At 61.0% G+C, this 675,427-nt stretch carries 619 protein-coding genes, 10 tRNA genes, 1 other RNA gene, 3 pseudogenes and 4 riboswitches (1 of these 637 only partly in view); of the genes and pseudogenes, 346 read left to right on the top strand and 287 right to left on the bottom strand.

Annotation, left to right across the window (positions count from 1 at the left end):
* The 4 genes from AB4072_RS04505 to AB4072_RS04490 form a co-directional block, all read left to right on the top strand.
* Nucleotides 1-255, top strand: a 255-nt coding sequence (locus tag AB4072_RS04505) for a chemotaxis protein CheW (RefSeq protein ID WP_441965693.1), incomplete at its 5' end; no start/stop codon positions are given.
* 24 nt (nt 256-279) lie between these two features.
* A complete protein-coding gene (locus tag AB4072_RS04500) occupies nt 280-645 on the top strand; it encodes a response regulator (protein ID WP_441965692.1) in 366 nt (121 codons plus the stop codon).
* A gap of 46 nt (nt 646-691) precedes the next feature.
* Nucleotides 692-1,792 carry a protein-glutamate methylesterase/protein-glutamine glutaminase gene (locus AB4072_RS04495; RefSeq protein WP_441965691.1) on the top strand — a complete coding sequence of 367 codons (1,101 nt, stop codon included), beginning with the start codon at nt 692-694 and terminating at the stop codon, nt 1,790-1,792.
* The gene (locus AB4072_RS04490) at nt 1,789-2,637 is read left to right on the top strand and encodes a CheR family methyltransferase (protein WP_441965690.1); all 849 of its coding nucleotides are present in this window, start codon (nt 1,789-1,791) and stop codon (nt 2,635-2,637) included. The genes AB4072_RS04495 and AB4072_RS04490 overlap by 4 nt, the downstream gene beginning before the upstream one ends.
* A 141-nt stretch (nt 2,638-2,778) precedes the next feature.
* Here the strand turns inward: AB4072_RS04490 and AB4072_RS04485 are convergent, their stop codons facing one another.
* The 3 genes from AB4072_RS04485 to AB4072_RS04475 all read right to left on the bottom strand — a co-directional run bounded on the left by AB4072_RS04485 (nt 2,779) and on the right by AB4072_RS04475 (nt 6,688).
* On the bottom strand, nt 2,779-4,404 hold the full coding sequence (locus AB4072_RS04485) for a DUF882 domain-containing protein (protein WP_441965745.1): 1,626 nt from the start codon (nt 4,402-4,404) through the stop codon (nt 2,779-2,781).
* A 131-nt stretch (nt 4,405-4,535) separates the two neighbouring features.
* On the bottom strand, nt 4,536-6,293 hold the full coding sequence (locus AB4072_RS04480; RefSeq protein WP_441965689.1) for a L,D-transpeptidase family protein: 1,758 nt from the start codon (nt 6,291-6,293) through the stop codon (nt 4,536-4,538).
* Nucleotides 6,294-6,385: 92 nt separating this feature from the next.
* Nucleotides 6,386-6,688, bottom strand: coding sequence for a hypothetical protein (locus AB4072_RS04475; RefSeq protein ID WP_441965688.1), 303 nt, complete (start codon nt 6,686-6,688; stop codon nt 6,386-6,388).
* Here AB4072_RS04475 and AB4072_RS04470 point away from each other — a divergent pair.
* The 8 genes from AB4072_RS04470 (at nt 6,681) to AB4072_RS04435 (ending at nt 15,474) form a co-directional block, all read left to right on the top strand.
* Complete coding sequence (locus tag AB4072_RS04470; protein WP_441965687.1) at nt 6,681-8,534, top strand: M3 family oligoendopeptidase; 1,854 nt, start codon at nt 6,681-6,683, stop codon at nt 8,532-8,534. The genes AB4072_RS04475 and AB4072_RS04470 overlap by 8 nt on opposite strands.
* 9 nt (nt 8,535-8,543) lie before the next feature.
* Nucleotides 8,544-9,908 carry an ABC1 kinase family protein gene (locus AB4072_RS04465; RefSeq protein ID WP_441965686.1) on the top strand — a complete coding sequence of 455 codons (1,365 nt, stop codon included), beginning with the start codon at nt 8,544-8,546 and terminating at the stop codon, nt 9,906-9,908.
* A gap of 56 nt (nt 9,909-9,964) precedes the next feature.
* Nucleotides 9,965-11,221 (top strand): glycosyltransferase, encoded by a 1,257-nt coding sequence (locus tag AB4072_RS04460; protein WP_441965685.1) that lies wholly within the window; start codon nt 9,965-9,967, stop codon nt 11,219-11,221.
* 100 nt (nt 11,222-11,321) lie between these two features.
* Entirely contained in the window at nt 11,322-11,612 is a 291-nt protein-coding gene (locus AB4072_RS04455) for an aa3-type cytochrome c oxidase subunit IV (protein ID WP_441965684.1), read from the top strand.
* A gap of 167 nt (nt 11,613-11,779) precedes the next feature.
* Nucleotides 11,780-12,916 carry a Re/Si-specific NAD(P)(+) transhydrogenase subunit alpha gene (locus AB4072_RS04450; protein ID WP_441965683.1) on the top strand — a complete coding sequence of 379 codons (1,137 nt, stop codon included), beginning with the start codon at nt 11,780-11,782 and terminating at the stop codon, nt 12,914-12,916.
* Nucleotides 12,917-13,086: 170 nt separating this feature from the next.
* Complete coding sequence (locus tag AB4072_RS04445) at nt 13,087-13,521, top strand: proton-translocating transhydrogenase family protein (protein WP_441965682.1); 435 nt, start codon at nt 13,087-13,089, stop codon at nt 13,519-13,521.
* Nucleotides 13,522-13,525: 4 nt separating this feature from the next.
* Entirely contained in the window at nt 13,526-14,926 is a 1,401-nt protein-coding gene (locus AB4072_RS04440; protein WP_441965681.1) for an NAD(P)(+) transhydrogenase (Re/Si-specific) subunit beta, read from the top strand.
* Between the two features lie 68 nt (nt 14,927-14,994).
* Nucleotides 14,995-15,474, top strand: coding sequence for a GNAT family N-acetyltransferase (locus AB4072_RS04435; RefSeq protein WP_441965680.1), 480 nt, complete (start codon nt 14,995-14,997; stop codon nt 15,472-15,474).
* Here the strand turns inward: AB4072_RS04435 and AB4072_RS04430 are convergent.
* The 6 genes from AB4072_RS04430 to AB4072_RS04405 all read right to left on the bottom strand — a co-directional run bounded on the left by AB4072_RS04430 (nt 15,444) and on the right by AB4072_RS04405 (nt 19,551).
* Nucleotides 15,444-16,055, bottom strand: coding sequence for a nucleotidyltransferase family protein (locus tag AB4072_RS04430; protein ID WP_441965679.1), 612 nt, complete (start codon nt 16,053-16,055; stop codon nt 15,444-15,446). The genes AB4072_RS04435 and AB4072_RS04430 overlap by 31 nt on opposite strands.
* Nucleotides 16,056-16,080: 25 nt before the next feature.
* On the bottom strand, nt 16,081-16,863 hold the full coding sequence (locus AB4072_RS04425; RefSeq protein WP_441965744.1) for a tetratricopeptide repeat protein: 783 nt from the start codon (nt 16,861-16,863) through the stop codon (nt 16,081-16,083).
* A gap of 336 nt (nt 16,864-17,199) precedes the next feature.
* The gene (rpsU, locus tag AB4072_RS04420) at nt 17,200-17,469 is read right to left on the bottom strand and encodes a 30S ribosomal protein S21 (RefSeq protein WP_441965678.1); all 270 of its coding nucleotides are present in this window, start codon (nt 17,467-17,469) and stop codon (nt 17,200-17,202) included.
* Nucleotides 17,470-17,635: 166 nt separating this feature from the next.
* Nucleotides 17,636-18,715: a 5-(carboxyamino)imidazole ribonucleotide synthase gene (locus AB4072_RS04415; RefSeq protein ID WP_441965677.1), complete on the bottom strand. Its 1,080-nt coding sequence runs from the start codon at nt 18,713-18,715 to the stop codon at nt 17,636-17,638.
* Nucleotides 18,716-18,719: 4 nt separating this feature from the next.
* Nucleotides 18,720-19,211, bottom strand: coding sequence for a 5-(carboxyamino)imidazole ribonucleotide mutase (gene purE / locus AB4072_RS04410; protein WP_441965676.1), 492 nt, complete (start codon nt 19,209-19,211; stop codon nt 18,720-18,722).
* Nucleotides 19,212-19,350: 139 nt separating this feature from the next.
* Nucleotides 19,351-19,551 (bottom strand): YdcH family protein, encoded by a 201-nt coding sequence (locus tag AB4072_RS04405; protein WP_441965675.1) that lies wholly within the window; start codon nt 19,549-19,551, stop codon nt 19,351-19,353.
* 203 nt (nt 19,552-19,754) lie between these two features.
* On the opposite strand from AB4072_RS04405, the gene AB4072_RS04400 reads away from it, so the two are divergent.
* Nucleotides 19,755-19,937: a YdcH family protein gene (locus AB4072_RS04400; RefSeq protein ID WP_441965674.1), complete on the top strand. Its 183-nt coding sequence runs from the start codon at nt 19,755-19,757 to the stop codon at nt 19,935-19,937.
* Nucleotides 19,938-20,004: 67 nt separating this feature from the next.
* Here AB4072_RS04400 and AB4072_RS04395 read toward each other — a convergent pair whose 3' ends face one another.
* Complete coding sequence (locus tag AB4072_RS04395) at nt 20,005-20,763, bottom strand: sulfite exporter TauE/SafE family protein (protein WP_441965673.1); 759 nt, start codon at nt 20,761-20,763, stop codon at nt 20,005-20,007.
* 163 nt (nt 20,764-20,926) lie between these two features.
* On the opposite strand from AB4072_RS04395, the gene AB4072_RS04390 reads away from it, so the two are divergent.
* Nucleotides 20,927-22,837 (top strand): propionyl-CoA synthetase, encoded by a 1,911-nt coding sequence (locus AB4072_RS04390; protein ID WP_441965672.1) that lies wholly within the window; start codon nt 20,927-20,929, stop codon nt 22,835-22,837.
* Nucleotides 22,838-22,933: 96 nt separating this feature from the next.
* Here AB4072_RS04390 and AB4072_RS04385 read toward each other — a convergent pair whose 3' ends face one another.
* A complete protein-coding gene (locus AB4072_RS04385) occupies nt 22,934-23,659 on the bottom strand; it encodes a DUF1013 domain-containing protein (RefSeq protein ID WP_441965671.1) in 726 nt (241 codons plus the stop codon).
* Between the two features lie 213 nt (nt 23,660-23,872).
* The gene (locus AB4072_RS04380; protein ID WP_441965670.1) at nt 23,873-24,871 is read right to left on the bottom strand and encodes an NAD(P)H-quinone oxidoreductase; all 999 of its coding nucleotides are present in this window, start codon (nt 24,869-24,871) and stop codon (nt 23,873-23,875) included.
* A gap of 368 nt (nt 24,872-25,239) precedes the next feature.
* Between AB4072_RS04380 and AB4072_RS04375 the strand changes: the two genes are divergently transcribed.
* Together AB4072_RS04375 and rcdA are read left to right on the top strand one after the other, a co-directional pair.
* On the top strand, nt 25,240-25,449 hold the full coding sequence (locus AB4072_RS04375) for a DUF1192 domain-containing protein (RefSeq protein WP_441965669.1): 210 nt from the start codon (nt 25,240-25,242) through the stop codon (nt 25,447-25,449).
* A 287-nt stretch (nt 25,450-25,736) separates the two neighbouring features.
* Complete coding sequence (gene rcdA / locus AB4072_RS04370; protein WP_441965668.1) at nt 25,737-26,267, top strand: protease adaptor protein RcdA; 531 nt, start codon at nt 25,737-25,739, stop codon at nt 26,265-26,267.
* A gap of 111 nt (nt 26,268-26,378) precedes the next feature.
* Here the strand turns inward: rcdA and rpmE are convergent, their stop codons facing one another.
* A complete protein-coding gene (gene rpmE / locus AB4072_RS04365) occupies nt 26,379-26,621 on the bottom strand; it encodes a 50S ribosomal protein L31 (protein ID WP_441965667.1) in 243 nt (80 codons plus the stop codon).
* 278 nt (nt 26,622-26,899) lie between these two features.
* Between rpmE and AB4072_RS04360 the strand changes: the two genes are divergently transcribed.
* Complete coding sequence (locus AB4072_RS04360; protein WP_441965666.1) at nt 26,900-28,690, top strand: ABC transporter transmembrane domain-containing protein; 1,791 nt, start codon at nt 26,900-26,902, stop codon at nt 28,688-28,690.
* 83 nt (nt 28,691-28,773) lie between these two features.
* Complete coding sequence (locus AB4072_RS04355; RefSeq protein ID WP_441965665.1) at nt 28,774-28,953, top strand: DUF3606 domain-containing protein; 180 nt, start codon at nt 28,774-28,776, stop codon at nt 28,951-28,953.
* 27 nt (nt 28,954-28,980) lie between these two features.
* Here the strand turns inward: AB4072_RS04355 and AB4072_RS04350 are convergent, their stop codons facing one another.
* The 9 genes from AB4072_RS04350 to tkt all read right to left on the bottom strand — a co-directional run bounded on the left by AB4072_RS04350 (nt 28,981) and on the right by tkt (nt 39,415).
* Nucleotides 28,981-30,006 (bottom strand): peptidoglycan -binding protein, encoded by a 1,026-nt coding sequence (locus AB4072_RS04350; protein WP_441965664.1) that lies wholly within the window; start codon nt 30,004-30,006, stop codon nt 28,981-28,983.
* Nucleotides 30,006-30,968, bottom strand: coding sequence for a flagellar motor protein MotA (locus tag AB4072_RS04345; RefSeq protein ID WP_441965663.1), 963 nt, complete (start codon nt 30,966-30,968; stop codon nt 30,006-30,008). Before AB4072_RS04345 ends, AB4072_RS04350 begins: the two co-directional genes overlap by 1 nt.
* A 219-nt stretch (nt 30,969-31,187) precedes the next feature.
* Entirely contained in the window at nt 31,188-31,982 is a 795-nt protein-coding gene (locus tag AB4072_RS04340; RefSeq protein WP_441965662.1) for an inositol monophosphatase family protein, read from the bottom strand.
* 155 nt (nt 31,983-32,137) lie between these two features.
* Nucleotides 32,138-33,043 carry a tetratricopeptide repeat protein gene (locus AB4072_RS04335; protein WP_441965661.1) on the bottom strand — a complete coding sequence of 302 codons (906 nt, stop codon included), beginning with the start codon at nt 33,041-33,043 and terminating at the stop codon, nt 32,138-32,140.
* The gene (locus tag AB4072_RS04330) at nt 33,040-33,690 is read right to left on the bottom strand and encodes a thiamine phosphate synthase (RefSeq protein ID WP_441965660.1); all 651 of its coding nucleotides are present in this window, start codon (nt 33,688-33,690) and stop codon (nt 33,040-33,042) included. The genes AB4072_RS04335 and AB4072_RS04330 overlap by 4 nt, the downstream gene beginning before the upstream one ends.
* Before the next feature lie 351 nt (nt 33,691-34,041).
* On the bottom strand, nt 34,042-35,130 hold the full coding sequence (gene fba, locus AB4072_RS04325) for a class II fructose-bisphosphate aldolase (protein ID WP_441965659.1): 1,089 nt from the start codon (nt 35,128-35,130) through the stop codon (nt 34,042-34,044).
* A gap of 46 nt (nt 35,131-35,176) precedes the next feature.
* On the bottom strand, nt 35,177-36,367 hold the full coding sequence (locus AB4072_RS04320; RefSeq protein WP_441965658.1) for a phosphoglycerate kinase: 1,191 nt from the start codon (nt 36,365-36,367) through the stop codon (nt 35,177-35,179).
* Between the two features lie 12 nt (nt 36,368-36,379).
* Nucleotides 36,380-37,387: a type I glyceraldehyde-3-phosphate dehydrogenase gene (gap, locus tag AB4072_RS04315; protein WP_441965657.1), complete on the bottom strand. Its 1,008-nt coding sequence runs from the start codon at nt 37,385-37,387 to the stop codon at nt 36,380-36,382.
* 27 nt (nt 37,388-37,414) lie between these two features.
* Nucleotides 37,415-39,415, bottom strand: coding sequence for a transketolase (gene tkt / locus AB4072_RS04310; RefSeq protein WP_441965656.1), 2,001 nt, complete (start codon nt 39,413-39,415; stop codon nt 37,415-37,417).
* A gap of 190 nt (nt 39,416-39,605) precedes the next feature.
* On the opposite strand from tkt, the gene AB4072_RS04305 reads away from it, so the two are divergent.
* The 11 genes from AB4072_RS04305 (at nt 39,606) to ybgC (ending at nt 46,730) form a co-directional block, all read left to right on the top strand.
* Nucleotides 39,606-39,899, top strand: coding sequence for a DUF4164 domain-containing protein (locus AB4072_RS04305; RefSeq protein WP_441965655.1), 294 nt, complete (start codon nt 39,606-39,608; stop codon nt 39,897-39,899).
* Complete coding sequence (locus AB4072_RS04300) at nt 39,899-40,267, top strand: cell division protein ZapA (protein WP_441965654.1); 369 nt, start codon at nt 39,899-39,901, stop codon at nt 40,265-40,267. Before AB4072_RS04305 ends, AB4072_RS04300 begins: the two co-directional genes overlap by 1 nt.
* A 212-nt stretch (nt 40,268-40,479) precedes the next feature.
* Nucleotides 40,480-40,635: non-coding RNA, 6S RNA (gene ssrS / locus AB4072_RS04295), on the top strand.
* 9 nt (nt 40,636-40,644) lie between these two features.
* Nucleotides 40,645-41,229: a 5-formyltetrahydrofolate cyclo-ligase gene (locus AB4072_RS04290; RefSeq protein WP_441965653.1), complete on the top strand. Its 585-nt coding sequence runs from the start codon at nt 40,645-40,647 to the stop codon at nt 41,227-41,229.
* A gap of 9 nt (nt 41,230-41,238) precedes the next feature.
* Complete coding sequence (locus tag AB4072_RS04285; RefSeq protein WP_441965652.1) at nt 41,239-42,060, top strand: TIGR00282 family metallophosphoesterase; 822 nt, start codon at nt 41,239-41,241, stop codon at nt 42,058-42,060.
* A gap of 64 nt (nt 42,061-42,124) precedes the next feature.
* A complete protein-coding gene (locus tag AB4072_RS04280) occupies nt 42,125-42,793 on the top strand; it encodes an exopolysaccharide biosynthesis protein (protein ID WP_441965651.1) in 669 nt (222 codons plus the stop codon).
* 121 nt (nt 42,794-42,914) lie between these two features.
* Nucleotides 42,915-43,661, top strand: a complete 747-nt coding sequence (locus AB4072_RS04275) for a YebC/PmpR family DNA-binding transcriptional regulator (RefSeq protein WP_441965650.1) — start codon at nt 42,915-42,917, stop codon at nt 43,659-43,661.
* 145 nt (nt 43,662-43,806) lie between these two features.
* The gene (ruvC, locus tag AB4072_RS04270) at nt 43,807-44,307 is read left to right on the top strand and encodes a crossover junction endodeoxyribonuclease RuvC (RefSeq protein ID WP_441965649.1); all 501 of its coding nucleotides are present in this window, start codon (nt 43,807-43,809) and stop codon (nt 44,305-44,307) included.
* A 118-nt stretch (nt 44,308-44,425) separates the two neighbouring features.
* Nucleotides 44,426-45,043 (top strand): Holliday junction branch migration protein RuvA, encoded by a 618-nt coding sequence (gene ruvA / locus AB4072_RS04265; protein ID WP_441965648.1) that lies wholly within the window; start codon nt 44,426-44,428, stop codon nt 45,041-45,043.
* A gap of 78 nt (nt 45,044-45,121) precedes the next feature.
* Nucleotides 45,122-46,168, top strand: a complete 1,047-nt coding sequence (gene ruvB / locus AB4072_RS04260; RefSeq protein WP_441965647.1) for a Holliday junction branch migration DNA helicase RuvB — start codon at nt 45,122-45,124, stop codon at nt 46,166-46,168.
* A 151-nt stretch (nt 46,169-46,319) separates the two neighbouring features.
* Nucleotides 46,320-46,730 (top strand): tol-pal system-associated acyl-CoA thioesterase, encoded by a 411-nt coding sequence (gene ybgC / locus AB4072_RS04255; RefSeq protein WP_441965646.1) that lies wholly within the window; start codon nt 46,320-46,322, stop codon nt 46,728-46,730.
* Between the two features lie 102 nt (nt 46,731-46,832).
* Here ybgC and AB4072_RS04250 read toward each other — a convergent pair whose 3' ends face one another.
* The gene (locus tag AB4072_RS04250; protein ID WP_441965645.1) at nt 46,833-47,201 is read right to left on the bottom strand and encodes a nuclear transport factor 2 family protein; all 369 of its coding nucleotides are present in this window, start codon (nt 47,199-47,201) and stop codon (nt 46,833-46,835) included.
* A gap of 355 nt (nt 47,202-47,556) precedes the next feature.
* On the opposite strand from AB4072_RS04250, the gene tolQ reads away from it, so the two are divergent.
* From tolQ to tolB, 4 genes are read left to right on the top strand one after another with little or no spacing between them, the layout of a single operon-like run.
* The gene (tolQ, locus tag AB4072_RS04245) at nt 47,557-48,276 is read left to right on the top strand and encodes a protein TolQ (RefSeq protein ID WP_441965644.1); all 720 of its coding nucleotides are present in this window, start codon (nt 47,557-47,559) and stop codon (nt 48,274-48,276) included.
* A gap of 12 nt (nt 48,277-48,288) precedes the next feature.
* Nucleotides 48,289-48,735, top strand: a complete 447-nt coding sequence (locus AB4072_RS04240; RefSeq protein ID WP_441965643.1) for an ExbD/TolR family protein — start codon at nt 48,289-48,291, stop codon at nt 48,733-48,735.
* A gap of 37 nt (nt 48,736-48,772) precedes the next feature.
* Nucleotides 48,773-49,846, top strand: a complete 1,074-nt coding sequence (gene tolA / locus AB4072_RS04235) for a cell envelope integrity protein TolA (protein WP_441965742.1) — start codon at nt 48,773-48,775, stop codon at nt 49,844-49,846.
* A 50-nt stretch (nt 49,847-49,896) separates the two neighbouring features.
* Nucleotides 49,897-51,225 (top strand): Tol-Pal system beta propeller repeat protein TolB, encoded by a 1,329-nt coding sequence (tolB, locus tag AB4072_RS04230; protein WP_441965642.1) that lies wholly within the window; start codon nt 49,897-49,899, stop codon nt 51,223-51,225.
* Between the two features lie 40 nt (nt 51,226-51,265).
* On the opposite strand, the gene AB4072_RS04225 is transcribed toward tolB, so the two are convergent.
* Complete coding sequence (locus tag AB4072_RS04225) at nt 51,266-51,868, bottom strand: HdeD family acid-resistance protein (RefSeq protein ID WP_441965641.1); 603 nt, start codon at nt 51,866-51,868, stop codon at nt 51,266-51,268.
* A gap of 71 nt (nt 51,869-51,939) precedes the next feature.
* Complete coding sequence (locus AB4072_RS04220; protein ID WP_441965640.1) at nt 51,940-53,457, bottom strand: phospholipase D-like domain-containing protein; 1,518 nt, start codon at nt 53,455-53,457, stop codon at nt 51,940-51,942.
* 304 nt (nt 53,458-53,761) lie between these two features.
* Between AB4072_RS04220 and pal the strand changes: the two genes are divergently transcribed.
* The 6 genes from pal to AB4072_RS04190 all read left to right on the top strand — a co-directional run bounded on the left by pal (nt 53,762) and on the right by AB4072_RS04190 (nt 61,121).
* Nucleotides 53,762-54,262, top strand: a complete 501-nt coding sequence (gene pal / locus AB4072_RS04215) for a peptidoglycan-associated lipoprotein Pal (RefSeq protein WP_441965639.1) — start codon at nt 53,762-53,764, stop codon at nt 54,260-54,262.
* Between the two features lie 103 nt (nt 54,263-54,365).
* On the top strand, nt 54,366-55,334 hold the full coding sequence (gene ybgF, locus AB4072_RS04210) for a tol-pal system protein YbgF (protein WP_441965638.1): 969 nt from the start codon (nt 54,366-54,368) through the stop codon (nt 55,332-55,334).
* A 25-nt stretch (nt 55,335-55,359) separates the two neighbouring features.
* Nucleotides 55,360-56,367, top strand: a complete 1,008-nt coding sequence (tilS, locus tag AB4072_RS04205) for a tRNA lysidine(34) synthetase TilS (RefSeq protein ID WP_441965637.1) — start codon at nt 55,360-55,362, stop codon at nt 56,365-56,367.
* A gap of 209 nt (nt 56,368-56,576) precedes the next feature.
* Nucleotides 56,577-58,496 (top strand): ATP-dependent zinc metalloprotease FtsH, encoded by a 1,920-nt coding sequence (gene ftsH / locus AB4072_RS04200; protein WP_441965636.1) that lies wholly within the window; start codon nt 56,577-56,579, stop codon nt 58,494-58,496.
* A gap of 223 nt (nt 58,497-58,719) precedes the next feature.
* Nucleotides 58,720-60,060, top strand: a complete 1,341-nt coding sequence (gene glmM, locus AB4072_RS04195; RefSeq protein WP_441965635.1) for a phosphoglucosamine mutase — start codon at nt 58,720-58,722, stop codon at nt 60,058-60,060.
* 317 nt (nt 60,061-60,377) lie between these two features.
* Nucleotides 60,378-61,121: an outer membrane protein gene (locus AB4072_RS04190; protein ID WP_441965634.1), complete on the top strand. Its 744-nt coding sequence runs from the start codon at nt 60,378-60,380 to the stop codon at nt 61,119-61,121.
* Between the two features lie 48 nt (nt 61,122-61,169).
* Here the strand turns inward: AB4072_RS04190 and AB4072_RS04185 are convergent, their stop codons facing one another.
* Together AB4072_RS04185 and AB4072_RS04180 are read right to left on the bottom strand one after the other, a co-directional pair.
* The gene (locus tag AB4072_RS04185) at nt 61,170-64,307 is read right to left on the bottom strand and encodes an efflux RND transporter permease subunit (protein WP_441965633.1); all 3,138 of its coding nucleotides are present in this window, start codon (nt 64,305-64,307) and stop codon (nt 61,170-61,172) included.
* A gap of 84 nt (nt 64,308-64,391) precedes the next feature.
* A complete protein-coding gene (locus AB4072_RS04180; protein ID WP_441965632.1) occupies nt 64,392-65,621 on the bottom strand; it encodes an efflux RND transporter periplasmic adaptor subunit in 1,230 nt (409 codons plus the stop codon).
* A gap of 214 nt (nt 65,622-65,835) precedes the next feature.
* On the opposite strand from AB4072_RS04180, the gene AB4072_RS04175 reads away from it, so the two are divergent.
* The 5 genes from AB4072_RS04175 to AB4072_RS04155 all read left to right on the top strand — a co-directional run bounded on the left by AB4072_RS04175 (nt 65,836) and on the right by AB4072_RS04155 (nt 70,135).
* Nucleotides 65,836-67,008, top strand: coding sequence for a phosphoserine transaminase (locus AB4072_RS04175; protein ID WP_441965631.1), 1,173 nt, complete (start codon nt 65,836-65,838; stop codon nt 67,006-67,008).
* 156 nt (nt 67,009-67,164) lie between these two features.
* Nucleotides 67,165-67,815 (top strand): hypothetical protein, encoded by a 651-nt coding sequence (locus tag AB4072_RS04170; RefSeq protein ID WP_441965630.1) that lies wholly within the window; start codon nt 67,165-67,167, stop codon nt 67,813-67,815.
* 21 nt (nt 67,816-67,836) lie between these two features.
* A complete protein-coding gene (serA, locus tag AB4072_RS04165) occupies nt 67,837-69,429 on the top strand; it encodes a phosphoglycerate dehydrogenase (RefSeq protein WP_441965629.1) in 1,593 nt (530 codons plus the stop codon).
* 112 nt (nt 69,430-69,541) lie between these two features.
* Nucleotides 69,542-69,772 (top strand): DUF1902 domain-containing protein, encoded by a 231-nt coding sequence (locus AB4072_RS04160; protein ID WP_441965628.1) that lies wholly within the window; start codon nt 69,542-69,544, stop codon nt 69,770-69,772.
* 168 nt (nt 69,773-69,940) lie between these two features.
* Entirely contained in the window at nt 69,941-70,135 is a 195-nt protein-coding gene (locus AB4072_RS04155; protein WP_441965627.1) for a type II toxin-antitoxin system HicA family toxin, read from the top strand.
* On the opposite strand, the gene AB4072_RS04150 is transcribed toward AB4072_RS04155, so the two are convergent.
* Nucleotides 70,136-71,041: a DMT family transporter gene (locus tag AB4072_RS04150; protein WP_441965626.1), complete on the bottom strand. Its 906-nt coding sequence runs from the start codon at nt 71,039-71,041 to the stop codon at nt 70,136-70,138. It lies immediately after the preceding gene.
* A 79-nt stretch (nt 71,042-71,120) separates the two neighbouring features.
* Here AB4072_RS04150 and AB4072_RS04145 point away from each other — a divergent pair, with 79 nt between their 5' ends.
* The 4 genes and pseudogenes from AB4072_RS04145 to AB4072_RS04130 all read left to right on the top strand — a co-directional run bounded on the left by AB4072_RS04145 (nt 71,121) and on the right by AB4072_RS04130 (nt 76,075).
* Nucleotides 71,121-71,984 (top strand): type 1 glutamine amidotransferase, encoded by an 864-nt coding sequence (locus AB4072_RS04145; RefSeq protein ID WP_441965625.1) that lies wholly within the window; start codon nt 71,121-71,123, stop codon nt 71,982-71,984.
* Nucleotides 71,985-72,242: 258 nt separating this feature from the next.
* Nucleotides 72,243-73,465: pseudogene (locus AB4072_RS04140) on the top strand (low temperature requirement protein A).
* Between the two features lie 130 nt (nt 73,466-73,595).
* Nucleotides 73,596-74,888: an adenylosuccinate synthase gene (locus AB4072_RS04135; protein WP_441965624.1), complete on the top strand. Its 1,293-nt coding sequence runs from the start codon at nt 73,596-73,598 to the stop codon at nt 74,886-74,888.
* 32 nt (nt 74,889-74,920) lie between these two features.
* Nucleotides 74,921-76,075 (top strand): histidine kinase, encoded by a 1,155-nt coding sequence (locus AB4072_RS04130; RefSeq protein ID WP_441965623.1) that lies wholly within the window; start codon nt 74,921-74,923, stop codon nt 76,073-76,075.
* A gap of 160 nt (nt 76,076-76,235) precedes the next feature.
* Here the strand turns inward: AB4072_RS04130 and rpoH are convergent, their stop codons facing one another.
* Both rpoH and AB4072_RS04120 read right to left on the bottom strand, forming a co-directional pair.
* Nucleotides 76,236-77,117 (bottom strand): RNA polymerase sigma factor RpoH, encoded by an 882-nt coding sequence (gene rpoH / locus AB4072_RS04125; RefSeq protein WP_441965622.1) that lies wholly within the window; start codon nt 77,115-77,117, stop codon nt 76,236-76,238.
* Between the two features lie 177 nt (nt 77,118-77,294).
* On the bottom strand, nt 77,295-78,314 hold the full coding sequence (locus tag AB4072_RS04120) for an RluA family pseudouridine synthase (protein WP_441965621.1): 1,020 nt from the start codon (nt 78,312-78,314) through the stop codon (nt 77,295-77,297).
* Between the two features lie 96 nt (nt 78,315-78,410).
* On the opposite strand from AB4072_RS04120, the gene AB4072_RS04115 reads away from it, so the two are divergent.
* Nucleotides 78,411-78,486: transfer RNA gene (locus AB4072_RS04115), tRNA-Glu, on the top strand.
* 180 nt (nt 78,487-78,666) lie between these two features.
* On the top strand, nt 78,667-79,704 hold the full coding sequence (locus tag AB4072_RS04110) for a glycosyltransferase family 2 protein (RefSeq protein WP_441965620.1): 1,038 nt from the start codon (nt 78,667-78,669) through the stop codon (nt 79,702-79,704).
* 25 nt (nt 79,705-79,729) lie between these two features.
* Here AB4072_RS04110 and AB4072_RS04105 read toward each other — a convergent pair whose 3' ends face one another.
* The 7 genes from AB4072_RS04105 to ggt form a co-directional block, all read right to left on the bottom strand.
* The gene (locus AB4072_RS04105; RefSeq protein WP_441965619.1) at nt 79,730-80,425 is read right to left on the bottom strand and encodes a class I SAM-dependent methyltransferase; all 696 of its coding nucleotides are present in this window, start codon (nt 80,423-80,425) and stop codon (nt 79,730-79,732) included.
* Nucleotides 80,426-80,640: 215 nt separating this feature from the next.
* Entirely contained in the window at nt 80,641-81,825 is a 1,185-nt protein-coding gene (locus AB4072_RS04100; protein ID WP_441965618.1) for an O-succinylhomoserine sulfhydrylase, read from the bottom strand.
* Nucleotides 81,826-81,978: 153 nt separating this feature from the next.
* Nucleotides 81,979-82,851 carry a glucose-1-phosphate thymidylyltransferase RfbA gene (rfbA, locus tag AB4072_RS04095; RefSeq protein ID WP_441965617.1) on the bottom strand — a complete coding sequence of 291 codons (873 nt, stop codon included), beginning with the start codon at nt 82,849-82,851 and terminating at the stop codon, nt 81,979-81,981.
* A complete protein-coding gene (gene rfbD, locus AB4072_RS04090; protein WP_441965616.1) occupies nt 82,848-83,747 on the bottom strand; it encodes a dTDP-4-dehydrorhamnose reductase in 900 nt (299 codons plus the stop codon). The genes rfbA and rfbD overlap by 4 nt, the downstream gene beginning before the upstream one ends.
* Nucleotides 83,748-83,756: 9 nt before the next feature.
* Nucleotides 83,757-84,314, bottom strand: a complete 558-nt coding sequence (rfbC, locus tag AB4072_RS04085; RefSeq protein ID WP_441965615.1) for a dTDP-4-dehydrorhamnose 3,5-epimerase — start codon at nt 84,312-84,314, stop codon at nt 83,757-83,759.
* Nucleotides 84,315-84,374: 60 nt separating this feature from the next.
* The gene (gene rfbB / locus AB4072_RS04080) at nt 84,375-85,436 is read right to left on the bottom strand and encodes a dTDP-glucose 4,6-dehydratase (RefSeq protein WP_441965614.1); all 1,062 of its coding nucleotides are present in this window, start codon (nt 85,434-85,436) and stop codon (nt 84,375-84,377) included.
* Between the two features lie 60 nt (nt 85,437-85,496).
* Nucleotides 85,497-87,206, bottom strand: coding sequence for a gamma-glutamyltransferase (ggt, locus tag AB4072_RS04075; RefSeq protein WP_441965613.1), 1,710 nt, complete (start codon nt 87,204-87,206; stop codon nt 85,497-85,499).
* A gap of 622 nt (nt 87,207-87,828) precedes the next feature.
* On the opposite strand from ggt, the gene AB4072_RS04070 reads away from it, so the two are divergent.
* The gene (locus AB4072_RS04070) at nt 87,829-89,103 is read left to right on the top strand and encodes an MFS transporter (protein ID WP_441965612.1); all 1,275 of its coding nucleotides are present in this window, start codon (nt 87,829-87,831) and stop codon (nt 89,101-89,103) included.
* A 57-nt stretch (nt 89,104-89,160) separates the two neighbouring features.
* On the opposite strand, the gene AB4072_RS04065 is transcribed toward AB4072_RS04070, so the two are convergent.
* Both AB4072_RS04065 and cobD read right to left on the bottom strand, forming a co-directional pair.
* Nucleotides 89,161-90,354 (bottom strand): transglycosylase SLT domain-containing protein, encoded by a 1,194-nt coding sequence (locus AB4072_RS04065; protein WP_441965611.1) that lies wholly within the window; start codon nt 90,352-90,354, stop codon nt 89,161-89,163.
* A gap of 170 nt (nt 90,355-90,524) precedes the next feature.
* Nucleotides 90,525-91,508 carry a threonine-phosphate decarboxylase CobD gene (gene cobD / locus AB4072_RS04060; protein ID WP_441965610.1) on the bottom strand — a complete coding sequence of 328 codons (984 nt, stop codon included), beginning with the start codon at nt 91,506-91,508 and terminating at the stop codon, nt 90,525-90,527.
* Between the two features lie 30 nt (nt 91,509-91,538).
* On the opposite strand from cobD, the gene cbiB reads away from it, so the two are divergent.
* Entirely contained in the window at nt 91,539-92,519 is a 981-nt protein-coding gene (gene cbiB, locus AB4072_RS04055) for an adenosylcobinamide-phosphate synthase CbiB (protein WP_441965609.1), read from the top strand.
* Between the two features lie 6 nt (nt 92,520-92,525).
* Here the strand turns inward: cbiB and AB4072_RS04050 are convergent, their stop codons facing one another.
* Nucleotides 92,526-94,508 carry a TonB-dependent receptor plug domain-containing protein gene (locus AB4072_RS04050; RefSeq protein WP_441965608.1) on the bottom strand — a complete coding sequence of 661 codons (1,983 nt, stop codon included), beginning with the start codon at nt 94,506-94,508 and terminating at the stop codon, nt 92,526-92,528.
* A gap of 33 nt (nt 94,509-94,541) precedes the next feature.
* Nucleotides 94,542-94,762, bottom strand: a riboswitch (cobalamin riboswitch).
* A gap of 17 nt (nt 94,763-94,779) precedes the next feature.
* On the opposite strand from AB4072_RS04050, the gene AB4072_RS04045 reads away from it, so the two are divergent.
* Nucleotides 94,780-95,631, top strand: coding sequence for an ABC transporter substrate-binding protein (locus AB4072_RS04045; protein WP_441965607.1), 852 nt, complete (start codon nt 94,780-94,782; stop codon nt 95,629-95,631).
* On the opposite strand, the gene AB4072_RS04040 is transcribed toward AB4072_RS04045, so the two are convergent.
* The 3 genes from AB4072_RS04040 to AB4072_RS04030 are packed head-to-tail and all read right to left on the bottom strand — an operon-like array spanning nt 95,632 to nt 99,095.
* Nucleotides 95,632-97,101: a cobyric acid synthase gene (locus AB4072_RS04040; RefSeq protein WP_441965606.1), complete on the bottom strand. Its 1,470-nt coding sequence runs from the start codon at nt 97,099-97,101 to the stop codon at nt 95,632-95,634. It lies immediately after the preceding gene.
* A complete protein-coding gene (gene cobU, locus AB4072_RS04035; RefSeq protein ID WP_441965605.1) occupies nt 97,098-97,661 on the bottom strand; it encodes a bifunctional adenosylcobinamide kinase/adenosylcobinamide-phosphate guanylyltransferase in 564 nt (187 codons plus the stop codon). Before cobU ends, AB4072_RS04040 begins: the two co-directional genes overlap by 4 nt.
* A gap of 30 nt (nt 97,662-97,691) precedes the next feature.
* Complete coding sequence (locus AB4072_RS04030) at nt 97,692-99,095, bottom strand: sensor histidine kinase (protein WP_441965604.1); 1,404 nt, start codon at nt 99,093-99,095, stop codon at nt 97,692-97,694.
* Nucleotides 99,096-99,332: 237 nt separating this feature from the next.
* Here AB4072_RS04030 and AB4072_RS04025 point away from each other — a divergent pair, with 237 nt between their 5' ends.
* Complete coding sequence (locus AB4072_RS04025) at nt 99,333-100,373, top strand: lysylphosphatidylglycerol synthase domain-containing protein (protein ID WP_441965603.1); 1,041 nt, start codon at nt 99,333-99,335, stop codon at nt 100,371-100,373.
* Nucleotides 100,374-100,543: 170 nt separating this feature from the next.
* Nucleotides 100,544-101,833: an ATP-binding protein gene (locus AB4072_RS04020; protein ID WP_441965602.1), complete on the top strand. Its 1,290-nt coding sequence runs from the start codon at nt 100,544-100,546 to the stop codon at nt 101,831-101,833.
* A gap of 2 nt (nt 101,834-101,835) precedes the next feature.
* Here the strand turns inward: AB4072_RS04020 and AB4072_RS04015 are convergent, their stop codons facing one another.
* The gene (locus AB4072_RS04015) at nt 101,836-105,027 is read right to left on the bottom strand and encodes a PAS domain S-box protein (protein WP_441965601.1); all 3,192 of its coding nucleotides are present in this window, start codon (nt 105,025-105,027) and stop codon (nt 101,836-101,838) included.
* Between the two features lie 302 nt (nt 105,028-105,329).
* On the opposite strand from AB4072_RS04015, the gene pstS reads away from it, so the two are divergent.
* From pstS to phoB, 6 genes are all read left to right on the top strand, one after another.
* On the top strand, nt 105,330-106,370 hold the full coding sequence (gene pstS / locus AB4072_RS04010) for a phosphate ABC transporter substrate-binding protein PstS (RefSeq protein ID WP_441965600.1): 1,041 nt from the start codon (nt 105,330-105,332) through the stop codon (nt 106,368-106,370).
* 165 nt (nt 106,371-106,535) lie between these two features.
* Nucleotides 106,536-107,474, top strand: coding sequence for a phosphate ABC transporter permease subunit PstC (gene pstC / locus AB4072_RS04005; RefSeq protein ID WP_441965740.1), 939 nt, complete (start codon nt 106,536-106,538; stop codon nt 107,472-107,474).
* 13 nt (nt 107,475-107,487) lie between these two features.
* Nucleotides 107,488-108,378 (top strand): phosphate ABC transporter permease PstA, encoded by an 891-nt coding sequence (gene pstA, locus AB4072_RS04000; RefSeq protein ID WP_441965599.1) that lies wholly within the window; start codon nt 107,488-107,490, stop codon nt 108,376-108,378.
* Between the two features lie 38 nt (nt 108,379-108,416).
* On the top strand, nt 108,417-109,190 hold the full coding sequence (gene pstB / locus AB4072_RS03995; RefSeq protein WP_441965738.1) for a phosphate ABC transporter ATP-binding protein PstB: 774 nt from the start codon (nt 108,417-108,419) through the stop codon (nt 109,188-109,190).
* Nucleotides 109,191-109,275: 85 nt separating this feature from the next.
* Complete coding sequence (phoU, locus tag AB4072_RS03990) at nt 109,276-109,992, top strand: phosphate signaling complex protein PhoU (protein ID WP_441965598.1); 717 nt, start codon at nt 109,276-109,278, stop codon at nt 109,990-109,992.
* A 3-nt stretch (nt 109,993-109,995) separates the two neighbouring features.
* Nucleotides 109,996-110,709 (top strand): phosphate regulon transcriptional regulator PhoB, encoded by a 714-nt coding sequence (gene phoB / locus AB4072_RS03985; RefSeq protein ID WP_441965597.1) that lies wholly within the window; start codon nt 109,996-109,998, stop codon nt 110,707-110,709.
* Between the two features lie 106 nt (nt 110,710-110,815).
* Here the strand turns inward: phoB and AB4072_RS03980 are convergent, their stop codons facing one another.
* Entirely contained in the window at nt 110,816-111,358 is a 543-nt protein-coding gene (locus AB4072_RS03980) for a GcrA family cell cycle regulator (RefSeq protein WP_441965596.1), read from the bottom strand.
* A 366-nt stretch (nt 111,359-111,724) separates the two neighbouring features.
* On the opposite strand from AB4072_RS03980, the gene AB4072_RS03975 reads away from it, so the two are divergent.
* The 3 genes from AB4072_RS03975 to AB4072_RS03965 are packed head-to-tail and all read left to right on the top strand — an operon-like array spanning nt 111,725 to nt 114,848.
* On the top strand, nt 111,725-112,933 hold the full coding sequence (locus tag AB4072_RS03975) for an aspartate aminotransferase family protein (RefSeq protein ID WP_441965595.1): 1,209 nt from the start codon (nt 111,725-111,727) through the stop codon (nt 112,931-112,933).
* Complete coding sequence (argF, locus tag AB4072_RS03970) at nt 112,930-113,865, top strand: ornithine carbamoyltransferase (RefSeq protein ID WP_441965594.1); 936 nt, start codon at nt 112,930-112,932, stop codon at nt 113,863-113,865. Before AB4072_RS03975 ends, argF begins: the two co-directional genes overlap by 4 nt.
* The gene (locus AB4072_RS03965; RefSeq protein ID WP_441965593.1) at nt 113,862-114,848 is read left to right on the top strand and encodes an Hsp33 family molecular chaperone; all 987 of its coding nucleotides are present in this window, start codon (nt 113,862-113,864) and stop codon (nt 114,846-114,848) included. The genes argF and AB4072_RS03965 overlap by 4 nt, the downstream gene beginning before the upstream one ends.
* A 117-nt stretch (nt 114,849-114,965) precedes the next feature.
* Here the strand turns inward: AB4072_RS03965 and argE are convergent, their stop codons facing one another.
* Nucleotides 114,966-116,138: an acetylornithine deacetylase gene (gene argE / locus AB4072_RS03960; RefSeq protein WP_441965592.1), complete on the bottom strand. Its 1,173-nt coding sequence runs from the start codon at nt 116,136-116,138 to the stop codon at nt 114,966-114,968.
* 144 nt (nt 116,139-116,282) lie between these two features.
* On the opposite strand from argE, the gene AB4072_RS03955 reads away from it, so the two are divergent.
* Both AB4072_RS03955 and AB4072_RS03950 read left to right on the top strand, forming a co-directional pair.
* On the top strand, nt 116,283-116,840 hold the full coding sequence (locus AB4072_RS03955; RefSeq protein WP_441965591.1) for a hypothetical protein: 558 nt from the start codon (nt 116,283-116,285) through the stop codon (nt 116,838-116,840).
* A complete protein-coding gene (locus tag AB4072_RS03950) occupies nt 116,756-117,304 on the top strand; it encodes a M10 family metallopeptidase C-terminal domain-containing protein (protein ID WP_441965590.1) in 549 nt (182 codons plus the stop codon). Before AB4072_RS03955 ends, AB4072_RS03950 begins: the two co-directional genes overlap by 85 nt.
* 136 nt (nt 117,305-117,440) lie before the next feature.
* Here AB4072_RS03950 and apaG read toward each other — a convergent pair whose 3' ends face one another.
* Nucleotides 117,441-117,833, bottom strand: coding sequence for a Co2+/Mg2+ efflux protein ApaG (gene apaG, locus AB4072_RS03945; protein WP_441965589.1), 393 nt, complete (start codon nt 117,831-117,833; stop codon nt 117,441-117,443).
* A gap of 225 nt (nt 117,834-118,058) precedes the next feature.
* Between apaG and AB4072_RS03940 the strand changes: the two genes are divergently transcribed.
* Nucleotides 118,059-119,150, top strand: coding sequence for a 2'-deoxycytidine 5'-triphosphate deaminase (locus AB4072_RS03940; protein WP_441965588.1), 1,092 nt, complete (start codon nt 118,059-118,061; stop codon nt 119,148-119,150).
* A 6-nt stretch (nt 119,151-119,156) separates the two neighbouring features.
* Here the strand turns inward: AB4072_RS03940 and AB4072_RS03935 are convergent, their stop codons facing one another.
* Entirely contained in the window at nt 119,157-119,456 is a 300-nt protein-coding gene (locus AB4072_RS03935; RefSeq protein WP_441965587.1) for a hypothetical protein, read from the bottom strand.
* 114 nt (nt 119,457-119,570) lie between these two features.
* On the opposite strand from AB4072_RS03935, the gene AB4072_RS03930 reads away from it, so the two are divergent.
* Both AB4072_RS03930 and AB4072_RS03925 read left to right on the top strand, forming a co-directional pair.
* Nucleotides 119,571-119,984 carry a VOC family protein gene (locus AB4072_RS03930; protein WP_441965586.1) on the top strand — a complete coding sequence of 138 codons (414 nt, stop codon included), beginning with the start codon at nt 119,571-119,573 and terminating at the stop codon, nt 119,982-119,984.
* 352 nt (nt 119,985-120,336) lie between these two features.
* Nucleotides 120,337-120,411: transfer RNA gene (locus AB4072_RS03925), tRNA-Gly, on the top strand.
* Between the two features lie 234 nt (nt 120,412-120,645).
* Here the strand turns inward: AB4072_RS03925 and fdhD are convergent.
* Nucleotides 120,646-121,479 (bottom strand): formate dehydrogenase accessory sulfurtransferase FdhD, encoded by an 834-nt coding sequence (gene fdhD / locus AB4072_RS03920; protein ID WP_441965736.1) that lies wholly within the window; start codon nt 121,477-121,479, stop codon nt 120,646-120,648.
* Nucleotides 121,480-121,537: 58 nt separating this feature from the next.
* Entirely contained in the window at nt 121,538-122,629 is a 1,092-nt protein-coding gene (locus AB4072_RS03915) for a transglutaminase-like domain-containing protein (protein WP_441965585.1), read from the bottom strand.
* Between the two features lie 370 nt (nt 122,630-122,999).
* On the opposite strand from AB4072_RS03915, the gene fdnG reads away from it, so the two are divergent.
* The 7 genes and pseudogenes from fdnG to AB4072_RS03880 all read left to right on the top strand — a co-directional run bounded on the left by fdnG (nt 123,000) and on the right by AB4072_RS03880 (nt 132,254).
* Nucleotides 123,000-126,083, top strand: a complete 3,084-nt coding sequence (fdnG, locus tag AB4072_RS03910; RefSeq protein WP_441965584.1) for a formate dehydrogenase-N subunit alpha — start codon at nt 123,000-123,002, stop codon at nt 126,081-126,083.
* Nucleotides 126,084-126,190: 107 nt separating this feature from the next.
* The gene (gene fdxH, locus AB4072_RS03905; RefSeq protein ID WP_441965583.1) at nt 126,191-127,141 is read left to right on the top strand and encodes a formate dehydrogenase subunit beta; all 951 of its coding nucleotides are present in this window, start codon (nt 126,191-126,193) and stop codon (nt 127,139-127,141) included.
* Nucleotides 127,141-127,836: a formate dehydrogenase subunit gamma gene (locus AB4072_RS03900; protein ID WP_441965582.1), complete on the top strand. Its 696-nt coding sequence runs from the start codon at nt 127,141-127,143 to the stop codon at nt 127,834-127,836. The genes fdxH and AB4072_RS03900 overlap by 1 nt, the downstream gene beginning before the upstream one ends.
* A 44-nt stretch (nt 127,837-127,880) precedes the next feature.
* A complete protein-coding gene (fdhE, locus tag AB4072_RS03895; protein ID WP_441965581.1) occupies nt 127,881-128,798 on the top strand; it encodes a formate dehydrogenase accessory protein FdhE in 918 nt (305 codons plus the stop codon).
* A 4-nt stretch (nt 128,799-128,802) separates the two neighbouring features.
* On the top strand, nt 128,803-130,212 hold the full coding sequence (gene selA / locus AB4072_RS03890) for an L-seryl-tRNA(Sec) selenium transferase (protein ID WP_441965580.1): 1,410 nt from the start codon (nt 128,803-128,805) through the stop codon (nt 130,210-130,212).
* Nucleotides 130,209-132,041, top strand: a pseudogene (gene selB / locus AB4072_RS03885) (selenocysteine-specific translation elongation factor); the annotation flags it as partial. The gene selA and the pseudogene selB, both read left to right, overlap by 4 nt.
* A 120-nt stretch (nt 132,042-132,161) precedes the next feature.
* Nucleotides 132,162-132,254, top strand: a tRNA-Sec gene (locus AB4072_RS03880).
* 23 nt (nt 132,255-132,277) lie between these two features.
* On the opposite strand, the gene AB4072_RS03875 is transcribed toward AB4072_RS03880, so the two are convergent.
* Both AB4072_RS03875 and selD read right to left on the bottom strand, forming a co-directional pair.
* Nucleotides 132,278-132,583, bottom strand: a complete 306-nt coding sequence (locus AB4072_RS03875; protein WP_441965579.1) for a hypothetical protein — start codon at nt 132,581-132,583, stop codon at nt 132,278-132,280.
* Nucleotides 132,584-132,649: 66 nt separating this feature from the next.
* Nucleotides 132,650-133,696 carry a selenide, water dikinase SelD gene (gene selD, locus AB4072_RS03870; protein ID WP_441965578.1) on the bottom strand — a complete coding sequence of 349 codons (1,047 nt, stop codon included), beginning with the start codon at nt 133,694-133,696 and terminating at the stop codon, nt 132,650-132,652.
* 93 nt (nt 133,697-133,789) lie between these two features.
* On the opposite strand from selD, the gene AB4072_RS03865 reads away from it, so the two are divergent.
* Nucleotides 133,790-133,957: a hypothetical protein gene (locus AB4072_RS03865; RefSeq protein ID WP_441965577.1), complete on the top strand. Its 168-nt coding sequence runs from the start codon at nt 133,790-133,792 to the stop codon at nt 133,955-133,957.
* Between the two features lie 98 nt (nt 133,958-134,055).
* On the opposite strand, the gene AB4072_RS03860 is transcribed toward AB4072_RS03865, so the two are convergent.
* Nucleotides 134,056-135,351, bottom strand: a complete 1,296-nt coding sequence (locus AB4072_RS03860) for a glycosyltransferase (RefSeq protein ID WP_441965576.1) — start codon at nt 135,349-135,351, stop codon at nt 134,056-134,058.
* Between the two features lie 201 nt (nt 135,352-135,552).
* Between AB4072_RS03860 and AB4072_RS03855 the strand changes: the two genes are divergently transcribed.
* The 3 genes from AB4072_RS03855 to AB4072_RS03845 all read left to right on the top strand — a co-directional run bounded on the left by AB4072_RS03855 (nt 135,553) and on the right by AB4072_RS03845 (nt 138,822).
* Nucleotides 135,553-135,852 (top strand): hypothetical protein, encoded by a 300-nt coding sequence (locus AB4072_RS03855; RefSeq protein WP_441965575.1) that lies wholly within the window; start codon nt 135,553-135,555, stop codon nt 135,850-135,852.
* A 104-nt stretch (nt 135,853-135,956) separates the two neighbouring features.
* The gene (locus AB4072_RS03850; protein ID WP_441965574.1) at nt 135,957-136,880 is read left to right on the top strand and encodes a transporter substrate-binding domain-containing protein; all 924 of its coding nucleotides are present in this window, start codon (nt 135,957-135,959) and stop codon (nt 136,878-136,880) included.
* A gap of 208 nt (nt 136,881-137,088) precedes the next feature.
* A complete protein-coding gene (locus tag AB4072_RS03845) occupies nt 137,089-138,822 on the top strand; it encodes a lysine--tRNA ligase (protein ID WP_441965734.1) in 1,734 nt (577 codons plus the stop codon).
* Nucleotides 138,823-138,979: 157 nt separating this feature from the next.
* Here AB4072_RS03845 and AB4072_RS03840 read toward each other — a convergent pair whose 3' ends face one another.
* Nucleotides 138,980-139,612: a S24 family peptidase gene (locus AB4072_RS03840; RefSeq protein ID WP_441965573.1), complete on the bottom strand. Its 633-nt coding sequence runs from the start codon at nt 139,610-139,612 to the stop codon at nt 138,980-138,982.
* Between the two features lie 152 nt (nt 139,613-139,764).
* Between AB4072_RS03840 and AB4072_RS03835 the strand changes: the two genes are divergently transcribed.
* The 3 genes from AB4072_RS03835 (at nt 139,765) to AB4072_RS03825 (ending at nt 142,944) form a co-directional block, all read left to right on the top strand.
* Entirely contained in the window at nt 139,765-140,106 is a 342-nt protein-coding gene (locus AB4072_RS03835; RefSeq protein ID WP_441965572.1) for a DUF952 domain-containing protein, read from the top strand.
* On the top strand, nt 140,103-141,185 hold the full coding sequence (locus AB4072_RS03830) for a quinone-dependent dihydroorotate dehydrogenase (protein ID WP_441965571.1): 1,083 nt from the start codon (nt 140,103-140,105) through the stop codon (nt 141,183-141,185). The genes AB4072_RS03835 and AB4072_RS03830 overlap by 4 nt, the downstream gene beginning before the upstream one ends.
* A 244-nt stretch (nt 141,186-141,429) precedes the next feature.
* Nucleotides 141,430-142,944, top strand: a complete 1,515-nt coding sequence (locus AB4072_RS03825) for a putative bifunctional diguanylate cyclase/phosphodiesterase (protein ID WP_441965732.1) — start codon at nt 141,430-141,432, stop codon at nt 142,942-142,944.
* A gap of 71 nt (nt 142,945-143,015) precedes the next feature.
* Here the strand turns inward: AB4072_RS03825 and AB4072_RS03820 are convergent, their stop codons facing one another.
* Entirely contained in the window at nt 143,016-144,347 is a 1,332-nt protein-coding gene (locus AB4072_RS03820) for an MATE family efflux transporter (RefSeq protein WP_441965570.1), read from the bottom strand.
* A gap of 2 nt (nt 144,348-144,349) precedes the next feature.
* Nucleotides 144,350-144,613, bottom strand: coding sequence for a DUF6460 domain-containing protein (locus tag AB4072_RS03815; protein WP_441965569.1), 264 nt, complete (start codon nt 144,611-144,613; stop codon nt 144,350-144,352).
* An 88-nt stretch (nt 144,614-144,701) separates the two neighbouring features.
* Between AB4072_RS03815 and AB4072_RS03810 the strand changes: the two genes are divergently transcribed.
* On the top strand, nt 144,702-145,643 hold the full coding sequence (locus tag AB4072_RS03810; protein ID WP_441965568.1) for an alpha/beta hydrolase: 942 nt from the start codon (nt 144,702-144,704) through the stop codon (nt 145,641-145,643).
* A gap of 5 nt (nt 145,644-145,648) precedes the next feature.
* On the opposite strand, the gene AB4072_RS03805 is transcribed toward AB4072_RS03810, so the two are convergent.
* The 4 genes from AB4072_RS03805 to AB4072_RS03790 form a co-directional block, all read right to left on the bottom strand.
* The gene (locus AB4072_RS03805) at nt 145,649-146,317 is read right to left on the bottom strand and encodes a response regulator transcription factor (RefSeq protein WP_441965567.1); all 669 of its coding nucleotides are present in this window, start codon (nt 146,315-146,317) and stop codon (nt 145,649-145,651) included.
* Between the two features lie 113 nt (nt 146,318-146,430).
* The gene (locus AB4072_RS03800) at nt 146,431-146,889 is read right to left on the bottom strand and encodes a secondary thiamine-phosphate synthase enzyme YjbQ (protein WP_441965566.1); all 459 of its coding nucleotides are present in this window, start codon (nt 146,887-146,889) and stop codon (nt 146,431-146,433) included.
* Nucleotides 146,886-148,733: a cisplatin damage response ATP-dependent DNA ligase gene (locus AB4072_RS03795; RefSeq protein WP_441965565.1), complete on the bottom strand. Its 1,848-nt coding sequence runs from the start codon at nt 148,731-148,733 to the stop codon at nt 146,886-146,888. Before AB4072_RS03795 ends, AB4072_RS03800 begins: the two co-directional genes overlap by 4 nt.
* Nucleotides 148,730-149,788: a ligase-associated DNA damage response exonuclease gene (locus AB4072_RS03790; protein WP_441965564.1), complete on the bottom strand. Its 1,059-nt coding sequence runs from the start codon at nt 149,786-149,788 to the stop codon at nt 148,730-148,732. Before AB4072_RS03790 ends, AB4072_RS03795 begins: the two co-directional genes overlap by 4 nt.
* Nucleotides 149,789-149,897: 109 nt before the next feature.
* Between AB4072_RS03790 and AB4072_RS03785 the strand changes: the two genes are divergently transcribed.
* Nucleotides 149,898-150,830 carry a methyltransferase domain-containing protein gene (locus AB4072_RS03785; protein ID WP_441965563.1) on the top strand — a complete coding sequence of 311 codons (933 nt, stop codon included), beginning with the start codon at nt 149,898-149,900 and terminating at the stop codon, nt 150,828-150,830.
* Here AB4072_RS03785 and AB4072_RS03780 read toward each other — a convergent pair.
* Nucleotides 150,827-151,657, bottom strand: coding sequence for an SDR family oxidoreductase (locus tag AB4072_RS03780; RefSeq protein WP_441965562.1), 831 nt, complete (start codon nt 151,655-151,657; stop codon nt 150,827-150,829). The two genes, AB4072_RS03785 and AB4072_RS03780, sit on opposite strands and share 4 nt — an antisense overlap.
* A 151-nt stretch (nt 151,658-151,808) precedes the next feature.
* Between AB4072_RS03780 and AB4072_RS03775 the strand changes: the two genes are divergently transcribed.
* On the top strand, nt 151,809-154,448 hold the full coding sequence (locus tag AB4072_RS03775) for a ligase-associated DNA damage response DEXH box helicase (RefSeq protein WP_441965561.1): 2,640 nt from the start codon (nt 151,809-151,811) through the stop codon (nt 154,446-154,448).
* Nucleotides 154,445-155,146, top strand: coding sequence for a ligase-associated DNA damage response endonuclease PdeM (gene pdeM / locus AB4072_RS03770; protein WP_441965560.1), 702 nt, complete (start codon nt 154,445-154,447; stop codon nt 155,144-155,146). The genes AB4072_RS03775 and pdeM overlap by 4 nt, the downstream gene beginning before the upstream one ends.
* A gap of 6 nt (nt 155,147-155,152) precedes the next feature.
* Here the strand turns inward: pdeM and AB4072_RS03765 are convergent, their stop codons facing one another.
* The 3 genes from AB4072_RS03765 to AB4072_RS03755 form a co-directional block, all read right to left on the bottom strand.
* Entirely contained in the window at nt 155,153-155,914 is a 762-nt protein-coding gene (locus tag AB4072_RS03765; RefSeq protein ID WP_441965559.1) for a TIGR02186 family protein, read from the bottom strand.
* Complete coding sequence (locus tag AB4072_RS03760; RefSeq protein ID WP_441965558.1) at nt 155,911-156,840, bottom strand: sulfite exporter TauE/SafE family protein; 930 nt, start codon at nt 156,838-156,840, stop codon at nt 155,911-155,913. The genes AB4072_RS03765 and AB4072_RS03760 overlap by 4 nt, the downstream gene beginning before the upstream one ends.
* Before the next feature lie 213 nt (nt 156,841-157,053).
* Nucleotides 157,054-160,212, bottom strand: a complete 3,159-nt coding sequence (locus AB4072_RS03755; protein WP_441965557.1) for a hypothetical protein — start codon at nt 160,210-160,212, stop codon at nt 157,054-157,056.
* A gap of 350 nt (nt 160,213-160,562) precedes the next feature.
* Here AB4072_RS03755 and AB4072_RS03750 point away from each other — a divergent pair, with 350 nt between their 5' ends.
* From AB4072_RS03750 to AB4072_RS03725, 6 genes are all read left to right on the top strand, one after another.
* Nucleotides 160,563-160,982 (top strand): MerR family transcriptional regulator, encoded by a 420-nt coding sequence (locus AB4072_RS03750; RefSeq protein ID WP_441965556.1) that lies wholly within the window; start codon nt 160,563-160,565, stop codon nt 160,980-160,982.
* 429 nt (nt 160,983-161,411) lie between these two features.
* Nucleotides 161,412-163,205: an acyl-CoA dehydrogenase C-terminal domain-containing protein gene (locus AB4072_RS03745; protein WP_441965555.1), complete on the top strand. Its 1,794-nt coding sequence runs from the start codon at nt 161,412-161,414 to the stop codon at nt 163,203-163,205.
* Between the two features lie 133 nt (nt 163,206-163,338).
* Nucleotides 163,339-164,547, top strand: a complete 1,209-nt coding sequence (locus tag AB4072_RS03740) for an acetyl-CoA C-acetyltransferase (RefSeq protein WP_441965554.1) — start codon at nt 163,339-163,341, stop codon at nt 164,545-164,547.
* 20 nt (nt 164,548-164,567) lie between these two features.
* Nucleotides 164,568-166,775: a 3-hydroxyacyl-CoA dehydrogenase NAD-binding domain-containing protein gene (locus tag AB4072_RS03735; RefSeq protein ID WP_441965553.1), complete on the top strand. Its 2,208-nt coding sequence runs from the start codon at nt 164,568-164,570 to the stop codon at nt 166,773-166,775.
* A gap of 85 nt (nt 166,776-166,860) precedes the next feature.
* Entirely contained in the window at nt 166,861-167,409 is a 549-nt protein-coding gene (locus AB4072_RS03730) for an acyl-CoA thioesterase (RefSeq protein ID WP_441965552.1), read from the top strand.
* 55 nt (nt 167,410-167,464) lie between these two features.
* The gene (locus tag AB4072_RS03725) at nt 167,465-168,088 is read left to right on the top strand and encodes a 2-hydroxychromene-2-carboxylate isomerase (protein ID WP_441965551.1); all 624 of its coding nucleotides are present in this window, start codon (nt 167,465-167,467) and stop codon (nt 168,086-168,088) included.
* Here the strand turns inward: AB4072_RS03725 and AB4072_RS03720 are convergent, their stop codons facing one another.
* Together AB4072_RS03720 and AB4072_RS03715 are read right to left on the bottom strand one after the other, a co-directional pair.
* A complete protein-coding gene (locus tag AB4072_RS03720; protein ID WP_441965550.1) occupies nt 168,089-171,598 on the bottom strand; it encodes a NahK/ErcS family hybrid sensor histidine kinase/response regulator in 3,510 nt (1,169 codons plus the stop codon).
* Between the two features lie 93 nt (nt 171,599-171,691).
* Nucleotides 171,692-172,606 (bottom strand): LysR family transcriptional regulator, encoded by a 915-nt coding sequence (locus tag AB4072_RS03715; protein ID WP_441965549.1) that lies wholly within the window; start codon nt 172,604-172,606, stop codon nt 171,692-171,694.
* Nucleotides 172,607-172,704: 98 nt separating this feature from the next.
* On the opposite strand from AB4072_RS03715, the gene AB4072_RS03710 reads away from it, so the two are divergent.
* The 5 genes from AB4072_RS03710 (at nt 172,705) to AB4072_RS03690 (ending at nt 176,818) form a co-directional block, all read left to right on the top strand.
* Nucleotides 172,705-173,121, top strand: a complete 417-nt coding sequence (locus AB4072_RS03710) for a DoxX family protein (protein WP_441965548.1) — start codon at nt 172,705-172,707, stop codon at nt 173,119-173,121.
* A 15-nt stretch (nt 173,122-173,136) separates the two neighbouring features.
* Nucleotides 173,137-173,667, top strand: a complete 531-nt coding sequence (locus AB4072_RS03705; protein ID WP_441965547.1) for a VOC family protein — start codon at nt 173,137-173,139, stop codon at nt 173,665-173,667.
* A 116-nt stretch (nt 173,668-173,783) separates the two neighbouring features.
* Complete coding sequence (mscL, locus tag AB4072_RS03700; RefSeq protein WP_441965546.1) at nt 173,784-174,209, top strand: large conductance mechanosensitive channel protein MscL; 426 nt, start codon at nt 173,784-173,786, stop codon at nt 174,207-174,209.
* A gap of 212 nt (nt 174,210-174,421) precedes the next feature.
* The gene (locus AB4072_RS03695) at nt 174,422-175,633 is read left to right on the top strand and encodes a pyridoxal phosphate-dependent aminotransferase (RefSeq protein WP_441965545.1); all 1,212 of its coding nucleotides are present in this window, start codon (nt 174,422-174,424) and stop codon (nt 175,631-175,633) included.
* Between the two features lie 66 nt (nt 175,634-175,699).
* Nucleotides 175,700-176,818: an AbrB family transcriptional regulator gene (locus tag AB4072_RS03690; RefSeq protein ID WP_441965544.1), complete on the top strand. Its 1,119-nt coding sequence runs from the start codon at nt 175,700-175,702 to the stop codon at nt 176,816-176,818.
* Here the strand turns inward: AB4072_RS03690 and AB4072_RS03685 are convergent, their stop codons facing one another.
* Nucleotides 176,819-177,688, bottom strand: coding sequence for a MurR/RpiR family transcriptional regulator (locus AB4072_RS03685; RefSeq protein ID WP_441965543.1), 870 nt, complete (start codon nt 177,686-177,688; stop codon nt 176,819-176,821).
* 140 nt (nt 177,689-177,828) lie between these two features.
* Here AB4072_RS03685 and AB4072_RS03680 point away from each other — a divergent pair, with 140 nt between their 5' ends.
* From AB4072_RS03680 to AB4072_RS03660, 5 genes are all read left to right on the top strand, one after another.
* A complete protein-coding gene (locus AB4072_RS03680; protein ID WP_441965542.1) occupies nt 177,829-178,617 on the top strand; it encodes an N-formylglutamate amidohydrolase in 789 nt (262 codons plus the stop codon).
* Nucleotides 178,618-178,681: 64 nt separating this feature from the next.
* Nucleotides 178,682-180,214, top strand: a complete 1,533-nt coding sequence (locus AB4072_RS03675) for an amino acid permease (protein WP_441965541.1) — start codon at nt 178,682-178,684, stop codon at nt 180,212-180,214.
* A 60-nt stretch (nt 180,215-180,274) separates the two neighbouring features.
* On the top strand, nt 180,275-181,666 hold the full coding sequence (locus AB4072_RS03670) for a glutamine synthetase family protein (RefSeq protein WP_441965540.1): 1,392 nt from the start codon (nt 180,275-180,277) through the stop codon (nt 181,664-181,666).
* 107 nt (nt 181,667-181,773) lie between these two features.
* Entirely contained in the window at nt 181,774-183,165 is a 1,392-nt protein-coding gene (locus tag AB4072_RS03665) for an aldehyde dehydrogenase family protein (protein WP_441965539.1), read from the top strand.
* Nucleotides 183,166-183,176: 11 nt separating this feature from the next.
* A complete protein-coding gene (locus AB4072_RS03660) occupies nt 183,177-184,340 on the top strand; it encodes an iron-containing alcohol dehydrogenase (protein ID WP_441965538.1) in 1,164 nt (387 codons plus the stop codon).
* 109 nt (nt 184,341-184,449) lie between these two features.
* Here the strand turns inward: AB4072_RS03660 and AB4072_RS03655 are convergent, their stop codons facing one another.
* On the bottom strand, nt 184,450-185,049 hold the full coding sequence (locus AB4072_RS03655) for an NADPH-dependent FMN reductase (RefSeq protein WP_441965537.1): 600 nt from the start codon (nt 185,047-185,049) through the stop codon (nt 184,450-184,452).
* Between the two features lie 102 nt (nt 185,050-185,151).
* Between AB4072_RS03655 and AB4072_RS03650 the strand changes: the two genes are divergently transcribed.
* Nucleotides 185,152-185,559 (top strand): winged helix-turn-helix transcriptional regulator, encoded by a 408-nt coding sequence (locus tag AB4072_RS03650; protein WP_441965536.1) that lies wholly within the window; start codon nt 185,152-185,154, stop codon nt 185,557-185,559.
* 8 nt (nt 185,560-185,567) lie between these two features.
* On the opposite strand, the gene AB4072_RS03645 is transcribed toward AB4072_RS03650, so the two are convergent.
* From AB4072_RS03645 to AB4072_RS03630, 4 genes are all read right to left on the bottom strand, one after another.
* Nucleotides 185,568-186,227: an HAD family hydrolase gene (locus tag AB4072_RS03645; RefSeq protein WP_441965535.1), complete on the bottom strand. Its 660-nt coding sequence runs from the start codon at nt 186,225-186,227 to the stop codon at nt 185,568-185,570.
* Nucleotides 186,228-186,380: 153 nt separating this feature from the next.
* Nucleotides 186,381-187,484: an ABC transporter ATP-binding protein gene (locus AB4072_RS03640; RefSeq protein WP_441965730.1), complete on the bottom strand. Its 1,104-nt coding sequence runs from the start codon at nt 187,482-187,484 to the stop codon at nt 186,381-186,383.
* 5 nt (nt 187,485-187,489) lie between these two features.
* Nucleotides 187,490-189,679, bottom strand: coding sequence for an ABC transporter permease (locus AB4072_RS03635; RefSeq protein WP_441965534.1), 2,190 nt, complete (start codon nt 189,677-189,679; stop codon nt 187,490-187,492).
* A 134-nt stretch (nt 189,680-189,813) separates the two neighbouring features.
* A complete protein-coding gene (locus AB4072_RS03630; RefSeq protein WP_441965533.1) occupies nt 189,814-190,860 on the bottom strand; it encodes an ABC transporter substrate-binding protein in 1,047 nt (348 codons plus the stop codon).
* A 426-nt stretch (nt 190,861-191,286) separates the two neighbouring features.
* On the opposite strand from AB4072_RS03630, the gene AB4072_RS03625 reads away from it, so the two are divergent.
* The 3 genes from AB4072_RS03625 (at nt 191,287) to AB4072_RS03615 (ending at nt 194,531) form a co-directional block, all read left to right on the top strand.
* Nucleotides 191,287-191,748 (top strand): NUDIX hydrolase, encoded by a 462-nt coding sequence (locus AB4072_RS03625; RefSeq protein WP_441965532.1) that lies wholly within the window; start codon nt 191,287-191,289, stop codon nt 191,746-191,748.
* 137 nt (nt 191,749-191,885) lie between these two features.
* A complete protein-coding gene (locus tag AB4072_RS03620) occupies nt 191,886-192,434 on the top strand; it encodes an MOSC domain-containing protein (protein ID WP_441965531.1) in 549 nt (182 codons plus the stop codon).
* 285 nt (nt 192,435-192,719) lie between these two features.
* Nucleotides 192,720-194,531: an ABC transporter ATP-binding protein gene (locus AB4072_RS03615; RefSeq protein WP_441965530.1), complete on the top strand. Its 1,812-nt coding sequence runs from the start codon at nt 192,720-192,722 to the stop codon at nt 194,529-194,531.
* Between the two features lie 3 nt (nt 194,532-194,534).
* On the opposite strand, the gene AB4072_RS03610 is transcribed toward AB4072_RS03615, so the two are convergent.
* Nucleotides 194,535-195,941, bottom strand: coding sequence for a peptidoglycan-binding protein (locus AB4072_RS03610; RefSeq protein WP_441965529.1), 1,407 nt, complete (start codon nt 195,939-195,941; stop codon nt 194,535-194,537).
* Nucleotides 195,942-196,134: 193 nt separating this feature from the next.
* On the opposite strand from AB4072_RS03610, the gene AB4072_RS03605 reads away from it, so the two are divergent.
* The 7 genes from AB4072_RS03605 (at nt 196,135) to AB4072_RS03575 (ending at nt 210,775) form a co-directional block, all read left to right on the top strand.
* Nucleotides 196,135-197,898, top strand: coding sequence for a chloride channel protein (locus AB4072_RS03605; protein WP_441965528.1), 1,764 nt, complete (start codon nt 196,135-196,137; stop codon nt 197,896-197,898).
* 195 nt (nt 197,899-198,093) lie between these two features.
* On the top strand, nt 198,094-203,319 hold the full coding sequence (locus tag AB4072_RS03600) for an alpha-2-macroglobulin family protein (protein WP_441965729.1): 5,226 nt from the start codon (nt 198,094-198,096) through the stop codon (nt 203,317-203,319).
* Nucleotides 203,316-205,424: a penicillin-binding protein 1C gene (gene pbpC / locus AB4072_RS03595; protein WP_441965527.1), complete on the top strand. Its 2,109-nt coding sequence runs from the start codon at nt 203,316-203,318 to the stop codon at nt 205,422-205,424. The genes AB4072_RS03600 and pbpC overlap by 4 nt, the downstream gene beginning before the upstream one ends.
* Nucleotides 205,425-205,556: 132 nt before the next feature.
* A complete protein-coding gene (locus AB4072_RS03590) occupies nt 205,557-206,333 on the top strand; it encodes an SDR family oxidoreductase (protein ID WP_441965526.1) in 777 nt (258 codons plus the stop codon).
* A gap of 178 nt (nt 206,334-206,511) precedes the next feature.
* On the top strand, nt 206,512-208,638 hold the full coding sequence (locus tag AB4072_RS03585) for an adenylate/guanylate cyclase domain-containing protein (protein ID WP_441965525.1): 2,127 nt from the start codon (nt 206,512-206,514) through the stop codon (nt 208,636-208,638).
* Between the two features lie 56 nt (nt 208,639-208,694).
* Complete coding sequence (locus tag AB4072_RS03580; protein ID WP_441965524.1) at nt 208,695-209,984, top strand: NAD(P)/FAD-dependent oxidoreductase; 1,290 nt, start codon at nt 208,695-208,697, stop codon at nt 209,982-209,984.
* A gap of 434 nt (nt 209,985-210,418) precedes the next feature.
* Nucleotides 210,419-210,775 (top strand): diacylglycerol kinase, encoded by a 357-nt coding sequence (locus AB4072_RS03575; protein WP_441965523.1) that lies wholly within the window; start codon nt 210,419-210,421, stop codon nt 210,773-210,775.
* A 166-nt stretch (nt 210,776-210,941) separates the two neighbouring features.
* Here the strand turns inward: AB4072_RS03575 and AB4072_RS03570 are convergent.
* Nucleotides 210,942-211,016 (bottom strand) — tRNA-Thr (locus AB4072_RS03570).
* 158 nt (nt 211,017-211,174) lie between these two features.
* Nucleotides 211,175-212,398, bottom strand: coding sequence for a 5-aminolevulinate synthase (gene hemA / locus AB4072_RS03565; RefSeq protein WP_441965522.1), 1,224 nt, complete (start codon nt 212,396-212,398; stop codon nt 211,175-211,177).
* 155 nt (nt 212,399-212,553) lie between these two features.
* Between hemA and AB4072_RS03560 the strand changes: the two genes are divergently transcribed.
* Nucleotides 212,554-212,709, top strand: coding sequence for a hypothetical protein (locus tag AB4072_RS03560; protein ID WP_441965521.1), 156 nt, complete (start codon nt 212,554-212,556; stop codon nt 212,707-212,709).
* Nucleotides 212,710-212,758: 49 nt separating this feature from the next.
* Nucleotides 212,759-214,048, top strand: coding sequence for a UDP-N-acetylglucosamine 1-carboxyvinyltransferase (gene murA / locus AB4072_RS03555; RefSeq protein WP_441965520.1), 1,290 nt, complete (start codon nt 212,759-212,761; stop codon nt 214,046-214,048).
* Between the two features lie 53 nt (nt 214,049-214,101).
* On the opposite strand, the gene AB4072_RS03550 is transcribed toward murA, so the two are convergent.
* Complete coding sequence (locus AB4072_RS03550) at nt 214,102-214,428, bottom strand: hypothetical protein (RefSeq protein ID WP_441965519.1); 327 nt, start codon at nt 214,426-214,428, stop codon at nt 214,102-214,104.
* A 230-nt stretch (nt 214,429-214,658) separates the two neighbouring features.
* On the opposite strand from AB4072_RS03550, the gene AB4072_RS03545 reads away from it, so the two are divergent.
* Genes AB4072_RS03545 through AB4072_RS03530 form a run of 4 tightly spaced genes read left to right on the top strand, consistent with a single transcriptional unit; the run spans nt 214,659 to nt 217,359 of the window.
* The gene (locus AB4072_RS03545; protein WP_441965518.1) at nt 214,659-215,102 is read left to right on the top strand and encodes a DUF2948 family protein; all 444 of its coding nucleotides are present in this window, start codon (nt 214,659-214,661) and stop codon (nt 215,100-215,102) included.
* On the top strand, nt 215,102-216,394 hold the full coding sequence (hisD, locus tag AB4072_RS03540; RefSeq protein ID WP_441965517.1) for a histidinol dehydrogenase: 1,293 nt from the start codon (nt 215,102-215,104) through the stop codon (nt 216,392-216,394). Before AB4072_RS03545 ends, hisD begins: the two co-directional genes overlap by 1 nt.
* Before the next feature lie 14 nt (nt 216,395-216,408).
* Complete coding sequence (locus AB4072_RS03535) at nt 216,409-216,894, top strand: UPF0262 family protein (RefSeq protein ID WP_441965516.1); 486 nt, start codon at nt 216,409-216,411, stop codon at nt 216,892-216,894.
* A 3-nt stretch (nt 216,895-216,897) separates the two neighbouring features.
* The gene (locus tag AB4072_RS03530) at nt 216,898-217,359 is read left to right on the top strand and encodes an arsenate-mycothiol transferase ArsC (RefSeq protein WP_441965515.1); all 462 of its coding nucleotides are present in this window, start codon (nt 216,898-216,900) and stop codon (nt 217,357-217,359) included.
* Here the strand turns inward: AB4072_RS03530 and AB4072_RS03525 are convergent.
* From AB4072_RS03525 to AB4072_RS03515, 3 genes are all read right to left on the bottom strand, one after another.
* A complete protein-coding gene (locus tag AB4072_RS03525; protein WP_441965514.1) occupies nt 217,348-217,674 on the bottom strand; it encodes an AzlD family protein in 327 nt (108 codons plus the stop codon). The two genes, AB4072_RS03530 and AB4072_RS03525, sit on opposite strands and share 12 nt — an antisense overlap.
* Nucleotides 217,671-218,372, bottom strand: a complete 702-nt coding sequence (locus AB4072_RS03520; protein WP_441965513.1) for an AzlC family ABC transporter permease — start codon at nt 218,370-218,372, stop codon at nt 217,671-217,673. The genes AB4072_RS03525 and AB4072_RS03520 overlap by 4 nt, the downstream gene beginning before the upstream one ends.
* A gap of 94 nt (nt 218,373-218,466) precedes the next feature.
* Entirely contained in the window at nt 218,467-219,213 is a 747-nt protein-coding gene (locus tag AB4072_RS03515; RefSeq protein ID WP_441965512.1) for a TerC family protein, read from the bottom strand.
* A 271-nt stretch (nt 219,214-219,484) separates the two neighbouring features.
* Between AB4072_RS03515 and AB4072_RS03510 the strand changes: the two genes are divergently transcribed.
* The 5 genes from AB4072_RS03510 to AB4072_RS03490 all read left to right on the top strand — a co-directional run bounded on the left by AB4072_RS03510 (nt 219,485) and on the right by AB4072_RS03490 (nt 223,794).
* Nucleotides 219,485-220,153, top strand: coding sequence for a tripartite tricarboxylate transporter TctB family protein (locus AB4072_RS03510; RefSeq protein WP_441965511.1), 669 nt, complete (start codon nt 219,485-219,487; stop codon nt 220,151-220,153).
* The gene (locus AB4072_RS03505; RefSeq protein ID WP_441965510.1) at nt 220,153-221,655 is read left to right on the top strand and encodes a tripartite tricarboxylate transporter permease; all 1,503 of its coding nucleotides are present in this window, start codon (nt 220,153-220,155) and stop codon (nt 221,653-221,655) included. The genes AB4072_RS03510 and AB4072_RS03505 overlap by 1 nt, the downstream gene beginning before the upstream one ends.
* 61 nt (nt 221,656-221,716) lie before the next feature.
* Complete coding sequence (locus AB4072_RS03500) at nt 221,717-222,697, top strand: tripartite tricarboxylate transporter substrate binding protein BugD (RefSeq protein ID WP_441965509.1); 981 nt, start codon at nt 221,717-221,719, stop codon at nt 222,695-222,697.
* 123 nt (nt 222,698-222,820) lie between these two features.
* Nucleotides 222,821-222,897: transfer RNA gene (locus AB4072_RS03495), tRNA-His, on the top strand.
* Nucleotides 222,898-223,425: 528 nt separating this feature from the next.
* Entirely contained in the window at nt 223,426-223,794 is a 369-nt protein-coding gene (locus tag AB4072_RS03490; protein WP_441965508.1) for a hypothetical protein, read from the top strand.
* A gap of 173 nt (nt 223,795-223,967) precedes the next feature.
* Here AB4072_RS03490 and AB4072_RS03485 read toward each other — a convergent pair whose 3' ends face one another.
* A complete protein-coding gene (locus AB4072_RS03485; RefSeq protein ID WP_441965507.1) occupies nt 223,968-225,386 on the bottom strand; it encodes a M20 family metallopeptidase in 1,419 nt (472 codons plus the stop codon).
* 673 nt (nt 225,387-226,059) lie between these two features.
* Between AB4072_RS03485 and AB4072_RS03480 the strand changes: the two genes are divergently transcribed.
* From AB4072_RS03480 to rpsU (AB4072_RS03465), 4 genes are all read left to right on the top strand, one after another.
* Nucleotides 226,060-226,269, top strand: coding sequence for a cold-shock protein (locus AB4072_RS03480; protein WP_441965506.1), 210 nt, complete (start codon nt 226,060-226,062; stop codon nt 226,267-226,269).
* A gap of 125 nt (nt 226,270-226,394) precedes the next feature.
* Complete coding sequence (locus AB4072_RS03475; RefSeq protein WP_441965505.1) at nt 226,395-226,595, top strand: hypothetical protein; 201 nt, start codon at nt 226,395-226,397, stop codon at nt 226,593-226,595.
* A gap of 41 nt (nt 226,596-226,636) precedes the next feature.
* Nucleotides 226,637-226,864, top strand: coding sequence for a hypothetical protein (locus tag AB4072_RS03470; RefSeq protein ID WP_441965504.1), 228 nt, complete (start codon nt 226,637-226,639; stop codon nt 226,862-226,864).
* Between the two features lie 225 nt (nt 226,865-227,089).
* Nucleotides 227,090-227,377 carry a 30S ribosomal protein S21 gene (rpsU, locus tag AB4072_RS03465; protein ID WP_441965503.1) on the top strand — a complete coding sequence of 96 codons (288 nt, stop codon included), beginning with the start codon at nt 227,090-227,092 and terminating at the stop codon, nt 227,375-227,377.
* Between the two features lie 87 nt (nt 227,378-227,464).
* Here the strand turns inward: rpsU (AB4072_RS03465) and AB4072_RS03460 are convergent, their stop codons facing one another.
* Together AB4072_RS03460 and AB4072_RS03455 are read right to left on the bottom strand one after the other, a co-directional pair.
* Nucleotides 227,465-227,596 carry a YHYH domain-containing protein gene (locus AB4072_RS03460; protein ID WP_441965502.1) on the bottom strand — a complete coding sequence of 44 codons (132 nt, stop codon included), beginning with the start codon at nt 227,594-227,596 and terminating at the stop codon, nt 227,465-227,467.
* A 357-nt stretch (nt 227,597-227,953) separates the two neighbouring features.
* Nucleotides 227,954-228,661 carry an outer membrane protein gene (locus tag AB4072_RS03455; RefSeq protein ID WP_441965501.1) on the bottom strand — a complete coding sequence of 236 codons (708 nt, stop codon included), beginning with the start codon at nt 228,659-228,661 and terminating at the stop codon, nt 227,954-227,956.
* A gap of 358 nt (nt 228,662-229,019) precedes the next feature.
* Between AB4072_RS03455 and AB4072_RS03450 the strand changes: the two genes are divergently transcribed.
* Entirely contained in the window at nt 229,020-229,595 is a 576-nt protein-coding gene (locus AB4072_RS03450; protein WP_441965500.1) for a hypothetical protein, read from the top strand.
* Nucleotides 229,596-229,602: 7 nt separating this feature from the next.
* On the opposite strand, the gene AB4072_RS03445 is transcribed toward AB4072_RS03450, so the two are convergent.
* Complete coding sequence (locus AB4072_RS03445) at nt 229,603-230,259, bottom strand: phasin family protein (RefSeq protein WP_441965499.1); 657 nt, start codon at nt 230,257-230,259, stop codon at nt 229,603-229,605.
* 33 nt (nt 230,260-230,292) lie between these two features.
* Nucleotides 230,293-230,667, bottom strand: a complete 375-nt coding sequence (locus AB4072_RS03440; RefSeq protein WP_441965498.1) for a phasin — start codon at nt 230,665-230,667, stop codon at nt 230,293-230,295.
* A 194-nt stretch (nt 230,668-230,861) separates the two neighbouring features.
* Between AB4072_RS03440 and AB4072_RS03435 the strand changes: the two genes are divergently transcribed.
* Both AB4072_RS03435 and AB4072_RS03430 read left to right on the top strand, forming a co-directional pair.
* Nucleotides 230,862-233,600, top strand: a complete 2,739-nt coding sequence (locus AB4072_RS03435) for an ATP-binding protein (protein ID WP_441965497.1) — start codon at nt 230,862-230,864, stop codon at nt 233,598-233,600.
* Nucleotides 233,601-233,762: 162 nt separating this feature from the next.
* Nucleotides 233,763-236,480, top strand: coding sequence for a bifunctional acetate--CoA ligase family protein/GNAT family N-acetyltransferase (locus tag AB4072_RS03430; protein ID WP_441965496.1), 2,718 nt, complete (start codon nt 233,763-233,765; stop codon nt 236,478-236,480).
* A 100-nt stretch (nt 236,481-236,580) separates the two neighbouring features.
* Here AB4072_RS03430 and bfr read toward each other — a convergent pair whose 3' ends face one another.
* The 7 genes from bfr to AB4072_RS03395 form a co-directional block, all read right to left on the bottom strand.
* Complete coding sequence (bfr, locus tag AB4072_RS03425; RefSeq protein WP_441965495.1) at nt 236,581-237,063, bottom strand: bacterioferritin; 483 nt, start codon at nt 237,061-237,063, stop codon at nt 236,581-236,583.
* Between the two features lie 84 nt (nt 237,064-237,147).
* Complete coding sequence (locus AB4072_RS03420; RefSeq protein ID WP_441965494.1) at nt 237,148-237,405, bottom strand: (2Fe-2S)-binding protein; 258 nt, start codon at nt 237,403-237,405, stop codon at nt 237,148-237,150.
* 180 nt (nt 237,406-237,585) lie between these two features.
* Nucleotides 237,586-238,149 (bottom strand): putative glycolipid-binding domain-containing protein, encoded by a 564-nt coding sequence (locus tag AB4072_RS03415; protein WP_441965493.1) that lies wholly within the window; start codon nt 238,147-238,149, stop codon nt 237,586-237,588.
* Nucleotides 238,150-238,164: 15 nt separating this feature from the next.
* Complete coding sequence (locus AB4072_RS03410) at nt 238,165-238,836, bottom strand: LutC/YkgG family protein (protein WP_441965492.1); 672 nt, start codon at nt 238,834-238,836, stop codon at nt 238,165-238,167.
* Entirely contained in the window at nt 238,833-240,278 is a 1,446-nt protein-coding gene (locus tag AB4072_RS03405; protein ID WP_441965491.1) for a LutB/LldF family L-lactate oxidation iron-sulfur protein, read from the bottom strand. Before AB4072_RS03405 ends, AB4072_RS03410 begins: the two co-directional genes overlap by 4 nt.
* A gap of 4 nt (nt 240,279-240,282) precedes the next feature.
* Nucleotides 240,283-241,083: a (Fe-S)-binding protein gene (locus tag AB4072_RS03400; protein ID WP_441965490.1), complete on the bottom strand. Its 801-nt coding sequence runs from the start codon at nt 241,081-241,083 to the stop codon at nt 240,283-240,285.
* Nucleotides 241,084-241,124: 41 nt separating this feature from the next.
* Entirely contained in the window at nt 241,125-241,511 is a 387-nt protein-coding gene (locus tag AB4072_RS03395) for a c-type cytochrome (RefSeq protein WP_441965489.1), read from the bottom strand.
* Nucleotides 241,512-241,662: 151 nt separating this feature from the next.
* Between AB4072_RS03395 and AB4072_RS03390 the strand changes: the two genes are divergently transcribed.
* The 6 genes from AB4072_RS03390 (at nt 241,663) to AB4072_RS03365 (ending at nt 248,624) form a co-directional block, all read left to right on the top strand.
* Nucleotides 241,663-243,096 (top strand): FAD-linked oxidase C-terminal domain-containing protein, encoded by a 1,434-nt coding sequence (locus AB4072_RS03390; RefSeq protein ID WP_441965488.1) that lies wholly within the window; start codon nt 241,663-241,665, stop codon nt 243,094-243,096.
* A complete protein-coding gene (gene glcE / locus AB4072_RS03385; protein WP_441965487.1) occupies nt 243,093-244,277 on the top strand; it encodes a glycolate oxidase subunit GlcE in 1,185 nt (394 codons plus the stop codon). The genes AB4072_RS03390 and glcE overlap by 4 nt, the downstream gene beginning before the upstream one ends.
* Before the next feature lies 1 nt (nt 244,278).
* Nucleotides 244,279-244,896 carry a DUF2585 domain-containing protein gene (locus AB4072_RS03380; protein WP_441965486.1) on the top strand — a complete coding sequence of 206 codons (618 nt, stop codon included), beginning with the start codon at nt 244,279-244,281 and terminating at the stop codon, nt 244,894-244,896.
* Nucleotides 244,897-244,905: 9 nt separating this feature from the next.
* On the top strand, nt 244,906-246,261 hold the full coding sequence (glcF, locus tag AB4072_RS03375) for a glycolate oxidase subunit GlcF (RefSeq protein WP_441965485.1): 1,356 nt from the start codon (nt 244,906-244,908) through the stop codon (nt 246,259-246,261).
* A 102-nt stretch (nt 246,262-246,363) separates the two neighbouring features.
* Entirely contained in the window at nt 246,364-247,857 is a 1,494-nt protein-coding gene (locus AB4072_RS03370; protein WP_441965484.1) for a chromosome partitioning protein ParA, read from the top strand.
* 197 nt (nt 247,858-248,054) lie between these two features.
* Nucleotides 248,055-248,624, top strand: coding sequence for an NUDIX hydrolase (locus AB4072_RS03365; protein ID WP_441965483.1), 570 nt, complete (start codon nt 248,055-248,057; stop codon nt 248,622-248,624).
* A gap of 22 nt (nt 248,625-248,646) precedes the next feature.
* Here AB4072_RS03365 and AB4072_RS03360 read toward each other — a convergent pair whose 3' ends face one another.
* Nucleotides 248,647-249,906 (bottom strand): site-2 protease family protein, encoded by a 1,260-nt coding sequence (locus AB4072_RS03360; protein ID WP_441965482.1) that lies wholly within the window; start codon nt 249,904-249,906, stop codon nt 248,647-248,649.
* A gap of 142 nt (nt 249,907-250,048) precedes the next feature.
* Here AB4072_RS03360 and AB4072_RS03355 point away from each other — a divergent pair, with 142 nt between their 5' ends.
* Nucleotides 250,049-250,759 carry a DUF2076 domain-containing protein gene (locus tag AB4072_RS03355; RefSeq protein ID WP_441965481.1) on the top strand — a complete coding sequence of 237 codons (711 nt, stop codon included), beginning with the start codon at nt 250,049-250,051 and terminating at the stop codon, nt 250,757-250,759.
* Between the two features lie 60 nt (nt 250,760-250,819).
* Here AB4072_RS03355 and AB4072_RS03350 read toward each other — a convergent pair whose 3' ends face one another.
* Nucleotides 250,820-251,146: a DMT family transporter gene (locus AB4072_RS03350; protein WP_441965480.1), complete on the bottom strand. Its 327-nt coding sequence runs from the start codon at nt 251,144-251,146 to the stop codon at nt 250,820-250,822.
* Between the two features lie 432 nt (nt 251,147-251,578).
* Here AB4072_RS03350 and AB4072_RS03345 point away from each other — a divergent pair, with 432 nt between their 5' ends.
* Complete coding sequence (locus AB4072_RS03345) at nt 251,579-251,764, top strand: hypothetical protein (protein WP_441965479.1); 186 nt, start codon at nt 251,579-251,581, stop codon at nt 251,762-251,764.
* Nucleotides 251,765-251,776: 12 nt separating this feature from the next.
* Here the strand turns inward: AB4072_RS03345 and AB4072_RS03340 are convergent, their stop codons facing one another.
* Entirely contained in the window at nt 251,777-252,595 is an 819-nt protein-coding gene (locus AB4072_RS03340) for a L,D-transpeptidase (RefSeq protein ID WP_441965478.1), read from the bottom strand.
* A 219-nt stretch (nt 252,596-252,814) separates the two neighbouring features.
* Between AB4072_RS03340 and AB4072_RS03335 the strand changes: the two genes are divergently transcribed.
* The 5 genes from AB4072_RS03335 (at nt 252,815) to AB4072_RS03315 (ending at nt 259,898) form a co-directional block, all read left to right on the top strand.
* Nucleotides 252,815-253,660 carry a DMT family transporter gene (locus tag AB4072_RS03335; protein WP_441965477.1) on the top strand — a complete coding sequence of 282 codons (846 nt, stop codon included), beginning with the start codon at nt 252,815-252,817 and terminating at the stop codon, nt 253,658-253,660.
* A gap of 345 nt (nt 253,661-254,005) precedes the next feature.
* Nucleotides 254,006-254,296 carry a co-chaperone GroES gene (gene groES / locus AB4072_RS03330; RefSeq protein WP_441965476.1) on the top strand — a complete coding sequence of 97 codons (291 nt, stop codon included), beginning with the start codon at nt 254,006-254,008 and terminating at the stop codon, nt 254,294-254,296.
* Between the two features lie 107 nt (nt 254,297-254,403).
* The gene (gene groL, locus AB4072_RS03325; protein ID WP_441965475.1) at nt 254,404-256,038 is read left to right on the top strand and encodes a chaperonin GroEL; all 1,635 of its coding nucleotides are present in this window, start codon (nt 254,404-254,406) and stop codon (nt 256,036-256,038) included.
* Between the two features lie 263 nt (nt 256,039-256,301).
* Entirely contained in the window at nt 256,302-257,408 is a 1,107-nt protein-coding gene (locus tag AB4072_RS03320; protein WP_441965474.1) for an FUSC family protein, read from the top strand.
* 519 nt (nt 257,409-257,927) lie between these two features.
* On the top strand, nt 257,928-259,898 hold the full coding sequence (locus AB4072_RS03315) for a hypothetical protein (protein ID WP_441965473.1): 1,971 nt from the start codon (nt 257,928-257,930) through the stop codon (nt 259,896-259,898).
* Between the two features lie 76 nt (nt 259,899-259,974).
* On the opposite strand, the gene gstA is transcribed toward AB4072_RS03315, so the two are convergent.
* Together gstA and AB4072_RS03305 are read right to left on the bottom strand one after the other, a co-directional pair.
* On the bottom strand, nt 259,975-260,589 hold the full coding sequence (gstA, locus tag AB4072_RS03310; RefSeq protein WP_441965472.1) for a glutathione transferase GstA: 615 nt from the start codon (nt 260,587-260,589) through the stop codon (nt 259,975-259,977).
* A gap of 22 nt (nt 260,590-260,611) precedes the next feature.
* Nucleotides 260,612-261,061, bottom strand: coding sequence for a DoxX family protein (locus AB4072_RS03305; protein ID WP_441965471.1), 450 nt, complete (start codon nt 261,059-261,061; stop codon nt 260,612-260,614).
* A gap of 95 nt (nt 261,062-261,156) precedes the next feature.
* Between AB4072_RS03305 and AB4072_RS03300 the strand changes: the two genes are divergently transcribed.
* On the top strand, nt 261,157-261,585 hold the full coding sequence (locus AB4072_RS03300; protein ID WP_441965470.1) for a MarR family winged helix-turn-helix transcriptional regulator: 429 nt from the start codon (nt 261,157-261,159) through the stop codon (nt 261,583-261,585).
* A gap of 127 nt (nt 261,586-261,712) precedes the next feature.
* Here the strand turns inward: AB4072_RS03300 and AB4072_RS03295 are convergent, their stop codons facing one another.
* From AB4072_RS03295 to AB4072_RS03275, 5 genes are all read right to left on the bottom strand, one after another.
* Complete coding sequence (locus AB4072_RS03295) at nt 261,713-263,605, bottom strand: DEAD/DEAH box helicase (RefSeq protein WP_441965469.1); 1,893 nt, start codon at nt 263,603-263,605, stop codon at nt 261,713-261,715.
* Between the two features lie 262 nt (nt 263,606-263,867).
* Entirely contained in the window at nt 263,868-264,179 is a 312-nt protein-coding gene (locus tag AB4072_RS03290; RefSeq protein ID WP_441965468.1) for a hypothetical protein, read from the bottom strand.
* A 317-nt stretch (nt 264,180-264,496) separates the two neighbouring features.
* Nucleotides 264,497-265,282, bottom strand: a complete 786-nt coding sequence (locus AB4072_RS03285; RefSeq protein ID WP_441965467.1) for a MetQ/NlpA family ABC transporter substrate-binding protein — start codon at nt 265,280-265,282, stop codon at nt 264,497-264,499.
* Nucleotides 265,283-265,308: 26 nt separating this feature from the next.
* Nucleotides 265,309-265,974 (bottom strand): methionine ABC transporter permease, encoded by a 666-nt coding sequence (locus tag AB4072_RS03280; protein ID WP_441965466.1) that lies wholly within the window; start codon nt 265,972-265,974, stop codon nt 265,309-265,311.
* Nucleotides 265,964-267,058 (bottom strand): methionine ABC transporter ATP-binding protein, encoded by a 1,095-nt coding sequence (locus AB4072_RS03275; RefSeq protein ID WP_441965465.1) that lies wholly within the window; start codon nt 267,056-267,058, stop codon nt 265,964-265,966. Before AB4072_RS03275 ends, AB4072_RS03280 begins: the two co-directional genes overlap by 11 nt.
* A gap of 301 nt (nt 267,059-267,359) precedes the next feature.
* Between AB4072_RS03275 and AB4072_RS03270 the strand changes: the two genes are divergently transcribed.
* Nucleotides 267,360-269,456 carry an ABC transporter ATP-binding protein/permease gene (locus tag AB4072_RS03270; RefSeq protein ID WP_441965464.1) on the top strand — a complete coding sequence of 699 codons (2,097 nt, stop codon included), beginning with the start codon at nt 267,360-267,362 and terminating at the stop codon, nt 269,454-269,456.
* Between the two features lie 99 nt (nt 269,457-269,555).
* Here the strand turns inward: AB4072_RS03270 and AB4072_RS03265 are convergent, their stop codons facing one another.
* From AB4072_RS03265 to AB4072_RS03235, 7 genes are all read right to left on the bottom strand, one after another.
* A complete protein-coding gene (locus tag AB4072_RS03265) occupies nt 269,556-270,026 on the bottom strand; it encodes an META domain-containing protein (protein ID WP_441965463.1) in 471 nt (156 codons plus the stop codon).
* Between the two features lie 134 nt (nt 270,027-270,160).
* Nucleotides 270,161-271,141, bottom strand: a complete 981-nt coding sequence (gene hisG / locus AB4072_RS03260) for an ATP phosphoribosyltransferase (protein WP_441965462.1) — start codon at nt 271,139-271,141, stop codon at nt 270,161-270,163.
* A 1-nt stretch (nt 271,142) separates the two neighbouring features.
* The gene (locus AB4072_RS03255) at nt 271,143-272,237 is read right to left on the bottom strand and encodes an ATP phosphoribosyltransferase regulatory subunit (RefSeq protein ID WP_441965461.1); all 1,095 of its coding nucleotides are present in this window, start codon (nt 272,235-272,237) and stop codon (nt 271,143-271,145) included.
* Nucleotides 272,238-272,380: 143 nt separating this feature from the next.
* Nucleotides 272,381-272,803: an STAS/SEC14 domain-containing protein gene (locus tag AB4072_RS03250; RefSeq protein WP_441965460.1), complete on the bottom strand. Its 423-nt coding sequence runs from the start codon at nt 272,801-272,803 to the stop codon at nt 272,381-272,383.
* Nucleotide 272,804: 1 nt separating this feature from the next.
* Complete coding sequence (locus AB4072_RS03245; RefSeq protein ID WP_441965459.1) at nt 272,805-273,329, bottom strand: hypothetical protein; 525 nt, start codon at nt 273,327-273,329, stop codon at nt 272,805-272,807.
* A gap of 215 nt (nt 273,330-273,544) precedes the next feature.
* A complete protein-coding gene (gene hisS / locus AB4072_RS03240) occupies nt 273,545-275,026 on the bottom strand; it encodes a histidine--tRNA ligase (protein ID WP_441965458.1) in 1,482 nt (493 codons plus the stop codon).
* A 209-nt stretch (nt 275,027-275,235) separates the two neighbouring features.
* Nucleotides 275,236-276,582: an aspartate aminotransferase family protein gene (locus AB4072_RS03235; RefSeq protein WP_441965457.1), complete on the bottom strand. Its 1,347-nt coding sequence runs from the start codon at nt 276,580-276,582 to the stop codon at nt 275,236-275,238.
* A gap of 195 nt (nt 276,583-276,777) precedes the next feature.
* Between AB4072_RS03235 and AB4072_RS03230 the strand changes: the two genes are divergently transcribed.
* On the top strand, nt 276,778-277,659 hold the full coding sequence (locus AB4072_RS03230; RefSeq protein WP_441965456.1) for a TIGR01459 family HAD-type hydrolase: 882 nt from the start codon (nt 276,778-276,780) through the stop codon (nt 277,657-277,659).
* Between the two features lie 52 nt (nt 277,660-277,711).
* On the top strand, nt 277,712-278,674 hold the full coding sequence (locus AB4072_RS03225) for a bifunctional riboflavin kinase/FAD synthetase (RefSeq protein ID WP_441965455.1): 963 nt from the start codon (nt 277,712-277,714) through the stop codon (nt 278,672-278,674).
* 59 nt (nt 278,675-278,733) lie between these two features.
* On the opposite strand, the gene AB4072_RS03220 is transcribed toward AB4072_RS03225, so the two are convergent.
* Nucleotides 278,734-279,891 carry a DUF3095 domain-containing protein gene (locus AB4072_RS03220; RefSeq protein ID WP_441965454.1) on the bottom strand — a complete coding sequence of 386 codons (1,158 nt, stop codon included), beginning with the start codon at nt 279,889-279,891 and terminating at the stop codon, nt 278,734-278,736.
* 25 nt (nt 279,892-279,916) lie between these two features.
* Nucleotides 279,917-280,420, bottom strand: coding sequence for a peptide-methionine (R)-S-oxide reductase MsrB (gene msrB / locus AB4072_RS03215; RefSeq protein ID WP_441965453.1), 504 nt, complete (start codon nt 280,418-280,420; stop codon nt 279,917-279,919).
* Nucleotides 280,421-280,710: 290 nt separating this feature from the next.
* Between msrB and ileS the strand changes: the two genes are divergently transcribed.
* The 5 genes from ileS (at nt 280,711) to AB4072_RS03190 (ending at nt 287,787) form a co-directional block, all read left to right on the top strand.
* Nucleotides 280,711-283,656: an isoleucine--tRNA ligase gene (gene ileS / locus AB4072_RS03210; RefSeq protein ID WP_441965452.1), complete on the top strand. Its 2,946-nt coding sequence runs from the start codon at nt 280,711-280,713 to the stop codon at nt 283,654-283,656.
* Nucleotides 283,657-283,706: 50 nt separating this feature from the next.
* Complete coding sequence (gene lspA / locus AB4072_RS03205) at nt 283,707-284,186, top strand: signal peptidase II (RefSeq protein WP_441965727.1); 480 nt, start codon at nt 283,707-283,709, stop codon at nt 284,184-284,186.
* 89 nt (nt 284,187-284,275) lie between these two features.
* Nucleotides 284,276-284,908 carry a hypothetical protein gene (locus tag AB4072_RS03200; protein WP_441965451.1) on the top strand — a complete coding sequence of 211 codons (633 nt, stop codon included), beginning with the start codon at nt 284,276-284,278 and terminating at the stop codon, nt 284,906-284,908.
* A 156-nt stretch (nt 284,909-285,064) separates the two neighbouring features.
* Nucleotides 285,065-286,393: a M16 family metallopeptidase gene (locus AB4072_RS03195; protein ID WP_441965450.1), complete on the top strand. Its 1,329-nt coding sequence runs from the start codon at nt 285,065-285,067 to the stop codon at nt 286,391-286,393.
* Nucleotides 286,394-286,530: 137 nt separating this feature from the next.
* Complete coding sequence (locus AB4072_RS03190; protein WP_441965725.1) at nt 286,531-287,787, top strand: M16 family metallopeptidase; 1,257 nt, start codon at nt 286,531-286,533, stop codon at nt 287,785-287,787.
* A gap of 59 nt (nt 287,788-287,846) precedes the next feature.
* Here the strand turns inward: AB4072_RS03190 and AB4072_RS03185 are convergent, their stop codons facing one another.
* A complete protein-coding gene (locus AB4072_RS03185; RefSeq protein WP_441965449.1) occupies nt 287,847-288,359 on the bottom strand; it encodes a hypothetical protein in 513 nt (170 codons plus the stop codon).
* Entirely contained in the window at nt 288,356-288,598 is a 243-nt protein-coding gene (locus AB4072_RS03180) for a hypothetical protein (protein ID WP_441965448.1), read from the bottom strand. Before AB4072_RS03180 ends, AB4072_RS03185 begins: the two co-directional genes overlap by 4 nt.
* Before the next feature lie 198 nt (nt 288,599-288,796).
* Between AB4072_RS03180 and AB4072_RS03175 the strand changes: the two genes are divergently transcribed.
* Nucleotides 288,797-290,116, top strand: coding sequence for a glucose-6-phosphate isomerase (locus AB4072_RS03175; RefSeq protein ID WP_441965447.1), 1,320 nt, complete (start codon nt 288,797-288,799; stop codon nt 290,114-290,116).
* 9 nt (nt 290,117-290,125) lie between these two features.
* Nucleotides 290,126-291,970, top strand: a complete 1,845-nt coding sequence (gene mutL, locus AB4072_RS03170; RefSeq protein WP_441965446.1) for a DNA mismatch repair endonuclease MutL — start codon at nt 290,126-290,128, stop codon at nt 291,968-291,970.
* A gap of 934 nt (nt 291,971-292,904) precedes the next feature.
* Here the strand turns inward: mutL and AB4072_RS03165 are convergent.
* From AB4072_RS03165 to AB4072_RS03155, 3 genes are all read right to left on the bottom strand, one after another.
* On the bottom strand, nt 292,905-293,363 hold the full coding sequence (locus AB4072_RS03165) for a helix-turn-helix domain-containing protein (RefSeq protein WP_441965445.1): 459 nt from the start codon (nt 293,361-293,363) through the stop codon (nt 292,905-292,907).
* Nucleotides 293,364-293,821: 458 nt separating this feature from the next.
* Nucleotides 293,822-294,391, bottom strand: a complete 570-nt coding sequence (rsmD, locus tag AB4072_RS03160; protein WP_441965444.1) for a 16S rRNA (guanine(966)-N(2))-methyltransferase RsmD — start codon at nt 294,389-294,391, stop codon at nt 293,822-293,824.
* Between the two features lie 10 nt (nt 294,392-294,401).
* Complete coding sequence (locus AB4072_RS03155; protein ID WP_441965443.1) at nt 294,402-296,648, bottom strand: pseudouridine synthase; 2,247 nt, start codon at nt 296,646-296,648, stop codon at nt 294,402-294,404.
* On the opposite strand from AB4072_RS03155, the gene AB4072_RS03150 reads away from it, so the two are divergent.
* Entirely contained in the window at nt 296,647-297,108 is a 462-nt protein-coding gene (locus AB4072_RS03150; protein ID WP_441965442.1) for a nucleoside deaminase, read from the top strand. The genes AB4072_RS03155 and AB4072_RS03150 overlap by 2 nt on opposite strands.
* A gap of 174 nt (nt 297,109-297,282) precedes the next feature.
* Here AB4072_RS03150 and AB4072_RS03145 read toward each other — a convergent pair whose 3' ends face one another.
* Entirely contained in the window at nt 297,283-298,971 is a 1,689-nt protein-coding gene (locus AB4072_RS03145; RefSeq protein WP_441965441.1) for a calcium-binding protein, read from the bottom strand.
* 139 nt (nt 298,972-299,110) lie between these two features.
* Nucleotides 299,111-300,019: an alpha/beta fold hydrolase gene (locus AB4072_RS03140; protein WP_441965440.1), complete on the bottom strand. Its 909-nt coding sequence runs from the start codon at nt 300,017-300,019 to the stop codon at nt 299,111-299,113.
* Between the two features lie 267 nt (nt 300,020-300,286).
* Between AB4072_RS03140 and AB4072_RS03135 the strand changes: the two genes are divergently transcribed.
* A complete protein-coding gene (locus tag AB4072_RS03135) occupies nt 300,287-302,299 on the top strand; it encodes a hypothetical protein (RefSeq protein ID WP_441965439.1) in 2,013 nt (670 codons plus the stop codon).
* A 21-nt stretch (nt 302,300-302,320) separates the two neighbouring features.
* Here AB4072_RS03135 and purD read toward each other — a convergent pair whose 3' ends face one another.
* Entirely contained in the window at nt 302,321-303,598 is a 1,278-nt protein-coding gene (gene purD / locus AB4072_RS03130; RefSeq protein ID WP_441965438.1) for a phosphoribosylamine--glycine ligase, read from the bottom strand.
* 220 nt (nt 303,599-303,818) lie between these two features.
* On the opposite strand from purD, the gene xseA reads away from it, so the two are divergent.
* Nucleotides 303,819-305,387: an exodeoxyribonuclease VII large subunit gene (gene xseA, locus AB4072_RS03125; protein ID WP_441965437.1), complete on the top strand. Its 1,569-nt coding sequence runs from the start codon at nt 303,819-303,821 to the stop codon at nt 305,385-305,387.
* A gap of 73 nt (nt 305,388-305,460) precedes the next feature.
* Nucleotides 305,461-305,685, top strand: a complete 225-nt coding sequence (locus AB4072_RS03120; RefSeq protein WP_441965436.1) for a DUF2093 domain-containing protein — start codon at nt 305,461-305,463, stop codon at nt 305,683-305,685.
* A 1-nt stretch (nt 305,686) separates the two neighbouring features.
* Here the strand turns inward: AB4072_RS03120 and lpxK are convergent, their stop codons facing one another.
* From lpxK to AB4072_RS03085, 7 genes are all read right to left on the bottom strand, one after another.
* Entirely contained in the window at nt 305,687-306,700 is a 1,014-nt protein-coding gene (gene lpxK, locus AB4072_RS03115) for a tetraacyldisaccharide 4'-kinase (protein ID WP_441965435.1), read from the bottom strand.
* Complete coding sequence (locus AB4072_RS03110) at nt 306,700-307,989, bottom strand: 3-deoxy-D-manno-octulosonic acid transferase (RefSeq protein WP_441965434.1); 1,290 nt, start codon at nt 307,987-307,989, stop codon at nt 306,700-306,702. Before AB4072_RS03110 ends, lpxK begins: the two co-directional genes overlap by 1 nt.
* Nucleotides 307,986-308,756, bottom strand: coding sequence for a lysophospholipid acyltransferase family protein (locus tag AB4072_RS03105; protein WP_441965433.1), 771 nt, complete (start codon nt 308,754-308,756; stop codon nt 307,986-307,988). Before AB4072_RS03105 ends, AB4072_RS03110 begins: the two co-directional genes overlap by 4 nt.
* A gap of 11 nt (nt 308,757-308,767) precedes the next feature.
* Nucleotides 308,768-308,998, bottom strand: coding sequence for a DUF4170 domain-containing protein (locus AB4072_RS03100; RefSeq protein WP_441965432.1), 231 nt, complete (start codon nt 308,996-308,998; stop codon nt 308,768-308,770).
* A 58-nt stretch (nt 308,999-309,056) separates the two neighbouring features.
* Complete coding sequence (locus AB4072_RS03095) at nt 309,057-309,860, bottom strand: 3'(2'),5'-bisphosphate nucleotidase CysQ (RefSeq protein WP_441965431.1); 804 nt, start codon at nt 309,858-309,860, stop codon at nt 309,057-309,059.
* A gap of 139 nt (nt 309,861-309,999) precedes the next feature.
* Nucleotides 310,000-310,947, bottom strand: a complete 948-nt coding sequence (gene ubiA, locus AB4072_RS03090) for a 4-hydroxybenzoate octaprenyltransferase (protein WP_441965723.1) — start codon at nt 310,945-310,947, stop codon at nt 310,000-310,002.
* Between the two features lie 3 nt (nt 310,948-310,950).
* Nucleotides 310,951-311,412 carry a hypothetical protein gene (locus AB4072_RS03085; protein WP_441965430.1) on the bottom strand — a complete coding sequence of 154 codons (462 nt, stop codon included), beginning with the start codon at nt 311,410-311,412 and terminating at the stop codon, nt 310,951-310,953.
* Nucleotides 311,413-311,626: 214 nt separating this feature from the next.
* Between AB4072_RS03085 and AB4072_RS03080 the strand changes: the two genes are divergently transcribed.
* From AB4072_RS03080 to AB4072_RS03070, 3 genes are all read left to right on the top strand, one after another.
* Complete coding sequence (locus tag AB4072_RS03080; protein ID WP_441965722.1) at nt 311,627-312,373, top strand: 16S rRNA (uracil(1498)-N(3))-methyltransferase; 747 nt, start codon at nt 311,627-311,629, stop codon at nt 312,371-312,373.
* Between the two features lie 172 nt (nt 312,374-312,545).
* Nucleotides 312,546-313,685 carry a carboxylate-amine ligase gene (locus AB4072_RS03075; protein ID WP_441965429.1) on the top strand — a complete coding sequence of 380 codons (1,140 nt, stop codon included), beginning with the start codon at nt 312,546-312,548 and terminating at the stop codon, nt 313,683-313,685.
* 222 nt (nt 313,686-313,907) lie between these two features.
* Nucleotides 313,908-315,278 carry a glutamate--cysteine ligase gene (locus AB4072_RS03070; RefSeq protein WP_441965428.1) on the top strand — a complete coding sequence of 457 codons (1,371 nt, stop codon included), beginning with the start codon at nt 313,908-313,910 and terminating at the stop codon, nt 315,276-315,278.
* A gap of 115 nt (nt 315,279-315,393) precedes the next feature.
* On the opposite strand, the gene sugE is transcribed toward AB4072_RS03070, so the two are convergent.
* Entirely contained in the window at nt 315,394-315,708 is a 315-nt protein-coding gene (gene sugE, locus AB4072_RS03065; protein WP_441965427.1) for a quaternary ammonium compound efflux SMR transporter SugE, read from the bottom strand.
* A 192-nt stretch (nt 315,709-315,900) separates the two neighbouring features.
* Nucleotides 315,901-316,194 carry a hypothetical protein gene (locus tag AB4072_RS03060; protein ID WP_441965426.1) on the bottom strand — a complete coding sequence of 98 codons (294 nt, stop codon included), beginning with the start codon at nt 316,192-316,194 and terminating at the stop codon, nt 315,901-315,903.
* 311 nt (nt 316,195-316,505) lie between these two features.
* On the opposite strand from AB4072_RS03060, the gene AB4072_RS03055 reads away from it, so the two are divergent.
* Nucleotides 316,506-317,432, top strand: coding sequence for a DMT family transporter (locus AB4072_RS03055; protein ID WP_441965425.1), 927 nt, complete (start codon nt 316,506-316,508; stop codon nt 317,430-317,432).
* A gap of 3 nt (nt 317,433-317,435) precedes the next feature.
* Here the strand turns inward: AB4072_RS03055 and AB4072_RS03050 are convergent, their stop codons facing one another.
* The gene (locus tag AB4072_RS03050) at nt 317,436-318,326 is read right to left on the bottom strand and encodes a LysR substrate-binding domain-containing protein (RefSeq protein WP_441965424.1); all 891 of its coding nucleotides are present in this window, start codon (nt 318,324-318,326) and stop codon (nt 317,436-317,438) included.
* Between the two features lie 197 nt (nt 318,327-318,523).
* On the opposite strand from AB4072_RS03050, the gene AB4072_RS03045 reads away from it, so the two are divergent.
* Nucleotides 318,524-318,853: a DUF1127 domain-containing protein gene (locus AB4072_RS03045; protein WP_441965423.1), complete on the top strand. Its 330-nt coding sequence runs from the start codon at nt 318,524-318,526 to the stop codon at nt 318,851-318,853.
* 6 nt (nt 318,854-318,859) lie between these two features.
* Here the strand turns inward: AB4072_RS03045 and AB4072_RS03040 are convergent, their stop codons facing one another.
* Genes AB4072_RS03040 through AB4072_RS03030 form a run of 3 tightly spaced genes read right to left on the bottom strand, consistent with a single transcriptional unit; the run spans nt 318,860 to nt 322,850 of the window.
* Complete coding sequence (locus AB4072_RS03040) at nt 318,860-319,591, bottom strand: DUF937 domain-containing protein (RefSeq protein ID WP_441965422.1); 732 nt, start codon at nt 319,589-319,591, stop codon at nt 318,860-318,862.
* 23 nt (nt 319,592-319,614) lie between these two features.
* Nucleotides 319,615-321,000 (bottom strand): MATE family efflux transporter, encoded by a 1,386-nt coding sequence (locus AB4072_RS03035; RefSeq protein WP_441965421.1) that lies wholly within the window; start codon nt 320,998-321,000, stop codon nt 319,615-319,617.
* Complete coding sequence (locus AB4072_RS03030) at nt 321,000-322,850, bottom strand: monovalent cation:proton antiporter-2 (CPA2) family protein (RefSeq protein ID WP_441965420.1); 1,851 nt, start codon at nt 322,848-322,850, stop codon at nt 321,000-321,002. The genes AB4072_RS03035 and AB4072_RS03030 overlap by 1 nt, the downstream gene beginning before the upstream one ends.
* Nucleotides 322,851-323,064: 214 nt before the next feature.
* On the opposite strand from AB4072_RS03030, the gene ispH reads away from it, so the two are divergent.
* Genes ispH through rnhA form a run of 3 tightly spaced genes read left to right on the top strand, consistent with a single transcriptional unit; the run spans nt 323,065 to nt 325,460 of the window.
* On the top strand, nt 323,065-324,024 hold the full coding sequence (gene ispH / locus AB4072_RS03025) for a 4-hydroxy-3-methylbut-2-enyl diphosphate reductase (protein ID WP_441965419.1): 960 nt from the start codon (nt 323,065-323,067) through the stop codon (nt 324,022-324,024).
* Nucleotides 324,025-324,027: 3 nt separating this feature from the next.
* Nucleotides 324,028-324,993, top strand: a complete 966-nt coding sequence (locus AB4072_RS03020) for a homoserine kinase (RefSeq protein ID WP_441965418.1) — start codon at nt 324,028-324,030, stop codon at nt 324,991-324,993.
* Nucleotides 324,990-325,460, top strand: coding sequence for a ribonuclease HI (gene rnhA, locus AB4072_RS03015; RefSeq protein WP_441965417.1), 471 nt, complete (start codon nt 324,990-324,992; stop codon nt 325,458-325,460). Before AB4072_RS03020 ends, rnhA begins: the two co-directional genes overlap by 4 nt.
* A 128-nt stretch (nt 325,461-325,588) precedes the next feature.
* On the opposite strand, the gene AB4072_RS03010 is transcribed toward rnhA, so the two are convergent.
* Together AB4072_RS03010 and AB4072_RS03005 are read right to left on the bottom strand one after the other, a co-directional pair.
* Entirely contained in the window at nt 325,589-326,071 is a 483-nt protein-coding gene (locus AB4072_RS03010) for a peroxiredoxin (RefSeq protein WP_441965416.1), read from the bottom strand.
* 111 nt (nt 326,072-326,182) lie between these two features.
* Nucleotides 326,183-327,001 carry a protein-disulfide reductase DsbD domain-containing protein gene (locus AB4072_RS03005; RefSeq protein ID WP_441965415.1) on the bottom strand — a complete coding sequence of 273 codons (819 nt, stop codon included), beginning with the start codon at nt 326,999-327,001 and terminating at the stop codon, nt 326,183-326,185.
* Between the two features lie 158 nt (nt 327,002-327,159).
* Here AB4072_RS03005 and AB4072_RS03000 point away from each other — a divergent pair, with 158 nt between their 5' ends.
* Nucleotides 327,160-327,774: a YqgE/AlgH family protein gene (locus tag AB4072_RS03000; protein WP_441965414.1), complete on the top strand. Its 615-nt coding sequence runs from the start codon at nt 327,160-327,162 to the stop codon at nt 327,772-327,774.
* 28 nt (nt 327,775-327,802) lie between these two features.
* Here the strand turns inward: AB4072_RS03000 and AB4072_RS02995 are convergent, their stop codons facing one another.
* The 4 genes from AB4072_RS02995 to AB4072_RS02980 form a co-directional block, all read right to left on the bottom strand.
* Complete coding sequence (locus AB4072_RS02995) at nt 327,803-330,682, bottom strand: EAL domain-containing protein (RefSeq protein WP_441965413.1); 2,880 nt, start codon at nt 330,680-330,682, stop codon at nt 327,803-327,805.
* Between the two features lie 193 nt (nt 330,683-330,875).
* Complete coding sequence (locus AB4072_RS02990) at nt 330,876-332,159, bottom strand: M16 family metallopeptidase (RefSeq protein ID WP_441965412.1); 1,284 nt, start codon at nt 332,157-332,159, stop codon at nt 330,876-330,878.
* Nucleotides 332,156-333,571 carry a threonine synthase gene (gene thrC / locus AB4072_RS02985; RefSeq protein ID WP_441965411.1) on the bottom strand — a complete coding sequence of 472 codons (1,416 nt, stop codon included), beginning with the start codon at nt 333,569-333,571 and terminating at the stop codon, nt 332,156-332,158. The genes AB4072_RS02990 and thrC overlap by 4 nt, the downstream gene beginning before the upstream one ends.
* Before the next feature lie 353 nt (nt 333,572-333,924).
* Nucleotides 333,925-334,446 (bottom strand): GNAT family N-acetyltransferase, encoded by a 522-nt coding sequence (locus AB4072_RS02980; RefSeq protein ID WP_441965410.1) that lies wholly within the window; start codon nt 334,444-334,446, stop codon nt 333,925-333,927.
* Between the two features lie 224 nt (nt 334,447-334,670).
* Between AB4072_RS02980 and AB4072_RS02975 the strand changes: the two genes are divergently transcribed.
* Nucleotides 334,671-335,027, top strand: coding sequence for a hypothetical protein (locus tag AB4072_RS02975; protein ID WP_441965409.1), 357 nt, complete (start codon nt 334,671-334,673; stop codon nt 335,025-335,027).
* Here the strand turns inward: AB4072_RS02975 and AB4072_RS02970 are convergent.
* From AB4072_RS02970 to coxB, 8 genes are all read right to left on the bottom strand, one after another.
* The gene (locus tag AB4072_RS02970; protein WP_441965408.1) at nt 335,015-335,773 is read right to left on the bottom strand and encodes an SURF1 family protein; all 759 of its coding nucleotides are present in this window, start codon (nt 335,771-335,773) and stop codon (nt 335,015-335,017) included. The two genes, AB4072_RS02975 and AB4072_RS02970, sit on opposite strands and share 13 nt — an antisense overlap.
* Nucleotides 335,770-336,144, bottom strand: a complete 375-nt coding sequence (locus AB4072_RS02965) for a DUF983 domain-containing protein (protein WP_441965407.1) — start codon at nt 336,142-336,144, stop codon at nt 335,770-335,772. Before AB4072_RS02965 ends, AB4072_RS02970 begins: the two co-directional genes overlap by 4 nt.
* A gap of 188 nt (nt 336,145-336,332) precedes the next feature.
* Nucleotides 336,333-337,193: a cytochrome c oxidase subunit 3 gene (locus AB4072_RS02960; RefSeq protein WP_441965406.1), complete on the bottom strand. Its 861-nt coding sequence runs from the start codon at nt 337,191-337,193 to the stop codon at nt 336,333-336,335.
* A gap of 64 nt (nt 337,194-337,257) precedes the next feature.
* Nucleotides 337,258-337,851 (bottom strand): cytochrome c oxidase assembly protein, encoded by a 594-nt coding sequence (locus tag AB4072_RS02955; protein ID WP_441965405.1) that lies wholly within the window; start codon nt 337,849-337,851, stop codon nt 337,258-337,260.
* Nucleotides 337,852-337,858: 7 nt separating this feature from the next.
* The gene (locus tag AB4072_RS02950) at nt 337,859-338,014 is read right to left on the bottom strand and encodes a hypothetical protein (protein ID WP_441965404.1); all 156 of its coding nucleotides are present in this window, start codon (nt 338,012-338,014) and stop codon (nt 337,859-337,861) included.
* 3 nt (nt 338,015-338,017) lie between these two features.
* Nucleotides 338,018-338,974 carry a heme o synthase gene (locus tag AB4072_RS02945; RefSeq protein WP_441965403.1) on the bottom strand — a complete coding sequence of 319 codons (957 nt, stop codon included), beginning with the start codon at nt 338,972-338,974 and terminating at the stop codon, nt 338,018-338,020.
* Between the two features lie 138 nt (nt 338,975-339,112).
* Nucleotides 339,113-340,732 (bottom strand): cytochrome c oxidase subunit I, encoded by a 1,620-nt coding sequence (gene ctaD / locus AB4072_RS02940; protein WP_441965402.1) that lies wholly within the window; start codon nt 340,730-340,732, stop codon nt 339,113-339,115.
* 32 nt (nt 340,733-340,764) lie between these two features.
* Complete coding sequence (gene coxB, locus AB4072_RS02935) at nt 340,765-341,622, bottom strand: cytochrome c oxidase subunit II (RefSeq protein ID WP_441965401.1); 858 nt, start codon at nt 341,620-341,622, stop codon at nt 340,765-340,767.
* 301 nt (nt 341,623-341,923) lie between these two features.
* Between coxB and AB4072_RS02930 the strand changes: the two genes are divergently transcribed.
* A complete protein-coding gene (locus AB4072_RS02930) occupies nt 341,924-342,442 on the top strand; it encodes an invasion associated locus B family protein (RefSeq protein ID WP_441965400.1) in 519 nt (172 codons plus the stop codon).
* An 84-nt stretch (nt 342,443-342,526) separates the two neighbouring features.
* A complete protein-coding gene (locus tag AB4072_RS02925) occupies nt 342,527-343,075 on the top strand; it encodes a hypothetical protein (RefSeq protein WP_441965399.1) in 549 nt (182 codons plus the stop codon).
* Between the two features lie 102 nt (nt 343,076-343,177).
* On the opposite strand, the gene AB4072_RS02920 is transcribed toward AB4072_RS02925, so the two are convergent.
* Nucleotides 343,178-344,488, bottom strand: a complete 1,311-nt coding sequence (locus AB4072_RS02920) for a hemolysin family protein (protein ID WP_441965398.1) — start codon at nt 344,486-344,488, stop codon at nt 343,178-343,180.
* 170 nt (nt 344,489-344,658) lie between these two features.
* A riboswitch (glycine riboswitch) is annotated at nt 344,659-344,753 on the top strand.
* Nucleotides 344,754-344,905: 152 nt separating this feature from the next.
* On the opposite strand from AB4072_RS02920, the gene gcvT reads away from it, so the two are divergent.
* The 5 genes from gcvT (at nt 344,906) to gcvPB (ending at nt 350,040) form a co-directional block, all read left to right on the top strand.
* Complete coding sequence (gene gcvT / locus AB4072_RS02915; protein WP_441965397.1) at nt 344,906-346,048, top strand: glycine cleavage system aminomethyltransferase GcvT; 1,143 nt, start codon at nt 344,906-344,908, stop codon at nt 346,046-346,048.
* 111 nt (nt 346,049-346,159) lie between these two features.
* Nucleotides 346,160-346,534, top strand: coding sequence for a glycine cleavage system protein GcvH (gene gcvH, locus AB4072_RS02910; protein ID WP_441965396.1), 375 nt, complete (start codon nt 346,160-346,162; stop codon nt 346,532-346,534).
* A gap of 14 nt (nt 346,535-346,548) precedes the next feature.
* Nucleotides 346,549-347,022 carry an OsmC family protein gene (locus tag AB4072_RS02905; protein WP_441965395.1) on the top strand — a complete coding sequence of 158 codons (474 nt, stop codon included), beginning with the start codon at nt 346,549-346,551 and terminating at the stop codon, nt 347,020-347,022.
* Between the two features lie 109 nt (nt 347,023-347,131).
* A complete protein-coding gene (gene gcvPA / locus AB4072_RS02900; protein ID WP_441965394.1) occupies nt 347,132-348,472 on the top strand; it encodes an aminomethyl-transferring glycine dehydrogenase subunit GcvPA in 1,341 nt (446 codons plus the stop codon).
* The gene (gene gcvPB / locus AB4072_RS02895) at nt 348,472-350,040 is read left to right on the top strand and encodes an aminomethyl-transferring glycine dehydrogenase subunit GcvPB (protein WP_441965393.1); all 1,569 of its coding nucleotides are present in this window, start codon (nt 348,472-348,474) and stop codon (nt 350,038-350,040) included. The genes gcvPA and gcvPB overlap by 1 nt, the downstream gene beginning before the upstream one ends.
* A 278-nt stretch (nt 350,041-350,318) precedes the next feature.
* Here gcvPB and AB4072_RS02890 read toward each other — a convergent pair whose 3' ends face one another.
* The 9 genes from AB4072_RS02890 to AB4072_RS02850 form a co-directional block, all read right to left on the bottom strand.
* Nucleotides 350,319-350,975: an HAD family hydrolase gene (locus AB4072_RS02890; RefSeq protein WP_441965392.1), complete on the bottom strand. Its 657-nt coding sequence runs from the start codon at nt 350,973-350,975 to the stop codon at nt 350,319-350,321.
* A gap of 65 nt (nt 350,976-351,040) precedes the next feature.
* Complete coding sequence (locus tag AB4072_RS02885; protein WP_441965721.1) at nt 351,041-351,523, bottom strand: F0F1 ATP synthase subunit B family protein; 483 nt, start codon at nt 351,521-351,523, stop codon at nt 351,041-351,043.
* 13 nt (nt 351,524-351,536) lie between these two features.
* A complete protein-coding gene (locus tag AB4072_RS02880) occupies nt 351,537-352,082 on the bottom strand; it encodes a F0F1 ATP synthase subunit B family protein (protein ID WP_441965391.1) in 546 nt (181 codons plus the stop codon).
* A 234-nt stretch (nt 352,083-352,316) separates the two neighbouring features.
* Entirely contained in the window at nt 352,317-352,541 is a 225-nt protein-coding gene (locus AB4072_RS02875) for a F0F1 ATP synthase subunit C (protein ID WP_099508815.1), read from the bottom strand.
* Nucleotides 352,542-352,597: 56 nt separating this feature from the next.
* Nucleotides 352,598-353,326 (bottom strand): F0F1 ATP synthase subunit A, encoded by a 729-nt coding sequence (locus AB4072_RS02870; RefSeq protein ID WP_441965390.1) that lies wholly within the window; start codon nt 353,324-353,326, stop codon nt 352,598-352,600.
* A gap of 55 nt (nt 353,327-353,381) precedes the next feature.
* Nucleotides 353,382-353,825, bottom strand: coding sequence for an AtpZ/AtpI family protein (locus AB4072_RS02865; RefSeq protein ID WP_441965389.1), 444 nt, complete (start codon nt 353,823-353,825; stop codon nt 353,382-353,384).
* Between the two features lie 140 nt (nt 353,826-353,965).
* Nucleotides 353,966-357,427, bottom strand: a complete 3,462-nt coding sequence (gene smc, locus AB4072_RS02860; RefSeq protein WP_441965388.1) for a chromosome segregation protein SMC — start codon at nt 357,425-357,427, stop codon at nt 353,966-353,968.
* A 45-nt stretch (nt 357,428-357,472) separates the two neighbouring features.
* A complete protein-coding gene (locus AB4072_RS02855) occupies nt 357,473-358,111 on the bottom strand; it encodes a DsbA family protein (RefSeq protein ID WP_441965387.1) in 639 nt (212 codons plus the stop codon).
* A 66-nt stretch (nt 358,112-358,177) separates the two neighbouring features.
* Complete coding sequence (locus AB4072_RS02850; protein ID WP_441965386.1) at nt 358,178-358,714, bottom strand: DUF721 domain-containing protein; 537 nt, start codon at nt 358,712-358,714, stop codon at nt 358,178-358,180.
* Nucleotides 358,715-358,782: 68 nt separating this feature from the next.
* Here AB4072_RS02850 and mutY point away from each other — a divergent pair, with 68 nt between their 5' ends.
* A complete protein-coding gene (gene mutY / locus AB4072_RS02845; RefSeq protein ID WP_441965385.1) occupies nt 358,783-359,895 on the top strand; it encodes an A/G-specific adenine glycosylase in 1,113 nt (370 codons plus the stop codon).
* 18 nt (nt 359,896-359,913) lie between these two features.
* Here the strand turns inward: mutY and AB4072_RS02840 are convergent, their stop codons facing one another.
* The 4 genes from AB4072_RS02840 to AB4072_RS02825 all read right to left on the bottom strand — a co-directional run bounded on the left by AB4072_RS02840 (nt 359,914) and on the right by AB4072_RS02825 (nt 364,694).
* Nucleotides 359,914-360,840 (bottom strand): LysR family transcriptional regulator, encoded by a 927-nt coding sequence (locus AB4072_RS02840; RefSeq protein ID WP_441965384.1) that lies wholly within the window; start codon nt 360,838-360,840, stop codon nt 359,914-359,916.
* Nucleotides 360,841-361,145: 305 nt separating this feature from the next.
* Complete coding sequence (locus tag AB4072_RS02835) at nt 361,146-362,339, bottom strand: site-specific DNA-methyltransferase (RefSeq protein WP_441965383.1); 1,194 nt, start codon at nt 362,337-362,339, stop codon at nt 361,146-361,148.
* 159 nt (nt 362,340-362,498) lie between these two features.
* Nucleotides 362,499-363,140, bottom strand: coding sequence for a ribonuclease HII (locus AB4072_RS02830; protein WP_441965382.1), 642 nt, complete (start codon nt 363,138-363,140; stop codon nt 362,499-362,501).
* A gap of 264 nt (nt 363,141-363,404) precedes the next feature.
* Nucleotides 363,405-364,694 carry a PA0069 family radical SAM protein gene (locus tag AB4072_RS02825; protein WP_441965381.1) on the bottom strand — a complete coding sequence of 430 codons (1,290 nt, stop codon included), beginning with the start codon at nt 364,692-364,694 and terminating at the stop codon, nt 363,405-363,407.
* 152 nt (nt 364,695-364,846) lie between these two features.
* Between AB4072_RS02825 and AB4072_RS02820 the strand changes: the two genes are divergently transcribed.
* Together AB4072_RS02820 and AB4072_RS02815 are read left to right on the top strand one after the other, a co-directional pair.
* Nucleotides 364,847-365,413: a glycosyltransferase family 2 protein gene (locus tag AB4072_RS02820; RefSeq protein ID WP_441965380.1), complete on the top strand. Its 567-nt coding sequence runs from the start codon at nt 364,847-364,849 to the stop codon at nt 365,411-365,413.
* A gap of 61 nt (nt 365,414-365,474) precedes the next feature.
* The gene (locus tag AB4072_RS02815) at nt 365,475-366,986 is read left to right on the top strand and encodes an FAD-dependent monooxygenase (protein WP_441965379.1); all 1,512 of its coding nucleotides are present in this window, start codon (nt 365,475-365,477) and stop codon (nt 366,984-366,986) included.
* 4 nt (nt 366,987-366,990) lie between these two features.
* Here the strand turns inward: AB4072_RS02815 and moaB are convergent, their stop codons facing one another.
* The 3 genes from moaB to AB4072_RS02800 form a co-directional block, all read right to left on the bottom strand.
* The gene (gene moaB / locus AB4072_RS02810; RefSeq protein WP_441965378.1) at nt 366,991-367,542 is read right to left on the bottom strand and encodes a molybdenum cofactor biosynthesis protein B; all 552 of its coding nucleotides are present in this window, start codon (nt 367,540-367,542) and stop codon (nt 366,991-366,993) included.
* Nucleotides 367,543-367,660: 118 nt separating this feature from the next.
* On the bottom strand, nt 367,661-368,530 hold the full coding sequence (ypfJ, locus tag AB4072_RS02805) for a KPN_02809 family neutral zinc metallopeptidase (protein WP_441965377.1): 870 nt from the start codon (nt 368,528-368,530) through the stop codon (nt 367,661-367,663).
* Between the two features lie 134 nt (nt 368,531-368,664).
* Nucleotides 368,665-369,492, bottom strand: a complete 828-nt coding sequence (locus AB4072_RS02800; RefSeq protein WP_441965376.1) for a uracil-DNA glycosylase — start codon at nt 369,490-369,492, stop codon at nt 368,665-368,667.
* A 182-nt stretch (nt 369,493-369,674) separates the two neighbouring features.
* Between AB4072_RS02800 and AB4072_RS02795 the strand changes: the two genes are divergently transcribed.
* From AB4072_RS02795 to AB4072_RS02785, 3 genes are all read left to right on the top strand, one after another.
* Nucleotides 369,675-371,339 (top strand): electron transfer flavoprotein-ubiquinone oxidoreductase, encoded by a 1,665-nt coding sequence (locus AB4072_RS02795; RefSeq protein WP_441965375.1) that lies wholly within the window; start codon nt 369,675-369,677, stop codon nt 371,337-371,339.
* Between the two features lie 298 nt (nt 371,340-371,637).
* A complete protein-coding gene (locus AB4072_RS02790; RefSeq protein WP_441965374.1) occupies nt 371,638-373,416 on the top strand; it encodes a tetratricopeptide repeat protein in 1,779 nt (592 codons plus the stop codon).
* A 371-nt stretch (nt 373,417-373,787) separates the two neighbouring features.
* Entirely contained in the window at nt 373,788-374,651 is an 864-nt protein-coding gene (locus AB4072_RS02785) for a 4-(cytidine 5'-diphospho)-2-C-methyl-D-erythritol kinase (protein WP_441965373.1), read from the top strand.
* Between the two features lie 179 nt (nt 374,652-374,830).
* Here the strand turns inward: AB4072_RS02785 and AB4072_RS02780 are convergent, their stop codons facing one another.
* Both AB4072_RS02780 and AB4072_RS02775 read right to left on the bottom strand, forming a co-directional pair.
* The gene (locus tag AB4072_RS02780) at nt 374,831-375,073 is read right to left on the bottom strand and encodes a MetQ/NlpA family ABC transporter substrate-binding protein (protein ID WP_441965720.1); all 243 of its coding nucleotides are present in this window, start codon (nt 375,071-375,073) and stop codon (nt 374,831-374,833) included.
* Nucleotides 375,066-375,137, bottom strand: coding sequence for a hypothetical protein (locus tag AB4072_RS02775; protein WP_441965719.1), 72 nt, complete (start codon nt 375,135-375,137; stop codon nt 375,066-375,068). Before AB4072_RS02775 ends, AB4072_RS02780 begins: the two co-directional genes overlap by 8 nt.
* Before the next feature lie 337 nt (nt 375,138-375,474).
* Between AB4072_RS02775 and AB4072_RS02770 the strand changes: the two genes are divergently transcribed.
* On the top strand, nt 375,475-377,442 hold the full coding sequence (locus AB4072_RS02770) for a glycoside hydrolase family 113 (protein ID WP_441965372.1): 1,968 nt from the start codon (nt 375,475-375,477) through the stop codon (nt 377,440-377,442).
* 16 nt (nt 377,443-377,458) lie between these two features.
* Here the strand turns inward: AB4072_RS02770 and AB4072_RS02765 are convergent, their stop codons facing one another.
* On the bottom strand, nt 377,459-378,478 hold the full coding sequence (locus tag AB4072_RS02765) for a polyprenyl synthetase family protein (RefSeq protein WP_441965371.1): 1,020 nt from the start codon (nt 378,476-378,478) through the stop codon (nt 377,459-377,461).
* 116 nt (nt 378,479-378,594) lie between these two features.
* Between AB4072_RS02765 and AB4072_RS02760 the strand changes: the two genes are divergently transcribed.
* Both AB4072_RS02760 and AB4072_RS02755 read left to right on the top strand, forming a co-directional pair.
* Nucleotides 378,595-378,819, top strand: coding sequence for a putative signal transducing protein (locus tag AB4072_RS02760; RefSeq protein ID WP_441965370.1), 225 nt, complete (start codon nt 378,595-378,597; stop codon nt 378,817-378,819).
* Nucleotides 378,812-379,549 carry a tRNA1(Val) (adenine(37)-N6)-methyltransferase gene (locus AB4072_RS02755; RefSeq protein WP_441965369.1) on the top strand — a complete coding sequence of 246 codons (738 nt, stop codon included), beginning with the start codon at nt 378,812-378,814 and terminating at the stop codon, nt 379,547-379,549. Before AB4072_RS02760 ends, AB4072_RS02755 begins: the two co-directional genes overlap by 8 nt.
* Nucleotides 379,550-379,610: 61 nt before the next feature.
* Here the strand turns inward: AB4072_RS02755 and AB4072_RS02750 are convergent, their stop codons facing one another.
* Nucleotides 379,611-379,895, bottom strand: a complete 285-nt coding sequence (locus AB4072_RS02750; RefSeq protein WP_441965368.1) for a hypothetical protein — start codon at nt 379,893-379,895, stop codon at nt 379,611-379,613.
* A gap of 566 nt (nt 379,896-380,461) precedes the next feature.
* On the opposite strand from AB4072_RS02750, the gene AB4072_RS02745 reads away from it, so the two are divergent.
* The 5 genes from AB4072_RS02745 (at nt 380,462) to AB4072_RS02725 (ending at nt 385,868) form a co-directional block, all read left to right on the top strand.
* Nucleotides 380,462-381,343 carry a S49 family peptidase gene (locus AB4072_RS02745; RefSeq protein ID WP_441965367.1) on the top strand — a complete coding sequence of 294 codons (882 nt, stop codon included), beginning with the start codon at nt 380,462-380,464 and terminating at the stop codon, nt 381,341-381,343.
* Nucleotides 381,344-381,544: 201 nt separating this feature from the next.
* Nucleotides 381,545-382,477: a glycine--tRNA ligase subunit alpha gene (locus AB4072_RS02740; RefSeq protein WP_441965366.1), complete on the top strand. Its 933-nt coding sequence runs from the start codon at nt 381,545-381,547 to the stop codon at nt 382,475-382,477.
* A gap of 58 nt (nt 382,478-382,535) precedes the next feature.
* Complete coding sequence (locus AB4072_RS02735; RefSeq protein WP_441965365.1) at nt 382,536-382,964, top strand: endonuclease domain-containing protein; 429 nt, start codon at nt 382,536-382,538, stop codon at nt 382,962-382,964.
* Nucleotides 382,965-382,978: 14 nt separating this feature from the next.
* Nucleotides 382,979-385,114 (top strand): glycine--tRNA ligase subunit beta, encoded by a 2,136-nt coding sequence (gene glyS / locus AB4072_RS02730; RefSeq protein ID WP_441965364.1) that lies wholly within the window; start codon nt 382,979-382,981, stop codon nt 385,112-385,114.
* 97 nt (nt 385,115-385,211) lie between these two features.
* Nucleotides 385,212-385,868 carry a L,D-transpeptidase gene (locus AB4072_RS02725; protein ID WP_441965363.1) on the top strand — a complete coding sequence of 219 codons (657 nt, stop codon included), beginning with the start codon at nt 385,212-385,214 and terminating at the stop codon, nt 385,866-385,868.
* Nucleotides 385,869-385,935: 67 nt separating this feature from the next.
* Here AB4072_RS02725 and AB4072_RS02720 read toward each other — a convergent pair whose 3' ends face one another.
* On the bottom strand, nt 385,936-387,270 hold the full coding sequence (locus AB4072_RS02720) for a calcium-binding protein (protein ID WP_441965362.1): 1,335 nt from the start codon (nt 387,268-387,270) through the stop codon (nt 385,936-385,938).
* 252 nt (nt 387,271-387,522) lie between these two features.
* On the opposite strand from AB4072_RS02720, the gene ppdK reads away from it, so the two are divergent.
* Genes ppdK through AB4072_RS02705 form a run of 3 tightly spaced genes read left to right on the top strand, consistent with a single transcriptional unit; the run spans nt 387,523 to nt 390,832 of the window.
* Nucleotides 387,523-390,201 (top strand): pyruvate, phosphate dikinase, encoded by a 2,679-nt coding sequence (gene ppdK, locus AB4072_RS02715; RefSeq protein ID WP_441965361.1) that lies wholly within the window; start codon nt 387,523-387,525, stop codon nt 390,199-390,201.
* A gap of 8 nt (nt 390,202-390,209) precedes the next feature.
* Nucleotides 390,210-390,476, top strand: coding sequence for a hypothetical protein (locus AB4072_RS02710; protein WP_441965360.1), 267 nt, complete (start codon nt 390,210-390,212; stop codon nt 390,474-390,476).
* Between the two features lie 11 nt (nt 390,477-390,487).
* Nucleotides 390,488-390,832, top strand: a complete 345-nt coding sequence (locus tag AB4072_RS02705; protein ID WP_441965359.1) for a GFA family protein — start codon at nt 390,488-390,490, stop codon at nt 390,830-390,832.
* Nucleotides 390,833-390,888: 56 nt separating this feature from the next.
* Here the strand turns inward: AB4072_RS02705 and AB4072_RS02700 are convergent, their stop codons facing one another.
* Nucleotides 390,889-391,287, bottom strand: coding sequence for a hypothetical protein (locus AB4072_RS02700; RefSeq protein ID WP_441965358.1), 399 nt, complete (start codon nt 391,285-391,287; stop codon nt 390,889-390,891).
* A 144-nt stretch (nt 391,288-391,431) separates the two neighbouring features.
* Here AB4072_RS02700 and AB4072_RS02695 point away from each other — a divergent pair, with 144 nt between their 5' ends.
* From AB4072_RS02695 to AB4072_RS02685, 3 genes are all read left to right on the top strand, one after another.
* Nucleotides 391,432-392,247, top strand: coding sequence for a helix-turn-helix domain-containing protein (locus tag AB4072_RS02695; RefSeq protein ID WP_441965718.1), 816 nt, complete (start codon nt 391,432-391,434; stop codon nt 392,245-392,247).
* Between the two features lie 116 nt (nt 392,248-392,363).
* Nucleotides 392,364-393,560, top strand: coding sequence for a cell wall hydrolase (locus tag AB4072_RS02690; RefSeq protein WP_441965357.1), 1,197 nt, complete (start codon nt 392,364-392,366; stop codon nt 393,558-393,560).
* A gap of 246 nt (nt 393,561-393,806) precedes the next feature.
* Complete coding sequence (locus tag AB4072_RS02685) at nt 393,807-395,036, top strand: MFS transporter (protein ID WP_441965356.1); 1,230 nt, start codon at nt 393,807-393,809, stop codon at nt 395,034-395,036.
* Between the two features lie 103 nt (nt 395,037-395,139).
* Here the strand turns inward: AB4072_RS02685 and AB4072_RS02680 are convergent, their stop codons facing one another.
* A complete protein-coding gene (locus tag AB4072_RS02680) occupies nt 395,140-396,048 on the bottom strand; it encodes a LysR family transcriptional regulator (RefSeq protein ID WP_441965355.1) in 909 nt (302 codons plus the stop codon).
* Nucleotides 396,049-396,172: 124 nt separating this feature from the next.
* Here AB4072_RS02680 and wrbA (AB4072_RS02675) point away from each other — a divergent pair, with 124 nt between their 5' ends.
* Together wrbA (AB4072_RS02675) and wrbA (AB4072_RS02670) are read left to right on the top strand one after the other, a co-directional pair.
* Nucleotides 396,173-396,775, top strand: coding sequence for an NAD(P)H:quinone oxidoreductase (gene wrbA, locus AB4072_RS02675; protein ID WP_441965354.1), 603 nt, complete (start codon nt 396,173-396,175; stop codon nt 396,773-396,775).
* A 511-nt stretch (nt 396,776-397,286) separates the two neighbouring features.
* Nucleotides 397,287-397,880, top strand: a pseudogene (gene wrbA, locus AB4072_RS02670) (NAD(P)H:quinone oxidoreductase); the annotation flags it as partial.
* 290 nt (nt 397,881-398,170) lie between these two features.
* Here the strand turns inward: wrbA (AB4072_RS02670) and AB4072_RS02665 are convergent.
* Nucleotides 398,171-399,160 carry an L-threonylcarbamoyladenylate synthase gene (locus AB4072_RS02665; RefSeq protein ID WP_441965353.1) on the bottom strand — a complete coding sequence of 330 codons (990 nt, stop codon included), beginning with the start codon at nt 399,158-399,160 and terminating at the stop codon, nt 398,171-398,173.
* 106 nt (nt 399,161-399,266) lie between these two features.
* Between AB4072_RS02665 and AB4072_RS02660 the strand changes: the two genes are divergently transcribed.
* The 4 genes from AB4072_RS02660 to AB4072_RS02645 are packed head-to-tail and all read left to right on the top strand — an operon-like array spanning nt 399,267 to nt 403,691.
* On the top strand, nt 399,267-401,042 hold the full coding sequence (locus AB4072_RS02660; protein WP_441965352.1) for an acyl-CoA dehydrogenase: 1,776 nt from the start codon (nt 399,267-399,269) through the stop codon (nt 401,040-401,042).
* A gap of 4 nt (nt 401,043-401,046) precedes the next feature.
* Nucleotides 401,047-401,898, top strand: coding sequence for an SDR family oxidoreductase (locus AB4072_RS02655; protein WP_441965351.1), 852 nt, complete (start codon nt 401,047-401,049; stop codon nt 401,896-401,898).
* 44 nt (nt 401,899-401,942) lie between these two features.
* Nucleotides 401,943-402,938, top strand: coding sequence for a magnesium transporter CorA family protein (locus AB4072_RS02650; protein ID WP_441965350.1), 996 nt, complete (start codon nt 401,943-401,945; stop codon nt 402,936-402,938).
* Nucleotides 402,939-402,941: 3 nt separating this feature from the next.
* Nucleotides 402,942-403,691, top strand: coding sequence for an SOS response-associated peptidase (locus AB4072_RS02645; protein WP_441965349.1), 750 nt, complete (start codon nt 402,942-402,944; stop codon nt 403,689-403,691).
* Nucleotides 403,692-403,906: 215 nt separating this feature from the next.
* Here the strand turns inward: AB4072_RS02645 and AB4072_RS02640 are convergent, their stop codons facing one another.
* Both AB4072_RS02640 and AB4072_RS02635 read right to left on the bottom strand, forming a co-directional pair.
* The gene (locus tag AB4072_RS02640; RefSeq protein ID WP_441965348.1) at nt 403,907-405,157 is read right to left on the bottom strand and encodes a class I SAM-dependent RNA methyltransferase; all 1,251 of its coding nucleotides are present in this window, start codon (nt 405,155-405,157) and stop codon (nt 403,907-403,909) included.
* Nucleotides 405,147-405,878 (bottom strand): TlyA family RNA methyltransferase, encoded by a 732-nt coding sequence (locus tag AB4072_RS02635; RefSeq protein ID WP_441965347.1) that lies wholly within the window; start codon nt 405,876-405,878, stop codon nt 405,147-405,149. The genes AB4072_RS02640 and AB4072_RS02635 overlap by 11 nt, the downstream gene beginning before the upstream one ends.
* Before the next feature lie 103 nt (nt 405,879-405,981).
* Here AB4072_RS02635 and AB4072_RS02630 point away from each other — a divergent pair, with 103 nt between their 5' ends.
* Nucleotides 405,982-406,701, top strand: a complete 720-nt coding sequence (locus AB4072_RS02630; protein ID WP_441965346.1) for a superoxide dismutase — start codon at nt 405,982-405,984, stop codon at nt 406,699-406,701.
* A gap of 64 nt (nt 406,702-406,765) precedes the next feature.
* On the opposite strand, the gene dxs is transcribed toward AB4072_RS02630, so the two are convergent.
* The 8 genes from dxs to ygfZ form a co-directional block, all read right to left on the bottom strand.
* Nucleotides 406,766-408,673: a 1-deoxy-D-xylulose-5-phosphate synthase gene (gene dxs / locus AB4072_RS02625; RefSeq protein ID WP_441965345.1), complete on the bottom strand. Its 1,908-nt coding sequence runs from the start codon at nt 408,671-408,673 to the stop codon at nt 406,766-406,768.
* Nucleotides 408,674-408,784: 111 nt separating this feature from the next.
* Entirely contained in the window at nt 408,785-409,033 is a 249-nt protein-coding gene (locus AB4072_RS02620; RefSeq protein WP_441965344.1) for an exodeoxyribonuclease VII small subunit, read from the bottom strand.
* On the bottom strand, nt 409,030-411,729 hold the full coding sequence (locus tag AB4072_RS02615) for a DUF2339 domain-containing protein (protein WP_441965343.1): 2,700 nt from the start codon (nt 411,727-411,729) through the stop codon (nt 409,030-409,032). Before AB4072_RS02615 ends, AB4072_RS02620 begins: the two co-directional genes overlap by 4 nt.
* A 40-nt stretch (nt 411,730-411,769) precedes the next feature.
* Complete coding sequence (locus AB4072_RS02610; RefSeq protein WP_441965342.1) at nt 411,770-412,300, bottom strand: tyrosine phosphatase family protein; 531 nt, start codon at nt 412,298-412,300, stop codon at nt 411,770-411,772.
* Between the two features lie 31 nt (nt 412,301-412,331).
* Nucleotides 412,332-412,946, bottom strand: a complete 615-nt coding sequence (locus AB4072_RS02605) for a YfbR-like 5'-deoxynucleotidase (RefSeq protein WP_441965341.1) — start codon at nt 412,944-412,946, stop codon at nt 412,332-412,334.
* Nucleotides 412,946-413,554: a DNA-3-methyladenine glycosylase I gene (locus tag AB4072_RS02600; protein ID WP_441965340.1), complete on the bottom strand. Its 609-nt coding sequence runs from the start codon at nt 413,552-413,554 to the stop codon at nt 412,946-412,948. Before AB4072_RS02600 ends, AB4072_RS02605 begins: the two co-directional genes overlap by 1 nt.
* 47 nt (nt 413,555-413,601) lie before the next feature.
* Entirely contained in the window at nt 413,602-414,249 is a 648-nt protein-coding gene (locus AB4072_RS02595) for an FMN-binding negative transcriptional regulator (RefSeq protein WP_441965339.1), read from the bottom strand.
* A 176-nt stretch (nt 414,250-414,425) separates the two neighbouring features.
* Entirely contained in the window at nt 414,426-415,304 is an 879-nt protein-coding gene (ygfZ, locus tag AB4072_RS02590) for a CAF17-like 4Fe-4S cluster assembly/insertion protein YgfZ (RefSeq protein ID WP_441965338.1), read from the bottom strand.
* A 74-nt stretch (nt 415,305-415,378) separates the two neighbouring features.
* On the opposite strand from ygfZ, the gene AB4072_RS02585 reads away from it, so the two are divergent.
* Complete coding sequence (locus AB4072_RS02585) at nt 415,379-416,713, top strand: dihydroorotase (RefSeq protein WP_441965337.1); 1,335 nt, start codon at nt 415,379-415,381, stop codon at nt 416,711-416,713.
* Nucleotides 416,714-416,715: 2 nt separating this feature from the next.
* Here AB4072_RS02585 and AB4072_RS02580 read toward each other — a convergent pair whose 3' ends face one another.
* From AB4072_RS02580 to AB4072_RS02560, 5 genes are all read right to left on the bottom strand, one after another.
* Entirely contained in the window at nt 416,716-418,581 is a 1,866-nt protein-coding gene (locus tag AB4072_RS02580; protein ID WP_441965336.1) for a hypothetical protein, read from the bottom strand.
* 280 nt (nt 418,582-418,861) lie between these two features.
* A complete protein-coding gene (locus tag AB4072_RS02575) occupies nt 418,862-419,119 on the bottom strand; it encodes a hypothetical protein (RefSeq protein WP_441965335.1) in 258 nt (85 codons plus the stop codon).
* A 171-nt stretch (nt 419,120-419,290) separates the two neighbouring features.
* Nucleotides 419,291-419,836 (bottom strand): TIGR02301 family protein, encoded by a 546-nt coding sequence (locus tag AB4072_RS02570; RefSeq protein ID WP_441965334.1) that lies wholly within the window; start codon nt 419,834-419,836, stop codon nt 419,291-419,293.
* A complete protein-coding gene (locus AB4072_RS02565; protein WP_441965333.1) occupies nt 419,833-420,279 on the bottom strand; it encodes an NUDIX hydrolase in 447 nt (148 codons plus the stop codon). Before AB4072_RS02565 ends, AB4072_RS02570 begins: the two co-directional genes overlap by 4 nt.
* Complete coding sequence (locus tag AB4072_RS02560; protein ID WP_441965332.1) at nt 420,276-421,406, bottom strand: citrate/2-methylcitrate synthase; 1,131 nt, start codon at nt 421,404-421,406, stop codon at nt 420,276-420,278. Before AB4072_RS02560 ends, AB4072_RS02565 begins: the two co-directional genes overlap by 4 nt.
* Before the next feature lie 71 nt (nt 421,407-421,477).
* On the opposite strand from AB4072_RS02560, the gene AB4072_RS02555 reads away from it, so the two are divergent.
* Nucleotides 421,478-422,542 (top strand): citrate synthase, encoded by a 1,065-nt coding sequence (locus tag AB4072_RS02555; protein WP_441965331.1) that lies wholly within the window; start codon nt 421,478-421,480, stop codon nt 422,540-422,542.
* Nucleotides 422,543-422,798: 256 nt separating this feature from the next.
* On the opposite strand, the gene AB4072_RS02550 is transcribed toward AB4072_RS02555, so the two are convergent.
* Both AB4072_RS02550 and pdxH read right to left on the bottom strand, forming a co-directional pair.
* A complete protein-coding gene (locus AB4072_RS02550; RefSeq protein ID WP_441965717.1) occupies nt 422,799-423,521 on the bottom strand; it encodes an SDR family NAD(P)-dependent oxidoreductase in 723 nt (240 codons plus the stop codon).
* Between the two features lie 105 nt (nt 423,522-423,626).
* On the bottom strand, nt 423,627-424,268 hold the full coding sequence (pdxH, locus tag AB4072_RS02545; protein ID WP_441965330.1) for a pyridoxamine 5'-phosphate oxidase: 642 nt from the start codon (nt 424,266-424,268) through the stop codon (nt 423,627-423,629).
* Between the two features lie 13 nt (nt 424,269-424,281).
* Between pdxH and AB4072_RS02540 the strand changes: the two genes are divergently transcribed.
* From AB4072_RS02540 to AB4072_RS02505, 8 genes are all read left to right on the top strand, one after another.
* Nucleotides 424,282-424,752, top strand: coding sequence for an RT0821/Lpp0805 family surface protein (locus tag AB4072_RS02540; RefSeq protein ID WP_441965329.1), 471 nt, complete (start codon nt 424,282-424,284; stop codon nt 424,750-424,752).
* A 122-nt stretch (nt 424,753-424,874) separates the two neighbouring features.
* Nucleotides 424,875-425,798 carry a DnaJ C-terminal domain-containing protein gene (locus AB4072_RS02535; RefSeq protein ID WP_441965328.1) on the top strand — a complete coding sequence of 308 codons (924 nt, stop codon included), beginning with the start codon at nt 424,875-424,877 and terminating at the stop codon, nt 425,796-425,798.
* Between the two features lie 116 nt (nt 425,799-425,914).
* Entirely contained in the window at nt 425,915-426,745 is an 831-nt protein-coding gene (fabI, locus tag AB4072_RS02530; RefSeq protein WP_441965327.1) for an enoyl-ACP reductase FabI, read from the top strand.
* Nucleotides 426,742-427,335 carry a histidine phosphatase family protein gene (locus tag AB4072_RS02525; RefSeq protein ID WP_441965326.1) on the top strand — a complete coding sequence of 198 codons (594 nt, stop codon included), beginning with the start codon at nt 426,742-426,744 and terminating at the stop codon, nt 427,333-427,335. Before fabI ends, AB4072_RS02525 begins: the two co-directional genes overlap by 4 nt.
* Nucleotides 427,336-427,414: 79 nt before the next feature.
* On the top strand, nt 427,415-427,807 hold the full coding sequence (locus tag AB4072_RS02520; RefSeq protein WP_441965325.1) for a hypothetical protein: 393 nt from the start codon (nt 427,415-427,417) through the stop codon (nt 427,805-427,807).
* Between the two features lie 132 nt (nt 427,808-427,939).
* Nucleotides 427,940-429,070, top strand: coding sequence for a chorismate synthase (gene aroC, locus AB4072_RS02515; RefSeq protein ID WP_441965324.1), 1,131 nt, complete (start codon nt 427,940-427,942; stop codon nt 429,068-429,070).
* Nucleotides 429,071-429,134: 64 nt separating this feature from the next.
* Nucleotides 429,135-430,250 carry a 3,4-dihydroxy-2-butanone-4-phosphate synthase gene (ribB, locus tag AB4072_RS02510; protein ID WP_441965323.1) on the top strand — a complete coding sequence of 372 codons (1,116 nt, stop codon included), beginning with the start codon at nt 429,135-429,137 and terminating at the stop codon, nt 430,248-430,250.
* A 103-nt stretch (nt 430,251-430,353) separates the two neighbouring features.
* The gene (locus AB4072_RS02505; RefSeq protein WP_441965322.1) at nt 430,354-431,718 is read left to right on the top strand and encodes a lipopolysaccharide biosynthesis protein; all 1,365 of its coding nucleotides are present in this window, start codon (nt 430,354-430,356) and stop codon (nt 431,716-431,718) included.
* Nucleotides 431,719-431,824: 106 nt separating this feature from the next.
* On the opposite strand, the gene AB4072_RS02500 is transcribed toward AB4072_RS02505, so the two are convergent.
* Entirely contained in the window at nt 431,825-432,754 is a 930-nt protein-coding gene (locus AB4072_RS02500) for a histone deacetylase family protein (RefSeq protein WP_441965321.1), read from the bottom strand.
* Between the two features lie 193 nt (nt 432,755-432,947).
* Between AB4072_RS02500 and AB4072_RS02495 the strand changes: the two genes are divergently transcribed.
* The gene (locus tag AB4072_RS02495) at nt 432,948-433,538 is read left to right on the top strand and encodes a L,D-transpeptidase (RefSeq protein WP_441965320.1); all 591 of its coding nucleotides are present in this window, start codon (nt 432,948-432,950) and stop codon (nt 433,536-433,538) included.
* 532 nt (nt 433,539-434,070) lie between these two features.
* Here AB4072_RS02495 and AB4072_RS02490 read toward each other — a convergent pair.
* Nucleotides 434,071-434,550 carry a MarR family winged helix-turn-helix transcriptional regulator gene (locus AB4072_RS02490; protein WP_441965319.1) on the bottom strand — a complete coding sequence of 160 codons (480 nt, stop codon included), beginning with the start codon at nt 434,548-434,550 and terminating at the stop codon, nt 434,071-434,073.
* Between the two features lie 206 nt (nt 434,551-434,756).
* Here AB4072_RS02490 and AB4072_RS02485 point away from each other — a divergent pair, with 206 nt between their 5' ends.
* Nucleotides 434,757-435,536 carry a DUF1499 domain-containing protein gene (locus AB4072_RS02485; RefSeq protein ID WP_441965318.1) on the top strand — a complete coding sequence of 260 codons (780 nt, stop codon included), beginning with the start codon at nt 434,757-434,759 and terminating at the stop codon, nt 435,534-435,536.
* Between the two features lie 10 nt (nt 435,537-435,546).
* On the opposite strand, the gene AB4072_RS02480 is transcribed toward AB4072_RS02485, so the two are convergent.
* Entirely contained in the window at nt 435,547-436,458 is a 912-nt protein-coding gene (locus tag AB4072_RS02480; protein ID WP_441965317.1) for an MBL fold metallo-hydrolase, read from the bottom strand.
* Between the two features lie 116 nt (nt 436,459-436,574).
* On the opposite strand from AB4072_RS02480, the gene AB4072_RS02475 reads away from it, so the two are divergent.
* Nucleotides 436,575-437,186, top strand: coding sequence for a biotin transporter BioY (locus AB4072_RS02475; protein WP_441965316.1), 612 nt, complete (start codon nt 436,575-436,577; stop codon nt 437,184-437,186).
* A gap of 89 nt (nt 437,187-437,275) precedes the next feature.
* Here AB4072_RS02475 and AB4072_RS02470 read toward each other — a convergent pair whose 3' ends face one another.
* Together AB4072_RS02470 and AB4072_RS02465 are read right to left on the bottom strand one after the other, a co-directional pair.
* Nucleotides 437,276-437,746, bottom strand: coding sequence for a hypothetical protein (locus tag AB4072_RS02470; RefSeq protein ID WP_441965315.1), 471 nt, complete (start codon nt 437,744-437,746; stop codon nt 437,276-437,278).
* Between the two features lie 335 nt (nt 437,747-438,081).
* Nucleotides 438,082-438,158: transfer RNA gene (locus AB4072_RS02465), tRNA-Pro, on the bottom strand.
* A 153-nt stretch (nt 438,159-438,311) separates the two neighbouring features.
* Between AB4072_RS02465 and AB4072_RS02460 the strand changes: the two genes are divergently transcribed.
* The 3 genes from AB4072_RS02460 (at nt 438,312) to AB4072_RS02450 (ending at nt 442,650) form a co-directional block, all read left to right on the top strand.
* Nucleotides 438,312-438,386: transfer RNA gene (locus AB4072_RS02460), tRNA-Gln, on the top strand.
* Nucleotides 438,387-438,791: 405 nt separating this feature from the next.
* The gene (locus AB4072_RS02455; protein WP_441965314.1) at nt 438,792-441,188 is read left to right on the top strand and encodes a multiheme c-type cytochrome; all 2,397 of its coding nucleotides are present in this window, start codon (nt 438,792-438,794) and stop codon (nt 441,186-441,188) included.
* A 160-nt stretch (nt 441,189-441,348) separates the two neighbouring features.
* The gene (locus AB4072_RS02450; RefSeq protein WP_441965313.1) at nt 441,349-442,650 is read left to right on the top strand and encodes an amidase; all 1,302 of its coding nucleotides are present in this window, start codon (nt 441,349-441,351) and stop codon (nt 442,648-442,650) included.
* A gap of 201 nt (nt 442,651-442,851) precedes the next feature.
* Here the strand turns inward: AB4072_RS02450 and AB4072_RS02445 are convergent, their stop codons facing one another.
* Complete coding sequence (locus AB4072_RS02445; protein ID WP_441965312.1) at nt 442,852-445,236, bottom strand: PIG-L family deacetylase; 2,385 nt, start codon at nt 445,234-445,236, stop codon at nt 442,852-442,854.
* 25 nt (nt 445,237-445,261) lie between these two features.
* Complete coding sequence (locus AB4072_RS02440) at nt 445,262-446,497, bottom strand: ROK family protein (protein WP_441965311.1); 1,236 nt, start codon at nt 446,495-446,497, stop codon at nt 445,262-445,264.
* A 184-nt stretch (nt 446,498-446,681) separates the two neighbouring features.
* On the opposite strand from AB4072_RS02440, the gene AB4072_RS02435 reads away from it, so the two are divergent.
* The 9 genes from AB4072_RS02435 (at nt 446,682) to AB4072_RS02395 (ending at nt 454,886) form a co-directional block, all read left to right on the top strand.
* On the top strand, nt 446,682-447,932 hold the full coding sequence (locus AB4072_RS02435) for an extracellular solute-binding protein (RefSeq protein WP_441965310.1): 1,251 nt from the start codon (nt 446,682-446,684) through the stop codon (nt 447,930-447,932).
* Between the two features lie 7 nt (nt 447,933-447,939).
* Nucleotides 447,940-448,860, top strand: coding sequence for a carbohydrate ABC transporter permease (locus AB4072_RS02430; RefSeq protein WP_441965309.1), 921 nt, complete (start codon nt 447,940-447,942; stop codon nt 448,858-448,860).
* 2 nt (nt 448,861-448,862) lie between these two features.
* A complete protein-coding gene (locus AB4072_RS02425; RefSeq protein ID WP_441965308.1) occupies nt 448,863-449,720 on the top strand; it encodes a carbohydrate ABC transporter permease in 858 nt (285 codons plus the stop codon).
* A gap of 2 nt (nt 449,721-449,722) precedes the next feature.
* Nucleotides 449,723-451,240 carry an argininosuccinate lyase gene (gene argH, locus AB4072_RS02420; RefSeq protein ID WP_441965307.1) on the top strand — a complete coding sequence of 506 codons (1,518 nt, stop codon included), beginning with the start codon at nt 449,723-449,725 and terminating at the stop codon, nt 451,238-451,240.
* Complete coding sequence (locus AB4072_RS02415; protein ID WP_441965306.1) at nt 451,240-452,337, top strand: ABC transporter ATP-binding protein; 1,098 nt, start codon at nt 451,240-451,242, stop codon at nt 452,335-452,337. The genes argH and AB4072_RS02415 overlap by 1 nt, the downstream gene beginning before the upstream one ends.
* The gene (locus AB4072_RS02410; protein ID WP_441965305.1) at nt 452,325-453,233 is read left to right on the top strand and encodes a carbohydrate kinase family protein; all 909 of its coding nucleotides are present in this window, start codon (nt 452,325-452,327) and stop codon (nt 453,231-453,233) included. The genes AB4072_RS02415 and AB4072_RS02410 overlap by 13 nt, the downstream gene beginning before the upstream one ends.
* A 66-nt stretch (nt 453,234-453,299) precedes the next feature.
* Entirely contained in the window at nt 453,300-453,587 is a 288-nt protein-coding gene (locus AB4072_RS02405) for a hypothetical protein (protein WP_441965304.1), read from the top strand.
* A gap of 36 nt (nt 453,588-453,623) precedes the next feature.
* Nucleotides 453,624-453,819, top strand: a riboswitch (cobalamin riboswitch).
* A 34-nt stretch (nt 453,820-453,853) separates the two neighbouring features.
* A complete protein-coding gene (locus AB4072_RS02400; RefSeq protein WP_441965303.1) occupies nt 453,854-454,039 on the top strand; it encodes a CbtB domain-containing protein in 186 nt (61 codons plus the stop codon).
* A 112-nt stretch (nt 454,040-454,151) separates the two neighbouring features.
* Nucleotides 454,152-454,886: a CbtA family protein gene (locus AB4072_RS02395; RefSeq protein ID WP_441965302.1), complete on the top strand. Its 735-nt coding sequence runs from the start codon at nt 454,152-454,154 to the stop codon at nt 454,884-454,886.
* A gap of 60 nt (nt 454,887-454,946) precedes the next feature.
* On the opposite strand, the gene AB4072_RS02390 is transcribed toward AB4072_RS02395, so the two are convergent.
* Together AB4072_RS02390 and cobA are read right to left on the bottom strand one after the other, a co-directional pair.
* Nucleotides 454,947-456,263, bottom strand: coding sequence for a cobyrinate a,c-diamide synthase (locus AB4072_RS02390; RefSeq protein ID WP_441965301.1), 1,317 nt, complete (start codon nt 456,261-456,263; stop codon nt 454,947-454,949).
* A complete protein-coding gene (gene cobA / locus AB4072_RS02385; protein ID WP_441965300.1) occupies nt 456,260-457,051 on the bottom strand; it encodes a uroporphyrinogen-III C-methyltransferase in 792 nt (263 codons plus the stop codon). The genes AB4072_RS02390 and cobA overlap by 4 nt, the downstream gene beginning before the upstream one ends.
* A 50-nt stretch (nt 457,052-457,101) precedes the next feature.
* Here cobA and AB4072_RS02380 point away from each other — a divergent pair, with 50 nt between their 5' ends.
* Nucleotides 457,102-458,205: a cobalt-precorrin-5B (C(1))-methyltransferase gene (locus AB4072_RS02380; RefSeq protein ID WP_441965299.1), complete on the top strand. Its 1,104-nt coding sequence runs from the start codon at nt 457,102-457,104 to the stop codon at nt 458,203-458,205.
* Between the two features lie 11 nt (nt 458,206-458,216).
* On the opposite strand, the gene cobM is transcribed toward AB4072_RS02380, so the two are convergent.
* Genes cobM through cbiE form a run of 3 tightly spaced genes read right to left on the bottom strand, consistent with a single transcriptional unit; the run spans nt 458,217 to nt 460,605 of the window.
* Nucleotides 458,217-458,981, bottom strand: coding sequence for a precorrin-4 C(11)-methyltransferase (cobM, locus tag AB4072_RS02375; RefSeq protein WP_441965298.1), 765 nt, complete (start codon nt 458,979-458,981; stop codon nt 458,217-458,219).
* Nucleotides 458,978-459,361: a cobalamin biosynthesis protein gene (locus tag AB4072_RS02370; protein ID WP_441965297.1), complete on the bottom strand. Its 384-nt coding sequence runs from the start codon at nt 459,359-459,361 to the stop codon at nt 458,978-458,980. Before AB4072_RS02370 ends, cobM begins: the two co-directional genes overlap by 4 nt.
* On the bottom strand, nt 459,358-460,605 hold the full coding sequence (gene cbiE, locus AB4072_RS02365) for a precorrin-6y C5,15-methyltransferase (decarboxylating) subunit CbiE (RefSeq protein WP_441965296.1): 1,248 nt from the start codon (nt 460,603-460,605) through the stop codon (nt 459,358-459,360). The genes AB4072_RS02370 and cbiE overlap by 4 nt, the downstream gene beginning before the upstream one ends.
* Here cbiE and AB4072_RS02360 point away from each other — a divergent pair.
* On the top strand, nt 460,604-461,350 hold the full coding sequence (locus AB4072_RS02360) for a cobalt-precorrin-6A reductase (RefSeq protein ID WP_441965295.1): 747 nt from the start codon (nt 460,604-460,606) through the stop codon (nt 461,348-461,350). The two genes, cbiE and AB4072_RS02360, sit on opposite strands and share 2 nt — an antisense overlap.
* On the opposite strand, the gene cobJ is transcribed toward AB4072_RS02360, so the two are convergent.
* The 7 genes from cobJ to AB4072_RS02325 are packed head-to-tail and all read right to left on the bottom strand — an operon-like array spanning nt 461,332 to nt 469,482.
* Entirely contained in the window at nt 461,332-462,102 is a 771-nt protein-coding gene (gene cobJ, locus AB4072_RS02355) for a precorrin-3B C(17)-methyltransferase (protein ID WP_441965294.1), read from the bottom strand. The genes AB4072_RS02360 and cobJ overlap by 19 nt on opposite strands.
* Entirely contained in the window at nt 462,099-462,842 is a 744-nt protein-coding gene (locus AB4072_RS02350) for a precorrin-2 C(20)-methyltransferase (protein ID WP_441965293.1), read from the bottom strand. Before AB4072_RS02350 ends, cobJ begins: the two co-directional genes overlap by 4 nt.
* Nucleotides 462,843-462,845: 3 nt before the next feature.
* A complete protein-coding gene (locus AB4072_RS02345; RefSeq protein WP_441965292.1) occupies nt 462,846-463,478 on the bottom strand; it encodes a precorrin-8X methylmutase in 633 nt (210 codons plus the stop codon).
* Nucleotides 463,475-464,722, bottom strand: coding sequence for a precorrin-3B synthase (cobG, locus tag AB4072_RS02340; RefSeq protein WP_441965291.1), 1,248 nt, complete (start codon nt 464,720-464,722; stop codon nt 463,475-463,477). Before cobG ends, AB4072_RS02345 begins: the two co-directional genes overlap by 4 nt.
* Entirely contained in the window at nt 464,719-468,030 is a 3,312-nt protein-coding gene (gene cobN / locus AB4072_RS02335) for a cobaltochelatase subunit CobN (RefSeq protein ID WP_441965290.1), read from the bottom strand. Before cobN ends, cobG begins: the two co-directional genes overlap by 4 nt.
* A 1-nt stretch (nt 468,031) precedes the next feature.
* Nucleotides 468,032-469,066 carry a cobalamin biosynthesis protein CobW gene (gene cobW / locus AB4072_RS02330; RefSeq protein ID WP_441965289.1) on the bottom strand — a complete coding sequence of 345 codons (1,035 nt, stop codon included), beginning with the start codon at nt 469,064-469,066 and terminating at the stop codon, nt 468,032-468,034.
* Nucleotides 469,063-469,482: a DUF1636 family protein gene (locus AB4072_RS02325; protein WP_441965288.1), complete on the bottom strand. Its 420-nt coding sequence runs from the start codon at nt 469,480-469,482 to the stop codon at nt 469,063-469,065. Before AB4072_RS02325 ends, cobW begins: the two co-directional genes overlap by 4 nt.
* Before the next feature lie 166 nt (nt 469,483-469,648).
* A riboswitch (cobalamin riboswitch) is annotated at nt 469,649-469,834 on the bottom strand.
* A gap of 131 nt (nt 469,835-469,965) precedes the next feature.
* Here AB4072_RS02325 and cobO point away from each other — a divergent pair.
* A complete protein-coding gene (cobO, locus tag AB4072_RS02320; RefSeq protein WP_441965287.1) occupies nt 469,966-470,577 on the top strand; it encodes a cob(I)yrinic acid a,c-diamide adenosyltransferase in 612 nt (203 codons plus the stop codon).
* Between the two features lie 152 nt (nt 470,578-470,729).
* Nucleotides 470,730-471,590 (top strand): DMT family transporter, encoded by an 861-nt coding sequence (locus AB4072_RS02315; protein WP_441965286.1) that lies wholly within the window; start codon nt 470,730-470,732, stop codon nt 471,588-471,590.
* 226 nt (nt 471,591-471,816) lie between these two features.
* Here AB4072_RS02315 and AB4072_RS02310 read toward each other — a convergent pair whose 3' ends face one another.
* Nucleotides 471,817-472,836: an alpha/beta hydrolase gene (locus AB4072_RS02310; protein WP_441965285.1), complete on the bottom strand. Its 1,020-nt coding sequence runs from the start codon at nt 472,834-472,836 to the stop codon at nt 471,817-471,819.
* A 156-nt stretch (nt 472,837-472,992) separates the two neighbouring features.
* Here AB4072_RS02310 and AB4072_RS02305 point away from each other — a divergent pair, with 156 nt between their 5' ends.
* On the top strand, nt 472,993-474,330 hold the full coding sequence (locus AB4072_RS02305; RefSeq protein ID WP_441965284.1) for a solute carrier family 23 protein: 1,338 nt from the start codon (nt 472,993-472,995) through the stop codon (nt 474,328-474,330).
* Between the two features lie 115 nt (nt 474,331-474,445).
* Here the strand turns inward: AB4072_RS02305 and AB4072_RS02300 are convergent, their stop codons facing one another.
* Nucleotides 474,446-474,649: a hypothetical protein gene (locus AB4072_RS02300; RefSeq protein WP_441965283.1), complete on the bottom strand. Its 204-nt coding sequence runs from the start codon at nt 474,647-474,649 to the stop codon at nt 474,446-474,448.
* Between the two features lie 197 nt (nt 474,650-474,846).
* Between AB4072_RS02300 and AB4072_RS02295 the strand changes: the two genes are divergently transcribed.
* Entirely contained in the window at nt 474,847-475,020 is a 174-nt protein-coding gene (locus AB4072_RS02295) for a DUF1328 domain-containing protein (protein WP_109596226.1), read from the top strand.
* A 77-nt stretch (nt 475,021-475,097) separates the two neighbouring features.
* Here the strand turns inward: AB4072_RS02295 and AB4072_RS02290 are convergent, their stop codons facing one another.
* Nucleotides 475,098-475,646 carry a sigma-70 family RNA polymerase sigma factor gene (locus AB4072_RS02290; protein WP_441965282.1) on the bottom strand — a complete coding sequence of 183 codons (549 nt, stop codon included), beginning with the start codon at nt 475,644-475,646 and terminating at the stop codon, nt 475,098-475,100.
* On the bottom strand, nt 475,643-475,870 hold the full coding sequence (locus AB4072_RS02285) for a NepR family anti-sigma factor (protein WP_441965281.1): 228 nt from the start codon (nt 475,868-475,870) through the stop codon (nt 475,643-475,645). Before AB4072_RS02285 ends, AB4072_RS02290 begins: the two co-directional genes overlap by 4 nt.
* A 176-nt stretch (nt 475,871-476,046) precedes the next feature.
* Here AB4072_RS02285 and AB4072_RS02280 point away from each other — a divergent pair, with 176 nt between their 5' ends.
* The 5 genes from AB4072_RS02280 to AB4072_RS02260 all read left to right on the top strand — a co-directional run bounded on the left by AB4072_RS02280 (nt 476,047) and on the right by AB4072_RS02260 (nt 480,466).
* On the top strand, nt 476,047-476,850 hold the full coding sequence (locus tag AB4072_RS02280; RefSeq protein WP_441965280.1) for a response regulator: 804 nt from the start codon (nt 476,047-476,049) through the stop codon (nt 476,848-476,850).
* Nucleotides 476,851-477,152: 302 nt separating this feature from the next.
* Nucleotides 477,153-477,677: a hypothetical protein gene (locus AB4072_RS02275; RefSeq protein WP_441965279.1), complete on the top strand. Its 525-nt coding sequence runs from the start codon at nt 477,153-477,155 to the stop codon at nt 477,675-477,677.
* A gap of 29 nt (nt 477,678-477,706) precedes the next feature.
* Nucleotides 477,707-479,554, top strand: coding sequence for an ABC transporter ATP-binding protein/permease (locus AB4072_RS02270; RefSeq protein ID WP_441965278.1), 1,848 nt, complete (start codon nt 477,707-477,709; stop codon nt 479,552-479,554).
* A gap of 124 nt (nt 479,555-479,678) precedes the next feature.
* Entirely contained in the window at nt 479,679-479,888 is a 210-nt protein-coding gene (locus AB4072_RS02265; RefSeq protein ID WP_441965277.1) for a hypothetical protein, read from the top strand.
* A 44-nt stretch (nt 479,889-479,932) separates the two neighbouring features.
* Nucleotides 479,933-480,466, top strand: coding sequence for a hypothetical protein (locus AB4072_RS02260; protein ID WP_441965276.1), 534 nt, complete (start codon nt 479,933-479,935; stop codon nt 480,464-480,466).
* A gap of 61 nt (nt 480,467-480,527) precedes the next feature.
* On the opposite strand, the gene AB4072_RS02255 is transcribed toward AB4072_RS02260, so the two are convergent.
* Nucleotides 480,528-480,719 (bottom strand): general stress protein, encoded by a 192-nt coding sequence (locus AB4072_RS02255; protein ID WP_441965275.1) that lies wholly within the window; start codon nt 480,717-480,719, stop codon nt 480,528-480,530.
* 252 nt (nt 480,720-480,971) lie between these two features.
* On the opposite strand from AB4072_RS02255, the gene AB4072_RS02250 reads away from it, so the two are divergent.
* The gene (locus tag AB4072_RS02250) at nt 480,972-481,403 is read left to right on the top strand and encodes an HIT family protein (protein ID WP_441965274.1); all 432 of its coding nucleotides are present in this window, start codon (nt 480,972-480,974) and stop codon (nt 481,401-481,403) included.
* A 56-nt stretch (nt 481,404-481,459) separates the two neighbouring features.
* On the opposite strand, the gene AB4072_RS02245 is transcribed toward AB4072_RS02250, so the two are convergent.
* A complete protein-coding gene (locus AB4072_RS02245) occupies nt 481,460-482,977 on the bottom strand; it encodes a glycerol-3-phosphate dehydrogenase (protein WP_441965273.1) in 1,518 nt (505 codons plus the stop codon).
* Nucleotides 482,978-483,310: 333 nt separating this feature from the next.
* Between AB4072_RS02245 and AB4072_RS02240 the strand changes: the two genes are divergently transcribed.
* Together AB4072_RS02240 and AB4072_RS02235 are read left to right on the top strand one after the other, a co-directional pair.
* Nucleotides 483,311-483,463, top strand: a complete 153-nt coding sequence (locus AB4072_RS02240; RefSeq protein ID WP_441965272.1) for a hypothetical protein — start codon at nt 483,311-483,313, stop codon at nt 483,461-483,463.
* Between the two features lie 71 nt (nt 483,464-483,534).
* A complete protein-coding gene (locus tag AB4072_RS02235; protein ID WP_441965271.1) occupies nt 483,535-484,959 on the top strand; it encodes a DEAD/DEAH box helicase in 1,425 nt (474 codons plus the stop codon).
* A gap of 592 nt (nt 484,960-485,551) precedes the next feature.
* Here AB4072_RS02235 and AB4072_RS02230 read toward each other — a convergent pair.
* Genes AB4072_RS02230 through AB4072_RS02195 form a run of 8 tightly spaced genes read right to left on the bottom strand, consistent with a single transcriptional unit; the run spans nt 485,552 to nt 497,148 of the window.
* On the bottom strand, nt 485,552-486,715 hold the full coding sequence (locus tag AB4072_RS02230) for an ABC transporter permease (protein ID WP_441965270.1): 1,164 nt from the start codon (nt 486,713-486,715) through the stop codon (nt 485,552-485,554).
* Complete coding sequence (locus AB4072_RS02225) at nt 486,712-487,731, bottom strand: ABC transporter permease (RefSeq protein WP_441965269.1); 1,020 nt, start codon at nt 487,729-487,731, stop codon at nt 486,712-486,714. The genes AB4072_RS02230 and AB4072_RS02225 overlap by 4 nt, the downstream gene beginning before the upstream one ends.
* A complete protein-coding gene (locus AB4072_RS02220) occupies nt 487,728-489,665 on the bottom strand; it encodes an ABC transporter substrate-binding protein (protein WP_441965268.1) in 1,938 nt (645 codons plus the stop codon). The genes AB4072_RS02225 and AB4072_RS02220 overlap by 4 nt, the downstream gene beginning before the upstream one ends.
* Entirely contained in the window at nt 489,665-491,539 is a 1,875-nt protein-coding gene (locus AB4072_RS02215) for an ABC transporter ATP-binding protein (RefSeq protein WP_441965267.1), read from the bottom strand. The genes AB4072_RS02220 and AB4072_RS02215 overlap by 1 nt, the downstream gene beginning before the upstream one ends.
* Nucleotides 491,540-491,571: 32 nt before the next feature.
* Nucleotides 491,572-493,506: a glycosyltransferase gene (locus AB4072_RS02210; protein WP_441965266.1), complete on the bottom strand. Its 1,935-nt coding sequence runs from the start codon at nt 493,504-493,506 to the stop codon at nt 491,572-491,574.
* On the bottom strand, nt 493,494-494,639 hold the full coding sequence (locus AB4072_RS02205) for a glycosyltransferase family 4 protein (protein WP_441965265.1): 1,146 nt from the start codon (nt 494,637-494,639) through the stop codon (nt 493,494-493,496). Before AB4072_RS02205 ends, AB4072_RS02210 begins: the two co-directional genes overlap by 13 nt.
* On the bottom strand, nt 494,636-495,907 hold the full coding sequence (locus AB4072_RS02200) for a glycosyltransferase (RefSeq protein WP_441965264.1): 1,272 nt from the start codon (nt 495,905-495,907) through the stop codon (nt 494,636-494,638). Before AB4072_RS02200 ends, AB4072_RS02205 begins: the two co-directional genes overlap by 4 nt.
* An 8-nt stretch (nt 495,908-495,915) precedes the next feature.
* Complete coding sequence (locus AB4072_RS02195; protein WP_441965263.1) at nt 495,916-497,148, bottom strand: glycosyltransferase family protein; 1,233 nt, start codon at nt 497,146-497,148, stop codon at nt 495,916-495,918.
* 233 nt (nt 497,149-497,381) lie between these two features.
* Here AB4072_RS02195 and AB4072_RS02190 point away from each other — a divergent pair, with 233 nt between their 5' ends.
* The 3 genes from AB4072_RS02190 (at nt 497,382) to AB4072_RS02180 (ending at nt 501,708) form a co-directional block, all read left to right on the top strand.
* Nucleotides 497,382-500,033 carry an ABC transporter transmembrane domain-containing protein gene (locus AB4072_RS02190; protein ID WP_441965262.1) on the top strand — a complete coding sequence of 884 codons (2,652 nt, stop codon included), beginning with the start codon at nt 497,382-497,384 and terminating at the stop codon, nt 500,031-500,033.
* Nucleotides 500,030-500,476: a Crp/Fnr family transcriptional regulator gene (locus tag AB4072_RS02185; protein ID WP_441965261.1), complete on the top strand. Its 447-nt coding sequence runs from the start codon at nt 500,030-500,032 to the stop codon at nt 500,474-500,476. Before AB4072_RS02190 ends, AB4072_RS02185 begins: the two co-directional genes overlap by 4 nt.
* A 161-nt stretch (nt 500,477-500,637) precedes the next feature.
* Complete coding sequence (locus tag AB4072_RS02180; protein WP_441965260.1) at nt 500,638-501,708, top strand: transglycosylase SLT domain-containing protein; 1,071 nt, start codon at nt 500,638-500,640, stop codon at nt 501,706-501,708.
* A gap of 11 nt (nt 501,709-501,719) precedes the next feature.
* On the opposite strand, the gene AB4072_RS02175 is transcribed toward AB4072_RS02180, so the two are convergent.
* Both AB4072_RS02175 and AB4072_RS02170 read right to left on the bottom strand, forming a co-directional pair.
* Nucleotides 501,720-501,956: an Lrp/AsnC ligand binding domain-containing protein gene (locus AB4072_RS02175; RefSeq protein WP_441965259.1), complete on the bottom strand. Its 237-nt coding sequence runs from the start codon at nt 501,954-501,956 to the stop codon at nt 501,720-501,722.
* Nucleotides 501,957-502,025: 69 nt separating this feature from the next.
* On the bottom strand, nt 502,026-503,360 hold the full coding sequence (locus AB4072_RS02170) for a UDP-glucose dehydrogenase family protein (protein WP_441965258.1): 1,335 nt from the start codon (nt 503,358-503,360) through the stop codon (nt 502,026-502,028).
* 169 nt (nt 503,361-503,529) lie between these two features.
* On the opposite strand from AB4072_RS02170, the gene AB4072_RS02165 reads away from it, so the two are divergent.
* Entirely contained in the window at nt 503,530-504,540 is a 1,011-nt protein-coding gene (locus tag AB4072_RS02165) for an asparaginase (protein WP_441965257.1), read from the top strand.
* A 12-nt stretch (nt 504,541-504,552) separates the two neighbouring features.
* Here the strand turns inward: AB4072_RS02165 and meaB are convergent, their stop codons facing one another.
* The gene (meaB, locus tag AB4072_RS02160; protein WP_441965256.1) at nt 504,553-505,539 is read right to left on the bottom strand and encodes a methylmalonyl Co-A mutase-associated GTPase MeaB; all 987 of its coding nucleotides are present in this window, start codon (nt 505,537-505,539) and stop codon (nt 504,553-504,555) included.
* Between the two features lie 148 nt (nt 505,540-505,687).
* Between meaB and AB4072_RS02155 the strand changes: the two genes are divergently transcribed.
* Entirely contained in the window at nt 505,688-506,683 is a 996-nt protein-coding gene (locus AB4072_RS02155) for an alpha/beta hydrolase (protein WP_441965716.1), read from the top strand.
* 61 nt (nt 506,684-506,744) lie between these two features.
* Nucleotides 506,745-507,365 (top strand): LysE family translocator, encoded by a 621-nt coding sequence (locus tag AB4072_RS02150; protein ID WP_441965255.1) that lies wholly within the window; start codon nt 506,745-506,747, stop codon nt 507,363-507,365.
* 60 nt (nt 507,366-507,425) lie between these two features.
* Here the strand turns inward: AB4072_RS02150 and scpA are convergent, their stop codons facing one another.
* From scpA to AB4072_RS02135, 3 genes are all read right to left on the bottom strand, one after another.
* Nucleotides 507,426-509,588 (bottom strand): methylmalonyl-CoA mutase, encoded by a 2,163-nt coding sequence (gene scpA / locus AB4072_RS02145; protein WP_441965254.1) that lies wholly within the window; start codon nt 509,586-509,588, stop codon nt 507,426-507,428.
* A 69-nt stretch (nt 509,589-509,657) separates the two neighbouring features.
* A complete protein-coding gene (locus AB4072_RS02140) occupies nt 509,658-511,619 on the bottom strand; it encodes a methylmalonyl-CoA mutase family protein (RefSeq protein WP_441965253.1) in 1,962 nt (653 codons plus the stop codon).
* Between the two features lie 109 nt (nt 511,620-511,728).
* A complete protein-coding gene (locus AB4072_RS02135; RefSeq protein ID WP_441965252.1) occupies nt 511,729-512,106 on the bottom strand; it encodes a DUF2267 domain-containing protein in 378 nt (125 codons plus the stop codon).
* A gap of 180 nt (nt 512,107-512,286) precedes the next feature.
* On the opposite strand from AB4072_RS02135, the gene AB4072_RS02130 reads away from it, so the two are divergent.
* From AB4072_RS02130 to AB4072_RS02120, 3 genes are all read left to right on the top strand, one after another.
* On the top strand, nt 512,287-513,825 hold the full coding sequence (locus AB4072_RS02130) for a helicase HerA-like domain-containing protein (protein WP_441965715.1): 1,539 nt from the start codon (nt 512,287-512,289) through the stop codon (nt 513,823-513,825).
* 189 nt (nt 513,826-514,014) lie between these two features.
* On the top strand, nt 514,015-515,397 hold the full coding sequence (locus AB4072_RS02125; protein ID WP_441965251.1) for a M20/M25/M40 family metallo-hydrolase: 1,383 nt from the start codon (nt 514,015-514,017) through the stop codon (nt 515,395-515,397).
* 199 nt (nt 515,398-515,596) lie between these two features.
* A complete protein-coding gene (locus AB4072_RS02120) occupies nt 515,597-516,454 on the top strand; it encodes a branched-chain amino acid aminotransferase (RefSeq protein WP_441965250.1) in 858 nt (285 codons plus the stop codon).
* 88 nt (nt 516,455-516,542) lie between these two features.
* Here the strand turns inward: AB4072_RS02120 and murJ are convergent, their stop codons facing one another.
* Together murJ and AB4072_RS02110 are read right to left on the bottom strand one after the other, a co-directional pair.
* Nucleotides 516,543-518,066 carry a murein biosynthesis integral membrane protein MurJ gene (gene murJ, locus AB4072_RS02115; RefSeq protein WP_441965249.1) on the bottom strand — a complete coding sequence of 508 codons (1,524 nt, stop codon included), beginning with the start codon at nt 518,064-518,066 and terminating at the stop codon, nt 516,543-516,545.
* A gap of 3 nt (nt 518,067-518,069) precedes the next feature.
* Nucleotides 518,070-519,029 (bottom strand): glycosyltransferase family 2 protein, encoded by a 960-nt coding sequence (locus AB4072_RS02110; protein WP_441965714.1) that lies wholly within the window; start codon nt 519,027-519,029, stop codon nt 518,070-518,072.
* A 199-nt stretch (nt 519,030-519,228) separates the two neighbouring features.
* On the opposite strand from AB4072_RS02110, the gene AB4072_RS02105 reads away from it, so the two are divergent.
* Nucleotides 519,229-520,074, top strand: a complete 846-nt coding sequence (locus AB4072_RS02105) for a ChbG/HpnK family deacetylase (RefSeq protein WP_441965248.1) — start codon at nt 519,229-519,231, stop codon at nt 520,072-520,074.
* Between the two features lie 55 nt (nt 520,075-520,129).
* Here the strand turns inward: AB4072_RS02105 and AB4072_RS02100 are convergent, their stop codons facing one another.
* Together AB4072_RS02100 and AB4072_RS02095 are read right to left on the bottom strand one after the other, a co-directional pair.
* Nucleotides 520,130-520,522: a lysozyme inhibitor LprI family protein gene (locus tag AB4072_RS02100; RefSeq protein WP_441965247.1), complete on the bottom strand. Its 393-nt coding sequence runs from the start codon at nt 520,520-520,522 to the stop codon at nt 520,130-520,132.
* 251 nt (nt 520,523-520,773) lie between these two features.
* Nucleotides 520,774-521,373: a superoxide dismutase gene (locus AB4072_RS02095; RefSeq protein ID WP_441965246.1), complete on the bottom strand. Its 600-nt coding sequence runs from the start codon at nt 521,371-521,373 to the stop codon at nt 520,774-520,776.
* A gap of 175 nt (nt 521,374-521,548) precedes the next feature.
* Here AB4072_RS02095 and AB4072_RS02090 point away from each other — a divergent pair, with 175 nt between their 5' ends.
* Entirely contained in the window at nt 521,549-522,430 is an 882-nt protein-coding gene (locus AB4072_RS02090) for a hypothetical protein (RefSeq protein WP_441965245.1), read from the top strand.
* On the opposite strand, the gene AB4072_RS02085 is transcribed toward AB4072_RS02090, so the two are convergent.
* From AB4072_RS02085 to AB4072_RS02075, 3 genes are all read right to left on the bottom strand, one after another.
* Nucleotides 522,423-522,977 (bottom strand): isochorismatase family protein, encoded by a 555-nt coding sequence (locus AB4072_RS02085; RefSeq protein ID WP_441965244.1) that lies wholly within the window; start codon nt 522,975-522,977, stop codon nt 522,423-522,425. The two genes, AB4072_RS02090 and AB4072_RS02085, sit on opposite strands and share 8 nt — an antisense overlap.
* 1 nt (nt 522,978) lies before the next feature.
* Nucleotides 522,979-525,159, bottom strand: coding sequence for a PAS domain-containing protein (locus AB4072_RS02080; protein WP_441965243.1), 2,181 nt, complete (start codon nt 525,157-525,159; stop codon nt 522,979-522,981).
* Nucleotides 525,160-525,538: 379 nt separating this feature from the next.
* On the bottom strand, nt 525,539-527,650 hold the full coding sequence (locus AB4072_RS02075) for a S9 family peptidase (RefSeq protein ID WP_441965242.1): 2,112 nt from the start codon (nt 527,648-527,650) through the stop codon (nt 525,539-525,541).
* 437 nt (nt 527,651-528,087) lie between these two features.
* Between AB4072_RS02075 and AB4072_RS02070 the strand changes: the two genes are divergently transcribed.
* Nucleotides 528,088-528,516 (top strand): MucR family transcriptional regulator, encoded by a 429-nt coding sequence (locus AB4072_RS02070; RefSeq protein ID WP_441965241.1) that lies wholly within the window; start codon nt 528,088-528,090, stop codon nt 528,514-528,516.
* Between the two features lie 205 nt (nt 528,517-528,721).
* Nucleotides 528,722-529,690 carry a DUF6456 domain-containing protein gene (locus AB4072_RS02065; RefSeq protein ID WP_441965240.1) on the top strand — a complete coding sequence of 323 codons (969 nt, stop codon included), beginning with the start codon at nt 528,722-528,724 and terminating at the stop codon, nt 529,688-529,690.
* 96 nt (nt 529,691-529,786) lie between these two features.
* Here the strand turns inward: AB4072_RS02065 and AB4072_RS02060 are convergent, their stop codons facing one another.
* Nucleotides 529,787-530,212 carry a SufE family protein gene (locus AB4072_RS02060; protein WP_441965239.1) on the bottom strand — a complete coding sequence of 142 codons (426 nt, stop codon included), beginning with the start codon at nt 530,210-530,212 and terminating at the stop codon, nt 529,787-529,789.
* 60 nt (nt 530,213-530,272) lie between these two features.
* Entirely contained in the window at nt 530,273-530,602 is a 330-nt protein-coding gene (locus AB4072_RS02055; protein ID WP_441965238.1) for a hypothetical protein, read from the bottom strand.
* Nucleotides 530,603-530,917: 315 nt separating this feature from the next.
* On the opposite strand from AB4072_RS02055, the gene AB4072_RS02050 reads away from it, so the two are divergent.
* From AB4072_RS02050 to AB4072_RS02040, 3 genes are all read left to right on the top strand, one after another.
* Nucleotides 530,918-532,639 carry a sensor histidine kinase gene (locus AB4072_RS02050; RefSeq protein ID WP_441965237.1) on the top strand — a complete coding sequence of 574 codons (1,722 nt, stop codon included), beginning with the start codon at nt 530,918-530,920 and terminating at the stop codon, nt 532,637-532,639.
* Between the two features lie 131 nt (nt 532,640-532,770).
* Nucleotides 532,771-533,433 carry a peptidoglycan-binding domain-containing protein gene (locus AB4072_RS02045; protein WP_441965236.1) on the top strand — a complete coding sequence of 221 codons (663 nt, stop codon included), beginning with the start codon at nt 532,771-532,773 and terminating at the stop codon, nt 533,431-533,433.
* Nucleotides 533,433-533,774, top strand: a complete 342-nt coding sequence (locus AB4072_RS02040; protein ID WP_441965235.1) for a DUF1491 family protein — start codon at nt 533,433-533,435, stop codon at nt 533,772-533,774. Before AB4072_RS02045 ends, AB4072_RS02040 begins: the two co-directional genes overlap by 1 nt.
* 417 nt (nt 533,775-534,191) lie before the next feature.
* Here the strand turns inward: AB4072_RS02040 and AB4072_RS02035 are convergent, their stop codons facing one another.
* The 4 genes from AB4072_RS02035 to AB4072_RS02020 all read right to left on the bottom strand — a co-directional run bounded on the left by AB4072_RS02035 (nt 534,192) and on the right by AB4072_RS02020 (nt 538,165).
* Nucleotides 534,192-534,683 carry a GNAT family N-acetyltransferase gene (locus AB4072_RS02035; protein ID WP_441965234.1) on the bottom strand — a complete coding sequence of 164 codons (492 nt, stop codon included), beginning with the start codon at nt 534,681-534,683 and terminating at the stop codon, nt 534,192-534,194.
* Nucleotides 534,684-534,718: 35 nt separating this feature from the next.
* A complete protein-coding gene (locus AB4072_RS02030) occupies nt 534,719-535,270 on the bottom strand; it encodes a DUF1254 domain-containing protein (protein ID WP_441965233.1) in 552 nt (183 codons plus the stop codon).
* Nucleotides 535,271-535,278: 8 nt separating this feature from the next.
* Nucleotides 535,279-535,884 carry a DUF1214 domain-containing protein gene (locus AB4072_RS02025; RefSeq protein WP_441965232.1) on the bottom strand — a complete coding sequence of 202 codons (606 nt, stop codon included), beginning with the start codon at nt 535,882-535,884 and terminating at the stop codon, nt 535,279-535,281.
* Between the two features lie 67 nt (nt 535,885-535,951).
* Entirely contained in the window at nt 535,952-538,165 is a 2,214-nt protein-coding gene (locus tag AB4072_RS02020) for a transglycosylase domain-containing protein (protein WP_441965231.1), read from the bottom strand.
* A 234-nt stretch (nt 538,166-538,399) separates the two neighbouring features.
* Here AB4072_RS02020 and AB4072_RS02015 point away from each other — a divergent pair, with 234 nt between their 5' ends.
* Complete coding sequence (locus AB4072_RS02015) at nt 538,400-538,873, top strand: YcgN family cysteine cluster protein (RefSeq protein WP_441965230.1); 474 nt, start codon at nt 538,400-538,402, stop codon at nt 538,871-538,873.
* Nucleotides 538,874-539,268: 395 nt separating this feature from the next.
* Here the strand turns inward: AB4072_RS02015 and AB4072_RS02010 are convergent, their stop codons facing one another.
* From AB4072_RS02010 to AB4072_RS02000, 3 genes are all read right to left on the bottom strand, one after another.
* Nucleotides 539,269-539,889, bottom strand: a complete 621-nt coding sequence (locus AB4072_RS02010) for a DUF2939 domain-containing protein (protein ID WP_441965229.1) — start codon at nt 539,887-539,889, stop codon at nt 539,269-539,271.
* Nucleotides 539,890-540,050: 161 nt separating this feature from the next.
* Nucleotides 540,051-541,139 (bottom strand): TRAP transporter substrate-binding protein, encoded by a 1,089-nt coding sequence (locus AB4072_RS02005; protein ID WP_441965228.1) that lies wholly within the window; start codon nt 541,137-541,139, stop codon nt 540,051-540,053.
* Nucleotides 541,140-541,544: 405 nt separating this feature from the next.
* Complete coding sequence (locus AB4072_RS02000; protein WP_441965227.1) at nt 541,545-541,694, bottom strand: hypothetical protein; 150 nt, start codon at nt 541,692-541,694, stop codon at nt 541,545-541,547.
* Nucleotides 541,695-542,519: 825 nt separating this feature from the next.
* Between AB4072_RS02000 and AB4072_RS01995 the strand changes: the two genes are divergently transcribed.
* Nucleotides 542,520-543,080 (top strand): hypothetical protein, encoded by a 561-nt coding sequence (locus AB4072_RS01995; protein ID WP_441965226.1) that lies wholly within the window; start codon nt 542,520-542,522, stop codon nt 543,078-543,080.
* A complete protein-coding gene (locus AB4072_RS01990; protein ID WP_441965225.1) occupies nt 543,001-544,335 on the top strand; it encodes a DNA-packaging protein in 1,335 nt (444 codons plus the stop codon). The genes AB4072_RS01995 and AB4072_RS01990 overlap by 80 nt, the downstream gene beginning before the upstream one ends.
* An 8-nt stretch (nt 544,336-544,343) precedes the next feature.
* On the opposite strand, the gene AB4072_RS01985 is transcribed toward AB4072_RS01990, so the two are convergent.
* Complete coding sequence (locus AB4072_RS01985) at nt 544,344-544,841, bottom strand: DoxX family protein (protein WP_441965224.1); 498 nt, start codon at nt 544,839-544,841, stop codon at nt 544,344-544,346.
* Between the two features lie 139 nt (nt 544,842-544,980).
* Here AB4072_RS01985 and AB4072_RS01980 point away from each other — a divergent pair, with 139 nt between their 5' ends.
* The 5 genes from AB4072_RS01980 to AB4072_RS01960 all read left to right on the top strand — a co-directional run bounded on the left by AB4072_RS01980 (nt 544,981) and on the right by AB4072_RS01960 (nt 548,553).
* The gene (locus AB4072_RS01980; RefSeq protein ID WP_441965713.1) at nt 544,981-546,132 is read left to right on the top strand and encodes a phage portal protein; all 1,152 of its coding nucleotides are present in this window, start codon (nt 544,981-544,983) and stop codon (nt 546,130-546,132) included.
* A 104-nt stretch (nt 546,133-546,236) separates the two neighbouring features.
* Nucleotides 546,237-546,437 (top strand): hypothetical protein, encoded by a 201-nt coding sequence (locus AB4072_RS01975; protein WP_441965223.1) that lies wholly within the window; start codon nt 546,237-546,239, stop codon nt 546,435-546,437.
* Nucleotides 546,434-546,583 (top strand): hypothetical protein, encoded by a 150-nt coding sequence (locus tag AB4072_RS01970; RefSeq protein WP_441965222.1) that lies wholly within the window; start codon nt 546,434-546,436, stop codon nt 546,581-546,583. The genes AB4072_RS01975 and AB4072_RS01970 overlap by 4 nt, the downstream gene beginning before the upstream one ends.
* 65 nt (nt 546,584-546,648) lie before the next feature.
* Nucleotides 546,649-547,146 carry an HK97 family phage prohead protease gene (locus AB4072_RS01965; protein ID WP_441965712.1) on the top strand — a complete coding sequence of 166 codons (498 nt, stop codon included), beginning with the start codon at nt 546,649-546,651 and terminating at the stop codon, nt 547,144-547,146.
* A gap of 168 nt (nt 547,147-547,314) precedes the next feature.
* Nucleotides 547,315-548,553 (top strand): phage major capsid protein, encoded by a 1,239-nt coding sequence (locus AB4072_RS01960; RefSeq protein WP_441965221.1) that lies wholly within the window; start codon nt 547,315-547,317, stop codon nt 548,551-548,553.
* 41 nt (nt 548,554-548,594) lie between these two features.
* Here the strand turns inward: AB4072_RS01960 and AB4072_RS01955 are convergent, their stop codons facing one another.
* Nucleotides 548,595-549,368 carry a S1 family peptidase gene (locus AB4072_RS01955; RefSeq protein ID WP_441965220.1) on the bottom strand — a complete coding sequence of 258 codons (774 nt, stop codon included), beginning with the start codon at nt 549,366-549,368 and terminating at the stop codon, nt 548,595-548,597.
* Nucleotides 549,369-549,437: 69 nt separating this feature from the next.
* On the bottom strand, nt 549,438-550,175 hold the full coding sequence (locus tag AB4072_RS01950) for a S1 family peptidase (protein WP_441965219.1): 738 nt from the start codon (nt 550,173-550,175) through the stop codon (nt 549,438-549,440).
* A 17-nt stretch (nt 550,176-550,192) separates the two neighbouring features.
* On the opposite strand from AB4072_RS01950, the gene AB4072_RS01945 reads away from it, so the two are divergent.
* From AB4072_RS01945 to AB4072_RS01920, 6 genes are all read left to right on the top strand, one after another.
* Nucleotides 550,193-550,753 carry a head-tail connector protein gene (locus tag AB4072_RS01945; RefSeq protein ID WP_441965218.1) on the top strand — a complete coding sequence of 187 codons (561 nt, stop codon included), beginning with the start codon at nt 550,193-550,195 and terminating at the stop codon, nt 550,751-550,753.
* A 15-nt stretch (nt 550,754-550,768) separates the two neighbouring features.
* On the top strand, nt 550,769-551,104 hold the full coding sequence (locus AB4072_RS01940) for a phage head closure protein (protein WP_441965217.1): 336 nt from the start codon (nt 550,769-550,771) through the stop codon (nt 551,102-551,104).
* The gene (locus tag AB4072_RS01935; RefSeq protein WP_441965216.1) at nt 551,101-551,511 is read left to right on the top strand and encodes a DUF3168 domain-containing protein; all 411 of its coding nucleotides are present in this window, start codon (nt 551,101-551,103) and stop codon (nt 551,509-551,511) included. Before AB4072_RS01940 ends, AB4072_RS01935 begins: the two co-directional genes overlap by 4 nt.
* A 93-nt stretch (nt 551,512-551,604) precedes the next feature.
* The gene (locus tag AB4072_RS01930) at nt 551,605-552,015 is read left to right on the top strand and encodes a phage major tail protein, TP901-1 family (protein ID WP_441965215.1); all 411 of its coding nucleotides are present in this window, start codon (nt 551,605-551,607) and stop codon (nt 552,013-552,015) included.
* Nucleotides 552,016-552,197: 182 nt separating this feature from the next.
* Nucleotides 552,198-552,545, top strand: a complete 348-nt coding sequence (locus AB4072_RS01925; RefSeq protein WP_441965214.1) for a gene transfer agent family protein — start codon at nt 552,198-552,200, stop codon at nt 552,543-552,545.
* Entirely contained in the window at nt 552,542-552,769 is a 228-nt protein-coding gene (locus AB4072_RS01920) for a phage tail assembly chaperone (protein ID WP_441965213.1), read from the top strand. The genes AB4072_RS01925 and AB4072_RS01920 overlap by 4 nt, the downstream gene beginning before the upstream one ends.
* A gap of 66 nt (nt 552,770-552,835) precedes the next feature.
* On the opposite strand, the gene AB4072_RS01915 is transcribed toward AB4072_RS01920, so the two are convergent.
* Entirely contained in the window at nt 552,836-553,057 is a 222-nt protein-coding gene (locus tag AB4072_RS01915; RefSeq protein ID WP_441965212.1) for a hypothetical protein, read from the bottom strand.
* Nucleotides 553,058-553,312: 255 nt separating this feature from the next.
* Nucleotides 553,313-553,570: a hypothetical protein gene (locus AB4072_RS01910; protein WP_441965211.1), complete on the bottom strand. Its 258-nt coding sequence runs from the start codon at nt 553,568-553,570 to the stop codon at nt 553,313-553,315.
* 859 nt (nt 553,571-554,429) lie between these two features.
* Here AB4072_RS01910 and AB4072_RS01905 point away from each other — a divergent pair.
* Nucleotides 554,430-554,564 carry a hypothetical protein gene (locus AB4072_RS01905; RefSeq protein WP_441965210.1) on the top strand — a complete coding sequence of 45 codons (135 nt, stop codon included), beginning with the start codon at nt 554,430-554,432 and terminating at the stop codon, nt 554,562-554,564.
* Nucleotides 554,565-554,566: 2 nt separating this feature from the next.
* On the opposite strand, the gene AB4072_RS01900 is transcribed toward AB4072_RS01905, so the two are convergent.
* Entirely contained in the window at nt 554,567-554,821 is a 255-nt protein-coding gene (locus AB4072_RS01900) for a hypothetical protein (protein ID WP_441965209.1), read from the bottom strand.
* A gap of 31 nt (nt 554,822-554,852) precedes the next feature.
* Between AB4072_RS01900 and AB4072_RS01895 the strand changes: the two genes are divergently transcribed.
* A complete protein-coding gene (locus AB4072_RS01895) occupies nt 554,853-555,563 on the top strand; it encodes a phage tail tape measure protein (RefSeq protein ID WP_441965208.1) in 711 nt (236 codons plus the stop codon).
* 18 nt (nt 555,564-555,581) lie between these two features.
* Here the strand turns inward: AB4072_RS01895 and AB4072_RS01890 are convergent, their stop codons facing one another.
* Entirely contained in the window at nt 555,582-555,818 is a 237-nt protein-coding gene (locus tag AB4072_RS01890; protein WP_441965207.1) for a YdcH family protein, read from the bottom strand.
* Between the two features lie 95 nt (nt 555,819-555,913).
* Between AB4072_RS01890 and AB4072_RS01885 the strand changes: the two genes are divergently transcribed.
* The 18 genes from AB4072_RS01885 to AB4072_RS01800 all read left to right on the top strand — a co-directional run bounded on the left by AB4072_RS01885 (nt 555,914) and on the right by AB4072_RS01800 (nt 577,332).
* The gene (locus AB4072_RS01885; protein WP_441965206.1) at nt 555,914-556,552 is read left to right on the top strand and encodes a phage distal tail protein, Rcc01695 family; all 639 of its coding nucleotides are present in this window, start codon (nt 555,914-555,916) and stop codon (nt 556,550-556,552) included.
* A gap of 14 nt (nt 556,553-556,566) precedes the next feature.
* A complete protein-coding gene (locus AB4072_RS01880; RefSeq protein ID WP_441965205.1) occupies nt 556,567-557,457 on the top strand; it encodes a DUF2163 domain-containing protein in 891 nt (296 codons plus the stop codon).
* The gene (locus tag AB4072_RS01875; protein WP_441965204.1) at nt 557,454-557,879 is read left to right on the top strand and encodes an NlpC/P60 family protein; all 426 of its coding nucleotides are present in this window, start codon (nt 557,454-557,456) and stop codon (nt 557,877-557,879) included. Before AB4072_RS01880 ends, AB4072_RS01875 begins: the two co-directional genes overlap by 4 nt.
* Nucleotides 557,880-557,881: 2 nt before the next feature.
* On the top strand, nt 557,882-561,745 hold the full coding sequence (locus AB4072_RS01870; RefSeq protein WP_441965203.1) for a baseplate multidomain protein megatron: 3,864 nt from the start codon (nt 557,882-557,884) through the stop codon (nt 561,743-561,745).
* A gap of 31 nt (nt 561,746-561,776) precedes the next feature.
* Entirely contained in the window at nt 561,777-563,321 is a 1,545-nt protein-coding gene (locus AB4072_RS01865) for a DUF2793 domain-containing protein (protein WP_441965202.1), read from the top strand.
* 53 nt (nt 563,322-563,374) lie between these two features.
* Nucleotides 563,375-563,908, top strand: a complete 534-nt coding sequence (locus tag AB4072_RS01860) for a glycoside hydrolase family 108 protein (protein ID WP_441965201.1) — start codon at nt 563,375-563,377, stop codon at nt 563,906-563,908.
* A gap of 18 nt (nt 563,909-563,926) precedes the next feature.
* Nucleotides 563,927-564,136 (top strand): hypothetical protein, encoded by a 210-nt coding sequence (locus AB4072_RS01855; protein WP_441965200.1) that lies wholly within the window; start codon nt 563,927-563,929, stop codon nt 564,134-564,136.
* Nucleotides 564,137-564,158: 22 nt separating this feature from the next.
* Nucleotides 564,159-564,500, top strand: coding sequence for a PepSY domain-containing protein (locus AB4072_RS01850; protein WP_441965199.1), 342 nt, complete (start codon nt 564,159-564,161; stop codon nt 564,498-564,500).
* A gap of 117 nt (nt 564,501-564,617) precedes the next feature.
* On the top strand, nt 564,618-565,289 hold the full coding sequence (locus AB4072_RS01845; protein ID WP_441965198.1) for a response regulator transcription factor: 672 nt from the start codon (nt 564,618-564,620) through the stop codon (nt 565,287-565,289).
* The gene (locus AB4072_RS01840; protein ID WP_441965711.1) at nt 565,289-566,683 is read left to right on the top strand and encodes a sensor histidine kinase; all 1,395 of its coding nucleotides are present in this window, start codon (nt 565,289-565,291) and stop codon (nt 566,681-566,683) included. Before AB4072_RS01845 ends, AB4072_RS01840 begins: the two co-directional genes overlap by 1 nt.
* Before the next feature lie 71 nt (nt 566,684-566,754).
* Nucleotides 566,755-567,840, top strand: coding sequence for a c-type cytochrome biogenesis protein CcmI (gene ccmI, locus AB4072_RS01835; protein ID WP_441965197.1), 1,086 nt, complete (start codon nt 566,755-566,757; stop codon nt 567,838-567,840).
* The gene (gene ccmE / locus AB4072_RS01830; RefSeq protein WP_441965196.1) at nt 567,837-568,298 is read left to right on the top strand and encodes a cytochrome c maturation protein CcmE; all 462 of its coding nucleotides are present in this window, start codon (nt 567,837-567,839) and stop codon (nt 568,296-568,298) included. The genes ccmI and ccmE overlap by 4 nt, the downstream gene beginning before the upstream one ends.
* 12 nt (nt 568,299-568,310) lie before the next feature.
* Nucleotides 568,311-570,311, top strand: coding sequence for a heme lyase CcmF/NrfE family subunit (locus AB4072_RS01825; protein ID WP_441965195.1), 2,001 nt, complete (start codon nt 568,311-568,313; stop codon nt 570,309-570,311).
* Between the two features lie 4 nt (nt 570,312-570,315).
* Nucleotides 570,316-570,786, top strand: coding sequence for a cytochrome c-type biogenesis protein (locus AB4072_RS01820; RefSeq protein ID WP_441965194.1), 471 nt, complete (start codon nt 570,316-570,318; stop codon nt 570,784-570,786).
* A gap of 100 nt (nt 570,787-570,886) precedes the next feature.
* Complete coding sequence (locus AB4072_RS01815; RefSeq protein ID WP_441965193.1) at nt 570,887-572,086, top strand: trypsin-like peptidase domain-containing protein; 1,200 nt, start codon at nt 570,887-570,889, stop codon at nt 572,084-572,086.
* Between the two features lie 136 nt (nt 572,087-572,222).
* Nucleotides 572,223-572,930 (top strand): winged helix-turn-helix domain-containing protein, encoded by a 708-nt coding sequence (locus AB4072_RS01810; protein WP_441965710.1) that lies wholly within the window; start codon nt 572,223-572,225, stop codon nt 572,928-572,930.
* Nucleotides 572,931-572,960: 30 nt separating this feature from the next.
* Entirely contained in the window at nt 572,961-574,349 is a 1,389-nt protein-coding gene (locus AB4072_RS01805; RefSeq protein WP_441965192.1) for an ATP-binding protein, read from the top strand.
* Between the two features lie 37 nt (nt 574,350-574,386).
* A complete protein-coding gene (locus AB4072_RS01800) occupies nt 574,387-577,332 on the top strand; it encodes a bifunctional [glutamine synthetase] adenylyltransferase/[glutamine synthetase]-adenylyl-L-tyrosine phosphorylase (RefSeq protein ID WP_441965191.1) in 2,946 nt (981 codons plus the stop codon).
* Between the two features lie 50 nt (nt 577,333-577,382).
* Here the strand turns inward: AB4072_RS01800 and AB4072_RS01795 are convergent, their stop codons facing one another.
* Together AB4072_RS01795 and pepN are read right to left on the bottom strand one after the other, a co-directional pair.
* The gene (locus AB4072_RS01795) at nt 577,383-579,707 is read right to left on the bottom strand and encodes a PAS domain-containing sensor histidine kinase (RefSeq protein WP_441965190.1); all 2,325 of its coding nucleotides are present in this window, start codon (nt 579,705-579,707) and stop codon (nt 577,383-577,385) included.
* A 207-nt stretch (nt 579,708-579,914) separates the two neighbouring features.
* Complete coding sequence (gene pepN, locus AB4072_RS01790) at nt 579,915-582,551, bottom strand: aminopeptidase N (protein WP_441965189.1); 2,637 nt, start codon at nt 582,549-582,551, stop codon at nt 579,915-579,917.
* 116 nt (nt 582,552-582,667) lie between these two features.
* Here pepN and AB4072_RS01785 point away from each other — a divergent pair, with 116 nt between their 5' ends.
* The 8 genes from AB4072_RS01785 (at nt 582,668) to ybaK (ending at nt 590,363) form a co-directional block, all read left to right on the top strand.
* Entirely contained in the window at nt 582,668-583,033 is a 366-nt protein-coding gene (locus tag AB4072_RS01785) for a VOC family protein (RefSeq protein ID WP_441965188.1), read from the top strand.
* A 95-nt stretch (nt 583,034-583,128) separates the two neighbouring features.
* Nucleotides 583,129-583,572 carry a VOC family protein gene (locus tag AB4072_RS01780; protein WP_441965187.1) on the top strand — a complete coding sequence of 148 codons (444 nt, stop codon included), beginning with the start codon at nt 583,129-583,131 and terminating at the stop codon, nt 583,570-583,572.
* Between the two features lie 242 nt (nt 583,573-583,814).
* On the top strand, nt 583,815-585,296 hold the full coding sequence (gene xdhA, locus AB4072_RS01775; RefSeq protein ID WP_441965186.1) for a xanthine dehydrogenase small subunit: 1,482 nt from the start codon (nt 583,815-583,817) through the stop codon (nt 585,294-585,296).
* 5 nt (nt 585,297-585,301) lie between these two features.
* Nucleotides 585,302-587,629 carry a xanthine dehydrogenase molybdopterin binding subunit gene (xdhB, locus tag AB4072_RS01770; RefSeq protein ID WP_441965185.1) on the top strand — a complete coding sequence of 776 codons (2,328 nt, stop codon included), beginning with the start codon at nt 585,302-585,304 and terminating at the stop codon, nt 587,627-587,629.
* Between the two features lie 14 nt (nt 587,630-587,643).
* Nucleotides 587,644-588,552, top strand: a complete 909-nt coding sequence (gene xdhC, locus AB4072_RS01765) for a xanthine dehydrogenase accessory protein XdhC (protein WP_441965184.1) — start codon at nt 587,644-587,646, stop codon at nt 588,550-588,552.
* Between the two features lie 42 nt (nt 588,553-588,594).
* Nucleotides 588,595-589,080: a nucleoside deaminase gene (locus AB4072_RS01760; RefSeq protein WP_441965183.1), complete on the top strand. Its 486-nt coding sequence runs from the start codon at nt 588,595-588,597 to the stop codon at nt 589,078-589,080.
* A 158-nt stretch (nt 589,081-589,238) separates the two neighbouring features.
* Nucleotides 589,239-589,835: an urease accessory protein UreE gene (locus AB4072_RS01755; protein WP_441965182.1), complete on the top strand. Its 597-nt coding sequence runs from the start codon at nt 589,239-589,241 to the stop codon at nt 589,833-589,835.
* Between the two features lie 57 nt (nt 589,836-589,892).
* Nucleotides 589,893-590,363 (top strand): Cys-tRNA(Pro) deacylase, encoded by a 471-nt coding sequence (gene ybaK, locus AB4072_RS01750; RefSeq protein ID WP_441965181.1) that lies wholly within the window; start codon nt 589,893-589,895, stop codon nt 590,361-590,363.
* A 38-nt stretch (nt 590,364-590,401) separates the two neighbouring features.
* Here the strand turns inward: ybaK and cueR are convergent, their stop codons facing one another.
* On the bottom strand, nt 590,402-590,860 hold the full coding sequence (gene cueR / locus AB4072_RS01745; RefSeq protein ID WP_441965180.1) for a Cu(I)-responsive transcriptional regulator: 459 nt from the start codon (nt 590,858-590,860) through the stop codon (nt 590,402-590,404).
* Nucleotides 590,861-591,049: 189 nt separating this feature from the next.
* On the opposite strand from cueR, the gene AB4072_RS01740 reads away from it, so the two are divergent.
* Complete coding sequence (locus AB4072_RS01740) at nt 591,050-591,682, top strand: LysE family translocator (RefSeq protein ID WP_441965179.1); 633 nt, start codon at nt 591,050-591,052, stop codon at nt 591,680-591,682.
* 237 nt (nt 591,683-591,919) lie between these two features.
* Here the strand turns inward: AB4072_RS01740 and AB4072_RS01735 are convergent, their stop codons facing one another.
* Complete coding sequence (locus tag AB4072_RS01735) at nt 591,920-592,420, bottom strand: transcriptional regulator (RefSeq protein ID WP_441965178.1); 501 nt, start codon at nt 592,418-592,420, stop codon at nt 591,920-591,922.
* Nucleotides 592,421-592,644: 224 nt separating this feature from the next.
* Here AB4072_RS01735 and dusA point away from each other — a divergent pair, with 224 nt between their 5' ends.
* The gene (gene dusA / locus AB4072_RS01730; protein ID WP_441965177.1) at nt 592,645-593,643 is read left to right on the top strand and encodes a tRNA dihydrouridine(20/20a) synthase DusA; all 999 of its coding nucleotides are present in this window, start codon (nt 592,645-592,647) and stop codon (nt 593,641-593,643) included.
* Nucleotides 593,644-593,737: 94 nt separating this feature from the next.
* Nucleotides 593,738-594,589 (top strand): sulfite exporter TauE/SafE family protein, encoded by an 852-nt coding sequence (locus AB4072_RS01725; RefSeq protein WP_441965176.1) that lies wholly within the window; start codon nt 593,738-593,740, stop codon nt 594,587-594,589.
* On the opposite strand, the gene AB4072_RS01720 is transcribed toward AB4072_RS01725, so the two are convergent.
* Complete coding sequence (locus tag AB4072_RS01720; protein WP_441965175.1) at nt 594,573-594,791, bottom strand: DUF1289 domain-containing protein; 219 nt, start codon at nt 594,789-594,791, stop codon at nt 594,573-594,575. The genes AB4072_RS01725 and AB4072_RS01720 overlap by 17 nt on opposite strands.
* A gap of 15 nt (nt 594,792-594,806) precedes the next feature.
* Nucleotides 594,807-595,643: an adenosylcobinamide-GDP ribazoletransferase gene (gene cobS, locus AB4072_RS01715; RefSeq protein WP_441965174.1), complete on the bottom strand. Its 837-nt coding sequence runs from the start codon at nt 595,641-595,643 to the stop codon at nt 594,807-594,809.
* Nucleotides 595,644-595,718: 75 nt separating this feature from the next.
* Between cobS and cobT the strand changes: the two genes are divergently transcribed.
* The 4 genes from cobT (at nt 595,719) to AB4072_RS01695 (ending at nt 598,361) form a co-directional block, all read left to right on the top strand.
* Nucleotides 595,719-596,750 (top strand): nicotinate-nucleotide--dimethylbenzimidazole phosphoribosyltransferase, encoded by a 1,032-nt coding sequence (gene cobT / locus AB4072_RS01710; RefSeq protein ID WP_441965173.1) that lies wholly within the window; start codon nt 595,719-595,721, stop codon nt 596,748-596,750.
* Complete coding sequence (locus AB4072_RS01705) at nt 596,747-597,268, top strand: thermonuclease family protein (protein WP_441965172.1); 522 nt, start codon at nt 596,747-596,749, stop codon at nt 597,266-597,268. The genes cobT and AB4072_RS01705 overlap by 4 nt, the downstream gene beginning before the upstream one ends.
* A gap of 61 nt (nt 597,269-597,329) precedes the next feature.
* Nucleotides 597,330-598,121 (top strand): enoyl-CoA hydratase-related protein, encoded by a 792-nt coding sequence (locus AB4072_RS01700; RefSeq protein WP_441965171.1) that lies wholly within the window; start codon nt 597,330-597,332, stop codon nt 598,119-598,121.
* A 33-nt stretch (nt 598,122-598,154) separates the two neighbouring features.
* Nucleotides 598,155-598,361, top strand: coding sequence for a hypothetical protein (locus tag AB4072_RS01695; protein WP_441965170.1), 207 nt, complete (start codon nt 598,155-598,157; stop codon nt 598,359-598,361).
* A gap of 9 nt (nt 598,362-598,370) precedes the next feature.
* Here AB4072_RS01695 and AB4072_RS01690 read toward each other — a convergent pair whose 3' ends face one another.
* The 3 genes from AB4072_RS01690 to moaA form a co-directional block, all read right to left on the bottom strand.
* Nucleotides 598,371-599,237 (bottom strand): NAD(P)-dependent oxidoreductase, encoded by an 867-nt coding sequence (locus AB4072_RS01690; protein ID WP_441965169.1) that lies wholly within the window; start codon nt 599,235-599,237, stop codon nt 598,371-598,373.
* A 74-nt stretch (nt 599,238-599,311) separates the two neighbouring features.
* Entirely contained in the window at nt 599,312-600,082 is a 771-nt protein-coding gene (locus AB4072_RS01685) for a transporter substrate-binding domain-containing protein (RefSeq protein ID WP_441965168.1), read from the bottom strand.
* A 115-nt stretch (nt 600,083-600,197) separates the two neighbouring features.
* Nucleotides 600,198-601,232: a GTP 3',8-cyclase MoaA gene (moaA, locus tag AB4072_RS01680; RefSeq protein ID WP_441965709.1), complete on the bottom strand. Its 1,035-nt coding sequence runs from the start codon at nt 601,230-601,232 to the stop codon at nt 600,198-600,200.
* A gap of 197 nt (nt 601,233-601,429) precedes the next feature.
* On the opposite strand from moaA, the gene AB4072_RS01675 reads away from it, so the two are divergent.
* Nucleotides 601,430-601,801 carry a gamma-butyrobetaine hydroxylase-like domain-containing protein gene (locus tag AB4072_RS01675; protein ID WP_441965167.1) on the top strand — a complete coding sequence of 124 codons (372 nt, stop codon included), beginning with the start codon at nt 601,430-601,432 and terminating at the stop codon, nt 601,799-601,801.
* 170 nt (nt 601,802-601,971) lie between these two features.
* Here the strand turns inward: AB4072_RS01675 and AB4072_RS01670 are convergent, their stop codons facing one another.
* The gene (locus tag AB4072_RS01670; protein WP_441965166.1) at nt 601,972-602,556 is read right to left on the bottom strand and encodes a L,D-transpeptidase; all 585 of its coding nucleotides are present in this window, start codon (nt 602,554-602,556) and stop codon (nt 601,972-601,974) included.
* 253 nt (nt 602,557-602,809) lie between these two features.
* Between AB4072_RS01670 and AB4072_RS01665 the strand changes: the two genes are divergently transcribed.
* Nucleotides 602,810-602,884 (top strand) — tRNA-Val (locus tag AB4072_RS01665).
* 86 nt (nt 602,885-602,970) lie between these two features.
* Here the strand turns inward: AB4072_RS01665 and AB4072_RS01660 are convergent.
* The gene (locus AB4072_RS01660) at nt 602,971-603,663 is read right to left on the bottom strand and encodes an HAD-IA family hydrolase (protein ID WP_441965165.1); all 693 of its coding nucleotides are present in this window, start codon (nt 603,661-603,663) and stop codon (nt 602,971-602,973) included.
* A gap of 140 nt (nt 603,664-603,803) precedes the next feature.
* Here AB4072_RS01660 and AB4072_RS01655 point away from each other — a divergent pair, with 140 nt between their 5' ends.
* The 3 genes from AB4072_RS01655 (at nt 603,804) to AB4072_RS01645 (ending at nt 605,655) form a co-directional block, all read left to right on the top strand.
* Nucleotides 603,804-604,205: a hypothetical protein gene (locus AB4072_RS01655; protein WP_441965164.1), complete on the top strand. Its 402-nt coding sequence runs from the start codon at nt 603,804-603,806 to the stop codon at nt 604,203-604,205.
* Nucleotides 604,206-604,421: 216 nt separating this feature from the next.
* Nucleotides 604,422-605,117 carry a ribose-5-phosphate isomerase RpiA gene (gene rpiA, locus AB4072_RS01650; RefSeq protein ID WP_441965163.1) on the top strand — a complete coding sequence of 232 codons (696 nt, stop codon included), beginning with the start codon at nt 604,422-604,424 and terminating at the stop codon, nt 605,115-605,117.
* 31 nt (nt 605,118-605,148) lie between these two features.
* Nucleotides 605,149-605,655 carry a DUF2059 domain-containing protein gene (locus AB4072_RS01645; protein WP_441965162.1) on the top strand — a complete coding sequence of 169 codons (507 nt, stop codon included), beginning with the start codon at nt 605,149-605,151 and terminating at the stop codon, nt 605,653-605,655.
* Nucleotides 605,656-605,729: 74 nt separating this feature from the next.
* Here the strand turns inward: AB4072_RS01645 and AB4072_RS01640 are convergent, their stop codons facing one another.
* The 3 genes from AB4072_RS01640 to AB4072_RS01630 all read right to left on the bottom strand — a co-directional run bounded on the left by AB4072_RS01640 (nt 605,730) and on the right by AB4072_RS01630 (nt 608,742).
* Nucleotides 605,730-607,229: a tripartite tricarboxylate transporter permease gene (locus tag AB4072_RS01640; RefSeq protein ID WP_441965161.1), complete on the bottom strand. Its 1,500-nt coding sequence runs from the start codon at nt 607,227-607,229 to the stop codon at nt 605,730-605,732.
* A gap of 8 nt (nt 607,230-607,237) precedes the next feature.
* Nucleotides 607,238-607,711: a tripartite tricarboxylate transporter TctB family protein gene (locus AB4072_RS01635; protein WP_441965160.1), complete on the bottom strand. Its 474-nt coding sequence runs from the start codon at nt 607,709-607,711 to the stop codon at nt 607,238-607,240.
* Nucleotides 607,712-607,779: 68 nt separating this feature from the next.
* Nucleotides 607,780-608,742: a Bug family tripartite tricarboxylate transporter substrate binding protein gene (locus AB4072_RS01630; RefSeq protein ID WP_441965708.1), complete on the bottom strand. Its 963-nt coding sequence runs from the start codon at nt 608,740-608,742 to the stop codon at nt 607,780-607,782.
* A gap of 126 nt (nt 608,743-608,868) precedes the next feature.
* Here AB4072_RS01630 and AB4072_RS01625 point away from each other — a divergent pair, with 126 nt between their 5' ends.
* From AB4072_RS01625 to AB4072_RS01600, 6 genes are all read left to right on the top strand, one after another.
* Nucleotides 608,869-610,113 carry an O-antigen ligase family protein gene (locus AB4072_RS01625; RefSeq protein WP_441965159.1) on the top strand — a complete coding sequence of 415 codons (1,245 nt, stop codon included), beginning with the start codon at nt 608,869-608,871 and terminating at the stop codon, nt 610,111-610,113.
* A gap of 68 nt (nt 610,114-610,181) precedes the next feature.
* The gene (gor, locus tag AB4072_RS01620; protein ID WP_441965158.1) at nt 610,182-611,567 is read left to right on the top strand and encodes a glutathione-disulfide reductase; all 1,386 of its coding nucleotides are present in this window, start codon (nt 610,182-610,184) and stop codon (nt 611,565-611,567) included.
* Between the two features lie 229 nt (nt 611,568-611,796).
* Nucleotides 611,797-613,182, top strand: coding sequence for a class II 3-deoxy-7-phosphoheptulonate synthase (locus tag AB4072_RS01615; RefSeq protein ID WP_441965157.1), 1,386 nt, complete (start codon nt 611,797-611,799; stop codon nt 613,180-613,182).
* Between the two features lie 384 nt (nt 613,183-613,566).
* A complete protein-coding gene (locus AB4072_RS01610) occupies nt 613,567-615,321 on the top strand; it encodes an NAD+ synthase (protein WP_441965156.1) in 1,755 nt (584 codons plus the stop codon).
* 152 nt (nt 615,322-615,473) lie between these two features.
* Nucleotides 615,474-616,814: a glutamate--tRNA ligase gene (gltX, locus tag AB4072_RS01605; RefSeq protein ID WP_441965155.1), complete on the top strand. Its 1,341-nt coding sequence runs from the start codon at nt 615,474-615,476 to the stop codon at nt 616,812-616,814.
* A 33-nt stretch (nt 616,815-616,847) separates the two neighbouring features.
* A complete protein-coding gene (locus AB4072_RS01600) occupies nt 616,848-617,468 on the top strand; it encodes a glutathione S-transferase family protein (RefSeq protein WP_441965154.1) in 621 nt (206 codons plus the stop codon).
* A 40-nt stretch (nt 617,469-617,508) separates the two neighbouring features.
* Here the strand turns inward: AB4072_RS01600 and AB4072_RS01595 are convergent, their stop codons facing one another.
* Nucleotides 617,509-618,648, bottom strand: a complete 1,140-nt coding sequence (locus AB4072_RS01595) for a DUF2865 domain-containing protein (RefSeq protein WP_441965153.1) — start codon at nt 618,646-618,648, stop codon at nt 617,509-617,511.
* Nucleotides 618,649-618,805: 157 nt separating this feature from the next.
* On the opposite strand from AB4072_RS01595, the gene AB4072_RS01590 reads away from it, so the two are divergent.
* The gene (locus AB4072_RS01590) at nt 618,806-619,189 is read left to right on the top strand and encodes a VOC family protein (RefSeq protein WP_441965152.1); all 384 of its coding nucleotides are present in this window, start codon (nt 618,806-618,808) and stop codon (nt 619,187-619,189) included.
* A gap of 57 nt (nt 619,190-619,246) precedes the next feature.
* On the top strand, nt 619,247-619,756 hold the full coding sequence (locus tag AB4072_RS01585) for a CreA family protein (protein WP_441965151.1): 510 nt from the start codon (nt 619,247-619,249) through the stop codon (nt 619,754-619,756).
* Here AB4072_RS01585 and AB4072_RS01580 read toward each other — a convergent pair.
* On the bottom strand, nt 619,753-620,043 hold the full coding sequence (locus tag AB4072_RS01580) for a hypothetical protein (RefSeq protein WP_441965150.1): 291 nt from the start codon (nt 620,041-620,043) through the stop codon (nt 619,753-619,755). The two genes, AB4072_RS01585 and AB4072_RS01580, sit on opposite strands and share 4 nt — an antisense overlap.
* Before the next feature lie 270 nt (nt 620,044-620,313).
* On the opposite strand from AB4072_RS01580, the gene cysS reads away from it, so the two are divergent.
* The 3 genes from cysS to cimA are packed head-to-tail and all read left to right on the top strand — an operon-like array spanning nt 620,314 to nt 623,884.
* Nucleotides 620,314-621,783, top strand: a complete 1,470-nt coding sequence (gene cysS, locus AB4072_RS01575) for a cysteine--tRNA ligase (protein WP_441965149.1) — start codon at nt 620,314-620,316, stop codon at nt 621,781-621,783.
* Nucleotides 621,783-622,292 carry a GNAT family N-acetyltransferase gene (locus AB4072_RS01570; protein ID WP_441965148.1) on the top strand — a complete coding sequence of 170 codons (510 nt, stop codon included), beginning with the start codon at nt 621,783-621,785 and terminating at the stop codon, nt 622,290-622,292. The genes cysS and AB4072_RS01570 overlap by 1 nt, the downstream gene beginning before the upstream one ends.
* On the top strand, nt 622,289-623,884 hold the full coding sequence (gene cimA, locus AB4072_RS01565; RefSeq protein ID WP_441965147.1) for a citramalate synthase: 1,596 nt from the start codon (nt 622,289-622,291) through the stop codon (nt 623,882-623,884). The genes AB4072_RS01570 and cimA overlap by 4 nt, the downstream gene beginning before the upstream one ends.
* A gap of 151 nt (nt 623,885-624,035) precedes the next feature.
* Here cimA and AB4072_RS01560 read toward each other — a convergent pair whose 3' ends face one another.
* Entirely contained in the window at nt 624,036-624,635 is a 600-nt protein-coding gene (locus AB4072_RS01560; protein WP_441965146.1) for a TIGR00730 family Rossman fold protein, read from the bottom strand.
* A gap of 130 nt (nt 624,636-624,765) precedes the next feature.
* On the opposite strand from AB4072_RS01560, the gene AB4072_RS01555 reads away from it, so the two are divergent.
* The 9 genes from AB4072_RS01555 to AB4072_RS01515 all read left to right on the top strand — a co-directional run bounded on the left by AB4072_RS01555 (nt 624,766) and on the right by AB4072_RS01515 (nt 632,572).
* Entirely contained in the window at nt 624,766-626,046 is a 1,281-nt protein-coding gene (locus AB4072_RS01555; RefSeq protein WP_441965145.1) for a LysM peptidoglycan-binding domain-containing protein, read from the top strand.
* Nucleotides 626,047-626,121: 75 nt separating this feature from the next.
* The gene (locus AB4072_RS01550) at nt 626,122-628,041 is read left to right on the top strand and encodes an ABCB family ABC transporter ATP-binding protein/permease (protein ID WP_441965144.1); all 1,920 of its coding nucleotides are present in this window, start codon (nt 626,122-626,124) and stop codon (nt 628,039-628,041) included.
* 52 nt (nt 628,042-628,093) lie between these two features.
* Nucleotides 628,094-628,795, top strand: a complete 702-nt coding sequence (locus AB4072_RS01545; RefSeq protein WP_441965143.1) for a phosphatidylserine decarboxylase — start codon at nt 628,094-628,096, stop codon at nt 628,793-628,795.
* A 42-nt stretch (nt 628,796-628,837) separates the two neighbouring features.
* On the top strand, nt 628,838-629,689 hold the full coding sequence (gene pssA, locus AB4072_RS01540; protein WP_441965142.1) for a CDP-diacylglycerol--serine O-phosphatidyltransferase: 852 nt from the start codon (nt 628,838-628,840) through the stop codon (nt 629,687-629,689).
* 67 nt (nt 629,690-629,756) lie between these two features.
* Nucleotides 629,757-630,407, top strand: coding sequence for a Maf-like protein (locus tag AB4072_RS01535; RefSeq protein WP_441965141.1), 651 nt, complete (start codon nt 629,757-629,759; stop codon nt 630,405-630,407).
* A gap of 23 nt (nt 630,408-630,430) precedes the next feature.
* Nucleotides 630,431-630,631: a DNA gyrase inhibitor YacG gene (locus tag AB4072_RS01530; RefSeq protein WP_441965140.1), complete on the top strand. Its 201-nt coding sequence runs from the start codon at nt 630,431-630,433 to the stop codon at nt 630,629-630,631.
* Nucleotides 630,632-630,836: 205 nt separating this feature from the next.
* A tRNA-Phe gene (locus AB4072_RS01525) sits at nt 630,837-630,912 on the top strand.
* Nucleotides 630,913-631,439: 527 nt separating this feature from the next.
* Nucleotides 631,440-632,246: a glycosyltransferase family 32 protein gene (locus tag AB4072_RS01520; RefSeq protein WP_441965139.1), complete on the top strand. Its 807-nt coding sequence runs from the start codon at nt 631,440-631,442 to the stop codon at nt 632,244-632,246.
* 179 nt (nt 632,247-632,425) lie between these two features.
* A complete protein-coding gene (locus AB4072_RS01515) occupies nt 632,426-632,572 on the top strand; it encodes a hypothetical protein (RefSeq protein WP_441965138.1) in 147 nt (48 codons plus the stop codon).
* A 174-nt stretch (nt 632,573-632,746) separates the two neighbouring features.
* On the opposite strand, the gene AB4072_RS01510 is transcribed toward AB4072_RS01515, so the two are convergent.
* From AB4072_RS01510 to AB4072_RS01495, 4 genes are all read right to left on the bottom strand, one after another.
* Nucleotides 632,747-633,448 (bottom strand): TylF/MycF/NovP-related O-methyltransferase, encoded by a 702-nt coding sequence (locus AB4072_RS01510; RefSeq protein ID WP_441965137.1) that lies wholly within the window; start codon nt 633,446-633,448, stop codon nt 632,747-632,749.
* 11 nt (nt 633,449-633,459) lie between these two features.
* Complete coding sequence (gene ilvD, locus AB4072_RS01505) at nt 633,460-635,301, bottom strand: dihydroxy-acid dehydratase (RefSeq protein WP_441965136.1); 1,842 nt, start codon at nt 635,299-635,301, stop codon at nt 633,460-633,462.
* 211 nt (nt 635,302-635,512) lie between these two features.
* Nucleotides 635,513-635,908 (bottom strand): DoxX family protein, encoded by a 396-nt coding sequence (locus tag AB4072_RS01500; RefSeq protein WP_441965135.1) that lies wholly within the window; start codon nt 635,906-635,908, stop codon nt 635,513-635,515.
* A 124-nt stretch (nt 635,909-636,032) separates the two neighbouring features.
* The gene (locus tag AB4072_RS01495) at nt 636,033-637,910 is read right to left on the bottom strand and encodes an LTA synthase family protein (protein ID WP_441965134.1); all 1,878 of its coding nucleotides are present in this window, start codon (nt 637,908-637,910) and stop codon (nt 636,033-636,035) included.
* Nucleotides 637,911-638,167: 257 nt separating this feature from the next.
* Between AB4072_RS01495 and AB4072_RS01490 the strand changes: the two genes are divergently transcribed.
* Entirely contained in the window at nt 638,168-638,944 is a 777-nt protein-coding gene (locus AB4072_RS01490; protein WP_441965133.1) for an endonuclease/exonuclease/phosphatase family protein, read from the top strand.
* A gap of 87 nt (nt 638,945-639,031) precedes the next feature.
* On the top strand, nt 639,032-639,826 hold the full coding sequence (locus AB4072_RS01485; RefSeq protein WP_441965132.1) for a glycosyltransferase family 2 protein: 795 nt from the start codon (nt 639,032-639,034) through the stop codon (nt 639,824-639,826).
* Nucleotides 639,827-639,842: 16 nt separating this feature from the next.
* Here the strand turns inward: AB4072_RS01485 and AB4072_RS01480 are convergent, their stop codons facing one another.
* The gene (locus AB4072_RS01480) at nt 639,843-641,435 is read right to left on the bottom strand and encodes an ABC-F family ATP-binding cassette domain-containing protein (RefSeq protein WP_441965131.1); all 1,593 of its coding nucleotides are present in this window, start codon (nt 641,433-641,435) and stop codon (nt 639,843-639,845) included.
* A gap of 291 nt (nt 641,436-641,726) precedes the next feature.
* Between AB4072_RS01480 and AB4072_RS01475 the strand changes: the two genes are divergently transcribed.
* From AB4072_RS01475 to AB4072_RS01450, 6 genes are all read left to right on the top strand, one after another.
* Nucleotides 641,727-641,817, top strand: a tRNA-Ser gene (locus AB4072_RS01475).
* A 347-nt stretch (nt 641,818-642,164) separates the two neighbouring features.
* A complete protein-coding gene (locus AB4072_RS01470; RefSeq protein ID WP_441965130.1) occupies nt 642,165-642,887 on the top strand; it encodes an HAD family hydrolase in 723 nt (240 codons plus the stop codon).
* 118 nt (nt 642,888-643,005) lie between these two features.
* On the top strand, nt 643,006-644,109 hold the full coding sequence (locus tag AB4072_RS01465) for an ABC transporter substrate-binding protein (RefSeq protein ID WP_441965129.1): 1,104 nt from the start codon (nt 643,006-643,008) through the stop codon (nt 644,107-644,109).
* A gap of 134 nt (nt 644,110-644,243) precedes the next feature.
* Nucleotides 644,244-645,098, top strand: a complete 855-nt coding sequence (locus AB4072_RS01460) for an ABC transporter permease (RefSeq protein WP_441965707.1) — start codon at nt 644,244-644,246, stop codon at nt 645,096-645,098.
* Nucleotides 645,095-645,883, top strand: a complete 789-nt coding sequence (locus tag AB4072_RS01455) for an ABC transporter permease (protein WP_441965128.1) — start codon at nt 645,095-645,097, stop codon at nt 645,881-645,883. The genes AB4072_RS01460 and AB4072_RS01455 overlap by 4 nt, the downstream gene beginning before the upstream one ends.
* Nucleotides 645,884-645,894: 11 nt before the next feature.
* Complete coding sequence (locus AB4072_RS01450; protein ID WP_441965127.1) at nt 645,895-646,968, top strand: ABC transporter ATP-binding protein; 1,074 nt, start codon at nt 645,895-645,897, stop codon at nt 646,966-646,968.
* A gap of 54 nt (nt 646,969-647,022) precedes the next feature.
* Here the strand turns inward: AB4072_RS01450 and AB4072_RS01445 are convergent, their stop codons facing one another.
* Nucleotides 647,023-647,919 carry a LysR family transcriptional regulator gene (locus AB4072_RS01445; protein ID WP_441965126.1) on the bottom strand — a complete coding sequence of 299 codons (897 nt, stop codon included), beginning with the start codon at nt 647,917-647,919 and terminating at the stop codon, nt 647,023-647,025.
* A 209-nt stretch (nt 647,920-648,128) separates the two neighbouring features.
* Here AB4072_RS01445 and AB4072_RS01440 point away from each other — a divergent pair, with 209 nt between their 5' ends.
* Nucleotides 648,129-648,983, top strand: coding sequence for a D-amino-acid transaminase (locus tag AB4072_RS01440; RefSeq protein ID WP_441965125.1), 855 nt, complete (start codon nt 648,129-648,131; stop codon nt 648,981-648,983).
* Between the two features lie 251 nt (nt 648,984-649,234).
* Here AB4072_RS01440 and AB4072_RS01435 read toward each other — a convergent pair whose 3' ends face one another.
* The 6 genes from AB4072_RS01435 to AB4072_RS01410 all read right to left on the bottom strand — a co-directional run bounded on the left by AB4072_RS01435 (nt 649,235) and on the right by AB4072_RS01410 (nt 655,906).
* The gene (locus tag AB4072_RS01435; RefSeq protein ID WP_441965124.1) at nt 649,235-650,755 is read right to left on the bottom strand and encodes a serine hydrolase domain-containing protein; all 1,521 of its coding nucleotides are present in this window, start codon (nt 650,753-650,755) and stop codon (nt 649,235-649,237) included.
* A 76-nt stretch (nt 650,756-650,831) separates the two neighbouring features.
* The gene (locus AB4072_RS01430) at nt 650,832-651,572 is read right to left on the bottom strand and encodes an ABC transporter ATP-binding protein (protein WP_441965123.1); all 741 of its coding nucleotides are present in this window, start codon (nt 651,570-651,572) and stop codon (nt 650,832-650,834) included.
* Nucleotides 651,569-652,399, bottom strand: a complete 831-nt coding sequence (locus AB4072_RS01425) for an ABC transporter ATP-binding protein (RefSeq protein WP_441965122.1) — start codon at nt 652,397-652,399, stop codon at nt 651,569-651,571. Before AB4072_RS01425 ends, AB4072_RS01430 begins: the two co-directional genes overlap by 4 nt.
* A complete protein-coding gene (locus AB4072_RS01420; protein ID WP_441965121.1) occupies nt 652,399-653,301 on the bottom strand; it encodes an ABC transporter permease in 903 nt (300 codons plus the stop codon). The genes AB4072_RS01425 and AB4072_RS01420 overlap by 1 nt, the downstream gene beginning before the upstream one ends.
* Nucleotides 653,298-654,311 carry an ABC transporter permease gene (locus tag AB4072_RS01415; RefSeq protein WP_441965120.1) on the bottom strand — a complete coding sequence of 338 codons (1,014 nt, stop codon included), beginning with the start codon at nt 654,309-654,311 and terminating at the stop codon, nt 653,298-653,300. The genes AB4072_RS01420 and AB4072_RS01415 overlap by 4 nt, the downstream gene beginning before the upstream one ends.
* Nucleotides 654,308-655,906, bottom strand: a complete 1,599-nt coding sequence (locus tag AB4072_RS01410; protein ID WP_441965119.1) for an ABC transporter substrate-binding protein — start codon at nt 655,904-655,906, stop codon at nt 654,308-654,310. Before AB4072_RS01410 ends, AB4072_RS01415 begins: the two co-directional genes overlap by 4 nt.
* Before the next feature lie 403 nt (nt 655,907-656,309).
* Here AB4072_RS01410 and AB4072_RS01405 point away from each other — a divergent pair, with 403 nt between their 5' ends.
* Nucleotides 656,310-657,350, top strand: coding sequence for a dipeptidase (locus AB4072_RS01405; RefSeq protein WP_441965118.1), 1,041 nt, complete (start codon nt 656,310-656,312; stop codon nt 657,348-657,350).
* 193 nt (nt 657,351-657,543) lie between these two features.
* Here the strand turns inward: AB4072_RS01405 and AB4072_RS01400 are convergent, their stop codons facing one another.
* From AB4072_RS01400 to AB4072_RS01370, 7 genes are all read right to left on the bottom strand, one after another.
* Nucleotides 657,544-659,337 carry a gamma-glutamyltransferase family protein gene (locus AB4072_RS01400; RefSeq protein ID WP_441965117.1) on the bottom strand — a complete coding sequence of 598 codons (1,794 nt, stop codon included), beginning with the start codon at nt 659,335-659,337 and terminating at the stop codon, nt 657,544-657,546.
* A gap of 23 nt (nt 659,338-659,360) precedes the next feature.
* Complete coding sequence (locus AB4072_RS01395; protein WP_441965116.1) at nt 659,361-660,230, bottom strand: ABC transporter permease; 870 nt, start codon at nt 660,228-660,230, stop codon at nt 659,361-659,363.
* The gene (locus AB4072_RS01390) at nt 660,227-661,174 is read right to left on the bottom strand and encodes an ABC transporter permease (protein WP_441965115.1); all 948 of its coding nucleotides are present in this window, start codon (nt 661,172-661,174) and stop codon (nt 660,227-660,229) included. The genes AB4072_RS01395 and AB4072_RS01390 overlap by 4 nt, the downstream gene beginning before the upstream one ends.
* Before the next feature lie 77 nt (nt 661,175-661,251).
* Nucleotides 661,252-662,751: an ABC transporter substrate-binding protein gene (locus AB4072_RS01385; protein WP_441965114.1), complete on the bottom strand. Its 1,500-nt coding sequence runs from the start codon at nt 662,749-662,751 to the stop codon at nt 661,252-661,254.
* A 19-nt stretch (nt 662,752-662,770) separates the two neighbouring features.
* A complete protein-coding gene (locus AB4072_RS01380; RefSeq protein ID WP_441965113.1) occupies nt 662,771-663,865 on the bottom strand; it encodes an ABC transporter ATP-binding protein in 1,095 nt (364 codons plus the stop codon).
* Complete coding sequence (locus AB4072_RS01375) at nt 663,862-664,923, bottom strand: ABC transporter ATP-binding protein (protein ID WP_441965112.1); 1,062 nt, start codon at nt 664,921-664,923, stop codon at nt 663,862-663,864. The genes AB4072_RS01380 and AB4072_RS01375 overlap by 4 nt, the downstream gene beginning before the upstream one ends.
* On the bottom strand, nt 664,920-665,678 hold the full coding sequence (locus AB4072_RS01370; RefSeq protein ID WP_441965111.1) for a FadR/GntR family transcriptional regulator: 759 nt from the start codon (nt 665,676-665,678) through the stop codon (nt 664,920-664,922). Before AB4072_RS01370 ends, AB4072_RS01375 begins: the two co-directional genes overlap by 4 nt.
* Nucleotides 665,679-666,307: 629 nt before the next feature.
* On the opposite strand from AB4072_RS01370, the gene AB4072_RS01365 reads away from it, so the two are divergent.
* Nucleotides 666,308-670,483, top strand: a complete 4,176-nt coding sequence (locus tag AB4072_RS01365) for a putative Ig domain-containing protein (protein ID WP_441965110.1) — start codon at nt 666,308-666,310, stop codon at nt 670,481-670,483.
* A 256-nt stretch (nt 670,484-670,739) separates the two neighbouring features.
* On the top strand, nt 670,740-671,117 hold the full coding sequence (locus AB4072_RS01360) for a hypothetical protein (protein WP_441965109.1): 378 nt from the start codon (nt 670,740-670,742) through the stop codon (nt 671,115-671,117).
* A 53-nt stretch (nt 671,118-671,170) separates the two neighbouring features.
* On the opposite strand, the gene AB4072_RS01355 is transcribed toward AB4072_RS01360, so the two are convergent.
* The gene (locus tag AB4072_RS01355; protein ID WP_441965108.1) at nt 671,171-673,276 is read right to left on the bottom strand and encodes a sensor histidine kinase; all 2,106 of its coding nucleotides are present in this window, start codon (nt 673,274-673,276) and stop codon (nt 671,171-671,173) included.
* 110 nt (nt 673,277-673,386) lie between these two features.
* On the opposite strand from AB4072_RS01355, the gene AB4072_RS01350 reads away from it, so the two are divergent.
* Nucleotides 673,387-675,195: an ABC-F family ATP-binding cassette domain-containing protein gene (locus tag AB4072_RS01350; protein ID WP_441965107.1), complete on the top strand. Its 1,809-nt coding sequence runs from the start codon at nt 673,387-673,389 to the stop codon at nt 675,193-675,195.
* 192 nt (nt 675,196-675,387) lie between these two features.
* Here the strand turns inward: AB4072_RS01350 and AB4072_RS01345 are convergent, their stop codons facing one another.
* Nucleotides 675,388-675,427: the end of a fumarylacetoacetate hydrolase family protein gene (locus AB4072_RS01345; RefSeq protein ID WP_441965106.1), read on the bottom strand. It continues 980 nt past the right edge of the window; only the last 40 of its 1,020 coding nucleotides appear in the window; its start codon lies off the right edge, out of view; the stop codon is at nt 675,388-675,390.

Raw genomic sequence — 675,427 nt, 5'->3', positions numbered from 1 at the left:
CTTGCCGATCTCGACACGGGCGGTCGTCGCATGGCGGTCGGCCTCGAACATCGCGGCGAAGCCTTCGGGCTTCTGGTCGATGAAGTCGGTGAGGTGCTCAAGCTCGATCCCGATGCTCTCCAACCAAACCCCGTCCACATGGATCCCGGCTGGGCCGCCCTTTCAAAGGGCGTGCATCAGCTCCACGGAAAACTCCTCATCCTCCTCGACGTCGATACCGTCCTCGCTTTCGAAGCCGAGGCTCCTGCCGCCTGATCCTGTTTTTAGGAGTGCAAGCCAGTGAAGCATTGCCTGATTGTTGACGATTCCACCGTGATCCGGAAAGTCGCTCGCCGCATTCTGGAGGAGATGTCGTTTCGTGTTTCCGAGGCTGAGAACGGTGAGAAGGGTCTTGCGGCCTGCCAATCCGAAATGCCTGACGCCGTCCTTCTCGATTGGAACATGCCTGTCATGGATGGCTACGAGTTCCTCGGTCGGCTGCGCCTTCTTCCGGGTGGCGGTGAGCCAAAAGTCGTGTTCTGCACTACGGAAAACGACATCGCCTTCATCTCCCGTGCGCTTGATGCGGGGGCTAACGAATATATCATGAAGCCGTTCGACAAGGACATTCTGGTCGCGAAATTCCACGAAGTCGGCCTCGCCTGAAGATCCGTCGTCTTCGACCCTGTTCTTTCAATATCGAGGCCGCTCCATGACCATCGAACTCTCTTCTCCGATGACGCCTGCAGAGGCGCCACGGACACGCGTCATGGTCGTTGACGACAGTGTCGTCATCCGCGGACTCGTTGCACGCTGGATCACCGAGTCAGGAAGCTTCGATGTGGTGACGACGGCCGCCAACGGGCGCATTGCGGTCGAAGCGGTGGAACGGTTCCAACCCGACATCGTATTGCTCGATCTGGAAATGCCGGAGATGGACGGCGTCGCCGCACTTCCGCTCCTGCTCAAACAGAAGCCCGGAATCAAGGTCATCGTCGTCTCGACACTCACGCAACGCAATGCCGAGATCTCGCTGAAATGTCTGTCCATGGGCGCCGTCGATTATCTGGCAAAGCCCGAAAGTCGACAACAGGTGAGCGCATCGGCTGATTTTCGTCGCGACCTGATCGAGAAACTCAAGACCCACGTGGCATCGCGGGTGCGTCCCGCTCGAGCGACAGCGACTCCCGCAAAGCCGCGCCCGGCAATCAAGCCGATCGCTTCTCGTCCGGGATGTCTCCTGATCGGCGCATCGACAGGCGGGCCGCGGGCGATCGAAGATGTGTTGAGCAATCTCGGGCCTGTGCTTCGCCGCCTGCCGGTTCTTATCGTCCAGCACATGCCGCCGATGTTCACCGCCGTCTTTGCCGAGCATTTGCAAACGCTCCTTGGTATGCGCGTCTGCGAACCAACCCATGGCGAGCCTCTCGTACCGGGGACAATCTTCGTTGCACCGGGCGGACGTCATATGGGACTTTCGCGCTCAGCGTCCGATATACCTTTGGTTCGTCTTGACGACTCTCCTCCCGTCAATTTCTGCCGCCCGGCGGTCGATGTTTTGTTTCGTGACGCAGCGACGGTGTTCGGCAGTGCTGCCCTTGCCGTCGTCCTGACCGGCATGGGGGCCGACGGAACACAAGGAGCCCGCGCGCTCGCCCAGGCCGGCGCAACCGTTTTGGCTCAGGACGAAGCCACAAGCACTGTCTGGGGGATGCCGGGCAGCGTCGCGAAAGCGGGCCTCGCCCATGATGTCCTTCCTCTTGATGCCATCGGACCCGCGCTCAAGGGTCACATTACCGGTTCACTGTCATGACCGAACTCGACTTCGAATTCCTCTGTGTCTTTCTCAAGACTCGATCGGGCCTCGCTCTGACGCCTGAAAAGCGCTATCTGGTCGAGAGTCGGTTGGGCACTGTTTGCAAAACCTTTCAACTCGACAATCTGTCGGGACTCGCCATGGCTCTGAAGGGTGGCCGCGATCCCGATCTCGAAAAAGCCGTCATCGAGGCGATGACGACGAACGAAACTTTCTTCTTTCGCGATAAATCGCCGTTCGATCTCTTCCAGAACGTTCTGCTGCCGCGTTATCTCGCCGCTCGCGCTTCCACGCGCCGCTTGCGCATCTGGTGCGCGGCAGCCTCGACGGGGCAGGAACCCTATTCTCTCGCGATGCTCCTGAGCGAGGCGGCGGCCCGTCTTGCCGGGTGGCGTATCGAGATCGTTGCCACCGACATCTCGACTGATGTGCTGGAGAAGGCGAAGGCCGGTCTTTATAATCAGTTCGAAGTCCAGCGCGGCCTGCCGATTCAGCTTCTGTTGAAGTACTTCACACGCGTCGGCGACCAATGGCAGATCGCGCCGCAGATCCGCTCTATGGTCGATTATCGGCCGCTCAATCTGATCAAGGAATTCGGACAGCTCGGTACGTTCGATATCATCTATTGTCGTAACGTTTTGATCTACTTCGACAGACCGATGAAAACGAATGTACTGACGCGCTTGTCGAATATGATGTCCGTGGATGGTGTGCTGTTGCTTGGCGCAGCCGAAACGGTGCTCGGTTTGACGGAAGGCTTGTCGCCCGATCCGGTCAATCGCGGTCTCTATGAAAAGATCGCGCAACCCATCGCGGCGCCGCGCTTGACCGTTTCGGTCTGAAAGCGATCGATACCGCGTTCAAAGGTGTAGACGTTGAACAAGCCGTGCATCGCACGGCGTTTTAGAGGGATCTGTTTTCTTCGAATGCCGGATCGCGGCCTTATAGAAGAAAAGGCGGGTCTGAAGCCCGCCTCATTCAGCTTATCTCACAACCGGCAGCGGCTTGACCGCAGGACCTGTAAATCTATTCGTCGCCAGATCGCCCATCGGTTTCGACGAGAAACTCATGTGCAGGCTTGGACTCGCTATGAGAGGGCTCGGATTCGTCGTTGGCTTGCCCTTTTGCGCAAGCGCGGGATTCGCTTTAGCTACACCTGAAGGCAGCTCGATCGGCACGGCTGATGCGACCGTGATGTTATGCGTGCCGGGGCGCGGTGGCGGAAGCGGATGATTGATGGATGCCGTCGCAGCCACATCGACCGTTCCGCGCGCTTCGGGAAGACCGGGAATCGGATTGCTCGCCACAAGTGCGCTCGGACGAACAGGCGGCATAGGCGCGTAGGCGAGGATCGTCGTCGAGGCCGAAACGTCGTCAGGCCGGCGCGGCGGCATCGGTGCAAAGGCGACCTCGCGGCCGATCTTCATGTCCGAGCCATTCGGGTTCTGTCCCGATGCGCCCTGTTGCCACGCGAGCGTCGGGCCGGTTGGCGTGTCGATGGTGCTTGGCAAGCCCGCAATCCGTGTCGGTGCGACAGGCGGGAGCGGTGGCGGCGAGGCCGGCTCGTCACGGAAAGCGGCGCCCGCGCTACGGATAGCCTGCTCATCCGGCTCCTGTCTTGCAACCTGAACCGGCGCCGCGCGGGGCGCTGGCTGCTGCGGTGCCGAGCTCGCGTTGTTGTAGGCCATGAGAACCGAGGTGACCGACCCATTGGAGTCGTTCATATAGCTGTTCTTGTCCGGAGCGTTGCGGCTCGCAAGGAGTGCACGTCCCGGGCGGGAAGCGGTGCGAATTTCTTCCGCATCCTCATCCTCGTCGCTGCCGCCGAACAGGCTGGCCCAGAGGCTCTTGCGGCGCGTCGGCGCGACACCACCCTCTTCAGCCTCTGCATATGCTGTATAGCCGGCGACCGTTCCGCCTTTCGACAAAACGTCCGCCCGCGCTTCCTCGTAACGCGCCATCGGCGTCCCGTCGGATGGAATATGCACGGTCTTGCCATCGGGGAAGATGCGGGCGAGCTGGTCTCGGCTCATGCGCGGCCATGCGCGCACACTGCCAACATCGAGATGGACGAAAGGCGTGTAGGCATTCGGGTAATAGCCGACGCCGCCGTTCTGCAACCGCATGCCGATGGCGCGGAGACGCTCAGTCGAGGCATCGGGAAGATAGAAGTCCATCGCCTTGCCGAGCATGTGCTGGCTGTTCTTCGCCACGGCGCTGGAGCGGCGGCGGAGCATGGCGTTGGTGTTGGGCGAGCGGTAAGCGGAGTTGACGTGGACAGGTGCACTGGAGCCGACTTCGCGATAGACCTCCCACACGGTGTCGAAGAGGCGTGGATCCATGCGGATGGATTCTTCGCGACGCCAGTCGCGCAGGAACCAGTTCAACTGTTCCAGGGCCGCGGAATCATACTGGCCGTTGCGTCTGAACGTAACAGTCAGGTTTTCCTTGGTGTTGTTATGGTAGAAGGTCAGGGTTCGCGTGTCGCCGTTGGCGATGGCGTCCTGCGTACCGCGGGTGCCGCCGACAAGGAGGGTAACCAGCGCTGCAAGGCCGATGCCGGCCCGGCGCGCGAAGTTCGACGCGGCCGCCTGGCGGCCCGAACGCATGACTCTCACTGTGGTACTCGTCTTTTACGCGCCGCAAGAAGGGGAGCGGCTTCCCGTATAGTGAAGGGAGATTTGCCGAAGACGGTTACTTCTGCGTTAAGCCCGAGAAAAAAATTGGCTCAGGAGTAAAATCAGCTGTCGATCCCCAGCGCTGTGCGAACCTTACGATTGAGCCCATAAAGGTCGTCGAAGGATTTCATCGCGCCATGCCGATCGAAGGAGAGCGTGAAATAGGTCAGGTGCACCGGTAGCGGATCCCGCAAGTGGATATAGCGTTCCCCTTTGCCGATCAGGCCGCGCAGCTTCTGTTCGTTCCAGCCCTGGTTTTCCAGCACTTCCTGCGCCAGCTGGAACGGCTGGTCGACACGCACGCAACCGTGGCTGAACGCGCGGTCCTGCGCGGAGAACAGGGACCGGTTCGGCGTGTCGTGTAGGTAGACGGCGTACTGATTGGGGAACATGAACTTCACGTAGCCCAAGGCATTGCGCTCGCCCGGAGGCTGCTGCACCGAGATCCTGTTGCCGTTCCGGATGACTTTATACCCTTTGCGCGCAGCGTAAGTCGGGTCGTTGGCGAGTGCTGGCAGAAATTCTTTTTTCAGGATGGAAGGGGGCACAGTCCATGAGGGATTGACGACGAGATACTTCATCGCCTCGGAGAAAATCGGTGTCTGGCTGTTCTTCTTGCCGACGATCACCCGCGTTTCGTGGATGACGTCGCTTTCCTGCACGAGGCGCAGGCGGTATTCGGGCACGTTGACGAAGATATGACGTGCGCCGAGATCGCGCGGCAGCCAGCGCCAGCGTTCCATATTGGCGACAAGATCTCCCTCCAGCTGAGCCGCAGATGCCTTGGCGTCGAGTGCCGAAACGGTCTGCGCGGTGAGATCGCCGCTGGTCGGCAACCCCTTTTCCTTCTGGAAGGCGGTGACGGCGGAGGCGACCTGCTTGTCATAAGCCGTTTCATCCACCGGAGACGGCCCGAGATTGAAGCGCGCCCGGATCAGCGGCACGCGCGGATCGCGCATTCCAACCTTGAGCGTGGGTCCTTTGGGCACATGGACCACGGGGTGTGGCACATTGCTTTCACGCAGCAGCGCTAGTTTCGCCTTCAGCGCGCGATAACCTTCGTGCGGTGGGTTGAAGTCGCCGAGCGCCGCGCCCGCATCGGGCGCAGAGACAAGGGCGGTAAGAACCGCATCCGCCGTGGGAAGATCGAGCGTCGGCATGACAAGCGCGGATAGTCGCGCCGGATCGATGCGCCCGCCGCGCGCGTCACGGGCATAGCGGATCGCAGCGACGCTGAGTTTCAGATCGGCTTCGGCCCAGGCAGCGGGCGTCGAGCCTTCCGCCATTGTCATCGGGGGCAGGGCGTAGTCCGAAGGATCGAGGCCATCATCGGCGGCGGCGCGAATGGTGTTGGCGACAGCGTGCGCCGATGGCAGCCAGGAGCCGTCGCGAGACCAAAGAGGAGTATGTTCGGCAGCGGCATAGACGGCCGTCAGTGCTTCACGATCTTTCGCATTCAACCGCAGTTCGCGCATTGCGACATCGTTCGCGAGACGCTCGCTGATGGCGCCGCGCAGCAAATCGGTTTGCGTGAAGGTGACGGCAGCGGCCGGCGTCTCAGGCGGAGGCAAATCGGTGGATGCCTGTAGGGGACGGGAATCCTCTTCCGAAATCGCCACCGGTGCAGGCGCGAGCAGGGGCGGAAGAAGGTCGTCGAAGACAGGTGTCGCGGGTTCTATCGGCTGGGCGATGACGAAGTCTGACGTAGCGTCGGGAGGCAATCCGCCCTCCGCGGTCTCCAATGCCGAAGCGGCAACCGCGAACAAAGATACGGATCCGGCCAGACCCAGACAGCCAATGGTCCTGCGCAGATGACGCATGCCCCTCTCGCTCCATTCTTTTTGCGCTCAACCTGATGCCACGCGTCAAAAGCCTGTCGTGGGTAGCGACAAGAGCTTAACGCGCGAAACGCTCAGGTGGCGATATCGGCGATGCCGTTTCTTAGCCCGATTCCTTGAACTTTCTGTAAAGAATTGAGCGGCCGATTCAGAACTTGCGGGAAATCCCGCCGCCGTGGGCTGTCCACGGTTTCATCGCGGCGGTTCGGAAGGAATTGATTCTGGCCCCGGAAAGTTAGATTTTCGGCGAAAGAATGGATAAATCCGCTGTTAACGATGTCCGATTGCCTCGAGAATGCGAGATGGGTTGATCCCATGTCTTTGACATCCGATATTCCGGGTGATCCTTTCTCGAACGCTCCGGACAAAATGCCCATTTTTTTCGATCGCTATATCGCCCGCCAACCCGTCGCCGCAAAAGCTGTCGCCGAGGCCGATCTCGGCGCATTGCCGGAATGGGATTTGTCCCACCTCTATCCGGGCATCGACAGCGGAGCCTTCAAGGCGGACATGATCAAGGCCGAGGCGGAATGCCAGGCTATCGCCGAAGCGTATCGCGGAAAGCTGGCGGGGCTGGCTGAAGCATCCGACGCCGCCAAGAGCCTGGGCGAGGCTTTGCGCCGCTATGAGGCGGTCGAGGATCTTTTGGGACGTCTCATGTCTTATGCCGGGCTTGTCTATTCCGGCGACACCACTGACCCGGTCCGTGCGAAATTCTATGGCGATACGCAGGAGCGGCTCACTGCAGCCTCGAGCGAATTGCTGTTCTTCGGTCTCGAACTCAACCGCATCGACGATGTCGTGATGGACAAGGCCATGGGCGCGCAGCCGCTCGCCCATTACCGCCCCTGGGTCGAGGATTTGCGCAAGGACAAGCCGTATCAGCTCGAAGATCGTATCGAGAAGCTTTTCCACGAAAAGTCGGTGACCGGGCGCTCCGCGTGGAACCGCCTTTTCGACGAGACCATCGCGGCGCTTCGTTTCAACGTGCGGGGCGAGGAACTCGCCATCGAGCCGACGCTGAATAAGTTGCAGGATACGGACGAGACCGTTCGCAAGGACGCCGCCGAGGCTTTGGGCAAGGTTTTCAAGGCAAACCTGCGTACCTTCGCGCTGATCACCAACACGCTCGCCAAGGACAAGGAAATTTCCGACCGCTGGCGTGGATTCGAGGACGTGGCGGATTCCCGACACCTCGCCAACCGGGTCGAGCGCGAGGTGGTCGAGGCCATGGTGTCCGCCGTGCGCGAGGCCTATCCGCGTCTCTCACATCGCTATTATGCGCTGAAGGCCAAATGGTTCGGCAAGGACAAGCTTGATTACTGGGACCGCAACGCACCTCTGCCGAAAGTGGAGCAACGCACCATCGCCTGGAACGAGGCGAGAGAAATGGTACTGAGCGCCTATTCGGCCTTTTCGCCACGCATGGCGGATATCGCGGAGCGGTTCTTCGATGAAAAATGGATCGACGCACCGACCCGTCCCGGCAAGGCTCCGGGCGCCTTCGCTCATCCAACCGTTCCTTCCGCCCACCCTTATGTGCTGCTCAATTATCAGGGCAAGCCGCGCGATGTGATGACGCTGGCGCATGAATTGGGGCACGGCGTTCATCAGGTTCTCGCCGCGCCCAACGGCGCGTTGATGGCACCGACGCCGCTGACATTGGCCGAGACGGCGAGCGTGTTCGGCGAAATGCTCACCTTCCGCCGTCTGCTCGACCAGACCAAGAACAAAGTGCAGCGCAAGGCGATGCTGGCGGCCAAGGTCGAGGACATGCTCAACACGGTCGTACGCCAGATCGCGTTCTATTCCTTCGAGCGCAAGGTCCATGTCGAGCGCCGCAACGGCGAGCTCACAGCTGAGCAATTGTGCGATCTCTGGATGTCGGTGCAGGACGAGAGCCTTGGCCCAGCCATCCGCGTCGGCCCCGGTTATGAAACCTTCTGGGCCTATATTCCCCACTTCATCCATTCCCCGTTCTACGTTTACGCCTACGCCTTCGGCGATTGTCTCGTGAACTCGCTCTATGGAATTTACGAGCGTTCGAGCGAAGGTTTCGTAGACCGGTATTTCGCGCTGCTCTCTGCGGGCGGAACGAAGCATTATTCCGAATTGCTCGCGCCCTTTGGCCTCAATGCCAGCGATCCGGCTTTCTGGCAGATTGGTCTTTCGATGATCGAACGGCTGATCGCCGAGTTGGAAGCCATGGAGGACGCTGCTTGAAGTCGCGCGATGTCTGAACCTGATCGCGAAGCGAACCGCTTCACTGCTCGCGCCGCGCGGTATGCCCGTGTCGGCGCGAATATGAGTGGTGTCGCTGCGCGTATGGCGAGCGCTCGGATCTTCGGACGCGAACAGGGGGCCGCCAATGCAATTGCGTTGGCTCAAGCGCTCGGCGGGTTGAAGGGGCCGATCATGAAGGTGGCGCAACTTCTCGCCACCATTCCGGATCTCCTTCCACCGGAATACGCCGCCGAACTCCAGAAACTTCAGAGCGAAGCGCCACCCATGGGCGCGGCTTTCGTGAAAAGACGGATGCAGGCCGAGTTGGGCCCCGATTGGCAGAGCCGGTTCGGCTCCTTCGATCTTCATCCCGCAGCTGCCGCATCGCTCGGCCAGGTGCATCGGGCGACGTCGAAGGAGGGTGCGGCGCTCGCTTGCAAACTGCAATATCCCGATATGCAATCCGCCGTAGAAGCGGATTTGAAGCAGCTGGAAATCGCTCTCGCACTTCATCGCCGGCTCGACCCGGTCATCGACACGAGCGAGATCGGGAAGGAGATCGGCGAGCGCGTCCGCGAAGAACTCGACTACGAGCGCGAAGCCAAGCATGCCACACTTTATGCGCGGTTACTCGGCGGTATCGACGAGGTTCGGGTACCGACGGTTCATTCGGACTTGTCAACTGGTCGCCTTCTCACACTCGATTGGCTCGATGGCGAAAAGATCCTGAATTTTGCCGGTGCCGATGTTGAAATCAGAAACCGCCTCGCCGTCGCGATGTTCAAAGCCTGGTGGCATCCTTTCAGTGATTCCGCCGTCATTCATGGCGATCCTCATCTCGGGAACTACACTGTGTTCTCGGAAGGTGGCGAAGCGCGAGGCATCAACCTTCTCGACTATGGTTGTATCCGCATCTTCCATCCCACCTTCGTCGGCGGTGTGGTCGATCTCTATCGCGGGCTGCAGCATGGGGATCGCGAGCGTATCATGCATGCCTATGAAACCTGGGGATTCAAGAACCTCTCCCACGACCTGATCGACATTCTCAATATCTGGGCGGGGTTCATCTACGGGCCACTCCTGGAAGACCGGGTTCGGACAGTGGCGGACGGGGTCGAACCCGGCGCATATGGCCGCCGTCAGGCTTTTCAGGTCCACAAGGCGCTGAAGGACAAGGGGCCTGTCACGTTGCCCCGTGAATTCGTTTTCATGGACCGCGCTGCCGTCGGCCTCGGGGCCGTCTTTCTGCATCTCCGGGCGGAACTGAACTATCACCGTCTCTTCGAGGCCGAGATCGAGAATTTCTCGATTGAACGCCTTACCTCACGCCAGGCACAGGCACTGGCTGCGTGCGATCTCAAGCTGCAGACGTAACGAGGTTGCGCTGCATCTCATCTCGCCGTAATTACGATCGGTAAAGGGGCATACCGATGAAGATCGTTTTCGTTCACCAGAATTTTCCGGGCCAGTTCCTGCGTCTGGCGAAGACCTTCGCCGCTGAGGGGCACGAGGTCTTTGGGCTGTGCATGACCGATAACGCCCAGAAATCGCCGATCCCCGGTGTGAAGACCTATACCTACACGCCGGCGCCGGGGCCCGAGGATCCGCGTTTCGAGAACCGCTATTCGCCGGTCATACCTCGCCTGCGGCGCGCCTACGGCGTCGCCCACCTGGCGCGTAAGCTCGCGGATGCGGGCCTTCAACCCGATGTGGTCGTGGTGAATACCGGTTGGGGCGAAAACCTTTTCCTGAAGGATGTTTGGCCGAACGCGCGCCACGTCGCCTATTTCGAATATTACTATCAAGCCAAGGGGCAGGATCTCGATTTCGACCCGGAATTCCCGGTAACGAACGAGGAGGTCATCTGGCGCTTGCGCTTGAAAAACTCCATGCAGCTCGGCGCTCTGGACGCTGCCGACCTCGCAGTGGCGCCTACCCGGTATCAGCGCGATACGTTCCCGACCTATCTTCACGATCGCATCGGAATCATTCATGACGGCATCGATGCGCAAACGCTTGTCCCGAAGCCCGATATTGCCATCAAGATCGGCACGAAAGGGCCACGCCTGGACAGGAAAGCCCCCGTGGTCACCTTCGTGACCCGCAATATCGAGCCGATGCGCGGAGCGCATATCGTTTTTCGCTCTCTTCCCTATCTGCTCGATATCAATCCCGACCTTCAGGTCGTGATTATCGGTGGGAAGGGCACGAGCTATTCAGGGTCCGCACCGGGCGGACAGAGCTGGTTCGACGTCTTCCGCTCCAAGATCGAACGTCCCGTCGACTGGTCCCGGGTCCATCTTGTCGGAAGTCTGCCTTACGACCAGTTCGTCCGCGTGCTCCAGGTCTCGTCCGCCCACATCTACATGACCTATCCGTTCGTCCTGTCCTGGTCGCTGATCGAGTCCATGGCGCTCGAAAGCCGGATCGTCGCGTCGGATACGGATCCTGTGCGTGAGGTCATCCAAGAAGGGGTGAACGGCAGGCTCTTTCCCTTCTTCGACGAAAAAGCCCTCGCCGAGCGGGTGCGGGAAACCATCGCCGAGAAGGATCGCTCGGCTGAGATGGCCCGGGCGGCCCGCGCTCTCGCCGTTGAAAAATACGACTACGCGACGGTTTGTCTGCCGCAATGGCGGGAACTCCTCGGCGTCCCTGTTCTTGAGGGGGTCCAGCGGCGCCGGGCATAATCGTTCAAAAGTCCCGCGTTCGCCTAATCGAATATTGCGGCAGGCCGATCCATGCGCTAAACGCAGCAGCAAACCGCAATGCTGAACTCAGGGCATGAAAATGGCGACCAAAGACGCGACAGGCACAGAATATCATCCAGATATGGACGAGGCGGCTCATGAAGCGACCTATAGCGGCTTCATCACCTTCGTCGAGATAGGAAGCGCCCTCGTTGCCTGCTGGGTGCTCGCGCTCGCGGTCGGCGGCGTCAAGCATGGCTGGCTGACCTCGATCGTCGGTGTCATTCTGTCGCTGGTGGCCGGCGCTGTCGGCGCGAAGTCTCCCGCCATCGGCATGCGCGCGCCGCTCGCGGTCGCGGTGCTTCTGCTTCTGGCGCTCGTTTTCTACTGAGCAAGGCCTAGACTTCAAGAGCATGATCAGAACAAGCGGAAACCGGTTGTTCGCCCGGATCATGCAGCATCAAAAGAATCGAGAGTTTAATCCTGTTTCAATCTGAAACGATCAAACTCTAGACGACAATCTGAGGCGTCCGACGGTCGCCGAATGCGGGGGTGCGTATGCGAATAGCCGTTCTCACCGAAACGGACGTTGTTGAGCCACGTGTCTCGGCAACGCCCGAGACCGTCAAGAAGTACAAAACGCTCGGAGCAGACGTTGTCGTGCAATCCGGAGCCGGCGTTCGGGCAGGCGTTCCGGATGCCGAGTTTGAGGCGGCCGGGGCGTCGATCGCGAAGGATGCGAAAAGCGCGGCGAAGGATGCCGATGTCGTCCTGAAAGTACGCCGCCCGACGGAGGCCGAGCTCAAGGCATTCAAGCCGGGCGCTCTGGTGATCGCGATCATGGATCCCTATGGCCAGGAGGCGGCGTTGAAGGCGCTGGCCGAGGCCAAGGTCGCGGCGTTCTCCATGGAATTGATGCCCCGCATCACGCGGGCACAGGTGATGGACGTTCTGTCCTCGCAAGCGAATCTCGCGGGCTATCGCGCAGTCATTGATGCGGTCGCGGAATATGGCCGCGCCATGCCGATGATGATGACGGCGGCGGGCACGGTGCCGGCTGCGCGCGTGTTCATCATGGGCGCGGGCGTCGCGGGCCTGCAGGCCATCGCCACGGCGCGACGGCTCGGCGCGGTAGTGACGGCGACCGACGTTCGCCCGGCCGCGAAGGAGCAGGTCGAGAGCCTCGGCGCGAAGTTCATCGCGGTCGAGGACGATGAGTTCAAGCAGGCCGAGACGGCGGGCGGCTATGCCAAGGAAATGTCGGCGGAGTATCGCGCCAAGCAGGCGGCCTTGGTCGCGGCGCACATCGCCAAGCAGGATATCGTCATCACCACGGCTCTGATCCCCGGTCGTCCGGCACCGAAGCTCGTGACGCGCGAGATGGTCGAGAGCATGAAGCCGGGGTCGGTCCTGGTCGATCTGGCGGTTGAGCGCGGCGGCAATGTCGAGCTCGCCAAAGCCGGCGAGGTGGTGGACCATAACGGCGTGAAGATCGTCGGGCACCTGAACGTGCCGGGACGTCTCGCCGCGACGGCCTCGAGCCTCTACGCCAAGAACCTCTATGCCTTCGTCGAGACATTGATCGACAAGGAGACGAAGGCGCTTGCCGTGAAGTGGGACGACGAACTCGTCAAGGCGACATGCCTGACCCACGACGGCGCCATCGTTCATTCCGCATTCCAGCCGACGATCTAGAGTTTGATAAGATTGAAATCTGATCAAACTCTAGATTTTTTGATGCCGCATGATCCGGGCGAACAACCGGTTTCCACTTGTTCTGATCATGCTCTAGAGGATGTCGCATGATCACATCGGCGAAGGTGTCACCGTTTCGCCGGATCATGCTCTAAAGAGGGGGTAAAGCCATGGCACTCACGCCCGAACAGGCCGCCGAGCAGGCGAAAGCGGCAGCAGCGGTCGCGCAGCGCGCCGCTGAAGCAGCGCAGGCCATCGCCGATCAAGTCGCGCTCGCGGCGTCTGCAGCGACCCACGGCGCGGTCGACCCGACGGTATTCCGCCTCGCCATCTTCGTGCTGGCCATCTTCGTCGGCTACTACGTGGTGTGGTCGGTGACCCCGGCCTTGCATACCCCGCTTATGTCGGTGACGAACGCGATCTCCTCGGTGATCGTGGTCGGTGCGCTGTTGGCGGTGGGTGTCAGCGTGGCCCCGGCCCTCGGCGATGGGCCACTCTGGGCGCGGGCGTTTGGTTTCATTGGTCTGGTGCTGGCATCGATCAACATCTTCGGCGGCTTCCTGGTGACCCAGCGCATGCTCGCCATGTATCGCAAGAAGGGTTGAGACGATGTCGGTCAATCTCGCTTCGATCCTTTATCTGGTCTCCGGCGTCCTGTTCATCATGGCCCTGCGCGGGCTCTCGCATCCGACCACGTCGCGGCGGGGCAACCTGCTCGGCATGATCGGCATGGGGATCGCGATTCTGACGACCCTGCTCGTGTCGCCACCGGACGGCTTCGGCGGCTGGACGTTGGTTGTCCTGGGCCTCGCCATCGGCGGCGGCATTGGTGCTGTTGCCGCCAAGCGCGTGCCGATGACGGCGATGCCGCAACTCGTTGCGGCGTTCCACTCGCTCGTCGGCATGGCGGCGGTTTTGGTGGCGGCGAGCGCGCTTTATGCGCCGCAGGCCTTCGGCATCGGCGGAGTCGGCACCATCCATGGCGGCTCGCTGTTCGAGATGGCGCTCGGTGTCGCCATCGGCGCGATCACCTTCACGGGTTCGATCATCGCCTTCCTGAAGCTCGACGGACGCATGTCGGGCAAGCCGATCATGCTGCCGAGCCGCCATCTGCTCAACATCGGCCTCGGCATTCTGCTGCTGGTGCTGCTGGTGGTCTTCATCCGTACCGAGAGCCATGCGGTGTTCTGGGGCATCGTTCTGGTCTCGTTCGTGCTCGGCGTGACCTTGATCATCCCCATCGGCGGCGCGGACATGCCGGTGGTGGTGTCGATGCTCAACTCCTATTCGGGGTGGGCGGCGGCGGGCATCGGCTTCACGCTTGGCAACCTCGCGCTGATCATCACCGGTGCGCTGGTCGGCTCATCGGGTGCGATCCTGTCCTACATCATGTGCAAGGGCATGAACCGGAGCTTCATCTCGGTGATCCTCGGCGGGTTCGGCGGCGAGACCGTAGGCGCGGCGGCGGGTGCGACCGAGACGAGGCCGGTCAAGCAGGGCTCGGCGGATGATGCGGCCTTCATCATGAAGAACGCCTCCAAGGTCATCATCGTACCGGGCTACGGCATGGCGGTGGCGCAGGCGCAGCATTCCTTGCGCGAAATGGCCGATCAGTTGAAGGCCGAAGGCGTCGAGGTGAAGTACGCGATCCACCCGGTCGCGGGCCGCATGCCCGGCCACATGAACGTGCTCTTGGCCGAGGCCAATGTGCCGTACGACGAGGTGTTCGAACTGGAAGACATCAACGGCGAGTTCCCGCAGGCCGACGTCGCCTTCGTGATCGGCGCCAACGACGTGACCAATCCGTCCGCCAAGACCGACCCGGCCTCGCCGATCTTCGGCATGCCGATCCTCGATGTGGAGAAGGCGAAAACTGTCTTGTTCATCAAGCGCGGCATGGGCTCCGGCTATGCCGGGGTCGAGAACGAACTGTTCTTCAAGGACAACACCATGATGCTCTTCGGCGACGCCAAGAAAATGGTCGACGAAATCATCAAGAATCTCGACTGAGCTTTTTGCCTGTCAGCACTATCTTCAAAAGGCCGGTTGCGACCGGCCTTTTTCATGAGAGACGACGGATGGCCGATATCAGCTTACGGACAGCGCTGCTCACTGACAGGGACGCGATCATTGAACTCATTCACAAGCTGAATGTTTTTGAAGCCGATCTGACCCATGACCGCTCCCGGCACTATGGCGGCGCCGAAGCCTATTATGACGAGCTTCAGCGGCGTCTCTCCGGTCGCGAAGGGCGGATCGTGCTGGCGGAAGCCGACAGCAAGATCGTTGCCGTCATGGGTTTTTCCGTCGACCAGGACGCGGCTTACATTACCGATGATGTGCGCCTGCACGGCACGGTGACTGATCTCATCGTTCATGAAGATTGGCGCGGACGCGGGATAGGCCAAACGCTGCTGCATGAGGCCGAGCGCCTCGCCAGAGCGGCCGGACTGAAGCGCCTGATGATAGGAGCACTCGTTGCCAACGAGAGGGCCGAGCGCGCTTATCGCGCCTTCGGGTTCGAGCCTTACGTCTCGGTGCTGATAAAAGAGGTTTGATCCGGCGTCACCGGAGCGCCCTCGGCGACACCGTTCATGATGGTGAGCCGAGGCCAACGGCCCTTCCAATTCTTCGACCTGATACGCTCGCGATAGATGTCGAGTTTATCTAGGAAAGGCGGCGTCGGCCGCACGATCAGATCGACAAGATCCTCGACGTCGTAAGGGGCGATCAGGTCGATCTGTCCGTCATGAAGACGCGCGCCAATGGCTGTCGCTGTTTCCGGCCAATAGCGCATGGCATCGGCGCTGTCGCGATAGGGTGCGTCTCCGTTCCGCATGTGCATCCGGGCCTGATTCCGCACGGACCACGGCAAGCCGGGGGATGCTTCGCGAAGGGCTTGCTCAAGAGCGGCTTCCCGCTCGCGGGAAAGGTCCGAGGGATCGAAGAAGATCACATCGATATCGGCATGATCCGCCAGATCCGGCATGCGTCCATGCAGGGCGTCCCAGATCGCATTGCGAATGAAGCCTGCACCGATCCAGCGATCGCGGAGGCCGAGCCGTTCGACATGGCGAAGGGCATCAACCCATAGCGGCTGGGCGGCGATGAAATGCGCGATATCGTTGAGGCTCCGCATTGCGCCCCGACGCGGGAGAGGCGCTTTAAAGACGACTCTGTCCCTGACGCGCGACGCTGTTCCCATTGTCGATGGACAGGGCGCGTTGATAGCTCTCGATGGCGGCCTGCTTGTTACCCGTCTTTTCGTAAGCCACTCCGCGCCAGGCCCAGGAATCCGCGTCGCGGTTGTTCACGTTCAGCGCGGCGTTGAAATCCTCGATGGCTTTGTCGAACTGGTTCGTGGCGATCAGGCTCTGGCCGCGGGCGGCATAGGGAGCGCCGACGAACGGGTTGCGGTCGATGGTGGCATCGAAATCCAGGATTGCCTGCTGGTGCATGCCCTGGCGTTGGTAGAGAAGGCCGCGCCCATGGAGCGCCTCGGCTGATTCGGGCAGCAGCCGGATCGCGATGGACAGGTCGTTCAGGGCGTCCTGATACTGGTTTTGCGCGCGATAGAGGTTGCCGCGACCGATATAGGCCGGGCCGTAATTCGGGTCGGCCTGGATGGCGCGGGTGAAATCCGACAGCGCCTGATCGTTGCGGCCTGTCTGGCGCAGGGCGAGGGCGCGGTTGGTATAGGCCGGCGCATAGTTCGGATCGAGTTGAACCGCCTTGGAGAAATCACCCAAGGCATCACTGTAACGACCAACGCGGGCATAGGCTGCGCCACGTGTGTTGTAAGCGCCGGGATCGTTGGGATTGCGCTGGATGACGTCGGACAGGGAGGCGATGTTGACGCCCGATGTTCCCTGAGTGTCCTCCTCCACCACTGCGATGCGCCGGGTCATGCCACCGCTCGTGGTGTCACAGGCCGCGAGACCGGCCATGAGGAGGATGAGAGCGAGCGGCTTGAAGAGGCGAATCGAAGGAGCGAGCACCTTGGATCTCCAGCTGGATGGGGAAGAGCTAGTCTTCTGAAGCAAAAAACTTAACGGATACAGAACACTAGAACTGATCATGTCTCTTTGAAACATGATTAGCTCCAGGTTCTTTAATTTCGCATGATCCGGGCGAACAACCGGTCATCACTTGTTCTGATCATGCTTTAGAATGCGATTCGCGGCCAGAGCGAACCGCGGCACAAATGCAATCGGCGCCCTCCGCTTTCGCAGAAAGGCGCCGATTGAAAAAGCAAGGAATTGAGGCCTGCGAAAGGTCGGCCCTTAACGGGCTTCAGCCGAACGCGGCTGGCCCGGACGGGGCGCCATGACACGCGGCTTCGAAGGGGGCAGAAGGCCTTCGCGCTGCATGCGCTTGCGAGCCAGCTTGCGGGCGCGGCGGACGGCTTCAGCCTTCTCGCGGGCCTTTTTCTCCGAGGGCTTCTCGAAGTGGTCGCGCAGCTTCATTTCGCGGAAGATACCTTCACGCTGCATCTTCTTCTTCAGGGCGCGGAGCGCCTGATCGACGTTGTTATCACGGACAAGAATCTGCACGCGAAATCATCCTCGTATTGCGCAGGGTCGTTATGTCAAAAACAAAGGAGGCGCGCCAAGCGCACCTCTTTCTGGGCGGGTTCGTTAGCAGAGGAAACCTTGTGTGTCCAGGGTTCTTCGCCAAAAAACGCCGGCCGCTTCAACTAATGGCCAAGGTGGAAAAGGGTCAGGGCTTCTCGGCGAAAATCCGGGTGACATGACCCATCTTGCGGCCCGACCGCGCCTCGGCCTTGCCGTAGAGGTGTAGATGCGCGCCGGGTTCGGCGAGAATCCGCTCCCATTCGTCCGCATCGTGGCCGATCAGGTTCCGCATCTCAACGCGACCCAGGCGGGCGGTTGCGCCCAGGGGCCAGCCGCAAACCGCCCGCACATGCTGTTCGAATTGGGATGTCTCAGCCCCGCCGAGGGTCCAATGCCCGGAATTATGCACGCGGGGGGCGATCTCGTTGACGACGAGACGCTCCTGCCCGTTTTCCCGCACGAGAAACAACTCGACCGCGAGCACGCCCACATAGTCGAGGGCGTTGGCGATCTTCTGCGCGATCAGGACAGCCTGCTCTTCGGTCTCGGGCCTGACATCGGCGGGGACGCGGGTGATGTCGAGGATATGCGAGCGATGTTCGTTCTCGCAGAGATCGTAGGCCGCAAAATCGCCGTCCTTGGCCCGGGCCGCGACAACGGAAACCTCCCGTTCGAAGGAAACGAAACCTTCGAGAATCGCAGGCGAGCGGCCGATGGCCTCGAAGGCGGCGGCCGGATCGTCTCCGGGACGAATCATGATCTGCCCTTTGCCGTCATAGCCGAAACGCCGGGTCTTGAGGACCGAGGGGCGTCCGATGGCGGCAAGCGCCTCAGCAAGCTCGGCCTCGTTCTCGACCGGCGCGAAGGGGGCGGTTTCGATGCCGAGGCCGGAGATGAAACTCTTTTCCAAAAACCGATCCTGCGAAACGGCCAAGGCCTGCGCGTTGGGAGCAAGCGGCGCGTGAGCGCTCAAGATATCCGCCGTCGCGCTCGGCACGTTCTCGAATTCATAGGTTACGACATCGACGCTTTTGGCGAAGTGCACCAAAGCCGCCTCGTCTTCGTAGGACGCAATCGTGTGCTCCCCCGCGACGTCGAAGGCGGGGCTGTTTTCTTCCGGCGCAAAGATGTGCGTGCGCAGGCCGAGCTGTGCAGCCGCCATCGCGATCATCCGGCCCAGTTGGCCGCCGCCGAGAATACCGAGAGTGCTGCCGGGGCGGATCATGATGTCAGGGCTCCCTAGAAGGGCGTTCGGCGACGCTGTCGGTCTGACGTTGACGCCAGGCGTCGAGCCGCTTCGCCAAGGGCTTGTCATGGAGCGCCAGTACCGCGGCGGCAAGGAGCGCGGCATTGATGGCGCCTGCCTTGCCGATGGCGAGCGTTCCGACGGGGATGCCCGCCGGCATCTGCACGATGGAAAGGAGACTGTCCTTTCCCGAGAGGGCCTTCGATTCGACCGGCACGCCGAAAACCGGAAGGGGGGTCATGGCGGCGGTCATGCCCGGCAGGTGGGCTGCGCCGCCTGCACCCGCGATGACGACCTGAAATCCTTCCGCTTTCGCGCTTTTGGCGAAGCTCACCAGCCGGTCGGGCGTGCGGTGCGCGGAGACGATGCGCGCGTCATAGGCGATCTCGAGCGCGTCGAGCGTCTCGGCCGCATGCTGCATGGTGGCCCAGTCGGATTGACTGCCCATGATGATGGCGACGGGGATTCCAGCCATGATGCGGCTCCGGATCGACCTTGTGATCAACGGGGCATAGCGAAGCCTTCGCAGGCAAGCAAGGCTGCAGGCCGCAATAAAGCGCGGCGGCGCTTGGAGCATGATCCCGAAAAGATTATGCGCAATTGAAAGTTGAGCACTAGGCGATGATATCGGGGGTCAGTTGGTCTTCCAGGCGGATGATCTGATCCCTGAGGACAAGCTTGCGCTTTTTCAGGCGCTGAACCTGCAGTTGATCGCCCGTAATGATCTGCTCCAACGCGTCGATAGCATTGTCGAGATCGCGATGCTCCTGCTTCAGGCGGGCGAGATCATCGTCGAGTTCAGCCCTGTTCGGCATCGATACGGAACCTTGAACATCAAAACACGGCGCACCCTTCAAAGGGCCGCGAAACGGAGGCGGAGTATGCTCTCCACAACTATGGAGAGCAAGCAGCCGGAACCGGTTTTCTCGTTTTGCGCAGCGCAGCGACGATTGCCTTCGACTCGCCATGTTCCTTGTGTCAGATTTGCTTTGTCGGATAACGGACAGGAGGGACCGATATGCCTTTGCTGAATCATCTGACGGAGCTGGAGCGCAAGCATCAATCGCTTGAGCGCCAGATCCAGGACGCACTGAACCATCCGTCGACAGATGACGTCAGGCTCGCTGAACTCAAGCGAAAAAAACTTCAGCTCAAGGATGAAATCACCAAGCTGAAAGCGCATGCACCGACGGTGCATTAGCGCATCCATCTCCCCAAACTTCCCATTCAAAGCCGTCGCTTCTCGCGAAGTGGCGGTTTTTTATTGTTCAGGTGAGCGCGACGATGCCATCCACGATCAGCTTGGTCCCGACGAGAACGAGAAGAATATAAACGATGGTGTAGAAGTGCTCGCCTGTGACTCGACGCACGAGCTTGACGCCGGCCCAGGTGGAAAAAATGGCGACGGGGAAAAGAGCAGCGGCTGTCGCCATGTTCTCCGGCGTGAACTGACCGAGCGCCAGATAAGGCGGCACTTTCAGCCAGTTGTTGATTGCGAAATAGACCGCGCCGGTTCCCACGAAGACATCGCGCGGCAAGCGCTGCGGCATCACGTAGATCTGAAACGGCGGACCGCCCGCGTGCGCGATCATGCTGGTGAAGCCGGTGATCAAGCCCCAGAAAAGACCACGCGGAACGTCTGCTTTCGTGGCTTCTGGCGCTCTCGTCCTGCGTTCCAGAACGAGCCGCCGAATTGCAAAAGCGACTGAGATGACGCCGACGGCGAGCGTGACCGCTTCGTCCGAGACCTTTGCCGCGAGAAGATAGGCCGTCACTATGCCGACGATGCCGCTCGGCAGGAGGATCAGGATGTTTCGCAGGTCCCATGTTTTTCGGTAAGCCCAGACCGTGACGACGTCCTGCACCATCAGGATCGGCAACATGATCGCGGCCGATTGCACAGGCGAGACGACAAGCGCCATCAGCGGCAGCGAGAGCAATCCGAGCCCGGAAAAGCCGCCCTTCGCCATGCCCATCAGAACGACGGCGGGCACAGCGGCAGCGTAAAAGACAGGGTCGGTAATCATGAAAGCACTCGCCGAAAGTCGCGCTGACCGAAGCGCGCCCGCCTGCTACCACAAGAGAAGCCACACGTCCTAGCGTCCGATCGGCTTCATTGAGAGATGATCTAATGCCGGGGGCGGCACTTTTCGGCTCATGCTTCAGGCGGCTTTGGCAAGGGGTAACGCCATGACAATCACCCGCGGTCGCTACCATGATGTTTATGAAGGCTGGAGGCGCGACCCGGAAGGGTTCTGGCGGGAGGCCGCCCGCGATATCGAGTGGTACAAACCGGCTGACAGGGTTTTCGATCCGAAAAGTGGAATCTACGGCCGCTGGTATGAAGGCGCGTTGTGCAATGCGTGTCACAACGCGGTTGACCGCCATGTCGCTCAGCGTGGCGATCAGGCCGCGCTGATTTACGACAGCCCCGTCACGGGCGTGAAGAAATCCATCACCTATACCGAGCTGCGCGATGAGATCGCGACGCTCGCAGGCGTGCTGAGAGATCTCGGCGTGGAGAAGGGCGACCGCGTCGTTCTCTATATGCCGATGGTGCCGGAAGTGCTCATCGGTATGCTTGCCTGCGCCCGCATCGGCGCGGTTCATTCGGTGGTGTTCGGCGGCTTCGCTTCGCGGGAACTGGCGGCGCGTCTCGAGGATGCGGAGCCGAAACTCATTCTGTCCGCATCCTGCGGCATCGAGCCGAGCAGGGTCGTCCCGTACAAGCCCCTGCTCGACGACGCGATTGATCTCAGCCGCCACAAGCCGCGTTCATGCCTCATCCTCCAACGGCCTCAGGCTGAGGCCAAAATGGTGGAGGGGAGGGATCTCGATTGGGCCTCGACGGTCGCGATTGCCAAGGCAGAAGGGCGCATGGCCGATTGCGTCCCGGTGGCGGCAACCGATCCGCTCTACATCCTCTACACGTCCGGCACGACCGGCAAGCCCAAGGGGGTGGTGCGCGATACGGGCGGCTATATCGTCGCGCTCAAATGGTCGATGAAGAATCTCTACGACATCGAGCCCGGCGAGGTTTACTGGTCGGCCTCCGATGTTGGCTGGGCTGTCGGCCATTCCTACATCGTCTACGGGCCGTTGCTGCACGGCTGCACCACCATTCTCTATGAAGGCAAGCCTGTCGGGACGCCCGATGCAGGCGCCTTCTGGCGAGTGATCGCCGAGTATGGCGCCGTCAGCCTCTTCACTGCGCCCACGGCGTTTCGCGCGATCAAGAAGGAAGACCCGAACGGGACGCTCTTGAAGAACTACGATCTGTCGCGCTTCCGTTCCCTGTTCCTGGCGGGCGAGCGCGCCGATCCGGATACGTTGCAATGGGCTGAAGGCATTCTCGGCGTTCCTGTCATCGACCATTGGTGGCAGACGGAGACCGGGTGGGCGATCGCAGGCAATCCGCTCGGTCTCGGCGCGCTGCCGGTCAAGCATGGATCCCCGACCGTCGCGATGCCGGGTTACGATGTGCGGGTGCTGGATGAGGGCGGAAAGCCCGTCCCAGCGGATAAGATGGGCACCATCGCGATCAAGCTTCCGCTTCCGCCCGGTTGCCTGCCGACCCTCTGGAATGCGGATACGCGCTTCAAGGAGGCCTACCTCACCACGTTCCCCGGTTACTACAACACGTCGGATGCGGGCTTCCTCGACAGGGATGGCTACGTCTACGTCATGGGCCGGACCGACGACATCATCAACGTGGCGGGCCATCGCCTGTCGACGGGCGGCATGGAAGAAGTGCTGGCCTCGCACCCATGCGTTGCCGAATGCGCCGTGATCGGGATGAAGGATTCCCTGAAGGGCGAGGTGCCTTGCGGATTCGTCGTTCTGAAATCCGGCGTCGAGCGGTCACCCGATCAAGTGGAAACCGAGCTCGTGGCGCTGGTTCGCGACAAGATCGGGCCCGTGGCGGCTTTCAAGCTCGCGATTACGGTCGGGCGTCTCCCCAAAACCCGCTCCGGCAAGATCCTGCGCGGTACCATGAAAAAGATTGCCGACGGCGATGCGTGGACCATGCCGGCGACCATCGACGATCCCGGAATTCTCGACGAGATCGGGGAAATCCTGCGGGCGCGCGGTTTGGTTTGAAGGTTGTCATCCTCTAGCCACGCTGACGAAGACGGCGTCGGGTTTCCAAACAAAAAAGGCCCGGATCGCTCCGGGCCTTTTCATCGTTCCGAGGTCTTATTCCTCGTCGTCGTGCTCTTCGGAGCGCTTCAGCTGCTTCAGCTTAGCGAAGACCGAATGCACGTCGATCTTTTCTTCTTCCACGGGCTTCGGCTTGCTCATATCGGCGAAGGGCTCGTGCGACACTTCCGGCGCGGTCGAAATCTCGGCTGGCAGCAGCGTTCCGCCGGGCTCGTGCGCCTCGACCTGCGGACGGTCCTTGGCGGCGCGCTGAACTTCGAAATCGAGGTCGATCTGCGAGCACAGGCCAAGCGTCACCGGGTCCATGGGCGAGAGCGTCGCGGAGTTCCAATGGGTGCGGTCGCGAACCTGCTGGATCGTGGACTTRGTGGTGCCGACGAGGCGCATGATCTGCGCGTCCTTCAGCTCTGGGTGGTTGCGCACGAGCCACAGGATCGCGTTCGGGCGGTCATGACGGCGTGAAACCGGGGTATAGCGCGGGCCCTTGCGGGTGCGTTTTACCTCGGGCAGCTTCACCTTGGTCTCGGCCATGCGCAGACGATAATCGGAATCACCTTGCGCCTTCTCGATTTCCTCGCGAGTGAGCTGATTGGTGGTGATCGGGTCGAGGCCCTTGATCCCGGTCGCGACCTCACCATCGGCGATGCCCTTCACCTCGAGCGGGTGCAGTTTGCAGAAATCGGCAATCTGTTCGAACGACAGCGAGGTATTCTCGACAAGCCAAACGGCTGTCGCCTTTGGCATCAGCGGTCCTTGGGACATAGGCGAACCTCCTTCGAGCCGGGCGCCATTTTGGGCGCCGCACGGCAAAACTCTCTTGCGCTCCGTCCCGGCCGGGGCCGAAGCATCTCTACTCACGATGTGAGGGAAACAGGTCGAATATAGGGAAACCTGGACGAGGTTGCAAATTTTAAGCGCGATCTTGATCGGAAACTTCCGATTCTCGGCAAAGAGCGGTCGCAGTGCGGCCCTGCCTCAAACCTTCAGCACGATCTTGCCCACATGCGCGCCGCCGTCCATTCGGGCATGGGCCTGGCGCACCTCCTCGAACGGAAAGGTCGAGTCCATGACCGGGCGGCAGCCGCCCTGGCCGAGAAGTGGCCAGACCTTTTCCTCGAGGGAGCGCGCGATGGCGGCCTTTTCCGAGATGGGGCGGGGGCGCAGGGTCGAGCCTGTATGAATTAGGCGCTTGAGCATCAGGCGACGGAAATCGACCTCGACTTTGCTGCCCTGAAGGAACGCGATCTGGACGATGCGCCCGTCCAGGGCGGCCGCCTCGTAATTGCGGGGAATATAGTCTCCCCCGACCATGTCGAGGATCACGTCTGCCCCATGACCCTCGGTCGCGTCCTTGACGGCTTTGACGAAATCCGTCTCGCGGTAATTGATCACCACGTCCGCGCCGAGCCTCGCGCAGGCTTCGCATTTCTCAGCGCTACCGGCTGTTGCGATGACCTTCGCACCGAAGGCTTTGGCGAGCTGGATCGCGGTGGTGCCGATACCCGACGTGCCACCATGGACAAGGAGCGTCTCGCCCGGTTGCAGGCGTCCCCGGTCAAAGACGTTGGACCAGACGGTGAAGTAGGTCTCGGGGATCGCCGCCGCTTCCTCCATGGAGAGCCCGTCCGGGATCGGCAGGGCGTTCGAGGCGTCGGCCACTGCGTATTCCGCGTAACCACCGCCAGGAACGAGCGCCATCACGCGCGCGCCGAGAAAGAAGCGTTTGAGGTTCGGCCCGGCTGCCACCACGACGCCGGAAACCTCGAGTCCGAGAATGTCGGATGCGCCAGGTGGAGGCGGATACCCACCCTGACGCTGGATCACGTCCGGGCGGTTCACTCCGGCCGCCTCGACCCGGATCAGAATTTCGCCCTCCTTCGGCATCGGCACCGGGCGCTCGACAACGGCGAGCACTTCGGGGCCGCCGGCGCCTTCCGCGATCACGCCGCGCATGGTGGTGGGGAGCGTCGTCATGATCGAATCCTATGAAAGCCGGGGTCGGGAGAGCTGATATAGCGCAAAACCACTGGGATTTTATCCGGGGGCTTTGGTGGTGACTCAGTTTGATCCGCGCTCTTCCCTCCCCTCCCCCTTGCGGGGAGGGGTAGGGGTGGGGTTGAAAAGTCAGGGCGTTGCCTGAAGGCTGCTACAGCGCCAGACGTCTGAAAGTTTCACCCGGTCAGACCACCCCCACCCTTCGTCCATCCCCGCAAGGGGGAGGGAAAGCCTGTGCCTTATCCTCATCAAACTGAGTCACGACCCCGAGCTTTGGTGCCTTTGGTCGCCGTTGGCAAGTGATCCATCCCGCATTAACCTTTAAGGCCGTTCAGGAGGAGGACGCCATGGTTTTCGATCCCTTCGCCGATGAGCCCCGTCAGAAAAAGGCCGGCGGCTTCGAGCTCGGCCAGGACTTGTCGATGCTGTCGTTGGAAGAGCTCGACGAACGGGTGGCCGCGCTTGAGCAGGAGATCCGGCGGTTGAAGGATGCGCGATCCGGCAAGGAAAAATCCCGCGATGCTGCCAGCGCTTTTTTCAAACTCGGCTCGACCTGATCGCTGCTGTCTAGCACATTGAATTCTTCGTTAACGGAATCTTAAGTTTTGCAATCGATAGTTGTTTCATCCAGTTGTGCTGGATGTCGAGTGGCTTCCATCCACTCTGTTTTGACGCTCCCTGTTATCACTTCGAGCCACCGTCAGGTGGCTCTATTTTTGAAAGCGCCTGTCCGGTTTAACCTTAAAAAAGGGTTACCGAAGCGCGCGCCGAAAACCGCTCTATAGTGCCGCTCCATATCAGCCCGCCCGGTGAAGGCGGGGCAAGACCATCGTGGAGACAGACGTTGAGCGACCTCGACGTGATCAAGCTCGAAACCGACCCGGTTCCGTTCGGCCGGTCCTTTGTCCAGTCGGAGGCATTCAAAGCCCTGTTCCAGGAGGGGATGGAGCTTGTCGAGGAAGCGGCGGCTTATCTCGATGGACCGGGCAGAGAGGAATCCCGCTATCTGCAGCGGCAGGTGACGGTGGCCTATGCCAGCGAGAGCATGCGGCTGACCACGCGGCTGATGCAGATCGCGTCCTGGCTGCTCGTTCAGCGCGCGGTCGGCGAGGGAGAAATTTCTCCCGATCAGGCGCAACTGGAGAAGAACCGCGTCCGGCTGGCGTCTCAGGCTTCCGTGGCTTCAATCGAAGAATACGAGGCTTTGCCGCGCCGTCTCAAGAATCTGATCGGCCTTGCGACGAGGCTCCATGCACGCATCATGCATCTGGAGCAGTTGATCTCCGAATCCGAGACCAAGGTCGCAGCTCCTATGGAAAATCCAGTTGCGGCACAGCAGCGCTTGTTGCGGCAGGCCTTCACTTTGCAAGAGTAAAACCGGGCCGAGATGGGTGTAGGCACGCCCATGCGTCTCGTGCTCAAGCTCAGACCAACAAAAAGCCCCGCAGAAGCGGGGCTTTTCGATTCCGGAATGTGGAAGCGAAGCTTACTTCGCGCCGCCGATGCCCAGATTGCCGAACTTCGAGTTGAAGCGCGACAGACGGCCGCCGCGGTCGAGCAGCTGCTGCTGGCCGCCGGTCCAAGCCGGGTGGGTGTTCGGGTCGATGTCGAGGTTGAGGGTGTCACCCTCCTTGCCGTAGGTCGACCGGGTGGTGAACTCGGTGCCGTTGGTCAAGACCACCTTGATGAAGTGGTAATCGGGATGTTCGAGTTCGCTATTGCGCGCCATTGCCATATCCTCTCGCGGCCTGCCGATACGGCGGCTCGCAGTCTTTGATCGAACGTGATCCTTGAATAACGCGCGCCTATACCGCACTTGGAACCTTGAAACAAGCCGGGTCGAAGGTGCTAGAGCATGATCAGAACAAGTGGAAACCCGGTTGTTCGCCCGGATCATGCGGAATCTAAAGAAACAAGAGCATGATCAAGGGAAGTTGATGCCGGTTGGCTGGCAAGTTCGTGCGACATAAGACGACAGGCGTCATAAAGTTCAAGATTCGAGATTAGATGGCCGATCAGCAAACCGGACCCCGTGCCAAAGCGCCCTTGAGCGCGCTGAAACCCCTGATTCCTTTCGCCTTGGCCTATAAGGGCCGGATCGTCGTCGCTCTTGTGGCGCTCACGGTCGCTTCGGGCGCGACACTGGTCGTGCCTGTGGCCATGCGCCGGGTGATCGATCTTTTCTCGACTCCGGACCGGGGGCTGATCAATGCCTATTTCGGCATGCTGCTCGCGGTTGTCGGGGTTCTCGCGGTCGCGAGCGCGCTTCGTTATTACAGCGTCATCACGCTGGGCGAGCGGGTCGTCGCTGATTTGCGCGCCGCCGTATTCCGCCACCTGACCAACCTCGATCCGGCCTTTTTCGATCGGTCGAAGAGCGGGGAGCTGGTCTCCCGGCTCACCGCCGACACCACGCAGGTCAAGGCTGCCTTCGGCGTCAGCATCTCGATTGCGCTTCGCAACGTGTTCCTTTTCGTCGGCGCAGCCGCCCAGATGGTTCTGACGAGCCCGAAGCTTTCGGCCCTCGTGCTCTTCGCCATCCCGGTCATCGTTCTGCCGCTCATCACCTCCGGCCGCGCCGTCCGCCGTCGCTCGCGCGCCGCGCAGGATCGCCTCGCCGACGCCTCGGCTTACGCAGCCGAGGCGGTCGGGGCGGTTCGTACCATGCAGGCTTTCGGGATGGAGGGCGCGACGGCCGCCCGTTTTACCGAGGCGGCGGAGGAGGCCTTCGAGGCGGCGCGCCTGTCGACCGCGATGCGGGCCTATCTCACGGGCGCGGGCATCTTTCTCGTCTCGGCGAGTGTCGTCGGGGTACTCTGGTACGGGGCGCAGGATGTGCTTGCGGGCACGATGACGGCGGGAACGCTGGCGCAATTTCTGCTCTACGCGGTTTTCGTGGCGAGTTCGCTCGGCCAGATCTCGGAGGTCTACGGCGAATTGGCGCAGGCCGCCGGCGCTGCGGAGCGCCTGGGCGAAATTCTGGCGGCAGAGCCCGCCATCGCGGCACCCGCTCACCCGAAACCGCTGCCAGAACCGCCGCTAGGCACCATTGCGTTCGACAATGTGCACTTCGCCTATCCGACCCGGCCAGAGCACGCGGCCCTTGCCAATCTCAACTTGACGGTTGCCTCGGGTGAGCGAGTTGCGCTCGTCGGGTCTTCGGGAGCCGGCAAGAGTACGATCTTTCAGTTGCTCCTGCGCTTTTACGATCCGCGTGAAGGCCGTGTGCTGGTGGATGGAGTGTCGGTCTCGGAGGTCGACCCCGCCGGCTTGCGTCATCTCATGGCGCTGGTGCCGCAGGAGCCGACGATTTTCGCGACGAGCGTTCTGGACAACATCCGCTATGGCCGCCCCGAGGCCACGGACGAGGAAGTACACCATGCAGCGGCTCTCGCTTCCGCTGATGGGTTCATCAGGGCGATGTCTCAAGGTTATGACACGGTCATCGGAGAACGGGGCGTCACGCTTTCCGGCGGCCAACGCCAGCGCATCGCCATTGCCCGCGCGATCCTGAAAGACGCGCCGATCCTGCTTCTCGACGAGGCGACATCGGCGCTCGATGCGGAAAGCGAGCGCAAGGTGCAGGTGGCCTTCGACCGCCTGATGGAGGGCCGCACGACCCTCGTCATCGCCCATCGTCTGGCGACGATCCGATCCGCCGACCGCATTCTGGTGATGGATCAGGGGCGGATCGTGGAAGAGGGGACGCACGACACCCTCTTTGCCAAGGGCGGCCTCTATGCCCGTCTGGCACGCCTGCAATTCACCGACGCGGATGGGCGCGTCGCGGCGGAATAGAGATTTAAGGGTCTTGCGGCCCAGCTTGCCAATAGACATCTAATGGTTGCATCAATCGCGATATGCAATCAATAGGATGTTACATGGACAATCTCAAAATTCGACAGCCGCAAGATCCGAAAAAGGTCAACATTCACGAAGAATGGGAAGTCAAACACTGGACCGCGAAGTGGAATGTGACGCGCGAACAACTCGTCGATGCTGTGAAGCGCGTGGGCGTAAATACCGTCGATGTCGCGCGCTATTTGGGCAAGCCGTTATAGAGCGCCTTTGAGTTGGACTGACGGGACTCAGCGTTCCGTCAGCTTCAGCTCGATGCGGCGGTTTCTGGCATAGGCTTCGTCCGTCGTGGCGAGATCGATGGGCTGGAATTCGCCGAAACCTGCCGCGACGAGATGCTGGGGCGACACGCCGCGCGACACGAAGGCCTGAACCACGGCGATGGCGCGTGCGGATGAGAGCGCCCAGTTCGAGGGGAATTGCGGAGTCGCGATGGGGCGTGCGTCGGTGTGGCCGTCCACGCGAATAACCCAGGGAATATCCGGCGGGATTTGCTTTTCCAATTCCACGAGGGCGGCGGCGATGCGGTCGATCTCGCCGCTGGCTTCCGGTCGCAAAGTGGCCTGGCCGACCGGAAAAAGCACCTCCGATTGAAACACGAAACGGTCGCCGACGATGCGGACGTCCTGCCGATTGCCGAGGATCTGGCGCAAGCGACCGAAGAAATCCGAACGGAACCGGGCGAGTTCCTGCACTCGCTGCGCCAGTGCGATATTCAGCCGGCTGCCGAGGTCGGCGACACGGGCCTGGCTGTCCTTGTCGCGCGCCTCGGAGGCGGCGAGCGCCTCTTCCAGGGCTGCGAGTTGGCGCCGCATGGCGGCGATCTGCTGGTTCAGGAGTTCGACCTGGCTCAGCGCCCGCCCCTTTTCCTGACGTTCGGCTTCGACCGTCTTATTCAGTTCGTCCGCGCGTCCCTGCGCGACGGTTCCGTTGTCGATCACGCCTTGCAAGCGCGTACGCTCGGCTTCCGTCTGGCGCAGGGTCGATTGCAGGCTATTGAGATTTTCCTCGGTACTGCGGCGGTTGGAGCGCTCGAGCGCCAGAAGGTCGGTGAGGTCGGAGATCTGGCGATTCAACCGATCGAGAACCGTATCGCGGCTCGACAATTCCCGGCTGAGAAAGAATTGCCCGAGCATGAAGATCGAGATCAGGAAGACAATGGACAAAAGCAGCGTGGACAGGGCGTCCACGAAGCCCGGCCAATAGTTGATCTCGCTATGGCGGCCCCGACGCCGTCCGCCGCTGCTCGCCGCCATCAGGGCAGCCTTTCACGGGTCAGGCGGTCGAGAATCTGCTTCAGATCCTTCTCACGCCCGGCTTGAGCCTCGACCCAATCGCGGATCATCTGTTGCTCGGCGCGCATATGCTGAACGAGGCCCTGCACGCCCTCGGCGAGGTTCGCCATGGCCTGAGTCGAAGCCCGCCCGCCCGCGCCGTCATTGACGGCGGCGGTGAGGCGATTGAGCGCGACCGTCAGATCCTGGTTCGAATGGGGACGGCCCGTCTGCTCGAGCCCGGTATCCATGGTTGAGGCGGCAAGCCAATCCTCGAGTTCCGTATAGAACCGGTTCTGCGCCTGCCCAGCCTGAAGATCGAGGAAACCGAGAACGAGGGACCCGGCAAGACCGAAGAGAGAGGCCGAGAAGGAGAGGCCCATGCCCTGCAACGGCCCGGCGAGGGAGGTCTTCAATTCGTCGAAGAGAACCGTCGCATCCTGGCCGGTTTTCAGCGAGCCGATGATCTGCCCGACTGAGCCGACGGTCTCAATCAGGCCCCAGAAGGTACCGAGCAGACCGAGGAAAATCAGGAGACCGGCGAGATAGCGCACGATCTCGCGGCTCTCATCGAGACGCGCGCCGATGGAATCCAGAAGCGATCGGGTGGCCGTGACGGAGAGAAGCGAACGGATCGTGCGATTGTTGATGAGCGCCGCCATGGGCGCGAGCAGCGTCGGCGATTCCGGCAGCGCAAGGCCGTCTTCGGCCCGACTCAAGGTATTGACCCAACGCACTTCCGGAAAAAGCCGCCAGACCTGCCGGATGGCGAGCACGATGCCGATCAACATCACACTCACGATCACGGCATTCAGGCCCGGATTGGCGAGAAAGGCCGTCCAGATCTGCTTGTAGAGAATGAAGGCGATGAACCCCGCAAGGATCAGGAAAACCGCCATGCGGATCAGATAGATGCGTGGCGGCGTAAGGGGTTGAGATTCCATCTCCAGCGCACTCGTTCTCTTGTCGGAGCCGAAACACGGTGACCGTCGTCAACGCGTTCGCTCTTTGCTTGGTTTTAACGCGGTCCGTCTGAAAACCGAATGACGGTTTTCGAGATCGCGCTCAAACGGGCTGGATATAATGTGACCGCGCCCTGGCGGCGGATCAAGCCGTGGCCGCGTCTTTGAGAGTGGCCACGAACAGGAATCGTACGCGAAGGTTCAGGCTTTGGCCTTTTTCAGAAGCTTGAGCAATTCGCGATGCAGGGTCTCGTTTCCGCAGGCGATGGTGCCTTTGGCGATGGGGTCGCTGCCGCCATCCGCATCCGAGTAGAAGCCGCCGGCCTCGCGCAGGATCACCATGCCAGCGGCGATATCCCAGGAATTCAGGCCGCGCTCCCAAAAGATGTCGAGGCGACCGCAGGCCACATAAGCGAGATCGAGCGCTGCCGCGCCCCAGCGGCGTGAGCCGCCCGCATGGGCCATGACGCTCGCGGCCTCGCGCAGGAAGAGGGCGTGATCACCCTTGCCGATATGCGGCAGGCCACAACCCACCACCGCGTCCTCCATGGCCGAGCGGGCGGCGACGCGGATGCGGCGGTTGTTGAGGAACGCACCCTTGCCCTTCTCGGCGATGAACAACTCGTCCTTGGCCGGGTCGTAGATGATGCCGGCGACCATCTGCCCATCACGCTCCAGGCCGACCGAGATGGCGAAATGGGGCAGGCCGTGGAGGAAATTCGTGGTGCCGTCGAGGGGATCGATATGCCAGCGATGGCTGGTGTCCGTACCTTCGACGATTCCGCTCTCCTCCATCACGAAGCCGTAGCCGGGACGAGCCTTCTCGAGCGCATCGCGCAAAATGCTCTCCGCTTTCTTGTCCGCCGCCGAGACGAAATCGCCGGGGCCCTTTCGGGAGACCTGCAGGTTTTCGACCTCGCCGAAATCGCGCTTGAGGGAGCGGGATGCCTTCATCACGGCATCGGTCATCACGGTCATCAAGGGCGAACGGATCATCGGGCGGTCCTAAAAATTGGCGAAGAGAAAGAGCTTTTTGCGTGATGACCACGCGGGGCCGGGGACGTCAAGCCGAACCTTGTCGTCGGAACTTTGGACCTTGATTCCGCATGATCCGGGCGAACAACCGGTTTCCACTTGTTCTGATCACGCTCCTAGAACATGTTCGACCGTTCCGCCGCCAGCTTTTGGGCTTTCGCGCGATCCTCCGGCGAGAGGTCCTTGAGCGCGTTGTCGAGCCAGGAATCGGACAGGCCCTGTGCGGCGGCCAGGAGATGCCACGCGGCGGCATCGATCTTGTTGGCCTGAACGCCGCGTCCGGCGACGAGAAGGCGGGCCAGCCGGTTCTGCGCAATGGCGTTGCCCCGCGAGGCCGCACGGCGAAACAGCTTCGCGCCCTGGGCCTCATCCGCCTTCACCCCGTCGCCGTTGAAGAGAAGGATCGCGTATTCGACCTCGCCCGCGAGGCTTCCGTTCTTGGCGGCACGCTCGAACAGCCGCGCGGCCTCGGAACTGTTTTTCTCGACGCCCTTGCCGGAGAGGTAGAGGACGCCGAGCGCGTGCTGCGCGTCTCCGATCTCGGCGGACGTCGCCGTCTGCAGATAGGCGATGGCGCGTTTCAGATCGGTGTTATCCCCGGTCGACATGTAGAGCAGGCCCAGATTGTAGGAGGCCCTGGGTTCGCCCTTGGCGGCCGCCTGTTCCAGCCAGGCTTTACCTTGTGTCGGATTTTTCTGCATGCCCCGGCCTTCCAGCGCCATGAGGCCGAGGGTCGAGAGGGCGTTTTGGTCGCCCTGTTTCGCGGCAAGCGTATACCACTCGGCGGCTTTCACCGGGTTCATCGGTACGCCGAGACCCTGATTGAAGAGTTCGCCGATCAGGGTCATGGCCGGAGCGTCGGTGCGGTTCTTCTCCAGACGCGCCGTCGCCTCCCGCATCGCTTTGAGGTAAAGCCCCGCCTGGTAGGCTGCATACGCGTTGTCGGGGGCCGGCGCTGCCTTGGCGGCGAGCGTCGAGCCGACGATCAGGGCCGCAACGAGAGCGAGACGCCCGATCCTCACGGCGCCGTCTCCTGCGCGACAAGAATGGCAAACGCCGCTTCTACAGCCTTCGCCGGTCCTTCCGGGTGGTTCCACACCGCGTCGCCGAGGGCGATGAATTCGGCATTCGTTGCGGCCAATGGCGCGACATCTTCCAGTCGCGGCGCATAGACGACGCAAGGCGTCTCGAAGATTTCCGCCCACCAGGCGGCGCGCTCGATCACGCTTTCGATCGTTGGCAACGAGCCATCGGCGCGGGGCTCTCCAAACATCAGATAATCGGCCCCACTCTCGCCAAAGGCCATGGCGTCATCCCGCGAGCGGATGGCTCCGACGCCCAGCGAACGTTCGCTCTTGAGCTGGTCGCGCAAATCCTTCGCGAGGGCGAGTTTACCGGAGATGTGCACCCCATCGGCCCCGCCGCGCGCGGCGACGGTCGCAAGATCCGCCTCGCCTTCGACGGACACCATCACCGCCGCGCCCTTGTCCTGAGCCACGGGGGCGAGGGCCTTCATCCGGTTGATGAGCGTGCGCTCGTCAGCGGCGGCAAGGCGCAGCAGAACGGCCGCCACTTTCCCGCCAGCGCAGGCTTCGCCCAGGCGTGGCGCGAAGGATTCGTCATCGAGAACGGGGGTGATCAGATAAAGGCGGGCGGCGGAATCAGTCATGGTTCACGAAGGTGAGAGGGTTAAGGACAGGGTGTTTCATTATGTCTTTCTAAGATGTGATGAAACTCCCGGTGAGTGCCGCATGATTCCGGTCGCCCCACCGTCATTCCGGGGCCGCGCTAGCGGAGCTCGGAACCCATAACCACTACCGCCTCAAAATCGAAAGCAGCGCGCGCCGCCTTTCGGAAACGATAGCGGTTATGGGTTCCGGGCTCACCTGCGGCGCCCCGGAATGACGACGGGATAGCATAATCTAGCTTTCAAATAATCTTCCTTCTCCCGCATAACGAAAACGGGGCCGTCTTGCGAGGCCCCGTTTCTCGATGATGATTAAGGCAAAAGCCTGATCGCTTACTCGGCTGCCTTGCGGGCCGAGCCGAATTTGGGATCTAGCTCGCCGGAGGCGTAGCGCTTGGCCATCTCCGCGGTGGTGAACACGCGCTTGATCTTCGAGGCCTGGCCGGCGGTGTTGAACTCCTCGAGACGCAGCTTGCAGAGCTTCGCCATCGCTTCCATGGCGGGCTTCAGATACTTGCGCGGATCGAATTCGCCCGGGTTCTCGGTCAGGATCTTACGGATCTGGCCGGTCATCGCCATGCGGTTGTCGGTGTCGATATTGATCTTGCGCACGCCGTGCTTGATGCCGCGCTGGATCTCTTCCACCGGCACACCCCAGGTCTGAGGCATCTTGCCGCCATGCTGGTTGATGATGTCTTGCAGGTCCTGCGGAACCGAGGACGAGCCGTGCATCACGAGGTGCGTATTAGGCAACTTGGCGTGGATCTCTTCGATGATGTTCATCGCGAGGATCGCGCCGTCCGGCTTGCGAGTGAACTTGTACGCGCCATGCGAGGTGCCCATGGCGATGGCGAGAGCGTCGACCTTGGTTTCGGCCACGAACTTCACGGCTTCGTCGGGATTGGTGAGCAACTGATCGTGGCTGAGTTTTCCTTCAGCCCCGTGGCCGTCTTCGGCCTCGCCCATGCCGCTCTCGAGCGAACCCAGCACGCCGAGTTCGCCTTCCACCGAAATGCCGCCGAGATGAGCCATCTCGGTGACCTTCCTGGTGACGCCCACATTGTAGTCCCAGTCGCCCGGCGTCTTGCCGTCCGCTTTCAGCGAGCCGTCCATCATGACGGAGGTGAAACCGGCCTGGATCGCCGTCATGCAGGTGGCGGGTGCGTTGCCGTGGTCGAGATGAACGCAGACCGGGATATGCGGATAGATCTCGGTGATAGCGTCCATCATGTGCTTGAGCATGATGTCGTTGGCGTAGGAACGCGCGCCGCGGCTCGCCTGGATGATCACCGGCGCATCGACGGCGTTGGCCGCCTCCATGATGGCGAGCGCCTGCTCCATGTTGTTGATGTTGAAGGCCGGGACGCCGTAGCCCTGTTCGGCGGCGTGATCGAGAAGCTGTCTGAGGGTGATACGAGCCATAATGTTCCTCCTGATCGTTCTTTATCCGCCGAAGCTGAACTGGACCTTAAACCCGCAAGGCTTCCACGCCCGGAAGCGCCTTGCCTTCGAGCCATTCGAGGAACGCGCCGCCTGCCGTCGAAACGTAAGAGAAGTCGTCGGCCACACCCGCATGATTGAGCGCCGCGACCGTATCGCCGCCGCCGGCGACAGACACCAGCTTGCCGGCCTTGGTGCGCTGCGCCGCATGCCGGGCCGCCGCGACCGTGCCTTGATCGAAGGGCGCGATTTCGAACGCGCCGAGCGGGCCGTTCCACACCAGCGTTTTGGCGTCGTTGATGGCGGCATTGATGCGCTCGACGGATTGCGAACCCACATCGAGGATCATTTGATCGTCAGGGATCGCATCGATGCCGTAGGTATGGTTTTCGGCATGAGCCTTGAACTCTTTCGCGCACACGCCGTCGACGGGGAGAATGATCGCGCAATTGGCCTCGCGCGCTTTCTCGATGATGCGAAGCGCCGTCGCCGCCAAATCTTTCTCCGCCAGTGACTTGCCGACATTGAGGCCGGACGCGTGGATGAAAGTGTTGGCCATGCCGCCGCCGATGACGAGCGCATCGACCTTGGCGACGAGGTTCTCAAGCAAATCGATCTTCGATGAAACCTTCGCTCCGCCGACAATCGCGACCAGTGGACGGGCTGGGGCTTCGAGACCTTTGGTGAGCGCGTCAAGTTCCGCCTGCATCGTGCGGCCCGCATAAGCGGGAAGCACGCGGGCAAGGCCCTCGGTCGAGGCATGGGCACGGTGCGCCGCCGAGAAAGCGTCGTTCACATAGATGTCGCCGAGCTTTGCGAGCTCAGTGACGAAGTCCTTGTCGTTCTTCTCTTCGCCCGCGTGAAAGCGGGTGTTTTCGAGAAGCAGGATGTCTTCGCTCCGCAACGCGGCGACGGCCCTTTGAGCCACCTCGCCGATGCAATCATCGGCGAAGGAGACGTGTCTGGCGAGGTGCTTGGAGAGCGCTTCCGCGACCGGCTTCAAGGATTCCTTCGGATCGCGGCCCTTAGGGCGTCCGAAATGGGCGAGAAGGATAACCTTCCCGCCCTTGTCGGCGATTTCCTGGATGGTGGGGAGGACGCGCTCGATGCGCGTCGCGTCCGTCACCTTGCCGTTATCCATGGGGACATTGAGGTCCACACGGACGAGAACGCGCTTACCCTTAACGTCAGCTTGATCGAGCGTGCGGAAGGCGGTCATCGAAAGCTTTCCTTAGATCAGCTTCGCCATGGCGACAGCGGTGTCGGCCATACGGTTCGAGAAACCCCACTCGTTGTCGTACCAGGACATGACGCGCACGAAGTTGCCGTCCATCACCTTGGTCTGGTCGAGGTGGAAGGTAGACGAGGCCGGATCGTGGTTGAAGTCGATGGAGACGTTCGGCTGGTCGGTGACGGCGAGAACGCCCTTCAGCTCTTGGGCAGCCGCGCGCTTGATGGCTTCGTTGATCTCAGCGACCGTCGTCGGCTTCTTGGCGATGAACTTGAAGTCGATCACCGACACGTTCGGGGTCGGCACGCGGATCGAAACGCCGTCGAGTTTGCCGTTCAGTTCCGGCAGAACGAGTCCGACAGCCTTCGCAGCGCCAGTCGAAGTCGGGATCATGGACAAAGCCGCCGCGCGGGCGCGGTAGAGGTCCTTGTGCATCTGATCGAGCGACGGCTGATCGTTGGTGTAGGAGTGGATCGTCGTCATGAAGCCCTTTTCGATGCCGACCGCGTCGTTCAGCACCTTCGCGACGGGCGCGAGGCAGTTCGTGGTGCACGAGGCATTCGAGATGACGACGTGATCCTTCGTCAGCTTGTCGTGATTGACGCCGTAGACGACCGTCAGATCGGCGCCATCGGCGGGAGCCGAGACGATGACGCGCTTGGCGCCGGCGGTCAGATGTGCTGCAGCCTTTTCACGCGAGGTGAAGATGCCGGTGCATTCGAGCGCGATATCGACGCCGAGCTCCTTGTGCGGGAGGGTCGCCGGATCCTTGACCGCGGTCACCTTGATCCTCTCACCGTTGATGACGATGAAGTCGCCCTCGACTTTCACTTCCGCCGGGAAGCGGCCGTGAACCGAGTCGAAGCGCAGCAGATGGGCATTCGTCTCTACGGGGCCGAGATCGTTGATGGCGACGACCTGAATGTCCTTCCGGCCGCTTTCCACGATGGCGCGCAGGATGTTGCGTCCGATCCGTCCAAACCCGTTGATGGCGACCTTCACAGTCATAGTCGGTGCTCCCTTGAAACTAGGCGATTAAAGATTGTGGGTTCTCAGGATCTTCTCGGCGACAGCTTCGGCCGTAATGCCGAAGTGCTTGTAGAGATCCTTATAGGGCGCGCTTGCGCCAAAGCTGCTCATGCCGACGAAAATGCCGTCCGAGCCGATGACCGCATCCCACCCGAAACGAACAGCGGCCTCGACCGCGACCTTGATCTTGGCATCGCCAATGACCTTGGCGCGCACCTTCTCCGGTTGGGCGAGAAACAGTTCGAGCGAAGGTACCGAAACGACGCGGGCGGGAAAGCCCTGCTCGGCCAGGATCTTCTGAGCGGCGAGGGCGATCTCGACCTCGCTGCCCGAGGCGAAGATGGTGGCCTGGGCCTTGCCCTCGGCGGGCGACAATTCGTAAGCGCCGGGCGCCGAGAAATTGCCGACGGCTTCCTTGCGAACCTGCGGCAGGTTCTGGCGTGTGAGCGCGAGAAGCGTCGGGCCGTCCGTGCGCTCAAGCGCCAACTGCCAGCACTCGGCGGTCTCGACCGCGTCGGCTGGGCGGAACACGCGCATGTTCGGCATGGAACGAAGCGAGGCCAGTTGCTCCACCGGCTGGTGGGTCGGCCCGTCTTCGCCAAGGCCGATCGAGTCGTGCGTCATGACGTAGACGGCCGGCACACCCGCGAGAGCCGCGATGCGCATGGCGGGCCGTGCATAATCGGCAAAGACCAGGAAGGTCGCGCCTGCCGGGATGAGGCCGCCATGAAGCGCGATGCCGTTCATGGCGGCCGCCATGCCGTGTTCACGGATACCGTAATGGATATAGCGTCCGGCGTACTGGCCGGGCGAAATGGCGGTCAGATTCTTGGTCTTGGTGTTGTTCGACGGCGTCAGGTCCGCTGAGCCGAGAACCAGTTCCGGCACGGCCTCAGTGATCACTTCGAGTGCGATCTCGCTGGCCTTACGGGTCGCGACGTTCTGCGGCTCGGCGAAGAGGCGCTTCTTGAGACCGGTTACGGCCTCGTCGAGGCCCTTGGGGCGCACGCCCTTGATGCGGCGCTCGAACTCTGCACGGTTCTCGGCCGGGAGAGCCTTCAGACGCTCTTTCCAGGCGCGGCTGTGACGGCGGCCCTTCTTGCCGGCCTTGGCCCAGGCGGCCTTGATGGCTTCCGGAATCTCGAAGGGGGCATGGGTCCAGCCGAGCGCGGCCTTCGCACCCGTGAGTTCCTCGGCGCCGAGCGGCTCACCGTGGGCCTTGGAAGTGCCGGCCCGCTTCGGTGCCCCGAAGCCGATGACGGTCTTGCACGCGATGAGCGTCGGCTTGTCCGACTTCTGGGCGCGGGCGATGGCGCGGCCAATGGCTTTCGGATCGTGACCGTCGACGCGAACGGCTTGCCAACCTGCGGCCTGGAAGCGCTTCACCTGATCGACCGAATCGGTAATCGAGAGCGGACCGTCGATGGAAATGCCGTTATCGTCGAAGAGAACGATGAGGCGGTTGAGCTTCAGATGACCCGCGAGTGCGATGGCTTCCTGGCTAATGCCTTCCATCAGGTCGCCGTCGGAGGCGAGCACGTAGGTGCGGTGATCGACGAGGTTGTCGCCGTATTGGGCGTTCAGCATCCGCTCGGCGAGCGCCATGCCCACAGCGGTGGCGATGCCCTGGCCGAGCGGGCCGGTGGTCGTCTCGACGCCGGGGGTCATGAAGTTTTCCGGGTGACCCGGTGTCTTCGAGTCGAGTTGGCGGAAACGCTTCAACTCGTCGATGGTCATGCCCTTCACGCCCGTGAGATGCAGAAGTGCGTAAAGCAGCATCGAGCCGTGGCCGGCGGAGAGCACGAAACGGTCGCGATCCGGCCAGGTCGGGTCGGTGGCGTCGTATTTCAGGAATTTCGTAAACAGCACCGTGGCGATATCGGCGGCGCCCATCGGCAGGCCGGGATGGCCCGATTTGGCTTGCTCCACAGCGTCCATCGCAAGGACACGCACAGCGTTCGCCAGATCGGAGTGGGTGACGCGATCGGCGGGGACGGTGTCTGGCACGGCTCTTGATCCACAAGTCTTGAGGGCGACCCTCTTGGGCCGCGTGTGTCGGGAAAAGGCGTGCGCTCCTTAACACGGGGCAGGGGCGAGTCAAAGACTTGAGGTGACTTCTGACCGAGCGTTTGAACTTCAGACCGTTGCCGGTCGGCACTGAGCGCCCTAGTGTCGTTAACCGATTCCCGGAGGTGCAATGGCTCCCACCCTTGACGATGCGTTGAAGCGACTCGAGAGCGCCGTAGGCCTGCTCGAGGCCTCAGTCTCGCGCCGTCTCGAGGCCGAGAAACGGCGCGGCGACCTGGAAACCGAACTCCAGATCATGCAGGACGACCGGGCCCGCCTTGCCGTCGAGCTCGATGGCGCTCTCACGAGCCTGCACAGATACGAGACGGCCACCGAAGATATCGGCGAGCGCGTCCGCCAGGCCATGGGAGCGATCCATGGTGTTCTCGCTCGTGCCGGCGAACTCGCGTTGGAGGAAGGCTGATGGCTCAGGTCAACGTATCGATTGCGGGCCGATCTTACCGGATCGCCTGCGCCGACGGTGAGGAACGGCATCTCGAAGGCCTGGCGGCGTCGCTCGATGCCAAGATCGAAGAGATGCGGGCGGCCTTCGGCGAAATCGGCGATATGCGCCTTCACGTCATGGCTGCCATTACCATCGCGGATGAAATGGCCGAGACAAAGAGGAAACTCGCGGCCGCCGAAGAGCAGCTCTCGCAACTCCATTCCCTTGCCAATGCGGGCGACGAGCGTTCCCAATTCATCGAAGCGCGTTTGGCGGAGGGGATCGGCAAGGCCGCCGAGCGCATCGAGCGTTTGGCGCGCAGCCTGAACGCTCCGGCGCAGGGGTGACACTCCCCGCTCCGTCATTCCGGGGCGCCGCAGGCGAGCCCGGAACCCATAAACGCTGTCTAAGAAGAAAGAATCGCCTAGGATAACGCCTCTTTCTGTAGCTCGCGGCGGCTATGGGTTCCGGGTTCACTACGCGCCCCGGAATGACGAAGGGGGCGTGTCGTGCCAACTTTCCCCTTCCCCCCGACCGCCATCGTCACTACATAGACAAGGCGGGGCTGCGGGGCGCGTTAGGAGTTCATTTCCCCGGGGCCTTAACGATCCTTAGGGAGCTGTCCCTGACCCGGTCCGTGGACCGGGACACACGGCGCCCACCTACTTATGTAGGTTCCCGGGATCGCTTCTCCGACGGCTTTTGTGGCTCCGCGCTAATCCCAATGGTTTCTCCCTCTCTCGCCGAGACGAAAGAACAGCTTCGCCGCGTGGCCCTCGCCCGCCGCGATGCGTTGGGTGAGTTCGTGCGCCGAGACGCTGCTCGCCGCATTGCGGAACGGGCGCTCGCTCTTCCCGAGTTGCGCGATATAGCGCCCGTCGGCGCCTATTGGCCGATTCGCAGCGAGGTTGATCCGCGCCCTCTGATCGAAGGGTTGATCGCGCGCGGCCAGGCCGTGGCTTTGTCTCGGACTCGCCATCCCCATCTGAGCTTTCACGTCTGGCAGCCAGATGATCCCCTCATCAAGGGCAGCTTCGGCGTCCACGAGCCCAGCCCCGATACACCGGAAGTTTTCCCCAAGGCCCTTCTCATGCCTCTCGCTGCCTTTGACAGGCAAGGCGGGCGCATCGGTTATGGCAAAGGCCATTTCGACCGCGCCATCGCCATGCTGGAACGCCATCACCCGCTCCTCACCATCGGTCTCGCCTTTGGCACGCAGGAGATCGAGCAGGTCCCCGCCGAGGACCACGATCGCTCACTCAACATCATCGTCACCGAAAACGAACTGATCCGAACAGCTTCTCTCTAAGGACTTCCCATGCGCCTTCTCTTCCTCGGCGATATCGTCGGACGCCCTGGCCGCAACGCGGTGATCGAGCGTCTGCCCGGCTTGCGCGAGCGCTGGAAGCTCGATTGCGTCGTCATCAACGGCGAGAACGCGGCGGGTGGTTTCGGTATCACCGAGGCGATCTGCGATGAGGTCCTGAGCGCGGGTGCGGACGCGGTGACACTCGGCAACCATAGCTGGGATCAGCGCGAGACCCTCGTCTTCATCGAGCGCCAGCCGCGCCTGCTGCGGCCTGTGAATTTCCCAGCGGGAACGCCAGGACGCGGTGCGAACCTCATCGACACAGTGAGCGGCAAGCGCGTCCTCGTCATCAATGTGATGGGCCGTCTTTATATGGACGCACTCGACGATCCCTTTGCCGCCGTGGATCGCGAGATCGAGGCCTGTCCACTGGCTCAAGTGGCTGACGCCATCATCGTCGATGTCCATGCGGAAGCGACCAGCGAGAAGGAGGCGATGGGCCATCATCTCGACGGGCGCGTGAGCCTCGTCGTGGGCACCCACACTCACGTACCGACGGCGGATCATCGCGTTCTGGCCCATGGGACGGCCTACATGTCGGATGCGGGCATGTGTGGGGACTACGATTCCGTTCTCGGCATGCAGAAAGAAGAATCGATCCGCCGCTTTCTTCAGAAAACGCCGGGGCCGCGCATGGAACCAGCCCTTGGCGAAGGGACTTTGTCAGGCATCGCGGTCGAGACGGATGACCGGACGGGTCTTGCCGTGCGCGTTGCCGCCTTGCGGCTCGGCCCGCATCTTGAGGAAAGTTGGCCTCGTTTCTGGGACTAACCCCCCGCCGCCCCTTGGCGCTGGGAGCCTCCATCGCCATCTTGGCCGGGAACGGAGTGGGACGGTGAATTATCAGGAAGTGCCCACGGGCGAACCGCATGGCGATGGCCACCGAGCCGCCCTCGAGCACAAGAGTGCCTCGGTAGTCCTGCGGGCCGTGATCGACAACGCCGAGGGCGAGAAGGTCACGATAGGTGAGATCATCCAGGCTTTCGGCGAACGCGCCTTTGGCTTCGTGTTGATTCTCTTCAGTCTTCCGAACTGCGTCCCGGCCCCTCCGGGGATCGCCGGCATCGTGGGGGCGCCGGTCCTGATCTTCGGGACCCAGATGATGCTCGGCCATTCGCAACCTTGGTTGCCCGGCTTCATCATGCGCCGGTCGGTCTCGGTGGCGACGTTCAAAAAGGTCATCGATCTGGCCGAACCGCGGCTCAAATGGCTTGAGAGCTTTTGCCGGCCCCGTCTCCTTTTCCTGTTCGGCCCGTTAGGCGACAGGGCCGCGGGGCTCTTTGCCTTCCTTGCCGCGCTCTCGGTTCTGATTCCCTTTCCCGGCACCAATTTCCCGCCCTCCATCGCTCTTGTGATCGCCTCCATCGCCATCATGGAAGAGGACGGATACTTCCTGATCGTCGGTTATCTCATCGGGCTGGCGGGGCTCGCCTATACCGCCACGGTTCTGGGCGCGTCGTATCATCTGATCCGAGCGGGGCTGACGAGTTGGTTCGGAATTTGAACCGGCTGACGTCCTCCGGGGGCTTTCCCTTTGACGCAACACCGTTTTATAAGCCGGATATCGTCAACATCCGCGGCCTGACGGGCGACTGCACGCCCTCGGTCGCGAACGCGGAGGCCCCATGGCCGGACATTCCCAGTTCAAGAACATCATGCACCGCAAGGGTAAGGTGGATGCGGTGCGCTCCAAGGTTTTCTCCAAGCTGGCACGCGAAATCACCGTCGCAGCCAAGATGGGCATGCCCGATCCCAACATGAACCCGCGCCTGCGCGCCGCCATTCTCGCGGCCCGCGCGGAGAACATGCCCAAGGACAACATCCAGCGCGCCATCAACAAGGCGGTCGGGGGCGAGGGCGAGAACTACGAAGAAATCCGCTACGAGGGTTACGGCCCCGGCGGCGCGGCCGTTATCGTCGAGGCCATGACGGACAATCGCAACCGTACCGCTTCCGACATCCGTTCCTATTTCACCAAGAGTGGCGGCAATCTGGCGGAGACCGGCGCGGTCTCCTTCATGTTCGACCGGGTCGGTCTCGTCGAGTTCGGGCCGGAAGTCGGCAATGCCGACGCGGTGCTGGACGCTGCGATCGATGCGGGCGCCGAGGATGTCGCGTCCTCCGAGCACGGTCACGAGATCTATTGCGAACAGACCTCGCTGAACGAGGTCACCAAAGCGCTCGAAGAGAAATTCGGCGAACCCAAAGCCTCCAAACTCGTCTGGAAGCCGCAGACGCCGGTCCCTGTCGATGACGAGACCGGCGAAAAGCTCATGAAGCTGATGGAAACGCTGGAAGAGCACGATGACGTTCAGAACGTCTACGGCAATTTCGAGCTTTCCGATGCGCTGATGCAAAAGATGGCCGGGTAAGACGCATTCCCTCTCCCCGAAGCGGGAGAGGGTGGCGAACGAAGTGAGCCGGGAGAGGGGAGAGTTTTGGGCGGCACGCCCCCTCTCCCGACCCTCGCTGAACGCGAGGGCCACCCTCTCCCGCTTCGGGGAGAGGGGCTTTTTCATGGAACGTATCCGCATCCTCGGCCTCGATCCCGGCCTGCGAAACACCGGCTGGGGCATCATCACCATCGAGGGGACGAAGCTGTCATATGTCGCCTGTGGGGTTGTCACGTCGGACGGTGATCTCGCCCTCGCGCTGAGGCTCAAGCAACTTCACGACAAGCTGACGGAAGTGGTCACAACCTGGACCCCCGACGAGGTCGCCGTGGAGGAAACCTTCGTCAACAAGGACGCGCAAGCGACCCTGAAACTTGGCCAGGCCCGCGCCATGTCGCTGCTCGTTCCGGCGCTGCACGGGTTGCCTGTGGCAGAGTATGGCGCGAACCAAGTGAAAAAGACCGTGGTCGGTGTCGGCCATGCGGAGAAGAATCAGGTTCTCGCCATGGTGAAGGTGCTGCTGCCCAAGGCTGACCCGAAAAAGGCGGACGCGGCGGATGCGCTGGCCATCGCCATCGCCCATGCTCACCACCGCAAGGCACGCGCTTTGGCGGCCAGGTTTTAGGTGTTACAGAACCACAATCATCATCCCCGATGCGAAGCAGATCGGGGATCGTACGCAGGATATGACGCTCTTTTCCCTCCCCACAAGGAGAGGAGAGTGACCAGGAGGAAGGTCGAACGTGATCGGTAAACTCAAGGGCATCATCGATTCCTACGGCGAGGATTTCGTGATCGTCGACGTTCAAGGCGTCGGCTATGTGGTCCATTGCTCCTCGCGCACCCTGCAGAACCTGCCCCCAACCGGCGAGGCTGCTTCTCTGTCCATCGAAACCCATGTCCGCGAGGATATGATCCGCCTGTTCGGTTTCCGGTCGGATGCGGAGCGCGAATGGTTCCGCCTGCTCCAGAGCGTGCAGGGCGTCGGCGCGAAGGTTGCCCTCGGCATTCTCTCCGTGCTCGATCCGGCGACCCTCGCCAATGCACTCGCCACCGGTGACAAGGCGACGGTCGCTCGTGGCCCCGGCGTCGGGCCGAAACTCGCTCAGCGCATCGTGTCCGAATTGAAGGACAAGGTCCCCGCCTTCTCCGGCGTCGATCCGGCGCTGATCCGTTTGTCGGACTCCGTCGAGGACAGAAGCGCTCCTGCGCCGGTGACCGACGCGGTCTCCGCTCTCGTCAATCTCGGCTATCCGCAGGCTCAGGCCTCTGCCGCCATCGCCGCCGCTTTGAAGCAGGCAGGAGAGGCGCCTGAGGCAAAGACGCTGATCCGGTTGGGGTTGAAGGAATTGGCGAGATAGGCATTTTCCGAGAGATGCAGAAGTCGGTTTTGCAAGAGATTTCGTCCAGATGTTTCGGCCTTTGAAAGGTAAGATTCTTTGACCAGTCCCCGTGGCGGCCTGCTCACCCCCGAAAAGCGCGAGGACGATATTGAAACGTCGCTCCGCCCGTTGGCGCTCGACGATTTCACGGGCCAGAAAGCCGCACGGGCGAATTTGCAGGTGTTCATCAACGCGGCGAAATCGCGGGGCGATGCGCTTGATCACGTGTTGTTCGTTGGCCCGCCGGGCCTCGGCAAGACGACGCTGGCGCAGATCGTGGCGCGGGAACTTGGTGTCAATTTCCGCTCGACCTCCGGTCCGGTGATCGCAAAAGCAGGCGACCTCGCGGCGCAGCTGACGAACCTCGAAGAACGCGACGTACTCTTTATCGACGAAATCCATCGTCTCAATCCGGCGGTGGAGGAAATTCTCTATCCCGCGATGGAGGATTACCAGCTTGATCTGATCATCGGCGAAGGCCCTGCCGCGCGCTCGGTGAAGATCGAACTGCCGAAATTCACGCTTGTTGGTGCAACCACCCGCGCGGGCCTTCTCACCACGCCGTTGCGCGACCGCTTCGGCATTCCGATCCGGCTTGAATTCTACACGGTCGAAGAACTCGAATTGATCGTGCGCCGAGGCGCGCGGGTGCTCGGTATCGGCATGAGCGAAGACGGTGCGAACGAGATCGCCCGTCGTGCACGTGGAACTCCGCGCATCGCGGGCCGCCTTTTGCGCCGCGTGCGCGATTTCGCCATCGTGGATGACGCCGCCATCGTCACCCGAGAACTCGCGGACAAGGCGTTGCGTCTGCTCGACGTGGACCCCATCGGCCTTGATCAGATGGATCGCAAATACCTCACCACCATCGCGCTCTCCTTCGGCGGAGGCCCGGTCGGCATCGAAACCATCGCGGCAGCACTCTCCGAGCCACGCGACGCGATTGAGGAAATCATCGAGCCTTATCTGATCCAAAAGGGCTTCGTGCAGCGCACTCCACGCGGCCGCATTCTGACCCCCCACGCCTTCCGCCATCTCGGCATGCCGGAGCCCGCGCGCGAGACGGCGCAGTTCGGGTTGTTCGGAGGGGATGAGGATGCGTGAGAAGCGTGACCAATCCCCCTCCCCCTTGTGGGGAGGGGTTAGGGGTGGGGGTGCTGATCCTGATCACGCTTGCGCCGACACCCCCCTCTCCAACTCTCCCCCACAAGGGGGGAGAGGGCTGGGTGGTGCTTGGCCTAACCTTTCCGGCCACATGCAAAACGGCGCGCACATCCTCCCCATCCGCGTCTACTACGAAGACACGGATTTCTCGGCCCGCGTCTATCACGCGAGCTACCTTCGCTTCATGGAACGAGGGCGCACGGAGTTGTTGCGGGCGGTCGAGGTGGCGCAGTCGGATCTTCACGCCGATATGGGCGGGCTCGCCTTCGTGGTCCGAAAGATGACCATCGATTTTCGAGGAGCGGCGCTGATGGATGATGTTCTCACCATCGTCACGCGTCCGAAGGAAATGCGCGGGGCTTCGATGACGTTGGCTCAGGAAGTGCGCCGGGGCGACGATGTGTTGGTGTCGGCTGAGGTCACCGTTGCCGCTGTTCGCGGTGGGCGCGCCGTGCGCATTCCCGATGAGCTGCGCGCGGCTTTGACGCCGTTGGGCGACTAGAGCTTGATCAGAACAAGTGGAAACCGGTTCGCCCGGATCATGCGACACCATCTCGAGCTTGATCGTGTTTCAAAGAGACACGATCAAGCTCTAGTCTGAAGATCAGGCCGCCTTGTCGAGAACCGGCTTGCCGATCTTGAACCAGGCCTTGGTGATCTTCTCGTCTTCGACCTCATAGATCGCCATGACGTCGACACGTCCCGTGCCTTCGGGGAAGGTGCGGGTCACCACCTCCTGATCGACGACGATATTGCCGACGGCCAGACGCTTGACGAGGCGGCCGAACAGGTTCTCCTCCTTGAATCTTGCTATGTGACGCTCGCGGATCTGAGCTGCGCTGTTCGCAAGGATGTCCGAAGGAAAAGCGTAATACTCGGCATCCTCGGCCCAATGAGACATGAAGGATTCAATGTCGCGCGCATTGTAGGCGTCGAGCTGTTTCTGCACGATTTCACAGGGATCAAAATCCATTTTTCTGCCCTTTCGAATGACGTTGTAATTGAAATATTGTTTCGTTTATGATTATCCGGTCCCATGGCGTCTTTGGCCGGATTTCGGGTGGTTTCAGACAGGATTGCGGCCCTTAGGGCGCGGCTTAAACCAAGCCTTAACCTTACTCTGTGCTTAACAGGTAACAGACCGGGCGGATCTCCGTGCTGAGCCCGTACGCCCTTATTTTCGACAGATTCGAGGGCGAACGAGCAAGGCTAAGCACAAGGATTTCCCGGGGCTCGGCCTGATCCGGAAAAGCGGGGCCCGTTTTCCGAAAAGTTCGCGCCAGAAACAAGAGGCCGTTTGACGCGGCCTGAAGAGCAAGGACGAGATGATGAACCCGGCTGATGTCGCCCAGGCTGCTCCTGTCGTGCATGACATGTCCCTGTTCGGGCTTTTCTGGCAGGCGCATTTCATCGTCAAGCTCGTGATGATCGGGCTTCTCGGCGCCTCCGTCTGGTGCTGGGCCATCATCATCGACAAGACCTTGCTGTTCGGACGCACGAAGCGCGCCATGGACCGGTTCGAGGAGGTCTTCTGGTCGGGGCAATCGCTGGAGGAGCTCTACCGTTCGCTCCAGGGCCGCAACCCGGCGGGGCTCGCCGCCGTGTTTCTCGCCGCCATGCGGGAATGGAAGCGCTCCTTCGAGGGGTCCGGTCGTTCGTTCCAGAGCCTTTCGCAGCGCATCGATAAGGTGCTCGACGTGACGATCCAGCGCGAGGTGGAGCGTCTCGAGTCACGCCTGACCGTTCTCGCCTCCATCGGTTCCGCCGGTCCTTACATCGGCCTGTTCGGCACGGTGGTCGGCATCATGAATTCCTTCACCTCGATCGCGGCCTCGAAGAGCACCAGCCTTGCGGTGGTCGCGCCCGGCATTGCGGAGGCGCTGTTCGCCACCGCCATCGGCCTCTTCGCGGCCATTCCGGCAGTGCTCGCCTACAACAAGCTGCACAGTCAGGTCGGCAAGCTCCAGTCGCGGTTGGAGGGCTTCGCCGACGAGTTCTCCGCCATTCTCTCGCGCCAGATCGACGAGCGCATCGCGCTCGCGGCTTAAAGGACAGCGGCGATGGCATCCCTCGCAGGCATGGCTTCAGGAGGCGGACGTCGCCGTCGACGCGCGCGGCGCGGCGGCGCGATCAACGAAATCAACATGACGCCGTTCATCGACGTCACGCTGGTGTTGCTCATCATCTTCATGGTGGCGGCACCCATGATGACGGCGGGCGTTCCGCTCGATCTGCCGCAGACGAAGGCCGCACCTCTGAACGTCGACGCGAAGCCCGTGACGTTGTCCATCAAGGCGACGGGGCAGCTTTTTCTCGGGGATGCGGAGCTGACGGACGAAGCCATCGTCGGCAAGCTCGCCGAAGTGTCGAAGAAAGGCTTCGATGAGCGTGTGTTTGTGCGTGCAGACAAGAAGGTCGATTACGGGCGAGTGGCTCAGGTGATGTCGATCGTATCGACCGCTGGCTACAAACATCTCGCCGTCGTCACGGAGCCGGATCAACGGTGACGCGGGCAGGATAGGGGCAGGGCAGACAGCCGTGGCGTTGAAACTTAAATTCAACCCTTCCGAACCCGGTTTCTGGGTGTCCGGCGTCACTCATGTGACGCTGCTGGCGGCTGCCGTTTTCACGATTTCGGCGAACAAGTTCCCGGAAGCACAGGAAGGCATCCCGGTCGAGATCTTCACGAATGATATGGTCTCGCAAGTCACCAAGGGCGAGACGACGGCGAAGCAGGTTCAGCCGACGCCGAAGCCGCGCGCCGATCGCGTGGCGGAAAAGGTCGAACAGAAGGATCCCGGCGACGACAAGCGCGATGCGCCTTCGCCGCCCAAACGCCCCGAGGACATGAAAGTCGCGGACAAGGAAGAGCCGGTCGCCAGCGCGCCGCCTCCGCCGACCCCACCCGCAAAACCGCAAGTCGACCCCAAGGCGGAAGAATTACGTCTCCAGGCTGAAAAGGCGGAAGCCGAAGCCATCGCGCAGCAGAAGGCTGCTGCGGAAGCAAAGGTGAAGGCGGATGCCGAGGCGAAGGCCAAAGCGGAAGCCGATGCAAAAGCCAAGGCAAAGACCGAAGCTGATGCGAAAGCCAAAGCGGAAGCGGATGCCAAGAAGCTCGCTGAGGCAAAGGCCAAGGCAGACGCCGAGGCGAAAGCACGCAAGGAAGCGGAAGTCGCCAAGAAACTCGATTTCGGCGACATCAAGCAATTACTGCAAAACAAGGAAAAGAACCAGTCGACGGGCGCGGCCGGCGCGGAGGTCAATAAGATGGCTTCGCTCGGTATGGCGACGGGATCGGCGGCGAAACTTAATCCAAGTATGCGCGATGCTCTCGGGGGCATTCTGAAAGAGCAGATGGAGAAGTGTTACCAACCCCCAGTCGGCGCGACAGGAAGTCAGGTGTCTCTGCCGATATTGGATGTGCGGTTCAATCCGGACGGATCACTATCGGCGGAGCCGCAGATCATTCGGGCCGGTCCAGCTGCGCTTGATAAGACGATTGCCGAGGCGGCTCTGCGAGCGGTGCGCCGTTGCGCGCCGTATAAAATCCCTACGAAGTTCGCTCCGTTTTATGACGATTGGAAGTTCTGGAACATCGAATTCGAAACGCAATTATGACTCTCCGTCGAGCACCCGTTCAACAAACGATCCATGATGTGGATGTGATCATGCCTGTCCGCCTCCTTGCACACGCGCTGATGATCGCTGCGTGCTTATTTTCTGGAATCCTGGCTCTCGCCACCCCTTCCTACGCTCAGTTGACCCTGCGCGTAGGGCCGGGTTCTCAGTTCCAGCCCATGCCCATCGCCGTCGCCGATTTCGCGGGCGAGGGGGATCTCGGGCAGCGCGTGTCCGGCATCATTACCGGCAATCTGCAACGCTCGGGATACTTCGCGCCGCTCGACAAGTCGCGCTTTCCGGAGCGGCCGTCCTTCGATGCGATGCCGCGTTTCGATGCGTGGAAAATGGCGGGCGCGCAGGCGCTGGTAACGGGTCGCGTAACGCGCGATTCGTCCGGTCGCCTCAAGGCCGAGTTCCGGTTGTGGGATGTGGCTTCCGGCCAGCAATTGACCGGCCAGCAATATGTCACCGATCCGAATTTCTGGCGCCGCGTCGGGCACATCATCTCGGACGCGGTCTACACCAAGATCACCGGCGTCGGAGGGTTCTTCGATACGCGCATCGTGTTCGTCGATGAATCCGGTCCGAAAGAAAACCGTCGCAAGCGTCTTGCCATCATGGATCAGGATGGCGCGAACATGCGCTTCCTGACTCAAGGCGACACGCTCGTCGTCACGCCGCGTTATTCGCCCGCGACACAGGACATCACATACATGTCGCAGGTCGAAGGCCAGCAGCCGCGCGTGCAGGTGATCAACCTGGAAACCGGTTCGCGCCAGGTCGTCGGCAACTTTCCCGATATGACCTCGTCACCGCGTTTCTCGCCCGATGGCCAGCGCATCGCCATGAGCCTGCAACAGGGCGGCAACGCCAACATCTTCCTGATGGATCTGGGCTCGCGCTCGACGACGCGCGTCACCTCGACGGCTGCCATCGACACCTCGCCGTCCTTCTCGCCGGATGGACGCGAGATCGTGTTCGAGAGCGACCGCGGCGGGCAGCAGCAGATTTATGCCATGAATGCGGACGGTTCGAACCAGCGCCGTATCTCGTTCGGCGACGGTTCGTATTCGCAGCCGGCCTGGTCGCCGCGTGGGGACTACATCGCCTTCACCAAGCGCCGCGCGGGCGGCTTTTCCATCGGGATCATGAAACCGGACGGTTCGGGTGAGCGCATTCTCACGGAAGGATTTCACAACGAGAGCCCGACCTGGGCGCCGAACGGCCAGTACATCATGTTCTTCCGCGATCCGGGCGGACAGGCCGGCGGCAAGCTCTACATGGTCGACATCACGGGCCGTGTGGAACTGCCGGTGGCGACGCCATCTTTCGCATCCGACCCCACATGGTCGCCGCTGCTCAGCGAAACACGATGATGAAAACGGGGCGCCTCAGGCGCCCCGCTTCATTTCAGAATCAGTGCGACGGAGCGATACGCTCCTTGCGGCCCTTCAGCTTGAACGCGAGGGCGAGAAGCGAGATGCCGAAGATCATCGCATAAGCGCCGAGCCACCAGGTCAACACCACAGCACCGACGAGCGGCGCGACCAAAAGCGCGATACCGAACAGCACCGAGACGATGCCGCTGAAGATCAGCCAGCCCTTGCCGTATTCCGCATCGAGCTTGAACGCGGCGACGACCATGAGAACGCCGGTCACGAGCGACCACACCGCCATCAGGGTCACGAAGAACAGAACCGTCAGTCCCGGCCATGAAAAGGCGATGACGCCGACGAGAATGTCGACGATGCCTTCGAGGACGAGGAGGCCCCAGCGCTGCCCTTGTCGCGCCGCACGCACAGCAGAGACGATGCCGAAGACGCCATCCACCAGCATGTAGGCTGAGAAGAACAGCACGAGGGACAGAATGGTCGCTCCCGGTAGGAAAAAGGCGATGAGCGCAAACAGGATCGCAAAAACGCCTCTCAGCGCAATGGCCCACCAATTTTCAGCCAAGAGCGCGCTCATCGCCTTGGTCTGATCGAAAGACTGGAAAGAGTTCGAAGCGCCGCTCGTCATGATCGTCTCCCAATTATGCGGGCGCCATCCCGCCGCAGGTATAAATTCAACGCCAAGCTTGGCCTGAAGTTTCACGGTGGACGCGAGGAAATCTTGTTCCATTTGGTCGAAGCTGAGCGATATCGACGTTCCAGCTTACGCCGCGTGATGCGAATGCGTTGCTTGAGACGAAGGGAGCGGATCAGCAAAGCCGCTCCAAGCCAGCCGAGAAGGATCGTGATCGGCAGGACGACGATGGGAGGAAACACGACGACCAGCACCGCGAGGGCGATCAGAATAGAGCCGATGGTGGCGACGCTGCCGGCCTCCGTCGATGTAAGCGAGCGCAATCCTCCCGAACCGCGACCGATGCTCGAACCCAAAGCCACGGCACCGGCGGCCAGCCGTCCAACGGCACCGCGCCGGGCGCGGCGCGATCGACGGGCCCGCGCGTTGAGTGTTTGGCGGCGACGTGTGATGGAGCCGGGGGCGACCTCGGTCGCTTGCATGAGATCTTCGAGATACGTCGCTTCCATGGCCTCGGCGATGGTTTTATCTTCGACGATGACGTCGAGTTCCCAATTGGTCGCCCAGCTTGCAAGGTTGAGATTGGTCGAGCCGACGCGTGCCCAACGTCCGTCCACGACAGCGCTCTTGGCGTGAAGCATCGCGCCGTTCCACTCGAACACGCGGACACCCGCCTCGATCAGCGAGCGGTAACCCGCACGGACGAACGGCTGAAGCATCGGCGTGTCGGTGGAGCCCGGCACGAGAAGCCGCACATCGACTCCGTCCTGGGCGGCCTCTCCGAGCGCCTGCACATAGGCCGTCGTCGGAACGAGATAAGCGTCCGCGATCCACAAATTACGCTTCGCCGTCGCGGCTATGAACTGATCGACCCGGTAGGCTCGGAACATGCCGGGCTGTCCGCTGACCACGCGTGCATTGACTGTGCCGACCGACGGGATGTCGCTTGCGGCGATGCACTCGTCGCGCTTCAGGGGCGCCCCGGCGAAGGCCCAGCTTTCGGCAAAGGCCGCATCGAGATCGGCGACGATCGGGCCTGCAAGAGAGAGCCCGGTATCGCGCCAGGGATCGCCACTGCGACCGCCTTCCCAGCTATCGGAAATGCAGAGTCCTGACACAAAGCCGATGCACCCATCGACCGTGATGAGCTTGCGGTGATTACGGCGCAGAAAAAATGGGTTGGTCAGCCGAAGCGGGTTGAACACCCGCACCTCGACGCCTGCATCGCGCAAGTCTTGCCAAAATCGGCGCGAGGCTCGGGTGTAGGAGCCGAGCCAGTCGTAAAGCACCCTCACACGCACACCGGCTCGCGCGCGCTCCATCAGCACGCGCGCAAAATTTCGGCCGGTCTTGTCATCGGCGATGATGTAGTTCTCGAAATGAATGACCCGCTCGGCTTTTTGCAGAGCGTCCAGCCAGGCCGGGTAATTCTCTTCGGCATTGCGGAGAAGCGAAACCGCATTGCCCTCGCGTAGATCGCTGTCGGCGATGCGTGCGAAGGCCCTCTCCAACAACGGGTCGTCCGGTGGGGTCTCCGGTGGCCGAGGCGCGAAGGGCGCGAACCAAGCATGTGTTTCGTTCATGAGACCATAACGCCTGAAGCACGGTTTCGGACGACCCCGCGCTCACCTTCCTATGCTCGGGGCTTCGCCCGGCTTGAGAATGACGACCCTTGTCCTAACGTTCAAGTGTTTGGGGAAAAAAGCATATCGCGCCACCTCTTTGCCGTATTCACGCTCGATTAACCCTACGCCCAAGTTTCCCGACGCGGGCGCGATTCACTCTTTCTCTCAACCCTCCATCAAGGTTGACGGAACCCTCCCTTAACCATCGACCTCTATACAAAACACAACGTTGGGCAGACGTAATGTGTAAGGAGTTTTAGCCATGATGACGTTGCGCGCCGTCAAATTCGCCGCTGCGATCGTCCTCGCCCTTGGGGCGGCGGCGTGTTCGTCCAATAAAGATGGAATGGCCGATGGGGCCGGGGGCTTCGGGGCCGGTGGTGCAGGCACACCCGGCAGCGCGCAGGACTTCATCGTCAATGTCGGCGATCGCGTGTTCTTCGAGACCGACGCGACCGATCTGACCCCCACCGCCGTTGCGACCCTCGACAAGCAGGCCCAGTGGCTCAACCGCTATGCCAATTACGGCTTCGTCGTCGAAGGACACGCGGATGAGCGGGGCACGCGTGAATATAACTTCTCGCTGAGCGCCCGCCGCGCTCAGACCGTGCATGACTATCTGGTCTCGCGCGGCATCCAGGCCTCGCGCATCCGCACCGTGTCTTACGGCAAGGAGCGCCCGGTCGCGGTCTGCAACGACATCTCGTGCTGGTCGCAAAACCGCCGCTCGGTGACGGTGTTGGATACCCGCGCCGGCTCGTAGCCTCTGGAATTCAGTTCATGAACCGAGCGCCGCCACATTCTCGCCGTGGCGGCGCTTTTGTGTTATGGGCACGGTCGTTTTCTGACCCTTTCGGTATCATCTCATGTTTCGCCGCCTGATCGTCTTTTTCGCCCTTGCGACGGCTCTGGTTGCTCCTGCCTTCGCGCAGGACGCCGCCGACGCCATCGTTCGCCTCAATCGGCTCGAGAATCAGTTCCGGCAATTGTCGGGGCAAATGGAACAGCTCCAGTACGAGAACCGCCAGTTGAAAGAACAGCTGCGCAAGTTCCAGGAGGACGTGGAGTTCCGCTTCCAGGAAAATCGCGGTGGCGGCTCGAAGGCCGCGCCCACGACGACGCCGGCGCGGCCTGCCCAACCCCAGCCGCAACGCCGCGGCGATGCCTACGAACCGGGGGCCGTTGCAGAGGCTCCGGGCGCCCCGCATCCCTTGGGGACGACCGCGCCCTCCGCGCCGCTGACATCCGGCGAGGTCGGCCAACCGATGGCTCTTCCCGGCGGTCAACTTGCCGGGATCGGCGACCTGATCGAACAGGATGAGGCTCCTGGGGGGACCGGCCCGCTCGATCTCAGCCAGACGGGGCGTGTTCCCGCCAATCCGCCCCCAGCCGCCCCTGTCGCCACAACCCTTTCGCGCCAAGGACCGAGCGTGGCCGCTGCGAGCAGCGACGACCCGCGGTCCGATTTCGAGACGGCTTACGGTTACCTCACCCAGCGCCAATATGAGCAGGCGGAGATGGGTTTTCGCCGGTTTCTCCAGTCGAACCCTCGCGACAAGCTTGTGCCGGAGGCAGCCTTCTGGCTCGGCGAGAGCTACCTCCAGCGCAGCCGTTATCGTGAAGCGGCCGAGCAGTTCCTGAATGTCTCGGCCGATCATCCCAACGCCGCGAAGGCGCCAGACGCGCTCTTGAAGCTCGGCATTTCACTCAATGCACTCGGTGCCAAGGATCGCGCCTGCGCCGTTTTCGCGGAACTCGACCGCAAATATCCGCAGGCCCCGGCTTCGCTTAAGCAAAGCTCGGATCGGGAACAGAAGCGCATCAAGTGCTCCTGAGGCGAAGTTTGGGCGGGGCGGGCACATGACCTCTCCCGCGATGAATCTTCTGTCAACGGAAGGGCTCGACGCCCTTTTTTCTCCGCTTCGTCGCGCCACCGGGATCGTCGCTGCCGTCTCAGGCGGGCCGGATTCCGTGGCTCTCATGCATCTCGTCGCCCGCTGGCATTCGATCTCGCACCCGCCGGTTTTCGTGGCGACGGTCGATCACGCGCTCCGTGCTGAATCGGCTGAGGAAGCTGCCTTTGTCATTCGGCAAGCCAAACAACTCGGCTTGCCGGGCGAGATTCTGCCCTGGACCGGCGAGAAGCCCGAAACCGGATTGCAGGAGGCCGCGCGGGGTGCCCGCTACCGTCTTCTCGTGGAATATGCTCGCCACGTCGGGGCGTCGCACCTCGTGACAGCTCATACGCGGGATGATCAGGCGGAGACGGTCCTGATGCGGCTTGCCCGCGGGTCGGGTCTTGCCGGGCTCGCCGGAATGCGGGCCGAGCGCGATCTTAATGGAATACGCCTCGTGCGTCCGCTGCTCGGCTTTGACAAGTCAACGCTTGTCTCGCTTTGCGAAGGGCAGGGGTGGTCCTTCGTCACCGATCCGTCCAACACCAACGAGCGCTTCGCCCGCGTGCGCTGGCGCAAGATCCTGCCAAGTCTTGCGAATGAGGGGCTGACGGCGGAGTGCCTGGCGCGCCTGGCAGACCGCGTTGCCCGGGCCGAGGAGGCTCTCGATGCCAAGGCACAAGAAGCCTTTCGGCGCGGCTGGTCGGAGCATGACGGTGATTTTGCGGCGATAATTCTCGCGGAAGAGCCCTTCGAGATCGCGTTACGCACGCTCGGCCTTCTTCTGTCGGAAGCTGGTCTCGACCCGGATTACCGGCGCCTGGAGCGGCTTGAAGCCTGTCTTGCGCGTCTTCGCCAAGCCATTGGAGATAAAGGCCAACTTCGCCTGACTGTCGCAGGTGCCCTGCTCCATCTCAACCCTAAAGGGCGGCTCTCCATCACGCCTGAGCCGCCTCGCAGCAGAGGCCGCTAAGTATATTTCGCGAAAATGCGCCCTGGCCGGTATGCGAAAACGCAGAAAAATAAACTGTCTTGGCCATTTTCTTTGTCTAAACACATCAAGTTCATGCCGCACCCGTGCCGCATTCCCTTGGCAAGGAAGAAAGGCGTGCCTACATTGAAGCAAGCAGCGTGGGGAAGTATTCCCCTCTCATTTTCTCGCCCTGGGGCAGATCTGATCCGATGAATCCGAATTTCCGCAATTTCGCCTTGTGGGTTGTCATTTTCCTTCTCGTGCTGGCGCTCGTGACGCTCTTCCAGAGCCCGGGCCATCGAGGCGGGGGCGGCGACATTGCCTATAGTCAGCTTCTGGCGGACGCCGATGCTGGCCGCATCACGAACGTCATCATCTCCGGCCCGGAGATCAGCGGTACCTATTCCGATGGGCGGACCTTCACGACCTATGCGCCGAACGACCCCATGCTGGTGTCGAAGCTGCAGCAAAAGGGCGTGCAGATCACGGCTCGTCCGCAATCGGACTCGACGCCCTGGTTCATCGCGGTTCTCATGAACATCCTGCCCATCGCGCTCTTCATCGGCGCCTGGGTCTTCCTGTCGCGCCAGATGCAGAACGGCGCGGGCAGAGCCATGGGCTTCGGCAAATCGAAGGCGAAACTCCTCACCGAAGCGCATGGTCGCGTGACGTTCGATGACGTCGCGGGCGTCGACGAGGCCAAGGAAGACCTGCAGGAAATCGTCGAATTCCTGCGCGATCCGCAGAAGTTTCAACGTCTGGGCGGCCGCATTCCGCGCGGCGTCCTGCTGGTCGGCCCTCCCGGCACGGGTAAGACGCTCACCGCCCGTGCGGTAGCGGGCGAAGCCAACGTGCCTTTCTTCACCATTTCGGGTTCCGACTTCGTCGAAATGTTCGTGGGCGTGGGCGCTTCCCGCGTGCGTGATATGTTCGATCAGGCCAAGAAGAATGCGCCCTGCATCATCTTCATCGACGAAATTGATGCGGTCGGTCGTCATCGCGGCGCCGGTCTCGGCGGCGGTAACGACGAGCGTGAGCAGACCCTCAACCAGCTTCTGGTGGAGATGGACGGCTTCGAGGCCAACGAGGGCGTCATCATCATCGCGGCCACGAACCGTCCCGACGTGCTCGATCCGGCGCTTTTGCGTCCGGGCCGCTTCGACCGTCAGATCGTCGTGCCGAACCCGGATGTGCTCGGCCGCGAGAAGATCCTGAAGGTGCACGTGCGCAAGGTGCCGTTGGCTCCCGACGTGGACCTGAAGGTCATCGCCCGCGGCACTCCCGGATTCTCGGGTGCCGATCTCATGAACCTCGTCAACGAGGCGGCTCTGCTCGCGGCCCGTCGTGGCAAGCGTATCGTCACGATGAACGAGTTCGAGGATGCCAAGGACAAGGTCATGATGGGCGCGGAGCGCCGTACCCTCGTCATGACCGACGACGAGAAGCGTCTGACCGCCTACCACGAAGCTGGTCATGCGGTCGTCGCCCTCAAGGTTCCGGCAACCGATCCTGTGCATAAGGCCACCATCATTCCGCGTGGCCGGGCGCTTGGCATGGTCATGCAGCTACCTGAGCGCGACAAGCTCTCCATGAGCTACGAGCAGATGACCTCGCGTCTCGCCATCATGATGGGCGGCCGCATCGCCGAAGAGATGATCTTCGGCAAGGAAAAGGTCACCTCCGGTGCGCAATCGGACATCGAGCAGGCAACGCGCCTTGCCCGCATGATGGTGACTCGTTGGGGCTTCTCTCCCGAGCTCGGCACGGTGGCCTACGGCGAAAACCAGGAAGAGGTCTTCCTCGGCATGTCCATGGGACGCCAGCAGAACATCTCAGAGGCGACGTCTCAGAAGATCGACTCGGAGGTTCGTCGCCTCGTGGAGGCCGGCCTTGAGGATGCCCGCCGCATCCTGACCGAAAGCAAGAGTTCTCTGGAGGCGCTCGCCAAGGGTCTGCTCGAATACGAGACCTTGTCCGGTGACGAGATCCGCAATCTTCTCGACGGTCAGCCGCCGATCCGCGATACGGGCGAGCCCGTGACGCCGACCCGCGGTTCGCCGGTTCCCTCCGCCGGACGCAACCGTCCGCGCGAAACGGATGGCGGTATGGAGCCTCAACCACAGGCGTAAGATCTTATCGCCTCTTATTAAGAAATTGAACGCTCGCCAGACCGGCGGGCGTTTTCTTTGCATCCTTCGGCGTGTGATTGGGCACAACGGCTCCGCTTCGTCGTTGTAATATTTGCTCATCACTTGTGATGGGGCAAAACAGGCAGGATCCTTGACCCGTGCCGTGGAGATTGCTTTGAAACAACCAAGAAGCGCTTCGGCGCAGAGTCCGGAGACGAAGCACGTGCGCAAATACTTTGGGACAGATGGCATTCGCGGCCGCGCCAACGGGGTCATCACACCGGAATTGGCCCTGAAGGTTGGGCAGGCTGCCGGCCTTATGTTCCAACGGGGCGAGCATCGCCACCGGGTGGTCATCGGCAAGGATACCCGGTTGTCCGGCTATATGATCGAGTACGCGCTGGTCGGCGGCTTCACCTCAGTCGGCATGGATGTGCTGCTGCTGGGCCCAATGCCGACGCCGGCGGTTGCCATGCTCACCCGCTCCATGCGCGCCGATCTCGGCGTCATGATTTCCGCTTCGCACAATGCGTACGAGGACAATGGCATCAAGCTGTTCGGTCCCGACGGCTTCAAGCTCTCCGATGAGGTCGAGCAGGAGATCGAGCAACTTCTCGGCTCGGATCTGACCTCGCGCCTTTCACCTCCGGCCGAAATCGGCCGGGCGCGTCGTATCGAGGGGGCCATTGCCCGCTATATCGAATTCGCCAAGCGCACCCTGCCGCGTCATGTGGATCTCGAAGGGATGCGCATCGTCGTCGATTGCGCCAATGGAGCCGCCTACAAGGTTGCGCCGGAGACGCTCTGGGAACTTGGCGCGGAAGTCGTCGCCATCGGCGTCGAGCCGGATGGGTTCAACATCAATCGCAAGGTCGGCTCCACCGCGCCGGATGCCTTGATACAAAAGGTCCGGGAAACCCGCGCCGATGTCGGCATCGCGCTCGATGGCGACGCTGATCGCGTTCTTATCGTCGACGAGAAAGGGCAGGTCGTCGACGGCGATCAGCTCATGGCGGTGGTCGCTCGCGCCTGGAAAGAGGACGGGTTCCTCTCCCAGCCCGGGATTGTCGCGACCGTCATGTCCAATCTCGGCCTCGAGCGTTTCCTGGGGGATATGGGCCTCGATCTCGTCCGCACTGCGGTCGGCGATCGCTATGTGCTCGAACATATGCGCGCTCATGGTTTCAATCTGGGCGGCGAGCAATCCGGCCACATCATCATGTCGGATTACGCCACGACCGGAGATGGGCTGCTCGCGGCGTTGCAGTTGCTCGCTGTCGTGAAGCGGCTTGAAAAGCCGGTCTCTGAAGTCTGCCACTGCTTCGAACCGCTGCCACAAATTCTCAAGAATGTCCGTTACAAGTCCGGCCAGCCGTTGAAGAACACCTCTGTGACGAGCGCTATCGACGCCGCCCGGGAGCGCCTCGGCAAGCAAGGCCGCCTCGTGATCCGTCCTTCAGGCACGGAGCCGGTGATCCGCGTCATGGCGGAGGGTGACGACCACGATCTCGTCATGCGCGTCGTCGACGATGTGGTGGAAGCCTTGACCCACGCGGCGGCGTGACGGCGATTGATAGAGACGATGAAAGCGCGGCCGTAAAGGCCGCGTTTTTGTTTGAGGAAGTATCGTGAATCGGGACCTCATCCTGAGGAGCGGCAAAGCCGCGTCTCGAAGGAGGGTCCAGTGCACACTGGAGACGCCTCGCCCTTCGAAACGCTTCGCCGCTCAGGGCGAGATCTCAGGAGAGATGAGCCTGCAGGCCGCTCAAGACGGTTCACCAACCTGCCGTTAAGGTTAAACAACCCTTAAACTCTTTGCTGCACAATAACACTGAACGCGGCTATCGAGCCGCGCGCTTGTTCTTGTGGAGTTCGGCCATCTTGCGTCCGACAAAGCTCATTTTCGCTGGTCTGGCGATTGCTCTCGGGAGTCTTCGTGCGCTGGCTGCCGATCTTCCGCCTGCACCGAGCATCGACGAGGCCGACGATGAGGTGGGCTCCGGTTGGTATCTGCGCGGCGATATCGGTGCGTTGGAACAGTTGACGCCGCATCGCGGGCGCGCCTTCGGTTTCGGCGACGTGGGGCCCGTGGCACGTGGCCGGGTCGACCGGAATTTTTCGGCTGGAGTCGGTATTGGCTATCAGCTCAGCCCCTGGTTCCGAGCTGAGATCGCCGTCGACCAGAGATTTGAGGCGTCCTACAAGGCTGTACGCTTCGGAGCCAACGTCACAACCGCGATCGATCGGGCGGATTTTTCAGCCACGACATTCATGGCGAACGCCTATCTCGATCTGCCGATCGTCGATGGTGTCACGCCCTATATCGGAGCCGGCCTGGGGTTCGGTCGTAATCGGATCGAGGGAGCCGAACGTTGGCTCTACGGAGCCGATGGTGTGTTCACCGGCATCGCCGCCCTCGGCACGCGCACCAACACGTCCTTCATCTGGACCTTGATGGCCGGTATCGCCTTCGACATGACGAGTAATCTCAAGCTCGATCTCGGTTACCGATACACGCGTCTCGGTGATGCACGTTCGCGCGTGGGGAGCAACGCTTCTGCAATCCGCGCCTCCGATATCGACGGACACGAATTCCGCATCGGCGCACGCTACCTCTTCGATTGATGTTGAAGAGATGGCGGGCGTTGGAAACGCCCATCACTGAGGAGCCGATTATTCCGCCGGCTGGCGACGCGGTTCGTGCTCGCCGTGTGGGGTGGATCCGGTCTCGGCGCGCAGCTTTTCCAGCAATTCGCTCACATAGGTCGAGGGCTTGGTGAACCCACCGAGCAGGAGATAGATCGCCGGAATGACCAGAATGGTCAGGAGCGTCGAGACCGTGACGCCGCCGACGATCACGGAGCCGATGGCGCTGCGCGCTTCGGCACCCGCACCGGTGGACCAGGCGAGCGGGACGGCGCCGCCGATCATGGCGATGGAGGTCATGAGGATCGGGCGCAGGCGCAGCACGGAGGCCTCGATCACGGCATCGCGCACCGAATAGCCTCGTTCTCGCAACTGGTTCGAGAATTCGACGATCAGGATGCCGTTCTTTGTCATGAGGCCGATGAGCAGGATCATGCCGATCTGGCTGTAGATATTCAGTGTTTGCCCGGTGATGACGAGCGCAAGAAGGCCGCCCGTCACCGCAAGCGGCACGGTGAGCATGATGATGAACGGGTTGATCCAGCTTTCGAACTGCGCTGCGAGCACCAGGAACACCACGAGCAACGCCATGCCGAAAGTGAGGTAGATCGCGTTCGACGATTCACGGAAATCCTTCGACTGGCCCGTATAGCCGATACGCGCTTCGGCCGGCAGGTTGTCCTGCGCGATCTTTTCCAGCGCCGCGAGCCCTTCACCGATGGTAATGCCGGGGCGAAGCGACGACTGGATCGTGATCGAACGCAATCGGTCGAGGCGGTTGAGGTTCTGCGGTGCAGCGGATTCCGTCAGGCTTACGAACGAAGAGAGCGGAACAAGATCGCCGTTTGCTGCGCGGATGAAAGTATTGGTCAGATCGTTCGGCGTCGCGCGATCTTCGGCGCGACCACGGATGATGACGGGGTATTCCTCTCCGCGATTGACGAAGGTGGAGATTTGGGTTTCGCCGAACATCAATTCCAGCGTGCGGCCGATATCGGCCACATCGACGCCGAGATCGGCGGCGCGTTGCCGGTCGATCTTCACGCGGATGTCAGGTTGCGATTCCTTGTAGTTGGAATCCAGATTGACGAAGAGGCCGGTCTCCTGCGCCTTCTGCATCACGATATCGCGCCAGTCGCGCAGCGTGTTGTAATCGGGGCCGCCAAGCACGAACTGGATCGGCTGCGACAGGCCACGCTGACCGAGCGAAGGTGGGTTAATGGGGAAGGCGCGTGCGCCGGGCAGGTTAGAGACCTTGCCGAAGAGCTGCTGCGTCAATTCCTGCTGCTTGAATGTGCGCTGATCCCAAGGCGTGAGGCGCACGATGATCATACCTGCATTGACCGGCGAGGGGCGTGCGAAACCGGGCGCGACCTGGCTCGTGATCGAGGCGATGATACCCTTCTCTTGATAGGGCAAAAGCTCCTGCTCGACTTCCTTCACGCGCAAGCGGGTATAGTCGAGGCTCGCGCCTTCGGGAGCGGTGATAGAGATGATGATTGCGCCACGATCCTCTGTCGGCGTGAATTCCTTCGGCACCATCTGGAAAAGGCTGTAGGCGGCAAGCGACACCGCGAAACCGACGGCGATGATGATGAACGGTGCGCGCAACGCCCGCGAGAGCAGCCAGCGATAGCCGTTATTCATCTTGGTGAAGAACGGCTCCGTCATGGTCTGGATGCGGCCATGCGCCGGCACCATCAGCTTCGAGCACAGCATCGGAGTCAGCGTGCGCGCCACCACACCCGAGAAGAAGATCGAGGCGGCAAGCGTAATGCCGAATTCGCGGAACAGTTTTCCCGTCTGACCACTCATGAAGGCGAGCGGAACGAAGACGGCCATGAGCGTTGCAGTGGTCGCAATGACCGCAAAACCGATCTCGCGTGCGCCGTCGAAGGAAGCGAGCAATGGGGGCTGCCCTTCTTCGATACGGCGATGCACGTTCTCGATTTCGACGATGGCGTCATCAACCACGATGCCGATAGCGAGCACGATGGCGAGCAGTGTCAGCACGTTGATGGATGCGTTGAAATAGCTCATTACCATGAAGGCGGCGGTGATCGACACCGGGATCGCCACCATCGCGACGATGGTCGAGCGCCAGTCGCGCAGGAAGATCAGGATCACCAGGATGACGAGGACGATGCCTTCCAGCAGCGTGTGTAGCACGCCGTCGATGGAGGCGCGGATGAATTGGCTCTCGTCATAGGAGACATCGGCCGAGGTGCCGGGTGGAAGCGAGCTTTTCAGATTCGCTAGTTCGGTGCGCACATCGTCGGCGACGGAGAGCGTGTTGGCGGTCGATTGGCGCACGACACCGAGGCCGATGGCGATCTTGCCGGATTCATAGAACTCGAAACGCGTATCCTCTGCACCGACCTCGACCTTCGCCACTTCACCGAGGCGGACGAGATAGCCATTCTTGTTGGAGACGATGACCTGCTCGAATTCCTGCGGCGTCGCGAGGCGGGAATCCGTCTTCACGGTGAATTCGCGCTGGGCGGATTCGATGCGTCCGCCCGGCAGTTCGACGTTCTGCTTCTTGATCGCGGTCTCAAGGTCCTGAACGGTCAGCCCGCGCGCGGCGAGCGCCGGACGGTCGACCCACAGGCGCATGGCGTAGCGCCGCTCGCCACCGAGATAGACATTTGCGACGCCCGGAACGGTGGAGAGCCGATCCACATAAACGCGTTTCAGAAAGTCGCTCAATTCGAGAGCATCGAGGGAGGACGACGTGACGCTGACCCACATGATCGCGGAAGCGTTGTCATCGACTTTGCGCACGACCGGCTGATCGACACCATCGGGCAGGCGTCCGACAACGCGGAACACCGCATCGCGCACGTCGGAGGTCGCGGCCTCGGGGTTGCGCTCGACGTTGAACTCGATGGAGACGGAGGAGCGGTCGTTCTGGCTTTGCGAGGTGATCTGGCGAATACCTTCGATGCCGGCGATGGCACCTTCGATGACCTCCGTCACGCGGCTCTCGATGACCTCGTTCGAGGCACCGCGATAGACCGTCGAAACCGAGACGACCGGCCTGTCCACCTGCGGGTATTCGCGCACGGGCAGATTGTTGAGCGATGCAAGCCCGCCGACGATCAGCATGAGACTGACTACGACAGCGAAAACGGGACGGCGGATGAAAAGGTCTGAGACCTGCATGGCTCTGTTCGATCCAGTTCGGCGAGTTCGGTTAGCTCAACGTGTCAGTCCGGCGAGTCGAAAACCGTGACGGCCCAAGGCACTTCAATTTCGTTCCGCGGCGCTCGCGCTGCCGATGGCCTGCGGAGCCGAACTGCGCGAAGGCTGCGAAGCGGATTGCGGAGCGCTGCCCGGCGTCGGGGTACCCGAACCGAGCGGGCGTGCATTCACCTCGCCACCGGGACGCACGCGCTGCACGCCGAGAACGACGATTGTCTCTCCGGCCTTGAGCCCGTCCAACACCTCGACCTTGCCGTTCTGACGCTGGCCGATGCGGATCACGCGACGCTCGACCTTGTTGTCCTTTACCGGATAGACGATCTGGCGCAGGCCCTCGCTGACGATGGCCTCTTCAGGAACGAGAATGGCGTCGTCCTTGGTCATCACTTCAAGGGAGACAGTGAGGAACATGCCGGGCCTGAGAGCCTCGTCAGGATTGTCGAATTCGGCGGTGAGGCGCACGGAGCGAGTGATGGGATCAACGCGTGGGTCGATGGTCGCCACGGTGCCCTTGAACACGCGCCCCTGATAGGCAGCCGATGCGGCATTGACGGTCTGGCCAGGTTTCAGACGGCCGAGGATATTTTCCGGCACAGAGAAATCGAGCCTCACGCGAGAGAGGTCGTCGAGCGACGTGACGCGCGTGCCCGGCGAAATATACGCACCAAGCGAGACGGAACGGGTGCCGACGCGGCCAGCGAAGGGCGCCCGGATGGTCAGATCCTCCAACCGCGCTTCGGCGGCTTTACGTTGTGCCTGTGCCGCGGCGATGGCCCCCTCGAGCGATTTCACCTGAGCTGTGAGATCCTCGACCTGCGCTTCGGTACCGGCTCCGCTACGGCGCAGCGTCTGAGCGCGATCGAGCTTGATGGCGACCTCGTTGCGGAGCGCGACGGCGCGGTTCGCTTCGGCGGTCGTTTGCTCGATATCGGCGCGACGCTCGGCCGCATCAAGTTGAACCAGCGTGTCGCCGGCTTTGACCTTCTGACCTTCCTCGAAGCCGATCTTGTCGATGACGCCTGCAATCTTGGCAGTCACAGTGATCGATTCATAGGCACGCAAGGTGCCGACCGCCTCGCGGATTTCCACGATCCGTCCTGTTTTGACAGTATCGACGTCGACTGTAGCAGGGCCAGATACGTTGCCTCGGCTGCGCGGCGAAGCCGCGACCTGGGCATTTGGCTTACCGAAATAGCCGCCCTGGTAGGCATACCAGCCGCCAAGACCCGCGACACCTAGCGCGGCAATGACGGCGAGCTGACCGGACAAACGCATGCTCGCTCCTTGAAATCCCGATTTCGGAAAGTGCTAGCACAACTCGTGCCAATTATTATGACCTTTAATCAAGAACCTGCTCGGGTGTGTATTACGATTTTGTAATCTTGATGGCTCTCTTAATTTTCCTTGACCGAATTGGCCCCCTCCGTCATACCCATCGGCGGGACACCTCTCCCCACCGAGAGGCGCCCATCTGTAAGGATGGAATCAAATGACAGATATGCCTGCCGCGCGCCCTCGTGCGCCCTTTTTCTCGTCCGGCCCCTGCGCGAAGCGCCCCGGATGGTCTCTTGAAAACCTCACAACCGACAGTCTCGGCCGTTCGCACCGTGCGAAGCTCGGCAAAGCGCGCCTGAAACTCGCCATCGACCTGACCCGCGCGGTGCTGAACGTACCGGCCGATTACCGTATCGGTATCGTGCCCGCTTCCGATACAGGCGCGGTGGAAATGGCGTTGTGGTCGATGCTCGGTGCGCGCCCGGTCGAAATGCTGGCCTGGGAAAGCTTCGGTGAAGGATGGGTCACCGATGTGGTCAAGCAGCTCAAGCTCGATAATGCCCGCATCACGACGGCTCCTTACGGCGAACTCCCGGATCTTGCGAAGGTGGACACCAAGACCCGCGACGTCGTCTTCACCTGGAACGGCACGACCTCTGGCGTGCGCGTGCCGAATGCGGATTGGATCGCGGCCGATCGTGAAGGTCTGACGATCTGCGACGCCACCTCGGCGGCCTTTGCGCAGAACCTCGATTTCGCCAAGCTCGATGTGGTCACCTTCTCCTGGCAGAAGGTGCTCGGCGGCGAGGCGGCTCACGGGATGCTGATCCTCTCGCCCCGCGCGGTCGAGCGGTTGGAAACCTATAAGCCCGCCTGGCCGCTGCCGAAGATTTTCCGCATGACCAAGGGCGGCAAGCTCATCGAAGGCATCTTCGAGGGCGAGACCATCAATACGCCGTCCATGCTGTGCGTGGAGGACTACATCGACGCGCTCGAATGGGCGAAGTCCATCGGCGGCCTCAACGGTCTTCAGGCGAAGGCTGATGCCAACGCCAAGGTCATCCTCGACTGGGTGGCGAAGACCCCGTGGATCGCCAATCTCGCGAAGGATCCGGCAAACGCCTCCAACACCAGCGTGTGCTTGGTCGTCTCCGATCCCGATGTGATTGCGAAGGGATCGGATGCGGTGGCACAGGTTGCCAAGGGCATCACGGCTGCGCTCGACAAGGAGGGCGTCGCTCTCGATATCGGCGCCTATCGCGATGCGCCTCCCGGTCTTCGCATTTGGTGCGGCGCGACTGTCGAGACCTCCGACCTTCAGGCTCTGACGCCCTGGCTCGATTGGGCCTTCGCGCAGGAAAAGGCGAAGCTCGCGAAAGCGGCCTAGGGCAGACACCGTCATTCCGGGCGCGCGCCGCAGGCGCGGGTCTGGAACCTATGAACGGATAGTATTCAGCTCATCGGCGAAGGGCGAAACTGACATTCCGGCTTGGTGCATCCGCAACTGTCCGGAATGGCAAAGTAGCACTTTAGGAAAGAGCCCATGATCAAGCCGCGCGTTTTTCTTGGCGTTGCGTTTCTCATGAATACCCTCGCCACAACCGCCCATGCACAGGTGCTGCCCGATCCGATTTTTCGAGGCTCGCCGGTTCGCAGTTTCTATGATCGCGGAATCATAGCCTCCGTCGTTCAGGTGGACGGGCGTGGCGAGGCGCTGAAAATAACCGGAACGATCGCGGCTTTTGCGGATCTGGTCACAGGGAGGAATACGGTAAAAGACCAGGTGGGCCGGGCTAATCCCCTGATACGTGTGGGACCGAATGCGCTTCCTCCGAAGGGCCGATGCCACTGGGCTGCGGCCGAGATTAGTGACCTTGAGAAATGCTTCGCCGGGAATCCAAACATATTGTCCGACAACGACATCGAAACCGTGGAGGTTGCGATTGATGCGGAAAACCTCAAGGAATTTCGGCTGTTCATTTCCAGGCATAAAAAAATCAAAGACCTCTACGCGTCATGCCGCAGACATGAGGCATCCAAAACTCCTCTCTCATGCGAGGTAACCTTCGAAGATGGGGGTTTACTTCATTCCGTCACGGCGGGACCAACGGCCCCACAAAAGCTACCCGAACTCCGCTGCTTTGCACTGCTTGCCCGAGCCATAGTTTGGCCCGCGGGCCCCTTCAATTTCTGACGCTTGCTTACGAGGACCAACATGACCAAACCCCGCGTACTCATTTCCGACGCTCTCTCCCCCGCCGCCGTGCAGATCTTCAAGGATCGCGGTGTCGATGTCGATTTTCAGCCCGATCTCGGCAAGGACAAAGACAAACTCGCCGCCATCATCGGTGACTATGACGGCCTTGCCATTCGCTCCGCCACAAAGGTGACGGCCAAGATCCTCGAACAGGCCAAGAACCTGAAAGTGATCGGTCGCGCCGGCATCGGTGTCGATAATGTCGAGATCCCTGCCGCTACGGCGAAGGGTGTGATCGTCATGAACACACCCTTCGGCAATTCGATCACCACCGCTGAGCACGCCATCGCCATGATGTTCGCGCTCGCGCGGCAGATTCCGCAGGCGGATGCTTCCACGCAGGCCGGCAAGTGGGAGAAGAACCGCTTCATGGGTGTCGAACTCACCGGCAAGGTGCTCGGCGTCATCGGCTGCGGCAATATCGGCTCCATCGTCGCCGAGCGTGGTATTGGACTTCGCATGCGTGTGATCGCGTACGATCCGTTCCTGTCGCCTGAGCGCGCGCTCGAACTCGGCGTCGAGAAGGTGGAGCTCGACGAATTGCTTCGCCGCGCCGACATCATCACGCTGCATGTTCCGATGACGGAAAAGACGAAGAACATTCTCTCCGCCGAGAATATCGCCAAGACGAAGAAGGGTGTGCGTATCATCAATTGCGCGCGCGGGGGTCTTGTCGACGAAGTGGCTTTGCGCGCGGCTCTCGATTCTGGCCATGTCGCAGGCGCCGCTTTCGACGTGTTCATTGAAGAGCCTGCGACAGCGAACCCGCTTTTCGGCCATCCCAACGTGGTCTGCACGCCGCATCTTGGCGCTGCGACGACCGAGGCGCAGGAGAATGTGGCGTTGCAGGTTGCCGAGCAGATGTCGGATTATCTGTTGCAGGGCGCAATCCAGAACGCAGTGAACTTCCCGTCGATCTCGGCGGAAGAGGCGCCGCGTCTGAAACCCTTCGTGGCGCTTGCCGAGAAGCTCGGTTCGTTCCTTGGTCAGCTCACCGAAGCGCCGATCAAGGGCATCCGCATCGAATACGAAGGTGACGTGGCGGAGATGAACACTCGCGCACTCACCTCTGCAGCGGTGACCGGTGTTCTGCGTCCCTTCCTGCAAGACATCAACATGGTGTCCGCGCCCATCGTCGCCCGTGAGCGTGGCATCACCGTGGAAGAGGTCAAGCGCGACAGCGCAGCGCGGGACTATGAGAGCTTCGTGCGTATCGTGGTCGAAGCTGAAGATATGTCGCGCCATGCGGGCGGCACCGTGTTCCAGGATGGCAAGCCGCGTGTCACGGAAATCCGCGATATCATGATCGATGCGGAATTCGCGCCGAGCATGATTTACGTGCGCAACGCGGACAAGCCGGGCTTCATCGGCAGCTTCGGCACCTTGCTCGGAGAATCCGGCGTCAACGTCGCCACCTTCGCGCTTGGTCGCGACAAGCAGGGCGGCGATGCGATCTGCTTCGTGTCGGTCGATCAACCGGTAACGGACGATCTGCTGCGCAAGATCGAAGAGATCCCGCAGGTGAAGCGCGCCCGGGCTGTGCGGTTCTAATCAAGCTTGTCCTTCCCGACTTCTAGTCTAGGGCGGTTTGGGGAGGACAACGCTTTACCTTGCTACAGGCTGGATCATGGGCGATGATGGGTTCAGATCGAAAGGATGCTTTATGCCCCGTTATGTCGTCGTTCGCGCCGCCTGGGATGAAGAGGCCAAGGTATGGTATGTGCAGGAATCCGACATTCCCGGCCTAGTGACGGAAGCAGAAACCTTGGAGGATTTGCGTCGCAAGGTGCCCTTGATAATTCAGGATCTCCTTGAGGATGCGGACGGGCATCCGAATGAGATCGAGATTGATTTTATTGCTTATGCCCATGATCGCGTGACAATCGCGGCCTAATCTAACGATGTGGATAAGTAAGTAGAGCATGCGATTTGAAATCACATGCTTTCAAGCCTTAAGCTATTGAAATAATTCATTCGTGTTACCGGGCCTTGAAGTACGAATTAAACTTGCGGTTTCAAAGAGTAAGTGCACACTCATCTCACATTTTACGTGGAAGATGAGATGAACGATTTCGCTCCTGCTGTCCGGCGCATCCTTCGTGAGCAGGGCTTTGAATTTTTACGACAGGGCCGCGGCGATCATGAAATTTGGCACAACGCCACGAGCGGCCGAAAGGTTGTGGTTGATGGAACGATCAAGTCGCGCCACACGGCCAACGGCATTCTGAAGCAGGCAAGGTTATCGAAAGCTTTTTGATTACACTCTGCGCTCTGCCAACCAGATCCCTCCGAGCACCATCACCAGCCCGATCGCGTGATAGGATGCGAAGGGCTCGCCGAGAATAGCGACTGCGAGCAGCGCGCCGAAGACCGGCACGAGATTGACGAACAACCCTGCTCTTGCCGGACCGATCAGCTCCACGCCGCGGATGAAGAGGAGTTGCGAGAGGAGAGAGGGAAGCAGCGCCACGTAAAGCATCACGGCCCAACCGGTGAGCGTCGGCCATTGCGCCTTGCCGCTTACGATTTCTACGGCCACCAACGGCAATGAGGTGAGAAAAGCAATGACCGCGAGGGCTCCAAAGAACACGAGGCCCGGCACGGCGGGGCGTTGGCGCAGACCCAGCGTGTATCCGGCATAGAAGACGCAGGCGATCAGCATCAGCATGTCGCCGAAATTCAACGCAAGTGAGCGCAGGACCTCGAGATCGCCTCGAACGGAGACGACGATCACGCCGATGAGCGTCACCATCATGCCGATGATCTGGAGCGGCCCCACACGGTTCTGGAAGAAGAACACCGCGCCCACCAGCACGAGAACCGGGATAGCGCCCTGGAAGATCGTGAGGTTGACCGCGCTCGTATAATGCGCCGCGCCGTAGAACAAGGCGTTGAAAGCGGTAAAGCCGCAGGTTCCCATTGCGATGATGAGCCATTTGTGTGGTCTCAGCTTTGGCCACGCCTCGATCAACTGGCGCCCGACCAGGGGCACCATGATCGCGACCACGATCACCCAGCGTAGGGCCACAAGGACCATCGGCGAAATCTCGCCCACCGCCAGCCGACCCGCGACGCCGTTACCACCCCAGAACAGGGTGGTGATGGCAAGGAGAAGATAGGCCTGGCCATAAAACTTCCGCCAGAGCGTGCGCAGCATCGTCATGGGCCTTAGAACCTCAGCGCGCTTGCACCCGCGCGCCTTTCGGGTAAACCGATGCCCAAAGTGGAGGCATCGAGGGTCTATGGCCTTACGGTTTCTGGTTATCGAGGGCAATACGCTGGGCGCAAGGCAGGCCCACAAGGCAGCCTATGGACTCATGCCGTCGGAGTCCTATGCTGACGTGTTGCAGCAGGTCGAGACCGACATCGTCTGCGATCTGGCTTTCCCGGCAGACGAAGGCACGAATCTTCCCGATGCGTCGGGGCTCGAATCCTACGATGGCATCGTGCTCACAGGCTCGCACCTGAATATCTACGATGCCACGCCGAACATTCTGCGCCAGATCGACCTGATGCGCTCCGTCTATGCTTCGCGCACCCCCTCCTTCGGCTCCTGCTGGGGCTTGCAGGTGGCGGCTGTCGCTGCCGGAGGAGACGTGCGCAAGAACCCTCTTGGACGCGAAATCGGGTTTGCGCGGCGATTGACGCCGACCGAGGCGGGCCGAACGCATCCGCTCCTTTCCGGTCGCCCCGCCTCCTACGATGCGCCGGCGATTCATCTCGACATAGTGACGACGACACCGGGGGAGGCGATCGTCTTGTCGACGAATGCGGTGTCGCAGGTTCAGGCGGCGGAAATCACCATGAGCGGCGGCACTTTCTGGGGTGTACAGTATCACCCCGAATTCAGCCTCGGCGAATTGGCTGTGATTCTGGCGCGGCGGACTGAGATGCTGGTCGGCGAGGGCTTCTGCCGCAATGCGGAGGAAGCCGTTTCCTACATTGGCGATCTCCAGACCTTGCACGCACAGCCGACGCGCTTCGATCTATCCTGGCGACATGGGCTCGATGAGGAAGTGCTTTTGCCCGAGCGCCGCACCCGCGAGATCCGCAATTTCATCGAACATCGGGTGAAGCCGGAGAAGAGCGCCCGGGGGCGTGCCTGATTCTTTGGTCGTGACTCAGTTTGATGAGGATAAAGCCCAGGCTTTCCCGGGAGGGACGAAGGGTGGGGGTGGTCCGACCGGGTGAAACTTTCATACGTCTGGCGCGTAGCAGCCTTCCTGCTTATCGGATCACCTGGCAACGCTCTGACTTTTCAACCCCCACCCCTACCCCTCCCCGCAAGGGGGAGGGAAGAGCGCAGATCAAACTGAGTCATTATCGATTCTTTAAGCCTGTCGCATGGCGGGCTGGGACATTCTATGATGGCCCGGCTCAGGAAACAGAGGCGGCTTGTCATGCTTGCAGGCGCATCGACGAACTATCTAAGGGCGCGATCTCCTCACGAGCACAACAAGGTCTCCTTCACGGAGCTGTTTTTCGATCTCGTCTTCGTTTTTGCCATCACGCAGCTCTCGCATTTCCTGTTGAAGCATCTCACTCTGATGGGAGCCGTTCAAACCGGAATTCTGTTCCTGGCGGTCTGGTGGGTCTGGATCTTCACGTCTTGGGTCACGAACTGGGTCGATCCGGAACGGACGCCCGTCCGGCTCATGATGTATGGCCTCATGTTGGCCGGGCTCGTCCTTTCCACCTCTATCCCTGAGGCGTTCGAAGGACGCGGTCTGTCTTTCGCCCTTGCCTACGTGTCCATGCAGGTGGGCCGTTCGCTCTTTATGATATGGGCGCTCAAGCAACATGATTGGGACAATTTCCGCAACTTCCAACGCATCACCGCCTGGCTCGCGACCTCGGCGCTTTTCTGGCTCGCGGGCGGCCTGGCGGAGCATGACCTACGCCTGTGGTTATGGCTTATTGCGCTCGCCATCGAATATGTTTCTCCCTCACTCGGCTTCCGGACCCCGGGTCTCGGACGGTCGGCAACCACGGACTGGCTGGTGGAGGGCGGCCATCTTGCCGAGCGCTGTGGTCTCTTCGTCATCATCGCGCTTGGTGAATCGATCCTCGTCACAGGGGCGACGTTCAGTGAACTTGATGGACATCGCCTGTCGTGTCGGCCGCGTTCGTCGGCTTTGTCAGCAGTGTCGCCATGTGGTGGATCTACTTCAACACAGGGGCGGAACGCGCCTCCGATAGCATCACGCATTCAAGCGATCCGGGCAGGCTCGCGCGGCTGGCATACACATATATCCACATTGTCATCATTGCGGGCATCGTGATTTGCGCTGTCTCCGATGAGCTTTCATTGGCTCATCCGACGGGCCATGCGGAGATGGCGACACGTCTCGTGATGCTTGGCGGACCCGCGATCTACATCGCCGGCAATCTCCTTTTCAAGAAAGCCATGACAGGGCGAGCCCCGCTATCGCATCTGGCTGGTCTCGCGGTTCTGGTTCTTTTGTTTCCCGTCTCGGTCATGCTTTCGCCTCTGGCGATCAGTGCAGGCGCGACAGTGGCTCTCCTGATTGTCGCCACATGGGAGACAGTGTCCTTGCGGACGTTTGAGGTCTTCGACAGGGGATGAGCTGCATCCGGATGTCTTGATGCTTCCATTTCGCCTTGACCTCACGCGCTCGATCCATCAAGAGACTTTGCAAGGTTTTTCAACCCAACCCTGGCCTTGCGCCGGGGTTTTTTTATGTGAGGCTTGAGCGATGGCGAATGTGGTCGTCGTCGGCGCCCAGTGGGGCGACGAGGGTAAGGGCAAGATCGTCGATTGGCTGTCCGAACAGGCGGACGTGGTCGTGCGGTTCCAGGGTGGCCACAATGCGGGCCATACCCTCGTCATCGGTGAAACCGTCTACAAGCTCTCGCTTCTGCCTTCCGGAGTCGTGCGCCCCGGCAAGCTCTCGGTGATCGGTAACGGCGTCGTGCTCGACCCCTATGCCTTGGCTTCCGAGGTCGAAACTCTGAAGCAACAAGGCGTTGCGATCACTCCCGACAATCTGCGCGTTGCCGAGAACGCCACATTGATTCTCTCGATTCACAGAGAGCTCGATGCTCTGCGCGAAAGCGGCGGCGGTGGCACCAAGATCGGCACCACGAAGCGCGGAATCGGTCCGGCTTACGAAGACAAGGCCGGTCGGCGGGCGATCCGCCTGATGGATTTGGCCGATCTGAAGTCTTTGCCGGACAAGATCGAGCGGCTGCTCGCCCACCACAATGCACTTCGCCGTGGGCTTAGCCTGCCGGAATTCGAGGCCAAGGCAATCTACGAGGAACTGGCCTCTGTCGCACCGAAGGTGCTGCCTTACATGGACGCCGTGTGGCGTCTGCTCGACGAGGAGCGCCGTGGCGGTAAGCGGATCCTGTTCGAGGGCGCGCAGGGTGCGTTGCTCGACGTGGACCACGGCACCTACCCCTTCGTCACGTCTTCAAACACCGTTGCAGGCCAGGCAGCCACCGGCTCCGGCCTCGGACCGGGCGCGGTGGGCTACGTGCTCGGCATCGCCAAAGCTTACACGACCCGCGTGGGCGAGGGCCCGTTCCCGACGGAATTGTTCGACGAGACCGGTGAACTGATCGGCCAGAAGGGCAAGGAATTCGGCGTGGTCACGGGTCGCAAGCGTCGCTGCGGCTGGTTCGATGCCACCCTCGTGCGGCAGACTGTCCGCACCTCCGGCATCAACGGCATAGCCTTGACGAAGCTCGACATTCTCGACGGCTTCAAGACCATCAAGATCGGCGTCGGTTATCGTCTCGATGGCGAAACCCTTGACTATTTCCCCGCGAGCCAGGGCGCGCAGGCGAAAGTTGAGCCGATCTTCGAGGAAATGGAAGGTTGGAGCGGCTCGACCGCCGGCGCGCGGTCCTGGGCCGAGCTTCCGGCTCAGGCTATCAAGTATGTCCGCCGGATCGAGGAGTTGATCGGGGCACCGGTTTCGGTGTTGTCCACATCGCCCGAGAGAGAGGACACAATCCTCGTGAAGAACCCGTTTGAGGGTTGACGGCGACGCCTCGGCGGGCCATCCCAAGAGCAATGGCTGATTATTACCCACTTATTGCCCGTGCCGTCGAAGGCCTGTCCGACCGTTCGCCACAAATGCGCCGCGCCGTCTATGAGCGCGCGCGTACGGCTCTTTTAGGTCAATTGCGGACTCTGGATCCGCCTCTCTCGGAGGCGGATATCGCGGCCGAAGGCGTTTCCCTGGACGAGGCGATCACGCGGATAGAGGCATCCTATGCCTCGCCGCCACCGGCTCCTGAATCCGATCTCCCTGGTCTAGAGGACTTCGCGAAGGAAGTCTTTTCGCCGCGCGACACTTTTGACGACGAGGGAAGCGAGCCGTCCGTTCCTCCGGAGGAGCCTGCGGTCGTTGCGCGTCCGCGTGTCGATAGTCGCTCGGCTATGGCCGGTTCCGGCGGACGCGGTCGCACCATCCTTCTTGGCTCGGTCCTCGCCGTGGTCATCGCGGCCATCGCCGTCGTGGCCTGGTTCCTCCGTGACACGCCTGAGAGCCTACCGGTACAGAATCCGGTCGCGGAAGCGCCAGCCCAGCGCACCGCCCAGGATGCAAGCAAGTTCAACGAACGCGTCGGCGGCCAGTCCGCGCCGGCCCAGGTTCAAGCCAATCCCACGAAGCCCGATCTGGGTGTTGCCCAGCGCGCGGTCTTCTACGAGGAAGACCCTTCCAACCCGCAGACGCCCAAGGCTCTGGTCGGCAAGGTCGTCTGGCGGCTGGAGAATGTTAGCGGCGGGCAGGGCCAGCCACTTGAGACGGCGGTGCGCGCGGCGATCGAGATTCCCGATGCGGGCCTCAATCTGAACATGACCATCCGTCGCAATACCGATGCTACGCTTCCGGCGTCGCATACGGTCGAGCTTCTTTTTACGACGCGAGCGGGCGATGCCGGCCGGGTCATCCGCGATGTGGGCTTGTTGCAGTTCAAGAGCGAGGAAGCCGCGCGCGGCACGCCACTCGCCGGACTGCCGGTGCCCGTGCGTGAAAACATCTTCCTCCTCGGGCTGTCGAATCTCTCGGGCGATATCGAGCGCAATGTGGAGATGTTCATTCATCGGAACTGGGTTGATCTGCCTGTGCGCATGGCCTCCGGTCAGCGCGCGATCCTGAGCTTCGAGAAGGGTGCTTCGGGTGAGCAGGTGATCAACAACGCCTTCCGCCAGTGGCAATAAAAAAAGCCGCGGTCGATGCCGCGGCTCATAGCATGATCAGAACAAGTGGAAGCCGGTTGTGCGCCCGGATCATGCGGCATCAAACGAATCTAGAGTTTGATCCTGTTTCAATCTGAAACGATCAAACTCTAGCCGATCTCGTCTGATCTCTCGTTGAAAATTAAGCCTCGGCCGGATGCTCGATCTGGGCGAGGTTTTTCTTGACGGCTTCCTGCACCTTTTCGAAGGCGCGCACTTCGATCTGGCGGACACGCTCGCGCGACACACCGAACTCGGTCGAGAGGTCTTCCAGTGTCATCGGATCGTCCGAGAGGCGGCGCGCCTCGAAGATGCGTCGCTCGCGCGGATTGAGCACGGAAAGAGCGTTGCGCAACGCCGAGAGGCGGTTCTGGCCTTCCTCTTCCGCCACAAGCAACTGCTCCTGGCTGACGCTGTCATCGACGAGCCAATCCTGCCATTCGCCTTCGCCTTCCTCGCGAAGAGGGGCGTTGAGGGAGGTGTCGCCGCCGAGGCGACGGTTCATCTCAACCACGTCCTGTTCGTTCACGCCGAGCTGGGTTGCGATCTGTTTGACCTGATCGGGACGCAGATCTCCCTCGTCCAGAGCCGAGATCCGGCTCTTGGCCTTACGGAGATTGAAGAAGAGCTTCTTCTGGTTCGCGGTGGTGCCCATCTTCACGAGCGACCATGAGCGCAGAATGTACTCTTGAATCGCGGCCTTGATCCACCACATCGCATAAGTGGCAAGGCGGAAGCCTTTCTCGGGCTCGAAGCGTTTGACGGCCTGCATCAGGCCGACATTTCCCTCCGAGACCACTTCGCCGATAGGGAGACCATAGCCGCGATAACCCATCGCGATCTTCGCGACGAGACGCAGATGGGATGTCACGAGCTTGTGCGCGGCCTCGCGGTCGCCATGCTCACGCCAGCTTTTGGCGAGCATGTATTCCTCATGCGGTTCGAGCATGGGGAAGCGGCGAATTTCGTCGAGATAGCGCGAAAGGCCCCCTTCATTGGCAAGAACGGGAAGCGCTGCAGCCATATTCCATATCCTCCTTTGGCTCCCTCTGACGAGGCAAGCCGAGAGACGGCCTCCTCATGGCCGACCGTCGATCCCCCAATATAAGCATGGAGACCTTGACCGAATAGAGGCATCGCCACGCAATCTCATGTGAACCGGAACAACGCGTTTGGCATGGTTATGTGCCGTTCGCGTTCTCTAATGCGGCGCAGTGCCGCCTAAAATCGGTTCCCTCAAGGCGGCGAGAAGAGCCACCATATCGGCGGGGAGGGGGCTCTCGAATTGCAGAAACTCCCCTGTTCTCGGGTGTTCGAAGCCGAGAACCGTGGCATGCAGGGCCTGACGCCCTAGTGCCGTGAGCGCGCTCTGCTGAGCTTCCGACAGGCGGTTCGCCTTGGTCTTGAAACCAGATCCGTAGACGCGGTCACCAAGCAAGGGATGGCCGATATGCGCCATATGCACACGGATCTGATGGGTTCTTCCCGTCTCCAACTCGCATCGGACGAGGGTGGCGAGCGGGGAGCCGGCAGGAAGTGACTCCTCGATCCGATAATGCGTGATCGCGTAGCGCCCACGCTCTTCAGAGACCACCGCCATCTTCTCGCGATTATGAGTGCTGCGCGCCAGCGCGGCCTCGACGGTGCCATGCTGGCGGTCGGGCGTGCCCCAGACCAGCGCCAGATAGGCGCGCTCGAGGGGCCCCGAACGACCATGATCGGCAAATTGCTCTGCGAGGCCTTGATGCGCCTTGTCGTTCTTCGCAATGACGAGAAGGCCGGACGTGTCCTTGTCCAGTCGGTGAACGATGCCGGGGCGTTTCACGCCGCCGATCCCGGACAGGCTGTCCCCGCAATGGGCAATGAGCGCATTGACCAACGTGCCCGATTCATGCCCCGCGGCCGGATGGACGACGAGCCCGGCAGGCTTGTCGATGACGATCAAATCGTCATCCTCGTAAACCACATGAAGGTCCATTGCCTGGGCAACAGGCTCGGCCGGCACGGCTGGAGGAACCGAAAGAGCGATTGTCACCCCGCCCGCGACTTTCCGGCTGGGGTCGAGCACGATCTGACTGTCGATCACAGCGTGTCCCTCGCGGATCAGCGCCTGCAAGCGGCTGCGCGACAGGTCGCTCCACGCGGCCGCAAGCACGCGATCCAGCCGCTCCGGGGCCGCGTGTTCTTCGATCGTCCATTCTCGCCGTGTCTCGTCGGTCAACGAAAACCTCTTTTTTGCTCGTTCGCGTCGCTTTTTTTCGCAAAGCCCTTGAAGGCGCCAGACAAGCTCGTTATACGAGCGACCTTCCAGTTGCTAGCTCCCTTCGTCTAGCGGTCTAGGACGTCGCCCTCTCACGGCGAAAACAGGGGTTCGATTCCCCTAGGGAGCGCCAACATTACTGTGGGGCGAGGAGCTTTTGATAAGCCACGTCCAGCGCAGCATACCAACCAGCCTGACACTGCAAAATCTTAAGCGTCTTTTTTAGCAACACATTCTTTTGCTTGTTGCGACATGATAACATAATTTCATTCTGAAAGCGGACCGTGCCAGAAGCTGCCTGCGGAAGGTGGCTATGGGACAGCCGAAGACCGGGGGCGGGATGGGTCATATGCATGGCGGTCATGAGAAGAAGCTGACGCCAGCGCAGGCATTTGCGTCGCGCCCCGGCCTGAGCGTAGTCGTTCCCTGCTACAATGAAGAGGAATGCATTCGCGCTTGCCATGAGCGCCTGACAGCCGTGTGTCAGGGGCTCGCCGTCGACTACGAGCTTGTTTTCGTCAACGACGGTTCAGCCGATCGTACCGCCGGCATTCTCCTCGACCTGAAGAAGAGCGATCCCCGTATCGTTATCGTCGATTTGGCGCGTAATCATGGTCATCAATTGGCTCTGTCGGCGGGACTGAGCGTGGCTTTGGGCGAGCGCGTTTTCGTGATCGATGCCGATCTGCAGGACCCGCCCGAATTGCTTGGCGAAATGATGAAGGTCATGGATGCAGGCGCCGACGTGGTCTATGGACAGCGCCGCGCTCGTGAAGGCGAGAGCTGGTTCAAACTTGCGACGGCGAAGCTGTTCTACCGTGCGCTCTCGCGCATCGCCGCATTCCCCATTCCACACGATACCGGCGATTTCAGGCTGATGAGCCGGCAGGTGGTTGATATCCTCAATTCCATGCCGGAGAGCCACCGTTTCATTCGTGGGATGGTCGCTTGGATCGGGTTCGATCAGGTTCCGATGCTTTATGATCGTCACGCGCGATTCGCTGGCGAGACTAAGTATCCGTTCGGCAAGATGCTTCTGCTTGCGTCCGATGCCATGACGGCTTTTGCCGTCGCACCGCTGCGTTTCGTCTATTCTCTTGCCCTCGTCGCGGCGTTGCTCGCCGTCCTTATGATCGGATGGTCGTTCTTCGCTTACCTTCTCAACGACACATCTCCCGGTTGGGCGAGTTTGATGGTCGTCGTCTTAGCCTTTTCGTCGGTGCAACTCTTCTGCCTCGGTGTGATTGGCGAATACATCAGCCGCATCTTCACACAGGTGAAGGGGCGCCCTCTCTTCGTCATCAAGGCTGTTCATCGGGATCAAAGTTCCAGAGCGGGTCATTCGGCCTGACTCCGCTTCTATCGAAGCGACGATCTCATGATTTTTGAGCCGACACCGAATATTGGGCGCCAAGAGGCAGCCAGGCGAGGTACTGCTCGAGCGGGCGCAGCTTGGCGAGCGGGCTTGGGAAGAAGATGTGGTACCGAACCTGGACGTCGCTCCAGCCGGCATCACGTAAGCGACGACTGAAGTGCGATGCGTGAATGAGCTTGGCGTTAATGTCGAACGGGCAGGTATTGACCGCACGTACCGTGAGCGGGTTGAGTGTGTTGTGCTCGAATATGGTGATCAGCCCGCCTTTTCTGGTGATCCGGTGCAATTCCCGCAACCATCCGACATGCTCCTCGTGAGGAATATGGTGGAACACACAGGCGGAAAACGTGGCGTCGAAGCTGTTCTCGGCGGCAGGAATACGGTCGCTGGGGATCTCGAGATATTTCTCAGGTCCTGGAAAGCGCTTCCGGCTGAGCTCCAGGCTACGGGTCGATACGTCTGCGCAGGTTACTTCGCCTTCCGAGAAGTGGGACCGGAAATGTGGCACCGAATTGCCGATCCCCGAGCCGAAATCAAAAATGCGCTCCACTGAAATGCCACGCGCGTGGGCGATGTTCTTCAATTCGCGGATCTTGTACTCGGCGAAAAATTCCGGGGACTCGCCCGTAATGGCAATATTGGTCTTGTGCTGCTCGTAGTATTCGTCGGCGAACTGATCAAATTCAGATTGGTTCATTATTTTTTACCAAGATAGCAACGCCTGAATTGCAGGCACTTTTACATTTGCGATTTCTTGGTTGCAAGCCGTTGCCGAACCTTCATACGCCGCGTTGCGACCGTTTGGATTTCGGCAATTTCTTGGATACGAGATCACGTGGAAATCGACGCAGCGCGAATCCGCTGCGAAGGCGTCTCGACCGAGCTGCGATCTGTGGGCCGGTGATGCAGGCGTCAGACTTTCACCAGTGCAGTCTCGATGTCGCGCTGCAAGTCTTCCCGATGTTCGAGGCCGACCGACAAGCGCACGAGCCCATCGGGTATGCCCATTTCCGCGCGGAGTTCCGGCGAGAAACGCTGGTGCGTGGTTGTGGAGGGATGAGTCACGAGGCTCTTGGCATCGCCGAGATTGTTTGAAATCCGGATCAGCTTGAGAGCGTTCATGAAGCGGAACGCTCCCTCCTTGCCGCCTTTCACGTCGAGCGCAATCATGGTCGAGCCGCCACGCATCTGGCGTGCGATGATCTCGGCCTGCGGATGATCGGGGCGACCGGGATAGATCAGACGATTGAGCTTCGGATGCGCGCTCAGCGCATCGGCGAGAAAACCCGCATTGTCGGTCTGGCGTTCGACGCGCAAGGGGAGGGTTTCGAGACCCTTCAAAAGAACCCAGGCGTTGAAGGGAGAGATGGACGGGCCGGTCATCCGCAGGAAGGGCTGGACGACCTCTTCGATGAACTTCGTCGATGAGAGGATCACACCGCCGAGACATCGTCCCTGGCCGTCGATATGTTTGGTCGCCGAATAGACGACGCAATCCGCGCCGAGTTCCAGAGGTTTTTGCCAGAGCGGCGTTGAAAACACATTGTCGACGGTCAGCGTCGCGCCGGCTTCGTGCGCTACCCTGGCAACGGCCGCGATGTCGATGATTTCAAGACTTGGATTGGAGGGCGATTCCAGAAGGAATGCTTTCGTCTCAGGGCGGACGGCTTTGCGCCATTCCTCGATCTTGGTTCCATCGACCAGCGTGCACGTGACGCCGAACTGGGGCAGAAAATCCTCGACCACCCAGCGGCAGGAGCCGAAGAGGGCACGGGCGGCAACGATGTGATCGCCTGCCTTGACCTGGCTTACCATGGCAGCCGTCACGGCGGCCATGCCGGTGGCTGTCGCGCGGGCCGCTTCTGCCCCCTCGAATGAGGCCATGCGGTCCTCGAACATGGCGATGGTCGGGTTCGAGTAGCGCGTATAGCTGAAGCCGGGTTCCTCGTTCTTGAAACGAGACTCGGCACTTTCCGCCGTCTCGTAGATGAAGCCCTGCGTCAGGAACAACGCTTCGGAGGTTTCACCGAACGGTGTACGGAGCATCCCGTCGTGAACGAGACGCGTTTCAAGGTGATATTGCGAGGACGAGGTCATAAATTCTGCTTTAGCGTCGTTCTGTAAAAAGAACAACCGGTTTTTCGCGGAACCGGAGCATGATCCGGCGAAGTGGGCACCGGTTCACCGAGGGGATCATGCGGATAGCCAAGCATGATCCGGCGAAGTGGGGCACCGGTTCGCCGAGGGGCTCTACCCGCGGCTTTCCACGATTCCCAGCAAGTATTGCCCGTAGCTGCTTTTCGCCAGTCGCGTCCCGAGCGTGATCAATTGATCACGGTCGATCCAGCCGAGAGAGTAGGCGATCTCCTCCGGGCAGGCGATGCGAAATCCTTGTCGTTTTTCCAGAGTTCGAACGAATTCCGCCGCTTCCACGAGACTGTCAGGTGTTCCGGTATCGAGCCAGGCGAAACCGCGCCCCATGCGCTCCACATGAAGCAAGCCGCGCTCGAGATAGGCCTTGTTCACGTCGGAAATTTCCAGTTCGCCGCGGGCCGATGGTTTCAGCTTGGTAGCGATATCGACGACGTGCTCGTCATAAAAATAGAGCCCGGTCACCGCCCAGTTCGACTTTGGGACCTTGGGTTTTTCTTCGATAGAGAGGGCCGTGCCCTGCCCATCGAAATCGACAACGCCGTAACGCTCGGGGTCGGTCACGTGATAGGCGAAGACGGTTGCGCCTTCTGTCCGTTGGTGCGCGGAGCGCATGATTTCCGGCAGACCGTGACCGAAGAAGACGTTGTCGCCGAGGATCAGGACCGATTTTTCGCCATTCACGAAATCGGCGCCGATAATGTAGGCCTGGGCGAGCCCCTCGGGCCTCGGCTGCTCGGCGTACGAGAGACGCAGGCCCCAATGCTCGCCGGTGCCGAGCAATTGCTTGAACTTCGGCAGATCGTCCGGCGTCGAGATGATGAGGATGTCCCGCACACCCGCCAGCATGAGGGTGGTGAGCGGGTAGTAGATCATCGGCTTGTCGTAGATCGGCAGAAGCTGCTTCGACGTGACGTAAGTCATCGGGTGCAGCCGCGTGCCGGAGCCGCCGGCGAGGATGATGCCCTTCATGGTGCTCTCTGAGCCTCTTCGAGAATACGTTTGACGCAAGGTTCCAAGGACATTCGCCAGGAGGGAAGGGCGACGCCGTGGAGCGATGCGAGTTTGGTGCAATCGAGAACGGAGTTGGCCGGCCGTTTCGCAGGTGTTGGATAATCCAGAGTGCCTATGGGCCGCACACGCGCGGTCGGTCCTCCGAAGGAGGCAGAGCATTCGAAGATCGCTGCCGCGAATTGCGCCCACGAGGCGGTACCGGCGCCGGTCATATGAAAGATGCCACGCATGTCGCGCTCTTTGGGATGCGCTACGAGATTGCGGCTGATCGTGATGATGCCGTCGGCGATGTCGAGCGCGCTCGTAGGCGCACCGCGCTGGTCGGCGACCACCGAAACCTCATCGCGGCTCTCGGCGAGACGCAGCATCGTCTTCACGAAGTTCTTGCCGAAGGGGCTGTAGACCCATGCCGTTCGCAGGATGACGTGATTGGGTGTCTCTGCCGCGACGGCTTCCTCGCCCATCAACTTGGAAAGACCATAAGCGCCGAGCGGGCTCACCGGATCGTCTTCGCGATAGGGGCTTTCCTTCGTCCCGTCGAAAACGTAGTCGGTCGAGATCTGGATGATGGGGATATTCATGGCGGCGGCTGCGCCCGCAAGTGCACCTGCGCCGATGCCATTGATGGCCTGCGCGAGCTCCGGCTCGGTCTCGGCCTGATCGACGGCAGTGTAGGCGGCAGCATTGACGATGATGTCACCACCAAGATCCATCAACGTATCTTCGAGACCGGAGGGCGAGGCGAGATCGATCGTGGGGCGCCCTACCGGAACGATCTCGACCCCGTGGAGAATCCCTCGCTCCCGCATGGCGCGAGCGACTTGCCCCTCGGTTCCGGTCACAAGGATTCGCATCGGATCAGCTCACGGAAAATAGGCCGGAAGATCGGCAAGGCGCGGATGCTTCGTATCCTTATCCGACAACACGGCCTTGTCGGGTGCGACAGGCCAGTCGATGCCGAGCACGGGATCGTCCCAGGCAAGGCCGAGATCGTGGGCGGGCGAGTAATGTGCGGTGACCTTGTAATGCACCTCTGTGTTCGGTTCGAGGGTGCAGAAGCCGTGGGCGAAGCCGACGGGCACAAGCAATTGCAGGCGGTTTTCCGCCGAGAGTTCGACGGCCACATGGCGACCATAGGTCGGTGACGAGCGCCGCAGATCGACCGCGACATCGAGAATGCGGCCTCGTCCGACCCGCATCAATTTGGCGAGGGCAAATGGTTCCGACTGAAAGTGCAGGCCTCGCACCGTGCCGGGTTCGACCGAGAGGGAGAAATTGTCCTGGACGAATTCGTCCTCGATCCCGACGGCCGCGAAAGCCTGTCGGTTATAGGTCTCGGTAAAGAACCCGCGCGAATCCCCGAAAGCCTTCGTGCGAACGAGCTTCACCTCAGGCAGTGCTGTCGGTTCGATTTCGACCACGTCCCAAACCCTTCTATCGGTGAGATGTATCAAGATAGCATCTCCCTGCCACGGCAAGGCTTAAGCGACAATCCCAAGTCTCTCGCCGCGGTAAACACCGGAGCGCACCCGCTCCCACCAATCCCGGTTTTCCAGATACCATTCGACGGTCTTGCGCAGGCCGGTCTCGAAGGTCTCCGTGGGGCGCCAACCAAGCTCACGCTCGATTTTCGAGGCGTCGATGGCATAGCGCATGTCGTGGCCCGGGCGATCGGTGACGAAGGAGATCAGTCCCTCGCGAGGGCCGATGGCCCCGCTCGGCGCCAGTTCATCGACAAGAGCGCAGATCCCACGGACCACATCGATGTTCTTGCGTTCGTTATGCCCGCCGATAGCGTAGGTCTCGCCGGGCGAACCGCGTTCCGCTGCGAGGATGAGCGCCCGCGCGTGGTCGTCCACGAACAACCAGTCACGCACATTATCGCCTTGGCCATACACGGGCAGGGGCTTGCCATCGAGTGCATTGAGAATGATCAGAGGGATAAGCTTTTCCGGGAAATGATACGGCCCGTAATTGTTGGAACAATTGGTGACGATGGTGGGCAGGCCATAGGTGTGGTGCCAAGCCCGCACGAAATGATCGGAAGCCGCTTTCGAGGCCGAATAGGGTGATGTCGGCTGGTAGGGATATTCCTCGTGGAAAAACCCATCCGCTCCGAGCGACCCGAAGACTTCGTCCGTCGAAATATGATGAAACCGGAAGGCCGATTGCCGCTCCGGTGAAAGGCGTTGCCAATAGCGGAGCGTGGCCTGAAGCAAGGCGAAGGTGCCGACGACGTTGGTCTGTACGAACTCGCCCGGCCCGTCGATGGAACGGTCCACATGGCTTTCGGCCGCGAGATGCATGACGACGTCGGGTTGATAGGCCTCGATCAAGCCGCGCATACGGTCGAGATCGGCGACGTCCGCCTGCTCGAACCCGTAGCGCGGATTGTTGGCGACCGGCTTCAAGGAGTCGAGGTTGCCCGCATAGGTCAGTTTGTCCGCCACCAACACCTGATGGGGCGTCTCGCGAACGAGCATGCGCGCGACAGCGGAGCCGATGAAGCCCGCACCACCCGTGACCAGAAACCGTTTCGACATCGTTGCCAGGCTCTCCTTGAAGCGTCCCCGCGTCGCCACCGGGACGTTTTGATGCCCGTCTTAGTTGCCGATGGCAACCCCTTCGCGGCGACTGTCCGCGCCGCCGACAAGGCCGCTCGGGGTGATGACGATGGCATGAATGCCCGAATTCTGGTCGATCAGCTTGACGTCGTGACCCTTGGCTTCGAGCCCCGCCTTCCAGGATTCTGCCTCCGTACCGGCCTCGAGCTCGGTCGGGCCGTTGCGGCTGCCGAAATTCGGCAAATCGGCGGCCACTTGTGGATCAAGCTTCCAGTCCAGAATGCCGACCAGGGTCTTGGCCACATAGTTGATGATCAGGCTGCCCCCCGGAGAGCCGACGACGGCGTAAAGCTTGTCGTTGCCGTCGAGAATGATGGTCGGGGCCATGGAACTGCGGGGGCGCTTGCCTGCCTCGACCCGGTTCGCCACGGGCTTGCCGTCTTCGACAGGCGCGAAAGAGAAGTCGGTCAGTTCGTTGTTGAGCAGAAAACCACTCCTGGTCATGAGCCTCGCGCCGAACCCGTCCTCGATGGTCGTCGTCATGGAGATAGCGTTGCCGTTGCGATCGACGATAGACATATGGCTCGTTCCGAATTCGATGCCGTCCGACGCTCCCCAGAGAAAAGTCTTCTGAAACGGCGGCTCACCCGGTTTTGCCTTACCCATGGACTTTGCCGGGTCGACCAGAGCGGCACGGCTTTTCAGATAACCGCTATCGATCAGCCCCTGGACCGGGACGCTCACGAAGGCCGGATCGGCGACATAAAGAGCCCGGTCGGCAAAAGCGAGCCGCCCGGCCTCAGACACCCAGTGAGCAGCGTCAGGCCCGGGCTTCAAGGCCGCCATGTCCAGCGTGGCCAGGGTCCCCAGGATCTGCTGGACCGCGATGGCCCCCGAGCTTGGTGGACCCATGCCGCAGATCTTGTAGATCCGGTAAGGACCACAAAGGGCAGGTCGCTCCTCGACCGCGTAGGCCTTGAGGTCATCCAGCGTCATGTCGCCCGGATTAGTGGTGTGCCCGGTGACAGTAGACACAATGTCATTGGCGATCTCGCCGGAATAAAAGGCGTCCGCGCCGTTCTCGGCGAGCGTCCGGAGGGTGCGCGCAAAGGCAGGATTTTTGAGGACCGTGCCGGCGGCTTTGGGCTTGCCTTCGGCGTCATAGAAATAGGCGCGGGCCGTCGGGTCGTTCTGAAGGTATTTTTCCTGAGACAGAAGCCCGTTCAGGCGCGGTGAGATGGTGAAGCCGTCCTCGGCGAGGCGTGCGGCAGGCTCGATCACCTGCTTCCAGGGCAGCTTGCCCCAGCGCTTGTGCGCAGCTTCCAGAAGCCTGACCGTTCCCGGAACGCCGACGGAGCGTCCACCGACAACGGCATCGTAGAACTTCATCGGCTTGCCGTCGGGCCCGAGGAAGCGCTCGGGCTTTGCTGAGGCGGGAGCTTTCTCACGGCCATCAAGGGTCGTCATGGTCTTGCCGTCCCAGAACACCATGAACGCACCGCCGCCGATCCCCGAGCTTTGCGGTTCGACAAGGTTCAGAACGAGTTGGACAGAGACCGCCGCATCGGCTGCGCTGCCGCCTGCGGCAAGGATTTCGCGCCCCGCTTGTGCTGCCAACGGATTGGCGGCGGCTACCATGTCCTTGGTCGTCGTGGTGAACGACTTGGTCGCTCGGCCGGTGGGAGCCTCCGGGGCAGGTGCGACGGCTTGCGCAAGCGCTCCTGATGCCGACAGACAACTTATTGTCATCAGATTGAGCCAGAATAAACTCGTTCTGGTTTGTTGAATGATCATCGCGTGCGGACCCTCGTGTGATTTTTGGCGAGCCTGAACGGGCTGGCGCCGTATCCTAACAAGGAGAACCACGGTTCCGCCATCCCGCCTCAACCTTTGCGCCGCAGCGACACAGTCTCGCCCATGTGTGGTGCATAGTCCGTTGGTATAAAGAAAACGCCAGGGAGAAGCGTGATGCAGTCATACAACCTATTTCGCAGTAAGTGGCCCGACGGTCTTGTGTGCGCCGTACCTGAAGCACTCACGGTTCCGCGGTTCGTGACCGAACCTCATTGGGCTTTCGAAGGACGTATCGATGCTCCCCGCGACTTACCGTTCGGCTTCGATTCAAAGGCGGCCGAGACCGGGGTGCGCTATAACGGATATTATTTATTCTCGAGTTTCTCTCGCATTCCCGCCGATCGCGTCGCTTGGAGCGACGCCGCGCCTTAACGCGTTTTCCCCTACAGTTTAGTCGTTATTTACGCCGATCTGAAAAGAGCCGCGATGATTGTCGTCGCGGATCTTGATCTATCCCGCTATCTGCCGTCTATGATTGCAGACGCTTCTTTCTGAAGATTCTTCCCCTGTTTCCGTTGTGGGCTCATCTCTCTCCCTGATTTGGACGATCACCGTCGCGGCGACATTGCTGCAGGCCGGGAATGGCTTGCTTCAAGCGCTTCTGCCGCTGCGAATGCAGGCTGAAGGCTTGTCCATTTCGTCCATCGGTCTTGTCGCGGCCGGTTACGGTCTCGGTTTCTCGACCGGGTGCTTCATGGCTCCGGCCTTCATCAGGCGCATCGGCTACATCCGTGCCTTCGCAAGCTTGGCCGCGCTCGCCGCCGTTCTCGTTCTGGCGATGACGCAAGCTCACACGACAGCCGCATGGTTCGTATTGCGCGGCCTGAGCGGCATGACACTCGCCTGCATCTTCACCGTCACGGATGGATGGATCAGCGCGCGCGCCGTCAATACCCACCGTGGCCGTACCCTCTCGATCTACATGGTCTCGACGAAGATCGCCTTGATGCTCTCACCGCTCGGGATCGGCCTTGGCGACATTCACACGGAGGGGATCTTCATGGGGATCAGCGCCATGATGTGTCTCTCGCTGCTCCCGATTTCCGCCACGCTCACCGAGGAGCCGCCGCCTCCGCTTGGGGTAAAGGTCAGGATCCGCGGCCTGTTCGCCGTGGCGCCCTCCGCCGTCGTCGGATCTTTTGTCGTTGGCCTCGCCAACGGCCCCGTGATCGCGATCACGCCGGTCTTCGGCACCAGCATCGGCCTGAGCCAGGATCAGGCCGCTTCCCTCTTGGTCGCGCTTCAGGCCGGCAGCCTCCTGCTGCAATGGCCGATGGGCTGGATTTCCGATCATTTCGACCGGCGTTATGTGATCGGCGGATTGGCTGGCGGTACGACGCTTCTGTCGCTTCTCATTCTCTTTGCCAGCATCTACGCGCCACCCGGCCTGATCATTTTCACGTTCGCGGCCTGGGGCGGGTTGGCGCTCTGCGTTTATTCCGTCTGCGTGGCGCATGCCTGCGATCTCGTCGAGCCGGATCAGATCATCTCGACGGTGAGCAGTCTTCTGTTTTCCTGGGCTGCCGGTGTGACCCTCGGTCCGCTTCTCGGTGCGCTGTCGATGGACAGGCTCGGCCCGAATGGACTCTTCATCTATTCCGCAACCGTGATGTTCGCGCTCACGGTCTTCATCGTCATTCGCATCCGCATCCAGAGCCGTCCCGCCGCGAAAGGCGGCTTTGTGGACATCGCGCCCAACAGCGCTGCGACAGCGGGCTTGAGCCCGCGTGCTGAAAGCTCACCGATGAATCAGAACGCCGAAGAGAAGAAGCCCGAGCCGACGGAAGCCTAGAGTTTGATGCCGCATCATCCGGGCGGACAATCGGTTTCCACTTGTTCCGATCATGCTCTAGATGTTCGAGTCGCTCGTCTTCTCCTTCACGAATACGAGTGACGCGACATCTTCATACACGCCGAGCCGCCGGTCGATCATGGCGTCGATCTTATCGTAGACTTCGCTGATCGTCAGTTGGCGCGTCTTGCGACCGGCCTTTTTGAAGAAGAGTGTGCGATTGGCTTTGGCTGCCGCCGGGAATACCCGTTGCGCACTTTGCTTCGGCCTGTTGTCGACGAGACGCATGAACCTGCTGGCACTGTCCACGCCGAAGAAATGCGCGAAGTAGAATTCAGAGCGGCTGATGGAGCGACCGATCCTGCTCTCGATCAGGTTACGATCACGCTTTGTCATTTCGGCCGCCATGAGAGCGGCGACATAGGCATTGTTGCGTAGACCGAGAATGTGTTCCCGCATGGCCTGATCGATCACCGTGAGCTGTCCGTCCACGGATCGAATGGCCGCGGCTTCCGCTGTCATGCCATGGCGTGAGCCGAATTCCTGGATCACTTGCAACCACGTTCCGGCGATGAACTGGAACAAACCCGTCGCTGACGATGTGCCGGCTTTCGCACTCGGGGCGAAGCTCGATTCCTTATCGGCCAGCGCCATCATGTAGACCGGATCGACGCCCGCGGCATCGGCCGCGCGCAGGATCGTATCGACGAGCCAACGCGGCACGCAGTGCTCTTCGAATTGGATACAGATCTTATCGTCCTGCAAGAGCTTCTCGATCGGCGAAGTGAGTTCGCCGATGAGCGGCGCCTTCGATGCAATGATCTGCGCCTGGAGGTCTGCCGTCTCCACCGGTTCCGCAGGAACGATGATCTGCAACGGATCGTATCCACCTGTCAGTCGGACTGGTGCGGGTTCGATCGACACAATCTGAGTGGTGAGTTGCGAAACGGCGATGGCGCTGCGCAAGACAGCTGGCATTGCGGTGGGGGAGGGAAAATCCTGATCGAGGATTTGGAGGTTCCCGGGATCTTCCAGAGATCCGGATGGCGCCTTCGCGGCAGAGGCTGTCGCGAAAGTGAGGAAGGCACCCATACCGATGCTCGCCGTTAGGCGAAGAAGTGTTCGGCTGTGCGATGCAGATGAAGTGCGCTGCGTGATGCGGCGCGGTTGAAGCCAGATCGTGGTGTCGTTTAGTGCGACATAGGCTGAGGCCTGGCAAGCGTCGTGAGACGCTGTCAGTTCGACAGTCATACAGAATACCCCCGAGGGAGGCCGCTTCGCCGCTGAGCGGGTTTGCGGTCCTTGCTTATTTCACGTGGGTCTCTGGTGGCGTCGTGATGTGTTCAGAATGGGTCAGCTTGAGTGTAAAACTATGGCCAAGAAGCCGTTGCGACGAACGGCCACTCCCTCGAAAAGCCATTTCAAAGAGCGCGCAGAGCGGATTCAAGGCGCGCTGCATCATCCTCGTGCGGCAATCCGAAGCGGAGAACGGCATGGTCATGATGGAACTTTCGAACCCAGATGCCTGCGCGCGCGAGGCTCTCAAATCTGGCCCAGGCTTCTTCATGGTGGGCGAGTCGGAAGAGTTTCGTTCCGCCGACGATGGCGAAGCCAGCTTTCATGAGAAGATTGTCCAGATCGGTGGCCGCTTTCTGCGCGATGAGCTTCTGCTGTTCGAGCCAAATGCCGTCCGTCAGCGTATCGAAGCCGATGGACAGGGCAGGGCCTGCCACGGGCCAGGAGCCTAGAGCGCTTCGAATTCTTTCGCTCAATTCATGCTGTGCAATGGAGAAACCGAGCCTCACCCCCGCGAGGCCATAGGCCTTGCCGAATGAGCGGAGCACGATTGTCGCGGGCAGATCGAGAGACGCGACCGAGATGCCGTCCTCAAGATCAGCGAACGCCTCATCGATCACGAGCCAACCGTCATTCTTCGCAAGTCGCGCCGCAGCCTTGGCGAGTCTCTCTTGTCCGATGACGCGCCCGTCGGGATTGTTCGGGTTCACCACGATGACGACTTCGGCGTTCTGCGCAAAAGCTTCGGCGAGATCGGAGACGGTCGTGACGTGGTGCCCTTCGCGGATCCAGCAGATCCCGTGTTCGTTATAGGTGGGACCCAGTATGGCGACCCTGGATGGCGAACGCAGGCGAGGGAGTGTCTGGATCAGAGCCTGCGATCCCGCGCCTGCGACGATGCGGGTGGCGTCGCCGACGCCATAGGCCCGCGCAGCGGCTTCTTCCACACGACGAAGCTCCTGCGGTGCGGGCAGGCGCGTATAGGCACGTGGATCCGGCGGTGTGAAGGGATAGGCATTGGGGTTGATGCCTGTGGATAGGTCGAGCCATGGCTCCGGCGCTTCCGGAAACAGAGTTTTTGCGTCATGAAGGTTGCCGCCGTGATGCATGGCTCGTCTTCCTCTCCTACTCCAGACCCGATGACCGTTTTTTCCGCCAGCCTGTCCGTCGCCTTGATCGCCCTCGCGGTCGAGAGCGTTTGCGGCTACCCAGCGTGGTTTTTCGCTCGTATCGGCCATCCGGTCACGTGGATCGGTGCCTTGATCGCAGGCCTCGACACGAGATTCAACCGGGAGGATTTTTCGTTCGCGTTCCGTCGTCGGCTTGGCATTCTTGCGCTGGCCGCAGTTCTTGTCATGTCGCTCGGGCTGACGATTACCTACGAAGTCGGAGCGCAGGCCGTCCTCGATGGCTTTTCGGTGATCCTTTCTGGTGTTCTTGCGAGCAGCCTCGTAGCCCAGCGCAGCCTTCATGACCATGTCGCTCGCGTGGCTGATGGTTTGCAAGTCGGTCTGGTGCAGGGTCGGCAGGCGGTTTCGCAGATCGTCGGCCGTGATCCGCAGACATTGGACGAGGCGGCGGTGGCCCGCGCGGCCATCGAGAGTCTGGCGGAGAATTTTTCCGACGGCATCGTCGCCCCTGCTTTCTATCTCGCCCTTGCAGGATTGCCTGGTGGCGTGGCCTACAAGGCCGTCAACACGGCGGATAGCATGATCGGCCACCGCTCGCCGCGTCATGAGGCCTTCGGGTGGGCGGCGGCGCGTCTCGACGATTGGATCAACCTTCCTGCCTCTCGGTTATCGGCTCTCCTGATCGCCAGCGCTGCAGCTTTTGTGCCGGGTTGCAAGGCGGGTGCCGCGTTACGTGCGGTGTTGCGCGACGCACGGCATCATCGCTCGCCCAACGCTGGCTGGCCGGAGGCGGCGATGGCGGGTGCGCTCGGTCTTCGCCTCGCGGGCCCGCGCGTCTACGGCGGCGTGAAGGTGCAGGATCAATGGATGGGTGATGGGCGGACAGAGGCCGGCATTGCCGACATCCGCCGCGCCCTTGTCGTCTATCGCGCCGCTTGTGGCTTGCAGGCAGTGCTCATCGCTCTGCTGCTGGCCGCGACGCTGCTGTGAGCCTCTCTACCAGGTGGCGCGCAAGCCCGCGGAGAACGAGCGACCGGCCGTGCCGTAATTATAGACCTCTTCGTACCGGGCATCCGTCAGGTTCTCGGCCCGAGCAAAGAGGCTGAACGTCTCGTTGACCTTGTACGCCGTATAGATGTCGAAGCGCGCATAAGGCTGCAGCTTGTTCTGCTCACCCGGTGACGAAAAGCGCGTGCCGGTGAAAATGACGGTTGGTTCGATGGAAAGCCCCTGCATCGGTGTCACGATCAGGCCGAGACGTCCGGTGTCGGCGGGTCGCCGCGCAAGACGCCAGGACGTCTCCTCGTCAAACGCTTCCGTGTGCGTATAAACCGCCTTCATGCGCAGAAGTAAGGGCACGATGTCCATGTCGGCCGATAGTTCGACGCCCGTGCTGCGCGCCCGGTCGATGTTGAGATAGCAACCATAGACTTGAGCAGGTGCGCAGGCGTTCGCATCGAACGTGAAATCGATGAGATCACGGAATCGGTTCGCGAAGAATGTCGCGGAAAGCGTGAGCCGGTCGTTCATCATGCGCTGGTCGAATCCGATATCGAAGCCGACGGAGCGCTCCGCCTCCAGTCCCGGCGTTCCATAGGTCGGGTCGAATTGCTGGAATAGGCTCGGTGCCTTCGCGCCGGTACCGAGACTTGCGCGAAGCGTCGTGTCGCTACCGGGAATGTCATAGGCCGCCGTCGTGCGCCATGTGCCGAAACGGTCACCATCGACGATGTCGTCGAAGCGCCCACCGAACGAGAGATGTAGATTCTCGAAAAGAGTGATCTGGTGCTGCGCAAAGACGGAACGCGTCGTTTGCGCGGCATCGTTCGTCTCGATCACCGGGCCGGGGAAAGGGAGCACGTCGCGTGATGTGGAGACAAGCCGATCCCGCTCCAGCTTCGCGCCGAAGGTGAGGAGGCCGAACGTTCCGAGATTGAGATCGCCCTGGTATTCCGCAGCGACTCTGTCACCGGCATAGTCGCTGTTCGACCTGGATGTGGAGAGCGGAAAGCCGAAGTAACTCACGTCACGATAGTCGCGTCGCGTGCGCGTCGCTGACACCATGACCGTGTTGCGTAGCGCGCGGTCGAACGTGTAGGCGGTGAGGCGCGAATAGCCCTCGAGAAGTTGTTGGCGAGACCGGGATGGCGTATCGGGGAACTCGCCAAACGCGGCGTCGTATTGAGCGTTGTTCCCACTGGCATAGCCGCCGAATTCGACCTCGACATCCGGTGAAAGCGTGACGCCGACACGACCCGAGGCGCCGAGGCGTTGGGCGCTGTCGGGCTCGAGCGGCCAGAGACGGGTGTTCTCGATGCGCCCGATGCGATAACCGTAGCGCGAGAAACCCGCCGTATCGAAACCGGTCAATGAAAAGGCGTAGGAGAGTGGCCCGCTGGCGCCGGAGACGGCGGCACGCACCGACTTCATGCTGTAGGATCCTGCTTCCACACTTGTGTTGAAGCGCGGCGCACCTTCGCCTTTGCGTGTGATGACATTGATGACGCCGCCGATGGCATCGGACCCGTAAAGGGCGGATTGCGGGCCGCGCAAAACCTCGATGCGTTCGATATCGGTTGCGACAAGATTGGCGAAATCGAATTCACCTGCGGAAGAGGAGGGATCGTTTACGCGCACGCCATCGATGAGGACGAGTGTCTGGCCTGATTCCGCGCCACGAATACGCACCAGCGTCGTGCTCCCCGGACCTCCGGCTTCGACCACCGACAGGCCGGGCACGCGGCGCAGCACGTCGGCCAGGCTTTTGGGCGATTCCTTTGCGATCTCCTCCGCAGTGATGACCGAGATGGCGCTGCCTGCCTTGGTGATATCAAGCGGCGTGCGCGTTGCGGTTACGACGATTTCATCAAGTGCGATGGTCTGATTCTGCGTGGAGGGGGATTGGGCGTAAGCCTCACCAATCTGGATAAGGCACAGGGACAGACCCGCCGCGAGAACGCGGGCTGAAGACTTCGACATAGAGACCTCCTGCTCGCCCCACCGGCGAACATGGCATGAGTGACGACGCAGGCCGGTCTCCTGGCTCGCGGGTCGTAGCAGGCAGTCCGCCTTCCCGAATGCTCTTGCGCTTGCCGCGCGTGGAGCAACAGTGGCATGAAGGACCGCCGCTCACCGCTTACAGTTGCGGGGGCAGCCACGGAATGGGATGAGACATCCGCACCGTGTTCCCGTTTCACCCCGATCATCGGGGCACCAACGTCAATGCTTGTCTCATAGAGGCTCTCTTTCGATGCCGCAACTCTCCAAACAGAGGTTCCTGGGATGGCTTGTTCTCGCCACTCTGGCGCTTTGGAGCGAAGCGGCCGTGGCGCAAACGCGCCCGCAGCGGATCGTGTCGCTCAACCTCTGCGCCGATCAATTGCTGCTGGCGCTGGCCGAGAGAAGCCAAATTGCATCCTTGAGCCCGCTTGCGAAGGATCGTTCGATCTCGTTTCTCGCTGATCGTGTCGACGACATCCCTGTCAATTCAGGGAAGGGGGAGACCATCCTGTTCAGCGGAGCCGGCCTGGTTCTCGCCGGGACCTTCGGCCAGCAGGCGCGAACGGCTCTTTTGAAGCGGCAGGGCTTCGACGTGCTGACACTCGAACCTTGGCGCAACCTCGATCACGGACGAAAACAGATCCGTGAGGTTGCGCAACGCATTGGTCATCCAGAACGCGGTGAGGCCTTGATTGCCGAGATCGATGCGGCGCTCGCACGAGCGAAGGATATCGTGCCGTCGGGGCGCAGCGTTCTTGTCTATTATCGCCGTGGCTTCGTGCCTTCCACCGACTCGCTGGTGAGCGAAATCCTGCGTCATATGGGCTTTGCACTTCAGCAGGAGAAGCTCGGTCTGCGGCGCGGCGGCGTTTCCCGTCTCGAAAGCCTTGTGACGACACCGCCCGATTATCTCATGATGGATGAAGCGGTCGGTCGCACGATCGACAACGGCTCTGCCTTGTTGACGCATCCTGCGCTCGCTGACGCGGTTCCGGCAGACCGACGCCTGCTCATCGCTGGAAACCTGATGATTTGCGGTGGCCCTTCGACGTCGGCCGCCATCGATGCCATTGCAAGTGAAGTGAAGACGAAGGTTCGCTGATCAAAGTCCCGTACGCGCGATATCGAGAATGCGCTGCGCATCGAGATGTTGTTCGAGATGATCGGCCAGAGCGTCGAGCGTGCGCTCGACTTCTACCTCGTAACGAAGGTCGTCGAACGATAATTCCGGGCGCAGGCTCCGCAAAAATGCGGAGCGGAATTCATCGGCAGAGAACAGTCCGTGGAGATAGGTTCCGAGAATACGCCCATCCGCGGACGACGCTCCTTCGGGACAGCCATCCAGCGCGAACGGCGCGCGGGAAGTGTCGGGTCCATCCGTGCGCCCCATATGGATTTCGTAGGCCGATAGCGGCGTGCCGCTGGCTTTGTGCAGGGCCCTTACCGTGCGCACGGTCTTGTCGGCGGCAAGATAAGTCTCGACGTCAAGAAGACCTAATCCCTCGACCTGTTCGGGCTTGCCCTCGACACCGTGCGGGTCTGCAATCGCTCGCCCGAGCATCTGATATCCGCCGCATAATCCGAGCACATGGCCGCCGCGACGCACATGCGCCTTGATGTCGATGTCCCATCCTTGAGCGCGCAGGAAAGCGAGATCGGCAATCGTCGCCTTCGATCCCGGCAGGATGACGAGATCCGTATCGCCCGGCAGCGGGGAGCCCGGCGGCACCATCGTCAGGGCGACGGATGAGTCGAGCTTGAGAGGATCGAGATCGTCGAAATTCGCGATGCGAGGCAGGATCGGAACCGCGATCTTCAAGCCGCAATCCGATTGTCCGGTCGAAGCAATATCGATAGCGTCTTCCGCGGGCAGTTTATGCGCTGCGGGGAACCAAGGTACGATTCCGAGAGCATTCCATCCCGTCATGTCTTCGATCGTGCGCGCGCCTTCGTCGAAGAGGCGTGCATCGCCGCGAAATTTGTTGATCAGGAAAGCGCGTATGAGTGCGCGGTCGTTCGAGTCGAGAACGGCGTGGGTTCCGACAAGACTCGCGATGACGCCGCCACGGTCGATGTCGCCGACGAGAATGACGGGAACCCGAGCCGCATGGGCAAAGCCCATATTCGCAATGTCGCCCGCGCGCAGATTGGTTTCAGCCGGGCTGCCCGCACCCTCCACGACGATGAGGTCCGCGCCGTCGCCGAGTCTTGTGAAACTGTCGATAACAAAAGGGAGGAGGCTTTCGCGGCTTCGGTAACTTGCCGCATCGAGCTGCCCGAACCGTTGACCTTGCACGATGATCTGCGAACGACGATCCGTCTCAGGCTTCAGCAGAACGGGGTTCATATGCACGTTCGGAGCGACGCGCGCGGCACGCGCTTGCAGGGCTTGTGCACGTCCGATTTCGCCGCCTTCCACAGCAGCCGCGTTGTTCGACATGTTCTGCGGCTTGAAGGGACGCACGCGCAGACCCTGTCGCGTGAAGAGCCGGCAGAGGCCCGCGACGAGAACAGATTTCCCGACATTCGATCCGGTGCCCTGAATCATGATGGTGGGCGTGTGCGCGGTCATGAGAACGTCACGTTCAAGACGGGTGCGGGCTTGATCACCAGGGGACAGCCTGCGGCGACGAGGATCACCGTGTCGCAAAGGGCGGCCATGCGTTGGTTGAGACGACCCTGCTCATCCCGAAAGGCACGTCCGAGCGGGGTATCCGGCACGATTCCCTGACCGACTTCATTCGAGACGAGCACCAGGGAGCCCGCCGTTCCGACTACCGCCTTATCCAGAACCGCCATGGCGGATTCAAGATCGCGTTCGGCCAGCATGATGTTGGAGAGCCAAAGCGTCAGGCAATCAACAAGCACGATGCGAGATGCGCTTGTTTGCGAGCGGATGGCATCCGCGAGATGGATCGGTTCTTCATGGGTCCGCCATCGTCCATCGCGGGCGGCGCGATGATGTGCGATGCGCTCACGCATCTCATCGTCCCAGGCTTGTGCGGTCGCCACGTAGATCGGCTCCAGACCGCTTGCTTCCGCCAATTCCTGCGCCGTCCGGCTCTTACCCGACCGGGCGCCGCCCAGGATGAGAACGCGGCGGGAGGATAGCGCGAGATTATGCCCGGCCATGACTTTCAAGCTCCGATCCCCGAACGGCGGTCACGGCGCTTTATGGCAAAGGCGGGCGAGCGGCAAGGTCATGCGCACCTCGAGGCCGCCGGGCCGCCAATCGTGTTCGAGCGTGCCGCCCAATTGCCCGCCGATGCTTCGTTGCGCGAGATGATGGCCGAACCCTTCGAAGGTGGGGGCTTCCGTCAGGCGGGGGCCGTGCATCTCCGTCCAGAGCAGTCTGACGGTCTCGTCATCGACGTCCCAACGAACTGTAAGCTTGCCGCTCGGTGTTGAAAGGCAGCCGTATTTTGCGGCGTTGGTGGTCAATTCATGCAGGACCAGGGCAAGACTCGTGATGGCGCTACCCTCCACTTCGACCGGGGGGCCCTCGGTCAGGATCCGGTCGTCGCCTTCTTGCTTGTAGGGGGCGATGATAGCCTCGATCAAGCGGGCCAGGTTTGTCGAAGAGCTGGGTTGCCCACCCTCAGGGCTAGGCGTCGGGCGAACCAGCTCATGCGCACGCGACAAAGCCGCGAGCCGACCCCGCAAGGCATCCGCCATATCCTTGGGGTCCCGTGCGGTGCGCGCGGTCATCGAGACGAGGCCGCTCGTGATGGCGAAGAGATTTTTGACCCGGTGGGTGAGCTCGCGCGTCAGAAGCTGTTGTGCTTCCTGCGATGCGCGTCGCTCGGTCGCATCTGCGCAAGTCCCCGAGAGGCGAACCGCGTGGCGGGTCTTGCCTTCGCCCGCGAAGACGACATGCCCCTCCGATCGGATCCATCGAATGTTGCCGTCAGGCAGAACGACGCGGAATTCCGTCAGATACCGCCCGTCGGCTTCCGGAGCCAGAGCGGATGCAACATAATCCCGCAGCCGTGGGCGATCGTCCGGATGAATGGTGGAGAATGCATCCTCCAGCGCAATGCGACGCAAATGGTCGGGCGGGGCGCCAAAAAGACGACAGGCCTGCTCGTCCCAGCTCACAATGCCGGTTCCAACGTTCAGGCTCCACGTTCCCAAGCCTGCGGCTTCGAGCGCGAGACGGTGTTGCTCATCCGTGCGGCGAAGTGCTTCTTCGGCGTTTTTCTGGGTATCGATATTCGTGAAGGCGCCTGACCACCCCGCGACGCTACCGGACGTGTCCCGCGCGGGAAGAGCCTGACAGAGGAACCAGGAATAGGCCCCTTTTGCGGACCTGAGGCGCAACTCCGCTTCAAAACGGGTGCCCGCATCGACGGAGCGCTTCCAGGCCTTCCAGATCACCCGAGCATCATCCGGATGAACGAACTGAAGCCATTCCATTTCAAGGGATTGGCTCGCATCGAGCCCAGTAAAGTCGTACCAGCGCCGGTTGAGGTATGCGAAAGACCCGCGCGGATCGCTCGTCCAGACAATTTGCGGCAAGCTATCTGCGAAACGAGAAAATCCGGTGTCGTTGTCTTTGACTTCCACTCGCGACCTCAAGGTGCCTGGTCCATGGCTCTCGCATGAAAGCGGAAGCACTCTACATAGCAACCAAACCAGAGTCACAACCTTAACCTGTGACTTTTTTCAGTCAAACAGTAGTTCTTTCTTGAGCGGCGCTGTAATGAACGCTGGCCTCTGGCGGATCTCTTCCAGAGCCCATAAATGCGGGAAGACCAAGGACCGGAAATTGGGGCTGTCGACCAAAGTGATCTTTTCTCTCGCATGAACGACGTGAGTCCGAAGCCGGTTCCGATAGAGGCCGAAGGCGAGGCAGGGCGTGCTGGCGCGCGCCGGCGCCGGTTTGCCTGGATTGGCACTATCGCCAGCATCTTGATCTTTGCGGCTTCCGTCCTCGTTCTCTGGCATGTCGTGTCCGACCTGGACGCCGAGAAGCTGAAATCCGCCTTCACGGCGGCGAGTGGCCGCCAGATCGGTCTCGCCGTTCTGTTGACTGCGGTCAGCTATAGCCTTCTCACGTGCTATGACGCCCTGGCGCTCAAGCAGTTGAAACTGAACGTGCCGTATCGGACGACGGCACTCGCGTCCTTCACGAGTTACGCGATCAGTTTCACCTTGGGGTTTCCTCTCCTGACTGCCGGAACGGTCCGATACTGGATTTATGGGTCGAGAGGCGTCGGCCCCGGCCGGATCGCCAGTCTGACTGTGATCGCCGGCGTGACCTTCTGGCTCGGGATGGCGCTCATCCTCGCCTGGAGCATGGTCGGCAGTGCGGATGACGTCGCCAATCTCGTTTATTATTCCAACGTTCATATCAATCAATTGATCGGTGTCGCCGCGGCGGGGCTGGTGATTGCTTATCTGATGTGGATTTCGCTGAAGAAGCGAATCGTCCGAATTCAAGGTTGGCGCCTGGAACTGCCTGGCTTTCGCCTTTCCGCGGCGCAGATGCTGATTGGAGCGGGAGATGTCTGCGCCGGGGCGGGCGTGCTGTTTGTGCTGCTGCCGGGCGGTCACAATCTCAGCTTCGAAACTTTTCTCGCAGTTTATATCTTCGCGGTGATGTTCGGCGTGGCGAGCCACGCACCCGGTGGGCTCGGCGTCTTCGAAGCCACGATCCTGATCGCTCTTCGGCAATACCCTCGGGAGCCGGTACTCGGCGCGTTGCTGCTTTATCGACTTTGCTACTATCTCGTGCCCTTCGTCGTCGCTCTTGCGATGCTTGGCGCCTACGAAATCCTCAATCGCATCGGCTCGGCGCGAAAGTCTCTCGAGACCGACGACATTGATCCTTCATGCAGCTAATTTATAGGAATTGATCTCCGCGACGAGGAGATTCGTTCAGGGAGCTGTCGGGAGCGAGATCGACAAAGCGAAATGTATCATTTGCTGATCACGCTCTAAGCCATTGAAAGAACGCATGATTCAGAGGCATTTCTCTTTGAATCAAGTGTTAAGCGAGTTTCGAGCAAACCATGCCTGCTCCTTTAGAGTTTTTTCTATCCGAAGATCGGCCCGCTCGGCATTCGGGCCTCGCGGCAGCGCTTCGTGGAGCCTTGATTGCAGGCATCCTCGTGGGCGGCGTCGTCGTGTGGCAGGGGCCCAAGATAAGCTGGATCGCGATTGCCGCATTTCTGGCGCTGATTCTCATCGCTGCTCTAGAGGGCGTCCTGCGAGAGGGTCGACGCGGTGCGGGGCGGCGCATCGAAGGACCGGGGCATCTGGGGGTGGCCGATACGCTTCTTGCTCATATTCCCGATCCGGTCATTCTCGTGGACAGGCGCGCGATCGTCGTTGAGGGAAACGAGGCGGCTAAAACTCTTCTGCCGGGCTTGCAGACCATGCAACCTTTGTCCTTCGCACTGCGTAGCCCCGACGTTCTAGGCGCTATCGACACCGTGCTCGAGACCGGAGAACCTCTCAAGACCGAGTACTCGGAGCGCGTTCCGGCAGAGCGTGCTTTTGAGGTGCACGCAAGTCCGCTCCGTGTCGGTGCCGAGAACACCGACACGCGGCTTGGCGTAGTCCTGTTCTTCCGCGACCTCACCTCGGCGCGGCGTCTCGAGAGTATGCGCGTGGATTTCGTCGCCAATGCGAGTCATGAACTGCGCACCCCGCTGGCGTCGCTTCTCGGGTTTATCGAGACCCTACAGGGTCCTGCCCGAAACGACCTCACCGCCCGCGACCGTTTTCTGGAAGTCATGCGCGAGCAGGCCCAGCGAATGACCCGCCTGATCGATGATCTCTTGTCATTGTCGCGCATCGAAATGCGCGCGCACGTGCCGCCCAATGCTGCTGTCGATCTGGTCTCCATCGTCACCCACATGATCGACACATTGTCGCCTTTGGCGAAGGAGCGTGGCGTCGTGATCGCGACGGAGTTGCCGAGCGAGCCGGTGACGGTTCTGGGCGACCGAGACGAGCTTCTCCGCGTTACCGAAAATCTGATCGAGAATGCAGTGAAATACGGCGAGAGCGGCGCTCGTGTGGACGTGGTTCTAAAATGCGACGGGGAGAACTCACAGGTGGAATTCTCCGTTCAGGATTACGGCCCCGGCATTGCGCCCGAGCACCTGCCGAGATTGACGGAACGGTTCTATCGCGCGGATGTGGTGCAGAGCCGACAGAAAGGTGGGACAGGTCTCGGACTTGCCATTGTCAAGCATATCGTCAACCGTCACCGGGGTCGCTTGATCATCGAAAGCGAAGTCGGGCAGGGGGCACTCTTTAGAGTCCTCCTACCACGCGCGCCCGGGAACACCTGAGATCAAGCGCCTTCGATCATGTCACGAATGCGCTTTGTGAGCACCTCGATGGGGAACGGCTTCGTAATCATTTCCATGCCCACTTCGAGAAAACCCGAGGCGATGGCGGCGTTCTCGGCATAACCGGTTATGAAGAGAATTTTGAGATCCGGGCGATATTTGCGAGCGTGATCGGCAAGTTGCCGCCCGTTCATCCCAGGCAAGCCAATATCCGTCACGAGCAAATCGATATGCCCCGCGGCTTCGAGAATCTTCAAGCCGGACGGCCCATCCGCCGCTTGCAAAGCCCGATAGCCGAGGTCCTCAAGAACGTCGACGATGAGCCCACGCACAACCGGCTCGTCCTCGACGACGAGAACAGTTTCACCAGTGTCAGTTTTTGACGCAGCCGCTTGCTTATCGGAAGGGGCGGCTTCCTCAGCCGGCCCGTCGTAGCGCGGCAGGAAAATGCGGACGGAAGTGCCCTTCGCTACCTCGGAATCGATGACGACCTGTCCTTCCGATTGCTTTGCGAAACCGTAAACCATTGAAAGGCCGAGCCCTGTGCCCTGTCCAATCGGCTTCGTAGTGAAGAACGGATCAAAGGCGCGCGCTACCGTATCCGGAGACATGCCCGCGCCCGTATCGGTGACGCAAAGCGTGACGTATTGGCCGGGCTCTGCGTCGCGATGGCCCGCTACATAAATTTCGTCGAGAACGACATTCTCCATGTGGATCGTCAACGCTCCGGCACCGGACATCGCGTCTCGTGCATTGATGACGAGATTGAGAAGAGCGTTTTCCAACTGGTTCGGATCGCACAATGTCAGCCAGAGATCGTCGGCGCAGACGAGCTCGACCTCGATCGCCTCGCCCATCGTGCGGCGCACGAGATCTTCCATCGATGCGACGAGATGATTCAGCGCGACGGGTTTCGGATCCAGCGGCTGACGGCGCGCAAAGGCGAGCAGGCGATGGGTCAGCGCGGCCGCTCTGTTCGCGGAGGACATAGCGGCGTTTATGTAGCGGTCGATGCTCTCCAGACGCCCCTGCGCTATGCGGGTCTGCATCAATTCGAGCGAGCCGACGACCCCTGTCAGGAGATTGTTGAAGTCGTGCGCGATGCCACCGGTCAGCTGTCCGATGGCTTCCATCTTTTGCGATTGGCGCAGTTGTTCTTCGAGCTCCTTGCGAACAGTGATGTCGCGCCCCGACGCGTAGAACAGATCGCCCTCGGCGACGCTGGTCCAGCTGAACCATCGATATGTCCCGTTGATGTTGCGGACGCGCAAGTCGATATAGACGAGCCCCTCACGCTTCAGAACCTCGAAGGATTTGGCTAGTTTCGGCACATCGTCCGGATGAGTGAGATCAAGATACGTTTTTCCGACTAGATCTTCCTGAGAATATCCGAGAGCCTCCCTCCAGGCTGGATTGGCGCTTCGATAGCCGCCGTCCCGACCGAAGACGCAAAAGAGATCGCGTGAAACGCGCCAAAGTGAGTCGCGCTCGCGGGTTCGCTCCTCGATCTTGGCTTCCAGTTCATCGGCGGCTATGCGGGACTCCGTGATGTCAACGTTGCAGCCGACATAGCCGAGGAACGTACCGGCTCCGTCGAAGCGGGGCACACCTTCACAGCGAAGCCAACGCGTATTGTTGTGTTTGTCGTAGACACGGGCATCGACTCGGAAATTCGCGCGGGCCGTGCTCGCCTTCGCGAACAGGGTGAAGAACCCCTCGACATCGTCCGGATGGATCACCGTACGCCAGGCCTCGTCGCCGAGCCCCTGGGGGGAAATTCCGAAAACCTGTTCGTAATGACGGTTTGCGAAGATGATCCGGTTCTCGGGATCGGTCGCCCAGATCAACGCCGGTGCGCTGTCGGCCATCACCCGGAAGCGTGCTTCGCTTTCGCGGAGCGCGAGTTCCGTTTTTTTCTCCCGGTCGATATCGATAATTGTTGCGATACCGCCTCTTACTCGGCCATCGGCATTTTTGACCGGGGCGCCGATCAGGCGGATCCAAGCGCGCGTCCCGTCTCCTCGGCGATAATGGAGTTCCTTCTCGTTCGTTTCGCCACGGGTCAATGCGGTGAAAAGAGGGTCATCATCAATCGAGACCGAGCCATCCGTATCGCTGTGGGAAATCCACATACCGTCGGTCTCGGAATCCGATGAAGGCGGGACGGGATGCCCCACGATTTCCGCTGCCCTTGAGTTGGCGTCGGTGATGCGGCCTGACGGAGCCTCGGCGAAGACGAGGCCGATAGGAATCGTATTGAAGACGGCCCGAAGCCGCGCTTCGCTCTCCTGATAGGCATCTTCGACGAGCTTTCGTTCGGTTACATCGACAACCGCGCCGGGAAAGCGGAGTGGGTTGCCTTGAGTATCGTAGATGCATTCGCCACGTGCGAATATCCAGCGGACCGTCCCGTCCTTCTGGCGCAAGCGGAACTCCTGCGCATATTTTTCCCGATTCGCGATAGCTCCGCTGATGGTCTCCCAGACACGTTGCGTGTCATCAGGGTGGATGCCGGCCATGTACTCGGCCATCTCCGCACCTTTTGCCGCCTTGGCAGGGTCGACGGAAAACATGGTTGCAAACTTGGCGTCGGAATAGAACTTGTTGGTCCCGACATGCCAATCCCAGGTTCCGACCATGCCGGCCGCGTCGAGGGCATATCGAATCTGTTCGTCGCGCTGCGCCAGGCGCTGCTCGGCCAACACCCGTTCCGTCGTTTCGACGACGATGGCGAGGACGCCTGCGGACATCCCATTTTCGTCCCGAATGGGGCTGTAGTTCAGATCCACCCAGACGTCTTCCTTGATGCCGTTTCGGGAAAGGACGAGATGGTGATCGCGATAGGACAGAGTTCCTCCGCGCAGGCCGACACCCATGACGTGGCGGTTGAAGTCGGCCAAGTCGGGCCAGCCCTCCAGCACCGGCATGCCGAGCAACTTGGGATGCCGGTCGCCTGCGAAGGCTGAATAGGCATCATTGTAGATCATGATCCCGTCGGCTCCCCACAACGTCAAGATGGGGACAGGGGAGTGGAGGGCAAAGTCGATCACGGACCGAAGACTCTGGGGCCAACGTTCCAGACCGCCGAGACTGGTTTTGGACCAGTCGAAAGATCGGATCATCGCTCCGGTCTCGCCGCCACCCACCGGGAAGAGAACTCCCGGATTTCCACCTGTCTTGGCCGGCATATTCATGGCTGCGGTGCACCACATGGGAGGGGATTATGAAGAGTGGATGCCATTCACAACCTACGCGCTCCGTTCGGAGCCTTACTAACTGGGCCGCGAGCGTAGCTTTGTATAATTTGAAACGACGATAGATCAACGGTTCGCGAGGTTCAACAAGGGCCGAACGATCCTGTCTTCGGGTCATTGTCATCCAAGTGTCATTCAACTGTCGTAGACCCGACACGGCTAGGGCTTAGCGCTCCTGATCGAGCGGCATGCCCAGCGGTCCCGGACTGCCTGCCGCGTCTGATGATAAAGGGAGACGTTCCGTGAAATTCTTATCCTATGCGTTCCTGGCGGGCCTTGCTGCCGCTTCGCTGTCGAGCCCCCTCAAAGCCGCTGAAATCACTGGCGCCGGCGCGACCTTCCCGTTCCCGATCTACGCGAAATGGGCCGAGAGCTACCAGAAAGAGACGGAAAACCGTCTCAACTATCAATCCATCGGTTCGAGCGGCGGCATCCGCCAGATTCGCGCCAAGACGGTCGATTTCGGCGCCACGGACGCCCCGCTGAAGGGTGACGAGCTCGAGAAGGACGGTCTTCTCCAGTTCCCGATGGTCATGGGCGGTGTTGTCGCCGTTTATAACATCGAAGGCGTTGCCTCCGGCCAGCTGAAGCTGACGGGTGACGTTCTCGCCGACATCTACGCCGGCAAGATCACCAAGTGGAACGACGCGAAGATCGCTGGGCTCAATCAGGGCGTTAAGCTCTCCGACGCAACGATCACGCCGGTCTACCGTTCGGACGGATCGGGCACCACCAGCGTCTTCACAACCTATTTGTCGCAGGTTTCCGACGGCTGGAAGACTGGCCCGGGCGCTGGCGCTTCCGTGCAGTGGCCAACGGGCCAAGGCGGCAAAGGCAACGAGGGCGTTGCGGCACTCGTGAAGCAGGTACCGAACTCCATCGGTTACGTGGAATATGCCTACGCCAAGCAGAACGCCATTCCCTATGCTCAGCTCAAGAACAAGAGCGGCAAGTTCGTGGCTCCTGAAGCCAAGACGTTCCAGGCTGCTGCTGCTGGCGCGGATTGGAAGTCGGCTCCCGGCTTCGGCATCTCCCTGACCGACCAGTCCGGCGATGAAGCCTGGCCGATCACGGCTCCGACCTTCATCCTGGTCTACAAGAACCCCGAGAAGCCGGAGCAGGTGGCTGAAGCTTTGAAGTTCTTCAACTGGGCTTTCGCCAAGGGCGATAACCAGGCTGTCGAACTCGACTACGTGCCGCTTCCTGCCGCGCTCAAGGATCAGGTTCGCGCCAGCTGGGCCGAGATCAAGGACAAGGCGGGCCAGCCGCTTCTCAAGAAATAACTCTGACTTCGAGTGTGACCCTGCCGCCGAGGCAGGGTCATGCTCTTCCTGTCCTACCGTATGATCCTTTGGGCGAACTGGTCTCCATTTCGCCGGCTCATGCTCTAGAACCTTTGGGAGTGATCGGTGATGGTGGCTCTGTCTCAGAAACAATTCGTCATGAGCATGGATCGTCCTTCGCGCCGTTCGTCCCAATCGAACTTCGACAAAGTCTTCCGGCTCGCCAGCCTCGCCTCGGCGCTCCTAGTGTTGATCGTTCTCGCGGGCATCATCGGCTCGATGATATACGGCGGCTTGCCAGCTTTCGTCGAATTCGGTCCCGGTTTCATCACGTCGAGCGTCTGGGATGTACAGAAGGACCAATATGGCGCCTTCGTTGCCATTGTTGGCACTCTCACGACAGCTCTTATCGCGCTCGTGATCGGCGTTCCGGTCTCCATCGGTATCGCGATCTTCCTGACGCAGCTCTGCCCCCCTTGGCTCCGCCGTCCGGTTTCGACCACCATCGAGCTTCTCGCGGCGGTGCCGAGCATCATCTACGGCATGTGGGGCCTCTTCGTCTTCGCTCCGCTCTTTGCGAAATTCGTCCAGATCCCGGTTTCCAAGATTGTCGAAGGGCTGCCGATCTTCGGTACCATTCTCTACGCCCGCGTTCCTTCGGGCGTCGGCGTGCTGACAGCCGGCATCATCCTGGCCATCATGATCATCCCGTTCGTTGCGTCCATTACGCGCGACATCCTCGATCAGATTCCCACGATCCTACGTGAGAGCGCCTATGGCATCGGCTGCACCACCTGGGAAGTCGTGCGTCACGTCCTGGTACCGCAGGCCGGCGTGAGCATCATCGGCGCGATCATGCTCGGCCTCGGCCGTGCGCTCGGCGAGACCATGGCGGTGACTTTCGTCATCGGTAATGCGAACCGCCTGTCGGGATCCCTGTTCGATCCGGGCTCCACAATCGCATCGCGGATTGCCAACGAGTTCAACGAGGCTATCGGGCTTCAGCTCAATGCATTGATGGCCTTGGGCTGCATTCTGTTTCTGGTCACATTCGCAGTCCTTGTTCTCGCGCGGTTGCTGATCGCACGCGTGCAGACTCGCTGAGGAGAGCCGTTCAATGGACGTGGCCTTGCAACAAAGTCAGACGAAGCCCGCTCCTTGGGGACGTGTTCGGCGCGGCCGCTATGTGGCGGATCGTGCGCTTCGGGTCATTTGCACGCTGTTCACCGCACTCGGTGTTTTCGTACTGGGGTGGATCCTGCTGATGTTGCTTTATGAAGGTATCACTGCGCTTTCGCCTTCGATCTTCATAGCGACAACGCCGGGGCCCGGCACGAAAGGCGGCGGTATCGCCAACGCTCTTCTCGGGAGCCTGGTCCTCACCGTTCTCGGCATTGCGGTTGCAACGCCTATCGGCGTTCTGGCTGGAACCTATCTCGCGGAATACGGCAAGGGGTCTAAGCTCGCCGAGATCATTCGTTTCATCAACGACATCTTGCTCGCCGCGCCGTCGATCCTGATCGGCCTTTTCGTCTACACGCTCATGGTGAAACCCATGGGGAGCTATTCCGGTTGGGCGGGTGGTGTGGCGCTGGCGATCATCGCCGTGCCGGTGATCGTTCGCACGACCGAAGACATGCTGCGCCTCGTGCCCGGATCGCTGCGCGAAGCGGGTGCGGCTCTCGGCGCTCCGCTCTCGACGGTGATCATGAGCATCACCTGGCGCGCAGCGCGCGCCGGCATGGTGACGGGCGTGCTGCTCGCAACCGCACGCATCGCGGGCGAGACCGCGCCACTTCTGTTCACTGCGCTCAATAATAATTTCTGGTTCAAGCCGAACCTGATGGGCGGCGTCGCCAACCTGCCGGTCATGATCTACCAGTTCGCTCTTTCGCCTTATGAAAACTGGCGTCAGCTGGCCTGGGCCGGCGCTCTCATCATCACTTTGTCGATCCTGGCGCTGTCGGTCGTGGCGCGCCTCTTCCTGAAAAAGGACAATGCCCGATGAACCCCGTCGCTATCAGCGCGAGCTCCGCTATCGGACACATGCCCGCCGACATGGCCTCGCCGATACGGATCGCCGTCAAGAACCTGAACTTCTACTATGGTGACTTCCGCGGTCTGAAGGACATCTCGCTCGACTTTCACGATCGCCAGGTCACGGCACTCATCGGGCCGTCCGGCTGTGGCAAGTCGACCTTGCTGCGCACCTTCAATCGCATCTACAGCCTCTATCCCGAACAGCGGGCCGACGGCGAAATTCTGCTCGACGGGCAGAACATTCTCTCGAACGCTCTCGATGTGAACGAGCTGCGCGCCCGCGTCGGCATGGTCTTCCAGAAGCCGACCCCTTTCCCGATGTCGATCTATGACAACATCGCCTTCGGGATCCGCCTCTACGAGAAGCTCGGAAAGGTCGATCTCGAGGCCCGTGTCGAGGAAGCGCTCCGCAAGGCGGCCCTGTGGGACGAGGTCAAGGACAAGCTGCGCCAATCGGGCATGGGTCTGTCCGGTGGTCAGCAGCAGCGCCTTTGCATTGCGCGCACCATCGCGCAAAAGCCGGAGGTGATCCTGCTCGATGAGCCGACCTCCGCCCTCGACCCGATTTCGACGGGCAAGATCGAAGATCTGATCGAGCAATTGCGATCCGAGTTCACCATCGTGATCGTGACTCACAACATGCAACAGGCGGCACGCATTTCGCAGTTCACCGCCTTCATGTATCTGGGCGAGTTGATCGAATTCGGGCCCACGAACAAGATGTTCATGAACCCGAACCAAAAGCAGACCCAGGACTACATCACCGGCCGCTTCGGCTGATCGAAGCTCTTTTAATTTGCCGCATGACCTTAATGGATAACCGGGCTCCTTTCCCTGGTCATGCTCTACAAACGGAGGCTTCTCCATGGCGGAGCATATCGTCAGCTCCTACGACACCGATCTTCAGGATCTTCGGCGCCGCATATCCGAGATGGGCGGCATCGCGGAAAAGATGCTGATCGACGCCATCGCGGCGCTCGTGCGCAGTGATGTTCCTCTTGCGCAGGCCGTGATCGCCGCCGACGCGCGGCTCGATCTGTTGCAACGCGAGGTGGAGGAAAACGCGATCAGCACCATCGCCCGCCGGCAACCGCTCGCCATCGACCTGCGTGAGACGATCTCAGCCATTCGGGTCTCGGGTGATGTGGAGCGGATCGGCGATCTTGCGAAGAACATCGCCAAGCGCGCTCTGGCCATCGCGGGTCAGTTCCAGCCTCAAAAGATTGTCGTCGGCCTTCAACACATGAGCGATCTCGTGCTCGCGCAATTGAAGGACGTGCTCGATGCCTACGCACAGCGGGATACCGAGCGGGCACTCGATGTGTGGAAGCGCGACGGCGCAATCGACGCGCTCTACACCTCGCTTTTCCGCGAGTTGCTGACGTATATGATGGAAGATCCGCGCAACATTTCCTACTGTACGCATCTTCTCTTCTGCGCCAAGAACATCGAACGCATCGGCGACCACACCACGAATATCGCCGAGACGATCCATTACCTCGTCACGGGTGAGACACTCGCCATCGACCGCCCTAAGAACGACCGTTCCATCGACGCGACCATCGTCGCGACGGGGGCATAACGCATGGGACCGCGCATTCTGATCGTCGAGGACGAGGAACCGCTGACTCTCCTCCTGCGCTACAATCTCGAAGCGGAAGGCTACGAGGTGGATAGCGTCAGCCGCGGCGACGAGGCTGAGATCCGTCTGCGCGAGCAGGTGCCGGACCTCGTGCTGCTCGACTGGATGCTGCCGGGCCTGTCGGGGATCGAACTCTGCCGCCGTATTCGTGTGCGGTCCGAGACCGAGCGGCTGCCGGTGATCATGTTGACGGCTCGTGGCGAAGAGGGCGATCGCGTGCGCGGTCTTGCGACGGGTGCCGACGATTACATCGTCAAGCCGTTCTCGGTGCCGGAGCTGCTGGCGCGGGTCCGGGCTTTGTTACGGCGAACGAAGCCCGCGCATATCGCGACACTCCTTATCGCGGGCGACGTGGAGCTTGACCGTGAAACGCATCGTGTCCGACGCGGCAATGGGGAGATCCATCTCGGCCCGACGGAATTTCGTCTTCTCGAATTCCTCATGCAGAGTCCTGGGCGCGTGTTCAGCCGCGAGCAGCTTTTGAACGCGGTATGGGGCCACGATGTCTACATCGACGAGCGGACCGTCGATGTCCACGTTGGGCGGCTGCGCAAAGCGGTCAACGTGCCGGGTAAGCCGGATCCGATCCGCACGGTTCGAGGCGCCGGCTACTCCTTCGATGAGATCTTTGCCCGAGGTGAAGCTGCCGCGAGCTAGCGCGCGCGTTCAGTAAAATTGGCTTCCTGATAAACGTCAAAAAGAAAAGAGGGCGTCCAGAGACAATCTGGACGCCCTCTTTAATTCAGGGAAATATCTGCGCGCCTTAAGCGCGGGCCAGCTTCCTGTCGCGACGGCGATCGATCACCGGCTGATAGGCGATCTGGGCGTGATGGGTGCAATACGGGACGCCCGGATTCGAGCGAGCGCCGCAGAAGCGGAATTCCGGTTTCGTCGGATCGCCCATGGGCCAGCGGCACATGGATTCACGCAGTTCCATGATCGTCACGCGCTCGGACGTGGGCAGAGCGATAGAGTCGTCCATGACCGGAAGTTCGATTTCGGACGAGGCGGCAATCGCTGCCGGAATCGGTGCGATCACAACGTTACTGCGAATGGGAGCTGCGATGGGCGTCGGCGCGCTCGGTGCGCGGGTGGTCTTGCGCGCACGGGCAGGTGTGCCATTCGCGGCCGGCTTCGCGGTCTTGGTGCGGCCTGACAGGCCGAGGCGGTGAACCTTGCCGATCACCGCATTGCGGGTGACGTTGCCGATCTCCGCGGCGATCTGACTCGCGCTTAAACCATCGGACCACAGCTTTTTCAGCTGTTCGACCCGCTCGTCAGTCCATGTTCCGCCCGCATCAATCATTTTCAACTCTCCACCGGGGCAACTTCTACCGAACCTTGAATCCCCCACCTGTCGCGGACGAACGGGTCCGACCGCGCCATTGTGGTCGCTCTTGAGGGTAAAAGTCGCCGCACGAATGTCCGTACTCGACGGCTCCGAAGTTACTTATGGGGGGAGTCCGGCGCAAGAGTCACGGGCCTCACCGAACTGTTTTCCCCAGGGAAACTCGCCACGACCCATATGGCGCGCGTGATCATTGAGTTCATTTCTCTTGAATTGACAAGGGGTTTAGCCTCGCTAGAATCTCCACCGTGCCGCCCCGGTTGGGCGGCGCTTTCTTTTTTTGGCCCCAAGGTGCGACCTTGGGTCCTCATGCGGAGACGCACCGTGACATCGCATTTGCTGCCGATCTTTGCTCGCGCCGACCTATCCTTCGAAAGGGGAGAGGGAGCCTGGCTCTTTGGCCGAGATGGGCAGCGATATCTCGATTTCGGGGCCGGCATTGCCGTCAACGCCTTAGGCCACGCCAATCCTCACCTGATCAAAGCTTTGACCGAGCAAGCGGGAAAGATCTGGCATACGTCCAATCTTTATCAGATCCCCGAGGGCGAGCGGCTGGCGCAGCGCCTTGCGGAGAACACCTTCGCCGACGTGGTGTTCTTCACCAATTCCGGCGCGGAAGCCAATGAAGCGGCCATCAAGATGGCGCGCAAGTATCACGCGGCGAAGGGGAATCCCGAGCGTTTTCGGGTGATAACCTTCGAAGGCGCCTTCCACGGCCGCACTCTCGCCACAATTGCCGCCGGTGGACAGGCGAAATACCTGGAGGGCTTCGGACCAAAGGTCGAGGGCTTCGATCAGGTACCCTTCGACGATATCGAGGCCTTGAAAAAAGCCATTGGCCCTGCGACGGCTGCTTTGATGATCGAGCCGATCCAGGGCGAGGGCGGCGTCCGGCCCGTGTCGAATGCCTTCCTGCGCGAGCTGCGCGCGTTGTGCGACCAGCATGACCTTCTCTTGATCTTCGACGAGATCCAGACCGGCGTTGGACGCACCGGCAAGCTCTTCGCTTATGAATGGACTGGGATCGCGCCGGATATCATGAGCGTCGCCAAAGGCATCGGCGGTGGTTTCCCCATGGGCGCATGCCTTGCGACAACGAAAGCTGCATCGGGTATGACGGCTGGCTCCCACGGCACCACCTTCGGCGGCAATCCGCTCGCCATGGCGGTGGGCAACGCCGTGCTCGATGTGATCCTCGAACCCGGTTTTCTGGAGCACGTGCAGAAGGTCGGTCTTCTTCTCAAGCAGCGTCTCGCAGAATTGAAGGATCGTCATCCCGCTGTGATCGCCGAAGTGCGTGGCCAAGGGCTCCTGATGGGCCTGCGAACCCACGTCCCTAATACCGACTTCATCACGGCCGCCCGCAACGAAAAGCTGATCGTGATCGCCGCCGGCGACAACGTCACGCGTCTTTTGCCGCCCTTGATCATTTCGGACACGGAAGTGACGGAAGCCTTCCAGCGCATGGATGCGGCCTGCGTTGCCATTGAATCTCACTTGAAAACCATCTCGCAGCGGGGAGCTGCCGAATGACCACCGATAATGTCCGTCACTTTCTCGACCTGTGCGATTTCACGGGGCCGGAAATTCGCCATGTCCTGAATGTCGGCGCTGCCATCAAGGCGAAGCACCGCAAGGGTGAGCGTCAGAAGGAGCGCCCGCTTGAAGGCAAGGTGCTCGCCATGGTGTTCGACAAGCCCTCGACCCGCACGCGCGTCTCGTTCGATGTGGGCATGCGCGAACTCGGTGGTGAGACGCTGATGCTGACCGGCGCGGAAATGCAACTCGGTCGCGGCGAGACCATCGCCGATACCGCGCGCGTTCTTTCACGGTATGTGGACGGCATCATGATCCGCACGCTCGATCACGCCATGGTGGCCGAGCTTGCCTCGGCTGCGTCGATCCCGGTCATCAACGGCCTCACGAAATCGACCCATCCTTGCCAGATCATGGCCGATGTCATGACCTTCGAGGAACATCGCGGCCCCATCAAGGGCCGCACAGTCGCGTGGTCGGGCGATTCCAACAACGTGCTGGCCTCGTGGGTTCATGCGGCGGCGCGTCTCGATTTCCAGATCAACATCGCCTCTCCGCCGGAATTGGCGCCGCAGAAGGAGCTTCTCGCCTGGGCGGTCAAGGAAGGCGCAAAGGTCAACGTGACGACGGATGCGTTCGAAGCCGCCGAGGGAGCCGATGTGATCGTCACCGATTGCTGGGTCTCCATGGGCGACGAGGACGAGTTCCGCCGGCACAATCTGCTTAAGCCTTACCAGGTCAACCGCCAGCTCATGAACGTGGCGGCCAAAGACGCGATCTTCATGCACTGCCTGCCTGCCCATCGCGGTGAGGAAGTGACCGATGAGGTCATGGATGGTCCGCAATCGGTTGTCTTCGACGAGGCCGAAAACAGGCTTCACGCGCAGAAGGGTATTCTGGCGTGGTGCCTCGGAGAAGCCGGAGCATGAGTTCTGCGCCTTTCGAAGGAAACGACGACGTCGTTCTGCCCTTTTCCGTCGAACCGCTCGACGTGCGTGGCCGCGTTGTGCGGCTGGGTGCGTCGATCGACACGATCCTGGCACGGCACGGCTATCCGGATGCGGTCTCACGCGTTCTCGGTGAGGCGACGGCGCTGACGGTTCTTCTCGGCTCGTCGTTGAAGTTCCAGGGACGCTTCCAGCTCCAGACCAAGACGGATGGCCCCATCGAAATGGTGGTGGTCGATTTCGATGCGCCTGATCGCGTGCGCGCCACGGCGCAATACGATCAGGTGAAGATCGACGCCTTGGGCGCGGGCACTCACAAGACCGGAGATTTGATCGGTTCGGGCTATCTGGCGATGACCATCGACCAGGGTTCTGACACCAGCCGCTATCAAGGTGTCGTGGCACTCGAGGGCCAGGGCTTCGAAGAGGCGGCGCACCAATATTTCCGCCAGTCGGAGCAAATTCCGACGCGTGTGCGCCTCGCCGTCGCCGAGCAGTTCGAGGAAGGACGTCGCACCTATCGCGCGGGTGGGATCATGATCCAGTTCTTGCCGACCTCGCCGGAGCGGATGCGACAAGCCGATCTCTCGCCCGGCGATGTGCCGAAAGGCCATGAGGCGCATGACTCTTCGACGGCCGAAGATGATGCCTGGACGGAGGCGAAAGCTCTCGTTGAGACGGTCGAGGATCATGAATTGATCGATCCGACCGTGTCGAGCGAGCGGCTTCTCTATCGCCTGTTCCACGAGCGCGGCGTGCGCGTTTTCGAGAAGCAGAACGTACACGAGGAATGTCGCTGCTCGCACGAGCGCGTCATGGGCATGATGCTGCGTTTCTCCGCTGAGGATCGTCGCGACATGGTCGGCGACAATGGCCGCATCGGCATTACGTGCGAGTTCTGCTCGCGCTTCTACGATCTCGATCCGGCGGAAGTGGAATCCGAGATCGCACGCTCAAAAGACTGAATCCTCACGGTCGGGCTTGCCCCCGAAGTCGGATGTTTCCGACTTCGGTTTTTCAATGTGGAAATAGGCAGATGCCTATTTCCGGCCGCGCCTTCTTCGTTCAAGGCCCCGGGCGTCCTAAGAATTCGCGCAAGTCGCGGCGAGGCGGCGCATGAAGGCGGCGCCGGCCTCGAATTGCTCGAGCGTAATGTACTCATCAGGCTGATGCGCCTGATTGATCGAGCCAGGTCCACACACGACGGTCGGAATGCCGGCCGCCTGGTAGTGACCTGCTTCCGTGCCGAACGGAACGGTCTGCGTCTGGTTGCGCCCGGCAAGCCGCAGCGCCAGGACTTCGGCGACGGAGCCCGGCTCCGGCGCGAGACCGGGAACCGCGACTTCAAGCACCGTTTCGATCCGCCCGAAATCACCGAAGCGATTGAGGCGCTTCAGTGCAACCTCTTTCGCGAAGTGATCGAGGCGTGTCGGAATCTCCTGCGGATCGAGACTCGGCAGGCCGCGGAACTCCCACTGAAACGCACATGATTTCGAGATGATGTTCCGGGCGGTTCCACCCGCGATCACGCCCACATGCACCGTGGTGTAGGGCGGGTCGAAACGTCCGCTGGGGTCGCCGCGCTTCATCATCTCGTCGCCGATGCGATTGAGCTCGACGACGAGTTCCGCCGCGGTCATCACTGCGCTTGCACCGAGATAGGGCTTCGACGAATGCGCCTCGTGGCCATGCACCGTCGTCGTGAAGGTTACGACGCTCTTGTGCGCATCGACCACATCCAAATTGGTCGGTTCGCCGACGATGGCGGCCTTCGGCAGCGGCAATTCGTGTCCAAGCTTGCGAATGGTGTCGATGACGCCAAGGCAGGTCGTCTCCTCGTCATAGGAGAGCATGATGTGGATCGGCGTCGTGAGATTTGCTGCGAGGAATTCCGGGACGAGCGCCAAAGCCAGCGCATCGAAAGCCTTCATATCGACCGCACCGCGCCCATAAGCACGGCCATCGGCGATGCGCAGGCTATAGGGGTCGGATGTCCAGCTCTGACCCGTCACCGGCACCACATCGGTATGGCCCGACAACACGACACCGCCCCGATCCTGCGGACCGACCGTTGCGTAAAGCGCCGCCTTGTCACCCTTTTCGTTGGGCACGCGAATAAAAGGCACGCCCCAACTCGTGAGATATTCCTCCACGAAACCGATCAGCGCGAGGTTCGACTTCGCGCTATCGGTATCGAAAGAGACAAGCTTCGCCAGCATTTCAAGCGGCGTCAGCCGCTGGCCGTGGGGAGACATGAGAGTCCTCGAATTTAGGGCCGACCGTGGAGCCGAGCATCAACGGTCCTAGTCGCCGGACGCATCAGCGTCAATTTTACGAACTCGACTTCTGCGCGATTGATAACGAACCGGGAGTTGTAATTTGGTCCCTCCGCAGGAAACATGATCGAGGCGCCTGTCGCTCAAGGACTGCCTGGAGGTGGCTATGCCTATGCCATGGCCTATGGAAAGGCTGACAATGAGAAAATTTATTTCGGCTCCGTCAGCAATCCGTATTCCTCGCTGTCTGCGGACGTCTTTACACCAGGAGTCGTTGCCAATCAGATCGACCCGACCTTTGGCGTGTTGCGGGATGGTCGCTACGTCATAAACTGGTTGGAGGGAAACAGCTCAGGCTATTCCGTGAAGTCAAAGATCCTCGACGAGCGTAAAAGCGCTGTCACCGTTTACGGCACCGAAGATCGCGACGACTACATCGGAACCACCTATAGTGATCAGCTTTTCGGGAAAGGCGGCGACGACTACCTCGAAGGAAGCGGTGGTAACGACACGCTCGACGGTGGCGCTGGTGCCGATACGATGTCGGTGGCTACGATTGGGCGTCGAAGAACAACACCATCTATTACGTCGACAACTTGCTCGACAAATGCATCGAGACCTGGGATGGCGACACCGACAAAATCATCACGTCGATCGATTGGACGCTGGGCAGCTACATAGAAAATCTCACCGCCAGTGGTTCCGATGCGTTGAAATTGACAGGCAATAGTTTGGCGAATGTCATCGTTGGCAATGCTGGCGACAACACTATTTCCGGCGGCCTCGGGAAGGACACGCTAACAGGCGGAGATGGTAAGGACACTTTCATCTTCAACACGAAATTGTCGAAGACGAATATCGACAAAATCACTGATTTCAACATCAAGGAAGACGTCATTTATCTCGAAAACAAATATATGCCGAAACTCGGTAAGAAAGGGTCTCTCTCCAACCCGGCCCAACTGAACAAGAAGATGTTTTGGACCGGAGCGGCGGCACACGACGCTGATGACAGGATCATCTACAACAAGAAGACCGGTGCACTGCTGTATGATGCTGATGGATCGGGGAGCGGAGCCGCAGTCCAGATCGCAACCTTGAACAAGAATCTCAAGATCAAGGCCGACAAATTTTTCGTTATCTAGGACCCGGCGACGACGTCGCAGACTAAGGGACTCGATGGCAGAATGCTGCTGTCGAGGCCCTTAAATGGCAGAAACAATACCGTCTCAGAGCGTAAGCCAGAACCCGGTCTTCCGGAAGGATCACGCCGGCCTGGATTTAATGAAGGGTCTTCTTCAGGTCTGGGCTATCGAGTGAGAAAGCCGGGATTTCCGCGCTGAAGCTTTCTCCCGAACTCATTTCCATGACGTAACTTCCCTGCATGGTTCCGCTTGGCGTCGCAAGCGGGCAGCCGCTGGTGTAGTTATAGCTTTCGCCAGGGCCGAGAATGGGCTGCTCGCCCACCACTCCGGCACCCCGCACCTCCTGAATGCGCCCGTACTGATCGATGATTTTCCAATAGCGTGCGCGCAACTGCACGCGCTCCCGGCCGGTGTTGATGATCTCGACCGTATAGGCAAAGAAATAGCGGCTTTCCTCCGGGGAGGATTCCTCGGGCATGAAACGCGGGGTTACCGTCACGCTGATGCCGCGGGTTACGGCCTTATACATCGAACCTCTCACAGGCAGGGTAAAGCATGAGACGCCTTGGTACGGCGATCGCTATTTCCCGTCAAATCAGTAAGCCGCGACATCGAAGTCCTCACAGTGCTATCGGAGCAGGCTCAGCCGGCTCTTCGCACCCTGGAGGCAGAGGAATGGGGAGAATTTAAAGCAAGCCTCTTGGCCGTACCGCTTGATTTAAGCTAGGGAAGGAGATCAAGCGCGGAAGAAGACATGGTTGCGTTGCAGGACGGTATCCAATCGGCTGATGCCATTGCACGCCTCGCGGAAGCGGGCGTGATCAAGACGGACACGCCTTTCGCGTCCGATCAAATCCAGCCGGCGAGCCTCGATCTACGCCTTGGACGGCGTGCCTATCGGGTTCGTGCGAGCTTTCTGCCCGGCCCGACGCGGACCGTGCACGATCGGCTCGAGCGGCTGAGCTTCCACGAAATCGACCTGTCGGCAGGCGCCATCCTCGAAACCGGCAGTGTTTATATCGCCGAGTTGCAGGAGGGGCTTATTCTCCCCGCTAACCTTTCGGCATCCGCCAATCCCAAGAGTTCGACAGGCCGGATCGACGTTTTTACCCGAGTGATCACTGACCGCTCACAGGAATTCGACACGATTGGCGCAGGCTATTCCGGCCCACTCTATGCGGAAATATCGCCGCGCACTTTCCCGGTGCTAGTCCGCACGGGCACTCGTTTGTCGCAGTTGCGGTTACGCAAAGGCGAGTTTCGCCTGAGTGATGCGGAGCTTCTAGCCCTCCACCGGCGAGATCCGGTCGTGACCTCCAGCGTGCCGTCCATTCAGGGCGGCGTGGCGGTCAGCGTCGATCTGGAAGGGTTCGGTGAGAATAAACTCGTTGGCTACCGCGCCAAGCGCCATACGGGGCTCGTCGACGTGGACAAGCCCGGATCCTGCCGCGTTGACGATTTTTGGGAGCCGCTTTACGCGGATCCGAGCCGCACTCTCATCCTGGATCCCGGTCAGTTCTACATTCTCGCCTCGAAGGAGGCGGTGCGCGTGCCGCCGGACTACGCCGCCGAAATGGTACCGTTCGACCCGCTCGTCGGCGAGTTTAGGGTTCACTACGCCGGCTTCTTCGACCCAGGCTTCGGCCATGAGGCAGCAGGCGGCGAGGGGGCTCGTGCGGTGCTGGAAGTTCGCTCCCGCGACGTGCCCTTCATCCTCGAAGATGGACAGATCGTCGGGCGCCTCGTCTATGAGCGCATGGCTGAGCGCCCAAAGACGCTCTACGGGTCGGGGGCCGGATCGAATTATCAGGCGCAAGGCCTGAAGCTTTCCAAGCACTTCAAGTAGGGCGCTTTAGCCCCGCGCCCGCGGGGCCCGCACGAGCCAACTGACGGACATGAAGGCCCCGATCCAAGAGCCGATGGCGGCGAAAACCACATAGACCGCGTGTTCCGTATAGCTGATGACGGCGAAGGCCGAGAGCAGATACCAGATTCCACTCCAATTGGCGGCTCTGAAGCGATGCCGCGCGACGACGGCGGCGTTGAAGAAGACATAGGCCGCATCCGTCGTGGCCGTGGCTAGGACGACACCCAGCGCTATAAGAGGGTCGATGTTGAACGGCATGGCCTGCTCCGTGGAAAACAGCTTCATGATTTGCCAACGGCTATGATTGCGCAATGACCTTCCCGCACAATGCCAAATTGTTTTCCGTGCCTCGGGTGGTATCTTCGCCTGGAAAGACAATGAAGGTTCGGGAGCCGTGGGATGCCGAAGCTGAACGCGATCTTGGAAACCGCGCTCTATGTCGATGATCTCGACCGAGCCAAGATGTTCTATACGACGGTCATGGAGCTTCGCCTTCTTCTTTCCAACGACCGGATGTGCGCTTTCGATGTGAACGGCAGGAACGTTCTTTTGCTTTTCAAACGCGGCGAGTCGGCGAATGCGATGACCATTCCCGGAGGGATCATCCCCGGGCACGACGGGGATGGCTCTTTGCACATCGCCTTTGCCGTGGCGACCGAAGACTTGCCTCAATGGGAGACTTCACTGGAAGCGCATGGCATCGACATCGAGAGTCACGTGGACTGGTCGCGTGGCGGCCACAGTCTATACTTCCGGGATCCGGACGGTCACTTGATCGAACTCGCGACACCGGGGCTTTGGGAGACATATTGAATACGTTCAAACGCAGCCATCTCAGATATCACGTCGCATTCGCGACGAGCCCAATTTTGTCGGGACCTGCCTCGTGCATCTCGTTGTCGGTTCAGCCTGGGCCGCCGATATCCAAGTGAGCTTTTTTCGATAAGGCGCGGTGTGGATGGTGTCGCTCGGGCGCACGGTCGTCTCGCACGCCTCCGAGCTTCGAGTAGCCGCTGACCTCGGAATTATTCCCGAGCAAGGATCCATGAGAATGCGTTTGACGCCATCGCTACCATCTTGCTAAAAACGAAGGGCACACAAATAGCACATAAAGCCCTCAGCAAAATCCGCTGAGGCGCCTAAATTGCTGATATTGTTAGTGTTTGCGGGTGTAGTTCAGAGGTAGAACGTCAGCTTCCCAAGCTGAATGTCGTGGGTTCGATTCCCATCGCCCGCTCCAATCTTTTCCAAAAAATCGAGAGGCTGAGGTCGTCCTTGCAAGGGCATGGCTTGCAAGGTCCTGATTTTACTGGAATTTCGGCCCCATCGTCTGTCTATTCCAACGAGCGCAAATGCGGGGTGTGGATGAATACCAGCGAATAAGGCCCTTCTGCCGAGACGTTCCTGTCTTCGAGAACAGGCTGCTCAACTAAGTTTTGACCGTTTCTGCTGACGCCGGTCCTTGTACGTTCTCCTAAATCATCGCGTCGACCGTCACTCTTTCTCGTCCATGAAATACCGTCATGCTATCGCGCCGGGCGATGCCGATCAGAGTTATGTCGTGTTGGCGGGCGCGTTCCAAGGCAAGGGATGTCGGAGCCGAGATAGCAATGAGGGTTCGTGCGCCGAAGGCCGCGACTTTTTCCACGAGTTCGAACGAACAGCGGCTTGTGACGATGACGAAGCCTTCGTTGGCGGGCGTCCCCGAGCGCAAAAGAGCGCCGATGAGTTTGTCGAGAGCGTTGTGACGGCCGACATCTTCACGCACCACGATGAGGCGACCGTCGAGGTCGGCCCAGGCGGCGGCGTGGACGGCATGCGTCTCGCGGTTGAGCGGCTGCGCATCGTCGAGGGCCGTTAACGCACGAGCGATTGCGGTCGCCGACAAGCGCGGTGCGGCATGCTCGGGAGAGCGGGAGCTTGGCAAGGCAGCGAGATCGTCGATCCCGCACAGGCCGCACCCGGTGCGGCCAGCGAGCGCTCGTCGCCTTGCGAGATGTGCGTGGAGGCGTTCGGAAACGAGATCGATCTCAAGCCTCAAACCGCGCTCTTCTTTTGCAACCCGAACGGCGCGGATGTCGCCCGAGTGTTCGACGATGCCTTCTGTGAGACTGAAGCCGTAGGCGAAATCCTCAAGGTCGGTGGGTGTCGCCATCATGACCGCGAAAGGGAGGCCGCCGTAGATAAGATTGATTGCCGTTTCGACAGGCACGGCGCGGCTTGCCGCCGAGGCATCGCCTTCGTCGAATGGCACGATGACGGTAGAAACATCCTCCGAAGCGCGCAGCGGACAACCTCCTCTGTGCAGGCGTTGAGATGAGCTTACACGCGAAGGCTGCCCGCTCAAACTCGCCGTGAGGCCGCGCTCAGATATTCACCTCGTTCGCAGTGATCGAGTACTTCACCAGATCCGGCGAAAGGCAATCGAGCCGCCCGGCGGCGGTCTCCACCTGCGGGTACATGAGGAAGCCGACGGCAGGTCCTTGGGAGCCGGGAAGCGCGATGTCATGCGCGGTGTTGTAGGGCAGCCAGTTTCCCTCCCACGCGCCGAAGAGCATCTTGCGTGCCGCGATTACGCTCGGAGCGTCGAGAGGCAGCCCTTCGGGCGTTTCTTCCAGCATCACCTTGCGCACATCTGCCGGGTCCATAGGCACCCAACCGTGATCGGAGAAATAAACCTCGGCGCGGCAATGCTGCGCTTTGGTGATAGTCGGGGAATTAGCACCGAGGCTCTTGTATCCGAGTTTCGAGGGTGCAACGCGCACACCATAGATATCGCGCGCCGGAATACCAGCTGCACGCACGAGCCCGATAAAGAGGCCGTTGAGATCCGCGCACTTGCCACCGAAATCGTTGACCTTCAGCATAGTGGCCACATCGCCTTCGCCGCAGCCGCGTGTGGCGGCGCGACGGAATGTGTTCTCGACCATCCATTCGTAGATGGCGCGAACCTTGGCGATTTCTCCATCAGCGCCAGTCGTGATCTTGTCGGAAAGCGCCTTGATTGCGCCGTCGGTGGGGATGAGAGTCGTGGGCGCGAGATTGAGTTTACGCTCAGCCTCGCTCAAAGCCTCTGCTTGTCCGGTGCCCGTGAGGTCGATGGCTCGGTCGCGCGTCGAAAACCGGCTCGTCACGGCGATCATGGGCGCGACCGTTCCCTCATCCCAGATCGCATGAAGCATCTTCGCGCCGTAGACCGGGTCCTCGACAATTCCGGCTGAGCTGGCATTGGTCTGCCAGGTGTCGCCTTCCGCTCGCGCCCAATTCCGCGCGGAGAAGCCGGCGAGGGGAATCCAGGCTTGCGACCGACCTGCAGGAGCAGCGACCTCAAGGCTCGTGACGACGTCAAATTGCCGCCACCCTTCGGCAGCGACAGGAGCGGCAAAGGTTGATCGCGGCAACGCGAAAGAGGCGGACAATGCGGCGCCGGTCATGAGTATTTCGCGACGGGTCTTCATGGGCAGAGCTCCCGTTGGAGGACGAGCCTTATCCGCGCAGGCGATCTGCGACGCGCCGGTGCGTGGCTCGTGAAGAAATGGTTTGAAGGATTGCGAGCGTCCTCACAAAACCGCGACCGCGAAAACATCGCGCGCTCCGGCAAAGACGCCATGAAGCCCCGCAACGCGGGAGCGGTCGTGAAGGACACGCCTTCATTCTGTGGCGGGGGACGTGATCGTCAATACGCGCAATACGCGCGAGGCGGGGAGAAAGCTTGGCAGGCGGTGAATGTCCCAAAAGCAGCTGGACACTTTGCCACTGGAAATTCTTAAAACTAACCTAGATTCAGGTCGATAGACGCTGCAGTGCAGAAACGAAGGGAGGGTTGCCATGAATATGGAACTCTCACGACGCGGCTTCCTGAAGGCGGCCGGCGTGGGTGTTGCGGGGACCACACTCGGGGCTTTCGGCTTCGGGGATCTTGAAGTGGCGCAGGCTGCTGCGATCAGACCCTTCAAGCTCGTCAATACCATGGAGACGCGCAATACCTGCCCGTATTGCTCGGTTGCCTGCGGCATCATCATGTATTCCAAGGGCGACCTGCGGAAGGGTGAGGTTGCCGACATCGTCCATATCGAGGGCGATGCGGACCACCCCACCAATCGCGGAACGCTTTGTCCCAAAGGTGCTGCGCTCAAGGATTTCGTGAAAGCCGAAACGCGGCTGAAATACCCCATGCTCCGCAAGCCTGGATCGGACAAGTTCGAGCGGATCTCCTGGGATCAAGCTCTCGATCGCGTCGTGCGCCTGATGAAGGACGACCGCGACGCGAATTTCGTCACCGCCAACAAGGCCGGTGTGCCGGTCAACCGTTGGACGACGGTGGGCTTCCTCGCCGCATCGGCCACCACCAACGAAACCGCTTATGTGACTTACAAGGTCGTCCGCAGCACAGGGATCGTCGCATTCGATAATCAGGCGCGCGTTTGACACGGCCCCACGGTGTCCAGTTTGGGCCCAACATTTGGCCGAGGCGCGATGACCAACTCGTGGACCGATATTCGGAACACGGATCTCGTGGTGATCATGGGCGGCAACGCCGCTGAAGCGCATCCGTGCGGCTTCAAATGGGTTACGGAAGCGAAAGCCAACCGTGGCGCGAAGCTGATCGTTGTCGATCCGCGCTATACCCGCTCAGCCTCCGTCTCCGATTTCTACGCACCCATCCGGCAAGGGACCGACATCGCGTTCCTGCTCGGCGTCATCAATTACTGCATGCTGAACGACAAGGTGCAGTGGGAATACGTGAAGGCCTTCACGAACGCGACCTATCTGGTGAACGAGGGCCTTGTCTATCAGGATGGTCTCTTCACAGGTTATGACGAGAGCAAACGCGACTATGACCGCTCGACCTGGGAATACCAGATCGGGCCAGACGGCTTTGCCGTCGTCGATGAAACTCTGCAAAATCCGCGATGCGTCTGGAACATGCTGAAGGCGCATGTGGCGCGCTACACGCCCGAGATGGTGGAGCGTATTTGCGGAACGCCCAAGGATAAGTTCCTGAAAGTGGCGCAGATGATTTCCGAGTGCTCGACGCCGACGAAGACTATGACGTCGATGTACGCGCTCGGCTGGACACAGCACTCCAAGGGCTCGCAGAACATCCGCACCATGGCGATGCTGCAATTGATCCTTGGCAATATCGGTGTGCGTGGGGGGGGCATGAATGCCCTTCGCGGGCACTCGAATATCCAGGGTCTCACCGATGTAGGCCTGATGTCGAACTTGCTTCCGGGCTATCTCAACATCCCGGTGGAAAAGGAGGCCGATTTCACAACTTATATGTCGAGTCGCGTCTTCAAGCCGCTACGCCCAAACCAGACGAGCTACTGGCAGAACTACAAGAAGTTCTTTGTCAGCTTCCAGAAGGCCATGTGGGGAGACGCCGCGACCGCGCAGAACGACTTCGCCTATCACTATCTGCCGAAGCTCGACGTGCCGGCTTATGACGTGTTGCGCACTTTCGAGATGATGCATCTGGGCATGGTGAACGGCTACTTCTGCCAGGGCTTCAACCCGCTGCTCGCCTTCCCGAATCGCAAGAAAATCACGGAGGCGCTCTCGAAGCTGAAATGGCTCGTGACCATGGATCCGCTCGACACGGAAACCTCACGCTTCTGGGAGAACCACGGCATCTACAACGATGTCGACACGGCTTCCATCCAGACGGAGGTGATCCAGCTTCCGGCCACGTGTTTTGCGGAAGATGACGGTTCGCTCACCAATTCCGGCCGATGGCTGCAATGGCATTGGGCAGGCGGCACGCCTCCCGGCGAGACGAAGAACGATAACTGGATCATGGGACAGATCTATCGTCGCCTGCGCGCGCTCTATGAGAAAGAGGGTGGAGCCTATCCCGACCCGATCCTCCAACTCACCTGGAACTACAAGAACCCGGACGAGCCGACGGCGGATGAATTGGCAAAGGAGATCAATGGCTATGCCGTGGAGACGCTCTACGATCCGGCGGACCCGACCAAGGTCGTGCTCGAAAAGGGCAAGCAGGTCGTGAACTTCTCGGTGCTGCGCGATGATGGCTCGACGGCCAGTGGCTGTTGGATCTATTCCGGTTGCTACAACGAGGCCGGCAACAACATGGCCCGCCGCGACAATTCGGATCCGGACGATACCGGCGCCTATCTGAACTGGACTTTCGCGTGGCCGCTCAACCGGCGCATTCTCTATAATCGCGCTTCGGCGGATCTTCAGGGCAAGCCATGGGATCCTACGCGCAAACTCATTTCGTGGGACGGCACGAAATGGTCCGGCTACGATGTGCCGGACATCGCGCCGAACGCGAAGCCCGATGTGGTCGGTCCCTTCATCATGAACCAGGAAGGAACGGCGCGGCTGTTCGCTCGCGGGCTCATGCGCGATGGGCCGTTCCCGGTCCATTACGAGCCGTTCGAAGCACCGATCGCCAACGTGGTTGCACCGAAAATTCGCGGCAACCCGGTGGCGCGCATCTTCCAGGACGATGTGGCGCAATTCGCCACGTCGGAGGAATTTCCTTATGCGGCGACTTCTTATCGGCTGACCGAGCATTTCCACTACTGGACGAAGCACAACAAGGTGAATGCCGTGCTTCAACCGGAGTTCTTTGTGGAGATTTCCGAAGAGCTCGCGAAAGAGAAGGGCATCACGGGCGGTTCATGGGTGCGGGTGTGGTCGAAACGCGGTGAGGTCAAGGCCAAGGCGGTCGTGACCAAGCGCATCAAGCCGATGATGTGTGACGGCAAGGTCGTGCACGTGGTCGGCATTCCGCTGCACTGGGGCTTCATGGGACAGGCGAGGAAGGGTTGGGGCCCGAACTCGCTCACGCCTTTCGTCGGCGACGCCAATATCGAGACACCTGAATACAAGGCATTCCTTGTCAATATCGAGCCCACGACCGGGCCGGTGACGGCTTAGCACATGATCCGAAAAAGTGGAGTCCGGTTTTTCGGAAAGATCATGCGCCATTAGAAAAGGGAGCCCGATCATGTTTCAACGAGACATGGTCGGGCGAGGAGACAAAGATGGATCCGAGCCCGCATAACGCGCAGAGCAACCCGCCAGTCACGAACGTGGTCTCGAATCTTTCCGAGAAAGACCTCGTTCGCCGCTCTGCCTCGAACATCCCGCCACCGACGCGGCAATTGGAACCGGTGGCGAAGCTCATCGATGTGTCGAAATGCATCGGCTGCAAAGCCTGCCAGTCGGCCTGTATTGAATGGAACGATACGACCCCAGCGATTGAGACGAATGTGGGTGTCTACGAGAACCCGCACGATCTCACGCCGGAAATGTTCACGTTGATGCGGTTCACGGAATGGGACAATCCCAAGACCGGGAATCTCGAATGGTTGATCCGCAAGGACGGCTGCATGCATTGCGAGGATCCGGGTTGTCTCAAGGCCTGCCCCGCACCTGGCGCCATCGTGCAATATTCCAACGGCATCGTCGATTTCGTACATGAGAACTGCATCGGCTGCGGCTATTGCATCCGAGGGTGCCCGTTCAACATTCCACGCATCTCGAAGGTCGATCACACGGCCTATAAATGCACGCTGTGCTCGGATCGTGTGGCCGTGGGGCAGGGGCCTGCCTGTGCCAAGGCTTGTCCGACCCACGCGATTTCCTTCGGTACCAAGGAGGACATGAAGAAGCTGGCCGACAGCCGCATCACGGACCTCAAATCGCGCGGCTACGACAATGCCGGTCTCTACGATCCGCCGGGGGTCGGCGGGACGCACGTGATGTACGTTCTGCACCACAACGATCAGCCGGAGATCTACTCCAACCTGCCGCGCGATCCCAGGATCAGCCCGGTGGTGACCGCCTGGAAAGGCGTTGCGAAATATGTGGGCTTTGCCGCCATGGGGTTGGCCGCCGCAGCGGGAATTCTCCATTCGGCGATGGTCAAGCCCAATCGCGTCACGCGTGCCGATGAGGAGAATGCCGAGAAACTGGTGAAGGATAAGGCGTGATGGAACCGGATGACATTGAATCGGGAGACGCCATCATTCCTGGAAAGCCGGTAACGGTGGATCGCTATCGAAAGGGCGCGCGGATCAATCATTGGGTCACGGCGACCTGTCTGATCCTGCTTGCTCTATCCGGTCTGGCGCTTTTCCATCCGTCACTCTTCTTCCTTACGGGCCTTTTTGGTGGCGGGGAGAATACGCGGGCGATTCACCCGTGGATCGGCGTTATTCTTTTCTTCAGCTTTGCCGGTCTGTTTTTCCGGTTCTGGCGCGCAAATCTGCCGAAGCCCGTCGACGCGGAATGGCTGGGGCGTGCGAACGATCTGCTCGCAGGCCATGAAGAAAGGATGCCGGAAGTCGGCAAATATAATGCCGGACAGAAGTTCATCTTTTGGGGAATGACAACCCTGATCCTCATCCTCATCGTCAGCGGTGTGCTGATGTGGGATGAGTATTTCTATCAATGGACCACCATTCCGCAAAAGCGTGTGGCGGTTCTGGTCCATTCCCTGGCGGCGGTGGTCATCATCTGCGTCTGGATCATCCATGTCTACGCGGCGATCTGGGTGCGGGGCACCATACACGCCATGACGCGCGGCTCCGTGACGGGAGGGTGGGCCTGGCGGCATCACCGCCTTTGGCTGCGGGAACTGGCTGGTCGCAATAGAGTTAAGAAGCCTGAAGCGCCTGCGGAATAAGGCGCGCTTTGCTGGCACGTGACCCGTGCGGTTCGTGAGGATGCATGACGAATCCAAGCTCGATCCAGCCCGATCCGACCGTCATCGGCCGCGTGCCGTCTCCGCCTTTTGTGCGGCTACCTGATCCAAGCACGCTCTTCGAAGCGCGCCGTCAGCGCCTCGAGGCACTCGCACAGACCAGCGATCTCGCGCCCTATCTCACCTTCATCGCCGGGCTGAGCGCGGCGCAACACCGCATTCAGAATAATCTCCTCGATCCTGCTTTTCCCACTGAGGATGTGCTTACGCGCGCCCGCGAATTCGGCATGCCGCCCTTGGACCGCAATCGCTTCGAGATCGATGCGGTTGTCTCGCAAACATTGAACCGTCTGTTCGATGCAGTTTCGACGCTTGAAAAGCCCAAAGAGGCTGAAGCGGCGTTGGCCCGTGTGAAAGACGCTACGCGGGGGGGCATCGAGGCGATGGTTCGCGATGTTCTCGACAATTCCATTCCCGCTGATGCTATTGCCGAGCATGCTTATGTGGCGGCAGGCCTACAGGTCCATTTCGCGCGGCTCGCGAACAAGCTCGACGCCGAGAGTCTCGTGCGCGTTGGCGACGGCGCTTGTCCATCCTGCGGCGGACCTCCCGTGTCGTCTCTCGTTGTCGGGTGGATGGGGGCTGAAGGCACGCGGTACTGTGCTTGTTCCTTGTGCGGCGTGCTTTGGAATGTAGTGCGCGTCAAATGCGTTCTATGCAGCTCGACGAAAGGCATCGGCTATAAGGAAGTCGAAGGCGGCTCTGGCACGATCAAGGCCGAATGCTGTGACGCATGCCACGGCTATGTAAAGATCCTCTATCAGCAGAAGGATGTCGCGCTCGATCCGGTCGCGGACGATATCGCAAGCCTCGGGCTCGATCTTCTGATGCGGGAGAGCGAGTATCGGCGCGGCAGCTTCAATCCGTTTCTGTTGGGAGTCTGAACCGATGGCGGAGGCGGCGCTTCTCTCTCTTCGCGGAATACCCTCTGTCGATCAGATCCTGCGGCATCCGCAGACGGCGACCTTGATAGAACGATACGGGCGTGCTGAGACGACGGACGCTGTCCGCGAAACTTTGTCCTCGTTGCGGGCGAGCCTGCGGGGCGGCGAGAAGGCCTTTCCGGATGAAGCCGGCGTCCTGGCCTCGGTTCTCGCGCTTCTGGCGATGCGCTCACGCTCGACCCTGCAACCGCTCTTCAACCTCACGGGGACGGTGTTGCATACCAATCTTGGCCGCGCGATCCTGGCGAAGGAAGCTGTCGAGGCTGCAATGGCCGCTATGCGTCAGACGGTTTCTATCGAGTTCGATCTCGAGACCGGCAAACGTGGTGAGCGCGATGATCACTTGCGCGGCCTGATCTGCGATCTGACCGGCGCGGAAGACGCAACCGTGGTCAACAATAATGCGGCAGCAGTGCTGCTCGTTTTGAACACGCTGGCCGAGGGTAAGGACGCCATCGTTTCGCGTGGCGAACTGATCGAGATCGGCGGTGCGTTTCGCATGCCGGAAATCATGGCGCGGGCGGGTACACGGCTTGTCGAAATCGGTACCACGAACAGAACGCATGCGAAGGACTACATTGCGGCTCTTCGGCCAGAAACGGGCCTCGTGCTTAAAGTGCACACGTCGAACTATCGCATCGAAGGTTTCACCTCCGAGGTGAGCGCACGGGAGCTATCGGAAATTGCGCGCGCGCATCGCGTTCCTCTCGTCAATGATCTTGGCTCGGGTACACTCATCGATCTGTCGCGATATGGTCTCTCAAAAGAGCCGACCGTTCGTGACGCCGTGGCGGAGGGCGCCGATCTCGTGACCTTCTCCGGCGACAAGTTGCTCGGTGGCCCGCAGGCTGGCTTCATCGTCGGACGCAAGGATCTTATTGCCGTGATCAATCGCAACCCAATGAAGCGTGCGTTGCGCGTGGACAAGATCCGCCTTGCGGCCTGCGAAGCAACGCTCAAGCTCTATCGCGACCCCGACCGCCTCGCGGAGCGGCTGCCGACGTTGCGCTTTTTGGCGCGCCCCATAGAGGATATCGAGGCGCAGGCCAATCGCCTTGCTACGGTTGTGGAACGTGCGCTTGGTGATAGCGTCCGCGTGAATGTCGTCTCGTGTCGAAGCCAGATCGGGTCGGGCGCCTTGCCACTCGAAACCATACCGAGTGCAGGCCTCGCGTTGTCGCCATGCGGAGGCGGAAAAGTGCTCGATGCACTCAGCCGCGCCTTCCGTCGATTGCCGAGACCGGTCATTGGACGTGTGAGCGACGACGCACTGATATTCGATTTTCGCTGTCTCTCCAATGAGCCGGGCTTCGTGGAAAATCTCGCCTTTCTCGATTTCAAGGCTCCTCCATGATCATCGGGACCGCTGGTCATATCGATCATGGCAAGACATCACTCGTCAAAGCGCTGACCGGGGTCGATGCGGATCGGTTGAAGGAAGAGAAGCTGCGTGGCATTACCATCGATCTCGGCTTCGCCTATTGGCCGCAGGCCGATGGTCAGGTGATCGGGTTCGTCGATGTGCCCGGTCACGAGCGCTTCGTGCACACGATGGTGGCGGGCGCGAGCGGTATCGATTTCGTTTTGCTGGTCGTCGCCGCCGACGATGCGGTGAAGCCGCAGACACGCGAGCACCTCGCCATCATCGATCTTCTCGGCATCCAGCATGGCGTCGTAGCCTTGACGAAGGCTGATCTGGCAGATGCCGAGCGGCGTGTTGCCGCAACAGATCAAATCCGCGCCATCCTTGGCGGTACGAAACTTGCTGAAGCTCCTGTGATCCCGGTTTCAGTCGTCACGGACGAGGGCATCGAGACACTGAAGACTTATTTGCGCGAGGCGGCATCGGTGCAACAAAAGCGCAGCGCGTCGGGTTTGTTTCGCCTCTCCGTCGACCGGTGCTTCACCTTGGCGGGGGCAGGAACGGTGGTGACGGGCACCGTCCTGTCTGGCACAGTCTCGGTGGAAGATCGCGTCGTCGTCAGTCCGTCGGGCTTGCCCGCGCGCGTGCGTTCCATCCATGCGCAAAACCGCCCCGCCGAGAGCGGTATTGCGGGTGAGCGCTGTGCTCTCAATCTCGCGGGCGAAGGCGTTGCGAAAGACGCGATTGCTCGTGGTGACGTGTTGCTTGATCCTATAGCACACGCGCCGACGGATCGAATCGATGCCAGTTTGCGCATCTTGTCGAGTGAGGCGAGGCCGATTCGGCAGTGGTTTCCGGTTCGGCTTCACCATGCGGCGGTGGAGATCGGTGCACGTGTCGTGTTGCTCGATGATGCACCGATCAAGCCGGGGCAAGAAGCCCTCGTGCAATTGGTTCTCGAACGCCCCATTGCGGCCGCCGCGCGCGATGCCTTCGTTGTGCGCGATACTTCGGCTCAGCGCACCATCGGCGGCGGGCGTTTCATCGATCTGCGCGCACCCGCCCGCCACAGGCGTGGACCTGAGCGGCGCGCACAACTGGAGGCGCTCGCTCATGACAATCCGGCCGAGGCCATGGCTGCATTGGCAAAGGCCCCGCCGCGCTTTTTCGATCTTTCGGCCTTTGCGCGGGATCGGGCGTTGACAATCGCCGATATGGAAGCAGAGGCGGACCGATTTGGGTTGGTCCGCCTTGTCGCCGGGGCTTCCGTGATCGCGCTCGGCGGCGAAACCTGGAGGGAGTTTGAGAGCGGATTGATCGAGATACTCGGCAGGTTTCATGCGGACAATCCGGACCTTCAGGGCATGGGGCTCGAACGATTGCGATTGCAGGCCGATCCACGCCTTCCCGCCACGGCGTTTCGCGCTGCGCTCCAGGTTTTCGTGCAAGCTGGAAAGCTGATCCTCGATGGCTCGTGGGTCCGCCTGCCGGGGCACGAGGTGCGCCTGAGCGATAGTGAGGAGCGACTTTGGAGCGCAATACGCCCTCTTCTTTCGGGGGGTGAGCGTTTCCGCCCGCCGCGCGTCCGCGATATCTCTGGTCTCCTGAATATATCGGAAAGTGATGTCCGCAGCTTATGCAAACTCCTCAGTCGATTAGGCAGACTCGATGAGGTGGCGCATGATCACTTCTTTCTGCGTGGCACTGTCGCTGAAATGGTCGGCATCGTTCAGGATCTCGCGATGTCGGCTCCTGACGGACAGTTCCCGGCAGCGCAGTTTCGCGACCGGGTCGAGAATGGCCGTAAGGTCGCCATTCAAATTCTCGAATTCTTCGACCGTCACGGCGTGACATTGCGTCGGGGCGATCTTCGGCGCATCAATAAATATCGGCTCGATCTTTTCAAGGAGGCGTTGCCGAACGATCAGGCGAACGATCAGGGAGGAGAAGCGTCCCCGGTGGGGCGTCCGGACTTCAAATCCGGGTGGGGCCGCGAGCCGGTCCTTGGTGGGTTCGACTCCCACTCTCTTCCGCCGTCTTCGCAGTCACGAAACAGTTAGCATTTCTTGTCAACGCCAGGCGTTGCGGGCTTCATCGGATCGAGGCCGCTTGCGGTCGCCGGATGCTCGGTTGGCGAGTGCTGCGATGGGCCTTTCGGCGCGGTTCCGATGTAGGAACCTCCGGTTCCGCCCGTCCAGCCCGTCGAGCCTGCGGTTCCCGGCGATGTGCCCGAAGCCGTGCTGCCAGGATCGGGCGGCGTTGCGGCTTGAGTGGCAGGCGCATTGGTGCAATTGCTTTGTTGCGCCAATGCGGGAGCGGACAATCCTAGCACCAACACGGAGAGAGACAGGAAACCTCGCATTGCTTCCATCCTTTCGCGCACAATGGCGAAGGAACGCTCGTATGAGGGTCGGGTTCCTGAAGTATTTCACACGACCTTGATCGAAGGCGGGCCGTTTTCCGCGCGGCCGATGACCCGGGCCGAGGGATAGCCCGCATCGAGGATGCTCTGAAGAATATCCTTTGCTCGTTCGGCTGCGCAGGCGATCAGCAAACCGCCGGATGTTTGCGGATCGGTGAGCAAATGGCGTTGCCATAAGTCGACATCCGGCGGCAAAATAACGCTGTCGCCGTAGCTGTCCCAATTCCGCGTCGATGCGCCGGTGATATAGCCCTGCTGTGCCAGGGTGCTTGCGTCATGAAGAAGTGGCAGGTCGTTTCGCACAACCGTCAGGCTGAGGCCCGATCCGCGCGCCATTTCGAGGCCATGCCCTAGAATGCCGAAGCCCGTGACATCGGTGATTGCGTGAACGTCAGGGTCGCGGGCTAGCACCGTGCCGATCTTATTGAGCAGCGTGACCGAGGCGATCATCTCCGCGTAGGCCTCGGTGGATAACGCGTCCTTCTTGAAGGCTGCGGAGTAGATGCCGACACCGAGCGCTTTCGTCAGGATTAGTGCATCACCCGCTTTTGCGCCGTTGTTGCGTCGGATCTCGCTCGGTCGCCCTGTGCCGATGACGGCGAGGCCATAGAGGGGCTCAGGGCAATCGATGGAATGGCCACCGGCCACCGGAATGCCAGCCTCCGCGCAAATCGACGCGCCGCCGTTCAGAATCTCGCGCACGACCTCCGGCGCGATCTTGCCGAGCGGCATGCCGAGGATCGCGAGCGCCATGATTGGCCGGCCACCCATGGCGTATACGTCCGAAATGGCATTGGTGGCGGCGATGCGTCCGAAATCGCGCGGGTCGTCCACCATGGGCATGAAGAAATCGGTGGTTGCGATGATGCAAGTATCATCGTCAAGCTGCCAGACAGCGGCGTCATCGGCTGTCTCCGTGCCGACGAGAAGCTCGCGATAGGGACCTGCCGCCGGTTGCTCCGAGAGAAGTTGTTGCAGAACGGAAGGTGCGAGCTTACAGCCGCAGCCACCGCCATGGGCCAGATGAGTGAGCCGGAAACGTTGCGTATCCATGAGGCTTCCTCCAATCAGCCTGCCCATGGTGTCAGACGTTGCTCTTGGAGGCAAACCTACACCTTGCTATGATGGTTGCCGAAAGAGAGAGCGATGAGCGCGAGCCCTTCCCATGTTCGAACCCAGGAAAAACTAGTCGGCCGCGTCTTAATCGCGGCGGGGGTGCTGTGTCTCGTGGCGACAGGGGCACTTCTCTGGGCGCGCTACGGCGGCGTTGTCTTCAACGATATGGTTTTATCCGCGCTGGCCTGGTGCTTCTAAAGCACGATCAGAACAAGTGGAAACCGGTTGCTCGCCTGGATCATGCGGCATCGAAGAATCTAAAGTTTGATCACGTTTCAATCTGAAACGATCGAACTCTAGAATTGGCCCGTGCGTGATGTGCGGGCGAGACCGTGGTTCGTCTTGTTCCAATGAAACGGTGCGTGGGCCAATTCCCAGAAGCTTCGCCATGCGGCGAAGCTGACGAGGAGATAATAAGCGGGCAGAACGAGGGCCCAAGGCAAGAGCCCCCAGAGATTGCGGCGCTTGATGGCGACGAGTGCTGGAATCCCGATCGCGAGCAGACCGAGAATGAAGAGGGTCGAGCTCCAACTCTCCAAGGCGGCGGCCCAGATCCTGTCCGAATAGGTTTTCGGGATATCGAACCACGCGCGTAACGCGAAGGGCAGGAATATGGGATAAGTCAGCGCGCTCAGCACAGCGCCGGCGGTCATTAGAAACGAGCCGATGAAACGCCAAGGCCCCAACTCGCGGAAGGCTTTCCACGGCTGCCGGGAGTTGCAATAGCAAGTCTGGACGAAGCCTTTCATCCATCGCGTCCGCTGATGCATCCAGGCGCTAAGTGAGCTCGGAGCCTCTTCCAGGGTCGAGGAAGGGAGATCGCTCACGTACAGACCAAATCGAGCGAGACGAATACCGAGGTCTGCATCCTCAGTGACGTTCCAAGCGTCCCAACCGCCGACACGGCGCAGTGCCTCAGTCCTGAAATGGTTCGATGTCCCACCCAAAGGTATCGGGCATCCGATCTCTGCAAGGCCAGGATTGATGACATCGAACAGCATCGCATATTCGAGTGTGAAGAGGCGCGTGAGCCAGCTGTCCTTGGTGTTGTCGATGGTCAAGCGGGCCTGAAGGCAGGCGATTTCCGACGGGAGAGAAGCAAAGTTGGTGGCGGCGAGTCGAAGTTGGCCTGGTTCGGGCACGTCCTCTGCATCGTAGAGAACTGTCAGAGCCCCGCGGGCGAGCGGCAATGCGACATTGAGCGCGCGCGGCTTCGTGCGAGGGAGGCCCGGAGGTGCGGTCAGCACTTCCATGAAGCCGGGGAGATCCAGGGCGTCGAGAGCCGCTTTTGTCTCTTCATCGTCCGTCTCCAGCACGAGCTTGATATCGAGCTTCTCGGGCGGATAGTCGAGGCGGCTCAGGGCCGATACCAGACGCGAGGTGACGCGTCTTTCGCGGTAGAGCGCCACGATAACGGTGTACGTGGGCAACTCCGAATCCGCGATGAGCACCGGCGGTGGGGACGGGGAGAGCGGGGCTGGAAGGAATGCGGCTGCCAGCCGCAATGCGGTGATCAAGAAGAAAAGCGGACTCAGCAAGGCTGCCGTCAGAATCAGCGTATATTGCAGGTCGAAGACGAGTGCGAATGACACTCCCCCACTTGCTAGCCCAAGCAGGCCGATTTGCATGGAGCTGAGATCATCGCGATTGGAAAGACCTGGGTGCAAGTCCGGTAGGAAATGGGCCGCTTGATGAGCGATCGTTTTAGCCTGTGTCTCAAACACGGCGGCTCTGAGCGCCGAGGGGGTCGAGATAGCTATCGACCTTGACCGTACGGGCTTGGATTTGAGCAGTTGCGCGATCTGGCTTCCTCTGGGCGTAACGACGAAAGCGGGCGAGCCAGTCACCAATGGAGCCAGGCCACTGAGGATGCTTTCGGGATATCCCGCGCGCTGCGAGACTCTCGGTTTTATGAGAAAGGGAACGCCCAGCTCGAAAGCCAAGGCACGGTAGAAGACATCCTCCTTGATAAGCCCCTGGGCGAGTATCACACGATCGGCGGTGACGCCCGTGATCGTGGCTATGGTTGTCGCGTCCTGGAGAAGGTCCGATGGGATGCCATGTTCGACAAGAAACCCTATTTCCGTCGGTAAAGGGAGATTTTGAACAGAGATCGGTGCCGGGAGGTCTTCGGCTTGACCATGCCTTACCAACAAGAAAAGCTCCCGGAAGCGGGGCGAAAACCCACGGTGCGAGCATGCGGGTAATCGAATCGAACAATATTACATTGCTTGCGCGATTTGGCTCCAAGATCAAGTGGGCTCTCATCGCATTGATGTTGGCGCTCTCGGGAGGGCAGGCTCTGGCCCAGGCTTCCACGGTCCAAAATCCTTTTGCCCAAACACTCCTCGCAAAGGACGTCACCATTCCGGGGTTCTGGGATCCACGTGCCGCATTGGAGAGGCCCGATCTGACCGGGTTTCGTACCGTCCGCTTCTTAATCGACGACGATTTCGCGCCGCTTGGTTTTTCAGGGCTCGACGGTAACCCCACCGGCTTCTCGGTTGAGCTGGCCCGATCGGTCTGCGAGAAGCTCAGACTGACCTGTACTGTCCAGGCCCGCCGGTTCGATACGCTTCTCAAAGCCTTGGCCGACAAGCAGGGCGATGTTGTCGCGGCTGCCATTCCCACGACGACGGGATTGAGGGATCAGTTCTCCGTCACCTCCCCATATTTCAAGTTCCCCGCCCGCTTCGCCGTTCGGCTCGACCGGAACCTGCCCGAGCCGCAGGCGAAGGTTCTGGCGGGAAAGGGCGTCGGCGTTGTCGCCGGTACGGCGCATGAGGCGTTTGCGAAGGCGTTCTTCCCAGGCGCGGTGTTGAAGCCCTTTGACGATCTTGCGAGCGCCCAAGCGGCGCTGAAGGCCGGAGATCTGGATTATCTCTTCGCGGACGGGCTGAACCTCGCTCTATGGATCGGCGGGGTCGACGCGGATGAGTGCTGTGCGTTTTCCGGGGGGGCCTATCTGGAGAGCCGGTTCTTCGGGGAGGGGATCGGCTTCATTACTCGTAAGGACGACGAAATTCTCCGGCGCGCCCTGGATTTCGCCCTTCAGCAGCTCTGGAAAGAGGGCAAATATGCCGAGCTTTATCTGCGGTTCTTCCCAGTCAGCCCCTTTTAGGAGCATGATCGGAACAAGTGGAACCGGTTGTTCGCCCGGATCATGCGGCACTAAAGAATCGAGAGCTTGATCATGTTTCAATCTGAAACGATCAAACTCTAGGAGCATGCCGCGATTTCTGATGGCGGGCCTGAATCCCCGCTCAGCCGCATTGACCCTTGCCGGCTCGCTTTCTAGTGTGCCGCCCTTCACCAACCTGTCGGATATCATGTCTAAGCCTCTTATCCTCGATCCAGCCCTCGTCGAAGCCGCCCAGACCGCCACCGCGTGGCCGTTTGAGGAAGCGCGCAAACTTGTCGAGCGGCTGAAGAAAACCGGGAAAAAAGAGGCTTTGTTCGAAACGGGCTACGGTCCCTCGGGCCTGCCGCATATCGGCACCTTCGGCGAAGTGGCGCGGACCAGCATGGTCCGCCATGCCTTCCGGGTGCTGACCAACGATGCCATTCCGACCCGCCTCATCGCTTTCTCGGACGATATGGATGGCCTTCGTAAGGTGCCGGACAACGTGCCGAACAAGGAGCTTCTGGCGTCTGCGCTCGGCAAGCCGCTGACGCAGGTGCCGGATCCGTTCGGTAAGTTTGAGAGCTTCGCCCATCACAACAACGCGCGCCTGCGCGAGTTTCTGGATGCTTTCGGGTTCGACTACGAGTTCATGTCGGCGACCGCGTGCTACAAGGCGGGCCGTTTCGACAAGGCCCTCCTGACGGTGCTCGCGCGCTACGACGCGGTGATGGCGATCATGCTGCCGTCCTTGCGCGAGGAGCGTCAGCAGAGCTACTCGCCCTTCCTGCCGATCCATCCGAAGACCGGCATCGTGATGCAGGTGCCGATCGACGAACGGAAAGTCGAGGCAGGTACCATCGTCTGGCGCGATCCCGAGACCGGCGAACGGTTCGAAACTCCCGTTACCGGCGGCCACGCCAAGCTGCAATGGAAGCCCGATTGGGCGATGCGTTGGGTCGCGCTGGGCATCGATTATGAGATGGCCGGCAAGGATCTGATCGACTCCGTCAAGCTGTCGGGCGAGATCGCCAAGGCCCTTGGCGGCCTGCCGCCGGAGGGCTTCAATTACGAGCTCTTCCTCGATGAGAACGGGCAGAAGATCTCGAAGTCGAAGGGCAATGGCCTGACGATCGACGAGTGGCTGACCTACGGCACGCCCGATAGTTTGCGGCTCTTCATGTACAACAAGCCGCGCGAAGCGAAGCGCCTCTTTTTCGATGTCATCCCGCGCCAGGTGGACGATTATCTGACTTTCCTGGAGAAGTTCCCGGCTCAGGACGCCAAAGCGCGCCTCGTCAATCCCGTTTGGCATCTTCATGCGGGTGAGCCCCCGGCGCCGGAATTTGTGTCATCCAGCGACGGCAATCACGCAGGCACGACGATTTCGTTCTCGATGTTGCTCAATCTCGTGGCGGTGGCGAACTCGGAAGAGCCTTCGGTGCTGTGGGGTTTCATCCGTCGCTATGCGCCCGGCGTATCGCCCGAGACTCATCCGCGTCTGGACAGTCTCGTGAAGCATGCGGTGCGCTATTTCCGCGACTTCGTGAAACCGCAGAAGAGCTATCGACTGCCGGACGAGGTCGAGGCTGCATCCCTACGCAAGCTCAGTGAAGCGCTTGCACCCTTCGAGCGGGGAGAGCGCCCGGCGACGGCCGAAGCGATCCAGGAGGAAATCTACAATGTCGGTCGCGCCGAGCCGCGCTATCAGGACCTCAAGGCCAAGGGCGCTACGCCCGAGCGCCCGGGGGTTTCAATCGAGTGGTTCAACACGATCTATCAGGTGCTTCTCGGAGAGCCGCGCGGCCCACGCTTCGGGTCTTTTGTTGCGCTCTACGGCGTGAAGGAGACCCGCGCTCTCATCGAGAAGGCGATTGCCGGCGGCCTTGTGCGCGAGCATGAGGAGTTTGTACGCTCGCGGGAAGCCGGTCGCGCGGCGTAGGAGACGTTACGTTTAATGAGCGGCGAAGCGGTCTCCGCTCGCCGCCGAGAGCTTGATCGTCGTGTCTCTTTGAAACACGATCAAGCTCTCGATTCCTTATTGCCGCATGATCCGGGCGAACAACCGGTTTCCACTTGTTCTGATCATGCTCCAGGCCTCAGTGACGGCTCCACATGACGCGTGCGACCCAGGCCAGGTCCTCGACCGGGATAACCAACTCTTCCTGGCCGGGCTCAGGCGAGGCCAATTCCAGGGCTTTAGGGGATCTGCGTTTGAATTCGGTCGCGAAGATCTCGCCCTTGTTGGTGCGCACGATAACCCGGTCACCCTTATGCGTACTGGCCGTCGGCGAGACGATCAGAACGTCGCCGTCGCGGAAAAGGGGACTGAAGGTCTCCCCTGTGACTTCAATGGCAAAGACATTGTCACCCGCAAAGCCGGGGAAATTGATTTCTTCCCAGGCGGGCCCACCGTTGGGCAGCCCGTTCTCGCTGAACAAATCGCCCTTGGCCGCCTGATCGAGCTTTGCCAGGGGCAGAAGCGAGCCGCGTATGGCTCCGGACGGTTCGACCAGCCGCAAGAAATCCTCGAGCGAGGATCCGGTGGCGCGCAAAATCTTGGCGATCGATTCCGTCGATGGCCATCTGTCACGCCCCTCGGGACTGGTTCGTTTCGATTTATTGAAACTGGTTGCATCAAGCCCGGCTTTGCGAGCCAGACCCGAGGCGGTCATACCGTGGCGCGCAGCCAGGGCATCGATCGCAGCCCAAACACGGTCATGAGACAGCATGGTGTGACCCTTCGCAGCTTAAAAACATAAAGCCAGAACCTTTCCCTAGGAAATTAAGGCCGATTGTTCCACCTTCAACCGTCTGACGCACCACGCGACAACTCGCCCATGTCCGGGTTGCTCCTCGAGGTCGGCCCAGCTACTCAGAGCGTATGACACTCATCTATAAAATCTGCTCCGAAGCCCTTTGGAAGCAAGCCGAGAAAGACGGTTCTTTCGCTGGCGCGCCTATCGACCTCCAGGACGGCTACATTCACTTCTCCACGGCGGTCCAGGCGCGCGAAACGGCGGAGCGACATTTTGCCGGACAGACCGATCTCGTGCTCGTGGCTGTCGAGGCTGAGAAACTGGGTGACGCCCTCCGATACGAAGTGTCGCGGGGCGGCGCGCTGTTTCCGCATCTTTATTGTGTCTTTTCAATGGCTACGGTTGCCTGGGTCAAACCGCTGCCGCTGGGCAGTGACGGCCGCCATGTTTTTCCGGAGCTGACATGAAGATCGATGCTCTCTTCCCTCTGGCGAGGCCGCTGCTTCACGCCCTGGACCCCGAGACTGCCCATCGCGCGACCATCAAAGCCCTGTCGTTGATGCCGATGCTGCCTTCCACGAAGGACGATCCGCTTCTCGCGGTGGACGTCTTGGGAAAGCACTTTCCAAATCCAATCGGATTGGCGGCGGGTTTCGACAAGCAGGGGGAAGTGCCCGATCAGCTCCTGGCGCTCGGTTTCGGCTTCGTCGAAATCGGCGGCGTGACGCCCAAGGCGCAGGCCGGCAATCCGCGTCCGCGCGTATTTCGTCTGGAGCGCGACAGAGCCATCATCAATCGCTTCGGGCTCAACAGCGAGGGGCTCGAGGCAATGCGAGAACGCCTCGTTCGTCGCCAGGGGCGGTCTGGGGTCGTCGGCGTGAATATCGGCGCGAACAAGGAGACGAGCGACCGGCTAGGCGACTACGTCCGATGCGTTGAGCGCCTGTGCGGTCTGGTTGATTTTCTGACGATCAATGTCTCGTCTCCGAATACGCCGGGCTTGCGTGATCTCCAGGGCGAAGCATTCCTCGACGATCTTCTGGCGCGTTGTCTTGACGCCCGCGACAAAGCCGATGCGGGACTGGCCTTGAAGACCGCGATCCTTTTGAAGATCGCGCCGGATATTTCCCTCGAGACGCTCGACGCCATCGTTGCGACCGTTCTGAAGCGTGGTGTCGATGCGCTCGTCGTTTCCAACACGACCATTGCCCGGCCTGAGACCTTGCAAGAGAAAACGATTGCTACAGAAACCGGTGGCCTGTCGGGCAAGCCTCTGTTCACTCCCTCGACCCGATTGCTGGCCCAGACCTTCTTGAGGACAGACAAGAAAATTCCCCTGATCGGTGTCGGCGGGGTCGACTCCGCTGAGGCTGCCTGGACGAAAATTCGCGCGGGCGCCACGCTCATCCAGCTCTACTCCGCTCTTGTCTATCAGGGGCCTGGACTGATTGGCGAGATCAAGCGAGGTCTCCGCGACCGGCTGCGTCTGTCCGGCGGCTCCCTGAATGCGCTTGTCGGAAGTGACGCACCAAATCTGGCGCGCTAAATTCGATACTACTTCAGAGCTTGTCGATCGCGGCTATAACATTGCCGGCTGATCTTAAGGGTGATTGAAAAAGGGAGCATTTCGCTCCAAACAAAGAATGTTTAAGCTCCGTTGGACACGGAGTGGCGCACATCATTGTCCATGTGAGACTGACTATGACTCTGCGCGAGGATACATGATGCTGGCAGGCAAATTGCTTGGTCGCATAAAGGCAAGCAGAGAGCGATTTGAGTGGGCCTTGGCTGTGCTCGTCGCGCTGGCGGTGGTGGCGCTCGAATTGAAGATGAATCTGCTGGTTCGGATTTATTTCATCACGCAGCAATTCGAATATCTCCATCTCGACAAAATATTCCTCGGCTTCGTGGCGGCCTGCATCGCATTGGCGTTTATCGGTATCCGGCGCTCGTTCCGGTTGCGCACCGAAATTCGCCGCCGCATCGTCGCTGAACGACAGGCCCAGGCATTGGCGCGACATGATCCTGTGACGGGCTTGCCGAACCGGAGCAAATTCCTTGAGGAGGTTGCCTCCGTCATTCAAAGGACGAAAGCCTATAATGCGTCGAGCGCCGTTCTCTTGATCGCCATCGACCGCTTCAAAACGATCAACGAACTTTATGGCCATGCGACCGGAGACAAGATTCTAGCCGAGGTCGCTACGCGACTTCGGCGGGTGCTCCGCGTCGGCGATGGGCTCGCCCGTACCGGCGGTGATGAATTCGCTCTGATGATTTCGCTTAATTTCGACGAAGACATTCCTGTCCGCTTGGCGCAGCGGATGATCAATATCGTCACGCAGCCGATCTATCTGGATGGGGCCGAGATTAAAGTCAGCGTTACTGTCGGCATCGCTCTTTTTCCATGTGACGCTGTCGATCCCGATCTCCTTCTGCACGCGGCGGGCCTTGCGCTCAATCGTGCCAAGAAGGATGGACGCGGCAAGTATCGGTTCTTCGAAGACGGGATGGACGAAGAACTCCGGTCTCGCGCGAATACGGAGCAGGAGCTGAAATCGGCGATCGAGGACAATCTGATAAAGCCCTATTATCAGCCGCTCGTCCTGCTGAAGACCGGCGAGATTTGCGGTTTCGAGGTTCTGGCTCGGTGGCAGCACCCGCAAAAAGGGCTTCGACTACCGGCCGATTTCATACCGATTGCGGAAGATACGGGCCAGATCTCGGCCTTGTCCCATCATTTGCTCCGACAGGCGTGTCTGGATTCAAAGTTATGGCCCAATCACCTGACTCTCTCGTTGAACATCGCTCCCTGCCAGCTTGAAGAGCGCAATCTACCTTATGAAATCCTCGCCGTTCTGCGTGAGACGGAGTTCGATCCACGTCGTCTCATCATTGAAATTACCGAGGCGGCGTTGGTGCGGGACATGGAGACGGCGCGGGAGATTCTGGGAGTGCTCAAGCGCGAGGGTGTTCGCATCGAGCTCGACGATTTCGGCATCGGCTATTCGAGCCTCTATCATTTGCGTGAACTGTCTTTCGACGCGATCAAGATCGATCGTTCGTTCATCCAATCGTTCCGCCTCGATGATGAGAACAAGCGGGTTCTGGGCGCCATTATCAATCTCGGCCACACATTGAACCTCGCGACCGTGGCGGAGGGCATCGAGGACGAGGGCGACCTTGCGCTGCTGACCGAACTCCAATGCCAGTTCGGTCAGGGTTATTATTTCGGCATGCCCGTTCCCGTGGAAGAAGCCACGCTGATCGTGCGGAAAAGCGAGGCTTCGACTTTAACCAGGGTGTGAGGCGTCACGTCCAGAGTTTGATGCCGCATGATCCGGGCGAACAACCGGTTTCTATTTGTTCGGACCATGCTCTAGGTGCTGAAACTCTGCCGCGTCAGCTTAGGATAGAGGACAGCCTGTCCAATTCCGCGTGTCCCAAGAAAAACCAGAAGCGCGATCCAGAGACCATCGTTTCCGAGATTGCTCACTGAAAAAAGAGTGACGCTATAGGCACCGAAGGCGACTACCATGAGGTTTCGCATGGCCTGCGTCCACGTCGCACCGGCGTAGATGCCGTCATAGGCGAAGGCGAAAGCCCCGACCAGCGGCGTCAAGGCTGCGAAAACGAGGTAGTGCTTTGCGGTCTCGCGGACATTCGGATTGGTCGAAACGAAATCGATGAACCAGTCCCCGCTCACGAAAAAGATTGCCGAGACGGCTAGGCCAAAGCCGAAGCACCATACCAGGCTTAACGAAACGGCGCGGCGAAAGCCGCGTTCGTGGCGAGCCCCAATGCACTGTCCACAAAGTGTTTCAGCAGCTGTCGCGAAGCCGTCGAGGAAATATCCGCCGATCAGGAACATGTTGTAGAGCACGGCATTTGCCGCAAGCGTTACATCGCCTGTGCGCGCGCCAAGCGAGGTAAAGATCATAAAGGCGAGAATGAGCGCCACATTGCGGATCATGATGTCGCGGTTGACGGAGAGCGTCTGGATCATCGCTGCGCGATGCAGAATTTCGCTTCGCGCAATGGCGAAGGGATTGGAACCGAGACGGCGCAACACGACAATGCCGAGACCGACGCCCACCACCTCGGCGATTGCCGTGCCTATGGCGGCACCTGCGACACCCAACGCGAAGCCGAGCACCAGTAGCGAGGTCAGCAGGATGTTGGCGACATTGATCGCGACTTGCAGGAAAAGCCCGAGATCGGTGCGCCCGCGCCCAAGCGTCGATCCGAGAATGACATAGTTTGCGAGCGTGAAGGGTGCCGCCCAGATGCGCAGGAAGAAATAAGTCGAAAGAGCCTCAGTGACGGATTCGCTGGCCCCGGCGAGCGAGAATGAGATGGTCCCGATGGGCCATTGCAACGCAATCAGGACGAGGCCGGCGACGACGGCAACGGCAAGCGCTCGTGCAAGCGTGCGGTCGACCTCGCGTTGGTTACCTGAGCCAGTGGCTTGTGCCGTCAGCCCCGCGGTCGCCATGCGAAGTGACCCGAAACTCCAAAACACGAAATCGAAAATTACCGCGCCGAGCGCAACCGCCCCTAGAAGATGCGCCTCGCCGAGCCGCCCGATCACAGTCGCGTCCACAAGGCCGAGAAGCGGCGTGGTCACATGCGAAAGCGTCATCGGAAGGGCGAGCAACAGGACTCGCTTGTGGGTGACCTCGATGCGCAGGGAAGGAGGAGTGCCGTCCATGGTCAGCGGCTCCGGTCGAAGAGGCGCACGAGAAACCAGATCGGCACGACGATGATCGCCCCGTAGAGAATCCAGCGCCCGACTTCCTTCACCGTGTCGAGGCTTACATTCAGAATCGACTGGATCCAGTTGAAGAGACCTTGGATCAGCCCGATGGGCGTGACATTCAGAAAGGCCATGAACGCCCCGACGAGGAGGGACAGAAAGATCAGCTTGGCGAGGACGGAGGCCGGCGATCCTCCGATAAAACGGTTCATGTTGGACATCGTCATCCTCCCAAAAGCACTCTGGACCGGAGCGCCCGCGCATGCTTCATCGCAAGTGGAACAAACGAACGCAACCTGTCCAGACACCATGATCGACCAGACTCTTTTCGACCCCGCCGCGATCAGCGACGAAATCAAAGCCCAGAACGCAGACATTGTGGAGCGATTGACGAGATTGCCGGATGTCTGGTCGGTTCCGCCGGCGGTGGTGCGGGAGCGGCGCGCCCAGGGGCTGGGGCCTTTCCCGCCGATGAAACTGAGCGAAAGGGCGAAAATCGTCACGATCGACGGCCCCCGCGGTCCCATTCCCTTGCGGATCATCGCGCCGGACAATCCGCGCGGAGCCTATTTTCATATCCATGGCGGCGGTTGGACCTGGGGTACCGCCGATGAGCAGGATCCCTGGCTCGACCGGTTGGCGGAGCGCTCAGGCCTGGCGGTGGTGTCGGTCGAATACCGGCTCGCTCCGGAAAATCCCTATCCGGCAGGTCCGGACGATTGCGAGGCGGCGGCCTTGTGGTTCCTGCGCGAGGCGCAGGGCCGATTCGGAACAAGCCGCCTGTTCATCGGTGGCGAATCAGCCGGGGCGCATCTTTCGGCGCTCACGATCCTGCGGCTGCGCGATCGGCACGGGCTCAAGCCCTTCCGCGGCGCGAACCTTTTCGCCGGATGCTACGATCTCTCCCTCACGCCGAGCGTGGCGCGCTGGGGAACCGAGAAACTGATCCTCAATACGCGCGACGTCCGCATGTTCGCGGATAATTTCTGCGGCCCCGATGCGGACCGTCGGAGCCCAGATATTTCACCGCTTTATGCGGATCTCACCGGCTTGCCGCCGGCCCTGTTCTCGATTGGGACGCGGGATCTCCTGATTGACGACACGCTCTTTATGGCGGCCCGCTGGGCCCGGGAGGGCAACGCGACCGAGCTTGCGGTGTGGCCAGGCGGGGCGCACGTCTTCATACGCTTCGAGAGCGCCTTGACCGAGGCCGCTTTGTCCCGGATCGATAGCTTTATCGACCGACTTTAGATGCTTTATTCGGCGCTGGCCGCGGGGCGCTGGGTCACGCCGATCTTGGACGCCGCGATCACGGCCTGCGTGCGGCTGTCGACGCCGAGCTTGTCGAGAATGGCTGAAACGTGGGCTTTCACCGTCGCCTCGGAGACCCCGAGCTCATAGGCGATCTGCTTGTTGAGCAGACCCTCTGAGAGCATGGCCAGCACCCGCACCTGTTGCGGCGTCAGGGTGCCGAGACGGCGAACCAAATCGGCGGTTTCTTTGTCCTCGGCCGCATTCAGGTCCACATCGGGTGGGGTCCAGGTATCGCCTGCGAGGATAGCCTCGATGGCTCCGCCGATATGGTCCACATCCACGGATTTGGGAATGAAGCCGGAGGCGCCGAATTCCATCGCGCGGCGGATCACGGTCGCTTCTTCATTGGCGGAGACGATGACAACCGGAAGTTCGGGATACTGCGCACGGAGCGACAGGAGCCCCGAAAAGCCCTGGACGCCCGGCATGGTCAGGTCGAGGAGGATCAGATCGACGTCCCGCTCGTTGCCCAGCAAGGCGTTCAGCTCTTCCATGCCGCTCGATTCGATCACGCGCGCCTTGGAGAGCACCGAACCGATCGCCTGCCTCAACGCACCGCGAAACAACGGATGGTCATCCGCGATCACGATCGTGGTGTTTTGACCCTGCACTCTGTCTTCTCCCACGCAACCCCCTTGAGCCTTACCCGCAACCGGTAGTCAATATCAAGGATGTGACCTTAGCCATGAACATTCCATGGAAAAGTGCAAGTCTTTCCCTAGGGTTAGGCGCCGATCAGATGAAATATGATTTCGCGATTATGAGGCCGGTCGCGATGTTCGACAAGATAAAGCGCTTGCCAGGTTCCGAGCGCCATCTGTCCTTCGAGGACAGGAATGCTCAAGGAGGTGGCGGTGACCATAGCCCGAACGTGAGCCGGCATGTCGTCTGGGCCTTCCATATCGTGCCGATAGCCGGCATTGCGGGGCGCAAGGCGGTCCAGCGCGGTCATCAGATCGGCCCGCACCTCCGGATCGGCGTTTTCCTGAATTGTGAGGGAAGCCGAGGTATGGCGGCAGAACACGGTCAGCAATCCGTGCAGAATTCCCGTGGCGAAGACCCAGCGAGAGGTGGCTTCCGTGAAATCGGTGAAGCCCTGACCTCGGGTTTCGATGACAAGCCGCCCATTCGCCTGCTGAGTCACGCTGCCTTCGGTCAGCGGTTCGATGTCGAGCGATTTCATGACTCCTTGCCCTCCAGCGGATAGATTTCCTCCTCGCCCCGGACAAGGATTCTTTCCAGGGTCTCGATCCGGTCGGCCTCGTGCGCGGGCTTGTCCCAGCGGATTCGATTAATGCGCGGGAAGCGCATAGCCACGCCGGATTTGTGGCGCGTGGAGCGTTGCAATCCCTCGAACGCCACTTCCAACACGAGGCCGCGATCCTTGCCGTATTCCACTTCGCGCACCGGGCCAAAACGGTTGACCGTGTGATTGCGGACATAGCGGTCGAGCTGCACAAGCTCATCGTCCGTGAAGCCGTGATAGGCTTTGCCGACAGGCACCAATTCCTCACCCTCCGCACCGTCGCGCCAGACGCCGAAGGTATAGTCGGAATAAAACGACGAGCGCTTCCCGTGGCCGCGCTGCCCGTACATCATCACGGCATCGACGAGGTAGGGATCGCGCTTCCACTTGTACCAATAGCCTTTCGGCCGTCCCGGCAGATAGGGACTGTCAGCGCGCTTCAGCATGCAGCCTTCGATCGCGTCCGCATCCGGGCCTGCGCCCACGGAAGCTGGATCGGCGCGGGCGGCCGCGAGATCGTTCCATGACGTGAAAGGAACCGTCGGCGACAGGTCGATGCGCGGATGATCGAGACGGCTGACAAGCGCCTCGAGACGTTTACGCCGTTCCATGAAACTGAAACCACGCAAGTCTTGCTCACGTTCGGCGAGAATATCGTAGACGCGAAAGTGCGCTGGAAATTCCGTCATCAACTTCGCTGTCACGGTCTTGCGGTTCAAGCGTTGCTGCAAGACGTTGAAGCTCTGCACGAGCCCATCGCGCACGATCAGCAATTCACCGTCGAGAGCGCCTTCGAAATCGAGAGCTTCGACAAGGTCCGGAAAAGCGCGCGAGACATCGTCGCCAGTACGCGAATAGATGCGGCGCACGGTGCGCCCGTCCTGGGTCCGTCCGGCCGCAGCCTGAAGGCGAATGCCGTCCCATTTCCATTCGGCGATGAAATCGGCGGCGTTGAATTTCTCAAAGTCCTCATCCTCAATGGGATGCGACAACATCGGAGGACGAAACGGCGCGGGATTATTCGATTCCGGTCGTGGCTCTCGCCCTTCGACCCACGCGAACAAGTTTTCGTAAGGCGCTTCGAGCCCGTGCCAGAGAAGCTCCACTTCGTCGGGATCGATCCCGCCAAGCTGAGCGACGGCGGTTTTCGCGAGGCGCGCGGATACGCCCACGCGCAATTCGCGGGTGATCAGTTTGAGCAACGCCCACCGCCCGGTTTCATCCAACGCATCGAGCCAGCCGGCGATGCGTGCAGGTAGCTCGCTCTTGCCGGTATTGGAGAGCGCCTCGACGACCTCGGTTAGCGTCGGCACAGGGGGCGAGACACACCCTCCTCCCCCTTGTGAGGAGAAGGAGTTGGAGGTGGGGGTGGTTTGACTGGGCGTGTCGGGTTGAGACGACACGCTGGTACAGGCGTCGATCAAACCAATGTTCGGGACGCGATCTGACTTTACAACCCCCACCCCTATCCCTCCTCGTAAGGCGGAGGGGATCTGTCCCGCTTGGTCCGGCGTCGGCCAAATCAGCGCCGTCGTTTCCGCGAGATCGCCGACGTAGCTATAGGACATGCGAAACAAGACTGGATCGACTCGTTCCTCCACGAGACCACGGATCAGGCCGGGCTTGGCGCCCTGGAACATGAGCGCATCCGTCATGGCGGCGAGCGCGTAGCCGCGATCAGGGTCCGTCGTGTGGCGAAAGTAATCGACGAGGAGCCGTAATTTCGCATTGCGGCGCGGCTCGTAGGCAAGGCGGTCGAGAAGGGCGGCGAAGCGGTTCATGGCGCACTCGTTTCATTCGCGGCCTGTGCCTGAGGTGCTTCCTCGGCCTCGCTCTCATCGCCGTAACCGAGCATGTGGAGCGGCCGCGCGCGAATGCCCTGGCTGAGGCACCAATGGACGAGCGCATCCTCCTGTCCATGCGTGACCCAAACCTCACCGGCGCCGGTCTCGCGAACGGTGCGACAGAGATCGTCCCAATCCGCGTGGTCGGAGATCACGAGCGGTAGTTCCACGCCCTTTTGCCGAGCGCGGGCGCGCACGCGCATCCAGCCCGAGGCGAAGGCTGAAACCGGATCGGGGAAACGCCGGGACCAGCGATCCTGGATGGAGGAGGGTGGGCAGAGCACGATGGTGCCCGCGAACTCCGAACGGGGCCGGTCGGCGACGAGGGGCGTTTCGCCCAAGGGCACGCCCTCGTCCTTATAGAGATATGTCAATCGCTCCATTGCGCCGTGGAGATAGATCGGTTCGTCATAGCCCTCTCCCCGAAGCATGGCGATGACTCGCTGTGCCTTGCCCAGCGCATAAGCCCCAACCATGTGGGTGCGCTCGGGAAAGAGCGAGACGGAGTTCAGGAGTTTTCGTACCTCTCCGCGCACATCGGGGTGGCGAAAGACAGGGAGCCCGAACGTGGCTTCCGTGATGAAGACATCACACGGAACGACCTCGTAGGGACGGCAAGTCGGATCCTCGGTTCGTTTGTAGTCTCCCGAAACCACGATGCGCGTGCCGCTGGCCTCGATGGTGATCTGCGCCGAGCCGAGCACGTGGCCCGCCGGGGTAAAGCGCACGGAAACGCCACCGATGCGCAGCGTTTCGCCAAGCTCCACTTCTTGCATCGTGTCCGCGAAATCTTCGCCGTAACGCACGGCCATGATCCGCAGCGTCTCCCGTGTCGCCAGCACGGAAGCGTGACCGGCGCGAGCGTGGTCGGAATGACCGTGCGTAATGAGTGCTCGCGTCACCGGCCGGATCGGGTCGATGTGAAAATCGCCGAGGGGGCAATAGAGCCCTTGCGGGGTTTGGGTCAGGATGTCGGTGGAGCGCAGCGCCATGGGCCTCGAATATAGGAAGTGCAGCCGGTATTTTCAGCCTTGTCGGGTCCTTTAGGAACGGCCCGCGCTCCACCGTTGACAGCGGACGTTCCGTCTTTCATGCAACGTCATGGCCTCATCCTCGACCCTGCGATCCTCCGGCGACATACTGGCTGACCGCCGTTACGAATATGCCCGTGCCGCTTTCGATGAGAAAGATTTCGAGGCGGCCGCCGATCTGGCGCGGCAGGTGCTGGAAATCGCACCCCGGTTCGTGGCCGCTCACGCACTTCTCGGCCGCGCGACTGCCGCGCTTGGCGAGCGGGAAGGGGCCGTCGAGGCCTTGCGTCAAGCGTTGGTTTTGGAACCGGAAGATTCTCTGGGTGTACGTCTCGATCTTGCCAAGCTCGGGGCATTACCGCCCGATGAGGCGATCACCGACGGTTATGTGCGCGCGCTCTTCGACGAGTACGCTCCGAAATTCGACGCCCATCTCACCAAGAGTCTTGCCTATCGGGGCCCGGAACTGATCGCGGACGGTCTGAAACGCGCCTGCGCGATTTCGGCGCGGCCGTTTGCCTTTGCGCATTGCCTGGATCTCGGCTGCGGCACGGGCCTGATGGCGCGGGCGCTACAAGGGGCGTGCGAGTCGATCGAGGGCGTCGATCTTTCGCCGCGCATGCTGGAGGTGGCGCGCCGCACAGGGCTTTATGACGCCCTGCACGAGGCCGAGCTTGTCGCCTTCCTGCAAGGACGCGCGGTGGGCGAGGCGGAGCTGATCGTCGCGGCCGATGTATTCGTCTATATGGGCGCTCTCGATACCGCCTTCAGCGAAGCACATCAGGTGTTGAAGGACCGGGGCCTTTTTGCCTTCACGGTCCAGGCTCATCAGGGCGAGGGCTTCGTGCTCGGGGACGATGCGCGCTATGCCCACAGCGAGGCTTACCTGCGCGAGCTTGCGACGGCATCAGGTTTTGCCGTCGCGATTTTCGAGCGAGTGTCGAGCCGGGAAGACCGAGGTATACCGGTTCCCGGCTTTCTGATGGTTCTCGAACGGATTTAGACCTGCGACGGGATCGAAGGATGCGGTGCATCCTCCCAGCAGCCCAGAACCGACTGGTCGAAATCGATGATCGAACCGGTCATGAGGCCGGATTCATGGCTGGCAAGGAAGGAAACCGTGCGCGCGACTTCCTTCGGATCGAGCAGGCGCCCGAAAGGCTGCGATTTAACGGCCTCTTCCAGCCAGCCATCCTGCGCGCCGTGATAGGTGCGCATAATCCGGTCTTCGCCGGGCGTGCTCATCCAGCCGATGTTGAGGCCGTTCACCCGAATGCGCCAGGGCATGAGGCTGAAGGCGGCGTTCTTCGTCAATGTCGCCAGCGCGCCCTTCGAGCCGCAATAGGCCGAGATGAAAGGCTGGCCGCCATGGGCGGACATGGACAGGATGTTGATGATCGCGCCCTGGATCTTCTCGCGGCGCATGATCGTGGCGGCATCCTGCGTGAGGAAGAACGGCGCGCGCACGTTGACTGCGAACATACGGTCGAAAAGCTCAGGACTCGTGTCGAAGACCGTTCCGCGATCCGTCATGCCCGCGGCGTTGACGAGGATATCGACCCGGCCGAAAGCGCTGTCGGCCCGCGCCGTCACCTTGCGCACATCGTCCATGTCGGCGAGGTCGGCCTGGACGAATTCGGTCCGGCACCCTTGCGCCGTGATGTCCTGCGCCACGGCCTTGCCGCGCTCGGCGTTGCGGCCACAAATGACGAGACCTTTAGTGCCGCGCTCTGCGAGGGTGCGGGCAATGGTTTCGCCGAGGCCCTGGGTGCCGCCGGTGACGATGGCGACGGTGTCCTTGAGGGATGAAAGGGAGGGGGATTGCGGCATGGTTTTACTTCTGGGTTTGCGATTGGCGTCGGCCCAAGCAAAAACCTAAGCCGGCAAAAAGAGCAAGTGGGCGGGGCGGGCGTCCACATCCATCGCGCCGAGCCGGAGCGCGCATGACGGATGACCGTCAACAGCCTATATGTTGTGACCCATGCCGAGGAAAGCCTCATCTCCCTTGCCTGAGCGGTTTCAGCGCTGGTTCGACAGCCGAGGCTGGCGGGCGCGTGCGCATCAGCTCGAGCTTCTCGCCAAGGCGGAGGCGGGCCGGTCGGTTCTGCTCGTGGCCCCGACCGGGGCGGGTAAAACGCTCGCCGGCTTCCTGCCGAGCCTTATCGAACTGTCCGAGCGCGGATCAGGGACCGCGCGTGGCAAGCGGACACTTCATACACTTTATATCTCGCCGTTGAAGGCGCTTGCCGTCGATATCGCCCGCAACCTTGAGACGCCTATCCGGGAAATGGAGCTTCCGGTCCGCGTCGAAACGAGGACCGGGGATACACCCGCCCATAAGCGCGCCCGGCAGATCGAGCACCCGCCGGACATTCTTCTCACCACACCCGAACAGTTGGCACTTCTTCTCGCTCACCGCGACGCACGAGACCTTTTCAAGGATCTGCGCCGGGTCGTGCTCGACGAGTTGCACTCGCTCGTCACCTCGAAACGCGGCGATCTCCTCTCGCTTGGTCTCGCCCGGCTCTATGCTCTCGCTCCGGAGATGACGGCTGTCGGGCTTTCGGCCACCGTGCGCGAGCCGGACGATTTGCGGCGGTATCTGATCGCGAAGCGTCGCCCACCCTCTCCCCCCTTGTGGGGGAGAGATGGAGAGGGGGGTAGCAACGGCTCGATTGGGCACGAAGATTCATCCGTTGGCGCTCCACCCCCCTCCCTAACCCTCCCCCACATGGGGGGAGGGGATGCCCCTATCCTTCAAGAAGCACTCGCCGATCTCGTCGTGGTGGAAGGTGGGGCGGAGCCCGATATCCGCATGCTGGAATTGGACGAGCCGTTGCCGCTTGCTGGCCACACCGCCGCTTTGTCCATGCCGGCGATTTACGACCTGATCGGCAAGCACAAGACCACGCTGGTTTTTGTCAATACGCGAATGCAGGCGGAATACACCTTTCAGTCACTTTGGGACCTCAACGAGGACGGTCTTGCCATCGCGCTACATCATGGATCGCTCGATGTGTCGCAGCGCCGCCGCGTCGAGGAGGCGATGATTGCAGGCAAGCTACGTGCCGTGGTCTGCACGGCGACGCTCGATCTCGGCATCGATTGGGGCGATGTCGATCTTGTCGTGAATGTCGGAGCGCCGAAGGGGGCTTCGCGCATCATGCAGCGCATCGGCCGTTCCAACCATCGCATGGACGAGCCGTCGAAGGCCTATCTCGTCCCCGCCAACCGGTTCGAGATTCTGGAATGCCGTGCGGCGCTCGATGCGGTGCACGAGGCGGCGCAGGATACGCCGGACGCGCGCATCGGCGCGCTCGACGTTCTCTGTCAGCACATTCTCGGCATGGCCTGCGCGGAGCCCTTTCGTCTGGAAGAGCTTTACGAGGAGGTGCGCGCCGCTGCACCTTACGCCGATCTGACATGGGAGGAATTCGAGGCCTGCGTCGCCTTCGTCGCCACAGGCGGATATGCCCTGCGCGCTTACGAGCGCTTCGCCAAGATCGTTAAGGGCAAGGACGATTTGTGGCGTGTGCGCGATGCGCGCGTCGCGCAGCAATACCGGCTCAACGTGGGCACCATCGTCGAGTCGACCATGATCAAGGTGCGACTCGGGCGGACCTCCCGCGCGCGTCCCGGCACCGTTCTGCCGCGCGGAAAAATGCTCGGCGAGATCGAGGAATATTTCGCGGAAACGATGACGCCGGGGGACACCTTTCTCTTCGCCGGTGAAGTGCTGCGCTTCGAGGGCATTCATGAGGATGAGGTTCTCGCGACGCGGGCGAGCGGGAGCGATCCGAAAATCCCATCTTATGCGGGCGGCAAGTTTCCCCTCTCCACCTTTCTCGCCGCACGGGTGCGCGAAATCCTGGCCGATTCCTTTGAATGGGATCGTCTGCCGTCACAGCTTGCGGATTATCTTCTCGCGCAGCGTCGCCGCTCCATCGTGCCGGGACCCCGCGACCTCCTGGTCGAGACCTTTCCGCGCGGAGAGCGCTATTACATGACCTGTTTCCCTTTCGAGGGAAGGCTGGCGCATCAGACGCTCGGCATGCTCCTGACCCGACGCCTGGAGCGTGCGCGACAAAAGCCACTCGGCTTCGTCGCTAACGACTACGGCCTCGCGATCTGGGGCGTGAACGATCTTGCCGAGAAACAGGGTCGCGATCCGCACTTCCTCGATGCTCTCTTTGCGGAGGATATGCTCGGCGACGATTTGGAAGGCTGGCTCGCGGAGTCCGCCCTGATGAAACGGACTTTTCGCCAATGCGCCGTGATCGCAGGCCTGATCGAGCGCCGCTTTCCGGGTCAGGAGAAGACGGGACGACAGGTGACGATCTCGACCGATCTCATCTACGACGTGTTGAGAAAGCACGAGCCGGATCATGTGCTTTTGCGCGCCGCGCGGGCCGATGCGGCAACGGGGCTTCTCGACGTGAAGCGCCTCGGTATGATGTTGAAGCGTATCCGGGGGCGAATCATCCACAAGCCGCTCGACCGGGTTTCTCCACTCAGCGTCTCCGTCATGCTGGAGATCGGCCGCGAGCGCGTTCAGGGCGAGGGTGCGGACGATATTCTGGCAGAGGCGGAATCAGCGCTTCTCGATGAGGCTTTGGCGTGACGGCACTGCTGAAAATAAGCCCGGCGACGAGCGAGATAAGCCTTTCCGGGCTTGCGGGGGTGCTCGATCTCACGGGGGCGATGTATCTCGCCGATGAGGGCGTTCTTCTCGTCGCCGATCTGCATTTCGAGAAGGGCTCGTCCTTCGCGCGGCGTGGCATGATGCTGCCTCCTTACGACACGCGCGAGACCTTGAAGGCGTTGAAACGGGCTGTTTCGCATTTCGATCCCCGTGCGGTCATCGCTCTCGGCGACAGTTTTCACGATATCGGGGGACCGGATCGACTGGGAGAAGAGGAGCGTGCGTCGCTCGCCGGGTTGCAGTCCGGGCGCGATTGGATCTGGGTGACAGGCAACCATGATCACACCTTGCCCACGGCCATTGGCGGCGAGGTGGTGGAGACCATGATCCTCGGCCCGCTCACGCTGCGCCACGAGCCGGAGGCGGGGTCGCAAGCCGAAGTCGCCGGGCATCTGCACCCGGTCGGCAAGGTTGTCATGCGCGGGCGCTCGACACGCCGGCGTTGCTTTCTGACCGATGGCGCGCGCTGCATCATGCCGGCGCTCGGGGCCTATGCAGGCGGATTGAATGCCTGCGACGATGCGTTCGAGCCGCTGTTTCCCGGGGGCTTCATGGCACATCTCATCGGCTCGGAACGCATATTCGCGATCACCCGCGCGATGCTGTGCAGGGATTGAGGCCTATCAATCGCGCCGGAAGATGACGTTCGCGAACCAGCCGAAGGCGAGCGCGAGAAGCGCCGTGGCAAGGCCATAGAGCAGCGACTGATCGCGCGCCGCCTCGCCGACTTGTTGTTCGAAACCGGTCTTGACCAGTTCAAAACTTGTATGGCTGCGCGCCAGAACGACTGTGTCGGCCAGGAGTGCGACTTCCACGTCGTAATTGCCAGTCGGAGCGACGGCAGGAACGGGGATGCTGGCGTTGAAGATAGTCGGCGTCAGGAACGTGACGCCACGCTCGTTCTCGATGTAGAGCCCGTCGCGTGCTTTCAGGCGGCGCAAGGCATCGCGAAAAGGTTCATCCACGGGGCCGCGATCGTTGGTGAAGTCTGCGGCATGGATGATCGCGTTCACGCCGATCTTCTGGCGCATCCGGGATTGCACCGAAGTAATATCGGCGACAGGGCGTGACGTGAACACACTCAGATAAGACGGTGCATCCGGAAATTTCTGCTGCTCCCGATTGAGCCACACGAGTCCGCGTCGCTCCTTCTCGCGCACGACGATGGATTGGCGTGGTCCGCGCACAGTGATGGCGACGTCATAGTTGCTGCCACGGGCAACCGTCTGCGCGTCGCGCTCCACCGCGCCGAACACCGCGATGGACGTGCCGGTGTAGTTTGAGTTGATCAGAACCCTATGGCTCGACAAGGTTGCAATCAAGGTCTCGGCGAAGGCGGGCGCCGGGGCGAGGGCCAGAAGAAGAAACGGCAGCGCGCCCCTCACGTTCGTGTTTCCTGGACGGTAATGGAGAATGGCTCGTTCGGACGAACGATCAATTCGAGCGCAAAACGCAGGCCGACGGCGAGCAGCAGGATCGCGAGAAGAAAGCGGAACAATTCCGCGCGCAGATTTCTTCCGGCGCGCGCGCCGAATTGTGCGCCGAAGACGCCGCCGACGATCAGCAGAATGGCCAGCACGATATCGACCGCCTGGTTCGCGACTGCGTGCAGCACAAGCGTGACGAGTGTCGTGCAGACGATCTGGAACTGCGACGTGCCGACGACCACGGAAGTCGGAATGCGAAAGATATAGAGAAGAGCGGGCACCATGATGAAGCCGCCTCCGATGCCGAGGAGCGCGCCCGCAAAGCCGACGAACAGCGCGAATGCGAGGATCGGGATGACGCTCGCATAGAGCTTCGAGCGGGGAAACCGCATCCGCAGCGGCCAGAAGAGATAGGGCGCATGCTCACCCGCTCGCCGGCGAGGGCGGATTTGGCCACCACGCCGTTTTGTCCAGAACTCGCTCAGGCTCTCCTTCATCATCAGACTGCCGACGACGGTAAACAGCGTGACGTAGGAGACGACGATCACGAGATCGAGTTGTCCGGCGCGTCGGGCGGCGGCAAAAAACCAGACGCCGAGCACAGAGCCGACGAAGCCGCCCGATACCAGAACGGCTCCCAACTTCAGATCGAGAGCGTTTCTGCGAAGGGCCCCAAGGGCGGAGGTTGTCGAGGAGGCGACGATCTGAGCCGATTGAGTCGCGACAGCGACGGCCGGGGGGATGCCGAGAAAGATCAGGAGCGGCGTCATGAGAAAACCGCCGCCGATGCCGAAGAGGCCGGAGATGAATCCGACAGCCGCGCCTAGGCCCAGGATCACGAGCACGCTGACCGACATCTCTGCGATAGGCAAATAGATTTGCACCCCGGTACCCCTATGGCCGGTGCAGCCACGCTTGAGAGCAGGATCACGATTCACCGAAGCATGATCAGGCTGTCTGTTTTTCATGCCGCATGATTTGGAAACCAGGTTTCCAAATCATGCGGTTGTCGTCAGGCGCGCGAAGCGCCTGTCCAACACATCTTTATAACCTTCGGCGTGAACGGAGGCTGACTTTTTTCCATCCGCCATCCTTTTTCATGTGCGGCCGGCGACGTGCGGATCAAGCGCGGCGGTTCGGCCTTCGATCGACGGCTTCACGTCGTTAGCTTGGCTGTCGACAGCGCGCGGGCGCCAGCGTTCCACCAGAGCTTTCGCGATGGCGAGATCGCCGGCACTCAATTTGATGCTGACCTCGTCGCGCTTTTTGGCGGCGTCCGCATCGCCTTGATTGGCCGCGAGCGCGAACCATCGATAGGCCTTGGTCAAATCCTGTCGGGTGCCGGCTCCGCGCGTATACATGACGGCAAGGTTGAACTGGCTGTCCTTCAAGCCTGCTTCTGCGGCCTCCACGTACCATGGCAAGGCAGCCACATAGTCCGGTTTTCCACCGATACCAGCCGCGAGCAGGGTCGCAAGGTTGTGCATGGCGCGGGTATTGCCGCCGAGCGCAGCGCGTTCATACCACGTGGCGGCGAGCTTCATGTCTCGCGTGACGCCGAAGCCCTTCTCATAGGCCATGGCGAGTCTCTCCTGTGCGGGGACGAGTCCCGCCTGGGCCGCCCGCTCGAAGAGATGCACTGCCAGCGCCGAATCCTGATCGAGACCGCGCCCTTCCGCGCTACGGGTCGCCAGTTCGTAGACCGCTGTCGCATCGCCTGCGAGCACCGCTTCCCTCAACATGGCTGGAATTCGGGTGGGAATATCGCCGATCGTGGCCGGGTTGATGAAGAAGGCGCTTGTGCTTGGAACGGCAGGCCCGGCGGTGAAGCTGACAGGCTGCACAAAGCCGGCACCAGCGCTTTCCTTCGTCACAGGATCCTGCTGTGAGATTTCCGCCGTGACGATCTTTTCCGCCAGCGCGACTTTGTCGATTTCCTGATCGAAAATGGCGGAAGCGATGCGGAGGCTTCCCGTCGCCAGGACGAGCAGGGCCAAACCAAAAACAAGGGGGCGCTTGTGGTTGTTCAGCACCTGCCGCAGGCGGCGGATCAAGCCGGGCGATGGCGCTTTGCCGACGGTCTCAATGTCGAGAGCGTCGCTGTCGAGGTGACCGGCAAGGGCGTTCTCAGCCAAAGCTCCGGGCGCGGGTTCGCTCGCCTGCACGGTTTCTTTTTGTGCTGCGCGGCGTGCTGCCGCGATGAAGCCGGAGCGCATGTCTTCCAAATCGGTTCTCGATGAGAAGACGGCTGTATTCAGATCACGGGTTTCTTCCGATCCCTGTTCCCGATCGGTGACATCGGTATCTTTAGCGTCAGGCGTGGGCGATCCAGTGAAAGGCGACGTCGCAGCGACCTCCTCGATTTGAGACAAGGCAGCCGCGTGAAGACGACGAACGGCCGCTTCGAGACGGTCGGCCGAAGGCATGTCATCCTGTTTTTCGCCGGGCGCATACGCTTCGACCGTTGCAGCCTGCGGAATGCCGCGACCGATCAGCGTTTCCAACGCGTCGTGCACGGCGCGCAACGTCTGCTGGGTCTTCTTGTCGGCGCGAGAGTGCAGAGCTTTCAACTCGACGAAGCCTTGCTTCAGTGCATCAAGATCGCTCTCAGTGACACCCGCCGGCATATCCTTCAGGGCGGCCTTGGCGGCGCGTTCCGCGATGAGGGCGGCCTCTTCCTGCAATCGTTCTATGCCTTGCGGCTCGGCAATGACAGGAGCCGCTGCTTCGCTTCTGCTCTTCGCCAATTGCTCAGTCAGTGCGGCAAGGCGCTCCTCGAGTGCATCGAGGGCCGGTGCGGGCGCACGGTCAAGTTTCTCGCTAATTGAGAGCAGCATTCCCTCGACGCCAGAAATGTCGGCTTGCTGGCCAACCTGGCGCAGTTCGCTCTTCAATTGGTCGAAGCGATCGAGAAGGGGGGCATGCGATAGTGCAGGGCGCTCCGTCACGGATTGCACGTCAGCGGATAACCGTTCGATCAAGGTCATCAACGCTTCCGAGTGCCGAGTCCGATTGTCGTTGGCCTCACTCATGCGCTCGGTCAGAAGCGCCAGTTGGCGTGCGACGGGCGTGAGGTTGATCGGCTCAGGCTCGGGACGGTTGACAAGAAGATCGACACGCTCGCTCAAACTGTCCAGGCGATCAGGCACATCGCTTGTCGCTTGCGCCGCGGCCGTCCGGTTCAATGCGGAGCAGATATCTTCAAGCGATGCCTTGAGCGCAGCAAAGTCATGACGACCGACCTGATTGAGACGCAGTTCAGTCACCTGATGCCCGAGGGCCGCCATGTCGTTGGAGAGCTTTTCCAACTGCCGGGGCTCGGCCCGTTGCGCCAGATCCTGACGCATATCGATGATCTGGCTGCTGAGAAATTCGATGACACTCCGGTCGATGCCTGCTTCCGCGGCCTTGTCGATGCGGCGCGAGAGGGTCTCGATCTCGGAGGATATGCGCGAATGAACCTTATCGGACAGGTTCTCCGTCATGTGCTGGATCTGCCGTTCCAGATCGGCGACGACATTGGCCAGCGCCAGCATGTCCTGAGAGTTTCGACCCTCCACGAGGCTGCCGACGAGATGACGAATGGAGCCTTCGAGCGTGGCGATCTCGTCACGGCTCGCGAGCGAGCCGACACTCATCTGAAGCCGTTCAAGATCGCTGCGAATGGTTTCGATAGCGGGGGACGGTGAGATATCGAGTGGTTTTTCGAGGCGCTCCGTCAGCCGGCCCATATCCGAGCGTAGACCCGTCAGCGTGTCGGATAAGGGAGCCAGGGCCCTCACGGCATCCTGGATCGGAAATTCGATGCGGGTCGGAGGTGCGGGGGCGCGCGCGGTGACGATCTGGCGCTCGACCGTGTCGAGCCTGTCCTTGAGGGTGGAAAAAGCCTGCGCGAGGACGGTGGCGAGCCTGTCCTGATGATCGGCGGAGCTACGAGCCGCCTCATTCAGGCGATCCTCCGCCTGTTCCATCCAGACGGCCATGGATTCGAGCGCGACCGCTGTGCGGGCGTCACGATCCTCTGCCTCGACCCGTGCTCGATTCTCATCGAGGGTCGCTCGTCCGCTTACCGTTTGTCCCATGCGCGCGATGATGGCATCGATATCGCCAGCTTGCTGACGAGACGAAGTGGCCGGTTTCCTGTTGGTGAGGGCCGCAACCCATTCCTCGAGGCTTAGACCGGCGCGGCGCGCCGCCATCTCGGCAGCCTCGCGCGTATCCAGACCTATATCCTCAAGGTTTGCATTTCGTCTCATGGCGCCCCGCCAACTCGGTACTTTGGAACACCGGCCCGCCAGAAATGGCTGCGCCGTGCCGATCCTTGGCACTGACGCAGCGAATCAGGACGCCGCATCAGACCTCAGTCGACGGCCTAGCGTCCCGCCAACGTGGTAAAAAAGCCGTTAAGCAGAGTGGGTTAGCGACCTGACGGTGGGGCAACGCATCCGTGAACGGATAAACAGCCCCAACTTTTACGATAATTTCTACCTCTGCGTGAGGTCTGTGCCTTTTCGCACTTGGATTAGAAAAGCGAATGTTCTACCATTGCATTACTTTAGGCCGTTGTTCTGGAGGGGACGCGGCTCAAACAATAACGTGGGGCACCATGACCACCTATAACCTTGATAAAGTGACTAACTCGGGGATTAAACTGCCTGAGAAGACGAATTCCTATACCATCGGCGATCTCGCTCGCGAGTTCGGTGTCACGCTTCGCACATTGCGCTTCTACGAAGACCGCGGCCTCCTTTCGCCGCGTCGCGAAGGTCTGGCACGGATCTACGATGCTCGCGATCGTGATCGCCTGGCGGTTATTCTGAAGGGTAAGCAGCTCGGCTTCACGCTGACCGAGATCCGAGCCATGCTTGCGGAAGAGCGTCTGGGGGACAGCTCTGCCACCAACCTGAAGCTCTCGCTCGACCAGATCGAAGACCAGATCGAGCATCTCGAGCAGCAGAAAATCGAGATCGAACAGGCCCTGACCGAACTCAAGGCACGCCGCGCGAGCTTCGTCGCTGCCGCCTAAAGAGGTTTCGGCCTTATCGCCGACAATCTCGCAGATATGAAAATTGGAGTGGCGTCAGATTGTTCTGGCGCCATTTTCGTAATGGGCGGACGGCGAGACGCGTCGTCTTTTGTTTCTCTTGCTCGGAAGAAAGATGTTTCTCTTGCTCGGAAGAAAGAGGTCTTTGGCTCGGTGAGGGCCAGGGTTTTCCCGACGCGAGGTGATCCTTCCTATTAATGTGATCGTCCGTTTTAATGGACCTTCCATTCCGGAAGGAACCTTTGCTGCGCGTACCGGTTGCTTGCCGGAGGCTGGAACGCTCACAGGTATGCCCTTTCGTCACGGTGTGGCCTTCCCCTCGGCTCTGAGATAGTTTATATGTGAACTATTGGTCGACCCGGATGTTCGCCTGAACGTAGCCGGTCGTGCGCTTGATCTGGGAGGAGCTCCATGCCCGTGTACAAGGCCCCCGTCGAAGATGCCCTTTTCCTCCTGAGCGATGTGTTCCCGATAGGGCGCTACAATAATCTGCCGGGCTTTGCCGATGCGACGCCGGATATGATGGAGGCTATTCTCGGCGAGGGTGCGAAGCTCTGCGAGACAGCTTTCGCGCCCTTGAACCTGAGCGGGGACCATGAAGGCTGCACCCGCAACGCCGATGGCTCGGTCACCACTCCGAAGGGTTTTAGAGAGGCTTACGAGGCCTATGCCCAAGGCGGTTGGATGGGACTTTCCGCACCTGAGGAATATGGCGGCCAGGGGCTGCCCACTGTTCTCAACAGCGTCATGCAGGAGTTCATTTCTTCCTCTAACCTTGCGCTCGGCATGTATCCCGGCCTGACCCAAGGAGCCATCGCGGCTCTGCTCGTGCATGGCTCGGAGCAACAGAAGCAGCTCTACGTGCCGAAGATGGTCGAAGGAGCCTGGACCGGCACCATGAATCTCACCGAGCCGCATTGCGGCACGGATCTAGGCCTTCTGAAAACCAAGGCCGTGCCGAACGGGGACGGTTCTTACGCCATCACCGGCACCAAGATCTTCATTTCCGCCGGCGAACACGACATGGCGGAAAACATCATCCACCTCGTTCTCGCGCGCATCGAAGGCGCGCCGGCCGGCACCAAGGGCATTTCGCTTTTCGTCGTGCCGAAATTCCTGGTGAAGGAGGATGGTGAGCTAGCCGACCGCAACGGCGTTTCCTGCGGGTCGCTCGAGCACAAGATGGGTATTCACGGCAACTCCACCTGCGTCATGAATTATGACGGCGCGAAGGGCTGGCTCATTGGCGAAGCCAATCGCGGCCTCAACGCCATGTTCGTGATGATGAACGAGGCGCGCCTTGCGGTCGGTCTGCAGGGCCTGGCGCAATCCGAAGTCGCCTATCAGAACGCTGTTGCCTATGCCAAGGACCGGCTTCAGGGGCGTGCGCTGACCGGGCCGAAATTCCCTGACAAGCCCGCCGATCCCATCATCGTGCACCCCGATGTGCGCCGTACGCTTCTCACCATCAAAGCGATCAACGAAGCCGCGCGGGCACTTGTGCTCTGGACCTCGCTCAAGAGCGACATTGCTCATCGCTCATCCGATCCTACCGAGCGCCAGGCCGCGGATGATCATATGGGCCTGTTGACGCCTGTCGTTAAAGGCGTGCTGACTGATCTCGGATTCGACAGCGCGGTCAAGGCGCAGCAATTGTTCGGTGGTCACGGTTACATCGAGGAATCGGGCATGTCGCAGTTCGTGCGCGATGCTCGCATCACCATGATTTACGAAGGCGCAAACGGCATTCAGGCCATGGACCTTGTCGGCCGCAAGCTGGGGAAGGATGGCGGCCGAGCTGTCATGGCCTTCTTCAACGAGGTCGGCGCGTTTTGCCAGGAGAACGCCAACGACGAGAATCTCAAGAGTTTTGTCGCGCCGCTTCAGAAAGGCCTTGCCGATCTGCAACAGGCCACCATGTGGTTCATGCAGAACGCCATGGCGAAGCCTGACAATGCTGGCGCTGGCGCGACTGATTACATGCACCTCTTCGGCACGGTCGCCATGGGTTATATGTGGGGTCTGATGGCGAAGGCAGCGCTTGAGAAGAAGGCGCAAGGCAATGGCGCGGCCGAGAAGATGGACGGGAAATTGCTGACCGGTCGCTTCTTCATGGAGCGTTTGATGCCGGAAACCGGCACACGTTTGGCGCGCATTTCGGCAGGAGCAGACGCCACGATGGCGATGCCGGTCGAGATGTTTTGACTTGAACGCTGTCATCCCGACCGTTGCGTAGCGAAGAGCCGGGATCGCGGGACGGGAAGACGCGTCATCTGAAAACGATCCCGGGTCCGGCTGTGCCCGCCCGGGACGACTTGCTGGGTCTAGGGAGAACACCATGCCTGACGCCTTTATCTACGATGCCGTGCGCACACCGCGCGGACGCGGCAAGCCTGACGGCTCGCTCCACGAAGTGCCGACGGTCGATCTCGCCGTGACGGCGCTCAACGCGATCCGTGAACGCAATCATCTCGATCCGAAATTGGTCGAGGATGTGGTGCTCGGCTGTGTCGATCCGGTTGGTGAAGCGGGCGGCGACATCGCCCGTGCGGCGGCGCTGAAGGCAGGCTTCGGCAAGGAAGTGCCGGGCGTGCAGATCAACCGATTCTGCGCCTCGGGCCTCGATGCCGTGAACCTCGCGGCGGCACAGGTCATGAGCGGCATGAAAGATCTTGCCATCGGCGGCGGCGTGGAATCCATGAGTCGCGTCGGCATGGGCGCGTCGGGTGGCGCATGGCCGGTCGATCCGGGGCTCGCCATCGCCAGTTATTTTCTACCGCAAGGGATCTCGGCGGATCTCATCGCCACGAAATACGGCTTCTCGCGCGACGATGTGGATGCCTACGCCGTCGAGTCGCAAAAGCGAGCCGCGAAAGCCTGGGAGGATGGCCGGTTCGTTAAGTCGATTATTCCGGTCAAGGACATCAACGGCCTCACCCTTCTCGCCAAGGACGAGCACATGCGCCCGTCTACAGACATGCAGTCGCTCGGTCAGTTGAAGGCGTCCTTCGTGCAGATGGGCGAGATGGGCGGGTTCGACGCGGTGGCGGTCTATGCGCATCCGGAGGTGGAAGCCGTCAACCATGTGCATCATGCAGGCAATTCTTCCGGCATCGTCGATGGCGCTTCTGCCGTGCTCGTCGGATCGAAAGAAGGCGGTGTAAAAGCCGGCCTTAAGCCGCGCGCGCGGCTGAAGGCTTTCGCCTCTCTCGGTTCGGATCTCGCTCTCATGCTGACAGGGCCCATCGAGGTCTCGCAGCTGGTGCTCAAGAAAGCGGGCATGACCACGAACGATATCGATCTGTTTGAGATCAATGAGGCCTTCTCGGCTGTCGTGCTGCGCTATCTGCAAGCGATGGAGCTCGATCCGTCGAAGGTCAATGTGAATGGCGGCGCCATCGCCATGGGCCATCCGCTCGGCGCGACCGGCGGCATGATCCTGGGCACAGCCCTCGATGAGTTGGAGCGCACCGGCAAGAAGACAGCCCTGGTGACGTTGTGCGTGGCTGCGGGCATGGGCACCGCGGCGATCATCGAGCGCGTTTGATAACGAGACGGGAGGAAACTATGACGAAATTTACGAACTTCCGTTTCGATGTCGATGGCGACGGTATCGCGCTTGCGACTTGGGATATGCCGGACCGCTCCATGAACGTCATCACCCCGGAGGTGATGGAGGAGCTGTCGCAGATCGTCGAGAAGGTTGCAGGCGATGCAGCAATCAAAGGCTGCGTCATCACCTCGGGCAAGGAAAGTTTCTCGGGCGGTGCCGATCTCAACATGCTGCAAGGGCTCGGCGCGCAATATGCCAAGCTCGCCAAGGAGAAAGGCGAGGAAGAGGCGATGGGCTTCTTCTTCGAGGAATCGCGCAAGCTCTCGTTGCTTTATCGGCGTCTTGAAGCCTGCGGAAAACCCTTTGCAATCGCTGTGAACGGCGTGTGCCTCGGCGGCGCGTTCGAATTAGCGCTCGCCTGTCATTTCCGCGTTCTGTCCGACGCTGATTCAACGCGCGTCGGCCTGCCTGAGATCAAGGTCGGTCTTTTCCCAGGTGCCGGCGGCACGCAGCGCGTTTCGCGCCTGATGCAGACGGGTGATGCGTTGCAGATGTTGTTCAAGGGTGAGCAGCTCCGTCCGCTCATGGCGCGCAATATGGGCCTCGCTCACGCGGTGGCGCCGCGTGACGAGATCGTCAAGACGGCGAAGGAGTGGATCAAGAACGGCGGCTCCGCGGAAGCGCCGTGGGACAACAAGAATTTCAAGCTGCCGTCGAACAAGGTGTATTCGGCGGCTGGCATGCAGACCTGGCCTGCGGCGAACGCCATCTATCGGCGTGAGACTCAGGGCAATTACCCGGCAGCCTATGCTATTCTGGAAGCGGTCTATCAGGGCCTGCAACTGCCTATGGACCAAGCCTTGAGAGTGGAGTCGCGCTGGTTCGCCAAGATCCTGCGCTCGAAGGAAGCGGCGGCGATGATCCGCACGCTCTTCGTCTCCATGCAGGAGTTGAACAAGGGCGCGCGTCGCCCGAAAGAGGTGCCCCCGACCCATCTGAAAAAGGTTGGCGTCGTCGGCGCGGGCTTCATGGGCGCGAGCGTCGCCTACGTCACTGCTAATGCGGGGCTCGAAGTCGTGCTCATCGACCGCGATGTGGAAACGGCGGAAAAGGGCAAGGCTTATTCGCACAAGCTCATGTCCGATCAGATCATGAAAGGTCGCGCCAAGACGGCGGATCGCGATGCCTTGCTGGCCCGCATCAAGACGAGTGCGGACTACAAGGACTTGAGTGATTGCGAGCTCGTCATCGAAGCCGTGTTCGAGGACCCGAAGGTGAAGGCTGAGGTGATCGAAAAGGTCGAGGCCGCCATCCGCCCCGAATGCATCTTCGCGTCCAACACGTCGACGCTGCCGATCTCCGGCCTTGCGAAGACCTCGAAACGGCCGGATGAGTTCATCGGCATCCACTTCTTCTCACCGGTCGAGAAGATGATGCTGGTCGAGGTCATTCTCGGCAAGAAGACGGGTGATAAGGCGCTCGCCACCGCGCTCGATTATGTGCGGCTGATCAAGAAGACTCCGATTGTGGTGAACGACTCGCGCGGGTTCTTCGCCAATCGTTGCGTGCTCGCTTACATCCTCGAAGGCCATCTCATGCTGACCGAGGGCGTTCCGCCTGCGATGATCGAGAATGCGGGCAAGCAAGCCGGCATGCCGGTCGGACCGCTCTCGCTCAACGACGAAGTCGGTGTCGATCTGGGCTTTAAAATCCTCAAGGCCACAAAGGCGCAACTGGGCGAAACCGCGATCATCCCGCAGCAGGAGGCGCTGCTGGCGCATCTTGTTGAGAAGGAAGGCCGCTTCGGACGGAAGAACAAAAAGGGCTTCTATGATTATCCCGAAAACGGGCCGAAGAAACTCTGGCCCGGTCTGACGGATCTGCAGCCGAAGCATCTCGATGGCGAGAGCATCGACATGCAGGAGCTGAAGCAACGCCTTCTCGTGACGCAGGCATTGGAAGCCGCACGCACGGTGGAGGAGGGCGTCATTACCGATCCGCGTGAGGCGGATGTGGGCTCCATTCTCGGCTTCGGCTTTGCGCCGTTCACGGGCGGTGCGCTGTCCTACATCGATTTCATGGGCGCGAAGGTTTTTGTGGATCTCTGCAAGGCGCTGCAAGCCAAGCATGGCGATCGCTTCGCCCCCCCTAAGATCCTCGTGGACATGGCGGCAAGCGGTGGCACCTTCTATGGCCGCGCGGAAACGAAGAAAGCGGCGTGAGTTTGTCTGATAGCGACAGAAACCCGGGGCAGCCCCCGGGTTTTTCAATTGGCGCCGTGTCACAAGGCGTCCGCATGGAAAACATATGAATCTCTGGCTTCGTGTCCTCCATCTTCTGATAGCGTCGTTGTTCCGTCCCAAACTCGACCCGGTGAACGAGGTCTCGCGCCTCGACTTCCGCGTCTGGCCGCACGACCTCGACACGTCGTTCCATATGAACAACGGACGGTACTGGTCGCTGATGGACCTCGGCCGTGCGGACATTATGGTTCGATCCGGCATGTGGCGCGCCGTTCTGAAGAACCGCTGGCTACCCGTGGTGAGCGCGGGTCAGATCAGGTTCCGGCGTGAGTTGAAGCTCTTTCAGCCCTTCACGCTCGAGACGCGCATCGTCACGTGGGGCGAAGGTTGGGTCGTGATGGAGCAGAAGCTGATCACGATCGGCAAGGATGCGAGCCCCGTCTCTGCCGCCGGCGCCCTGGTCCGCGTGGGTCTCTACGACCGCAAGGCCAGAAGCTTCGTTCCTGTCGAACGCATCCTCACCGATCTCGGTATTCGCGCCTCGGCACCGCCGGAAAGTCCTCAGATCACGGCTTTTCTGGCGGCGGAGGAAGCGATGAAGAAGACGGCTTGATCGTTTCATCGGTCAGGATAGCTTGTTCTTACAACAGAAACGAAGAGTGCCGCCAATGCCCCGCACCATCGATTACTACTTCTCCTTCGCCAGTCCTTGGGCTTATCTCGGCCATATGCCCTTCATGGACATCGTGCAGCGGCATGGGATCGAGGTGAACTACAAGCCGGTCTTTCTCGGTCGGGTGTTCTCGGAGACGGGTGGATTGCCGTTGGCCCAACGGCATCCAGTGCGCCAGCGCTACCGGATGGTCGAACTGCAGCGTTGGCGGGACAAGCGCGGCCTTTCGTTCAATCCCAAGCCGAAATACTGGCCGTTCGATGTAAACCTCGTGGACCGTTTCGCGATTGCCATCGGAGCTGCGGGAAAGGATCCTGACCCATTCCTGCGCCGGTCCTTTGCTGGAATTTGGGAGGAGGAGCGCGATCTCGCCAATCCACTCGTCATCGCCGAACTGGCGGAAGCTGCGGGTCTCGATTCCTCATCGTTGATGGACGTGGCCACGGGTAGCGTGACCGAAGCGATCTATGCGCTGAACTTGGAGAACGCCGTGGCGGGCGACGTATTCGGGTCGCCCTCCTATGTACTCGACAGTGAGGTGTTCTGGGGACAAGACCGCCTTGAACTGCTCGACGATGCCTTGACGACCGGTCGCGCGCCCTACGGCCCCAATATTTGATTATTCGGCGGCCACCTTCGTCGCGCGCCATTGGGTGAGAAGCGCCCGCAAAGCTGCTGGTTTCAGCGGCTTGTTCAGAATGTGAACGTTCATCTCCGTCGCCGCATCACGCACTGTCGGCGTGCGGTCGGCGGTGATGAGAACCGCAGGCGTGTCCACCTGTGTCTTCCAGCGTAGCGACTTGATGGCTTCGAGGCCATCGCCTTCGTCGAGATGATAATCGGCGATGATCGCTTCCGGCGCCTCCTTGCGCTCCTTGATGAGCTTCTGCGCGTTGTCGAGGTCGGAGGCCGTCCAGACTTCACAACCCCAACCGGTGAGGAGAAGGCGCATACCCTCCAGAATCGCCGGCTCGTTATCGATGGCGAGCACGCGCAAGCCGGACAATTGCGTGACCGGAGCCTTGGGTGGCTCTGGCGCTGCCGTCGAGGCCGGCAAAGCGGCGACCACCGGCACATCCACGCGGAAGACCGAGCCTCGCCCGGCGGTGGATTGGAGTATTACCGGGTGGCCCAGAACGCGGCAGATCCGCTCCACGATAGAGAGGCCGAGCCCAAGGCCGCGCGCGGCCTTCGCACCCTGATCCAGTCGCTGGAATTCACGGAAGACGATCCGTTGCTTCGAGGGCGGAATGCCGAGGCCCGTATCCCACACTTCCAAAATCAGGCGTCCGCCGCGCCGCCGGCCGCCGACCAGAACGCGGCCCGAGAGCGTGTACTTGATCGCGTTCGAGACGAGGTTTTGCAGAATACGCCGCAACAGGCGACGGTCGGAGCGTACGGTGAGCGAGGAAGGGACGAAGGTAATCTCCAGCCCCTTCTCCCGTGCGATGGGATCGAACTCCCGTTGCAACTGGCGGAACATCTCGTCGATTCGGAAGCTCGACCATTGCGGCTTCATCGCGCCCGTGTCGAGCCGCGAAATGTCGAGAAGCGCAGTCAGGATTTCTTCCACCGCATCGAGGGAGGCGTCGATGTTCTCGGCGAGCAAAGCGTCGCCTGCATCCCGGTCGCGCTCCACCAGCGAGGTCGCGTAGAGCCTTGCAGCATTGAGCGGTTGCAGAATGTCGTGGCTTGCGGCGGCGAGGAAGCGCGTCTTGGAGATGTTCGCTTCCTCCGCCTCTCCCTTTGCACTCGAGAGAGCCTCGTTGAGGCGCGTCAGCTCTTCCGTGCGCTCCTTGACGCGTTGCTCCAGCGTCTCGTTGGCGCGCCGGCTTTCTTCCTCCGCGGCGACGGTTTCGGTCACGTCCGTATAGGTGGTAACGAGGCCGCCATCCGGAAGCTGATTTGAGCGGATCTCGATCACGATCTCTGACGGATAAAGTCTCAAACGCACCGGTTCGAGGTCGTGCAGGAAGGAGTGGATCCGCGATGCGATGTGACGGTCGAAGGAACCGGGACCGTAGGAACCTCTCTGGGCATTGAAACGGATGATGCTGTCCATGCCGACGCCGACGCGCACGAGGTTGGGCGGCAGATCATAGAGATCGACGAAAGCCTGGTTCCAGGCGAGCAAGCGCAAGTCGCGGTCGAGCACCGTGATGCCTTGCTTTGCATAGTTGATGGCGTGTTGCAGAAGATCGCGGCTCTGCTGAATTGCGGCGGACGCATCGTCCAGGAGTTTCAGCGCGTCTTTGGTCGAGACGGTGCGGCGGCGCAACAGCAGCGACAGGGCGAGGCGTGACGAGGCTGTTCCGATAGCGGATGCGAGCAGATGTTCCGCATATCGCAAGAGGTGAAAGTCCGCTTCCGCACGACCTTCGAGCGGCTGCCCACGGCTATGAGCGAAGCCCGCAAACGATTTCGTCGCACGCTCGTCTCCGAGATAACGTGCGACGGTGGCGCGCAACTCGTCGACGGTGACGCTCGCGCGAAACAGGCGGAAGCTCGGGGCTGCGGATACATCCGGTTCGCTGACGAAGACCTTGGCCTGAATGCGCTCCAGTGGCGTCGCCTGCCGCCAGAACGAGATGCCGATATAGGTCAGGATGTTGAGCGTCAGACTCCACACGACTCCGTGCGTGAGCTGTGGAAGATCGACACCGAAAAGCGCTGTCGGTTTGAGCGCCAGAATGCCGAAGGGGCCGGTGACCACGACGTCCGACCAGAATACGCCGTCCCACACGAGGCTCGGGAGCAGGAGCGTGTAGGCCCAGGTGAAGAAGCCGACGATGAGGCCGGCGCAAGCTCCCAGTGCCGTGCCGCGCGACCAGATGAGACCGCCGAGAAAAGCGGGCGCGATCTGCGCCACGGCGGCGAAGGAGAGAAGCCCGATCGAGGCAAGCGCGGCCTCTCCGGAACCGCGATAGTAAACATACGCGAGCAGGATGACGAGAACGATGGAGAGCCGACGCACGCCGAGCACGAACCCGCCGGGATCGACGCCGGCGAAAGCGCGTCGTCGCAACACGATCGGCATCACGAGATGGTTCGAGATCATGATGGCGATGGCGATGGAATCGACGATCACCATGGCGGTCGCCGCCGAGAACCCGCCGAGGAAGGCGAGAAGCGCGATGGACCCTGTCTTGTCGAACAGAGGCAGCGCGAGAACCGTCATGTCCCGGTCAATCGCCCCTTGCGGGAAAACGGCCATGCCGGCGAGCGCGATGGGAATGACGAACAGATTGATGAGAAGAAGATAAACCGGAAATAGCCACGCGGCCCGCTTGAGATCGGCAATGGACCTGTTCTCGACAACCGTCATGTGAAACTGGCGCGGCAACAGAATGGACGCGCAGATCGAGAGCAGGATCAGTGTCACATAACTGCCGAACCCGGATGTCCGGTCGACCATGCTCGGGTTGATGCCCTTCGCGGTCACCTGCGCGACGATGTCGTCGAAGCCATCGAACATGACGAAGGTGACATAAAGGCCGACAACGAGAAAGGCGATGAGCTTGACGACGGATTCAAGCGAGATCGCGAGCACAAGCCCGTCTTGGTGTTCCGTTGCATCCGTGTGCCGGGTTCCGAATGCCACCGCGAAACCGGCGAGCACGAGAGCGACGACGAGCGCGAGATCGCCGAAGATTGGAATGGCGTGCGAGGTCGTGCCGCTCGCGACTGTCAAAAACACATCGAGCGAGGACGAGACCGCCTTCAATTGCAGCGCGATATAGGGAACCGAACCGATCAGCGCGATCAGCGAAACGATAGCCGCAACGCGTTCGCTCTTGCCATAGCGAGCCGCGACGAAATCCGCGATGGACGAGATGTTCTGGGCCTTCGCCACGCGCACGATGCGCGCGACAAGCAGGTGCCCGAGACCGATGACGAGGATTGGGCCGATATAGATCGTCAGGAAGTCGAGCCCCGAGGAACTCGCGAGACCCACAGATCCGAAGAAGGTCCACGAGGTGCAATAGACCGCCAGCGACAGGGCCGCGATCGTTGAGCGCGCACGCCCTCGCACGATCCGCCGCCCGAAAGAATCGCCCCAATGAGCGACCGTGAAAAGCAGGCAGAGATAGGCGAGAGCCAAGAGGATAACCGCCCAACTGGCGACCATGTGCTGATCCTTGCGAAGAAACCCCGTGAGATTAGCGGCTTAAGTCTGTGAATGCTACGTTCCGAGGCAGATAACAATTGCCGCTGCAGCGGGTCATAATTCCCTGTCCCAGGCGGGCTCTGGCGCGAAGCGTTCAGCCAGAAATTCTATGAAGACGCGAACCTTGGCAGGGGCCTGACGGCCGGAGGGCAGGATGGCATGGACGCCGAATTCGTGGGGCGGACAGTCGAGATCAATCCGCATGAGCGCTCCGGCCCGCAAGCTATCGCCAACGATGAAGGTAGGCTGATAAATCAAGCCCTGACCGGCAAGCGCGGCTGCAAGCAGAGCGTCTCCGTTATTGGCCCGTAAGTTGCCGGAAACGGGGGCGACGATCTCGCTGTTTTCGCCAAAGGTCCAGCGGTTCGCGCCGAGCGCATTCGGCAACGTGTAGCCGAGGCAGTTGTGTTGTTGGAGATCCGCAATCGTTCGTGGCGTGCCGTGGGTGAACAGGTAGGAGGGGGCCGCGCAGACGACGACCCGGCAAGGAGCGATGCGGCGCGCCACGAGGCCTGAATCCTTCAGGCGGCCGATGCGGATGGCAAGGTCCCAACCTTCCTCGATGAGGTCGACATAGCGGTCGGTGAGGCCGAGATCGACAGTGACCGCCGGATGAAGCCGGCTGAACTCGGCCAAGGCCGGGGCAATCTCACGTATGCCAAAAGCCAGCGGCACATTGAGCTTGAGCGTTCCGCGCGGTTCCACTCGGTCTAGACTGGCGGAGGCGTCGGCCTCCTCGATCTCGGCGAGAATGCGCTCGCAGGCAGAGAGATAGCTCCTGCCGGCTTCAGTCAGGGTCATGCCGCGTGTGGAGCGATTCAGGAGCTTGACGCCGAGCCTGTCCTCAAGGGCGGAGACATGCTTCGTCACCATGGTCTGCGAGAGATTCAAAGCCCGCGCGGCGGCCGAGAAATTGCCAAGGGTGCCGACGCGAGCGAAGACCTGCATGCCGGTGACGCGGTCGAGCAATTCACCCTCCTGGTGTGAGCTTATATCCAGATATTGATATTATCGTATCATGGGTATGAGGTCATATAAAGCGGACACGTTATTTCAGGAAACCTCCCATGATCGACAACCGCACCGCTCCCTTCGCCGCCCTCGTGCTTCGTGTGACGCTCGGCATTCTCTTTTTCGCCCATGCCGGTCTGAAGATCTTCGTCTTCACCCCGGCCGGTACGGCGCAGTTCTTCGGCAGCCTCGGTTTGCCGCCTGCGCTCGCCTATCTCACCATCCTCATCGAGGTCGTCGGCGCGGCGGCGCTCATCCTCGGCTTTTACACCCGCATCACAGCCATCGTCCTTATTCCGGTCCTGCTTGGCGCCATATTCACCGTGCATGGTCCTGCCGGCTTTTTCTTCTCGAACGCCAATGGCGGTTGGGAATATCCGGCCTTCTGGGCGGTGGCTCTTCTCGTCCAGGCTCTGCTCGGTGACGGCGCCTACGCCCTGCGCTCCGAGCCAGCGAAACTCGCCCGCGCCTAAAACGGAACACACATCATGTCCGCACCCCTTTCGCCTTTGAATGACGCCGGCCTCGCATCGGTGCGTCCCATCGGGGCGGGCGTCAGGATCGGCCACGTTCATCTGAAAGTGTCCGATCTCGACCGTTCGCTCGCCTTCTATTGTGGCGTTCTCGGCTTCCAATTGATGCAGCGCTACGGGACGCAGGCCGCGTTCATCTCGGCCGGTGGCTATCACCATCACATCGGCCTCAATACCTGGGAGAGCAAAGGCGGCTCGCCGCCCCCGCGTGGCACGACCGGGCTCTACCACACGGCCATTCTCTACCCGACCCGGGCGGAACTGGCCGATGCGCTCCGCCGTCTCATCGAGGCTGGCGTGCCCCTCGAAGGCGCCAGTGATCACGGGGTAAGTGAGGCGCTCTACTTGAGTGACCCGGACAGGAACGGCGTCGAATTGTATTGGGACCGTCCCGAAGCCGAATGGCCCCGTGCGCCCGACGGTAAGTTACAGATGGTGACAGAGCGCCTGGATCTGCAGGACCTCCTCGCCAGCGCGCAACCTTAAGGATGCGAAGTCGGCGCCTTCCTTGATCTGGGAGGCGGCGGCTTTCTCTCGACTAGCCCGCTCCTTGACCTAAATGCTAAGATTCCTAACGGTACTGGCTGACGAGGAGATGGGCTGTGTTGGAAGAGTTCAAGAAATTCGCCTTGCGCGGAAACGTGGTCGATCTCGCCATCGGCGTGATCATCGGTGCGGCGTTCAGCCGGATCGTGGATTCCATGGTCAGCGATCTGTTCATGCCGATCATCGGGGCGGTGACCGGCGGCCTCGATTTCTCCAATTATTTCCTGGGGCTCTCCAAGGAGGTGACGGCGACCTCTCTCGCAGAGGCCAGAAAGCAGGGCGCTGTTCTTGCTTTCGGCAATTTCATCACCGTCGCCATCAACTTCCTCATCATTGCCTGGGTTCTCTTCATGGTCGTGAAGGGCATCAACAAGCTCCAGCGCAGTGAAGGAGAGAAGGTCAAGGAGAAGCCGGAGGACATGGCCAACGTGAAGCTTCTCGCCGAAATTCGCGATCTCCTGAAGGAGAGGTCCGCACTCTAGAGTTTAATCGTTTCAGATTGAAACAAGATCAAACTCTCGATTCTTTTGATGCCGCATGATCCGGGCGAACAACCGGTTTCCACTTGTTTCGATCATGCTCTGACCCATCACCGGATTCGATCGGTCCCTTCGCATCTTGTCATAACAGCTTCCGAAAGCTTGCCTTGCGCGGGCGAACACGCCATGCCTGTTCGTCTGCCGAGGAGCTTTTCATGAACGCGTCCGTCTCGACCTCTTCCGTCTTCAATCTCCGCTCGGAAGCGGAGCATGCACCGACGAGCGGCATCGTCGATGTCTTCAACTACGGACGCAACCGCGAAGGCCTGATCCCGCTCTGGGTCGGCGAAGGCGACCTTCCGACCCCGTCCTTCATCTGCGAGGCCGCGACACGTTCGCTTGCCGCCGGCGAGACCTTCTATACCTATCAGCGCGGCATTCCGGATCTGCGGCAGGCCATCGCGCGCTATCATGAGCGCGTTTACGGCAAGCCTGTCGATCCCGAGCGCTTCTTTGTCACCTCGGGCGGCATGCCGGCGCTTCAGATCGCTGTGCGCATGCTCGCGGGCAACGGAGATGAGGTTCTGGTGCCGACGCCGGTCTGGCCCAATTTCATTGGTGCCCTCACCATCGCAGGGGCGAAGGCCGTCGGCGTGCCGATGACTTTCTCGGCCAAGGGCTGGATCCTCGACATCGCACGCCTGGAGGCCGCGATCACTCCGCGCACCAAGGCACTCGTCATCAACTCGCCGTCGAACCCGACCGGGTGGACGGCAAGCCATGACGACTTGCGCGCAGCACTGGAGCTCGCCCGCAAACACGGTCTCTGGATCATCGCTGATGAGATCTATGGCCGTTTCATCTACGACGAGGCGCTTGCCGTCGAGGGCCGCGCGCCCTCGTTCAGGGATGTGATGGCGCCGGAGGACCGGGTTCTGTTCATCCAGACCTTCTCCAAGAACTGGGCCATGACCGGCTGGCGTCTCGGCTGGCTCGAAGCGTCTCCGGCTCTGGGGCAGGTGATCGAGAACCTGATTCAGTATCAGACCTCCGGGACGCCGGTCTTCATCCAACGGGGCGGCGTTGCAGCCCTGGAGCAGGGCGAGAGTTTCGTCGCCCATCAGATCGCTCGGGCGAAAGAGGGGCGCCAGATCATCATGGGCCTTGCGGAAACCGGGCTTATGGAATTGCCTCCACCCTCCGGCGCGTTCTACGCCTTTCCAAAAGTCAAAGGGGCCAAGAATTCGCAGGATGTCGCGATCCGGCTCATCGAAGAGGCCAATGTCGGCCTCGCGCCGGGCTCGGCTTTCGGTGGTGCAGCAGGAGAGGGATATTTGCGGATCTGTTATGCCCGCAAATCCGAAGACCTGAAGGAAGCAGTGCGCCGCATCGCTGCTGCCCTGCCCAAGATCGCCGCTAGAGTTTGATGCCGCATGATCCGGGCGAACAACCGGTTTCCACTTGTTCTGATCATGCTCTAAGACAGCCAATGCATGGCTTGCTTGCGCGATGGGCATTTGACGGATGGGCCCATCGCCGTCATTGAGCGACCAGAGTTCTTCCAGCCGCTCATGCAAACCGTTCTGACATACATCGCCCAGATCCTGATCGCCGGCCTTGGCGGTTTGATCTTTCACGTCGTCGGGATACCGGGAGCCTGGTTGTCCGGGTCGGCGGTCGCCGTCGTCCTCTGGGGACTGACCGGATGGTCGAAGGCGATGCCCCGCGCCCTCACCGATATGGCGTTGCTCACGTCGGGAGTCTCCATGGGTGCGGCGGTAACGCCTACGGCCATTGCCGCCATAGGACGCTATCCACTCAGCCTTGTTCTGCTCGTCATAGGGGTCGTGGCCATCTGTGCCACGTCGGCTTTCTGGCTGACGCGGGTTTCAGGCTGGGGGAAAAGCGATGCTCTTCTGGCGTCCGCGCCGGGGGCGTTGTCGACGGTGATCGCCATCGCCATCGACAGGAACGCTGCTGTCGCGCCCATCGTCATCGTTCAGAACGTGCGCCTCTTCGCCCTGATCGCGCTCCTGCCGGGCGTCGTCGTGATGTCCGGAGATGGAGAACTGGGGTCCCGTCTCCTGGGGGAGGGACAGCAGATCATGTCGCCGGGAAGCATGGCGATCATGCTTTTCGGCAGCGTCGTCGTGGGGACTGTTTTCAAGCGGCTCGGTATGGCCGCGCCGATTCTTCTCGGTGCGACGCTGGTCAGCACTTTCGCTCACGCGACGAGCTTCATCCAGGGCGTCATTCCACCTGTGATCGCGACAGGTGGTCTCGTTCTGATGGGAGCCTTCATCGCAGACCGTTTCCGTGATCTGAATTTCGCGACGGTTCGCCAATCCATCGTTGCAGGCCTTGGTTCATTCGCTGTCGGGATGAGCGTCGCAGTGGCCTTTGCGGCTCTCGCAAGCTGGATTGCCGGTGTCACGTTCCACAATGCCCTGATCGCTTTCGCGCCCGGAGGGCTTGAGGCGATGACGGTGCTCGCCCTGATGCTGGGGCTCGACCCGCTCTATGTGGGTATCCACCATTTCGTCCGGTTCATCGGCATCGGCTTCACGCTACCGCTCGTGTTGAGCTGGGTGCAGCCGAAGCAGCAATCCTGATCATTCCCGGCGACGCAGTCGCTCCACAGCCTCCATGCGGGGCTTTGCGGTTTCCCACAATCGCTTGGTCACCGTCGCGACAAGAGCCTCGGTCAGCATCAGCAATCCGGCGGAGGAATCCCAGTTGGAGGGAGCCGTAACGTGCGCCGGCAGGACATGGCGAGCGACCCGCGCGATGGGCGAGAGCCAGGGATCGGTAATCAGAACGACCGTCGCACCCTGTTTTGCCGCCGTCTCAGCCAACAGCACGATGTCGTCCTGATAGCGCCTGATGTCGAACACCACGAGGACGTCCTTACGGCCGATCTCGATCATCCGATCCCGCCAAAGAGCGGGTTGGCTATCGATCGCATCCACGTTGCTCCGCACGATGCGGAAGTGGCTCTCGGCGTAGCGCGCCAGCGCGCCGGTGAAGCGGCCGCCCGTGAAGTGAACGTTTCGACGCGGATCGCTCAACAGGGTCACAACCGCATCGAACTCAGCGGGGGCGATGTTCTCCACGGTCGCACGCAAGTTCGCGATGGTCGCCTCCGCGAAGGCGGCCAGCGCCGGAGCCGTCTGGCCCTTGTCCAGTGGGCTCGCCTTAGCGAGGGGGGAGAGAAGCTGCGCCTCCAGCTCTTCGCGCAGGTGCTTCTGAAAATCCGGGAAGCCGTTGAAGCCGAGCCGGGTCACGAAGCGAAGGGCCGAGGGTCCCGAAATGCCGGCGCGCGATGCGAATTCCGCGACTGTCTCCAACCCGGCGAACGGATAATGGCTTAAAAGAACATGGGCCGCCCGTTTCTCGCTCGGCGTAAAATGCTCCATCTCATGGCGAATCCGGTCCGCGAGACTTGGCGGATCGGCGGGCGGGAGGAGGCTTTGATCGGGCATGCCGGAATGCTTGTCCACAGATGTCCTTGACGAGATCTGAAACCTGTATCAAAAATTTCAAAACAAGAAAAATGATAACGAACGTATCAAACGTTCAATACAGGGGACGGCTTGCCTCAAGCAGGCTGATGGAGGACCGCATGGTGCATGAGAGCCGAGCCGGCTCCGTGGGGGATGCTGCGTTCCAGGGCGACGAGCCCGTCGCCCGCATTGAGAATGCGGGTGGACGTTCGCCGATTCTGCTCATCTGCGAACACGCCTCCAATCGACTCCCCGCACGATACGGTACCCTCGGCCTCGGTCCTCAGGAGCTTCAAAGCCACATCGCGTGGGATCCCGGCGCTCTCGGGGTGGCGATGGGGCTTTCTCGCCTTCTCGACGCGCCTTTGATCCATGCGACAGTGTCCCGTCTCGTGCTCGATCTCAACCGCGATCCGTCCGCGCCTGATTCGATCACCGTTTTGAGCGAGCACACGGAAGTTCCGGGAAATCTCAATCTCGATCCTACTGAGCGCGCGCGCCGCGCCCGGGAAGTTTACGCGCCGTTTCATGACGCGGTCGATGCCTTCGCCGATGCGCGCAAGGCGGCGGGGCTGACTCGATCCGTCATCTCGATTCACTCCTTCACCCCCGTCTACAGAGGCGTTCAGCGTCCCTGGGAGATCGGGCTGATCTTCAATAACGACGCGCGTTATGCCCGCGATGTCGAGGCGGGTTTAAAGCGTGACCCTGCACTCACTGTGGGCATGAACGAACCCTATTCTCCGGCGGATCGGGTGTTTCACACCCTTGAACGCCATGCCGAGCGGCGCGGCCTTGCCCCGCTCATGATCGAAATCCGCAACGACCTGATCCGCACGGAAGACGGACAGGCGTCGTGGTCTAACCGTCTTGCGCCTCTTTTGAGGGAGGGAGCGCAGACGCTGTGACGACAGCCATGGCGCGAGGTGTGCCATGGCTCAGAGGTCAGACTTATTCTTGGAGGAAGAGTCGATGTCGGTCGGACAAGGGAGTACGGGGGTTCAACCCTCAGCCGGAGCGCAAGGCGCTGCCGGCATTACCTACACCAAAGTAGACGATAGTTATTTCGAAGCCCGCAAGCTGAAGCGATACGCACGCGTGTGGTCGCTCTGGGCGCTTGGCGTCGGGGCGGTGATCTCGGGCCATTATTCGGGCTGGAATCTCGGCTTGGCGCAGGGCTACGGCTCGATGCTATTCGCGACGATCATTATCGCGACGATGTATCTCGGGCTGACCTTCTCGCTCGCCGAGATGTCTCCGGCGCTGCCGCACACGGGCGGTGCGTATTCGTTCGCGCGCACGGCGATGGGACCGTGGGCGGGTTACATCACGGGCATCGCGGAGAACATCGAGTTCGTTCTCACCCCGGCCGTGATCGTGTTCTTCATCGGCTCCTATCTCTCGGCGATCTTCGGTACGGCGCCCGAGTTCCAGCCCGTCTACTGGATCTTGTCCTACGCCTTGTTCGTCGGGCTCAACATCGTCGGCGTCGAACTCTCGTTCAAGGTCACCGTGACCGTGACCGTGATGGCGCTTGCGGTTCTCGTCGTCTTCTACCTCTCGGTTCTGTTCTCCGGTAAGCTCGACTTCGCTCACTGGGCGCTGAACATCGGTGCGGACGGCGCGGAGCTCGCGAATGGCGGCGGACCGTTCCTGCCGTTCGGTATCAAGGGCATCTTCATGACCATGCCGTTCGCGGTGTGGCTGTTCCTTGCCATCGAGCAATTGCCGCTGGCAGCCGAAGAGTCGCACGATCCGCAGAAGGATATGCCGAAGGGAATCATTCTCGGCATTCTGACGCTCATCGTCTCGGCGTTCCTCGTGACCTTCCTGAACACGAGCATCGCGCCGGGTGCGGCAGGCCTTGCCAAGTCGGGTGAGCCTCTGCTCGATGGATTCCGCACCATCTTCGGTTCGGACATCGCGAAGATCCTCGCCGCCATCGCGGTGATCGGCCTTATCGCCTCGTTCCACACCATCATCTTCGCATTCGGCCGGCAGATCTATTCACTCTCGCGGGCGGGTTACTTCCCGAGCTTCCTGTCGGTGACACACGGCAGTCGCAAGACCCCGCACGTGGCATTGATCGCGGGCGCGGTGCTCGGTCTTCTGGTGATGCTCATCATCTGGTTCTCGAAAGGTGCTGAAGCGGGTGCGAACGTCATCGGTGGAACGCTGCTCAACATGGCGGTGGCAGGGGCGATGCTGGCCTACTTCATGCAAGGCATGTCCTACATCACCCTCAAGAAGAAGTTCCCGAACATCCACCGGCCTTACAAGAGCCCGTTCGGAAACGCAGGCGCACTGGTGTGCATGATCATTGCGGCAATCACGCTGTATTTCCAGTTCACGGATCCCGTGTTCCAGAATGGCGTGCTCGGCGTTGCCATCTACTATGCCGTCATGATGGCATACTTCCTGATCTGGGGTCGCCATAAGCTCATTCTCTCCCCCGAGGAGGAGTTCGCCGTCACCAAGGGCGAGGGCGAATACAAGTCCCATTGACCATTCGGGGAGCGCATTCGTGCGCTCCCTTTTCTTCTTCATATCCGTTAGGTTCTCGGCATGAACGCCCCCACACCCCGTATGGACATACCCAAAATCGAGACGGCCGCCGATGCCGCGGCTTATGTGCGCAGCCGTGACCTGCCCTTCGTGAAGATCGGCATCGTCGATGTCGATGGCATCATGCGCGGTAAATACATGGCGCGTGACAAGTTCGAATCCGCTCTTCAGAACGGTTTCGGCATGTGCGACGTGGTTCTCGGCTGGGATTCGAACGACCAGCTTTACGACAACACGACACTCACCGGTTGGCACACTGCCTATCCCGATGCGACCGCGCGTATTCTGCCTGATACGATGCGTCTCATCCCGTTCGAGAATGATTTACCGTTCTTCCTCGCCGAGTTCGATGGCTATGCCGAAGCGGCGTGCCCGCGCGGTGTGCTGCGGCGGGTGTTGAAGAAGGCGGAAGACATGGGTTTCGCCGTCTCGGCGGCGGCGGAATTCGAATTCTTCGTGTTCGAGGAAACGCCGCATTCGGTGCGCGAGAAGAACTATCGCAACCTGAAGAACCTCACACCGGGCTTCTTCGGCTATTCGGTGCTGCGTTCCGGCGTGCACTCTGAATTCTATCACGACCTTCTCGAACTCGGCACAAAAATGGATTTCGAGATCGAAGGCCTTCACACCGAAACCGGCCCCGGCGTTCTTGAAGCGGCGATCCGCGTCGACGAGGCGCTCAAATCCGCCGACAAGGCCGCCCTGTTCAAGACCTACACCAAGATCCTCGCCCAGCGTCGCGGCTTGATGGCGACCTTCATGGCGAAGTGGTCGCGCGATTGGCCGGGACAGTCAGGTCACCTCCATGCTTCGCTGAAAGACACCAAAACCGGCAAGGGCGCATTCTACGATCCCAAGAAGCCGCACAACATGTCCGACACCATGCGCTGGTTCGTCGGCGGTCAGCAGCAGCTGATGCCGGAATTCCTGTCGATGGTGGCCTGCACGGTGAACAGCTACACCCGCCTCATCCCGGGTTATTGGGCGCCGACCGATTCCGCCTGGGGCGTGGAAAACCGCACCACGGCGCTTCGGGTCATTCCCGGCTCGGAGAAGTCGCAGCGCGTGGAGTATCGCGTCGCGGCAGCCGATATCAATCCTTACATCGCGCTTGCCGCCGCCATCGGGTCCGGCCTATGGGGCATCGAAAACAAGGTCGATCCGGGTGAGCCGATCCAGGGCAATGCCTATGCAGTGAAGCACCCGAAGAAGCGAGCGCTGCCGCGTTCGCTCGGCGAAGCGGCAGAACGCCTGAAGGCGTCGAAGCCTGCGCGCCAGCTTTTCGGCGACACCTTTGTTGACCACTACGTGGCAACGCGCGAATGGGAAGAACGAGAGGCCCGCAAGGCCATCACCGACTGGCAACTCGCCCGTTATTTCGAAATCATCTGACGAGAAGGATCCGGAGAGGCGTCGATCTGTCTCCCCGGATCACTGCGACACTTTATGAGGAGAAGGCTATGGTCCCGATTGGGATCATTGCCATTCAAGAGAGCATCATGGCCGAGACCGATATCGTCTGTATCTCCCCCGTCGACGGGCGCGAACTTGTCCGCCGTCCCATCATGTCCGAGGCCGCCATCGGCGCCGCTATTTCGGCGGCGCGCGAGGCGCAAGCCAAGTGGCGTCATGTGCCGCTGACGGAGCGCACCGCAAAAGTGCTCGGCATGCTCGACGCGCTGGTTGCCATGAATCAGGAAGTAGTGCCGGAAATCGCGCAGCAGATGGGGCGTCCGGTGCGTTATGGCGGCGAGTTCCGTGGCGTCGAAGAACGCGCGCGCTACATGGTGCGCATTGCGGAAGAGAGCCTGAAGGCGATTCCGGCCGACGACCCGAAAGAGGGCTTCCGCCGCATGATCAAGCGCGAGCCCGTCGGCCTCGTGCTTGTCGTAGCACCCTGGAACTATCCGTACCTGACAGCCATCAATACCATCGCGCCTGCGCTCATGGCCGGTAACGCGGTTCTGTTGAAGCACGCCTCGCAGACGATCCTTGCGGGCGAGCGTTTTCAGGCGGCGGCAGATCGGGCCGGGCTGCCGAAGGGCCTGTTCCAAAACCTCGTTCTCAGCCACGACCAGACGAGCCGCATTCTCGGCGAGGGTCTTGTCGATCACTGCAATTTCACCGGCTCTGTTTCCGGCGGCAAGTCCATTGAGCGCGCAGCGGCTGGTTCCTTCACCTCGCTCGGACTCGAACTCGGCGGCAAGGATCCGGCCTATGTGCGGGCGGATGCGAATATCGAGAACGCTATCGAGAACCTCGTCGACGGCGCGTTCTTCAATTCGGGACAATGCTGCTGCGGTATCGAGCGCATCTATGTGCACGAGAGCCACTATGATCGCTTCGTCGAAGGCGCGGTCGATCTCGTGAAGAAGTATGTGCTCGGCAATCCGCTCGATGAAGCGACGACGCTTGGCCCGATGGCGCATAAGCGCTTCGCCGATCTCGTGCGCCAGCAGAATGCGGAAGCGGTAGCGAAGGGTGCAAAGGCGCATATCGACACCAAGCTTTTTGCAGCTGATGTTGGGACCACTGCCTATCTCGCGCCGCAGGTGCTGACGAATGTGGATCATTCCATGAGCGTCATGCGCGAAGAAAGCTTTGGCCCCACTGTCGGCATCATGAAGGTGAAGGGCGACGAAGAGGCGATCCGCCTCATGAACGACTCGCCCTACGGCCTCTCCGCTGCCATCTGGACCTCTGACATCGATGCGGCGGAAGCCATCGGCGACAAGCTTGAAACCGGCACCGTCTTCATGAACCGCTGCGACTATCTCGATCCCGCACTCGCCTGGACCGGTGTGAAGGATACGGGTCGCGGCGCAAGCCTCTCGAAGCTCGCTTACGAATCCCTCACCCGTCCGAAATCCTTCCACCTCCGTCAGATCTGAGTTTGAACGCTATGACCGTTTCTCCCCGCTCCAACTGGAACTATCCAACCCCCGTGCGCTTTGGCGCGGGCCGCATTTCGGAACTCGCGGAAGCCTGCAAGTCGGTCGGCATGAATGCGCCGCTCATCGTCACCGATCCGTTTCTCGCAACCCAGCCGATGACGAAGAATGCGCTGGAAGCCTTGAAGGCTGCTGGCCTCAAGGCTGCGATTTTCTCCGACATCAAGCCGAACCCGGTCGAGACCAATGTCTATAAGGGCCTTGAAGCCCTGAAGGCGGGCGGTCACGACGGCGTTGTCGCCTTCGGCGGCGGCTCGGCGCTCGATGCCGGTAAGGTCATCGCCTTCATGAAGGGCCAGACGCGTCCCATGTGGGACTTTGAAGACATCGGCGATTGGTGGACGCGCGCGGACCCCAAGGGCATCGCGCCGATCATCGCCGTGCCGACGACGGCGGGCACGGGCTCGGAAGTCGGGCGCGCCGGCGTCATCACGCAGGAAGCGACGCACACCAAGAAGGTGATCTTCCACCCATTGATGATGCCGAAGATCGTGATCTGCGATCCGGAACTCACGGTCGGCATGCCGCCCCACATCACGGCGGGCACGGGCCTCGACGCGCTCGCGCACTGCATCGAAGCCTATTGCGCGCCGGGCTATCACCCGATGGCGGACGGCATCGCGGTGGAAGGCATCCGCCTCGTGAAAGAATACCTGCCGCGCGCCTACAAGGACGGTAAGGATATCGAAGCGCGTGCGCAGATGATGTCGGCCGCCGCCATGGGCGCTACCGCGTTCCAGAAGGGCCTGGGTGCGATCCACGCGCTCTCGCACCCGACCGGCGCGCTCTACGACACCCATCACGGTCTCACCAACGCGGTCTTCATGCCCTACGTGCTGGTCTTTAATCGCGCTGCTATCGAGAAGAGGATCGAGCGTCTTGCGGCCTATATCGGCCTGCAGCCGACCTTCCAGGCCTTCCTCGACTGGGTGTTGCAGCTGCGCAAGGATCTCGGCGTGCCGCACACACTTGAGGGCTTGAAGGTGGATAGCGCCCGCTTCGACGAAATGTCGGAGATGGCTCCGAACGATCCCACCGCCGGCGGCAACCCGGTGCCGATCAACAAGGAAAGCGCGCGCAAGCTCTTCGAGAACGCGCTGGCGGGTGTGATGTAAGTCGCACGACGCATTTGTTACGAACGCTCGACGGCGTCCCTGGACTTGGGGACGCCGTTTTCATTTCGTAGCCTGATGGGAGATTGCTTTCGCTATCCGCGTCAGCGCTTTATGCAGCGGCTTTCGTTGCGGGAGACTTGCGCTGCGCCCGCAGTGGCTTCAGGACCTCGGCCCACTTATAGAGTTCGTCGAGCATGGTCGCCGCTGACGTCTTGTAGATGTCGATGGGGTTGAGATTGCCGTTCTCGTCGAGGTTCTGGAAGACCATCGGCATGGGCACGCCTTCGGGGATCGGCATCATCTTGAGGGTCGTCACGATCTGCTTCTCAACCTGAACCGCCCGCAGGCCACCCGAAATGCCGCCATAGCTCACGAAGCCCGCAGGCGCATAATTCCATTCCAGCGACAGGTAGTTCAGCGCGTTCAAGAGGGAAGGAGGCGGGCCGTAATTGTATTCCGGTGTGACGAAGACAAAGGCATCTGCGGATTTCACGCTTTCGGCCCAAGCCTTGGTGTGGCTGTTCTTGTAGTTCTGCCGCATCGGATGCTCAGGTTCGTCGAAAAGCGGCAGGTTGAAATCCGCAAGATCCACGAGAACCGGTTCGAACTTGCCGTGCTCGCCGGCGTATTCGTTGAACCACTTGCCGACGCTGGGACCGACGCGTCCGGGGCGCGTGCTGGCGATGATCGTGTGAAGCTTGAGCGACATTGCGTCTCCTGAGTTGCACTGTAGCGAACTTGTATTTAAGTTCTGCTTTGTAACCAAGGATCATTAGGTAACTTTTGGCCTTACTCGCAAGGAGGCACTTTCTTGTCACCCAGTTACACGCATGTGCCTAACCATTGCCGAACCGTGACGGAAATCCTGTCGCGGGTCGGCGATAAATGGAGCGTTCAGGTTGTGGTGCAACTTGGCGATGGGCCCAGGCGCTTCAACGAGTTGCGGCGTAATGTCGAAGGCATCTCGCAGCGCATGTTGACGCTCACGCTCCGCAGTCTCGAGCGCGATGGCCTCGTGACGCGAACGGTCTATCCGACGATTCCGCCTCGCGTGGATTACGCTCTCACGGGGCTGGGTTGCTCTCTGCTCAATGCTGTGAGGGGGCTTGGAGCCTGGGCCATCGAAAAACGGGACGAGATTCTGGAAGCCCGACGCCGCTTTGACAATGCGGGCTCGAATGACGTCGAGCGTGACGAAGGACGCTCTGACGCGGCCTGAAGTCCTGCTTACGCGGCAACTCGCTCTTCGAGAACATCCCAAAGGGCACGAGCGGAGAAGTCCTCGATGGTGCGATCAGCCCCGACAGCCTTCAATTCCTCGGCGGGCACGCCGGTGAGAATGCCGAAGGAGTAAATGCCCGCGCCTTTCGCCGCTTTCATGCCGGAAGGCGAATCCTCGAAGGCGATTGCTTCATCGGCCGTGATGCTCAGCCGTTCGAGAGCCGTGAGATAGGGCAGTGGATCAGGCTTGCCGCGCGCCACGTCCTGGCTCGTCACAATAACGGAGAAGGCATCGCTCAATCCCAGAACCTCAAGCATGTGCTTGGCATTGAGAATGGGCGCGTTCGTCACGAGCGCGATCTTCAAATCACGCTTTTGCGCCCAAGCCAGAAGGCCGAGCAAACCGTCCAGCGGCGAAAGTTCAGACGAGATCCGGCGGAATGCGGCCTCTTTCTCATCGGCAAGATCGCGATGCTCTTCCACGGAATGATCGGGCAGGAGGCCCCCGAAAATCACTTCGTTCGTGCGGCCGATGATGCGGGAGCGATAGACTTCGTCATCGATCACGACCCCTTTGGGGCCCAACACTTCGACAAAGGCGCGTAAATGCAGCGGATCGCTGTGCACCAGGGTTCCGTCCATGTCGAAGATCAGGGCTTTGAGCATTGAGGCCATCTCGCCGGAGCGCCAGCGTTTTGAGTGTGGGTCGTGGACTTACTTGAAAACTGTCGTGGACTTACTTGAAAACTGAGGAAGCGGCGAGGTCAAACGGAATGCGCCGCATTCCGCTCAACCCAGCTATGCGAGCCCGCGCGTTCCTTATTGGGGAATGATGGCGACGCCGCGTTGCTTCTCGAACGTCACACCGACCGACGTACCCGGCTCAATAGGTTCCTTGCGGCCATATTGAACGACGAAGAGATCGCCTATGCTGGTCTCCACGTCGTATTCCACCTGCGTGCCGAGATAGGAGGCCTTCTTGATGCGCCCGGTGATACTCGAGCCTTGCGAGGCTCCCTCGTCGAGGACAATAGCGTCCGGGCGCACAGCAAGCTTGACGGCGCCGGGCTTCGTGCCGCGATGGGGGAGATCGAGGCTCAACGCGCCGATCTTCACCTGTGCTTGCGCACCCTTAAGCTCGACGAGCGTGCCCTCGATGATGTTTGCATCGCCGATGAAGTCGGCGACGAACAGATCGGCCGGCTCTTCATAGAGTTCGCGTGGCGTGCCCGTTTGAGCGATGCGTGCGTTCGACATGACGATGATACGGTCGGAGACGGCAAGCGCTTCTTCCTGATCGTGCGTCACATAGGCAACGGTGAGGTTGAGGCTCTGCTGCAATTCGCGAATGTCCTCGCGGACGCGGCGGCGCAGCTTGGCATCGAGGTTCGACAAGGGTTCGTCGAACAGAAGAACCTGCGGCTCCAGAACGAGCGCACGCGCGACGGCGACGCGTTGTTGCTGTCCGCCGGAGAGTTCGGAGGGTGCGCGGCGCTCCAGCCCCGAGAGACCGACGAGACCGAGCTTTTCGATGGCCATCGCCTCAGCCTGCTTCTTCGGCACGCCTTGCACACTGGGGCCATAGGCGACGTTCTCCAGCACCGACATATGCGGGAAGAGCGCATAGGATTGGAACACCATGCTCACGTCGCGATCCGCGGCTGAAAGCCGTGTCACATCGCGTCCACCGATAAGAATTTGTCCTTCGCTTGCCATCTCTAAACCGGCGATCATGCGGAGCGTCGTGGTCTTGCCGCAGCCCGAGGGGCCGAGCAGCGTCACCAGCGTTCCGGGCTCGATGGTGAAGCCGACGGAATCGACCGCCGTGACTTCGCCGTAGCGTTTCGTCACGTTGCGAAATTCGACCGAGGCCGCCTGCTTTTTGGAGGGGGAGGAGCGGAGGAGGGGAGAGTTGGAAGACATCTGGTTCATGGCGCTGCTTGAACGGCGATGGGGTTCGTGTTGGTGCTTACGCTGCGGCGGCCGAGGCGGCGTTCGCCGACGGCCAGCTGGATGCCGAGAATGGCGACCAGCATGACGAGAATGAGCACGGTGGAATAGGCGATGGCGAGGCCGAATTCGCCGGCTTCGACGCGGCCGACGATGTAGGTCGTGGCCATGTTGTATTCGGCGGTGACGAGGAAGATCACGGCGCTGACGGCCGTCATTGCGCGCACGAAGGAATAGACCAGCGATGCGACGATGGCGGGGCGCAGCAGCGGCAATACCACACGACGCATGGTCGTCGCCGAACGCGCGCCGAGTGTCAGAGAGGCTTCGTCCAGGCTCTTGTCAATCTGGCTCAGCGTTGCGATGCCCGAACGCACGCCGACCGGCATGTTACGGAACACAAAACACATCACAAGGACGAAGCCCGTGCCGGTGATCTCGATCGGCGGCACGTTGAAGGCGAGGATGTAGGAGACGCCGACGACGGTGCCTGGAATCGCGAAGCTGAGCAACGTGCCGAACTCGAAGGCGCGCTGGCCGGAGAACCGCTGGCGGGTCAGCAGATAGGCCGTGAGAATGCCGATGACGGCTGTCAACGGCGCCGACAAGGCGGCGACTTTCACGGTGGCGAAGAACGAGTTCCACGCCGATCCGGAAAAATAGAAACCCCAATCCGCTCGTTCGACGCGGAATGCGGTGATGAAATGATCGAGCGTCGGCGTGTAGTCGCGGCCCATGGAACGGACGAACCCGCCGATCACGATGATCACATAGACTGCGACGGTGAAGAGGGCCCACGGAATCGCGGTCGCGTAGGATGCGATTGCGACGCGGCGCGGGAGGGGAAGCGAGATGCCCGCGTCTCCCTTGCCCGTGACCGTGGTGTAGACCTTTTTCCCGAGCCAGGCATGCTGCAGCCAGAATGCGCCGAGCGTGAAGGCGAGTAGGACGATCGAGAGGACGGCTGCGCGACCCTGATCTTGCTGGGCGCCGACGACCGCGAAGAAGATCTTGGTCGAAAGCACTTCGTAATTGCCGCCGAGAACCAGCGGGTTTCCGAAATCCGCCAGGCTCTCCACAAAGCCCAACAGGAAGGCGTTGGCGAGGCCAGGACGCATCAAGGGCAAGGTCACAGTGGCAAAGGTGGTCCAGCTTTTCGCGCGCAGTGTCTGGGAGGCTTCTTCAAGCGTCGGGCTGATGCCTTGCACCACGCCGATGAGAACGAGGAAGGCGATGGGGGTAAAGGCCAGTAATTGTGCAATGAACACACCAGGCAGACCGTAAATCCAGCGCGAGCGGGGAATGCCGAACCACTCGAACATCACCGTCGACATCGCGCCGGAGCGACCGAAGAGCAGGATCAGAGCGAGGCCGATCACAAAAGGCGGCGTGATGATCGGCAACACGCTCATCAGACGCAGGACACCCTTGAAGCGAAAACCGGTTCGCGTTGCGATCAGAGCAAAGGCAAGACCGAGAAGCGTTGTGCCGAAGGCGACGAGAAGGCCGAGGAAAAGGGTGTTCCACGCAACGCCGCAACGCAGATCGCTGGCGAGGCAATCGAGCCCCCAGACCGAGCGATCGATGAATTTCGCGAAGAATTCGAGCGGCGCGAAGTTGCCGGCGTTATCGGCGAAAGCGCTCGCGAGAATGGTCGAGACCGGAAAGAAGACGAAGACGACGATAAGCGCCATGATGACGCCGATGGACGAAGTCACGAACGCATCGCCGCGGCACCAGCCGCGGGCCGCGACACCGTGGCAGAGGATGAGCAGGAAGGCGGTCGCGGTAAGCGTCGCGCCGTAGCCCATGCCGGCCTGTTTCGGTCCGGGAGCGCCGAAAAGGTTTTTGAGAGCTTCAAACGTCCAGCCGTTCAGGCCGATTGTGAACCCTTGGAGGATGATAAGTGCCAACCCCAGCAGGCCGGCCGCGATCACCCAGTCGGCATCCGTCTGGCGTGAGCCTCCGGTCAACGGACGCAGGGCGATCAGAAGAGGGGTGAGAATAGGCAGAAGCCACCAGGCTCCCTTCAGGCCGAGCACAAGGCCCGATCCGCCGACGAAATATTCGGCGAGTGTCGGAGTGGCCGTGCTATCGAAACCATACCAGGGCAGAAGAGCATAGCCGATCCAGCCGAGGATGATCCAACCAAGGGTAGCCCGAGACATATTCATACTCACAGAGACCTGAAACGACGGCTTGCCGCTCGAGGGCACGCAGCGTCTCAGTGTTTGGCTTGTGTTGGAAATTGAACCGGCGGAGCGAAGGACGCCCCGCCGGAAATAGGCGTAGAGAGAAGATCCTACTTCGGCAGGTTCTTCACTTCGTTGTCCCACTTGGACAGCAAGCGCTTGCGTTCGTCGGACGAGCCGTACTTCGCGAAGTCGAAGTTGATCAGCTTGATATCCGCGAGCTTCGGCGCTTCCGGCGGAACCGGCGTCGCCTTGTTGGACGGCACCTGGTACGATTTGGTTTCAGCACCAATCTTCTGCGCTGCGGGCGTCAGAGCCCAGTCGTAGAACTTCTTCGCGTTGTCGAGGTTCTTGGCGCCCTTGATGAGCGACATGGAGCCGATCTCGTAGCCGGTGCCTTCGCACGGAGCGACGACCTTGATCGGGGCCTTGTCGACGACCATCGTCACGATGTCGTGCATGAAGGCGATGCCGACAGTGGTCTCACCGAGCGCCATGGCCTTCGCCGGAGCTGCGCCCGACTTGGTGTATTGGTTGATGTTCTTGTGAACGGCCTTGAGGTAATCGAAGCCCTTCTCCTCGCCCATCAACTGAATGATGGTGGCGAGCAGCGTGTAAGCCGTGCCCGACGAGTTAGGATCAGCGACCTGCACTTCGTCCTTCAGTTTGGTCGTGAGAAGGTCGGCCCAGCATTTGGGTTCCGGAACACCCTTCGACTTCACGAGTTCCGTGTTGTAGCCGAAGCCCAGCGCTCCCGAATAGATGCCGACGGTCTTACCTTTGGACTGTTCCCACTGGCGCACCGCCCAATCCTGCAACTCGCCCATTTTCGGCGACTTGTATTCGACCGTCAGACCCTCTTCGGCAGCCTGCATGTGCGGGTCGCCAGTGCCGCCCCACCAGATGTCAGCACGGGGATTGGCCGCTTCTGCCTTCACCTGCGCGTAAACCTCGCCGGCGCTCTTGCGGGTCATCGAGACCTTGATGCCGGTCTCGCGCTCGAAGGCGTTGACCATGCCGCGGCACCATTCTTCCTGCACGCCGCAATACATAACGAGCGCGCCCTGCGCCTTGGCCGTTCCCGCCGAAGCGAACGAGAGCGCCGTGACGACGCCCGCGAACATGCTCGCGGCGACAAGATTCTTCCGAAGTTTCATCAATGATCCTCCCATGACGAATTGAAATGTTATTCTTGTTGGCCGGCTAAGTTCTATGCAATGATCTAGCAGGTCAAGCCTTTTAAACGTGTCTTTTAGGGCAGATCACACATTCTGCGGACGGTGAGAGGGGATCTAAACTCCGGGAACGGCTCGTTGCCAATCCTGATTTTCCCCTCGTTTTAATGCGGGGCGCAGGTTCGCCCTTCCGCAGCGTGCTCCCTTTTAGTCTGTCCACCGGCATGTTTCAGATCTCCAGAGAGCTTAAGTTGTTGTCATACATTCATATTTCACGAGTAGAATACCCGGGTTCGATGCATCCTTGAAAAACAGGAGGTTCTCAAAGCGCGGATTATCTGATTCTTTGATTAGCCGGCTTCAGGCAGACTCTTTCCGAAACCCTCAACAAATTTCCCGACCGACAGGATGCCCAAGGCTCTCAAGACTCTCCCAAAGACCGAAATCGCCCAGGTGGCGGCGCTGCCCTTTCGCGTGACCGGCGGAAAGGTAGAGGTGCTGCTCGTGACGTCCCGTGAGACGAAGCGCTGGTTGATTCCGAAGGGGTGGCCGATGAAGGGCAAGAAGCCCTACAAGGCGGCCGCGCTGGAGGCGGCTGAGGAGGCGGGCGTCAAAGGAGCGATCAAGCATAAGCCTCTCGGGTATTACGAATATTGGAAACGCCGCACCGAACATTTCGATTTGTGTCGAGTCGATGTTTATCCGCTCGAGGTCTCAAAGCAGCTTAAGACGTGGCGAGAGAAGGGCCAGCGCGAGCAGCAATGGTTCGATGTGGAGGAGGCGGCCCACCATGTGTTGGAGCCCGCTCTCGCCGAACTCATCCGCAGATTGCCGCTGCATCTCGCCCCGGCCGTCAGTGTCGAGGCCTAAGACGTCTCAAATTCTCATTTACCATACGCGCTTGTGAGGCGCGTACTCCATCCCTATAGCGGGAAAGGGGCGAGCGTCGTTGACTCGACGGCGAGCGAGCGCGATGCAGAGTTTGCATGATCGTCTGGGAGCGCGAAATGGCCAAAGCCCCGTCCGTCGTTGCGGTGAACCGCAGCGCGACGCATTCTTTCAGCAAGGCGAATGAAGACAGCATTCGTCTTATCGCCGGGCTCGGCGTCGAAGGGGACGCTCATTCAGGCGAAACGGTCAAGCATCGCTCGCGCGTCGCGCAGGATCCGACGCAGCCGAACTTGCGTCAGGTGCATCTCATCCACGCCGAGCTTCATGACGAATTGGCGCAGGCGGGCTTCACGGTCGCAGCCGGTGAGATGGGTGAGAACGTCACGACGCGGGGCATTGATCTGCTAAGCTTACCGAAAGGTGCACGGCTCCGTTTCGGCGGCGAAGCGGAGATCGAAATCACCGGCTTGCGGAACCCATGCGCCCAGCTCGATCGGTTCCGGAAAGGCCTGAGGGCAGCGGTGCTGGACCGTGATGAAGAGGGCCACCTGATCCGCAAGGCCGGCGTGATGGGGATCGTGCTGGCGGGCGGCGAGGTGAAGCCTGGCGATCCGATTCATGTGACGCTTCCCGCGCACCCATATGAGCGGCTTGAGCGAGTTTGATTTTCTTGTCGGGCGCTTGCGGTTGCAAAGTTGCCGGAAATTAGGTATGCCTTCCTCCGACTTTAACTCTAGTAGGGAGGATTGCATGACATCTCGACGCTTGCTCACAGCGCCTCCTTTCGTGTTCAAACGCTAGTTTGAGCCATTGCGGAGGCCATCGGGCCCCGCCTGTTTCCAAGACGCTTTCCCAGTTTCGATTTTGAACGTCGCCGTGCAGCCTCTGCTGCCGTTTTGCGCCGTTTTCCAGTTTCAGGAGAGGTGCGCCCGACGCACCTTGTTCACGCTATGACGCGCAAAAAAATGAGCGGGGATTCGACCCGCGACGTGCTCACATTCATGTTCCGGCATTGGCGCGGCTATCCGGGATATGTCGCTCTCATCGTGCTCGCGATGATGGCTTCGACCTTGGCCGATGTCTTCATGCCGCTCTTCGCAGGACAACTCGTCGACGCCATTACGAAGGGTGCTTCGGATCGCGATGCCGCGCTCCACACAGCGCTCTTCGCCTTTGTCGGGATGACGGGGCTTGGCCTTGGGTTGGTGGTGCTTCGGCACATCGCGTTCTTCGGCATCGTCGAACTCACTCTGCGCGTCATGGCCGAGGTTGCCCATGATGCATTCGCGCGCGTTCAACGATTCTCCACCGACTGGCATGCGAACAGCTTTGCCGGTTCGACCGTGCGCAAGATCACGCGCGGCATGTGGGCGCTCGATCTTCTGCACGACACGATCCTTCTGGCGTTGTTGCCCTCTCTCGTCGTCCTCGGCGGCTCGATGGTCTTGCTCGGCCTGCACTGGCCGGTGATGGGGCTCGTGGTGGCTTTGGGGAGCCTCGGCTATATCACCATGACCGCGCTGGTTTCGACATTCTATGTCGCACCCGCCGCGCGTCTCGCCAATGCGTGGGACACCAAGGTCGGCGGAACGCTTGCAGATGCCATGGGCTGCAACGCGGTGGTGAAGGCCTTCGGTGCGGAGACGCGGGAGGACGAGCGCCTCGCGCATGTGCTGAACAAGTGGCAAGGCCGCACGCGGCGTCTCTGGCGGCGCGGCACCAATAGCGGCACGCTTCAGCTTGTCGCGCTCGTCATAATCCGCGCCGCAATCATCGGCACGGCATTGTGGCTCTGGTGGAACGGCGAGGCGACACCGGGCGATCTCACCTACGTGCTGACGACCTATTTCGTCATTCACGGTTATCTGCGCGACGTGGGCATGCATATCAACAATCTGCGCCGTTCGGTGAACGACATGGAGGAGTTGGTCTCAATTCACCGCGAGCCGGTCGGCGTTGCGGATCGTTCCGGCGCGAAATCCATCCGGATCGAGGAAGGACTGATCGCGTTCGACCGCGTAAAGTTCCACTATGCTGGTCACGCGCTGCCGCTATACGAGGATCTGTCCCTCACGATCCGCGCGGGCGAGCGGGTGGGGCTCGTCGGGCCGTCTGGCTCGGGCAAGACGACGCTCGTCAAGCTCATCCAGCGCCTCTACGACGTGAACGCTGGACGCATCTTGATCGACGGGCAGAACATCGCCGAGGCGCGGCAATCGTCGCTGCGGGCGCAGATCGCTATCGTGCAGCAGGAGCCGGTTCTCTTTCACCGCACGCTTGCGGAGAACATCGCCTATGCGCGTCCCGGCGCGTCGATGGCGGAGATCCAGCGCGCTGCCGAACTCGCCAATGCGCATGACTTCATCATGCGCCTACCGAAGGGCTACGCGACCCTGGTGGGTGAGCGCGGCGTGAAGCTCTCGGGTGGCGAGCGGCAGCGCGTGGCGATTGCTCGCGCGTTCCTGGCGGATGCGCCGGTGCTCATTCTCGACGAGGCCACGTCGGCGCTCGATTCAGAGTCCGAGACTCTGATTCAGGAGGCGATGGAGCGCCTGATGGAAGGGCGCACCTCCATCGTCATCGCACACCGGCTCTCGACCGTGCGTGCTCTTGACCGCATCCTGGTGTTCGATACCGGGCGCATCGTGGAGGAGGGGACCCATGCGAGTCTCTATCGCAAGGGTGGCCTCTATCGGCGGCTTTGCGATCACCAGGGCCTCGAATTCGCGCGAGCGAACGAGACCGTGACGGTCGGCGAGTAATCGTCACGGCAGGCACTGGATGGGAACGAGCGAAGGCTTGATGCTTGCGACGAGATCGGCGGCGCGTTTTTGCGTCGCCGGGTCCGCTCTCAAACCTGTCAGCTTCGGCGCAGCGTCGGCGAACTTTGCGGGTAGTGTGAGCGGGTATCGCGCAGCGGGCAGGATGCCGGCGATCTTCCGCCCATCGCCGGAAACCGTGCCGACCAATCCGACGAGGCCACCTGTTGCATCGAGAACAGGTGCGCCGCTCGCGCCCGGTTGAAGCGGCGCGTTGATCGATGCTTCGTCGAGAGCGCTTGCGGGCGCCGCATTCAGAGAAACCTGGCCGCCATCGGTGGTGAAAGCGACGACGAGAAGGGAGGCGCCTTCCATTGTGGGGCTGGCAAGAACGTTTGCGGGTGTGGCCTTGATATCTTCCGCGAAGGTCAACACCCATGGGCCTTTACCGGAAACTTGTTGCGGCTTGAGGCCTGCCGCTTGCAGGCTCTTGCAAGTGTCCACGGCGGCGGAAGTCAGCACCTGCCGCGAGCCGATGGCGATGCCGGTTCCGATGAGACCGCTATTGTTCGTCGCAATGCTCTTCTGCGGCGATGTCGTGGCCGGAGACATGACGGGGGCGGCGGTTGTGATGGGAGAGGTCGGGAACGGCGTGAACGAATTCGCGATGGCGACGACAAGGCGGTCTATTTGCGGCGCTAGAGATTTGTCGTACCCGATTGAAAAGGCGCGAATGCCGGAGGGTCCACTGGCGTAGCGCGTGTAGAACTTGCCGGTGGGCGTTTCTCCCGCGATCACGTAAAAATCCGGCCTGATGACTTTGTAGGTCACGACACGGCCCGGTGTCTGAATGGCAACGTTGCGGTCGTAAAGCGATTGCAGTGTCGTGTCCGGTGGCGCAACACGGGTATCGAGTGTGATCTTCCCGTCAGTACTTTGCCAGCGGCTCCCGCCGTTCGGGTTCGCGTCCTGCTTCGGCAGAAGCTGCGAGGGCACGCCGATCCTCACGCCGCTTTTCGGGTCGTCGAGCACCGAAAAACCTGCCGCCGCGCGGGCCTGCTGCGCGACCGATTGCAGCGCGGCACGGGCTGCCAGGTTCAAGGTGCCGTTCGACGGCAGCTTGGCGCTTTGCTGATAGGCTGTAATGGCGTCGAAAGTTCCCCGTCCGAATGTTCCATCCGCGGTGCCGCTGTAGTCTCCCGTCCAGATCAAGGCCTCCTGAATGGCCTTTCGGTCGGGCTCAGGCAGTGCCTCGAACGCAGCGCGGGCCCCATCCAGCGCCGCCGCGTTTAAGGATGGCGGGGCCGCATTGGGAGAGGTTTGAGCCCTGGTCTGAACAGGTGCGCCAGCAACGAAAGCAGCTGAAAAAATCGTAAGCGACAAAGGAATCGCGCGCTTGCTGAAGTCGTTCATGAGACCCTCCCGGTCTTTCGCAGTTTCCCAAACTCCGCGCCGCGATGCTAGGATTTTTCGGCTGGAGGACTTTTCATCCTTTTTCTGGCACAACCGAAGCCCGCTGCGGCGGATCCCCTATCCGCTTTGACACCGAGGCAGGCCCGTGACACATCACGGCTCTGTTGCCCTCAATCTTTGGTCTGCATCTGCGATGAGAGCGCTGCGCCTTCCCCGCCTGCAAATTCTTGTCCGCCAGCGCGAGGCCGCTTTCGTCGTGCTCGCGGCTCTGGTCGGCGTGTTGTCGGGCCTCGCGGTCAGCGCCATGGGCTTTCTCACGCAGTTGCTACATAGCCTGCTCTACGACGTGGCGCTGACGGACCGCCTGAGCGCTATCGAGGCGATCACGTCGGAACAGGCTCTCATTCCTGCTGTCGGAGGCCTTTTTGTCGGGCTGAGCGCATGGCTCATCGCACGCTTTCGCACGAGCCATCTGGTCGACCCGATCGAGGCGAACGCGCTCCATGGCGGGCGTCTCTCGCTGAGCGACAGCGTCATCGTCGCCGGGCAGACGATTCTCTCGAATGGCTTCGGGGCTTCCGTCGGCATGGAAGCCGGCTACACGCAGATGGGCTCAGGCCTGGCTTCCCGTCTGGCGCGGCTTCTCAATCTGCGACGCGCCGATGTGCGCGTGCTCGTCGGCTGCGGCGCAGCGGGAGCAATTTCCTCGGCCTTCAACGCACCGCTGACGGGTGCTTTCTATGGCTTCGAGTTGATCATCGGCGTCTATTCTATCGCGACCGTCGCCCCGGTCATGGCCTCTGCGCTTGCCGCGATGCTCGTCACGCGGCTTCTCGGCACCGTGCCGAACATGATCGAAGTGCCGCCGTTCCCCAATCTGTCGGCAGCCGATTACTTTCCGTTTCTGATCCTCGGCTTGGTTGCGGGCATTGTGTCGGTCGGCATCATGCGCCTCGTCACGTTCGTCGAAAAAGGTTTCGTTGCGACGCGGTGCCCGTCTGTCCTTCGCCCGGTCCTCGGTGGCCTCGGCGTGGGCGGCATCGCGCTTGTCATGCCGCAGGTTCTCTCCGCAGGGCACGGTGCGCTGCATGTGGAACTCGAAGGCGGCTCGACAATCTGGGCCTTGGCATTGCTGTTTGGCGCAAAGGTTGCTGCGGCGGCGTTGTCCCTCGGGTCCGGGTTTCGAGGCGGACTCTTCTTTGCTTCCCTGTTCCTGGGCGTACTGCTCGGTAAAATCTTCTCCATCATGGCCAATCCGGTCATGCCGCTTGCAGTCGACCCGACCGTCTCTGCGGTCGTGGGCATGGCGTCACTCGCCGTTGGCATTGTCGGCGGGCCGCTGAGCGTCACGTTCCTCGCTCTTGAGACGACGGGCGACCTCACGATCACCGGCATCGTCCTCACCGCCTCGATCATGGCCGCCATCGTCGTGCGCCAAACCTTCGGCTATTCCTTCTCCACGTGGCGTCTGCATGTGCGCGGGGAAACCATTCGCAGTGCACAGGATGTGGGGTGGCTGCGGACATTGACGGTGGGGCGCATGATGCGCGGCGATGTGAAGTCCGTGCCGGTTTCTCTCTCCCTCGCCGAGTTCCGCAAACGCTTTCCCCTTGGTTCATCCCAGCGGGTTGTGGCGGTCGATGAATCCGAGCGTTATGCCGGTATCGTTCTCGTGCCCGAAGCCTATGCGCCTGAAGCCGATACCAAGGCGAACATCGTCTCGATCCTGCGCCACAAGGACGACATGCTGCTTCCGGCCATGAACGTGAAGCACGCCGCGAGTATCTTCGACCAATCGCAGAGCGAAGAATTGGCCGTGGTCGACAACCGTCTCAACCGCAAGGTCGTCGGCCTTCTGACGGAGAGCCACCTTTTGCGCCGCTATAGCGAGGAACTGGACAAGGCCCATCGTGGCGCGTTGGGCGAGGAGCCTGCCGACGAGGCCGCGATCCGATAGGGATTGGGACATTGCCCGACGCGAACAAAGACTGCCCCTTCATGACGATCCAGCCTCAGACAGGCCTCCGCCGCGGAAAAATAACAGCGTCTGCATATCATTGAGACACATCGTCTTGGTCCCAGGGCGGCGGAGTGATAAGCCATAAGGCTATCGCCGTTGCAGCCTGGAGTGAGACTGATGATCCATCATTCGATGCGTGTGGTCCTGTTTGCTGTCGGGCTTCTTACGGCGACTTGGGCGGGGCAGGCACAGGCACAAAAGAGCTTTGTGCGTGAGGATCTCGCAGGCCAGGTTATCCGCCTGGAGCAATCTTTCAAGACGGATAACGCCCGGGCCATCAGCGGCAAGAGCGCTGTTCAGCTCTACTCCGACGGTTCCAATCTCATGACCCGTGGCAAGCCGCGTGAGGCGGCTTCCGCCTACATGGCGGCCATCGGCGCGGATCCGACCAATTGGGCAACCTGGGCGGCCTTCGTCAAGGCGGCGCTGGCGATCGAGCCTAAGGACTGGAGCGAGCGCTACAAGCTTCGAGAAATGATGACCACCGGTGCCTATGCCGCCTATCAACGGGCGGCTAATCCGGCCAATGAGGCGGCGGCCTTGGCGCTTCTCGGACAGGTTTATGCTGCTCAGGAGTCCTGGCGTCCTTCTCTCAGTGCGTATGCCGCGAGTTTGAAGCTTAAGGACGATGCCGGCGTGCGCGATACTTATGAAGCGCTGCGCGCGGAGCACGGCTTCCGCATCACCGGTTTCAAAGTGGATTCGGATGCTGCCACGCCGCGAGTGTGCTTCCAGTTTTCCGATCCCCTCGCGACCGGCAAGGTTGATTTCGCGCCCTATGTCACGGTTTCGGCGAATTCCGGAACCGCTGTCTCGGCCGAGGGCCAGCAGTTGTGCGTCGATGGGCTCAAGCACAGCGAGCGCTATTCCATTGTTCTGCGTCAGGGCCTCCCGTCGGCAGTGGAAGAGACTTTACTCAAGGCCGCGGATTACGAAATCTACGTGCGGGATCGCTCACCGCAGGCGCGCTTTACTGGTCGCAACTATGTGCTGCCCAGCACGGGGCAGGAGGGCATTCCGGTCGTCTCCGTGAACACGGTGAAAGTGAATGTTGAGGTTTATCGTATCGGCGACCGCAGCCTTCTGCCGACGATCCGCTCCGATGAATTTCTATCGCAACTCTCGCGTTACTCGGCCCGCCAGATCGCGACCGAGAAAGGCTTCAAGATCTGGAACGGAACGCTCGACACCGCGTCCGACCTGAACCGCGATGTGATCACCGCTTTCCCTGTCATGGAGGCGGCCGGAAAACTCGAACCCGGAGTCTACGTCATGACCGCGCGGCCCTACAGCGGGCCGCCAGTCGATGCCGGCGACGACGAAGCCGATTACGACAATGTCGCCACGCAATGGTTCGTCGTATCGGACCTCGGCCTCACCGCGTTTACCGGTCGCGGCGGTGTTCAGGTTTTCGTGCGCTCGCTTGCCAGCGCGGATCCGGTTGCCGATGTGGAGATCCGCCTTGTGGCGCGCAACAACGAGGTGCTTGCGACGAAGAAAACTGACAAGAGCGGCGCCGCTATCTTTGATCCCGGCCTCGCACGAGGGGAGGGCGGCTCGGCGCCCGGCCTTGTGGTCGCGACGAGTAATGCGGATTACGGCTTCCTCGATTTGAGCTCCGCCGCCTTCGATCTCACCGACCGCGGCGTCAAGGGTCGCGAGATGACGAGCGCGGTGGATGCCTACCTCTACACCGAACGCGGAGTCTACCGAACCGGTGAGACCGTGGCGCTGACCGCGTTGCTGCGCGACGCGAAGGGCGTTGCCGTCCCGGGCGTGCCGCTCACCCTGGTGTTCCGTCGCCCCGATGGTGTCGAATATCGCCGGGCGCTGGTCGAAGATCAGGGGCTTGGCGGGCGCGCTTTCTCGCTGCCGATCCTGCCCGGTTCTATGCGCGGCACATGGCGGATTTCCGCTTATACCGATCCCAAGGGCGCCGCGGTCGGCGAGGCGAGCTTTCTTGTCGAGGATTATGTGCCCGAGCGGTTGGAGGTGAATCTCACCCCGAAGGTCGAGGCGCTGCGGGCCGGGCAACCTGCGCCCATCGATCTTTCCGCGCGCTATCTCTATGGAGCACCGGGCTCCGGCCTCGATGTGACCGGCGAAGTCGCTGTCGTGGAATCTGCCAATAGCGGCATTAAGGGGCTCGACGGTTTCGCCATCGGTCTCGACGACGAGTCCATCGAAGCATCATCCGTCGAGATCGAGGGGGCCACGACGACGGACGCGCAAGGGCGCGCAAGCCTGCAGATCCCCATTCAGGATGTTGCCGCGCCGCGCCCAACGGCGGCGCGCATCACGTTGCGCGTCTCTGAGGCAGGTGGCCGTGCGGTCGAGCGCAGCGTCACATTGCCGATCCTGCCGAAGGGCGCAGTTGTCGGTGTTCGCAAAGCCTTCGGCGGAGATCTCGCCGAAGGCGCGAACGCTACTTTCGACGTGGTGATCGCTGACCCCGACGGCAAGCGGCTCGCGAAAAGCGGGGTGACGTGGAACCTCGTCAAGATCGAACAGCGCTATCAATGGTACAATTCAGGCGGGCGCTGGAGCTACGAGCCGATCAAGAGTACCCGGCGCGTGGCCAACGGCACGCTCAACGTGAAGGCCGATGCCGCATCTCGCATTTCCGCGCCCGTGGAATGGGGCAGCTACCGGCTCGATGTGAATGCGCCGGGCTTGAGCGATACGGCGCAGACGAGCGTATCCTTCACGGTCGGCTGGTCGGGCCTTGCCACGGCGACACGGCCCGATCTTCTCGACATGACGCTCGACAAGGCGAGTTATCGTGCGGGTGATACCATGCGGGTGCGGCTCAATCCGCGCTTCGCAGGAAAGGCGACGTTAGCTGTCGTAAGCGACAGGGTTCATGACATCCGTGTCGTCGATGTGGCTGTAGCCGGAACCGAAGTGAGTGTACCGGTTCGTGCCGAATGGGGACCGGGTGCCTATCTCGTCGCGCTGGCGCATCGCCCGCTCGATCAAGCGGCAAAGCGCATGCCGGGCCGCTCGCTCGGCACCGCATGGTTCGAGATCGACCACGATGCGCGCTCGCTCGAAGTCGATCTGAATGCTCCGGAAAAAATCAGGCCGCGCGGCACGTTGAAACTGCCCGTGAAGGTCACAGGATTGCAGGCTGGTGAAGAAGCGCGCATTACAGTGGCGGCAGTCGATGTCGGCATTCTCAATCTGACCCGTTATGAGGCGCCGAACCCGATGAACTACTTCTTCGGGCAAAAGCAGCTCTCGTCCGAGATCCGCGATCTCTATGCCTATCTCATCGACGGCATGCAGGGTACGCGCGGGGCAATCCGCTCCGGGGGCGATATGGAGCCGAAACCTCTTGATGGCATTCCGCCGACGCAGGAGCCGCTCGCGCGTTACTCTGGCGTCGTAAAGGTCGAAGCCGACGGGAGCGCCAATATCGAGTTCGAGATTCCGGCCTTCAACGGCACCGCGCGCGTGATGGCGGTGGCGTGGACGAAGGATCGGGTCGGCAATGCTTCTGCGGACGTGATCATCCGCGATCCGGTGGTGTTGACGGGAACGCTGCCGCGCTTCCTCTCCGTCGGCGATCGTTCGCGGTTCTTCGTTCAACTCGACAATGTGGAAGGGCCTGCTGGAAATTACACAGTCGATCTCGACATTCGCGGCCCCATCCTCGTTGCGGCCGACGCCCTGCGCTCCACCATCAAGCTCGATCAGAAGGCGAAAGGCAGCATCGCCATTCCCGTGACGGCGGGTGGCGCGGGTCTCGCTCAGGTCGAGGCGATTTTGCGCGGGCCTGATATGGAGGTGGCGCAAAGTTTCAGGGTCGCCATTCAACCGGGCACGGGTGCGCTTGTGCGCCGCACGGTTCGCCCACTCGATCCAGGCGCAAGCCTGTCACTGTCGAGCGATCTCGTCAGCGACATTCTGGGCGGCACGGGTGCGGTTTCCATCTCCATTTCGCCACTCGCCGGTCTCGACGTTCCGGGCCTGTTGCAATCGCTCGACCGCTATCCTTATGGCTGCACGGAACAAACCGTGAGCCGCGCTTTGCCGCTGCTCTATGTCAATCGATTGGCGGAAGAGGAAAACCTCTCCCTCGACGATAAGGCCGATGACCGGGTGCGTGGCGCAATCGAGCGCATTCTGGCGCGCCAGTCTTCCAACGGCTCGTTCGGGCTTTGGTCTGTCGGTGGGGACGATCTCTGGCTCGATGCTTATACGACCGACTTCCTCACCCGTGCTCGTGAAAAGGGCTTCGTCGTGCCGCCGGTCGCGTTCAACATCGCTCTCGATCGGTTACGTAACTTCATCGCGAATACGACACAGATCGAGGACAATGCGGACAGCCTCGCCTATGCGGCCTATGTACTCGCGCGCAACGGGCGGCCGGTGATGGGCGATTTGCGTTATCTCGCCGACACGAAGATCGGCGAGTTCAAATCGCCGTTGGCACGTGGCCAGATTGCAGCCGCTTTGGCGTTGCTCGGTGACAGAGGTCGTGCGCAGAAGGCTTTCGCCTCCGCCGTCGAGCGCCTGGCGAGCGAACGCGATACCGGAAACTTCCGCGCCGATTACGGATCGCGCTTGCGCGATGGCGCAGGGCTTCTCACGCTTGCTTTCGAGACGGACAATGTGCCTGCCGTTCTTCAACCGGTCGCGCACGTCATCGATGCGGAGCGTGGAACGCGTCGCACGAGTACGCAGGAAGAAGCATGGATGGTTCTCGCCGCGCAGGCCGTGGCGAAACAGGCCGATGGAATGGCGTTGACGGTGGACGGCACGGCGCATAGGGGCGCACTCTATCGTTCCTACCGCGATGCTGCTCTTGGGCGAGCACCGGTGACGATCGCCAATACCGGGCAAGCTCCGGTGCAGGCTGTTGTCACCGTTACCGGTAATGCCATTGAGCCCGAGCCTGCTCTGTCCCGCGGCTATTCCGTAGAGAGAAATTATTACAAGCTCGACGGCACGCAGGTTCCACCGTCCTCCGCGAAGCAGAACGACCGCATGGTGGTTGTTTTGAAGATTACGGAAACCGAAGCGCGACAGGCGCGCGTTCTTCTCGTGGATCGTCTTCCGGCCGGTTTCGAAATCGACAATCCGAGACTTGTGGACAGCGACAGTGTCGCGGCTCTCTCCTGGCTGAAGCGCGATGTAGAACCTGCACATACCGAATATCGTGACGACCGTTTCGTTGTCGCTTTCGACCGCGAGCCAAGCCAACCGGCTTTCTTCACCGTGGCCTACATGGTGCGCGCCGTCTCGCCGGGGCGCTACGTGCATCCGCCGGCGCAAGTCGAGGACATGTATCGGCCTGAGCGCTACGGCCGCACCGCTTACGGTGAGGTCGAGGTGACGGCGGCAAGGCCGTGACGACTGAGCGCGACAGAAGCGTGAGACGCCGCAAGCACCGCCGCATTCTCGCGGCGGTTCTGGCTTGCGCCGTTCTCGCTCCCACCGTTGCATTGTGGCGCTTCGTCGATGGGCTCGGACCTCTTGATCTCAGCGTTGCCGAGAGTCGCTCCACGGTTGTTCTTGATCGTACGGGAAAACTGCTTCGTCCCTTCGTCACAAGTGAGGGACGCTGGCGTCTGCCCATTGAGACAGGCGACATAGATCCGCGCTACCTTGCCATGCTCAAGGCCTATGAGGATGCGCGCTTCGATCACCATTACGGCATCGACCCGCTGGCCTTGTTACGCGCTGCGAAGCAGCTTGTCGTAAACCGTCAGGTTGTCTCCGGCGGTTCGACACTGACCATGCAGGTTGCGCGCCTGCTCGAACCGCGCGAAGAGCGAACGCTCTCGGCAAAGCTTCGGCAAGCGGTGCGTGCGGTGCAGTTGGAGCGCCGCTTTTCGAAAGACGAGATCCTGCGTCTTTATCTCACGCTTGCTCCCTACGGCGGCAATCTGGAAGGCGCGCGGGCGGCCAGTCTTTCCTATTTCGGTCGCGAGCCGAAGCGTTTGACTTTTGCCGAGGCGGCTCTCCTCGTCGCCTTGCCGCAATCGCCCGAGACGCGACGACCGGACCGTTCGATGGAGGCTGCACGCAAAGCCCGTGACCGAGTTCTCGATCGCGCCCAGGCACGTGGCGTGATCACTGTCGTCGAAGCGGAAGCGGCAAAAGCGGATCGCGTGCCGGCAGCGCGCCACGCCTTTCCGATGCTCGCCGCCCACGCTGCCGAGCAGGCCGAGGCGCAGCGCCCCACACAAACCATTCAGCCTCTCACGATCGATGGGCGGTTGCAGACGAGCCTCGAAAGTCTCGCGCGGGAGCGGGCGGAGCGGGTCGGCCCCAAAATCTCGGTGGCCATTCTCGTCATCGACAATGCCACCGGTGAAGTGCGCGCGCATGTGGGCAGTCCCGATCCGATGAACCGCGAGCGTGCGGGCGCCATCGATATGGCGCAGGCGTTGCGTTCGCCAGGATCTGCGCTGAAACCCTTCATTTATGCGCTTGCTTTCGAAAACGGCCTCGCCCATCCCGAAACGCTCGTGGATGACAGGCCCTCGCGCTATGGCGCGTACCAACCGGAGAATTTCGATCTCGCGTTTCAGGGTACCGTCACAGCCCGCAAGGCGCTGCAACTGTCGCTCAATCTGCCGGCGGTCGAACTTCTGAACGGCATCGGCCCCGCGCGCCTTCTCGCGCGGCTGCGCGAAACCGAGACGACAATTGTTATGCCGAAGGACGCTGCACCGGGTCTCGCCATCGGTCTGGGTGGTCTCGGCATTTCGCTCACCGATGTCACGCGGCTCTATGCGGGTCTTGCGCGGGGAGGAGCCATGCCTTCTCTCATTCGGCGGGTCGGCGAAAATACGCCCGACGCGCCCGAGCGTCGGATCGCCGATCCGGTTGCCGCCTGGTATGTCTTCGACATCCTGCGCGGCGCCCCGCCGCCGGAGAACGCTCTTGCCGGGCGCATCGCCTTCAAGACCGGCACGTCCTACGGCTACCGGGATGCCTGGGCCATCGGCTACGACAAGCATTTCACAATCGGCGTCTGGGTCGGTCGCCCCGATGGCAGCGCGGTGCCGGGTCTTGTCGGGCGGCTCGTGGCGGCGCCGATCCTCTTCGATGCCTACGGGCGCCTTGGCGTGGAACCGGAGCCCCTGGCGGTCCCGCCTTTCGCGCTGCAGGCCTCGACGGCCGCTCTCCCGCCGCCGCTCCGGCACGTCCGTCAGGACGTTCCGAAAACCATCGCATCGACGATACAAGCTCCTCTCAAGATCGCCTTTCCTCTGGACGGCTCGCGTGTGGATCTCGGCCTTGGGCGCTCCTCCGACGAGAAGGCCGATCTTCAACTGAAGGCCTCCGGAGGCGTGCCGCCGCTCACCTGGATGGTCGATGGTGCCCCAGTCGTCACCACCAGCCTCCGCCGGGAGGCCGCCTGGCAACCCGAGGGGGCTGGCTTCCTGAGGCTGTCGGTCATCGACGCCCGAGGCGCGACCGACAGTGTCGTCGTAAGGGTCGAATAGACCTGATCGGGCCGAACCCGATCTGCAAGAGTGTGCCGTTGGCGCTGGTATCTGCGCCAGGTCGTCGGGATAGTATTCGGTCGCAACGAAAGCTATGCATGTGCATATCGGGTCGGGAAAGGGATTTGAAACATGGAGACGGGTCTTGAAGGGCGGCGCGCCCTGGTCTTGGGTGCGAGCAAGGGTTTGGGTTTCGGAATCGCACAGGGGCTAGCCGCGGAAGGCGCACGCGTGGCGATTGCGAGCCGCACGCTTGAAGGTTCGAAGGCGGCCGCCGATAAGATCGGTCCCACCGTATTCCCGTACGTTTGCGACACCGGCAAGACCGCGGAGGTTGATACACTCGCGGAGGATGTGGTCAAGGCGCTCGGCGGGATCGACATTCTCATCCTGAACAGCGGCGGCCCGCCGCCCGGCAAGGCGCAAGGCGTGTCTTCCGAGCAATGGCGTAATTCGTTCGAAAGCATGTTCGTCAATCTCGTGCGCCTCGCGGATCATCTTCTGCCGGGTATGATCGAGCGTAAGTTCGGGCGGATCATCTCCGTCATCTCCTCCGGCGTTATCCAGCCGATTCCGAATCTCGCCATTTCGAATGCCATTCGTCCTGCTCTCGTCGGTTGGGGGAAGACCCTGGCCTCGGAGGTTGCCGCCTCCGGCGTAACGGTCAACGCGATCGCTCCGGGGCGCATCGCGACCGATCGACTCAAGCAGCTCGATGCCGCCAATGCAGAGCGGACCAACCGCGATGTCGCGACGGTCGAGGCGGCGGCGCGGGCGGCCATTCCGGCCGGGCGCTATGGCGATATCGCCGAGTTCGCCGCTGCCGCCGTCTTCCTTGCCAGCGACAAGGCCTCTTTCATGACAGGCTCAATCCTGCGGGTCGATGGCGGGCAGATCTCGGCAACGTAGAGCGATCGTCGCGTGCCCCGGGGTGCCTATTTTGTGACAGCCTGGGGTGCGTGCTATTTATGGAGCGCGGAGTTCAGACCTCGCGCTCGATCTTTTTGCAGCGGCGGAACGTTCGAATGCTTAAGCTTGCCTTGCGCATGACGCCTTTCCTTGCCAGCGCTTGTCCTGGGCGCGCGCCGTGAAGTCGGCCGATGGTTCTCCCCGCCTCTGGAGCCTGCAGGCGGTTGTCGCGCTCGTCTTCACGCTTATTGTCCTTGCCATTTCCGGTAGCTTGATTGGTTTCAACCATCAACAGCTGACAACGCTCACTCTGCGGGATGCGGAAGACGACTTCCGTCGGATCACGGATAATGTGAGAGGCGAAATATCGGGAGGTTTTCGGATCACGGGCTCCGTGCTCGATACGATTACGCTGACCGTCGATCCGACGATGCCTCTTGAAGAACTGGGGCCGCGTCTTCTCGCCATTCTGAAGGATCTTGAAAAGCCGCTGCCCGCAGCGATGGGCATCTTCGTCGGTCGCGGGGACGGAACTCATGTCGTCGTGCAAAGCCTGGCGGGGGGCGGGCCGCCTGAGATCGGCCCACCATCCGATGGTGCCGCATATGTCTTCATGATCGTGGAGCGCCCGGCAACGGGGCCGACAGCCCGCTGGATCGTCGTCGACCAGATGGGCCGGGAGTTGCGTCGCGTTTCGTCTCAACCGACGACGTTCGATCCGCGCAAGCGTCCCTGGTACGGCCCAAGCCTGACAAGCCAGGAATCGATCGTCACATCGCCGTATCGGTTCGCCAATATTCCCGAGGCCGGCATCACCATAGCCCGGCGCGCCAGTCAGAAAAGCGATGCGGTTTTCGGCATCGATATGACGCTGGCCAGCCTCGATCAATATCTCGAGAAACTCCGCTTCCCGCCAGAGCTTGAATTATTGATTTTCGACGATGCAGGCACGCTGATTGCGCATCCCCACGGCGACGTTTTTCGTAAGATACGACAGGCGGATAAGGACGACCGGCTTCTGAAGGTGGCCGATCTCGGCGAGCCACTCCTGCGCAGCATGTATTCCACGTTCGAAAAGCTTAGCGGCCGCACGGAGAACGCCTTGTTCGATGTGGGCGGCGTGAATTATTTCGGGCGCACCGAGCGGGTCGGAAACGGCTTCGGCAATCTCTTCATCAGTCTCGCTATTCCCTACGAAACCTTGCTGGGTCCGGCCGAGCAGATCCGCACGAATCTGCTCATGATCAGTGCGATTTCGGTTGCGCTTGCGCTTCTCTTCGTCATGTTCGCCTCCAGGCGGCTCTCTCTGCCGTTGCGCGTTGCGGCGGAGGATATTCGTCGGATCATGCAGTTCGAATTCGTTCATCTTCAACGCAAGCCGGCGCGTGTCTTCGAAATCCAGGAATTGATGCGCGCTCTCGATACGCTCGAACTCGCGCTGAGCACCTTCATGCGCTATGTTCCGCGTGCTCTCGTGCGCGGTATTATCGGGCGTAAATTTTCGTCCGATCTCGGTGGGACGCGCCAGCCGATCACGGTTTTGTTTTCCGATATCGCGGGCTTCACGACTCTCGCCGAGGAGCTCGATCCAGAAGACGTGATGATACGCACGTCCCGCTACTTCAGCGAAGTCGGGAACGAGCTTCTGAGGTCAGGCGCTACTATCGACAAATATATCGGCGACAGCATCATGGCGTTCTGGAACGCGCCGGAGGAGAGGGAAGATCACGTATCCCTCGGATGCCTCGGCGCGTTGCGCGCGGCACGGCGGCTGGATGGTCTCAACGCGCAGTTCATCGCGGAGGGCGGCCTGCCGATGCGAACGCGGTTCGGTCTCCATACAGGCGAGGCGGTCGTCGGGAATGTCGGATCGGTCGATCGCGTGAACTACACGGCGCTCGGTCACACGGTGAACATCGCCTCTCGTCTGGAGAAGCTCAACAAACGCTACGCTACCACGATCCTTGTGAGCGAGGCGGTTCGATCCGCCGCAGGCGAAGAGTACATCTTCCGTTTTGTGGATCGCGTTGTTCCGGAAGGCGCACATGTTGCAATCGCGATCTTCGAGCTCCTTGGGGCCGATGTCCCTGGCGAGCCCGAATTGAAGCCTGGGACCGACCGGGCGCGCACGCTGAAGACATGGGAGGAAGCCTGTGCGCTCTACCATTCCGGTGACCTTGAGAAGGCTGCGGCCCGACTTGAGAAATTGATCGAGTTGGTCCCTGACGATCTTCTCTTCCGGATATATCTGGAACGCTGTCGGGCCGAGTCCCACAAGGCAGCAGCAGTTGCGGAAGGCTCTTGACGCACACTGCAAGCGACGGCAATCCCATCTGCATACTGTGACCTGCAAAGCGCGCCATGCCCGCGACCTATCTCGATACGTACTATAGCCGCACACTCTCCAAAACTGCCGTCTATCCCTCGGCGCGAGGTTCGATGGCTGCAGATGTCTGCATTGTGGGCGGCGGCTTTGCCGGGCTCACTGTCGCTCTCGAACTCGCTCGCGCCGGACGATCGGTTATTCTGCTCGAGGCCAACCGCGTCGCATGGGGAGCTTCCGGGCGCAACGGAGGTTTCGTCTCAGCGGGCTATGCCACATCCCTATCGGCCATCGAAGGCATGGTGGGGAAAGAACAGGCGAAAGAGCTTTTTCGTCTGTCTTTGGAAGGCGTCGAGATCATCCGCCGCAACATCGCCGAGCTTGGTCTTGCAGATGCCGTTCCCGTGCCGGGAATCATCAAGGCTGTCCGCTATGATCCAGGCGACGCCTTGCGCGTGTCCCGGGATCGCCTGGAGCGCGAATTTGGGCTGAGGCAGCGCCATCTGGCCGGAGACGAAATCGGCGATCTCCTTCGGTCACCGAAATATCGCCAAGGCCTCCTGGATGAAGGGGCCTTCCACTTCCATCCTCTCAATTACGCGCGCGGTCTTGCCGAAGAAGCAGTGCGTCTTGGCGCGGCGATCTATGAAGGATCGCCGGTCGTGTCGGCGGACTTCGATGGCCCGCGCAAACGCGTGAAGACGGATCATGCGGAGATCGAAGCCGAGCATGTCGTCTTCGCGACCGGCGGCTACACCGGCAGTGTCATGCCGGCCTTGCGGCGGTCTTATCTCCCCATCGCGACGTATGTCTTGCTGACGGAGGAGGCGCCTGATGTCGTGCAGACTGCCATGCGAACCTCCGCCGCCGTGCTCGACGACCGGAGGGCGGGGGATTATTACCGGCTTGTGGACGGCGGGAAGCGCATCCTTTGGGGTGGCCGCATCACGACTCGGACAACGGATCCGCGTGACATCGCCTCTCTTCTCGAGCGGGAGATGAAGACGACCTATCCCCAACTCGCAGGTTTGAAGACGGAGATTGCCTGGTCCGGCCTCATGTCTTACGCGCGGCATCTCATGCCGCAAATCGGACAGTTCAAGCCTGGCGTCTGGTACTGCACGGCGTTCGGCGGGCATGGCACGAATACGACCGCCATCGGGGGGAGAGTGATCGCCGAGGGCATTACAGGCGAAAGCGACCGCTTCCGTCTCTTCAGCCCCTTTGGGCTGCCATGGAACGGGGGCCCCTTCGGAAAGGCTGCGGTGCAATTGACCTATTGGTCGTACCAGGCCGCCGACCTCTTGCGCGAGTTTCGTTCGCGCTGACGGGCAAGATTTGTCCGCGAGGACGGCTTCGTCACGGCGAGGCCCTATCGAAACGCCATCAACCACGAAAAGAAACTGAGCGTAAGCCCGATGAGAACGAGCCCGATTGCCACGAGAAAAAGGCCGGCCAAACGCTCTGGTTCTGATGTGCCGCGTTGCGAATTGGTGTCGGCGGGCGACTGATACTCGGACGAGTAGCTCGCGCGAAATGTCGGATATTTCAGCCCCATGGGGCACCTCTTTCAATCGCCGGCTCTCCGGCAATTTGAGAGTTACCTTAGGTCATGAAAAAAGAAGGTGCATTGGCGCACAGGACATTGTTGGTCACGTAATAACAACCTCGGATATTCGATAAGCAATATCCTGCAGGTTGTGTGGGGTTGCCCAGGAGGCTTGCGACCTGTAAGTGCCGCCCATCCAAATGGGACGGTAGAATGAATAAGCTCTGGGCCGCTTTCCTGAACTCCTGCCGCGGAATCCACGTGGCGGCCGCGACGGAACGGGCGGTGAGACAGGAGTTGATCTTGCTCGTCGTCGCGCTCCCCGCGTCTTTCCTGGTTGGAATGACGGCTTGGACCAGAATAGCACTCGTCTCCACGATCCTGCTTCTTCTCGCCGTGGAACTCCTCAATACGGCCGTTGAAAAACTCTGCGACCACGTCAATCCCGATCACCACCCCACCATCGGACGCGTGAAGGATTTCGGCTCCGCCGCTGTCTTATGTGCCCTTGTCATCGTCGGGCTTGTCTGGGGAACGGCATTGTTCGAGCGCTTGGTCTCGCTATCCTGACCTTGCTGAACAGGTGATCAGAGCCGTTAAGGCGCAGATAAGGCTCACTGCTGTTTCAGTGAGATGCAGTATGACAACAAGGCGTCGGCCTGAATGGCGACTGCCTTACTTTGTCTATCTTCCTGCCTTGGAGCAGATTGGCCAGATAAATCGCGCTGGAAATGAATGGTGCTGCCAGAGAGGATTGAACTCTCGACCTCTCCCTTACCAAGGGAGTGCTCTACCACTGAGCTACGGCAGCGCGCTGTTGAAGCGGGCCGGTTACTGCCACAGGGCGACGGCCGGCGCAAGTTTGAAAGTGAAAATTCACTCGGATGATTTTCGCTCCGGGCTTTGGCTGGGCCTTGAAAAGGGGATGGGCCAAGGCGCCGGAGGCAGGTTTCGGCTTTGAAAAACTCCTTAAGCCGCCGCCGCTTTTGGGTCCAGCGGAAGCTTGAGTGTGGTCCAGACCTCCACCAGCGCCGATGCGAGGGCGGCAATGTGAGCTTCCGAGTGGAACGGGGTCGGGGTGATCCGCAGCCGCTCGGTGCCGCGCGGCACGGTCGGGTAGTTGATCGGTTGGATGTAGATGCCGTGCTGTTCCAGCAGGCGGTCCGAAGCCGCCTTGCAGGCCTCCGCGTCGCCCACCATGATCGGCACGATGTGGGTGCTCGTCTCGAGCACCGGCAGGCCGGCATTGACGAGGGCGGCTTTGGTGCGGTTCACCTGGTAGTGCTGCTTGGCGCGTTCGTCGGAGGAAGTCTTGAGGTGCCGCACCGAAGCGGTGGCGGCAGCCGCGACCGCCGGGGGCAGGGCGGTGGTGAAGATGAAACCCGGCGCGAAGCTGCGCACGGCGTCAATGACGCTCCGGGAGGCGGTGATATAGCCGCCCATGACGCCGAAGGCCTTGCCGAGGGTACCCTCGATCACATCAATTCGGTGCATTGCGCCCTCGCGCTCGGCGATGCCGCCGCCGCGCGGGCCGTACATGCCGACCGCGTGAACCTCGTCGAGATAGGTCATGGCGTTATAGCGCTCGGCGAGATCGCAGATCGCGTGGATCGGAGAAATGTCTCCGTCCATGGAATAGATGCTCTCGAAAACGATCAGCTTGGGCCGCTCGTCTGCGGCCTGTAGCAACTCTTCCAGATGCGCCAGGTCGTTGTGGCGGAAAATAGCCTTCTCGCAGCAGGATTGGCGCACGCCTTCAATCATCGAATTGTGGTTGAGGGCATCCGACAGAATGAGGCAGTTCGGGATCAGCTTCGCGATGGTCGCGATGCCGGTCTGATTCGAGACATAGCCCGAGGTGAAGACGAGCCCCGCCTCCTTGCCATGGAGATCGGCGAGTTCGGCCTCCAGCTCCACGAGAGGGTGGCTGTTGCCGGAAATGTTGCGCGTTCCGCCGGCACCCGTGCCGACCCGCCAGGCGGTTTCGACCATGGCGCGCATCACGCCTTTGTTCTGCCCCATGCCCAGGTAATCGTTGGAGCACCACACGGTGATGTCGCGGGAGCCTTTCGGGCTGTGCCAGATCGCAGTCGGGAAACGTCCCGCCTGTCGCTCTATATCGGCAAAGACGCGATAGCGCCGTTCTTCCTTGAGGCGGTCCAGGGCGGAGGCGAAGAAGTCTTGATAGTCCATCATCTCACCGGATACGGCAACGGAACACCCGGGAAACTAGGGCGCTACGCCAGGGGCGGCATTGATCTCGGTCAAAGCCTGCGACACTGAATAATCGGGTTGAGGCCCGTTTGCGAAGCCTTTATCTGGAAAGGCGACGATGGGTCGCGTGAAACATGTCTGACGTGAAATCGCAAGCAAAAGCCGACCGCCTGAAGGCGGCTTTGAAAGAGAATCTTAAGCGCCGCAAGGCTCAAGCTCGTGGCCGGCAAGCCTCCAAGCCGATAGAGGCGGACGAGCAGCCGGAACGGGCGGACGATAAGCCTGTGTGAATTTTTTGGTCGAGGCCGCTTTGCGGCCCTTTGTTGCAAGGGACTTTTCATGGATCGCATTCGCATTCGCGGTGGCGTGCCGCTGAACGGCACCATTCCGATCTCCGGCGCCAAGAACGCGGCGCTGCCTTTGATGATCGCGAGCCTTCTCAGCGAGGAGGTGCTGGAACTCGGGAACGTGCCGCGTTTGGCCGACATTTCCTCACTGTTGCGAATCCTGAGCAACTTCGGCGTCGATCACATGATCGCCGGCCGCCGCCCCGGCGAGACGACGGAGACGGGCCAGACGATCCGCCTGACCGCGCGCTCGATCATCGATACTTGCGCGCCCTATGAACTCGTTTCGACGATGCGGGCGAGCTTCTGGGTTATCGCCCCCCTCGTCGCCCGTTTCGGGGAGGCCCGGGTGTCGATGCCGGGAGGCTGCGCCATCGGCACGCGCCCGGTCGATCTTCTCATCATGGCCCTGGAAAAGCTGGGCGCCGAGATCGAGATCGATGGCGGTTATGTGGTTGCGAAGGCGCCGAAGGGCCTGACAGGGGCGGAAATCGCGTTTCCGAAAGTCACGGTAGGCGGCACCCATGTGGCTCTCATGGCGGCGACGCTTGCCAAGGGCAAGACCGTCATCAAGAACGCGGCGCGCGAGCCGGAAGTCGTCGACCTTGCCGATTGCCTGATCAAGATGGGCGCTAAGATCACCGGCGCGGGCCAGTCCGAGATCGTGGTGGAAGGCGTGGAACGCCTGCACGGTGCATCGCACGACGTTCTACCGGACCGGATCGAGACCGGCACCTATGCCATGGCGGTCGCCATGACCGGTGGTGACGTGACCCTCGAGAACACGCGGCCCGATCTGCTGCAATTCGCTCTCGATGTGCTCAAAGAGGCCGGGGCCGAGATCACCGCGACCGAGAATTCTATTCGCGTCCGCCGCAACGGCAACGGCATCAAGGCCGTCGACATGACGACCGACCCGTTCCCGGGTTTCCCGACCGATCTGCAGGCCCAGTTCATGGCCCTCATGACCAGAGCCGGCGGCACGTCGCGCATCCGCGAGACGATTTTCGAGAATCGGTTCATGCACGTGCAGGAGCTGGCCCGCCTCGGCGCAAAGATCCGCCTCGATGGCGATAGCGCTTATGTGGAGGGCGTCGATACGCTGAAAGGTGCGCCGGTCATGGCGACCGATCTGCGGGCTTCGGTCTCACTCGTCATTGCGGGCCTTGCCGCCGAGGGTGAGACGACGATCAACCGTGTCTATCACCTCGATCGGGGTTTCGAGGCTCTCGAAGCCAAGCTGGGGCGCTGCGGCGCCGAGATCGAGCGGATCAAGGGATAAGGGCAGGGGGATGATGGATTGGAGGCTCATAACCTCCAATCCGTCTTTCAGAGTCAGTATCCGATAGCGCCGCGCTTGCGGCCGAAACCGGGAATGTCGCAGCTGCAAGGTGTATTGCGCTCGAAGAACTGCGGATATTCGCAGCTTCCCCGCGCCGTCACGCAGACATTGCCCATCTGGCGGCGGGGCTGCGGACGCCAGCGTTGCCCCGGCGGCGGTCCCCAACCGGAATGAGGCGGCGGAGGCGGTCTCCAGCCGGGCGGCGGCGGGGGCGGGCGGTGCTCCCAGCCGGGGCGTGGAGCATAAGGGTCGTAATATTGAGCAAAGCTCGGGCCTACGAGTGCCACGAGGGCGAGAAGGGCCAGGGCGAGACGTTTCATCGGGCTTTTTTCTCCAGACGGGGCCATGGTGCGGGTCGAAAGGTGAACCTCGCGTGAGTGGAAAGGTTGCGCTTGCCGCAAGCGGTCTCTAGAGCATGATCAGAACAAGTGGAAACCGGTTGTTCGCCCGGATCATGCGGCATCAAAAGAATTTAGAGGTTGATCGGGTTTCAACCTGAAACGATCAAACTCTAGGTAGCTCTCAAAGCTCAATAAGAGGTTGCTGTCCCATGGAGCTGTTGAAACTCGTCGCGCTCGACCAGGAAGATCTTACGGTCGTCTCCGCCTATCTTCAGGATGCGCTCGTTCGCGTCGGTGACATCGCCTATCTGCCGGGCGAGCGTCGCTTTGCCATCGTGGCGAAGCGTTTCGCGTGGGAGGAGGGTGCTTCGGCACCGCCCCAGCGCCGTCTGATGGGGCTTCATTTCGAGCGTGTGAAGGCGGTTCGCGTTCGCGGTATCGATCCGAAGAACCAGGACGCCGTGCTCAATCTTCTCGCCATCTCGTTCGATGAGACGGATGCGCCGTCCGGTACTGCGAGCTTGATTTTCGCCGACGGCGGCGCGATCCAGGTCGATGTGGAGTGCATCGAGATGCAGATGAAGGACCTGGGGCCCGTCTGGGCAGCCGAAAGCCGCCCCAAGCACGACGATACGCCGGCGGGGCGCTCCTGATGGCGAAGCGGCTGGATGCCCGGGATGCGGATTTCCCGAAAGCTTTTGCTGAACTGCTCTCGGCCAAGCGTGAAGTGTCGGAGGATGTGGATCAGGTGGTTCGCGCGATCATCGACGACGTGATCGCGCGGGGTGATGAGGCTCTGATCGACTATACCCGCCGTTTCGACCATCTAGACCTGACACCGCAGACCTTACGTGTCTCGGATGCGGAAATCGATGCGGCCGAGGCGCAGTGCTCGAAAGAGGAACTCGACGCCCTGCGCCTCGCGAAAGAACGTATCGAGGTCTATCATCGCGCCCAGCGCCCACAGGATTCGCTTACGACGGACGCTCTCGGCGTCACTCTTGGCTGGCGCTGGACGGCGCTTGAATCGGTCGGCATCTACGTGCCTGGGGGCCTGGCAAGTTATCCCTCTTCCGTCTTGATGAACGCAGTGCCTGCGAAAGTCGCGGGCGTGCCGCGCGTCGCTATGGTGGTGCCGACCCCGCGCGGCGAAACGAACCCGCTCGTTCTCGCGGCGGCGCGTCTGGCTGGCGTCGATGAAGTCATTCGCGTCGGCGGTGCGCAGGCGGTCGCGGCTCTCGCTTATGGGACGCCGAGCGTGCAGCCGGTCGCCAAGATCGTCGGCCCCGGCAATGCTTATGTCGCCGCAGCCAAGCGTCGCGTGTTCGGGCAGGTCGGCATCGACATGATCGCTGGGCCTTCCGAGGTTCTGGTCGTGGCCGATAGCCACGCGAACCCGGATTGGATCGCTGCCGATCTGCTGGCGCAAGCCGAACACGATCCGGTGGCGCAGTCGATCTTGATCACGGACAATGCGAGCCTCGCGGATGCAGTCGAAAAAGCCGTCGCTCGCCAGCTCACGACATTGCCGAAAGCCGAGATCGCCGGTGCAAGCTGGCGCGATTACGGTGCGATCATTCTGGTCGAGCGGCTTGACGACGCGGTCTCCCTCATCGACCGGCTCGCACCGGAGCATCTCGAAATCGAGACTGAGAACCCGGAAGAACTGGTCGGCAAGGTCCGCAATGCCGGATCGATCTTCCTCGGAAGCCACACCCCGGAAGCGATCGGCGATTATGTGGGCGGGCCGAACCACGTTCTGCCCACCGCCCGGTCCGCTCGTTTTTCATCGGGCCTCGGTGTGCTTGACTTCATGAAGCGAACCTCGATCCTGAAATGCGATGCGGGTGCGCTGCGTGCTCTCGGTCCCGCCGCCATTGCGCTCGGGCGCTCCGAGGGGCTTGAAGGCCATGCGCGGTCGGTGGCGATCCGCCTGAATATGTGATGGATGGAGTGGAAATGGCGAGCGAAGGGAACGAGCGGTGTCGCCTTGTTGCCGTCACGCTCGACGAGGGCTCCATCGGTCGCGGCAATCCCGACCAGGAGCATGAGCGCGCCATCGCCATCTATGACATCGTCGAGGAAAATTTCTTCGCGCTGCCGAATTACGATGGCGGGCCGTATGCCTTGCACATAGCCCTGATCGAGAAGCGGCTCTGCTTCGAGGTTCGGACGCAGATTGGCGAGACGCTCGTGACGCATCACTTGTCGCTGACACCTTTTCGCAAAGTGATCCGCGATTACGAATTCATCTGCGACAGCTACTACAAAGCCATCCGATCCGGCTCGCCTTCTCAGATCGAAGCCATCGATATGGGGCGGCGCGGATTGCACAACGAGGCGGCGGAATTGCTGATGAAGCGTCTCGAAGGCAAGCTCGTGGTCGACTTCGACACGGCGCGTCGCATCTTCACACTCATTTTCGCACTTCACTGGCGGGGCTGACGCTTGGACGAGGAAGCCCGCCCAAAACGGATTCACTCGGTTCTTTTCGTGTGCGCCATGAACGCCGTGCGTTCGCCCATGGCCGAGGCGATTGCACGCTATTACTGCGGTAAGTCGGTTTATGTGCAGTCGGCCGGTGTGCGCAAAAGCGAAGCCGATGCGTTTACGGCACAAGTTCTCGATGAAATCGGTATCGATGCCTCAAAACACAAACCGCGCACGCTCGACGAACTGGAAGAATGGGAGGGGCTTAATTTCGACCTCATCATTTCCCTTTCGCCGGAAGCTCACCACGCTGCGCTGGAATTGACGCGCACGCTTGCAGCCGACGTTGAATATTGGCCGACGCCCGACCCGACATTGACACAGGGCTCGCGCGAGCAGGTGCTCGATGCCTATCGCCATGTGCGCGATGGCTTGCAGTCGCGGATCCGCCAGAGACTGGCGCCTGTCCTAGAAGCCTAGAGCTCGGATGAGGGTCATGGTGCCGAGCCCGGCGGCAAGCCCGACGAGCTCTTTGCGCGTCAGCACCATGGCGACGATTGTCGCCATGAGGCCCAGAGCGGCTGTCGGCCCCTTGTCGAGAACGATGGGCAGAATGGTCGCCATGATGATGGAACCGGGAAGCGCGCGTAACCCGCGTTCGATGCGGGGCGTGATATTTACGCGGCTCATCACGACAGCACCTGCAATGCGGCAGAGAAAGGTCGCGAGCGCCATCGCCGCGATGGCAATGGGTGCGCCCCAAGGGCCGGCGATCAGTGCTTCGAGATCCGTCATTCGGTGAGCATTCCGGCGATCACGCCGGACACCGCGCCGGCGACGAGGTAGAAATACCCCGGTAGAACGGAATGAACGATGAGAGCAACCGCTCCCGCGATGAACCAGGGCAGGGCTGGTCTCACGCCTTTCCACAGCGGTACGAGCATCGAGCCGAAGAAGATCGGCATCACGAGATCGAGTCCGAAACGCTGCGGCTCGGGCACGAGCGCACCGGCGAAATAGCCGACGAAGCTGGCGGCGAGCCAGACGAGCCAGAGGGTTACGCCGGAGCCGAGCAGAATGCCCACGTCCCGTCCACCCTCGTTGTAGTAACGGGTCCCGAAAAGCCAGTTCGCCTCGGTGAGCAAAAACAGGTTCAACGCGGAGCGCGCCAGGGGCTCTTTCTCGAGCCACGGTTGAAGCGTCGCGCCGAGCAAGATCAGGCGCGCATTCACCACCGCCGTTACCGTCATGATGGTCAGGATCGTTGTCGGAGACCAGACCTGTTGCCAGACCTCCAGGCCCACCATCTGCGATGCGCCCGCATAGACAAAGCCGCTCAAGCCCAGAGCATGAGCGAGCGGCAGTTCTTTTTGCGCGGCTGCGGTGCCGAAGGCCATGGCGAAGACGATGTAGCCGGGAAAGGCCGGCAACGCCATGCGCGCCCCGCGACGGCAGGCGGCAAAGGTGCAGTTGATGTGAGATTGAGATGACATGAGCGGGTGCGATCTGTGCCCGCCGGCGCCTTCGCCGTCAACCGCTCCTCCGCAATCGCAATCGCGGAGGAGGTATGCATTTTTTCAAAGTGCCTCAGGTCTTCGCGACGTCCCGTCCCGCGTTGCGAGACATGACCCACCCGCCGACGATGACCACGAGGGCGCCGATGGCCGCGGCGCTATAAAGCACCATGGAAACCGGCTTGAGGTCGAGCGGGGGATGGCCCGGATCTGGCATCACGAATTGCGGGTAGTTGCCGCTCAGCCAGGTCAACACCACCGGATCGGTCACGATCATTTCGGCGGCGATGTAACCGAGAAGCGCTGCGCCGGCCCAGACGAGGATCGGGAAACGGTTCAAGAGACCGGTGATCACCGATGCGCCCGCCATGATGAGCGGGATCGAGAGCAAAAGACCGAAGATGAAGAGTTCGGGGTGCCCGCGCGAAGCGGCGGCGATGGCCACCACGTTGTCGAGGCTCATGACGGCGTCGGCGATAGCGATGGTGCGAACGGCCTTCCAGAGGCTGTCGCTGGCCTTGACCTCATGTCCGGCCTCTTCCTCGCCGCCGATCAGTTTCAGCGCGATCCAGAACAGCAGCAGGCCGCCGATGATGCGCAGGTAAGGAACGCCGAGAAGGTATGAGATGACCAGCGCGAAGACGATCCGCAGCGCGACCGCAGTGCCGGCGCCCAGCATGATGCCGAGCTTTCTCTGGTGCGGCGGCAGCGAGCGACAGGCCATGGCAATGACGACGGCGTTGTCACCGGAAAGCAGAATATCGATCCAGATAACCTGTAGTAGCGAGACGAGAAACGTTGTCGAGAGAATATAGTCCATCAAGGTTAGCCTTGGCCTGCAGGTTGGATCGGGCGGCGCGGCTGCTTAGGTATATATTGTATTCGTGGATTCAACCGTGGTTCTCGCGTTTTCCCTTCAAAAAGACCCAAAAATGGCTGAATTGGACAAAGGTCTTATTCGCTAAGTCTATGTTTTTTCTCAACCTCTCTTGAAAATACGCGTCTATTGGTTGATCGAAAATGATGCTTTGGGCTCAATTTAATGAGTCAGAACAGGGTGCGATCAACGCGCCCGGTCGGGGAGGACGTCGATGTCTCTTTCACGTGAACGCACTGGGCAACCGGAGCGCCGTAGCCCGATACGCGGCCAGCAGAATGTTGCGGGCGGCATTTTTCTGATTGCTCTGGCGGGTTTGGGGCTTTGGTTGATGCGCGATCTTCCGCGCGGGACGCTGCGGGCGATGGGGCCGGCCATGCTGCCCGACTGGCTCGCCATGGGCGTCGGCTTGAGCGGTCTCGCGCTGCTCGTGACGGGGCTCGTCAAACAGGGCGAAGCGCTCGAGCGGTGGAGCCTGCGCGGGCCGGTCTTCGTGATTCTGGCGATCCTCGCTTTCGCGGCGACGATCCGGCCGCTCAATCTCGGTCCGGTCAGCCTGCCCGGCCTCGGCATGGTTGTCGCCGGTCCCTTGTCCGTCCTCATCGCCGGTTGCGCCACCTCCGAGGCGCGGCTGCGGGAATTGCTGATCCTCTCCCTGAGCCTCACGCCGTTCAGCATGCTGCTCTTCGGCGACATGCTGAACCTGCCCATCCCGATCTTTCCGCAGAGCCTGACCACACTCTTCCCCGAAGGCTGGTCACAGAAGGACATCCTGCGCGCTGTTGCCGCCCTCATGGTGCTGGGCGCTATCATCCTGTTCATGACCGGTCGCCACCGCCACACGACGAAGGTCGACATGGCCGTCGAGATGGAGCAAGGCTGATGAACGATCTGATTGCCAATCTCAGCCTCGGCTTCGGCGTCGCGCTGTCGCTGCAGAATATCGGCCTCGCCTTCCTCGGCTGCCTCGTCGGCACGCTGATCGGGGTGCTCCCCGGCGTCGGTCCTATCGCGACCATCGCCATGCTGTTGCCGATCACCTTCGGTCTCGATCCAGTCGGCGCCCTCATCATGCTCGCCGGCATCTATTACGGCGCGCAATACGGCGGCTCGACCACGGCGATCCTCGTCAATATTCCGGGCGAGGCGACATCGGTTGTCACCACCCTCGACGGCCACCAGATGGCCCGGCAGGGCCGCGCCGGCGTCGCGCTCGGCATCGCCGCCATCGGCTCGTTCTTTGCCGGTACCGTCGCGACCCTCGTCATCGCGGCGCTCGGCGCGCCGCTGACCAAACTCGCTCTCATCTTCGGCCCGGCGGAATATTTCGCGCTGATGGTCATGGGTCTCGTTTTCGCGGTGGTGCTCGCACGCGGCTCGATCCTCAAGGCCATCGCGATGATCCTCGTCGGCGTGTTGCTCTCCACTGTCGGCACCGATCTCGAGACCGGCCAGGAGCGCATGACTTTCGGCTTGCCGTTCCTCTCCGACGGTATCGATTTCGCGGTGCTCGCCATGGGTATCTTCGGCGTCGCCGAAATCCTGCGTAATCTCGATCAGACCGAAACCCGCGACGTGGTGCGCCAGGCCATCGGCCGCCTGCTGCCGAACCGGGAGGATTTCAAGCAGGCCTATCCGTCGGTTCTGCGAGGCACCGTGATCGGCTCGATCCTCGGCATCCTGCCCGGCAACGGCGCCGTGCTCGGACCGTTCGCGTCCTACACCGTCGAGAAGAAGCTCGCGAAGGACCCGAGCCGCTTCGGCCGTGGCGCCATCGAGGGCGTTGCCGGACCTGAATCGGCCAACAATGCCGGTGCACAGACCTCCTTCATCCCGCTTCTCACGCTCGGCATTCCGCCGAATGCGGTGATGGCGCTGATGGTCGGCGCCATGACGATCCACGGCATCGTCCCGGGCCCGCAGGTCATGACCAAGAACCCCAACCTGTTCTGGGGCATGATCGCGTCCATGTGGGTCGGTAACCTCATGCTGCTGGTCATCAACCTGCCGATGATCGGCATGTGGGTGCGCCTCCTGAAGGTGCCCTACCGCCTCATGTTCCCGGCGATCCTGATGTTCTGCTCCATCGGCATCTACTCCATCAATTCGCTGCCGACGGATGTGGTCTTCATCGGCCTCTTCGGCATCATCGGCTACATGCTCATCAAGTTTGGCTTCGAGCCTGCGCCCATGCTGCTCGGCTTCGTCCTCGGCAAACTCATGGAGGAAAACCTCCGGCGCGCACTGATCCTTTCGCGCGGCTCGCTCGCGACTTTCATCGAACGCCCCGTCAGTGCGGGCCTGCTCGCGCTCGCTGTTTTTCTTCTCGTGCTGGCGCTGCTGCCGTCCATTCGGAAGGGCAGGGACGAGGTGTTCGTAGAGTAATGTGCCGCGCCGACGAACGATGATGAATTTGCCGACGACAAGATCTTCCAGGGAGAGAAACATGAACAAACTAGCGATAGCCTTAACCGCAAGCCTCGGCCTCGGATTCGCCGCTGTAGGAGCGCAGGCGCAGGGAGCCTATCCGCAGCGCCCCATCACGATGATCGTGCCGTTCGCGGCGGGCGGTCCGACGGATGTGATCGCCCGGATCGTCGGCGATCACATGTCCCGCACGCTCGGCCAGCAGATCGTGATCGAGAACGTCGCCGGCGCAGGCGGCACCACCGGCATTACGCGCGCCTCGCAGGCCCAGCCGGACGGTTACACGATCATGATGGGCCATATGGGTACCCATGGCGCGGCGCCCGCTCTTTATCCCAACCTCAAATACGATCCGACGAAAGATTTCGCGCCGATCGGTCTTGCCGCCGGCACGCCGATCGTCATCGTCGCCCGAAAGGACTTTCCGGCCGCTGACCTCAAGGGCTTTCTCGAATACGTGAAAGCCAACGGTGACAAGGTGAACATGGCCCATGCCGGTGTGGGTTCGGTCTCTCATATGACCGGCATCTTCTTCAGTTCCGTCATGAAGACCAAGCCGACGATGGTCACCTATAGCGGCACAGGACCGGCCTTGAATGACCTGATGGCGAACACGGTCGATTACATGACGGACCAGATCGTCAACGTCGCTCCACAGATTCAAGGCAACAACATCAAGGCCTTCGCTATTGCGACAGCGCAGCGCTCGCCCGCCCTGCCGAACGTTCCGACCACGAAAGAAGCGGGGCTCGATGGCTTCGAAGTCAGTGCCTGGAACGCTGTCTTCGCGCCTAAGGGCACCCCGTCTGAGATTACCAAGAAGCTCAACGATGCCCTCGTGAAAGCTCTGGGTGACGAGGGAACCCGCAAGCGTCTGCTCGATCTTGGCGGCGTCTTGCCCGCCGACGCTGAGCGCACTCCCGAGGCCCTTCAAAAGCTCGTGGAATCCGAAGTGGCCCGCTGGACGCCTGTCCTCAAGGCTGGAACCAAGACGGAATAGGGGTCTTCCTGCTTATTTCCTCAGGAACGGCGGGTCTTGCGGCCCGCCGTTCGCATTTGCACCGCTGCGACGACAAACAAGCCTTGAAATCTGCCGCCGGGGCGATTACACCCTGCCCGGCGTGCAGCCGTAGCTCAGTTGGTTAGAGCACCAGATTGTGGATCTGGGGGTCCCCCGTTCGAGCCGGGGCGGCTGTACCATTTGCGCCATAAGGGGTTGAGCTGATTTTATCGCTCCGCTTACGGCGTCCGTTTTGCAAGTCGTTTTGCAGAACCCCCTCCTCTTCGCCATCCCCATCTTTCGAATAGTGTTGTCCGCGATCCCGGTTGTCCGAGCCAACTAGCGGTCAAGAATCGCTTGGGCGCTGCGCAGCGAATGGCCGGTGTGGCGGCAATCTTCGTAATCGCGCATCGGCTTCGGCTAAAGTGGTCGTTCCGGACATCTGGAAGTGCATTTTCAATCACCGCCCGGGCCCGGAATTTGAAAGAATATCTCTCAAAGAACCATGGATTCGATGGGTTTCTGAAGAGCACAAAGGAGATATTCGCTGTTGGCCAGCATCGTCTGGCAGAAATCAGTGATGCTGATTGTAAATTGTAAGAAAGAAATTCGCGTACGGGACTGCTCAAGCTTGTCGTGGTGTCAGTGCTTTTGCTGCCAGACTCGCATTCGGGAGCTCCGGCCGGCGTCCTCACCGCGCGTGCATCGTGAGAAGGATATTTTTAATTATGAATACCAGACATCTTTTCGCAGCCATGCTTTGTCTTCTTGCTGCGGGTTGCAGCAGCAGCGATGCTCGGATGAGTGCGTTGCGCGCCGACATGGCTGGTCGCCAAGCGGCCGCCGAGGCGGTGGCCAGCAGTCCCGATGCCACACCGGAAGATAAAGAACGCGCCAGGGGCTACGCTTCTGCGCAATCATGCATCGATCAGATTCAGGCGCATTCGCGAGCCACGCAGGCGGCGAGCATGGCGGCGACCGGCGCAGCGGCCGCCGTCAGTTTTGCGCCGGGCGGCGCACTGGCGGCCCGCGCGATGGGGCCGATGACCGGCATGGCGATGCAAAGCCAGGGACAATACAGTGTGGCCTGCTACTAATGCGCTGATCCCTGGATCGCTTTCATTGGAGTTTTTAGCGTCGCCGAGAAAATTGTTGCTCCATCGCCCCGATGGCGCTGTCCGATAGACCCGAACGCAGCCCGTCGCGCCAAGGCTGCCCGAACGCTGCTGTTGTTTCAGCGTTCGGGCGGCGCGCTTTTCGTGTCTTTAGCTCAGGCGATGGACATATCGAGCGGGGGTTCGACACCCTCCGCAAGAGGGGAGACGTACGGTGTCGTGCGTGTTCGCTCAGTGAGGTCTGCTTTCGCCGCCGCCAGCAGGGAGACGTCCGTCACCATCGCGGCGCCTGTGGCCGCCATCGCCTTCGCGGCGTGAACCATGGCTTTGTGGGCTGCTGGACTCTTGCCTTGCGCAACAATCTGCCATGTGTGGAATGGTGTTCCGATTGCCACGGTCGGCGCGTGAGCCTGAACGGTCGGCACCACCCAACTGACATCGCCGATATCGGTAGAGCCGATCATCGGTTTGCGCTGCGCGTCGAGGGGAACAAGGAAGTCGGCAAGCGGTGTGTCGGTCTGCGGTTGTCCGATTGCTCGATAGACGGAAGCAAGTTCCTCAGGAGACAACGTCGCTCTGATTTCGCGCGCGAATTTGCGATCCTGCTCATCGAAGAGCGGGGGACCGAGTTCCTCCATCGCATTGTGCAAGGCTTTTTCGAGCGGTGAGTTGCCGAGGATGTTCGAGACCGCGCTGACGATGCGCATCTCGACTTTCGTCTCCGTCATCAGCGCCGCGCCCTTGGCGATGTTGTGCACGCGTGCGACCAATTCGAGCATGCCGGGAAGGTCGACCGCTCGAATGGAATAACGCACTCGCGCATGGGCTTGAACGACGTTGGGCGCAATGCCCCCCGTATCGAGCAGAGCGTAATGCACGCGGGCATCGCTCGGCATGTGTTCGCGCATATAGTTCACGCCGACATTCATCAACTCCACAGCATCGAGAGCGCTGCGTCCGAGATGCGGCGAGGCTGCTGCGTGGGCCGCACGTCCGGTGAAGATGAAATCGGCGCGCGTGTTGGCGAGAGACAGCGGCGGCGCGACTTCCCAGAAGCTGTTGGGATGCCAGGAGATCGCGACATCCGCGTCGTCGAACGCCCCTGCACGTACCATGAACGCCTTGGCGGCTCCGCCTTCCTCGGCCGGGCAGCCGTAATAGCGTACACGGCCGGGAATCTTGTTTTCGGCGAGCCAATTCTTCAACCCGATTGCCGCGAGCAGCGAGGCGGAGCCAAGCAGGTTATGACCACATCCATGCCCGTGACCGCCGGCTTCAATGGGGCGATGTTCGGCGACACCCGCTTCCTGGCTGAGACCTGGCAGGGCATCGTATTCGCCCAGAAACGCGATGACCGGACCGCCTTCGCCCGCCTCGCCGATGACGGCGGTCGGGATGCCGGCGACATTCTCGGTGACGCGGAACCCGTGATGACGCAATTCCTCGATATGCTCGGCAACAGAACGCGCTTCGGTATAGCAGACTTCCGGCATGCCCCAGATCCGATCACTTAACGCGATCAGCCTATCCTTGGCCGTATCGACCTGCTGCCATATCTCGCTTCGATTATTCATTCTCGACTCCAGAACTTGCTCTCATCGGATATTTCGCCAAGGCGCAGCGGCAAGTCCAGAGCATTGCACTCCTGATCCCTGTGAAAACTATCGGCGACCTAAAGGAACTCGATGAGCAGCGCGTTAGAGGCTCAAAGTTCACGGGAGAACGGTGCTGATCATATTCAGGCGAGAGAATATCATCGCGCTCTCCAGTTAGGGAAGAGTACCTCATCGGTCTCAAGTGAGCGCGGGCGTCGCATATAGTTTAAGTTTCATAGTAACGTTTCAAATCATCCACAGGTTGAATATTAAGCTTGGATAGTGCCGAGCGATTTGGTAGGTTATCTCGTTGGAAATTGGATGTGACGTCAGACTGAACTTCAAAACGCTTTAGACGGGAGCGTGTCTCTAGATCTCCGATCAAGTTCAACCATATATGCAGGGCGTTTGACTCAGGCGCCGATAGTCTAGGACCATGGCAGCAAGAGTTTAGCGCGGCCACCCCTTGCAATTGCCTCACTCTGCATCCATATAGGGTTGATCGACTTTGGCCGGACAACTGGGCCGCTACGCCTTTCGCTGTACTGAGGGCGCACGTGCTGACTTCTCTTCCAACTTCGACACTCTGTGCAGGCGCGCGCGTTGCGGGTCTGCGTCAACGTGCACTTGATGCCACTGAAAGGACTACCCGATGATTACGGGCACCGTGAAATTCTACAACGACCAAAAGGGCTACGGCTTCATTCAGCCGGACAACGGCGAGAAGGACGTGTTCGTCCACGCTACCGCTCTTGAGCGCGCAGGCATCCGTGGCCTTCGCGAAGGTCAGAAGGTCTCCTTCGACACTCAGGAAGATCGTCGCACTGGTAAGGTTGCAGTCGGCAACATTCAGGCTGACTAAGTTCGCCTCTTTGGCGTGATGACAAATCGCGCCGCTTATTGAGGCCGCACCTGCCTAGGTGCGGCCTCTTTCTATTCGCAAGATCTGCGAGAAACGCGTCCGAAAGGGGCGCATTGGAGAAGGTCATGTTCGCTTTCAGGAAACCCGCCCCGGTCAAATCCGTCATGTTCGCCGCGAGCTATGATGACGGACGCACTGCCTATTTCGTGGTGCCGAACCATGGCGGCCCAAGCGAAGACTATCTCGCTCTCGCGATCGCGAAAGAACAGCAGGAAGCCGGGCATCTGCCCGAAGGGCAGATCACGAGCGTCCGCCGCGTTCGGTAGGATCAGGCAGCCGAACCCAGTTACGAAAAGAGGCAGGCCCGATGGCTCGCAAGAAGTCGAAGCCGCTCGAGAGCGCCTATGTCCTGTTCGACGTTCTCTATGAGAATGGTGCGAGATCTTCCAACCGCCGTGTGCCGACGTCCGCCGTCGGCGGTCTCGACGGTGACGAGCCGGCGCGCCGGATCATCGAAGATCAGGACAATGCGATCGCGGAAAAATCGGGCCAGCCCCGCATCCCGATCAAGACGCTCACCCGCTCGCGGGGGTAGGGTTGATGCTGCATGAGGGCGAACAACCGGTTTCCATTTGTTCTGAATCATTCCAGGCATTCGGAAAATCGCTTTGGGCGAATGGGAAAAGCAGGACGTGCAAAGTTCACGGAATGTGTTATAGTCCGCGCCCATTCAAGAATCCTCTGGTCGCTGTAGCAAGCCGTTCCAGCCTTTCGCAGGGAATGCGTGTGGCGCTCGGCAACAATTCGGTAAGGACATATTTTGCAAGTACTCGTTCGCGACAACAACGTTGAGCAGGCGCTCAGAGTTCTCAAGAAGAAGATGCAGCGCGAAGGCGTCTTCCGTGAGATGAAGCAGAGAAAGTCTTATGAGAAGCCTTCCGAAAAGAAGGCCCGTGAAAAGGGTGAGGCAGTTCGTCGCGCCCGGAAGCAGGCTCGTAAGCAGGCCATTCGCGAAGGCCTGATCGCCGCTCCAAAGCCGAAGCCTCGTTTTGCCGGTGGCCCGCGCCGCCCAGGCGCTCCGTCCGCCGCACCGCGCTCGGAAGCATAAATCAAAGAAGATCCAAGATAACGCCGGACCTCGTGTCCGGCGTTTTTATTTTGTCTATTCGTCAAGATTCGAACGGATCGGGATATTTTACCGGTGGCAATGACGATCGCCGGTCTTGCGGTTCGTGTGGCATCCGTTGCGATCCAGCCCTCCGCCATGGGCGAAAGCCTGCGAGACAAGAAACAGCGAGAGAAGAAGCAAAGACAAGGTTAGTCTCATAGCGAGCACACCTTTCAGGAGCTGTGATCGATATTACAATCAAAGATTGCATTGCAAGAAAATGGGTGGTGACTCAGTTTGGCCTGCGCTCTTCCCTCCCCCTTGTGGGGAGGGGCAGGGGTGGGGGGTTGAAAAGTCAGAGCGTTGCCTGTGATCCTGCAAATAGGAAGGCTGCTCCAGCGCCAGACGTATGAAAGTTTCACCCGGGCAGACGACCCCCACCCTTCGTCCCTCCCCGCAAGGGGAGGGAAAGCCTGTGCCTTATTCTCCTCAAACTGAGTCACGACCGAACGGGTGCGCAAACAAAAAGGCCCGGTGCGAACACCGGGCCTTTTCGATCTGGTCTCGACTTGGAGATCAGTTGAACTTGTAGTTCACACCAGCGCGAACGACGCCGAATTCGGTGTCACGACGGCCATTGTAAACGCCGCCAAGAGCGTAATTGCTCTTGGTGTCGAGGTTCACATAGAGGCCTTCAACCCGGGCGGTGACATTGTCGGTGACAGCGTATTCGACGCCCGCACCCAGCGTGTAGCCGCCGTTGGTGTCGCGATCGCGGCGGTAGCCGAGGAGCGCGTCGTTGCCGCTGTTGCCGCCCACATCGCCGTAAGCGAAGCCGCCGGTGCCGTAAACGAGAGCGCGATCAATGGCCAGACCGGCGCGGGCACGGATTGTACCGAAGTAGCCGTTCGAATTGCCGCGGTAATAGAGCGGGCCGTAATAGCCACCCTTGTTGCCGACCGAAGCGTACTGAAGGTCCGTCTCAGCACCGATCACGAACATGCCCATCTGGTAGTTGTAGCCAACCTGGCCGCCGCCGGTGAAGCCGCCGCTCTTGTTGCCGCCCACATACCCGAAAGCCGGGTCGTAGTGGCGGCTCGTGCCTGCGTTCCAGCCATAGCCGGCGTTCGCGCCAACGTAGAAGCCGGTCCAGGTAAAGGCGGGGACTGCGTTATAGACCGGAGCCGGAGCACGGCGCGACGGCAGATCGGCCGCGTTGACCGAGGAGGCGGCAATGATGATTGCGGCGGTACCGGCGAGCAATCCGAGAAGGGAGTTACGCATAGCAATTCTTCCGTACTTGATACTAGATTTCACAAGGCGATAGGCTGCCTGTTGTGTTTGGATCTTTAGAGAGTTGAATAATATAACGCAATTACGAAGTTGAGGGGTCGTTTTACTGTGCTTTACAAAGTGTAAATACTTAACAGTCCATTTACCATATCTTGCCGGATAATGTTGCGTTTGCAGATTGGCTGTGCCTCAATCCGAGGGCTTGTTCCAGCCCACGAACTGAGACGAGTAACGAGGATACTTGGCCCCGCCCACACGGCGGGGCCTTCTTTTTCGTTCGCATCGTCGGCTTGCAAGGGTTCCCATATCGCGATAGGCGCTAGGGGCTTGCGCGCCCGTATGGGGTTGCGTGTTCATTCCGATCAAACAGGCGATTCCGGATTTACCCCTCGTGCCGAGCAGAAGCAGCCAGGTTCATGATCTCGTCGGTGAACTCGATGGGAGACTTCGCGTGGCCGCCAGCGCAACGCAGGTCCTACAGACGTGGTGTGAGGAGTTTGGAATCGGCGACGGGCCGGTCGTGGCGCACTGCATCGACCGTCTTGCGGCTTTGGGAGAGGGCGAGAGCGGCCTGGCCGAGGAATGGCTTCGCGCCTCCAAAGGCGAGATCGCCTATCGGCGGGTTCGTCTCATGCGAGGCGGCGTCTGCTTATCGGACGCGGAGAACTGGTTTCTGCCGGCGCGGCTCACGCCGCCCATGATAGCCGATCTCGGAAAAACCGATATTCCTTTTGGCGTGGTGGTGTCCGCTCTTCGGCCCACACGGCAAACGATCTTGTCGCGAATTTTAATCTCGCCGGATGAGGAGCGTTTGCCAGGAATCGTTCTGGAACATCGCGCGTTATTGCGAGACGGTGAAGGGCAGCCGCTGTCGTTCGTTCAAGAGCATTATCGGGCCGCTTTGGTGCAGCCCGATAGCATCTAGCGAAAAATCAGCGAAACCGGTCCGTCCAAACGGAATGGATCGGCCGGACGCTCTTGTCGATCCAGGTCCTGGCCGTCTCCGCGACATCCTTCCAATGGCTGCTGGCGGTCTCATAAACCTGCCGCACACCACCGGCCTGAAGGCGAAGGGCCTCTGCGACTGAAGGTGCGCTCAAGGTCGAGCGTACGAGATCGAAAGCCGCATCGCTTTGGGCGCGAAACGCCGCAAGCACCTTGTCGTTTACTGCAAGCGCGCCGTGAGTGGTCGCGGTTGCGGCCTCTGTCAGGGCAAGACGCAGCGCCTCGCCGGGCACTTCCACAATGGGCTTCGGCGGCATAGCGGCCTTGGGCACCACAGGCTTGGCTTTGGGTGCTACCGTGGCGGCTTGGGCCGGAGCCTTTGCAGCCTTCACGGGAGCCTTTGCGACCTTCAGCACGGGCTTGGGTTCCTTCGCCGTAGACTTCGTTTCTTTCACGGAAGCTTTGACGGTTTTCACGGCAGGCTTTGCCTTCTGCACGTCCGCGGGCAAGACAGGAGCGGCCGACGCGGCCGGAAGGGCACGGGCCTTTGCTTCGACGACGGGACTTTGAGGAGGCAGGCTGGCTTTGGCGACCGCGGGCGTCTTCGGGCCCGGGTTTAGGCTAGGCAATTTGGTTTCGGCCATGGTCTTCTCCTGGCTGAAGACGAAAACTTCCGCTTACTTCTTGGTGGCTTGCTTGATGGCGGTCTGCGTCAGGGAGCCGAGCTCCTTGACCTGCGCCTGCATCGCTTCGAGCTGGGTACGCACGAACTCGGATTGATGCTGCATGGCCTCGTTGAGGTCCTTCGAGCGAACGAGCTTTTGGGCCAAGTCGAAGGCTGCGGCGATATTCTGCTCGGCGTAGCTGAACGTCTTGTGCGTCACTTCCTTGGCGCTGGCCTGGGCAGAGTTCGTCGAACCTTCGAATGTTTCGGCGGTCTTTTGCGCGGCGCCGAGGAAGCCGTCGACGGCCTTGCGGGCCTGCTCGACGCTCTTTTCCGCGAAATCGCGCATTTCGGTCGGGATCTCGTAACTTTTGGTCTTCTCTGGCATAGCACTCTCCTTGCAAGGCTTTCATTGTGCACTGCAATATTTAATTGTGCAATGCAAAAATCAAGTAGGGGCCTTCCGGTTAACCTTAGCGAGCGGTAAATATGTCAAAGTCGCCGTCCGCACAGGCGCGGGGACGAAGAATGGTCTAAAAACTCTCGAAGTTCACAGTGAGGCAAGTGGGGGCGAGGCCGTTCATGACGGATAGTCCGAACCGGTATGAAAGCATGATCGCGCGGCTTGCCGCCGATCCCGCATTCGCGACCTTGGCGAAATCGAACCCGGCCATTCTGGTCTGGGACGTATCGGCCGAGCGCATTCTGTGGGCATCGCGCACCGCCGAGGGGCTGCGCAATGCGCTTGCCGATACGGCCGGACAGGTCGAGGCATCGTTGAAAGCGCGCGACCGATTGCGGGCATTGGCCTCCGGTATGGCTCCGCGTCAGGGCATGCGCCTCGAACGCCTCTGGCTCGATCCCGACCGACTCGCGCCGCCGATCACCTGTGCTTGCCGCATGGCCGATCTCGACGATGGAGGGGCCGTACTGGTTACAGCTATCATCGGCGCGGCGCCGAAGGGCGAGGCTCTACCACGCGGGGCGGGAGCCCCAGTCGAAGAACCCGTTCCCGTGGTGGAGATGGGAACGAAGCGGCAGAGTAAAGTTCGCTTCGTCTGGCAGGCCGACGCAGAAGGGCGCTTCATTCACATCTCGCCCGAATTGGCAGAAACCGTCGGTCCGATGGCGGCTGATATTCTCGGCCTCACTTGGGTCGAGGTCGCGCGCTCCGTTGTCGAGGACCCGGATGGCGAAGTTGCGTCCTTGTTCGCGCGTCGCGAAACCTGGAGTGGCCGGGTCGTTTACTGGTCCATCGACAACAGCACGCAGCAAGTGCCCGTTGATTGGGCGGGCATGCCGGTTTTCGGACCGGACAAATCCCTCGTCGGTTTTCGCGGCTTTGGCCTGATGCGTCTTGATGCTGTGCAAGAGCGCGTGCCTGCCGACCTCGCCGCTGCCCCCGAGCCCGCTGAGCCTTACATCGAATCTGACGTCCAAAGCCTTGAGGCTGAGGTTGCCCATAAAAAGGAAGCGGCCGAAGCTGAGCGTGCCGAAGCCCCTTCACAAGAGGTGCCTTCGGACGAAGACAACTGGTTTGCGATCCTGCAGCAGCAGGTCGCCGCGTCCCTGGCGAGCACCCCGGCTGAACCGGCTCCAGTGCCCCAAACGCTAACGCCGGAGGAACCCCTCAGCACTCCGGTCATCAAGGCTCGGCCCGTCGGCGAGGCCTCTCTCGGCCTCTCGAACACCGAACGCAACGCGTTTCGTGAAATCGCGCGTGCGCTTGGCGCACGGCTTGAGAGCGAAGCAGCTCTTGAGTCGACTGCTGTTGCGCCTGAGCCGACACCTGAGCCGGCCCAGGACGTGGCGAAGGTAGAGGAGGCTCCTCCGCCGCCGCGACCCGCTGTTGCTGACCCCGTGCTCGATCGCCTGCCCATCGGCATACTCGTGCACCGGGACGAGCGCATCCTTTTCACAAACCGTGCGCTGCTCGAACTCGCCGCTTATGCCGATGCCGACGAGATCTCGTCGGCAGGCGGCCTTGGTCACCTCTTCAAGGGCAGTCCAACTCTGTTGCATGCGGAAGGGGGAGGAGCGCAGATCGCGCTCACCAACAGCGCGAACGCCAATGTCGCCGTCGACGTGCGCGTCACCCCGGTCGTATGGGCCGACGAACCGGCGAGCCTTCTTCTCGTTCGTCGTGTTCATGAACCGGATGCAAGCCAGCGCCTGCGCGCTACGGAGATGGATCTTCGTGTGAAGGAATCGCGGATTCGGGAGCTGGAATCGATCCTCGATACGGCGACCGACGGCGTTATCGCTCTCGATGAGACCGGGCGCATTCTCTCCCTGAACCGGTCCGCCGAGGCCTTGTTCGGCTACGATCAGCGCGAGGTCGTGGGCGATGCCATCACGGTGTTGCTCGCACCCGAGAGTCACATCGTCGCTCTCGACTATCTCGAAGGGCTGCGCACATCGGGCGTCGCGAGCCTTCTCAATGATGGTCGCGAAGTTCTTGGCCGCGTGCGTCAGGGTGGAGCGATTCCACTGTTCATGACCATGGGTCATGTGGATGAGGGCCCGCACCGCAAGTTCTGCGCCGTATTGCGCGACATCACCGCTTTCAAGAAGGCGGAAGGCGAACTTGTGGCGGCGAAGCGCAACGCCGAAGAAGGCTCCGCGCAGAAATCCGATTTTCTGGCGAAGATCAGCCACGAGATCCGCACGCCGTTGAATGCGATCATCGGTTTTGCGGAAGTGATGCTCGAAGAGCGCTTCGGCCCCATCGGCAACGAGCGCTACAAGGATTATCTGAGAGACGTCCACGCCTCGGGCGCGCATGTCATTTCTCTCGTCAACGACCTGCTCGATCTCGCGAAAATCGAGGCGGGCCGCATGGATTTGACCTTCACGAGCGTCAATCTCAATGATCTCGTCTCATCCTGCAGCGCCATGTTCCAGCCGCAGGCCGCACGCGACCGTATCGTGGTGCGCACGAGCTTCGCGCCGAAGCTTCCCCCGGTGGTGGCGGATGAGCGCTCCATCCGGCAGATCGTGTTGAACCTCGTATCGAACGCCATCAAGTTCACGGATGCGGGTGGACAGGTGATCCTCTCCACCGCGCTCACGGATCGCGGCGAGGTCGCCTTCCGCGTGCGCGACACGGGCATCGGCATGACGGATGGCGAGATCGAGGCAGCTCTGGAGCCGTTCCGCCAGATCGCAACCACGCATCGGCGCGGGGGAACCGGTCTCGGCCTGCCGCTGACCAAGGCTCTGGTGGAGGCGAACCGCGGCGCGTTGCAAATTTCGAGCAACCCGCATGAAGGCACGCTTGTCGAAGTGATTTTCCCGCCAACACGCGTGCTGGCCGAGTGACAAACGGAGTTTCTAACTACGCCGTGCCCGGTTCGAGGACATGGCGGAGGTTGCGATAGCCCGACGCTCGCTATTCCTGGCACGCAGCTTCAGGGGCGCCGAATGGGCTTTGACCGTGGCGGCAAATATGCTCGAATTCCCGAAGAATGCTAAGGGACACGCATGTCGACCTACCGCCTCGATAAGCTGCTTGCCCCGCGCTCGGTCGCGGTGGTCGGCGCGAGCCCGCGTCAGGGGTCGGTCGGCCTGACATTCCTTCGCAACCTGCGCGAGGGCGGTTTCAACGGAGCGATCTATCCGGTCAATCCGCGTCACAAGCAGATCGATGGCAATCGGTGCTTTCCGAAAGTATCGGCACTACCGGAGGTCCCTGATCTCGTCATCATCGCCGTTCCTCCGAAAAAAGTGCCTGATCTTGTTGACGAGGTTGGTCGTAAGGGTGCAGCCGCTGCAATCGTCGTGACGGCCGGGATGGGCTATGGATCGGGTTCGCTTGCGGACCGCGCTCGGCTTGCCGCACGCAAATATGGGTTGCGTCTGCTCGGTCCCAACTGCATCGGCGTCATTGCGCCACGAGCGAACCTGAACGCCAGCTTCGCCTCGCGCACGGTGCAAGCGGGGGATCTTGCGCTGATTTCCCAGTCCGGCACTGTGGCCGGCGCTATCGTCGAATGGGCGGGCCATCGTCGCATCGGCTTTTCCGCCATGGTGTCCCTCGGCGATACAGTCGACGTTGATTTCAGCGATTGCATGGACTATTTCGCCGCCGATCCGGCGACCCGCGCGATCCTTCTCTACATCGAGTCCATCTCAGACGCGCGGAAGTTCATGTCCGCAGCGCGTGCCGCTGCGCGCACGAAGCCTGTCGTCGTCATCAAGTCCGGACGTCATGCTCCAGGTGCGAAAGCCGCCGCGACCCATACAGGGGCGCTTGCCGGTTCCGACGCGGTCTACGATGCTGCGTTTCGGCGCGCCGGATTGTTGCGTGTTCTCGATCTCGATCAGCTCTTCGCGGCTGCTGAGACACTCGGACGGCAAAAGCCGTTTCCCGGCAACCGCCTCGCCATTCTCACCAATGGTGGCGGCATCGGCGTGCTTGCGGTCGACCGCCTCATCGATCTTGGCGGCCATCTCGCCGAAATTTCCCCTGAGACTGTGGCGCGGCTCGACGAGATCCTGCCTGCATCGTGGTCGCGCGCCAATCCGGTCGATATCGTCGGCGACGCGGATGCGGAGCGCTTTGCACGATCTTTGGAGGCCTTGCTGGCGGATACGGCGAACGATGCCGTTCTCGTGCTCAATGTGCCGATGGCGTTGGCCGGCGCATCGAAAGCGGCGGAAGCGATCGTCGGTGCGGTCAAGCAGGATCGTGCGAAAAGCTATCGCAAGAAGCCGGTCTTTACCGCGTGGTTGAGCGCGGACGAAGCATCTTTCCGCATCTTCGAGGCTGCGCAAATCCCCCATTACACGACAGAGGCCGATGCGGTGCGCGGCTTTCTCCAGCTTGTGCGCTATCGTGAGGCGCAAAGTGAATTGATGGAGGCGCCCGATAGCTTGCCGCATGATTTCGTGCCCGATGTCGGAAAGGCGCGCCGTGTGGTCGAGGATGCCATCGCGGTTGGCCGGACCTGGCTCGATCCCCTCGAAATCAATGCGCTTCTCAGCGCCTACGACATTCCCTTCGCGCCCGTGACCCTGGCTAAATCCGCCGAGGAGGCTGTCGCTGCGGCGCGTCCGATCCTCGCTGAGAGAAATGCGGTTGCCCTGAAAATTCTCTCGCCCGACATTCTGCATAAGACCGATATTGGAGGCGTGAAGCTCGACCTTACGACGGAAGCCGCTGTTGCCGAAGCGGTCTCGGATGTCCTCGCGCGCGCCGCGCGCCTGCGGCCCGATGCGCGTGTCGAGGGCGTGATCCTGCAACCGATGATCCGGCGTGGGAAGGCGCGCGAACTCATTGCCGGTCTCGCTGATGACCCGGCTTTCGGTTCGGTCATCGTGTTCGGGCGCGGTGGCACCGCCGCCGAGGTCATCAACGACAAAGCGCTGGCATTGCCGCCGCTCGATCTGAAACTCGCGTACGATCTTATCGCGCGCACGCGCGTTTCGCGCATTCTGAAAGCCTATCGCGATGTTCCGGCTGCCGACGAAGCGGCGGTGGCGCTCGTTCTCGTGAAACTTGCTCAACTCGCCGCCGACATTCCCGAAATCCGCGAGCTCGATATCAACCCACTTCTCGCCGACGAGAAGGGCGTGATCGCTATCGATGCTCATGCGGTGGTGGCGCCGCTCGGGAAGAACGAGCGCAAGGGACATCCGCGCTTCGCAGTTCGTCCATACCCCAAGGAATGGGAGCGTCGATTCACATTGCGCGATGGGCGCCACATTTTCGTGCGTCCAGTGCGGCCGGAGGATGAGGGCGAGTTCCTGCGGTTTTTTCAACAGATCACGCCGGAGGATTTGCGTCTGCGCTTCTTCGCGCCCGTCCGCGACTTCAGCCACGCTTTCCTCGCGCGGTTGACGCAGATCGACTACGCGCGCGCCATCGCTTTCGTTGCGTTCGACGCCACCGGCGACATGATGGGTGCCGTGCGTCTGCTGGCCGATGCCAACCTTGAAACGGGTGAATACGCCATACTTTTGCGCTCCGACCTGAAAGGAATCGGACTCGGCTGGGAATTGATGCGGCTCATGATCGAGTGGGCAAAAACCGAGGGCTTGCACGAGGTGGAAGGTCAGGTTCTGCGCGAGAACACCGCCATGCTCGAAATGTGCCGCAAGCTCGGCTTCACGCTGCGCAACGACCGGGACGATCCGGATCTTCTTGTCGTGACCTTGCCGATTGCGACCATCGATAAGGATGCGCTGCTGCCCTCGTGATCCGTTATTTTTCGTATCGCAATTCAAGAGCGCGATAAAAAAGCCCTCCGCGTGGATAGCGAAGAGCTTGGGATGAGCGTGAAGTGAGGTTTAAAAGATCTTAGTCGTCCTTTACGTCGCCCACGTGTTTTTGCGCGTAGAGCTGAACGCCGAGCTGTTCGACGAGGTTGAGCTGTGTTTCGAGGAAGTCGATATGTCCTTCCTCGTCGGCCATCAAATCCTCGAACAGGTTTTTGGAAACCCGGTCGCCGACGCTTTCGCAATATTTCGCGGCTTCCAAATAAAGCGCGCGCGCTTCAACCTCGGCAGCGAGGTCGCATTCCAGGATTTCCTTGACCGTTTGCCCGATGCGCAAGGGGTCCAGCACCTGCAGATTGGCGAAGCCGTCGAGAAAGAGAATGCGCTCGATAAAACGATCCGCGTGGTGCATCTCCTCGATGGATTCCTTGCGCCACGCCTTGGCCAGATCCTTGTAGCCCCAATTGTCCAGGACGCGGAAATGCAGCCAATATTGATTGACGGCGGTGAGCTCGCTGCGAAGTCCACGGTTGAGGTATTCGATGACCTTCGTGTCGCCCTTCATCGCTGCCCTCTTTTGTCGATCCGCTGTGAGGTGAAGAGTGGCATTATCCAGAATAGTTCTAAGCTGGACAAGAAGTTTTTGAGGTCACGCCGCAACGTCGGAGGGTGTGGTTTCCTCCGGCAAGGGACAGCAGCCGCGTGTGCAAGCTGTTGGCGGCCCTGCTGCGGAGGTGGAGAGGGCTTGGTCCATGATCGCGCGGATCGTTCGCACGCAGCGTCCGCAATTGGGGCTGCAGCCGAGGCATTGATAGACCTGCCCAGGCGTGCGCGGGCAATCCGGACCCGGCTTGAGACAGGCTTTGACGTCGCCGTCAGATAGGACGTTGCAGGAACATACGATCATGAGAGGATAGTTTAGAGCTCTTAAAAACTACAATCGTTTCAAAGACTTAACCCATTTTTGCCAATCATCCAAGATCCGCTCCCCGCGCCGAGTTGTCACGCCCCAGCGGTCGGCGAAAGAAATCCGTCTCCAAAGCTTTGCCGAAAAGCCATCAGGCGCAGATTCGTCGGAGGCCGACGATCAGGAAAGACGCTTGAAGAGGTCGGGATAGTCGAGAACAAAGCCATCCACATCGACCGGAAGATCGGCCGTAAAGCCGCTTTGCACTGACTCGAAGCGATAGAGCGCATTGTCGAGCGCGGTGTAGCGCTGATGCGCGACCGACACGGTGAGGTCCGGCACGGCAATATAACAGAGGCGCAGTTCGCTCATGCCCCCATGTTGCAAGCTGAGCCGTCGGATCGGCAGCGTGTTGGTGACCGGGGAGGCTTGAATGTCGATGTCGATACAGCCTTGCAGGGCAGGTTGCTCCACACCGTTTTCGTGCCACGTCCCTTTGCCGTTGCTCTCGAGATGCAGACGGTGTCCCGATGTGGTCTTGAGGCGCGCTTCCCGCACACGCCATTCGACATCGACGCGCAGGCGATAGGCGAGAGCGAAATTTGCGTCGTCCTCCTGCCCGATCACGACGCCTGCAAAGTCGATGCCGCCATCGGCGGGCGAAATATCCACGTGCTCTATCCCGGCTTCACACCCCTCCCATGCCGACCAGCGAATGGTGCGAAAGATGAAGTTGGTGGGCATGGGACTGGCGCTGGGTTACTCGCGCACCACGACAATGTGGAGGCGGCGTGGTCCATGTGCGCCGAGCAGCATCGTCTGCTCGATATCGCCGGAACGCGAGGGGCCGGTGATCCAGTTCACCGTGCGCGGCATGCTGCTTTTGCCAAAGGCGAAGCGCACTTTCGACCACACGGCTTCGTAATCGCCCGTGATATCCTTCTCCGCGACGACAATGATGTGATTATCCGGCAGAAAATTCAGCGTCGAAGGATTCTCCGGTCCCGAGATCATCACGAGCGAGCCGGTCTCGGCAACGCCGCCGAAGGCGTGGCTGACCGCATTCAGATCGCCACCGGCGCTCGGTCCATGCGACATGTCGAGGGATGTCTCGCCCCAGGGCATCGCTTTCAGGCGCAGATCCGCGCCCATGCGCAACGTGGCCGGCAGGTTGTGATCGCGCAGGTAGCTTGCGATGGATCGCGGTACGTCGGCGGGAGAGGAAACCTCGGTCACCGTGGCGAGCGCCGCTTCCGCCTGCGCCTTGAACATTGCAAGCCGTTCCTCGCCCGAGACCTGCCCACGGGCGGGGATGAGGCCTTTCGGCGCGCGCTCGATGCGCTCTTCCACGATTTGTGTGCGGATCGTCTCCCGGCCGGTCACGCCGAGCGAGCGGCGGATATTGGCGAGAATATCGTCGCGGGCGCTCATGCCGTTCCTCTTTGCGTGGTCTTGCCGCGCTCGCGCTTCCAGCGCGCTTGAAAAGTATCGCCCTGTGGGGCGGGGAGGTCGCGGCTCTTGGTCCACCCCCTCGCGAAGGGAAGCCATGCGAAGCGGCCTTTGTTGCGACCGGCAAAGCCTAAACTTGTCATCGCCGCACGCGTGGCAAGCCGATAGAGGGCCGGGCGTTTTGCGAAGAACCCCCAGAAGGCGAGGCCGGAGCGCACGGCGGCCGGCGATAGGTGGTGTTCGAACTCCCGATCCCGCCAATGACGCATGAGTTTGGGCAGTGGAATGCGAACCGGGCACACGCTTTCACAGCGGCCGCAGAAGGTCGAGGCATTGGGCAGATGTCCCGCCTGATCGACACCGATGAGAGCCGGCGTCAGCACGGCGCCCATGGGGCCGGGATAAACCCATCCATAAGCATGTCCGCCGACCGCATGATAAACCGGGCAATGGTTCATGCATGCGCCGCAACGGATGCAACGCAACATCTCCTCAAAGCTCGTGCCGAGCATGGCCGAGCGGCCATTGTCGATGAGCACCACGTGATAGTTCTCGGGCCCGTCCGCATCTGAGACACGGCGCGGCCCGGTCGAGAAGGTGGTGTAGACCGACATATCCTGACCAGTCGCCGAGCGGGCGAGCACACGCAGGATCTGGCTCACGTCTTCGAGCGTCGGCACGAGTTTTTCGATGGAGGCGAGAACGATGTGCGTTTTCGGCAGGATCTGCGTGAGATCGCCATTGCCCTCATTCGTCACGATGACCGAAGTGCCGGTCTCCGCCACGAGAAAGTTCGCGCCGGTGATGCCGACATCCGCGGCCAGAAACCGCTCCCGTAGGACCGCGCGCGCTTCCGTCAGAAGCTGTACGGGTTGCGAGAGGTCGCGCTTGGGATCGAGGTTTTTGTGAACGCGCCTGAAATCCTGTTCCACCTGGGTCGCGTTGAGGTGAACGGCGGGAGCGATGATGTGGCTCGGCATCTCATGGCGAAGCTGGATGATATATTCGCCGAGATCCGTCTCGATGGGGGTGATGCCGTTCGTTTCCAGATGGTCGTTGATGCCGATTTCCTCGGCGATCATCGACTTGCCTTTTGTGACTGTGCGCGCGTTCACATCGCGGCAAAGGGAGAGAATGATTTCGCGCGCTTCCCCAGCATCGCGCGCGAAATGCACATGCCCGCCGGAGGCCTTCACCTTCGCCTCATAGGCCTCGAGGTAAAGATCGAGATGCCGAAGGGTGTGATTCTTGATGTCGCGCGCGGAATCGCGCAGCCCCTCGAATTCGGGTAGCCTCTCAACGGCCTTGCGACGCTTGTCGATGAAACCCTGCTTCACATTGCCGAGTGCGCGCTGGAGCTGCGCGTCGCCCAAGGCCTGGGCGGCATTCTCCTTGAATTGCGGTGACGTGGAATGAACGCTCATGGTGTCATCCTGATTCCGCCGCCTTGGGCTTCGGTTGGCCGATCGGCGGCTCGTCCGTCATGCCTGCGAGCACTTCCGCCACATGGCGCACGACGATGGGCTTTCCGTCGCGAGTGAGTTTGCCCGCCATGTTCATGAGGCAGCCGAGATCGCCGGCAAGTAACGTGGGCGCGCCGGTCGCCTCGATATTCTTTTCTTTCGCTTCGACGATCGCCGCGGAAATGTCTCCGTATTTGACCGCGAACGTGCCGCCGAACCCGCAGCACACATCACTCTCGTTCATCTCGACGAGGGAGAGGCCCTGAACGGAGGAGAGAAGCTTGCGCGGCTGGTTCTGGACGCCGAGTTCGCGCAGGCCCGAGCAGGAATCGTGATAGGTCACTTGTCCTTTGAAGGTCGCATCGACGCTCGTGACGCCGAGCACGTCGACGAGAAAGCTCGTCAGCTCATAGGTGCGGGCGGAAAGGTCTTCCGCCCTGGGCCGCCAGTTCGGATCGTCGTCGAACAATTCCCGGTAATGTGTCTTGATCGTTCCCGCGCAGGAGCCCGAGGGGGCGACCACGTAATCATAACCCCGGAAGGCCTCGATCACCTGTTCCGCGATGGCTCGCGTCGTGGCGCGATCGCCTGAATTGAAAGCGGGCTGTCCGCAGCAGGTCTGGGAAGGCACCTCGACGGTGCACCCGGCATCCTCCAGAAGCTTCACGGCGGCAAAGCCGATGGAGGGGCGCATCAGGTCGACCAGACAGGTTACGAACAGGCCGACGCGAAGGTTTCGACGCTCTTGAACGACGCCCTGTGTCACGCTCGGAAATCCTGACTATCGCGAATGGAGTCGATCACGGTCTATTGTGCTTTCTTGCCTGTCGCGTCGAACTGCTTGAGGTAGGCCAGAAGATCGTCGACCTTCTTCTGGTCCTTGACCCCGGCATAAATCATCTTGGTGCCGGGGATCTTCTTGCGCGGATCCTGGATGTATTCTCGGAACGTCGCCTCGTCCCAGGTGAGATGGGATTCTTTGTTGGCGGGAGAATAGGTATAGCCCTCATAAGTCCCGGCCGGGCGCCCGATGACGCCGTTGAGAACTGGGCCGACGGCATTCTTCGCTCCTTCACCGATCTGGTGGCAGGCCTTGCATTGGGTGAAAACCTTCTCGCCTGCCTCCGGGTCCTGCGCCTGGGCGGATCCGAACCCGACGAGAACGAGGGCGGCTGAGAGGAGGAAAAGACGCATGGGACCAGGCTCCAGAAAATCGAAGAGGAAACTATCTTAGAGATATTCTACGGTGTTGGAAAAGCCAACGCGAAGGCGCTAGAACCTCTGCCGGGTGGTTCGGGCGAGCAGAAAAGCCAAGCTGGCCCCAAGGGACCCCAAGGGAGACGCTATGGGAATCGCATTTCCGCAGCCGGATGAGGCCATTCTTGCGCGCCGGGAAGAGATTCTGGCGGGCCTGGGGAAGCTTGTCGCGCCGGAGGCCCTGATCGTCACGGAAGACGAGCGCCGGGCCTTCGAGACGGACGGACTGACGGCGTATCGCCAGATCCCCCTCGCAGTGGTGCTGCCATCCTCGACCGCCGAAGTCTCGGCCGTGATGCGGTTTTGCAATGAGAACGGCGTGAAGGTGGTTCCGCGCGGCGCGGGAACGTCGCTCTGCGGCGGCGCCATTCCGCAAGCGGACGCCATCGTGCTCGGCATCGCCAAGATGAACCGAGTTCTGCATATCGATTTCGCGAACCGGACGGCGCGAGTCGAGGCCGGCATCACCAATCTCGCCATCAGCCAGGCGGTCACTTATGAGGGCTTCTTTTACGCTCCCGATCCGTCGAGCCAGCTCGCCTGCACCATTGCCGGTAACATCGCCATGAATTCCGGCGGCGCGCATTGCCTCAAATACGGGGTGACGACCAACAACCTGCTCGGCGTGACCATGGTGCTTCTCGACGGCACGGTGGTGACGTTGGGCGGCGAACATCTCGACAGCGCCGGTTACGATCTTCTCGGTCTCATCACCGGCTCGGAAGGGCAGCTCGGCATCGTGACGGAAGCGGTTGTGCGAATTCTACGTGCCGCGGAGGGTGCGCGTCCGGCGCTTCTCGGCTTTGACTCCGTGGAGGATGCGGGGGCTTGCGTCGCAGCTATCATCGGCGCGGGCATCATTCCGGTTGCGCTCGAATATATGGATCGCCCGGCGATCAAGATTTGCGAGGCCTTCGCCCATGCGGGCTATCCGCTGGATGCCGAGGCCATGCTGATCGTCGAGGTGGAAGGGTCTGATGCCGAAATCGACGACATGCTTCGCCGCATCGTCGCCATTGCAGAACCTTTCAAGCCGAAGACAATCAAGGTTTCACAATCGGAGGCCGAGAGTGCGGCGATCTGGAAGGGTCGCAAATCCGCCTTCGGCGCGACAGGGCGCGTCGCGGATTACATCTGCATGGATGGAACCATTCCCACCGGCCAACTCCCGCGCGTTCTTCAACGGATCGACGAGATCGCGAAATCGTACGGGCTCGGCGTCGCGAATGTGTTTCATGCCGGCGACGGCAATCTTCATCCGCTCGTGATGTTCGACACGTCAAAACCGGGCGAGATGGAGAAGGCGGAAACAGTCGGCGAGGAAATCCTCAAGCTGTGCGTGGAAGTCGGAGGCTGTCTCACCGGCGAACATGGCGTCGGTATCGAGAAGCGGGACTTGATGACTTATCAGTTCAACGAAACCGATCTCGCGCAACAGATGCGCGTGCGCGGCGTGTTCGATCCGCATTGGCTGCTCAATCCGGCGAAGGTGTTTCCTCTCCAAGGGAGGTTCGCCGCGTGACGACCCATACTCCCCGCGACGAACAGGATGCGGCCGCGATCGTTACCGAGGCTTTCGGCAAGGGCACGACCTTGCGCGTGTCGGGGCAGAACACGAAGGCCGCTTTGGGGCGTGTGATCACGACCCACGCCACTTTGTCCACGTCCAATCTCACCGGTATCACGCTCTATGAGCCTGCAGAGCTTGTCATCTCGGCACGGAGCGGAACGCCTGTTTCGCAAGTTATTCAAACGCTTGCCGATAGCGGGCAGGAATTGCCCTTCGAACCGATGGATTACACTTCGCTTCTCAGTGGGCAGGGTGAACCGACCATTGGCGCCGTTGCTGCGCTCAACCTGTCGGGGCCGCGTCGCATCATGGCGGGTGCCGCGCGCGACAGCCTGATCGGTGTTCGCTTCGTCAATGGCCGTGGCGAGATCGTCAAATCCGGTGGGCGTGTGATGAAGAACGTCACCGGCTTGGATCTTGTGAAGTTGATGGCGGGTTCCTGGGGCACGCTCGGTGTTCTCACCGAAGTGACTTTCAAGGTGCTGCCAAAGCACGAGCGCATGGCGACGCTTCTCTTGCGCGGGCTTGATGACAGGCAGGCCATCGATGCCTTGTCGGCGGCACTCGGTTCGCCCTTCGATGTGACGGGAGCGGCCCATCTTCCCGCTCCCGATTTGCAGGGCGCACGCACGCTCATTCGGCTCGAAGGGTTTTCCGTGTCGGTCGATTATCGTCTCACAGAACTGCGTCGCCTGCTGAAGCACTTCGATGCCGGTGACATTCTCGAAGGCAGGGCCGCCGAGGCGCTTTGGGCTTCCGTACGCGATGCGACGTTTCTTCATGATCGCGAGGACCGCGCGATCTGGCGCGTTTCGACCGCGCCCACGCGAGGCCCGGATATTGCCGCCCACATCGCCAAGGCGCATGACGCGCGCTGGTTCTACGATTGGGGCGGTGGTCTGGTCTGGCTCTCGACGCCTACGAAGGGTGATGCGGGAGCGGCCATCATTCGCGAGGCGACGAAGGAATTCGGCGGTCACGCGACGCTCGTGAAGGCACCGGAAGCGATCCGCGCCAGTGTCGATGTGCTGGAACCGCAAACTGAATCCGTGATGGCGCTCTCACGCGGCATCAAATCGTCCTTCGATCCGGCGGGAATTCTCAACCCCGGCCGCATGTATGCGGGTGTGTGAAATGTCGAGCACGGCTATTATCGGAAGGGCTGAAGGCGAACGCGACTGGAAACGGATTGCGATTTACGGCGCCATCGCGCTCGGTTTCGTTATGCTTACGGCTTCCATATTGCTCTCTATGGGCCGTTTACCAATCTGCAAGTGCGGCGAGATCAAGCTTTGGCATGGAGTGGTGAAAAGCTCCGAGAATTCGCAGCACCTTACCGATTGGTATACGTTCTCCCATATCATTCACGGCTTCCTGTTCTATGCGGGGGCGTGGCTGATCGGGCGCGTGATTGGGCGTCCGCTGCCGCTGGGCATCGCCTTCCTGATCGCGGTCGGCATCGAATGCGCGTGGGAGATTGCGGAGAACACGAATACCGTGATCGAGCATTACCGGTCAGCGACCATCTCGCTCGATTATTTCGGCGACAGCGTCATCAATTCTGTTTCCGACATTCTCGCCATGATGCTCGGCTTCTGGCTCGCCTGGCTTTGGCCGGTGTGGCTTACCGTGCTCGCGGCCATCGTGATGGAAGTCGCTGTCGGATACATCATCCGCGATAATCTCACTCTCAACATCATCATGCTGATTCATCCGGTCGACGCGATCTACCGGTGGCAAGCGGGGGCTTGAGCGACTCAGATGCAAACGAACTTTACCCCCGATCAGTTGAAAGACGCCGCCATGGAGAGTTCGGAGAAGATTCTCCGGACCTGCGTCCATTGCGGATTCTGCACCGCGACCTGCCCGACCTACCTGCTGCTTGGTGACGAACTCGATTCGCCGCGCGGGCGTATCTACCTCATCAAGGACATGCTGGAGGGCGGAAAGCCCGCGACGCCGGAGGTCGTCAAACATATCGATCGCTGCCTGTCGTGCCTGTCCTGCATGACGACCTGCCCCTCGGGTGTGCACTACATGCACCTCGTCGATCATGCGCGAACTTATATCGAAGAAACCTACACGCGGCCTTGGCATGACCGCCTGCTGCGCGCTACGCTCGCGAAAATCCTGCCCTATCCCAACCGTTTCCGCATCGCGATTGCTTTTGCTCTTTTGGCGAAACCCTTCAAGGGCCCGCTCGGCGCGGTGCCTCTGTTCGGGCGGCGGCTTCAAGCCATGGTCGATCTCGCGCCGTCGCGGATTCCGGTCCGCTCTCCCTATGACGCGCCGGGGACCTTCAAGACGCAAGAAGCGCGTCGCGGCCGGGTGGCGATCCTTGCCGGCTGCGCCCAGCCGGTCTTGAAGCCGGGCTTTAATGAGGCTGCCATCCGGCTCCTCAACCGGCACGGGATCGAAGTCGTTCAGCCGAAGGGTGAGGGCTGTTGCGGCGCGCTCGTCCATCACATGGGCCGCGACGAGGAGAGCCACGCCTTCGCCAAGCGCAACATCGACGCGTGGATCGCGGAGATGGACGGGGAGGGGTTGGACGCCATCGTCATCACGGCGTCGGGCTGTGGCACGACCATCAAGGATTACGGCTTCATGTTCCGGGAAGACCCGGACTACGCCGAGAAGGCTGCAAGAGTGTCGGGCATCACCAAGGACATCACGGAATATATCTCAGGCTTGAAGCTGATGGCGCCTGTGCGCGAGACCAATCTCGTCGTCGCCTATCATTCAGCCTGCTCCATGCAGCACGGCCAGCAGATCCGAACCGAGCCCAAGACCCTCCTGAAACAGGCAGGTTTTCTGGTGAAGGACGTGCCGGAAGGGCACATCTGCTGCGGGTCGGCGGGAACCTATAATCTTCTTCAGCCTGAAATTGCCGAAAAGCTCCGGGAACGGAAGGTCGCCAATATCGAGCGGGTCCGTCCCGACCTGATAGCGACCGGCAATATCGGCTGCATGACCCAAATTGGGAAAGGGACTGAAATTCCTATCGTCCATACGGTCGAGCTTCTCGACTGGGCGACCGGTGGCCCGTTGCCGGAAGCTCTTGAAGAGAAAGGATTTTCAACCCAATTTCCGGCGAAGTTAACCACCGCAGCCGAGTAAGTCTCCGACGCCGCCCCGCAAGGAAATTTTGTTTCCCCAAAGCCGAGCTCTCGGCTAAAAGGAAACCTAAAGTTTCCATTTCATGCGCCAAGGGGCGGAGCCATGACATCCGGTTGGACGTCTTTCAGAAGCCGTTTCGGCAAAAAGCCTGACGAAGATGGCGCGACAATCGTGCCGGATCAGGGCGGTATCGCGGCACCCGCTGTTCAAAGCAAGCCGGATCCCGTGCTGGCGCGCCCTGATGGCGCCCTCGATTCCATCGGTCAGAAAAACGAGCTGATCCGTGTCCGGTTCGCGAACCTGATAGACCGTCTCGAGGAGATCCGAAGCCTGAAGGAGGACTTTGCGCTTCTGACAGAGCCGGTTTTCGATCTCATCTCGCATTATCCGCAATTGCGCTCCCGCCTGCTCGAAACCGAGGCGGTCCTGAGGCAGGAAACGGATACCACGGTCGGCCTGCGCCGCGAGGTCGGCGATCTGACCGTGGCCCATGCGCGGATGACGGACGATCTCTCCGCCACCGTGTCTCAGCTTCGCAAGGCCGAGTCCAAGGTGCGCGAGCAGGAATCGTCCATCGAGGATCTGCGCCTCTCCGTCAAGGACAAGGAAGCCATCGGCATCGACCTTGAGAACCAGCTTCTCATCGAGACCGAGCGCGCCCGCACCATCACGGAAGAGAACCAGGCTCTGCGGCTCGAAGCGCAGGAGGCCGACCAGACGGTTGCGCGTGCTGAGCGCGAGCTGATCGAGACCCGTGAGCGCAATAGCCTTCTCGATCATGAAGTGAAGCGCCTGCAGAAGGTGGCCGAGGAGCAGAACTACCGCCTGTCGAGCCTCTCGAACCGCCACAGCGAAGTGGAAGGCCAGCTCGAGACCACGCGCGCCCGCGCGTCCGAGCTCGAGACCAAGCTCATGAGCGAGCAGGTCACGCGCCAGCGTCTCGAAACGCAGCTCGATTCCGAGCGCTCGGCCCACCAGACCGACCTGTCGGCTCTCGACATGAAGATCGAAGGCCTCAACTCGCGTCTCGCCGCAACCGACAAGATCCTGGCTCACACCCGCGATCAGCTGCGCGACAAGAACGAGGCGCTTCGCTCCGTCGAGCGCGGTCTGAAAGAAACCACGATCGAGAAGAACACCGTGGAGCGCCGCCTGGAAGCGACTCAGCAGGAGGTCGAGCGCCAGGTCACGCTCGTCAACGAATTGCAGCGTTCGCGCATCGAATTGCAGGAACGCGTGGAGATGCTCAACAAGGCCATCGCGGCCAAGGACTTCCAGATCGAAAGCTCCGATAACAAGCTCTCCAACCTGTCCGAGCGCATCGACCAGATGACCAAGCGTTTCGAGCAGGAGCGCAACACGCTCGAATCCGCCAATCGCCGCCTGACGGAAGAGTTGCAGAACGAGAAGGCGGAGCGCTCGCTCATTCAGGGCGCGCTGGAGATCTCCCGCGAGAGCCGCGTGAAGATCCAGAAGAAATACGTGTCCTTGCGCAAGAACACGCGCCTCGACACGCCGGAAGAAGATTCGTCCCTGTTCGACGAGGACGACGGCGATTCCAACGTTCGGCCGATCAAGTCTTCGGACAAGGAATAACGACCCTAGAGTTTGATCGTTTCAGATTGAAACAGGATCAAACTCTCGGTTCTTTTGATGCCGCATGATCCAGGCGAACAACCGGTTTCCACTTGTTCTGATCATGCTTTAAAAGCCCCGCTCTTTCGCGGGGCTTTTTGTTGGGGCGATACGCGGTTATGGACGGCATATCCTTGCGCGTTTGAAGAGGCCTTCCCTTGGCATTCGATCCGGCGATCTTCCGATTGCGGTTGCAATCCACGCTCGACCTCTATGCTTCCGCCTTCGGTATGGGGGAGGAGGCGCATACCCTTTTGCGACGCCAGCTCGCGGAAGGTGACGAGCTCCACCACCGTCGCACCTTCCCTGGCCACGTCACCACATCGGCGATCATCCTGGACCAAAAGGGGCGCAGAACCTTGCTGATCCACCACCGCTCATTGGGACGTCTGCTCCAGCCAGGCGGACATTACGAGGCGCCGGATGATTTGAGCGCCTCCGCGTTACGGGAAGCGACCGAGGAAACCGGGCTTGATGGTTTGGAGCTCGATCCCTGGCATAGGGCATCGAACCTGCCAATCGATATCGACTCGCACGTCATCCCGGCTCGTCCTGAGAGAGATGAGCCGGAACATGTCCATCACGATTTCCGCTACATCGTCAGGGCCGATGAGGCGGCGCTCATGAGCCCCGATCTGGCAGAAGTCGAAGGCGCTGTCTGGCACGATCTTTCCGCGTTGGAGGGCATCGCGCCGCAAGTGCTGCGCAATCTCGCCAAGCTGGGGTGATCCCGGACCTGAGAAACTTGGATTACCAAATGCCGAATGCGCGCAAGAGACGCCCGTCTAGAATCTGATCGCACCATAAGACGGCTGCAACGTGAAACGCGGTCAGACCCAGATAGGCGCTCGCGGCCATGCCGCCTCCCATGAAGGATAGCGGCCTTTCGGCCTGGGGACGTTTGGGTGAGGCGCTCCAGAGAATGGCGGTCACGACGGTTATCACGAGAAAGGTCTGCGAGCGGAGGTGAAGCGCCAGAGCCGCGCCCGCCAGGATGAGACAGCCGGATGCTGCAAACCAAATCTTGTCGCCGAGTGGCTTCAGGAGTGTCTGAACGAGCCTGCCGCCATCGAGCGGTGGAACGGGTAGCAGATTGAACAGATTGACTGCCAACGCCACGAAACCGGCACCGAGCCAGCGATCGTCGGACATGGCGGCGAAGATACCGAGGCACGCGAGCGGCGGCAGCAGCCCGAAGGCCGGTCCCATCAGGATCACTTCTGCCGCTTCGGCGTCAGAGACATAAGCTCGACTACCGACGGCGACACCGCCGAGGAACGGGATCAGATAGAAATGCGCTTGATGCCCATGGCGACGCAGGGCCCAGACGTGACCGTATTCATGCACGATGATCGTCGCCAACACAGCCAAGCCCATATCGACTCCGAGCGAATAGGTCATTGCCGCGAGAGACAGGACGGTGAGACAGAGCTGCGTCATAAGATTGCGGCGCGGGCTCGGCGCACTTTGGTTGGTGGTCGATTGTGGAGCACCAGAATCGAGACGTTCTTTGGCGAGGTGCGCCCGAACAAGCCTAGATACTCTTCCCGTCAGCATCGGATAGCCCAGGCGGCGAAGGAGGCCCCTCGCCAGATGGCTGCGTTCGATGATGTAGGCGAGATCGACTTCGGTCCCTTCCGGAACAGCCCGCAGTTCCAGACGGGTATGGATGATATCACTTGGCCCCGATCCCTCGTTCCAGCGAAAGACGGTGACGCCTTCCTCTCTGGTCGGAGGGATTCTCAAGGTGAGGCGGCTAAAGCCTTGACCGTTTTCGAAGCGAGAGACGATTTCGTTCGCGTTTTCGTTGCTCCATTCGATTGAGATCAGTCCTGGAATCCACTCCTTTCCGCGTCCTGGTGTCGCGCTGAGAAGTTCCCAAGCGGCCTCGATGGGAATGTCGAGCACGAAGCGTCTCTTGTAGAGCTGAAGGCGACGGTTGACGAAAAGCACATACCCGAGGGCGGCCGTGCCAAGAACATAAGCCAGGATCGGGTCCGGATCGAACATTGCGGGTAACCTTATCTCGATGAGGAGTATATACCTTAACGAAATAACATATGGAATTCCCGCGCCGTAGACTCTTGGCCCCTAGCAATCGCTTACGCCATTCCCATTTTGAGGGCGGCCAGATTCCAAAGGAGACAGCGCCATGAACGATCAGGAACGCGAGGTCATCGCCGATATCTTTCGGCGTCTCGAGCAGGTCGCGAACCAGCCGCGCGACCCTGAGGCCGAGCGGTTCATCGCCGACAAGGTGCGTCAGCAGCCCTACGCTCCTTACGCCATGGCCCAGGCGATTTTCGTGCAGGAGCAGGCTCTCACCAATCTGAAGACGGAAAACGAGCAGCTTCGTGCCGCGCTCGGTCAGATGCAGACCCAACCGCAACAGGGCGGATTTCTGTCGGGCTTGTTCGGAGGCGGCGCACCGCGCGCACCTGAACAGGATTATCGCCAGCCGACCCGTCAATCGGTGCCGCAAGCTTCGCCCTGGGGCAATCCAGGGCAGCCGGCGTATGGCGCACAGCAGCAACCTGCGCCAGGCGGCCCTTGGGGTGATGCGATGCAGGGCCGCCCGGGCGGAGGCGGCTTTTTCCAATCCGCGTTGACCACGGCGGCGGGTGTCGCTGGCGGTATGATGATTGGCAATGCCTTGTCTCATGCCTTCGGGGGCGCAGGTCAGGCCGCGCAGGGAGCGCTCGACAAGACCGGATTTGCCGACCTCGGCAAACCCGATACGGGCTCCCAGCAAGCAGGCGGGACGCAAAACGCCGATATCACCGATTCACTCTACCAGAACGCCAGTCAGGACGAGGAAAGCTACGACGACGATTTCGGTGGCGGCGGAGACGACTGGGCTTAGCCGCGCGATTCTTGTGCTCCGAGCATTCACGATGCCCGTCTTTCGGCGGGCATCGTCGTTTCAGTGCCCGGCTTTCGAGAGCAGGTTCACCACCAGGACACCTGCGATGATAAGGCCGAGGCCGACGATGGCTGCGAGGTCGAGTTTCTGGTCGAACAGGATCCAGCCCACGAGTGCGATCAGCACGATGCCGATCCCGGACCAGATGGCGTAGGCGATCCCGACCGGAATGGTTCTGAGCGTGAGCGACAGGAAATAGAAGGCCAATCCATAGCCGATCACGACGATGATCGAAGGCCAGAGCCGGGAGAAGCTGTCCGATGCCTTGAGTGCGGAGGTGGCGACGACCTCACAGAGAATGGCGGCGAAAAGGTAAGCGTAGTTCATGATCGTGGCACTTGTTGCGATGGCTCTGTTTTACTGTCCGGAGCATCTTCAAGGCGCTTTGGCAACTCCGTATAAAAACACCCTCTATAAACAAATAGTGATCCCTGTTTATGTATTTCATTTGTAATGATCTATTGATATAGCTATATTAATAGATAGTATTTCGTGAAATGTTAATTCACTGAAGAATATGTTTTCCTTTCATAGTTCTTTTGTTCTCGCGACGTTCGAATGACAGTGAAACATTATTCGTTATATTTCTGAAATTCGGAACGAATTGGGAACTGGATTTTCGCGGCGAAGCATGGCCGCAGGAGTGAGCGGTGTCCGCGCAAGGGCCGGTGTCCATCAGCGGCATTGTCGCTTCCGCCGAGTGAGACCATCTTAATAAGCGATTTGTCGAGATCTCACCCGCAGAGGGGACGTGCTGACATGAAACAGCCGAGAAAGACTGCCGAAGAGGAACGGCGCGAGGCGCTTGATCGGGAACTCGATCGGGAATTGGAGGATACGTTTCCCGCGAGCGACCCTCCGAAAGTGACCCGTGTACCTCCGGCCAGCCAGATCATTTCCGATAAGAACATCGAAGTCACGCCGGGTCCCAAGGGCCAGCGCTAAAGACTGCGAGGCTCAGATCACCACGACTGGAGCGCCCACCGGCACGCGATTGTAGAGATCGATCACGTCGCGGTTGAGCATGCGAATACAACCCGATGAGACCGCATGCCCGATCGTATCAGGCTCGTTGGTGCCGTGGATGCGGTAGAGAGTCGAGCCGAGATAAAGCGCCCGCGCGCCGAGCGGATTGTCGAGGCCGCCGTCCATGTGTTCGGGCAGATCGGGGCGGCGCTTCAGCATTTCCTTGGGAGGATACCAATCCGGCCATTCCCGTTTCGCGCTCACCGTCTTGCGCCCGGCCCATTCGAAACCCGGTCGTCCGACGCCGATGCCGTAGCGGATCGCGCGCCCACCGTCCTGGATGAGATAGAGATGTCTTGTGGGTGTATCGATGATGATCGTGCCCGGCTGCTCTCCGCCGCGATAGTTCACCGTCTGGCGACGGTATTCCGACCCGATTCCGTAGCTTGGACTACGTGTATCGCCAAGATCGTTTCCTGATGGAAGCGAGACAGCGTTGCTGGCAGGGCGCGCTGTCGTCGGCGATTCATAGGGATATCCCACCAGTGGGTCGATGGGTTGAGACTGATACATATAGCCAGGTTGCGCTTGATAATAATAAGAGCGAGCGGCCGGGCGCGGAGCGCGGGAATAGCCGTTCAAGGTGCTCTCATCCACATAGCCTCGCGCTTGCCCGGAGCCTGGGACGACCAGAATGTTGCCATAGGCATCGCGCGGCAACCCGTAGGCTCCACGCTGGTCCTGCGCCAGAACGGAGGAAGGAAGCAGCGATATGAGAAGAATGGCGGAGGGGACAAGGAGCGCGCGCATCGATGCACCTGTGCAAGTTCTGTTCGAAATTGCTTTGAAGGTTGCGATTTTCGCTCCGGAGATCGGCTGATGTGGGGCGAAAGGCTTCGCTTCCGCTCATTTTCCAGTCGAAACGCCACAAACTCCGGATGCCGACGCCACGCACATACTGTAAGAGCAACCTTCGCTCATCGCGCGGTCCGATCCGGAGCCCGCGCCACGTCAACGTCGAGACCTCCCATGCAGTTCGGTCCCATCGCTCGGATGGCGGCATCCATCGCGCTCCTGTCTTTCATGGACGCGATCATCAAGGGGATGCACGCGTCCTATCCGACGCTTCAGATCGTGTTTCTGCGCTTCGCTTGCGGAAGCATCGTCGCGAGCTGCGTGTTCGCGGCCATGCGCCCCGGTTGGCCATCCCGCGATACGGTTATCGCTAATGCCATGCGTTCGGTGGTGGCTGTTTTGACGGCCATCGCGTTCTTCTATGCGCTCGGTGAACTGCCACTCGCTGAGACGCTCGTCCTTTCATTCCTTGCACCGATGTTCATCGCGTTTCTCGGCCTCGTCTTGCTCAAGGAGCGGATCGACGGGCGTATTGTCGGTGCGCTTGTCGTCGGCTTCGGCGGCACACTCATTGTCGTATTCGGCCAGACGGGCGAGGCGGGTGCGGTGCGCTCCTGGAGCGGCGTGGCCGCGGCCCTTCTGTCGGCGATCACCTATGCCTTCAGCATCGTGCTGCTGCGCCAGCGTGCCCAACGGGACAAGTTCATCCATATCGTCTTTTTCCAGGCGGTAGGGCCGATGATCCTGTCCGCACCTTTCGCCTTCTATGTCTGGCAACCCCTCGACTGGACCGATCTAGGCTGGTTCCTGACCATGGGCTCGCTCGGTGTTGCCGGTCACATGCTGATGGCGAGCGCCTATGCCAAGGCGCCGGCCGCCCGTCTCGCGCCTTTGGAATATACCGCCCTGATCTGGGCGGCGTTGATCGGCTACGGTGTCTTCAGCGAAGTGCCGACCTGGGCGACCCTGGGCGGAGGCGCCCTCATCGTCGTGGCGGCAGCGATCACGTCCCGGCGCTAGGAGCATGATCAGAACAAGTGGAAACTGGTTGTTCGCCCGGATCATGCGGCAGAACAAGTGGAATCCGGTTGTTCGCCCGGATCATGCGGCATCGAAAGAATCGAGAGTTTGATCGTTTCAATCTGAAACGATAAAACTCTAAGTCTCTGGAGGAGAAGAGAAAATTTTCAGTCCCAGAAAGGCCTGAATTTTTTCGCTCATTCCCGTCCGTCCCAAACCTTGACTCGTCCCGGGGGGCTCCTTATCTCGCGACAAGCGTTGGCACTCGATGCATGACAGTGCTAACAGCGTAGGGAACTGGACGCGGCCATGGGTGGCTGCGCCATTTGTCAAAGAGGAAGTTTCATGAAATTCCGTCCGCTGCACGACCGCGTCGTCGTCCGTCGCCTGGATAGCGAAGAGAAGACGAAGGGCGGCATCATTATTCCGGATTCCGCTAAGGAAAAGCCGCAAGAGGGCGAGATCGTCGCCGTCGGCTCCGGCGCTCGCGACGAGAACGGCAAGCTCGTTCCGCTCGACGTCAAGAAGGGTGACCGCGTGCTGTTCGGCAAGTGGTCCGGCACGGAAGTGAAGCTCGATGGTCAGGATGTCCTCATCATGAAGGAATCCGACATCATGGGCGTGATCGGCAAGTAACCGTATCGGCAAGTAACCGTCCTTCCGAATTATCCAGGAACTCGACCATCCCGCACGGCCGCTTTGCCGCCCGAGGGGATCAGGAAGAACTGAAAAGGAAAAGCCCAATGGCTGCTAAAGACGTTAAATTCGGCGGCGAAGCCCGCGAAAAGATGCTCCGCGGTGTCGACATTCTCGCCGACGCGGTGAAGGTCACCCTCGGCCCGAAAGGCCGCAATGTCGTGATCGAGAAGTCCTTCGGCGCTCCGCGCATCACGAAGGACGGCGTGACCGTCGCCAAGGAAATCGAGCTTGCAGACAAGTTCGAGAACATGGGCGCCCAGATGGTCCGCGAAGTTGCGTCAAAGACCAACGACATCGCCGGTGACGGCACCACCACCGCGACGGTTCTGGCCCAGGCCATCGTTCGCGAAGGCGCCAAGGCTGTTGCCGCCGGCATGAACCCGATGGACCTGAAGCGCGGTATCGATCTCGCCGCCGCTGAAGCCGTCAAGGACATCCAGGCGCGCGCCAAGAAGGTGAAGTCGTCGGATGAAGTCGCGCAGGTCGGCACGATTTCGGCCAACGGCGACAAGGACATCGGCGACATGATCGCCCATGCCATGCAGAAGGTCGGCAATGAAGGCGTGATCACGGTCGAAGAGGCCAAGACCGCCGAGACCGAGCTCGACGTCGTCGAAGGCATGCAGTTCGACCGCGGCTACCTCTCCCCGTACTTCATCACGAACGCGGAGAAGATGGTTGCCGAGCTCGAGGATCCCTACATCCTCATCCACGAGAAGAAGCTCTCCTCGCTCCAGACCATGCTCCCGATCCTCGAGGCCGTGGTGCAGACGGGCAAGCCGCTCCTCATCATCGCCGAGGACGTGGAAGGTGAGGCTCTCGCGACCCTCGTCGTCAACAAGCTCCGTGGCGGCCTCAAGATCGCTGCCGTCAAGGCTCCGGGCTTCGGCGACCGCCGCAAGGCCATGCTCGAGGACATCGCCGTCCTCACCGCCGGCCAGACGATCTCCGAAGATCTCGGCATCAAGCTCGAGAACGTGACCCTCAACATGCTGGGCCGCGCCAAGCGCGTCCGCATCGAGAAGGAAAACACCACGATCATCGACGGCGCCGGCAAGAAGAAGGACATCGAGGCTCGCGTCGGTCAGATCAAGGCTCAGATCGAAGAGACCACGTCGGACTACGATCGTGAGAAGCTCCAGGAGCGTCTCGCCAAGCTCGCTGGCGGCGTCGCGGTCATCCGCGTCGGCGGCGCGACCGAGATCGAGGTGAAGGAGAAGAAGGACCGCGTTGACGATGCTCTGAACGCCACCCGCGCGGCGGTCGAAGAAGGCATCGTTCCCGGCGGCGGCACGGCACTGCTCCGCGCCAAGGCTGCGGTCTCGAAGCTCAAGACCGACAACTCCGACGTCAAGGCCGGTATCAACATCGTCCTGCGCGCTCTCGAAGCTCCGATCCGTCAGATCGTCGAGAACGCCGGTGTCGAAGGTTCGATCGTGGTCGGCAAGATCAACGAGAACAAGTCGGACACCTTCGGCTTCAATGCGCAGACCGAAGAGTTCGTGGACATGCTGAAGGCCGGTATCGTCGATCCGGCGAAGGTCGTCCGCACCGCTCTGCAGGACGCAGCCTCCGTGGCCGGCCTCCTCGTCACGACTGAAGCCATGGTCGCCGAGCTGCCGAAGAAGGAATCCGCTCCGGCGATGCCGGGCGGCGGCATGGGCGGCATGGACTTCTAAGAAGTCCAAGTAAAACCGCCCATCACTCAAGGATACTCAAGTCCGGCAAGTCGGACTTGAGGGGCGGCATGGACTTCTAAGAAGTCCGTAAGTCCAAGCGCACTGCTTGATACGATGAGGCCCCGGAGCGATCCGGGGCCTTTTTCATTTCACGCTTTCAGATTTCTCGGCGCTTGCCTTGGCGACCGGGCGAACCATTACTGATAAAGGGTGCGGACACGCTCGCGCGTAACCCGACGAGTAGGGACGAGGTGGCATTGCCGGTGGCATCGCAATTTCGGGACTGGGTGTCGAACCGCCGTGCGGAGCTTCGCCTGGCGTTTCGCATCACAATCGCTGGCGGCATCGCCTTCGTTTTGGCTCATGGGTTTTCTTTGACTCAAGGCTACTGGGCCGTGATTACCGCCGTCATCGTCATGCAGGCGAGTGTTGGAGGTTCCATCAAGGCGGCAATCGACCGGTTCCTCGGAACTTTTGCAGGCGCGATCTACGGGGCACTCGTGGCGGCCCTCGTTCCTCACGGTTCAGTCGTACAACTCGGGGCCGCAGTCGTCGTCGCACTCGCGCCGCTTGCGCTGCTCGCATCGATCAAGGCGAGTTTCCGCGTGGCGCCGATCACGGCCTTGATCGTGCTTCTCTCTGCATCCGGGCAGTCGTTGGGCCCGTTCGCATCGGCCATCGAGCGTGTTCTCGAAATCACTCTCGGCAACGTGGTCGGTGTTGTCGTCGCTTTGTTCGTACTGCCCGCGCGGGCGCATACGTTGCTGACGGAGTCGGCGGCGCAGGTGTTGCGTTTGAACGCTCGGCTCATGACCGCTTTGATGAATGCGCTCATCGTCGAGCCGAATGGTTCCGCCGGTGTAGCGTCTCTTCATGCAAGCATTCGCGCCAGTTTGAAGCAGGTCGAGACCGCAGCTGACGAAGCATCGCGCGAACGTAAGGCGCATTTGACCGACGCACCGGACCCGGAGCCGTTGGTGCGCACGCTGTATCGCGTTCGGCATGATTTCGTGATGATTGGGCGGGCGGCATCAGGGCCGCTGCCGGACGCGGTTCGCGATCGGCTCAAATCTTCCATCCTTGTGATCCGTGATAGTGCTAACGCGCTCTTGAGCGAGCTTGGCGATGCGCTGCAAAAGCGTGCCCCGCCTCCGACATCCGATGCTTTCGTTGCAGGCCTGTCCGCGTACGTGAAAGAGATGGATGCGTTGCGGACGGAGCACCTGATCGATGAACTGCCTGGCGACACGGTTGGGCGACTCTATGCCTTGCAGTTCGGCTTCGAGCAGTTCCGGCAGGACCTCGACGATCTCATCGAGCGTGCGGGTGACATGGGATTCGGAAGTCGTCTCGACGTGGAGACGAGATAGGCAAGCCCTCGCTGTGCGCACCCGACATCGCCGAAGCGACGACGGTCATCTCTCAGTCCTCGACCGAATAGCCGAGCTCTTCTAGCACGCCGTGAAAGCCATGCGAGGAGATCGCGGCCGCTAGATTTGGTGGCGCTTCCGTCAGAAATGAACAAGCCCGGATTCCGGGGCTTTTTGTTGTCCAAAGGGAAAGTATGGGCCGGAAGGCTAGAGGATGTCCTGCTCGCAAGAGCCTCGACCTCCCCGTATGCGGCACTCCTGTTTACGCAATGTGCTTTGTCACTGGCAATGAAATTAAATATCATTAATATGAAAGTAGTCACATCAGGATTTTCGCTCAGCTCAAAGCGAAGACGCTGCTGATGGCCGATGATGTCTTCATTGTGTGATGCCCGAATAGAGCAGGTTCATTAAGAAGCCCCGGAGGAGACTCCGGGGTTTTTTGTTGCGATTACGGGGGGGTATTTTGACAAATATTACTTTATAACATAGGAAAACACTCTGAAGCGAGGATCCCGAATGTCTATCCATATCATCGACGCCTCAAGGCCATTGCCTCCTGCCTACGCGGATTTTCAGCATGCCCTCCGGCTCGAGGAGAGCGATACTGTCATTCTTGCCGCGGGGGCTAGCATCGAAGCCTATGGGATCGAGGCTCACGGAATAGTCGGTCATTTTGGCACGACCCTGCTGATCGACGGGAACGTGCTGAGCCAACACGGCACAGGCATATTGACCAGTGGCGCCATCACGATCGGCCTGACGGGCTCGGTCAAGGGCTACTACTCGGCGATCGATATCTACGAGAACAGGCCTGGTTCACCTTCCAGCACCTTGACGAACTTGGGAAGGATCGAGACTGAAGAAGGCGTGGGCGTGAAAGTTTTCGATCCTAACGCGACGATCCTCAACGTAGGGACCATCTCAGGCGTCGAAGGCATTAATTTCGACTCATACGGATTCGAAGAGCGTACGGACCAACTGAAAATCGTTAATACCGGCCTGATCCAAAGTGACGGAAGGGCGATCACGGGCTTGATGTATGGGTCGAATACTGTCGTCAATACAGGCCACATTATCGGCGACGTTTTTCTCGGCGGCAGGGCTTGGGTCGAGCCTGCCGGGCCACCGACCAATATTTACGATGGGCGCGGCGGGACTTTGACGGGAACAGTCTACTTCAGCTCCGGAAACGACATCGCCTATGGAGGGGATGGCAACGAAACCTTCTCTCTCGGAGCGAACGTCAATTTCGTCGATGGCGGCGGCGGCAACGATACGATCTTCTATTATGCACCTGGCACCAGCGTCGATCTGCGTATCACGGAGCGGCAGCAGACCGGCGCCTACAGTTGGGATACGATCCACAATGTCGAATCGCTTTTCGGAAGCGTATTCTCGGACCGTTTCACCGGCAACGATCAGCAGAATACGCTGACCGGCAATCGCGGCAATGACACCCTCGACGGCCAAGGCGGGGACGACATCCTCAATGGAGGAGAGGGGAGCGACGACATTCGCGGTGGAGCGGGCGTCGATATCGCCGCCTATTCCGGCTCGTTTGCTGATTACACCATTTCTCAACAAGCCAACGGCAGCGTCATCGTAACGGACAATCGGGGTATCGTCGGCGCGATGACCGACGGTATCGATACGCTGAACGGCATCGAATATCTCCAGTTTTCCGACCGCACTATCGCGCTCGCCGGCACGACGAACCGGGCGCCGACCTCGGTCGATCTCAGCAGCAGGCTTGTGGACGGCGATGCTCCTGTCGGCACTTTGGTCGCTACCTTGAGTGGCGTCGATCCCGATGGCGATGCGCTCGGTTATCACCTCGTCTCCAACCCCGGTGGCCATTTCCGCATCCACGGCAACAAGCTTCTGGTCGACCGCGCTTTCACCGACCGCGACGCCGACATCACCATCACCGTGCGCGCCAGCGACCCGCATGGAGCCTCCATCGATCGCAGCTTCGTCATCGACGTGGCTGCCGACGTGATCTCGATCCCACCTGGAGAAATCCCGGGACCCATTGTCGAGCTTCCACTCGTGTATCCGATGCTCTCGTCCCTGACCCTCACCGGCGGTAAGAAGGCGGATGTGTTGAAGGGCGGAACGGGCGACGACCTGCTCAATGGCGGGCTCGGGATGGACAAGCTCACGGGCCAGGGCGGGGCCGACGTGTTCGCCTTCACCACAAAACTCGGGCGGACCAATGTGGACCGGATCTTGGATTTCCAGAGCGACGAGGACACGATCAGCCTGTCGAAGGCAGTGTTCAGCAAGCTCCGGAAGGGCGTGTTGTCCGACAAGGCGTTTTGGGTCGGCTCACAGGCTCACGATGCAAGCGACCGCATTGTCTATAACGAGAAGACAGGCGCTCTCTCTTATGATGCGGACGGCTCAGGCACGAAGCATGCCGCCGTCAAGTTCGCTCAGCTGAAGGTAGGCACGCTGCTCACGGCGCACGATTTCTTCATCGCGTGATGCTTGAATAGATCGCGTTCGACTTCAAAAGGCCCCGGATTTCTCCGGGGCCTTTTTCATTTGGAACAGAGGAGAATTAAGCCGCCTGCTTCAGGCCTTCGGCCACCAGCGCCTCTTGCACCTTGGGGCGCGCGGCAACGCGGGCCATAAAGGCGCTGAGGTTCTTGAAGGACGAGATGTCGATGGCGTGGAAGTTCGTCCAACTCACGACGGTGAAGAGATAGGCGTCCGCGATGCTGAAGGCCTCTCCCATCAGGAACGGCCGCTTGGCCAAAGTCTCGTCGAGATAGGCGAAGCGCGTGGCAAGACGATCCTGCGCGGCGGCTTTCATGGAATCCGGCGTCGCGGGATTCCAGAGCGAGCTGAAGCCCTTGTGGATCTCGGAGCTGATGAAGGTGAGCCACTCGATCAGGCGATAGCGCTCCGTCGTGCCGTTTGCGGGCGCGAGACCTGCGCCGGGCTGCTGGTCGGCGAGATACTGGATGATCGCAGCTGCCTCCGTGAGCAGGGAGCCATCCTTCAGAGCGATGGCGGGCACGTAGCCCTTCGGGTTGATCGCGCGGAAGTTCTCGCCAGTCTCCGTGAGATTCTTCGAGAGATCCACTTTCACGAGAGTGATTGGAAGGCCGGCTTCGCGGGCGACGATATGCGGCGCGAGCGAGCAGGCGCCGGGAGTATAATAGAGCTTCATTTGGATTTCCTTTGAAGGGGAATCAGGCGGTGCGCCCGACGGGAGAGACGTGTGAGCGGAACGGAAGAGGTCGCGACGGGCTCAAGGCATAAGCCCCATCGCCCAAGAGGGCCTGCGCGAAGGACAGAACGATCAGATAAAGCGGATATTCCCAGCCGCCGCCGTTGGCCGAAAACACCCAGCCATTCCCGGAGTGGACGCCAAATGCGCCGATCAGCACCGGGATCAGTGCCAAAGCGACCCAACGGCTTTGCACGCCGAGGATAAGAAGAATTCCGCCGATCATTTCGGCGAAGAACGTGGCGTAGGCGAGCCAGCCGGGCAGACCGAGCGACTGAAAGTACTGCGCGGTGCCCGCGAGCGTGAACGTCATCAGCTTCAAGACAACGCTGTGGGCTAGATACATCAGGCCGAGCGACAGGCGCAGAAGCAGGGTCGCGTAAGCCGAATTTGGTGAGGCCGTCGAGGTCATTTACAATCTCCATGTAAGTGTATCGATATAGCCACGCTTGCCTTTCGGCGTCAAATTTGATGCAATTGCATAATAAAAGAGGAGGGTTTGCGACAATGCAAATGCCATCAGACGCGACACAGGATGTCTGGATCCGTCTCAATTGTACGCAACGCCGCGTGAAGGCGCTTATCGAGGCGGCCTTGAAGGACGCCGGCTTCCCTTCCCTGGACTGGTATGGTGTCTTGCTGCATCTGAAGCGGGCCGAGGAAGGTTGCCTCTCTCCCCGCGAGATCGAGTACAGTTTGCTGTTCGAGCAATACAACCTGTCGCGGCTTCTCGACCGCATGGAAGCGGAAGGTCTTGTGAAGCGGATCCCCTATCCTGGCGACAAGCGTCGACAACTCATCGCAATCACGACCGCCGGAAGAAAACTTCAAGAACGAATGTGGGTGACTTACGGAGGCGCCATCGAACAATTCGTCGGCACGAGGCTCTCAAAGGGCGAGGCCGATCAGCTGGCCGCACTTCTGTCCAAACTGTGATGACCGTTCAACTGTGACATAGCCGAGCGCATTTCATGACGCGCTCGGTCTATCGGTCTTCGTTGGGCGGCTCTGCATCCGAGGGTGAGCACGGACGCAAAGGCCTTTAGCGAGCTATGATCAGGCGCTAGTCTCGCTTGCGCTTTTCTTCGATGCGGCGCTTGTGCTTCTTGTTCGGGCCGGACGGCTTGCCGTTTTTCGGCGATCCATCTTTGTGGCTGCCCTTGAAGCCTTCGCCCTTCCCACTGAGATCACCTTTCGGGCCGGAATCGCCTTTGCCGCGGAAACCGCCTTTGGCTTTGAAGCCTTCACCCTTGCCGGGGCCTTTTGGGCTCCACTTCTTGCCTTCATGCGCGCCACCTTTGTCGAACTCCGCCGGCTCGATGCGGATATCCTCGTCGTTGGTTTTGCGCACGGCAGACGCGAAGCGCGATGCGAAGTCTTTTGCGATCTGGAACTTCGTTTCGCGATCGTAGATCTTGATCGAGCCGATCTCCTTTTTCGTCACGTGCCCGAGGCGGCAGATGATCGGTAGAAGCCAGCGAGGATCCGCGTTGTTGCGACGGCCCACGCTCATGCGGAACCAGACCATATCTTCCGATGCGCCGTAATCCGCGCCGTCGGACGGACCGCGATCCTTCCCGCGAGGACGCTCGCGCTCGGCTTCCCGCTCGCGCTTGTCCTTGCGCTGACGCGGCTCGCGCTCGCTACCGGCGTCATACATTTCCTCGGGCGCGGGAAGGCGCGCGCGATGGAAGCGCACCAGCGCGGAGGCGATTTCTTCCGCCGAACGCTCCGCGAGAAGCGAGCGCGCCAGAGCGAGATCCTCCTCCGAGGATTCTTCGACGACACTCAGCTCCTTCAGCAGACGTTCTTGATCGCCCTTGCGGATCTCCTCCGCGGAAGGCGGGCCGCCCCAAGTCACATCGACGCCGGCGGAGTCGACGAGGCGTTCTGCCTTGCGGCGCCGGGTGTAAGGAACGAGTATCACGCACACGCCCTTGCGGCCCGCGCGGCCCGTACGGCCGCTGCGGTGTAGAAGCGTCTCGTGATCGTTCGGCAGATCGGCGTGGATGACGAGGCCGAGATCGGGAAGATCGATGCCGCGCGCGGCGACGTCAGTCGCGACGCAAACGCGCGCGCGCCCGTCACGCAAGGATTGCAGAGCGTTGCTGCGCTCGTTCTGGGTCAGCTCACCGGAAAGCGCCACGGCGGAAAAGCCGCGCTCGATCAGGCTCGCCGTCAGGTGACGCACCATCTCGCGCGTCGAGCAGAAAACCATCGCACCGCGCATTTCGAAGAAACGCAGAACGTTGACGACCGCGTGTTCGATCTCATTCGGTGCGATGCGAACGGCGCGATATTCGATGTCACCGTGCGGCTGGTTCTGCACCAGCGTGTCGATGCGGACGGCATCGCGCTGATAGCGCTTGGCAAGCGCTGCGATGTTGCGCGGAATCGTCGCCGAAAACAGAAGCGTCCGGCGCTCCTTCGGCGTCGCGTCGAGGATGAATTCAAGGTCTTCGCGGAAGCCCAGATCGAGCATCTCGTCGGCTTCGTCGAGCACCACTGCGCGCAGCTTCGAGGTGTCGAGCCGGCCGCGCTCCAGATGGTCGCGCAGGCGTCCAGGCGTGCCGACGACGATATGGCAGCCATCGGCCAACGCCCGCTGTTCACGCCGCACATCCATGCCGCCGACACAGGACGCGACGCGCGCGCCTGCCGGGCCATAGAGCCAGATCAATTCGCGGTGGACCTGCAGGGCAAGCTCGCGCGTCGGCGCGATGATCAGCGCCAGCGGTTCGGCGGGAGGCGGGAGGCGCTCGGCATCGCCGAGCAGCGTCGAGCCGAGGGCAAGGCCGTAGGCGACGGTTTTACCTGAGCCGGTCTGGGCCGAGACAAGAAGGTCCCGATCCTTGGCATCAGCCTGGAGGATTGCCGCCTGAACGGGGGTGGGCTCTTTGTAGCCGCGATCCGCAAGGGCGCGTTCGAGACTGGGATTGGCTTTGGGAAAAGGCATGTGTATCGCGGCCAAGCCGCTCCTCGAAGCATGATGCTAAAGGGATCCGGTATCCCAGAATGATCATGCCCTAACAAAAAGATAGAGCGGATGCGATGACGAGATCAGCGCAGGCCCGCTCTAGAGCATGATCAGAATAAGTGGAAACCGGTTTTTCACCCGGATCATGCAGCAACAAGAAATCGAGAGTTTGATCGTGTTTCAAAGAGACACGATCAAACTCTCAAAAATCGGATCGGCTCCGATGAGATCGTAGGCCTGATCAGGCCTCATCGCCCATTTCGTCGATTTCTACAAGGAAAACAACGTCGATGCCATCATCGCCGTCCTCGTCGTCCTCTTCCTCGTCTTCGAAATCCTCGTCACCCTCGAGAGCGTCGTCGAAGGCTTCGATCTCGTCTTCCGAGGAGCGGCGGATCGTCAGAGCGGCGGAACCGTCCCACAGGGGGTTGTTGTCGCTCTTGAACGAAACGAGGTCGTCCTTGAAGCCTTCGCTCGTGAAGAGCTCCTGGGCTTGATCCTCATCGGCATTGGTCACGGCGATCGCCTTGCCGGCGATTTCAAGAGTAAACATGGCTGGTCCTTCTGAGATAGGCTTTAGTCTAAAGCAATAATGTTGATGCGGCCATATAGCCTGCTTGGGCGAAATGCCAGCCGTCCTGGCCAATAAAAAAGGCCGGGTGGAAGCCCGGCCTCGTGAAAAGTTTTGAAAAATCCCTGTTTCGGACCGACTTGACCTCGGAATCCCATTTCCGGAGCAGGCAGGTGCGTTCCGCGACCGAGCCGTATTCGGGTGTGTCGGTGCTCTTTCGCGGGGCCATGATAGCCGATCAACAAAAAAGGCCGGCCCCGAAGGGCCGGCCAGGTTCCCAGAGGACATGGGAGGCGAAATTACCAGCTCGTGAGAACGGCGCCCTTGAACTTCTCTTCGACGAACTTCTTCACCTCGGGGGTGTGATAGGATTCGACGAGAGCCTTTACCCAGGGCTTGTCCTTGTCTTCAGCGCGCACGGCGATGATGTTGACGTAAGGTCCTTTCGGATTCTCGCGGGTCAACGCGTCTTTCACCGGATCCAGACCAGCCTGCGTCGCGTAGTTGGTGTTGATGACGGCGGCGTCCACGTCGTCGAGCACGCGCGGAGCCTGAGCGGCGTCGATCTCGACGAATTTCAGTTTCTTCGCATTCTCGGTGATATCGATCACCGTCGGCTTGAAACCGACGCCGTCCTTCAACTTCAATAAGCCTTTGTCCTGCAACAGCAGAAGCGCGCGACCGCCATTGGTGGGATCGTTCGGGATCGCAATGGTGGCTCCGCTCGGAATGGCGTCGAAGGCCTTGTGCTTCTTCGAGTAAACGCCAATCGGGAAGTTCACCGTGAATGCCACGGTCTCGATCTTGTAGCCGCGGTCAGCCTTCTGATTGTCGAGATAAGGTTGATGCTGGAACGAGTTCGCTTCCAGTTCACCAGATGCCAGCGCCGCGTTCGGTACGACGTAGTCGGAGAACTCGATGATCTTGAGATCGAGGCCCTTCTGCGCGGCGATGGGCTTAACGGCCTCAAGAATTTGCGCATGTGGACCGGGCGTCGCGCCGATGCGGACCGTTTGCGTTTGCGCGGCGGCGGGGAAGGCTGCCAGCGAGAGGAGGGCGGCAAGGCCCAGATGCTTCAGGGACATCAAAATTACTCCTTGAGTGAGTCCGATCAGGCGTGACGGATGCGTTTGTTGAGGTGGCGTGCGAGGCGATCGCCGAGGCTCTGCACAGCCTGGACGAGAACGATGAGCACGATCACGACGGCGATCATCATGTCGGGCATGAAGCGTTGATAGCCGTAGCGGATTCCAAGATCGCCCAGGCCGCCACCCCCGACGGCTCCGACCATGGCCGAGTAGCCGAGCAGCGACACCGCTGCGAGCGTGAGGCCGAGAACGATGCCCGGTAGCGCTTCGGGTATGAGGACCTTCAACACGATCTGCAGCGGGCTTGCGCCAAAGGCGCGCGCGGCTTCGATGAGGCCTTGATCGACTTCACGGATCGCCCCTTCGATCAGGCGCGCGATGAAGGGCGTGGCAGCAACGGTAAGGGGCACGATGGCCGCATTGGTGCCGATGGACGTGCCAGCGACCAAGCGCGTGAAAGGAATGATCGCCACCACGAGAATGATGAACGGCGTCGAGCGCGCGGCATTCACGATGGCGCCGAGCACGCGGTTCACCCAGGGTGCTGCGAACAATTCGCCCTTGCCGCTGGTGGCGAGAAATACGCCGAGCGGCAAGCCGAGAAGCGTGCCGACCACGCCGGAGATCGCGACCATGAGAAGCGTCTCGCCGGTGGCGGAAAGAATGAGGCGGATCATCTCAGGAGACATGGCCGAGAACCTCCGTATCGAGATCGTGCTGCTTCAGAAAACCGAGGGTCTTGGTCAACGTTGCCTCAGGCACGCCGATCACGAGCGTACCGCAGGGGCGGCCCGCGATTTCGTCCACGCTGCCTGCGAGAATGTTGGCCTCGATATTGAGATCGCGCGCGAGACGCGCCAGCACCGGGTCAGTCGCATGCGGTCCGCGAAAGCCGATGCGGATTACTGCCTGGCTGCCGGGTGAGGCTTCCGCGCGCAAGCGATCCGCGACATATGACGGGAGCGCACGGCCCGCCTCATCCGCGAGAAAGCTTCGTGTCACTTCATGCTGTGGACGAGTGAAGACGTCGAACACGTCGCCTTGCTCGACGATGCGCCCTCCATCGATCACCGCGACCTCGCGGGCGATAGAGCGGATGACCGCCATTTCGTGCGTGATGAGAAGAATGGTCAGCCCAAGCTCGGCGTTGATGCGCGCCAGAAGATCGAGGATCGAGCGCGTGGTCTCCGGATCGAGGGCGGAAGTCGCTTCATCCGAGAGAAGCACCTTCGGTTTCGTGGCGAGCGCGCGGGCGATGCCGACGCGCTGCTTTTGCCCACCGGACAATTCGGAAGGATAGCGGTCACGCTTGTCGGTAAGGCCGACGAGGGCGAGCAATTCGTCGACGCGCGCGCGGATCGCAGCCTTGTCGTAGCCTGCGACCTCGAGCGGCAGAGCAATGTTCTGTGCCGCCGTGCGAGAGGACAGGAGATTGAAGTGCTGGAAGATCATGCCGATGGAGCGGCGCGCGTGGCGCAGCGCGCTTTCCGGCAGAGCCGCGACATCCGCGCCGTCGACAATCACGCGGCCGGAAGTCGGCTTTTCCAGCCCGTTGACGAGGCGGATCAGAGTTGATTTTCCGGCACCTGAGCGACCGATGACGCCCAGAACTGCACCTTGAGGCACGGAAAGATTGATGCCTTCCAGCGCCGGCACCGGAGCGCCGGTACGGCCCGTATAAACCTTCGACACGTTCTCCAGGCGGACAATGGATTCCGCCGGAACCAATCGTCGCAGCGCCTGATCGCTTAAGCTTCCGAGCGGTGCGTTCATGCCGTCGCTCTCCTTTCAGTAGAGAGGAGAGATGGACAATAACGTTCGCTATGTCAATATTTTTGTTCTTTAAACAGGATAGTGTCGTTTTTTAGAACGTTTTTCTCTTAAAACTTCTACAAGGGAATGCATTGTCCTCAATCTTGCCATGAGGTTGGTGGATCGCCTCCGTCGCAAAGACCTGTCGCGCCGACCACATGCGCCAAGCTTGTGATTTCGCATGATTTTTTGGAAAGGCGGGTTCCCACTTTTCCAGCACATGCTTTAAACAAGATCAACAGTACTCTCAGAGGATGTCTTCATGTTCATGGCCAGCCTTGCGGCGGCAATTGCCGGTTTCGGCCTGCTCGCCCTGCGACTGGGCGGAGTTCCGTTCTCGATCCTGGTGCCTGTTGCCATGCTCGGTTTGGCGGGGGCCCTGTTCCTGTCACGGAGCATGCCGAAGTACCTGAGGGTCTTCCTAGCGGTGCTTGCGGGAGCGGAAGCGCTTCTTGTCCTGCTGCTTTTGGCGGACTCGCTTGGTGTCGTGCCCGAAGGGTTGAGCGGATATGTTCCGCCGGCCTCCATGCCCGTCGGCGCGACGATCTTCGCCTTCATCATTTTCGGTGTGTCGCGAATTCCGGTGATCCACACCATCATGAGGATCGCCGACCGTTATTTCGATTCCGCGACAGCGAGCGAAATTCGCGTGCCCCTGATCGGAACCGTGCGTGCGACCGAGGGCATCATCGGCTGCGCATTGCTGGCCTTCCTGATTATCATCAATCTGTTTCAGGTCGCGCTGAATGTCCGGCTCAACTTCTTCGGACGCGATATGTTCAATGCGTTGCAGGAGAAGGACGCGGGCGCATTCTGGTATCAGCTTTTCTGGGTGTTCGTCCCATTGGCGAGCGTTTTCATTACAACCGCTCTCGTCGAGATCGTTTCGCAATATGTCTTGCGTATCCGCTGGCGCACATTTCTCAACGGGCTTTACGTCCGTGAGTGGCTGGGCAACGGCACGCATTACCGCATGCAACTGGTCGGACGCGCAGCGGACAACCCCGATCAGCGTATCGCGGACGATCTGCGCAGCTATATCGACCAGACATACACTTTGTCCGTCGGGTTGCTGAATCAGTCCGCGACGCTTGTCTCATTCATCGCGATCCTTTGGTCCTTGTCGAGCGGCTTTACTCTGCCGGGGACTGATGTGCCCGTTCCGGGCTTGCTCGTGTGGGTCAGCATCCTCTATGCGCTCGTCGGCACTTGGCTTACGCACGTCATCGGTCGCCCACTCATCGCACTCTACTTCCAGCAGGAAAGAGTGGAAGCCGATTACCGCTTCTCGCTCGCGCGCCTGCGCGAATATACGGAGCAGGTGGCCCTCCTCGGCGGCGAGGAAGCGGAGCAGGAAGCGCTTCGCAATCGCTTCAACATGATCGTTCGCAACTTCATGCAGATCGTTCGTCGTGTGATGCGGTTGAACGTTTTCCAGTCGGCCTATGGCCAAGCCAATGTGGTGGTGCCCTACATTCTGACCGCGCCGTATTTCTTCATCGGCAAAATCACACTCGGCCAGATGCAGCAGACGGTCGGGGCTTTCTCCAGCGTCCAGGGTGCGCTCGATTTCTTCATTACGTCGTACTCCACGATCGCGAACTACAAAGCCGTCATCGATCGTTTGACGACCTTCGAGGCCGCGATCCAAGCCGTGCAGCATCGCGGTGCGGTGGGCGAGCATGTTGCGCTTGTAAGATCGTCCAACGGCGATCTTGGTGTCGAAAATCTCAAGGTGTCGCTCCCGGACGGGCGCGCCCTGATGCGTGCCGACAACGTCGTCTTCCGCCAGGGCGAGACGACGCTGCTGACCGGTCCCTCCGGCTCGGGCAAGTCCACTCTGTTCCGCGCCATCTCCGGCATCTGGCCCTTCGGCCATGGGCAGATCATGGTGCCCGATGGGCAGTCGATGATGCTGTTGCCGCAGCGGCCTTACATTCCCATGGGCTCGCTTCGTGCCGCCGTCACCTATCCCGGCAGCACGGGGGAATATGACGATGCGACCATCAGGGACGCGTTGAAGGCCGCCAAGCTCCCCGCGCTAGTCGACAGGCTCGATGAGGAGCGCGCCTGGGCGCAAAGTCTCTCGCTTGGCGAGCAGCAGCGCCTCGCCATCGCCCGCGCTCTCCTCGCAAAACCCGATTGGCTTCTTCTGGACGAAGCGACGGCGGCCCTCGACGAGCCGACCGAGGCCGAGATCTATCGGATGCTGAAGGAGCGCCTGCCGCGGACGACTATCGTCTCCATCGGCCATCGCTCGACGCTCGCCGCTTTCCACGACAGGCGCATCGATATGCAGGCGATGGAGGACGGGCTTTATGCACCGGTCGAAAAGCGTCAGCCTGAAGCGGTTGCTTGAGAAGGCGGTTCCGGGCTCCACGGTCCGGAATGATGGACGAAAATAAAAAGGGACGCCGAAGTGGCGTCCCTTTTTTTCATTCGCTGAAAACTTGGTGCGTCAGAGCATGCGCTCGAAGCGCAACTCGCCCGACTGGGTCTGGATCACCAGAGTCGGGCCCTGCATGTCCCATTTGCCTGAAGTGCGCAAAGCCACGAAGAAGTCGTGCTCGTTGGCCATCACCGTCTTGTCGCAGGACTTCTTGGTGATCGCGAGGGGGCCGACCGCGATATTCTGATCGCGCAGCGGATAGGCCGTCGCAGCATAGGTGTTGCAGCCGCCGAAGCCACGGGCGCGCAATTGGTCGTCGAGGCTGAAGCTCGGCTTATCGCCCGAGAAGGGTTTGCCACTCAGGCTCACTGCGAGCCAGGACGAGCCGAGCGGGAAGACCTTGGCCCTTTCGCCCGGCTTGAAGACTTTGTTCTCAAGCTGGCGCGTCTGACCCGGCCGCCCGATAGGGGCTTCCTGGGCAAAGGCTACAGGGATCACCGCGAAAGTGGCGAGAAATGCGGTAAGGCGAAGCGCATTCATCGGGACCTCATCATCGAAAAGTGTCGGGACCATAAGGGGATGCGCGTGAGGAGGCAACGCCTACCGAGCATCTCCGGCCGATCCTTTAATATTCAACCTGAAGACAGGATGAAAGGGTGTGTTCAAGGGCACGTTCAAGTTTGAGCGAGGCGTCGCAAGAGCTTTTCGGACAGTGGATTGGTGCTGCGGAACAGGTAGTCGAAGGTCCGGACCGTGATGTCCTGCGCATCGAGTGCCTGTAATCCCGCGACCAGTTCGAACACCGCGCCGGCCTTGCAATGCAGCACCACCTCCCGGCCTTGCGGCAGGCCATAGGGGAGGCTCGCACCCAGATTCTGCACCAACGTGGTGAGGCCGGACACGTGATTGGGGTGCAGGGAGGCTCGAACCTCGCGGCTCGTGCGCGCCTCCTCCTCCGCCGCGATCCGGGTCAGGACGGCGGTGGCGGCCGCACGGGCGCGGTCCGTCCAGGGCGCTTTGAGGGAGGCGACGAGATTGGCTTCCGAGCGCAGCATCACGCCGTCGTCCAGAATTTTCAGGGCGTTGGCCGTGAGCGTCGTGCCGGTGGTGGTGATATCGACGATCAGTTCCGCCGATCCTGCCCCCGGCGCTCCTTCCGTTGCGCCCAGACTCTCCACGATCAGGTAATCGGCGATGCCATGGTTCGCGAAGAAGCGACGGGTCAGATTCACGTATTTCGTCGCGACACGCATCTTGCGGCCGTGCCGGGCACGAAGATCGGCGGCGACCTCATCGAGATCGGCCATGGTGCGTACGTCAATCCAGGCCTGAGGCACGGCAACAACCACATTGGCGTTGCCGAAGCCGAGCGGGGTCAGCAATTCGACGGTGCCGTCCGCGTCCGGGATCTGCTCGCGGATGAGATCCTCGCCGGTAATGCCGAGATGCGCCGTCCCGTTGGCGAGCTGGCTGACGATCTCGGAAGCTGAGAGGAACGCGACCTCCACATCCGGCACGCCCGCGAGCCGTCCGCGGTAATCGCGTGCACCGCGCGACTGGGTGAAGACGAGGCCTGCGCGCGCGAAGAACGCGGCGGCGTTTTCCTGTAGGCGACCCTTGGAGGGAACCGCGAGGATCAGAGGAGAACCGGTCATGTCAGGGTCTCCCCACGATACGGTCGAGCCAGAAGGAGCAGCCCACGGCCGGAATTTCCTGCGCGGCGCCGAGATGCTGGAGCAGGCGGTCGTAGCGGCCTCCGCCGACCACCGGCTTGCCGTCATCGCGGTGCGGATCCTGAATTTCGAAGATGAAGCCCGTGTAGTAGTCGAGATTGCGGGCGAAGGTCGCGGCAAACAGGAAGCGCCCCACATCAAGCCCACGCGCCGCCATGAAGCCGGTGCGCTCTTCAAACGTGGCGATGGCGGCGGAGAGGTCGAGACCTGCATCATTGGCCAAGGCCCGGATCATGCCAGCCGCCTGATCCGGGTCGCCCTTGATGGCAAGATAGCGTTCGAGAACGCCGCGCGCCTCGTCGGAGAGGCCGGAGCGGTTTCCGGCGCGGGCGAGGAAACGCTCAGCGATTTCGCCGGCGCTGCGGCCGCCGACGCGGGCGATGCCCGCAATCGAGAGAATGTCTTCCACGAAGGCCTTGGCCGCCTGCGGGGCCTGGCCTTCGATGGCCGCGAGGAGCCCGGCATATTCGGCCTGAGCCTGTCCGTCCGGTTCGCCCAACGAGTCGAGGCCGTTGCCTGAGACGATAGCGCGGATCACGCGCCGCTTGGCAGCGGGGGAAACGCCCAGGGCGTCGATCAGGTCGTTCAGAAGGCCCATATCGCCGAGGCGGACCCGGCAGCCGGTCAGGCCCAGCTGGTCGGTGCCCTCCAGCGCGAGGCCGAGCACTTCGGCATCGGCGGCGGTCGTGTCCACGCGCCCGATGGATTCGATGCCCGCTTGCAGGAACTCGCCGGTCTCGTTGGGCCGCATGCGGAAAACCGGGCCGCCATAACTGTAGCCGCGCGGGGTCGCGCCGTGCTCACCAAGATGCTGAAGACAAACGGGAATCGTATATTCCGGGCGCAGGCAAAGCTCCTGGCCTGCAGCGTCCTGCGTCACGAACATGCGCCGCCGGATATCCTCGCCCGAAAGATCGATAAAGGTGTTGGCCGGTTGCAGCACAGGCGGCTCGACGCGCGTGTACTCCTCGCGCTCGAACAGCGCGATGAGCGCGATGGTGGCTTCGGTCTCCGTCACTGGCTTCGCCCTTCGTCCGGCACACACGGTGCCGTCTTGTCCTTATGGCAGAGGCGTCCAACCTCGCCGGTCATTGCTCTAGCAACGCCGGGAGGGGAAGGCGACCATTTTCGGTTGAGAAAGTGAACGGGAAGAGGGGAGAGCTACGATTCGCCGGGTTCGTCCGTCCCGGAAGCGAAGGCTGCGGATGAAGGGGCGGGCAGGCCGGAGGCCCAGGCAAGGGCGGGCTCGCGTTCATTCTTGCCGAAGAGGCGAATCTCAATCCCTGGAATGAGATGGTTTTCGAGGCGAATGACCGTCCGCAGCCATTCCTTGTCGGTCACGACGGCGATGCGGTGAAAGCGCCCCCATTGGCGAAAGTGGCCCAGGCTATAGCGCAGATCCTTGATGAAGGCTTCCGCCGTCATATCGGTGAAATCCATCATGTCCGCGTAGAGACCGATCTTGTCGTGGCGTTCCAGCGCTCGCTCGACGGTGGCGGTGACGCCATCGAGATCGTCTCCGGTTATCGTCCCGGAGACGCGCATGGCCACCACGTGATCGGCCGATGGAATGATGTCGATCATGTCAGGTCTCGGGATCTTTCGTCGATCGCGGCGCCTTTTTCGATGTCTTGCGTTTGCTGTGGTCTGTCGCGAGATGCGCATATTGCGGAGGGTTGGAGCCTCGGCTTCCCCCGCTCGCCTTGCGGGTCGACTTGCGGCGACGTGGGGCCTCGACCATTTCCTCATGCTCGCCCATCAAAGACGCGGGTAGGAGATGGCGCGCGGCGTCTGCGACAACCCCGGCAACTGTGCCGGAGGCCGTGATAGCATCGCGCGCGGCATGGGCTCCCGTTTCTGCAAAGGCCTTGCCGGTGTTTCTAACGCGGCGCGAGCGGGTGATCGCTGCCGCCGCTGCGCCCGCCGCGGCAATGAGGGCATCGGCCAGGATTTCGCGACCGAGATCGGAATTCATCAGATCCTTGACCGGCGCGAAGTTGCGCAAGGCCTTGGGGAACTTCAGGGATTTCAAACCCTTGTCGCTCTCTGCCTTCGTGACTTTCTTGGCTTTGCTCGGAGCCTTCTTCGTTTTCGCTTTCGCCTTCGCCATAACTGTCTCCTGATGGTCAAGCTTCAGGGGAACAACCCGCCCGGGCGTGAATGGGTTCCAGCGTAGGCGTTGGGCTTTTGGTCGCTCCGAGTGGAGAGCGACGGAATTTCTCTCGAAGCGCGAAGCGTCTCCAGCGCACGCTGGAACCTCCTTCGAGACGCGGCTTCGCCGCTCCTCAGCGATGAGGTTTGCCAGTGTGAATCCGGCGTTTCGGCTTATCCGAAATGGCGTGCCAAAACGTCTCGAACGGCGTCGACGAGCTTGTCTTCCGTCACTGAGAACTGCGCCGGGCGCGCCGCCTTCCACTCCGCATTCGAGGCGATGGCCTCGGCGGCCTTCGCGCCTTCGATCAAGTCCTTGATCTCGACCTCGCCACGCTCGCGTTCGTTGGAGCCTTGAATGATGACGCAGGGGCTCTGCCGCTTGTCGGCATATTTCATCTGCGCCTTCATGCCGGATGAACCGAGATAGAGTTCGGCGCGAATACCAGCCTTGCGCAGGGCCGCGACCATGCGCTGATAGGCGGCGATCTGGTCCTTATCCATCACCAGCACCACCACCGGACCGGGCTTTTCCTGACCCGAGACGATGGGGCTCTTCACCATCTGCAAAGCGGAGAGCAGGCGCGACACACCAATGGAGAAGCCGGTTGCGGGGACGGGCTCCGGACGGAACCTGCCTACGAGCCCGTCATAGCGCCCGCCGCCACCGACCGAGCCGAACCGCACGGGGCGTCCATCCTCGTCCTGGACCTGGAAGGTCAGGTCCGCCTCGTAGACAGGGCCGGTATAGTATTCGAGGCCGCGCACGACGGAGGGGTCGATCGAGACACGGTTTTCGTAGCCGGATGCGGCGACCAAAGCCGCGATCTCGGCGAGTTCATTCGCGCCTTCCTCACCGCGCGCCGAGCCAGCGACGACCTTGCGCAGGTTGTCGATCGTCTCCGCGCCGGTTTGGCCTTTCGCCTCGGTGAAGGCGAGCACCCGTTCGATGGCGTCCGGTTGAAGTCCGGCGCCTTTGGTGAAATCGCCGCTCTCATCCTTGCGGCCGGGGCCTAGCAGAAGACGCACGCCCTCCGGTCCGAGGCGATCCAGCTTGTCGATGGCGCGCAAGACAACGAGACGCTGGCCTGCGTGAGCATCGCCACCGAGGCCAATGGCCTCCAACACGCCGTCGAGAACTTTCCGGTTGTTGACCTTGATGACGTACTGACCGCTCAGGCCCAGATTATCGAGCGTATCCGCCGCCATCATGCAGATTTCCGCATCCGCCGACACGGAGGGCGCGCCCACCGTGTCGGCGTCGAATTGCATGAATTGACGGAAACGGCCCGGACCCGGCTTTTCGTTGCGGAAAACCCAACCGGCGCGATAGCTGCGATAGGGCTTCGGGAGGGCATCGAAATGCTCGGCCACATAGCGCGCCAGCGGCGCGGTCAGGTCGTAGCGGAGCGACAGCCACTGTTCGTCATCGTCCTGAAACGAGAACACGCCCTCGTTCGGGCGGTCCTGATCGGGCAGGAACTTGCCCAGCGCGTCGGTATACTCGACGAAGGACGTCTCGACCGCCTCGAAGCCGTAAAGCTCGTAGGTCTCGCGAATCTTCGCGAGCATCCGCTCGGTCGCCGCAAGATCGGTGGGACCACGGTCGGCGAAGCCGCGCGGGGCGCGAGCCTTGATTTTGTCAGGCTTGGACATGGGTCAGAAGCAGTCGCTTAAGAGGAAAAACGTGTCCGGTCCTAACCTGCGGAGCGGGGAGGGGCAAGGGTCGAGCAGTCTTTGCTCGTTGTTTACTGTCATGCCCGGCCTTGTACCGGGCACCCACGTCTTTTGGCTAAATGGTGGGAGGAAAGACGTGGATGGCCGGGGCAGGCCCGGCCATGACGTACTCAGGTCTAGATAGGGGGCTAAGCCACAGCCTTGATCACGCGGCCGAGCTTGTCCACGATCTCGCCGATCTGTTCCTCGGTGATGATGAGCGGCGGGGAGAGGGCGATGGTGTCGCCGGTGATGCGCATCATCAGGTCGTGCTCGTTGAAGCCACGATCCATGGCATCAAAAGCGCGGCGACCCACCGCATCCGGATGGGAGGCCAGGTCGATGGCCGCGACGAGGCCGATGGTGCGGATATCGAGGATGTTCGGCAGGCTTTTCAGCGAATGGATCGCATCCGCCCAAACCGGCTCCAGCGCCTTCGCTCGCTCGAAAAGTTTCTCGTCGCGGTAGATGTCCTGCGCTGCGAGTGCCGCCGCGCAGGCGAGAGGATGGCCGGAATAGGTGTAGCCGTGGAACAGCTCGATGGTGTTCTCTGGCCCCTTCATGAAGGCGTCGTAGATGCCCTTGCGGACAAGAACGCCGCCCATGGGAACGGTGCCGGAATTCACGCCCTTGGCGAAGGTGATCATGTCCGGGACCACCCCGTAACGCTCGGCGGCAAACGCCGTGCCGAGGCGGCCGAAGCCTGAGATGACCTCGTCGAAAATCAAAAGGATACCGTGTTTGTCGCAGATCTGGCGCAGGCGCTGCAGATAGCCTTTCGGCGGCGGCAGCACCCCGGTCGAGCCCGCCATCGGCTCTACGATCACGGCGGCGATGGTCGAGGCGTCGTGCAGCGTCACGATGCGCTCGAGATCGTCCGCAAGATGTGCGCCCCATTCAGGCTCGCCGCGCGAAAAGGCTTGCTCGGCGCGGTTATAGGTGTGAGGCAGGTGGTCGACGCCTGCGAGAAGCGAACCGAAGAACTTGCGGTTCGAGACGATACCGCCCACCGAAATGCCGCCGAAGCCGACCCCGTGATAGCCGCGCTCACGGCCGATCAGGCGCGTGCGGCTGCCCTGGCCGGAGACATTCCAATAGGCAAGAGCGATTTTCAGGGCCGTATCGACAGCCTCCGAACCGGAATTGCAAAAGAACACGTGGTCGAGATCGCCCGGTGCGAGCTGGGCAAGGCGCGAGGCGAGGGCGAAGCCGCCGTTGTGGCCAAACTGGAAGGCCGGTGCATAATCGAGCTCGCTCGCCTGTGCCTGAATGGCCGCCGTGATTTCATCGCGGTTATGACCCGCATTGCAGCACCACAAGCCCGCGGCTCCGTCGATCACTTCGCGCCCGTCCGGCGTATAATAATACATGCCCTTGGCGCGGCTGATCATGCGGGGGCTCGCCTTGAAGGACCGGTTGGCCGTGAACGGCAGCCACCAGGCCTCCAGATCGTTGGGCGAAGGGAGGTCTACGGGCGCTTTCGAGCTTGCAGTCATGATGGTCGCTGTCCTGGAACTGTTCGGGCGGCCTCTTGTGACGCCGCCTAGCGGAAGCAACGTTAGCAGGGCCCTGGTGGCGGCAAAAGGGCTGAGGGTGAAGCTCTGGTCTTCGCTGTGCTCAGGGTCGTTTTGGTTGACTTGCGCGGCGCGAGCGCCTACCCGCCGAGGCGAACCCGTTCAATGCGAGACACCATGACCGCGTCCCAGGATCCCATTCTCGTCGAAGGCATCCAGCCCTTTTCCGGGCGCTACGATCTCATCTTGTGCGATGTCTGGGGTGTCCTGCACAACGGCGTTGCGGCTTATAAAGCAGCCGGCGAGGCGCTGACGCAGTTCCGAGACAAGGGCGGCCGGGTCGTTCTGGTCTCGAATGCGCCCCGTCCTGGTGCGTCCGTCGGTGAGCAACTCGACGGTTTCGGCGTGCCGCGTTCGGCCTACGATGCCATCGTCACCTCGGGCGATCTGACGCGGCTCGCCATCGAGGCGCGGGTCGATCAGGTGGTGCACCATATCGGCCCGGCGCGCGACATGCCGATGTATGACGGGCTTAACACGCGCTTCGGGACCATCGGGCAGGCCGAGTATGTCGTCTGCTCCGGTTTCGAGAATGACGAGCTTGAGACGCCCGAGACTTATCGCGAGCGCCTCGAAGAGATGAAGGCGCGTGATCTCTTGATGATCTGCGCCAATCCCGATCTCATCGTCGAGCGCGGCCATACCATCGTGCCATGCGCTGGTGCGCTCGGGGTCGCCTACGAGGCCATCGGCGGAAAGGTCTATTACGCGGGCAAGCCACATGCGCCGATCTACGAGCGCGCGCTTGCCGTCGCGGCGGAATTCCGTGGGCGCGCTATCTCGAAAGAGCGTGTTCTTGCTGTGGGTGATGCCATCCGCACCGACATTGCCGGAGCGGCTGCTTTCGGCATCGACTCGCTTCTGATTGCGCGGGGCATTCATGCCGCCGAGCTTGGGCTGCATCACGGGCCGCTCGTCTCGCAGCACGTGCAGGATTGGATCGACCGGCAGCCGGTCAAGCCGCAGGCCGTGACCGATGCGCTTGCCTGGGCCGCTTGACCGTTAAGGCGAGTTTCGACAGGGTCGCGCCCGGAAGAATCCACTCTTGATCATGTCCTTGTCCGCACCCGAGAAGACCGCCTTCATCGTTTGTCGCGATGGCGATGCCGTGCCGCCGGCTCTGACCGGAGCGCTTGCCGCAATCGGCAATTTCGACGGTGTGCATCGCGGGCATCGCTCGCTGATCGAGCGCGCAATGCAGGCAGGCCGTCCGAGCGCGGTGGTGACGTTCGAGCCGCACCCGCGTCTCTTCTTCCAGCCGGACAAACCCCATTTCTGCCTGACGCCGGAACCTGTGAAGCTCGCGATTCTGCAACGGATCGGGCTGACGGGTGTTTTCATTCGCCGCTTCGATCAAGCGCTGGCCTCGCTCTCGGCTGCAGCGTTCGTTGATCTTCTGGCGAGCGAGCTGAAACTCTCCGGTGTGGTGGTGGGACACAATTTCCACTTCGGACGGGGCCGTGAGGGCACCCCCGCCGTCATGGCCGAGCTTTGCCGCGCGAAGGGGCTCGATTGCATCGTCATGCCCGCCATCGGCGAGGAGGGTGAGCCCGTCTCATCGAGCGCCATCCGCTCTGCGCTGGAACAGGGTGATATCGCGAAGGCCAACAAGCTTCTGGGCTATCGCTGGGTTGTGCGCTCGGACGTACGTCACGGTGATAAGCGCGGGCGCGTCCTCGGCTACCCCACTGCGAATATGAGCCTCTCCGCCGATTGCCGGCTGCGGCACGGCATTTATGCCGTGCGAGCGGCAACGGCAGTCGGCGTCTTCAACGGCGTCGCCAGTTTCGGCCGCCGCCCGACCTTCGATAACGGCGCGCCTCTTCTCGAAACCTTCCTGTTCGATTTTACGGGTGATCTCTACGATCAGATGCTTTCCGTCGAATTCGTCGGATTCATTCGGGGCGAGGAGAAGTTCGAAAGCATCGAGGAACTGATCGCGCAGATGGATCGCGATTCAGTGGATGCGAAGCGGATTTTGCGCGTTGATAAAACGCTGTCGATGATCGACTAGAGCATGATCAGAACAAGTGGAAACCGGTTGTTCGCCCGGATCATGCTGAATCAAAAAATCTAGAACTTTGCCTTGAGAGCCTGCGCCGCAGATGCGTAACCGCCCATCGCGCCGTCCACGAAATGGATGTGATCGCTGCGGGTCGCCGAGGGTACGAAGCAGGTCATCAGGGCGGCATCCTGCCGGTGCAATCCGAAGCGCACAATGCCCTGCCGTTCCGCTGTCGTGAGAAAGCCTTCCAGCCTGTCGGCGAGTTGGGGCGTGCAATCCAGCGTCATGCGCAGGCCGTCGTCGAATTTGCGGAAATCGGTGTTGTCGACGAGCTGGCGGCGGTAGCGGGCCGGATCGAATTTGCCGACGCGCATCCCGAGTTTGAAAATGGCGGAAGAGGCCAAAATCCGCAAAAGCAGCAACGTTCTTCGCGGGAAAGACGAAGCGCCCAGGGCCTTGGCCTCCAGCTCGAATCCGACCGGCGGCCAGCGAAGAGCCGGAAGCCTGGACGGGCTGGGCCGCGCCGCTTCGGATCCATTCTCGACCATCCCCAAGACGCCCTCGATTGTCTTTTCGAACGCCGCCATATCGTCGGTTGCCGGAACGACGATGATGGAAAGAATGACGCCACGTTCCGCCTTGATCTGGTCGAAGCGACAGGACAGGCCCGTCAGGTCAGGGCGCGCGCCCTGCGGGCCGGGCGGGACGGCAAAGGCGCCAGCCTTCATTTGCTGCTCGGCGAAAGCAAGACCGCCGCCGGTGAACATGGCGTAGGAGACATCCGGGGATGCGCCGAAGCGCGCGACTCGGATATCGACGCCCTGGGACCGCAGTTCCGCGACGCTGACGAGGGCGACCCGCAGGTCCAGGTCAAAGTCGTCCCGCACCCAGGCCGCGACCTTGGACAGGATCTCGCGCGCGAGCCCGCCTTGCTCGGGCGGCAGGGCGAAGCTCGCCCCGTCACCGCCGAAGACGAAGGGGAAGTCGTTATCTTTCAAGGCATTGGCCATTGCCACGATCACGGCGGCCGCAGCGGTATTGACCATCTTGTAGCGCCCCGCCGCGATGGCCTGGGTGGAGCGCACGATATCCGAAAGCCCGATCACCCAATCATCGGGAAGGGGCATGTAGATGCTGGGGTCCGTCAAACGCGCGAAACGGTCGAAAATCGGAAGCGCACCATAGAAATTTGCGCTTCCGGTCCTGACTGTCGTGGCGATCGCCATGCTCACGATCCCACCCCCTGAGGTTCTAGGCAGCAGGCTTTCCTTCGGGCGCACCGCGATCCAGAAGGTCGGGGAGAGGATCTCCGTCGGCGACGAACCGCATGGAGACGGAGTTCATGCAATAGCGCTCCCCCGTGGGCGGCGGGCCGTCATCGAAGACGTGTCCCAGATGGCCCTCGCAGCGGGCGCAGCGGATTTCCGTGCGGACCATGCCGTAGCTCGCATCGCGCACGAAGGCGATGTGGGCGCGGTCGATGGGATCGAAGAAGCTCGGCCAGCCGGTGCCCGACTCGAACTTGGCCCCGGAGCGGAAAAAGGGCAGCCCGCATAGGCGACAGACATAGGTGCCGACTTCCTTGGCAGCGTTGAAAACGCCACAGAAGGGCCGTTCCGTGCCGTGATCGAGCAAAACCCGGCGCTCCTCCTCATCGAGATCGGCAACAAGATGCTGGTATTGATCGCGTGTGGGCGGCGTCAAATCGAACCCGGCTTGGGAACGTTGTCCCGTGAAGGAGGTGGAGGAGGTCATGGGGCTCTCTTTACGATGATCCGCAACTTAACTCTGAATCGTTGGTTTGCATTGGGTCTTTTTCAAGGGGTTTCTTGCCTCGGCGGCGCTTTATTCTCTCCCCTGACACTGCTAAAAGGCTCGCCATGCTCGTGGATTTTCAGGCATCGCGCGCGTTCGGCGCTTCCATTTCGCGAATTATCGGCCCGGCCCTCGCTTAAAGGCGAAGGTCCGGGATCAAGCCGCATCGCCCTTAACCTATGCCTGATGCGCCGCGCATAATGCGGGCCATCCAAGAATGAACGATTGTCATGACCGATAAGACCGAAGCCGCCGCGCGCGACTATTCCGAGACGCTTTTCCTGCCGCAGACGGAATTTCCCATGCGGGCCGGGCTGCCTGCGCGGGAGCCGCTGCTCCTGCAACGCTGGAACGAGATCAAGCTCTATGAGCGCTTGCGTCAGGTTCAGAAGGGCCGCAACCGCTTCGTGCTTCACGACGGCCCTCCCTACGCCAACGGCAACATCCATATCGGCCACGCTCTCAACAAGCTGTTGAAGGACATGGTCGTGCGCTCGCAAGGCATGCTCGGCTTCGATTCCAACTACGTCCCGGGCTGGGATTGCCACGGCCTGCCGATCGAATGGAAGATCGAGGAGGAATATCGCGCCAAGGGCAAGAACAAGGACGACGTGCCTGTCGTCGAGTTCCGCCGTGAATGCCGCGCCTTCGCCGAGAAGTGGATCAACGTGCAGCGCGAGGAGTTCAAGCGTCTCGGCGTCGAGGGCGATTGGGCGAACCCTTACACCACCATGGCCTTTGATGCGGAAGCGCAGATCGCCCGCGAGATCATCAGCTTCGCCACCAGCGATCAGCTCTATCGCGGTTCGAAGCCGGTTATGTGGTCCTCCGTCGAGAAGACGGCGCTCGCCGAAGCCGAGGTGGAGTATCACGAGAAGACTTCCACCACGATCTGGGTGAAATTCCCCGTCGTGAAGACTCTCGACGGCGATCTCGACGGCGCGTCGGTGGTGATCTGGACCACGACTCCCTGGACGATCCCTGCGAACCGCGCCGTCGCCTATGGCGCGGATATCGGGTACGGCCTCTACAAGGTCACTGAAGCTGCCGCCGACAATTGGGCGAAGGTGGGCGATCGCCTTATCCTCGCCGACAAGCTCGCCGCCGATGTGTTCTCCGCCGCACGCGTGACGGGTTACGAGCGCATCAAGGATGTGCTGCCGGTGATGATCGAACGCTGCGCGCATCCGTTCCGTGGCATTGAGGGCGGCAACGGCTATTGGGATTTCGACGTCCCCATGCTGCCGGCCGATTACGTGACCGACGATGCCGGCACGGGCTTCGTGCACACGGCTCCCGGCCACGGCGCTGACGACTACGTCACATACCTGAAACACCGCGCGGTGTTCGAGGCTTGCGGCACGAAGGAAGTGCCGCACACGGTGTCGCCGGATTCGTCCTATTTCCCGAATATCCCGCTTTTTGCGGGCGAGCGCATCTATGACGACAAGGGAAAGGATGCGGGCGCGAACGAGGCGGTGATCAAGAAGCTTGTCGAAGTCGGCGCGCTCATCGCGCGTGGGCGCCTCAAGCACCAGTATCCGCATTCCTGGCGCTCGAAAGGTCCGCTGATCTTCCGCAACACCCCGCAATGGTTCATCGCCATGGACAAGCCGCTGAACGGCGAGGGCGATACGCTCCGCCAGCGCGCGCTGCATGGCATCGAGACCGTGCAATGGGTGCCGGTCTCCGGCGAGAACCGCATCAACGGCATGATCGAAAACCGTCCCGATTGGGTCGTCTCCCGTCAGCGCGCCTGGGGCGTGCCGATCACGGTCTTCGTCAAGAAGGGCACGAACGAAATTCTCAAGGACGAGAAGGTCAATGCCGCCATCGCTGACGCTTTCGAGAAGGAAGGCGCGGATGCGTGGTATGTCGATGATGGTTCGCGATTCCTGACAGCCGGGGGCTACGACGCGAACGATTTCGAGAAGGTCGGCGACATTCTCGACGTGTGGTTCGATTCAGGCTGTACTCACGCCTTCGCATTGGAGAAGCGCCCCGACCTGCATGTAAAGCGCAAGGTCGATGGCGGGCCGGATCAGGTCATGTATCTCGAAGGTTCGGACCAGCATCGCGGCTGGTTCCATTCCTCGCTGCTCGAAAGCTGCGGCACGCGTGGGCGCGCGCCTTACGACATCGTGGTCACGCACGGCTTCACGCTCGATGAGAACGGCCGCAAGATGTCGAAGTCGTTGGGCAATACGATTGCCCCGCAGGACATCATCCGCGAATCCGGCGCCGATATCCTTCGTCTCTGGACGGCTTCCGTCGATTACTGGGACGATCAGCGCATCGGGCCGGAGATCATCAAGACGACGGCCGAGACCTATCGCAAGCTCCGCAACACGATCCGCTGGATGCTGGGCTCTCTGCACCACTTCCACGAGAGCGATAAAGTGGCGATGGCGCAGATGCCGGAGCTGGAGCGTTTCGTGCTGCATCGCCTCACCGAACTCGATGGCGAGATTCGTGAGGCTTACAGCACGTACGATTACAAGCGGGTGATCGCGCTGCTCAACTCGTTCATGACCACCGATCTGTCGGCGTTCTATTTCGACGTGCGCAAGGACGCGCTGTATTGTGATCCATTGTCGAGCAAGGTCCGCAAGAGTGCGCTCACCGTCATCGACCAGACCTTCCGCTGCGTGGTGACCTGGATCGCACCGATCCTCGCCTTCACGGCGGAGGAGGCCTGGCTCGCGCGTTATCCGAACGCCGAGTCCGTACACCTCGAAACCTTCCCGGAGGTACCCGCCGCATGGCGGAACGATGCGCTTGCGGATCGCTGGTCGAAGATCCGCCGCGTGCGCCGCGTGGTGACAGGCGCCCTCGAAATCGAGCGCGCGCAAAAGCGCATCGGCGCGAGCCTCGAGGCCGCGCCGATTGTCTCCATCGCCGATGCGGATCTGTTGCAGGCTGTGCAGGGGCTCGATCTCGCTGAGATCTGCATCACCTCCGGCATTCGGGTCGTGGAAAGCGAAGGCCCCGCCGACGCTTTCCGCCTGGACGAGGTGAAGGGCGTCGCCGTTGTGCCGGGTCTGGCCGAGGGCAGGAAGTGCGCCCGTTCGTGGAAGGTCTCGACGGATGTAGGCGTGGACCCGGATTATCCGGACGTGACCCCGCGTGACGCCGCGGCCTTACGCGAATGGGACCACGCGAGGGCTGCGGCATGAGCGAGGCGCCTGCTCTGAAACAAAAGCGCTCTCCGGTCTCCGCGGGACGGATTACCGCAGCCCATCTCGGGTTCGCGGCCGCGCTTTTGACCCTGATTCTCGATCAGGTCACGAAGGTCTACACGCTCTTCGTCTTCGATCTTCCGGTGAAGGAGCCCCTCGTTCTGGGCCCCTTCCTCAATCTGATCGTCGTCTGGAACCGAGGCATTTCCTACGGCCTGTTTCAGCAGAGTTCGGACCTTGGGCGTTGGATCCTGATCGTCGTCTCGATCATTGCGGCCATCGGACTTTCGTTCTGGATCCGTAAGGCGACGGGTCGCCTTCTGGCCGTCTCGCTCGGCCTGATCGTGGGCGGCGCGATCGGCAATGTCATCGACAGGCTCGCCTATGGCGCGGTCTTCGATTTCATCCAGCTTCACGTAGGATCATATTCCTGGTATGTCTTCAATGTAGCCGACGCGGCCATCGTTGCAGGCGTCGTCGGACTGCTTTATGACTCTTTTCTGTTGGAAAAGCGCCGTTCCCGGTAGTACGACGCAGGAAAGCGTCCGTCTGCCATATGTTCGCCAGAATAGGCTATCAGGCGTTCCAACAGAATTTTGAGAACCAGGTGGGTGCCATGAAGGCTTTGAAACTCTTTGCTTGCGCGAGCGCTCTCACGCTCCTTGCGGCCTCCGGCGCGATGGCCGAGGAGGGCGTTGCCATGAAGAGCCTTCTTGGCAGCATCGGCATCATCCCCAAGGAAAAGCCGCCCATCAATTACCATGAGCGGGCCCCGCTGGTTCTGCCGCCGAAGATGGACTTGCGTCCGCCTGTTCCCGCCAACGGCGTCGAGGCCAATGCCAATTGGCCGAAGGATCCCGACGTGCTGGCCGCCCGAAAAGCCGCCGCCGACGCCCGGACACCTTGGACGGATTCGGAACTGTATAAGAACAGCGAGGGCAAGCGACTTTCCGTCGAGGAAATGCGCAAGTACCGCAATCCGAACAACTATGTTCATGGTGGCCCGACCGGCCCCGTCGGCGGTCAATCCGACAAGAGCATTATGAGCCCGGACGAACTGCGCTCCTTCGAAAAGAAGGACGACGTGAAGCTCGCCGGCGACGGGTTGGAGCGCCGCTATCTCAGCGATCCGCCGGCTCCGCTGTTGAAGGCCGCCCACGGCGCACCGCTGAAGGCATCTGTTGATCCGATGCCGGTTGTCGATCCCGACAGTCCGCTCGGCTTCATCATGCAGCAGAACAAGAATTAACGCGCTGGCCTTTCGCGCGTCGATTTATCGAGACCTCCGCCAAGGAAGATCGTGTCGCACCTTTAAGGCGCGCTGCTATGCTTGCGTGTTGTTGAAAACCCTTTAAGCCGTAGGAAATTCCTATGGATAAACCGGATTTTGCCAAGGTTGATGATGATGGATGCAGCCGTGAAGCTTGAATTGCGCACCGAAGCCCCCTTGAAGGGGCGCACGGAAGGCGGCGGGCCGGACGTCTCCTCCTTCACCCTCGACAACGGTCTCGATGTCGTGGTCATTCCCGATCATCGCGTGCCGGTCGCGACCCACATGGTGTGGTATCGAAACGGCTCGGCGGATGATCCGCTCGGACAATCCGGAATCGCTCACTTTCTCGAGCACCTGATGTTCAAGGGCACCGAGAAACACCCGGCGGGCGAGTTCTCGAAAGTCGTCTCGTCCCTTGGCGGCCAGGAGAACGCGTTCACCTCTTTCGATTACACCGCCTACTTCCAGCGCATCGCCCGCGAAAACCTCAAAACCATGATGGAGTTCGAGGCGGACCGTATGTCGAACCTCATGCTCGAGGAAGCAGTCATCGCGCCTGAGCGCGACGTGGTTCTCGAAGAGCGCCGCATGCGTGTCGAGACAGATCCATCCTCGCAGCTTTCCGAAGCCATGGCGGCCTCGCTCTTTCTACACCATCCTTACGGGATTCCGATCATCGGCTGGATGCATGAGATCGAGAAGCTCGATCGCGCTCATGCCCTCGATTATTACAAGCGCTTCTATGCGCCTGAAAATGCAATCCTGGTCGTCGCGGGTGATGTGACGACCGACGAGGTACGCCGCCTGGCGGATAACACCTATGGCCGCGTTGCGCCGCATGGCGCGCGCCCTGTGCGCTTCCGCCCGCGTGAGCCGGAGCCTGTTGCCGCACGCCACCTCACGGTGGCCGATCCAAAGGTCGAACAGCCGACTTTGCAACGCCTCTATCTCGTACCGTCCTCCGGCACCGCCGATGGTCGCGATTGTCATTCGCTCGATCTTCTCGCCGAGGTGATCGGTGGTGGGCCGACCTCTTATCTCTACCGCAAGCTCGTGCTGGAGCGCGGTCTCGCGGTGAATGCAGGCGCCTGGTACATGGCCTCCGCTATGGAGGAAACCCGCTTCAGCGTTTACGCCGTTCCGGCTCAGGGCGTCTCCCTCGAACAGCTCGAGGCGGCTCTCGACGAGACCTTGAAGCAGATGGTTGCCGAGGCGCTCGACTTCGATGCCATCGAGCGCGCCAAGACACGTCTCGTTGCCGAGTCAATCTATTCGACCGATAGTCAATCCTCGCTTGCACGCATCTACGGTTCGGCCCTCGCCATTGGCGAGACCATCGAGGACGTGCGCCGCTGGCCAACCGAGATCGAGGCTGTCCTCAAGGACGATCTCGCCTCCGTCGCCGAGCGCTTCCTGTTGCTGCGCCGCTCGGTCACCGGGTATCTGAAATCGGCGTCGTGATCGACGCTGGAACGTTTCTCGGTTCGGTTGAATCGGAAGGCGTTCTAGAAGTTCTTATTTATGCATTTTCTGATGCAGAACCGCTGCGGAAAATGCTCTAGCTGAACGGGATCTCCATGACCGCTTCCGTCGAAACCATGTCCGCGTCCCCGACAAAGGTGATGGCGCTGACCTCCCCCGGTGGGGTCGAGGCCTGGCATGTCGAATCCGATGTCGTGCCGCTGATCGCGGTCGCCTTCACCTTCGACGGCGGCTCCGCGCATGATCCCGTCGACAAGCCCGGCGTCGCGCAGATGTTGTCGCGTCTGCTCGATGAAGGCGCGGGCGAGTACGATTCCGACGCCTTCCAGGAACGCCTCGCAGCGCGTGCCATCGAGCTGTCGTTCAACGCGGGTAACGACGCCATCGGCGGTTCGCTGAAGACGCTGGTGAAGCATGCGGACGAAGCGTTCGAACTGTTGCGTCTTGCGCTCGCCGAGCCGCGCTTCGATCAGGAATCCATCGAGCGCGTTCGCGCACAGACCATTGCCGGTCTGCGCTACCAGCAGAACGATCCCGGCGTCATGGCGACCCGTCGCTTCTTCGAAGAAGGTTTTGCCGGACACGCTTATAGCCGCCCCACCGGTGGCACCATCGAGAGCGTTTCGGCGATCACCCGCGACGATCTCGTCATCATGCACCGCGCCCTTATTGCGCGCGGCCGGGTGAAGATCGCGATTGTCGGTGCCATCGATGCGACACGTCTGTCGCATCTCCTCGACAAGGTTTTCAGCACGCTGCCGCAACCGCAACCTCTGACCGTAATCGAGCCGACCGTGCTGCAAAATCGCGGCTCGCGTTTCATCGTCGATCTCGACGTGCCGCAATCCGTCATTCGGTTCGGCACGACGGGCATCCCGTGGCGCGATCCGGATTTCATCCCCGCTTATGTGCTGAATCACATTCTCGGCGGCGGTGCATTCACCTCGCGTTTGTTCCAGGAAGTTCGCGAGAAGCGCGGCCTTGCCTATAGCGTCGGCTCCTCGTTGGTGAGTTATCGCGCGGCGGCCATGACCTGGGGCTATACGGCGACGAAGAACGAGCGCGTCGGCGAATGTCTCGACGTGATCACCGACGAGATGATGCGATTGAAAGACGAAGGCCCGTCCGACGACGAGTTGCAAAAGGCGAAGGACTACCTCGTCGGTTCCTACGCGCTCGGTTTCGACACCTCGACCAAGATCGCGCATACGCTGGTGCAGATCGCTTATGAAGGCCTCGGCATCGACTATATCGCCCGCCGGAACAACCTCGTCACGGCGGTCACGCAGGATTCAATCCGCCAGGCGGCGGAGCGCACCATTGGCGACGGCAAGCTGCTGACGGTGATCGCGGGACGTCCGACGGGGTTGTAAGCCCATTTCAACAAAGAAAGAGGGTCTTGAGGCCCTCTTTCTTTGTTGGGTGGCAGATCTCAAACGACGAAGAAATCCGCGTGTGTAAGTTTCAAGCCCTTGGTGAGCTTGGCGATCTCGACCGCTTTGCCCGCGCCGGAACCGTCGGCGTCGTAAAAGAGCGAGCCGGTTTTCTTGTTGTAGATGACGTGGTCGTTCTTGTCCCTCGCGTTCTCGCCGACGACGAAGAACTTCTTGCTCAGCATTCTAGGATTTGAGACGCTGCCCGCTCCGAGCTTTTTGAATACAGCATCGTCGAGCCAGACATTGTCGATCTTCGGGGTAAAGTCGATGATGTCGACATTTGTCTTCGAATTCGGTTTCGTGTCGAATACGAAGACGTCTTTCCCCGCAATGCTGGTGCCAAACCAGATGTCACCGGCCCGATATTCTCTATTGGGCATCGGATAGTAGGCGTGGTTTGTCGGATTAGCCTTGGAGGAATGCGCTATCATGATCTCGGTGCTGAGGTAGCCCGAGGTCGTTTCGATGAACGTCAGGTTGGTGAAGCCCTCAATGGGCGTGAGGGTCATCCACGGCGTGGAACTGCTACTGGAACCATGATGAACTCCCGTATGGCTTGCACCGCCTGCGCTGAGATGGGCCCGAAATCGAACTGTGGCTCGCTATAGCCGCCGTAGGGCGAGGCATATTCCGAAGCGCTCTGTGCGAAGGAATATCGCAGGGTGTTGCAGTCCCAATGCCAGCCTGAGAGGACACCATCGATGTAGGGGTTTCCGGTCCTTGTCGGATCGTAAGAATTGGTTGTCAAAGCCATTCTCCGGAAATGTAACGTTGTTGTATATTGTGTTGTCGGCTTGACCACAAGGGAACGGGGTGTGGTGTGGCGAAGACGATCTCGCTCTGCCGTAACGCTGAGAGGGTAGCGTTGCGCCAACCTTCACCACCTAGCCCTCGCGCCCGCTCTGACTTAATGTCGCGCTCCCTTCCTTCGAATCGGAGCATTCGCATGCCCCTGCAGCAATCGATCGACCTGGCGCTGGCTTCCAATATTGGCGAGGGTGGCCTGCCGCAGACGGCGGTGGACGCCGCCTTGACGGTGGTTGGCAAAGCCATGAAGCGCCTGGCCGAGGATGACGCGACCGGGCGGTTGCCCCTGCTGCACATGCCACGCACGACAGACGATCTCGATGCGATTCGAGAGGCGGCAGCGTGGTTGCGGAAGGACGCGACCGATGTGGTGTTTCTCGGCACGGGCGGATCGAGCCTCGGCGGGCAGACGCTGGCGCAGCTGAAGGATTATGCGGTGCCGGGCGTCGGGCGCTTTGCGGACGGGCCGCGCGTCCATTTTCTCGACAATCTCGACCCGATCACCTTCGATCACATTCTTCATCGCCTGCCGCTGTCCTCCACGCGCTTCGTCGCGATCTCGAAGTCCGGCGGCACGGGCGAGACCCTGATGCAGACCATCGCGGTGCTGAGCGCCCTTGAAAAGGCGGGACTTCGGGCCCAGCCGGGTGAGATGTTCCTCGGCCTGTCGGAGCCACGGAAGGCGGGTGGCAAGAACGCGCTTCGCGATCTGCTGGAGCCGGAAGGCGTGCGGTTCCTCGAACATCACACCGGCATCGGCGGGCGGTATTCCGTGCTGACCAATGTGGGCCTTCTGCCCGCCGCCGTGCTCGGCCTCGACATCGCGGCGATCCGTCAGGGCGCGACAGACGCTTACGAGCCTTTTCGCGCTGGCCGCGCGGCTGTCGATGCGCCTGCCGCGATGGGCGCGGCGCTCAACGTCGCCATGGCGCTCGAAGGCAAGAACACCACTGTCACCATGGCCTATGCGGATCGGCTCGAGCGCTTCACCCGTTGGTGGGTACAGCTCTGGGCCGAAAGCGTGGGCAAGGACGGCAAGGGCTCGCAGCCCGTTGCCGCCATCGGCCCGGTCGATCAGCACAGCCAGCTCCAGCTCTACCTCGCTGGACCGAGCGACAAGCTGTTCACGATCATGACGACCGGCGTTGCCGGTCTTGGTCCAGTCATTGACGAGAAGCTCGCGCAGCGCGCGGGCGAGCCAGGTTTTGCAGGCAAGCGCATCGGCGATCTCGTCGCCGCACAAGGGCGCGCTACCGCCGATACGCTCGCCAAGAACAGCCGACCGACCCGGCGCATCCATATCGAGAAACTCGACGAGCGCGCGCTCGGCGAACTCCTCATGCATTTCATGCTGGAGACGATTCTTGCCGGCTACGCGCTCGGCGTCGATCCGTTCGACCAGCCTGCGGTGGAAGAGGGCAAGATCCTGGCGAAGAAGTATTTGGCGCAGGCGAAGTAGGACTGACGCATGGCCGTTCGCCGTCTCGATCCGATCCTTGTCGACCGCATCGCCGCGGGCGAGGTGGTGGAGCGCCCCGCTGCCGCCGTGAAAGAGTTGGTCGAGAACGCTATCGACGCGGGTGCGACCTCGGTCGAGGTGACGGTTGAGGGAGGCGGGCGGCGGCTTATCCGTGTGGTCGACGACGGACACGGTATGACACCGGACGATCTGGAACTCGCCATCGAACGGCACGCCACGTCCAAGCTGCCGGATGGCGATCTCTTCTCCATTCAGACACTGGGCTTTCGCGGCGAAGCGCTGCCCTCCATCGGTGCGGTTGCGCGACTTTCCATCGTGACGCGCACAGCCGATGCAGAGACCGGATCCTCCATCGTCGTCGAGGCCGGCGTGAAAGGTCCGGTGCGGCCTGCTTCTGCGCCGAAGGGCACGCGTATCGAGGTGACGGATCTTTTCGCCGCGACGCCTGCACGTCTCAAATTCCTGAAGAGCGACCGCTCGGAAGCGCAGGCGGTTGCGGAAATCATCAAGCGTCTCGCCGTCGCGAATCCTGAAATCCGCTTCACGTTGTCGGGCGAGCATCTGACGTCGCTTTCCTATCCGCCTGAATCGGACGGGGAGCTCGGTGCGTTGCGCCGCCTGTCGCGCGTGCTTGGCGCCGAGTTCAACGACAACGCCATGTCCATCGACGTGGAGCGCGAAGGTGTACGCGTGCATGGCTTTGCGAGCCTGCCGACATTTCATCGGGGCGCATCGACCCATGTGCATTTCGTGGTCAATGGCAGGCCCGTGCGCGATAAACTGCTGCTCGGCGCTGTGCGCGGCGCTTACTCCGATGTGATGGCCTCCGATCGCCATCCGGTTCTCGCGTTGATGGTCGATCTCGATCCGTGCGCGGTCGATGTGAACGTGCATCCCGCGAAAACGGAAGTGCGTTTTCGCGATCCGAATTTCGTGCGCGGGTTTGTCATCGCCGCGATCAAGGAGGCGATCACCCGCTTCGGCTTTCGCTCCGCGACAACGGGAGGGACGCGCACGCTGGAGAACCTGCGTCCGCAAGGTGCGCCGCTCCCGTCGCGCGGCTTCTCATCCTCGCATTATCGGCCCACACCGATCCGCCCTGCCGATGCTTTCTCCGGCTGGCAGGCTCCGCTTGATCAGCAACCGCGCACGGCAGGACTTGCAGAAGCGCAGAGCACGCTGCCGGACATCGCGTTTCCTTCCGCCGACAGTCGCGCGACGCTCACGGAGCCCGATCCCTTTGCCGAGGAATCGCCACTCGGCGCGGCGCGCGCGCAGATCCATGGTACATACATCGTCGCGCAGACGCCGGACGGTATCGTCATCGTCGATCAGCATGCGGCCCATGAGCGTCTTGTCTATGAACGCTTGAAACGCGAGCGCGCCGCGTCCGGCATCGGCCGGCAGATGCTGCTGATCCCGGAGGTCGTGGATCTCGATCCCGTCGATGCTGATCGCGTGTTGGCGGAAGCCGCGACATTGGAAAATCTCGGTCTCGTGGTCGAGGGCTTCGGTCCCGGTGCACTTCTCGTACGAGAGGTGCCGTCAGCGCTTGCGGGCGGGTGCATCAAGGCGCTGGTGCAAGATGTGGCGGACGCGCTCACCGAGTGGGGGCAGGGTGCGAGCTCGCTCGAGGCGCGTCTCGACGCCGTTCTCTCCCGCATGTCCTGCCACGGCTCCGTCCGCGCCGGCCGTCGCTTGAAGCCGGAAGAGATGAACGCACTCCTGCGCGAGATGGAAACAACACCCCTGTCGGGTCAGTGCAACCACGGCCGCCCGACCTACGTGGAACTGAAACTCGCCGATATCGAGCGTCTGTTCGGGCGGCGTTGACTCTCCGCCGGAAGGGTGACGGATTGCCCTGTTCGATCATAGAGGTTAAGCGCCCGCGTTCTGCCGCTAATGTCGGCGCATGAAGCACGCTGCAGCCTTTATCCTCTCGTTGTTTCTCGCCCTCGCCATAAGCGAACCTGCTCGCGCGCATCGCCCTTATTATTCGCAAGTCGAAAAAATACGCCTTCCCGACGGACAGATTGGTGAGGTGAGACTGCTTCATGGGGATGGAGTTTTCTTTAAGGATCCTGTTCGGCCGATCATCGTGGATGAAAAGAGGCGCTTCATTGCGCGTGGCCCCAGATTCTATTCGCTCGTGGTCTCTTGCGATCCTGAGCATCTCTGCATTGTTGTCGATCTCTGGACCGCAAGCACTCTCTCATTGGATGCCGCTTCGTTCCGAGGAGGAGTGGAGCAGCCCACCGTTCGGCCTGGCGAGAGAACAGAAGACTGGGCATTGGAAGGAGACGAAGAGGGTTGGGGTTTTTCCGTCCGAAAAGCGACGTCGAGCGAATTTTGGTCCGCGACCATGGCTCAGGCTTTTGAGCTTATTGGGTTCTTGTTTCTTCTCGCTGGCCTTGCGGCTGGCGGAGCAGCGGCCTTCCTTGTGCCGGTTCCCGTCGGTTCCCGGTCCGTGGTGTGTCTTTGGATTGCACGGGCCATCATTCTAATGGTGAGGCTCGCGGTCTATTGTTTCCTTGCAGGGTTAAGCCTTCTGCTTGCCTTTTTCGCGGGGTTATCCATGCATCTCTGGCTTCTGTCGCTTCTGCTCGGAAGCTGTGGCCTATGGCTCGTCGTCTGGTGCGCCAAACGATCTAAGCGATTGGCGAAGAGCAGAGCCTCTATTCATGCCGCAGAGCCATAACATGACACGCTTTAAGCCAACCCGCTCTTGAGCGCGACGGTCTGAGACTGGGCTCGGAGCAGGTCGCGCTTAATCCTTATTACGTCCCGACCCTGCCGCCCGCTTGGCGACGATGGCGTTGTCGGCGCGTAAAAGCTCGCCGATCTTCACCGCCGTATCGAAGCTTACGAGCCGGTTGACGCGGACCCACGCCATGTCCGGCGCGCTGGCGCTGGCCTTCATCTCGAAGGCGGGTTTGTGCTGATCGAGGCTTTGCTCGATGTGGTTCGGGATCAAGTCCTCGGCGGCCACGCCGAGTGCGGCCGCCAGACGGTTGAGGCTCAGCGGCGTCGGCAGCGAGCGTCCATTGATGTATGTCGAGACGCTATCGCGCTGCAAGCCCGCCTGGCGGGCGAGCTCGCTCTGGTGCCAGCCCTTCTCCGTCATGAGCTTGTGGAGGCGTTTGCCGAATTCGTGCTTCGTCAGGACCTTCGGCGTGAGTTTCGCAGCCTGCTCTTTCAGGTTCACAGGCTTCGATTTTCGCGCCATCTGAAAACTCCTCGACCGCCCAAGTCCCGGCATCCTCTACCCTCTTGTCGGACCTGAATAAAGTCACACGACAAATATGACCTGTCCTGCGTCTTCGGCCCCTTACCAAAGAGATGTAGCACTACTAGTCCCCACCGACAGACAGGAAAAAAGGTGGTCGCTGCGCCTAAAAAGGCCTAACCACAAAGCTCCTGTTGCAATGTGCCGCTTCGCACATCATGACGATTCGTCACCGTTACAAGACATAGATCGAGAATTGTGCCCTCTTCATGGCCATGGGGCCGAGCCCCTCCACGGGTGTTTTGTCAGTCATTTTGTTGTTAATAATCGACGATCCGACAGTCGGGGGCAACCCACCGGAAGAGGTAGATGCCGCGATCTCTGCTCTCGATGATTTCTGCGGTCATCTTGGGCTCAAGACTTGCTCATATCCTTTGAAATATGAGGGCTTGAACCGGTCAGATCTTCGAAGGCGATAAGTAGCGCCCGAAAACGATAGTCGTTTCACCATAATCGCGGCGCTCGATTTCCTCGAAACCCTCCGGCAGTGCGAAGACGGCGCCCCGCGCCTCCTCGACCACAACGAGTGCATCCGGTGTTAGCCAGCCGCCTTCGGCGCAGGACTTCAGGGCCTTCGGTGCAAGGTCCTTGCCGTAAGGTGGATCGCAGAAAACGAGGGAGAAGGGGGCGTTGGGTGCGGCCTCTCCCATGCGCGTCGCATCCCGGCGGAACAGGCGGGTCGCGCCCCCGGCTCCCACCGCCTCCACATTCTCGCGGATCAGGCCGCGCGCTTCCGCACCGTCATCGACGAGAAGAGCGAACGATGCACCGCGCGATAGGGCTTCCAGGCCCATCGCGCCGGTGCCGGCGAACAGATCCATGACGCGCGCGCCAGTGATGGGGTCATCGTAGCCGTGCTGCAGGATGTTGAAGAGTGCCTCGCGCAGGCGGTCCGATGTCGGACGAATGGCGTCCGACGTCGGGCCTGCGAGCGAGCGGCCGCGCCAACGGCCACCGACGATCCTCACGCTTCAATCCTCACGGACGACGGCCTCGGGGGCCGCCTTTGGAGCCGCCCTTCGGGCCACCCTTGAAACCGCCTCCGGCTCCGCCGCGAGGGCCACCTTTGAAGCCGCCACCTGAGGGCCGGTCGCCGCCGCGAGGAGGGCCGCGACGCGGACGCTCATCATCGCTACGGCCACGGGATGACTTATCGCCATCACGGCTGCGGAAAGGACGATCCCCCTCGGCGCGGAGTTTACGCGGACGGTCTTCGCCGCCGGCGCGGAAGGGGCGCTCGCCAGCGGGACGGCGCGGACGCTCGTCATCCCCACGGCTGCGGAAAGGGCGATCCCCTTCAGCATGAGGCTTACGCGGACGCTCCTCGTCACCGCGCGCACGGAAGGGGCGCTCGCCAGCGGGACGGCGCGAACGCTCGTCATCCCCACGGCTGCGGAAAGGGCGATCCCCTTCAGCACGGGGTTTACGCGGACGCTCCTCGTTACCCCGTGAACGGAACGGACGGTCACCAGCGGGACGACGAGGCCGATCTTCTCCGCTGGGGGAGGGGCGGCCGGAACGACGCTCTGAGCGTGCGGGAGCCTCATCCTTCGGCTGGCTCACCAGCCTCTCCACCATGACCTTGCGGCCCTCGGACTCGATCGCCCCGACGCGTTCGCGTTTGCGCTCGGCGGTTGCTGCACGAGCTTCCTTCGGATCGGCACCGCGGCGCGGCAGCTTTTTGCGGGGCGCTTCCTCTTCGCCCGCACGCCAAATGCTCGTCTTGGCTTCGAGGCGGGAGGGATATTTGCGCTCCGTCTCGGCACTTCGCTCGTCGCGGTCACCGCCACGACGGAAGGAGCGCTCGTTGTCTTCGCGACGGCGCGGACGATCCTCGCCGCGATCCCGCTCGAAACGACCGGGGCGGCCTTCACGTTCTGCCCGTTCGGCCTTCTTCGGCGCACCGAAGGGAGCGATGGGCTCGCGCACCGGGCTTTCGAAATCGACACCTGCTTCGGCGGCCAGCGCTTCGCCAAGTTGATCTCTCAGCACCTTCGTGCGGACTTCCTCGACGAGGCCGTCTTCCAGATCGCCGAGTTGGAAGGGACCGAAGGAAAGGCGGATCAGGCGGTTCACCTGCAGGCCGAGATGCTCGAGAATCCGCTTCACTTCGCGGTTCTTGCCCTCGCGCAGGCCGAGCGTGATCCAGGCGTTATCGCCCTGGATGCGATCAAGGCGCGCCTCGACCGGGCCATATTCCATGTCGTCGACGGTGACGCCGTTGCGCAGCTTGTCGAGATCGGCCTGGGTCACGTCACCATGGGCGCGTACCTTGTAGCGGCGCAGCCAGCCCGTGTCGGGATGGGCGATCACGCGGGCGAGGCCGCCGTCATTGGTGAGAAGAAGAAGCCCTTCGGTGTTGATGTCGAGCCGTCCGATCGCGACCACGCGGGGCATGTCCTCGGGCAGGCTGTCGAACACGGTCGGGCGGCCTTCCGGATCGCGGGCCGTGGTCACCAGGCCGCGCGGCTTGTGGAACATCCACAGGCGCGTGCGCTCCTTCATCGGCAGCGGCTCGCCATCGACGGTGATGCTGTCGGCGACGGTCACGTTGATGGCGGGCGAGGCAAGAACCTCGCCGTTCAGGGTCACGCGACCTTCAGCAATCATCGCCTCCACATCCCGGCGCGAGGCAATGCCGGCGCGGGCGATGACCTTGGCGATCCGTTCCTCGGTAGGCTCCTGTGGCGTTTCGGCTACAACCTCGGGGCGCGCTTCCCGCGAACGGTGCGGACGATCCTCGTGCGAGCGGTCGAAGCGACGCGGGCGGTCCTCGCCACTCCGGCCCTTGAAGGGACGGTCACCGTCTTCACGACGGGGGCGAAACGGCTTGTCGCCCTCTTCCCGGCGTGGACGGAAGGGGCGGTCGCCTCCCTCGCCACGCGGACGGAATGGCTTGCCGCCATCTTCGCGCTTCGGGCGGAACGGACGATCCCCGTCCTCGCGTTTCGCACGAAACGGCCTATCACCATCCTCGCGGGGGCGGCGAGGCCGCTCGTCGTTGTCGCGGCTGCGAAAAGGCTTATCACCACTCTGGCGCGGGCGGTCGTCGCCGCCGCGCGCGCGGAACGGCTTGTCGCCTCCTTCGCGGGGCTTGCGGAAGGGTTTATCGCCGGAAGTGCGGCCGCGGTCGGAGCGTCCCGGAGGACGGCCCTTGCGATTATCGTCGTTGCTGTCGGTCATGCAGGCCTGATAGCAGAGGAAAGCAAGAGAAGCGAGGCCCATGCACAACGCCGGTCCCACCAAGTTCGATCCAATGGCGGTCGCCTTCGATCAGGCCCGCGCTGCCGCAGCCCGAGGCGAGGTGCCGGTTGGAGCTGCCATCGTGAAGGATGGCCGTCTGATCGCCGCCGACGGAAACCGTCCGCGTGAACTCAACGACCCTTCGGCGCATGCGGAAATGCTCGCCATCCGCCGCGCCTGCGAGGCGCTCGACGACGAGCGGCTGACCGGCTGCGATCTCTATGTGACGCTGGAGCCCTGCACCATGTGTGCAGCGGCGATCTCGTTCGCCCGCATCCGCCGGGTCTATTTCGCGGCTTACGACCCGAAAGGCGGCGGCGTGGAAAACGGTGTGCGCTTCTTCCAGCAGTCCACGTGCCACCATGCACCGGAGGTTTATGGGGGGATCAGGGAAGGCGAGGCCGCCGATCTCCTGCGGGCGTTCTTCGAGGAGCGCCGCTAGAGCATATCAGAACAAGTGGAAACCGGTTGTTCGCTCGGATCATGCGAGTCCAAAAGGCCAGAGCTTGATCATGTCTCTTTGAAACATGATCAAGCTCTCATTCTTCGATGCCGCATGATCGGGGCGAACAACCGGTTTCCACCTGTTCCGATTACACTCCGATCCGCTTCGTCCTCACATCACGAAGAAGTCTTTGTGGGTGACCTTCAGCTTGGTGTTGAGGGTGGCGAACTGGATCGCCTGTTTCGTGCCGATGCCATCCTCGTCGTAGTACAGCTTGCCGTTCGTCTTGTTGTAGATGATCCGGTCGGATGCATCATGCGCCTTGGTGCCGGTGTAGAAGGCGTCCTTCTTCAGCGTGCCGCTCTTCAGTTTCTTGAAGACGGTTTTACTCAGCGAGAGCGTGTCGTCCACCGGCTTGAAATCGACGATCTTGTCGATGTTCGTATTCTTCTTCTTGGCGATCGGAGCGTTAAACAGGAAGAAGTCTTGCCCGTTGCCGCCTTTGAGGTAATCCTTTCCAAGGCCTCCGGCGAGGCTGTCGTTGCCCTCTCCACCCAGAAGCGTGTCGTTGCCGACTCCGCCCGTGAGCCAGTCGTTGCCTCCGGCTCCGTCAAGGTAATCGTTGCCGTCGAGCCCGTCGAAGAAATCGTTCTGATCGCCGCCCACATGGGTGTCGTTTCCGCCGGTCGGGGTCCAGACAGGAATCGTCGGAGTGGTCGGATCTGTCGGGTTGTAGGGCACGGTGCCCGCGACGCCGAAGATTTCCGTTTTGATGTTCAGGCCCTGATCGTCGTTATGGTTCCAGGTGACCACGAATGTCCCATTGGGAAGAGGGATGATCTCCGGGCTATGTTGGTTACCTGCTGTCGAAGAACCGACAGAGACAGTGTCCTGAATGATGGCTCCGTTCGCCCCGCAGGCTGCGATGTAAACGTCGTCGTCTTGTTCGTTGATCTTCACTTCAACCGCAAGGGCGAAGCCGCCGCCCGCGAGAGGCGTGATCTCTGGGTTTCCGGACACTGTGCCGGCAGGCCTGGAGAACTGTATCGGGGCGCCGGATGCGGTCGCCTGTCCGTTTGCATTATTAATGTCGAAGACTTGGGCGTTGAACACCGATAGGCTGTTAACCACGTCAGCCCACACGGCGACGAACTTGCCGTTTCCGAGGGTAGCGATGCCGGGATGGACTTCCGATGTCAGATTGGTCGTGCCAAGTGACCATACAGGGCGGTTTCCGTCTTCTGTTATATTAGCCACCTGACCGCCGATGGCTCCGTCAACCGCCCAGACGATAACTTCATTTCCATTGGGGAGGGACGCCGTGGCTGCACGCTCGTCATTTGGAAAATCATGAACATAAGATGGATCAGGGGTCCAGGAATTGCTGGAAGGGGCGACGATCTCTTTGAAGAGATAGCCGGTTTCTTCGAACGTCCCTTTGTACAAAACGGCAAACTTGCCTTCCGTGGACGCGCGAACATCCACTAACTCCAGCCCGCTAACACTGCTGTGGCTCACGGTGAAGATGCTTCCGACCGGATTGTAACTCCCGTTCAGAATCTGCGCCTCCAAGACCGCAGGCTGGTTGTCGGGTGGCGATTTATACCAGGTTATCACCGCCCGCCCGTCGGACAGGGCCGCAGCTTGTACCGGCCCGATGCTGGTATAGACCGCCTTCGTGAGCAGGGTTGCCGGGCGTAGAACCGTTCCGTCAGGCTTGAAGACAGCCGTGTAGACATAGCCGTCTCCTTGGGCGTCGAAGGTCGTCCACGCGACAAGAAAATTCCCGTCCGCAAAGGTGGTGATGTCACTGCTCGATCCGAAGGTGGACAAATTGATAAAATGGGGCAGGGTAGGCATGGCGACCTCTATAACGTTACGACATTACATTCGCCAATTTTACGGCAATATTCAAGTGCTGCGCCGCACAGGAGCCGTAACTGTCACCAATTTGCATGATCCCGGCGAACAACCGGGTTCCGCTTGTTCTGATCACGCTTTAAGCCGCCAAAAACTCCTGCAAGGCCGCGAGCGTCGCACCCGGATTCTCCTCCGCCACGAAATGGCCTGAGGAGATACCGACACCCGTAATCTTCGGGGAGAAGCTGTGCCGCCAGATGTCGAGCGGATGCTGCTCATGGCCGACGGGGCCGCTGACCAGGTAGAAGTCGCTCCAGATCAACTGCACCGGACACTGGATCGTTTTCTTTGCTGCCAGATCCGCCTCGTCCGCCTCGATGTCGCGGGTCGCTCCGGCCCGGTAATCCTCGCAGAAGGCGTGAATGCGGGAAGGCTCGTTGCAGCTGTACCGATAAGATGTGAGCGCGCGAGGATCGAAGGCGCTGAGATCACCCGGCGCCGACCAGCTTTTCAGAAGCCCCTCGAAATAGGGCAGGGGATCGCGACCGATTTCCTGCTCGGGTTTCGGATAGGGCTCCGACAGAAATCCCCAATGGGCCGCCGGAATCTTTCCGGCTTTCATCTGCGCCCACATGTGGAAAGTGGGCAGAATGTCGAGAAGCGAAAGGCGTTCCACGCGGCCGGGGTGATCGAGCGCTAACCTGTACGCCACCCGTGCTCCGCGATCGTGCCCCACCATTGCGAAGCGAACGTGGCCGAGCGCTTCCATGACGGAGATGACATCGCGTCCCATGGCGCGCTTTGAATAGGTCACGTGCTCCGTGTCGCCCTTGGGTGCGGATGACCAGCCATAGCCGCGCAGATCCATGCACACGACGCTATGCGTCTCGGCGAGCGCGGGCGCGAGATGATGCCACATCACATGCGTTTCAGGGAAACCGTGCAGCAGCACGAGCGGCGGGCCATTGCCTTTCGAGCGCGCGAAGATGCGACCGATCTCGGTGTTAATCCAATGGGACTCGAAGCCGGGGAAGAGATCGTCGGTCATCTGGTATCAGCCTGATGAGGGTCACCTTCCATCATCTAGAGCATTATCAGAACAAGCGGATCATGCGGAATCTTTTGATCACGTTTCAATCTGAAACGATCAAACTCTAGGGGCGAGGGAGCGTCCGTCAGCCCCGCTCCCGTTCTCCGTGGCGCTGTCGCGGATCCCAGCAGAACTTTGAAAATAGGGAAAATTTAGGATTCCGGAACTAGATAACATTTTACAGTGCGTCAAATACTTCTGATCGGAAATTGATCGGAAAGCCTCATGCCGACGTTAGGTCTCTCTTTTAGCCGTCCGACCAGCTCGGACATCGTCACACGGGTCTCCATCGCGGCCAACGGGGCGCCCAGCGGCGACAGTTACGGCTCTCAGATCAGCGCCGACGGGCGTTATGCCCTGTTCGAAAGCGAAGCGGCCGATCTGGTTGCCGACGATACCAACGACACGGGAGACATTTTCCGCAAGGATCTGTTGACCGGGGCGACCATCCGTGTCTCCACCGCCGCCGACGGGACGCAAGCCAGAGGCTATAGCTATGGTGCCCAGATCAGCGTCGATGGACGCTATGCCCTATTCACGAGCTTCGCAAACAATCTCGTCGCCGGCGACACCAACGGCGTCGCTGACATTTTTCGCAAGGACCTTGTGACCGGGGCGATCATCCGTGTCTCCATCGCTGCCGACGGGACGCAAGCCAACAATTCCGTTCGTGATGCCCAGATAACCGCCGACGGGCGCTATGTTCTGTTCAGGAGTTCGGCCAACAATCTCGTCGCCGGCGACACTAACGGCGTCGCTGACATTTTCCGCAAGGACCTTGTGACCGGGGCGATCATCCGTGTCTCCACCGCCGCTGACGGGACGCAAGCCAGCGGCCACAGTTACAACCCTCAAATCAGTACCGACGGGCGCTATGCCCTTTTCGAAAGCGGCGCGGCCAATCTGGTGACCGACGACACCAACGGCGTGTCTGACGTTTTCCACAAGGATCTTGTGACCGGGGCGATCGTCCGGGTTTCCACCGCCGCCGGCGGGGCGCAAGCCAGCGGCGACAGTTACAACCCTCAGATCAGTGCCGACGGGCGCTATGCCCTTTTCGAAAGCGACGCGGCCAATCTGGTGACTGACGACACCAACGGCGTCCCTGACCTGTTCCGCAAGGATCTTCTGACCGGGGAGATCATCCGTGTCTCTACCGCCGCCGACGGGGCGCAAGCCAACGGCGGGAGTTACAACCTTCAGATTAGTACCGACGGGCGCTATGTCCTTTTCGAAAGCGACGCGACCAATCTGGTGACCGGCGACACCAACGGCGAGAGAGACATTTTCCGCAAGGACCTTGTGACCGGGGCTGTGATCCGCATATCTGCCGCCGCCGACGGGTCGCAAATCAATGGTGGCAGTTCCAGCCCTCAGATCAGCGCCGACGGGCGCTATATCCTGTTCGAAAGCGTCGCTGACAACCTCGTTGCCGGCGACACCAACGGCTTCTATGACGTTTTCCGTGTAGATACCTTGCTTCGGGATCACGCGGCTGCGGTCGCCGAAAATCGCTTTGTTGAGCTGGCCGTCAGCGTCCGCGCGGCCGCCTCCTTCAGCATCGCCTGGGGCGATGGGACCATCAACACCGTGACGCCCACGGGTGGCAACGCTGCCTTTTCCCATGTCTATGCCACGACGGGGCCCAAGGCCGCCACTGTAACGGTCAAAGAGGGCGCGCAGACCTGGGTCGTACCCTACCGGGTCGATCTCACGTCGGGCCAGATGAATCGCGAGACGACGCTCTCAGACACGCTCACTGGCGATTCCGGCAAGGATGCGCTCACCGGTGACGCGTTCGCCAATGTCCTTAAAGGCGCTGCGGGCAACGACACGCTCAAGGGATTTGCTGGCGACGATCAGCTTTGGGGCGGCCTCGGCAATGACGTGCTGACTGGCGACATGGGTAAGGACATCTTCGTGTTCGACACCAAGCCGAACAGGAAGACCAACTTCGACAAGATGACCGACTACGTGGTGAAGGACGACAGCATCTATCTCGATAACGCCGTCTTCAAGAGTCTCGGCAAAGGTACGATCCTGAAGACCGGCAAGCTCAAGAAGGCATTCTTCACCGTGGGCGAGACGGCCAATGACCCGAACGATTACCTGACCTACAACAAGAAGACCGGTGTGCTGTCCTATGACGCCGATGGCTCGGGTGCAGGCAAGGCGATCGCGATCGCCGTGTTGCCGAAGAATTTGAAGATGACCGCTGCTGAGTTCATGATCATCTGACGCGGCCAAGCGAGGCCGGGGCTAGCTCCACTCGCGCGACGCTTCACGCCAGCCGATATCGCTGCGGCAGAAGCCTTCCGGCCAATCGATCTTGGAGACCGCCTCATAAGCGCGGGACTGTGCCTCCGCGATGGTGTGGCCGAGCGCCGTGACGTTCAGCACACGTCCGCCATTCGCGAGAATGCGCGTGCCATCCTGCTTCGTGCCCGCATGGAAAACGATCACGTTCTCCAGTGCCTCGGCCTGGTCGATGTCGCGAATTTCCGAACCCTTTTCGAACGCGCCGGGATAGCCCTTCGCGGCCATCACGATCGTCAGGGCCGCCTCCTCCGACCAGCGCAGAGAAATCGTATTCAGTACGCCGTCGCAGGCGGCCAGAAGGGCCGTGACGAGATCCGATTTGAGGCGTGGCAGGAGCACCTGTGTTTCCGGGTCGCCGAAGCGCGCGTTGTATTCGATCAGTTGCGGGCCATCCTTCGTCAGCATGAGGCCTGCATAGAGAATGCCCGTATAGGGCATGCCACGCGCTTCCATTCCTTTGAGTGTGGGCGCGATGATCTCGCGCATCACGCGCTCCTGGAGATCCGCCGTCAGAATAGGCGCGGGCGAATAGGCTCCCATGCCGCCGGTATTCGGCCCCTTGTCGCCATCGAAGGCGCGCTTATGATCCTGAGCCGTGCCGAAAGGGATGGCCGTCGCGCCATCGCAGAGCGCGAAGAAGCTGGCCTCTTCACCTTCAAGAAACGCTTCGATCACCACCTCCGCGCCCGCTTCACCCAAACCGCCCCCGAACATCATGTCGATGGCGGCCTCGGCCTCTTCCAGCGACATGGCGACGACGACACCCTTGCCTGCGGCCAGACCGTCCGCCTTCACCACGATGGGTGCACCGGTGTCGCGGATATAGGCTTTCGCGTTGAGCGGATCCGTGAAGCGGCGATAAGCAGCTGTGGGAATACCGAACTCTGCGCACAGGTCCTTCGTGAAAGCCTTCGAGCCTTCAAGCTGAGCCGCAAACCTGCTCGGCCCGAAGGCTTTGAAGCCGGCGGCTTTGAGGTCGTCGACGAGACCGGCGACCAGGGGAGCCTCGGGTCCGACCATCACGAGATCGACGGCATTGGCGCCGCAGAAGGCGATGATGGCGGCATGATCGGTCACATCGAGCGCGACGTTCTCCCCATGCTGGGCGGTGCCGGGATTGCCGGGGGCGATGAAGAGTTTGTCGCAGAGTGGGCTCGCCGACAGGCTCCAGGCCAGGGCATGCTCGCGGCCGCCGGAGCCGATGAGAAGAATGTTCATGCACGCGCTCTCCTTGTGGCTTGGCTCATATAGCCACCAGCCGCCTTCGCCTACCCCGGAGATGAGCGAAAGGCTCCTTTTCTGGAGGGCGGCGATGGTGCGAGAGACCGGCCCCCTCAAACCGGGCAGGCACGTACGGAGCATGTCAGATGAAGAACTCCTTATTATTCGCGCATTCCCAGCCTTGGCAGACTCCGTTGCCAGGGAGTAGGGTCCGCGAATGTCCGACAATGTCCCCTCGAATGCCCCGGAATGGTCCGTTTCCGATCTCGCTGGCGCCCTCAAGCGCACGCTTGAGGATTCATTCGGCCATGTGCGCCTGCGTGGCGAAGTTTCGGGCTATCGTGGACCGCATTCCTCCGGGCACGTGTATTTTTCCCTGAAAGATCAGAACGCCCGTATCGATGCGGTGATCTGGAAGGGCTCTTTTTCGCGGCTCAAGTTCAAGCCTCAGGAGGGGCTGGAAGTGATCGCCACCGGGCGGATCACGACCTTCCCGGGCAAGTCGTCCTATCAGATCGTCATCGACTCGCTGGAGCCCGCTGGCGTCGGCGCGCTCATGGCGCTGCTCGAAGAGCGCCGCCGCACGTTGATGGCGGAAGGGTTGTTCGAGACCGCGCGGAAACGGGCGTTGCCTTATCTGCCGCGCGTGATCGGCGTCGTGACGTCACCGACCGGCGCGGTCATTCGTGACATCCTGCACAGGCTCGAAGATCGCTTCCCGCGTCGTGTTCTGGTCTGGCCGGTGCGCGTGCAGGGAGAGACATCGGCAGCAGAAGTGGCCGCGGCCATTCGCGGTTTCAACGCGCTGGAAAGAGGCGGTCCGATTCCGCGCCCGGACGTGCTCATCGTCGCACGCGGTGGCGGTTCCATCGAAGACCTTTGGGGGTTCAACGAGGAAATCGTAGTGCGCGCCGCTGCCGAGAGCGATATCCCGCTCGTCGCGGCCGTGGGACATGAAACCGACTGGACGCTGATCGACCATGCCGCCGACGTGCGCGCGCCGACGCCGACGGGGGCTGCCGAAATGGTGGTGCCGGTTCGCGCCGAACTCATCTCCATCGTTCTCGATCTGGCGCGCCGGCACGAGGAAGCGGCTTCACGGCTTGTCGAACGTCGGCGCTCGGAGCTGCGCTCTACCGCCCGCGCGCTGCCGACGCCGGATGCTTTGTTTGCGCCGAAGCGGCAGAAGCTCGATCTTGCCTCCGCGAAGCTCGGCCCGGCGCTGTCGCGCAATGCCCGCAGACACGAGACGCAGTTGATCGATCTCGCGCGTCAGCTCGCACGGTTCTCGCCGGCGGCACGCATTGCAAGCCTGCGCGCGCGTTTCAATGCCGTCGGCGAACGGCCGCAGCTTGCGATGAAGCGCGTCCTGGAGAGTCAGGATACGAAGCTGAAAAACATCACGCAACGCCTCTCCATCGCGCGCGCTGCTCTGCTTCGCACTGAGGTCACGCGCATTGGGCAAAGACGGGACCTTGTGCATCGCGTGACCGAACGTCTCGATCCCGCTTTTGCCGGGCAGATCGCGCGTAAGCGCGCACGCCTCGAAGCGCAGGTGCAGCTCTTCGATAGTTTGAACTACAAATCCGTCCTCGCGCGAGGCTTTGCCATCGTACGCGATGCGGATGGACGGCCGCTGCACGATGTCGCTGCGATTACCGACGGCAGAGCATTGCTGCTCGAATTCGCAGACGGCACCGCGGAGGCGACCGGCGGGCGTGGCCAGGTGAAGCCGAAACCGGGCAAGCCGAAGACACCGCCGACTGAACAAGGCGCGCTTTTTTAAAGATCGAGCGGTGAGACGAGATTTTTGTCCGAGATCTTGGTCTAAGGCCCCAAGTTCCTATATGATCGTGACCATGTTGAACCGATTTGACAGCAATAACGGCGAAGCCGTCGTGCAATATCTCGATGCCGATTTTCGCGTCGTGAGACCGGGGTCTTTCGTCCGCTGCGCCGTAACGGGGCGTGAAATTCCGCTCGATGAATTGAAATACTGGAGCGTCGAGCACCAGGAGGCCTACGCCTCGCCGGAGGCCGTGTGCGAGCGTCTGGGTCGCACACCTCGCCAGCGTACGCTTTGATTTAAGCGCTCTCGCTCCGCCGCTTTGCGATCCTCGCCAGAACGAGGTTACGGAACGCGGCTTCGTCTTCAAAGTGCAATGCGATTGGCAAGGTGCGAATAACTTGCGCGATGGTCTTATCGGATAGACCCTCGATCCGCACCAAATCCTTTTCCGTTGTGACGAGTTGAAGGCCGCTTCGCCGTGCCTCGTCCACGAGTGTGCGAAGTTCTTGCGCATTGTAGGGATGATGATCTGGAAAAGAGCGCGTCTGTTCGACCGATGCGCCGCTGGCGCGCAATGTCTCGAAGAATTTTTCCGGTCGCCCGATCCCGGCGAAAGCAAGCACCTTCCGATTCTGCAAATGTGATGTGACCTCCGGATCGGGAGCGATATGAGCACGAAACACGCTCTTGCCGTGGCGCGCGGCTTCGGAAGCCACGCTCTCTCCGGCTTCGCCCTCACCGATAATCAGAACCGCATCCACGATAGGCCATTGCGCGTCGAGTGATGCACGCAAGGGACCGGCAGGGAGACAAAAGCCGTTGCCGATGCCTGTCGTCCCATCGACGACGGCGATGGCCAGATCCTTCCTGAGTGAAGGATTTTGCAAACCATCATCCATCACAACGATGCTTGCGCCGATTTCATGGGCCAGGTGCGCTCCGGCGGGACGCGCTCGCGCAACGACAGCAGGCGCCGCCCGCGACAAAAGCAGCGGCTCGTCGCCAACATCGGCGGCGGAATGCATGCTCGACACCTGAACGGGCCCAGCCAGCTCACCACCATAACCGCGTGAAAGAAAGGCGGGTTTCTCACCCGCTTCCGAAAGAAGTCGCGCGATGGCGAAGGCTGTCGGCGTTTTTCCCGCGCCCCCCGCCGTGAAGTTGCCGATGCAGATAACGGGAAGCCCGGCGCGTTCACTTGCTTGCGCCATCCGGCGCGCAGCGACGGCACTGTAGATCGCGGCGAGCGGACGCAGCAGATGAGCGAGGAATGTCGGCTTCGTCCGCCACCAGAAGGTGGGCGCGCGCATCAGCGTCGCGCTCCGATCTTGGCTTGCACGATGAAGGGTTCGATCGACTGCATCGTGCGGTCGACCGCGCCGCCCATGGTCTGCACGGCCTCAGATGCGGCGCGCGCCATCTGGCGCGTCAGGGCGGTGTTGCTGAGAAGCTGGCTGAGCGCGCGCGCGAGTGTCGAACTGTCCTTGATGAGAAGCGCTCCGCGCGCGGCATCGAGCGCTGCGTAGACATCGGCGAAATTATGCACGTGTTGTCCGTGCAGGATGGCAGCGCCGAGCTTGGCCGGTTCGATAGGGTTCTGGCCGCCGTGCTCGATCAGCGAGCCGCCCATAAGAACGACAGGCGACAAGCGGTAGAAGAGGCCCATCTCACCGACCGTGTCGGCCACGTAAACGTCCGTTGCGCGGTCGGGATGAATGCCGGCGGAGCGTCGGGCGGCGCGAAGTCCGGCGCGCTCCGCGATGGCGGCGACATCCGCGCCGCGTTGCGGATGGCGTGGTGCGATGATGGTAAGGAGATGCGGGTGGCGTTGCGCGAGTGCGCGATGAACCGCGACGATGGCGGATTCCTCGCCCGGATGTGTGCTCGCGGCAAACCACACCGGACGGCCCGCGATAAGCCCGGACAGATGCGCCACGAGGCGTGGATCGGCGGGAGGCGGGGGCGCGTCGAATTTCAGGTTGCCCGCCATCACCACGCGCGGAGCGCCAAGCCGCGCCAACCGCTCGGCATCAGCAGGGGTCTGCGCGAGACAAAGCGCGAAACGCTCGAGCAGCGATCTGATGATGCTCGGCAGTTTTTGCCAGCGCTGAAACGAGCGGTCGGAAACACGGCCGTTCACGAGGATGAGCGGCACTTCGCGACGTTGAAGCTCCACGACCATGTTGGGCCAGATCTCGGATTCCGCGACGAGTGCGAGATCCGGTTTCCAGTGATCGAGAAAGCGTCGATTGTAGCGCGGCACGTCGAGCGGTACGAACTGATGAAATGCACCGGGCGGCAAACGGCGCGCGATGAGACTGGCAGAAGTCCTCGTGCCGGAGGTGACAAGCACCGAAAGGCCGCGCTTCGTGAGGCGCTCGATGACGGGGATGAGGGACAGGGTTTCGCCGATGCTGGCACCGTGAACCCAGGCGAGATGTCCCTTCGGCCGCACGCGGCCAGGGTGGCCTTGGCGCTCGCCCAGGCGGCTGCGTTCTTCCAGGCCTTTGCGCTGACGCCAATAGAGCAGGCCGAGAACAGCTGGTTCCAATGCCGCCGTCAGAGCGCCATAAGTCTTGAGAAGAACGGGAAGTCTCATCGCGTCGCGCCTCCGGCGGTCGCGCGGTTTCCTGTGCCGTTCGCGACGTTGGATCGAACCGTGTTCGCTCCTGGGTCGCGGGATCCGATAAGGGCGTAGGCCCGCTCGTGGACTGTGTCGAGTGCGCGCTCGACCTGCTGGCGCATGGTTTCCAAATGTTCGGCATCCGCTTCGCGCGGCACGGAGATCGGATCGCCCAGCACCATCGCGCCGCGCCCGAAGGGTAGGCCGATGCTGGCACTGTCCCAGCTCTTGAAATCGATCCGCCTGCTGGTCACTACGGCAACAGGCACGATGGGCCGGCCGGACAATTGCGCCAGGGTCACGATGCCGGTTCCGCAGATCCGCGAAATCTTCGGAATGTCGGCGGTCATCACCACCATTTCGCCGTCGGTCAAAGCGCGCAAAAGGCCTCGCAAGGCTCTCGCGCCGCCTTTCTTGCGGATGTCGCGACCACGGGCGCCGGAGCCTCGGATGGCGCGAACGCCGAGATGGCGGAGCGCGACGGCGTTGAACTCGCCATCCCCGGAGCGGGAGACGAGGCTCGCCGCTCGGTCCTGCGGGCGCTTGGCGTAATGGATCATGAAATGCTGGCCATGCCACATGGCGGCGATGACCGGCATCTGCGGACCGATACGATCATAGGCGTCGGCGGGCTCGATCACGAAACGGTTCGTCCGGCGCACGAGGCCGAGATAGCCTGCTACCAGGAAGCCTAAGGCCTCCTGGACGGGACGTGATCTGACGATGTTTTTGACGAGCCCCATGCGCCCTCAGTTCAGTCCTGCGGGTTCAGCAGGCGGTGCAAGTGCACGACGAAGTAGCGCATATGCGCGTTGTCTACCGTCGATTGCGCCTTGGCCTTCCAGGCGGCATGGGCGGTGGCGTAGTTCGGATAGATGCCGACGATGTCGAGCTTCGAGAGATCCTTGAAATCGATTGAGTCGAGGTCGTTCAACTCGCCGCCGAAGACAAGATGAAGCAATTGCTTGCCGGGCTTATCGGTCATGGGGAAGTGACACTCCTGTTCGAGATGCAAGAAATGCAGCCAAAGCCTTGCCAGAGGTTCAGGTTCTCATGGCCTCAATGAGGCTCGGATGCAACCATGACCCAACGGCAATTAACTCGCCATGGGTCGGATGGGAGCGGTTATAAGTGGGAACGGCGCCGGCCAGATCGGTCAGACGTCCGCCGGCCTCACTCAGGATCAGGTCGGCGGCAGCGATGTCCCAATCGTGAGAATTGGGAGAGGCCAGCCCGACATCGATCACGCCCGAGGCGACCCGGACGATCCTGAGAGCGAGCGACGGAATTTTGGGCAGAAGTTCGGCTGACCCGGTACGACTCGCATAGAGATCCGCCATCGGTTTGGGTCCTGCGACTCTCATGGGTTTGTTGCGAGCCGTGGAGGGAACGTGCAGCCTCTCACCGTTGAGGAAAGCGCCGCCGTTCGCGATGGCCTCATAAAATAAGTCGCCGATAGGGGAATACACCACCCCTAGAATCGGCCTGTTCTCTTCGAGAAGGGCAATGGCGACACACCAATCGGGGCTCCCGGCCGCAAAGGCGCGAGTGCCGTCGATGGGGTCGACGACCCAGACGAAGCGCTGGTCGAGCCGCGACGGGTCGTCTGCCGTTTCCTCGGAAAGCCAACCGGCTTCGTGGAGCGTCAAAAGCTTTTCTTTGAGAAATGTGTCCACTGCGATGTCGGCCTCGGTCACAGGGGACTTGCCCTCCTTGAACCAGAGGCGTGCCGCTGTCTGCTCGCCTTCCCGGAAATGCGGCATGGCGATAGCCCCGGCCTCGCGGGCAGCCTCGCGAACATGGGGCATCAGGGCCAAGGGAAGGGGTGGGGTGGAGGAAGCGAACATCAGCGTGACGAGATTAAAAACCGCGCCGCTCTCGTAGCAGATCGGCGTTCCGGATGCAGGCCTTTAAATTGGGCATCGTGCCTGGCTTCCGCGAGGCCATGCGGCCAAAAAGGCGCTTTCGGATTGGCGAGGGTCTGCTTCACGCGGCTTTAGCCAGCGCGTCGAGCACCAGACCCGCAAACAAGATCAAACCTGCATTTCTATTGGCGCGGAAAAGCCGCAACGCGCCGGCGCCGTCATTCCGGTCCGCCTGCATGACCTGCCATGCCAGGTGGGCGGCAAAGAGAGCGAGTCCGAGAAAACCGACCGGGCCGACGCCCGCAAAGACGAAGGAGAGACCGATCATCAGGACAGCGGACGCATAGCAGATAGCGATGCCGAGATTGACTCTGTCGCCGAAGAAGCGCGCCGAGGATTTGATTCCGGCGATCTCGTCGTCCTCGATATCCTGCAGTGCGTAGATTGTGTCGTAGCCGATGACCCAGGCAATGGCGCCGGCGTAGAGAACCAAGGGCGCCGCGTTGAGACCCCCGAAGGAAGCGGCCCAGCCCATCAACGCGCCCCAGGAAAAGGCAAAGCCGAGCACGATCTGCGGCATCCAGAAAAAGCGCTTCATGAACGGATAGAGCGCGACGACGCCGAGCGAGGCGAAGCCCAGCACAATCGTGAACCCGTTGAATTGAAGCAGGACGGCGAGGCCGATCAGGCATTGCAGGGCGAGGAAGGCGACAGCCGCTTTCGTGCTCACCTGTCCCGATGGGAGAGGACGGTCGCGGGTGCGTTCGACTCGCGCATCGAGATCCCGGTCGACAATGTCGTTATAGGTCGATCCGGCTCCGCGCATGGCGATAGCGCCGATCAGGAAGAGCAGGCACTGATAGAGGTTCGGCAAAGTCTGCCCGCCTGCCACGGCCGCAAGTGCGGCGGACCACCAGCACGGCAGGACCAGAAGCCACCAGCCGATAGGGCGCTCGATCCGGGCGAGACGCAGATAAGGGCGAATATGGGCCGGCGCGATGCGGTCGGCCCAATGTCCGCGAACGGCATCGGGCAGGGACGAGGCGTTTTGCTCCTTCGCCACAGCGATGCTTTAGAGCGCGCCCTGCGGCATCTTGTATTCGCCGGTCAAGCCGCCGCCGCCGAGGAGACCGGGGCCACGTTGTTGACCGGCTTTGGCCTGCTTTTCCATTTCGGCCATCTTAGCGGCCGCCTGGCAGGCCTTGCCGCGCATTTCGACCGCCTGGCCGTGGTCGCGCTTGAAATTCTCGGCGAATTGATCCGGAACCTGGCACCAATCCTTGTTGGCCTCGAGCCACTTGACGCCGGTGTTGCCGTTGGCGACGAGCTTGGTGAAGATCGCGCAGGCGTCGCGCGCATCTATTTGCTTCTTTTTTCCACCGCCGAGTTTGTTGATCTGCTGGATCAGTCCCTGGCGTTCTCCCAGGAATTTCTGCGCATCCCCGCAAGAGTTCGACTGGGCGAGGGCAGGGGCCGCGACGAAGGCGCCAGCGGCGGCAAATGCAGCGGCAAGGAGCGAACGGGCATACGGCATCGGCAAAGTCCTTGAGCAAGGCGCGACACGTCGCGCGCGAGGGCTTCTGTTAGCAGCTTGCACCCCCAAAGGCCAAGCGGTGATTGGCCTCGCGCCCGTCTCGGGCCTCAATTTTTCGTTCAAAAGTGTGACAGAACACCTTCTTATTCATCCCCATGTCCTTTCTGAGGCGGGAATGGTAACCGAATCCGAACCGTCAGTTCCGGGCGCATCCATGGCCGCTTACGATTTCAACGCACCCCGTCTGTTCGTCGAAGCTCCGTTGCAAGCGGGGGCACGAGTCGAACTTGACCGTGCACAGGCGAATTATCTCCTAAACGTCCTGCGTCTTCGCGCGGACGGTCACGTGCTCGTCTTCAACGGACGCGATGGCGAATGGCTGACGAGTATCGCGGTCGAGGGTCGCAAGGCGGCGGATCTCGTTTGTGTCGCGAGAACCCGCGAACAGGCGGCCCGGCCCGATCTCGTCTATCTCTTCGCCCCGCTCAAGCACGCCCGGCTGGACTACATGGTTCAGAAGGCCGTGGAGATGGGGGCGGGTGTGCTGCAACCGATACTCACGCAGCGCACGCAAAGCACCCGGGTCAATCTCGACCGCATGCGCGCGAACGCCATCGAGGCCGCCGAGCAATGTGGCATTCTCTCGATTCCCGAAATTCGTGAAGAAGAGAATTTCGCAAAGGCCATCAGCGCGTTGGAGCCCGACCGCCTCGTCATTTTTTGCGATGAGGATGCTTCCGTCTCAAATCCGGTGGAAGCCTTGTCGGGGAGTGGGAACCGGGGTGTAGGCCTCGCCGTTGTCGTGGGTCCCGAAGGGGGCTTCACAGACCAGGAGAGGGCGATTGTCTCCGCTCACCAACGATGTCTTCGTGTTTCATTGGGGCCCCGCATCCTGCGGGCCGACACTGCAGCGGTGGCCGCTCTGGCCATCGTCCAGGCGACCCTTGGAGACTGGCGTTGATTCGGCCATGCACCGATAGTCCTTGCCGATAAATCCCTGACTTCAAGAGCTTAGCCTTTCGTGTCGAGCACGCCCCAATCCTGCCTCAATGAGTCGCAGTTTGGAGGTTCGTTCGAGTAACGAATCCCATTCGTCAGCGTAGACGATCAAAAAAATCAAGAGGAGAGTCGGCATGACTGGGGAATTCCGATTCGGAATCGAAGAAGAATACTTTGTAAACGATGTTGCAAAACGCGATGCTGCACGCGGTAGAATGAAAGAGTTCTTTGCATCCTGTCACAAAAATCTTTCCGATCAGGTGCAGGCGGAAATGCTCGAGCCTCAAATCGAGGTTGCAACCAAGCCGAGCGAGAGCTTTGCCGAAGCCCGCGGGAGCCTTGAGGATCTGCGTCGATCCGTCGGGACGCTCGCTCGCGAGCTCGACCTCTCCATCATGGCCGCAGGCACTCATCCCCTTGCGCTCTGGAGCAAGGTCCGCCCGAGTTCACAGCCGCGCTATGGCAAGGTGATGCACGATCTGCAGATGGTCGGGAGCCGCACGGTGGTGTGCGGCATGCATGTTCACGTGGAAGTGCCGGAGCTGGCCGTTCGCGTCGACATCATGAATCGCATGCAGCCGTATCTGCCGTTGTTCCTCGCTTTGTCGACTTCCTCACCCTTCTGGCAGGCGCAACGCACGGGCTTGCTCGGCTATCGTCTTGCCGCCTACCGGGAAATGCCGCGAACAGGTTTGCCCGATCTCTTTCAGGACGCGACTGACTACCAGCGTTACATTGATACACTGGTGGAGGCGCGGGCGATTGAAAATTCGAGCTACGTCTGGTGGGTCATCCGCCCATCGCTGAAGCACCCGACGCTGGAATTGCGCGTCGCGGACAGTTGCACCCGGCTCGACGACACCATCGCCATTGCAGCGCTCTTCCGGTGTCTCGTGCGGCGGCTGAGTCGCGATTCGAAGCTCAATGCGGGTCAGACCGGCGCCTCGCGGGCGATCAACGACGAGAATGGCTGGCGCGCCCAGCGCTATGGCATTCACGGCAGCTTTGTCGATGAGGCAAGCCGCAGCGCGAAACCGGTCCGTCAGGTCCTGGACGAGGTTCTCGCCCTCGTTGCGGACGACGCGAAGGCGCTCGGCTGTGAGCGGGAAATCGATCTGGCGCGCTGGATCGTGGCTCGGGGTACGAGCGCCGATCAGCAACTCGCGCTCTATACGGAAGCCTCGGGACGCGGTCTTTCGAACCGCGATGCCCTGGCGAATGTGGTCGATTGGCTCTCGGCCGAAACCGTCGGCGAGTCCGTCGTCCGGCATTAGAACAAGTGGAAACCGGTTGCTCGCCCCGATCATGCGGCAATAAGGAATCGGGAGCTTGATCGTGTTTCAAAGAGACACGATCAAGCTGTAGCGCCGAAAGGCAATCCCTCCAGAAGCGGGAGGGGATTGTGCGAGGCTCATTGCAGCTTGGCGACGACAAGCTTATCTACACGCGACCAACGGCGCGGGATTGACCCCGCGCCTTTTCCTATGAGGCCCTTCATGGCGCGTGACGTTTCTGATGCGACTCCTATTGGCGCACGGTCTGAACTGATCGAATGGATCGCCGCCGGGGAGAAACCGCGCGAAACGTGGCGCCTCGGCACCGAGCACGAGAAGGTGCCCTTCCATACGGCCGATGCCTCGCCCGTACCCTATGAGGGCCCAAGCGGTATTCGCGCGCTTCTTGATGGGATGCAGCGCGAAAGCGGCTGGGAACCGATCATGGAGAACAGCCACCCCATCGGCCTCGCCGACGAGAAAGGGGGTGGCGCGATCTCGCTCGAACCGGGCGGACAATACGAATTGTCTGGAGCGCCCTTGCGGACCATCCACGAGACCGCGCGCGAGTTGGACGAACATCTCGCCTTGGCGAAGCGCGTCGGCGACGATCTCGGCATCGGCTTCCTGACGCTCGGCATGAGCCCACTTTGGACACGCGCTGAAACGCCCGTAATGCCGAAATCGCGTTACCGCATCATGACCGATTACATGCCGAAGGTCGGCACGCGCGGCCTCGACATGATGTATCGCACGTCGACCGTGCAGGTGAATCTCGATTTCGAATCCGAAGCCGACATGGTGAAGAAGATGCGCGTATCGCTCGCGCTTCAACCCATCGCGACGGCACTCTTCGCCAATTCGCCTTTCACCGACGGAAAGCCGAACGGCTTTCTCTCCATGCGCTCCGAAATCTGGCTCGATACGGATCGCAACCGCACCGGAATGATGGCCTCCGCCTTCGATGAGGGTTTTGGCTATGAAGCCTATGTGGAGTGGGCGCTGAATGTGCCGATGTATTTCGTGAAGCGTGATGCGACCTATCACGACGTCGCCGGCGCTTCTTTCCGTGATCTTCTCGCGGGCAAGCTGCCGCAGCTTCCCAGCGAGCGCGCAACACACTCCGATTGGGCGAACCATGTCTCGACGTTGTTTCCGGAAGTACGCTTGAAGCGTTATCTCGAAATGCGCGGAGCGGATGTGGGACCCCCTGCTCACACAGTGGCTCTTTCGGCGTTCTGGGTCGGCCTTCTCTATGATCGCGCCGCACTCGATGCGGCGTGGGAGCTCGTCAAGAATTGGACGGCGGAAGAGCGCGAACAATTGCGGCGCGATGTACCGAAACTAGCCCTAGGCGCGACCATCGCCGGGCGCAGCGCGCGCGATGTTGCGCGCGATGCTTTGGCACTCGCCAAGTTGGGATTGAAGAACCGCGCCTTCCGCGATGAAGCGGGCCATGATGAAACGCGCCATCTGACCTATCTCGATGAGATCGTGGATTCCGGCCGCACCATGGCGGAGCGTTTGCTTGAGCGCTTCCATGGCGAATGGAAGGGCTCCGTTCTGCCGGCCTTCCGCGAGTGCGTTTTCTAGAGTTTGACCGTTTCAGATTGAAACTTGATCAAACTCTAGATTCTTTCGATGCCGCATGATCCGGGCGAACAACCGGTTCCCACTTGTTCTGATCATGCTCTAAAACGCGCTCAAGTCAGGCAGCCATTTTCAGCCCAAGAATTCCGGCGACGATCAGGCCGATGCAGGTAAGCCGCATTGCTGTCGCCGGTTCGCCCAGAAGGATGATGCCGAGAATGGCGGTGCCGACTGTACCGATGCCTGTCCAAACCGCGTAGCCCGTGCCGACCGGCAACGTCTTGAGCGCGAGGCCCAGCAACAACACACTCGCCACCATACTGATTACGGTGAGAATCGAGGGAACGAGGCGCGTGAATCCGTCGGTGTATTTGAGGCCGATGGCCCAGCCGATTTCGAGCAGGCCGGCAACGAACAGATAGGTCCATGCCATGACAGAACTCCGTCAAAGGCAGGGTCGTCCCTACCGTTCCAAGATTATGACGGGGTCGTCCCCGCCAATTCGGTTTTTCGCCTTTGATCGAACGCGGAAAGCAACGCACGCGCACCGATCAAGTCCGAGGCGAATATAAGTTGTAAGCCGAGCGACACAAGCTTCCCGCAGCGCCGCCAACCGGTGACACGGTTATTCCACGCTCGCGCGCTTGCCTGGGTTCAGCGCGCGCTGCGGCTCGAACGGCGCGTAGGTATTATGCTTCCACTTGTCGCCACATTGCATGCAGATGGAACGGAACTTGAAATCATTCTCTTCCATCTGCTTCGCCAAACGATCCTGCCGGGCGCGCGTCTCACTGGAGACGTTGTCGAAGCCCGAAGGACGCACACTGAGAGTCAGAGGCTTCGAGGTGCTCGTTTCCTGAGCCAGAGCCGGGCCCATCAGGGCGCCAAGCGCAACCAAAGCTAATACGACACGTTTCATCGATGTTTCCTTATTCCATCTGCACAGATACCAGATCCGCGCGCCGGGTGACAATGTTTCCTGAAGCATCGAAGTGTTCTGGTCGGCGTTAAGGACCATTGGATCATCTACAACGCCAAGAACGGCAAGCTCTTTTATGATGCCGATGCCGCACCTGCGACCTCCGGGGCGGCCCGCCGCTGTGCAACCTTGGACTTTCCGCGAGTGACAAGGTGACATTCCATCAGCGGTTTCATTCGAAACTATGATATTTCGTCATTGGAGCTCGCGATGCTCTTGGCGTAGTCGTGAACTCTGACAAGGGTGTGCCCATGAGCCGCATGACGATGACCGCCAAGCCTGCCTCAATCGGTTTTGAGAGAACCGATCTCGGACTTTATGCCGCAACGGTCTTTCTCTGGGGCGTGAGCTGGATAGGCATCCACGCGCAACTCGGCGTCGTCGCGCCTGAGATGTCAGTGCTCTGGCGATTCGTTCTCGCCGCCGCCGTCATGTGGGGATGGGTTCTCTTCGCCGGTCTGCCGGTGCGGTTTTCGCGGGCGGATCATCTGCGCTTCGTTGCGACGGGGTGTTGCCTCTTCTCCTTCAACTTCATCTGCTTTTATTACGGCGGGCTTTATGTTCCGTCGGGTCTGCTCGCGGTCGTATTCTCGCTCGCCTCGATCTTCAATCTCATTTTGGGCGCGGTGCTGTTTCGCCAGAAAATCGAGCCGCGCGTGGCGCTTGGCGGCGCAATCGGGGTCATCGGCATCGGACTTCTGTTCTGGCCGGAGATCAGCGGGGCAGGCTTCAACAAGGGTGCGTTGACCGGTCTTGCATTTTGCGTGCTCGGGACGCTGTTCTTCTGCGCCGGCAACATGATCTCGACCGTGGTGCAGCGTCGGGGCGTGCCATTGTTGTCAGCCAATGCCTGGGCGATGACCTATGGCACGGGCCTGCTCGTCGTCATCAACGTTTTGCGCAGCAATGCCTTCATCATCGAGCCGACGTTCAAATATCTCGGCTCGCTGGTCTATCTCTCCATCGGTGCGTCTGTGCTGGCTTTCGGAAGTTATCTCACGCTGTTGCGCCGCCTCGGCGCCGCGCGTGCGGGCTACGCGACGGTGCTCTTTCCGATAGTCGCGCTTGCGGTTTCGACGGCGCTCGAAGGCTATGTCTGGACGCTGGCCGCCTTCGTGGGCGTCGCGTTGGCGCTGGCCGGAAACGTGCTGGTACTGACGCGTCCGGCCAAATCGTAACGTCTACTCAGCGGCGGGCAGGAAGGCCACGCGCGCCGAGCCGAGATTGTCGAGCGATTGCTTGATGTGGAAGCCGAGCGCATCGGCAAGCGGGTTCGCCTCGGCGCGCGCGCGGATCAGCCCGATCTTGCACGATGGCAGGGCAGGGAAGCCGTCCGACGGTCCGAGGATGCGCATGCCAGGACGTATGGCGCTCTCCGGCAGCACGGACACTGCGAGACCCGCCAGAACGACGGCTCCGACGGCGGTCGAGTTCCAGCTCACATAAAGGATGCGGAAGGCGCGGTCGGCGCTCTCCAGCGCTTGCGTCGCCGAATGACGCCAATCACAACTGGGACGTCCCAACGCAAGGGGTACGAGCGGCTCTTCATGCACCGCGTGACGGGCCGAGGTCACCCAGAGAAGCTGCTCGATGCGGACGATCTCCGACGGGCCGCGCCGGTCCACATGGGTGATGATCGCCATGTCGAGATCGCCGTTATGCACCCGGTCGATCAGGTGGTGGGTCGGCTCGCACATCACCGCTACTTCCGCGCGCGGATTCGAGCGCGAGAAGCGGGCCAGAATTTCCGGCAGATATCGATCCGCGTAATCGTCCGGCAGGCCGAGCCGCACGCGGCCGATCAATTCGTTGTCGTTGAACGAGGCCATGCATTCCGTGTTGAGCCGCACGATCCGGCGGGCATAGTCGAGAAGCCGCTCACCCTCGTCCGTCAGCTTGGAAAGCCGCCCCTCACGCTCGAAAAGCGCCCGCCCGACACGATCTTCCAGGCGCTTCATCTGCATGGAAACCGCGCTCTGGGTTTTGTGCACGATCTCGGCCGCACGGGTGAAAGAGCCCGTGTCGGCGATGGCGACGAATGTCCGAAGCTGATCGATATCGAGCAGATGCATAGTGAGCCTCATCATCAATATCATTGATGTAACACATCTAAAACAATCGCTTCAAGTGATGAAAGAAATGACGTTTAGTCGCCCTCAGATCCATTGATTCCCAAGGATCCGGCATCGGCTGGACCCGCGCGGGGCGTTTCGCCTTGCGTGATGGATCTGCTTTGTCTTTTGCCTGTCTAGTCCAGGAGGTTAATCCCATGGCCCATTCGTCCACATCCTTTGTGTCCCCTGTCGGGTCGACGCTGGTCGGCCGTACGGTTCGGGTTGCCTTCACGCAAATCGCCACGGTTCTGCGAGCCTGGAAACACCGCAGACAAGTGCGAGCGCTTGCCGAGTTCGACGACCGGATGCTCAAGGATATCGGTTTGACCCGCAGCGACGTGGATGGCGCGCTCGACGAGTCCATGTTCCACAACCCGTCGGTTCTGCTGGTTCGATCCGTGGAAAGGCGCTCGCGCATGCAGCGGCCGTCGGCTGACCGTCGGGCTGAACGGCCGACCGTTCCAAGCATCAAGGCCGTTGGCTGAAGACTCTTAAGGCTCCTTCCGATTCTTCGGCTGGGCACTTTCCAGAATCGATTGGAGGGACGCGAAATATTGCTCCTGCAAGTCGCGTCCCGCTCCCAACATTTCGCCCCAGAGTGCAATAGGTTGGGAGGATTTTTCCTGCGTCGGACTGACGAGGAAAGGCGCCATCAACGCCTCGAAAGGATTGTCCGATGTCTTCCGCTTCTTGGTGGCTGTCTCGCCTTTTAAGAAGTCGGTCCAAAGTGTCATCCACTCCTCTGCCGCGTTAGGCGCGGGCTTGGGCGGCTTCCGGTCGAGCGTTCCGGTCATATGCTCCGGATGTGTCATCCATTGGTGGACGCTTCCCGCGAAGATTCCGGCAAACAAGGGCAGCGTCTGTTGCATGGTTTCCAGGCCGATGCCGGTGACGGCGGCGGCTTGCCGGGCAACCTGGCGGCTAACCTCATCCGATCCGAAGAGTTGATCCAGGATCTGCTTTCCCGCCTCGTTGGCCTGTGGCGTGAAGGCTCTCGTGGTCGTTTGCCAGAAATTGACGAAGGGGCTCTCCGCAATGCCACTGAAAAGCCGAGCCGGGTCGTTTGTCCTGGTCGCGGCTTGCTGAAGGCCGAGCGCGAAGGCCGGCATAAAGGCGGCCATGGCCCGCTGCGCTTGTGTTGACGAGAGACCGAATTGCTCCATGACGGTCCCGAAACCGGCATTGCCTTGCGCTTGGCGCATCAGATCGAACCAGGTCTGCATCGCGGACTCCTCGAAGGGCCGGTTCAGGCGGGGACTTTCGCGATAGCTTGCCGCTCAAGACGCCTGATTGTCCAGAAGGCTGTGAGAATGGCCGCGACGCCAAAGGCGACGGAGCCGAACCCGATGCCGGTCAAAGCGCCCTTCGGCCCTCCGACCATCGCGCCGTAATAGGCGAAAGGGATCATGCCGAGGGTGGCGCGGCCCCAGTTGAAGAAGGTCGAGAACAGAGGAAAGCCGAGATTGTTGAACGAGGCATTCGCCACGAAGACGAGGCCGATGAAGAACCAGATCAGGCCGCTGATCTGGCAGAAGAACTGAACGAGTTCCGCCGTCAGCCCGTGGGCATTGAAGACTTGCGCGATGACGCCCTGGAGGAGGAACAGGACAAGCCAGACCGCGCCCACATAGACGATTGTGAAGATCAGCGAATCCTTGATCGTCTGCCGCATGCGGTCGAACCGGTTTGCGCCCCAGTTCTGGCCGAGCACCGGCCCCACCGCTCCGGCAAGAGCGAACAATCCGGCAAAGGAGACGGGTGTCAGCCGGTCGATGATGGCGGAGGCGGCGATAGCGGCGTCCCCGAAGCGGGACATGATGCTCATGAAAAAGCCGTTGGAGACCGGCGCCGCGATGTTGGTGAGAATGGCCGGGATCGCGATGGCGAAGAACGGGCGCGCGTCGCGCCACACGTCGGGCAGGCGCGGCACTGTGAGAAGGTTATGGTGCCGCTTGAGATAGCAGTAGCTCACATAGACATACGCGACGCGCGCGATATCGATGGTGATCGCCGCACCGTTCGATTTCAGACCGAGACCGAAGATGAAGAGCGGGTCGAGCACCACGGTGACGGCGGCGACCGACAAGGTCGCATACATGCTGCGCTTGGCATCGCCGGCAGCGCGCAGGACGCTTGATAGTCCCATTCCGAGTGCCATCAACCCATGGGTCGGCAGCGAGATCCACAAAAAGCTTTCCGCTACACGGAACGCGTCGCCGGTCGCACCGAGAAGACCGAGGATCTGTGGAATGAGTGGGATCGCAATCAGGCTCACCATCGTCGCGACCAACGTCATCCAGACACAGCCGGATGTCGCGAGCCGACGCGCCTTCTCGAGCTCGCGCGCCCCGAGTGCGCGAGACACGAGCGCAGCGATGGGGATCATCAGGCCGACATTGATCGACACCGTGAAGAACATCACGACTGTCGCAAGACCGACGCCCGCCGTGAGGCTCGGATCCTTCAGCCACGAGATATAGAGAAGCGAGACGAGATCGACGATGAAGATTGAGATCAAACCTGCCGTCGCCGTTCCCGTCATGACGAGAACGTGGCGCATGGTCGAACCGGTGACGAAGCGTGGTGTCTCGGCGCGCTCGGCGGCGCGTTCCAACGTCGAGGGTGCGTCCATCACAGAGCCCCTTCGCCGAGAATGTCCCGCGTCTCGGCGTTGAGGGCGCGCGCCTTTCCGCTCTTGGGTGTGACGAGCGGCTCCGGTTCGATCTTCGTGCCCACCAACAACTCTACGCCGCCCATGACCCCGCCCGTCTTTTGCAGCATCAGACGGGCGATGTCGCGCTTGCGCACGTCCTCCGCCGTCGCTGCGGCGGTCTCGGGATCGACACCGAGCTCTTCGAGCGCAGCGCGGCTCAGGGCGACAGCGGATTCGAAGGTCTCACGGAGTTGATAATCGACACCGAGCTTCATGAGATTGATGGCTTGAATGCGGTCGTAGGCGCGCACGAAGCTGAGCGCGTTGGGGAAGTTCTCGTGCACGATCTCGACGATTTTCAGGCTGGCCTCCGAATTGTCGATGCAGACGCAGATCATCTCTGCTTTGTCGGCGCCGGCGGCGCGCAACACATCGAGGCGCGTGCCGTCACCGTAATAGACTTGAAGTCCGAAACGACCAGCGTCGCGAATGCGCTCCACATCGCGATCGATCACCGTCGCGTCGATTCCCTGCGCGAGCAGCACCTGGTTCACGATCTGACCGAAACGCCCGAAGCCGATGACGAGAACGCGGCTCGAAAGCTCCGAATTGTTGAGCGCCGTCTCGGGCTCGGGTTCCGCGTCATCGGGGTGGCGCTTGAGCAACTGCTCGAGCGCAGTCGCCGCAATCGGCCCGAACAGCATGGTGATCGCGGCGAGCGCGGTCATCAATTGCGCGGTCGGCCCCTGCATCAAACCGAGGCTCGTCGCGACCGGCAGCAGCACGAACGCGAATTCGCCTGCGGGACACAGCAGAACGCCTGAGCGAAAACCGTCCTGCCACGTGGCTCCGAACAGCTTGGAGAGCACAGCGATGATGAGCGTCTTGCCGATGATCACGACGGGGGTCGCAAACGCGATGATCAGCCAATTCTCCCGCACCAGGGCCACATCGATGGACATGCCTACGCTGATGAAGAACAACCCGAGCAGCATGCCGCGGAACGGCTCGATATCCGCTTCGAGCTGATGGCGGAAATTCGATTCCGCGAGCAGCAATCCGGCGAGGAACGCGCCCATCGCCATGGAAAGCCCGACCTCGTTCATCAGCATGGCCGCGCCGAGCACGACGAGAAGGGCGCTTGCGGTCATCACCTCGCGCGCACCGCTGCGGGCGAGAATGCGGAAGAAGGGGTTGAGGCCGTAGCGGCCGACGAGAATGACAGCGATGATGGCGGCGAACGCTTTGCCGACGCTCAGGAGCTTGCCGACGTCCCATCCGGTTTCCGCCATCCCGGTGCCGGTTGCGAGCAACGGCAGAACTGCTAGGACCGGGACGATGGAGATGTCCTGGAACAGGAGGATGGCAAAGGAGCGCTGCCCGTAAGGGGTCTGCAAGTCATTACGCTCGTTCAGCATCTGGAGCGCGATAGCCGTGGCCGAAAGGGCAAGCGCAATTCCCATGACGATGGCGGTCGTCGTCGAGTAGCCCGCTGCGACGGCAGCGACGCCGAGGATCACTCCTGTGATCGCGAATTGCAGCGTACCGAGCCCGAAAATGTCGCGCTTCATCTCCCACAGATGAGAGATTTTCAGCTCGAGGCCGATGATGAAGAGCAGCAGCACTACCCCGAGCTCGGCCACGGTCGCGATCGACTCAGGATCGCCGACGAGAGCGAGACCGGATGGCCCGATGATGACTCCGGCGGCGAGGTAGCCGAGAACGGCGCTGAGGCCGATCAGCCGAAACAGCGGGACGGCAACAACGGCCGCGCCGCAGAAGGTCAGGATCGGGGGCAGAAAACTGACGTGGGAAGCGGCGTTCGCCATTCTCGCTCGGAATCGGAAAAAGGGTGGGGTCCACCTAGGTTCTAGAGTGTCTTTGCCTCAAGAGCGAGACCTTCTAGACATGTAGTTGCAAATTCCATCTCAGCAGCCGCCCGTTATTCGAAGGGTGAGGCCAATTGGCATGTGCGCGTAAGGCGCGAATAAGCGTCGCTCCCGGCTTGACATTGAGGGTCGCCTCTCGCCACATCGCCGCGATATGACCAAACCGCCTCTCGATATCCTGCTCTGTGCCCCGCGCGGTTTCTGCGCGGGCGTGGTGCGTGCCATTGATGCCGTCGAGCAGGCGCTCGCGATCCACGGCGCGCCGGTCTACGTGCGCCATGAGATCGTTCACAACAAATACGTGGTCGAGAGTCTCAAGAAGAAGGGGGCGATCTTCGTCCGCGAGCTTGGCGAGGTCCCGGATGGCGACGCCCCGGTGATCTTCTCCGCTCACGGCGTTCCGAAATCCGTGCCCGAGGCGGCTGCGGCCCGGCGGCTCTTTGCCATCGACGCAACATGCCCCCTGGTGACGAAGGTTCATCGCGAGGCTCAGGTGCACCACAAGCGGGGCCGTCACATCATCCTTATCGGCCATGCGGGACACCCTGAGGTCGTCGGTACCATGGGCCAGTTGCCGGAAGGAACCGTCACGCTTGTCGAGACTGTCGAGGATGTGGCGCGGCTCGAGCCTGTCGACACCAAAGACCTCGCCTTCGTCACGCAGACGACGCTTTCCGTCGACGACACGCGGGAGGTGATCGAGGCGCTTCAGGCGCGTTTTCCTTCCGTCGTCAGCCCGCACAAGGAAGACATCTGCTACGCCACGACGAACCGGCAAGGCGCGGTGAAGCGCGTCGCCCCGCAAGTCGAGGCCATGATCGTGGTGGGATCGCCGAATTCCTCCAACTCCCAGCGCCTGCGTGAAGTCGCCGAGCGGGAAGGGTGCACCCTCGCGCGGCTGATCCTGCGGGCAGAGGATATCGACTGGTCGCTGTTCGGGTCGATCCGGCGGTTGGGGATCACGGCGGGCGCATCGGCGCCCGAGATTTTGGTGGAGGAGATCATCGACGCGTTTGCCGAACGCTTCGAGGTCCAGGTTGAGAATGTTTCGACGGCGGATGAGAATGTCTTCTTTCCGCTTCCGCGCGAATTGCGCGATCAGGCGGTGGGGTAGACTTTGGCGGTTTATACGGAAGTTCCGGACGAGGAATTGGCCTCTTTTCTCGTCACCTACGACATTGGCACGGTGCTCTCCTACAAGGGCATTGCGGAGGGCGTGGAGAACACGAACTATTTTCTCCACACCACGGGCGGCACCTACATCATGACGCTCTATGAGAAGCGCGTGAAGGAGAGCGATCTGCCCTTCTTTATCGCTCTCATGCAGCATCTCGCCATGCGTGGTTTGAACTGCCCGCTGCCGGTCGGTAACCGTCAGGGGGAGGCACTCGGACGCCTCGCGGGGCGACCGGCCGCCATCTGCACCTTTCTCGACGGCATCGCTGTCCGTCGTCCGACCGCCTCCCATTGCGGCGCATTGGGTCAGGCCCTCGCCAAGCTGCACCTCGCGGGGCAGGATTTTCCGATGACGCGGCCGAACGCCTTGTCGCTCGATGGCTGGCCACCGCTTTTCGCGCAGGCCGAGGCTCAGGCCGACAGCGTATCCACCGGCCTTGCCGAGCGCACGCGACAGGAGCTTGCCTTTCTGAAGGGAGCATGGCCGAGCGGCTTGCCGACAGGGGTGATCCACGCGGATCTTTTCACGGACAACGTATTCTTCATCGGGCCCGAGGTTTCCGGCCTGATCGATTTCTACTTCGCCTGCACGGACGCCTTGGCCTATGATGTCGCAATCTGTCTCAATGCCTGGTGCTTCGAGGCGGATGGCTCGTTCAACTTGACCAAGGGCCGCGCTCTGCTCGCCGGCTATCAGGCGATCCGCCCGCTCTCGGCTGACGAGATCGAGGCTTTGCCGATTTTCTGCCGTGGCTCGGCCATGCGCTTCATGCTGACCCGGCTGGTCGATTGGCTGAACGTGCCGCCCGGCGCGCTCGTGAAGCCGAAGGATCCGTTGGAATATGACCGCAAGCTCGGCTTCCACCGGCATGTTCGCCATGCGCGCGAATACGGACTAGCGGCATGAGTGAGACGGAACGGGTCACGATCTATACGGACGGCGCCTGTTCGGGGAATCCCGGTCCAGGGGGCTGGGCGGCCGTCCTGTCCTTCAAGGGTAAGGAGCGTGAGCTTTCGGGCGGCGAGGCGCACACCACCAACAACCGCATGGAGCTGCGCGGCGCAATCGAGGGACTTAACGCCCTGAAGCGCCCCTGCGTGGTCGACCTCTATACGGATTCGCAGTACGTCCGGCAGGGCATCACGTCCTGGCTCGCCAATTGGAAGCGGCGCGGCTGGCGCACCGCCGACAACAAGCCGGTGAAGAACGACGATCTGTGGCGTGAACTCGACGAGGCGGCGTCGCGCCACAAGGTCGCGTGGCATTGGGTGAAGGGCCACGCGGACGACCCGATGAATATCCGGGTCGACGAATTGGCGGTGGCGGCTCTTCAGCCGTTTAAAAACGGAAAGGCGCGACAGGCCTCCCAGTAAAAGGGAAAGCCGCCGCGCCTCAAAATCATTAGAGCTTGATCGCGTCTCTTTGAAGCTCTCGATTCTTTAGTACCGCATGATCCGGGCGAACAACCGGTTTCCACTTGTTCTGATCATGCTCCAGCCGGTCAGAGCGCCTTCAGAAGGTTGTCGACGCCCGAGAGATTGGCCTGGGACGGCGTGTCCTCGATGTTCAGGGTCGCCACAACGCCATTGTCCACCACCATGGAATAGCGCTTGGAGCGTGTGCCGAGGCCAAAGCCCGTTCCGTCCATGGCGAGGCCGAGGGCCTTGGCGAAGTCGGCATTGCCGTCGGAGAGAAACTCGACACCCTCGCCATCGCTGGCTTTCGACCACGCATCCATGACGAACACGTCGTTCACGGAGGTGACGGCAATCGCGTCGATACCCTTTGTCTTGATCTCGGAAGCTTTCTGAACATAGCCGGGAAGATGGTTTCGGTGGCAGGTCGGCGTGAAAGCGCCGGGCACGCCGATCAGAACGACCTTGCGCCCCTTGAAGATGTCGTCCGTCGTCTTCGCGACAGGGCCTTCCGCCGTCATGATGCGGAATGTGACTTGGGGCAGTTGCTCGCCAACCTGGATGGTCATTCACTTCTCCGAGTGCAGAATAAAGTCTGTGTCTGGTCTAGCGCATGATCGGGACAGCTGGAAACCGGTTGTCCGGCAAGATCATGCGAAACTTGAGGAAAGCGAGTTTGCTCAGGGTAGCTGCGCGCTCGCGTCGAGGCGCCATTCGGTCTCGATAGCCTCGTCCCCGGCGGTCACGGTGAAGAGGAAAGGCTGCATCGGCGGCGCAGTTTTCGGACGATCTTCGACTGTCACGACGAACCGGTTGGGCGCGTCGGCGGCCGCCGCGGAAAGATACCAGTCTTCCGGTCCTTCAGCGAAAAGAAGAGGGCGAGCATCGACCGGGGCGCGGACCTCCACCAGGAAGGAAGGCTTGTCTGCCTTGATCGGTGTGACGGAGAGAACGGCGAGCGTATCGGGCGCACCGGCGCGGCGGGCCCGAGGAACCAAAGCCAACGCCTCCGAAATTGCGGCGCTCGGCCCGACCTCCTTGAGATCAAGGGTCAGCTCCGCGCGGGCTGGAATGCAGATATCCTTGCAAACCCCGTATTCCAGCGAAAGGTTGACGTGAGCGGGTTTTCCCGGCTCAGGCGTTTTGAGGAGGATGGGCAATACGACCCGGCGGCCGTAGACATAGGATACTCCCCCTGCGTCCGCTACGCGCGATGGAGCGGGCCAGCGAATCTGGATATCGGAGACGTTTTGCGAACCCGTCCAATCGAAGCGGGGCGGGAGCCCGGAATCGCCGGGCGTCCGCCAATAGGTTTTGAACCCCTGGTCGAGCTCGATTTCAATGCCGGCAAGCAGCCGTCCGTTCTCAGCCCCGCCTGACAACAGACGCGCGCGCGAATGCAAGCCTTGCGCCCATGGCGAGGCACTCTCGGCGTGGGCGGCGAGCGTCCCGAACAGGAGAAACAAAGTGGTAATCGCTACGTGTCGCACATTCGCCATGGAACCGAGGCCTCCTTGTCGCGCTTCCCCTTATGGTATGCTCTGGCGAAGTGGATACCGGTTCGCCGCAAGCTCATGCTTTTAAGGGATTTCTGGAAGGGTCTGCTATCCACGTTACCGTGATCGGGAGTAAAATGCCGAAAGTTCGGGTTTGAGCCATGGCCTTCGTGCCTAAGCACAACGTCGGAAATGAGACGGATACCCTCGAAGGGCAGTTCCTCGTCGCGATGCCGAGCGTCGTGGGGGAGCCCTTTGCGCGTTCCGTCGTCTATATTTGCGCCCATTCGGAAGAAGGCGCGATGGGGATTGTCCTCAATCGGGTCGCTCCGAACATGAAGATCCCCGATCTTCTCGTTCAATTGGAAATCATTCCTGAATCCGAGCGTATACGTTTGCCGCCCAAGGTCGAGCACATCCCGGTTATTATTGGTGGCCCGGTGGAGACCAGTCGCGGATTTGTGCTGCATTCACCGGATTTTTATCTGGCTCAATCGACCCTTCCCATCGAGGACAGCGTATATCTCACCGCGACGGTCGATATCTTGCGGGCCATCGCCCAGGGTCAGGGGCCGGAGCGTGCCGTGCTCGCTCTTGGTTACGCCGGTTGGCAGCCGGGGCAGCTCGAAACCGAAATTCAGGCCAATGGCTGGCTTAATTGCAAGGCGGACGCGGATCTGATCTTCAACACGCCTCTCGAACTGCGCTACGACGTGGCTCTCCGCCAGATTGGCATCGAGCCGGCCATGCTCTCGCTTGAACCGGGGCACGCCTGAGAGCGTGGTTCGACGTTCCTTCCAGGCCTTAAGCGGCCTGATGGGCCGCTCCGATCAATTGCCGTGCTTGGTGCATCGACATCGGCTCGCCGAAGACGGGGCCCTGCGCGTATTCGCAGCCGAGCTGGTAGAGCTCGATCGCTTCCGATTCCGTCTCCGCGCCCTCAGCCACGATCTCCATGCCAAGTTCGTGCGCCATCTTGATGATGGAACGCAGGATCACCGGCTTGCCGTTCGCCATCTGGCGCACGAAGGATTGGTCGACCTTGAGGGTGTCGAACGGGAAACGCTCCAGATAGGAGAGGGCGGAATAGCCCGTTCCGAAATCGTCGAGGGAAAGCCCCACGCCCAGATCCCGCAGGCGGTTCAGCATTTGCGCCGAATATTCCGGATTCTCCATCACGAGACTTTCGGTCATCTCGAGCTTGAGCGAGCCGTGGAGAACCCCGGTCCGCGCCATGACCGCCTTCACGTCCTGCAGGAGATCGTGCCGCAGCAGATGGTGGCTCGACATGTTGATGCTGGCGAAAATCGGCGGATCGACCTCCAGCGCATCCTGCCAGGCTGCCAGTTCGCGACCGGTCTGCTCCAGCAGGAAAACACTCAGGTTGACGATGACGCCGGTCTCCTCCGCCAGCGGCATGAAGTCCTCCGGCGCAAGGCGGCCGAGACGAGAGTGATCCCAGCGCAGCATGGATTCGAAGCCCGCGATGGTGCGGTCTTCGAGCCGCACGATGGGCTTGAAAAGAACCTTCATCTCCCCACGCTCGACGGCATGGCGTAGATCGGCCTCCAGAGTGAAACGGTCGCTGCGGTCGGAGCGCATGGTCGGCCGGAAGACCTCGATGCGGTCGCCGCCCTGACGTTTGGCATGGGCCACCGCGATCTCGGCATTCCGGAGCACCTCTTCGCGGCGCGCGGCGGTCTGCGGGTCATGCAAGACGAGGCCGATGGAAGCGGTCAGGAAGATTTCCCGCTCCGCATAGGTGATCGGCGTGGTCAGGGTGCGCCGGACCATGTCGGCGAAGGCGATGATACGGTCGGGCTCGCGCTCGGAGAGCAGGATGATCGCGAATTCGTCGCCGGAGACACGCGCCAGCGTGTCCTGCGGGCGCAGGAGGCGGCCGAGGCGGCGCGAGAGCGTCAGCAGGATCGAGTCGCCCGCCGAGTGGCCGACGGATTCGTTGATCTGCTTGAATTTGTCGAGATCGATCACGAGCACGGTCGGGCGTAGAGAGCCGTCCTGGGTCGCGAAGATGAGTGCGGCTTCCAGGCGGTCGTAGAGCAATTGCCGGTTCGGCAGGCTCGTCAGGTTGTCGTGTACGGCATCGTACAAAAGCCGCTCTTCCGCCGTGCGGGCATCGGTCACGTCCGTCAGCGTGCCGACGATGCGGATGACTTCGCCGTCGGAACCGACGATGGGCCGGGCCTTGAGACGGAACCAGACATGCGGGCCCGAGGCCGAGCGCAGACGAAAATCCTGGGAGAGACGGCCCCGGCGCTGCTCGATGACCGCATCGAGCGCGGCGCGATAGCGGTCGCGGTCGAAGGGGTGGACGAGATCGAGCCAGGCCGATGCAGGGCCCCCGAGAGCACCGCTCTTGAGACCGAGCTGATGCTCCGTTTCCGGGCTCACGAAAATCTTGTCGGAGACCACGTCCCAATCGAACACCATGTCGCCCGAGCCAGCGAGCGCGAGCGCCCGGCGTTCGGTATCGTTCACCAGGCCATGAGCGAAACCGCCTCCCGAAAAGGCGTGTTGCATCACTGTAAAACCGATCAGCATCACGATCAGGACGAGCCCGCCGATGAGAGCGGGGGGAACGAGATCCGCCGTGAGGGTACCCATCACGGTGAAGCCCGCCGCCGTTACCCAGGCGATCAGCAAAAGCCAGGTCGGCACGAGCATGATGGCGCGGTCATAGCCGTGGGTAGCCAGATGAATGACGAGCACGAAGCCGATGCCCGCCACGGCCACGATGGAAATACGCGCGACGCCGGAAGCGACCGGCGGATCGAAGATCGCAAGACCGATGAGCGCGCCGAGGAACGTCAACCAGAAGGCGGTGACGTGGCTATAGCGTACATGCCAACGGTTGAGATTGAGATAGGCGAAGAGAAAGACGAGAAGGGTCGCGGCCAAGACCGCCTCGGCGCCCGCGCGATAAATCCGCTCCACCGACTCGGTGATCGGGAAGATGCGCTGGAAGAACCCGAAATCGATGCAGGAATAGGCCAGAACCGCCCAAGCGAGAGCTGCGGCGGCGGGGAAGATCAGGGCGCCCTTGACCACGAAAACGATGGTGAGGAACAGCGCCAACAGGCCGGCGATGCCGATGATGATGCCCTTGTAAAGGGTGAGGCCGTTGACCCGCTCCTTGTAGGCATCCCCGTCCCAAAGCTGAAGCTGCGGCAACTCGTTGGTATTGAGCTCGGCGACGAAGGTCACCGTCGTGCCGGGATCGAGAGTGATCAGGAAAACGTCCGCGTCCTTGCTGTCGTCCCGCTCCGGGCGAATGCCCTGGCTTGCGGTGATAGCGGCAATGCGGGTGGAACCCAGATCGGGCCAGATCACGCCCGAATTGGTCAGGCGGAAATGTGGCGCGACGAGAAGCCGGTCGACCTGCTCGTCGGAATCATTGGTGAGCGCGAAGACGATCCAGTCGGGCCGGGTTCCCGCCTCGCGGGCCTTGACCGCGATGCGGCGGACGATGCCGTCGCGGCCCGGCGCGGTCGAAATGCGGATTTCGTCGCCGTCCGAGCGATAGCGCTCGATCATCGGCGTCAGGTCGATGGCCTTGGTGTCCTGGTCCACCCGCACGGATTCCACCGCCCAACCGGCGGTGGGAGAGAGCAGAGACAGGAAAATCGCCAGAAGAACGGTTATGGCGAAAGAGACGATCCGCAACGCTTCGGTCTTTCGTCCGTTGAATGGAGGAGGGATTGGTATCGGCCTGAGGGCCTGAGGGCAAGGCGCGGGAGACATTTCGACCAACTTGTCCGCAGGACTCACAGACGTGAAGCACGCAAAGCGGCCATGGGCTTACTTTGCGGCGGGATTAGGACAAGCTTAGTTGCCTCACCGGAATACACAGGACGAATCAGCCGCGCAGACCCGCCCCAATGGCCTCGAGCGAAGGCAAACCCTTGATCGGGCCGATGGCCGAGAGTGTCGGCGCGCCTTGCAGCAGGCGGTGGCCGGCCTCCCGAACCTGATCGACGACGATGGCATCCACCTTGGTGATGATGTCGTTGCTCGGGATGATGCGCCCCCAGGACAGCAATTGGCGCGCGACCCGCTCGATCCGCCCTCCGGGGCTTTCCAGCGCGGCCAGCAGAGCGACTTTCATCTGTGCCTTGGCGCGGGTGAGTTCCACCTCGGTGATGTCGTCCGCCGCCTGACGGGTGCAGGAGAGGGTCACATCGACGAGGTTCGACACGTCCGATCCCGCCGTACCCGCGCCGATGCCGAACAGGCCGCAATCGGAGAAGGGCCAGTGGAAGGCATCGATAGAGTAGGCGAGCCCCCGCGTTTCACGCACCTCGTGCCAAAGGCGGGAGGTGAGCCCGCCGCCGAGGATATGGGCGAAGAGGTGCGTGGCGTAGTAGTTCGGATCTCGCACTGAGAGGCCGGGAAGGCCCAGCACCAGATTGGCTTGTTCGAGCTTGCGCGCGATACGCCGTTCGCCTCCGGTATAGGCGCCCGTCTCCGGCCCACGGATTTCGGCGGACGGCATGGCGCCGAAGACTTTCTGAGCGGCTTCCACGACTTGTGCGTGGTTCACGTCACCCGCTGCCGCCAAAACCATTTTGCCAGGGGTGTATTCGCGCGCCAGAAAATTGCGGATCGTCGCCTCGTCGAAACTTCGGATCGTGTCCGGCGTGCCGAGGATCGGGCGACCCATGGGCTGACGCGCATAGGCCGTTTCCATGAAGGCGTCATAGACGAGATCGTCCGGCGTATCCTCGACGGCGGCGTGCTCCTGCAGGATCACGCCCTTCTCACGCACGAGTTCATTCGCATCGAATACAGATTGGGTGAGAATGTCGCCGATCACATCGAGCGCCACATCGATGTTCTCGCCCAGGACCCGCGCAGTGTAGCTCGTATATTCGATGCTGGTCGCGGCGTTGATGTCGCCGCCCACGTTCTCGATATCCTCGGCGATCTGGCGAGCGGAGCGGCGTGCCGTGCCCTTGAAGGCCATGTGTTCGATGAAGTGGGAGAGACCGTGCTCATGCGCCTGTTCATGGCGCGAGCCGGTGGCAACCCAAATGCCGAGGGTCGCCGTCGCGATTTCAGGCATGCGCTCGGTCGCGATGGTAAAGCCGTTATCGAGCCGAGTGATATCGATCTGTTTTTCACGCACGAAATGCTCGTTCATGCCGCAGTGCCCCGTACGGTGCGAGCGCGGTCCCGGATGAAGCGCTCGACGGCTCCGAGATCGTTGGGGAGAATGGAGAAGCTCTCTTCCCGCTCCATCAGATCCGCCAGATGCGGAGGCAGGGCGGGGCGAATTCCCGTCGCTTTCTCGACCGCATCCGGGAACTTCGCCGGATGGGCGGTTGACAGCGCCACGACCGGCATGTCCGGCTGCTCTCGCAGCAGTGCGCGGGCCGCGCGGGTGCCGACGGCGCTATGCGGATCGAGCACGTAACCTGTTTCGCGGTAGGTCTCGGCCATTTCGGCCGCGACGGTTGGCTCGTCCACGGCGAGAGCCGAGAACTCCTGGCGGATGCGGGCAAGCGGTTCAGGCGCGATGGTGAAGGCGCGTGATTGCGCCAGATTAGCCATGAGATGGCGGATCGCGACCGGATCGCGACCATACGCTTCGAACAGCAGGCGCTCGAAATTGGACGAGATCTGGATGTCCATCGAAGGCGAGGCCGTGGGCTTCACGCTGGTCATTTCATAAGCGCCCGAATGGAACGCGCGGGCCAGAATGTCATTGGCGTTTGTGCCGATCATCAGGCGCTCGATGGGAAGCCCCATGGATTTCGCGACCCAGCCGGCGAGGATATCGCCGAAATTACCGGTCGGCACGGCGAACGAAATTTTCCGATGAGGGGAGCCGAGGCTGACGGCCGCAGTGAAGTAATAGACCGCCTGCGCCGCTACGCGCGCCCAGTTGATGGAGTTGACGCCCGAGAGCTGCAACTCGTCACGGAAGCGGGCATTGCCGAACATGCCCTTCACCATGTTCTGGCAATCGTCGAAAGTGCCCTCGACCGCCAATGCATGGACGTTCTTCGAGGCCACGGTCGTCATCTGCCGCCGCTGCACATCCGACACGCGGCCGTGGGGGTAGAGGATGAAGATATCGACCTGATCGAGGCCCTTAAAAGCCTCCACCGCCGCGCTGCCGGTGTCGCCCGAAGTCGCGCCGACGATGGTCGCGCGGGCGCCGCGCGCTTTCAGCACGTGGTCCATCAGCCGTCCGAGCAGCTGCATCGCCACGTCTTTGAAAGCGAGGGTCGGGCCGTGGAAGAGTTCGAGCAGAAAGAGATTGTCGTCGAGCTGGGTCAGCGGACAGACGGCCGCATGGCGGAACGAGGCATAGGCCTCGTCGATCATGGCGCTCAGGGCTTCGCGCGGGATCTCGCCGTCGACCAGCGGGCTCAGGACAGCCTTCGCCACCTCGGCATAAGGTTTTCCGGCGAAACCTTGGATCGTCTCGCGCGTCAGCGTCGGCCAGCTTTCCGGCACATAGAGGCCCCCATCGTGGGCAAGCCCGGCGAGCAAAGCATCGGCAAAGCCAAGCGCGGGCGCTTCCCCGCGGGTCGAGATATGGAGCAAGGTCGGTCTCCTGAATGCGGCGGGACATTAGAGCCCGTTTGGAAATAGTTTAGCGCCTTTCCATCGTCATTCCGGGGCGCCGCAGGCGAGCCCGGAACCCCAGAACCGCCGGCATCTCCGGATGAGACGCAAGCGCACTCGTTCGCTTCCCGTTCTGAAACGCTTGCGGTTATGGGTTCCGGGCTCCGCTGACGCGGCCCCGGAATGACGAAGGAGAAGAAAAACGCATCATTTCAAAAGAGTCTCTTAGGGCATTTCCGCCTTCGCGGAAAAAAGATTTGTCCGTTCCAATGCCTCTAAGAGGCGCGACCGGTTACGGCAAGCCGCAACCGGTCGCAGAGTAAGGGCACTCGTCATTCCTTGATCCGGGCCATGGCGTAAGCGTCTATGAAACTCCCGTCCCGGAAGGCAAAGGCCTTGTGCGTGCCCTCGACCTCGAAACCGTTGCGCTTGTAGAGGGCGATGGCCGGGGCGTTGTCCGTATAGACGGTGAGTTCGATCCGCTTCAGGTTCAGCCAGCTGTCGGCAATCGTGAGAATTTCCCGCATGAGCTTCGACCCAACGCCTTGGCCACGATAATCGTCATGCACGCCCATGCCGAGGCTTCCCGCGTGGCCGCGGCGGCCCAGAAGCCGATTCAAGCCGCCATTGGCGATAATCTTTCCGGCCTTCACGGCAACGAGAGAAACGTCGCCAGCGGCGATGTTCTCGAGCCATTTTCGTGCCGTTTCCGGCGATTGGTGAGGGAGCCGCAAGGTGCCGAAGCGATAACCGGGCAGGTTCGCGATAGCATTGATTTCCTCATAATCGCTCGGGCGCGCGGCACGAAAGATCACGTCGTCGGGGTCTGGTTGTTTTTGAGAAGGTGGTTCCATCATGGTTCTCCGTGAAAAACCGGAGATGAACGGAACCGAAGAAGCCCTGCTCGTCTCCGGCAGGGCTTGGGATGAATGTCGACGCTCTCTTAGCGCAACACCTCTCCTGCACGCCCTGCAAGGCGCGTCATGAGATGGGTCACGGTCGTAAGAAGCGTGGACATAGGGAACATGGTATATTGTCGTTATTGCAAAGCCAAGTCGGCCCTTGGAGGGAAGCTCCGATGCGGATGACGCGGATCGATTGGTTGCTGCTACCGGTGCTCGTTGGAGCGCTGACAATGGTGACGTATGTCGTGTTCTCCGTCGTAGGGTTCTTCGGGCTCGGCGTACTCGGATTGCTGGTCGGCTTTGCGGCGCAGCGTCTGGAATTGGAAAAGGATGGCCCGGTCGGGCATCCCATGACGACGTCCCTTTATGCACAGCACACTGAAGCCCGGTCGCGGATGACCCGCGCTGAGCGAGCTGCGCATCAGGCGGAAACGACCCGCCTCCTCAAGCCGCTCTTCGTCGCGAAAGTCGTGAGCGCGGGTTTGATCATTCTCGGCTTCGGGTTTTTCGCCCTCTTTCAACTGCCCTGAGCGCCTTTTATCCGACGCCACGCAAAGACCCCGAAAACCCCGATGAGGGTAAGGGCGATGCCGAACCAGGTGAAGGCATATTGCAAATGGTCGTTCGGCAGGTCCAACCGCGTTTGCCCACCTTTCGGCCAGCCGCCGGGATTGGACGTGGCATCGGCATCGATCAGGAAAGGCGCGACGCGGGTCAGGCCATGAGCCTTTGCGATGGCTTCAGGATCGCGGGTGAACCACGAATTCTTGGCCGGGTCGTCAGCCGGGGTGAATGTGTTCCGGGCCTCGGGCGCGCGCACGAGGCCGGTGACCGAGACTTCTCCCTGAGGCTGGCTATTCGGCCGAGCCTTCGGATCGCGCAATTCGGTTGGCACGAAGCCGCGATTGATCATGACGATGGCGCCGTCGGCAAGACGCAGCGGCGTCATGAGATAGAAGCCCTGCAAAGGCGAACCGCGCTGGGCGGGAGCCAGGCCGTAAACGGGTGTTTCGAACTGGTTGAGGAAGGTGCCGGTGAGGCGAACGCGTCGGAACTCGTCGTCAGAGGCCCGCCAGGAACTCCATTGAGCCTCTCGCTGGATTGAACCCGGCTCGCCATGAGAGCGCGCCTCGATTTGCGCAATCAGACCCTCTTTCCAGGCCTTTCGCTGGAGTTGCCACGTTCCAAGCGTGACCAGGATTGCGAGCGCGACAAGCGTCGCAATCGCCGGCGCGATCAGAGCGCGCAAGCGTGGAAGGGCGGCGGCGTGCGTCACTTCTGCAAACGCCCTTCTTCGGCCTTGTTGTGGAATTGCAGGGCGACAAGCAGGCCCTTCAGCGGGCGGACGAGGGCAAGGCTCAAGATCGCGGTGAGCGAGAACCAGAGGGTGAGATGCAGCCAGATCGGCGGTTCGAAAGCGAACTCGACCCAGAGCGCCAACGCTACAACCACGATACCCACGATCGACATCACGAAGAAGGCCGGACCGTCACCGGAATCGGCGAAAGCGAAATCGAGACCGCAGACCTCGCATTTCGGCCGGATCGTCAGAAAACCCTTGAACAAATGTCCCTCGCCACAGCGGGGGCAATGTCCCTTGAGCCCGGTGAGGATCGGGGAAGGGGCGTGGGAATGAGGCTGAGCCAAGATGCAATCTCCGAAGGGCGATACCGAATACGCGGATACGTGTACGCCAGGTAAGTCGCAGGTGGGATACTGGATTAGAAAAACGAAGGGCGGCCTATAGCCGCCCTTGTTGAACTTTTGTGCTTCAGCACCGCAGATCTTTTCGGAAAACCGGCTTTCCATTTTCCGGATCAATGCTCCGGGCGGCGTCAGTGGCCTGCTGCACCCGGCCCGTAACCCCACACGTAGATGGACGCGAAGAGGAACAGCCACACCACGTCGACGAAATGCCAGTACCAGGCGGCGAATTCGAAGCCGAGGTGCTGCTTGGGCGTGAAGTCGCCGCGATAGGTGCGCAGCAGGCAGACCGCGAGGAAGATCGTGCCGATGATCACGTGCACGCCGTGGAAGCCCGTCGCCATGAAGAAGGTGGCGCCGTAGATGTTGCCCTTGAAGCCGAAATGAGCGTGCGTGTACTCGTAGGCCTGGAGCGAGGTGAAGATCAGGCCGAGGATCACGGTGAGCCACAGGCCGAGCTTGAGATCCTTGCGGTCGTTCTGGAGAAGCGCGTAATGCGCCCAGGTCACCGTGGTGCCCGACGTCAGCAGGATGAGCGTGTTCAGGAGCGGCAGGTGCCAGGGGTCGAAGGTCTCGATTCCCTTCGGCGGCCACACGCCACCGAGCGCTTCGGAGCGCAGATACTGCATCGGGTCGCCCGCATAGAGGGCGGCGTCGAAATAAGCCCAGAACCAGGCCACGAAGAACATTACTTCCGAGGCGATGAACAGCATCATGCCATAGCGGTGGTGAAGCTGAACCACGCGGGTGTGGTACTTGCCACTGTTGGCCTCGCGAACCACATCCGTCCACCAGCTCAGCATGGTGTAGAGAACGCCGATGATGCCCGCGCCGAAGATGTAAGCGCCAGGGTGCGCGCCGGCGATGGCAATGTCCTTCCACCAGGTGACGAAGCCGGACGCCATCATGAAGGCGCTGATCGAACCGATGAGCGGCCATGGGCTCGGGTCGACAAGGTGGTAATCGTGATGTTTGGCGTGAGCCTCGGCCATTCTTAGTCTCCGTGCCTCGAAGGTGCTCTGCTTTAAGCCGCTTCTGTTCAGCTTGTCACGTCCGTTATTGGACGATGGGTTTCGGGGTTGGCTTTGTCGCCTCCGCCACCGGCCTTCCCCCCTTGGAGGGGAAATAGGTGTAGGAGAGCGTGATTGAATTCAGGTCCTTGATGTCGGAATCCGTCACGAGACGGGGATCGACATAGAAAACGACAGCCGATTCAAGGGTTTCACCGGGCTTGATGGTCTGTTCGGTAAAGCAGAAGCATTCGAGCTTGGTGAAATAGGTTCCCGCGAGATCGGGTTGGACATTGTACGTGGCGATACCCGTCGTCGGTTTATCGCCGGTATTCGTCACCTTGTAGAGAACCGTCGTCGTCTCGCCGAGCTTGACCTTGACCTCAGGGGTCTCGGGCGAGAATCGCCAGTTCAGGCCGGGTGCGACATTGGCATCAAATCGCACCGCAATGGTCCGGTCGAGCATCTTGGTGTTGTTGTTGGAGGCAGTCGATGGGGTGCCGTCGAATCCGGTGACCTTGCAGAACAGGTCGTAGAGCGGAACGGACGCATAGGCGAGGCCGACCATGCCGACGACAAGAGCCGCGCAGCCGATGACGGTGCGGCGGATATTGCGTTGGGAATGATGCGCTTCGCTCATGATGACCTCACAAGGGACGCTGCAGGACCTGCGGTCCGAGCTTGGCGAGTGTGACCGCGAAGATGAGCAGGACGAGGGCGCCCAGCGTCAACGCCAGGGCCAGCGAGCGCCGGCGGCGGCGCTTCAGTTCGTCGGGGCTCAATTGAGGCAATTTCGCTTGCATCGCTTACCCCAGAATCGGACGGAAGAAACCGAAGCCATGCTCGGCGAGCAACGTCGCGAAGAGCAGGAAAAGATAGAGGATCGAGAACCCGAAGAGCTGCTGAGCCACCCGCATGGCCGGCTCGCCCTCGCGCAGGCGATAGACCTGAATGGCGAGGGCCAGCATGCCGAGGCCGCCGAGCGTGCCGACGACCGCATAGGCGAGGCCACCGAAGCCGAAGGCAACGGGTGCAAGGCCGAGAGGCACGAGAACGAGCGTATAGAGCAGGATCTGGAGACGGGTGGAATCGGGCCCCGCCACATTCGGCATCATCGGGATGCCGGCGCGTTGATAGTCGCTCGATTTCACGAGAGCCAGCGCCCAGAAATGGGGCGGCGTCCACACGAAGATGATGGCGAAGAGAATGATGCTCTCCCAGCCCACATGACCGGAAACGGCCGCCTGAGCCACGATGGGGGGGAGGGCACCCGCCGCGCCGCCGATGACGATATTCTGCGGCGTCGAGCGCTTGAGCCACATGGAATAGATGACGGCGTAGAAGAAGATCGTGAAGGCGAGAAGACCGGCTGCGAGCCAGTTGCTGGCGAGGCCGAGGATGAGAACCGAACCGGCGGAGAGCGTCAGGCCGAAGGCCAGAGCCTCGCTCGGGGTGATCTTGCCCGCGGGGATCGGGCGCTTGGCGGTGCGCACCATCACGGCGTCGATATCCGCGTCCCACCACATGTTGAGGCAGCCCGAGGCACCGCCGCCGACGGCGATCATCAGAAGCGAAGCGAAAGCGATGATGGGGTTCACGTTCGGGTGCACCACGACCATGCCGACGAGGGCCGTGAACACGACGAGAAACATCACCCGCGGCTTCAGCAAGGCGAAATAGTCGGACACATCACCCTGTGAGAAACCTGCCGTGGCATAGGTTTCGCTGTGATTGTCGGTCAGGCTGTTCGATACGCTGGTCATGGCCTTGATCTTCCGAGGCGTGGGGGCCTGCGCCCGCAGGAGCCTCTTTGAGTATCAACCCCTCCCCGGAAAGCTCCTCGCATGGAGCTCTCGGGGGAAGAGCGGGCGGTCGTGTTCGAGACCGCCCGGCTCGTTCGATTAGTGGCTATCCGTGTCCGCGATGCGCGGCAGGGTTTCGAACTGGTGGAACGGAGGCGGCGAGGGCAGCGTCCATTCGAGCGTCGTAGCACCCTCACCCCACGGATTTCCGGCAGCCTTTTCCTTGCGGATGAACGCGTAGATCACGCCGAAGAGGAAGACGAAGATGCCGACGGCGAAGATGTAGGAGCCGATGGACGACACCTTGTTCCAGCCGGCGAACGCATCCGGATAATCCGCATAGCGGCGCGGCATGCCCGAGAGGCCGAGGAAGTGCATCGGGAAGAACAGCACGTTGGAGCCGACGAAGGCGATCCAGAAGTGCAGCTTGCCGATCCATTCCGGCATCACGTAGCCGGTGATCTTCGGGAACCAGTAGTACATGCCGGCGAAGATCACGAAGACTGCGCCGAGCGACAGCACGTAGTGGAAGTGGGCCACCACGTAGTAGGTGTCGTGCATGTAGCGATCGACGCCCGCATTCGCGAGCACGACGCCTGTGACGCCGCCCACCGTGAACAGGAAGACGAAGCCGACAGCCCAATGCATGGCGGCGGTGAAGCGGATCGAGCCGCCCCACATGGTCGCGATCCACGAAAAGATCTTCACGCCTGTCGGCACCGCGATCACCATGGTGGCGAACACGAAATAGGCCTGCGTCTGGAGCGAGAGGCCGACCGTGTACATGTGGTGCGCCCACACGACGAAGCCGACGACGCCGATCGCCACCATGGCATAGGCCATGCCGAGATAACCGAAGATAGGCTTCTTGGAGAAGGTGGAGATGATGTGGCTGACGATGCCGAAGGCCGGCAGGATCATGATGTACACTTCGGGGTGGCCGAAGAACCAGAACAGGTGCTGGTAGAGCACCGGATCGCCACCGCCCGACGGATCGAAGAAGGTGGTGCCGAAATTACGATCCGTCAGCAGCATGGTGATCGCGCCCGCGAGAACCGGCAGCGAGAGTAGCAGCAGGAACGCGGTGACGAGCATCGCCCAGGCGAAGAGCGGCATCTTGTGCAGCGTCATGCCCGGAGCGCGCATGTTGAGGATCGTGGTGATGAAGTTGATCGCGCCGAGGATCGAGGCCGCACCGGCAAGGTGCAAGGCCAGAATGCCGAAATCGAGCGCCGGGCCGGGATGGCCGCTGACCGAAAGCGGCGGATAAACCGTCCAGCCACCGCCAAAGCCATGCGAGCCGGGTGCGCCCTCGACGAAAAGCGAGCACACCAGCATGGCGAAACCGGCCACAGTCAGCCAGAACGAGACGTTGTTCATGCGCGGGAACGCCATGTCAGGCGCACCGATCATGAGCGGAACGAACCAGTTACCGAAGCCGCCAATGAGGGTCGGCATCACCATGAAGAACACCATGATGAGACCGTGGCCCGTCACGAAAACGTTGAAGGCCTGCGGATTCGAGAAGTATTGCAGGCCCGGCTCCTGAAGCTCGAGGCGCATGCCGATGGAAAGCGCGCCGCCGACGCAGCCGGCGATGAAGCCGAACAGCATATAGAGCGTGCCGATATCCTTGTGGTTCGTGGAGTAGAACCAGCGCCGCCAGAAGGTCGGATGGTCGTGGTGATCCGCGTGAGCGGCGTCAACTGCATGTGCCATAGTGGAGACCTCTCAGGTCCTGTTCTCGTAAATTACTGGGCGATGGCGAGCTTGAGCGGGATGGCGCCGTCGGTCGAAGCGAACTTCTTCTTCGAGTCGGTCAGCCAGGCCGCATAATCCTGCTCGCTCACGACGCGGATCACGATCGGCATGTAGGGATGCCCGTTGCCGCACAGTTCCGAGCACTGGCCGTGATACGTGCCGATTGTCTCGGCCTTGAACCAGGATTCGTTCAGGCGGCCGGGGATCGCGTCGATCTTCACGCCGAAGGACGGCATGGCGAAGGAATGGAGCACGTCGGCGGCGGTCACCTGGATCTTCACGGTCTTGTTGACCGGAACCACCATCTCGTTGTCGACGGTGAGAAGCTTCAGCTGGTCTGGCTTCAGATCCTTGGTTTCGACCATGTTGGAATCGAATTTGAAGCCACCGCCCTGGTCGGCCGGGTATTCATAACCCCAGTACCAGGCATAGCCCGTGACCTTCACCACGATATCCGCCGGCGGAATGATGAGCTGCAGGCGCAGGAGGCGGAACGAGGGAATCGCGATGGCCACCAAAATCAACACCGGAACGACGGTCCACGCGACCTCGAGCAGGGTGTGGTGAGTGGTCTTGGAAGCAGTTGGGTTTCGCTTTTCGCTGAAGCGGAAAACGATGATCAGGATCAGCGCCAGAACAAACACGGACACCGCCGCGGTGATCCACACGAGGTAGGTATGGAATGTGGACAGGTTCTGCCCCACCTCCGTCACCATGCCCTGCATGCCGATTTCCCAAGGGGAAGGGGCACCCGTGCCGGCAAATGCCTCACTTACGCCCAACACAAGTGCGACCGCCGCTGTTATAAGGGTGATCGCCGATCGAAGTCCTGAGGTCTCGATCCGCATCGGTGTTCCAAAGCTCCTACTTAGAAGTGATGGCCACTTGTCCGCGACAGAAACCGGGCGCGAATGATCGAGCCCAGCGAGCGCCACCACCGAATGACTTGTGTCTATGACCACAGGACGCGCACAAGCGCAACGGTCCAAGCGTCGCTATTTCGTGCGTCATAACGGCCAAACGCGGCTTTCGTGTGCTGGCCGGTGCCTCTTCGCTTGACATTGAAGCCCTCCCCATGGTCCCAACAGGTCTCAGAACCAGAAGCGAAGCGGTCGGTATTTCTGCCGTTTCGAACGATTCAAAACGGAGATGCCGGTGAACCTGTCACGGTGGATTCGCTGCGGGGCTGCCGCCTTGTTCGGGGTGGCCCTGTTGTCCACAGCTGATGTGGCCAATGCTCAAGGCATGGTTAAAAATACCTATGGCGATTGGCAGATGCGTTGCGAAACGCCTGCTGGCGCAAGCGCGGAGCAATGCGCCCTCGTCCAGAACGTAGCGGCGGAAGACCGTCCGAACGTATCGCTCGTGATCATTGTCCTGAAGACGGCGGACGGGAAAGGGCGGCTCCTGCGGGTCGTATCTCAGCTTGGCGTCCTTCTGCCGTCAGGTCTCGGCCTGAAGATCGATCAGACCGATATCGGCCGTGCCGGCTTCGTGCGCTGCCTCGTGACGGGTTGTGTTGCGGAGGTCGTGATGGAAGATAACCTCATTTCGCAGATGAAATCCGGGCAGACGGCCACGTTCATCGTGTTCCAGACGCCGGAAGAAGGGATCGGCATCCCCGTTTCCCTCAATGGATTCGCTGCCGGGTATGACGCGTTGCCTTAAACGGCAGGACGACGAAAAGAGCCTTCGGGGGGCAAAATGATGGGATTTGGCAGGAAATCTGCACTTGGAGCAGTTTTGCTCGGCGTGGCCGCTCTGGCCGGATGCGGCACGCCGGGTGAGGGCGGTTCGACCCTCGGCAACATGGTGCTCTTCGCCGGTACGACCGTGCCGGAGCCGCTGCCGGCGGTGATCGAGGACGTGTTCTGCCCGTCGATCGATGTGTTCGAAGGCGGCGCGGCGATGCAGGCCTATTCGGGCGGCCGGGTGGGCGATGCCGCCGGGTTGCGGAGCCAAATCTCGCTAGGCCAAATGGCGCGCGAATGCGTCGGCCGTCAGGACGGCTCGACGGTCGTGAAAGTCGGCGTGCAGGGCAGAGTTCTTCTCGGAGCCGGCGGCGGTTCGGGTGGCCGGTTCGACGTGCCGGTGCGCGTGGTGGTGAGGAGCGGCGATACCGTCTTCTCCAACCGGGTGGTTCGCGGTTCTGCCTCGATCCCGGCGGGCGATACGCAGGGCCAGTTCACCGTCATCGACGAGGGAATCGTGGTTTCGTCCGCAAGCGTGAATGATTTCGTGATCGAAGTCGGCCTGGGCAGCGCCGCAGCCGCGCAACCGGCTCGTCGCGCTCGCCGCTAAAAGTTTTGGACAATCGCCCATACCGACGCGTGATCGCGTCTGGTTGGGCGATTATGTTTCAGGTCACGGGAATTCGAAGGCGCGCCAAGCGGCGCGCCTTTTTCATGAGCGCTTGAGCGACCCGCCGACCCTTTTGAGCAGCGGAGACGCGAGTACCTTGTCGATCCGGCGGCCATCGAGGTCGATCACCTCGAAACGCCAACCGAATGCATCCACGTATTCGCCGGTAGCCGGGAGATGCTGCAACTCGCTGATCACCAGCCCGCCGACCGTGTGATACCCGCGACTATCGGGAAGGGGGATGCTCAAGGTCTCGGCCATTTCATCGACGGGCATGGAGCCGGCAAGCAACCATGAGCCGTCCTCGCGGCGCACCGCATCCGGCTCTTCCGTTTCCACATCCGAACGGAAGGCGCCGGCAATGGCCTCGAGAGCGTCCGCCGGCGTCACGATACCTTCGAAATGGCCGTATTCGTCATGGACGAGCGCCATGGGGACTTCCGAATCGCGCAACAGGGTCAGCGCGTCGAGAGCATAAAGCGTGTCCGGGATAACGGGCGCTGTGCGTACGAGCTTGCGGATGTCGAGTTCTTCACCCGCCAGGATGGCCGCCAGAAGCTGCCGCGATTGCACGACACCGATCATGTTGTCGGTATTGCCCTCGCTCACCGGTAGACGTGAATGAATCGTCTCCATCAGGAGTTTTCGAATCGCTTCCGGATCGTCTTCGTCCAAATCGATCCAGTCCACATCCGTGCGAGGTGTCATGAGGCCGCGCACTTGCCGGTCGCCGAGGCGCAGAACCCCCGCGATCATGCGGCGCTCCTCCTCCTCGATCACGCCTGCGCTCTCGGCCTCGCCGACGAGCATCTTGAGTTCCTCTTCCGTGACCGTCGATTCGCTGCCCGAACTCGTGCCGAAAAAACGAAAGATCAGACGCGTCGAGGCGTTCAGAAGCCAGACCGCAGGAGCAGCGATCTTCGACAGCAGCACCATCATCGGCGCGACGAGGCAGGCCACGGGCTCCGGGTCCCGGAGCGCTACCTGTTTGGGCACCAATTCGCCGATGACGATGGAGAGATACGTGATCAGTCCGATCACAATGCCGTAGCCGAGCGGCTCCGCGCCGGCACGGGGAACGCCGGCATCGAGCAGGATCAGCGTGAGCTTCGCACCGAGCGCCGCGCCGGAAAAGGCACCGGCAAGGATGCCGACGAGGGTGATGCCGATCTGGACGGTGGAGAGAAAACGGCCGGAATCCTCGAGCAAGGCGAGGGCGGCGGTGGCTCCGGAGCGGCCTTGTTCGGCCATGGCCTTCAGGCGGGGGCGCCGGGAAGAAACGAGAGCAAGTTCGGAAAGAGCGAAGACGCCATTCAAGGCGACGAGGACAAGAGCGATGGCCAGTTCGATCAACGATGTCAGGAGCTATCGACCGGTCAGGCCGCAGGTCTCCCCTTCTGTGAAAAGATGCCCCTATACATGGGGCCTCGCGGCCTCGCCGTCAATTAAGCGTTAAGACGGCATTTGCGGCAGCCTGTTTGATTGACAGAGTGACGATTCCTCGCCACAGCTTTCAACAGCCGATGATCCCCGCGGAAGAGACCGGACCCGAAAGGGCCCCGGCGCCGAAGGCGCAACCGCCCCGGAAACGCTCAGGCCAAAGGACCGCGCGGGAGCTGGCACTCTGGAAAGCGGCGATATCGCAAGATGTCGCCCACCGACGGGCGTAACCTTCGCCGAAAGGCGTTAGGGAAATCTCTCAGGTCTCGGGACAGAGGGGGCGTGAACGGGCCGTAAGGCCTGATGAAACACGCCTTTGGAGGGAACCCGATGGCCGAGTCAGCCCATTCCGACGAGCCGCTTCTTGTTACTCCGCTTCATGCCGAACACGTCGCGCTCGGAGCCCGCATGGTGCCCTTCGCGGGCTACGACATGCCGGTGCAATATCCGACCGGCATCATGACCGAGCACAACTGGACCCGCGATCACGCGGGCCTGTTCGATGTCTCGCATATGGGTCAGGCCCTCCTTGTCGGCCCTGATCACGAGACCACGGCTCGGGCGCTCGAGACGTTGATTCCCGCCGACATTGTGAACCTCAAGCCCGGCCAGCAGCGCTATTCCCAGTTGCTCAGCGACGAGGGTGGCATTCTTGACGATCTCATGGTGACCCGCTCGGGCGACCCGGCCTTTGAAGGCAAGCTGATGCTGGTGGTCAACGCCTCCATGAAGGAGGCGGACTATGCGCATATGCAGGCCCGCCTTCCTGCCAATGTGAAGCTCGTGCGTGTGGACGACCGCGCGCTTGTCGCCATCCAGGGCCCGAAAGCGGCCGAGGTGATGGCGCGGTTGGCTCCGGACACGGCCGATATGGCCTTCATGGCCGCCAAGATGACCAAGGTTGCCGGCCTCGATGTTCATCTGTCGCGCTCCGGCTATACTGGTGAAGACGGCTACGAGATCTCCGTGAAGGCGGACAAAGCAGTCGCCCTGTGGCGGGCGCTCTTGGCGGATCCCGAGGTGAAGGCCATCGGCCTCGGCGCACGCGATTCGCTTCGCCTTGAAGCTGGTCTCTGCCTTTACGGTCACGACATCGACACCACCACCTCGCCTATCGAGGGTGGCCTCATCTGGTCGATCCAGAAGCGTCGCCGGGAGGAAGGCGGCTTCCCGGGTGCCGCGCGCATCCAGCGTGAGATCAAGGATGGCGCGGCCCGTGTGCGCGTCGGTATCAAGCCCGACGGACGCGCACCCGCTCGTGAGGGCACGCCGATCACCACGCCCGATGGCCGTGAAGTCGGCGTTGTGACGTCCGGCGGCTTCGGCCCCACTGTCAACGGTCCGGTCGCCATGGGTTATGTCTCAAAGGACGTTTCCGCTGTCGGAACGGACCTTCATCTTATGGTTCGCGGCAAGCCGATTCCGGCCAAGGTCGCGGCCATGCCGTTCGCACCGCATCGCTACAAGAGATAAACGTCATCCCGGACGGCTTTGCCGATCCGGGATCGTTTCTTTGAACTTCATTCTTCAAACGATCCCGGCTCGCGCTCTGCTTGGCCGGGATGACCCAAAGGGGATCATCAAATGACCACGCGTTACACAAAGGATCACGAATACGTCCGCGTCGAAGGCGATGCCGGCATCGTCGGCATTTCCGACTACGCTCAGGCGCAGTTGGGCGATGTCGTGTTCGTTGAATTGCCGGCCGTCGGCAAGACGCTCGCCAAGGGCGCCGAAGCTGCTGTCGTCGAGAGCGTGAAGGCTGCGAGCGAAGTCTATGCTCCGGTCTCCGGCGAAGTGCTCGAGGTCAACTCCGTTCTCGAAGGCACGCCCGGCACGGTCAATGAAGATGCGGCCGGTCGCGGCTGGTTCCTGAAGCTGCGCATCACGAACCCGAGCGAGCTCGATGGTCTTCTGACCGAAGAGCAGTACCAGGAATTCGTGAAGTCGATTTCGTAACGAGCACGACAATCATGTCACACGAATACGAAGCCACGGTGACCTGGACTCGCGAAGGAAGATCCTTCGCAGGCGGCGATTATAGCCGTGGTCATCGTTGGCGTTTCGACTGTGGCATTGAAGTTCCGGGATCGGCATCGCCTTCAGTGGTGCCGCTACCGCTTTCGCGTGAAGACGCCATCGATCCGGAAGAAGCGTTCGTCGCAGCCGTCGCAAGCTGCCACATGCTGACGTTTCTCTCGATCGCGGCGAAGAAACGCTATGTGATCGACCGTTACGAGGATCGCGCCGTCGGCGTGATGACTCCTAACGCGAAGGGCAAGCTCTTTGTCTCCAAGGTCACGCTCGATCCGATCATCGAATTCTCCGGCGACAAAGTTCCGACGCCCGAGCAGATTGCCGACCTTCATCACTTGTCTCACCAGGAATGCTTCATCGCGAATTCCGTGCTCACGGAAGTTGTCGTTGCGGGCATTCCCTCGCATTAGAGCCGGGCCATGAATATGGCCCGTCTCTGTTCTTTGGCTTCGCATGATCTTGTCGGTAAACCGGGCTCCACTTTTCCGGATCATGCTCTAACGCATAAGGTTTTTGCTGATGCGCTATCTCCCCCTCTCCGAGACCGATCGCGGCGAGATGCTCGCGCGGATCGGGGTCAAGTCGGTCGACGATCTTTTCGCCGACATCCCGAAGGACAAGCTCCTGAAAGCGCCTGTCGATCTTCCTCGCCGCAAGGGCGAGTTGGAAGTCGAGCGCATTCTCTCGCGTATGTCGTCGAAGAACATATCCGCGTCGAGCGTGCCGTTCTTCGTCGGCGCGGGCGCTTACAAGCACCACGTTCCGGCGACGGTGGATCACCTGATCCAGCGCTCCGAGTTTCTGACCAGCTACACGCCGTATCAGCCGGAAATCGCGCAAGGCACGCTGCAATATCTGTTCGAGTTCCAGACTCAGGTGGCGGCGCTCACCGGCATGGAAGTGGCGAACGCCTCCATGTATGACGGCTCGACCGGCACGGGTGAAGCGGTGCTCATGGCGCATCGCGTCACCAAGCGCCGCAAGGCAGTGCTCTCCGGCGGCCTACATCCGCACTACATCGATGTGGTGAAGACGCTCTCCGAGATGGCGAGCGACGATGTCGTCGCGCTCAACGCCGATGTTTCGGGCACCGAAGACATTCTCTCGCAGATCGATGACACTACCTCATGCGTCGTCGTGCAGTCGCCGGACGTGTTCGGCAACGTGCGCGATTTGAAGCCCATCGCCGAGAAGGCGCACAAGCACGGCGCGCTGCTCATCGCGGTGTTCACGGAAGTCGTGTCGCTCGGGCTTCTTTCATCGCCGGGCAGCCAGGATGCCGACATCGTGGTCGGTGAAGGCCAGTCCATCGGCAACGCGCTGAACTTCGGCGGGCCCTATGTCGGTCTCTTCGCGGCGAAGTCCAAGTACATCCGTCAGATGCCGGGTCGCCTCTGCGGCGAGACGGTGGATGCGGACGGCAATCGCGGTTTCGTGCTGACGCTTTCGACACGCGAGCAGCACATCCGCCGCGACAAGGCGACCTCGAACATCTGCACCAACTCTGGCCTGTGCTGTCTCGCCTTCACCATTCACATGACGCTGCTTGGTGAAGCGGGCCTCACGCGCCTCGCCCGCATCAACCATGCGAACGCCGTGAAGCTCGCGGACGCGCTTGCCAACGTGAAGGGCGTCGAGGTTCTCAACAAGACGTTCTTCAACGAGTTCACGGTGAAGCTGGCAAAGCCCGCCGCCGAAGTCGTTGAGCGTCTGGCCGAGAAGGGCGTGCTTGCAGGCGTGCCGGTGTCGCGTCTCCTGCCGAAGGCTGGTCTCGACAATCTGCTTCTCGTCGCCTCGACCGAAGTGAACACCGATGAAGATCGCGCGGCCCTCGTTGCCGCTTTGAAGGAGGTTCTGTGATGTTGAACCGTCAAGGACGCCCCACCGCCGCCGGTGAAGCCGGCACCAACGAACACCCGACCTTCACCGGCAACAAGGCGCTGGCTCAGGTCGAGCCGTTGCTGTTCGAAATCGGCCGCGCTGACACGACCGGCGTCGATCTCGACGAGCCCGCCGCCTTCACGGCGCGCCTCGGTGGACAGGAACGCAAGGACAGCATCGGCCTGCCGGGTCTCTCTGAGCCTGAGGCCATGCGCCACTATGTGCGCCTGTCTCAGATGAACTACGGCATCGATACGGGTCTCTTCCCGCTCGGTTCCTGCACCATGAAGCACAATGCGCGTCTCAACGAGCGCATGGCTCGCCTGCCGGGCATCTCCGATGTGCATCCGCTGCAGCCGGTGTCCACCGTGCAGGGTGCGCTCGAACTCATGAGCGAACTCGCGCGCTACCTGATGACGCTCACCGGCACGAAGGCGGTTTCGCTTTCGCCGAAGGCGGGCGCACATGGCGAGTTGTGCGGCATGATGGCGATCAAGGCCGCCATCGAGGCCAAGGGTGAAGGCAAGACCCGCAATGTCGTGCTCGTGCCCGAATCGGCGCACGGCACGAACCCCGCCACCGCTGCTCTCATCGGATTCGTCGTGAAGCCGGTGCCCGCGCGCGACGACGGCTGGGTCCACGTGGACGATGTGAAGAAGCTCCTCGGCCCGGATGTCGCCGCGATCATGCTGACGAACCCGAACACTTGCGGTCTCTTCGAGCCGCAGGTGGTGGAAATCGCCAAGGCGCTGCACGACGCAGGCGCTTACTTCTATTGCGACGGCGCGAACTTCAACGCCATCGTCGGCAAAGCACGTCCGGGTGATCTTGGCATCGATGCCATGCACATCAACCTGCACAAGACCTTCTCGACGCCGCACGGCGGCGGTGGTCCCGGTGCCGGTCCGGTGGTGCTCTCGGATCGTCTGGCACCCTTCGCCCCCGTGCCGTTCGTGCGTGCGGCTAAGAATGGTCTCGAACTCGTCGAGCACAAAAGTGATGCGGATGAGACGCCCTTCGGCCGCATGACCGCATTCCACGGCCAGATGGGCATGTATGTGCGAGCGCTTTCCTACATGCTCTCGCATGGTTCGGATGGCATGAAGCAGGCATCGGAAGATGCGGTGCTGAACGCCAACTACATCCGCGCCGGATTGTCGGATCTGTTCTCGCAACCCTTCGGCGACAAGCCGTGCATGCACGAGGTGCTGTTCGACGATGCATGGCTGAAGGATACGGGTGTCACCACGCTCGATTTCGCGAAGGCCATGATCGACGAGGGTTATCACCCGATGACCATGTACTTCCCGCTGGTGGTCCACGGCGCGATGCTGATCGAGCCGACGGAATCGGAATCGAAATCGTCGCTCGATCTCTTCATCGCGGCCCTGCGCGATCTCGCCATGTCGGCCAAGAAGGGTGAGACGGAACGCTTCACCGACGCTCCCTATCACGCTCCCCGCCGCCGCCTCGACGAGACACGCGCCGCCCGCGCGCCGGTTCTCAAGTGGACGCGTCCGGAACCGATCGCGGAAGCGGCGGAGTAAAAGCGAAAAGCTGAATGCAAAATGGCCGGGCATGTCCCGGCCATTTTTGTTCTGAGGCTTCGCTCATGCGTCATCCCGGACGCCGAAGGCAATCCGGGCTCGTATGCCAAAAGGTGCTTAAACCCCCGTCATTCCGGGGCCGCGAAGCGGAGCCCGGAACCCATAACCGCGCCATTTGATCATGGACATCCCACCGCGGTAGCGCTTTCTTCTGCGACAGCGTGGTTATGGGTTCCGGGCTCGCGCTATGCACGCCTCGGAATGACGGAGTGGTTTTGCTATGATCGCGTGAGATTGTTCACCGCGTTTTCCAACGCCTGCATATGGTCGATGACCTCATGCGCTCCTGCTGCGCGCAGCTTGTCACTATGTCCCTCACCGCAATGGCTGCCACCGGTAAAGCCGATCACGCGCATGCCCGCAGCGCGCGCGCCTGTAATGCCCGCAGGTGAATCCTCGATCACGATGCACTCATCGGGATTCGCGCTCATTCGAGCCGCTGCGTGTAGAAAGAGATCCGGCGCAGGCTTGCCGCGCTTCACTTCCACGGCGCTGAACACATTGCTGAAAAGAGCGCTGAGACCGGTCACGCTCAACGACAGCGCGATGCGCTCAGGTGTGGAGGAGGAGGCGACGCAGCGCGGATGGGGGAGGGCCAGAATGGCTTTCCGAATGTCGGGGATCGGACGCAGATCCGTCTCAAACCGCGCGAAAAGAATGCGGTTGGCCTCGGTGCTGAAATTCGATGGAAGAGGGCGGCCATGATCGCGCTCGATTTGCGCCATGGTATCGCGCATGCTCTTGCCGACGAACTCGCGAAGGATGTCTTCGAGAGTATAGGGAAATCCCAGTGCGGTCAGGGATTCCGCTTCGATCTGACAGGCGAGCAATTCTGAATCGACGAGAACGCCGTCGCAATCGAAAATCAGAAGCATCGTTCCTCACATGAAAACGGCCGCCCAAGGGCGACCGTGTCAATCTTGATCGATGAGCGCAAAGCTCACTGAAGCTTGGCGCGAACCTGGCCGAGGCTGTCGGTCACGAACGAAGCGGCGGCGGGGCCGGTGAGTTCGCTGCGCAGAACCGTCTCGGAAGCTTTCACGGCAGCATCCACAGCGGCGGCGCGGACTTCAGCGGAGGCCTGTGCTTCGGCCTGGGCAATCTTTGTCTCGGCGGTGGCGGTGCGGCGCTTCACGAAATCGGTGAGCTTCTCTTCCGTCTCGCGGGCGAGGCGCTGCGCCTCTTCCTTGGCGACGGAAACGATCTCGGCGGCTTCGCGCTCGGCGGCGACGCGCTTCTCTTCGAATTCCTTGAGGAGCTTCTCGGCGTCCTGGCGCAGACGCTTGGCCTCGGCCAGCTCGTCGGCGATGCGCTTGCCGCGGCTGTCGAGCATGCCCAGAACCTTACCCGGCACGCCGTAATAAAACAGAATGCCCCAGAAGATGACGAAGGCGACGGCGACCCAGAAGGTTGTGTTGGCCAGCATGGAAATCTCCTTACGCCTTCACTTGATCGAGGGCGGCCTCGATTGCGGCCTTCGCGGGAGCCTTGCCGGTCAGCTTCTCCACGATGGAGGAAGCCGTGTCGGCGGCGATACCACGAACATTCGACATGGCCTGCGTCTTCTTGGCGGTGATGGTCGTCTCGGCCTCAGCGAGACGCTTGGCGAGATCGGCTTCAAGCGCCTTGCGCTTGGCGTCGGTCTCGGCGGAAAGCTTGGAGCGCGTTTCCTGCGCCAGCGCCTGGGCGCGACCACGGGCTTCGGCCAGAGCCTTCTCGTAGGAAGCGCCGGCCTCTTCGGCGCGCGACTTCATCGCAGCGGCCTCGTCGAGGTCGTTCGCGATCGTCTCGCGGCGATGTTCGAGAATGCCGCCGAGGCGCGGCAGAACCAGCTTCGAGAGCAGGGTGTAAAGCAGCACGAAGGTGATCGCGAGCCAGATGAGCTGACCGGCGAACGTTTCCGTCTCGAAGGGCGGAAAACCGACATCGTGAGCGCCGCCATGCGCTTCCGTTGAAGCGTGGGTGGTCTGAGCCTGAGCCATGGAGCCGATCCTGTAACGGATGGATGATTTCTTGGAGCGGACCTGCGCTGACTGTCGTCACCGCGTCCCGGTTCCGTTCTGCTGCGAACACGATCCTTTCGGTAAACCGGACGCAAGGGCCGGAGCGTGTTCACAAACGTTGAATGACGGCGGGGTTTCCGCCGTCACCTTAGTCGAAGCGAAGCGCCGAGGGTCTTCAGCGGCGCTCCACCCTCCCGATCACCGTTTTTTAAATCAGGTGAACAGCAGGACGAGGGCGACGACGAGACAGAAGATGCCGAGACCTTCTGCAAGTGCCGCACCGATGAACGCGCGAGCGAACTGGCCGTCGGCAGCCGACGGGTTGCGCAGGGCGCCAGAGAGGAAGTTACCGAAAATGTTGCCGACGCCCATGGCGGCGAGGCCCATGCCGATACAGGCGAGGCCTGCGCCGAGGTATTTGAAAGCAATCGGATCCATCGTGATCTCCTTGAGGGGGTGTTGACCGGGAGGGGAGGGGTTAACTCAGCGCTGACCTAGTGACCCGGGTGCAGCGCGTCGTTCAGGTAAATGCAGGTCAACACCGTGAAGACGTAGGCCTGCAATGCGGCGACGAGGAACTCGAGCGCCATGAGAGCGACCGCCATGAGGAGCGGAAGCGGAGCGAGGATCGAGATAGCACCGCCCGCGCCGAGAAGCGCGACGACGAAGCCCGCGAAAACCTTCAGCGCGATGTGACCCGCGAGCATGTTGGCGAAAAGACGCAAGCTCAGCGAAATCGGACGCGACAGGAAGGAGATGATTTCGATCACGACAATGAAGGGCAGAAGCCAGACCGGCACGCCCGACGGCACGAAGAGACCGAGGAAATGAGTGCCGTGCTTGACGAAACCGTAAACCACCACCGTGCCGATGACGAGCATGGCAAGCGCGAAGGTGACGATGACGTGGCTCGTGACCGTGAAGAAGCCCGGAATCATGCCGAGCAGATTCGCCGTCAGAACGAACATGAAGAGGGAGAAGACGAGCGGGAAGAACTTCATGGCTTCCTGGCCCGCGGCATCCTTAAGGGTGCCGGCCACGAAATCATGCAGAATTTCCGCGATCGACTGACCACGACCGGGAACGACAGCGCGCTTGCGTGTCGCGATCATCAGGCCGCCGACGATCACCGCCGCAGCGCCGATCATGAACAGCGAGGAATTGGTGAAATTGATGGCGGGAATGATGGGCTTGATCTGAAATTGCTCGATCGGGCTCGCCATGATCCGTCACTTTCGGTGTTTGTCTGCCGCCACTCGGCTCTTTTGTCGGAGCACGTTATCGCTTTTGATCGTGTCGCGAGGGTTTCATCAACCCTGCGGCCCTGAGCAAATTGAACATCCCGGCACAAAAACCGAGGATGACGCAGATAACGAGCCCCCAAGGGGACGTTGCAAACAGCCGGTCGACGATAAAACCGATGATTCCCCCCGCGATGACCCCGGAAACGAACTCTGCGGAAAGCCTGAAGGCCTGCCCCACTGCGCTCGTGTCCGAAGCTGGACGGGTCTGCGATTCCTTAGCCTCTGCGTGTTGCGCGGACACTTTTTCGATCCGCGCATCGAGCGACTTCAGTCTCGCTGAAAGATCGGCATCATCGGAGCTGGTCGGCTTATGACCGTTTTCATCGTTCCGCTTGGTCGGGTCCGCCATGGCGTTTTCCTTCTCAAAGCGGCGCGGGAAAAGGTCTTCAAGCCCGGCCCCTGAAGCCGCGCGCAACATATGGGGGAGGGTCCCCCCTGTCAAGGACCGGCAAGTAAGTATTAAGTCTTTGAAATAAAAGGAATAATTGCGAAATGGGCACAGCTTCCTGACGGCGGCGCCCACCTTTTTAAGGCTGAACTGTGGCGGCGCTGAAAGCCTTAAGCCACTTCAAGAATGCGCTCGGCGCTCTGAAGGTCCACCGAGACGAGTTGCGACACGCCCCGTTCCGCCATGGTGACGCCGAACAGGCGACTCATGCGAGCCATGGTGATGGGGTTGTGGGTGATGACGACGAAGCGGGTCTCGGTTTGCTTCGACATGTCGTCGAGAAGGTCGCAATAACGCTCCACATTCGCGTCATCGAGCGGTGCGTCCACCTCGTCCAGCACGCAGATCGGCGAGGGGTTCGTGAGGAACACCGCGAAGATCAAGGCGGTTGCCGTCAGAGCCTGCTCGCCGCCCGAGAGAAGCGTCATGCTCTGCGGCTTCTTGCCCGGCGGACGGGCGAGGATTTCGAGGCCGGCTTCGAGCGGATCGTCCGAATCAACCAGTGTCAGTTCCGCAGTGCCACCGCCGAAGAGGGTGGTGAACAGGCGCTGGAAATGAGCGTTCACGACATCGAAGGCAGCCAGCAGGCGCTCGCGGCCTTCCCGGTTGAGGCTGCCGATGGCACCGCGCAAGCGCTTGATGGCCTCGACCAGATCGTCGCGCTCGGCCGCCAGGTTCGAATGCTTGGCCTCCAGCTCGGTCAGTTCCTCGTCGGCACGCAAGTTCACCGCACCGAGGCGCTCGCGGTCGCCCTTGAGGGAGTGCAGCCGCGTCTCGATCTCATTCTGGGGCGGAAGCTCCGCGCCTTCTTTCAGCCCCGCGAGTTCGATCAACCCGGCTGGCGTCGTCTCCAGATTCTCGGCGATGGCGCGGGTCACCTCCGCGAGGCGCTGAACGGCAGCCTCATGCCGCGCCTGCGAGCCCGCGCGCGCCTCTCGGGCGGCGGACATGGCTTCCATGGCGGCGCGGGCGGCGCGGTCGGCTTCAGCCAGAGCTGTTTCACCGTCAGCGAGACGGTCTGAGGCTTCCTTGCGTTTTGCTTCCGCCGATTCGATCTCGGAAAGCAGCGCACGGCGGCGCATGAGGTAGGTGTCGGGTGCTTCGAGCAGAGCCTCGTATTCGCCTTGGGCCCGCTCCTGGCGTTCGCTGAGATCGACGGAGGCGCGGGAAGCACGCTCGGCGCGCTCGCTCCATGAGCGAATATCCGAAGCGATGGCCTCGCGCCGACGGCGATGCATGTCGGCTTCGTGGACAAGGGCTTGCAGCGCCGCGCGGGCCTCGGAGGCAGCCGCGCGGTGTTCGGCGACGCGGGTGCGCTCTTCCAGGAGCTTGCTTTCGAGATCGGGGCCGGGGGCCAGATCCTCGAGTGCGACTTGCGCGTCGCGAACACGCTCCTGCGCCTCGCTTTCGCTGGCGGTGAGGCGCGCAAGACCTTCCTGCAAGGCGGAACGGCGCTGGCCGAGTTCGGCTTCGCGACGCTCGGCGGTGGCAAGCCGCTGGCGGGTGCCGTCGAGCGCCTGACGCGCCTGACGGGCGGCCTCGATGGCCTGCATTTCATGAGAGGCGGCGGTGCGGACGGCGGCGAGAGCTTCTTCCGCTTGGAGGCGCAGATGTTCGGCCGCCTCGCGCGCTTCGGCGGCATCCCGCTCGAGATCGCCCAGACGGTTCTTCTCGGCCAGCCGGCGGGCCGCGGCGGAAGGCGCTTCGGCGGCTGTCGTGAAACCGTCCCAACGCCAAAGATCACCCTCGCGGGACACGAGACGCTGGCCGGGCTTCAACTGGGCACGCAGGCGCAGCCCGTCGATTCGTTCGACGACGCCGATCTGCTTCAGGCGGCGCAACAGAGCGACAGGCGCATTCGCCACGTCAGCGAGGGAGGGCACGCCCCCCGGCAGAGCGGGATCGTTCTCGCCCGAACCGGTATTGGCCCAGTGGGAGGGGGCGGAGGGATTCGTGGAGGCGTCGAGATCTTCACCGAGCGCCGCGCCGAGCGCCGCTTCGAAGCCCTTCTGAACGCTGAGCTGGTCGAGGGCCGGGGGCCACATCTCGCTCGATTCGGTGGCGAAAAGCTTGGCGAGGGTCAGGGCTTCGGTTTCAAGGCGCTGCGCATTGCGCTCGGCCTCGTTCAGCGGCTGGCGCTGGCGGTTCTCGGTCTCACGGGCGGCGGCGAGCGTCTCACGCGCATGAATGACCGATTCTTCCGCTTCCTGAGCGATTTCCTCAGCGATGGCGACTTCTTCGCGCAAGGATTCTGCTGAGGGGCCTTCATCGTCCGTGGCGGCCACGAGCGCTGCGATATCGCGTTCCAGGCGTTCCTTTTCGGCGGCGAAACGCCCTGCGCGCTCCATCTCTTCGCGGACAGCGCGCTCAAGGGCGGCGCGGCGGGCGTTGAGATCGGACACCTGTTCCTGAAGGGCGGCGAGGGAAGTCTCGGCCGCGGCGAGCTCAGCCTCCACGTTGTGAAGACGTTCTTCGCTTTCGGCGCGAGCTTCGCCTGCTCCGTCGGTCGATTGGGTGAGCTCGACCTCTTCGGCCTGCAGGCGGGCGATGGTGGCCTGCGCATCGCCGTGAAGAGCAGCCTCGCGGGCGATGTCGCGGTTGAGATCGGCGATGTGGCGTTCGAGTTCGGTCACGCGGTCCTTCGACCGGCGTTCCTCGTTGTCCAATTCGTTGCGGGCAAGCGTCAGCCGTTGCAACGTGGCGGCGGCCACGGCTTCCGCCTCGCGCAAGGCTGGAATTGCGTGGGCGGCCACCGCTTGGGCTGTCGCGGTGCGGGTCTGTTCCTCGGTCGTGTCCGCGACGGCTTTCAGATTGTCGCCGGCATGCTGCTCGGAGAGCTGGGCCTGTTCCCGCGCATCGGCGAAGGCGATGGCGTATTGAAGAGCCTCGAGACGGCGAATTTCCGACGAGAGGTTCTTATAGCGCGAGGCCTGACGGCCCTGACGCTTGAGGTTTTCGATCTGCGATTCGAGCTCGCGCAGCACGTCTTCCACGCGCACGAGATTGTCTTCCGCGGCTTTCAGCCGAAGCTCCGCCTCGTGGCGGCGGGCATGAAGGCCGGCAATGCCGGCTGCGTCTTCCAGAATGCGGCGGCGGGCCTGGGGCTTGGCCGAAATGATTTCGCTGATCTGGCCCTGACGGACGAGAGCGGGCGAGCGGGCGCCAGTCGCCGCGTCAGCGAACAGGATCTGCACGTCGCGGGCGCGCACTTCCTTGCTGTTAATTCGGTAGGTCGAACCTTCCTCGCGCTCGATCTTGCGCGAGATTTCCAGAACGTCCGTATCGTTGAAAGCGGCAGGCGCGGTGCGCTCCGCATTGTCGATGGTGAGCATCACCTCCGCCGAGTTGCGGGCAGGGCGATTGCCGGAGCCGGAGAAGATGACGTCATCCATTCCGGTCGCGCGCATATTCTTGTGGGAATTCTCGCCCATGACCCAGCGCAGGGCCTCGACGAGGTTCGACTTGCCGCAGCCATTCGGCCCGACGACGCCAGTCAAACCCGGCTCGATCAGGAACTCCATCGGCTCGACGAAGGTCTTGAAACCCGCGATGCGGAGGCGCGTCAGCTTCATGGGCGCGCCTCACCGTTCCGCCTCAAAAGGGTGGTTCTCGGGGATTTACTCTCCCAAAAGAGGCTTGATAATCTTCTCAAGCTCATCGATCGACATGCTTCCGGGGTAACGCTGACCATTGATGAAGAAGGTCGGGGTCGAGTCCACCTTGAAGGTTTCGATGCCCCGGTTCTTCACCGCATTCACCGCGTCATAAAGCTTCTGATCCCGCAAGCAAGAGTCGAATTTCTCTTGTGAAAAACCGGCCTGCCGCAGCAATTGCCGCAGAGCATCGAGAGGCTTGTCCGTGAAAGCCCAGTTTTTCTGCTGGTCGAACAGCATGTCGGTGACCGGGTAATATTTGCCCTCGCCATCGCAGCGGGCCAGCATGAAACCGGCTGTGGCCAACGGATCGAGAGGGAATTCGCGCAGGATGAAGCGCACCTTGCCCGTATCGATGTAACGCTTCTTCAATTCGGGGTAGGTGTTGGCATGAAAGGCCGCACAATGGGAGCACGTGAGCGAGGCATATTCGATGATCGTCACCTTGGCGTCAGCGGGGCCGAGCGCCACATCGCCGAGCGGGCCGGGGACAGCGAGGTCCTGCACCGACGCGTTTTGGGCGAGAGCCGGAAAGCTGGTGGTAAGAGCGGCCGTGACGGCCACGGTCCCGAGAAGCTGAAGCGTTTGGCGCCGGGTAATCATCTTGGAAAAGGCTCCGTGAAACTTGTCGTCATGCGGTAGAACGGGACGAGGCCGGAGGCAAGCGCCTCACCTCTCACGCTTTCGTGGGTCGGAGGTTTTCGCGGTTCCGATGATGGCGGTGCCGAGCCGGGCAAGCGCTGCCTTCAACCCGTCCTCTTCGATGGCTTCGACGGCACTGCCGATCCGTTGGCGGTCTTCCTCGCGGACCACCGGTACTGGCGTTTTCTGTGGCTTTGCCCGTCGCACCGGCCCTTGCTTCAGGACCAGCTTCCCGATGCAGCGCCAGCCGTAATGGGCGTTGACGCGCTCGACGACGACCGGGCTCAGGTGCTGGAGCTCGAGGGCGAACGCGCTTTCCACACGAATGATGAGGGCCGCGGGCTCCGGCCGCGCGTCCGGATCGGCATTCGGGCCCTTTCTTTTCCATTCGATCTTGAGCGGCTGGGTGAATTCGGCGAGCCGCTCGCCGACGATTTCAGGCCACGCCACGATGATATCTGACGTGGCAAAGCCTTGCGCGGCAAGGCTCGGGCCGAGGCACACATCGATGAAATCCGCGAGCGGTTTCGAGAAGGGCTTTCGCCGGGGGCTCGGCTTTCGCATGGGCCTTGTCTGAAAATGCGCCAAAAGCGGCGCTGGAATATTCCGTCAGGATCGGTATTGCAGATCTCATGTTAACGCCTGCTTCGAGCGTCACCAAGCCTCGCGCATCGGATCTTCTCGACTGGTACGATCGTCACCGGCGCGATTTGCCATGGCGCGCGAAGCCGGGCGAGACGGCCGACCCTTATCGCGTCTGGTTGTCGGAGATCATGCTGCAGCAGACGACGGTCGTTGCGGTCAAACCTTTCTATCTCAAGTTTCTCGAACGATTTCCGAGCGTTCAGGCCCTGGCGCAGGCGCAGGAAGAATCGGTCATGCAGGCCTGGGCCGGCCTTGGCTATTATTCCCGCGCGCGCAATCTCCATGCCTGCGCCAAGGTGGTCGTTGCCCGTTACGGCGGGTGCTTCCCCGCGACCGAATCGGAATTGCTCAACCTTCCCGGCATCGGGGCCTATACGGCGGCGGCAGTAGCGGCGATTGCGTTCAACGAGCCTGCGGCGGCGGTCGACGGCAATGTGGAGCGTGTGCTCTCGCGCGTCCACGTCATCGATGAGCCTCTGCCGAAGGCAAAACCTGCCATCAAGGCGCTTACCGAGGAACTCGTACCGTCGGATCGCCCGGGCGATTTCGCGCAGGCTCTCATGGATCTCGGCGCCACCATCTGCACGCCGAAGCGCCCGGCTTGCGCGCTCTGCCCCTGGATGATGCCGTGTCAGGCACGTGAGCAGGGATTGCAGGAGACCTATCCGCGCAAGGAAAAGAAGGTCGAAGGTCAGATGCGGCGCGGCGCGGCTTTCGTCGTGCTGCGGGCCGACGACACCATTCTTCTGCGCACCCGCCCGCCGAAGGGCCTTCTCGGCAGCATGGCCGAGCCGCCGACGAGCGAGTGGGATCCGGCTTACGAACCCTCCCGCGCCGTTCTCGACGCACCCATCGAGGCTCGCTGGCAGCGCTTGCCCGGCGTGGTGCGCCACGTCTTCACTCATTTCCCGCTGGAGTTAACGGTGCTTTTCGCCAAGGTGCCGAAGGGAACGCCCGCTCCGCACGACATGCGCTGGACACCCCGGCTGAAGCTCTATGAAGAGGCACTGCCCGGCGTCATGAAGAAGGCCCTGGTTCACGCGCTTGGCGACTTGCCGGGAGAGCCCGCGAACGCGAAAGTTAAGAAGGCCGAGGCGTAAGATCCACCGGTCGGTTCTTCACGCTGCGCCCGATAAGGCTCCGCTCTCTCCGCTCAGCACGCGGCCCTGGCGCTTGAACAATGCCGCAATGGCTGTCGCCACGCGTTTCACGTTGGCGCGGTTGCGGCTGCGTTGGTGGGTGAGGAGAAACACGTCCTCGATCAGATCCTCGCGAGGCTCGGCGACACGGACCAGCGCGGAATCCGCATCGCCGAGCCAGCAAGGCAACATCGCCGCGCCGAGGCCGGCCTTCGCGGCCTGATAGCGGATAGGCATGTCTCCGATGCGGGCGGCAATGGGGATGTGGTGCTCTTTGGCGAAATCGGTGGTGAAAGCGGCCTGTCGCGACAAGGCAGGGTCTTCGGTCGGCGCGATGACCGCCTGCGGTTCGGGAGAGGAGGCGTAGATCGCAAAGGCGATCACCCCGACCTTGCGGACGATGAGGCTGTCATCTGCTTCAGGCAATCGGCGCATCCGCAAGGCGATGTCCGCTTCTCCGGCTGCAAGATCGAGACGGCGGCGGGTCGGAATGTACGTGATTTCGCAAGGATCTGCGGCGCGCGCCAGTTCGGCGGCGTTGAAGGAGAGGAACATGGTGGCGGAAGCCGTCGCGGTGACGCGTACGGGCGCGTCCGGGTCGGGCCGATAGGCGGCTGCCGTTTTTGGCACGGCGCTCGCCGCTTCTGCCATGGGCGAGGCCGCTTCCAGCACCGCCTTGCCGGCTTCCGTCAGGTCGAGCCGATTCGGGCCGCGCTGAAACAGAACCACGCCCAGCGCTTCCTCGAGCATGCGAATGCGCCGGGCAATGGTCGGCTGGCTTTGGCCGAGCGCCTTGCCCGCGCCGTTCATCGATCCATGAGCCACCACGGCCAGGAAGATGCGCAAGTCGTCCCAGGACGGTTCGGCGGCGCTGAGCCAGGATGAGTCGATAACAGAAGAAGCCATTTAAGGATGCTAAATCTCTTCGGGCGGTTCGGCATAGGGGAACTTCGCATGGGAGGGGACGATGTCCCGAACATTCATGCGCAAAGTCCCGCAATGCAGCCCGCCAACTTCGCCCAGGTACCCCACAGGCTTATGTGTGTTCCCTCTTGTTCTCAGGGAGTTGGCCGCCCGTTCACGTTACTTACGTAACGTAAGGTGAAGGGTTGCGGCCTGCCCGATAGGGGGCGTTTCAAGCAAAATCGGCCGTGACGGGTTTCGTCACGGCCGATGGATAAGGCGTTTCAAAGGACTGCTTGGGGGGCCGATCAGGCCGCGAGTTCCGCTCTGACCTTCGTCCTGAAATCGTCGATAGAGACGAGTTTGCCGTCGCGTTCCACATGCCAGAAGGTCCAGCCGTTGCAGGAGGGGAGACCCTGCACCAGCGAACCGACCTTGTGGATCGAGCCGACGATGGCGCCGAGCGCAAGCGTGCCGTCCGCGCGAATGGTTGCGGTGTAGCGACGGCGTTCGTCCACCATCACTTCGCCGGGCTTCACATGGCCGCCTTCGATGAGGGCGAGGAACGGCACGCGGACTTCCGCGCGCTTTTCCGGTGCGGCGGCGATGGAGACATCGGAGAGCGGCTCAGCCGCATCGATGCGGGCCCGCGCTGCCTTGGCGTAGGTCGGATCGCGTTCGAGACCGATGAAGTGGCGGCCGAGTTTCTTGGCGACAGCGCCCGTCGTGCCGCTGCCGAAGAACGGGTCGAGCACCACGTCGCCGGGATTGGACGAAGAGAGAAGAATGCGTGCGAGCAGGGCTTCCGGCTTCTGGGTCGGGTGAACCTTGCGGCCATCCTCACCTTTAAGGCGTTCGTCACCCGTGCAGATGGGCAGGTGCCAATCCGAGCGCATCTGAACGTCTTCGTTGCCGGCTTTCAGCGCTTCATAATGGAAGGTGTAGTTCTTCGCGTCCGCGCTTTTCGAGGCCCAGATCATGGTCTCGTGCGCGTTGGTGAAGCGGCGGCCCCGGAAGTTCGGCATCGGGTTGGCCTTGCGCCACACGATGTCGTTGAGGAGCCAGAAATTCAGATCCTGCAAAGCCGCGCCGACGCGGAAAATGTTGTGGTAGGAGCCGATGACCCACAACGTCGCGTTCTTCTTCATCACGCGGCGCACGCCGAGAAGCCAGGCGCGGGTGAAGGCGTCGTAATCGGCAAAGCTCGCGAACTTGTCCCAATCGTCATCGACCGCGTCCACGAGGCTGTGGTCCGGGCGCGTCAGGGATTGTTCGAGCTGGAGATTGTAGGGCGGGTCGGCAAAGACCACGTCCACGCTCTCGGCCGGCAGTTTCTCCAGATTGGCGATGCAATCGCCAAGGAGAATTTGGTCGAGAGGGAGTGGGGCTGAGACGGAGAGGGGGCTCTTGAGCCCCGTCCGAGGCGCTGGCGCGGTCCGCCCGGTACGCGAGACACTGATCCGGGAGGCGGCGCCAGCGGCCCCGGTACGCGAGGTACCCATGGGTGATCACCGGTTACGCAACTGACAATCCGGATCATGCGGTCGTTAAGGTAAAGATGTGGTTTAAGAGGCGCGAAAAATGCGAATTTTTTAGGTCGGCAAACTTTGCCTACATATTGAATTTATTGCGTTTTTCGAGTTAACGACCGTTAAGGTCGGTTACAGATCCAGTAACCCTTGGCGAAAGGGTGAAAAACTTAAGCGATGAAACGGGCACGGACCGTCGCTCGCAATCGCCGAAAGATGCCCTTTGGTGCTGTACCCAGCATTGGTCTCGAATCCGTAGACGGGGTAGATCGCCCCGAGCCGCGTCATGAGCCTGTCGCGCACGACTTTGGCGACGATGGAGGCGGCCGCGATGGAGGCGATGAGCCCATCGCCGCCGATGAAGGTTTCGACCTTGCAGGGCAGTTTCGGTGGATCGTTGCCGTCGACCAGCGCCAGATCCGGCTTGCAGGGCAGGGCGGCGAGCGCCCGGACCATGGCACGCAGTGAGGCCTGCCGGATATTGATGGTGTCGACCTCGCCGTGGGAAATGGAGGCGATGCCGACTTCCGCCGTCGCCAGAATTTCCTCGAACAACTCCTCCCGCCGCGCTGCCGTGAGGACTTTCGAATCATCCAGCCCCTTCGGAACCCGTTTCGGGTCGAGCACCACGGCGGCGGAGACCACGGGACCTGCCAAAGGCCCACGCCCGACCTCGTCGAGACCGGCGACGCAGCGATAGCCCGCCGCGTGATACGCGCGCTCGTGCTTGAAGCGCAGACCCGGCTTCGAGGTTTGGCGAATCGTGATCGTCATCATTTGATGATGAACGCGAAAGAGGCGCGCTTGTCACCTCCGCGCCTTCGCCGCAGCCATTAATCACGTAGGCTTTAGTTGCAACGAACAGACAGACAGCGCCACACAGCCTCACCCTGAGGAGGCGCGTCAGCGCCGTCTCGAAGGGCGAGGCGTTTCCAGAGTACGCTGGAACCTCCTTCGAGACGCAGCCTGCGGCTGCTCCTCAGGATGAGGTCTGAGGGGCCGCTTTGCTACTCTTAGGCGTGGCTCGACGCGCGGCCATTAAAACAGTGACAGCTGTCCCACATCCTTCGCCGGCGCTTGGAAGAGGTCCGTGCGCAGTTTGAGGCGGCTCTTGTTGAAGCCGAGGCGTTCGGTCGCTGCCTCGAAGCGGCGGCCGGTGATCCAGGCGAAGGGGCCGACGCCCTTTTGCCGCACGCCCCACTCGGAATCGTAATCCTTGCCGCCGCGTGCGTCCTGCAGAATGGAGAAGACGTGCTTCAGCTTGTCCGGGTAATGCTCCACGAGCCAGTCGCGCATGAGATCCTTCAGATCATAGGGAAGGCGCAGCAGAACGTAGCCCGCTTCTCGGGCACCTGCCTGATAGGCGGCTTTGAGGATCGCCTCGATTTCGTGGTCGTTGATGGCCGGAATGATCGGCGCGACGAGCACGCTCACGGGGATGCCTGCCTCGGCAAGCTGCCGCACCGTCTCCAGACGCTTTGCGGGCGAAGCCGCGCGAGGCTCCATCTTTCGGGCGAGCTTGGGATCGAGGGTTGTAATCGAGATCGCGACCTTGGTGAGCTGTCGGTCCGCCATCTGGGTCAGGATATCGATGTCGCGGGTCACCAGCGCCGATTTGGTCACGATCCCGACCGGATGATTGGCGCGGTTGAGCACCTCTAATATCCCGCGCGTGATGCGAAGCTTACGCTCCAGCGGCTGATAGGGATCGGTGTTAGAGCCCATGGCGATGACCTTCGGCACATAGTTCTTCGCCGACAATTCCTTTTGCAGAAGGTCGGGCGCGCTGGGCTTGGCGAAGATCTTGGTTTCGAAATCGAGCCCGGAGGACAACCCTTGAAAGGCGTGGGTCGGCCGGGCGAAGCAATAGACGCAGCCATGCTCGCAACCGCGATAGGGGTTGATCGACTGGTCGAAGCCGATATCCGGCGAATCGTTCTTCGAGATGATGGTGCGCGGCTTCTCCACGATGACTTCGGTGGCGAGGTTCGCGACCTCCTCTTCCACGTCCCAACCATCATCGAAGGCCTCGCGCTGGGCGACTTCGTAGCGCCCCGTCGGGTTCGAGACGGATCCGCGCCCACGTCTACGTTCGGCCTCGACCCGGTAGGCGGGATCGATCGCGCGCTGCCGGGCGGCCTCCGTTGCCTCTGCCGGGCTTACCGACACCGGGCGGGGGCGAGGCGAATCGGAGAGCTTTCCCGCGGATGAGGGCGATGCTTGTTTCGCAGGTTCCCGCTTGGCTTCGAGCGGACGAAACCGCGGCTCCTTGCCGAGATAGAAGCCGGTGGTCGAAAGGGGCGTCTTTGCGGAAGTGGGCACGGGCATGGGAACCTCGACCGAATCTTGCATGGAACATTTGATGAACAAAGAACAAAAAGAGAACGAAATCAAGGCGTCTTTAGGGCGGCAACATGAAGCATCCTGGTGGGGGGAAGATCGCTTACTGTTTCAATGCTTTACGACGGGGCATGCCGAAAATGCCGTTTCCCCTTTTGCCGATCCGCCTTATGGTGCCGGCTATGATCAGCGTCCTTATTCGGGTGAGGCACGGGCCAGAGGCCTTGGCCGTCACTTTGAGCGCCCTTGTCCCCGCCGTCGCGGCGGGGCTCGTGGGCGATGCCGTCATCCTCTCCGATGGCCCTGACGACATTATTGCCGCCGTGGTCGACGCAGCGGGGGCCGAGCTCATCGTTGCTGCTAAGGATCCCTGGCGACAGGGCGCACAGATCGCTCGTCGGGACTGGCTCTTGTGCCTCGACGACGGCGATGTTTTGGCTGAGGGCTGGATCAACACCCTGGAGCGTTTCGCAGCCTTCGGACGACCGGACCGTTCCGGAAAGCTCAAGCGGAAGTCGTCCGGTCTGTTTGCCGGAGTGACCGGTCTCGTCCGGGCATTCGTCGCTGGTGACCGGAGCCGAGCTGGCGATCTTGTTCACAAACAGGTGCTGCTCGGCCAGGTGAAGGCCCGTTCGACCGTGAGCCTTGCCGCTTTCATCGAGCGCGATCCATTCTTTACCGAGCGTTCCCGCGCGGCCGCTTCCTGAGCGGCCTCTGGTGGACGAAGGCCCGTTACCGCCTAGTTGATAAGACAAGGCGGAGAGGGCGATGAAGGCACCACAGGTCATGATCGTCGGAGCAGGGCCGACAGGCCTTGTCCTCGCTTTGCGTCTGGCGCGTCACGGCATTCCGCTTCGCATTATCGATCGTCATGCGGGTCCTGGCCAGGCTTCACGCGCCATGGCGGTACATGCGCGCACTCTCGAATTCTATCAACAGCTCGGCATGGCCGATGAGGTGGTCGAGCGCGGTATCAAGATGGATGCGCTGCATCTATGGGATGAGGGCCGACACATCGCGGATGTTCCGGTCGGCGATTTCGGCAAGGGCCTGAGCCCCTATCCTTTCGTCCTCAGTTATCCGCAGGACGACCACGAAAAATTCCTGAATCAGAAGCTGCACGATTTCGGTGTCGCCGTCGAATGGAACACCGAACTCATCGGCTTTGTCGACGATGGAGCTGTGGTGCGTGCGACCGTGAGGCGAGGTGGCCGCGACGAGGTTTGCGAGGTGTCCTACCTGTGCGGTTGCGATGGTGCGCATAGCACCGTGCGGCACGGCCTCGATCTCGAATTCCCAGGTGGCTCTTACGAACAGACATTCTATGTCGCCGATGCGCACGCGACAGGCGAGGCCGCAGGTGGCGGCCTCAACATGTGCCTCAATGCCAAGGACTTCTGCCTTGCTCTTCCGGTCCGCAGCACGGGCATGCATCGATTGATCGGCATCATTCCGGACGAGGTGAAGGATCGCGAAAACATCACCTTCGAGGATCTGAAGCCGATCATCGAAAGGCTATTCGGTATCAAGGTCGATCAACTCAATTGGTTCTCGCTCTATCATGTCCATCATCGCGTGGCGGGACATTTCGCGCGCGGCCGGGCCTTCATCGCGGGCGATGCGGGGCACATTCATTCGCCGGCGGGCGGGCAGGGAATGAACACCGGCATCGGTGATGCAGTGAATCTCTCCTGGAAATTGGCGCATGTGTTGCAAGGTCGCGCGGATTCTTCGCTTCTCGACACTTATGAGCCGGAGCGCATCGCCTTCGCGCGCAGCCTCGTGACGACGACCGACAGCGCGTTTCAGGCGATGGTGAACCGCAATGTTCCGGGCCGCCTCTTTCGCGGCTTTCTGTTGCCGGATGTGGTTCCGTTGGCTCTCAGATTTTCTGCGATGCGACGGTTGCTGTTCAAAATCCTTTCGCAGATCCGCATCAGTTATCGCGGCAGTGCGGTCAGCATTGGTCGCGCGGGTGGCGTCGACGGCGGAGACCGTTTGCCATGGGTCGAGCCGAGCGGCAATTTCGCGCCGCTGACATCGCTCGATTGGCAAATCCATGTCTATGGCGTGGCGAGCGATGCGCTGAAAAAAGCGGCCGAGGAACGTCGCATTCCGCTGCATGTTTTCGCGTGGAGCCATGCGGCCGAAAAAGCGCAACTGGAAAAAGACGGGCTCTATCTCGTGCGGCCCGACGGGCATGTGGGGTTGGCAAGTGCCGGACAGGATATCGAGGCGCTCGACATCTATCTCTCAACACATCGCTTCACGATGCCTTGAGAGATCACACCTTCAATTTCGTGCGCTTCAAATGCTCGTCGAGGCGCGGCATGATTTCGACGAAATTGCAGGGACGGTGACGATAATCGAGCTGCCCTGCGAGAATGTCGTCCCATGCATCCTTGCATGCGCCGGGTGAACCCGGCAGCACGAAGACGAAGGTCGTGCCGGCGAGACCTGCCGTTGCACGCGACTGGATCGTCGAGGTGCCGATCTTGTCGTAAGAGATGCGATGGAAAAGCGCCGAGAAGCCGTCCATACGCTTGTCGAACAAGGGCTCGATGGCTTCGGGCGTCACATCGCGTCCGGTAAAGCCTGTGCCGCCCGTGGTGATGACGACATCGATGGCGGGATCGGAAACCCACGCCTTCACCTTCGCCCGGATCGCTTCGAGATCATCCGTGACGATGGCGCGGTCGCCGAGCTTGTGCCCGGCTTGCGTCAAGCGCTCAGCGAGCAGCGTGCCGGAGCGATCGTCTTCCATCCGCCGCGTATCTGAGACGGTGAGAACGGCGATGGAGAGGGGAACGAAGGGATAAGCGTCGTTGGTGGACATAAAGGCCCTGCGTAAGTGAATGAGATGAGCCTCCGATGCTCTGCACCGAATTGCAAGCACCAAACCTCATCCGATGCTTTCAGGCACTCGCCTCAGGGTGAGGCTGCCGCGCGCGCTTTTACAACTTGCTCGCCCGGAACGTGTCGCAAGCTTGAACCTGCCCGGTCTTCAATCCTGTCGTCAGCCAACGCACGCGTTGTTCAGACGAGCCGTGAGTGAAGGAATCCGGGACAACAGTACCTTGTGTCTGGCGCTGCAAGCGGTCGTCGCCGATGGCTTGTGCGGCGGCGACGGCTTTTTCGATGTCGCCTGGTTCAAGCGCGTTCCAGCGTTGTTGCGAGCGGTTTGCCCAAACGCCCGCAAGGCAATCGGCCATCAATTCCGTGCGGACCGAAATCTGGTTGGCTTCCGGTTGCCCGACCTCGCGTTGGCGCGACTGCGCGCGGGTGAGAATGCCGAGCTGGTTTTGGACATGGTGTCCAATCTCGTGCGCGATCACGTAGGCGTAGGCGAAATCGCCGCCGGCGCGAAAGCGGGTCTGCATGTCCTGAAAGAAAGAGAGGTCGAGATAAACGGTCTGATCGGTGGGGCAATAGAACGGCCCCATGGCCGATTGCGCGGCGCCGCAGCCGGAGCGCGTCGCGCCTGAAAACAGGACGAGTCGGGGTGCTTGGTATTGCCGGTTCGCCTGCTGCGGCAGAACCTCTTTCCACACATCCTCCGTATTGCCGAGAATAGCGGCGGCGAAGCGGCCCGCCTGATCCTGCGGCGTACCGGTTTTACCTTGCTGCTGTTGCTGATAGCCCGATCCGTCGCCCTGGAGCATCTCCGCTCCGCCGATCAGAAGGCGCGGATCGATGCCCAGCGCCCAGCCGATGAGGCCCAAAATCACGATGGTCCCGATGCCGAGACCACCCGCACCGCCGGGTATAGGCAATCCGCGTCGGTCTTCCACATTCTCAGAGGTTCGGAAATCGTCCCAGCGCATCTTCGTTCCAGTCAGGTCGGAGCCGGCAACCTATCAAATCCGCGAGGGCTTGCGAGGTTCCTGCCATGCTTTGTCGCAAACAGTTTTAGCGAGATGCGCCTCCTTGCCTTTGCATAGCGAGAAAACGCGGAATGCTATTCGCCAGGGCTTGTTTCACCGTTCAAGGCGCGTCGCAAGGCCAGGAAATCTCGCCAGCCCAGACGCTTCTGCAAAGGTTGGCGCAGGAGATAGGCAGGGTGAAGGGTCGCCAGCGCGCGGATATCGCGCCCCTCTTCGGTGCGATAGGTGAACCAGCGTCCGCGCGTGCGCAGGATGCCGTCCTTCACGTCGAGAAGATTCTGCGCGGCGGGACCACCGAGGCAGATGAGGAAGTCGGGCTTCGCGAGCTCGATCTGGCGCGCGATGAAGGGCTTGCAGATCGCCACTTCCTGCGGTGTCGGCGTGCGGTTGCCGGGCGGACGCCAGGGCACCACGTTGGCGATGTAGACCTGATTGCGATCGAGCCCGATGGCGGCAAGCATGCGGTCGAGCAACTGGCCGGAGCGGCCGACGAATGGCTTGCCGATCCGGTCCTCGTCCGCGCCCGGCGCTTCGCCGACCAGCATCACGCGGCTCTGAGGCGTGCCGTCCGAGAACACCAGGTTCTTGGCACTGGATTTCAAGGAACAACCCTCGAAGCCGGCCAGGATCGTTTCCAATTCCTCGAGCGATTTTGCGTGACGGGCCAGTTCGCGCGCCTGAACGACAGCCTCTTCCGGAGCGACTGCGGCCTGCGGCATGGCGCGCAGAGGCGCGGGTTCGCGCAAAGGCTCGATTGGCCGCGCAATCGGGGCTGGTGGTGGCGGCGCGATCTCGCTGAACCGGTCGTGCGGCTCTTCGTCGAGGGCAAGATCCACCCCTGCCTCGACATAGTAGTCGAGGATCGCCTCCAAAGTGGCTCTATCGGGGAACTGTTCTGCCATGGTCCCCTTAGTTTAAGCAGGTTGGCGGGCGTGGACAACTTAGGAAGCCTCTTGCCGCACATGGCAATTTCCTGAATGAAACAAATCCAAGCTTGCCCAAGCGTTCACTTGAGAAGTTCCAGTAAATAGTTCAGACATGAACTATCTGCCTCTTCGGCATCGAGCGTACCAGGAGAAAGTCTATGGCCGAACTGCCCGCCCGCGAATCCATGGAATTCGACGTCGTTGTCGTGGGCGGCGGGCCTGCCGGCTTGGCGACCGCCATCCGGCTGAAGCAGATCGCTCTTGAGAAGGGTGCTGATTTCTCGGTCGTCGTCGTGGAGAAGGGCTCCGAGGTCGGAGCGCATATCCTCTCCGGCGCGGTCATCGATCCTATCGGCCTCGATGCTCTTTTGCCCGAATGGCGCCAGGATCCCGAGCGGCCGCTTCATACAAGGGTCCAACAGGACGAGTTCCTTTATCTCGGCCCTGCCGGTGGCGTGCGCGTGCCGAACCTGTTCATGCCCAAGCTGATGAGCAATCACGGCAATTTCATAGGCTCCCTCGGCAATGTCACGCGCTATCTCGGTCGCAAGGCGGAGGAGCTCGGTGTCGAGATTTATCCCGGCTTCCCGGCGGCCGAGGTGTTGATCGAGGAGGATAAGGTGGTGGGCATCGCCACCGGCGACATGGGCATCGGCCGGAACGGCGAGCCCAATGCCAGCTTCACGCGCGGCATGGAATTGCGCTCCAAATACACGATTTTCGCGGAGGGAGCGCGCGGCTCGCTCACCAAGCGGATGGTCGACCACTACGCGCTCAACAGAACCAGCGATCACCAGAAATACGGTATCGGCATCAAGGAATTGTGGCAGGTGAAGCCCGATAAGCACCAGCCCGGTCTCGTGCGACATTCCATGGGCTGGCCGCTTCAGAACGATATGGGTGGCGGCTCGTGGCTCTACCATTTCGACGATAATCTCGTCTCGGTCGGCTTCGTGGTTCATCTGAACTACAAGAACCCGACCCTCTCGCCCTTCGATGAATTCCAGCGGTTCAAGACGCACCCCATGATTCGGGACGTGTTCGAGGGCGCCAAGCGCATCGGCTACGGAGCGCGCGCCATCATGGAGGGCGGTTGGCAATCGGTGCCGCGTCTCACATTCCCTGGTGGCTGCCTCGTGGGCGATTCAGCCGGTTTCGTGAACGTGCCGCGCATCAAGGGCAGCCACAATGCCATCCTATCGGGCATGTTGTGTGCCGACCACGTTTTCGGCGCCCTTCAGGCCGGGCGGGCGAATGATGAGATTGCCACCTATGAGGAGGCTTGGCGCTCGTCGGCCATCGGGACGGACCTCTACCGCGTCCGCAACGTCAAACCGCTCTGGTCGAGATTCGGCACCGCTATCGGCGTCGGGCTCGGTGGCCTCGATATGTGGCTCCACCAGATCGCCGGGTTCTCCCTTTTCGGCACGCTGAAGCACGGCAAGGCCGATTACGAGACCCTCAAGCCGCTCTCGGAGGTAAAGCCGCTTACTTACCCGAAGCCCGACGGCGTCCTGACCTTCGATAAGCTGTCCTCAGTTTTTCTCTCGAACACCAATCACGAGGAAGACCAACCGCCGCACCTGCAGGTGCTGGATGCGGAGTTGCAGAAGCTCTCCGAGCACGACGTATTCGGTGGCCCGTCCCGGCTCTATTGCCCTGCCGGGGTCTACGAATGGGTCGGGGAGGGGGCGGATCTGCGATACCAGATCAATGCGCAGAACTGCGTCCACTGCAAAACCTGCGACATCAAGGACCCCAACCAGAACATCAACTGGGTGACGCCCGAGGGCACAGGCGGGCCGAATTACGTGAATATGTGACGGGCGCCCCTGCCTTCCTCCCCCTTGCGGGGAGGAGTAGGAGGTGGGGTGCAGCGCCGCCATCGAACCAGCGTCACGCCGACACCCCCACCCTAGCCCTCGCCACAAGGGGGAGGGAACGGCCGGCGAGTATTTCCCCGTTGGGTGCAAGGCTCTTTGGGTCGCGATCCCGCCACTTCTGAAAAAGAATGTCGCAACGCGGCAAAGTCGCCCTTGCCGACGCGGCGCGGAACGGCCATTCTCCGGCCTGAATTGGCGCGCATCCATCGAGATGTCGCGATGATTGGAGCCGCGCTTCGTGCCAAATGTGAAATCGACCTCGGTCCGCCGGGGCCTGTCTGTTCTTGTGCTGTCGTTTGCGAGTCTTGCGGCGCTGCCCGCGCTTGCCGTCAATACCGATCCCAAGGAACCCATTCATCCCGCCGCTACGCTCGAGGGTAATTTCCTCGCGGCTTATGTGGCCGGTATGGCGCGCGATACGGACGCCGCGACGGTGTTTTACCGCCATGCGGTCGAGGGTGATCCGCGTAATCAGGAATTGTTGGAGCGGGCCTTCGTGGCCTTTCTTGCCAACGGCGCCATGCCGGACTCCTTCAAGGCTGCCGAGCGTCTGGTGGCGCGCAATCCGGCGAACGGGCTTGCGCAGTTCACCTTGGGCGTGCGCTCTCTAAAGGCGAATAAATATACTCAAGCTCGTGCCAGCCTGAATCAGGGCGGGCGTGGCCGTGCGGCCGACATTACGGCGACCCTTCTTTCCGCCTGGGCGCAAGCCGGTGCCGGCAAAGGCAAGGAAGCGCTGGCGCTGGTGGACAAGCTCAAGAATGAGCAAGCCTTCAACCAGTTTCGCGAATATCACGCTGCCCTGATCGCCCAGTTTACCGGCAACAACGACGAGGCTGAAAAGCGCTTCAAGTCGGCCTATGAGAACGGGCGCAACACGCTTCAGATCGTCGATGCCTATGCCCGTTTCCTGGCCTCGCGCGGTCGCAAGGACGAGGCGCTTGCGATCTATCAGACCTTCGAGGAAGCGCTTCCGCGCCATCCGATTGTCCGCGCATCGGTCGATGCGATCAAATCCGGCAAACCGCTGAAGTCCACCATTTCCTCGGCGCAGGATGGGGCGGCGGAAGTGCTCTATGGTCTCGGTGTCGTCGGTAGTGGGCAGGGCGACGAGCTGACCGCGATCATCTATCTGCGTCTCGGCCTGTATCTCAATCCCGATCACTCGCTCGCGCTCGTGACCCTCGGCGATCTCTACGAGAAGCTGAAGCAATATGACCGCGCGAACGAGGTGTTCGCGAACGTGCCGAAGAACGAGCCGGTGCGCCCGAGCGCCGATATCGCCATCGGACAAAATCTTGAATTGATGGGGCGCGGGGATGAGGCCGTCGCTTATCTTCAAAACCTGATGAAGGAGCGTCCGGACGATGTCGAAGTCGTCATGGCGCTCGGCAACGTGCAGCGCTCGCGCAAGCAATTCGCAGCCGCCGCCGAGACGTATGGCAAGGCCATCCAACTCATAGGCACTCCCGATCGCAGCCATTGGATTCTCTTCTTCTATCGCGGCTCTTCCTACGAGCGTTCAAAGCAATGGGAGAAGGGTGAGCCTGATATGAAGAAGGCGCTCGATCTCGTGCCCGACAGCATGCCATCTGCGAAGGCGCAGGTGCTGAACTATCTCGCTTATTCCTGGGTCGATCAGAACCAGAATATCGACGAGGCGTTCAAGATGCTCACGCGCGCCGTCGAGCTTGCACCGCGCGACGGCATGGTCATCGATTCTCTCGGCTGGGCCTATTATCGCCTTGGCAAATATCAAGACGCCGTTCGCGAGCTCGACAAGGCTGTGGAATTGAAGCCGGGCGATCCGGTGATCAATGACCATCTGGGTGATGCCTACTGGAGAGTCGGGCGTCGGGACGAGGCGAAGTTCCAATGGAACCACGCCAAGGATTCGAATCCCGAGCCGGAGGATCTCGAAAGAATCCTGCAAAAAATTGCGAACGGTCTCGACGACGCGAAGCCGGCTGCCGACGGCACGCAGCCTCCGTCAGAGCCGAAGCCGAATGGGGGCTGAAGCCTCATCTTTATAAATTCCCTCCCTGTCATCGGCGGGGGAAACGCATATGGATGCAAAATCGGGATAGGCGAAGCGCGACGGACTCTCCTCCCCACGGATCTCGGACTCGTCCGAGATCCGCTTCATCGTGCGCAAGTCGGGAACACCCGTAGATTGCCTTACTGTCATCGGGGAGAGGACAAATGCCTAGAGTTTGATCGTTTCAGATTGAAACAATCAAACTCTCGATTCTTTGATGCCGCATGATCCGGGCATCAAGCGAGAACACTTTCGCGAATTTGGGATCCGGTTTTACGAGAGAGAAGTGTCGCACCGAACCGGTAGACCAATTTCACGAATGCGAATTCATGATGCTCCAGAACACCCGCATGGCTCGACCGCTGACAACACGCGCTCCCGCGAAGATCAATCTGACGCTGCATGTCCTCGGGCGGCGCGCGGACGGCTATCATGATCTCGAAAGTCTCGTCGCGTTTGCCGGAATCGCCGACACGCTCACCCTGGAGCCTGGCACGAAACTCGGTCTGCATGTCTCTGGGCCGACCGCATCGCTTGCGGGCAATGAGAACGACAATCTCGTTCTGAAAGCGGCGCGTTTTCTGAGCGAGCGGATTGACGGCCTCGGCGTCGGCACTTTTCATTTGACGAAGCGTCTGCCGGTAGCGGCGGGCGTCGGTGGCGGCTCTTCGGATGCGGCGGCTGCTTTGCGATTGCTGGCGCGCCTCAACAATCTGCCGTTGGTTCATCCTGCAATCCGTGAGGCTGCGCGTCTCACCGGCGCGGATGTGTCCGTCTGCGTTGAACCGCGCGCACGCATGATGCGCGGGATCGGCGCCGATCTGTCTGCGCGAGTACCTTTGCCGCGTTTGTTCGCAGTGCTGGTCAATCCGCGTATTCCCGTGGAGACACCTGCCGTTTTCAGCGCGCTTGGATTGCAGCCGGGGCAATCGTTCGGAAACACGGCGCATCCGGTCATCGAAGGCGTGTCGCTTTTCGAGCAATTGAAGCGCGCACGCAACGATCTCGAAGGAGCAGCTTTGCGCGTTCAACCGATCATCGGGGATGTGCTGCGTGTAATCAGTGAAACGAAAGGCTGCGTGCTCGCGCGTATGTCCGGCTCAGGCGCGACAGTGTTTGGGCTTTATGCTGACAGCACCGCATCGGCCAGTGCGGGGAAGACGATCCAGCGTGCGCGGCCTGATTGGTGGGTAAAGGCGACGAGTCTTCGGTGAGCGTTTTTACCTTGTGTGTCATCCCGGCGAACGAAGTGAGGGAAGAGGATCCACGATCAAGCTCCGCACTATGGACCCCCTTCCCGCGCTAGGCGCGCCGGGGATAACATCGGCGAATGCAAAAGCGAAAATCCCCGGGACGAAGCCCGGGGACGATGCTCAGTTTAGCGAGCTATTTCTTACCACGCCGGAATGATCGCTCCTTTGAAGCGGGTTTCGAGATAGTTGGCGACTTCCGACGATTCATAAGCCTGCACGAAGGTCTTGATTTCCGTGCGCTTCTCGTCGCCTTGGCGAGCGGCGATGAAGTTGGGGTAAGGGTTGCCCTCGCGCGCTTTGACCGCAATCGTATCCTTACGGATATCGAGGCCAGCATTGATTGCGTGGTCGGTGTTGATCACGGCCGCATCGAGATCAGGCAGGGGCGCGCGGCAATTGCGCGGCGTCGAGTTCGGAGAACTTGAAGCCCTTCGGATTCTCGGCGATATCGAGAACGCTCGGCAGGAGCGCCCTGCCAGGTTGCGATCTTGATCAGACCTTGCGCTGCTAGAAGATTGAGCGGCCGCTATTGCTCGGATCGTTCGGAATGCCGATCTTCGCGCCTTCGGCAGATCCGTAACGGACTTCACCTTCTTCGAATAGAAGGTCGAGACTTGAGCGGGTTGTCGCCTGGAACTAACTCCCCCCTCTCGGTCTGCTGCGTCATGATGACCCTAAGCCATACGGCTTAATGGTGTAGTTAATTGAAACGTTATTATATAAATAAGATTCAGTGGGTACGCTTCACCGCACGTTGTCAGCCATTGTGAATAGAAGGCAAGCCATGAGTGGTTCCGAGCAGATCTTCGAGTGGGAAAGCGTTACACAACCTTCTTATTGGGGTGGACAAATCCTCGATCGGGAAGGTCAAGCAGCGATGTCCCAGATCGTCGCTACCGGCGCCAACACTGTCACGATCATCCCCAATTTCTTTCAGACAGATAAATCAAGTAGCTCGATGGGATTGAGACTCGGCGATCCGACCAATCCCTGGGACGACGAGAGCGACACCTTCGAAATTGTCAGGCAGTCGATTCTCCAGGCCAAGGCGCAGGGCCTCAAGGTCGTGCTCAAGCCGCATCTCGAAACCGAGAATCGCGTCTGGCGCGCCGAGCTTGCTCCCAGCGATCCCAAAGCGTGGTTCGACAGCTATAGGGCCATGATGGTCGAGTACGCCAAGGCGGCGCAGGCGGGCGGTGCGGAGATGCTCTGCGTCGGCACCGAAATGAACAGCATGATCGATCCGCTGGGGGTCTGCAGTGACGGCAAGAGCTATACCCGGAAATGGATCGAGATCATCGATGCCGTGCGCGCCGTCTACTCCGGCAAGATCACCTATGCCGCCACCTATGACACGGTGCAGAGGGTCGGCTTTTGGGACAAGGTCGATTACATCGGCGTCGACGCCTACATCCCTTCCTCGACGGTCAACGATCCGACCGTCGACCAGATCGTGGACGCCTGGGTCAAGCCGCATTTCAATCCCTGGATCCGGGATACTCTGCACGGAGGCAAGTCCGTCGTCGATTATTACAAGGCACTCTCGGAGCAGTACGGCAAAAAGGTGATCTTCACCGAGGTCGGCTACAAGAGCATGGACGGCGCCAACAAGGACCCGGGGGTTTTCGGCGGCACCGGCGCGGTCGATTTCCAGGAGCAAGTGGATTGCTACACCGCTCTGTTCAAGGTGATGGAGAATTACGGCGGACAATGGCTCGCAGGGTCCTTCCTCTGGAGCTACTACTCCTTCGAGAACCCGATGAAACCGGTCGCAGATGGCGGGCGAGGCGTTCCCTGGACAGACTACACCACACAGCATAAGCCCGCCGATGCCGTGGTGACGGCGAATTATTCGAGCCCCGATCACGTGACCGGCCTTGTCTGGAACGGCACCGCCAATGCCGACAAACTCGATGGCGGCTATCACAACGATACGCTGAACGGCGCCGGCGGCAATGACGTTCTCTGGGGCGGCGCCGGCAATGATGTCATTTCCGGTGGGGATGGGGTCGATGCGATGACCGGCGGAGATGGCGATGACACCTATTCCGTCGATGCGGTCGGCGACAAAGTGATGGAAGCTGTCTCCGGTGGCACTGACTTGGTGATCTCCACCGTCAGCTATGCACTGAGCGCGAATGTCGAAAATCTCGCCCTGAGCGGCACCGGCGCCCTTACTGGCACCGGCAACGAACTTGCCAACACGCTCACTGGCAATGGCGGTGCCAACGTGCTCTCCGGCGGCGCCGGAGACGATCGGCTGCGCGGCGAGGCGGGCAAGGATACACTCAAAGGCGAGGCAGGCAACGACAAGATCGGCGGCGGTGCAGGCGTCGATAAGCTCTATGGCGGCAAAGGTTCCGGCAGCCAGGACGTATTCGTGTTCGATACCAAGCTCACCAACAAGACGATTGCCAACAAAAGCAAGGATACGATTTACGACTTCGGGCCGAAATACGATTCGTTCGGCTTCGACGACGCGGCCTTCACCAACAAAACCATCGTCAAGTATCTGAAGGGCAAAAACGTGTCGCTCGATACGCCGATCGCCATCAAAAAAGGTTGGTTCGCGCTCAATGAGGCGAAGCAGAAAGACGATTTCTTCGTCGCCAAGAAGATCAACGCCACGACCTACACACTGTACTGGGACAGCGACGGATCGGGTGCCAAGGCGGCTTTGGAGATCGCGACCGTGAAGCTCCAGAAGGGCGAGGGCAGGACCATCACCTACAAGGACCTCTTCTTCATCTGACGCAGAGCGTGCGTCCTCAATAGGCGCGGGCGATGCAGAAATCGACCGCGTCGAGCAGGGCCTGCTTCATCGGGCTCGATGGGAACAGGGCGAGCGCGTCGCGGGCCATGGCGCCGTAATGGCGGGCACGTTCGATCGTGTCCTCCAGCGCCCGGTGCCGACGCATGATGGCGATGGCCTGTTCGAGATCCGCATCCTCGATCTCGCCTTGTTCGATCACCCGCTTCCAGAACGCGCGCTCTTCATCGTTCCCGCGACGGAAAGAGAGTACGACAGGGAGCGTGATCTTCCCTTCGCGCAGATCGTCACCCACATTCTTGCCGAGGGTCGCGGCGGTGCCGCCGTAATCGAGAGCATCGTCCACGAGCTGGAAAGCGATGCCGAGATTCATGCCGTAGGAACGGCAAGCCGCCTGTTCGGCCTTGGGCCGCTCAGCGATGACCGGGCCGACTTCGCAGGCGGCGGCGAAGAGTTCCGCCGTCTTGCCGCGAATGACGGCAAGATATTCGTCTTCCGTCGTCTCGGTGTTCTTGGCGGCGGCAAGCTGCATCACCTCGCCTTCGGCGATAACCGAAGCAGCGGAGGAGAGAATATCGAGCGCGCGCAGTGAGCCGACCTCCACCATCATTTTAAACGCCTGGCCGAGCAGGAAATCGCCCACGAGCACGCTCGCCTCGTTGCCCCATTTGATGCGGGCGGCGACCTTGCCCCGGCGCATGTCGCTTTCATCCACCACATCGTCGTGGAGGAGGGTGGCGGTGTGCATGAATTCGACGCTTGCCGCGAGCTTGATGTGTCCCTCGCCCTGATAGCCGACGAGTCCGGCCGTCGCGAGGGTCAGCATGGGGCGCAGGCGCTTGCCGCCGGATGAGATGAGGTGGGTCGCCACTTCCGGGATCATCGTGACATCCGATCCCGTCCGGGACAAAATCATCGCATTGACCCGTTCCATGTCCGCAGACACAAGGGAAACGAGCTTTTCGATACCTGCATTCTTATCTGAATGCTTTTCCTCGAACGGAACGACGACGCCCACGTCTTTAAACCCGGGTTGCCGACCGGAACGGTCGGTAGGAATATGGACCACACCGTGGCATGGCGGTTTCCATGCCGCAACGCGAAAGCTTGCCGCAAGGAAGGAGCCTGGCACCGATGGTCGAAATCGTCCGCACGAACGATCTCGTGACGATCGGCTTCCTACAATCCTTGTTGGAGAACGCCAATATCCCTGTGCTTGTGGCCGATCTGCATATCAGTGCCCTCGAGGGCATGATAGGGGCCTTTCCCCGCCGTATTCTGGTTCCTGACGATTGGGCCGCGCAGGCACGTCGCCTGATCACCGAGGCCGGGTTGGAGGCCGAACTGCGCCATGCTTGAGACCACCGACGATTCGCTCCTTGGCGGGCGAGTGCGCCTGTTGCAGCCCGCAAAAGGCCATCGCGCGGGGACCGATGCCGTGCTTCTCGCTGCTGCGGCCCCTGTATCGCCGGGCGATGTGGTGGCGGATGTGGGAGCCGCGACCGGCGCTGTGGGTCTCATGGTTGCCGCTCGAGGGACGGCGCAGATAGTCTTCATCGAGCGCGATCCGGCTCTCGCGGCGCTTTGCCGAAAGAACGCCGATCTCAACAATGTGAACGCCCATGTGGCGGTTGCCGATCTTTTGAATCGCGCCTCGTGGGTCGCCGAGGGCGTGTCGCCCGAGAGTGTGGATATCGTCGTCACCAATCCTCCGTTTCTGGAGGAGGGACGGGCGCGAATCTCGCCGCACGAACGGCGGGCCGCAGCCCATGCGTTGCCGGAAGGGGGGCTGGAAGCCTGGCTGCGCGCTTGCATCGCTCTTCTCAAACCCAAGGGGCGGCTTGTCCTGATTCACCGTGCGGACCGAATGGCGGATTGTCTCGCAGCTCTCGGAAAGGGTCTGGGCGGGGTGGAATTGCGGTTTGTCCACCCAAGCGCCGACCAACCGGCGATTCGGGTGCTGATCTCAGCGTTGAAGGGAAGCCGCGCACCGCTGGCGATCCTGCCGCCGGTGATTCTCAATGGAGAGAGCGGCCACTTCACGCTGCAGGCGGAGGCACTGCACAGGGGTGATGCCACGCTCGTATGAAGCGGGTGATTCGCGTCATGGCCGGACTGAGCCCGACCATGAAGAGCGGAAGAAGAGCTTGTCAGCGGCAGACGCGCACCGGGCGCTGCACCCAGACGAAACCGTTCCAATGTCGCTGCATCTGCGTCCAGCAGCGCGGGGCGACATAGGCCGGACGGTAATAGCCCCGGCCGGGATGATAGGCGGGGCGATAGCCGTGCCGGTAAGGCCGGTAGCCGGGGCGATAATTGCCGTAGGGGCCGGGATGATAACCCGGATAATAAGGCTGGGCCTGAGCGGGCTGCATCGTCAAGGCGCCGAAACCGAGGGTCGCGGCAGCCGCGAGGCTGTAGATAAGCTTGCGCATGTTCGATCCCTTTTTTGCGGGCGTCACGTTTCGTGCAGAGCATCGACGCCAAAGATGAATGGTTTCCAAAGCAACAGGGTTAATGGTGAAACTCTGTTGCGACTAACCTCTACCAGCGGCGGTTACAGACCTGGACAGGACGGCGGATGAAGGTCCCGCGTGCGGTTCTGACTGTTCGCCATTGCGTGTGGCACACAACGCGTGGAGCGGGGCGGCGGGGCCTGTATCCCGGCCGCTGAGCGGGGACATAATGCGGCCTGCCATTGTGCCAGGTTTTCTGAACTGCGCTGGGCATTTGCTCCGTCTGCATCGCGGCTGAGGGCATTGAAGCGGCTGATGCGGCGGTCGCGCCCAGAGCTCCAATGGCGAGAACTCCAGCAGTGAAAGCCACTTTCAGAAAGCGCATAATCGATACCTCGCATTGTCGAACGAATGATCCCGGGGCAGGCACCTTGCGTCTGCCCTTGGGGAAGAGGCTAGGGGAGCTTAGCTGAACAGAATCCGACTAGTTCCCTAACGATATGTTCATCTTGGGAAGTGGCTCCTTCCGCGCTACATCGTTCTCCATGACACAATCGACCTTCCTTCAATCGCTCCCGTCCCCCCTTCAAAGGCTTTTGCCCGGCCGGTTCCGGGCGTCCCATCCCATCGTTCCCGTCATTCGCCTCTCGGGGCCGATCGGGGCGGTGATGCCTCTCAGGACTGGCCTTTCCATTGCCAACGTTGCGCCGCTGCTCGAGCGTGCTTTTGCGATCCGGGACGCGAAGGCCGTGGCGCTCGTCATCAATTCGCCGGGCGGCTCGGCGGCGCAATCGCATCTGATCTTCAAACGCATCCGGGCCATGGCCGAGGAGAAGAAGCTGCCGGTCATCGCCTTCGTGGAGGATGCCGCGGCCTCGGGCGGATACATGATTGCTTGCGCGGCGGACGAGATTTTCGCGGATCCATCCTCCATCGTCGGGTCCATAGGCGTCGTGGCGGCAAGCTTCGGGCTCGACAGGTTCATCGCCCGCTACGACATCGAGCGGCGCGTCCACACGGCAGGCGCGCACAAGGCGATGCTCGATCCGTTCCGGCCGGAAGACCCCGACGATGTGGCGCGGCTCAAGGATCTGCAAAACCGCATCCACTCTGTGTTCATGGGGCTCGTCCAGGCGCGGCGCGGCGAAAAGTTGGCGCGGGATCGGGAGGATCTGTTTTCGGGAGCCTTCTGGGTCGGCGACGAAGCGCTCGGCCTCGGCCTCATCGACGGGTTCGGCGATATCCGCTCGATCTTGCGCGAACGCTTTGGCGACAAGGTGCAGATCAAACTGGTGGAACCGGCCCGCCCACCTCTGATCGGGCGTCTCTTTGGCCGGGGGACGTCGAGCAGTTCGAGCCTCCTCGATCCCGGCGAGGTGATGGGGGTGTTGGAGGAACGGGCCGCGTGGTCGCGGCTGGGGCTGTAGGGCTTCATCCTCCACTCCAACCGCGTCATCCCTGACGCCGCAGGCGATCCGGGATCGCGCTATGAGAGATGCGCCCACACGGCAAACGATTCCGGGTTCCGCTACGCGGCCCCGGAATGACGCTCTCCCTCTCACGCTTGACTTGACGCGCCCGCCATCACAAGGGTTCGGGCTGAATTCTGAAAATCATTGGACGCCGACATGACGAGCGAACCCGCGCACATGAACCCCGCGCGCTCCTTCCAGGGCCTCATTCTCACGCTCCAGCGCTATTGGGCGGAGCAGGGTTGCGTCATCCTTCAGCCCTACGACATGGAAGTCGGCGCGGGAACGTCCCATCCGGCCACGGCCCTGCGCGCCCTTGGCCCCAAGCCCTGGCGCGCGGCCTATGTGCAACCCTCGCGCCGTCCGAAGGACGGCCGTTACGGCGAAAACCCGAACCGCCTCCAGCATTATTACCAGTTCCAGGTCATCCTGAAGCCGAACCCACCGAACCTTCAGGACCTCTACATCAAGTCGCTTCAGGCCATCGGCATCGATACCGGCTTGCACGACATCCGTTTCGTCGAGGACGATTGGGAAAACCCGACGCTCGGCGCGTGGGGCCTGGGTTGGGAATGCTGGTGCGATGGCATGGAAGTGTCGCAGTTCACTTACTTTCAGCAGGTCGCGGGCATCGAGTGTGCGCCTGTCGCTGGCGAATTGACCTATGGGCTCGAACGCCTTGCCATGTATTTGCAGGGTGTTGAATCGATCTATGACCTGAACTTCAATGGTCTCGAAGGAGACCAAAAGGTCACTTATCGCGATGTGTTCCTGCAGGCGGAGCAGGAATATTCACGGCACAATTTCGAATATTCCGACACGGACATGCTGTTTCGTCTGTTCCGTGACGCCGAAGCCGCGAGCAAGAAATACCTGGAGGCGGGCGATGCCGGAGATCGTCACCTCATGGTGCTTCCTGCTTACGACCAGGCCCTCAAGGCCGGCCATGTCTTCAACCTGCTCGATGCGCGCGGCGTGATCTCGGTCACCGAGCGCCAGAGTTACATCCTGCGCGTCCGCGAACTGGTGAAGGCCGTCGGCGCGGCGTGGTTGAAGACGGAAGGGGGAGGGCTCCAATCCTCCCCTTGAGGGGGAGGGTCGGCGCGTAAGCGCCGGGGTGGGGTGGCTCCGCAACATGAGACCAGCCATGGGCGATATCAGTCGGTTCCGCCGTGACAAGGCTAAGAAACTCCGCTCGAACACTACCGAGCCGGAGCAAATGCTCTGGCGCGCCCTAAAGGCCATCCCAACTTACGGAACCCACTTCCGCCGGCAAGTCCCGATCGGCTCTTACGTCGCCGATTTCGCCTGTTTGAAGGCTCGTCTCCTGATCGAGCTCGATGGAGGACACCATTCCGAAGACCAGATTGCGGCGAAGGATGCGGCAAGGACGCGTTGGCTTGAAAGCGAAGGCTATCGTGTGATCCGCTTTTGGAATGCCGAACTGACCGCGAATATGTCAGGCGTTCTCGACACTATCTATGCGGCCTTGTATGGCTCGCTCAACTCTGAGGCCACTGCGCTTCCCACCCCACCCCGGCCTGACGGCCGACCCTCCCCCTCAAGGGGAGGGTGATAGGCGCCACCGCCATGCCCGATCTTCTCCTTGAACTCTTTTCCGAAGAAATCCCCGCCCGCATGCAGCGTCGTGCGGCGGAGGATTTGAAGAAGCTTGTCACCGATGCGCTGGTCGAGCGCGGTTTTCTCTATGAGGGCGCGAAGGCTTTCGCCACGCCGCGTCGTCTCGCGCTCAACATCGTCGGTCTGCCCGTGAAGGGGCAGGATGTGCGCGAGGAGCGTAAAGGACCGCGCGTCGGCTCGCCGGAGGGGGCCATACAGGGCTTCCTGAAGGGGGCGGGGCTGACGTCCATCGAGCAGGCGAAGATCGAGAGCGATCCGAAGAAGGGTGAGTTCTACGTCGCCATCATCGAGAAGCCCGGCCTGCCGACTGAAAGTGTGCTCGCGGAAATCCTGCCGCAGATCGTCAAGACGTTCCCGTGGCCGAAATCCATGCGCTGGGGCGCGGCTTCCGCCGAACCCGGCTCACTGCGCTGGGTGCGCCCGCTCCACTCCATCGTCTGCACCTTCGGCCCTGAAACGGAAGATCCGGAAGTCGTGCCGTTCGAGGTCGATGGCATCGTCGCGAGCAATGTGACCTACGGCCATCGCTTCATGGCGCCCGACGCCATCCGGGTGAAGCGCTTCGATGATTACGTAACCGCGTTGGAGCGCGCCAAAGTCGTGCTCGATGCGGACCGTCGCAAGGACATCATCCTGCACGACGCGAAGGATCTCGCCTTCGCGCAAGGCCTCCAACTCGTCGAGGATGAAGGGCTTCTCGAAGAAGTCGCCGGTCTCGTCGAATGGCCGGTCGTGCTCATGGGGTCCTTCGACGAAAGCTTTCTGGAAATTCCGCCGGAGGTCATCCGCACGACTATTCGCGCGAACCAGAAATGTTTCGTGCTGTTCGACCCGCGCATGGACAAGCTCGCCAATAAGTTCCTGCTCACCGCGAACCTCGTCGCGAAGGATGGCGGCAAAACCATCGTCGGCGGCAACGAGCGCGTGGTGCAGGCGCGCCTCTCCGACGCCAAGTTCTTCTGGCAGACCGATCAGAAGACGAAGCTCGAAGACCGTCTCGAAAAGCTGAAATCAATCGTCTTCCACGAAAAGCTCGGCACGCAGTTCGAGCGCGTGGAGCGCATCGCGGCGCTGGCGAAAGAACTCGCACCCATCGTCGGCGCGGAGCCTGCTCTCGCTGAGCGCGCCGCGCGTCTCGCCAAGGCGGACCTCGTCACCGAAATGGTCGGCGAGTTTCCCGAGTTGCAGGGGCTGATGGGCCGCTACTACGCGGCCATCGAGGGCGAGCATCCTTCCGTCGCTCTCGCCATCGAAGAGCACTACAAGCCGCTCGGCCCGTCCGACCGCGTGCCGACCGATCCGGTGTCGGTTGCGGTGGCGCTGGCGGATAAGATCGACACGCTGGTGGGCTTCTGGGCGATTGATGAAAAGCCGACGGGATCGAAAGATCCGTTCGCGTTGCGCCGCGCGGCGTTGGGTGTGATTAGGCTGGTGTTGGAGAACGAGCTACGTCTCGAACTCTATGACGCTGTAAAGAGGGCGCTCGAAGTTCTGACCGCACAAGGTCGCGCAGGCGAAGGCGATCCTGAAAAGGCGGAGTTGATCCTGCTGAATTTGGTTCAAGAATTTTTCTTTGACCGCTTGAAAGTGAGTTTGCGTGATAAAGGTGCACGCCACGATTTGATCGACGCCACCATTGGATTGGGCGATTGGGACGACCTTCTCATGATCGTCCGCCGCGTCGAGGCGCTCGGTTCCTTCCTCGATGCCGAGGATGGCGCGAACCTTCTCGCGGGCTATCGCCGTGCCGCCAACATTCTGCGCATCGAGGAGAAGAAGGACAATAAGGCTTATGATGGCGAGCCGAATCGCACGCTCGTTCACGAGCGCGGCCTCCCTGAGGAAAAGGTGCTTTTCGATGTTCTCGACGCGGCCTCGCGCCACGCTCGCGAACATGTGATGCGCGAGGATTTCGAGGGCGCGATGAAGGCTTTGGCCGAACTTCGCCCCGCCGTTGACGCCTTTTTCGATAAAGTGACCGTCAACTCCGAGGATTTGGCGCTCCGCGAGAACCGTTTGAAGCTTCTCAACGCCCTTCGTGAGGCCACCCGCACGGTGGCGGATTTCTCGCGAATCGAGGGCTAGTTTCACATTCCGGGGGGCTGTTGCGTCAAGGTCACAGCCATGCCGTCTGCTTCGCGTTAGGCAGGCGGCAACTCCGTTACTTCCCCCGGTTCTTCTGATGACTCTTTGCCGCCTTCTTGTGCTCGCTCTTCTGGGCGCGTCGCTCGCCGCCTGCCAATCCATCCACAATCCGCCTGAAATGTCGGTCTCCAAGGCCGAGGACCCGTATGACGGGTGGTATATCGGTTCAATGCCCGACAAGCCGCACGATGTGCCGCTGGTCGACCGCACCAAGATGGAAGAGAAGTTCTCCCGCCAGACCGTGGAATATAAGGGTGGCGAGAAGCCAGGCAGCATCGTCGTCGATATCGACGACCGCTTCCTCTATCTCGTCCAGCCCGAAGGCAAAGCGCTCCGCTACGGCGTCGGCGTCGGCAAGCAGGGCTTCTCCTGGAAGGGCGTGGCGTCTGTCGGCCGCAAGGGCGTGTGGCCGTCCTGGATCCCGACCAAGACCATGATCAGCATCAAGCCGGACCTGCCGCGCTTTCGCGAGGCGGGGATCGACAATCCGCTCGGCGCGCGCGCGCTTTATCTCTATCAGAACGGCCAGGACATCCTGTTCCGCATTCACGGCACCAACGAGCCGTGGAGCATCGGCGAGCAGGTCTCGTCCGGTTGCGTGCGCATGCTCAACGAGGACGTGGTCGATCTCTATGAGCGCGTCCCCACCGGCACGACCGTTTACGTGAAGCGCAACGGCCGCTACCGCGTTTGAGGCGATGCAATTCGAGTTTTGAAATGGCCGGGCTCGTCCCGGCCATTTTCATTTGAATCGTCAATCGTCAGATCACGAAGAAATCTGCGGCAGTGATTTTCAGGTTCTTTGTGAGTTGCGCGAACTTGATCTGCGCGACTGGTCCGGTGCCGTCGGGATCGTAGTACAGCGCGCCGTTGCTTTTGTTGTAGATGATCCGATCGGAGGCGTCGTGTGCCTGAGCACCGGTCCAGAACGCATCTGTTTTCAGCTTGGCGGGTTTGGCAAGGGAACCGGATTTTCCAAGGGTCTTGAAGACTGCATTCTCGAGCCAGATCAAGTCGTCCTTCACGTTGAAGTCCGTGATCTTGTCGACGTTCTTGCCACCGAGCTTGCTCGCAAAGGCGAAGGCGTCCTTGCCGCTGCCGCCCGCCAGCTTATTGGCGCCCGCATTGCCGAAAAGGGCATTGTCGAGTTCGTTACCGGTGAGATTGATGGCGGTCTTGGCCGACGGATCGGTGGCCCGTAGAAACTCAACAGATGATCCCGCCTTGAGCGCGTAGCTCACGCTTGCGAGAACGGTATCCGTGCCTTGACCGGCACTCTCGTTGACGATGTCGAGGGCATTGTCGACGAGATAGGTGTCGTTCCCCTTGCCACCACCGAGCGTATCGGCGCCCCCGCCGCCGTCGAGCCGATTGTCGGCGTCGTTTCCGGCGACCCTGTTGGCGATGTTGTTGCCGGTGAGATTGATCAACCCTTCGCCCGAATCCGCGATCAGGTTCTCGACGGAAACATTATCCGCGAGACGATAGGAGATTTTGGCAATCGCGGTATCCGTCCCTTCGCCGTCCAATTCGACAATGATGTCAGATTGGCTGTCGACGATGTAGGTGTCGCTGCCGCCACGGCCGATCAATTTGTCATGGCCCTTTCCGCCATCGAGGGTATCCCCCCATTGGCTGCCGGGCAGCGTATCGTTGCCGTCGTTCCCTTCGAGAATGATCCTCGAATTCTTGCTGTCGCCGGGAAAGGAGTGAAGCAGAACATCGGGAGTCAAATCGCGTAAAGCGGCAATCCTGATCTCGTCGGCCGCACCGGAATTATTCGTAATGCTCAGGCTGGCCAGTTGGTGCAGCGATCCGCCGCCGCCGAAGGTTCTTTCCGATAAGGTCGCCGAAGTGATTGTTGCGATCAATCCGCCAAGGCCTGAGGGAAAAGCGAAGTCTTTTCCTTTCACACCGATATTATAGGTTCTAGACGTGTCGATGACGCCGTCATTGATCCAGTCGTATTCGGTGTAACCGGTGCCTGTGGCGAGGTTGTAGCCGGAAACCTGTGCCCGAAGCGAAAGATTTCCTGGAAAAAAGAAAGAGAGATCGACGCCTTTCGGGTCATCGATCGTGAACGTGAAGATTGTCATGAGCGGTGCTCCCCAAAAGGCATCTGGACCCCCTGTATCGACTCCGGCCATGCTTCCGAGAGGGGAACTATGCTCCGAGGGAGCCATTTCAATCCAAATTGGATGTAAAAAAGAGCTTATTTTGAAAGGACTTTTCGGGTCTTCGATGTGGCATTTAAACGGAGGAACCTTGGCTGTTCATGTTGCGTTTTGGTTCAGGATGCTTAAAGCCTTCACCTGTGCGGGTGCAGGCATAAGCCAAAAGGTCGAACGATGACGCAGTGGGTGTATTCCTTCGGAGACGGTCGTGCGGAAGGCGAGGCAGGGATGAAGAACCTGCTGGGTGGCAAGGGCGCCAACCTCGCCGAAATGTCCAATCTGGGACTGCCGGTACCGCCCGGTTTTACGATCACCACGGAAGTCTGCACCTACTATTACGATCATGGCGAGACCTATCCGACCGAACTGACGGGGCAGGTGGAGAAAGCGCTGGCTTTTATCGGGCGCTTGACGGGGCGCACGTTCGGCGATGCGGAGACGCCGCTTCTGGTATCCGTGCGCTCCGGCGCACGGGCGTCGATGCCCGGCATGATGGATACGGTGCTCAATCTCGGCCTCAACGACCTGACCGTCCAGGCGCTTGCGAAAGGCGCGGGTGATGAGCGTTTCGCCTACGACTCGTACCGTCGCTTCATCACGATGTATTCCAATGTCGTGCTCGACATCGAACATCATCATTTCGAGGAAGCTCTCGACGCGTACAAAGACCGCAAGGGCTATACCCTCGACACGGATATGACCGCCGACGATTGGAAGGCGCTGCTGCCGCGCTACAAGGCCATCGTCGAGAAGGAGCTGGGTAAGCCCTTCCCGCAGGATCCGCAGGAGCAGCTCTGGGGCGCCATCGGCGCGGTGTTCGGCTCGTGGATGAATGCCCGCGCGAAGAAGTATCGCGAGTTGCACGATATTCCGGCGAGCTGGGGCACGGCGGTGAACGTGCAGGCCATGGTGTTCGGCAATATGGGTGAGACCTCGGCGACGGGCGTCGCGTTCACACGCAACCCATCCACGGGCGAGAGCGAACTCTACGGGGAGTTCCTCATCAACGCGCAGGGCGAAGATGTGGTGGCGGGCATCCGCACGCCGCAGGACATCACCGAGAAGGCACGTATCGGATCGGGCTCCGACAAGCCCTCGATGGAACGTGCGATGCCCGACGCGTATCATGAGCTGGTGCGCATCTACGGTATTCTCGAAAAGCATTACCGTGACATGCAGGACATGGAATTCACGGTCGAGAAGGGCAAGCTCTGGATGCTCCAGACCCGCAACGGCAAGCGCACGGCGAAAGCCGCGCTCCGCATTGCGGTGGAATTGGCGAATGAATGCCTGATCACGCAGGAAGAGGCGGTGACCCGCGTTGAGCCAGCGGCGCTCGATCAGCTCCTGCATCCGACCATCGATCCAAAAGCCGATCGCAAGGTGGTCGCGACGGGCCTGCCCGCATCGCCGGGCGCGGCCTGCGGCGAAATCGTGTTCTCCTCCGATGACGCGGAAGCAGCGAAGAAGGCGGGCCGCAAGGTCATTCTTGTACGTGTGGAGACTTCGCCCGAGGACATCCACGGCATGCATGCGGCGGAAGGCATTCTGACCACCCGCGGTGGCATGACTTCACACGCGGCGGTGGTAGCGCGCGGCATGGGCAAACCCTGCGTCTCCGGTGCAGGCTCTATTCGTGTCGACTACGCGGCGCAGACTTTGAGTGTTGCCGGTCAGACGCTGAGCAAAGGCGACATCATCACCGTCGACGGCGGCAATGGACAGGTGCTGCTCGGCCAGGTGAAAATGCTGCAGCCGGAACTGTCGGGCGAGTTCGCGACGCTTATGGGCTGGGCCGATAAGGTGCGCCGCATGAAAGTGCGTGCCAATGCGGAGACGCCACTCGACGCCAAGACAGCACGCACTTTTGGAGCGGAGGGCATTGGCCTGTGCCGCACGGAGCACATGTTCTTTGAGGGCGATCGCATCGTGGCGGTGCGCGAGATGATCCTCTCTGACGACGAGGCGGGCCGTCGCGCGGCCTTGGCGAAATTGCTGCCGATGCAGCGCGCCGACTTCGTCGAATTGTTCACGATCATGAGCGGTCTGCCGGTGACGATCCGCCTGCTCGATCCGCCGCTGCACGAATTCTTGCCGCATACGGACGAGGAGATGCAGGAGGTGGCGAAAGCCATGAATACATCCCCGGAGAAGCTGAAGCGCCGCGCGGCGGAACTCCACGAGTTCAACCCGATGCTTGGCTTCCGTGGCGTGCGTCTCGCCATCGCTTATCCGGAGATCGCCGAAATGCAGGCCCGCGCCATCTTCGAGGCGGCGGTGGAAGCCGCCAAGGCGACCGGCAAGCCTGTCGTGCCTGAGGTGATGGTGCCGCTCGTTATGACGAAGGCGGAACTCGATCTCGTGAAGGCGCGCATCGACGCCATGGCGGATGCGGTGGCGAAGGAGCGTGGAGTCAAGATCGAGTATCAGGTCGGTACGATGATCGAGTTGCCGCGCGCTGCTCTGCGTGCCGGTGATATTGCCCAAAGCGCCGAGTTCTTCTCGTTCGGCACCAACGACCTGACGCAGACCGCACTCGGTATCTCGCGCGACGATGCAGCGTCGTTCCTTGGTCCTTACACGCAAAAGGGCATTCTCTCGCACGACCCGTTCGTGACGCTCGACCAGGAAGGCGTCGGCGAATTGATCAAGATTGCCGCGGAGCGCGGCAAGGCGACGCGAAACAATATCAAGCTCGGCATCTGCGGCGAACATGGCGGCGATCCGGCTTCGATCCTCTTCTGCGAGGGCGCGAAACTCGACTACGTTTCCTGCTCTCCCTACCGCGTTCCGATCGCACGCCTCGCCGCAGCGCAGGCCGCGCTCGGGAACAAGGCTGCGAGCCAGGCATAAGGCGATCCATGAAGCTGTCTCGTATCGGGGTCGTCTACGTCTCCACGATGATCGCGTCCGGTTTCCTGATCGCGGCGGTCCTCATGGCCCGGCCTGCATGGGAGGATGCATTCTTGCCACCTTTCGTCTGGCCGTTCGCCGTGTCTTTCATGTTCGAACTCGTGCTCAACCTCTCGTCGCGCGTTAGATTTAAGCCGTTGACGATGGAGGAACGGCTTGCCGGTATTCTCCCGGCCAGCCTCATCGTCATCGCGAGATCGGCATTCACATCCTGAAGGAGTTCACGATGCACAAGGGTTCATGCCATTGCGGAAAAGTGGCGATCGAGGTTGAGACCAACCTTGAACAGGTAATCGAATGCAATTGCTCCATTTGCTCTCGCAAGGGTTACCTTCTCACCTTCGTGCCGCGTGCGGCACTGAACGTGATACGTGGCGAGGACGAACTCGCCACGTACACATTCAACTCGCACACGGTCCAGCATCGCTTCTGTAAGACGTGCGGCTGCGCGCCGTTCGGTGAAGGCAAGATGCCGACCGGCGAGGCGATGGCGGCGATCAATGTGCGCTGCCTTGAAGAGTTCGACCGCGCGACGCTCAACATCACGCCCTTCGACGGCAAGAGCCGCTGACCAAATCTGATGGAGCCTGCGTCCGGTGATGACGCAGGCTCGCTTCATCGATGCCTTTATGCGGCGATGGCCGTCGATCTGCGCAGACCGATGAATTGCAATTCGGCATACATGAGAACGACAACTGCCTGAGCGAGGACAAAGGTGTAGCCGGCATTTGTCGGTGCGATCCACCCGCTTGCCAGAAGCAGAGCACTGTCGGCGGCCCACAAGACATTGCCGAGAATGATCGCCCAGACTGCAACGCGCGGCACAGTTTCGCGCATGGCGAGATAGGCGAGCAGCGCTGCGTAGGGTAACAGGATTACACCCGAGGTGCGCAGAAGCTGCGCCGGGAGTCCAAGCATCGGTTCAAGGAAAGCGGCCCCAAGAGCCATCAGTACGCCGCACGCGGCGCTTGTCGTGGCATCGGCCATCAAGGCCTGGCGGAGGAAGGGAGCGGGAATGATCGACATGACGAACTCCTGTGAAACGAGATCGGCGCTTCCGAACAACAACCTCATGCGTTCGGTGCCTGCCCTCATCTTTGCCGTCGCGAGACGCAAGTCGATTACGTGAGAGGTAATAGGAATGCCGCGAAAGCCTGTTATCGTCGCGGCATGACCACAACCGTACGCCCTGTCGGAGATCACCTGCGTGAATGGCGGCAGCGTCGACGCCTCAGCCAGCTCGATCTCGCCGGCGATGCCGAGATTTCCGCGCGGCACCTGAGTTTTCTTGAAACGGGACGCTCGGTGCCGAGCCGCGAGATGGTTCTACGCCTCGCCGAGCATCTGGATATTCCCCTTCGCGATCAGAATCTCCTTCTCGTTGCCGCTGGCTACGCGCCTGTCTTCCCGGAGCGGTCGCTCGACGATCCTGTGTTGAGCGCCGCGCGCAAGGCCGTCGATCTCGTACTCACCGGCCATGAGCCCTATCCGGCGCTCGCCATCGATCGGCATTGGAACATGATCGCGGCGAATGCCGCGCTGCCGCGATTGCTTACCGACATCGACGCATCGCTGCTTTCTCCACCGGTGAACGTCCTTCGCCTGAGCTTGCATCCACGCGGACTCGCACCGCGCATTCTCAATCTCGCGGAATGGCGCGTGCATCTCTTCATCCGTCTGCGCCGGCAGATCGATCTTTCCGCCGACCCGGTTCTGGTCGATCTCATGACGGAACTTAGCGGTTACCCGCAGCCGAAGGGCAGGGGGATTGCCAAAGAGGAGTATGGGGGCGTCATTGTGCCTCTGAAATTGCAGGTCGGCGGTCATAGCCTGTCATTGATCAGCACGACGACATTGTTCGGAACACCCCTGGATATCAGCCTGTCGGAACTCGCACTCGAAACGTTTTTTCCTGCGGATGCGCAGACCGGCGATTTCTTGCGTGAACTCGCAACGAGCACTCCTGCACGAGGTGGCAGGTCTTAATCCTCCGTCAACCATACTGAGCGATAACGATACCCAACTGGATCTCCCGCTGAAGAGAGATCCACGGCCTCGTGAGTTGGGTGTGTCGCGTGCGTCTTCGGTATCGTCGATCGCGAATGAGATGGATCTGCGCAACAGTCGCCCCCTGGGTGCTGGCAGCGGGTCTTCTCGTGTCGTTCACGGCCTCCGCCCGTAACGATGCTCATTCCGGCGTGAGTGCCGCGAACCGCAGCGCGGTGGCCTATCTCGCGGAGGCGAATAATCTCGTGCCGCTGGCCGGTGCCGCATCCGATGTCGGACGCTGGACCTTGAGCAGCGCTATCCTGAGAAATATCCCGCGTTACGATCTGCCGGACGACAGCCGGCTTGCGAATGTGCCCCCACGCCATGTGTTGAAACCCGGCGCGGTCGCTTACCCAACCGTCGAGCGTACGCGCAAGGGCGACCCCGCTATCGCGCTCGGGCCGAATCTGTCGCGACAGGCGAAGGCGGATGTCGCGCATTTCGGTCCCGCCGGTACGCGTGTCTTCTTCAGTCGCGACGAGCGCCTGCTGCCGCCGACGATCCTCATGTCGGGTAAACTCGAAGCGCCGTCTCTCGAACAGGAGCGTTTCGAGCCCTGGCAGGCACCGGAACTGACGACGACCCGTCAGGCAACCTCGGTCCAGTCTCCCGTCGCTGCCGCCGCCGGTTCGACAGGCGCAGCTGCGAGCACCAGGACGCCAAACGTGTCGCGCGCGATCGCGCTCTCCTCGACCACGCCTGCGCCTTTGGACGCGACGCCCGTCGAGATCGCGGCCGCGCCCGTCTCGAAACTCGACCGTCACGGCACTGTGGATACCTCCATCGTCAACAAGAGCGACGACGAGCGGCCGCGTTATGCCGATCTGATCGACCCGGACAATCTCAGCAAAGAGCAGCGCTGCCTCGCCGAGGCGGTCTATTTCGAGGCCCGCAGTGAGCCGGAATCGGGGCAGGCGGCCGTCGCGCAAGTCGTGCTGAATCGCGTGAAGAGCGGGCTCTACCCCGCCTCGATCTGCGGCGTAGTCTATCAAAACCGCCACCGCCACCTGGCCTGCCAGTTCACCTTCGCCTGCGAAGGCAAGGCGCTTCGCGTTACCGAGCCCGAATCCTGGGAAACCGCCAAACGGGTGGCAAGCGAAGTGCTCGAAGGCCGCACTTACCTCGCCGAAGTCGGTGGCTCGACCCATTATCACGCGGACTACGTGAAGCCGTACTGGGCGCGGCGTTTGAAAAAAATGGACGTGATCGGGCGGCACATCTTCTATAAGTTGCGGCCGGGACAGACGTAATAGCTGTTTAGTGCAAGTTCGGTTGACCGTGTCTCGTTGAAACACGATCCGCATTTAAATTTTGGGCTTCGTACGATCCTTTCAGAAAAGTTGGATTTCACTTCCCGAGCGCGCTCGCAAACGTCGATAAGCCCTTCGCTCGCGGGCGCTTTCCTATAACCAATGTTTATGGCGACGATTACGAATACGCGTTTTGTTCTCATGCGAGAATGGACTAGTCTCGTGGCCTGATCAGAGATTTGACCCATGACCGCTTCTCGCCGCGTCTCGCCTCAATTCATCGTTCTCGCCGGTTGCCTCGTCGCGCTCATTACCTTCGGGCCGCGCGCTTCGGCGGGATTGTTCCAGATTCCGATGACGGCGGAGTTTGGCTGGGGCCGTGAGGTCTTCAGCCTGGCTATTGCCGTGCAGAATCTGCTGTGGGGGGTGGGTCAGCCTTTCGCAGGCGCTATCGCCGACCGCTATGGCTCCTTGCGTGTTCTATCCGTGGGCGCCGTGCTCTATGCGGTGGGCCTCGTGGTCATGGCTTATGCCTCAACGCCCGGGAGCATGACCCTCGGGGCGGGCGTGCTGATCGGCTTCGGCCTGTCGGGATGTTCGTTCAATCTTGTGCTCGGCGCGTTCAGCAAGCTGCTGCCGGACGAATGGCGGCCGATGGCTTTCGGTGCAGGCACGGCGGCGGGCTCCTTCGGTCAGTTTCTTTTCCCGCCCATCGGCAATGTGCTGATCGATACGCTCGGCTGGCATCAAGCATTGATCATCTTTGCCGCAAGCGTTCTTCTCGTGCTGCCACTCTCGCTCGCTCTTGCGACGAAGCCCGCCTCGGATGCCTCTCCCGGAACGGCGTCCGTTCCGGGTCAATCGATCAAACAGGCTCTGACGGAAGCGTTTCGTCACCGCTCTTACGTGCTGCTCGTGCTCGGCTTTTTCACCTGCGGTTTCCAGCTCGCCTTCATCACCGCGCATCTGCCGGCTTATATCCGTGATGCTGGTCTGTCGGCCTCCGTCGGCGGCTGGACGCTGGCGGTCATCGGCCTCGCAAATGCGTTCGGATCGCTCTCGTCGGGTTGGCTTTCCACGCGAATGTCAAAGCGGTGGCTTCTCGCCTGGATTTATCTCGGTCGTTCGGTCGCGATTGCTGTCTTCATCCTGCTCCCTGCAACGCCCTTCACCTCCATCGCCTTCGGCGTTTCGATCGGCTTGCTCTGGCTCTCGACCGTGCCTCCCACATCGTCGCTCGTCATGCTGATGTTCGGCACGCGCTACATGGCGATGCTGTATGGCTTTGCCTTCTTCTCGCACCAGGTCGGCGGCTTCCTCGGCGTTTTGCTCGGGGGCATGTTCTATGAGATCTACGGCAACTACACGCTGGTCTGGTGGCTCTCTGTCGCGCTCGGAATTATCTCGGCGCTGATCAATCTGCCAATCAAGGAGAAGCCGGTCGAGCGTGTTCCGGCGCTTCAGCCTGCGGAGTAGACGGCGTCGCTAGAGTTTGATCGTTTTAGATTGAAACTCTCGATTCTTTCGACGCCGCATGATCCGGGCGAACAAGCGGTTTCCACTGGCTCTGATCATGCTTCTAGACGGTGCCCTCGATGGTGCGGCGCTGCTTGGTGATTTCGGTTGCCATGAAATCCATGAAGACGCGAACGCGCGCCGATTGACGCAAGTCGGGATGGGTCAGAAGCCAGAGGCCTGCTGAAAATTCGGGCTCCGGTGGCGTGAGGCGGACGAGGTCCGGGCTTGCGTTCGCGATGAAGCAGGGTAACGGACCAATGCCGACACCTTCTTCAACCGCTTCGGACAGGCCGAGGACCGTATTGACCTTGTAGGCGATCTTCTCCGGAACCACGTGTTCGCGTACGAAGCGTGCCGCCTTGAGATTCGCGAGATTGTCTCCGAGCGTTACCCATGCCCGGTCATACAGCATCGAGAGATCGACACGATCCGGATGCGGGAAATCGACTTTGCGTCCATAGACAGCCCACGCGATAGTGGCCACGCGGCGCCCGACCAGCGTCTCGGGAGGCGTATCGGTCGCCCTGATCGCCACGTCGGCGTCTCGTTTCGAGAGATTGAGAGCCTGGTTGGCGAGAACCACATCCAGTCGCAAATCGGGATAGGTCTTGCTGAACCGCGCAAAGAGCGGTGTCAGGAGGTGGACGAGAAGGCTGTCGTTCGTTGTTACCCGCAACTCTCCAGCGGGAGCGACGGCCTGCCCCGCGAGCTTACGGGCGAAGGTGGCGACATTCTCCTCCATCTGCTCGGCGAGGGCGGTCATCTCCTCGCCGGCGGGGGTCAGCACATAGCCCGTGCGGTAGCGCTCGAAGAGCTTGACGCCGAGACCTTCCTCCATTTGGCCGAGGCGGCGAAAGATCGTCGAGTGATTGACGCTCAGCCGCTCCGCCGCGCCGGTCAGGCCATTGGCCTCGGCGATTACTTTCACGAGCCGGAAATCGTCCCAAGCGAGATTTGGAAACCGGGTCATCTTGCATCCGCGCAAATATATTCCTGCGAGGCTACCATTTAATTTGCAGAAGGGAAAGATTAGCGTTTCCTAACGTGAAGGCGCATCGCTCCCCTCAGGGACATACGGCACGATTGGAGATCACATGGCTAAAGTTCTTGTTCTTTATTATTCCACCTGGGGCCACATCGAGCAGATGGCCTATGCTGTTGCCGAGGGCGCGCGCGAGGCAGGTGCGGAGGTCGTGGTGAAACGCGTTCCCGAGCTGGTTCCGGAGGATGTCGCGAAGAGTGCGCACTACAAGCTCGATCAGAAGGCGCCGATTGCGACGGTCAATGAGCTGCCGGAATATGATGCCATCCTTATCGGCACGCCGACACGCTTCGGTAACATGACCGCGCAGATGAAGAACTTCCTCGATCAGACCGGCGCTCTATGGGCCAATGGAAGCCTGGTCGGCAAGGTCGGCTCGGTCTTCACGTCGTCCGCGACACAGCATGGCGGCCAGGAATCGACCATTCTCACGACCGTTCCAGTGCTGTTGCATCTGGGCTTCGTGGTCGTCGGGTTGCCTTATGCCTTCCAGGGCCAGATGGGTGTCAGCGAAGTCATGGGCAACTCGCCGTATGGCGCATCCACCATCGCGGCAGCGGACGGTTCGCGTCAACCTAGCAAGGTTGAACTCGAAGGTGCTCGTTATCAAGGCAAGCACGTCGCCCAGATCGCGACCAAGCTCGCTGCGAAGTAAGCTGATCATATAAACGGTCTGAAAAGACTTTTCGGCGGCGTCTTCTTGGGAGAGGCGCCGGAAAGGGGTAGTTTCGGTCTTCAGTCCGAGGCTCCCTTTCGATTTTCGTCATCGTTGGCCTGCCGTAATTTTTCCAGCGGCAGATGGGTATCGACGAAAATGAAGGGCTGCTCGCTCTGCGGCATGGGCACCGTTGCCGTGGCTGACGGGCTCCTATCAAACGAGCCTTTCGACGGTGTCGGACCTGATAGCAAAAACCCTGAATACCCTTGAAAGGTGAGATTCAGCCTTCGGTCTGATGCCATATCTCATTGAAATACATATATAATTTCATGGTCTGCGACGTCTCTGCGGGAAAGTGAAACGTTGTTGCAATATTTCAAGTGTCGCTTGCGTTTTTACCGGTAGCGCAACGTCATGAACGAGATAACGTTCATTTGTAAACAATCTGTTAACGGGGCGTGCGCCTGGGGGCCAAGATCCTGTGACAGCATTGGTAGAGGGGCAGCACATGACAAAAGTTTTGGTTCTTTATTATTCATCCTGGGGGCACATCGAGCAGATGGCGGATGCCGTGGCGGAAGGGGTCCGTGAGACAGGGGCTCAGGTCGCAGTGAAATGCGTCCCGGAGCTCATGTCAGAGGATGCGCCTTCGCGATCGCATTGCAAACTCCACCATAATGTCCCGGTCGCGACCGTCGAAGAGCTTGCCGATTACGATGCCATTATCTTCGGCACTCCGACCTACTTCGGCATGATGTCGTCGCAGATGAAGAACTTTCTTGACCGGACCAGCAGCCTTTGGATGCAGGGTAAGCTGGTCGGCAAAGTCGGTGCGGTCTTTTCCTCCAGCGGTTCGCAACATGGCGGCCAGGAAGCCACCATCCTTTCTTTCCTCACCGTCCTGATGCATCACGGCATGGTACCCGTTGGTCTGCCTTACAGCTTCCAGGGACAGATGGGCATCGATGAGGTGTTGGGTTGCTCGCCCTATGGCGCGACGACCATCACTGGCAGCGACGGCTCCCGCCAGCCGAGTCAGGTCGAACTCGACGGCGCCCGGTTCCAGGGTCGGCATGTTGCTCAGATCGCGGCGAAATTGGCTGCACAAAACCCGGTTTACCACCGGCGGCCTCGGCAAGTCTCCGCAAAAGTCGCGACGCCGCGCGCGAAGCCTTCCTCCAGGACAACAGCACGTCCGGTTTACGCCGCGAGTGCTGCGCTCGAACTGTTCCCTACGTAAGCTTCTAGAGTTTGATCGTTTCAGATTGAAACATGATCAACTTTAGATTCTTCTTTGAGGCCGCATGATCCGGGCGAACAACCGGTTGCCACTTGTTCTGATCATGCTTTTGATCACGAGAACGGTAATAGCGTGCTCCAACGAGCATGCAATTACCGCTCCGCCGCAGCCCGTTTCAGGCGGTCGTTGATGGCCTCTCCAAGGCCTGTTTCGGGAACGGGTGCGACGGCGATCACGGCAGCTCCCGAGGCGTCGAGTTGTCTTAAGTACGAGAAGAGATGAGCGGCGGCCTCCTTGGGGTCGCCGTTTTCGCTTAAGTTCAAAGCGGCCCTTGCGCCATCGAGGCCGCTCGGAACGCTGCCTCCAAACAGCAGGGCGGCTTCGCCCCGTTCGATCAGCGTCGCGTTGAGCCTTACCCGCGCATGCGGCGCGTAGTGGGAGGCAAGCATTCCCGGTGCGAGGGGATTTTCCGCCTCCGCCGAGGTCGCCTCGAGCTTCCTTCCGATCAATTCTTCAACTGCTTCGCGCGGCACGCCACCGGGGCGGAGCAGGCGAGGCGCGTCGCCGAGACAGGCGATGATGGTCGATTCCACACCGACTTGCGTGCTTCCGCCATCCAGAACGGCATCGATGCGCCTGTCGAGATCGCTCAAAACATGGTCGGCATTGGTCGGGCTTACACGCCCTGATCGGTTGGCGGAAGGAGCGGCGATGGGGCGGCTGGCTTCGATGAGGAGCGCGTGTGCCAGAGGGTGAGCCGGCACGCGTAGGCCCACGCTGTCGAGACCTGCACGGGCGAGGTCCGACACGGTGCAGGTCTTGGCCACCGGCACAACGAGGGTGAGCGGACCCGGCCAGAAAGCCTCGGCCAGCGTTCTGGCCGTCTCATCGAAGATGCCCTGGATCTGGGCAGCCTCAAAATCCGCCACATGGGCAATCAGCGGGTTGAAGCTCGGGCGCTCCTTGGCAGCATAGATTCCCGCGACGGCATCGGCATTGGTTGCATCGGCGCCCAGCCCGTACACCGTCTCGGTCGGGAACGCCACGAGGCCGCCCTCGCGCAGGATCGCCGCGGCGCGCGCGATCCCGGCTTCGTCGGCCTGGAGAAGCTCGGTTTGAGCCATTGACCCCTGATCGTTCACGCCTAAACTATCCTCGCTCGTCGGCAGCCGGACTTTGCCGAGACGGGTTTAACCGCGCGTCGCCACGCGTCAACAACGGATAATCCCCTGATTCCGGGAGGGATCGATGAGCTATCGCGCTCCAGTCGCCGACATCCTCTTTATCATGCGGCATGTGGCAGGTCTCGACCGAGCGGCCGAGGAGGGGCTTTATGGCGATCTGAGCCCGGATCTCGCTGTTGCCGTGATCGAGGAGGCGGGACGCTTCGGAAGCGATATCATCGGACCGCTCAATCGAGTTGGCGATATGCACGGCGCGCAACTGCGCGATGGAGTCGTGACCACGGCGCCGGGTTGGAAGGAAACCTACAAGGCCTGGACCGAGGTCGGTTGGAGTTCGATCACCGGCCCGACGGAATATGGCGGTCAGGGGTTGCCGACGCTGCTCAATTCCGGTTGCGTCGAAATCTGGAATTCCGCTTGCGCCGCTTTCGGCATCGGGCCGATCCTCACCATGGGCAGCATTGAGGCACTCGTCACGCATGGTTCCGAGGAGCTGAAAGGGCGCTATCTCGAAAAGCTCGTCACGGGCGAGTGGACCGCGACGATGAATCTCACCGAACCGCAGGCGGGGTCGGATCTCGGTGCACTTCGCACGCGGGCCGAGCGCGTTGGTGACGGTACCTACAGGATCTCGGGCCAAAAAATCTTCATCACGTATGGCGAGCACGATCTGACGGACAATATCGTCCATCTCGTCCTCGCGCGTCTGCCCGATGCTCCTGCCGGAACGCGCGGTATATCGCTGTTTCTCGTCCCGAAAATCCTGCCCGATGGCACGCGCAACGATCTGCGTTGCAGCGGTCTCGAACACAAGCTCGGCATTCATGGCTCGCCCACCTGCACCATGATTTTCGGCGATCACGGCGGCGCCATCGGTTGGCTTGTGGGCGAAGAAAATCGCGGGCTCGCCTGCATGTTCACGATGATGAACAATGCGCGGCTTGCCGTAGGTATTCAGGGTGTCGCCCTGGCAGAGCGTGCCTATCAGCAGGCGCTTGGCTATGCGAGGGATCGACGTCAAGGGCGCGCGGTGGGCGCAACCGAGATGAGCCCGATCATCGAACATCCCGATGTGCAGCGCAATCTGCTCACCATGAAGGTTCTGACCGCCGCAGCGCGCTCGATCTGCTTTTTGACGGCGGCGGCCATCGACCGTTCGCATCGTGCGGAGGATGCCGGTCATCGCGCACGTGCGAACGAACAGGCATCGCTGCTGACACCCGTTGCGAAGGCGTTTTCCACCGACGCCGCCGTCGATGTGGCGTCTCTTGGAATTCAGGTTCATGGCGGCATGGGGTTCATCGAGGAAACGGGCGCAGCGCAACATTTGCGCGACGCGCGAATTCTGCCGATTTATGAAGGTACCAATGGCATTCAGGCCATTGATCTCGTCATGCGCAAATTGCCGCTTTCCAATGGCGAGACCGTACGCGCGCAGATCGCCTCCATGCGCGCAACGGTGACGCGGTTACTGAAGGACGCGACGCCCGCATTCGGTGCGACGACGGCGCGTCTGCGCGATGCCGTCGAAAGCTTGGATCGCGCGACAAGTTATTTGCTGAAGGCCGGTTCCGCCAATGCTCCGAACGATGCGCTGGCTGGTGCGACGCCGTATTTGCGGCTTTTCGGGTTGGCGCAGGGCGGCGTTGCTCTCGCCGATGCGGCGCTTGTCTCCAACCACATGCTGAAGAGCGGCGACGAGAATCCAGCGCACCACGGACGCATCGCGCTCTGTCGTTTTTTTGCGGAGAACATCGTTGTCGAAGCAAAGTCTCTGGAAGAGAAAGTGCTCGGTGGATCCGGCTTCGTGAACGATGCCTCTTTGGCGCTAGCGAGCTGATGTCATGAACCTTCAAGGAAAGACGATCTTCATCACCGGTGCTTCACGCGGCATCGGTCTCGCCATCGGCCTTCGCGCGGCAAAGGACGGCGCGAATGTGGTGATCGCGGCGAAGACGGCCGAGCCGCATCCGAAACTGCCGGGCACGATCTACACGGCGGCAGAGGAAATCGAAGCGGCCGGCGGCAATGCACTTCCGCTTCTCGTCGATGTGCGCGACGAAGAGGCGGTGAAGGGTGCTATCGCGAATGCCGTCGAAACCTTCGGCAGTCTCGATATTGTGGTGAACAATGCGAGCGCCATCAGCCTCACCAATACACCCCAAACCGACATGAAGCGCTTCGATCTGATGCATCAGATCAACACGCGCGGCACCTACATGGTCTCGAAATATGCGATCCCGCATCTGGAAAAGGCGGCGAATCCACATATTCTGATGCTCTCGCCGCCGCTCGACTTCAAGGAAAAGTGGTTCGCGCCGCATCTGGCCTATTCGCTCGCAAAATACGGCATGAGCCTGTGCGTGTTGGGCCTTGCCGGCGAGTTGCGGGGGAAGGGCATTGCCGTCAACGCGCTCTGGCCGCGCACGACCATTGCCACGAGCGCCGTTCAGAACCTTCTCGGTGGAGACCGGATCGTGCAGGCGAGCCGGACGCCGGAGATCCTGGCCGATGCCGCTCATGCCATTTTCCTGAAGCCGTCCCGGGAATTCACGGGGCAGTTCCTGATCGACGACACTTTCCTGGCGGCCGAGGGCGTGACCGATTTCGAGAAGTACCGGGTCGATCCCTCGGTCCGGCTCATGCCCGACTTCTTTGTGCCGGACGATTCAAAACCGCCCTCCCAATCGTCGTAACTTACCGCTACAACATTCTCCGAGCAGGCTCTTTGGAGATTGTCATGATTCTCATCCATAAACCGGCCGAACGGGCGCAGGCCACGGACGAGGCCTTAGACCGCCACATCTGGCGGCCGGGTGAAGACATTCCTCAAGATGCCCTGTGGATCGACCTGATCGAACCGACTGTGGAAGAAGAGCGGCTGGTCGAGCAATATCTCGGCATCGAGATCCCGACGCGCGAGGAAATGGCGGATATCGAGCCGTCCGAAATTCTCTATCATGAGAAGGGCGCGCGCTACATGACCGCCCGCGTCCTGTGCAGTTCCGATACCGATCAGCCGAGACTCGCGGACGTGTCTTTCATTCTGACGGAAAAGGCGCTGATCACCGTGCGCTACGACGAGCCGCGCTCCTTTTCCATGTTCATGGCGCGGGCGGTCAGGCCGGGCGGGTGTGGCCATCAGCCGGAAGCGGTGCTCGACGGCTTGATCGAGACGATCATCGACCGCGCCGCCGAAATTCTCGGGCTGGTCGGAAAGCGCATCGACAGGTTGTCGCGCTCTATCTTCGAGGGCGAGCGTCAGGGCGCGCGACGCGGCGCCACGTTCCGCGCCGCGCTCAAATCCATTGGCCGAAAAGGCGATGTGATTTCCAACGTGCGGGAGAGCATGGCGTCAGTCGAGCGGATGCTGCTGTTCTTGTCGTCGAGCATGCCGCGCCCGCAGCGTCCACACAGCTACCGCGCCGAATGGCGCACGGCTATTCGCGACGTGCAGTCGATCGAGGAACACGCCACGTTCCTCTCCAACAAAGTGCAGTTTCTTTTGGATGCGACGCTCGGTCTCGTCACCATCGAGCAGAACGACATCATCAAGCTCTTCTCGGTGATGGCGGTGATCTTCCTGCCGCCGACGCTGGTGGCTTCGATCTACGGCATGAACTTTCAGGTGATGCCCGAATTGCAGTGGCATTTCGGCTATCCGCTCGCCATCGGATTGATGATCCTCGCGGCGGTGTTGCCCTATCTGTTCTTCCGTTGGAAGCGCTGGCTCTGAGACATGTGCGGCCGTTACGCCATCACGCTTGCGCCCGAGGCTTATCGGGAATTCTTCGACTATCGCGAACAGCCGAATTTCCCGGCGCGCTACAACGTGGCCCCCACGCAGCCGGTGCCGATTGTCCACGAGGAGAAAGGTCAGCGGCATTTCAGGCTCGTGCGCTGGGGCTTTCTACCTTCCTGGACGAAGGATCCCAAAGCTTTTCCGCTGGTGATCAACGCGCGCGGCGAGACGCTATTGGAAAAGCCGACCTTCAAGGCCGCGATGACACGGCGACGCTGCATCTTTCTGGTGGACGGCTTTTATGAATGGCGGCGGGTGGGCCAAGACAAGCAGCCCTTTCTCACGCGCATGAAAAGCCGCGAACCGATGCCGATGGCCGGATTGTGGGAAACCTATAGTGACCCGTCCGGCGGTGAGATCGACACGGCGGCTCTTGTGACGACGGATGCAAATGGCGTCATGTCCGCTGTTCACGACCGAATGCCCGTCATTCTCTCCCGCGACGAATTGAAGGCGTGGCTCGACAGCGACAATGTCGACGTCAAGACCGCCATGCGCCTCGTTCGTCCATGTCCGAACGAGTGGTTGGAGATGTTTCCCGTCAGCTCCCGCGTCAACAAGGTCGAGAATGACGATGCGGGTTTGCATGAATCTGTGACGGAGCAAGAGGCAACGCCCGCGCGGGAGACGGGTCGAAAGACCGCCAAGCCGCGCGCTGTCGACGATGCGCAGGGGAGCTTGTTCTGAGCGCTTCGTGTCATCCCGATGCGTGACACTGACCTGGCGTGTTTTACTACCCTCATCCTGAGGAGCAGCCTGCAAGGCTGCGTCGCGAAGGAGGTTCCAGTGCTCTCTGGAGACGCCTCGCCCTTCGAGACGGCGCTACGCGCCTCCTCAGGGTGAGGCTGCGTGGCGCCCCCAACCCTCTCCCTGAGGAGAGGGGGGCATCCCGCCGATCTCCCTCACCGCCGCTTTTTCACCTTCGCCCGCTTCAAAATACCGACGACTTCCAGATGCGCGCTGTATTTGAACTGATCGACGGGAACGATGCGTTCCAGGCTGTAGCCACCTGCGATCAGAATCGCCGCGTCGCGCGCAAACGTCGCGGTATCGCATGATACGCTGACGATGAGCGGTACTTTCGAGGAAGCCAGCTGCTTCGCCTGTGCCTCCGCTCCGGCGCGCGGCGGGTCCATGACCACGGCGTCGAAAGCGTTCAGTTCCGGCAAGAGGAGAGGGCGGCGATAAAGGTCGCGGGCTTCGGTGATGATGCGGCGCAGATTGGGCGTTGCCCGCGCAGCCTTGTCGAGAGCGGTCATCGAAGCCTTGTCAGTCTCGACCGCATGCACTTCTGACCTCTCGGCCAGCCTCAGGGCGAAGGAGCCGCAACCGGAGAAGAGATCAGCGACGCGCTTGGCGCCATCGCACGCTTCAACAGCGAGCCTCGCCAGGGTCTCTTCACCAAGCTTCGTCGCTTGCAAAAAAGATCCTGCCGGCGGCACGACGGAGGAGCGGTGCATGGCGATGGCTGGCGGGCGCCGCTCCACGATGACATCGCCGTGAAGTGAAAGGCGCGAGAGATCGAGCTCGCCCGCAAGCTCGATCAGCTCGAAACGCTTACGGTCATTGAGCGGGCCGTGCCCGCGAATATCCACGTCGAGGCCGGTCTCGGTTGCTGTCAACTGGATATCGAGCGGCTTGCGCGATGCTTTCAGCCTCTCCCCGATGACGCGCGCGACGCGCGGCGCCTCCCGTTGCAGGCTCGGAACGACGATGGGGCAGTGGTCGATCTCGACCACATGATGACTGCGCGACGCCATGAAGCCCACATGCATTCCGCGTTCGGGAAAGCGCACGTGCAATGTCACCCGCTGCCGCCCTTCGCCATGGGCGTCGATAAGCGGCTGCGTCTCCTGCTCCAATCGCGCGTGCCGCAGGGTGGTGTTGAGAACATCCTGCTTCCAGCGCCGATAAAAATCCTCGCGCATGTGCTGCGTCGCGCAGCCGCCGCACTCGCCGAAATAGGGGCAGAAGGGTTCGATGCGTTCGGGCGATGCCATCGCGACATCGAGGAGGCGGCCGCGCGTACCGTCGCGTTCGATGGTCACCGTTTCTCCGGGCAACGCAAACGGCACGAATACTTGTCCGCTCGCCGTCTCCGCGATGCCGTCGCCTTTCGCGCCGAGGCGGTTGATCGTCACTTCATCGCTCACGGCGCGCTCCCAACAGAAATTCACGATTGCCGTCGCCGCCTTCGATGGGCGAAGGCACAAGGCCGATGGGCGCAAAGCCCAGCGACGTGACAAAATTTTTCAAATCCTCGCAGACCGCGCGATGCACAGCCTCGTCGCGAACGATGCCCTTGCGCACATGATCACGCCCCGCCTCGAATTGCGGCTTCACGAGAACGGCGAGGGTGGCCTGTGGCTTTAAAAGTGCGACGACGGAAGGCAGAACGAGCTTGAGCGAAATGAAGCTCACATCGGCAACGAGAAGGTCGATGGGTTCGGGAATCAGCGCCGCGTTCAATGCGCGCGCATCAGTGCTTTCCAGGCTCGTGACGCACTCGTCATTCGCGACCTTCGCATGCAACTGGCTATGCCCCACATCGACCGCATAGACATGCGCCGCGCCGCGCAACAGCAGCACTTCGGTAAAGCCGCCGGTGGACGCGCCGATATCGAGACAGGTGAGGCCCTTGGGATCGATGTTGAAAACATCGAGCGCGGCGGCAAGCTTCACGCCTCCCCGCGACACGTAGGGATGAGGGGCCTGCGCGAGGATCTCAGCGCCTTCGGGCACGCTGTCGGAGGCCTTGCGGACGGGCTGGCCGTTCACGGTCACAAGGCCGGCGGCAATGGCTTCCTGCGCGCGCGCCCGGCTCGCGAAAAAGCCGCCCTCGACGAGAGCGATATCGGCCCGTTTGCGGCTCATGGCGAACCCTCTGTCACGTGTTTTTCGTCCTCATTTCACAAAAAGCTGACGCGCTCCGTTCGCGCCCTATCTCGTTACATCATGACGAGCAAAGGTGGAAACAATGCACAATCTCAGCCGTCGGAAGCTCCTTCTGGGAGCCGCAACATTGAGCGCCAGCGCTGCCATTCCCCGCGCCTTCGCGCAAGCCCCGTCCGGGCCGTTCACGCTTCCGCCCTTGCCCTATGCGCCGTCAAAGAACGAGCCGCATATCGACACGCTCACCATGGAGCTGCACCACGATAAGCATCATGCGGCCTATGTCGCCAATCTCAACACGGCGCTCGGCCAGAATGCGGAGGCGGCGAAGATGCCGCTTCTGGCATTGTTGGCGAATTTGCCCAAGCTGCCGGATAGCATCCGCACGGCCGTGCGCAATAATGGCGGGGGGCACGCGAACCATTCCATGTTCTGGCAGATCATGGGCGGTTCGGGCGGAGAACCCGGCGGCGAGCTGAAAAGCGCCATCGATCGCGACCTGGGCGGCTTCTCGAAATTCCAGACTGATTTCAACACCACGGGCTTGGGCCAGTTCGGGTCGGGCTGGGTTTTCGTGACCGTCACGCCGGAAGGCAAACTCGCTCTCGTCGCAAAACCCAACCAGGATACGCCGCTGATGGATAGCGGACGGGTCCTGATGGGCAACGACGTATGGGAGCACGCTTATTACCTCAAATACCAGAACCGCCGAGCGGATTATCTGAAGGCGTGGTGGAACGTGCTCGATTGGAACAAAATCGCCGAGCGTTACGCCGCAGCGAAAGCGGGCACGTTGACGATCTGAGGGGGCCTATACCCCTCGGTTCCATATCTGGAAGGTTCGATCCTGCCCTTCCGGCAGATCTGCCTCAAGCCCGCGCTTTGTGCGGCGTCTCGCGGCCGAGCGCTTCGAATACCTTGGTGACAATTCCCGTAGCATCGAGCCCGGCGGTCGCGTACATGCGCTCCGGCTTGTCGTGATCGAGGAACACGTCAGACAGCACCATGGAACGGACCTTCAACGTGCCGCGATCGAGCGCGCCCTTGTCGGACAGGAGTTGCAGCACGTAGGCGCCGAAGCCACCCATGGAGCCTTCCTCGATGGTGATCAGCACCTCGTGCTCGCGGGCAAGCCGCAGGATCAGGTCCTTGTCGAGAGGCTTGGCGAAGCGGGCGTCGGCGACCGTAGTGGAAAGACCACGCGCTTCGAGCTCTTCTGCAGCCTTGAGCGACTCCGCGAGGCGCGTGCCGAGCGACAGAATCGCGACGCGGTTGCCCTCGCGCACGATGCGCCCCTTGCCGATGGGAAGCGGCACGCCCTTTTCGGGCATGTCGACGCCGACGCCTTCGCCACGCGGATAGCGGAAGGCGATGGGGCCCGACTCGTGAGCGGCGGCGGTTGCCACCATGTGGACGAGTTCGGCCTCGTCAGCGGCCGCCATCACCACCATGTTCGGCAGGCAGCCGAGATAGGCGATGTCGAAGGAGCCCGCATGGGTCGGGCCGTCAGCGCCCACGAGACCGGCGCGGTCGAGGGCAAAGCGCACGGGCAGGTTCTGGATCGCCACGTCGTGGACGATCTGGTCGTAGGCACGTTGCAGGAAGGTGGAATAGATGGCGCAGAACGGCTTGTAGCCTTCCGTCGCCATACCGGCGGCGAAAGTCACCGCGTGCTGTTCGGCGATGCCGACATCGAAGGTGCGGGTGGGGAATTCCTTGCCGAAGAGATCGACGCCGGTGCCGGAGGGCATCGCCGCCGTGATGGCGACGATCTTGTCGTCCTTTTGCGCTTCCTTGATCAGGCTTTCGCCGAACACCTTGGTGTAGGAGGGTGCGTTCGCCTTCGCTTTCGCCTGCGCGCCCGTCACCACGTCGAAGGTGGCGACACCGTGATATTTGTCGGCCGAAGCTTCCGCCGGCGGATAGCCCTTACCCTTTTGCGTGACGACGTGAACGAGGATCGGGCCCGTCTCCGTATCCCGCACATTCTTCAAAATTGGCACAAGGTGGTCGAGATTGTGGCCGTCGATGGGGCCGACATAGTAGAAGCCCAATTCCTCGAACATGGTGCCGCCGGTCCAGAATCCGCGCGCGAATTCTTCGGCCTTGGCGGCTTTGTCGTAGAAGAACTTCGGCAATTTCTTGGCCAGTTGCTTCGCGGCCTCGCGGATGCTGCGATAGGTGCCGCCGGAGACAAGACGGGCGAAATAGGACGACATGGCACCGGTCGGCGGGGCGATCGACATGTCGTTGTCGTTGAGGATGACGATGAGGCGCGAATGCATGGCGCCCGCATTGTTCATGGCCTCATAGGCCATGCCCGCCGACATGGCGCCGTCTCCGATCACCGCGATGACGTTGTTCGCCTTGTCCGATAGATCCCGCGCTACGGCCATGCCGAGGCCCGCCGAGATCGATGTGGAGGTGTGCGCCGCGCCGAAGGGATCGTATTCGCTCTCGGCGCGCTTGGTGAAGCCGGAGAGTCCGCCCGCCTGCCGCAGCGTGCGGATGCGGTCACGACGGCCGGTGAGAATCTTATGGGGATAGGCCTGATGCCCGACGTCCCAGACGAGCCGGTCGTGCGGCGTGTCGAACACGTAATGCAGAGCCACCGTCAACTCGACGACCCCAAGACCCGCGCCGAGATGCCCGCCCGTGACGGAAACCGCGCTGATCGTCTCTTCCCGCAACTCGTCCGCAACCTGCCGCAGCCGATCTTCCGGGATGTTCCGGAGGTCTTCCGGGGTCTTGATGGTATCGAGAAGAGGTGTCGACAATGGTTTTCTCGCCAAGCTTCGGCAATCAGCCCAAAAGACTGAGATAGGATTTCATAGGGGCCGGGTCAAACGCAGAAGGACGGCATTTCCGGCAAGAATGAGGCGATAGGATTATTGATCCACATCGAGCGGCGTGGTTCCCGCCGCCTGTCCGTCCGTGCCGATGGTGATCTTTTCGATGCGAGCCTCGGCTTTCTTCAGCAAGGCCTCGCAATGTTTCTTCAAGGCTTCGCCGCGCTCGTAGATGGCAATCGAGTCCTCGAGCGGCACGTCGCCACGCTCAAGCCGGCGCACGATGTCCTCAAGCTCGGCCAGAGCCTTTTCGAAGGGGAGGGCCTCAAGAGAGGGAGTATCGATCATTCCGGTCCGCCAAATCTGGGAGTGGGTCGCTGTATAAGGAACTTCTGGTAGACCAATCCGATGCCGATGAGAACAAGCCCAAGCCCGATAAAGGACAGGGCTCGCATCACGCCTTCCAGATTGGCAAGGTCGATGATGAAGACCTTGAGCACGGCCAGAAGAAGATACACGGCGGACGCCATACGGGCAAAGCGGATATCCTTCAAGAGTCCGAGTGCCAGAAGTGCCATGCCGCAGACGAGAAGAGCGACGGAATAGGTCCATTGCTCGCTTTGCCCGGTCTCACGCCAGAAGCCGATAGCGGGGCCCTGGAAGATGCGCCTGATTTCCAGAACCATGTAGGTGAGTTGCAACAAGAGGCCGAGAATGGCCGAAATCCAGGCATAAACCGGCGGCCTGACGCCCTTTTCCTGAAGGGCGAGCAACACGGCGAGGATTGCGGGCAGGAGATAGGCTGGCAGCAGGGAGTTCACAACCGCGCCGCCGAGGATCTTTTCGCCGGTGAAGAGCGGATTGTTCACGAGGAGCAGGCCGCCGATTGCGAGCACGACGGAGATCGTCTTGAAGATCATCGAGCCGTACCGATAAACGGCATCCGGCCGTGAGGCGTCGGTGCGCACAAGAAGAAGCGAGAAAGCGAAGCTTGATGCGACGAGAAGACCGAATTCGAGGTGGTCCGTCGTCGGGGCGAGAATGTCGCCGCCTTGAACGGCGTGGCGGATTTCAAAGAAGACCAGAAACGCCGCGAACACGATGCTGAGGCTCTCGACGAATCGCACGACCCTGTCGCGGCCTTGCCTTTCCAGAAGACGGCTCGCGAGGAAGAACGCGAGCGCCGGAACGCCGTAGCCCCAGAGCAGCCAGTTTACGATGATGGTGCTGCCGGGCGAGCCGCTGACGATGGTCGGGTCCCACGCGAGCCGCCCGAGCACGATCAGGCCGATGGCGCCGACCGCATAGCGAAGAGCCGGGATTCCTGTCCGCTCGGCGACCCAGGCGGTGCCAAAAGCTGCGAGCGCGAAAGCGACGGTGAGAATGCCCTTGTCGAGAGCGAAGACGAGGCCGAGAGCGAGAGCGGCCAGCGCCGCAGAAGCGCAGGCTCCGACGCCGAGCTTGACGCTATCGAGTGTCTCGCTCTCCTGCCGCCGCAGCCAGACGGTTGCAGCGAGGAAGAAGAGAGCGAGGAACCCGGCGATGAGGGCGAAGGAGAGGCTGCGCTCAAACGCCGCCACGCGCCAGTAAGCGACAACGAGGACGAGAAGCGGGCCGACGCTTGCCGCGCCCGCATACCAGACGGCAATGGCCAGCCTCAGCATTCGACCGCGCGCCAAGCGCCAAAGGTTCGCGGCGCCGATCAGGAGCGGCAGAGCCGCCGCGAGGGTGAGATAGCTCGCGAGAGCATCGGGCCGTACGGCGAAGAGATCGGTGCCACTGTCATAGAAAAAGCTCTGCGGATCCGCCTGAAGTTCGTGGCGGATCGGCCAAACGGTAAGCGCTCCGACGACGGTGAACATCGCAGAGGCGACGGCGGGTGCGGCGGGCGCGAAGCGTATGCCCAGGACGAGAAGGATGAGAGCGACGATGCCGATGAAGAACGGACGCCCGTCACTCGCATGTATCGTCTCGGACACGAGCACCGCCGCTACGGCGAACGCGAAGAGGATGGCGCTCGCGAAACGGTCGATGCGCGCGTGTTCGTCTGATGCGTTGCGATGCGGCTCCGCCACGAGAAAGACGCCCGCGAGCGCGATCTGCACCACGAGATGCACCATGGCTGGGAGCGGGTCGAACAGGTTGATGAGGAATATCGGCCCCGTCCAGGCCAACGCGCCTACAGCTCCCGCCATGGCGAGCCAGCGCCACAGGCGCAGTCGCGCTACGCCGTAGGAGGCCAGCACCGTAAAGCCGAGATAGACCACCAGAACCCAGGGCTGCGGGTTCTCGGACGAGACGAGAAGAGGAGAGCCGAGTGCCGCGACGAGCCCAAGCGCGGCAAGTGCGGGGCCGTGGAGGATGGAAGCCAGCATCGTCAGTGCCGCGACCGCGCCGAGCAGGGTGAAGGCGAAGCCCGGGCCGATCAGGTCATAGAGGCCATAGGCCGCGTACGTTGTCGCGAAAGCGGTGGAGGTTCCTGCTGCGGTGAGGATTCCGGGCACATTCGCCGCGTCGAAACCGGGTAGGGCCAAAGGCTCCTCGCGCCGGCGAAGCCACTCGCCCGCCCCGAGAAGAAGAGCTGAGAAAACAAATCCGGCTGCGATGCGTGCCACCGGGCCGAGGAGATCCTGCTCGATGGAATAACGCACGAGGAAGAGGCCGCCCAAGGCAAGCGCAAGGCCGCCGACCCAGACCGCCCACCGCGAGCCTATGCGCTCTTCGAGCCCGGCCTGAGGTTTTGCAGTCTGGGATGGAGCTGTCGCCGCAACCGAGGGCACGCTCGGCTTTGTCGGTGCCGTGACGACCTCCGGTTCCGGCGCGATTTCCGATTCTGATTCTCGAACGGCCTCAACGGGTTGCTGGGTCGAGGCAGGTTGGACAGGGGAGGTTCCTGCCAGCATCGCTTCGATTGACGCGAGGCGCTTCTGCATGAGATCGAGCCGCTTTCGGGCCGAAAGCGCGATCATCAAGCCAGCAATGGCGCAGACCGGAATAGCGAGGGCAAGCAACGCCAGGAACAGGATCAGCACATCGTCGTCCAAGCGTCACCCCCAACAGGATTCTCGAATTCGGCGGTCTCGTTCAGGCAGCCCGCACGATCCTGTTAAGGTGTAACGTAAAAGGAACGCCCTCGAAAGCCTCGGCACCGCGCCCGATGCGCTCGATGGCATCGACCATGCGGCCCTGGCGCGAAAGCACATCGTCCGCCAACGAGACGAGACGGCGGTTCGGCGTCGCGATGGCGGAGGCCTGTCGCAGTGCAGCTGCGATATCCGCTTCGTCGTGCTCAGGAGTGAGGGCGCAAGCGGTAATGAAGGCAGCGGCCGTCGAGCGGCTGATCCCGGCCCAGCAATGGAAAACGAGCGGGCTCTCGCGGTCCCAGGCCTTCACGAAGCTGAGCAGCGTCTCGATGTGCTCGGCCCCCGGAAGGATGTGGCCTTCGAGCGGTTCAACGATGTCGCTGATGCGGATATTGAGATGACGCTCCGCCTGAATTGAAATGGGCCGTTCGACGACGGCGCCATCGTTCATGAGCGTCACGACGTGGCTGGCGCGGGTTTCGAGAACAGTTTCGTGGAGACGGGAGAGGGGGCAGACATGAAGGGTCGACATGATTCAAAACTCACACAACGAAACCATTCTATCAGATCGCGCGTCGTTGTGATGACAGTGCGTCCATGAGCCTCGTGATCTCGCGGCGGTAACGTTCCTCCGCTACGTGAATCGGCCACGGTTCGAGAAGTGTCTCGATGCTACGCGACAAAGGTTCCGGGCGACCGAAATACTTCAGGGCCTCCTCTCGGCTGAAACCCGCAAGGCGCGTGGCTTCCAGGAAGGCCGCTTGACGGTCGGCCTTCTTGATCGCGCGTTTGCTTGATGCGTTGATTTCAGGAGGTAGGCCGAAATGAATGTGGATCGCGGCGAGCAGCCGCGACTCAATGGCCTTGTAAGCATCCCCGATCACCGCCTTGAACGGTGAGATGATGTCGCCGATCACATATTCGGGCGCATCGTGCAGGAGTGTCGCGAGGCGCTGTTCGGTGGTCATCTGCGGATCGAGATGGCTCGCAATCGCCTCCACGAGCAGGCTGTGCTGCGCGACGGAGAAAATGTGCCCACCTTCGGTCTGGCCGTTCCAACGCGCCACGCGAGCGAGGCCGTGCGCGATGTCCTCGAGCTCAACGTCGAGCGGGGAGGGGTCGAGCAGATCGAGCCTGCGCCCCGACAGCATCCGTTGCCAGACGCGCGCTTCCTTCATCACAGCTTCTCGGCCATCGCCGCGCATTCCGCGTGGCGGTAGCAGCCGGTGAGGTGATCGTTGACCATGCCGACCGCCTGCATGAAAGCGTAGACGATAGTCGGTCCGACGAAGTTGAAGCCCTCAGCCTTCAATGCCTTCGAGATCTTGCGGGAGATCTCCGTCTCGGCCTTGATATGCGAGCGGCTTTTCAGGTTGTTCTGGATCGGCCGTCCGTCGACGAAATTCCACAGGAACGGTGAGAAGCCGCCGCGCTCCTGAATGGCCAGCCAGGCGCGCGCGCCCGCAATCGTCGCCTCGATCTTGGCGCGGTTGCGCACGATGCCGGCATCGAGCATCAGCGCCTCGACCTGAGCCGCATCGAACCGCGCGATCACAGCCGGATCGAAACCCGCGAAGGCGCTGCGGAAATTCTCGCGCTTGCGTAAGATTGTGATCCACGAGAGGCCCGCCTGGAAGCCGTCGAGAATCAGCTTCTCGAACAGGGCTCGGTCGTCGAATTCGGGCACGCCCCATTCGGTGTCGTGATAGGCCACATAGAACGGGTCTGTGCCCGGCCACCAGCAGCGGGTTTTATTGTCGGGGTGATGGATCAATCCGTCGGTCATGCAGACGGTGTAACGGTCTTGCGGTCAAACGGGAAGAGACTTCGCCGTCAGTCGCGGGCTTTCGCACCATAGACGTCGACAAGATCGGCCATGCTCTGCGCGGCCTCGCTCTCGGATGCCCGCAGCCCGGCGGCGACGCCTATGCGGTCGGTTTCCGGCCGGTTCTGGCTCACCTTCCACTTGCCTTCGATGCGGCTGATCTCAATTTCAATGCCGACGATGCCCTTCAGATGCGCCGCGATAAAAGCGGGCGGCGCGTCGCTCGCGGCCCAAGGCTGCGGTTGTGAAGCTTCGTGCTGGGCCGTGAGCGCATCGGTCTGGCGCGTGAGCCACTCGGTGTCGTCCATCACCTTCAACGTGCCATAGGCTTGCACGATGGCGTAGTTCCAGGTCGGCACGACCTTGCCGGTCTCGCGCTTAGTCTCATACCAGGAGGGCGTGATGTAGCTGTCCGCGCCCTGAAAAATCACCAGAGCTTCCTGCGCGGGATCGAAATCGCGCCATTGCGGATTGGCGCGCGACAGATGGGCGCGAAGGGTACCCTTCGCGGATGCCGCCGCATCGAGCACGAACGGCACCGGATTGGCGACGAGGCCGGTGCTGCCGAGTGTCACCAGCATCCCGAACGGATGGGCGCGGATGAGCCCGTGCTGAACCTCGAGACGGTCTTCGCGGAAATGGGGAGGCTGGTACATGGCGATCCTCGAATACGGCGCTTAGAGCATGATCAGAACAAGTGAAATCCGGTTGTTCGCCCGGATCATGCGGCATTAAAAGAATCGAGAGTTTGATCGTTTCAATCTGAAACGATCAAACTCTAGCTAAATGCCGTGGTAGACCCGCGACCAATCAAAAGTTTTGCGGCGATTGATCACGCTGGGGCGGTCTCGCCAGGAAAGGCGAACAGGGCCCAGTCCGGTTTCACCAGAGCCACGGCAATACCACCTGCGCGGATTGTCTCCCCGGCGGCCAGCGCATCGGCGGCGCGGTCGAGGCGGATCATGAGAAGGCCACGTCCGTTCGCGCCCGTGCCGGTTTTGCCCAAAACCTTCTCGCCTGCCACGACATCCACGCCCGGCTCCGCGGCAAAGCCGCCCTCGTAGAGCGCGGGGACGAGGCGGGTGCGCGCCGTGCCGCGATGCTGCATGCGGGAGACGACCTCCTGCCCGATATAACAACCCTTGTCGAAATCGACTCCGTGGAGCTGATCCATCAGCGCCTCATGGGGGAAGGCATCACCGAAGAGAAAATCGCGCCCACCTTCCGGCACGCCGAGCGCGATGCGGTGAGCGTGGTAGGCCTCAGCCGGGACCGTCTCGAATTCGGAAGCGTCCTCCGCCGCGACGATGGCGCGCCAGCCGAGCTCCGGCAGGCGGGCGTCCACGGAAATGAGCCCGGCTTCCTCCTCGGGTTCCGGCATATCGTCCCACCCCGCGATCACGGCGAGCTTGTCCGAAAGGTCTTCGATCATCGCCTTGGCGCGGAGTTTGTAGAAGGTGAGGCGCTTGGCGAGATCGGGCGCGAAGCCTTTTAGAGTGTCGAGGTAGTAGCCGCCGCCGATGCTCTCGGGGGCCTCGAAAACGATGAAATCGAAGAGAATTTTGCCCTGAGGCGTCAAAAGCGCGCCAAGCCGGGCCGCCTGCGGCGTCACCTTGTCGAGATCGCACGTGATAAGCCCTTCGAGGAGCTTCTTGGCGTCCTCGCCGGATACTTTCACAACACCGCGATCATTCAAATGGGCTGCAGGCATGTCATGGCTCCAGTTGCCCTTCGATTAACCGTGACATATGCCCACCTGGTACCGGCCTCAAGAGCGAGTTCAGCATGTCTCAGACCTTCGACCTGATTCTCAAGGGTGGCATCGTCGTCAATCAGGATGGGCGGGCCGAGCGGGATGTGGGCGTCATCAAGGGGCGTATCGCCGCCATTGGAGATCTGTCGCGCGCGTCCGCTGGCCGGGAAATCGACTGTCGCGGACTGCATATTCTCCCCGGCGTCATCGATACGCAGGTCCATTTCCGCGAGCCGGGGCTCGATCACAAGGAAGATCTCGAATCGGGCTCCCGCGCCGCCGTCATGGGTGGCGTGACGGGCGTATTCGAGATGCCGAACACCGATCCGCAGACCACGACGTCGGAGGCTCTTGCCGACAAGGTCCGGCGCGGCCATCACCGCATGCATTGCGATTTCGCGTTCTGGGTCGGCGGCACGCAGGAGAACGCGAAGTACGTGGCGGAACTGGAGCGCCTGCCGGGCGCTGCGGGCATCAAGGTCTTCATGGGCTCGTCCACTGGCTCGCTTCTGGTGGAGGACGATGAAGGTGTTGCAAACATCCTGCGCCGCACGCGCCGCCGCGCGGCCTTCCATTCGGAAGACGAGGCGATGCTGCGCGCACGCAAGGACCTGCGCGTCGAGGGTGATCCGTCCTCGCATCCTGTCTGGCGATCGGCGGAAGTGGCCTTGACCTGCACGAAGCGTCTCGTTCGTATCGCGCGCGAAACCGGTGCTCGCATTCACGTGCTGCATGTGACGACGGCCGAAGAGATGGAATTTTTGCGCGACTACAAGGATGTCGCCACCATCGAGGTGACGCCGCATCACCTGACGCTTGCCGGGCCTGAGGCCTACGAGCGCCTCGGCACCTATGTCCAGATGAACCCGCCCGTGCGCGACGAGCATCATCGTCAGGCGATATGGGAGGGCGTGGATGAAGGCGTCGCCGATATTCTCGGCTCCGACCACGCGCCGCATACCCGCGAGGAGAAGGACAAGGTTTATCCCAACACACCGTCAGGTATGACAGGCGTGCAAACGTTGGTGCCGATCATGCTCGATCACGTGAATGCGAGCCGCATGACGCTTGAGCGTTTCGTGGATATGACGAGCGCGGGGCCGAAGCGGCTGTTCGGCATCGCCCGCAAGGGCCGCATCGCCGTCGGCTATGACGCGGATTTCACAGTGGTCGATCTGAAGCGCCGAGAGACGATCACCGATGCGTGGATCGCCTCCAAATGCGGCTGGACGCCCTATGACGGCAAGACGGTGACGGGTTGGCCCATCGGCACCGTCGTGCGCGGCAATGTCGTGATGTGGGACGGCGAGTTGCAGTCGCCGTCGCTAGGAGAGACGATCCTCTTCGAAGAGGCTTTGCGGCCCTAGCCTTAGACGATGAAGAAGTCCTTCTCGGTCATCTTGAGGTTCTTCGTAAGGGTCGCGATCTTGATCGCCGCTTTGGCGCCGGTGCCATCGGGATCGTAATAGAGCGCGCCGTTCTTCTTGTTGTAGATGATGCGGTCATCCGCATCGTGGGCCTTGGTCCCGATGTAGAACGCACTCTTCGCCAGAAAACCCTTCTTGGCGATCTTGCTGAAGGTGGCTTTGGCGAGGTGGATCGTGTCGTCCGCGACCGAGAAGTCGGTGATCCTGTCGACATTGATCTTCGTGTTCGGCTTCGTATCGAAAACAAAAATGTCTTGGCCGTCACCGCCCGTAAGGATGTCCTTGCCGCCCCTCCCATAGAGCTTGTCGTTACTCTTGCCACCGACAAGCACATCGCGTGCCGGAGTGCCTCGCAGCGTGAGAGGCGCATCCTCTTTAGGGATTGTCCCCGGTTCAGCGACGTCGGTTACCGCGATGATGAAAGCTTTCTCGAACGAGCCGCCGCTGTTGTCGCTGACCTTGATCTTGATCTGATGCGAGGTCCACTGCTCGTAATCGAGTTTCGAGCCGTCCTTGACGATCAGTTTGTTCCCGTTGATCGCGAAACGACCATTCGAATCGTCGATGAGAGTGAAAGTGAAAGACGTTCCGGCATTCGGATCCGATGCGGAGAGAGTAGCAATGAGGCTGCCATTCTCGGCCGATTCCTGCACTGTCTTGTCGCTCAGTGCAATGTTGGTGGGCGCGCGATTGGCTGCGATGGATTCCACCGACACGCTCATTTCGCGGACGTCCACCTTGCTGTCGTCTTCGATCCTGATCGTGAAAATCGTCGTTTCCACAGCGCCCACGCGAGCACCCGGGCGATCTGTCGGATCGAAAGTCAGAGCTCTGATGGCAGCATTGACGTCCATGGCCGTGCCTTCCACGGTGTAGGTGCCCGTCGCAGCATCAAATGTGCCTGTGCCGAGATTACCGAGAGTGCCGTGCGATAGATCGTTGATCGTGACTGTCGCTACGACGTTGCCACCAAGGCTCGCCCCGAAATCTGCGAAGGGCTTCGCGATCTTGTTGTCCGCGACGGTCGAGGACGCCGGATCGCGATCGGGCACGTTGACCGTCACCCCGAGCATAGACACGATGCTGTGCAGGCCATCGTTCGTTTTGACGTAAAAGAAGTGGTCGCCGATGTCCGATAACCCGAGCGTTACGCCAGCCTTGACGACGATAGCCGGTTTGCCGTTCTCATCCGTTCCGATCTCGAACCGCGGATCCCCTTCGCCGGGAGGGAAATCGGAGCCGTCTTCTTGAACGAGCTTGTATTCAAAGACGTCATTCAAGTCGTCGTCAACCGTTTGAAGGGCGCCGACGACGGTTCCTCCAACCGTGCCTTCCAGAAGCAGACCAGGGCCATCAAGCGTGGTCTCCCACGGAGCCGTTTTGACGTCGGTTACTTCAATGGTGAACTTGAAAATGGCGGTATCTCGAATTACTTCGCCGACCGTTTTGTATGCCAGAACGTAGATGTCATATGTTCCGACGTCCGAGTCTTTCAGTACGACGCCCCGCGCCACGAACAATCTGGATGGTGCAAGCGGAGGGTTATCGATCCGAAAAAGATGACTGTCTTCTTCTTCCATCCAGTTAGAGAATGTGAACGTCGAATAGCTTGGGTCCGAGCACGTAAAAGTACCGATTGACGTCCCCCCCGCATATTCCGGGACTGTGGTTCCCTCGAGGGTGACAGTGGGAGAAACACCGTCTTCTTCCATCCAGTTGAACCCGGATTTCGATGTTGCGCCCAGAGCATCATTAAAAGGCTCTGCGCTCATGCTGGTGACGGAAGTAATCTTGACGGTAAGAGACACGGGAGGGCTCCTAAGCTCAGCAGAGAACCTTGAGGGTATACCTTGGGTTCGATGGGCTGGCCCCCATGCCTTCAAAGGGTTTTTGGTTCGACCGACGACAGTTAGTTCCCGCCCCGCGGGCACACAAAGGAAAAGGGCGCCCTGAGGCGCCCTTCGGTATTGGAGGCAGGTCGTAGTTTGCTCGCTCACGAAGAGAAAATCCGCGCGCACAATATGTTCGCCGGGTGGGGGCGCGACTGAATGCCGCGGTTCGGGCGCAGTGTCCGAAAGGTGCCGCCGCCTAGTGTTTCAGCCCGGTCGAGAAGCCACCGCTGCGGATGCGCTCGGGTAAGCCCGCGGCGTATTCCGCCACGGCTTCCTCGCCATAGGTCGCGACGAGTTCCATGAACGCGGTGAACAACGCGGCTTGCGCCATGCAATCGGCATCGAGCCCATCGAGTTCGGCTTCCGCAAAAGCCTCGCTCACATAGGTCAAAGCCGCCTGCTTGATGGCGCTCAGATCTTCAAGTTCGGCGAATTGGACGTCGTTATCGTTCATGATCAAGGCCCCTGATCAGGGGCGCCACGCGGATTCGGTTCAACCGAACCTAGTCGGCGAGTCGCTCCACCGCCAGCATCTCCTCGCAAAGAGGTTAATGCGAGAGGCAGCGCGGGAATCCATGTGGATAAGCGGAAACACGATCCGGAAAAAGAACCGGGCGCTTCTGTCCTATCCGCCGTAACGCCCGGTGATGGCCCGGCTGAGCTGATTTCCTTCCTTGAGATAGCGACCGGAAGCCTCAACGGCTGAGGGCGTACAGATTCGGTAGGTCAGGGAAAAGGCCTGATAGCCTTTGTTGTAGGCGCCCGCGAGCCGTTCCCGCCTTCCGGGCGAGGTGCCCTCGTTTTCCATGATGGCCTGCATCCGCTTCGACCATTCGGAGGCATCTGGCGCAGAGCAGAGCGGCCGCAGGAAGGCAAGCGACCCGAGAATTTCGGACAGCCGCAGCAGATCCTTCTCGTAAGGAGCGGGCGGCGGCTCGACAGGGACGGCCGGAGCGGCTTCCGGGTGAGGAGCCGCCGGGCGCTGCGGTTGCGGAGCGCGTCGTTGCGGTGGAGGACGCGGGCGATATTGCGGCTGGTACGGAGGCTGATACTGCGGAGGCGGCTGAGGCGGAATGCCGAACAGGCGCTCGAAGAAGTTCTGCGCGGAGGCGGGTTCGCCTGCGAGTGCAAGCGCAAGGCCGGCAAGAGCGATCCGGCCTACACGCTTCACGGTGTAGAATTCCTCGCCAAAGCGAAGGCTTTCTCCAGAATGTCGGGCAAACCTTCCGTCATCGGCAGCCCGGCGACATCTTGTTCGGTGATCCACCGGATCTCCTTCGCTTCGGGCCCCGTCCGCGGTTCGCCTGAAATCCAGTGCGCGGCATGGGCGGCGATGACCACGTGATATTTTATACGGCCCGCCTCATCTCTTTCAATGAACTCGATAGGCGCGATGAAGCCGATCAGGCTCGCTTCAACGGCGACCTCTTCGCGGAGTTCCCGCAACGCCGCTTCGCTCAATGTCTCCCCGATCTCGACCTTGCCGCCCGGCAGCGAGAACAGATCCTCGCCCGGCGGCTTGCCGCGAGAGGCGAGAAGCACGCGTCCGTCGCGGAACACCGCGACGGAGGCGGCGAGCACCGGGCGAGATGGGAAGAAACGGTCGGAGCTCATGAGGCCTCTGCCAGAACGTAGCGAGCGCGGGGGCGAATGAGTGTGCCTTGTGCACGGTGCTCGATGGCGTGCGCCAGCCAGCCCGCCGTGCGACCTGTCGCGAAGAGCGCGAAGGCTGCCCCTCTGGGAAGCGAATAGGCACGCTCCAGCATCACCAAAGCCGCATCGATGGTCGGCTGCTCGCCCGTAATGTCGGCAATCTCTTTCGTGATTGCGCGGTCGCTGGCGAGAAGCGGCAATCCTTCGACGAGCGCCGCGCCGCGCGGGTCGCCTTGCGGGTAAAGCTGGTGGTGAAAGCCTGTGACCGGTCTCGATTTCGCGACTTCGACAACATTGCCCCGCTCGCGATCTTCGAAGAATTTACGGACGATCTCCGTTGCCCCGCCATGAAGAGGCCCGCTCAAGGCCGCCTGTCCTGCAATCACCGCATTGCGCAAGGTCGCACCTGTCGAAGCCGCGACCCGCACGGCGAAGGCGGAGGCGCTGAGTTCGTGATCCGCGCAGAGCACGAGCGCGCGTCGGATCGCTTCGCCTGCTTCGAGTGATGTTTTCCAGGCGTCGCGAAAATGTGCGTGGAGCGGTTGATCCTGCGGGGCGGAGCCGGTGCCTGCCGACGCGACGATGCGCAGGATGGCGCTTGCCTCGAAAGCCGGATTCTCGGGCTCCGGTGCCGGGTGCGACAGCAGTCGAATGGCTCTGCCGACAAAGTCACCCGCATCATTTCCGTCAGGAGCGGGCAGGGGAGTCTTCGCGTGCTGCAGGTCGGAGCCGATCAGCAGGGCAGCCACCTCTTCCAGGGTCGCGCTTGCCGCAAGAGAGGCGGCATCGACACCGCGATAGAGCAGCCGTCCGTCCTCGATCTGGGTGATGCCGGTTTCCATGACCGGCAGCCCCCAATCGAGGGCTGTTTCCGCAGCGACTGTCGGGCGGCGCATGCGGGTGCGGCGCTTCACGAGGGCATCCACATCCTCCGCCGCGTAAAGCCGCTGGCGCGGGTCGTGCGGTGAGGCGAAGGAGCGAACGAGACCACGACTCACGTAAGAGTAAAGGCTCGCCGGGCTGATGCCGAGCCGGTGCGACGCTTCGGCGGCGGGGAGGAGATCGAGGGAGGCGCTTGAAGGTCTCATATGTTGATATCTTGATTCAAGATTGACGCCTCCGCAAGAGGGGACAAAGCTCCTTGGAAAAGGAGAAAACCATGTCGACTGGACTTGATGGCGTCATCGCCGCCGAAACCGTCTTGAGCCACGTGGACGGAGAAGCCGGACGCCTGATCATTCGTGGGCATGATCTGGAAACCCTCGCGGACCATGTTTCGTTCGAAGAGGCCGCCGCCATTCTTTGGGATGGCTTCGTTCCGACAGACGATCTCAAGCGACGGTTCGGTGAGGCCCGCGACAGGGCCTTTGCGCGTTTCGCTCCGTTCAATCCCCAACTGGCGGCTCTCACGCCCATCGAGGGCATGCGCTTGTTGATGGCGGCCTTGGCCGATGCGGAGGAACGGCATGCGGTCCTCGCGGTCGGCGGTGCGGCGGTCGCGGCCGCGATGGCGATCCGCGCGGCGAACCATCAGGCTCCGGTTGCGCCCGATCCGTCGCTCGGCCATGCCGCCGATCTTCTGCGCATGATGCGCGGGGTTGAGGGCGATGCGGACGAGGTCGCCGCCCTCGATACCTATCTCGTGACCATCATCGACCACGGCCTCAACGCTTCCACCTTCACGGCGCGTGTCGTGGCGTCTACCGATGCCGGTCTTTTCTCCGCCATCGTCGCGGGGCTCTGCGCTCTCAAGGGGCCGCTGCATGGCGGTGCGCCGGGGCCCGTTCTCGATATGCTAGACCGCATCGAAACTCCCCTACAGGCGGAAGCCTGGATGGAGGACGCTATCGGGAGAGGCGAGCGCCTCATGGGCTTTGGACACCGCATCTACCGCGTGCGCGATCCTCGCGCGGATGTGCTGAAAGGGGCCGTGCGGCGCTTGAAGGGGCGAGACAATCGCATCACTTTGGCCGAGGCTGTCGAGGCTGCGGCGTTAAAAGCACTGGCGCGACACAAGCCCGGCCGCAAGCTCGAGACGAATGTGGAGTTCTACACCGCGCTCCTGCTCGATGCGATCGGCGTTCCTCGCGAAGGCTTCACACCGCTCTTCGGCGCAGGTCGCGCGGCGGGATGGGTGGCCCATGCGCTCGAACAGGAACGGGCAGGCCGCATCATCCGCCCGCAATCCCGCTATGTCGGGCCGTGGCCAGCGCAAGCGGCGTGAGGGCGGAATTTTCGCTGCGCGAGGCATCATCCCGCGAGTAATCCAGACCCAATCGCGGCGCTGTGGATTCCCCTCTCCGCTGCGCTTCGGCCGGGAATGACACCGGGGCTTGCCTCACTCTCATCCTGAGGGCAGCCAAAGGCTGCGTCTCGAAGGAGGGTCAGGTGCGCGCTGGAGACGCCTCGCCCTTCGAGACGGCCTTACGGCCTCCTCAGGCGATAGACGGTGCCATCCTTTGTGCGCCACCGGCGACTTCTTAAACGTGTTGCCCGCCGTTGATGTGCAGTTCCGCGCCGTTCACGTAGGAGCTGGCGTCGGTGCACAGGAAGTAGATCGCCTTGGCGACTTCGTCCGGTGTGCCGAGACGGCGCTGCGGGATCTGCTCGACGAGCTTTTCCGTGCCGGGAGAGAGGATCGAGGTATCGATTTCGCCTGGTGAAATGGCGTTGACTCGAACGCCCAAGGGGCCGAAATCCGCTGCCATTTCACGAGTCAGCGCCGCAAGCGCGGCCTTCGACGTGGCGTAGGCTGCGCCCGCGAATGGATGGACGCGTGAACCTGCAATAGACGTTACGTTGACGACCGAGCCTTTCGCCTGCGTCAACTCATCGACGAGCCCACGCCCCAGCATGATCGTGGAGAACAGGTTCACCTGGAAGATGCGGACCCAGTCTTCGTAGGAGGTGCTGAGCGCATTGAGCCGCGAGCCGCCCGGACCCTTCGGCGAGATGCCTGCATTGTTCACCAGCGCATGAAGAACGCCGCCCTCGACCTTCAACCGCTCTTTCACCTCTGCGATGGCGCGGATCGTGTCGTCGGGATTGGCGAGATCGACCTGAAGATGATCCTCAGGGCCCATTTCCCACGGGCAGTTTTCCGGAAAGGCGTGGCGCGAACAGGTGATGACGCGCCATCCCGCCGCCGAGAAGCGTTTGACCGTGGCGTGTCCGATGCCACGGCTGGCGCCCGTCAGCAGCATGATCCGGCGAGGAGTGTTGTTGGTCATCAGTTTTCCTGAAAAGCGCGGGGGAGCTTTCTTACCCTGCGCGATGATGAGGGGTCTATCGGCGGATTGCCGCCGTTGTCACGGATAAAGGCGCATTTTTCGCCAGCCGTCGCCATCGCGCGTGAAGACGACGCGGTCGTGCAGGCGGAACGGCTGGTCCTTCCAGAATTCGATCGACACCGGCTCGATGCGAAATCCGGTCCAGTAGGGTGGGCGGGGAACCTCGCCGATGGCGTATTTCGCGGTGTTGACGGCAACCGCCTTTTCCAGCGCGAAGCGGCTCTCCAGAGGGCGCGATTGCTGGCTCGCCCAGGCGCCGATGCGGCTGTCGCGCGGACGAGTCTGGAAATAGGCATCGGCCTCCGCATCGCTGACACGGGTGACGTTGCCGCGCACACGCACCTGGCGGCGCAGGCTCTTCCAATGCATGACGAGGGCGGCCTTCGGATTGGCGAGAAGTTCGCGGCCCTTGTTCGATTCCGTGTTGGTGTAGAACACGAAGCCGTTCTCGTCCGCGCCCTTCAAAAGCACCATCCGCACATCGGGCAAGCCGTCCGCGTCCACGGTCGCGAGCGCCATGGCGTTCGGGTCGTTGGGTTCGGACCGCTCTGCCTCCGCCAGCCAGACCTGAAACAGGGCAAAAGGCTCACCGGCTTCAGTGAAGTCACCGCTTGTTAACGGATGCTGGTCTTTAACTGAGGATGTGTCTTTGAAGGTCATGGAGTGCCGCAGCGTGAGTCTTGTGGGTGAGCGCCGTTATAGATCAGACGCTCGTCGAGGCGAAGCTTTGCGGGTCTTTGCCGCAGGTCTGATCGCTCTTACCACCAGCGCCTGCAGCTTGTCCTATTCCTTGGTGAGCCTCGAGGTCGACGAGCCGGAGACGACGGCCTCGATCGCCCCCAAGGCCCTGTCGCCCTTGTCCCCCGATCTCAATGACGAGGATTGGCGGCGCGCCAAGGCGGCGCTCGCCGTCGCCCTCGATCCGCAAGGGGCGGGAACCATCGTCGCCTGGGAGAACCCCGAGACCACGATGAAGGGTTCGTTCACGCCCGCTGCCCCGCCTTTCGTGAAGGACGACGAGATCTGCCGCACCTTCACCGCGCTGATTACGGGCCCGGCGGTGCATTCCCTGACCGGTACCGCCTGCCGCCCGTCGGGAGGCGAATGGGCGATCAAGGACGTCAAGCCGACCAAGAAAGCTTGACCGGAAAAGCTTGACCGACTTTCCAGATCGAAAATAGCGTTGCAAACGGGCAACACTTTGCCCATATGGGACGTTGAAGCCGATGGGCTCCCCGCCCAAATTCATGGCCAACGGAATCAATCATGCGCAGCCCCTACGACATCCTCGGCGTGCCGCAAACCGCCAGCGAAGCGGAGGTCAAGAAAGCGTTTCGCAAGCTCGCGAAGGCTTATCATCCCGACCGCAACGCCAACGATCCTAAGGCCAAAGAGAAGTTCGCGGAGGCGAACTCCGCTTATGAAATCCTGGGCGACAAGGAAAAGCGCGCTCAGTTCGACCGGGGCGAAATCGATGCCGAGGGCAAGCCGCGCTTTCAGGGCTTCGAAGGCTTCGGCGGGGGTGGCGGCCGGGCGCACTCGGAAGGTTTCGGCTTCGGCGGCGGTTCTCCGTTCGGGCAGGGCCGACGCTCTCGCGGCTTCGATCCCGGCGATGACGCCTTCTCGCAATTCTTCGGCGAGGCTTTCCGCTCGGCCGGAGAAACCCAGCGCAAGGCCCGCCCGCGCAAGGGTGAGGATGCCGCCGCGACCCTGACGGTGACTTTGGAAGACATCGCGAGCGAAGCGAAGAAACGTATCGCGCTCCCCACCGGGCGGGATGTGGATGTGGTGATCCCGAAAGGCGTGAGCGACGGCCAGGTGATCCGCCTGCGCGGCCTTGGCTACAATGCTGCCGGGGGCGAGCCGGGCGATGCCATGCTGACGATTCGCATCGCACCACACAGTCGCTTCACGATGGAAGACACCAATCTGCGCCTGCGTCTGCCGCTTGAAATCGAGGAAGCCGTTCTTGGAGGGCCGGTGCGCGTGCCAACCCTCACAGGTGCCGTCGATATGACGATCCCGCCCCTGACGAATTCCGGCCGCACCTTCCGCCTGCGCGGCAAGGGGCTGCCTGGAAAGACGGGGACGGGCGATCTTCTGGTCACCGCCGAGATCAAGCTCCCCGAGGTCGTGGACGAGGATCTCATGGACTATGCCCGCAAGCGCCGCTCGGCGAAGGCCGAGTAGAACGGCATCCTTTCCTTTGGACGAATTCGCTGGAAGTCAGGGAGTCTCTTCCCCCTGACCCTCACCTCGGCTAAGAAGCCCTCTTTCGAAGGCTTCAAGACGATTTAGGTGATTACATGGCGGAGACGACGTCGCCCGGCATTCTGGCTGGCAAGCGCGGCTTGATCATGGGGGTTGCTAACAACCGCTCCATCGCCTGGGGTATTGCCCAGGCCGCGCGCAAGCACGGAGCGGAACTCGCCTTCACCTACCAGGGCGATGCGCTTAAAAAACGCGTGGAGCCCCTGGCGAAGGAACTCGATGCGCTCGTGGTCGGCCATTGCGACGTCACCGACGGCGCCACCATCGACGCTGTCTTCGACGAGTTGCAGAAGAAGTGGGGAACCATCGACTTTCTGGTTCACTGCATCGCCTTCTCCGACAAGGATGAGCTGACCGGCCGCTATGTCGAGACCTCGGAAGCCAACTTCAACCGCTCGCTCAACATCTCCTGCTATTCCTTCACGGCCATCGCGCAGCGCGCGGAAAAGCTGATGACGAATGGCGGTTCGCTTCTCACGCTGACCTATTACGGCGCCGAGAAGTGGATGCCGCACTACAACGTCATGGGCGTTGCGAAGGCGGCTCTCGAAGCGTCCGTACGCTACATGGCGGCGGATCTCGGCCCGCAGAAAATCCGCGTCAACGCCATCTCGGCAGGCCCCATCAAGACGCTGGCGGCCTCCGGCATTGGCGATTTCCGCTATATCCTGAAATGGAACGAATACAACTCGCCCCTGCGCCGTACCGTCACTATCGAGGAGGTCGGTGAGACGGCCGCATATCTCGTCTCCGACATGTCGAGCGGCGTGACCGGCGAAATTCTCCATGTGGATGCGGGCTACCATGTGGTCGGCATGAAGAACCCCGAGGCTCCGGATATGTCCCTGGACAAAGAAGGGGCGTGAGCAGCCTTCGGCCGACAATCTATTTTGTCCGCCACGGTGAGACGGACTGGAATCTCGAAGGGCGGCTCCAGGGGCAGAAAGATATTCCGCTCAACGATTTCGGTCGTGTCCAGGCGGAAGAGGCCGGGCGTCGCCTGCAGGCGTTGACGCCGCATCCGGAAGATCTCGACTACGTGTCGAGCCCCATGCTGCGCACCCGCGAGACCATGGAGATCATGCGTGAGGCGTTGGGGTTGCACCCGACCGCCTATCGGCTGGACGACAGGCTCGTTGAACTCACCTTCGGCGCGTGGGAAGGTCTCACGTGGAAGGAAGTGCGCGCTCTGACTCAGCAGGGAGCGGCGGCGCGTGAACGGGACAAATGGGGTTTCGCGCCTCCCGGCGGCGGCGAGAGTTACGCCATGCTGACCGAGCGCGTTGCTCCGATCCTCGACGGCATCACCCGCGAAACGGTGATGGTCGGCCACGGCGGTGTCGCGCGGGCCTTCCTCACTGTCGCTTGTGGTGTCAACAGACGCCATGCGGTCAACATGGACATCTGGCAGGGCAAGGTGCTCGTGATCGAGGGCCGCAAGCACTATTGGGCGTGACGTCGCCACGCTTCAGCATTGTGTTTCATGGGAAAATATGCTCTAGAGTTGCAACAGTCTTGCAAATCTGGAGCTTACTATGCGTCGCGTTGCTGTCGTTTTGACAGGGCTGACCCTCTTGGCCGGTTCGGCATTCGCCGAAACGGTCGATCGGACGGTCAAGGCGAATACGATTTCCGTCATCGGCGGGTTTCTGGGGTACGAGGTCGATACCTGCTATCCGTCGCAAATTCCCGACGTGAAGGTTCGCCAGGCGCCTGGCAACGGGAGCATCCGGATCGTTCCCCACGAAGAAGCGCTCGGCAAAGACTCCCGTTGTCCGGGGACAAAGGTTCGCGGGCTGGCTTACGTCTACACGCCGAAGAAGGGGTTCAAAGGAAATGACGAGGTCGTCTTTGACGTACCCTGGCAGTCGACCGATACCGGCCCCGAGACGATCTGGACCTATACTTATCGAATTCGCGTCGAATAGCGGCGTCGGAGGCCTCCGCTTCACACTCGAGCGGAGGCGAAGTGCCCCCGGGAAGATGGTGACCCGGACGTACGGCGTGCGTGACACTTGGGCGCTTTGGTTCTAAGACGCCCTGAACATCCGTGTAGCGCCATGTCCCACAATACCTTCGGTCATCTTTTCCGCGTCACCACCTTCGGCGAAAGCCATGGCCCAGCCCTCGGCTGCGTCATCGACGGCTGTCCGCCTCTGATCCCGCTGGAAGCGTCGGAAATTCAGGCTGAGCTCGATCGCCGACGTCCGGGCCAGTCGCGCTTTACGACGCAGCGACGCGAGCCGGACGAGGTCAAGATCCTCTCCGGCGTGTTCATGGACGAGCGAACGGGGCGGCAGGTCACGACGGGCACGCCCATCGCGTTGATGATCGAGAACGTCGATCAGCGTTCGAAGGATTATTCCGAAATCAAGGACTCCTACCGTCCCGGACATGCCGATTTCACTTATGACGCGAAATACGGCATTCGGGATTATCGCGGCGGCGGCCGTTCTTCGGCACGGGAGACGGCAGCGCGGGTAGCGGCCGGGGCCGTTGCCAGAAAAGTGATCGGCGGCATCACCATACGAGGCGCTCTCGTGCAGATGGGACCACACCCGATCAACCGGAATCTGTGGGACTGGGACGAGGTCTCGAAGAACGCGTTTTTCTGCCCGGATTCGGAAGCGGCGGCTTTCTATGAGAGCTATCTCGACGAACTCCGCAAGGAGGGCTCGTCGATCGGCGCCGTGCTTGAAGTCGTCGCGGAAGGTGTGCCGGCAGGTCTCGGCGCGCCGATCTACGGCAAGCTCGATGCGGATCTGGCGGCGGCACTGATGTCCATCAATGCCGTCAAGGGTGTCGAGATCGGTGACGGTTTCGGAGCGGCCAGCCTGCGCGGCGAGGAAAACGCCGATGAAATGCGTCCCGGCAACGAGCGCGCGCCTGTCTTCCGGTCCAATCATGCCGGGGGCGTCCTGGGCGGCATTTCCACCGGGCAGCCGGTCGTGTGTCGTTTCGCGGTCAAGCCGACCTCGTCGATTTTGACCCCGCGCGCAAGTGTGACCCGCCATGGCGAGCCAGCGGATGTGTCGACCAAGGGCCGTCATGATCCGTGCGTGGGGATCAGGGCCGTTCCGGTGGGCGAGGCGATGGTCGCTTGCGTCCTTGCCGACCACCTCTTGCGACACCGCGGACAGGTTGGGAACGGGCCGGTCTGGCCCTTTGAGAAGAGCTTTCCCTCACCCTAGCTGAGATGCTATAGCCGCGTCGGCTTGCATCGGTTGCGGGCTGCTTTTCCCGCTTCAGGAAGCCATGCCGCACCCCGATATTCGGGGGGAGGATACGATGAGTCACAACGTCACCGAAGCCATCGAGGCATTCGCCAAGGGCGAGATCGTCATCGTGACGGATGACGACGACCGTGAGAACGAAGGCGATCTCATCGTCGCCGCGTCGCTCTGCACGCCCGAAAAAATGGCTTTCATCATCCGCAATACCTGCGGCATCGTCTGTGCACCGCTCACTGTCGCCGAGGCCAAGCGCCTGCGGCTCGATCCGATGGTGCCCGCGAACGATGCTCCGCTGGGAACCGCTTTCACGGTCACCGTGGATGTACGTCATGGACTCACGACCGGCATCTCGGCGGAGCAGCGCACCAACACGGTTCGTGCGCTCGCCAACCACAACATGGGCGCGGCCGATTTCGTGCGCCCGGGCCATGTCTTCCCGCTCATCGCCAAGGACGGCGGCGTTCTGATGCGCTCAGGCCATACCGAGGCCGCCGTCGATCTCTGCAAGCTCGCCAACCTGCCGCCGGTCGGCGTCATCTGCGAGCTCGCCAACGACGACGGCACCGTGATGAAGGGCGAGCAGATCACGACCTTCGCCCAGAAGCACGATCTCAAGCGACTCTCGGTCGCAGACCTGATCGCTTACCGCCAGGCCCGCGAAAAGCTCGTTGAGCGGATTGCGACTTTCCCGGTCGCCACCGAATGGGGCGAGTTTACGGGTTATGCCTATTCGACGCCTTTCGACGCTGTCCAGCATGTGGCGCTGGTCCATGGCCGCATCGGAGATGGCGCCGGCATTCTGGCGCGGCTGCACCGGGCCAATGTCGTTGCGGATATTTTCGAAGGCGGCAAGACAATCACAGCCGCCATGCAACGCTTCGCCAAGGAGGGACGGGGCGTCCTCGTCTATCTGCGCGATGGCACGGCCGGTGTTCCGACGACCCATTTCAACGATTCCGAGACGACGGCTTCCGAGAACACGCGTATGAACCAATGGCGGGAAATCGGAGTCGGTGCGCAGATTTTGCGGGATCTCGGAGTGGTCTCCATCCGTAATCTCGCCACATCTTCACGGTCTTACGTCGGTCTGAGCGGTTTTGGAATTTCGCTCGTCGACGAGGAGCCCCTGGAATGCTAAGCCTCGCGATAGCGGCTTTAACGAATCTCAATACGAAATAGTCGCCTCATTGAACCATAATCCTTCGGAAACGGACCGTGGCCAGGCTGTAGGGTCAGCCCCCATGGGAACCGCTCCATCGACGAAATCGGCGAATAAGACTTCTGACGGCGGATCCAGAATCCTGAGTCTGGTCGCGACCGCGCGTCATATGGCGGAAGGCCTTATCACGGGCGAGCCCGGTCGCGACGCGGCGCGTCTCGCCTTCCGCCTCTTCGGCGCCAGGGCGATGTCTGTCGTCACGCTGATCGTAGCGGCCTGGTTCGTCAGCATCGAGGCTTTCGCGGAATTCGGGGTCTATCAATCCGTCGCGACCCTGATCTGGATCGCCATCTTTCTGCGCTTCGATACCGCCATCGTTGCCGCGGCGACCGATGAGGAAGCGACCAAGGCTCTCAGGCTCTGCATCGTTGTTGGCGGTGTACTATGGATCCTCGCAGCGGTTCTGGCGATCGGGGCCGGCGAGATCGGTCTCATGAGAATGCAGCTGATCCTCTTCCTCCCCGTGGCGATCCTGGCGCGCGCTCTCTTGCGGCTGGCGTTCGCTGTGACCACACGGGAAGGGGACTTCAAGGCAATCGGACGTGCCTCCCTCGTTCAATCGATTTTTCAGCCGGTGGCGCTCGTTCTTTTCGTAGTCTCTCCGCTGAACGACGACGCAATTTGTTTCGCGCTGGCCGACATAGTGGGTCATGCCAGCGGCGTGGTGTATCTCCTTTGGCGCAACAGGCGACATTTCGGCGTCTTGCGCCGCGGCTGGTCTATGACCGATCTCGGTGCGACCGCCGCACGATGGAAAGGGCTCCCGCTCTACAATCTCCCGGGCGCGTTCCTTTCACTCGCCTTCGTCATGTCGCCTCTCATGATCACGCCGCTTGCGGGAGATGCTGCGCTGGCCGGTCTGGTGGCGTTTGGCTATCGCATCTTCGACGTGCCGACGCAGATCATCACGGCGGCATCGACGCCCATTTTCCTCCATCGTCTGCGTCCGTCCGCAGAAAAAGCAGGGGCTGTATTCGGTCGCCATATGATGGTTGCGCTGATCGCTCTCATCGGACTGGCCTACGCGGTGGTCGCGAGCTTGATCGTGGCGGTCGATCCGTGGCTCGATATGACCGAACTCGCGGATCTGCCGAAGGTCGTGCCCGTGGTGGCAGCGTTCCAGCTTTTCGTGGCGCTAGGCGCTCCGCTGAACGATTCCTGCGCCATGTATCCGCAGCAGAAGCGCCTTGTTTTGATCCACGGCATTGCGCTTCTAGTAAGCGCTCTCGCGGCGGTAGTCGCCAGCAAGGGGTCTGCCGAGATGGCTTTGTTCATTCTCGCCGCGATTTCCGCGACACGGGCCTTCGCGCTCGGAGAGCTGCTGCGTCAACTGTCGACCCTCAGCAATCGGACATTCCGTCCGCATACCCCGGCTGTAGAGCTCTAAGGGCCTAGAGCGCGATCAGAACAAGGGGAAACCGGTTGTTCGCTCGGATCATGCGGCAATAGGGATTTAGAACTTGATCGTGCTTCAAAGAGGCACGATCCAAGTTCTAGTGCCCGAGAAGGGCGTCTACATGAGCCGCCGCAGACTTCGCCAGGCCTTCAAGATCGTACCCGCCTTCGAGCACCGAGACGATCCGATCCCCACAATGAATCGCAGCGAGTTCCATCAGTTTCCTGGTCGCCCAGGCGAAGTCGGCTTCGGTCAGTTGCAGGCTCGCCAATGGATCACGCCAATGGGCATCGAACCCTGCTGAAATGACAATGAGGTCGGGTTTGAAAGCATCGATGCGCGGTAGAATTTTGTCCTCCAGCGCGTCTCGAAAAGCCTGACTGCCGTCGCCTGAGTGAAGTGGCGCGTTGACGATGTTGCCGTATTGGCCTTCCTCATCCGCTGCGCCCGTGCCGGGGTAAAGTGGGGCCTCATGCGTCGAGCAATACAAAACGCTCGCGTCGCTCCAGAAAATGTCCTGCGTTCCGTTGCCGTGATGGACGTCCCAATCGAGAATCGCGACTCGCTTCGCGCCGTGGTGGTGCTGCGCGTGGCGTGCTGCGATGGCAGCATTGTTGAAGAAGCAGAAACCCATGGCGCGCGTACGTTCGGCGTGATGGCCCGGAGGGCGCATGGCGACGAAAGCATTCGTCACCTGCCCCGTCATGACCTCGTCGACCGCTCGGACGGCTCCTCCGGCACCTCGCAACGCCGCTTCATATGTGCCGGGAGACATGACGGTGTCCTCGTCGATACGCACAAGGCCCTCGCGAGGACAGGTATCGCGAATCGTCAGGACGTAGTGTTCCGGATGAACGAGCGTGATGTTCTCGAGTTCTGCCATGGGAGCTGCCTCGCGAACGAGCGCGGCGAAACGCTCCTGCTCCAGAGCGGCCTCGATCGCGCGAATCCGATCCGCGCGTTCGGGGTGACCGAGCGGCGTTTGATGGTCCAGAGCAGCGGGGTGGCTGAGATAAAGAGTGGTCATGGCGCGCCTCGATAGAGAACATTATAGTGTTGCCAGACTTGTGTGGCCGCCCATGTTGTTGCTGTGCAACACTCTTCAGGGACAAATCGTGGCAAGTTGAGCTTGATTCGGCGCCTCGTTGCGATTGGGTCATTCACGCCCTTTGTATTTGAAACAGTGCTGCTCTTTTTGCAGCGAAGCAAGGCTTTGTCTCATGCGGTTCTCGGGCCTATCTCTTCTCCTGGCAGCGTCGGTCACTATTGCCGGGTGCACTTTCAAAGGGGTTCCCGAACCCGAATTGTCGGCTCGCGACGCGGAGTTCATGGCGCTCGTGCCGAAGGCGCAGGAAGATTTGCGTTATGGGCGTTACCTGATGGATGACACGACGGGCGAAGAGCCTGGCACGGTCGTCGTCGATACGAAAGAGCGGTTTCTCTACTACGTTCTGCCCGGCAAGAAGGTCATCCGTTATGGCGTTGCTGTCGGCGACGAGGCCTATGGCTGGACGGGCATCGCGCGCGTTGCCCGCAAGGCGGAATGGCCGGATTGGAACCCGCCTCCTGAAATGAAGGCCCGCTGGCCACATGTGCGCTTCACCAAGGGCGGGCCGGAAAACCCCCTCGGCGCGCGTGCGCTCTATCTTTATGACGGCGACAATCGGGACACGCTGTATCGCATCCACGGCACCAACGAGCCGGAAAAAATCGGGCTTGCCGTTTCGTCAGGCTGCATCCGTATGAAGAACATCGACGTAGTCGATCTCTACAACCGGGTCGGCGCCAACGCGAAGGTCATCGTCCGATAAAATAAAAAGGGCGCCGCGAAGGCGCCCTGATCGGATTGTCAATCGGTGAGAGCTTCCTGTCGCAAGATCGCAGGAAGCTCTTTTCGTTTGGTACGACTTACGGGAGCGCGGTTCGCCTGCATCGCTGCAACCACGGCCGGGAGAGCGACAGGCTTGAAGGCGTTTTCCTGCTCGCCGGAACAGTGCGCTGCCTTCGAAAGCTCGGATTGGTTAGGCTTTGCCCTCTTCGAAATCATGGTTATTCATCCCTAAGGTTTTAACGAAGCTGTTCTTCAGAACAACGTGCCTTCATGATCGGGATGGTCGTGACGACTTAGAGGCAAGACCATGATCATTCGCTGGCTTGACTGGTTTTTGTCTTGTGGATGCTTAACCGCAGATTAACGTCACGGCATCGTGACAGCGCTCTCCTACGCACTCATCGCGAGAACATTTCGCGTCTGCCGACTCAATTTCGTTTTCATTGGTGATGTCGAATACCCGACAAGGGGCTCAAAAAGATCTTGCGAAGGTGCCCCTGTCGAACATCGGCCTAGTCTTTTGTTTTAGCGATTTGCTCTTCAAGATTGCGCGCCTTCTCTCGCCAGGCGAGCACGATACGCTCCAGCTCGACGAGATCCCGATCTCCGAGCGTCCCAAGCGTTTCGGCCACATAGGCGTGTTGTGCGGCAATGCCCCGTTCAGCCAATTGCCGCCCCTTGGTGGTCAGAAAGAGCGCGTTGGAGCGACGATCGCCGGGGATTGAGCGGCGTTCCACGAGGCCCGCTTCCACCATCCTGTCGAGCAGGCCGGAAACATTACCCTTCGTGACATAGAGGCGTTCTGCGAGATCCTGCTGGCTCAGCCCTTCCTGCTCCGTGAGCGTAGAAAGAAGATCGAACTGGGGAATCGAAAGACCGATCTCCCTGAGCCGTATGGAGACGGTGTTCAGCGCCCGCCGGTGCAGGCGCACGAAGCGGAACCAGATACGCAGCGGATCGGCGTGCTGATCCGAGGGAGCAAGTGAATTCAATGCGAGACGTCCTCGTAAACGCGAAACAGTTTATATCAGAACGATTAAGAGGCAAAATATGGAATGGCGATGTGCTGAGAGGCACCTAGCGACAAGTTGCCCGCATTCATGATTTTCAGACCGCGCGCCCTGTTATCGTTTTGATTTAACGTGTTTTTCGCGGCATGAATCCACTTTCGCGGAAAATGCTCTAGGTTTTGAGCGTCATGCGTCATCTCATCATCGAGGAACCTGTTTCCCGTCCCGCGAAATGGTCGCCCATGGTTGCGTGGCTCGCCATTGCCGTTGCTATCCTGGCGACATTGTTTATTCGATTTGATTTCATCGACGAGCATGCGGGATTTATCGCGCTCGGAGCCGGGTTGTGCTTCGCGCTTCTGGCGATTTTTCTCTCGTTCGTGGCCTTCGTCCGAATCTGGCAAGAGGGCAGGCGCGGCCTAGACAGCGCAATTCGCGGCATCCTCCTTGCCTTGGCTTTGCTCGCCTACCCCGCCTGGTTCGCGGTGAAGGGAATGAGCCTTCCACCGATCAACGACGTGAGTACAGACATCGACTCCCCTCCGGGCTTCTCGCGCTCTCAGGCGGTCCTCGCCGCGCGGCACGGATGGGTTCCCCTCGAACCATTGCCTCAATCACGCGAGGCCCAGCGCGCGGCCTATCGGGAAGTCGCTCCGCTTTCGCTTGATATGGGGCCTGCTGAAGCCTTCGCGCTGGTGCAGAAGGCGGTTGCCAATCTCGGTTGGCAGGTCATCGAGACGCGCCCGCCTGCGGGGCGGCTCGGGATCGGGCACCTCGACGCCGTCGATAGAACTTTTCTTCTCAGATTGCCTGAGGATGTGACCGTGCGGGTACGCCCGCGCGCAGATGGTGCGAGAATCGACATCCGGTCAGCATCCCGCCTCGGGAAATGGGATTTCGGCACGAACGCCCAACGCATTCGTGTTTTTCTGGACCAGGTTTCAGATCTCGCGATTGCCGCCAAATGACGATGCCGGCTCAAGCGAGCCGATATTCGCTCGAGAGCGTGGGTTCGCCGTCGGTGCGGACGATCCCTCGCGTCACGAGATCCTCCAGATGCGCGAAAACCGACAGGCTCGCCGCGCCGATCAAAGCCGGCTTCAGGCCCTGATAAATGGCCGCGACGATGGCTGCAATCGTGCGGTCGCCAGCATTGAGGCGGTTGAGGATCGACGCCTCCCTCTGGCGGCGGTGATGGCTCAGGGCTCGCACGAAACGCTGCGGGTCGCGCACCGGGCCGCCATGTCCCGGCCAATAGATGTCGTCATCGCGCGTGCGCAATTTTTCGAGGGAGGCCATGTAATCGCTCATCGCCCCGTCGGGGGGCGCGACGACCGAGGTGGACCAGGCCATGACGTGGTCCGCCGAGAACAACGTCCGCTCCTCGGGCAGGGCGAAGGCTAAATGATTGGCCATGTGCCCTGGAGTTGCGACCGCGGAGAGCCGCCATCCCGGCCCCTCGACGGTATCGCCTTCGAAGAGTTCTTGCTCGGGCGCATAATTCTTGTCCGAACTCGCTTCGAGCATATTGGCCTCGCCGAGGCCCAAGGGTCGTGCGCTGCGGTGAACGCCGCAGCCGACGAGAAGCGCGCCGGTCGCTTCCTTCAACGCACGGGCGGCGGGCGAATGATCTCTGTGGGTGTGCGAAACCAGAATATGCGTGACCGTTTCACCGCGCACAGCCTTCAGCAGGGCTTCCACGTGACCGGCGAGATCGGGGCCGGGATCGATGATCGCCACGCGGCCTTGCCCCACGATGTAGCTGCAGGTGCCGGTGAATGTGATCGGCCCCGGATTGTTCGCCACGATCCGGCGCACCAGCGGGCTGAGGCGCACGCATTCATCCGCTGGCGTCGAAAAGCCGGTATCGAAAACAAGATCGTCGGACATCGAGGCATCCCGCTTTAGGACTGGACATAAGGCGCCGTCATCTTGAGGCGTCCGTCCGACCCTCCTATAAGGCTTTGTGAGCCGCCGTCGAAGCGGCGTAAGTTCTGGAGACTGAAATGTCCATTGGCGCATCTTCGCTGCCTTCGCCGACCCTTGCCGGCCAGTTCTGGCCCGCCAAGGATGATGTCCGCTTCGCCGCTCTGCGCGCCGTCGTTCTGATGGTCGTCGGCTCGGCTCTTCTGACCTTGTCCGCGAAGGTCCAGATCCCCTTCCACCCGGTTCCCATGACGATGCAGACGTTCGTCGTCCTCGTCATTGGGGCGACCTACGGCTTGCGCCTCGGCGCGGCGACCGTCGCCCTCTATCTCGCCCAAGGCGCCATGGGCCTGCCGGTTTTCGCCAACACCCCGCCGATGGCGGCCGGCATCGGCTACTTCGCCGGCCCGACTGGCGGCTTCCTGATGGGCTTCCTGGCTTCGGCTCTGGTCATGGGTTTCATGGCCGAGAAGGGCTGGGATCGCTCGCTTGCCCGCGTCATCGTCATGATGACCATCGGCCATGCGGTCATTTTCGCCTTCGGCCTCGGCTGGATGTCCATGTGGATGCCCTTCCTCAAGGCATGGGCTTTCGGCGCAGCCCCATTCGCCGCTGCAACCGTTCTCAAGACAGCGCTCGCGATCGCACTGATGCAGACCGGTTGGGCCGTTGCACGGCGCAACGCGCGATAACGACGACGCAATTCCAAAATGAGAAAAGCCGCCTTTGGGCGGCTTTTTTATGGCTTTCAGGACCTGGGACGTTTCTCGCGGCTCTCCGCTCAAGCCTTGGAAGTCTGTTCTCGTTCGCCGCTGACATCTCGTGCTGCGGCCTCCTGCTCGGAGGCGACCTGGAGAAGTTCGGGAATCGGAACCCAACCCACGCCCTCACGACGATTGAGGACGAGATAGGCTTCTCCATCCCTTGTTGCCTCGACGGTGCAGGAATAGGCCCGGCGATCAGACGGCGGTCGATAGACAACCGTATCACCCACCGTGATTCCCTCCTTGGCAGGCGAAGAAATCGGCTTCGGCTCTTCCTGCTTGACCGCAGTGGCGTTGCTCATGTCGGAAGTGGAAGTGCCTTGCCGGACCCGATACCGGTCGAGAGCGGCAATCGCGGCCCGCGCCCTGTCACGATACCGGTCTGAGATCACGCGAAGGATGCTGCTGCTCTCACGGCCAGGATACCAAGACGTCCCGCCGATCTTGGCAAGCTCTTCCGCCACGATCTCAACTTCTTCATCCGTCATATCACGTCCTCCCCGCCGATCCGTTCGCGATAATTCATGAGGCGAACTTAATCGGTCAGTTTGCTCTCCACGCCCAAGGTCCGAATGCTACGCCCGAGAGCCAAATTTTGGAAGGGTGCCAAGATTGAAAACTGATTAAATCATAGGATTTCTATCCCGCAAGATGCGTTCCGTTTGGGAATGTGCGTGGTGTCGAAGATAGTTAGGGATTTGCCGCGCCTACAAGGCGCCGCAAGCAAAAGCTTTTTAATGAGCGTGAAGGAAATGCCATACCCCAAGTTGTCATAATCTTGGGTAATTGATTTCGGCCTGACCGCTCAAACCCTTAGGTTGATTGGTCGGAGTGGCAGGATTTGAACCTGCGACCCCTACGTCCCGAACGTAGTGCGCTACCAGACTGCGCTACACTCCGACACCGAAATCATCGGGAGGCCGCGTTATAGCGACGGGATGGGTGTCCTGCAAGCGTAAAGGTGACGAAAAAATCATCTCCCGCGAACTTCGACAAACGAGGTTGCCAGCAGCCTCTATGCCGACTATGTAGACCGCGTTTCGCGAAGCGCATTGGGGCGTCGCCAAGCGGTAAGGCAGCGGTTTTTGGTACCGCCATTCCCAGGTTCGAATCCTGGCGCCCCAGCCAACTACCCAATCTCCGGGATTCTAAGTCAGAGCCGCACTAATTGCGCCGCACACTCAAAGATTTACAAATCCAGCGGTTTTCTCTCTCGCCATATCTCAAACTGGATTTGGAACAGTTCAGGTCGTTTTAAGCCCTGCAGAGCCCTGAATGACATCCAGGCCGTTTGAAGTCATGGGCCGCTGAAGAGGGCTCGCCTTTAGCGAGCACTTTGATGGGAAGATACTTGATCGGACCTGCAGATGCTCCACTTGCCTGAATGAGGTGGTGCCCCCCGTATCCCCCATTCTCGCCCACTGCATCTTTCGTGGTCCAGAAGTGCCCCGACGAAATGAAGAAGAGAGAGCTGGCGTGACGCGAAGAGGCGGCAGACGGACTTCTTCCAAAGTGGATAGGCCCAAGAGCAACGTGCGTACGCCTGCTCGCACGGAAGATGAGACATCTCCTGCGGCATCCCGCAAGAAGTGGCTGCTCGCCGCCGCGTTGGCCATTGCGGCGGTGGCGATGACCGTTGGTGGTTATGTTTTCCTCCTACCCCCAAACGCTCCTGCTGAGCCTCTGTTGCCTCCAACGCAGGTTGCTGCGGCATCGTTGCCCATCGCGGCTCCGGGCGCCACCTACGTTGGCGGCGAGGCCTGCGCCGGTTGTCACCAAGTGGAGACAACGGCGTGGAAGACGTCTCACCATGCCCTCGCCATGCAACACGCAACCGAGGCCAACGTGCTGGGCGATTTTCGCGATGCCAAATTCGTCTATGGCGATGTCATCAGCACCTTCTTTCGTCGTGACGACAAGTTCATGGTTCGCACTGACGGCCCGGATGGCGCACTGCACGATTATGACGTGAAGTTCACTTTTGGGGTGACGCCGCTCCAGCAATATCTCGTCGAATTACCGGGCGGTCGCCTGCAAGCCCTCTCGATTGCATGGGATGCACGACCGAAGGAAAAAGGTGGACAGCGTTGGTTTCATCTCTACCCCGACGAGACCATTCGCGCGGGCGATCCGCTCCATTGGACCGGGCTGCAGCACAATTGGAATTACATGTGCGCGGATTGTCATTCGACCAATCTGCGCCGCAACTACGATCTCAAAACCAACAGCTATGCCACGACGTTCTCCGACATCAACGTCTCCTGCGAGAGCTGTCACGGACCGGGCTCTCGGCACCTCACGTGGAGTCGGCGGCAGGCGGGATGGGAGAGTATCAAAGACAAGGGCCTCATGAACGTACTCGACGAGCGTCGCGATGCGACATGGGCGCTCGATTCCACAACGGGGAACAGTACGCGTAGCCACCCGCGCACGAGCACGCGCGAGATCGAGACCTGTGCTTTTTGCCATTCGCGACGTGGACCGATCTGGAGCAACATCAATCCCGGAGCTCCTGTCGGGAATGGTCAACGGGTATCCTCGCTCGATCAGGGGCTCTATTTTCCGGATGGACAGATCCGCGATGAAGTCTACGAGTACGGCTCTTTTCTGCAGAGCAGGATGTTCCATGCTGGCGTGACTTGCAGCGACTGCCATGAGCCGCACAGCTTGAAACTCAGAGCCGCTGGAAACGGTGTCTGTCTTCAATGTCACAGCGCCGAGAAGTTCGAGGCGGTAAGCCATCACCATCACGAACCGAGCTCGACTGGAGCCGAATGCGTTTCCTGTCATATGCCTGCGCGCACTTACATGGTCGTCGACCCGCGCCGCGATCACAGTCTACGCATTCCGCGCCCCGATCTGAGCGCGGCGTTTGGTACGCCGAATGCGTGCAACAATTGTCATTCGGAGAAGACGCCGCAATGGGCCGCCGACCAGATCAGGAACTGGTTTCCGACGCCTCATGCGCCTTTTCAGAATTATGCTGAGATTTTGGCGGCAGGCACTGAAGGTGCTCCCGGCGCGCGCGAACGTTTGATGGCGTTGGCGAACGACCGCGCGCAGCCCGCGATTGCGCGCGCAAGCGCGCTCACCCGGTTCGACCGCGCGCAGAACCGCGAGACGGTCGAGAAACTGCGATCCTTGCTTCGGGATTCCGATCCTCTCATCCGCCGTGCCGCTGCCGGAGTCTACAGGAACGCGCCACCGGACGCTCTTTCGGATCTGTTACCTCTGCTCGACGATTCCGTCCGCGACGTTCGTCTCGAAGCCGCGCGGTTGCTCGCCGCGCTCGATCCCGGGCAATTGGGGGATGAGGCAAGACGAAAGCGTGAGCGCGGCATCGCCGAGTATATCGCTTCACAGCAGAGCAATGCCGAGCGGCCCGAATCCCATCATAATCTCGGCCTTCTCTTCATGACCCTCGGTCGAGGAGCTGAAGCAGAAACCGAGTTGAAGAAGGCGCTCGATATCGACGCCAACTTCGTGCCGGCTGCGGTGACGCTGGCGGATCTTTATCGGGCGAGTGGCCGCGACCTCTCCGGCGGACCGGTATTGCAAAACATGGTGGCGCGCCAACCCGATGTGGCGGCCGCACATCATGCCCTCGGCCTCTGGCTCGTGCGCATGAAGCGGGGTCAGGAGGCCCTGCTGGAGCTGAAGCGTGCGGCGGATCTCGGCTCAACCGATCCTCGCAACGGCTACGTCTACGCGGTTGCTCTCGCGAGCAATGGCCAGCGAAGCGAGGCGATGCAAGTATTGCAGAGCGTTTTGCAAGCGCATCGCTATCACCGGGAAAGTCTCTACGCGATGGCGACGTTCGAACGCGACGCCGGGGCCATCGAGGCGGCGAAACGCTACGCGGATGAACTTCGAGCTTTGGAACCTAACGATCCTTCGGCCGCCAATCTGGTTCGCCAACTGGCTCGTTAGGAGCACTTCAGGACCCGGCGAGGCTTGGCAGAAGAAGTCGATGCGAACCTTGGTTGGAAAGGCGCGAACAAATACGTCGCCACATGCCTCAGTTCCACTCTACGAGTAAACACCGTTATGCGCTAACCTCCCGGTCCCTAATCGACCCGGACGATTCGCCATGACAACGACGGCCAGCCAACGCCTTGAAGAAGCCCTTGTCCGCGTCGACGACGAGACAGGGCAGGGCAAAATCGTTTTCACCAAAGTCTACAGGGACGAGGCGCGCCGCGCTGCTGAGGCTGCAGACCATCGTGCACGGGTTGGCACGCCCTTGAGCGCGCTCGATGGCGCTATCGTCTCGATCAAGGATCTGCTCGACGTGGCGGGCGAGACCACGACCGCAGGCTCCATCATTAGTCGCGATGGGCCGCCCGCGAAGGTGGATGCCGATGTGGTGCGCCGCCTGCGCGCGGCGGGCGCTGTCATCATCGGCAAGACCAACATGACCGAATACGCCTTCTCCGGCATCGGCCTGAACCCGCATTACGGCACGCCGGGAAACGCGCATGACAGAAGCCGGATTCCAGGCGGATCGTCCTCCGGCGCAGGCGTCTCGGTGGCGAGTGGCATGGCGGAGATCGCCATCGGTTCCGACACGGGCGGCTCCATCCGCATTCCGGCAGCGCTCAACGGGCTTGTAGGGTTGAAGCCCACTCAAAATCGCGTGTCGCGGGAGGGGGCATTTGCTCTGTCCTACTCCCTCGACACTTTGGGGCCGCTCGCACCCAATGTCGCTGTGGTTGCTGCGACGGATGCGATCCTGGCCGGTGAGGTGAACGATGCGCTCGCTCAGCGGGCGGTCGCGGGTCTGCGGGTCGGCATTCCACGCGGAATGCTTTTTGCGGAAACGGAAGACGTCGTCGCTTCCGCCTTCGAGAACGCCATGTCACGCCTGTCGACTGCAGGTGCTCGCGTCAGCGACGAGCCTCTGGACGACCTCCTGCGGCAATCTACCCGCGTGCAATCGCCGGTCAGCTTTGCCGCCGTTGAGGCGAGCCATGTTCACAAGGATACGCTCGACACGAGGGCGAAGGATTTCGATCCCATGGTCCGCAAGCGGCTCGCGCGCGGGCGCGAACTCGATGCGCCGGGCTATGTGGGCATGCTGCGGGAGCGCACGCACCTTTTGCCGGTGATGGATCTGCGCCTTGCGGATTTCGATGTGTTGGCGCTGCCTACTATTCCCTTTGTCGCGCCGAGGATCTCAGACGTTCTCGACGAAGACAATTTCGTGCGCACCAACGCGCTGATCCTGCGCAATCCGGCAGTCTTCAATTTCTACGATCTGCCGGCGCTGTCTTTGCCGATCCCACACGATGGTGCGCTTCCCGTCGGCCTCATGCTCGTGGGCCAACGCGGGCGCGACCGCGATCTGCTCGCTGTCGGCGCTGCGGTGGAGGCGTTGTTCTCGCAAGTTTGACGGAGTATGATTTCAACTCCCCTGTCAGTCCGGGGCCGCGTAGCGGAGCCTGGAATCCATAACCGCAACCGTCTCAGAACTGCGAGCACTGCGTTGGGTTGCGTCTCATCCGGAGTTGCCGGCGGTTCTGGGTTCCGGGCTCGCCTACGGCGCCCCGGAATGACTGTGCTGAAAGGGCGTTAAGCTATTTCCAAACGGGCTCTAAGCGGGCTGCACCAGATTGGCCAGCAGCCGGAACGCACCAGGCACGAGCTTGTCGAGCTGGTGATGCAACACAAGGCTGACATGGGTGTGCCGTCCGCGTCCGATCTCGCCTGAAATCAAGGCGCCTTCGAGTGGCTTTTCACCGTGATCGCTCATGGCAGTCAACGGTTTGTAAGCCTCGTCCCAGGACGAGGCGAAATAGAGCCCGCGCTCCTTGTCCCAACCGTTCCAATCATCCGTGCCGATGATGTTGGGGCCTGTGAGCAGGGGATGGGTGGCCCCCAGAATGGTCACCGGGGCGTCGGGGTCCGTCACGCGCCAGCGCAGGGACGGCGAGCCGATGGTGATTGGGCGTGGCGGCGTTCTCGCCGGATCCCAGCCGTCCGACGGGCGGTGATAGAGCGTCACGAGATGCCCACCGGCCTCCACGAACTGATGCAGGCGCGCCGTCGCCGCCGCGAGATCGGGACGATTGCCGAAAGCGAAGATGCCGACGACGATGGTCGTGAACCGCGACAGGCCGCCTTGCAGCGCGTCCCCGTCCAGATCAGTGACGTCGAATCCCAAGCGCGAGAGCCACAGTCCCACACGATCATTGCCGCCGCCCACATAACCGATCCGCGTATCGGGACAACGCTTTACCTCCAGCGCGAGAATTTTCAGAACCTCACGGTCCACACGCGCCGTGCGTCCGATGTGTGGATAGGCAATCGCCATAGATCGATAGGCCGGACGATCATCCACCGTCGGCGCAAGTTCATGGTACCCTGGAGCCAATGTCTCCGGCGGCGCGATGAGTGCACCATCGCTTTGATTGGCAATCTCCCAGCCGGGTCGCGCGGAGAACGTGACAGCGCTTGTCTTCCCTCCATCGAGACGCGCTTTCACGGCGAAGGGGCGCGGTGTTTCCGAGAGGTTGATGATGACCGCTTCGGGGTCGAGAACCAGCGAGTGCGCCGGCGCGATGCGCAACGGTTCCTCGAGATCGATGACGCTTTCAACCCGACGACCGCCGATTTCCGCGCGGATCGCGACAGCGACCTCGCCATTGCCGCCGAGCGTGCGATAGAAGGGGGGATAGCCATTGGTGAAAGGCGCGTCGCCTGCGACGTTGAGAACGAAACGCGCTGCGTCTTCCTGCGCCGATACCGCGATCTTGGGCGACAGAACAGGTGTCGCGGAAGCGTGTTGTTCCAGCGAAGAGATCGCCACGTGCAGTGTGCCCGTTCCACCCGGAGCGATCACAGACGGTTCGACCCAGGCGCGCGCCTGCACGCCAGTGGCTTCCAGAATTACCGCATCGATTTCGCGCAGCTTGCGCTCGAGGCGGTGGCCGACCGAAGCGCGCACGGGAGCAGAAGAGACTGCAAGCGCCTTCTCGATTTGATCTGCGGCGAGAAGCGCCGCGTCGATGATGCGCAAACGGTGAGGGAAGGCATTGATGGCTTCATCAATAGCCTTCTGCGCCGCCACGAGGTGAGCACCCGCCTCCGATGAGACGTTTTCGCTCTTAGCGAGAGCGCCGACCGTGGCGGGCAGGCCGTCGCGCATGTCGTTCTCTTCCACCTGCTGGTCGAGGCGATGAAGGGGCCAGGATTGCGGTGGGTTCTCGCGCCAGATCCCCATGCCTTGAGTCAAATGCTGCGCGCGCGACCATTCGCCGATACGTGCGAAAGGCGTGCCCGTCGCCCTATCGACGCCCGGAGCCTTGACGAGCAGCGTTGTGTTCGGTGGCGGCACTTCATCGTCATAGGTGCCGCCGCCGCCGGACCAGGCGGGTAGATAGAACTTCGCCACATGCCACGGCGTGAGCCCTTCCGCGAAATGGTGCGGATAGGCGCTCGGATCCGCCGCGCGGTCGACGGCGATATGCGCTGCGCGCGTCATGGCGCGATGGTGGCCGTGCTGGCCCGGCACGTCGAGAAAGGTCGGGATCACCACATCCGGGCGCTCTTCCCGATAGGCGCGCACGAGACGTTCGATGATGCGGTCTTCACCCCAACGGGTGAGAGTATCGTCGCCGTTCTTGGAGAAGCCGAAATCATGCACCGGATCGTCGGGGCCGTGGCCGAGCCAGATCACATCCGCGTCGAGCACGCGGGCGGCTGCGTCCATTTCGAACGTTCTGACAATCCCGAGCGCCGCGCCGCGCTCCGGACCGATGGCGTTCTGGCCGCCTTCGCCGCGCGTGGAACAGGCAATGGCGATGCGCATGCCGTAGCCGAACCGTAGAGCGGCAAACATGCCGTTCGCTTCGTCATCCGGATGCGCGCCGGTATTCATCACGGTAATGACGCAAGAAAGGCGCTCGAGCTTACGGTGAAGGCGAACGAGAGCCGGATCGGCCATTTCCTTCGCGATACGTTCGTGAGCGCGCAGCATCATCGGGTCCTTTGGCGTTTCTTTTTTAAAGATCTTGTTCGTCGGCAAGCTCGGTCGCGGTGTCGAGCCTTGGCGTGACGGTCTCCAGAAGCGGCAGGGCGGCAGCGCCCAAAGCCGCTGTGAGCTGGCCTGTCGCTCCGCGCATGACACGCGGCACCGCGCGCTGGCGGCGGCTCGCGACAGACAAGGGCAGCGGCTCGAGGGCCGCGATGAGATCGTCGAGAATCGCATCCGGCAGAGCGCCGCCGAACACGATGCTCTCAGGATCGAAGAGGTTTTCGAGCATGCCGACGACAGGCGAGAGATAGGTTGCCGCTTCCGCGATCCATTCTTTTACGAAGGGCCGCGCGTCGCGAGGCAGAGTTTCGATTTCAGAGGGATCGTCGCAGACGATGCCCTTGGCGCTCAGGTGCTCCTTGAGCGCGTGCCACGAGGCGTAGCGTTCGAGACATCCGCGATTGCCACACGGGCACGGCTTGCCGCCGGGCGCGACAATGATGTGACCGATCTCGCCCGCGTTGCCGAACGCGCCGCGCAAAGGGCGCCCGTCCGTGACGGTGCCGAGGCCGAGACCGACGCCGAAATAGAGCAGGCAGAAATTCTTGAGGTTGCGCGCAACCCCGTGCAGGCGCTCGCCGACGGCGGCGGCCGTCGCGTCGTTTTCAACCAGCGTCGTGCGGCCGGTCGCCTCGCTCAGGATCGCGCTCGCGTTCAACCCCGACCAGCCGGGGAGGGTGGTGGGACCCACCGAACTCATGCCCTCGATCTCGAACGGCCCTGGCATCACCACGCCGACGCCGAGCAGCCTGTCGCCCGCGCCGGGAACGGCCTCGCACGCTCTGTCGATCTCGACCTTGATCCGCTGCTTGATGAGATCCGGCGCGGTATTGCCGAGCGGGATGGCGCGATGCATGCGGATCTGCCCCGTGAGATCGACAAGAACCGTGACGATGTGATCGGCGGCGATTTCGACGCCGATCGTCATGCCGCCATCCGGGTTGACCATCACCTGCACGGGCGGCAGGCCGCGCCCGGCGCGCAGACGGCCGCATTCGAGCAGCAGGCCCTCGTCCAAAAGTTCGCCGACGATGTTGGAGACGGCCTGAGAGCTCAGATGCGCGAGCCGTGCAATGGCGGTGCGGCCAAGTGGCCCATGCAACCGCACTGCCTCCAGAACAACCCTCCGGTTGTGTGTGCGGCTGCGCTCGGGGTTGTTGCCGATGGCAACTTTCGATGACGGCGAATTTTTTTGACGCGGCATCTGAGCCTCGTGTTCCCGGGGGCTGACGATGACAAGGGCTTTCGAATAACTCAAGTAAATTATTTTATTGACAGAAGGTATTCTTCCAAGCGAGCCTATTTGAATGAGCGGGCTTTATCACGCTCGGAATTGGGAACAACCGCCACGCCGGGAGAAAAGTTCGGGTGGCCACGTGGAGGGTCGAATGCGCTTCAAAAAGATAATCGCCGGTCTTGCCTTCGGCGTCAGTGTCCTCGCTGCCAACGCTGCGAGCGCTGTCGAGATCGAATATTGGCAATATGTCTTCGATTCCCGCGTGAAGGCGATGGATCAGCTGATCCAGAAGTTCCAGGCGGCCAATCCCGGCATCACGGTGAAGCACACGACCTTCCCGTATGCGGAATATCAGACCAAGGTCGCTGCGTCGGTCGCCGCGGGGCAGGGGCCCGATGTGGTGCAGCTGTTCTACGGCTGGCTCGACGGTTTCATCTCCGGCAAGCTCGTTCAACCGCTGCCGAAGGACATGTTCCCGCACGACAAGATCGAGTCGGAATTCTTCCCCATCGTTTCGGCCATGAAACGCGATGGCGAATATTACGGCCTGCCGACCGCCGTGCGTTCGCTCGCCCTGTTCTATAACAAGAAGGCGTTCCAGGCTGCTGGCCTCGACCCGAACAAGCCGCCGCAGACCATCGAGGAATTCGTTGCCGCCGCCGAAAAGACGGTGAAGCGCGATGGCGCGGGCAACATCGTCTCCGAAGGTTTCGCCATGGACATGGCGGGACAGGATCACCAGTGGTGGCGTGAGGTTCTCATCCGTCAGAACGGCGGTGTTCCCTACACCGACAACGACCGTAAGGTCGCCTACAACAACGAGGCGGGCCTGAAGGCGCTGCAGTTCTATGTCGACCTGCAGAACAAGCAGAAGGTCGGCCAACTCGGCTTCATGGATGAGGCGCAGGCCGCGTTCAAGGGCGGACTTGCGGCCATGACCATCGACGGAACGTTCCGTCTCGGCGCATTCAACGCCATCAAGTCCTTCGAGTGGGGCGTGACCGAGCTTCCGTCGGTGAACGGCGTGCGTTCGAACTATGCGAGCTACTTCGCCAACGCCATCACAAGAAAAGCGCAGGGCGAAAAGCTGGAAGCCTCCAAAAAGTTCCTGGCCTATGTCAGCTCGCCTGAGGCGATGGACATCTGGCTGAAGGCGGTCGGCGAATTGCCCGCGCGCCGTTCGGCTGCTTTGACGCAGGAAAATCTCGCGAACCCGATCTACAGCCCCTTCCTGAAGGGCCTCGAATACGCACACACCACGCTGTTCGTTGACGAAGCCGCGCAGCGTCAGGTCGCCATCGACATGGTCAATCGCGTTCTGATCCAGAAGCAGGATCCGAAGGACTCGCTCGCCGAGGCCGCCAAGGCCGAGCAGGCGATCATCGACCGCGTCGCGAAGTGAGGACGTGATGTTGACGGCATCGCCTGTGAAATCCAATCGCTTATGGGATGGGTTGAGTTTGCGCCATAAGCGCGTGCTCTGGGCCTGGTCCTTCCTGGCGGTGCCGATCGTCTTCTATAGCGTCATCCGCTTCTGGCCCACGCTTGAAGCGTTCTGGTTGTCCTTCACGGACTGGAACCTGTTGAGGCCGGCGAGTTTCGTCGGCCTCACCAACTACATTCGCCTCGTGCACGATCCGCTGTTCTGGCAGGTCTTCCGCAATACGGCGGCTTATCTCGTGATAGGTACGCCGTTGAGCCTGCTGATCTCGTTTACGATCGCGTATTATCTCGACCGCGTCACGTTCATGCACGGTTTCATACGGGCGCTTTACTTTCTGCCGTTCCTGACGACCGCCGCCGCCATGGCCTGGGTGTGGCGCTGGTTCTACCAACCGATCCCGATCGGCGTGATCAACGGATTCCTGACCTGGTTCGGCATCGCGCAGCAACCGTTCCTGCGTTCTGTGACACAGGCATTGCCCGCGATTCTCGCGCCCGCCGTGTGGGCCGGTCTTGGCTTTCAGGTCATCATCTTCATGGCGGGTTTGCGCGCCATTCCGAGTTCCTACTACGAGGCGGCGCGCATCGACGGCCTGTCCGAATTCACGATCCTGCGGAAGATCACCATTCCGCTCCTGAAGCCGACAATCGTGTTCCTCGTCGTCTTCTCCTCTATCGGCTTCCTGCGGATTTTTGATCAGGTCTACAACATGACCTTCAACGATCCGGGTGGTCCGCTCAACACGACGAAACCCATCGTTCTGATGATCTATCAGACCGCTTTCAAGTCCATGGAAATGGGATACGCCGCCGCGCAGACGGTGGTTCTGTTCCTGATCCTGCTGGTCGTTTCCCTCATCCAGCTTCGCGTGCTCAAGGACCGCTGACCATGACGACAGCACCTCTTCCCGTGCATGGCGCGCGGCGGGGCTTCCCCGTTCGTCCAGGCCGTATCGTCGCCTGGACGCTGCTCTTCCTCGGCGGCATCGTGATGGTGACGCCGATCCTCTTCATGCTGTCGACGTCGCTGAAGGATGCCTCGCAAGTCTACGACCTGCGCCTCATCCCGGAAACGCCGTCCCTCGACAACTACGTCACCGTGCTCTCGGACGGGCGCTTCCTTCGGTGGTTCATCAACTCGCTCATCGTGGCGATCTGTGTGACGGTCTCCAACGTGTTCTTCGACTCGCTCGTGGGCTACACGCTGGCGAAGTTCAATTTCCGGGGCCGCTACATCGTCTTCATCGCCATTCTCTCGACCTTGATGATCCCCACAGAAATGCTCGTTCTCCCGTGGTATCTCATGGCGAGCAGCTTCGGCTGGATCGACACCTATTGGGGCATCATGTTCCCCGGCATGATGACGGCCTTTGGCACATTCCTGATGAAGCAGTTCTTCGAGACGGTTCCGGACGAGTTTCTGGAAGCCGGGCGTGTCGACGGCCTGAACGAGTTCACCATCTGGTGGCGCGTGGCGATGCCGCTGGTGACGCCCGCTCTCTCGGCGCTCGCGATCTTCACCTTCCTCGGTAACTGGACGGCGTTTTTTTGGCCGCTGATCGTCACCAACAGTCGCGAGCTTTACACGCTGCCGGTGGGTCTCTCCAGCTTCGCGGTGGAGCAAGCGATCCAGTGGGAAATGATCATGACGGGCGCGAGTCTCGCTACGATCCCGACGCTGATCGTGTTCCTGCTCCTCCAGCGCTACATCGTGCGCGGTGTCATGCTGGCCGGTCTTAAGGGTTGATCATGTCCGATATGCAAGATCCCCGCCGCGACGACAAAAGCGTTTTCCCCGATCCGGTCTACAAAGACACGGTTCTGCGCCCGCTCTTCGACGGAGCGAAGGCGCATCATGTGGACGGCTTTCGCCGCATCGACCGCGCGCATCTCGTGATGCTCACCGAGACCGGCATTCTCGACCGCAAGCAGGCGGGCGCTATTGCTCACGCGCTCGAAGCGATCGATGCCGAGGTTGACGTTCCCGCGCTCACCTATACCGGCGAGGTGGAGGACTTCTTCTTCCTCATCGAAAAAGAATTAAAGCGTAGGCTCGGCCCTGATGTCGCCGGACGCCTTCACACCGCGCGCTCGCGCAACGATATCGATCACACGCTGTTCAAGCTGGGGCTGAAAGAGCGCATCGATGCCCTGCTCGTAAAGGCGCGGCATCTTGCCGATACGCTGATCAAGGTCGCCACCCGCGAGGAGGCAACGCTGATCGTCGCTTACACCCACGGCCAGCCCGCGCAACCCACGACCTTCGGCCATTATCTCGGCGCGATGATCGAGGTTCTGTTGCGCGACATCGAGCGGCTCGTGGAAGCACGCGAGATCGTGGACCGCTCGCCCATGGGCGCGGCCGCGATCACCACGTCGGGCTTTCCCATCGACCGCGAGCGCATGGCGACGCTGCTCGGCTTCTCACAGCCGCTGCAGAATTCCTATAGCTGCATCGCGGCGGTGGATTACATCACGTCGACCTACGGTGCCATCGAACTGATGTTCCTGCATCTCGGGCGTCCGATTCAAGATCTGCAATTCTGGACGAGCTTTGAGGTCGGGCAGGTCTATGTGCCGAACGCCTTCGTGCAGATTTCCTCGATCATGCCGCAGAAGCGCAATCCGGTGCCCATCGAACATCTGCGCCATCTGGCATCGCAGACCTTCGGGCGCGCCCGCGCTATGCTCGACGTGATGCACAACACACCGTTCACGGACATGAACGATAGCGAGGGCGAGACGCAATCCATGGGCTATGAGGCCTTCGCCTCAGCCGGTCGCGTGCTTGATCTTCTCGCCGCGCTCATGGCGGAAATCCGCATCGATCCGACGCGCGTGCGCGACAACATTCGTCGCAGCTGCATCACGGTGACGGAACTCGCCGACAGCCTCGTGCGTCGCGAAGGCCTCTCCTTCCGCGAGGCGCATGAAATCGCTGCCGCTGTCGCCAAAGCTGTCGTGGCCGTGCAGGGGGATCTCGCCAAGGATGGCTATGCTGCGTTCCTCCAGGCGTTCACTCACGCGACCGGGCGCAACACGTCGATTGACGAAGCGACCTTCGCCGAACTCGTTTCGCCGGAGCATTTCGTGGCGGTGCGCGACCGTTTCGGCGGCCCTGCACCAAAGGCTCTGCGAGCGGCGTTGCAGACCTATCAAAAACACCTCGCCGACATCGCGGATCGGGCACGCGCCACAAGCACGCGCGAATCCGCTGCGGCGGCTGAACTGAACACCAAATTCAAAGCGCTTCTGGGAGAAGCCTGATGGCCAATATCGCTCTCAACGGTCTCGTGAAACGATACGGCAGTACGACCGCCGTCCACGGCATCGATCTTCATGTGAAGGATGGTGAATTCGTCGTGCTCGTCGGCCCGTCTGGCTGCGGCAAGTCCACGACACTTCGCATGATCGCTGGGCTTGAAGACATTTCCGGCGGCACCGTGACCATCGACGGCCGCGTCGTGAACGAAGCGGAGCCGAAGGATCGGAACATCGCCATGGTGTTCCAGAACTACGCCATCTACCCACATATGTCGGTGGCGCAGAATATCGGTTTCGGTCTTTACACCTCGAAGCTGTCGGAGGCCGACAAGAAGAAGCGCATAGAAGAGACAGCGAAGATCCTCGGTCTTCAAAACCTTCTCGACCGGCGGCCTTCGCAACTCTCCGGCGGTCAGCGCCAACGCGTCGCCATCGGCCGTGCCATGGTGCGCAATCCGGTGGCCTTCCTCTTCGACGAACCGCTTTCGAACCTCGATGCGCAATTGCGCACGCAGATGCGGCTCGAGATCAAGAAGCTTCATCAGAAGCTCGGCACCACCATCGTCTTCGTCACCCACGATCAGGTGGAGGCGATGACCATGGCCGACCGTATCGTCGTGATGCGCGACGGGCACATTCTGCAAGTCGGCACGCCGATGGAGCTTTATGACAGCCCGAAGGATATCTTTACCGCGCGCTTCATCGGAAGCCCGACCATGAACCTTCTGCCGGCACGTCTCGCCGAGAAGGGTGGGCGGCGTGTGGCGGAACTCGATGGGCTCGGCTCGTCGGTCGCCGTTGCGTCCGATGGCGCGAAGGATGCGAGCGGGAATGAAGTGTTGGTGGGCGTGCGTCCGCACGATCTCGTCGTCGGCGGGGCGACGGGGACGGACTCGCTCGCGCTCTCCGGTAACGTCTCCGTCGTCGAGCCTCTCGGCCCCGAGACGCTGGTGCATCTCGATGTGGGCGGAACCGCCATCATCGCGAGCGCGCCGGGCAAGGTGATCCCGCAGGCGGGCGATGTGGTGACGGTTCACGCCGCGCCGGGCTCGATGCATCTGTTCGACAAGAAGACCGAACGCGCCCTATGCCGCATGTAAAGCCCACCACCGACGCGCGGCAGAGTGTGCTGTGCCTCGGTCGAACCTATTGCGATCTGGTTTTCACCGGTCTTGCCGGCCTGCCGATGCTCGGGCGCGAAATGTTCGCGGACGACGTGGTGGTCGTGCCGGGCGGCGGGGCCTTCATCACGGCGGCGCATCTCGTCAGCCTCGGGCGCAAGGTGTCCCTAGTCACGCGTCTCGGCACGGACGCCTTGTCTGGGGGACTTGAGGCTTCTTTGAGCGAGAGCGGCGTCGATCTTCGGTTCGTGGAGCGCGCCGCCGATGCCGGACCGCAACTCACCGTCGCCATCGTGCAGCCGAAGGACCGCGCCTTCCTTTCCCGCCGCGCGGGCCACGGCAGGCCTGCGACGCTGCGCGATGCGCTTGCCGCGCCCGGAATTCGGCATCTCCACATCGCCGAGTATGCGACCCTTCACGAATTGCCCGATGTCGTCGCGCAGGCGAAGGAGAAGGGGCTGACCGTCTCGCTCGATCCCAGCTGGGACGATGCGCTGATCCGCGATCCGGCTTTTCTTGACACCTGTCGCGGCATCGATGTCTTTCTGCCGAATGCAGAAGAGGCCGCCGCCATCACGGGGTTGAAGGACGAGTGCGAGGCGCTCGATCTGCTCGCTCATCGTTTCCCCGTAGTTGTTCTTAAGAAGGGAGCCGAAGGCGCATCGCTCGCTGCAGGGGATGAATGCATTTCGCTCACCGCACCCCCTGTGAGAGTTGTCGATACGACCGGGGCTGGGGATGCCTTCAACGCCGGCTTCCTCCATCGCTGGCTCGACGGGGCTGATTGCCGATCGGCGCTCGCGGCGGCTATTGCCGCCGGAAGCCTCTCCGTGCAAGCCGCCGGCGGCGCGACCGCGCTCAAGCTGAGCGCCTAAGCGCCCCATCGACACGCGCCCCGTCACCGGGCAAGGTGGCTGGGTGCGCGTGAGCAAAAGGGCGAAATGGCAGGGCCGGATTCCGACATCGAATGGCGAGCCGATATCGACTCGCTGTCCTTCCGGCCCGGAGGGCATGAGGGCATATGCGTGGTGCACAGGCTCGCCTTCCGTACCTTGCTCGGCCTCATGCCGACGCCGCAGCAATGCGAGACGTTCTTCCTTGCCGAGCGCAAGCGCTTTGAAGCCGCCGCACGAGAGAAGCTTGTAAGGCGCGCCCTGGCGCGAAGCGCCAATTTCCACCTCAGCAGCCGCGATATCCTGAGAGCCGCGATTCCGGCCACGCACTTGTGAGAAGCGTTCGATACCGCTTGAGGTTGTCGCGTTTGGGCTTATAGTCCCGGTGTCGGTCCCACATGGGACGAAAAGGGAATGCGGTGCGGATGTTTCATCCAAAGCCGCGGCTGCCCCCGCAACTGTAAGCGGAGAGTGCCTCTCGATGACGCCACTGAACGAGAGTTCGGGAAGGCCGGGAGGTGCGCCTCGATCCGCGAGCCAGGAGACCTGCCGACACACGAGAAACGCTTGATGGCCCTCGGGTGGAGGGCGAAAGGTTTGACATGACGACCAACAATACATCTCTGGCCCTGAGCACGGATATCGGCTCCGCATCGCGACTGACGCAGCTCGGACTTGCGGCTTTCCTCGGCCTGTTCATTGTGGGCTTTGCGGGATTTTCCCACATCAGTGCGGTACATAACGCCGCCCACGACGTGCGCCATTCCCTAGCGTTCCCCTGCCATTAGAGTCTGATCCCGTTTCGCTGAAACGTTCGTCCGCTCACAAATCTTAAAGTGCTCACAAAGTCTTGGGAAGCGCTCTCGCGTTTGTCCCAGCCATCCCGTTTGGGGGAAATCCATGTCCTTGTTCCGCAATATCGTCTTTGTGTCCGCCCTCGTCGGGCTTCTCACCGGTCTCGCTCTGACCGGCATGCAATATGCCAGCACCGTTCCGTTGATCCTTAAGGCGGAGACCTTCGAGAGCGCAGAACCTCCGAAGCCCCACGAACATGCCGCGACTCCTGCTCACGATCACGGCGTGGGTGCCGCGCAGGCCCATTCACATGAGCATGATGAAGAGGGCTGGGCTCCGGCCGACGGTTTCGAGCGCTCAGCATTCACGGCGCTCGCCAATATCGTCACCGCCATCGGCTTCGCGATCCTGCTCGTGACGGCCTCCGAATTTGCTGGAGGCTTAAAAGGCTGGCGTCAGGGTGTGTTCTGGGGGCTCGCCGGTTTCGTGGTCTTCACGCTGGCACCGGGCCTCGGCCTACCGCCGGAACTGCCCGCCATGCCCGCCGCTGAGTTGAACATCCGTCAAGCGTGGTGGCTCGGCACTGCGCTCGCGACAGGTATCGGCTTGGCGCTTCTGGTATTCAAAAAATCGCTTTTCTTCGCGATCCTCGGGGTCGTTCTGATCGTTGCGCCGCACATCATCGGTGCTCCGAAGCCCGATAGCTTCGAGACCGCCATTCCAGAGGCTCTACACCACGATTTCGTGGTAGCCGCCGTCATAATGAGTCTCATCTTCTGGGCTCTACTCGGGGGACTTGCTGGCTATTTTCGCGCCCGCTTCGCACCGGTCGCGGCCTGATCGAAGACAGGTTTGAGAATTGAAAAAGGCCGGTGCTCTTCAATGAGCATCGGTCTTTTTCTATGCGCGAAGAACGTGAAAGAACGTGCCGCTCACCAAGCCCGCGCGGTGTCCCGCACTGCCGAGATCCGCACCTGTCGCGTCGGTCACATGCACGAGATTGGCGGGGGCCTGTTCCGTGATCGAGGCATAGTGAAACTCGTGCCCCACGAGCCTTGCGCCGCCATCACCGAGAACGCTGCGCTCGGCGGCTGTCGCGATGCGATAGCCAAGATGAAGCTTACGCTTCGCATAACTCGTTGAAACGGGCAGAAGCCCCGCCATGGTATGAACCTGTCCCTCGCCATCCTCCAGCGTTTGCCCCAAAACCATATAGCCGCCGCACTCGCCGTGAACGGGGCGTGTTTCGCTGAATTGCTGCAAGCCTTCGAGAAAGCGCGTCGCGGCGGCGAGCTTGCCCGCGTGAAGTTCCGGGTAGCCGCCGGGAAGCCAGCAGGCGTCGCAATCGGGTGGCGGCGGTTCGTTCGCGAGCGGCGAGAAGGTTTTGATGTCGGCTCCCGCCGCGCGCCACCCCGCGAGAATGTGCGGGTAGACGAAGGAGAACGCCTGATCCTGCGCGAGCGCGATGCGTTGTCCAGGCGGATGCAGGGGAGGTTTATGCGACTGCGCAGGTGTCAGTGATGTTTGTGCCAGCGATAAAATGCGATCGAGATCCACCGATTGCTCGATGCGATCCGCCAGACTCTCCAGCCGCTGTTCGAGATCGCCCGTCTCACCCGCCTGCACGAGTCCCAAATGGCGCTCCGGCAGAGCGATCGACTTGTCGCGCATGAGCGCGCCGAGCACCGGCAGGCCGATGAGCGACAGGCCATCCTCCACCAGCCGCCGATGCCGCTCGCTCGCCACCTGATTGAGCACGACGCCCATGATGCTGATGCGCGGATCGTAGCGCGTGCAGCCGAGCGCGATGGCAGCGGCGGATTGCGCCTGCCCCGACACGTCGAGCACCAGCAGCACCGGCCAGCCGAAGCGGGCGGCGATGTCGGCGCTCGCGCCCATGCGGCCAGCTTCACCCTGAATGCCGTCGAATAGCCCCATGGAGCCCTCGGCGATCACGATATCGGCGTTGCTCGATACGGTGGTTGCGAGCGAGTCCAGCAGCGCATCGTCCATGGCGAAGCTATCGAGATTGACGCTCGGGCTTCCCGTCGCGGCGGCGTGGAAGGCGGGGTCGATGTAATCCGGCCCGCATTTCGCGCCGCGCACGTTCAGGCCCCTGCGGCGCAAGGCGCGCTGCAGGCCGAGCGTCAGGGTGGTCTTGCCGGAGCCTGATCGCGGCGCGGCGACGAGAAGGCCAGGAGCGATGCGCGCCGTCACTCGGCCGCCTCCACGTCGAAGGGAAGCAGATGCGGCAGAATGCTTTTTCTGAACGCCGCAATCGCACCGATGACGACGATGGCTGGAGAGCGGATTGCCTCCTCGGCGGCGAGGTGGCCGAGATCGGCGAGCGGTGCTTCCACGATGTCCTCGGCCGGCGTCGTCGCGGAATGGACGATGAGCGACGGTGTCGCACCATCGAGCCCGCCCTCCATCAGCTCAGTGACAATGGAAGCAAGGTTCGACACGGCCATGTAGAGAACGATGGGCGCGCCGGTGCGGGCCAGCGCCGCCCAATCGGCGGCCTGCCCTTCCGCGCGATGCCCCGTTGCCAGGATCACCGCGTGGTTCGTGTCGCGAGTGGTCGCGGGAATGCCGTGGATCGCGAGTGAGGCAAGCCCGCTCGACACGCCGGGGATGATGCGGAAGCGGATGCCCTCAGCCCCCAGATCGAGCGCTTCCTCCCCGCCGCGTCCAAAGATGAACGGGTCTCCCCCTTTCAGGCGCAGAACCCGCTTTCCCTCGCGGGCGAGGGTAATAAGCCGCTCCGTGATTTCCTTCTGCGCTGCGGAGGGCTTGCCGCCCCGCTTGCCCACATTTTCCAACACCGCGCTCGGGTGCGCGAGGCTAAGAATGCGCGGGTCCACGAGGGCGTCGTGGACGATGATATCGGCCTGCCGTAAGGCGTTGAGGGCATGCAGGGTCAGCAGGCCCGGGTCGCCGGGGCCTGCGCCCGCAAGCCAGACCGTGCCCGGCTCGAAGCTGGGCGAGAGATGCGTTGTGGTCACGCGATGTCTCCAGGCTGACGGGCCGCGCTCGTCGCCTTATAAGGCATGGTATGGATGAATTGCGACCCGCCGGGAATTTGCGCCGAGGCTGGACAACGGGGGCCTGCGCCACGGCGGCGGCCAAGGCCGCGTATATAGGCTGGCGGACTGGTGAGTTTCCTGATCCCGTTGAGATCGGGCTTCCAGGCGGAAGTCGCCCCGCCTTCGCTTTGGCGATGCATGAGCTGACCCTGGACGGGGCACGTGTGGGAATCGTGAAGGATGCGGGCGACGACCCGGATGTCACCCACGGCGCGCTGATCGTGGCGACGGTACGCGCCGGACCGCTCGGCAGCGGCGTCACGTTTCGCGCGGGCAACGGTGTCGGACAAATCACGCGGGTCGGCTTGCCGCTGCCGGTGGGCGAACCTGCCATCAATCCGATGCCGCGACAGATGATCCGCGAGGCGCTTGGTGAAGCGGTCGGATTCGTCGGCGGATCCGCCGATATCGAGATCGAGATTTCGATTCCAAACGGCGAGCAATTGGCCGAGAAGACGCTGAATGGTCGCCTCGGCATCATCGGCGGCCTGTCGATCCTCGGCACCACCGGCATCGTCGTACCTTATTCCTGCTCCGCGTGGATCCACTCCATTCATCGCGGCATCGATGTGGCGCGCGGTGCGGGGCTGACCCATGTGGCCGGAGCCACCGGCTCCACATCCGAGGCGGCAATCAGGCAACTCTACGGGTTGCCCGAACAAGCGCTGATCGATATGGGCGATTTCGCGGGCGGCATGCTGAAATATCTGCGCCGCCATCCGGTGCAGCGCGTGACGATTGCGGGCGGCTTCGCCAAAATGTCGAAGCTTGGGCAGGGCCTGCTCGATCTGCATTCCCGCTCCGGCCAGGTCGATTTCGAATGGCTTGCGGAACGCATCTTCGAAGCCGGCGGCGATGAAGCTGCCATTGCCGCTTCGCGCACCGCGAATACGGCAATTGAAGTCATGCAGATCGCTCAACGGCAGGGATTGCCGCTCGGCGACATCGTCGCAAACCATGCCTGGAGAACCGCCGCGAAGGCGCTTCAGGGTGCTGGCGCGGATCTCGAAATCGCGGTGTTCGACAGGCAAGGCGGCCTTGTCGCGCGAACGCCGTTTCTCGCTGCTGGTTAGACGCGCGATCATCAAGCCTCCGCCTTCGGCCGGAAACGACGATCATAGCCGGTGGAATAGAGCGCGCTTTCGCGAAAATCGTGCGCGTCGAGGGCGCGGCCCACGAAGATGAGCGCGGTGCGCTCTAATTTCTCGGCCTTCACCTGCGCCGCGATGTCACGCAGTGTCGAACGCAGCACGCGTTCGTCGGGCCAGGACGCGCGCCACACGACAGCGACAGGACAATCCGCGCCATAGTGGGGCGTGAGTTCATCCACCACGCGGTCGATGACGTGAATGGACAAATGGATCGCGAGAGTCGCTTTGGTTGCGCCGAAGGCTGCGAGATTTTCCGCCTCGGGCATGGCCGAGGCGCGGCCCGAGGTGCGGGTGAGAACGACGGATTGCGCGACTTCCGGCAAGGTGAGCTCGCGGCTCAAGGTCGCGGCGGCGGCGGCAAATGCCGGCACGCCCGGCGTCAAGGTGTAGGGAATGCCAAGCGCATCGAGACGGCGTGTCTGCTCGCCCACAGCGCTCCAGATCGAAAGATCGCCTGAATGAAGCCGCGCCACATCTTGTCCGGCCTCATGAGCACGCACGAATTCGGCCACGATAGCATCGAGATTGAGCGGAGCGGTGTCCACGAGCCGCGCATCCGGTGAACACCAGGACAGGATCTCGCGCGGCACGATGGAACCCGCATAAAGGCAAACCGGACAGCGCTCGATGAGATTGCGCCCGCGAACGGTGATGAGATCGGCGGCGCCGGGGCCCGCGCCGATGAAATGAACGGTCATTCTGGATCTCCTTGCGCCAGCGCGCAGGTGACGCGCTCGGACGCGATGCGCGGTAGACGTAGTTTGGCGTTCTTGCCCACCGCGCAAAGCGCTGCGGCTTCCGCGACAGACCCGACGCCGTGAAGGGCCATCACGCGCGACGAATGAGTTTGCACCATCGGCGCAAAGCGCTGCAGATCCACGGGGCCGATGGCGACGATGTCTTTTCCGAGTTGTCGCGCAACAGCAACGAGAGAGGGCTGTTCGGCTTTCGCTTCGATGGTGGCGAGATGCGAGAGCTCGTTCAACGAAAGCGACGCGTGTTCCAGCGCGCGCATGAGCAACGCGGCAATATCGTCCGCCGTCGTCTCATCGCGAAAGCCTAGGCCCGCAACGATCATGGCTTCACCACAACCCATTGCGTCACCGGCATGGCGGCGCGCCAGCCATGCATGGTGCCGACAGGTTCCAGCCGCGAAATGGCGATGCGCCGCATGGTGCCCCCGTGTTGGGCGTAAAGCGCGGCGAGTACTTGTTCCGTCTCCAGGGTCACCGCATTGACCACAAGGCGACCGCCAGGTTTCAGCACGGACCAGCAGGCTTCGAAAACACCATCATCGGACGCACCGCCGCCGATGAAGATCGCATCGGGTGAAGGCAATTCCTTGAGCGCATTGGGTGCTTGCCCAATCACGATCTCTAAGTCAGGTGTGCCGAGGGACGCGGCATTGCGCAGAATGCGCTCGGCGCGTTCTGGTTGCGTCTCGATGGCAATGGCCTTGTTGCGTGGATGGCGCAGCATCCATTCGATGGAAATCGAGCCCGCACCCGCGCCCACATCCCATAGCAACTCACCGGTACGTGGGGCGAGGGCGGACAGCGTCATGCTGCGAATCTCAGCTTTCGTGAGCTGGCCGTCGCTCTCAAAGAAGCGATCATCGAGGCCGGTGGCGAGTGGCACGATTTCGGCATCCCGCTCGGCCACCACTTTGAGCGCGACGACGTTCAACGGATCGAGCGCGGGAAGATCGTAATCCCCGGCGCGCGTGTGCAGCATCCGTTCGCGGGGGCCGCCCATGGCCTCAAACACGATGAGATCGGAATTCGGAAAGTCACGCGCTTTCAGAAAATCCGCAACCTTGCGCGGGGTCGTCTCGTCCCATGAGAGAGCCAGAATGCGCGCACCGGGTTGGAGATGGGGAACGATGCGCTCCAATGAACGGCCGTGCAGACTGAGGCAGTCGCAATCCGGCAGCGACCACCCGAGCCGCGCGGCGGCAAGGCTGAAGGCCGAGGCTTGCGGGAAACAGATCATTTCATCGGAAGGGACGAGCCGCGCCAGCTCCGCGCCTATGCCATAGTGAAATGGATCGCCGCTCGCCAGCACGCAAACCCTCTGACCGCGCTTGGAGAGTACGAGCGGATACGCTTGCGAGAATGGGCTCGGCCATGCCGTTGCCTGCCCTATGAGAGGCCCCGCGAGCGCCAGATGGCGTGCACCGCCGAACACGATCTCGGCGGCTTCCAATGCGCTGAGCGCGGCGGGGGAGAGCCCCGCGCGCCCATCCTCGCCGATGCCGACGATGGTGAGCCACGGGCGGATCGGGCTCGACAGAGGCGCGGTGTTAGTGGACAAGACCGACATGCGCATTCTCATTCTTGGTGGAACGACAGAGGCCTCCGCGCTGGCGGGCAGGCTCGCGGAAAGGACCGACATCGCGGCCGTGCTTTCGCTCGCCGGTCGCACCGCTGCGCCCAAACGCGCCGCGATTATAACCCGCATCGGTGGCTTCGGCGGTATCGAAGGGCTGAAGCAATGGCTCGTCGAACACCACACCGATGCGGTCATCGACGCCACGCATCCCTTCGCGGCGCGCATTTCGCACAACGCCGCGATGGCCTGTGGTGCTCTCGACTTGCCGCTTCTCGCCTTGCGCCGCCCCGCATGGCAGCCGGTCACCGGCGATCTCTGGCGCGAGGTTGCGAGCATGAAAGATGCTGTCGAGGCTTTGGGCCGCGCACCGCGCCGCGTCTTCCTGACAGTCGGGCGCCTTGAACTGCGCCATTTCGCGTCCGCGCCGCAGCACCATTATCTCGTGCGCACCATCGAGCCTTTGGGCGATGCGCTGCCGGTGCCGCATGTCACCGCCATCGAGGCACGCGGACCTTTCGATGAAGAGGCCGAGCGCGATTTGATGATCGCGCATCGTATCGAGATTCTCGCCACCAAGAATTCCGGCGGCGCCGCCACCTACGGCAAGATCGTCGCCGCGCGGACACTCAGCCTTCCGGTGATCATTGTGACGCAGCCGCAAAAGTCGGACGCGGATAAGGTCGAGACGGCTGACGCGGCGATGGTGTGGATCGATCATCATGTGCGCATTCCGTAAGAGCGCGGCGTGTAGACATAGGGCGTATCGCTGCCAGGTCGTTCAAGCGTCTTCGTCGTGCTCGCGCCGATGATGACGAGCGTCGCCATGTTGGCGAGCGCCGGATCGGCCTTTGCCAATGACATGATCCTGATAGCCTCGTTGGAACGCCCGACCGCTTGCGCGAAGACGATGGGCGTTTCCGGTTCGCGGATCGCGCTTGCGCGTTTGAGCGCCGCGCCTAGCTGCCACGGACGGGCCTTGGAAATCGGATTGTAGAGCGCGATCACGAAATCCCCCGTCAGCGCAGCGTCAAGCCGCTTTTCGATCACGTCCCAGGGTTTGAGATTGTCCGACAAGGACATGGCGCAAAAATCGCCCCCAAGGGGTGCGCCGATGCGAGCCGCTGCCGCGAGCATTGCCGTGATGCCGGGCTCGACATTCACTTGGATGTCGCGCCATGCAGCATCACCATGATCGAGCGCTTCGAACACCGCCGACGCCATGGCAAAGACACCCGGATCGCCGCCGGAGACGACCGCCACGTGGCAGCCCTGCATGGCAAGCTCGAACGCGTGTTGCGCGCGCTCCACCTCCACCCGATTGTCCGAGGCGTGGCGTCGCTGATGCGGCTTGTGCGGCACGCGGTCCACATAGGGCCCGTAGCCGATGAGATCGGTGGCACGTTCAATCGCCTCCGTCGCGGCGGGCGTCAGAAAACGCGCATCGCCGGGGCCGAGGCCGACAACGGTGATCGTGCCGCGCGCGCTCACAAACGCCTCCCGAGGCCGGGAACGAGGATCATCGCGAAATAGGGTGCGTCGTCGTCGGCTTTCTGTGCAAGCGGGCAATGAAACTCGCCGGCCATGGTGCCACGTTCCACATAGACCGCGCGTTCGTGAAGTCCCGCGTCTTTCAACACCTCGCGCACTTTCGGGAGATGGCGGCCGAGCTTCATGATGACGGCGGCATCCGTCGTCGTGAGTTTGTTAAACAGCGCATCACGGTCGAGCGTCGCGGGGCAGACGGTGAGCACGTCATCGCCCCAGGTGATGGGCACGCCCGCACGCGTCCAGCAGCCGGACATGCCGGTAATGCCGGGCACGACTTCCGTCTCGAAACGCGGTGCGAGACGCCGCCACAGATGCATGAAGGAGCCATAGAAGAACGGATCGCCTTCGCAGAGAACAGCCAGCGTGCGTCCCGCCTCGATTTCCGCGGCAAGATGCTCCGCCGCCTCCTCATAGAACGGCGTGATGGCGGCGGCATAGGCCTCATCGCTAGCCGGAATTTCCGTGGTGACGGGATAGACCAGAGCGATCTCGCGATCCGGATCCGGCGACACGACCGCGTCCGCAATCGTGCGGGCGTTGCCGCGTTTGCCCTTTTTGGAAAAGTGTACGAGCCGGTCGGCGCTTTGCAGCACCTTTAGCGCGCGCACGCTCATGTAGTCCGGATCGCCCGGCCCGAGGCCAAGGCCGTAGAAACGGATGCTGCTCTGCAAGGGTGCCAACGCTTATTCCTCCACGCTTGCCAGCGCATTAACGGCGGCTGCCGCCATCGCGCTTCCGCCGCGCCGTCCATGGACGACGAGGAAGGGCACGCTTGCATGCTGTACCAGAGCCTCCTTGGATTCCACTGCGCCGACAAACCCCACCGGAATGCCGATGATGGCGGCGGGCCTTGGTGCGCCCTCATCGATCATTTCGAGCAGGCGAAAGAGAGCGGTGGGCGCATTGCCGAACACCACGAGAGAACCTTCCAGACGCTCGTGCCACAATTCCATGGCGGCGGCGGTGCGCGTGGTGCCGAGGTCCTTTGCAAGGCTTGCGACGCGCGGATCGTCGAGCGTGCAGATTACATCGTTGTTCGCGGGCAGGCGGGAGCGCGTGATGCCGTTCGCCACCATCTTCGCATCACAGAAGATCGGCGCGCCGTTGCGCAAAGCCTGTTCGGCGCTTTGCGCAAAATCGGGCGAGAGCGCCACATCCTTTGGCAGATCCGTCATGCCGCAAGCATGGATCATGCGCACGACCACCCGCTCGGCGGTGCTGCTGAAGCGGCTCAAATCCGCCTCGGCGCGGATGATCGCGAAGGAGCGCTTGTAGATTTCAGCACCCTCGCGGATATAGTTGAAACGGGTCTTCATCGCTGTGTCTTTGCAAGAAAATCGGTTCTGGTGATCATATCGCTTATCGGCACGCGGCTCACAGGCTTATCGCGAGCGTTGCCCGAAAGCACGACATCATAAAGTCCTTCATGCCCCACGAGCGTCACATCGCTGGGGCCGGGATGGGCGCAGCCTTTGGCACAGCCCGAGACGTGAAGGCTCACGCCCTCCGGCAGAAGGGAAGCGAGCCGGGCGGCATCCGCATGGGTAGTAGTCGTCCCGCTAGCGCAGGCGGGCGCGCCGGGACAGGCCGCGATCCGCAGGCGCGGATCGTTTGCAGACACGATGAGACCGGCGTCAGCGGCAAGCGCGAGGACACGTGATGCGCGCGCTGCCGAAAGACCGGTCAGCGCCACGCTCCGCCATGGAGACAGGCGAGCTTCGCCCCTGCCAAAGCCCTCACTCCACCCCGCTATGCGCGCAAAGAGATCCGCATCGCAGCGCCCATAGGGGAGGGCGAAAAGAACGGCACGGTCCTCATTGAGTGAGACGATTCCGACGCGTTGCCTGTCGCTCCTCTTGCGAAGAAGCACGGGGGCATCGCGCTCAATCGCGTTGATAAGGTTCGTCCGCAAGGAGGGCGCAACATCCCGCATGCGCCGGATCGTGTCGGGATCGTCGCGGCGGATCGCGGCGTAGCGCGCGAGAATATCGCGTACAGTTTCGGACGATGCTTCAACCGCGACCGTTCCGATCCATTCTGCACCCATGAGCCCGATGGCGATCCGTGGGCCGTAAGGCGTGGCGATGGCGACCAGGCGCAGATCCGCTTCGATTCCATCGAGCGGCATCGCACCGCCGCCATCGATAACGACGGCGGTTTTCGCGGGAAGGCCCAAGAGATCGGCGCAGGTTACTTCAATTGTTTCCGCAAGAGTGTGTGCGTCGATCAGATCGGTCGGATCGATGCCCGCCAGCGGCGAGGTGATCGTCAGCCGGAACGGACTTTCCGCGCGTGTGCCGTCCGGGACGCCTGCACGAAGCAGATGCTCGACCAGCGCGGGATGCGTTTCATCCGTCACGCCTCTGATCTGAAGATTGCCACGCGACGATACGTCGATGAGGCCGTTGCCGAAACGGCGCGCGGCCTCGGCAATGCTGCGCATGCGCGCTGCGTTCAAGATTCCCAATGGCGGATGCAGGCGCACCAGAAGGCCATCGCCTGTCTGCATGGGGCGCAGCATGCCGGGGCACCAACCGCGCGTGTGCGGGGCGGCGTTCACGACGCTTTCTCCCGCACAGCGTCGAGGTGGGCGTCGACGGAATTGCGGCGGCTCGTCCAGAGGCCGCGCTGCCGTGCATCGCTCAGGCGGTCTATGATGGCCTGAGCGGCTTGCGGGTTGGCCTCGCGAATGCGCTCGAAGATAGCGGCGTCCGCCACATAGGCTGCGTAGACGAGATCGAGCGCGGCATCCGGGACGGCGTTCGTGGTCGCAGCGAAGACGTAGAGCGCATCGACCCCTTGCGCCAGTTCCGCAGCGCCGCGCCAGCCATGGCGCAACTGCGCCTCGATCCAGCGCGGATTGACGAGCCGTCCGCGCACCAACCGCGCGATATCCTCCTGCACGGTCCGCGCCTTCGGCGTCCCCGCGCGGCTCGTATCGAGACTGTAGAGGGAAGGGCTTTGGCCAAGCAGCTTTGCCGCCGCCGCGAACCCGCCGATGGCGTCGCCATTCGAATCTCCATCCAGCAGATCGCGCTCGGCGACATCGCTCACATGCACGAAGGCATCGGCCTTGCCCACACGCTCCGCGAAGGATGCGTCGCGCGTACCGTTTTCGCCCTCCCCGAAAGCATGCGAGGTGAGGGCGAGGTAGAGGCGTGCGAGGTCGTCTTGCGTCTCCCACGTGCCGTCGAGCGCTTCGCCCGAAATGCCCGCGCCGTAGCGGCCCGGCGCCGCGCCAAAGACGCGCGTCAGGGCTTCGCCCCGGCGACGAGCGGCGGCGAGTTCGTTCCAGGCATCCTCCTCGCTCAAGTGCCCGACCGCACGCGCGGCCTGATCGATGAGCTTGATCTGGTCCGGGAATGTGTCGCGAAACACGCCGGAGATGCGCACCGTCACATCAATGCGCGGCCGGTCGAGGAGCGGAAGGGGAATGATCTCGAAGCCGGTCACGCGAGTCGAGGCCGTGTCCCATTTGGGGCGCACGCCCATGAGCGCGAGAATATGCGCCATGTCCTCGCCGCCGGAGCGCAGGGTCGGCGAGGCCCATAGGTCCATGACGATACGGCGCGGATAATCGCCTTCGTCCTGCAAGTGACGGCGGATGATTTCGGCGGCGGCGCGTTCGCCGAGCGCGGTTGCGGCGCGCGTGGGAATGGCGCGCGGGTCGAGGGTCGCGAGATTGCGGCCCGTAGGCATCACATCGCGCCGCCCGCGCGAGGGGGAGCCCGCAGGGCCGGGGATAACGAAGCGTCCGTCGAGGGCACGGATCAAACCGTCGCGTTCGCCTTTGGCGCATGCTTGCAGATCCGGCGGTGCTTCGCCGAAAATGTGGAGACCGTCTCGGACAACCACTTCCGCGAGATCGCACAGATGCGCGTCGAGGGCGGTGAGCGCTTCGTCCATCGGCATCGAGGGATCGACGCCGCAGGTGGTGTTGAGGCCGGTTGAATCCGCACGCTCCAGAATCTCGCGCGCGACGATTTCGGCGCGGCGTGGGTCGAGAATCTGCGCGGAGGCATATTCCTCCACGAGCTCCCGCAACACAGCCATCTCCTCCGACAGATCGGCGGTGGCCACAGCCGGTGTCATATGGCCGATGGTGATGCCGCTCAGACGACGCTTGGCGGGTGCGGCCTCGCCGGGATCGTCAACGATGAAGGGGTAAATGACCGGCAGCGGGCCGATGGCAAGGCGCGGCCCGCATGTGGGCGAGAGCGCCACAGCTTTTCCCGGCAGCCACTCGGTTGTGCCGTGCGTACCGAGATGAATTATAGCGTCGATACGCGCGATCTCGCGCAAGCCGAGATAGAAGGCGAGATAGGCGTGGGTCGGTGGCGCATCGGGTGCGTGGTAGAAGGCTTTTCGATCCGCGCCGCGCCCGCGGTCCGGCTGCAGGGCGATGAGCACCTTGCCTGCGTGAAGAGCGCGAAAGCGGAATGCTCTGTTGTGAAGAGCGGGATCGTTCTCAGGTTTGCCCCACGCGGATTCGATGGCTTGCCGCTGAGCCTCTGGCAAGGTCGCGAACCATTTCTTATATGCAGCAAGATCGATGGCGAAGGCCGGTTCCGATCCTGTCAGCAGCGGCATCAGGTTCCGCTCATCGAAGTCGCGACGGGCGTCATAGCCCTCGCTCGCCAAGAGATCGAGAATCCTGCAGGTGCTTGCGGGTGTGTCGAGACCGACAGCGAAGCCTGCGCGACCGCCGCGCGCTGGGTAATCGGACATGATGAGGGCGAGGCGGCGCTCGCCGCGCGCCTTGCGGCGAAGCGAGATCCACGCCTGCACCTGATCCACCGCCGCCTCAATGCCGGCGGTGTCGGGCTCCTGTCGGCGACCGGTGAAGCCCAACACCGGATCGTACTCATTCTCTTCCTTGAAGGAAATCGGGCCGATGGCGAGGCGCCCGTCGAATTCGGGCAGCACGATCTGCATGGTGAGATCGGAGGCGGATAGGCCGCGTTCCGAGGCGAGCCACGCTTCGCGCGTCGAACCGGCGGTGATCGCTTGCAGCACTGTGCAATCGGCGGCATCGAGAACGAAACTCTCGTCGTCCCGCGCGGAAAAGGCTGTGGTGGTGACGATGATATCCGGTCGCCGCAGCGCCAGCGCTTCTTGAATCAGCGCGGTCGCGACGGGGTCTTTGAGGCTCGACACCGTGATGATGAGAACAGGAATGCCGCGTCCTTCCAATTCCCTCGCGAACGCTTCGATGGCGGCGGTGTCGGCGGAGAGGATTGTGGAGCGGTAGGTGATGAGATAGGCGAGTGGGCCATCGGCGGAGATGGTCTTGCAGATTTCTTCGAGATCGATCTCACCAACTTCAGGATGCCACGCGAAGGCGCGGGGAATCTCTCTTGGCGGGAGAGGTTCAACGGCCTTGTCGATGTCCACTGCGATTGCGCACAGGAGCGAACGAAGGTTTTCCACGCCGCCTGCACGAAAATAGGCATCGAGCTGTTCAATCAGTTTGGTCGAGACGGTCGAGAATTTCGCAAGCCGTGGATCGGGGCGGTCATCGCCGGGAAGAACCGCGAGCTTGATGTCTTTCTCGCGGCAAACCGCGTGAAGACGCTCCAATCCGTAGCGCCAGAAGTCGAGCCCGCCCAGGCAACGCACGATGACGAACTTCGCCTTCGCAACGGTGCTCTCCACATAAAGATCGACAGAGAGCGGATGCTTCAGTTGCCGCAGACTCGCGAGACGAAGCGAGGGCAAGGTCGCCTCACTCTGTCGGTAGGCTGCGGCCAGCGCAGTAAGATCGCTGTCGGTAAAGGACAAGGCGATGACGTCTCCCGGACTTTGTCCGAGGTCGATGGCCTGACCACTATCGTCAAGCGAGACCGTTGTGACCGGGAGAAGGTGCATCTTAGCCAGCGAGCGCGGTCTCGACCGCGTTTTTGTCGAAACCCTTGAGGCCGATTACGACGAGGCGGCCGTTGCGCTCCTCGTCCGCGTTCCAGGGACGGTCGTAGTGATGCGCGACACGGCGGCCGACGCCCTGCACCACGAGGCGCATGGGGCGGCCTTCCACCGGCACAAAACCCTTGATGCGCAACACGCCTTCCGCTTCCGCCGCGAGCCCGACACGCGTGAGCAGGACATCGGCTGAAAGCACGGAGCCGACCGGGATCGCCACGCTTTCGAAATCGTCGTGATCGTGCCCTTCCTCCGCATCATGATGGGAGGGACGCGCGGCGAGATCGGATTCTGCTTCGGCGTTCAAGCCAAGAATGAGCGAGGGATCGACGCGGCTGTGATCCGTCTCTACGATCTTGACCGAACGCGGCAGGTGTTCGGCGATGTCCGCCTTCACACGGGCGCGCTCGACCTCGTCGAGGAGATCGACCTTGTTGAGCAGGATCATGTCGGCGCAGAGCAATTGATCCTCGAACACTTCCTCCAGCGGGTTCTCGTGTTCGACGGAAGCATCCGCCGCGCGCTGCGCTTCGAGCGCGTCGGGATCGTCGGCAAAAACACCTGCCGCGACAGCTGGAGCATCGACCACGGCGATGACGCCGTCCACCGTCACGCGGGAGCGGATAGCGGGCCAGTTGAAGGCGGTCACGAGCGGCTTCGGCAAGGCGAGGCCGGAGGTTTCGATGAGGATGTGATCGGGCGGGTTCGCGCGGTCGAGAAGCTTGTTGAGCGCAGGCACGAAATCATCCGCGACGGTGCAGCAGATGCAACCGTTCGGGAGTTCCACGATATCCTCCTGCGAACAGCCTTCGATGCCGCATCCCTCGATGAACGAGCCATCGAAGCCGATATCGCCGAATTCGTTGACGAGAACCGCGAGGCGGCGTCCGCCCGCGTTTTCGAGAAGATTGCGCACGAGCGTCGTTTTTCCCGCGCCGAGAAAGCCGGTGATGATGGTGCAGGGGATCTTGGCGAGATTGGTCATGAGGTCTTTTCCGGTGAGCGAGAAAGAGGGGGGATGCGCGCGACGACGCCCTTGCGGAACGCTTCGGGGCGCTCGCGCCAGGGCACGATGCCGTTGTCTGTGGCGTGGTAGCGGCGCAAGCCGTCGAGAATAGCGTCGATGGAGATTTGCGGATCGAGATCGCCGTAAATGTAGGTCCAGCGTCCGGGCGCGGAGAGTGCCATGGTGCAGGGGCGTTTGCACACGCTCAGGCACTCGACGGGCTCGATGCTGACTTTCGGAAAATCGGGACCGGCCTCTTTCAATGCTTCGGTCAAAGCCGTGTGCAGACGCGCGCCAGGGCGCACTGCATCGTCGGGCTCGCCCGCTTTGCGGCAGGTGATGCAGACGAGGAGCCGGACTTCGTCGAAAGGGGGAGCGGTGCCGGAATCAAGCATGCTCGCGCTGCACCGCTCGGCCTGAATGGCCTGATCGATTGCGGGATCGTGAGCGCATGCGCTTCTCCGTCGTTCGGCCCTTGCGAGGCCTCAAAGCTTCCACGGATGAAGCCGGGTTAAATACAAAACCCGATGCAGCCGCCTGGACACCCCGCCCACACGACCCGAAGAAGCAGTTGTGACGGCAGGTCTCCTGGCTTACGGCTCTAAAAAGCCCGTTCCGCCTTCCCGGATCGCGATCCAGTGGCTCGAGGAACGGACATCGCCGTTTACAGTTGCGGGGGCAGCCGCGGCTTCTTGACCGCGTTCCCTTTTCACCTCTCTTCGAGGCACCGTCGGTTGTGTTCATAACCTGTCCGCAGACGCGCCGCAATCGGGGGGCGTGACTCAGTTTGATGAGGATAGGGGCACAGGAATCGGGATGGAGATTGACGGCGGGCATCACGGATGCGCAGGAAGCAGGGCTGGATGGAGAAAATCGCCATGACGCAGACCGAAGAGGAAGCCGCCCGCCATCGCGCCAAGATGGCCAAGCGCAAGGAAGTACAGGATCGCGAGGTCGCCTCGAAAACGGTGGAGAAAGGCCTGCTGCTCGTTCATACCGGACCGGGGAAGGGTAAATCGACGGCGGCCTTCGGGCTGCTGCTACGCGCGCTCGGCCATGGTTGGAAGGTCGGCGTGGTGCAGTTCATCAAGGGGGCCTGGAGCACCGGCGAGCGCACGGCCTTGGAGCGCTTCGACGATCTCGTGGAATGGCACACCATGGGCGAAGGCTTCACCTGGGAGACGCAAGACCGCGACCGCGACGTGGCCGCCGCCCGCCGCGCCTGGGACAAGGCGTGTGAGTTGATGGCGCGGGACGATATCAAGCTCCTCATCCTCGATGAACTGAACATCGCGCTGCGCTACGATTATGTGCCCCTCGACGAGGTGGTCGCGGCGCTCAAATCTCGCCGTCCCGATCTGCACGTGGTCGTCACCGGCCGCAACGCGAAGCCGGAACTGATCGAGGCCGCCGATCTCGTCACCGAGATGAGCCTCGTGAAGCATCACTTCTCGGCCGGCGTGAAAACGCAGGCGGGGATCGAGTTCTGATCGGCGAGAGGGAAGGCGTGTCAGCGTATCGAGCATCCTCAGCCGCGCGTGCTGCCGTAATACCTTAAGAAACAGGGGCTGGCGCGGACAGAAACAGCGCCATACGATTTGGCAAAACTGTATGCATATGCCACTTGCACAAGCGAGGCATCATGGATCGAACGACGGATGGATGGGGCAGTGGCCTCGTGGGTGTCATCATCTTCAGCGGCTCCCTGCCGGCGACGCGGGTGGCCGTCGGTGACTTCTCGCCCCTGTTTCTGACCTCGGCCCGAGCCGTGATCGCCGCACTTCTCGGAGCGGCGTTCCTCGTTCTGCTTCGGCAGGTGAGGCCCGCGCGCGGTGATCTCGGCTCACTCATCGTGGTTGCGCTCGGCGTCGTGGTCGGCTTCCCGCTGCTGACGGCACTTGCGCTTCAGCACATCACCTCGGCGCGTTCCATTGTCTTCATCGGCCTCCTGCCGCTCGCGACTGCCATCTTCGGCGTGCTGCGCGGCGGCGAGAGGCCCAAGTCCGTGTTCTGGCTGTTCTCTGGCTTAGGGGCGGCGACCGTCGCGGGTTTTGCCCTGTTCAACAGCGGCTCGGGTTCGCTCTCGGGCGATTTGCTGATGGTGGCCGCCATCCTGCTGTGCGGCCTCGGCTATGCCGAAGGGGCGACACTCTCGCGACGGCTCGGCGGCTGGCAGGTCATCTCATGGGCCCTGCTTTTATCGCTGCCGATGATGGCCATCGTCGCGCTGATCACGATGCCGGAATCCTGGAACGGCATCGGGGGCCCGGCGTGGCTCGGGCTCGCCTATGTGTCGATCTTCAGCATGCTGATCGGCTTCGTCTTCTGGTATCGCGGCCTCGCGCTGGGAGGCATCGCAGGCGTCGGCCAACTGCAACTGCTCCAACCCTTCTTCGGGTTAGCGCTCGCGGCTCTGCTGCTCCATGAGCCGGTCGCTTGGACGATGATCGCGGCGACGGGACTTGTCGTGGTTTGCGTTGCGGGGGCGAAGCGGTTTGTTTGAGGAGTTGAAAAAGAACAACCTCTACATGGCGACGAAGGAAATCCTCATCGCAGCGTTCTCGCTATGACGGGACCACGCTTTGTTTGTTGTCGTTCGCTGAGTTTGGCGTGGGATGCTAAGTCTCAGACGGGGCTTTTGACGCGATGAGCAACCGATCAAGCTCCTGATCGATGGGCCCAAGGCTACTCGAGTCCTTGAGTGCTGCCGACACGCCTCTGCCCGCTCCCTAACTCAACGCCCGCGCCAGCAGCGGCAAGCTGCGGTCCATGCGGTAGTCGACCGAGGAATGGTTGTCGTGAAACTCCTCATAAACATGAGGGACGTTCGCGGCATTGAGTTTGCGGTTGAGGATGCGGGCGCCGTGGATGAGATTGTATTGGTCGATGGTGCCGCAATCGATGAAGACGAGTTTCATGCGGCGTAGGGCATCGAGGTGGGTGGCTTTATCCGCCATGCGCACCGGGTCCCAGCGGAGCCAGTTGGCCCAGCGCTCGGGAATGAACTCGCAAGTCTCGTGATCGACGGGGAGGCGGATGCCGTAGAATTGCTGCGGGTCGGGATCGAACGTGGCGCATTGCGCGAGGATCATCAGCGTGTGCCAATCGGCATCCTTCGCCTTCGGGCCGGCCTCGAATTTGCGGATGAAGGCCTCGATGGACATGTCGTGCCCGGCAAGATGTCGGAGGGTGCTGGCGAATTCACCCAGGTGATAGATGAACTCGAATCCCATATCGCCGGAATGGCACGCGGCGGCTGCCCACACGTCGCCGCCGTGGCGCAGCGCGTGGACGATGGCGCCAAAGCCGCCTGAGCTTTTCCCGAAGACGCCGCGTCGCCCGTGGCCGCCGCAGCCGACCTGCGCTTCCACGAATGGAAGCATCTCGCGGATCAGGAAGGTCTCCCACGCGCCCATGGCGGTGCTGTCGATATACTGGTTGCCGCCGAGCCGCGTGAAGCAATCGGGAAAGGCGACGACAACGGGCGGCATCGCGCCCGAACCGATGAGCCGGTCGAGCCGCTCCGGAACATTCTCGCCATAGTTCTTCCAGTTCGTATGGGCCGGTCCGCCTGCCGTATAACCGACGAGATCGACAAGGAGCGGCAATCCCCGTCCGTCATGCCCGGCCGGGATGTACACGTCGACCCGGCGCTGGGACGGATCGCCGAGAAAATTCCCTTTCAGGGCTTGGCTGTCGATCCAGAGGCTTTTGATCGAGCCTTCGGGAAGGGAATGGTCTTTGCGCATGATCGCTCCAGAGGAATGTCGTCCTCAGGCTGCCCAATCGCGTGGGATCTGTCCAGAAAATCTCCGGCGCCCGCAATTAACAATTTCAGATTCCCGCCAGCCGTTTTACACCCTCGACGCGACCACAAATCGCCAAACGTTATTGGGGGTACAAACATGAAGAATGGTTTTCTACCGCGCTGGACCCTGAAGACCGAAGGGATCATTCTGCCTGACGAGCGGCTGCCGACAGGGCAGACCATCGTCGCGGGCGTTCAACACGTCGTCGCCATGTTCGGCTCGACGGCTTTGGCCCCAATTCTGATGGGCTTCGATCCGAACGTCTCGATCTTCTTCTCCGGCGTCGCGACGCTGCTCTTCTTCATCATCGTCGGCGGGCGCGTGCCGAGCTATCTCGGTTCCAGCTTCGCTTTCATCGGGCCGGTGCTTGTCGCGACAGGTGCTACAGTTGGAAGTCCCAATCCCAACATCCCGATCGCACTCGGCGGCATCATCGCCGCGGGCGTCCTCTATGCGCTCATCGGCATCATCGTGCAGATGGCCGGTTATCGCTGGGTCGAAAAGCTGATGCCTCCGGTGGTGACCGGCGCCATCGTCGCGGCGATCGGTCTGGTGTTGGCACCGATTGCCATCAACAGTGCTTCGGGTATCACGCCCGACAACGCGGCCGGAACGTCGTTCGCCCGGTGGATTTCGATTCTCACCGTGCTCGCGGTCGGGTTCGTCGCGGTCTATGCGCCGGGCATCTGGCGCCGTCTGCCGGTTCTGCTCGGAGGCGCGGGCGGGTATCTCGCTTATTACATCGGTGCGAACGTTCTGGGTTATGGACAGGCCATCGATTTCACGAAGATCGGCGAGGCGGCCTGGTTCGGCCTGCCGCACTTCCAGAGCCCCGTTTTCACGGTGCAGGGCATGAGCCTCATTGCTCCCGTCGCCATCATCCTGGTTGCCGAAAACCTCGGGCACATCAAGGCGATCAGCGCCATGACCGGCCGAAATCTCGATCCGTATCTCGGTCGCGCCTTCATGGGTGACGGCGTTGCCACAATCGTCTCGGGGGCCTTCGGCGGAACGGGCATGACCACTTACGCGGAAAACATGGGCGTCATGTCCGTGACCCGTATTTATTCGACGCTGATCTTCATCGTCGCGGCGGCCATCGCACTCCTGCTCGGCCTATCTCCCAAGTTTGGCGCGTTCATCGCCACAATTCCGATTCCGGTCCTGGGTGGCTTGTCGATCGTCGTGTTCGGCCTGATCGCTGCGACGGCGGGCCGGATCTGGGTGGAGAACAAGGTCGATTTCTCAAACCCCAGAAACCTCATCACGGTGGCTGTGGCGCTGGTGCTCGGCGCAGGCAACTTCAAGCTCACGCTCGCGGGCTTTACCCTCGACGGCATCGGCACAGCGACCTTCAGTGCCATCCTCCTCTATCATCTGCTGCGGGGTGGGGATGGTCGCGAGGCAGCCAAAGCGGTGCAACCGGCGGAGTAACTCCGGCCTCCGGCACGAAAAGCGAAGCCCGCTCCGGTATCAGAGCGGGCTTTATCTTTTCAGAGAATCAAAAGGCACCCGTGCAGGGTGCCTCAAGAAGCTGGAAGGACGTGGCTCAATCGCGTCGGCGCGAGCGCAGGGGCAGAGGTGTATAGGTCGGCGCGGTCAGGGCGAAGAAGAGCATTATCACGCCCAGCGAGCCGCTGATAACAAACAGCGCTTCAGCGATATCGGCCTGTGCCGACACACCCACAGCCGCCGCGATTCCCATGGCGATCATAAAGATGACGCAGGCGCGAAGAGCAACCGAACGATCCATTTTCTTTTCCTCCGTGCAGGGAGGAGAACGTGCCGGCCATGCTTGGGTTCCAAAAATCAACGATAGGTAGTGAAATGGGCAGTAAAACACGCGTCACATAGGCCAAACGGACAGCTTAAGCGGAACCGTTATGCTTCGCTGGAGTTGACTGTGCATGGTCGGCGTAAGGCCGAGTTCTAGGTTTGTGAGGTGGTACCATGCTCGGATGGGCAGTCACGTTTCTCATTATCGCGCTCGTTGCGGCCCTTTTCGGTTTCGGCGGCATTGCGGGCACAGCAGTCGAAATCGCGAAGCTGATCTTCTTCGTGGCGATCGTGCTTTTTGCCATTTCGGCCGTTATCGGCCTCCTGAGGGGACGAAATCCTCTCTAGACGGGCCTAATTTACCGAAAAACGCCGCCCCGAGGGGCGGCGTTTTCAAACGACGGGAGAGTGCGTTTCACTTCTCTCTATACGATCCCTTGAAGCGCTGCTCGCGTCATCCGATCCGGGCCGAGATCCTCGACATCATCCACGTTGAGAAGGGAGGCAAGCCGCGATCTTGCCCGATTGACGCGGCTTTTGATCGTTCCGACCGCACAACCACAGATATTGGCGGCTTCCTCGTAGGAAAAGCCGGACGCGCCGACCAGAAGCAGCGCTTCGCGCTGATCGGCGGGCAATTGCGCGAGGGCGGTGCGAAAATCCTCGAAATCGAGCCGAGCTCCTTGTTCCGGCTGCACTTTCAGGCGACCGGCATAGGAGCCTTCCGGGTCTTCGACTTCCCGTCGGCGCTTGCGGTACTCGGAATGAAAGAGATTACGGAGAATGGTGAAAAGCCAGGCGTTCAGATTGGTCCCACGCTCGAACCTGTGAAGGTTCGACAAAGCTCTCAGAAGGGTGTCCTGAACCAGATCATCCGCCCGGTCGACCTGCCCGGAGAGGGAGATCGCAAAGGCACGTAAGCTTGGGACAGCAGCGAGCAGGGCGTCCCGGATAGCCGGTTCAGGCTCGGTCAAGACTTCTCCTCCTCGGAGGACCTGGCGCCTTGATCGAGCTTCGAGAGCAATTCCGCAAATTTGTCGGGAATTGGTTGCTGCATCAGATCGTCGTACATCGCACGAAGCTGCTCACCGATGCGGGACTGGCTGATCTCGTCGAGCCGCGGTTCGGGGTCAAGCTTGTCGCCGAGCGCTGCCTCTGGGATGACCCGGGCGAGCTTGTTCCCTTTTTCACTTGTCATTTGTATCCCCTACACCTGCCGCCAGAACCCAAGTCCGGCAGGGCAGTGTGCGCGCACATAATATTTTTGAACCATAACGCAGGTTCTTGCTTTCGGTTCCCTTTAGTGGAACTTTTGCTGCGATTCAGAATTAAATTGTCCAGGTACAACGTCTAAAGACCACTAAGGGGAAACGAATGTCGACAGCTCAGCTGGTTGTCCAGCATCTGCCGTATCTTCGCCGCTACGCCCGTGCTCTGACCGGTAGCCAGGCCGCCGGAGATGCCTATGTGGCGGCTACTCTCGAGACCCTTGTCAGCGATCCTGCTACAATCAGGGCGGAAGGAAACGTCAAGGTCGAACTGTTCCAGGTATTCACCCGGATTTGGAATTCATTGTCCGTGAATGGGCGCGGCGAGCAAATTCAGCGGGATTTGCCGGCGGAGGTCAGGATTGGACAGATTACACCACTCCCAAGACAGGCATTCCTGCTTTCCAGCCTTGAAGGTTTCTCCGAGGCTGAGGTCTCCCACATCCTCGATGTGGATGGAAAAGCCGTTCAGGATCTTGTAGAGGAAGCGGGCCGCGAACTGGCTGCCGATATGGCGACAGATATTCTGATCATCGAGGACGAGCCTCTGATCGCCATGGATCTGGAGGCGCTCGTCGAAAGCCTTGGGCACAACGTCACCGGCGTCGCGCGCACGCGCACCGAGGCTGTCAAACTCGCCAATGCCAAGCGTCCGGGGCTGATTCTGGCCGATATCCAGCTCGCCGATGGAAGTTCTGGCCTCGATGCGGTGAACGACCTTCTGAAGACTTTCGAGGTGCCGGTGATCTTCATCACCGCCTATCCGGAACGGTTCCTGACCGGCGAGCGGCCGGAGCCTGCTTTCCTGATCGCCAAACCCTTCCAACCGGCCAATGTGTCGGCCGTCATCAGTCAGGCCCTGTTCTTCCAGCAACGCGCACGACGTCCTGAAATGCGTGCCTCTGCGTAGAAGAAGTCACATTTGTTGAAAGAAACGCCCGGCCCGTTGTTGGTCGGGCGTTTTCGTTATTGTGAAGCTGAATATAAAATAAAAAAGACGGGCCATAATATATGACCCGTCTTGAAGGTGCCGGCCAATGCACAAGGGGAATGCGGGGAGGACCAGGAGGCCGGTACTGAAGTAACGCATCGAAAACATCGAAAGTTCCACCATATTTCCATATATTCCCTTAAGGATTACGCAGGAACATCGAGCGCTGCCGTAGCGTTGATGTGTCGAACTCAGCCAAGCTGCTCTTGCAGGAGGCCCAGATGCTCGGCACGCCAGGAACTCTCATTGGAGCGACAGGGATTGCGCTGGCCGCGACCTTCGCACACGCTTCACTCAGCCAACCGCCTCAAACTCAGCCTCCGCGGACATCGAACCTGTCATTAGGGCAGGTGGTCGCCGTAGAAGGCAAATCGGATCGCTTGGCGCCTCCGGTCGCCGTTTCTGGCAAGTCTTTGGTCACGGAGGTCGAACTGGTCGGAACCGGGACGAGCGTAATCCTGCGTGGACGCGACGGCGAAGTGCTTTATCAATCCGATCCGCAGGTTGGCATGACGATTTTTGCCAGAAATACGGATCTCCCAATCCTGACGATGAAGGCTCGGGAGACGTCTCCACTGGTGCAGCAACCGATGGAGCGGCGGGAAGGCAAGGATGAGCCCACCGTGAAACGTCAAGGCAGTGCGATAGGCTGCACCAGTCCGCTCAGCTCGCTCGTCAAATCCGATGCATCGCCGCCGCCGGGTCTATGCCTGGTGATGCGCGAAACCGGGCAACCTTACCTTTAGGGGGCGTAGAAGGAGGGTCTTGAGTGCGCATGCCTGACGAGAAAGTGGATCGTCGGCGTCTCTTCGCCCGGTTTTGGCACGCTGCCTCAGGTTTCTGGACGGGAGTATCGAAGCGTGAGGCGTGGCTGCTCACGATCGCGCTTCTCGGAATCATTCTCGGTCAGCTCTACGTCCAGTTCCGGTTGAATGTTTGGAATCGCGATCTCTTCGACGCGCTCGAAAAGAAGGACATCGCCCTCGTTGGCCGCGCGGCGTTCTTCTTCGTTCCTCTCGCTCTCGCTGCCGTTGCCTTCAATGTCGCTTCTGTGTGGGGGCGTCTTACGACACAGCGCGCATGGCGAGCGTGGCTCACCGATTATCAGATCGACCGTTGGCTCGAGAATGGACGATATTATCAATTGAACCTGGTGCAGGGTGAGCATCAGAATCCAGAATTCAGGATCGCGGACGATACGCGCATCGCGACTGAATCGCCTGTCGATTTCGCCTTCGGTGTCGTCACAGCTGTCTTGACCGCTGTCACTTTCATCAGTGTCCTCTGGGTTGTCAGTGGATCGATATCCTTCAGCTGGTTGGGGCGCGAGATCGAGATACCCGGCTATCTCGTCTTTGTCGCGGTCGCCTATTCCGTTTTTACAACGACAGCGATGCTGATCATTGGTCGCCGCTTCGTCGAAGTCGCTGAAAGCAAGAACCAATCCGAGGCCGAGTTTCGCTATGCGGCGACGCGCTTGCGCGAAAACGGTGAGAGCATCGCGCTTCTCGGCGGCGAGCCGGAGGAGCGTAGTGCGCTCAGCAGGGCGCTCGGGCATGTGATCATGCAATGGCGCGCCATGTGCGGCCAATACCTGCGCACGACGATCGTGTCCTATGGCAATTTCGTGCTCGCGCCGGTCGTTCCGATCATCCTGTGCGCACCGAATTATCTGGCCGGCACGATGTCGCTGGGCGAAGTGATGCAGGCCTCCACCGCCTTTGTGACCGTCCAGCAATCCTTCAACTGGCTCGTCGAAAATTACCCGCGACTGGCGGATTGGACCGCATCGGCCAATCGCGTCGCAGGGCTGATCGTTTCGCTCGACCGATTGGAATTGGCGGAACATCCCGGAGCAGGGCACATCATTCGCTCTCAAGTGGACGACGTTGCGGCGCTCCAACTGCGCGATGTATCCGTCAATCTCGATGACGGAACCGCCGTTGTAGGCGAAACGAAAGTCACGATCGCCCCCGGTGAAAAGGTTCTTGTTGTTGGTGAATCCGGCGCCGGGAAGAGCACTTTGATCCGTGCGATTGCGGGGCTTTGGCCTTGGGGCAGTGGTGAAATCTCCACTCGCCGCGGCGCGAAGCTGTTCTTCATGCCACAGCGTCCTTACGTGCCGATGGGATCGCTGAAGCGTGCCGTCGCGTATCCGAGCCCGGAGGAATCACTTGCGGACAAAGCCGTGAGAGATGCGCTCTTCGATGCAGGTCTCTCGCACCTTGCGGATAAACTCGACGAACCGGACGTGCCGTGGGACAGAACCTTGTCCGGGGGCGAGCAGCAACGTCTGGCATTCGCGCAGCTCTTCATTCAGAAGCCGGACATTATCGTCATGGATGAAGCGACGTCCGCGTTGGACCCCGCGACGCAGGAAACTCTTCTCCATCGCATTTCTGAAAAGCTTCCCAATGCGGCAGTCATCAGCGTCGGCCACCGGCCCGAACTGGAAGCCTTTCATGATCGACGCCTCGTTCTCGCGCGGCGAAAAGATGGAGCCAAGCTCGTGGTCGATGAGGTTCTCTCACCGGGTACTTTCGCGCTCCGAAGGGCTTTTGGACTTCTGTTCCGACGCCTGATCCGTCGTGAGAACGCGGAAGAAAAACCGGCTTCGCGATAACGCGCTTTTTGTGATCTCCATTGCGTTTTACGGCTGTGAGCAAAGGGCTGCGGCCATTTGGCCGGAACCTCGCATCGGTCCGGCACGTTCCAATACCAGAGCGTATTGCTCGGGAGAGAGATGCATGATTACCACCAGCGATATCGAAACCATTCTCGCCGTTCAGGATCTGCCTCCTGAACTGCTTCGCTCGTTGTCCAGCGCGCATGCGAGCGACGAGCCGCGAGTGGCGTCGATGGTGAGCGGAATGATGGTCGAACAACAGGAGGATCAGGTGATTTGCCCGCTCTTGTTGCAGCGACATTTGGTCGTGCCTGCGAGGTCTAGCGTCTGACGCTTTGTCGCAGATAATGGCTGGCGGTTTGAGAGCAAAGGCAAATGGAGACAAAAGCATTTGAGTCCGACCGATCGGTTCTGATTCTCTTCTCCCCTAAAATTCTTCCTGCCATCGATCTCTTTCGTGGGCTTGCCGATCTCGGAGAAGCTTATCAGTCGCCGATTCTGGAGGAGCGAGAGGCGAGCCTGACGAATGTCGTCGGGGCGCAGCAAGCGCGCGCGGCGTTGTCTGACGCTCTGCTTTTTTCGTTTGCGATCCGGCGGCAACGCAGCAACTCCTTGACGATCAACGCGATAGGGTCACGTCGCGGGACAGGTGAAGAGTTCAGCCTGCTGACGCTGATCGGCGCAGCGGGCGTAGACGCTCAACCTCTCCTTCGGCGTGCCGCGAGCATGTTATGCGTGGAGCTGACAGAAACGCTTCTGCAATTGTCTGCCGATCTTGCCAAGGATCTGAAGCCGTTTTTTGTCGAAGACGACTTTATCGACGCTGATCGTTTCGAGGCCATCATCGGCAATGATTGCCGGGCTCGCTCCGTCGACTCTCACGATTCAAGCATGAAATTCCATTTCTGAGGTGTGCCGCATAAAAGAAAAGAGGCCGAAATCGACCTCTTTTTGTCAGTTGCGAGCGGGATTATTCGTGTGAGCCTCTTGTGCTGCCTGAGGCCTGGCCGCCTTTACGACCGGCTTCTGAAGCCAACTCTCGATCCTGAGAGAAAGATCTCTTTTCCGCGGGTACGCTCTTCCCACCCTTGCTCGCGATTTCGCGCTGACGCTCGCCGTCCATGGACGCGAAACCTCGCTTCGAAGTCGAACCGGTTGTCATATCACGCCTCCTTAGCAATTTACCGCTTGCTTTGAACAACCGCGCTCAATTTCGATGGTTCCCCGTGACATTTGCGCCCAAGCTCGCCGAGACGCGACTGTTGGAGTATTGACGGGAGGGCAAGGGAGGCCAATTGACACGCCCCGCAGCCGGAACGGTCTCTGTCGGAGCGCACGGCTGGCGAAGTGGGGCCACGTTGCCTAAACGAATATCCTTGCTACGCTTAATTCCCTGCCCTTGGAGCCCTTCGGAGTGGCCATGACTTACGACGATGACAACGTGTTCGCGAAAATTCTGCGGGGGGAGCTACCAGCGCACAAAATCTACGAGAACGAGCATGTCCTTGCATTTATGGACATAATGCCACGTGGGGAGGGGCATCATCTCGTCATCCCGAAGGCGAAGGCGCGTAATATTCTGGATGCCGAGCCGAAGGATCTCGTTCATCTGACGCAGGCCGTGCAACTCCTCGCCAGAGCCTCGAAGGCCGCCTTCGATGCGGATGGTGTCACGATCCATCAGTTCAACGAAACAGCCGGTGGGCAATTGGTGTTCCATCTGCATTTCCACGTTATTCCGCGCTTCGATGGCGTGGCGCTCAAACCCCATAGCGGGACAATGGAAAAGCCGGACGTTCTGGCAACACATGCCGAGAAGCTACGCCAAGCCCTGGCAAGGGCCTGACGCGAAGAGAGGCGCGGTCCGCCGCTCGCCCATGGACGGCGGCCGCATCTAAACCGTTACTGAGCCGGCTGGAGAACTTTCTTCGCCGCCAGATAAGCATCGATTTTCGCGGCGGCATCCTTCGGCACGTGGAGACCGAGCTTCGAGCGGCGCCACAGGATGTCCTCAGCGCTGCGGGCCCATTCCCAACGGACGAGGTAATCGGCTTCCGCCCCCGTCAGACCGGCGCCGAAATCCTCGCCGAGATCGGCCATGGAGGTCGCTTTGCCGAGGAGTTCCTCGATGCGAGTGCCATAGGCTCGCGACAAGCGATAAGCCACGGCCTCCGGGAGGAAGGGCCAGCGGGTCTTCACGGTGGCGAAAAAGCGGTCGAAATCCGCGTCCGGCATGTCGCCGCCCGGCAACTTGGCCTTCTCCGTCCAGGACGGCTTCATGTTGGGGAAGAACTTCTTCAACTCATCGAGCGCATGCTCGGAGAGCTTGCGGAAAGTCGTGATCTTGCCCCCGAAGATCGAGAGGACCGGAGCCTGACCGGCCTCGCCGTCCAAGTCGAACACGTAGTCGCGGGTCACCGCGGAGGCGTTGGTCGAGCCATCGTCGAAGAGAGGACGGACGCCGGAATAGGTCCACACCACGTCGGCGGGCGTGACCTGATGCTTGAAGTGATGGTTCACCACATCGCAGAGATATTGGATCTCGGCATCGCTGATAGTGACCTTTTTGTCGGGCACCGACTCGACCGGAATGTCAGTGGTGCCCACAAGCGTGAACTTGCCCTGATAGGGGATGGCGAACACGATCCGCTTGTCCGTGTTCTGCAGGATAAAAGCCTTGTCGTCCTCGAAGAGCTTCGGCACCACGATGTGGCTGCCCTTCACGAGGCGCACGTTCTTCTGGGTGTTGAGGCCGAGCTTGGTGTTGAGGACGTCCGCCACGAACGGACCGCCCGCATTCACGAGCACCCGCGCACGCACTTCCATCGTCTCGCCGGTCTCGGTATTTTGCAGCTTCGCCACCCAGATGTCGTCTTCGCGGTGCGCGGAAACGAGCTTGGTGCGAACGCGGATATCGGCCCCGCGCTCGGCTGCGTCGAGGGCGTTCAGCGCGACCATGCGGCTGTCCTCGACCCAGCAATCCGAGTACACAAAGGCCGTGTCGAAGCCGGGCTTCAGAGCTTGTCCGGCCGGATGACGGGTCAGGTGGATCGTCTCGGTGCCGGGCAGGCGCTTGCGCGGAGCGAGGTGGTCGTAAAGGAACAGGCCGAGCCGCACGAACCAGGCCGGGCGGATGCCCTTCTCGTGAGGCAGGATGAAGCGCAGCGGCCAGATGATGTGAGGGGCGGCCTCCAGCAGGCGCTCACGCTCGAACAAGGCCTCACGAACGAGGCGAAACTCATAATATTCCAGATAGCGCAGGCCGCCATGAATCAGCTTGGTGCTGGCAGAGGAGGTGTAGCCCGCAAGGTCGCCCTGCTCGCAAAGAACGACGGAGAGGCCACGGCCTACCGCATCACGCGCAATCCCCGCGCCATTGATGCCCCCGCCCACAATCAAGAGATCAGTTATCGTCGTCACGAGACAAGTCTTTCCTTCAAAGCTCGGAATGCATCCGAACTTTGTCACATGATTTTTTTAGCCGACTAAGGCAAGCGAATTTTTAGCCCTTGGATCCGCTTCCCACTGTCGGCGCGACTTTTAACACAAAAGCAACGAGGGAGCAGAGGGACATGAGCGGCAATATCGAAACCATCGCATTATAACTCCCCCCGGAACGCCAAGGCTTCGAAAGGCGAAGGGAGCGAGGGGCCGTTCCGACGCGCGCGGACACGCAGGCCGGGTGGGGGATATGGGGGCCTTTTCGAGAGACCTATGCGCTTTATGGGGTTCGCGGTTGACGAACAGCCTCTCATGCCTCATATGCATAGCACGGCGTCAGCGCTCTTTGTGAGCCGCTTGAGTGGGCTGCGTGACGGATATTCGCTGGAATACGGCGAAGGCCCGGCCCACTTCTTCAATCGCTCGACCGTACGACTGCCCCACACGCGGGTTGTCGCTCTTTGAGCCGGGCAGGGCCGGATTTCCTGGCCGAGTAAGCTTTCTGGCTCCCCCGCATCTGTTTGAAAGACAACCCTTTGACTCTTTTTTCCGATTTCGGATTGGCGCAGCCGATCCTGAAGGCGCTTGCGACCGAGGGCTATGAGAAGCCCACGCCGATCCAGGCGCAATCCATCCCTTACGTTCTGGACGGCCGCGACCTGTGCGGCATCGCCCAGACCGGCACCGGCAAGACGGCGGCCTTCGCCCTGCCGATCCTCCATCGCCTCGAAGCCAATCGCCGTTCGCCAGTTCGCAAGGGCTGCCGTACGCTCGTGTTGAGCCCGACCCGTGAGTTGTCCGGCCAGATCGCCGATAGCTTCCGCACTTACGGCCGCAACTTGCGTCTGTCCGTCTCCGTCGTGTTCGGCGGGGTCAATATCGGCAAGCAGGAACGCGAGCTGTCCGGCGGCGTCGACGTGCTCGTCGCAACGCCCGGCCGCCTGCTCGACCTGATCGATCGTGGTTCCTTGAGTCTGCGCGATGTGGAGATCCTCGTTCTCGACGAGGCCGACCAGATGCTCGATCTCGGCTTCATCCACGCGTTGAAGCGCATCGTGAAGCTTCTGCCGAAGGAGCGTCAGAGCCTGTTCTTTTCGGCGACCATGCCGAAGACCATCGCGTCTCTCGCCGACGATTTCCTCCGCAATCCCGCCAAGGTCGCGGTGACGCCTGTCGCTACCACTGCCGAGCGCGTGGAGCAGAGCGTCGTGTTCGTGCAGACGAGCCAGAAGTCGCCGTTGCTCGAAGCGGTTTTGCGCGATGCCACCATCGACCGCGTTCTCGTCTTCAGCCGCACCAAGCACGGGGCGGACAAGGTTGTGCGCTATCTGGAGAAGGTCGGCATCGCCGCTGCTGCGATCCACGGCAACAAGTCTCAGCCGCAGCGTGAGCGTGCGCTGGCTGCGTTCCGCGCTGGTACTTGCCGCGTTCTCGTCGCCACCGACATCGCCGCGCGCGGCATCGACGTGGAAGGCGTGAGCCACGTGATCAATTACGATCTGCCGAACGTGCCGGAATCTTATGTCCACCGCATCGGCCGCACCGCGCGTGCCGGCGCGACGGGTGTCGCGATCTCGTTCTGCAACGACGAGGAGCGCGCCTATCTCAAGGACATCGAGAAGCTGACGCGCCTTAAAGTTCCAGTAATGCCGTTGCCGAGCGATCTGCCGGCGCCTGTGCCCGCTTCCGAGCTTCGCGAACCGCGTCGTGAGCAGCCGCAGCGCGGCCGTCCCGCGCCGCATGCCCGCGGCAATCAAGGCCATGGCGCACCGCGTCAGGCCGATCCGAATGCGGAGAACGGTCCCAAGCGCCGCCGCCGTCGCGGGGCTAAGCCCGGTGGACAACAGCAGCAGGGTCAGGGCCAGAAGCCAGCGCAGCGCCAGGACAACCCGCGCCGTAACGAGGGCCGTGGAGATGGCGCTCAGGTCGCATGGCTCGACAAGAGCCCGCGCCGCCGCTGACGGCAACTGAAGGAATGTGCGAGGCGCCGTCTCCGGACGGCGCCTTTCTCATGCGCGGATGACTACAAGCAGATACCCACGCAGAAGGGCCAGTAACTGCGCGGATAATAGTATCTGTACGGGTGATAATACCTGTACGGGTGATAATATCCGCGGTGATAGTACCTGTACGGGTGATGATACCCGTAATGGTGATAATATCTGTAGTGATGGTAGCGCGGGCCTCTCCACCAGCAGCGATAGGGGCCACAGACCCATCTCGCTTGGGTGATCAGATTGCCAGCTTCCTTGCTGATGCTCGGCTCCGGGCCGAACGGCGCAGCGTAGGCGGGCAGGACCGCACCGGGGAACGTCAGACCTCCCACCATTACAATTGCAGCAAGTGCAGACTTCATGGCGGCCTCCTGAAAAGGAGTTAGGCCAGAGAAATAAGGACAGACCGCCGGGGCGATAAGTAGTCGACTTGTCGCGGTGTTGATCTTCGTCAGCTTGAATGCTGGCGCGCACAGACCGGGGTCAAGCTCCTCTCATCTAGTCTCGTTTATGTTTAGAGCGATGCAACCGGCATAGCATCACCATCGCTTATTACGCTCTAGTGATACGGGTCCGCTGCGTCGCGCAGTCCGTCGCCCATGAAGTTAAAGGCGAGAACCACGACGATGACCGGGATGATCGGGAACAGAAGCCACGGATGAAGTTGCACGGCGGCAAGGTTCTGCGCCTCGTTCAGGAGAACGCCCCAGCTCGTGACTGGCGGTCGCAAGCCCAAGCCTAAGAAGGAGAGGGCGGTTTCACCGAGGATCATGGACGGGATCGAGAGCGTCGCAGAGGCGATCAGGTGGCTCATGAAGTTCGGGATGAGATGGCGCGCGATGATGCGCTTCTTGGATGCGCCCATCAGCTCCGCGGCCTTCACGAAATCCTCCTCGCGAAGCGCAAGCAACTTCGAGCGCACAGCGCGCGCGAGGCCGGGCCAATCGAGCAGACCGAGGATGATCGTGATGCCGAAGAAGACAAGGAGCGGGCTCCAGTTCGCCGGTAGCGCCGCCGATAGAGCAAGCCAGAGAGGTAGTTCCGGCAGCGATCGCAGGATCTCGATCAGGCGCTGGATCGCGTGATCGACCCACCCGCCGAGATAGCCCGCCAATCCACCGAAGAACAGGCCGAGCGCGAAGGACACGGCGATGCCGACAATGCCGACGGTGAGCGAGATGCGCGCGCCGTAAATGATGCGCGAGAGGATGTCGCGTCCTAACCTGTCCGTACCGAGGATGAACATGGTGCCGTCATGGGGCGGGCAGACGAGATGGAAATCCATCGTCCTGATGCCCCAGAACTCATAGGCGTTGCCGGAGCAGAGGAAACGTATCGGCTGTGGCTGGGTCCGGTCGATAGTGTAGTCGCGTCGGAAGGTCTCGAGGTTGAACGAGAACTTGTACGGATAGACAAAGGGGCCGATGAACTGCCCTTCATGCATGAGGTGCACGGGCTGCGGCGGCGCATAGATGAAATCGCCGTGCCGTTTCGTTTGATTATAGGGTGCGATGATCTCGACGAACGGGATCATGAGATAGAACGCGAGCAGGATTACCGCCGAGGCGACGGCCACTTTGTGGCGGCGGAATTTCCACCACATGAGTTTCCACGATGATGCCCGGTAAAAGCTCTCGCTTTCCGCTCCAAGGGGTTCGCTCGCACCCGGATCGAATGGTGCGGGATCGACATAATGCTTTCTCAGTGAAACAGTCTCGTTCATCGACGAGCCCTCGCCCGAATGCGCGGATCGAGCCACGCCAGAAGCAGATCCGAAATCAACATGCCCACAACCGTCAGCACCGCGACGAACATGAGGATGAAGCCGGCAAGGAACTGATCCTGCATTTTCAGCGCCGAAAGTAGGATCGGGCCGACGGTCGGCAGGCTCAGCACCAGCGAGACGAGAACCGAGCCGGAGATCAGGTGCGGCAGAAGATTGCCGATATCCGCGATGAAGGGATTGAGCGACATGCGAAACGGGTATTTCAGCAACGCCTTGCGCGGTGCCAAGCCTTTCGCCTTCGCCGTCACGTAATATTGCTTGCCAAGTTCATCGAGCAGGTTCGCGCGCATGCGGCGGATCATGGCGGCGGTGCCGCCTAAACCGATCACGAGTGTCGGCACGATGAGGTGGGAGAGGAGCGACCGGACTTTCTCCCACGTCCACGGTTCGCCCGCGAATTTCGCATCGTAAAGGCCGCCGATGGAAACATCGAACCAGCGGTTCATGTAGTAGAGAAGGATCAGCGCGAGCAGGAAACTCGGCGTTGCAAGACCGATATAGCCGATGAAGGTCGCGATGTAGTCGCCGATGGAATATTGCCGCGTCGCGGAATAGATCGCGATGGGGATCGACACGATGTGGATGAAGATCACCACCGCCAAATTGACGACGAGGGTCAGCCAGAGCGCGTCTCCGACCACATCCACGACCGGCTTGTCGTATTCGAACGACCAGCCCCAATCTCCTTGCAGAAGACCGGAAAATCCGTTCGCACCGGGCAGGACGCCGAGCCAGACCAGATATTGCTCCCATGCCGGCTTATCGAGGCCGTATTGCTTGATGAGAAATTCCGCCTTCGCAATCGCGTCGGCCTCGCCTTGCGCACGCAGTTCCGCGATCTGGTTGGACAGGAAGTCGCCGGGGGGAAGTTTGATGATGAAGAAAACGAGGGCCGATATGATCAGCAGGGTCACCACCATCGTGCCGAGACGGCGCAGAAAAAACAGGATCATCGACGGGCCTCTTTGTTCTCGGCCTTGTTCCAGTAGATCTCATCCGTCCGATAGATGCCGAGCATCGCGGTCGGCTCCCAACTATAGAGGGCTTTCGCCGGCATGTTTTTCAATCCGTCGCGCAGCACGATAGGCTGCAGTGCGCCAGACACCGTGCCGATGACCCATTGGTTTTCCACGCTGTTCAGCAGCATCTCGCGCCAGATTTTCGCTTGAGCCTCTTCGTTCCCGGTGTTCATCCAGGCCATGTAGAGATCGAGAAGGCGCTTCGCCTCGGGGATATCGACGGCTTCGCCCTTCGATCCCTTCGTCTCGACGTATTGTCCCCATTTGGGCCAGGAATAATTGTCCTGACGCATGGGGGCGAGTTCCGTCGGCGGCATGATGGCGGTTGCCAGCGCATTGTCGAGCCCCTGCGCCGCGACCATGACCGTCAAGCCGGCGAAGGAGCGGTTGCGCAACACGGTTCGATCCTGCGGCTTCACAAAAAGCCGAATGCCGATCTCGCGCCAGAAATCGGTGATCAGAGTGAGGCCGTCGACGATGAAGCTGCTCTCGCCATCCGTTTCGACGATGATTTCGAGCTCCCGCCCGTCCGGGAGAAGTCGATAACCCGCGCCGTTGCGTTTCGTGAGACCGATCTGATCAAGCAGACGCGAGGCTTCACCGGGATTGTATTCCGCGTGCAAGGTGCGAAGGTCTTGCGAGAACAGGGGACTTTCCGGCACCACCGTGTTGTTGCCTTCCGTTCCGAGGCCGAACAGCAATGCGTTGTTCAATGTCCTGCGGTCGATGCCGAGTGACAAAGCGCGCCGGAAACGGACATCTCGGTTGAGCTCACGCCAGACCGGATCGACCACGTTCAGGTTGGGATAAAGCGCGATCTCGCTGCCGCGCGCATAAGGCCACAGCAACGTTTTGTAACGGTGCGTCTTCTCACCCTCTTTCAGAACCGGCACGTCATTCATGGAGAGACCGCGGAACAGGAGATCGACCTCGCCCGCATTGGCTTTGGCAGCAAAAAGGCCACCGGCCGACACATCCATGATCAGCCGATCGAGATAGGGCAGTTGCTGTCCCTTGGTGTCGATGCGGTGATAATAAGGATTGCGTTCGAAGATGAAGCGCGTCGCGGGCGAGGTGTTGGTTACGCGCCAAGCCTGCAAAGTCGGGAGATCAGGGTTCGTCTGCTCCTTCATATCGTCGAGGCGGTTATGAAGGGCTGCCCATGATTTGAGCTTCTGCTTCTTCGCCAACTCTTCGAGCTTCGCCTTGTCGGTATATTTCGTATGAAAGCGCTTGAGATAATTCGATGCGCGAAAGATGCCGGGATCCTGCGCTCCGGCAAGTTGTGGCAGGAAACGTGGATTGGGTTGATCCCAGCTATAACGGACGGTTCGCTCGTCTACGACTTCGAAACGCGGTGGCTTGCCGTTGACCAGCATGAACTCCGGAATGCCGGAAGGCGAAAGCTCCTTGTTCTGGGCTACGTCCTCCCAATAGTAGCGGAAGTCTTCCGCGGTGAAGGGCGATCCGTCCGACCAGCGATGGCCTTCCCGTAGTGTGAAGGTGAACACGCGCTCATTCGCGATCTCGATCTTCTCCAGAAGATCGGGTTCGAGCTCGAGCTGGCGGTTGTAGCCGACGAGGCGTGTGTAAGCGTATGTCGAGAGATAGCGGATATCACGCGCCCGCGCGATCAGCGTCACGATCTCTCCACCATAGCGGCCGACCGTGTCGCCGTGGGTGGTCGGGTCGACGATCAGCGGCGCGCGCGGCAGGCGTTGCGCCAGCGGCGGCAATTCCTTCTTCGCGAGTTTTTCCGCAAAGAAAGGAGGCTCGACGAACGATTGCGCCAACGCCGGAAGCGCCGCCAGCATCAGCGCTGCGGTCAGGACGCCGCGAAAAGCCTTTACGAGAAGATGTCTACTCATCACGCGGCCTCCCGATCTGATTTCGTGCTCACGCGCACGTGATGCCCGGGCTCGATCTCCCTCATCGCGCCGAGCTCCGCACCAGTGAGCCGGTAGGGTTCGGGCCATTCGCTCGGATGAGAGAAGCGATCCGTGCGCAGCTTGTCAAAATCGAGAAGGTGATCGAGTTCCGGGCTCGGCACGGCGGCGAGCAGCGCTTGCGTATAGGGATGGATTGGATTGCGGAAGAGCAGAGTCTTCGGCGCTTCCTCCACGATGTAGCCCCGACACATCACCGCGATGGTGTCGGCGATATAATCGACCACCGCCAGATTGTGGGACACGAAGAGATAGGACAACCCGAGCGCGGATTGCAAATCCTTCAGCAGATTCAGGATCTGTGCCTGCACGGAAACATCGAGCGCGGAGACGGGCTCGTCGCAGATCAGGACGCGCGGTTCGAGGGCGAGCGCGCGGGCGATACCGAGGCGCTGACGCTGGCCACCGGAGAAGGAATGCGGATAGCGCCGCAGAGACCGCTGATCGAGACCGACCATTTCGAGCAACTGCTTCGCGCGGGTATAGCGCGTGTCCGGCGTGCCGACATTGTGAATGATCAACGGCTCGGTCAACGTCTCGTAAACGGTCATTCGCGGATTGAGGGACGAGAACGGATCCTGAAAGACGAATTGTACCGAACGGCGATAGGCGGTGAGCGCATCGCCTTCGAGATCGTGCACATCCTTCTGACCTATGCCGTTGCCGTCATCGTAAAGCACGCGGCCTTCGTCCGGTTGCATGCCGCGCATGATGATTTTGGAAACGGTCGTCTTCCCACAGCCGGATTCGCCGACGAGACCCAAGGTCCTACCGGCAGGCAGGCAGAGGTTGACCCCGTTGACTGCGTGAAGGGTGCGCGTGCGTCCTGAAAGCCAGCCGGAGCGCAGGGTGAACGTTTTCGACAATCCCTCGACTTTGAGGATCGGCCCTGCTTGTGTGGCGCGCTTGGGTGCGTCGGCCTGCGCGAAAACGATACTCTTGATCTCACGGATCGGCGTCAGGCGCTCGTCCTCGTTCATGTCGAAACGTGGCACGGCACGCATCAATGCTTGCAGGTAGGGGTGCTTGGCGCGACGGAAGATGTCTTCCCGCGTGCCCGCCTCCATGACCCGGCCGCGATACATCACCACGACTTCGTCGGCAACATTTGCCACGACGCCAAGATCGTGCGTGATGAGAAGAACGGACATGCCCGTTTCGAGCTGCAATTCCTTGATCAGGTCGAGGATCTGCGCTTGCGTCGTCACGTCGAGCGCGGTCGTGGGCTCATCCGCGATGAGAAGGGCGGGCTTCGTGATCAGCGCCATCGCGATCATGGCGCGCTGGCGCAGGCCGCCGGACAATTCGAACGGGTAGGTTCTCAGTGCCCGGCGCGGATCGGGGAAGCCGACGCGAGCGAAGACTTCCATCGCGTGCTTGTTGGCTTTCGCTCGCGATACTTTCGCGTGCACCATCAGGGCTTCGGTGACCTGATCGCCGATGGTGTGCAGGGGCGACAGGGACGTCATCGGCTCCTGAAAGATCATCGCGATGCGACCGCCGCGCAGGGCGTGCATTGCGTCGCTCTCGGCACCAAGACCGGCAATGTCGATGGGAGTTCCGCCGTTCGCCGGATCGTCGAACACGATCTCACCGCCGCTGATATGAGCGACCTTCGGGAGAATCTGGAGAATGGCTTGCGCTGTGACGGATTTGCCCGAGCCGGATTCACCGACGAGAGCGACGGTCTTGCCTTTGGGGATGTCCAGGGACAGGCCGTCGACCGCGCGAAAGTCACCGGACTCGACGTGGAAGTCGACCTTCAGCTGGCGAATGGAGAGAAGCGGCTTGTCCATAGTCCCCCCCGACCGACCGGTACTTTCACCCATCATAGCGTACCATCCCTCAACTTCGATCCGTTTTCATCGCAAAATGCTGTGCTCGCAAGCACAAAGCCAACATTGTTGCGCGACAGAGTGTCCAACAGCCGGTCACAGAAGCCCCAGATGGCCTCGTCATGCACGAGGTGATGGGTCAGCAATCCAACCGGCTCGTTCGGATCGGCCTTGCTCTCTGCCCGGCGGAGGAGGGTGGCGGCGAGGGTTTCGATGATCTGGCTCGGCTCGAGGACGCTTCTGCTCCCGTGCCAGTCGATTGGGTCGATGTGGGTGTTGATCTGGAGCAGGCTGGGGGCCGCCTCGGGGCGGATGCGGGTGTTGAAGGTGGAAAGGCCGCGATAGCCGAGCTTCGCGAGTCTCTTAACGAGATCCGGTGCAATCCGGTTCCACGGCGGTACGAAAACCGGAAGGGCCTTGGCGCCAAAGGTTTCGTCAGTGAGGCGAAATCCTTCCAGCGCCTCTCTTTCCATGAGTTCGATGGCGCGATGCGCCCCGAACTCCGCTTTCTTCTCGCTTTCGGGAGCATGGTTGCGGTGAAGGAGGCCGTGTACGAGGATGGATGCCGCCGCCTCGCCCTTCAACCGTTCAACCAGCGAAGCTTCGATGTTTCTCGGGATCGAGGCCAGAGCGATGCCGGTCTCATAGCGTCGCGCCATGGCGAGGAGCCGGTCAAGCTGAGCTGTATCGGCGACCGCATCGTCGTCCCGCCACCAGAATGACGGCTCGCAGCCGCGATCTCGAGCCAGCTTCAAGGCCGCAGTGACGGGGGACCAATCCCATCGACGATGAACGGCTGGAGCGCCGAGCCGGAGTTTTTCGATCAGGGAGACGGTTTCTTCCGCACCGTCCAGCGCGACCGGCAGCGACGGAGCCTCCGTTTTTTCTAGGGCGGCGCGGATCGCTTTTGCCAGAGCCTCCGGCGTGAGATCCGCCTCGGTGACGATCTCGGCGCGGCCGAGTGTTTTGAGGCGTTCGGCTCGGAGACGCTGTTCCGTCTCATGGCCGGCCTCGAACGGCACGAAAACCGGGGAGGGGCCGGTTCTGAGAATATCGACCGCCGTGTTGTAGCCGGCCTGACTGACGGAGACTTCCGTTTCCGCAAGAAGCTTGCGGAAGTCAGGTCGTGCACGCTCCACTGTTACATGCGGAGGTGCCGACGATCGGATGACGTTGAACTCAACCTCATCGAGGCCTTGACCGATCAAAATCCGCCAAGGCCGATCCGCGACACGCTTTGCCGCTTCCACGGCGGCGCGGTAGAGCGGCAGGCTCGCGGCGCTCGATCCGCCTGAGACGAGGATCCCATGCCGCGTTTCGCCTGATGCGATTGTGGTGCCGTCATCGACATAGCCAGTATAATGCAACAGCGAACGCACGGTCTCGTCCACCGGCCAGGAAGCGTCGAGGGGAATGAGACGCTCGTCTCCGTGAACGAGCACGACATCGTAGAACCGGGTAAGCCTTTCCTGAAATTCGGCGAGTCTATCGGGCCGGGTCGGCGCGATGAGAATGTCCCGGATCGAGCTGGCGATCAGCGGGCGGGGACGCATGGCCTCTGCCGCTTCTAGCAGCGCCATGAATTCATCGGCGAGGACGCGTCGTCCGAAGGGGAAGAGTTCGGTGATGACGCAATCGGGCTTGGCGTTCCGAAGTGTTTTAAGAAGTAAGGCTTTGCGCGCTTGCCGCCGATCTTCGGCGATGGCTTCGCCGGACTCGTCGAGCAAGGTCCTGAAATCCGTTCCTTTTGTGCGAACGGGCGGCAATTGCACGAAAGAGATGCCATCGCGTCTAATAAGAGCAGACGACATGCCGCCGGAGATGAGGGTCGTTTCGTGTCCACGCGCCGCGAAGACACGCGCCAGCGTGGCAGCGCGCGTAAGGTGCCCGGCTCCCAGAAGGTGCGTAACGGCGATCAAAACACGCAACGCCCGACTCCCTCCGGCACGAGTAGCGGCATAAGTCCCGCCTTAAGGCGCTCGGACGCCTGCGTTAGACTCCGCTCTTCGCGAACGAAAAGCTGAGCAGCCTTACGAAAAGCTGACAACTTCTCACCGTCGTCAAGCAATTCTGCGAGGGTTCCCGCAAAGGCCTTCGCATCACCGGGCGACGTCAGGGCTCCGGTTATCCCGTCTTCGACAACGCTTGCGACGCCGCCATAGTTGCCCGCGATTACAGGACATCCGAAAGCCTGCGCTTCCAACAGCACCATGCCGTAGGCTTCGTTCACTGCAGGCCAAAGAAAAAGATCGGCGTTCTCATAGAAGGATCTGAGACGGGTGTGGTCCTCGAAGGCACCGTGAAAGCGCACGCGCTTTCCCAGATCGGCAAAGAGTTGCCCGACATTTTCGCGGGCTTCCCCGTCGCCGACGATATCGAGCTGCCATGGGGATGATGCAATCGATGTCATTGCTTCGGCGAGAATGCGATATGAGGCTAGCTTGTCGCCCTCCCGCATCATGGCGACCGTCAGAAGCTTGGGTTCGGAATTTTCGCGCAACGTCGGTTGCGGAGAACCGCCCCATTCCTCCGCATCGATAAAAGGAGGGAGGCTCACGAGTTGTTGCCGGAGAGGTTTTGCGCGGACAAGAGCGGCGCGGTCCCTGTCGGTCATGACGAAGATCGCGTCAGCCCTGTCGAGGGCGGTTTCCGCACCACGATGTCCGATTGCCCACGGACCCTCTGCACGCTTCGAGGCGCGCGAACCCTCGGCGATGACATAAGGGATGCCAAGCGCATCCGCGACGCGCGGGCCGATCCAGTCCGGTGCCTTGTAGTAAACGTGATAGGTGAACCAGAGACGCGGCCGCTCTTTAACGGGCAGAGCGTTGTAATGCGTTATCAGGCGAGCAGCTTCCTGCTCGGACGCCTGTCGGATCGCCTCCTGTCGCAGCGGGTCGCCATCCTTCTCCAAGGTCCTCATCTCGCTGGCGAGGTGAGGAGAGAAACCTGCCCGTTCGAGGGTTTTCATCAGCAGGCGGGCCATTGTCCGGTCGCCGGAAGGGGCGGGATGGTTCGGGCTCTTCAAGGGAGCGTAGAAGGCGACCGGATAAGCGCTCACGCCGGAACTAGATCCTTCTGCACATCGGTCAGCGCGCGAAAGCGCCGCTCCAATTCGTCGATGCCGCCTTCCATCGAAAAATCGCTCCGTAGGCGCTCGAACGCGGCGGCGGCGAGCGCTGCCCTCTGAGCCGGATCGCGCGCCATCAGGTTGAGAGCGTTCGAGAGCGCTTCCCAATCTCCCGGCGGGACGAGGGTGGCTTCCTGTCCATCGCGCACGAATTCGGGAATGCCTGCGAAATCGGTGGCGACGATGGCGAGCTTTTGACTGGCAGCTTCCATCAGCACATTCGGCAGACCATCCCGATCGCCCGACGAGGCGCTCTTTGACGGCAGTACGAACAGATCGGCCTCGCGCAGGAGCGCGACCACATCCGGCTGGGCCTTGGATCCAAGAAACGCGACCTTGTCGGCGATTCCGTTTTTCTGTGCGAGGCCCTTCAGATGATTCAACAACTCACCGCCTCCCACATGCGCGAAACGCCAGTGGAGATCGGGTGGCAGGGCGGCCAGCGCCTGGATGAGATCGCCAAAGCCCTTCTTGGCGACGGCACGTCCCACGCTGACGATGCGGATGGGATCGGACGGATCGCTGCCGTCCCGCGCTGAGCGCGTTTCGGACGGTGCGGGAAATCGCGACAAATCAAGACCATGATAGACGAGGGAAACACGATCCGGAGCTACGACGAGATCGCGCAGATGCCGAGCACCTTGCGCCGTGCAGGTGACGCCCCAGAGCGCGGCGGAAAGTTTTTCACGCTTTTCCCAATCCGGCGTCGTCCAGATGTCCTTGGCATGAGCCGAGTAGGTCCAGGTTCGGTCGGACAGAATGGCCGCATATCGAACCACCGAGGCGGGAGTATGGAGATAATGAACGTGCAGATGCTGGACATCCGCCGGCAGCTCTCGGGCCATGACGAAGGCTTGTCCCAATCGCCGGACGCGGTTGGCGGTCATGTCGCGTTTCAGGTCGCGGAAGAAGACCGCCATGAGATTCCGGAAGCCGGAGCGGCGTAGGGCGGAGAGGAAGCCGCGAAACACGCGGATCGGTTCCTCATACAGATATTCCGGCAGATAGCGGACCTTCGCCTTGATCTTCCGATTCATCGGGTGCACGGCCCGCTCGGTCGGATGACGCAGCGACCAAATTTCAAGAGCGAGGCCGCGCTCCTCGAGCGCCAGAATTTCCTGTGCGATGAACGTTTCCGAAAGGCGCGGGTAGCCCTTTACGACGACGGCGATCCGTCGATCCGGTTGCGAGGACATCATGAACGCCGCTACTCGGCCGCCTGTCGGGCGGCAACGAAGGTGTCGTAGGAGAGAGATGGTCTCAACCGTTCCGTGATCCGATCCAACCCATCGAGAAGACCGGGAATCACAACCTCGGACGGGCGCGGCTGTGACGAGAGGCCCCGCAAAGCCTCCGCCATACGCTCTGGTGTCCGGGGGGCCTCGTAATCGCTCAACATGCGCACCAATCCAAGTCGCTCCGCTTCGACCGCGCGGATGTATTGTTCGAGACGGGGTGTCGTGCGCGGTACGATCAAGGCACGCTTATCAAAAGACAGGATCTCGCAGAAGGTGTTGTATCCGCCCATGGCGACGATGGCGTCGGCCTTTTGCATCAATCGCTCGATCTTGTTGTCGAACGCGATGGCGTCGAGGTTGCTCTGCCGGGCGATACGCTCCATGAAGGAACGGCGCATGTCCCGGTTGATGAAGGGGCCGAACACGATCACCGCGGGCGTTTCGATTTGCGGGTCGGTTTCATAGGCCGATATGACCCAGTCGACCATGTCGTCGCCATCCCCGCCGCCGCCGGCCGTTACCAGAATGAAGGGCCGTTTCGTGATCCTGGGGTAGCGTGTCAAAGACGGGGTCTGGGGAACCTCCCGGCGCAGGTATCCCGTATAGATGATCTGCTTTTCCACGTGCTTCGGCAGGTCGAGAGCCGCCAGCGGTTGATAGACGTCTTTTAGGCCATAGACCCAGACCTCGTCGTAATAGGTGACGAGCGCTTCTTTGGCGTCCTTGCGCTCCCATTCGGGCACCAGAAGAGCGGGCTCGTCCATGACGTCGCGAATGCCGAGCACCAGTCGGCAATCGGTGCTCTTCAAATATTCGAGAGCCGGCACCACCTCGCCACGAAAGCCCGACGGCTCCTTGTCGACGATGAAGATGTCGGGCTGAAAAGATTTCGCCGCTTGCAGAATGAGCGCCTGGCGAAGGTTGACGGCCATATCGAGGGAAGTATTCAGGTTGAGACTACGGTAATCTCCGTTGGGTAACTTAGTTACGCCGGGGATTCGAATATAATCCACACCGCTTCCGAACTCGAAATTCCCGATGACCGGGGAGCCCGAAATGATGACAACGGACGCGTTCGGCCATTCATCCACAATGGCGTTGGCGATGGCGCGCGAGCGTCGTAAATGGCCCAGCCCAAAGGTATCATGGCTGTAGATGAGGACTTTTGCGCCTTCCTGCCGACGAGCTGAGATCTTTACCAAGGGTGAGCCCTTCTCCAAGTCCATGATCAAGGCTACCATCTGAAGCAAGCCAGATAGCACTGCATCTCACAATAATGTTACTGCGTAACATTGAGAGATGCCCTAACAGTATGGAGCTAACGCGCCACTCAAAACTGGAAAGAGGAAACGCGCAAGAGACTATCGATGGTATTGGCGTTCTGATGGAAAAAAGCCTATTTCGTTACATCTGGCAGCATTCCAGGCGAGAGCAATTGCTTGTTTGCGCTGTCGTCCTCGCGTCGCAACCCCTTTACTTTTTGTCGCTCGATCTTCCGCGGCAGATCGTGAACGAGGCGATCCAAGGGCAGGCCTTCAAGAACGGGCAGGCGACGGCCACGTTCCTTAAGCTCGCGATCCACTGGCCCGCCTGGCTCGGCGGCGGCTCTGTCGAGCTCTTCGAGGGCTTTCAGGTCGGTCGTATAGGGCTTCTGCTCGGCCTATCGACGCTTTTCCTGATTTTCGTTCTGATCAACGGCGCCTTCAAGTACTGGATCAATGTTGCCAAAGGTGCCCTGGGCGAGCGCATGCTGCGTCGCCTGCGATTCCATCTGTTCTCGATGGTTCTGCGGTTCACGCCTGAGGCTTTGCGCACGGTCAAATCCTCAGAGACCGCCACGATCATCAAGGATGAGGTCGAGCCCATCGGCGGCTTCATCGGTGATGCTTTCATTACGCCCGTTTTCCTCGGCTTCCAGGCGCTCACGGCGCTCATCTTCATCCTGGTCCAGAACGTGGCACTGGGACTGATGGCGCTCGGCGTCATCGCGCTCCAGTTTACGATCATTCCGCGATTGCGGCGGGAACTTCTGAAGTTGGGCAAGGAGCGTCAGCTTGCGTCGCGCGAGCTGGCCGGTCGCATCGCCGAAGTCATGGACGGTATGGAAGTCGTGCATGTCCATCAATCGCAGACTTGGGAAAAGGCGGAGATCGGGCATCGCTTGTTCGATCTCTTCGACCTGCGCCTTCGGATTTATAACCGGAAATTCATCGTCAAATTTCTCAACAATCTGCTGGCGCAGATGACGCCGTTTTTCTTTTACGCAGTCGGCGGTTATTTCGCCCTCCGGGGCACGCTCGACATTGGTCAGCTTGTCGCCGTCATCAATGCCTATCGCGAGCTGCCGCCGCCTTTGAAGGAGCTGATCGATTGGGACCAGCAACGTCTCGACGTGCAGGTGAAATACGATCAGGTCGTGCAGCATTTCGCGCCCGAACGGCTTCTGGTTGAGCATGAAATCGAGGTGGTGGATGACATCCCGCTCACCGGTGTTTTGAAAGCGCAAGACATCTCCATTCCCGATACGCATGGCGGCGTGCTGATCGAAAACGTGTCGTTCGAAATCGCGCTGCCGGCTCACGTGGCGCTGGTCTCGGATGGTGCGGCGGCTGCGAGTTCGCTCGCACGGATCCTTGCGTTGCAGGTTCCTTCCTTCAACGGGCGGTTGCTCATCGATGAGCGCGACATGCGTCTGATCTCGCCCGCGGTCATCGGCCGAAGGCTGGCCTATGCGGGCATCGATCCGATCATGTTCCCGGGCAGCATCCGTGACAACATCACCTATGGCATCCGCTACAAGCCGGCCGAGGCAGGACATGCCGCCAAGCGGGAAGAGGCCCGCAGGATTGCGGAGGCCTTGCGGACCGGCAACCCGGTCGAAAGCGTCGTTTCCGATTGGCTCGATTACGATCTTGTTGGTGCAAAGGATGCGGACGATCTCGACCACATCATGATCGACCTTCTGAACCGCATCGGAATGCAAAACGATCTCTATCGGTTCGGTCTCGTCGGACGCGTCGATCCCGATCGCTATCCGGGCATGGCCGAGCGGATCGTCGAGGCGCGCCGCCGTCTTCGGGCGACGTTTCAATCCAACGGCATGGCCGATCTCGTCGAGCCCTTCGACATTCACCGTTACAACGATCAGGCGACCATCGCCGAAAACCTGCTCTTCGGAGTCCCCACATCGGAGGCCATGACTGGTCGGAACCTCGCTGAGAGCGTCGAGTTCCGCCGCACGCTCGACCGCGCCGGTATCTTCGAGGATCTGACGGAGATGGGGCTCCAGATCGCCGAGACGATGACCGAGATCTTCGAGGGCGTTCCTCCCGGACACTCGCTGTTTCAGCAATTCTCGTTCATCGGTGCGGATGAGATTGATGATTTCGAAGAGATTTTGCGTCGGCACGCCCGTGGTCCTCTGACCAAGGCGGACGAGATCCGGCTCCTCTCCCTGCCGCTGGCTTATATCGAGGCTCGCCACCGTCTCGGGTTGCTCGACAACAACCTCCGCATGCGGTTCGTCCGCGCTCGCGGCCTTGTGCGGGAAATGTTGGAATTCGGAGGCAATCCCGGTGTGGAGTTCTATGATCCGGACAAATTGTGCACTGCGGCACCCTTGCGCGACAATCTGCTTTTCGGACGAGTGAGCTATAATATTGCCAATGCAAGAGCACGCGTGGCGGAGGCGATCTCGGCTATCGTCGGCGAACTGGGTCTTATGGAGAGCATCGAGCGCATCGGGTTGGATCACGAAGTCGGAACGGCGGGCCGGCTTCTTGATCCGCAGCAGAGGGCCGGAATCAATTTTGTCCGTTGCCTGATCAAAAAACCCGATATCTTCGTCGTGGATGGGGCGCTCACATCCTTCGATGAGGGCAGGACCCAGACGCTGATCGAGATATTGTTGGAGTTGTGCGAAGGTCGAAGCTTGTTCATGGTTCTAGCCAACGACAGGCAGGTCGAGGCTTTCGATATCCTCGTGCGTTTTCGCAAGGGACAGGTTACGACAGAAGAACGTCGTCAAGCGTTGTTCGATAGAGGTGGGGTTGTCGAGAACGAGCGGATGGCGGGAGGGGTGGCATGACGCTGGAAACCGAGGTTCAATCCTTGCGGCAGGTTTCGATGTTCAAGGACATCGACCCTGCTCGCCTCAAATTACTCGCCTTTACGAGCGAGCGGGTGCAATTCGCAAGCGGCCAGCGCTTCTTCGCGCAGGGCGACATGTCGGATGCTGCCTATGTGATCCTGGAAGGTGTCGCCCACGTCATGCTCGATACCCCGCACGGGGAGATCAAGGTGGCGGATCTTGGTCACAACGCGCTGGTCGGCGAAATGGGTATTTTGTCGGATTCCCCACGTTCGGCGACGATCGTGGCCGCCGAGCAGACCACAGCCTTGCGGATCGACAAGCGCGTGTTTCTCGAATTGCTGGCCCAATTCCCACAGATCGCCCTCGCCGTCATGCGCGAACTCGCGGACCGGCTCGAGCGGACCAATGCGCAACTGGCGGCTCAATCCAAGGCCTGAATCTGCCGCCTTATAGGCACTGAAGGCATTCGAAATCGCGGCGTGAGCCTCAGCGTTACTGCCAAGCTGACCGATTCTCGACACATCTACCCGTCAACCCTTGCCTCATAACAGCACAAGGGACCGAACCGGCCACGCAGTCGGATCGGCAAGGGTACAAGATGACGAACAGGACGAGCACGCCGGAAGGCGTCGCCCGCCATGTCTCGGCGCATGTCTCGTGGGGTGATCTTCGAAAGGGTAGCCGAACCGGCAGCCGGGTCGCCCGCGTCGCTCTCGGTTGCGTCCTGATCATTGGCCTCCAGGGTTTTTCTGCCGGGCCCGCTGCGGTGGCGACATTGCCTTACCGCTTCGCGTCCCTCGCCCCGGTGGATGTCGAGCCGCCTTTCGATCCAATGTTGAACAGACGTCCGGGCGTGTTTTCCGCCATTTTGAAGGCCGCTTTCCCGACCCTAAGCCCGCAAAAGACCGCTCCAACCACATCCGATCCCGCACCAGCCCGCGTCCAGGACACGGACGATCCGGTGCAGTTCGGGCAGCAAAGCGCGCCTCGCTGGCTTGTCCAGTCCATCCTCAAGGCCGCGCACGTAACCGGCATCGATCCTGCCTACATGATGACCCTGGCCGATATCGAATCGAGCCTCTCGCCTGCCGCACGCGCGCCGACATCGAGCGCCGAGGGACTTTTTCAGTTCATCGATCGTACCTGGCTCGAGACGGTCTATATCCACGCGGCGGATTACGGCTATGGCGCAGTGGTGGATGCGATCACGATGGTCGACGGCGAACCCGCCCTGAAAAAGGAGAAGGACCGCGCATGGGTTCTAGGGCTACGGCGCGACCCTTACTTCTCGGCGCTCATGGCAGGGGAACTGATCAAGGACATTGCTCGTGAGCTGCAGAAGCAAGGGGAGCGCGAACTTGCGGAAGCCGAACTCTATCTCGCCCATTTCCTCGGCGCACCGAGCGCCGTCCGCTTCCTTCAGGTTCTAGACGAGGCGCCCAACACGCCAGCCTCAAAGCTGTTCCCCCAAGCCGCGAAAGCAAATGCCGGATTGTTCACGGAGTTGAGGGGACGCAAGCGCCGGCCCGTCAGCGTCGCTGCGCTCTATGACAGGATCGATTCAAAAATCGCGGGCCGTCTCGACCGCTACATTGCCGTCGAGCCCCTTGTGGTGGATACGGCAGGCCTTGCAGGTCAAAGTGTTGGGGCAGGGGCGGTTGCTCGCTGAGGAGCTCCGCGTCAAAACGCCTTGAACGTGATGATCGTGTGGGTATCCGCGATATCCTTGATCGTCTGGACGTTATCGGCGACGAAGCGGCCGATATCGGCTCCGTCATCCACGTGGAACTTGGCGAGGATGTCGTAGTTGCCTGCGGTCGAATAAATCTCTGAGGCAATCTCGCGGTCCGCAAGCGTGCTTGCGACGTCGTAGGTTTTACCGAGCTTGCATTTGATCTCGACGAAAAAGGTCTGCATCGCTGTTTTTCCTTCAGCGGAAAGAAATCCGAGATGTGGGGCGCGAAACTCGCTTTCGCGCCCGGTTGATCAAGCGTCCTGCGTCTCGTCCATCGTCACGTCGGGGCGGCCGACGCTGACATAGGTGAAGCCGCGACGCTCCATATCGTCGGGATTGTAGATGTTTCGTAGGTCGACGACCACGGGAGACGCGAGGGCGGCCTTCATGCGTCCGAGATCGAGTGCCCGGAAGATGTCCCACTCCGTGACGATGACAAGCGCATCCGCGCCGCGTGCGCAGGCATAGGCGTCCTGGGCATATTCCACGTTGGGCAAAAGGGTCTTTGCAAAAGCCATACCCTCCGGGTCGTAGGCGCGCACATGCGCGCCCGCGTCTTCCAGCGTCGTGACGATGGAGAGCGATGGGGCGTCTCGCATGTCGTCGGTGTTCGGCTTGAAGGTCAGGCCGAGCAGGGCGATGGTTTTGCCGCGCACCGATCCGCCGCAGGCGGCGATGATCTTGCGACCCATGGCTCGTTTGCGCTGGTCGTTCACAGCCGCCACCGATTCTACGATGCGGACGGGGGCGTCGTAATCCTGCGCGGTCTTGATCAGGGCTAGCGTATCCTTGGGGAAGCACGATCCGCCATAGCCGGGGCCCGCATGCAGGAATTTGGCGCCGATCCGGTTGTCGAGGCCGATGCCGCGCGCCACGTCCTGCACGTTCGCGCCGACCTTTTCGCAGAGATCCGCGATCTCGTTGATGAAGGTGATCTTGGTCGCCAGAAACGCGTTGGCCGCGTATTTCGTCAGTTCCGCCGTGCGGCGGGACGTGACGAGAAGCGGGGACTGATTGAGGTAGAGAGGGCGATAGATCTCGGTCATCACCATCCTGGCCCGGTCGTCCTCGGTGCCGATGACGATCCGGTCCGGACGCTTGAAATCGGTGATGGCGGCGCCTTCACGCAGGAATTCGGGATTCGAGACCACGGCGAAATCGGCGTCCGGCCGCACATCGCGAATGATGCGCTCGACCTCGTCGCCCGTGCCGACCGGCACCGTCGATTTCGTGACGATGACCGTATAGCCGGAGAGGGCCGCCGCAATGTCGCGAGCCGCCTGGTGGACGTAGGAAAGGTCGGCATGGCCATCGCCGCGTCGGGAGGGCGTACCGACCGCGATGAAGACCGCTTCCGCCTTATGGACGTGTTCAGCCAGATCTGTGGCGAAGGAAAGCCGCCCCTCGCGGACGTTCTTTGTGACCAGATCGTCCAATCCGGGCTCGAAAATCGGGATTTCGCCGCGTTTCAGCGCTTCAATCTTGGCGGGGTCCGTATCGACGCAGCACACTTCATGGCCGAAATCGGCGAAGCATGCACCGGAGACGAGACCGACATAGCCGGCCCCGATCATCGCAACACGCATTCAGGCCTCCTGTTTTCAGGCGAATGGGTTTAAGGGGAGGAGAGCTTCACCGCAACCCACTGCCGGGCGGGCCAGACCCTCCTGCAGGGGTGCCATCGGTTTTCTTTGACTTCCAGCGGACTCTTACCCAAAAGATCCGCCGGAGTCGGACGGAACTTGAGATTTTCATATGGATAATCCCTTCCTTGTCGAAGTGAAGCGTGGCGGTCTGGTCGAGTCGCGCCACCGGGGCGCTCTTGTGGTCATCGATGCAGATGGCGGGTCGGTCCTGTCGCTCGGCGCTCTGGAATACCGGGTTTTTCCGCGTTCCGCCGTCAAAGCACTGCAAACGATGCCGCTGGTCGAAAGCGGAATCGCCGACAAGTTCGGCCTGACCGACGAGGAAATCGCGCTCGCCTGCGCCTCCCACATGGGCGAGCCGGAGCATGTGGCCGTAGCCTCCTCGATCCTCGCCAAGGCAGGCCAGGATGCGGGCTGTCTCGAATGCGGGGCTCACTGGCCCTTGGGCGAGGCCGCAACACGAGGGCTTGCCGCCAAGGGCGGCCAGCCCTCCGCCCTCCACAACAACTGCTCCGGCAAGCATGCCGGGTTCATTTGCCTTGCTTGCGGTCTTGATGAAGACCCGAAGGGTTATGTGAAGGCGGGCCACCGGGTTCAGCAGACTGTGCGCGGAACGCTGGAGGAAATGACCGGCGCATCCCACACCAGCGATGTCATGGGGATCGATGGCTGTTCGATTCCGACTTACGCGATGCCCCTCTCCGCGCTCGCCTTCGCGTTCGCGAAATTCGGTAGTGGCCATGGGATTTCAGGAAGCGCCAAGGCGGCTGCCGAACGCATCCGCCGCGCGGTGGCTGCCAATCCCTTCATGATTGCGGGCACGGGACGCTTCGACACGAAGGCCACGGAGGTGCTGCGCGAGCGGGCATTCGTGAAGGTCGGAGCCGAGGGCGTCTATTGCGCGGCCTTGCCGGAACTCGGATACGGCATTGCCCTGAAGATCGATGACGGCGCAGGGCGTGCCGCGGAAGTGGCGATGGCGAACGTGCTCCTGCATTTCCTCGATATGGGAGATACGGAGAAGGCCGGCATCGAAGCTCTTGCGCGGCCCGTTCTCAAGAACTGGAACGGCATCGAGGTCGGGTCGATCCGGGCCGCCGAGGCACTCGTTTCGCTTTAAAGACCAAGCGCTTTAAAGACCAAGCAAGGTTGCGATCTCGTCCGCCGCCGCGTTCGGGGCCATGGCCCCTTGCGTGATCATCTGCTTGATCGCGGGCAGGCGTTTGCGAAGTACCGGGTCATTTGCGAGCTTTTCGTGCATGCGCTCCTCGACGAGAGCCCACATCCATTTCATGTCCTGCTCTTTGCGTTTGACGGTAAGCTCGCCGGTCGCGTCCAGACGACGACGGTGATCGAGTATTTTCGCCCATAGATCCTCGAGCCCTTGGCCTGTCAGGCCCGAGATGGTGACGACTGGCGGCGTCCAGGTCGCCGAGGCCGGCGTCAGAATATGCAAGGCGGCGCGATATTCCGCGGCCGCGGCCTTGGCTTTCATTTCCGCATCGTCCGCCTTATTGACCGCGATCATGTCGGCGAGTTCGAGAATACCCTTCTTGATCCCCTGCAATTCATCGCCCGCGCCCGGCAGCATCAGTACGAGGAAAAAATCGGTCAGGTCCGCCACGGCGGTTTCCGATTGCCCGACGCCGACGGTCTCCACGAGAATCACGTCGAATCCGGCGGCCTCGCAGAGCAGCATCGCCTCGCGGGTCTTGGCCGCCACGCCGCCGAGCGTGCCGGAGGTGGGGGAAGGGCGAATGAAGGCATGGGGGTCCGCCGCCAGTTTCGCCATGCGGGTCTTGTCGCCGAGAATCGCGCCGCCCGTGCGGGTTGAACTCGGATCGACAGCGAGCACCGCGACCTTGTGTCCCTTCGCGGTCAACACGCTCCCAAGCATGTCGATGGCTGTCGATTTGCCGACCCCTGGGACGCCCGTGATTCCGACGCGAACGGCCCGACCCGTATGGGGCATCAACTCCTGCAAAAGTGCCCGCGCCCGGGCGCGGTGGTCCGGACGGCGCGATTCGATCAAGGTGATCGCGCGCGCGAGCGCGGCGCGATCACCTTTCAGGATCGCTTCGGCGTCGACAGGTGCTTTCGGGCGAGAGACGTCGGTCATGCGGCAGAACTAACATTGTTTAGGAAGCCTGTAACCGATTGTTGACCATGTTTGCTCGCGCTGCGCGGGAATATGCAGAGCCTGCCTTGTGCTCGCCATGATCGGAGGCAAGACAGGGGACCTTCTCACCGACGATTGCACTTGCATCATGTTTCCCTTTGCCAGAACCGCTCGCCTTGCCATTACCGGACTGATGACTCTCGTTCTTGCCGGGTGCATCGGAGGCGATGGAGATGTGGGCAGCGCTTTGATGCCGCCGAAGCCGGCCCTCGTACGGGATCCGACGGTTTTCGTCGCCACCACGCGCATGCCGGTCGGGAGCCCGATTCAGGCGCCGTGGTTCAGCGCTCAGCGCGCTCCCGATCTCATTTTCGCGAAGGCGAATATGAGGATCCCGGATCGCTCCATGGTGGCGCGCGTCACCTTGTCGGGCGATTGGGACATCAAATCCGTCGATGACGTTGTTCGCAAAGGCGCGGCGCAAGCCTTCGCGCAGGAGGCCTTGGGTCGGGATGTCGTCCTCTACGTCCATGGCTACAAGGAGAGTTTTGAGACCGCGACGATCTCGGCGGCGCAACTCTCCAGCGGCATTGGATTTTCCGGCATCACCGGCCTGTTCACCTGGCCGTCCGCCGGCTCGACCTTCAGCTATGTGAGTGACCGCGAAAGCGCCATGTGGTCGCGCGATGCGATGCAGGATCTGTTGACCGCACTCGCCAATTCGCCGAGCGGCGGGCGCGTGCACATCGTCGCGCACAGCATGGGCACGCTGCTGACCCTCGAAACTCTGCGCATGCTGCGCGCGTCGGGCGGCGAAAGCGCCATGTCGCGGATCGGTGCGGTGGTTCTCGCCGCGCCCGATATCGATATCGACCTGTTCGCGCGCGGCGTCGAGCATCTCGGCGCGGACGCGCAGAAGATTACCGTGATCAGCGCCACGAACGACCGCGCTCTCGCGGTTTCGAGCCGCCTCGCCGGCGGCATCGTACGCGCGGGCGCAGCCGATCGCGGACGGCTCGAAGAACTCGGCGTGAAGGTTGCCGATGCTTCCGATTTTGGTGGTGGCATCATCAATCACGACCTGTTCCTATCGAGCAAGGATGTGCAGCAAGTCGTCAAGCGCGCGATAGAGCGGGGACGGTAGGCGGTCTCACTCGACATTCCCTTTCGCCTATGGCTCTATCCTCCGATGCGGAGGAAACGTTATGACGATTGAAACCTGGCTTGCGTTTACGGCGGCGTCCGCCATTCTTCTCGTCATCCCGGGGCCGACGATCCTGCTCGTCGTGTCCTATGCCCTCGGACAAGGCTGGCGCACGGCGCTGCCGATGGCGGTGGGCGTGGCGCTCGGCGATTTCACTGCCATGAGCTTTTCCTTGCTTGGCCTCGGTGCGCTGCTTGCGACGTCTGCGACGGTATTCACGCTTCTGAAATGGGTCGGCGCGGCCTATCTGATCTGGCTCGGTATCAAGCTCTGGCGCGCGGGCGGAACGCTCGACGCCAAGCCGCGCACGGATGCGGCATCGTCATTCAAGTTGCTCGGCCATGCCTGGCTCGTGACGGCTTTGAACCCGAAGGGCATCACCTTCTTCGTGGCGTTCCTGCCGCAGTTCATCGATCCGAAAGCCGACCTTTTCCCTCAAATCGGCATCTTCGCCGCAACTTTCCTCACGCTCGCTTTCGCCAACGCCTTCACTTACGCGCTCATCGCCTCACGGGCGCGCGGCGTGATGCGCAATCCACGCGCCATCGGCGCGGTGAACAAGGTGGGTGGAGGTCTGCTGATCGGCGCTGGAGTCGCGACAGTCGCGGTGCGAGCGGGATAGGCTCAGATGAATGAGCGGGCCCTTTACCTCTCCCCGCGGGAGAGGTAAAGGCGCGGCGCGCTACTCCGCTGCGACTTTCGACTTGTAACCGAGCCTGCGATTGAGTTCTCCGATCAGGCCGATGGCGGCGTCGGCGATCACGGTGCCGGGCGGGAAAATGGCGGAGGCTCCCGCTTTCATCAGCGCGTCGAAATCCTGCGGCGGGATCACGCCGCCGACGACGATCATGATGTCGTCGCGGCCGTATTTCGCGAGTTCGGCTTTCAGTTCCGGCACGAGGGTGAGGTGGCCTGCCGCGAGCGACGAGACGCCGACGATGTGGACGTCGTTCTCAATGGCCTGACGCGCGGCTTCGGCGGGAGTCGCAAACAGCGGGCCGATATCCACGTCGAAGCCGAGATCGGCGAAGGCCGAGGCGATGACTTTCTGGCCGCGATCATGCCCATCCTGTCCCATCTTGGCGACGAGGATGCGCGGGCGGCGGCCGTCATTGTGCTCGAATTCTTCCACCAGATGCAGCACTTGCTCCACGACAGGCGAACCCATGCCCATCTCCCGTTTGTAGACACCGGAAATCGCCTTGATCGACGCAACGTGACGGCCCCAGATCTTTTCCAACGCTGCCGAAATTTCGCCCACCGTCGCTTTGGCGCGTGCGGCCTTGACGGCAAGGTCGAGCAGATTGCCTTCGCCTGCCGCGGCGTTGGAAAGCGCCTCCAATGTCGCGGTCACATCGGCTTGATTGCGCTCGGCGCGCAGGCGCTGAAGCTTCTCGATCTGACGCGCGCGCACCGCCGCGTTGTCGACTTTGAGAATGTCGATGGAGGCCTCATCCGTCGGCTTGAAGCAATTCACGCCAATGATCTTCTGATGGCCTGAATCGATGCGCGCCTGCGCACGCGCGGCGGCTTCCTCGATCTTGAGCTTCGGCACGCCCGCTTCAATGGCCTTTGCCATGCCGCCAAGAGCTTCTACCTCCTGGATATGCTCCCAGGCCTTGTGGGCGAGCTCATAGGTCAGGCGCTCCACATAATAGGAGCCGCCCCATGGATCGACGATGCGGCCGGTGCCGCTTTCCTGTTGCAGGAAGAGCTGCGTATTGCGGGCAATGCGCGCGGAGAAATCCGTTGGCAGCGCCAGCGCCTCATCGAGCGCGTTGGTATGTAGCGATTGCGTGTGGCCTTGGGTCGCCGCCATCGCTTCGATGCAGGTGCGCGATACGTTGTTGAACACGTCCTGCGCGGTGAGCGACCAGCCGGAGGTTTGCGAGTGCGTGCGCAGTGGCAGAGACTTTTCCGATTGCGGGTTGAAGCCCTTCACGAGTTTCGCCCACAACAGACGCGCCGCACGCATCTTGGCGACTTCCATGAAGAAGTTCATGCCGACCGCCCAGAAGAACGACAGGCGCGGCGCGAATTGATCGATGGTGAGCCCGGCGGCCAATCCCGCGCGGATATATTCAACCCCGTCCGCGAGTGTGTAGGCGAGTTCGAGATCCTGCGTCGCTCCCGCTTCCTGCATGTGATAGCCGGAGATCGAGATGGAGTTGAACTTCGGCATATGCGTGGAGGTATAGGCGAAGATGTCGGAGATGATGCGCATCGACCCCTTCGGCGGGTAAATATAGGTGTTGCGCACCATGAATTCTTTGAGAATGTCGTTCTGGATTGTGCCCGAAAGCTTGGCCTGCGGCACGCCCTGTTCTTCCGCCGCAACGATGTAGAGCGCGAGCACGGGGAGCACCGCGCCGTTCATGGTCATCGACACGCTCATCTGGTCGAGGGGAATCCCTGCAAACAGCGTGCGCATGTCGTAGATCGAGTCGATGGCGACGCCCGCCATGCCCACATCGCCCGCCACGCGCGGATGATCGCTGTCGTAACCACGATGGGTGGCAAGATCGAACGCGATGGAGAGGCCCTTCTGCCCCGCCGCGAGATTGCGCCGATAGAAGGCGTTGGAATCCTCCGCTGTCGAGAACCCCGCATATTGGCGCACGGTCCACGGCTGGTTCACGTACATGGTCGGGTAGGGGCCGCGCAAATAGGGCACAATGCCCGGATAGGTATCGAGAAAGTCGATGCCCTCGCGGTCCTTGGGCCCATAGGCTGTCTTGACCGCAATGCCCTCCGGCGTCAGCCACGGTTCGCCGGCGGCTGCGCCTGGCGCGGGTGATGTGGCATCTGCCCAGCCGATGCTCGTGAAATCCGGAATGCGGCTCATGGCTTCAAGAACGTCCCTACATTACGCATTCTAAGGCAATCCCTCGTCTGAGGCCAAGGGATGCTCATCCTATGCCGTCGCCATCGCCAGAGATTTCTCAAGAATGGCGAGACTGTCGCACCCGACGAAAATGAACTCCGTCACGCCAGCCTTCGCCAGATCGTCCTTCAACTCGCCCGGTCGTCCGGAGAGATAGAGGCCGCTGAATCCCGCTTTGCTCAAGGCTCGCGCCGCATCGACGGCGTGGCTTTGGTAGATCTCGTCCGACGAGCAGAGGCAGGCGAACTTCGCGCCGCTGGCGCGGGCGGTAGCTATAAGATCGTCGAGAGAAGAGAAGCCGTCATTACCGATGGCCTCGATGCCGCCGGCTTCGAAGAAATTCTTGGCGAATGTGGCGCGCGCCGTGAACGCTGCGACCGGGCCGAGATTGGCGAGGAAAACTTTAGGGCGTGTGCCGGAGCGGGCGAAAAAGGCGTCGGCCATATCGCGCAGGCGCTCGAAGGTTTCGGCGACGCGGTGGGATGGCAGCGGCTCAACGCTCAAAGGCGTGGGGCCAGGGGCTGACGCGGTGAGGCTCGACAGGGGCGCTCCTTCGCTTGATGCTTGAACGAGCGAGGCGAAGGAGCTTTCGGGTTGAACCGCTTTCGCGATGGGTGCGTGCGTTGTCTTTGCATCGCTCGGCATTGGCATCAGCACTGCCACATCAGCCTCGTGTAGATTGGGGTATTCGCTCGTGCCGGTGATGGGATCCTTGCGGGTGGCGACAGCCTTCTCGCGCGCGCTTCGCGTCTCGCCGATCCGCCGCTGCAACGCGCCTTTCGTCAGACTCGCGACGATACCACCTTCGCGTTCGATCTCTTGGAACAGCGTCCACGCCTTGTCGCAGAGCGCATCGGTCAGCGCCTCGAATCCGCCCGCTCCGGCGGCCGGATCGGCCACGCGGCCGAGATTGGATTCATCGAGCAGGATCAGCTGCGTGTTGCGGGCGATGCGTCGCGCGAACGCATCGGGCAAGCCGAGCGCGGCAGTGAAAGGCAGAACCGTGACCGCATCCACGCCGCCGATGCCGGCGGAGAAGGCGGCGATGGTTCCGCGCAGCATGTTCACCCACGGATCGCGGCGGGTCATCATCCGCCACGCGGTTTCCGCATGAAGGTGGATGGGCGAGGGCACCAATCCGCAGGCTTCCTCGACGCGCGCCCATAGCCGGCGAAGGGCGCGGAATTTGGCGACGGTCAGAAACTCGTCCACATCGGCGACGAGCAGAAAGGCCAGCGAGCGGCGCGCGGCATCGAGCGAGTGGCCGCCCGCTTCCAGTGCGCGCAGATAAGCGAGGCCTGTCGCGAGCACGGCGGCCAGTTCCTGAGCCTCGCTCGCGCCCGCCTCGTGATAGGGGCGTGCGTCGGCGAGAAAGGCGCGGCCGGTGAACCCCTTCTTTTCGAGATCGCCAAGGGTTTGCACGCAGCGTACGCCGACCACGTCCCACGATGCTGATAGCTTGCCGGTCGCGGCCATCGCGCCGATGGGGTCGAGACCGAGATCGAGGAAGATGTCGCTCAGTTTGTGCTCGCGCCGCTCGATCAGCGCCAGCAGAAGCGCGGCAGTCTGCCGCCCGTGGCCGCCTGCATCGAGACGCAGATGCACCATATCGAGCATGATTCCGGACAAGGCGCGATCCAGATCCTCAACGGTATCCACGCGAAGGCCGAAGCCGTGCGCGGACGGAGCTTTGTTGAGCGTCAGAACGAGAGCGTCCGCCCCGCCTTCGAGATCGGCCAGGGCAAGCTCGTTCGCGGTCGAGGGTTCGGGATGGTCGATCCGCTGCACAACCCGCCAGGGGCCGGCTTGCGCGCGAGACAGGCGGGGCGCTTTTTCCGCTTTCGGATAGAGCGGTTGAATTTCAAGCCCATCATAGGTGCGCCCGACGAGCTTCCTGTCGAAATCCGAGCCTTTCAGCACCCCTTCGATCAACCCGCGCCATTGCTCGCGCGTGGCTGTGGGGAATTCGGAAGCGAGAGTCAGATCGTCCATCAAGCGACGCCTTGAAAGGGGGGAGGCACGGTCCCGGCATTGTGCATGCCGATACCGGCTCCGCCCAGGGGATTGAAGCCAGCCTTTGGAATTAGACTTCTATCAGGTTCTAGACGAACTGGGACAGGCCCGGAACCGATCCGATGATCGGGCCGATCACATCCTCGCCGGCCTTTTCACGGGCAAAGGCGAACAATTCGTGGCCAAGCGGCTGCATCTGCCCCATGGAGACGCCCGCGCCCATCAACTGGCCGCCGAGAGCCATGACGCCGCCACCGAGCGAGCCCATCATGCCCATGAGGCCACCGCCGCCGCCACCGGCCTGAGCCATCGCCTCCTGCGCGCCGGGCAAGGCCGTGAGCAACTGGCCGACTTCGGCACTGGGGCCTTCCTTCTGAAGAAAAGCCAGGATCATGCCGATGGCTTTGGTGGCCGTGGTTGCGTCGAGACCGGTCTTCTGCGTCACGCGGGCGATGAGCTCTTCCATGCGATTCTCCTGCTTGGTTATCGGGCGGATAGTTCGGCCTCAAGCGTGATGAAATCAAGTGCGGGCTGGGGGAGTAGAAACCGGCCTCTCGAACACCTATGACTATCTGGAGCGTTTTCAGCCAAACAGGCCCGTTTGGCGTTAGAAAATGCAAGTCCAGGACACTTGTGAGAGGTGGCGATGCTCGAAGACGGCAAGATTTTCATCGGTAAGGGAACGAAGCCCGAATATCTCGATCTTAAGCTCGCCAACCGGCACGGCCTGATCACCGGGGCCACGGGCACAGGCAAGACCGTGACCTTGCAGGTTCTGGCGGAAGGCTTCTCCAACGCCGGGGTTCCCGTCTTCGCCGCCGATATCAAAGGCGATCTTTCCGGCATTGCGGCCACCGGCAACAGCAAGGATGCTTTCGTCAAGCGCGCCAAGGAACTCGACCTCGAATACCGGCCCGACCAGTTCCCCACCGTGTTCTGGGATCTCTTTGGTGAGGAGGGACACCGGGTCCGCGCGACGGTTTCGGAAATCGGGCCGCTGCTTCTGGCACGTCTGCTCGATCTCAACGATGTTCAGGAGGGCGTGCTCAACATCGCCTTCCGCATCGCCGACGAGCAGGGCTTGCTGCTGCTCGACCTGAAGGATTTGCGCGCCCTCCTGCAATTCATCGCGGAGAACGCGCAGGACCTCACCACGACCTACGGCAATGTGTCGAAGGCAACTGTCGGCACGATCCAACGGCAATTGCTCGTGCTGGAAAACCAGCGTGGACAGGAATTCTTGGGCGAGCCCGCGCTCAGCATCAAGGATTTAATGCGCACCGATCGCGATGGGCGCGGCGTGGTGAACATTCTCGCCGCCGACAAGCTCATGAACAATCCGCGCCTCTACGCCACGTTCCTGCTGTGGCTGATGTCGGAATTGTTTGAGGAACTGCCGGAAGTGGGCGATCTCGATCAGCCCAAGCTCGTGTTCTTCTTCGACGAGGCCCATCTCCTGTTCTCCGATGCGCCGAAGGCGTTGCTCGAGACGGTGGAGCGCGTGGTGCGGCTCATCCGCTCGAAAGGCGTCGGCGTCTATTTCATCACGCAGAACCCGGCCGACGTGCCGGAGACGGTGCTGGCGCAACTCGGCAACCGTATTCAACATGCGCTGCGGGCCTATACGCCGCGCGAGCAGAAGGCGGTGCGCGTCGCGGCGCAGACCTTCCGCCAGAACCCGGCTTTCGACACGGAAAAGGCAATCACCGAACTCGGCGTCGGCGAGGCGCTCGTCTCGACGCTGGAAGGGAAGGGCTCGCCCTCCATGGTGGAGCGCACCTTGATTGCGCCTCCCATGTCGCAGGTTGGCCCCATCGACAATGCATTGCGCCAACAGATCATCGCCGCGAGCCCGATGCGCGGAAAATACGATCAGTCCATCGATTCCGAGTCGGCCTATGAAATGCTGGCGAAGCGCGCGGAAAAGACTGCCGCCGATGCGCAGGCCGCGCAAGGCGGTGGCGGCATTCTCGACATGCTCGGCAATCTGTTCGGCACTAACGGCCAGCGTAAGGGGACGATGACGACGACGCAGCGGGTTACGCGCGAGGTCACCCGCACGGTCATCAACCAGACGGTTGGCGGCTTCGCGGCGGAAATCGGCAAATCCATCGGCGGCCGCCAGGGCGGCTCGATCGGCCGCGCCATCGTGCGCGGAACGTTGGGCGGGATTTTGCGGCGTTAGCCCACTGATCGTCATCCCGGGGCCGCGTCAGCGGAACCCGGGATCGTCTTCCATAAAGGGTGCTTTTCTCGTCATGCGATCCCGGATCGCCTTTGGCGTCCGGGATGACGAACGGATCACCTCTTGCGGCGTAACCGCGTTCGATGCACGGTGCGCCCGCCAAACAGATTCTCTCAAGAAGTCGAACCCATGTCTCAGCTCAATCAAGTCCTCAGCCGCATCGACGCCGATCTCGACGCTTCCCTCGCGCGCCTCTTCCACTGGCTGAAGATCCCGTCGATCTCCACCGATCCCGCCTACAAGGACCATTGCCGCAATGCGGGACAATGGCTCGTGGATGATCTGAAGAGCATCGGCATCGACGCCTCATTGCGCGAAACAGGCGGACATCCCGCCGTCGTCGCTCATGCGAAGGGCACGGCGAAGCCGCATGTGCTGTTCTATGGGCATTACGACGTGCAGCCGGTCGACCCGCTGAATCTGTGGGATACGCCGCCCTTCGAGCCGAAGATAGCGACGTTGCCGGATGGCCGAAAGGTCATCAGCGCGCGCGGCTCCTCCGACGACAAGGGGCAGGTGATGACCTTCGTCGAAGCCTGCCGGGCGTGGAAGGCGGTGACGGGGTCACTGCCGATCAACATCACTTTCCTCGTCGAAGGTGCGGAGGAGGACGGCTCCAAGTTCCTGCCGGAATTTATCGAGGCCAACAAGGATGAGCTGAAGGCCGATGTGGCGCTCGTTTGCGATACCGGGATGTGGGATCAAAATACGCCCGCGATCACCTCTTCGCTGCGCGGCATGGTCTATGAGGAAGTGATCGTGCGTTGCGCGGATCGCGATCTGCACTCCGGCACCTTCGGCGGCGCGGCGCGCAACCCGATTCACGTACTCTCCAAGATCATCGCGGCGATCCACGACGATAACGGGCGCATCACCATCAAGGATTTCTACGAAGGCGTGCCGGAAACGCCGACGCAGCTTCTCGATCAGTGGAAGAAACTCAATCTCACTGAAGAAGAGTTTCTTGGTCAGATCGGCTTGAAGCATTCCGCCGGCGAGAAGGGCCGCATGCTTATCGAGCAGGTCCAGTCACGCCCCACATGCGACGTGAACGGCATCATCGGCGGCTATACGGGCGAGGGCACCAAGACCGTGATCGCGGCGGAAGCACGCTGCAAGATCTCGTTCCGCCTCGTCGGCGATCAGGACCCGGAAAAGATCTCGGCGAATTTCCATGCCTTCGTGCAGGAGCGCATTCCCGCCGATTGTTCTGTGGAGTTCATCAAGCACAAGGGCACGCGCGCTCTCTCGCTTCCGAACGATTTTTCGGCGCTGATCGCGGCGAAGGCAGCGCTCCATGACGAGTGGCAGAAAGATCCCATCGTCATAGGCATGGGAGGTTCCATCCCGGTCGGCGGAGATTTCAAGCGCACGCTCGGCCTCGATACGCTGTTCGTGGGCTTCGGTCTCGACGACGACCGTATCCACTCGCCGAACGAAAAGTACGATCTCAAAAGCTTCCAAAAAGGCACCCGCAGCTGGGCGCGCATTCTCGCGGCCTTGGCGGAGTAAGCGAGAGGCGAGTCGCTTCCTATCACCTCTCCCCAGTGGGAGAGGTGATTTACTGCGTGTGTCCCCTATCTCACTCATCACAATTCGTGACGTGACCGATCACCAATCGTTTCCCCCCGCGTGAATGATTCCCATTGACGCCGCGTTGAACTGGGCGTTCGATTAGGACAACAGCACTGACTGATGGGTGGAGACGGCGATGGCTTGGTATTCGAAAACCTGGAACTGGTTCGACGGCGCTTGGCACGAGGGCAATCCGCCAATCATAGGCCCGCGCTCCCATGCTTCCTGGCTCGGCTCCACCGTTTTCGATGGGGCGCGCGTGTTCGAGGGCGTCATGCCCGATATGGACAAGCATTGCGCGCGTGTGAATCGTTCGGCGCAATCCATCGGCCTGAAGCCGACTATGGAACTTCAGGGCATTTTCGATCTTGTGCGCGAAGGCGCGAAGAAGTTCTCGCCCGATACCGCGCTTTATGTGAAGCCCATGTACTGGGGCGAGGCGGAAGGGCTTTCAACCATCGTGCCCGATCCGGAATCGACGAAGTTTTGCCTGTCGCTGTTCGAGGCCCCCATGCCCGTGCCGGGTGGGCTCTCCGTGATGAAGTCGAGCTTCCGCCGCCCGACGCTCGAATCCATGCCGACGGATTCAAAGGCTGGATGTCTTTATCCGAACAACGCGCGCGTCCTCCGAGAGGCGAAGGCGAAGGGCTTCGACAACGCGCTCGTGTGCGATGCGCTCGGCAACGTGGCGGAGACGGGAACCTCAAACGTGTTCATGGCGAAGGACGGCGTTGTTCACACGCCCGCCGCGAACGGAACGTTCTTGAACGGCATCACTCGCCAGCGTGTCATCCAGCTGATGCGCAACGATGGCGTGACGGTTCTCGAAAGTACGCTGCGCTATGAGGATTTCCAGCAGGCGGATGAGATCTTCATCTCCGGCAATTATTCGAAGGTGATGCCCGTGTTGAAGATCGACGACCGCGATCTGCAGCCGGGGCCGTTCTATCGCAAGGCGCGCGAGCTTTATTGGGCCTTCGCGCACAGCGCATGATCAGGACAAGTGGGAACCGGTTGTCCGCCTGGATCATGAGCAGTCAAAGTTTCAAGGCGTAAATCACATCGCGCTGTCGCGCTCTCAATCAGCGGCGCGACAGGCGGATGCCCGCGACTTTCAATCCGGCAACGAGCGATGCGCCATAGATGAGCGCGCCACCAAGGCCTACGATGGCGAGAAGGCTTTCTTCGCGCCAGGGGAACACGTTCGTCCAATGGGCGATGGGTGTTGGGCTGAACCACGCGAAAAGCGCGAGCAGGATGCTTGCCGTCGCAATCGCACCGCAGGCGCGGAAAAGGCTTCCACTCGGGTCCGCCCAGCCGCGCCGATGGGCGAGGAAAAAAAGAAGTCCGAGATTGACCCAGGTGCCGACTGCGGTGCCGATGGCAAGGCCCACCACGCCGAGTCTGTCCATCAGCATAATCTTCACGATGATGTTGATCACGACCGCCGTGAGCGAAGCGATGAGCGGCGTCATCGTATCCGCGCGCGAATAGAAGCTCGCCAAGGCCGAGCGGATCAGAACGGCGGCGGGAAGACCGAGCGCATAGGCGGCGAGCACCGCGCCGGCGCTTTTCGTCGCTGCCACATTGAACTGGCCGTGCTGGAACAGCGCCGCCATGATGAGATCCGGCAGGGCGATGAAGGCGATCAGGAAGGGCGCGGCGAGCGCGAGGGTGAGACTGATCGCCCTGTTCTGCGCTGCATGCGCGCCCGCAACGTCGCCTGCGGCAATGCGGCGGCTCATTTCGGGCAGCAGGACCGTTCCGGCAGCGATGCCGATGACGCCGAGCGGCAGTTGGTAGAGGCGGTCTGCATAATAGAGCGAGGATACCGAACCGGTGGGCAGGAACGAGGCAATGATCGTATCCGCGAAGAGTGCGAGCTGAACCCCGGCCGAGCCGATCACCGCTGGACCGAGGGTTCTGAAGAACTGCTTCATCGCCGGATCGAAACGCGGCATTTCGAGGCGCGGCGCGATGCCGAGGCGTTCCGCGTCGAGCCAGACGAGGAGGAGCTGCAATACACCCGATACGGTGACGCCCCAGGCTGCCGCATAGCCCGCATCCGGAAACAGAAACGCCACGGCGAGCGCAGCGACCATGGAGACATTCAAAAGAACGGGTGCGGCAGCGGCGGAGGCAAAGCGCTCATGCGCGTTCAGGATGCCGGAGAGGATCGTGACCAGGGTGATGAACAGAAGATAGGGAAACGTGATGCGCGTCAGCGCGACCGCGAGTTCGTACTTCGCGGGATCTTTCGAGAAGCCCGGCGCGAGAAGATCGACGACGAAAGGCATTCCGAGAAGAGTTGCCGCAAGAATCGCGAGCTGCATGATCAGCATCAACGTCGTCACGCGGCTCGCGAAGGATTTGGCGGCGGACTCCTTTTTCGTTTCGAGCACGCCCGCATAGGTCGGCAGAAACGCATTGTTGAACGCGCCTTCGCCGAAGATGGTGCGGAAATGGTTCGGGATGCGGAACGCCACGAAGAAAGCATCGGCAATTGGGCCGATGCCCATCACCGCTGCGATGACGACATCACGAATGAAACCCGTCAGGCGCGATACAAGCGTCCAGCCGCCGACGGAAAGGATCTTGCGGAACATCGATCAGATCCGCTCACGGCGCATGTCGGAAGCAGCACCCACATGCTCCTGCACCACATAGAGGGGCCGCCGTTTCACCTCGGCGAAAATTCGTCCCACATATTCGCCGATAATGCCGAGCGACATGAGCTGAATGCCGGAGAAGAACATCACCGACACGATAAGGCTCGGGAAGCCCGGCAAATCGGTGCCGAACAGCAGGGTCCTGATCATGAAGTACAGAGCGGTCAGGATCGAGCAGATCGAGATCAGGGTGCCGAGATAGGTCCACACGCGCAGCGGCACGCTGGAGAAGGATGTGATGCCGTCGAACGCGAAGCGGAGAAGCTTTCTGAAGCTCCATTTGGTCTTACCGTGCATCCGGTCCGCCACCACGAAGGGCACGCCCGTGCTCTTGAAACCGATCCAGGCATAGAGCCCCTTCGAGAAGCGCGCGCGTTCGCCGAGCGTGCGCAGCACCTCCACGCCCTTACGGTCGATCAGGCGAAAATCGCCTGCGCCTTCGGGTAGGCTGATCTCGCCGAATTTGGAGAAGAGGCGATAGAAAAGGTGAGCGAAGCCGCGCTTGATGCGCGTTTCGTCCGAGCGGTCCGTGCGCTGGCCGTAGACCATCGTGTAGCCTTCGCGCCAGCGGGCGACGAAGGTTTCGATCATTTCCGGGGGGTGCTGGAGGTCTGCATCCATGATCACGACGGCCTCGCCGCGCGCATGGTCGAGCCCGGCGGCGATGGCGATCTCCTTGCCGAAATTGCGGCTGAACGACACCGCCCCGATGCGTGGCTCGTCGACGCTTTTGAGCTTGATCCGGCTCAAGGTATCGTCCCGGCTGCCGTCATCCACGAATACGACCTCCCACGCCTGGGTGATCGTGTTCAGGACAGGAATGAGCGCGTCGCAGAGGGGCGCGATGTTCGCGCTCTCGTTGTGGACGGGGATGATGACGCTGATCTCAGGGGACGCCACGCGGTAATCCTTGTGCTTTTCGCGCGCATTGAGAGCCGAGTTTGTCGTTGCACTCAAGAGGGGCGGACGCATTTTCTGGCGTACCGCAGGCCGCTTCTGGGGGAGAAAATGCGGGCGGGCGAAAACGCGGGGTCTTTTCTAGGAATTCTATTCGTGGAAAAGGCTTTAAAGTACGGCAGAGCCGATGTTGGAGCTTTCGATGAGTTTTCCCCGACCCGTGGTCCTTTGCGCCGACGATTTCGGCCTAACCGACGGGGTCAGCCGCGGCATTCTGGAATTGGCGGGCATGGGGCGGATTTCGGCCACGAGCGTCATGTCCAACATGCCGGCATGGACCCGCAACGCCGGAAATTTGAAGCCGTTTAGCGGGCGCATTGGCATCGGGTTGCACCTGAACCTGACGACCGGGGTGCCTCTCGGTGCCATGCCGACGCTTGCACCCAATGGCTCGTTTCCATCTCTGGAAACCTTGCTGCGTAAGGCTTTCTCCGGTCAAATTCCTTCCCATGAGATACGTGCCGATATCGACCGCCAGATCGACACCTTCGAGAAGGCTCTCGGCTCGCCGCCGAGCTTCGTGGACGGCCACCAGCATGTCCATGTGCTGCCCGGCGTGCGGCATGTGCTCCTCGACGCCCTCAAGGCGCGGGGATATGCGGGACGTCTGTGGATCCGTGATCCGTCCGACAGCCTGTCGCACATGACGCGCCGGGGCATCAGCGCCGGAAAGGCAGTTCTCGTGGGCGCTTTCGCCCTGGGTTTTGCGGGCGCGGCCCGAAAGGCGGGATTTGCGGTCAATGAGGGGTTTTCGGGCTTCAGCCCCTTGAGCCCGGAGATCGATCCGGCTCCCGTCTTCAAGGCGGCTCTCTCCCATCTCGGTCCTCGCCCGCTCGTCATGTGCCATCCGGGCTACGTGGATGCGGAACTGATCGGGCTCGATCCGGTGCTGGAAAGCCGCCAGGCGGAACTCCAATACCTCAGGTCCGAGGACTTCGGCGCGTTGCTGGAGGAAAGAGGAATCAGGCTTGTCCCCGGCCTGACCTGACAAAGAAAAAGTGCCTCCGAAAAAGCCCCTCAACGTCACTTACAACGGAATCGGGTTACCTACCTTTGCACGAGAGGTCTCCCTCTTGGCAGGTCAGGTGATAATCTAAGAGCTTGACGTGTTCCTGCGTGAGCTTCGTTAAGCACCCCGAGAACACCATGGGACGAGCGGACCCGAGGCCCATGGCCTCGAACAAGCACATGTTGTGCCGATAGGTCTCCCAAGCCCTCCGCGTTTCGCGCAGACTTGTCTGTTCTTCGGGCCCGAGCCGCCCCATGAGCGCTGCGTATCGGGCGTTCATCTCGCGGTCAGTCTCTTCGAACTCGCGCGCCGCGCACATGTTCATTTCGTACTGAGTTGTGCCTTGGCAGAAGTCCTTATCGTCAGCTCTCGCGATGGCAGAGACCAGGATCAGCGCCGACAGAGCGACGGGTAGGCATTGCAACATGCGGATCCCCTTCATGGTTGGGGCAGAATGGCCAATGGCCTGATACGCCTTTAAGAAAACGGGGCTCCGAAGAGCCCCGCTTCATCGTCATTCCGGGGCGCCGCAGGCGAGCTCGGAACCCAGACGCGCCGACACCTCCGGATGAGATGAAAACCCAACCCGCTGCGAACGTTCTGAAACGGCTGCGGTTATGGGTTCCGGGCTCCGCTGACGCGGCCCCGGAATGACATCAGGAGAGCGGTACCAATCTCTTAGCGGGTCGCTGCCTCGTATAGTTCCTCGACATATTCCCAGTTCACGAGGTTCTCGACGAACGCCTTGAGATAGTCGGGGCGGCGGTTGCGGTAGTCGATGTAGTAGGAGTGTTCCCAGACATCGACGCCGAGGATCGGGGTCGCGCCGTGAACCAGCGGGCTCTCGCCGTTGGGGGTCTTGGCGATGATGAGCTTGCCGTCCTTCACCGCGAGCCAGCTCCAGCCCGAACCGAACTGCGTTACGCCGGCCTGGATGAAATCTTCTTTAGCCTTCTCCACCGAGCCCAGATCCTCGATGATCTTCTTTTCGAGCTTGCCAGGGATCTTGCCGCCGCCATTGGGCTTCAGCCACTTCCAGAAGTGGAGGTGGTTGTAATGCTGGCCCGCGTTGTTGAAGAGGCCCGGATTCTTGCCGTAGGAGCCCTTCACGATCTCTTCGAGGGTTTTGCCCTCGAACTCGGTGCCTTTCAGCAGGTTGTTGCCGTTTGTCACATAGGCCGCATGGTGCTTGTCGTGGTGAAACTCCAGGGTTTCACGGGACATGTACGGCTGTAGGGCATCATAGGCATAAGGGAGATCGGGCAGGGTGAACGACATGGACGCCTCCTTGGGGCTTCGTGCGATCTGGCGCTTTAGTTAAAGCGCTACAGCCCTCAGGGCAACGGCCAAGCTTGAGACTTTTATGCCCCAAGCTTCCCTTGGGACGGCATTTGCCTTATAAAATTCGGCCCTGCGGTTTAGACCGCCTGTAGAGTTGCGTAACGGAGAAGACATGGTCATCGCGCTTTTCGCATTAGCCCTAGCGATGATTGTCGGTGGTCTGTTCACCTTTGTGCTGGGTTGGGACGACGTTCTGCTGGAGCGCGGATGGACGACGGCGATCGCGGGAAGCATCGCGGCGTCGAGTGGCGTTCTCCTGATTGGCCTCGCGATGATCGTCATGCGTCTGACGGAGATCAGGTCTGATCTGGCGCACTTTCTGTCGGGAACACGAGTTCCTTCGGCGGAGCCCAAGACACCCTCGCAGGCCGAGAAGGTTTCCCCGGTCGCCCCCGGTCTGGCCGCCGGGGCTGCGGCTGGTGCAGCGGCGGGCTATGCCGTGAGCCGTGAGGAAGGTGAAGCCGAGACGAGCTTGCCTCTCTTCGAAGCCGCAGAAGAAGACAAGCGCGAGGAACCGCGCATCTCGCTCGATGATTTTGACGATCTTCTCGCTCCGGAAGCCGAGCCGAAAGCCTCTGAACCTGGCGCCGAGTCCGAGATGCGCATCCCCGATTTCCTGGTCGAGCGGCGAGAAACCCTTGCTGTGTTTGCGGAGACACCGCAAATCCAAGAGGATCTGCCGGCTGAGGAGGTCGAGACCGAATTCGCTTCGCCGGAAGAGGCTGAGGGTGACTTTGTCTCAAAGTATGCGAGCGAACCGGCAATGGAGTTCCCAGCGGAGCCCGCTCCAGAGACTGTTCCCGAAGAAGAGGAGCCGGAGCCCGTGTCGTCCGCGACCGTTATCGGCACGTATAATTCCGGCGACAACACTTACGTGATGTTCTCCGATGGCTCCATCGAGGCGAAGACCCCACAGGGGAATTATCGCTTCGGCTCGCTCGACGAGCTGAAGGCTTTCATTGCCGCGGGCGGCGAGAGCAGCTCATCTATTTGATGAGAGCCGACAGGGCTTTGAAATCGTCGGTCCCGGCGCCTTCAAGCCATTCGAAAATCGCCATCTCCGTCGTGATCCAATGACATCCCGCTTGGAGCAGACGTGTGCGAGCGGCATCCACGCTGTGATGCGAGCGACTTGAGATCGCATCACCCACGATGACGACCTCCGCTCCCGTTTCCTTGAAGCCGAGCGCGGATTGCAAGACGCAGACATGCGCCTCGGCTCCGAAAACGACAATTTGATCGAGACCGCTTTTCCGTAAGTTGGCGACGCGCTTTGCGATGTTGGTATCCACGGCCGCGGAAAAACTCATCTTCGGCAGAACCACGGCATCGCTCGGCAGGGATTGAGCCACTGACTCGACCGTCGATCCCAAACCCTTCGGGTATTGTTCCGTCACGGTCACGGGTATGCCCAAGCGATCAGCTCCCTTGAGCAGAATGCCTGCGTTCCGTTCGATCCGGTCGCTCTCGGCGATGGCGGGCATAAGTCGCGCTTGAATATCGACCACGACAATCTGCGAACGCGCGACGTTGAGAAGCATTTCATTGATCCGGGTTGAAGAGAGGCGGCTCGCCGGGAACTGGCATCACCATTGTAAAGTGCAAACCGTCCTGTCCAAAGTCCATATGGACATCGGCTTGGAGCTGTGTGGTGAGGACGCGCTGCAGAAGGCGTGAACCGAAGCCCTGATGGCTGGGTCTCGCAACCTTCGGGCCGCCAAGTTCCGTCCAACTGAAGTGAAGAAACGGCTTGCCGCCGTTCTGCTCGATATGCCAGCGAGCATCGATCTGGCCGCCGAAGGTGGAGAGCGCCCCGTGCTTCGCTGCGTTCGTGGTGAGTTCGTGGATCGCCATTCCGATGGGCACTGCGGCCTCGGACGGCAATTCGACAGTGGGCCCCTCGATGACGATCCGATTTCGATTGTCATCGTCATAAGGGCCAAGTTCGGTCTGAATCAAGTCGCCGAGAGAGGCCTTCTGCCAGAGGTCGTCAGTCAACAGGTTGTGCGTCCGCGCAAGCGAGACAATCCGACCGACAAAACCTTGATAGAACTCTTCGATGCTCGATGCGGTACGCGCCGTCGATCCGACGATCGCCTGAACCGTCGCGAGTGTATTTTTGACCCGATGATGCAGTTCGCGAATGAGCAGATTTTGCCTCTCCTCCGCGATTTTGCGGTCGGTGATGTCCTGCACGACGCCGGTCATGCCGGTCGCGACACCATTCGAATTGTAGGTGGTTTGCCCCTGCGCGACGATCCAGATCTTGTCGGATTGCTTGTCATTGCGCATGACGCGATATTCGATGCTGTAGGGCTCTCCTGTCTCCAAGGCATGTGCTCTGGCTGCGATCGCGCGGGCCGCGTCAGCAGGAGTGAGCTTTGTCTGCAATTGTTTCCAAGTGAACTTGCTGGCGGGGTCAACACCGGAAAGCTCCGCCGCTTCAGGCGAAAGGTCCACCGCATCCGTGGCCCGATCCCAACTCCACACACCCATGCGCGCCGCCTGAAGGGCGATGCGAAGTTGTGTGTCGTTTTTGCGCAGGGCCTCTTCGGTTTGCTTGAGATCGTGAATATCGACGCTCGTGCCGGACCAACCTCTGAAGGCGCCCCGCGCATCGTGGATGGGCTCCGCGCGGATCATGTGCCAGCGATAGACGCCATCTCGATTGCGGTAGCGCGCTTCCGTCGCATAAGCCAATTGCCCGCGCAGAATCTCCTGAAAATCCTCCATGATCTTGGCGAGATCGTCGGGATGGACCGCACCCATCCAGCTGAGTCCGAGGGACTCGTTCTCCGCCAGACCGGAATACCGACTCCAGCGCGCGTTGGCATAGATGAGTTCGAGCTCCGGGGTCACGATCCAGACCAGGGCGGGGAGCGTTTCGGCGACGATGTGCAATCTCGCCTCACTCTCGCGCAGATCGCTTTCGGTTTGGGCCCTTTCAACCGCGCTCCAGACTCTCTTCGCCACGTCACCCGCCAAGGCGGCATCCTCTACAGAGAACGCATAAGGTCGACCGGCGGAGATGTAGAAGGCACCGCTGAGGTGGTCGCGTTTGTTAAGCGGTACGATGATGGTCGATCTCGCAAGACGGGCCGCGTAATGGACCTTGGCGTCCGGTTCGAGACGCGTGTCTCTGGCGGAATCGGTGACGAGTACTGTTTGGCCTCCCCGCAGCTCAGACAGAATGTCCGCTCCAACGCTATCGAGATTGTAGGACCGGCTGGCCGTTTCGGCCGTCGTGTTGACCCACTCGCGGTTCGCAACCTCGCCGGATCGGCTTGCCTCGCCACATCCCGCTCTGTCCGCTTTGAGGAAAGTGCCCAATTCTTGTATCGCAGAGTCGACAATCGCTAGGGGGTCGTCCAGCTTCCGAATTTGGTCCATGAGATCGAGAACAAACTTCAGGCGGTGCTGAGCGACGTCGCCGCGCCCAGCCTGATCCTCCTCGGATAGAGTCCGGAATGTGCCGATCAGGCGGATCGGTCTGCCGCCGGCGTAGATGGCGCAGCCCTTCATCGCGACGTATCCGATGGAACCATCCGCGCGGATGATGCGGCAGGCAATGTCATAGTCGCTGCTGGAGGCAATGGCCTCCTCGATGGAGTTCTTGACCCTCTGCGCATCCTCCGGATGATAGCTCTCCTGGAACTTTGTATAGGTGAGCGCAACATCGTCGCTGAGGCCGAGACTTTTCCGAAACGCGGCGGACCCGGTCATTTCACCGGATCCCAAATCGCACTCCCATACGCTGCTCTCAGCCGCCGAGCGAGCCGGGGAAAGCTCTTCTCGACTCTGAAGAAGTGCGGTTTCCTCGTGACTCGACTGACTCTTCAAATCGTCCGGTCGTTGTTTTTGAACATTCTCATTAGAGACTGCCCCGCCGTTCAGTGACGGTTCGCTCCGATGGGTCATGGACTCGAACTCTCAACACACTCATCTCGTGAGATAGGTCCGATCACTCTCCCTTCCAGTCCGTGGAGGCGGATGTCGCAGCTTGTAGCACCTCTGATGAGCTAGGATTTGCGGAAACAGAACGCTTTGATCCTCCGCGGTTTCTTTGGAAAATTCGGACCGGCCTTAGGCAAATGCCCCAATATCACGCCTTGAAACCGGTGACGCTTTTGATGGCGAAGGCATAGGTTAGGGCAACCTCTTCCAGCCTGTCGAAACGTCCGGCCGCGCCGCCATGGCCAGCCTCCATATTCAGCTTGAGCAGAATGGGGCCGCCGCCGGTCATGGTGGCTCGCAGCCGGGCAACCCATTTGGCGGGCTCCCAATAAGTCACCCGTGGATCCGTCAATCCACCCAAGGCAAGAATGCCGGGATAATTCTGCGGCTTGATGTTGTCATAGGGGGAATATGAAAGGATCGTCCGGAACGCCGCCTCGTCCTCGCCGGGGTTACCCCATTCGGGCCATTCCGGCGGGGTCAACGGCAGTTCGGCATCGAGCATCGTGTTCAGCACATCGACGAAGGGAACCTCCGCAACGATGCCGACGAAAAGCTCGGGTGCGAGATTGGCGACCGCGCCCATGAGCATGCCGCCAGCGCTGCCACCATGGGCGACGATCCGCCCTCGGCTTGTGTATCGAGCATCGGCGAGTGCGTGCCCGCAGGCGATGAAATCGGTAAAGGTGTTTTGTTTTTTCTCACGCTTGCCGTCGAGATACCAACGCCATCCCTTCTCCGTGCCGCCGCGGATATGCGCGATGGCGAAGACGAATCCTCTGTCCACGAGAGACAGGATGTTCGTGCGGAACCCGGCCGGGATCGACATGCCGTAGGAGCCGTAGCCGTAGAGGAGGCAGGGTGCCGTTCCGTCAATCGGTGTGTCGCGATGATGGAGCAGAGAGACCGGAACCGACTGCCCATCGGGCGCGGTGGCGAAGATGCGGCGGGTCACATAGTTCGATGCATCATGCCCGCTCGGAACCTGCTGGCGTTTCCTTAAAGTTCGCGTACCGGTCGCAAGATCGTAATCCGTTACCTCGCTCGGCGTCGTGAGAGAGGAATAACGATAACGGATGATCGTGGTATCGAACTCGTAGCCGGGGTCGATGCCGAGCGAATAGGTCTCCTCCTCGAAGGCGATGGTTTCTTCCCGACCAGTGGCGAATTCCCGAATGACGATGCGCGGCTTCGCGTCTTCGCGTTCGAGGCGCACCAGATGCTTGGCCAGGGCGACCGTGAACAGGATCATGACGCCAGGACGATAGGCGACGAGATCGCGCCAGTTGGATCGTCCAGGCGCCGCGACCGGTGTGGTCATGATCTTGAAATCTTCAGCACCGTCCGCATTCGTGACGATGACCAGCTGATCGCCGTGATGTTCCACGTCATAGCGCAGGCTCAAGGTGCGCGGTTCCACGAGGCGGAGCGTGCCGGTCGGGTCGGCGCGATCGATGATCCAGACCTCGGAAGTTTCGTGGTCGCTCGCTTCGATGAGCACGAAGGCATCCGATTGCGTCGCACTGATATTCACGAAGAACCCGGGGTCGTGCTCTTCGTAGATCGCTTTGTCTTCGCTGGCGGGCGTGCCGAGGCGGTGCAGCCGGACACGCACCGGACGATGGTTCTCATCAAGCTCCACGTAATAAAAGCCGGATGAATCACCGAGCCAGACGGCGTCACCAGCCGTTCCCGGCACTTCGTCGGCCAATTCCAAGCCGGTGGCGGTTTCACGGACGCGAAGGGTGAAGTATTCCGACCCTTTCAGATCGGCGCTCCAGGCGAGATAGCGATGATCGGGTGAGTGTTCCGCGCCGCCCAAGTCGAAGAAGGCTTGGCCTTCCCCTTCCTTGTCGCCATCGAGCAGCACGACTTCATCATCACCGCCGCGCGCCGTTCTGCAAATGAGCGGATGCTGACCGCCCTCGCGATAGCGCGTGAAATAGGCATATGCACCGTCGACCTCGGGGACTGATGAATCGTCTTCCTTGATCCGTCCGCGCATTTCGGAGACGAGCCGTTTTCGCAAGTCTTCCGTGCCCGTTAACGCAGCGTCGGTATAGGCGTTTTCCTGGTCCAGATAGGTCTTGATCTGCGGATCGAGGGCGCTCGGATCCTTCAAGACATCTTTCCAGTTCTCGGCCTTGATCCACGCGTAGTCATCTTGGATCTCAACCCCGTAAAGCGAGAAACTGAAGGGTTTGCGCAGGCAGACAGGTGCCGCGGGAAGGGGATTTACAGCAAGACACTCGATTTTCATGGAAAACATTCCAAAATGACAATTCCTTATCGAACAACCTGCGGAACACCTTGGGTTATCGAAAGTTTTCGATTTGCTAGGAATTTACGATTGATTCAAAGCGAATATGTAATATTCCATACGCCCTATGCAATCCTATAGGTAGTATTATGCCTTTTTTGCATGTTCGCCCGAACTTGAGATCTGAGGGGTGGATTCGCCTCATTTATTTAGTGGATCAAGTTGATATATAGTTTTTCAAAGTTTTCGACTTTCATATCTTGTCATCGGCAGAAATTTGACATACCTCAGCCAAGGATCACGTTTTCAGGTCTGCGATATGCATCTGACAAGCTGATCCGAAAGTGAATTAAGCGCAGCTTTCGGTAAAACTCTCCGATTGTCGGTTTCCAGCACATTTCGGATCGGCTCGAAGACCAGAAAGGAAGAAGACTATTATGAGCGACACTCTCGCCACATCGAACTACATTGAGCTGGCGGCAGATATCGTTTCTGCGTATGTGAGCAACAATTCTGTGCCGTCTGGCGATTTGCCGACTCTGATCAGCGATGTGCATTCCGCTTTGCTGCGTGTTGGCGGCGGAACTGTTGAAGCTCCCGTCGAAGCTCCGAAGCCTGCCGTTCCGCTGAAGAAGTCTGTGACGCCGGACTACATCGTCTGCTTGGAAGACGGTAAGAAGTTCAAGTCCCTGAAGCGCCATTTGCGCACGCAGTACAACATGACTCCGGAACAATACCGTGAGAAGTGGGGTCTGCCGGCCGACTATCCGATGGTTGCTCCCAACTATGCCAAGGCTCGTTCCGAGCTTGCGAAAGAAATGGGCCTCGGCCAGCAGCGCCGCAAGCGCCGCTCTTCCCGTAGCTGATTTTAGCGCATCTCACCGGTCAAGCCGCCCCTGGGGGCGGCTTTTTCGTTTGAGGACGTTGAACCCTTGACGGGCAACGATCTCCTCCGCGCGCATCCACAGCCCGTATTAATTTGCTTTCTTCGTCCTTGACACTTCTGCCGGTTACCTCACCATTAAGTGCATCCGGGACCTGTTCCCGCTAAAGTTTAATAGAGAACAAAACATGAACAAAAATGACGATTTTGAGAATGGGACGTCTGGTCAGCCGGGCATTCCTCCGGACATCGAAAGGCGCCAGCGGGCGCGACCGCGCGACCGGGGCGTTCGCATCGGGAGAGAAAAGGCGGGCTATCCGACAGGAGGGCTGTCGAGGGAAGCCACCCGCTTGCTCGGTCTTTTGGCTGAAAAGAATGTCCAGGCAGTTTTCGAGCCGATTGAGGAGAGCGTCAACGTTTCGCGGCGCTCCAAGGCTGGCATTTCCATGGGGGCGGGCCGCTTCGGTTCCGTCATCGCCGAGGCTTTGGTGCGTGAGGACCTGGCGCGATGGGAGGAGGGAGAACGCAAGCGTAGAAGCCTGCGAATCACGCAGGTCGGACACGCCTACTTGCGACGAATCGGTGCCGACTCCGAAGAGGAAGGGTTCCGCAATCAACATGGCGGGATCGTCGAGGGTAAAATCGATACGGCTGCCGGAGAGGCCGTCCGCCTGCGTGTCAACGCGGACGAGAACCCGCTCGATTGGTTGCGGCGCCGGAAGAACAAGGATGGAACCCCCATGATCGACGACGTGTCTCATCAAGCGGGGGAGCGGCTGCGGACGGACATTACCCTCGCGGGGCTGCTACCGGGGGTGACGGCGCGTTGGGATGCCTCTCCACGCAGCGGCTCCTCCCAATCGCCTTCTCATGCGACAGATCGGATGATCGCCGCGCGTCAGCGCCTCCGGCACGCTTTCGACGCGGTCGGTGGAGATCTGGCTGATCTTCTTCTGGACCTGTGCGGCTTTCTGAAAGGTCTCGAACTGATCGAGCGGGAGCGGGGCTGGCCGCCACGCTCGGGCAAGGTCGTGGTCAAGCTCGCGTTGGCGCGGCTTGCCGAGCATTATGGCCTGGAGAATGCCGCCCACGGCCCCAAGGCGTCACGGGGTATACGTGCTTGGCAGGCCGTCGTGATCGAAGGCGGCCGGGCCTGAGCATGATCAGGCGAGTGCTGCCGGTTCGCCGAAAGATCACGCCGCTCTAGGAGACAATCCAGCGAGATAGATGACAGCCGTCCGGGAGATCCAGCTCTAGGATTTGACCATTGCTTGCGCGTCCTGCCGGATGCGCGAGACCATGGATCTGACGCCGTTCGAACGCTGCGGCGTCAGATGTTCAGCCAAGCCCAATTCCTTGAAAAGGCCGAGGGCATCGGTGGAGAGAACCTCCGGCGCGGTCTTGCCGTTGTAGAGCGCCGTCAATAACGCGACCAGACCCTTGACGATATGGGCATCGCTGTCGCCTCGCACATGGAGGACAGGAGCGTTCGCCGGGGATTCGAAATGGGTTTCGAGCCAGACCTGGCTCGCGCAGCCCTGGACCTTGTTGGCATCGGAATAGGACGCCTCCGGCAGCGGCTCCATCAAGCGACCCAACTCGATAAGGTAGCGATAGCGCTCTTCCCAATCGTCGAGGAGTTCGAAATTCGCAACAATCTCGTCAATCGACAGCGGCATAGCGTTCCAAGGTATAAAGGTATTCGCTCATATAATCGCTGATGCCGCGTTTGGCGATGATCAGGAGCGCGGCTTGTGCGTGTCACCACGCCAGGCGGCTTTCCGGTCGTCCGCATAAAGCGTGTCCATCGGAGGCGCAGCCTTCGGAAGCGTGGCTGTCGTGCCGGAATCGGACATGATCTTGGTGAGGATTGCCTGCTTGGCGCTATCCGGGAGCGCCTGCCACATGGTCTCGAGCCGAGCTGGGCTCTCGCCGACCGCATCCGACTTGGAGGCATCCTCCGCCCAGCCGAGCCATTTGGACAGGGAGGGCAGCGCATCCTCGTTGCGGACGGGGGAGAGATAGAAGATCACGCCGACGACGATGAAAATGCGAAACAATGAAAACATGGCCTGTCATCGATCTCGCCGTGTTCCGGCGCCAGGTTGCAACCATAAAGGGTCCACGCTTGCCGGCGTAGGGGGTGTGCGGTCGATATGGAAATAGAATGAACGAAGTCTTTATCCAGGCTACATCATTGTAATAAATGGAAAATTGCGTGGTCAATCCGACCGGGGAAGCGTCGCTCAGGCTCGCCGCGCTTCGTGCGAAGGCCATTTACCCCGGCGTCGCGCCTCACTTTTAGGTTTCGCTTAAGTGCCCTCTGGCAGGGTCGGGCGGTAATGGGGCGAGGGGTTACGATCCCTCATGGGCGTGGTTGCGATTTGCTGACGAATTCTACATGGAACCGGGTCGATGGCTGGCTCGAAGGATTTCTTGAAGATCCTTCGGGGGCAGATCCATTCCGCGTTTTGCAGGTTCAGCGGTTCGTGATCGTGCGCGCCGTCGTTGCGCTCGTCGCACTCATCGCACTCTTTCCCCTGGCTTTGATTCATCAGAGCTCACCCGGCCTTCTCGAAGGCACTGCAATGGCTCTGGTCATGAGCCAGCTTGCCGCGGCTTTCGTACTCCTTCGCTTCCGGTCTCTCGATGCGGCTCAAGCACTGGCTTCGACCGTGCTGGCATTCTTCGTGGCGCTGTCGAGCCTTGAGGAGCCGATTTTCGCTACCCTGGCCTTCATGCTGATTCCGATGGAGGTTGCCTCTTTCAGATCACGGCGCGCGATCGCTCTGGCTGTGGCACTGATCGTCCCGACGGCTCTCGTCGCTGTGGGCCTGCCGAAGGTTGGAATCGGTATTAAGCCAGTCGGCATGGAGGTGGTCTTTAGCATCGGCATGGCCTTTCTGCTGGGTCACATGGTTGCCCACGCGTTCTCTGTTCGGCGGATGGACGGTCTCTTGCACCGTGCCTCCCTTGCTGGCGACAGGAGGGAAGCAGACGTTCTTGCGACCATCGACGATCTCGTGACATGGCACGACGGCATGGGTGCGGTTCTGCGCGCGAGCAGCGCCGCGCCGCGCCTGCTTGGTGCATCGTCCTCGACATTACGCGGCATCGGTCTTTTCCAGCGCATTCACGTGGGCGACCGACCCGCCTACTTGAAGGCTCTGAGCGATGCCGCTCACGGTTCCACGCCAGCGCGGGCGCGGATCCGTGTTCGATCCGGTGCAACTGACGCTCCCGGCATGGAGCCGCGCATGATCTGGCTTGAGATGCGGGCGCATCGTCTGCCGACCTCGAGCGATGAGCGTGGCATCGTTGTCGCGATGATGCGCGAGATCGACGAACATCAGGCGGAATTGGAGCGTCTGGAAGCAACGCATCGCGAGGTTGTCTCGCTCGCTGAAGGCCGTGCCCGGCTCCTCACGACGGCAGGACACGCCCTGCGCAAGCCGCTCATGAACATTCAAGGCTATTCCACCTTGCTGATGGAACACCGCGGACGCAGCAACTACGCCGAAATCATTCGCCAGGACACGGAGCGAATGCTCGAAAGCGTGGATGCTCTTCTCACGTTATCCGCAATTGAAGCCGAGCGTTACGCGTTGGCGTATGAGCAGATCGATGTGGCCACGCTTCTCACTGAAGTCTGCGCAACGGTTGCTGCGGATCGACAAAATGCGCGGCTCGATATTCGTTGCGAGATGCCACCGGCTCTGCCGCGCGTCCGGGCTGACCGCAAGGCGTTCAGACAGATTCTGCTCGCCCTTCTCTCGAATGCTTTCGCGGCGACGCCGCAGGATGGAGAGATCTTCGTCAAGGCGCATGTGGATGGGCGAAGCTTATCGTTGAGTGTCAAGCACTCCGGTCTTTCGAGCCCTACCAACGATGCAGAAATAGCCGGCGCACGACTTCGTCTCGCCTTGGTGCGTGCTCTCGTCGATCTGCACGGAGGTCGCGTTTCGCTTGCCGAGGTCGGGCAGGGCGCACATGTCCATATCAATCTCCCCATCGAGGCAGATCGGCCGCTTCAGGCTGAATCCCACTCGGTGGTTCGTTCCATGGTAAACTCCCATAGCGGAGTTCGTTTGTTGAAAGCGGGGTAGTCGCCTTGCGTGAAGCTCTAGCCGCCCGGTCCGACCGTGATTTCATGGTCTCCTCGTCTACGCCCCGGCCCCGTTCGGCCGCACGCGGAGGCAAGAAGAAAGCCGCCAGAAACGCGCTGTTGGAGATGGTCATGAGCCGTCCCCGTGAAGTCGGCGCGGCTCTGTTCTTTGCAGGATGCGCCGGTATCATCGCATGGAACGCGCTCGCCCTTCAAAAGGCGCGGCACCCCGCACCTCTGTTCAATAAGGGAGTCGTCGGCGCTTCAAATCCCGCTCCGCTTGCGAGACCCATTGGCGTCGAACCCGCGAGGCTTCCTGCGCAAGATACGGCGTCGGCCACGATACCCGATCCCTCGCTGAGCCATCCTCAAACCTCAGTGGCTGCGGTTCCAATGCCGCCAAAGCCCGCGCAGCGAAGCCCCATCGCCGATCTTATCCGGAATGGCGGAGAGCCTCCCGTTGCAGCGGCTGCTCCACCCGCGCGTCCTGGCGCTGCTCCTGTGGCGGCTGCGCCGAGCGCCAGGGATCCGATTGCCGACATCATTCGCATGGGAGGGGCCGTCCCCGTTCCACCCGCGTCTGTCGGAAAAGCGGATGCCGAGGATGTGGTGTTCAAGGGGCAACGGGCTCTGGCCAAGCTCGGCTATGGGGTGAAGATCGACGGAGCGTTCGGCCCGGGCACTCGGCAGGCCATCGAAGCCTTCGAACGCGACAAGCGTCTTCCAGTGACGGGAGAGTTCACCGCGCGCACGGTTCGCGAATTGTCTTCGCAGGCCGGCATCCAGATTCCGTAGTGTCCCGTCTTCGTTCCGATTTCTGGGTCTCGGCATACTTGCGCCGCTGTGCCATCGAAGGGCTCGATGCTGTCCTGCGGCGCCGCGGGGCGGCGGAGGCCGGCGCGGTATTCGTGAAGATCGACCATCTCGATGGCACCGCAAGCCTCTATGGCCCGGCGCCTCAGGTGCTTGTCGAGAGTGAATCCGAGCGGCTTTTCACAGCCGTCCTGGTTGGCGTCACTCCTCTGGACGTGGAGGAGAAGATCAAGCGGGAAATGAAATTCGACTCCGATCTCTGGTTGGTCGAGATCGATACCCGCGACGGGCGACATCTCCTCGACCTCGCGCGAGACGGGTAAGCCCACAGCCTTCCGGGCTGAGCCAACACTCCGTAAATTTGGCCTTTCGAGGTAGGGAACCGAAGCACGACCGTGCTTGTTGGTTTCATGACCAGCGCGGCTTTTTCGCCGGAAGACTTTTTTGGAAACGGTCTGTTAACCATACCGGTCTTTGTTGGTGTCGAGAATTACTGCGCTTGGAGCTGCTTGGAGGACCAGAGTATGGACGATTTCTGGACACAATCCCGAGGCGTGATCATCGCTTTTCCCGACGCATTCTCGCGGCCCCATCGTCCAAGTCTCGCACCGGACGAGCCGAAGGGGGAGATTCTCCTCTTCACCGGCGTACGTTACGAGCGACCGACGCCGAACCCGGGGCCATCACGACCCTTCGCGTCTCACGGGCCTTCACGTCGTCGATCGTAAGCGATTGCGCTTTCAGGCGACTTGGCGCGTCATGAATTTTGCGTCGTCGCCGTAGCTCTTCAGTTTTGCGGCAAGTGCAGGGGAAGAGTATTCCTCGAAGCCGCGGCGCTTCCAGAACATGTCGGAATTGTTGACCGCGACCAGCGAGATGGTCGCGAGACCCGCATGCTGCGCCTGAGCCTTGGCCCGCTCCACCGCCGTCAGCGCATATCCGCGCCCCTGTCCTTCCGGGAGAAGGGCGATATCGTGGATGTAATAGGTCGAAGGGACGGCAGGCAATTCGCCGAGGGCCGAATTCAGGGCCGGCGGTTCGGCAAATCGCCAGGGATGGCTGATCATGTAGCCGGTAATTCCCTCGCTCGATTCAAGCACGTGGCAGCCGGCTGGATAAAGGCGCAGGCGCTCGACGAAGACGGATGCATCTTCCGGATGCGCCGCGTGTATCATGTCGGCGGCTCGGATCACCCCGGAGAGATCGCTCTCCACCATTAATCGCCAATGCATTTCGTTTTCTTGCGTCGGGAGCAATTCCGGCAACATCAATCCTCGTCGATCGTGCACGAGACGGCTGTCGCCGTGTTCTCCGCAGCCGTGTTGAGGCTCGGATAGGGCGACGCCACGCGCACGATGACGAAACCCTCCGTTTGCGGAGCGACGATTCTGACGTCCTGACTCACGGTTTCACCATCGTCTTGTATCGCGCGCGCCGCGTCGAGTTGTTCGGGTGTCATGATCACGATGTCAAGTTCGCCCCGAACCGCAGCCCGATCCGTCACAGCGAAGAAGATGCCATCTTCTTTGGTGTGAAACGATAGGGATTGAAAGAGCGGACCGGTCTTGGTGGAGATCCGCGTCGGACCCTCGCTGAGATCGAACGCACAAGCGGCAACAGCAATCGCCGGGTCAGGCTCGGGCAGCCACGTATTTGCGCCACCAACATTGTCGATCAACGTCGGGTGTTCGAATTCGAGAGTGTCTTGCAAGCGGCTGAAGGCATCGTTTTCCGCCAGACGAGGGCTTGCGAGAATAACGGCGATATGAACGCCCATCGCGAGCACGAGGCCACACAGGGTCGCGATGAAAAAGCGCATCCATCGGCTCACGGTGCACACCCCAGACGCTCGATTGTGGGGAGAGTCGTTTTCTCCAGTGCGGAGGCACCGAGGGCACCGGGCATGTCGTAGAGCCGCAGGATGAGGGTGAAAGCGTCCCCACCGGTGAGTTGGAGCCAGTTCCCGGCCTGGACATCCCGTGACAAAACGATGTCGAACCCATCTGCGCCGTTGCGCAGAATTTCCGACGATGTGAAACCGCTTCGTCCCAGTTCAGGCCTGATCAGCTTGCCCTTCTCGTCATAGACCGCAATGGTCCAAATGCGCGCTGCCGGGGTGACCGAGCCGACGCGATAGGTGCAGGAGGAGAGGAGCTTTCGGCCCATGCTGTCCGTGTTCGCTTTCAACGCAAGGCCTTCACCGATGGCGAGCGGTATTTCAGCGCGGCGCGCGATGATGGCGCGGGCATAAGGGTCGACCTCAGGTGTGCCGACTTTCGGCCATGCTCGCCAGGGACCGATTTCAATCTCGCCAACCGGATAATCTCCACGCGCCGCCCAGTATGCGGAGCCAAGCCCCAGAGTCAGGCCGAGGATTAGTGCGTAGGGCACGAGAACGGATGAAGAGAAGAGCCTGTTCGCTAATGCGTTCAATCGGCGTCTTCCGCGACCGGAACGGATACGGGGAGCGCTTTGCATGAAGTCGGAAACGAGACTCATCTCAGGGCATCGCGACGCGATTGGACGCGGGACTAGGGGAGGAATCCATGGCCGACGGCGAACCGGGCGGGTGTGTGGAAGCCCTCTCAACGTCCTGGAATAAATTGCCCAAGTTCGAGAGGGCCTCGAAGGAGCGTCGCGAGAGTGTACCCGGCATCGGCGCCTGAGCCTGCTCCTGAGGCTGCGCGGTCAAGTTCTTGCCCGCATTCGACGCAACGGCCTCAGCGGGGGCCGGGCCGAGGCCCGGGATGGGGCGAAGCTCGAGATTTTGGTGGGCAACCGTCATGACCTCCTTCCACGTCATCGCGGGCAATGTTCCGCCGGTCATGTTGTTCATGGGCGAATGATCATCGTTCCCGAACCAGACGCTGGTGGCGAGGTTGCCCGTGAAGCCGACGAACCAGGCATCTCGATAAGCGTTAGTCGTGCCGGTCTTCCCGGCCGAGCGGATCCCGTCGAGCATCGCGCGTCTGCCCGTGCCTTCCTCGACGACCTTGTTCATCATGAAATTCATGTCGTTCACGACGCGCGGCTGCAGAACCTGAGGCTGAGGCGCATCGCGGTCATGCCGGAAGATCAACTCGCCAAGCCCGTTGCGAACCTCCCAGGCTGCATAGGCCGGAGCACGCTTCCCGCCATTCGCGAAGACCGCGAAAGACGAGGCCATGTCGATGGGCGTCACTTCGGCGGCCCCGATGGGGAGCGAGGATGAATCGGCAAGCGGATGGGTCAGGCCCATCTTCTGGGCCATGTCGATGATCAGCTTGCGGCCTGCCTTGGCATTGCCCTTGCCCATCTCGAGCGACATCCGCACCGGAATGGAATTGATCGAGCGCGCGAGAGCCGAAACCAAAGGCAACGAACCAGCATATGAACGGCCATAATTCTGCGGGCACCAATTGCCGAGGCAAATCGGTGCGTCGACCACGATGGAAGCAGGGGTCAGCTTCGGGTTTACGGTCAGCGCGGTGGCATAGACGAACGGCTTGAACGAAGAGCCGGGCTGCCGCAGTGCATCCGTCGCACGATTGAACTGGCTCTGGCCATAGTCGCGCCCACCGACAATGGTGCGGACTGCGCCATCCACGTCCATGACGACCACGGCGCCCTGTCCGGCCTTATATTGGTGGCCGTATTGGCGCAGCATGTCTTCCATGAGCTGCTCGGAGCGTTGCTGCAGCCCCATATCGAGCGGCGTCTTTACGATCAGGACGCGCTCGTTGCCGAGTTTGCCTTCCGCCGCGAGCTGCTTGACCTGCTGGAATGCCCAATCGAGATAGAAATCGGGCGTGGATTCGCGGGTACGATTGACGGGTGTCGCGGGGTTCCTTCGTGCGGTCTGAATTTGGCCTTCCGTCATGAAGCCCGCTTCGACCATGTTGTTGAGCACGTCATTCGCGCGCGCGCGGGCAGCCGGCAGGTTGATGTGTGGCGCGAATTTCGTGGGAGCCTTGAACAAACCCGCGAGCATCGCGGATTCGGCGAGCGTGAGATCCTTGGCGGACTTGCCGAAATAGTAGTCCGCCGCCGCGACGACGCCATGCGCGCCGCCGCCCATATAGGCGCGGTCGAGATAGAGTTTGAGGATCTGATCCTTGGTCAGATGCGCTTCCAGCCAGACCGCCAGAAAGGCTTCGTTGATCTTGCGCTCCAGCGACCGTTCGTTGGACAGAAACAGGTTCTTTGCCAGTTGCTGCGTGATCGAAGAGCCGCCCTGGACGATGCCGCCGCCTTTGGCGTTGGCGATGAGTGCGCGTATTGTCCCGACGGGATCGATGCCTCGATGCTCGTAGAAACGCCGGTCTTCCGTCGCGAGCGCAGCCTTCACGAGGTAATCTGGAAAATCTTCGAGCTTGTAGGTATCGTCATATCGGATTCCGCGCCTGCCGACCTCTTGCCCGTAGCGGTCGAGGAAGGTGACGGCGAGATCCTGGGTTTTCAGCCAATCGTCGCTGGTATCGTGAAAGGCCGGGATGGCCAACGTCACAAGAGCGATGCCACCGACCGTGCCGAGAGTTACCGCTTCGCTGGTTAGGTCGAGTACGACCCTGGGGATACCCCGAAACCGAAGCGATTCCGCCTTTTCGTTGTAGATCTGACATCCCCTGACAAGGGTGCGCCAGGATTGGTAGAGGAACGAGTTGAGCCAAGCGTCGAAGGAGAGCGCTCCACGTTTGATCCTTGTCCAGAAAGAGACTGAAGAAGGCGTGCGCACGACGATCCTTTAAAAATAAAGCAGTGGCAGCACCGCTTCAAAGACGATTGACGCATGGCCCGATGAAAACGTAACTCGCGCCATGCCTCGATACGATACCAACTCCTATCGGGGCTTTGCGGTTCGCCAAGCGCGCCTTCATCGCGAGGCACGAAGGAAGAGACAGAACATCGCCGCTTCTCGGGCCGTAATTCATATATGGTCGATCGGAAGGCGACGTGAAGGTGAAATAGAGTGACAGTTTTGAAAGCCGTCCCGGATCGAGAGGAGCCGTTCTGGCGCTCGAAATCTTTGGATGAAATGTCCGATCAGGAATGGGAAAGCCTTTGCGACGGCTGTGGCCGCTGCTGTCTCGTGAAGCTCGAAGACGAAGACAGCGGCGAGGTTCTGTATACGGATGTAGCCTGTACGCTTCTGAACGATCAAAGCTGCCGTTGCCGTGACTACCCCAATCGGCAGGCAAAGGTGCCCGATTGTGTGCGCCTGACCCCGCAGGCGGTTCGCAGCCTGTCATGGCTTCCATCGACCTGTGGCTACCGCCTCGTCGCGGAAGGGAAGGATTTGTACTGGTGGCATCACCTCGTTTCCGGTGATCGCGACACGGTTCACAGCGCCGGAATATCGGTGAGAGGCAAGGTCGCCGGTGCCGAGGAGGAGTTCTCTGTAGCTGAGCTTTTGGAGCACATCGTCGATTGGCCTACCGATTGAATTAAGTCTCCTTGACCAAAATATTAAAGAGCGCATCATTACGCCAGTTTTTGAGCGAGAGGCTAAGATGGGTGAAAAACCAGAAAAGGTTTGTGCTAAATTGGTCGCTCGCGATCAACGCCAGAGGCCTCTATTTAGGTAGGGGCCTTTTATTGTGCTCACTATGTGCTCAAGCGCACTTAGTCTTTATAAGAACAATGTAAAGATAAGCTGGAACGGTCGATTTAGAATCCTGTTTTACTTACAGGAGGTAGATAAAATGGCTTCCAGCTTTATCTGCTTTACGCTCGGCGCCGCGCTGCCCTTGGCGATGGTCGGGTGGCTCATTTTCCTCAACTGACGCGCCACTCATCGACCGTCTTGCGAACGAAGGTCTGCATCCAGCATGCAGGCCTTTATTTTGCCTGCGTCACATTGGCTTTGCCGGTGCCATTCGGGTGCGGAAGCTTGTCGAGAAGTCTTTGGCGCAGAGCTTGTGGCAAATCGATGCCGCTCAGCCGCCATCGCAGTCCGCTCAACCTCATCTGCAAGCGATAACGATTCGCCGGCTCAGCATCTGCCGGGAGCGAGAAATAGATGATTCTGAACCCGCGCAGCTCTGAAGAAACAAAGAAGTTCCAAGCCTTGCGCAGCGAATTGGGACTCAGGTCGAAATGAGAGGACAGAGCATTTTCTCGGAGCAATTGCTGCGGCCAGCCATCGTCCAAGAGGTCGACCACAACGTCCGGAGTCAGAATTTGCGCAATGATCGGGTCGGCGACGGTGGCCGTCGCCTCGGCCGCGATTTGCCGGTTGATGCCGGTCATTTCCTTGCCGTCGGCTTGCAACAGATAGTCGCCGACGATTTGTTTTGTCAGCGATCCCCTGAGAGTCCGGAAATTGATGCGTTCGGCGATCTCAGCGACATTGCGCTCTTCCACTGCCTTGGACAGGCGGTAGAGCGCCACATAGGGAGATATCGCAAAAATCACCCAGGCAACGATTAGAAGTAATCCGATACGTAACGTCCAGCGCATAATCTCAATTAGGAATCACAAAAAAGGTCGCCAATTCACCCTGTGGATACCAGACCGCGGTCACCACGCAAACCCAGTAATGTCTCTCCACCGGTCTTGGCCTTAAATGAAAAGGGACGGCCTTTCGGTCGCCCCTTTACAGGCTTTATAGCCGATTTTGATCAGCCGCGCGCACGAGCGCGGATCATGAACGAGTCGTAGGCATATTCCGCCACTTGGAACCAGAGATATTCCTCGTTGCGGAAGCCACGGACGCTCTCATAGACTTTCTTGAAGTCCGGGTTCTTGGCGGAGACTTCGTCGTAAACCTCGTTCGCAGCCTTGAAGGCGGCTTCGAGGATTTCCGGCGAGAAGGGCCGAAGCTGCGTGCCGGCGCCGAGCAGACGGCGAAGGGCGGCCGGGTTGCGGGCGTCGTACTTCGCAAGCATGTCTGCGTTGGCGTAGCCGGCGGCTGCGGTCAGAATGGCCTGATAAGCCTTCGGCAGATCCTTCCACTTGCCCTGGTTGATGAACAGGTGGATCGCCGGGCCACCTTCCCAGAAGCCGGGATAGTAGTAGTACGGAGCAACTTTGGCGAAGCCGAGCTTCTCGTCATCGTAAGGGCCAACCCACTCGGCGGCGTCGATGGTGCCGCGCTCGAGAGCCGGGTAGATGTCGCCACCCGGGATCTGCTGCGGAACGGCGCCGAGCTTGGCCATGACCATGCCCGCAAGGCCCGCGATGCGCATCTTCAGGCCCTGAAGATCCTGCGGAGTCTTGATCTCTTTGCGGAACCAGCCACCCATCTGCACGCCGGTATTGCCTGCCGGCATACCGTACAGGTTGTGCTTGGCATAGAACTCGTTCAGCAAGTCGTTGCCGCCGCCATGATAGAGCCAGGCATTCATCTGACGGGCATTCAGGCCGAAGGGCAGGGCTGTGCCGATGGCGAAGGTCGGATCCTTGCCGAAATAGTAATAAGAGCAGGTATGCCCCATTTCGATGGTGCCGTTGCCGACCGCATCGGCCACCTGGGGTGTGCCGACGATTTCACCAGCCGCAAAAGGCTGGATCTGGAATTTACCGTCCGTGGCTTCGTTGACGAACTTCGAGATAACCTCGGCAGCGCCGTAGATCGTGTCGAGCGATTTCGGGAAACCGGATTGCAGTCGCCATTTAATCTCCGGCATCGACTGAGCAATAGCCGGAGCGGCCACCGCGGTGCTCGCAGCGCCGACCGTGGCCGCTTGCAAAAATTGACGACGTTTCATCTTTAGATTTCCTCCCAATGGAAAAAGTGACGATGTCACCTGCCGCTATTGACACCAGATTCACCGCGGCCCGCAAGATCAATCGGGGTGCTATCGACCAATGGCTGAGACCGCTCGTCCCTGTCGACTGGGCCATGAGAGCCACTGCTCACCCTTTGGCAATCCGAGCAGGCACTCTCCAGGCATCAAGAAACCGAAAATGTGTCGAGAAGGCGTCTCATACCGTTCGGGCGAGGCGACTCGGCAGGTTGAGAAAATGATAAGTGGGTGGCCGATAGGGCTCAACATTGTCGAAATGTCGTAATATTACTTAATTTTATAATATAGCTTTAGATATCTCTCAGGAGAAGAGCATGTTTCCTTCGGGCGCTCACGCCATGCAGGTATAAAAGGGGTGAACGAATGTCAGTTGAAGGCTTCGGCAGCACAAACCAAGGCAAAAAGGAAAATTACGCCGCCGAGTTCGGCGAGATTCAGTAATGCCGTGGCCGGATCGCTGGCGATGTACGCGATCATACCCAAAGCAAGCGATATGATGGCAGCCCAAACGAACATGGGCTTTCTCCCGAAGAATTGTGCGTCGATGACCGAGCAACGCGGGGTTCTTTATCCAGCTACCGCTCACGGAGAGAGCACGATTTGCTTCCCGGGAGTGATATTTCGTATTGATCGGCAGAAACTGACGTTACGTAAAATATTGATCTGGTGCAATTCAAATTTAGGGCGCTTGTAGTCGCTGGGTACCTCACGATCGACGATATGGTTCGCTGCGCCGAATATGCCGCGGCGCTAAAAGTGTGGGCGATCATGAGGCGGAACCAGAATAAAATAGCAGGCCTCTTGAATATTATTTCGCATTACACTATCTGTTCGTATAGCAATATGAATGTATAGTGCATTTAAGTTTACTGCCGTCGTTCTGACTTTTGTTTCCGGTTTATGGTCTTTTTGTTCAAGTTTTGATCCGAAGTTTTTGTAATACCATCCTAAAGGATTACTCCTTTTAAGAACAAAATGGCATCGGTCCATTTTTCGAGATTCGTATGGACTGGTCCGCACTCCGAACGAATTGCGTGAGCCGGGGTCATGGGCATCAATCTTGTCGAGAGACAGGGTTCTTCGCGGGAAACGCTTTGGGATCGAAACGTCCGCGGGGGCTTGCCGGGCATCGGGCGTATCTTTGTCGATAATTCGTCATCTGGCCGAACAAAAGAAGCTTGACAGCGACACGGTGTTAGAGTACAAAACAAGAACGCTGACAAAAAGTGACCGAAATTCCCATCCTCTTGGGAGCGTCGCCAGATGTTTTGTCTTTATGACGTTTGCCGCTCCAGCCTCCGGCTCGGGCGGTTTTTTATTGGCCCTTACATGACTAGGACAATGCAGATTGCGCCGCGTCTTAAGAAGCGGGCTCATGAGCTCTATGTGCACAATCCGGAGCTATCGATAGCGGCCATTGCGACCATGCTCGGCATGACCGGCGCAACCTTTCGCCGCTATCGCGAGGCGTGGGGTTGGCCGCCGCGCCGCGAGGCATTGGCTGCCGCGCGACAGAAGAAGGAGGCTGCCGGGAGTGATGCGGCAAAGGGCGAGGAGATGATCCTCGTGCCTTCGAGCCGCGCCGCTCCGAATTTGCGCGACGCTGCTTTATCCCTCGTGCAGATTACGCAATCCAGAATCGACGAGTTGATTGCAAAGCATTCCGCGGGCCAGGCGCAGGACCATGACAAGACGGCCAAAATATTGGCCGATTACGCCAAGACCCTTACGACCGCACAGGCTCTACTGAAACACGAGACGACGAAACGCGATGAGGTCGCGTGCGATGACGAGGACAGCCGCAGCATCCATGAACTCCGCGATGAGCTTGGTCGCCATCTTGAGCGCCTTGTGGCGGAAGAAGAAACTCGACGAAGCAACGAGGGCGTTGTCCAAGGCTGATCTTCGCAAAATCCTTCACCATTGGCCGCTTCATTGTCGCAACGAACAGCGGCTGCCAGGCCTCGTGCGTGCGCGCGATCCGTGGAATATCTGGCTCATGCTCGGTGGTCGCGGCGCGGGCAAGACTCGCACTGGTGCTGAATGGGTGCGCGGCATTGCTCTCGGTGAGCCCGACTTCGCGGAACCGGCTCTTGGCCGGATCGCCCTCGTCGGCGAAACATTTGCCGACGCACGCAACGTGATGGTGGAAGGTCCCGCCGGTATTCTTGCTGTTCACACGCGGCGTGAAAGGCCCTCGTGGTCACCATCCTTGAGAAAGCTCGAATGGCCGAATGGCTCCGTCGCGCATGTGTTCTCGGCAGAAGATCCGGATTCCTTGCGCGGCCCGCAATTCGAGGCCGCCTGGGCGGACGAACTCGCCAAGTGGCGATATGTCGAGGAGACCTGGGACATGTTGCAGTTCGGCATGCGGCTCGGAACTCATCCCCGGCAAATGGTGACGACGACGCCTCGGCCGATTCCGCTCATCAAGCGCTTTCTTGCCGATCCGTCCGTCGTCGTGACGCGTGCGAAGACGGCGGACAATGCAGCCAATCTCGCGCCGGCTTTTCTTGAAACCGTGGTCGGGCGGTACGGCGGCACGCGGCTCGGTCGGCAGGAACTCGATGGCGAGATTATCGAGGATCGTCCAGATGCGCTTTGGAACAGGGGATTGATCGAGCAGAGCCGTGTGAGCGTCGCGCCAACACTCGCGCGGATTGTCATCGCCGTCGATCCGCCGGCGACCTCGTCGCGCCGGGCCGATGCTTGCGGCATTGTCGCGGTCGGCCTCGATCATTCCGGGACGGCCTATGTCCTTGCTGATGAAACCGCGAGCAGATTGAAGCCACCTGAGTGGGCTGCGAAAGCTGTAGGGCTTTATCATCGCCTGCAGGCAGATGCGCTTGTCGTCGAGACGAACCAGGGCGGCGAGATGGTGACGAGTGTCATCCGCGAAGTGGATGCAAGCGTTCCGGTGAAAGCCGTTCGCGCAACGCGCGGAAAGTATCTGCGCGCAGAGCCTGTCTCCGTGCTCTATGCGCAAGGTCGCGTCCATCATGTGGGCGCGATGCCCGACCTCGAGGATGAGCTATGCGATTTCGGACCCGCTGGTCTGACCTCGAACCGCTCGCCTGATCGAATGGATGCTCTCGTCTGGGGACTGACGGAGTTGATGTTGAGTGCAAAGTCGGAGCCCCGGGTGAGGGCGCTTTGAAATCTCGATCAGACGCGAGAAGGCGTTCGATCCATGGAATAACGGCCCGCGCCGACGCCGACCAGCATCAGGAACGCGCCGATCATCGACAGGTTTTTCCACGCCTGGATCTGGTTCATCGCACGGGCCTGATCCGTCATGTTCCAGAAATCGTGGAAGAACGGGATCGTGATGAGCGTGAAGGCTGCAAGGCCTAACGCGGCAAGCCGTGTCTGATAGCCGACAACGATCGCAAGACCGAGCCCCAGCTCAACCAGGCCGGAAAGAACGGCAAGGACGAAGGGCGCAGGCAAGCCTTTCGACGCGATGTAGGCCGCTGTCCCGCCAAGATCCATGAACTTGCCGATGCCGGTGCTGATGAACGCGAGGACGAGGAGAATGCGACCGACGAGGAGGAGTAAATCACGCATGGGGATGTCCTTTTCGTGCCTGGATGCAACTAGAGCGTGATCCGGAAAAGTGGAATCCCGGCTTTCCGAGACGATTGGCAATGCCAAAAATTTCACGCCTGAACATGCTTTAGAGGCGCATGTTCAGGCTCAAAATCTTCCTTAGGTCGCAGAAACGAAAGCCGCGCCGCCAATCGGCACGGTGACATTATTCTTTGCCCGTTCAGTCAACGGGCCGGAGCTTTTCATGTTGGATATGTTGACACGCTGGTTTCAGGCGCCTTCTGAAGCCAAGGCTTCGCGCGTCGGGAGCGCGGTTGCCGTTTATGTCGCCGGTCGCGCGTTGTGGACGCCGCGCGATTATTCCGCGCTGGCGCGCGAAGGATTCCAGAAAAACGCCATCGTCCACCGCGCCGTTCGGCTTCTGGCCGAGGCGACGGCGGCGCTGCCCCTGACGCTCTTGGAGAGGGGGCGCGTGCTTGACGAGCATCCGCTGCTTTCGCTCCTCGCGCGTCCTAATGCTCGGGAAGGAAACCAGCGTTTTCTGGAGAGCGTCTACGGTCATCTGCTGGTCTCCGGCAACGCTTATGTGGAAGCGGTGAACGTCGACGGCGTTCCACGCGAGTTGCACGCGCTTCGACCGGACCGAATGCGCGTGGTGCCGGGCGCGGATGGGTGGCCAACTGCCTATGATTATACCGTGGGCACGCAGACCATTCGTTTCGCGCAGAGGGAAGGGGATGTTCCGCCGATCCTGCACCTCACGCAGTTTCATCCGACCGACGATCACTATGGGCTTGCGCCAATGGAAGCAGCCGCAACTGCTCTCGACATCCACAACGCCGCAGGCGCATGGAACAAAGCACTGCTCGACAATGCGGCACGCCCTTCCGGCGCTCTCGTCGTCGGCCAGGCATCCTTGAGCGATGTGCAGTTCGATCGGCTCAAGAACGAACTCGAGTTGAACTATCAGGGGGCGGCCAATGCAGGCCGCCCGCTTTTGCTCGAGGGCGGGCTCGATTGGAAGCCGCTGTCGCTTTCGCCAAAGGACATGGATTTCGTTGAGGCGAAGGCCGGCGCAGCGCGGGAGATCGCTCTCGCTTTCGGCGTGCCCCCATTGCTGCTAGGCCTGCCCGGTGACAACACCCACGCCAACTACGCCGAGGCCAATCGGGCTTTCTATCGTCAGACGGTAATCCCTCTGGCGAAGCGCACGGCCGAGGCGTTGGTTCACTGGCTTTCGCCGGCCTATGGCGAAAATCTCCGGCTGGAGCCGGATCTCGACGCCATCGAGGCTCTATCTGCCGAGCGCGAAAGTCTGTGGCGCCGGGTTTCGGCGGCGCCATTTCTGACCGATGCGGAGAAGCGTGAAGCGGTCGGCTACGGCGCATCGCCTTCGAACACCTGATCTCGCCGCGAGCGGACATTCCCACCTATCCGACAAGCACAAAATTTCTTCGCGTGCGCTGTCGACAACTCATTCACAGGGGGCAAACCCATTGGGAACAATTCATGAACGCATTCGATCGGATCACCGAGGCCGTTATCAACCGCGGTGATCTCGCTCATCTCGCTCTTTTCGTTTGGGCGAGCGGAGCTTCAACCCTGCTCGCCATGACCATGCGCGATCTCTTTGCCGCGAACCGGCGGTTCGACGATTTCGTGCGCGAGCTTGCTCTCTTCAACCATCGCCACTCGGGAGACCCGCTATGACTCGAACATCATCCCGCACCACGCGAAAGCCGAAGGTCGCGCGAGACGCACAGAATCGTGCCACGCTCGTGTTCCGCGATTTCGTGCGCCAGCTCGAGAAGCTCGGCGAACGTCCCACGAAGCCGATCCGTGGAGGTGCGCAATGAATTACCATGTCCCGGCTTATGCACGGGAAGTGAAACTTCTCACGCAGCCTGTACAAGGCGTCGATGTGGATGGCGTTTTCGAAGGCTATGCCAGCCTGTTTGGCATCGCGGATCTCGGCAAGGATGTAGTGATGCCCGGCGCTTTCGCCGACAGTCTCAAGCGGCGCGGTGCGGAAGCGGTTCGACTTTTGTGGCAGCATGATCCTTCAGAGCCCATCGGGCGCTGGCTTTCCATCGAGGAAGATCGCCGGGGCTTGCGCGTGCGTGGCAAACTCAATCTCGCGGTGGAGAAGGCCCGTGACGTTCACGCTCTCATCCGTGAGAGAGCAGTCGACGGTCTTTCCATTGGCTTTCGTGTCGAACGAGCGCGGGCGGAGAAGCCGACCGGTCTGCGTCGTCTGGAGAAGCTCGACCTATGGGAAATTTCCATCGTGACGTTTCCCATGCTGCCGACTGCGCGAGTCGAAACCGTAAAAGGCGGCGATAGGCGTCTCGTCGAAAAGATCCGCACGGCAGCGAAACGCCTCTTCCCGGCTGAACCGGCTTTGCGTCCGGTACGTTGATAAGGCGGGTTCAGGACCCACCGGCGCGGTCGCTGGAGGCGCGGTCACGGGACCGAGCGTGGTCAGAACGGTGCACAGAGCGACCTGATAAACAGTTTCCCGCAGGGGGAAAAGCGAGCCCGCCACCCGGTGGGCTTTTTCATTGTTCCATCCAACCCATTGATTGATATGATCCCAGTTGTTCAAACAAAATCGGTTTCCGATGACGTGGCCTCGGCTTTCGAGGATTTCGCCCGAGCCTTCGAGGCGTTCAAGGACGCCAACGATACGCGGCTCGGTGAAATCGAGACGAGGCTGACGAGCGATGTCGTCACAGATGAAAAGCTCGTGCGCATAGACACGGCTCTCGATGATGCCAAGCGCCGCCTCGATCGTCTTGCCCTCGATCGCTCGCGCCCTCCGCTCGGGAGCGCGGCTGAGATTGCCCGCGATCCCGCGCAGGCCGAGCACAAGGGCGCCTTTCACACCTATGTGCGTACCGGCGAGGCCAGCGGCCTGAAGCGGCTCGAAGAGAAGGCGCTTTCTGCCGGATCCGGGCCCGACGGCGGTTATCTCGTGCCGGACAATGTCGAGCGCGAGGTCCTGCGCCGTCTCTCCGGCGTTTCGCCAATCCGCGCCATCTCGTCGGTCCGTGTGATCTCTGGCGGTCATTACAAGCGCGCTTTTTCCGTTTCAGGCCCGGCGGCAGGCTGGGTCGGCGAAAGGGCGGATCGTCCCCAGACAGCCGGCCCTACCTTGGCTGAGATGAGTTTCCCGACCATGGAACTCTACGCGATGCCGGCCGCGACGCAGACACTTCTCGATGATGCCGTGGTCGATCTCGACCAATGGATCGCCGAGGAGGTCGAAACCGCCTTCGCGGAGCAGGAGGGCGCAGCCTTCATCAACGGTGACGGCGTCAACAAGCCGAAGGGCTTTCTTGCATCGCCGACCGTCGCTGACGAGGATTGGGAATGGGGCCGCCTCGGCTATGTCGCCGCCGGTGGCGCAGGCTTTCCAACAAGCAATCCGTCCGATGTACTGCTCGAGCTGATCTACGCGCTCAAGGCGGGCTACCGTCAGAACGCGTCGTTCGTCATGAACCGCAAGACACAAAGCGCGATCCGTAAGTTCAAGGACGAAAATGGCCAGTATCTCTGGACACCGCCGACGAGCCTCGGTCAGCCCGCGACCTTGATGGGCTTCCCCGTCGTAGAGGCCGAGGATATGCCGGATGTGGGGGCCAATGCCTGTTCTGTCGCCTTCGGCGATTTCAAGCGCGGCTACCTGATTGTCGATCGCGCCGGCATTCGCGTGCTGCGGGATCCTTATTCCGCGAAACCCTACGTGCTGTTCTACACCACGAAGCGCGTCGGTGGCGGAGTGCAGGACTATGCCGCGATCAAGCTCCTGAAGTTTACGGCATAGCTTCCGGCAGCGGAGGAGACGCGAGTTTCCTCCGTTTTCACTTAAAGATCGTCGAGAGCCCCAATGCTTTTCTCGATCCAGGGCAGGTTATCTGCCATGGGCGTGACGGCAGTGAGTCCGCCGCAGGCTGCCGACGGCGGACTGCGTAGCGCGCCGCTCGACCAGCTGACCGTACCGAGAAGTTGATACCCCTGTTGTGTCGCGGCGAGAACCGGCCCACCGGAATCGCCGCGACACGCGCCGAGGCCCGTTGTTTGCGCGAGCCGGTCGCGATCCGTGATGATCAGGATCTTGTTCGAGGAATCGGCAGGTCCGAGCGAAATGAGACTGGTCTGCCGCAACAGGCGTGCGGTGTGCTTTCTGTTTTCGCCGAGAACCCCGAAACCCGCCAAGGTCACCATCGCCCCGGCATCGACCTGCGGCGGCTTGCTGAGGTCGAAGGGCTTGAACTGTTTTCCAAGCGGGCGTTCGAGTTTGAGCACTGCGAGGTCGACGCCAGGCTGTTTGCGCGGGGCTGTGCCGGGCTCGAAGGATGGATGGATCGCTGCGGCGGTCACGCGACGTTTTTCCGGCTTGAATGCCCGATTGACGCCGATCACTCGATAGGACGCGTGGTCCATCATGCAATGCGCGGCAGTCAAAACGAGATCCGCGCGCACGAGGGCTCCCGTGCACAGCTCGCCAGATGAATTCTCGATCCACACCACGGATTGGCGAAGTCCGTCCGGATCGCGATCCGCCGTGCCTCCGATCACCGCGTGAGCAGGGGAACCGAAAGTGAAAATGAACAGGCTAAGAAGCAGCGGAGCGCGCATGAAAATGTGATTCTCGATAATGTGTCGTAAGGGAAGATCGTGGCGGTAGCAATGGTTCCGAAACGCCCATCAATCCCAGCGCGCGGTTCTCTTCCACTGGGCGAGTGTCTGATCAATCCAATTCCTCTGGGGACTGAGCAGAATGCCTTGGGTGAGGCCTCCGCAGCCGCGCTCCTTCCCAGCCGATGACCAGCTTGTGATGGCGACAACCGCGTTCTTAGTTGTCATGGGACCGCCGGAATCGCCTTGGCACGCGCCGGTTGCGTTGGCGCCTTGCGCCCAGAGCAAGATCTTGCTCGGCCCATAGGGCTCGATGGCCCTGAGATCAGCTGTGCGAAACGTGCCGGTCGACTTCGGCTCATTCTCTTGCGCGAGGCCATAGCCGCTGACAGCGACCGCATCGCCTTTCGTGGGAATGCCGGTTGACAGCGTCGCGCTTGCAAAGCGGGCAGGGAGCGGTTCCGGCACGCGTACGAGCGCGAGGTCGATGGACCGCCGCCGCGCTTCGATGGCTTTGGCGTCGTAACCTGGATGCACGACCTTTGCCGCAGGCACGATCAGAATCGGCTGACCAGCCTCGTCCTTGAAATGCACGCGATATTCGCTCGCGCCCGTCACGCAATGGGCGGCGGTGAGCACGGCATCCTGTGCGACGACCACGGCGCTGCACATACCGCCATTCGAATTCAACACCATCACCGTCGAGCGGGAGAAGGGACCGCTGTCTTCCGCTCCGCCGACGATGGCCTTGGCTCCTGTCGCTGCAAGAAGCGCGAAGAGGCCGAGCCAACCGTACCGATTCATCATCAAAGGATTCCTGTTCGATGCATCCGATACTCGTCGACGGCCCCGCCGTCGAGCCCGTTACGCTTGCCGAAATGAAAGCCTACCTGCGCGTCGATGACGATGCGGAGGACGAGTTGATCGCAGGGCTCATCAAGGCTGCCCGGTTGATGGTGGAGACCGTTTCGCGCAGAATCCTGATTGAACAACACTGGAAGATTGCGCTCGATGCTTGGCCGCCAGACAGGACGATTGTCCTGCCACTGTCGCCGTTGGTAGCCGTCGAGCGTGTGCAAGTCTTCGACGCCTGGGATGTCGCTACCGAAATTTCGGCCGACGCGCTTGATATCGACGCTTTGAGCGACCCGCCAAGGATTGTCGCAAAGACCGCGCCGGATCCCGCAAAAGTGCAAAACGGCATCCTCATCGAATTACGGGCGGGTTTCGGCGCCGAGCCGGACACCGTCCCAGCCACGCTTCGATTGGCCGTGAAAATTCTCGTCGCCCGCTGGTTCGAGAGCCGGGGCGATGTCGCGGGCGAGCAGATGGTGCCACCAGAAGCCTTGTCCCTCATCGCGCCGTTTCAACGGGCGCGCCTCTGAATTCTGAGTATCGTCATGAAAACAAAACCTCTCTCGATCGGCGCGCGGGCGCGCCGGTTCGTTCTCGAATTGCCGCTGGAACGGCCCGATGGCTTCGGCGGCGTCATTCGCTCCTATGCTTCGGGGCCCCAAGTCTGGGGCGCAATGGAAATGCTTTCCGGCGTGGAGCGCATACGTGCCGATCGTCCCGAGCAAGCGCTGACGCACAAGATCACGCTGCGCTATCGCGACGGCGTAACGGCCGCGATGCGGCTCGTTTCCGGGTTGCGTCGCTTCGCCATTCGCACGGCATCCGATCCGGACGGATCGCGGCGCGAGCTTATCTGCCTCGTCGAGGAAATCCGCGCATGACGAGTCCCATTCTCGCCCTGCGCCGCGCCATTCTCGACGCCACAGAATTGGATGTTGAATTGATCGACCTCATGGGCGGCGCGCTTCATCTTTACGATGAGCCACCGCGCGACGTGGCACCGGTCTACGCCGTGTTCGGCGATGTGAAGGCGGTTGATTGGTCGACGGATTCCGACCGTGGACACGAGCAGAATCTCGCATTGGTCGTGTGGGCGCGGGAGGGCAGCGCCCGGTCTGGCCTCGTCGTCGCGGAACGCCTCGCGGACATTCTTCACGATGCGGCGCTCTCCATCGAGGGGCATCGCCTTGTGAATTTGCGGGCGACCGAGATCTCATCCACGCGAGACAAGGACACGCAACTTATCCGTATAGTCGTGACGTTGCGAGCTGTCACCGAGACCGTGTGAGACACGTTGCGGATGTCGCACACGGCTGATCGTCACGCGCTTCCAATCTCGCGCGTCACGCGCGGTTCTTCATTCCATGATAAAGGATTTTTCATGTCTGCTCAGAAAGGCAAAGACCTTCTCATCAAGATCAGCGACGGCGGTACGGGCTTCGTCACCGTTGCCGGGCTTCGCACGCGACAGGTCGCGTTCAACGCGGAGACGGTGGACGTGACGAATGCGGATTCCGCTGGGCGCTGGCGGGAATTGCTGGCGGGGGTCGGCGTGCGCCGTGCGGGCATCACCGGCTCCGGCGTGTTCAAGGATGATGCATCCGATGCGCGGATGCGCCAGGTGTTTTTCGACGGCGACATTCTCACCTATCAGATCGTCATTCCCGATTTCGGCCGCATCGAAGGACCGTTTCAGATCACGAGCCTTGAATATCGCGGCGATCATGCGGGCGAGGTGACGTTCGAGATGGCCTTCGAGTCCGCCGGCGCGCTGACCTTCGTGGCGCTGTAGGAGGCAAGCGCGCTTTTTGCGGGGCCTCATCCTGAGAGTGCGTTGCCTACACACCTCATCGTAAGGACGCGCTATTCACGCCCTCATCCTGAGAAGCGGCAAAGCCGCGTCTCGAAGGGTGATCCAGAGAGCGTCGGAAGCGCCTCACTGAGCGAGCCTTCCATTCAAGAAAAGGACATCACATGGCCAACAGACGACGCGGCGAAATCGCGCTGGAAATCGGCGCGATGCGCTACACCCTGTGCCTCACGCTCGGCGCGCTGGCGGAACTCGAGGATGCCTTCGGCGTCGAGGATCTCATGACGCTGGCGGAGCGCTTCGGCACGGGTCGCCTGTCGAGTCGCGATCTGTTGCGGATTCTCGCTATCGCCCTGCGCGGCGGCGGGCACGCGCTCAGCGATCAGGACGTCGCCGCGCTGCCTCTGCTCGATGGCATCGCACCCGTCGCGGAGGCCATCGCTGCGTTGCTGCTTGCGACATTCGGCGGCGAGGCGTCATCCGCAAACCCTCCGCAACCGCAAAGCGCGTGAGCGCGGCTGAAGCCTTTCCGTGGGACGACGCCTTGTCCTTCGGCCTCGGCGTTTTGCGGTGGAACCCCGACACATTCTGGCACGCGACCCCACGCGAACTCATCGCCGCGTGGGAAACCCTGAACGGCGTTCACAAGTCCCAACCGGCTACGAGCCGCGACCTCAGACGCATGATGGAGGCATTTCCGGATGACGACCCGGCATTCCTCACGCAAGGCGCTTGAAGGACAGCACGAAGCGGGAAAACAATGCACACGATGAGGACCGCAAGCGCCAGCTCGACACACTCATCAGTTCAGCTCTTTTGCGTCCGGGAAGTCGTCAGTAGTTCCGAGGTGCTTCGCACCTCGCAGTTCAAGGCATGTATCGAATATCTTTCCCCAATCCATGGCGCGGATCGGCCCGGGCTTGGCTGCGGCAACGGCCTTATCGGCTTCGTAGCCGCACTCGCGGCGCATGCTCTTCCATGCGGAGGCGCTGATCCCATGGGTGTCATAGACGTCGACAGGCATATGTCTGGCGCAGCCTATGAGGAGAGCGGCTGCGCAAAGGCTTATTTTGGGAAGCGTCCTAAAGGAAAAGAGTTTGACAACAGATCCCACACTAGCTGAAAACAAGAATGCGGCGGCACTTGATGAAGACCGCAAACGCCAGCTCAACACACTCATCAGTCTCTCCGACATACTACGTGATTTTCTTGGGGGGCACGAACAAACGAAAAGCAGGGACTTCGTGCCTTGCATTCTTTGAGAACGATCCATTAATCACTACTGTTGGGGGCCTAGTAGTTTTGTACCGTGCGCTTCAAGGCAACGGATGTAGATGTCTTTCCATCGGTAGTGAGCGATATTGATCGGAGCGGAGGCGGTAGCCTTTTTCGCTTCGTAATCGCATTCGTCCTGCAATTTCTGCCATTCCGTTTGTGACAGGCCGTTTGTTTCAAACATGAGATTTTCCGGCTGCGTTGAGCAGCCGATTGTCGGATTGGTAAAAAAGAGCACGAATAACAGTTGGAATTTACGCATGACCCCTCAATCGAAAAATAAAGTCGCTCAAGATCAGGTTACAAAAGACAAGGAACGCCAACTCAACACACTCATCAGTCTCTCCGACAGGTTCGGCGACTCGCTTGCCAATGCGTATGCGAAGTTCATTTGAGTTCCATCATTTCAAGGCTGCGCAAACTATCTGAGATGGGGGAAATCGTCTGTCGTTCCAACATGTTTGGCTCCCCGAAGTTCAAGGCAGCCTATGTAGATCTTTTTCCAATCGAGGAAACGAACAGGTCCTGGTGGCGCTGATGCAACTGCCTTGTCGGCTTCGTATCGACATTCGCGCTGCATGCGGTCCCATTCAGCTGGTGCGATGCCCGTCGTTCTGAAAACGTCGGTAGGAGGTTCGGCGCTAATGCATCCGGAGAGTGCGATGAACGCTGAAAAGGCATCCATTGAGTGGATCTCAAGGAGCTAAATGTGTCAGAAAGACTTAACAAAACCGACGACCTCAAGTCACAAAGTACAGATGAGGACCGCAAACGCCAGCTCAACATATTCAACGGGTTCTCCGACAAACGTGGCGACGCGCACCTGCCCGATTTTTAGTGGCATATGACTTTAGTCGACGGGCGTATTACTTTGTCCGATATACTTCGCGCCTTTGAGTTCCATACACATGAAGTAGATCTTTCTAAGATACACCGATGCCGTAGCGGCCGATCCAGATGCGGTAGCTTTAGTCGCTTCATAGTCGCATTCCGCCTCTGCCCGCAGAAGCTGCTGCGTGCTCAAGTTCGTCTCATATAGAGGTTTCGTAGGCCGTGCGGGCTTTGCGGCAACACATCCGCCCAGGATGAAAAGCAGGCCAATAATGGAAGGACGTAGCGTCATGGCTAAGGAAGGAAACAACCCACCTCCCGACCCGGTCGATGAAGACCGCAAACGCCAGCTCAACACACTCATCAGTCTCTCCGACAGGTTCGGCCCCACTCACGTCACGCGAGGGGGCAGCGGCGTTTCATAGCGTTATTTCTTCTTCCATTCGGGAAAGTCGTCGGCCGTTCCAAGATACTTTACGCCCTTGAGGTCGAGGCATCTGAAATAGAGCTTTTTCCAATCGTAATGGCGGACCGGACCGGGGTCAGCTGCGGCAACCGCTTTGGAAGCCTCGTAGTCGCATTCGTTCTGCACCCTCTCCCATTGCTGGTCGTTGAGATTTCCTGTGTCGAACAGGTCGACCTGAGGGCGAGCGGGTGCACAGGCCGCGGTAGCAAGCAACACGAGGCAACCGACTAGAAAACAGGAGAAAAACTTGTCAGATCCGAAGGATGGCACGAAGCGGGAAAACAATGCACTTGACGAAGACCGCAAACGCCAGCTCAATACACTCATCAGTCTCTCCGACAGGTTCGGCGACTCGCTTGCCAATGCGTTTGCGAAGAATGTCGCCGAAGGAAAGAAACTTGATAACGTTTTGAAAACGATGCGGCAATCCCTTGTCGAAGGGGGATTGCGCCTTGCCCTTGCGCCACTTCAACTCGCCCTGGGCCAGACCATCAAGACCGGGATTGCGGGGGACAGTACGCAGAAGGCTCTTCCTGCGGATATAGGAGGGCTGGGCAATCTGCTCGGCGGGCTTCTCGGCTCGCTGTCCAAGGGGATCGGTTCGATCTTCAGCTCCATCTTCGGAGGCGGGGGCGCTGCTGCTTCGCCCTTTGCGAAAGGCGGCGTGTTTTCGCGCGGCATGGTCATGCCCTTCGCGCAGGGCGGGGTGGTTGGCGCGCCGACGTACTTTCCGCTGGGGCGCGGTCTTGGCGTGATGGGCGAGCGCGGTGCGGAGGCGGTGATGCCGCTGGCGCGCGGGCCCGATGGCCGGCTCGGCGTTCGCGCCGGAGGCGGCAGCGGGCCGATGAATGTGACGGTGAATGTCTCGACGCCGGATGCGGAGAGTTTCAGGCGCTCCGAGGCGCAAGTCTCCGCCGCGCTCGCGCGCGCTGTCGCGCGCGGCCAGCGCGGCATGTGATGAAACGAGGGAAAGCCGTCAGGCTTCCTGTGCCAGCATGGCGGCGATCTCGTCCTTGATGGCCACGCGCCGGCGCTTCAATTCTTCCTCGACGTCTTCCGTCGTCGGCTCCACCCGCGTCTCGATGCGGTGGATGGTGCGGTTGAGTTCCACATAATCATCGTACAGGCGCGCGAAGTGATGATTGCCCGTCTTCAGGGCATGGATCCTGTTTTCCATGCCGGGGAAGTCGTCCGTCAGTTCGTTGCCGCTCATGATTGTCTTTTCCCTTGATGCGCGTTCGCCGGTTTCTCCGGTCGGACAACGCATCGCAATACCTTTCCGTTTCAATCATTTGACGAGTGTCCATCATGGCTTCCGATTTTCACGAGGTCCGTTTTCCGCTCGATGTCAGCCTCGGCAGCCGGGGCGGGCCGGTGCGGCGTACCGATATCGTGACGCTGGCTTCAGGACGCGAACATCGCAATAGCCGGTGGGCGAATTCCCGGCGCCGTTACGATGCCGGTCTGGGGGTGCGCAGCATCGATGCATTGCATGCGGTCATCGCCTTTTTCGAAGAGAGGCGCGGACGGCTCACTGGTTTCCGCTTTCGCGACAGAACCGATTGGCGTTCCGGCTCACCTTCGAAGGAGCCGACGCCGCTCGATCAACGCATCGGCACCGGCGACGGTACGGCAAAAATCTTCCAGCTCATCAAAACGTATGGCTCGTCGTTCTCGCCTTATCAACGCCCCATCGCAAAGCCAATCGGTGGCAGCGTGCGTGTGGCGATCAATGGAGTCGAGCAGTCGGTGGGCTCGGCCTTCAATAGCGATCCCACAACGGGTGTCGTGACCTTCACGAATGCGCCGCCCGGCGGAGCCGCGATCACCGCGGGTTTTGCTTTCGACGTGCCCGTGCGCTTCGACACCGACGAGCTCGATATCGATCTTTCCGCTTTCGAGGCGGGCGCGATCCCGCAGATTCCGCTCATCGAAATCGTTCCGTAAATTCAGAGATAATCATGCGTTCCATTCCCTTGGATCTCGCCGCGCATCTCGCCGGCGGGACGACTTCGCTTTGCCATTGTTGGAAACTCATTCGCCGGGACGGCCAGGCCTTCGGCTTTACCGACCATGATCGCGATTTGAGCTTCGGCGGCGTGATATTCAATGCGCACACCGGGCTCGAGGCGGCGGAAGCGACGGCCGAACTGGGCTTTGCTGTCGGAGGCGGAGAGGTTTCCGGCGCGCTGGTTTCTGCAGGATTAACTGAAGACGACATCTCCGCCGGTCTCTACGACGATGCAAGCGTCGAGACTTGGCTCGTCAATTGGGGGAACGTGACCGAACGGCTTCTTCTCGATGTCGGTTCAATCGGTGAAATTCGCCGTGCAGACGGAACGTTTATCGCGGAGGTGAGGGGACTGACCCATCGCCTCGATGAAGAAAAAGGGCGCCTGTTCCGCGCGACCTGCGCCGCCGATTTGGGCGATGTAAAGTGCGGTCTGAAGCTGACCGGTTCCACCTACACCGACACCGGAACGGTCATGCGCACGGACGGCTGGCTCGTCATTGCCGCATCCGGTATCGGCTTTTCCGACGGCTGGTGCACGGGCGGTCGGTTGACCTGGACGAGCGGCGCTAACAAAGACATTCTGGTCGAGATCAAGGTGCATCGACGCGTCGGCTCGACGTCGGAATTCGACCTCTGGCAGCGCGCACCGAAGCCTATTGCCGTCGGCGACAGCTTTCGTGTGACGGCGGGCTGCGACAAGCGACACGAGACGTGCCGCGCGAAATTCAAGAATGCGCCGAATTTCCGTGGCTTTCCGCATATGCCCGGCAACGATTTCATCGTCCGGATGCCGCGACAGGGTGAGCCCGGTCTCGATGGCGGAAGCTTCTTTCGATGAGCACCGCAGAGATCATCGTGACTGAAGCTCGCGCTTGGATCGGGACGCCGTATCTTCACCAAGCCTCCCTGAAGAGCGTCGGCTGCGATTGCCTCGGTCTTCTGCGCGGTGTCTGGCGCGGTGCTCTCGGCACCGAGCCCGAATTGCCGCCGCCGTACACACCGGATTGGGCGGAAGCCGGGGCCGATACACTCCTTGCCGCTGCGCATCGATATCTCGTTGAAACCGACCCACACGATGTGCGAGGCGGAGATGTCCTGCTTTTCCGCTGGCGTTACGGTCTTCCCGCCAAACACTGCGCTATCGCGACATCGTATGAAAACATGATTCACGCCCATGACGGGGCTTGTGTGACCGAGATTGCCATCAGCCCGTGGTGGCGGCGGCATCTTTCCCACGCTTTTCGTTTCCCAGGAATCTGACAATGGCAACTATGGTTCTTCAAACCGTCGGCTCCGTGGTCGGCGGAATGGTTGCGGGTCCGCTCGGCGCCATGGCGGGGCGTGTGCTCGGGGGGCTCGCCGGTGCAGCCATCGACAACGCGCTTCTGGGCGGCTCCGAGGGCACGAAAGTCGTTGAAGGTCCTCGCCTGAAAGATATCGATGGACTGACCTCCACCGAGGGAGCGCCCATCCCGCGCGTCTACGGACGCGCCCGCATCGGCGGGCAACTGATCTGGGCGACACGGTTGGAGGAGGTCGCGAACACGCAAACGCAGCGTTCCGGTGCCCAAGGTGGCAAAGGGATGGGGGCAAAGGGGTCGAAGACCGTCAACGTCACTTATTCGTATTTTGCCAATCTTGCTGTCGGCTTGTGCGAAGGCTCCATTGCCTATGTGCGCCGGGTCTGGGCCGATGGGCGCGAGCTGGATCTGAGCAGCATCGTCATGCGCGTTCATCATGGGCATGACACACAAGACGCGGATGCCTTGATCGTAGCGAAAGAGGGGGCGGAGAGTGCACCCGCCTACCGTGGACTCGCCTATGTGGTTTTCGAGCGTCTTGCGCTTGCCGAGTTCGGAAATCGCGTTCCGCAGTTTTCCTTCGAGATCGTTCGCCCTGTCGATGGGTTGAATCGGATGATCCGCGCGGTCTGTCTGATCCCCGGTGCGACCGAGTTCGGTTACGATCAGACGCCTGTCATGCAGGTTCTCGGGCTCGGTTCCACACGGCCTGAAAACCGCCATCAGTGGCAACGCGCGAGCGATGTCGACGCATCGCTCGATGCTTTGCAGGCGCTATGTCCAAATTTGGAGCGCGTCTCCTTGGTCGTGAGCTGGTTTGGCGACGACCTGCGCGCGGGCAATTGCACGATCGCTCCGCGTGTGGACGTGAAGGTCAAGACGACGGACGGTGCGACATGGTCTGTCGCTGGCCTTGAACGGGCAGACGTGAACGCTGTTTCGCTTTCGAGTGGATCGCCCGCGTATGGCGGCACGCCATCCGACAACTCCGTTATCCGCCTGATCAAGAACTTGAAGGCGCGAGGGATCAAGGTTGTCCTGTACCCATTCGTGATGATGGATGTTCCTGCCGGAAACGCGCTTCCCAATCCTTATGGCGGCGCGAGCCAGCCGCCGTATCCCTGGCGCGGACGCATCACCTGCCACCCGGCGCCGGGCGAGGCGGGATCACCGGACGGACAGGAAGGCGCGGCCTCACAGGTGTCGCGCTGGTTCAATGGTACAGCGGGTTATCGCAAACAGATCCTTCACTACGCGCGATTGGTCAAGGATGCGGGGGGAGTCGATGGCTTTATCATCGGCAGTGAGTTGGTGGGGCTCACGCGAGTCCGTTCAGCACCTGGCGTCTATCCAGCTGTCGCGGAACTCCAGAAGCTTGCCGGCGACGTGCGAACGATCCTCGGAGCCGCAACCAAGATTGTCTATGCGGCGGATTGGACGGAGTACGGAGCCCATGTCCTCGACAATGGCCGCGAGGTTCGTTTCCCCCTCGATCCGCTTTTTGCGCATTCGGAAATCGATGCTGTCGGGATCGACTATTATCCGCCGCTCTCCGACTGGCGCGACGGGCCTGATCATCGTGATTTGAGCGAAGCGCGCAGTCCTTACGATACCGATTATCTGCGGAGTCGCCTGGGAGCCGGCGAAGCCTTCGATTGGTACTACGCAAGCTCGTCCCAACGCAGTGCGCAGACAAGAACACCTATCACCGATGGTGCATACAACAAGCCGTGGGTTTTCAGGCAGAAGGATCTCGTATCCTGGTGGTCGAACCGCCATGTGGAGCGTGTGGGTGGTGTCGAGACCAGCGTAACGGCTTGGAGGGCTCAATCGAAGCCGATCTGGTTGACCGAAATCGGAATTCCAGCCGTCGATAAGGGGCCGAATGGCCCCAACGTCTTCCCCGACCCCAAATCATCGGAATCCGCTTATCCGCCCTTCTCGCGAGGTGTGCGGGACGATCTTTCGCAGGCTCGCGGACTTGAGGCTATCCTATCGCGCTTCGATCCGAAGCTGGCAGGTTTCAACTCCGCCGACAATCCAGCTTCGTCATCTTACAGCGGACGGATGGTCGATCCCGCGAATGTCTACGTGTGGGCTTGGGATGCAAGACCGTTTCCGGCCTTCCCGGATTTCGACACGGTGTGGGCGGATGGCGCCAATTGGGAGACTGGACACTGGATTACCGGGCGCATCGAAGGTGCGTCTCTCGATCGTTTGGTTCTGAACATCCTCAAGGATTTCGGCATCGAAGCACCGACCTCGATGCCCATCGACGGCTTCGTGGATGGTTACGTCATCGACAGACCGATATCGGCGCGCGGTGCTCTCGAGCCCTTGGCACGCCTGTTCGGTCTCGATGCCATAGCAAGCGGAGGCCGTCTGACATGGCGGGGGCGTGGCGGCAGAGGTTCGATCCAGATTGAAAAAACGGATCTCATTCTCGACGAAAAGGCGGCCGCTCTCAAACTCAGCCGCACTCAGGAAACCGAATTGCCGCTGCAAGTGGAGCTCGGATTTACAGAGGGCGAAATTGACTATCGACGTGCCGCCGTAGCATCCCGACGCCTCACCGGCGCAAGCAGGCGAGAGTCACGAGCTGATCTTTCCATCGTAACACGACGTGCGGAAGCGCAACGTCTTGCGGATGCCTGGCTGCAGGATATGTGGGCCGCACGTGAAACGGCGGAGTTCGAACTCTCTCCTCGCCGGATCGAAGTCGAACCCGGCGATGTCATTTCCGTACCGACCGACGCGGGCGCGAAATTGCACCGTGTGATCCGGATTGCGGACGGTCCGACGCGCAAGATCACGAGTCGCGCGATCGAACCGTCGATATTCGAAACGCCCGGAGCATCCGCACCACGACCTGTAAAACGTCCTCCGTCCGTGCCTGGAAAGCCTCATGTCATTGTGCTCGATCTGCCTGTGGCCGACGGCGATCCGACAACGCTGCAATATATGGCGGTCGCCGCTGATCCCTGGCCGGGCGCTGTGGCTGTCTGGCGGTCCGGCAATGGGTCGAGCTATGCGATCTCCAGGTTCATCGATCTTCCAGCTGTTATCGGGCGCACGTTGAGTGCATTCTTGCCTGGGCCGCTTTGGCGATGGGATCCTCGCACTTTTCTCGATGTGGAGATTTCCTCCGGAGCAATCCCGTCAATCGACGACGAGGCGGCTCTTGCCGGCAATAATCTCTTCGCGATCCAAGGCCCGGATGGCCGATGGGAAATCGTCTCTGCGGCTCATGCGGAACTGATCGGCGAGCGGACCTATAGGCTGTCGCGTCTCCTCCGTGGTCTCGGTGGAAGCGAATCGGAAGCCGCGCGCAATCTGCCTGCTGGTGCAACATTCGTCCGGCTGGACGAAGGCGTCGTACCGCTTGCAACGAGTGATCTCGGAGCGACGTGGCAATATCGGGTTGGACCCGCCGGACGGGATCACGCCGATCCTGCAATGCTTCAGTTCTCTTCTACCATCAGAGGCGATGGTCTTCGGCCTCTCAGTCCCGTTCGTGTCACAGCGCGTCGTGAACCTGGTGGCGTGCGCCTGTCGTGGCTTCGTCGAGCACGTCGCGACGGTGACGCCTGGGATCCGGTCGATGTGCCTTTGGGAGAAGAAGCCGAACGCTATGAAATCGACATTCTGCTTGGAGGGCTCGTCCGCCGCACACTCGTGAGCACCGAAGCGTCGATTCTGTATCCTGCTTCGCAGGAGCTGTCCGACTTCGGATCTACGCAAACGCAAATCACCATTCGTGTCGCGCAGAGGAGTGCCGTTGTCGGCAGAGGCTTCGACCGCACGGTCACGCTTCCCATCACCTGAAGTTACGCCCTTTGCGCCCTGGGATTGAACGATGTCAAATACCAAGAATTTGAATTTGCCTTTGCTTGCCGCAGCTCAGGCCCAGAAGCACGTCACTCATAATGAGGCGCTGGCCGCGCTCGATGCCCTCGTTCATCTCGCAGTGATCGAGCGAGGGCGGACGGCGGCTCCGGCCTCTCCAGCGGAAGGAGATCGCTATCTTGTAGGCTCTGCTTCGACAGGCGATTTCTCAGGCCACGACGGAGAGATTGCCTTCTTCGATCTCGGCGCATGGCGGTTTCTGAAACCTCGTAAGGGGTGGCGTGCCTATGTCGAGGTCGAAGAGCGGATCGTCGTCTACGACGGGCTGCTTTGGCGCGATCTCGGCTACTACAGTCGGGAGCTCGGCAATCTGGATCGCATCGGCATCGGGACGTCTGCGGACGATGTCAATCGTCTCGCCGCGAAACTCAATGCGACACTCTTCACCGCCCGCGCGTCAGCGGAAGGCGGCACCGGGGATCTTCGTTTCGTCCTCAATAAGAGCGCGCAAGCCAACGTTCTTTCGCAGCTTTATCAGGATGGCTATAGCGGACGTGCAGAGACAGGACTGATCGGTAGCGACGATTACAAGGTTCGCGTGTCTCCCGATGGAGCACAATGGCGAGACGCCATGTCCGTCGATTGCCAATCCGGCATCGCGACCTTTCCTTATGGGGTGACCGTCGGATCGCTCGGAGCGGGTGTGAATCTTCTCATCAATTCCAATTTCCTCGTGAACCAGCGCGCCTTTGCAGGCGGAAGCATTACGGCTGGAAACTTCGGCTTCGATCGCTGGAAGGGCGGGATTGGCGGATGCACAATCACGCGCGATGCCAGCGGGAAAGTGACGTTGACGGGCGCGCTGGAGCAGGGCATAGACGTCTCCTTGGCTCAAAGCCTCACCGATACGCCGACCTTTGCCGGACGGACCTTGACCCTGTCGGTAGAAGATCCCTCGACGCCTCTGGCGTTCTCGGTTTCGTCGAAATCGGCTACGATTCCGGCGGGGGCGGGGCGCCAATTTGCGAGTGTTATCCTGGGAGCGGGCGATACCGGAAACATCACACTGAAATTGAGCCCTGCTTCCGCATGTTCGTTCAAGCGCATCAAGCTTGAAATCGGATCGAACGCGACGCCGTGGGTTCCCGAGCCTCTCGATATCGAGGAGTTTCGCTGCCGGCGCTATTACCAGCGCCTTTATTCAGCCGGGGCGGGCACCATATTCGGCGCTCCGGGACAGCGCATCTCGACGAACACGATCGATGTGCCGATTGCTTTGCCCGTAGCAATGCGAAGTGCCCCGACGCTGCGCATAAATGGTTTCACTTGGGCATCCGCTGCGCCGATCAACAGTCAGATCGGATTTTGCGAAAACGCGAATCTGGCCTGGGCCAATGCCGCGGGAGATGTGACGATCTCTCCGCTGGTGGGCCTGACACCGACAACCATCATTCTGCGGTTACAGGCGGCGACAACGTTCGGAGGGACTGCCGGAGCGTCCGGATACCTTTATCTCGGCAGTGCGGTTGCCATGGCTTTTCAGGCCGAGATCTGAGCGCCTGCGGTTTTCATCACAACACATCCGTGTGATTCATTCTGGATTTTCACTTGAGCACCACGTCTTTTGATTCCGCACTTCGGACAGTTCTTCAGCATGAAGGCGGGTTCGTCGACCATCCGCTCGATCCGGGTGGCGCGACGAAGTTCGGCATTACGCGACCAATCCTTTCTTTCTTTCGAAAGCGAGCCGCAAGCATCGACGATATACGCCGTTTAACCGAAGACGAGGCGAGGGCGATTTACCGGCGCGACTATTGGAATGGCATCCAGGCCGATGCATTGCCGCCGGGCATCGACCTCGTCGTTTTCGACATCGCGGTCAATTCTGGCCCGAAGCGGGCGACGCTCTTTCTTCAACGTGTTCTGGGCGTACCTGCGGACGGCTTCATCGGCCCGAGGACGCTTGCCAAGGCGCAGCAGGCCAATGCGCAAGTCGTCATCCGCCAATTGTCTCAAGCCCGACTGAGCTTTCTGTCGCGACTGGCGACATGGCGGACCTTCGGGCGCGGTTGGACGAAACGGGTGCTGGCCATCGAGAGCGACGCACTCAAGCTGACTTCTCTTCGATCCACTTCACTCTAACGAAAGGAACCCAACATCATGTTGGAAACAAAGCACATGCTTTCTAGCCGGACGATTTGGGCGAATGCCATCGGCTTGCTAGCCATCGTTCTCGGCATCCTGGGCTTCGATACCTCGACCCTCGATAACGGCGCTGTGGTAGAGGCGGTAGCACAGATGGTTGCCGCCGGAAGTTTCATCGCCTCCACCGTCTTTCGCATTGCAGCAACGAGACAACTTATGAAGTGATATTGCATTCAGGCGCCGTTCAGTGCGGTTGGGTCAATATTCCGGGATGCGCTTTTTCGTCACTCTCATCGTCATGCTGTCGGGATGGGCCTGGGCCGCGCAGGCCCAGAGTGCCACGACTACACTTCAGGATTGCCTGCAACCTCGCGAGATGCAGGAGGCAGTCGTATCGAAAGGCGTGGTCGCGCCGGCCAAGGCTGTGATTACGGCCCGCCGCCAAGTACCGAACGCCGAGGTGCTGCGAGCCAATCTCTGCCGGGCTGACGAGGGGCTTGTCTATGTCATCACGGCCTTGCAAAAAGATGGTCGTATCGTGCAAGTGATGGTGGACGGCCCGTCGGGGAACGTAAAATCAATCCGCTAGATTGTGATCCCGTTTCCTGAGCAAGATCATAATCTTAAGTTCTTATTGTGCCGCATGATTCTCCTAGAGCGCTGATATTCTGGGCTCCAGGCATGCTTTGACGGAGAGTTTAGCAGCGTGCGCCTTCTCGTTGTCGAGGACGACCAAACCCTGAACCTGCAGATCGTGACCGCCTTGGAACAGGCGGGCTACGCGGTCGACAAGGCCTATGACGGCGAGGAGGGACAATTCCTCGGTGAGACCGAACCGTACGATGCCGTTATTCTCGATCTTGGCCTGCCGAAGGTCGACGGCGTTTCCGTTTTGACGTCCTGGCGACGTGACGGCAGGAAAATGCCCGTCATTATCCTGACCGCACGCGACCGTTGGAGCGACAAGGTGCAAGGCTTCGATGCCGGAGCTGACGATTACGTGACGAAGCCCTTCCACATGGAGGAGCTTTTGGCCCGTGTCCGCGCTTTGCTGCGCAGGGCGACAGGGCATGCTTCGAGCGAAATCGCCTGTGGTCCCGTCCGGCTCGATACCCGCTCGGGGCGGGTCATGGTGGATGGGAATCCGGTGAAATTGACATCGCATGAGTATCGGCTTTTGTCCTATCTCATGCACCATACCGGGCGGATCGTGTCGCGTGCCGAGCTGACCGAGCATCTCTATGACCAGGATTTTGACCGGGATTCGAATACCATCGAGGTCTTTATCGGGCGCCTGCGCAAGAAACTCGGCGTCGATATCATTCAAACTATGCGTGGGCTCGGATATCTCCTCGACCCGAACCGGCCATCCGCGTGATCGAGGTTCAACAAGTTCTGAAGCGCTTGGCCGGCCGTTCCATCGCCGTCCGGCTTGCGGTCTCTGCCGTCTTCTGGAGCTTTGCGATCCTTCTGATTTCCGGGCTCATTCTCGCGGCTCTTTATCGTGACAACACAGAGCGGGCGTTCGATCAGCGCCTGCTGGTCTATGCCAACACTCTCGCCTCGAACCTCGTCACGCCGGGCGATCCGGATCGGGATCTCGGGCCTATCGGCGATCCCAGATTCGATTTGCCGCTCTCCGGTTGGTATTGGCAGGTCACCCGCCCCAATGGGAAACCAGGCGATATCCGTTCCTCGAAATCCCTTTTCGGCGGCCAATTACCGAGCCTCGCTCCTGTCGACGGCAGCGCGAAATTCGGTGAGATCCGACGCGGTTATGGCAAAGCCCCGGACGACCGGGGGCTGAGACTGGTCGAGCGGGATATCGATCTCGGTCAGGAGGGCCGCTTCATCATCCGGATAGGCGGGCCGGCCGATGAAATCGATGACAGCGCGCGCCGGTTTTCGTTTGCGCTTTTCGTCACCTTTTCACTTTTGGGACTGGCTCTGGGCTTTACGACGTTGCTCCAGATCCGGTTTGGTCTTCAGCCGTTGGCTCAATTGCGCAGAGCTTTGGGGGCGATCAGGCGTGGTGAAGTGGAACGGATTCAAGGGGAGTACCCGCGCGACATCGCCCCGCTTGCGAGTGAGATCAATCTCCTTCTGGAAACCAATCGGGAAATTCTGGAGCGGGCGCGCACGCAAGTCGGCAACCTTGCGCATGCGCTGAAAACGCCATTGAGCGTCGTTGTCAACGAAGTGGAGAACGCGCCGAACGAGGTGGCCACCAAGGTGCGAGAGCAAGCCGCCATTATGCGGGATCAGGTAAATTACTACTTGGATCGGGCAAGGGCTGCGGCTATCGCCGGGACACTCGGGACCTTTACCGACGTCGAACCGGTGTTGTCCGCCCTTGCTCGCACATTCGGGAAGATCTACCGGGACAAGGATTTGCAGATCGAGATTAGCGCTCCGCCCACCGCTCGTTTCAGAGGAGAGCGGCAAGATCTGCAGGAGATGGCAGGGAATCTCATCGACAACGCGGCGAAATGGGCGGTTGGACGCGTCGACATCAAGGTTAAGGTCATACAGCAGGATGAGCGCCCCTGGATTCACCTCATCATCGACGATGACGGTCCCGGTTTACCGGAGGGTGCCCGTGAGGAAATGCTGAAACGGGGTCGGCGGCTTGACGAAACGAAACCTGGCTCCGGCCTCGGCCTGTCCATCGTCAGCGATCTCGCCGCCCTTTATCGGGGGCGTTTGAGGCTCGAGGCCTCGCCACTCGGGGGATTGAGGGCAAAACTGGAGCTTCCAGGGGATGGAAGCTGACCCCACGCGGTTTTCCGCGTGACACCGTGCCGCCGTCGTGCTTCAGCCAACCGCGCGCTAAGAAGACAGTTATGGTGATTTGGATCATATTCTCAGTGATGACGGCTGCGGCCGTGATGGCGGTGCTCTGGCCGTTGTCACGCCCTCGCGTCGCTTTGGTCGAGGGCGATCCCAACACTCAATTCTACCGCGATCAGCTTGCGGAGATCGCACAGGATTGCGAGCGAGGCCTCCTTCTCCCCGCGGAAGCTGAAGCTGCCAAGGCGGAGGCGGGGCGCCGATTGCTCCGCGCCAGCACCGAGCGCGACTCGATGCCTTTTGCTGTCGGCGAACCGGCTTTGCGTCGCCGGCGCGCGGTTTCCACCCTGGGACTGTCCCTGGTCCCCATCGTCGCGCTGGCGGTTTACGGCGCATATGGGTCGCCTCATATTTCGCGTGCCTTGACCGCGGTGACGCCCCAGGCGTCAGCCACTCGAGACGATCTTGCAACTGCCGTCGCGCAGATTGAAAGTCATCTCGCAGAAAAGCCGGATGACGGGCGTGGCTGGGACGTGATCGCTCCCGTTTATATGCGCATGGGCCGCATCGATGACGCGATCAAAGCCTATGCCGCTGCAGTCCGTCTTCTCGATAAGGATGCCAATCGCTTTGCCAATTACGGTGAAGCGATGGTGATCGCGCAGGACGGGATCGTTCCCGCCGATGCCAGGCGGGTGTTCGAACAAGCCCTTGCTCTTGATCCCTCTCTCGTCAAGGCGCGCTTCTACCTCGCGCGGGTCGCTGAGCAGGACGGACAAATTGAGAAGGCCCGTGCGGAATACACTGCTCTGGTCGAAGGGGCGCCTGCGGATGCTCCTTGGGCGGCTGTGATCAAGGATCAGTTGGCCCGGCTGAACGGCCCCTCGGTGCAACCGTCCGAAAGACTCCCCAACGCCGAGGCCATCGCGGGAATGGTCGCGGGGCTGGCTTCGAGACTTGAAAGCCAGGGCGGAAGTCCGGAAGAGTGGGCGCGGCTGATGCGTTCCTATGTGGTTCTTGGGCAGCGCGACAAGGCTGTGATAACAGCATCGCAGGCCCGCACCGCGCTGGCTCGCGACTCGGCCGGTTTGCAAATAATCGACGCGATGGCTCGCGAATTGAAACTAAGCACGCCATGACACGAAAACAGCGCCGTCTCAGCCTGATTGGAATCTCGGGTTTCGTCCTCGCGCTCGCGCTGGGGCTCGTGCTTTATGCCATGAACGACACGATTGTCTTCTTCCATTCTCCGGCGGACATTCAGGCAAAGAATGTGCAGCCGGGAACGCGCTTCCGCCTGGGCGGACTCGTAAGAGAGGGCTCGCTCGAACGGAAAGCCGATCAGGTGGTTATCTTTGAAGTAATGGACGGGCAGAGTTCGCGCTCCGTCCGTTATCAAGGAATTCTCCCCGATCTTTTTCGCGAAGGGCAGGGTGTGATCGCCGAAGGAGCGCTCGAACCTTCAGGCGTTTTTCGGGCCGATACGGTGCTCGCCAAGCACGACGAGAGTTACATGCCTCGCGAGGTCGCCGAGACCCTGCGGCGGCAAGGCCATTGGAAGGAGCAGAAAGATGCTCCACAACAGGCTAAGAATTGAGGGAGTTCTCCAGTGTTTGTCGAGGCTGGACATTTTGCACTCGCGCTCGCGCTGGGGCTGTCGATCATTCAATTCACCGTGCCGCTTTGGGGGGCTAGGGTCAATGATCCGGTTCTGATGAGCGTTGCGTCGCCGACGGCCTTGGCCGTCTTCGCTTGTGTGGCCTTTGCTTTTCTGGCGCTTTTGAACGCCTACCTGACATCCGATTTCTCAGTCCTGAATGTCGTCGAGAATTCGCACTCCGCAAAGCCTTTGATCTACAAGATCTCCGGTGTCTGGGGAAACCATGAGGGATCGATGCTCCTCTGGATTCTAATCCTGACTCTCTTCGGCGCCGTTGTTGCATTAGCGAAACGCAGCGTGCCACTCCGGCTGAAGGCCAACACCTTGGCGATCCAGGCGGCGATCACAATCGCCTTCCTCCTCTTCATCCTCATCGCGTCCAACCCGTTCAAACGGATCATTCCAATGCCTGCGGAAGGGCAGGATCTCAATCCGCTGCTGCAGGATCCCGGCCTCGCGATCCATCCACCGCTGCTCTACATCGGCTATGTCGGCTTCTCGATCACATTCGCTTTTGCGTGCGCGGCGCTGATCGACGGCCGGATCGATGCGGTATGGGCGCGGATCGTGCGACCATGGACACTGGGCGCATGGTCCTTCCTCACTCTTGGAATCGCCATGGGCTCTTACTGGGCCTATTACGAACTCGGTTGGGGTGGCTGGTGGTTCTGGGATCCGGTGGAAAATGCCTCCCTGATGCCCTGGCTCGCCGGGACCGCGCTCGTCCATTCGACCGTCGTGATGGAAAAGCGCAATGCCTTGAAAGTCTGGACGATCCTGCTCGCCATCCTGACCTTTTCTCTTTCGCTTCTGGGCACGTTCCTCGTGCGCTCGGGCGTTCTCACGTCGGTGCATTCCTTCGCGGTCGATCCGGCGCGAGGCATCTTCATTCTCGGGATCCTCATCGCCTTCATCGGCGGATCGTTCGTGCTGTTCGCCTGGCGGGCACCGCTCCTGCAGCAGGGCGGCCTTTTCGCGCCGGTTTCGCGTGAAGGCGCGCTGGTGCTGAATAATCTCTTTCTGACGACGGCCTGCGCAACCGTTTTCATCGGCACGCTCTATCCGTTGGCACTCGAAGCGCTGACCGGTGACAAGATCTCGGTTGGGGCACCTTTCTTCAACTTCACGTTCCTGCCTCTGATCGTGCCGCTTCTGCTTCTCCTTCCTTTTGGCCAGACGCTGGCCTGGAAACGCGGAAACTTCCTCGGCACGGCCCAGCGTCTCTATGTGGCAATGGGTGTTGCGCTTGCTGTGACGCTGGCTCTCATCGCCCTGACCTTTGGCGGACCGGTTCTTGCCCCGCTTGGCGTCGGGCTCGGTGTTTTTCTGGTTTTTGGCTCCCTCAACGAAATCGTGACGCGCTCCTGGTCCAAGGGGAGTTCTTGGTCCAAGGTGAATTCTTGGGCTTTGGTGTGTCGCAAGGCTATCGGACTGCCGCGCTCTACCTGGGGCACTGCCCTTGCTCATGCGGGCGTCGGCTTGACCGTGATCGGCATTGCTACGCAGGCCTGGAGTGTTGAGAGTATCGGTACCTTGAGGCCCGGTGGGACGCTGAAAGCAGGCTCCTATCAGGTTCGTCTCGAGAGTCTGATCCCGCGTGCCGCGTTCAACTATCGTGAGGACGTCGCTCTCCTGAACGTCGTGCGCGATGGTCGGGAACTCGGTACGATCGAGACCATGAAACGGCTCTATCTCACACGTGGCATGCCAACGACGGAGGCCGGAATCATGACAATCGGCTTCAGCCAGATCTATGCGAGCCTCGGGGAGTTGCAGGCCGACGGCTCCATTGGAATTCGGCTTTATTACAAGCCGCTGGTTCTCCTGATCTGGTTGGGTTCGCTCGTCATGGCGTTCGGCGGAGCCCTGTCGCTCAGCGACCGTCGTTTGCGGGTCGGTGCACCCTCGCGTGCGCAACCCCTTCAGGTGCTTCCTGCGCCGGCGGAGTAAAGCGATGCGCTTTCTTCTGATCCTTCTCACCGTTTTGTCGTTCGGAGGTGCCGCGTATGCGGTTCAGCCGGACGAGGTATTGAAAGATCCGGTTTTGGAACAGCGGGCGCGCGACATTTCATCGGGTTTGCGCTGTCTCGTCTGTCAAAACCAGTCGATTGACGATTCCGATGCATCTCTTGCCAAGGATCTTCGCATCCTGGTGCGCGAACGGCTTGTCGCCGGCGACAGTGACGATCAGGTTCAGGGCTATCTCGTTCAGCGCTACGGTGAATTCGTCCTGCTGAAGCCGACCTTCAAGCCCCACACGATGGCGTTATGGCTGGCGCCGTTTCTCGTGCTCATCCTTGGCGGCTTCGGACTCTTCGTCGCCATGCGCCGCAGGCCCTCGCAGCAGTCCGCTGAAAGGCTCGATCCGGAGGAGCAGAAGGCGCTGGACTCCCTTATCAAAAGCGATAACCCATCGAAGCCCTGAACCTTACCAAGAATTCATCTGCGGGTGAGAGCGCGGTAACGCGGAAAACCCCATGTTCTCTCCAACACAGATCCCTGAAGGGTTTGTCGAGGAGATTCAAATGTTGAACAAGCTTTCTCAGCCCGTCCGTTCCCGCACCGCCAAATGGCTTGGCGCGGCGGCCGTTGCCGCCCTGATTGCAGGCGGCGCGGTTGAAAGCGGTCTTGTCGTTCCCAATCCGGCCCATGCCGAATTGCGCTCCATGTCGCAGCCGGTTCAAGCCGCCCCGTCCTTTGCCGAGGTCATCGACCGTGTGAAGCCGGCCGTGGTTTCCGTGAAGGTGAAAGTGCAGACCGTGGCCGATCGTGGTGACGAGGATAGCCAGCAATTCTCTATGCCTGATTTCCCTCCGGGCTCGCCCATGGACCGCCTCTTCCGCCAGTTTCGTGACGGTCAGCAACCCGGAGCTCGCCAAAAGCCGCGCCAGTTCGGCCAAGCTCTTGGCTCGGGCTTCTTCATTTCGGCCGACGGCTATGTGGTGACGAACAATCACGTCGTCGAAAACGGTTCGGATGTGCAGATCACCATGGACGATGGCAAAGTGCTCGACGCCAAGGTCATCGGCACTGATCCAAAGACCGATCTGGCGCTCCTGAAGGTTCAGGGTGGCGGCAACGACTTCCCCTATGTGCGTCTCGCCCCGCAGAAGGCTCGTATCGGCGATTGGGTTCTTGCTGTCGGCAACCCCTTCGGTCTTGGTGGAACGGTGACGGCCGGTATCGTTTCGGCTCAGCACCGCGATATCGGGCAGGGCCCCTATGACGACTTCATCCAGATCGATGCACCCGTGAACAAGGGCAATTCCGGTGGTCCGACCTTCAACCTCGCGGGTGAGGTTGTCGGTGTGAACACCGCGATCTTCTCGCCCTCCGGCGGCAGCGTCGGCATCGCCTTCGCCATCCCGGCGAGCACGGTCGACCAAGTCGTGACGTCGCTCAAGGACGGCGGAAGCGTCACCCGTGGCTTCATCGGTGTGCAGATGCAGCCGGTGACGAAGGAAATCGCTGAGGCTATCGGCCTGAAGGAGCCTAAGGGCGCCCTTGTCGCCGAGGCCTTGAAGGACAGCCCCGCCGCAAAGGCCGGTGTCCGGACGGGCGATACCATCATTGCCGTGAATGGCGAGCCTATCGGTGAGGCCAAGGATCTTTCGCGGAAGGTCGCCCAGGTCGCGCCGGGCAAGACCCTCTCGCTGACGCTCTATCGCGAAGGCAAGGAGCGCACGGTCACAGTCGAGGTCGGCACCCAACCCAAGGGCACCTAAAACCTCAGGCTCAAGTCAGGACGCCGGGCTTTGATTGCCCCCTCATATGAACCTGGCGTCTCTTGCCCGCGGCAGGTCGGTCATCCCCTCCAAGACCGGCCTGCCGTTGGCGTTAAAATGAGCTACACTGATGGCCATGCGGATTCTCATCATCGAGGACGATCGCGAAGCGGCGTCCTATCTCGTGAAGGCCTTCAAGGAAGCCGGTCATGTGGCGGACCACGCCGCTGACGGTCTCGACGGCTATGCCATGGCTGAATCCGGCGACTATGACGTGCTCGTGGTCGACCGCATGTTGCCGAAGCTGGATGGCCTTTCCCTCATCAGATCGCTACGCGAACAGAAGATCGAAACGCCGGTTCTCATTCTCTCGGCGCTCGGCCAGGTGGACGATCGCGTGAAGGGCCTGCGTGCAGGCGGCGATGACTATCTCCCCAAACCCTATGCCTTTTCCGAGCTTCTCGCGCGGGTCGAGGTTCTCTCGCGGCGGCGAGCCGCGACGCCGAGTTCGGAGCCGACGGTTTACCACGTTGGCGATCTCGAACTCGACAGGCTCTCTCACCGCGTTGCGCGCTCAGGCCAGGAGATCCTGCTTCAGCCCCGCGAATTCCGATTGCTCGAATATCTCATGAAGAATGCCGGGCAGGTCGTCACACGCACCATGCTGCTCGAACACGTGTGGGATTATCATTTCGATCCGCAGACCAATGTGATCGACGTTCACGTCTCCCGTCTGCGGGCCAAGGTGGACAAAGGATTTGACGGGCCTCTCATTCACACCATCCGCGGCGCAGGTTACATGGTACGCGTCGGTGGCGAGGGAATGAAAGACGATGTCGCGTAACATGGGTCGGGAAGCGGGCAGGGGCCACGCATGACGGCGCTTGGCAAGCTCTTCCGGACGACAGCCTTCAAACTCTCTTTTGCGTATCTCGTGATCTTCACGATTTTTGCGTTTGTGGCTCTGGCCTATGTGGCCTGGAACGCGCAGCGCGTGCTCGATGACCAGTTCGTTTCAACGATCCAGGCGGAAATCAGCGGCCTTTCCGAGCAATACCGGGTTGGCGGTCTGCGTCGCCTCGTCAATGTCGTCGACCGGCGCTCACGCACTCCGGGCGCGTCGTTGTATCTCGTGACGACGGAAGCGGGCGAGCGTGTCGCCGGAAATATCGGCGCGCTTCCCCCGGGCGTCATCGACCAGCCAGGACAATTCGAAACCGACTACGCCCGAACAGACGAGACTAACGCTACTCCCGGCCACGCCATCGTTCGCGTCTATCTGCTGCCCGGAGGGTTTCGCCTCGTTGTTGGTCGCGATGTGGAGGAGCGGGCGCGGCTCCGTGATGCGATCCAGCGCGCTTTCGGCTATTCCTTGATCCTCATCACCGTTCTCGGCTGTGCAGGCGGGTGGTTCATCACCAAGCGCGTTCTAAAACGCGTCGATGACATGACCGAGACGACGCGGGTCATCATGGCGGGCGATCTCGACGGACGGTTGCGGATCGAGGGGACCGGTGACGAGCTCGACCGGCTTGCCCAGAATCTCAACGCCATGCTCGACCGCATCGGCGAACTTATGAAGGGCATACAGGAAGTCTCCGACAACATCGCCCACGATCTCAAAACCCCGCTGACCCGCCTCCGCAACAAGGCTGACGAAGCGCTCAGAACCGCAAAGACGCCCGACGAGCTGCGTGCGGCGCTCGATGCCAATATCGAGGAAAGCGACAACCTCATCCGCATTTTCAACGCGCTCCTGATAATCGCCCGACTGGAAGCAGGAAACGCCCGCGAGGCCTTATCCGATTTCGATGCGAGTGGCGTCGTTGCTGATGTTGCTGAGCTCTATGAAGCTCTGGCCGAGGAGGCGCATACCCCCTTGGAAGTCTCTATCGAGGAGGGCCTGACCGTTCATGGCAATCGCGAGCTCCTCGGACAGGCGGTCGCCAACCTTCTCGATAATGCGCTGAAATATGGGGCCGGGGCTAATGCGTCGATCAAGGTCACGGCCTCCAGGCAGACGGATCGGGTCGTCATTGTGGTCGCAGATCGCGGGCCGGGGATCCCGGAAGCTGAGCGTGACAGAGTGCTGGAGCGCTTCGTTCGCCTTGAAAATTCGCGTTCCAGTCCGGGCTTTGGTCTCGGATTGAGTTTAGTCTCCGCCGTTGCCCGCCTGCATGGCGGTGGTCTCAAGCTTGAGGATAACGCGCCCGGATTGAGAGCGGTACTCACCTTACCCTTGAAGGAGCACGCGACCTCATAGAAGAGTCGGTGAAACGGCATTCACGGACCCAGACACCATGTCGGATCAAAGCCTGCTCGACCGCCTGACAAAAGCCCCCCTCGTTTCCGATCAAAGGCGGGCCAAGGCCCGGTTGAAGGATCTTTTGGATCGGGCCAAGCGGGATGAGGGGGCTTCAGCCCTTCTCGGTCATTTGGGAGATGGGGCGCTCGTCGCGCTTCTTCTTGGCACCGCGGACAACTCGACGTTCCTCTGGCAGATCATCGTCGGCGATCCCGCACGTCTGGCGAAGCTTGTTCTGAAGGCCCCGGAGGAGAACCACGAGGCCATCATCGCCGATCAGGCCAATCTCTTCTGCCGCTATCGCGCCGGTGAACTCACCCGTGACGAGATTGTTCGGCAGTTCCGGCAGAACCGCAACGCCCATGCCCTTCTGGTCGCCCTCGCCGATCTCGGCGGGGTGTGGAGCGTCGAGCGCATCATTCTCTCTCTGTCCGAATTCGCCGACGCTTCAGTGCGCGGTGGCGCGAACATGGTGTTGACGGAAGCAGCGGAACTCGGACGCATCATCCTTCGCGACCCCGACGATCCGGGTGCCGGTTCCGGCTTCACCGTGCTGGCGCTTGGAAAGCACGGCGCGGGCGAGCTCAATTATTCAAGCGATATCGACCTCGTGGTTTTCTTCGATCCGCAGACCGCGCCGGTGCCCGAGAGCGCCGAGCCCCCCACGGTTTACGCGCGGATCGCGCAGCAGCTCGCCAAGCTCCTTCAGGAGCGCACGCCGGACGGCTTCGTGCATCGGGTCGATTATCGTCTGCGTCCCGATCCCGGCTCGACACCGACAGCGGTGTCTCTTCCGTCTGCATATGTCTATTACGAAACGGTCGGCCAGAATTGGGAGCGCGCGGCCCTCATCAAGGCGCGGCCGGTGGCTGGCGATCTGAGGCTCGGCGAAAACTTCCTGGCCGAATTGCGCCCGTTTATCTGGCGCAAGTATTTCGACTTTGCAGCGATCCAAGATGTGCACGCCATGAAGCGGCAGATCCACGCGGTGCGGGGGCATGACGAGATTGCGGTCGCAGGGCACGACATCAAGCTCGGACGCGGCGGCATTCGCGAAATCGAGTTCTTCGTGCAGACACAACAACTCGTCTTCGGCGGACGACGTCCTAGTCTTCGCGGCCGTCGCACGCTCGACATGCTGATCGCGCTTCATGATGAAGGCTGGATCACCGACAAGGCACGGGACGAACTCTCCGACGCCTATCGTTTCCTGCGCACCATCGAGCATCGCTTGCAGATGGTGGCGGACGAGCAGACGCAGCGGCTGCCCTCCGATGAGGAAGAACTAAAGCGCTTCGCGAAATTCTGCGGCTATCCCAATCTCAAGGCGTTCTCCAAGGCCCTGACCCGTCAGGCCAGCATCGTGCAGGGGCATTACGCGTTGTTGTTCGAGGAGGCCCCCGAACTCGCCTCCGATGTGGGCAATCTCGTCTTCACGGGCACGACTGACGATCCGGAGACGCTTGCGACCCTTCAGCGCCTTGGATTCCATGAACCCGAGAAGGCGGCGGAAACCGTGCGCGGCTGGCATTTCGGCCGCCGCTCGGCCATCACCAGCCAACGCGCGCGCGAAGTTCTGACCGAACTGACGCCCGTCCTACTCTCGGCGTTAGGCGGAACTCCCGATCCGGACGGCGCTCTCGCCGCGCTTGATCGCGCCTTCGGCCGCATGCCCGCGGCGGTGGAACTTCTCACCATCCTGCAATCGCATGAGCGCCTGCGCCTTCGTTTCGCGGATCTCTTGGGCACGGCGCCGCGCCTCGCCGACACGGTCGCGCAATCGCCTCATGTGCTCGATGCTCTGATCGACCCGGCTTTCGGTATAGCCTCGACCGACGAGGCTGCGATTGAAGAGCAGATCCGGCAGATCATTGGATCGCCGCGCGACTATGAGGAATTCCTTGACCGTTCGCGCGATGCCGCACGCCAGATGCGCTTCATCACCGGCGCGCGTCTTCTCTCCGATATCCTCTCTCCCGCGCAAGTCGGCGAGGCCTATGCCGCCATCGCGCAGGCGATTGTCCGCACTTCGTTCGAGCAAGTCCGAAAGACTTTCGAAGAGGAGCATGGCACCGTGCCGGGCGGACAGATCGTCATTCTCGGCCTCGGACGGCTCGGCACGCGTGAGCTTACAGCAGGCTCCGATCTCGATCTCGTCGTCATCTACGATTTCGATGAGCACCATCGCGAAAGCTCAGGGCCGAGGCCGCTCGATGCAGTGGTCTATTACACGCGCCTCACACAGCGCCTCGTGGCCGCGTTGACGGTGCCGACGCGGCGCGGATTGCTTTACGAAGTCGATCTGCGCCTTCGCCCGCAAGGCGGCAAAGGCCCGGTAGCGTCGCAATTTGTCGGCTTCGTGAATTACCAGAAGAGCGAAGCCGATTTGTGGGAGCACATGGCGCTCACCCGCGCCCGGGTGCTGGCCGGTGACGCTGCCTTCGCGACAAAGGTCGAAAGCGCGGTGCGCGACATCGTCGGAGCGAAGCGGGACAACAAGCGCGTTTCCAAAGACGTTCGCGATATGCGCGAACTGATCGCGCAGGAAAAGGGCGACGACGATCCGTGGGATCTCAAGCTCGCACGCGGCGGCCTCACCGATCTCGATTTTATCGCGCAGGCCCTCGTTCTCGCTCATGCGCACGCCCATCCGTCCTTGCTCACATTGGTGCCTGGGGCCGTTTTCGCGGAGGCCTCTCGACACGGTGTTCTCGGCAGCGCTGACGCACAAACCCTGATCGAAGCGCACCGCTTGTTCAGCGCCATCTTCCAGTGGCAGCGATTGACCATTGAAGGGCGTTTCGATGCGGCTGCGGTGAGGCCGGCGATCCTGAAGCGCCTTGCAGCCGTCGCCGGATCGCCTGACGCCAAGGTGCTGCTGACGAGTTTGAATGAGGCGCGGGAGCAGGTGCGAGACGTTTTCGCGCGGGTTATACGTTAGCTCAAACTACGATAGTACGGCTGGCGGCGAATGCGACTAAAGCCCGTTCTTCAAGCCGCCGCATCCGCCAATGCGATATCGGCGTTGGTCGCTTCTGTCAGTGGCAAGTGGACGAGCACGATGGTGCCGACACCTTCCTGGCTCTTGATGCGCAGCGAACCGCCGTGAAGCTCTGCGAGGGAACGTGCAATGGCAAGGCCCAGACCTGAGCCTTTGTAGCTCTTCGAGAATTCGGTCTCGACCTGCTCGAAGGGACGTCCGAGCTTTTGCAGCGCATAAGCCGGAATGCCGATGCCGTTGTCCTCGACATAAATATTGATGGCGTTGCCGGCCTGGCGGGTGCGGACCGTGATGCAGCCGCCGTCCTTGGTAAACTTCGTGGCGTTCTGCAGAAGATTGACCAGGATTTGATGAAGGCCGCGCTCGTCGGCTAGAACCGAGACGTCCTCCGGATCGACGTCGACTGTCATCGCCAGGTTTTTGGCCTTGATCTGCTCGCTCACCAGTTTGAGGGCGCGATGCACGGCGCCGTTCACTTCCACCTTCTGCTTCGTGAGGCTGGTACGTCCTGCCTCGATGCGCGACATGTCGAGAATGTCGTTGATCACTGAGAGGAGGTATTCGCCGCTCGAACGAATGTCCGTGCAGTATTCTTCATACTTATCCGAGCCGAGCGAACCGAAGATGCCGCTCTGCATCACTTCCGCGAAGCCGATAATGGCGTTGAGCGGCGTGCGCAGCTCGTGGCTCATGTTGGCCAGGAATTCGGACTTGGCGCGGTTCGCGCTTTCCGCCTGTGCCTTCTGATCGAGATAACGCTCGGCGAGGTCGGCCAGCTGGTGCGTCTGCGCTTCGAGCTTTTGGCGCGATTGCTTGAGATCGAGAACCGATGCGATCAATTCCTTCTCGGATTCGACGAGGCGATGCTCATGGCGCTTGAGCGCGGTGATGTCGGTGCCCACCGAGACTATGCCGCCGTCTTTCGTGCGGCGTTCGTTCATCTGCAGCCAGCGGCCATCGCCAAGGCGCGCTTCGAAGCTGCGCGCGCCCTCTTCTTGCTTACCTTGACGGAAGAATTGATGCTGAATTTCCGGAGGGCGGCCGAGGGCCATCACTTCGGCATAGGTCTTGCCTTCGAGATCGGCGTTTTCGGGCAGTTCGTGCAGTTTGTGGAACTTCGAATTGCAGAGAACCAGACGGTTATTCGCATCCCACAGCACGAAGGCTTCGGAGATTGTCTCGATCGCGTCGTGCAGACGCGCATCGGCGCGGGCGGTCTTTTCTTCAAGGCCACGCTGCTCCGTCACATCGACAGCGATACCGACCAGATGGCTCGTCTCATCATCAGGATCGTTCATCAGTTCGGCGCGCGCGCGTAGCCATACCCATTCGCTCTTGGCGCTACGGATGCGGAACTCATAGTCGAGAAGTGAGGTGCTGGCGGAAGCAAGCTGTTCGGCGAGCGAGTAGAGATCCTGATCCTCGGGGTGGATCATGGTATTCACTTCACCGAAGGACAGAAACTCGTCACGACGCTCGTAGCCGAGGAGATCGTACATCGAGTCCGACCAATAGATGCGCCCGCGTCCGATATCCCAATCCCACAAGCCGCAGCGTCCGCGGTTGAGTGCGGAGTCGATGCGATCACGCACTTTCTCGCAGATCTCGTCTGCGGAGCGCGCCCGGTTTGCCTGCATCACGTAAGCAAGGCCGATGCCGAGCAGGACCAGTGCGGTTGCACCGAGAAGAGAGATTTGCCCGAGCGTGCGTCCCCACCACCCAGAGAGAACACGCGGCAGCGGCTGCACAATGGCGATCTGGCCTGAAGGATGTAGCGCGCGGACCGTTGCGATGCCATCATTGCCGTCGGCGAGCTTGATGGTCATCACGCCAGCGCGGTCGGCGAAGAATGTGAGCGGCTGTGCGTCGCCAAGAAGATCCGTCAAAGAGGCGGGCATGATGCTGCCGGCGGGGTACACGGCCTGAACCGTGCCCACTTGGTCAGCCAGAAGCATCATACGGCTGCGCAGGAGAGCGGCCGGAGGCATGGCTTGCGCAAGATCGGCGAGTTGCACCGAGGCCTTGGTATCGTTGGCTGGCGCGGTCCGGCCGCTGAGTTTCGCAGCCGCGAGCGATGCAATCACATCGATGTCGTTGATCGCGTCGATAACGGTTTCTTCACGATTGTTGCGCACCTGAATCCAGGCGCTCGTGACGAGTGTCAGTATAAAGAGAACGAGCAGAGCCGGGACCGCTAGGCGGAGCCAGGACTCATACTGTTCAAGCCGGCGATAAACCGGGTTCGCGAAAGTTCGCGTTATGCCTAGAATCGTGCCCGCACGCGCGGGTACGCACGCGGTTGTCGCCCCCGCCATGCGAATCCCCCCTCGGAATCCATTTCGCCCTGTGATCGGAAGGACGTGCCGCATCTCTCCGAATCACTAACAATAGAATCGCGTGCGAGTGATTTGTCTAGCTATCCAAGGGCCTAGATTAACGAAAAATTTCTTAATTCTTCCGCCTCAAGCTCAGCGGAAGAATAGACCTCATAAATCCTTATTTTGTAAGGCTTTACGGCAGACTCAATCAAGCGTCCGCTGCACGATATCACTCGCATCGCGCGACAGATCAGGTTTTTCCCTGACGCGGAGTAGGGTGTTTTTCGCTCGCGCTTGTCGGGTGTTTTCCATCATGCGCCACGCGCTGAAGGCCGTGAGCAATCGGGCGGAGAGCTGAGGGTTCAGTTCATCGACGCGCAAAACGACATCGCCGAGTAGATCGTAACCCGCGCCGTCGGCGCGATTGAATTGCGACTGGTTCAGCATCGAGAAGCTGCCGACGAGCGCGCGTACCCGGTTGGGGTTGCTGAGAGAGAATGCACTGTGGTGCATGAGCTTTTTCACGCGCTCCAGCGTTTCCGGCTCGGGGATTGCCGCCTGCAGGGCGAACCACTTGTCGAGCACGAGAGGTTCGTCCCTGTAGCGTGATCCGAACGTTGCCAAGGCGTCTTCCCGCGCCTGGCCTGGAATGGTCGTCAGCACGCCTAAAGAAGCGAGCTGGTCGGTCATGTTGGTCGCCGTCTCGAATTGTTCGCGTGCAAGCATCTCGCCAAGCGCCGGATCCGCATCGGCGATCACACCGACGGCGGCATTGCGAAGTGCCCGCCGTCCGGCGCTTGCGGCATTGGGGCTGTACGCGCCGGGCGTGGCGAGCGAGCGATAGAGCTGCTGGAGCGGTGCCGCGCATTCCTTGCTGATACGCCGCCGCAGAGCTAGGCGCGCCGCGTGGATCGCATCAGGGTTGATATCGGAGCCGATTTCCTGGGCGATGTCACTTTCGCTAGGCAGAGACAGAACTAGCGCGGCAAAGGCCGGATCCCGCTCGCCATCGGACTCCACAAAGTCGCGCAGGGCAAGGGCCAGACGATCGAACTCCGTCTCACTGACCTGTTCGCCCTTCGACAGGCGCACGAGAATCCGCATGGCGACGCTCTGAGCAGCCTGCCAACGGTTGAACGCGTCGCTGTCATGCCGCAAGAGCGACAGCAGATCGTCGTCGGGGAGATCGAAGGAGACTTTGACGGGTGCCGAAAAACCACGGAAAAGCGACGGCACGGGGCGTGCTGTGACATTCGTGAAGGTCAGGCTGTCTTCTCTCCCGTCGAAGATGAAGACACCGTTTTCATCCACCCGATTGCACAAGGCATCAATGGGCTTTCCGTCTTCGGCAACGAGACCGAGTGCAACCGGGATGACCATAGGCTCCTTTTCCGTTTGTCCCGGCGTCTGCGGCGTTTCCTGCTTGAAGGAGAGCGTGCAGGTTTGGGCTTGAGCGTCATACTGGCTCTTGATCGTCACGCGAGGTGTGCCCGATTGCGCATACCAACGGGAGAAGTGAGACAGATCGCGGCCGGTGATTTCCGCGAAGGCGCCCAGAAAATTCTCAACCGTCGCCGCTGTCCCGTCGTAGCGCTCGAAATAGAGATCCATGCCGCGCCGGAAGTCGGCTTCGCCGATGATGGTCTTCAGCATGCGGATGATCTCGGCGCCTTTCTCATAGACGGTCGCCGTGTAGAAATTGTTGATCTCGCGATACTGGGTTGGGCGCACCGGATGGGCGAGAGGGCCTGCATCTTCCGAGAATTGCCGCGAGCGCAGCACCTTCACTTCCGAAATGCGGTGCACCGCACGCGAGCGCTCGTCCGACGAGAATTCCTGATCGCGGAAAACCGTCAACCCTTCCTTGAGGCACAATTGGAACCAGTCGCGACAGGTAACGCGATTGCCAGACCAGTTGTGGAAATACTCGTGCGCGATGATCGCTTCGATATTGGCGTAATCCACGTCCGTCGCCGTCTCGGAACTCGCGAGTACGTATTTATCGTTGAAGATGTTGAGACCCTTGTTCTCCATCGCGCCCATATTGAAATCGGACACGGCGACGATGTTGAACACGTCGAGATCGTATTCGCGCCCGAAGACGCGCTCGTCCCAGCGCATCGAGCGTTCGAGTGCATCGAGCGCGTAATCGGCGCGGCTCTCCTTGCCTGGCTCCACATAGACGGCAAGATCGACCTTGCGCCCGCTCATCGTCGTGAAGCTCTTGCCCACCTTGCCGAGACGGCCACCGACGAGCGCGAAGAGATAGGACGGCTTGGGGTGCGGATCGTGCCACACCGCATAGTGCCGGTTCGTGCCCTCGATTGCGCCCCCCTCGACAGGATTTCCGTTGCCCAGCAAAATCGGAGCCTCATCGCGGTCTGCCTCAATCCGGGTGGTGTAGACGGCGAGGACGTCCGGCCGGTCGAGGAAATAGGTGATGCGCCGGAACCCGTCAGCCTCGCATTGCGTGCAGTAATTTCCGCTCGAACGGTAGAGCCCCATAAGCCTGGTATTGGCGGTTGGATCGATTTCAGTCTCGATTATGAGCGTGAAAGGCCGCTGCGGCGGGCGGTGCAGGGTCAGGAGTTGCGGAGAGGCCTCATAATCCCTGTCTGAGAGAGCGTGGCCATCGACAGAGACGGCCCTCAGATTCAGTTCGTCGCCATCGAGAACGAGCGGGTCACCGCCGATGCCGTTCGGATTGGGACGTAACGCCAGCGTTGCCGTGACCCGCGTTTGTGTCGGATGCAGGCGCACATCAAGCTCGACCCGGTCAATCAAGTAGGGGCTCGGCCGGTAATCCTCCAGACGGATGACGGGGGCGTTCTCGGGGCGCATGGGACGATTCTCTTTTTTTGGGCATCGCATCTTCCGATGCGTTTCAATTGTCCTAAGTCTCCCCGCTGATATGGACAAGTCCGCTCGACTTTACAGGATTTTTTGGAGGATAAGCGATGAACCCGGTGGTCTGGTTTGAAATTCCCGTCAAGAATCTCGACAAGGCGAAAGATTTTTACGAACAAGTCTTCGGATTCACCCTGAATTCTCAGGAAATGGGGCCGGCCAAGATGGCTTTCTTCCCCATGAAGGATGGGCCCGAGCCCGGCGCGGGCGGCTCCCTGATCGCAGCGGACGGGCAGACGCCGTCAAACAGCGGCACGCTCGTCTATTTCGAGGTTCCCGATATCGAGGGAACTTTGAAAAAGATCGACGAGAAAGGCGGCAAGACCGTCATGCCGAAAATGAGCATCGGCCAATACGGCTTCATCGGCCATTTCGAGGATTGCGAAGGTAACCGGGTCGGTCTGCACTCCATGTAGCGGCGCAAACTTCCGGTCCGTCCGTGTCTCGCGGGGGATTGCCTTTTCCGGCAATCTCCGGCTAGCCCTTGCGCGGATCAATAATGGAGAGTCTCTTGCATTACCTGCACACGATGGTTCGCGTTTCGAACATTGAGCAATCTCTCGACTTTTTCTGCAACAAGCTCGGCATGGTGGAAACCCGCCGGATCGAGAATGAAAAGGGTCGTTTTACTCTCGTTTTCCTGGCTGCCGATGAGGACGCGGCGCGGGCAGCGGATGGCACGCGTGTTCCTTTGCTGGAACTCACCCATAACTGGGATGAGCACGAATATACGGGCGACCGTAACTTTGGACATCTCGCATACCGCGTCAAAGACATTTACGCGCTCTGCCAGAAGCTGATGGATGCGGGCATTACCATCAACCGGCCGCCACGTGACGGACATATGGCTTTCATCAAGACGCCGGACGATATTTCCATCGAATTGTTGCAGGAAGGTGAGTCGAAGCCACCGCAGGAACCGTGGGCTTCCATGCCGAATACGGGCACCTGGTAAAATTGGAAACTCTCTCATCACGCGAAAACGGCCCATTTGGGCCGTTTTTTATTTGCGACAGTCGCTATTGCGAAATCCCCGCACTCGGTCATTCTAGAACTTGATCATGTCTCTTTGAAACATGATCAAGTTCTAGATTCCCTATCGCCCGCATGATCCGGGCGAACAACCGGTTTCCACTTATTCTGGTCATGCTCTATCCTGCTGATCATAAGAACCGGATAGAACCGGTGGAGGAAGACGTGAGACGCGATGCGATCCGCTTTTTGCGGAGAGGACGACAGGTCGAACTGAAGGGCTTTGACCCACGAACGACACTTCTGGATTACTTGAGGCTGCAAGAGCGCAGCACCGGCACGAAAGAGGGCTGCGCGGAAGGCGATTGCGGCGCTTGCACGGTGGCGCTCGGGCGCGTCCGCGATGGCAAGCTCGTCTATGAGCCGGTGAACGCCTGCATCCTTCTGCTGGGGCAAATCGATGGGGCGGAGCTCGTCACCGTCGAGGATCTCGCCTCCGATGAGGCGCTTCATCCGGTTCAAGCCGCCATGGTGAAGAACCATGGATCGCAATGCGGTTTCTGTACGCCCGGAATCGTAATGAGCCTTTTCACGCTTTATCAGCACGGCCAGCGCCCGGTCAGTCGAGAGAGCGCCAACGATGCGCTCGCCGGCAATCTCTGCCGTTGCACGGGCTATCGGCCCATTCTCGACGCTGCGCTCGAAGTTTGCGCTGAAGGGCCTGCCGATTCCTTCGTCGCCACACAAAAAGAGCGTGTCGCTCAACTCTCCGCAATTGCCGACGACGAGGATATCTTTGTCGGAGACGAGCACCGCTTCTTCGCCGCGCCTGCGAGTGAGGCATCTCTTGCGGTGCTTTATGCTCGACACCCGGATGCGACGCTTGTCGCCGGCTCGACCGATGTGGGGTTGTGGATCACCAAGGCGATGGCCGATCTGCAAAATGTCATCTGGCTTGGCCGCGTCGTGGACCTCGACCGGCTGACGGTCGATGCGGAGCGGGTTTCCATCGGCGCTACGGTGACACACGCGCGGGCTTTTTCCGCTCTAGCCAACATTGATCCAGATCTCGGCGAAGTCATGCGCCGTTTCGGATCGGCACAGGTTCGTGCTTCGGGAACTGTCGGCGGCAACATCGCCAATGGCTCGCCCATTGGCGATCTCCCCCCGGCCCTGATCGCGCTCGGCGCGACGCTTGAATTGCGCAAGGGCGATACGACGCGCACGCTCCCGCTGGAAGATTTCTTCATCGCCTATCGTCGGCAGGATCGCACGGAAGGGGAGTTTGTGCGCGGCGTGAGCATTCCGACCTTGAAACTTGACGAGGCGTTTCGAGCCTACAAGGTGTCCAAGCGGTTGGATGAGGACATTTCCGCCGTGATGGGCGCGTTCAAGTTCACGCTCGATGGGCGGACCATCGTCGACGCGCGCATCGCCTTCGGCGGCATGGCGGGGATACCGAAGCGCGCGACGTTGACGGAGAAAGCCTTGATCGGTGCCTCGCTCGACGCAGCGTCCTCCTGGGAGGCGGGCTTTGCCGCGATGGCGCAGGATTATCAGCCGATGGACGATCACCGCGCCTCCGCAGCCTACCGCTCGACGGTCGCGCGCAATCTGCTGCTCAAGGCACTGAGCGAAATCGCCCATGGTCGGACGGACGCGACACGTCTCGTCGGCCAGCGCGAGACGTTGCAGGCGGCGGAATGATGGTCATGAACGCACCCGTGAAATCCTCCGAGGCTGAAAGCCTCCGCCATGTTCGCCAATCTTTGCCGCATGATTCTGCCTCGAAGCACGTTCAAGGCACCGCTCAATACATCGACGATATTCGCGAGCCGGAAGGAACGCTTCACATCGCACTCGGCCAATCGCCGAAGGCGCGCGGGCGTATCGTTTCTCTCGATCTCTCGGCGGTTCGTTCTGTCCCCGGCGTCGTCGCTGTGCTGACGACCAAGGACATTCCAGGCAAGAACGACATCGCGCCCACCCTCGCCGACGATCCTCTTTTTGCAGACATCGAAGTCAGTTTCGTCGGGCAGGCTCTCTTTGCCGTCGTCGCGACGGAACGCGATATCGCGCGCCGCGCCGCGAAGCTCGCGCGTGTCGAGATCGCAGAAGAGCGTCCGAGCATCACGGTCGAAGACGCGCTTGAACGCGACGAGACCGTTCTTCCCGATTACGCTTTCGGACGCGGCGATGCGAAGGCCGCTATCACGCAAGCCCCGCAACAACTCGCCGGACAATTCCGCATCGGCGGTCAGGAGCACTTCTACCTCGAAGGCCAAATCGCCATGGCGTTGCCGGGAGAGGACGGCGATATCTTCGTCTACTCCTCCACGCAGCATCCGACAGAAGTGCAGCACGTGGTGTCGCGTGTGCTCGGCATTCCCGATGCCTATGTCACCTGTGAGACGCGCCGCATGGGCGGCGGTTTCGGCGGCAAGGAAAGTCAGGCGACGCAATGGGCCGTCACCGCAGCGCTCGCCGCCCGCGTCACAGGCAGGCCGTGCAAATTACGCCTCGACCGCGATGACGATTTCGTTCTCACCGGCAAACGTCACGATTTCCGCAGTGACTGGTCTGTCGGCTTCGATGGCGAAGGCCGCATCCACGGCTATGCGGTCGATCATCTCGCACGTTGCGGCTATTCGGCGGATCTCTCCGGCGGCGTGGTGGATCGCACCATGTTCCATTCCGACAACGCCTATTGGCTACCGGTGGTGCATGTGGGTTCGCGCCGATTGAAGACAAACACCGTCTCGAACACCGCCTTTCGCGGCTTCGGCGGGCCGCAAGGGATGCTCGTCATCGAGCAGGTGATGGATCGCATCGCCTGGGCGACAGGGCGCGATCCGCTCGATGTACGCTACGCCAATTTCTATTCGCCCAATCACAATCTCACGCCGTTCGGCATGGAGGTGGAGGAGACGGATACGCTCATCGATCTGGTACGGATGCTCGAGCGCACGAGTGACTATCGCGCGCGTCGCCAGGACATCGCCGCGTTCAATGCGAGATCGCCGATCCTGAAACGCGGCATTGCGCTGACGCCGGTGAAGTTCGGCATCAGTTTCACGCTGACCCAGCTCAATCAGGCGGGCGCGCTCGTGCATGTCTATCAGGATGGTTCGGTGCATCTGAACCACGGCGGTACCGAGATGGGGCAGGGGCTCTACATCAAGATCGCGCAGGTGGTGGCCGAAGAATTCGGCATCGCCATGGATCGCGTGCGCATTACCGCGACGACAACGGCAAAGATTCCGAACACGTCGCCTACGGCGGCTTCGGCCGGATCGGACCTCAACGGTATGGCCGCGCGCATCGCCGCCGCTGCGATCAAGACGCGCATGACGGCGTTCGCGGCGCAGACCTATGGTGTGTCGGAAGATCAGGTGGAGTTTCGCGACGACCGGGTCTTCATCGGCAACGACAGTCTGTCGTTTCCCGAAATGGCGAAGAAGTGCGTGGCTGGCCGCGTCGCTTTGTCGGAGGCAGGGCACTACAAAACGCCCAAGATTCACTGGGACCGCGAGAAGGCGCAAGGCCGCCCGTTCTTCTATTTCGCCTATGGCGCGGCCTGTGCGGAGGTTATCGTCGATACGTTGACGGGCGAGAACCGGGTAACGCGAGTCGATATTCTCAACGATGCCGGCAAGTCGCTGAACCCGGCCATCGATATCGGCCAGATCGAAGGCGGCTTCGTGCAGGGCATGGGCTGGCTGACGACGGAGGAGCTTGTCTTCGACAAGGAGGGGCGTTTGCTGACGCACGCTCCGTCCACCTACAAGATTCCGGTAGCCTCCGACGTGCCGGAGGATTTCCGTGTGGCGCTTTTCCCGAATGCGAACCGGGAGGAGACCATCTATCGCTCCAAGGCGGTGGGTGAGCCGCCGGTGATGCTGGCGAACAGCGTCTTCTGCGCGCTGACGGATGCGGTGCATGCGCTCGATCCGTCAAAGCCCGTGCCGCTCCACGCTCCCGCCACACCCGAGGCTATTTTGAGAGCTTGCGAAGCTGTTCGTGGGAGGCCGATGGCGTGAAGGTGTGGCAACGCTTGACGGAGATTGTCGCCGAATCCGGTTCAGCGGCGCTTGTCAGCGTGCACGAAGCGAAAGGGTCGACGCCGCGAGAGGTTGGCGCACGCATGATCGTGCGCGCCGACGGCGCGTTTTCCGGCAGCGTCGGCGGCGGCCATCTCGAATGGCGCATGATGGCGATTGCGCAGGACATGCTGGCTCAGGGCAATCCCGTCGCGCGAACCGTCGATCAGGCTTTGGGGCCTGCTCTCGGCCAATGTTGCGGCGGCATGGTCAAAATGCTGATCGAGATTTTCGCCCGCGACGATCTGCAGACGCTGCAGACTTTGAGCGCCGCGGAACAAGCGGGTGTCTTCGAGGTCGAATGTCGTTTCGCGCAAGAACGGGTGGTCCGCCAAATCGTGCCGAAAACCGGCGTATCGCTCGAAGGAGTTTGGCGCGAGACTCATGGCGAGGCGCGCATTCCTCTTTTGTTGTTTGGTGCAGGCCACGTGGCGCGCGCGCTCGTGCTGGCGCTGGCGCCGCTTCCTTTCGCGGTCCGGTGGATCGACAATCGCGAGGGCGCGTTCCCAACCCATATCCCGGCCAATGTCACGGCCGTCATATCTCCCGACCCGACCGTCGAGATTGATGCTGCCACCGATGCCGCCTTCATTCTCGTGATGACACACGATCACGCGCTCGATCTCGACATCACGGCGGCGGCCCTGCGGCGCTCGTTCCCTTATGTCGGCTTGATCGGCAGCGAGACGAAACGCGCCCGCTTCGAGCGCCATTTTCGCGATATCGCCATTCCGCAAGAGCGCATCGGAGAACTTGTCTGTCCCGTGGGTATTTCGGGGGTTCACGGCAAGGAACCGGCCACCATCGCTGCCTCCATCACAGCCCAACTCCTTCAGGTGGCCGAGCGTGTGGGCGCTTTATGACTCCTCTCGCCTCTTTCGCGGCCAGAGGGTATGAGTGGGGCCATGAGCAACATCGATACAAATGACCAGATCTACATGGCGCGTGCCGTCGAGCTGTCGCGCCTGCATATGGAAGAAGGTGCGGGCGGGCCTTTCGGCGCGGTGATCGTGCGAGACGGCAAGGTGATCGGCGAGGGGTGGAACGAGGTCACCTCTTCCAATGACCCGACCGCGCATGCTGAAGTCGTCGCCATTCGAAAGGCCTGTAAGGACATCGGCGATTTCTCCCTGGAAGGTGCGACACTTTACGCCAGCTGCGAGCCATGCCCCATGTGCCTCGCCTCGGCCTATTGGGCGCGCATTTCCCGCATTGTCTTCGCCAATTCCCGCGAAGAGGCCGCCGCCATCGGCTTCGACGATAAGCTGATCTATGACGAGATCTCGAAATCCCTCGCAGAGCGAGCCATCCCGACACAGCATACGCCCAACAAGGACGCCAAGGCCGTCTTCGCCGCCTGGATGGCCAAGGCCGACAAGGTAGAATATTAGAGCATGATCAGAACAAGTGGGAACCGGTTGTTCGCCCGGATCATGCGACATCAAAGCATGATCAGAACAAGTGGGAACCGGTTGTTCGCCCGGATCATGCGACATCAAAGAATCTAGAGCCTGCTTATCCTCCGCATCCGAACCTTTCGAGAAATCTCATGTCCCGCGCTGTCATCGTCGTTCGCAAGCCCGCCGTGAAATCCGACCGTGTCGTCGATCAGGTCGCACTGGATTACGCGGCGCGCAGTCAGCGTCATGCGCATCTGACGGGTGAGAAAGGCACGGCCTTCGTCGCCGATCTCGAAATGGACACGGTTCTCAACGACGGCGACGCTTTCCGGCTTGACGATGGGCGCCTCGTCCAGGTGAAGGCAGCGGCGCAGCCGCTCCTGGAAGTCAAGGCTGAGAACCCCTTGCGGCTCACGCGCCTCGCCTGGCACCTCGGCGGCCGTCACGCCCTGGCTGAAGTCACAGCGGATGCGGTTTATGTCGAGAACGATCCGGCGGTGGCCGAATTGGTGCGCGGGCAAGGCTGCACGGCGACCGCCGTCGAGCGCCCGTTCCAGCCCGAGCGCAGCATCCACGATTGCGGACACGACCACGGCCACGGTCATCATCATCACGGCCATGAGCATCATCACCACGATCATGCCCATGGTCACGACCATTCCCACGCCCATGAACACCACGACCATCATCACGAGCACGGCAAGGGTTGCGGCTGCGGTCATCATGACCACAAGCATGGGCACTGAGTTTTCGGCCGGTTCTTGACGACAGGCAGGTTCCCAGCCCCGAGCGGATTGCTTTCCATGTCCAAGACGACACGCGCGACGCTTGCTCTGCAACAGGCCGGTATCTCCTTCACCGTCGCGACGTACGATTACGATCCTAATGCCGAGCGCATCGGCTTGCAGGCGGCAGAGGCTTTGGGTGCCGACCCTTCAAGCGTTCTCAAGACCTTGATGGTGGAGGTGGACGGCAAGCCCGCCTGCGTGATCGTGCCGTCGGATTGCGAGGTCAACCTGAAGAAACTCGCGGCGGCGTTCGGCGGGAAATCCGCGCAGATGATGAAGCCCGCGGACGCGGAGCGCATCACTGGCTACCACGTGGGTGGCATAAGCCCCTTCGGCCAAAAGAAGCGCGTGCCGACCCTGGTCGATGGAGGAGCCTTCGCGCATGAGCGCGTCTTTATCAACGGCGGCCAGCGCGGCGTGCAGGTGAATCTCGATCCACGCGATGCGCTGACAGTTCTTGGGGCGAAGAGCGCCGCGCTTACCTGATGAACGCGGCCCGCAATGGCCGGGAAAAGGGGTATCACTCAGCCGTGTTTGCGGAAGTTGTGTAGCGCAGCCTGGCGGGTGGAATGCGTATGGCAGCTCGCGTCAGGCTCGGTATGCGCCAATTCTTCGATAATCGGACAATCGGGTCGTCCGTCGCCGTGGCAGTTTTGGGCCAGATGACGAAGCGTGTCGGCCATGCCCTGCAATTCCCGCATCTTGCGCTCGAGAGCATCCACGTGATCGAGAGCGATCTGTTTCACAACCGCACTCGCCCGGCTGCGATCATGCCAGAGCGTGAGTAACTCGCCGATCTTCTCGACTGAAAAGCCGAGATCCCGCGACCGCCGGATGAAAAGCAGCGTATTGATATCGTTATCGGAATAGACCCGATACCCGGACTCGGTCCGCGCTGCGGCCTTGATCAGCCCGATCTGCTCGTAGTAGCGGATCATCTTGGCGGAAACGCCCGAAGCGGTCGCAGCCTCACCGATATTCATCGCCATCTCCAGAAAAAGGTCATTGCTCTTAAATAAGGGTTCCCATCATTGTAAGGTCAAGGGCCGCATTTCTGCGGCAGTTTGGCGGGCCGAAGAGCATCCTTCATCCTACGTCAAAGTCCTTGCAGAGCTCACGCCCACTTGGGATATTCGCCCGCAACAAATCGAGAATCCCGAAAGAGCGAAATCATGCCGTCAACCGAGTTGTTTCTCGCGTTTCTTGCGACCACGGCGCTCTTCGCCTTCATCCCGGGTCCGGCCATGCTTTATGCTGCGGCTCAGACCTTGGCTCGCGGCCGGTCGTCCGGTCTGATGGCTTCGCTCGGTATCCACCTTGGCGGTTATGTACACGTCATCGCCGCAGCAGCGGGCTTGTCGGTTCTCTTCCACGCTGTGCCCATGCTCTACATGGCGGTGAAATTGGCCGGCGCGGCCTATTTGATTTGGTTGGGCGTCTCGATGTTCCGCGCCAAAGCGCAAGGCGATGTGACTATCCCGGGGATCGAACCGAAATCCGGCCGACGCGCCTTTTTCGAGAGCGTTACGGTCGAGGTTCTCAATCCCAAGACGGCGATTTTCTTTCTGGCATTCTTGCCGCAATTCATCGACGCATCAGCCACGCTTCCCATCTGGATCCAGTTCGTCTTTCTAGGGACCATCGTGAACCTGATGTTTTCCTTTGCGGACGTCGTCTGTGTGGTACTGGCAGGCGCGGTGATCACGAGGCTGCGGCGCTCAAGCCAAGCACAGCGCCTCATGCAGCGCACTGGCGGCGCGATGATAGCCGGTCTCGGTGTTCATCTCGCTTTTCAGAAAAGCTGATCTTTCGCGCCCTTTTGTTGTATAGGAGCCGACGACTGCCCCGAGGGCATCCGTCTATGGAAGTTTCACGACAAAGATATCTAAAGAATTATGAGAGCTTCCCGCTTCACCGTAGCGCCCATGATGGACGGAGCCACGTGAAGAGAAAAAGCTTTGTTTTTTCAGCGCTTAAGGTGTGGTTGCCAAGGCCATGCAGTACCGTTTGCAGTACTGCTGCCTAAAGAATGCAGTGACAGCTCAGTAGGGCCATGCCTGATGTGTCAGGCGCTTCAAGCCTACGTAGTGTGGTCGGTTAGTTAAATTCAAAATTAAGGCGACGGCGGCAGAGGTGAACTTCCCTCTGATACCAACGACGACATCACCATAATCAGGAGCGCTAAAGCTTAGTGCTCGACACATATCTGCCAAGGCTTGAGACTCGAATGAGATCTGTACTTTATGAGCAAATTCATTCCGAATTTTGCGAATGAGTTCGCACTCTCGGTACTCACGTTCGGAGATAACTCCTAAAGCGTATGCTGCTGCAATCTTCGACGAAAATGTGCCAAGCGGAGCGTTAAAGCCAGAGAGCAATGCTTGGGCTCCCTTATTCTCGATCAAGAAAGCCTGCAGAGCCTTTCCTAGTAGATCATCAATCATAGCTGCTGCAGCCAGTGCAGCACCACGTTCGGTCTCCTTGTTCAGCTCCTTGAGGAAGGCTAGAAACTCTGAAAGATGTGGGTGGGTTTGCTCGATCATAAAATCAGGTCCCGCCGATTGAGGGTCAATGTCGGTGCGGCCCCTAAATCCGTGGTCTGCTAGGGCTGACAATAACCTTACTGCCACGGTACTGCGTGAATAGCTACGGTACTGCAATGCAGTACCAAGCGTGGGCTTTCGCGACGGATGGTTCGTTAAGTATTTGAAATTACTGCGCGAGATCGAGTAAAGAGACAGTGTATAGGACCGACTGAGATAGTTAAGTGGCTGATATTATTAGTAAAATTTCTGTCGCGCCGATGATGGACTGGACTGATCGGCATTGCCGGTTTTTCCATCGTCTCATGACGCGCCGGACGCAGCTTTATACTGAGATGGTGACGACCGGGGCCGTCATTCACGGCCCGCGCGAGCGTCTGCTCGGCTTCGACAGTTCGGAGCATCCTATCGCAGTCCAGCTTGGCGGTTCGAACCCGCGGGAATTGGCTGAAGCCGCGCGGATCTGCGCCGATTTCGGCTATGACGAGATCAACCTCAATGTCGGTTGCCCCTCCGACCGGGTGCAGGACGGCCGTTTCGGCGCTTGCCTGATGCGCGAACCGGGCCTCGTGGGCGAATGCGTCTCCGTCATGAAGGCTGTGGTGAGTCTTCCCGTTACGGTGAAATGCCGGATCGGCGTGGACGATCAGGACACGGAAGAGGCGCTGAACAACCTGACCGACAGCGTCGTGGCTGCCGGGTGCGACGAACTCACGGTTCATGCCCGCAAAGCCTGGCTTCAAGGCCTATCGCCGAAGGAGAACCGGGACATTCCGCCTCTGGATTATGAGCGTGTCTACCGTCTGAAACAGGCGAGGCCAGACCTGCCGATTGCGATCAATGGCGGCATTCGTACCATCGCCGAGGCCAAGGCTCATCTCGCGCATGTGGATGGCGTCATGGTTGGGCGTGCCGCTTATCACGAGCCCGAACTGCTCCTGTCGGTGGACGAGGAAATCTTCGGTGGCGAAAGGCCCGTCGCGGACGGGTTCGAGGCCATTAAGGCTTTCGAGCCCTATGTCGCGGCTCGGTTGGCCGAGGGCGTGCGCTTGCATTCCATGACCCGTCATATCCTCGGGCTCTTCACGGGACGCCACGGCGCAAGGGCCTTCCGCCGCCATCTGGCGACCGAGGCGACCAAGTCCGGCGCCGGTCTGCAGACCTTGCGGGATGCTGTCGCGCATGTTTCGCGCAGCGGCGCCGCGTTTGAGGATGCGGCTTAAGGAAAAGCTGGGGCCTTCAACGCACGGGCGCTTGCTCCGGTGCGGAATTCGCTCCACAGATCAAGTCCCTTCGATCTGACGGAATTCCCCACGCATGTTCGGCATTTCTCCCATGGAATTGGCTTGGCTGGCCGCAGCCCTTCTGGCCGGCGGCGCTGTCACCGGGCTTCTGGCAGGTGTGTTCGGCGTGGGGGGAGGGGCCGTCGCGGTACCGGTTCTCTATGAACTGTTCCGCATCCTCGGCGTGCCGGATGAAGTTCGCATGCCGCTTTGTGTCGGCACGTCGCTCGCCATCATCATCCCAACCTCGATCCGCTCATTCCGCACCCATCAGGCCAAGGGCGCAGTGGACATGACGATCTTGCGCGTGTGGGCCATTCCCGTTGTCGTCGGGGTCGCCATGGGAAGCTTCGTGGCGCGCTATGCTCCGGCCGATCTGTTCAAACTCGTCTTCGTGCTGGTCGCGGGCGTTGCCGCTATCCGGTTGCTGTTCGGCAAGGATACGTGGCGGTTCGGGACGGAGATGCCCTCTAAAGCCATCATGACGATCTATGGCTGGGTGATCGGTGTGCTCTCCGCTCTCATGGGTATCGGCGGCGGCATGCTTTCCAACATGTTCATGACGTTCTACAACCGGCCGATCCATCAGGCGGTCGCCACATCCTCGGGCCTCGGCATATTGATCTCCATTCCCGGCGCCCTCGGCTACATTTATGCCGGATGGCCGCGCGCGGCCGAGTTTCCGACAGTGGCGGCCCTCCAGCCTCCCTTCGCCATCGGCTATATTTCCCTGCTCGGCTTCCTGCTTTTCATCCCGACCAGCGTCTGGATGGCCCCCATCGGCGCTCGATTGGCTCACCGGTTGTCGAAGCGCCGCCTCGAACTTGCCTTCGGCATCTTCCTGCTTCTGATCAGCGCTCGCTTCGCCTTCAGCCTTCTCGGCTGAGCTTCTGATCGGTCTCGCCGTATTGCTGGGCAAAGGCTGCGCGCATGCGCTCGGGCAGGATGGCCATGATCGCCAGCCGCTCCTCTTCCGTCATACGATACCAAGTGCCTATTTCTTCGCGCGTGCGGCCGCAGCCTTCGCACAGACCCGTTTCTGGATCGATAAGGCAGACGCGGATGCAGGGGCTGGAAGCGAGTGTCATGTGCGTCTCATGTCGTCACGGATGCGTGGCGATCAAGAGCCCAAGCATCGCCGCGATCTCGGCGACCTGTTGGGTCGCACCTGCGATGTCGCCCGTCTGGCCGTTGAGATGACGCGCTGAAATCCGCGTCACGGTGAGGCCGGCGAGGGCCGCGCCGAGAAGCATCAGACCGATGCCGAGACGCCCGAAATCCCCGAACCATCCTAAAGCGATCACGACGAAAGCCGCGAGGATCGCTGCAAGCCAGAAAGAATCGCGTGAGGGTTGTCCGACAGTATGCGATGCGCCGTCGAGGCGGGCAGGGGCCAAGAATACCAGTGGCGTGAGCCCGGTGGTGCGCGAGAGCGTCGCGCTTGCAATCGTCACGAGGGCAACGGGTAAGGGATCCAGGCGCGTGGCAAGCGTCGCCAGAAGGCCGATACGCAGAACCAACCCGAGAATCAGCGCGGACGCGCCGAACGAGCCGAGGCGGCTGTCCTTCATGATTTCGAGTCGCCGCTCCCGCGTCGTTCCACCAAAACTGTCGGCCATGTCGGCGAGACCGTCCTCATGAAAAGCGCCGGTGAGAATTGTCATCGCCGTGACGGACAGAGCGGCTGAGACCCAGGGTTCCAGATTAAGCAAAAGAGCGCAGGCAAGGACCAGGGCTGGAATCAGCGCGATGATAAGACCACCCAAGGGTACGACACGGGCCATCCCGTTGATATCGGGAGCGGCGTGAGGATCAATTTCCCAAGGAAGCTTCGGGACCGGAAGGCGCGAGTAGAATCGCACACATGCCGCGAGATCGGACAATCCGGACTGCCATGCGTTCAAGGAAACGCTCGCCTTCGCCTGCTCGTCGCTCAACATACTTCACCCCGTGCCGAACCGCCGCTATAGGTCGCGCAACGCCATCCCCTCACGCTCTTGCCGCCGGACCTTATCATGACTGATACCGCTTCCTCGCCTTTCGACGACATTCGCCGTCTGATCGTTACCATGCCCGGCCCGGATGAAGCCGCCGTCGAGGCCGTCCGCGCACGAGACCGTCAATTGACCAAGCCCGCCGGGAGCTTGGGAAGACTTGAGTGGCTCGCGGAATGGCTTGCCGCCTGGCAGGGGAAGCCTCAGCCCTCCGTCGACCGGCCGCTGGTCTGCGTTTTTGCCGGAAGCCATGGGGTCGTCGCTCGCGGAGTGTCGGCTTATCCGTCCGAAGTCAACCGGCAGATGCTGGAAAACTTCGCCGCGGGCGGCGCTGCCATTAACCAGATCTGCGCGGCCTACGGCCTCGGTTTCAAGGTGTTCGACCTCGCGCTCGACATGCCGACGAAGGACATCACGACCGATGCGGCCATGGACGAGAAGGCCTGCGTCGCTACCATGGCTTTCGGTATGGAGGCGATTGCGGGCGGCACTGATCTTCTTGCTGTCGGCGAAATGGGTATCGGCAACACGACGGTCGCTGCCGCGATCTACGCTGCGCTCTATGGCGGCCCGGCAGAACATTGGGTCGGGCGCGGTACGGGTGTCGATGAGGAGGGCCTGAAGCGCAAGGTCGCCGCTGTCGAAGCGGCTCTTGAGCACCACGCCGCGCATCTGAAGGACCCGCTCCAAATTTTGAGCCGCCTGGGTGGGCGCGAAGTTGCTGCCATTGCGGGGGCGATTCTGGCTGCTCGCCTGCAACGAATTCCCGTCATCCTTGATGGCTATGTAGCCACTGCGGCCGCCGCCGTGCTTCACGCGATTCATCCCTCGACGCTGGACCATTGCGTAGCCGGTCACCTTTCGGCGGAAGGTGCGCATCGTGATGTCCTGGAGCGGCTTGGGAAAATCCCGCTCCTCGCGCTCGGCATGCGTCTTGGCGAGGGTAGCGGGGCTGCGCTTGCTGCCGGGCTTGTGAAGGCCGCTGTCATGACGCATCGCGACATGGCGACGTTCGATCAGGCGGGCGTGTCCAAGAAGCTCCCAACGGAATGAGGCGCAGCGCCTATCGCGAGGGGGCACCTCGCGGCGGCAATCTTCGCGCCGTGTTTGGACTCCTCCTGGCGCTAGGTCTGGCGGCGCTCGCTCATGCGGTTTTCGAGCCGAGTGAACGAGAGATCGAGGGCAGCGCCTACGTCGTCGATGGTGACACGCTTCACATGCAGGGCAAGGCGATCCGGCTCAAAGGGATCGATGCGCCGGAACTGCATCAGCTCTGCCGGCGGCAAGGAAAGATCTATCGCTGCGGCGAGGATGCACGTACGGCCCTCGCCGCCTTGATTTCGGATCGCATCGTTCAGTGCCACTCCGCTGGTCGGGACCGCTATCAGCGGGTGCTGGCCGCCTGCACGGTCGACGGAGATGATATCGGCGCTCGTCTCGTCGGCGACGGGTTTGCCGTGTCCTATGGCGACTACCGCTTTCAGGAAACACGGGCGCGTCTGAACGGCGCCGGCTTATGGGCAGGCGAATTCGAGCGCCCGCAGGACTGGCGGCGCCAGAACGAGCGATAGGGGGCTGTTTCGCCTAAGCTTGGGACCGCGCTATGTTCTGCTCCGATGAGGAGTTCAAAGCATGAGCCTGACCACGCTGCGCTATACCGTCGTCGGGGCGGTTGCTACTATTTCGCTTGCCCGCCCCGACAAACTGAACGCCCTCAACGCGACGATGCATGCGGAACTGCGTGACGTGCTCGGGCTATGCGAGCGTGACGATGCGGTGCGTGTGGCTGTTCTCACAGGCGAGGGAAGGGCGTTCTCATCCGGCCAGGATCTGACGGAAGACCTGCCACGTGACGCAGCCGGGCGGATTGATCTCGGGCCGCCTTTGGAACGGGACTACAACCCTCTGATCCGTACTCTGTCTGGCTTTCCCAAAGTCACCGTTGCCGCTTTGAACGGTCCGGCCGTCGGCGCTTCCATGAATATCGCGCTCGCTTGCGACATCGTCGTTGCCGCGCGCTCCGCCTATCTGCAGGAAGCTTTCGCGAAGATCGCGCTCGTGCCTGATGCCGGCGGTACATGGATCCTGCCGCGCCTCGTGGGGCCGAAGAGAGCGCTCGCTCTCATGCTGAGCGCCGAGCCCGTTCAGGCCGAGGAAGCGTTTCGCATGGGCCTCGTCTACAAAGTTTTCGATGACGCTACCTTCACTGACGAGGTCGCGAATTTTGCAGCATCGCTCGCCAAGGGGCCGGGACTTGCCTTCCGTCTGACCAAGCAGGCGATACAGGAAAGTCTGTCGAACGATCTCACGGCGCAGTTGGAACTTGAAGCGCGCCTCCAGAGAGCGGCAGGCTTTAGTCACGACTTCATCGAGGGCGTGACGGCCTTCCGCCAGAAGCGCGATCCGCGTTTCGAGGGGCGTTAGAGCATGATCAGGCTATAGAACGGGGACGGCATCATGCGCATGAACTATCTCATCATCGGTCTCGTGACGCTGCTGGTCGTGATCGGGCTCTACATGTCCTCCGACCCACAGCAGAGCGAGCGTCTATCGCAGATGTATCGTGATGCTGCGCTGACCGGGCAGGCGCGCGACATCGCGTTGATTCTCTTAGCCGTCGGGATCGGCGGCTTCATCCTGTATCTGACGATCACGCGTCGCTGAGGACGCGCGTCACTTCTCAAGCCGCGCAATCAGGCTCGACGTGTCCCAGCGGCGGCCGCCCATGGCCTGCACATCGGCATAGAACTGGTCGATAAGCGCAGTCGCCGGCAGGCTCGCACCGTTCTTGCGCGCCTCGGCGAGGCAGATCGCCAGATCCTTACGCATCCAGTCCACGGCAAAGCCGAAATCGAACTTGCCCTGGTTCATGGTCTTGCCGCGATTTTCCATCTGCCACGAACCGGCTGCGCCTTTCGAAATCACATCGATGACCGCTTCGATGTCGAGACCGGCTTTCTTGCCGAAATGGATGCCTTCTGCGAGGCCCTGAACGAGCCCGGCGATACAGATCTGATTGATCATCTTGGTGAGCTGCCCGGACCCTGAAGGTCCCATCAGGCGACAGGCGCGGGCAAAGCTCATGATTACCGGCTCCGCCTCGGCATAGGCCTTCTCATCGCCGCCGCACATCACCGTCAGCACGCCGTTTTCGGCTCCCGCCTGGCCGCCGGAGACTGGCGCGTCGATGAAGAACGCTCCGCTGGCTTTCGCCACCTCGGAAAGTTCCTTGGCGACTTCCGCCGAGGCGGTGGTGTTGTCGATGAAGATCGTACCGGAACGCAGGCCGTGAAATGCGCCGTTCTCGCCGATCGTGACCTGACGAAGATCGTCGTCATTGCCGACACAGGCGAAAACGAAATCCTGACCTTCTGCCGCTTCCTTCGGCGTCTTCGCGGCCTTGCCGCCGTTCTCCGACAACCACTTCTCCGCCTTCACGAAGGTGCGGTTGTAAACGGTCAGGTCATGCCCTTTGCTGCGCAGATGCCTGGCCATGGGGTAGCCCATGACGCCCAAACCCAGGAAAGCGACCTTCGCCATCGTTCATCTCCGCATTGCTGTGAACGTCGTTTTATGGAGATGGAGCTTGAGCGTCAAACGTCGCGATGCTGCGCCTACTTAATGTCGAAGGAAAAATACTTCTCGCGAATGCGATCGTAAGTCCCGTCCGCGATCACGTGCCGGATCGCGCTGTCGAACTGTTCCTTGAGCTGGCCATCGTCCTTGCGCAGCCCGATGGCGTAGGTATCGTAGGGGTAGGGCGGATTTTGCGGCACATCCGCAATGAAGCGGCAGCAAGCGCCCTCGCGTGTTTCAAGAAACTTAGACAGGCCGATCTTGTCGCCGAAGACGAGATCGAGCCTCTCCGTCAGGAGGTCCAGGTTGGCCTCCTCGAGTTTCACATAGGGTTTGATCAAAGACGACTTGTATTGCTGTTCGAGATAGGCGGAGGCCTCGCTCCTATCGGTGACGCCGATAGACCTTCCGGCGAGAGCCTGCGGTGTGACCCCTTTCACGTCGAGAGCCTTCCCACCAATGAAGGCCATGGGGATCCTGTAATAGGGCAGGGAGAACGCAAATCGCTTCTCGCGTCGGTCCGTAATTTCCACGGATGACATGATCGCATCGTATTCGCGATTGAGAAGGCCTCGAAAGATGCCTTCCCATTCATGGGTCACCAGGGTGCATTTGGCCTGCATGACTTCGCACAAGGCCTTTGCCAGATCGACTTCGAAGCCCTGTAATTCGTTATTCTGATCAAGATAGTTGAAGGGCGGATAGGCGCCCTCAACGGCAATGCGAATGGCCGCCTTGTCCTGCGCCGGGGCAGAGGCGATCAGGCCGAGCCAGATGAAAAGGCTCGCAACAAGCTGCAAAGCTTGCATGGATCTCCACGTATTCACAACAGCAACGCCCACCGTTTCAGCGGCGCCATGGCTGGAAGTCCGATCTTGACCGCTGTTGAAATTCATTACTGGACGGCCGGTCTCTTGAAAAGCATCACCCTCCGGTCATGCTCATATGCCGCGCAACCGCAGGTCGGTTATGGCGGCGGTCGATGATGAAATCATGCCCTTTCGGCTTACGCGCAATGGCGTCATCGATGGCTCTGTCGAGCCGATCCGGGCTTCCTTCACGCAAAGGCGTTCTGAGATCGGCCACATCCTCCTGGCCCAGGCACATGAAGAGCTGGCCGGTGCAGGTGAGGCGGACGCGATTGCAGCTTTCGCAGAAATTGTGGCTGAGGGGCGTGATGAAGCCGAGCTTTCCGCCGGTCTCGCGCACCCTGACATAGCGCGCCGGCCCCCCGCTTCGTTCGGAGAGATCATCCAGCGTGTAGCGGTCGAGAAGGCGGGCACGGACCTGCGAGAGCGGCAGGAACTGATCGACCCTTTGGGTTTCGATCTCGCCGAGGGGCATCACCTCGATCAGCGTAAGATCCATGCCACGACCATGGGCCCATTCCATCAGGCTTTCGATCTCATCCTCGTTCACACCCTTGAGCGCGACCGCATTGAGCTTGACGTGCAGTCCTGCTTCTTGGGCGGCATCGAGCCCTTCCATCACCTTTGAGAGATCGCCCCAACGGGTGATCTGGTGGAATTTGGCGGGATCGCGGGTATCAAGCGACACATTCACCCGCTTCACCCCACATCCGGCAAGCTCGGCGGCGTAGCGGGCGAGCTGCGAGCCGTTAGTGGTCAACGTCAATTCGTCGAGCGCGCCTGAGGCGAGATGGCGGGACAGGCCCTGGAACAGGCTCATGATGTTTCGTCGCACGAGCGGTTCGCCGCCCGTGATGCGCAGCTTGCGCACGCCGCGCCGGACGAAAACGGAGCAGAGCTGGTCCAACTCCTCAAGCGTGAGCAGATCGCGCTTGGGCAGAAACGCCATGTCCTCCGACATGCAATAGACGCAGCGAAGATCGCAACGATCCGTGACGGAGACACGCAAATAACTGATCGCCCGGCCGAACGGGTCGACCAGCGGTGTGCTATTCGCGACCATCGCCCGTTGAGTGGATGAATCCCACATCGTCGACAACGCTTCTCCTGTTTGCTCACCCGTGAGCTTGCCCTAGAGCTTGATCGTATCTCTTCGAAACACGATCAAGCTCTAGCTTCCTTGTTGCCACATGATCCGGGCGAACAACCGGTTTCCACTTCTTCTGATCATGCTCTAGATGTCGGCCAGGAAAGCCGGAAGATCAAGCACCCGGCGAGGTAACAGCCATGTCATCCGATCGTTGGCCGACCGAGATCCGTCTCAGCAAGGACAAACGCACCCTGCATGTCGCCTTCGATAACGGCGAAGCTTTCGATCTTACCGCCGAGTATCTGCGCATAGCCTCGCCATCGGCCGAGGTTCAGGGGCACAGTCCTGCCGAGCGAAAGACCGTTCCCGGCAAGCAGAATGTGGAGATCATGAAGATCGACCCCGTGGGCAACTATGCCGTCAAGCTCACCTTCGACGACATGCACGATACGGGGATCTACGGGTGGGGCTATCTCCACGAACTTGGCCGGGATCAGACCGCGAAATGGGAAACCTATCTCGACGACCTTGCCGCCAAGGGGCTCTCCCGCGATCCGCTTCGACGCTAGAGCATGATCAGAACAAGTGGAAACCGGTTGTTCGCCCGGATCATCATGCGGCATCGAAAGAATCGAGAGTTTGATCGTTTCAATCTGAAACGATCAAACTCTAGGGCGATATAAAAAAGGGCCGGCATTGCTGCCGGCCTTGGAGGTTTGGAGGTAGACGCGTTGAAAACTCAGCGAAGAACGACGACCCGTGCGCCGACTTTCGCGCGGTTGTAGAGGTCGATCACGTCATCGTTCGTCATGCGGATACAGCCGGAAGATACGGCCTGACCGATTGTCTCCGGCTCGTTCGAGCCGTGAATGCGATACAGCGTGCTGCCGATATACATAGCACGCGCGCCGAGGGGATTATCCGGGCCGCCAGTCATGTAACGCGGCAGGTCGGGACGGCGTCTCAACATCTGTGACGGTGGACGCCAATCCGGCCACTCACGCTTCATGGTGATGTTGTGCGCCCCGCCCCAGGTGAAGCCCGGACGCCCGACGCCGATGCCGTAACTCACGGCTTGACCGTTGCCGATCACATAGTAGAGGCGACGGTCGGTGGTGGACACGACAATCGTGCCTGGCCCGTAGCGTCCGTCAAAAGAAACAACTTCGCGCGGCACAGGAGAGGCCTGGGCCTGAAAAGCTTCCTCATTGGCATAAAGAGGTTGGCGGGTCAGCGGGTCGATTTCCGTAAAAGCCGCAGCCGGCGTCGCCAACGCGACGACGGCGCAAGCAAGCCCGTAGAGGGCAGCGCGAGTGCGTCCCATGATTGCCTCGAAATGTTCCAAGTTTGAGCGCGTTTGGTTTTTTCTAAACGCAATTGCCCCGTTTCTGATCCGCACTTAACAGAGGTTTTGCGCGGGTTCCTAGGGCATAGCTGCCATGATTTGGGCGCGTCCTTAATCAGATCTTATGGCAGCGTCGCCGCAAACGATCGGCTTGTGTGTCGACGATCAATCTGGCGATTGTGCAATGATCGGCTTGACGGACAGGGTTTTTCGACCGTAGAAGGCCCAGACCGGGCGCGTAGCTCAGCGGGAGAGCATTCGCTTCACACGCGAAGGGTCACAGGTTCAATCCCTGTCGCGCCCACCATTCTTTCCGGTTTTGCCGACTTCACAATTTCGTGTGCGCAGCTGCGCGGTGCTGTTCCGACGGGCTCGCGGCGCAGTGGAATCGAATCAGGCGGCAGCCCTTTTCTTCAGCAGCGACATGGTCGCGCCGAACAGTTCATCGAAATGATCGATGACGATGTCCGGACCAAGCTTTACGACCGGAACGTCCGTATAGCCGAAGGGGACGGCTATGGACGGAATATTCGCAGCCTTGGCCGTGACGATGTCGGTTTTGGAATCTCCGATCATCACTGCACGGCACGTATCACCGCCCGCGCGCTCGATGGTCCGCAACAAATGACGCGGATCCGGTTTGAAAAAGGGGAAAGTATCGCGTCCGCAATTGGCGGCGAAGCGGCGGCTGATCCCGAGAGCTTCGACAAGCTTGACCGAATGTTCCTCGACCTTGTTCGTGCAGATGGCAAGTAGGAAGCCCGCTTTCTCAAGATCGAGCAGAGCTTTCTTGACCCCGGGGAAAAGCTCCGTCTGGACACGGATGTTCTCGCCGTAGTGAATCATGAAATGTCCGAACAACTGCTCCAGCCGTTCGGGAGAGATCTGTCGCCCGGCAGCAGCGAAGCCGCGCTCGATCAGGGCCCGTGCGCCCGCGCCGATCATATCGCGCGCCTTGGCGAGGGGCAGTGGCTCAAGGCCCTCCTGGGCCAGGACCACGTTCAACGTCGCGATCAAATCGCCCGCCGTATCGGCAAGCGTTCCGTCGAGATCGAAAACGGCAATGGGCGGAAGGAAGGAAGCCATGGTTCCTGGCTAGCGTTTTAAGGGCAGGGGAATCAAGCGGCGCGATGGTATGCTAACAGTCTGATTCGATATGCCCGAGGGAGACGAGGATGCGGCGGACCAGTCTAGGGATCCATTGTGCAGGACTATTGGTTGCCGGAATGTTAGCGGCTCCCGCTCTTGCCGCTCCTTATGATTTTGTGCCCGCTCCGCAGACCGATCTGAACCGCGTTTACAGAATCGAGCGGGTCACCGGCGAAGTCAGCTCCTGCCAGTACGGCCTTCAGGAAGGGACCATCGGTGTGACGCTTTGCTTCGGCCCAGGCGAGGGTGCGGGAGCGCAGATACCCGGCGAATATGGTCTTGTCGCCTCCCGGCACGACCGGGAGGGCGGTGTATTCCGGGTTAATTACCGCACAGGCGACATGAGCGTGTGCTACGTTTTCGACGAAAAGGTCGTTTGCACGCCGCAGACTAGCCCCTCTGCCCCGGTTTCCGCTTATCCGAGTCCCGCGACACCAGGCACGCGGCCCGGTGCCGGGGCTTCGCCGCAGAAGCCCTGAGGGTGAAAGAAGCACATTCCTTTGTAGGCCAACACTTGTTATGGAGTTTCAACCGGGGCGAAATTCGCCTATGAGCCATCGTCTCCGGCTTGCGATGTCGCAGAAAGACGATATGGACCGGCAATGGATGACGCGGCATGGATAAGGTTGGCTTCGCTGACCCTTTCTCTACGCGCTCCTTCCAGGGGGGTCGGACGATGTTGCAAGGAGCGATCTATGAGCAATGAATTGAAGCGCGCGGCGGCTGAGCGTGCGGCAGCTCTCGTGACCGACGGCATGCGTCTCGGCCTTGGAACGGGTTCGACGGCGGCTTTTTTCGTGACTGCCATCGCTGAGCGCGTCCGCAACGGATTGAAGGTGGTCGGCGTGCCGACGTCGGAAGCGACGCGGACGCAAGCCGAGCGGGAAGGGGTTCCGCTCACAACCCTCGACGAGACGCCCGAACTCGATCTCACCGTTGACGGTGCCGACGAACTCGACGACGGGCTTCGTCTGATCAAGGGCGGTGGCGGCGCATTGCTGCGTGAGAAAATTGTCGCGGCCGCGAGTGCGCGTATGATTGTGATCGCCGATGGTTCGAAGCGCGTCGCTCAACTCGGACGCTTCCCGCTTCCGATTGAGGTTGTTCCGTTTGGGCTGAAGGCGACCGAACATGCCATCGCGCGTCTCTTGAAGGACCAGGGGCTGCACGTCGACTTGCGCCTCAGAAGGGCCGCAAACGGAGAGCCCTTCGTCACCGATGGCGGGCATTTCATCCTGGACGCTCACGTCGAGCGTATCGGCAATCCTGAGCGTCTCGCCTCCTCGCTTAACGCTATTCCCGGTGTCGTCGAAACCGGTTTATTCATCGGCCTTGCCACCGGCGCAATCCTTGCGACGGCGGAGGGGCTTGTCGAACTCGGTCAGTTCTGACCATAAGCCTCAATTGATTGGAGCCTATTCAATGATCCGTTCCGCTTCTCGCTTCGCAGCGACTTCCTTCGCACTCTTCATGCTTGCGAGTCCTGTTCTGGCTCAGCAAGCGCCGCAGCCGACGGCTAGCCATCTGGCTCTGGCCCGTGATGTGGCCATCAGCTCCGGCATGACGCGCTCGATCGATGCCATGACCGCTCCGCTTTTGGCTCAATTGCAGCAGATGAACGTGACCCGTCCCGAGGTCAAAAAGGATCTCGATGACGTCGTCGAGATGCTGAAGCCCGAACTCGAGCTGCAAAAGCAAAAGATGGTCGAGACGGCAGCGAAGGCCTTTGCCATCCGCCTGACAGAGGCCGAACTCAAGGAGGTCTCGGCCTTCTACAAGTCGCCCACCGGTGTAAAATACGTTCAAATCCAGCCGCTGCTGCTCGATGATATCGTCACAGAGTTGGCAACCTGGACGCAGAATGTCGCGGAATACATCATGATCCGCGCCCGTGCGGAAATGTCCAAGCGCGGTCATCAATTGCAGTAAGCGTTGAGATAGGCGCTTAAGAAAAAGGCCCGGCAATGCCGGGCCTTTGTTTTTTTGGATCTGTCGGGACTGGTTTAGTCCTCTTCCGCCTTGAAGCGGTTGAGGCCCTGGAGCACGAAGGGCAGCACCAGTGCGATTGCAGCGATGGCAAGCAGCGTCGCCGAGATGGGGCTCTGCACCAGCACAAGCGGATCGCCGAGGCTGATGGAGAGCGCGCGACGAAGCTGACTTTCCGCGATAGGGCCGAGGATTAGGCCCACGACCACCGGCGCGATGGGATAGTCGAAGCGGCGCATCAGGAAGCCGAGAACACCGAAGACTCCCAGCATGGCCAGCTCGACAATCGAGGGCTTGGCGGCAATCGTGCCCATGGTCGCGAAAACCAGAATGCCCGCATAGAGCCACGGCTGCGGTATGGCGAGAAGCTTAACCCACAAGCCCACGAGCGGCAGGTTCAGGACCAGCAGCATCGTGTTGGCGATGAACAGGCTGGCGATCAGGCCCCAGACCAGGTCGGGCCGGTCCGCAAACAGAAGCGGGCCGGGATTGAGGCCGTATTGCTGGAAGCCCGCCAGCATCATCGCGGCCGTCGCTGAGGTCGGCAGGCCGAGGGCGAGCAGCGGAACAAGGGTTCCCGCCGCCGAGGCATTGTTGGCAGCCTCCGGACCCGCGACGCCCTCGATGGCGCCGTGCCCGAACTCCTCCGGATACTTCGTAAGACGCTTCTCCGTGGAATAGGACAGGAAGGTCGGGATTTCCGCGCCGCCTGCCGGAAGAGCGCCTATGGGGAAGCCGAAGGCCGTGCCGCGAAGCCACGGCATCCACGAGCGCTTCCAGTCCTGTTTCGTCATCCATAGGGAGCCGCGCACCGGCTCCAGCACCTCTTCATGAATGTGTCGACGCGAGGCCACATACAGAGCTTCGCCGACGGCAAAGAGGCCGACCGCCAGGGTTGTGACCTCAACCCCGTCGAGAAGATCCGGCACGCCGAAGGTCATGCGGGCCTGGCCCGTGAGCTTGTCGATGCCGACCACACCGAGTGCGAGACCGATGAAGAGGCTGGTCAAACCGCGCACGGGCGAATCGCCGAAAGTAGCCGAGACGGTCACGAAGGCGACGCACATGAGCGCGAAGTAATCCTCCGGCCCGAACTTCACCGCGAGTTCGACGAGTGTCGGCGCGAGGAAGGCGAGACCGAGCGTGGCGATGGTACCGGCCACGAAGGAACCGATGGCGGATGTGGCAAGCGCCGGGCCGCCGCGACCCGCCTTAGCCATCTTGTTGCCTTCGAGCGCGGTCGCCATGGAGGCGCTTTCGCCTGGGGTGTTGATCAGGATGGCGGTGGTCGAACCGCCATACATGCCGCCGTAATAGATGCCGGCGAACATGATGATCGACCCGCCCGGATCGAGCTTGAAGGTGATCGGCAAGAGAAGCGCCACCGTCAGCGCCGGGCCGATACCGGGCAAAACGCCGACAGCGGTGCCGAGCAGGACGCCGATGAGCGCGAAGAGCATGTTCATCGGCTGGATGGCGACGGTGAGGCCGTGCGCGAGAGCGAAAAATGCGTCCATGACCGACCTCAGAGCAGATGCTCAAGCGGACCCATCGGCAGCGACAGGGTCAGGAGCTTGGAGAAGAGAAGATAAATCACGACGCCGGCGACGAGGCCGATGATGAGATCGGCGACGGGCGCGCGTCGCCCGAAGGCCGCTGATGTCGCGACGAAGAGGACGGCCGTCGCGGGGATAAAGCCCCCGCCGAAATGGATCAGGGCAATGAGAGCAGCCAGTCCGCCGATGATCAGTAGGATGGGCGTCCAGCGAAGCGTGTCACGCGTGGGCAGGCCGCCGCGAACCGCCATGATGGCGTTGCCGACGGCAAGGATAGCAAGGCCGATGGCGACGACACTCGGCATGGCCTTCGGGCCAAGGCCGTAGACGGAAGAGAGTTCGAGTCTGGTCGTATCCAGCCAGATCAGGCCCGCGAGGATGAGAAGGCCGAGGGCGATGACCAGACCTGGAACATCGACGCGCTTTGGTGTTCGTACGTTCATGGCGATTTCCTAAAAAGAAGCGCCGCAAAAGCGGCGCTCCCTGAGCTTCAAATGTCGGAGCCGTCTTTTTAAGACTTCACAAGTCCGACCGAGGTCAAGACTTCCTTGGTGCGGTTCTGGTCGTCGGCCAGGAATTTGGCGAAGGCATCGCCCGAGAGGTAGGCGTCGTCCCAGCCCTTCTGCTTCAGGATCTCAGCCCATTCCTTCGACTTCACGAGCTTGTCGATGGTCTCGGTCAGAACCTTCTTCTGGTCGGCCGAGATGCCGGGAGGGGCCACGACGGCGCGCCAGTTTGCGATCTCGAGATCGACGCCGTTCGCCTTGAGCGACGGCATTTCGGCGGTGTTCTTCGATGCAGGAGTCGTCAAGCCGATGAGGCGAAGCTTCCCGGCCTTGATCTGGCTCTCGAACTCGCCATAGCCGGCGATGCCAGCGGTGACCTTGCCACCAAGGATGGCCGCGAGCGACTCGCCGCCACCCGAGAACGGGATGTAGTTGATCTTGGTCGGATCAGCGCCCGCAGCCTTGGCGAAGAGCGCCGCGGCAATATGATCCACCCCGCCAGCCGAGCCGCCGGCCCAGGTGACCTTCGCCGGATCGGCCTTTACGGCCGCGACAAGATCCTTGGCGGTCTTGATCGGCGAATCCGCCGGCACGACGATGGCCTCGTATTCGCCAGTCAGGCGCGCGATGGGGGTCGTCTGGTCGAGAGTGACAGGCGACTTGTTGGTGAGGAGCGCGCCCACCATCACGTAACCCATGACCATGAGCTGGTTGCCATCGCCCTTGGCGCCGTTCACGAACTGCGCAATGCCGATGGAGCCGCCCGCGCCCGGAACGTTCGTAACCTGGACGCTCTTGGCAAGGCCAGCCTGCGTCAGGGCCTGCTGCATGGAGCGAGCCGTTTGGTCCCAGCCGCCGCCCGGAGCCGCTGGGGCCATGACCTTGAGTTCAGCCTGGGCCATGGCCGAGGTAGCCAAGCCCATGACGGCTGCCGTCAGCGCACCGCGCCACAAACCTTTTCCGGTCATGTTCATCGTGTTTCCTCCTCAGAAACGTTTCATTTGTGTTAATGGGGAGGAACCTATCGGCGAAGCTGCCGCACGGCAAGCAGTCATGGCTTTATCCTTATTCAACCTTCGCTTAAGACGTGAGTCGTGAACGCCTCAGCCGAACATTTTCACCTGTCCCGATCCTCAATCGCTACGCGCGTCGCGGACGCGCTTTGGCGCGTGTCCATGGTGCTTTTGGCGGTGATGCCGCTCGGCATGACCATCGCGCACCGCTCCAGCCCGCTCTTTCTCGGCCTGAGCGCGGCCTTTGCCTTAGGGGCACTCGTTATCGAGGGCGGCTTTGGCGTTTTCATTCAAGAGGCGCGCCGCGCGTTGAGTACGCCTATCGGCCTTGCGGTCCTCTCGTTTGCCGGCTGGAGTTTCCTGTCGCTGGGCTGGAGCGAAGTTCGGGAAACGTCGGTTCCTGTCCTCTTTGAATTCTGGCTGCCGGTCGCTTTTGCCTTCACGCTAAGCCTGACATTGGCCCGGCGGATGACTGAAGGGGCGTTCTGGACGCTCGCCATCGCCGTGGTCGTCGCTCAACTCGTCATGCTGTTGGATCTCCGCACCGGTCTCGAGATCCGCAAGGCGCTCGGCATGCGCTTCGACAGCTACATCCTCAACCGTCCGAGTTTGACTCTCATGGTCTTGCTTCCGCCGATTCTGGCGTGGTTCTACCGCTCGGTCGGCAATGGTACGGTTCTCGGATTGGCGTTTCTTGCGCTCGTTGGCCTCGCCGTCGCCAATTCCGACAGCGGCTCGGCGGTTCTCGGCTTGCTGGTCGCGGCTCTCGCATGCGTTGTGGCCTTGCTCGCACCGCGCCTGTCGATCCTGCTCGCGAAGATCGTCATCGTCGCGGCGCTCGCGATAGCGCCTGTGATCGGCCCCTTGGCCGACAGGCTCATCCCCAATTCAGTGCATCAGCATATGGCCTCGAACCATTCTCGGGACAGGGTGAATATCTGGCTCAGCTTCGATGCCGCCATCCACGAGGATCCCATTCTGGGGGCAGGGTTCGGCGCGAGCGCACGCCTCGGCGAGACAAGCATCGCGCAACGTGTTCCGCCTGAGCGACGCGTTCTTCTGGACGTAGGGCACCCGCATAATGCGGTGCTGCAAATTTGGGTGGAGCTCGGTTTAATCGGGGCCTTGCTGGCAGGGGCTGTCTGCTTTCTGACGCTCGATGCCGTGGCTCGGCAGTCGCGCGTCATCACGGCTCTCGGTCTGGCGCTGATGGCGAGCGCGGTCGCTGTTGCGATAATCGGGCACGGCGCATGGCAGGGGTGGTGGGTCTCTGCGCTCGGTGCCTCCATAGTATGGCTACTGGCGGCAAAGCATCGCCATGCTTAATTTTAATCTCGCATTTTCTGACGCGAAACCGGCGCCCAATTTACGGAAAATGCTTAGGAGACAAGTCCATGAGTTCCTATGACGTCGACCTTTTCGTGATCGGCGGGGGCTCCGGCGGTGTCCGGGCCGCGCGCATCGCCGCAGGCTACGGCGCGAAGGTCATGGTGGCGGAGGAATACCGGGTCGGCGGTACCTGTGTGATCCGGGGCTGCGTCCCGAAAAAGCTGATGGTCTACGCCAGCCGCTTCTCGGACGAGTTTCACGAAGCAGCCGGGTTCGGATGGACGGTGCCGGAGGCAAAGTTCGACTGGGCGACCCTGATCGCCAACAAGGACAAGGAAATCGACCGGCTGGAGGGTATCTACCGCGCCAACTTGGAAAAGGCCGGTGTCGAAATCATCGATAGCCGCGCGGTGATCGAGGATCCGCACACGGTTCGCCTCATCAACACCGGCACCCTTGTGCGTGCCCGCTACATCCTCGTCGCCGTCGGCGCGCATCCGACCATGGAACCCGTGGTTCCCGGCGGAGAGCTTGGGATCACCTCCAACGAAGTTTTCCACCTGAAGTCCCTGCCCAAGCGGATCCTCGTCATTGGCGGCGGTTATATCGCGGTGGAATTCGCAGGCGTATTTGCCGGGCTCGGCAGCGAGACGACCCTGCTGCACCGGGGCGACAAGCTCCTGCGCGGGTTCGACGAGGACGTGCGCGATGCCCTAGGCGACGCCTATGCTCGACGGGGGATCAATCTCGCGCTCTCCAAGACTGTCTCACGTCTCGACAAACAGGCTGACGGAATTGCCGCGACTCTCTCTGACGGCTCCGTCCTGAATGTCGATCAGGTTCTGGTGGCGACGGGCCGACGCCCAAACACGAACGGCTTAGGCCTGGGGAAGGTCGGTGTCACCCTCGATGCGGCCGGGGCCATCGTCGTCGATGCCTATTCGCAGAGCCTGATCCCTTCGATCTACGCGGTCGGTGACGTGACCAATCGGGCCAATCTCACCCCCATCGCCATCCGGGAGGGCCACGCTTTCGCCGATACGGTCTTTGGCGATAAGCCGACCATGGTCGATCACTCACTGATCCCGACGGCAGTGTTCTCGACCCCCGAAATCGGTGTCATCGGATGTACCGAGACCCTGGCCGAGGTCCGTTATGGGGAAGTCGAGGTCTTCAAGACCTCGTTCCGCTCTATGAAGGCGACGCTGTCCGGCTCTCAGGACCGCGTACTGATGAAGATCATCGTGGAGAAGGCCACCGACAAGGTGGTCGGCGTCCACGTCGTAGGGGAGGGGGCCGGCGAAATGATTCAGCTCGCGGGGATCGCCGTCACCATGGGAGCGACCAAGGCCGATTTCGACCGCACCGTCGCCGTCCACCCGACAGCAGCCGAGGAACTGGTGACCATGCGCACGCCTTACATGGTCAAGAAAGCGGTCGCGGCGGAGTAGGGGCGAGGCCTTTCCGGACGGCAGAAAGGTCGCGATCGAGACCGGATGGCATTTTCGATCGTTGCGCGTTGGTGTGCTACGCGGAATAAAATTTCACGAGGAAGGGTGTAAGGCTAAGGATAGATCGCCCCACTCCTTGCCCTCGCCTTTTTTATTTCCTCGTGTATAGGTGCGCGTTCGCCCGCGTTGTGCGGTGCGATGGGAACTTTGGAGACACGGGGTAAGTGTCATGACTGAGCGGTGGACGCCTGATAGCTGGAGAAGCAAAAAGATCCAGCAGGTACCGGCCTATCCGGACCTTGAGGCACTCGAGAACGTCGAGCAGCAGCTCGCGGGCTTTCCGCCGCTTGTTTTTGCAGGCGAGGCGCGCAAGCTGAAACGCCAATTGGCCAAGGTCGCCAAGGGCGAGGCTTTCCTGCTCCAGGGCGGGGATTGCGCCGAGAGCTTCGCCGAGCATTCCGCCGACAATATCCGCGATTTCTTCCGCCTGTTCCTGCAGATGGCGGTCGTCCTCACCTTCGGCGGTTCCTCGCCGGTGGTGAAGATCGGCCGGTCTGCGGGGCAATTCGCGAAACCCCGCTCGTCCGACACCGAGATTGTCGACGGTGTCGAACTGCCGAGCTATCGGGGCGACATCATCAACGATATCGCCTTTACGCCGGAATCCCGCATTCCCGATCCGCGTCGCCAGCTCATGGCCTTCCGGCAATCGGCGGCGACGCTAAACCTGATCCGCGCCTTCGCGACGGGTGGCTATGCGAACCTCGAGAACGCCCATCGCTGGATGCTGGGCTTCGTAAAGGATTCGCCGCAATCCTCCCGTTACAGCGAGATTGCGGAGCGCATCACCGAGAGCCTCGACTTCATGCGGGCCATCGGCATCGATCCCGAGACGCATCCCGAGATGCGCACGACGGATTTCTATACCAGTCACGAGGCTCTGCTGCTCGGCTACGAGCAGGCGATGACCCGCGTGGATTCCACGACCGGCGATTGGTATGCCACCTCCGGGCACATGCTCTGGATCGGCGACCGCACGCGCCAGAGCGACCACGCGCATGTGGAATACATGCGCGGCATCAAGAACCCGATCGGCCTGAAATGCGGCCCGTCGCTGAAACCCGACGATCTGATCCGGCTCATCGATCTCTTGAATCCGGAGGACGAGCCTGGCCGGCTGACGCTCATCGCCCGCTTCGGTTCGGACAAGGTCGCCGAGAATCTTCCGGCTCTCGTTCGCGCTGTGAAACGGGAAGGACGCACGGTCGTGTGGTCCTGCGATCCCATGCATGGCAACACGATCAAGGCGGCTTCCGGCTACAAGACGCGGCCCTTCGAGCGCGTCATGGGCGAGGTCCGCGACTTCTTCGCCGTTCATCAGGCGGAAGGCACGCATGCGGGCGGCATCCATCTGGAAATGACCGGCAAGAACGTCACCGAGTGCACGGGCGGCGCGCGCGCCCTGACGGACGACGATCTGAGCGATCGCTACCACACCTATTGCGATCCGCGCCTCAATGCGGAACAGGCGCTGGAAATCGCGTTCCTCACCGCCGAACTCATCAAGCGCGAGCATCAATCGCGTGAGCGTCCGGCAGTCGAGGCAGCCGAGTGAACGCGACAGTCATCTGAATGGGAAAAGGGCGCCGCTGGCGCCCTTTTTCGTTATCAGGCGAGTTTTATGCGATCATAGGCTCAACTTAAGTAGCCCATGAAGAAGAGAATAAGAATAATCGGCAGGGGAATGCCGATCAGCCAGAGAAGTCCGCCGCGCAACATTTTGATCTCCTGTCTAGTTTGTGGGGTGACAACGAGCTAGGCTGTGATCTGTTCCTCGAAAACGTATCGTTACGATCTCCGTCTGATCTTCTGCTTATCTTGATTTATGGGCGGCTGTGCTTCTCATGCCGCCATGGAAGTCCTGTCGTGCCTTCGACTGGCTTCTCAAGCTCGTTCAAGACCCTTATGACGTGTTGTTGTGAAATGGAGCGCGCGCTACATGCGCTTTGCTATGACCAAGAATTCGCTCAAGAACACTTTCAAGATCGCCCTCGCGCAACTCAACCCAATCGTTGGTGATGTGGAGGGGAATGAGGCGAAGGCGCGCGCCGCCCGGACCGAGGCTGCCCGGCTCGGTGCCGATATCGTCATGTTCTCCGAGCTTTTCCTTGCCGGCTATCCGGCTGAGGACCTTGTTCTCAAGCCGTCCTTTCAGGACGCCTGCCGCCTCGCACTGACGCGCCTTGCCAGGGAGACCGCCGATGGCGGCCCGGCGATGCTGGTGGGCCTGCCGTGGAAGGAGAACGACTGTCTCTACAACGCGTATGCGTTGCTGGACGAAGGACAGATAGCATCGATCCGCTTCAAAGCGGATTTGCCGAATTATGGGGTCTTCGACGAGAAGCGCATTTTCGATGCGGGCGAGCTCGCCGGGCCGGTAAATTTTCGTGGCATTCGGCTCGGCCTCCCGATCTGCGAAGATATCTGGGGTGAGGAGGTTGTGGAATGCCTCACGGAGACCGGTGCTGAGATTCTCCTGGTCCCGAACGGTTCGCCCTATTGGCGCGACAAGAGCGAGGAGCGCTTCAACATCGCGGCCGCACGCGTGACCGAAAGCGAGTTGCCGCTCATCTATCTCAACGCCGTCGGCGGCCAGGATGAGTTGGTCTTCGACGGGGCGTCCTTCGTTCTCGATGCCGATTCATCGCTCGTGTGCCAGTTGCCCGCCTTTCAGGAGTTGGTTGCCCTGACGATTTGGGAACGCAAGGGCGAGGGCTGGACCTGCGTCGAGGCTCCGAAGGAGACCATCGAGGAGGGGCAGGAGGCCGATTACGCGGCCTGTGTGCTCGGACTTCGCGACTACGTGGAGAAGAACCGCTTCCCCGGTGTGGTTCTGGGTCTTTCAGGCGGTATCGATTCCGCTCTTTGCGCCGCCATGGCGGTGGATGCGCTGGGGCCTGAGCGCGTCCACGCAATCATGATGCCCTATCGCTATACATCCTCGGACTCGCTCACGGACGCCGCTGCCTGTGCCAAGGCGCTGGGCATCCGCTACGACGTGCTGCCCATTGCGGACGCGGTCGAGGGCTTCGAGACGATCCTTCAGCCGCTCTTCGCCGGGCGTCCGCGCGACATCACGGAAGAGAATCTCCAGAGCCGTACGCGCGGGACGATCCTCATGTCGGCCTCGAACAAGTTCGGATCGATGGTGGTGACCACGGGCAACAAGTCCGAAATGTCGGTCGGCTACGCCACGCTCTACGGCGACATGAACGGTGGGTTCAACCCGATCAAGGACATCTACAAGATGGAGGTCTTCGGCCTGTCCACTCTGCGTAATCGCTGGAAGCCGAAGGGGGCGCTCGGGCCGGATGGGGTCCTGATCCCGGAGCGTATCATCACCAAGCCGCCGAGCGCAGAACTCCGCGAGAACCAGAAGGACGAAGATTCGCTGCCGCCCTATCCCGTTCTCGACGATATTCTGGAATGCCTCGTCGAGCATGAGATGCGGGTCGCGGAAATTGTCGCCAAGGGCCACGACCTCGATACCGTGAAGAAGATCGAGCGCCTTCTCTACCTCGCCGAATACAAGCGTCGACAATCGGCACCGGGGGTCAAAGTCACCCGCAGAAGCTTCGGCCGTGACCGCCGTTATCCGATCGTCAATCGGTTCCGGGACGATGGTCGCGCCGCACTCGAAATCGACGAGAGCGTGCCCGGTTTGAAGTCACGACAAGCCGTTATCGACGTGTAGAGAATGATCAGAACAAGTGGAAACCGGTTGTTCGCCCGGATCATGCGGCATCAAAAGAACTAGAGTTTGATCATGTTTCAATCTGAAGCGATCAAACTCTAGCCGCCGCTTCGTCCATTGCATCTCGCAAGACCCTTTGTCATAGGGATTTCATGTCCAAGCCAATCGTTCGCTTCGCCCCGTCTCCGACCGGGCTCATCCATATCGGCAATGCCCGTCAGGCATTGATGAACGCGCTTTTCGCCCGTCGCGAAGGCGGCGTGTTCGTTCTGCGCTTCGACGATACCGATCTCGTGCGCTCCAAACGCGAATATGCCGATGCGACCGAGGTCGATCTGGCCTGGCTCGGCACGCCGCCGGACATCGTGGTGCGCCAGTCAGAACGCGTGGAGCTCTACGACGAAGCCGCGGACAAGTTACGGAATGGCGGGCGTCTCTATCCTTGCTACGAGACCGCAGAGGAACTGGAATTTCGCCGCAAGCGCCAGCTCGCACGCGGGCTTCCGCCGATCTATGATCGCGCGGCTCTCAAACTCACGGAAGAGGAGCGGGAAAAGCTCGAAGCCGAGGGACGCAAACCCCATTGGCGCTTCCGTCTCGACCACCGCGTTATCCATTGGACCGACATGGTCCGTGGCGAAAGCCATGTGGATTGCAGTTCGTTGTCCGATCCGATTTTGGTGCGTGAGGATGGCACCTATCTCTACACATTGCCATCCATCGTCGATGACGTGGATCTCAAGATTTCTCACGTGATCCGGGGCGAGGACCACGTCACCAACACGGCGGTGCAGATCCAGATTTTCGAAGCGCTCGGCACGCATCTGCCGCTCTTCGGGCACATCAACCTGCTCACGACTGCGAGCGGGGAGGGGCTCTCCAAGCGCCTCGGCCATCTCTCGCTGACGAGCCTGCGTGAAGCGGGCATGGAGCCGCTTGCCGTAGCGGCTCTTGCAGTCCTCGTCGGCACGGCGGAATCGGTGCGGCCCGTCGCCGACCTCAATGAACTCGCGAGCCTCATCGATTTCACTCACATTTCGCGCGCGCCCGCCAAGTTCGATGAGCACGAGCTCGATCAGTTGAATGCGCGGCTCGTTCACGAGATGCCTTACGAGAAGGCTCGCGACCGGCTCAAGAAGCTCGGCATCGATGGCGATGAAGCATTCTGGCTCGCGGTTCGTACCAATCTGACGAGACTGCCCGAGGCCAAGCAGTGGTGGACGGTGGTTCAGGGCCCCCTGTCGCCTGTCATCGTGGACAAGGGTTTCACCGAGGTTGCTCTTAAGTTGCTCCCATCCGCGCCATGGGATGTCTCCACGTGGAAGGCCTGGACGGAGGCCGTGAAGGCCGAGACGGGTTTGAAGGGCAAGGCCTTGTTCATGCCCTTGCGTCTTGCACTCACCGGTCTCGAACACGGTCCCGAGCTTGCGGCGTTATTGCCGCTCATTGGGCCGGAGAAGGCGAAGGCGAGGTTGTCGGGTCAGTCGGCCTGATAGTCGTCGCCCATTCAAACTGGAGAGATTTCGATGCTGACGATCTGGGGCCGGGGAAATTCGACCAATGTGAAGAAGGTGCTCTGGTGCGCCGAGGAACTGGGCGTTCCGTTCGAGCACATCAATGCCGGCGGATCGTTCGGTGTCGTGAACGACCCTGAATATCGCGCCATGAACCCGAATGGGTTGGTGCCGTGCATCAAGGACGGCGACTTCGTTCTCTGGGAATCGAACGCGATTGTCCGCTATTTCGCCGCCAAATATGGCGACGGCACGCTCTATCCACGCGATGTTCCTGAGCGGGCGAGCGCCGATAAATGGATGGATTGGGCGACCTCGTCCGTCGCGCTTCCGTTTCGCGATGTCTTCTGGAACATCGTCCGTTTTTCGCCCGAGCAGAAAGACATGGCTGCTCTCGATAAGGCATTGAAGATCTGCGGCGGTCTTTTCAAGATCGTAGACGCGGCTCTTGCTCAAAAGCCGTTCCTCTCCGGCGATCAACTCGGAATAGGCGACTTTCCAATCGGTTGCTATGCCTATGCGTGGTTCGAGATGCCGATCGAGCGCCCGGCCTTGCCGCACATGGCGGCGTGGTATGAGCGGCTCAAAGAGCGGCCTGCCTACCGCAAGGCTGTCATGATTCCGCTGACCTGAGAGAAGGTCGCCGCGCAGGGGGGCGCGGCGATCCTGATCCTTAAGGGGTCTTCGTTTCCGGCACCGGGATGATGTTCGGTGCCACGACACGAACGGTGCGTTTCGCGCCACCTTCCGTCACGACTTCGCGCTTCGGTCCTTCCGACTGGCCGATCACCCGGGTGCCTTCGATGGATTGTGGGCCGATACCGGACGATTCGCTGCTTGCGGTCGGTGCTGCGGCGGCGGCTTCCGCCGCTTGAGCTTCGGCAGCATCATTCGCCTTCTTGTCGGCCGCCTTGCCCTTTGCAGGGGCTGCTGCCTTCGGACGGGACAATTCCTCCGCCTTTTCGGCCGAAACGATCATGTCTCCGCGCTTCTGATCGAGCATGCCTTCGGCGCGGCGCAGCACCACAGCCCAGCTATCGCCTTCCTTCTTGCAGGCGCAGCTTTCGTCGAAAGTCTTGCGGAATTTGAAAGCGTTCGCGAGGGACGTGTAAGGCTGCCCCTTCAAGGACACAGCATAGCCGAGCGATTCTTCGCCGCCCGAGGTAGCGAAGGCGGCGGTTTCCGTGCCGGGGCAGAGCGCCTGGCACATATCGTCCGCGCCCTCCCGTCCCGTGGGCGCATTGCTCAGGGGGAAGAAGGAGCCATCGCAGGTCTTCACGCAGACGAGACGGCGACCGCCGAGCGGACGGTCCTGGGGAGGAGCCTCCTCCAGCATCTCGGGAGCAACCTGCTGCTGCGGCTGGCGGGGAGCGCCGAAGAGAGATTCGAAGAAGCCGCGTGGCTGGTCAAGGGCGCAGGTCTGCTGGACGGCGGCCTGAAGCTGGCGACGACGCATTTCGGTACCGCCTCCGCTGTCCCGGGCCTGCGCTACGAGGCGCGAATAGGACGCTTCCATCTGCCGGATCTGCTGGTCGATGGGACCGCATTCGGCGGGAGCCGGGCCCGATAGGAAGCCGAGCGGTCCGCGCTCGCAGCCGATGGAGCGGTGATAGGCCATGAGGCGCGAGATTTCAGTGCGCTGGGCCTGAGCCTGTGCTGCCAGATTCGGGTCGATCCCGCTGCCGCTACGGTCGAGCGTGGCCAATTCGGCGCGGTAGCGCTGACATTCAGGAGATTGTGCTAAGGCCACTCCTCCCGCCAGGAAAAAGGCGGCGAGGGCCAGAAAAGCGCGTTTGAAAGACGTCTTTGCCATTAACATTCCGCTCAGAACAAAAGGCCTGCGCCGTCAGTTGCCGAATTCGATGGTCATTCTAAGGCCAAAACCGACCTTTGCGTGACGATTGCCTTGCGCTTCAGCCGGAAAGCAAGCGAGGTAGGCTGGCCATCGGTGAAGCTCTAGGGTGCGAAGCATGTACAGCCATACGACCGTGGGATCAAATAATCTGGCGCGCGCAAAGTCGTTTTACGACGGCGTTTTTGCGCCTCTCGACCTTGGCCTTTGGTTTTCCACCGAAGACATGCTCGCCTACAAGCCGACGGCCGGCCGGCCGCTCTTTCTCGTGGTGCGCCCTTTCAATGGAGGAGAGGCGGTCTCTGGAAACGGTGCCATGGTGGCGTTTCTGGCGCCGAATCGGGCGGTGGTGACGGCGTGTCACGCCGCAGCCATCGCCGGGGGCGGGACGGATGAGGGGTCGCCGGGGCTAAGGCCGCAATATCACGAGAATTATTACGGAGCGTATTTCCGCGACCCTGACGGCAACAAGATCTGCGTCTGCTGCCATCATCCTGAATGACCCTCGTCAAACGGACAAGATCTCCCCACATCTGGTGGGATGACAGGAGCCCGATCGATGTTCGCCCGAATAGTCCTTGCTCTCGCACTGCTGATGGGAGCGGCAAGCGCCGCCTCCGCGCAGGAGCCTGATCTGATTTTCAGGAAATCGACTGTCTGGCGCGCGCTGACCCCTAACGACAAGCTCGCGGTCTATGGCCTCGACGATCCGGTCGTGGAGGGCGTGGCCTGCCATTACACGACCCCTGAAAAGGGTGGCGTTTCCGGCACGCTGGGCTTGGCCGAGCAGGTTTCGGACATTTCGCTGTCGTGCCGTCAGGTCGGCCCCATTCGCTTCAAGGAGCGTTTCACGCAGGGTGATGTGGTTTTCAGTGAGCGCCGCTCCCTGATCTTCAAACGCATGCACATCGTGCGCGGCTGCGACGCCAGGCGGAATACCCTGGTTTACATGGTCTATTCGGACCGGCCCATCGAGGGTTCGCCCAAAAACTCCACATCCAGCGTGCCTCTCGCCCCGTGGGGGAGCAGTGGCGATGCTCCGAAATGCGCCGATTGGTTGAAGAGCTAGTTTGTGCAGACGATCGCTATAGGAGCGGGTTTAGGGGCGCTCGCCACTTTTTGAACCGAACCGGTGGTCTCTTCCGGCTGGATTTCGCGGAACGAGACCGCTTTCGCGTAGCCCTGAGCCTCGCACCAGCTGTCGGCCACCATCTTGCCGCAGGCGAGGCCGCCGGTCATGCACTCGGCAATGCCGTAACCGTCGTTCGCCGGCACGATGAATGTCGCTTCGGAGGCTGACAGGGCGGTTGAAGAAAGGCCTACGCAAAGGCTGAGCACGGCGAACGCACGACGCATGGAGATGTACCCGGAACTGGAACGTGACCGGATTGTGGCGAAGAGCGGTGAAAAAACCGCTAACGCCCTTTGGAGGAGCGAGGCGGCACGCGTCCAAAGTCCCGCTTGACGGGCGAGGGCCGAAAAGGCATTGATCATCCCATGAACACGGCAGCGATCCTCATCTCCGGGATTATTTGCAGCTAGCGCACAACGCTGGCTAGGGCCGTCTCGTTCTCAATTCAGGATCGAAACTCCCCTCTGGCCAGCGGCCTGAAGGGACTTGGTTTCATGACGCCTACCTTGCGGTTCCACAACACGTTGACCCGGTCGAAGGACGATTTCGTCCCGATCGATCCCAGGAACGTGCGCCTCTACGTCTGCGGCCCGACCGTCTACGATTATGCGCATATCGGCAATGCGCGCCCGATCATCGTTTTCGATGTGTTGTTTCGATTGTTGCGTCACGTCTATGGCGAGGGCGCAGTCACGTATGTCCGCAACATCACGGACGTGGATGACAAGATCAACGCGCGTGCCGTCCGGGACTACCCGGATCTTCCGCACAACGATGCAATCCGCGTTGTGACGCGAAAGACCGAAGAGCAGTTTCATGCGGATATTCGCGCACTCGGCGTGCTGATGCCGGACGACGTGAACGAGCCCGGCCAGCCGCCGCGCTTCGTCGAACCGCGCGCCACCGAGCATATCGAAGAAATGCGCATGATCATCGACCGGTTGATCGCGCGCGGCGTGGCTTATGTGGCGGAAGAGCACGTGCTGTTCAGTGTCGGCGCCATGCGGAACCTGCCGAACGTGCCGAAATACGGCGCGTTCTCGAAGCGCTCGCTCGACGATCTGCTCTCCGGCGCGCGTGTCGATGTCGCTCCCTACAAACACGATCCGATGGATTTCGTTCTGTGGAAGCCCTCCGGCCCGCAGGATCCTGCGTGGCCGTCTCCCGGTGGCATCAAGACGCCCGGTCGCCCGGGGTGGCACATCGAATGCTCGGCCATGGCGTGGAAGCATCTGGTGCAGGCTTTTGAGACCCGTCTCACCTGCAAGGACCCGTCTGAGCGCGAGACCTTCGACATTCACGGCGGCGGCATCGATCTCGTGTTTCCACACCACGAGAACGAAATCGCGCAATCCTGCTGCGCTTTCGATATGCAGCGCATGGCCAATGTTTGGATGCATAACGGCTTCCTGCAGGTGGAAAGCGAGAAGATGTCGAAATCGCTCGGCAATTTCTTCACCATCCACGATCTGCTCAAGGACTGGCCGGGTGAGGTGCTGCGCTTCAACATGCTCCGCACCCATTACCGCCAGCCTATCGACTGGACGGTGAAGGGGTTGGAGGAAAGCGAAAAGATCCTCGACCGCTGGTATGCCCTTGCAGGCGCGAGCGCATCGGCGGCCTTCAGTGATGCGGTGATCGAAGCGCTCGGCGACGATCTCAACACGCCGAAAATGCTGGCGGAGCTTCATGCTCTGGATAGCAGTGGTGCATCCACGGAGCTTGTCGCGAACCTGCGCGCTCTCGGCTTTCTGTCGGACAGTGCGGAGGCATGGCACGCACGCAAACAACGCGGCGCGAAGATCGATGCTATGCGCATCGAAGCCTTGCTCGTTGCACGCAAGGAAGCGCGCGCCTCGAAGAACTGGGCCGAGTCCGACCGGATCCGCGACGAACTCGCCGCTTCCGGCGTTGTCGTGAAGGACAGCAAGGATGGCACGACCACATGGGAGGTCGCGCGATAATGGGACAGGCTTTACCCAAACCCGCGCTTCGCCCGTTCCTGCCGTCCGATGTGGCGACACTCGCGGAGATCTTTCAGGCGAGCATCGAGGAACTGGCGGCGGACGACTACAGCGAAGGTCAGCGCGAAGCCTGGGCTGCGCAGGCCGAAGAAGAGAGTTTCGCGCAGCGCCTCGCCGAAGGTCTGACCCTGATCGCGACCATGGACGGATCGCCGGTCGGGTTCATTTCGCTCAAAGGGGCGGATCATATCGAGCTGCTTTACGTGCATCCGGCAGTCGCCGGGCAGGGAGTCGGCTCCATGCTTTACGAGGCGCTCGAGAAGCTCGCCGGCGCGCGCGGTGCCGAACGGTTGACGGCTGATGTCAGCGACAATGCCGAGCCGTTCTTCCGGCAACGCGGCTTTCAGGCGCAACGTCGCAACACCGTGCCGCTCGATGACGAGTGGCTTGCCAACACAACCATGGAAAAGCGCTTCGCATCCAAGGAAGACGGAAAGGTTTCATCATGAGCCGCGAGCGCATCTACCTTTTCGACACGACTCTAAGGGACGGGGCCCAGACCACGGGCGTCGATTTCTCCCTCGAAGACAAGCGCGCGATCGCGACGCTCCTGGACAAGCTCGGCATCGACTATGTCGAAGGCGGTTATCCCGGGGCGAATCCGCTCGATACGACTTTCTTTTCCGAAAAGCGCACGACGAAAGCGAAGTTCACGGCTTTCGGCATGACGAAGCGCGCGGGGCGTTCGGTCTCGAACGATCCTGGCGTCGCTGCTCTACTCGAAGCGGAGGCGGATGCGATCACCTTTGTCGCGAAGGCGTGGGATTATCATGTCCATGTGGCGTTGGAAACGACTCTGGAAGAAAACCTCGCCGGCATCCAAGACAGCGTCACGGCGGCGCGCGAGAAGGGTCGCGAGGTCATCGTCGATTGCGAGCACTTCTTCGACGGCTACAAGGCCAATCCTCAATACGCACTCGCTTGCGCAAAGACCGCGTATGACGCGGGTGCGCGCTGGGTCGTGTTGTGTGACACGAACGGCGGCACGCTGCCGCATGAAGTTAGTGCCATCGTCAGCAAGGTGACCAAGACGGTGCCGGGTGAAAATCTCGGCGTTCACACGCATGACGATTGCGGTTGCGCGGTCGCCAATTCGCTGGCGGCCGTCGAGTCGGGTGCGCGACATATCCAAGGCACGTTGAACGGACTCGGCGAGCGCTGCGGCAACGCCAATCTCGTGACACTCATTGGCGCGTTGAAATTGAAGAATGGCTATGCCGAACGTTTCGATCTCGGTGTGTCGGAAGAGGCGCTGGGACAGCTCACTCATGTGTCGCGGCAGGTGGATGAAATCCTCAACCGTCAGCCCAACCGCCACTCGCCTTTCGTCGGCGCGAGCGCCTTTGCCACAAAGGCGGGTATCCATGCGTCCGCCGTCCTGAAAGATCCACGCACTTATGAGCATGTGGAGCCGGAAACGGTCGGTAACGAGCGCAGGGTTCTGGTGTCCGATCAGGGCGGACGCTCGAATATCCTGTCCGAGTTGAAACGTCTCGGTTTCGATCTCGCCAAGGACGATCCGCGTGTCGGGAAAGTGCTCGACGAGGTGAAACGCAAAGAAGCGGAGGGCTTCGCTTTCGAGGGTGCGGATGCGTCGTTCTACGTACTCGTCAAACGTATGCTCGGCGAAGTGCCTGCCTTCTTCGATGTGGAGCGCTTCTCTGTGAATGTGGAGCGCCGTTACAACGCACTCGGCGAGCTTGTCACGGATTCCGAAGCCATCGTGAAAGTGCGCGTTGGAGATGAGGTGATGATCTCGGCGGCGGAAGGCAACGGCCCCGTCAATGCGCTCGACGTCGCCTTGCGCAAGGATCTCGGCAAGTATCAGGATCTCATCCAGGATCTCGAACTGATCGACTATAAGGTCCGCATCTATCAAGGCGGATCGGATGCGGTGACGCGCGTGCTCATAGAGTTCGCGGATGGTGCGAAGGACCGCTGGACCACTATTGGCGTCTCAGCCAACATCATAGACGCTTCGTTCCAAGCGTTGACGGACTCGATGACGTACAAGCTCTTGAAGAGCGGGGCGGCTTTGTAAATGCTTCCCGTCATTCCGGGGCCGCGCAACGGAGCACGGAACCCAGAGCCGCACCGGTTCAGGAAGGCGAGACCAGGGTCACGTCTCATCAGGAAACGCTGGCGGGTCTGGGTTCCGGGCTCGCCTGCGGCGCCCCGGAATGACGGTGCGCTCAGAACCGCTCTTCGATCAGCTCTTCGTTGGCAACCACGCCAAGGCGGCGGGCTGAGGCTTCGAGCATGGGGATGACGTCTTTGGTCTGCTCTGCCACCAGGTAGTTCAACTCCAGTCCCGGACGGATGAAGCCCTGCTCGCGCATGTGGGCGATGAGGCCGAGGAGCGGCTTCCAGAAGCTGTTGATGCTGAGCATAAGGATCGGCTTCGTATGCTGGCCGAGTTGGGACCAGGTCATCTGCTCGACGAGTTCTTCCAGCGTTCCGATGCCGCCCGGCATCGCCACAAAAGCGTCTGCTTTCTCGAACATCAGCCGCTTGCGCGTATGCATGTCGGGAACCACGATGGTCTCCTGCACATTCTCCAAAAGCTTTTCACGCGATTTCAGGAACTCCGGGATGATGCCGGTGACGTAGCCGCCATGCTCGAGCACTGAATGGGCGACCGTGCCCATGAGGCCCACATTGCCTCCGCCATAGACGAGACTGATATTCTGCTTGGCCATTGCGCGGCCTAGTTCGGCGGCGCTTTCAGCAAAAACCGGGTCGTCTCCGAAGCCGGAGCCACAATAGACACAAATGGAACGGATAGCAGGCATCGACAAATCCGGGGAGCGCGGAAATTTCTGCTCCGATTCGTAAAACATCTTTATCTTCCCTTATGGCCGTAGCCTTTTGAAAGATAAACGGTTTAAATGGACGAAAGTGCCACGGTTGAGAAAAGGCTTCATGGCGAACCAGGGACAGGGTAGGGGGACCTTTTTCGCTCTCGGCGCGGCGGCGATTTTGGTCGTTGCGGTGTTGATAGGCATGTTGGCCTGGGATCCCACGGGCAGGCCTCCTGTCGTAGAGGACGTGAAGTCGCAGGCGCCGGTGGCGCCGCAGCCGGCTGCACCTCAGCAGGCCACCAAGACCCCGGAAAGGACTCCAGCCGAGCCGCAGAAGGCGGCAGAGAAGCCTTCCGAACCTGTGATCTTGCCTTCCTTCGACGTCGTTCGGGTCGAGCCGGACGGTGATACCGTCATCGCCGGCCGCGCCGCGCCGGGAGCGACCATCGAACTCCTGCGTAACGAGCAGGTCCATGCACGTGCCGTGGCCGATGCGTCTGGGCTGTTTGCGCTCGTTCCGCCGCCGCTGCCCCACGGCTCCCATCAGATCATCCTGCAATCCATCGCCCCGGACGGCGCGCGTCAGCGCTCTCACGAAAGCGTGACCGTGGTCGTCAATGGCGGGTCGCGCCCCCTGGTGGCCCTGACCGCGCCGGATAAGCCCACGGTTCTGCTCTCGAACCCGGAGCCGCCGGAAAACAAGCAGAACAAGGAAGCGGCTGTCCCAGCGCCACCGCAGGCACAGGAAACTCCGGAAAAGCCGCCTGTTCAAGCTGCCGGGCCACGCCCGGAGATCAAGATAGCGACCGTCGAAACCGAGGATAGCGGCCGTCTTTTCGTCTCTGGAGAGGCCGCTCCGGGAGCGACAGTTCGTCTCTATCTCAACGATACGTTCATCGCTCCGGGCGGTGCGGGTGGGGACGGCAAAGTTTCATTCGCAATCGGTCGAGGCATGAAACCTGGCGATTACCGTGTTCGTCTCGATGATGTCGATCCGGTTTCAGGAGCCGTTAAATCTCGCGCTGAAGTGCCGTTTACAGTCCCGCCCGCGCAAATGGCGGCCACCGAACCCGCACCCGCCTCGCCGGCGACGCCCGGTGGTTCGCAGACGCCGAGCCAGACCGCTCAGCAGACCCCGGGCCTGGCAGCAAACAGCGCGTCCACAGGTGCGGCTACGGACACCAAGGCGCTTCCTCCGGGCACGGTCGTCATTCCGGACGTGACAACGGCCATCGTCTCGCGCGGCGACAATCTGTGGCGCATCAGCCGTCGCACCTATGGCGAAGGCAACCGGTTCACGGTGATCTACAATGCGAACCAGGACCAAATTCGCAACCCGGACCTGATCTATCCAGGTCAGATTTTCGTGCTGCCTTCAAATCAGGCCGATAAGACGCCCTGAGGGCAACCTTAAAAAGGTGAATTCATCCGCGCGATCCCTTATATCCGGTCCAACTCATTGACCGGATTCTAAAGTATGCCCCCCTTCACAGCCTCTACTTCGGCGCGCCATCCTGCCCCGAAGCCCCCTGGCTTGGTCGCGACCATCACAAAGCTTTGGCCCTACCTTTGGCCGCACGGCCGGGCCGATTTGCAGAGGCGGGTCTTCCTGGCCTTCGGGTTGTTGCTCGTCGCCAAGGGCGTGACCATGGTGACACCCTTCGCCTTCAAATGGGCGACGGACGCGCTTGTGGCTGTGACCGGACATGGCGGGCAGGAGGCGGTCGCGGTGACCGAAGGGGCGTGGCTCTGGCGCGCTCCCATCCTTTTGACGGTGATCTACGGATTGACCCGCGTCCTGATGGCGGTGCTGACGCAGGTGCGCGACGGTCTGTTCGCGAAGGTCGCCATGCATGCGGTGCGTAAACTCGCCCTGCAAACCTTCGAGCACATGCATCGCCTGTCCCTGCGCTTCCATCTGGAGCGCAAGACCGGCGGTCTGACCCGGGTTCTGGAGCGCGGGCGCGAGGGAATCGAGGAATTGTCGCGCCTCGTGGTGCTGACGCTCATTCCGACCGTCGTCGAGTTCCTGCTCGTCCTCGGCATTCTCGCCTGGGAGTTCGATTGGATCTATTCGGCCGTCGTTCTGACCATGGTCGTCGTTTATCTCGGCTACACCTACCAAGCCACCGAGTGGCGGATTTCCATCCGCAGGCGGATGAATGAATCTGACACGGACGCCAATACCAAGGCGGTGGATTCTCTTTTGAACTATGAGACGGTGAAATACTTCGGCGCCGAGAGGCGCGAAGCGGAGCGTTACGACCGCTCCATGGAGCGGTACGAGAAAGCCTCGACCCAGACCTATACCTCGCTCGCCGTGCTCAACGCCGGTCAGGCGGTCATCTTCTCCATCGGCATGGCGATTGTGATGGTGCTCGCGGTTCGCGATATCGTGGCGGGCCATGCGAGTATCGGCAGCTTCGTTCTCGTCAACGCCATGCTGGTTCAGCTCTACATTCCGCTGAACTTCATGGGCATGCTCTATCGCGAGATCAAACAGGCGCTCATCGATATCGACGACATGTTCAAAATCATCGAGCGTAACCCGGAGATCCAGGATAAGCCCGGTGCGAAGGCGCTCGAAATCGGTCAGGCGAATGTGCGTTTCGAAGACGTGCACTTCTCCTATGTCCCCGAACGCGAGATCCTCAAAGGCATCTCGTTCGATGTCCCCGCCGGGCATACCGTCGCCATCGTCGGGCCGTCCGGCGCCGGCAAGTCCACCATCTCGCGGCTGCTGTTCCGCTTCTACGAGCCGGATAACGGCCGCATCCTCATCGACGGCCAGAACATCGCCGACGTGCAGCAGGTGAGCCTTCGCAAGGTGATCGGCATGGTTCCGCAGGATACCGTGCTGTTCAACGACACCATCGGCTATAACGTCCAATACGGGCGCTGGGATGCGAGCGATGAAGAGGTAAGAGAGGCTGCGCGCCTCGCGCAGATCGACCGTTTCATCAGTCACCTGCCGGAAGGGTATGACACCCCCGTCGGCGAGCGCGGCCTGAAACTGTCGGGCGGCGAGAAACAGCGTGTCGCGATTGCCCGCACCATCCTGAAGGGCCCGCCAGTCCTCGTCCTCGACGAGGCTACCTCGGCTCTGGATTCCTTCACGGAGAAGGAAATTCAGGATGCCCTGGATCGCGTCAGCCGTGGGCGCACGACGCTTGTTATCGCCCATCGCCTGTCCACCGTGATCGGCGCGGATGAGATCATCGTGCTCGATCAAGGCCGGATCGTGGAGCGCGGAACCCATTCGCAGCTTCTCGATTCCCGCGGGGTCTATGCGGCCATGTGGAACCGCCAGCGCGAGGCCGACGAGGCGCGAGAGACCCTCAAGCGCGCTGAGGAAGCGGAGGTCGTCCGGGCAGAGCCCGAAAGCGTGATGGGTTGACGGGAAGCTCGGCCCCTGCCATCCCGCCTCTCACGTCAATAAGGATATAAGCATGTCCGGTATTTTGGATTCGATCCGCCGTATCGTCGTCCCGATCCATAAAGAGGGTTATCCTTTCATCCTCATCGGGTTGATTGCGACCTTCTTCGTTGGCTGGCTCTGGTCGCCGCTGGCCTGGATCGGCGCCATCATCACCACCTGGATCTGCTATTTCTTCCGTGATCCGGCCCGCGTGACGCCTATCCGCCAGGGTCTCGTCGTGTCCCCGGCCGACGGCCGTGTGAGCTTGATCATGACGGCAGTGCCCCCTGCGGAGCTCGAGTTGCCGCAGGAGCCGATGACCCGCGTATCGGTTTTCATGAACGTGTTCGATTGCCACGTGAACCGCTCGCCGGTCGAAGGTCGCATTACGCAGATCCTCTACACGCCCGGTCTCTTCCTCAATGCCGAGCTCGACAAGGCCAGCGACGACAACGAGCGTAACGCCCTCGTCATCGAAACCAACGGCACCAAGATCGGCGTCGTGCAGATCGCGGGCCTCGTTGCCCGCCGTATCGTGTCGTTCGTCAAGGTGGGAGACAAGCTGAGCCCCGGAGAGCGCTTCGGCCTCATCCGCTTTGGTTCGCGTCTCGATATCTATCTGCCGCTGAACGCCCAGGTTCTCGTAGGTCTGGGGCAGACCGCTGTCGCAGGCGAGACCGTGCTGGCCGATTTGAACGCCACCGAACCCGCCCGCCAATATCATGTCGGCTAGGACTCCTTGCCGCTTTGCTGCGGCGCTCCTACTCTTTGTGTCATGAGCGATCTCTTTCCCCCCTTCGCGCCCGATGAGCATGAGCCGCGCAAGCGGCTGTTCAAGCCGGTGCCGTTTCGCGTCATCGCGCCAAACATCATCACCCTGATCGCGCTCTGCCTCGGCCTGACGGCGATCCGGCTGGCTTACGAGGGGCGGTTTGAGCCCGCGGTGATCGCCATCGTGATCGCGGCCTTTCTCGACGGCATCGACGGCCGCGTGGCGCGGTTGTTGAAAGGCACGACCCGCTTCGGGGCGGAACTCGATTCGCTGGCCGATTTCGTTAATTTCGGGGTGACTCCGGCGCTGATCCTCTACAGCTTCGTTCTTCACGAGTTGAAGGCGATCGGCTGGATCACCGTTCTTGTCTTCGCCATTGCCATGGCTCTGCGCCTCGCCCGCTTCAACGTGATGCTGGACGATCCGAACCGCCCGGAATGGAAGAAGAACTTTTTTACGGGCCTTCCGGCTCCGGCGGGCGCGCTGACCTCGCTCCTCCCGCTCTATTTGTCCTTCCTCGGCGTCCCTGTCGTAGGGGTGGCAGCGGCGCCCGTCGTTCTTCTATATCTGCTCGGCATCGCCTTCCTCATGGTCTCCACCATCCCGGTCTACTCGGGTAAAACCATGGGCAAGTACGTTCCACGGCAGTTGGTTCTTCCGATCTTCGTGCTGTCCGTCGCTGCCTTCGGCCTGTTGGTCAGCTTTCCGTTCGAAATGCTGGCTGTCTCCGCGGTTGCGATCCTCCTGACGATCCCGGTGAGCGTGACGCGCTATCGTAAGCTCGACAGATTGCATATGGCCGGGAAGATCGAACCCGAGCAGCAGTCGGCGACGGCTCCGGATGACAAGGCTTAACCTCCACCGCGGTGGAGGTGGAACACAACATGGGCTTGTTCTATCAAGCTCTAGCGTGGAGATGGATGTGACGGCCCTTTCCGAGACATCGTCCTCAAGTTGGCGGCCTAAGCTCGTTCTAGCCTCCGCTTCGCCGCGTCGGCTTGCATTATTGCAGCAGGCCGGGATCGAGCCCGATGTCCTGCTGCCGGCAGATGCGGACGAAACCCCTCTCAAACGCGAATCCGCAAAGGATCTGGCTCGACGCCTTGCCCGCGCGAAGGCCGAGGTCGCGCGCAAAACGGCGAGGAGCCGCGACGAACTCAAGGATGCCTATATCCTGTCCGCCGATACGGTCGTGTTCGCGGGCGGGCGCATCTTGCCGAAGGCCGAGGTCGTCGATGAGGCCGCCTCGTGTCTGCGCCTGCTCTCCGGCCGCGCACACCGCGTCTACACATCGATCTGCCTTGTGACGCCCAAGGACACGATCCGCGAGCGCCTTGTAGAAACACGTGTCCGCTTCAAGCGGCTGTCCCGCGAGGAGCTGGAGCGGTATCTCGCTTCGGGCGAATGGCGCGGTAAGGCCGGCGGCTACGCGATCCAGGGGTTCGCGGGCACCTTCGTGATCAAGATCGTCGGCTCCTACACCAACGTCGTCGGATTGCCGCTCTACGAGACCGTGTCGTTGCTCGATGGCGAGGGTTTTCCAGTGCGCTTTACCTGGCTCAACGCGGCCTGAGCGGCGAGGGGAGGAATTCGTCCATGGACCCGGCCAATGAGAACACGCCTAAAGCCTCTCTCGGCAAATGCCCGATTTGCGGCAAACCCACTCAGGCGGAATTCAAGCCGTTCTGTTCAAAGCGCTGTGCCGATGTGGATCTCCAGCGCTGGTTCTCCGGCCGCTACGCCATCCCCACTGTGGAAGCCGACGAGGATCGCGATGAGGATGATCGGGAGAGGTGAGGGAACCGCTATTGGTTTGATGGCTTCACGTTTCCTCGAAGCATTGCCGTTTCAAGCCTGAGACCCCCTGAAAAGCCTTGATCGAGCGCGTTTTTCTTCACCCCAAAACCGTGCCCTACTTTTCCGCAAAAGGCTCTAGACAGACGCAGCAGGGCTGACTATACACCGCCCACCGACGTGAATGACCTCACGGTCTTCGTTGGACGCCCAGGTAGCTCAGTTGGTAGAGCATGCGACTGAAAATCGCAGTGTCGGTGGTTCGATTCCGCCCCTGGGCACCATCCCCCTCTAAGTCATTGATATCGCTATCATTTTCAGAAGCGGGACTCGCGGGGCGAGCCCTCGTAGGGCTTCATTTCGAAGATCGCGCGACCGACAAAAATCGGTGGGACTCAAGGCATAAAACCTAATGATTACAGCAAATCGTTTTGGATCCCACTTTGCGCTAAGTCGTTGATATATAAGACTTAGTGCCTTTCGCCTCTGAGCGCCGCGCATTTTTCCTTTAAAAACAAGAACTTAGCGCGGCGTATAACGTGCCGTCCGAGATGTCGTGTTACCGGCGTTTTTCCGAGCTCGTTCTTCTGTCGTTTTGCCCCCTCCGTTTCATGACCCTGCTCGTCTGAACCAGCTTCCCGCGTTTGTAACGCATCGTTGCCTGACCCGGCTAACCGAATTGCCATCGCAGGCCGTGGGATGAGCGTTGCGGGGAGCGCGCCGCTCTCTCGACTCCCCATTTGAATCAACGGGGCCTGGGGCCTGCTTTTGATCTACCCGTCCGGGTTTCGCAGAGCGATTCCCACGCGTTATGAATCGAATTCCACGGCACCTCCATTTCTGCTTCGGCTTGGATCCCACTTATGGGGGACGGCCGTGGAGTTTCATCCATTACCTTTGTGTTTCCAGCGCACTCGCCCACATCAAGCCGGATCACGCCAGCATTTACGTCGAGTACGAACCGAGTGGCGTCTGGTGGGAACTGACTCTTCAAAAGATCCGCTGCGAAAAAATCGAAGCACCTCGGGAGATCTTCGGTAATCCTCTCCTTCATTACGCGCATCGCGCGGATGTGGTGCGATTGGAAAAGCTACTCCAGCATGGTGGCATCTATTTGGATGTCGACGTGTTCGTTCATCGCGATTTCGACGACCTGCTCAACCACTCTGCTGTGCTTGGCGAGGAGGAGGTGAATGGATATCGCGGGTTATGCAACGGCGTCATTCTCGCCGAACGAGGCGCGGAGTTTCTGCGTCGCTGGTACGAAGAATATCGGTGGTTCCGAAGCAAAGGCCAGGATGAATACTGGGCGGAGCACTCGGTCCTTGTACCTTATCAGTTGATGCAATCGATACCCGCCCAGATAAAGGTGATGCCGCCTGACGCCTTCCATTGGCCGACATGGTCGAACGAAGATCTTGAATTGATCTTCGGTGCGCCAACCGTCCGCAACGTTCGCGGGCAATACGCCAACCACCTATGGGAAGCGCTCTCCTTCGATCGGTACCTCAAGCATATTACACCGGACACCGTCCGCCGCGGCGGGAGTTCATTTGATCGCTGGGCTATTCCCTATGTGGACGAGCTAGACAACTACATTGTCAACAGCGTGCGGTAAGCGCCCGGGAGGTTCGATGCCAACTTGTGAGCAAGATGTCCTTAATCATCGCCAGTGAACCGCTTTTTTGCCTCGCTCATTCGGCGATGAGAGGATCGTAATGGCATACACAACGATTTGGGAACCTTCTCACCAAGCTGAGCATTTAGGAATGCCGAAGCTTGAGGAGTACTGTGCCTATGGACCGAGGTGTTCTTTATGCGGTGATAGCCGCGCTCGTCGTCGTGGTGGGTCTCTTTGCCTACCAATCCTATGAGAAGGACAGGAACACGCTCCAGATCGAAGTCGGTCCCGGTGGCGTAAAGATAGACCCACCGAAAAACTGATCGACCGCCCGTTCAGGCGGCCGGTTGCCGGGTTTCCAGGCCGTTGCTCCGAGCGTTTCCATGGTGTGCCGGCGTTGGGCAAGCACTTCAAGGGCGCAATCGCGGATGGGGCTACAATTCTCTCTTTGATAGCCGCTTGTGATGCAGCAGAGCCGAAGGCCTCGGCGCTCTAGACTAGAGTGCCGCAACTCGATGAGAGCGCTTGATCATCCACGCGCCATAAAATTTCTCCATGGACCTGATGCGCCAGGAAAAATCATTCTGAGACAAGAAGTCATGTGTTGCCCTGGCACAGCCATCCCATGCGTAATAATCGTCTAAGATGATCGCTCCTTCATCGACGACGAATGGTGTGAGCTCTGTCAGGACATAGTGAACCGGCTCATACCAGTCGCAATCGATGCGAAGGAGGGCAATTCCACGACGAGATAATTCGTCTCTATGAACTGGAATGCTATCGTTAAACCAACCTGGAACAACAATGGCTTCACTATCCGTAAAACCGAATTGCCGAATGGCTTCCCGGACTTGCGGCAGGGGCGCTGTACAGTTGTCAAAATAGTGAGGAGCATCAACGGCGCGCTGATATTGAAGGGCTAGAGGCCCATCTCGGTCATCGGCGGGTGGCAATCCCTGGAAACTATCTAGCATCCACACAGGCTTGAGAATGCGTCCGAATTTGTAGCGCTGAGCCAACAGCATTGCAAAACTGGATCCTCCCATCCAGGTCCCACACTCGACAAAATCACCGTTACGGTTTTCTTCGAAAGTTTCCAGCGCCAAGCGTACTGTTGTTGCGACGCTTTCCGGCGGTGCCATCGTATAGGGCTTTACTTCCGCCACGATGCGTGAGGCAATATCTTCGATTCCAGACAAGATCATATTCTCTACTCCGGCAACACTCGCACGGCCCCTCGGGCGGCGCTCGTCGTCATGGATGCGTAGGCCCGCAGAGCCGTCGAGACTTTGCGGGTGCGGTTGCCAGGTTTCCAAGCCTTCGCGCCGAGCGCTTCCATGGCGCTCCGGCGTTGGGCAAGCACCTCATCCGGCACCGCGAGTTTGATGGAACGATTAGGGATATCGATCTCGATGCGGTCGCCCTCTTCGACAAGGCCGATCAGGCCACCCTCGGCGGCTTCCGGCGAGACGTGGCCGATGGAAAGGCCGGAGGTGCCACCGGAGAAGCGGCCGTCAGTGATGAGCGCGCATGCCTTTCCGAGGCCCTTGGATTTAAGATAGCTCGTGGGATAGAGCATCTCCTGCATACCGGGGCCGCCGCGTGGGCCTTCATAGCGGATCACGACGACGTCGCCAGCCCTCACGCCGCCATTCAGAATGCCATGGACCGCGGCATCCTGGCTCTCGAAGACGCGGGCCGGCCCGCTGAACACGAGAATGCTTTCATCGACGCCAGCCGTCTTCACGATGCAGCCTTCGAGTGCGATGTTGCCGGAGAGGACGGCGAGGCCGCCATCCTTCGAGAACGCGTGTTCGGCGGAACGGATCGTGCCCTTCTCACGGTCGAGATCGAGTTCCTCCCAGCGACGATCCTGACTGAACGCCACTTGGGTCGGAACGCCACCCGGAGCGGCGAGGAAGAGATTGCGGACACTCTCGCTGCCGGTGCGCTTCACGTCCCACCGCGCGAGAGCATCGGCCATGCTGGTCGCGTGCACGCAACCGCAATCGCTGTGAAGCAAGCCCGCGCGATCGAGTTCGCCCAGAATACCCATGATGCCGCCGGCCCGATGCACATCTTCGATATGCACATCGGAAACGGCCGGAGCGACCTTGCAGAGCACCGGCACACGGCGCGAAAGCCTGTCGATATGCTCCATCGTGAAATCGACTTCCGCCTCATGGGCGGCGGCGAGAATGTGAAGCACCGTGTTCGTCGAGCCGCCCATGGCGATATCGAGCGTCATGGCGTTTTCGAATGCGTTGAAGTTCGCGATCGAGCGCGGCAGAACCGATGCGTCGTCCTGCTCGTAGTAGCGGCGTGCGAGGTCGACGATGAGATGCCCGGCCTCGACGAAGAGGCGTTTGCGGTCCGCATGGGTCGCGAGAATGGTGCCGTTGCCGGGAAGTGCGAGGCCCAGCGCCTCGGCGAGGCAATTCATCGAATTCGCGGTAAACATGCCCGAGCACGAACCGCAGGTCGGGCAGGCCGAGCGCTCGATGATCTGCACTTCTTCATCCGTCACGGAATCGTCCGCCGCAGCCACCATCGCATCGACGAGATCGAGGGCCTTGAGTTTGCCGCGCAGATTGACCTTGCCGGCTTCCATGGGGCCGCCGGAGACGAAGATCGTCGGGATATTGAGGCGCAGGCTCGCCATCAGCATGCCGGGGGTGATCTTGTCGCAATTCGAGATGCAGACCAGCGCGTCGGCGCAATGAGCATTCGCCATGTATTCGACTGAATCCGCGATGATCTCGCGCGACGGCAGGCTGTAGAGCATGCCGTCATGGCCCATGGCGATGCCGTCATCGACGGCAATCGTGTTGAATTCCTTGGCGACGCCGCCCGCTTTCTCGATCTCGCGGGCCACAAGCTGACCGAGATCCTTCAGGTGCACGTGGCCCGGCACGAACTGAGTGAAGGAGTTCACGACCGCGATGATCGGCTTGCCGAAATCTTCATCCTTCATACCCGTCGCGCGCCAGAGACCGCGCGCGCCCGCCATGTTGCGGCCGTGAGTTGTCGTACGGGAACGATAGTGCGGCATCGGAAGACCCAATCAGAAATGGAGCATCAGCGTGAAAAGGCTCTTACACCGAGACCGAACCGGCGTCCAAATCTTTAGAGCATAGCCGTATTGCGGCGGCACAAGGGGGGGCTTGGAGCATGTAAAGGGCCTTGAGCACCGCCATGAAAAAGGGCGCCTTGCATGGCGCCCTTCGAAGATCTAGCCGAAGGCCAGCTTAAGCCTTCCAGGTTCAAGCCTTGCGGTTATTGTCCAGCGCCCAGGCACCGGGCCCGGCCGCCGCCAGATAGAGGAAGACGAAGCAAAAGAGGATTGCGGCATCGCCCCCGTTCAACGCCGGGAAAGGACTCTTCGGGGCATGCGCCATCCAATAGGCGACCGCCATCTGACCGGACAGGATGAAAGCCACAGGGCGGGTAAACAATCCCAGGACGAGGAGGATGCCGCCGGCAATTTCCAGCATGCCTGCCAAGCCGAACAGGCTGAAGAGAGGCGGCCCACCGTTCCCGGAGGCGGGGAAATCGAGAAGTTTCTGAGTGCCATGCGCCATGAAGATCAGGGCCGCCACAATCCGCAGAATAGCCAGCAGGCGAGGGGCCCAGACCGTTTCAAGTTGAAGAGCATTCATGGGGTATCGTCTCCAGAGCAAAGGTGAGTACCGGCGCTTAAAGACTCACCTTTCGCGTTTCCAGAGTGAAGCGATACTTGTTCGATCACGAATTGCTTACCTGGGGATCGATGCCCTTCATCCGTCATGGTTTCGGTTGCGCGATGGCCGACGATGGATACGCGCAAGTCTGCCCAGGCATTTCACAGAACAGAATGTTGCGAGCGTAGTTCCCCCCGATCATCTGGTCATACTGAAGTGCATGATACTCAGCGAACAAGGACTCCAGTTCCGCGGGCGGTTCGGGCGGTAAAAAGCCCGACGCATTCGTCGCCAGGGTGCGCCGGTCGTTGACGCGGATGTCTTTCCTGACCCGGCCGAGGAACCCCGTATAGAACGGATGGTCGATATTGAGCGTTCTCGTGACCAGCTCGGGTACGAAAGCGGGGCTGATGATCCCTATGGGAGGCACAGGCTTTCCGTCACTCCACCAGGCGACAAGCGGAGTGCGCCTGAAGCGCCGTTCCTCGGAGAGATTGGCGTTGCCGGGCGTCGCCATGAGCCCTGTAGTGCGATAGATCGATAAGTCTCCAAGGCCGGGCGCGTGATCCCCGAAAAAGATCAGCAATGTCGGACGTCGCCGTTTCGCCAGCTCCTCCGTCAAGCGTTGCAGCGCCTTGTCCGAGTATTCTATCCCCTGCACATAGCTGCTGAGGATGCCGGCTTGATCCTTGGTGATGTTCCCGCCGGGCTGGAGTTGCATTTTGCCATAGCGTTTCGGATTGAATGGCGTGTGGTTCTGCATCGTCACGGCAAAGAGGAAAGTCGGCGCGTCCTCGTCCAGTTCGTCGAGGATGTAATCGGTGACCTGTTCGTCGGAGGTGTAGACGCCCAGGGTTGCCGGCTGCTTCATGTCCGAAAGGCCCAGGAATTGCTGGAAGCCGAACCGGGGGTAGACCTTTTCGCGGCTCCAGAACCACTTGTGATAAGGGTGCACGGCAACGGTCCGATACCCAAGTGAGCGGAAGAGCCAGGGTAGCGCGGGTGTGGGCCGGGGAATGTATTGTTGATAGGGGAAACTTCCTTCGGGAAGAAATGCGGTGCTAAAGCCCGTCAGCGCCTCGAACTCAGTGTTTGCGGTACCTCCGGCAAAGACCGGGGAATAGATCTCGCCTTTCTGGATAGAGCGGATAAAGGGCAATGGGTCGCGGTCGTACGTCACACCAGGAAACTGTGTCGGATCCCAGAAGGCCTCGCTCATGATGATCACGACGTCAGGGGCGTCCGAAGCAATGTGCTTGATCGGTGCTGTCGGTGCGTAAGCGTTTGCAATCTCTTCGAGATGATCCTGCGAATAGTCGCTCGGCTGCTCGACCATCGCGATGTCGGCATTGAGAAGGAAGGCAAGAATGAAGCCGTTTTTCCTGTAGCTGTCGCTTTGGATGATTGGGTTATTCTTGATCCCGAACGTTCTCGAGAAGTAGACCTTGCCCTCGCGCTGGGTGGCATAAAGCGCGCCCGCCAGAACGAGGCTGCTCAAGGCCAGTCCGATCAGCCGATAGGCGATTGGCAGCCGGTTGGTGCGGGCCCTCATGAGTCTCATGGCCCACACAAAGGCCGCGACCCCGATCACTCCGAAGAGGCCAATACCCGCAGCGGCGAGAGGGCGGTTCTTCAACAATTGCGGCAAAAGATCGATGACCTGATCGACGAAAAGGAAATCCCACGGAAACAAAGGTTCCATCAGGTACTTCTGCTTCTCCCCGCTCATAAACCCGACCATTCCGAACAGGGCTACAGTGATCATCGCGCCCAAGTAGCGCCGCCCGAGAATTGAGTCGAAAAGGACGCATGCGGCCACCACGGCCGCGAAGGTCAGGCCAGCCGCGATCGGATATGTCCAAATGAATGAAAAGCCGGCGGACAAATCGCGTAACGCGCCGAACTCGATGAGATTGATACCGGCAAGACCGAATATTCCGTAGAAGACCGGAACACTGAGGTAGGATAAAAATCTGTTCATGGGGAGATATCGAGCCTGCCTTCGGGGGCTTGTCTTGCCGATCATGAAATCGACTATGTCAGTAGGTCTGCGCGGATGCGCGGTATTGATTCGGTTGGGCCAGCTTAGCCAAGAATAGGCTACTAACATTACCTTTCGCAACGTTGTTTAGAAACTCTGACGCAGGGGACTTGGAGGCCGCCGCAATGGACAGCCGGCACGAAACCTGCTCAGAAATTTGACCTTGGCTACAAGGGGGCGAGGCGCGTTTAATCAAAATGGTTCGCATTCTCACCTACAATGTTCATCGGTGGCTCGGGACCGACCGGAAGATATCGCCTTCACGCACGTCGGAAGTGATCGCGTCCTGCGAGCCGGATATCGTTGCCCTGCAGGAGGTTCGGGTGGGGCGGATCGATGCAGGCGCGGCCGACCAGGCAGAGATCGTCGCCAAGGATCTCGGCATGGAACTCCATTTCCAGCCGACGATCAGGATTCTCGGTGAACAATACGGGATCGCCATTCTGACCCGTCACCATTCCCGCACCATTCAGTGTGGACGCCTACCGAGCCTTTCTCCAGGCCCGGCTTTCGAGAAGCGTTGCGCCCTCTGGGTGTCTGTGACGGTTGGTGGGCACAAGGTTCAAGTCATCAATGCCCATCTCTCGCTCCGGTCCGGCGACCGTCTTGCCCAGGCCGGTGCATTGGTCGGAGCCGATTGGATGGGGCATCCTGATTGCGCTGATCCGGCAATCCTGCTTGGCGATTTCAACGCCCCGCCGCAATCACGGTCCTATCGGCTGATGGCGAGCCACCTCCGCGATGCGCAGGTCGACAATCCCAAGGGGGAACCCAAGCCGACTTTTCACACACGGGCGCCTGTCCTGCGGCTTGACCATATTTTCGTCACCCCCTCGATCAAGGTGCTCGAGGCGGCTCCGGTGCGCACGGCGCTGACCCGGGTGGCGTCCGATCATTTTCCTCTTTTGGCTCATCTCAGGTTTGGGAGATCGCATACCCGTTCAGGTGCCAAAGGCGAGCCTCGCAAGGAGTGATCGATCCTCTGGGGCGGCTTTGGCTCTCGGTCCCCTTGCAACTGACCGCTGCGGCGGCTAGCAATCCGCATCATTCATACGCGCATCATGCTTCCAATATCTGTCTTTATCATCGCCAAGAACGAAGCCGACCGTATCGGGGAGACCATCCGGGCTGTCCGGGACCTGACCGACGACCTGATTGTGGTCGATTCAGGCTCGACCGACGGCACGCAGGCTGTCGCGGAAGAACTCGGCGCACGGGTGGTCCACAATCCGTGGCCCGGCTACGGACCTCAGAAACGTTTTGCCGAGGACCTTTGTCGCCACGAGTGGCTTCTCAATCTGGATGCCGACGAGGTCGTTCCTCCCGACCTCGCTCAGGAAATCCGATCTCTTTTTGCGGAAGGCGAGCCGCCCCGCAACGCTTATCGTATCAGGATCGCCGAGATATTTCCGGGCGAGGCGGCGCCTCATCCTCTTGCCTACGCGCTTGTCCCCGTGCGCCTCTACCGAAAGGACGCAGGCCGCTATTCGCCATCGCTGGTCCATGACAGGGTCGATTTGAACCCGGGCGCGAAAGTCGGCCGGCTGAAGGGGACGGTGCACCATTGGTCCGTCCGCTCCCTTGGAGATCAGATCAGCAAACTCAACCGTTATTCCGACCAGCAAGCGGTGGATCTCGACATTCGCGGGGTTTCCATCCCGACCTGGCGCGTGTTCTTCGAGCTCCCTGCGGCTTTCATCAAAGCCTATATCGGACGCCGCCACCTGTTTCGGGGCACCTACGGCTTTCTGACAGCGATGAACTACGCCATGTCGCGTCATCTCAGGCTGGCGAAGCATTATGAGCGCCGCCGACTGAGCCAAGGACATCCCCAGAACGACGCCGGAGAGGCTTAATTCCGCTACTCACCAATCAGGTGTGCGCGCATGCGAGATCCAGCTTGCGTGAGACCGCGATGGATCTGAGGAATGTTTCGTCGTGGCTGACAATCAGGAGCGCGCCGTCATAGGCGCGCAATCCCGCCTCGACAGCCTCGATCGAGTCGATGTCCAAATGGTTGGTCGGCTCGTCCAGGATCAGGAGAGAGGGCGGAGTCGGCCCGCCGAGCACGCAAGCCAGACCAGCCCGCAACAACTGCCCGCCACTTAGGCTGGAGACGACCTGTAGCGCCGCATCGGCTCGGAACATGAACCGGGCGAGAGCGGCGCGGCAGGCATTCTCATCCGTCTTCGGATTGAGGCGCCGGAAGTTGTTCCGGACCGAGGCTGACGGATCGAGAAGGCTAACCTGTTGGTCGAACATTGCAAAGTCGGTCATGACCCGCACGGTCCCGGTCCATGGCCGCAACTGCCCGGTGACGAGCGCCAGGAACGTCGTCTTGCCGGAACCGTTCGGCCCGACGACAGCAACGCGCTCTGGCCCGGTGATGGCAAGGGAAAGATCCTTGATGATGGGTCGGTCTGGCTCGTAACCGACACTCGCAGCGTCGATCATCAGAACCGATTTGCTGGCTGGCAAGTGTGTCGGTGGCAGAACGACGGAGAGTGGCTGAAGGACTTCAATGCGCTCACGAGCGGAGGCGGCAGCCTCGAGAGCTTGCGCGCGACGCCGCTCTGCGAGACGGGCATTCTCACCGCTCGTGTCCTCGCTTCGGTCCTTGCGTAGACCCGCGAGGAGACGTGGCATGTCGCCCTTTGCACGCCTCCCCTGGCCGACACGATCCTTGCGTGCTTTCCTCTCGGCGGTTTCTTGCGCTCTTCGGGCCATCTCGGCAGCGCGCTTCTCGGCGTCCGACAGATCGCGCCGAGCGGCGGCGAGCGCAAGGGCCTTGCGCTCGCGGTACTGGCTCCAACTGCCGCCATAGCGAGTGGCTCCCAGCGAGGTCAGCTCGACGATGGCGTCCACGGCCTCAAGCAGTTCCCGGTCATGGCTGACGATGATTGCCCCGCTCCGCCAGTTGGCGAGGAGATCGATCACCGCCGTTCGTCCCTCGCGGTCGAGGTTGTTCGTCGGCTCATCCAGCAGCAGGAAGTCAGGCTCCGCGAAGATGAGCGCGGCAAGGCGGGCCCGCGTTCTTTGTCCGCCCGACATTGTCGCCAAACGTGTTTCGCGGTCCACATCGAGCCCGACGCGGCCGAGAGCGGAAGCAACTCGAGCCACCAGGGTCCAGTCGGCACCCGCAAGTTCTTCGACAGTGGCTTCGCCGCTCTCGGCACGACGAAGGATCGCTAGCGCTTCGGCAATGCCGAACAGATCCGCAATGGTTTCGCCTGAATCGACCTGAACGGTTTGGCGGAGGATACCCAAGGTACCATTGACGGTGACCGTGCCGGAGTGAGGACTCAGTTCGGCTGAGATCAGCTTGAGGAGGGTGGTCTTGCCGATGCCGTTGCGGCCGACTAGTCCCGCCCGTTCCGGGCCGAAGGTCAGCTCGAGATCGGAAAGGAGAGCACGACCGTCAGGCGTGGACCATGAAAGTCTGGAGAGGGCGATTGAGGCAGGCATGGACACGGATTCTCCCGGTGGCAAAGCAGATTGGCAGTGCTGTCGGGTTGAGATCCATTGGTGCCCACATCCTTTAAATATGACGCATCCTGGAGAGCTGGGCGTCGCATGCCTGATATACGGTGGCAGCCTGCCAGTCGCAAGTTCCCTGATCAGTGCGCGATAACAGTTCCGGCCTGGTGGTGTTTGCTACCGAATGCCGCTTAATTCGGTGGTTAGATCCAGGAAGATCGTTTTCGAGCGACTACGGCATTGACCCCGAAACAATCACCTCTTAAGAACTCCGCCACCGGAGACGTGGCCGAGCGGCTGAAGGCACTCGTTTGCTAAATGAGCATACCCCAAAAGGGTATCGAGGGTTCGAATCCCTCCGTCTCCGCCAAAATTCCTCAATAAAGTCAATAGATTAGCTAATTTTTTGAGATTTCGAGAAAATCGAACTTGCTCCGTCCGGCCGTGCTTATGGCCGCTTCAGTCAAGGCTGGATTCTCTCGGGCGTCTCGGAATGCGGAAATTCGCTCCCGCTTACGACAAAACGGGACTGGCAAACGAAAGGGCGTGAGATAGTCGACCTATCTAACGCTGTTGCTGCCAACCCAGCCAGGGTGGCTCTGCGAGCACATCTTGAAGGCGTCCTAGACTACGATTGTAGAGGTCTTGTAGTCAATCTGCACCTTGTGGCGCCTGAATGAATGCCCGTCTCACAAGCATCATCTTCGGCAGAAACGCATGACATCAAATCTGACTGCGATCTTGTTCGACAAGGATGGTACGCTGATCGACTATCATAAGAGCTGGTCGAGCGTGAACCGTGCGGCGGCGGTGATGGCCGCGTGTGGTGACGAGGAGCTTGCCTTGGACCTTCTCCTGGTCGGCGGGTTTGATCCTTCAAGTGGTCAGATCAGTCCCGACACTCTTCTGGCGGCTGGAAGTACGACAGAAATCGCACATGCTTGGACGAATGCTGGAAGTCCGATGTTCGCAGACGATCTTAAAGACGCTTTAGATCGCCTGTTTCAAGAATCCGTTGCCACTTCAGTGCCGGTGACGGATCTGGGGGCACTCTTCGTACGCTTGAAAAAACGCGGTTTCAAACTCGGGATTGCCAGTACCGACAGTGAGCTGGCTGTTCGCGCGACGGTAACGCGGTTCCGATTGGAAATGCTCGTCGATTTCGTTGCAGGCTATGATAGCGGTTTCGGAACGAAGCCGGACGCGGGTATGTTTCGTGCGTTTTGTAGCGCCACCGGAATCCGTCCGGCGGACACGATCATGGTTGGCGACAATGTGCACGACATGGCCATGGCGGCCGCAGGCGGCGCCGGCTTCAAGGTCGGCGTTCTGACGGGAACCGGTACGCGTCGGAGCCTGAGTCCTCATTGTGACATCTGCATAGAGAGTATCGCCGGATTGGAAGAATTACTGGCGAGCAACACGAACTTGGGGAGCTGATCTGCCTGCGGAACCTGGGTCGGCCTTTGCCCACAGGCCGAAACAGAAGTGTCACATAAACCGTCTATGCGCTCCTATGGGACAGCCTGTGAGGCCTTGTCCATCAGGAGTTTTTGCTATGAAACAGGCTTTGGTTCGTTTGACCTCCGCATCCGTGCTGGCGATGTGGGCGGTGACCGGTGCGGCGAGCGCGCAGTCGATGGATCAGCTCATCGCGGCTGCCAAGAAGGAAGGGCAACTGAGTGTCATTGCCTTGCCGCGCGACTGGTGTGGTTACGGCGCAGTGATCGACAGCTTCAAAGCGAAGTATGGCATTCAGGTCAACGAACTGAATCCGGATGCGGGTTCAGGCGACGAGCTCGAGGCCATCAAGGCCAACAAGGGCAACGCGGGTCCGCAGGCTCCCGACGTGATCGACGTGGGCCTTTCCTTCGGTCCTTCCGCGAAGTCGCAGGGCCTTCTGCAGCCCTATAAGGTCTCGACCTGGAACACCATTCCCGACAGTGCCAAGGATGCCGAAGGCTACTGGTACGGCGACTATTACGGCGTGCTCGCCTTCGAGGTGAACAAGGACATCGTGACCAATGTTCCGAAGGATTGGTCCGACCTGCTCAAGCCCGAGTACAAGAATACCGTCGCTCTCGCTGGCGATCCACGCGCTTCCGCGCAGGCGATCCAAGGCGTTTACGCCGCGGGCCTCTCGGCCGCGCAAGGCGATGCGTCGAAAGCTGCCGAAGCCGGCCTGAACTTCTTCTCCGATCTGAACAAGAAGGGAAACTTCGTGCCCGTGATCGGCAAGGCGGCCTCCGTTGCTCAGGGAGCCACGCCGATCGTCATCCGCTGGGACTACAATGCGCTCTCGGATCGCGATACGCTGAAGGGTAACCCGGCTATCGAAGTCGTGGTGCCGAAGACCGGCGTGGTGGCGGGCGTGTATGTGCAGGGCATCAGTGCTTACGCACCGCATCCGAATTCCGCCAAGCTCTGGATGGAGCACCTCTATTCGGACGAAGGCCAGATCGCGTGGCTGAAGGGCTATTGCCACCCGATCCGGTTCCAGGATCTTGCGAATAACAAGAAGATCCCCGCCGATCTGCTCGCCAAGCTCCCCCCGGCCGAGGCCTATGACAAGGCCGTCTTCCCCACGCTTTCTCAGCAGGATGCTGCCAAGGAAGTGATCACGAAGAAGTGGGACAGCGTCGTCGGCGCGAAGGTGAACTAACGTCTGACAATTGCGATTATGCCCGCCGTCATTTCAATGACGGCGGGCGTTGGATTCGGTTCGAGCCTATCAGGCAAACTGGCGCCCACATGTCTCAGCAAGTGCAAACCTCATCGCTTCCCGCCGCACCCGCGATGAAGCTGCCTGCGATGCCTTTGGCATGGCTTGGCACTGTGCCCTTTCTTCTGTTTGCCCTGTTGTTTCTAATCGCGCCGGCCGCGTTTCTCATCGTGGGAGCGTTTCAGGATTCGAGCGAGCATTTCACGCTCGACAATATCGCGAACCTCTTTCAGACCTCCATTCTCGATGCTTATTGGATCAGCATAAAGGTCAGTGCAGCCTCGGCCATCGGGGGCGCAGCGATTGGGTTTTTCCTGGCCTATGCGGCCGTATCCCGGGGCCTGCCGTCGTCGGTCCGCTCGACGCTCATGACTTTCTCGGGCGTGGCTTCGAACTTCGCGGGCGTGCCTCTCGCCTTCGCATTTCTCGCGACGCTGGGGCGCACCGGATTGGTCACCACGCTGCTCGTCAAATATGCCGGATTCAACATTTACAGCACCGGCTTCAACCTTCTCAACTTCTGGGGGTTGGTCATCACTTATCTGTACTTCCAGATTCCGCTGATGGTGCTGATCATCACGCCCGCTCTCGACGGGTTGAAGCGTGAATGGGGTGAGGCGGCATCCATCTTAGGGGCCAGCCGAATGGAATATTGGCGTTATGTCGCCCTTCCAGTCCTCTGGCCCAGTCTGCTGGGCACAATGCTGCTTCTTTTCGCCAACGCCTTCGGCGCGATCGCGACGGCCTACGCGCTCACCGGAAGCTCGCTCAACATCGCGCCGATTCTGCTCTACGCGCAAATCCGCGGCGATGTCCTGCACAATCCTAATCTCGGCTACGCGCTGGCATTCGGAATGATCGTCATCACGGGCCTGTCCAACGGATTGTACATCTGGCTTCGGAGCCGTAGCGAAAGGTGGCTGCGATGAAAAATTCACGATCCGGAGCATGGATCTCCATCACCCTCGGCGCGCTCTACTTTCTTATCCCCCTGATCGCGACTTTCGAGTTTTCGCTTCGGCTACGGCGCGGGGAATACAGCTTCGATGCCTATCGCGTTGTTCTGACCGATCCGCATTTTCAAGCGACGTTTACTTATTCGGCAATCGTGGCACTGGCGACGATCATCGTCGGCGCCGTCCTGATCGTGCCGACAGCTTACTGGGTTCAGTTGCGCCTGCCGCGCCTTCGCCCCGTTATGGAATTTGTTACGCTCCTGCCTCTCGTCATCCCGCCGATCGTTCTCGTGTTCGGCTATCTGCGCATGTACAACAGCTCGTCCTGGCTGCCGCTGACGGGGAGCGTGGGCGGAACGAATGTGCTTCTCACCTTCGGTTATGTGACCCTAGCGCTCCCTTACATGTATCGCGCCGTCGATACGGGATTGCGCGCTATCGACGTCAGGACCTTGACGCAAGCTGCCGAGAGTCTTGGCGCCGGGTGGCCGACCATTCTCCTGCGGGTCATCCTGCCGAATGTTCGCGTCGCAGTCTTGAGCGGCGCATTTCTCACCTTTGCGATCGTGATCGGCGAGTTCACGATCGCAAGCCTTCTGAGCCGTCCCGCTTTCGGCCCTTACCTGCAACTCGTTGGAGCCAACCGCGCCTATGAGCCTTCCGCCCTTGCGATTATCGCCTTCATGATCACCTGGGCCTGCATGGGGCTGATTCAGGTCATAGGGCGTGGGGCCAACCGCTATCGCGCCGCGCGCTGATGGAGACGAACGTGAGCTTCCTCGATATCGCCAATCTGCAGAAGTCGTTCGGCTCCGGCTATGCCGTGCAGAAGTTCGATCTCTCCGTCAGTCGCGGAGAGTTCATTTCATTTCTGGGCCCGAGCGGATGTGGCAAGACGACGACGCTCCGCATGATCGCGGGGTTCGAAGCGCCGAGCGCCGGCATCATTCGGATCGATGGTAAGGACGTGACGTCTCTTCGTCCGAACCAGCGCAATATCGGCATGGTGTTCCAGTCTTACGCGTTGTTCCCGAACATGACTGTCGCGGAGAACGTTGCCTTCGGATTGAAGGTCGCCAAGAAGCCTAGTGGTGAAATCGCCGAGCGGGTCGAGGAGATGCTCCGGCTTGTCGGCTTGCCGCAACTGGGAAGTCGCTATCCTTATCAGTTGTCAGGGGGGCAGCAGCAGCGCGTTGCTCTCGCCCGCGCCATTGCGCCCAAGCCCCAGATCCTGCTCCTGGACGAGCCCTTGTCCGCTCTCGATGCCAAGATCCGCATATCCCTTCGCGAGGAGATCCGGGCCGTTCAGCGGCAACTCGGAATTACGACGATCTACGTGACACACGATCAGGAAGAAGCGTTGTCCATGTCCGATCGTATCGTCGTGATGAGCGAAGGCCGGATCGAGCAGATCGGTACACCCTTCGAGATCTATAATCGCCCGACTTCGCGATTTGTGGCGTCCTTCGTCGGCACGTTGAACATTCTGCAGGCCGATGTGATCGATGAGGCTAGCGGGCGTGTGAGCCTTGATGGGCAGGAAATCGTTCTACCCGGCGGATTATCCAGAACCGGCGGCAGCCGGTCATGCACGTTGGCTTTGAGGCCTGAAGCCGTATCGCTGAGCAACGGCGAGCCCGGTCACAGCCGGCTCCAGGGGATCATTGAAGAAGTGAACTTTCTCGGCTCGGTCATCCGCATCAGGGTACAACTCCAGGGGAATACCGTTACGCTCGACACGTTCAACAACGTGAGTGCGAATCCTCCGACGCGTGGTCAGCCCACGACCATTAGCTTTGCGCGAGAAGATCTCCTTGTCCTGGACGCTGCGGATGCAGCCTGAGGATTCATCTGGCGACAGGGAAGCGATATCGCTCAAATTCCTAACGCCAGCAGCTCATCCGATTTCGAGTGCATTCCAGAAACGTCTTACGATGGGGCGCTCGTTGGCGAGGTAGCGATAGAGGCGGATCTCAACGCTGAGGTCCCATGATACGTCGCCTGCGCGCACCAAGCGGCCGGCGGCGAGGTCATCGAAGAGAATACTCTCAGGGATCCAGGCAAGGCCCCAGCCCTCGATCGCCATAGCCTTGAGGCCTTCCGACATGGTGTTCTCATAGACCGGTATGCGCTTGAGGGGGCGCTTCTCGAACAGATCCGTCAAAGCGTGACCGAAGAAGGCGCCGAGACCATAGGCGAGGTAGCGAACCGGAATGTTCGGCTCTTCGATCCTGTGGAGTGGACGACCTTCCGAATCCGGCGCGGAAACGGGAATGATGCTTTCGCGTCCCAGCGTTTTGTAAGCGAACTTCGCTTCGTCGATCATCAGGGGTACGGCCGGGTGCGCGTAAATGAGAAGAAAGTCGCTTTCGCCCTCGGTGAGGGAGTTCACGAAAGCCTCCATGCTGCTGTTGTCGGCACTCAGGCGCGTGGAAAGTGTTCCGAACTTCGGCTCGACACTGTGCAGCCAGCGGGGGAAGAAGGTGATCGAAAGGGTGTGGAGCGCCGCGAAGCTGAGCGTGTTCGCTTTGATGCCCTGGCTGCCGCGAACTTCGTTGCGCGTCCGGTGAAGCGTGCTGACGATTTCCTGCGCGACCGGGAGGAAATCCTGACCGGCCGGCGTGAGATGAGCCGGGAAAGTGGCCCTGTCCACCAGTGTCACGCCGACCCAGGTTTCAAGCTGCTTGATGCGACGGCTGAAGGCGGATTGCGTGACATGGCGCTCCTCTGCCGAGCGCGAAAAGCTCAATGTGTTCGCGAGGCTGATGAAGTCCTCAAGCCACTTGATTTCCATGCCGCGCTCCGGTGCTGGCGATCCACCGGATGTTTTGAATGGTTTTGTGCGCACGACACAAGTCAAAACGTCTTGCTCGACCCCATGCGGGTCCTGCATGGGGTGGTGCACAATCCGAATTAGGCAGACAGGGCGTCACTCCTTAGGATTCCCGGAAATTCCCTGCCAGCGAAACTTGAGTGCAACGCTCAAACCGAGGAGACGCGATCTTGGCCCGCATTGCCTATGTCAACGGAGACTTTCTACCTCTCGGCGAAGCCCGGATCTCTATTCTCGATCGAGGCTTCCTCTTCGCCGACGGCATCTATGAGGTCTCTGCGGTGCTAGACGGAAAGCTCATCGATAACGAGTCGCACCTTGTGCGACTCGAACGCTCCGTCGGGGAGATCGCGCTGGCGATGCCGGAAGCCCGTGAGCGTATCGAGGAGATCCAGAAGGAGCTGATCACGCGAAACGGGCTCGTCGAGGGCGTGGTTTATATTCAGGTGACGCGTGGGGCGGCAGATCGGGATTTCGCATTTCCAAAGGATGTGAAGCCAAGCCTCGTGATGTTCACACAGGAGAAGAACATCATCGCATCGCCGACGGCGCAGAAGGGCATCGCGGTGAAAACGCTGGCCGATATCCGGTGGGCGCGTCGCGATATCAAGAGCGTCGCGCTTCTCGCGCAGGTTTTGGCGAAGCAGGCCGCTGCTGAGGCCGGTTGTCAGGAAGCCTGGATGATAGAGGATGGCAAGATCACCGAAGGTGGATCGTCGACCGTGTTCATCGTGACGAAGGACGATGTGATCGTCACGCGTCCCAATTCCAACGCTGTGCTACCAGGTTGCACGCGCAAGGCGTTGTTGGCGCTTGCTGCGGAGCGTCAGATCCGCATCGAGGAACGCGCTTTTTCCGTCGACGAGGCTCTCGCTGCGAAGGAAGCGTTCATCACCAGCGCGTCGACCTTCCTCCAACCGGTCGTGACCATCGATGGCGTTGCAGTGGCGAATGGAAAACCCGGTCCGCTGGCGACGCGTCTGCGTGAGATCTACATCGACTTCGCACGCGCAACGGCGCGGTAGAAGCTGAAAACTTGAGGGCTGCTCTCCACCTCATCCTGAGGTGCAGCCTGGAAGGCTGCGTCTCGAAGGAGGCTCCAGTGCACACTGGAAGCGCCTCGCCCTCCCAAACCGATCGGTTACGCTGCCCTTGTCCCTCTCCCTTGTGGGGAGGGTTAGGGTGGGGGGGTGGGGGCGCCAACTTTGATTGAGTCCTGCACTCACACTCCCCACCTCCAACTCCTCCCCACAAGGGGGAGGAGAGCATCACAGCATTACGCCCGCTCGAACTGCAACACGCGGCTACGATTCAGGAATAGCCTCACCTTGTCTCCGTCGAAGACGAGGCTCGAGCGCTTAGCCCATGGACCATCCTTGCCGTCCATCAAGAGACGGTTGTTGCCAAGCGAGGTGAGGGGAGCGCTCATGCGCGCGGGGCCGATGCCGGTCTCAAACCGGTCACCCTTGATATCGAAGGTCGAGTGATAAGCTGCGCACGTCCAGTGGCCCTGCACGCGCGACAAACAGTCATCGGCTTTTACTGGAACGAAGCGGCGTGCCGCGTGCCCGATTTCGCCCTCGATAGCCTCTCCCGTCCAGCGCAAGCGCATCGGCATGTGGGCCGAGAGCGATACAGACCAGCCGCCTTCAGCCTCATAGAGCGTATCGCCCGCGCCAAGGAAGGTGGCGACGCCATCCTTCATTTCGAGCCAGAAGGGACCGTCTTCCGTCGCATAGAGGCCGTCCGGAATGCGCGCGCTGCGTTTCGGCAGAGCCTCGCCCAGCAGAGCGGCCATGACCTGAAGCGCGAGGCCGGACGGTGCCGTGTCCTCGCGATTGGAGACGATGACGACGCCCGCGCTGCTTTCCGGATCGAGGAGGAAGTAAGCCTTGTAGCCGGCATGCGAACCGCCGTGACCGACGAGTCGCTTGTCGCCGATCTGCGACCACGCGAGGCCAAGGCCGTATTGCGTCTCGCGACCATCGGCCAGCGTGCGCGGTGCGGATTGGCGTTTCAGCACGCCCGCACCGGGGCCGCGATCTGCGAGTACGCTTTGCAGCCAGATCGCCAGATGGCGTGCGCTGCCGGTCAAGCTGCCCGAGGCTGAGAGGTGCAGACCTGCGGTGCCAAGCTGCCAGCCTTGCTCGGACTTCCAGTATCCGGGCACGAGGCCCGGTACGGGATCGAACCACAGTTCCGGCGCGCGAATGTCGATGCCGAGCGGTTTCGAGATATGCTCCTGCACCAACGCGTCGAAGAGCAGACCCTTATTCTTCAATGCGGTTTCAACAAGGCGGTAGCCGGTGTTGGAATAGGAAATCTCGTGGCCGGCCGGGAAATTCACAGCGGCAAGATCTCCGAGAAAATCAAGGATCGGCTGCGCCTCCGTCGCCGCGTGAACCGAGATTCCGAGGAGCGAGAGCGTATCGCGCACATCGGGCAGGCCGCCGGTCATGTCGAGGGCGCGCCCGACCGTTACATCCGCCATGGGCGCGCGAAGAAACGGCAGGTGCGCGCCGAGACGATCCCCGAGGCCGATCTTGTCCTTATGGCGCAAGGTCATGGCGGCGAGAATATGCTTGGTGATCGAAGCGTAACGCACAACACTGTCGGCCGTGAATGGTGCGCGGGTCGCGAGGCTCTCCAAACCGCCTGCGGCTTCGCTCCGGATTTCGGTTGCGTCGAAGACAACAACCGCGCCGCCAGGATCGCCCTCGCGTTTCCAGGCATCGGTAATCCGTGTTGCTGCTTCAGCGGCCGAGGACCAACGCAGTGGGGAGGGCGCAGCGGACATCGTCATCTCCTAGGCCTTCGCCGCCAGCGGCGGGAAAGGGTGTTGCCTTATCTCAGAAATCTTTATCTTCGAGGCGTCAAGCGGGCTCTTCGAGGCCCACGCTGAGAGCGCGCAGCTCTGATGTATGCGGATGCTTGGTCTTGCCGGCCCGCAAGTCCTCCGCGCTGATCACTTCGACCATCTGACCGCCGAGCATGACGCCGACCGTCGGGCACAGATGCGAGACCACAGCGAGGTTGTGGCTGACAAGAATATAGGTGAGCTGCCGCCGTTCGCGTAAGTCAGCAAGCAGGTTCAGGATTTCCGCCTGCACGGACACATCGAGCGCGCTCGTCGGCTCGTCGAGCAACAGAACTTCCGGCTCTGCAATGAGCGCACGGGCAATGGCGACACGCTGGCGCTGGCCGCCCGAAAGCTGATGTGGATAGCGGAAGCGGACAGTGGAAGGCAGCGCGACTTCGGCGAGCGCGGTCTCGATGCGGTGTTCGACGTCACCGATGCCGTGAACGAGAAGCGGTTCGCTCAAGATACGGTCGATGGTCTGGCGCGGATGCAGGGACCCATAAGGGTCCTGGAACACCATCTGAACCTTCTGGAAGAAGGCGCGGTCACGACGTGGGCCGACGCTCTCGCCGTTGATGGTGATGCTCCCAGACCACGCATCGTTGAGCCCCGAGAGTGCACGCAGAACGGTGGATTTACCCGAGCCGCTTTCCCCGACGATGCCGAAGCTGCCGCCAGCGGGAACATGAAGCGTTATGCCCTTGACCACTTCGTTGTCACCGAAGCTGACGCGAAGTTGTTCAACCTTGATCATGATTGAACCCATGCTGCGTCGCGGGTGAGAACCGGTAGACGCGCTTTCGGATGAGTGAGTGAGGGCAGGCAGTTGAGAAGCCCCTTCGTATAGGGATGCCTCGCCTGCGCGAGCGTGCCGGCGGAAAGCTCCTCCATCACGCGGCCCGCATACATGACCGCGACCCGGTCGCAGAAATGCGAGACGAGTGGCAGGTCGTGACTGATCAGAATAAGGCCCATGCCGCGCTTGGACACCAAATCCTCCATCAAACGCAAAATTTCCGCCTGCACGGTGGCATCGAGCGCGCTCGTCGGCTCATCGGCGATGAGAAGCGCCGGATCGGGGGCCAACATCATGGCGATCATGACGCGCTGGCCCATGCCGCCCGAGACCTCGTGCGGATAGAGATCGCAGACCCGGCGCGGATCGCGGATGCGAACCTGATCGAGCAGATCAACCGCCGCTGCCAGCGCCTGTTTGCGGCTGCCGCCCTTATGCTGACGCCAGGATTCCGCCACCTGTCGGCCGATCGTCATGACCGGGTTCAGCGAGTATTTAGGGTCCTGAAGAATGAACCCGGCCCGCTTGCCCCGGATGCCGCGCATGGCGCGTTCGTCGGCTTTCAGGATATCGATGCCATCGAAACTCAGGCGGTCGGCGTCGATGCGCGCATTCTGCGGCAACAACCGCATCAAGGCGCGCGCGGTGAGGGACTTGCCCGAGCCGCTTTCGCCGACGATGCCGAGCTTTTCCGTCCCGATCTTGAACGAGACACCGCGCACGGCCTCGAAGGTGCCGGTGCGGGTCGCGAAGGACACACGGAGATTTTGAATATCGACCAGCATCAGCGTTGCTTCGGATCGAGGACGTCGCGCAGGCCGTCGCCCAGGAAGTTGAAGGCGAGTGAGGCCATGAAGATGGCGAGACCCGGAATGGTCGGCACCCACCATTGCTCGAAGATGAACCGCTTGGCGGTGGCGATCATCGCACCCCATTCAGGTGAAGGCGGCTGTGCGCCCATGCCGAGAAAGCCAAGGCTCGCGGCGGTGATGATGATCGAGCTCATGTCGAGGGTGATGCGTACCACGAGACTCGGCACGCACAGCGGCGCAATGTGGCGCAGCACAATGCGTCCGGCGGGTGCGCCGGTGAGGCGGCAGGCTGCAATGAAGTCGCTGTTGCGGACTGTCATCGTCTCTGCGCGGGCCAAGCGGGCGTACGGAGGCCACGCCGTCAGCGCGATGGCGAGAACGGCGCTTTCCACGCCGGGCTTCAACGCCGCGACGAAGGCCAGCGCCAGGATCAGGCGCGGGAAAGCGAGGAACACGTCGGTGACGCGCATGAGAATGCGATCAACGATGCCGCCGAAATATCCGGCGATGCAGCCCACTGCAAGTCCCAGCGGCGCGACGAGGAGCACCACCGCGATCACCATGCCGAGCGTCACGCGCCCGCCATAGAGAATACGTGAATAGATATCGCGGCCGAGTTCGTCCGTGCCGAACCAGTGCGCCGCGGAGGGCTTTGCGAGGCGGTTGGTGAGGTCCTGCACGCCGGGATCATGTGTCGCGAGAAGCGGCGCTGCGAGCGACATGAAGACGAAAGCGACCACGACCACGAGGCCGATCATCGCGAGCGGGTTTGAGCGGAGGTCGAGCCAGGCGCGGTAGCGCCGCCCCCAGGCCGCCTGAGATCGTGACGCTGGTGTTTCATCCAGCAACCACGCTTGGGAAAAAGCTGCACTCATCGTACGCGCGGATCCAGTTGCCGATAGACGGCATCGGCGAGGAGGTTCAGTCCGACATAGACGAGACCGACCAGAAGGGTCGCACCCATCACGGGGTTCATGTCGGCGTTCATGAGGGAAACAGTGAGATATTGGCCAAGGCCCGGCCAACTGAAGACTGTCTCGGTGACGACCGCGCCTTCGAGTAGGCCCGCATAGGTGAGCGCCAGCACGGTGACGAGCTGCACGCCCACATTCGGGAAGGCGTGAATCCAAATTACCGAGAAGGATGACAAGCCCTTGGCGCGGGCGGTGATGACGTATTCACCGCGTAGCGCATCAAGCATGAAAGCGCGGGTCATGCGCGTGATGTAGGCCATGCTGAAATAGGCGAGGATGCAGACGGGCTGCACCATGTGCGCAAGCGCGTCCCAGAACGCATCCCAATCACCCGAAATGATCGCATCGACGGTCAGAAGCCCGGTGACGTGGGGCACCATGTCCTGGAACACGATATCCTGCCGTCCCGGCCCCGGCGCGATGCCGAGAGCGGCGTAGAAGACGAGCAGGCTAATCATCGCCAGAACGAAGACAGGCACTGAGTGCCCCGCAAGGCAGACCACGCGGATCGTCTGATCGATCCACGTGCCCTGTCGTACGGCGGCCCACACACCGAGGGGAATGCCGATCAGCGCGGCAACGATGACCGCCGCCGTGGCAAGCTCGAGCGTTGCCGGGAAATACCGGGCGATATCGCTGATCACTGGGTTCTTCGTCAGGATGGAGCGACCCAGATCGCCGTGCAGCAATTGCACCACGTAGTGGAAGAATTGCAGCAGGATCGGCTGATCCAGGCCCATTTCCAGGCGGGCCCGCTCGACCACCTCCTGAGGCGCATTGTCACCGACCGCGGCGATAATCGGGTCGATGGGCATAACGCGCCCGATCAGGAAGGTGATGATCACAAGCCCCAACAGCGTGAGGCCGACGCTGGCGAGAAGACCCGCCAGCGCGTTGAGTCGTTTTGTCACGCCTTGCTTGCTCCGAGGTAGGAGTGTGTGTCGGACAACGTACCGAGACGGACGCCGGAAACGTTCTTGCGGCAGGCCGCTGTCGTGACCGCCTGGAACATGAGCGCGAACGGACTGTTGGCCATCATATCGCGCTGGATCCGCTCATAGAGGGCGATGCGCTTGGCGGCATCGCGTTCCTTAAGGGCGGCCTCCGAGCGTTCCGCGAACTCCTTGTTCTGCCACGAGCAACGCCATGCGAGCGTGCGGTTGCGCGCGTCATCGCTGTTGTCGGTGTTGACGCAGAACTGCTCCGAGTTGGTATTGGGATCGAAGTAATCCGAGCCCCAGGCGGTCAGGATGAGTTCATGCTGGCGAGCCCGCATCTTCGTGAGAACCTGGCGGTTCTCGGCCGAGAGCAGCTTCACCTTGATGCCGATTTCTGCGAGGTTCGCCTGGATGGTCTGGGCGATATCGGGATAGGGCTGCGCAGAGTAGTGATCCATCGCGATTTCGAAACCGTCGGCATGCCCCGCTTCGGCGAGCAACGCTTTGGCCTTCGCCACGTCCTTCTGGAACGGCGTGTCGGCAATCGCACCGGGGAAGCCTTCCGGCAAGAAGCTCTGATGGACTACGTGAGTCAGCGGGATGATGTTCTTCTGGATGCCCTGGTAGTCCAGCGCCCACTTGATCGCCTGCTGCACCTGCGGCTTCGCGAGAATGGGGCTCTTCTGATTCATCGAAATGACCATCAGAGACGCCACGCCCTTGCGGACGAGATTGTAGTTGGCGTCATCCTTGATCACGCGAAGCTGCTCGGTCGTCAGGTTGCGCGCGACGTCGGCATCGCCCTTCTGCAACATGAGAAGCTGTGCTGACGGATCGACGATGTGGCGCAGGATGACGCGCTTCACATTGCCCTTGGTCTTGCGGTTGGGATTGGCATCGAGCATGACGCTCTCGCTCGGCTTCCATGCGCGCAAAGTCCACTCGCCCGAGCCGGCGCTGTTCTGGCGCAGCCAGCCATTGCCGAGATCGTCGCCCTGAACCTTTTCGAGCACGGCCTTCTTCTCGACAATGCTCGCGACGTTGGCCGAGAGACAGTAAAGCAAGAAGGACGAGGAGGTGGGCTCGGCAGTCACGATGACAAGAGTGTGCGGGTCCGTCGCCTTGATGCGCTCCGCGACATTGTCCTTCGTGAAGCCGAATTGATTGATGATGAAGGCCGGGCTCTTGTTCATGATGACCGGACGCTGTAGCGAGAACGCAACGTCCTCGGCGGTCACGGGCGAGCCGCTGGCGAATTTCGCATCCTTCTTCAGCTTGAAGGTGAAGGTCTTGCCGTCAGCGCCGGCTTCCCAGGATTCAGCCAGATCGCCATCGATCTCGTCGGGCTTGTCGAGATTGGCCTTCACCAGCTTCTGATAGATGTTCGAGCTGATTTCGCTGCCGACCGCTTCGAAGCCTTCATGCGGATCGAGGCTCGTCATGTTGTCGAGCTGCTGCACGACAACCAGGATATCCTTGGGGGTATCAGCAAAGGCCGCTGACAAGCCCGTATAGCTGAAAAATGACGCAGCCGCGGAGCTTGCGAGAAATGTGCGCCGATTAAGCATCCCGTATCACCTCAATCTCAAGGAAGGTCTGGCCCGACATGGCCATTATTGACGCAAGGAAAACGTTCTGCTCGAACGTATAACCCATCGCCGTTTTCATTTGCTGGAAGCAATGTCGCACTTGGACACTGACATTCGGTCGCGACCCTTGCAGTCTCGACCGTGTCGCCAATGTCCGAAAACGCGGTTGCTTAGCGTCGGCAAAGTACACGGCCAGGGTTTTGCCTGACAAATTCGTAAAATGGCATCCCCTATGCAGGCTTTGCATCAGGCTGTCGGCGCGATTGTCCTATGCAAGACCGGCATCGTTTCCTGCGCAATTTGAATTGGCCGAAGGGTGTCATTCGCTCCTAAACCGGCGCATCCTGAGGCTCGTGCCTTCCCTCGCTCCCGGTGTGATACCATGGCAACCAACGTTCCCGTTTTTGACGGCCACAATGATGTGCTGCTTCGCCTTTGGCGCACAGGAAGCAAGACGGCGGAGCGTGACTTTCTTCAGGAGGGTACGACCGGACATCTCGACTTGCCCCGGGCGCGCGCCGGAGGCTTCGCGGGCGGGTTGTTCGCTGTCTACGTGCCGTCCTCCGCCACCGGGACTGGAAGCGACGGCAAGCCGGAGCCTCTCGCGCCGTCGCTCGTCGAGGCCCAGGCTGCGACCTTGGAATTGGTATCGCTTTTGACACGCATGGAACGCGTGTCGGATGGCGGTTTGAAGATCTGCCGGACCGGGGGCGATATTCGTAACGCCATGACACAAGGCTCTTTGGCGGCGGTGTTACACGTCGAAGGGGCCGAGATGATCGACCCTGATTTGAAGATGCTCGATGTGCTCCACCAAGCGGGCTTGCGCTCCATCGGCCCGGTCTGGAGTCGCTCGAACATCTTCGGCCACGGCGTGCCGTTCCGGTTCCCGTCCTCGTCCGATCTCGGCCCGGGCCTGACGGAGCAAGGGCGAGCGCTGGTGCGGGCCTGTAACGAACTCCGCATCATGATCGACCTGTCGCATCTCAACGAAAAGGGCTTCTGGGACGTGGCCGCATTGTCTGATGCACCACTCGTGGCAAGCCACTCCAACGTTCATGCACTGACTCCGCATTCGCGCAACCTGACGGACCGCCAGCTCGACGCCATCCGCGAAAGTGACGGTCTCGTCGGCGTCAACTTCGGCACCATGTTCATTCGCGCCGACGGCACGAAGAACACCGATACGAAACTCGAAGAGCTCGTGAGCCACATCGATTATCTGGTTGAGCGGATAGGCCTCGACCGCGTCGGCTTCGGTTCGGATTTCGATGGCACGACCGTGCCGAACGACCTGCGCGACGCCAGCCGCTTGCCTGCGCTTGTCGCCGCCCTGCGCAATAAGGGCTATGACGACGAGGCCGTGCGCAAGATTTGCGGCGAAAACTGGATCAGAGTTTTAGAGAAAACCTGGGGCCGATAGGGTCTTGCCGGAAGACTGACAAGCGGCGGAATGACCCTCTTTAGTTTCGCGAGGTGATCCTGATTTCAGCGTCGAGCCGCCCTTCGAGAGCCTTGATGGCGTTGTGCAAGAGTGCTCAAGACCGCCATAGCGCTGCCGAGTAACGGCGCTATGGCGGTTGAGATCTTCCTGCTTGTGAAAGAGACGCCGTGCCTCAGCGTCCTACGGCGTAAGCCTGCATAAGCCGTGGCGTTGCCGCGCCATGCAAGAGGCCGTCCGCATCGCGGCTTGCCGCCACGAGACGGCCGACGGTCCAGGCCGGCAGTGCTTCGACCTCGTGTCCGCGAGTGCGCAATTCGTCCAGAGCCTCCTTGCCGAAGGTTTCCTCGGCAGCAAGGTGACCCGGTTTCTGCTCACGCGGATAGAACGAAGACGGGAAATGCGCCGTATGGGCCATGGGAAGATCGATGGCCTCTTGCAGATTGAGGCCGTGATGCGCGTGGCGCAGGAACAGCAGCAACTGCCATTGTTCCTGTTGATCGCCACCCGGCGAGCCGAACACCATGTAGGGCTTGCCATCTCTTTCCGCGAGAGTCGGAGTGAGCGTCGTCCGCGGGCGCTTTCCGGGCTCCAGGCTCGCCGGCAGACCCGATTCCAGCCAGAACATCTGCGCACGCGAGTTCAGCATGAAGCCGAGTTCCGGGATGACCGGCGAGGATTGCAGCCACCCGCCTGACGGCATGGCGGCGATCATGTTGCCGAAGCGGTCGACCACGTCGATATGGACCGTGTCGCCACGGCGCGCCGATCGCATCGAGGCGAGGGTCGGTTCGCCGCCTGTCACCTTGCGATCGGTCGTCGAGAGATCGCGCAGGGCCTTCATGGTCCGTTCGACCTGCAGCTCGTAGCCATCGACGTGGCCGGGGCGCAGATCGAGCGAGGCGCGCTCGCCGATCAGCTTGCGGCGCTCATCGTTGTAGGCGTCCGAGAGAAGCGTCTCCATCGGCACCTTCACGAAATTCGGATCGCCGTAATAGGCCTCGCGATCCGCAAAGGCGAGCTTCATCGCCTCGACGACGTTGTGCAGGAAGGGTGCACTTGAATGCCCCATGGCCGCGAGATCGAAGCCCTTGAGCAATGCGAGCGTCTGAAGGAACACAGGTCCCTGGCCCCAGGGCTGGATCTTGTTCACCCGATAATTGTGATAATCGTAGGTGAGGGGAGTGTCATAGCTCGCGGACCACGACGCCATGTCGTCGCCGGTGAGGACGCCTTTATGACGGGAGCCGCTCTGGTCCATCGCTTCTGTCGAGCGGACGAAGCTGTCGATCGCCTCTGCGACGAAGCCCTTGTAGAAAACCTCGCGCGCGGCTTCGATTTCACCTTCGCGGCCACGTCCCTTGGCTTCGGCTTCGCGTAAGACGCGCTTCCATGTTTCGGCAAGCGGTTTGTTGCGGAAGAGCTTGCGGGGCGCGGGAGCGTCGCCGCCTTGCAGGAAAAGGGCGGCGGACGTCGGCCATTCCGTTTCGAAGAAAGTCTTGAGACCCTTGATCGTGTCGGCGACGCGCGGCAGGAGCGGGTGCCCCTGTTCCGCATAATAGATCGCAGGTTCCAGCACATCGCGCAGACGCAAAGTGCCGTGGTCGCGCAACAGCAACATCCAGGCGTCGAATGCACCGGGGACGACGGTGGCGAGCATGCCGTTGCCGGGAATGAGCGTCAGTCCCTCGCTACGATAGTAATCGATGGTCGCTCCTTTCGGAGCCGTACCCTGGCCGCACAGGACTTCGACCTTGCCGGTTTTTGCCGAATAGAAAACCGCCGGGACTTCGCCCGCAGGGCCGACGAGATGCGGTTCGACGACCTGCAGGACGAAACCCGATGCAACGCAAGCATCGAAGGCATTGCCACCCTTCTCCAGCATCGCCATGCCGGAGGCTGAAGCGAGCCAATGCGTCGAGGTAACGACACCGAAAGTGCCGAGTATTTCAGGCCGTGTAGTGAACATGAAGCTGATCCGAATTGAGTGATTTAGTTTTCGCGAGGATCGAGAGCATCGCGCAGACCGTCACCAAAGAGGTTGAAGCCAAGCACGACGAGGAAGATGGCGGAGCCCGGGAAAATCGACATCCATGGGGCCTGGCTCATGAAGTTCTTGGCCGTGTTCAGCATCGAGCCCCAGGAGGGGTTCGGCGGTTGCTGTCCCAGGCCAAGGAAGGAGAGACTCGCTTCCGCGATGATGGCGGATGCGATGGTCAGCGTCGCCTGCACGAGGATCGGCGGCAATGCGTTCGGCAGGATATAGCGGACGATGATCCAGAAATCCGGGAGGCCGATGGCGCGCGCGCCTTCCACATAATCCTCCGCGCGGACGGAGAGAACTTGTCCGCGCGTCAAGCGAATGAAGATCGGCATGGCGGAAAAGCCGATGGCGATCATGGCGTTCGTGAGGCTCGGGCCGAGGAAGGCGGCAAGCGCAATTGCGAGGATGAGGAACGGAATGGATAGCAATGCTTCCGTCGCACGAGAAATCGACGCGTCGAGCCAGCCGCCGAAATAGCCGGAGATTAGGCCGAACGGCACACCGAGGACGATAGCGATGCTGACCGAGATGACGCCCGCGCTCAACGAAGCACGGGTGCCGAGAAGCATGCGCGAGAACACGTCGCGGCCGAGTTCGTCAGTGCCGAACCAGTGGAGCGCCGACGGCGCTTTACGGATCGCCGAGAAGCTCGGTTTGGTGGGGTCGAACGGCGCGACGAATGGCGCGACGATGGCCACGAGAACGAAGAACAGGACGATTGCAGCGCCGAAGACGGCTGCCCTGTTCTTCAGGAATTTCGCGAGAACGCGGCTCCGCTTCTTTGGAAGAGCGACTTCGTCGGTGATTGCAAGAGTCATCGGGCGTGCCTCAGACGGGGATTGACGAGGACATAGAGAATGTCGGCGAGGAGGTTCATGAAAATGAAGCCGACAGCAGTACAGAGCACGACGCCTTGTACGACCGCGTAGTCGCGGTTGAAGACGGCATCGACGACGAGTTTTCCGAAGCCTGGAATGGTGAAGATCTGCTCTGTCAAAACAGCGCCGGCGAGAAGTTCACCGAAAAGCAGGGTCGAGAGCGTTATGATGGGCATGAGCGCATTGCGCAGCGCATGCTTCAAAATCACCACGTGACCGAGCAAGCCTTTGGCGCGCGCGGTGCGGATATAGTCGGAACGTAGCACGCCGAGCATGGCGCTTCGCGTGTGACGCATCAGGCTCGCCGCAAGGCCGGTTCCGAGCACGATGGCGGGCATGATCATGGTCTTGATGTTGAGCCACAGATCTTCCGTCGGGGGAACGAAACCCGAAGCGGGGAGAAGCTGCCAACGCACCGAGACGAGCAGGATCATGACGATACCGAGCCAGAAGTTCGGAATCGAAAGGCCCGACAACGCGACCACATTCGCGGCGTAATCGATAGGCGTTCCTCGCTTGACGGCGGAGATAATGCCGGCGGGAATGCCGATGGCGAGCGCGACGATCATCGCGAAGATGGCGAGCTCGATCGTGACCGGAAGCTTGCTGAGGATGAGCGTCATCACCGGAATGTCGGTGCGGAGCGAAATGCCGAGATTGCCCTGGAGCACTTGCCCGATCCAGGCGAAATATTGCACGGGGATCGGATCGTCGAGGCGATATTTCTCACGGAGAAAGGCCAGGACCTGCGGGTCACGCTCTTCGCCGGCCATTGTCAGAACCGGATCGCCCGGCAGGAGTTGCTGCAAGGTGAAAACCAGCACCGACACGAGAAGGATCGTCGGAATCGCAATCAGAAGGCGTCTGGCGATATAGCGGAGCATGAGGCTCTGTCATCTACAATGAGAGGGATGGCGAGGCGTGTCCGGCTTTGCCGCCGGACACGCGATTTTATGAGCGATCAGGAGGCGAATTTCACGCCCTTGAGACGGATCAATCCATCAGGATAGGGCTTGAAGCCATCCACCTTCTTCGTCAGCGCGAAGGGCCAGGGCTGATAGTACGTGTAGATGATCGGAAGCTCGTCGAGCAAAATGGTCTGCGCAGAGTCGTACAGAGCCTTGCGCTTCCCTTCATCCGTCAACGAACGTGCTTCATTCAGGATGCGGTCGATCTCCGGGTTGCAATATCTGCCGTCGTTGAGCCCGCCCTTGCAGGTGGCGAAAGCATGGATATTGCCATCGGGATCGACGCGGCCGGACCAGCCGATCACGTTGACATCGAAATTACCGGCGGTCGCTTCCTTCTGCATGGCAGCGAACTCGGTCGGGCGAAGAGTGATCTCGAAACCGGCTTCCGCTGCCATCGCTTGGATCATCTCGGCGATCTGTTGCGTGGTCGTGCTTGTTCCGAAAGTGAGCTCAAACTTGACGCTCTGGAGGCCCGCGTCCTTTAGAAGCTGCTTCGCCTTCGCCACGTCGCGCTTGCGCTTGTCGTATTTGGGGTCGTGGTAGGGGCTGGCGAGCGGGAAGGGCTGCGTCGCCGGTGGGTAGATCCCCTGTCCGACGACTTCGTTGATGACATCCATGTCGACGGCGAGTTGCAGCGCCTGGCGGACGCGCTTGTCCTGGCCGAGCGGGGTCTTGGAGCGCTCGCCGTTATTGGTGTTGATCGTGAGGCCTTGATAGCCGATGCCGCTGATCGGAGCGAAAACCAGCTTGGCATCGCTCTTGACGCTCGGAACGTCGCTCGGCGCAAGCCGCTCGAGCAGGTCGAGGTTGCCGGCCTTGAGATTGGCGAGACGCACCGTCGTATCCGTGATCGGTGTGAAGACGACACGGTCGAAGTTGTAGGCCTTCGCGTTCCAATGTTCCTTGAAACGATCGAGAACGATGCGGTCGTTCTGAACGCGCTCGACGAACTTGAACGGTCCGGAGCAAACCGGCTTCTGGCCGAAATCCGCAGAGGCGAAAGCCTTGGGCGAGAGCATCATGCCGGCGCGGTCGGACAATTGCGAGAGTAGCGTGCCGTCCGGGCGAGCAAGTTTGATGGCGACGGTCAGGTCATCTACGACCTCCACGCTTTCGACGGAGGTCAGTTCGCTCTTGCGCAAGCTGTCCTGCAACGTGCGGGCGCGGTCGATATTGGCTTTCACTGCCGTCGCATCGATCTTCTCGCCGTCGTGGAACGTAGCGCCCGGACGAAGCTTGAAGGTCAACGTCTTGCCGTCCTCGCCCCATTTCCATTCGGTCGCGAGTTCGGGCGCGAATTTCAGGTCGGGTGTGATGTCGACGAGCTTGTCGCACAGCGAAGCAAAGACGATGCGGCCCGTGAAGGTTCGCGCACGATGCGGGTCGAGCACGTCGGGATCATCGTTGAGGCCGATCTTCAGTGTTTGGGCCGAGACGGCGGTGCTCATCAAAAGCCCGACCGTCACGGCCATCATGGAAAAGGGTTTCATACGCTTCTCTCCTCTGGGGTTAATGGCCCGACGCGCCGGCTTTTTCCTGCCGGTTACGCCAAGTTCTGTAGAGCTCGAGGCGCTTCGCGAGCGCTGGGCTCGGGGGAGGGGCCGCAAGGGCGCCCGCTCCCGCATTCTGAATGTCGCGCCAGAAATGGCATGCAACCTTCCGCCCATCCGGAGCGGCTTCGAGTTTCGGATGCTGCTCGCGGCACAACGCTTTCGCGTGCGGGCAGCGCGTGTGGAAACGACAGCCCGAAGGCGGCGCGGTCGGGCTCGGAACATCGCCCTGCAAAAGGGGTTTCGCCGTGCGACCAATGGGGCTTGGAACCGGAATCGCGGTGAGGAGAGCCTGCGTATAGGGATGAAGCGGGTTGTCGAAAAGATCGTCAGTCTCGCTGAGTTCGACGATCTCGCCGAGATACATCACCGCAACCCGGTCGCTCATGTGCCGGATCACGGCAAGATCATGCGCCACGATCACGAGCGTGAGGCCGAACTGCTCCTTCAAGTCTTCGAGAAGATTGATGATCTGTGCCTGAATCGAAACGTCGAGTGCTGAGACGGGCTCGTCGCCGATGATCAACTTCGGCTCACCGGCAAGAGCACGGGCGATACCGATGCGTTGGCGCTGGCCGCCCGAGAATTCATGCGGGTAGCGATCAGCATGGGTGGGAACGAGACCGACCGTCCGCAGAAGATCGACCACTCGCTCGCGTCGTGCGCTCCCTTGCGCAAGACCGTGCAGTGCAATCGGCTCTCCGATGATGTCGCCGACACTCATGCGCGGGTTGAGCGATGCGAACGGGTCCTGGAAGATGATCTGCAATTCGCGGCGCAGGTGGCGCATATCGCGTTGGCTGAGCGAGCGGATGGAATGCCCTTCGTAGCGCACGTCTCCGGCTGTCGCTTCGATGAGGCGAAGGAGCAGGCGGCCAAGCGTGGATTTACCGCAACCGGATTCGCCCACGATAGCGAATGTCTCGCCACGCTTGACTTGAAGCGAGACGCCATCGACCGCGCGAACGATCGTCGGCGAGGAGAGAAGACCTCCGCCGCCGAAATGCTTGACGAGATCGACGCCCTCAAGAATGATTTCACTCTCAGTGCTCATGAAACCACTCCACGGTGTTGTTCTAGCGGCGCGTACCAGCAGCGCGCGAGATGCCCTGGTGCAACATCGACGAGCGGCGGCGGCTCGGTGGTGCAACGGCTTTCGGCGAATGGGCAACGCGGCGCGAAGCGGCATCCCTTCGGCATCATTTCGGCCGGCGGCACCGAGCCGCGGATCGTCGCGAGACGTCCTTGACGGCGGCCGAGCGAGGGCACGGAGCCCATGAGGCCGATCGTATAAGGATGCTGCGGATCTTCGAAGATCGCCTCGACGGAACCTGATTCGACGACGCGCCCCGCATACATCACCGCCACTTCATCGGCGATTTCAGCGACGACGCCGAGATCGTGCGTGATCAGGATCATCGACATGCCGCTTTCTTCCTGAAGGCGGCGGATAAGCGAAAGGATCTGCGCTTGAATCGTCACGTCGAGCGCGGTTGTGGGTTCGTCCGCGATAAGAAGCTGCGGCTCGTTGGCGAGCGCCATGGCGATCATCACGCGCTGGCGCATGCCGCCGGAAAGCTCGTGCGGATAGGCGCGAAGACGCTTTTCCGGTGCGGGGATGCGGACCCGGCGCAGCATTTCGAGCGCACGTTCCCAGGCTTCCGCCTTCGAGACATTGCGATGACGGATAATCCCTTCCGCAATCTGATCGCCCACGGTGAACGCCGGATTGAGGGAGGCCATGGGCTCCTGAAAAATCATCGCCGCCCGGTTGCCGCGAAGATCGGCTCGTTGGCGTTCAGTCAGGCTCAAAAGGTCCTGGTTTTCGAAGAAGGCCGAGCCCCGGACGATCCGCGCCGGGGGAGTTGGCAAAAGTCCCATGAGCGCAAGGGCCGTCACGCTTTTGCCGCAACCCGACTCGCCGACGATGCAGAGCGTTTTGCCCTTGGCGAGAGAGAAGGACACGTCGTCGACCACGTTCACGCCCTGCGGCGCGCCGTCAAAACGGATCGACAGATTCTCGACACGCAAGAGCGGTTCCGGGGCGGCCGATGCGAGCGGTTTTTTCACGGAACTGGTTTCTCTCGTCAGGAGATCGCTGTCATTGATCATGCCGCAGGTCTTCCTTGGTCATTTGATTGTTGCCCGCCGGAGTTATTGGTTGCAGCGTTCGTCATGATCTTGACCAGACTCCTGCGAACCGACTCGAGATGCTCGCGCATCGCCTGTTCCGCAGCACTTCCGTCACGGGCGGCGATGGCAGCGACGATCTGGTGGTGATAGTGAACGTAAGTCTGCTCTTTCACCGGCAAGCGGGCTTGCTCCCGCAATCGCCGCCACGTTGGGTCTTGTCTGATCTGATTGATCATATCCATGAGAGAAAAGAGCAGGCTGTTGCCCGCCGCTTCGGCGATGGCGCGATGAAAGGCGCCGTCCCACAATTCGCGGTTGTCCGTATCGGTTGCGGCGGATGTCCCGGTCTTGCGTGCAAGATGCTCAAGGCGCTCGATATCACCGTTCGAGGCGCGCAAGGCGGCTAATCGCGCGAGGGCTGGCTCGATTTCGAGTCGTGCTTCCATGACTTCGAGCGGGTTTGTCCGGCTGGACATCACTTCGAGGCTTGTCTCCGCGTGAAGTGGACGCGGCCCGAGAAAAGTGCCCTTGCCCTGATGTCGCCAGATCCGGCCTTCGGCTTCGAGCACATCGAGCGCACGCCTGAGAGAGCGTCGCCCCACGCCAATCTGCTGGGCGAGCCCTCGTTCGGGCGGCAATTGCTTCTCCTCACCCGCTGGCCTGTTGTCCAAAAGGGCGCGAAGCTGCCTGAGCGCGAAATCGGAGCTGTCCGAGGAAGACTCGGGCTCGCTCATTCCACGTTCCCGGTATGAACCAATATTGTCATTGGTGCCGCCCCAACTTCCGCGTTCTTTCCCAAATGAAGGGATTCGCGAAACAATGCTAAGCCGATTGTGAACCAATTTGCAATTGGTTCATGGTATCATGCGCGAGCCTTCCGAAAGAGGAGGGCCCTCGATTGCGCGAATGGTTTCCGGTTCTGGCCATCGATTCAGGACGTTGTCTCATTCTACTTTGGCGATAACGTGTTGGTGGTTTCGCCATTTGAGAGGTCGTGAAGAGACGGAGACTGAAGCTCGGTGCTATCGCGAGGACGATCGGTGTCGCGGGCGTATTGACCGTTCTCAGCACGCTTCGGTTGTCGCACGTCGTTCTCTCAATTGAGCGCGGATCGGATTGGCGTAACACGCGACACATCTTGTTGGTGGCGATGACAATTTAGAAGTGTGGTCACCACGGCAACTGGCGCGAACGATCATCTCACTTCGGTTAGAATCTCGACAAGTAGCACGTGTGAAATACTAGTTTACATTACGTAGGGTTCGTAAGAATTAATGATGCTGAATTCTGCAAGAATGGCGCTTCTTTTCCCAATTTCGATATGATACCTGACGCAACGTAATTTTCTCGAGATGGCGTTGTCATGGCATATAGAACCGTTACGTTTGGGCCGGCCGAAATCACGGATGGCGACGCAAGCGATGGGATCGTGGAGGTCGGCGGACTGAGAATCCAGGTGACCGCCCAAGGCAACTGGACCCTCAATTTCGCGAATGGCCGGCTCAATTTCTCGGAGGATCCTCTTTACGGGTCGTCCGCGTTTCGGATCGAGATCACTGCCGTCAACGGCAACCTCATCAAGCCGAACGCCGTCGATGTGAGATATGACGGCACTCCCGCTTACGTGGGCATGTGGACCGCGAACATGGTGCTCGCCAACTCCACCATTCCGGACTCCGATTTTGCGGCCAATGTCTTCGTCGGCTCGGAATCGTGGAGCCACATCGATTGGGCGGGGAGTGGGATACTCGGCACGTCGCTGGTGATCTACGATTTCAACATCCCCGACACCTCGATCAACCCGACCTCCACATTCTGGATTGATAATCTGGTTGTCGATACCGACACGCCACCTCCGGACACAACGCCTCCGGCAATCACGTCGGTCAGCGTTCCGAATGCTCCGATGAAGATCGGCGACATCGTGACGGTGACCATCACAGTTGCTGCCGACGCGGATACCTACACGCTCTCCTCGGGATCCATCGCGGGCTTCGCGCTCTCGAATTTCGTCAAAATCAACAACACGACCTACACAGCGAAATTCACGGTTGGTGCTGGCGGTACCGATTATGCGGCGGGCGCGGATCTTCCGGTCAGTCTCGTCTTGAAGGATACCGCGGGCAACCAGAACTCCGCCTTTACGACGCCGATCGGCCAAAGCAACGATGCGGTTGACGCCCATCAGCCCACCGTGACGAGCGTTTCCTCGACGACGGCGAATGGTGTCTACAAGACAGGGGATATCATTTCCATCACGGTCACTTTCGACGAGAGCGTGACCGTCACGGGCACACCGCAGCTGGTTCTGGAAACCGGCGCGGTTGATCGGGTTCTGAACTACAGTTTCGGCAGCGGCAGCAGCACGCTGACCTTCACCTATGTCGTACAAGCAGGCGATTCCTCTGCGGACCTCGACTACATCAGCACCACCGCGCTGGCGCTGAACGGAGGCGCGATCCGTGACGCCGTCGGGAACAACGCTGTCCTGACCTTGCCCGCTCCCGGTGTCGCCGGTTCGCTCGGTGCGAACAAGAACTTGGTGATCGACGCGGTCGATCCGAAGATCGGTGCCGTTTCGGCCACGACCGCCAATGGCAGCTACAAGGAAGGTAGTGTCATCGCCATCACGATCAGCTTCGATGAGGCTGTGACGGTGACCGGTACTCCGGCGCTGGCTTTGAACACGGGCAAGTCGGCCGCCTATGTTTCCGGCTCCGGCACGAATACACTCACGTTCCATTACACGGTTGGAGCGGGTGATACCTCGGCCGATTTGGACTACGCGAGCACGTTGGCCTTGTCCCTCGCAGGTGGCACCATTCGCGATGCTGCCGGCAACAACGCGGTCCTCACGCTTCCCGTTCCAGGGGCAGCTGGATCTCTCGGCGCCTCCAAAAATCTTGTGATCGATACCGCTGCGCCGACGTTGGTTTCGGCAAGCGCGAGCGGCTCGTCCATCACCCTATCGTTCAGTGAAAGCGTCACGCCCACAACTCTCGACGGCCTCAGTGTTACTGTCGACGGTGTGGTGCAGACGGTTTCATCGTTTGCCGTCAACAATGCGACGAAGACCGTCACGTTGACCCTATCCGCTCCCATTCGCGACGGCCAGGTCGTTCAACTCTCATATAACGCGAGCAACGGGAGCAGCAGCTTCAAGGATGCTGCCGGGAACGGGCTCGCATCGCTATCGGAGTCGGTTTCCAACAACACGCCCAACACTGTCACGACTATCGGCGGCGAGGTCGTATTGCAGGCTGGTAACGACAATGCGACCGTTTCGCCTTTCGCGACTTTGACCATCACAGATCCCGATACCCAGTCGGCGGCGGTGACGGTGCGGATTGTCGACGGAGCGCATCGGGGAGACTTCACAAGTCTGACCACTGCCGGTTGGACGCGGACAGAGGTTGGAAACGACTACGTCTATACGCGCACATTCGCCGCGACCGCCAATATCGGCGCTGCGGCGGAGACGGCTGTTCGGGACTTCGTCTTTGCGCCGCGTCAGAACGCCATTACGCCCGGAACGAGCGAAGACACGGTCTTCAATGTCATTATCAACGACGGCTCTGGAGACGTCGAGAGTGCGACGATTTCGACACGGGTCACGTCAGTCAACGATGCGCCGTCGGTCAATCTGCCGGTTGCCGATCAATCTCTCGCCACGGACACTGCGTGGAGCTTCACACTTGCCAGTAACACTTTCGCGGATGCGGATGGGGACACGCTGTCCTGCACCGCGACGTTGGGCAACGGGCAACCTCTGCCTCTCTGGCTCGCCTTCGATGCTCTCACGCGGACTTTCTCCGGGACGCCGACCCTCGCCGATGAAGGCACGCTGGCAGTCCGGGTCAACGTTTCCGACGGTCACGGCGGAACCACGAGCGTGCAGTTCAACGTTTCGGTGAACGGTCCGAAGGTTGATGGCGTTCCCGTCACCACGACAGTCGTTAACAACCCGGACGGCTCGACCTCGCAGACCATCGTCGTTCCCGTGATCACGAATACGCGTGTGGATGATGCGGGCAACTCCGACGTTGCGGATATCCCGCTCGTGACGACCAATGGGCAGACTGTCATTCTTGCCCAAATCCCCACGGGTGTCGGCCTTCAGGCATCCGGTTCGATCACTCCGCAATCCGCAGATCGCTCGCTTGCAAGTCTTATTCGCGAGATCGCAGCGCACACACCACCGGGTTCCACCAACCAGAACGAACTTATCGACGGCGGCTCCAATTTTCTCGAAAGCCTGCCGGCGAACACGCCGATGGTGGTTCTCTCCATCACACCGACCGCTCAGGCCTTGTCTTCCGGCCCGCTCGCGATTTCAGGAAATCCGGCAGCGCCCGGTGCGCCGATGACGGCGCTTGTCATCGATGCTCGCGGATTGCCTTCGGGCTCGACTCTCGAACTTCAAAACATCGATTTCGTCGCGGTCATCGGCGATGTCACGATCACCGGTGGGGCCGGCTCTCAAGTTGTTTGGGCTGATTCCGGTAACCAGAGGATTGTTCTCGGCGCCGATGACGACACGATCCATGGCGGCGCCGGAAACGATTACATCGGTTCTCATGGAGGGAATGACGTTCTCTACGGCGACGACGGTAACGACACCGTCGCAGGAGGCGTCGGCCACGACTCGCTCTTCGGCGGTGAGGGGAACGACACTCTGTATGGCGAGGACGGCAACGATTATCTCGATGGTGGCGCGGGTGTCGACACCATGGCGGGCGGCAGGGGAGATGATGTTTACATCGTGTCCGCCGGCGACGTCATCGTCGAAGCTGCGGGAGAGGGAATCGACACGGTATACAGCTCCGCAGATATCGTTCTACCCAAGCACTTCGAAAACCTGATCCTGACGGGCGACGCGACCTACGGATACGGCAATTCCTCCAACAACGTCATTCATGCGGCCTCGCACGGCGGTGTCATGCTCGGCTATGGCGGCAACGATTCCATTTATGGGTCGGAGGCTCGCGACCGGCTCTACGGAATGACGGGGAACGACCGCATCTATGGCGGAGGCGGAGACGATTATCTCGTCGGGAACGAAGGCGCTGACACCATCTACGGTGGCGCCGGGAACGACAGCATCAAGGGCGATTCCGGAAATGACGTTCTGCGCGGAGAAGCGGGTCGCGATACCATCAAGGGCGGTGACGGCCGCGATGTGATCTTCGGCGGAGAGGGGGCCGACCGTCTTTATGGGGGAGCCGGCCGCGACACATTCGTCTTCGACACCAAGCTTGGTCGCGATCAGGTCGATCGGATCATGGACTTCAACGTTGCCGACGATACCATCCGCCTGTCGAAAGCGATCTTCAAGAAGATCGGAGCAAAAGGTCTTCTTGACGAGAAGGCTTTCTGGACAGGCACCGCAGCCCATGATGCAGACGATCGGATCATCTACGATGAGAAGGCGGGTGTCCTTTACTACGATCCCGATGGAATCGGATCGAAGGCGCAAATCAAATTTGCGTATATCGGCACGCATCTGCAGCTTTCTTACGCCGACTTCACCATCGTTTGAGCGCTTTTGCGTTTGAGCGCTCTTGGTCGAGCGATCTGAGGCCTGATAATTCCGTCGCGATCTTGATCTGAATCGGGATCGCGACAGGGTAAAAGTTGAGATTTCCGCAACACCACACGCCGCCACGCTTTCCCGTCGCCGCTCCATGGTCTGAAGATACGATGGGGTTTTCCTTGTTTCGACGCTGGAATTTTCCTAAGCATTCCTCGGTTCGCATCGTTTTAAGGCGTTGCGATGGCACATCGAGGGGATGAGATTGGTAAAGCGAATTGGCTCGACGGCCTGGCGCGTCGAAGTGTCGAAGGATGGCAAGATATTCGCGCTCGGCGTACGAACCGAAGCCGGACTTGAATATGAAGTGCTGCTCGGGACAGCCGACTCGACACCTATTTTGTCCGATCTGCTCTCTGAGATCGCACGAACCCATAAAGACCTGCCTCCGGTCGAATTCAAGGACGGTGCGGGCCCTAATCATCCCAAGAGCGTTCCCCTGAATCCTTTGAGCACACGGATCGAATCTGTCGCCGGGAACCCGGTTCTCGTTCTTGATTTCGGTGGAACTGTCCTGAAAGTGGCGATGGATCCGACGGACCTTCAGCGCGCTCTGGCCGAGTGGACAAATCCTGCCTCTTGAACCCGCTTACTTCGTGAGATCGGTTCGAAGCAGCCATCGTCAGGGCTACAAGATCAACTTTCTTGACCGGCCGCCGATGATTGGAGATTGGTTGCCCTCCGATGGTCCCACGGCACAACCTTGTCTTCGACCGGAATGATCAGGTCGCAGATGAGTCCCGATGGCAGGAAACGCATGTTGACCTGTCCACCTAGCTCGCCCCTGATGCTCCGTTGGATGAGCCTGGAGCCGAAGCCATGGCGTTTCGGTTGCTCGACAATGGGGCCTTCCGTTTCCTGCCAATGAACGGTGAGCATGGAACGCCCCTCGGCGTCGGGGGCAACGGACCATACGATGCTGACGCGGCCTTGTGCGTTAGAGAGGGCTCCATACTTCACCGCGTTCGTCACCAATTCGTGCAGCACCAATCCGAAATTGATCGCCATGCGGGTTGGGAGGCGCACGGGGGGGCCCTGCAGCGAAACGCGCGTATCGTTCTTTCGGCGATAGGGGGCGAGTTCCTGGTCCGCGATCTCCCGTAAATCGGCATCGCGCCACGCGCTTCTCGTCAGCACGTCATGAGTCTTGGAAAGTGCGAGCAGTCGACTTTCAAAGGCGCCCCTGAAGTGTTCCAGATCTCCGGACGAACGGAGAGTCTGACTGGCGATGGACTGCACAGTGGCGAGCGTGTTCTTCACCCGATGGTTCAATTCGTCGAGCAACAGATGTTGTTGCTCTTCTGCGCGCTTACGCTCAGTGACATCCTGAAAAACGCCGAGGGAATAGACGGGCACATTGTTCGCATCGACAAAGGTGCGGCCTCGGGAGTCGAACCAGCGGTATTCGCCGCTGGCGTTTCGAATACGATATTCATCCTGGTATTGATTGTTGCTTGTCATCGCCATGCGAAATTTCGCGACAGCGGCGTCAGCGTCGGCCGGGTGCAGAAGCTTTTGCCATTCCTGAATGGTTGTCGAGGTTCTGTCGAGGGGCAAGCCAAGCAATGCTGCCGCCTGGGCGGACCAGCCGCCGGTCTTGTTGCGGTGGTCGAACCACCATGTGCCCATGTGTCCGGCTTCCAGCGCGAGGCGCGCGCGCTCCTCGCTGGCTTGAAGCTCTCTCTGCCGCTCCGCGACGTCGTTCATCAGATCGTTGAAGGCCTTCGCCAACAGGGTGAACTCGCTCGAACCTCTCTGGAATTCGACACGTGCATCGTAGTCCCCGTGACGCCACGCATGGATGGCTTTGATCATCTTCTCAAACGGCTTCGTGACGAAAAAATGCCCGATCAGTCCCGATAATGAGAGAGCCAGTCCGAGTGCTATCGCGATCAGAAGGAAGCCACGCTCTGCGGCTTGGTTGATGGATTCGAAAGCGACCGCGGAGGACAGGCCGACGCTGACATACGTATCTTCCGGGGCCACCGTGGTCGGCATATAGCCGTAGACACGACGTGTGCCATCCCGTCCGACGGCCTCGAAAGCCCCAGGTTGGCTTGCGCCGACAAATGCCAGCATCGGATCACCCAAAAGCGTTCCAATGAACTCCTGGGGTTTGGGCTGGCGGGCCAGGATAATCCCCTTTCTATCGGTAACAGTGATTGTGCTGTCTGGCGGCATGGGGCGCCCGCCGAATTGCTGTGACAACCATCTCAAGTCGAGGGCCGCGACAACGACGCCGATCACACCTCCGTCATCGTTGCGCAAAGCGAGGGCGAGCGGAAGAACCGCCGGAGCGCGCGTGACACCGTTCGCGAAACTCCGGGAATACTCACCGACCTGGAATGTCCCGCTTTCATACGCTGCCTTGAAGAACTCCTGGTTTTTGAAGTTGGTATCGAGTGGAACACCCTCCACACAGCGGCTACGCCCGTCACTGTCGATGACGGCAAGCGCATCCAGATAAGAGACTTCTGCCTGAAGGCTGCGCAGGTAGGCGCTGCATTCCTTCGTATTGAATTCAAGCACTGCAGGAACTTCTTCGACCGCGACGAGCAGGCTGCGTACGCCCTCAAAAATTCGTTCGAGGTCAAGGGAGGCGATTTGCGCCTGACGCAAGGCAATATCGTTAACCTCCGCCTCACGGGCGCGACGGAGGGAAACCTCGGTGTAGGTCCAGATCGCGATCGCGGGCAGGACCGAGATCAGGGCAAGCACCAGCAAGCGCCGAGTCAGGGTCATAGGAAACGGGCCTTGGGCAATATTCTCAAGACATAAGAGATAGGTCTTCGCTCTCTTTTGGCAAAAGCTCGGGGCTTGCGCAGGAGGCTCCAAAGTGTCACGGACAGGAAATGGCTCCACCCCTTTTGACACTCCAGAGTGTCGCCCTGACCTTCGGCGGCACGCCGCTCATTACCGACGCCGAGCTTTCCATCGCTCCGGGCGAGCGGGCCTGTCTTGTCGGTCGCAATGGATCGGGTAAGTCGACGTTGCTGAAAATCGCCGCGGGATTGATCGATCCCGATCGCGGCACGCGCTTTATTCAGCCCGGAGCGACAATCCGCTATCTGGCGCAGGAGCCGGATTTCACCGCATTCGCAACGACGCTGGCCTATGTGGAGTCCGGACTTGGACCGGGGGACGACCCCTATCGGGCTCGTTACCTCCTGGAGCAGCTTGGGCTGACCGGGAATGAAATCCCGTCCCAATTGTCCGGAGGCGAGGCGCGCCGCGCCGCTTTGGCGCATGTGATGGCGCCTGAGCCGGACATTCTTTTGCTCGACGAGCCGACCAACCATCTCGATCTGCCCGCCATCGAATGGCTGGAAGGAGAGTTGAGGGGGCTGCGCTCGGCCCTCGTTCTCATCAGCCACGACCGGCGCTTCCTCGAAACTTTGTCGCAGACAACTGTCTGGCTGGATCGCGGGATGACACGGCGGCTGGGACAAGGCTTTGCCCATTTCGAAGCTTGGCGGGACAGCGTTCTCGAACAGGAGGAAATGGAGCAGCACAAGCTCGATCGGAAGCTCGTCGCGGAGGCCGACTGGCTTCGCTACGGCGTCACGGCGCGTCGGAAGCGCAACGTGCGCCGCCTCGCCAATCTCCACGCCATGCGTCAGCAGCGCCGGGATCACAAGCGCGCCGTTGGTGCTGTCACGATGACCCTTGGAGAGGCGGAGCAATCGGGCACCCTGGTCGTCGAAGCTGAAGGCGTCTCGAAGTCTTTCGGGGATCGCCCCATCGTTTCCAATCTCTCCCTGCGCATCCTGCGCGGAGACCGGATCGGCATCGTGGGGCCCAACGGAGCGGGCAAGACCACGCTGCTCAATCTTCTGACCGGAGTTCTTGCTCCTGATGAGGGAACGATCAAGCTCGGCTCCAACCTCCAGATGGTGACGCTGGATCAGCGCCGCGCCGGACTCGACCCGAATGCGACGGTGGTCGAAACTCTCACAGGCGGTCGCGGCGACACGGTCATGGTCGGCGGGCAGGCCAAGCACGTCATCGGCTATATGAAGGACTTCTTGTTCGCACCCGAACAAGCGCGCACGCCCGTCGGCGTTTTGTCCGGTGGCGAGCGCAATCGTTTGATGCTGGCCCGCGCTTTGGCCCAGTCATCGAACCTTCTCGTGCTCGACGAGCCGACCAATGATCTCGATCTTGAAACACTCGATCTGCTGCAGGAGATGATCGTCGATTATTCCGGTACGGTCATTCTGGTCAGCCACGATCGCGACTTCCTCGATCGCACCGTCGGATCGGTTCTCGTCTCCGAAGGAGATGGGCGCTGGATCGAATATGCGGGCGGGTATTCGGACATGGTCGCGCAGCGTGGACAGGGCGTCCAGGCGCGGATCGCCGAGAAGGATGCCAAGCCGAGGGCAGAGAGGGTGATGGTTGCCCCGGTGGCATCGGCGTCCAAGCGCAAGCTCAGTTTCAACGAGCAGCACGATCTGAAAACCTTGCCCGATCGTATGAGTGAACTGGAGACCAAGATCGTCAAGGTTCAGGAGATCCTCGCGGACCCGGATCTCTATGCTCGCGATCCGGCTCGATTCCAGAAGGCGATGGATATGCTGACCGCTTTGCAGGCAGACCTCCACGCCGCGGAAGAGCGCTGGCTCGAGCTTGAAATGTTGAAAGAGGAACTGGAAGCCTAGGTAGAAAAAGGGCCACCCGGAAGTCGGGGCGGCCCCACCGTTAAACTCATTCGACTATTCTCCAGCCACAACCTCCGCGCGCAGCGAGGATGGGAGGCTTCGGGACTTCCGTCATCCGCAGCATGTCGACCTAGAACCGTCGACATGCATCATCCGCCAGGATGGCGAGTTGCACATGGTCGATGTGGAGCATCAAGCGCCTATACGGTAATTTGCGACCTCTTGTTCGATG

The organism is Microvirga sp. 2MCAF38 (assembly GCF_052115485.1).
Lineage (GTDB): Bacteria > Pseudomonadota > Alphaproteobacteria > Rhizobiales > Beijerinckiaceae > Microvirga.
The sequence above is the reverse complement of the archived record's forward strand: the minus strand, read 5'-3'. Positions and strand labels throughout refer to the sequence as shown.

Bases quoted from the DNA above. Each gene is read 5' to 3' on its own strand.
- AB4072_RS02395 (WP_441965302.1), top strand. From the start codon at position 454,152: ATGTCCTTGTTCCGCAATATCGTCTTTGTGTCCGCCCTCGTCGGGCTT.
- AB4072_RS03195 (WP_441965450.1), top strand. From the start codon at position 285,065: ATGGATGCAGCCGTGAAGCTTGAATTGCGCACCGAAGCCCCCTTGAAG.
- AB4072_RS01950 (WP_441965219.1), bottom strand. From the start codon at position 550,175: ATGATGAATCGGTACGGTTGGCTCGGCCTCTTCGCGCTTCTTGCAGCG.
- AB4072_RS02690 (WP_441965357.1), top strand. From the start codon at position 392,364: ATGAGATGGATCTGCGCAACAGTCGCCCCCTGGGTGCTGGCAGCGGGT.
- AB4072_RS02230 (WP_441965270.1), bottom strand. From the start codon at position 486,715: ATGAACGAGACTGTTTCACTGAGAAAGCATTATGTCGATCCCGCACCA.
- AB4072_RS03000 (WP_441965414.1), top strand. From the start codon at position 327,160: ATGGCCTTCGTGCCTAAGCACAACGTCGGAAATGAGACGGATACCCTC.
- AB4072_RS02755 (WP_441965369.1), top strand. From the start codon at position 378,812: ATGCTTGAGACCACCGACGATTCGCTCCTTGGCGGGCGAGTGCGCCTG.
- AB4072_RS02890 (WP_441965392.1), bottom strand. From the start codon at position 350,975: ATGCTTCTGATTTTCGATTGCGACGGCGTTCTCGTCGATTCAGAATTG.
- AB4072_RS02435 (WP_441965310.1), top strand. From the start codon at position 446,682: ATGCGCTTCAAAAAGATAATCGCCGGTCTTGCCTTCGGCGTCAGTGTC.
- AB4072_RS03050 (WP_441965424.1), bottom strand. From the start codon at position 318,326: ATGCATCTGCTCGATATCGATCAGCTTCGGACATTCGTCGCCATCGCC.
- AB4072_RS02255 (WP_441965275.1), bottom strand. From the start codon at position 480,719: ATGACAACCGGTTCGACTTCGAAGCGAGGTTTCGCGTCCATGGACGGC.
- AB4072_RS04390 (WP_441965672.1), top strand. From the start codon at position 20,927: ATGACAATCACCCGCGGTCGCTACCATGATGTTTATGAAGGCTGGAGG.
- AB4072_RS04330 (WP_441965660.1), bottom strand. From the start codon at position 33,690: ATGACTGATTCCGCCGCCCGCCTTTATCTGATCACCCCCGTTCTCGAT.
- AB4072_RS02645 (WP_441965349.1), top strand. From the start codon at position 402,942: ATGTGCGGCCGTTACGCCATCACGCTTGCGCCCGAGGCTTATCGGGAA.
- AB4072_RS03780 (WP_441965562.1), bottom strand. From the start codon at position 151,657: ATGCCGCAATCCCCCTCCCTTTCATCCCTCAAGGACACCGTCGCCATC.
- AB4072_RS04395 (WP_441965673.1), bottom strand. From the start codon at position 20,763: ATGATTACCGACCCTGTCTTTTACGCTGCCGCTGTGCCCGCCGTCGTT.
- AB4072_RS04135 (WP_441965624.1), top strand. From the start codon at position 73,596: ATGGCGAATGTGGTCGTCGTCGGCGCCCAGTGGGGCGACGAGGGTAAG.
- AB4072_RS01435 (WP_441965124.1), bottom strand. From the start codon at position 650,755: ATGTCCGCTGCGCCCTCCCCACTGCGTTGGTCCTCGGCCGCTGAAGCA.
- AB4072_RS04495 (WP_441965691.1), top strand. From the start codon at position 692: ATGACCATCGAACTCTCTTCTCCGATGACGCCTGCAGAGGCGCCACGG.
- AB4072_RS03875 (WP_441965579.1), bottom strand. From the start codon at position 132,583: ATGCGAGGTTTCCTGTCTCTCTCCGTGTTGGTGCTAGGATTGTCCGCT.
- AB4072_RS03730 (WP_441965552.1), top strand. From the start codon at position 166,861: ATGAATCTCTGGCTTCGTGTCCTCCATCTTCTGATAGCGTCGTTGTTC.
- AB4072_RS01390 (WP_441965115.1), bottom strand. From the start codon at position 661,174: ATGCTCCGCTATATCGCCAGACGCCTTCTGATTGCGATTCCGACGATC.
- AB4072_RS02130 (WP_441965715.1), top strand. From the start codon at position 512,287: ATGCTCGAAGACGGCAAGATTTTCATCGGTAAGGGAACGAAGCCCGAA.
- AB4072_RS03670 (WP_441965540.1), top strand. From the start codon at position 180,275: ATGAACGCCCCCACACCCCGTATGGACATACCCAAAATCGAGACGGCC.
- AB4072_RS01995 (WP_441965226.1), top strand. From the start codon at position 542,520: ATGCAGATTGCGCCGCGTCTTAAGAAGCGGGCTCATGAGCTCTATGTG.
- AB4072_RS02280 (WP_441965280.1), top strand. From the start codon at position 476,047: ATGTCGACAGCTCAGCTGGTTGTCCAGCATCTGCCGTATCTTCGCCGC.
- AB4072_RS04285 (WP_441965652.1), top strand. From the start codon at position 41,239: ATGCGCCTTCTCTTCCTCGGCGATATCGTCGGACGCCCTGGCCGCAAC.
- AB4072_RS02360 (WP_441965295.1), top strand. From the start codon at position 460,604: ATGCGCATTCTCATTCTTGGTGGAACGACAGAGGCCTCCGCGCTGGCG.
- AB4072_RS03795 (WP_441965565.1), bottom strand. From the start codon at position 148,733: ATGAACCGCTTCGCCGCCCTTCTCGACCGCCTTGCCTACGAGCCGCGC.
- AB4072_RS02415 (WP_441965306.1), top strand. From the start codon at position 451,240: ATGGCCAATATCGCTCTCAACGGTCTCGTGAAACGATACGGCAGTACG.
- AB4072_RS02485 (WP_441965318.1), top strand. From the start codon at position 434,757: ATGCGTCATCTCATCATCGAGGAACCTGTTTCCCGTCCCGCGAAATGG.
- AB4072_RS02005 (WP_441965228.1), bottom strand. From the start codon at position 541,139: ATGAAACGTCGTCAATTTTTGCAAGCGGCCACGGTCGGCGCTGCGAGC.
- argH (WP_441965307.1), top strand. From the start codon at position 449,723: ATGTCCGATATGCAAGATCCCCGCCGCGACGACAAAAGCGTTTTCCCC.
- AB4072_RS02605 (WP_441965341.1), bottom strand. From the start codon at position 412,946: ATGAAGGAAGCGCGCGTCTGGCAACGGATGCTGTCGGGGCGCAGGCTC.
- AB4072_RS01785 (WP_441965188.1), top strand. From the start codon at position 582,668: ATGAACCCGGTGGTCTGGTTTGAAATTCCCGTCAAGAATCTCGACAAG.
- AB4072_RS01675 (WP_441965167.1), top strand. From the start codon at position 601,430: ATGTCATCCGATCGTTGGCCGACCGAGATCCGTCTCAGCAAGGACAAA.
- AB4072_RS01395 (WP_441965116.1), bottom strand. From the start codon at position 660,230: ATGACTCTTGCAATCACCGACGAAGTCGCTCTTCCAAAGAAGCGGAGC.
- AB4072_RS02850 (WP_441965386.1), bottom strand. From the start codon at position 358,714: ATGCGAAAGCCGAGCCCCCGGCGAAAGCCCTTCTCGAAACCGCTCGCG.
- AB4072_RS03275 (WP_441965465.1), bottom strand. From the start codon at position 267,058: ATGAACGCACCGCTCGGAAGCTTAAGCGATCAGGCGCTGCGACGATTG.
- AB4072_RS02085 (WP_441965244.1), bottom strand. From the start codon at position 522,977: ATGCTTCTCAACGTCGCGCGTTCGCAGATTGTCGTGGTCGATATTCAA.
- AB4072_RS02505 (WP_441965322.1), top strand. From the start codon at position 430,354: ATGGGAACCGCTCCATCGACGAAATCGGCGAATAAGACTTCTGACGGC.
- AB4072_RS04225 (WP_441965641.1), bottom strand. From the start codon at position 51,868: ATGACGAGCGGCGCTTCGAACTCTTTCCAGTCTTTCGATCAGACCAAG.
- AB4072_RS02080 (WP_441965243.1), bottom strand. From the start codon at position 525,159: ATGACCGGGTCCGCCGCGTTTCGGAAAAGTCTCGGCCTCAGCGACGAT.
- AB4072_RS03135 (WP_441965439.1), top strand. From the start codon at position 300,287: ATGCCGACGTTAGGTCTCTCTTTTAGCCGTCCGACCAGCTCGGACATC.
- AB4072_RS03615 (WP_441965530.1), top strand. From the start codon at position 192,720: ATGACGCGCAAAAAAATGAGCGGGGATTCGACCCGCGACGTGCTCACA.
- AB4072_RS04015 (WP_441965601.1), bottom strand. From the start codon at position 105,027: ATGAATATGCCGGCCAAGACAGGTGGAAATCCGGGAGTTCTCTTCCCG.
- AB4072_RS03850 (WP_441965574.1), top strand. From the start codon at position 135,957: ATGCGGGTAATCGAATCGAACAATATTACATTGCTTGCGCGATTTGGC.
- AB4072_RS03085 (WP_441965430.1), bottom strand. From the start codon at position 311,412: ATGCCGTATGCCCGTTCGCTCCTTGCCGCTGCATTTGCCGCCGCTGGC.
- AB4072_RS01455 (WP_441965128.1), top strand. From the start codon at position 645,095: ATGAAAAATTCACGATCCGGAGCATGGATCTCCATCACCCTCGGCGCG.
- AB4072_RS03590 (WP_441965526.1), top strand. From the start codon at position 205,557: ATGGAGACGGGTCTTGAAGGGCGGCGCGCCCTGGTCTTGGGTGCGAGC.
- cbiB (WP_441965609.1), top strand. From the start codon at position 91,539: ATGACCGTTTTTTCCGCCAGCCTGTCCGTCGCCTTGATCGCCCTCGCG.
- AB4072_RS03510 (WP_441965511.1), top strand. From the start codon at position 219,485: ATGTCTCTTTCACGTGAACGCACTGGGCAACCGGAGCGCCGTAGCCCG.
- AB4072_RS01885 (WP_441965206.1), top strand. From the start codon at position 555,914: ATGGCTTCCGATTTTCACGAGGTCCGTTTTCCGCTCGATGTCAGCCTC.
- AB4072_RS03600 (WP_441965729.1), top strand. From the start codon at position 198,094: ATGCGTGTGGTCCTGTTTGCTGTCGGGCTTCTTACGGCGACTTGGGCG.
- AB4072_RS02840 (WP_441965384.1), bottom strand. From the start codon at position 360,840: ATGGCTTCTTCTGTTATCGACTCATCCTGGCTCAGCGCCGCCGAACCG.
- AB4072_RS01960 (WP_441965221.1), top strand. From the start codon at position 547,315: ATGATCCCAGTTGTTCAAACAAAATCGGTTTCCGATGACGTGGCCTCG.
- ileS (WP_441965452.1), top strand. From the start codon at position 280,711: ATGACCGATAAGACCGAAGCCGCCGCGCGCGACTATTCCGAGACGCTT.
- murJ (WP_441965249.1), bottom strand. From the start codon at position 518,066: ATGTTCCGCAAGATCCTTTCCGTCGGCGGCTGGACGCTTGTATCGCGC.
- AB4072_RS03980 (WP_441965596.1), bottom strand. From the start codon at position 111,358: ATGATTGATGCGGGCGGAACATGGACTGACGAGCGGGTCGAACAGCTG.
- AB4072_RS01880 (WP_441965205.1), top strand. From the start codon at position 556,567: ATGCGTTCCATTCCCTTGGATCTCGCCGCGCATCTCGCCGGCGGGACG.
- tilS (WP_441965637.1), top strand. From the start codon at position 55,360: ATGACCTCTCCCGCGATGAATCTTCTGTCAACGGAAGGGCTCGACGCC.
- AB4072_RS01945 (WP_441965218.1), top strand. From the start codon at position 550,193: ATGCATCCGATACTCGTCGACGGCCCCGCCGTCGAGCCCGTTACGCTT.
- selD (WP_441965578.1), bottom strand. From the start codon at position 133,696: ATGGATACGCAACGTTTCCGGCTCACTCATCTGGCCCATGGCGGTGGC.
- gcvPB (WP_441965393.1), top strand. From the start codon at position 348,472: ATGTTGAACCGTCAAGGACGCCCCACCGCCGCCGGTGAAGCCGGCACC.
- AB4072_RS03220 (WP_441965454.1), bottom strand. From the start codon at position 279,891: ATGGCGATCGCCACGACAGTCAGGACCGGAAGCGCAAATTTCTATGGT.
- AB4072_RS01500 (WP_441965135.1), bottom strand. From the start codon at position 635,908: ATGAATGCTCTTCAACTTGAAACGGTCTGGGCCCCTCGCCTGCTGGCT.
- AB4072_RS02880 (WP_441965391.1), bottom strand. From the start codon at position 352,082: ATGGCTCAGGCTCAGACCACCCACGCTTCAACGGAAGCGCATGGCGGC.
- AB4072_RS01915 (WP_441965212.1), bottom strand. From the start codon at position 553,057: ATGCCTGTCGACGTCTATGACACCCATGGGATCAGCGCCTCCGCATGG.
- AB4072_RS02620 (WP_441965344.1), bottom strand. From the start codon at position 409,033: ATGATCGATACTCCCTCTCTTGAGGCCCTCCCCTTCGAAAAGGCTCTG.
- ybaK (WP_441965181.1), top strand. From the start codon at position 589,893: ATGTCCAAGACGACACGCGCGACGCTTGCTCTGCAACAGGCCGGTATC.
- AB4072_RS04065 (WP_441965611.1), bottom strand. From the start codon at position 90,354: ATGACTGTCGAACTGACAGCGTCTCACGACGCTTGCCAGGCCTCAGCC.
- ygfZ (WP_441965338.1), bottom strand. From the start codon at position 415,304: ATGCCTGCAGCCCATTTGAATGATCGCGGTGTTGTGAAAGTATCCGGC.
- AB4072_RS03810 (WP_441965568.1), top strand. From the start codon at position 144,702: ATGATCGACCAGACTCTTTTCGACCCCGCCGCGATCAGCGACGAAATC.
- wrbA (WP_441965354.1), top strand. From the start codon at position 396,173: ATGGCTAAAGTTCTTGTTCTTTATTATTCCACCTGGGGCCACATCGAG.
- AB4072_RS03845 (WP_441965734.1), top strand. From the start codon at position 137,089: ATGTCTAAGCCTCTTATCCTCGATCCAGCCCTCGTCGAAGCCGCCCAG.
- scpA (WP_441965254.1), bottom strand. From the start codon at position 509,588: ATGAGCCGCATTCCGGATTTCACGAGCATCGGCTGGGCAGATGCCACA.
- AB4072_RS02610 (WP_441965342.1), bottom strand. From the start codon at position 412,300: ATGTCGACCCTTCATGTCTGCCCCCTCTCCCGTCTCCACGAAACTGTT.
- AB4072_RS04440 (WP_441965681.1), top strand. From the start codon at position 13,526: ATGTCGGTCAATCTCGCTTCGATCCTTTATCTGGTCTCCGGCGTCCTG.
- rpiA (WP_441965163.1), top strand. From the start codon at position 604,422: ATGAGCAATGAATTGAAGCGCGCGGCGGCTGAGCGTGCGGCAGCTCTC.
- AB4072_RS02310 (WP_441965285.1), bottom strand. From the start codon at position 472,836: ATGCGCAAAGACCATTCCCTTCCCGAAGGCTCGATCAAAAGCCTCTGG.
- AB4072_RS02425 (WP_441965308.1), top strand. From the start codon at position 448,863: ATGACGACAGCACCTCTTCCCGTGCATGGCGCGCGGCGGGGCTTCCCC.
- rpmE (WP_441965667.1), bottom strand. From the start codon at position 26,621: ATGGCGCGCAATAGCGAACTCGAACATCCCGATTACCACTTCATCAAG.
- ribB (WP_441965323.1), top strand. From the start codon at position 429,135: ATGCCGCACCCCGATATTCGGGGGGAGGATACGATGAGTCACAACGTC.
- pstC (WP_441965740.1), top strand. From the start codon at position 106,536: ATGGATCGTCCTTCGCGCCGTTCGTCCCAATCGAACTTCGACAAAGTC.
- moaA (WP_441965709.1), bottom strand. From the start codon at position 601,232: ATGTGGGATTCATCCACTCAACGGGCGATGGTCGCGAATAGCACACCG.
- AB4072_RS03175 (WP_441965447.1), top strand. From the start codon at position 288,797: ATGCCCCTGCAGCAATCGATCGACCTGGCGCTGGCTTCCAATATTGGC.
- smc (WP_441965388.1), bottom strand. From the start codon at position 357,427: ATGAAGCTGACGCGCCTCCGCATCGCGGGTTTCAAGACCTTCGTCGAG.
- gcvH (WP_441965396.1), top strand. From the start codon at position 346,160: ATGACCACGCGTTACACAAAGGATCACGAATACGTCCGCGTCGAAGGC.
- AB4072_RS02635 (WP_441965347.1), bottom strand. From the start codon at position 405,878: ATGAGCCGCAAACGGGCCGATATCGCTCTCGTCGAGGGCGGCTTTTTC.
- AB4072_RS02655 (WP_441965351.1), top strand. From the start codon at position 401,047: ATGAACCTTCAAGGAAAGACGATCTTCATCACCGGTGCTTCACGCGGC.
- AB4072_RS03010 (WP_441965416.1), bottom strand. From the start codon at position 326,071: ATGACCATCCAGGTTGGCGAGCAACTGCCCCAAGTCACATTCCGCATC.
- AB4072_RS01970 (WP_441965222.1), top strand. From the start codon at position 546,434: ATGACTCGAACATCATCCCGCACCACGCGAAAGCCGAAGGTCGCGCGA.
- AB4072_RS01820 (WP_441965194.1), top strand. From the start codon at position 570,316: ATGCGCTTTCTTCTGATCCTTCTCACCGTTTTGTCGTTCGGAGGTGCC.
- AB4072_RS02930 (WP_441965400.1), top strand. From the start codon at position 341,924: ATGCCGGTGAACCTGTCACGGTGGATTCGCTGCGGGGCTGCCGCCTTG.
- AB4072_RS02830 (WP_441965382.1), bottom strand. From the start codon at position 363,140: ATGACGATCACGATTCGCCAAACCTCGAAGCCGGGTCTGCGCTTCAAG.
- AB4072_RS04350 (WP_441965664.1), bottom strand. From the start codon at position 30,006: ATGGCGGCGAGCAGCGGCGGACGGCGTCGGGGCCGCCATAGCGAGATC.
- AB4072_RS01555 (WP_441965145.1), top strand. From the start codon at position 624,766: ATGGCGAACCAGGGACAGGGTAGGGGGACCTTTTTCGCTCTCGGCGCG.
- AB4072_RS04180 (WP_441965632.1), bottom strand. From the start codon at position 65,621: ATGCGTTTGTCCGGTCAGCTCGCCGTCATTGCCGCGCTAGGTGTCGCG.
- AB4072_RS03830 (WP_441965571.1), top strand. From the start codon at position 140,103: ATGAAGATCGATGCTCTCTTCCCTCTGGCGAGGCCGCTGCTTCACGCC.
- AB4072_RS02400 (WP_441965303.1), top strand. From the start codon at position 453,854: ATGACGACCAACAATACATCTCTGGCCCTGAGCACGGATATCGGCTCC.
- AB4072_RS01375 (WP_441965112.1), bottom strand. From the start codon at position 664,923: ATGATCAATGACAGCGATCTCCTGACGAGAGAAACCAGTTCCGTGAAA.
- AB4072_RS03790 (WP_441965564.1), bottom strand. From the start codon at position 149,788: ATGGCGCTGCGCTCCACCGACATCCTGACCCAAACCCCGCAAGGGCTC.
- AB4072_RS02745 (WP_441965367.1), top strand. From the start codon at position 380,462: ATGACACAATCGACCTTCCTTCAATCGCTCCCGTCCCCCCTTCAAAGG.
- AB4072_RS02165 (WP_441965257.1), top strand. From the start codon at position 503,530: ATGGATAATCCCTTCCTTGTCGAAGTGAAGCGTGGCGGTCTGGTCGAG.
- AB4072_RS04430 (WP_441965679.1), bottom strand. From the start codon at position 16,055: ATGCGGAGCCTCAACGATATCGCGCATTTCATCGCCGCCCAGCCGCTA.
- pepN (WP_441965189.1), bottom strand. From the start codon at position 582,551: ATGCGCCCCGAGAACGCCCCCGTCATCCGTCTGGAGGATTACCGGCCG.
- AB4072_RS02450 (WP_441965313.1), top strand. From the start codon at position 441,349: ATGACAACGACGGCCAGCCAACGCCTTGAAGAAGCCCTTGTCCGCGTC.
- AB4072_RS01855 (WP_441965200.1), top strand. From the start codon at position 563,927: ATGTTGGAAACAAAGCACATGCTTTCTAGCCGGACGATTTGGGCGAAT.
- AB4072_RS04105 (WP_441965619.1), bottom strand. From the start codon at position 80,425: ATGAACCAATCTGAATTTGATCAGTTCGCCGACGAATACTACGAGCAG.
- AB4072_RS03295 (WP_441965469.1), bottom strand. From the start codon at position 263,605: ATGCCTTTTCCCAAAGCCAATCCCAGTCTCGAACGCGCCCTTGCGGAT.
- ruvC (WP_441965649.1), top strand. From the start codon at position 43,807: ATGGAACGTATCCGCATCCTCGGCCTCGATCCCGGCCTGCGAAACACC.
- AB4072_RS04050 (WP_441965608.1), bottom strand. From the start codon at position 94,508: ATGTCGAAGTCTTCAGCCCGCGTTCTCGCGGCGGGTCTGTCCCTGTGC.
- AB4072_RS03545 (WP_441965518.1), top strand. From the start codon at position 214,659: ATGGAGCTGTTGAAACTCGTCGCGCTCGACCAGGAAGATCTTACGGTC.
- AB4072_RS03815 (WP_441965569.1), bottom strand. From the start codon at position 144,613: ATGTCCAACATGAACCGTTTTATCGGAGGATCGCCGGCCTCCGTCCTC.
- AB4072_RS03865 (WP_441965577.1), top strand. From the start codon at position 133,790: ATGAGCGCGAGCCCTTCCCATGTTCGAACCCAGGAAAAACTAGTCGGC.
- AB4072_RS01800 (WP_441965191.1), top strand. From the start codon at position 574,387: ATGTCGGATCAAAGCCTGCTCGACCGCCTGACAAAAGCCCCCCTCGTT.
- AB4072_RS03965 (WP_441965593.1), top strand. From the start codon at position 113,862: ATGAGTTCTGCGCCTTTCGAAGGAAACGACGACGTCGTTCTGCCCTTT.
- AB4072_RS01365 (WP_441965110.1), top strand. From the start codon at position 666,308: ATGGCATATAGAACCGTTACGTTTGGGCCGGCCGAAATCACGGATGGC.
- AB4072_RS02125 (WP_441965251.1), top strand. From the start codon at position 514,015: ATGTCTCAGCTCAATCAAGTCCTCAGCCGCATCGACGCCGATCTCGAC.
- AB4072_RS02595 (WP_441965339.1), bottom strand. From the start codon at position 414,249: ATGTACCAGCCTCCCCATTTCCGCGAAGACCGTCTCGAGGTTCAGCAC.
- AB4072_RS03900 (WP_441965582.1), top strand. From the start codon at position 127,141: ATGGAACCGGATGACATTGAATCGGGAGACGCCATCATTCCTGGAAAG.
- AB4072_RS02155 (WP_441965716.1), top strand. From the start codon at position 505,688: ATGTTTCCCTTTGCCAGAACCGCTCGCCTTGCCATTACCGGACTGATG.
- AB4072_RS02170 (WP_441965258.1), bottom strand. From the start codon at position 503,360: ATGCGTGTTGCGATGATCGGGGCCGGCTATGTCGGTCTCGTCTCCGGT.
- cobO (WP_441965287.1), top strand. From the start codon at position 469,966: ATGACGCAGACCGAAGAGGAAGCCGCCCGCCATCGCGCCAAGATGGCC.
- AB4072_RS01805 (WP_441965192.1), top strand. From the start codon at position 572,961: ATGACGGCGCTTGGCAAGCTCTTCCGGACGACAGCCTTCAAACTCTCT.
- lpxK (WP_441965435.1), bottom strand. From the start codon at position 306,700: ATGCGCGCGCCCACCTTCTGGTGGCGGACGAAGCCGACATTCCTCGCT.
- AB4072_RS01645 (WP_441965162.1), top strand. From the start codon at position 605,149: ATGATCCGTTCCGCTTCTCGCTTCGCAGCGACTTCCTTCGCACTCTTC.
- glcF (WP_441965485.1), top strand. From the start codon at position 244,906: ATGCAAACGAACTTTACCCCCGATCAGTTGAAAGACGCCGCCATGGAG.
- AB4072_RS02270 (WP_441965278.1), top strand. From the start codon at position 477,707: ATGCCTGACGAGAAAGTGGATCGTCGGCGTCTCTTCGCCCGGTTTTGG.
- AB4072_RS02955 (WP_441965405.1), bottom strand. From the start codon at position 337,851: ATGAGCGAAGCGCATCATTCCCAACGCAATATCCGCCGCACCGTCATC.
- AB4072_RS01515 (WP_441965138.1), top strand. From the start codon at position 632,426: ATGGACCGAGGTGTTCTTTATGCGGTGATAGCCGCGCTCGTCGTCGTG.
- AB4072_RS02495 (WP_441965320.1), top strand. From the start codon at position 432,948: ATGCGGTTCTCGGGCCTATCTCTTCTCCTGGCAGCGTCGGTCACTATT.
- mutL (WP_441965446.1), top strand. From the start codon at position 290,126: ATGGCCGTTCGCCGTCTCGATCCGATCCTTGTCGACCGCATCGCCGCG.
- AB4072_RS02100 (WP_441965247.1), bottom strand. From the start codon at position 520,522: ATGTTGCAATGCCTACCCGTCGCTCTGTCGGCGCTGATCCTGGTCTCT.
- AB4072_RS02740 (WP_441965366.1), top strand. From the start codon at position 381,545: ATGACGAGCGAACCCGCGCACATGAACCCCGCGCGCTCCTTCCAGGGC.
- AB4072_RS02150 (WP_441965255.1), top strand. From the start codon at position 506,745: ATGACGATTGAAACCTGGCTTGCGTTTACGGCGGCGTCCGCCATTCTT.
- AB4072_RS01705 (WP_441965172.1), top strand. From the start codon at position 596,747: ATGAGGCGCAGCGCCTATCGCGAGGGGGCACCTCGCGGCGGCAATCTT.
- AB4072_RS04415 (WP_441965677.1), bottom strand. From the start codon at position 18,715: ATGATCCGCCCCGGCAGCACTCTCGGTATTCTCGGCGGCGGCCAACTG.
- AB4072_RS01560 (WP_441965146.1), bottom strand. From the start codon at position 624,635: ATGCCTGCTATCCGTTCCATTTGTGTCTATTGTGGCTCCGGCTTCGGA.
- fdhE (WP_441965581.1), top strand. From the start codon at position 127,881: ATGACGAATCCAAGCTCGATCCAGCCCGATCCGACCGTCATCGGCCGC.
- hisG (WP_441965462.1), bottom strand. From the start codon at position 271,141: ATGACCGGTTCTCCTCTGATCCTCGCGGTTCCCTCCAAGGGTCGCCTA.
- AB4072_RS02825 (WP_441965381.1), bottom strand. From the start codon at position 364,694: ATGCCCGTGCCCACTTCCGCAAAGACGCCCCTTTCGACCACCGGCTTC.
- AB4072_RS02470 (WP_441965315.1), bottom strand. From the start codon at position 437,746: ATGACGGATGAAGAAGTTGAGATCGTGGCGGAAGAGCTTGCCAAGATC.
- AB4072_RS03620 (WP_441965531.1), top strand. From the start codon at position 191,886: ATGGCCAAAGCCCCGTCCGTCGTTGCGGTGAACCGCAGCGCGACGCAT.
- AB4072_RS03270 (WP_441965464.1), top strand. From the start codon at position 267,360: ATGTTCATGGCCAGCCTTGCGGCGGCAATTGCCGGTTTCGGCCTGCTC.
- AB4072_RS03580 (WP_441965524.1), top strand. From the start codon at position 208,695: ATGCCCGCGACCTATCTCGATACGTACTATAGCCGCACACTCTCCAAA.
- AB4072_RS02905 (WP_441965395.1), top strand. From the start codon at position 346,549: ATGTCACACGAATACGAAGCCACGGTGACCTGGACTCGCGAAGGAAGA.
- AB4072_RS02480 (WP_441965317.1), bottom strand. From the start codon at position 436,458: ATGTCCGACGATCTTGTTTTCGATACCGGCTTTTCGACGCCAGCGGAT.
- AB4072_RS03735 (WP_441965553.1), top strand. From the start codon at position 164,568: ATGACGAAATTTACGAACTTCCGTTTCGATGTCGATGGCGACGGTATC.
- AB4072_RS04020 (WP_441965602.1), top strand. From the start codon at position 100,544: ATGCCTGCTCCTTTAGAGTTTTTTCTATCCGAAGATCGGCCCGCTCGG.
- phoU (WP_441965598.1), top strand. From the start codon at position 109,276: ATGGCGGAGCATATCGTCAGCTCCTACGACACCGATCTTCAGGATCTT.
- AB4072_RS03155 (WP_441965443.1), bottom strand. From the start codon at position 296,648: ATGGGCCTCGCTTCTCTTGCTTTCCTCTGCTATCAGGCCTGCATGACC.
- AB4072_RS01755 (WP_441965182.1), top strand. From the start codon at position 589,239: ATGTCCCGCGCTGTCATCGTCGTTCGCAAGCCCGCCGTGAAATCCGAC.
- AB4072_RS01910 (WP_441965211.1), bottom strand. From the start codon at position 553,570: ATGCGTAAATTCCAACTGTTATTCGTGCTCTTTTTTACCAATCCGACA.
- AB4072_RS01615 (WP_441965157.1), top strand. From the start codon at position 611,797: ATGACTGAGCGGTGGACGCCTGATAGCTGGAGAAGCAAAAAGATCCAG.
- AB4072_RS02815 (WP_441965379.1), top strand. From the start codon at position 365,475: ATGAAGGCACCACAGGTCATGATCGTCGGAGCAGGGCCGACAGGCCTT.
- cobT (WP_441965173.1), top strand. From the start codon at position 595,719: ATGACTGATACCGCTTCCTCGCCTTTCGACGACATTCGCCGTCTGATC.
- AB4072_RS02075 (WP_441965242.1), bottom strand. From the start codon at position 527,650: ATGAAAATCGAGTGTCTTGCTGTAAATCCCCTTCCCGCGGCACCTGTC.
- AB4072_RS01600 (WP_441965154.1), top strand. From the start codon at position 616,848: ATGCTGACGATCTGGGGCCGGGGAAATTCGACCAATGTGAAGAAGGTG.
- rnhA (WP_441965417.1), top strand. From the start codon at position 324,990: ATGAGTGAGACGGAACGGGTCACGATCTATACGGACGGCGCCTGTTCG.
- AB4072_RS03435 (WP_441965497.1), top strand. From the start codon at position 230,862: ATGACGGATAGTCCGAACCGGTATGAAAGCATGATCGCGCGGCTTGCC.
- AB4072_RS02030 (WP_441965233.1), bottom strand. From the start codon at position 535,270: ATGCGCTTTTTCATCGCGACCCTGTGTGGCCTCGTGCTCGCGATGGGC.
- AB4072_RS02945 (WP_441965403.1), bottom strand. From the start codon at position 338,974: ATGACCAGCGTATCGAACAGCCTGACCGACAATCACAGCGAAACCTAT.
- AB4072_RS02065 (WP_441965240.1), top strand. From the start codon at position 528,722: ATGAACAAAAATGACGATTTTGAGAATGGGACGTCTGGTCAGCCGGGC.
- AB4072_RS02370 (WP_441965297.1), bottom strand. From the start codon at position 459,361: ATGATCGTTGCGGGCCTAGGCTTTCGCGATGAGACGACGGCGGACGAT.
- AB4072_RS02060 (WP_441965239.1), bottom strand. From the start codon at position 530,212: ATGCCGCTGTCGATTGACGAGATTGTTGCGAATTTCGAACTCCTCGAC.
- AB4072_RS04150 (WP_441965626.1), bottom strand. From the start codon at position 71,041: ATGACGATGCTGCGCACGCTCTGGCGGAAGTTTTATGGCCAGGCCTAT.
- AB4072_RS01735 (WP_441965178.1), bottom strand. From the start codon at position 592,420: ATGATCGAGCAAACCCACCCACATCTTTCAGAGTTTCTAGCCTTCCTC.
- AB4072_RS03470 (WP_441965504.1), top strand. From the start codon at position 226,637: ATGGCTCGCAAGAAGTCGAAGCCGCTCGAGAGCGCCTATGTCCTGTTC.
- AB4072_RS03515 (WP_441965512.1), bottom strand. From the start codon at position 219,213: ATGGACTATATTCTCTCGACAACGTTTCTCGTCTCGCTACTACAGGTT.
- AB4072_RS03340 (WP_441965478.1), bottom strand. From the start codon at position 252,595: ATGCGCGCGCTCCTTGTCCCCTCCGCCATTCTTCTCATATCGCTGCTT.
- AB4072_RS02035 (WP_441965234.1), bottom strand. From the start codon at position 534,683: ATGCATTGGCGATTAATGGTGGAGAGCGATCTCTCCGGGGTGATCCGA.
- AB4072_RS03040 (WP_441965422.1), bottom strand. From the start codon at position 319,591: ATGCAGACCTGGTTCGATCTGATGCGCCAAGCGCAAGGCAATGCCGGT.
- AB4072_RS04400 (WP_441965674.1), top strand. From the start codon at position 19,755: ATGCCTTTGCTGAATCATCTGACGGAGCTGGAGCGCAAGCATCAATCG.
- AB4072_RS03490 (WP_441965508.1), top strand. From the start codon at position 223,426: ATGAATACCAGACATCTTTTCGCAGCCATGCTTTGTCTTCTTGCTGCG.
- AB4072_RS03940 (WP_441965588.1), top strand. From the start codon at position 118,059: ATGGTTGCGTTGCAGGACGGTATCCAATCGGCTGATGCCATTGCACGC.
- AB4072_RS01590 (WP_441965152.1), top strand. From the start codon at position 618,806: ATGTACAGCCATACGACCGTGGGATCAAATAATCTGGCGCGCGCAAAG.
- AB4072_RS03685 (WP_441965543.1), bottom strand. From the start codon at position 177,688: ATGCCCGATCAAAGCCTCCTCCCGCCCGCCGATCCGCCAAGTCTCGCG.
- AB4072_RS03665 (WP_441965539.1), top strand. From the start codon at position 181,774: ATGGCCGAGACCGATATCGTCTGTATCTCCCCCGTCGACGGGCGCGAA.
- AB4072_RS02990 (WP_441965412.1), bottom strand. From the start codon at position 332,159: ATGAACGAGCATTTCGTGCGTGAAAAACAGATCGATATCACTCGGCTC.
- AB4072_RS02585 (WP_441965337.1), top strand. From the start codon at position 415,379: ATGTCTCAGACCTTCGACCTGATTCTCAAGGGTGGCATCGTCGTCAAT.
- rfbD (WP_441965616.1), bottom strand. From the start codon at position 83,747: ATGCGAATCCTTGTGACCGGAACCGAGGGGCAAGTCGCTCGCGCCATG.
- AB4072_RS04250 (WP_441965645.1), bottom strand. From the start codon at position 47,201: ATGGATTTTGATCCCTGTGAAATCGTGCAGAAACAGCTCGACGCCTAC.
- AB4072_RS02140 (WP_441965253.1), bottom strand. From the start codon at position 511,619: ATGGACGATCTGACTCTCGCTTCCGAATTCCCCACAGCCACGCGCGAG.
- cueR (WP_441965180.1), bottom strand. From the start codon at position 590,860: ATGAATATCGGTGAGGCTGCGACCGCTTCGGGCGTTTCCGCCAAGATG.
- AB4072_RS01385 (WP_441965114.1), bottom strand. From the start codon at position 662,751: ATGAAACCCTTTTCCATGATGGCCGTGACGGTCGGGCTTTTGATGAGC.
- tolQ (WP_441965644.1), top strand. From the start codon at position 47,557: ATGAACCCGGCTGATGTCGCCCAGGCTGCTCCTGTCGTGCATGACATG.
- ppdK (WP_441965361.1), top strand. From the start codon at position 387,523: ATGACGCAGTGGGTGTATTCCTTCGGAGACGGTCGTGCGGAAGGCGAG.
- AB4072_RS04275 (WP_441965650.1), top strand. From the start codon at position 42,915: ATGGCCGGACATTCCCAGTTCAAGAACATCATGCACCGCAAGGGTAAG.
- AB4072_RS01975 (WP_441965223.1), top strand. From the start codon at position 546,237: ATGAACGCATTCGATCGGATCACCGAGGCCGTTATCAACCGCGGTGAT.
- xdhB (WP_441965185.1), top strand. From the start codon at position 585,302: ATGAACGCACCCGTGAAATCCTCCGAGGCTGAAAGCCTCCGCCATGTT.
- AB4072_RS03140 (WP_441965440.1), bottom strand. From the start codon at position 300,019: ATGACCGACGATCTCTTCCCCGGCTTCGAGTCCCATTGGATTAACACC.
- AB4072_RS02260 (WP_441965276.1), top strand. From the start codon at position 479,933: ATGGAGACAAAAGCATTTGAGTCCGACCGATCGGTTCTGATTCTCTTC.
- ftsH (WP_441965636.1), top strand. From the start codon at position 56,577: ATGAATCCGAATTTCCGCAATTTCGCCTTGTGGGTTGTCATTTTCCTT.
- cbiE (WP_441965296.1), bottom strand. From the start codon at position 460,605: ATGTCGGTCTTGTCCACTAACACCGCGCCTCTGTCGAGCCCGATCCGC.
- AB4072_RS02315 (WP_441965286.1), top strand. From the start codon at position 470,730: ATGGATCGAACGACGGATGGATGGGGCAGTGGCCTCGTGGGTGTCATC.
- AB4072_RS02345 (WP_441965292.1), bottom strand. From the start codon at position 463,478: ATGAAGACCCGTTTCAACTATATCCGCGAGGGTGCTGAAATCTACAAG.
- AB4072_RS02070 (WP_441965241.1), top strand. From the start codon at position 528,088: ATGAGCGACACTCTCGCCACATCGAACTACATTGAGCTGGCGGCAGAT.
- fba (WP_441965659.1), bottom strand. From the start codon at position 35,130: ATGGCTCGTATCACCCTCAGACAGCTTCTCGATCACGCCGCCGAACAG.
- AB4072_RS01480 (WP_441965131.1), bottom strand. From the start codon at position 641,435: ATGCCTGCCTCAATCGCCCTCTCCAGACTTTCATGGTCCACGCCTGAC.
- AB4072_RS04305 (WP_441965655.1), top strand. From the start codon at position 39,606: ATGGCTCCCACCCTTGACGATGCGTTGAAGCGACTCGAGAGCGCCGTA.
- AB4072_RS01470 (WP_441965130.1), top strand. From the start codon at position 642,165: ATGACATCAAATCTGACTGCGATCTTGTTCGACAAGGATGGTACGCTG.
- AB4072_RS02105 (WP_441965248.1), top strand. From the start codon at position 519,229: ATGAGTTTTCCCCGACCCGTGGTCCTTTGCGCCGACGATTTCGGCCTA.
- purD (WP_441965438.1), bottom strand. From the start codon at position 303,598: ATGAACATTCTTCTCATCGGCTCCGGCGGCCGCGAGCATGCCCTGGCC.
- AB4072_RS02680 (WP_441965355.1), bottom strand. From the start codon at position 396,048: ATGACCCGGTTTCCAAATCTCGCTTGGGACGATTTCCGGCTCGTGAAA.
- AB4072_RS03165 (WP_441965445.1), bottom strand. From the start codon at position 293,363: ATGGCGCGAAAATCGAAGCCTGTGAACCTGAAAGAGCAGGCTGCGAAA.
- AB4072_RS03630 (WP_441965533.1), bottom strand. From the start codon at position 190,860: ATGAAACTTCGGAAGAATCTTGTCGCCGCGAGCATGTTCGCGGGCGTC.
- AB4072_RS03635 (WP_441965534.1), bottom strand. From the start codon at position 189,679: ATGTCTCGGGCTACCCTTGGTTGGATCATCCTCGGCTGGATCGGCTAT.
- AB4072_RS02225 (WP_441965269.1), bottom strand. From the start codon at position 487,731: ATGATCCTGTTTTTTCTGCGCCGTCTCGGCACGATGGTGGTGACCCTG.
- ypfJ (WP_441965377.1), bottom strand. From the start codon at position 368,530: ATGCGCTGGGACGATTTCCGAACCTCTGAGAATGTGGAAGACCGACGC.
- aroC (WP_441965324.1), top strand. From the start codon at position 427,940: ATGTCCCACAATACCTTCGGTCATCTTTTCCGCGTCACCACCTTCGGC.
- AB4072_RS03100 (WP_441965432.1), bottom strand. From the start codon at position 308,998: ATGACCGATAAGCCCGGCAAGCAATTGCTTCATCTTGTCTTCGGCGGC.
- AB4072_RS02695 (WP_441965718.1), top strand. From the start codon at position 391,432: ATGACCACAACCGTACGCCCTGTCGGAGATCACCTGCGTGAATGGCGG.
- AB4072_RS04490 (WP_441965690.1), top strand. From the start codon at position 1,789: ATGACCGAACTCGACTTCGAATTCCTCTGTGTCTTTCTCAAGACTCGA.
- tolB (WP_441965642.1), top strand. From the start codon at position 49,897: ATGCCTGTCCGCCTCCTTGCACACGCGCTGATGATCGCTGCGTGCTTA.
- AB4072_RS04455 (WP_441965684.1), top strand. From the start codon at position 11,322: ATGGCGACCAAAGACGCGACAGGCACAGAATATCATCCAGATATGGAC.
- AB4072_RS01740 (WP_441965179.1), top strand. From the start codon at position 591,050: ATGCCGTCAACCGAGTTGTTTCTCGCGTTTCTTGCGACCACGGCGCTC.
- AB4072_RS01420 (WP_441965121.1), bottom strand. From the start codon at position 653,301: ATGAGTGCAGCTTTTTCCCAAGCGTGGTTGCTGGATGAAACACCAGCG.
- hisD (WP_441965517.1), top strand. From the start codon at position 215,102: ATGGCGAAGCGGCTGGATGCCCGGGATGCGGATTTCCCGAAAGCTTTT.
- AB4072_RS01940 (WP_441965217.1), top strand. From the start codon at position 550,769: ATGAAAACAAAACCTCTCTCGATCGGCGCGCGGGCGCGCCGGTTCGTT.
- AB4072_RS02560 (WP_441965332.1), bottom strand. From the start codon at position 421,406: ATGAGACCTTCAAGCGCCTCCCTCGATCTCCTCCCCGCCGCCGAAGCG.
- AB4072_RS04445 (WP_441965682.1), top strand. From the start codon at position 13,087: ATGGCACTCACGCCCGAACAGGCCGCCGAGCAGGCGAAAGCGGCAGCA.
- AB4072_RS03380 (WP_441965486.1), top strand. From the start codon at position 244,279: ATGTCGAGCACGGCTATTATCGGAAGGGCTGAAGGCGAACGCGACTGG.
- AB4072_RS01695 (WP_441965170.1), top strand. From the start codon at position 598,155: ATGCGCATGAACTATCTCATCATCGGTCTCGTGACGCTGCTGGTCGTG.
- AB4072_RS01980 (WP_441965713.1), top strand. From the start codon at position 544,981: ATGTTGACACGCTGGTTTCAGGCGCCTTCTGAAGCCAAGGCTTCGCGC.
- AB4072_RS03460 (WP_441965502.1), bottom strand. From the start codon at position 227,596: ATGAGACTAACCTTGTCTTTGCTTCTTCTCTCGCTGTTTCTTGTCTCG.
- AB4072_RS04355 (WP_441965665.1), top strand. From the start codon at position 28,774: ATGGACAATCTCAAAATTCGACAGCCGCAAGATCCGAAAAAGGTCAAC.
- AB4072_RS02875 (WP_099508815.1), bottom strand. From the start codon at position 352,541: ATGGATCCGATTGCTTTCAAATACCTCGGCGCAGGCCTCGCCTGTATC.
- AB4072_RS02285 (WP_441965281.1), bottom strand. From the start codon at position 475,870: ATGACAAGTGAAAAAGGGAACAAGCTCGCCCGGGTCATCCCAGAGGCA.
- AB4072_RS01430 (WP_441965123.1), bottom strand. From the start codon at position 651,572: ATGATCAAGGTTGAACAACTTCGCGTCAGCTTCGGTGACAACGAAGTG.
- AB4072_RS03230 (WP_441965456.1), top strand. From the start codon at position 276,778: ATGACCGCGTCCCAGGATCCCATTCTCGTCGAAGGCATCCAGCCCTTT.
- AB4072_RS04435 (WP_441965680.1), top strand. From the start codon at position 14,995: ATGGCCGATATCAGCTTACGGACAGCGCTGCTCACTGACAGGGACGCG.
- AB4072_RS02500 (WP_441965321.1), bottom strand. From the start codon at position 432,754: ATGACCACTCTTTATCTCAGCCACCCCGCTGCTCTGGACCATCAAACG.
- AB4072_RS03285 (WP_441965467.1), bottom strand. From the start codon at position 265,282: ATGTCCCTGAAGCATCTGGGCCTTGCCGCCCTCCTCTCGCTGGCAGCC.
- AB4072_RS03485 (WP_441965507.1), bottom strand. From the start codon at position 225,386: ATGAATAATCGAAGCGAGATATGGCAGCAGGTCGATACGGCCAAGGAT.
- AB4072_RS03080 (WP_441965722.1), top strand. From the start codon at position 311,627: ATGGCCGCTTACGATTTCAACGCACCCCGTCTGTTCGTCGAAGCTCCG.
- cobU (WP_441965605.1), bottom strand. From the start codon at position 97,661: ATGGCCGGGCATAATCTCGCGCTATCCTCCCGCCGCGTTCTCATCCTG.
- AB4072_RS03445 (WP_441965499.1), bottom strand. From the start codon at position 230,259: ATGGCCGAAACCAAATTGCCTAGCCTAAACCCGGGCCCGAAGACGCCC.
- AB4072_RS03145 (WP_441965441.1), bottom strand. From the start codon at position 298,971: ATGCCTACCCTGCCCCATTTTATCAATTTGTCCACCTTCGGATCGAGC.
- AB4072_RS03415 (WP_441965493.1), bottom strand. From the start codon at position 238,149: ATGCCCACCAACTTCATCTTTCGCACCATTCGCTGGTCGGCATGGGAG.
- AB4072_RS03680 (WP_441965542.1), top strand. From the start codon at position 177,829: ATGGTGCATGAGAGCCGAGCCGGCTCCGTGGGGGATGCTGCGTTCCAG.
- AB4072_RS01640 (WP_441965161.1), bottom strand. From the start codon at position 607,229: ATGGACGCATTTTTCGCTCTCGCGCACGGCCTCACCGTCGCCATCCAG.
- mutY (WP_441965385.1), top strand. From the start codon at position 358,783: ATGTTAACGCCTGCTTCGAGCGTCACCAAGCCTCGCGCATCGGATCTT.
- AB4072_RS04450 (WP_441965683.1), top strand. From the start codon at position 11,780: ATGCGAATAGCCGTTCTCACCGAAACGGACGTTGTTGAGCCACGTGTC.
- AB4072_RS01445 (WP_441965126.1), bottom strand. From the start codon at position 647,919: ATGGAAATCAAGTGGCTTGAGGACTTCATCAGCCTCGCGAACACATTG.
- apaG (WP_441965589.1), bottom strand. From the start codon at position 117,833: ATGTATAAGGCCGTAACCCGCGGCATCAGCGTGACGGTAACCCCGCGT.
- rfbB (WP_441965614.1), bottom strand. From the start codon at position 85,436: ATGTCGAAACGGTTTCTGGTCACGGGTGGTGCGGGCTTCATCGGCTCC.
- ccmI (WP_441965197.1), top strand. From the start codon at position 566,755: ATGGTGATTTGGATCATATTCTCAGTGATGACGGCTGCGGCCGTGATG.
- AB4072_RS03525 (WP_441965514.1), bottom strand. From the start codon at position 217,674: ATGACGGATCTCGAAGCACTGATCGCCGGCCCTTGGGGCGCACCCATT.
- AB4072_RS02295 (WP_109596226.1), top strand. From the start codon at position 474,847: ATGCTCGGATGGGCAGTCACGTTTCTCATTATCGCGCTCGTTGCGGCC.
- AB4072_RS02650 (WP_441965350.1), top strand. From the start codon at position 401,943: ATGATTCTCATCCATAAACCGGCCGAACGGGCGCAGGCCACGGACGAG.
- AB4072_RS02440 (WP_441965311.1), bottom strand. From the start codon at position 446,497: ATGCCGCGTCAAAAAAATTCGCCGTCATCGAAAGTTGCCATCGGCAAC.
- AB4072_RS03185 (WP_441965449.1), bottom strand. From the start codon at position 288,359: ATGACCCTCACGCCCATTGAGGGCTTCACCAACCTGACGTTCATCGAA.
- ggt (WP_441965613.1), bottom strand. From the start codon at position 87,206: ATGACAATAAGTTGTCTGTCGGCATCAGGAGCGCTTGCGCAAGCCGTC.
- ilvD (WP_441965136.1), bottom strand. From the start codon at position 635,301: ATGCCGCACTATCGTTCCCGTACGACAACTCACGGCCGCAACATGGCG.
- AB4072_RS01810 (WP_441965710.1), top strand. From the start codon at position 572,223: ATGCGGATTCTCATCATCGAGGACGATCGCGAAGCGGCGTCCTATCTC.
- AB4072_RS02685 (WP_441965356.1), top strand. From the start codon at position 393,807: ATGACCGCTTCTCGCCGCGTCTCGCCTCAATTCATCGTTCTCGCCGGT.
- AB4072_RS03675 (WP_441965541.1), top strand. From the start codon at position 178,682: ATGTCGGTCGGACAAGGGAGTACGGGGGTTCAACCCTCAGCCGGAGCG.
- AB4072_RS03935 (WP_441965587.1), bottom strand. From the start codon at position 119,456: ATGAAGCTGTTTTCCACGGAGCAGGCCATGCCGTTCAACATCGACCCT.
- AB4072_RS01905 (WP_441965210.1), top strand. From the start codon at position 554,430: ATGGCTAAGGAAGGAAACAACCCACCTCCCGACCCGGTCGATGAAGAC.
- AB4072_RS04320 (WP_441965658.1), bottom strand. From the start codon at position 36,367: ATGACCGCCTTCCGCACGCTCGATCAAGCTGACGTTAAGGGTAAGCGC.
- AB4072_RS02200 (WP_441965264.1), bottom strand. From the start codon at position 495,907: ATGATGTCCTCGCAACCGGATCGACGGATCGCCGTCGTCGTAAAGGGC.
- AB4072_RS02215 (WP_441965267.1), bottom strand. From the start codon at position 491,539: ATGGACAAGCCGCTTCTCTCCATTCGCCAGCTGAAGGTCGACTTCCAC.
- AB4072_RS02960 (WP_441965406.1), bottom strand. From the start codon at position 337,193: ATGGCCGAGGCTCACGCCAAACATCACGATTACCACCTTGTCGACCCG.
- AB4072_RS02720 (WP_441965362.1), bottom strand. From the start codon at position 387,270: ATGACAATCTTCACGTTCACGATCGATGACCCGAAAGGCGTCGATCTC.
- gcvPA (WP_441965394.1), top strand. From the start codon at position 347,132: ATGCGCTATCTCCCCCTCTCCGAGACCGATCGCGGCGAGATGCTCGCG.
- AB4072_RS02710 (WP_441965360.1), top strand. From the start codon at position 390,210: ATGAAGCTGTCTCGTATCGGGGTCGTCTACGTCTCCACGATGATCGCG.
- sugE (WP_441965427.1), bottom strand. From the start codon at position 315,708: ATGGCATGGACCTATCTGTTCGTTGCCGGCCTGCTCGAAATCGGCTGG.
- AB4072_RS03645 (WP_441965535.1), bottom strand. From the start codon at position 186,227: ATGCTCAAAGCCCTGATCTTCGACATGGACGGAACCCTGGTGCACAGC.
- AB4072_RS04045 (WP_441965607.1), top strand. From the start codon at position 94,780: ATGCCGCAACTCTCCAAACAGAGGTTCCTGGGATGGCTTGTTCTCGCC.
- AB4072_RS04025 (WP_441965603.1), top strand. From the start codon at position 99,333: ATGAACGACGTGAGTCCGAAGCCGGTTCCGATAGAGGCCGAAGGCGAG.
- AB4072_RS03245 (WP_441965459.1), bottom strand. From the start codon at position 273,329: ATGGCGAAGGCGAAAGCGAAAACGAAGAAGGCTCCGAGCAAAGCCAAG.
- AB4072_RS01380 (WP_441965113.1), bottom strand. From the start codon at position 663,865: ATGAGCACTGAGAGTGAAATCATTCTTGAGGGCGTCGATCTCGTCAAG.
- AB4072_RS01585 (WP_441965151.1), top strand. From the start codon at position 619,247: ATGTTCGCCCGAATAGTCCTTGCTCTCGCACTGCTGATGGGAGCGGCA.
- AB4072_RS02300 (WP_441965283.1), bottom strand. From the start codon at position 474,649: ATGGATCGTTCGGTTGCTCTTCGCGCCTGCGTCATCTTTATGATCGCC.
- AB4072_RS02750 (WP_441965368.1), bottom strand. From the start codon at position 379,895: ATGCGCAAGCTTATCTACAGCCTCGCGGCTGCCGCGACCCTCGGTTTC.
- AB4072_RS02550 (WP_441965717.1), bottom strand. From the start codon at position 423,521: ATGCTGCTGACGGGCGCCAGCCGTGGCATCGGACACGCCACGGTCAAA.
- argF (WP_441965594.1), top strand. From the start codon at position 112,930: ATGACCACCGATAATGTCCGTCACTTTCTCGACCTGTGCGATTTCACG.
- AB4072_RS01865 (WP_441965202.1), top strand. From the start codon at position 561,777: ATGTCAAATACCAAGAATTTGAATTTGCCTTTGCTTGCCGCAGCTCAG.
- AB4072_RS03370 (WP_441965484.1), top strand. From the start codon at position 246,364: ATGACATCCGGTTGGACGTCTTTCAGAAGCCGTTTCGGCAAAAAGCCT.
- AB4072_RS01670 (WP_441965166.1), bottom strand. From the start codon at position 602,556: ATGGGACGCACTCGCGCTGCCCTCTACGGGCTTGCTTGCGCCGTCGTC.
- AB4072_RS01400 (WP_441965117.1), bottom strand. From the start codon at position 659,337: ATGTTCACTACACGGCCTGAAATACTCGGCACTTTCGGTGTCGTTACC.
- AB4072_RS03625 (WP_441965532.1), top strand. From the start codon at position 191,287: ATGCCCAAGGCTCTCAAGACTCTCCCAAAGACCGAAATCGCCCAGGTG.
- AB4072_RS03290 (WP_441965468.1), bottom strand. From the start codon at position 264,179: ATGTTTACTCTTGAAATCGCCGGCAAGGCGATCGCCGTGACCAATGCC.
- hemA (WP_441965522.1), bottom strand. From the start codon at position 212,398: ATGGACTATCAAGACTTCTTCGCCTCCGCCCTGGACCGCCTCAAGGAA.
- AB4072_RS01690 (WP_441965169.1), bottom strand. From the start codon at position 599,237: ATGGCGAAGGTCGCTTTCCTGGGTTTGGGCGTCATGGGCTACCCCATG.
- AB4072_RS03740 (WP_441965554.1), top strand. From the start codon at position 163,339: ATGCCTGACGCCTTTATCTACGATGCCGTGCGCACACCGCGCGGACGC.
- AB4072_RS03200 (WP_441965451.1), top strand. From the start codon at position 284,276: ATGAAGGCTTTGAAACTCTTTGCTTGCGCGAGCGCTCTCACGCTCCTT.
- AB4072_RS02135 (WP_441965252.1), bottom strand. From the start codon at position 512,106: ATGGAAGAGCTCATCGCCCGCGTGACGCAGAAGACCGGTCTCGACGCA.
- AB4072_RS02410 (WP_441965305.1), top strand. From the start codon at position 452,325: ATGCCGCATGTAAAGCCCACCACCGACGCGCGGCAGAGTGTGCTGTGC.
- AB4072_RS02180 (WP_441965260.1), top strand. From the start codon at position 500,638: ATGACGAACAGGACGAGCACGCCGGAAGGCGTCGCCCGCCATGTCTCG.
- serA (WP_441965629.1), top strand. From the start codon at position 67,837: ATGACCAAACCCCGCGTACTCATTTCCGACGCTCTCTCCCCCGCCGCC.
- AB4072_RS02475 (WP_441965316.1), top strand. From the start codon at position 436,575: ATGTCCATTGGCGCATCTTCGCTGCCTTCGCCGACCCTTGCCGGCCAG.
- AB4072_RS02405 (WP_441965304.1), top strand. From the start codon at position 453,300: ATGGCAGGGCCGGATTCCGACATCGAATGGCGAGCCGATATCGACTCG.
- AB4072_RS03355 (WP_441965481.1), top strand. From the start codon at position 250,049: ATGAACGATCAGGAACGCGAGGTCATCGCCGATATCTTTCGGCGTCTC.
- AB4072_RS03605 (WP_441965528.1), top strand. From the start codon at position 196,135: ATGAGAGCGCTGCGCCTTCCCCGCCTGCAAATTCTTGTCCGCCAGCGC.
- AB4072_RS02265 (WP_441965277.1), top strand. From the start codon at position 479,679: ATGATTACCACCAGCGATATCGAAACCATTCTCGCCGTTCAGGATCTG.
- AB4072_RS02380 (WP_441965299.1), top strand. From the start codon at position 457,102: ATGGATGAATTGCGACCCGCCGGGAATTTGCGCCGAGGCTGGACAACG.
- AB4072_RS02095 (WP_441965246.1), bottom strand. From the start codon at position 521,373: ATGTCGTTCACCCTGCCCGATCTCCCTTATGCCTATGATGCCCTACAG.
- AB4072_RS02975 (WP_441965409.1), top strand. From the start codon at position 334,671: ATGCGGATGACGCGGATCGATTGGTTGCTGCTACCGGTGCTCGTTGGA.
- AB4072_RS03265 (WP_441965463.1), bottom strand. From the start codon at position 270,026: ATGAATGCGCTTCGCCTTACCGCATTTCTCGCCACTTTCGCGGTGATC.
- AB4072_RS03705 (WP_441965547.1), top strand. From the start codon at position 173,137: ATGTCCGCACCCCTTTCGCCTTTGAATGACGCCGGCCTCGCATCGGTG.
- AB4072_RS03305 (WP_441965471.1), bottom strand. From the start codon at position 261,061: ATGACCTCGACGGCCTCACCAAATTCGGCTTACGCGACCCTGCTTCTG.
- AB4072_RS03005 (WP_441965415.1), bottom strand. From the start codon at position 327,001: ATGGCGAATGTGCGACACGTAGCGATTACCACTTTGTTTCTCCTGTTC.
- fdxH (WP_441965583.1), top strand. From the start codon at position 126,191: ATGGATCCGAGCCCGCATAACGCGCAGAGCAACCCGCCAGTCACGAAC.
- AB4072_RS04360 (WP_441965666.1), top strand. From the start codon at position 26,900: ATGGCCGATCAGCAAACCGGACCCCGTGCCAAAGCGCCCTTGAGCGCG.
- AB4072_RS03695 (WP_441965545.1), top strand. From the start codon at position 174,422: ATGAACGCGTCCGTCTCGACCTCTTCCGTCTTCAATCTCCGCTCGGAA.
- AB4072_RS03475 (WP_441965505.1), top strand. From the start codon at position 226,395: ATGTTCGCTTTCAGGAAACCCGCCCCGGTCAAATCCGTCATGTTCGCC.
- ybgC (WP_441965646.1), top strand. From the start codon at position 46,320: ATGCAAAACGGCGCGCACATCCTCCCCATCCGCGTCTACTACGAAGAC.
- msrB (WP_441965453.1), bottom strand. From the start codon at position 280,420: ATGACCTCCTCCACCTCCTTCACGGGACAACGTTCCCAAGCCGGGTTC.
- AB4072_RS04175 (WP_441965631.1), top strand. From the start codon at position 65,836: ATGACAGATATGCCTGCCGCGCGCCCTCGTGCGCCCTTTTTCTCGTCC.
- AB4072_RS03345 (WP_441965479.1), top strand. From the start codon at position 251,579: ATGAAACAGCCGAGAAAGACTGCCGAAGAGGAACGGCGCGAGGCGCTT.
- AB4072_RS04110 (WP_441965620.1), top strand. From the start codon at position 78,667: ATGGGACAGCCGAAGACCGGGGGCGGGATGGGTCATATGCATGGCGGT.
- AB4072_RS02325 (WP_441965288.1), bottom strand. From the start codon at position 469,482: ATGCTTGATTCCGGCACCGCTCCCCCTTTCGACGAAGTCCGGCTCCTC.
- AB4072_RS04160 (WP_441965628.1), top strand. From the start codon at position 69,542: ATGCCCCGTTATGTCGTCGTTCGCGCCGCCTGGGATGAAGAGGCCAAG.
- AB4072_RS04290 (WP_441965653.1), top strand. From the start codon at position 40,645: ATGGTTTCTCCCTCTCTCGCCGAGACGAAAGAACAGCTTCGCCGCGTG.
- AB4072_RS01490 (WP_441965133.1), top strand. From the start codon at position 638,168: ATGGTTCGCATTCTCACCTACAATGTTCATCGGTGGCTCGGGACCGAC.
- AB4072_RS01660 (WP_441965165.1), bottom strand. From the start codon at position 603,663: ATGGCTTCCTTCCTTCCGCCCATTGCCGTTTTCGATCTCGACGGAACG.
- AB4072_RS02305 (WP_441965284.1), top strand. From the start codon at position 472,993: ATGAAGAATGGTTTTCTACCGCGCTGGACCCTGAAGACCGAAGGGATC.
- AB4072_RS03500 (WP_441965509.1), top strand. From the start codon at position 221,717: ATGAACAAACTAGCGATAGCCTTAACCGCAAGCCTCGGCCTCGGATTC.
- AB4072_RS03250 (WP_441965460.1), bottom strand. From the start codon at position 272,803: ATGATCGACATCATTCCATCGGCCGATCACGTGGTGGCCATGCGCGTC.
- AB4072_RS02000 (WP_441965227.1), bottom strand. From the start codon at position 541,694: ATGTTCGTTTGGGCTGCCATCATATCGCTTGCTTTGGGTATGATCGCG.
- cobM (WP_441965298.1), bottom strand. From the start codon at position 458,981: ATGACCGTTCATTTCATCGGCGCGGGCCCCGGCGCCGCCGATCTCATC.
- AB4072_RS01725 (WP_441965176.1), top strand. From the start codon at position 593,738: ATGTTCGGCATTTCTCCCATGGAATTGGCTTGGCTGGCCGCAGCCCTT.
- gor (WP_441965158.1), top strand. From the start codon at position 610,182: ATGAGTTCCTATGACGTCGACCTTTTCGTGATCGGCGGGGGCTCCGGC.
- AB4072_RS02980 (WP_441965410.1), bottom strand. From the start codon at position 334,446: ATGGAACCACCTTCTCAAAAACAACCAGACCCCGACGACGTGATCTTT.
- cobN (WP_441965290.1), bottom strand. From the start codon at position 468,030: ATGCACCTTCTCCCGGTCACAACGGTCTCGCTTGACGATAGTGGTCAG.
- moaB (WP_441965378.1), bottom strand. From the start codon at position 367,542: ATGTCCACCAACGACGCTTATCCCTTCGTTCCCCTCTCCATCGCCGTT.
- selA (WP_441965580.1), top strand. From the start codon at position 128,803: ATGGCGGAGGCGGCGCTTCTCTCTCTTCGCGGAATACCCTCTGTCGAT.
- cimA (WP_441965147.1), top strand. From the start codon at position 622,289: ATGAGCCGCGAGCGCATCTACCTTTTCGACACGACTCTAAGGGACGGG.
- AB4072_RS01410 (WP_441965119.1), bottom strand. From the start codon at position 655,906: ATGCTTAATCGGCGCACATTTCTCGCAAGCTCCGCGGCTGCGTCATTT.
- AB4072_RS03350 (WP_441965480.1), bottom strand. From the start codon at position 251,146: ATGAACTACGCTTACCTTTTCGCCGCCATTCTCTGTGAGGTCGTCGCC.
- AB4072_RS03610 (WP_441965529.1), bottom strand. From the start codon at position 195,941: ATGAACGACTTCAGCAAGCGCGCGATTCCTTTGTCGCTTACGATTTTT.
- argE (WP_441965592.1), bottom strand. From the start codon at position 116,138: ATGTCTCCCCACGGCCAGCGGCTGACGCCGCTTGAAATGCTGGCGAAG.
- AB4072_RS03405 (WP_441965491.1), bottom strand. From the start codon at position 240,278: ATGAGCGTTCATTCCACGTCACCGCAATTCAAGGAGAATGCCGCCCAG.
- AB4072_RS03280 (WP_441965466.1), bottom strand. From the start codon at position 265,974: ATGTCTCCTGAGATGATCCGCCTCATTCTTTCCGCCACCGGCGAGACG.
- AB4072_RS03045 (WP_441965423.1), top strand. From the start codon at position 318,524: ATGGCCCATTCGTCCACATCCTTTGTGTCCCCTGTCGGGTCGACGCTG.
- AB4072_RS02090 (WP_441965245.1), top strand. From the start codon at position 521,549: ATGGTCATCGCGCTTTTCGCATTAGCCCTAGCGATGATTGTCGGTGGT.
- AB4072_RS01610 (WP_441965156.1), top strand. From the start codon at position 613,567: ATGCGCTTTGCTATGACCAAGAATTCGCTCAAGAACACTTTCAAGATC.
- AB4072_RS02705 (WP_441965359.1), top strand. From the start codon at position 390,488: ATGCACAAGGGTTCATGCCATTGCGGAAAAGTGGCGATCGAGGTTGAG.
- AB4072_RS01545 (WP_441965143.1), top strand. From the start codon at position 628,094: ATGTCCGGTATTTTGGATTCGATCCGCCGTATCGTCGTCCCGATCCAT.
- AB4072_RS03820 (WP_441965570.1), bottom strand. From the start codon at position 144,347: ATGGACGGCACTCCTCCTTCCCTGCGCATCGAGGTCACCCACAAGCGA.
- gap (WP_441965657.1), bottom strand. From the start codon at position 37,387: ATGACTGTGAAGGTCGCCATCAACGGGTTTGGACGGATCGGACGCAAC.
- pssA (WP_441965142.1), top strand. From the start codon at position 628,838: ATGAGCGATCTCTTTCCCCCCTTCGCGCCCGATGAGCATGAGCCGCGC.
- pstA (WP_441965599.1), top strand. From the start codon at position 107,488: ATGGACGTGGCCTTGCAACAAAGTCAGACGAAGCCCGCTCCTTGGGGA.
- AB4072_RS02010 (WP_441965229.1), bottom strand. From the start codon at position 539,889: ATGCGCTGGACGTTACGTATCGGATTACTTCTAATCGTTGCCTGGGTG.
- ccmE (WP_441965196.1), top strand. From the start codon at position 567,837: ATGACACGAAAACAGCGCCGTCTCAGCCTGATTGGAATCTCGGGTTTC.
- AB4072_RS03360 (WP_441965482.1), bottom strand. From the start codon at position 249,906: ATGTTCGATCCGGACCCGATCCTGGCTTATGTTCTTGGCACGGCCGCC.
- AB4072_RS01405 (WP_441965118.1), top strand. From the start codon at position 656,310: ATGGCAACCAACGTTCCCGTTTTTGACGGCCACAATGATGTGCTGCTT.
- phoB (WP_441965597.1), top strand. From the start codon at position 109,996: ATGGGACCGCGCATTCTGATCGTCGAGGACGAGGAACCGCTGACTCTC.
- AB4072_RS03660 (WP_441965538.1), top strand. From the start codon at position 183,177: ATGACCGTTTCTCCCCGCTCCAACTGGAACTATCCAACCCCCGTGCGC.
- AB4072_RS01655 (WP_441965164.1), top strand. From the start codon at position 603,804: ATGTTAGCGGCTCCCGCTCTTGCCGCTCCTTATGATTTTGTGCCCGCT.
- AB4072_RS03520 (WP_441965513.1), bottom strand. From the start codon at position 218,372: ATGTCATCTCAATCTCACATCAACTGCACCTTTGCCGCCTGCCGTCGC.
- AB4072_RS02575 (WP_441965335.1), bottom strand. From the start codon at position 419,119: ATGAACGATAACGACGTCCAATTCGCCGAACTTGAAGATCTGAGCGCC.
- AB4072_RS04155 (WP_441965627.1), top strand. From the start codon at position 69,941: ATGAACGATTTCGCTCCTGCTGTCCGGCGCATCCTTCGTGAGCAGGGC.
- AB4072_RS02120 (WP_441965250.1), top strand. From the start codon at position 515,597: ATGGCTTGGTATTCGAAAACCTGGAACTGGTTCGACGGCGCTTGGCAC.
- AB4072_RS04340 (WP_441965662.1), bottom strand. From the start codon at position 31,982: ATGATCCGTTCGCCCTTGATGACCGTGATGACCGATGCCGTGATGAAG.
- AB4072_RS04475 (WP_441965688.1), bottom strand. From the start codon at position 6,688: ATGGGCATTTTGTCCGGAGCGTTCGAGAAAGGATCACCCGGAATATCG.
- AB4072_RS03785 (WP_441965563.1), top strand. From the start codon at position 149,898: ATGGCCTCATCCTCGACCCTGCGATCCTCCGGCGACATACTGGCTGAC.
- pal (WP_441965639.1), top strand. From the start codon at position 53,762: ATGATGACGTTGCGCGCCGTCAAATTCGCCGCTGCGATCGTCCTCGCC.
- AB4072_RS02795 (WP_441965375.1), top strand. From the start codon at position 369,675: ATGGCCGAACTGCCCGCCCGCGAATCCATGGAATTCGACGTCGTTGTC.
- AB4072_RS02045 (WP_441965236.1), top strand. From the start codon at position 532,771: ATGAGCCGTCCCCGTGAAGTCGGCGCGGCTCTGTTCTTTGCAGGATGC.
- AB4072_RS03535 (WP_441965516.1), top strand. From the start codon at position 216,409: ATGGCGAGCGAAGGGAACGAGCGGTGTCGCCTTGTTGCCGTCACGCTC.
- AB4072_RS02520 (WP_441965325.1), top strand. From the start codon at position 427,415: ATGCGTCGCGTTGCTGTCGTTTTGACAGGGCTGACCCTCTTGGCCGGT.
- AB4072_RS03800 (WP_441965566.1), bottom strand. From the start codon at position 146,889: ATGAAATCGCTCGACATCGAACCGCTGACCGAAGGCAGCGTGACTCAG.
- AB4072_RS03640 (WP_441965730.1), bottom strand. From the start codon at position 187,484: ATGTCTTCCAACTCTCCCCTCCTCCGCTCCTCCCCCTCCAAAAAGCAG.
- AB4072_RS02865 (WP_441965389.1), bottom strand. From the start codon at position 353,825: ATGTTGCGCGCGGCTTCAGGGGCCGGGCTTGAAGACCTTTTCCCGCGC.
- AB4072_RS02735 (WP_441965365.1), top strand. From the start codon at position 382,536: ATGGGCGATATCAGTCGGTTCCGCCGTGACAAGGCTAAGAAACTCCGC.
- cobD (WP_441965610.1), bottom strand. From the start codon at position 91,508: ATGCATCACGGCGGCAACCTTCATGACGCAAAAACTCTGTTTCCGGAA.
- AB4072_RS04145 (WP_441965625.1), top strand. From the start codon at position 71,121: ATGGCCTTACGGTTTCTGGTTATCGAGGGCAATACGCTGGGCGCAAGG.
- AB4072_RS03725 (WP_441965551.1), top strand. From the start codon at position 167,465: ATGCCCCGCACCATCGATTACTACTTCTCCTTCGCCAGTCCTTGGGCT.
- groES (WP_441965476.1), top strand. From the start codon at position 254,006: ATGAAATTCCGTCCGCTGCACGACCGCGTCGTCGTCCGTCGCCTGGAT.
- AB4072_RS01875 (WP_441965204.1), top strand. From the start codon at position 557,454: ATGAGCACCGCAGAGATCATCGTGACTGAAGCTCGCGCTTGGATCGGG.
- AB4072_RS01720 (WP_441965175.1), bottom strand. From the start codon at position 594,791: ATGACACTCGCTTCCAGCCCCTGCATCCGCGTCTGCCTTATCGATCCA.
- rfbA (WP_441965617.1), bottom strand. From the start codon at position 82,851: ATGAAGGGCATCATCCTCGCCGGCGGCTCCGGCACGCGGCTGCACCCG.
- AB4072_RS04300 (WP_441965654.1), top strand. From the start codon at position 39,899: ATGGCTCAGGTCAACGTATCGATTGCGGGCCGATCTTACCGGATCGCC.
- AB4072_RS01685 (WP_441965168.1), bottom strand. From the start codon at position 600,082: ATGCAAGCTTTGCAGCTTGTTGCGAGCCTTTTCATCTGGCTCGGCCTG.
- AB4072_RS01355 (WP_441965108.1), bottom strand. From the start codon at position 673,276: ATGACCCTGACTCGGCGCTTGCTGGTGCTTGCCCTGATCTCGGTCCTG.
- AB4072_RS02185 (WP_441965261.1), top strand. From the start codon at position 500,030: ATGACGCTGGAAACCGAGGTTCAATCCTTGCGGCAGGTTTCGATGTTC.
- AB4072_RS02555 (WP_441965331.1), top strand. From the start codon at position 421,478: ATGTCGACTGGACTTGATGGCGTCATCGCCGCCGAAACCGTCTTGAGC.
- AB4072_RS03105 (WP_441965433.1), bottom strand. From the start codon at position 308,756: ATGGGGCTCGTCAAAAACATCGTCAGATCACGTCCCGTCCAGGAGGCC.
- AB4072_RS03070 (WP_441965428.1), top strand. From the start codon at position 313,908: ATGGCGCGTGACGTTTCTGATGCGACTCCTATTGGCGCACGGTCTGAA.
- ctaD (WP_441965402.1), bottom strand. From the start codon at position 340,732: ATGGCACATGCAGTTGACGCCGCTCACGCGGATCACCACGACCATCCG.
- AB4072_RS04460 (WP_441965685.1), top strand. From the start codon at position 9,965: ATGAAGATCGTTTTCGTTCACCAGAATTTTCCGGGCCAGTTCCTGCGT.
- AB4072_RS03410 (WP_441965492.1), bottom strand. From the start codon at position 238,836: ATGAGCGCCCGCGACGATATTCTCGCCAATATCCGCCGCTCGCTCGGC.
- AB4072_RS03775 (WP_441965561.1), top strand. From the start codon at position 151,809: ATGCCGAGGAAAGCCTCATCTCCCTTGCCTGAGCGGTTTCAGCGCTGG.
- AB4072_RS03930 (WP_441965586.1), top strand. From the start codon at position 119,571: ATGCCGAAGCTGAACGCGATCTTGGAAACCGCGCTCTATGTCGATGAT.
- AB4072_RS02855 (WP_441965387.1), bottom strand. From the start codon at position 358,111: ATGATTACCCGGCGCCAAACGCTTCAGCTTCTCGGGACCGTGGCCGTC.
- AB4072_RS03120 (WP_441965436.1), top strand. From the start codon at position 305,461: ATGTTGAACCGATTTGACAGCAATAACGGCGAAGCCGTCGTGCAATAT.
- AB4072_RS04040 (WP_441965606.1), bottom strand. From the start codon at position 97,101: ATGACCGCGCACACGCCCACCATCATGATTCAGGGCACCGGATCGAAT.
- AB4072_RS02445 (WP_441965312.1), bottom strand. From the start codon at position 445,236: ATGCTGCGCGCTCACGAACGTATCGCGAAGGAAATGGCCGATCCGGCT.
- purE (WP_441965676.1), bottom strand. From the start codon at position 19,211: ATGGCTGGAATCCCCGTCGCCATCATCATGGGCAGTCAATCCGACTGG.
- AB4072_RS02700 (WP_441965358.1), bottom strand. From the start codon at position 391,287: ATGTCGATCATTCCCGCTCCCTTCCTCCGCCAGGCCTTGATGGCCGAT.
- AB4072_RS02220 (WP_441965268.1), bottom strand. From the start codon at position 489,665: ATGAGTAGACATCTTCTCGTAAAGGCTTTTCGCGGCGTCCTGACCGCA.
- fabI (WP_441965327.1), top strand. From the start codon at position 425,915: ATGGCGGAGACGACGTCGCCCGGCATTCTGGCTGGCAAGCGCGGCTTG.
- ispH (WP_441965419.1), top strand. From the start codon at position 323,065: ATGACCAAACCGCCTCTCGATATCCTGCTCTGTGCCCCGCGCGGTTTC.
- rpoH (WP_441965622.1), bottom strand. From the start codon at position 77,117: ATGGCTGCAGCGCTTCCCGTTCTTGCCAATGAAGGGGGCCTTTCGCGC.
- AB4072_RS02175 (WP_441965259.1), bottom strand. From the start codon at position 501,956: ATGCAGACCTTTTTCGTCGAGATCAAATGCAAGCTCGGTAAAACCTAC.
- AB4072_RS03575 (WP_441965523.1), top strand. From the start codon at position 210,419: ATGAATAAGCTCTGGGCCGCTTTCCTGAACTCCTGCCGCGGAATCCAC.
- AB4072_RS01460 (WP_441965707.1), top strand. From the start codon at position 644,244: ATGAAGCTGCCTGCGATGCCTTTGGCATGGCTTGGCACTGTGCCCTTT.
- AB4072_RS04185 (WP_441965633.1), bottom strand. From the start codon at position 64,307: ATGCAGGTCTCAGACCTTTTCATCCGCCGTCCCGTTTTCGCTGTCGTA.
- pdxH (WP_441965330.1), bottom strand. From the start codon at position 424,268: ATGACCTTCAAAGACACATCCTCAGTTAAAGACCAGCATCCGTTAACA.
- AB4072_RS02430 (WP_441965309.1), top strand. From the start codon at position 447,940: ATGTTGACGGCATCGCCTGTGAAATCCAATCGCTTATGGGATGGGTTG.
- AB4072_RS02785 (WP_441965373.1), top strand. From the start codon at position 373,788: ATGGCTCGACCGCTGACAACACGCGCTCCCGCGAAGATCAATCTGACG.
- AB4072_RS04240 (WP_441965643.1), top strand. From the start codon at position 48,289: ATGGCATCCCTCGCAGGCATGGCTTCAGGAGGCGGACGTCGCCGTCGA.
- AB4072_RS03110 (WP_441965434.1), bottom strand. From the start codon at position 307,989: ATGAGACTTCCCGTTCTTCTCAAGACTTATGGCGCTCTGACGGCGGCA.
- AB4072_RS02600 (WP_441965340.1), bottom strand. From the start codon at position 413,554: ATGACCGACGGATTGATCCATCACCCCGACAATAAAACCCGCTGCTGG.
- AB4072_RS03395 (WP_441965489.1), bottom strand. From the start codon at position 241,511: ATGCGTCTTTTCCTCCTCTCAGCCGCCCTCGTTCTCGTCGGGTTCGGA.
- AB4072_RS04465 (WP_441965686.1), top strand. From the start codon at position 8,544: ATGTCTGAACCTGATCGCGAAGCGAACCGCTTCACTGCTCGCGCCGCG.
- AB4072_RS03235 (WP_441965457.1), bottom strand. From the start codon at position 276,582: ATGACTGCAAGCTCGAAAGCGCCCGTAGACCTCCCTTCGCCCAACGAT.
- AB4072_RS03955 (WP_441965591.1), top strand. From the start codon at position 116,283: ATGATCGAGGCGCCTGTCGCTCAAGGACTGCCTGGAGGTGGCTATGCC.
- AB4072_RS01570 (WP_441965148.1), top strand. From the start codon at position 621,783: ATGGGACAGGCTTTACCCAAACCCGCGCTTCGCCCGTTCCTGCCGTCC.
- AB4072_RS02725 (WP_441965363.1), top strand. From the start codon at position 385,212: ATGACTCTTTGCCGCCTTCTTGTGCTCGCTCTTCTGGGCGCGTCGCTC.
- AB4072_RS01580 (WP_441965150.1), bottom strand. From the start codon at position 620,043: ATGCGTCGTGCGTTCGCCGTGCTCAGCCTTTGCGTAGGCCTTTCTTCA.
- AB4072_RS01760 (WP_441965183.1), top strand. From the start codon at position 588,595: ATGAGCAACATCGATACAAATGACCAGATCTACATGGCGCGTGCCGTC.
- AB4072_RS03720 (WP_441965550.1), bottom strand. From the start codon at position 171,598: ATGGTCGCCAGTTGGGCGGTTATCCTCTTGGCTCTCGCCTATCTCTGC.
- AB4072_RS01370 (WP_441965111.1), bottom strand. From the start codon at position 665,678: ATGAGCGAGCCCGAGTCTTCCTCGGACAGCTCCGATTTCGCGCTCAGG.
- AB4072_RS01465 (WP_441965129.1), top strand. From the start codon at position 643,006: ATGAAACAGGCTTTGGTTCGTTTGACCTCCGCATCCGTGCTGGCGATG.
- cysS (WP_441965149.1), top strand. From the start codon at position 620,314: ATGACGCCTACCTTGCGGTTCCACAACACGTTGACCCGGTCGAAGGAC.
- AB4072_RS04100 (WP_441965618.1), bottom strand. From the start codon at position 81,825: ATGACCTCGTCCTCGCAATATCACCTTGAAACGCGTCTCGTTCACGAC.
- AB4072_RS03035 (WP_441965421.1), bottom strand. From the start codon at position 321,000: ATGGACGCACCCTCGACGTTGGAACGCGCCGCCGAGCGCGCCGAGACA.
- AB4072_RS02565 (WP_441965333.1), bottom strand. From the start codon at position 420,279: ATGAGCTCCGACCGTTTCTTCCCATCTCGCCCGGTGCTCGCCGCCTCC.
- AB4072_RS01495 (WP_441965134.1), bottom strand. From the start codon at position 637,910: ATGAACAGATTTTTATCCTACCTCAGTGTTCCGGTCTTCTACGGAATA.
- gltX (WP_441965155.1), top strand. From the start codon at position 615,474: ATGTCCAAGCCAATCGTTCGCTTCGCCCCGTCTCCGACCGGGCTCATC.
- AB4072_RS01930 (WP_441965215.1), top strand. From the start codon at position 551,605: ATGTCTGCTCAGAAAGGCAAAGACCTTCTCATCAAGATCAGCGACGGC.
- AB4072_RS03060 (WP_441965426.1), bottom strand. From the start codon at position 316,194: ATGAAACGTGTCGTATTAGCTTTGGTTGCGCTTGGCGCCCTGATGGGC.
- AB4072_RS03745 (WP_441965555.1), top strand. From the start codon at position 161,412: ATGCCCGTGTACAAGGCCCCCGTCGAAGATGCCCTTTTCCTCCTGAGC.
- AB4072_RS02760 (WP_441965370.1), top strand. From the start codon at position 378,595: ATGGTCGAAATCGTCCGCACGAACGATCTCGTGACGATCGGCTTCCTA.
- AB4072_RS01550 (WP_441965144.1), top strand. From the start codon at position 626,122: ATGCCCCCCTTCACAGCCTCTACTTCGGCGCGCCATCCTGCCCCGAAG.
- AB4072_RS02630 (WP_441965346.1), top strand. From the start codon at position 405,982: ATGCACAATCTCAGCCGTCGGAAGCTCCTTCTGGGAGCCGCAACATTG.
- coxB (WP_441965401.1), bottom strand. From the start codon at position 341,622: ATGCGGATCGAGACCTCAGGACTTCGATCGGCGATCACCCTTATAACA.
- AB4072_RS04220 (WP_441965640.1), bottom strand. From the start codon at position 53,457: ATGAACGAAACACATGCTTGGTTCGCGCCCTTCGCGCCTCGGCCACCG.
- AB4072_RS03915 (WP_441965585.1), bottom strand. From the start codon at position 122,629: ATGAAGACCCGTCGCGAAATACTCATGACCGGCGCCGCATTGTCCGCC.
- AB4072_RS02535 (WP_441965328.1), top strand. From the start codon at position 424,875: ATGCGCAGCCCCTACGACATCCTCGGCGTGCCGCAAACCGCCAGCGAA.
- AB4072_RS03030 (WP_441965420.1), bottom strand. From the start codon at position 322,850: ATGGCGAACGCCGCTTCCCACGTCAGTTTTCTGCCCCCGATCCTGACC.
- AB4072_RS03075 (WP_441965429.1), top strand. From the start codon at position 312,546: ATGACTGGGGAATTCCGATTCGGAATCGAAGAAGAATACTTTGTAAAC.
- cobW (WP_441965289.1), bottom strand. From the start codon at position 469,066: ATGACCAATCTCGCCAAGATCCCCTGCACCATCATCACCGGCTTTCTC.
- AB4072_RS01425 (WP_441965122.1), bottom strand. From the start codon at position 652,399: ATGCTGGTCGATATTCAAAATCTCCGTGTGTCCTTCGCGACCCGCACC.
- AB4072_RS03690 (WP_441965544.1), top strand. From the start codon at position 175,700: ATGGCTTGCTTGCGCGATGGGCATTTGACGGATGGGCCCATCGCCGTC.
- AB4072_RS02820 (WP_441965380.1), top strand. From the start codon at position 364,847: ATGCCGTTTCCCCTTTTGCCGATCCGCCTTATGGTGCCGGCTATGATC.
- AB4072_RS01350 (WP_441965107.1), top strand. From the start codon at position 673,387: ATGGCTCCACCCCTTTTGACACTCCAGAGTGTCGCCCTGACCTTCGGC.
- AB4072_RS01955 (WP_441965220.1), bottom strand. From the start codon at position 549,368: ATGCGCGCTCCGCTGCTTCTTAGCCTGTTCATTTTCACTTTCGGTTCC.
- groL (WP_441965475.1), top strand. From the start codon at position 254,404: ATGGCTGCTAAAGACGTTAAATTCGGCGGCGAAGCCCGCGAAAAGATG.
- AB4072_RS03190 (WP_441965725.1), top strand. From the start codon at position 286,531: ATGTCCGCGTCCCCGACAAAGGTGATGGCGCTGACCTCCCCCGGTGGG.
- AB4072_RS02800 (WP_441965376.1), bottom strand. From the start codon at position 369,492: ATGGCAGAACAGTTCCCCGATAGAGCCACTTTGGAGGCGATCCTCGAC.
- AB4072_RS01935 (WP_441965216.1), top strand. From the start codon at position 551,101: ATGACGAGTCCCATTCTCGCCCTGCGCCGCGCCATTCTCGACGCCACA.
- AB4072_RS03055 (WP_441965425.1), top strand. From the start codon at position 316,506: ATGAGCCGCATGACGATGACCGCCAAGCCTGCCTCAATCGGTTTTGAG.
- AB4072_RS01990 (WP_441965225.1), top strand. From the start codon at position 543,001: ATGAGCTTGGTCGCCATCTTGAGCGCCTTGTGGCGGAAGAAGAAACTC.
- AB4072_RS01520 (WP_441965139.1), top strand. From the start codon at position 631,440: ATGAATCGAATTCCACGGCACCTCCATTTCTGCTTCGGCTTGGATCCC.
- xseA (WP_441965437.1), top strand. From the start codon at position 303,819: ATGTCCGACAATGTCCCCTCGAATGCCCCGGAATGGTCCGTTTCCGAT.
- AB4072_RS02950 (WP_441965404.1), bottom strand. From the start codon at position 338,014: ATGCAAGCGAAATTGCCTCAATTGAGCCCCGACGAACTGAAGCGCCGC.
- AB4072_RS03300 (WP_441965470.1), top strand. From the start codon at position 261,157: ATGCAAATGCCATCAGACGCGACACAGGATGTCTGGATCCGTCTCAAT.
- gcvT (WP_441965397.1), top strand. From the start codon at position 344,906: ATGGCCGAGTCAGCCCATTCCGACGAGCCGCTTCTTGTTACTCCGCTT.
- AB4072_RS02275 (WP_441965279.1), top strand. From the start codon at position 477,153: ATGCTCGGCACGCCAGGAACTCTCATTGGAGCGACAGGGATTGCGCTG.
- AB4072_RS04345 (WP_441965663.1), bottom strand. From the start codon at position 30,968: ATGGAATCTCAACCCCTTACGCCGCCACGCATCTATCTGATCCGCATG.
- AB4072_RS01630 (WP_441965708.1), bottom strand. From the start codon at position 608,742: ATGACCGGAAAAGGTTTGTGGCGCGGTGCGCTGACGGCAGCCGTCATG.
- AB4072_RS04375 (WP_441965669.1), top strand. From the start codon at position 25,240: ATGGTTTTCGATCCCTTCGCCGATGAGCCCCGTCAGAAAAAGGCCGGC.
- bfr (WP_441965495.1), bottom strand. From the start codon at position 237,063: ATGAAGGGCGACACGAAGGTCATCGAATACCTCAACCGTGGACTTCGC.
- AB4072_RS02240 (WP_441965272.1), top strand. From the start codon at position 483,311: ATGCCTCATATGCATAGCACGGCGTCAGCGCTCTTTGTGAGCCGCTTG.
- AB4072_RS02055 (WP_441965238.1), bottom strand. From the start codon at position 530,602: ATGTTTTCATTGTTTCGCATTTTCATCGTCGTCGGCGTGATCTTCTAT.
- murA (WP_441965520.1), top strand. From the start codon at position 212,759: ATGGATCGCATTCGCATTCGCGGTGGCGTGCCGCTGAACGGCACCATT.
- AB4072_RS01485 (WP_441965132.1), top strand. From the start codon at position 639,032: ATGCTTCCAATATCTGTCTTTATCATCGCCAAGAACGAAGCCGACCGT.
- AB4072_RS03430 (WP_441965496.1), top strand. From the start codon at position 233,763: ATGTCGACCTACCGCCTCGATAAGCTGCTTGCCCCGCGCTCGGTCGCG.
- AB4072_RS02770 (WP_441965372.1), top strand. From the start codon at position 375,475: ATGAGTGGTTCCGAGCAGATCTTCGAGTGGGAAAGCGTTACACAACCT.
- AB4072_RS03095 (WP_441965431.1), bottom strand. From the start codon at position 309,860: ATGTTCGCTTCCTCCACCCCACCCCTTCCCTTGGCCCTGATGCCCCAT.
- AB4072_RS02835 (WP_441965383.1), bottom strand. From the start codon at position 362,339: ATGGGTACCTCGCGTACCGGGGCCGCTGGCGCCGCCTCCCGGATCAGT.
- pstB (WP_441965738.1), top strand. From the start codon at position 108,417: ATGCCCGCCGACATGGCCTCGCCGATACGGATCGCCGTCAAGAACCTG.
- gstA (WP_441965472.1), bottom strand. From the start codon at position 260,589: ATGAAGCTCTATTATACTCCCGGCGCCTGCTCGCTCGCGCCGCATATC.
- AB4072_RS03225 (WP_441965455.1), top strand. From the start codon at position 277,712: ATGTCCTTGTCCGCACCCGAGAAGACCGCCTTCATCGTTTGTCGCGAT.
- AB4072_RS04480 (WP_441965689.1), bottom strand. From the start codon at position 6,293: ATGCGTCATCTGCGCAGGACCATTGGCTGTCTGGGTCTGGCCGGATCC.
- AB4072_RS03655 (WP_441965537.1), bottom strand. From the start codon at position 185,049: ATGTCGCTCAAGCTTCACACGATCATCGCCAGCACGCGCCCCGGACGC.
- AB4072_RS03710 (WP_441965548.1), top strand. From the start codon at position 172,705: ATGATCGACAACCGCACCGCTCCCTTCGCCGCCCTCGTGCTTCGTGTG.
- AB4072_RS01925 (WP_441965214.1), top strand. From the start codon at position 552,198: ATGGCCAACAGACGACGCGGCGAAATCGCGCTGGAAATCGGCGCGATG.
- AB4072_RS03315 (WP_441965473.1), top strand. From the start codon at position 257,928: ATGTCTATCCATATCATCGACGCCTCAAGGCCATTGCCTCCTGCCTAC.
- AB4072_RS03560 (WP_441965521.1), top strand. From the start codon at position 212,554: ATGTCTGACGTGAAATCGCAAGCAAAAGCCGACCGCCTGAAGGCGGCT.
- AB4072_RS04425 (WP_441965744.1), bottom strand. From the start codon at position 16,863: ATGGCCGGTCTCGCGGCCTGTGACACCACGAGCGGTGGCATGACCCGG.
- AB4072_RS03455 (WP_441965501.1), bottom strand. From the start codon at position 228,661: ATGCGTAACTCCCTTCTCGGATTGCTCGCCGGTACCGCCGCAATCATC.
- AB4072_RS02660 (WP_441965352.1), top strand. From the start codon at position 399,267: ATGAGCTATCGCGCTCCAGTCGCCGACATCCTCTTTATCATGCGGCAT.
- AB4072_RS01890 (WP_441965207.1), bottom strand. From the start codon at position 555,818: ATGAGCGGCAACGAACTGACGGACGACTTCCCCGGCATGGAAAACAGG.
- AB4072_RS03390 (WP_441965488.1), top strand. From the start codon at position 241,663: ATGGGAATCGCATTTCCGCAGCCGGATGAGGCCATTCTTGCGCGCCGG.
- AB4072_RS03480 (WP_441965506.1), top strand. From the start codon at position 226,060: ATGATTACGGGCACCGTGAAATTCTACAACGACCAAAAGGGCTACGGC.
- AB4072_RS02870 (WP_441965390.1), bottom strand. From the start codon at position 353,326: ATGGCGAGCCCGATCGAGCAATTTCAGATCAAGCCCATCATTCCCGCC.
- meaB (WP_441965256.1), bottom strand. From the start codon at position 505,539: ATGACCGACGTCTCTCGCCCGAAAGCACCTGTCGACGCCGAAGCGATC.
- AB4072_RS04130 (WP_441965623.1), top strand. From the start codon at position 74,921: ATGGCTGATTATTACCCACTTATTGCCCGTGCCGTCGAAGGCCTGTCC.
- AB4072_RS01700 (WP_441965171.1), top strand. From the start codon at position 597,330: ATGAGCCTGACCACGCTGCGCTATACCGTCGTCGGGGCGGTTGCTACT.
- hisS (WP_441965458.1), bottom strand. From the start codon at position 275,026: ATGTCCAAGCCTGACAAAATCAAGGCTCGCGCCCCGCGCGGCTTCGCC.
- AB4072_RS03420 (WP_441965494.1), bottom strand. From the start codon at position 237,405: ATGATCGTATGTTCCTGCAACGTCCTATCTGACGGCGACGTCAAAGCC.
- AB4072_RS03750 (WP_441965556.1), top strand. From the start codon at position 160,563: ATGACCACCTATAACCTTGATAAAGTGACTAACTCGGGGATTAAACTG.
- AB4072_RS01635 (WP_441965160.1), bottom strand. From the start codon at position 607,711: ATGAACGTACGAACACCAAAGCGCGTCGATGTTCCAGGTCTGGTCATC.
- AB4072_RS04380 (WP_441965670.1), bottom strand. From the start codon at position 24,871: ATGACGACGCTCCCCACCACCATGCGCGGCGTGATCGCGGAAGGCGCC.
- glyS (WP_441965364.1), top strand. From the start codon at position 382,979: ATGCCCGATCTTCTCCTTGAACTCTTTTCCGAAGAAATCCCCGCCCGC.
- AB4072_RS01815 (WP_441965193.1), top strand. From the start codon at position 570,887: ATGTTGAACAAGCTTTCTCAGCCCGTCCGTTCCCGCACCGCCAAATGG.
- AB4072_RS03550 (WP_441965519.1), bottom strand. From the start codon at position 214,428: ATGAAACGTCTCGCCCTGGCCCTTCTCGCCCTCGTGGCACTCGTAGGC.
- AB4072_RS03505 (WP_441965510.1), top strand. From the start codon at position 220,153: ATGAACGATCTGATTGCCAATCTCAGCCTCGGCTTCGGCGTCGCGCTG.
- AB4072_RS04485 (WP_441965745.1), bottom strand. From the start codon at position 4,404: ATGCGTTCGGGCCGCCAGGCGGCCGCGTCGAACTTCGCGCGCCGGGCC.
- AB4072_RS03840 (WP_441965573.1), bottom strand. From the start codon at position 139,612: ATGCTGTCTCATGACCGTGTTTGGGCTGCGATCGATGCCCTGGCTGCG.
- AB4072_RS04470 (WP_441965687.1), top strand. From the start codon at position 6,681: ATGCCCATTTTTTTCGATCGCTATATCGCCCGCCAACCCGTCGCCGCA.
- AB4072_RS04170 (WP_441965630.1), top strand. From the start codon at position 67,165: ATGATCAAGCCGCGCGTTTTTCTTGGCGTTGCGTTTCTCATGAATACC.
- AB4072_RS03835 (WP_441965572.1), top strand. From the start codon at position 139,765: ATGACACTCATCTATAAAATCTGCTCCGAAGCCCTTTGGAAGCAAGCC.
- AB4072_RS03440 (WP_441965498.1), bottom strand. From the start codon at position 230,667: ATGCCAGAGAAGACCAAAAGTTACGAGATCCCGACCGAAATGCGCGAT.
- AB4072_RS03335 (WP_441965477.1), top strand. From the start codon at position 252,815: ATGCAGTTCGGTCCCATCGCTCGGATGGCGGCATCCATCGCGCTCCTG.
- AB4072_RS04405 (WP_441965675.1), bottom strand. From the start codon at position 19,551: ATGCCGAACAGGGCTGAACTCGACGATGATCTCGCCCGCCTGAAGCAG.
- AB4072_RS03150 (WP_441965442.1), top strand. From the start codon at position 296,647: ATGCACAACGCCGGTCCCACCAAGTTCGATCCAATGGCGGTCGCCTTC.
- AB4072_RS01870 (WP_441965203.1), top strand. From the start codon at position 557,882: ATGGCAACTATGGTTCTTCAAACCGTCGGCTCCGTGGTCGGCGGAATG.
- ybgF (WP_441965638.1), top strand. From the start codon at position 54,366: ATGTTTCGCCGCCTGATCGTCTTTTTCGCCCTTGCGACGGCTCTGGTT.
- AB4072_RS01595 (WP_441965153.1), bottom strand. From the start codon at position 618,648: ATGGCAAAGACGTCTTTCAAACGCGCTTTTCTGGCCCTCGCCGCCTTT.
- AB4072_RS03755 (WP_441965557.1), bottom strand. From the start codon at position 160,212: ATGAGACGAAATGCAAACCTTGAGGATATAGGTCTGGATACGCGCGAG.
- AB4072_RS01530 (WP_441965140.1), top strand. From the start codon at position 630,431: ATGGACCCGGCCAATGAGAACACGCCTAAAGCCTCTCTCGGCAAATGC.
- AB4072_RS01795 (WP_441965190.1), bottom strand. From the start codon at position 579,707: ATGGCGGGGGCGACAACCGCGTGCGTACCCGCGCGTGCGGGCACGATT.
- cobS (WP_441965174.1), bottom strand. From the start codon at position 595,643: ATGTTGAGCGACGAGCAGGCGAAGGCGAGCGTTTCCTTGAACGCATGG.